This is a genomic window from Amycolatopsis keratiniphila (genome assembly GCF_000400635.2).
Classification (GTDB): Bacteria; Actinomycetota; Actinomycetes; order Mycobacteriales; family Pseudonocardiaceae; genus Amycolatopsis; species Amycolatopsis keratiniphila.
This window is the reverse complement of record NC_021252.1, coordinates 3,360,828-4,280,162: the sequence shown is the minus strand read 5'-3', so window position 1 is coordinate 4,280,162 and position 919,335 is coordinate 3,360,828. Positions and strand designations below refer to the sequence as shown.

834 protein-coding genes, 2 tRNA genes, 2 pseudogenes and 1 riboswitch (2 of these 839 running past the window's edge) are annotated in these 919,335 nt (G+C 69.3%); of the genes and pseudogenes, 372 read left to right on the top strand and 466 right to left on the bottom strand.

Annotated elements, in window-relative coordinates; genetic code table 11:
• Positions 1–1,128, bottom strand: the 5' portion of a protein-coding gene (locus AORI_RS60510) for an FAD-dependent oxidoreductase (RefSeq protein WP_016334250.1). It extends 345 nt beyond the left edge of the window; the window shows 1,128 of its 1,473 coding nt (coding positions 1–1,128); its start codon is at positions 1,126–1,128; its stop codon lies off the left edge, out of view.
• A 222-nt stretch (positions 1,129–1,350) separates the two neighbouring features.
• On the opposite strand from AORI_RS60510, the gene AORI_RS60505 reads away from it, so the two are divergent.
• A complete protein-coding gene (locus AORI_RS60505; RefSeq protein ID WP_016334249.1) occupies positions 1,351–2,109 on the top strand; it encodes an SGNH/GDSL hydrolase family protein in 759 nt (252 codons plus the stop codon).
• On the opposite strand, the gene AORI_RS60500 is transcribed toward AORI_RS60505, so the two are convergent.
• From AORI_RS60500 to AORI_RS60485, 4 genes are read right to left on the bottom strand one after another with little or no spacing between them, the layout of a single operon-like run.
• Positions 2,100–2,672, bottom strand: coding sequence for a TetR/AcrR family transcriptional regulator (locus tag AORI_RS60500; protein ID WP_016334248.1), 573 nt, complete (start codon positions 2,670–2,672; stop codon positions 2,100–2,102). The two genes, AORI_RS60505 and AORI_RS60500, sit on opposite strands and share 10 nt — an antisense overlap.
• Before the next feature lie 30 nt (positions 2,673–2,702).
• On the bottom strand, positions 2,703–3,140 hold the full coding sequence (locus tag AORI_RS60495; protein WP_043848116.1) for an SRPBCC family protein: 438 nt from the start codon (positions 3,138–3,140) through the stop codon (positions 2,703–2,705).
• Positions 3,137–3,454: a metalloregulator ArsR/SmtB family transcription factor gene (locus AORI_RS60490; RefSeq protein WP_016334246.1), complete on the bottom strand. Its 318-nt coding sequence runs from the start codon at positions 3,452–3,454 to the stop codon at positions 3,137–3,139. The genes AORI_RS60495 and AORI_RS60490 overlap by 4 nt, the downstream gene beginning before the upstream one ends.
• Positions 3,454–3,840 (bottom strand): VOC family protein, encoded by a 387-nt coding sequence (locus AORI_RS60485; protein WP_016334245.1) that lies wholly within the window; start codon positions 3,838–3,840, stop codon positions 3,454–3,456. The genes AORI_RS60490 and AORI_RS60485 overlap by 1 nt, the downstream gene beginning before the upstream one ends.
• A 140-nt stretch (positions 3,841–3,980) precedes the next feature.
• Here AORI_RS60485 and AORI_RS60480 point away from each other — a divergent pair, with 140 nt between their 5' ends.
• The 3 genes from AORI_RS60480 to AORI_RS60470 are packed head-to-tail and all read left to right on the top strand — an operon-like array spanning position 3,981 to position 6,372.
• Positions 3,981–4,565: an NADPH-dependent FMN reductase gene (locus tag AORI_RS60480; protein WP_016334244.1), complete on the top strand. Its 585-nt coding sequence runs from the start codon at positions 3,981–3,983 to the stop codon at positions 4,563–4,565.
• Positions 4,562–6,013 carry a DHA2 family efflux MFS transporter permease subunit gene (locus tag AORI_RS60475; RefSeq protein WP_016334243.1) on the top strand — a complete coding sequence of 484 codons (1,452 nt, stop codon included), beginning with the start codon at positions 4,562–4,564 and terminating at the stop codon, positions 6,011–6,013. The genes AORI_RS60480 and AORI_RS60475 overlap by 4 nt, the downstream gene beginning before the upstream one ends.
• Positions 6,010–6,372 (top strand): MerR family transcriptional regulator, encoded by a 363-nt coding sequence (locus tag AORI_RS60470; RefSeq protein ID WP_016334242.1) that lies wholly within the window; start codon positions 6,010–6,012, stop codon positions 6,370–6,372. Before AORI_RS60475 ends, AORI_RS60470 begins: the two co-directional genes overlap by 4 nt.
• On the opposite strand, the gene AORI_RS60465 is transcribed toward AORI_RS60470, so the two are convergent.
• The 7 genes from AORI_RS60465 to AORI_RS60435 form a co-directional block, all read right to left on the bottom strand.
• Positions 6,362–6,844: a pyridoxamine 5'-phosphate oxidase family protein gene (locus AORI_RS60465; protein ID WP_016334241.1), complete on the bottom strand. Its 483-nt coding sequence runs from the start codon at positions 6,842–6,844 to the stop codon at positions 6,362–6,364. The genes AORI_RS60470 and AORI_RS60465 overlap by 11 nt on opposite strands.
• Positions 6,845–7,121: 277 nt before the next feature.
• Positions 7,122–8,468 carry an SPFH domain-containing protein gene (locus tag AORI_RS60460; protein ID WP_016334240.1) on the bottom strand — a complete coding sequence of 449 codons (1,347 nt, stop codon included), beginning with the start codon at positions 8,466–8,468 and terminating at the stop codon, positions 7,122–7,124.
• Positions 8,469–8,526: 58 nt separating this feature from the next.
• Entirely contained in the window at positions 8,527–8,958 is a 432-nt protein-coding gene (locus AORI_RS60455; protein ID WP_016334239.1) for an NfeD family protein, read from the bottom strand.
• Between the two features lie 95 nt (positions 8,959–9,053).
• A complete protein-coding gene (locus AORI_RS60450) occupies positions 9,054–9,869 on the bottom strand; it encodes a DUF3097 domain-containing protein (RefSeq protein WP_016334238.1) in 816 nt (271 codons plus the stop codon).
• Between the two features lie 51 nt (positions 9,870–9,920).
• Positions 9,921–10,814, bottom strand: a complete 894-nt coding sequence (locus tag AORI_RS60445) for an aminoglycoside phosphotransferase family protein (protein WP_016334237.1) — start codon at positions 10,812–10,814, stop codon at positions 9,921–9,923.
• Positions 10,799–11,581 carry an SCO1664 family protein gene (locus tag AORI_RS60440; protein ID WP_016334236.1) on the bottom strand — a complete coding sequence of 261 codons (783 nt, stop codon included), beginning with the start codon at positions 11,579–11,581 and terminating at the stop codon, positions 10,799–10,801. The genes AORI_RS60445 and AORI_RS60440 overlap by 16 nt, the downstream gene beginning before the upstream one ends.
• Before the next feature lie 4 nt (positions 11,582–11,585).
• Positions 11,586–12,161: a DUF3090 domain-containing protein gene (locus AORI_RS60435; protein WP_016334235.1), complete on the bottom strand. Its 576-nt coding sequence runs from the start codon at positions 12,159–12,161 to the stop codon at positions 11,586–11,588.
• A 121-nt stretch (positions 12,162–12,282) separates the two neighbouring features.
• Between AORI_RS60435 and AORI_RS60430 the strand changes: the two genes are divergently transcribed.
• The 4 genes from AORI_RS60430 to AORI_RS60415 are packed head-to-tail and all read left to right on the top strand — an operon-like array spanning position 12,283 to position 16,212.
• Positions 12,283–14,223, top strand: a complete 1,941-nt coding sequence (locus AORI_RS60430) for a S9 family peptidase (RefSeq protein WP_016334234.1) — start codon at positions 12,283–12,285, stop codon at positions 14,221–14,223.
• Positions 14,220–15,107: a S66 peptidase family protein gene (locus AORI_RS60425; protein WP_016334233.1), complete on the top strand. Its 888-nt coding sequence runs from the start codon at positions 14,220–14,222 to the stop codon at positions 15,105–15,107. Before AORI_RS60430 ends, AORI_RS60425 begins: the two co-directional genes overlap by 4 nt.
• Positions 15,108–15,155: 48 nt before the next feature.
• Positions 15,156–15,782 (top strand): class I SAM-dependent methyltransferase, encoded by a 627-nt coding sequence (locus AORI_RS60420; protein WP_016334232.1) that lies wholly within the window; start codon positions 15,156–15,158, stop codon positions 15,780–15,782.
• A 13-nt stretch (positions 15,783–15,795) separates the two neighbouring features.
• Positions 15,796–16,212 carry a TIGR03668 family PPOX class F420-dependent oxidoreductase gene (locus AORI_RS60415; protein WP_016334231.1) on the top strand — a complete coding sequence of 139 codons (417 nt, stop codon included), beginning with the start codon at positions 15,796–15,798 and terminating at the stop codon, positions 16,210–16,212.
• Between the two features lie 198 nt (positions 16,213–16,410).
• Here AORI_RS60415 and mptB read toward each other — a convergent pair whose 3' ends face one another.
• From mptB to AORI_RS60385, 6 genes are all read right to left on the bottom strand, one after another.
• Positions 16,411–17,973, bottom strand: a complete 1,563-nt coding sequence (gene mptB, locus AORI_RS60410; protein ID WP_016334230.1) for a polyprenol phosphomannose-dependent alpha 1,6 mannosyltransferase MptB — start codon at positions 17,971–17,973, stop codon at positions 16,411–16,413.
• Between the two features lie 14 nt (positions 17,974–17,987).
• Positions 17,988–19,658, bottom strand: coding sequence for a nickel ABC transporter ATP-binding protein NikE (gene nikE, locus AORI_RS60405; protein WP_016334229.1), 1,671 nt, complete (start codon positions 19,656–19,658; stop codon positions 17,988–17,990).
• Entirely contained in the window at positions 19,655–20,560 is a 906-nt protein-coding gene (locus AORI_RS60400) for an ABC transporter permease (RefSeq protein ID WP_016334228.1), read from the bottom strand. The genes nikE and AORI_RS60400 overlap by 4 nt, the downstream gene beginning before the upstream one ends.
• Positions 20,557–21,588, bottom strand: coding sequence for an ABC transporter permease (locus tag AORI_RS60395; RefSeq protein ID WP_016334227.1), 1,032 nt, complete (start codon positions 21,586–21,588; stop codon positions 20,557–20,559). Before AORI_RS60395 ends, AORI_RS60400 begins: the two co-directional genes overlap by 4 nt.
• 8 nt (positions 21,589–21,596) lie before the next feature.
• Positions 21,597–23,381 carry an ABC transporter substrate-binding protein gene (locus AORI_RS60390; protein ID WP_016334226.1) on the bottom strand — a complete coding sequence of 595 codons (1,785 nt, stop codon included), beginning with the start codon at positions 23,379–23,381 and terminating at the stop codon, positions 21,597–21,599.
• Between the two features lie 392 nt (positions 23,382–23,773).
• On the bottom strand, positions 23,774–25,564 hold the full coding sequence (locus AORI_RS60385) for a hypothetical protein (RefSeq protein WP_228688382.1): 1,791 nt from the start codon (positions 25,562–25,564) through the stop codon (positions 23,774–23,776).
• A gap of 111 nt (positions 25,565–25,675) precedes the next feature.
• Here AORI_RS60385 and AORI_RS60380 point away from each other — a divergent pair, with 111 nt between their 5' ends.
• The 3 genes from AORI_RS60380 to AORI_RS83895 are packed head-to-tail and all read left to right on the top strand — an operon-like array spanning position 25,676 to position 27,392.
• Positions 25,676–26,029, top strand: a complete 354-nt coding sequence (locus tag AORI_RS60380) for a cupredoxin domain-containing protein (RefSeq protein WP_016334224.1) — start codon at positions 25,676–25,678, stop codon at positions 26,027–26,029.
• Positions 26,026–27,249 (top strand): hypothetical protein, encoded by a 1,224-nt coding sequence (locus tag AORI_RS60375; protein ID WP_016334223.1) that lies wholly within the window; start codon positions 26,026–26,028, stop codon positions 27,247–27,249. Before AORI_RS60380 ends, AORI_RS60375 begins: the two co-directional genes overlap by 4 nt.
• Positions 27,246–27,392, top strand: coding sequence for a hypothetical protein (locus AORI_RS83895; protein WP_167337770.1), 147 nt, complete (start codon positions 27,246–27,248; stop codon positions 27,390–27,392). Before AORI_RS60375 ends, AORI_RS83895 begins: the two co-directional genes overlap by 4 nt.
• Before the next feature lie 4 nt (positions 27,393–27,396).
• On the opposite strand, the gene AORI_RS60370 is transcribed toward AORI_RS83895, so the two are convergent.
• A complete protein-coding gene (locus AORI_RS60370) occupies positions 27,397–27,957 on the bottom strand; it encodes a TetR/AcrR family transcriptional regulator (protein WP_016334222.1) in 561 nt (186 codons plus the stop codon).
• A 119-nt stretch (positions 27,958–28,076) separates the two neighbouring features.
• Here AORI_RS60370 and AORI_RS60365 point away from each other — a divergent pair, with 119 nt between their 5' ends.
• Positions 28,077–28,655: a DUF2867 domain-containing protein gene (locus tag AORI_RS60365; protein ID WP_016334221.1), complete on the top strand. Its 579-nt coding sequence runs from the start codon at positions 28,077–28,079 to the stop codon at positions 28,653–28,655.
• A gap of 355 nt (positions 28,656–29,010) precedes the next feature.
• Here the strand turns inward: AORI_RS60365 and AORI_RS60360 are convergent, their stop codons facing one another.
• Entirely contained in the window at positions 29,011–29,448 is a 438-nt protein-coding gene (locus tag AORI_RS60360) for a winged helix-turn-helix transcriptional regulator (protein WP_043848115.1), read from the bottom strand.
• Positions 29,449–29,537: 89 nt separating this feature from the next.
• Here AORI_RS60360 and AORI_RS60355 point away from each other — a divergent pair, with 89 nt between their 5' ends.
• From AORI_RS60355 to sigJ, 4 genes are all read left to right on the top strand, one after another.
• Positions 29,538–30,719 (top strand): thiolase family protein, encoded by a 1,182-nt coding sequence (locus AORI_RS60355; RefSeq protein WP_016334219.1) that lies wholly within the window; start codon positions 29,538–29,540, stop codon positions 30,717–30,719.
• A complete protein-coding gene (locus tag AORI_RS60350) occupies positions 30,716–31,750 on the top strand; it encodes a 4Fe-4S binding protein (RefSeq protein WP_016334218.1) in 1,035 nt (344 codons plus the stop codon). Before AORI_RS60355 ends, AORI_RS60350 begins: the two co-directional genes overlap by 4 nt.
• 93 nt (positions 31,751–31,843) lie before the next feature.
• The gene (locus AORI_RS60345) at positions 31,844–33,190 is read left to right on the top strand and encodes an FtsX-like permease family protein (RefSeq protein WP_016334217.1); all 1,347 of its coding nucleotides are present in this window, start codon (positions 31,844–31,846) and stop codon (positions 33,188–33,190) included.
• 65 nt (positions 33,191–33,255) lie between these two features.
• A complete protein-coding gene (sigJ, locus tag AORI_RS60340; protein ID WP_016334216.1) occupies positions 33,256–34,143 on the top strand; it encodes an RNA polymerase sigma factor SigJ in 888 nt (295 codons plus the stop codon).
• 72 nt (positions 34,144–34,215) lie between these two features.
• Here the strand turns inward: sigJ and AORI_RS60335 are convergent, their stop codons facing one another.
• Entirely contained in the window at positions 34,216–35,295 is a 1,080-nt protein-coding gene (locus AORI_RS60335) for a glycoside hydrolase family 5 protein (protein WP_016334215.1), read from the bottom strand.
• A 135-nt stretch (positions 35,296–35,430) separates the two neighbouring features.
• Between AORI_RS60335 and AORI_RS60330 the strand changes: the two genes are divergently transcribed.
• On the top strand, positions 35,431–36,225 hold the full coding sequence (locus AORI_RS60330; protein ID WP_016334214.1) for a PIG-L deacetylase family protein: 795 nt from the start codon (positions 35,431–35,433) through the stop codon (positions 36,223–36,225).
• On the opposite strand, the gene AORI_RS60325 is transcribed toward AORI_RS60330, so the two are convergent.
• Together AORI_RS60325 and AORI_RS60320 are read right to left on the bottom strand one after the other, a co-directional pair.
• Positions 36,214–36,795 (bottom strand): CGNR zinc finger domain-containing protein, encoded by a 582-nt coding sequence (locus AORI_RS60325; RefSeq protein WP_016334213.1) that lies wholly within the window; start codon positions 36,793–36,795, stop codon positions 36,214–36,216. The two genes, AORI_RS60330 and AORI_RS60325, sit on opposite strands and share 12 nt — an antisense overlap.
• Before the next feature lie 452 nt (positions 36,796–37,247).
• Positions 37,248–38,093 carry an LLM class flavin-dependent oxidoreductase gene (locus AORI_RS60320; protein ID WP_016334212.1) on the bottom strand — a complete coding sequence of 282 codons (846 nt, stop codon included), beginning with the start codon at positions 38,091–38,093 and terminating at the stop codon, positions 37,248–37,250.
• A gap of 181 nt (positions 38,094–38,274) precedes the next feature.
• On the opposite strand from AORI_RS60320, the gene AORI_RS60315 reads away from it, so the two are divergent.
• Positions 38,275–39,540 (top strand): family 1 glycosylhydrolase, encoded by a 1,266-nt coding sequence (locus tag AORI_RS60315; RefSeq protein ID WP_016334211.1) that lies wholly within the window; start codon positions 38,275–38,277, stop codon positions 39,538–39,540.
• Here AORI_RS60315 and abc-f read toward each other — a convergent pair.
• On the bottom strand, positions 39,524–41,146 hold the full coding sequence (abc-f, locus tag AORI_RS60310) for a ribosomal protection-like ABC-F family protein (protein WP_043848113.1): 1,623 nt from the start codon (positions 41,144–41,146) through the stop codon (positions 39,524–39,526). The two genes, AORI_RS60315 and abc-f, sit on opposite strands and share 17 nt — an antisense overlap.
• Before the next feature lie 279 nt (positions 41,147–41,425).
• On the opposite strand from abc-f, the gene AORI_RS60305 reads away from it, so the two are divergent.
• From AORI_RS60305 to AORI_RS60285, 5 genes are all read left to right on the top strand, one after another.
• On the top strand, positions 41,426–42,022 hold the full coding sequence (locus tag AORI_RS60305; RefSeq protein ID WP_228688380.1) for an Rv1733c family protein: 597 nt from the start codon (positions 41,426–41,428) through the stop codon (positions 42,020–42,022).
• Positions 42,023–42,064: 42 nt separating this feature from the next.
• Positions 42,065–42,892, top strand: a complete 828-nt coding sequence (locus AORI_RS60300) for a M55 family metallopeptidase (RefSeq protein ID WP_016334208.1) — start codon at positions 42,065–42,067, stop codon at positions 42,890–42,892.
• Positions 42,885–44,180, top strand: coding sequence for a M20/M25/M40 family metallo-hydrolase (locus AORI_RS60295; protein WP_016334207.1), 1,296 nt, complete (start codon positions 42,885–42,887; stop codon positions 44,178–44,180). The genes AORI_RS60300 and AORI_RS60295 overlap by 8 nt, the downstream gene beginning before the upstream one ends.
• A gap of 132 nt (positions 44,181–44,312) precedes the next feature.
• Complete coding sequence (locus AORI_RS60290; protein WP_228688379.1) at positions 44,313–44,837, top strand: hypothetical protein; 525 nt, start codon at positions 44,313–44,315, stop codon at positions 44,835–44,837.
• Positions 44,838–44,853: 16 nt separating this feature from the next.
• The gene (locus AORI_RS60285; RefSeq protein ID WP_016334205.1) at positions 44,854–45,480 is read left to right on the top strand and encodes a maleylpyruvate isomerase family mycothiol-dependent enzyme; all 627 of its coding nucleotides are present in this window, start codon (positions 44,854–44,856) and stop codon (positions 45,478–45,480) included.
• A gap of 7 nt (positions 45,481–45,487) precedes the next feature.
• Here the strand turns inward: AORI_RS60285 and AORI_RS60280 are convergent, their stop codons facing one another.
• Positions 45,488–46,702, bottom strand: a complete 1,215-nt coding sequence (locus AORI_RS60280) for an MDR family MFS transporter (RefSeq protein ID WP_016334204.1) — start codon at positions 46,700–46,702, stop codon at positions 45,488–45,490.
• On the bottom strand, positions 46,699–47,985 hold the full coding sequence (locus tag AORI_RS60275; RefSeq protein ID WP_420806981.1) for an ATP-grasp domain-containing protein: 1,287 nt from the start codon (positions 47,983–47,985) through the stop codon (positions 46,699–46,701). Before AORI_RS60275 ends, AORI_RS60280 begins: the two co-directional genes overlap by 4 nt.
• Positions 47,986–48,173: 188 nt before the next feature.
• On the opposite strand from AORI_RS60275, the gene ovoA reads away from it, so the two are divergent.
• The gene (gene ovoA, locus AORI_RS60270; RefSeq protein WP_016334202.1) at positions 48,174–50,444 is read left to right on the top strand and encodes a 5-histidylcysteine sulfoxide synthase; all 2,271 of its coding nucleotides are present in this window, start codon (positions 48,174–48,176) and stop codon (positions 50,442–50,444) included.
• Position 50,445: 1 nt separating this feature from the next.
• On the opposite strand, the gene AORI_RS60265 is transcribed toward ovoA, so the two are convergent.
• Positions 50,446–51,285 carry an oxidoreductase gene (locus tag AORI_RS60265; RefSeq protein ID WP_016334201.1) on the bottom strand — a complete coding sequence of 280 codons (840 nt, stop codon included), beginning with the start codon at positions 51,283–51,285 and terminating at the stop codon, positions 50,446–50,448.
• Between the two features lie 96 nt (positions 51,286–51,381).
• Here AORI_RS60265 and AORI_RS60260 point away from each other — a divergent pair, with 96 nt between their 5' ends.
• Positions 51,382–52,284, top strand: a complete 903-nt coding sequence (locus tag AORI_RS60260; protein ID WP_043848112.1) for a LysR family transcriptional regulator — start codon at positions 51,382–51,384, stop codon at positions 52,282–52,284.
• Between the two features lie 70 nt (positions 52,285–52,354).
• Positions 52,355–53,428 (top strand): GDSL-type esterase/lipase family protein, encoded by a 1,074-nt coding sequence (locus tag AORI_RS60255; RefSeq protein ID WP_081809794.1) that lies wholly within the window; start codon positions 52,355–52,357, stop codon positions 53,426–53,428.
• Between the two features lie 128 nt (positions 53,429–53,556).
• On the opposite strand, the gene AORI_RS60250 is transcribed toward AORI_RS60255, so the two are convergent.
• Genes AORI_RS60250 through AORI_RS60225 form a run of 6 tightly spaced genes read right to left on the bottom strand, consistent with a single transcriptional unit; the run spans position 53,557 to position 57,544 of the window.
• Positions 53,557–53,856 carry a hypothetical protein gene (locus AORI_RS60250; protein WP_005150941.1) on the bottom strand — a complete coding sequence of 100 codons (300 nt, stop codon included), beginning with the start codon at positions 53,854–53,856 and terminating at the stop codon, positions 53,557–53,559.
• Positions 53,843–54,070 (bottom strand): hypothetical protein, encoded by a 228-nt coding sequence (locus tag AORI_RS60245; protein WP_007035425.1) that lies wholly within the window; start codon positions 54,068–54,070, stop codon positions 53,843–53,845. The genes AORI_RS60250 and AORI_RS60245 overlap by 14 nt, the downstream gene beginning before the upstream one ends.
• A gap of 46 nt (positions 54,071–54,116) precedes the next feature.
• Positions 54,117–54,569, bottom strand: a complete 453-nt coding sequence (locus AORI_RS60240; protein WP_016334198.1) for an Lrp/AsnC family transcriptional regulator — start codon at positions 54,567–54,569, stop codon at positions 54,117–54,119.
• Positions 54,566–55,708: a M24 family metallopeptidase gene (locus tag AORI_RS60235; protein WP_016334197.1), complete on the bottom strand. Its 1,143-nt coding sequence runs from the start codon at positions 55,706–55,708 to the stop codon at positions 54,566–54,568. The genes AORI_RS60240 and AORI_RS60235 overlap by 4 nt, the downstream gene beginning before the upstream one ends.
• 10 nt (positions 55,709–55,718) lie before the next feature.
• Positions 55,719–56,969, bottom strand: a complete 1,251-nt coding sequence (locus tag AORI_RS60230) for an MFS transporter (protein WP_016334196.1) — start codon at positions 56,967–56,969, stop codon at positions 55,719–55,721.
• Positions 56,966–57,544 carry an ArsR/SmtB family transcription factor gene (locus AORI_RS60225; RefSeq protein WP_016334195.1) on the bottom strand — a complete coding sequence of 193 codons (579 nt, stop codon included), beginning with the start codon at positions 57,542–57,544 and terminating at the stop codon, positions 56,966–56,968. Before AORI_RS60225 ends, AORI_RS60230 begins: the two co-directional genes overlap by 4 nt.
• Positions 57,545–57,662: 118 nt before the next feature.
• Here AORI_RS60225 and AORI_RS60220 point away from each other — a divergent pair, with 118 nt between their 5' ends.
• From AORI_RS60220 to AORI_RS60210, 3 genes are all read left to right on the top strand, one after another.
• Positions 57,663–58,199 carry an NADPH-dependent FMN reductase gene (locus AORI_RS60220; protein ID WP_016334194.1) on the top strand — a complete coding sequence of 179 codons (537 nt, stop codon included), beginning with the start codon at positions 57,663–57,665 and terminating at the stop codon, positions 58,197–58,199.
• 75 nt (positions 58,200–58,274) lie between these two features.
• Positions 58,275–59,219, top strand: coding sequence for a 5'-3' exonuclease (locus tag AORI_RS60215; RefSeq protein WP_016334193.1), 945 nt, complete (start codon positions 58,275–58,277; stop codon positions 59,217–59,219).
• A complete protein-coding gene (locus tag AORI_RS60210; RefSeq protein ID WP_016334192.1) occupies positions 59,216–60,184 on the top strand; it encodes a pirin family protein in 969 nt (322 codons plus the stop codon). Before AORI_RS60215 ends, AORI_RS60210 begins: the two co-directional genes overlap by 4 nt.
• Before the next feature lie 57 nt (positions 60,185–60,241).
• On the opposite strand, the gene AORI_RS60205 is transcribed toward AORI_RS60210, so the two are convergent.
• From AORI_RS60205 to AORI_RS83665, 6 genes are all read right to left on the bottom strand, one after another.
• Positions 60,242–61,462, bottom strand: coding sequence for a GNAT family N-acetyltransferase (locus AORI_RS60205; RefSeq protein WP_016334191.1), 1,221 nt, complete (start codon positions 61,460–61,462; stop codon positions 60,242–60,244).
• Positions 61,463–61,506: 44 nt separating this feature from the next.
• Positions 61,507–61,908: a DUF4333 domain-containing protein gene (locus AORI_RS82910; protein WP_016334190.1), complete on the bottom strand. Its 402-nt coding sequence runs from the start codon at positions 61,906–61,908 to the stop codon at positions 61,507–61,509.
• A gap of 34 nt (positions 61,909–61,942) precedes the next feature.
• On the bottom strand, positions 61,943–63,142 hold the full coding sequence (locus tag AORI_RS60195) for a GNAT family N-acetyltransferase (RefSeq protein ID WP_016334189.1): 1,200 nt from the start codon (positions 63,140–63,142) through the stop codon (positions 61,943–61,945).
• A 41-nt stretch (positions 63,143–63,183) separates the two neighbouring features.
• Positions 63,184–63,957, bottom strand: coding sequence for a DUF4333 domain-containing protein (locus AORI_RS60190; RefSeq protein WP_016334188.1), 774 nt, complete (start codon positions 63,955–63,957; stop codon positions 63,184–63,186).
• Between the two features lie 595 nt (positions 63,958–64,552).
• Positions 64,553–67,330 (bottom strand): DEAD/DEAH box helicase, encoded by a 2,778-nt coding sequence (locus tag AORI_RS60185; RefSeq protein WP_016334187.1) that lies wholly within the window; start codon positions 67,328–67,330, stop codon positions 64,553–64,555.
• Between the two features lie 303 nt (positions 67,331–67,633).
• Entirely contained in the window at positions 67,634–67,777 is a 144-nt protein-coding gene (locus AORI_RS83665) for a hypothetical protein (protein WP_158509133.1), read from the bottom strand.
• Between the two features lie 2 nt (positions 67,778–67,779).
• Between AORI_RS83665 and AORI_RS82905 the strand changes: the two genes are divergently transcribed.
• Positions 67,780–68,031 carry a hypothetical protein gene (locus AORI_RS82905; RefSeq protein WP_016334186.1) on the top strand — a complete coding sequence of 84 codons (252 nt, stop codon included), beginning with the start codon at positions 67,780–67,782 and terminating at the stop codon, positions 68,029–68,031.
• On the opposite strand, the gene AORI_RS60175 is transcribed toward AORI_RS82905, so the two are convergent.
• From AORI_RS60175 to AORI_RS60145, 7 genes are all read right to left on the bottom strand, one after another.
• Complete coding sequence (locus AORI_RS60175) at positions 68,015–68,890, bottom strand: diacylglycerol/lipid kinase family protein (protein WP_016334185.1); 876 nt, start codon at positions 68,888–68,890, stop codon at positions 68,015–68,017. The genes AORI_RS82905 and AORI_RS60175 overlap by 17 nt on opposite strands.
• Before the next feature lie 7 nt (positions 68,891–68,897).
• Positions 68,898–69,869 (bottom strand): twin-arginine translocase subunit TatC, encoded by a 972-nt coding sequence (tatC, locus tag AORI_RS60170; RefSeq protein WP_016334184.1) that lies wholly within the window; start codon positions 69,867–69,869, stop codon positions 68,898–68,900.
• 95 nt (positions 69,870–69,964) lie between these two features.
• Entirely contained in the window at positions 69,965–70,297 is a 333-nt protein-coding gene (tatA, locus tag AORI_RS60165) for a Sec-independent protein translocase subunit TatA (protein WP_016334183.1), read from the bottom strand.
• A 38-nt stretch (positions 70,298–70,335) separates the two neighbouring features.
• Complete coding sequence (locus AORI_RS60160; RefSeq protein ID WP_005150907.1) at positions 70,336–70,545, bottom strand: bacteriophage holin; 210 nt, start codon at positions 70,543–70,545, stop codon at positions 70,336–70,338.
• 9 nt (positions 70,546–70,554) lie between these two features.
• A complete protein-coding gene (locus AORI_RS60155) occupies positions 70,555–71,532 on the bottom strand; it encodes a helix-turn-helix transcriptional regulator (RefSeq protein ID WP_016334182.1) in 978 nt (325 codons plus the stop codon).
• Complete coding sequence (locus AORI_RS60150) at positions 71,529–72,509, bottom strand: helix-turn-helix transcriptional regulator (RefSeq protein ID WP_016334181.1); 981 nt, start codon at positions 72,507–72,509, stop codon at positions 71,529–71,531. The genes AORI_RS60155 and AORI_RS60150 overlap by 4 nt, the downstream gene beginning before the upstream one ends.
• Positions 72,510–72,518: 9 nt before the next feature.
• Positions 72,519–72,950 (bottom strand): winged helix-turn-helix transcriptional regulator, encoded by a 432-nt coding sequence (locus AORI_RS60145; RefSeq protein WP_016334180.1) that lies wholly within the window; start codon positions 72,948–72,950, stop codon positions 72,519–72,521.
• A 103-nt stretch (positions 72,951–73,053) separates the two neighbouring features.
• Here AORI_RS60145 and AORI_RS60140 point away from each other — a divergent pair, with 103 nt between their 5' ends.
• Genes AORI_RS60140 through AORI_RS60130 form a run of 3 tightly spaced genes read left to right on the top strand, consistent with a single transcriptional unit; the run spans position 73,054 to position 75,169 of the window.
• Complete coding sequence (locus tag AORI_RS60140; RefSeq protein ID WP_016334179.1) at positions 73,054–73,989, top strand: NADP-dependent oxidoreductase; 936 nt, start codon at positions 73,054–73,056, stop codon at positions 73,987–73,989.
• 32 nt (positions 73,990–74,021) lie between these two features.
• Positions 74,022–74,474, top strand: a complete 453-nt coding sequence (locus AORI_RS60135) for an SRPBCC family protein (RefSeq protein ID WP_016334178.1) — start codon at positions 74,022–74,024, stop codon at positions 74,472–74,474.
• Entirely contained in the window at positions 74,471–75,169 is a 699-nt protein-coding gene (locus tag AORI_RS60130; protein WP_016334177.1) for an SDR family oxidoreductase, read from the top strand. Before AORI_RS60135 ends, AORI_RS60130 begins: the two co-directional genes overlap by 4 nt.
• Here the strand turns inward: AORI_RS60130 and AORI_RS60125 are convergent.
• The 6 genes from AORI_RS60125 to AORI_RS60100 all read right to left on the bottom strand — a co-directional run bounded on the left by AORI_RS60125 (position 75,166) and on the right by AORI_RS60100 (position 79,238).
• Positions 75,166–76,029: a TIGR03620 family F420-dependent LLM class oxidoreductase gene (locus AORI_RS60125; protein ID WP_016334176.1), complete on the bottom strand. Its 864-nt coding sequence runs from the start codon at positions 76,027–76,029 to the stop codon at positions 75,166–75,168. The genes AORI_RS60130 and AORI_RS60125 overlap by 4 nt on opposite strands.
• Positions 76,030–76,100: 71 nt before the next feature.
• Complete coding sequence (locus AORI_RS60120; protein WP_016334175.1) at positions 76,101–76,442, bottom strand: ArsR/SmtB family transcription factor; 342 nt, start codon at positions 76,440–76,442, stop codon at positions 76,101–76,103.
• 12 nt (positions 76,443–76,454) lie between these two features.
• Positions 76,455–77,498, bottom strand: a complete 1,044-nt coding sequence (locus AORI_RS60115) for a WD40/YVTN/BNR-like repeat-containing protein (protein ID WP_016334174.1) — start codon at positions 77,496–77,498, stop codon at positions 76,455–76,457.
• 76 nt (positions 77,499–77,574) lie between these two features.
• Positions 77,575–78,135 carry a hypothetical protein gene (locus AORI_RS60110; protein WP_016334173.1) on the bottom strand — a complete coding sequence of 187 codons (561 nt, stop codon included), beginning with the start codon at positions 78,133–78,135 and terminating at the stop codon, positions 77,575–77,577.
• Positions 78,132–78,890 (bottom strand): hypothetical protein, encoded by a 759-nt coding sequence (locus AORI_RS60105; protein ID WP_016334172.1) that lies wholly within the window; start codon positions 78,888–78,890, stop codon positions 78,132–78,134. Before AORI_RS60105 ends, AORI_RS60110 begins: the two co-directional genes overlap by 4 nt.
• A gap of 24 nt (positions 78,891–78,914) precedes the next feature.
• A complete protein-coding gene (locus AORI_RS60100; RefSeq protein ID WP_016334171.1) occupies positions 78,915–79,238 on the bottom strand; it encodes a hypothetical protein in 324 nt (107 codons plus the stop codon).
• Between the two features lie 52 nt (positions 79,239–79,290).
• Between AORI_RS60100 and AORI_RS60095 the strand changes: the two genes are divergently transcribed.
• A complete protein-coding gene (locus AORI_RS60095; protein ID WP_016334170.1) occupies positions 79,291–79,899 on the top strand; it encodes a hypothetical protein in 609 nt (202 codons plus the stop codon).
• A 149-nt stretch (positions 79,900–80,048) separates the two neighbouring features.
• Here the strand turns inward: AORI_RS60095 and pafA are convergent, their stop codons facing one another.
• Positions 80,049–81,407 (bottom strand): Pup--protein ligase, encoded by a 1,359-nt coding sequence (gene pafA, locus AORI_RS60090; protein ID WP_016334169.1) that lies wholly within the window; start codon positions 81,405–81,407, stop codon positions 80,049–80,051.
• A 147-nt stretch (positions 81,408–81,554) separates the two neighbouring features.
• Here pafA and AORI_RS60085 point away from each other — a divergent pair, with 147 nt between their 5' ends.
• Complete coding sequence (locus AORI_RS60085) at positions 81,555–83,033, top strand: bifunctional phosphatase PAP2/diacylglycerol kinase family protein (protein WP_016334168.1); 1,479 nt, start codon at positions 81,555–81,557, stop codon at positions 83,031–83,033.
• Here AORI_RS60085 and AORI_RS60080 read toward each other — a convergent pair.
• Positions 83,030–84,004: an ArsR/SmtB family transcription factor gene (locus tag AORI_RS60080; RefSeq protein ID WP_016334167.1), complete on the bottom strand. Its 975-nt coding sequence runs from the start codon at positions 84,002–84,004 to the stop codon at positions 83,030–83,032. The two genes, AORI_RS60085 and AORI_RS60080, sit on opposite strands and share 4 nt — an antisense overlap.
• Positions 84,005–84,290: 286 nt before the next feature.
• On the opposite strand from AORI_RS60080, the gene AORI_RS60075 reads away from it, so the two are divergent.
• A complete protein-coding gene (locus AORI_RS60075; protein ID WP_016334166.1) occupies positions 84,291–84,929 on the top strand; it encodes an RICIN domain-containing protein in 639 nt (212 codons plus the stop codon).
• Positions 84,930–85,399: 470 nt separating this feature from the next.
• On the opposite strand, the gene prcA is transcribed toward AORI_RS60075, so the two are convergent.
• The 4 genes from prcA to dop all read right to left on the bottom strand — a co-directional run bounded on the left by prcA (position 85,400) and on the right by dop (position 88,923).
• A complete protein-coding gene (prcA, locus tag AORI_RS60070; RefSeq protein ID WP_016334165.1) occupies positions 85,400–86,161 on the bottom strand; it encodes a proteasome subunit alpha in 762 nt (253 codons plus the stop codon).
• 53 nt (positions 86,162–86,214) lie between these two features.
• Entirely contained in the window at positions 86,215–87,051 is an 837-nt protein-coding gene (gene prcB / locus AORI_RS60065; protein WP_016334164.1) for a proteasome subunit beta, read from the bottom strand.
• A 77-nt stretch (positions 87,052–87,128) separates the two neighbouring features.
• Positions 87,129–87,323: a ubiquitin-like protein Pup gene (locus tag AORI_RS60060; RefSeq protein WP_005150863.1), complete on the bottom strand. Its 195-nt coding sequence runs from the start codon at positions 87,321–87,323 to the stop codon at positions 87,129–87,131.
• Positions 87,324–87,420: 97 nt separating this feature from the next.
• Entirely contained in the window at positions 87,421–88,923 is a 1,503-nt protein-coding gene (gene dop / locus AORI_RS60055; RefSeq protein WP_016334163.1) for a depupylase/deamidase Dop, read from the bottom strand.
• A gap of 43 nt (positions 88,924–88,966) precedes the next feature.
• Between dop and AORI_RS60050 the strand changes: the two genes are divergently transcribed.
• A complete protein-coding gene (locus AORI_RS60050; RefSeq protein WP_016334162.1) occupies positions 88,967–89,482 on the top strand; it encodes an NUDIX hydrolase in 516 nt (171 codons plus the stop codon).
• On the opposite strand, the gene AORI_RS60045 is transcribed toward AORI_RS60050, so the two are convergent.
• The 3 genes from AORI_RS60045 to AORI_RS60035 are packed head-to-tail and all read right to left on the bottom strand — an operon-like array spanning position 89,479 to position 91,435.
• The gene (locus AORI_RS60045; protein ID WP_016334161.1) at positions 89,479–90,084 is read right to left on the bottom strand and encodes a hypothetical protein; all 606 of its coding nucleotides are present in this window, start codon (positions 90,082–90,084) and stop codon (positions 89,479–89,481) included. The genes AORI_RS60050 and AORI_RS60045 overlap by 4 nt on opposite strands.
• Before the next feature lie 56 nt (positions 90,085–90,140).
• A complete protein-coding gene (locus AORI_RS60040; protein ID WP_016334160.1) occupies positions 90,141–91,094 on the bottom strand; it encodes an aldo/keto reductase in 954 nt (317 codons plus the stop codon).
• Positions 91,091–91,435, bottom strand: a complete 345-nt coding sequence (locus AORI_RS60035; RefSeq protein WP_016334159.1) for a hypothetical protein — start codon at positions 91,433–91,435, stop codon at positions 91,091–91,093. The genes AORI_RS60040 and AORI_RS60035 overlap by 4 nt, the downstream gene beginning before the upstream one ends.
• Positions 91,436–91,579: 144 nt before the next feature.
• On the opposite strand from AORI_RS60035, the gene AORI_RS60030 reads away from it, so the two are divergent.
• The gene (locus AORI_RS60030) at positions 91,580–92,491 is read left to right on the top strand and encodes a DMT family transporter (protein WP_016334158.1); all 912 of its coding nucleotides are present in this window, start codon (positions 91,580–91,582) and stop codon (positions 92,489–92,491) included.
• 54 nt (positions 92,492–92,545) lie between these two features.
• Here AORI_RS60030 and arc read toward each other — a convergent pair whose 3' ends face one another.
• Complete coding sequence (gene arc, locus AORI_RS60025) at positions 92,546–94,348, bottom strand: proteasome ATPase (protein ID WP_037337492.1); 1,803 nt, start codon at positions 94,346–94,348, stop codon at positions 92,546–92,548.
• A 362-nt stretch (positions 94,349–94,710) separates the two neighbouring features.
• Between arc and AORI_RS60020 the strand changes: the two genes are divergently transcribed.
• Both AORI_RS60020 and AORI_RS60015 read left to right on the top strand, forming a co-directional pair.
• Positions 94,711–95,532: a hypothetical protein gene (locus AORI_RS60020; RefSeq protein ID WP_016334156.1), complete on the top strand. Its 822-nt coding sequence runs from the start codon at positions 94,711–94,713 to the stop codon at positions 95,530–95,532.
• Between the two features lie 7 nt (positions 95,533–95,539).
• Positions 95,540–95,995, top strand: coding sequence for a hypothetical protein (locus AORI_RS60015; protein ID WP_016334155.1), 456 nt, complete (start codon positions 95,540–95,542; stop codon positions 95,993–95,995).
• A gap of 7 nt (positions 95,996–96,002) precedes the next feature.
• Here AORI_RS60015 and AORI_RS60010 read toward each other — a convergent pair whose 3' ends face one another.
• Together AORI_RS60010 and AORI_RS60005 are read right to left on the bottom strand one after the other, a co-directional pair.
• Positions 96,003–96,827: a tRNA (adenine-N1)-methyltransferase gene (locus AORI_RS60010; RefSeq protein WP_007035384.1), complete on the bottom strand. Its 825-nt coding sequence runs from the start codon at positions 96,825–96,827 to the stop codon at positions 96,003–96,005.
• Between the two features lie 57 nt (positions 96,828–96,884).
• Positions 96,885–98,036: a M50 family metallopeptidase gene (locus tag AORI_RS60005; RefSeq protein ID WP_046199796.1), complete on the bottom strand. Its 1,152-nt coding sequence runs from the start codon at positions 98,034–98,036 to the stop codon at positions 96,885–96,887.
• Between the two features lie 128 nt (positions 98,037–98,164).
• Between AORI_RS60005 and AORI_RS60000 the strand changes: the two genes are divergently transcribed.
• The 3 genes from AORI_RS60000 to AORI_RS59990 all read left to right on the top strand — a co-directional run bounded on the left by AORI_RS60000 (position 98,165) and on the right by AORI_RS59990 (position 101,019).
• Positions 98,165–99,058 (top strand): RecB family exonuclease, encoded by an 894-nt coding sequence (locus tag AORI_RS60000; protein WP_016334153.1) that lies wholly within the window; start codon positions 98,165–98,167, stop codon positions 99,056–99,058.
• 172 nt (positions 99,059–99,230) lie between these two features.
• A complete protein-coding gene (locus AORI_RS59995) occupies positions 99,231–100,016 on the top strand; it encodes a thioesterase family protein (protein WP_016334152.1) in 786 nt (261 codons plus the stop codon).
• 67 nt (positions 100,017–100,083) lie between these two features.
• Complete coding sequence (locus tag AORI_RS59990) at positions 100,084–101,019, top strand: ParA family protein (RefSeq protein ID WP_016334151.1); 936 nt, start codon at positions 100,084–100,086, stop codon at positions 101,017–101,019.
• A gap of 71 nt (positions 101,020–101,090) precedes the next feature.
• On the opposite strand, the gene hisG is transcribed toward AORI_RS59990, so the two are convergent.
• The 5 genes from hisG to AORI_RS59965 form a co-directional block, all read right to left on the bottom strand.
• Positions 101,091–101,936: an ATP phosphoribosyltransferase gene (gene hisG / locus AORI_RS59985; protein WP_016334150.1), complete on the bottom strand. Its 846-nt coding sequence runs from the start codon at positions 101,934–101,936 to the stop codon at positions 101,091–101,093.
• Positions 101,937–101,968: 32 nt separating this feature from the next.
• Positions 101,969–102,232, bottom strand: a complete 264-nt coding sequence (locus AORI_RS59980) for a phosphoribosyl-ATP diphosphatase (protein WP_016334149.1) — start codon at positions 102,230–102,232, stop codon at positions 101,969–101,971.
• A 72-nt stretch (positions 102,233–102,304) separates the two neighbouring features.
• Entirely contained in the window at positions 102,305–102,796 is a 492-nt protein-coding gene (locus AORI_RS59975) for a methylated-DNA--[protein]-cysteine S-methyltransferase (protein ID WP_016334148.1), read from the bottom strand.
• A gap of 14 nt (positions 102,797–102,810) precedes the next feature.
• Complete coding sequence (locus AORI_RS59970; RefSeq protein ID WP_016334147.1) at positions 102,811–104,274, bottom strand: DNA-3-methyladenine glycosylase 2 family protein; 1,464 nt, start codon at positions 104,272–104,274, stop codon at positions 102,811–102,813.
• Positions 104,275–104,330: 56 nt separating this feature from the next.
• The gene (locus AORI_RS59965) at positions 104,331–105,011 is read right to left on the bottom strand and encodes an HAD family hydrolase (protein WP_016334146.1); all 681 of its coding nucleotides are present in this window, start codon (positions 105,009–105,011) and stop codon (positions 104,331–104,333) included.
• A gap of 178 nt (positions 105,012–105,189) precedes the next feature.
• Between AORI_RS59965 and AORI_RS59960 the strand changes: the two genes are divergently transcribed.
• On the top strand, positions 105,190–106,089 hold the full coding sequence (locus AORI_RS59960; protein WP_016334145.1) for a PAC2 family protein: 900 nt from the start codon (positions 105,190–105,192) through the stop codon (positions 106,087–106,089).
• 82 nt (positions 106,090–106,171) lie between these two features.
• Here the strand turns inward: AORI_RS59960 and AORI_RS59955 are convergent, their stop codons facing one another.
• The 3 genes from AORI_RS59955 to AORI_RS59945 are packed head-to-tail and all read right to left on the bottom strand — an operon-like array spanning position 106,172 to position 108,825.
• Positions 106,172–106,996 carry a metallophosphoesterase family protein gene (locus AORI_RS59955; protein WP_016334144.1) on the bottom strand — a complete coding sequence of 275 codons (825 nt, stop codon included), beginning with the start codon at positions 106,994–106,996 and terminating at the stop codon, positions 106,172–106,174.
• Positions 106,997–107,011: 15 nt separating this feature from the next.
• Positions 107,012–108,250 (bottom strand): MFS transporter, encoded by a 1,239-nt coding sequence (locus AORI_RS59950; protein ID WP_016334143.1) that lies wholly within the window; start codon positions 108,248–108,250, stop codon positions 107,012–107,014.
• The gene (locus tag AORI_RS59945) at positions 108,247–108,825 is read right to left on the bottom strand and encodes a winged helix-turn-helix domain-containing protein (RefSeq protein WP_016334142.1); all 579 of its coding nucleotides are present in this window, start codon (positions 108,823–108,825) and stop codon (positions 108,247–108,249) included. Before AORI_RS59945 ends, AORI_RS59950 begins: the two co-directional genes overlap by 4 nt.
• Before the next feature lie 145 nt (positions 108,826–108,970).
• Here AORI_RS59945 and AORI_RS59940 point away from each other — a divergent pair, with 145 nt between their 5' ends.
• Together AORI_RS59940 and AORI_RS59935 are read left to right on the top strand one after the other, a co-directional pair.
• A complete protein-coding gene (locus tag AORI_RS59940) occupies positions 108,971–109,441 on the top strand; it encodes a MarR family winged helix-turn-helix transcriptional regulator (protein WP_016334141.1) in 471 nt (156 codons plus the stop codon).
• 148 nt (positions 109,442–109,589) lie between these two features.
• Entirely contained in the window at positions 109,590–111,197 is a 1,608-nt protein-coding gene (locus tag AORI_RS59935; RefSeq protein ID WP_016334140.1) for an ABC-F family ATP-binding cassette domain-containing protein, read from the top strand.
• Between the two features lie 72 nt (positions 111,198–111,269).
• Here the strand turns inward: AORI_RS59935 and mshC are convergent, their stop codons facing one another.
• The 4 genes from mshC to AORI_RS59915 all read right to left on the bottom strand — a co-directional run bounded on the left by mshC (position 111,270) and on the right by AORI_RS59915 (position 116,720).
• Entirely contained in the window at positions 111,270–112,508 is a 1,239-nt protein-coding gene (gene mshC / locus AORI_RS59930) for a cysteine--1-D-myo-inosityl 2-amino-2-deoxy-alpha-D-glucopyranoside ligase (protein ID WP_043848111.1), read from the bottom strand.
• Between the two features lie 75 nt (positions 112,509–112,583).
• Positions 112,584–113,348 carry a MerR family transcriptional regulator gene (locus AORI_RS59925; RefSeq protein ID WP_016334138.1) on the bottom strand — a complete coding sequence of 255 codons (765 nt, stop codon included), beginning with the start codon at positions 113,346–113,348 and terminating at the stop codon, positions 112,584–112,586.
• Positions 113,349–113,367: 19 nt separating this feature from the next.
• The gene (locus tag AORI_RS59920; protein WP_016334137.1) at positions 113,368–115,326 is read right to left on the bottom strand and encodes a vWA domain-containing protein; all 1,959 of its coding nucleotides are present in this window, start codon (positions 115,324–115,326) and stop codon (positions 113,368–113,370) included.
• Positions 115,323–116,720, bottom strand: coding sequence for an ATP-binding protein (locus AORI_RS59915; RefSeq protein ID WP_016334136.1), 1,398 nt, complete (start codon positions 116,718–116,720; stop codon positions 115,323–115,325). Before AORI_RS59915 ends, AORI_RS59920 begins: the two co-directional genes overlap by 4 nt.
• 241 nt (positions 116,721–116,961) lie before the next feature.
• Here AORI_RS59915 and AORI_RS59910 point away from each other — a divergent pair, with 241 nt between their 5' ends.
• Positions 116,962–117,759 carry a hypothetical protein gene (locus AORI_RS59910; RefSeq protein ID WP_016334135.1) on the top strand — a complete coding sequence of 266 codons (798 nt, stop codon included), beginning with the start codon at positions 116,962–116,964 and terminating at the stop codon, positions 117,757–117,759.
• Positions 117,760–117,763: 4 nt separating this feature from the next.
• Here AORI_RS59910 and AORI_RS59905 read toward each other — a convergent pair whose 3' ends face one another.
• A complete protein-coding gene (locus AORI_RS59905) occupies positions 117,764–118,384 on the bottom strand; it encodes a VC0807 family protein (protein WP_016334134.1) in 621 nt (206 codons plus the stop codon).
• Positions 118,381–119,265, bottom strand: a complete 885-nt coding sequence (locus AORI_RS59900; RefSeq protein ID WP_016334133.1) for an alpha/beta fold hydrolase — start codon at positions 119,263–119,265, stop codon at positions 118,381–118,383. Before AORI_RS59900 ends, AORI_RS59905 begins: the two co-directional genes overlap by 4 nt.
• Positions 119,266–119,353: 88 nt before the next feature.
• On the opposite strand from AORI_RS59900, the gene AORI_RS59895 reads away from it, so the two are divergent.
• Both AORI_RS59895 and AORI_RS83385 read left to right on the top strand, forming a co-directional pair.
• The gene (locus AORI_RS59895) at positions 119,354–119,917 is read left to right on the top strand and encodes a TetR/AcrR family transcriptional regulator (protein ID WP_016334132.1); all 564 of its coding nucleotides are present in this window, start codon (positions 119,354–119,356) and stop codon (positions 119,915–119,917) included.
• 104 nt (positions 119,918–120,021) lie between these two features.
• Positions 120,022–120,138 (top strand): annotated as a pseudogene (locus tag AORI_RS83385) (IS5/IS1182 family transposase); the annotation flags it as partial.
• Positions 120,139–120,183: 45 nt separating this feature from the next.
• On the opposite strand, the gene AORI_RS84720 reads toward AORI_RS83385, so the two are convergent.
• Entirely contained in the window at positions 120,184–121,116 is a 933-nt protein-coding gene (locus AORI_RS84720; protein ID WP_016334131.1) for a cold-shock protein, read from the bottom strand.
• 480 nt (positions 121,117–121,596) lie between these two features.
• Entirely contained in the window at positions 121,597–122,643 is a 1,047-nt protein-coding gene (locus AORI_RS59885) for a ferrochelatase (RefSeq protein ID WP_016334130.1), read from the bottom strand.
• A gap of 85 nt (positions 122,644–122,728) precedes the next feature.
• On the opposite strand from AORI_RS59885, the gene AORI_RS59880 reads away from it, so the two are divergent.
• From AORI_RS59880 to AORI_RS59870, 3 genes are all read left to right on the top strand, one after another.
• The gene (locus tag AORI_RS59880; protein WP_016334129.1) at positions 122,729–123,313 is read left to right on the top strand and encodes a TetR/AcrR family transcriptional regulator; all 585 of its coding nucleotides are present in this window, start codon (positions 122,729–122,731) and stop codon (positions 123,311–123,313) included.
• A gap of 71 nt (positions 123,314–123,384) precedes the next feature.
• Entirely contained in the window at positions 123,385–124,566 is a 1,182-nt protein-coding gene (locus tag AORI_RS59875) for a Cmx/CmrA family chloramphenicol efflux MFS transporter (RefSeq protein WP_016334128.1), read from the top strand.
• A gap of 9 nt (positions 124,567–124,575) precedes the next feature.
• Positions 124,576–124,980 carry a nuclear transport factor 2 family protein gene (locus AORI_RS59870; RefSeq protein WP_016334127.1) on the top strand — a complete coding sequence of 135 codons (405 nt, stop codon included), beginning with the start codon at positions 124,576–124,578 and terminating at the stop codon, positions 124,978–124,980.
• Positions 124,981–125,044: 64 nt separating this feature from the next.
• On the opposite strand, the gene fabI is transcribed toward AORI_RS59870, so the two are convergent.
• Together fabI and fabG are read right to left on the bottom strand one after the other, a co-directional pair.
• A complete protein-coding gene (gene fabI / locus AORI_RS59865) occupies positions 125,045–125,812 on the bottom strand; it encodes an enoyl-ACP reductase FabI (protein WP_016334126.1) in 768 nt (255 codons plus the stop codon).
• A gap of 51 nt (positions 125,813–125,863) precedes the next feature.
• Positions 125,864–126,568 (bottom strand): beta-ketoacyl-ACP reductase, encoded by a 705-nt coding sequence (fabG, locus tag AORI_RS59860; RefSeq protein ID WP_016334125.1) that lies wholly within the window; start codon positions 126,566–126,568, stop codon positions 125,864–125,866.
• Positions 126,569–126,760: 192 nt separating this feature from the next.
• Between fabG and AORI_RS59855 the strand changes: the two genes are divergently transcribed.
• The 6 genes from AORI_RS59855 (at position 126,761) to AORI_RS59830 (ending at position 133,245) form a co-directional block, all read left to right on the top strand.
• Positions 126,761–128,119, top strand: a complete 1,359-nt coding sequence (locus AORI_RS59855; protein ID WP_016334124.1) for an MFS transporter — start codon at positions 126,761–126,763, stop codon at positions 128,117–128,119.
• A 10-nt stretch (positions 128,120–128,129) separates the two neighbouring features.
• On the top strand, positions 128,130–128,798 hold the full coding sequence (locus tag AORI_RS59850; RefSeq protein ID WP_043848110.1) for a response regulator transcription factor: 669 nt from the start codon (positions 128,130–128,132) through the stop codon (positions 128,796–128,798).
• Between the two features lie 3 nt (positions 128,799–128,801).
• Positions 128,802–130,205 (top strand): sensor histidine kinase, encoded by a 1,404-nt coding sequence (locus AORI_RS59845; RefSeq protein WP_016334122.1) that lies wholly within the window; start codon positions 128,802–128,804, stop codon positions 130,203–130,205.
• Complete coding sequence (locus AORI_RS59840; RefSeq protein ID WP_016334121.1) at positions 130,202–131,143, top strand: TAXI family TRAP transporter solute-binding subunit; 942 nt, start codon at positions 130,202–130,204, stop codon at positions 131,141–131,143. Before AORI_RS59845 ends, AORI_RS59840 begins: the two co-directional genes overlap by 4 nt.
• 100 nt (positions 131,144–131,243) lie before the next feature.
• The gene (locus AORI_RS59835; protein WP_016334120.1) at positions 131,244–132,530 is read left to right on the top strand and encodes an alpha/beta hydrolase family protein; all 1,287 of its coding nucleotides are present in this window, start codon (positions 131,244–131,246) and stop codon (positions 132,528–132,530) included.
• 283 nt (positions 132,531–132,813) lie between these two features.
• Positions 132,814–133,245, top strand: a complete 432-nt coding sequence (locus AORI_RS59830) for an acyl-CoA thioesterase (RefSeq protein WP_016334119.1) — start codon at positions 132,814–132,816, stop codon at positions 133,243–133,245.
• Here AORI_RS59830 and AORI_RS59825 read toward each other — a convergent pair.
• Entirely contained in the window at positions 133,233–134,828 is a 1,596-nt protein-coding gene (locus tag AORI_RS59825; RefSeq protein WP_016334118.1) for an alkaline phosphatase D family protein, read from the bottom strand. The two genes, AORI_RS59830 and AORI_RS59825, sit on opposite strands and share 13 nt — an antisense overlap.
• A gap of 112 nt (positions 134,829–134,940) precedes the next feature.
• Here AORI_RS59825 and AORI_RS59820 point away from each other — a divergent pair, with 112 nt between their 5' ends.
• The gene (locus AORI_RS59820) at positions 134,941–135,402 is read left to right on the top strand and encodes a tRNA (cytidine(34)-2'-O)-methyltransferase (protein WP_016334116.1); all 462 of its coding nucleotides are present in this window, start codon (positions 134,941–134,943) and stop codon (positions 135,400–135,402) included.
• 78 nt (positions 135,403–135,480) lie between these two features.
• On the opposite strand, the gene AORI_RS59815 is transcribed toward AORI_RS59820, so the two are convergent.
• The 6 genes from AORI_RS59815 to AORI_RS59790 form a co-directional block, all read right to left on the bottom strand.
• Positions 135,481–136,461 (bottom strand): VWA domain-containing protein, encoded by a 981-nt coding sequence (locus AORI_RS59815; RefSeq protein WP_016334115.1) that lies wholly within the window; start codon positions 136,459–136,461, stop codon positions 135,481–135,483.
• Positions 136,458–137,342: a DUF58 domain-containing protein gene (locus AORI_RS59810; protein WP_228688411.1), complete on the bottom strand. Its 885-nt coding sequence runs from the start codon at positions 137,340–137,342 to the stop codon at positions 136,458–136,460. Before AORI_RS59810 ends, AORI_RS59815 begins: the two co-directional genes overlap by 4 nt.
• 70 nt (positions 137,343–137,412) lie before the next feature.
• On the bottom strand, positions 137,413–138,480 hold the full coding sequence (locus AORI_RS59805; protein ID WP_016334113.1) for an AAA family ATPase: 1,068 nt from the start codon (positions 138,478–138,480) through the stop codon (positions 137,413–137,415).
• A 92-nt stretch (positions 138,481–138,572) separates the two neighbouring features.
• The gene (locus tag AORI_RS59800) at positions 138,573–140,849 is read right to left on the bottom strand and encodes a hypothetical protein (RefSeq protein WP_016334112.1); all 2,277 of its coding nucleotides are present in this window, start codon (positions 140,847–140,849) and stop codon (positions 138,573–138,575) included.
• 44 nt (positions 140,850–140,893) lie between these two features.
• Positions 140,894–141,436 (bottom strand): molybdenum cofactor guanylyltransferase, encoded by a 543-nt coding sequence (mobA, locus tag AORI_RS59795; protein WP_016334111.1) that lies wholly within the window; start codon positions 141,434–141,436, stop codon positions 140,894–140,896.
• 179 nt (positions 141,437–141,615) lie between these two features.
• On the bottom strand, positions 141,616–142,965 hold the full coding sequence (locus AORI_RS59790; RefSeq protein ID WP_016334110.1) for an NlpC/P60 family protein: 1,350 nt from the start codon (positions 142,963–142,965) through the stop codon (positions 141,616–141,618).
• Positions 142,966–143,306: 341 nt separating this feature from the next.
• Here AORI_RS59790 and AORI_RS59785 point away from each other — a divergent pair, with 341 nt between their 5' ends.
• Both AORI_RS59785 and AORI_RS59780 read left to right on the top strand, forming a co-directional pair.
• Positions 143,307–146,114: an aconitate hydratase gene (locus tag AORI_RS59785; RefSeq protein WP_016334109.1), complete on the top strand. Its 2,808-nt coding sequence runs from the start codon at positions 143,307–143,309 to the stop codon at positions 146,112–146,114.
• A gap of 75 nt (positions 146,115–146,189) precedes the next feature.
• Positions 146,190–146,993, top strand: coding sequence for an alpha/beta fold hydrolase (locus tag AORI_RS59780; protein ID WP_016334108.1), 804 nt, complete (start codon positions 146,190–146,192; stop codon positions 146,991–146,993).
• Between the two features lie 174 nt (positions 146,994–147,167).
• Here the strand turns inward: AORI_RS59780 and AORI_RS59775 are convergent, their stop codons facing one another.
• A complete protein-coding gene (locus tag AORI_RS59775; protein ID WP_016334107.1) occupies positions 147,168–147,638 on the bottom strand; it encodes an MgtC/SapB family protein in 471 nt (156 codons plus the stop codon).
• A gap of 135 nt (positions 147,639–147,773) precedes the next feature.
• Positions 147,774–148,727 (bottom strand): LysR family transcriptional regulator, encoded by a 954-nt coding sequence (locus AORI_RS59770; protein ID WP_016334106.1) that lies wholly within the window; start codon positions 148,725–148,727, stop codon positions 147,774–147,776.
• A 144-nt stretch (positions 148,728–148,871) separates the two neighbouring features.
• Between AORI_RS59770 and AORI_RS59765 the strand changes: the two genes are divergently transcribed.
• The 3 genes from AORI_RS59765 to AORI_RS59755 are packed head-to-tail and all read left to right on the top strand — an operon-like array spanning position 148,872 to position 151,560.
• A complete protein-coding gene (locus tag AORI_RS59765; protein WP_043848108.1) occupies positions 148,872–150,293 on the top strand; it encodes an MFS transporter in 1,422 nt (473 codons plus the stop codon).
• A gap of 13 nt (positions 150,294–150,306) precedes the next feature.
• Positions 150,307–151,197, top strand: a complete 891-nt coding sequence (locus tag AORI_RS59760; RefSeq protein ID WP_016334104.1) for an SDR family oxidoreductase — start codon at positions 150,307–150,309, stop codon at positions 151,195–151,197.
• Between the two features lie 15 nt (positions 151,198–151,212).
• The gene (locus tag AORI_RS59755; protein ID WP_016334103.1) at positions 151,213–151,560 is read left to right on the top strand and encodes a darcynin family protein; all 348 of its coding nucleotides are present in this window, start codon (positions 151,213–151,215) and stop codon (positions 151,558–151,560) included.
• 211 nt (positions 151,561–151,771) lie between these two features.
• Here the strand turns inward: AORI_RS59755 and AORI_RS59750 are convergent, their stop codons facing one another.
• The 7 genes from AORI_RS59750 to AORI_RS59720 form a co-directional block, all read right to left on the bottom strand.
• Positions 151,772–153,376: an alpha/beta hydrolase gene (locus AORI_RS59750; protein ID WP_016334102.1), complete on the bottom strand. Its 1,605-nt coding sequence runs from the start codon at positions 153,374–153,376 to the stop codon at positions 151,772–151,774.
• Positions 153,377–153,532: 156 nt separating this feature from the next.
• Complete coding sequence (locus AORI_RS59745; RefSeq protein ID WP_046199795.1) at positions 153,533–153,955, bottom strand: nitroreductase family deazaflavin-dependent oxidoreductase; 423 nt, start codon at positions 153,953–153,955, stop codon at positions 153,533–153,535.
• Positions 153,956–154,001: 46 nt separating this feature from the next.
• On the bottom strand, positions 154,002–154,979 hold the full coding sequence (egtD, locus tag AORI_RS59740; protein WP_016334100.1) for an L-histidine N(alpha)-methyltransferase: 978 nt from the start codon (positions 154,977–154,979) through the stop codon (positions 154,002–154,004).
• Entirely contained in the window at positions 154,976–155,740 is a 765-nt protein-coding gene (gene egtC / locus AORI_RS59735; protein WP_016334099.1) for an ergothioneine biosynthesis protein EgtC, read from the bottom strand. Before egtC ends, egtD begins: the two co-directional genes overlap by 4 nt.
• A gap of 5 nt (positions 155,741–155,745) precedes the next feature.
• The gene (egtB, locus tag AORI_RS59730) at positions 155,746–157,095 is read right to left on the bottom strand and encodes an ergothioneine biosynthesis protein EgtB (protein WP_016334098.1); all 1,350 of its coding nucleotides are present in this window, start codon (positions 157,093–157,095) and stop codon (positions 155,746–155,748) included.
• On the bottom strand, positions 157,092–158,354 hold the full coding sequence (locus AORI_RS59725) for a glutamate-cysteine ligase family protein (protein ID WP_016334097.1): 1,263 nt from the start codon (positions 158,352–158,354) through the stop codon (positions 157,092–157,094). Before AORI_RS59725 ends, egtB begins: the two co-directional genes overlap by 4 nt.
• Positions 158,355–158,483: 129 nt before the next feature.
• Positions 158,484–159,407: a LysR family transcriptional regulator gene (locus tag AORI_RS59720; protein WP_016334096.1), complete on the bottom strand. Its 924-nt coding sequence runs from the start codon at positions 159,405–159,407 to the stop codon at positions 158,484–158,486.
• Positions 159,408–159,570: 163 nt separating this feature from the next.
• On the opposite strand from AORI_RS59720, the gene AORI_RS59715 reads away from it, so the two are divergent.
• On the top strand, positions 159,571–160,758 hold the full coding sequence (locus AORI_RS59715) for a Glu/Leu/Phe/Val dehydrogenase dimerization domain-containing protein (protein ID WP_016334095.1): 1,188 nt from the start codon (positions 159,571–159,573) through the stop codon (positions 160,756–160,758).
• A 45-nt stretch (positions 160,759–160,803) separates the two neighbouring features.
• Here AORI_RS59715 and pip read toward each other — a convergent pair whose 3' ends face one another.
• A complete protein-coding gene (gene pip, locus AORI_RS59710; RefSeq protein ID WP_046199962.1) occupies positions 160,804–161,709 on the bottom strand; it encodes a prolyl aminopeptidase in 906 nt (301 codons plus the stop codon).
• Between the two features lie 298 nt (positions 161,710–162,007).
• Here pip and AORI_RS59705 point away from each other — a divergent pair, with 298 nt between their 5' ends.
• On the top strand, positions 162,008–162,829 hold the full coding sequence (locus AORI_RS59705; RefSeq protein WP_043848107.1) for an SCO6745 family protein: 822 nt from the start codon (positions 162,008–162,010) through the stop codon (positions 162,827–162,829).
• A gap of 4 nt (positions 162,830–162,833) precedes the next feature.
• On the opposite strand, the gene AORI_RS59700 is transcribed toward AORI_RS59705, so the two are convergent.
• From AORI_RS59700 to AORI_RS59685, 4 genes are read right to left on the bottom strand one after another with little or no spacing between them, the layout of a single operon-like run.
• The gene (locus AORI_RS59700) at positions 162,834–163,565 is read right to left on the bottom strand and encodes an ESX secretion-associated protein EspG (protein WP_016334092.1); all 732 of its coding nucleotides are present in this window, start codon (positions 163,563–163,565) and stop codon (positions 162,834–162,836) included.
• A gap of 24 nt (positions 163,566–163,589) precedes the next feature.
• Complete coding sequence (locus AORI_RS59695) at positions 163,590–164,921, bottom strand: hypothetical protein (protein WP_016334091.1); 1,332 nt, start codon at positions 164,919–164,921, stop codon at positions 163,590–163,592.
• Positions 164,918–165,544: a DUF3558 domain-containing protein gene (locus AORI_RS59690; protein ID WP_043848104.1), complete on the bottom strand. Its 627-nt coding sequence runs from the start codon at positions 165,542–165,544 to the stop codon at positions 164,918–164,920. Before AORI_RS59690 ends, AORI_RS59695 begins: the two co-directional genes overlap by 4 nt.
• A 2-nt stretch (positions 165,545–165,546) precedes the next feature.
• Entirely contained in the window at positions 165,547–165,945 is a 399-nt protein-coding gene (locus AORI_RS59685; protein WP_016334089.1) for a hypothetical protein, read from the bottom strand.
• Positions 165,946–166,148: 203 nt separating this feature from the next.
• Here AORI_RS59685 and AORI_RS59680 point away from each other — a divergent pair, with 203 nt between their 5' ends.
• The 5 genes from AORI_RS59680 (at position 166,149) to AORI_RS59660 (ending at position 170,977) form a co-directional block, all read left to right on the top strand.
• Positions 166,149–166,745, top strand: coding sequence for a TetR/AcrR family transcriptional regulator (locus AORI_RS59680; RefSeq protein WP_016334088.1), 597 nt, complete (start codon positions 166,149–166,151; stop codon positions 166,743–166,745).
• Between the two features lie 157 nt (positions 166,746–166,902).
• Positions 166,903–168,249, top strand: coding sequence for a hemolysin family protein (locus AORI_RS59675; RefSeq protein ID WP_043848103.1), 1,347 nt, complete (start codon positions 166,903–166,905; stop codon positions 168,247–168,249).
• The gene (locus AORI_RS59670; RefSeq protein ID WP_016334086.1) at positions 168,246–169,289 is read left to right on the top strand and encodes a hemolysin family protein; all 1,044 of its coding nucleotides are present in this window, start codon (positions 168,246–168,248) and stop codon (positions 169,287–169,289) included. Before AORI_RS59675 ends, AORI_RS59670 begins: the two co-directional genes overlap by 4 nt.
• Positions 169,286–170,197, top strand: a complete 912-nt coding sequence (locus AORI_RS59665; protein WP_043848102.1) for a 3-methyladenine DNA glycosylase — start codon at positions 169,286–169,288, stop codon at positions 170,195–170,197. The genes AORI_RS59670 and AORI_RS59665 overlap by 4 nt, the downstream gene beginning before the upstream one ends.
• Before the next feature lie 93 nt (positions 170,198–170,290).
• Entirely contained in the window at positions 170,291–170,977 is a 687-nt protein-coding gene (locus AORI_RS59660; RefSeq protein WP_016334084.1) for a hypothetical protein, read from the top strand.
• A gap of 197 nt (positions 170,978–171,174) precedes the next feature.
• Here AORI_RS59660 and AORI_RS59655 read toward each other — a convergent pair whose 3' ends face one another.
• Positions 171,175–171,999 (bottom strand): aldo/keto reductase, encoded by an 825-nt coding sequence (locus AORI_RS59655; protein ID WP_016334083.1) that lies wholly within the window; start codon positions 171,997–171,999, stop codon positions 171,175–171,177.
• Between the two features lie 48 nt (positions 172,000–172,047).
• A complete protein-coding gene (locus AORI_RS59650; RefSeq protein WP_016334082.1) occupies positions 172,048–172,866 on the bottom strand; it encodes a helix-turn-helix domain-containing protein in 819 nt (272 codons plus the stop codon).
• Between the two features lie 114 nt (positions 172,867–172,980).
• Between AORI_RS59650 and AORI_RS59645 the strand changes: the two genes are divergently transcribed.
• Positions 172,981–173,343 carry a nuclear transport factor 2 family protein gene (locus AORI_RS59645; protein ID WP_016334081.1) on the top strand — a complete coding sequence of 121 codons (363 nt, stop codon included), beginning with the start codon at positions 172,981–172,983 and terminating at the stop codon, positions 173,341–173,343.
• 3 nt (positions 173,344–173,346) lie between these two features.
• Here AORI_RS59645 and gcvP read toward each other — a convergent pair whose 3' ends face one another.
• Both gcvP and AORI_RS59635 read right to left on the bottom strand, forming a co-directional pair.
• Positions 173,347–176,226 carry an aminomethyl-transferring glycine dehydrogenase gene (gcvP, locus tag AORI_RS59640; protein WP_016334080.1) on the bottom strand — a complete coding sequence of 960 codons (2,880 nt, stop codon included), beginning with the start codon at positions 176,224–176,226 and terminating at the stop codon, positions 173,347–173,349.
• 171 nt (positions 176,227–176,397) lie between these two features.
• Positions 176,398–176,499: riboswitch (glycine riboswitch) on the bottom strand.
• Positions 176,500–176,545: 46 nt separating this feature from the next.
• Complete coding sequence (locus tag AORI_RS59635; protein WP_005150040.1) at positions 176,546–177,127, bottom strand: MerR family transcriptional regulator; 582 nt, start codon at positions 177,125–177,127, stop codon at positions 176,546–176,548.
• Positions 177,128–177,394: 267 nt separating this feature from the next.
• Between AORI_RS59635 and AORI_RS59630 the strand changes: the two genes are divergently transcribed.
• A complete protein-coding gene (locus tag AORI_RS59630) occupies positions 177,395–178,039 on the top strand; it encodes a TetR/AcrR family transcriptional regulator (protein ID WP_016334079.1) in 645 nt (214 codons plus the stop codon).
• Between the two features lie 79 nt (positions 178,040–178,118).
• On the opposite strand, the gene AORI_RS59625 is transcribed toward AORI_RS59630, so the two are convergent.
• From AORI_RS59625 to AORI_RS59600, 6 genes are all read right to left on the bottom strand, one after another.
• Complete coding sequence (locus tag AORI_RS59625) at positions 178,119–178,592, bottom strand: bifunctional nuclease family protein (protein ID WP_005150031.1); 474 nt, start codon at positions 178,590–178,592, stop codon at positions 178,119–178,121.
• 220 nt (positions 178,593–178,812) lie between these two features.
• On the bottom strand, positions 178,813–179,574 hold the full coding sequence (ftsR, locus tag AORI_RS59620) for a transcriptional regulator FtsR (protein ID WP_043848101.1): 762 nt from the start codon (positions 179,572–179,574) through the stop codon (positions 178,813–178,815).
• The gene (gene garA, locus AORI_RS59615; RefSeq protein ID WP_016334077.1) at positions 179,571–180,038 is read right to left on the bottom strand and encodes a glycogen accumulation regulator GarA; all 468 of its coding nucleotides are present in this window, start codon (positions 180,036–180,038) and stop codon (positions 179,571–179,573) included. Before garA ends, ftsR begins: the two co-directional genes overlap by 4 nt.
• A 125-nt stretch (positions 180,039–180,163) precedes the next feature.
• Positions 180,164–180,547, bottom strand: a complete 384-nt coding sequence (gene gcvH / locus AORI_RS59610) for a glycine cleavage system protein GcvH (RefSeq protein ID WP_005150021.1) — start codon at positions 180,545–180,547, stop codon at positions 180,164–180,166.
• A 63-nt stretch (positions 180,548–180,610) separates the two neighbouring features.
• Positions 180,611–181,222, bottom strand: coding sequence for a cardiolipin synthase ClsA (clsA, locus tag AORI_RS59605; RefSeq protein WP_046199794.1), 612 nt, complete (start codon positions 181,220–181,222; stop codon positions 180,611–180,613).
• Between the two features lie 37 nt (positions 181,223–181,259).
• Positions 181,260–181,493: a hypothetical protein gene (locus AORI_RS59600; RefSeq protein WP_016334075.1), complete on the bottom strand. Its 234-nt coding sequence runs from the start codon at positions 181,491–181,493 to the stop codon at positions 181,260–181,262.
• A gap of 569 nt (positions 181,494–182,062) precedes the next feature.
• On the opposite strand from AORI_RS59600, the gene AORI_RS59595 reads away from it, so the two are divergent.
• Positions 182,063–182,311, top strand: a complete 249-nt coding sequence (locus AORI_RS59595) for a hypothetical protein (RefSeq protein ID WP_016334073.1) — start codon at positions 182,063–182,065, stop codon at positions 182,309–182,311.
• 23 nt (positions 182,312–182,334) lie between these two features.
• Positions 182,335–182,712, top strand: a complete 378-nt coding sequence (locus AORI_RS59590; RefSeq protein ID WP_016334072.1) for a hypothetical protein — start codon at positions 182,335–182,337, stop codon at positions 182,710–182,712.
• A 15-nt stretch (positions 182,713–182,727) separates the two neighbouring features.
• On the opposite strand, the gene AORI_RS59585 is transcribed toward AORI_RS59590, so the two are convergent.
• Complete coding sequence (locus AORI_RS59585; RefSeq protein WP_228688378.1) at positions 182,728–183,147, bottom strand: hypothetical protein; 420 nt, start codon at positions 183,145–183,147, stop codon at positions 182,728–182,730.
• 111 nt (positions 183,148–183,258) lie between these two features.
• Between AORI_RS59585 and AORI_RS59580 the strand changes: the two genes are divergently transcribed.
• Genes AORI_RS59580 through AORI_RS59565 form a run of 4 tightly spaced genes read left to right on the top strand, consistent with a single transcriptional unit; the run spans position 183,259 to position 187,023 of the window.
• The gene (locus AORI_RS59580) at positions 183,259–184,227 is read left to right on the top strand and encodes a hypothetical protein (protein ID WP_016334070.1); all 969 of its coding nucleotides are present in this window, start codon (positions 183,259–183,261) and stop codon (positions 184,225–184,227) included.
• Between the two features lie 2 nt (positions 184,228–184,229).
• The gene (locus AORI_RS59575) at positions 184,230–185,204 is read left to right on the top strand and encodes a hypothetical protein (RefSeq protein ID WP_016334069.1); all 975 of its coding nucleotides are present in this window, start codon (positions 184,230–184,232) and stop codon (positions 185,202–185,204) included.
• On the top strand, positions 185,201–186,394 hold the full coding sequence (locus AORI_RS59570; RefSeq protein ID WP_016334068.1) for an adenylosuccinate synthetase: 1,194 nt from the start codon (positions 185,201–185,203) through the stop codon (positions 186,392–186,394). Before AORI_RS59575 ends, AORI_RS59570 begins: the two co-directional genes overlap by 4 nt.
• Positions 186,391–187,023, top strand: coding sequence for an NUDIX domain-containing protein (locus AORI_RS59565; protein ID WP_016334067.1), 633 nt, complete (start codon positions 186,391–186,393; stop codon positions 187,021–187,023). Before AORI_RS59570 ends, AORI_RS59565 begins: the two co-directional genes overlap by 4 nt.
• Before the next feature lies 1 nt (position 187,024).
• Here AORI_RS59565 and AORI_RS59560 read toward each other — a convergent pair whose 3' ends face one another.
• From AORI_RS59560 to AORI_RS59550, 3 genes are all read right to left on the bottom strand, one after another.
• Positions 187,025–187,786 (bottom strand): D-Ala-D-Ala carboxypeptidase family metallohydrolase, encoded by a 762-nt coding sequence (locus tag AORI_RS59560; RefSeq protein WP_016334066.1) that lies wholly within the window; start codon positions 187,784–187,786, stop codon positions 187,025–187,027.
• Between the two features lie 260 nt (positions 187,787–188,046).
• Positions 188,047–189,750, bottom strand: a complete 1,704-nt coding sequence (locus AORI_RS59555; protein ID WP_016334065.1) for an AMP-binding protein — start codon at positions 189,748–189,750, stop codon at positions 188,047–188,049.
• A gap of 40 nt (positions 189,751–189,790) precedes the next feature.
• Positions 189,791–190,633, bottom strand: a complete 843-nt coding sequence (locus tag AORI_RS59550; RefSeq protein WP_016334064.1) for a crotonase/enoyl-CoA hydratase family protein — start codon at positions 190,631–190,633, stop codon at positions 189,791–189,793.
• A gap of 128 nt (positions 190,634–190,761) precedes the next feature.
• Between AORI_RS59550 and AORI_RS59545 the strand changes: the two genes are divergently transcribed.
• Positions 190,762–191,649, top strand: a complete 888-nt coding sequence (locus AORI_RS59545; protein WP_016334063.1) for an alpha/beta fold hydrolase — start codon at positions 190,762–190,764, stop codon at positions 191,647–191,649.
• On the top strand, positions 191,639–192,199 hold the full coding sequence (locus AORI_RS59540; protein WP_016334062.1) for a GNAT family N-acetyltransferase: 561 nt from the start codon (positions 191,639–191,641) through the stop codon (positions 192,197–192,199). The genes AORI_RS59545 and AORI_RS59540 overlap by 11 nt, the downstream gene beginning before the upstream one ends.
• Here AORI_RS59540 and cobA read toward each other — a convergent pair.
• The 6 genes from cobA to rpmB all read right to left on the bottom strand — a co-directional run bounded on the left by cobA (position 192,187) and on the right by rpmB (position 194,883).
• Positions 192,187–193,404 carry a uroporphyrinogen-III C-methyltransferase gene (cobA, locus tag AORI_RS59535; RefSeq protein ID WP_016334061.1) on the bottom strand — a complete coding sequence of 406 codons (1,218 nt, stop codon included), beginning with the start codon at positions 193,402–193,404 and terminating at the stop codon, positions 192,187–192,189. The genes AORI_RS59540 and cobA overlap by 13 nt on opposite strands.
• A gap of 54 nt (positions 193,405–193,458) precedes the next feature.
• Positions 193,459–193,866: an ankyrin repeat domain-containing protein gene (locus tag AORI_RS59530; RefSeq protein WP_016334060.1), complete on the bottom strand. Its 408-nt coding sequence runs from the start codon at positions 193,864–193,866 to the stop codon at positions 193,459–193,461.
• 63 nt (positions 193,867–193,929) lie between these two features.
• Positions 193,930–194,178 (bottom strand): 30S ribosomal protein S18, encoded by a 249-nt coding sequence (gene rpsR, locus AORI_RS59525; protein ID WP_016334059.1) that lies wholly within the window; start codon positions 194,176–194,178, stop codon positions 193,930–193,932.
• The gene (gene rpsN, locus AORI_RS59520; protein ID WP_016334058.1) at positions 194,175–194,480 is read right to left on the bottom strand and encodes a 30S ribosomal protein S14; all 306 of its coding nucleotides are present in this window, start codon (positions 194,478–194,480) and stop codon (positions 194,175–194,177) included. The genes rpsR and rpsN overlap by 4 nt, the downstream gene beginning before the upstream one ends.
• The gene (rpmG, locus tag AORI_RS59515; RefSeq protein ID WP_016334057.1) at positions 194,480–194,647 is read right to left on the bottom strand and encodes a 50S ribosomal protein L33; all 168 of its coding nucleotides are present in this window, start codon (positions 194,645–194,647) and stop codon (positions 194,480–194,482) included. Before rpmG ends, rpsN begins: the two co-directional genes overlap by 1 nt.
• Positions 194,647–194,883 carry a 50S ribosomal protein L28 gene (rpmB, locus tag AORI_RS59510; RefSeq protein WP_005149951.1) on the bottom strand — a complete coding sequence of 79 codons (237 nt, stop codon included), beginning with the start codon at positions 194,881–194,883 and terminating at the stop codon, positions 194,647–194,649. Before rpmB ends, rpmG begins: the two co-directional genes overlap by 1 nt.
• An 84-nt stretch (positions 194,884–194,967) precedes the next feature.
• On the opposite strand from rpmB, the gene mrf reads away from it, so the two are divergent.
• From mrf to AORI_RS59490, 4 genes are read left to right on the top strand one after another with little or no spacing between them, the layout of a single operon-like run.
• Positions 194,968–196,221, top strand: a complete 1,254-nt coding sequence (gene mrf / locus AORI_RS59505; protein WP_016334056.1) for a ribosome hibernation factor-recruiting GTPase MRF — start codon at positions 194,968–194,970, stop codon at positions 196,219–196,221.
• Positions 196,218–196,475, top strand: coding sequence for a type B 50S ribosomal protein L31 (locus AORI_RS59500; protein ID WP_016334055.1), 258 nt, complete (start codon positions 196,218–196,220; stop codon positions 196,473–196,475). Before mrf ends, AORI_RS59500 begins: the two co-directional genes overlap by 4 nt.
• A complete protein-coding gene (gene rpmF / locus AORI_RS59495; protein ID WP_016334054.1) occupies positions 196,475–196,633 on the top strand; it encodes a 50S ribosomal protein L32 in 159 nt (52 codons plus the stop codon). The genes AORI_RS59500 and rpmF overlap by 1 nt, the downstream gene beginning before the upstream one ends.
• Positions 196,630–197,703, top strand: a complete 1,074-nt coding sequence (locus AORI_RS59490; RefSeq protein ID WP_016334053.1) for a GTP-binding protein — start codon at positions 196,630–196,632, stop codon at positions 197,701–197,703. Before rpmF ends, AORI_RS59490 begins: the two co-directional genes overlap by 4 nt.
• A 62-nt stretch (positions 197,704–197,765) precedes the next feature.
• Here AORI_RS59490 and AORI_RS59485 read toward each other — a convergent pair whose 3' ends face one another.
• The 11 genes from AORI_RS59485 to AORI_RS59435 form a co-directional block, all read right to left on the bottom strand.
• Complete coding sequence (locus tag AORI_RS59485; protein ID WP_016334052.1) at positions 197,766–198,062, bottom strand: hypothetical protein; 297 nt, start codon at positions 198,060–198,062, stop codon at positions 197,766–197,768.
• A gap of 96 nt (positions 198,063–198,158) precedes the next feature.
• Positions 198,159–199,571 (bottom strand): AMP-binding protein, encoded by a 1,413-nt coding sequence (locus tag AORI_RS59480; protein WP_016334051.1) that lies wholly within the window; start codon positions 199,569–199,571, stop codon positions 198,159–198,161.
• Between the two features lie 21 nt (positions 199,572–199,592).
• Positions 199,593–200,285, bottom strand: coding sequence for a DUF899 domain-containing protein (locus AORI_RS59475; protein ID WP_016334050.1), 693 nt, complete (start codon positions 200,283–200,285; stop codon positions 199,593–199,595).
• A gap of 34 nt (positions 200,286–200,319) precedes the next feature.
• Complete coding sequence (locus AORI_RS59470) at positions 200,320–200,655, bottom strand: ArsR/SmtB family transcription factor (protein WP_016334049.1); 336 nt, start codon at positions 200,653–200,655, stop codon at positions 200,320–200,322.
• A complete protein-coding gene (locus AORI_RS59465; protein ID WP_016334048.1) occupies positions 200,645–201,076 on the bottom strand; it encodes an SRPBCC domain-containing protein in 432 nt (143 codons plus the stop codon). The genes AORI_RS59470 and AORI_RS59465 overlap by 11 nt, the downstream gene beginning before the upstream one ends.
• A 76-nt stretch (positions 201,077–201,152) precedes the next feature.
• Positions 201,153–202,553 (bottom strand): pyridoxal phosphate-dependent decarboxylase family protein, encoded by a 1,401-nt coding sequence (locus AORI_RS59460; RefSeq protein WP_016334047.1) that lies wholly within the window; start codon positions 202,551–202,553, stop codon positions 201,153–201,155.
• Positions 202,550–203,854 (bottom strand): MFS transporter, encoded by a 1,305-nt coding sequence (locus tag AORI_RS59455; protein WP_016334046.1) that lies wholly within the window; start codon positions 203,852–203,854, stop codon positions 202,550–202,552. Before AORI_RS59455 ends, AORI_RS59460 begins: the two co-directional genes overlap by 4 nt.
• Positions 203,855–203,888: 34 nt before the next feature.
• The gene (locus AORI_RS59450) at positions 203,889–204,848 is read right to left on the bottom strand and encodes a sphingomyelin phosphodiesterase (protein ID WP_016334045.1); all 960 of its coding nucleotides are present in this window, start codon (positions 204,846–204,848) and stop codon (positions 203,889–203,891) included.
• Between the two features lie 17 nt (positions 204,849–204,865).
• Positions 204,866–206,881 carry a neutral/alkaline ceramidase gene (locus AORI_RS59445; protein WP_016334044.1) on the bottom strand — a complete coding sequence of 672 codons (2,016 nt, stop codon included), beginning with the start codon at positions 206,879–206,881 and terminating at the stop codon, positions 204,866–204,868.
• A gap of 458 nt (positions 206,882–207,339) precedes the next feature.
• Entirely contained in the window at positions 207,340–208,365 is a 1,026-nt protein-coding gene (locus tag AORI_RS59440; protein ID WP_016334043.1) for an LLM class F420-dependent oxidoreductase, read from the bottom strand.
• A 187-nt stretch (positions 208,366–208,552) separates the two neighbouring features.
• Complete coding sequence (locus tag AORI_RS59435) at positions 208,553–209,473, bottom strand: oxygenase MpaB family protein (protein ID WP_016334042.1); 921 nt, start codon at positions 209,471–209,473, stop codon at positions 208,553–208,555.
• 90 nt (positions 209,474–209,563) lie between these two features.
• On the opposite strand from AORI_RS59435, the gene AORI_RS59430 reads away from it, so the two are divergent.
• On the top strand, positions 209,564–210,157 hold the full coding sequence (locus AORI_RS59430; protein ID WP_016334041.1) for a TetR/AcrR family transcriptional regulator: 594 nt from the start codon (positions 209,564–209,566) through the stop codon (positions 210,155–210,157).
• On the opposite strand, the gene dmpG is transcribed toward AORI_RS59430, so the two are convergent.
• On the bottom strand, positions 210,148–211,182 hold the full coding sequence (dmpG, locus tag AORI_RS59425) for a 4-hydroxy-2-oxovalerate aldolase (protein WP_016334040.1): 1,035 nt from the start codon (positions 211,180–211,182) through the stop codon (positions 210,148–210,150). The two genes, AORI_RS59430 and dmpG, sit on opposite strands and share 10 nt — an antisense overlap.
• Positions 211,179–212,081, bottom strand: coding sequence for an acetaldehyde dehydrogenase (acetylating) (locus AORI_RS59420; RefSeq protein WP_016334039.1), 903 nt, complete (start codon positions 212,079–212,081; stop codon positions 211,179–211,181). The genes dmpG and AORI_RS59420 overlap by 4 nt, the downstream gene beginning before the upstream one ends.
• Positions 212,082–212,122: 41 nt before the next feature.
• Between AORI_RS59420 and AORI_RS59415 the strand changes: the two genes are divergently transcribed.
• A complete protein-coding gene (locus AORI_RS59415; RefSeq protein WP_016334038.1) occupies positions 212,123–212,890 on the top strand; it encodes an IclR family transcriptional regulator in 768 nt (255 codons plus the stop codon).
• A gap of 5 nt (positions 212,891–212,895) precedes the next feature.
• Here AORI_RS59415 and AORI_RS59410 read toward each other — a convergent pair whose 3' ends face one another.
• On the bottom strand, positions 212,896–213,999 hold the full coding sequence (locus AORI_RS59410; RefSeq protein ID WP_016334037.1) for an LLM class flavin-dependent oxidoreductase: 1,104 nt from the start codon (positions 213,997–213,999) through the stop codon (positions 212,896–212,898).
• Positions 214,000–214,346: 347 nt separating this feature from the next.
• Between AORI_RS59410 and AORI_RS59405 the strand changes: the two genes are divergently transcribed.
• Positions 214,347–215,519 (top strand): IS481 family transposase, encoded by a 1,173-nt coding sequence (locus tag AORI_RS59405; RefSeq protein ID WP_228688344.1) that lies wholly within the window; start codon positions 214,347–214,349, stop codon positions 215,517–215,519.
• A gap of 211 nt (positions 215,520–215,730) precedes the next feature.
• On the opposite strand, the gene AORI_RS59400 is transcribed toward AORI_RS59405, so the two are convergent.
• Together AORI_RS59400 and AORI_RS59395 are read right to left on the bottom strand one after the other, a co-directional pair.
• A complete protein-coding gene (locus AORI_RS59400; RefSeq protein WP_016334035.1) occupies positions 215,731–216,441 on the bottom strand; it encodes an MBL fold metallo-hydrolase in 711 nt (236 codons plus the stop codon).
• Between the two features lie 18 nt (positions 216,442–216,459).
• Positions 216,460–216,984 carry a DinB family protein gene (locus AORI_RS59395; RefSeq protein ID WP_016334034.1) on the bottom strand — a complete coding sequence of 175 codons (525 nt, stop codon included), beginning with the start codon at positions 216,982–216,984 and terminating at the stop codon, positions 216,460–216,462.
• A 134-nt stretch (positions 216,985–217,118) separates the two neighbouring features.
• Between AORI_RS59395 and AORI_RS59390 the strand changes: the two genes are divergently transcribed.
• The gene (locus AORI_RS59390; RefSeq protein ID WP_016334033.1) at positions 217,119–217,970 is read left to right on the top strand and encodes a DMT family protein; all 852 of its coding nucleotides are present in this window, start codon (positions 217,119–217,121) and stop codon (positions 217,968–217,970) included.
• On the opposite strand, the gene AORI_RS59385 is transcribed toward AORI_RS59390, so the two are convergent.
• Both AORI_RS59385 and AORI_RS59380 read right to left on the bottom strand, forming a co-directional pair.
• On the bottom strand, positions 217,951–218,988 hold the full coding sequence (locus AORI_RS59385; RefSeq protein WP_051552942.1) for a FecCD family ABC transporter permease: 1,038 nt from the start codon (positions 218,986–218,988) through the stop codon (positions 217,951–217,953). The two genes, AORI_RS59390 and AORI_RS59385, sit on opposite strands and share 20 nt — an antisense overlap.
• A 23-nt stretch (positions 218,989–219,011) precedes the next feature.
• Complete coding sequence (locus AORI_RS59380; RefSeq protein ID WP_016334031.1) at positions 219,012–220,055, bottom strand: FecCD family ABC transporter permease; 1,044 nt, start codon at positions 220,053–220,055, stop codon at positions 219,012–219,014.
• 102 nt (positions 220,056–220,157) lie between these two features.
• On the opposite strand from AORI_RS59380, the gene AORI_RS59375 reads away from it, so the two are divergent.
• The 3 genes from AORI_RS59375 (at position 220,158) to AORI_RS59365 (ending at position 224,790) form a co-directional block, all read left to right on the top strand.
• Positions 220,158–221,843 carry an ABC transporter ATP-binding protein gene (locus tag AORI_RS59375; RefSeq protein ID WP_016334030.1) on the top strand — a complete coding sequence of 562 codons (1,686 nt, stop codon included), beginning with the start codon at positions 220,158–220,160 and terminating at the stop codon, positions 221,841–221,843.
• Entirely contained in the window at positions 221,840–223,591 is a 1,752-nt protein-coding gene (locus AORI_RS59370) for an ABC transporter ATP-binding protein (RefSeq protein WP_016334029.1), read from the top strand. The genes AORI_RS59375 and AORI_RS59370 overlap by 4 nt, the downstream gene beginning before the upstream one ends.
• 113 nt (positions 223,592–223,704) lie before the next feature.
• The gene (locus tag AORI_RS59365) at positions 223,705–224,790 is read left to right on the top strand and encodes an iron-siderophore ABC transporter substrate-binding protein (RefSeq protein ID WP_016334028.1); all 1,086 of its coding nucleotides are present in this window, start codon (positions 223,705–223,707) and stop codon (positions 224,788–224,790) included.
• A 432-nt stretch (positions 224,791–225,222) separates the two neighbouring features.
• Here AORI_RS59365 and AORI_RS59360 read toward each other — a convergent pair whose 3' ends face one another.
• The 4 genes from AORI_RS59360 to AORI_RS59345 form a co-directional block, all read right to left on the bottom strand.
• On the bottom strand, positions 225,223–226,245 hold the full coding sequence (locus tag AORI_RS59360; RefSeq protein ID WP_228688377.1) for a metallophosphoesterase family protein: 1,023 nt from the start codon (positions 226,243–226,245) through the stop codon (positions 225,223–225,225).
• A gap of 122 nt (positions 226,246–226,367) precedes the next feature.
• Positions 226,368–226,577 carry an MbtH family protein gene (locus tag AORI_RS59355; RefSeq protein WP_007029404.1) on the bottom strand — a complete coding sequence of 70 codons (210 nt, stop codon included), beginning with the start codon at positions 226,575–226,577 and terminating at the stop codon, positions 226,368–226,370.
• A complete protein-coding gene (locus tag AORI_RS59350; protein WP_228688376.1) occupies positions 226,574–248,800 on the bottom strand; it encodes a non-ribosomal peptide synthase/polyketide synthase in 22,227 nt (7,408 codons plus the stop codon). Before AORI_RS59350 ends, AORI_RS59355 begins: the two co-directional genes overlap by 4 nt.
• 30 nt (positions 248,801–248,830) lie before the next feature.
• Entirely contained in the window at positions 248,831–250,174 is a 1,344-nt protein-coding gene (locus AORI_RS59345) for a lysine N(6)-hydroxylase/L-ornithine N(5)-oxygenase family protein (protein WP_043848100.1), read from the bottom strand.
• A gap of 137 nt (positions 250,175–250,311) precedes the next feature.
• On the opposite strand from AORI_RS59345, the gene AORI_RS59340 reads away from it, so the two are divergent.
• The 7 genes from AORI_RS59340 (at position 250,312) to AORI_RS59310 (ending at position 258,333) form a co-directional block, all read left to right on the top strand.
• Positions 250,312–251,259, top strand: coding sequence for a methionyl-tRNA formyltransferase (locus AORI_RS59340; RefSeq protein WP_016334024.1), 948 nt, complete (start codon positions 250,312–250,314; stop codon positions 251,257–251,259).
• A gap of 100 nt (positions 251,260–251,359) precedes the next feature.
• On the top strand, positions 251,360–252,325 hold the full coding sequence (locus AORI_RS59335; protein WP_043848820.1) for an RNA polymerase subunit sigma-70: 966 nt from the start codon (positions 251,360–251,362) through the stop codon (positions 252,323–252,325).
• Positions 252,325–252,762 carry a PPOX class F420-dependent oxidoreductase gene (locus AORI_RS59330; RefSeq protein ID WP_016334022.1) on the top strand — a complete coding sequence of 146 codons (438 nt, stop codon included), beginning with the start codon at positions 252,325–252,327 and terminating at the stop codon, positions 252,760–252,762. The genes AORI_RS59335 and AORI_RS59330 overlap by 1 nt, the downstream gene beginning before the upstream one ends.
• Positions 252,763–253,107: 345 nt before the next feature.
• Complete coding sequence (locus AORI_RS59325; RefSeq protein ID WP_016334021.1) at positions 253,108–255,213, top strand: alpha-galactosidase; 2,106 nt, start codon at positions 253,108–253,110, stop codon at positions 255,211–255,213.
• Between the two features lie 138 nt (positions 255,214–255,351).
• Positions 255,352–256,623 (top strand): extracellular solute-binding protein, encoded by a 1,272-nt coding sequence (locus AORI_RS59320; protein ID WP_043848099.1) that lies wholly within the window; start codon positions 255,352–255,354, stop codon positions 256,621–256,623.
• Positions 256,624–256,630: 7 nt separating this feature from the next.
• A complete protein-coding gene (locus AORI_RS59315) occupies positions 256,631–257,518 on the top strand; it encodes a carbohydrate ABC transporter permease (RefSeq protein WP_016334019.1) in 888 nt (295 codons plus the stop codon).
• A complete protein-coding gene (locus AORI_RS59310) occupies positions 257,515–258,333 on the top strand; it encodes a carbohydrate ABC transporter permease (protein WP_016334018.1) in 819 nt (272 codons plus the stop codon). The genes AORI_RS59315 and AORI_RS59310 overlap by 4 nt, the downstream gene beginning before the upstream one ends.
• 312 nt (positions 258,334–258,645) lie before the next feature.
• Here the strand turns inward: AORI_RS59310 and AORI_RS59305 are convergent, their stop codons facing one another.
• Complete coding sequence (locus AORI_RS59305) at positions 258,646–260,283, bottom strand: ABC-F family ATP-binding cassette domain-containing protein (protein WP_016334017.1); 1,638 nt, start codon at positions 260,281–260,283, stop codon at positions 258,646–258,648.
• A gap of 147 nt (positions 260,284–260,430) precedes the next feature.
• On the opposite strand from AORI_RS59305, the gene AORI_RS59300 reads away from it, so the two are divergent.
• The 6 genes from AORI_RS59300 to AORI_RS59275 all read left to right on the top strand — a co-directional run bounded on the left by AORI_RS59300 (position 260,431) and on the right by AORI_RS59275 (position 267,224).
• Positions 260,431–261,321, top strand: coding sequence for a PaaX family transcriptional regulator (locus tag AORI_RS59300; protein ID WP_016334016.1), 891 nt, complete (start codon positions 260,431–260,433; stop codon positions 261,319–261,321).
• Positions 261,322–261,357: 36 nt separating this feature from the next.
• The gene (locus AORI_RS59295; protein ID WP_016334015.1) at positions 261,358–262,137 is read left to right on the top strand and encodes an enoyl-CoA hydratase/isomerase family protein; all 780 of its coding nucleotides are present in this window, start codon (positions 261,358–261,360) and stop codon (positions 262,135–262,137) included.
• 270 nt (positions 262,138–262,407) lie between these two features.
• Positions 262,408–264,624, top strand: a complete 2,217-nt coding sequence (locus AORI_RS59290) for a glycosyl hydrolase family 18 protein (protein ID WP_016334014.1) — start codon at positions 262,408–262,410, stop codon at positions 264,622–264,624.
• A gap of 67 nt (positions 264,625–264,691) precedes the next feature.
• Complete coding sequence (locus AORI_RS59285; protein ID WP_420806980.1) at positions 264,692–265,708, top strand: lactonase family protein; 1,017 nt, start codon at positions 264,692–264,694, stop codon at positions 265,706–265,708.
• Between the two features lie 133 nt (positions 265,709–265,841).
• Positions 265,842–267,011: an alginate lyase family protein gene (locus AORI_RS59280; protein ID WP_016334012.1), complete on the top strand. Its 1,170-nt coding sequence runs from the start codon at positions 265,842–265,844 to the stop codon at positions 267,009–267,011.
• A 139-nt stretch (positions 267,012–267,150) separates the two neighbouring features.
• Positions 267,151–267,224, top strand: a tRNA-Pro gene (locus AORI_RS59275).
• Positions 267,225–267,285: 61 nt separating this feature from the next.
• Here AORI_RS59275 and AORI_RS59270 read toward each other — a convergent pair.
• Positions 267,286–269,331 carry an MDR family MFS transporter gene (locus AORI_RS59270; RefSeq protein WP_016334011.1) on the bottom strand — a complete coding sequence of 682 codons (2,046 nt, stop codon included), beginning with the start codon at positions 269,329–269,331 and terminating at the stop codon, positions 267,286–267,288.
• A gap of 241 nt (positions 269,332–269,572) precedes the next feature.
• Between AORI_RS59270 and AORI_RS59265 the strand changes: the two genes are divergently transcribed.
• Positions 269,573–269,899, top strand: coding sequence for a hypothetical protein (locus tag AORI_RS59265; RefSeq protein ID WP_016334010.1), 327 nt, complete (start codon positions 269,573–269,575; stop codon positions 269,897–269,899).
• Here the strand turns inward: AORI_RS59265 and AORI_RS59260 are convergent.
• A complete protein-coding gene (locus AORI_RS59260; protein ID WP_043848098.1) occupies positions 269,866–272,682 on the bottom strand; it encodes an AfsR/SARP family transcriptional regulator in 2,817 nt (938 codons plus the stop codon). The genes AORI_RS59265 and AORI_RS59260 overlap by 34 nt on opposite strands.
• 199 nt (positions 272,683–272,881) lie before the next feature.
• Between AORI_RS59260 and AORI_RS59255 the strand changes: the two genes are divergently transcribed.
• Complete coding sequence (locus AORI_RS59255; RefSeq protein WP_016334008.1) at positions 272,882–273,865, top strand: ArsR/SmtB family transcription factor; 984 nt, start codon at positions 272,882–272,884, stop codon at positions 273,863–273,865.
• 48 nt (positions 273,866–273,913) lie between these two features.
• Here the strand turns inward: AORI_RS59255 and AORI_RS59250 are convergent, their stop codons facing one another.
• Positions 273,914–274,276 carry a hypothetical protein gene (locus tag AORI_RS59250; RefSeq protein WP_016334007.1) on the bottom strand — a complete coding sequence of 121 codons (363 nt, stop codon included), beginning with the start codon at positions 274,274–274,276 and terminating at the stop codon, positions 273,914–273,916.
• 161 nt (positions 274,277–274,437) lie between these two features.
• On the opposite strand from AORI_RS59250, the gene AORI_RS59245 reads away from it, so the two are divergent.
• The 3 genes from AORI_RS59245 (at position 274,438) to AORI_RS59235 (ending at position 277,064) form a co-directional block, all read left to right on the top strand.
• Complete coding sequence (locus AORI_RS59245) at positions 274,438–275,706, top strand: cytochrome P450 (protein ID WP_043848816.1); 1,269 nt, start codon at positions 274,438–274,440, stop codon at positions 275,704–275,706.
• A 12-nt stretch (positions 275,707–275,718) separates the two neighbouring features.
• Complete coding sequence (locus AORI_RS59240; RefSeq protein WP_016334005.1) at positions 275,719–276,513, top strand: CPBP family intramembrane glutamic endopeptidase; 795 nt, start codon at positions 275,719–275,721, stop codon at positions 276,511–276,513.
• A 131-nt stretch (positions 276,514–276,644) separates the two neighbouring features.
• Complete coding sequence (locus tag AORI_RS59235; protein ID WP_016334004.1) at positions 276,645–277,064, top strand: VOC family protein; 420 nt, start codon at positions 276,645–276,647, stop codon at positions 277,062–277,064.
• Between the two features lie 22 nt (positions 277,065–277,086).
• On the opposite strand, the gene AORI_RS59230 is transcribed toward AORI_RS59235, so the two are convergent.
• The 7 genes from AORI_RS59230 to AORI_RS59200 all read right to left on the bottom strand — a co-directional run bounded on the left by AORI_RS59230 (position 277,087) and on the right by AORI_RS59200 (position 289,763).
• Entirely contained in the window at positions 277,087–278,124 is a 1,038-nt protein-coding gene (locus AORI_RS59230; RefSeq protein ID WP_228688375.1) for a YihY/virulence factor BrkB family protein, read from the bottom strand.
• Between the two features lie 68 nt (positions 278,125–278,192).
• Positions 278,193–282,533, bottom strand: a complete 4,341-nt coding sequence (locus AORI_RS59225; protein WP_016334002.1) for a cation-translocating P-type ATPase — start codon at positions 282,531–282,533, stop codon at positions 278,193–278,195.
• 99 nt (positions 282,534–282,632) lie between these two features.
• Positions 282,633–284,231 (bottom strand): ABC transporter substrate-binding protein, encoded by a 1,599-nt coding sequence (locus AORI_RS59220; RefSeq protein ID WP_016334001.1) that lies wholly within the window; start codon positions 284,229–284,231, stop codon positions 282,633–282,635.
• Positions 284,228–285,142 (bottom strand): serine hydrolase, encoded by a 915-nt coding sequence (locus AORI_RS59215; protein ID WP_016334000.1) that lies wholly within the window; start codon positions 285,140–285,142, stop codon positions 284,228–284,230. Before AORI_RS59215 ends, AORI_RS59220 begins: the two co-directional genes overlap by 4 nt.
• Complete coding sequence (locus AORI_RS59210) at positions 285,139–286,527, bottom strand: serine hydrolase (RefSeq protein WP_016333999.1); 1,389 nt, start codon at positions 286,525–286,527, stop codon at positions 285,139–285,141. Before AORI_RS59210 ends, AORI_RS59215 begins: the two co-directional genes overlap by 4 nt.
• 138 nt (positions 286,528–286,665) lie before the next feature.
• A complete protein-coding gene (locus AORI_RS59205; protein WP_016333998.1) occupies positions 286,666–288,291 on the bottom strand; it encodes a PucR family transcriptional regulator in 1,626 nt (541 codons plus the stop codon).
• On the bottom strand, positions 288,288–289,763 hold the full coding sequence (locus AORI_RS59200) for an amidohydrolase family protein (protein ID WP_016333997.1): 1,476 nt from the start codon (positions 289,761–289,763) through the stop codon (positions 288,288–288,290). The genes AORI_RS59205 and AORI_RS59200 overlap by 4 nt, the downstream gene beginning before the upstream one ends.
• Before the next feature lie 187 nt (positions 289,764–289,950).
• Between AORI_RS59200 and AORI_RS59195 the strand changes: the two genes are divergently transcribed.
• Positions 289,951–290,163 carry a DUF3072 domain-containing protein gene (locus AORI_RS59195; protein WP_016333996.1) on the top strand — a complete coding sequence of 71 codons (213 nt, stop codon included), beginning with the start codon at positions 289,951–289,953 and terminating at the stop codon, positions 290,161–290,163.
• Positions 290,164–290,227: 64 nt separating this feature from the next.
• A complete protein-coding gene (locus AORI_RS59190) occupies positions 290,228–290,632 on the top strand; it encodes a ChaB family protein (RefSeq protein WP_016333995.1) in 405 nt (134 codons plus the stop codon).
• Between the two features lie 67 nt (positions 290,633–290,699).
• Here AORI_RS59190 and AORI_RS84585 read toward each other — a convergent pair whose 3' ends face one another.
• The 4 genes from AORI_RS84585 to AORI_RS59175 form a co-directional block, all read right to left on the bottom strand.
• A complete protein-coding gene (locus tag AORI_RS84585; RefSeq protein ID WP_267283976.1) occupies positions 290,700–290,831 on the bottom strand; it encodes a hypothetical protein in 132 nt (43 codons plus the stop codon).
• Between the two features lie 137 nt (positions 290,832–290,968).
• On the bottom strand, positions 290,969–292,117 hold the full coding sequence (locus tag AORI_RS59185) for a family 43 glycosylhydrolase (RefSeq protein ID WP_016333994.1): 1,149 nt from the start codon (positions 292,115–292,117) through the stop codon (positions 290,969–290,971).
• On the bottom strand, positions 292,114–292,917 hold the full coding sequence (locus tag AORI_RS59180; protein ID WP_016333993.1) for an endonuclease/exonuclease/phosphatase family protein: 804 nt from the start codon (positions 292,915–292,917) through the stop codon (positions 292,114–292,116). Before AORI_RS59180 ends, AORI_RS59185 begins: the two co-directional genes overlap by 4 nt.
• 104 nt (positions 292,918–293,021) lie before the next feature.
• Positions 293,022–293,375, bottom strand: coding sequence for a VOC family protein (locus AORI_RS59175; protein ID WP_016333992.1), 354 nt, complete (start codon positions 293,373–293,375; stop codon positions 293,022–293,024).
• A gap of 91 nt (positions 293,376–293,466) precedes the next feature.
• On the opposite strand from AORI_RS59175, the gene AORI_RS59170 reads away from it, so the two are divergent.
• The 3 genes from AORI_RS59170 to AORI_RS59160 are packed head-to-tail and all read left to right on the top strand — an operon-like array spanning position 293,467 to position 295,148.
• A complete protein-coding gene (locus tag AORI_RS59170) occupies positions 293,467–293,859 on the top strand; it encodes a hypothetical protein (RefSeq protein WP_228688374.1) in 393 nt (130 codons plus the stop codon).
• A gap of 57 nt (positions 293,860–293,916) precedes the next feature.
• Positions 293,917–294,585 carry a DsbA family protein gene (locus tag AORI_RS59165; protein WP_016333990.1) on the top strand — a complete coding sequence of 223 codons (669 nt, stop codon included), beginning with the start codon at positions 293,917–293,919 and terminating at the stop codon, positions 294,583–294,585.
• Positions 294,582–295,148 (top strand): vitamin K epoxide reductase family protein, encoded by a 567-nt coding sequence (locus AORI_RS59160; protein ID WP_016333989.1) that lies wholly within the window; start codon positions 294,582–294,584, stop codon positions 295,146–295,148. Before AORI_RS59165 ends, AORI_RS59160 begins: the two co-directional genes overlap by 4 nt.
• Here AORI_RS59160 and AORI_RS59155 read toward each other — a convergent pair.
• From AORI_RS59155 to AORI_RS59145, 3 genes are read right to left on the bottom strand one after another with little or no spacing between them, the layout of a single operon-like run.
• The gene (locus AORI_RS59155) at positions 295,127–296,359 is read right to left on the bottom strand and encodes an MDR family MFS transporter (RefSeq protein ID WP_043848814.1); all 1,233 of its coding nucleotides are present in this window, start codon (positions 296,357–296,359) and stop codon (positions 295,127–295,129) included. The genes AORI_RS59160 and AORI_RS59155 overlap by 22 nt on opposite strands.
• Entirely contained in the window at positions 296,356–297,405 is a 1,050-nt protein-coding gene (locus AORI_RS59150) for a PLP-dependent cysteine synthase family protein (RefSeq protein ID WP_016333987.1), read from the bottom strand. Before AORI_RS59150 ends, AORI_RS59155 begins: the two co-directional genes overlap by 4 nt.
• Positions 297,406–297,459: 54 nt before the next feature.
• A complete protein-coding gene (locus AORI_RS59145; protein ID WP_016333986.1) occupies positions 297,460–297,765 on the bottom strand; it encodes a hypothetical protein in 306 nt (101 codons plus the stop codon).
• Positions 297,766–297,941: 176 nt separating this feature from the next.
• Between AORI_RS59145 and AORI_RS59140 the strand changes: the two genes are divergently transcribed.
• From AORI_RS59140 to AORI_RS59125, 4 genes are all read left to right on the top strand, one after another.
• Positions 297,942–298,988, top strand: a complete 1,047-nt coding sequence (locus AORI_RS59140; RefSeq protein WP_016333985.1) for a C40 family peptidase — start codon at positions 297,942–297,944, stop codon at positions 298,986–298,988.
• 37 nt (positions 298,989–299,025) lie between these two features.
• Positions 299,026–299,388 carry a BlaI/MecI/CopY family transcriptional regulator gene (locus AORI_RS59135; RefSeq protein WP_016333984.1) on the top strand — a complete coding sequence of 121 codons (363 nt, stop codon included), beginning with the start codon at positions 299,026–299,028 and terminating at the stop codon, positions 299,386–299,388.
• Entirely contained in the window at positions 299,385–300,290 is a 906-nt protein-coding gene (locus AORI_RS59130; protein WP_016333983.1) for a M56 family metallopeptidase, read from the top strand. Before AORI_RS59135 ends, AORI_RS59130 begins: the two co-directional genes overlap by 4 nt.
• Positions 300,291–300,598: 308 nt before the next feature.
• Complete coding sequence (locus AORI_RS59125) at positions 300,599–301,693, top strand: S1 family peptidase (protein ID WP_016333982.1); 1,095 nt, start codon at positions 300,599–300,601, stop codon at positions 301,691–301,693.
• On the opposite strand, the gene AORI_RS59120 is transcribed toward AORI_RS59125, so the two are convergent.
• The 5 genes from AORI_RS59120 to AORI_RS59105 all read right to left on the bottom strand — a co-directional run bounded on the left by AORI_RS59120 (position 301,666) and on the right by AORI_RS59105 (position 304,984).
• Positions 301,666–302,094: a hypothetical protein gene (locus AORI_RS59120; protein ID WP_016333981.1), complete on the bottom strand. Its 429-nt coding sequence runs from the start codon at positions 302,092–302,094 to the stop codon at positions 301,666–301,668. The two genes, AORI_RS59125 and AORI_RS59120, sit on opposite strands and share 28 nt — an antisense overlap.
• A 223-nt stretch (positions 302,095–302,317) precedes the next feature.
• Complete coding sequence (locus AORI_RS59115; protein WP_016333980.1) at positions 302,318–303,430, bottom strand: VanZ family protein; 1,113 nt, start codon at positions 303,428–303,430, stop codon at positions 302,318–302,320.
• Positions 303,423–303,728 (bottom strand): hypothetical protein, encoded by a 306-nt coding sequence (locus tag AORI_RS59110; RefSeq protein WP_016333979.1) that lies wholly within the window; start codon positions 303,726–303,728, stop codon positions 303,423–303,425. The genes AORI_RS59115 and AORI_RS59110 overlap by 8 nt, the downstream gene beginning before the upstream one ends.
• Positions 303,729–303,813: 85 nt before the next feature.
• Positions 303,814–303,978 carry a hypothetical protein gene (locus tag AORI_RS83660; RefSeq protein WP_158509132.1) on the bottom strand — a complete coding sequence of 55 codons (165 nt, stop codon included), beginning with the start codon at positions 303,976–303,978 and terminating at the stop codon, positions 303,814–303,816.
• Between the two features lie 79 nt (positions 303,979–304,057).
• Positions 304,058–304,984: a MurR/RpiR family transcriptional regulator gene (locus AORI_RS59105; protein ID WP_016333978.1), complete on the bottom strand. Its 927-nt coding sequence runs from the start codon at positions 304,982–304,984 to the stop codon at positions 304,058–304,060.
• A 144-nt stretch (positions 304,985–305,128) separates the two neighbouring features.
• Here AORI_RS59105 and AORI_RS59100 point away from each other — a divergent pair, with 144 nt between their 5' ends.
• Genes AORI_RS59100 through AORI_RS59090 form a run of 3 tightly spaced genes read left to right on the top strand, consistent with a single transcriptional unit; the run spans position 305,129 to position 308,168 of the window.
• A complete protein-coding gene (locus AORI_RS59100) occupies positions 305,129–306,520 on the top strand; it encodes an MFS transporter (protein ID WP_016333977.1) in 1,392 nt (463 codons plus the stop codon).
• On the top strand, positions 306,517–306,957 hold the full coding sequence (locus AORI_RS59095; RefSeq protein WP_016333976.1) for a GAF domain-containing protein: 441 nt from the start codon (positions 306,517–306,519) through the stop codon (positions 306,955–306,957). The genes AORI_RS59100 and AORI_RS59095 overlap by 4 nt, the downstream gene beginning before the upstream one ends.
• Positions 306,954–308,168: a metal-dependent hydrolase family protein gene (locus tag AORI_RS59090; RefSeq protein WP_016333975.1), complete on the top strand. Its 1,215-nt coding sequence runs from the start codon at positions 306,954–306,956 to the stop codon at positions 308,166–308,168. Before AORI_RS59095 ends, AORI_RS59090 begins: the two co-directional genes overlap by 4 nt.
• 81 nt (positions 308,169–308,249) lie before the next feature.
• Here the strand turns inward: AORI_RS59090 and AORI_RS59085 are convergent, their stop codons facing one another.
• The 8 genes from AORI_RS59085 to AORI_RS59050 all read right to left on the bottom strand — a co-directional run bounded on the left by AORI_RS59085 (position 308,250) and on the right by AORI_RS59050 (position 316,523).
• Positions 308,250–309,614, bottom strand: a complete 1,365-nt coding sequence (locus AORI_RS59085) for an aldehyde dehydrogenase (NADP(+)) (protein ID WP_016333974.1) — start codon at positions 309,612–309,614, stop codon at positions 308,250–308,252.
• Positions 309,611–311,053: an amino acid permease gene (locus AORI_RS59080; protein ID WP_016333973.1), complete on the bottom strand. Its 1,443-nt coding sequence runs from the start codon at positions 311,051–311,053 to the stop codon at positions 309,611–309,613. The genes AORI_RS59085 and AORI_RS59080 overlap by 4 nt, the downstream gene beginning before the upstream one ends.
• A gap of 55 nt (positions 311,054–311,108) precedes the next feature.
• The gene (locus tag AORI_RS59075) at positions 311,109–312,110 is read right to left on the bottom strand and encodes a proline racemase family protein (protein WP_016333972.1); all 1,002 of its coding nucleotides are present in this window, start codon (positions 312,108–312,110) and stop codon (positions 311,109–311,111) included.
• On the bottom strand, positions 312,111–313,022 hold the full coding sequence (locus AORI_RS59070) for a dihydrodipicolinate synthase family protein (RefSeq protein WP_016333971.1): 912 nt from the start codon (positions 313,020–313,022) through the stop codon (positions 312,111–312,113). It abuts the gene before it with no gap.
• Entirely contained in the window at positions 313,019–314,380 is a 1,362-nt protein-coding gene (locus tag AORI_RS59065; protein WP_016333970.1) for an FAD/NAD(P)-dependent oxidoreductase, read from the bottom strand. The genes AORI_RS59070 and AORI_RS59065 overlap by 4 nt, the downstream gene beginning before the upstream one ends.
• Complete coding sequence (locus tag AORI_RS59060) at positions 314,377–314,685, bottom strand: (2Fe-2S)-binding protein (RefSeq protein ID WP_016333969.1); 309 nt, start codon at positions 314,683–314,685, stop codon at positions 314,377–314,379. Before AORI_RS59060 ends, AORI_RS59065 begins: the two co-directional genes overlap by 4 nt.
• Positions 314,682–315,845 carry an NAD(P)/FAD-dependent oxidoreductase gene (locus AORI_RS59055; RefSeq protein ID WP_043848097.1) on the bottom strand — a complete coding sequence of 388 codons (1,164 nt, stop codon included), beginning with the start codon at positions 315,843–315,845 and terminating at the stop codon, positions 314,682–314,684. Before AORI_RS59055 ends, AORI_RS59060 begins: the two co-directional genes overlap by 4 nt.
• 78 nt (positions 315,846–315,923) lie before the next feature.
• Positions 315,924–316,523 carry a helix-turn-helix domain-containing protein gene (locus tag AORI_RS59050; RefSeq protein WP_016333967.1) on the bottom strand — a complete coding sequence of 200 codons (600 nt, stop codon included), beginning with the start codon at positions 316,521–316,523 and terminating at the stop codon, positions 315,924–315,926.
• Between the two features lie 226 nt (positions 316,524–316,749).
• Between AORI_RS59050 and AORI_RS59045 the strand changes: the two genes are divergently transcribed.
• Positions 316,750–317,883: a hypothetical protein gene (locus AORI_RS59045; RefSeq protein WP_016333966.1), complete on the top strand. Its 1,134-nt coding sequence runs from the start codon at positions 316,750–316,752 to the stop codon at positions 317,881–317,883.
• Positions 317,884–318,153: 270 nt separating this feature from the next.
• On the opposite strand, the gene AORI_RS59040 is transcribed toward AORI_RS59045, so the two are convergent.
• Entirely contained in the window at positions 318,154–319,569 is a 1,416-nt protein-coding gene (locus tag AORI_RS59040) for an aminopeptidase P family protein (protein WP_016333965.1), read from the bottom strand.
• Positions 319,570–319,659: 90 nt separating this feature from the next.
• On the opposite strand from AORI_RS59040, the gene AORI_RS59035 reads away from it, so the two are divergent.
• Together AORI_RS59035 and AORI_RS59030 are read left to right on the top strand one after the other, a co-directional pair.
• Positions 319,660–320,649: a LysR family transcriptional regulator gene (locus AORI_RS59035; RefSeq protein WP_016333964.1), complete on the top strand. Its 990-nt coding sequence runs from the start codon at positions 319,660–319,662 to the stop codon at positions 320,647–320,649.
• A 55-nt stretch (positions 320,650–320,704) separates the two neighbouring features.
• Entirely contained in the window at positions 320,705–320,917 is a 213-nt protein-coding gene (locus tag AORI_RS59030) for a hypothetical protein (protein WP_016333963.1), read from the top strand.
• Here the strand turns inward: AORI_RS59030 and AORI_RS59025 are convergent.
• A complete protein-coding gene (locus AORI_RS59025) occupies positions 320,914–321,471 on the bottom strand; it encodes a carboxymuconolactone decarboxylase family protein (RefSeq protein WP_016333962.1) in 558 nt (185 codons plus the stop codon). The two genes, AORI_RS59030 and AORI_RS59025, sit on opposite strands and share 4 nt — an antisense overlap.
• 68 nt (positions 321,472–321,539) lie before the next feature.
• Here AORI_RS59025 and AORI_RS59020 point away from each other — a divergent pair, with 68 nt between their 5' ends.
• Together AORI_RS59020 and AORI_RS59015 are read left to right on the top strand one after the other, a co-directional pair.
• Entirely contained in the window at positions 321,540–321,878 is a 339-nt protein-coding gene (locus AORI_RS59020; protein ID WP_016333961.1) for a winged helix-turn-helix transcriptional regulator, read from the top strand.
• Positions 321,879–322,097: 219 nt separating this feature from the next.
• A complete protein-coding gene (locus AORI_RS59015) occupies positions 322,098–322,514 on the top strand; it encodes an STAS domain-containing protein (protein WP_016333960.1) in 417 nt (138 codons plus the stop codon).
• Positions 322,515–322,517: 3 nt separating this feature from the next.
• Here the strand turns inward: AORI_RS59015 and AORI_RS59010 are convergent, their stop codons facing one another.
• Positions 322,518–322,862, bottom strand: coding sequence for an STAS domain-containing protein (locus AORI_RS59010; protein WP_016333959.1), 345 nt, complete (start codon positions 322,860–322,862; stop codon positions 322,518–322,520).
• Positions 322,863–323,015: 153 nt separating this feature from the next.
• On the opposite strand from AORI_RS59010, the gene AORI_RS59005 reads away from it, so the two are divergent.
• Positions 323,016–323,429, top strand: coding sequence for an ATP-binding protein (locus AORI_RS59005; RefSeq protein ID WP_043848096.1), 414 nt, complete (start codon positions 323,016–323,018; stop codon positions 323,427–323,429).
• 8 nt (positions 323,430–323,437) lie between these two features.
• Here AORI_RS59005 and AORI_RS59000 read toward each other — a convergent pair whose 3' ends face one another.
• The 4 genes from AORI_RS59000 to AORI_RS58985 form a co-directional block, all read right to left on the bottom strand.
• The gene (locus tag AORI_RS59000) at positions 323,438–324,271 is read right to left on the bottom strand and encodes an ABC transporter ATP-binding protein (protein WP_046199958.1); all 834 of its coding nucleotides are present in this window, start codon (positions 324,269–324,271) and stop codon (positions 323,438–323,440) included.
• 39 nt (positions 324,272–324,310) lie between these two features.
• Entirely contained in the window at positions 324,311–324,886 is a 576-nt protein-coding gene (locus tag AORI_RS58995; protein WP_016333956.1) for a dihydrofolate reductase family protein, read from the bottom strand.
• Positions 324,887–324,974: 88 nt separating this feature from the next.
• Positions 324,975–325,646: a response regulator gene (locus tag AORI_RS58990; RefSeq protein WP_016333955.1), complete on the bottom strand. Its 672-nt coding sequence runs from the start codon at positions 325,644–325,646 to the stop codon at positions 324,975–324,977.
• The gene (locus AORI_RS58985; protein ID WP_016333954.1) at positions 325,647–326,825 is read right to left on the bottom strand and encodes a sensor histidine kinase; all 1,179 of its coding nucleotides are present in this window, start codon (positions 326,823–326,825) and stop codon (positions 325,647–325,649) included.
• Between the two features lie 179 nt (positions 326,826–327,004).
• Here AORI_RS58985 and AORI_RS58980 point away from each other — a divergent pair, with 179 nt between their 5' ends.
• Both AORI_RS58980 and AORI_RS58975 read left to right on the top strand, forming a co-directional pair.
• Positions 327,005–327,238: a hypothetical protein gene (locus AORI_RS58980; protein ID WP_016333953.1), complete on the top strand. Its 234-nt coding sequence runs from the start codon at positions 327,005–327,007 to the stop codon at positions 327,236–327,238.
• A gap of 89 nt (positions 327,239–327,327) precedes the next feature.
• Positions 327,328–329,640, top strand: a complete 2,313-nt coding sequence (locus AORI_RS58975; RefSeq protein WP_043848095.1) for a LuxR C-terminal-related transcriptional regulator — start codon at positions 327,328–327,330, stop codon at positions 329,638–329,640.
• Positions 329,641–329,643: 3 nt separating this feature from the next.
• Here AORI_RS58975 and AORI_RS58970 read toward each other — a convergent pair whose 3' ends face one another.
• The 3 genes from AORI_RS58970 to AORI_RS58960 form a co-directional block, all read right to left on the bottom strand.
• On the bottom strand, positions 329,644–330,753 hold the full coding sequence (locus AORI_RS58970; protein ID WP_016333951.1) for a helix-turn-helix domain-containing protein: 1,110 nt from the start codon (positions 330,751–330,753) through the stop codon (positions 329,644–329,646).
• 535 nt (positions 330,754–331,288) lie between these two features.
• Positions 331,289–332,968, bottom strand: a complete 1,680-nt coding sequence (gene ilvD, locus AORI_RS58965; protein ID WP_016333950.1) for a dihydroxy-acid dehydratase — start codon at positions 332,966–332,968, stop codon at positions 331,289–331,291.
• Positions 332,969–333,034: 66 nt separating this feature from the next.
• Positions 333,035–334,312 carry a hemolysin family protein gene (locus tag AORI_RS58960; protein WP_016333949.1) on the bottom strand — a complete coding sequence of 426 codons (1,278 nt, stop codon included), beginning with the start codon at positions 334,310–334,312 and terminating at the stop codon, positions 333,035–333,037.
• Between the two features lie 129 nt (positions 334,313–334,441).
• Between AORI_RS58960 and AORI_RS58955 the strand changes: the two genes are divergently transcribed.
• Positions 334,442–335,758, top strand: a complete 1,317-nt coding sequence (locus AORI_RS58955; RefSeq protein WP_016333948.1) for a cytochrome P450 — start codon at positions 334,442–334,444, stop codon at positions 335,756–335,758.
• Positions 335,759–335,812: 54 nt separating this feature from the next.
• Here AORI_RS58955 and AORI_RS83380 read toward each other — a convergent pair whose 3' ends face one another.
• A complete protein-coding gene (locus AORI_RS83380; RefSeq protein ID WP_228688373.1) occupies positions 335,813–336,178 on the bottom strand; it encodes a lactococcin 972 family bacteriocin in 366 nt (121 codons plus the stop codon).
• Positions 336,179–336,513: 335 nt separating this feature from the next.
• Here AORI_RS83380 and AORI_RS58945 point away from each other — a divergent pair, with 335 nt between their 5' ends.
• The 9 genes from AORI_RS58945 to AORI_RS58905 all read left to right on the top strand — a co-directional run bounded on the left by AORI_RS58945 (position 336,514) and on the right by AORI_RS58905 (position 344,815).
• On the top strand, positions 336,514–337,425 hold the full coding sequence (locus AORI_RS58945; RefSeq protein WP_158509131.1) for an ArsR/SmtB family transcription factor: 912 nt from the start codon (positions 336,514–336,516) through the stop codon (positions 337,423–337,425).
• 90 nt (positions 337,426–337,515) lie between these two features.
• Positions 337,516–337,998, top strand: a complete 483-nt coding sequence (locus AORI_RS58940; RefSeq protein WP_016333945.1) for a hypothetical protein — start codon at positions 337,516–337,518, stop codon at positions 337,996–337,998.
• 81 nt (positions 337,999–338,079) lie between these two features.
• Positions 338,080–339,060 (top strand): AraC-like ligand-binding domain-containing protein, encoded by a 981-nt coding sequence (locus AORI_RS58935; protein WP_016333944.1) that lies wholly within the window; start codon positions 338,080–338,082, stop codon positions 339,058–339,060.
• Positions 339,061–339,100: 40 nt separating this feature from the next.
• Positions 339,101–339,868: a MoaF C-terminal domain-containing protein gene (locus AORI_RS58930; RefSeq protein WP_016333943.1), complete on the top strand. Its 768-nt coding sequence runs from the start codon at positions 339,101–339,103 to the stop codon at positions 339,866–339,868.
• A gap of 9 nt (positions 339,869–339,877) precedes the next feature.
• Positions 339,878–340,270, top strand: coding sequence for a nuclear transport factor 2 family protein (locus AORI_RS58925; RefSeq protein ID WP_016333942.1), 393 nt, complete (start codon positions 339,878–339,880; stop codon positions 340,268–340,270).
• Positions 340,267–341,445 (top strand): ABC transporter substrate-binding protein, encoded by a 1,179-nt coding sequence (locus AORI_RS58920; protein WP_016333941.1) that lies wholly within the window; start codon positions 340,267–340,269, stop codon positions 341,443–341,445. The genes AORI_RS58925 and AORI_RS58920 overlap by 4 nt, the downstream gene beginning before the upstream one ends.
• A 127-nt stretch (positions 341,446–341,572) precedes the next feature.
• The gene (locus AORI_RS58915) at positions 341,573–342,433 is read left to right on the top strand and encodes a branched-chain amino acid ABC transporter permease (RefSeq protein ID WP_016333940.1); all 861 of its coding nucleotides are present in this window, start codon (positions 341,573–341,575) and stop codon (positions 342,431–342,433) included.
• Positions 342,420–344,123: a branched-chain amino acid ABC transporter ATP-binding protein/permease gene (locus AORI_RS58910; protein ID WP_016333939.1), complete on the top strand. Its 1,704-nt coding sequence runs from the start codon at positions 342,420–342,422 to the stop codon at positions 344,121–344,123. Before AORI_RS58915 ends, AORI_RS58910 begins: the two co-directional genes overlap by 14 nt.
• Positions 344,120–344,815, top strand: coding sequence for an ABC transporter ATP-binding protein (locus AORI_RS58905; RefSeq protein WP_016333938.1), 696 nt, complete (start codon positions 344,120–344,122; stop codon positions 344,813–344,815). Before AORI_RS58910 ends, AORI_RS58905 begins: the two co-directional genes overlap by 4 nt.
• A gap of 253 nt (positions 344,816–345,068) precedes the next feature.
• On the opposite strand, the gene AORI_RS58900 is transcribed toward AORI_RS58905, so the two are convergent.
• Both AORI_RS58900 and AORI_RS58895 read right to left on the bottom strand, forming a co-directional pair.
• Entirely contained in the window at positions 345,069–345,866 is a 798-nt protein-coding gene (locus AORI_RS58900; RefSeq protein WP_016333937.1) for an SDR family NAD(P)-dependent oxidoreductase, read from the bottom strand.
• A gap of 14 nt (positions 345,867–345,880) precedes the next feature.
• The gene (locus AORI_RS58895; protein WP_016333936.1) at positions 345,881–346,600 is read right to left on the bottom strand and encodes an SDR family NAD(P)-dependent oxidoreductase; all 720 of its coding nucleotides are present in this window, start codon (positions 346,598–346,600) and stop codon (positions 345,881–345,883) included.
• A gap of 114 nt (positions 346,601–346,714) precedes the next feature.
• On the opposite strand from AORI_RS58895, the gene AORI_RS58890 reads away from it, so the two are divergent.
• Genes AORI_RS58890 through AORI_RS58875 form a run of 4 tightly spaced genes read left to right on the top strand, consistent with a single transcriptional unit; the run spans position 346,715 to position 351,649 of the window.
• A complete protein-coding gene (locus AORI_RS58890) occupies positions 346,715–348,580 on the top strand; it encodes a primary-amine oxidase (protein ID WP_016333935.1) in 1,866 nt (621 codons plus the stop codon).
• A gap of 10 nt (positions 348,581–348,590) precedes the next feature.
• Entirely contained in the window at positions 348,591–349,382 is a 792-nt protein-coding gene (locus tag AORI_RS58885) for a molybdenum cofactor biosynthesis F family protein (RefSeq protein ID WP_016333934.1), read from the top strand.
• 3 nt (positions 349,383–349,385) lie between these two features.
• Entirely contained in the window at positions 349,386–351,020 is a 1,635-nt protein-coding gene (locus tag AORI_RS58880) for an amidohydrolase (protein WP_016333933.1), read from the top strand.
• Between the two features lie 41 nt (positions 351,021–351,061).
• Positions 351,062–351,649 carry a TetR/AcrR family transcriptional regulator gene (locus AORI_RS58875; protein WP_016333932.1) on the top strand — a complete coding sequence of 196 codons (588 nt, stop codon included), beginning with the start codon at positions 351,062–351,064 and terminating at the stop codon, positions 351,647–351,649.
• Between the two features lie 164 nt (positions 351,650–351,813).
• On the opposite strand, the gene AORI_RS58870 is transcribed toward AORI_RS58875, so the two are convergent.
• Positions 351,814–352,749 (bottom strand): alpha/beta hydrolase, encoded by a 936-nt coding sequence (locus AORI_RS58870; protein ID WP_016333931.1) that lies wholly within the window; start codon positions 352,747–352,749, stop codon positions 351,814–351,816.
• A complete protein-coding gene (locus tag AORI_RS58865) occupies positions 352,746–353,732 on the bottom strand; it encodes a methyltransferase family protein (RefSeq protein ID WP_016333930.1) in 987 nt (328 codons plus the stop codon). Before AORI_RS58865 ends, AORI_RS58870 begins: the two co-directional genes overlap by 4 nt.
• A gap of 234 nt (positions 353,733–353,966) precedes the next feature.
• On the opposite strand from AORI_RS58865, the gene AORI_RS58860 reads away from it, so the two are divergent.
• Genes AORI_RS58860 through AORI_RS58840 form a run of 5 tightly spaced genes read left to right on the top strand, consistent with a single transcriptional unit; the run spans position 353,967 to position 359,891 of the window.
• Positions 353,967–355,727: a dipeptide ABC transporter ATP-binding protein gene (locus AORI_RS58860; protein ID WP_016333929.1), complete on the top strand. Its 1,761-nt coding sequence runs from the start codon at positions 353,967–353,969 to the stop codon at positions 355,725–355,727.
• On the top strand, positions 355,724–357,304 hold the full coding sequence (locus AORI_RS58855) for an ABC transporter substrate-binding protein (RefSeq protein WP_016333928.1): 1,581 nt from the start codon (positions 355,724–355,726) through the stop codon (positions 357,302–357,304). The genes AORI_RS58860 and AORI_RS58855 overlap by 4 nt, the downstream gene beginning before the upstream one ends.
• Positions 357,301–358,245: an ABC transporter permease gene (locus AORI_RS58850; protein WP_016333927.1), complete on the top strand. Its 945-nt coding sequence runs from the start codon at positions 357,301–357,303 to the stop codon at positions 358,243–358,245. Before AORI_RS58855 ends, AORI_RS58850 begins: the two co-directional genes overlap by 4 nt.
• Entirely contained in the window at positions 358,242–359,162 is a 921-nt protein-coding gene (locus AORI_RS58845) for an ABC transporter permease (RefSeq protein WP_016333926.1), read from the top strand. Before AORI_RS58850 ends, AORI_RS58845 begins: the two co-directional genes overlap by 4 nt.
• A 36-nt stretch (positions 359,163–359,198) precedes the next feature.
• The gene (locus tag AORI_RS58840; protein ID WP_043848094.1) at positions 359,199–359,891 is read left to right on the top strand and encodes an alpha/beta fold hydrolase; all 693 of its coding nucleotides are present in this window, start codon (positions 359,199–359,201) and stop codon (positions 359,889–359,891) included.
• A 298-nt stretch (positions 359,892–360,189) separates the two neighbouring features.
• Here the strand turns inward: AORI_RS58840 and AORI_RS58835 are convergent, their stop codons facing one another.
• On the bottom strand, positions 360,190–361,131 hold the full coding sequence (locus tag AORI_RS58835; protein ID WP_016333924.1) for an aldo/keto reductase: 942 nt from the start codon (positions 361,129–361,131) through the stop codon (positions 360,190–360,192).
• 69 nt (positions 361,132–361,200) lie between these two features.
• Here AORI_RS58835 and AORI_RS58830 point away from each other — a divergent pair, with 69 nt between their 5' ends.
• Positions 361,201–361,917 carry an SDR family NAD(P)-dependent oxidoreductase gene (locus AORI_RS58830; RefSeq protein WP_081809673.1) on the top strand — a complete coding sequence of 239 codons (717 nt, stop codon included), beginning with the start codon at positions 361,201–361,203 and terminating at the stop codon, positions 361,915–361,917.
• Here the strand turns inward: AORI_RS58830 and AORI_RS58825 are convergent.
• Positions 361,834–363,213 carry an amidohydrolase gene (locus AORI_RS58825; protein WP_200870976.1) on the bottom strand — a complete coding sequence of 460 codons (1,380 nt, stop codon included), beginning with the start codon at positions 363,211–363,213 and terminating at the stop codon, positions 361,834–361,836. The two genes, AORI_RS58830 and AORI_RS58825, sit on opposite strands and share 84 nt — an antisense overlap.
• A gap of 50 nt (positions 363,214–363,263) precedes the next feature.
• On the opposite strand from AORI_RS58825, the gene AORI_RS58820 reads away from it, so the two are divergent.
• Genes AORI_RS58820 through AORI_RS58810 form a run of 3 tightly spaced genes read left to right on the top strand, consistent with a single transcriptional unit; the run spans position 363,264 to position 366,255 of the window.
• A complete protein-coding gene (locus AORI_RS58820) occupies positions 363,264–364,367 on the top strand; it encodes a zinc-binding dehydrogenase (protein ID WP_016333922.1) in 1,104 nt (367 codons plus the stop codon).
• A gap of 8 nt (positions 364,368–364,375) precedes the next feature.
• A complete protein-coding gene (locus tag AORI_RS58815) occupies positions 364,376–365,335 on the top strand; it encodes an aldo/keto reductase (RefSeq protein WP_016333921.1) in 960 nt (319 codons plus the stop codon).
• Positions 365,332–366,255, top strand: a complete 924-nt coding sequence (locus AORI_RS58810; protein ID WP_016333920.1) for an alpha/beta hydrolase — start codon at positions 365,332–365,334, stop codon at positions 366,253–366,255. Before AORI_RS58815 ends, AORI_RS58810 begins: the two co-directional genes overlap by 4 nt.
• On the opposite strand, the gene AORI_RS58805 is transcribed toward AORI_RS58810, so the two are convergent.
• Positions 366,239–367,684 carry a GMC family oxidoreductase gene (locus AORI_RS58805; RefSeq protein WP_016333919.1) on the bottom strand — a complete coding sequence of 482 codons (1,446 nt, stop codon included), beginning with the start codon at positions 367,682–367,684 and terminating at the stop codon, positions 366,239–366,241. The two genes, AORI_RS58810 and AORI_RS58805, sit on opposite strands and share 17 nt — an antisense overlap.
• A 138-nt stretch (positions 367,685–367,822) precedes the next feature.
• Between AORI_RS58805 and AORI_RS58800 the strand changes: the two genes are divergently transcribed.
• Positions 367,823–369,256: an aldehyde dehydrogenase family protein gene (locus AORI_RS58800; RefSeq protein WP_016333918.1), complete on the top strand. Its 1,434-nt coding sequence runs from the start codon at positions 367,823–367,825 to the stop codon at positions 369,254–369,256.
• Positions 369,253–369,924, top strand: coding sequence for a GntR family transcriptional regulator (locus AORI_RS58795; protein WP_016333917.1), 672 nt, complete (start codon positions 369,253–369,255; stop codon positions 369,922–369,924). The genes AORI_RS58800 and AORI_RS58795 overlap by 4 nt, the downstream gene beginning before the upstream one ends.
• Here AORI_RS58795 and AORI_RS58790 read toward each other — a convergent pair.
• A complete protein-coding gene (locus tag AORI_RS58790) occupies positions 369,921–370,808 on the bottom strand; it encodes a helix-turn-helix domain-containing protein (RefSeq protein ID WP_043848808.1) in 888 nt (295 codons plus the stop codon). The two genes, AORI_RS58795 and AORI_RS58790, sit on opposite strands and share 4 nt — an antisense overlap.
• 111 nt (positions 370,809–370,919) lie before the next feature.
• Here AORI_RS58790 and AORI_RS58785 point away from each other — a divergent pair, with 111 nt between their 5' ends.
• Positions 370,920–371,822: a DUF2268 domain-containing putative Zn-dependent protease gene (locus AORI_RS58785; protein WP_016333915.1), complete on the top strand. Its 903-nt coding sequence runs from the start codon at positions 370,920–370,922 to the stop codon at positions 371,820–371,822.
• On the opposite strand, the gene AORI_RS58780 is transcribed toward AORI_RS58785, so the two are convergent.
• Complete coding sequence (locus tag AORI_RS58780; protein WP_046199789.1) at positions 371,791–373,368, bottom strand: choice-of-anchor A family protein; 1,578 nt, start codon at positions 373,366–373,368, stop codon at positions 371,791–371,793. The genes AORI_RS58785 and AORI_RS58780 overlap by 32 nt on opposite strands.
• Before the next feature lie 176 nt (positions 373,369–373,544).
• Between AORI_RS58780 and AORI_RS58775 the strand changes: the two genes are divergently transcribed.
• On the top strand, positions 373,545–374,507 hold the full coding sequence (locus AORI_RS58775) for a permease (protein WP_016333913.1): 963 nt from the start codon (positions 373,545–373,547) through the stop codon (positions 374,505–374,507).
• Positions 374,504–375,151: a TIGR03943 family putative permease subunit gene (locus AORI_RS58770; protein ID WP_016333912.1), complete on the top strand. Its 648-nt coding sequence runs from the start codon at positions 374,504–374,506 to the stop codon at positions 375,149–375,151. The genes AORI_RS58775 and AORI_RS58770 overlap by 4 nt, the downstream gene beginning before the upstream one ends.
• Here the strand turns inward: AORI_RS58770 and AORI_RS58765 are convergent, their stop codons facing one another.
• Positions 375,152–376,060, bottom strand: a complete 909-nt coding sequence (locus AORI_RS58765) for a helix-turn-helix domain-containing protein (protein ID WP_016333911.1) — start codon at positions 376,058–376,060, stop codon at positions 375,152–375,154.
• Positions 376,061–376,253: 193 nt separating this feature from the next.
• On the opposite strand from AORI_RS58765, the gene AORI_RS58760 reads away from it, so the two are divergent.
• The 10 genes from AORI_RS58760 (at position 376,254) to AORI_RS58715 (ending at position 386,385) form a co-directional block, all read left to right on the top strand.
• Complete coding sequence (locus tag AORI_RS58760; protein WP_016333910.1) at positions 376,254–378,377, top strand: metallophosphoesterase; 2,124 nt, start codon at positions 376,254–376,256, stop codon at positions 378,375–378,377.
• Between the two features lie 133 nt (positions 378,378–378,510).
• Positions 378,511–379,725, top strand: coding sequence for an MFS transporter (locus AORI_RS58755; RefSeq protein ID WP_016333909.1), 1,215 nt, complete (start codon positions 378,511–378,513; stop codon positions 379,723–379,725).
• Complete coding sequence (locus AORI_RS58750; protein ID WP_016333908.1) at positions 379,722–380,621, top strand: TolB family protein; 900 nt, start codon at positions 379,722–379,724, stop codon at positions 380,619–380,621. Before AORI_RS58755 ends, AORI_RS58750 begins: the two co-directional genes overlap by 4 nt.
• On the top strand, positions 380,618–381,646 hold the full coding sequence (locus AORI_RS58745; RefSeq protein ID WP_016333907.1) for a hypothetical protein: 1,029 nt from the start codon (positions 380,618–380,620) through the stop codon (positions 381,644–381,646). Before AORI_RS58750 ends, AORI_RS58745 begins: the two co-directional genes overlap by 4 nt.
• Positions 381,647–381,654: 8 nt before the next feature.
• Positions 381,655–382,758 (top strand): sensor histidine kinase, encoded by a 1,104-nt coding sequence (locus tag AORI_RS58740; protein WP_016333906.1) that lies wholly within the window; start codon positions 381,655–381,657, stop codon positions 382,756–382,758.
• Positions 382,751–383,821: a hypothetical protein gene (locus AORI_RS58735; protein ID WP_016333905.1), complete on the top strand. Its 1,071-nt coding sequence runs from the start codon at positions 382,751–382,753 to the stop codon at positions 383,819–383,821. Before AORI_RS58740 ends, AORI_RS58735 begins: the two co-directional genes overlap by 8 nt.
• Positions 383,800–384,456, top strand: coding sequence for a response regulator transcription factor (locus AORI_RS58730; RefSeq protein ID WP_016333904.1), 657 nt, complete (start codon positions 383,800–383,802; stop codon positions 384,454–384,456). Before AORI_RS58735 ends, AORI_RS58730 begins: the two co-directional genes overlap by 22 nt.
• Positions 384,457–384,538: 82 nt before the next feature.
• Entirely contained in the window at positions 384,539–385,078 is a 540-nt protein-coding gene (locus AORI_RS58725) for a hypothetical protein (protein ID WP_016333903.1), read from the top strand.
• A 142-nt stretch (positions 385,079–385,220) separates the two neighbouring features.
• The gene (locus tag AORI_RS58720; protein ID WP_016333902.1) at positions 385,221–385,844 is read left to right on the top strand and encodes a hypothetical protein; all 624 of its coding nucleotides are present in this window, start codon (positions 385,221–385,223) and stop codon (positions 385,842–385,844) included.
• Positions 385,845–385,953: 109 nt separating this feature from the next.
• Positions 385,954–386,385, top strand: coding sequence for an SRPBCC family protein (locus tag AORI_RS58715; protein ID WP_016333901.1), 432 nt, complete (start codon positions 385,954–385,956; stop codon positions 386,383–386,385).
• Between the two features lie 106 nt (positions 386,386–386,491).
• On the opposite strand, the gene AORI_RS58710 is transcribed toward AORI_RS58715, so the two are convergent.
• The 16 genes from AORI_RS58710 to AORI_RS58635 form a co-directional block, all read right to left on the bottom strand.
• Positions 386,492–387,529 carry a 3-deoxy-7-phosphoheptulonate synthase gene (locus tag AORI_RS58710; protein WP_016333900.1) on the bottom strand — a complete coding sequence of 346 codons (1,038 nt, stop codon included), beginning with the start codon at positions 387,527–387,529 and terminating at the stop codon, positions 386,492–386,494.
• Positions 387,516–388,913, bottom strand: coding sequence for a DHA2 family efflux MFS transporter permease subunit (locus tag AORI_RS58705; protein WP_016333899.1), 1,398 nt, complete (start codon positions 388,911–388,913; stop codon positions 387,516–387,518). The genes AORI_RS58710 and AORI_RS58705 overlap by 14 nt, the downstream gene beginning before the upstream one ends.
• The gene (locus tag AORI_RS58700; protein WP_016333898.1) at positions 388,910–398,815 is read right to left on the bottom strand and encodes a non-ribosomal peptide synthetase; all 9,906 of its coding nucleotides are present in this window, start codon (positions 398,813–398,815) and stop codon (positions 388,910–388,912) included. The genes AORI_RS58705 and AORI_RS58700 overlap by 4 nt, the downstream gene beginning before the upstream one ends.
• Positions 398,809–399,585, bottom strand: a complete 777-nt coding sequence (locus AORI_RS58695) for an ABC transporter ATP-binding protein (protein ID WP_016333897.1) — start codon at positions 399,583–399,585, stop codon at positions 398,809–398,811. Before AORI_RS58695 ends, AORI_RS58700 begins: the two co-directional genes overlap by 7 nt.
• Positions 399,582–400,562, bottom strand: a complete 981-nt coding sequence (locus tag AORI_RS58690; RefSeq protein ID WP_043848807.1) for a FecCD family ABC transporter permease — start codon at positions 400,560–400,562, stop codon at positions 399,582–399,584. The genes AORI_RS58695 and AORI_RS58690 overlap by 4 nt, the downstream gene beginning before the upstream one ends.
• A gap of 38 nt (positions 400,563–400,600) precedes the next feature.
• Positions 400,601–401,584: a FecCD family ABC transporter permease gene (locus tag AORI_RS58685; RefSeq protein ID WP_016333895.1), complete on the bottom strand. Its 984-nt coding sequence runs from the start codon at positions 401,582–401,584 to the stop codon at positions 400,601–400,603.
• Positions 401,581–402,582 (bottom strand): ABC transporter substrate-binding protein, encoded by a 1,002-nt coding sequence (locus AORI_RS58680; protein WP_016333894.1) that lies wholly within the window; start codon positions 402,580–402,582, stop codon positions 401,581–401,583. The genes AORI_RS58685 and AORI_RS58680 overlap by 4 nt, the downstream gene beginning before the upstream one ends.
• Before the next feature lie 28 nt (positions 402,583–402,610).
• Positions 402,611–403,465 carry a siderophore-interacting protein gene (locus AORI_RS58675; RefSeq protein ID WP_016333893.1) on the bottom strand — a complete coding sequence of 285 codons (855 nt, stop codon included), beginning with the start codon at positions 403,463–403,465 and terminating at the stop codon, positions 402,611–402,613.
• Positions 403,462–403,695, bottom strand: a complete 234-nt coding sequence (locus tag AORI_RS58670) for a phosphopantetheine-binding protein (RefSeq protein WP_016333892.1) — start codon at positions 403,693–403,695, stop codon at positions 403,462–403,464. The genes AORI_RS58675 and AORI_RS58670 overlap by 4 nt, the downstream gene beginning before the upstream one ends.
• Positions 403,692–404,363, bottom strand: coding sequence for an isochorismatase family protein (locus AORI_RS58665; RefSeq protein WP_043848092.1), 672 nt, complete (start codon positions 404,361–404,363; stop codon positions 403,692–403,694). The genes AORI_RS58670 and AORI_RS58665 overlap by 4 nt, the downstream gene beginning before the upstream one ends.
• A complete protein-coding gene (locus tag AORI_RS58660) occupies positions 404,360–405,982 on the bottom strand; it encodes a (2,3-dihydroxybenzoyl)adenylate synthase (RefSeq protein ID WP_016333890.1) in 1,623 nt (540 codons plus the stop codon). The genes AORI_RS58665 and AORI_RS58660 overlap by 4 nt, the downstream gene beginning before the upstream one ends.
• Entirely contained in the window at positions 405,979–407,172 is a 1,194-nt protein-coding gene (locus AORI_RS58655; protein ID WP_016333889.1) for an isochorismate synthase, read from the bottom strand. The genes AORI_RS58660 and AORI_RS58655 overlap by 4 nt, the downstream gene beginning before the upstream one ends.
• Before the next feature lie 136 nt (positions 407,173–407,308).
• Positions 407,309–408,058: a 2,3-dihydro-2,3-dihydroxybenzoate dehydrogenase gene (gene dhbA, locus AORI_RS58650; protein ID WP_016333888.1), complete on the bottom strand. Its 750-nt coding sequence runs from the start codon at positions 408,056–408,058 to the stop codon at positions 407,309–407,311.
• A 450-nt stretch (positions 408,059–408,508) separates the two neighbouring features.
• Positions 408,509–408,967, bottom strand: coding sequence for a GerMN domain-containing protein (locus tag AORI_RS58645; protein ID WP_016333887.1), 459 nt, complete (start codon positions 408,965–408,967; stop codon positions 408,509–408,511).
• On the bottom strand, positions 408,964–410,370 hold the full coding sequence (locus AORI_RS58640) for an ATP-binding protein (protein ID WP_016333886.1): 1,407 nt from the start codon (positions 410,368–410,370) through the stop codon (positions 408,964–408,966). Before AORI_RS58640 ends, AORI_RS58645 begins: the two co-directional genes overlap by 4 nt.
• On the bottom strand, positions 410,367–411,101 hold the full coding sequence (locus tag AORI_RS58635; protein ID WP_016333885.1) for a response regulator transcription factor: 735 nt from the start codon (positions 411,099–411,101) through the stop codon (positions 410,367–410,369). Before AORI_RS58635 ends, AORI_RS58640 begins: the two co-directional genes overlap by 4 nt.
• A 154-nt stretch (positions 411,102–411,255) precedes the next feature.
• Here AORI_RS58635 and AORI_RS58630 point away from each other — a divergent pair, with 154 nt between their 5' ends.
• A complete protein-coding gene (locus tag AORI_RS58630) occupies positions 411,256–411,756 on the top strand; it encodes a M15 family metallopeptidase domain-containing protein (RefSeq protein WP_043848806.1) in 501 nt (166 codons plus the stop codon).
• Here AORI_RS58630 and AORI_RS58625 read toward each other — a convergent pair.
• The gene (locus AORI_RS58625; protein WP_016333883.1) at positions 411,746–412,747 is read right to left on the bottom strand and encodes a saccharopine dehydrogenase family protein; all 1,002 of its coding nucleotides are present in this window, start codon (positions 412,745–412,747) and stop codon (positions 411,746–411,748) included. The genes AORI_RS58630 and AORI_RS58625 overlap by 11 nt on opposite strands.
• 99 nt (positions 412,748–412,846) lie before the next feature.
• Here AORI_RS58625 and AORI_RS58620 point away from each other — a divergent pair, with 99 nt between their 5' ends.
• Positions 412,847–413,779 (top strand): helix-turn-helix domain-containing protein, encoded by a 933-nt coding sequence (locus tag AORI_RS58620; RefSeq protein WP_046199788.1) that lies wholly within the window; start codon positions 412,847–412,849, stop codon positions 413,777–413,779.
• Here the strand turns inward: AORI_RS58620 and AORI_RS58615 are convergent.
• Genes AORI_RS58615 through AORI_RS58600 form a run of 4 tightly spaced genes read right to left on the bottom strand, consistent with a single transcriptional unit; the run spans position 413,760 to position 418,545 of the window.
• Positions 413,760–414,581 carry an SGNH/GDSL hydrolase family protein gene (locus tag AORI_RS58615; protein WP_016333881.1) on the bottom strand — a complete coding sequence of 274 codons (822 nt, stop codon included), beginning with the start codon at positions 414,579–414,581 and terminating at the stop codon, positions 413,760–413,762. The genes AORI_RS58620 and AORI_RS58615 overlap by 20 nt on opposite strands.
• Before the next feature lie 10 nt (positions 414,582–414,591).
• Entirely contained in the window at positions 414,592–415,848 is a 1,257-nt protein-coding gene (locus AORI_RS58610) for a carboxyl transferase domain-containing protein (protein ID WP_016333880.1), read from the bottom strand.
• Positions 415,841–417,256: an acyl-CoA synthetase gene (locus AORI_RS58605; RefSeq protein ID WP_016333879.1), complete on the bottom strand. Its 1,416-nt coding sequence runs from the start codon at positions 417,254–417,256 to the stop codon at positions 415,841–415,843. Before AORI_RS58605 ends, AORI_RS58610 begins: the two co-directional genes overlap by 8 nt.
• 11 nt (positions 417,257–417,267) lie before the next feature.
• Positions 417,268–418,545 carry an SLC13 family permease gene (locus AORI_RS58600; RefSeq protein WP_016333878.1) on the bottom strand — a complete coding sequence of 426 codons (1,278 nt, stop codon included), beginning with the start codon at positions 418,543–418,545 and terminating at the stop codon, positions 417,268–417,270.
• Positions 418,546–418,690: 145 nt separating this feature from the next.
• On the opposite strand from AORI_RS58600, the gene AORI_RS58595 reads away from it, so the two are divergent.
• Entirely contained in the window at positions 418,691–419,395 is a 705-nt protein-coding gene (locus tag AORI_RS58595; protein ID WP_016333877.1) for a FadR/GntR family transcriptional regulator, read from the top strand.
• Here AORI_RS58595 and AORI_RS58590 read toward each other — a convergent pair.
• Positions 419,392–420,000, bottom strand: a complete 609-nt coding sequence (locus AORI_RS58590; protein WP_016333876.1) for a TetR/AcrR family transcriptional regulator — start codon at positions 419,998–420,000, stop codon at positions 419,392–419,394. The genes AORI_RS58595 and AORI_RS58590 overlap by 4 nt on opposite strands.
• A gap of 92 nt (positions 420,001–420,092) precedes the next feature.
• Here AORI_RS58590 and AORI_RS58585 point away from each other — a divergent pair, with 92 nt between their 5' ends.
• Positions 420,093–420,983, top strand: a complete 891-nt coding sequence (locus tag AORI_RS58585) for an alpha/beta fold hydrolase (RefSeq protein WP_016333875.1) — start codon at positions 420,093–420,095, stop codon at positions 420,981–420,983.
• A gap of 173 nt (positions 420,984–421,156) precedes the next feature.
• Here the strand turns inward: AORI_RS58585 and AORI_RS58580 are convergent, their stop codons facing one another.
• Complete coding sequence (locus AORI_RS58580; protein ID WP_046199787.1) at positions 421,157–422,335, bottom strand: aminotransferase-like domain-containing protein; 1,179 nt, start codon at positions 422,333–422,335, stop codon at positions 421,157–421,159.
• Between the two features lie 111 nt (positions 422,336–422,446).
• On the opposite strand from AORI_RS58580, the gene AORI_RS58575 reads away from it, so the two are divergent.
• Complete coding sequence (locus AORI_RS58575; protein ID WP_043848804.1) at positions 422,447–422,797, top strand: hypothetical protein; 351 nt, start codon at positions 422,447–422,449, stop codon at positions 422,795–422,797.
• A 162-nt stretch (positions 422,798–422,959) separates the two neighbouring features.
• Here AORI_RS58575 and AORI_RS58570 read toward each other — a convergent pair whose 3' ends face one another.
• Positions 422,960–424,183, bottom strand: a complete 1,224-nt coding sequence (locus AORI_RS58570; protein WP_016333872.1) for an FAD-binding protein — start codon at positions 424,181–424,183, stop codon at positions 422,960–422,962.
• 71 nt (positions 424,184–424,254) lie between these two features.
• Between AORI_RS58570 and AORI_RS58565 the strand changes: the two genes are divergently transcribed.
• The 4 genes from AORI_RS58565 (at position 424,255) to AORI_RS58550 (ending at position 428,033) form a co-directional block, all read left to right on the top strand.
• Complete coding sequence (locus AORI_RS58565) at positions 424,255–425,493, top strand: SLC13 family permease (protein WP_016333871.1); 1,239 nt, start codon at positions 424,255–424,257, stop codon at positions 425,491–425,493.
• 13 nt (positions 425,494–425,506) lie between these two features.
• Positions 425,507–426,277, top strand: a complete 771-nt coding sequence (locus tag AORI_RS58560) for an IclR family transcriptional regulator (RefSeq protein ID WP_016333870.1) — start codon at positions 425,507–425,509, stop codon at positions 426,275–426,277.
• 32 nt (positions 426,278–426,309) lie between these two features.
• Entirely contained in the window at positions 426,310–427,485 is a 1,176-nt protein-coding gene (locus tag AORI_RS58555; RefSeq protein ID WP_016333869.1) for a 4-hydroxybenzoate 3-monooxygenase, read from the top strand.
• Positions 427,486–427,559: 74 nt separating this feature from the next.
• Positions 427,560–428,033, top strand: a complete 474-nt coding sequence (locus AORI_RS58550; protein WP_016333868.1) for a hypothetical protein — start codon at positions 427,560–427,562, stop codon at positions 428,031–428,033.
• A gap of 164 nt (positions 428,034–428,197) precedes the next feature.
• Here the strand turns inward: AORI_RS58550 and AORI_RS58545 are convergent, their stop codons facing one another.
• Positions 428,198–428,785: a TetR/AcrR family transcriptional regulator gene (locus AORI_RS58545; protein ID WP_016333867.1), complete on the bottom strand. Its 588-nt coding sequence runs from the start codon at positions 428,783–428,785 to the stop codon at positions 428,198–428,200.
• Between the two features lie 105 nt (positions 428,786–428,890).
• Between AORI_RS58545 and AORI_RS58540 the strand changes: the two genes are divergently transcribed.
• On the top strand, positions 428,891–429,424 hold the full coding sequence (locus AORI_RS58540) for a hypothetical protein (protein ID WP_016333866.1): 534 nt from the start codon (positions 428,891–428,893) through the stop codon (positions 429,422–429,424).
• Here AORI_RS58540 and AORI_RS58535 read toward each other — a convergent pair.
• Both AORI_RS58535 and AORI_RS58530 read right to left on the bottom strand, forming a co-directional pair.
• Positions 429,408–431,171 carry a bifunctional sugar phosphate isomerase/epimerase/4-hydroxyphenylpyruvate dioxygenase family protein gene (locus AORI_RS58535; RefSeq protein ID WP_016333865.1) on the bottom strand — a complete coding sequence of 588 codons (1,764 nt, stop codon included), beginning with the start codon at positions 431,169–431,171 and terminating at the stop codon, positions 429,408–429,410. The genes AORI_RS58540 and AORI_RS58535 overlap by 17 nt on opposite strands.
• Positions 431,161–432,009, bottom strand: a complete 849-nt coding sequence (locus AORI_RS58530) for a shikimate dehydrogenase (RefSeq protein WP_016333864.1) — start codon at positions 432,007–432,009, stop codon at positions 431,161–431,163. Before AORI_RS58530 ends, AORI_RS58535 begins: the two co-directional genes overlap by 11 nt.
• A gap of 112 nt (positions 432,010–432,121) precedes the next feature.
• Here AORI_RS58530 and AORI_RS58525 point away from each other — a divergent pair, with 112 nt between their 5' ends.
• Both AORI_RS58525 and AORI_RS82195 read left to right on the top strand, forming a co-directional pair.
• Positions 432,122–432,763: a TetR/AcrR family transcriptional regulator gene (locus AORI_RS58525; protein WP_016333863.1), complete on the top strand. Its 642-nt coding sequence runs from the start codon at positions 432,122–432,124 to the stop codon at positions 432,761–432,763.
• A 121-nt stretch (positions 432,764–432,884) separates the two neighbouring features.
• Positions 432,885–434,212, top strand: a pseudogene (locus tag AORI_RS82195) (MFS transporter).
• Positions 434,213–434,255: 43 nt separating this feature from the next.
• On the opposite strand, the gene AORI_RS58515 reads toward AORI_RS82195, so the two are convergent.
• Positions 434,256–435,644 carry a PepSY-associated TM helix domain-containing protein gene (locus AORI_RS58515; RefSeq protein WP_016333861.1) on the bottom strand — a complete coding sequence of 463 codons (1,389 nt, stop codon included), beginning with the start codon at positions 435,642–435,644 and terminating at the stop codon, positions 434,256–434,258.
• A gap of 115 nt (positions 435,645–435,759) precedes the next feature.
• Positions 435,760–436,305, bottom strand: a complete 546-nt coding sequence (locus AORI_RS58510; protein ID WP_228688372.1) for a hypothetical protein — start codon at positions 436,303–436,305, stop codon at positions 435,760–435,762.
• A gap of 56 nt (positions 436,306–436,361) precedes the next feature.
• Between AORI_RS58510 and AORI_RS58505 the strand changes: the two genes are divergently transcribed.
• The 6 genes from AORI_RS58505 (at position 436,362) to AORI_RS58480 (ending at position 443,874) form a co-directional block, all read left to right on the top strand.
• The gene (locus AORI_RS58505; protein ID WP_016333859.1) at positions 436,362–437,558 is read left to right on the top strand and encodes an MFS transporter; all 1,197 of its coding nucleotides are present in this window, start codon (positions 436,362–436,364) and stop codon (positions 437,556–437,558) included.
• Between the two features lie 32 nt (positions 437,559–437,590).
• Complete coding sequence (locus AORI_RS58500; RefSeq protein WP_016333858.1) at positions 437,591–438,595, top strand: LacI family DNA-binding transcriptional regulator; 1,005 nt, start codon at positions 437,591–437,593, stop codon at positions 438,593–438,595.
• Positions 438,596–439,037: 442 nt separating this feature from the next.
• The gene (locus AORI_RS58495) at positions 439,038–440,411 is read left to right on the top strand and encodes an ABC transporter substrate-binding protein (RefSeq protein ID WP_016333857.1); all 1,374 of its coding nucleotides are present in this window, start codon (positions 439,038–439,040) and stop codon (positions 440,409–440,411) included.
• On the top strand, positions 440,389–441,363 hold the full coding sequence (locus tag AORI_RS58490; RefSeq protein ID WP_043848089.1) for a carbohydrate ABC transporter permease: 975 nt from the start codon (positions 440,389–440,391) through the stop codon (positions 441,361–441,363). The genes AORI_RS58495 and AORI_RS58490 overlap by 23 nt, the downstream gene beginning before the upstream one ends.
• Complete coding sequence (locus tag AORI_RS58485; protein WP_016333855.1) at positions 441,360–442,229, top strand: carbohydrate ABC transporter permease; 870 nt, start codon at positions 441,360–441,362, stop codon at positions 442,227–442,229. Before AORI_RS58490 ends, AORI_RS58485 begins: the two co-directional genes overlap by 4 nt.
• Before the next feature lie 46 nt (positions 442,230–442,275).
• On the top strand, positions 442,276–443,874 hold the full coding sequence (locus tag AORI_RS58480) for a glycoside hydrolase family 13 protein (protein ID WP_016333854.1): 1,599 nt from the start codon (positions 442,276–442,278) through the stop codon (positions 443,872–443,874).
• Here AORI_RS58480 and AORI_RS58475 read toward each other — a convergent pair whose 3' ends face one another.
• Entirely contained in the window at positions 443,875–445,425 is a 1,551-nt protein-coding gene (locus tag AORI_RS58475) for a BTAD domain-containing putative transcriptional regulator (RefSeq protein WP_016333853.1), read from the bottom strand.
• A 139-nt stretch (positions 445,426–445,564) separates the two neighbouring features.
• Between AORI_RS58475 and AORI_RS58470 the strand changes: the two genes are divergently transcribed.
• Positions 445,565–445,996, top strand: coding sequence for an organic hydroperoxide resistance protein (locus AORI_RS58470; protein ID WP_016333852.1), 432 nt, complete (start codon positions 445,565–445,567; stop codon positions 445,994–445,996).
• A gap of 62 nt (positions 445,997–446,058) precedes the next feature.
• On the opposite strand, the gene AORI_RS58465 is transcribed toward AORI_RS58470, so the two are convergent.
• Positions 446,059–448,749: a helix-turn-helix transcriptional regulator gene (locus AORI_RS58465; RefSeq protein WP_016333851.1), complete on the bottom strand. Its 2,691-nt coding sequence runs from the start codon at positions 448,747–448,749 to the stop codon at positions 446,059–446,061.
• A 131-nt stretch (positions 448,750–448,880) separates the two neighbouring features.
• Here AORI_RS58465 and AORI_RS58460 point away from each other — a divergent pair, with 131 nt between their 5' ends.
• The 5 genes from AORI_RS58460 to AORI_RS58440 all read left to right on the top strand — a co-directional run bounded on the left by AORI_RS58460 (position 448,881) and on the right by AORI_RS58440 (position 454,216).
• On the top strand, positions 448,881–449,315 hold the full coding sequence (locus tag AORI_RS58460) for a cupin domain-containing protein (protein ID WP_016333850.1): 435 nt from the start codon (positions 448,881–448,883) through the stop codon (positions 449,313–449,315).
• 17 nt (positions 449,316–449,332) lie between these two features.
• Positions 449,333–450,904: a tannase/feruloyl esterase family alpha/beta hydrolase gene (locus AORI_RS58455; protein WP_016333849.1), complete on the top strand. Its 1,572-nt coding sequence runs from the start codon at positions 449,333–449,335 to the stop codon at positions 450,902–450,904.
• Positions 450,905–451,245: 341 nt separating this feature from the next.
• Positions 451,246–452,592, top strand: a complete 1,347-nt coding sequence (locus AORI_RS58450) for an alpha-lytic protease prodomain-containing protein (protein ID WP_043848088.1) — start codon at positions 451,246–451,248, stop codon at positions 452,590–452,592.
• Positions 452,577–453,218 carry a sigma-70 family RNA polymerase sigma factor gene (locus AORI_RS58445; RefSeq protein ID WP_123798420.1) on the top strand — a complete coding sequence of 214 codons (642 nt, stop codon included), beginning with the start codon at positions 452,577–452,579 and terminating at the stop codon, positions 453,216–453,218. The genes AORI_RS58450 and AORI_RS58445 overlap by 16 nt, the downstream gene beginning before the upstream one ends.
• On the top strand, positions 453,215–454,216 hold the full coding sequence (locus tag AORI_RS58440; RefSeq protein ID WP_016333846.1) for a LysR family transcriptional regulator: 1,002 nt from the start codon (positions 453,215–453,217) through the stop codon (positions 454,214–454,216). Before AORI_RS58445 ends, AORI_RS58440 begins: the two co-directional genes overlap by 4 nt.
• Here the strand turns inward: AORI_RS58440 and AORI_RS58435 are convergent.
• A complete protein-coding gene (locus tag AORI_RS58435) occupies positions 454,213–454,458 on the bottom strand; it encodes a hypothetical protein (protein WP_016333845.1) in 246 nt (81 codons plus the stop codon). The genes AORI_RS58440 and AORI_RS58435 overlap by 4 nt on opposite strands.
• Positions 454,459–454,616: 158 nt before the next feature.
• On the opposite strand from AORI_RS58435, the gene AORI_RS58430 reads away from it, so the two are divergent.
• Together AORI_RS58430 and AORI_RS58425 are read left to right on the top strand one after the other, a co-directional pair.
• Positions 454,617–455,093, top strand: coding sequence for a DUF6130 family protein (locus AORI_RS58430; RefSeq protein WP_228688371.1), 477 nt, complete (start codon positions 454,617–454,619; stop codon positions 455,091–455,093).
• 19 nt (positions 455,094–455,112) lie between these two features.
• On the top strand, positions 455,113–456,204 hold the full coding sequence (locus tag AORI_RS58425; protein ID WP_016333843.1) for an aldo/keto reductase: 1,092 nt from the start codon (positions 455,113–455,115) through the stop codon (positions 456,202–456,204).
• Positions 456,205–456,401: 197 nt separating this feature from the next.
• On the opposite strand, the gene AORI_RS58420 is transcribed toward AORI_RS58425, so the two are convergent.
• On the bottom strand, positions 456,402–456,965 hold the full coding sequence (locus tag AORI_RS58420) for a CGNR zinc finger domain-containing protein (RefSeq protein WP_016333842.1): 564 nt from the start codon (positions 456,963–456,965) through the stop codon (positions 456,402–456,404).
• Between the two features lie 76 nt (positions 456,966–457,041).
• Here AORI_RS58420 and AORI_RS58415 point away from each other — a divergent pair, with 76 nt between their 5' ends.
• Positions 457,042–458,181, top strand: coding sequence for an epoxide hydrolase family protein (locus tag AORI_RS58415; protein WP_016333841.1), 1,140 nt, complete (start codon positions 457,042–457,044; stop codon positions 458,179–458,181).
• Between the two features lie 22 nt (positions 458,182–458,203).
• Here AORI_RS58415 and AORI_RS58410 read toward each other — a convergent pair whose 3' ends face one another.
• Both AORI_RS58410 and AORI_RS58405 read right to left on the bottom strand, forming a co-directional pair.
• Positions 458,204–458,848, bottom strand: coding sequence for an alpha/beta fold hydrolase (locus AORI_RS58410; RefSeq protein ID WP_016333840.1), 645 nt, complete (start codon positions 458,846–458,848; stop codon positions 458,204–458,206).
• Positions 458,848–459,855 carry a hydroxyacid dehydrogenase gene (locus AORI_RS58405; RefSeq protein ID WP_016333839.1) on the bottom strand — a complete coding sequence of 336 codons (1,008 nt, stop codon included), beginning with the start codon at positions 459,853–459,855 and terminating at the stop codon, positions 458,848–458,850. Before AORI_RS58405 ends, AORI_RS58410 begins: the two co-directional genes overlap by 1 nt.
• 182 nt (positions 459,856–460,037) lie before the next feature.
• On the opposite strand from AORI_RS58405, the gene AORI_RS58400 reads away from it, so the two are divergent.
• From AORI_RS58400 to AORI_RS58360, 9 genes are all read left to right on the top strand, one after another.
• On the top strand, positions 460,038–461,366 hold the full coding sequence (locus tag AORI_RS58400; protein WP_016333838.1) for a sugar ABC transporter substrate-binding protein: 1,329 nt from the start codon (positions 460,038–460,040) through the stop codon (positions 461,364–461,366).
• A complete protein-coding gene (locus AORI_RS58395; protein ID WP_016333837.1) occupies positions 461,363–462,319 on the top strand; it encodes a carbohydrate ABC transporter permease in 957 nt (318 codons plus the stop codon). Before AORI_RS58400 ends, AORI_RS58395 begins: the two co-directional genes overlap by 4 nt.
• Entirely contained in the window at positions 462,316–463,182 is an 867-nt protein-coding gene (locus AORI_RS58390; protein ID WP_016333836.1) for a carbohydrate ABC transporter permease, read from the top strand. Before AORI_RS58395 ends, AORI_RS58390 begins: the two co-directional genes overlap by 4 nt.
• 76 nt (positions 463,183–463,258) lie before the next feature.
• Positions 463,259–464,560 (top strand): alpha-L-fucosidase, encoded by a 1,302-nt coding sequence (locus AORI_RS58385; RefSeq protein ID WP_016333835.1) that lies wholly within the window; start codon positions 463,259–463,261, stop codon positions 464,558–464,560.
• Positions 464,561–464,573: 13 nt separating this feature from the next.
• Positions 464,574–466,016, top strand: a complete 1,443-nt coding sequence (locus tag AORI_RS58380; RefSeq protein WP_016333834.1) for a polysaccharide lyase 6 family protein — start codon at positions 464,574–464,576, stop codon at positions 466,014–466,016.
• An 83-nt stretch (positions 466,017–466,099) separates the two neighbouring features.
• Positions 466,100–467,137, top strand: a complete 1,038-nt coding sequence (locus tag AORI_RS58375; RefSeq protein WP_016333833.1) for a LacI family DNA-binding transcriptional regulator — start codon at positions 466,100–466,102, stop codon at positions 467,135–467,137.
• Positions 467,134–467,895, top strand: a complete 762-nt coding sequence (locus AORI_RS58370) for a sugar phosphate isomerase/epimerase family protein (protein WP_228688370.1) — start codon at positions 467,134–467,136, stop codon at positions 467,893–467,895. Before AORI_RS58375 ends, AORI_RS58370 begins: the two co-directional genes overlap by 4 nt.
• A complete protein-coding gene (locus AORI_RS58365) occupies positions 467,892–468,524 on the top strand; it encodes an SGNH/GDSL hydrolase family protein (RefSeq protein WP_016333831.1) in 633 nt (210 codons plus the stop codon). The genes AORI_RS58370 and AORI_RS58365 overlap by 4 nt, the downstream gene beginning before the upstream one ends.
• Positions 468,525–468,541: 17 nt before the next feature.
• Positions 468,542–469,843: a serine/threonine-protein kinase gene (locus AORI_RS58360; protein WP_016333830.1), complete on the top strand. Its 1,302-nt coding sequence runs from the start codon at positions 468,542–468,544 to the stop codon at positions 469,841–469,843.
• Positions 469,844–469,912: 69 nt separating this feature from the next.
• Here AORI_RS58360 and AORI_RS58355 read toward each other — a convergent pair whose 3' ends face one another.
• From AORI_RS58355 to AORI_RS58345, 3 genes are all read right to left on the bottom strand, one after another.
• Complete coding sequence (locus AORI_RS58355) at positions 469,913–470,932, bottom strand: LacI family DNA-binding transcriptional regulator (RefSeq protein WP_016333829.1); 1,020 nt, start codon at positions 470,930–470,932, stop codon at positions 469,913–469,915.
• Positions 470,933–471,577, bottom strand: a complete 645-nt coding sequence (locus AORI_RS58350; RefSeq protein ID WP_016333828.1) for a flavodoxin family protein — start codon at positions 471,575–471,577, stop codon at positions 470,933–470,935. It abuts the gene before it with no gap.
• Positions 471,578–471,654: 77 nt separating this feature from the next.
• Positions 471,655–472,359, bottom strand: coding sequence for an alpha/beta fold hydrolase (locus AORI_RS58345; RefSeq protein ID WP_016333827.1), 705 nt, complete (start codon positions 472,357–472,359; stop codon positions 471,655–471,657).
• 126 nt (positions 472,360–472,485) lie between these two features.
• Here AORI_RS58345 and AORI_RS58340 point away from each other — a divergent pair, with 126 nt between their 5' ends.
• Together AORI_RS58340 and AORI_RS58335 are read left to right on the top strand one after the other, a co-directional pair.
• Positions 472,486–473,046: a TetR/AcrR family transcriptional regulator gene (locus AORI_RS58340; protein WP_016333826.1), complete on the top strand. Its 561-nt coding sequence runs from the start codon at positions 472,486–472,488 to the stop codon at positions 473,044–473,046.
• Between the two features lie 80 nt (positions 473,047–473,126).
• Positions 473,127–474,710 (top strand): AMP-binding protein, encoded by a 1,584-nt coding sequence (locus AORI_RS58335; RefSeq protein WP_016333825.1) that lies wholly within the window; start codon positions 473,127–473,129, stop codon positions 474,708–474,710.
• Between the two features lie 19 nt (positions 474,711–474,729).
• Here the strand turns inward: AORI_RS58335 and AORI_RS58330 are convergent, their stop codons facing one another.
• Positions 474,730–475,998, bottom strand: coding sequence for an MFS transporter (locus tag AORI_RS58330; RefSeq protein WP_016333824.1), 1,269 nt, complete (start codon positions 475,996–475,998; stop codon positions 474,730–474,732).
• Positions 475,995–477,377, bottom strand: coding sequence for a M20 family metallopeptidase (locus tag AORI_RS58325; RefSeq protein ID WP_043848087.1), 1,383 nt, complete (start codon positions 477,375–477,377; stop codon positions 475,995–475,997). Before AORI_RS58325 ends, AORI_RS58330 begins: the two co-directional genes overlap by 4 nt.
• Positions 477,378–477,498: 121 nt before the next feature.
• On the opposite strand from AORI_RS58325, the gene AORI_RS58320 reads away from it, so the two are divergent.
• Positions 477,499–478,422 (top strand): LysR family transcriptional regulator, encoded by a 924-nt coding sequence (locus tag AORI_RS58320; protein WP_016333822.1) that lies wholly within the window; start codon positions 477,499–477,501, stop codon positions 478,420–478,422.
• Here the strand turns inward: AORI_RS58320 and AORI_RS58315 are convergent.
• A complete protein-coding gene (locus AORI_RS58315) occupies positions 478,397–479,980 on the bottom strand; it encodes an FAD-binding oxidoreductase (protein ID WP_016333821.1) in 1,584 nt (527 codons plus the stop codon). The genes AORI_RS58320 and AORI_RS58315 overlap by 26 nt on opposite strands.
• Before the next feature lie 483 nt (positions 479,981–480,463).
• Between AORI_RS58315 and AORI_RS58310 the strand changes: the two genes are divergently transcribed.
• On the top strand, positions 480,464–482,917 hold the full coding sequence (locus AORI_RS58310) for a LamG-like jellyroll fold domain-containing protein (RefSeq protein ID WP_016333820.1): 2,454 nt from the start codon (positions 480,464–480,466) through the stop codon (positions 482,915–482,917).
• A gap of 22 nt (positions 482,918–482,939) precedes the next feature.
• Here AORI_RS58310 and AORI_RS58305 read toward each other — a convergent pair whose 3' ends face one another.
• Positions 482,940–484,595, bottom strand: a complete 1,656-nt coding sequence (locus AORI_RS58305) for a DUF885 domain-containing protein (protein WP_016333819.1) — start codon at positions 484,593–484,595, stop codon at positions 482,940–482,942.
• A gap of 78 nt (positions 484,596–484,673) precedes the next feature.
• Here AORI_RS58305 and AORI_RS58300 point away from each other — a divergent pair, with 78 nt between their 5' ends.
• Positions 484,674–485,672: an enoyl-CoA hydratase/isomerase family protein gene (locus AORI_RS58300; protein WP_016333818.1), complete on the top strand. Its 999-nt coding sequence runs from the start codon at positions 484,674–484,676 to the stop codon at positions 485,670–485,672.
• Here the strand turns inward: AORI_RS58300 and AORI_RS58295 are convergent.
• Both AORI_RS58295 and AORI_RS58290 read right to left on the bottom strand, forming a co-directional pair.
• Positions 485,660–486,364 (bottom strand): SWIM zinc finger family protein, encoded by a 705-nt coding sequence (locus AORI_RS58295; protein WP_016333817.1) that lies wholly within the window; start codon positions 486,362–486,364, stop codon positions 485,660–485,662. The genes AORI_RS58300 and AORI_RS58295 overlap by 13 nt on opposite strands.
• The gene (locus AORI_RS58290; protein ID WP_016333816.1) at positions 486,357–489,353 is read right to left on the bottom strand and encodes a DEAD/DEAH box helicase; all 2,997 of its coding nucleotides are present in this window, start codon (positions 489,351–489,353) and stop codon (positions 486,357–486,359) included. The genes AORI_RS58295 and AORI_RS58290 overlap by 8 nt, the downstream gene beginning before the upstream one ends.
• 85 nt (positions 489,354–489,438) lie before the next feature.
• Between AORI_RS58290 and AORI_RS58285 the strand changes: the two genes are divergently transcribed.
• Positions 489,439–490,056 (top strand): YaaA family protein, encoded by a 618-nt coding sequence (locus tag AORI_RS58285; RefSeq protein ID WP_016333815.1) that lies wholly within the window; start codon positions 489,439–489,441, stop codon positions 490,054–490,056.
• A gap of 1 nt (position 490,057) precedes the next feature.
• Here the strand turns inward: AORI_RS58285 and AORI_RS58280 are convergent, their stop codons facing one another.
• On the bottom strand, positions 490,058–490,486 hold the full coding sequence (locus tag AORI_RS58280; protein ID WP_016333814.1) for a MarR family winged helix-turn-helix transcriptional regulator: 429 nt from the start codon (positions 490,484–490,486) through the stop codon (positions 490,058–490,060).
• A 70-nt stretch (positions 490,487–490,556) separates the two neighbouring features.
• Between AORI_RS58280 and AORI_RS58275 the strand changes: the two genes are divergently transcribed.
• Entirely contained in the window at positions 490,557–491,165 is a 609-nt protein-coding gene (locus AORI_RS58275) for a TIGR03086 family metal-binding protein (protein WP_016333813.1), read from the top strand.
• Here AORI_RS58275 and AORI_RS58270 read toward each other — a convergent pair.
• The gene (locus AORI_RS58270) at positions 491,147–492,019 is read right to left on the bottom strand and encodes an alpha/beta fold hydrolase (RefSeq protein ID WP_016333812.1); all 873 of its coding nucleotides are present in this window, start codon (positions 492,017–492,019) and stop codon (positions 491,147–491,149) included. The two genes, AORI_RS58275 and AORI_RS58270, sit on opposite strands and share 19 nt — an antisense overlap.
• A gap of 88 nt (positions 492,020–492,107) precedes the next feature.
• On the opposite strand from AORI_RS58270, the gene AORI_RS58265 reads away from it, so the two are divergent.
• A complete protein-coding gene (locus tag AORI_RS58265) occupies positions 492,108–492,713 on the top strand; it encodes a TetR/AcrR family transcriptional regulator (protein WP_016333811.1) in 606 nt (201 codons plus the stop codon).
• Here AORI_RS58265 and AORI_RS58260 read toward each other — a convergent pair.
• Positions 492,697–493,416, bottom strand: a complete 720-nt coding sequence (locus AORI_RS58260) for a TetR/AcrR family transcriptional regulator (protein WP_016333810.1) — start codon at positions 493,414–493,416, stop codon at positions 492,697–492,699. The two genes, AORI_RS58265 and AORI_RS58260, sit on opposite strands and share 17 nt — an antisense overlap.
• An 83-nt stretch (positions 493,417–493,499) precedes the next feature.
• On the opposite strand from AORI_RS58260, the gene AORI_RS58255 reads away from it, so the two are divergent.
• A complete protein-coding gene (locus AORI_RS58255) occupies positions 493,500–494,957 on the top strand; it encodes a carotenoid oxygenase family protein (RefSeq protein WP_016333809.1) in 1,458 nt (485 codons plus the stop codon).
• Positions 494,958–495,000: 43 nt separating this feature from the next.
• On the opposite strand, the gene AORI_RS58250 is transcribed toward AORI_RS58255, so the two are convergent.
• The 6 genes from AORI_RS58250 to AORI_RS58225 all read right to left on the bottom strand — a co-directional run bounded on the left by AORI_RS58250 (position 495,001) and on the right by AORI_RS58225 (position 502,843).
• The gene (locus tag AORI_RS58250; protein ID WP_016333808.1) at positions 495,001–497,763 is read right to left on the bottom strand and encodes a DUF5682 family protein; all 2,763 of its coding nucleotides are present in this window, start codon (positions 497,761–497,763) and stop codon (positions 495,001–495,003) included.
• Positions 497,760–498,872 (bottom strand): ATP-binding protein, encoded by a 1,113-nt coding sequence (locus AORI_RS58245; protein WP_016333807.1) that lies wholly within the window; start codon positions 498,870–498,872, stop codon positions 497,760–497,762. Before AORI_RS58245 ends, AORI_RS58250 begins: the two co-directional genes overlap by 4 nt.
• A 19-nt stretch (positions 498,873–498,891) precedes the next feature.
• On the bottom strand, positions 498,892–500,262 hold the full coding sequence (locus AORI_RS58240; protein WP_016333806.1) for a VWA domain-containing protein: 1,371 nt from the start codon (positions 500,260–500,262) through the stop codon (positions 498,892–498,894).
• Positions 500,259–501,632: a hypothetical protein gene (locus AORI_RS58235; RefSeq protein WP_228688369.1), complete on the bottom strand. Its 1,374-nt coding sequence runs from the start codon at positions 501,630–501,632 to the stop codon at positions 500,259–500,261. Before AORI_RS58235 ends, AORI_RS58240 begins: the two co-directional genes overlap by 4 nt.
• Positions 501,632–502,096, bottom strand: a complete 465-nt coding sequence (locus AORI_RS58230; protein ID WP_016333804.1) for a hypothetical protein — start codon at positions 502,094–502,096, stop codon at positions 501,632–501,634. The genes AORI_RS58235 and AORI_RS58230 overlap by 1 nt, the downstream gene beginning before the upstream one ends.
• 108 nt (positions 502,097–502,204) lie before the next feature.
• On the bottom strand, positions 502,205–502,843 hold the full coding sequence (locus AORI_RS58225) for a haloacid dehalogenase type II (protein WP_016333803.1): 639 nt from the start codon (positions 502,841–502,843) through the stop codon (positions 502,205–502,207).
• A gap of 70 nt (positions 502,844–502,913) precedes the next feature.
• Between AORI_RS58225 and AORI_RS58220 the strand changes: the two genes are divergently transcribed.
• Positions 502,914–503,468 carry a CGNR zinc finger domain-containing protein gene (locus AORI_RS58220; RefSeq protein WP_016333802.1) on the top strand — a complete coding sequence of 185 codons (555 nt, stop codon included), beginning with the start codon at positions 502,914–502,916 and terminating at the stop codon, positions 503,466–503,468.
• 92 nt (positions 503,469–503,560) lie between these two features.
• Here the strand turns inward: AORI_RS58220 and AORI_RS58215 are convergent, their stop codons facing one another.
• Positions 503,561–504,448, bottom strand: coding sequence for a helix-turn-helix transcriptional regulator (locus tag AORI_RS58215; RefSeq protein WP_046199957.1), 888 nt, complete (start codon positions 504,446–504,448; stop codon positions 503,561–503,563).
• A gap of 102 nt (positions 504,449–504,550) precedes the next feature.
• Here AORI_RS58215 and AORI_RS58210 point away from each other — a divergent pair, with 102 nt between their 5' ends.
• The 3 genes from AORI_RS58210 to AORI_RS58200 are packed head-to-tail and all read left to right on the top strand — an operon-like array spanning position 504,551 to position 506,362.
• Positions 504,551–504,820, top strand: a complete 270-nt coding sequence (locus AORI_RS58210) for an Atu4866 domain-containing protein (RefSeq protein ID WP_043848086.1) — start codon at positions 504,551–504,553, stop codon at positions 504,818–504,820.
• Positions 504,817–505,575, top strand: coding sequence for an SDR family NAD(P)-dependent oxidoreductase (locus tag AORI_RS58205; RefSeq protein ID WP_016333799.1), 759 nt, complete (start codon positions 504,817–504,819; stop codon positions 505,573–505,575). Before AORI_RS58210 ends, AORI_RS58205 begins: the two co-directional genes overlap by 4 nt.
• A 31-nt stretch (positions 505,576–505,606) precedes the next feature.
• Entirely contained in the window at positions 505,607–506,362 is a 756-nt protein-coding gene (locus tag AORI_RS58200; RefSeq protein ID WP_016333798.1) for an SDR family NAD(P)-dependent oxidoreductase, read from the top strand.
• A gap of 38 nt (positions 506,363–506,400) precedes the next feature.
• On the opposite strand, the gene AORI_RS58195 is transcribed toward AORI_RS58200, so the two are convergent.
• The 3 genes from AORI_RS58195 to AORI_RS58185 form a co-directional block, all read right to left on the bottom strand.
• The gene (locus AORI_RS58195) at positions 506,401–507,123 is read right to left on the bottom strand and encodes a DUF8017 domain-containing protein (protein ID WP_016333797.1); all 723 of its coding nucleotides are present in this window, start codon (positions 507,121–507,123) and stop codon (positions 506,401–506,403) included.
• A 113-nt stretch (positions 507,124–507,236) separates the two neighbouring features.
• Positions 507,237–507,503, bottom strand: a complete 267-nt coding sequence (locus tag AORI_RS58190) for a hypothetical protein (protein WP_123798418.1) — start codon at positions 507,501–507,503, stop codon at positions 507,237–507,239.
• Between the two features lie 94 nt (positions 507,504–507,597).
• Positions 507,598–508,020 carry a hypothetical protein gene (locus AORI_RS58185; protein ID WP_016333795.1) on the bottom strand — a complete coding sequence of 141 codons (423 nt, stop codon included), beginning with the start codon at positions 508,018–508,020 and terminating at the stop codon, positions 507,598–507,600.
• A gap of 201 nt (positions 508,021–508,221) precedes the next feature.
• Between AORI_RS58185 and AORI_RS58180 the strand changes: the two genes are divergently transcribed.
• On the top strand, positions 508,222–509,196 hold the full coding sequence (locus AORI_RS58180) for a helix-turn-helix domain-containing protein (RefSeq protein WP_016333794.1): 975 nt from the start codon (positions 508,222–508,224) through the stop codon (positions 509,194–509,196).
• A gap of 42 nt (positions 509,197–509,238) precedes the next feature.
• Here the strand turns inward: AORI_RS58180 and AORI_RS82630 are convergent, their stop codons facing one another.
• The gene (locus AORI_RS82630; protein ID WP_200870975.1) at positions 509,239–510,450 is read right to left on the bottom strand and encodes a GNAT family N-acetyltransferase; all 1,212 of its coding nucleotides are present in this window, start codon (positions 510,448–510,450) and stop codon (positions 509,239–509,241) included.
• A gap of 359 nt (positions 510,451–510,809) precedes the next feature.
• Positions 510,810–511,529, bottom strand: a complete 720-nt coding sequence (locus AORI_RS58170; RefSeq protein ID WP_016333792.1) for a S1 family peptidase — start codon at positions 511,527–511,529, stop codon at positions 510,810–510,812.
• A 281-nt stretch (positions 511,530–511,810) separates the two neighbouring features.
• Here AORI_RS58170 and AORI_RS58165 point away from each other — a divergent pair, with 281 nt between their 5' ends.
• Both AORI_RS58165 and AORI_RS58160 read left to right on the top strand, forming a co-directional pair.
• On the top strand, positions 511,811–512,506 hold the full coding sequence (locus AORI_RS58165) for a nitroreductase family protein (RefSeq protein WP_016333791.1): 696 nt from the start codon (positions 511,811–511,813) through the stop codon (positions 512,504–512,506).
• Positions 512,507–512,680: 174 nt separating this feature from the next.
• Positions 512,681–514,069, top strand: coding sequence for a Gfo/Idh/MocA family protein (locus AORI_RS58160; protein ID WP_016333790.1), 1,389 nt, complete (start codon positions 512,681–512,683; stop codon positions 514,067–514,069).
• A 37-nt stretch (positions 514,070–514,106) separates the two neighbouring features.
• Here the strand turns inward: AORI_RS58160 and AORI_RS58155 are convergent, their stop codons facing one another.
• The gene (locus AORI_RS58155) at positions 514,107–514,895 is read right to left on the bottom strand and encodes an adenylate/guanylate cyclase domain-containing protein (RefSeq protein WP_016333789.1); all 789 of its coding nucleotides are present in this window, start codon (positions 514,893–514,895) and stop codon (positions 514,107–514,109) included.
• 227 nt (positions 514,896–515,122) lie between these two features.
• On the opposite strand from AORI_RS58155, the gene AORI_RS58150 reads away from it, so the two are divergent.
• Together AORI_RS58150 and AORI_RS58145 are read left to right on the top strand one after the other, a co-directional pair.
• A complete protein-coding gene (locus tag AORI_RS58150; RefSeq protein WP_016333788.1) occupies positions 515,123–515,719 on the top strand; it encodes a DUF6801 domain-containing protein in 597 nt (198 codons plus the stop codon).
• Positions 515,720–515,885: 166 nt separating this feature from the next.
• A complete protein-coding gene (locus AORI_RS58145) occupies positions 515,886–516,617 on the top strand; it encodes an MBL fold metallo-hydrolase (protein WP_043848800.1) in 732 nt (243 codons plus the stop codon).
• Here AORI_RS58145 and AORI_RS58140 read toward each other — a convergent pair.
• The 8 genes from AORI_RS58140 to AORI_RS58105 form a co-directional block, all read right to left on the bottom strand.
• Entirely contained in the window at positions 516,610–517,935 is a 1,326-nt protein-coding gene (locus AORI_RS58140; protein ID WP_043848084.1) for an MFS transporter, read from the bottom strand. The genes AORI_RS58145 and AORI_RS58140 overlap by 8 nt on opposite strands.
• 21 nt (positions 517,936–517,956) lie before the next feature.
• Positions 517,957–518,802, bottom strand: a complete 846-nt coding sequence (locus AORI_RS58135; protein WP_016333785.1) for a DUF3592 domain-containing protein — start codon at positions 518,800–518,802, stop codon at positions 517,957–517,959.
• A 9-nt stretch (positions 518,803–518,811) separates the two neighbouring features.
• Entirely contained in the window at positions 518,812–519,339 is a 528-nt protein-coding gene (locus tag AORI_RS58130; protein ID WP_016333784.1) for a hypothetical protein, read from the bottom strand.
• Between the two features lie 57 nt (positions 519,340–519,396).
• On the bottom strand, positions 519,397–522,423 hold the full coding sequence (locus tag AORI_RS58125) for a tetratricopeptide repeat protein (RefSeq protein WP_016333783.1): 3,027 nt from the start codon (positions 522,421–522,423) through the stop codon (positions 519,397–519,399).
• A gap of 1 nt (position 522,424) precedes the next feature.
• The gene (locus AORI_RS58120; RefSeq protein WP_016333782.1) at positions 522,425–523,456 is read right to left on the bottom strand and encodes a hypothetical protein; all 1,032 of its coding nucleotides are present in this window, start codon (positions 523,454–523,456) and stop codon (positions 522,425–522,427) included.
• Positions 523,453–524,763: a hypothetical protein gene (locus tag AORI_RS58115; RefSeq protein WP_016333781.1), complete on the bottom strand. Its 1,311-nt coding sequence runs from the start codon at positions 524,761–524,763 to the stop codon at positions 523,453–523,455. Before AORI_RS58115 ends, AORI_RS58120 begins: the two co-directional genes overlap by 4 nt.
• Positions 524,764–525,149: 386 nt before the next feature.
• Positions 525,150–526,373: an HNH endonuclease signature motif containing protein gene (locus AORI_RS58110; RefSeq protein WP_016333780.1), complete on the bottom strand. Its 1,224-nt coding sequence runs from the start codon at positions 526,371–526,373 to the stop codon at positions 525,150–525,152.
• A 290-nt stretch (positions 526,374–526,663) separates the two neighbouring features.
• The gene (locus tag AORI_RS58105; protein ID WP_158509130.1) at positions 526,664–528,652 is read right to left on the bottom strand and encodes an ATP-binding protein; all 1,989 of its coding nucleotides are present in this window, start codon (positions 528,650–528,652) and stop codon (positions 526,664–526,666) included.
• Positions 528,653–528,938: 286 nt separating this feature from the next.
• On the opposite strand from AORI_RS58105, the gene AORI_RS58100 reads away from it, so the two are divergent.
• Positions 528,939–531,923 carry a 3-keto-alpha-glucoside-1,2-lyase-like domain-containing protein gene (locus AORI_RS58100; protein ID WP_016333778.1) on the top strand — a complete coding sequence of 995 codons (2,985 nt, stop codon included), beginning with the start codon at positions 528,939–528,941 and terminating at the stop codon, positions 531,921–531,923.
• Between the two features lie 68 nt (positions 531,924–531,991).
• Here AORI_RS58100 and AORI_RS58095 read toward each other — a convergent pair whose 3' ends face one another.
• The 3 genes from AORI_RS58095 to AORI_RS58085 all read right to left on the bottom strand — a co-directional run bounded on the left by AORI_RS58095 (position 531,992) and on the right by AORI_RS58085 (position 535,816).
• Positions 531,992–533,785, bottom strand: coding sequence for a carboxypeptidase regulatory-like domain-containing protein (locus AORI_RS58095; RefSeq protein ID WP_016333777.1), 1,794 nt, complete (start codon positions 533,783–533,785; stop codon positions 531,992–531,994).
• A 75-nt stretch (positions 533,786–533,860) separates the two neighbouring features.
• Positions 533,861–534,607 carry an EI24 domain-containing protein gene (locus tag AORI_RS58090; protein ID WP_016333776.1) on the bottom strand — a complete coding sequence of 249 codons (747 nt, stop codon included), beginning with the start codon at positions 534,605–534,607 and terminating at the stop codon, positions 533,861–533,863.
• A gap of 9 nt (positions 534,608–534,616) precedes the next feature.
• Positions 534,617–535,816, bottom strand: coding sequence for an FAD-binding protein (locus AORI_RS58085; RefSeq protein ID WP_081809671.1), 1,200 nt, complete (start codon positions 535,814–535,816; stop codon positions 534,617–534,619).
• A gap of 54 nt (positions 535,817–535,870) precedes the next feature.
• Here AORI_RS58085 and AORI_RS58080 point away from each other — a divergent pair, with 54 nt between their 5' ends.
• Together AORI_RS58080 and AORI_RS58075 are read left to right on the top strand one after the other, a co-directional pair.
• A complete protein-coding gene (locus AORI_RS58080; RefSeq protein ID WP_016333774.1) occupies positions 535,871–537,037 on the top strand; it encodes an MFS transporter in 1,167 nt (388 codons plus the stop codon).
• On the top strand, positions 537,034–537,450 hold the full coding sequence (locus AORI_RS58075) for a Dabb family protein (RefSeq protein WP_016333773.1): 417 nt from the start codon (positions 537,034–537,036) through the stop codon (positions 537,448–537,450). The genes AORI_RS58080 and AORI_RS58075 overlap by 4 nt, the downstream gene beginning before the upstream one ends.
• An 8-nt stretch (positions 537,451–537,458) precedes the next feature.
• On the opposite strand, the gene AORI_RS58070 is transcribed toward AORI_RS58075, so the two are convergent.
• Both AORI_RS58070 and AORI_RS58065 read right to left on the bottom strand, forming a co-directional pair.
• The gene (locus AORI_RS58070) at positions 537,459–538,454 is read right to left on the bottom strand and encodes a hypothetical protein (RefSeq protein ID WP_016333772.1); all 996 of its coding nucleotides are present in this window, start codon (positions 538,452–538,454) and stop codon (positions 537,459–537,461) included.
• A gap of 24 nt (positions 538,455–538,478) precedes the next feature.
• Positions 538,479–539,327 (bottom strand): hypothetical protein, encoded by an 849-nt coding sequence (locus AORI_RS58065; RefSeq protein WP_016333771.1) that lies wholly within the window; start codon positions 539,325–539,327, stop codon positions 538,479–538,481.
• A 122-nt stretch (positions 539,328–539,449) separates the two neighbouring features.
• On the opposite strand from AORI_RS58065, the gene AORI_RS58060 reads away from it, so the two are divergent.
• The 3 genes from AORI_RS58060 to AORI_RS58050 all read left to right on the top strand — a co-directional run bounded on the left by AORI_RS58060 (position 539,450) and on the right by AORI_RS58050 (position 542,492).
• On the top strand, positions 539,450–540,022 hold the full coding sequence (locus AORI_RS58060; RefSeq protein WP_043848798.1) for a TetR/AcrR family transcriptional regulator: 573 nt from the start codon (positions 539,450–539,452) through the stop codon (positions 540,020–540,022).
• An 8-nt stretch (positions 540,023–540,030) separates the two neighbouring features.
• The gene (locus AORI_RS58055; protein ID WP_016333769.1) at positions 540,031–541,173 is read left to right on the top strand and encodes an SGNH/GDSL hydrolase family protein; all 1,143 of its coding nucleotides are present in this window, start codon (positions 540,031–540,033) and stop codon (positions 541,171–541,173) included.
• A gap of 224 nt (positions 541,174–541,397) precedes the next feature.
• Entirely contained in the window at positions 541,398–542,492 is a 1,095-nt protein-coding gene (locus AORI_RS58050; protein WP_200870974.1) for a S1 family peptidase, read from the top strand.
• A gap of 18 nt (positions 542,493–542,510) precedes the next feature.
• On the opposite strand, the gene AORI_RS58045 is transcribed toward AORI_RS58050, so the two are convergent.
• Positions 542,511–543,407 (bottom strand): LysR family transcriptional regulator, encoded by an 897-nt coding sequence (locus AORI_RS58045; RefSeq protein WP_016333767.1) that lies wholly within the window; start codon positions 543,405–543,407, stop codon positions 542,511–542,513.
• Between the two features lie 80 nt (positions 543,408–543,487).
• Between AORI_RS58045 and AORI_RS58040 the strand changes: the two genes are divergently transcribed.
• From AORI_RS58040 to AORI_RS58030, 3 genes are read left to right on the top strand one after another with little or no spacing between them, the layout of a single operon-like run.
• The gene (locus tag AORI_RS58040; protein WP_016333766.1) at positions 543,488–543,895 is read left to right on the top strand and encodes a hypothetical protein; all 408 of its coding nucleotides are present in this window, start codon (positions 543,488–543,490) and stop codon (positions 543,893–543,895) included.
• Positions 543,892–545,460 (top strand): multicopper oxidase family protein, encoded by a 1,569-nt coding sequence (locus AORI_RS58035; protein WP_016333765.1) that lies wholly within the window; start codon positions 543,892–543,894, stop codon positions 545,458–545,460. The genes AORI_RS58040 and AORI_RS58035 overlap by 4 nt, the downstream gene beginning before the upstream one ends.
• A 31-nt stretch (positions 545,461–545,491) precedes the next feature.
• The gene (locus AORI_RS58030) at positions 545,492–545,728 is read left to right on the top strand and encodes a hypothetical protein (RefSeq protein WP_016333764.1); all 237 of its coding nucleotides are present in this window, start codon (positions 545,492–545,494) and stop codon (positions 545,726–545,728) included.
• Between the two features lie 81 nt (positions 545,729–545,809).
• Here the strand turns inward: AORI_RS58030 and AORI_RS58025 are convergent, their stop codons facing one another.
• Entirely contained in the window at positions 545,810–546,556 is a 747-nt protein-coding gene (locus AORI_RS58025; RefSeq protein WP_016333763.1) for a GntR family transcriptional regulator, read from the bottom strand.
• A gap of 109 nt (positions 546,557–546,665) precedes the next feature.
• On the opposite strand from AORI_RS58025, the gene AORI_RS58020 reads away from it, so the two are divergent.
• The 4 genes from AORI_RS58020 to AORI_RS83370 all read left to right on the top strand — a co-directional run bounded on the left by AORI_RS58020 (position 546,666) and on the right by AORI_RS83370 (position 549,597).
• The gene (locus AORI_RS58020) at positions 546,666–547,019 is read left to right on the top strand and encodes a RidA family protein (protein ID WP_016333762.1); all 354 of its coding nucleotides are present in this window, start codon (positions 546,666–546,668) and stop codon (positions 547,017–547,019) included.
• Positions 547,012–547,656 (top strand): helix-turn-helix transcriptional regulator, encoded by a 645-nt coding sequence (locus tag AORI_RS58015; RefSeq protein ID WP_016333761.1) that lies wholly within the window; start codon positions 547,012–547,014, stop codon positions 547,654–547,656. Before AORI_RS58020 ends, AORI_RS58015 begins: the two co-directional genes overlap by 8 nt.
• Positions 547,653–548,612, top strand: coding sequence for a pyridoxal-phosphate dependent enzyme (locus AORI_RS58010; RefSeq protein ID WP_016333760.1), 960 nt, complete (start codon positions 547,653–547,655; stop codon positions 548,610–548,612). The genes AORI_RS58015 and AORI_RS58010 overlap by 4 nt, the downstream gene beginning before the upstream one ends.
• Positions 548,613–549,024: 412 nt before the next feature.
• Positions 549,025–549,597 carry a hypothetical protein gene (locus AORI_RS83370; RefSeq protein WP_123798412.1) on the top strand — a complete coding sequence of 191 codons (573 nt, stop codon included), beginning with the start codon at positions 549,025–549,027 and terminating at the stop codon, positions 549,595–549,597.
• 224 nt (positions 549,598–549,821) lie between these two features.
• Here the strand turns inward: AORI_RS83370 and AORI_RS58005 are convergent, their stop codons facing one another.
• From AORI_RS58005 to AORI_RS57955, 11 genes are all read right to left on the bottom strand, one after another.
• Positions 549,822–550,799 carry an alpha/beta hydrolase gene (locus tag AORI_RS58005; protein ID WP_016333759.1) on the bottom strand — a complete coding sequence of 326 codons (978 nt, stop codon included), beginning with the start codon at positions 550,797–550,799 and terminating at the stop codon, positions 549,822–549,824.
• A gap of 13 nt (positions 550,800–550,812) precedes the next feature.
• Positions 550,813–552,378: an acyl-CoA carboxylase subunit beta gene (locus tag AORI_RS58000; protein ID WP_016333758.1), complete on the bottom strand. Its 1,566-nt coding sequence runs from the start codon at positions 552,376–552,378 to the stop codon at positions 550,813–550,815.
• Positions 552,375–558,794, bottom strand: coding sequence for a type I polyketide synthase (locus AORI_RS57995; RefSeq protein ID WP_016333757.1), 6,420 nt, complete (start codon positions 558,792–558,794; stop codon positions 552,375–552,377). The genes AORI_RS58000 and AORI_RS57995 overlap by 4 nt, the downstream gene beginning before the upstream one ends.
• On the bottom strand, positions 558,791–560,551 hold the full coding sequence (locus AORI_RS57990; RefSeq protein ID WP_016333756.1) for a fatty acyl-AMP ligase: 1,761 nt from the start codon (positions 560,549–560,551) through the stop codon (positions 558,791–558,793). The genes AORI_RS57995 and AORI_RS57990 overlap by 4 nt, the downstream gene beginning before the upstream one ends.
• Positions 560,552–560,721: 170 nt before the next feature.
• Positions 560,722–562,098 (bottom strand): MFS transporter, encoded by a 1,377-nt coding sequence (locus AORI_RS57985; protein ID WP_016333755.1) that lies wholly within the window; start codon positions 562,096–562,098, stop codon positions 560,722–560,724.
• A gap of 271 nt (positions 562,099–562,369) precedes the next feature.
• Positions 562,370–563,287, bottom strand: a complete 918-nt coding sequence (locus AORI_RS57980) for a helix-turn-helix transcriptional regulator (protein WP_016333754.1) — start codon at positions 563,285–563,287, stop codon at positions 562,370–562,372.
• Between the two features lie 182 nt (positions 563,288–563,469).
• A complete protein-coding gene (locus AORI_RS57975; RefSeq protein WP_016333753.1) occupies positions 563,470–565,239 on the bottom strand; it encodes an alpha/beta hydrolase in 1,770 nt (589 codons plus the stop codon).
• A 157-nt stretch (positions 565,240–565,396) separates the two neighbouring features.
• The gene (locus AORI_RS57970) at positions 565,397–566,197 is read right to left on the bottom strand and encodes a siderophore-interacting protein (RefSeq protein WP_016333752.1); all 801 of its coding nucleotides are present in this window, start codon (positions 566,195–566,197) and stop codon (positions 565,397–565,399) included.
• 144 nt (positions 566,198–566,341) lie between these two features.
• A complete protein-coding gene (locus AORI_RS57965; RefSeq protein WP_016333751.1) occupies positions 566,342–566,797 on the bottom strand; it encodes a flavodoxin family protein in 456 nt (151 codons plus the stop codon).
• Positions 566,798–566,859: 62 nt separating this feature from the next.
• Positions 566,860–567,762, bottom strand: a complete 903-nt coding sequence (locus tag AORI_RS57960) for a serine hydrolase (protein WP_016333750.1) — start codon at positions 567,760–567,762, stop codon at positions 566,860–566,862.
• The gene (locus tag AORI_RS57955; RefSeq protein WP_016333749.1) at positions 567,759–568,640 is read right to left on the bottom strand and encodes a LysR family transcriptional regulator; all 882 of its coding nucleotides are present in this window, start codon (positions 568,638–568,640) and stop codon (positions 567,759–567,761) included. The genes AORI_RS57960 and AORI_RS57955 overlap by 4 nt, the downstream gene beginning before the upstream one ends.
• Positions 568,641–568,715: 75 nt before the next feature.
• Here AORI_RS57955 and bla point away from each other — a divergent pair, with 75 nt between their 5' ends.
• Positions 568,716–569,609, top strand: coding sequence for a class A beta-lactamase (gene bla / locus AORI_RS57950; RefSeq protein ID WP_043848082.1), 894 nt, complete (start codon positions 568,716–568,718; stop codon positions 569,607–569,609).
• Positions 569,610–569,662: 53 nt separating this feature from the next.
• Here the strand turns inward: bla and AORI_RS57945 are convergent, their stop codons facing one another.
• Together AORI_RS57945 and AORI_RS57940 are read right to left on the bottom strand one after the other, a co-directional pair.
• Positions 569,663–571,537 (bottom strand): Calx-beta domain-containing protein, encoded by a 1,875-nt coding sequence (locus AORI_RS57945; RefSeq protein WP_016333747.1) that lies wholly within the window; start codon positions 571,535–571,537, stop codon positions 569,663–569,665.
• A gap of 347 nt (positions 571,538–571,884) precedes the next feature.
• Complete coding sequence (locus tag AORI_RS57940; protein WP_123798409.1) at positions 571,885–572,388, bottom strand: hypothetical protein; 504 nt, start codon at positions 572,386–572,388, stop codon at positions 571,885–571,887.
• Positions 572,389–572,575: 187 nt separating this feature from the next.
• Here AORI_RS57940 and AORI_RS57935 point away from each other — a divergent pair, with 187 nt between their 5' ends.
• A complete protein-coding gene (locus AORI_RS57935; RefSeq protein WP_016333745.1) occupies positions 572,576–572,971 on the top strand; it encodes a hypothetical protein in 396 nt (131 codons plus the stop codon).
• A gap of 40 nt (positions 572,972–573,011) precedes the next feature.
• Here the strand turns inward: AORI_RS57935 and AORI_RS57930 are convergent, their stop codons facing one another.
• Positions 573,012–573,488, bottom strand: a complete 477-nt coding sequence (locus AORI_RS57930) for a MarR family winged helix-turn-helix transcriptional regulator (RefSeq protein WP_016333744.1) — start codon at positions 573,486–573,488, stop codon at positions 573,012–573,014.
• Positions 573,489–573,580: 92 nt separating this feature from the next.
• Between AORI_RS57930 and AORI_RS57925 the strand changes: the two genes are divergently transcribed.
• Together AORI_RS57925 and AORI_RS57920 are read left to right on the top strand one after the other, a co-directional pair.
• The gene (locus AORI_RS57925; protein ID WP_016333743.1) at positions 573,581–574,006 is read left to right on the top strand and encodes a Rid family hydrolase; all 426 of its coding nucleotides are present in this window, start codon (positions 573,581–573,583) and stop codon (positions 574,004–574,006) included.
• Between the two features lie 75 nt (positions 574,007–574,081).
• Positions 574,082–574,477, top strand: a complete 396-nt coding sequence (locus AORI_RS57920; protein WP_016333742.1) for an ATP-binding protein — start codon at positions 574,082–574,084, stop codon at positions 574,475–574,477.
• Between the two features lie 596 nt (positions 574,478–575,073).
• On the opposite strand, the gene AORI_RS57915 is transcribed toward AORI_RS57920, so the two are convergent.
• The 3 genes from AORI_RS57915 to AORI_RS57905 form a co-directional block, all read right to left on the bottom strand.
• Complete coding sequence (locus tag AORI_RS57915) at positions 575,074–575,988, bottom strand: alpha/beta hydrolase family protein (protein ID WP_016333741.1); 915 nt, start codon at positions 575,986–575,988, stop codon at positions 575,074–575,076.
• Positions 575,989–576,054: 66 nt separating this feature from the next.
• Complete coding sequence (locus AORI_RS57910) at positions 576,055–576,786, bottom strand: aminoglycoside adenylyltransferase domain-containing protein (protein WP_016333740.1); 732 nt, start codon at positions 576,784–576,786, stop codon at positions 576,055–576,057.
• A gap of 17 nt (positions 576,787–576,803) precedes the next feature.
• On the bottom strand, positions 576,804–577,706 hold the full coding sequence (locus AORI_RS57905; RefSeq protein ID WP_016333739.1) for an NmrA family NAD(P)-binding protein: 903 nt from the start codon (positions 577,704–577,706) through the stop codon (positions 576,804–576,806).
• 97 nt (positions 577,707–577,803) lie between these two features.
• Between AORI_RS57905 and AORI_RS57900 the strand changes: the two genes are divergently transcribed.
• Positions 577,804–578,358: a TetR/AcrR family transcriptional regulator gene (locus AORI_RS57900; protein ID WP_016333738.1), complete on the top strand. Its 555-nt coding sequence runs from the start codon at positions 577,804–577,806 to the stop codon at positions 578,356–578,358.
• A 47-nt stretch (positions 578,359–578,405) separates the two neighbouring features.
• Here the strand turns inward: AORI_RS57900 and AORI_RS57895 are convergent, their stop codons facing one another.
• Positions 578,406–582,098: a CARDB domain-containing protein gene (locus AORI_RS57895; RefSeq protein WP_043848080.1), complete on the bottom strand. Its 3,693-nt coding sequence runs from the start codon at positions 582,096–582,098 to the stop codon at positions 578,406–578,408.
• Between the two features lie 281 nt (positions 582,099–582,379).
• On the opposite strand from AORI_RS57895, the gene AORI_RS57890 reads away from it, so the two are divergent.
• The 4 genes from AORI_RS57890 to AORI_RS84580 all read left to right on the top strand — a co-directional run bounded on the left by AORI_RS57890 (position 582,380) and on the right by AORI_RS84580 (position 584,981).
• Entirely contained in the window at positions 582,380–582,736 is a 357-nt protein-coding gene (locus tag AORI_RS57890; protein ID WP_016333736.1) for a hypothetical protein, read from the top strand.
• A 276-nt stretch (positions 582,737–583,012) separates the two neighbouring features.
• A complete protein-coding gene (locus tag AORI_RS57885; RefSeq protein ID WP_016333735.1) occupies positions 583,013–583,666 on the top strand; it encodes a S1 family peptidase in 654 nt (217 codons plus the stop codon).
• A 62-nt stretch (positions 583,667–583,728) separates the two neighbouring features.
• Complete coding sequence (locus AORI_RS57880) at positions 583,729–584,724, top strand: helix-turn-helix transcriptional regulator (RefSeq protein WP_016333734.1); 996 nt, start codon at positions 583,729–583,731, stop codon at positions 584,722–584,724.
• Positions 584,725–584,849: 125 nt separating this feature from the next.
• Positions 584,850–584,981, top strand: coding sequence for a hypothetical protein (locus tag AORI_RS84580; protein ID WP_255431567.1), 132 nt, complete (start codon positions 584,850–584,852; stop codon positions 584,979–584,981).
• Here the strand turns inward: AORI_RS84580 and AORI_RS82890 are convergent.
• The 3 genes from AORI_RS82890 to AORI_RS57870 all read right to left on the bottom strand — a co-directional run bounded on the left by AORI_RS82890 (position 584,971) and on the right by AORI_RS57870 (position 587,038).
• Positions 584,971–585,180: a hypothetical protein gene (locus AORI_RS82890; protein WP_081809670.1), complete on the bottom strand. Its 210-nt coding sequence runs from the start codon at positions 585,178–585,180 to the stop codon at positions 584,971–584,973. The genes AORI_RS84580 and AORI_RS82890 overlap by 11 nt on opposite strands.
• Positions 585,181–585,235: 55 nt before the next feature.
• On the bottom strand, positions 585,236–585,988 hold the full coding sequence (locus AORI_RS57875) for a trypsin-like serine protease (protein ID WP_016333733.1): 753 nt from the start codon (positions 585,986–585,988) through the stop codon (positions 585,236–585,238).
• A 75-nt stretch (positions 585,989–586,063) separates the two neighbouring features.
• Complete coding sequence (locus AORI_RS57870) at positions 586,064–587,038, bottom strand: LysR family transcriptional regulator (RefSeq protein WP_016333732.1); 975 nt, start codon at positions 587,036–587,038, stop codon at positions 586,064–586,066.
• Positions 587,039–587,151: 113 nt separating this feature from the next.
• Between AORI_RS57870 and AORI_RS57865 the strand changes: the two genes are divergently transcribed.
• Positions 587,152–588,114 carry a M64 family metallopeptidase gene (locus tag AORI_RS57865; protein ID WP_016333731.1) on the top strand — a complete coding sequence of 321 codons (963 nt, stop codon included), beginning with the start codon at positions 587,152–587,154 and terminating at the stop codon, positions 588,112–588,114.
• A 7-nt stretch (positions 588,115–588,121) separates the two neighbouring features.
• On the opposite strand, the gene AORI_RS57860 is transcribed toward AORI_RS57865, so the two are convergent.
• The 5 genes from AORI_RS57860 to AORI_RS57840 all read right to left on the bottom strand — a co-directional run bounded on the left by AORI_RS57860 (position 588,122) and on the right by AORI_RS57840 (position 592,451).
• Positions 588,122–588,571: an SRPBCC family protein gene (locus AORI_RS57860; protein WP_016333730.1), complete on the bottom strand. Its 450-nt coding sequence runs from the start codon at positions 588,569–588,571 to the stop codon at positions 588,122–588,124.
• Between the two features lie 68 nt (positions 588,572–588,639).
• The gene (locus AORI_RS57855) at positions 588,640–589,524 is read right to left on the bottom strand and encodes an AraC family transcriptional regulator (RefSeq protein WP_016333729.1); all 885 of its coding nucleotides are present in this window, start codon (positions 589,522–589,524) and stop codon (positions 588,640–588,642) included.
• A gap of 184 nt (positions 589,525–589,708) precedes the next feature.
• Entirely contained in the window at positions 589,709–590,764 is a 1,056-nt protein-coding gene (locus AORI_RS57850; RefSeq protein WP_016333728.1) for an LLM class flavin-dependent oxidoreductase, read from the bottom strand.
• A gap of 61 nt (positions 590,765–590,825) precedes the next feature.
• Positions 590,826–591,437: a SecDF P1 head subdomain-containing protein gene (locus tag AORI_RS57845; RefSeq protein ID WP_016333727.1), complete on the bottom strand. Its 612-nt coding sequence runs from the start codon at positions 591,435–591,437 to the stop codon at positions 590,826–590,828.
• 18 nt (positions 591,438–591,455) lie between these two features.
• Positions 591,456–592,451 (bottom strand): YbhB/YbcL family Raf kinase inhibitor-like protein, encoded by a 996-nt coding sequence (locus AORI_RS57840; RefSeq protein ID WP_016333726.1) that lies wholly within the window; start codon positions 592,449–592,451, stop codon positions 591,456–591,458.
• A gap of 76 nt (positions 592,452–592,527) precedes the next feature.
• Here AORI_RS57840 and AORI_RS57835 point away from each other — a divergent pair, with 76 nt between their 5' ends.
• Positions 592,528–593,160, top strand: a complete 633-nt coding sequence (locus AORI_RS57835; protein ID WP_200871001.1) for a GntR family transcriptional regulator — start codon at positions 592,528–592,530, stop codon at positions 593,158–593,160.
• A 139-nt stretch (positions 593,161–593,299) separates the two neighbouring features.
• Positions 593,300–595,978, top strand: a complete 2,679-nt coding sequence (locus tag AORI_RS57830; protein ID WP_228688367.1) for a glycoside hydrolase family 84 protein — start codon at positions 593,300–593,302, stop codon at positions 595,976–595,978.
• Here AORI_RS57830 and AORI_RS57825 read toward each other — a convergent pair.
• The 3 genes from AORI_RS57825 to AORI_RS57815 form a co-directional block, all read right to left on the bottom strand.
• Positions 595,959–596,840, bottom strand: a complete 882-nt coding sequence (locus AORI_RS57825; RefSeq protein WP_016333723.1) for a hypothetical protein — start codon at positions 596,838–596,840, stop codon at positions 595,959–595,961. The genes AORI_RS57830 and AORI_RS57825 overlap by 20 nt on opposite strands.
• Positions 596,841–596,853: 13 nt before the next feature.
• Positions 596,854–598,149: a choice-of-anchor B family protein gene (locus AORI_RS57820; RefSeq protein WP_016333722.1), complete on the bottom strand. Its 1,296-nt coding sequence runs from the start codon at positions 598,147–598,149 to the stop codon at positions 596,854–596,856.
• A 521-nt stretch (positions 598,150–598,670) separates the two neighbouring features.
• Positions 598,671–599,924, bottom strand: a complete 1,254-nt coding sequence (locus AORI_RS57815; RefSeq protein ID WP_016333721.1) for an HNH endonuclease signature motif containing protein — start codon at positions 599,922–599,924, stop codon at positions 598,671–598,673.
• A gap of 78 nt (positions 599,925–600,002) precedes the next feature.
• Here AORI_RS57815 and AORI_RS57810 point away from each other — a divergent pair, with 78 nt between their 5' ends.
• Positions 600,003–600,785, top strand: a complete 783-nt coding sequence (locus AORI_RS57810; RefSeq protein ID WP_123798407.1) for a hypothetical protein — start codon at positions 600,003–600,005, stop codon at positions 600,783–600,785.
• A gap of 47 nt (positions 600,786–600,832) precedes the next feature.
• Here the strand turns inward: AORI_RS57810 and AORI_RS57805 are convergent, their stop codons facing one another.
• A complete protein-coding gene (locus AORI_RS57805; protein ID WP_043848796.1) occupies positions 600,833–601,432 on the bottom strand; it encodes a TetR/AcrR family transcriptional regulator in 600 nt (199 codons plus the stop codon).
• A gap of 165 nt (positions 601,433–601,597) precedes the next feature.
• Here AORI_RS57805 and AORI_RS57800 point away from each other — a divergent pair, with 165 nt between their 5' ends.
• Genes AORI_RS57800 through AORI_RS57790 form a run of 3 tightly spaced genes read left to right on the top strand, consistent with a single transcriptional unit; the run spans position 601,598 to position 605,086 of the window.
• Entirely contained in the window at positions 601,598–602,386 is a 789-nt protein-coding gene (locus AORI_RS57800) for an SDR family NAD(P)-dependent oxidoreductase (RefSeq protein WP_016333718.1), read from the top strand.
• 26 nt (positions 602,387–602,412) lie between these two features.
• Positions 602,413–603,540 (top strand): DUF5938 domain-containing protein, encoded by a 1,128-nt coding sequence (locus AORI_RS57795; protein WP_043848795.1) that lies wholly within the window; start codon positions 602,413–602,415, stop codon positions 603,538–603,540.
• Positions 603,541–603,556: 16 nt separating this feature from the next.
• Positions 603,557–605,086, top strand: a complete 1,530-nt coding sequence (locus AORI_RS57790) for an AMP-binding protein (RefSeq protein WP_016333716.1) — start codon at positions 603,557–603,559, stop codon at positions 605,084–605,086.
• On the opposite strand, the gene AORI_RS57785 is transcribed toward AORI_RS57790, so the two are convergent.
• Positions 605,083–605,988 (bottom strand): Lrp/AsnC family transcriptional regulator, encoded by a 906-nt coding sequence (locus AORI_RS57785; protein ID WP_016333715.1) that lies wholly within the window; start codon positions 605,986–605,988, stop codon positions 605,083–605,085. The two genes, AORI_RS57790 and AORI_RS57785, sit on opposite strands and share 4 nt — an antisense overlap.
• A 211-nt stretch (positions 605,989–606,199) precedes the next feature.
• Here AORI_RS57785 and AORI_RS57780 point away from each other — a divergent pair, with 211 nt between their 5' ends.
• A complete protein-coding gene (locus AORI_RS57780) occupies positions 606,200–607,861 on the top strand; it encodes an amidohydrolase (RefSeq protein WP_016333714.1) in 1,662 nt (553 codons plus the stop codon).
• Positions 607,858–609,138, top strand: coding sequence for an MFS transporter (locus AORI_RS57775; RefSeq protein ID WP_016333713.1), 1,281 nt, complete (start codon positions 607,858–607,860; stop codon positions 609,136–609,138). Before AORI_RS57780 ends, AORI_RS57775 begins: the two co-directional genes overlap by 4 nt.
• Here AORI_RS57775 and AORI_RS57770 read toward each other — a convergent pair.
• From AORI_RS57770 to AORI_RS57750, 5 genes are all read right to left on the bottom strand, one after another.
• Positions 609,135–610,709, bottom strand: coding sequence for a succinic semialdehyde dehydrogenase (locus tag AORI_RS57770; protein ID WP_016333712.1), 1,575 nt, complete (start codon positions 610,707–610,709; stop codon positions 609,135–609,137). The genes AORI_RS57775 and AORI_RS57770 overlap by 4 nt on opposite strands.
• Before the next feature lie 13 nt (positions 610,710–610,722).
• On the bottom strand, positions 610,723–612,351 hold the full coding sequence (locus AORI_RS57765) for a GMC family oxidoreductase (protein WP_016333711.1): 1,629 nt from the start codon (positions 612,349–612,351) through the stop codon (positions 610,723–610,725).
• Positions 612,352–612,468: 117 nt separating this feature from the next.
• Positions 612,469–613,308 carry an LLM class F420-dependent oxidoreductase gene (locus AORI_RS57760; protein WP_016333710.1) on the bottom strand — a complete coding sequence of 280 codons (840 nt, stop codon included), beginning with the start codon at positions 613,306–613,308 and terminating at the stop codon, positions 612,469–612,471.
• A gap of 44 nt (positions 613,309–613,352) precedes the next feature.
• Entirely contained in the window at positions 613,353–614,519 is a 1,167-nt protein-coding gene (locus tag AORI_RS57755) for a CaiB/BaiF CoA transferase family protein (RefSeq protein WP_016333709.1), read from the bottom strand.
• The gene (locus AORI_RS57750) at positions 614,516–615,673 is read right to left on the bottom strand and encodes an acyl-CoA dehydrogenase family protein (RefSeq protein WP_016333708.1); all 1,158 of its coding nucleotides are present in this window, start codon (positions 615,671–615,673) and stop codon (positions 614,516–614,518) included. The genes AORI_RS57755 and AORI_RS57750 overlap by 4 nt, the downstream gene beginning before the upstream one ends.
• A gap of 100 nt (positions 615,674–615,773) precedes the next feature.
• Here AORI_RS57750 and AORI_RS57745 point away from each other — a divergent pair, with 100 nt between their 5' ends.
• Both AORI_RS57745 and AORI_RS57740 read left to right on the top strand, forming a co-directional pair.
• Positions 615,774–616,118, top strand: a complete 345-nt coding sequence (locus tag AORI_RS57745; RefSeq protein WP_016333707.1) for a hypothetical protein — start codon at positions 615,774–615,776, stop codon at positions 616,116–616,118.
• Positions 616,119–616,179: 61 nt separating this feature from the next.
• A complete protein-coding gene (locus AORI_RS57740) occupies positions 616,180–617,553 on the top strand; it encodes a DUF6351 family protein (RefSeq protein ID WP_063751891.1) in 1,374 nt (457 codons plus the stop codon).
• Here AORI_RS57740 and AORI_RS57735 read toward each other — a convergent pair.
• Together AORI_RS57735 and AORI_RS57730 are read right to left on the bottom strand one after the other, a co-directional pair.
• Positions 617,550–618,209 carry a S1 family peptidase gene (locus tag AORI_RS57735; protein ID WP_016333705.1) on the bottom strand — a complete coding sequence of 220 codons (660 nt, stop codon included), beginning with the start codon at positions 618,207–618,209 and terminating at the stop codon, positions 617,550–617,552. The two genes, AORI_RS57740 and AORI_RS57735, sit on opposite strands and share 4 nt — an antisense overlap.
• Before the next feature lie 76 nt (positions 618,210–618,285).
• Positions 618,286–619,308 (bottom strand): LLM class flavin-dependent oxidoreductase, encoded by a 1,023-nt coding sequence (locus tag AORI_RS57730; protein WP_016333704.1) that lies wholly within the window; start codon positions 619,306–619,308, stop codon positions 618,286–618,288.
• A gap of 272 nt (positions 619,309–619,580) precedes the next feature.
• Between AORI_RS57730 and AORI_RS57725 the strand changes: the two genes are divergently transcribed.
• Positions 619,581–621,902, top strand: coding sequence for an nSTAND3 domain-containing NTPase (locus AORI_RS57725; protein ID WP_123798405.1), 2,322 nt, complete (start codon positions 619,581–619,583; stop codon positions 621,900–621,902).
• Positions 621,903–622,444: 542 nt separating this feature from the next.
• Here the strand turns inward: AORI_RS57725 and AORI_RS83365 are convergent.
• Entirely contained in the window at positions 622,445–622,768 is a 324-nt protein-coding gene (locus AORI_RS83365) for a hypothetical protein (protein WP_016333702.1), read from the bottom strand.
• 2,657 nt (positions 622,769–625,425) lie between these two features.
• Between AORI_RS83365 and AORI_RS57720 the strand changes: the two genes are divergently transcribed.
• The 3 genes from AORI_RS57720 (at position 625,426) to AORI_RS57710 (ending at position 629,961) form a co-directional block, all read left to right on the top strand.
• Positions 625,426–627,492 (top strand): hypothetical protein, encoded by a 2,067-nt coding sequence (locus AORI_RS57720; RefSeq protein ID WP_016333701.1) that lies wholly within the window; start codon positions 625,426–625,428, stop codon positions 627,490–627,492.
• Positions 627,493–627,773: 281 nt separating this feature from the next.
• Positions 627,774–628,226, top strand: a complete 453-nt coding sequence (locus AORI_RS57715) for a hypothetical protein (protein ID WP_016333700.1) — start codon at positions 627,774–627,776, stop codon at positions 628,224–628,226.
• 169 nt (positions 628,227–628,395) lie between these two features.
• Positions 628,396–629,961, top strand: a complete 1,566-nt coding sequence (locus tag AORI_RS57710) for an HNH endonuclease (protein WP_016333699.1) — start codon at positions 628,396–628,398, stop codon at positions 629,959–629,961.
• A gap of 152 nt (positions 629,962–630,113) precedes the next feature.
• Here the strand turns inward: AORI_RS57710 and AORI_RS57705 are convergent, their stop codons facing one another.
• Complete coding sequence (locus AORI_RS57705; protein WP_016333698.1) at positions 630,114–630,467, bottom strand: hypothetical protein; 354 nt, start codon at positions 630,465–630,467, stop codon at positions 630,114–630,116.
• Positions 630,468–630,792: 325 nt separating this feature from the next.
• Entirely contained in the window at positions 630,793–632,817 is a 2,025-nt protein-coding gene (locus AORI_RS83360; RefSeq protein ID WP_016333697.1) for a hypothetical protein, read from the bottom strand.
• Positions 632,818–633,478: 661 nt separating this feature from the next.
• Here AORI_RS83360 and AORI_RS83355 point away from each other — a divergent pair.
• The gene (locus AORI_RS83355) at positions 633,479–637,348 is read left to right on the top strand and encodes an NACHT domain-containing protein (protein WP_016333696.1); all 3,870 of its coding nucleotides are present in this window, start codon (positions 633,479–633,481) and stop codon (positions 637,346–637,348) included.
• A 123-nt stretch (positions 637,349–637,471) separates the two neighbouring features.
• Here the strand turns inward: AORI_RS83355 and AORI_RS57690 are convergent, their stop codons facing one another.
• On the bottom strand, positions 637,472–638,332 hold the full coding sequence (locus AORI_RS57690; RefSeq protein WP_158509128.1) for a helix-turn-helix domain-containing protein: 861 nt from the start codon (positions 638,330–638,332) through the stop codon (positions 637,472–637,474).
• An 841-nt stretch (positions 638,333–639,173) separates the two neighbouring features.
• Between AORI_RS57690 and AORI_RS57685 the strand changes: the two genes are divergently transcribed.
• The 3 genes from AORI_RS57685 (at position 639,174) to AORI_RS57675 (ending at position 641,244) form a co-directional block, all read left to right on the top strand.
• Complete coding sequence (locus AORI_RS57685; RefSeq protein ID WP_016333694.1) at positions 639,174–639,371, top strand: hypothetical protein; 198 nt, start codon at positions 639,174–639,176, stop codon at positions 639,369–639,371.
• Between the two features lie 102 nt (positions 639,372–639,473).
• A complete protein-coding gene (locus AORI_RS57680) occupies positions 639,474–640,649 on the top strand; it encodes an NsdA family TPR-like regulatory protein (RefSeq protein WP_043848793.1) in 1,176 nt (391 codons plus the stop codon).
• A gap of 46 nt (positions 640,650–640,695) precedes the next feature.
• Positions 640,696–641,244 (top strand): NUDIX hydrolase, encoded by a 549-nt coding sequence (locus AORI_RS57675; protein ID WP_016333692.1) that lies wholly within the window; start codon positions 640,696–640,698, stop codon positions 641,242–641,244.
• Here AORI_RS57675 and AORI_RS57670 read toward each other — a convergent pair.
• Together AORI_RS57670 and AORI_RS57665 are read right to left on the bottom strand one after the other, a co-directional pair.
• Positions 641,230–642,366, bottom strand: a complete 1,137-nt coding sequence (locus AORI_RS57670; protein WP_043848076.1) for an NsdA family TPR-like regulatory protein — start codon at positions 642,364–642,366, stop codon at positions 641,230–641,232. The genes AORI_RS57675 and AORI_RS57670 overlap by 15 nt on opposite strands.
• A gap of 174 nt (positions 642,367–642,540) precedes the next feature.
• The gene (locus tag AORI_RS57665; RefSeq protein ID WP_016333690.1) at positions 642,541–642,915 is read right to left on the bottom strand and encodes a helix-turn-helix domain-containing protein; all 375 of its coding nucleotides are present in this window, start codon (positions 642,913–642,915) and stop codon (positions 642,541–642,543) included.
• Between the two features lie 172 nt (positions 642,916–643,087).
• On the opposite strand from AORI_RS57665, the gene AORI_RS84320 reads away from it, so the two are divergent.
• From AORI_RS84320 to AORI_RS82875, 6 genes are all read left to right on the top strand, one after another.
• Positions 643,088–643,282 (top strand): helix-turn-helix domain-containing protein, encoded by a 195-nt coding sequence (locus tag AORI_RS84320; RefSeq protein ID WP_073842361.1) that lies wholly within the window; start codon positions 643,088–643,090, stop codon positions 643,280–643,282.
• Positions 643,279–643,611 (top strand): WhiB family transcriptional regulator, encoded by a 333-nt coding sequence (locus AORI_RS57660; RefSeq protein WP_016333689.1) that lies wholly within the window; start codon positions 643,279–643,281, stop codon positions 643,609–643,611. The genes AORI_RS84320 and AORI_RS57660 overlap by 4 nt, the downstream gene beginning before the upstream one ends.
• On the top strand, positions 643,608–643,934 hold the full coding sequence (locus AORI_RS57655; RefSeq protein WP_016333688.1) for a hypothetical protein: 327 nt from the start codon (positions 643,608–643,610) through the stop codon (positions 643,932–643,934). Before AORI_RS57660 ends, AORI_RS57655 begins: the two co-directional genes overlap by 4 nt.
• Positions 643,931–644,707: a hypothetical protein gene (locus AORI_RS57650; protein WP_016333687.1), complete on the top strand. Its 777-nt coding sequence runs from the start codon at positions 643,931–643,933 to the stop codon at positions 644,705–644,707. The genes AORI_RS57655 and AORI_RS57650 overlap by 4 nt, the downstream gene beginning before the upstream one ends.
• On the top strand, positions 644,697–646,874 hold the full coding sequence (locus AORI_RS57645; protein WP_016333686.1) for a cell division protein FtsK: 2,178 nt from the start codon (positions 644,697–644,699) through the stop codon (positions 646,872–646,874). The genes AORI_RS57650 and AORI_RS57645 overlap by 11 nt, the downstream gene beginning before the upstream one ends.
• Before the next feature lie 147 nt (positions 646,875–647,021).
• Positions 647,022–648,770 carry a recombinase family protein gene (locus tag AORI_RS82875; protein ID WP_081809668.1) on the top strand — a complete coding sequence of 583 codons (1,749 nt, stop codon included), beginning with the start codon at positions 647,022–647,024 and terminating at the stop codon, positions 648,768–648,770.
• Here the strand turns inward: AORI_RS82875 and AORI_RS57635 are convergent.
• The 3 genes from AORI_RS57635 to AORI_RS57625 form a co-directional block, all read right to left on the bottom strand.
• Positions 648,752–648,835: transfer RNA gene (locus AORI_RS57635), tRNA-Leu, on the bottom strand. The genes AORI_RS82875 and AORI_RS57635 overlap by 19 nt on opposite strands.
• Positions 648,836–649,065: 230 nt before the next feature.
• Positions 649,066–649,827: an NAD(P)H-binding protein gene (locus AORI_RS82190; protein ID WP_267283984.1), complete on the bottom strand. Its 762-nt coding sequence runs from the start codon at positions 649,825–649,827 to the stop codon at positions 649,066–649,068.
• A 127-nt stretch (positions 649,828–649,954) separates the two neighbouring features.
• Entirely contained in the window at positions 649,955–651,169 is a 1,215-nt protein-coding gene (locus AORI_RS57625; protein WP_016333683.1) for an SGNH/GDSL hydrolase family protein, read from the bottom strand.
• A 118-nt stretch (positions 651,170–651,287) separates the two neighbouring features.
• Here AORI_RS57625 and AORI_RS57620 point away from each other — a divergent pair, with 118 nt between their 5' ends.
• Positions 651,288–654,188, top strand: coding sequence for a helix-turn-helix transcriptional regulator (locus AORI_RS57620; protein ID WP_016333682.1), 2,901 nt, complete (start codon positions 651,288–651,290; stop codon positions 654,186–654,188).
• A 102-nt stretch (positions 654,189–654,290) separates the two neighbouring features.
• Here the strand turns inward: AORI_RS57620 and AORI_RS57615 are convergent, their stop codons facing one another.
• The 4 genes from AORI_RS57615 to AORI_RS57600 form a co-directional block, all read right to left on the bottom strand.
• Positions 654,291–655,265: a glycine betaine ABC transporter substrate-binding protein gene (locus AORI_RS57615; protein WP_016333681.1), complete on the bottom strand. Its 975-nt coding sequence runs from the start codon at positions 655,263–655,265 to the stop codon at positions 654,291–654,293.
• Between the two features lie 28 nt (positions 655,266–655,293).
• Positions 655,294–657,690, bottom strand: coding sequence for an ABC transporter permease subunit (locus AORI_RS84760; RefSeq protein ID WP_046199953.1), 2,397 nt, complete (start codon positions 657,688–657,690; stop codon positions 655,294–655,296).
• A 407-nt stretch (positions 657,691–658,097) separates the two neighbouring features.
• Positions 658,098–658,625, bottom strand: coding sequence for a hypothetical protein (locus AORI_RS57605; protein WP_016333679.1), 528 nt, complete (start codon positions 658,623–658,625; stop codon positions 658,098–658,100).
• 91 nt (positions 658,626–658,716) lie between these two features.
• Entirely contained in the window at positions 658,717–662,505 is a 3,789-nt protein-coding gene (locus AORI_RS57600; RefSeq protein ID WP_123798401.1) for an nSTAND1 domain-containing NTPase, read from the bottom strand.
• 156 nt (positions 662,506–662,661) lie between these two features.
• Between AORI_RS57600 and AORI_RS57595 the strand changes: the two genes are divergently transcribed.
• From AORI_RS57595 to AORI_RS57585, 3 genes are all read left to right on the top strand, one after another.
• Positions 662,662–663,216 carry an RICIN domain-containing protein gene (locus AORI_RS57595; RefSeq protein WP_016333677.1) on the top strand — a complete coding sequence of 185 codons (555 nt, stop codon included), beginning with the start codon at positions 662,662–662,664 and terminating at the stop codon, positions 663,214–663,216.
• A gap of 238 nt (positions 663,217–663,454) precedes the next feature.
• Positions 663,455–663,835, top strand: coding sequence for a hypothetical protein (locus AORI_RS57590; protein WP_123798399.1), 381 nt, complete (start codon positions 663,455–663,457; stop codon positions 663,833–663,835).
• A gap of 380 nt (positions 663,836–664,215) precedes the next feature.
• The gene (locus AORI_RS57585; RefSeq protein WP_016333675.1) at positions 664,216–664,602 is read left to right on the top strand and encodes a hypothetical protein; all 387 of its coding nucleotides are present in this window, start codon (positions 664,216–664,218) and stop codon (positions 664,600–664,602) included.
• A gap of 613 nt (positions 664,603–665,215) precedes the next feature.
• On the opposite strand, the gene AORI_RS57580 is transcribed toward AORI_RS57585, so the two are convergent.
• On the bottom strand, positions 665,216–665,836 hold the full coding sequence (locus tag AORI_RS57580) for a LysE family translocator (protein WP_228688365.1): 621 nt from the start codon (positions 665,834–665,836) through the stop codon (positions 665,216–665,218).
• 83 nt (positions 665,837–665,919) lie between these two features.
• Entirely contained in the window at positions 665,920–666,483 is a 564-nt protein-coding gene (locus AORI_RS57575) for a MarR family winged helix-turn-helix transcriptional regulator (protein ID WP_043848074.1), read from the bottom strand.
• 93 nt (positions 666,484–666,576) lie between these two features.
• On the opposite strand from AORI_RS57575, the gene AORI_RS57570 reads away from it, so the two are divergent.
• Positions 666,577–667,302, top strand: a complete 726-nt coding sequence (locus AORI_RS57570; protein WP_016333672.1) for an SDR family NAD(P)-dependent oxidoreductase — start codon at positions 666,577–666,579, stop codon at positions 667,300–667,302.
• Positions 667,303–667,324: 22 nt separating this feature from the next.
• Here AORI_RS57570 and AORI_RS57565 read toward each other — a convergent pair whose 3' ends face one another.
• The gene (locus tag AORI_RS57565; RefSeq protein WP_016333671.1) at positions 667,325–667,981 is read right to left on the bottom strand and encodes a response regulator; all 657 of its coding nucleotides are present in this window, start codon (positions 667,979–667,981) and stop codon (positions 667,325–667,327) included.
• On the bottom strand, positions 667,978–669,114 hold the full coding sequence (locus AORI_RS57560) for a sensor histidine kinase (protein WP_016333670.1): 1,137 nt from the start codon (positions 669,112–669,114) through the stop codon (positions 667,978–667,980). The genes AORI_RS57565 and AORI_RS57560 overlap by 4 nt, the downstream gene beginning before the upstream one ends.
• A 162-nt stretch (positions 669,115–669,276) precedes the next feature.
• On the opposite strand from AORI_RS57560, the gene AORI_RS57555 reads away from it, so the two are divergent.
• Positions 669,277–669,711 carry a DUF6326 family protein gene (locus tag AORI_RS57555; RefSeq protein WP_016333669.1) on the top strand — a complete coding sequence of 145 codons (435 nt, stop codon included), beginning with the start codon at positions 669,277–669,279 and terminating at the stop codon, positions 669,709–669,711.
• Between the two features lie 6 nt (positions 669,712–669,717).
• On the opposite strand, the gene AORI_RS57550 is transcribed toward AORI_RS57555, so the two are convergent.
• From AORI_RS57550 to AORI_RS57510, 9 genes are read right to left on the bottom strand one after another with little or no spacing between them, the layout of a single operon-like run.
• Positions 669,718–670,086 (bottom strand): holo-ACP synthase, encoded by a 369-nt coding sequence (locus tag AORI_RS57550; RefSeq protein WP_016333668.1) that lies wholly within the window; start codon positions 670,084–670,086, stop codon positions 669,718–669,720.
• Between the two features lie 4 nt (positions 670,087–670,090).
• Positions 670,091–670,885 (bottom strand): hypothetical protein, encoded by a 795-nt coding sequence (locus tag AORI_RS57545; RefSeq protein ID WP_016333667.1) that lies wholly within the window; start codon positions 670,883–670,885, stop codon positions 670,091–670,093.
• A complete protein-coding gene (locus AORI_RS57540; protein WP_016333666.1) occupies positions 670,882–671,151 on the bottom strand; it encodes an acyl carrier protein in 270 nt (89 codons plus the stop codon). Before AORI_RS57540 ends, AORI_RS57545 begins: the two co-directional genes overlap by 4 nt.
• Positions 671,148–672,107 carry a 3-oxoacyl-ACP synthase III family protein gene (locus AORI_RS57535; RefSeq protein ID WP_016333665.1) on the bottom strand — a complete coding sequence of 320 codons (960 nt, stop codon included), beginning with the start codon at positions 672,105–672,107 and terminating at the stop codon, positions 671,148–671,150. Before AORI_RS57535 ends, AORI_RS57540 begins: the two co-directional genes overlap by 4 nt.
• A complete protein-coding gene (locus AORI_RS57530; protein WP_016333664.1) occupies positions 672,107–672,931 on the bottom strand; it encodes an SAM-dependent methyltransferase in 825 nt (274 codons plus the stop codon). The genes AORI_RS57535 and AORI_RS57530 overlap by 1 nt, the downstream gene beginning before the upstream one ends.
• Positions 672,931–673,179: a phosphopantetheine-binding protein gene (locus AORI_RS57525; RefSeq protein ID WP_016333663.1), complete on the bottom strand. Its 249-nt coding sequence runs from the start codon at positions 673,177–673,179 to the stop codon at positions 672,931–672,933. The genes AORI_RS57530 and AORI_RS57525 overlap by 1 nt, the downstream gene beginning before the upstream one ends.
• Before the next feature lie 27 nt (positions 673,180–673,206).
• Positions 673,207–673,590 carry a holo-ACP synthase gene (locus AORI_RS57520; RefSeq protein WP_043848072.1) on the bottom strand — a complete coding sequence of 128 codons (384 nt, stop codon included), beginning with the start codon at positions 673,588–673,590 and terminating at the stop codon, positions 673,207–673,209.
• A 2-nt stretch (positions 673,591–673,592) separates the two neighbouring features.
• Positions 673,593–674,435 (bottom strand): class-II aminoacyl-tRNA synthetase family protein, encoded by an 843-nt coding sequence (locus AORI_RS57515; RefSeq protein WP_016333661.1) that lies wholly within the window; start codon positions 674,433–674,435, stop codon positions 673,593–673,595.
• The gene (locus AORI_RS57510; RefSeq protein WP_016333660.1) at positions 674,432–675,316 is read right to left on the bottom strand and encodes a diiron oxygenase; all 885 of its coding nucleotides are present in this window, start codon (positions 675,314–675,316) and stop codon (positions 674,432–674,434) included. The genes AORI_RS57515 and AORI_RS57510 overlap by 4 nt, the downstream gene beginning before the upstream one ends.
• Before the next feature lie 261 nt (positions 675,317–675,577).
• Here AORI_RS57510 and AORI_RS57505 point away from each other — a divergent pair, with 261 nt between their 5' ends.
• Positions 675,578–675,943, top strand: a complete 366-nt coding sequence (locus tag AORI_RS57505) for a 4'-phosphopantetheinyl transferase superfamily protein (RefSeq protein ID WP_016333659.1) — start codon at positions 675,578–675,580, stop codon at positions 675,941–675,943.
• A gap of 3 nt (positions 675,944–675,946) precedes the next feature.
• On the opposite strand, the gene AORI_RS57500 is transcribed toward AORI_RS57505, so the two are convergent.
• Entirely contained in the window at positions 675,947–679,174 is a 3,228-nt protein-coding gene (locus AORI_RS57500; RefSeq protein WP_016333658.1) for an AfsR/SARP family transcriptional regulator, read from the bottom strand.
• A 253-nt stretch (positions 679,175–679,427) separates the two neighbouring features.
• Between AORI_RS57500 and AORI_RS57495 the strand changes: the two genes are divergently transcribed.
• The 9 genes from AORI_RS57495 (at position 679,428) to AORI_RS57455 (ending at position 690,006) form a co-directional block, all read left to right on the top strand.
• Positions 679,428–679,985 (top strand): response regulator transcription factor, encoded by a 558-nt coding sequence (locus AORI_RS57495; RefSeq protein ID WP_051552893.1) that lies wholly within the window; start codon positions 679,428–679,430, stop codon positions 679,983–679,985.
• Between the two features lie 186 nt (positions 679,986–680,171).
• Positions 680,172–681,875, top strand: a complete 1,704-nt coding sequence (locus AORI_RS82420) for an NAD-dependent epimerase/dehydratase family protein (protein ID WP_123798397.1) — start codon at positions 680,172–680,174, stop codon at positions 681,873–681,875.
• The gene (locus AORI_RS57485) at positions 681,872–682,666 is read left to right on the top strand and encodes a protein phosphatase 2C domain-containing protein (protein ID WP_016333655.1); all 795 of its coding nucleotides are present in this window, start codon (positions 681,872–681,874) and stop codon (positions 682,664–682,666) included. The genes AORI_RS82420 and AORI_RS57485 overlap by 4 nt, the downstream gene beginning before the upstream one ends.
• Entirely contained in the window at positions 682,663–684,384 is a 1,722-nt protein-coding gene (locus tag AORI_RS57480; protein WP_016333654.1) for a condensation domain-containing protein, read from the top strand. Before AORI_RS57485 ends, AORI_RS57480 begins: the two co-directional genes overlap by 4 nt.
• Positions 684,381–685,619 carry an MFS transporter gene (locus AORI_RS57475; protein WP_016333653.1) on the top strand — a complete coding sequence of 413 codons (1,239 nt, stop codon included), beginning with the start codon at positions 684,381–684,383 and terminating at the stop codon, positions 685,617–685,619. The genes AORI_RS57480 and AORI_RS57475 overlap by 4 nt, the downstream gene beginning before the upstream one ends.
• Positions 685,609–686,607, top strand: coding sequence for a helix-turn-helix domain-containing protein (locus AORI_RS57470; RefSeq protein WP_016333652.1), 999 nt, complete (start codon positions 685,609–685,611; stop codon positions 686,605–686,607). The genes AORI_RS57475 and AORI_RS57470 overlap by 11 nt, the downstream gene beginning before the upstream one ends.
• A gap of 312 nt (positions 686,608–686,919) precedes the next feature.
• Entirely contained in the window at positions 686,920–688,143 is a 1,224-nt protein-coding gene (locus AORI_RS57465; protein WP_016333651.1) for a glycoside hydrolase family 18 protein, read from the top strand.
• 159 nt (positions 688,144–688,302) lie between these two features.
• Entirely contained in the window at positions 688,303–689,106 is an 804-nt protein-coding gene (locus AORI_RS57460; protein WP_016333650.1) for an SDR family oxidoreductase, read from the top strand.
• 9 nt (positions 689,107–689,115) lie between these two features.
• A complete protein-coding gene (locus AORI_RS57455; RefSeq protein ID WP_016333649.1) occupies positions 689,116–690,006 on the top strand; it encodes a helix-turn-helix transcriptional regulator in 891 nt (296 codons plus the stop codon).
• Between the two features lie 61 nt (positions 690,007–690,067).
• On the opposite strand, the gene AORI_RS82185 is transcribed toward AORI_RS57455, so the two are convergent.
• The 3 genes from AORI_RS82185 to AORI_RS83655 are packed head-to-tail and all read right to left on the bottom strand — an operon-like array spanning position 690,068 to position 690,994.
• The gene (locus AORI_RS82185) at positions 690,068–690,604 is read right to left on the bottom strand and encodes a cation:proton antiporter domain-containing protein (protein ID WP_016333648.1); all 537 of its coding nucleotides are present in this window, start codon (positions 690,602–690,604) and stop codon (positions 690,068–690,070) included.
• Entirely contained in the window at positions 690,583–690,846 is a 264-nt protein-coding gene (locus tag AORI_RS84300; RefSeq protein WP_228688364.1) for a hypothetical protein, read from the bottom strand. The genes AORI_RS82185 and AORI_RS84300 overlap by 22 nt, the downstream gene beginning before the upstream one ends.
• Positions 690,839–690,994, bottom strand: coding sequence for a hypothetical protein (locus AORI_RS83655; protein WP_158509127.1), 156 nt, complete (start codon positions 690,992–690,994; stop codon positions 690,839–690,841). The genes AORI_RS84300 and AORI_RS83655 overlap by 8 nt, the downstream gene beginning before the upstream one ends.
• Positions 690,995–691,546: 552 nt before the next feature.
• On the opposite strand from AORI_RS83655, the gene AORI_RS57445 reads away from it, so the two are divergent.
• Positions 691,547–692,620: a family 43 glycosylhydrolase gene (locus AORI_RS57445; protein WP_043848070.1), complete on the top strand. Its 1,074-nt coding sequence runs from the start codon at positions 691,547–691,549 to the stop codon at positions 692,618–692,620.
• Between the two features lie 61 nt (positions 692,621–692,681).
• Here AORI_RS57445 and AORI_RS57440 read toward each other — a convergent pair whose 3' ends face one another.
• Positions 692,682–693,326 carry a lytic polysaccharide monooxygenase auxiliary activity family 9 protein gene (locus tag AORI_RS57440; protein ID WP_043848069.1) on the bottom strand — a complete coding sequence of 215 codons (645 nt, stop codon included), beginning with the start codon at positions 693,324–693,326 and terminating at the stop codon, positions 692,682–692,684.
• A gap of 174 nt (positions 693,327–693,500) precedes the next feature.
• Between AORI_RS57440 and AORI_RS57435 the strand changes: the two genes are divergently transcribed.
• Positions 693,501–694,364, top strand: coding sequence for an aminoglycoside phosphotransferase family protein (locus tag AORI_RS57435; RefSeq protein ID WP_228688407.1), 864 nt, complete (start codon positions 693,501–693,503; stop codon positions 694,362–694,364).
• Positions 694,365–694,377: 13 nt separating this feature from the next.
• Here AORI_RS57435 and AORI_RS57430 read toward each other — a convergent pair whose 3' ends face one another.
• The 4 genes from AORI_RS57430 to AORI_RS57415 form a co-directional block, all read right to left on the bottom strand.
• The gene (locus tag AORI_RS57430) at positions 694,378–695,094 is read right to left on the bottom strand and encodes an SDR family NAD(P)-dependent oxidoreductase (protein WP_016333643.1); all 717 of its coding nucleotides are present in this window, start codon (positions 695,092–695,094) and stop codon (positions 694,378–694,380) included.
• The gene (locus tag AORI_RS57425) at positions 695,091–696,236 is read right to left on the bottom strand and encodes an ROK family transcriptional regulator (protein ID WP_016333642.1); all 1,146 of its coding nucleotides are present in this window, start codon (positions 696,234–696,236) and stop codon (positions 695,091–695,093) included. Before AORI_RS57425 ends, AORI_RS57430 begins: the two co-directional genes overlap by 4 nt.
• Positions 696,233–697,573 carry an MFS transporter gene (locus AORI_RS57420; protein WP_016333641.1) on the bottom strand — a complete coding sequence of 447 codons (1,341 nt, stop codon included), beginning with the start codon at positions 697,571–697,573 and terminating at the stop codon, positions 696,233–696,235. The genes AORI_RS57425 and AORI_RS57420 overlap by 4 nt, the downstream gene beginning before the upstream one ends.
• Before the next feature lie 134 nt (positions 697,574–697,707).
• A complete protein-coding gene (locus AORI_RS57415) occupies positions 697,708–698,109 on the bottom strand; it encodes an SRPBCC family protein (protein WP_016333640.1) in 402 nt (133 codons plus the stop codon).
• 81 nt (positions 698,110–698,190) lie between these two features.
• Here AORI_RS57415 and AORI_RS57410 point away from each other — a divergent pair, with 81 nt between their 5' ends.
• The 3 genes from AORI_RS57410 to AORI_RS57400 all read left to right on the top strand — a co-directional run bounded on the left by AORI_RS57410 (position 698,191) and on the right by AORI_RS57400 (position 701,352).
• Positions 698,191–698,997, top strand: a complete 807-nt coding sequence (locus tag AORI_RS57410) for a helix-turn-helix domain-containing protein (protein ID WP_016333639.1) — start codon at positions 698,191–698,193, stop codon at positions 698,995–698,997.
• 79 nt (positions 698,998–699,076) lie between these two features.
• On the top strand, positions 699,077–700,228 hold the full coding sequence (locus tag AORI_RS57405) for a helix-turn-helix domain-containing protein (RefSeq protein ID WP_016333638.1): 1,152 nt from the start codon (positions 699,077–699,079) through the stop codon (positions 700,226–700,228).
• Positions 700,225–701,352, top strand: coding sequence for a PucR family transcriptional regulator (locus tag AORI_RS57400; RefSeq protein ID WP_016333637.1), 1,128 nt, complete (start codon positions 700,225–700,227; stop codon positions 701,350–701,352). The genes AORI_RS57405 and AORI_RS57400 overlap by 4 nt, the downstream gene beginning before the upstream one ends.
• A gap of 48 nt (positions 701,353–701,400) precedes the next feature.
• Here the strand turns inward: AORI_RS57400 and AORI_RS57395 are convergent, their stop codons facing one another.
• The 5 genes from AORI_RS57395 to AORI_RS57375 all read right to left on the bottom strand — a co-directional run bounded on the left by AORI_RS57395 (position 701,401) and on the right by AORI_RS57375 (position 706,260).
• Positions 701,401–701,919 carry a hypothetical protein gene (locus AORI_RS57395; protein WP_228688363.1) on the bottom strand — a complete coding sequence of 173 codons (519 nt, stop codon included), beginning with the start codon at positions 701,917–701,919 and terminating at the stop codon, positions 701,401–701,403.
• A gap of 138 nt (positions 701,920–702,057) precedes the next feature.
• Positions 702,058–703,704 carry an exporter of polyketide antibiotics-like protein gene (locus tag AORI_RS57390; RefSeq protein ID WP_016333635.1) on the bottom strand — a complete coding sequence of 549 codons (1,647 nt, stop codon included), beginning with the start codon at positions 703,702–703,704 and terminating at the stop codon, positions 702,058–702,060.
• Entirely contained in the window at positions 703,701–704,609 is a 909-nt protein-coding gene (locus tag AORI_RS57385) for an ABC transporter ATP-binding protein (protein WP_016333634.1), read from the bottom strand. The genes AORI_RS57390 and AORI_RS57385 overlap by 4 nt, the downstream gene beginning before the upstream one ends.
• 117 nt (positions 704,610–704,726) lie before the next feature.
• Positions 704,727–705,488 carry an ABC transporter permease gene (locus AORI_RS57380; protein ID WP_016333633.1) on the bottom strand — a complete coding sequence of 254 codons (762 nt, stop codon included), beginning with the start codon at positions 705,486–705,488 and terminating at the stop codon, positions 704,727–704,729.
• Positions 705,489–705,498: 10 nt separating this feature from the next.
• Positions 705,499–706,260: an ABC transporter ATP-binding protein gene (locus AORI_RS57375; RefSeq protein WP_016333632.1), complete on the bottom strand. Its 762-nt coding sequence runs from the start codon at positions 706,258–706,260 to the stop codon at positions 705,499–705,501.
• Between the two features lie 173 nt (positions 706,261–706,433).
• Here AORI_RS57375 and AORI_RS57370 point away from each other — a divergent pair, with 173 nt between their 5' ends.
• From AORI_RS57370 to AORI_RS57360, 3 genes are all read left to right on the top strand, one after another.
• Positions 706,434–706,838, top strand: coding sequence for a hypothetical protein (locus tag AORI_RS57370; RefSeq protein ID WP_016333631.1), 405 nt, complete (start codon positions 706,434–706,436; stop codon positions 706,836–706,838).
• Positions 706,835–708,634, top strand: a complete 1,800-nt coding sequence (locus AORI_RS57365; protein WP_016333630.1) for an APC family permease — start codon at positions 706,835–706,837, stop codon at positions 708,632–708,634. The genes AORI_RS57370 and AORI_RS57365 overlap by 4 nt, the downstream gene beginning before the upstream one ends.
• 239 nt (positions 708,635–708,873) lie before the next feature.
• Positions 708,874–709,695 (top strand): SDR family NAD(P)-dependent oxidoreductase, encoded by an 822-nt coding sequence (locus AORI_RS57360; protein ID WP_016333629.1) that lies wholly within the window; start codon positions 708,874–708,876, stop codon positions 709,693–709,695.
• Between the two features lie 230 nt (positions 709,696–709,925).
• On the opposite strand, the gene phoU is transcribed toward AORI_RS57360, so the two are convergent.
• The 7 genes from phoU to AORI_RS57325 all read right to left on the bottom strand — a co-directional run bounded on the left by phoU (position 709,926) and on the right by AORI_RS57325 (position 716,452).
• Positions 709,926–710,609: a phosphate signaling complex protein PhoU gene (gene phoU, locus AORI_RS57355; protein ID WP_016333628.1), complete on the bottom strand. Its 684-nt coding sequence runs from the start codon at positions 710,607–710,609 to the stop codon at positions 709,926–709,928.
• A gap of 108 nt (positions 710,610–710,717) precedes the next feature.
• Positions 710,718–712,697 carry a hypothetical protein gene (locus AORI_RS57350; protein WP_016333627.1) on the bottom strand — a complete coding sequence of 660 codons (1,980 nt, stop codon included), beginning with the start codon at positions 712,695–712,697 and terminating at the stop codon, positions 710,718–710,720.
• An 83-nt stretch (positions 712,698–712,780) separates the two neighbouring features.
• On the bottom strand, positions 712,781–713,110 hold the full coding sequence (locus AORI_RS57345; RefSeq protein WP_016333626.1) for a DUF1048 domain-containing protein: 330 nt from the start codon (positions 713,108–713,110) through the stop codon (positions 712,781–712,783).
• A gap of 1 nt (position 713,111) precedes the next feature.
• Complete coding sequence (locus AORI_RS57340) at positions 713,112–713,468, bottom strand: DUF1048 domain-containing protein (RefSeq protein ID WP_016333625.1); 357 nt, start codon at positions 713,466–713,468, stop codon at positions 713,112–713,114.
• A complete protein-coding gene (locus AORI_RS57335) occupies positions 713,465–713,791 on the bottom strand; it encodes a PadR family transcriptional regulator (RefSeq protein ID WP_016333624.1) in 327 nt (108 codons plus the stop codon). Before AORI_RS57335 ends, AORI_RS57340 begins: the two co-directional genes overlap by 4 nt.
• Before the next feature lie 112 nt (positions 713,792–713,903).
• Positions 713,904–715,229, bottom strand: coding sequence for an MFS transporter (locus AORI_RS57330; RefSeq protein WP_016333623.1), 1,326 nt, complete (start codon positions 715,227–715,229; stop codon positions 713,904–713,906).
• Entirely contained in the window at positions 715,226–716,452 is a 1,227-nt protein-coding gene (locus AORI_RS57325; RefSeq protein ID WP_016333622.1) for a M20 metallopeptidase family protein, read from the bottom strand. The genes AORI_RS57330 and AORI_RS57325 overlap by 4 nt, the downstream gene beginning before the upstream one ends.
• A 116-nt stretch (positions 716,453–716,568) precedes the next feature.
• Between AORI_RS57325 and AORI_RS57320 the strand changes: the two genes are divergently transcribed.
• On the top strand, positions 716,569–717,603 hold the full coding sequence (locus tag AORI_RS57320; protein WP_228688362.1) for an AsnC family transcriptional regulator: 1,035 nt from the start codon (positions 716,569–716,571) through the stop codon (positions 717,601–717,603).
• A 416-nt stretch (positions 717,604–718,019) separates the two neighbouring features.
• Here AORI_RS57320 and AORI_RS57315 read toward each other — a convergent pair whose 3' ends face one another.
• The 8 genes from AORI_RS57315 to AORI_RS57280 form a co-directional block, all read right to left on the bottom strand.
• Positions 718,020–718,955: a TauD/TfdA family dioxygenase gene (locus tag AORI_RS57315; protein ID WP_016333620.1), complete on the bottom strand. Its 936-nt coding sequence runs from the start codon at positions 718,953–718,955 to the stop codon at positions 718,020–718,022.
• Positions 718,952–720,217: an ATP-grasp domain-containing protein gene (locus tag AORI_RS57310; RefSeq protein WP_016333619.1), complete on the bottom strand. Its 1,266-nt coding sequence runs from the start codon at positions 720,215–720,217 to the stop codon at positions 718,952–718,954. The genes AORI_RS57315 and AORI_RS57310 overlap by 4 nt, the downstream gene beginning before the upstream one ends.
• Positions 720,214–721,485, bottom strand: coding sequence for an ATP-grasp domain-containing protein (locus tag AORI_RS57305; protein WP_016333618.1), 1,272 nt, complete (start codon positions 721,483–721,485; stop codon positions 720,214–720,216). The genes AORI_RS57310 and AORI_RS57305 overlap by 4 nt, the downstream gene beginning before the upstream one ends.
• Positions 721,482–726,911 (bottom strand): non-ribosomal peptide synthetase/MFS transporter, encoded by a 5,430-nt coding sequence (locus AORI_RS57300; protein ID WP_016333617.1) that lies wholly within the window; start codon positions 726,909–726,911, stop codon positions 721,482–721,484. The genes AORI_RS57305 and AORI_RS57300 overlap by 4 nt, the downstream gene beginning before the upstream one ends.
• The gene (locus tag AORI_RS57295; protein WP_016333616.1) at positions 726,908–729,946 is read right to left on the bottom strand and encodes a non-ribosomal peptide synthetase; all 3,039 of its coding nucleotides are present in this window, start codon (positions 729,944–729,946) and stop codon (positions 726,908–726,910) included. The genes AORI_RS57300 and AORI_RS57295 overlap by 4 nt, the downstream gene beginning before the upstream one ends.
• Before the next feature lie 109 nt (positions 729,947–730,055).
• Positions 730,056–735,380, bottom strand: coding sequence for a type I polyketide synthase (locus tag AORI_RS57290; RefSeq protein WP_043848779.1), 5,325 nt, complete (start codon positions 735,378–735,380; stop codon positions 730,056–730,058).
• A gap of 10 nt (positions 735,381–735,390) precedes the next feature.
• Positions 735,391–738,849: a non-ribosomal peptide synthetase gene (locus AORI_RS57285; RefSeq protein WP_016333614.1), complete on the bottom strand. Its 3,459-nt coding sequence runs from the start codon at positions 738,847–738,849 to the stop codon at positions 735,391–735,393.
• The gene (locus tag AORI_RS57280) at positions 738,846–742,274 is read right to left on the bottom strand and encodes an AMP-binding protein (protein WP_016333613.1); all 3,429 of its coding nucleotides are present in this window, start codon (positions 742,272–742,274) and stop codon (positions 738,846–738,848) included. Before AORI_RS57280 ends, AORI_RS57285 begins: the two co-directional genes overlap by 4 nt.
• A gap of 498 nt (positions 742,275–742,772) precedes the next feature.
• On the opposite strand from AORI_RS57280, the gene AORI_RS57275 reads away from it, so the two are divergent.
• On the top strand, positions 742,773–743,750 hold the full coding sequence (locus AORI_RS57275) for a hypothetical protein (protein ID WP_016333612.1): 978 nt from the start codon (positions 742,773–742,775) through the stop codon (positions 743,748–743,750).
• Between the two features lie 52 nt (positions 743,751–743,802).
• Here AORI_RS57275 and AORI_RS57270 read toward each other — a convergent pair whose 3' ends face one another.
• On the bottom strand, positions 743,803–744,591 hold the full coding sequence (locus AORI_RS57270; protein WP_016333611.1) for a S1 family peptidase: 789 nt from the start codon (positions 744,589–744,591) through the stop codon (positions 743,803–743,805).
• Positions 744,592–744,799: 208 nt separating this feature from the next.
• Here AORI_RS57270 and AORI_RS57265 point away from each other — a divergent pair, with 208 nt between their 5' ends.
• Entirely contained in the window at positions 744,800–745,600 is an 801-nt protein-coding gene (locus AORI_RS57265; RefSeq protein WP_016333610.1) for an SAM-dependent methyltransferase, read from the top strand.
• A gap of 24 nt (positions 745,601–745,624) precedes the next feature.
• Here the strand turns inward: AORI_RS57265 and AORI_RS57260 are convergent, their stop codons facing one another.
• The gene (locus AORI_RS57260; RefSeq protein WP_016333609.1) at positions 745,625–746,824 is read right to left on the bottom strand and encodes an NAD(P)/FAD-dependent oxidoreductase; all 1,200 of its coding nucleotides are present in this window, start codon (positions 746,822–746,824) and stop codon (positions 745,625–745,627) included.
• Positions 746,825–747,209: 385 nt separating this feature from the next.
• Positions 747,210–747,977: a dioxygenase family protein gene (locus tag AORI_RS57255; protein WP_016333608.1), complete on the bottom strand. Its 768-nt coding sequence runs from the start codon at positions 747,975–747,977 to the stop codon at positions 747,210–747,212.
• Positions 747,978–748,341: 364 nt separating this feature from the next.
• Here AORI_RS57255 and AORI_RS57250 point away from each other — a divergent pair, with 364 nt between their 5' ends.
• From AORI_RS57250 to AORI_RS57240, 3 genes are all read left to right on the top strand, one after another.
• Positions 748,342–749,019: a sensor histidine kinase gene (locus AORI_RS57250; protein WP_016333607.1), complete on the top strand. Its 678-nt coding sequence runs from the start codon at positions 748,342–748,344 to the stop codon at positions 749,017–749,019.
• A 5-nt stretch (positions 749,020–749,024) separates the two neighbouring features.
• Positions 749,025–749,675, top strand: a complete 651-nt coding sequence (locus AORI_RS57245) for a response regulator (RefSeq protein WP_016333606.1) — start codon at positions 749,025–749,027, stop codon at positions 749,673–749,675.
• 99 nt (positions 749,676–749,774) lie between these two features.
• Positions 749,775–750,398 (top strand): response regulator transcription factor, encoded by a 624-nt coding sequence (locus AORI_RS57240; protein WP_016333605.1) that lies wholly within the window; start codon positions 749,775–749,777, stop codon positions 750,396–750,398.
• Between the two features lie 7 nt (positions 750,399–750,405).
• Here the strand turns inward: AORI_RS57240 and AORI_RS57235 are convergent, their stop codons facing one another.
• The 15 genes from AORI_RS57235 to AORI_RS57160 all read right to left on the bottom strand — a co-directional run bounded on the left by AORI_RS57235 (position 750,406) and on the right by AORI_RS57160 (position 768,510).
• Positions 750,406–751,725, bottom strand: coding sequence for a COG1470 family protein (locus tag AORI_RS57235; RefSeq protein ID WP_016333604.1), 1,320 nt, complete (start codon positions 751,723–751,725; stop codon positions 750,406–750,408).
• Between the two features lie 371 nt (positions 751,726–752,096).
• Positions 752,097–756,089, bottom strand: a complete 3,993-nt coding sequence (locus AORI_RS57230) for a VWA domain-containing protein (protein WP_016333602.1) — start codon at positions 756,087–756,089, stop codon at positions 752,097–752,099.
• Between the two features lie 11 nt (positions 756,090–756,100).
• Positions 756,101–757,075, bottom strand: a complete 975-nt coding sequence (locus AORI_RS57225; protein ID WP_016333601.1) for an NADase-type glycan-binding domain-containing protein — start codon at positions 757,073–757,075, stop codon at positions 756,101–756,103.
• A 3-nt stretch (positions 757,076–757,078) separates the two neighbouring features.
• On the bottom strand, positions 757,079–757,618 hold the full coding sequence (locus AORI_RS57220; RefSeq protein ID WP_043848068.1) for a phage tail protein: 540 nt from the start codon (positions 757,616–757,618) through the stop codon (positions 757,079–757,081).
• Positions 757,615–759,576 (bottom strand): putative baseplate assembly protein, encoded by a 1,962-nt coding sequence (locus AORI_RS57215; RefSeq protein ID WP_016333599.1) that lies wholly within the window; start codon positions 759,574–759,576, stop codon positions 757,615–757,617. The genes AORI_RS57220 and AORI_RS57215 overlap by 4 nt, the downstream gene beginning before the upstream one ends.
• Positions 759,576–759,986: a GPW/gp25 family protein gene (locus AORI_RS57210; protein ID WP_016333598.1), complete on the bottom strand. Its 411-nt coding sequence runs from the start codon at positions 759,984–759,986 to the stop codon at positions 759,576–759,578. Before AORI_RS57210 ends, AORI_RS57215 begins: the two co-directional genes overlap by 1 nt.
• A 1-nt stretch (position 759,987) precedes the next feature.
• Positions 759,988–760,269 carry a PAAR domain-containing protein gene (locus AORI_RS57205; RefSeq protein WP_016333597.1) on the bottom strand — a complete coding sequence of 94 codons (282 nt, stop codon included), beginning with the start codon at positions 760,267–760,269 and terminating at the stop codon, positions 759,988–759,990.
• A 12-nt stretch (positions 760,270–760,281) separates the two neighbouring features.
• Positions 760,282–762,102: a VgrG-related protein gene (locus AORI_RS57200; RefSeq protein WP_016333596.1), complete on the bottom strand. Its 1,821-nt coding sequence runs from the start codon at positions 762,100–762,102 to the stop codon at positions 760,282–760,284.
• On the bottom strand, positions 762,095–762,859 hold the full coding sequence (locus AORI_RS57195; RefSeq protein ID WP_016333595.1) for a CIS tube protein: 765 nt from the start codon (positions 762,857–762,859) through the stop codon (positions 762,095–762,097). The genes AORI_RS57200 and AORI_RS57195 overlap by 8 nt, the downstream gene beginning before the upstream one ends.
• Before the next feature lie 2 nt (positions 762,860–762,861).
• Entirely contained in the window at positions 762,862–763,308 is a 447-nt protein-coding gene (locus tag AORI_RS57190; RefSeq protein WP_016333594.1) for a phage tail protein, read from the bottom strand.
• 11 nt (positions 763,309–763,319) lie between these two features.
• A complete protein-coding gene (locus AORI_RS83350) occupies positions 763,320–765,902 on the bottom strand; it encodes a hypothetical protein (protein ID WP_016333593.1) in 2,583 nt (860 codons plus the stop codon).
• Between the two features lie 7 nt (positions 765,903–765,909).
• The gene (locus tag AORI_RS83890) at positions 765,910–766,068 is read right to left on the bottom strand and encodes a DUF6760 family protein (protein WP_016333592.1); all 159 of its coding nucleotides are present in this window, start codon (positions 766,066–766,068) and stop codon (positions 765,910–765,912) included.
• Positions 766,065–766,505: a hypothetical protein gene (locus tag AORI_RS57170; RefSeq protein ID WP_016333591.1), complete on the bottom strand. Its 441-nt coding sequence runs from the start codon at positions 766,503–766,505 to the stop codon at positions 766,065–766,067. The genes AORI_RS83890 and AORI_RS57170 overlap by 4 nt, the downstream gene beginning before the upstream one ends.
• Before the next feature lie 4 nt (positions 766,506–766,509).
• Entirely contained in the window at positions 766,510–766,953 is a 444-nt protein-coding gene (locus AORI_RS57165; RefSeq protein WP_016333590.1) for a phage tail protein, read from the bottom strand.
• 15 nt (positions 766,954–766,968) lie between these two features.
• Positions 766,969–768,510 carry a phage tail sheath family protein gene (locus AORI_RS57160; RefSeq protein WP_016333589.1) on the bottom strand — a complete coding sequence of 514 codons (1,542 nt, stop codon included), beginning with the start codon at positions 768,508–768,510 and terminating at the stop codon, positions 766,969–766,971.
• Positions 768,511–768,699: 189 nt separating this feature from the next.
• On the opposite strand from AORI_RS57160, the gene AORI_RS57155 reads away from it, so the two are divergent.
• Together AORI_RS57155 and AORI_RS57150 are read left to right on the top strand one after the other, a co-directional pair.
• Positions 768,700–771,792 (top strand): toxin C-terminal domain-containing protein, encoded by a 3,093-nt coding sequence (locus tag AORI_RS57155; RefSeq protein ID WP_016333588.1) that lies wholly within the window; start codon positions 768,700–768,702, stop codon positions 771,790–771,792.
• Positions 771,792–772,301 (top strand): hypothetical protein, encoded by a 510-nt coding sequence (locus AORI_RS57150; RefSeq protein WP_016333587.1) that lies wholly within the window; start codon positions 771,792–771,794, stop codon positions 772,299–772,301. The genes AORI_RS57155 and AORI_RS57150 overlap by 1 nt, the downstream gene beginning before the upstream one ends.
• Before the next feature lie 22 nt (positions 772,302–772,323).
• Here AORI_RS57150 and AORI_RS57145 read toward each other — a convergent pair whose 3' ends face one another.
• The 3 genes from AORI_RS57145 to AORI_RS57135 all read right to left on the bottom strand — a co-directional run bounded on the left by AORI_RS57145 (position 772,324) and on the right by AORI_RS57135 (position 775,818).
• Positions 772,324–773,061, bottom strand: coding sequence for an eCIS core domain-containing protein (locus AORI_RS57145; protein WP_016333586.1), 738 nt, complete (start codon positions 773,059–773,061; stop codon positions 772,324–772,326).
• 112 nt (positions 773,062–773,173) lie between these two features.
• Complete coding sequence (locus AORI_RS57140) at positions 773,174–775,162, bottom strand: ATP-binding protein (RefSeq protein WP_016333585.1); 1,989 nt, start codon at positions 775,160–775,162, stop codon at positions 773,174–773,176.
• Positions 775,159–775,818 carry a Pvc16 family protein gene (locus tag AORI_RS57135; RefSeq protein ID WP_016333584.1) on the bottom strand — a complete coding sequence of 220 codons (660 nt, stop codon included), beginning with the start codon at positions 775,816–775,818 and terminating at the stop codon, positions 775,159–775,161. The genes AORI_RS57140 and AORI_RS57135 overlap by 4 nt, the downstream gene beginning before the upstream one ends.
• Before the next feature lie 137 nt (positions 775,819–775,955).
• Here AORI_RS57135 and AORI_RS57130 point away from each other — a divergent pair, with 137 nt between their 5' ends.
• Both AORI_RS57130 and AORI_RS57125 read left to right on the top strand, forming a co-directional pair.
• Positions 775,956–776,513 carry a hypothetical protein gene (locus AORI_RS57130; RefSeq protein ID WP_046199784.1) on the top strand — a complete coding sequence of 186 codons (558 nt, stop codon included), beginning with the start codon at positions 775,956–775,958 and terminating at the stop codon, positions 776,511–776,513.
• Positions 776,514–777,091: 578 nt separating this feature from the next.
• The gene (locus AORI_RS57125; protein WP_016333581.1) at positions 777,092–779,032 is read left to right on the top strand and encodes an NPCBM/NEW2 domain-containing protein; all 1,941 of its coding nucleotides are present in this window, start codon (positions 777,092–777,094) and stop codon (positions 779,030–779,032) included.
• 44 nt (positions 779,033–779,076) lie between these two features.
• Here AORI_RS57125 and AORI_RS57120 read toward each other — a convergent pair whose 3' ends face one another.
• Both AORI_RS57120 and AORI_RS57115 read right to left on the bottom strand, forming a co-directional pair.
• Complete coding sequence (locus tag AORI_RS57120; protein ID WP_016333580.1) at positions 779,077–780,846, bottom strand: hypothetical protein; 1,770 nt, start codon at positions 780,844–780,846, stop codon at positions 779,077–779,079.
• Between the two features lie 220 nt (positions 780,847–781,066).
• Entirely contained in the window at positions 781,067–782,035 is a 969-nt protein-coding gene (locus AORI_RS57115; RefSeq protein WP_016333579.1) for a GlxA family transcriptional regulator, read from the bottom strand.
• 72 nt (positions 782,036–782,107) lie between these two features.
• Between AORI_RS57115 and AORI_RS57110 the strand changes: the two genes are divergently transcribed.
• Both AORI_RS57110 and AORI_RS57105 read left to right on the top strand, forming a co-directional pair.
• Positions 782,108–782,911: a dienelactone hydrolase family protein gene (locus tag AORI_RS57110; RefSeq protein ID WP_016333578.1), complete on the top strand. Its 804-nt coding sequence runs from the start codon at positions 782,108–782,110 to the stop codon at positions 782,909–782,911.
• Positions 782,912–782,924: 13 nt separating this feature from the next.
• Positions 782,925–783,416, top strand: a complete 492-nt coding sequence (locus tag AORI_RS57105) for a GNAT family N-acetyltransferase (protein ID WP_016333577.1) — start codon at positions 782,925–782,927, stop codon at positions 783,414–783,416.
• Here the strand turns inward: AORI_RS57105 and AORI_RS57100 are convergent.
• A complete protein-coding gene (locus tag AORI_RS57100) occupies positions 783,413–784,192 on the bottom strand; it encodes an endonuclease I family protein (RefSeq protein WP_016333576.1) in 780 nt (259 codons plus the stop codon). The two genes, AORI_RS57105 and AORI_RS57100, sit on opposite strands and share 4 nt — an antisense overlap.
• 177 nt (positions 784,193–784,369) lie before the next feature.
• On the opposite strand from AORI_RS57100, the gene AORI_RS57095 reads away from it, so the two are divergent.
• The 6 genes from AORI_RS57095 to AORI_RS57070 all read left to right on the top strand — a co-directional run bounded on the left by AORI_RS57095 (position 784,370) and on the right by AORI_RS57070 (position 789,772).
• Positions 784,370–784,807, top strand: a complete 438-nt coding sequence (locus AORI_RS57095) for a PPOX class F420-dependent oxidoreductase (protein WP_016333575.1) — start codon at positions 784,370–784,372, stop codon at positions 784,805–784,807.
• A 75-nt stretch (positions 784,808–784,882) separates the two neighbouring features.
• A complete protein-coding gene (locus AORI_RS57090) occupies positions 784,883–785,308 on the top strand; it encodes a hypothetical protein (protein WP_228688361.1) in 426 nt (141 codons plus the stop codon).
• 103 nt (positions 785,309–785,411) lie between these two features.
• Positions 785,412–785,969 carry a Chromate resistance protein ChrB gene (locus AORI_RS57085; RefSeq protein ID WP_016333573.1) on the top strand — a complete coding sequence of 186 codons (558 nt, stop codon included), beginning with the start codon at positions 785,412–785,414 and terminating at the stop codon, positions 785,967–785,969.
• Positions 785,966–786,388, top strand: a complete 423-nt coding sequence (locus AORI_RS57080) for a DUF1232 domain-containing protein (protein ID WP_016333572.1) — start codon at positions 785,966–785,968, stop codon at positions 786,386–786,388. Before AORI_RS57085 ends, AORI_RS57080 begins: the two co-directional genes overlap by 4 nt.
• Before the next feature lie 114 nt (positions 786,389–786,502).
• Entirely contained in the window at positions 786,503–788,812 is a 2,310-nt protein-coding gene (locus AORI_RS57075; RefSeq protein WP_016333571.1) for a PQQ-dependent sugar dehydrogenase, read from the top strand.
• A 378-nt stretch (positions 788,813–789,190) separates the two neighbouring features.
• On the top strand, positions 789,191–789,772 hold the full coding sequence (locus AORI_RS57070) for a hypothetical protein (RefSeq protein WP_016333570.1): 582 nt from the start codon (positions 789,191–789,193) through the stop codon (positions 789,770–789,772).
• Positions 789,773–789,774: 2 nt separating this feature from the next.
• Here AORI_RS57070 and AORI_RS57065 read toward each other — a convergent pair whose 3' ends face one another.
• From AORI_RS57065 to AORI_RS57055, 3 genes are all read right to left on the bottom strand, one after another.
• Positions 789,775–790,209, bottom strand: a complete 435-nt coding sequence (locus tag AORI_RS57065; RefSeq protein WP_016333569.1) for a VOC family protein — start codon at positions 790,207–790,209, stop codon at positions 789,775–789,777.
• Positions 790,209–791,195, bottom strand: coding sequence for an aldo/keto reductase (locus AORI_RS57060; RefSeq protein WP_016333568.1), 987 nt, complete (start codon positions 791,193–791,195; stop codon positions 790,209–790,211). The genes AORI_RS57065 and AORI_RS57060 overlap by 1 nt, the downstream gene beginning before the upstream one ends.
• Positions 791,196–791,258: 63 nt before the next feature.
• Positions 791,259–791,807, bottom strand: coding sequence for a cysteine hydrolase family protein (locus tag AORI_RS57055; RefSeq protein WP_016333567.1), 549 nt, complete (start codon positions 791,805–791,807; stop codon positions 791,259–791,261).
• A 61-nt stretch (positions 791,808–791,868) separates the two neighbouring features.
• On the opposite strand from AORI_RS57055, the gene AORI_RS57050 reads away from it, so the two are divergent.
• Positions 791,869–793,710: a glycoside hydrolase family 5 protein gene (locus AORI_RS57050; protein ID WP_228688360.1), complete on the top strand. Its 1,842-nt coding sequence runs from the start codon at positions 791,869–791,871 to the stop codon at positions 793,708–793,710.
• Positions 793,711–793,716: 6 nt separating this feature from the next.
• On the opposite strand, the gene AORI_RS57045 is transcribed toward AORI_RS57050, so the two are convergent.
• Complete coding sequence (locus AORI_RS57045; protein WP_043848775.1) at positions 793,717–794,139, bottom strand: VOC family protein; 423 nt, start codon at positions 794,137–794,139, stop codon at positions 793,717–793,719.
• 5 nt (positions 794,140–794,144) lie between these two features.
• A complete protein-coding gene (locus tag AORI_RS57040) occupies positions 794,145–794,693 on the bottom strand; it encodes a PadR family transcriptional regulator (protein WP_016333564.1) in 549 nt (182 codons plus the stop codon).
• Between the two features lie 124 nt (positions 794,694–794,817).
• Between AORI_RS57040 and AORI_RS57035 the strand changes: the two genes are divergently transcribed.
• Entirely contained in the window at positions 794,818–795,201 is a 384-nt protein-coding gene (locus tag AORI_RS57035; RefSeq protein WP_016333563.1) for a nuclear transport factor 2 family protein, read from the top strand.
• Between the two features lie 162 nt (positions 795,202–795,363).
• Here AORI_RS57035 and AORI_RS57030 read toward each other — a convergent pair whose 3' ends face one another.
• Positions 795,364–796,041, bottom strand: coding sequence for a DNA alkylation repair protein (locus AORI_RS57030; RefSeq protein ID WP_016333562.1), 678 nt, complete (start codon positions 796,039–796,041; stop codon positions 795,364–795,366).
• A 350-nt stretch (positions 796,042–796,391) separates the two neighbouring features.
• Here AORI_RS57030 and AORI_RS57025 point away from each other — a divergent pair, with 350 nt between their 5' ends.
• From AORI_RS57025 to AORI_RS57015, 3 genes are all read left to right on the top strand, one after another.
• A complete protein-coding gene (locus AORI_RS57025; RefSeq protein WP_016333561.1) occupies positions 796,392–798,569 on the top strand; it encodes an ATP-binding protein in 2,178 nt (725 codons plus the stop codon).
• A 162-nt stretch (positions 798,570–798,731) separates the two neighbouring features.
• Positions 798,732–799,133: an STAS domain-containing protein gene (locus AORI_RS57020; protein ID WP_016333560.1), complete on the top strand. Its 402-nt coding sequence runs from the start codon at positions 798,732–798,734 to the stop codon at positions 799,131–799,133.
• A gap of 22 nt (positions 799,134–799,155) precedes the next feature.
• A complete protein-coding gene (locus tag AORI_RS57015; protein WP_016333559.1) occupies positions 799,156–800,406 on the top strand; it encodes a PucR family transcriptional regulator in 1,251 nt (416 codons plus the stop codon).
• A gap of 4 nt (positions 800,407–800,410) precedes the next feature.
• On the opposite strand, the gene AORI_RS57010 is transcribed toward AORI_RS57015, so the two are convergent.
• Positions 800,411–800,809, bottom strand: coding sequence for an STAS domain-containing protein (locus AORI_RS57010; protein ID WP_016333558.1), 399 nt, complete (start codon positions 800,807–800,809; stop codon positions 800,411–800,413).
• Positions 800,810–800,904: 95 nt separating this feature from the next.
• On the opposite strand from AORI_RS57010, the gene AORI_RS57005 reads away from it, so the two are divergent.
• The gene (locus AORI_RS57005; protein ID WP_016333557.1) at positions 800,905–801,843 is read left to right on the top strand and encodes a universal stress protein; all 939 of its coding nucleotides are present in this window, start codon (positions 800,905–800,907) and stop codon (positions 801,841–801,843) included.
• Positions 801,844–801,853: 10 nt separating this feature from the next.
• On the opposite strand, the gene AORI_RS57000 is transcribed toward AORI_RS57005, so the two are convergent.
• The gene (locus AORI_RS57000; RefSeq protein ID WP_016333556.1) at positions 801,854–802,213 is read right to left on the bottom strand and encodes a hypothetical protein; all 360 of its coding nucleotides are present in this window, start codon (positions 802,211–802,213) and stop codon (positions 801,854–801,856) included.
• 72 nt (positions 802,214–802,285) lie between these two features.
• Here AORI_RS57000 and AORI_RS56995 point away from each other — a divergent pair, with 72 nt between their 5' ends.
• Complete coding sequence (locus tag AORI_RS56995; RefSeq protein WP_016333555.1) at positions 802,286–803,374, top strand: carboxylate-amine ligase; 1,089 nt, start codon at positions 802,286–802,288, stop codon at positions 803,372–803,374.
• A 108-nt stretch (positions 803,375–803,482) separates the two neighbouring features.
• Here the strand turns inward: AORI_RS56995 and AORI_RS56990 are convergent, their stop codons facing one another.
• The 4 genes from AORI_RS56990 to AORI_RS56975 all read right to left on the bottom strand — a co-directional run bounded on the left by AORI_RS56990 (position 803,483) and on the right by AORI_RS56975 (position 808,316).
• Positions 803,483–803,929, bottom strand: coding sequence for a DUF6098 family protein (locus tag AORI_RS56990; protein WP_016333554.1), 447 nt, complete (start codon positions 803,927–803,929; stop codon positions 803,483–803,485).
• Positions 803,930–804,079: 150 nt separating this feature from the next.
• Entirely contained in the window at positions 804,080–805,003 is a 924-nt protein-coding gene (locus AORI_RS56985) for an alpha/beta hydrolase (protein ID WP_016333553.1), read from the bottom strand.
• Complete coding sequence (locus AORI_RS56980) at positions 804,990–807,014, bottom strand: CocE/NonD family hydrolase (protein WP_016333552.1); 2,025 nt, start codon at positions 807,012–807,014, stop codon at positions 804,990–804,992. Before AORI_RS56980 ends, AORI_RS56985 begins: the two co-directional genes overlap by 14 nt.
• 3 nt (positions 807,015–807,017) lie before the next feature.
• Positions 807,018–808,316, bottom strand: coding sequence for an ATP-grasp domain-containing protein (locus AORI_RS56975; RefSeq protein WP_016333551.1), 1,299 nt, complete (start codon positions 808,314–808,316; stop codon positions 807,018–807,020).
• Positions 808,317–808,389: 73 nt separating this feature from the next.
• Between AORI_RS56975 and AORI_RS56970 the strand changes: the two genes are divergently transcribed.
• From AORI_RS56970 to AORI_RS56960, 3 genes are read left to right on the top strand one after another with little or no spacing between them, the layout of a single operon-like run.
• Positions 808,390–809,904, top strand: coding sequence for an FAD-dependent oxidoreductase (locus tag AORI_RS56970; protein ID WP_016333550.1), 1,515 nt, complete (start codon positions 808,390–808,392; stop codon positions 809,902–809,904).
• Complete coding sequence (locus AORI_RS56965; protein ID WP_043848062.1) at positions 809,904–811,004, top strand: carboxylate-amine ligase; 1,101 nt, start codon at positions 809,904–809,906, stop codon at positions 811,002–811,004. Before AORI_RS56970 ends, AORI_RS56965 begins: the two co-directional genes overlap by 1 nt.
• An 18-nt stretch (positions 811,005–811,022) precedes the next feature.
• The gene (locus AORI_RS56960) at positions 811,023–812,033 is read left to right on the top strand and encodes an iron-containing redox enzyme family protein (protein WP_016333548.1); all 1,011 of its coding nucleotides are present in this window, start codon (positions 811,023–811,025) and stop codon (positions 812,031–812,033) included.
• Here AORI_RS56960 and AORI_RS56955 read toward each other — a convergent pair.
• Both AORI_RS56955 and AORI_RS56950 read right to left on the bottom strand, forming a co-directional pair.
• Complete coding sequence (locus AORI_RS56955) at positions 812,001–812,216, bottom strand: CDGSH iron-sulfur domain-containing protein (protein WP_016333547.1); 216 nt, start codon at positions 812,214–812,216, stop codon at positions 812,001–812,003. The genes AORI_RS56960 and AORI_RS56955 overlap by 33 nt on opposite strands.
• The gene (locus AORI_RS56950) at positions 812,200–812,892 is read right to left on the bottom strand and encodes a methyltransferase (protein WP_016333546.1); all 693 of its coding nucleotides are present in this window, start codon (positions 812,890–812,892) and stop codon (positions 812,200–812,202) included. The genes AORI_RS56955 and AORI_RS56950 overlap by 17 nt, the downstream gene beginning before the upstream one ends.
• A 318-nt stretch (positions 812,893–813,210) precedes the next feature.
• Between AORI_RS56950 and AORI_RS83885 the strand changes: the two genes are divergently transcribed.
• From AORI_RS83885 to AORI_RS56935, 4 genes are all read left to right on the top strand, one after another.
• On the top strand, positions 813,211–813,348 hold the full coding sequence (locus AORI_RS83885; RefSeq protein ID WP_167337769.1) for a hypothetical protein: 138 nt from the start codon (positions 813,211–813,213) through the stop codon (positions 813,346–813,348).
• Between the two features lie 61 nt (positions 813,349–813,409).
• The gene (locus tag AORI_RS56945; protein ID WP_043848061.1) at positions 813,410–813,841 is read left to right on the top strand and encodes a DUF4383 domain-containing protein; all 432 of its coding nucleotides are present in this window, start codon (positions 813,410–813,412) and stop codon (positions 813,839–813,841) included.
• 28 nt (positions 813,842–813,869) lie between these two features.
• Positions 813,870–814,835, top strand: a complete 966-nt coding sequence (locus AORI_RS56940) for a glycosyltransferase (RefSeq protein WP_016333544.1) — start codon at positions 813,870–813,872, stop codon at positions 814,833–814,835.
• A 29-nt stretch (positions 814,836–814,864) separates the two neighbouring features.
• Positions 814,865–816,082 (top strand): glycosyltransferase, encoded by a 1,218-nt coding sequence (locus tag AORI_RS56935; protein ID WP_016333543.1) that lies wholly within the window; start codon positions 814,865–814,867, stop codon positions 816,080–816,082.
• A gap of 20 nt (positions 816,083–816,102) precedes the next feature.
• Here the strand turns inward: AORI_RS56935 and AORI_RS56930 are convergent, their stop codons facing one another.
• The 3 genes from AORI_RS56930 to AORI_RS56920 are packed head-to-tail and all read right to left on the bottom strand — an operon-like array spanning position 816,103 to position 818,754.
• The gene (locus AORI_RS56930; RefSeq protein ID WP_043848060.1) at positions 816,103–817,008 is read right to left on the bottom strand and encodes a glycosyltransferase family 2 protein; all 906 of its coding nucleotides are present in this window, start codon (positions 817,006–817,008) and stop codon (positions 816,103–816,105) included.
• Complete coding sequence (locus AORI_RS56925) at positions 816,998–817,870, bottom strand: glycosyltransferase family 2 protein (RefSeq protein WP_016333541.1); 873 nt, start codon at positions 817,868–817,870, stop codon at positions 816,998–817,000. The genes AORI_RS56930 and AORI_RS56925 overlap by 11 nt, the downstream gene beginning before the upstream one ends.
• The gene (locus AORI_RS56920; RefSeq protein ID WP_043848059.1) at positions 817,867–818,754 is read right to left on the bottom strand and encodes a polysaccharide pyruvyl transferase family protein; all 888 of its coding nucleotides are present in this window, start codon (positions 818,752–818,754) and stop codon (positions 817,867–817,869) included. The genes AORI_RS56925 and AORI_RS56920 overlap by 4 nt, the downstream gene beginning before the upstream one ends.
• Positions 818,755–818,824: 70 nt before the next feature.
• On the opposite strand from AORI_RS56920, the gene AORI_RS56915 reads away from it, so the two are divergent.
• From AORI_RS56915 to AORI_RS56865, 11 genes are all read left to right on the top strand, one after another.
• A complete protein-coding gene (locus AORI_RS56915; protein WP_016333539.1) occupies positions 818,825–819,784 on the top strand; it encodes an NAD-dependent epimerase/dehydratase family protein in 960 nt (319 codons plus the stop codon).
• Positions 819,785–820,198: 414 nt separating this feature from the next.
• On the top strand, positions 820,199–821,821 hold the full coding sequence (locus AORI_RS56910; protein WP_016333538.1) for a carbamoyltransferase family protein: 1,623 nt from the start codon (positions 820,199–820,201) through the stop codon (positions 821,819–821,821).
• Between the two features lie 16 nt (positions 821,822–821,837).
• Complete coding sequence (locus AORI_RS56905; protein ID WP_016333537.1) at positions 821,838–822,401, top strand: D-sedoheptulose-7-phosphate isomerase; 564 nt, start codon at positions 821,838–821,840, stop codon at positions 822,399–822,401.
• Entirely contained in the window at positions 822,398–823,756 is a 1,359-nt protein-coding gene (locus AORI_RS56900; protein ID WP_016333536.1) for a PfkB family carbohydrate kinase, read from the top strand. The genes AORI_RS56905 and AORI_RS56900 overlap by 4 nt, the downstream gene beginning before the upstream one ends.
• Positions 823,756–824,442 (top strand): SDR family oxidoreductase, encoded by a 687-nt coding sequence (locus AORI_RS56895; RefSeq protein WP_016333535.1) that lies wholly within the window; start codon positions 823,756–823,758, stop codon positions 824,440–824,442. Before AORI_RS56900 ends, AORI_RS56895 begins: the two co-directional genes overlap by 1 nt.
• Positions 824,433–825,377, top strand: a complete 945-nt coding sequence (locus AORI_RS56890; RefSeq protein WP_016333534.1) for a glycosyltransferase family 9 protein — start codon at positions 824,433–824,435, stop codon at positions 825,375–825,377. Before AORI_RS56895 ends, AORI_RS56890 begins: the two co-directional genes overlap by 10 nt.
• On the top strand, positions 825,370–826,677 hold the full coding sequence (locus AORI_RS56885) for a UDP-glucose dehydrogenase family protein (protein ID WP_043848058.1): 1,308 nt from the start codon (positions 825,370–825,372) through the stop codon (positions 826,675–826,677). Before AORI_RS56890 ends, AORI_RS56885 begins: the two co-directional genes overlap by 8 nt.
• On the top strand, positions 826,674–827,285 hold the full coding sequence (locus AORI_RS56880; protein WP_016333532.1) for a flavodoxin family protein: 612 nt from the start codon (positions 826,674–826,676) through the stop codon (positions 827,283–827,285). The genes AORI_RS56885 and AORI_RS56880 overlap by 4 nt, the downstream gene beginning before the upstream one ends.
• Before the next feature lie 42 nt (positions 827,286–827,327).
• The gene (locus AORI_RS56875) at positions 827,328–827,708 is read left to right on the top strand and encodes a hypothetical protein (protein ID WP_016333531.1); all 381 of its coding nucleotides are present in this window, start codon (positions 827,328–827,330) and stop codon (positions 827,706–827,708) included.
• A gap of 98 nt (positions 827,709–827,806) precedes the next feature.
• Positions 827,807–828,481, top strand: a complete 675-nt coding sequence (locus tag AORI_RS56870) for a DUF6766 family protein (protein WP_043848772.1) — start codon at positions 827,807–827,809, stop codon at positions 828,479–828,481.
• A 62-nt stretch (positions 828,482–828,543) separates the two neighbouring features.
• A complete protein-coding gene (locus AORI_RS56865; protein ID WP_016333529.1) occupies positions 828,544–829,107 on the top strand; it encodes a hemerythrin domain-containing protein in 564 nt (187 codons plus the stop codon).
• Between the two features lie 197 nt (positions 829,108–829,304).
• On the opposite strand, the gene AORI_RS56860 is transcribed toward AORI_RS56865, so the two are convergent.
• The 6 genes from AORI_RS56860 to AORI_RS56835 are packed head-to-tail and all read right to left on the bottom strand — an operon-like array spanning position 829,305 to position 834,989.
• Positions 829,305–829,976 (bottom strand): phosphate signaling complex PhoU family protein, encoded by a 672-nt coding sequence (locus tag AORI_RS56860; RefSeq protein ID WP_016333528.1) that lies wholly within the window; start codon positions 829,974–829,976, stop codon positions 829,305–829,307.
• Positions 829,973–830,710 (bottom strand): metallophosphoesterase family protein, encoded by a 738-nt coding sequence (locus tag AORI_RS56855; RefSeq protein ID WP_016333527.1) that lies wholly within the window; start codon positions 830,708–830,710, stop codon positions 829,973–829,975. The genes AORI_RS56860 and AORI_RS56855 overlap by 4 nt, the downstream gene beginning before the upstream one ends.
• Positions 830,707–831,516 carry a nucleotidyltransferase family protein gene (locus tag AORI_RS56850; protein ID WP_016333526.1) on the bottom strand — a complete coding sequence of 270 codons (810 nt, stop codon included), beginning with the start codon at positions 831,514–831,516 and terminating at the stop codon, positions 830,707–830,709. Before AORI_RS56850 ends, AORI_RS56855 begins: the two co-directional genes overlap by 4 nt.
• The gene (locus tag AORI_RS56845) at positions 831,513–832,562 is read right to left on the bottom strand and encodes an NAD-dependent epimerase/dehydratase family protein (RefSeq protein WP_016333525.1); all 1,050 of its coding nucleotides are present in this window, start codon (positions 832,560–832,562) and stop codon (positions 831,513–831,515) included. The genes AORI_RS56850 and AORI_RS56845 overlap by 4 nt, the downstream gene beginning before the upstream one ends.
• Positions 832,563–832,590: 28 nt before the next feature.
• A complete protein-coding gene (locus AORI_RS56840) occupies positions 832,591–833,625 on the bottom strand; it encodes an FUSC family protein (RefSeq protein ID WP_043848057.1) in 1,035 nt (344 codons plus the stop codon).
• Positions 833,625–834,989: an aldehyde dehydrogenase family protein gene (locus AORI_RS56835; RefSeq protein WP_016333523.1), complete on the bottom strand. Its 1,365-nt coding sequence runs from the start codon at positions 834,987–834,989 to the stop codon at positions 833,625–833,627. Before AORI_RS56835 ends, AORI_RS56840 begins: the two co-directional genes overlap by 1 nt.
• A 106-nt stretch (positions 834,990–835,095) precedes the next feature.
• Between AORI_RS56835 and AORI_RS56830 the strand changes: the two genes are divergently transcribed.
• The 3 genes from AORI_RS56830 to AORI_RS56820 are packed head-to-tail and all read left to right on the top strand — an operon-like array spanning position 835,096 to position 839,745.
• Complete coding sequence (locus tag AORI_RS56830; RefSeq protein ID WP_016333522.1) at positions 835,096–837,201, top strand: catalase; 2,106 nt, start codon at positions 835,096–835,098, stop codon at positions 837,199–837,201.
• 34 nt (positions 837,202–837,235) lie between these two features.
• On the top strand, positions 837,236–838,723 hold the full coding sequence (locus AORI_RS56825; RefSeq protein WP_016333521.1) for an HAD-IIIA family hydrolase: 1,488 nt from the start codon (positions 837,236–837,238) through the stop codon (positions 838,721–838,723).
• Positions 838,720–839,745, top strand: coding sequence for a glycosyltransferase family 9 protein (locus AORI_RS56820; protein ID WP_016333520.1), 1,026 nt, complete (start codon positions 838,720–838,722; stop codon positions 839,743–839,745). Before AORI_RS56825 ends, AORI_RS56820 begins: the two co-directional genes overlap by 4 nt.
• Here AORI_RS56820 and AORI_RS56815 read toward each other — a convergent pair.
• The 8 genes from AORI_RS56815 to AORI_RS56780 all read right to left on the bottom strand — a co-directional run bounded on the left by AORI_RS56815 (position 839,708) and on the right by AORI_RS56780 (position 849,849).
• Positions 839,708–840,562 (bottom strand): SDR family oxidoreductase, encoded by an 855-nt coding sequence (locus AORI_RS56815; protein ID WP_016333519.1) that lies wholly within the window; start codon positions 840,560–840,562, stop codon positions 839,708–839,710. The genes AORI_RS56820 and AORI_RS56815 overlap by 38 nt on opposite strands.
• 347 nt (positions 840,563–840,909) lie before the next feature.
• Positions 840,910–841,920: a TauD/TfdA family dioxygenase gene (locus tag AORI_RS56810; protein ID WP_016333518.1), complete on the bottom strand. Its 1,011-nt coding sequence runs from the start codon at positions 841,918–841,920 to the stop codon at positions 840,910–840,912.
• Positions 841,917–843,326 carry a cation:proton antiporter domain-containing protein gene (locus tag AORI_RS56805; RefSeq protein WP_016333517.1) on the bottom strand — a complete coding sequence of 470 codons (1,410 nt, stop codon included), beginning with the start codon at positions 843,324–843,326 and terminating at the stop codon, positions 841,917–841,919. The genes AORI_RS56810 and AORI_RS56805 overlap by 4 nt, the downstream gene beginning before the upstream one ends.
• Positions 843,327–844,148, bottom strand: a complete 822-nt coding sequence (gene ddaH / locus AORI_RS56800) for a dimethylargininase (protein WP_016333516.1) — start codon at positions 844,146–844,148, stop codon at positions 843,327–843,329.
• Between the two features lie 79 nt (positions 844,149–844,227).
• On the bottom strand, positions 844,228–845,481 hold the full coding sequence (locus AORI_RS56795) for an ATP-grasp domain-containing protein (RefSeq protein WP_016333515.1): 1,254 nt from the start codon (positions 845,479–845,481) through the stop codon (positions 844,228–844,230).
• Entirely contained in the window at positions 845,478–846,635 is a 1,158-nt protein-coding gene (locus AORI_RS56790) for an NAD(P)/FAD-dependent oxidoreductase (protein ID WP_043848056.1), read from the bottom strand. The genes AORI_RS56795 and AORI_RS56790 overlap by 4 nt, the downstream gene beginning before the upstream one ends.
• Positions 846,636–846,726: 91 nt before the next feature.
• The gene (locus AORI_RS56785; protein WP_016333513.1) at positions 846,727–848,295 is read right to left on the bottom strand and encodes a carbamoyltransferase C-terminal domain-containing protein; all 1,569 of its coding nucleotides are present in this window, start codon (positions 848,293–848,295) and stop codon (positions 846,727–846,729) included.
• A gap of 87 nt (positions 848,296–848,382) precedes the next feature.
• Positions 848,383–849,849: an NB-ARC domain-containing protein gene (locus tag AORI_RS56780; RefSeq protein ID WP_016333512.1), complete on the bottom strand. Its 1,467-nt coding sequence runs from the start codon at positions 849,847–849,849 to the stop codon at positions 848,383–848,385.
• Between the two features lie 188 nt (positions 849,850–850,037).
• On the opposite strand from AORI_RS56780, the gene AORI_RS56775 reads away from it, so the two are divergent.
• Together AORI_RS56775 and AORI_RS56770 are read left to right on the top strand one after the other, a co-directional pair.
• A complete protein-coding gene (locus AORI_RS56775; RefSeq protein WP_016333511.1) occupies positions 850,038–850,730 on the top strand; it encodes a hypothetical protein in 693 nt (230 codons plus the stop codon).
• Entirely contained in the window at positions 850,714–851,064 is a 351-nt protein-coding gene (locus AORI_RS56770; RefSeq protein ID WP_016333510.1) for an MmcQ/YjbR family DNA-binding protein, read from the top strand. Before AORI_RS56775 ends, AORI_RS56770 begins: the two co-directional genes overlap by 17 nt.
• Positions 851,065–851,340: 276 nt before the next feature.
• On the opposite strand, the gene AORI_RS56765 is transcribed toward AORI_RS56770, so the two are convergent.
• From AORI_RS56765 to AORI_RS56710, 12 genes are read right to left on the bottom strand one after another with little or no spacing between them, the layout of a single operon-like run.
• Positions 851,341–851,670 carry an avidin-fold protein gene (locus tag AORI_RS56765; protein WP_016333509.1) on the bottom strand — a complete coding sequence of 110 codons (330 nt, stop codon included), beginning with the start codon at positions 851,668–851,670 and terminating at the stop codon, positions 851,341–851,343.
• Positions 851,667–852,920 (bottom strand): glutamate synthase-related protein, encoded by a 1,254-nt coding sequence (locus tag AORI_RS56760; RefSeq protein ID WP_016333508.1) that lies wholly within the window; start codon positions 852,918–852,920, stop codon positions 851,667–851,669. Before AORI_RS56760 ends, AORI_RS56765 begins: the two co-directional genes overlap by 4 nt.
• Positions 852,917–853,912 (bottom strand): asparagine synthetase A, encoded by a 996-nt coding sequence (locus AORI_RS56755; protein ID WP_016333507.1) that lies wholly within the window; start codon positions 853,910–853,912, stop codon positions 852,917–852,919. The genes AORI_RS56760 and AORI_RS56755 overlap by 4 nt, the downstream gene beginning before the upstream one ends.
• Positions 853,909–855,219: a methylaspartate/glutamate mutase E subunit gene (locus AORI_RS56750; protein WP_016333506.1), complete on the bottom strand. Its 1,311-nt coding sequence runs from the start codon at positions 855,217–855,219 to the stop codon at positions 853,909–853,911. Before AORI_RS56750 ends, AORI_RS56755 begins: the two co-directional genes overlap by 4 nt.
• Positions 855,216–855,680 carry a cobalamin B12-binding domain-containing protein gene (locus AORI_RS56745; protein ID WP_016333505.1) on the bottom strand — a complete coding sequence of 155 codons (465 nt, stop codon included), beginning with the start codon at positions 855,678–855,680 and terminating at the stop codon, positions 855,216–855,218. The genes AORI_RS56750 and AORI_RS56745 overlap by 4 nt, the downstream gene beginning before the upstream one ends.
• Positions 855,677–856,957 carry an ATP-grasp domain-containing protein gene (locus tag AORI_RS56740; protein ID WP_016333504.1) on the bottom strand — a complete coding sequence of 427 codons (1,281 nt, stop codon included), beginning with the start codon at positions 856,955–856,957 and terminating at the stop codon, positions 855,677–855,679. The genes AORI_RS56745 and AORI_RS56740 overlap by 4 nt, the downstream gene beginning before the upstream one ends.
• Positions 856,954–858,705, bottom strand: a complete 1,752-nt coding sequence (locus AORI_RS56735; RefSeq protein ID WP_016333503.1) for an ABC transporter substrate-binding protein — start codon at positions 858,703–858,705, stop codon at positions 856,954–856,956. The genes AORI_RS56740 and AORI_RS56735 overlap by 4 nt, the downstream gene beginning before the upstream one ends.
• 31 nt (positions 858,706–858,736) lie before the next feature.
• Positions 858,737–859,993, bottom strand: a complete 1,257-nt coding sequence (locus tag AORI_RS56730; RefSeq protein ID WP_016333502.1) for an MFS transporter — start codon at positions 859,991–859,993, stop codon at positions 858,737–858,739.
• 6 nt (positions 859,994–859,999) lie between these two features.
• A complete protein-coding gene (locus AORI_RS56725; RefSeq protein ID WP_123798389.1) occupies positions 860,000–861,619 on the bottom strand; it encodes a class I tRNA ligase family protein in 1,620 nt (539 codons plus the stop codon).
• 2 nt (positions 861,620–861,621) lie between these two features.
• Positions 861,622–861,987, bottom strand: a complete 366-nt coding sequence (locus AORI_RS56720; protein ID WP_016333500.1) for a cupin domain-containing protein — start codon at positions 861,985–861,987, stop codon at positions 861,622–861,624.
• Between the two features lie 23 nt (positions 861,988–862,010).
• Positions 862,011–863,324, bottom strand: coding sequence for a lysine N(6)-hydroxylase/L-ornithine N(5)-oxygenase family protein (locus AORI_RS56715; protein WP_016333499.1), 1,314 nt, complete (start codon positions 863,322–863,324; stop codon positions 862,011–862,013).
• Between the two features lie 59 nt (positions 863,325–863,383).
• Positions 863,384–864,640 (bottom strand): ATP-grasp domain-containing protein, encoded by a 1,257-nt coding sequence (locus AORI_RS56710; protein WP_016333498.1) that lies wholly within the window; start codon positions 864,638–864,640, stop codon positions 863,384–863,386.
• Between the two features lie 147 nt (positions 864,641–864,787).
• Here AORI_RS56710 and AORI_RS82865 point away from each other — a divergent pair, with 147 nt between their 5' ends.
• A complete protein-coding gene (locus tag AORI_RS82865) occupies positions 864,788–865,369 on the top strand; it encodes a dihydrofolate reductase family protein (RefSeq protein ID WP_228688359.1) in 582 nt (193 codons plus the stop codon).
• Between the two features lie 235 nt (positions 865,370–865,604).
• Here the strand turns inward: AORI_RS82865 and AORI_RS56695 are convergent, their stop codons facing one another.
• A complete protein-coding gene (locus AORI_RS56695; protein ID WP_016333495.1) occupies positions 865,605–866,012 on the bottom strand; it encodes a VOC family protein in 408 nt (135 codons plus the stop codon).
• 130 nt (positions 866,013–866,142) lie between these two features.
• Between AORI_RS56695 and AORI_RS82860 the strand changes: the two genes are divergently transcribed.
• Genes AORI_RS82860 through AORI_RS56685 form a run of 3 tightly spaced genes read left to right on the top strand, consistent with a single transcriptional unit; the run spans position 866,143 to position 867,566 of the window.
• Complete coding sequence (locus AORI_RS82860) at positions 866,143–866,832, top strand: GNAT family N-acetyltransferase (protein WP_200870971.1); 690 nt, start codon at positions 866,143–866,145, stop codon at positions 866,830–866,832.
• Positions 866,833–866,874: 42 nt separating this feature from the next.
• Entirely contained in the window at positions 866,875–867,354 is a 480-nt protein-coding gene (locus AORI_RS56690) for a DUF2975 domain-containing protein (protein WP_016333494.1), read from the top strand.
• Positions 867,354–867,566, top strand: a complete 213-nt coding sequence (locus AORI_RS56685; protein ID WP_016333493.1) for a helix-turn-helix domain-containing protein — start codon at positions 867,354–867,356, stop codon at positions 867,564–867,566. The genes AORI_RS56690 and AORI_RS56685 overlap by 1 nt, the downstream gene beginning before the upstream one ends.
• Here the strand turns inward: AORI_RS56685 and AORI_RS56680 are convergent.
• Positions 867,563–868,876 carry a cytochrome P450 gene (locus AORI_RS56680; RefSeq protein ID WP_043848055.1) on the bottom strand — a complete coding sequence of 438 codons (1,314 nt, stop codon included), beginning with the start codon at positions 868,874–868,876 and terminating at the stop codon, positions 867,563–867,565. The two genes, AORI_RS56685 and AORI_RS56680, sit on opposite strands and share 4 nt — an antisense overlap.
• A gap of 71 nt (positions 868,877–868,947) precedes the next feature.
• On the opposite strand from AORI_RS56680, the gene AORI_RS56675 reads away from it, so the two are divergent.
• Positions 868,948–869,568, top strand: a complete 621-nt coding sequence (locus AORI_RS56675) for a UdgX family uracil-DNA binding protein (protein ID WP_016333491.1) — start codon at positions 868,948–868,950, stop codon at positions 869,566–869,568.
• Position 869,569: 1 nt separating this feature from the next.
• On the opposite strand, the gene AORI_RS56670 is transcribed toward AORI_RS56675, so the two are convergent.
• Both AORI_RS56670 and AORI_RS56665 read right to left on the bottom strand, forming a co-directional pair.
• Positions 869,570–869,761 carry a hypothetical protein gene (locus AORI_RS56670; protein ID WP_016333490.1) on the bottom strand — a complete coding sequence of 64 codons (192 nt, stop codon included), beginning with the start codon at positions 869,759–869,761 and terminating at the stop codon, positions 869,570–869,572.
• Positions 869,762–869,879: 118 nt separating this feature from the next.
• Positions 869,880–870,842 carry a TIGR03557 family F420-dependent LLM class oxidoreductase gene (locus AORI_RS56665; protein ID WP_043848769.1) on the bottom strand — a complete coding sequence of 321 codons (963 nt, stop codon included), beginning with the start codon at positions 870,840–870,842 and terminating at the stop codon, positions 869,880–869,882.
• A 111-nt stretch (positions 870,843–870,953) separates the two neighbouring features.
• Here AORI_RS56665 and AORI_RS56660 point away from each other — a divergent pair, with 111 nt between their 5' ends.
• The 3 genes from AORI_RS56660 (at position 870,954) to AORI_RS56650 (ending at position 872,588) form a co-directional block, all read left to right on the top strand.
• The gene (locus tag AORI_RS56660; RefSeq protein WP_016333488.1) at positions 870,954–871,286 is read left to right on the top strand and encodes a hypothetical protein; all 333 of its coding nucleotides are present in this window, start codon (positions 870,954–870,956) and stop codon (positions 871,284–871,286) included.
• 64 nt (positions 871,287–871,350) lie between these two features.
• Entirely contained in the window at positions 871,351–871,803 is a 453-nt protein-coding gene (locus AORI_RS56655; RefSeq protein WP_016333487.1) for an ATP-binding protein, read from the top strand.
• The gene (locus AORI_RS56650; protein WP_016333486.1) at positions 871,800–872,588 is read left to right on the top strand and encodes a SigB/SigF/SigG family RNA polymerase sigma factor; all 789 of its coding nucleotides are present in this window, start codon (positions 871,800–871,802) and stop codon (positions 872,586–872,588) included. The genes AORI_RS56655 and AORI_RS56650 overlap by 4 nt, the downstream gene beginning before the upstream one ends.
• 192 nt (positions 872,589–872,780) lie before the next feature.
• Here the strand turns inward: AORI_RS56650 and AORI_RS56645 are convergent, their stop codons facing one another.
• The 3 genes from AORI_RS56645 to AORI_RS56635 all read right to left on the bottom strand — a co-directional run bounded on the left by AORI_RS56645 (position 872,781) and on the right by AORI_RS56635 (position 874,162).
• Positions 872,781–873,110 (bottom strand): DUF3140 domain-containing protein, encoded by a 330-nt coding sequence (locus AORI_RS56645; protein WP_016333485.1) that lies wholly within the window; start codon positions 873,108–873,110, stop codon positions 872,781–872,783.
• 28 nt (positions 873,111–873,138) lie between these two features.
• The gene (locus AORI_RS56640; protein ID WP_016333484.1) at positions 873,139–873,603 is read right to left on the bottom strand and encodes a hypothetical protein; all 465 of its coding nucleotides are present in this window, start codon (positions 873,601–873,603) and stop codon (positions 873,139–873,141) included.
• Between the two features lie 97 nt (positions 873,604–873,700).
• Positions 873,701–874,162, bottom strand: a complete 462-nt coding sequence (locus AORI_RS56635; RefSeq protein ID WP_016333483.1) for an SRPBCC family protein — start codon at positions 874,160–874,162, stop codon at positions 873,701–873,703.
• Between the two features lie 137 nt (positions 874,163–874,299).
• Between AORI_RS56635 and AORI_RS56630 the strand changes: the two genes are divergently transcribed.
• Genes AORI_RS56630 through AORI_RS56605 form a run of 6 tightly spaced genes read left to right on the top strand, consistent with a single transcriptional unit; the run spans position 874,300 to position 878,911 of the window.
• The gene (locus AORI_RS56630) at positions 874,300–874,713 is read left to right on the top strand and encodes a phage holin family protein (protein WP_016333482.1); all 414 of its coding nucleotides are present in this window, start codon (positions 874,300–874,302) and stop codon (positions 874,711–874,713) included.
• Complete coding sequence (locus tag AORI_RS56625; protein ID WP_016333481.1) at positions 874,710–875,015, top strand: DUF3618 domain-containing protein; 306 nt, start codon at positions 874,710–874,712, stop codon at positions 875,013–875,015. Before AORI_RS56630 ends, AORI_RS56625 begins: the two co-directional genes overlap by 4 nt.
• Positions 875,012–875,278: a DUF4235 domain-containing protein gene (locus AORI_RS56620; protein WP_007030245.1), complete on the top strand. Its 267-nt coding sequence runs from the start codon at positions 875,012–875,014 to the stop codon at positions 875,276–875,278. The genes AORI_RS56625 and AORI_RS56620 overlap by 4 nt, the downstream gene beginning before the upstream one ends.
• Positions 875,279–875,280: 2 nt before the next feature.
• Complete coding sequence (locus tag AORI_RS56615; RefSeq protein WP_016333480.1) at positions 875,281–876,576, top strand: NAD(P)/FAD-dependent oxidoreductase; 1,296 nt, start codon at positions 875,281–875,283, stop codon at positions 876,574–876,576.
• Between the two features lie 11 nt (positions 876,577–876,587).
• Entirely contained in the window at positions 876,588–877,091 is a 504-nt protein-coding gene (locus AORI_RS56610; protein WP_016333479.1) for a hypothetical protein, read from the top strand.
• A gap of 29 nt (positions 877,092–877,120) precedes the next feature.
• Complete coding sequence (locus tag AORI_RS56605; RefSeq protein ID WP_016333478.1) at positions 877,121–878,911, top strand: thiamine pyrophosphate-requiring protein; 1,791 nt, start codon at positions 877,121–877,123, stop codon at positions 878,909–878,911.
• Positions 878,912–878,914: 3 nt separating this feature from the next.
• Here AORI_RS56605 and AORI_RS56600 read toward each other — a convergent pair whose 3' ends face one another.
• The 3 genes from AORI_RS56600 to AORI_RS56590 form a co-directional block, all read right to left on the bottom strand.
• Positions 878,915–879,676 (bottom strand): glucose 1-dehydrogenase, encoded by a 762-nt coding sequence (locus AORI_RS56600; RefSeq protein WP_016333477.1) that lies wholly within the window; start codon positions 879,674–879,676, stop codon positions 878,915–878,917.
• 35 nt (positions 879,677–879,711) lie between these two features.
• On the bottom strand, positions 879,712–880,308 hold the full coding sequence (locus tag AORI_RS56595) for a TetR/AcrR family transcriptional regulator (RefSeq protein ID WP_016333476.1): 597 nt from the start codon (positions 880,306–880,308) through the stop codon (positions 879,712–879,714).
• Positions 880,309–880,560: 252 nt separating this feature from the next.
• On the bottom strand, positions 880,561–880,929 hold the full coding sequence (locus tag AORI_RS56590) for a winged helix-turn-helix transcriptional regulator (RefSeq protein ID WP_016333475.1): 369 nt from the start codon (positions 880,927–880,929) through the stop codon (positions 880,561–880,563).
• A gap of 78 nt (positions 880,930–881,007) precedes the next feature.
• Between AORI_RS56590 and AORI_RS56585 the strand changes: the two genes are divergently transcribed.
• Positions 881,008–881,532, top strand: coding sequence for a GNAT family N-acetyltransferase (locus AORI_RS56585; protein ID WP_016333474.1), 525 nt, complete (start codon positions 881,008–881,010; stop codon positions 881,530–881,532).
• Here AORI_RS56585 and AORI_RS56580 read toward each other — a convergent pair.
• Positions 881,529–882,605, bottom strand: coding sequence for a TetR/AcrR family transcriptional regulator (locus AORI_RS56580; RefSeq protein ID WP_016333473.1), 1,077 nt, complete (start codon positions 882,603–882,605; stop codon positions 881,529–881,531). The two genes, AORI_RS56585 and AORI_RS56580, sit on opposite strands and share 4 nt — an antisense overlap.
• Before the next feature lie 107 nt (positions 882,606–882,712).
• On the opposite strand from AORI_RS56580, the gene AORI_RS56575 reads away from it, so the two are divergent.
• Both AORI_RS56575 and AORI_RS56570 read left to right on the top strand, forming a co-directional pair.
• The gene (locus AORI_RS56575; RefSeq protein ID WP_016333472.1) at positions 882,713–883,903 is read left to right on the top strand and encodes a cytochrome P450 family protein; all 1,191 of its coding nucleotides are present in this window, start codon (positions 882,713–882,715) and stop codon (positions 883,901–883,903) included.
• A gap of 26 nt (positions 883,904–883,929) precedes the next feature.
• Positions 883,930–884,787 (top strand): LLM class F420-dependent oxidoreductase, encoded by an 858-nt coding sequence (locus AORI_RS56570; protein ID WP_043848054.1) that lies wholly within the window; start codon positions 883,930–883,932, stop codon positions 884,785–884,787.
• On the opposite strand, the gene AORI_RS56565 is transcribed toward AORI_RS56570, so the two are convergent.
• Positions 884,762–886,177, bottom strand: coding sequence for a serine/threonine-protein kinase (locus AORI_RS56565; protein WP_016333470.1), 1,416 nt, complete (start codon positions 886,175–886,177; stop codon positions 884,762–884,764). The genes AORI_RS56570 and AORI_RS56565 overlap by 26 nt on opposite strands.
• A 229-nt stretch (positions 886,178–886,406) precedes the next feature.
• Here AORI_RS56565 and AORI_RS56560 point away from each other — a divergent pair, with 229 nt between their 5' ends.
• Both AORI_RS56560 and AORI_RS56555 read left to right on the top strand, forming a co-directional pair.
• Positions 886,407–887,099: an IclR family transcriptional regulator gene (locus AORI_RS56560; protein WP_016333469.1), complete on the top strand. Its 693-nt coding sequence runs from the start codon at positions 886,407–886,409 to the stop codon at positions 887,097–887,099.
• 339 nt (positions 887,100–887,438) lie between these two features.
• The gene (locus AORI_RS56555) at positions 887,439–889,001 is read left to right on the top strand and encodes an amidase (RefSeq protein ID WP_046199946.1); all 1,563 of its coding nucleotides are present in this window, start codon (positions 887,439–887,441) and stop codon (positions 888,999–889,001) included.
• Positions 889,002–889,154: 153 nt separating this feature from the next.
• On the opposite strand, the gene AORI_RS56550 is transcribed toward AORI_RS56555, so the two are convergent.
• Positions 889,155–889,694, bottom strand: a complete 540-nt coding sequence (locus AORI_RS56550) for a TetR/AcrR family transcriptional regulator (protein WP_016333467.1) — start codon at positions 889,692–889,694, stop codon at positions 889,155–889,157.
• Positions 889,695–889,925: 231 nt separating this feature from the next.
• On the opposite strand from AORI_RS56550, the gene AORI_RS56545 reads away from it, so the two are divergent.
• On the top strand, positions 889,926–890,417 hold the full coding sequence (locus AORI_RS56545) for an anthrone oxygenase family protein (protein WP_016333466.1): 492 nt from the start codon (positions 889,926–889,928) through the stop codon (positions 890,415–890,417).
• Here the strand turns inward: AORI_RS56545 and kstD are convergent.
• The 5 genes from kstD to AORI_RS56520 all read right to left on the bottom strand — a co-directional run bounded on the left by kstD (position 890,402) and on the right by AORI_RS56520 (position 895,378).
• A complete protein-coding gene (gene kstD, locus AORI_RS56540) occupies positions 890,402–892,144 on the bottom strand; it encodes a 3-oxosteroid 1-dehydrogenase (protein ID WP_016333465.1) in 1,743 nt (580 codons plus the stop codon). The genes AORI_RS56545 and kstD overlap by 16 nt on opposite strands.
• A gap of 131 nt (positions 892,145–892,275) precedes the next feature.
• Entirely contained in the window at positions 892,276–893,313 is a 1,038-nt protein-coding gene (locus tag AORI_RS56535; RefSeq protein WP_043848052.1) for an LLM class flavin-dependent oxidoreductase, read from the bottom strand.
• The gene (locus AORI_RS56530; protein ID WP_016333463.1) at positions 893,313–893,831 is read right to left on the bottom strand and encodes an SRPBCC family protein; all 519 of its coding nucleotides are present in this window, start codon (positions 893,829–893,831) and stop codon (positions 893,313–893,315) included. Before AORI_RS56530 ends, AORI_RS56535 begins: the two co-directional genes overlap by 1 nt.
• 56 nt (positions 893,832–893,887) lie before the next feature.
• On the bottom strand, positions 893,888–894,394 hold the full coding sequence (locus AORI_RS56525; protein ID WP_016333462.1) for a winged helix-turn-helix transcriptional regulator: 507 nt from the start codon (positions 894,392–894,394) through the stop codon (positions 893,888–893,890).
• Between the two features lie 60 nt (positions 894,395–894,454).
• A complete protein-coding gene (locus AORI_RS56520) occupies positions 894,455–895,378 on the bottom strand; it encodes an NsdA family TPR-like regulatory protein (RefSeq protein WP_016333461.1) in 924 nt (307 codons plus the stop codon).
• 537 nt (positions 895,379–895,915) lie between these two features.
• Here AORI_RS56520 and AORI_RS56515 point away from each other — a divergent pair.
• On the top strand, positions 895,916–896,329 hold the full coding sequence (locus AORI_RS56515; protein ID WP_016333460.1) for an SsgA family sporulation/cell division regulator: 414 nt from the start codon (positions 895,916–895,918) through the stop codon (positions 896,327–896,329).
• 44 nt (positions 896,330–896,373) lie between these two features.
• Here AORI_RS56515 and fgd read toward each other — a convergent pair whose 3' ends face one another.
• From fgd to AORI_RS56490, 5 genes are all read right to left on the bottom strand, one after another.
• Complete coding sequence (gene fgd / locus AORI_RS56510) at positions 896,374–897,378, bottom strand: glucose-6-phosphate dehydrogenase (coenzyme-F420) (protein WP_016333459.1); 1,005 nt, start codon at positions 897,376–897,378, stop codon at positions 896,374–896,376.
• Positions 897,379–897,708: 330 nt separating this feature from the next.
• Positions 897,709–898,185 carry a DIP1984 family protein gene (locus AORI_RS56505; protein ID WP_228688357.1) on the bottom strand — a complete coding sequence of 159 codons (477 nt, stop codon included), beginning with the start codon at positions 898,183–898,185 and terminating at the stop codon, positions 897,709–897,711.
• Positions 898,186–898,228: 43 nt separating this feature from the next.
• Positions 898,229–898,756, bottom strand: coding sequence for a hypothetical protein (locus tag AORI_RS56500; protein ID WP_016333457.1), 528 nt, complete (start codon positions 898,754–898,756; stop codon positions 898,229–898,231).
• A gap of 15 nt (positions 898,757–898,771) precedes the next feature.
• The gene (locus AORI_RS56495; protein ID WP_016333456.1) at positions 898,772–899,188 is read right to left on the bottom strand and encodes a CBS domain-containing protein; all 417 of its coding nucleotides are present in this window, start codon (positions 899,186–899,188) and stop codon (positions 898,772–898,774) included.
• Positions 899,189–899,249: 61 nt separating this feature from the next.
• On the bottom strand, positions 899,250–900,443 hold the full coding sequence (locus AORI_RS56490; RefSeq protein ID WP_016333455.1) for a zinc-dependent alcohol dehydrogenase: 1,194 nt from the start codon (positions 900,441–900,443) through the stop codon (positions 899,250–899,252).
• An 89-nt stretch (positions 900,444–900,532) separates the two neighbouring features.
• Here AORI_RS56490 and AORI_RS56485 point away from each other — a divergent pair, with 89 nt between their 5' ends.
• Positions 900,533–900,892, top strand: a complete 360-nt coding sequence (locus AORI_RS56485; RefSeq protein WP_016333454.1) for a VOC family protein — start codon at positions 900,533–900,535, stop codon at positions 900,890–900,892.
• A gap of 236 nt (positions 900,893–901,128) precedes the next feature.
• On the opposite strand, the gene AORI_RS56480 is transcribed toward AORI_RS56485, so the two are convergent.
• On the bottom strand, positions 901,129–901,329 hold the full coding sequence (locus tag AORI_RS56480) for a hypothetical protein (protein WP_016333453.1): 201 nt from the start codon (positions 901,327–901,329) through the stop codon (positions 901,129–901,131).
• Between the two features lie 133 nt (positions 901,330–901,462).
• On the opposite strand from AORI_RS56480, the gene AORI_RS56475 reads away from it, so the two are divergent.
• The gene (locus AORI_RS56475) at positions 901,463–901,969 is read left to right on the top strand and encodes a GNAT family N-acetyltransferase (RefSeq protein ID WP_420806989.1); all 507 of its coding nucleotides are present in this window, start codon (positions 901,463–901,465) and stop codon (positions 901,967–901,969) included.
• On the opposite strand, the gene AORI_RS56470 is transcribed toward AORI_RS56475, so the two are convergent.
• Positions 901,894–902,829, bottom strand: coding sequence for a DMT family transporter (locus tag AORI_RS56470; protein ID WP_016333452.1), 936 nt, complete (start codon positions 902,827–902,829; stop codon positions 901,894–901,896). The two genes, AORI_RS56475 and AORI_RS56470, sit on opposite strands and share 76 nt — an antisense overlap.
• Before the next feature lie 389 nt (positions 902,830–903,218).
• On the opposite strand from AORI_RS56470, the gene AORI_RS56465 reads away from it, so the two are divergent.
• A complete protein-coding gene (locus tag AORI_RS56465; RefSeq protein ID WP_228688356.1) occupies positions 903,219–905,501 on the top strand; it encodes an ATP-binding protein in 2,283 nt (760 codons plus the stop codon).
• Here the strand turns inward: AORI_RS56465 and AORI_RS56460 are convergent.
• A complete protein-coding gene (locus AORI_RS56460; RefSeq protein ID WP_016333449.1) occupies positions 905,498–906,718 on the bottom strand; it encodes a cytochrome P450 family protein in 1,221 nt (406 codons plus the stop codon). The genes AORI_RS56465 and AORI_RS56460 overlap by 4 nt on opposite strands.
• Positions 906,719–906,848: 130 nt before the next feature.
• Between AORI_RS56460 and AORI_RS56455 the strand changes: the two genes are divergently transcribed.
• Positions 906,849–908,369: a GGDEF domain-containing protein gene (locus tag AORI_RS56455; RefSeq protein ID WP_228688355.1), complete on the top strand. Its 1,521-nt coding sequence runs from the start codon at positions 906,849–906,851 to the stop codon at positions 908,367–908,369.
• A gap of 33 nt (positions 908,370–908,402) precedes the next feature.
• Here AORI_RS56455 and AORI_RS56450 read toward each other — a convergent pair whose 3' ends face one another.
• Positions 908,403–909,350 (bottom strand): phosphatase PAP2 family protein, encoded by a 948-nt coding sequence (locus AORI_RS56450; protein ID WP_016333447.1) that lies wholly within the window; start codon positions 909,348–909,350, stop codon positions 908,403–908,405.
• A 110-nt stretch (positions 909,351–909,460) separates the two neighbouring features.
• Between AORI_RS56450 and AORI_RS56445 the strand changes: the two genes are divergently transcribed.
• The 4 genes from AORI_RS56445 (at position 909,461) to AORI_RS84290 (ending at position 912,921) form a co-directional block, all read left to right on the top strand.
• Positions 909,461–910,150 carry a response regulator transcription factor gene (locus AORI_RS56445; protein WP_043848050.1) on the top strand — a complete coding sequence of 230 codons (690 nt, stop codon included), beginning with the start codon at positions 909,461–909,463 and terminating at the stop codon, positions 910,148–910,150.
• Positions 910,147–911,559 (top strand): sensor histidine kinase, encoded by a 1,413-nt coding sequence (locus AORI_RS56440; RefSeq protein WP_016333445.1) that lies wholly within the window; start codon positions 910,147–910,149, stop codon positions 911,557–911,559. Before AORI_RS56445 ends, AORI_RS56440 begins: the two co-directional genes overlap by 4 nt.
• On the top strand, positions 911,556–912,053 hold the full coding sequence (locus AORI_RS56435; RefSeq protein ID WP_016333444.1) for a hypothetical protein: 498 nt from the start codon (positions 911,556–911,558) through the stop codon (positions 912,051–912,053). The genes AORI_RS56440 and AORI_RS56435 overlap by 4 nt, the downstream gene beginning before the upstream one ends.
• 196 nt (positions 912,054–912,249) lie before the next feature.
• Positions 912,250–912,921, top strand: coding sequence for a VldE C-terminal domain-containing protein (locus AORI_RS84290; RefSeq protein WP_016333443.1), 672 nt, complete (start codon positions 912,250–912,252; stop codon positions 912,919–912,921).
• Positions 912,922–912,930: 9 nt separating this feature from the next.
• Here AORI_RS84290 and rnhA read toward each other — a convergent pair whose 3' ends face one another.
• The 6 genes from rnhA to AORI_RS56400 all read right to left on the bottom strand — a co-directional run bounded on the left by rnhA (position 912,931) and on the right by AORI_RS56400 (position 917,112).
• Positions 912,931–913,413 carry a ribonuclease HI gene (gene rnhA / locus AORI_RS56425; protein ID WP_016333442.1) on the bottom strand — a complete coding sequence of 161 codons (483 nt, stop codon included), beginning with the start codon at positions 913,411–913,413 and terminating at the stop codon, positions 912,931–912,933.
• 22 nt (positions 913,414–913,435) lie between these two features.
• Positions 913,436–914,626, bottom strand: coding sequence for a DNA polymerase IV (gene dinB, locus AORI_RS56420; RefSeq protein ID WP_016333441.1), 1,191 nt, complete (start codon positions 914,624–914,626; stop codon positions 913,436–913,438).
• A gap of 42 nt (positions 914,627–914,668) precedes the next feature.
• Entirely contained in the window at positions 914,669–915,652 is a 984-nt protein-coding gene (locus AORI_RS56415; RefSeq protein WP_016333440.1) for a MerR family transcriptional regulator, read from the bottom strand.
• Entirely contained in the window at positions 915,652–916,311 is a 660-nt protein-coding gene (locus tag AORI_RS56410) for a HEAT repeat domain-containing protein (protein ID WP_016333439.1), read from the bottom strand. The genes AORI_RS56415 and AORI_RS56410 overlap by 1 nt, the downstream gene beginning before the upstream one ends.
• Positions 916,312–916,373: 62 nt before the next feature.
• Positions 916,374–916,667 carry a putative quinol monooxygenase gene (locus AORI_RS56405; protein ID WP_016333438.1) on the bottom strand — a complete coding sequence of 98 codons (294 nt, stop codon included), beginning with the start codon at positions 916,665–916,667 and terminating at the stop codon, positions 916,374–916,376.
• A gap of 25 nt (positions 916,668–916,692) precedes the next feature.
• Complete coding sequence (locus AORI_RS56400) at positions 916,693–917,112, bottom strand: DUF6010 family protein (protein WP_016333437.1); 420 nt, start codon at positions 917,110–917,112, stop codon at positions 916,693–916,695.
• 92 nt (positions 917,113–917,204) lie between these two features.
• Between AORI_RS56400 and AORI_RS56395 the strand changes: the two genes are divergently transcribed.
• Positions 917,205–918,143, top strand: coding sequence for a GlxA family transcriptional regulator (locus tag AORI_RS56395; protein WP_016333436.1), 939 nt, complete (start codon positions 917,205–917,207; stop codon positions 918,141–918,143).
• Here AORI_RS56395 and AORI_RS56390 read toward each other — a convergent pair.
• Positions 918,140–918,430 carry a hypothetical protein gene (locus AORI_RS56390; protein WP_016333435.1) on the bottom strand — a complete coding sequence of 97 codons (291 nt, stop codon included), beginning with the start codon at positions 918,428–918,430 and terminating at the stop codon, positions 918,140–918,142. The two genes, AORI_RS56395 and AORI_RS56390, sit on opposite strands and share 4 nt — an antisense overlap.
• 117 nt (positions 918,431–918,547) lie before the next feature.
• Between AORI_RS56390 and AORI_RS56385 the strand changes: the two genes are divergently transcribed.
• A protein-coding gene (locus tag AORI_RS56385) for an MFS transporter (RefSeq protein WP_016333434.1) crosses the window boundary here: on the top strand, positions 918,548–919,335 show its 5' portion. Its footprint extends 472 nt past the window's final position; 788 of the gene's 1,260 nt are visible here — the first part of the coding sequence; it begins with the start codon at positions 918,548–918,550; its stop codon lies off the right edge, out of view.

Below are 919,335 nucleotides of genomic sequence, written 5' to 3'. Positions count from 1 at the left end.
CGCCAGGCTCCACGGCACGTTGAGCAGCTTCCGTTGCGCCGCGAGGAATCGTGCGGAGAATTCGGGGCCGAGACGCTCGGCGCGGGAGAGGTGCTCTCGCAACAGCAGTGCCGAACCGGCGGCGGAGCTGATGCCCTGCGCGTAGAACGGGTTGAACGCGCAGATCGAGTCGCCGACGAACGCCAGGCGTTTCGGCGGCGTGCGGAGGCGGTCGTAACGGCGCCATTTGTTCCCGGTCGAGCGGGTTAGGTGCACTTCGGAGGTCGGGGTGGACCGGTCCATCGCGGCCGCGAACAGCGGCGCCCGCACCCGGCGAGCCGACTCGACGAACGCCTCGGTCGTGCGCGGCATCTCCAGGCCCCACGAGCCCATGCACGCGATGACACGGTTGTCCTCGATCGGGAAGAAGTTCACCAGGAACTCGTGCTCGTCGGGATGCGCACCCTTGTCGGGGGTCGGCATGATCACCAGATGCCGCCACCACCAGGACGGGGGCCGTTCCTCGGGTGAGGGCAGGTCGTACCAGCGCGAGGTGTAGGTGACTTTGGCGTCGAGGGTCCGCACTTCCGGTTCGGGCCAGCCAGCCGCGACGAGCCAGGCGGCGACGGAGGAACCGCGGCCCATCGCGTCGACCACGAAGTCGGCGGCGATGTGCTCGTCGCGCTCGGAGAGGGTGACCCCGGTGACTTCGCCGTCGCGGGTGGTCAAGCCGCTCACCGCGACACCCTCGCGGATCACGACGTCGGGCAGCTCCCGGACCTTGTCGCGCAGCACGCGTTCGATGAGGATCCGCGAGCCGTAGATCATCGTCATCGCGCTGCGTTTCCGCGCCGACCAGCCCTTTCCGTCGAGATACGCCGCGTCCATGGACGGCATCAGATGAAGCCCGCCGGCGGCGATGAGGTCGTCCTCGAATCCCGGGAACAGCGCGCCGATCGCGCGGCGGCCCGAGTTCAGCAGGAAGTGCGGATGCTTGCTCTGCGGCACCCCGCGCCGATGTTCGGCCCCGGCAGGCAGTTCGTCGCGTTCGAGCACCAGCACCTGGTCGAAGTACGGGGCGAGGGCTCCCGCGGTGCAGAGCCCGGCGGCGCTGCCACCAAGGACGACGGCGGTCTTGCCGAGTCGCATGCGGACCAACTCCCAGCGTCATTCATACAGATTGACATTGGCTGTATGAATGTATGAACCCTCGGCTGAGGCTGTCAAGGGCCGCACGCCGGCTCCGGCAAGGACAAGCGACGTCCTCACCACCACGGCGCCACTCCGCTCGGTGACGCGGTCGAGTCGACGATCAGGGGCCGGTGAACGCCCTGAGCTTTCTCGACCACACCGGTTCAGTAACATCGAGGTATGACCAAGCGCTTAGTCAGTCTCGGCGATTCCTTCACCGAGGGTGTGGGCGACGAGGACCCGTCGTCCCCTAACGGCGTCCGTGGTTGGGCGGACCGGGTCGCGGGCGCGCTCGCGGCGAACCACCAGGACTTCCGCTACGCCAACCTCGCGATCCGCGGCAAGCTCCTCGGGCAGGTCCTCTCGCAGCAGCTCGATCCGGCGCTCGCGCTGAACCCGGATCTCGTGACTCTCTACGCCGGCGGCAATGACCTGATGCGGCCGAAGGTCGACATCGACGCCCTCCTCGAGGATTACGACGCCGCGGTCGGCAGGGTGGTCGCCACCGGGGCGCGGGTCATCCTGTTCACCGGTGTCGACGGGGTCGAAGACGCGTTGTTCCGCACGATCCGGGGCCGCGTCGCGATCTACAACGAGCACGTCCGCGGGATCGCCGCGCGCCACGGTGCGCTGCTGGTGGACATGTGGGCGATGCGCCAGCTGCGGGACAGGCGACTGTGGGCACCGGACCGTCTGCACCTGAACTCGTTGGGGCACAACGAGATCGCCATAGCGGTGCTCGACGCGCTCGGCGAGCCGCACAAGCTGACGCCCGCCGTGCTCGGGCCGCGGCCGTCGCTGAGCCCGCAGGCGCGGCGAACCGAAAACCTCCAGTGGGGCAAAGAGCACGCAGTCCCGTGGATCAAGCGCAGGCTGCGTGGCGAGTCTTCGGGCGACGCGCTTTTGCCGAAACGGCCGACGATGGAGCCTTACGCCTGACGCGGCCGAAGCCCGTCGAAGAGGATGCAGATCGTCCGGGCCCGGAACTCGGGCCCGGCATGCTCCGCCGCCTTCGCGGTTCCGATGATGACCGCGATGAGTTCTTCGACGCCGAGGTCCTTGCGGACGTCTCCGGTGTCCTGTGCCCGGCGGAGCAGCACGCCGAGCGCGTCCTTCAGGCGGACGCCGATGACCGACCCCGCCGACGGCACGCTGACACCGGCCGCCGACAGGGCTTCGAAATAGGCGTTCTTGGCACCGGACATCTCGATCCAGCCGGTCAGGAAGCCGAAGAACGCGGCGCCCGGGTCGGGTGAGTCGGCGGCCACCGTGGCCTCCGCTTCGTCGACGAAGCGGTGCAGGCGCGCGAAGAGCACCGCTTCCAGTAGCGCTTCTTTTGTCGGAAAGTGCCGGAACACCGTGCCGACGCCGACGCCTGCTTCGCGGGCGACTTCTTCGGTGGGCGCACTGGTGCCTTTGGCCGTGAAGACGCGCTCCGCGGCCTCCAACACCCGTGTGCGGTTACGGCGGGCATCGGCTCGGAGCGGTTTCTCGTCCGTCACAGCGGGGATCCTAGACCCGTTGTCGAGTGCCTAGTCGGGCATCTCGTCCAAGACGCGGGCGAGAGCCTTCGGGACCCCGGTGCGCCAGCCGCCGCCCATGATCCGGCGGGACATACGTTGGAAATCGTCGTCCGGGTCGAAGCCCTCGTGACTGAGGAACAGCCGGGTCCCGTGCCCCTCGGGTTCGAGCCGCCAGGTGACCGTCCACTCCGGACCCCAGCTGATGCTGAGCAGCCGCTCCGGCTCCACGGCCAGCACTTCACAGGCGACCGGACCGCCCGCGAAGCCCGCGGCGGGAACCGGATCCGCGAGCAGCTGGAACCGGTGTCCCACAACGGGTTTGATGTCGTTGGGCATCCGGAGCCACCGTTCCAGCAGCTGCGGTTCGGTCAGCGCGCGCCACACCTTGCGCGGCGGATGCGCCAGGAACTGGTCGACGTGGACGGCCGTCGGATCGTCGTCGTTCAGAAGTCCTCCTCGTCCAGCAGGTCGCGCAGGTTGCCCAGTTTGCCGCGCCAGTACTGCTCGTACGGCGAAAGCCAGTCGGAGACTTCTCGCAGCGGCGCGGCGTCCAGAGAGTAGACGCGATTGCGGCCCCGCCTCTCTTCCCGGACGAGCCCCGCCTCGCGAAGCACACGAAGGTGTTCCGACAGGCTCGGCCGCCGCATGTCGAAGCGTTCGGCGATCTCCCCCGCCGCCCGCGGACCGTCGAGGAGGATGCCCAGCACTTCACGCCGGGCTGGGTTGGCGAGTGCGGCGAAGACGTCGTCGTTGACCGGCACTAGCGCGGCCAGTTCCCGTAGCCAGAAGCTTCGAGCATCCCCAGCGCGTTGCCGTCAGGATCCTTCAGGGATGTCACCCGGCCCCAGGGCATCTCCTCCGCGTCGTCGACCTCGACGCCTTGTGCGCGGAGCTCCGCGATGTCGGCGTCGATATCCGTGGTGGTCAGCTGGAAGTGCACACGCGTGTCGTGATCCAGCCCGCCGACGGGGCGATCGACAAGAACGATTCCGGTGTCCGCGCCCTTGGGGCCGACCATGACGAACGGGCCGTGCGGGCCACTGACGTCGACGAGCAGGTCGAAGCCGAGCTTGCCGAGATAGAAGCCCCGCGCCTCGGTCAGGTCGGAGACCGGCACGGTGAGGAACTGGATGCGGTCGATGTTCATACCGCGACAATACGTAGGAGATTTCCTACATGTCAACATTCGGCGTCCGTACAACCTAGACATAGATAGAGGTCCAGGTTTCGTGACCAGTGCCGCAACGCCTTGAGTTCGCCTATGGACGAACTTTTAGCGTCGTCGGCATGAGCACAGAAACCACCACGCAGTCCCCCATCCGCCTCGCCGTGATCATCGGCAGCGTCCGGCACGAACGCTTCGCCGACGCCATCACAGGCTGGCTCCAGGCCGAACTCGCCACGATCGACGGCGTGGAGGTCGATCCGATCGACCTCGCCGACATCGATCTCCCGTTGCAGGGAACGCGGCCCGGTGGCACCGAGACCGTGATCAGCGACAGGCTGCGTGACGCCGACGCCTTCCTCGTCGTCACCCCGGAGTACAACCACAGCTTCCCCGCGGCGCTGAAGAACGCGATCGACTGGCATTTCACCGAATGGGCGTACAAGCCGGTCGCGTTCGTCGGCTACGGCGCGGGTTCGGGCGGCATCCGGGCGATCGAGCAACTGCGGCTGATCTTCCCCGAGCTGAGGGCCACCACCATCCGCGACGCGGTACTGCTGAACGCTCCGTGGACCCGCCTCGGCCCGAACGGCTACGAAGGGACCGAAGGCGAACGCGCGGCGCTGGCCGCGACGATGACGGAACTGGGCTGGTGGGCCCGCACCCTGCGCGCCGGACGCGTCGCGGTTCAGGTGAGTGCGGCATGAACCGCCTGACCGGGCGTGAACTGCGCATCGCGGCGGTGATCGCGCTCGGCGGGTTGATGGCCGTTCTCGACACCACGATCGTCGCCGTCGCGCTGCCGCGGTTCATGACCACCTTCTCCGCGTCGCTCACCACGATCCAGTGGATCGCGACCGCGTACGCGCTCGGCATGGTCGCGGCGATGCCACTCGCGGCGACCTTCGCGCAACGGTGGGGAGCGCGCCGGGTGTACCTGGCCGCGCTGCTCGTGTTCGCGGTGGCGTCCGCGGGCGCCGGAGCCGCCGGTGATCTGGGCTGGCTGATCGCCGCTCGGGCGGTGCAAGGTCTCGCCGGCGGTTTGATCAACCCCTTGGGGATGACGATCGGTTTCGGCGCGGTGGCCCCGGAACGGCGGAGCCGGATGACCACGATCACCGGTCTTCCCTTGCTGATCGGGCCGATCCTCGGCCCGATGCTGGGCGGGATCCTGCTCGACGGGCTGTCGTGGCGGGCACTGTTCTTCATCACCGTCCCGCCCGCCCTGCTCGCCGTCGCCGGTGTGCTCCGCTGGGTGCCCGCCGATGTCCCGTCGACCGAACGCACACCGATCGACGTCGCCGGCGGCCTGCTGCTCGTGCCCGGTGTCGTCGCGGTGGCGTACGGCTTCAGCGAAGAGTCGGCCGGTCTCGAGATCCGGGTGGCGATCGTCGCCATCGGGCTGGCTCTCATGGCGGTGTTCACGCGCCGCTCGTGGCGTCATCGCGCACCGCTGCTGAACGTCCGGCTCCTGCGTGACCGGACGTTCGGGCGCAACGCCGCCGTCCTCGTCCTGTACGCGGGGCCGTACTTCGGTTCGATGCTGCTGATGCCCGCCTACATCCAGGTGATCCGCGGCGACTCGGCACTGGTCAGCGCGGCGATGATGGTGCCGGGCACGATCGGGATGAGTATCAGCATCCAGCTCGCCGCCCGTCTCCTGGAACGCTTCGGCCCGCGGATCGTCGTCGGCACCGGGCTGAGCCTGGCGGCCGTGTCGACCGTGCTGACGGTCCTCGTCCTCGCACCGGATACGTCGTACACGACGTTGGCGATCTTGGGCGCGATCCAAGGAGCGGGCACCGGGGCGATCATGATGCCCACCATCGTGAGCGCGGGCCGCGATCTGCGTGGGCCGGATCTCGCGTCCGGTTCCGCGATCCTCCCCCTGGCAAGCACCATCGCGAGCGCGGTCGGCACCGCGGTGGTGAGCGCGGCGTTCACCGGATTGATCGCGGCGTCCACCGCGGGCCGGGGGCTGGCCGCGCTGAGTGATCCGGCGGCGGACGCGGCGCTCACCGGGCAGATCGTCGACGCGTATCGTCTGACTCTCGTCGGCGTGCTCGCGGTCATGGTGCTCGCCTTGGTGGTCAGGCTGCGGACCCGGCCCACCACCCCGACAACGGAACCCACGAAGGTACGGAGCGCGGCATGACGACATCGCTCACCGCCCAGCTGACCATCAGCGAGGTCGCGAGCAAGGCCGGGGTCTCGGCGAACGCCGTCCGGTACTACGAGCGCTACCGCGTCATCACCGCCGAGCGCACCGCGGGCAACGCGCGCCGCTTCACGGTCGACGCCATCTGCCGGATCCGGCTCGCGGTCGCCGCCCAGCGGGTGGGGCTCAGCCTCGCCGAAAGCGCGGAGATCCTGGCCGAGATCCCGCCGATGTCCCCGGATCTGGAGCAGTGGTCCCGCGCGGGGCAACGGCTCATCGAAGCCGGACAGGCCCGCATCGCCGAGCTCGCCTCGGTGGTCGACGAGTACCGGACGCTCGAGTTCCTCAGGAGCTGAACGGCGCTTCGGCCGGGTTCGTCCAGCGGAACACCGGGCGGTTCTCCAGACCGGGGTAGGTCACGGCCATACCCCGGTCAGGGGACATCGACCACAACCGTGCGTCCGGCGACGCGGCGTGCTTCGCCCAGTCCGGCGACCAGCCGGGGATGTAGCGCTCGTAGATGCGACGGATCCGGGCCAGATCCTTGGCCTCCAGCCTGGCGGGGCCGCTCGTCCGTAGCTGACGGACGTCATCGGGTGGAGCAAAGGTCGCGACCATGACGGCGACTTCCCGATTGTCGCGAGCGGCCGCAAGGAATGGTGACGGGGCGCCGTCCGACACCGGGGTGTGGAACCAGAATCTGCCTTCCTCGGCAACGAACCACATCATCGCCAGCGCCGGATTTCCCCGGCCGCTCGTGGTGGCGACGCTGGCAGGCAGGCGCGACTCGTCGAGAAGATCTTGTACAGCGAAAGTCGGTCGGTCCATGAGGCCAGCCTGCAACTTCGACCGCGATCGAGGTCCAGCGCCTGTGGGCCAAAGTCCGTGAAGGCCTCCTTACCTACCTTGAGGGTAGTGAAGGAGGCCTTCACTACCCTCAAGGTCGCCACGTGAGCCCAGGTAACGACCTTCACACCTTGCCGAGTACGTGAAGGGGTCCTTCACTGCGCCAGACGCAATGAAGGACCCCTTCACGTACTCGCCGTACCCGCCAGAAACACGAAAGAGGGCCGCCCGGACGGGACGGCCCTCTTCCTCGACTGACTCAGCGCTGCGGCGGCGGACCACCCTGCGGACCACCGAACGGACCCTGCTGCGGGAACGGCCCACTGCCCGGCCCCTGCGACGGCGGCCCCTGGTACGGACCACCCTGCGGCCCCGCCGGGGGCTGCGGCTGCGGCAGCCGCGAAGGCGGCGGGGCCTGCGGCGGCTCCGGAGCCGCCTCCGGCTCGGGAGCAGGCGCGGCCTTCGGGACCTGACGCGGAGCGGGCGGCTCCTGCCGCGGCGTCGCGACACCCAGCGCCGGAACTTCCTTACGCGCCACGGCTTCCGCGGCTGCGACGGCCTCGGCGACCTTCGGGTCGCTGGAGGTGTCGAACCAGCCCTGGACCTCTTCGTCCTCCAGGTCCGGCTTCTCGACCGGGTCTTCCTTCGGCGGCTCGTAGCGGAACACGCCGTCGTCGCCGGGGGCGCCGAGCGCGCGGGCGAAGCCTTCCAAGGCCTTGCCGTAGTCGCTCGGGATCATCCAGACCTTGTTCGCGTCGCCCTGCGCCATCTGCGGAAGGGTCTGCAGGTACTGGTACGCCAGGACCTCGGGCGTCGGGCGCCCGGCCTTGATCGCCGCGAACACCTTCTCGATGGCCTTCGCCTGACCCTGCGCCTGCAGGTACCGGGCGGCGCGTTCACCCTGCGCCCGCAGGATCCGTGACTGCCGCTCGGCCTCGGCGCTCAGGATCGCGGCCTGCTTGGCACCTTCGGCCGCGAGGATCTGGCTCTGCTTCTGACCTTCCGCGGTCTTGATCGCCGATTCCCGCTGACCTTCGGCGGTCAGGATCATCGCGCGCTTCTCACGGTCGGCACGCATCTGCTTCTCCATCGAGTCCTGGATGGAGGGCGGCGGGTCGATCGCCTTCAGCTCGACACGGGCGACGCGGATGCCCCAACGACCGGTGGCCTCGTCGAGCACACCGCGCAGCTGGCTGTTGATCGAGTCACGCGAGGTCAGGGTCTGTTCGAGGCTCATGCCACCGACGACGTTACGCAGCGTTGTGGTGGTCAGCTGCTCGACACCGACGATGTAGTTCGAGATCTCGTAGACCGCGGCACGCGAGTCGGTGACCTGGAAGTACACGACCGTGTCGATGGACACCGTCAGGTTGTCCTCGGTGATCACGGGCTGGGGCGGGAACGAGACGACCTGCTCGCGAAGGTCGATCCGCGCCCGGACCTTGTCCAGGAAGGGCACCAGAAACGTCAGGCCGGGAGAAGCCACCGTCCGGAACCGGCCCAGCCGTTCGATCACTGCGGACTGCGCCTGCGGCACCACCATGATCGCCTTGACCACGACGACGACCACGAACAACGCGAGCAGTCCGACGACGATGAACACCACTGTCTCTGACAACTACCTTCCCCTTACGTAGAAACCTGCTGCTGTGCGGCCGTCCGGCTCACAGCTCGGCCGAGACGACCGCAGTGGCACCCGAGATCTCGACGACCGTCACCGACGTCCCCGGGGCGATCGGGTCCCCTTCGGCCATGGTCCTTGCCGACCAGACGTCGCCCGCCAGCTTGACCTGGCCCGCATCGCCGTCCACTGTGGACACTACTACCGCTCGCGCGCCGATGAGCGCGTCGGTGTTGGTCTTGATGTCCGGCCCCGCGAGGAACCGGCGTTTGAGGGTCGGGCGGACGAGGACGAGCATCCCGACCGAGGCGACCGCGAACACCGCGACGTCGATGAACGGGTTGCCGGTCAAGGCGGCCGAGCCCGCCCCGAACAGGGCTCCGACGCCGACCATGAGCAGGAACAGATCACCCGAGAGCAGCTCGGCGATGATCAAGAGGATGCCGGCGATCAGCCAGATGAGAGCGCCTGTCATGCGTTCATGCTCCCAGATCGCGTCGATTCATACCGGAGAAGCGAAACCGACGTGACCGACGCGTGACCTTGAGTGACCTCGCGCAAATCGGTCATTCAGGACTCTTCGCCCGGGTCGGAGACGAAGTCGATGAGCCGTTCCACCGCTCCGATCAGCGGCGTTTCCAGATCCCGGTAGCTGCCGACCGCCGCCAGGATCCGCTGCCAGCCCTCCCACGGCTCGCCCCAGCCGAGCGCCTCGCAGACGCCCTCTTTCCACTCCGTGCCGCGCGGGATCTTCGGCCAGGCGCGGATACCGACGACCGAAGGCTTCACCGCCTCCCAGATGTCGATGTACGGATGCCCGGTGACCAGCACGTTCTCGTCGCGGATCGCGTCGACGATCCGCGACTCCTTGCTGCCCGTCACCAAATGGTCGACCAGCACACCGAGCCGCCGTCCGGGACCGGTGCCGAACTCGCCGATGCGATCTGACAGCACGTCCACACCATCGAGTGGTTCCACGACCACGCCTTCGACGCGCAGATCGTGTCCCCAGACCCGCTCCACGAGTTCGGCGTCGTGCTTGCCCTCCACCCAGATGCGCGAATCGCGGGCGACCCGCGCCTTGAGTCCCTGGACCTGCACCGACCCGGACGCGGAGATCCGGCGCGCCGGGGCCTTCGGGACCACTTTCGCCGGCACCAACGTGACCGGCTTGCCTTCGAGCAGGAAACCCGCAGGGTTCAGCGGGAACACGCGATGCTTGCCGTGACGGTCTTCGAGGACGACATTGCCGTACTCGATCTTCACCACGGCACCGCAGTAGCCGCTGGCCGGGTCTTCGACCACGAGCCCCGGTTCCGCGGGCACCTCGGGGATCTTCCGCTTACGCGGACCGGACAGCACGTCGTCGTACGAATGGGAGCGCACGGCGCACGACGCTATCGGCGCCCGGGGCCCGGCGTCTCCCCGCCACGCCGGTCAAGCGGTCATCGACAACATGGCTTCGACGAACGGGGTCCGCTCGCCCCGCTCCAGCGGGCGCATCACGAACAGCGGAGCGAGCGCGACACACCACGCGCGCACCCGTCCCGCGTCGAAACCCGGCACATACGGCGCGATCGCGTCGAAACCGTCTTCGAGCGTTCCACCCTCGCGCATCAGGAGCGTGACCCAATCGGCCAGATCGAACCACGGATCACCGACACTCGGACGCGGGTCGATCGCGACCGCACCCCTCCCGGGCCCGCCGTCGAGGACGTTGCCCGGATGCAGATCGCCGTGCACGATCGCGGTCCCTGCCCCGCCGGTCGCGAGTGCGAGCGCCCGCCGCCGCGCCCGATCGAGGGTCTCCAACGAAAGCGTGGCCTCGGCGACCGAACCCCGCAGCCCGCGCTCGGCGAGGTCGTACATGAAGACGACGCGCTCTTCCAGCGTCGAGAACTCCGGCGGCGGGGCCACCGCGTGGATCTGAACCAGCAGGTCACCGACCTCGGCCCACGGGACGTCCGCCCCCGCGTCCAGCAATTCCGTGCCCGGGTCGATGCCCTCCAGCAGGATCGCGCCGTCGCCGAGTTCGGTGTCCAGCACCTGCACGACCCGCGAGCAGCCGTCCCACGCCCGCAGCGCGGCGGCCTCCGACGCGGCGATCGCGTGATCGGGCGTCAGCTTCAGGACCTTCTTGACTCCGTCGTTCCCGGCGCAGATCAACGTCCGGCCGGTGTTCCCCGGTTTCGCGTCGACGACGGTGAGCCCCCACCGTTCGGCCAGCCGCGCCACGAGGGCGGGCAACTCGTCGCACCACGCCGCGACCCCGTCACCGAACCGCGTGATCAGCCGTGCACGCGCCTCGTCGTCGATCAGAACAGCGGCCACGGGATGGCACGCCAGTCGTCACCGGGCTCCGGGAACACGGCCTCCGCCACCAGCAGCTCGGTCCGCTCGGCCAGCGCCCGGATCTCGAACCCGGTGAGATGCTCGCCGAGCGCGTCACCGAGTTCGCCGTCCAGCTTCTCGCGCAGACCACGCAGCTTGCCGATCTCGTCCTCGGTCAGCCGCTCGCCGATCCAGCCCCAGAGCACCGTCCGCAGCTTCGGGTCGGTATGCAGGCAGATCCCGTGATCCACGCCGTAGACACGACCGTCGGCACCGGCCAGCACATGGCCGCCCTTGCGATCGGTGTTGTTGACCACGATGTCGAGCACGGCCAGCTCCCGCATCCCCGCACGGTCCGCGTGCGCGAGCACCGCGGGTTCACCGTCGCGATCGTGCGCGTGCAGCACCACACGCCAGTCGTCCGGCACGCTCTCCGGGGACCGTACATCGACCAGTTCCTCGTCACTGGTCTCGATCCACAGCTGCACCATGCCGGGCCCGAACGGCCCATCGCGCAACACCGTGGGCGGAATCGCGCCGAGCCCGGAGGCGTCCGCGATCATCGCCGTCGCGACCTCCCGGCCGGCGAGCGTCCCATCCGGGAAGTCCCACAACGGCCGCTCACCGGAAACCGGCTTGTACACCACGTTGCCGGTGACACCGTCGAGCTCGATCGTGCAGAACAACGTGACATTGGAGGCATCGACGAGCCTGCCTTCGACGTCGATCTTGCCGCGCGCCACCAGCTCCCGCGAAGTCTCCGTCACCCGCTCAGTCCTCGAGGACGTCGACGTCGCGCCGGTACCCGTTCTGACGCGGGCAGATATGACCCGCCGGGTCCAGCGGTTCCGCGCACAACGGGCACGGCTTGCGGCCGGCGTTGACCACCCTGTCCGCCCGCTCCGCGAAAGCGCGCGCAGCGCCGGGGGTCAGGAAGACACGGACGGCGTCCGGCCCCTCCTCGGTGTCGTCCAGAACGACCGTTTCGTCCACCTCGCCTTCCGTCATCGCGAGCAGCTCGATGACGACGGCACTGCTGTCGGCGTCCCAGCCGAGCCCCATCGTGCCGACGCGGAACTCCTCCTCGACCGGAACGGTCAGGGGGTCGACGTCGAGGAGCTCATCGGGCGCGTCGTCCGGTACGTCCGCGCCGAACCGGCTGGCGACCTCTTCCAGCAGCGAGCTGAGCCTCTCGGCCAAGACCACGACCTGCTGTTTTTCGATCGTCACACTGATCGTGCGGACGTCCTCGGACGCCTGGAGGTAGAACGTGCGGTCGCCGGGCTCACCGACGGTTCCTGCGACGAACCGGTCGGGCTGGCGGAAGACGTGGATTACGCGAGACATGGCACCTTTGACCCTAGGCCACGACCACATGATCGGCATCCGCCGCCCCATGGTTCAGCCCAGGGCGAAACCGCCGCGCCCCGCGCAGGCACGGGCAAAGAGACGAACCTAGTCTTCCCCTGTGGTTGAGATCGCCCCTTACGGCACCTGGACGTCTCCCCTGTCGGCCGCCGACGTCGCGGCCTCGGGAGTCAGCGCGCAATGGCTCGGAACGGCGGGAAACGAGGTCTGGTGGGCCGAAGCGAGAACAGGTGAAGGCGGCCGCGTGACCCTCGTGCGGTCACGCGCCGACGGCACGGTCGAAGACATCCTTCCCGCCCCGTGGAACGTCCGGAACCGCGTCCACGAGTACGGCGGCCGCCCCTGGCTCGTCCTCGGCGACGTCCTGGTCTTCACCCACTGGACGGATCAGCGCGTCTACCGCCGCGACCTGACCACCGGCGAGACGACACCACTGACCCCGGAACCGGCGACGCGGCACCAGATCCGCTACAGCGACCTCCGGCCCGGCCGACCCGGCGAAGTGTGGATGGTCCGCGAACGCAGCACCGGCCCCCGGCGCGTCGACATCGCCCGGGACCTCATCGCGGTCCCGCTCGACGGCGGCCCGGAACGCGTTCTGACGGCCAGCCATCACTTCCTCACCGCACCACAGCTTTCCCCCGACGGGACGCGCGCCGCGTGGCTCGGCTGGAACCACCCCGCGATGCCCTGGGACGGCACCGAACTGTGCGTCGCCGAACTCCGCGAAGACGGCACCTTCGGCCCGCACCGCGTGCTCGCCGGCGCCGCCGACGTCTCCGTCTGCCAGGTCGACTGGGAGTCGGCGGACAGCCTGCTCGCCCTGCTCGACCCGAACGGCTGGTGGAACCTGCACCGCGTCGGACTCGACGGCAGCCTCACGAACCTGGCCCCGGCCGAACAGGAGATCGGCGGCGCGCAGTGGAAACTCGGTGCCCGCTGGTTCACGCCGCTCGGTGACGGCCGGTTCGCCGTCATCGCCTCGGGCAAGCTCGCCGTCCTCGACGAGACGACGCGGGAACTGAACCCGGTGACGGCCGCCGCCGACCTCACCGCGTGGTCCACCAACGGCTTGGCCGTCCACGAAGGGTGTGTCGTCGGCGTCGCGGCGGGCCCGAAGCGCGAAGCCGCCGTCGTGAAGGTCGATCTCGCCGCCGGGACGGTGACGGAGCTCGCTTCGGCACCCGAACCGCCTTCGCCCGCCTATCTGTCGACACCCGTCGAGCGGATCTTCAAGACCGACGACGGTGACCGGATCCCCGCCTTCCTCTACCTCCCCGCGAACCCCGACTTCGCCGCACCGGACGGGGAACTGCCACCACTGTTCGTGTACCCGCACGGCGGGCCGACCGGCCGGGACAGCGCGGTGCTCGACCACGAGATCGCCTACTTCACCAGCCGCGGCATCGCCGTCGTCACGGTCAACTACGGCGGCTCGACCGGATACGGACGCGCCTACCGCGAACGGCTGCGGGAACAGTGGGGCGTCGTCGACGTCGCCGACTGCGTCACCGTCGCCGAAGCCCTTGCCGCCGAAGGCACCGTCGACGGCGACAGGCTCGCGATCCGCGGCGGAAGCGCGGGTGGCTACACCTCCGCCGCCTCGCTGACCACCACGACGACCTACCGCGCGGGCACCGTGATGTACCCGATCCTCGACCTCACCCAGTGGACCGGCGACGGCGGCGAGACACACGACTTCGAATCCCGCTACCTCGACGGGCTGATCGGGCCGCTGCCGGAGGCCGAGCAGCGCTACCGGGACCGGTCGCCGATCAACAACGCGGACACGCTCGCCGGCCCCCTGCTGTTCCTGCAGGGGCTGGAGGACGAGATCTGCCCACCCGAGCAGGCGGACCGGTTCGTGGCGGGACTCGCCGGGCGCGGCATCGACCACGCGTACCTGAGGTTCGAGGGCGAACAACACGGATTCCGGAAGGCGGAGACGATCGTGGCCGCGCTCGAAGCGGAGTTGTCGTTCTACGGCCAGGTCTTCGGGTTCGAGACACCCGGCGTGCCGAAGCTCCGGTTCAGCCGGTGAGGCCACCGAAGACGCGACCGGGCGACACGATCGCCTTGGTCGCCCCGGCGGGCCCCGTCCCGCCGGACCTCGTCGAGAAGGCGCTGCCCGTACTCCGCGGCTGGGGCGTCGAGGTTCACGTCGGCGAATGCGTCCGGGCCGCCTCCACCGGCTACCTGTCGGCTTCCGACGAGCAGCGGGCCGCCGAGTTCACCCGGGCCTGGCTGGATCCCGGAGTGACCTGCGTCCTCGCCGCCCGCGGCGGCTACGGCTCGCAGCGCATGCTCGACCTGGTCGACTGGGCGGCGCTGAAGGCGGCCGGGCCCAAGATGTTCGCCGGATCCAGCGACGTCACCGCACTGCACGGGGCGGTGAATGTCCACTTGGGACTGGAGACGCTGTTCTCCCCCATGCCCGCGACAACCCTGTTCGACGCGGTGGCCGCCGAACACCTGCGGCTGTCGCTGTTCGAACCGGAAGGCGTGCGGCTGATCGCCTCGCCGACGTCGTCACCGCTGGTGGCGGGCACCGCGACCGGCACACTCGCCGGCGGCAACCTCGCCCTGCTGACGGCCGGCCTCGGCACGCCGGAACAGGGCTCGGCACGCGAGTCGATCGTGCTGCTGGAGGACGTCACCGAGAGCCTCTACCGGATCGACCGGATGCTCACCCAGCTGCTGCGTTCCGGCTGGCTCGACGGTGTCCGGGGCTTCGTGCTGGGCTCCTGGAAGTCCTGCGGTGATCCCGACGACCTCCGGGCCCTGATGCTCGACCGGCTCGGGCCACTCGGCGTACCCATCGCGTGGGATTTCGGCGTCGGACACATCCCGGCGTCCCCGACCATTCCCCTCGGAGCGCGGGCCACTCTCGACGCCAACGAGGGGACCCTCCAGGTTTTGCCATAACGGCAATGGAACTTGCGAACACGGCGGAACCGCGGGCATCTTGCGGTCATGGATTCGACACAGCAGTTCTGGGAAGACTTCTACCGGGACAAGGACCAGGTCTGGAGCGGGAAGGCGAACCCCATCCTGGTGAACGAGGTCGCCGCCCTCACGCCAGGCACCGCACTCGATCTCGGGTGCGGCGAGGGCGGTGACGCCATCTGGCTCACGCAGCAGGGCTGGCGCGTCACCGCCGTCGACATCTCGGACGTCGCGCTCCAGCGCGCCGCCGCCCACGCGGCCGAGGCCGGCGTCGAGGGCATCACCTGGGAGCGTCACGACCTGGCGAAATCGTTCCCGGAAGGTCGTTTCGACCTCGTCTCGGCACAGTTCTTCCACTCACCCGTCGCGGAGGACGGCGAACGGGACAAGGCACTCCGCCGCGCCGCCGAAGCCGTCGCCCCGGGCGGGACCCTGGTGGTCGCCGGCCACGCGGGCTGGCCGACGTGGATGGACGAACCGCCGCACAAGGACGTCCACTTCCCGACGACCGCCGAGGTCCTCGAAGCGCTGGCGTTGGCCGACGGCGAATGGACCGTGGAGCGGCAGGACCTGATCACGCACGACTTCCCCGGCCCGGAGGGACAGCACGGAACACGGTCGGACAACGTGCTCCGCGTGCGCCGCTCGGGCTAGGTACCTTCACGGCATGCGGATGACGCCTGCCGAAGCCCGGTCACGGTTCGAAGGCGAGCGGATCGCGCGACTGGCGACGGCCGGTTCGGACGGCGTCCCCCATCTCGTGCCGGTGACGTTCGTCGTCGAAGGCGACTCGGTGGCCTTCGCGATCGATCACAAGCCCAAGAGCACCACGGCGTTGCGGCGGCTGAAGAACATCGCGGAGAATCCCGTCGTCAGCTTCCTGGCCGACCGTTACGACGAAAACTGGGCCGGGCTTTGGTGGGCTCGGGCGGACGGGGTCGCCCGCGTGCTGACCGATCCCGACGAGCAGGCTCTCCCAGTGCGACTGCTGCGGGAGAAGTATCCGCAGTACGAGGCACAGCCCGCTCCGCACGCGGTGGTGACCACGCTCGTTCACTCCTGGAGCGGATGGGTCTCTTCTTGAGCTTCTTTTTGGCCTTGTTGCCGTTTACGGCAACAAGGCCTTCGCCATGCCGTATAGGTCGTTATACACTTTGGTGAGGTTCCGTGAAGGCCTCCTTGAGGGACTCTGGGTCTCTCAAGGAGGCCTTCACGGAATGTCAGATCGCCTCAGGAGTTGCAACCCCATGGGGGTGTCCCACCAAGGCCTAAGTACTTGAGATCAGGACGACCGAGGAGCCTCAGCAGGCAGGAACTGCTCCGTCGGCTTCCCCCGCCAAGCGGCGATGATCCCCAGCGGATCCGGCCGCAGCAGCGAAGCGGCCGCGTACACGCTCGCCGCGACGACACCGGCCATGAACCACCAGTCGTACAGGGCCTGCTCCCCCGTCGGGTAATAGACCAGCGTCACGAACACCGACACCGCGACGACCACCGCGAGGTTCCGGCGGCGCCATTCGAAGGCTGACAGGACCACGAAACCCCAGGTCAGGTACCACGGCAGCGACGGCGGCGGGACGATGGCACCGGCCAGCAGCACGATCGCCATCCGGTGGATCGCCGGGTAGCCGCCGTCGCGCGCCAGCCACCACTGCCAGCCGGCGAAGACGAACAGCCCGACCATCGCGATCGCCCGGAACACCGTGACGAACGGCGAGACCTCGACGTCGATCACCAGGTTCACCAGCGAGTAGAAGATCTCGCCGATCCCGGTCGGGAAGTTCATCCAGTTCGCGATCAGCGTCGGCGCCTTGAGGCCGGTCAGCCAGCCCAGGTTGACCGAGCCGAGCGAGAGCCAGGTGCCCGCGACGAACACCGGCAGGAAGATCCCGACCGACGCCGCGCCCGCGCGGAAGAAGTTGACCACCTTCCGGTCGCCGGGCAGGTGGTTCGCCCACACCCAGACCAGGAACGGCAGCGCCCACGCCGCGGTGGGCTTGATCAGCATGCCGATGGTGACCAGGACGATCGCGACGACGTGCTTGCGCTCCAGCGCCGCCAGCACACCCACGGTGAGGAAGCCCAGCATCAGCAGGTCGTTGTGCGGGCCGCCGACGAGGTGGATCACCGTCATCGGGCTGGCGATGGCGAGCCACAGGGTGATCGGGAGCTTGCCGCCGAGGTGCTTGACCAGCCGCGGCAGCGACCACAGCATCCCGACCAGGCCGATCATCAGGACCAGCCGGGTCGCGATGACACCGGCGATCATGTCGTTGCCGGTGACCGAGACGATCCCCTTGGCGACCAGCAGGAACAGCGGGCCGTACGGCGCGGGCGTGGTCTGCCACAGCGGGTGGACGTTCTGCACGACGTCCGGCAGCACGACCAGCTCGGCAGGACCATTGGCGTACGGGTCGAGGCCGTTGAGCAACTGCGCGCCCTGCGCGAGGTACGAGAAGACGTCGCGGGTGAACAGCGGCGGCGACACCAGCAGCGGCGCCATCCAGCAGGCCGCGGCGATGACGATCGGGCGGCTTCCGATCCGGCCAGCGAGCGCGTAACGGCCCAGCCGGACCCATGCCCAGATGATCAGCGCGAAGCCCGTGTACAGCATCGCGTTGGCGAGGATGCGGCCGTGGCCGTAGCGGATCCACGACAGTGGTCCGTGCCCCAGGATCGGGTCACGGATGAGGATGCCGCCGGCGCCGAGCGCCGCCAGCATCAGCAGCGTGCTGCCTATGGTTCCCATCGCGATGGTGCGGTACGGGAACCGGGAAGGCACCCGTAGCCGCTCGCCGAGCGAACCGGCCGAGGGCGTCTGCTGGGGGTCTGTCGTGGTCGCCATTTCGAGATTGGAGGTTACACACCGCGCCTGTGCGAGTGCGCGGCAATGGGGGTTTCCCGCGCGGTTCCACCGGGCAACGCGGCGAGCAGCGACTTCGTGTAGTCGTGCTTCGGATCCAGCAGGACCTCCTCCACGGTGCCGACCTCCACCAGCTCCCCTCGGTACATCACGGCGACCCGGTCGGCGATGTTCCAGGCCAGCCCGAGGTCGTGGGTGATCACGAGCCCGGCGAGACCGAGTTCACGCCGCAGGCGCAGCAACAGCGCGAGGATCTCCCCGCGCACCGACGCGTCGAGCGAGGCCACCGGTTCGTCGGCCACGATCACGCCGGGGTCCAGCGCGAGCGCGCCCGCGATGACGACCCGCTGCCGCTGCCCGCCGGACAGCTCGTGCGGGAGCCGGTCGAGGAACTTCTCCGCGGGCCGCAGTTCGGCCGCTTCCAGTGCCTTGACGACGATCTCGTGCTCGCTCGCGCCCATCCCGTGGATGCGCGGGCCTTCCGCGACGGCTTCGTACACCGTGTGATTCGGGTTCAGCGCGCTCGTCGGATCCTGCAGCACGAGCTGGACCTGCCGCCGGTACGCCTTGAGCCCGGCGCCACCGAGCGGGACCGGTTTGCCGTCGTATCGCACCGCGCCGGAATCGGGTTTCTGCAGCCCGAGCAGCGTCCTGGCCAGCGTCGTCTTGCCGGAGCCGGATTGGCCGACGAGCGCGACGATCTCGTCCTTCCGCACCTGCAGGCTCACCCCGGCGACGGCGTTGATGCGCTTGCCGGTGCGATCGCGGAAGCTGACGCGCAGGTCTTCGGCCTCCAGCAACGCCGGCTGATCGGCACTGCGTTCCGGCTCGGGCGGCAGCGGTGTGCTGGTCGCGGGCGCGAACCGGGACACCGGGTCGCCGACGGTCGGGAACGCGGCCGCCAGCGCCTTGCTGTGCTCGTGATGCGGCGCGCTCATCAGCTCCGCGCTCGGCCGCTCCTCGACGATCTCGCCGTCGTACATCACCGCGATCCGGCGACAGGTCGCGGCGAGCACCGACAGATCGTGACTGATCATGATCAGCCCGATCCCCTGTTCGGCGACGAGCCTGCCCAGCAGATCGAGCACCTGGGCCTGGACGACGACGTCGAGCGCGGTCGTCGGCTCGTCCGCGATGATCAGCCGCGGCGAGCAGGCCAGCGCCATCGCGATCATGACACGCTGCTTCTGGCCGCCGGACAGCTCGTGCGGGTACGCCCCTGCACGGCCGGGCGGCAGGTCGACCTGTTCGAGCAGTTCCTTGACCTTGGCCTGGATCTCGCCGTCCGAAAGCGCCTTGCCGCCGGGCGGGTGCAGCCGGATCGGCTCCGCGATCTGCTCGCCGATCTTCCGCACCGGGTTGAGCGCGTGCATCGCACCCTGAAACACGACCGAGGCCTCGGCCCAGCGCACGGCGCGCAGCCTGCCCCACTTCATGGCCGTGACGTCCTCGCCGTCCAGCAGGATCTCGCCGCTGACCTTCGCCGAACGCGGGAGCAGCCGCAGCACGCTCATCGCGACCGTCGACTTCCCCGACCCCGACTCCCCCGCCACACCGAGGGTGTCGCCGGGTTCGAGCACGAGATCGACCCCGCGGACGGCGGCGACCTCACCGCTGCCAGTGGCGTACGTGACGCCGAGGTTCTTCAGTTCCAGCAACGGGCTCATGAGTGCTGTCCCTTCAGGCGCGGGTTCAGCACGGTCTCCAGCGCGCGTCCGACGAGGGTGAAAGCGAGGACGACCACGACGATCGCGACACCCGGCGGCAGCAGGTTCCACCAGGCGCCCTTGCTGATCGCGCCGTTGTTCAGCGCGGTCTGCAGCATGGCTCCCCACGAGACGGTGTTCGGGTTCCCGACACCGAGGAACGCCAGCGTCGCGTCCGCGATGACCGCGTTGCCCACGACGAGCGTGGTGTTGGCCAGCACGAGCGGCATGACACCGGGCAGGACGTGCTTGCCGACGATATGCAGATGACCGCCGCCGAGCGCCTTCGCGCGCTCGATGTACGGACGGCCTTCGATCGTCAGTGTCTGCGCGCGGACCAGCCGGGCGGTGCTCGGCCAGGCGGTGACGCCGATGGCGACGATCACCGTCATCGCGCCCTGCTCCAGCACCGACGCCAAGGCCACAGCGAGGACGAGCGACGGCAGTACCAGGAAGAAGTCCGTGAACCGCAGCAGCAGCCCGGACAGCCAGCCGCCGAAGTGCGCGGCGGCGATCCCGATGATCGTGCCGATCAGCACCGAGAGGAAGGCCGCCGAGAACCCGACGAGCAGGGAGATCCTCGCGCCCCAGAACGTCATCAGCAGCACCGAACGGCCGTCGATGTCGGTGCCCAGCCAGAACTCCCCGCTGGGCGGGTTCAGCGAACCGCCGTGGGCCTTGGTGACATCGAGGCCGGACTCGTCCGAGATCACCGGCGCGAGAATGGCCAGCACAGTGAGGATGCCGAGGAAGGCCAGTCCGAAGACACCGGCCTTGTTCGTCGTGAACTCGTGCCAGCGCTTCGCCACGGCCTCGCGGCGGCGCCGCCAGACGATCGAACCGGGTTTTTCCGCAGTGGTCATGCCGTCCGCACCCTGGGGTCGAGCACGCGGTAGAGCAGCTCCGCGAGCAGGTTCATCAGCACCACCGCGCCGGCCAGGGTGACGAAGACTCCTTGCAGGACAGGCAGATCAGGCCCGCGGAGCGCTTCGTAGAGCAGCTGCCCGAGCCCCGGCCAGCTGAACACGGCCTCGACCGAGACCGCGCCCGAGACGACCATGCCGAACTGCATGAAGACCAGCGTCACCGTCGGCAGGAGGGCGTTGGGCACGGCGTGCCGCTTGCGCACCAGGTCGTCGCGCAGGCCCTTGGCCCGTGCGGTGGTGAGGTAGTCCGAGTTCATCTCGCCGATCAACGACGACCGCATGACCAGCATGTACTGCGCGTAGAACACCACCAGCAGGGTCACGCACGGCAGTACCAGATGGTGGAGGACGTCGAGACCCTCACTGAAGAAGCCCGGCTCGACGTCCGGGGAATGCATGCCCCGGCTGGGAAAGAGCCCGTCGGTCGCCACGAGCAGCATCAGCCCGAGCCAGAACTGCGGGACCGACCACAGGGTCAGGGCGAGTCCCGTCTGAGCCTTGTCGAACCCGCTCCCCCGCCGCCAGCCCGCGCGGATGCCGAGCCAGAGGCCGAGCGCGACCGCGAGCACCGTGGCACTGCCGACGAGCAGGATCGTCGGCCACAACCGCTCGCCGATCATGTCGAAGACCGGACGCCGCTGCAGGTACGAGACGCCCATGTCGCCCTGGAGCAGGCCGACGAGGTAGTCCCAGAACTGTTGCAGCAGAGGCTTGTCGACGCCCATCTGGGCGCGCAACTCCGCCATCATCTTCGGATCGGTCGGCCGGTCGCGGACCATGAACCGCACGGGATCGCCGGGCAGCGTCCGGAACAGGAAGAACCCCAGCACGACGACGAGCGCGAGGCTCGCCAGCGCGCCGCCGATCTTGGAGAGCACGAACCGGGCGGTGCCGGTCCCGCCCCGGCGCTCGTCGGGATCGACGAGCGCCGAGGACTGGTCGAGGGAACTGAGTGCTTCGGTCAACGCTGCTCTTACTCCCGGTCGTCAGCCGACTTGCCGCGCCGCCCGAGCAGCACGCCGCCGCCGACGAGCACCACGAGCACGACCGCGCCGATGCCGATCCACAATCCCGTGTTGCTGCCCTCCTCAGCGCCGGCCGCCGCCGCGTCGGCCGGGGTGGCACCGTAGACGCCCCAGTAGCCGGACTGCTCGAGAATCGCGCCGTCGGGCTGCGGCTGCTTGGTGAACGAGGAGAACTTGTCCGAGCGGTAGGCCTCGAGCACGTTGTCGTAGTCCAGGACGACGTCGACGTACTCGCCCGCCAGCACGGCCTGCGCCTGCTTGACGAGCTCGGCGCGCTTCGCCGGGTCGAACTCGGTCAGCTGCTTCTTGTACAGGTCTTCGTAGCGCGGGTCGCAGAAGAACGTCGCCGAGCTGCCGCCGTTGCCCTCGGCGTTCGGGCGGCCGGCGCAGGTGTTCAGGCTCAGGGCGTAATCGGGGTCGGGCGAGGTGCCGTAGCCGGAGATCGCGAGGTCGTAGTTACCCGCCGTGGTGCGCTCGTCCAGCTCGTCGTCGGAGACGAGTTCCTGCTTGACACCGATACCGGCGTCCTTGAGCCAGCCGGTGACGAACTGCGCGACACGCTGGTCGAACGGCCGGTTCGCGTGGCCGGCCAGGCGGAACTCCAGCTTCGCGCCACCGGGGGCGACACGGATGCCGTCCGCTCCCTTGGCGTAACCCGCCTGGTCGAGGGTGGCGTTCGCGGCCGCGATGTCGAACTTGGTCTTCTCGGCGTCGGACGGGGTCCAGGTGTAGGCCTTGTAGATCGCCGGTACGACGCCGGTCCCGGGCTGGCCGTAGCCGTTCATCACCTTTTCGACGATGGTGTTCGTGTCGATGGCCTGCGCGATCGCCTTACGGACGCGGAGGTCCTTGAGGATCGGGTTCCCGTCACCGATCGGCTGGTCGAGCACGTTCTTGACGCCGAAGTTGATGATGAGCTCGTTGTACCGGCGGCCCGGCGCCTTGTTCGTGGTGATGTTCTTCTCGCTCTTGAGCGCGTCGAACTGGGTCGGCGTGAGACGGTTGATGACGTCGACCTCGCCCTGCTTCAGCGCGTTGACCGCGGCCTCGGCGTCCTTGAACTGCAGCAGCTGCAGCTCGTCGACCTTGGGCGCCCCGCGCCAGTAGTCCTTGTTCGCCTTGAACTTCACGAACTCGTTCTTCTTGTACTCGGTCAGCAGGTACGGGCCGCTGCCGACGCCGACGACGGCCATGTCGTCGGTCGAGGGGGCGTTGAGATCCTTGATCGGCTCCCAGATGTGCTTGGGCACGATCGGGACGTCGAGCGAGGTCATGCTCGACTGCGGGGCCTTGGTCTTGATGACGAGCGTCTTGTCGTCCGGCGCCGACACCGAGGCGAAGTTGGTGACGTAGCTGCCGTTCGCGGTGCGGGCGTTCTCGTCGTCGAGCATCCGCTGGAAGGTGTACGCGGGGTCCTGCGCGGTGATCGGCTTGCCGTCGGACCACTTCATCCCCTGACGGATGGTGAAGGTCCAGGTGAGCTTGTCGTCCGACGTCTTCCACGACTCCGCGATCCCGCCCGTGGGCTGGGTGTCCTCGGCCGAAGGCAGGGTCAGGAACTCGTAGTTGAACCGGCCGACCTGGGTCGACGCCGCCAGCTGGGCGGTGAAGGGGTTCAGGTGGTCGATGCCGGTCGTGAGCGCCACCCGGAGGACCTTGCCCTGCTGCTGTGCCGCCGCGGCGGGCACGAAAGGCACCGTCGCGACCGCCGAAGCGGCGAGGACGGCGACCACGCGAAGACCACGCCGTCGCCTCGGAAAACGCTCTGTGCGCACGAAGACCACCCCATCGAAACTCGCTGTAACCCAACCCCCGAGGCGGAAAAGTAACCACATGTCGCGGTAACCGCGCAATGACTCGCCAATACCGATCGTGCACGGCGGATGTCGTCGCGTGGTCGACAGCTACTTTACGTCTCGCCGACGTCGCACTGCGTCACCGTTTCGGCGCGCGAAACGGCGACACGTGCAGTGTCCTGGGTATTCAAGGGAAGCGGGCTTGCAGAAGCCTTGCGCGCGATGATGCCCAATCGATACGTGCGACGAAGTGCGAGCAAAGCGTTTCGTCCTCTGGATGCGGTCGTTGCACGCGCAAGTACCGCATCCAGAGGACGAAACGCGGGGCGTCAGCCGACGGAGACCTCACGCCGCCGCGCGGTGGCCGCGGCCGCGTAGAGCCACGCGAACAGCGCCCACATCCCGGCGAAGATGAGCCCGACGGTCACGTACGCGACCGTCCACAGCACCGCGGGCGTCTCCGACTTCCGCTCTCGTTGCAGGAACTCGATCTCGGACATGAACGGGCGCGTGCCGGACGTCGCGTCGATCGACGGCGCGTTCGCGGCCGGGTCGGCGGGCGCGTAGATCGGGGCCAGCCCCATCACCCGGTTCGGGACATGCACGCGGATCCCGGTCTTCCACTGGCCGAACACCGGCAGCGGCTGGGCCGTGCGGTACACCCCGTCGCCGATCTTCTCCAGCGGCGCGGTGAAGAAATCGCCGCCTTGCCAAGCGAAACCGTTGAGCCACACGGCGTCGTCGGCCAGGTCGGGCCGCGAGATCGTGACGGTCGCGTCGACCCAGCGGGGCGTGCCGCCACCGTGCGGGTTCGAGATCGGCAGCCCGGTCGCGGCCTCGGTCAGCCGGACGTCGGCGGTGAACCCCGGCTCCGGATCGGCCGGGACGGCGACCGCCGACATCAGGGCGACCGCGCCCAGCGCGCCGACGAGCCCGACCGAGTGCCGGGGCCTGGCCGCGGGCACCCGCGTCGCCGTCTCCTCCACTCGCTGGTACTGCCAGACGCCGATGAACGCACCAGCGAGCGCCGCACCGGTCCCGAACAGGACGAACAGCGGCAGATGCGCCGTGGGCCAGGGATTCGGCATCAGCCAATGGGTGAACGCCGCCTCGGCGAGCATCCCGGCCGTCCCGACGAGGAGACCGGCGACGGCGGCGAACGTATAGCCCTGCCGGTTACGCATCGCGAAGGCGACGACCTCGATGATCACCGCTTCGGCGACGTACGGCAACAACGACGCCACGTGCAGGTCGGCGAACAGCGGGATGACCGCGAACGAAGCACGAGAAGCGAGGAAGACCGCGAGCACGATCAGCGCGCCGCCCGGGCCCCAGGACAGCCGGCCGTAGGTCAGCGTCCAGGCACCGATCAGGCCGACGAGCACGACCTGCGACAGCATCGGGAACTGCGGCACACCGAGATCGAACTCCATGAGGAACGCCGAAGCGCCCATCATCCAGGCGCCGGCGAGGACCGGGCCGAGCAGGCGCACGACCGGTCCGGTCGCACCGACCTGGCGCGCCTCGCCGAGCAGCAGTTGCAGACCCAGCACGACACAGACACCGCCGCCGATCATCAGGACGTGCGTCGGCCCCCATTCGGTGACGTCCTGGCCGAACAGGCGGTGCCAGACGTCGTCGAGCGGAAAGCCCGCGATGCCGACGAGCCCGGTCGCCATCATCTGGATGGATCCCATCGGCGCCCGCCAATGCGGGCCGATCTTGAACGTGCGCTTGGGCAGGTCCTTCGTCGCCAGGGTCGCGCTCAGCACACCGCTGGCGAAGATGCCCATCAGTCCGAAGTAGATCGGGTAGTGCGACGGGTTCGCGAGCGGGCCTTCGTCGCGGCCGAGCTCCATGTGGATCGGCACGTCCCAGTAGACGCCGATCAGCGCCGACATCCCGGAAAGGAAGGCGACGAACATCGGCAGTGCCGCCCAGCGCGGCAGGCCGGTGAGCTCGCCCATCCAGTCCGCCACGCGACCGAAGACCGTCCGCTTCCCCGCCCGCTCGCGAAGCACGAAAAGCGCCAAGGGCAGGAAGACCGCCGTGAACATCAGGCCCGCGATGACGATCTGCCCGAATTGCGCTCCGCCGGCAGGCGGGCTCTCCTGAGCCATGAACACCGTTCTCGCCTTCCTGCTAACCTGAGTAACTGTTACCTTGGGGTAACACGATAGGCGCAAGGTCCCGGCCGGGCAAGCCGGGGCGTACGACTTGGAGGAACCTCGATGCGGAGGATCTGCGGGATCACCGTGGCCGCGCTGCTCGCCCTGACCGGCTGCTCGGGATCGGCGCAGGACCCGGCGCCGAGCACCGGCACCCGGACCGTCAAGTTCTCGGTCACCGAGGGCAAGCGCACGGCAGGCCCCGAGGAGGTCGCCGTGCGCACCGGCGAGAACGTCGCCCTCGAAGTCACCTCGGACCAGCCGGACGAACTCCACGTACACGGCTACGACAAGGCCGCCCAGCTCGCCCCCGGCGTTCCGGGAACGGTCTCTTTCACCGCGAACATCGACGGGATCTTCGAGGTGGAACTGCACAAGAGCGGCGCGGCGGTGACCAAGCTCCGGGTGAGCGGATGATCCTGGCGCACGGGCTCGGCGGCCGGTCCGATCTGCCGGTCCCGCTGTGGCTCGCGCTCTACGCGGGAGCGGCGGCCGTCGTGGTCTCCTTCTTCGCGCTCACCGTGCTCTGGAAGAAGCCCAAACTCCGCGGCGCCGACGCCGGTCGACCTCTCCCCCTTGCCCTGCAACGGTTCGTCGACAGAAGGTTCTCGCGAGTCGCTTCAAGCGCGCTCGGCGTGGTGTTGTTCGCGGGCTTCCTGGCGACGGCGTGGGCGGGCCCCGACAGCTCGGCCGACAACCCGGCCCCAGCCTGGTTCTACGTCTGGTTCTGGGTCGGACTCGTTCCGCTCTCACTCCTGTTCGGCCCGGTCTGGCGGCGGTTGAATCCACTGAGGACGGTCGCGTCGCTGATCCCGTCCCGGCATCGCGAGCTCCCGGACCGGCTCGGCTATCTCCCCGCGATCGTCGGCCTCCTGGCGTTTTTGTGGCTGGAACTGGTGTTCCCGCATTCGGATTCGCCGCAGGCGATCGCTCTTTTCGCCACCGTATATGCCGTTATACACGTTGCACTCGGCGTCGTTTTCGGCCCGCGCTGGTTCGACCGCGGTGACGCTTTCGAGGTCTACGCACGCTTGATCGCGGCCCTCTCCCCTTTCGGCAGGCGCGCCGACGGACGCCTGGTGGTCCGCAATCCGCTGGACGGCCTGCTCACCATCTCCCCCGCGCCGTGGCTGACCGCGCTGGTGCTGGTGGTGCTCGGCTCGACCGCGTTCGACGGCCTGACCCGCCTCCCCTTCTGGACATCGCTGGACGCCGGCGTCCTCGGCGGCACCGCCGGGCTCGCGGCATGTATCGCGCTCACCTATGGCGCCTACGCGGGCGCCATCAGCCTGACCAGGCCGTACCTGCGTCGAGGATTCGACCCGTATCCCGCGTTCGCGCCTTCGCTGATCCCGATCATGGTCGGGTACACCGTCGCGCATTACTTCTCGTTCGCCGTGTTCTCGGGGCAGCAGGGCTTCGGCCGCGCGATCGACTACACGATCGTGTCGACCGGCGTGATCGCGCTGGTGCAGATCGCCGGAATCGTCGCCGGGCACGTGCTGGCCGTAACCTCGGCACATGACCGTTCCGTCGGCGTGCTGCGCGCGAACTACGTCAAGGTGGGCCAGTATCCGATGCTGGCGCTGATGATCGGCTACACCGCGCTCGGGATCGCGCTGGTCTCCGGCTCATGAGCATCGCGGCGCGGGTGGTGATGATGCACCAGGGCGGCTGGGACGAGATCCTGATCTTCGTCGGCCCCGTGGTGATCATCGGTCTGCTCATCTACGTGGCGCGCAAGCAGGTCCCGACCACGCCCGAGGAAGACGACGAGTAACCCGTCATCCGACGGGTCCGCCGCCGAGAAGCAGCGCCCCGGCCAGTTCGGTGACCTCGTCCCGCGACCGGCCGTCGTGGTCGGCGGCCATGAAGTGCTTGCCGATCAGGAGCGAGAACGCGAGCAGGCAGCGGGCTTCGACCTCGTCCTCGTCGGCGAAGATCTCGCGCATGAGGGAACGCAGGTAGTCCATCCGCTGGTTGTCGACCCTCCGGAGGCGTTCGGCGACCGCGGCGTCGCGCCGGGCCCAATCCCGGATGGCGAGGTCGATCGGCAGCAGACGCTCGCCGGCGAGCAACCCCGCGCGCCGGATCTTCGCCCTGGCGTCGCCGCCTTCGCTCTCGACACTCTCGAACAGCAGCTCGGTGCTCATCCGCTCCCAGGTGGCGAGCATTTCCTCCAGCAGCGCGCCCCGATCGGCGAAATGACCGTAGAACCCGCCTTTGGTGACACCCAAGGCTTTCGCGAGTACCTCGACGCGAACCGCGTCGGGACCTCCAGCGGCGAGGGCGGTCAGCCCCGCGTCGATCCAGGCGCTCGGCGGGGTCCGGGTTTCGGCGGCCATGGGATCACCGTATCTCGCGTCACTCCAGCACCACGAGGACGATATATACGCTACCGTACAGATGGCGGAAACGCACTGGGAGGAACAACGACGATGACTGTCGGATTCGAGGTCTCGGCATGAAACTCGCGGAAACGGCCCACACCGCTCACACCTGGCGGATCCACGAGATAGCCGGGACCTTCGACCTCGAAGACGTCTGGGCGCTCGACACACCCGGCGGGCCGGACGACTTCGGCAAACTGGTGAAGCAGTTCTCGTCGGGGAACTTCCCAGACGGGTCTCCGCTCCCCGTCCGGGCGCTGTGGGCGCTGCGGTGGAAGCTCGGCGGACTACTTGGGCTGGACAAGCGGGATTCGGGGCTCGACACACGGGTGGGATCGCTCCGCGGCAAGCTGCCGCAGGACCTCCGCGACACCCCCACCGGCCCAGAGGAAGACTGGTTGCCGTTCACCCCGCTCTACCGGCTCGAAGACGAGTTCGCCGCCGAAATGGCGAACCGGACCATGCACGGCGTCCTGCACATCGCATGGGTCGAGGACGGACAGGGCGGATACCGCGGTCAGATGGCGGTGCTGGTCAAGCCCAACGGCCTGTTCGGCCGGGCGTACATGGGCTTCATCAAGCCGTTCCGGTACCTGATCATCTATCCGGCGCTCATGCGGATGATCGCGCGGGAGTGGAAGGGTGACTCCTAGTTCCAGCCTCGAGTGTCCGCAAGAGACATATCGCGTCGATCAGGCGCCCACTTGATACCGCTATGCCTGTTTCTGGACGGGGTCGTGAGTGATAATGAGGGTTAGAACCACCCAAATCACTCACGACCCCCGCACAAAGTGGCCAAATCGGGCGTTTTCGCTCGAACAGCGTCCCTTGTGGACAGTCAGGGGCACACGCCAGGTCTCTATGGCGAGCATGCTCTCCCCACCAACTCCACACTCGCGTGATTGAAGCCGCAACTCGCGTGAGCAGAGGCGGAACACCCGAGTGCGGCCTCCAATCACGCGAGTTACGCCCCTGATCACGCGAGTCACGTCTTCGTTCACGGACGGCTCAAGATCGGCGCGTGCTCCGCACCAGCGTCATGTCCTTCTCCCGCACCGGTTCGTGGCAGTGCGCGCACACCGTCTCCGGCGCGAGCACCTCACCGCACGAATGCCGCCACACCGTCGGCGGCGGCCCCTCGGTGACATACGTGTCGCCCCACGCCATCAGGTTCAGCAGCACGTGGTTTAGCGCGTGCCCCGCCTCCGTGAGCACGTACTCGTAGCGCGGCGGATGCTCCTCGTAGAGCCGTTTCTCGAGGATCCCCGTCTCGACGAGCTTCCGCAGCCGCGCGGTCAGGATGTCCCGGCTCGCCCCGGTGTTGCGGACGATCTGGTCGAACCGCCGCGCCCCGAAGAACACCTCACGCAGTGCGAGCAGGCTCCAGCGCTCCCCGATCACCTCCATCGCGTTGGCGATCGAGCAGTCCCTCGGTCCTTCAGTCATACGACCAGCGTAAACCCAGTGAGTCTTGATTTCCAACCCACTCGATGCGACAGTGAGTTGGAGATCCCAACTCACCACTGGAGGCAGCCGTGCACGACGCGGTCATCGTCGACGCCGTCCGAACCCCGATCGGCAAGGGCAAGCCCGGGGGCGCCCTGCACGAGATCCACCCGGTCCAGTTGCTCGCCCACACGTTGCGGGCACTCGTCGAGCGCAACGGGCTCGACCCCGAGCTGATCGACGACGTCATCGGCGGCGCGGTCGACCAGGTCGGCGAGCAGGCCCAGAACGTCACGCGGTGGGCGGCGCTCGCCGCCGGGCTGCCGGAAAGCGTGCCCGCGACCACCGTCGACCGGCAGTGCGGGAGCAGCCAGCAGGCGGTCCACTTCGCCGCGCAAGGGGTGATGGCCGGCGCGTACGACGTCGTCATCGCCTGCGGCGTCGAGTCCATGAGCCGGGTCCCGATGTGGTCGAACGTGCTGCCGGGCACCGATCCGCTCGGCCCCGGCGTCGCGGAGCGCTATCCGGAAGGTCTGGTGCCCCAAGGGATCAGCGCCGAACTCATCGCCGCTAAGTGGTCGCTCAGCCGGGAAGCGATGGACGAGTTCGCGATGTCCTCCCACCGGAAGGCGGCGCGGGCACACGAACTCGGCCGGTTCGCGAGCCAGATCGTGCCGATCGAGACGCCCTCGGGCCGGGTGTCCACCGACGAATCCGTCCGGCCGGGAACCGACCTCGCGGCCCTCGCCAGGTTGCGCCCGGCGTTCCAGGACGCGGACGTGGCCGCGCGCTTCCCGCAGATCGACTGGTCGGTGACCGCGGGCAACAGCAGCCCCATCAACGACGGCGCCTCGGCCGTGCTCATCACTTCCAGCGAAACCGCGGCGAGGCTGGGCCTCCGGCCGCGCGCCCGGCTGCACAGTTTCGCGGTCACCGGATCCGACCCTCTGCTCATGCTCACCGGCGTCATCCCGGCGACGGAGAAGGTGCTGCGGCGCGCGGGGCTGAGCCTCGCGGACATCGACCTGTTCGAGATCAACGAGGCCTTCGCCAGTGTCGTGCTGGCGTGGCAGCAGGAGACCGGCGCCGACCCGGCCAAGGTGAACGTCCACGGCGGCGCGATCGCGCTCGGCCATCCGCTCGGCGCGAGCGGGACCCGGCTGATGGGCACGCTGGTCAACGCGCTGCACCACCACGGCGCCCGGTACGGCCTGCAGGCCATGTGCGAAGGCGGCGGCCAGGCGAACGCGACCATCCTGGAGGCGCTGTGACCGACCGGCTCCCCAGGAAACTGAAGGATCACCCCTCGGTACAGGCGGTGCTCGCCAAGCCGCGCGACAAACCGTCGCCGGTCATCGACGCCGCCTGGCTCAAGGAGATCTGTCTCGCCGCAGGCGCCGACGACGCGGCCGCCGTCTCCCTCGACCACCCGGATCTGGCGGGCGAGCGCGAGCACGTCGAGCGCGCGCTGCCCGGCACGAAGACCCTCGTCTCGCTCGTGGTGCGGATGAACCGCGACGACGTCCGCTCCCCCGCTCGCAGCGTCGCCAACCAGGAGTTCCATCGCACCGGCGAGATCATCAACGAAGCGGGGCACACGATCGTCCGGACCCTGCAGGACGCCGGGTACCGCGCGATCAACCCGTCGGCGACGTTCCCGATGGAGATGGAGCACTACCCCGGCCGGATCTGGGTCGTCGCGCACAAGACGGTCGCCGTCGCGGCCGGACTCGGCGCCATGGGGCTGCACCGCAACGTCATCCACCCGAAATTCGGCAACTTCGTGCTGCTGGCGACCCTGCTGGTCGACGCCGAGGTGTCCACCTACGGCGAGGCGATCGACTACAACCCTTGCCTGGAATGCAAGCTGTGCGTCGCCGCCTGCCCGATCGGCGCGATCTCGAAGACCGGCGAGTTCGACTTCCTCGCCTGCTCGACGCACAACTACCGCGAGTTCATGAGCGGCTTCACCGACTGGGCGCAGACCGTGGCCGACAGCGAGGACGCCGCCGACTTCCGCTCCAGGGTGTCCGACTCGGAGAACGTGTCGATGTGGCAGAGCCTCGCGTTCAAACCGAACTACAAGGCCGCGTATTGCATGGCGGTCTGCCCGGCGGGCGAAGACGTGCTCGGGCCTTACCTCGAAGACCGGCGCGGTTTCCTCGGCACCGTGGTGAAACCCTTGCAGGACAAGGTGGAGACGCTGTACGTGCGGGAAGGTTCCCCGGCGAAGGCCTACGCCGAACGCCGCTTCCCCCACAAACCGGTGAAGGAGGTCGACGGCGGCTACCCGCGGCGGTAGGGCCGCCCCTACCCCGCGGCCGGGGGCCTGTCCCATGTCCGGCGCCGCCGGTGCTCCCTAACCTGGCGGCAAAGCCTGGGGAGGACCTTCCGCATGATCGCGACCAAGCTGGCGTTCTCGTCGCTCCGCCACCGTCCCACCGGATTCGTCGCGAGTTTCGTCGCGATGTTCTTCGGCACCACGATCCTGATGACGTTCGCGTCCCTTTTGGACACTCGGGCGACCGCCGATCCGGAGACCGCGAAGACCCTGCTGATCATGGCGAGTGTCGTCGGCGGCTGGGGGCTGGTGATCGTCCTGTTCGCCACGCTTTCGACGCTCTCCCTGCTGACTCGGCAGCGTGCGCCGGAGATGGCGTTGCTGAAGAGCGCGGGCGCGACGCCGTCGCAGATCGGCCGGATGATCGTCGGCGAAGCGGCGGTCGTCGCCGTCCTCGCCGCGGCCACGGCCGTCGTCCCGTCGGTCTTCGCGGGGCGGTGGCTGGTCACGCTGCTCGGTGAAACCGGCCGCATACCGGCCGGGCTGGAGGCGCGGTTCGGCCTGATCGCGGTGTCCATGGGCACCGGCATCACCCTTTTCGCGGCACTCGTCGCCGCGACGATCGCGGCACGGCAAGTGACCCGGCGCGGGACCACCGACGCGATTCGCGACGCAGGGATCGACACCCGGCCGACCGGCCGGCTCCGGATGATCGCCGCCGGGATCGTCCTGGCCTCCGGGCTCGGCTGCGGGGTGCTGACGATGACCGTGTTCACCGGGACGGAACCCGCGTTGATGGCGGTCGGCGGCCAGGGCGCGATCCTCGCGGCGATCGGTTTCGCGCTCCTCTCCCCCGCGCTGCTCGGCCCGATCGCCGCGGCACTGGCCGCTCCGCTGCGGCGGGCGGGCGTCAGCGGTCAGCTGACGGCGGCTCACCTGCGCGTCCGCGGACGTCAGCTGGCCGGGGTGCTGGTTCCGATCATCCTGTTCACCGGCATCGCGACCGGGACGCTGTACATGCAGGCCATCGAGAATTCGGCGGGCACCGCGCCCGCGACGATCGCGAACAGCATCGAGACCCTGAACTACGTCGTCGTCGGCATGATCGCGCTGTTCGCCGCCGTCATGCTGGTGAACACCGTCGTGGCCGCACTCATCGGACGCCGCCGCGAGTTCGGGCAACAACGGCTCATCGGTTCGACACCTGCGCAGGTCCTGCGGCTCGTCGGCACCGAAGGCACCGTCCTAGTGGCGGTCGGCGTCCTGTTCGGGTCGCTCTCCGCCGTCGTCACCGTCGTCCCGTACAGCGTCGCCAGGACCGGAAGCCCGGCTCCGGACGAGACGATCGGGGTCTATCTCGCCGTCGTCGCGATCACCGTGGTCCTGACGCTCGGTTCGCATGTGGGCGCGGCGGCGAAGACGATGCGGACGCCGGCGATCCAGGCGGGCACCCGCGGCTGAAGGCCTGTCACATCTCCGTTCCCCCACGCGTCAGGGTTACGACTGAGCGATGAAGGATGGGGACCGTGGACGAACACGACTGGCTGGCGCGGCGCTTCGAAGGGCACCGGACGCATCTGAGGGCGGTGGCGTACCGGATGCTCGGTTCGCTGAGCGAGGCGGACGACGCCGTGCAGGAGGCTTGGCTGCGCCTGAGCCGGTCGGACTCCGGCGAGGTGGACAACCTCGGCGGCTGGCTGACCACCGTCGTCGGCCGGATCTGCCTCGACATGCTGCGCTCGCGCAAGTCCCGGCCGGAAGAGCCGGTGGGCGCCCAACTCCCCGACCCGATCATCGGCCGTGCGAGCGGGATCGACCCGGAACACCAGGCCCTGCTGGCGGATTCGGTCGGGCTGGCGCTCCTGGTCGTACTCGACACGCTGGACCCCGCCGAGCGGCTGGCGTTCGTCCTGCACGACATGTTCGCCCTGCCGTTCGACGAGATCGCGCCGATCGTGGGCCGGTCTTCCGCCGCGACCCGGCAACTGGCCAGCCGCGCACGCCGTCGCCTGCAGGGTTCGCCGACGGTCCCGGACGCCGATCTGAGCCGTCAGCGGGAAGTCGTCGACGCGTTCTTCGCCGCCGCGCGGGGCGGCGATTTCGACGCACTGGTCTCGGTGCTCGACCCGGACGTCATCCTTCGCGCCGAGGGCGGCGCGGCTCCGGCGGGGACCTCGCGGTTCGTGCGCGGGGCGGCCAAGATCGCCAGCCAGGCGCTCATGTTCCGCGCCGCGGGCGAGGGCGGGGAGCTACGGCCCGCGCTGGTCAACGGCGCGGCCGGGATGATCGTCACCAAGGACGGCGTGCCGGCGACGGTCTTCGCGTTCACCGTCGTGGGCGGGAAGATCGCGGCGATCGACATCCTCGCCGACCCGGACCGCCTCGCCGCGCTGGACTTCGAACCGCTCGGCTGAAATGTCAGGAAAGGGTCGTTCAGGACGTTTTCCGTCCTGAACGACCCTTTCCTGACGTGCGCGCTGCCGGGATCAGGAGGTCGGGAAGTTGTCCGCGGTGCGGATGCGGTCCCGGATCCAGACACCGGCGGGCTTCAGCGGAGCCGTGCCGGTGAACGAGCTGCCCGAGCAGGTGCCCGGCTTGAACACCGCGCCCGAACGGCTGTCGTCGGAGAAGTTCCAGTTGGTCCAGCTGATCTTCTTCGACGCCAGGAAGTCCAGGTACTTCTGGGAGTTGGTGAAGTCGTTGCCGCCGTCACCGCTGGCGGTCTGGGTGCCGAACTCGGTCACGAACAGCGGGATCTTGCTCGCGGCGCGGCTCAGCGCGTTGAAGTACTCCGTTTTGTGCGACGCCGCGTAGAAGTGGAACGTGTACATGAAGTTGCTGGCGCGCACCGGGTTGTTGATGATGTCGGTCTCGTTGCGGCCGTCGGAGATGCCGAGCGAGCCCCAGCCGTGGGTGCCCACCAGCACGACGCCGTCGGAGTCCTGGGCGCGGATGACCGGGATCATCTGCTCCGCGTAGCTGCGGACGCGGTCCCAGCTGACGTTGTTGGGCTCGTTGGCGATGTCGTAGATGATGTTGGTCTTGTCCTTGTGCCGCTGGGCGATCTCGGTGAAGAACGTCTTGGCGCGGCTGAGGTTCGCGTTCGGGTCACCGGGGGTGAGCTGGTGCCAGTCGACCAGCGCGTACATCCCGCGCTTGGTGGCCTCCTCGATGTACCCGTGCACCATGTCGGTGAACTTGCGCGGGTTGGTCTCGTAGCCGCCCTCCTGGATGTACATGGAGATCCGCAGGACGTCGGCCTTCCAGTCGTTGGCCAGCGCGTCGAGCGAAGCGGTCTTCACACACTGGCTGAACCACTGGATCCCGTGGGTGCTCATGCCCCGGAGCTGGATCGGCTTGCCGGCGGAGTTGCAGAGCTGGAGGCCGCAGACCTTCAGCTGCCCGTTGATCGCCGCCGGACTGCCCGGCGGCAGCGCGGCAACGGCCTGCGTCGCGGGTTCTGCCGCGGTCTCGGTCGCCATCGAGGTGCTCGCGGCGGCGACCGGGGCCAGCAGCCCGGCGGCCAGTGCGGCCGTCACCCGGAGTCGGATCTTGTCCCAGCGCATTCGGCTTCTCCTCTCGCGTCGACGGCACCGACGTTGGCGCGCCGACGGTCAGGGCGGCGGAGTTAAATAGGAAACTTTCCTTACTATTGGAAAGTAAAGGGAAGATTACCCACAGGGTCGACGCACGGTCAAGACTTGACCACCGACGGTTCCGGCGACCTCGGGCATGCTCGGACCGTGACGACCATCGTGGCCTTCCACGCCCATCCCGACGACGAAGCCCTGCTGACCGGCGGCACCCTCGCCCGCGCCGCCGCCGACGGCCACCGGGTCGTCCTCGTGGTCGCGACCATCGGCATGCGGGGCGCGGACCCGGCGCGCCGGGCCGAACTCGAAGCGAGCGCGAAGGTGCTGGGCGTCGATCGGGTCGTCCATCTCGGCTACGCGGGCAGTGGCCACGGTGCGATCCTCTATCCGGATCCGCCGGGCTGGGTCCGCTTCGTCCGCGCGAGCACCGACGAAGCGGCGGCGCGGCTCGTGGCGATCCTGCGCGCGGAGAAGGCGTCCGTTCTGCTGAGCTACGACCGCAACGGCGGCTACGGTCACCGCGACCACGTGAAGGTGCACGAGGTCGGAAAGCGCGCGGCCGAACTCGCCGGCGACGTCCGGCTGCTGGAGGCCACGATCCCCCGCGATGTCGTCGGACGCCTGGTGTGGATCGTGCGCCTGGCGCGGATCCCGTTCCGCTACGACGTCGACGCGCTTCTCGGCGCGTACAGCGCCCGCTCGGAGATCACGCACACCTTCGACGTCCGGCGTTTCGCCCGCCAGAAGCAGGCCGCGATCGCCGCCCACTCCTCACAGGTGAAGGGGAACGGCAGGCTGGCGCCGCTGATGCGCGTCGTGACCCGGCTGCCGGCGCCGCTCTTCGGCCTTGTGTTCAATCGCGAGTGGTACGTCGACGCGACGCCGCGCGGATCACGATCTTGACCGACGGGCGCGGTACGCGGCGGCCTTCACCCGGTTCTGGCAGGCGAGCCCGCAGAACCGCTTGATCTGCGCCTGGCTCGCGTCGATGTACACCTGATCGCAGCGCGGCGCCGCGCACAACCCGACGCGATGCGGGATGTGCTCGCCGAACGCCGCGGCCACCGACACCGCGAGCCCGGCCGCCCACTGCTGGACGAGGTCGGCGTCGGGACCGTGGAAATGCAGATGCCACGACTGCTCGCCGTGGCGCTGCAGGGACGGGCGGGCCTTGCTGTCGACGAGCATCCGGTTCAGCAGGCCGGCCGCCTCGTCGTGCTCCCGCCGCGACAGCGACTCGATGATCTCCCGCAGCCGCGCCGCGAGATTCCGCAACCGCTCCGCGGTGAGCAGGTCGATCTGCCCGTTCGCGGTTCCGTCGCCGCCGAGTGCCTCGGTGGCGACGCGGACGAGATCGTGGCCACCGAGCGCGGGTTTCGCCCTGCCGTGGACGTGCTCGCCGGTCAGCGCGTTGATCAGCGTGACCCCGGCCTCCAAGCGCATCGCGTGATGCCCGTCGGGCTCGTCGACCATTCGCCCCTCCCCGTGCGTCACTGGTTCGCAGGACGCCCGCGGTGACGCTATCAAAGGCGAGCGGGGCCGCAAGGGCGATGAAGTCGTTCGGAGCAGCGGAATCCTGCGGACGGCGCAGCGTCGGTCCACTATGGACAGACCTGCCTGCCCGGCCAGTCCGTGAAGGCCTCCTTGAGGGACCCTGGGTCCCTCAAGGAGGCCTTCACGGACTCGATGATCGCCACATACGCCCCACCTGCACCAGCAGTCACGACAGCCGCGTGAAGGACCCCTTCCCTTGGCTCAGCCGAGGAAACTCGACCTTCACACCTTCCCCAAGTACATGAAGGCCCCCTTCCTTGCGCCAGGCACAAGGAAGGGGGCCTTCATGTACTTCAGGGACCCAACCCGGTGCTCGTGAGTGTTTAGGACGGTTAGAACCGTCCTTACCACTCACGAGACCGAGCAGCCGCTCACCACCGAGGCGGACCGGCGTCCACGATCTTCTGCGAGAGCTCCAGCGGGTCGAGGTGCATCAGCGACTCCATCCACCACGTCATCCCGGCCTGCCCCAGCGCGGGCAGATCGACCTTGATCGGCTCCTCCCACGCCGGGCTCGCGTTCCCCGCCACGGCGACGTCGAAGGGACGGCCCGGTTCCAGCCCGGCGAGACCGAGCGCGCGGTGGGTCTCGGCGATCTCCTCCGCGGTCGGCGTGTGATCCTCCGGGTTCGGGAAGATCCCGTCGCACAGCGCCGCCCGCCGGACGACGCGCGGGTTGTCGGTGGAGCTCGCCACCCAGACCGGGATAGGGAACGGTTCGGGCGGCGCCTCGGCGAGCGCGACCTGGTAGTGCGCGCCGTCGTGGTCGAACCGCCTGCCGGACCAGATCGCGCGGATGACGTCGAGGCCTTCGTCGAACATCGCCGACCGGGTCAGCAGGTCGGTCTGCTCACCGAATCGGCTGAAGTCACCGGATTCGTCCGAACCCAGGCCGGTGCCGAGGATCAGCCTGCCGCCGGAGAGACGGCTGACCGTCGACGCGTGCCGCGCGACCACCCACGGGCGGCGCCGGGCGGGCGGCGTGATCATCGGGCCGAACAACAGCTTGCTGGTCGCGTGCGCGATGGCGCCGAGCGTCGTCCACGGATCCGCGATGGGCATGGTGTCCGCGACCACGTGGTCCCACAGGAAGAACCCGTCCCAGCCCGCCGCCTCGGCGCGCACGGCGAGGTCGACGAGCACTCCAGGCTCACCGAACGGGCCGAAAGGCGGCAGATAGACGGCATGGCGGACCGTGCTGCCGGTCAAGTCGATCATCTCCCCAACGTCATCGTCGAAGTCCCCGGACGGCCGCTTGTTTACGCCGTTCACCCACGTTAGCGTCCGGAAGATGGCGGACGACGGTGAAGGATCGACGAAGTGGCCGGAGCATCGGAGAAGGTTACGCCGGGCGTTGTCCTCGGTGGTCGCCGTCTCACTATGCGCGACACTTTCAGCCGTGAACGCGTCCGCATCGCAGGATGACGGCTGGTCCCGTGACTTCTACTGGGGTGTCGCGTCATCCGGTTACCAGTCCGAGGGCCATGCCCCGGACAGCAACTGGAAGCGGTTCGTGGACCGCTCCGCCGGCAAAGACGGCGTCGACGAGTACCGCGACTCCGTGGACTTCCGGCACCGCTACGCCGACGACATCCGCCTGGCGGCCGGTCTCGGTGTCAACACCTACCGCTTCGGTGTCGAATGGGCTCGCGTCGAACCCTCACCCGGCCGGTGGGACGAGACCGAGCTGGCCTTCTACGACGACGTGCTCCGGCAGGTGCGCGCCTCGGGCATGACGCCGATGATCACGCTCAACCATTGGGTGTACCCGGGCTGGGCGCTCGACCAGGGCGGCTGGGCCGAGCCGCGGACGGCCGACGCGTGGCTGGAGTTCAGCCGGAAGATCGTCCAGCGCTACGCCGGGCAGGACGTCCTCTGGGTGACGTTCAACGAGCCGCTCATCTTCCTCCGGAACGAGCAGAAGGTCGGCGCGCTGGACGCCACGCGGTACTTCGCGGCGCAGTCCAACGTCGTCCAGGCGCACCGCCGGGCCTACGACCTCATCCACGAACTCGACCCGACGTCGAAGGTCACCAGCAACCAGGCCTACATCACCGGGGTCAACGGGATGGCCGACTGGTTCTTTCTCGACCAGGTCAAGGACAAGCTCGACTTCATCGGCATCGACTACTACTACGGCCTCAGCATCGACAACTGGACGGTGTTCGCCGCCGCCAGTGACAAGTTCTGGGACGTGAAGCTCCAGCCAGAAGGCATCTACTACGCGTTGCGCAGCTACCACAACCGGTTCCCGCGCATGCCGCTCTACATCGTCGAGAACGGCATGGCGACCGACAACGGGGAACTCCGCGACGCGGATTACACCCGCGGAAATCACGTGCGCGACACCGTGTACTGGCTCCAGCGCGCGAAGGCCGACGGGATGAACCTCATCGGCTACAACTACTGGAGCCTCACCGACAACTACGAATGGGGCAGCTACCGCGCCCGGTTCGGACTGTACACAGTGGACGCTCTGACCGATCCGGCGCTGACCCGGCGCCCCACGGACGCCGTTCCCGCGTACCAGGATCTGGTGACCGCGGGTGGCGTACCGCAGGGCTACCGGCTCAAACGCGGGCCCGGACTCTGCTCGCTCGTGGACGGGCTGAACAGCTGCCTCAACCCGGCCAAAGTGGATGGACCACTCACGCCGCTGAAGTGACCAGTTCGAGCCGCCTGCCCTCGAACGTCCGCCGCATCCGCCGGTCGTGGGTGACGACCACGAGCGCCCCTGAGTAGGCGGCGAGTGCCTGCTCCATCTCCTCCACGAGATCCGGGGAGAGATGGTTGGTCGGCTCGTCGAGCAGCAAGAGGTCGGTCCTGGCCGTCACCAGCCTGGCCAGTTCCAGCCTGCGGCGCTGCCCGATGGACAGCTCCCGGACCGGCTTGCGAAGATCCGGCGCCCGGAACAGGCCCAGCGACAGCAACCGCTCGGCCGCCTCGTCCTCGTCTCCGTCTCCGGCGAAGACCGTCAAGACGGTCCGCGCGTCGGCGGCGAGCCCGCCGTTCTGGTGCAGGAACCCGATCCGGCCCGCCCGCTCCGCCGATCCCGTCGACGGCGCGAGCTCACCGGCGAGCACCCGCATCAAGGTCGTCTTGCCGGCCCCGTTGGGTCCGGTCACGAGGATCCGTTCGCCGGGCAGCACGCTGAGCGACGTCCGCGGGAGACGGCCGTCGACCGACACGTCGTCCGCCTTCACCACGTACTGACCGGCCTCCGTCTCGCCCGCGGCGATCCGCGCGGTGAACCGGAGCGGCTCCGGCGGCGGCGGGACCGGGTTCGTCTCCAGCCGCTGGATCCGCTCGCGGGCCGACCGGATCCGGCTCATCGCCCCGTGCGCCCGCGAGCGGGCCCGGAACGCGCCCGCTCCGCTGAACGCGGCCGGGGCCTTCCGCGGGATCGCCGAAAACCGGTCGATGTTGACGTCCGCCAGCCGTTCGTAACGGGCCTTCTCCAGCCGCCACTCCTCGTACTCGCGGACCCACCTCGCTCGCGCGGCCTCCTTCGCCGCGAGGTAACCCGAGTACCCGTCGCCGTGCCGCTGGACGGTCCGGCGGTCGGCGTCGACCTCGAGGATCGTCGTGGTGACACGGCTGAGGAACATCCGGTCGTGGGTGATCGCGACGATCCGGCCGCGATGCCCGCGAAGGTGGTTCTCCAGCCAGGCGACGGCGTCGTCGTCGAGGTCGTTGGTCGGCTCGTCCAGCAACAGCAGTTCGGGTGACGCGGCCAGGGTGGCCGCGAGCGCCAGCCGGGAGCGCTGGCCACCGGAGAGGCTGCCCAGCGCGCGGCGGCGATCGAGACCCGGTTGCCCGAGCCCGTGCAGGGCGACCTCCACTCTGGCGTCGGCCTCGTAACCGCCGCGGGCTTCGTACGCGGTCATGAGATCGCCGTACGCGGCCAGGTCTTCGGCGGTTTCGAGCGACTTTTCAGCCGTCCGCAGCCGGGATTCGAGCTCCCGGATATCGGCCAGCGCGAGGTCGATCGCGTCGCCGACCGTGGCGGTGTCGGGCAGGTCCAATGTCTGCGGGAGATACCCGACGCCGCCGGGCGCGGTGACGGTCACGGTGCCGTTGTCCGCCCGGTCGCGGCCGGCGATCAGCCTGAGCAGGGTGGACTTGCCGGAGCCGTTGTCGCCGATGACGCCCGCCTTCTCCCCCGGTTTGACGGTGAAGGAGATCTGGTCGAGCACGACGTGGTCGTCGAAGCGTTTGGTGACACCGGAGAGCACGAGTTGTGTCCCGGGATTTCGATGCGGGGTACGCACAGGGGCGTCCTCCTGATTCTCGCGAGGGAAGGACATGAGGAAGGACGCGACCCGGCGGAGCGAAGGCTCTACGCCAGGGCCGCGTCGAAGGCGAGAATCACAGAGTGAACAAAATCCCCATGCCGAAGACGGTAGCGGGAGAACCCGGACGGGCAAAACGAATAAAAGGTTGTGTACGGGTTCACAGAGTGGTCTGTGTCCCCATACCGCGACAGCGGCGCCCCGGTGACCGAGAATCGACCATGGAGGTTTTCGCGGTCTGAGGGAATGGGGTTCCTCGTGCACGGGTCCAGCGGTCCGATCGCCCGGTTCCGGCGACGGCTCTTCCCTGGTCGCAATTCGCTGGCTCGCGGCTCCGACCGCTTCGAAGCCCTCCTCCTCAAACTCGTGATCCTCGCGGCGCTGCTCGCCATCCCGGTCGCGGCCGCCGTCGGCTCGGCCAACCACGGCAGGCAGGTCGCCGCGGCCGCCGCCGACTCGACCGGCCGTCACCCCGCCACCGCGTACCTGCTGAAGGCGGCGCCCGTCCGCATCGTCGACAGCGAAAGCGTCGGGACCGACACCTCCACGACCGAGGCGACCTGGACCGACTCGCGCGGCGCCCGGCACACCGGCGGCGTCCTCGCGGCGCCGGGCAGCCCCGCCGGATCGGCCATGCCGATCTGGATCGACGCCCGCGGCGAGCTCACCACCGCCCCGAGGAACGCGTCGACGGCGGTGTTCGATTCCGTGCTCGTCGGCCTGTGGCTCTGGTTCGCGGTGGTCGCCGCACTCGTGCTGGTGCAGCGGGTCGTCCGGCTGGTGCTCGACCGGCAGCGGGCCGCGGCCTGGGAGCGCGCTTGGGCGGCCTACCCGCGCTCCGGTTCCTGGCCCTGAGCCCGGGGGCGGGGGCAAAGAGCCTCGGCTAGGGTGCCCGGCATGCGCATCATGATCTCGGCGGACATGGAGGGCGCCACCGGCGTCACCTGGACCGAGGACGTCATTCCGGGCACCGAGCAGTGGCAACGATTCCGCCGCCTGTTCACCGGCGACGTCAACGCCACCATCGCGGGCCTGTTCGACTCCGGCGCCACCGACGTACTGGTCAACGAGGCGCATTCCTCGCAACGGAACCTGCTGCTGGAAGACCTCGACGGCCGCGCTCGCATGCTCACCGGCAGGCACAAGCCGCTCTCGATGATGCAGGGGATCGACAGCGGCGTGGACGGTGTCGTCTTCCTCGGCTACCACGCGGGCGCGGGTTTCGACGGCGTCCTGTCCCACACGTACCTGGAGAATCAGATCACCGGCGTGTGGCTCGACGACGTCCCAGCCAGCGAAGGCAGGCTCAACGCGGCGATGGCCGCCGAGTACGGCGTCCCGGTGCTGGTCGTCTCCGGTGACGACAAGGCCTGCGACGACGCCCAGGACTACGCACCCGAAGCCGAACTGGTCACGGTGAAGGAGTGCGTCAGCCGCTACGCCGCGATCTGCCTTCCGCCCGCCAGGACGGCCGAACTGCTGTCGTCCGCGGCGGCGGACTCGATGAACCGGGCGGGCCGGGTCGAGCGGTACACCACTCCGCACCGGATCGAGGTCGAGTTCGACGCGAGCCATCTCGCGCAGGCCGCGGCCGTGATCCCGACGGTGGAACAGATCGGCGTGCGGCGGGTGGGCTTCGACGCGCCGGACATGACCGAAGCGATGAAGGCGTTCAAGATCGTCACGGCGATCGCGGCTGGGGCGGTGCAGGGTATCTATGGCTGAGCTCGATGTGGTCGAGGTCTGTTCGCGGCTGATCCGGTTCGACACCACGAACCGGGGCAACGGGGACTCGGAGGGCGAGCGCGAGGCCGCCGAGTACGTGGCGTCGCTGTTGTCGGGGCTCGGGATCGACTCGAAGATCATCGAGTCCGCGCCCCGCCGCGCGAACGTGATCGCCCGGGTCCCGGGCACCGACCCGAGCCTGCCCGCGCTGCTCGTGCAGGGACATCTCGACGTCGTCCCGGCGGACGCCGCCGACTGGTCGGTGGACCCGTTTTCGGGCGAGATCCGCGACGGGTTCCTCTGGGGCCGCGGCGCCGTTGACATGAAGGACTTCTGCGCGATGGTGCTCGCCGCCCTCTCCACCGGCGTCCGGCCGCGGCGGGACATCGTCCTGGCGTTCGTGGCCGACGAGGAGGACAAGGGCGAATACGGCGCGCACTGGCTCGCCGCGGCGCACCGGGACCTGTTCGACGGCTGCGCGGCCGCGATCAGCGAGTCGGGCGCGTACACCTACCACGTCCCCGCCGCCGACGGCCGGATCGTGCGGCTCTATCCGGTGGCGACGGCCGAACGCGGCACCGCGCATCTGCGCTTGACGGCCAAGGGCCGCGCGGGACACGGCTCGCGCCCCAACGACGAGAACGCGGTCACCCGGCTGGTCACGGCGCTCGGCAAGATCGCCGCGCACCGCTGGCCCGTCCAGTTGACCCCGACCGTCCAGGCCTTCCTCGAACGCACCGGGGAAGCGCTCGGCGTCCCGGTCGATCTGTCCGATGTGGACGCAACGATCGCGCGGCTCGGGCCCGCCGGGGCGCTGGTGGTGCCGACAGTCCGCAACAGCACCACGCCGACCATGCTCGGCGCCGGCTACAAGGTGAACGTGATCCCGACTTCGGCCGAGGCCCAAGTGGACGTCCGCGTCCTTCCCGACGCCGAACCGGAACTGCTCGCCGAGATCGACGCGATGCTCGGCGAAGGCGTCACCCGCGAATTCGTCGCGCACCAGCCGCCGGTCCAGGCGCCGGTGGATTCGCCGTGGTTCGACGCGATGGCGGACGCTTTGCGCTCTGAGGATCCCGAAGCCGTCGTCGTCCCCTACTGCATGGGCGGCGGAACGGACGCGAAGGCGTTCAGCCCCCTCGGGATCGACTGCTACGGCTTCGCGCCCCTGCTGCTTCCGGAAGGCTTCCCGTACCGGGCGATGGCGCACGGCGTGGACGAACGGGTGCCGGTGGAGGGGCTGCGGTTCGGCACGCGGGTGCTGCGGCACTTCCTGGAGAACTGCTGAGCCCCACCTTGCCAAGTACGTGAAGGCCCCCTTCACTGCGCTAGACGCAATGAAGGGGGCCTTCACGTACTTGCGCCGACCACCCAAACGGCTTTCATTCGAATTTCATGAAGGCCTCATAGCGTCGCCCCCGTGAGACCTTCGACTTCGCGCGCCCGCGCGTGCGTGCTCCTGATCGGCCTCGGCATCGCGCTCTCCGGCTGCCGCGGCGGCTTCCCGATCTCGCGTTCCGACCTCCCACCCGAAACGACCACGTCTCCCCCGGCCGAGACCCAGACCCTCACCGTGACGACGTCCGCGCCGGCAACGTCGTCGACGCCATCCGCGCCGAGCCTCGAACCCGCCGCGATCGACCGCGTGTTCCAGGTCTACATGAACGGGCTCGCCAATCACGACATGACCGCCCTGCGCAGCGGGACCTGCCCGCGCCTGAGGTCGACGCTGCTCGGGTTCGAACTCCACGGGCATTACGTCGAGCGCTGGGAGATGCTGCCGTACTCCGTCCCGGCGGGACAGGAGTTCGTGACGGTCCAGGCCAAGGTCACCCAGCGGAACGCGCGCAGCGGCAAACTCGCGGGCGACGTCGTCTATTCCTGGTATGTCGAGCGGAACGAGGACACGAACTACTACGTTTGCGGGTGGCTCGACCACGAATGACCACAGGAGGCCGCCGATGAACACGGTCGCGCGACTCGCCAGGGACGAACGGGCGGACTTCGCCGCGTTCCTCCGGACGCTGTCCCCGCGAGACTGGGACGCGCCGACCTTGTGTTCGGAGTGGACGGTCCGCGAGGTCGTCGCTCATGTCGTCGACTACGACACCCAGCGTTTCCGCGATCTGGTCGGCCAGGCCGTCCGCGGCGGGCTGCGGCTCAACCGGATGAACGCGCTCGGGGTCGCGCGAAAGCCGGACCGGACACCGGAGGAGCTGATCGCGAGGATCGAGGAACACCTCGAACCGAGTGGCCTGACCTCGGCCTTCGGCGGACGGGTGGCGTTGCTCGACGGGCTGCTCCACCACCAGGACATCCGGCGGCCGCTGGGGTTTCCGCGAGAGGTACCGCCGGAAAGGCTGCGTCATGCACTGGCCTTCGCCCGCTATGCGCCGCCGATCAAGGCCGGCAAACGGGCGCGCGGACTCCGGCTCGTCGCCACGGACGTGAACTGGGCTGCCGGATCCGGACCGGAGGTGCGCGGCCCCGGTGAGGCGGTCCTGCTGTCGATCGCCGGCCGGGACGTGGCACTGGACGAGCTTTCCGGTCCGGGCGTGGCGATCCTCGCGTCCAGAATGGACGGCTGAAGCCCGCTCAGCCGACGGCCGCGACCGGAACCGCCGTGGTGGCCATCCGGCGACGGACGGCATTGCCGAGCAGGAGCTGACCGACGGCCGCGGCCACGCAGAGACCGAAGCAGACGCTCCACAACACGGGCGCGCCCAGCACCAGGAGCTGCGTACCGCCGAGCGGAGCGACGAACGCGGCGAGGCCCGCCGCCGTGCCGTAGGCGCCGTTGTACCGGCCGCGCAGATGCGGCGGGGCGAGTTCGGCCACGATCGCGACACCCACCGACTGGATCACGATCTCGCCGAGGGTCCAGAACACCGCGCACACCGCGTACACCGGTGTCGTCGACGCGAAGGCCGTGGCCCCGAAACCCAAACCCGTCAACAGGATCCCGAACGTGAGCACCCGCGACGGATCCCACCGGCCCAGCCGATGCCCCACCAGTGGCTGCACGACCACGATGACGATCCCGTTCACCGCCATCACCAGCCCGTACCCCGCCGGGGAAAGACCGTCCTCGCGCATCGCCAGCGGCAACGTGGCCAGGCTCTGCAGGAACACGAACGCGACGACCAGTGACACCAGCATCAGCCCGGCCATGACCCGGTCGCGCAGGACGACGGTGAAACCGCCCCGTTCCCTGGGTCCGCCGTCACCACGGGTCTCCGGCACCGCCCGCCAGACCAGCAGCCCGAACAGCACGCACGTCGCCGCGTCCACCCAGAACAGCGTCGTGAATCCCGCGCGGGCCAGCGTTCCGCCCAGCACCATCGCGATCGAGAAGCCGAGGTTGATCGCCCACAGGAGCAGTCCGAAAGCCCGCGTGCGGTCGGCACCGGGCACCAGATCCGCCACGATCGACTGGGTGGCCGGGCGGAACACGTCGAGTGCCAGTCCGAGCAGCAGCGCGGCGACCGCGATCAGTTCGAGGCGTTCGACGTAACCCAGCACCAGCATGATCGCGCCGGTCGCGAGCATGCCGCCGGTCAGCGTCGCCCGCCTGCCGATGCGGTCCGCCAGCATGCCGCCGATCAGCTGCGAGAACACCTGGCCGATGCCGAGCAGCGCCAGCACGGTGCCCGCCGTCGCCACCGAAAGGCCGCGTTCGCTGGTCAGGTACAGCGCCAGGAACGGCAGGACCATCGTGCCGAGGCGGTTGACGAGCGTACCCGTCCACAGCACCCAGAACGATTTCGGCAGGCCGCCGAGCCGGGTCCGCAGGAACCCCGGCGCCGTCATGGTTCGAGCTCGTAGCAGCCCACGCCGTCGAGGTACCGCAGCGTGCCGAGATCGCGCAGGACGTACTCCTCGATCTCGTGCATGAAGGTGACGACCACCGGGAACGTCGTGTCGTCGACGGTGCGGCGCAAGGGTTTCCCGGGCTGGGTCAGCACGAACATCTCGTGGAAGCTCTCCAGCCGCTCGATCTCGTCGAGCACCGTGTACCGGCGGAGCGTGCCTTCGACCGGCGAGAGCAGCGCGGACCAGGCGTAGTGCCGCCGGATCCGGTAGTCCTCGCCCCACCGCTCGCGGAACCGCTCCGGCCGCAGCACCGCGTCCGCCATCCAGTCCAGCTGGGACTCGCCGATCGCGAGCCGCGCCAGATGCGGCAGGTCGCCGCCCGAGAGGCGGGAGCCCACCTCGATCAGCCGTGGGCCCTGCGGGGTCCGCTTGACCTCGACGTGCGCGGCGCCGTGCCGGATGCCGAGGGCGTCGAGTACCGCGAACGCGTAGTTCACCAGTTCGTCGTGGCCCGGCCCGCGCCTCGGCACGATCTGGCAGGCACCGAGCAGGTCGGACACCCCGTTGACGGCGAAGCGCGAGGTCTTCCAGATGTCGCACACCTGGTGCAGGCCGTCCATGCTGACCGTGTTGATCATGTACTCGGTGCCCGCAAGGTATTCCTGCGCGATGACGAGGTCGTTGTCCTCGGAGAACACGTTCTGGCGGCCGGTGATCGTGCGCAGCGCCTCGACGGACCGCTCCGGAGTGTCGCAAAAGGACACACCGTCGCCGCCGGCGCTGCGGTTCGGCTTGACGACGATCCGTCCGCCCACCTCCCGGTGCCATGCGGCGAGTTCGGCCTCGTCGGAGGTCGACAGCTGCCGCGCGACGGGCAGATCCGCCGCGGCGACGGCCTCGCCCATGGCGGCCTTGTCCCGCCTGGCAAGGGACAGCGCGGTGCCGTTCGACGGCACTCCCAGCGCCTCGCTGAGCTCGTCGGTGAACGCGACGGCGTATTCGCCGCCTGCCACGACCGCGACCGGCCGGTGCACCGCAAGCGCGTCCAGTGTCTTCGCGAGATCACCGTCGTGGACGATGTTCTCGCGATAGTTGCTCATAGTGGGCGACGACTTCCGGTACTGCCCGGGTGCGTCCGGCGCGCTCTGCACACGCACACACTCCGCGCCCAGCGCCAAGAACGCCGGCGCGATGTGCCGGGCGGTCTGCGGCAACCCGTGGTCGGCCGTTTCGTAGGTGTCCACGAGCACGACACAGGGCTTCGTCGACAAGGGGGTCACCTCTCAACCGGTGGATCGGGAAACCGACGGTCCCAGCATCGCGATCACCGGGCATCTCCCCGCTTGCGCTCTCGCGCCGGGCTTCTTCCGGCGCGCGATTCGGCGCACGAATGGAGAGGAAATGACCTTTTCGAAGATGCGACGGTTTCGGCACCCGCCCCAGTGCCCCAGAACCGAAGCGAGGTCACATGACGTCGACGTCCACCTTGGAACCTTGGGAGAGAAATGCGGTAAAGCACTCCGACGAGCGGCTGAACGGAGCCCGCGACCCACAGTGGTGGTACACCGGGGTCCGCCCCGAACCCGGCCGCTGCCCCGGCGTGGCCGAATCCGGGGAGATCAGAGCGCTGCCGCTGCCCGATCTCTCCGTGTGCAGCAGGGAAGAAGTGCTGGATTACTTCGACAACGCGTGGACGCTGCACGAGGTGCTGTTCGCCGGACTGAAGGGCGCGGAGGCCTTCTACCGTCCTCCGGACCACAACCTGCGGCACCCGATGATCTTCTACTACGGCCACACGACCGCGCTGTACGTCAACAAGCTGCGGGTCTCCGGGCTGCTGGACGCGCCGATCGACGCCTATCTCGAGCACGTCCTGGAAATGGGCGTCGACGAGAACTCGTGGGACGACATGTCGAAGAACGACATGGTGTGGCCGTCGGTTTCGGAGGTGAAGGACTACCGCGCCGAGGTGTACCGGACGGTCGTCGGCATCATCGAGCGCACGCCGTTCGCCCCGGATCTCGGGCGTCCGGTGACGATGGACGACCAGGCCTGGGCCCTGCTGCTGGCGATCGAGCACGACCGCATCCACCTGGAGACCAGTTCGGTGCTGATCCGCGAAATGCGGCCGAGCCTGGTCGAACGGCCCGCCGAGTGGCCCGCGCCGTCGCCGCTGCGCCGCACCACCGAGACCGGCAAGCCCGAGCCGGGTTCGGTGCCCGCCAACGACACCGTCACCGTGCCCGGGCGCACGGCGCGGCTGGGCAAGCCGCAGTCCTTCCCGTCCTACGGCTGGGACAGCGCGTACGGCTCACGCCGTCAAGAGCTGCCCGACTTCGAGGCCGCCCGCTGTCTGGTGAGCAATGGCGAGTTCCACGGCTTCGTCGCCGACGGCGGCTACCGGCGGCCGGAGTTGTGGTCGGCGGAGGGCGAGGCGTGGCGTCGCTTCCGCAACACCAAGTGGCCGCGGTTCTGGGTGCCCACCGGACCGACCGGGCTGCACGCGTTCCGGTTGCGGACGCTGTTCGACGAGATCGACATGCCGTGGGACTGGCCGGTGGTGGTGAACTACCACGAGGCCAAGGCCTTCGCCGCCTGGCGGTCCGAAAAGGACGGACGGGAATACCGGCTGCCGACCGAGGCGGAGTACTTCCTGCTGCGCGACCTTCCGGAACGTCCTGGCGTCGCGGACGACGTCGTCATGCGGCTCGACGGCGCGCAACTGCGTGAGACAGGCATCAACCTGGGCCTGGCCTGGGGTTCGGAGGGCCCGGTCGACCACTCGCCGACCACGTCGCAGGGCCTGCACGACGCGGGCGGCAACCTGTGGGCGTGGAGCGAGGACACCTTCAACCCGCTCGACGGCTTCACCCCGCACCCGTACTACGAGGACTTCTCGGTGCCCAGTTACGGCGGTCAGCATCAGCTGATCCTGGGCGGTGCCTACATCAGCACCGGCGAGCTGGGCAGCATCTGGGCGCGGCACTTCTACCGGCCGCATTTCCTGCAGCAGGCGGGGATCCGGCTGGTCGTCGCACCGGAGTCCACTGAGGACGGTGCGGCCAGGACGGAACTCGACCGGGCCCTGCTCAGCCAGTACGGCACCGCCGAACAGGTCTTCGGCCGGGCCGGGCATCCGCTGGCCACGACCGTCGGCCATCCCGACCGGCTGGCCCGGAGGTTCTTCGAAGCCGCCGACGAAGCCGGCGTCGAGCTGCGGCGGGTCGCGGACCTCGCCACCGCCGCCGGTGGGCTGGCGTTCTCGCTGGCCGGGCGCCCGATCGAGGTCGTCGGCCTGGACGACCGGCCGGCGTTCGTCGCGGCGGCGGACCGGCTCGCCGAGGGCTGGGACGTCGGCTACCGAGTGCCGGGACGCGGGGAGCCGCACGCGCGGCGGCCGTCGATCGCGCCCGGCGGTGGCGTGTCCTTCACTCTCGCCGAGGCCGGTCGCCCACCCGCGGCGCTCGGGACGTTCGACGGCGTGGTCGTGGCGGACGCCTTCGACCGGCTCGGCGGCGCCGCGGGCTACCTGCGCCCGCTCGCCGGCTCGGAGAACTTCCTGCGCACCGGAGGGCTCCTGCTCGTGGCACTCCCCCGGGCGTCGGCCGCCGAGCTCGCGAACGTCCTCGGTGAGGCGTTCGAGCTGCTGTCGGAAGACACGGAAGCGAGCCTGACCAAGGCCGACGGGCACCGGTACGAGATCACCGACCTGGAGGTCTCCGTCTGGCGCAAACGCTGATTCAGAGGGCGGTGGAGCGGCTCAGCTCTTCCCAGGCGGCCAGCTCCGCCGCCCTAGCCTGGTGCGTGGCTAGCAGCCCGTCGACAGCGTCGTCGCCGAGCGCCAGCCGTAAGGGCGCGTCGTCGCTGTCCAGCACTTTCAGGATCGCGGCGGCGGCCTTCGCCGGGGCACCGGGCTGCGAACCGTCCATCCCCTCGACGAAATCCCGGATTTCACCCGTCGATTCGCGATAGGCGTCGATCACCCGGGAGCGGTGCAACCGGTTGCCGCCGAACTCAGTCCGGAACGCGCCGGGCTCCACGATCAGCACCTTCACGCCGAACGGTGCGACTTCGGCCGCCAGGGACTCCGACATCGCCTCCAGCGCGAACTTCGCCGAGCAGTAAGCCCCGAAGCCGGGCGGGCTCTGCTGACCGCCCATCGAGCTCATCTGCACGATCGCGCCGCTTCCCTGCGACCGAAGGTGGGGCAAGGCTGCTTTCGTCATCTCGACGGCACCGAAGAACATCACGTCCATCAGCGACCGCAGCTCGGCCATGGTCAGTTCCTCGACCGCACCGACCGAACCATGGCCGGCGTTGTTGACCAGGACGTCGATCCGGCCGAACTCGGTGAGCGTCGCTTGTACGGCGGCCTCGATCTGTGCCGGGTCGGTGACGTCGAGCGCCGCGGTGCGCACCCGGCCCTGGCCCAGTTCTTCCAGTTCCGCCAGCGTCTCCGGACGGCGCGCCGTCGCCATCACGCGGTCACCGGCGTCGAGCGCGGCCAGCACGAGATGCCTGCCGAACCCGGACGAGCAGCCGGTGATCAGCCAGACGCGGCCGTCGGTTTCCTTCGTCATTCCTGTTTCCTCCAGTGAAGTTCCTGCGACCCATCGTGCGAATGCCGCGCCTGTGCCGCCAACACCGGTTCCCTGATGCGGCTACAGTCAGAGCCTGTGACCCCCGAGTTGCGACAGTTGCGCTATTTCGTCGCCGTCGCCGAGGACAAGAGCTTCACGAAGGCCGCGCGGCGCCTGCACATCGCCCAGCAGTCGCTTTCGCAGCAGATCTCCGTGCTGGAACGGGTTCTCGGCGCGAGACTGCTGCGGCGCGACAGCCGCGGGACCCGGCTCACCGAGATCGGATCGCTGTTCCTGCCGGAGGCCCGCGCGGTCCTGGCCCGCAACGACGAGGCGTTGGCGGTACTGGACCGGGCGGTACGCGGCGAACTCGGCACGCTGCGTCTCGGGTTCCTCACCACCACGGCCAACTACCTGCTCCCGCCGGTGGTGCGCGCGGTCCGCGAGCGGCTCCCCGATCTCACCCTCACCACGGACGACATCCAGATCGCGCCGCTCGTCGACGGGCTCGCCACCGGGCGCTACGACCTGATCTTCACCCGGCCTCCCCTGATCGAGGGCTTCGAGACCCGCACCCTGACCACCGAGGAGGTCTGCGCCGTCCTCCCGGAGGGACATCGGCTCGCGGCCGCGGCCGAACTGAAACTCGCGGACCTCGCGGACGAACCGTGGGTGCTCACCCCACGAAGTTCCTGGGAGCCCTGGCATCGCCGTTACGACGACGAATTCGAGGCGGCCGGCTTCACGCCGCGCGTCGTCCAGCGGGCCGCGACCGTTCAAGGACTGCTCGGTCTGGTCGCGGCAGGCATCGGCGTGACCAGGCTGGCCCGGTCTTCGCACAGCCTGCGCCGGAGCGGGGTGGTGTTCGTGCCGCTGGCGGACGACACTGCCCGGACGGTGGTGGCCTGGTCGCCGGAGAACGACAAGCCCGCGTTGCCCGGCGTGCTCGACATCGTCACGGAGCTGGCCGCCGGAACGGACCTGACGGAGGCGGGCTGACCGGGCATCGCGACCGTCACACCGCCATGATCACCCTCTCGGGCCACGGGGTCCGTAGAATCCGGTGACGATGCGACGTTTCCGGTGGTGGTGGGGTGCTCTCGCGCTCACGTTCGTGGTGGTTCTCGTCGGGTTCATTGCCTTTACCGGGTCGGAAAGCCGCCCAGGGCAGCCGTCCCCGCGCCAAGGGCCGCCGGGGACGGGGCCGCTGACGGTCGTCTCCATCGGCGACAGCACCGTTTCCGGCGAGGGCGCGGGCGACTACACGCCTGCCACCAACGGGCAGGGCGGCAACTGGTGCCACCGCTCCCCCAACGCCTTCGTCGAACAGATCAAGATCCCCGACGTCACCGCGCGCGTGAACCTCGCATGTTCGGGAGCGCCCTCCGAGCAGATCGCCTTGGGCGAGGCCAAGCAGTGGACGGAGCCGTCGCAGGCACAGCAACTCGCGAACCTGCTCAAGGATCACCGGGTCGCCGCGGTGGTGATCGCGATCGGCGCGAACGACGAGCCGAAGTTCTCCGCTCAGGTCAACGAGTGCTTCAAAGCGTGGTTCTCCCCGCAGAACCCGCCGTGCAGCGCGGCGCTTCGCACCACCTGGAAGTCCAAAGTGGACGCCATGGTGCCGAAGGTGACCAACGCCGTCGCCGACGTCAAGAAGGTGCTGGCGCAAGCGGGTTACGTCCCGGCGGACTACCAGCTCGTGCTGATGTCGTACGCCTCGCCGGTCGGCCCGCAGATCCCGGAGGCGCTACGCAGCCTGAACGGCTGCCCGTTCCGCACCGAGGATCTGGAGTGGATGCGCCGCGACGGCGTCTCCGTCCTGTCGGACGGGCTCAAACAGGCTTCGCGGGCGACCAGCGCGCGGTTCCTCGACCTCTCGCGAGCCGGCGCCGGGCGCGAAGCGTGCAGCAGCGAACCGGCGAACGAGTGGTTCAGCAGGCTGACCCTGCAACTGCGCGACCTCGGTCAGGTCGACCGCGCGAGCCACGCTCTGCAGGAGTCCTTCCACCCCAACGCCAACGGCCACGCTCAGATCGCGAACTGCCTCAACGAATTCCTCGCCGCGCGCACGGGCAACGCGTCGTGCCTCTCGGGTCCCGACGGCAAACTGCACGCGGCGCCCGAGGTGGTCGCGCGTTAGAGGTCGAGAGCGGCGCGCAACATGAGCTAGGCCCCCTCGTCGCACGCGGTGAAGGACGCTTTACCCGCGTCGCATGCGGCGAAAGTCCCCTTCAGCCGCCCCGAAACCAGGAGAACTGAAGGCCCGCGTTAGAGGTCGAGAGCGGCGCGCAACGCGATGTCGATGCGCTCCTGGACCTCTTGGTCGATCTCCGCGATCTTCTCGTCGAACCACGGCCGGTACAGGCGCGTGAGGTTCAGCGTGGAGACCCAGTACCGCGCGTCGACGGCGACGCCGAGGATGTCCTGCGGATCACGGTCCAGCAGTTCGGTGCCGAGCAGCCACGGCCGCTCGGATTCGTTCACCCCGTCCGAGGACAGCAGGACGACGGTGCGCTGCCGTGCCGGTTCGGTCGGGGGGTGGTACGTCCAGACTTCACCCCTGTGCACGCAGATCCTTCTCCGCGGCGGTCAGCTCGGCCTCGTCCGATTCGGCGGACGGTTCGACCGGGGCGCGCTGCGGGGTGTATCCGGTGCGCACGGCCTCCCTGCGGGCCGCTTTGGACAACCACGACGAGACCGAGATCCCGTGTGCCTTCGCGGCCCGCTCGGCGAACTCGAGCGCACCACTGTCGAGTGAGAGAGTGACCTTACGTGTTGCCATACCTTTTATCGTACCAGCGCCGCGCAAGCCCACCCCTTCTCTCGTCTCACAGGGTGGGCGAACGCCCCTCGAACGGCGTCGAAAGCACCACCGTGGTCCGGGTCGAGACCTTCGCGGACTCGCGGATCCGGCGGAGCAGATCCTCCAGGCCGAGCGGCGACGCCACGCGGACCAGGAGGATGTACGACTCGTCCCCGGCGACCGAGTAGCAGGACTCGATCTCCTTGATGTGCTCCAGACGCTGCGGGTAGTCGTCCGGCGCGGCCGGATCGTTCGGCGTCAGCGAGATCAGCGCCGTCAGCGGCAGGCCGATCTGCTCGCCGTCCAGCCGCGCCGTGTAGCCGAGGATGACCCCGCGCTGCTCCAGGCGGCGCACCCGCTGGTGCACCGCCGACACCGAAAGCCCGACCCGTTCGGCCAGATCGGTGAAACTGCGCCGCCCGTCGGCGGCCAGTTCCTGCACGATGGCCTGGTCCAGCGGCTCCAGGGAACCGGTCATGCGTCGAGCACGATCAGGTCGTGCGGGCGCTGGTTGACCGATTCGACGCCGTCCTCGGTGACCACGACGATGTCCTCGATGCGGGCGCCCCAGCGGCCGGGCTGGTAGATGCCGGGCTCGACGCTGAAGGCCATGCCCGGCTCGAGCGGCAGCGCGTTGCCCTTGATGATGTAGGGCTCCTCGTGCACGTCGAGGCCGATGCCGTGACCGGTGCGGTGGATGAAGTACTCGCCGTATCCCGCCTCGGCGATGATGTCGCGCGCGGCGGCGTCGATCGACTCGGCGGTGACACCCGGACGGACGGCGTCGACGGCGGCCTTCTGGGCGCGCTGCAGCACGGCGTACGTCTCGGCGACGTCGGCGTCACGCGGCTCGCCGACCGCGTACGTGCGGGTGGAGTCGGAGTTGTAGCCCTCGGCGATCGGGCCGCCGATGTCGACCACGACGACGTCGCCGCGCTCGATCACCCGCTCGGAGACGTCGTGGTGCGGGCTGGCGCCGTTGGGGCCCGAACCCACGATCACGAAGTCGGCGTGGGTGTGGCCCTCTTCGACGATGGCGGCGGTGATGTCCGCGCCGACCTCGGCCTCGGTGCGGCCGGGGCGCAGCCATTCGTGCACGCGGGCGTGCACGCGGTCGATCGCCGCTCCCGCGTCGCGCAGCGCCTGGATCTCGGCCGCGTCCTTGCGCATCCGCAGTTCGCGCACGATCGGCCCGGCCAGCGTCTGGTCGGCGTCGCCGAGCGCGCCGCGGAAGGCGAGCACGTGCAGCGCCGGGGTGAAGTCGCTGACCGCCACCCGGCCGGGCTTGCCCAGCCGGTCGGCGACGAGTTCGTAGGCGTTGTCGCCGTCGACCCAGGTGACGATCTCGATGCCGAGTTCGTCGGCGGGGACGTCGGCGTAGCCGGGGGCCTCCAGCTTCGGCAGGACCAGCGCCGGAACGCCGTCGGCCGGGATCACGAGCGTGGTCAGCCGTTCGAAGGAGCCCCCGGCCTGGCCGATGAGGTAGCGCAGGTCCGAGCCGGGTGCGATCAGCAGGGCGTCGGTGTCGGCGGCGGCCGCCGCGGCGCGGGCCCGGTCGAGGCGGGCGCGGAGGCTGGCGGCGTCGGGGGCTGGGTTGTGAAGGGAACGGCGCGACATGATGGCGAGCCTAGTCGGTCCGCGCCCCTTGGCTCACCGGCCGGTCACCCCCGATCGGGGCGGGATCGTCGAGTCCGCGCCAGACCCGGAAGATCGCCGGGAAGCCACCGGCGATCAGGTACAGACCACCGAACACGGCGAGCGCGCCGACGAGTCCGATCCCGTCCAGCAGCAGGCCCGCCGCCATCGAGCCGAGCGGCATCGCGGCGAGCACCCCGCCCACGAGGAGGCTGAGCACACGGCCGCGGACGGCTTCGGGAACCCGTTCGTAGACCACGGGCAGCAGGATCGGATTGAGCGCGCCCGCCCCGATCCCGGCGACCACCAGACCGGCGAGCAGGACCGGCGGCGCGGGTTCCAGCGCGAGCAAGGCGAACCTCGGCGCGCCCTCGATGCCGACGGCGACGAGGATCGCGGTCCGGCGGGAGAACCGGTGGCCGACCCAGCCGTAGAGCGCCGAGCCGAGCAGCGCCCCCGCCGCGACCGCCGTGATCATCGCGCCGATGAGGGCGGTGCTGTGCAGGACCTGGTCGCCGTAGGCCGGATACAGGACGCCGAGCAGCCCGAAGTCGAGGCTGTTGGTGAGCATCAGCATGCCGACGATCGCACGCAGCACCGCGTCGCGTTTGACGTATCCGAGCCCTTCGCGCAGTTGCTTGAGGTAGCCGCCCGACGGCGGCCTCGGCGGACCGGCCGCGACCGGGGTGAGCGCGAAGATCAGCGCCGCGGACACCAGGAGCGCGCCCGCGTCGACGAACAGGACCGGCATGGGCCCGATCAACGCGATCAGCGCGCCGGCGGCGGGTCCGCCCGCCATCCTGCCGGTTCTCATCGCCGCCTCGACCGCGCTCGCCGCCCGGCTCACGCGGACATCGCCGAGTTCGGCGACTCCGGGAAGCAGCACCTGTTTCGCCGTGTCGGCGGGGCCGCGGGAAACGCCCATAACGAACGACAACGCGATGAGCCCGGGCAGGCTGAGCCCGGTGGTGGCCGTCGCGAGCGGGATCAGGAGCACCGTCACGGTGGTCAGCAGATCGGCGCCGACACTGGCCCGGCGTGGGCCGACCCGGTCCACGACCGGCCCGCCCAGCATCGCGGCGACCATCAGGCCCAGCACCTCGGCCGCGGTGACCATGCCGGTCTTGGTGCCGCTGCCGGTGCTCTGCAGGACGAACCAGGGAATCGCGAGCAGCGTCATCATCACCCCGGCCGACGAGAATCCGGACGCCACGACCAAGGCCCCCAGTGGCATCCGGCTCATGGCGTCTCCGGCCGGGATTTCCTCGGGAAGGCCGCCCAGTGCACCCGGACCTGGGTGTCACCGTCCCTCTCCGGGCGGCGATAGCGGCCGATCACCTCGAGGATCTCGTCGCTCAGCGCGGCGGCCTCGTCCGGTGTCAACGCAAGAGGCGAGTCATGGAAGCTGACCTTGTCGATCCACTCGTCGGCCCAGTCCCGCACTTCGGCGACGAACTGCGCTTCGGCTGCGTAGCGGCGCTCGATCATCGTGTGGGCGTATGCGTTGAACGGACCGGCGAGATCGGGATCGTCGATGAAGTCCCGAGCGCGCATCTGGTCGCCCTCGTGCACCGCCTTCCACCACCGGTCACGCCTGCTGCCGCGATCGGCGTCTTCCACGATCAGCCCGGATTCGGCCAGCTGCCGCAGATGCCAGCTCGTGGTCCCGGAACTCTCCCCCACCCGTTTCGCCAGCCCGGAGGCCGTCGCCGGGCCGTCCTCCCGCAGCAACTCCAGGATCTTGACGCGCAGTGGATGCGACAGCGCCCTCAGGATGCGGCCGTCGACCCGCGCGAGATACCTCTCGTTCTCCCCCATGAGCTACACCCTAAGACCGCAGAGAGTTCTTTGCAAAGAGTTCTCTGCGATTAGACCCTGATATTCGGTGGTTCTGGAGTTTGACTTCAAGTTAAGTACAGGTTTTACGGTCTTCCCCATGACAACGAACCCGCCTTACCAGCTCGCCGTCGTGATCAGCAGCGTCCGCGAGGGCCGCTTCGCCCCCGTCGTCGCGAACTGGTTCCTCGACCGCGCCAAACAGCGCGACGACGTCACCCTGTCCGTCATCGATCTCGCCGAATCCCCCGGCGACCTCTCCCCCGGCGTGGCCGGCGCGGACGCCGTCGTCGTGATCGTCCCCGAGTACAACCACAGCTACCCCGGCCCGCTCAAGACCGCGCTCGACGCCACCGGCCCCGAGTGGCACGGCAAGCCGGTCGCCTTCGTCTCCTACGGCGGGATCTCGGGCGGCCTGCGCGCGGTGGAACACCTGCGCCCGGTCTTCGCCGAGCTCCACGCCGCCACCATCCGCGAGACCGTGAGCTTCCCCCACGCCTGGAATCACTTCGGCCCGGACGGCGCGCACGACGACTTCGAAGGCGCTTCCGCCGCGGCCACCACGCTGCTGGACCAGCTGAACTGGTGGGCCAACGCCCTCCGCGACGCACGCCGGGTGCGGCCCTACGCGGCATGACGCTGCCCGTGGAGGACCCGGCTGGGGGTCGGGTCCTTCACGGACATCCGGCGCGGGACATGGCAGGCTGTCCGCGTGACCGGACCACTCGCTCTCCTCGATTCCGCGAGCCTCTACTTCCGCTCGTTCTACGCCCTGCCCGACTCGATGACCGCCCCGGACGGGACACCGGTCAACGCCGTGCGCGGGTTCACCGACACGATCGCGCGGATCCTCGTCGACCGGCGGCCTTCCCGGCTCGTGGCCTGCCTCGACGCGGACTGGCGGCCGAAGTTCCGCACCGATCTGCTGCCCAGTTACAAGGCGCACCGGGTGGCCGAAGAGGTTCCGGAAGGCAGTGACGTCGAAGAGGTGCCGGACACGCTGACCCCGCAGGTGCCGATCATCCTCGAACTGCTGGAGGCCTTCGGCATCGCGACGGCCGAGGCGGCCGGATACGAGGCCGACGACGTCATCGGCGCCCTCGCGATCCGCGAGCAGGACTCGCCGGTCGAGGTCATCACCGGTGACCGCGACCTGTTCCAGCTGGTGCGCCGTGAGCCGACGTCCACTGTGGTCATCTACGTCGGCAAGGGCTGGAACAAGGCCGAAGTCCTCGGCCCGGACGAAATCGCCGAGAAGTACGGGATCCCGGCCGGGAACGCCGGTCCCGGATACGCCGACATGGCCGCGCTGCGTGGCGACCCGTCCGACGGGCTGCCCGGTGTCGCCGGGATCGGGGAGAAGACCGCGGCGAAGCTGATCACCCAGTTCGGTTCGCTGCAGGAGCTGATCGAGGCGTCGAACGCGGGCGATTCGCGGGTCCCGCTCAAGACCAGGCTTCGGCTGACCGACGCCGCCGACTACCTCGCGGTGGCCCCGACCGTCGTCCGGGTGGCGGCCGACGCGCCCGTCGAGCAGTCCCGTCCGGACACCGTCCCGTCCGAGCCCGCCGACCCGGACAAGGTCGCGGAACTCGCGGAACGCTGGAATCTCGGCCGTTCGGTGGAGCGCCTGCTGGCCGCGCTCCCGAAGTCATGAGCAACACCGAGGCCGACCCGGCCGAGCTGCTGTGCAAGGAACGGCCGGGCGAAGGCGTCACCGTGCTGACCCCGCGCGACGTCCCGCTCGGCGGCCCACGCGCGATCCGGGTCCGCCGCACCCTTCCGCAGCGGCAGCGGTCGCTGATCGGCGCGTGGTGCTTCGCCGACCACTACGGCCCGCAGGACGTTTCGGCATCCGGCGGGATGGACGTCGCACCGCATCCGCACACCGGATTGCAGACCGCGAGCTGGCTGTTCAGCGGCGAGATCGAGCACCGCGACAGCATCGGCACCCACGCCATGGTGCGGCCGGGCGAGCTCAACCTGATGACCGCCGGGCACGGCATCGCGCATTCCGAAGTGTCCACACCGGACACCACGACACTGCACGGCGTCCAGCTCTGGATCGCACTGCCCGGCGAACACCGTGACACCGCACGGGATTTCCGGCATTACGCGCCGCCGCTGCTCGACCTGGCCGGCGCCACGGCGCGGGTCTTCCTCGGCACCCTCGCCGGGACCACCTCACCGGTCCCGGCGTTCACTCCCCTGCTGGGCGCCGAAGTCACCGTCGAGCCCGGCGCGACCTCGGCCCTCGACGTCGATCCGGCCTTCGAACACGGTGTCCTGCAGGACATCGGCTCCGTCACCGTCGCCGGCGTCGCGCTGGGTACCGGAGAACTCGCCTACCTCGCGCCCGGAGCCGGGCGGTTGGAGCTGACGAACTCCGGCACCGAACCCGCTCGGGTGCTCCTGCTCGGCGGGACGCCGTTCACCGAGGAACTCGTGATGTGGTGGAACTTCGTGGGCCGCAGCCACGAGGACATCGCCGAGTACCGCGAGGCTTGGCAGGCGCAGTCCGACCGGTTCGGCCAGGTCGAGGGCTACCAGGGCGGCACGGCGTGGCTGCCCGCACCCACGTTGCCGCAGGTGCGGATCAAACCGCGACGGAATCCGTCCTGACCGCGGGAGAGCAAGCTCGATCGGTGCCGTAGCGCTGACGGTCCTTACCATCCGGGCCTAGAAGAACGTCCCGCACCACGGCGAGCGCGCGGTGTGGAACAGGGAGTCGGCACGGGCGACCGCCGCCTCGTCCAGCACCTCGACCCGTCCGGACAACGCCAGATCGCTGAAGAGACCGTGGCCGAGATACAGCGACGACAAGGTGGCCACGTCCAGCCGCAGATCGGCCTCGGCGGTCGTGCGTTCCACGCCGTCCGGGCTCACGATGTAGCGACCGTTGTTGTCCGGAAGCTGCTTGTCGAGTACTTCGAGCACCACGGGTTCGGCGCTGCCGTAGGAGCGTGCCCGCAAGGCCGCGAGGACGTCGACGAGCCGCAGCCACAGGTCGTCGATGATCTCGGTGGTGTTCACCGCCCGCGGGTCGGTGAGCAGTTCGGCGATCGGCTCGTCCAGCGGGCGGCCCCGTCCGGCGACGGCCGACACCAGGTCGATCGACAGCAGGAAACGCCACAACGCCGCCCAGGCCTGTGGTGTCGCGGCATGGAGTTCGCGGATGTCCAGGATCGCCCCACGCTCCGGCGCCAGCCGGTCACGCGCGTCGATGCTCTGGTAAACGACGAAACCGTCGTCACCGTCCGGTCCACTGTGGACCGCCACCCGGTAGCCGTCGTTCCCCTTCACCACCCGCTCGAAGAAGCCCGGCCACCAGGCAGGCGGACGGGAGACGAACCCCGGTCGTGTTCCTTCGAAGCGTTGGTACAGCGCGGGAACGCGCTCCACCGCTTCGGCGGGGGTGATGAACCTGACCTCGCCGTCCCGGCCCACGCCGTCCCGAAGCCGGGCTCGCGGACGCTCGATGGACACGCCTTTGCCGAAAGTCGCCGGGCCGTACCCGAAGCGGCCGTAGATGACGGCTTCGGAAGCGTGCAACGCTGCCAGCGGGACACCTCGCGCCGCGAAGTCCTCCAGCTGTACGGCCATCATCTCGGTGAGGATGCCGCGGCGCGTCCAGTCGGCACGGACGCCGACACCGTCGACGGCCGCCGTGACCAGCTTCTGTCCACCCGGGACGGTCAGCTCGACGTCGAACGAACTCGCGATTCCCACCGGGATGCCGCGCTCGTCGAACGCGGCGAATTTACCGGCGGCGGTCCAGGATGGAGCCATCTTCGCCCAGACCTCGTCCGTGGCGGGCTTGCCGTGCAACGACTCCGACAGGACGTCGAGACAGGCTCGCTGTTCACCTTCGGCCACGGCACGCACAAGGAATTCGCTCATACCGTGGATCCTGCCGTCCGGACCGGGGAGCCCCAACCGGTTTTTCAGGCGGGGGCGCCGACTTCGTAGCGCCCGTCTTCACCGGTGACGGTGATCGTGACGGTCTTGCCCTCCCCGCCGACCTGCACGGTGCAGGTGAACGTGCTGCCGTCCTCGACCTTTTGGTTCGACGGGCAGAGCACGTCGCCGACCTCTCGCACCTGATAGGTCTCAGTGAGGATCTTCCGCACGTCCGCCTGCATCGTCCTCGGGTCGAAGACCCTGCCCGGAGCGTTGAAGGAGGACGAACCGCCGGAGGTCGCGGGCGCGCTCGACGAAGCTCTCGACGTCGGCGGGACCGTCACGGTCTTCGTCGCCGGTGCGGGTGCCGGCGTGTCCGAACACGCCACCAGCACGGCGAAAGCGGCACCACACAGACCGACCGTCGCGACGGCTCGCCTGCTCAAGCTTCTCCACCCCCACCGGTGTGATCATCCAACGTCAGAAGAAGGTACCGCACCAGGGGTTCACCCGCGTGCCGAACAGCTGGTCCGCTCGCTCCAGGGCGCTCTCACCCGTGGCGCGGACGCGTCCGGCGAATGCGAGATCCGAGGGACGCCAGCCGCCGAGGTACACCATCGACAGGGTGTCGGCGTGCAGCTCGAGATCCGCCGGATCGGTGGTGCGGACGGCGCCGTCCTCGGACAGGCGGTAGCGGCCGGAGTTGTGCTCCAGGAAGGGATCGGTGACCTCGATGACGACCGGCTCACCCCGGTACGTGCGGGCGCCGAGCATCCGCTCGACGTCGACCAGCCGGAACCAGCCTTCGTCCTGGACCTTCTGCACCGCCACGTCACGCGGATCGGTGAACAGCAGCTCGACCGGTTCGTCGAGCGGCCGCTTCTCGGCGGTGACCTGGTCGACCAAGTCCACCGACAGCAGGTAACGCCACAACCCGGCGAACGCGTCGGGATTCGCGTAGTGGAAGGACTGGACCTTCAGCAGTGCCGGGGCGCCGAAATGGGCTCGCTCGACGGTGTAGGTGACGAAGCCGTCGGTGCCGTCCGGACCGCTGTGCACCGCCGTCGTGACCGGCGTTTTCGCCCGTCGCACTTCGCGTTCGTAGCCCGGCCACAGATGAGGACTCCGCGAGATCATGCCGGGCCTGGCGCGCGGGACCGCGTCGAAGAGCGCGGGCCATTGCTCGATGGTGTTCTCGAGATCGAGGAGGGAGATCTGCCCACCCACGGGCGCTTCGGGACGGAACCGGGCACGGCGCCGATCGACCTCGATCGACTTGGCCCGCACCGCGACGCCGTACCCGAACCGGCCGTAGATGGCGCCCTCGGACGCGTGCAGCATCGCCGCGGGAACCCCGCGGGCGGCGAAATCCTCGAACTGGGCGCGCATCAACGCGGTCAGCACGCCACGACGGATGCGATCGGCGCGGACGCCGACCAGGCTGACCGCGGCGAGCGGCGTGGTGCCGCCGCCGGGCAGCGTCACTTCCGAATCGAAGGACCGGAGAGTGCCGATCAGCTCCGAGTCGAACGCGCCGAACCCACGGTCCGGCTGCATCGACGGGGCGATGGCCGACCATTCCTCATCGGTCATCTCCTTGACGTGCAAAGCCCGCCTGAACAGATCCGTCGCGGCCCGTTCCTCGTCGGACCGCAGCAGCCGCACTGAAAAGTCGCTCATGGCACGATCATGCAGGATCGACCGTGCCCGGCGCCCGCGGTTTACTTGGTGGTGGCGGGTGGCGAGACTTCGTAGTTGCCGGTGTCACCCTTCACGGTGATCGGCACCTCCTGCGGCTTGCCCTCGATCGTGGCGGTGCAGGTGAACTTCACACCGTCCTTGACCTCCTGGCCGGAGGGGCACGTGACCGCGCTGATCTCCTTGATCCCGTAGGTCTCGGTGAGCAGCTTCTGCACGTCGGTCTGCATCTGGGTGTTGTTGAACACCTGGGTGTTGAACCAGCCCGGCGTGACGAACCCGAGGATGCCCACCGCGGCGATGATCACCACGAGCGCACCGATCCCGATGAACAGGCCTTTCTTGGACTTCGGCTTGTCCTGCGCCTCGCCCTGGGTGCCCGGGAACTGGCTCTGGCCGTAGTCGTACTGGCCTTGCTGCTGACCGTACTGCGGCTGCTGCTGCGGGCCGCTCTGCGGATAGCCAGGCTGCTGCTGGGGCCCGCTCTGCGGATACCCCGGCTGCTGACCGTACTGCGGCTGCTGGCCCCACTGAGGCTGCTGTTGCTGCGTCTGGGAAGGATCCTGCTGCGGATACCCGGACTGCTGCTGAGACGGGTCGTACGGCGCGGGCTGCTGACCCCACTGAGGCTGTTGCTGCTGGGTCTGCGACGGGTCGTACTGCGGCTGCTGGCCCCATTGCGGCTGCTGCTGCGGGCCGCTCGGCGGTTGAGCGCCGCCCGGCTGTTGGCCGTAGCCCGGCTGCTGCCCCCACTGGGGCTGCTGCTGCGGGTCGTTGCCGCCATACGGCGTGCTCATCGTTCGCCTCCGCCTTTTCCGCCATCGTCACCGGCCGACCTGCATGGCCGTCGTGGGCGATCCAACCACAGCTCGGCGCCCCTGCCCACTGTTCCCGGGTGGTGTCGGGCCAACTCTCCGCGACCGTGCTCACACCGGAGGTGCGTCCGTTCCGCCGGTCAGCCCAATACCTCGTGAATGGCAAGGACGGCTCCGGTCGGCCTGTGTTCGCCTGCCCGCGGGAATCCGCTTCGTCCCGGTGCTCTTCGCGCTCGTGTCGAGTGGGGAGGATTTGGGACGCTCAACGTCCCAAATCCTCCCCACTCGGCCGCGAACCGGGTCGCACGAGCTTGATCAACGGAGGATCGGGGACGTTGAGTGTCCCCATTCTTCCGTTGATCAAGCTCCGAGACTGGGAGATCCCTCGACAATGTGGAGATCGGGACGTTCAACGTCCAGATTCCTACATCGTCGACCCCTCCCTACTCGAGGCCCCGTATCGCTTCGGCGGTTCCGCGTGTTCCAGGGGACGGCGCGCGTGATCAGACGGACGACACGCGTGACTGGACGGACGACACTCGTACCGTCCGTCTGATCACACGTGTCGGCCACCCGGTCACGCGCCGCCGGCCGCCACGACCCCGCGGCGCAAGGCCTTCACCGCGTCCGAAGCCGCCGCCCCGACCGGATCCGCCTTGCCGAGCACGTCGCGGATCTGGTCGAGCAGGTCGATGACCTGACGCGACCACCGCACGAAGTCACCGGCCGAAAGCTCCTGCCCGTTCGCTTCGGCGGCGGTGAGGACCTTCTCCAGCGATTCGCCGCGCGCCCACCGGTAGACGGGCCAGGCGAAACCGGCGTCGGGCTCGCGGGTGCGGTCCAGTTTGTGCCGCCGCTCGTCTTCGGTGAGCTCCATCCACAGGCGCGTGGTCGCCTGCCAGGCGTCGACGACCTTGCCCGCGGGCAGGCGAGGCTCCCCCGCGGTGTCCCGGCGTGCCTCGAAGACCAGCGTCGAGACCACGGCCGCGAGTTCGGCGGGAGCCAGGCCCTTCCAGACGTCGTGCCGGATGCATTCGGCCGCCAGCAGATCCGACTCGCTGTAGAGGCGGGTGAGCCGCTTGCCGTGTTCGGTGACCCGGTCCTCGCCGTCGCCCTTCGACGCGGGGCCGAGGTAACCGCGCTCGCCGAGCAGCCGCAGGATCCGGTCGAAGGCGCGCGCCAGCGAGTGCGTGGTCGCGGCGACCTTGCGTTCCAGTTGCTCGGTCTCGGCCGTGAGCCGCTGGTACCGCTCGACCCAGCGCAGGTTCGCCTCGCGTTCCGCCAGACCGTGGCACGGATGCGCGCGCAGCGCCCGCCGCAGCGCGGCCAGCTCACCGTCCTCATTGGCCCCGGCGCGGCGCTTTTGCCTGCCGGGCAAGGAGATTCCCGCGTTGCGCAGGCTCGAAGCGATGTCGCGCCTTGTCTTGGGCGAACGCAGCTCGATGTGCTTCGGCAGCTTGATGTTCCCGAGTGCCTCGACCGGCGACGGGAAATCCGAGACCGAGAGTGGTCCGGACCAGCGGTCTTCGGTGACCACGACGGGCCGCGGCTCGCGGATCGGGTCGAGCCCCGGGTCGACGACGACGGCCAGCCCGGCGCGCCGTCCCGCGGGCACGGCGATGACGTCGCCCTTGCGGAGCTTCTCCAGCGACTCGGCGGTGCCCGCCCGGCGGGCGGAGGTGTTCTGCCGCGAAAGCGCCTTCTCCCGCGCCGAGATCTTCGCCCGCAGCTCGACGTACTCCAGCATCTCGTCGAAATCGCCGGTGATGGCGGAGGTGTAGCCCCGCAGGGCCTCCTTGTTCCGCTCGATCCGCCGTGCCGTCCCGACCACCGACCGGTCGGCCTGGAACTGCGCGAACGACTGTTCCAGCAGATCACGGGCGGACTCGGCGCCGACCTGGGCGACCAGGTTCACCGCCATGTTGTACCCGGGCCGGAACGACGACCGCAGCGGGTACGTCCTCGTCGAGGCCAGGCCACCGACCTGCTTCGGGTCGATCCCCGGCTGCCAGACGACGACCGCGTGGCCTTCGACGTCGATCCCGCGCCGCCCGGCCCGGCCGGTGAGCTGCGTGTACTCCCCCGGGGTCAGGTCGACGTGCGCCTCGCCGTTGTACTTGACCAGCCTTTCCAGCACCACGGTGCGCGCGGGCATGTTGATGCCGAGCGCGAGCGTCTCGGTGGCGAAGACGACCTTCACCAGCCCTTGGACGAACAGCTCCTCGACGGTCTCCTTGAACGCCGGGAGCAGCCCGGCGTGGTGTCCGGCGATGCCTCGCTCGAGCGCCTCGCGCCACTCCCAGTAGCCGAGGACGCCGAGGTCGCCTTCGGGCAGGTCCTTGGTGCGCTCGGCGACGATCCGGCGGACCTTCTCGACCTCCTCGGGGCCGTTGAGCCGCAGGCCGGACCGGACGCACTGACCGACGGCGGCGTCGCAGCCGGCGCGGGAGAAGATGAACACGATGGCGGGGAGCAGACCGGCGTTGTCCAGCCGCTCGACCGTGTCCGTGCGCGACGTCGGCCGGAACCGCGGCATCCGTGACGGCGCGCCTCGCCGCCCGCGCGGTCCGCGCAATCCCGCCGGGGCGAAACGTCCGCCGACCTCCTCGGTGCGCCGCAACAGGCCGGGGTTGATCCGCAGTTCGGTGCCCGGCGCGTGTTCCTCCTGGCCGGCGAACAGGTCCAGCAGCCGGTTGCCGACGAGCATGTGCTGCCACAGCGGCACGGGGCGGTGCTCGTCGACGACGACGGTGGTGTCACCGCGGACCTCGACGAGCCACTCGCCGAACTCCTCGGCGTTGCTCACCGTGGCCGACAGGCCCACGACGCGGACGTGCTCGGGCAGGTGGAGGATGACCTCTTCCCAGACGGCGCCGCGGAACCGGTCCGCGAGGTAGTGGACCTCGTCCATCACCACGTACGCGAGCTCGCCGATGGTCGAAGACCCGGCGTAGAGCATGTTGCGCAGGACCTCGGTGGTCATGACCACGACCTGCGCGTTGCCGTTGATCGACGTGTCGCCGGTCAGCAGGCCGACCGCGTCGGCTCCATAGCGGCCGACGAGGTCGGCGTACTTCTGGTTCGACAACGCCTTGATCGGCGTCGTGTAGAAGCATTTGCGCCCCTCGGCGAGGGCGAGGTGCACCGCGAACTCGCCGACCACGGTCTTCCCGGCGCCGGTGGGTGCGCAGACGAGCACACCGTGACCGTCTTCGAGCGCCTCGCAGCCGCGGACCTGGAAGTCGTCGAACTCGAACGACGACTCGGCCGCGAAGCGGGTCAGCTGGGGGTATTGAGCGCGGCGCTGGGAGGCCGCGTAGGCCTCGGCCGGGGTCTGAGAAGGGCTATTGACCACTTCGTCAGGGTTCCATACCCCACCGACAGTTCGCACTCGGTGTGACGATCTCGGGAACGGCCGCCACGTCTCTGTCATCCAAGGGGCCGATTCGAGATCGAGAGGGGACGCCATGGAGATCGCTTGCCCGCAATGCGCGCAGGTCGACCAGGTGCAAAGCGTTCCGGCGGTGTTCCAGAGCGGGCAGACGACCTACCGCGTGCAAGGCGGCATGACGGCCGTCCCGGCCGGTGACGGCGTGGCCTACACCGCGACGACGCACACGGGTGTGTCGGTGACCGCGACCGCGGCGTCGCTCAACCCCTATCCGGTGCTCCGCGGCGGCGGGTGCTTCCTGGCGCTCGCGCTGGTCCTGCTGATCCCGGCGTTCGCGTTCGTCTCCTTCGCCACCGACTCGCTCGCCGAGAACCCCGCGCCGACCGCGAGCGGCCGGGTCGGTGCGGCCATCGGTGCCTGGATCTTCCCCCTTCGGCGCCTTCGCACTGGTCGCCTTGTTCGCCGTGTTGTTCGTGCTCAGGCTGCGGCGCAACGCGCGGATCCGGCGAGGTATCCCGGACGCGCTGGCGTACTGGCGGCAGGCGTGGTTCTGCCATCGCTGCGGCGGGGTGTTCTTCCCGCGCGGCGACCTGATGTCGGCGGCGACGTTCCGCGGGCAGGTGTGGCGGGCGGGCGACTACGCCGGGCTCACCCGACGACGGTGAGCGCTCCGGGGACGCAGGTGACGTCGAGCGGCAGCCTTCCCAGTGGCTCGCCGTCGGCGTAAACGGGCAGGTCGCTGCCCGCCAGGTGGATCTGCGCGGCCTTGAGGGACCGGACCGCCGGATGCGCGATGTGCTGCCCGGAGCGGACGCCGGGCAGCATGCGGAGCAGGTCGCGCCGGGTCGCCTTGCCCACGACGGTGACGTCGAACAGGCCGTCCTCCGGATCGGCCCCAGGACAGATCCGCATGCCGCCGCCGTAGAACGGGGTATTGCCGACGGCGATCATGGTGGCGTCGAGTTCGATCGTCTCGACGTCCGTGCGGAGCACCACCGGCCGGGGCCGGAACGCGGCGAGCTCGGCCAGGATGGCGACGTCGTACCGGCGCGGGCCACGCGGCCAGGTCAGCCGGTTGGCGCGTTCGGTGACCAGCGCGTCGAAACCGGAGCACAGCACGGTGGCGAACCATTCGCCACCGGCCCGCCCGAGGTCGACCCGGCGCCGTTTCCCCTCCGCGATCCGCCTGGCGACGAGATCGACGGCGGCGTGCGGCCGTTCGGGGATGTCCAGCGCCCTGGCGAAGTCGTTGCCGGTGCCCGCGGGGACGAGCCCGAGCGCGACACCGGACTCGGCGCAGAACTGAACGCCCTGGTGCGCGGCGCCGTCACCGCCGAGCACGACGAGGACGTCCAGACCGGCCGCGCGCGAGTCGGTCATCAGCGCGCGGGATTCCTCGACCGTGTGGGCCACGAGGACGTCGAGCCGGTCGACGACGGGCCGCAGCCGCGCCGCGACCGACTCCATCAGCCGTTCCGCGGCCCCGTTACCCGAGGCGGGGTGGACGGCCAGCGCCGCGTGCATCCCCGGCTCAGGTGACGTCGTCGGTGCTGGTGCGCTTGCCGTTGGTGGCGGCCGACGGCTCCTCGTCGATCGTGCTCGGCGTGTAGTCGAACGGCGCGGCCTCGTCGTCGGCGAGCTGGTCCCAGCCCTCGGTGCCGCGTTCCTTGTCGAGCTTGCGGTCGTGGAAGCGCGCGATCTGGATGGAGAGCTCCAGGAGCACCACCAGCGCGCCCGCCAGTGCAAGCATCGAGAACGGGTCCGAACCGGGCGTCGCGAAGGCGGCGAAGACGAACACGACCATGATCAGGCCGCGGCGCCACTTCTTCAGCGTCTGGTACTTCAGGACGCCGACGCGGTTCAGCATCACCACGAACAGCGGGAGTTCGAAGCTGACGCCGAAGATCAGCAGCAGCGACAGGATGAACGAGATGTACTTGTCACCGGTGAGGGCGGTGATGAACTGGTCGCCACCGAAGTTCATCAGCAGTTCGAGAGCGTGCGGGATGAGCAGGTACGCGAGCACCGCGCCGCAGGCGAAGAGGATCGAGGCGAAGAAGACGAAGGTGAGCGCGTACTTGCGCTCCTTCGAGTAGAGGCCGGGAGCGATGAACGCCCAGATCTGGTAGAGCCACAGCGGCGCCAGCAGCACCGCGCCCGCGGCGAGACCGACCTTCAGCTGGATCATGAAGGCTTCGAACGGCACCGTCTGGAGCAGCTGGCAAGGACCGTTGGCTTCCCCGCCGAGCCTGCGCTGGTACGGAATCCCGCAGTACGGGCCGGTCATGATCTGGCCGAGTGACGGGATCGGGCCGACCCTGGTCTGGAACCAGATGAAGCCGATGATCCCGCCCGCGAGGATGGCGAGCAGCGCGAAGCCCAGACGGCGGCGGAACTCGTAGATGTGCTCGATGAGCGTCATCGTGCCGTCGGGGTTGGTCCGACGGCTGCGCTTGCGCCGCTTAGAGCCGCGGCGCTCCTCACCGGAGGCGGAATCCGCCACTGGACAGTCCGTTCTCGTCAGGGTCCACCATGAGCGCGCCGGGTCTCCGGCGCGCTCATCCGCGAACAGGCTCCGCTTGGCTAACTAAAGACCGCTCAGCTGGCGTTCTTCTGCGCCTGCTCGGCCGGAGCGGGCGCGGCGGCCTGCTGCTTCTTGAGCTCGTCGAGCTGACGCTGGAGGTCGGCGACCTGCTTGTCCTGCGCGCTCGCGGCGGGCGCGGGCGTGGTGGCCTGCGGCAGCTGCTTGGTCTCGACCTCTTCGGTCTCGGCGGCCTTGTCCTTGTCCCCGGCCATGTCCTTGGTCTCGGCCTTGAAGATCTTCATGGACTTGCCGATGGACCGCGCGGCGTCCGGAAGCCTCTTGGCGCCGAACAGCAGGACAACGACGAGCACCAGGATGATGATGTGCCACGGCTGCAGCGCGTTCATCGTTTGCGGCCTCCTTCTCGAGTCTGTCGTAGGTGATGTTACCGGTCTTCGAGCCCACGCCGTTGCGCGATCGCCACGCGTAGCGCGGCCGACCTGGCACGAAGGAGCCCTGTCCGTTTTCGGGTGTTCGTAGCCACCATGCTCATCGTATGGGTGAGCACGCGCAAGACTCTGCGTAATTTGATTAGCAGAACAAAGAGCAGGATCAGCCCGGCGACGGCGAGCGCGATGCTCGGCAGGTACGACACGGCGTCACCCTACTGCTCGTAGGTTGACGTTAGGTGACGAGCCCGGGCCAGTGCGTCGGCCGCTCGTCGACGAACTGCCTCTCCGAGCGCGGCCGGGCTCTCGACCTGCGCGTCTCCGCCGAGGCCGAGGATCAGCCGGACCATCCAGGACTCGTCGGCGTAACGCATCCGGATGCGCAGCCGCCCGCCGTCGAGCTCGTCGAGTTCCTCGCAGGGGTAGTACTCGGCTACCCAGCGTGTGTCGGGATCGAGGACGAGGACGGCTTCCTGCTGATCGGGACGCGGCCGGAAAACACCATCGGAAATGTCGGTGGGCTGGGCGTGTGCCGGCGGGACGGCGGGCTCGTCGAGCACGGTGAGCTCGTCGATGCGGTCGAGCCGGAACAGCCGGACACCCTCCGCGCGGCGGCACCACGCTTCGAGGTAGCCGACCGCCTGGACGATGAGCAACCGCATGGGATCGACGGTGCGTTCGGTGATCTCGTCCTTCGACGCGGTGTAGTACCGGATCCGCAAAGCGCGCTTCGCGGTGAGAGCGGACCGGACGGCTTCGCGCGTCCCCGCGGTCTTCCTGCCTTCGCGTACTCCCCCGCCGACGACGATCCCCGACGGCTGCGCCTGCCCCGCGGCGACCTCGATCTTCGCGATGGCGCGGCGGACCGCGTCGGCGTCGACCACACCGGGTGTCTCGGCAAGGGCTCGCAGCGCGACGAGCATGGCCGTCGCCTCGCCGCCGGTGAGCCGCAGCGGACGGTTCATCCCGGCGTCGTGCGTGACGACGATCGTGTCGCCCTCGAAGGAGAGGTCGATCAGGTCGCCGGGCCCGTAGCCGGGCAGCCCGCACATCCACAGCAGTTCGAGGTCCTTGCGGAGCTGCTTGGGCGTGACGTCGAAGTCGTGGGCGGCGTCGTCGATCTTGATGCCGGGCCGGGCGAGGAGATAAGGCACGAGCGCGAGCAGGCGCGGCATCCGTCCGGTGGTGCTCATCGGGCACCGCCTGCGTGCGCGATGGCTTCGAGACGGCTGAAGACCGATTTCGCGAGGACCTCGGGTTCGAGGACGAGGACGTCCGGGCCGTGGGCGGTGAGCCAGTCCGCGGCGGATTCCGGGTAGTACAGCTCGATTTCCACGAGGTCGCCTTCTTCTCCCCCGGCGTCGCTGCGGCCGACCACCCGGCCGCGACGGCGGACCCCGGCGGCCCGGCCGTCGGCGACCCAGACACTGGCGATGGTCGGCGCGGACGGGTCCTCGCCGCTGCTGGCGGAGACCATCTTCAGCAGGTTGACCCCTTCCGGGCGTTCGACGACGCCGGTTTCCCCGAAGGCGTCGACCTTCCCGGTCACGCGCGAGAGGCGGAAGCAACGGGACGCGCCACGGTCCCTGTCGTGCCCGACGACGTACCAGCGGCCCTTCCATGACACCACGCCCCACGGTTCGAGGGTGCGGATCTTGCGCTCGGCCGAACCACTGCGGCGGTACTCGAAACGCACCGCCTGTCCGGCTTGGACGGCGGCCAGCAGCGGGCCGAACGCCGGCTCGGCCCGGACACGGGGTTCGACGACGGTCGGGGCGTGGTCGTCGACCTCGACGCCGGCCGCGCGAAGTTTCACCAGCGCGCCTTGGGCCTCACCGGTCAGTTCCGGGGAATCCCAGAGCCGGACGGCGAGTCCGACCGCGGTCGCTTCGTCGGGCGCGAGGTCGATCTCGCCGAGTTCGTAGTCGCGGCGCGCGATGCGGTAGCCGTCGATCGCGTCGAACGCCGAGTTGCGGCCGGTCTCCAGCGGGATGCCGAGCTCGCGCAGTTCGGTCTTGTCGCGCTCGAACATGCGGAAGTACGCCTCGTCGCTGGCCGCGTCGGCGTACCCGGGCACGATGCCCCGGATCCGCTCGGCGGTGAGGTACTGCCGGGTGGACAGGAGGGCCAGAACCAGGTTGACCAGACGTTCGGCGCGTGCGGTGGACACCCGGCTACCCTAGCCCGCGCCGTCCGACCCGATGGTGACAGCCGCCGATCGCGCGTCGTAACGGTCCCTGGCGGTCTCCACCTCGTCGAACCGGGTCTCCGCCCAGTCCTTGATCCCGGCCAGCAGCTGCCGGAGACTCCGGCCGAGCTCGGTCAGTTCGTAGTCCACGCGCACCGGCACGCACGCGGTGACGGTGCGGGTCAGCAGGCCGTCCCGCTCCAGGGTCCGCAGGGTCTGCGTGAGCATCTTCTGGCTGACACCGGCGATCCGGCGGGAGAGATCGCTGTAGCGCTGAGGCCCGTCGCCGAGCGCCACGAGGACGAGACTGACCCATTTGCCCGAGACCTCGTCGAGCAGCTTTCGGGCGGGGCAGGCCGCGAGATAGGCGTCGTAAGCCCGTTTCTCCTCGTCCCGCCGTTCCTGTGCCGTGCGCGTGACCACGGTGCGCGTACCTCCGCGTGGGTTGGGCACCTCGAGGTGCGTACTTCCCGATGGAGAGTAACTCCCCATACGTTCGCAGGGAACGATCCCTGGAGGAGAAACGATGCGTGCAGTGGTGGTCCGCCGGTTCGGCGGCCCGGAAGTCCTGGAGTTCACCGAAGTCCCGGTGCCGTCACCGGGCCGGGGCCAGGTGCGGGTGAAAGTGGCCGCGGCCGGGGTCAACCCGGTCGACGCCGGGACCCGATCGGGGTTCCTGACCGAGGCGGGGATCGTCCCGCCGCGTGAGGTGCTCGGGATCGGCTGGGACGTGGCGGGGACGGTCGACGCCGTGGGCGACGGCGTCTCCGGATTCGCCGTCGGAGACAGCGTGATCGGCGTGCAGGACCGGCCGTCGTCGGCGCTCGGCACGTACGCCGAGTTCGTCGTCCTCGACGTGGACGCGCTCGCCGCCGCACCGCGGACGGCGTCTCCCGCGGAGGCCGCGACACTGCCGTTGAACGGGCTCACCGCAGTCCAGGCGCTCGATCTTCTCGACCTCCCGCCCGGAGCGACGGTCCTGGTGACCGGTGCGGCGGGGGCCGTCGGCGGCTACGCGGTCACCTTGGCCAAGGCACGCGGTTTCCGGGTCGTCGCGGTCGCCAGTCCCGCCGACGAGACGCTGGTCCGAGGGTTCGGCGCGGAGATTTTCGTGCCCCGCGGGGATTTTCTCGCCGATCGGGTGCGGGCGGTGATCCCCGGCGGTGTCGACGCGGTTCTCGACACCGCCCTGCTCGGCCTCGAAGCGCTGGACGCCGTGACGAACGGTGGCCGGTTCGTGGTGTTCGCGGCCGGAGCGGCCCCGATCCCCTTGCGCGGCATCAAGGTCGAGCACGTCTGGATCCGTGCCGACGGCGCCGCGCTCGCCGGACTGGCGGCCATGGTCGACGACGGCACACTCGCTCTGCGGGTCGCGGACACCTTGCCGCTGACCGAGGCGGTGAAAGCCCACGAACGCCTCGCGGCGGGCGGTCTGCGCGGACGACTCGTGATCATAAGTTGACGCTTAATTAAGCCCATGGTTATCTTCACAATATGGACAACGACGAGATCCGGCTCGAACTCCGGCGCGAGTACCCGGACGCGATCGAAGACGTGTGGTCGGCACTCACCGAATCAGACCGCACGGCCCGCTGGATCGGGACCTGGACGGGCGAGCCCGGGGTCGGCAACACGATCATGCTGACGATGACGGCCGAGGAGGGTTCCGAACCGGGGCCGGCCGTCATCCGCGAATGCGATCCGCCGAAGCGCCTGGCCATGGATCTGCACAACACCGACGAGCCCACTTGGCGGGTGGAGCTGACCCTGACCCCGCACGGCGACGGGACGGTGCTCGACTTCGTGCACCGGATGCCCCGGCCCGACTGGGACACCTCGGACATCCTCAAGGGCTGGCATTTCTACCTCGACCGGCTGGGCGCCGCGCTCGTCGGCGAACCGGTGCCGGAATGGGACACCTACACGCCGCCTAGTTTGGAGGCATGAACGATCGAGTACTGCTGATCACCGGCGCCTCCCGCGGCCTCGGCGAAGCCACCGCACGCCGGGCCGCGGCGGCCGGGTTCCGCCTCGCGCTGCTCGCCCGCGACCGCGAGGCGCTGCTCCCGCTCGTCGCGGAGTTCGGCGAGGATCGCGCTCTGGCGCTCGCGGCCGATGTCACCGATTGGGCTTCGCTGTCATCGGCGGTTGAAACGGTGAAGGAGACCTTCGGCGGGTTGGACGCGGTGTTCGCCAACGCGGGACAGAGCGTCGTCGTCTCGTTCTTCGGCGACGGCGGCGCGGACCCGGAACAGTGGCGGGACATGGTGCTGACGAACGTCTACGGCACCGCCCTCACCGCACGGGCGACCCTGCCGTCGCTCGCGGAATCGAAGGGGCACCTCGTGCTCACCGGTTCGGTCGCCGGGCGCTACCACCGCCCGGGGAACCTCTACTCGGCGACGAAATGGGCGGTGACCGGGCTCGCCGGCTCCATCCGCGAGGAGGCCGTCGGCACCGGCGTCCGGGTCACGGTCGTGCAGCCGGGCCTGGTCGACACCTCGATGATCCCCGAGGACTCGAAGACCAAGCCGAAACTGGAACCCGACGACGTCGCGAGGGCGGTGCTCTACGCGCTGGAGCAGCCGCCCTCGGTCGACGTCAACGAGATCGTGGTCCGCCCGACGGGCCAGGTTCGCTAGCGCGGCAGCAGGGCTTCGGCCAGCCGCCGCCAGTGCGGCATGGCCGACTCGCCGGGTTCGACACCGATCACCTGGATGCCCACATGGTCGGCGCCGGCGTCGAGGTGCCCGTGCAATTTCGCGACGATGGTGTCGAGGTCGCCCCAGAACACGAGATCGTCGACGAGCCGGTCGCTGCCGCGGCCGCCGTCGATGTCGGCTTCGGTGTAGCCGAGACGGCGGTACTTGGCGACGTTGTACTCCGACGTCAGGTACACGTGCAGGTGTTCGCGGGCGATCTCGCGCGCCTTGCCCGGGTCGGTTTCGAACAGCACGGCGTGCTCGACGCCGAGGAAGGCCTTCTCCCCCAGCACTTCCCTCGCCTGGGCGGTGTGCGGCACCGTCACGTGGTAGGTGTGCGCACCCTCGGACCGGTCGCGGGCCAGGCCGAGCATCTTCGGCCCGTACGCCGCGAGAAGCCGCTGGATCGGCGCGTCAGGCAACGGGTTCGAGCTGGTGACGGTGTCGAGTTCGTCGAGGTATTCGCTCATCGCGTCGAGCGGCTTGACTCCGAGCTGCGCTCCACCGAAACCGAGCCCCAGCACGTGCCTGCCGGGATACGCGTCGGCGAGCAGGAGCGCCGCGCCATGGGTCCAGCGCGCGCCACGGGAGCCGATGCGCGCGATCCCGTTGACCACGGCCATGCGCTCGGTGGACGCGAGCAGGAATCCGGCGTGGGTCAGTGCTTCGCGCCCGTCCCGTTCCGGGATCCAGATCGCGGGCCAGCCGAGTTCTTCCAGTTCCCGCACGGAATCCCGCAGCATGCCAGCGGGCTGATCCTCGAAGTCGAACGTCCAGATCAAGAAACGCCCCAGTTCCATCTGTCTCTCCTCAGGTCGAGTCCAACATATCGAAGTATCGCAGATCCTCGATATGTTATTCCCGGGCGAGCTCAGATGGAGCGCCCCAGCAGGTCGACGAGCTGCGCGATACGCCGCTCGTCGCGACGGTAGTGCGTCCACTTCCCCACCCGGGTGGACTCGACGAGCCCGGCGCGCTGCAGCAACGCCATGTACGCGGACACCGTGGACTGCGCGAGCCCCAGCTTGGCCTGGAGATGACTGACGCAGACGCCGACCTCGTTCTGGTCGGCGATCGCCTTCTCCGGCGGGAAATGCCGGTCCGGCTCGCGCAGCCACCCGAGCACCTGGAGCCGGATCGGGTTGGCGAGCGCCTTCAACACCTCGACCAGATGATCGGTGGTCTCCGGGACTGGTTCGGCTTCTGCGGTCATAGTCCTTCGAGCTTAGGCCGTGCCGAGCCGAGCGGCCCGTCCCTTCGCCCCGCTCGCCCAGCAGGCGCCACGAGCGCAGTCGACGGAGTCCAGCGATCCGGTGTCGAACGACTTCCAGTGCCGCCCGCCGTCCGGGCTCACGTCGCTCCCGCCCGGGCCGACGGCGAGCACCGTGTTCCCCAGCCACGCCAAACCCGAGCGATAGCCGACCGGCGCCTCGGGCGGCGTCCGCCAGGTGCGGCCCTTGTCCGCGCTGAGCGCGACCGCCGGGCCGGGTGCGTTCGGCGCCGCGTAGTCGCCACCGATCGCCACGCCGTGCCGCGGATCCCGGAAAGTCACCGAAAAGACGCCGGCCGAGGCGCCACTGGGCAACGGGGTGTCGGCCGCCTCCCAGGTCTTCCCGCCATCGCCGGAGTGCAGGACCCGGGCGCGAGCACCGCCGCCGGTGGCTATCCAGGCGTCACGCGGCCCCGACGTCGTGAGGCACTGGCCGCTCGCGGCGAAACCGAACTCGCCGTCGAGCGCGGGGACCATCCCCTCGGCGGGCACGGGCTTCCAGGTGCGACCGCCGTCCGAAGTGGACTGCAACCGGAACTTACCGTCCACCGGATCGCTCATCGCGAGGCCCCGCCGGTGATCGAAGAACGCGAGACAGTCGTAGAAGGCGGCCGGATCGGTGTTCTGGAAGGACAGTCGCCAGCTCGCGCCGCCGTCGTCGGTGCGGTAGATCCGGGACGCGTCGCCGGGCCCGATCGACAGGGCGACCGCGTGCTCGGCGTCGAAGGCCTCGATGTCGCGGAAGTCGAGCGCCTCCGTCCCGGCCGGGGCGCTCGCCTTCCAGGTGCGGCCGCGGTCGGTAGTACGCAGGATGGTGCCCCTGCTGCCGCTGACCCACGCCGTACGGGAATCCACCGCGGAGAGACCGCGAAGCTGAACGTCCGTGCCCGTCGGGGTCTCGACCCACGCGGGATCGGGACACTCCGGCGCGGCGTGCGCGACGCCGGTGAACGCCAGCGGGACGACCGCTCCCAGCACGACCAGCAACGCACGGCGCATCGGCGCACCTCTCCCTCGGTCGAAGAATCGCGCCGGTCACCCTAGCCCGGCCGACGGCGACGTGGCGAGACCCGAGTCAGCCGGACCCCTGCGCGAGATGCTTCCGCACCTTCTCGACGGTCGGAAAGAACAACCGATGGGATACGACGAGGTTGACGGCCGTCAGGGCCACGGCGAGAACCGGCAGGAGTGTGTACATCACGATGCCGGGCGTCACCTCGATGCGATCCTGCGGAGAGTCTTCGTAGGACGAGGTGATCCTGGGAACGTAGAAGAACAAGAAGACTGCCATCGCGAAAGCCGCTCCTGCGCACAACCCCGCCTCGACTCCTCGCAGAATGATGGCACCCTTCGTCTCGACACAGCCTGTTCTCACGAGCGTCCGTGAAATCACCATGGCGAGTCCCGACAACAGCGACGCACCGGCCGCGAAAGTGGCCATCCCCATGGTGACGACATTGGCGCCATCACTCGCAGTCGGAAGAACCCGCCCCGAGATCTGTATGACGATCACCATGACCAGGCCGACGACGCCCGTTCCGGCCCCGAGACTGGTGGCGATTTCCCGAATGTTTCCGATCATGCCGGGCGGTAGCCGCCGGTAAGGCTCCTCCGGCCACACGGTCGGGTACGTCACGAGTGCCGCTTCCAGTCCGACGAATGCGACATCGACTCGGTGTTGGCCTTGGGCCACGCGGCACCCAGAGAGTTCACCTTGTCCTGAATCGCGGTTTGTTCCACTCCGATGCTGTTGGTAAGCGAATCGACCGCGCTGATGGTCGTGAAGATGGACGCGATGCCGGCGCCGATCACGCCGATCAGAATCACGATCGCGGCCGGGAGACCGACAATGCTGATGGCGCTGACGGCCGCCGCGGCGACAGCGATGCCCAAGCCCGCAAGGGTTCCGTACATCTGGGTCCAGAAACTGTCGAGACCGTTGGCGAGGTTGACCAGCGAGTTCCGGATCTGGAGCCCCAGTTCCTTGAGCGAGTTCAGCCCCGCGACTTGAGCGGGCACGGTCGCCTTGTACGCCTCGGCCGCCTTACCGGTCCATTCGATGTTCGTCTTGAGCTTGTCCAGGGATACCGAACCTGCGATGTCCCCGACGCTGTTTCCGAACCGGTCCGACCATTCGGCAGCTACTTGCCTGAGTTTGGCAGGGTCACCTTTGTACTTGATGAACCTGTTGACCGCGTCCCAGAACTCCGTCATCTTCGCGTTCAGCGCGTTCATGCCCCGGCGGACAGGTTCGATCAGGTCCGAAAGAATGTCCGGAACCCAGCTCATCACATCGTTCACTTTGTCGAACAGCTCACGGATCTTGTCTTCGATCTCACGAAGCTTTTCCATCGACTGATCGATGACCGGATTGGCTCCAGCAGCCGTCATGGTGGATTCCCCTCGGAGGTGTCGCTAGCCGCGGCCGGCGCGATCGATGTCGAGCACATGCTGGTCCTCGTCGTGGGCATAACGGTCGGCCGCCGCTCGCAACGAGGTGGACAGTGCACGGAAATTGCTTCCGGCCTGATCGATCATGTCCTGGATGAGGGCGCGGACCTGGTTGTACTGCTTGTCGAGTCCTTTCGCCGCCGCGTAGGACATGACGTCACCTGACGTCAGGCCGAGCGGGTCGATCGCCGCGCGAGGAGGGGCGAGGTCGTCCGCGGCGGCGTCCCACAGGTCCGCGTCCGAACGAAGCGCGTCCAGCGCCAGCGCGATGTCGTAGGCGTCCGCCATTACGGCTGCTCCTTGCTGATCGACGGTTCGAGACGACACGACGGGCCATCCGGTGCGGGTCGAAGAGCAGCCCCATGATCTCGGCGATCGCGGGACCTTGCGGGCCGTCGGCGAGGTCCGGTGGAGTACTGGCCTCACGAAGCTGACGGAGCACATCGAGGATTTCACTCTCGATCTCGCCGGCCCGCACCTGCGCGGCCCACGACGGGTCGATTCCCACCTCGACAATCTGCCCATTGGCCACAGTGCCGTGGACATGGCCACCGCCACTCTCAGCGGTGATGCGGCGGTCGACGACCGCGGCCGCCTGTCGGGTGAACTGGTCCAACTCGGCGGTCGCGGCTTCCACGAGCCGGAGCATGTCTTGAGTGCCCAGAGGCGACTCGTCGGTGGTGGACGCGGGTGTCGCGCCGAAGGTCGGCATGGCAGGCGGGTTCCGGGCGACATCGTCCACTTGCCGGGCCAAAGCGGCGATGGTGGCGGCATTCGCGGCGGCTACCACAGCACCGTGCAGTCCACGCGGGTCGACCGACTGTTTCCACTCTCGTACGAGGGTTACCGACAACACGGCCGCGTTCGGCGAGACGGTTACGGTGACGACACCGTCCTGGTCCTGCCCGCTGATCCGGTCTTCCGCTGGGACCGGATCAGCGGCGGATGACGGCGGCGGATCGTCGTCCTGTTCCAGCTCGTCCTCGAAAGCCCACCGATCGTCGTCCATCCTCGCCCTCCCCGGCTCAGAACCCACAGCGACGTCCACGGTACCTGGAGTGACAACCGCGTGTCGGCCGGTTCTGAGCCGGGTGTCGATCAGAGCGAGGAGATGAGCCTCTCGACGCGTTCGTCCACCGAGCGGAACGGGTCCTTGCACAGCACGGTCCGCTGCGCTTGGTCGTTCAGCTTCAGGTGCACCCAGTCCACGGTGAAGTCACGCCCGGCGGCCTGCGCGGCGGCGATGAAATCACCGCGCAGCTTCGCCCGCGTGGTCTGCGGCGGGGTGTCCTTGGCCAGTTCGATCTCGCCGTCGTCCGTGACCCGCCGCACGAGCCCCTTCCGCTGCAGCAGGTCGAAGATGCCACGGCCGCGCCGGATGTCGTGGTAAGCCAGATCGAGTTGGGCGATCCGCGGGCTCGACAGGTCGAGGTCGTGCTTGTTGCGGTAACGCTCGACCAGCCGGTGCTTGATCGCCCAGTCGATCTCGGTGTCGATCTTGCTGAAGTCCTGCTGCTCGACCGCCTCCAGCGCCCGGCCCCACAGCTCGACCACGCGCTCGGACTGCGGCGACGAACCCGTCTCCTTGACGTGCTGGACGGCGCGGGCGTGGTACTCGCGCTGGATGTCCAGCGCCGACGCCTCGCGGCCGCCGGCGAGCCGCACCTGGCGGCGGCCGGTGAGGTCGTGGCTGATCTCGCGGATGGCCCTTATCGGGTTGTCCAGCGTGAAGTCACGGAACTGGACACCGGCCTCGATCATTTCGAGCACCAGGTTCGCCGAGCCCACCTTGAGCATCGTGGTCGGCTCGGCCATGTTCGAGTCGCCGACGATCACGTGCAGGCGCCGGTAGCGTTCGGCGTCGGCGTGCGGCTCGTCGCGGGTGTTGATGATCGGCCGCGAACGCGTGGTGGCGCTCGAGACGCCTTCCCAGATGTGTTCCGCACGCTGGGACAGGCAGTACACCGCGCCGCGCGGGGTCTGCAGCACCTTGCCCGCGCCGCAGATCAGCTGCCGGGTCACCAGGAACGGCAGCAGCACGTCGGCGATCCGGGAGAACTCCCCGGCACGGGTCACCAGGTAGTTCTCGTGGCAACCGTAGGAGTTGCCCGCCGAGTCGGTGTTGTTCTTGAACAGGAAGATGTCGCCGCCGATGCCCTCGTCCGCCAGCCGCCGCTCGGCGTCGACCAGGAGATCCTCGAGGATGCGCTCGCCCGCCTTGTCGTGCGTGACGAGCTGGACGAGGTCGTCGCATTCGGCCGTCGCGTACTCGGGGTGGGAGCCCACGTCGAGGTAGAGCCGCGAGCCGTTCGACAGGAAGACGTTCGACGAACGCCCCCAGGACACGACACGCCGAAACAGGTAACGCGCCACCTCGTCCGGGGAGAGCCTGCGCTGCCCGTGAAAGGTGCACGTGACCCCGTACTCGGTCTCGATGCCAAAGATCCGCCGCTGCATCCCACCAGAGTAGGCGGTGAGGCCCCACTGAAGGTGCGCCGTTCGGGCGGCGACACGCGGTCGGTACGTTGCATTCGGTGAAAGGTGTGCGGGAAGTCCCGATCGGGTATCACGCGCATGACGTCCCGGCCCGGAAGTGGGGAACCCGTGTTAAAGCAGCTCAAACGCCCTTTCCGCAAGGTCGGACGGACCGATCGGCGGCTGATGGCACGCAGTGCGGCCCTGCCGAGGACCAGGGCCGACGACGTGATCACCTCACTCTCCAAAAGTGCGGACAAGTCCAAGCTCTGGTGGTGTGTCGCGATCGCCCTCGCGGCGAAGAAGGGCCCGACGCGGCGGGGTGCGCTCCGCGGCGTGGCCGCCATCGCCGGGGCGAGCGCGGCGGCGAACCTGATCGGCAAGCCGCTGTTCCCGCGCCGCCGTCCCGCGGCCGAGGAGGTGCCGATGCACCGGCGCCTCGTCCGGCGGCCGACCTCGTCGTCGTTCCCGTCCGGCCACTCGGCGTCGGCGGCCGCCTTCGTCACGGCCGTCGCGATGGAATCGCCCAAGACGGGCGCCGCGCTGGTGCCGCTGGCCGCCGCGGTCGCCTATTCCCGGGTCCACACGGGCGTCCACTGGCCCAGTGACGTCGGGGTGGGGATCGGCATCGGCGTCGGCGCGGGCCTGCTGACGCGGCACTGGTGGCCGCTGAACGACGACGTGCCCGGTCGCACCGCGCACACCGCGGAGGCGCCCGAGATGCGCGATGGCGAGGACATGCTCGTCCTGGTCAACCCGCATTCGGGGATCGACGGTCAGGACCCGACCGAGGAAGCCCGCTTCGCCTGGCCCAAGGCCACCATCCTGTACCCGGACGCGAAACGGGACCTGCGCGATCAGCTCTGCGACGAGATCGCCGCCCGCGACAACACCGTGCGCGCGCTCGGTGTCGCCGGTGGCGACGGGACGGTCGCCGCGGTGGCCTCGGTCGCGGCCGACCACGACCTGCCGCTCGCGCTCATCCCGGCGGGCACGCTGAACCACTTCGCCCGCGACGTCGGCATGCGTTCGATGCCCGACGCGGACGCCGCGACGGAAGCCGGCAACGCCGTCGGAGTCGACCTCGGCGAGGTCGAGATCAACCACGACGACGACCACCGCTATTTCGTCAACACCGCCAGCCTCGGCGGCTACCCGGAAATGGTCCGGATCCGGGAAAAGCTCCAGAAGCGGCATCCGAAGTGGCCGTCCGCGGCGATCGCGCTCGCCCGCACCCTCCGGCGCGCCAAACCGCTGGAAGTGACCCTCAACGGCAAGCACACCAGCATCTGGCTGCTCTTCGTCGGCAACGGCACCTACTCGCCGAAGGGGTTCGCGCCCTCGCGCCGCCCTGCCCTCGACACCGGCCTGCTCGACGTGCGCTACCTGCGCGCCGACGTGCCGTATTCGCGGGCGCGGTTCATCCTCGCCACGATCACGAACAGCCTCAACGCCAGCCACGTCTACCAGGAACTCGACGTCCCGGAGCTGCACGTCCGGCTGCTCAACGGCAACCGCCGGGTCGCCACCGACGGCGAAGTCGGCCCGCTGGGCAACGACTTCCGCTTCCGGTCGCGGCCCAGCGCGCTCACCATCTATCGGCTCTAGTTGCCGAGCAGGGCGGTGCCCAAGGGAGTCAGCGCGTGGAGCACGGCGTTGCGGTCCCGCTCGGTGGTGATCAGCCCGGCGCGCCGCAACACGGCGGCGTGCTTGCTGGCCGCCGACGGCGTCACGCCCAGCCGGGCGGCCAGCTCCGACGTGCTGCAGCCGACCGCCAGGACCGCCAGTGTCGCCGCCCGGGTCGGGCCGAGCAGGTCGGCGAGGGCGGTTTCCGGCGATCTCCGCACGTCACGGCCGTATCCGGTCGACGGGGCCGCCTGCCGCACCGACGGGTAGAGCAGCCGGACCGGTGATCGTCCCGCCGCCGGGATGATCACCGGGCACACCGCGAAGTACGTCGGCGAGACGATCAACCCGGCGCCGTCCGCGCCGCAGGAACCGACGATGCCGTCGCCGACCTCCAGCATCGGCGAGGACCAGCGCACCAGCGGCCGCAGGCTCGTGAGCATCGCGTCCACCCCCTCGTGCAGGAGCAACTGCGCCCGCATCCCGCGGTCGGCGTCGACCTGCGCCCGACCCGACTCCCAGCCCGGCGCCAGCGACAGTTCGAAGTAGTCCTGCATCGCCTGCACGAGCTTCGGCAGCCCGGCCGTGTCCCCGTCCGGCAATCCCGCCGCCCACGACGGCAGCTCCCGGTTCACCGGGAAATCCCGCAACGCCGATTTCAACCCCACCGGGTCGGTGCGGGCGACTTCCGCCAGCCCCGCCTCCAAACCACTTTCGTCGACGCCCGGCACGAGGAACGACGGGATCGGGGCATACGGGCGGCACAACCACAGCAGCACCGAAGCCGACTCCGCCAAGCCGAGCCGCACCCGGTGCCGCCACCGATTGAACAACGCCGAGCCCGCGTCACGCCGTTGCAGGATCTGCAGACTCGAAACCAGCTCGGCCAAGGGATCGGCTTCGGGCGCGAGCCGAACGCGCGTCAGGTCCTGCAACGTCAGCTCGATGCGCACGGATGTCCTCGCCTTGATCGGAGTCGTCGCCGTGTGATCGCGAGCCAGGCCATTCCGTTACATCGCTGAACAGCATTATTGCCGCCTTCGGAAATCTCCTCGACGACCGTGGTTCAGACCTGAATGATGTTCGGAGAAGGCCCGCTTCTCGGGGGTTTACGCGGCGCCTTCCACGAGGGGGATTCACCGGCTTGGCCTGCGGGCCGCGTTTCGTCGCGGCCTGTCGTCTTCTGCCGTTCTCCTTCAGCTCACTGGGAGAAAACGCTTTCCACAAAGGGGAAAGAAAATGACGAAAATGAAGCGTCTGGCGGGAATCATCGCCGCCGCCGCGGGTGTCCTGACCCTGGTCACCGCTCCGGCCGCGACCGCGGCCCCGAAGCCCACCGGCGACGGGTTCAACACGGTCACCGTGCACGGCATCAAGCTCATCCCGGTGAAGCGCACCTCGACCGGTGCGCGCACGCAGGCCGCGGGTGTCGCCGACGCGGACATGTACCTCATCCCGTCCGGGCTCGACCCGAACAAGTGCTGGGACGCCGACCTGAACACCATCAACCGCAACGGCACCAAGATGCAGCTCTGGGACTGCAACCTCGACGCGGACCACCAGGCGTTCTACATCACCGACAACCCCGAGGGCTACTCCCGCTTCCAGAACGTGGCCAGCGGCCGCTACCTGGACGCGGACCTCAACAGCATCAACCGCAACGGCACCATCGTCCAGCTCTGGGACTTCATCGCCGGTGCCAAGAACCAGTGGTGGGGCGGCACCGTCAACCCCGAGGGTTACGTGCGCTTCCAGAGCCCGGCCAGCGGCCGCTACCTGACCGCTGAAGGCAACTCGTCCACCAACGGCACGCGGCTCCAGCTGTGGAGCTTCATCGCCGGCAGCCGCAGCCAGTGGTGGGGCGACACCCCCGCCTGATCTCGGCTGACTGATCCGTGAAGGCCTCCTTCCCTACTCTCAAGGTAGGGAAGGAGGCCTTCACGGCTTTCTGGCGTCCACGTCGCTCAAGTGATCCTTGAGTCGGTCACCGGCGGTGAGGGCGGTTTGTCACGGAAGTCGTGAGTGGCATTTCGGGTTCTAACCCGAATCGCCACTCACGAGGCGGCACCTGCGACCGAACCGCCGCTCCCCGTGGCCGACCGGGGGCGAAGGCTCCTTTCGCCGCATCAGACTCGGTGAAGGGAGCCTTCAGCCCACACCACTCCGCTAGTGCCTACCCGCGCAGGCCCAGTGGCTGCTGGTGGGACCATCGCGTCCGTGAAGGCCTCCTTGAGGGACGCTGGGTCCCTCAAGGAGGCCTTCACGGCGTTCCACTGTGTACAAACGTGGGGCGAGAACGCGAAGGGCCCCTTCCCCACGCGGGAAAGGGGCCCTTCGCCTACAGAGGCTCAGTCCTTCTTGGACTCACCGTCGGGCTTGTCGCCTTCGGCTTCGTCCTTCTTCGGCGCTTCCGGCTCGGCGGGCAGCAGCGCCTCCAGCGCCGCACCGGCGACCCGGCGGAACTTCCGCCCCCGCCGCTCCCGCTCCAGCACGGCGACCTCGAGCTTCACCGGGTCCGAATCGCCGTTCGAGGGCGTGGGGGTGTTGTCGCGCAACGCCTTCACCGCGACACCGAGCGCCGCACCCAGCTCCATGTCCGGCTCGAAGCTCTCCTTGAGCTTCGTGGTGAGCGTGTCGGCCTGACCGCCCATCACGACGAATTTCGGCTCGTCGAAGATCGAGCCGTCGTAGGTCAGCCGGTACAGCTGGTCTTCGGCGGCGGTGTCGCCGACCTCGGCAACACAGACCTCGACCTCGAACGGCTTCAGCTGCTCGGTGAAGATGCTGCCCAGCGTCGCGGCGTAGGCGTTCGCCAGCGCACGTGCGCTGACGTCCCGCCGGTCGTACTGGTAGCCCTTCAGGTCCGCGTGCCGGATGCCGGCGACACGGAGGTTCTCGAATTCGCTGTAGCGGCCCACGGCCGCGAAACCGATCCGGTCGTAGATCTCCGACACCTTGTGCAACGTCGCCGAGGGGTTCTCGGCCACGAACAGCACGCCACCGCGGTACTTGAGCACGACCACGCTCCGGCCACGCGCGATGCCCTTGCGCGCGATCTCGGAACGCTCCCGCATCAACTGCTCGGGAGAGGCGTACAACGGCATCGTCACTGTGGTGCTCCGCTCTTTCGGGCTCTCATCGGAAAGGGAACAGGGAAGGACGGCTAGCGCCCGCGCTCGGCTCGTCCGGCCACGACCGCCTCGGCCACCGCCGTCGTCTGCTCGGGCGGCAACGCCACCGCACCCTGCTCCGCGGTGACCGTCACGATCGTCGGGAAGATCCGGCGCACCAGATCCGGCCCGCCGGTCGCGGTGTCGTCGTCCGCCGCGTCGTACAACGCCTCCACCGCCGTCCGGATCGCGCCTTCGGCGTCCGCGTCGGGGTCGTACAGCTTCTTCAGCGAGCCCTTGGCGAACAGCGAACCCGAACCGATGGCGTGGTAGCCGGCGTTCTCCTCGTAGCGCCCGCCCGTCGCGTCGTACGAGACGATGCGGCCCGCGTGCTTCGCGTCCTCGGCGTCGAGGTCGTACCCGACGAACAGCGGCAGCACGGCCAGCCCGGCCATCGCCATCTCGAGGTTGGACTTCACCAGCCCGGCGAGCTTGTTCGTCTTGCCGTCGAGCGAGAGCGAAACACCCTCGATCTTCTCGTAGTGCGCCAGTTCGACCGCGTACAGCCGCACCATCTCGATCGCCAACCCGGCCGAGCCCGCGATACCCACCGCCGAGTACTCGTCGGTGACGTGGACCTTCTCCATGTCGCGTGAGGCGATCAGGTTGCCCGACGTCGCCCGCCGGTCGCCGGCGATCAGCACCCCGCCCGCGAACTTGACCGCGACGATCGTCGTGCCGTGCGGCGCGTCCAGCCCGCCCGCGCCCGTCGCGACCCGCCGCTCCGGGAGCAGTTCGGGCGCCTGCGCCCGAAGGAAGTCCGAGAACGACGAGGTCGCCGACGAGAAGTACGCGGCGGGCAGCGCCGACTTACCCGAGGTGTGTTCCATACGTGCTCAAAGTTCCAATCTGTGTGATCCGCGGGCTCCGCACAGGCGGCCCCGGGCAGGGGCCGCCGGGAAACGAGCTACTCGCCGCCCTTTTGCACGTACGCGCGGACGAAGTCCTCGGCGTTCTCCTCGAGCACGTCGTCGATCTCGTCGAGGATCGTGTCGACGTCCTCACCGAGCTTCTCGCGCCGCTCCTGGCCCGCCGGACCGCCGCCCTCGAACTCTTCGTCCGAGTCGCCTCCGCCGTGCTTTTCGATCTTTTCCTGAGCCATCTCGCCTCCCGGTGTGGCCGATGTTTCCTAGCCTACCCAGCGGTCCCGACATTCCGTGGGATCCGTGATCGCTTAACCCCGATGAAAGGAAATCCCGCTAGTCCGAACCGGTGAGCGCCTCCACCAGCTCCTCGGCGGTCGCGGAGTCGTCCAGCAACTTCCCCACGTGGGCCTTCGTGCCCCGCAACGGCTCCAACGTCGGGATCCGCACGAGCGATTCCCTGCCGACGTCGAAGATGACCGAATCCCACGACGCCGCGGCGATGGAGTTGGCGTACTTCTCCAGCGTGCGGCCCCGGAAATAGGCCCTGGTGTCCGAAGGCGGGGTCGTGACCGCCTCCAGCACCTCCTCCTCGGTCACCAGGCGCTTCATCGAACCCCTGGTGACGAGCCTGTTGTACAGGCCCTTGTCCAACCGGACATCCGAGTACTGCAGGTCGACCAGCCGCAACCGCGGCGCGCCCCAGGCCAGCTGGTCCCGCGCGCGGTAGCCCTCGAGCAACCGCAGCTTCGCCGGCCAGTCCAGCCTGTCCGCGCATTCCTGGGGGTCCCGCGCCAGCGCGTCGAGGATCTCGCCCCAGACCCGCAGGACCTCCTTGGAGGCCTCGTCCGCGCCGGTGCGCTCCAGGTTCGCCGACGCGATCTCGTGGTAGGCGAACTGGAGGTCCAGCCCGGTGTACTTGCGCCCGTTGGCCAGCGACACCTTCGCCTTCAGCGTCGGGTCGTGGCTGATCTGGTGCACGGCGCGCACTGGCTCGTCCAGTTTCAGGTCGTCGAACCGGATACCCGCCTCGATCAGGTCCAGCACCAGCGCCGTCGTGCCGACCTTGAGATACGTCGAGTACTCGGCCAGGTTCGCGTCGCCGATGATGACGTGGAGACGGCGGTACTTGTCGGCATCGGCGTGCGGCTCGTCGCGGGTGTTGATGATGCCGCGTTTGAGCGTCGTCTCCAGGCCGACCTCGACCTCGATGTAGTCGGACCGCTGCGAGAGCTGGAAGCCCGCTTCCTCGCTCTGCTGCCCGACGCCGACCCGGCCGGAACCCGTGATCACCTGACGGGAGACGAAGAACGGCGTCAGTCCCCCGATCACCGCGGTGAACGGGGTCGACCGCTGCATCAGGTAGTTCTCGTGCGTGCCGTAGCTCGCACCCTTGCCGTCGACGTTGTTCTTGTACAGCTGCAGCGGGGGCTGCCCGGGGACGGTGGCCGCCTTGCGCGCCGCCTCCTCCATGACCCGTTCGCCCGCCTTGTCCCAGATGACGGCGTCGCGCGCGTTCGTCACCTCGGGCGCCGAATACTCCGGGTGAGCGTGGTCGACGTACAACCGCGCCCCGTTGGTCAGGATCACGTTCGCCGCGCCGAGGTCCTCGACGTCGGGGTCGTGTCCTGGGCCGCTCGGGCCGGTCAGGTCGAACCCGCGGGCATCGCGCAGGGGTGATTCCACCTCGTAGTCCCAGCGTGCCCGCCTCGCCCGCGGGATGTCCGCCGCGGCCGCGTAGGCCAGCACGACCTGGGTCGAGGTGAGTACCGGGTTCGCCGTCGCGTCGCCCGGCACCGCGATGCCGTACTCGACTTCGGTTCCCATGATCCGCCGCATACCCACCACCCTACGGGGTCGGAGGCGTGCGACGATGCCCCCCATGTCAGGCAGTGACGAACTCGTTGCGCTCTATGACCTCGACGGAACCGCGGTGGGAGCTGCCACGCGCGCCCGGGTCCGCGCCGAAGGACTCTGGCACGCGGCGGGCGTGGTGTTGGTCCGTTCGAGTGACGGAGAGCGTGTCTACGTGCATCTCCGCACGGCCACCAAGGACGTCTATCCCTCCACATGGGACTGCTGGGCAGGTGGCATCGTCGCAGCCGGCGAGACCCCGGAGGAATGCGCGCGCCGGGAACTGGCCGAAGAACTGGGTGTTCACGGCGTGGAACTGCGCCCGCTTTTCGTCCACGTCACCGACGACGACACGATCCGTGCCCACAACTTCGCCTTCGAAACGCGCTGGGACGGCCCTTTCGTCCATCAGCCGTCCGAAGTGGTCGAAGGACGCTGGCTGACGCTGAGTGAGTTGCGTTCGTGGCTCGAGGATCCGGAGAGCCGGTTCATCCCGGACGGGCGTCTGGGCGCCTTGGAGTGGTTCCGGCGACGAGAGGCCTAGGCCGAACGGAGGCGTTGCGCGACGATCGGCAGCAACCGCTTCGCCGCGTCCGTCGCCCGCGCCTCGGTCCCGGCGGTCACGCTGAGGGCGGAGACGAGCTTCCCCTTGGCGAGCAACACGGTGCACGTCTTGTCCTCGCACCACGCGCGCTGGACCTCGATGCCGGCCTGCTTCGGCAGGGTGAGTTTTCTGCCTTCGCAGTCCGCCTGGGTGACGACGTCCGAAGCGTCACGGTCGGTGTACTCGGTGACCTGGTGTTCCAGCGTCGAGCCGCTCGGGTACGCCCACGACGCCGAACGGCTCGTGCCGCGGGTGAGACCGGTCAGGCAGCCGGACACCTTGCTCTCGCCGGGAACGACCTCTTCCTCGGCGACGTCCTCGTCGGTCAGCAACGCGGCGGAGACGGCCGCGGGAACGGGAGCCTGGGTCGTCGGTGGCGGAACCGGGTTCGCCTGCGGCTTGACCGAAGGCTGTGCTGGCTCGACCGTGGGCGTCGGTGTCGGGTCGTCGTAGTAGGTGTCGAGATCGTTGGGACGGTCGGCGCAGCCCGACAAACCGAACAGCGCGACCGTCGCCACCGCGAGCACCTGCCGATGACGCACTCTCGAGTCCTCCCCGATGTCCCGCGTGACGTTTGCCGCGAGACTAGTCCAGCCCTTCACTGCCACCCGAGGCAGGACCTGTGCCGCCAGTAGGCGGACGGCTCCTCGGCGAGCGTCGCGAGTTCCGCGAGCTCATCGGCGGTCAGCTTCGCCTTCGCGGCAACGAGATTCTCCCGCAGCTGCGCCGTACTCGACGGGCCGATGACCGCGACCGGCCGCCAGTCCTGCGCCAGCACCGCCGCGATGGCCACCGCGTCCGGCCCCGTCCCGTGCTCCCGCGCGATCCGCGCGAGCGATGACGGCGGCTCGACCACGAGCCGTCCGTTCGCGACGGTTTCCTTGACCAGCACCCGTTTCCCGGCGGCGTGCGCTTCCGCGAGCGCCGGGCCGACGGAGGGTTCTAGCAGGTTCCACGTCGACTGCACGGCGCTGAAGACCGGGATTCCGGCCACCTCCAGCTCGAACGCGCGGCGCACCGCGTCCGCCTGGGCGGGCCCGGACGTGGAGAAGCCCACCGGGACACCGTCGGCGGCGAGTTCGGCGAGCGCGCCGATCAGCCGGTCGTCGGCGAACAGCGGACTGTCCACAGTGAGCGAGTGGACCTGGTAGAGCGAGACCGCCTTCCCCAGCAGGTCAACGGTTTCCGCCCACTGCCCGGCGAACCGCGCCGCGGTGTGCTCCTTGACCTCGTGCACCGGCGCGTCGAGCTTCCACTCCCCCACGTAGCGGTAGCCCCATTTGCTCGACACCGTCACGTCCGCGTGGCCGCGGTCGGCGAGCCAGCCGGCCAGGAACTCCTCCGAAGAACCATACGAACGGGCGACGTCGATCCAGCGGACGCCTGCGCGGTACGCGTCGTCCAGCACGTCGTAGGTCGCCGCGCGCATCGCCTCGAACTCACGCCCGGGCGGCAGCGCCTCGGTCCGGCCGAGGTTGATGTACGCGGGCCTGCCGAGTGCCGCCAGCCCGACGGCGATCCGGTCGCCGACGGGGATTTCCGTGTCCGTCACAGGGCTCCTTCGTTCTTGTGGCGGAGGATCGCGAGCCACTGGCTCGAATTCTGTGCCTGCCGGTGGAGCTTCTCGAGGCGGGCCGCCGGGGCCCGAACGTAACCCTTGCCGAACACCGGCGCGATCTGACGGAGGCTGGCGCCCTCCTCCCTCGCGGCGAGCAACGCCCAGTCGGAGGCGTCGGCGCAGGCCGCGGAAGCCCTGCGCAACTCGCCCAGCAGCTCGATCAGTTCGGGCGCGCTCACGTCGCCCGCCCGGACGGCGGCGGCCGTCGTTTCCAGCCAAGCCAGGACATCGGCTTCGGTGATCGGCGCGCGCGGGCGCCCGGAGGATTCGCTCACAGCCCGGAAGTATAGGTCGTTATACGGCCGGTTCGGCCGAGCGCCACGCGGGAGGCGTCGACCACATCGTCCGAAAACCGCTGGAGCGCAAGGGGGATGCCGGGATTCACTGAGCGCGGACTTGTGGAATCAGGAGAAGGACAATTGGGACGTTTCAGTATCGCGATCCGGTTCGCGGCGCTCGCGATCGTGTGGGGTGCGAGTTTTCTGTTCATCAAGGTCGGTCTCACCGGCCTGTCGCCCGCTCAGGTGGCGCTCTCCCGCGTCTGCCTCGGCGCGGTGGCGCTGATAGCCATCGCCGCGTGGCGTCGTAAGCCACTCCCCCGCGATCCGGCGCTCTGGGGCCATCTCGCGGTCGTCTCCGTGCTGCTGTGCGTCATCCCGTTCCTGTTGTTCTCCTGGGCCGAGCAGTACATCTCCTCCGGGCTCGCCAGCATCTTCAACGCGACGACACCGCTGATCACCATGCTCATCGCCGCCGCGGCCCTGCCGTCGGAACGGTTCACGAAGGCCCGCACGACCGGGCTGATCCTCGGCTTCCTGGGAGTGCTCACCATCGTCGGGGTCTGGCAAGGGATCGACGTCTCCCACGAGCTGACCGCGCAGCTGGCCTGCCTCGGCGCGACGACCTGCTACGGGATCTCGTTCGTCTACGTGCGACGGTTCATCTCCTGGCGGAACCTCGACGCGCCGACCATCGCGCTCGGGCAGGTCAGCTGCGGTGCCGTGGTGATGCTGGTGCTGGCGCCGTTCATCGCGACGACGCCGGTGCGCCTCGACACGCCGATCGTGCTCAGCATGATCGCGCTCGGGGCGCTCGGCACCGGGCTGGCCTACGCCTGGAACGCGTCGATCATCGCGGCGTGGGGCGCGTCGAACGCTTCGGCAGTGACCTACCTCACACCCGTTGTGGGTGTCCTGCTCGGCGTCATCGTGCTCGACGAACCCCTGGCGTGGAACCAGCCCGTCGGCGCGCTGCTCGTCGTTCTGGGGATCCTGGCCGCGCACGGGCGGCTGAGCCCGCGCAAGAAGGCCGAAGAAGCCGTAGCCGTGTGACGCGAAAGGGCCCTTCACCGCAACGCATGCGGTGAAGGGCCCCTTCGGCTCGTGCTACAGGTACTGACCGGTGTTCGTGGCGGTGTCTATCGCCCGCCCCGAATCCTGGTTCTTGCCGGTGACGAGCGTGCGGATGTAGACGATCCGCTCGCCCTTCTTGCCGGAGATCCGGGCCCAGTCGTCCGGGTTGGTGGTGTTGGGCAGGTCCTCGTTCTCCGCGAACTCGTCGACGATCGCGTCCAGCAGATGCTGCACGCGCAGGCCGGGCTGCTTGGTCTCCAGCACCGACTTGATCGCCGACTTCTTCGCCCGGTCCACGATGTTCTGGATCATCGCGCCCGAGTTGAAGTCGCGGAAGTACAGGACTTCCTTGTCACCGTTGGCGTAGGTGACCTCGAGGAACCTGTTCTCGTCCGTCTCCTCGTACATCCGCTCGACGGTGTGCTGGATCATCGCGTCGAAGGTCGCCTTCACGTCCCCGCCGAACTCGGCGAGGTCGTCCGCGTGGATCGGGAGACCGTCGGACAGGTACTTGGAGAAGATGTCCTTCGCGCCTTCGGCGTCCGGACGCTCGATCTTGATCTTGACGTCGAGCCGGCCCGGCCGCAGGATCGCCGGGTCGATCATGTCCTCGCGGTTGGAGGCGCCGATGACGATGACGTTCTCCAGGCCCTCGACACCGTCGATCTCCGAAAGCAGCTGCGGGACGATCGTGGTCTCCACGTCGGAGGACACGCCCGAACCGCGGGTGCGGAAGATCGAGTCCATCTCGTCGAAGAACACGATCACCGGGGTGCCTTCGGAGGCCTTTTCCCGAGCCCGCTGGAAGATCAGGCGGATATGCCGCTCGGTCTCCCCGACGAACTTGTTCAGCAGTTCCGGACCCTTGATGTTCAGGAAGTAGGACTTCCCGTCCGCCGAGTCGCCGCGGGCTTCCGCGACCTTCTTGGCGAGCGAGTTGGCCACCGCCTTGGCGATGAGGGTCTTTCCGCAGCCAGGAGGCCCGTAGAGCAGCACGCCCTTCGGCGGGCGCAGCTGGTACTCCTGGTACAGATCCGCGTGCAGGAAGGGAAGCTCGACGGCGTCGCGGATCTGCTCGATCTGCCGAGTGAGGCCACCGATGTCCTCGTAGCGGACGTCGGGCACCTCCTCCAGCACGAGATCCTCGACCTCCGCCTTCGGCACGCGCTCGTAGGCGTAGCCGGCCTTCGAGTCCACCAGCAGGGAATCGCCCGGCTTGAGGGGCTGTTCGGCCAGCGGATCGGAGAGCAGGACGACCCGCTCCTCGTCCGCGTGCCCGACCACCAGCGCACGGGGGCTGCCGCCCTCGACGTCCGGGGCCAGCACCTCGCGCAGCGCGCAGACCTCGCCGATCCGCTCGAAGTCACCGCCTTCGACGACGGTGAGCGCCTCGTTGAGCCGCAACGCCTGTCCGCGCTGCAGCGACGAGACCTCGACCGCGGGTGAGACCGAAACCCGCATCTTGCGGCCCGCGGTGAACACGTCCACCGTGTTGTCCTCGTACGCGGTGACGAACACGCCGTAACCGCTCGGAGGCTGGGCCAGCCTGTCGACCTCCTCCCGCAACGCGAGCAACTGGCCACGCGCCTCGCGGAGCGTCTCGACCAGTTTCGTGTTGCGTTCAGTGAGTTGGCTCACGCGTTCCGACGCCTCGGCGAGTCGCTGCTCCAGCACTCGGTTCTGACGTGGGGAATCGGTGAGCTTCCGGCGCAGCAGGGCTACTTCCTCCTCGAGGAAGCGGATTTGACGTGCCTGCTCGTCGGACGTGGTTCCAGCTCCGGTCGTTTCTGAAGGGTCGGCCTCCTCGCGCCGACCTCCGGGAAGGTCATGATGCATCGGGCACCTCCTCGGAGTGCTTTTCATTCCACGGTACCGGCGATCACCGACAATAAAAGGCCTTTCCGCATCACAAGATCGGCGCGTCGCGTTCCGGACGACCCGCCAGCACGTACCTTCGCGACGCGCAAGGGGCCATCCCGGTGCCGGGTCCGGCACACTCATGGTCACAATCCGTCCACCTGGCCTGACCTGCGACGGAATACCCGGCTCCGTCCGGGTGCAAACGGGTTTCCGGTCTCAGTTCGGCCCTAATCGAGCGGCGATCCGGCTCGATGGCTAGCATCGGGCGACGTTCGCCGGGGAGGCGGACCCGCAGGTCATGTTGAGCATTTTCGCAGAACAGCTAGGGGGCACCAGCCATGACATACCCGCCGCAGCAGCCCGGCGGCTACGGACAGGATCCGTACGGCCAGCAGGGCGGGTACCCGCAGAGCGGCCCCCAGCCGCAACAGGGATACCCCGGCGCCGGCCAGTACGGACAACAGGACCCGTACGGCCAGCAGCAGGGTGGTTACCCGCAGAGCGGTCCTCAGCCCCAGCAGGGATACCCCGGTGGCACGCAGCAGTTCGGCCAGCCGGATCCGTACGGGCAGCAGGGCGGCTTCAACGCGTACCCGCAGGAAGGCGGCTACGGCGGCGGAGAGCCACCCAAGAAAAAGAAGACCGGCCTGATCGTCGGCATCGCGATCGGCGCGGTCGTGCTGGTCGGTGGCGGTGTCACCGCCCTGGTCATCGCGCTGAACTCCGGCGACGACAACCCGGTCGCCGCGCCGCCCTCCAGCAGCGCCGCCCCGTCGGAGGCCCCGTCCTCGTCGCAGAAGCCGAGCTCGACGCGCACCAGGTCGAGCTCGCCGAGCACGTCGTCGACCAAGAGCTCCGGTCCGGCGCCGGGCGGCAAGGCCACGCCGCAAGAGGTCTTCGAAAGCGCCGCGACCTCCTACAGCGCGGGTGACAAGCAGACGTTCCTCAACCTGATCTGCCGTAGCGAGAACACCAAGGACGAGGGCAAGCCGCTCGACCCCATCAAGCTCGAGATCATCGAGCCCGCCAAGGAAAGCGGTGACCGGGCGACCGGGCGCTACCGCGCGACCCAGGGCACCAAGACGGCGGAAGGCACCATCACCGCGGCCAAGGAATCGGAACTGTGGTGCCTCAAGGACATCAAGGCCGACAAGAAGTGACCCACCCGTGACGGTGAGCCACAAGCTGACCGCCGTCGCGGTGGTTTGCGGCGCGGTCGTGGCCGGGGTCGTGGTGGGGCTGCTCCTGGTGGCCCCATCCGGCTCCGACCCGGCCGCGTCGAGCAGTTTCACGCCCTCGCCGACGCCGGGTTCCTCCCGTCCGGTGCCGGTGGATCCGGACGTGGCCGCGGTCGAGGTCGTCGGCAAGGCGATCGCCGCGGCCATCGTCAATCACGACGCGACGGCGTTCGGGAAGCTCACCTGCGTCCAGCAGTCCTCGGCCGATCTGGCCGAACTCGGCCGGAAGTGGGCGGCCGCGGGGAAGGTCACCGCGACCGTCCCGGACCCGCCGTCGGTCAGCGGCGACTCCGCCTCCGTGACCGTTCACGTCGAAGGCGCGGGCGGCCAGAAGGACACGCCGTTCCCGCTGAAGAAACGCGACGGCAAATGGTGCGTGAGGTGATTCCCCGCTAGCCCTTGCCGGAGCGCCGGTGCACCCGAGGCGACACGGTCCCGTCCGCCAGGCGCCGCGCCGTCAGCAGGAACGCGGTGTGCGCGACCATCCGGTGATCCGGCCGCACCGCGAGACTCACGACGTGCCACGGGCGCATGAGGGTTTCCCACGATTCCGGCTCGGTCCAGCACTGCTGATCCCGCAAAGCTTCCGTGATCCGCGAAAGCTGTGTGACCGTCGCCACATAGACCGTGAGCACGCCGCCCGGCACCAGATGCGCGGCGACCGTCTCCAGCTGGTCCCAAGGCGCCAGCATGTCGAGGACGACGCGGTCGACCTCGCCGGTGTGCGTCGACAGGTCCGCGACCGTCAGCGACCAGTTGTCCGGCTTGTGGCCGAAGAACTTCTCCACGTTCCGCTCGGCGTGTTCGGCGTGGTCGTCCCGGATCTCGTAGGACTGCACGGTGCCTTCCGAGCCGACCGCACGCAGCAGCGAGCAGGTCAGCGCGCCGGAGCCGGCGCCCGCCTCGAGCACCCGGGCCCCCGGGAAGATATCGCCCCACATCACGATCTGCGCGGCGTCCTTCGGGTAGATCACCTGGGCCCCACGCGGCATCGACAACACGTAGTCCGGCAGCAGCGGGCGCAGCGCCAGATAGTGGCTGCCGCCCGCCGAAGTGACGACCGAACCCTCCTGCGCACCGATCACGTCGTCGTGCGCCAGCGCGCCGCGGTGGGTGTGATACTGCTGTCCCTCGGCCAGCACCATGGTGTAGTGCCGCCCCTTGGAGTCGGTCAGCTGAACCCGGTCACCAACACGAAACGGCCCTCGGACCGACACTGAACCTCCATACCCGCGAATGATCGATGACCGATCCTCGCAGGTGGCCGTACCGCGCTACGCCGGGGGTCGGCTCCGGGTCATCGCGGCGCGCAGGTCTTCCCGCCGGAGCACCCCCGCGGGCCTGCCTTCGTCGTCCACCACGAGGAACTGCCACGCGGCGGTTTCCCTGACCCGCTCGGCGATCTCCTCCCCCGACTCCGAGGAGAGCAGCACGGTGTCGGCGCGGATCGGCTCCGCGGCCATCTCAGCGGGCGCGTGCGGCGACGTCCCGGCCAGCTGCGCGGCGGCCGTCTCGTCGAGCAGCCCGGCCGCGACGCCGTCTGCGCGCACCAGGACCACCCCGCGGCCCGCCGAAGCGGCCAGCGCGTCCGAAACGGGGCTTTCCGCGGGAAGCTGGAGAACGGGCCGGACGAGTTCGCTGAGCCGTACGCCTTCCGGCCACCCCCGTCGTGTTTCGGCGGCGAGTTCGCTTCGCGCGCCGAGGACCACGAACCACGCCGTCACGACGCAGACACCGAGGCGGAGCCAACGATCCTCGCTGCCAGCCGCCAACCCCCACAGCGCCCAGACGACCAGGCCCGCCGCGACGACACCGCCGCCAACGACCGCCGCGCGCGTGCCCTTCTCGCGGCGTCCCGTGGCAGCCCAGACCCCGGCGCGGACCAGCCGTCCGCCGTCGAGCGGAAGTCCGGGCAGGAGGTTGAAGATCCCGACGGCGAAGTTCGCGACGGCGCATTCGGCGATGAGCAGCCAGGCGGCGCTCTCCGGCGGGACGGCGAACATCAGCAGCCCGCAGAATCCGCCGAGCAGCAACGAAACCACCGGTCCCGCGGCGGCGACGAGCCCTTCCTGCCGAGGCTGGCGGGGAGTCCTGGCGACCTCGGACAGGCCGCCGAGCAGGAACAACCGCAGGCGCCGGACCGGGATCCCGAGGCGCAGCGCGACCAGGCAGTGCCCGAGTTCGTGGGCGAGCACCGAAAGGCCGAGAAGGACCGCGAACGCGGCAGCCAGCAGCCAGGAGGTCAGCGTGGTGGCGCCGGGCAGGATCCGGCCGACCAGCGGGGTGTAGAGCACCACGATGATCAGGGAGCCGATCCACCACGAAGGGGCCAGCAGCACGGGGATCCCGGAGACCCGGAACAGCAGGAGACCACCCTCTGGTGCCACGCCTCGTCGAGGCGGGCCCTGCTCACCCGTCACCGCCATGTGTCGAAGCGTAGATGCCCGGTTGTGGGGTGCCGGTAACCCGCCCTTCCCGTCCGGGTGGTGTCGGTCATGTCGCTCCGGTGCGTTGCGGTCCCGAAACTGTCGGTGCCCGGCGATACGCTCCTCCCATGCCCGACACCGACACGGTCACCGCCGATCCGCCGCCCGGCGCCGAAATCCCGCGCCGTCGGCCGGCCCTGTCCCCGTCGCGTGCCAGCGACTTCAAGCAGTGTCCGCTGCTCTACCGCTTCCGAGCGGTCGACAGACTGCCCGAGATCCCGACGAAGGCCCAGCTGCGCGGCACGCTGGTGCATTCCGTACTGGAGCGCCTGTTCTCCCTTCCGCAGGCCGATCGCACCCCTCCGCAGGCCAAGGAGCTGCTCGCGCCGGCGTGGGAGGAGCTGTCCTCGGAACGTCCGGAGTGGATCGAGCTGTTCGACCAGGAGGATCCCGAGGCCGTCACGTCGTGGCTCGCGTCGGCCGAGCAGCTCGTCGACACCTACTTCGGCCTGGAGGATCCGCGCCGTCTGGAGCCGGAAGCGTGTGAGCTGCACGTCGAGATCGAGCTGGGCTCCGGAGTGCTGCTCCGGGGCTACGTCGACCGGCTGGACGTGGCGCCGACCGGCGAGATCCGCGTCGTCGACTACAAGACCGGTGCCGCGCCCCGCGAGATCGGCGAGGCCAAGGCGATGTTCCAGATGAAGTTCTACGCCGTGGTCCTCTGGCGGCTTCGCGGTGTCGTGCCGCGCCAGCTGAAACTGATGTACCTCACCGACGGGCAGTCCCTCGCCTACACGCCCGACGAGGGCGAGCTGATCCGCTTCGAGCGCACGCTGGAGGCGATCTGGCAGGCGATCCTCAAAGCGGGCAAGACCGGCGATTTCCGGCCGAATCCGAGCAAACTCTGCGCGTGGTGCGATCACCAGGCGCTCTGCCCGCAGTACGGCGGCACTCCCCCGCCGTATCCCGGCTGGCCGGAGCCGGATCCCGGCGAGGAGTCCGTATTGGACCGTGCGGACTAGGCCGTGTCCGGTGAGTCCGTTCGATGGGCTTCGTGATCCAGGTGGTTCCTGGCGGTGCGGGCGGATCGGCCTCGTACCGGGTCGTACTCGGCCGTATCCGCCCGTGCCGTCAGGGAGCGCCTGGGCGCGGAGACCGCGAACGGCCTCATCGGACACGGCCTAGGGTGCTTATGTGACAGAAGCCTTCTATGTACCGTCGGGTGACGGCGTCTTCCTCCCGACCCCGCACACCGCCGGCCCGTGGACCCCGGACGCGCAGCACTTCGGGCCGCCCTCGGCGCTGCTGGTCCGCGCGCTCGAAGAGGTCGAGGCGCCGCACGCGAGCCAGCTGGCACGGGTGACGGTCGAGATCCTCGGGCCCGCGCCACTGAAGGAGCTGTCGGTACGGGCCCGGGTGGAACGGCCGGGCCGGTCGGTCGAGTTGCTGACAGCCGAACTCTCCCACGGTGAGCGGGTCATCGCCCGCGCCTCGGCGTGGCGCATCGCGACTTCGGACACCACGGCGGTCGCCACCGCGGAAGGTCCGGCGCTGCCGTCGCCGGAGGGGCTGCCGACGTCCTCTTGGCCGGAGAGCTGGCACGGCGGGTATCTCGACGCCGTCGAGTGGCGCCGCGTCAAGGGCGCGCTGGACGAACCCGGCCCCGCGACCGTCTGGGGCAGGCAGCGCGTCGCGCTCGTCGACGGGGAGAAGCCGAGCCCGCTGCAGCGGCTGTTCGTGCTGGCGGATTCCGGCAACGGGATCTCGAACTTCCTGGACCCGCGCGAGTGGTGGTTCATCAACTCCGAGCTGACGGTGCACCTCCGCCGCCCACCGCTCGGCGACTGGATCGGCGTCGACGCGGCCACCCTGGTCGGCCCGAACGGGATCGGCACGGCGACCACGACACTGCACGACGCGTCGGGGCCGATCGCCTCCGGGGCGCAGGCCTTGCTGGTGCGACCGCGACAGGCGGGCTGATAGACGCGCTTTCTCGGCGTGTTTCCAATAGCCTTCCCGGAACAACAGACACAGGGAGCGCTTCGGCATGCAGATCACCTCGGTGGTCAACCAGAAAGGCGGGGTCGGCAAGACCTCACTCAGCGTGGGCGCGGCGGCCGCTTTGGCCGAACGCGGCCGCCGGGTGCTGCTGATCGACCTCGACCCACAGGGCCACGCGACCACCGAACTCCTCGGGCTGGACGAGGTGGCGCCGGACATGCCCAGCCTCGCGAAAGCCCTGACCAAGGTGTGGAAGGGCCCGATCGAGGAACTCGTCGTCCGGCATCCGCGCAGCAACCTCGGGCGGGGCGGCGCGTTCGACGTCATCCCGACCTCGCCGGGGATGTTCGACCTGATCCGGCGGCTGGACCAGTTCCGGGTGCCCGGGTGGCAGCTGGCCAGGGTCATCCAGTTCGCCAACTACGACCACATCGTCATCGACTGCCCGCCCGCGCTCGACGTGCTGACCAACAACGCGCTCGCCGCTTCGCACGGGATCCTCGTGCCGGTGCAGCCGGACCGGACGAGCATCCGCGCGCTGCGCCTGCTTTCGGACCAGGTGCGTTACGTCGAACAGACCGTCGGCCGTCCGCCGATCGCCTACTACGGCCTCGTGCCAGGGCTGTACCGCCGCCCGATCTCGCACTACGCGGCCGCGGCGTTGCAGGAGCTGTACGCGTTCGGGATCCCGATGCTGTCGCACGTCCCGCTCGGTGTCGTGATGAACGAAGCCGCCGCGCACGGCGTGCCGGTGACGACGTACGCGCCGGAAACGCTGCAGGCACTGTCGTTCCGGGAGATCGCGGAGACGCTGGACGGCTATCTGCAGAACCATCCGGCCTCGGCGATCGTGCCCGCGGACGAGGAGTTCGTCTTCGAGGACTTCATCACCGAGGTCTCGGTGACTCGCAGCGCCAAGGACAACGGAGCGCGCAAGAAGCTCTACGACCTGATGCCCAAGAAGCCCAACCGTCCCCGCTAGCCACTGCCATGAAAGGTCCTTTCCTTGCAAAATTTGCAAGGAAAGGACCTTTCATAGCGTCTTAAGCGGGGTCAGAGGCGGCAGGCCCGGATGTCCGAAGCCAGGACGGCCTTGGCACCGGTCTCGGCGAGCTCGTCCATGATCCGGTTGACCTCCTTGCGCGGCACCATCGCCCGCACGGCCACCCAGTCCGCGTCGGCCAGCGGCGCGACGGTCGGCGACTCGAGGCCCGGCGTGATCGCGATGGCCGCGTCGAGCAACGACCGCGGGCAGTCGTAGTCCAGCATCATGTAGTGCTGGGCGAAGACGACACCCTGCAGCCGCGCCTTCAGCTGGTCCTTGGGCCGGGTGTGCTCGGTACCCGCCCGCTGCAGCAGCACCGCCTCCGACACGCAGATCGGGTCCCCGAAAGCCACGAGGTTGTGCTGGCGCAACGACCGCCCCGACTCGACGACGTCCGCGATGGCGTCGGCCACGCCGAGCTGGATCGAGATCTCGACGGCGCCGTCGAGGCGGATGACCTCCGCCTCCACCCCGTGCTGCTTCAGGTTCTCGCGCACGAGCCGCGGGTACGACGTCGCGAGCCGCTTGCCCTGCAGGTCTTCGGCCCGCCACTCGCGGCCCGCCGGCGCGGCGTACCGGAAGGTGGAACCGCCGAAGCCGAGGCCGAGGATCTCCTCGACCGGGGCGCCGGAGTCGAGCGCGAGGTCGCGGCCGGTGATGCCGAGATCCAGCTCGCCGGATCCGACGTAGATCGCGATGTCCTTGGGACGCAAGAAGAAGAACTCGACCTCGTTGACCGTGTCGAGCACGGTCAGGTCGCGGGCCTCATGTCGCTTGCGGTAGCCGGCCTCTCCGAGCATCTCCGTCGCGGCGGCGGCGAGGGCTCCCTTGTTCGGCACGGCGACACGCAGCATTGCTTCTCCTTGGTTCTCCGGACGCGACCGCGTCACAGGTACCGGTACACGTCCTCTGTCGACAGTCCTCGGCCGAGCATGAGCACCTGCACGCGGTACAGCAGCTGTGAAATCTCCTCGGAGAGCCTGTCGTCGGATTCGTGCTCGGCGGCGATCCACACCTCGCCCGCCTCTTCGAGCACCTTCTTGCCCTGCGCGTGCACTCCCGCGTCCAGCGCGGCGACGGTGCCGGAACCGTCAGGGCGCGTACGGGCGCGCTCGGCAAGCTCGGCGAACAGCTCATCGAAGGTCTTCACGGTCTGGAGATCCTTCCATCCGCGCCCGCGTCGCGCTGCCCCGGGCCGGTGTGTTGCCGCTCGCGTCACACTTCAGAACAGCGCGGCGCCGCCCCGTTCGAAGTCGAGCAGGTGCCGTTTCCGTTCGACACCACCGCCGTAACCGGTGAGATCGCCGTTGGAACCGATCACGCGGTGGCACGGCACGATGATGCTGATCGGGTTCTTCCCGTTCGCGAGCCCGACCGCGCGCGACGCGGTGGGCCTGCCGAGACGGTCGGCGAGCTGGCCGTAGGAAACCGTCTCGCCATATGGGATGCCGAGCAGGCCTTCCCAGACCATCCGCTGGAATTCGGTGCCGCCGAAGCTCAGCGGGAGATCGAATTCCTTCCGCTGTCCGGCGAAGTACTCCTTCAACTGCTTCTCGGTGTCGACGAAGACCGGCGCGCCCGGGTCCGGATGGCCGAAGCTCTCCTCGGCCGGACGGTGCCGCTGCTGGACCATGTAGACCCCGCAGAGGCTCTCGCCGTCCGCGACCAGGGTCAGCTTGTCGTACGGGCTGTCGATGACGGTGTGCGTGCGCATGGCGCTCCTCGAAGTCAGGCGGCGGGCAGCCGGTTGATCGGGTGATCTCCGGTCGCCCAGAGGTGCTGGACGGCGTAGGCGCGCCACGGGCGCCAGCGTTCGGCGTGCGCGGCGAACGCCGCCGGGCCGAGCCCGAGCCCCTTGGCGGCGACTTTGACGCCGAGGTCGGTCGGCAGGAAGGCGTCGGGGTCGCCGAGCGAGCGCATCGCGATGCTCTCGACGGTCCACGGGCCGAAGCCGGGCAACGCGTGCAGCCGTTCGCGGGCGCGCTGCCAGTCGCTTCCCGCGCCGAGATCGAGTTCCCCGCCGTTCAGTTCCGTGACGAGGCCGAGCAGGGTCCGCTTGCGGCTCTGCGGCATCGCGAGGCTTTCCGGGTCGATCTCCGCGAGCGCGGCGGCGTCCGGGAAAACGTGGGTGAGGCCGCCGTCCGGATCGTCGACGGGATCACCGTGCGCGAGGACCAGCCTGGCGGCGTGAGTGCGGGCTGCCGCGGTGGACACCTGCTGGCCGAGGACCGCGCGGACGGCGAACTCGTCACCGTCGACCGTCCTCGGCACCCGCCTGCCTGGCGCGGCGGCCACGAGGGGGCCGAGCAGCGGGTCCGCGGCCAACGCTTCGTCGACCGCGGCCGGGTCGGCGTCGAGGTCCAGCAGGCGGCGGCAGCGGCTGATCGCGGTCGAGAGATCACGCAGGTCCGACAGGGTGAGCCGACAGCCGATGTAACCGTCTTCCGGCTTGAGCGCGACGACGGCGGCACCGTGCGGGAGCCGCAGCGTGCGGCGGTACGCGCCGTCGCGCCATTCCTCGACGCCGGGGACGCCGGTCGCGACGAGGTGCCCGAAGAGGTTGTCCGGGAACAGCGGCTTCCGGTACGGCAGGCGCAGGTTCAGCGTCCCGGGCGCGGTTGCCGGTGCAGTGCGGACGCGGGCCCGCAGTTCCGTCGGGGACAGGGCGAAGACCTCGCGGACGGTGTCGTTGAAGGTCCGGACGCTGCCGAACCCCGCGGCGAGGGCGACGTCGATCATCGACAGGCCGGTCGTCTCGATCAGCAGCCGTGCCGTCTGCGCCCGTTGCGCACGGGCGAGGCTGAGCGGGCCGGCGCCCAGTTCGGCGCGCACGTGCCGCTCCACCTGCCGGACGCTGTAACCGAGCCGGGCGGCCAGCCCGCTCACGCCGTCGGTGTCGACGACGCCGTCGGCGATCAGCCGCATCGCCCTGGCCACCAGATCCGCGCGCTCGTTCCACTGCGGCGACCCGGGGCTGGCGTCCGGGCGGCACCGTTTGCAGGCACGGAACCCGGCCTCCTGCGCGGCCGCCGCGCTCGGGTAGAACGTCATGTTCTCCGGCTTGGGCGGGACGACCGGGCAACTCGCCCGGCAATAGATCCGCGTCGTCAGGACGGCGGTGAAGAACCAGCCGTCGAACCGGGCGTCCTTCGCCTGGACCGCCCGGACACAGCGTTCGAAATCCTCATGCACCGGGCAAGCATCACCGACCGGACGGGGCGGGGTCTAGCGGAAATGCGACATGGCGGTCAGGGCAGGAGCGCGGTCAGCGCCGGCACGTCGAGCCCGACCAGCGTCGAACGGAACACCCGCCGCTCTCCCGGTTCGACGTCGACGTCGTTCGGGATCACCACCACCGTGCAGCCCGCGGCGGCAGCGGAAGCCGCGCCGGGCGGTGAATCCTCGATCGCCACGCACCGGGAAGCCGGGACTCCCAGCAACTCCGAGGCCAGCTGATACGGCCTCGCGTGCGGCTTGTTCAGACCATCGACCTCGTCACCGCAGACCGTGGCGGCGAAGTACTCGCGGCCGATGGTGTTGAGCGCGAGTTCGGTCAGCGACCGTTCCGTGGAGGTGACCAGCGCCATCGGGACCCCGTTGGCGCGCAACAGTTCGAGCAGCTCCTGCGCGCCGGGACGCCACGGGAGCGGACCGTCGAAGAGGTTGGCCGTGCGGCGGCGGATCCACTCCCCCATCTCCGCGATCGACTCGGGCGTCACGGGCCTGGCGCACACTTCGAGCAGGAACGCGGCCGTGTCGTCCATATTGGACCCGACGAGACTCAGGCGCTGCTCCTCGGTCAGGCTGCCGCCGAGGCTCTCGACGGCCTCATACAGCGCGACGTCCCACAGCTTCTCCGAGTCGACCAGCGTGCCGTCCATGTCCCACAGCACGGCGGCGAGTCCGTCCGGTGTGGACGGTTCGGTCACGGCTCCCCCTCACGTTCGGTCAGGCCTTCCGGAGCCCACGGTAGCCGAGACGGATTCACGTCGGCGGCCAGGTGGTTGCCCGAAATGTCGCATTGCGTCGGCTCCGCGCGGTTCGCGCCCGCGAAACGCCACCGGACATGCCCAACGGCGCACGGCCGCCTGGTCGTAGGCTGGTCCGGTGAGTGAGCCCGTCGACGAGACCCAGCGGCCCGGCCGCGACCACTTGGATGACACCAAGCCGATCATGATCGTCGCCTTCGAAGGATGGAACGACGCAGGTGACGCGGCCAGCCGGGCGGTCGAGCATCTCCAGCTCAACTGGGATGCGACCCCACTGAGCGAGCTGAGTCCTGACGAGTACTACGACTTCCAGGTCAGCAGACCGACCGTGCGCATGGTGGACGGCGTCACCCGGCGGGTCGACTGGCCGACCACGCGGCTCTCGGTGTGCCGTCCGGAGGGCTTCAGCCGGGACATCGTGCTGGTGCAGGGGCCGGAACCGAACATGCGCTGGCGCGCCTTCTGCGCCGAACTGCTGGAGCACATCCAGCAACTGGAAGTCTCCACCGTCGTCACCCTCGGCGCGCTCCTGGCCGACACCGCGCACACGCGACCCGTCCCGGTCACCGGGACGGCGTACGACAAGGACACCGCTTCCCAGTTCGGGCTGGAGCTGAACAACTACCAGGGACCGACCGGCATCGTCGGAGTCCTGCAGGACTACTGCGTGCAGGCGGGTGTCCCGGCGGTCTCGATCTGGGCGGCCGTGCCGCACTACGTCTCGCATCCGCCGTCCCCCAAGGCCACGCTGGCGCTATTGCACAAACTCGAGGACGTCCTCGACGTCGAGATCCCGCTCGGCGCCCTTCCCGAGCAGGCCGAGGAGTGGCAGCGGACGGTCACCGAGATGGCCGAGGAGGACGAGGAGATCAGCGAGTACGTCCGGGGGCTCGAGGAGCGCGGCGACGCGGAGACCGAGTTCACGCTGGACGACGTCAGCGGGGACAAGATCGCGGCGGAGTTCGAGCGGTACCTGCGGCGTCGCCGTCCCGGCCAGGACGGCCCCGGACGGGTCTGATCGCGTCCCTTCAAGCGCTATGAACGGTCCGTTCCTTGCAAATTTTGCAAGGAACGGACCGTTCATAGCATTCGGCAGGGGGTCAGAAGATGCGCCGCAGCGGGATCGGCCCCCGCGCCCGCTTCCGCCACTCACGCGGATAGCCGAGCGACACCTCCTCGAACCGCACACCGTCCGCCTCCGTGGAGCGCGGGATGTGCAGATGCCCGTAGACCGCGACCTCGGCACGGAACCGCTGGTGCCAGTCCTCGGTCTCGGTCGTCCCGCACCACAGCGCGAACTCCGGGAAGTACAGCGGTTCGGTCGGGTGGCGGTGCAGCGGCCAGTGCGACATGAGGATCGTCCCGTGGTCCTCGGGGATCGCCTCCAGCCGCTCCGTGCTGATCTTCACCCGGTCGGCGCACCACGCCTGCCTGCTGGGATACGGATCGGGGTGCAGGAAGAACTCGTCCGTGCACAGCACGCCCGCCTCGCGCGCCTGCTCGATGGCCGTCAGCATCGGCAGGCCTTCGGCCGCGGGGGTCCGCCAGCTGTAGTCGTACAGGACGAACAGCGGCGCGATCGTCAGCGGCTTCTCCTGGTGCTCCCACACCGGGTACGGGTCCTCCGGGGTGAGGACGTCGATCTCGCGGCAGCGTTCGACCAGATGCTCGTAACGCGCTTGCCCACGCAGCTGGCATTCGTCCTTCTGGGTGGTCCACAGCTCGTGGTTGCCGGGTACCCAGACGACCTTCGCGAAGCGTTCACGCAAGGTCTTGAGCACCCCGATCACGGATTCGGCGCGTTCGGCGACGTCACCGGCCACGAGCAGCCAGTCGTCGGGGGTACGGGGGACGACCTCGTCGACGAGCGGGGCGTTGCCCTCATGGGTGACGTGGAGGTCGCTGGTGGCGAAGAGATGCGGCACTCCACCACCGTAGCTTCACCCGGTCCGGGGGATCGCCGGAACGGCGTCACCGCGCAGCCTGCCCGACGCCGACACACCGAGCACGATCAACGCCGAGACGGTGTGCAGACCCGCTTGGACGTTCAGCAGGACCGCTGTGCCCAGCACGCTCAGCAGCCAGCCCGTCAGCAGTGCGCCCACCGCCGTGAACCCCGCGGTCCCGGCGAAGACGGTGCTCAGCACGCGGCCGGAGCGTTCCGGGGACGCGGCGGTCTGGACCAGCGAGAGCAGCCCCGAGCCGGCGAGTACCCCGGGCGCGCCGACCAGGCCGAAGAGCCCGATGAAAACGCCCAGCGAAGCGGTCAGCGCGGGCAGGTTCCAGATCACCGCCGACAGCAGGCCGAGCGCGAGCCCGCCCCAGCCGAGCAGTGCGGCGGGCGCGACCTTGCGGGCGACGGTGGCGACGGCGAATCCCGCGGCCAGCCCGCCGAGTGCCTGTACGCCGCGCAGCAGGCCGACGTCGCCTTCGGTGCCGTCGAGGATGTCGAGCACGAAGACCACGAAGAGCACCAGGAACATCCCCTGTGCCAGTGACGTCAGCACCACGACGACACCGGCGAGGCGAAGGCGTCCTTCGCGGCCGATCTCCCGAAGCCCGTCCAGCCACGCCCGCACCACCGGTTCGTGTGGTCCGGCCGCTTTCGGTGCCGCGACGCGCCGGAACGGGCGCGCCAGCAGGGCCGAGCCGATCACCAGTACGCCGAGATAGGCGACCACGACCCAGCCCAGGCCGCCGAACCCGAGCAGGAGACCGCCCGCCCAGCCGCCGGCGAGCCGGGCCACGCTGCCGTTGATGCTCATCAGCCCGTTGGCGCCGATCAGCTCGCGGGGAGGGACCAGTTCGGGCACGAGCGCGTTGCGTGCGGGCTCGAACAGTGAAGCGAGGCCCGCCTGCGCGGCCATCACCGCGTAGATCACGTGGACCGGGCCGCCGGACGCGACGAACAGCAGCGGCAGGGCCACGAACGCCTGCCCAGCACACACCACGCACAGCACCAGCCGCCGGTTCCAGCGGTCCGCGACCACGCCGGCGACCGGGCTCAGCAGCAGCGCGGGCACCAGGCCGAGGACGATGCTCAACGCCGTGGTGGCCGCCGAACCGGTGGCCTGGAAGACGAACACCGGCAACGCGATCTGCAGCATCCACTCGGCGGTCTCGGAGAAGAACGCGGCGATCCACAACCGCGCGAAGGCGGGTTCCCTCAACGGTTTCATTTGCTCGGCTTCCCCTCGGCGTCGATGCGGAGGAACGCCCGCAGTCCCAAGTGGACCGGGAGCGCCCCCGCGGGAGCGTCTTCACGGATCGCGCCGACGTAGGGCCGCACGAGCGCGTCGATCCGCTGGACCAGCTCCTCCAGCTCGCCGGCGGTCACCCGTAGCGAGTAGTTGCTGATCCCCGACGCGTCCCGCCACTCCTTGCCGAGCCGGTCGGCGGCGTCGAGATAGCGCTCGGTCAGCTCCTTTTCCCGCGCGAGAGTGGTCCCCACGACCGCCAGCTGCGCCCCGTGCAGCTCCGGGTCGTCACCGAACTCGATGCCGACCTGGCACGCCCGCCACGGCCGTTCCCGCCCGTCCTCCCCCTCGACCCGCTCCACGAGGCCGTGCCGCGCCAGCTGACGCAGATGCCAGCTGCAGTTCGAGGCGGTCGAGCCGACGGCCGCCGCGCACTCGCTCGCGGTGCGCGGGCCGACGGCCATGAGGTGGTCCACCAGCGCCGAACGCAGTGGATGCGCCAGCGCCCGCATCAGCTCGACGTCTTCGACCCGCTTGCGCGGCGGTAACCCGGCCATCGCCGATCCAATCTGAAAGGTTTCTTTCGAAATTTCTCTTTCAGATTTACAGGTGACCGGACCCCTGTCAAGCAGATACCCTTGCCGGAGAAGTTGCTGCACAAGACAGCAGCTGCACAGCTCACTTACTGCGCAAAGGAAGCACGTGCCTGACCAGCGAGAACTCGCCACCGCGGCGGCTTTGGAGATCCCCCGGTTCGTCAGCGCGACCGTCCTGTTCCAGACGGCCATGGCGGAACGGCTCGGGATCAGCCCCACCGAACTGCACGGGCTCCAGCTGGTCATCAGCGGCGCCGCGACCTCGCCGACCGAGCTGGCACGGGCGCTCGGCATGACCACCGGCGCGGTGACGCGGATGCTCGACCGGATGGAGACGCGGCGGCTGGTCGAGCGCGTCCCCGATCCGGCCGACCGCCGCCGTCTCGCGATCCGCCCGCTCCCGGACCGGCTCGACGACGTCGCCGACCTCTACTCCCCCATGGCCCGGTTCTTCGGCGACCGCCTGGGCAAGCTGGACCGGCGCCAGCTCACCGCGCTGCTCGGCGTCCTGGCCGACGGGCGCGCGTTCGCCGAACGAGAGGCCGCTCGCCTGCGCTCCGAAAAAGGGGTTGACTAACGCTACAGCTGTTGCGTTAGACTCTTCGCATCATGGACAGCTGACATCACGCCTTCCCCGCCCCGAGGCGGCTTCGGTCGAGCACGGCTCCCGTAAGCCACGAGGCCCGGCGGGGTCTCCCATGTCCGAAGAAGCACGGTGATGTCGTATGTCTCTTTCCCTGATCGCCAAGGACCTCGTCCACTCCTACGGTGCCCGCGTCGTCCTCGACGGCGTGAACCTGGCGGCTTCGGCCGGGCAGCGGCTCGGGCTGGTCGGCGAGAACGGCGTCGGCAAGTCCACGCTCCTGCGCTTGCTGGCCGGGGTCGAAGAGCCGCAGGGTGGCGAGGTACTCCGAGGCGACGACCTCGGATTCCTCTTGCAGGAGTTGCCTTTCCCGCTCACCGCGCGGTTCTCCGACGTCATCGACGACGCCCTCGCCGAGATCCGGCAGGCGTCGGCGAGACTCGACGAACTGACCGCGGCGCTCGCCCGGCATCCGGACGACGCTGCCGTGCTCGACGACTACGGCACGGTGCTCGAATGGGCCCAGGCGCACGACCTGTGGGACGCCGACCGGCGCGCCGAGGTCGTGTGCGCGGGGCTCGGACTGGCCGGGATCGACCCGGCGCGCGAGCTCGGCACGCTGTCGGGCGGCCAGCGGTCGCGGCTCGGCCTCGCCGCGTTGCTCATCCGGCGGCCGGGCACCCTGGTCCTGGACGAGCCGACGAACCATCTCGACGACGCCGCGATGGAGTTCCTCGAACAGCATCTCGCTTCGCTGACCGGCGTCCTCGTGCTGTCGTCGCACGATCGCGTGTTCCTCGACGCGGTGTGCACCGACATCGTCGACCTCGACCCGGCGCTGGGCGGCCCGACCAGGTACGGCGGCACGTATTCCGACTACCTGGACCAGAAACGGGCCGAGCGGGCGCGCTGGGAACAGCGCTACGCCGAGGAACAGGACGAGCTCAAGGAACTGCGCGAAGCGGTGGCCGTTACCGCGCGCAACGTCGCGCACAACCGGCCGCAGCGCGACAACGCCAAGATGCTCTACGACTTCAAGACCGGGAGGGTGCAGAAGCAGATCTCACGCCGGGTCCGCAACGCCCAGCTGCGCTTGGACGAACTGGAACGCGATCAGGTGCGGAAACCACCCGCGCCGCTGCGGTTCCAGGGCGATCTGACCGGCGAGCCCGGCGAGGGGAAGACGGCGATCTCGGTACGGGACATCGAGATCGCGGGCCGGCTGCGGCTGGCGACCCTGGACGTCACGACCACGTCGAGGCTCCTGATCACCGGTGGCAACGGCGCCGGGAAGTCGACGCTGCTGTCCGTCCTCGCCGGCTCGCTGACCCCGGACTCCGGCACCGTCCTTTCCGGACGCGGGGTGCGGATCGGCCTGCTGGCACAGGACGTCGTGTTCGCCGAGCCGGAGAAGACCGCGCAGCGAACCTACGTCGAAGCCCTCGGCGAGGACGCTCCACCGTTGCGCGGGCTGGGATTGCTGGCTCCGCGTGATCTCGGGACCCGCGTCGGCGCGTTGTCGGTCGGGCAGCGGCGGCGGCTCGCGCTGGCGTTGCTGATCGCCGACCCGCCGGAGGTGCTCCTGCTGGACGAGCCGACGAACCACATCTCGCTCACCTTGGCCGAGGAACTGTTCACCGCGCTCGATTCCGCGCCGGGTGCCGTCGTCATCGCGTCTCATGATCGATGGCTGCGGCGGGATTGGGCGGGTGACCACCTCCGGCTGGAAGCCGGTCGCGTGGCCGTGTAGGGCGTTATACGGATGTCAGGAAAGGGTCGTTCAGGACGAAAGATGTCCTGAACGACCCTTTCATGACGTTCCTCAGAGCTCGATGCCGAGCAGTGCGTCGACCGCGTTCCGGATCAGCCCGGGCGCGGCCGGGTCGGTTCCGGAACGGTTCAGCGCCTGCTCCACCCACGCGTCGACGGCCGCGAGCGCCTTGGGCGTGTCGAGGTCGTCGGTGAGGTGGTCACGCAGCCGCGCGACGGTGTCCTCCGCCGCCGGGCCTGTGGCGAGCGAGACCGCTTCGCGCCAGCGTGCCAGCCGTGCTTCGGCGTCCGTCTGCAACTGCGCGGTCCACGGCCGGTCCTCGCGGTAGTGACCGGCGAACAGCGCGAGCCGGATTGTGCCGGGGTCGACCTTGTCGGCGCGCAGCCGCGAGACGAACACGAGGTTCCCCCGCGACTTCGACATCTTCTCGCCGTCGAGGCCGATCATCCCGGCGTGCACGTAATGCCGCGCGAACGGCCGGTCCCCCGCGACGGCCTCCGCGTGCGCGGCGCTGTACTCGTGGTGGGGGAAGATCAGGTCCGAACCACCGCCCTGGACGTCGAAGCCGAGGCCGAGCCGGTTGACCGCGATCGCGCTGCACTCGATGTGCCAGCCCGGCCTGCCCGCGCCCAGTTCGGACTCCCACGACGGCTCGCCCGGCCGCGCCATGCGCCACAGCAGCGCGTCGAGCGGGTGCTGCTTGCCGGGACGGTCCGGGTCGCCGCCGCGTTCGGCGAAGAACTTCGCCATGGTCTCGGCGTCGTAGTTCGACTCGGACCCGAAGTGCCCTGTGGCGTTGTGGTCGAAGTAGATGTCCGGGTACTCGGCGTCGTCCGCGCGGTAGGCGCTGCCGTTGGCCAGCAGCTTGGCGATGACCTCGACGATCTCCGGGATGCTCTCGACGGCCCCGACGAACTGCCGCGGCGGCAGCACCCGCAACGCGGTCATGTCCTCGCGGAACAGCGCCGTCTCACGCATGCCGAGGACGACCCAGTCGTCCTTGTCGCGCTCGGCGCGCTCCAACAGGGGCTCGTCGATGTCCGTCACGTTCTGCACGTAGTGGACTTCGTGCCCGGCGTCCCGCCACAGGCGGTTCACCAGGTCGAACGTCAGGTACGTGGCGGCGTGCCCCAGATGGGTGGCGTCGTACGGCGTGATGCCGCAGACGTACATCCGGGCGGTCGACCCGGGCGCCGTGGGGCGGATCTGCCCCGTCGCCGTGTCGTGGAGCCGCAGCGGACGGGGGGTGCCGGGGATACGGGGCACGTCGACCGATGACCAAGTCTGCATACCCCGACTGTAAGCGGAGCCGCCGCGCCGTTCCCGCCCGGTGGGAGACGAACACGGCCGGAGTAACCGGAATCGCTATCCGGCGGCCCGGTCCGCGTTGGCGTTGACGGCGTCCCGGATGTACTCGCCGAGGCCCGGCCGCTGGTCCGGCTCACGCACCAGGAAGCCGAGCTGGACCGGTTCGGTCGCGTACAGCCCGGCGAGCTCACGGTGCGTGGCGAGGTCGCAGTCGCCCATGAACTCCGCGAGCATCCGGCGATGTTCCTCGGCGAGGTCCATCGCCGGGACGCTGACGGCGGGCGCGCCGGAGTCGAAGACGGCGAGCAGCCGCCGGACCCAGTCCTCCCGGACCTTCTCCGCCTCGATCCAGTCCTCCTTGGACCGCGGCACGGCCGCCGCCCGCCACTGCGGCGTCTCACCCCATCGACGGACGGCCTCCTCCGCGTAGCCCTCCGGCTCGCGGAACTCGCCGAAGACCTCGAACCGCTCCTCCGGGGTCAGCGCGTTCCCGACCTCCTTCGCCGCGATCACCCGCTCGACGGATTCGGCCATCCGCGTCAGCTCGCCGATCCGTTCGGCGAGCAACGCGCGCTGACGCCGCAGGTGCTCCAGCGCGTCGACACCCGGGTCTTCGATCATCTTCGCGATCGTGTCGAGGCCGAACCCGAGCTCCCGGTAGAACAGGACGCGCTGGAGCCGGTCGAGGTCGTCGTCGCTGTAGCTGCGGTACCCCGCCGCCGTCCGCCCGCTCGGGGACAGCAGGCCGATCTCGTCGTAGTGGTGCAGCGTGCGCACGGTGACGCCCGAGAGCGCCGCGACCTTCCCGACCGAGTACCCCATCGGGCCAGCGTAGGCGAGTTCAGCGCTTCCTCGTCCGCAGGTAGTCGCCGACCACGGCGGCACCGAGCCCGTCGAGGTCCGGAGCGACCACCCGGCCGCCGGAGCGGCGGGCGAGCAGGTCGACGAACTCCGTCAGCCGCGGGTCGTCCCCGAGCCGGAACACCGTCACCGACGCACCCAGCTTCGCCATCCGGTCCACTTCGGACAAGGTCTTCAGCAGTGTCCTCGGCTGAGGCGGGTAGTCGAATTCCGCCGATCCGTCCGGTTCCAGGTGTGCGGTCGGCTCGCCGTCGGTGACCATCAGGACCACCGGCTGCGCGTCGGGATGCCGCCGCAGATGCCGTCCGGCCAGGAGCAGGGCGTGGTGGGCGTTGGTGCCCTGTTCCCAAGCGCCTTCCAGGCCCACCAGTTCGGCCAGTTCGACCGACGTGGCGTACCGGCCGAAGGTGATCAGCTGGAGAGCGTCGTTGCGGAACCGGGTGCTGATCAGCTGGTGCAGCGCGAGCGCCGTCCGCTTCATCGGCAGCCAGCGGCCCTCCTGCACCATCGACCACGAGGTGTCCACGAGCAGCGCCACCGCCGCGCGCGACCGGTGCTCGGTCTCGATCACCTCGACGTCGGAGACGTCCATCCGGACCGATCGCTCCCCCACCGAAACCGAGCGGAGGACGGAGTTGCGGACCGTCCTGGAGACGTCCCACGGCTGCATGTCCCCGAACCGCCACGGCCTGGTCGCCCCGGTCGGCTCGCCCGCGGCGCCGGCGGACTCGGTCTCCCGCTGCCCGGTCTTCCCGCGCAGCGAGTTCACGACGTCCGCGAGCGCGGTCTCGCCCAGTCGGCGCAAAGCCTTCGGAGACAGGCGAAGCGTGCCATCGGGAGCCCGTTCGAAGAGCCCTTGCCGCCGGAGTTCGCGTTCCAGTTCGGACAGCCGCCGCGCGTCGACGCCGGCTTCCGGCCCGAGCTGGCGCCTCAGCGCGTCGACGTCGATGTCCTCCAGCCTGGCGCCGGGATACGACTGGCCGAGCTGTTCGGCCAGCGCGTCCAGCTCGGCGAGATCGGACATCGCCCGGGCACCTTCGCCGAGGCCCATCGGATCGTTGCCGCGGAACCGTTCCGAAGACGTCCAATCCTCACCGGGCCGCAGCGCCCGCAGCTGAGCATCCAAAGTGGACAGTTGCTGCGCGAGCCTGGGGTCGCCGAACGCCTGCTGTGACAGCTCGGCCAGTTCGGCCCGCTGTTCGGGAGTCATCGAGTTCAGCATCCGCTGCGCGGCCGCGGCACGGGCGGCGAGGACGTCGATCAGCTCCTCGACGTTCTTCGGGTTCTCGGGGAAGAACTCGCCGTGCTGACGCATGAACTCCGCGAACCGCTCCGGGACGTCCTCGCGGCCTTGGGCGTGCGCGGCCAGGAGGTCGTTGAGGTCGGCGAGCATGCGGTTCGCCTGCTCGACCTGTTCGGGCCCGGCGTTCCGCAGTGCCTCCTTCATCCCTTCGAACCGGGAATCCAGCAGCTCACGGCCGAGCAGATCGCGGATCTTCTCGTAGTTCTCCCTGCCCTCCCGCGAACGCCAGTCGTACTCGGCGAGTTCGCGCACCGCCGCGGCCGTCCCCGGCGGCAACGCGTCCAGCTGTGCCTCGCGGAACCGGGCGTCGTCGTCCGGGTCGGGGAACAGCTCGCGCCGCTCGGCCTCCAGCGCCTGGTCGAGAAGCCATTGGACCTCTTGGAGCGTGCCGTCGAGCCGGTGCCTGCGCTGGATCTCCGACCGGCGCTGCCAGAGCCGCCTGGTCAGCTCGTCGAGCCCCGCGGTGCGAGGTGTTCCGCGCCGCAACAGCTCTTCGAGCGCGGATCGGGGCGAGGCGCCCGCCATGACGTCGCGGCCGATCTCGTCGAGCGCGTCGCGCAGGTCGGCCGGCGGCGCCAGCGGATCGGGGCCGTCGTGCCACGGCCCGTACGAGTAGCCCTCCGGGAGGAAGCTCATCGGCCGTAGACGGTGGTCGAGTCGTCCGAGTCCTTGGCGAGTCTCCTCGACAGGAACAGGGATTCCAGCGCCAGTTCGACCGCGGCCGCGATCCGCCCCGCCGGTTCGTCCGGCGCGACACCCGCACGCGCCGCGACGTCGTGCAGCACCGGCAGTTCGGGCAGCGCGGCGAGGACGTCCTTGCCGGGCACGCGTTCCCCGGTGGCCACCAGATGCCCGGACTCGACGGCGTCGGCCAGCGGCAGCAGGTCCAGACCGGCGAACCGTGAGCGGGCCGTCTCCGCGACCGCCCGGCGCAGCAGGTGCACGAGGTGTTCGGTCTCGCGCCCCTCCTCCCCCGGCTCGAATTCGACCTTGCCGCGCAGGACGGCGGGCACGGCGTCGAGATCGACCGGGCGCGCCACCGCGGGCTCCTCACCGGTCAGCGCGGAGCGGCGCAACGCCGCGGCGCCGACCGTTTCCGCCGCCGCGACGGCGAACCGGGCCGAAACCCCGGACCGCTGGTCGATCGCCGGCGACTCGCGCAGATTCCGCACGAACCGCGCGAGCACCTCCAGCAGCGGCTCGCCGACCTCGGCGACCAGATGAGCCTCCTGCCGGACGACCGCGATCTCCGCCTCGACGTCGAGCGGGTAGTGGGTGCGGATCTCGGCGCCGAACCGGTCCTTGAGCGGGGTGATGATGCGGCCGCGGTTGGTGTAGTCCTCCGGGTTGGCCGTCGCCACCAGCAGCACGTCCAGCGGCAGGCGCAGGGTGTAACCGCGCACCTGGATGTCGCGTTCCTCCATCACGTTCAGCAACGCGACCTGGATGCGTTCGGCGAGGTCCGGCAGCTCGTTGATCGCCACGATGCCGCGGTGGGCGCGCGGGACGAGTCCGAAGTGGATGGTCTCCGGATCGCCGAGGCTGCGGCCTTCCGCGACCTTCACCGGGTCGACGTCGCCGATCAGGTCACCGACCGAGGTGTCCGGTGTGGCCAGCTTCTCGGTGTACCGCTCGTCCCGGTGGCGCCAGGTCACCGGGAGGGCGTCGCCGAGTTCGGCGGCACGGCGGCGCGACTCCGGGGTGATCGGGTCGAGCGGGTGCTCGCCCAGCTCGGCACCCTCGATGACAGGCGTCCATTCGTCGAGAAGTCCCGCGAGGGTACGCAGCAGCCTGGTCTTGCCCTGGCCGCGTTCGCCGAGGAGGACGACGTCGTGGCCGGCCAGCAGCGCGCGTTCCAGCTGGGGCAGCACGGTGCGCGAGAAGCCGACGATCCCGGGCCAGGCGTCTTCGCCGGCACGGAGCTTGGCCAGCAGGTTGTCGTGCAGTTCTTGGTTGATCGACCGCGGCAGGTGACCCGCCGCGCGGAGGTCCCCGGCGGTCCGGGGCAGGTTTGCGGGAACATCGTTCACCCGTTCGACGCTACGTCGCGGGCGTGGTCGCTGTCGACGTGAACCAACTCCAGCTCCGCATCAACCGTTCGATGGAGAGATCTTCGAGAGATCGGTCGATGTGGCGGCGGCGTCCGTCCTGGAGGCTTGACGCATACCCGAAACCGCCCGTTCCGACCGCACGTCGAGGAGAGGAGAAGTCAAGCCGGGGTTAACCCGCCCATTTCCTGGTTTCGCCGAAAGCACGACTAAAATCAGTCCGGTGTGCCGTCCTAGTGCGACCCTCGCGGTCTGGTCTTCGGCGTGGCTGAACGGAGCCGCGGCCTCCGACGACGTCCTTGACGCCCTGCAGGTCTGGGGCGAAGCCCACGACTTCGTCGCCGCGGACGCGGCGGCCGCCGAGGCGTTCGACCTGCCGCTCGCGTTCAACCGGGCCGCGACCCCCGTCCAGCTGCTGCTCGCCCTGCGCGCGCAGGGGGCCAAGAGCATGCAGCTGCTGCTCCCGGTGCCCGGTGACGTCCGCGGGCTGGGTGGCCGCGGGCCGTTCGCCGAGGCCGCGCTGCGGACCGGTGAGGCCGTCGTGCTGCCGGATCTCGGCTACGGCGTGGTCCCCGAGGCGATCGCCGAAGGTCTCATGCGCTGGACCGTGTACTCGGTGCCCATGCCGGGCGTCCTCGAATACCGCCCGCTGGGCGAGGCCGAACACGGCCTGACCGACGCGATCCGCGCGAGCGCGGGCGCGCTGCAGGCGTTGGACGTCGCCAGCGAACGGCCGGGGGTGCGAGCCGAGCTCTCCGCACGGCTCCGGGCGGCCACCGACGCGCCCTGGCCCGCCGGAATGCCCAGCCGGGCGCTTCGGGTGCTTCAACGATCCCAGGAGATCGCGGCGATCCTCGCCATCGCGGAATCCGACGATCCGGGCGGCGCGCTCTCCTCGTCGGCGGCGCTGCGGCGGTCGGAGGCCTTGCGCCCGCTGACCGAAGCCGTCCGCAACGCCCGGTGCGCGGCGATCAACGAAGCGGTGCGGGTGTTCGCCGAGCAGGCGGACAGGCACCCGTAGGTCCTCAGGTGGCCGCCATATGCCTTTTCTGGATTTTTTCGGCATAGCGGACGGACCATAGGGAAAGCCCCCCGATGACGGCGAGCAGCAGGATCACGCTGAGCGCATTCATCACGTCGGCCGACAGGGTGTAGACCAGCGGCACCCGGACCGCGGCCTCCACCAGCAGCGCGATCCCCCACACCGCCGACATCCGGGTGAACGCCCGCCGGAAAGCGGGGACCGCGTCGCCGAGGCGGTCGATCTCCGCGCGCTTCGCCGCGCTGGAACCGGCCCGCACGGCGACGAGCACCATGGGCGTGCGGCTGAAGCAGCTCAGCAACAGCACGATCGCGGCGGTCGCGGTGGCGAAGGATTCCTTCAGCAGCAGGAACTTCGCGTCACCGGTGACCAGCGAGAGCACGAGCCCGACCCCGAGCACACCGGCAAGCAACGCGGCGAAGCCGTCGAAAGACCGGTCGCGGACGGCGACCCACGCGATCCGCGCCGCGGCCACGCCCGCTCCGGCCAGCAGCGAAATCTGCTCGCTCTGGCCGGCGAGCCGGAGCCCGTAGTAGGCGGCCAGCGGAAGCGCGACGTCCCAGAGCAGCAACGACAGCGTGGGGTTCTTGCCGCGCGCGGTCACGAGCCCGCTTCGCAGTCGGCCAGGAACTTCAGGACGCGCGCGTTGACCTCGGCCGCGGACTCGCCGGCGATGGCGTGGGTCGCCGACGGCCACAGTTCGACCTGTCCGCGCGCCAGGAGCTCGCGGGCACGGGCGGCGGCGCGGGCCGGATCGTGGATGACGCTGCGCCCGGCGATCAGGGCCAGCACGGGCATCCGCAGTGAGCGCAACTGCTCGTCGGTGAACAACCTGGGCGACGGCAGGGCGATGCGGTAGGTCCGCATCCCCTCGTCGATCACCCGCGCGACGGGATCCGTCGCGTCGACCTCCGCGCCGCCGGAAATCCACTCGAGGAACGAAGGGCGGGCCCATCGGTTGATGCCGGGGATCGCGGCGAGGGTGGCTCGGACGACGAGCCCCGGCGTCAGCCCGCCGAAGGTCAGCACGGGGTCGATCACGGTGAGCGACCTCAGCCGTTCCGGCGCCCGCACGGCGAGGTTGGCCGCGAGCCATCCACCGAACGAGTACCCGATCAGGTGCACGGACGTCAGGTCGAGTGCCTCAAGCACCGTCGTCAACCACGCGGCTTGATCCGCGCCGTCACGAATCGGCGCGGTCTGCTCACTGCGCCCCGCCTCGCCGATGAGGTCCACCGCGTAGACCTCGCCGTGCCCGAGCAACGCCGTGAGGTTGGGTTCCCACATCACCGCGGTCCCCGCGCGACCGGGCAGCAGCACGATCGGTGTCCCACCCGGCTGCCCGAACCGGTACACGCGCGCCACCCCGAACGCCGTCTGGATGTCGTGCACCCCGGCCGGTGCGGGCAAAGCCGCCAAACCTCGGTCGTAAACGGCCTCGTACTCGGCTCGCGCCGCCGACGAGGCGAAACCGCCCACCTTCATTCGCACCCCTCCTTTTACGGTACGATCGGATTGTAAACAGGTTCGCGAGAAGTTTGCAATCCGATTGGACTGCCAAAAGGAGGAGTGGGTGCCCAAGCGAGTCGATCACGAGGACCGGCGGCGGCAGATCGCCGCGGCCGTCCGCCGCATCGCGGCCGACCGAGGACTCGAAGGGGTCAGCCTGAACGAAGTCGCGGCCGAAGCCGGTATCTCGAAGGGGTTCGTCCAGCACTACTTCGCGTCACGGGACGACATGCTGCGCTTCGCGGCGACCACCCTGCGAGGCGGAGTCGAGGAGCGCATCGCCACCCCGCATCGTGTCCGGGACCTGCTCATCGCCTTGCTCCCCCTCGACGACGCGGGCCGGGACGACGCGCTGGTCGCCAACGCCTTCCTGGTGCGCGCACTGAAGGATCCGGAGATCGCCGGTCACTTCCGGACCGGCCACGGGCTGCTTCGCGACGCGGTGGCGGCCCTGCTCTCCGCCGCCCAGGCGGACGGCGAGCTCGCTCAGTCCGTCGACCCGGCCGTGGAAGCCGTCCTGCTGCTGTCCCTGGTTTCGGGTCTCGGTGACGCGGTGTTGCTCGGCTACCAATCCGGCGACGAGGCCATCGCCCTGATCGATCTGCACTTGTCGAGGATCGCCGCCTGACCATGGCAGATCACTGGTCGGGTCCGCCGCAGCTCCCATCACTCGGCTCAGCCGAGGAAACGCGACCTTCATGCACTTCAGGAACCCAACCGGTGGTCGTGAGTGGCGAGCTGCACGCCGACGAGGGCTACGACTACCGCCGCTACCTGACCCGCCGCGGTATCAAGGTCCGTATCGCCCGGCGCGGGATTGAGGGCAAGTCCCGCCTCGGCCGGGTCCGCGCACTCTCGTCGGGAAGTGAATCAGCCATCGGCGGGGCCGCCTCTTCAGAGGCGTTCGACGCGGTCGGCCTGCGGGCCCCGGTCGCTCTGACGCACCGCGTACCGGACCCGGTCACCCTTCTGCAGCGGCTCCGACCCCATGATCACGGACGCGTGGGCGAAGAGATCGTCGCCGCCCGCGTCCGGGGTGATGAAGCCGAAGCCGCGGTCGCCGTCGTAGCGCGCGACGACGCCCTCGCCGCCTCGTACGGGCACGTCCCGGGCCCCGGCAGGTGCCGACCGCCGCGGCGCCGCCTGGGCCTCGGCACCCCGGACCAGGTGCACGTCGCGGGCCTGCGGGCCCTTGTCCCCACTAGTCACCTCGTAGGCGACGCGGTCGCCCTCCGCGAGCCACGTCAGCCCCTCGGCCAGGGCCCGGGCGTGAACGAAGACGTCCCCGGCGCCGGAGTCGGGGTTGATGAAACCGAAGCCCTTGTCCTCGTCGTACCAGGCCACCGTGCCGTCGGCACCGTCCGCGATACCAGCCGCAGCGGGCGAGCCTGCCCCCGCCCCCAGCGGGATCACGTGCCCGGCCTGCGGGCCGCGCTCGCCTTCGACGATCAGGAAGGCCACCCGCTGCCCCTCGGTGACCACGCCGCCGGTCACGATGGCGGAGCTGTGCACGAAGACGTCGGCGCCGCCGCCGTCCGGCGACGCGAAGCCGTACCCCTTGCCCGGCTCGTACCAGTTGATGGTGCCGAGCAGGCCCACGGTGCTGCCGGTGGCCGCATCGGCGGTGACGCGAACGCGCAGCGCCTGGGGCCCGCGGTCGTTCTCGCCGACCTCGAACACGACTGCCTGACCCTCGCGGAGCACTCTCGCGCCGCCGTCCTCGACGATCTCGGAGGCGTGCACGAACACGTCCGGCGAGCCGTCCTCGGGCGCGAGGAAGCCGAAACCCCGTTCGGCGTCGAACCAACGGACGGTCCCTTGCGGCATAAAAGACTCCAGGTCGAGAGGGCGGGCACTAACCCACAGTCTCCCTGACAGACCTCCGGTCCATCAGACCGGGCCCACAGGTGGGCGGTACGGAGCCAGGGGCAGGCCATTGGTTCACCTGGCGACACGCCGCGTTTTGAGACCAGGTCTGCGACGTGAGTCCGGACTGGCGATTCAGACAGGCCTGATCCCGAGTGTCCACAAGGGACATATCGCGTCGATCGGGCGTCCAATTGATACCTTTATGTCCGTTTCTGGACGGGGTCATGAGTGATAATGACGGTTAGAACCACCCAAATCACTCACGACCTCTGCACAAAGTGGCCAAATCGGGCATTTTGCTTCTGAATGTGTCCCTTGTGGACAGTCACGAGCGCGCCAGGTCTCTGAGGTGAGCATGCTCTCGCCACCATCTCCATCACGCCATGTTCGACTTACCTCTCAAAGAGAACCGTCATTCCGTTCACGAGGGCTGAGCCCTTACGGACGCGCGGGCCTCTTCGCGGGCTCGCAGCAGCCCACCGCGCAAGGCGCCCCGTTGATCGTGCACCCGGCCGCCGGGAACGACGAAAGCTTCCGCGCCGGCGCCCCTTCGATCTGTTCCCGGATCAGTTCCACGACGAGTTCGGCGAACCGCGGGTCGGTGTCCGGCGTGGCGGCCCGCGCGAAGCCCATGCCGTGCTCCGCGGCCCGCTCGGCGGCTTCGTTGTCGAGGTCCCAGATCACCTCGAGGTGGTCGGACACGAAACCGACCGGGCAGACCACCACCGAGGTGACGCCTTCCTCGTGCAGCGCGTCGATGTGGTCGACGATGTCCGGCTCCAGCCACGGCACCTGCGGCGGGCCGGAGCGCGACTGCCAGACGACGTCGTAGGTCTCGATCCCCGCTTCGGCCGCGACGAGCCGGGCCGCTTCGGCGATCTGGCGCGAGTAACGCCGTCCGCCTTCCGACGGCGGGCCGGACGCCTTGTCGGCCGACTCGGGCACCGAGTGCGCGCAGAACACCGTCCTGGTCCCGGGCTGGTTCCCCAGTTTCGCGTGCGCGGCCCGGACGGCGTCGGCGAAGGCGGCGATGAACAGCGGGTGGTCGAAGAACTGCCGCAGCTTCACCAGCTCCGGCGCACCGTCGCCGACCGACGCACGGGCACGCTCGATGTCCTCGTCGTACTGGCGGCAGGCGGAATAGCCGCCGTACGCGCTCGTGGGGAACACCAGGACGCGCTGGGCACCCGCCTCGGTGATTTCGGCCAGGGTGTCCTCGACCATCGGCCGCCAGTTGCGGTTGCCGAAGTGGACGGGCAGATCGATCCCGGCGGCCGCGAGTTGCTTCTCGACCGCGGAGATCGCGTCCCGGTTCAGCCGGTTGATCGGCGAGACCCCGCCGAAGTGCTGGTAGTGCTCGGAGACTTCGAGCAGCCGTTCCCGGGGGACCCCCCGTCCCCGCGTGACGTTCTCCAGGAACGGCATCACCTCGTCGGGTCCCTCGGGACCACCGAACGAAAGCCAAAGCAGCGCGTCGTAACCCACCCTGCCATCTTGCCGCTGTGGCGCCCCGCACGCTGACCCGGCCCATTTTGAACCAAACGATCCAAAACCTGGTACGGTCACTTCCATGGCCAGGCCGAAGGAATTCGACGAGCGCGCCGCGGTCGGGCGCGCCATGGACGCGTTCTGGGCACGCGGTTACGAGGGCACGTCGACACAGGCCCTCTGCGAAGCCACCGGTTTGGGCCGCAGCAGCATCTACAACACCTTCACCAGCAAGCACGCGCTGTTCATGCGCGCGCTCGACCACTACGCCGAACGCGGAATCACGGCCAGGACCGCCCTGCTGGGGGAATCCGGGACCGGCGTCGAGCGGTTCCGTGCCCTGTTCGCGTACACGATCGACGAGGAAGTCGAGCATCACGGCCGGGGCTGCCTCGTGGTCAACACGGTGGCCGAGTTCGGCGAGCGCGATCCCGAGATCAAGGCGCGGATCGACGCCGACACCCGGCGGCACCTCGCCCTTCTTTCGGCCTGCGCCAAGGAAGGACAACTCGACGGGACGATCGACGGCCGTCGCGAACCCGGCGCCGTCGCCGAGTTCGCGCACAGCACGGTCGCCGGGCTCCGGCTGATGTCCCGTCGTGGCGCCGGTCGAGCGGCCATGGAGGCCGTCGCGGCCATCGCGCTGGACGCGATCGCCGCGAAGTAGACCGAAACAACCCTTGTGCGCAACGCTGCCCACATTTTGGACTGAAAGATACAAAACTGGAGGGAATTCCCGTGCCTTTGGCGGTCTGCGTACTCGGGCTGAGCGTGTTCGCGCTCGGCACTTCCGAGTTCATGATCACCGGCCTGCTACCGGGGATGGCGGCCGATCTGGACGTCGGCATCCCGGAGGCCGGGCTGCTCATCTCGGCCTTCGCGATCGGCATGGTCGTCGGCGCTCCCCTGCTCGCGATCGCGACGCTGAGAGTGCCGAGGCGCGCCACCCTGATGGCCCTGCTCGTCGTCTTCGGGCTCTCGCACGTCGTCGGCGCACTGGGCTCGGGGTATGCCCTGCTCTTCGCGACGCGCGTCGTCAGCGCGGTCGCCTGCGCCGGGTTCTGGGCGGTCGCGGCGGCCACCGCGGTCGCGCTCGTCCCGGTGGAGCGCCGCGGCCGCGCGCTGGCCATCCTGGTCGGCGGCCTCACCGTCGCGAACATCGCCGGTGTCCCCGCCGGGACCTTCCTCGGCCAGCACGCGGGCTGGCGGGCGGCGTTCTGGGCGGTCACGGCGCTGACCGTGATCGCGCTGATCGGGGTCTTCGCCCTGGTCCCGGAAACCCAGAACGGCGAGGGCAGGACCGACGTCGCGACCGAACTGCGGCTCTACCGAGGCGGCCGGTTCTGGCTGGCGCTCGGCGTGATCGCGCTCGCGCAGGCGATGATCTTCGCGACCTTCAGCTACCTCGCGCCCCTGCTGACCGAGGTCGCCGGGCTGCCGGAAAGCTGGGTGCCGGGCGTGCTCTCCCTGTTCGGGCTCGGCGCGCTGATCGGGATCACCGCAGGCGGCAGGCTCGCCGACGCGAGGCCCTTCGCGGCCCTCTACGGCGGCCTCGCCATCGCCCTGGTCGCCCTGATCCTGCTCGCGCTCTCCGGCCCGGCGACCCCGCTCGCGATCATCGCCGTGTTCCTGTTCGGCGTCGCCGGATTCGGGGTCAATCCCGCCTTGAACGTCCGCGCCTTCGCCGTGGCGGGCAACGCGCCCACGCTCGTCGGCGCGAGCACGACCGCCGCGTTCAACGTCGGCAACACGGTCGGCCCGTGGCTCGGCGGCGAGTCGATCGACGCCGGTCTCGGCTATCCGAGCGTGGCGTGGGTGAGCGTCGGGCTCGGGGTCGCCACCGTCGTCGCCCTCACCTTCGCCGCCGGTGTCCAGCGCACCGACGACACCCGCCTGCTCCGCGAACCCGTTACCCAGTAAGGAGAAATGATGTCCGAACGAACCAAGGCCACCCTCGACGAGTTCTTCCGCCGAATGTCCACAGGGGACGCTGACGGCGCCACGGAACTCTTCGCCGACAGCGTCGCGTGGGACATCCCCGGCGCCACCGAGCTGGTCCCGTGGATCGGCCCGCGCCGGAACCGCGCGGAGGTCCGCGAGTTCTTCGACCTGCTCGACAAGGGGCTCGTCAAAGACCGGTTCGACGTCGAGCGCGTCTTCGTCGACGGTCCGCACGCGGTCGCCACCGGCCGCCTGCGCTCGACGATCCGCAGCACCGGCAAGGTGATCCAGACGGCGTTCAGCCTCGAATTCGAGGTGGACGACGACGGCCGGATCACCAAGTACCTGATGCTCGAGGACTCCTGGCACGTCGCGAACGCCGTCCTCCCCTGACACGCGTGAAGGCCCCCTTCCCGCGGCTGAGCCGCGGGTAGGGGGCCTTCACGCGCATCGAGAACTAGATGCCGAGGGCGTGCACTCCGCCGTCGACCATGATCATCGAGCCGGTGGTGGCGGGCAGCCAGTCCGACAGGACGGCGCAGACGGACTTCGCCGTCGGGTCCGGGTCGGAGCTGTCCCAGCCGAGCGGCGCGCGGTCGCCCCAGCCCTCCTCCAGCTCGGAGAAGCCCGGGATCGACTTCGCGGCCATGGTCTTCATCGGACCGGCGCTGACCAGGTTGACCCGGATACCCTTCGGGCCGAGGTCGCGCGCCAGGTACCGGTTCACCGACTCCAGCGCCGCCTTCGCCACGCCCATCCAGTTGTAGACGGGCCACGCGACGCGCGCGTCGAAGTCCATGCCGACGATCGACGAACCGCGCGAGAGCAGCGGCAGCGTCGCGACGGCCAGGGCCTTGAAGGAGAACGCCGAGACGTCGACGGCCACCTTCACGTCCTCGCCCGGCGCGTCCAGGAACGGCGCGCCGAGGCAGGACTGCGGGGCGAACCCGATCGAGTGCAGCACGCCGTCGAGCCCGTCGACGTGCTCACGCACGCGGTCGGCGAGCGAGTCGAGGTGCTCCTGGTTGGTGACGTCCAGCTCCAGCACCGGCGCCGGCTCGGGGAGCCGCTTGGCGATGCGCTCGACGAGCGACAGCCTGCCGAAGCCGGTGAGCACGACCTTCGCGCCCTCCTGCTGCGCGATCTTGGCCGCGTGGAACGCGAGCGAGGCGTCGGTGATGACGCCGGTGATCAGCAGGCGCTTGCCTTCGAGCAGTCCTGGCACGGGACCTCCAGTCCGGAGTGGTTTTGCGATCGGTACGGGAAAACGGGGACGTCAGTGGCCCATGCCGAGGCCGCCGTCGACCGGCAGCACCGCACCGTTGACGTAACCCGCCTCTTCCGAGGCGAGGTAGCGGACGGCGGCGGCGATCTCCGACGGCTCGGCGTACCGGCCGGAGGGAACCTGGGCGAGGATTTCCTTCTTGCGGTCCTCGCCGAGCTCGTCGGTCATGTCCGTGGCGACGAAGCCCGGCGCGATGACGTTCGAGGTGATGTTGCGCGAGCCCAGCTCACGCGCGAGCGAACGGGCGAGCCCGACGAGGCCCGCCTTGCTGGCCGCGTAGTTGACCTGCCCGGCCGAACCGGTGAGGCCCACGACGGATGAGATGAAGATGTAGCGGCCCCACTTGCCGCGCAGCATGCCGCGGGAGGCGCGCTTGGCCACCCGGTACGCGCCGGTGAGGTTGGCGTCGACCACGCGGGTGAACTGCTCCTCGCTCATGCGCATGAGGAGGGTGTCGTCGGTCATCCCGGCGTTCGCGACGAGGACCTCGACCGGGCCCTGGTGCTCCTCGACGAGCTTGAATGCGGCGTCGATCTGCTCGGCGTCGGTGACGTCGGCCTGCACCCCGAAGAGGCCTTCGGGCGCGCCGGAACCGCGGTGCGTGATCGCGACCTTGTGTCCCTGCGCCGCGAGGTCCTTCGCGATCGCCAAACCGATGCCGCGGTTGCCGCCGGTGACCAGTACCGACCGTCCCACTTCAGCTCTCCTCGCCTCGTCTTGTCGCGCTGCCGGCACTGAGGTTATCGGCTCGCCAGGTTCGCGCCGGAGCCGCGCCACCCCTACCTCCGGGTAACCGCGACCGTCCTAAGCGGATGTTAGGAACCGCGCCGAAACCTTGCCCGGCGGTCACGGATTGTTCACCGTGAGCCGGAACACAGGAGGTCAAAGATGACAACCCGGATCGGCGAATCCATGCCGCCCGTGAGCGAACGTCGAGTCGTCGGCAACGTGCTGCGCGGCTCGATCGGCAACCTGGTCGAGTGGTACGACTGGTACGCCTACGCCGCCTTCACCACGTACTTCGCGAAGTCCTTCTTCCCCACCAAGGACACGACGGCGGCCTTCCTCGGCACCGCGGCGGTCTTCGCCGTCGGCTTCCTCATGCGGCCGCTCGGCGGCTGGATGCTCGGCCGGTTCGCCGACCGGTTCGGGCGACGAAGCGCACTCGTGCTTTCCGTCACGTTGATGGCGACGGGGTCGCTGATGATCGCCGTGACACCGACCTACGCCTCGATCGGGATCGCCGCGCCGATCCTGCTGCTGGTGGCCCGGCTCGTCCAGGGACTCTCGGTCGGCGGCGAGTATTCGACCTCCGCGACCTATCTGTCCGAAGTGGCCACTCCGGGCAAGCGCGGCTTCTACTCCAGCTTCCAGTACGTGACGCTGTACGGCGGCCAGCTGCTGGCGCTGGGTCTCCAGTTGCTCCTGCAGGCCGTGCTGACCGAGCAGCAGCTGACCTCGTGGGGCTGGCGGATCGCCTTCGTCGTCGGCGCGCTCGCCGCGGTCGTGGTGATGGTCCTGCGCCGCGGGATGGACGAGTCGGCCAGCTTCGAGGAGACCAAGGCCTCCGGCACCGGCAAGGACGCGGGCGACAAGGGCACGCTGCGCGCGCTGATCAAGTACCCCAAGGAGATCGCGCTCGTCGTCGGCCTCACCCTCGGCGGCACGGTGTCGTTCTACACCTTCGCCACCTACAGCCAGAAGTTCATGGAGAACACCGCGGGCATCCCGCGCCGGACGGTCACGCTGATCCTGTTCTGCGCGATCCTCGTCGCCGCGATCCTGCAGCCGTTCGCGGGCAAGCTGTCCGACCGCATCGGCCGCCGTCCGCTGCTGATGTTCTTCGGGATCGCCGGCACGCTGCTGACCGTCCCGATCATGACGCTGATGGGCGGGACGAAGCAGCCCGTGCTCGCCTTCCTGCTGATGCTGGCCGGGCTGGTGATCGTCACCGGGTACACCTCGATCAACGCGATCGTGAAGGCCGAGCTGTTCCCGACGAAGATCCGCGCGATCGGCGTCGGTCTCCCCTACGCGCTCACCGTGGCGATCTTCGGCGGCACCGCCGAGCTCATCGCGCAGGCGCTCAAGGGGGCGGGCCACGAATCGGTGTTCTTCTACTACGTCGCGGGCTGTGTCCTGGTCTCGCTCATCGTGTACGGCACAATGCGGGAAACCTCGAAGACCTCGGAGCTGGACAAGAAGAAGCAGCCCGAGCCCGAGCTCGTGGCCGGCCGCGAAGGCTAGGCGGGAAGGTGTGGCCGTGCGGGTGCTGCTCGTCGAGGACGACGCCGGTGTCGCCGACGCGCTCGCCGAAGCGCTGCAGTCACGCGGCCACACCGTCTCCCACGCGATCCGCGGCAGCGACGCGCTGCACCGGCATCGAGCCGCCGACGTGATCCTGCTGGATCTCAACCTGCCCGACATGCACGGGCTCGACGTGCTCAGGAAGGTCCGTCAGGTGTCGCCGGTGCCGGTGCTCGTGCTCACCGCGAGCGGGGACGAACGGTCCGTGGTGCGCGGGCTGCGGCTCGGTGCCGACGACTACCTGACGAAACCGGTCCGCCTCGCCGAACTGCTGGCGAGGATGGACGCGGTCGTCCGCCGCGCCACCGTCTCCGCCGCACCGCAGGACGGCGTCGTGCGCGTCGAGGACGTCGAGATCGACCTCGGCGCGCGGCGCGTGCTGGTGGACGGGCACGACATCGGGCTCACCGCCAAGGAGTTCGCCGTCCTGGCGGTGCTCGCCGCCCGGCCGGGTACCGCGGTGAGCCGCCAGCAACTGATGGACGAGGTCTGGGGCGACGCGTACCTCGCCGTCTCCCGTTCGCTCGACGTGCACCTGACCCAGCTGCGCGCGAAGCTCGACCGGCCGGGCCTGCTGACCACCATCCGGGGCTTCGGCTACCGGCTCGGCCGGGACTGACCGGTGCGCACCCGGCTGCTGGTCGTCCTCGTGGCCCTCGCACTGACGGTGGTCGCCGCGTTCGCGATCCCGCTGTTCGGTTCGACCGCCGCCCAGCGCACGCAACAGCTCGTGATCGCCCGCAACGCCGACGTCGACCGCTTCGTCGTCCTCGCCCAGCAGGCGGTCGACGCCGCCGACCCGACCGCGCTGGCGGTCGATGCCGCGCGGTATTCGTCGTTATACGGCGAAGCGGTCGTGGTGGTCGACGCGCGGGGCGTGCCGCTGGTCGAGACCGGCGGGATGACCGCCGCGGAACCGGTGGTCCGCTCGCTCGTCGAGGCCGCGCTGCGCAACCAGCCCGCGAAGGGGCCGGAACAGCTCAGCCCGTGGTCGGCCGATCCGGTCCATTTCGCCCGTCCGGTGGGCACCGGGACCCGCGTGGCCGGTGTGGTCGTGCTCCGCGCGTCGGTGACCACGGCGGCGGCCGACGTCGCCGCCCGCTGGGCCGCGATCGTCGCGGGCGCGGTGCTGGTCGCGGCGGTGTTCGTGCTGCTCGCGGTCCTGCTGGCCCGCTGGATGGTGCGGCCGCTGCACGAACTGGAGACCGGCGTGCAGGCGGTGACCGAAGGCCATCGCGCGCAGGTCCCCGACCGGGCCGGGCCCCGTGAGCTGCGATCGCTCGCGACATCGTTCAACCGGATGTCCGACGCCGTCGTCGAGGCGTCCGAACAGCAGCGGCGGCTGGTCGCCGACGCGTCGCATCAGCTGCGGAATCCCATGGCCGCCTTGCGGTTGCGGGTGGATTCGCTCGCCGCGCAGGTCGACGGCGACGGCCAGCGGGCCTACCGGGCGACCGTCGCGGAGGTCGAACGCCTGGAGTCCCTGCTCGACGGGTTGCTCGCGCTGGCGCTCGCCGAAAGCGCCGCGACCCGGCTCGCCGCGGGTGAGTCCGGCGACGAACCCTGCGATCTTCCCGCCGTCCTGGCCGAACGGGTCGACGCGTGGCGGCCCGCGGCCGAAGACGCCGGCGTGGGACTCGCGGCATCCGAAGGCCACGACGAGCCGGTGCCGGTGCGGTGTGAGGAAAGCGAACTGGCGCAAGTGCTGGACGTCTTGCTGGACAACGCGGTGCACTACGCCGGCCGTGGCGCCACGATCACCACCGGCTACGAAACCGGAGCCACGACGGCGACGCTCTTCGTGTCCGACAACGGTCCCGGACTGTCCAAAGAGGACCGGGAACGCGCGACCGAACGCTTCTGGCGGGCCGGTGGCGACGGAGCCCCGCGCGGCACGGGCCTCGGCCTCGCGATCGCGAGCCAGCACGTGCTCGCGAGGGGCGGGAAACTCGAACTGCGCGAGGCGGAACCACACGGGCTCGAAGTCCGCGTCGAACTCCCTCTCGCGGCGGAGGAAAAGCCATGACCGTCACCAGGCGCACCGCGCTTCTCGCCGGGCTCGCGACGCTCGCGGGCTGTTCGACCGCGGGCTACCGGGGCGAGGATCGAGAGGTCGTCATCGCGGCGGGCGAGAACGGCGGTTTCTATCTGGCTTTCGCGGAACTCCTCGCCCAGCAGTTGAACCGGGCGGAACCACGGCTGCGGGCGACCGCCGTCGCCACCGAGGCCAGCGTCGAAAACCTGCGGCGGTTACGGGACCGCAGGGCCGATCTCGGGCTCGTCCTCGGAGACGTCGCCGAGTCCGCCTTCCTCGGCGCGGAGCCGTTCTCCGTCCCGATCGCGTTCTCGGCCATCGGCCGCGTCTACGAGAACTACCACCAGCTCGTGGTCCGGGTGGACGGCGGAGTGCGGTCGCTGGCCGACCTGTCCGGGCGGCCGGTCGCGATGGGCGCGAGCGGATCCGGTGTCGCGGTGTTCAGCACGCGCCTGTTCGCACGTGCCGGGGTCCCGGTGAAAGCCAGGAACCTGCTTTTGGGTGAAGCGATCAACGCGCTGGCGGCGCACGAGGTCGACGCGCTGCTCTGGTCCGGCGGGATCCCGACACCCGCGCTGACCGAACTGAACCGGACCACCCCGATCACCCTTCTCCCGCTCGACGCCCATCTCCCCGCCCTGCGCGCGGGATACGGCCCGGTGTACGACCAGGTCCACGTCCCGGCGCAGGCCTATCAGGGAGTGGGCGAGCTGCGGACGATCGGCGTCGCGAACCTGCTGCTGGCCGCTCCTTCCCTGCCCGACGACGTCGCGGCCGCGGTGGCGCGGGTGCTGGCCGGGCACGCCGCCGATCTCGTCCCCGCCGCCGCGGTGGGGACGCAGTTCCTCGACGTCCGGACGCTGATCGGCACGGGAAAGGTCCCGCTGCATCCCGGAGCCGCTTCGGCCTACCGTGCCCTGCACGGGTGATCACGGCTCCATCTTCAGAGGGATGCGCGTCGCACCGGGGCGCTGCCAGGGTCGGAAGCAGGCGGTCACCGGGCCGCCCCGATCCGGAAGGACTCCCGCAGTGGGATTGAGACACACCAGGGTGGTGCGGGGTTCGGCGCTGATCGCGGGCCTCGCGCTCGCGGGCGGGCTCGCCACGGCGGCCCCCGCCGTCGCGGCCGACCAGGCCAAGCTCACCGCGCCCGCCCTCACCGGCCCCTACGAGGTCGGCACCACCGACCTCCACCTCGTCGACCCGTCCCGCGCCGATCCGTGGAAACCGGAGCGGCGCCGGGAAGTCATGGCCACCGTCACCTACCCGGCGGAGAGGTTCGCCGACGGACCGCGGGCGCCCTGGTTCACGCCCGGGATGAGCGCGGTCATCGACCAGGTGCTGGCGAGCGACGACTACCTCGGCCTGCCGGCGGGCTCCATCGACTGGGCCTCGGCGAAGCGGCGCGCCGAACTCAGCGTGCCCGTCGCGCACGGGGCGCCGAAGCCCGTGACGCTCTTCTCCCCCGGCTTCGGCGCACCTCGCGAGACGTACACGGCGATCGTCGACGACCTGGCCAGCCGCGGGTACGTGGTCGTCTCGCTTTCGCACACCTACGAGAGCGCCGCGGTCGAGTTCCCCGGCGGAAGGCTCGAAACGGCCGTCCAGCAGGGCGAAGGACCCGAGTTCATGAAGAAGGCGCTCGACGCCCGGGTCGGTGACTTCCGCTTCGTTCTGGACCAGCTCGCGAAGATCACCCGTGGCGAGAATCCCGACGCGGAGAAGCGACAGCTCCCCCGCGGCCTCGGCCGGTCACTCGACCTGTCCCGGGTCGGTGCCTACGGGCACTCCTACGGCGGATTCACCTCCGGCGAAACGATGGTGCACGACCGCAGGATCGACGCCGGGATCAACTTGGACGGCGCGATGGCGACCGCGTTCGGCTACCCGCCGGGCAGCGCCTACGTACCCGGGGAGGTCACCAAACGCGGTCTCGACCGGCCGTTCATGCTGATGGGCGCCGAGGGCGTCGACGAGAACGGCAAACCGCTCGAACACACGCACCGGCAGCCCGGATTCGACCGCAGCTGGGCGGATTTCTGGGCCAACCAGCGCGGGTGGAAGCGGGACCTTCTGCTGCGCGGCGGCAGCACGCACATGGCCTACAGCGATCTGCAGGTCGTCGTGCCGCAGCTCGGTTCGCGAGTGGCGCCGGAGAAGCGGGAGGCGGTCATCGGCACCATCGATCCCCGCCGTTCGGTGGCCGCGCAGCGGGACTACATCGGCGCGTTCTTCGATCTGCACCTGAAGGGCCGCGACCGGCATCTGCTCGACGGCGAGTCGCCGCGTCATCCGAACATCGACTTCATCGACTGATCGGACGCGCGTGAGGGCCTCCTTCCCTACCTTCAGCGTCAGGGTCCCGGCAAAGTCGGATGATGTCCACAAAGGACACCAACCGACAGGCAAATGTCCGTTTGATTCATATTAGTCCGGTTTTTGATTGGGGTCGTGAGTGTTTTTGGTCGTTCTAACGACCAAAAACACTCACGACCCCTTCACAAAACTTGACCAGGAGGAGAGGCTTCAGGCACTGCCGCTCAAGTTCCTGGCATTGACTCCCAAGGTAGGGAACAGGGCCTTCACGTAGGTTGGAACCGTGACAGAGCCACGGAAACCGATCGTCGAGATGCCGCTGCGCGTGCGCTACCACGAATGCGACGGGCAGGGCATCGTGTTCAACGCGCACTACCTCGCCTATGTGGACATGGCCATGTTCGAGGTCGAGAAAGCCCTCTTCGGCTCCCACCAGGAGGCGGTGGCCCGCGGTGTCGACGTCGTCGTCGCCGAATCGAACCTCCGCTACCGCGCGCCTTGCCGCTACGACGACGAACTGGTCGTCGCCGTGTACCTGAACCACCTCGGCACGACGTCGCTGATCATCGACTTCGAGATCACTCGCGACGGCCGCCTGTGCGCGGAGGTCAAGACCCGCTACGTCTTCGTCGACCCGGCGACCCTCACGAAGGCGGCGCCGCCCGCGGCTGTGCGCGAGGCGTACGCCGCCTTCGTGCCCACTCAGGCGGACTGAACGCCAGGCCGCCGGTCCTCGACGACGTAACTGGCCCGCGTGCTGATCGGCGCTCCGGGGGTGTTGACGTACGGCACCACCCGGAAGTCGCTGCGCCAGCGCTGCCGGTTGACGTTCACCCGGACGTACCCGCGCTGGCTGTTGAAGAACTTCATGTGCGGGTTGGCCTTCAGCAGGTTCTCACCGCCGGGCGTCATGTCCGCGCCGTTGCCGCCGCTGGTGATCGACGTCCCGACGAACTCGCTCGCCACGGTCGGCGAACCGGGGTCGGCGAAGTCGCGCTTGAGGTCCCAGGCGTAGTTCTGGTGCCTGTCGCCGGTGATGACCACCAGGTTCCGCACCCCGCGGTCCTGCGCCGCGGCGAGCACACGGTCGCGGTCGGCGACGTAGCCGTCCCACGGGTCGAGGTAGACGTTCGTGGCCTCGCCCGCGTCGGTGTCGGTCTGGCCCATCGGCGCCTGGTTGCCGAGGATCTGCCACCGCGCGCGGGACCGCGAGAACCCGTCGAGCAGCCACTTCCGCTGCTCCGAGCCGAGCAGGGTGCGGTTCTCGTCGAACCGCTCGGTGCAGTTCGCCGACTGACCGTCGCCGCACGGCTGGTCGTCGCGGTACTGGCGGGTGTCGAGCATGGTGAAGTCGGCGAGCGTGCCGTAGCTGAGCCGACGGTGAAGCCGCGCGTCCGGCCCCTTCGGCAGCTGGGCGATGCGGTACGGCAGGTGCTCGTACATCGCCTGGAACGCCTCGGCCCGCCGCTGCCGGAACACCGCGCGGTCCTGGTCCGGTTCCTTGTCGATCTGCGAGATGTCGCCCGCCCAGTTGTTCTCCACCTCGTGGTCGTCGTTGACGTGGATCCACGGGAAGGCGGCGTGCGCGGCCATCAGCGGCGCTTCGGACTTGTAGAGCGCGTACTGGAGCCGGTAGCGGGCCAGGTCGAAGGTCTCGCCCTTGAACTGCGGTCCCACGGGCGTGCCGCGGCCGACCCCGGTGACACCGCTTTCGTAGAGGTAGTCGCCCAGGTGCACGACCAGGTCGAGATCCTCGGCCGCCATGTGGTCGTACGCGGTGAAGTGCCCGGCCTCCCAGTTCTGACAGGACGCGAACGCGAAGTTCAGCTCGCGCGGCGACGACCAGGCGACGGGCGCCGTCCGGGTGCGCCCGACCGGGGAGATCACGCCGCCCGTGCGGAAGCGGTAGAAGTACTCGTGGTCCGGCGCGAGACCGTGGACCTCGGGGTGCACCGAGTGACCGAGTTCCGCCGTGGCCACCACGGAGCCGCGGCGGACCACGGCGCGGAAGCGCTCGTCGAGCGACACTTCGTACTCGACGCGGACCGGCGTGCGCGGCATGCCGCCGAATCCGTCGGCCTCGTAGGGCTTCGGCGCGAGCCTGGTCCAGAGGACGACACCGCCGGGCAGCGGGTCGCCCGACGCGACACCGAGGGTGAACGGGTCGCCGGCACCGCGGGCGAGCGGCATCGCGCCGGCGGCGTTCCAGGCACCGGTCCCCAGCAGGACGGCGGCAGCGCCGGCGGAGCCATAACCGAGGAAGCGACGCCGCGACAGGGGGTGAGGGAGCGAAGGCATGTAAGCCCTCCTGTGGTGGGATGGTCACGGGCGGGCCTCATGCTCGTCCGGCTTGATGGCCGCCCGGCCGCGCTCAGGCGAAGCGCCCGTGAACGAAAGACGATCAACCCTCGTGTTCCGCATCCTGTTCTACCGCCCCGAAATACCGCCCAACACGGGTAACGCGATCCGCTTGACCGCGAACACCGGCTGCGAGCTCCACCTGGTGGAGCCGCTCGGTTTCACGCTGGAGGACAAGCAGTTACGGCGCGCGGGGCTCGACTACCACGACCTCGCACGCGTCCACGTCCACGCGGATCTCGACGCCGCTTGGGCGGCATTGTTGCCCGCCCGGGTCTACGCGTTCAGCGCGTCGGCGACGCGGCTGCACACCGACGTCGCGTACGAGCCCGGTGACGTCCTGATGTTCGGGCCGGAGTCGGCGGGGCTGCCCGCCGAGATCCAGGAATCCGCGCAGGTGACCGATCGGGTGCGGCTGCCGATGCTGCCGTCGAGCCGGTCGCTGAACCTCTCGAACACCGCTGCGATCAGCGTGTACGAGGCTTGGCGGCAGAACGGCTTCGCGACCCCGTAGCTACCCAGATGTCATGAAAGGGTCGTTCAGGACATATTTTGTCCTGAACGACCCTTTCATGACACGTCGCGAGCCGACTCAGGGCAGGCGCTGCCCCAGGAAGAGCGAAGCCGCGGCACCGATCATCAGCACCAACGTCCCGAGAATCACCCAAGGACGACTCGCGTCGGCGTCCTTCAGCTCGTACCCGATCTGCTCGCCGAGGTCGTCATAGACGCGTTTCAGCTCGTCCGCGCTCGCCGCCTTGTAGAAGTCGCCGCCCGAAAGCCGCGCGATCTCCTCCAGCGATTCGTCGTCGACCTTCACGTCCTGCGGTTTGCCGTCGATGTCGACCGAACCGTGCGTGGTGCCGAACGAGATCGACGAGATCGGCACCTGCGCCTGCTTCGCGGCCTGAGCGGCCGTGTAGCCGCCTCGCGGTGCGTACAGGTCGTCCGGGACGGTCTGCTTGCCGTCACTCATCAACACGATCCGCGCGGGCGGCGGGCCCTCCGCGCCGCCGACGATCGCCGAGAAGCTCTCGATCGACTGCAACGCGGCGAAGATCCCTTCACCGGTGGCCGTCGACTGCGCCAGCTTCAGGTTGTCGATCGCCTTCACCACGCCACCGCGATCAGTGGTCGGCGCGACCAGCACGGTCGCCGTGCCGGCGAAGGAGATCAGCCCGAGGTTCACGCCCGGCGTCATGTTCTGCGCGAACGACCGCGCCGACTCCTGGGCCGCCTTCAGCCGCGTCGGGGCGACGTCGGTCGCCTCCATCGACAGCGACGTGTCGATCACCAGCATCACGGTGGCCCGGTTGCGGGGCACCTTCTGCTCGGCCGTCGGCCCGGCGAGCGCGACGGTGAGCACCAGCAGCGAGAGCACGATCAGGATGGCGGGAACGTGCCGCACCCATCCCTGGCTCTTCGGCGCGACCTTCTCCAGCAGTTCCAGGTTGGCGAACCGCATGGTGCGCTTGCGCCGCGCGCGCTGGGACAGCACGTAGCCCACGGCCACCGCGGCGACCGCCAGCAGCAGCAGGAACCACCACGGCGACGCGAATCCGGTGAGGCTCACGCGACACCACCGGACCAGCGGCGCTTGCGGGCCACCACGAACCGGACCATGTCCGCGATCCAGTCCGAATCGGTGCGCAGCACCAGATGCGCGGCACCGGCGCGGCGCAGCGCGGCCGCGACCTCCTGCCGGTGTGCGTGCGCCGCGGCGCCGAATTCCTTGCGCAGCAAGGCCGAAGCGTGCACTTCGCGCTGTTTCCCTGTCTCCGGGTCGGCCAGCACGACGGTGCCCACGTCGGGCAGGTCGATGTCGCGCGGGTCGAGGACTTCGATGGCGATGAGGTCGTGGTGCCCGCCGAGCGCCCGCAGCGGACGCTGCCATTCGGTGTCGCCGAGGAAGTCGGAGATCACGACGGCGAGCCCGCGACGACGCGGCGGGCGACGCAGTTTCTCCAGTGCCGCGGCGAGATCCCCGCGGACGCCTTCCTCGGCACGCGGGGTCTCGGCGATCTTGCGGACCAGCCCCCGCGCGTGCGGGAGCCCGCCGCGCGCCGGGATGCGCGTGATGTTGCCAGCCCCGTTGGAGACGAGCGCGCCGATCCGGTTTCCGCCACCGCCGGTCAGATGGGCGACCGCGGCTGTCGCGCAGACGACCAGGTCGCGTTTCTCGCACAGCGCGGTGCCGAAGTCGAGGCTCGCGGACACGTCCGCCACCAGCCACGTCTCCAGTTCGCGGTCGGCGACGGTCTCCCGGATATGCGGGCTCGTCGTGCGCGCGGTGACCGCCCAGTCCATCCGGCGGACGTCGTCACCGGGCTGATACGGCCGGGCCTCCCCCGGTTCCGAACCCGGCCCCGGCACGAGGCCGAGATGGTTTCCCTGCAACAGACCGTCGAGACGGCGGCGCACGTCGAGTTCGAGCGTGCGCAGGCCCGCCTCCATCCGCTCCCCGCGGAGTACCGGCGGAGCCCAGGAAGGACGTTCGCCCTTCTCGTTCTTCACGCTCGCTTCCCTACCTGACCGGTGCGCCGGCCGGGACCGGGCCGCCCTGCCCGGCGCCGCCCTGCGGACGGGCCGAGACCTGCGGCAGCGGCACGGTCTGCAGCACCCGCGTGATGATGTGGTCGATGGGCACACCGTCGGCCAGCGCGTCGTAGGACAGCACGAGCCGGTGGCGCAGCACGTCCGGAACGACGTCGACGACGTCCTGCGGCAGCACGTAGTCCCGCCCGCGGACCAGCGCCAGCGCGCGGGCGGCGGCGATGATGCCGAGGCTGGCACGCGGCGAGGCGCCGTAGGACACCCAGCCCGCGACGTCGGCGAGGCCGTGGTCGTTCGGCGTACGGGTGGTGAGCACGAGGCGCACGACGTAGTCGACGAGCGCGTGGTGCACGAAGACCTGCGAAGCGACGTTCTGCAGCCGCACCAGCTCCGCCGGGCTGAGCACCTCCTGCGGGGTGGGCGGGGTGACGCCCATCCGGTAGATGATCTCGCGCTCTTCCTCGGCCGTCGGGTACTCGACGACGATCTTGAAGAGGAAGCGGTCACGCTGCGCCTCGGGCAGCGGGTACACACCCTCGTTCTCGATCGGGTTCTGCGTGGCGAGCACGAGGAACGGGTCGGGCATCGGGAAGGTCTGGCCGCCGATCGACACATGCCGCTCGGCCATCACCTCGAGCATCGCCGACTGCACCTTCGCGGGCGCGCGGTTGATCTCGTCGGCGAGTACGAAGTTCGCCACCACCGGGCCGAGCTCGACGTCGAACCGCTCGGCGCCCTGCCGGTAGATCCGGGTGCCGAGGATGTCGGCGGGGACCAGGTCCGGGGTGAACTGCACGCGCGAGAACGAGCCGCCCACGACACGCGCGAAGGTCTCGACGGCGAGGGTCTTCGCGACACCGGGCACACCTTCGAGCAGAAGGTGCCCCTTGGCCAGCAGGCCGACCAGCATCCGCTCGACCAGCCTGTCCTGGCCGACGATGATCCGCTTGACCTCGAACACGGTTCGCTCCAGCAACTGGGCGTCCCGCGCCGGCGTTCCGGGCTGCTGCGCGCCGTCGGCGTAGCCGGGCTCGGTCACTCGTGCCTCCTGTGTTCCCCGCTTGCGTTCTTGCGTCCGGATGTGACCGTAGTGGTCGGTGACACAGCCGTTCGTGACGGTAGCCAACCCGATCAGCGGTATGACGGCTGTGAAGGGGCCTCGTCCCGGAACTTCACCAGGTCGTCCCACGCCTGTTTCGGGTGCATCGCCATCCGCTGCCGGACGACGGCGAGCCCGTGCAGACGGGGTGTCAGCCGGTCGGCGGTCAGCGTGTCGTCGAAGACCTCCAGCACGGTCGCGCAGAACAGCACGAAACAGCCGCTGTGCCAGCGCAGATCGCTGATCGCGGCGGCGTCGGTGTCGCCGCCGGCCACCAGTCGTTCGGCGATCGCGGCCAGTGCTTCCGGCTCCTCCGTCCCCGGGATGCCGAGCAGTTCCGTGGTCAGCGCAACCAGTTCCGGCGAGCGGTCCAAGGTGGCCGCGGTGGCGATGAAGGCGCGGGCCTTGCCCGCCAGTTCCCCCGTGACGAGGCTTCGCGCGACGATCTCCAAAGACGGCTGATAGACCTCGTTCGCGAGATCGACCATCTCCGTGGCGCAGCGTTTGAGGTCGCGGGGCAGTCCTCCCGACAGACAATGGGCCAGGTAGCAGAACTGTTCGGAGATCCCCCGCAACCGCAAGGCGATCCAGAGCCTGCTTTCGTCCAAAGTGAACGGTTCGAGCCGCACCATCTCCGAGAACGCGCTGTCGAAGGCATCCCGGACGCCGAGCCCCCGCTGTTCGAAGCCGAGGACGGCGTCGTCCGAGACGGACACGAAGAACAGGCACCCCGGGACGTCGAAGACACCCTTCACGTCGTTGATGAACTGGTGCGCCTTGTCGGGTTCGCCGATCTTGTCCAGTTCGTCGATCGCGATCACGACCCGGCCGGCGATCCTCTCCGCGTCAAGCCGCCGAGCCACCTCTTCGGCGAACTCGCGGAACTTGTCGACGACCTCCGGATGGGTGAGCTGCTGTTCGGCGCGCTGGGTCGACCAGGTGCGGCCTGCCTCTCCCTTCAACGGCATGGAGAGCTTCCCGGACCATCCGGTCGTGTAGGTCTGCAGGAACCGGATCCGGTCGAGTTGCTGTTCGGTGAGGCGGCGGAAGCCCGCCAGGCGGAGGTCCCGGCGGCGCGCGACGAGGAACCGGACGGCCGCGATTCCGGTCGCCACCACGCCGGACACCAGCCGCAGCAGGAACAGTGACACCACTCCGAGCGCCAACAGCTTCGCTGTGGGCTGTCCCGTCCACACCTGCTGGGGCGTCACCCGCCCGTTCACGACATCGAGCGCGAGCGTCCAGAGGTCCCGCCACGGCGCCCCGCCCCACAGCAGCCACACGGCCGACGCCGCCACGCCCCAGAACACCAGGAACGCCGACGCCTTCCGGAGTGAGCGCCCGAGCATCCGCCGCCGCCGAAGACGGCCGGACACCGTTCGCGACCCCGTCGAGATCTTCGCCAGCACCGTCTTGCAGAGCAACGCGTGCAGGTGCAGCACGAAGTCGCGGGCCTCGTAGGCGGCGGGCGCGGAGGCGACCACGACCAGTGGCGCCGCCCGGTCCGACCGGCTCAGCAGCCCTTGCTCCAGCGAGCGGATCGACGTGGTCTTGCCGGTCCCCCGGTGCCCGGCGAGCGCGACGGCCACCGAATCGGCCCGGTCGACGATCCGCCGCAGCCGTTTCACCGCGGCCGTCCGCACGAGGCTCGCTTCCAGCTCCGCCGAGGCGTCCGGATCTTCGAAGACGAGATTCACGCCCGAGCGGATCCGCCGGTGATCCCGCAGATGGCCCCGGAGGGCGGGCAGGACGATCTCCCGCAGCGCGAACTCCCACCGGTCGCCCAAGCCGATCATCTCCGGATGTGCCCACTCCCCGGTGCGTTGCCAGCCTTCGGTGACGAAGAGCCTGGGGACCCGCCGGCCGATGACCAGGACGGCCATCCCGATCACCCCACCGAGCCCCAGCACGCCGACCAGCTGGAACGGCAACGGCATCGATGACCACGTCAGCTGCAGGATCCGGAGGTACCCCACGAGAAGCGCGCAGGTCACGAGCAACCAGCCCGCCTCCCGGACGGTCACCCGCCGGAACGGGAGGCGCCGCGGCCGTTCGAAGACCACGCCCGCCCGTTCGCGCTCCATGCGGATCCGCGCGAGCGCGGTGACATCGCCGAGCACGGCCGTGCGGGCGTCTTCGGCGCGCAGCCCCTCCCTGCGGAGTCCCGCGGCGATCTCCGGTTCGGTGAGCGCTTCGTCGAGCACGGCCTCCAGCGCGAGCAGCGACGACCACGTGTCGAAATCCTCGACGAAACCCCGGCCGTCGCGCAGGAGGTCCGACTCGTACTCGTCCGGCTGCAGGTCGCTCACCGGCTTATGATGCCGAACCGCCCGGCCGCGTTCCCCGGCTCCGGTCAGGAAAACCGGTCCAGATCCTCCGGCGTGTCGATGTCGGCGCTCTCCCCCGGCTCTTCGGGCACCTCGACGATCTCCAGCCCGCCCAGCGTCCGCCGCAACGACGCGTTCTCCACCGGTTCCGGCAGGGCGCCGCGCAGGGCCTCCGCGCGCCAGGCGCCGAGCAGCCACTGCCGCTCCCCCGAGGCGTCGACCAGCACCGCCCCTGAGGCGTCACCGAGCCCCGCCAGCAGGCGGTCCACAGTGGATTTCCGGACGCCGGCGAGGTCACCGGCCAGCACCACGACGATCTCCGTGCGCACCAGCGCGAGCCCGGCCGCCAGCGCGGCCACCGGACCCGATCCCGGTGACGACTCCCTCGTCCACACGACATCGTCGAATCCCGGCCGTTCCGGGCCGACGACGATCACCGGGTCCGCGTCCGCGAGCGCCGCCAAAGCCCTGGCCAGCAACGGTTTTCCACCGACGGGGAGCGCGGGTTTGTCCACCCCGGACAGGCGACGCGCGGCACCGCCCGCCAGCACGATCCCCGCGTACGCCACCCCTAGCCTCTGCTTCTCGAAGCGCGCTTTCGGATTTCCGCAGCCGGGCCGCGGCATGGGGAAGCTACTCGCTCAGCCGTGTCAGCGGCCCGCCTCCGCAAATCCGAGGCCTCCGGCCGAAAAGAAACGCGCGCGCGTGTCCTCGCCCGACCTGCCGCCTTCAGTTCGGGAGACACGCTCTATCCGATCAAGCGGGTCGCGTACGGCATGATGCCGCCGTACCGCACCGGCGCGATCCGGACCCGCAGGCCCGACTGCGGCGCCTCGACCATCTGGCCGTTCCCGAGGTACATCGCGACGTGGTGGATGCCCCGCGCGCTGCCGCCCCAGAAGAGCATGTCGCCGCGGCGCATCTGGGAGAGCGGCACCTTCCGGCCGGCGTTGTACTGGTAGCCGCTGTAGTGCGGGAGCGACTTCACCCCGGCGAACGCGTAGATCATCAGGCCCGAGCAGTCGAACCCGATCTTGTTGTAGTCGCCGTAGCGGTCCGCCGTGCCGCCGTCGCGGATACCGCGGGTCGGACCGGAGGTGTTGCCGCCACCCCACGCGTAGACCACTCCGAGCTGCGACAGCGCTCGCCGGACGACGGCCTCGACACTCGCCCCGGCGGGGGCGGACTGGACGGGCCTGGCGGACGGACGGCCACCGCCGCCCTGGCTGGGCCTTTCCGCGGCGAGAGCGGCCTGACGAGCACGCTCCTCGTCCTCACGGGCCTTCTGCGCCTTCCAGTCCTCGTAGCGCTGCCGCTGGCCCTGCAGGCCGTTGACCTTCTGCTGCGCTTCGAAGAGTTGCTTCTCGACGCTGGCCTTGTCGGCTTCGAGTTTCTGGTTCTGCGCGGCCTGGGTGTCCTGGGCGTGCTGCGCGGCGCTCTGCGCGTTGTCGGCCTCGTGTTTGGCCGCCTCGGCCGCGCGCTTGCGCTCCTGCGCGATTTCCAGCTTCTTGCGCGCGGTCGCGTCCTTGTTGGACTTGTCCGTCTGCGCGCGCTTCATCGTGTCGAGCGCGTTGAGCCTGCTGCCACCGACCGCGTCGAGCATCTGGGCGCGGCCGAGGAGTTCCTTCGGGCTGTTGGCGGTCAGGTACGCCGACACCGAGCCGATCGTGCTGCCCTGCTGGAAGCTCGCGGCGGCGAACTTGTCGAGGTCGGCGCGGGCCTTGTCGATGGTCGCCTGCGCGGCGTCGGATTCGGTGCGCGCGGACCGCGCCTCGCGATCGGCCTGCGCGGCTTCGTCCTGCGCGGTCTCCGCGTCGACCCGCGCCTTGTTGGCCTCTTCCATCTTCAGCTCGACGTCGTCGTTGAGCTGGGCGAGCTTCGACTCGGCCTGGGCCAGCTGGTTCGTGAGCCTGCCGACGTCGCCCGCCTTGGCGTTGGCGTCGGCCTTGCTGGAGTTGATCTCGGAGTCGCTGGGATTCGGCGGAGGCGGCGGTACCGCAACGGCGGTACCGGTCACCCCGAGCAACAGGGCGATCCCGAGGGCGCCGATGGTCATGCCACGGCGGGCACCGGTCCCCGACCCGGCTTCACCACGCACGATCCACCCACCTCCTGATCTTGAACAATGAGCTCACTGTGCCACTGCCGTCACAGCATTACCAGAAGCACCACCAGGAACTTACACACCGTAGGCACCATTTCCCCTCAACGGGGGACGAACAGACGAACGTTTCGTCACTCGAACGGACGCAGACGCTGAGACCTTCATGACCCGCGTGTCGGCTTGCCAAGCCAAACAGGACGGGCGTACTGTTTGAAGGGACGAACGAGGTGTGCCATCCCGGGTCCGGACCTACGGTGGGGGTGCGCAACACTCGCTCCGGGTCGGCCCGAACGACCTGGAGAACACACCGAACTGACCCGCCACTGGAGTTAGAAGTGACCGCACCCGCCAGCAAGGACAGCTTCGGCGCCAAAGACACGCTGAAGGTGGGCGACGCCTCCTACGAGGTGTTCCGCCTGAACAAGGTCGAGGGCTCCCAGCGCCTTCCCTACAGCCTGAAGATCCTGCTCGAGAACCTGCTGCGGACCGAGGACGGCGCGAACATCACCGCCGACCACATCCGCGCGCTCGGCAACTGGGACGCCAAGGCCGACCCGTCGATCGAGATCCAGTTCACGCCCGCCCGCGTGATCATGCAGGACTTCACCGGCGTCCCCTGCGTCGTCGACCTCGCCACCATGCGCGAGGCCGTCACCGACCTCGGCGGCGACCCGGACAAGGTCAACCCGCTCGCCCCCGCCGAACTGGTCATCGACCACTCCGTCATCATCGACGTCTTCGGCCGCGCCGACGCCTTCGAGCGCAACGTCGAGATCGAGTACGAGCGCAACCGCGAGCGCTATCAGTTCCTGCGCTGGGGCCAGGGCGCGTTCGACGAGTTCAAGGTCGTCCCGCCGGGCACCGGCATCGTGCACCAGGTCAACATCGAGCACCTCGCGCGCACGGTGATGGCCCGCAACGGCCAGGCGTACCCGGACTCCTGCGTCGGCACCGACTCGCACACCACCATGGTCAACGGCCTCGGCGTGCTGGGCTGGGGCGTCGGCGGCATCGAGGCCGAGGCCGCCATGCTGGGCCAGCCGGTCTCCATGCTCATCCCGCGCGTCGTGGGCTTCAAGCTCACCGGCGAGATCCCGACCGGCGTGACCGCCACCGACGTCGTGCTCACCATCACCGAGATGCTGCGCAAGCACGGCGTGGTCAGCAAGTTCGTCGAGTTCTACGGCGAGAGCGTCGGCGCGGTGCCGCTGGCGAACCGCGCCACCATCGGCAACATGAGCCCCGAGTTCGGCTCCACCGCGGCGATCTTCCCGATCGACGAGGAGACCGTCCGCTACCTCAAGCTCACCGGCCGCTCCGAGGAGCAGGTCGCGCTCGTCGAGGCCTACGCCAAGGAGCAGGGCCTCTGGCACGACCCGTCGCACGAGCCGGAGTACTCCGAGTACCTCGAGCTGGACCTGTCGACGGTCGTCCCGTCGATCGCCGGCCCGAAGCGCCCGCAGGACCGCATCGAGCTCACCGACGCGAAGAACTCGTTCCGCAAGTCGATCCACGACTACGTGGGCGGCGAGCAGGTCCCGCACACCAACGTGGACGAAGCCGTCGAAGAGTCCTTCCCGGCCAGCGACCCGGCCGCCCTGTCCTTCAAGGACGAGGGCGCGGTCGACATCCAGTCGGCGGCGAACGGCCACACCGGCCGCCCGACCAACCCGATCAAGGTCAGCACCCCGGACCGCGGCGAGTTCATCCTCGACCACGGCGCCGTGGTGATCGCCTCGATCACCTCCTGCACCAACACCTCCAACCCGTCGGTCATGCTCGGCGCGGCGCTGCTCGCGCGGAACGCGGTCGACAAGGGCCTCGCGGTCAAGCCGTGGGTCAAGACCTCGATGGCGCCGGGTTCGCAGGTCGTCACCGACTACTACGACAAGGCCGGCCTCTGGCCGTACCTGGAGAAGCTGGGCTACCACCTGGTCGGCTACGGCTGCACCACCTGCATCGGCAACTCCGGCCCGCTCTCGGACGAGATCTCCGCGGCGATCCAGGAGAACGACCTCACCGCGGTTTCGGTGCTCTCGGGCAACCGGAACTTCGAAGGCCGTATCAACCCCGACGTGAAGATGAACTACCTCGCGTCGCCGCCGCTGGTCATCGCGTACGCGCTCGCCGGCACGATGGACTTCGACTTCGAGACCCAGCCGCTCGGCCAGGACACCGACGGCAACGACGTCTTCCTGAAGGACATCTGGCCGTCGGCCAAGGAGATCCAGGAGACCATCGACTACGCGATCACGCAGGAGATGTTCACCAAGGACTACGCCGACGTCTTCGACGGCGGCGAGCGGTGGAAGTCACTGCCGACCCCCGAGGGCAAGACCTTCGACTGGGACGCGGAGTCCACCTACGTCCGGAAGCCCCCGTACTTCGAGGGCATGCAGGCGGAGCCCGCCCCGGTCACCGACATCTCCGGCGCGCGCGTGCTGGCGAAGCTGGGCGACTCGGTCACCACCGACCACATCTCCCCCGCCGGCGCGATCAAGCCGGGCACCCCGGCCGCGCAGTACCTGACCGAGCACGGCGTGGAGAAGAAGGACTTCAACTCCTACGGCTCGCGTCGCGGTAACCACGAGGTCATGATCCGCGGCACCTTCGCGAACATCCGGCTGCGCAACCAGCTGCTGGACGACGTGCAGGGCGGCTACACCCGCGACTTCACCCAGGCCGACGCCCCGCAGGCGTTCATCTACGACGCGGCGCAGAACTACGCGGCGCAGGACATCCCGCTGGTCGTCCTGGGCGGCAAGGAGTACGGCTCCGGATCGTCGCGTGACTGGGCGGCCAAGGGCACGCGCCTGCTGGGCGTGCGCGCGGTGATCACCGAGTCGTTCGAGCGCATCCACCGGTCGAACCTGATCGGCATGGGCGTCATCCCGCTGCAGTTCCCAGCGGGCGAGTCGGCCTCGTCGCTCGGCCTCGACGGCACCGAGACGTTCGACATCTCGGGCATCACGAAGCTGAACGACGGCGAGACCCCGCGCACGGTCCACGTCACCGCGACGAAGACCGACGGCACCAAGGTGGAGTTCGACGCGGACGTCCGCATCGACACCCCGGGTGAGGCGGACTACTACCGCAACGGCGGCATCCTGCAGTACGTCCTGCGGAAGATGACGCAGGCGTAAGCACCACACGCGAAGGCCCCTTTCCCCGCACTTTCGGGAAAGGGGCCTTCGTGCGTCCTTCGGTAGCGTGGACGTATGACCCACGGTCGAATCCAGGTCGAGAACGGCGAACTCGCGTACGAGATCCGAGGCGAGGGTGATCCGGTCATCCTGCTGCACGGCGGGATTCTCGACTCCCGGATGTGGGACGCCGAGATGAGCGAACTCGGACGGCACCACGCCGTCGTCCGGTACGACGCGCGCGGACACGGCGAATCGTCCACGCCGACAGAGCGGTTCAGGCACTACGACGATCTCCGCGCGCTGATGACCGCGCTGGAGCTCCCCCGCGCGTCACTGGTCGGGTTGTCCGGCGGCGGGCGGATCGCGGTCGATTTCGCGCTGACGTATCCGGAACTGGTCGAGAACCTCGTCCTCGTCGCCACCGGGCTCAGCTCGATGGTGCCGAAGGATCCCTTCGTCCTGGAACAGACCAAAAACCTCGAAGAGGCGGGCGCCCGGGGCGATCTTCCCGCCGCCATCGAAAGCATCCTGCGCATGTGGGTGGACGGTCCCCGGCGCTCGCCGACGGACGTCGATCAGCGAGTCCGGCTGCTGTGCCAGGAGATGTACACCCAGACCGTCGTGCGGCACCGGCTCACCGGCTTCACGCTGATGGACGAACTACGGGCCATCGAGCGCACCGGCGAGCTGACCCCGCGCACGTTGACCTTGGTGGGAGATCTGGATTCCTCGGACATCGTCGCCATCGCGGACCAGATCGCAAGCGAGGCACGCGACGCCCGGAAACTGGTCGTCCCCGGGGTCGCGCACATGATCAATCTGGAGAAGCCCGCCGAGTTCTCCCGGATATTGCTGGACTTCCTGTCCTGCTCGTGAGTGGTGCGGCGTGTCTCGTCCGCCTGGACACGCGTGTCGTCCGTCTGATCACGTGTGCCGTCCCTACAGTCACGCGAAACCGCCCGACTGTAGGTAGCTGAGACGCGAAGGGGACCATCACCGCATCAGATGCAGCGAAAGCCCCCTTTACCCAGCTGACGAGCGCCCTTCGCGCTAGCCGTCCTTACCACTCACGAGGTCGTCTTCCCGCTGTTCCGGGCGCCGGTCGACGACGCGGCCGAGCGGGCGCAACAGCACGTTGACCCCGACGATCACCGCGGTCCCCGCGAGCGCGACGACGTAAAGTCCCGCTCCCGCAAGGGATCCGACGGCCGCGGAGCACCAGAGGGTGGCCGCGGTGTTGAGCCCGCGCACGTTCAGGCCGTCGCGCAGGATCACCCCGGCGCCGAGGAAACCGATTCCGGAGACGATCTGGGCGGCGACGCGTGTCGGGTCGGCGTCACCGCTGGTGTTCAGCCCGCCGAAACCGTGGGCGGACAACAGGACGAAGAGCGTCGCGCCGACGGCGACGAGGGCGTTGGTGCGGAGTCCGGCCATCCGGGCGCGGTACTGGCGCTCGATGCCGATGACGGCGCCGAGGCCGACGCCGGTGCCGACCCGGAGCAGCATTTCGAAGGTGTTCATGATTCCGGCTCTTTTCTGGCGTGCGTACACAAAGCCAGACAGGGAAAGGAGACCGGAGAAGGTCAGCGCACCGCGCACACGGGTGAACGGCGACCACGTCCGGTCGGTCCAGAACTGTCTTCCGGCATGTGCCGCTCACCTCGCTTTCGTACTCGATCGGTGTTGATCAACCTTCGGGACTCTACCACCGGACGGCCCGAGCGCGGCGTGGATCGTGTCACGTAGCCAGCGCTGGGCCGGATCGGCGTCGAGCCGCGCGTGCCAAAGCTGGCAGACCTCGATCCGCGGGAGTTCGGCGGGGATCGGGAACCAGCGGATGCCGAGCGACCGGCCGTACTGCTCGGCGAGCCGCTGGGGCGCGAGCCCGATGTAGTCGCTCGACGAGACCAGGAACGCGGCGACGGCGGAGGTGGGGACGACCGCGGCGACCCGGCGCTGGAGACCGGCCGCCTCGAGCACATCGTCGAGCGGTCCCCTGCCCCGGCCACGCCGCGACGCGGAAACGTGGGGATGGCGGCAAAGCTGTGCCAGCGTCGGACGCCGCACTCCGCCGAGCGGACCGTCCGCCCTGACGATCGCGACCACGCGTTCGTGGTACAGCAGCGCCGAGTGGATGTCGGGGGCCGTGATGTCGCCCGCGCCGATGTCCAGATCCACCGAACCGTCTCGCAAGGCTTCGGTGCTTTCGCTGCCTTCAGCGACGAAGCGCAAGACGACGCCTGGAGCGACGGCGGCGGTCGCCTCGACGACGGCTGTCGCCAGTGTCGCGGCGACGCCGTCGTTGATGCGGATGGTGAAGGTGCGTTCGAGGTCGCCGAGGGACAACTCGCGGTCGGCGCTGATCAGCGCCGACGCCTCGTCGAGCAGCGATCGCACCCGTGGGGCGGTCCGGAGGGCGAACGGCGTCGGCACCATCCCGCGGCCGGCGCGCACCAGGATCGGATCCCCCATCGCGCGCCGCAGCCGGCCCAGCGCCCGGCTCGCCGCCGGGATCGACAGATGCAGGCGTTCGGCGGCCGCCGTCACGCTGCCCTCCCGCAGCAAGGCGTCGAACACCCGCAGGAGGTTGAGGTCCAGCTGATCGACCATAGTTGCATCGTACACAACTATCTCTTGTCAATGTTGCGTCGCACGAAGAACCAGCAGGCCCATAGCGTCGTGGACATGCCACTCCGACTTCAAGTCCGCGACGCCCCCGAAACCGCAGCGGACCGACGCGGCCTGCTGCCCGTCATGTGCGCCTGTGTCGTGCTCATGGTCGGGATGGTCGCCGCGATCAACCTCGCCGTCCCGATGCTCGCCGCGAGCGATCTCCGCCCGTCCGCATCGGCGCTGATCTGGATCGTCGACACCTATGTCGTCTTCTTCGCCTGCCTGGTGATCCCCGGCGGAGCGGCGGGCGATCGCTTCGGCCGCAAGGGTGTCCTGCTCGCGGGCGTCGCGCTTTTCGCGCTCGGCGCGCTGCTGTCGGCGATCGCGCCGAACGTGCCCTTCCTGCTGGCGGGCCGGGCGATCACCGGGATCGGGGCCGCTGCGGTGCTGCCCAACACGCTCGCCGTCCTGCTGCACGCCGTCCCCGCCGAGCGCAAGGGCGTGACCATTGCGACCTGGGCTTCGATGACCGGGATCGGCGGTGTCGCGGGGAATGCCGGCGGCGGCGCCGTGCTGGCGGGCGGCTCGTGGCGATGGCTGTTCGCGGCCGCCGTCCCGATCTCGCTGGTGCTCGTGGCGCTCGTCGCCCGGATCGCGCCGGTGTCCCCGCGTCACGAGCGGCCACTCAGCCCGCTCGGCGCCATCCTGCTCGTCGGCGCTTCGGTCGCACTGCTGCTCGGCATCGTCGAAGGTCCCGAAGCGGGTTGGACCAGCCCGATCGTCCTGGCCGGATTCGCCGGTTCGGTCGTGTTGTTCGCGCTGTGGACGTTCGTGGAGCTGAAGGCCGAGCACCCGCTTCTCGATCCCCGGCTGTTCCGGGTGCCCGCGCTGCGCAGTGCGTGTCTCGGCATGACGGCGATCTTCTTCGGGATGTTCGCGCTCTTCTACGTCAACGCGTCGTTCCTCCAGTACGGCAAGGGTTTCGGGGTACTGCCGACCGGCCTCGGGATCATTCCGCTGACCGTGCCGGTCATCCTCGGCGCGCGGCACGTGGGCAAGCTGGTCCAGCGCTTCGGGGTCGACGTCGTCGTCGCCATCGCGTTCCTCCTCTGCGGCAGCGGTCTCCTGGGACTGTCCACAAGCGACGCTTTGACGCCGTATCCGGTCTACGCGGCCTGGCTCGTGCTGACCGGGGTCGGTGTCACCCTGGCCCTTCCGACGCTGTCCGCCGCGATCTCCGGCTCACTGCCTCCGGCACAGGCCGGTGTCGGTGCCGGGCTTCAGGCCACCACGCGCGAATTCGGCAGCGCGCTCGGTGTCGCGGTCATCGGCACCGTCCTCACCGGACGCTTCGTCGCGGCGCTGCCGGAAGACATCCGCGAGACCCACGATCCGCACACCGTCGCGCAGGCGCTGGCCGTCACCGCGCCCGGCCGCTCCCCCGAGGTGATCTCCGCCTTCGTCACCGGCGCGAGCACGGCACTCCGGGTGATCGGGGTGAGCGTGCTCGTCCTCGGTGCGCTCGTCGTCCTGCAATCACGGCTTTCCCGCGACACCAAGTAGAAGGAGTATTCCCATGCACGTATTCGTCACCGGGGCGACCGGCTGGATCGGCTCGGCCGTCGTGGACGAACTGCTCGACGCCGGGCACGAGGTCACCGGCCTCGCCAGATCGGACGCCTCAGCCGCCACACTGGAGCGGAAGGGCGCCCGGGTCCGCCGCGGCGACCTGGACGATCTCGACGGCCTTCGCGACGGCGCCGAGGCTGCCGACGCCGTCATCCACCTGGCGAACAAGCACGACTGGGCCAACCCCGCGGAGTCCGACCGGGCCGAGCGGGCGGCCGTCCAGACTTTTGCCGACGCCTTGACCGGTACCGGACGGCCTTTCGTTCTCGCCGCGAGCCTCTCGACCCTGGCCACCGGACGGCCCGCCACCGAGACCGACCTCTCCCCCGCCGTCGGCCCCGCCTCTCACCGTGGTGGCGCCGAGAACCTCGCACTCGAGTACGCCGAAAAGGGCATACGGGTGATCAGTGCCCACTTCGCGCCATCCGTGCACGGCGTGGGCGACCACGGTTTCGTCGCCGCCCTCGTCGCGGCCGCCCGCAAACACGGCGTTTCCGGCTACCTCGGCGACGGCAGCGCGGCCTGGGCCGCCGTGCACCGCGCCGACGCGGCCCGGCTCGTCCGGCTGGCGCTGGAAGGCGCGCCCACCGGCTCGCTGCTCCACGCGGTCGCGGAAGAAGCCGTCACCACGAAGGAGATCGCCGAAGCCATCGGACGGAAACTCGACGTCCCGGTGGTGTCCGTGGCACCGGAGAACGCCGCCGAGCACTTCGGGTTCGTCGGCCGGTTCTTCGCTCTGGACATGTCCGCGTCCAGCGCGCGCACCCGCGAACTCCTGAAGTGGACCCCGTACGGACCGAGCCTGGCCGAGGACATCGAAGCCGGCGCCTACGCCTGATCGAGAGGAGACACCATGTCCGAAGTGACCGCCTTCATGCTGGTGAAGACCACACCCGAGTGGCTCGGGCTCACCGCCGAACAGCGCGTGGAGGCCTTCAAGACCGAAATCCTCCCCGCCATCGAGAGCAAGGTGAAGGGCGTCCGGTCCCGGTTCTTCGACACCGAGTTCTACTCCGCGCGAGTGACCGACGTGTGGGTGTGGGAGGCCGACGACCACCACTCGTACCAGCTGCTCGTCGAGGCACTGCGCGAGACGCCGTTCTGGGACCGGTACTTCGAGGTGGTCGACCTGCTGGTCGGGGTCGAGAACGCGTACGCCACGAACTACGGTCTGAACGCCTACGCGAGCGTCCACATCTGAGGCCGATGGGTGAGCCAGGCGCACCGGCGGCCGCGACCAGGCCGAAGCCGGTGCCCTGGTTACCCACCCGGATCTCCTGGACGAGCAGTTCGCCCAGGGGCCGATCCGGCCCTCCCCGTCCGGAACCCTAGGGCCGGGAGTTCGGGACCGGTCCCCGGACGCCACGAAGGCCACCGCCGAGACGATGGCCTTCGTGTCCTTCAGCCCTGGATCAGGCGGTTTCGAACGGCTGGACGTTCGGCTGGAAGACCTGGCCGTTGGACGGGACCTTCAGATCGATCAGGTAGTCGGCCGTCACCTTGTCCACCCCGAGCGAGTCGCCCAGGATGCAGTGCCCGAAGGCGTCGACCGAGAGCAGCCGGGCGTTGCCCAGCTGGTCGGCCATCCGCTTCGAGAACAGGTACTGGGTCGCCGGGTCGTAGTAGTTGCCGATGACCAGGACCGGGGTGTCGGTCTTGGCCTGCCACGGGCCGCGGTAGACGTCCGGCTTCTTCACCGGCCACACCGGGCAGCCCGCCACGTCCGAGAACGCCTGGTAGCGACCGAAAGTGGGCGATTCCTTCTCCCACTTCGCGGCGATCTCGGGGACCTTCTCCTGCTTGATCGTGATCTTCTTGTCCGAGCAGTTCACGGCGAAGTACGAGTCGTCGCCGGTGTACGGGCTGTCCGGGTTCGCGTCCGCGCGCCCGTTCGCCCCGGACCGCAGCACCTTCAGCTCGACGGCCTGCGCCGCCTGAGTCTGCGCCGCGGGCGGGTGCACGACGTTGTACAGCGCCTGCAGGTCGTCGGCCAGCGGCGGGAACGACGTCGGCGAGTACAGCACCCCGGCCACCGTGCTGGTGAACGCGTTGATGTCGTAGCTGCTCCCGTCCGGCAGCTTGATCGGCTGCTGGCGCAGGTGGTCGCGGATCTCGTCGAACTTGTCCCGCGGCGTGCCCGCGCTGAACGAGCACTTCGGCCCGACCTGCGCGCACTTGCGCAGGAAGGCGTCCAGCGCGATCTCGAACCCGCGAGCGCGCTCGCGGTCGTACTGCACGCCGTCGCTGGTGCGCAGCGCCGGATCGACGTTGCCGTCGATGACGATCGCCCGGCTCTGCTTCGGGAACATCGACGTGTACGTCGACCCGATCAGGGTCCCGTACGAGAAGCCGACGAAGGTCAGCTTCTGGTCGCCGACGGCCGCCCGCATCTTGTCGAGGTCACGCACGACGTCCTTGGTGGACATGTGGTTCAGCAGCACGCCCGCGTTGTTCTTGCAGAACTGGCCGTAGTCGCGGTACGAGGCCAGCGTTCCGGAGATCTCCTGCCGCGACAGCGGCACGGGGATCTGCGCGGCGAAGACGTCGTCCGCGTCCTCCTGCGTGGTGAAGCATTTGAGCGGGTTGCTGGCCCCGACGCCGCGCGGGTCGAACCCGATCAGGTCGAACCGGTCCAGCACCTGCGGCTGGAAGTAGTTCGCCGCGCCGATCGGCATCCGGAACCCGGAGCCGCCCGGACCGCCCGGGTTCAGGAACAGCGAACCGACCTTCTTGTCGGGCGTCTTCGCCGCCCGCTTCAGCATCGCGATGTCGATCGTGCCGAGCGCCGCGTTGTCGTGGTCGACCGGCACGCGATACCGCGCACAGCTGTAGAACTTCACCTGATCGGCCGGAACACCGCGGAGCTGGTCCGCCGTGCAGGCACCCCAGTTCACCGGCGCCGTCGCACCGACCTGGGCGGCGGGCGGCCCGGCTTCCTGGGCGGCGACCGCCGTCCCGGACGCCCCGGTCAGCGCGGCGCCGGCCACGAGTGCCCCTACCAGTGCGAAACCGCGCACCGGCCTCCTTGTGGATCTCGGCAAAACGACTCCTCCCTCGGCTGGCGACGTGACGGACCACGTCGCACGATGCGCCGCCGACGTCACGGCGCGTAACACCAAAGGAGCCTCGCACAGGCCGGTAACCCAGTCACCGGCCGAAAGGATGGTACGAACCTATCGAGTGGTTGTCTTCAACTCGAAAATCGGTAACACACGGCGAGCGGCGTCGGCCTCCATGGAGTAACCGGGCCAGAACTCCAGCAGCAGTTTCCACATCGCTTCGTACTCGTCACCGAGCAGTTCCCTGGCCCTGACCGGGATCTCCTTGCCGGCCAGCGCGACGACCGCCTCGGGATGCGAGCGCAGGTTGTGTGTCCACGCCGGATCGTTCGGCTTCCCCCAATTGGAGCCGACGAGCACGAAATCCTCCCCGTGCGGGAAGTACAAGAGATTCGTAGCGCGGGGCAGCCCGCTCTTCCGCCCGGTGGTGGTCAGCCGCAGGGAAGGGAGCCCGGCCAGCGCGACCAGGCTCACCTTCCCCTTGAACAGCCGGTGGAGCCTCTTGTCCACCCAGATGATCCCGCCCGCGAGCCCCATCAGCCACGGTTTGGTGCCGAGTACGCGGGCGAGCGACGTGAGAGGGTTAGCCACGGACAGATCTTGCCAGGCTCACCCCGAACCGCGATTCCGAGTCCGTCCACCATTTCTCCACGGAGAAACCGGCTTCGGCCAGTTCCGCGGCGATTCCCTCCCGCCGGAACTTCGCGGAGATCTCGGTGCGCACGTATTCCCCCTCGGCGAACTTCACCCGCAGGTCGGCGCCCGGGATGTCGACGGTCAGCGGCTCACGCGCACGCAGGCGCATTTCGATCCATTCGTTCTCTTCGTCCCAATACGAGACGTGGTCGAACGCCGCCGGGTCGAAGTTCGCGCCGAGGCCGTTGTTGATCACATGGAGCATGTTGCGGTTGAACTCGGCGGTCACCCCGGCCGCGTCGTCATACGCGCGCTCCAAGGTCTCCCGGTCCTTCACCAGATCCGTCCCGAGAAGGAACCACTCCCCTTCGTCGAGCACCTCCCGGACCGAGCGCAGGAAGGTGGTGCGGTCCGCGGGGAGGAAGTTCCCGATCGTGCCGCCGAGGAAGACCACCATCCGCGGCCGGTCGCCCGGCAGCAGGTCGAGGTGCTGGGTGAAGTCGCCGACCACGCCGCGGACCTCGAGCGACGGGTAGTCGGCGGTGATGGCTTCCGCCGCCTCGGCGAGCGCGGTTTCGGAGACGTCCAGCGGGACGAACTCCTTCAGCGTGCCGTGATTCGTGAGCGCGTCGAGCAGGAGCCTCGTCTTCTCGCTCGATCCGGAGCCGAGTTCGACGAGGGTGTGCGCGCCCGAGCTCGCGGCGATCTCGCCACCGCGCGCGGCGAGCACCTCCCGCTCGCTCCTGGTCGGGTAGTACTCGGGAAGGGTGGTGATCTTCTCGAACAGCTCGCTGCCGCGCGCGTCGTAGAACCATTTGGGCGACAACCACTTCTGGTCCGCCTCCAGGCCGGTGCGGACGTCCGCGCGCAGCTGCTCGGTGATATCCGATTCGCTGTGGTGTACGTCGAGGTCGAGTTCGGTCATCGTGCCTCAGGGCTCCGATCGGCTTCGAGGGGCAGGATCTCCACGCCCGCGCGGGTGACCCGGACGGCGTGGTGGTCGGGAACGGGAGTCCACCCGGGATCGTCGTCGCACGGTTCCGACGCGACGAGCACACCGTCTCCGGTGTCCCGATAGGACAGGGAATGCGTCCACGCGGTACCGATGAGCGTCCGGCCGTCGGTCAGCAGGAGGTTGAGCCGCGAACCCGGCCCCGCCTCCTCGACCGCTCCGGTCAGCCAGGTGACGGCCGCGAGCGGGTCTTCGCCCGCCTCCAGCCGTTCACGCAGCAAAGCCCACAGCAGTACCGAATCCGTGGTCGCCTCCAGGGTCAGCATCCGGGCGATCGACAGCTTCGCGGCGAGCTCGGCCATCGAGTCCGGCCAGCCCCGCACCAGCCCGTTGTGGCTGAAGAGGTAGCCGCCGCCGGTGAACGGCGCGTTCGCCGCCTCGACCACGGGCATCCCCGTCGTACCGTTCCGGACCGCCGCCAGGAAGGCGTGCGAGCGGACCGATCCGGCGAGGGCGGGCAGGTCCCCGTCCGTCCACAAGGGAGCGGACCGGCGCAGGCGCAGCGGTTCGGGGCCTTCGGCGTACCAGCCGAGTCCGTACCCGTCCGCGTTCACCGAGCCGCCGCCCCGCATGTCACGGGGGGCGTACGACTGCACGAGCAGCGAATGAGGGGCGTGAAAGAGCGTCTCGGCGGGCGAACGCGGCTCGCCGAGATACGCGACGTGACGGCACATGCCGCTCAGGCCACCTCGCTCGGCCGTGCGTCCCGGGCACAGCGGAACCCGGAGAAGATCTGCCGCCGGATCGGGTGGTCCCAGTTGCGGAACGTGCCGCGGATGGCCGCCGCGTCCGTACCGAACGAGCCACCGCGCAGGATCCGGTAGTCGCCGCCGAAGAAGACCTCCGAGTACTCCTTGTACGGGAACGCGGCGAATCCCGGATACGCCTCGAACCCGCTGCTGGTCCATTCCCAGACGTCGCCGATCAGCTGGTGGACGCCCAGCGGCGAGACACCCGCCGGGTACGCGCCGACCTCCGCGGGCCGCAGATGCCGCTGCCCGAGGTTGGCGTGGTCGGGGGTCGGTTCCTCGTCGCCCCAGGGGAACCGGCGCGAGCGGCCGGTCGCCGGGTCGAACCGGGCGGCCTTCTCCCATTCCGGCTCCGTCGGCAGGCGACGGCCCGCCCAGGCGGCGTACGCCTCGGCCTCGTGGAAGGAAACGTGGACCACGGGTTCAGCGGCGGGCACCTTCTCGTAGACGCCGAATCGCGTCCGCCACCAACCGTCCTGCTCCCGTTTCCAGAAACGCGGCGCGTCGATGCCGTGCTCGCTGCGGTACGCCCAGCCGCGCTCGCTCCACCACTTCGGCTCTTCGTAACCGCCGGAATCGAGGAACTCGGCGTACGCCCCGCAGGTGACCGGCGTGGTGTCGATGAAGAACGCCTCCACCGCGACCTCGTGCGCCGGACGCTCGTTGTCCAGCGCCCATGGCTCCGCGGAGGTACCCATGGTGAAGGCACCGCCGGGCACGAACACCTCCGCGGGCAGCGGCCCGGACCGCGACGGCGGCGGGGCAGGCGCGTGCAGCACCGGATCGCCCTTGCGCAGCTGATGGGTGGCCAGCATCGTCTCGTCGTGCTGCTGCTCGTGCTGGGTGATCATGCCGAAGGCGAAGGCGTCCTCGGTGAGCCGCCTGCCTTGCAGGGGAACGGTTTCCAGGATGTCGAAGGATTTCTCCCTGACCTCGCGGACGTACTTGCGCGCTTCCTCCGGGCCCAGCAACGGCAGCGCCGGGCGGTCCGCGCGAGCGTGCTGGAACGCGTCGTAGATGTCGTCGATGTCGGGCCGGAGCGCCTCGCGGCCGCCGACGTCGCGTACCAGCCAGAGCTCCTCCTGGCTGCCGATGTGCGCGAGGTCCCAGACCAGCGGCGACATCAGTTTCGAATGCTGGCGGACCAGGTCTTCGTCGTCGACGCTCGTCAGCGCGACACTGCGCTCACGAGCCCTGGTGAGCGCCTCGGCCGCGTGAGCCCGCAGGTCTTGCGGGCTCAGCGCGCGAAGCGGGTTGGTCTCGGTGCTTTCCACGCTCATGACTGGTGGCTCCTCGAACCGCTCACGAGAGACAGCACGCCCTCGCTGATCTCGGTGATGGTCTCCGGTGGCAGACCGGTCGTGCCCAGTTCGGCACAGCCGAGGTCCACCACCTTGCCCGCGACGTCGGCGATCGCCCGGTCGGCGAGGCCGAACCGGGCCGCGCACTCCCATCTGCCCATGACCGGTTCGCACAGTTCGAGCACCTTGTCCACTGTGGACGGACGCGCGAGCAGTGCGGCCAGCAGGGCCACCGGATGCAGCCACCTGGCGGCGGGCTGGGCGTCCAGGTAGCGGATCTCCAGGTACCCCTGTGGACGGACCGGGGTGAAGAACGTCGTCAGGTGATAGGCCAGGTCTTCCTCGGTCGGCTTGCCGAGCCCCGCGCCCTCTCCCCGTCCTTCGATCCAGTCGGCGAAGGTCAGGGAATCGGGCGCGTCCCAGCGGCCGTCGGAGCCCGGAAGCACCATCAACGGGGTGTCCAGGATCCTGTCCGCCCACTCGGCGGCCGGATCCTTGCCCGGCTGCGCCGACCGGGTGCGGGCCTCTTCCGTCTCCATGACGGCGAGCCAGCGCGCGGACGCGTGGCCGGTGTCGCGCCCGGCGTGGATCCGGGAATTGGCGAAGGTGGCGAGCAGCGGCGGGCCGAGCGCGTGCACGGCGGCCCAGCGGACGGCCAGGTCGTGCGCCTCGCCGGCGTCCACACAGACCTGCAGGCCCGCGGTGCTGCACATCATCGTCGCGCCGCCGGCGCCCATCGGGGCGAAACGGCGTTCCATCGCGGCGTAGCGAGGGGTGCCCAGCTTGCGGGCGGGCGCGCGATGCCTGTCTATCCCGGTGTCCCCCAGGTACAGGCCTTGTGCGGCGAGAAGACTTTCGAGGTGGGCCAGATCGGCCGAGACGACGGCGTCCAGGTGACGCAGCGTGGTCTGTGGCTGAGCGGAGATCTCCACCTGGCATCCGGGCTCGAGGCTCAGCGGTGAACCTGCCGGAAGCGGGAGGGCGGGGCTGTCGGGGCGCAGTGTCCGCGGCGTGTGCGGGCCGAGCGCGGTGGCGAGATCGTCGGGATCGAGGGGCCGGGCGGGATCGTCGGCGTAGTGCACGGTGAATTCCAGCTCTACGCCGAGAAGTCTCGGCGGCCCGTGTTTGAAGCACACGGAAGCCACATACGCCTCGCCTTCGGCGCGGTCCGACAGGACCTTCGCCGTCGCGTTCGACGCGCTCCCGGACTTCTCGGGGAAATCATGAACAGTAGTCATCTTTCCGCAGTCCAGTCGGTTGTCCGATACCTGAGATACCTCGACTTCGGACGCTACACGCGAGGTCCGACAAAATCAGTCCGGTTCTTGCCGGGCAGGATTCCCGGACCACCGTCCGGGACGGGACGATCAAGGCAAAGCGGGCTCCGTCCCCAGCCCCAGTGCCGCCGCCGCGTTCCGCACCGCCTCGATCACCAGCTGCAGCGCCGGCCGCCGTGACGAGGTCGTCCGGTAGGCGATCGAAACCGTCCGGAGCAAGGGTGTGGTCAACGCGACGACGTCGATCCCCGGCGGCCGCAGCCCGAGCCCGAGGTCGGAAACGAGGGTCACCCCGAGCCCGGCCCTGACCATCGCCATCGCCGTGGACTGCTCCTCGACCTCGTGGTTGATCTTGGGTTCGAACCCGTGCCGGTGACAAGCCGTGCGCACCGCGCGACCGAAATGACTCTTCGGGCTGGCGAGGATCCAGGGATGCTCACCCAGTTCGAGCAGGGAAGCACTTCCGGCGGGCACCGCACCGGCGGGTACGGCGGCGTGCAGCCGTTCGACCGCGATCACCGCGCGTTCCAGGCCCGCGTCCCACGGCATCGGCGCGTCGGAATAGTCGAGGACGAACGACAGGTCCAGTTCGCCGTCACGGACGGCGTCGGCGGTATCCTCGGGAGCCAGCTCACGGGTCCGGACCTGGATGCCCGGATGCTCATCCTCGAGCGCGGCCAGCGCGTGCGGCAACAGACCGGAAGCGACCGACGCCCACACCCCGGCCATGAGGCGGACCGAAACGGTCTCCTGTGCCTCCTCCAAGGCCAGTGTCGCCCGTTCGACCGATCCCAGGATCTCCTCGGCGTGCTCGGTGAGCAGTAACCCCAGTTCGGTCAGCTGCACCCGTCTGCCGAATCGCTCGAACAGCTTCGCGCCCACGTCCCGCTCCAGCTGAGCCAGCTGCTGCGATACCGCCGAAGCGGTGTAATGCAGCGAAGCGGCGGCCGCCGTGACGGTGCCGCGCCTGCTCAGCTCGCGGAGCATCCGCAGGCGATGCAACGAAAGCTCCATGGCCCCAACGTAATCGGGTGCGGTCGCGGACGCCCGGTGACGCGTTACACCAGTTTCTCTGCACATCATCGTTCAGATTCGGTAAATGGACGCGCGCGCCGGCGTGGGCGCACCCTCGGAAGTGGCGCAGGAACGACCCCGAATCCACGAAGGAGGTGGCCGCATGGCCGCGAGGAACGCCGAACCGCTGATGAGGCTCGTCTGGACCGACCCCGTCACCGGTGCCACCGGCTACCTCGTAGTGCACAGCCTGGTCTCCGGCATCGCGACCGGCGGGACCCGGATGCGCGCGGGCTGCACGATGACCGAGGTCGAGGACCTGGCGAGGGGGATGGCGAACAAGACCGCGACCTTCGGCCTGCCGGTCGGCGGGGCCAAGGGCGGTATCGACTTCGATCCGAAGGACGAGCGTGCTTTCGGTGTGCTGGAACGGTTCTGCTCGTTCCTGCGGCCGTGGATCGACAACCACTGGGTGACCGCCGAAGACCTCGGCGTGCCACAGCACCTGATCGACGAGGTGTTCGCGAAGCTCGGGCTGGAGCAGTCGTACCACGCCGCGATCCGTCGTTCGGCCGATCCGGCGCACACCCTTCGCCGCGTGCAGGCCGGGCTGAACACACCGGTCCCCGGCGGGCTTCTGCTCGGCGACGTGATCGGCGGCTACGGCGTCGCGCAGGCCTGCCTCGGTGTCGCCGACGCGTGGGAATGGGCCGCCGACGAGACCACGGTCGCCATCCAGGGCATCGGCACGATGGGCGGCGGCGCGGCCTGGTACCTGCACGAAGCCGGGATGAAGGTCGTCGCGGTCGCCGACGCGGCCGGCACGCTGTACCGGCCCGAAGGTCTCGACATCCCGGCGCTGCTGGAACTGCGCGACTCCTACGGCGAGGTCGACCGGAGCCGGCTCCCCGCCGACGTACAGCTTCTCCCCCGCGACGAGATCGTGGGGACCGAGGCGGACATCCTCGTCCCGGCGGCCATCTCCTACGCGTTGCGCGCCGGGAACCAGGGCGTCGTCAAGGCGAAGGTCGTCATCGAAGCGGCCAACGCGGCGACCACACCCGACGCGGAAGCGGGGCTGGCGGCCCGCGGCATCCCGGTGATCCCGGACTTCGTCGCGAACGCCGGCGCGGCCGCGTGGGCCTGGTGGCTCCTGCTCGGCGAGGTCGGCGCCGATCCCGCCGATTCGTTCCTGCGCCTGCGGACCGAGATGCGGGCGAAGGTGGCCCTGCTGCTGAGCTCGTGGAACCTCGACCGGATCGCACCCCGCACCACGGGATTGCGACTGGCCGAAACCACCCGTTCGGACGCCGCCACCCCGGAAACCGCCCCCGCGCTGGTCATCCCCTGAAGGCACGCGTGAAGGCCCCTTCCGCGAAGGGGCCTTCACGCGTGTTCAGAAGGCGAAGCGGTCTGTCGCGCCGATGAGGACTTCGCGCATCGGCTCGTCCTGGGTGCTGTGGCCGACCTCGTCGATGACCACCAGCTCGCTGCCGGGCCACGCGTGCGCCAGCTCCCACGGCGTGCCGATCAGGTTGCCCAGGTCGAGACTTCCTTCGGCGAGCACTGCCGGGATGTGGGCCAGTTTCCCGGCCTCCCGCAGGACCACGCCTTCGTCCAAAAAGGACCCCTGGCTCCAGTAGTGCGTGACCAGCCGGGCGAAGGCGAGCCGGAACTCCGGCGTTTCGAAGCTCTTGTACGGCGGGGAGGTCGGGATGATCGCGTCCTCCCAGGCGCACCAGTCGGCCGCCGCTTTCTGGTGCACCGCGGGATCAGGGGCCATCAGCAACTTCAGGTAAGCCGCCGCCAGGTCACCGTCGCGATCCTCTTCGGGAACGCCGTCACGGAACTTCGCCCATGCCTCGGGGAAGACGCCGCCGAGGCCGCGGGTGAGCAGGTCGGTCTCGCTCCGCCGTCCGGTCGCCAAACCCATCAGGACCATCTCCGAGACCCGGCCCGGATGGCGCTCGGCGTAGACCAGCGCGAGCACCGAGCCCCAGGAACCGCCGAAGAGCAGCCACTTCTCGATGCCCAGATGCTCGCGAAGCCGTTCCATGTCGGCGATCAGGTGGTCGGTGGTGTTGGTGGAGAGGTCGGCCTCGGGCTCCCCCGCGTGCGGGGTGCTCCGGCCGCAACCCCGCTGGTCGAACAGCACGACGCGGTACTTGGCCGGGTCGAAATACCGGCGAAGGCCGGTGCTGCAGCCGGTCCCGGGGCCGCCGTGCAGCGTGACGGCGGGTTTGCCGTCGGGATTACCGCAGACCTCCCAGTACACGAGGTGCCCGTCGCCGACGTCGAGCATCCCATGGTCGTACGGTTCGATTTCCGGATACAGCCGTGTCACGTTCTCGTCCTCCCAGGCCCCGCCAGAAATACAACAGCGCTGTCACAATAGCGGGGGTGGGTGTCCGAGCGCGCGTTTTTTGTTGGCATCCGAAGTGGGGTGAAGGGGACTTTCCTCGCGTCGGATGCGGGGAAAGTCCCCTTCACCCCACTTTCCCTAATTCCCGTCAGCCAGAGTGTCTGTTCCGGCCTTGGACGTTCGTGGACAAGATGAGTGGCTCCCACGAGGGGTGCCGCCACGAACCTCAGGGGATGAGATGGCACACGCCCGCCGCATGTACGACCTGGTCGAGCCCATCGGCCTGGTGCCCTACTTCGCCGACGAGTCGGACGAGGCGCTGATCGCGCTCGGCCTGCGCAACCAGTGGGACGCCTACTTCGCGGGCCGGGCCGCGCCGCTCGGCCGGTCGGTGCCCGCCGAGGTGATCCACGCGATCTTCTACAACTTCGCTCCCGGCGAGGTGGCCCGCCACATCCCGAAGGTCTGGGAGCTGACCACGCCCGAGGCGGCATTGGCCGCCCGCGAACGGGGCTGCGTCGCGGGGATACGGCGGATCCTCGGCGAGCTCGCCGATGCCCCCGAAGTCACCCGAGCAGGTGACCTCTTGCTGAAAGCGGCGACCAGTGCGCCGGTGGAGGGACGTGCCCTCTACGCCGCCCTTCGCACCCTTCCGGTCCCGCAGGAGCCCGTGGCCAGGCTGTGGCACGCCGCCACCCTCCTGCGGGAACACCGCGGCGACGGCCACACCGTCGCCTTGCTGGCCGAGGGCATCGGCGGCACCGAGTCCCACGTGCTTCACGCCCTGTCGGCCGGCACCCCCGCGAACAAGTTCGGCCGGGTCTGGCACCTCCCCGCCGACCGGTTGACCGCGGTCGTCGACGGTATGCGCGACCGCGGCCTCATCGGGACGGACGGCTGGCTCACCACCGACGGCCGCGCTACGAAGGAACGCGTCGAGGCCATGACCGACCGGCTCGCGGAGACGCCGTACGACGCCCTGAGCGCCCACGAACTCGAGCGGCTCGTCGCCGACCTCGAACCGATCTCGGCCGCGCTCCGGGCGGTGTATCCCTGGTGACGGCCTAGCCGGCCAAGGTGCTGGAGACGTGCCGGAGCGCGTCTACCAGCTCCGGCGGGCCGGCGGGTCCGATGTGGACGACGGCGTCGTTGCCGTGGCCGGTCGTGTAGCTGAGGTACCGGCCCCAGTCGGTGTCGGCGAAGTGGAGCGGATCCTCGGCGGCCACATGCCTGCCGACTTCGTCCCGCTTGCCGACGTAGAGCTCGCCACTCCCCTCGACCGGCCGCTGCACGAGGCTGACGATGTCCGCGATCACCGGCGGCAGCGAATGCGTGTCCGGGCCGCGGCGAGCCGCTTCTTCGAGCTCGTACGCGCGGACCGTGCGCAGCCTGCCGCCGCCCGCCGGGACGGGCGGCAGCTGCTCGATCAGCGTTTCGGGCAGCCGTCGCCGATCGATCTCCTGCAACCCGACCCAGTCGCCGGACGCCACCGCCAGGACCGCCTGCAGCCCCAGCGAGGCGGCGAGGACGCCGTAGGTCTGGCCTCCGGTGTTCACCCAGCCGTAGTACTCGATGGCCGGTTTCGTGAGCACCGGAAGCCAGTCCAGGAAGTCGACCGACGCGCGGCCGCTCGAATCCAGCAACCCGGCCTGTGCCAGCGCCGCTTCCACTCGCTTGTCCGCCTCCGCGCGGGCCGTCCTGGACAGCCAGCGCGGTTCGGGACGCAGCGTGATGTGCAGCTCGCCGACGCGTTCGCGTTCGGCGAGCGCCGCCAGGGCTTCGACCGGGACGTCCACCCGGCCTGTTCTCACGGTCATCCGCTACTCGCCGATGACCGGCGGGCTGGTCCGCTGGTCGGTGCCGAAGATCGCGTCCGGGTCGGCCTCGATCAGGTAGTCGGGACGCTGGTGCTCGTCGTCCTCGTCGCCGTCCGCGCGCCTGCCACCGGCACCCATCGGGCCGCCCATCGCACCCGCGCCACCACGGCCGGCGCCACCACGGCCACCCGCCAGGTGGTCGGCACCGCCCAGGCCTCCGATGCCGCCCATACCGGAGCCCCTGCCCGAGCCGAGACCGCCGGAACCGGGAGCGCCGGCCCTGCCGCCGGTGCCGCCCTCGCCACCGAGCAGCCTGCCCGCGGCGCTGTTGGACGGGGGCACGTTGCGACCGCCGCTGGTTCCCGGCGGATTCTGGCCAGGACCATTGGGGTTGTAGTTCTGGCCGGGGCCGTTCGGCAGGCCGATGACGTTGTCCGAGTCTCCGCCGGGACCACGTCCGGGGATCCTGCCCGGGATATCGGTCGTCGGGCCCGGCTTGCCCTTGCCACCGCCGGACGGCCGCGTGGTGTCGTCGTCGCCGGTGCCCGGCCTCCGCGGCGGGTTCGTGATGTTGGTGTCGGGCCTGTCCCTGGAAGGCACCGGACGGTCCTCGTTGGTGCCCGGCCTGTTCTGGTTCTGGTCGCCGCCCGGCCTGTTCTGGTTGGTGCCGTTGTCGTTCGTGCCGCTGGTGTCGGTGCCGTCGTTGTCGTCCCCGCCGCCGTTCCTGCCGGGCCTCACCGGGATGACCGGCGGGATGACGACCGGGGGCGTACCGCCGGGGGTCTTGACACTGACGTTCGCGCCGTCGTTCTTCAGCACGCCGTAGTCGGTCGGCAGGCTGGAGCTCGTGCTGCTGGTGACCGAGTCGTACTGGTCCATCACGCGGACGTTGTTCTGGTTCGCCGCCTCGTGCTTCGCGACGCCCTCTTGGTAGTTCTTGATGTCGTTGTTGACCATGAACGGCCCGGCGATCGGGATCGCGCCCTTCAGGCCGGTGGTCCAGGGGTTGGGCTTGTCCGGCTTCGGCGGCACGGGGACGACGGACGACCCCGAATCGTCGAAGCTGTCGGCCTGCGTCGTCACCGAGTCCCTGGTCTGGAACAGCGGATCCGCGGTCTCCTTGAAGGCCTGCTCGAGCGGGCCGGCACCGGCGTTGGCCGCGTCGGCGGCGGACCCCGTCCAGGACGCCGTCATCCGCGTCTGCAGGGACTTGATCGCCATCCCGCGCTCGACGTAGGCGTTCGAGAGTTCGGCGATGCGATCGGCCGCCGAACGCAGGTTGCGGGTGTCGCCCTGGGTGAAGTTCTCGAAGATCTGTTTGCCGTCCACCCTCATGCCCCCTTGAGTGTCTTGATCACGGCCGACGCGAGTTTCTGCGCGGTCCCGCACGAATCCTGTTCGTTGTCGTATCCCTTGGCGAGGGTGCTGATCGCCAGATCGTCGGCGACGCCCACCGCGAGATCGCAGCTGCCACTCGCTCGCCGGTCCTGCAGTCCGTAGTAGACGGTCGGATAACCGTCGACCTCGGGGCCGGGCTCGAGGAACCTCAGCTGTCCGGCTTCCTTGGCCTTGTGCAGACCGGCGATGCCGCCCATGCCCTTTTCGCGGTTCCCGCTACCGAGGATGATCAGCAAGCTGTCGGCCTTGCCGCGAATCTGCCAGCTGCAACCGGGATTGCTGCCTTCACCCTTCGACTCGCCGGGCGCGGTGAACCCCAGTTCCGCGGCCGCGGCGGCCGGAAGCAGCTTGCAGACGTCACCAACGAATGCCGAGGCGTCCAGCGGATTCGCTACCTTCGGGACGTTCGGATCCTCCGGCGCGGCCGACGGAGCCGACGACGGCGACGTTCCCGGGGTGGGCGTAGCTGTACCAGGGGTCTCCCCTGTGCAGCCCGCGACCGCGACGGAAACGAGCACGAGCGCCGCCACCGCGGCGCGATTCCTCAACACGTTCGGCATCCTCAGGTAGTGCGCAGGGTGTTGGCCTGGTCGGTCGCCATCGTCTTCGTGCGAGCGATCTCGAGCTTCTCGATGTAGCCCTCGATGTAAGCCCGCATCGACTCGTTCTGCTTCTGCAGGGACAACAAGGAGTCGAGCCCGGAGTTCACGTAGCTCGTGCTGGCCTCGTCCTTCCCCGGGGGCATCAAGTCACCGACGATCATGTCGATCTTGTCGCCGTCGTCGACGACCTTCTTCAGCTCGTCCTGCCACAGCCCGATGACGGTCTTCAGCTCCTCGGGGCTCATCTCGAACCCGCCGCCACCGCCGCCCCCACCGCCGTAAACGGTCGGTTCCTTCGGCGTGGTGAGGTCACCCCAGACGGCCTTGATCGCGCTCGCGGCGTCGCCGATGATGTTCACACCCGCACCTTCCCCTCAGCACTCACACACGGTGATGGACAAAGAGTAGCCAAGCGGCGGACGGCGTGTCAGCCGATCCGGCCGAGTGATCGGACGTGTCTCGGAGCCGTCCGGTTCCCGCTGAGGGTGGTTCATCCCGCGAACTGGTCACAGTACGTACGTACGGATTGCATTAACCGGGTTCCCGGTGACAGGATTCCAGGATGCCACGGGTCAGCCAGGATCACCTCGACGCACGCCGGCGCCAGATCCTCGACGGCTCGCGCGTGTGCTTCGCACGCCATGGTTACGAGGGTGCCACCGTCCGGCGGCTGGAAGAGGCCACCGGCCTGTCCCGTGGTGCGATCTTCCACCATTTCCGCGACAAGGAGTCCCTCTTCCTCGCCTTGGCCGAGGACGACGCGGTGCGCATGGCCGACATCGTCGCCGAGCAGGGTCTCGTCCAGGTGATGCGCGAGCTGCTGACGAACCGCAGCGAACACCCCGCCGACTGGCTCGGCACGCGGCTGGAGGTCTCCCGCCGGTTGCGCACCGACCCCGAGTTCCGTGCCCGCTGGGCCGAGCGGTCCCATCAGCTGACCGCCGCGACCCGCCGCCGTCTGGAGCGCCAGCGCGAGGCCGGGATCCTGCGTGACGACGTCGACGTCGACATCCTGACCGCGTATCTCGAACTGGTTCTCGAAGGCCTCGTCTCCCACCTCGCGATGGGGCAGCCGGGTGACGATCTCGGCCCGGTGCTCGACCTGGTCGAGGAGAGCGTGCGGCGGCACCGTGCCCACGCGGCCGGGGGAACGCGTTAAGATTGTCCCATCGCCGCAGTACAGCGGCGGTGTCAGTTGATTCCGATCGAGGAGTGACTCTTTTCGTGCGCGACGCGCAGTCACCTGGTGACAGTATCGAGCCGGGTGGCACACCCGGCTGTTCCGCGGCTCTTCCCGCCGACCCCGCCGGCAGGAAATGATGGAAATCCTGCTCGCCGTTCTCGGCATTCTCCTGTTCCTCCTGCTGACCGTCGGCACCGGCCTCGCCGTCGCCGCCGAGTTCTCCCTCACCGCGCTCGAGCGCAGCACGGTCGACGCGAATGTCCGCCAGGTCGGCGACAAACGTGCGCACACCGTGCAGAAGGCGCACCGCACGCTCTCGTTCCAGCTCTCCGGCGCCCAGGTGGCGATCACCATCACCACCCTGATCACCGGTTACCTCGCGGAACCGGTGATCGGTGACCTGCTGCACCCGCTGTTCACCGCCGTCGGGTTCTCCGAAGGTGTGGCGAACGGCGTCTCGCTGGCGGTCGCGCTGATCCTGGCCACGTCGCTGTCGATGATCCTCGGCGAAATGATGCCGAAGAACCTCGCGATCGCCCGGCCGCTGGAGACCGCGCGTGCCGTCGCGGGGTACCACTCGCGGTTCTCGTCGCTGTTCCGCTGGCTCATCACCCTGATGAACAACAGCGCCAACTTCCTCGTCCGCAAGTTCGGCGTGGAGCCACAGGAGGAACTGCGGTCGGCCCGGTCGCCGCAGGAACTCGGCTCGATCGTGCGCTCCAGCGCGGAAAGCGGCACGCTCGACACGTCGACGGCCGAACTGCTGGACAAGTCGCTGCGCTTCGGCGAGCGGACGGCCGACGAGCTGATGACGCCGCGCGTCCAGCTCGAATCGCTGACCGTGGACGACACGATCTCCGACCTCATCGAGATCTCGCGACGCACCGGCTTTTCGCGTTTCCCGGTCTACACCGAGGATCTCGACGACGTACAGGGTGCGGTGCACATCAAGCAGGCGTTCACGGTCCCGGCCGCCCAGCGCGCCACGGTGCGGATCGGTTCGGTCATGCGGCCGATCCCGACGGTTCCCGAATCGCTGCCGGGCGACTCGCTGCTCAACCGGCTGCGCGATTCCCGGTTCCAGCTCGCGATCGTCGTCGACGAGTACGGCGGCACCGCTGGGCTGGTGACCCTGGAGGACGTCGTCGAGGAGATCATCGGCGACGTCCGCGACGAGCACGACGAGCGTGAAGCGCCGTCCTCACAGCAGGTCGGCGCCGACAACTGGCTCGTGTCCGGACAGCTTCGCGCCGACGAGGTCACCGACGAGACCGGGTTCCGGATGCCCGACGGCGACTACGAGACCATCGCCGGGCTGATCCTCGAACGCCTCGGCCGGATCCCCTCTCCCGGCGACGCCACCGATCTCGACGCCTGGCGGCTCACGGTGACCAAAATGGACCGTCTCCGCATCGCCGAGGTCGAAGTCCGCCGGGTGAGCGAAACCGCGACTTCCGCCGAGCAGGAGCCCGCCCGATGAGCGACTGGTTCAACATCTTCCTCGTCGTGGTCCTGTTGCTGGCCAACGCGTTCTTCGTCGGCGCCGAGTTCGCGCTGATCTCGTCGCGGCGTGACCGGCTGGAAGCCTTGCTGGAGCAGGGAAAGACCCGCGCCAGGATCGTGATCAACGCGAGCAGGAACGTCTCGCTGATGCTCGCGGGCGCGCAGCTCGGCATCACCATCTGTTCACTGCTGCTGGGACGGCTGGGCGAGCCCGCCGTCGCGCACCGGCTGGCCGGGTTCTTCGAGCTGCTCGGGATTCCCGACGTGCTGCTGCACCCGATCTCGTTCGCGATCGCGCTGGCGTTCATCACCATCCTGCACGTGCTCATCGGCGAGATGGTGCCGAAGAACCTCGCGATCGCCGAGCCGGAGCGGCTGGCGCTGTGGCTGGTCCCGGTGCACGTGGCCTGGGTGAAGCTCGCCAACCCGTTCATCTGGCTGCTGAACTTCGTGGCGAACTCGCTGCTGCGGGTGGTCAAGGTCGAGCCGAAGGACGAGCTCGAAACGGCCTACACCTCCGACGAACTCGCCGAACTGCTCAGCGAGTCGCGGCGCGAGGGGCTGCTGGAACACTCCGAGCACCAGCGGCTGAGCAAGACGCTGTCCTCGGTGGAGAAGACGGTGGCGGACGTGCTGGTCCCGACGGCTCAGCTGACCACGCTGCCGTGCTCGCCCACGCTGGGCGATGTCGAGCGCGCGGTGTCCTCGACCGGGTTCTCCCGCTTCCCGGTGTGCACCGACGACGGGACGCTGACCGGCTACATCCACGTCAAGGACATCCTCGACCTCGTTGGCGAGGATCCGACCACCGTGGTGCCGTCGGACAAGACGCGGGCGCTCACCGAACTGCACGCCGACGCCCGGCTGGACGAGGCGTTGTCGGCGATGCGCAAGGAAGGCAGCCACCTGGCGCGGGCGCTGAGCCCGGCCGGGACCGCGGTCGGCGTCGTCGCGCTGGAGGACCTCGTCGAGGAATACGTGGGAACTGTCCGCGACGGCACCCACGTCATGTCATGACCGGCCCAATCGTCCTTCCCGAGCCCGTGTGGCGGGCTCGGGAGGACGAGCACGTGACGCGGATGCGGCGCTGGACGACACCGCACCAGCGCCGCCGCTCGCGGGGCGAGAAGCATCCGGTGCTCGACTTCCTCTTCAGCTACTACTCGCACCGTCCAGGGCACCTCGAGCGTTGGCAACCGGGTCCGGGTGTCGTGCTCGAAGGCGCGTCCGCGCGCCGTTTCCTGGAGCGGAAGGGCTACCTGGAGACACCGGACGGCGTCATGCTCGATCCGGCGGGCTTCACCGAGGGCCGGGCCAAGACCGCCGAGTTCGTCCTCCGGCTGCTTTCCGCGACCGCGTCCCGTTCTCCGAGACTGAGTTGTTTCGGGCTTCACGAATGGGCAATGGTTTACCGGGAATCGGCGAATGAGGTTCGCCACTCACAGCTTCCGCTCCGGCTCGGTTCTGCCGGGACCGACGGCGTCGTCGAGTCGCTGGAGATCCGATGCGGACATTTCGACGCATTCCGGTTCTTCACCGAGCCCGCCCGGCCGCTCAACAGCCTGCGGCCGGCGCGGGAGGACCAGGTCGACTTCGAGCAGCCGGGCTGCCTGCACGCCAACATGGACTTGTTCAAATGGGCGTACAAACTCGACCCGTTCGTCCCCGCCGAGCTGGTCGGGGACTGCTTCGAGCTGGCCGCGGACATCCGCGAGCTGGACATGCGGGCCAGCCCGTACGATCTGGCGTCGTTCGGGTACTCGCCCGTGCGGATCGAGACCCCGGAAGGCCGCGCCGCGTACGCCCGCGCGCAGGCCGGTTTCGCCCGCCGGGCCGCGCCGCTGCGTGAGCACCTGATAGCGCATTGCCAACGACTCCTGAGCGAGTTAGGGAAAGTTCCCACGACACGCGGAAAACAACTGTGAGTCGTCGCATTCCCCGTAACATCCTCCCCTGTTAGAGTGATAACGGTTTGATTGCATACGCAGCGCGAGCGCGCACGTTTCGAAAGGACAACGATGGGGCGACACAGCGCGGTCGAGGAGCCGGTGCCGCATCCCCTCGACCCGCCGAAGCGGCCTCAGGGTCGCGGTGAGGCGACCGGTTCGCACCGGATCGTGGGGAAGAAGGCCCCGCGGCGGCGGATCGCCAAGTGGCCCATCGCCTGCCTGGTCCTCGTGGTCCTGGTCGCGATCGGCGTGCTCGGCTGGAACTGGGCGGACGGCGAGCTCAACACCCGCGCCGAAGCCCAGGCCAAGGCGTGCAGCGCCGGCGACACCCCGATGCGGGTCATCGTCACCCCCAGCATCGAGAAGCCGGTCCGCGCGGCGGCCGAGCGGTGGAACAACGCCGCGACCGTGGTCCGCGACCACTGCGTGATCATCCAGATCGACGCGCTGTCCTCCGCGTCCGTGCTCGACGGCCTCGTCGGACGGACCAACCTCGACTCCATCGGCGGCCTTCCCGCCGCCTGGATCCCCGAGTCCTCCTACTGGGTGACCGAGCTGAACACCGCCAAGCCCGAGCTGGTCGGTTCGCCCGCCCAGTCGGTCGCGACGGCGCGTTCGGCCGACTATCCGCTCGTCGGGCTCGCCGGCAAGACCATCGACGAGGTCCAGATGCGCGCCGCGCAGACGTTCCGCCAGTACCTTCAGCAGCCCGCCCAGCAGGCCGACTTCGCGGCCGCGGGTATCAAGGCCACCTGAGGCCCCGAACCACGGGAAAGGCCCCTTCGCCGCTCGGGAAGGGGCCTTTCCCGTACCTCGTGAGTGGTGAGGCCGGCGTGCGCGCAGCCGTGACTCGCGTGATCAGACACGTAACTCGCGTGATTGAACACCGCACTCGGGTGTTCGGCGCCTGATCACGCGAGATCGGTCTCTGATCACGCGTGTTCGGTCTCTGATCACAAGGAGAAGGTGTCCGGGTCCGGGCCTGTGCGCGTCCCGTCGTCGAACTCGGCGAGCGCAGCGAGGTCGTCTTCGGCGAGTTCGAAGTCGAAGACGTCGAAGTTCTCGCGGATCCGGGACGGGGTCACGGATTTCGGGATGGAGACCGTGCCGAGCTGCAGATGCCAGCGCAGCACGAGCTGCGCCGGGCTCTTGCCGTATTTGGCCGCGAGGGCGGTCAGCGTCGCGTCCGAGAGCAGGGATCCCTGCGCGAGCGGGCTCCACGCCTCGGTGACGATGCCGTGCTCGGCGTGGAACTCCCGCAACGCCTTCTGCTGAAGCCGGGGGTGCAGCTCGACCTGGTTGACCGCGGGCACGATCCCGGTCTCGTCGAACAGCCGCCGCAGATGCGGCACGTGGAAGTTCGACACCCCGATGGCCCGCGCCCGGCCGTCCGCGTAGAGCTTTTCCAGCGCCCGCCAGGTTTCGACGTACTTCCCGCGGGCGGGCATCGGCCAGTGGATCAGGTACAGGTCGACGTGGTCCAGCCCGAGCTCCGCGAGGCTCGCGTCGAACGCCCGCAGCGCCTCGTCGTAACCGTGGCCCGGATTCGGCAGCTTCGTGGTGATGAACAGTTCGTCGCGGGGTACTCCCGCCGAGCGGATCGCCTCGCCGACACCGGCTTCGTTCCGGTACGACGCGGCGGTGTCGATGCTGCGGTACCCGGCCTCGATGGCGGTCCGGACGACCTTGGCCGTATCGGCTGCGGGCACCTGCCAGACGCCGAAACCGAGCTGGGGGATGGCTACCTCGTTGTTCAGGACGACGGAAGGCACGGCCATGGAAGGGAAATCCTCACTGGGGTCTGCGGCAGGGCTTCTTCCCCCGCATCATTCCATCCCGCGCGCGGCGTACGCGCGCAAATACTCCGCCGTGTCCGCGTCGGCCGGGAAGAAGGACTCGATCACCAGCTCGGCGACCGTGACGTCCAGCGGCGTCCCGAAGGTGGAGACCGTGCTGAAGAACGTGAGTTCGGCGTCCTCGTGCCGCAGTTTCAGCGGGACGAAGATGTCACCCGGCCCGGGGACCTCCACCTCGGGAACGGGATCCGCGCACGGGTAGGTGAGCAGTTCCTCCAGCAGCTCGGTCAGCATCGGGTCGGCGGTCTGGATCACCTGCCGCCGCAGCCTGCCGAGCAGATGGGCACGCCACTCCCCCAGGTTCAGCACGTACGGCGCCATCCCGTCCGGATGCAGTGTCACCCGCAGGACGTTGACCGGGGGCGCCAGCAAGGCCGGCGAGACCAGGCCGGTCATAAGCGAGATGCTCGCGTTGGCGTCGACCAGGTTCCACCAGCGGTCGACGACGGCGGCCGGGTACGGCTCGTGGCCCGTCATCAGCTGGCGCACCGCCTTGCGGACGGCCGCCAGCTCCGGGGCGGCGAGCCCGGTTTCGGCGTACGCGGGCGCGTACCCCGCGGCCAGCAGCAGCTGATTGCGTTCCCGCAAGGGCACCTCCAGATGTTCGCCGAGCCGCAGCACCATCTCGCGGCTGGGCTTGGACCGGCCGGTTTCGACGAAGCTCAGGTGCCGAGTGGAGATGTCCGCCGAAATGGCGAGATCCAGCTGGCTGATCCGGCGGCGGTCACGCCATTCACGGAGGAGTTCCCCGACGGGGCGGCCCGCGCTCACTGTGGTCGTCACGATCACGAACCTACGGGCCCGGGTGCCGCGCCGCCATTACCTCCCGCGTAATCGACGGGACCCGCCCCCGGCCGACAGAGTTGCGGCATCGGTTACCCCACAACGAAACGAGGAGACACCATGTCGGACATCCAGCGCGTCGCCGAGCAGTACATCGCCGTGTGGAACGAGACCGACGCGGACAAGCGCCGCGCCCTGATCGCCGAAATCTTCACCGAGGACGCCGCCTACACCGACCCGCTCGGCGCCGTCACCGGCCACGACGGTGTCGACGGCTTCATCGCCGGCGCGCAGGCCCAGTTCGCGGGGCTGAAGTTCAGCCTGCCCGCGGCGCCCGACGCGCACCACGACATCGCGCGATTCCAGTGGTACCTCGGCCCGGAGGGCGCGGAGGAGCCGCTGGCGATCGGTTTCGACGTCATCACCGTCGAGGACGGACGGATCAAGCAGGTGCTGGGCTTTCTCGACAAGATGCCCGGCTGACGATCACGCGAAGGCCTCCGGTGGCGGACAGGAGCAGACGAGGTTGCGGTCCCCCGCGGCCCCGTCGATCCTCCGCACCGGGGGCCAGATCTTCGACGCGGTGAACCCGGCCGGGAACACCGCGATCTCCCTGCTGTACGGACGATCCCACTCGCCCGCGAGACAACGCGCGGTGTGCGGGGCGTTCCGCAGCGGGCTGCCCTCCAGCGGCCACTCCCCCGCGGCGACCTTCTCGATCTCGCCGCGGATCGCGATCATCGCGTCGCAGAACCGGTCGAGTTCGCCGAGATCCTCGCTCTCGGTGGGCTCGACCATGAGCGTCCCCGCGACCGGGAAGGACATCGTCGGCGCGTGGAGCCCGTAGTCGGCCAGCCGCTTGGCGACGTCGTCCACGGTGACGCCGGTCCGTTTGGTGAGCGCGCGGAGATCGAGGATGCATTCGTGCGCGACCAGGCCGTCGTGCCCGGAGTACAGGACCGGGTAGTACTCGGCGAGCCGCTTGGCGACGTAGTTGGCGTTCGCGACCGCGGTCAGCGTCGCCCGCTTCAGGCCCTCCGCGCCCATCATCCGGACGTAGGCCCAGGAGATCGGGAGGATCGACGCGCTCCCCCACGGCGCGGCGCTGATCGGCCCCACCCCGGTGGCCGGGCCCGCGTCCGGCTGCAGCGGATGGTTCGGCAAGTACGGCGCCAGATGCGCGCGGACCCCGATCGGGCCGATGCCCGGTCCGCCGCCACCGTGCGGGATACAGAAGGTCTTGTGCAGGTTCAGATGGGAGACGTCCGCGCCGAACTTCCCGTACTGCGCCACCCCGATCAGGGCGTTCAGGTTCGCGCCGTCGACGTACACCTGGCCGCCCGCGTCGTGCACCAGCGCGCAGACTTCGCGGACGGTGTCCTCGTACACGCCGTGCGTGGAGGGGTAGGTGATCATGATCGCGGCGAGGTCGTCCGCGTGCTCGTCCACAGTGGACTTGAGGTGCCCGAGGTCGATATTGCCCTCGTCGTCGCATTTCACGACGACCACGCGCATCCCGGCCATGACCGCGCTGGCCGCGTTCGTCCCGTGCGCGCTGGACGGGATCAGGCAGACGTCACGGGCGGCGTTCCCGCGTTCGCGGTGGTACGCGCGAATCGCCAGGAGACCGGCGAACTCGCCCTGGCTTCCGGCGTTCGGCTGCAGGGAGACCGCGTCGTAGCCGGTGATCCCGGCGAGCCACCGCTCCAGATCCTTCACGACGGTGAGCAGACCGGCCGCGTCCTCGGCGGGCGCGAACGGATGCAGCCCGGCGAACTCGGGCCACGTGATCGGCTCCATCTCGGCCGTGGCGTTGAGCTTCATCGTGCAGGAGCCCAGCGGGATCATGCTCCGGTCGAGCGCGACGTCCTTGTCGGACAACGCCCTCAGGTACCGGAGCAGCGCCGTCTCCGAGCGGTGCGCGTGGAAGACCGGATGGGTCAGGTAGTCGCTGGTGCGGCGCAGATCCGGCGGGAAGCCGTCCGCGGTGTCCGCGTCAAGCGAGTCCACATCGGACACCGCGACCCCGAACGCCTTCCACACCAGGGAAAGATGCTCACGGGTGGTCGTCTCGTCGCAGGCGACGGCGACGTGGTCGGAGTCCACGAGCCGCAGGTTGACCCCGAGTTCCCGTGCCGTACCGACGATCCCCGCCGCGCGGCCCGGGACGGAAACCGTGACGGTGTCGAAGAATTCGCAGTGCACGACGTCGACACCGCTTTCGGCGAGGCCCGCCGCGAGCACCGTGGCCATCCGGTGCGCGCGGTTCGCGATGGCGCGCAGCCCTTCCGGGCCGTGGTACACCGCGTACATCGACGCGATGACCGCCAGGAGCACCTGCGCGGTGCAGATGTTGCTCGTCGCCTTCTCGCGGCGGATGTGCTGTTCGCGGGTCTGCAGCGCGAGCCGGTACGCGGGCGCGCCATCGGCGTCCTTCGAAACCCCGACCAGCCGTCCGGGCAGCTGCCGTTCGAGCCCCTGCCGGACGGCGAGGTACGCCGCGTGCGGGCCGCCGAAGCCCATCGGGACGCCGAAGCGCTGCGTCGATCCGATCGCGACGTCGGCGCCGAGTTCACCGGGAGGCCGCAGCAGGGTCAGTGCGAGCGGATCCGCGGCCATCACCACGGCCGCGCCCAGCGCCTTGACCTCGGCGATGGTGTGCTCCCATTCGCGGACGACCCCCGAAGCGCCCGGATACGACAGCAGCACGCCGAAGAAGTCGCCGCCGAGCCCGAGTCCGGTGATGCCCTGGGACAGGTCCGCGGTCACCAGGTCGATGCCGAGCGGTTCGGCGCGGGTGCGCAGCACCTCGATCGTCTGCGGAAGGGTGTCCTCGTCGACCACGAACCGGTTCGACTTCGCCTTGCCCGCCCGGCGGACCAGCGTCATCGCCTCGGCCGCGGCGGTCGCCTCGTCCAGCATGGACGCGTTGGCGATCGGCAGGCCGGTCAGGTCGGCGACCATGGTCTGGAAGTTGAGCAGCGCTTCGAGGCGCCCTTGCGAGATCTCCGGCTGATACGGCGTGTACGCGGTGTACCAGGCCGGACTCTCCAGCACGTTGCGGCGGATCACCGGCGGGGTCACGGTGTCGTGGTAACCGAGGCCGATCATCTGGACCATCGGCCGGTTGCGCGCGGCCAGCGTGCGGAGTTCGGCGAGCGCCCCGGTCTCGGTGGCGGGCGGCGGCAGGTCGGGCGGGGTCGCGGACTCCCGCAGCGACGCGGGGACGGCCCGCTCGGCGAGCTCTTCGAGGGAGGCGACGCCGACGACGTCGAGGATGCGCGCGAGCTCTTCGGCATCGGGGCCGATGTGCCGGTCCGCGAAGGGGGTTCCGGATTCGAGAGCGGCCAGTGACACGGGCTCCATCGGGGACCTCCCAAGACGCGGGGGTGGGGCCGGGACGGATTGTCCTGGCCCTCCCCACTCTGTCCGTACCCCCGAGGGGGCGCCTGAGAGTTTCGCCCGAGTGTTGAGCCGGGCTTGCACCGTCGGCGGGGCCGCCAGGCTGTGACCTGGCGAACCACTTTCCAGAGGCGTCTCTTCCGCGCGGTCCAGGGTGCCTGAGAGGTTCCGGGGAGGACTTGCTCCTTCGGCGCCGAGCTCAACGGTTATCGACTCGGTCTCTCCCGCGCGGATTCGTCGACCGCGGAAGTGAGCCTACCCTGCCGCTCCCGCGGCCTCATGATCAGCCGGTGCGTCGCGCGTTACGGCGCTGCGTGAGCTCGTCCGGCGTGACCGTTTCGATCACGCCGCCGTCGGCCCGCTCGGCCGGGAACTCGTGGATGGTGCCGCTGATCTCCTGCATCGCGCCGCTGACCGCGATCCCGAAGACGCCCTGCCCGCCCTGGAGTAAATCGACGATCTCTTCGGGCGAGGTGCACTCGTAGACGGTGGTGCCGTCCGAGAACAGGGTGACCTTGGCGAGGTCGCGGACGCCACGCAGGCGCAGGTGGTCGACGGCGACGCGGATGTTCTGCAGGGAGACGCCGGTGTCCAGCAGCCGCTTGACCACCTTCAGGACGAGGATGTCCTTGAACGAGTAGAGCCGCTGCGAGCCGGAACCGTGCGCCGTGCGGATACTCGGCGCGACCAGCTTCGTGCGGGCCCAGTAGTCGAGCTGCCGGTACGTGATCCCGGCGATCTGGCAGGCGGCGGGACCGCGGTAGCCGACGAGTTCGTCCGGAAGGGAAGAGTCGGGGAACAGCTCGCCCTGCTCGCCGTCAGCGACCGGAACGAGCGGCTCTTGAGGGCTACCAGCCTCGACCACGCCATGCCTCCCCTCGCCCGACCTGGCGGCCGGCGAACAAAGCCGCGCGGACCCACGGGAGTCCGCACCGGAGTTCCTCGTCAAGACGAATGCCCCAGACATCCGAATCACACCTTGGCGATTCACCTTCATTGACGGTAAGCGCGTCCGGCAAACCGGTCAACGCGACGCGCGGTCGGCCTCAAGCTCTTCTTGAGGCTTGTCGAGGACAGTCCCCCGTTCGGCCGCATGCTTGCCGGATTTACTCGGCCGTGTTAATTTTTACTCATGCAAGTAAATCCCTCCACCCAGAGTGCCCTGCAAGAGGTCCAGGCGGAGCTGGGGCTGTCGGTCACCGAGGCGGCCCGGCGGGCCCAGATCGTCGGGGCCGCGATCGCGACGATCGCCGACTTCGGCTACCACAAGACGTCGTTCGCGAAGATCAAGGAGCGGGCCGGGCTGTCCAGCACCCGGATCATCTCCTACCACTTCACCAACAAGGCCGGCCTGATGCAGGCCGTGGTCACCACCGCCACCGGGATGAAGGACAAGTTCCTCGAAGAGCGCATCGAGGGCACGACCGACCGTGCCGGGCTGCTGCGCGGCTACATCGAGGCGGAAATCGCCTTCCTCGGCTCGTACCCGGAACTGGTGCGGGTCATGGTCGAGATGGCGTCCAGCGGCTCGGACGCCGAGGGCTGGTTCATGTCGGCGCCGCTCGTCGAGGAGTTCCGGACCGGGCGGCTCGAACGTCAGCTGCGCCAGGGCCAGCAGGAAGGCGCTTTCGGCGACTTCGCGGCGGACGTGATGGCGTTGTCGATCGCGCAGGCCATCGACGGCGTCGCGGCGAAGTTCGCGGCGGATCCGAAGCTGGACCTGGAGCGGTACGGCCGCGAGCTGGCCGACCTGTTCCTCAAGGCGACCGCGGCCTGATCCGCATTCAGAGGACTAAACGCGTACGAAAGAAGGGGCGGCACCGGCAGGCGCCGCCCCTTCGGTCAAGTTCCCGGGATCAGGTGTCCGCGCCGCGGAAGTCCTCCGGTGAGACCGAGTCGAGGAACTCGCGGAACTTCTCGACCTCGTCCTCCTGCTCGTCGGGGATGATGAGGCCCGCTTCCTCCAGCACCGCGTCGACGGCGTGGATGGGCACCCCCACCCGCAGCGCCAGCGCCACCGAATCGCTCGGCCGCGCCGAAACCCGGATGTCCCCGTCGAAGACCAGTTCCGCGAAGAACGTGCCTTCCTTCAGGTCGGTGATCACGACCTGTTCCAGCTCACGGCCCAGCGCGCCGATGACCTCCTTGAGCAGGTCATGGGTCAGCGGACGGGCCGGGCGGACTCCCTGCTGCTCCAACGCGATGGCGGTGGCCTCCACCGAGCCGATCCAGATCGGCAGGTAACGCTCGCCTTCGGTTTCCCGCAGCAACAAGATCGGCTGATTCGCGGGTAGCTCCACCCGCACGCCGACGACGCGCATCTCGCTCATCGGGCTTCGCCTCCCTCTCGTGCGCACGGGCCGCAACGCTTGTCTCGACGACCAAGCGACGGTAGTCCCGACGCTACCCGTCTTCCGAGCGCTGTGCTCGCTGTCTCCGACATTCTCGGTTCGCCCGTGGCAAACCCGACTCTCACGGTACGGCATAGGGTGCCGAACATTCAGGCATTGACAAGTGGCCTCACAACGGCTCCCGGTCCCCTGGAACCGTTCAACCGCCCGTGACAGCCCGTATTCCGGCCTTCACCAAGAGCGTGTGCAACGCCACGGTCAAGGCCGCGAGCTCCCGGACGACCTCGTCGCCCCTCGCTTTGGCGTCCTCGTCACGATGCCGATACACCGGGGTCACGATCTGCTCCAGCAGGCCGACCTCGCGGTCGGCCGCCGCCCGGAAGGCACGCAGATGTCTCGGCTCGATACCGAATTCGGTCATCGCCTTCACGGTCTTGGCCACGAGGACCGCGTCGGGGTCGAAGAACCCCGCCGCACCTGGGCGCACCAGACCGTATTGCCGCAGCTCAGCCAGGGTGGCGGCGTCGATGCCGGCCTGGCGGAGCAGATCTTCCTCGGTCAGCCTGATCTCGCGATCGGTCTCGAAGTCCCCGGGGGACGGCAGTCCGCCGTTCTCCCCGGGGGCTTCGAGCGAAACGAGTTTCCGCGGCAGCCTCGGCATCGCCGCTTCCGGCGCGGCACCCCGATCCGCCGCGTCCAGCTGTTCCTTGATGACCTTCAGCGGCAGGTAGTGATCCCGCTGGGCGGACAGGACGAACCGCAACCGCTCCACGTCCGCCGGAGCGAACTGCCGGTACCCCGACGGGGTCCGGCCCGGCTGGACCAGACCCTCCGCCTCGAGGAACCGGATCTTGGAGATGGTGACATCGGGGAAGTCGCCGCGCAGCTGTGCCAGCACGGCCCCGATGCTCAACCCATCGCGCTGCGACGCATCCCGATCAGGCCGCCCGGCCGCCGTCACCGTGCCCCCTGGCCCCCGGATCCCGGGCCGGTCAGGAAGACCAGGCGGAACTTGCCGATCTGCACCTCGTCGCCACCGGCGAGGACGGCCTGGTCGACCGGCTCGCGGTTGACGTAGGTGCCGTTGAGGCTACCGACGTCGATGACGACGAACTCGCCGCCCTCACGGCGGAACTCGGCGTGCCGCCGGGAGACCGTGACGTCGTCGAGGAAGATGTCGCTGTCCGGGTGCCGCCCCGCGCTGGTGGTGTCGCGGTCCAGCAGGAAGCGCGAACCCGCGTTCGGGCCCCGCTTGACGACCAGCAGCGCGGAACCCGCGGGCAGCGCGTCCACGCCCTGGACGGGGGCCTCGGCAGCCGGAGGAGCCTCAGTGCCTTCGACGTCGGCCAGGAAGTCGGCCCGGAAGACAGAAGTCCGCTCCGGAGACTGCTCCGGGGGAACGCCGGGCCCGTCGTTCGTGCTCACCTGAGCTCTCCTAACGCATGTGTGTTGCCACTACTCAAGAACGTGTGGAGGTCAAACGTACCGTGCCTGATCGAATCTCCGGCCCGCGGCTCCCCCTTGTCTTCCCGAAGGGCCACGGCCTGCGGCTATTCCTTGATCAGCGCCTGATACGCCTCGGCCTCCAGCAGGGATTCCACCGAGCTCGCGTCGTCGAGACGGAGCTCGATCAGCCAGCCCTCGCCGTACGGGTCGCTGTTGATCAGCTCGGGCGACTCGGTCACCGCGTCGTTGACCGCGACCACCTCGCCGTCGAGCGGGGCGAACAGCTCCGAGACGCTCTTGGTCGATTCGACCTCGCCGAACGCGTCGCCCGAACCGACCTGCTTGCCGACCTCGGGCAGTTCGACGAACACGACGTCACCGAGCTGGTCCTGGGCGTACTCCGTGATGCCCACGCGCACGAGCCCGCCGTCGCGCACGGAGACCCACTCGTGCTCCTCGGTGTACCGCAGTTCTTCTGGAGTGGACAACGCCGCTCCCCTTTCTGATGCCCTCACTCGAAACCGACGCGCGCAGTTTCGCATCCCGCCGGGTCACGCGCCCGGCGCCTCCCGCAAGGCGCGCACGGTCTGGACGATGTACAGCACGCCCGAATAGACGTACAGGACCGCACCCCACGCCGTGAAGGCGTAACCGATCGGCCGGGCGATCGCGGCGATGTCGGACCCGCCCTGGGTGAGCAGCAGGAACGGGAAGGCGTACATCAGCACGAAGGTGGCGCCCTTGCCGATGTAGGTGACCTCCGGCGGGGCGAACCCCCGGCGGCGCAGCAGCAGGACGCAGACGCCGAGGACGGCCTCCCGCACGACCAGCGGGACCACCAGCCACCACGGGATGATGTCGCGGATCAGGAAGGCGATGAGGGTCGCGAGGATGTAGAGCCGGTCGGCGGCGGGGTCGAGCAGCTGGCCGAGCCGCGACATCTGGTTGAGCCAGCGGGCGAGTTTGCCGTCGAGCCAGTCGGTGAGCGCGCTGAACACGAGCAGCGCGAGCGCCCAGCCGTCCTCCTTCGGGCCGAGGAGCAGCCACAGGAAGACCGGCACCCCGGCGAGCCGGAGGATCGAAAGCATGTTGGGGACGTTCAAGGCCTGCCGCAGCAGGGAAGGCTCTTCGCTGGTCACGCTCGGTTCGGGGGGCGTACTCACCCGCTCAGCCTAGCCAGCGGCGGCAGGTCCTCCCGCGTCAGCTGGCCCGGGTGTGCGTCCAGCCGCGGCGTTGCAGGTCCGCGCTGGTCAGTGCCACGGGCCTGCCTCGGTGGTCGGTGCCCATCCAGCGATGGTGGCCCGCCGAGTTCTCCAGGACGTACGGGCGGCCGCCACACCAGACGACGGTGCACGGGGCCGTCGGGGGAAGCTCCGTGCTCGCCGGTGCGGTGGCCTGGGGTGACGCGGGGTCGGTCTGTTCGTCGGTCTTCATCGCTCTCACGGTTTCGGTGACGGGGACTGGGACACGCCGGAGCGCTACTTTCCTTTTCGGCAGAACGGGGCCGCGCGTTAACGGCTCGGCGCCGGATTCGTCCGATCGGTTCGCGACGACAGCAGGGTGTTGCCGCGCCGTGAACGGCATATTAATTGTCCACAGTGGACAGTGATTGGGCGGTCCTCGCGTATCGCGGCGGCGCGGCCGCGATAGCCTCCCGCGAATCGAACGTGGCTCAATGCCACGACATCGGGCCCGGCCGGGTCAGAATGGGCCGGCCACGACCGGCCGACGAAAGGATCGCCTTGCCCGTCTCGACGACCACGGGAACGTGGCGGCGCCTGTTCGCGGTCTGTGCCGTCGCCGGAACGCTCGCCGCCTGTTCGGGCGAAGCTCCGCCACCGCCAGTCACTTCGATGTCGGTCTCATCGCCCGCGCTCTCCTCGAGCGCGTCCAGCGTGTCACTGCCGCCGATCCCGTCCCCAACCGCGCCGAGTCCGTCCGCCGCCCCGACTTCCGCCCCCGCACCGAAACCCGCTGAACCGGTACAGGGTTCCTGCGGAACGGTGACCGCGGCGAGCGGGCTGACCCTGCAGGTGCTCAACGGGCCGGGTGTCTCGTGCGCGGACGCGACCGGGATCGTCGATTCGTTCCACAAGAGGATCGCCGGACGTCAGTCCGCGGGCTCGGACGAGCCGGTCAGCGAGACCGTGGACGGCTGGCTGTGCGTCTCCGGCGCTCCCGCCGCCCAAGGTGGCACCAGTTGCAGCAAGGGCGAGCAGAACGTGTTCGCCGCCGTCGTCCCCGTCGAATGAACCATCCCCGAGAAGAAGGGCCCATGAAGAGCCTCGCCGTGCTTCCCGCCGCGCTCGCCGTCGTCCTGCTGAGCGGTTGCGGCGCCGATCCCGCGCCCGCGGCCGCGCCGCCGCCGTCCTCCCCCGCTTCCACGCCGGCACCCGCCGGAACACCCTGCGGCGAGATCGCCGGACTTCAAGGCGCGAAGAACAAGGTCGTGGCACGCGGGAAAACCGACTGCGGCGAAGCGACACAGGTGCTCACGGACTACTTCGCCAAGCTGACACCCGCCGAAGCGGCGTCGCCGCAAGGCCCCGGGCCGGTGGTGATCGGTGCCTGGACCTGCGGCAGTGGACCGAACGATCCGGTGACGAGCTGTTCGACCGAGGACGACCGGCAGATCGACGCCACCAGGAGCTGAGCACGGCCGGCGGCGTCACTTCCCGCGAAGCCGCCGGTACAGGACGCCTAGCCCGATCAGCATTCCGAACAGGACCAAGCCGACGAGCGCGACGACCACCAGGCTCAAGACCCGCGAAGTCTTCGACCGGTAGGCGAATCCGTCACCGGCGAAGATCCTGTCGCCCTCCGCGACCCTTTCACCGTCGATCCTCCCCTGACCGGTGCGCCCGTCGTCGAACCGCCACCCGGTCTCGCAATAGGGAAACCGGCCGCTCATCGGCGGCCCTTCCTCGACGCATCCGGAGACGGCGGTGACCGTGACGTCCTCTCCGGTGTTCAGCTCGCGCACACGGTCGCCGAGGGCTCCCCCGGTCACCCACAACAGGAAGACGAGCGGGATCCCGCCCAGCAGCATCTGCCAGAGAAACCTGGAAGTCCCCGGTCCACCTGACAAGAAAGTCCCTTCTTCCCGACCGTTCCAGGCTATTCGCCAAGGCGACGGAGCGGCACGGGATTTGTACCCACCCCCTTGCCGGCCGAAGTAAGAGTCGTCTAGACTCAAACTATGCTCACCAGGGAAGACGCCATGAAGGCGGTCGAGGACGCGGCCGACCCGGCCGCGCTGTTCGCCCGCCATCGCTACCGCGAACTGGCGGCCGTGCTCCACCCCGACCGCAATCCCGGCGACGCGCGGGCCCACCGCGCGGCGGCCATGCTCAACCGCCTCCACGACGAGTGGAAACGGTCCCGGCGTCAGACGGTCACCACGGCGACGTCGGCGTACACGCTCGTCGCGCCGCACGCGGTCGGCAGTGTCGCCACGACCTACCGGACCACCGGCCCGCATCTGGTCAAACTCGTCCGCGATCCGGCGCTCAACCCGCTGATCCACGCCGAATGGGAGGCGTTGCGCGCACTCGACGGCTTCACCGAACGGCACCGGTGGCTGCGCCCCTATTACCCGCGGCTGCTCGACACGTCGGGCCCCGTGGCCAGGGGCGATCGGGCGTTCAGCGTCCTCGATCCGCTCGTCGACGGCTTCCTCACCCTCGCCGACATCGGGAAGGCCTTCCCCGGCGGGCTCGACGGCCGCGACTACGCCTGGATGCATCGTCGCCTCCTGCGTGCCGTGGCAGGCGCGCATCGGGCGGGCGTCGTCCACGGCCACCTGACAGCGGACAACGTGCTCGTTCATCCGGCACAGCACGGCATCGTCGTCGTCGGATGGTCCTTCGCCGTCGAAGACGGTGCGCTTCCGCTGGCGGCCGACAAATCCGTCCACTACCCACCGGAAGTCCACAAAGGACTGCCGATGACCGCGGCCACCGACGTCCACATGCTCCACAGCTTGATGCTGGAACTGCTGGCACCGGACGAAACCCGTCAACGCCAGTTCGCCGAGGGATGCCTCCAGGACATCCCGGCACACCGGCCCGAGGCCGTCGATCTGCTCGACGAGTACGACGAACTGCTCGCCGACCTGTACGGCCCCCGCACCTTCCGACCGTTCATCATCCCCGAGACAGGAGCCTGACCATGGGACACGGACACTGGGACGACAACGCCTACGCCGCCGCGAAGACCTTCCGCGCGGCCAAGGGCGAGGACGACTTCGGCTACACCGCCGATCTCCGCTCCAAGCCCGCGAAGGAATGGAAGGTCGCACCCGCGCTCGACCCGTTGAACGCCGTGCGGGAATGCCGGGATTCGGCCGACCACACCGATTCGACGCCGATCGCGGTGCTGTTCGACGTCACCGGGTCGATGCGCCGGGTGCCGCGGATCATGCAGGGCAAGCTCGGCAAGCTGCACGGTCTGCTGAAGCGCCGGGGCTACCTGGCCGACCCGCAGGTGCTGTTCGGCGCGATCGGCGACGCCGACAGCGACCGGGTTCCCTTACAGGTCGGGCAGTTCGAATCGGACAACCGGATGGACGAGCAGCTGCGCACGATCTTCCTCGAAGGCGGGGGCGGCGGGCAGAAGAGCGAGTCCTACGAGCTGGCCGCGTACTTCATGGCGCGGCACGTCGTGACCGACGCGTGGCAGAACCGCGGTCGTAAGGGCTATCTGTTCATCATCGGCGACGAGCTGAACAAGCCCGCGCTGGAGGCCCGTCACATCCGCCGCGTGATCGGGGACGACGTGCGGGAGGACATCGACCCGGCCTCGGTGTACCGGGAGCTGGCCCGCAAGTGGCACGTGTACTTCGTGCTGCCGAACCAGTCTTCGTACTACAACGACCCGCAGATCGGTGAGCACTGGAGCGATCTGCTTGGCCAGAACTTCCTGAAGCTGGACGACCCGGGCGCGGTATGCGAACTGATCGCCGCCACCATCGGGCTGGAAGAGCGGGTGGTCGACGTCGACCGCGCGCTCGCCGACCTCGCGGACGTCGGCTCGGTCGCCGAAAGCAAGGCCGTCGGCAAGGCGCTGGCGAGGCTGGGCACCAAATCGGTCGTCACGTCGGCGGTGCCCGAGGCCGACGGGCCGAGCGACGTGGTGCTGCGATGAGTCTCCTGGACGGTCACGTGGTGGTGGTCGGGCTCGGCTTCGGCGACGAAGGCAAGGGCGCGGTGGTCGACGCGCTCTGCGCCGCCCGGCCCACCACCGCGGTGGTCCGCTTCAACGGCGGCGCGCAGGCCGCGCACAACGTCGTCGTGGACGGGCGGCACCACACCTTCAGCCAGTTCGGGGCGGGCACGTTCGCCGGCGTGCCCACCCATCTGTCACGGTTCGTGCTCGTCGAGCCGTTCGCGCTGGCCGCGGAAGCCCGGCGGCTCGAAGCGGTCGGCGTCCGGAATCCGCTCTCGCTGCTGAGTGTGGACGGCCGGGCTCTGCTCACGACGCCGTTCCACATTTACGCCAACCGGGCCAGAGAACAGGCCCGCGGCGTGAACCGGCACGGTTCGTGCGGCAAGGGCATCGGCGAGACCGTCTGGTACTCGCTGTTGCCCGGGGCCGCGCCGGGGGACGTCGTGGAGAGCCAGGAGGTGATCGGGACGCCGGGGGAAGCGCCCACGGTCGCCGACTGCGCCCGGCCGTCGGTGTTGCGGCGCAAGCTGGACGCGCTCGCGCGGTTCTACGCGCCGCTCGCCACGCCACCGCACAGCGTGGACGAACTGGTGGCGCTGTACCGCGATTTCGCGGGCGCGGTGCGGATCACCGACGGGGACGAAACGGGGCGGCTGGCGGATTCCGGGCGGCTGGTGTTCGAGGGAGCGCAGGGGGCTCTCCTCGACCAGTACCACGGGTTCCATCCGCATACGACCTGGTCGACGACCACGCCGCACAACGCCCGTGCCCTGTTGGGCGGGCGTCCGCACACCGTCGTGGGGGTGACGCGGACGTACCTCACCCGGCACGGCGCGGGACCGCTGCCGACCGAATCCGCCGCCGTACTCGCCCGCTTTCCCGAGGCGCACAACGAAACCGGCGAGTTCCAGGGCGCGTGGCGGGCGGGCCATCTCGACGCGGCCCTGCTGGATTACGCGATCGCGGCCTGCGATGGCGTGGACGCGCTCGCGGTGACCCATCTCGACGCGACCGGGCTGAAGGTCGTGCCCCGGGACGGTTCGGCCGCCGTCGATCTGCCGGATCCGCTGGCGTGGTTCGGCGCGCGGCTGCCGGTGGCCGTCATGGGGTACGGCCCGGACAGGGCGGGTTACCGGGTCGCGGAGGCAAGGTCGACAATCAACGCGTGATCGATTCGACGCCGGTGTCCGTTGACGTGCTCGTGGTGCGGTTCGCCCCCGGCACCCGGAACGTGCTGCTGGGAATCGCGCCGCGGGCGGCTGAGCCCTTCGAGGGGGAGCTCGCCCTGCCCGGGGTGCTACTGGGGCTCGGGGAACGGTTGCGGGAGGCGGCGAGCCGGGCGGTGGTCGGCAAACTCGGCCTCCCGCCCGACGCGGTCTCGGCGACCGGACAGCTCGCCACCTTCGACGAGCCGAACCGTGATCCCCGCGGCCCCACGCTCTCCATCGCCTTGTGGGCCACGGTGAGTCCCGCGCTCGACGATCCGGGGAACGTCGTCTGGGTGCCGCTGGACGAGGTCCCGCCGCTGGCGTTCGACCACGACCGGATCGTCGCGGACTGCCGGCCGATGCTGGCCGAACGGCTGTGGCGGGACGTCGCCTTCACCGCCGGGCTGCTGGGCCCGATCTTCACCACGGCACAGGCGTTGGACGCCACCGAAGCGCTGACCGGGGACCGCCCCTATCCGGCCAATCTCGGCCGGACGATGGAGCGGGTCCCCGGTCTGCGGCGTACCACCGAACACGCGGCCGCCCTCCCCAAGGGAGGACGGCCGCCGTCGCTGTGGCGCTGGGAGTGACTCAGATCCCGCAGGAGGACGCCGACCAGAACCGCGTCGACCGGTGTGCCACGTGCGTGTGATCGTTGTGACCGGGGTAGCCCGGCCCGAGGATCTCCGCGAACCCGTGGTTACGGGCCTGCTTCGCCAGCCCGCAGAAACCCTGTGAGCCGGCACCGAGATCGACGGCGTCACCGTAGAGATGACGGCTGTTGGTCGCGCCGCCGACCGCGTTGTTGCAGGCGACGCTGCGGAAACCGCCGTTGACGTCGATCGGCCGGTCGCCCATGGCGTGCCGCATCGCCTGCAGCTTCCACATCGAGACCAGCGCGTTGGCCTTCGCCGTCGCCGGCGGGACGTTGCCGCCCGACCAGTCGGAGTTGCACCGGTTCAGTTCCGCGTAGGTGAAGTTGATCGGCGTGCAGTCGTCGTCCTGCAACGCGTAGAGCTTCGAGAACGTGGCCGGACCGGCGATGCCGTCCGCCCCCAGCCCGTACGCCTGCTGGAAACGGGTGACCGCGGCCTTGGTCCCCGCGCCGAACTGGCCGTCGAGCGCGAGCACGCCACCGTAACCGGGGTACCCGGCCACGCGGATCTGCAGCTGCCGGACGTCCTCACCGGACGCGCCTTCCGACAACGTGCGTCCCCAGGAGTAGCAGGCGTCGGCGACGGACACTTCGCCCGCTGTCACCGGGCCTGGATCGGCGGCGGCCGGGGTGGCCACCACCGCGGTACCGAGCCCCGCCACCAGGGCGAGCATCGGCAGGAGGAAACGAATGCGCATGACAGGAACACCTTTCGAAGCAGGGAAGGTGAGACCCGTGACCCCCACGGGTTGTCAACGATTCACTGCCGAGGATGCTAACGCGGTTCCGGTTACCGCGCTGTGGGTCGTTCGACCCACACGCTCGAACCCGGAACTCGCGTGATCGGAGACGTGACTCGCGTGATTGAAGGCGGAACGCGCCGGATCACGCGAGTTCCGCCCCCGATCACGCGAGTTCCGTGTCCAATCACGCGAGTTCGGAGTTCAGGCCCCTGTCATCAGCCCTTCAGCTGGGGGAAGTCCTCCTCGCGGAACTCCCCCGCCGGGCGCCCGTCGGCCTCGTTCTCGCGGCCTCGCAGTTCGACCCGCCGGATCTTGCCGGAGATCGTCTTGGGCAGCTCGGTGAATTCCAGCCGCCGGATTCGCTTGTACGGGGCCAAATGTTCCCGGCAGAAGGCCAGGATGGACACCGCGGTGTCGGCCGTCGGTTCATGTCCGTTCGTCAGGACGACATACGCCTTCGGTACCGCGAGGCGGATCGGGTCGGGTGCGGGAACGACGGCGGCTTCGGCGACCGCTTCGTGTTCCAGCAGGACACTTTCCAGCTCGAACGGCGAGATCCGGTAGTCCGACGCCTTGAAGACGTCGTCCGTCCGGCCCACGTAGGTGATGTAGCCGCGTTCGTCGATCGAACCGACGTCACCGGTGTGGTAGAAGCCGTTCGCGAAGGCCGCGGCGGAGCGTTCCTCGTCGTCGGCGTATCCGGCCATCAGCCCCACCGGCCGCTTGTCGAGGTCGAGGCAGATCTCGCCCTCCTGCGCGCGCTCCCCGGTCACGGGGTCCACGAGTGCCACGGTGAAGCCCGGCAGCGGGCGGCCCATCGACCCCGGCACGACGTCCTGTCCGGGGGTGTTGGCGATCTGGACGCTGCTCTCCGTCTGCCCGAAACCGTCGCGAATCGTGACACCCCAAGCCTTTTCGACCTGGTCGATCACCTCGGGGTTGAGCGGCTCGCCCGCGCCGACCACCTTGCGCGGCGGCGTCTTCAGCACGGTCAGATCGGCCTGGATAAGCATCCGCCACACCGTCGGCGGGGCGCAAAAACTGGTGATGCCGCACCGTTCCATCTGCGCCATCAGCGAGACCGCGTCGAACCGCGCGTAGTTGTAGAGGAACACCGTCGCCTCGGCGTTCCACGGCGCGAAGACGTTGCTCCACGCGTGTTTCGCCCACCCGGGCGAGGAGATGTTGAGGTGGACGTCGCCCGGCTCGAGGCCGATCCAGTACATTGTGGACAGATGGCCGACCGGGTACGAGACGTGGGTGTGCTGCACCAGTTTCGGCTTCGCGGTGGTCCCCGAGGTGAAGTACAGCAGGAGCGGGTCTTCCGCCGCCGTCGGGCCGTCGGGCGTGAAGGTGTCCGCTTCCTCGTAGGCGTCCACGAAGGACTCCCAGCCCTCGACGCGCTCACCGACGGCGATACGTGTGTAGTCGCCCTCGACGTTCTCGAACTTGTGCGCGTCGACGGACCGGATCACGACGTGTTTCGCCGCGCCCCGCTCGACCCGGTCGGTGAGGTCCGCCGGGCCGAGCAGGGTCGAGGCCGGGATGATGACGGCGCCCAGTTTGATCGCGGCGAGGATCGTCTGCCACAGCTCGCCCTGGTTGCCCAGCATCAGGATCAGCCGGTCGCCCCTGGTCACGCCGAGCGAGCGCAGCCAGTTCGCGACCTGATTGGACCGACGCGCCATCTCCGGATAGGTCCAGCGGTTCTCGATGCCGTCCTCTTCGACGATCCACAGCGCGTACCGGTCCTGATTGGCCGGATCCGCCGCGACCACGTCGAACCAGTCGAGCGCCCAGTTGAACTCGGCGGGCCGGGGCCAGGTGAAGTCCCGATAAGCGGTTTCGTAGTCCTCGCGATGGGCCTGCAGATAGTCCCGTGCCTCGCGGAACGTGCGGTATGCCTCCGAAGCGCTCACGATCGTCCTCCTGGTCCGCTGGTTGGGCCGCCGGTTCTTTCTACTCTCCCTTGAACTCGGGCGCGCGGCGCTCGAGGAAGGCCTGCACGGCCTCGCCGAGGTCCTTGCTGGGCAGGAAGGCGGCGTTCCAGGCCGAGACGTAACGCAGGCCGTCCGCGACCTGACGTTCGGTGTTGGCCGAGAGGACGTTCTTGGTGCCCTGCACGACCAGCGGCGGGTTCGTGGCGATCTCCGCCGCCAGCTTGCGGGCCTCGGCCAGCAGGGTGTCCTGATCCGCGTAGACGTCGTTGACCAGTCCGATCTTCTCCGCGCGGGCGGCGTCGATGTCCTTGCCGGTCAGGGCCAGCTCGCGCAGGTGTCCCTCGCCGATGATCGGCGCGAGCCGCTGGAGGCTGCCGAGGTCGGCCACGATCGCGACCTTGACCTCGCGCACGCTGAACTTCGCGTCGGCGCTCGCCAGCCGGATGTCGGCGGCCGCGATCACGTCGACGCCACCGCCGATGCACCAGCCGGAAATGGCCGCGATGACCGGTTTGCGACATTCCGCGATCGAGGACACGCTCGCTTGGAGGGCCCGGACCTCGTCGAGGAACTTGGTCCGCGGGCCCGCGAGCGCGTCGCCGCCGAGCATTTCGCCCCAGCTGGGCATCATGGCGGGCAGGTCGAGCCCGTAGGAGAAGTGCTTGCCGCTCCCGGTCAGCACGACCGCCCTGACCTGCGGGTCCGCGTCGATCGCGCGGAAGACGATCGGCAGCTCACGCCAGAAATCGGGGCCCATCGCGTTGCCCTTGGACGGACCGAGCAGCGTCACTTCGGCGACGTGCCCGTCGATCTCCACCTTGAGCGAAACGAGATCGGGAAGACTGTCAGCTGTAGCGGTCATGGGGTCATCTTGACTCATGTGATTGACAGGCTGCCAACGGCCACTGTGCCCGGCCGCCCCTGAGATGCTTTCCTGGTACCAGCGAGTACTACCGGTGAGTACCGACGATCGACGAAGGACGGTGGGATATGAGCCCGGCCAGCAGCGCCACCGCGGTCGCCGACCTGCCCGCGCCGACCCCCGGACGGCGGCGGGAACGATCCTCCCGGCCGATCGAACTGTCGGGATCCTTCACCCATGAGGGTCACCGGCTCGCCTACACCGAGTTCGGCTCCGGCGACCGGGTGGTCGTGCTCACCCACGGCATCATGCTGACGCGGCGGATGCACGCCCCGCTCGCCCGCAGGCTGGCCCGCGCCGGTTTCCGGGCGGTGACCCTCGACCTGCTCGGGCACGGCGATTCGGACCGGCCCACCGAGTCCTGGCTGTACTCGATGCCCGCGTTCGCCGAGCAGACCGTCGCGCTGCTCGACCACCTGGACATCGACGCCGCCGTCATCGGCGGGACGTCGCTGGGCGCCAACGTCGCGCTCGAAGTGGGCGTCGCCGCGCCGGAGCGCGCGCTCGGCCTGGTCGTCGAGATGCCGGTGCTGGACAACGCGATCGTCGCCGGGCTGATCACGTTCGCGCCGCTGCTCATGGCCGCCCGGTTCCTGCCGGTGACCGTGCAGGGTGTGGCGCTGGCGGCGAAACTCGTCCCGCACGGCAACCAGTGGGTCGACGTCGTCACCGACACGCTGTCCCAGCGGCCCGCGCCGATGGCCGCGCTCCTGCACGGTGTGCTCTTCGGCCGGATCGCGCCGCCCAAGTCGGTCCGGTGCAAGATCGAGACCCCGGCGCTGGTCATCGGGCACGAGCGCGACCCGATCCACCCCTTCGGCGACGCGGACACGCTGGCCGCGGACATGCCGGCGGCCGAGTTCGTCCAGGCCCGCAGCCCGGTCGAACTCCGCTTCGACCCCACGCGCCTGACCGACACCATCGCCGACTTCTCCGCGCGCTGTCATGACCGTTGAGCCTGCCCCGGCCCGGGACGCGGGCGCGGAAGAACTGCGGACCGGGCGGCTGCTCCTGCGCCGCCCGGATCCCGGAGACCTCGACGCGATCTTCGCCCTTCACACCGATCCAGAGGCCTGCGCCCACAACCCTTCGGATCTGCTGGAGACACGCAAGGAAGCGGAGCTGCTGTTGCTCCGCTGGTCGCACCAGTGGAACCGGTACGGCTTCGGGTACTGGACGGTCCGTCGCCACGACTCGGCGGAGCCGCTGGGGTTCTGCGGGGTCAAGATCGTCGGCTTCCGGAGCCGCCCGGTGCTGAACCTCTTCTACCGCCTGTTCCCCGCTTCCTGGGGTTCCGGATACGCCGGCGAGGCCGCCACCGCGGCGGTGGACTGGGCCCGGGCCCACCGGCCGGACGACCTCGTGATCGCCCGCGTCCGGCCGGAGAACGTCGCGTCACAGCGGGTGGCGCTGCGGGCCGGGCTGGTCCGCGCGGAGCACCTCGACACCCCCGGCGACGACGGGACCGACTGGTTCTTCGTCTCGGACCCCGGTTACGAAGGCTGAGCCAGCCCCGCCACCGGGCCGAAGACGATCACCGCGGGCGGCCGCACCCCGGCCGTCGCCGCGTCCTCGACCACCTTGTCCAAAGTGGAGCGGAGAACCCGCTGCGTGCGCATGGTGCCGTCCTCGATGATGGCCACCGGCGTGTCACCCGGCCGCCCCGCCTGGAGCGCCTTGGCGAACAGCGGCAACCGCTCGACCCCCATCATCAGCACGATCGTGCCGCGCATCTTCGCCAGCTGATCCCAGTCCACCAGCGACTTCTCGTCGTCCGGCGCGACGTGACCGGACACCACGACGACCTCGTGCGCGACACCGCGGTGGGTCACCGGGACGTCCGCCGCGGCGGGGACGGAGAACGCGCTCGTGATCCCGGGGACCATCGTCACCGGGATGCCCGCTTCGGCGCAGGCGAGGACTTCTTCGAAGCCGCGGCCGAACAGGTACGGGTCGCCGCCCTTGAGCCGCACGACGAACTTCCCGGCCTTGGCCCGGTCGATCAGGGTGGAGTTGATCACGTCCTGGCTGGCGGCGCGGCCGTACGGGATCTTCGCGGCGTCGACGATCTCGACATGGGGCGCGAGTTCGTCGAGCAGTTCGCGCGGGGCCAGCCGGTCGGCGACGACGACGTCGGCCCTGGCGAGGAGGCGGCGGCCGCGGACGGTGATCAGTTCCGGGTCACCGGGGCCACCGCCCACGAGGGCGACGCCGGGGAGGTCGTCGTGGGCGTCCGGCACGCGCCCGTCGGCGACGGTGCCGGCCCGGAGGCCGTCGAGGATGCTGTCCCGGACGGTGGCCGACCGCAGCGGCTCACCGCCGGAGAGCACGCCGACCAGGAGCCCGCCGTGCCTGCCGGAAGCCGGAGTGACCGCGCTGCCGAGATCGCCGTCGTCGGCGCGGACACAGAACACCCGCGCGCGTTCGGCCTCGGCGCAGACGGCGGCGTTGACCTCGGGGTCGTTCGTGCACGCCAGCGCGTACCAGGCGTCGGTGAGGTCGCCCTCGGTGTAGCGGCGTTCGTGCCAGACGATCTCGCCGGCGCCGGCCATGGCGCTCACCGACGGCGTGGTGTGCGGCGAGACCAGTTCGACCCGCGCGCCGGCACTGATCAGCCGGGGCAGGCGGCGCTGGGCGACCGTCCCGCCACCGATCATCACGACACGACGGCCGGCCAGGTCGAGGCCGGAGAGGTAATGCGGGTCATCCATGCGGGGCAGTGTAAGGATTCAGCGCCCCGGACCGCGATCCGAGTGAGAACCGCCTCAGCTCTCCAGCAGCGCCAGCAGTTCGGTGTTGCCGAACATCCTGGCCGCGTCGATCGCCGACGGCTCCCCCGCCGTCGCGTCCGCGCCGCCCTTGAGGAGCGCCTTCACGACCTCGGGCTCGTTCTTGAAGACCGCGCCGGCGAGCGGGCTCTGGCCGCGGTCGTTCTCGCGGTTCGGGTCGGCGCCGCGCTCGATCAGCGCCGCGACGGTCTCCGCGTGGCCGTGGTAGGCGGCGAGCATGACCAGCGTGTCGCCCCGGTCGTTGGTCAGGTTCGGCGAGATCCCCGCGTCGACGTACGCGGCGAGCTCGGCCGTCGCGCCCGAACGGGCGAAGCCGAACACCTTGGCCCACAACTCCAGCAGTTCGGGATCGAATTCCTCGGCCTGTCCGGGGCTCTCCGTCATGAAGCCGATTCTTTCACAGGCCCGCGGTCCGGGCGGCGCGTCGCACCACCCGGACCGGTGGCGTCAGCGCCCCGCGTTGGGGTAGGGCAGCAACGCCATCTCGCGGGCGTTCTTGATCGCCGTGGCGACCTGTTTCTGCTGCTGGGGCGTCAGCCCGGTGACCCGGCGGGCGCGGATCTTGCCGCGGTCGGAGATGAACTTCCGCAGCAGATCGGCGTCCTTCCAGTCGACCTCGGTGATCTTGTTGGCGTGCAACAGGTTCGTCTTGCGCTTGTACGGACGGTCGCGGTTCGGCTTGCCCATCGCGCTCACCAGCTCGACTTCGTGACGCCGGGCAGTTCGCCGTTGTGCGCCATCTGCCGCATCCGGACGCGGGAGAGCCCGAACTTCCGCAGGTAACCGCGAGGACGGCCGTCGGCGGCGTCGCGATTGCGGATCCGGGTCGCGCTGGCGTCCCGCGGCATCGCCTGCAGCGCCGACACGGCGGCCGCCTTCTCCTCCGGCGACGCGGAGGGCGAGGCGATGGTGGCCTTCAGCTCACGACGCCGTTCGACGTAGCGGGCGGCGACGACCTTGCGCTGCTCGTTCTTGGCGATCTTCGACTTCTTGGCCATCAGCGCTCCTCCTTGAACTCGACGTGCTTGCGCGCGATCGGGTCGTACTTGCGCAGCACCATGCGATCCGGGTCGTTCCGGCGGTTCTTCTTGGTGACGTAGGTGTAGCCGGTGCCGGCGGTCGAGCGGAGCTTGATGATCGGCCGGATGTCGGTGCTCTTGGCCATCAGAGCTTCACCCCTTTCGCGCGGAGCTCGGCCACGACGGCTTCGATGCCCCGCTTGTCGATGGTCTTCATGCCCTTCACCGAGACCCGCAGCCGGACCCAGCGCCCTTCGCTCGGCACGAAGTACCGCTTGGCCTGCAGGTTCGGCTCCCAGCGCCGGGACGTGCGCCGATGCGAATGCGACACCTGCTTCCCGTAGCCCGGCTTGCGGCCGGTGACCTGGCACACGGCGGACATATACCCTCCCAAGTTGATATCGGTTGTCGTTTTCATTTACTCTACACAGCCGAACCAGAACGCCCTCGACGCCCCGGAGCTTCAGTGACCGACAACCCCCGCGTGCCCCTCGTCCTGATCAGTGGCCTCGCACCGGGACCGAACGCCGACCTCGCCGAGCGGCTGCGCCTCGCCGAACCCGGCACCGCCGTCGTGCATCACGACCTGAGGCAGATTCACTCCGGAGTGGTCCGACGGCGCATCCGGCTCGCCGACCGCGACCAGCTGACGGTTCTCGAACTGGCACACGGCTGCGTCTCGTGCACCCTGCGCGAAGACCTGTTGCCGTTGCTGCGCAAGCTCTCCCGGATGCCGCAGGTGCGGCGGATCGTGGTGCGGCTCGACGAGGCGATGGAGCCCGAGCCGGTCAGCTGGGCGCTGCACAACGTCCTCGTCGGCGAGCGGCCGGTGATCGAGGACGTCGACCTGCGTGCCGTGCTGACGGTCGTCGACTGCGCGGGCTGGCTGGCCGACAGCACCGGCGACGACACGCTGGCCGAGCGGAACCTGCTCGCCAGCCCCGAGGACGAGCGCACCGTCGCGCAGGTCGCGCTGTCCCAGGTCGAATTCGCCGATCTCCTCGTCCTCGCCGGAGCGGCGACCGACGCGTGGTCCGCGGCGAAGGCCTCGGCCGTGCTCGACCGGGTCGCGCCGTCGATCCCCCGCGTCGAACTGTCCTCAGTGGACGGGAGGACCGTGCTGGACGCCGTCCCCGCCGACGCCCGGCGCGGCGAGGTCACCGACATGCACGGACCGTTGTTGCGCGGCCAGCCGCCGTTGCACACCGACTGCGGGATCGGGCTGCTCACCTTCACCTCGCAGCGCCCGTTCCACCCGGAACGCCTCCACGACGCGATCGACGTCCTGCTCGACGGCGTCGTCCGCACCCGGGGACGGCTCTGGGTGGCGAGCCAGCCGGACATGGCGCTGTGGATCGAATCCGCGGGCGGCGGCCTCGGGGTCGGGCACGCCGGGCCGTGGCTCGCCGCCCCGGACGGCCCGGACTGGGCCACCGTCTCCCCCGAGCGCCGCACCCTCGCGTCCCTGCGCTGGGACCCGCTGTTCGGCGACCGCGCGCAGGAACTGGTCGTCGTCACCGATCAGGCCACCCCCGACGAGATCGAGGCCGCCCTGAACGGGGCACTGCTGACCGAGGAGGAACTCGCCGCCGGTGAGCAGGAATGGCTCCGCTATCCGGATCCGTTCGGCGAGTGGCACGAAGAACCGTGCGAGGACACGGAAACCGACCCCGAGAAGCACGACGTGAACGCGTCGAACCGAAAGGACGAAACGCAGTGAAACCGGGTATCCACCCCGACTACCACCCTGTGGTGTTCAAGGACCTCTCCACCGGGGACGCCTTCCTGACCCGCTCCACCGCCACCTCGGAGCAGACCATCGAGTGGACCGACGGCAACACCTATCCGCTGGTGAACGTCGAGATCAGCTCGTGGTCGCATCCGTTCTGGACCGGCAACCAGCGGATCATGGACAGCGCCGGACAGGTCGAGAAGTTCCACCGCCGCTACGGCCGTCGCGGAGGGTCGAAGTAATGGCCGTCCCGAAGCGGAAGATGTCGCGCAGCAACACCCGGTCCCGTCGTTCGCAGTGGAAGGCGGCCGTGCCGGATCTGGTGCCGATCAAGGTGAACGGCGAGACGAAACTCGTGCCCCGCAAGCTGATGAAGCATTTTCACGAAGGTGGGAAGTGACGACGCCGGTCACGGTGCTGTCCGGGTTCCTCGGTGCGGGCAAGACGACCGTGCTCAACCACGTCCTCGCCAACCGCGACGGCCTGCGGGTGGCGGTGATCGTGAACGACATGAGCGAGGTCAACATCGACGCCGCGCTGGTGCGGGACGGGAACAGCCTGTCCCGCACCGAGGAACGGCTCGTCGAGATGACCAACGGCTGCATCTGCTGCACCTTGCGCGACGACCTCCTGGAGGAGGTCTCGCGGCTCTGTGAGGACGGCCGGTTCGACTACCTGCTCATCGAATCGAGCGGGATCTCCGAGCCGATGCCGGTGGCGGCGACGTTCTCGTTCCTGGACTCCGCGCGGCTCGACACGATGGTGACCGTGGTCGACGCGGTGAACTTCGAGCGGGAACTGGCGGCCGGGGACGGGCTGACCGAACGCGGGCTGGACCAGTACGACGGGGACGAGCGGACGGTCAGCGACCTGCTGATGGACCAGATCGAGTTCGCGGACGTCCTCCTGCTGAACAAGGCGGACCTGGTCCCGGATCTCTCCCTCGACCGGCTGACGGCGGTGTTGCGGCGGCTCAACCCGGCCGCCGAGGTCGTCGTTTCCACGCACGGCCGCGTCCCGCTCGACCGGGTGCTCGGCACCGGGCGCTACGACATCGAGCGGGCGCAGGAAGCACCCGGGTGGGTGGCGGAACTCAACGGTGATCACGTGCCGGAGACGGAGGAGTACGGGATCTCCAGCGTCGTGTTCCGTGCCCCGCTCGCCTTCGACGCCGAGCGGTTGTGGGATTTCGTCGGGCGGCTCGACACCGGGGAGTTCGGGACGGTCCTGCGGTCGAAGGGGTTCTTCTCGCTGGCGTCGCGGCCAGGGGTGACCGGGCTGTGGTCGCAGGCCGGTTCGGTCGCCCGGTTCGAGCCGCAGGGGGTCGAGGAGGCGCCGCGGCAGGAACTCGTGTTCATCGGCGTGGGGCTGGAGAAGGACGCGCTGCTGGACTCGCTTCAGGCATGTTTGGCGGGCGGCCCGGCGGGCGCGGATCCGTTCCCGGAGTGGGAAGCGGTACACGTCCACTGAGCGTACGCCTCGTGAGTGGTAAGGACGGTTCTAACCGTCCTTACCACTCACGAGGACGAGAGTCAGTGGTCGTCGTAGTGGTCCCCGTGCACGGCGTGGCGGTGGCCGTCGTGCAGGTAGTCGACGTGGTCGCCATGCGGCACCGCGACATGGCCACAACCCTCGCCGTGCGCGTGGTCGTGACCCTGGTGCGGGACGTGGCCGCCGGCCTCACACTCGTCGAAATGCCCGTCGTGAGCGCGGTGCAGGTGTCCATCGTGCACATAGTCGACGTGGTCTCCGTGGGGTACGGCGACATGGCCGCATCCTTCGCCGTGAGCGTGCGAGTGGCCGGTGTGTTCAAGGTGTGCGGCGGTCATCACCGGGTCCTTCCTGATCGGAAATGCCTGATCAGGCGGACCGTAACACCGGCATACGGGCCCAGCAGCACTCTCACCCGACCGAGTTCCCCCGGCTCAGGCGATACGGCGGCGGTGCCCGCTCCAGAACGGTGCCCGCAGCGCCCGCTTGTCGATCTTGCCGATCGCCGTCAGCGGCAGCGCGCCGGTGAAGTCCACATCGGACGGTACGAAATGCTCCCGCCCGAAGAAATCCCTGGCATGGGCCCGGACCTCGTCGGCCGACAGCGCCCCCGGAGCGACCGGAACCACCACGGCGTGGACCCGCTCGCCCTCGCCGTCGTCGCCCGGCACACCGAACACGGCCACGGAACGGATCAGCGGATGCCGCGCGAGCGCGTTCTCGACCACGGTCGAGTACACCTTGGTGCCGTGCTCGCCGGTGATGATGACGTCGTTCGCCCGGTCCAGCAGGTAGAGATAGCCCTCGTCGTCGAACCGCCCGAGATCACCGGTCCGCAGCCAGCCGTCCCCGATCGGCACCGAACCGTGGTAGCCGTCCATCATGGACAGTCCGCGCACCAGCACCTCCCCTTCGTCGATCCGTGCCTCCATGCCGGGGACGATCCGGCCGACGGACTCGAGCCGCTCCGGCCGCCCGTCGAGTTCCGCCGCGGAGATGCTCGCGATCATCGGCGCCTCGGTGAGCCCGTATCCCTGCCCGACCACCGGTCCGAAGACGTCGAGCGCCTGGGCCAGCCGCCGCGGCGGCAGCGGGGCGGCCCCCAGGGAAAGCTGCCGCACACTGCCGACGTCGGTCGACGTCATGGCCGGATGGTCGAGCACCGCGGCCAGCCGCGCGGGGGTGAGGGACAACGAGGTGATCCGGTGTTCCGCGATCGCGTCCAGGACCGCGCCCGCGTCGAAGCCCCGCAGCAGCACCACGCTTTCCCGCCGCAGGATCGCGCCCAGCACGGTGGCGTTGCCGGTCATATGCGTCATCGGCGCGATCAGCAGGGTGCGTCCCGGCCCCGCCGGATCCGGCGCGAAGATATGGGCCATCCCGTCGTAGATCCCGCTGTGCCGGATGAGTTTCGGCGTTCCGGTGGTGCCGCCGGTGGGGAACACGACGGTGACCGACCCCGGCAGCCTAGCCGGGTCGGCACCGTCACGATCCACCAGTTCGTCGAGCGTGGTCACCCCGTCCGGCCAGTCCGCCGCGTGCTCGGCCACCAGGGTCGTGACCCCGGCCGCCTCGACCGCGGCGAGGCGATCCGGCGCACTCGCCGACGCGGCGACGAGCAGAACCGTCGAACCCCGCAGCTGGGCGGCGATCTGCAGGAGGACGGTTTCGGGCCGGTTGCCGGCGTCGATGGCGACCACCCCGCCCTCCGGCAGCCCCGCGTACATCCGGCGTACCAGTTCGAGCGCCTGCCCGTAGCCGGTCTCCACGCCGTCCTGGACGAACAGCACCTCGTCGCCACCCGATCGAAGCGCGTCCAGCACCCGGGTCAGAAACAGACTCTCCACCGGCCGGACCCTAACCCAGGCTCACGACCCCGAGCAGCACCCGCCACCGGACGACGCGGGTTCCTCGTACGCGTCGTGCCAGTTCCACCATTCGTACGGCGGCGTCTGCGGGTAGCCCTCAGGCGAGTCCTCCCACTCCTCCTGCCGCCCCAGCGCGGTGATGTCGAGGTAGCTCCAGGTGCTGCCCATCGTCTCGTCGCCGCGATCGTTGACGAAGTATGTCCGGAACACCTGGTCGCCCTCGCGGATGAAGGCGTTGGTGCCGTGCCATTCGTCGACGCCGAAATCGACGTCGAAGTCACCGGTGATCGTGTACCACGGCATCGTCCAGCCCATCCGCGTCTTCAGCCGCGCGATGTCCGGCTGCGTGCCTCGCGAGGCGAAGGCCAGCGTGGTGTCGCGGGCGTTCAGATGCGCGACGTGCGCGACCTGGTCGGCCACCAGCGAGCAGCCTTTGCAGGCGTGGTCGGGGAAGCCCTCCACGCCGGGATCGAAGAAGGCCCGGTAGACGATCAGCTGACGGCGTCCCTCGAACAGGTCGAGCAGGTTCACCGTCCCGGACGGTCCTTCGAACTCGTACGGCTTCTCGATCGCGAGCCACGGCATCCGCCGCCGCTCGGCCGCGAGCGCGTCGCGGGCACGGGTCAGTTCCTTTTCCTTCACCAGCAACCGAAGGCGCGCTTCTTCCCATTCCGCGGCGGACACTGTGTTCATCGCGCCGACTCCACTGTGAAGCTTGTCGTGAAGCTCATGCTGAACCCTCCAAATGGTCTTTCAGAGCCGCGAGCGGCCCGTCCCAATCGCGGGCGAGCGCGGCGAGGAACTGCTGGGCGACCTGCATCGGCGCCGAGTGCAGCCGGTAGCGGACGCGGCGCCGCTCCCCTTGTTCCGGGGTCACCAGGCCGGCGTCGGTGAGCAGTGCGAGGTGCTTGGCGATGGCCTGCCGAGTGATCGGCAGGCGTTCGGCCAGGTCGGTCGCCGTGGCCGGGCCGCCCGAGGCGAGCGTGGCGAGGATGCTCCGCCTGCTCGGGTCGGCCAAGGCGACGAAGACCTGTTCGGCGATCGCTTCGATGTCAGGCGGCATCGAGGTATTCGATCAGTTCGCCCAGCTCGGCCGCCCACCCCTTCGTGTTTCCCTCGAAAGCGACCTGGTGCGCGTCGTCAGGAAGCTGCGAGAAACCGGACTCGACGACGGTGAGCCGGGTGCCTTCGCCGTTCGGCACCAGGGTGAACTCGACGTAGGTGCGGCGAGGGTCGTCGTCGGGCAGACCGTAGATGTTCCAGGTGAAGCCGAAGATCTCCGGCTCTTCCACGCGCTCGACGCGCATGACCGCCTTGTGCCCCTCGTCCCATTTCATCTCGGCGTCGCCACCGGGCCGCAGGTCGATGCTGGCCTGGTTGCCGAACCAGGTGCCCAGCCCTTCAGCCGTGGTCAGCGCGGCCCAGACCTTCGCGGGCGGGTGGGCGATCTCGACGGTGCGTTCGATCCGGTCGGGGAATCCCACGACAAGCCTCCTCAAGTAGCAATCAATCGGTTGCTATAACTTTGTATAGCAACCGCCTGATTGCGTCAAGGGGAGGTCAGGAGGCCGTGTACAGCGCGCCGAGGAATTCGAGCAGCAGCCGCTCCCGCAGCGGACCGGGCGCCGTCGCCAGCAGGGCGTTGATCTCCGCCATCCGGGTGGGCAATCCCGCGCCGCCGCCGAGGCCCGCCGCCGCCAGCAGTCCGGCGAACTGTTCCGGCGTCAGCGTCGCGGGATCCAGCGCGGCGACGAACTCGGCCACCTGCGGATCGACGACGACCGGCCCCGCTTCACGGGCGGCCGCGACCGAAGCGCCCAGGTCGGCGACGAACTCCCTCTCGCTCCCCCGGTTCGCGGCCGTCACGGTCAGGTGCAGGTTCGCGGGCGACGACTCGTGGGCGAACTGCGGCTGGACGTACCAGCCGCGCTCGCGCATCTCGTCCGCGACGGTGAACAGGTCGAATCCGGCGTCATCCGCCACGGTGAACGCGAGCAGGGTCGACACCGGATCGCCGAGGACCCGCAACCCGTCCAGCGCCTCGATCCCGGCACGGAGCTCCACGGCCGCCTCGCGCGCCGCGGAAGCCAGCTTCCGGTAACCCTCTTCGCCGACATGACGCACGACGGCCCACGCGGCGGCGAGCGGTCCGCCGGAGCGGGTGCTCTGCAGCGTGGTGTTCAGCATCGTGTAGCCGGGCCAGTCCGCGCTGGCGAAGTACTGCGAACGGCGCAGCCCGGCGTCGGCGTGCAGCAGGACCGACACGCCTTTCGGGCAGTACGCGTACTTGTGCAGGTCCACCGAGACGCTGGTGACACCGGGAACGTCGAAGCCGAACGGGCCGAGCCCCAGGTACGGCAGCACCCAGCCGCCGATACAGGCGTCTACGTGGAACCGGACGCCGTCCAGCAGGGCGGCGATCTCCGGGATCGGGTCGAGGACGCCGTGGGCATACGACGGCGCGCTCGCGACGACGAGCACCGTGCTCTCGTCGACGGCGGCGGCCATCGCCCCGGGGACGGCGCGGAAGCTCACCGGATCGACCGGCACCGCAACCACGCGTACGCCGAAGAAATGCGCCGCCTTGTGGAACGCGGCGTGCGCGGTCGTGGGCAGCACGATGTTCGGCGTGGCCACGTCCGGACGCGCGTCGCGAGCGGCCAGGACGGCGAGCATGCACGACTCCGTGCCACCCGACGTCACCGAGCCGACCGTCTCCGCCGTGCCGCCCAGGAGCCGCGCGGCGGTGCCGACGAGGTCGTTCTCCATCCGCAGCAGGCTCGGAAAGGCCGTCGGATCGAGCCCGTTGGCCGACGAGGCCAGCGCGTGCGCGGCCGCGCCGAGTTCGTCCACTTCGGACAGACCGCTGTCGTAGACGTACGCGAGCGTCCGGCCGCCGTGGGTCGGCAGGTCGCCCGCCCGAAGTTCCCGGAGCTCCTTCAGGATGTCTTCGGCGGTCACGACCGGCGCTCCAGGACCGACCTGCGAAGCAGTGGGATGCCGAACAGGATCAGCACCGCCGGGAGGATCGACGCGCCGAGCAGGATCGCCGTCAGCGCGCTGTCCGGCTGCGCGGCCCCCGGGGCGAGGCTGGACTGGTAGCCGCCGAACTGCAGCACCAGTCCCCAGATCCCCGGGCCCAGCGCCAGTCCCAGCGTTTCGGACGCGGTCCACACCCCGGCCGCCACCCCGGCCCTGGTCTCCCCGGTCCGCTCCTCTTCGTCGCTGATCAGATCCGGCAGGATCGCCAGCGGGAACACCGAGATCCCCGCGTAGCCGACGCCGCAGAAGGCGACGAACACCATCGTGACGGGGAACGGGAACACCTTCGCGCCGAGAAGCCCGAACAGACCGACGCCGAACGCCGCGGTGGCGAGCCGGAACCCGACGAGTTTCCCGACACTCGCCCCGAGCTTGGGCCACAACGGCATCGTCAGCAGCGCCGGACCGACGAAACCGACGAACAGAACCGTGGCGTAGCCGGAGCTGCCGAGGATCCGTTCGGCGAAGAACGGGATCGCGGCCAGCACCGTGCCGATACCGAGCGCCTGGACGAAGTAGACCCCGAGCAGCCAGCGGAACGGCCGCCACTGCGCGAGCGTCCGGAGCAGCTCACGCGGGCTCACCGTGTTCGGCCGCAGCGCGCCGACCGGCGCGTCCTTCAGCCCGAAGTACACGCCGAGGGTCGCCAGCAGGATGATCACGGCGATGAACACGCCCATGACGCGGTAGCCGGTGACGCCGCCGACGAGTTCGGTGATCGCCGGGGCCCCGCCGCCGCAGATCAGGATGGCGACCGCGAGGAAGCCGATCCGGATGCTGGTCAGCTTCGTGCGTTCGTCGGCGTTGTCGGTCAGTTCGGCGGGCAACGCGTTGAACGGCACCTGGAAGAACGCGTACGCGGTGGCGCACAACAGGAACACGACGACGACGTAGATCGCGTCGGGCACCGGGCCGCCGAAGCCGGGGTGGGCGAACAGGGCCGCGAAGAGGATCGACACGCCGATACCGCCGAAGAGCAGGAACCGGCGGCGGCTGCCGGTGCGGACCATGTCCGCGTCCGACAGCCTCCCCGCGATGGGGTTGAACAGCACATCCCATGCCTTGGGAATGAACACGATCGCGCCGGCGACGCCCGCGGCGACGCCCATCGTGTCGGTGAGGTACTTCAGGAGGAGCAGGCCGGGAACCGTGCCGAAGGGGCCGGTGACGAACGAGCCGAGCGAGTAGCGGTACCTCGTCCGTGCTGGCAGGGCTGCCATGATCCTCCTCGAGGCGGTTCTCCCGATGAAGGCCTCAGTATTGGATCTTGGCCACCACCGGGTAGTGGTCGGAGGGAATCGTGCCACCGTCGTAATGCACGAGCTGTACCGGGCCGACAGCGGCGAGTGGACGGCCGCCCGCGCGTACGGCTCCGACGTAGTCCAGCGAATCGCGGTAGGTCGCCGGAACGGACTTCGCCGCGTTCGGGTTCGTCGCCGCGTCGAAGGTGTACGCGCCTTCGCCCGTCGTGCGGAGAACGCCGTCGAGGAAGGCCTCGCCCTGCTGGACCTGGGTCCGGCCGAGGGAATCCTTGCGCGCTTGACCCGCCCAGTACTCGATGTTCAGGTCGCCCGCGATGACGACCGGCTCGCGGGCGGGGGCGTATTTCGTGACCAGGTGCCGGATCTCGCCGAGCTGCGCCATCCGGACGTCATGCGCCTTCGGCAGCGTCTCCGGCCCCTCGTCGGCCTGCATGTGGGTGCCCGCGATCCAGACCGGCTTCCCGGCGACGACAAGGCGGGCGAGCGCGGCGCCCTTGTTGGACAGATAGTCCGCGGTACCGGAGTAGGAATTGCGGAAGACCAGCTGGTGCTGTTCGGTCACCGGCGCCTTGCTCAGCACGGTGACCCCGCCGTTCACCACGACCGGGGAATTCGAGCAGTTGCCGTTCACCGTGGTCCAGCCCGGCGACGTGGAGCAGTACTGGCCGACGAGCGGGGTCTGATGCGGCCAGACGTCCTTCAGCCGGTTCCGCAGTTCCTCCGCCTGGGCGCTGAACGCCTCGTCCAGGACGACGACGTCGGCGTCGTTCGCGCGGATGACCTCCTCCGCCGCGCGAGCCCTGGCCTGTTTGTCCGAAGTGTTCGGGCTGGCGATCCAGGGCAGCTGCCAGATGTTGAACGCCATGACCTTCACCGAGACCGCCGCCTGGGCGGGGACGGCGGATCCGGCGAACAGGGCGGCGGCGATGGCGAGTACGGCGAGCTTCCGCACGAAAGACCCTTTCGGTGTCAGGAAACGACGAATGTCCGCGAAGTCCCGCTGAACGCGGAGATCGCCCCGTTCCAGCCGTTCTTCCAGTTGCCGAAGTGGACCACGCGATACTTGCCGATCGGGGCGTTCGCGGGGATCTTCCAGTGGACGACGGCTTTCGATTCGGCGACGAACGTCCGCGCCCAGTGGTACTTCGTGTCCCAGTCACCGTCGTCGGCGTGGCGGACCCACTTGCCGTCGACCAGCCGCTGGATCTCCAGGAAGGTGCCGCCGCGCCGGAGATCGTTCTTCGGATGCCCGGTGACGAACTCGACCGCGACCTGTTCGCCGCGCGCGTAGGTGCTCTTCGCGTCGGTCAGGACGTCACCGAAGCTCTTGAACGCGGGTGGGCTGTCGAAGACGACGCCCGGCTGGAAGTTGATCAGCTTGCCGCGCAGATCGCGCGGCGTCGGGCCGTGCGGGACCGATGTCCCCGCCTTCATCGCCGCCGCGAGTTTCGCGAATTCCTGCTGGTACGCCGGAAGCGTGTAGCGGCCGTAGAGGGTCGACGCGCCTTCGTACTGCTGCGAGTCGTACTCCTCGGGCGTGGTGACGTACTGGCTGTACGCGTTGGCGTAGCCCTGGATGAGCACGTTCTCCAGCGGGACACCGAGTTCGGCGGCGACGGTCCGGCGCAGGCGCAGCCCGGCGACGATGGTCAGCTCGGCGGGCACCGCCACGAGGTGCAGCTGCCCGATCCGGACGAGTTGCAGCGGCAGGACCTCCGGCGTCCACGGATACGGCTTCATCGCGCCGAACGGCACCGCGATCACCTTCGGCGCGTGCGCGTCGGCCAGCGCCTGCGGGATCGGCGCGTCGATGCCGCCGAGCCAGTCGATGAACGGGTTCTTGACCCCTTCCGGCAGCGGCAGGCCAGGCCCGTCCTCGCGGCTGCCCGCCAGCATCGAGACGCCGATCGCGGCGGTGCAGGTGCGCTGCGGCCGCCCGTTCGGCGTGTACTTCGCGTCGACGGCCACGTCGGACATGTCCACGTAGCACATCCGGTGGTCGACGCCACCCGTCACGGCCTCGGCTGCGGCGTCGAAGGCGCTCTTCGCCGCGCGGAACTGGAGATCGCCGATGGTGCGGGTGTTCTCGAACTCGGTTTCGGGCGTGCCGGGTTCGAGGTTCAGGTTCGGGCTCATGTCGCCGGTGTTGGTCTGCGGGAAGGCGGCGACGAACCGCGGGTTCCCGTCGAGGTAGCGCACGCCGGCGTGGTCGTGCTCCCACTCGTAGGCGGCGTAACCCTTGTTGTCGCCGCTGATCAGGTGGTTGCCGTTGCTCATCGACGTCCCGTGCGTGGCGAACCAGCTGATCGCGCCGACGTCGACGCCGTTCCGGCTGAACCGCAGCACCGTGACGGCCGGGTCGATCGCCTGCGGGAAGTGGTCCTTGTCGGCCTGCGGGTTCAGGTCGAAGGCCTTGCGGGACCGGTTGACGCTCGCCTTGGTGAGCTCGGCGCGGCCGAGCCGGATCGACCCGGGCGCGAGGTCCGCGTGCGCGCGGCCGATGGCCTCGACGATCCCGTCGACGTGCGCGTCGTACACCTGCTGCTGGAAGCCGAGGATCGCCAGATCGTAAGCGGCGTAATGGGAATCCCCGCCGCACGCGGAATGGGTGTGCGTGGCGTTGAGCAGCACGTTCTGCTCGGTGTACAGGTCGCCGTACGCGGCCTGGAGCTTGCGCAGCACGCCTTGGTGGACGGACTGGAACAGCGCGCCGAGGTCGGCGGTGACGAAGGCGATCCGCTTGGCCCCGTCGTCGACCACAAACGCCCGCGCCCGGGTGCGGAGGTGGATGCCGGCGGTCTGCTGCTGCGGCATCGAGTAGCCCATCATGCCGTTCTCGGCCGCCGGGCCGGTGACGTCGGAAAGGCCGACGCCGACGCGGAAACCCTTCGCCGGCGCCGCTTGCGCCTGCTGGGCGCCGAGCACGCTCGCCGCGACGGGCAACGCCGCCGCGCCCGCGAGTACCCGCCTCCGGCTCACCGTCATGAGTCGCACCTCCCGGCCACGAACATGAACCGACTTCATGTTCGTGGCCGGGACGCTACGTGATGGGGCTCACTGCCGCAACCCCACAAAAGGCGGGCGCCTCACACCCTGCTCAGCATGTCCACAAAGGATGTTCCACGACGGTCGAGTGTGGAGGATTTGGGACGTTCAATGTCCCCAATCCTCCACACTCGAGCCACCTGACGGGCACGAGGGCCGACTGCTCGGCATGCCGAGTGTTGACGATGTGGGAATCGGGACATTCAGTGCCCCAATTCCCACATCGTCAAGGGGACGCTCGCGTCTCGAATCTTGATCAACGGAGCAGTGGGGACACTCGACGTCCCTGATCCTCCCTTGATCAACGTCGCAGCCGAGCGGGGAGGATTCCGGACACCGAACGTCCCAAATCCTCCACACAACCTTTCGCATTTAGAGGAATAAATGCATGCCGGGCATTACCCGAGGGTCTCGGCGACCTTCGTGAGCGTCGCGGCATCCCCCCGCAGCAGCAACGTGGTCACCACGGTCTCCTCCCACGCCGCCAGTTCGTCGCGGATCTTCTCCGCCGGCCCGATCAGCGACGTGTCCTCCACCAGCGACGTCGGGATCGCGGCCGTCGCCTCGTCCTTGCGCCCGGCCAGGTACAGCTCCTGGACCTTGTCGGCGACGTCCTCGTAACCCATCCGAGCGAAGACGTCGTGGTGGAAGTTGACCGATTTCGCCCCCATACCGCCGATGTAGAGCGCGAGCGACGGCTTGATCCAGCTCGCGGCCTCTTCGACGTCGTCGTGCACGAGCACCGGGACGGACGCGGCGACCTCGAAATCGTCGAAACCATGCCGGGCACCGGGGCGCGAGAAGCCTTCCTCCAACGCCGTCCGGTAGAAGGCGTCGCTCTTGGGAGAGAAGAACAACGGGAGCCAGCCGTCGCAGATCTCCGCCGACAGCGCCACGTTCTTCGGCCCCTCCGCGGCGAGGAAGATCGGGACCTCCTTGCGGAACGGGTGCACTGTGGACTTCAGCGGTTTGCCGAGCCCGGTGCCGCCTTGCAACGGCAACTGGAAATGCTGACCGTCGTGCGTCACCGGCGCCTCACGCGCGACGACCTTCCGCACGATGTCGACGTACTCGCGGGTGCGAGCGAGCGGCTTCGGATACGGCTGCCCGTACCAGCCTTCGACCACCTGCGGCCCGGACGCGCCGAGCCCGAGCACGAACCGCCCGCCGGACAGATGGTCCAGCGTCAGCGCGTGCATCGCCGTCGCGGTCGGAGTGCGCGCCGACATCTGGACGATATTGGTGCCGAGCTTGATCCGGCTGGTCGACGCGCCCCACCAAGCGAGCGGGGTGAACGCGTCCGAGCCGTAGCCCTCGGCGGTCCACACCGAATCGAAGCCGAGTTCTTCGGCCCGCAGGATCGCGTCCAGCGCGCCCTCGGGCGGGCCGGAGGACCAGTAACCGAGGTGGTAACCAAGCTTCATCGAGGCTCCTCGTGTCTGTAGGTGAACCCGCGACCGCGATCGACGTCGGCAGGGCACGGCTGGGTAATCACGTCACGATGGGTGGACAGGGTGCCCTACCACCGCGATAGCGGGGCCTTCGGCCGGGCGGGTTCACACGTTTGGTCGCTTGTCGGGTAAATCTTGTGCTCCGCCAACAGGCTCCTCGTCAGACGTTCGGTGAGTAGTGCTCGGGTTTGCCCCGCTCCGAAAGCGGCGGAAGGTTCCTCGCGGGAGTCTCGACCAACGGCGCGTCCGGGGCCAGTTCGCCACGCTCGCGCCGCCAGCCCGCCCTGGCCCGCGGGTGGTAGCGGCGATCGCGCGGGACCAGCTTGAACGCCGCGTTGATGAGCTTCCCCACCCGGCGGTGCCGTCGCTCGTCGCGTTCGGTCCAGGTGTAGCCGAGCCGCTCGCGGATCGGCGGGTCGTACAGGCCGATCGTCAGCCAGACGAAGTTCCGCGCCACGTGCCCGCGCACGAGGTTCCACGCGAAATCCGGCAGCCAGGGCAGGAAATGCGGTTTGGCGATGTCCTGGATCTCGAGGACGTCGCGCGTGGCCTTGTTGTCCTCCAGCACGTCCTCGCACATGCGCTTCCAGTAGAGCTGGAAGTCCTCCCACGACTCCGGCACCGGGCGCATGCTCATCCCGTACATTTCGTACCACTGCACGTGCTCTTCGAAGAGTTTCCGCTTCTCGGCCTCGCCGATGCCGCCGCAGAAGTTGTCGGCGATGAGGATCGCGCTCACGAAGAACGTCGAATGCGCCCAGTAGAACGTGTCCGGGTTGAGCGCGTGATAGCGCCGCCCGTGTTTGTCGACGCCCTTGATCCGATCGTGGTAGCCGCGCACCTCCAGCGCGGTCTGCCGGGCGCGCGGGCCGTCGTAGATCACTCCCCCGATCGGGTACAGCGAGCGGAACAGCCGCTGCCAGCGCTCCTCGAAGAACCGCGAGTGTTCTTCGACGCCCGCGCCCAGCTCGGGATGCATGTTCTGCATGGATCCGGCCCAGAGCGCGATGAGCAGCCCGCGCCAGTCACCGAAGTACTTCCAGGTCAGCGAATCCGGTCCCAGCGGCCGTGGCTGCGTCATCCCCGGTCTCCTCAATGAGCTGGTTAAATTGACCACAACTGTTGTCAGGTTAAAGTTGACAACGGCCGTAGTCAACAAGAGGAGCCGATCATGGCCGGCCGGAGCTGGGCAGGCACGACCCTGGACGACCGCAAGGCCGCGAGGCGGGGACAACTCGTCGACGCGGGCCTCGACCTGCTCGGCACCCAGGGCAGCGCGGGGGTGAGCGTCCGCGCGGTGTGCCGCCACGCCAAGCTGACGGAGCGGTACTTCTACGAGAGCTTCACCGACCGCGAGGAACTGGTCGTCGCGGTCTACGAGCACATCGGCGAGCAGGCGCGGCAGGCGCTGGTCGACGCGGTCAGCGACACGGCCGAACCCGCCGAACGGGCGAAGGCCGCCGTCCGCGCGTTCGTCGAGTTGATGCTCGACGACCCGCGTAAGGGCCGGGTGCTCCTGCTCGCGCCTATCACCGATCCCGCGCTGACGACGCGCGGGATCGCGCTCCTCCCCTCGTTCGCCGAGCTGGTCAGCGGGCAGCTGTCGCACGGTGACGCGGCCGAGCGGCAGATGACCTCGATCGGGCTGGTGGGCGCGCTGAGCAACGTGTTCATCGCCTACCTCGACGGCTCGCTCAAGGTGAGCCGCGAGCGCCTGATCGAGCATTGCGTCCGCCTCGTGCTCGGCGCTGACCGTCAGCCCTGACCGCGTTCGGCGACCAGCTGCAGGGCGATGTCGATGATCATGTCCTCCTGCCCGCCCACGTACTTCGCGGCGCCGACGCGGTAGAGGATCTCGTGCGCCGGGACGTCGTAGCGTTCCGCCGCGCGTTCGGCGTGCAGGAGGAAACTCGAGTACACCCCGGCGAAACCCTGCACGATCGACGACCGGTCCATCACCGGCAGCCGGGTGATGTAGGGCTTCACGACGTTCTCGGCCGCGTCCATCAGCACGTCCTTGTCGACGCCCGTGCGGATCCCGAGCCGCTCGAAGGTGGCCGCGAGGACCTCGGTCGGCGAGTTGCCGGCGCCCGCGCCGAGCGCCACCAGCGAACCGTCGATCTGCCGCGCGCCCGCCCGGTACGCGAGCACCGAGTTCGCGACGCCGAAGCTCAGATTCTGGTGCCCGTGGTAGCCGACCTGCGCCTCGTCCCCGAATTCCGCGACCAGCGCGGCGACGCGTTCGCTCGCGTCCTCCAGGATCAGCGCCCCGGCGGAGTCGACGACGTAGACGCACTGGCACCCGGCGTCGACCATGATCCGTCCCTGTTTCGCCAGCGCCTCGGGCGTGGACATATGGGACAGCATCAGGAAACCGACCGTCTCCAGCCCGAGTTCGCGCGCCGCGCCGAAGTGCTGGACCGAGACGTCGGCCTCGGTGCAATGGGTCGCGATCCGGACCGCGCCCGCGCCGAGGTCCGCGGCCACCCGCAGGTCGCCGACCGTGCCGAGTCCCGGCAGCAGCAGCACCGCGATCTTCGCGTGCCGCGCCTCGTCGACCGCCGCCTCGATCAGCTTCCGTTCGTCCACAAGGGAAAACCCGTAGTTGAACGTCGAGCCGCCGAGCCCGTCGCCGTGGCTGACCTCGATCAGCGAGACCCCGGCGTCGTCCAGCGCCCGGACGGTGTCGCGCACGTTCTTCTCGGTGAACTGATGCGCCATCGCGTGGCTGCCGTCGCGCAGGCTCGTGTCGACGATCCGGACCTCTCGGCTCACGTCGTCCCAGCTCATGCCGCCACCTCCTGAGTGGCCAGAAGGTCGCCGATACGGGCGGCCGCGGCCGTCATGATGTCGAGATTCCCGGCGTATTTCGGCAGGAAGTCCCCGTTCCCGGCGACCTCCAGGAACACCGCGACCCGCGCCTGCCCGCTCCACCCCGGCCGTGGTGGGTCGTACTGCGGATCCGCCTTGAGCGTGTAGCCCGGCACGTAACCTTGGACGGTCTCGACCATCCGGTGGATGGATTCACTCACCGCGTCGAAGTCCGCGTCCGGGTCGATCGCGCAGAACACGGTGTCGCGCATGATCATCGGCGGCTCGACCGGGTTGATGATGATGATCGCCTTGCCGCGGCTCGCTCCCCCGACGAGTTCGATCCCGCGCGCCGTCGTGGCGGTGAACTCGTCGATGTTCGCGCGCGTGCCGGGCCCGGCCGAACGCGACGAGACGGACGCGACGATCTCGGCGTAGGGCACCGGCGTCACCCGCGACACCGCGTGCACGATCGGGATCGTGGCCTGACCGCCGCAGGTGATGAGGTTGACGTTGGGCACGTCGAGCCGGTCGGGCAGGCCCACCGCGGGGCAGGTGAACGGGCCGACCGCGGCCGGGGTCAGGTCGATCGCGCGGATCCCGGCGGTGGCGTAGCGCGGCGCGTTCGCCAGATGCGCCTTCGCCGAAGTCGCCTCGAAGACCAAGTCCGGCAGTTCGTCCCGCGAAAGCAGCCAGTCCACACCGCCGGCGGATGTCTCCAACCCCAGCTCCGCGGCCTTCGCCAGCCCGTCCGACTCCGGGTCCACGCCGACCATGTACCGCACCTCGACGTGCTCGCTGCGCCTCAGCTTCGCGAGCAGGTCGGTGCCGATGTTCCCGGGACCGACGATCGCGGCCACCGCTTTCCGTTGCGCCATGCCAGGTGACGCTCCCCGAGCGGATAGGGCACACTCAACCCATGCGTGCCGCTGGGCGGAACGACGACACCGAACGAACCGGAGCGGACGGCCTCGTCGCCGCCCGGATCTCCGCGCTGCTCTCAGCCTTCCGGCCCGGCGACGACGCGCTCGGCGTCTCCGAGCTGGCACGGCGGACCGGGCTGGCGAAGTCGACCGTCCACCGGCTCACCGGACATCTGGTCGCGACCGGACTGCTCGAACGCGAGGGCGCGGCGTTGCGGCTCGGGCTCAAGCTGTTCGAGATCGGCCAGCTGGCGGTCCGGCGCCGAGGTCTGGTCGAGGCGGCGCGGCCGTATCTCGCGGATCTGCGCGAGGCGACCCGCAACACCGTGCACCTCGCGGTGCTGGAAGGCACCGAGGTGGTCTACCTCGACATCCTGCGGGGACCCGACGCGCCGTCACTGCCGTCCCGGATCGGTGGGCGGTTCCCCGCGCACGCCACCGGCGTCGGCAAGGCGATCCTCGCCTTCTCGCCGGAATCCGTGGTGACACAAGTGATCGAAGCCGGGTTGCCCCGCGTCAGCGTACGGACGATCACCGCGGCCGGCCTGCTGCGCCGTCAGCTGGCCAAGATCCACGGCGAAGGAATCGCGTTCGAGCGGGAGGAGTCCGGCGTCGGCGTCGTCTGCGCCGCGAGCCCGCTGCTCGATGCGCACGGTGTCGCGGTGGCGGCGTTGTCGATCTCCGGCTGGGCGAATCGCATGCACACCAACCGCGTCGCACCGGCGGTCCGGACCGCGGCATTGGCTCTTTCCCGCACCCTGTAAGGGCTTTACGCGACGAGCCCGCGGCGGACCAGCTCCGGCCGCACCCCTTCGCCGAACCAGTACGCCTCTTCCAGATGCGGGTATCCGGACAGGACGAACTCCTCGATGCCGTGCGCGTGGTACTCCTCGATGAGGTCCGCCACCTCGCCGTGGCTGCCGACGAGCGCGGTGCCCGCCCCGCCGCGGACCAGGCCAACCCCGGCCCACAGGTTCGGGTACACCTCCAAGCCGCGGACACCACCGTCGGTCTTCCCGCCGTGCAACGCGGCCATTCGTTGCTGGCCGACGGATTCGCTGGCGGACAACTGCTTCTGGGTGTGGGCGATCCGCTCCGGGTCGATGGCGTCCAGCAGTTTTCCCGCCTCGGCCCAGGCTTCCGCCGACGTGTCCCGGGAAAGCGTGTGCAGCCGGATGCCGAAGCGGATCTTGCGGCCCTGGTCCTCGGCGAGTTCACGGACCTTCGCGATCTTCTCGGCGACCTGCGCGGGCGGCTCGCCCCAGGTCAAGTAGACGTCCGCGTGCCTCGCCGCGACCGGCAACGCCGCCGCGGACGACCCGCCGAAGTAGATCGGCGGGACCGGATCCGGCGCCGCGCGCATGGTCGCGCCCTCGACCTTGAGATGCTCGCCGTCGAAATCGAACGGCTTGCCGCTCCACACGCCGCGCACGATCTCGAGGAACTCGCCCGTGCGGGCGTACCGCTCGTCATGGTCGTGCCAGTCGCCGAACCGGCGCTGCTCGACGGCATCGCCGCCGGTGACGACGTTGAGCAGCACGCGCCCCTGCGAGATCCGCTGGAACGTGCCTGCCATCTGCGCGGCCAGCGTCGGCGAGATCGTCCCAGGACGGAACGCGACCAGGAACTTGAGGCTTCGCGTTTCGCGGATCAGCGCGGCCGTCGTCAGCCAGGCGTCCTCGCACCAGGTGCCGGTCGGCGTCAGCACACCTTCGAAACCGTTGGCCTCGGCGGCGCGGGCGACCTGCGCGAGATAGTCGAGGCTCGGCTCACGGGCGGAAGATGCTCCGGCGGCGCGGCTGGCGTGGAAGTGCTCGACGATCGTCCGGCCGTCCCCGGTGGTGGGCAGGAACCAATGCAGCTTGAGCGTCACGGTCCCGAGCTTCGGCTTCCGGGGCGGGCCGGGTCAATCGGCGGGCTCGGCGTCCCGCGATCTGGACGCGTTGCTTGCTTCGGGCGAGCAGGAAGGCCCATAGGGCGTGAGTCCGGACCGGCGGCTCGGGCCGACCGGGACCAAGTGTCCACAAGGACATCTTACGTCGATCAAGTGTCCGATTTATGCACATATATTCGTTTCTGTGCTGGGTCGTGAGTGATAAAGAGGGTTAGAGCCACCTGTCTGAGTTCAGGACATGTCGGACAGTTGATGTTTCAGGACCTCACGGACACTGATCGGCCTGTCGGTGTGGTGACCAGGGTGTTCGTGGTGATCATGCGACGATGGGCAGTACAGGGTTTTCGATGGATCCTGAGTTCGTCGCCGCGGTCGCTCGGGCAGCCGTGGGCGAGAAGGTCAACGTGTCGCAGTTCTGCCGTGAGCACGGGGTTTCCCGGGACACGTTCTATCGGTATGTGGCCCGGGTGCGGAGCGAGGCGGCGAACGGGTTCATCCGCCGCAGCACCGCCCCGCGCCACCGTCCCACCGCATTAGGCGCGGAGGTGGCCGAGGCGGTGCTGCGGGCCCGCAAGGAACTCGCGGACGAGGGCTGGGACAACGGGCCGATCTCGATCCGCTGGCGGCTGGAGAAGGCGGGGTTCGCGCCGGTGCCGTCGAAGTCGGCGATCTACCGGATCCTGTGCGAGCACGGCCAGATCGAACCGGAGCCCCGCAAGAGACCCCGCACGAGGCGCCGGTTCGAGTACTCCGATCCGAACGGGTGCTGGCAGATCGATGGCATGGAGTACTACCTGGCCGACGGCCAGAAGGTCTGCATCGTCCAGATCCTCGACGACCACTCCCGCCTCGACGTCGGCTCCTACGCCGCCGCCAGCGAGAACGGCACCGACACCTGGGCAGCGCTGCAACAGGCCTTCGCCGGCCACGGTCTACCGGTCAAAGTGTTGTCCGACAACGGATTAGCTTTCTCCGGAAAACACCGAGGGCAGAGGGTCGAACTCGAACGTCACCTCGCCGAACACGGCGTTACCGCCATCGCGTCCAGGCCCTATCGCCCGCAAACCTGCGGCAAGAACGAACGTGTCCACCGAACCCTGAGGAAATGGCTCGCCGCCCGCCCTCCTGCCGAGAACCTTGCCGTCCTGCAACAGCTACTCGAGGACTACCGCCACATCTACAACAACCACCGGCGCCACCAAAGCCTCGACGGCCACACCCCACGGCAACGCTACGACGCCAGCCCCAAAGCCACCCCCGCCACCGGCCGCAACACCCCCAGCGGCCGCACTCAACGCACCGTCTCAGCCACCGGCGTCATCGCCTTCTCCGGCTACTCCATCGTCCTGGGCCGAAACTGGACCGGACACACAGCCACCGTGTTCTGGCAAGGCGACCGTGTCACCATCATGATCGGCGACACCATCGCCCGCCAGCTCACCCTCAACCGAGCAGTACGCTACCAACCACTCAACACCAAACTGTCCGACAAGTCCTGAAACACATCTGTCCGTGAGGTCCTGAAACAGCACAGAGGGTTAGAGCCACCCAAATCACTCACGACCCCCACGCACAGTGGTCAAATCGGGCATCCTTTGCCGAACAGTGTCCCTTGTGGACAGTCACGGGTGCGCGTGGCAAGCATGCCCACGCCGCCACCTCCATCACGCCACGTTTGACTTACCTCTCAATAAGTCCTCTGGATGCGTCTCAGCCGCCGAACATCAGCCGCCATTCCTCCAGCGACTTCGGCTGGAACACGAAGTTCGTGTCCTTCACCCGCGACAGGTTCGCCGACGGATCGGCGGAGTACTGGTGCCCCGGATAGACGACCGGATCCCCGTCCAGCCCGGCAAGCCACTGCAGGCTCCGGTAGATGGCTTCCGCGTCGCCGCCGGGGAAATCGGTCCGGCCGCAGCCTTCGAGGAACAGCGTGTCCCCCGAGACGAGCTTCCCGTCGACCAGGAAGCACTGACTGCCCGGGGTGTGGCCCGGCGTGTGCAGCAGCCGGATCGGCACCGTGCCGACCTCGAGAACCTCGTCGTGCTCGTGCGAACGCAGATCGGTGCCGGACACGCCCGTGGTGCGGCGGACCCACTCCGCTTCGGCGCCGTTGACGTGGATCGGCACCTGGACGCGCTCCAGCAGTTGCGCGATCCCCGGAAGCGAGAACCCCATCATCTCGCCGCCGACGTGGTCGGGGTGGTGATGCGTGGCGAGGACGCCGGTCAACCGCATGCCGTCGGCTTCCAGGAGGTCCAGCAGATCCCCGACGGCGTACGCCGGGTCGACGACGACGGCCTCGTTCGTCTCCCGATCGCCGATCAGGTACGCGAAGTTGACCATCTGCGTCGCGATGGGATCCCCGACCGCGAAGTCACGGCCCGCGAGCAACTGCCGGAAGTACAGCCTGTCAGCCATGGCGCACACCTTACGGCGCTACTCCCCCGTGGTTCCGTCGGCCAGCTCCCGCAGGACGTCCAGATGCCCGACGTGGCGCGCGGTCTCCTGAAGCACGTGGGCGAGCACCCAGCGCACGGTGAACTTCCCCGACCTGCGCGCCCGGTCGTCCGGCGAGACGCCGGCCAGCGACGACTCAGACAACGTCCACTCGGCGCGGTACGCCTCGACGACCGAGCGCGGGTCGTCGTCCTCGGCCAGGTCCCAGCTCGGATCCGGTGAGCCTTCCCACAGCGACGGCAGATCCGCGCCGACCGCCTCGATCGAAAGCCACCAGCGTTCCACCGCGGTCAGATGCTTGAGCACTCCCAGCGCGCTCATCCGCGGGGACGACGGCAACGGTGTCGCGGCCGCCTGCTCCCTGGTCAGCCCGGCGACCTTGTTGACCGCCGTGGCGCGGAGGAAACGCAGGAAGTCCCACTGGATCCCGGTTTCGTCTTCGGCGATCCCGTCCGGCCAAGCCCGCTCCACCGGCTCGGCGCGACTCGAACCCGTGTTCGACATGGACTCACTCTACACATACGGCGATCTCGCGTGATCAGACGGCGATCTCGCGTGATTGAGCGGCGATCTCGCGTGATTGAAGGCGGAACTCGCGAGATCTCGGAGTGGGCGCCGCAGGGCTAGGCTCAGGATCCATGTGGTGGGGATTGATTTGCGCGTTCTTCGCGGCCTGTGCCTACGGCGTCGCTTCGGTGATGCAGGCGATCGCCGCGAAGGCGACTTCGGGCGCCGAAGACCGCGTCGATCCCCGGCTGCTCGTGCGGGTGCTGCGGCAATGGAAGTTCGTCGCGGGACTGGCGCTGGACGTCATCGGGTTCGTCGCCCAGGTGGCCGCCTTGCGCGTGCTGCCGCTGTTCGTGGTCCAGGCGGCGCTGGCCGGCAGTCTCGCGGTGACCGCGGTCGCCGCGCGGACCCTCGGCGTCCGGCTGGGCCGTCGCGAGTGGACGGCGGTCGCGGTCGTCTGCGCCGGGCTCGCGTTGCTCGGGATGTCGGCGGAGAGCGAGGGCTCGGAGCCGACCGGGCTGGGTTTCCGGCTCGTGCTGATCGGTGCGGTGGTCGTCCTCGGCACGGCCGGGATGTTCGCGGGCCGCGCGTCGCGGCGGATCCGGACACCGTCGCTGGGCCTGATCGCCGGACTGTGCTTCGGTGTCGTCGCGCTGTCCGGCCGCGCGCTCACCAGCCTCGCCCCGCTGGATCTGCTGGCCGACCCGGCCACGTACACGCTGGGTGTGGCGGGCGCGCTGGCGATGTTGTTCTACGCCACCGCGTTGCAGCGCGGCAGCGTCACCACCTCGACCGCGATGATGGTGATCGGCGAGACCGTCTTCCCGTCCCTGATCGGCGTGCTCGTGCTGGGCGACACCACGCGACCGGGTTTCGCGGCCGTGGCGGCGGTCGGCTTCGTGCTCGCCGTTTCGGCCGCGCTCGCACTGGCCCGCTTCGGCGAGCCCGCCCCGATCGAGCCGGTCAGCGCGCAGCCGGGCTGACCCCGCGCCGGGACACCAGCAGCCAGGCCAGGTACAGCCCGCCGATCGCCCCGGTCACCAGGCCCACGGGCAGTCCCGCGAAGAACTGCTGCGTGACCAGATCGCTCGTGACCAGCAGGAGCATGCCCATCAACGCGGCGGCGGCGAGCCCCGGCCCCGAAGAGCGGGTGAGCCGCTTCGAAAGCTGCGGCGCGGCGAGGGCCAGGAACGCGATCGGCCCGGCGGCCGCGGTCGCGATCGAACACAGCCCGACACTGACGGCGAGCAGCACGATCCGGCTCCGCTGGACCGGCACGCCGAGCCCCATGGCCGAATCGTCACCCATCTCCAGCAGCGAAAGCCTTCTGCCGTAGACGAACCCGGGCGGAAGCAGGACCGCGAGGGCGATCGCGACCGGGACGACGTGCTCCCAGCCGCGTCCGTTGAGCCCGCCGACCAGCCAGGCCTGCGCCGCGAGCCCGTCCTGCCAGGAGGCCCTGGTGATCAGGTAGGAGTTGAACGCGATGAGCATCGCGTTCACGCCGATGCCGACGAGGATCAGCCGGAAGGTGTGCACGCCGCCTTTCAGCGCGAGCAGCGCGATCAACGCCGCCGTCGCGACGCCGCCGACCAGCGCTCCCAACGACACCTGGAGCATGCCGCCGTGCACGACGATGATCGTCAGCAGCGCACCGGCCGCCGCGCCTTCGGTGAAGCCGATGAAATCGGGGCTGCCCAAGGGATTCCCGGACAGGCTCTGCAGGATCGCGCCGCTGACCGCGAGCGCGCCGCCGACCAGCAGGGCGGTCAGCAGCCGGGGCAGCCGCAGCGTGGTCACGATGAACTCGGTGGCCCGGTCGCCGAAGCCGAACAGCGTCTGGATCACCTCGCCGACGGACAGCGGGTAGTCGCCGGTGGTCATGCTGACCGCGCCGACGAAGAACACGGCGACGGCCAGCAGGGCGACGACGATCGCCGCCCGCGGGGTGACGCGCAGGGAAAGCCCGCCGCCCGGGGTGCGCAGGACGCGGGTGCTCATCCGTGGGTGCTCCTTGATCGCGGTCACAGGCGGGCCAGCTTCCGGCGGCGGCAGAGCGCGATGAACACCGGCGCCCCGAGGAACGCGACGACGATCCCCGCCTGCAGTTCCTCCGGCGGGTTCAGCACGCGGCCGACGACGTCGGCGCCGATCAGCGCGATCGGCGCGAGCAGCATCGAATACGGCAGCACCCAGCGCTGATCCGGGCCGACCAGCATCCGCGCGGCGTGGGGCACGGCGAGCCCGAGGAACAGGACCGGTCCGATCGCCGCGGTGCCCGCGCCGCAGAGCAGCATCACCACGACCGCGCCCAGCACCCGGGTGCGGCCCACGTGGGCGCCGAGCGCCTTGCCGGTCTGATCACCGAGCGCGAGGACGTTGAGCGGGCGCGCGAGCAGCAGCGCGATGATCACGCCGAGTACGACGAACGGCGAGATCTGCAGGAAGACGTCCCATTTGCGGCCGCTGAGCGAGCCGACGTTCCAGAACCGGAACTGGTTGAACGTCTCCGGCATCAGCAGCAGCACACCGACGATGTACGCCTGGAGCACCGCCATCACGGCCGAACCGGCGAGCACGAGCCGGTCCGGCGTGGCGCTGCGGCCGGCCGAGCCGAGGAGGTAGACCACGACCGAGGCGATCGCGGCGCCGGCGAAAGCGAACCAGATGTAGCCGAGCACGCTGGTGACACCGGCGAAGGCGATCCCCGAGACGACGGCGGCCGCGGCACCGGTGTTGACACCTAGCAGGCCGGGGTCGGCGAGCGGGTTCCTGGTGAGCGCCTGCATCACCGCGCCCGCGAGCCCGAGCGCCGCGCCGACGACCAGGCCCAGCAGGGTCCGCGGGATACGGAGGTCGTGGATGATCACCGCGTCGGTCGAGCCGTCGTTGTGCCACAGCACCGACCAGGTGGAGGTGAACGGGATGCTCTTCGACCCCACCCAGATGCTGAGCAGGAAGACGAGCGCCAGCAGCGCGAGCCCGACCACCAGACCGCCGGCGCGGAACGTCCGTGCCGCCGTGCTGGGCGGGGACGCCGCTTCGGGCGGGCGTTCGGTGACGACCACGGGACCTCCTTCGAGTGAGGCGAGGCTAACCGAACGCCGGAGTTCACCTCAACGAGCTACCTACTTAGACTAGCCTTACCTACCCCGAACTAGGAGGCGCCGGTGACCGCAACGGCCACCACCAGCCGAAGCGTCCTGCGCCAGGCGATTTCCGGGCAGCGACGGCAGGTCACGCTCGCATCCGTGCTCGCGGCCGGGCACCAAGGCGGCGAAGCACTCGTTCCGGTGATCATCGGCGTGGTGATCGACCAGGCGGTCGACGGCGGGTCCGTGGGCACGCTCGTGTTCTGGCTCGCCGTGCTCGCCGTGGTCTTCGCGGGACTGTCCTACAGCTACCGGTTCGCCGCGCGCGCGGCCGAAGGCGCGTCGCTGCGGGCCGCGCACGAACTCCGCATCGCGATCAGCCGTCGCGTCCTGCATCCCGGCGGCGGCGCCGAGAACGGCAAGCTCGCCGGGGAACTGGTCAACATCGGCACCAGCGACGCGCAACGCGTCGGGGTGGTGAACGCGGTGCTGCCGTTCGGGATCGCGGCGCTGGCCGGGGTACTGGTCAGCGCGGTGGCCCTCCTGCGCATCTCGCTTCCGCTGGGGCTCCTCGTGCTGCTGGGCACGCCACCGCTGCTGTATCTCGCGCATCTCATCGGCAAACCGCTCGAACGCCGCAGCGAGGCGGAACAGGAGCGGTCGGCGCACGCCTCGGGGGTCGCCACGGATCTGGTCTCCGGCTTGCGGGTGCTCAAGGGCATCGGCGCCGAACCGGCCGCCGTCGCCCGCTACCGCGACACGAGCCAGGACTCGCTCAAGGCGACACTGCGTGCCGCGCGGGCCAAGGCCTGGCACGACGGCGCGGTGCTCGCGCTGACCGGCGTCTTCATCGCGATCGTCGCCCTCGTCGGCGGACATCTCGCGTCGTCGGGATCGATCAGCGTCGGCGACCTCGTCGCGGCCGTCGGGCTCGCCCAGTTCCTGCTCACGCCGTTCCTGATCTTCTCGTGGGTCAACGGCGAACTGGCGCAGGGCCGCGCGTCCGCGTCCCGGGTCGCCGACCTGCTGACCACGCCCGCGGCGGTGGAACCGGGCGACGGCGAACTCCCGTCACCCGCCGGCGGGAACGTGCGGCTCGACGCGGTCTCATACGGCAGCCTTCGCGATCTCGACTTCGACATCCCGGCCGGACAGCTGATCGGCGTCGTCGCCGCGGATCCGGCCGCCGCGACCGATCTGCTCGACTGCCTCGGCCGCGCGGCCGACCCCGCCGAGGGCCGGGTGCGCGTCGACGGCGTGGATCTGTCCACTGTGGACCCCGAACGGGTACGGGAGGTCGTTTTGGTCGCGGCGCACGACGCGGACCTGTTCGAAGGGACGCTCGCCGAGAACGTCCACGCCGGGGACCGCCCGCTCGACGAGGCGCTGGCCGCGTCGGCGGCGGACGAGGTCGCCGCGGCGCTGCCGGACGGCACCGGGACCGCGGTCACCGAACGCGGCCGTTCCCTCTCCGGCGGCCAGCGGCAACGGGTCGCGCTCGCCCGCGCGCTCGCCGCCGACGCGCCGGTGCTCGTCGTCCACGACCCGACGACGGCGGTCGACACGGTGACCGAGGCGAAGATCGCCACCGGGCTCGCCCGGCTACGACGAGGACGGACCACGATCCTGGTGACCACGAGCCCCGCCCTGCTCGCCGTGGCGGACCGCGTCGTCGTACTCGACGGCGGCCGGATCACCGGCGAGGGCGGCCACGCCGAACTCGTCCGTGATCGCGCCGACTACCGCGCGGCGGTGCTGTCATGACCCGCGAACTCCTGCCCACCGCCGACGGCAAACGGATCCGGGCGGTCCTCGGCGAGCTGCTCCGCACATCGAAGGCCCGCGCCGCGGGCGCGCTCACGATGCTCGTCGGCGCCACCGCGATCGGGCTGCTCACCGCCCGCCTGCTCGGCCACATCGTCGATCTGGTCATCGAGAAGCGGCCCGCGACCGAACTGGCGACGCCGGTGGTCGCGCTGGTCCTGGTCGCCGTGGCACAGGCGATCGCGACGGCGCTGGGTGTCTCGCTCACCGCGAAGCTCGGCGAAACCCTGCTGGCGGAACTGCGTGAACGGTTCGTCGACCGCGCGCTGGGGCTCCCGCTGGAGCAGATCGAACGCGCGGGGTCCGGCGATCTGACCGCCCGCGTCACCAACGACGTCACGGTGGTCGCGCGGGCGGTCCGCGAAGCCCTCCCCGAACTGGGCCGTTCGGTGCTCACCATCGTGCTGACCCTCGGCGCGCTCGCCGTGCTCGACTGGCGGTTCCTGCTCGCCGCGCTGCTGGCGGCACCGATCCAGCTGCACACCGTGCGCTGGTACGTCCGCAACGCCGTCCCGTTGTACGCCAATCAGCGGATCGCGACGGGTTCGCAGCAGCAGCAACTGCTCGACACGATCGGCGGTGCGAAGACCGTCCGCGCGTTCCGGCTCGCGGACGCCCACGTGGAGCGCGTCCGGCAGCGGTCCGAGGGCGCGATGGACCTGATGCTGCGCGGTGTCCGGCTGATGACGAAGTTCTTCGCCCGGCTCAACCTCGCCGAGTTCGTCGGTCTCTCGGCTGTGCTCGCGGCCGGTTTCCTGCTGGTGGGCGCGGACGCGGTGACCGTCGGTGCCGCGACAGCGGCGGCGTTGTACTTCCACAGCCTGTTCGGCCCGATCAACACCGCGCTCGCGCTGGTGGACGACGCGCAAGCGGCCGCCGCGAGCCTCGCCCGGCTGATCGGGGTCGCCGACCTGCCCGCGCCACGCGAACCCGAGCGCCCCGCGAGGCCCGTCGACGCGTCGGTGAAGGCGGCCGGGATCTCTCATTCCTATGTGGACGGACATCCGGTGCTGCGGGACGTCCACCTCGACCTCTCCCCCGGTGAGCGGGTCGCGCTGGTCGGGGCGAGCGGGGCCGGGAAGACGACGCTGGCCAAGCTGATCGCCGGGATCCACGCCCCGGCTTCGGGAACGATCTCCGTCGGCGGGGTCCCGCTCGACGAGCTCGGGCCGTCCGCCACGCGGCGGGCGGTCGCGCTGATCAGCCAGGAGGTGCACGTCTTCGCCGGTTCGCTGGCGGACGACCTTCGTCTGGCGCGCCCGGCCGCGTCCGACTCGGATCTGTTGGCAGCACTGGAAAAGGTCGGCGCACGGGGCTGGGCGGAGGCCTTGGGTCTCGCGACGATCGTCGGCGAGGGCGGTCATCAGCTGACGGTCACCCAAGCGCAGCAGCTGGCGCTGGCGCGGCTGGTGCTCGCGGACCCGCCGATCGCGATCCTCGACGAGGCGACCGCGGAAGCCGGGAGCGCGGGCGCGAAAGTCCTCGAAGCCGCCGCGGCCGCCGCTTTGGAGGGACGGACCGGTCTCGTCGTCGCGCACCGCCTGACGCAGGCGGCGGCGTCGGACCGCGTCGTCGTGCTCGACGCGGGCGCGATCGTCGAAAGCGGGACACACGACGAACTCGTGGCCTCGGGCGGTCAATACGCAACGCTTTGGGCGGCCTGGTCGGACAACCGTTCACAGACGTGACCCGGGACGCACCGTCACCGGTTGCAATCGGCCCCTCGGCGTCTTAGGTTAGCCAAACCTGATTCTCGATTAATCCGGCATCCTGCCGGACCTCCGATCACGAAGGACGGATGATGGCCCGAATCCCCACCCTCTCCGCCGTGCGCGGGCGCCTGAAGACCGCCGGCCTGCTGGCGTCCACCCTGGTGCTGGCCGCCTCGCTCACCGCGTGCGGAGGAGGCGGCGAGTCGGCCAGCCCGGCCGCGCAGAACTCCGCCGGCTCCGCGGTCGACGCGAACGCGTTCCCGACCACCATCGAGCACAAGTACGGCAGCACCACCATCACCCAGGAGCCCAAGCGCGTCGTCACGGTCGGCCTGACCGAACAGGACGCGCTGCTCGCCCTCGGCGTGGTCCCGGTCGGGGTCACCGAGTGGCTCGGCAAGTTCCCCGGCACGATCGGCCCGTGGGCGACCGACAAGCTCGGCGGTGCCGCGCTGCCCGAGGTGCTCAAGGACGTGGACGGGCCGCAGTACGAGAAGATCGCCGCGCTGAAGCCGGATCTGATCATCGCGCTGTACTCCGGGCTCACCAAGGAGCAGTACGACAAGCTGAGCCAGATCGGCGTCCCGGTCGTCGCGCAGCCCAAGGAGTACAACGACTACGGCATCCCGTGGAACGAGGCGACCAAGAAGGTCGGCCAGGCCGTCGGGCGCGCCACCAAGGCGAACGAACTGGTCAAGGCCGTCGAGGACAAGTTCGCGCAGGCTCGCAAGGAGCACCCGGAGTTCGCGGGCAAGTCGGCGCTGATGGCGTCGACCTACGAGGGCTACTTCGTCTACGGCAGCCAGGACGGCCGCTCGCACATCCTCGAATCGCTCGGCTTCAAGCTGCCCGCCGACCTCGACGCCGTCATCGGTGACAAGTTCGGCAAGAGTCTCAGCGCCGAACGGACCGACCTGCTCGACCGCGACGCGCTCGTGTGGCTCATCGACACCCCGGCCAAGGCGCAGGAGATCCTCGGCAAGGACGCGCTCTACACCGGTCTCAAGGTGGCGAAGGAAAAGCGCGAGGTCTTCATCGAGAACGAAGGCAACTACGGCAGCGCGGTCTCCTTCGTGACCGTACTGAGCCTGCCGTACGTGATCGACCGGATCGTCCCGCAGCTGGCCGCCGCGGTCGACGGTGACCCGAAGACCGAGGTCAAGCCGGCCAGCTGAGGTTTCGGCCGTTGCGCGTGAAGGCCCCTTCCCTCGGCTGAGCCGAGGGAAGGGGCCTTCACGCGATATGGGCATGTGCACGGCCTGAACCTTGATCAACGGAGGATCGGAGACGTTGAGTGTCCCCGATCCTCCGTTGATCAAGATCCGGACCGGGTCACGTCGCGTCCGGCACTCGACGATGTAGGAATCGAGACACTCAACGTCCCAATTCCTACATCGTCGGCTACCTAGGCCAGGTCCGGTATACAGATAGCGAATCCGGTCCGCTCTAACCGTCGTTACCGCTCACAAGGCGACGGGCCGAACCGGCGCTTTCGTGTGTTTGAGCGGACGGCACACGTGATCAGATGGACGACACGCTCGCGCCGCCGATCGTCGTCCGTCCAGTCACACGTGTCGTCCGTTCGAACACGTGTGTCGTCCCTCCGGTCACGCGAAACCCCGGGAGTTGTGCAGCGGCACGGTGATCTGCTTCAGCCAGGTCTTCGTGGTGAAGTCGCGGGCCTTGATCACCACCGAGCCGGGCGAGACCTCGACCTGCAGTCCCTGGTTGAACGCGCCGCCGAGGGACACTTCCCCGCCCTTGCCGTCGTCCGTCCAGCCGGTCTGGACGGCCGCGGTGTTGACCACGGTGAACCCTTCGAGGTTGCCGGTGCCCGGGACCACCCGGCGGACCACCCAGTCCGACAGGTTGAGATCCCAGTGCGTGTGCCCGGAGAACAGGAACACGTCGCGGTGACGGCCGAGGATCGAAAGCAGCCTGTCGGGCTGCAGGTAATCGGACCGGTAGAGCTTGTTGTGCGTACCGGAAACCGTGTTGGGCAACGGATGATGGGTCAGCACCATCACCGGGCTGCGCCGGTTCGACCAGTACCGGAGCCGCTGCTCCAGCCAGGTGAACTGGCCGTCGCTCATCCAGACCTCGTCCCACAGCTTGGGGTCGTGGTACTTCGCGTACCGCTCGGTCCCGAGACACAGCACCGGAACCCCGCCGAACGACGTCTCGCTGTAGACGGTGTTGCGGCCCGCGAACCGGTAGAAGCTGCGGAACAGCGAGTCCTCGGTCGTCCCGTTGGGCCAGGTCTCCTGGGCGAGCGTGTCGGGGTCCCGCCATTTCGGGACGTAGAACTCGTGGTTGCCGATGGCCCACGCGACCTCGCGCGGATGCGGATGCTTGTCGAAGGTCGAGCGAAGCTGGGCGTACTCGAAGTCGTAGCCGCGCGGGGTGAGATCACCCGCGATACCGAGGCCCGCACTGCGCGGGTTGACCGCGTTCAGGTCGTCGAGCGCCTTGCCGAAGTCGGTGAGGTCGCCCTGGATGTCACTCAGGATGTTGAAGCGGACGACAGGCCCGCGCGGGCCCCACTTCTCCTGTGCCTCGGCCTGTCCCGGCAGCATCGCCGCCCCCGCCGCCGCGCCACCGGCGGCCACCATGAACGCTCTTCGATCCATAACCCGAACGCTACTCACGTTTTATGGCCGGATTCGGTCATGCTTCTGAACAACGCAAGTCCGTGAAGGCCTCCTTGAGGGACCAGGAGTCCCTCAAGGAGGCCTTCACGGACCGAAGCGGGTCAGGACTCCATGGCCTTGACGAGCGAAGCGGGCCGAAGGTCGGTCCAGTTGGTCTCGACGTATTCGAGGCACTCCGGACGCGAGGCCGGGCCGAACTTCGTGGTCCAGCCCGCCGGGACCTCGACGAACTCGGGCCACAGGCTGTGCTGCCCTTCGTCGTTGACGAGCACCAGGTACGTGCCGTCGGGGTTCTCGAACGGGTTCGTCATTCCTTGTTCTCCTTCTGTACGGCCGGTGAATCAGCCCGGCGAGTGAGCGCGTCCAGCGCGAGGAACCAGCCTTCCGCGAGTTCCCGCACCGCGTCTTCGGTGAGCACGGCCTCCGGCCACGACCAGTGTGCGCTCAGTTCGGGACCGCCGGGGCGGTCCTCGGCCACGACGTTGACCGTCAGCGCGTGCGAGACCGGCATGCCGTCATCGGCGCCGAGTTCGGCCGCCTCGGCCTCCGCCGCGTACGACCAGTCGGTCGCTTCGGGGACGCCGATCCGGCCCAGGTAGTTGAACTCGATCTGCGGCTTCGCGAACTTCGCGAGTTCAGGCCCGGTACGAGGGTCGAGATAGCGGAGCACGCCATGCCCGATGCCGCCGTCCGGCACCCCATCGAGGTGAGCCTGGACCCGCTTCAGCGCGTCGTCGGCGGCGGGACCGCCCGCGAACGCGTCCTCCACGTCGACGTCGCCCAGGTCCAGGCACATCGGGACGACGCTGGTGAACCACCCGACGGTTTGCGAAAGGTCCGCCAGTTCCTCTTCGCGGCCGTGCCCCTCGACGTCGACCAGCACCGCCCGTCCCCCGTCCCGCCGCCAGCGGGCGACGGCGAGGGCGAGACCGGTGAGCAGGACGTCGTTGATCGTCGCCCGGGACAGCAGCGGGGCCGTCCGCTCGGCGGGCAGCCGCAGCGACACCTTCCGCACGGTCGCCTGCACGTCCCGGGCCGGGTCGAGCGGCCGGTCCAGCGGGATCGGATCCCCACCGCCCAGCACCGACTTCCATCGGTCCAGCTCACGTGAACGGTCCTGTGTGGACAGTGCTCGCGACCATCGCCGGAACGAGGTCTCCACAGTGGGCAACGTCGGCGCTTCACCGCGGGCGACCGATTCCCACGCGGAAGCGAGGTCCGGCAGCAGGATCCGCCACGAGACACCGTCGACGGCCAGGTGATGGATCATCAGCAGCAACCGGCCTGGCCCCGACGAGCCCGCATCGAACCAGGTCGCGCTCAGCATCACGCCGTCGTCCGGGTTCAGCCGGGAACGAGTCGGCACCGCGTGCTTCTCGATCAGAGCGAACAGATCGCCGTCCTCGGCGTCGACACGCTCGACGTGCACCTCGGCCGATTCGGCCCCCCGGAGCACCCAGCCGTCGCCCGACCGGTCGAGCCGCGCGCGCAGCATGTCGTGCCTCGCCACGAGCGCGCCGAGCACGGTCTTCAGCTGCTCGCCGGTCATCCCGGCGGGTGTCCGAACCAGAGCGGCCTGGTGGTAACCGTCGATCGGACCGCCGAGCTCCCGGAGCGCGTGCATGATCGGCGTGAGCGCGATCGCGCCGTCGTCCTCGATCCGTTCCGCGACCTCCGCCAGCGCCGCGACCGTCCGGCCCGCGAACACGTCGTGCGGCGTGATCTTCAGTCCGGCCGCGCGCGCCCTGCCGACCAGCCGCATCGCGACGATGCTGTCCCCGCCGAGGGCGAAGAAGTCGTCATCGGCACCCAGCTCCGGCACATCGAGCACCTCGGCGAAAAGCGCGCACAACGTCTTTTCCAGCGCTGTCTCGGGCGCGCGGCCACCGGCCAGCTCCGAGTAGTCCGGCGCCGGCAACGCCTTGCGGTCCAGCTTCCCGTTCGACAGCGTGGGAAGCGCGTCGAGCGTGACGAACGCCGCCGGGACCATGTAGTCCGGCAACGTCTCGGCCGCGAACCGCCGCAGCTCGTCCCGCTCCACAGTGGACACGACGTACGCCACGAGTTGCTTGACGCGAGGGCGATCCTCACGGACCAGGACGACAGCCTGCGCGACGCCGTCGTGCCGTTCGAGCACCGCCTCGATCTCACCGGGCTCGACCCGGAACCCGCGGATCTTCGCCTGGTCGTCGGCACGCCCGCCGAAGTCCAGACGCCCGTCCGCGGTCCAGCGGGCGAGGTCACCGGTACGGTACATCCGGGCACCCGCGGGGCCGAACGGATCCGCGACGAATCGCTCCGCCGTCAGCGCCGCCCGCCCGAGATAACCACGGGCGAGCCCGGCACCGGCGAGGTACAGCTCACCGGTGATCCCGGGCGGCACCGGCCGCAGCGCCGCGTCCAGCACGTAGGCGTGGGTGTTCGCGACCGGACGGCCCACCAGCGGCTTCTCGCTGTCGGCGATCCGCGCGACCAATGCGTCCACTGTGGACTCGGTAGGTCCGTACAGGTTGAAGGCCTCGGTGCCGTCCAAAGTGGCCAGACGCCGCCACAGGCTCTCGGGCACCGCCTCGCCGCCGACACCGATCACCGCGAGGGGGCACCGGTCGCCGTCGAGCAGGCCCGCGTCCGCCATCTGCGCGAAGAACGACGGCGTGACCTCGATGAAGTCGAAGCCCTCCCGTTCGATCATCGCGGCCAGCAGTTCGGGGTCGCGCCGCGTCTCCTCGTCCACGATGTGCACGGCGTGCCCGTCGAGCAGCCACAGTTGCGGCTGCCAGGACGCGTCGAAGGAGAACGACCACGCGTGCCCGACCCGCAGATGCGGTTTGCCGGTGGCCTCGACCGCGGGCCGGTGCAAGGTGGCGCGGTGGCTGTGGAACAGGTTCACCACGCCGCGATGCGGGACGACGACACCCTTGGGCGTGCCGGTCGAGCCCGACGTGTAGATCACGTACGCCGGATGCTCCGGGACGAGCGGGCGGACGCGGTCCCGGTCGGTCAGGTCGTGTGCCTGCCGGTCTTCGGTGACGAGCGCGCAGAGCGCCAGCGTCTCGATCCCGGTCCGGGGCAACGCCTCCAGCAGCTCGGGCTCGGTCAGGAGCACCTTGGGCCGCGCGTCGGCGAGCATCGCGGCCAGCCGTTCGGCCGGGTAGTCCGGGTCGAGCGGCAGGTATGCCGCCCCGGCCTTGTGGACCGCGAGGATCGCCAGCAGCACGTCGGCCGAACGCGGCAGCGCCAAGGCGACGAAGTCCTCAGGCCCCACTCCGTGGGCGACCAGCGCCCTGGCCAGCCGGTTGGCGCGTTCGTTGAGTTCGGTGAAGGTCAGGGTGACCACACCGGACACCACCGCCGTCGCGTCGGGCGAACGCCGGACCTGAGCTTCGAACAGACCGGCCACGGTGGACGGTTCGACGACGAGGGCCGTCCCGTTCCACTCGCGCACGATCAGGTCCAGGTCGGCCTCGCCCAGGATGTCGGCCCGGCCGACGGGAGCGTCCACATCGGACACCATCGCCGCGAGCACCCGCTCCATCGCGGGCAGAAGCCGTTCCGGCAGGCCGGCGTCGAACAGGTCGGCGCGGTACTCCGCGGTGAGCTTCAGCCGTGCTCCCGGCTCCACCGCCCAGGTGAGCGGATAGTGCGTGGAGTCGTCGTGGCGCACGATCTCCCCGCGCAACCCGGCGCCCGTCTCGTCCTCGTCCGCGCCCGGGTAGCTCTCGAACACCATGAGGGTGTCGAACAGCTCCCCCAGCCCGGCACCGCGCTGGATGTCGGCGAGCCCGAAGTGCTGATGCGCGAGCAATCCGGACTGCTCGTCCTGGACCCGGTCGAGCAGGTCGCCCAGCTTCTCGGCCGGGTCGAGCACGATCCGCACCGGGATGGTGTTGATGAACAGGCCGATCATCCGCTCGACCCCGGCCAGTTCGGGCGGGCGTCCGGCGACCGTCGCGCCGAAGACGACGTCCGCCCGGCCGGTGAGCCTGCCGAGCACGATGCTCCACGCCGTCTGGACCAGCGTGTTCAGGGTCAGGCCGCGTGAGCGGGCCAGTGCGGTGAGCGCCTCGGTCGCCTGTTCCGGCAACTCGAGTGACAGCCGCTCCGGTAGGGCAGGGATCCGCTGCGGGTCGTGCGGGACGAGATGTGTCGGCTCGGTCAGGCCGTCGAGCGCCTGCCGCCAGGCGGCCTCCGCCGCGTCCCGGTCCTGGCCTCCGAGCCAGCCGAGATGGTCGCGGTACTGGCGGGCCGGTGCCACGTCGGCTCCGGCGTAGAGCTGGGACAGCTCGGCGAACAACTGCGGCACCGACCAGCCGTCGAGCAGTACGTGCTGGTGGGTGAACACCAGCCGGTGCCCTCCGTCCGGCAGGGCGAGCAGCAGGAAACGCAGTACCGGCGCGGCCGCCGGATCGAAGCGGCGCCTGTCGTGGGCCATCTCCGCCTCGACGGCGTCCGGCGCATCCGCGAAGCGCCAAGGAACCGTGACCGAACGCGCCACCAGCGCGACCGGGCGCCCGGACGCGAGGTAGCGGTAGCCGGTCCGCAGGACGGCGTTCCGGTCGACGAGCGCCTGAGCGGCGTCGCGCAACCGAGCCCGGTCGAGCGGCCCTTCGAGATCGAAGGACACCTGGACGGTGTAGACGTCCGGTCCGTCGCCGTCCATCGTCGCGTGGAAGAGCAACCCGGCCTGCAACGGCGTCAGCGGCCACACCTCGGCCGTGTCCGGCGCGACGTCGAGGATCTCCGCGCGCTCGCTCGCGTCGAGCTCCACCAACGGCTTCCCGCTCTCGGGCGCGGATGCGTCGAGCCGCACCGCGCTGACCTCGGCCAGGGCCGCGACGGTCCGGTGCCGGAAGACGTCACGCGGGCTCAGCAGCAGCCCGGCATTCCGCACGCGGCCGACCAGCTGCATCGCGACGATGCTGTCGCCGCCGAGGCGGAAGAAGTCGTCGTGGACACCGACCTTCTCCAACCCGAGCACCCCCGCGACGAGCGACGCGAGCAGTTCCTCGCGAGGTGTGCGCGGGGCGTCGTCGGTGACCTCGCCGGAGAAGTCCGGCGCGGGCAGCGCCTTGCGGTCGAGCTTCCCGTTGGGTGTCAACGGGAACGCGTCCAGTACCACGAACGCGGACGGCACCATGTACTCCGGCAGGGTGGCCTCGGCGAGCCGCCGGGCCTGCTCGACGTCGGCCTCCCCGGTCAGGTACGCGACGAGCCTGCCCTCCCGCAGGACCACCCGCGCGGAAAGCACGGACTCGATCTCGCCCAGCTCGATCCGGAAGCCACGCAGTTTGACCTGGTCGTCGGCGCGGCCGAGGTAGTCGAGCGCGCCGTCGGCCCGCCACCGCGCGAGGTCACCCGTGCGGTACATCCGCTCCCCCGCGGCGAACGGGTTCGCCACGAACCGTTCCGCGGTGAGCCCGGCCCGGCCGAGATAGCCGCGCGCGAGCTGCTTGCCCGCCAGGTACAGCTCGCCCGCCACACCCGGCGGAACCGGCCGCAGCCGGGAGTCGAGCACGTGGACCTGGGTGTTCCACACCGGACGTCCGATGGGGACGGTGTCATCGACGATCTCCCACGAGGTCACGTCCACCGAGGCCTCGGTCGGCCCGTAGAGGTTGTGCAGCGGCACGGTCACGCGAGCGGCCAGTTCCGGCGGCAGCGCCTCGCCACTGCACAGGACGCGGCGGACGCCATGCCACTCCGGCTCTTCGGCGAGGAACGCCTCCAGCATCGACGGGACGAAGTGCAGCGTCGTGATCCGCCGGTCGCGGATCAGCTCCGCGAGATACCGCGGATCCCGGTGCCCGTCCGGTTTGGCGACCACCAGTGTGGCGCCGGTGATCAGCGGCCAGAAGAACTCCCACACCGACACATCGAAACTCGACGGCGTCTTCTGCAACACCCGATCATCAGCCGTCAGACCGTACTCGTCCTGCATCCACAGCAACCGGTTCACGATGCCCTCATGCGGCACCACCACACCCTTCGGGCGGCCGGTTGATCCGGACGTGTAGATCACGTACGCCGGGGACGCGGGGTCCACGGCACGCCGCAGGCTCTCTCCCGAATAACCGTCCAGGACCGGCAGCTCGTCCAGAACGACCGTGGGGGCGGCATCTTCGAGCATGAACGCGATGCGATCGGCCGGATAGTCCGTGTCGAGCGGCAGGTACGCCGCGCCCGCCTTGTGCACCGCGTACAGCGCGACGACCAGGTCGATCGACCGCGGCAGCGACACCGCCACCACCGACTCCGCACCCACACCCTGCTCGACCAGCCACCACGCGAGCCGATTCGCCCGCGCGTCGAACTCCGCATACGACAGCTCGACGCCCTCGAACACCACGGCAGGAGCATCCGGCGTCCGCGCCACCTGAGCCTCGAACAACTCCGGCAACGTACTCGCCGGGACGTCGTGCGCGGTGCCGTTCCAGTGCCTGAGCAGCGCGCGCTCGTCCTCGCCGAAGACGTCCAGCTCACCGACCGGGATCGCGGGGTCGGCGGCCACCTGCTCCAGAACGGTCACCAGGCGCCGCGCGAACGACTCGGCGGTGGCGTGGTCGAACAGGTCGGCGCTGTACTCGATCGCGCCGGAGATCCCGTCGCCGTGCTCCAGGAAGCCGAACTCGAGGTCGAACTTCGCGACGCCCTGCGCGAAGTCCTCTTGCTCCGCACGAAGTCCGGGCAGTGTCAGTCGGTCCTCGGCCTCGGGCAGGTACACCACCATCACCTGGAACAGCGGGTGCCTGGCCAGCGAACGTTCCGGGTTGACCGCGTCGACCAGCCGCTCGAACGGCAGCTCCTGGTGTTCGAAGGCGGCGAGGTCGGTCGCGCGTACCCGGGAGAGCAGTTCGCCGAACGCCGGCTCGCCGGACAGGTCGGTGCGCAGCACGAGCGAGTTCACGAAGAAGCCGATCAGCGGCTCCAGCCGCTCGTCCAGGCGGCCGGAACTCGGTGCGCCGAGCGGGATGTCATCCCCCGCGCCGAGCCGGTGCAGCAGTGCCGCGACCGCGGCCTGGGCCAGCATGAACATGCTGACGTCGTGCCGCTGGGCCACCGCACGCAGCCGTGCGGTGAGCGCGGCGTCGATCGGGAAGGTGACGAGACCGCCGCGATGGCTCGATTCGGCCGGACGCCGCCGGTCCGCGGGCAGCGGCAGTTCGTCCGGCAGGTCCGCCAGCGCTTCCTGCCAGAACCGGAGGTGCCCGGCGGCCGTCGAATCGAGCAGTTCGCGTTGCCACAGGGCGTAATCCGCGTACTGGACCGCCAGCTTTGTCCACTGTGGAGCGGTTCCAGCAAGGCGCGCCTCGTAGGCGGTGGCGAGGTCGGCCATGAGCGGTCCCTGCGACCACTCGTCCGTCGCCACGTGGTGGATCACCAGCAGCAGGACATGTTCCCGCGGCGACACGGCGAAAACCGTGGCCCGGATCGGGAGTTCCTCGTCGAGGGCGAATCCGCGACCGGCCTCCGCGGCCAACTGCGCCGAAAGGTCGCCCGCTTCCTCGAAACGGACCTCCGGGCGAGCGTCGGTCAGGATGCGCTGTGCCGCGACGCCGCCTTCCTCGACGAACACCGTGCGGAGCGGCTCGTGCCGCTCGACGAGGTCGCCGATCGCCGCGCTCAGCGCCTCCGCGTCCAGCTCGCCGTGCAGCCGCCACGCGAGCGGGATGTTGTAGGTGGGCGTGACCCCTTCGAGCCGGTACAGGAACCACAACCGTTGCTGGGCGGGCGAAAGCGACAGCAGCTCCGGCCGGTTCCCCGCGCTCAGTGCCGGCTGGGCCGACGGTTCCGCGAGGCGTTCGGCCAGTGCCGCGACCGTCGGCGCGTCGAAGACGTCACGGACCGACACCGTGGCGCCCAGACTCGCCGAGATCCGGCTGACCAGGCGCATCACCAGGAGCGAATGGCCACCGAGGGCGAAGAAACCGTCGTCGATCCCGACCCGTTCGACGCCGAGCACGTCGGCGAACAACGCGCACAGGGCCTCTTCCCGCGCGTTCCTCGGCTCGCGTCCCTCGATGGTCGCGAACTCGGGTGCGGGCAGGGCTTTGCGGTCGAGTTTGCCGTTCGGGGTCAGCGGGATCTCGTCGAGCACGACGAACGCCGAGGGCACCATGTGGTCCGGCAGCTTCGCGGCCACCGCCTCCCGCAGTCCGTCGACCGAGCCGACGACGTACGCCACCAGCCGGTCTTCACGCGCGACGACCACCGCGCGCGTGACGGACCCGGACGCGGTCAGCGCCGCCTCGACCTCACCGAGCTCGACCCGGAAGCCGCGGATCTTCACCTGATCGTCCACGCGGCCCAGGAACTCCAGCACGCCGTCGTCCGACCAGCGCACGAGGTCCCCGGTGCGGTACATGCGCTCCCCCGGGCCGCCGAACGGGTCGGCGACGAACCGTTCGGCGGTCAGCCCGGGCCGGGCCAGATACCCGCGAGCGAGCTGCACGCCGGCGAGGTACAGCTCGCCGGGGACACCCGGCGGGACCGGGTTCAGCCGCGCGTCCAGCACGTACGTCCGCGTGTTCCACACCGGACGCCCGATCGGGACGGACGGCGTCGTCTCGGCACCGGCCCGCCAAGCGGTCACGTCGACGGACGCTTCGGTCGGGCCGTAGAGGTTGTACAGCGGGACGTCCACGCGGGCCGCCAGTTCCGACGGCAGCGCCTCGCCACTGCAGATCACGCGCCGCAGCCCGGCGCATTCGGCGGTCTCGAGGAAGAGCGCGAGCATCGACGGTACGAAGTGGACGGTGGTGATCCCGGCGGTGCGGATCAGCTCCGCGAGATACGCCGGGTCCTTGTGCCCCTCCGGTTTGGCGACCACCAGCGTCGCTCCGGTGATCAACGGCCAGAAGAACTCCCACACCGACACATCGAAACTCGACGGCGTCTTCTGCAACACCCGATCATCAGCCGTCAGACCGTACTCGTCCTGCATCCACAACAGGCGGTTCACGATGCCCGCATGCGGCACCACGACACCCTTCGGACGCCCCGTCGAGCCCGACGTGTAGATCACATACGCCGGAGACGACGGGTCGACGATCCGCCCCAGGCTCTCGGAGGAGTACCCGTCGAGAACGGGCAGTTCTTCGAGCACGACCGCGGGGGCGGCGTCTTCGAGCATGAACGCGATGCGATCGGCCGGGTAGTCGCGGTCGACCGGCAGGTAAGCACCACCGGCCTTGTGCACGGCGTACAGCGCGACGACCAGGTCGATCGACCGCGGCAGCGACACCGCCACCACCGACTCCGCACCCACACCCTGCTCGGCCAGCCACCACGCGAGCCGATTCGCCCGCGTGTCGAATTCCGCATACGACAGCTCGATGCCCTCGAACACGACAGCGGGGGCGTCCGGCGTCCGCGCCACCTGCGCCTCGAACAACTCCGGCAGGGTCGCGGCCGGGACTTCCCGGGCCGTGCGGTTCCACTCGTTGACCCGCGCCAGTTCGTCACCGACGAGGACGTCGAGCGTGGCGACCGGCCGTTCGGGCTCGGCGGTGACCTGCTCCAGCACGGACGTGAGCCGGTCCAGCAAACGCGCGGCCGTCGCCTCGCCGGCGAGGTCTTCGGCGTACTCCAGCATCAATGTGGCGGTGGTGCCGTCGTCGACCATCGTGAAGTGCAGATCGAACTTCGCCATGCCGGTGTCCATCTCGAACCACTCGGCGGGCAGTCCGAGCACGTCGTGCGCGTCGCTCTGCCGGTGGTAGCCGACCATCACCTGGAACAGCGGGTTCCGCCCCGGCACCCGGGGCGGGTTCAGCCGCTCGACGACACTTTCGAACGGCAGGTCGCCGTGCGAGAACGCGGCCAAGTCGGCCTCGCGCACCCTTTCGAGCAGGGCGGCGAACGTCGGCTCACCCGAGAGGTCGGTGCGCAGCACCAGCGTGTTCACGAAGAACCCGACGAGGTCGTCGAGCGCCGCGTCGGTCCGCCCGGCGATCGGCGCGCCCAGCGGGATGTCCTCCCCGGCGCCGGTCCGGTGCAACAGCGCGGCCACCGCCGCCTGGAGCACCATGAACGGGCTCGCTCCCGCCTTCGCCGCCAGGTCACGCACCGCGGCCGACAGTTCCTCGGAGAGCGGGGATTTCACCTTGCCGCCCTTGCCCGTCGGCTGGAGCGGACGCGGCCGATCCAGCGGCAGGGTCAGCTCGTCCGGTGCCCCGCGCAGCGATTCGGCCCAGTAGGCGACCTGCGCGGCACCGTGCTGAGCGAGGAAGTCCTTCTGCCACAGAGCGAAGTCGGCGTACTGCACCGGGAGCTCCGTCCACACGGGACTGTCACCGGCGAGCCGCGCCTGATAGGCCGACGTGAGGTCGCCCAGGAACGGCCGGTCGGACCATTCGTCGGTCGCGCTGTGGTGCAGAACCAGCGAGATCACCTGGTCGCCTTCACCGAGCCGCAGCACCCGCAGCCGGACGGGGATCTCCCGCGCCAGGTCGAAGGGTGTCCGCGAGAGCTCGGCGATCCGGGCATCCAGCTCGGCCTCGTCGCAGTCCTCGACAGCGAACGGGATCTCCGGCGCGTCGAGAACACGCTGGTAGGGCTCGCCGTCGTGCTCGTCGAAGACAGAGCGCAGGACTTCGTGCCTGCCGAGCACGTCGCCGAGCGCGGCCCGCAGCGCGTCGAGATCCAGGGCTCCGCGCAGACGGAAGGTCAGCGGGAAGTTGTAGGCGACCGCGTTGGCTTCCATCCGGTCCACGAGCCAAAGACTGCGCTGGGCGGCCGAAAGCGGGATCCGGTCGGGGCGCTCGGCGCGGACCACCGCGGCCCGCGCCGGTTCGCCGCCGCCCGCGCGAGCGGCCAGCTCCGCGACCGTCGGCGCCTCGAACAGGTCACGGATGGCCAGTTCGGCGCCGAGTTCGGTACGGGCCCGGCTGATGAGCCGGGTGGCGAGCAGGGAATGGCCACCGAGGTCGAAGAAGTTGTCCTCGACGCCGACCCCCTCCACGCCGAGGACCTCGCCGAAGAGCGCGCACAGCGTCTCTTCCTCGGCGGTCTCGGCCGGACGGCTTTCGGCGAGCCGCACCGTCTGCTCGGCGTCCGGGAGCGCGCGGGTGTTGAGCTTGCCGTTGTCGGTCAAGGGCAGGGCGCCCAGCGTGACGAACGCGGCCGGGACCATGTAGTCCGGCAGTTCCGTCTTGAGCCGGTCCCGCAGGCGCTGCACGAGTTCGCCGCCACCACGTGCCGCCGTCGGGCTCGTCGCGTACTTGGCCAGGCTCGTACCCACCGAGACCGGCTGATGCACCCCGGTGACCAGCGCATCCGTCTGTCCCTTGTGGACGAACACGGCCTCGAACGCGCCGTCGGCCGACCAGGTGCAGTACACCCGGAACCCGAGCCGGTCGCCGAGTTCGTGCACGTCCTCGGGCTCGACCCCGGCCGGAGCACGGAAGAGGTCCAGGACGTCGATGAGCGGCGCACCGGCGTCCAGCGCCCGCGTCGCCTCGACCTCGGGCGTCTGGCGGGCGTCCGGGATCCGGCTCACCCGCAGCGTCTCCGCACCGGTGAGGCGGTCCTCCAAAGCGGCGAGCGAGCCCACTTCGTCCCAGGACAACCGCGGTGCTTGCGCGACCGAGAAGGTCTCGGCGGGCTCTTTCACCAGGACCGCGTCGTAGCGGTACCGGCTCAGCTCGTTGTGCAGCCGGGCGCGTTTGATCCGGACCTGCGCCGCGACGTCCGGGAGCCGCCGCGCGAGCGCGGTGAAGTAGTCCGGGTCGATCAGCAGTTCCTTCTCCAGCGCGGCACCGCGTTCGATCGCGCGGCGCACCTGGGCGACGTCGGAGGTGGCGTCGGCGCGGGTGAGCTGGATCGCGGTGTGGAAGGCGCGGGCGAGCCGCAGGTTCCGGACGTCGCCGACGAACAGCGCGCCGCCGGGGGCGAGCAGGCCGATCGCCCGCGTGATGACGTTGGTCAGGTAGTCGACGCTCGGGAAGTACTGGATGACGGAGTTGATCACGATCGTGTCGAACCGGCCGGCGGGCAGGCCGTCGAACACGTGCGCCGGCTGGGCCCGCAGGTTCACCTTGGCCGCCAGCGCCGGATCCTGTTCCAGCTCGCGGTTCAGCTTCGCGATCACCGGCGCGGCGAGGTCGGTGCCCCAGTACTCCTGGACCAGGGGCGCGATCTGCCCCATGAGCAGACCGGTGCCGACGCCGATCTCCAGCACCCGTTCCGGTTTCAGCTCGGCGATCCGGTCGACGGTCGCGCGCCGCCATTCCCGCATGTGCTCCAGCGGGATCGGGTCGCCGTCGTAGCTGGAGTCCCAGCCCGCGAAGTCCTCGGTGAACAACGCCGTCGGGATCTCGGTGTACTCGTCCGAGTAGATCTGCTGCCATTCGCCGACCTGGTCGGCTTCCGCTTCGGCGCGCGCGTCCCCGCTCAGCTCTGCCGGGACGACGTAACCGATCAGCCGCTGCAGACCGGGCGCCGACGGATCCGGGCGCGCGATGACGGCGGCCTGCGCGACCTCGGGGTAGCGGCTGAGCGCGGTCTCGATCTCGCCGAGTTCCACCCGGTAGCCGCGGATCTTCACCTGGTCGTCGGTGCGGCCGAGGAAGTCGAGGTTCCCGTCGGGACGGCGGCGCACCAGGTCACCGGTGCGGTACATGCGCCCGCCACCGGGCACGAAGGGATCGGCGACGAACCGTTCGGCCGTCAGCCCGGGACGGCCGAGGTAACCGCGGGCCAGGCCTTCGCCCGCGATGTAGAGCTCGCCCGCGACACCGTCGCGGACGGGCCGGAGCCAGGCGTCGACGATGTACGCGCGGGTGTTCCAGATCGGCTTGCCCACGGTGGGGGTGTCGCTGTCGGTCGTGCCGCCGCCGAGCGTGTTGATCGTGTATTCGGTGGGGCCGTAAAGGTTGTAGCCGTAGGTGCCGTCGGTGTCGCGCAGCCGGTTCCACACCGACTCCGACACCGCCTCGCCGCCGAGCAGGACGAGTGCGGGCCGGTGCCCCTCCAGCAGCCCTTCCTCGATCAGCAGATGGGCGTACGTGGGCGTCACGTTGACGACGTCGACCTCGTGCTCGTCGCAGTACGCCACGAGCGCCCGGGCGTCGCGGCGCAGTTCCTCGTCGCAGACGTGGACCTCGTGCCCCTCCACGAGCCACAGCAGTTCTTCCCAGGACATGTCGAAGGCGAACGACACGGTGTGCGCGATCCGCAGCCGCCGTCCGCCCGCCGACGCGATGGCCGGGGCGAAGATCGCGCCCTGGTGGTTGAGCTGCATGTTCGTCAGGCCCCGGTACGGCGTGACGACGCCCTTCGGCTTCCCGGTCGAGCCCGAGGTGTAGATGACGTACGCCGGGTGTTCCATGCGGTCCGCGCGGCTCCGCGCGAACAGCGGGCGCTCGGCGTCGGAGATCGGGCCGTCGCCGAACGCCCTGTCTTCGTGGTCGTCCACGAGCACCCGGGGCGTGTCACCGGGCAGCGTCGCCGAAACGTCCTTTGTGGACACCAGGCAGAGCGGCCGGGCGTCTTCCAGCATCACCGCGAGCCGCTCGACCGGGTAGTCGAGTTCCAGCGGCAGGTACGCCGCACCCGTCCGCAGCACGGCGAACAGCGCGACGACCATGTCGATCGAACGCGGCAGGCCGAGCGCGATCACCTGTTCCGGAGCGGCTCCCCTGGCCAGCAGCAGCCGGGCCATCCGGTTGATGCGCGCGTCGAGTTCGGCGTAGGTCAGCTGTTCTTCGCCGAACACCAGCGCCGTCTCGCCGGGAGTGCGCTCCGCCTGCACGGCGAGCAGATCCGCGATCGTGTCCTCGATGACGGGGTGCTCGGCTTCGGCCCAGCCCGCTTCCAGCGCGGCCCGGTCCTCGGCGGACACCGTGGCCAGCGCGGCGACCGGTTTCGCCGGGTCGTCGACGATCTGCGCCACCAGCGACGTGAACCGGTCGAGCACCGACGCCGCTTCGGCGGAGTCGATGACGTCGTCCCGGTAAGACAGCGTGACCCGCGTTTCCTCGCCCGGCGTGACCACGAGCGTCAGCGGGTAATGCGTGGCGTCGATGTTCAGCAGGTCGGTGATGCCGTGCCGGTGACGGAGGCCGTCGCGCCGTTCGTCGCCATCGGCGTTGCGCAGCACGAACAGCGTGTCGAAGAGGACACGGTGCCCGGCCTCGCGTTGCAGCACCCCGAGGCTCATGAACTCGTACGGCGTCAGGTCCATCCGCTCGGACTGCAGGCGCCGCACCAGGTCCAGCACGGATTCGGCCGCGTCGAGCCGTACCCGGGTGGGCACGGTGTTGAGGAACAGGCCGATGGTGTTCTCGATCTCGGGCACGGCGGCGGGCCTGCCCGCGACCGCGGCACCGAACACGACGTCGTGGCGCCCGGTCATGGTCGACAGGACCAGGCCCCAGGCGGCGTTGAGCACGGAGTTCACCGTGAGGCCGTGCCTGCGGGCCTGCTCGCGCAAGGCCCGGCTGAGCCCGGAGGGCAGCACGGTGTCGAGGTTGACCGGGGTCGCCGGAGCCAGGTCGCGGCCTTCGGGCCCGACGACGGTCGGCTCCGCGAGGCCGGACAGCGCCTCGCGCCACGCGTTCGTCGCGGCCTCGATGTCCTGCCGGTCCAGCCAGCGCAGGAAGTCCACATAGGACCCGGCCGCGGGAAGTGTCCGGTCGTCGCCGCCCAGGTCGTACAGTGCGAACAGTTGCTCGATGAACAGCCAGGCCGACCAGCCGTCCCAGAGCAGCAGGTGCCGGTTCAGCACCACCCGGTCGCGGCCGTTCCCGAGCCGCACCAGTTTCAGGCGGAACAGCGGCGGGGCACCGAGGTCGAACCGCGTCGCGCGATCCTTGGCCATCAGCTCGTCGAGCTCCGCCTGTTGCTCGTCTTCGGGCAGCGCCGAAAGGTCCACTTCGGACACCGGCGGCGCGACCTCGGCCGCCACGAACTGGACCGGACCGCGCAGCCCTTCGCTGGTGAAACCGGCGCCGAGGCTCGGGATCCGCCGCAGCAGCGCGGACACCGCCGCCCGGAGCCTGCCGGCGTCCAGGCGGTGATCGAAGTCGATCGCCTCCTGGATCGTGTAGATGTCCACCCGATCGGAGTTGTAGCTGGAGTGGAAGAAGAGGCCTTCCTGCAGCGGCGACAACGGCCAGACGTCGGCGACCGGCACCGGGCTGGACCGCTCGACGCGGTCGATCTCCTCCTGCGTCAGCGACACCAGTTCGAGGTCGGACGGCGTCAGCCCCACCGGGGCGTCGGTGTCCACGGCCGCGAGTTCGACCAGGGCGGCGGCCCAGCGTTCGGCCAGGTCTCCGCCCGGACCCACGAACGTCGCGGTCAGCCTCGGGCCTTCCTCGGTCTCCTCGCAGGCGACGCCGATACGCACGACCTGGTCGCCGGACGGCGGCGTGGCCGCGTATCCGGCGACCTGCCACTCCCCCGGTCCGGCCGGGACGAGGCCGTCGTATCGCAGGGCGATCCGCGGCTTCGCTAGCCCGGCGAGCAGCGGTCCGGTCTGGGCGTCGAGGTACCGCAGCGGGCCGTAGCCCTCGGGGGTCTTCCGGACGGTTTCCTTGATGGCCTTGAGCATCGCGAGCGGCTCGCCGGACGCGGTGATCCGCACCGGGCGGACCGAGGTCAGCGCGCCGATCGTGGCCGACGGGTCGACCCGGCCGTGCAGATCGACGAGCAGGTCACCGTCGACGGCGATCTTCAACGCGGTCAGGAGGACGTCGGTCACGTCGCCGTGCACGGCGGACGGCAGCGCGCCGACGAGCGTCCGGGTGTCCTCGACGGACAGCGTGATCCGGCGTTCGCTGACATCGCCGCGGACCTCGAAGGAAACGGGTGCCAGCGTCCCGACCCAGTGCTCGACCTCGCCGAGCAGCGCGGGATCCTGTGCCGCGCCGGTGATCCGGCGGGCGATGGCCCGCAGCGACGTCCGCGCTCGCGTGAACGCCGGCGGGCGGCCGTCGGTCACGGCCTGCCAGGCGATCGCGAGATCGGCGGACAGCGTCGTCAGGCTCCGCGCGTCCAGCAGGACCGGATGCGCGATCAGCAGCAGCCTGCCCGGTTCGTCGAACCAGACGGCCTGCAGGAGGTTGTCGGTCAGCCTGCCCTCGGCGTCCCGGTACTCGTCTTCGAGGGCTCCGGATGCGTGACGGAGCAGGTCCGCGGCCTGGACGGTCCCTTGTGGACGGACTTCGAGCGACCAGAGCACCGAGGCGACCCGCGACAGCGTGAGCCGCAGGCCGTCGTGGTGGTCGAGCACGAGCTGCAGGGCCTCGGCGAGCGTCTCGAGGTCGGCGCCGGAGGGCACGGTCAGCAGTACGGACTCCGGCTGGACCGCGTCGCCCAGCTCACGCAGCCGGAGCATTTCCGGCAGCAGGGGGACGGCACCGATGCCGTCAGCGTCGGCCATCGGCTCCGCCGGCGCGGCGGACGCGGCGAGCGCCGCCGGGGTCCGGAATTCGAACACGTCCTTGGGGCTCAGCTCGAATCCGGCCCGCCGGGCACGGCTCGACACGGCGATCGACGAGATGCTGTCGCCGCCCAGCAGGAAGAAGTCCCCGTCGACGCCGACGGTCTCCAGGCCGAGGACGTCGGCGAAGATCCGCGCGAGCGCGCGCTCCTGCTCGTTCCCGGGTGCGGCTTCGGCCCGGCCGGCCTCGGGCGCGGGCAGGGCCCGGACGTCGAGCTTTCCGCTGGGGGTCAAGGGGAATTCGTCGAGGACGACGAACGCCTGCGGGACCATCGGTGCGGGCAGTGCCTCACTGAGGGCGGTTCGCAGATTCTCCGGATCCGCGCTCCCGGCGACGTAGCCGACGAGCGCGCCGTCCTTCGCCACGACCGTCGCGGCCGTGACCTCCGGCTGTGCGACGAGAACCGCTTCGATCTCGCCGAGCTCGATCCGGTTGCCGCGGATCTTCATCTGCCGATCGGTGCGGCCGAGGTACTCGATCTCGCCGTCGGCGCGGCGGCGCACCAGGTCGCCGGTCCGGTACAACCGCTGCCCCGGTTCGCCGAACGGGTCGGCGACGAAACGTTCGGCGGTCAGCCCCGGCCGTCCGTGATAGCCGCGGGCCAGCTGGACACCGGCGAGGTACAGCTCGCCCGCCACGCCGTCGGGCACCGGGCGAAGGCAGCCGTCGAGGACGTGCAGCCGCGTGTTCCACACCGGACGTCCGATGGGGACGGTGGCGCCGTCGGCACCGGTGCTGGCGAAGAAGGTCACGTCCACGGCCGCCTCGGTGGGGCCGTAGAGGTTGTGCAGCGGGACACCGGTGAGCGAGCGCCACCGTGCGGCGGTCTCGCCGGGCAGTGCCTCACCGCTGGAGAACACCTGACGCAGCGATCCGAGATCGCCGGTGGCCTCGTCGCTGCCGAGGAAGGCCGCGAGCATCGACGGGACGAAGTGCAGGGTGGTGATCCGCCGGTCCCGGATCACTCGCGCTAGATAGGCGGGATCGCGGTGGCCGTCCGGTTCGGCCAGCACCACCGTGGCGCCTTCGCACAGCGCCCAGAAGAACTCCCACACGGACACGTCGAAACTCGACGGCGTCTTCTGCAGCACGCGGTCCGAGGCCGTGAGCCGGTACTCGTGCTGCATCCACGCGAGCCGGTTGACGATCGCGCGATGCGTGACGGCCACGCCCTTCGGCCGCCCGGTCGAACCCGACGTGTAGATGACGTACGCGGTGTTGTCCGGTCCGGCTGCCGCACCCTCGACATCGTCGACGGGCTCGCCGGTCACGGGGACCCGAGTCAGCCCGGCGACATCCGGGATCCGCGCGGCCGTCCCCGGTTCGGAGACCACGAGACGCGCACCGGAATCGGCCAGCATGTATTCGAGCCGGTCGGCCGGATAGTCGAGGTCGATCGGCAGGTAGGCGGCCCCGGCCTTGAGGACACCCAGCAATGCGACCATCAGCTCGGCCGACCTCGGCACGGCGACGGCCACGATCTCTTCGGGACCGGCTCCCAGCGAACGCAGCCTCCGTGCCACCTGCTCCGCGCGGGCGTCGAGGTCCGCATAGGACAGTTCGGTGTCCTTGAACATCACCGCCGTCGCGGACGGGGTCTTGGCGACCTGCTCGGCGAAGGCCTCGGCCAGCGTACGCTCCGGCACGGGGTGCGAGGTCGCGTTGAGTTCGGCGAGGCGGCCGCGTTCGGCGGGCGACAGGAGGTCGAGCGCGGCGACCGGCAGACCGGGGTTCGCGCTCAGCGTCTCCAGCAGCCGCGCGAACCGTTCCGCGAGCTGCCCGGCCGCGACCGCGTCGATCCTCGCCGCGTCGAACTTGAGGCTGAACGCCAGATCGTCCCCCGGTGTCGCGATCACCGCGACCGGGAAGTGCACGGCGTCGGTGACTTCGACGCCGGCGAGGCGGAGGGTTCCGGAGGCGCGCTCGTCGTCGCGCGGGAAGTTCTCGACGACGACAAGGGTGTCGAACAGTTCTTCCTGCCCCGCGCCCGCGAGGCGCTGCAGTTCGCCGAGGCCGAGATGCTGGTGGTCCAGCAGGGCCGCCTGCTCGTCCTGCAGCCGTCGCAGCACGGCGGCGACGGTCTCGGCCCCCGACCAGCGCAGCCGCACCGGCACCGTGTTGATGTAGAGGCCGACCGCCGATTCGAGACCGGTGGCGCCGGTGTCACGGCCCGAGACCGTGCTCCCGAACAGGACGTCGTCCCGTCCGGTGAGGCCGCCGAGCAGGAGTCCCCAGGCACCGTGCAGGACAGTACCGAGGGTGAGCCCGTGCTCGCGGGCCATCGCGGACAACGCCGCCGTCGCCCGCTCGCCGAGGCTCAGGTGCAGCCGCGACGGCCGTCTCGCCACCCCGGCTCGTTCGTCGATCAGCCGGGTGGGTTCGTCCACTTCGGACAACGCCGTCCGCCAAGCCTCGCGTGAGACCTCGTGATCACGTGACGCGAGCCGCCGCAGGTGATCGGCGCGGGTGCCCGCTTCCGGCAGTACGGGTGCTCCCCCGTACGCCGCGAGCAGTTCGCGCAGCAGCACCACGACCGACCAGCCGTCGGCGATGATGTGATGGAACGTGAGCGCCAGCTTCGCGCGATCCACGCCGAGCCGGGTGAAGGTCGCCCGCAGCAGCGGAGGCCGGGCGAAGTCGAACCGGCGCGCACGATCGGCCTCGAAGGCCGCCTCGGCGTCTTCGGCGGCCACCTCGCGCCAAGGCAGTTCGGCGTGCCGTGCCACCGTCTGGACGACCCGGCCGCCGTCGAGCTGGCGGAAACCGGACCGCAGCGACGAATACCGGTCCAGCAGCGCCTGCGTCGACCGGCGCAACACGTCGGCGTCGACATCGCCTTCGAGGTCCAGCACCTCCTGGACCGTGTAGATGTCGGCGGCCGCACCGCCTTCGAATTCCGCGTGGAAGAAGAACCCTTCCTGCAACGGTGTCACAGGCAGGATATCGGCGTACTCGGCGAGCGACGCACGTTCGGCGTCGGTCAGCTCCAGTAGCGGTCGGTCGTCCACAGTGGACTCGGCGCGCACCGCTTCAGCGCAGGCGGCCAGCGCTTCGGGAGTCCTGTGCTGGAAAACCTGGCGTGGGGTGATCGCGAGACCGTGTTCCGCCGCGCCCAGCACCAGCCGGATGGACAGGATGCTGTCGCCGCCGAGCGAGAAGAAGTCATCGTCCGCGCCGATCGTGGCCAGGCCGAGGACTCGTGCGGCGACGTCGCAGAGGATCCGTTCCCGTTCGGTGGCCGGCGCGCGGCCGGTCGCGGCGGCGCCGAAGTCCGGCAGCGGCAACGCGGTCCGGTCGAGTTTGCCGTTCGGCATGATCGGCAGCCGGTCGAGTTCCACGAAGGCCGACGGCACCATGTAGTGCGGCAACGCCGATTCCGAGTGGGCGCGCAGGTCTTTCAGCAGTGACGGCGATCCGTCCGCCTGCGGCACGACGTACGCCACCAGGCGCCGGTCCCCCGGTTTGACCTCGCGGGGCACGACGGCGATCCGCTCGACCCCGGCGTACGCGGCGAGTGCCGATTCGACTTCACCGGGTTCGATCCGGAATCCGCGGATCTTGACCTGGTGATCGGTGCGGCCGAGGAAGTCGAGGTTCCCGTCCGCGCGCCAGCGGACGCGGTCGCCGGTGCGGTACATCCTCTCGCCGCCACCGGCGAACGGGTCGGCGACGAAACGCTCCGCCGACAGCCCCGGACGTCCCGCGTAGCCCCGGGCGAGACCGCGTCCGCCGACGTACAGCTCCCCTTCGACACCGACCGGAACCGGTCGCAGGGCGGTGTCGAGGACATAGCAGCGGGTGTTCGGATCCGGGACACCGATCGGGATCGGCCCGCTCCAGCCGGGCTCGGCCGCCCACAGCGTCGAGTTCACCGTCGCCTCGGTCAGCCCGTACGCGGCGACGACCTTCAGGTCTTCGGCCCAGCGCGCGATCAGTTCCGGCGGGACGGTCTCGGTGCCGACGATCAGCACCGCGCCCTTCGGCAGCTCGCAGTCCGCCGGGAGGGCCGCGACCAGCGACGGCGGCAGGATCATATGCGTCGCCGCGTTGGCGGCGATGTACCCGGTCAGCTCCACACCCGCGACGCGGCGGTGCGACGGCACGACGATCAGCGTCCCGCCGACGCACAGCGACATGACCAGATCCCAGACCGTCACGTCGAACCCGGTGGAGGCGAACTGCACGACCCGGCTGTTTTCGCCGATGCCGATCCGCTCTGTCGCCGTGCTGATCAGGCTGCCGATCCCGTCGTGGGACAGGACCACGCCCTTCGGCTTCCCCGTCGAGCCAGAGGTGTAGATGACGTACGCGGCCTGGCCCAGCGCGATCCCACTCACGTCCACAGTGGACGAATCGAGCGCCGCAAGCTCGGCGGTGATCGCCGGGTCGTCGAGCAGGATCCGCTCGACGTCCACCCCGGACGGGAGCTGGGCCGATTCCTCCACAGTGGACACCACGATCCCCGCGCCCGCGTGCGCGAGCATGTACGCGAGGCGGTCCTCGGGGTGGTCCAGGTCGAGCGGGAGATACGCGGCCCCGGCCTTCATCACGCCGAGCAGGGCGACCACGAGATCGGCCGAACGCGGCATGGCCACGCCGACGACGTCCTCGTGACCGACCCCGCACCGGCGCAGCAGCCGCGCGAGCCGGTTGGCGGCGGCGTCGACCTCGGCGTAGGTCATCCGGACGTCCTCGCAGACGACGGCCTCGGCGTCCGGCTTCCGCGCCACCACCCGGGCGAACGCCTCGGGCCAGGACACCTCGGGCGACTCCGCGACCGCGGTCCCGAGCTCCAAGACCCGGGACCGCTCCTCCGCCGAGAGCAGGTCGATGGCGGCCAGCGGCAGGTCCGGGCCATTCAGCAGGGCGTCCAGTACGGCGGCGAACCGGCGGCGATGGTCGGCGAGTTCGTCGTCGGACGAGACGGCCTCGTCGGCGTCGAAGTCGAAGCGGAGACCCCGGCCCTCGCCGGCGTCGTACACGGCGATGGCGACGTCGCTGATCGGCCCGAGTTCGAGGTTGTGCACCGTCGCGCTCGCGTCACCGAACGCGAGTTCGCCGTCCACGGCCATGTAGTTCACGCTCAGCCCGACGAGTTCGTGCACCCCGCCGCTCGCGCCGAGTTCGCGGGCCAGGTCCTCCCCGCGGTACCGGCTGTGTTCCAGCAGCGCGGACACCTTCTCCGCGACCTGGGCGACGAGTCGCGACGGCGTCGTCTCCGGCCGCACGGTCAGCCGCAGCGGCAGGACGTTGGAGACCATGCCCGGCTGTTCACGCAGGGCGCGGGTGGTGCGCGCGGTAACGGGGATGCCTAGGACGAGGTCTTCGGCGCCTGTCACGCGGTGGGCGTACGCCGCCACGGCGGCGATGGCGACCCGGGACAACCTCGTCCCCGCGTCCAGCGCGAACTTCCGCAGGCGGCCTGCCTCGGCCGCGGGCAGTTCCCACGAATGCCGCCGGAGCCGGACCCGGCCCGCCGACGCGCGGCCGAGCAGCCGCACCGGGTTCGGCCTGCCCGCGAGTTCACCCAGCCAGTACTCCCGGTCGGCCGTCCCGTCGTAGCCGGACTCGGCCAACCCCGCCAGCGGCCAAGAGACCTCCTCGGCGGTACCCGAATAGAGCGCCGCCGCGCGGCGGGTCAGGACGGCCTGCCCGTGCGCGTCCATCACGAGATGGTGGTAACGCTGGAACCAGCGGACCCGGTCCCCGGCCAGGATCAGCAGCGTGTGCGCGGTGAGCGGCCCCCTGGCGGGGTCGGCCACGACGGCGAGTTCGGCCCGCGCCCACTCGTCGGCGGCGCGCTCCGGATCCGCCTCACCACTGAAGTCGAGCACGGCGACCTCACCGGGAGCGGCCGGACGCTGGACCGGCGTGTCACCGTCCAGCCCGACCGTCACGTGCAGGCATTCCGCCTCCGCGACCGCCCGCCGGACGGCGTCACCCAGCCGGGCGAGGTCGACGGCGCCGCGAAGCTCCACGACCCAGCCGATCGTGTAGACCGGATCGGCCGGGTCGAGCTGCTGCGCGAGCCAGATCCCCTGCTGTGCCGGGGTCAGGGGAATGCCGCGGTTCATCGGGTTTGCCTCCACCGTTCGGAAACGCTTGGGATCGTCCTGGCCTCAGGCGGGCCGGGACCCGCTCACCGCGTACGCGGGCCGGGACGCGCCGGCCGCACGCCTGTCCACAATGGACTGGAGGATCTCGCCGACCCGGACCGCGGTGTTGGACAGCAGCGAAGACGTGATGCCGTGCGTGTGCTCGGTGCCGCCCTGCAGGTAGATCCCGCCGTCGAGCGGCGGCTCGGTGACGATCCGGTAGTCGCGCTCGACGCGGAGCCTGCCCTCGTCGTCGCGCGCGCAGGTGGAGGCGAGCTCGCCGAGCAACGGCGTCGGGTCCGCCGGGCTGTACCCGGTGGCGTACACGACGAAATCGGCGTCGAGCCTGGTCCGCGCCCCGGTCTCCAGCGCCTCGACGGTGACCCGCACTTCGGAACCGGTGTCGGTGACCTCGGTGGGCCGGGAGACGTTGATCAGCTTCAGCCGCTCGATCCCCTGCACCTTCTCGCGGTAGACGCGCCGGTACAGCTCGTCGATGAGCTCGATGTCCACGGCCGAGTAGTTGGTCGCGCCGTGGTAGCGCATGAGGCGGTCCTTGACCGCTTCCGGCGCCTCGTAGAACCGGCCGACCGCCTCGGGGTCGAAGATCCGGTTGGCGAACGCGCTGTCGTCGGCCGGGCTGTAGCCGTACCGCGCGAACACCGCGCACACCTCGGCGCGGGGGAAGCGGTCGTGCAGCAGCGCGCTGACCTCCGCCGCGCTCTGGCCGGCGCCGACGACGACGAACCGGCGCGGTTCCTCGGCGGCCATGCCCTCGAGCCGGTGCAGGAGTTCGCTGTTGTGCCAGATGCGTGTGCCCGGCGTCACACCTTCGGGGAGATTCGGGCGCAGACCGGTGCCCATCACCAGGTTGCGGGCGCGCAGGTTCACCAGCTCGCCGTCGGTGCGGGCGTGCACGTCGAAGAACACGATCTCGTCGCCGTCGAACACCGGCGTGACGGAAAGCACTTCCGTGCCATAGGAAACCAGGTCGTCGACCTTTTCTGCCGCCCATTCGAAGTAGTCGTGGAACTCGATCCGCAACGGGAACAGGTTCTTGTGGTTGATGAAATCGACCAATCGGTCCTTGCTGTGCAAATACGACAGGAAGCTGAACGAACTGGTCGGGTTCCGCATCGTCGCCAGGTCCTTGAGGAAGGAGACCTGCATGGTCGCGTTGTCGATCAACATCCCGCGGTGCCAGCCGAAACGAGCCTGACGCTCGAGGAAGTGGGCCGTGACGGTCTCGACCCCGGGCGCGGCGTTGTGCTCGGTGACGGCGATGGCGAGCGCGAGGTTCGAGGGACCGAACCCGACCCCGACCACGTCGTAGACCGGAACCCGTTCACCGACCACTGCTCGTGCCATCTTGAACCCCTTGCGCGGCTCAGCCGCATCTCGGTACTTCGCAACAAAGACCAGGGAACCCTAACCTAAGTTAGGTGAGGCTCAACTAGTACTTTCAGTGGTGATGTTCATCCCTCGACCAGGAGGAGGCCGGTCCCATGCGGGTCGCCATGTTCGGATACCAGACCTGGGGACACCGCACCCTGCGGGCGTTGATCGACGCGGGCCACGATGTCGCCCTCGTCGTCACCCACCCGAAGAGCGACCACGCCTACGAGAAGATCTGGTCCGACTCCGTCGCGGACCTCGCCGAGGAGAACGGGATCCGCGCGCTGCTGCGGCAGCGTCCCGACGACGCGGAAATCCTGGCGGAGCTGAAGGAAGCCGATCTCGACCTGATCGTCGCCAACAACTGGCGCACCTGGCTGCCGCCCGAGATCTTCGAGATGCCGCGGTACGGCACGCTGAACGTCCACGACTCGCTGCTGCCCGCCTACGCCGGCTTCTCGCCGCTGATCTGGGCGCTCATCAACGGCGAGAAGGAAGTCGGCCTCACCGCCCACATGATGGACGCCGACCTCGACGCGGGCGACATCGTGCTGCAGCGCTCCGTCCCCGTCGGACCGAAGGACACGACGACCGATCTGTTCCACCGGACGGTCGACCTCATCGCGCCGATCACCACCGAAGCCATCGAGCTGATCGCGAAGGGGGACTTCACCCCGGTCAAACAGGACAGGTCGAAGGCCAGTTTCTTCCACAAGCGCGCCCTCGAAGACAGCCTCATCGACTGGTCGTGGCCCGCGGACGAGATCGAGCGGCTGGTGCGCGCCCAGTCCGACCCGTACCCCAACGCCTTCACCTACCACCGCGGCAAGCAGCTGCGCGTGATCCGCTCCTCGGTGTCGGTGGGCCAGTACGGCGGCACCCCCGGCCGGATCTTCATCCGAGAGGGTGAAGGCGTCGTGATCGTCGCCGGCCCCGAGTCGCGCCGCGGCCGTTCGCACGGGCTCGTCATCGAGCGGGTGCGGACCGAGGACGGCACGGAACTGGCCGCCACCGACTACTTCCGGACCATGGGCGGATACCTCACGACCCGCCCCTGACCTGCGGTTCCATCGGTCCCGCGAGAAAGTCATCGCGGGACCGATGAGTTCCGGCGAAGGGCGCCGTTACATCGGGTAAGAACACTCGATGGGAGGCGCCATGACCGACACGATCGCCGCGGCGAAGGCGGGAGACGAAACCGCCTTCGCCGCGCTCACCGGGCGGCACCGCCGGGAACTCCACGTCCACTGCTACCGGATGCTCGGCTCGTTCGACGAGGCGGAAGACGTCGTCCAGGAGGCGTTGCTCAACGCGTGGCGCGGGCTGGACACCTTCGACGGCGGCAACTTCCGCGCGTGGCTGTACCGGATCGCCACCAACGCCTGCCTCGACGCGATCCGCAAGAAGGACCGGCGGGTGCCGTCGGTCCGCTCGTTCGCCGAAGTCCCTTGGATCCAGCCGTATCCGGACCGCCTGCTGGACGAGATCGCGCCGCCCGAGGCCGAACCGCACGCGCTCGCCGTCGCCAGGGAGACCATCGAACTCGCCTTCCTCGCGGTCTTGCAGATGCTGCCGCCCCGGCAACGCGCGGTGCTGATCCTGCGCGACGTGCTCGGCTGGCAGGCCGCCGAAACCGCCGAACTGCTCGATCTCTCGGTCCCCGCCGCGAACAGCGCCCTGCAGCGGGGCCGCGCGACCCTGCGCGAACGCCTCCCGCAGCAGCGCGGCGAATGGTCGGTCCAGGCTCCCTCCGAAGAGGAACGCGCACTGGTCCGGCGGCTCGTCGAAGCCCACGACAACGGCGACTTCGGCACATTGAGCAGCCTGGTCCGCGACGACGTCCGCGTGACCATGCCGCCGGAGCCCCACTGCTACATCGGCCTCGAACACCTCGCCCGGCACGGCAGGATCGCCGAAGAGATGGGCGAATGGCGTGCCGTCGCGGTCGACGCCAACCGGATGCCCGCCTTCGCCTCGTACCTGCGGCGTCCCGGCGACACCGTCTTCCGCGCCTTCAAGCTCGACCTCGTCCGCGTCGTCGGCGGCAAGGCCGCGGAGTTCACCACGTTCGACAGCCACCTGTTCCCGGCCTTCGGCCTGGGCGCCGTCCTGGAGGGAAAGTAATGCCCGAGAAGATGACCGACGACCAGCGCCGCGCCTTCCTCACCGAGGGCACCCGCACCGCCGTCTTCGCGACGGTCCGCCCGGACGGCAGGCCGCACGCGGTGCCGGTCTGGTTCGCTCTCGACGGGGACGACATCCTGGTCAACCTCGGTGCGGACACCGTCAAAGGCAAGGCGCTCAAGGAGAATCCGCGGGTCTCGGTGGTCGCCGACGATCCGCTCCCGCCGTACTCGTTCGTCAGCGTCGAGGGTGTCGCGGAGATCGTTTCGGATCCGGACGGCGTGCGTCTCGGCTCCGAACGGATCGCCCGCCGGTACCTCGGCGAGGCTGGGCAGGAGACCATCGACGGCTGGCTGGCGTACGCGACTTCGCCGGGCAAGGTGATCGTGCGGGTGCGGCCGGAGCATTTCGTGGCGATCGCGAAGGTCGGCGGCTGACCGCTTCGACCTCGTAAGTGGTCAGGCCGGTTAGAGCCAGCCGTGTCCTCTGTACCCCTGCTGGCCCGAAGTCCGTGAAGGCCTCCTTGAGGGACTCTGGTTCCCTCAAGGAGGCCTTCACGGACTGGGCACACAGGCGCAGCGTGAGCGAAGACGTGACTCGCGTGACCAAGCACGTAACTCTCGTGATTGGAGGCCGCACTCGATGTTCCGCCGCTGATCACGCGAGTTCCGTCTTCAATCACGCGAGTTCCGGCTTCAATCACGTAAGTGCGGCGCCAGGCGTCATGTACCGGCGAGCGGGAGCCACTGGTCACCGCGGGCGTTCGGCGTAAGGATGGGCCCGTGGCCGAGATCGTTTTCGACGACAGCACCCGTTCCTGGCTCATCCGCACGGCAGCCACGAGCTACGCGCTCAGGCTGACCGACGACGACGCGCCTTCCCACGTCTACTGGGGCCCGGCGCTCACCGCCGGCCAGCTCGCCGACGTCCTCGGCCGGACCGAGGAACGCTGGGACTCCTTCAACGATCCCAACGAGGGACTGGACGAGCTCGCAGCCGACGGCGGCACCCGATACTGGACCCCCGCCCTCCAGGTCCGGTTCGCCGACGGGACCCGCGCCCTCGAATGGCGCTACCTCGGCCACGACATCGAAGGCGGACTCCTGCGCGTCCACTTCCGCGATCGCCACTACCCGCTGCGGATCACGCTCGGCTACCGCGTCCCGGCGGGCACGGACGTCATCGAACGTTGGACCGAACTCGCCCACGACGGCACGGACGGCCCGATCGAGATCTTCCGCGCCGACTCGGCGACCTGGGTCGTGCCGGTCCGGCCGGACTACCGGATCAGCCACGTCATCGGCGGGTGGGCGGCCGAAAGCCGGCTGCTCCGCGAGCCCGTCCCCCACGGCGAGACCACGTTCGGCAGCAGGCGGGGCATCACCAGCCATCACGCCAACCCATGGGTGATGCTCGACGACGGCGAAGCCACCGAGCGGCATGGCGAGGTCTACAGCGCCGCGCTCGCGTGGAGCGGGTCGTGGCGGATCACCACCACCCGTTCCTCCACCGGACGGCTCACCGTGACCGGTGGCTTCGGCCAGGACGGCGTCGTCCCCCGGCTCGCACCCGGCGACACGCTCACCGCGCCGGTCTTCGCCGGGTTGTACACCGACGGCGGATTCGGCGCCGCGAGCCGTGCCTGGCACGCGTACACGCTCGACCACGTCCTCCCGCATCCCGGCGAGCTCCGGCCGGTGCTCTACAACTCCTGGGAGGCGACGGGTTTCGACGTCACCGAAGCCGGTCAACGCGCGCTGGCGGAGAAGGCCGCGGCGCTCGGCGTGGAGCTGTTCGTGATGGACGACGGCTGGTTCGGCGCCCGCAGCGGCGACCACGCCGGCCTCGGCGACTGGCAGGTCAACCGCGACAAGTTCCCCGACGGTCTCGAACCGCTCGTCCGCGAGGTGCATCGGCTCGGCATGAAGTTCGGGCTCTGGGTCGAACCCGAAATGGTCAACCCGGACAGCGATCTGTACCGCGCCCACCCCGATTGGGTCCTCCACTATCCACATCGGACACGTTCGGAACTGCGGCGGCAGCTGGTGCTCAATTTCGCCCGGCCGGACGTGGCCGAATGGGCGTTCGGCACACTCGACTCCCTCGTCGCCGAGCACGGGATCGACTTCCTGAAGTGGGACATGAACCGCCCCTTCAGCGAAGCGGGCTGGCCCGGCGACGGGAATCCGGACACGCTCTGGGTGGAGCACACCCGCTCGGTCTACGCGATCATGGACCGCCTGCGCGCCCGCCATCCCGGGCTGCGAATCGAGGCGTGCAGCGGCGGTGGCGGGCGGATCGACCTCGGGGTGCTGGCCAAGACCGATCAGGTCTGGACCTCCGACAACACCGACGCGCTCGACAGGCTCGTCATCCAGCACGGCTACGGCCAGGTGTACCCGGCGCGCGCGATGTCGGCGTGGGTCACCGACGACCCCAACTTCGTCACCCGGAGGTCCACTCCGCTGCGTTTCCGGTTCCACGTCGCGATGGCCGGTGTCCTCGGCATCGGCGGCGACATCGTGAAGTGGACCGAGGATGAGCTGACCTACGCGCGCGAACAGATCGCTCTGTACAAGGACATCCGGCCGGTCGTCCAGCACGGCAGGCTCCACCGTCTCGTGCCGCCTGCCACCGACGGCGTCTCCGCGCTGCAGTACGTGGCGGCCGACGGCGGCCGCGCGGTGGTGTTCGTGTTCCGGCAAGCGGCACATTTCCACACTCGCGAACGGCCGGTCCGGCTGGAAGGTCTCGACCCCGCCGCCCGTTACCGCGACGAGGACACGGGAAAGGTGTGGCACGGTGCCCCGCTCCTGGCACACGGCCTGTTCCCCGGCCTTCCGGACGGCGATTTCGCCAGTGCGGTGATCCGGTTGACGAAGGTCTGAGCCCGGCGATAGATCAGATGTATCGCCACTTTTCGCCCAGTAGAGCCCGCTGGAGCCGCTTGACATCCCTTTAGACATCCGATCGAATGCCGTCGTATATGAGACGTCGTGCATCTCCGCGAGAAGGGTGACTGGGGCATGAGAAGGTCCTTCGCGTTGGGAGCCGCTCTACTCCTCGCCGCGAGCCTCACCGGATGCACCGTCGGCGGCGGGACGGGCGCCTCCGGCGGCGAGATCACCTTCCTGACGTTCGAGACGCCGAACCTTCCACCGTCCTATTGGGACTCCGCCATCAGACGCGTCACGGACCGCAACCCCGGCCTGAGCGTGAAGAAACTGGTCGCCCCGTCGACCGACCGCACCGGCTACGCCAAACAACTCCTGCAGTCCGGCCAGTTCCCCGACGTCGCGATCGCCGTCGATTCGGCCGGGTTCGCCGAATCGGGCAACCTCTACGCGTGGACGCCCGAGGAACTCAAGGATTTCCAGTTCCCCGGCGCCAATCCGATCAAGGGCGGGCACCACCAGCTGCCCGCCAACACCCAGACCATCCCGCCGGTCTACTACAACAAGAAGCTCTTCGCCGACGCCGGGATCACGTCGCCGCCGTCGACCTGGAACGAGCTCCTCGCGGCGTCGGAGAAACTGAAGGCCAGGGGCATCACGCCGTTCACGATCGGTGGCGGCAAAGAAGGGTTCCCGTCCGCGATGCTGCTGGACGGCCTGGTCAGCGTCGACGTCTACGGCAAGACACCGGACTGGCTTTCCCAGCGGCGGGCCGACAAGGTCAAGTTCGCCGACCCGGTCTTCCAGCAGGCGTTCGGCAAGTTCGCCGATCTGGTGGCCAAGGGGTACATCGACAAGACCCAGGTGTCCCGGGACTATTCGGCGACCGAGGCGGCCTTCCTCAACGGCGAAGGCGCGATGTACCCGATGGGCAACTGGTTCGCCGCGAGCGCCGACGCCAAGAAACCGCCGTTCGAGATCGGCGTGTTCAATTTCCCTTCCGAGGACGGGAAACTCGTCGTGCCCGCGTACACCGGTGGCGGCATCGTCGTCAACGCGAAGTCGCCGAACCTCGACGCGGCGCGGAAGTTCGCACTCGCGTTCCAGTTGGACAAGGAACAGATCGACGCCTCGGTCAAGGCAGACGGCCTCTTCCCCGCGATCAAGGGCTACACGCCGCCCGCCGACGTCGGCCCGGTCTTCAAGGCGGGATACGAGCTGTACAAGGAAGCCGTCGCGAAGAACGCGGTCGTGAACGCCTTCAGCTGGGAGACCGCGGACGACGGGCTCCTGCCGGGTATGAAGGACAAGGTGTACCAAGCCGCGCAGGATGTCATCACCGGCCGCCGAACGGTGGCCGACGCGTGCGCGTTCCTGGACACCGAGTGGGCGAAGGCGCGCTGACACCACGATGGCGAGAAAACCGATCTTGCCGCGGGTGTGGCATTTCGCCTCGTTCGGGGCCCCCGGCGTCGTCATCTACCTGTGCTTCGTCATGGCGCCGATCCTCATCAGCTTCGGCTACAGCCTGACGAACCACAACCCGTTCAACCCGCCCGCGGAATTCGTGGGCCTCGAGAACTACCGGCTGCTGTTCCAGGACGAACAGTTCCTGAACGCGCTCCGGGTCACCACGATCCTGACCGTGATCGTCGTAGTCGTGCCGAACGTGCTCGGGCTCGGCGTCGCGGTGCTGCTCGACCGGAAAGGCCGGCTGTACAACGCTTTGCGGAGCGTGTTCTTCACGCCCGTGATCCTGAGTTCGGTCGTGGTCAGCATCATCTGGACGAAACTGCTCGACGACCGGGGCCCGGTCAACGACGCGCTCCGCGCCCTCGGCGTCGAGCATCCGCCGGGCTGGCTTTCCGACCCGGATCTGGCGCTGTACTCGGTCGCGTCGATCGTGTGCTGGCAGATGCTGGGGTTCTGCGTGGTCGTGTACCTCGCGGGCCTGCAGGGTGTCCCGGCCGAACTGCTCGAGGCCGCGGAGATCGACGGTGCCGGGCCGGTCCGCCGGTTCCGCGCGGTGACCTGGCCGCTGCTCGCGCCGTCGCTGACGATCAACACCGTCGTGCTGCTGATCTCGGCGTTCAAGACCTACGACTACGTCAAGGTCGTCACCAACGGCGGGCCGGGTTCGGGGACCACGGCGACCATCGCGTTCGACGTCCTCGCCACCGGCCTCGACGCGAACCACGTCGGCTACGCGTCCGCGATGGCCATGGTGATGCTGGTGATCGTCGCGACGCTGACCACGATCGTGCTGCGTTTCCTTCGGCGGCGGGAGGTCGACCTGTGAGCACGAAACTCCGGCCCATCGCCGCGATCCTGGTGGGCGCGCTGTTCGCCGTGCCGCTGTACTACGTGCTCGTCAACGTGTTCAAACCCGGCGACCAGATCGCCCGGACGCCGGCGTCGGTCCCGCTGCCACCGACGCCGGCCAACATCCACGCCGTCCTCACCCGGCCCGACGGCCTGTTCTGGGTCAGCCTGGCGAACAGCCTGCTCGTCACCCTGTTGTCGATCCTCGTGCTGATGGTGCTTTCGGCCATGCTCGGGCACTACCTGGCGCGTTCGGCCAAGCGGTGGACCAAGGTGCTCGCGCTGATCCTGTTGGCGGGCTTGATGATCCCGCCGCAGGTGATCCTCATCCCGGTCACCGAGGTGCTGCGCCTGACCGGGTTGATGGCGACGATCCAGGGGCTGGTGCTGTTCAACGTCGGCTACTACGTGCCGTTCGGAGTCTTCGTGTTCACCGGGTTCATCCGCGGGGTGCCGGTGGAACTCGAAGAAGCCGCGCTGCTCGACGGTGCGAGCCGGGCACAGGTGTTCTGGCGGATCGTCTTCCCGCTGCTGCGGCCTGCCACGGCGAGTGTGCTGATCTTCCTCGGCGTGTGGATCTGGAACGACTTCATCGACCCGCTGATCATCCTCGGCCCCAGCCAGGGGACCACGGTCACCACCGGGATCTACCGCTCGATCGGGCAGTACCAGGCGGATCTCGGCAGCGTCTTCGCGCTCATGTTCCTGGCGACGCTGCCGGTGCTCATCTTCTATCTGGCGCTGCAGAAGCAGTTCGTGAAGGGACTCACCGGCGGCGCGACCAAGGGCTGACCCTCACTTATTGAGGGCAAGTCAAACATGTCGTGTTCGTGATCGAGGCCTCCGCCGGACCGAAGGCTCCCTTGGCCGCGTCCGACGCGGCCAAGGGAGCCCCCGACCCGGGGTCGTGAGTGGCGATGCTCGTTCTAACCCTCTTTGCCACTCACGACCCCCCGCGAAACCGGACATACAGGCACAACACAGGCGCATGCCACCTGGAAGTGACCACTGTGGACACCAAAGGCCCCAGGCGGCCCAACGCGCCACATTTGACTTACCCCTCAATAGTCCTCTGAATGCGCACGCATTCAGAGGACTAAATGCTCAGAGTTCGGTGACCTTCCCCTCGGCCACTTCCAGCCGCCGGGTCGTCGCCACCGCGTCCAGCATCCGCCGGTCGTGCGTCACCAGCAGCAGCGTCCCCGGATAGTCCGCGAGCGCCGACTCCAGCTGCTCGATCGCGGGCAGGTCGAGGTGGTTCGTCGGCTCGTCGAGCACCAGCAGGTTCACCCCGCGCGCCTGCAGCAGCGCCAGCGCCGAGCGGGTCCGCTCCCCCGGCGACAACGTGGCCGCCGACCGCAGGACGTGCGCCGCCTTGAGCCCGTACTTCGCCAGCAGCGTCCGCACGTCGGCGTCGGCGAGTTCCGGAACCTCACGGGCGAACGCCTCGACGAGCGGAAGGTCGCCGAGGAACAGCTTCCGCGCCTGGTCGACTTCCCCGACCACGACACCGGAACCGAGCGAGGCGGCGCCCTCGTCGACCGGGACCCGCCCGAGCAGCGCCGCGAGCAGCGTCGACTTCCCGGCGCCGTTGGCCCCGGTGATCGCGACCTTGTCCGCCCAGTCGATCTGCAGGTCGACCGGGCCGAGGGTGAACCCGCCCCGCCGCACCACCGCGCCGCGGAGAGTCGCCACGACCGCGCCCGCCCGGGGTGCCGCGGCGATCTCCATGCGCAGTTCCCATTCCTTGCGCGGTTCTTCGACGACTTCGAGCCGCTCGATCATGCGGTCGGTCTGACGCGCCTTCGACGCCTGCTTCTCGGTCGCCTCGCTCCGGAACTTGCGGCCCACCTTGTCGTTGTCGGTGGCCTTGCGCCGGGCGTTCTTGACGCCCTTCTCCATCCACGAACGCTGCATCGCACCACGGGCTTCGAGCGACGCCTTGGTGTTCGCGTACTCCTCGTACTCCTCCCGGGCGTGCCGTCGCGCGACGGCACGCTCCTCCAGATACGACTCATAGCCGCCGCCATAGGTCCGCACCTGCTGCTGCGCGTAATCGAGTTCGACGACGCGATCGACGGTGCGGGCGAGGAATTCCCGGTCGTGGCTGACCAGCACGGTCCCCGCGCGCAGCCCGGTCACGAACCGCTCCAGCCGTTCCAGTCCGTCGAGGTCGAGGTCGTTGGTCGGCTCGTCGAGCAGGAAGATGTCGTACCGGCTCAGCAGCAGCGACGCCATCCCGGCACGCGCCGCCTGCCCGCCCGACAACGAAAGCATCGGCTGGTCGAGGTTGACGGTGAGGCCGAGATCCGCGACGACCTCCCCCGCCCGGTCGTCCAGATCCGCCCCGCCGAGCGCGAGCCAGCGGTCGAGGGCGAGACCGTAGGCGTCGTCCGCGCCGGGTTCGCCCGCGGTGAGCGCCTCCGTGGCGGCGTCGAGCGCGGCCTGGGCGGCGGTGACGCCGGTGCGCCGGGAGAGAAACGCGCGGACGGACTCACCCTCGCGGCGTTCCGGCTCCTGCGGGAGGTGACCGACGGTGGCCGTCGGCGGGTTCAGCCGGACACTGCCCTCTTCCGGCGGCACGAGGCCGCCGAGGGTCTTCAGCAGGGTCGACTTGCCCGCGCCGTTCACACCGACGAGACCGATCACTTCGCCCGGGGCGACGACCAGGTCGAGACCGGAGAACAGAACACGGTCGCCGTGGCCGGCGGCGAGATCCTTGGCAACGAGTGTGGCGCTCATGAGATCGGTAAGTCTACGGGGCCCGATTGAACAGCTCGTGGTCCCTCGGAAGAGTGGCAAGTATCCAAGCGATCACGGAACGTGGGTAACCTGGTTGTTCTTCTGGACCCGAACGAATCCCCCGAGCATTGAGGTCGGTGACAGCAAATGGCGGACTCCGCCACCCCGGTCCCCGTCGTCCACCAGCAGAAAGGCGGTACCCGCAGGCCGACATTGAGCAGGCGGCGGGAAGTCGGTCATGCCAGCGCGCGGTCGCTGCTGATGACGATCCTCGGCGAGTACGTCCTGCCCCGCGACCAGGCGATCTGGACGTCGACGCTGGTCGAGGCGCTGCGCGTGCTGGACATCGAAGAGAAGTCCGCACGGCAAGCGCTGGCCCGTTCCTCCGCCGAAGGCTGGGTGGTCTCCGAACGCGTCGGGCGAAGAGTGCGCTGGTCGCTCACTCCACCAGGCAGGCGCCTCCTGACCGAAGGCGCGGAACGGATCTACGCCTTCGGCAACGAGGAAAAAGCGTGGGACGGGCGCTGGCTGATGCTGATCGTCTCGGTCCCCGAAGCGAAGCGGGATCTCCGGCACCGGCTCCGCACGCGCCTGACCTGGGCCGGGTTCGGTTCCCCGGTCGCGGGGGTCTGGGTCAGCCCGGATCTCAGCCGCCAGCGGGAGGCCCAGCAGATCGTGCAGGATCTCGGCCTCGACGCACAGGCGATGTCGTTCACCGCCGCCTACGGCGACGTCGGCGACCAGGAGACGATGGTCGCGCGGTCCTGGGACCTGAGCGATCTGAAAGACCGCTACGAGGACTTCATCGACCGGTTCACCGGCGCCCGGCCCTCCGGCGAAAACGGCGTCCTGCGCGCGCAGACCGAACTCGTACACGAATGGCGCAGCTTCCCGTTCCTCGATCCTCGGCTACCGCTAAAACTTCTCCCCGACGGTTGGAGCGGCGTGCGCGCGGCGGACCTCTTCCACCGCAAGCACGTCGAATGGCGACCGGAAGCACAGGCGCAATGGGACGAACTCGCGGCAACCTCGGGCTAGGGTCACGGGAAACCGACCCACCGGAGGGAACCCGCCTTGGCCACCTCGATCCGCCTCGACCGTGAAGCCGACCTCGCCGTCCTGACCATCGCTTCGCCGCCGCTGAACCTCTACACAGCGGAACTGCAGCGCGAACTGGGCGAGGCGATCGGCGAACTGGAGGCCACGCCGCCGCGCGCGGCGCTGATCCGCGCCGAAGGCAAGATCGTGAGCGGCGGGGTGGACGTCTCCCTGTTCGACGCCCAGTCGAGCGCCGCCGAGGCGAAGGTGCTCTTCGACGAGATGCTGGCGATCCCCGACCGGATCGCCGCACTCCCGTTCCCCACCGTGTTCGCCGCCCACGGCCTGTGCCTGACCTGGGCCTTCGAGGTCGCGGTCGCCTGCGACATCATCCTCGCGAGCGAGAAGGCCAAGTTCGGCCTGGTCGAACGGGTCGTCGGGCTGACCCCGACCATGGGCGGCACGCAGCGGCTCGCCGCCCGCGCCGGTGTCGGCCGCGCCAAGGAGTTCGTGATGACGGGCGCGACCTACGACGCGGCGACGCTCGAGCGCTGGAACGTGGTGAACCGGGTGTTCCCGGCGGACGGCTTCGACGAGGCCGTCCGCGCGTTCACGACCGACCTCGCGCAGGGGCCGACGCGGGCGCACGCCGCCACCAAGAAGGTCCTGGAGCACTACGAGCACGGTGGCGTCGCCGAGGCGAACGAGCACATCACGACCATCGCCGCCGGGCTCTTCGAGACCGAAGACCTGCGCGGCGCGGTGAAGTCGTTCCTCGCCGACGGCCCCGGCAAGGCGACCTTCACCGGCCGCTGAGCCTCCGCACCACCGCGAAACCGCGGCGTCGCCACCGGGCGACGCCGCGGTTTTCGTTTCCACAGGGCGGTTTCGGCGCCGGATTTCGCCGAGCGCCCGGCAGGGCGATTCACAACCGACGAATCGGTCTAGACCTTTTATGCGCCCCGCGCTACATTCATCTGTGGTCTAGACCACACGCGCCATTAATCGAGCAGGTCAGTCTCGCCGCCTCTTTTGGAGAGAACCGCCATGAGACGCACCAGAAGAAGACTACTCAGCGCACTCACCGTGACACTCCTCGCCGCCGGGCTCCTCGTGGCCGCAGGTAATCCGGCGTCGGCGGCGGGCCGCCTCCGCGCCGCCTTCACCTTGGCCGGGAACACCGGTGAGTACACCGTCACGAACCCCAGCAGCGAAACCGTCGCCGACTGGTCCATCACCTTCACCGTGCCCGCCGGCGTGACCGCCACGAGCGGCTCGCACGCCACGGTTTCCCAGTCGGGCAACCAGGTCACCCTCACCCCGGCGTTCTACATCAAATCGCTCGCGCCGGGCCGTTCGACCTACCCCTACAGCCCGTCGTTCCAGCTCAGTTCCGGGGTCAACCCGACCACGTGCCGGATCGACGACGCCAACTGCGACGGCTCCGGCGACACCCCGCCGTCGACCCCGGCCAACCTGCGTCTCGTGGCGAAGACGACCACGACCGCCGCGCTGGCGTGGAACGCCGCGGCTCCCGGCTCGCTGCCCGTCGTCGGCTACGACGTCTACCAGGGCACCACGCTGGCGGCCTCGGTCACCGGAACCGAAGCGAGGATCACCGGGCTGACGCCGAACACGGCCTACAGCTTCACCGTCGTCGCCAAGGACCGGAAGGACGCCAAGTCGCCGCCCACCCCGGCGCTGGCGGTGACCACCAACAACCCGAGTGACGACACCCAGGCTCCGACGGCGCCGTCGAACCTCCGCTCGACCGCGGTCACCTCGGGTTCGATTTCGCTGGCGTGGAACGCGTCCACCGACAACACCGGCGTCGTCTCCTACGACGTCTACCGCGGCACGACCCTCGCCACCACCGTCACCGGCACGACCGCGACGGTCACCGGGCTTTCACCGTCCACTTCGTACTCTTTCACGGTCAAAGCCCGTGACGGGTACGACAACGTCTCCGCGGCGAGCGCGGCCGTCAGCGCCCGCACCGGCGACATCGTGAACGGCTACGCCCGGGTCGGCTACTTCGTGCAGTGGGGCATCTACGGCCGCCAGTTCTTCGTCAAGAACCTGGTGACCAACGGCTCGGCCGCCAAGCTGACTCATCTGCTGTACGCCTTCGGGAACATCGACCCGGTCAACCACACCTGCCTTTCGGGTGTCACCAAGGGAACGACGTCCAACCCGCAGGACCCGAACCAGGGCGACGGCGCGGGCGACGCGGAAGCCGACTACTCGCGGCCGATGTCCGCGGCCCAGTCCGTCGACGGTGTCGGCGACACCGGCTGGGAGACGCTGCGCGGCAACTTCAACCAGCTGAAGAAGCTCAAGGCCAAGTACCCCAATCTGAAGGTGCTCATCTCCCTGGGCGGCTGGACCTACTCGAAGTACTTCTCCGACGTCGCGGCCACGCCCGCCTCGCGGCAGAAGTTCGTCGCGTCGTGCATCGACACGTACCTGAAGGGCAACGTGAAGGCGTACGGCGGCGCCGGCGGGCCGGGCACGGCCGCGGGCATCTTCGACGGTATCGACATCGACTGGGAGTGGCCGGGCAGCCCCGACGGGCACCCCGGGAACCACTGGAGCGCCAACGACAAGACGAACCTGACCGCGCTGCTGGCCGAGTTCCGGACGCAGATGGACGCCTACGGCGCGACCACCGGCAAACGGTACGAACTGCAGGCGTTCACCCCCGCCGACCCGGCGAAGGTGAAGGGCGGCTGGGAGATCCCGAAGATCTTCGATTACCTCGACGTCGCGAACGTGCAGGGTTACGACTTCCACGGCTCGGGCAGCGACAACTCGTGGGAGCCGAACCGCACCGGCCATCAGGGGAACCTCTACGCCGACGCGGACGACCCGTACAACTTCAAGTTCAGCGTGGAGTCGGCGATCAACGCCTACACCGAAGCCGGTGCCAATCCACGGAAACTGACCCTCGGGCTCGCCTTCTACGGCAGAGGCTGGCAAGGGGTCGCGGACGGCGGGAAGAAGGGCGAATGGCAGAGCGCGACCGGTGCCGCGCCAGGCCAGTTCGCCGAGGAAGCAGGTACTCGTGGCTACGCGAATCTCTTGGCCAGTGTCCCCAACTGCGCCGTCCAGCACGACACCGCGGCCGTGGCCACGTCGTGCTACACCGGCAACGGCGGGCAATGGTGGACCTTCGACGACGCCTGGTCCATCCAGCAGAAGGTCGCCTGGCTCAAGACGAGAGGACTGCTCGGGGTCATGGCCTGGGAGATGTCCGGTGACACCGGATCCCTTATGACCACAGTGGACAACTCGCTGAAGTGACGCACCCGGCCCTCGCGCGTGGTGAGCCACGCGCGAGGGCTTCACCTCCGCCCCAGCTTGCTGCACAGTGTGCTTCGTGACTACAGCGAACCAGGTGCTCATCGTCGGCTCCTACACCGCCGCGAGCGACGGTCGCGGCGAGGGCATCGGCACGTTCCGGCGCGACGCGTGGACCGGGGAACTGACCCCGGCGGGCTCGCTCGCGCTGGATTCGCCGAGCTGGCTGACCCCGCATCCCACCCTCCCGGTGCTCTACGCCGTCAACGAGACGGCCGAAGGCGCGATCACCGCCGTGGCGGTCGCCGAGGACGGGACCCTGTCGGTCCTGAACACGCTGCCGACCGGCGGGGCGGATCCATGCCATCTGTCGGTCACGCCGGACGGCCGGTTCCTGCTGTGCGCCAACTACAGCGGCGGCAGCCTGGCCGCGTTCGCGCTGGGGCCGGACGGGGTGCCCACCGTGCGGACGGCGCTGGTCCAGCACGAAGGCGGCGGCCCGAACACCGACCGGCAGGAAGCCGCGCACGTCCACATGGCCGTCGTCGACGAGACGGGCACGCTGGTCAGCGCGGTCGACCTGGGCACCGACGAGATCCGCAGCTATCGCCTCGGCGAGGAAGGCGAACTGATCCCCGTGTCGGTGTCGACGCTGCCCGCCGGGACCGGCCCACGGCAACTGGTCCGGCGTCCCGGCACGAACCACGCGTACGTCGTCGGCGAACTGGCCGCCTCACTGGTGACGGTGCGCGAAGAGCCGCCGGGCACGTTCACCGTGGAGAGCTCCGTTCCGGCGACGCTCGAACCCGGCGGCGAGAACCTCCCGGCACAGCTCGTCCTGCACGAAGACCGGCTGTTCCTGTCGAACCGGGGCCCCGAGAAGATCACGGAGTTCGCCTTCGACGGTGTGGCTGTGGCCGACCACGGCACCGGCGAATGGCCACGGCACTTCTCCATCGTCGGCGAACACGTTTATGTCGCCGCGCAGAGCGGGGACGCGATCCAGGCCTACGAACGCGCGACCTGGCGCCTGATCGGCACTTATCCGATCGGGAGCCCGGCCTTCGTCGGGCTTTGGCCGCATTGATTCATTCAGCCCGCTGAACGGGGCGGGCCTTCTTTATTTTTGAGGCGAATAAAGGTCTTGACGCAACTGGTTCAGACCATGACACTGAACCCACGCCGCCGGTGACCTGGCTCACACCCGTCCGAGGAGAACCATGTCCCTACCGAGGAAACTGCTCGCCCTGGCCACGCTCGTCCCGTTGGCGCTAAGCCTTTTCAGCGCTCCCACCCAAGCCGCGCCCGCCACCTTCACCCACCCCGGCGTGCTGGTCAGCCGCCCGCAACTGGACTTCGTCCGCGCCAAGGTCCAGGCCGGTGCGCAACCGTGGAAGCAGGCCTACGACGCGATGATGTCGAGTTCGTACGCCTCGTTGTCCCGGTCACCGAAACCGCGCGCCATCGTCGAATGCGGTTCCTATTCGAATCCGAACATCGGCTGTACCGATGAACGGCAAGACGCGATCGCCGCGTATTCCCTTTCGCTGGCGTGGTACATCACGCGCGACGCGAAATACGCGACCAAAGCGATCGAGATCATGGACGCGTGGTCGGCGGTGCTGAAGGATCACACGAACAGCAACGCTCCCCTGCAGTCGGCGTGGTCGGCCTCCTCGTGGCCGCGCGCCGCGGAGATCATCAAGCACACCTACACGGGCTGGCCGAACTCCGGCCGCTTCGGCACCATGCTCCGGAACGTGTACCTGCCCGAGGTGATCAACGGCAGTCACAGCAACGGGAACTGGGAACTCAGCATGACCGAGGCCGCGATCGGCATCGCCGTGTTCCTCGACGACAAGACGGTCTACGACAAGGCCGTCGCGAAGTTCCGCACCCGCGTCCCCGCCTACCTCTACCTGACCAGCGACGGCGCACTCCCGAAGACCGCGCCCGGCAGCGGGCTGGACACCCGCGACAAGATCGTGAAGTACTGGCAAGGCCAGACGACGTTCGTCAACGGTCTCTCCCAGGAGACCTGCCGGGACTTCACCCATACCGGTTACGGCCTCGCCGCCATCGCGAACTTCGCCGAGACCACCCGCATCCAGGGCCAGGACCTCTATCCCGAGATCGCCGACCGCCTTCGCGAAGGCCTCGGCTTCCACGCGAAGTACCAGATGGGCGCCGCGGTCCCGTCATGGCTGTGCGGCGGCAGCCTGAAGCTCGGCCTCGGCCCGATCACCGAGGTCGGGTACAACCACCTCCACACCCGCCTCGGGCACACCATGAGCAACACGGAGGCCCTCACCCTGCGTCAACGCCCGGCGGGCACCAACAACCTGTTCGTCGCCTGGCAGACCCTCACACACGCCGGCAACCCTCAGTGACCCCGTGAGGGCCGCCCGAATGCGGCAGGGCGGCCCTCACGGACCGTTTTCCCAGCTCAGGCACACAGTGACCCCTGGTTGCAAGCCCCTGTTCGGGACCCGCTAAAGTACTCACATCGCACTCCACGGAGCGCGGGTCCGGGCTGTGGCGCAGTTTGGTAGCGCACTTGACTGGGGGTCAAGGGGTCGCAGGTTCGAATCCTGTCAGCCCGACGGACGAAGCGGGTTTCCGCAGCTCACCAGCTGCGGGAACCCGCTTTTTCATGTGGTCGGCTCAGACGACCGCGGCGTGTTTCCCGCTGGGCTGGTCTTCGGCGGCTTGATCCAGGATGCGGTTCGCGACCCGGCCGAGCGCCGCGTCCAGTTCGTCTTGCCCTTCCAGGCCCCAGTCCCGCAGCCGTTCGGCCAGCCAGGCTTTCCAAGCCCGGATGAGCTTTTCGAGTTCGGCGCGTCCTGCCTCCGTGGTGGCCCATCCCCCGGATTTGAACGTCAGGTGGCCGGTGAATTCGAGGCGCGCGAAGGCGGCTTCGAACACCTCTGGCGGGACGCCGTAACGATCGCCGATCGCGGACAGGGACGTCGGTTTGTTCCGGCGTTCCCGCAGGCGAACCTGCCCAAGGCACCACAATCCGCCGGCGTCGAGCTCGCAGCCGGACTTCATGATGACACCCGCCGAGGCCGCCTTCCCGTCACGCGCCAGCAAGCGGCCGACGGCTCGCTCGAGATCCTGATCCCCGTTGCCCGGCTCCGGCATCGCGAAACCGTCGCCGAGGTCCGGTGCGGCCGCCCGTGAGGTGTCCCGCAGCGGAACCTCCTTGAGGAAGAACGCCAATACCAGCGCGACGAGCCCGACCGGTGCGGCGTAAAGGAAAACCGTGTGCAGGGAATCGCCGTACGCCTGGATGTAGGGCGCCGAAACCGAATCCGGCAAGGCGTGGAGCGCGTTCGGGACCTGGACGGCCCTGGGGTCGATCCCGGGCGGCAGCGGATGTTCCGCACCCGCCGCGGCCATGTTCGGCGCCAACTGGTTGGCGTAGATCGTGCCGAAGACGGCCGCACCGAAAGAAGAACCCAAGGACCGGAGGAAGGTCACCCCGGACGTGGCGACGCCCAGATCGCGGTAGTCGGCGGTGTTCTGCACGACGATGACCAAAACCTGCATGCTCAGGCCGATTCCCAGGCCCAGTACGGCGAAGTAGAGGGACATCTCCCAGAACCCGCTGGTCGGGGTCAGCCGCGAGAGCAGGTACAGGCCGAGCGTCAGCCCGATCCCGCCGGCGATCGGGAAGATCTTGTACCGCCCTGTCCGGCCGACCACGTTGCCCGCGAACACACCGGCCACCAGCAGCGCGATCACCATCGGCAGCATCCGCACACCCGAACTGGTCGCCGAGATGCCGTGGACGTACTGCAGATAGGTCGGCAAGTACGACAGCGCACCGAGCATCGCGAAGCCGACGACGAAGCTCAGGATCGCCGAAACGGTGAACACGGGGTTCCGGAACAACCGCATCGGCAAGGTCGGTTCCTTCGCGCGCTTCTCCGCGAAGACGAACAGCACCAGCAGGATCACCGAGCCGATCCACATCCCGATGATAGTCGGCGAACCCCACGCGTACTGTGTACCGCCCCAGCTGGTGACCAGTGTCAGGCCGGTCGCGGCCAGTCCGATCAGCAGGATGCCGAGATAGTCGATCACCGGCCTCGCCACGGACTTGACGCTCGGCATCGCGCTCGCCGCCACGATCAGTACCAGGACGGCGATCGGGACGTTGACGTAGAAGGCCCATCGCCACGAAAGGTGGTCCACGAACAGCCCGCCCAGCATCGGGCCGAGCACCGTGACGACACCGAAGACCGAACCGAGGATGCCCTGGTACTTGCCCCGCTCGCGCAGGGGCACCACGTCGGCCACGAGCGCGGTCGCGGTGACCATCAGGCCGCCCGCGCCCAGGCCCTGGACCGCGCGCGCCACGATGAGCCAGATCATGTCGCCGGCGAACCCGCAGAAGAACGACCCCACCGTGAACACGATCACCGACAGCTGGAACATCAGCTTGCGGCCGAACAGATCGCCGAGCTTGCCGACGACGACGGTCATGATCGTCTCGGCGAGCAGGTAGGAGGTGATCACCCACGACAGATGCCCTGCGCCGCCGAGATCCCCGACGATCGTCGGCAGCGCGGTGCCCACGATCGTCTGGTCGAGCGCCGCGAGCAACATCCCGAGCATGACCGCCGCGAACACCGCGTTCCGGCGTTTGCGGCTCAGGACCGGCGGGGCGGCGTCCGGCCCGCCGACCTCGGCGGTCGTGGTCATCGAGCCTCCCTCACGTCGGGCACTCAACGTAAGACAGCCCCAGGGCACGGCGCACTTCGATGATCACTCGATCCGGTGGTGCTCGCGAGGTCCGAAAAGGACTGTCCATCGCGCCGGCTTCGGGAAGCAGTCCCCTTGGTGCTGGGAATCTGCGAGGAGCCTGCAAGGCCGGGCTCTTACGTTCTGTCCTGTGGTCGTCCACGCGGTCACGCACTGTCGTCTCAGCACAGGAGGTCTTCCCTTGAAACGTCTCGCAACCGCCATCTTCATCGGCGCCGCGGCGATCGCCCTGCCCGCCACCGCCGAAGCGGCACCCGGGTCCGCGCTGATCACCTGCGGCACGTACGACGAGGACCGGGGTGATCACCTGGCCTACTTCTATGGCAACTGCAACAGTGGTGGCAAGGAGGTCGTCGTCCAGGTGTGGAAGAGCTGGAACGGCGTGCAGAAGATCTACCAGCACGACATCTGCGTCGCGCCGCACGAGGTGGGGCATCTCGGGAACTCGCCCAAGGACGCCGCGCCTTCGTACGGCTATTTCGGCAAGAACACCGGCCGGGCCTGCTGACCGGAGCGGTCGCGAACCTGGCCCCGATCCGGCTCGGACATCGGTGACAGTTCGCGGAGATGACCGCGCACGACGTCCGCCATCGGGTCGGCGAGGATGCCGAGCACCGGGAGGGCTTCTTCCCAAGCGTTCCTGGCCTGCTCCGGATCGTCGTCGGCCCGGCGGGCGTACCCCAGGTCTACGAGTGCCGCCGCCAGTTCGAGCTGATCGCCGCTTTCGCGCAGCGAAACCACCGCCTCGTCGAAGGCGGCGAGCGCCTCTTCGGGGCGGCCCATACAGCGGTACAGCCTGCCGAGATTGGTGAGGGTGACACCTTCTCCCCAGCTGGAGCGGAGTTCACGATGCAAGCGCAACGCGTCGGTACAGCAGCCCAGCGCCGCTTCGTGCTCGGCCAGTACCCGATGGGCTCCGCCCAAGCTGTTCAACGCGACCGCCTCGCCCCAGGTATCCCCAAGCGCGCGCGAGGACTCGACGCAACGACGGAATACCCCGACGGCGTCCTCCGGTGTTCCCGCGGCCACCAGCACCTCGCCGAGGGTGTGGAGGATCGCGCTCTCCCGTCGGTGTTCGCCGGTCTCACGGCACTGTGTCATCGCGTGCCGCAGTGTCCGCTTCGCGTCTTCGCATCGGCCGGTCCAGTATTGAAGTGTTCCCAGGGCGTGCAGAATCCGTGTCTGGCCGGGCTGCACGGTTCCGCTCTGCCCGGTGGGCGGGCGACCGGGGCGGAGCAGTTGCACCCAGTCTTCGAGCGACACCCGGCCGTGGTGGGTAGCCGTGTCCGTGCTCGATGCCAGGCTGAGACTCGTCTGATCGACGTGGGACCAGTCGACGAATTCCTCGTAACCGCTGAAGTCACGGACGAGCCCTTTCGGCGTGGCGAGACGGATGCCGTCCCGGTCGCCGGGAAAGAACCGCCGGTACGCCGCCGTCATGGTGTTCACGTAGTACTCGAGCACCCGCGACTGCGCCCCCTTACGGTCCGGCTGTGACTCGCTCGCGAGTCCCTGATCGCGCGCATAGGCACGCAGCAGGTCGTGGAACTGGTACCGCTCGGCGTTGACCTGCTGGATCAGGCTCGCGTCGACCAGTGACTCCACGTGCCGCTCGGCGTCGTCGGGTGAGGTGCCGAGCAGCGCGGCCGCCTCGAAGCGATCCACGTCCGGACCCAGATGGAGACCGAGAAGGTGAAAGGCCCGCTTCGAGTCGGGCGGAAGCCGGCCATACGACAGAGCGAACGCCGCGGCGACACTGCGGCTGCCCGAACGCAGCCGCGGCACGACGTCGCGTTGGTCGCTGAGCCTGCGGCGCAGTGCCGTCACCGGCAGGGACCGGGACAGCCGGGCTCCGGCGATCCGGATGGCCAGCGGCAATTCCCCGCACAGCCGTACGGTTTCCGCGATCGCCGCGCGGTCGGACTCGGCACCGCGTGCGGCCGCGATCCGGGTGAGCAGCCTGCCCGCGTCGGCGGGCGAAAGCGGATCGAGCGTGAGCTGGTGGGCGCCGTCGAGGTCCAGCAGGCGATGCCGGCCGGTGATCATCACGGCGCAGCCCGGTCCGGCCGGAAGCAGGGACTCGACGCGCACGCCGTCCCCCACGTTGTCCAGCACCACGAGCGCCCGCCGCTCGGCAAGGGCGTCGCGCCAGAGCATGGCCCGCGTCTCCGTGTTCTCCGGTATCGCCTCCGCGGGGACACCGACGGCACGAAGCAAAACGTGGAGCGCGTCATGGGCGTCTCGCGGTTGCAGACCCGGCGTGTGCCCGTACAGGTCGATGTAGACCTGCGCGTCCGGGTACCGGTCCGCCAGCGAATGCGCCACATGGACGGCGAACGCTGTCTTCCCGACCCCGGCCATCCCGTCGACGGCGACCACCACCGGCGACGTCCGGTCGGCGCTCGGCGTACACAGTTCCGTGATGAGGCTCGTCTCGGCCTGGCGTCCGGTGAAGTCCGCGACAGCGGGCGGCAGTCCGCGCAACCCGGCGGTCCTGGGACTCCACGCTCCGACTTCGTCCCCCGTGGCTTCGTCCTGGAGCCGTGGCACCGGGTCGGCCTGCTCCAGCACCCTCCGATGTGCCTGCCGCAGCCGTGTTCCCGGCTCGACCCCCAGTTCCGCCACCAGGAGTTCACGGGTCTGGCGGAAGACGTCCAGCGCCGCGGCCTGCCTGCCCGACCGGTCCAACGCCACCATGAGCTGCTCGCACAGCGACTCCCGCAGCGGGTGGGAGGTGCGCAACCGCTGTAGTTCGGCGATCACATCGGCGTGGTTTCCCAGCTCCAGTTCGACCGCGAGGCGTTCCTCCTGCACCGCCAACCGGGTCTCCGCCAGCGCGTCGGCGTTGGTCCGGGCGAACGGCCCCGGCACTCCCGCGAACGGGCTGCCTCGCCACAGTTTCATCGCGGAGTCGAACTCGACCACGGCTTCCGCCAACCGGCCGGCCGCCACGGCTTCGCGCCCCAGCGCCACATGGTCGTCGAACACGTCGAGGTCGAGTTCGCCCGGATCGACCCGGATCCGGTAGCCGCCCGCTTCCGAAACCAGCCTGTCACCGCGTTCGGCCGCGGCGAAAGCGCGCCGGAGGCGGGACACGTACGTGCGCATCGTGTCCACGGCCGTGGGCGGCGGCTCCTCGCCCCAGATGGCATCGACCAGCGAACCCAGGCCGACCACCCGGTTCGCGTTCACCAGCAGCGCGGCCAGCACGGCCTGAGAACGCGGTCCGCCCAGTTCGATCCGCCCCAGCGTCCCCCACGCCCCGACCGGACCGAGAATCCCGAACCGCACCGCGCCCCCCAAGACACCGCCGAAGATTCCTCTATACCGCAGCCCGGCAGGAGGGCACAAATGGATTAACGCGGGCGTGCGGTGTTCAGCGGGATCGAGATTGCGCTTGCTATCTCCTTTCCATTCCGGTGCGATGCCGCCGCCTTACCGTTGCCGGCACGACCGAGGGCTTCCTCGTCCCGAAAGGCGACGCACCGAAATGCCTCTGCACATTCATTTCTCGGCCGCCGATCTGGCCCGTGTCACCCTCGCGACCGAGCCGGATCCGTTATGGGAAGTGCTCCTGAGCCTGCACGTCCTGCAAAGCCCGGCGGTGGAACCGCGCCATGAACGCTGGCGAGCGGGTCTGACGCTGAGCCCCGCCATGCGGGGCCTGTTCGACCTGGCGCCACCACGGGGCTATTCACCGGATTTCCTCACACCGGCGGAATCGGCGGCGGGCCTCGAAAGCGGGCTCGCCGCACTGCGGCGCACGCCGCGTCATCGCCTGCGGACCGAACTCGCGCGGCTCGCCGGGCGTGCGATGCCGTCACGGTGGGCCGCCAGGCTGGCCTCAGGCGACCACACCGCCTTGACCGACCTCACGCGCGGGCTCGCCGACTACCACCGCACGGCCGTGGAACCATCCTGGACGCGGATCGAGCACCACGTACGTGACGACGCCGCCGCTCGGACGCGGATCCTGGTGTCGCGAGGGACGGGCGGCTTGCTGGGGTCCCTGCATCCAGCACTCACCTGGCGTGGTGACTCGCTCGAACTGGACGGCGACCACCTCGCCCGGGACCTGCGTCTCGGCGGCCGGGGCTTGCGCTTGCTGCCGTCGTTCTTCTGCCACGGACGGCCGACGGTGCTCGCGGACCCGGCCCTGCCACCCGTGCTCGTCTTCCCCGCGACCACACGTCCGGCGCCGGTCACCTGTCCTGCCACGGTGAGTGGCACGGACGCGAAGCGGCTGGAGGACCTGCTCGGGCCGACCCGCGCCGGGACACTCCGCGCCGTCGGCGACGGCTGCACGACGACGGAACTGGGCCGGCGGGCGGGCGTCACCGTCTCCGTGGCGAGCTATCACGCGTCGATCCTGCGCTCGGCCGGGCTGATCACCACCGAGCGGGCCGGACCGGCGGTACGTCATCGGCTGACCCGCTTGGGAGCGGACCTCCTCGGCCACCGATTCCCGGCGTGAAAAGCGCGGGGCCGCCGCCGCGGTTCGGAGGCGGCCCCTGGTGCACGATCAGTCGATGTTCACCTTGTAAATGGTGCAATCGCCGAGCGATTCACTCTGCCACGCGATGAATCGCTTGGCGGGGTAATACGTCCCGTGGCATTCGTGCCAGAAGTATCCGGAGTTCGCTCCCGACTGCCAGTGAACGGTGTTGAACGAGCGCGCGAGACTCGACCCGGAGTTCGCGTAACACGTCCAGGAGCCGTTCTTGTTCTTGGCGGCGAAGAAATCCGCCGGGCCCGCACAGGGCCACGCGTCGGTCTGCACTCCGGCCTCGGAGGCACCCGCCGGAGCGGCCGCGATCGAAACCGCGGCGAAAAGCGCCGCCGCACCGGCGACGACCCCCGTCATCCACCTGCTCGGAACCTTCATTCCCCATTCCTTCCCTCGGTTTCCCTTGCCGATCGAACATAACCGGACGGAGAATCCCGCTCCAAGCCTTTCCATTACCGTTCAAAAGCACCCGCCTCAATGGCACTGCAAGGAATTTGCCATGTGCTCGTCGTAGATTCCGCTGACGCCAGGAGGAAATGATGAACGCCTTAAGTCCCGCCGACGCACTGCGAATCGGTGCGCAGATCCAGGTCTCCAAAACCGTCAGCCGGCTGCTCGGCGGGTTCGGCGATCTCCTCGTGCAGGTAGAGCATCCGAAATGGCGGGAAGACCCGTACCCGTTGTACGAGCGGATAAGGGCGAAAGGCCCGCTGTACCGCGGTCTGAGCGGGTCGTGGGCCACGGCTTCCTTCGCGCTGTGCGACCAGGTCCTGCGGGATCGCCGGTTCGGCATGAAGTACGCGGACGGCACGCCCGCGCTCACCGGCGCGCTGGGCATGGTGTCCCAGACCTACCCGGAGAGCTTCCTCGACCTGGATCCACCCGATCACACCCGGCTGCGCAGGCTCGCCGCGCCCTCGTTCAAGCCAGGGCGGATGGACCGCTACCGGCCGACGGTGCAGGCGGTGGTGGACTCTCTGCTGGCCAAGGTGGCCGGGCAGGAGACCTTCGACCTCGTCGGAGATCTGGCCGCGCCACTTCCGATCACGGTCATCAGTGACCTGCTCGGTATCCCGGCCGCCGATCGATCCGTCTTCGCCGAATACGGCACTTTGATCGGTGAAGGCCTCAGCGGTGTGCACTCGGTCCGGCAAGCCGAACGACTGATCACCGTCGGCGAGGACCTCGTCGTGTTGTTCGACCGGCTGCTTCACGAACGGACGGCGATTCCCGGCGACGATGTGATCAGCGATCTCGCGGCCGCCGTCGGGGACGGAAGGATGACCGCACGGGAGTTGCACGGCACCGCGTTGCTGTTGCTGATCGCCGGTTTCGAGACCACGGTCAACCTGATCGGCAACGGCGTGCGGGCACTGCTGGGGCACCCCGAGCAGTGGGAGTCGCTGTGCTCGGATCCGAGCCTCGCCGCCGCCGCGGTGGAGGAAGCCTTGCGTTACGACCCTCCGGTGCAGGCTTCTCTGCGGATCGCGCACACCGAGGTGGAACTGGCCGGGCGCAGGATCAGGCCGGGCCGGTTCGTCGCCGTGCTGCTGGCCGCGGCCAACCGTGATCCGGAGGTGTACGAAAGGCCGGGCGAATTCGACATCTCCCGGTCCGGCGCATCGGACCACCTGGCGTTCTCCAGCGGATTACACTATTGCCTCGGCGCCAAGCTGGCGCGTATCGAAGCCGAAATCGTCTTCCGCACCCTCGCGGAGCGGAGGCCACACCTGCGCCAGGCAGGTCCGCTTCGACGCCGGGAAGGCAATTCCATCCGTGGCCTGAGCCACTTTCCGGTCACGGCCTGAGGTCGCCGTTTCATGCCTCATACGACGCGAACCGAGCCGCGGACCGCCACGGTGGCGGCCTGCCTCCTCATGGCGGCGCCGGTCTTGCCCGGCACGCCGTGGTTCTCCCTCGTCGTCGCCGCCGGGCTCGTCGCATCCCTGGTGGCGGCCGTGCGGAGCCGTTCCGCGCCAGGCATCCGCGCCGTGGCCGTCGCCGCCGCCGTCTCGGCCGTGTTCCATGTGACGATCCTCCTGGACTGGCCCCCGGCCGTGCGGATCGCCCTCGCGCTCGTCGTCGTGTTCGGTTTACCGGCTGGACTCGGCCGGCTCCAGTCGATCGGGACGGCGTACGGCTGGCTCGAACCGGGCCGGCCGACCTGGCCGCTCGCCGCTGCCGTCGTGGTCCTGATCGTGGGCACCACGACGGCACTGGTCGGCTGGGCACGGTTCACGGATCCGGTGCTGCCCGGCTACATCCTCGCGGCGAAGAACAGTCCGCTTTGGCAGGTAGCCCTCGCCGTCATCGCTTTCTCCTTGTTCAACGCGGCACTGGAGGAGAGCCTGTTCCGGGGTGTACTGCTCGACGAGATGGCCACGATCTGGTCGGTACGAGCAGCCCTGATCGTCCAGGGTGTCGCGTTCGGGCTGTTCCACTTCAACGGGTTTCCGTCCGGCTGGACCGGAATGGTGATGGCCGGCGTCTGGGGCTACTTTCTGGGCGTCTTGCGTGTACGGAGCCGCGGGCTCCTGCTGCCGTACATCACGCACATCGGTGCCGACGCGACCATTGCCGTCATCACGGTGGCCGGCTTGTCGGGCCCCCCTTGATAAGCATCGAAGTACACAGATCACATCGGTTCGCGCGGCGGCCAGCCCGACGAAATTCACCTGAAAACAGCCTGAGACCGTGAGAAGGTGGTCGAGCTTGAAGGGATTCCGACGGACAAGGGCGTTGGTAGATGACGAGCAGGCTGGAATGGACGACGATCGACTGCGCGGACCCTCGACGGCTGGCCGAGTTCTGGTGCGGTGTCCTCGGGTACGTCGTCTACGAAGACAAGGGTGAGGTCGTCGGGATCGGGCCCGACCCCGAGGTTCCGGACGCGGAGCGGCTCGCCGATCTGCGCCGCGGGCCGGTTGTGCCGAGCATGTCGTTCGTCCGGGTGCCCGACGGCAAGAGCGGGAAGAACCGGGTGCATTTCGAGATCACCCCGATCGACGGCGACCAGCGCTCCGAGCTGGATCGGCTGCTCGCGCTCGGCGCGTCGACCGTGGACCTCGGCCAGGGGGAGAACCTCCCGTGGGTCGTGCTGGCAGACCCGGAGGGCAACGAGTTCTGCCTCGCGCGCAGCCTCGCGCCGGGCGAGTTCCAGCTGTAGCGACCGCTGTTGTCGCTCCACGTCACTCCTCACCGCCGCGGCCCTCCGCAACGGTCTTCGTCGTCACCTGCGCGGTGTCGTCGTCATCGAAGGCGCGGGTATCCCGCGGTGGCAGGAAAGGCTCCCGCTCGGAGGATTGCCCGGTCTCGATGCGCTGCCCCCGGGCGAGTTCGGCGTCGAACTCCGCCCCCAGCAGCACGGCGATATTGGAGATCCACAGCCACACCAGGAACACGATCACCCCGGCCAACGTGCCGTAGGTCTTGTTGTAGGAGCCGAAATTCCCCACATAGAAGGCGAATCCGGCCGAGGCCAGCACCCATACCACCACCGCCAGCACACCGCCGGGGCTCAGCCACCGGAATCCCGGATGTTTCACGTTGGGTGCGGCCCAGTACAACAAGGCGAACGCCAAACTCACCAGAAGCGCGATCACCGGCCATTTCGCGATATCCCACACCTGCACCCCGGCCGACCCGACCCCCAGCAGTTGCCCGGCCCGCTCGGCCACCCCACCGGTCGCCACCACACCCACCGCGCACACCGCCAGCAGCACCACGACCGCCAGGGTCAGAACCAGTCGCAGCGGCACCGTCTTCCATATCGGCCGCCCTTCCGGCATCTCGTAGATCGCGTTCGAGGCTCGCATGAACGCACCCACATATCCGGACGCCGTCCACAACGCCCCCGCGATACCCACGATGGCGACCGGTCCGGCCAGCCCTTGAGACCGGCCCACCTCCCGGATCGCGTTGACCAAGATCTCACGGCTCTGCCCGGGAACCAGCGTGTTGATGTTGTCGATCAGCGTCTGCGTCGCCGCCGGGCCCAGCAAACCGAGCATCGCGGTGAGCACCACGATCGCCGGGAAGATCGACAACACGCTGAAGTAGGTCAGCGTGGCGGCCCAGTCGGTCAAGTTGTCTCGCTGGAACTGCTTGACCGTCCGTTTCAGCACTTGCCACCACGAACGCTTCGACAGATCCGTCGGGCCTTCGGGTTCGTCCTCCCCCGCCCGATTCCCGGTGACGCCACCCTGCCGCACTCGTCGTCGCTCCACTGCGCTGCACCTCAGCTCACGATCAGCACTGCTCTTCACTCAAAGCCAGGTACCCCGCTCTCGCTTCGCTAGACCTCGGCCTCTCGATTTCCGAGCAGGAGGCCGCCCACGCTCGCCGCGCCCGCGCTGCCGAGGGCGATTCCCCAGCCGACCGGACCGAGCGGTGTGCATCCGAAGAACTGGCTGACCCCGGGGGTCTGGACCAGTATCGCCAGCAGTGCGGCGGAGCCCAGGCCGGCCGCGAGGACGGTGGCGTCGCGGCCGCCGACCGCCAGCGTCTGCCCGAGCTGGGTGCCGATCAGGGAGACGAGCGCGATCGTGCTCGCCCGTCGCCGCCTGCCGGTCAGCCTCGCGAGGGTCCACGCGGTGGACGCGCCGAGCGTCGTGGTCACCGCTCGCGTGGTGATGTCGCGCCGGAGCGCGTTCCCGAGCGACGCGCTGGGCCCCTCCCGCATCAATTCCGGTACGGATTCACCGTCTGGCCTGCTCAACGCGATCGCCAGTGCGGGCGCCAGGTCGGTGAGGAGGTTCATCAGCAGCAACTGGCGGGCGGTGAGCGGGGAGCGTCCGGTGACGACCGAGCCGAGTACGGTGAACGCGATCTCCCCCAGGTTCCCGCCGAGCAGGATGCCGAGCGCCTCGCGGACCGACGCCCACATCGCCCGGCCTTCCACCAGCGCGGCGACGATCGTCTCCAGCCGGTCGTCGGTCACCACGAGGTCCGCGGCCGCCCTGGCCGCGGCCGTGCCCCGCTGCCCGAGCGCGATCCCGACGTCGGCGAGCCGGATGGCGGGCGCGTCGTTCGCGCCGTCGCCGGTCATCGCGACGACCCGGCCACCGCGTTGGTAGGCCTGGATGATCCGGACCTTCTGCGCCGGGCTGCACCGGGCGATCACGTCGACGTCGGCGAGTTCCCGATCGAGCCCCTCGTCGTCGAGTTCCTCGATCTTCGCGCCGGTGAGCACCTTGGTGTCGCCGTTGCGGCCGGTGATCTCCTCCGACACGGCCTCGCCGGTGGCCGGGTGATCGCCGGTGATCATCACCGTGCGCACCCCCGCCTCGCGCAACCGATCGGCCGCCGGCGCGGCACTGTCCCGCACCGGATCCGCCAACGCGACGAAGCCGAGCAACCGGAGATCGGCGACGTCGTCCTCGGAAAGGTCCTTTGTGGACACGGTGCGCTCCGCGACGGCGAGGACACGGTGCCCGGCCGCGGCCAGGCGGCCGGCCCGTTTCTCCAGCCTGCCGCGGACACCCGCGCCCATCGGCCGATCGCCGTGCCGGGTGCACCGGGGAAGGACGATCTCCGGTGCGCCCTTCACACACACCACGTGCCGTTCGCCGAGCTTGCCGTTGGTCGCGTGGAATCCTCGCGACGGTTCGAACGGGACCGCATCGGTCTTCTCCCAGCCGCCGGCGTCCACGCCCGCGGTGATGCCGCCTTCGAGAATCGCTTGATCCGTGTGGTGCGGCAGTTCCTCGGGGTTCTCCGCCCGAGGCGTCGCGCGGACGGCCGCGGCCAGCACCGCCTGGTGGCTCTTCCGCAGCCGCCTCGGCGAGGCGGTGGTCTTACCGTCGTCGATCCGGTTGACGCTGAGCTTGCCCTCGGTGAGGGTGCCGGTCTTGTCGAAGCAGAGGACGTCGACCCGGCCGAGGGCTTCGATGGTGCGCGGATTGCGGACGAGCGCGCCGTGTTCGGCGAGTCGCCGGGCGGCCGCCAGCTGGGCCGCGTTCACCAGGAACGGCAGGCCTTCCGGGACCGACGCGACCGCGAGGTTCACCGCCGCCCCGACACTTTGCCGCAGCGGTACGCCCCGGAGCAGGCCGGCTCCCGCGACGGCCGCCGCCGAGCCGACCGCGACCGGCAAGGCCTGCTTGGTGAGCGATGCGAGCCGCGCTTCGACGCCGGTCTCGGGGGCGGCGGCGCGCGCCGCGGCCATTCCCCGGCCGACCTCGGTCTCGTCGCCGGTCGCCACGACGACGGCGGTCACCTTGCCCGCGGCGACCGTGGTGCCCTCGTACAGGATCGAGGCCCGTTCGGCGATCTCCGCCGCCACGACCGGCGCCGGGCTCTTCGGCACCGGCAGCGACTCCCCGGTCAGCGACGACTCGTCCAGCTCCGCGCCGGTCGCTTCGAGCACCCGGCAGTCCGCGGGTACGACATCGCCGGACCGCAGCGACACGACGTCACCCCGCACCAGATCGTCGGCGACGATCTGGTGCTCGGCACCGTCTCGTACGACGGTGGTCACCGTCGCGGACCGTTCGAAGAGCCCCGCCAGCGCGCGGTCGGTGTGCACCTGCTGCGCGCTGCCGATCAACGCGGACACCCCGACGATCCCGGCGACCAGCGCGGCGTCGACCGGTGACCCCACCGCGGCCGAAACCGCCGCACCTCCGGCCAGGACCGGGGTCAGCGGGTTGGCGAGCTCGGCCATGAACGCCTTCGCGATGCTCTTTCCCGCGTTGCCTTCCCCGCCCCCACGATCGGCGGGTGCCCGTCGCCGGGCCTCATGCTCGTCCAGCCCACGGGGGCTCGAGCCGAGCCGGTCGAGGACGAGGTCCGCGGGCATCAGGTGCCACGGCGGCGCGACACGGCCCGACGAGGGCGTCTTCCGCTCGCCGGTGAGGGAGCGGGCTCGCCAAATTCCGTCACTGAAAGCCATGAGTGCCCCGGCGTTCACCGCGCGGAGGCCGCTCGCGGCCGGGCGGCGCCGCGCGCTGAGGGCGGTCACGCCGCCGATTCCGCTGGCCGCGGTCGCGAACATGGTCGAGTCACGGACGACCGCCTTCGCGGCGGTGATCGCTTCGACGAGCAGGACGGCCGTGCCGACGTCGCGGCCGATCAGCACGTGTGCGCCCCACGGCGGCGGGGTCCCGTCCTCGTGCACGCCGACGCCGCAGTCGGCCGCTCCCAGCGCCCGGCGGTCATCGGAGACCAGCATGACCACACGTCCGCAGGCCTGGAGGTCGTGAACGGCGTCGAACACCGGGCCGTCGGTCTGGATCACCTGCAGCCCGGCGGCCTCGGCCGCGGACGCCAGCGCGTCCACGTCGGGTGAGCGCTCCTGCGCCACGGCGAGCAGACCGGCCGGCTGCCCGTCGCGGACCAGTCCCAGCACCAGGTGGGCCCCCTGGTCCAGCATCCGCTGCCGGTCGGGGAAGCCGGTGGCGTCCAGTTCGTCCACCGGACCGAGCGTCCACTCTCCGTCCCGCCGGACCACCTCGGGTTTCTGCGGGTCGAACAAGGCGAAGGCGGCGGCCGTCAGGTCCACCGGGTCACCGTCGGGCGAAGGAACCAGATCGCTGAGGATGTTCGCCCCGGCGCCGAGCGCCGTGGTGTCGATGACGATCGTGTCGAGCAGGTCGAGGCCGCGCAGCGCGGACCGGTCCATCACCAGCGCACCGCGGCGGGCGAGGACCTGGCCCAGCTGGGCGGCGAAGGCGGCCGTGCCGGTGGACGGGGCCTTGGGCAACGCGGAGATCCCGACCGCGGCGGCGCGCCTCGGCCCGACGAACGGCAGCGTCGCCGCGGCGGCCGCGGCACCGGCGGTGATCGACCGGCGCGCGTGACGATCGGCGGCGCTTTCCGGAAGCGGCCAGGGCCGTTCGCTCACCACCGAGTCGGCGCCCGCGTGTTCGCGCTGCCCGACCAGTGTGGATTCGGCCTCGCACCAGGCCCGCTGGTGCGCCTTGGCCTCCCGCCACTGGGTGCCGCGGAGCATGATGTCCAGGACCGTTCCCTCGCTGCGGGCCGCGAGACCATGGACCAGCGCCGCGCCGATGGAGGTCGCCGAATCTGCCCTTTCCCGTCCTCGCAGTTTCCGGTCCGCCAGGTCACGCAACCGCGGGTGCAGGTCGACCAGGGACGCCAGCGCCGCGACCTCCGTCGGCAACGGGGCCCACGGCATGATCTTCGTCGCCACCGACAGCATCAGCCCCGCGGCGTCCGCGGCGAGGGTGGACGGCAGCCGGGTCGCCGTGGTGCCGTCCGCCGGATGGTGCAGTTCGTCCTCTTCGACCCGCTCGGCTTCGGAAGCGGGTTCCGCCTCGGCTCGTTCGACCGCGCGGATCAGCTCCAGTCGCCGGGGCCCCGGATCCTTGACCGCGACGACCACCCGGGATGTCGGCGCGTTCACCTGGGCCCAGCGCACGCCGTGGATCTCCGCCAGGGCTCGTTCCACCCGCCGGGCGACGCGGGCGCCCTCCGATCCCTTCACGCCGTGCGTCTCGATGTAGAGCCTGCCGGGACACGACCAGACCGCCCGCCGCGGTCCCCGTCCCGGGATGCCTTCCAGCGGAAGAAGTGCCAACCCGGCCAGCCCCCTGGCGACCCGCCCCAGCGTCCGTGACGGTTTGGGGAAGGCGACACCCAGCACGTCCACGGTCTCCGGGTCCGTCCGCGGCATGCGGCATCCTCCTCGCGCTCGGTGGCCTTGTGGATCTCACCGGGTACCCGGGCACCGGAGCGCCGAATCCTCTTTCCCCTCAAGAGGTGACGGGGTCGATCAGGCATACATCCGGATCGACGACGGCTGGAGGAAGGTGTTCGAGATCTCGAACCGCGCCTTGTTCCCGAAGGTCGGGAGTACCGAGTTCGCGAACTGTGCGACGTCCTGGTCCTCGAATAGCGCCGTCTCCGCGGCCAGCCAGTCCGGGCAGCCCGCGGTCCCGACCTGGGTGGCCGCCTTCGCGACCAGCGCGTCGTACCGCGGGTTGTCGATATGCGCGAACTTCGTGCCCTCGGGCGGGCGGCTGCCGGAGACGAACGGGGTCAGCTGGCTCGGCAGGTTCAGGCTGACCGGCGCCATCGAGAGGTCCCAGTCGCCGGAGGCGAACAGCGTCTGGCTGGTCGCCGGGCTGTCCAGGCCCTTGAGAGTCACGTCGACGCCCGCCTCTTTCCAGCCCCGCTGCATCAGCTCGGCGGCCGGTGTCATGGTCGCGCCGATCTGCGTGCCGTAGATGGCGGTCAGCGCGAGGCGTTTGCCGTCCTTCGCCCGGATGCCGTCCGGTCCCGGCTTCCAGCCCGCCGCGTCGAGCGCGGCCTTGGCCGCGGCGAGATCGAAGCCGGGGATGTGCCCGGTGGCGGAGTCGCCGGTGCACGCCGCCGGTTCCATGGTGATCAGACTCCGGACCGGGGCGCCGGCGTCCCTGGTCAGCACCTTGGCGACCTGGGCGAGGTCGAGTGCCTGCACCAGCGCGCGGCGCATCGCCTGGTCCGCGCCGAACCGGCCGGGTGCCTGGTTGAACCACAACTCGCCGAGTGCCACGGTCGTGTCGGCGTGGAACAGCCCGCGTGCCCGCAGCCGCTGCTGGTCCGGCCCGATCACCTGGGCGGCGTTGAGCTCGCCGGACAGCAGCAGGTTCGTGACGGTGGTCATGTTGGGGATGACCCGGATGATCACCTTCTCCGGCAAGCCCTTCTGCCGCGGATCGAAGGCGCCGGGGCCCCAGTGGTAGTCCTTGCGCCGGGTCAGCGTGTAGTGGTCGTTCGGGACGATCTCCGACACGGTGAACATGCCGGTGCCGTTCTCGCCCCTGGCCAGCGTCGCGCGGTCGGCGAGGCCCTTCGCGCAGACGATCGGGATGTTGCCGATGTTGCGCAGCAGGAACGCGTCCGGTGCCCCGCTGGTGACCTTCACGGTACCCGCGGCATCGTCGGCGACCGCTTTCGTGCCCACCTTCACCGTGTTGCCCGCGATCGGCGACTTGTTCGCCGGGTCGCCGATGAAGTCGATGTTCGCCGCGACGTCCTTCGCGGTGAGCGGGCTCCCGTCGGGACAGGTGATGCCTTTGCGCAGGGTGAAGGACGCGGTGGTCGTGGTGGCTTCCCACTGCGCCGCGAGACCGGCCTCGGGCTCTCCCTTGCCGTCCACGCCGAGCAACCCGTCATAGAGGTAGCGGCCGATCTCGCCGGCGATCGAGAGCACGGTGAGCGCCGGGTCGAGCGTCCCCGGATCCGAACCGACGGCGTAGGTGAAAGTCTTGCCGTCGGCCAGTGGCCGGTTCGCGTCCGGGTCCGTGCCGGAGGGCGCCGGCGCGGAGCACGCGGTCACGGTCAACGCGACCACGACCGCCGTCACGGCGGTGTGCCGAGCAGTTTTCATGAGTTCTCCCACGGTGTCACGTTCTCGGCGGCGAGGTGGTCGAGCGCCAGCCGGGCGGCGGCGCCGATGGACGCGTCGACCTCGGGGAGGCGGTCCTCGAAGGAATGGGCGCGGGTGAACACCGCGACCGCGAAACGGCGGCCCTCGGGCAGGGTCACCACTCCCGCTTCGTTGCGAATGCCCGGCAGCGTCCCGGTTTTCGCGGCTATCCGCACACCGGAAGGGAATCCGGTGGACAGCCGGTGCGGCCAGATCTGGTGGGCCATGATCGCCCGGACGCGTTCGCAGGCCTCGGGTTCACCCGCCCGGTCGGTCCAGATCGCGTCGAGCAGTTCGGTCGTCTCGCGCGGTGTCGACGAGGTTTCCCTTTCCGGGTCGCACATCGACAGGTTCCGCAGCTGTTCGTCGGTGGCTTCGGCCAGCAGCGTGTCGATTTCGGCGAGGTCGGTCCCGCCGAGTTCGGCGAGTCCGATGCGGAACGAGTCCTCGCAGGAGCCGATCAGGCGGGTACGGGTCAGCCCGAGGTCGGCGACCACCCGGCAGATCGTCTCCTGGCCGATCCGGTCCCAGATCAGGTCGGTCGCCGCGTTGTCGCTCATCGTGAGCATGAACCAGGCGAGGTCGCGCCAGGTCATCTCGACGTCGTCGGCGCAGCCCGCGGTGCCGATGCCGCCGATCCGGTACCGCGCGGTCACCTTCGTGTACTCGGTCTCGTCGAGCCGTCCGGCCACCACTTCCCGGGCGTAGGCGAGCGCGATCGGGATCTTGAAGACCGAGGCGAGGACCACTTGATCGTCGGCGCCGGCCGACACCTCGGCCCCGTCCGGCACGCCGATTTCCCTGGCGTGCAGCGAACCTTCGGCGCCCGCGGCGGCGAACACCGCCTCGATCCGTTCGCGGATGTCGTTCACCGGGTCACCCGCCGGTCCGCGCGTCCGGTGTGGAGGAACCGGGCCCGGCCGGTGCCGTCGTCGCCGACGAACTCGTGGGGCATGTAGGCGCCCGGGAGTTCCGGGACGACGGCGACGAAGGTTTCGCCGTGCCACGGCAGCAGTTCGACCGTGCCCGAGGGCTCGTCGAGTTCGGCGAACTCCCCCTTCGGGGTGCGCCGCAACCAGAGCCTGCCGCCCTCCTCGGTGACGACGGTGGACACGACCCTCGACGAGTATTCGCCCACGTACCGGGAAAGATCGGCTGGCGCGGCCGCGGGATCCGGCTCGGGCAGCGGTGGAACCGTGATGCCGGCGAGTTCGCGCATCAGCTTGGTGGCGACCTCGTGGTGAGCCCGCAGCGCGGCCCCTCCGTTGGTCAGCAACGCGAACGCGACGTCGTGCTCCGGCGCGACGCGCAGGAAGGCGGACTGGCCGATCGTGCCGCCGTCGTGGCCGATCACCGTGCCGCCCTGCCAGCCGAAGTCCGCCCAGCCGAGGCCCCAGTACGCGCCCATGACGCCGAGATCCGGCACGGCGATCTGCCGCTCGCGCATGGCGCGCACCGACTCCGGCGACAGCACCTGGGTACCGTTGTCGGCCTTGCCCTCGTTCAGGTGCATGCGGGCGAAGGTCAGCAGATCGCGCGGGCACATGACCAGCGTCGTCCCGGCGGGCGCGTTGGAGCGGGCGAGCGACCAGACCTTCGTGGGCACCGGCCCGCCACCCGTCTCCGGCACGTCGTGACCGAACGCGGCGCGATGGCGGATGGCGTCCTCGGCGCCGCAGCCGGCGTGGGTCAGGCCGAGCGGCCCGATCAGCCGCTCGCGCACGCAGACGTCCCAGTACTCGCCTCGCAGCACCTCGACGATGCGGCCGAGCACGCAGTAGCCGGCGTTGCTGTAGGAGAACCGCTCGCCCGGCGGGAACAGCTGCGGCACGTCCGCCAGCAACGGGATGAGCTTGGCCACCGCGTCCTCACCGGTTCCGGTGTCGGCGAAGACATCACCTTCGAACCCGCCGGTGTGACACGCCAGCTGCCGGACGGTGATCGTGGCCGCGGCCTGCTCGTCGGCGAGCCGGAACTCCGGCAGGTAGTCGCGCACGGGACGGTCGAGGTCGACCAGGCCCTCGTCGACCAGCTGCATGATCAGCGTGATCGTCCAGACCTTGGTGATCGACCCGACCTGGAACACCGAGTCCTTTGTGGACTCCACCCCGGTGCTCGTGTTCAGGACACCCGCCGCGTGCTCGACGATCTCGCCGTCGGCGAGCACCGCGATCGCGGCACCGGGAACCCGGTGCCGGTCCAGCAGGACGGCGAAATTCTCCCGGAGCCAGGTATCGATTTCGGAAATCTTCGACATGTGCACCTCTTGTCCGGTGTGGATGGTCCGGCGTTGCGGGAATGCTAGGTCCGGCATAGGCGCCGGTTGTTCGTCCGGATCGAGGAGAGCCGCGGGGGAAGTTCGTCCGCGCGGAGGAACCCCCTGATCGGTGGTGTCTCAGGCTGTTTCAGGCCGCGTGCCGTGGAGCAGCAGATGCAGCTGCACCATCGCCGCGAACCGGTCCCTGGGGTCGTCCAGGTCGATGCCGCCTATCTCGGCCAGCCGGCGCAACCGGTAGCGGAAGGTACTCGGATGCACATAGGCCGCCGCCGACGCGGCGTTGGTGTCCCCGAACGAGTCGAGCCAGCACCGCAGCGTGTGCACGAACTGGGACTGGTGTTCCCGGTCGTAGGCCAGCAACCTCGCGATCGGCCCGGTCGCGACGTCACCGCGGGCCGCCGAAAGGTCCGCCAGTTCGAGCATCAGCGCGTCGATGTGCGCGTCCTCCGCCGTGAGCACCCGCTTGGCGCCGCCGTTGGTGAGCAGCACCCGCAACGCCCGGTCCGCCCCGATGCGAGAGTCGTACAGGCCCGAGCTGTCGAGCGCGGTCGGTCCGACGCCGATCGTCGCGGAGACCCGGTGCCCGATTCGTTCCAGGAAGGCGGCCGCGACGCGCACCGAGCGTTCCTGCTGATCACCGTGGTTCCCGGGCACGATCCCGTACACGACCTCGCCGATGAGCGCGACCGCCGATCGCGGCTGGACCGCGCTCAGATGGAGGGCGAGCGCGTCGGCGACGCGATGGCGTTCGGTGGCGAGCCGGGGGTCGTCGTCGGCCGAGTCGAGCAGCCCCATCGCGAGTACGACGGCGGGCCGTCCGAGCAGGCCGAGGCGCGCGACGGCTTCCGGGGCCCCGCGCCCGCCTTCGAGGGCGGTGCTCACCAGATCGGCTCGCAGCCGGCGTTCGACATCTTCTCCGGCGCGCAGCCGGAGCAAGTGCAACGCCACGATCTTCGTGGCGTCCACCAGCGCCGCCGCACGTTCGTCGCTCAGCGCGTGATCGACCACGGCCCAGATCGAGCCGAGCACCTCATCGCCCGCCCGGACGGCGGCCACCACCCTGGGGCGGTTCTCGCCATCGTCGTCCGGATAGAAATAGACCGGTCCCGTCTCGTGATAGAGGCGGTCGAAGAAGCCGCTCTCCGCCAAGCCCCGGGTGTACCGCTCCGGCACCTGGCGGCCGAGGATCGTTTCGACCCGCGGCGGATCGGTTTCGTCCTGGCGGCCGGAGAAGGCGAGCACCCGCGAGTCACGGTCCTCGATGGTGATCGGCGCGTCGAGCAACGCGGCGATCGCGTTGGCGAGCGCGAACAGGTCGCCGGTCGGGATTCCGCCGAGCGCCTGCGGAGAGACGTCGCCGACGTCGCCCTCGGCCAGCAACGTACGGAGCATCGCGGCCAGTTGCGTCCACGACGCCCTGCTCGCCAGGCCGACCAACGCCACCCCGGAAGCGGCGGCCGCTCGCGCCAGCTCGGCCGGGGCGGAGACCGGCGAGCGCACGACCAGCGCGGACGCGCCGCGTTCGCCGAGTTCGTGCAGCAGCTTCACGATCTCACCGGATTCGCGCACCCCGACCCCGAGCACCACGGCCCGGTCGGGGAACTCGGCGTCGTCGTACGGGTCGTGGATCACCACGCCGCCGAGGGGACGCCGGGTGTCCCGGCCGACCGCGAGCGGCTCGAGGAGCACGTCCCCGAGTGCCTCGATGACGCGGTTCAGGCTCGTATGCGGTTTCGCGTTCACCGCGGTTCACCGCGCAGCGGCCTGCCGGGGAACGCGTCGGTGAGCAGTCGCCCGTCGCGGACCACCGGAGTGCCCGAGACGAAGAGGTGCCGGACGCCGATCGAAGGCCGGGTCGGGTCGAAGTACGAGGCGGTGTCGGTGATGGTGGCCGGGTCGAGGACGACGATGTCGGCGTCCGCGCCGACGTCCAGCCTGCCCTTCGCCCGCGCGGCGGGCGCGACCTCGTCCAGCACCCGCGCGGGCAGATAGGAACAGCGGCGGAACGCCTCCAGCCAGGTCCAGGTGCCGGTTTCGCGCACCATCAGGCGAAGCGCTTTCGAGAACGTCCCCGCCGTGCGCGGGTGTGTCACCCCGCTCGGGGGAAGCGGCCATCGGGTGCTGTCACTGGTGCCGTCGGGCCAGTACACCGGCATCGCGTCGCTCGCGACGATCGAATCGGGGAAAGCGAGCGACCTGTGCAGCAGGGCCCGTTCCCCCGGATCCTGCTCGTCGAGCGACTCGAGAAGGCACGGCGCTCCCGGCGTCTCGCTCCGGACCTGCCGCAACCGCGCCTCGTCGGCGATCCGCTCACCGGTCTCCAGCAGCACCACCCGTGTCGGGTCGAGCCCGTTCATCCGCAGCCGCTCCGGGGCGAGGAAGAACGCACCGACCGCGGTGCAGCCCGCCCCGTAGGGATAGGCCTCCACCGTCACCCGCGACCCGGCGGAGCGGGCGGCCTCCAGCGCGGCGAGCACCCGGTCGATGTGGTGCCCCGACGTGCTGTTGACGTGGCAATGGTGCATCGCCGCCCCGGTCTCGGCCGCGGCGATCGCGATCTCCTCCGAGCCGTCGACCGGCGTGTCCGGGTCGACCTCGACCAGCTCGCGGACGTGCGTGTACGTCGGCGCCCCGGCCCGCTTGGCAAGCCTCGCCAACGCCAGGAACTCGGCCGGGTCGCTGGCGGGCGCGTACCCGAGCAGCACCCCGACGCCGAGCGCACCCGCCGCCAGCTCGTCTTCCAGCAGGGACAGCCAGGAAGCCAGTTCGCGTTTCGACGAAGACCGCTGCCAGGCCGGATCGCCCAGCACCGAGAGAGCGGTGGCGAAGTTCGCGTCCGGCTCGACCCCGGCCAGCACCTTCGCCCGTGCGGAACCCCAGGAAGCGGAGAAACCGTAGTGCAGCGGCCGCCCCGTCGAGGCCGCCTCCGCGTACGCCCGGCCGACCGGCATCATCCCGGCCTCCAGATCGAGCGCCGTGGTGACTCCGTCCATCGCCTGCAACCGGTGGCCCGCGATCGAATGCACATGGCTGTGCAGATCGACGAAACCCGGCCCGACGAGGTATCCGGCGACGTCGATCGCGATCTGGTCCCCGGCCTCCGGCAGGCCCGGCCCGACGGCGACCACCCGGCCGCCATCGACCAGCACGTCGGCGGTGCCGTCGAACCCGGTGGCCGGATCGACGACGCGACCGCCGCGCAAGAGCGTGCGCATACCTGCCCTCCTAGCCTCGTTGGCGACGACACTAGGTCGAGCCGCGGGCGGTCCGTTCGTCCCGCGCGATGAATCCCAGCGAGAATTTCCTCCGCGAGCACGAACTCGGGACCGGTGCGGGAAGGTGTGGCTTCCCGCCTGGCGGGGTATTCGCCGCCTGATCATGTGCCCAGCCGAAGGACGTCAGATGAGCGACAACACGCAGCTGAGCGACACTCCGAGCCCGGAGAAACCCCGCGAAGACTGGGCGACCGGCGACGAGCCGATGACCGGGCCACAGCGCTCCTACCTCGGCACCCTCGCCCAGGAGGCGGGCGAGACGGTTCCGGAGGGCTTGACCAAAGCGGAGGCGTCGGAGCTGATCGACCGGCTCCAGAACCAGACCGGACGGGGACAGTAGGGCCCACTACGGCGGATCGTGACCGTCTGTCCGATGGCGCGATCCGTGGGCAAGGAGGTTCGCCATGCCAGGACGGGAAGACCTGCCCAGCACGCTCTTGCGTTCACCGCGCAAGGCACAGGACACCTGGGTGGCCGCGCACGATTCGGCGCTCGAAACCTACGGACCCGGACGCCGCGCCGCCCAGACCGCGTTCGCCGCCGTGAAGCACTCCTTCGAGAAGGTCGGTGACCATTGGGAGCCGAAGGAGCGCAGGGGGCCGTCCGACGAGCAGGCCTCGGGAGGCGCCGGGCAGCGCACCAAGAGCACCCACGGCGGCGTCGACGCTCGAGCGGCGAAGAGCCATCTGTATCAGCGGGCCCGCGAGCTGGGGATCCGCGGACGTTCACGTATGTCGAAGAGCGAACTGGTCGAGGCGCTCGAAAAGGCCAGCCGCCGGGAGACCGCCCGGGCCCGGCAGAACAAGTAGCGACCGGGCGCTCGTCGTGAGGAGCAGGCCGGCTCGTGCGGCCGTCGCCGCGGGAGCCGGCCGTCCGTCACTCCCGGCCGAGGACGATGGTCGGCTCGAGATCGAGCGCCGTTTCCTCCAAGGCATCCGTCTCGCCGCGTGGTTCCGGCACTGTCACCCGTTCGGTCGACGGCTGGGGATCTTCGATGGCGTGTGTCATGGTTCTTCACTCCGTTTGGCGTCGCGGCCGGCTGGACGCCGGCAGGAGGCGATTACCCCAGGCTCCGGAGATCAATCATGCGGAATTCAGGGCGGGTCTCCGCGGCACCCCGGCCGCGGAGACCCGATTTCCCCTGGTCACCAGCTCACACTGAACTCGGCCGTGGGCCCGCTCCCGGTTTTCGTCAATCGAGCGATCCGGCTCCGTCGTTCCGGCGAGGGATCCTCCTGCGGCAACGGGCTCGCGTCGGTGATGTAGTTCCACGAAGCCCACCACGACCCGTCCGGCGCCTGGAAGGCGTTGAACGCGCCGGGGCCCCGCTTGTTACCCGGCAGGTTCTTCTTGCGGAACTTGTCCGGCAGGCCCGGCCGGAACCGCGGCTCGCCGTCCGCGTCGGGCTCGTAGGAGAAGTACGCGCGCTGCTCGGCCATCGGGGTGCACCGGTTGTCCGTCAGCGCGGTGCCGCAGTAGGCGACGCCGGTGGAGTAGCGGTTCGCGTACCAGTTGTTCCCCGAGTAGAAGAGATACCAGTCCCCGTCGATGCGGACGGCGTTGGGATTCTCGATCGTGAGGACGTCGTCGGCCGGACTGTTGTGATGCGTCCACTCGAGGTTCGCGTTGTCGATGAGCTTCTTCGCGTCGGCTTCCGCTATCCGCCGCACGTGGCGGGGCCGGTCGAACTCCAGCTTGGCGGCGCCGAGGGCGGTGACGCGGTCTTGCGTCCAAGCCCCGTTGCGCAGGGTCAGCCACACCTCGCCCTGTCCCCTGCTCACGTCGGCGTCGATCGCCCATCCGCGATCAGGGCAGAACAGCGGATCCGCGTTGGCGACGAAACCGCCCGTGGCACGCAACGAGGTCGCGTAGCCGATGCAGTGCTTCGCCTGCCCGGCGGGCTCGGGGCCGGGAAGTGCCGCGCTGTAGAAAACGTAGTAGACGACACGGCCGTCCTCCTGATGCGCGAACAGGGCCGGTGTCCACAGTGGAGAGTCCGGTCTCGCCCAATAGCCCGCGGGGAACGTGACGCCATCCCAGGCGTCGCCGTCGACAGCGCCCCGGCGCTGGAAGGTTCCGCCGCTGAAGTCGACCTTCGTGTACGGAAGCTTCTTGCCGGGGACGCTCGCACCGACCGCGACGTAGGTGTTCGTCTCCGGGATCCGCATCAGATCCGCCGCCGGAAACCGGAAGTCCAGTGACTCCTCGCGGGGCCCGGTTTCGGCTGTGGCGCTCGGCCCGGCCGTCAGAAGGCCGACACCACACAGGAGGGCGATCAAGGCGCGCCGCATCATCGGGTCACCGTCACCCGGGCGCGCACCGGGCGGTGGTCGCTCCCGTAACCGCCGAGAGCGTCCACTGCGGACCCGATCGAGTCCTTTTTCGCCCACACGTGGTCGATGGACCTGTCGCCGTGACTCGGCGCGCTGTAGGAATCGGCCACGCGCCGCATCCCGGCCATCAGGTCCGAACCCGGCTCCGCGTTGAAGTCACCCATGACGATCGGTTCGGCCACCCGCGACGAGAACCAGTCCGCGGTGTTGCGGACCTGCAGGTTGTGCAGTTCGCGGTTGAGCTCGAACCGCTGCGCGGACGGGGTCAGGTGCACGACACCGACCACCCATTCGAAGCCGGCGCCTCCCACCCGCACCCAGTTGACGTACTTGGGCGGCACCCAGCAGCCGCAGTCACCGGGTTCGGCGGGGCCGGTACCGGGCGTGGACGGGTCCACTTTGGACGCGGGCGAGATCTCGCCCGCGCCGTGGCCGGTGATGTTCATGGTGCCGCGCACCAGGATGGCGTTGTGCTTGATCGCGCGGCGGTCCGTCTCGTAGATGGCGACATAGCCGGTCGCCGCCGCGGCCTCCCGCACGACGTCCTCGCGGTCGGCGACCTCCTGCAGCCCCAGGACGGCGGGACGTTCGGTCTCGATGAGACGGACGAGGTCGGCCTTGAGCCCGCCCGCGTCGCCCACGTTGTAGGTGACGACCTTGATCGTGCGTTCGGTCGCCGCCTCCGCGCTGGGCACCGCGACGAGAGCGGCGAGCGGGACGAGCAGTGCCAGCGTGAAAGCCTTGCGCCTCGGATGCTTCATGGAATTCCCTCCAGTGTCGATGACGGAGGGAATCGGACCATCGGCGGCCCGCCACGGGCAACGGCGAGCGTGATGCCGTCATCTTCCGGAAAGAATTGGCCCGATCACTCCGGCGACGGGTTCTCCCAGACGAAGGTGACCTTGTTGCCGTCCGGATCCACGATCTCCGTCAACTTGACGAAGCCGAAGTCCTGGACCGGGCCGCATTCCACGCCGCGCTCCGTGAGGTCGCCGACGGTCTCGTCGAGGTCTTCGACGACGATGACCACGGTGCTCTTGCCCGCGGGTTCCGGATCATGGGCGACCTGGATGCCCGCGCTCCCGGCGATCCGCCACTCGGCGACGCCTTCCATCGGTTCGGTGTCGGGCCGCCGCCCGATCCAGCGCTCGTACCAGGCGACCGCGGCGGCATGGTCCGACACCGGCAGCACAGCGTAGACATCCTTGAACCTGGGCACGGCACGTCCTTCCACTCGGGATCGCCGCCCACTGTAGGTCGTTTTGTCCGGGTTCGCCTCGGCTTTACAAGGTCACCTTTACCCTGTTCGCGTGACCGGCAGAGGGACAGTGAGGACGACCGCGCGGCTTTTCGCCGTGCTGGCCGTGCTCACCGCCGTCGCCCTGCTGCAAGGCGCGCTGTGCAGTGACGGCGCCGCGGCGGCCGGTTCACCCTGCGCTCCCCTGTTCGCCGCCGAAGCGACGCACGTCACCGGCCCGGCCGACGAATGCGAGCCGGCGACGTCCCGGCTGAGCCCGGCGGAGCAGCCCGTCACGGACAACCACCTCGACGACCTCACCGGAATCGGCCTGGCGCTGCTCGCCGTGCTCTTCCTGCTCGTCCGGCGCCATCGGCACCGTGAGGCTGGAGTGCCGCCGACCTCACCGGCGAGGTGTTCTTCGAGCACTCCGCCCCTTGTCCAGCTCTGCGTTTCCCGTACCTGATCCGGCCTAGCCCCTTGCCGTTTTCAGTTGCCGGAACCAAGCCAAGGACACAACAGAATGACCAAGAACACCAAGGTTTCCCTGACGGTCGTGGCCGTCGTGATCGCGGTGGTGGCCGCGTTGCTCGTCTTCACCGATCTCGGTGAGGACACCCCCGCCGCGCAGGCCGACGCGCCCCCGGTGGTGCCCGCGTCGATCCTCGTCCGGCCGGACAGCCACCGGCTCTCCGACCCGCCGGGCAGCAAGGTGACCGTCGTGGAGTTCCTCGACCTCGAATGCGAAGCGTGCGGGGCCGCGTTCCCCGGCGTCGAGCGGCTCCGCGCCGAGTACGGCGACCGGGTCACCTTCGTCATGCGCTACTTCCCCATCCCCAGCCATCGGAACGCCGAGCTCGCCGCCCGTGCCGTGGAAGCGGCCGCTAAGCAAGGCAAGCTCGAACCGATGTACCGCCTGATGTTCGAGAAGCAGCCGGAATGGGGCGACCAGCAGGTCTCCCATCGCGAAACCTTCCTCGGCTTCGCGCGGCAGCTGGGCCTCGACCTGAAGGCCTTCGAGACCGCGCTGGACGACCAGGTCACGCTCGGCCGGGTGCTCGCCGACCGCACCGACGGGGCTAACATCGGCGTCGAGGGCACACCGACGTTCTTCGTCAACGGCGTGAAGTTCTCGGGGTCACCGTCCTATCAGGGCCTCAAGGCGGTCATCGACCGGGAACTGGCCAAGTGAAGCCGTTCGCCGTCCGCGTGACGCCGTGGGTGCTGGTCGTCGGCGGCGCGATCGGCCTGCTGGCCTCGTTCGTGCTCACCATCGAGAAGATCCGGCTGCTCAAGGATTTCTCCTACATCCCGACCTGCAGTATCAACCCGGTCCTCAGCTGCGGCTCGATCATGAAGACGCCGCAGGCGGAACTGTTCGGCTTCCCCAACCCGTTGCTGGGGATCGCCGGATTCGGTGTCGTGGTCACGACCGGGGTCGCCCTGCTCGGCGGAGCACGGCTGCCCCGGTGGTACTGGCTGGGCCTCCAGATCGGTTCGGCACTCGGTGTCGTGTTCGTGCACTGGCTGATGATCCAGAGCCTGTACGTCATCGGCGCGCTGTGCCCCTACTGCATGGTCGTGTGGGCGGTCACCATCGCCGTCTTCTGGTACACGACCCTGCACAACCTCCACAAAGGACCGGAGGTGAGGGCGGCGGTCCGGTACCACAGCGTGGTGCTCGTGGTCTGGTACGCCGCCATCACCGTCGCGGTCCTGCAGGCGTTCTGGAGTTACTGGACGACGCTCGTCTGAAGGCGGCTCCGGTCGAGACCACGCAACCCGAAGGCGCAGACGGCCCCGATCACCGTCAGGGCGAGCCACGGGAACTCCGGGAAACCGGCCCGGCGCGCGAGGTCGAAAACGGTGCCGGTGAACAGGTTGCCGAGGAGGATGCCCACGCCGACGATCGTGTTGTAGAAGCCGTAATGCGTGGCGACGAGCCGGTCGCCGGAGAGCCGCACGACGGTGTCCATTTCGAACGGGAAGACGACGACCGTTCCCACGGCCAGCAGGGCCGCGGAGACGAGCAGTCCGGCTCCCGCGACGACCGGGGCCGCCCTGGCGACGGCCAGCGGCGCGACGAAGGCCGCGGCCATGAACGTCATGCCCATGGCCAGGCAGCTGCCGGGCGGCCACCGGTCCTTGAACCAGGCCGTGATCTTGAGCTGCCCGGCGATCGCGAGGCCGCCCGAGATCACGAACAGCCCGGCGATGAGCACGGTCGCCGACGTCTCCGATCCGGTGATCCGCCGTGCCTCCATCGGAAGCGCCAGATAGGTCTGGAAGGACAGCACGTACGAGCCGATCATGACCAGCGCGAAGAGCAGGAACGACCGGTTCGCCACGACGACGCGCCAATCCGACCAGACCGACGAGCGGTCCCGTCCGTTGTCGTGCGCGGGCAGCGCCCGCACCTGCACCACGGTCAGGACGCCGAAGACCGCGGCGGCGGCCAGGCAGGTCAGCCGGAAGTCGACGGCGGTGAGCGCGAGCCCGACCACCGGCCCGGCGAGGATCCCGCCCTGGTAGAACACGTTGAACACCGAGAAGGCCTCCAGCCGCCGCTCCCCCGCGTCCGCGGCCAGATAGGCGCGCACCGCCGGATTGAACAGCGCCCCGGCGAAACCGGTGGCCGCGGACGCGACGATCAGCGACGGCAACGACGAAGTCACGCTCAACAACGCGAACCCCGCCGTCCTCAGCACGCATCCGGCGACGATGAGCGGTTTGTAGCCGAACCGGTCGGCCAGCGTGCCCCCGACCAGGAACATGCCCTGCTGCGAGAAGTTGCGGATGCCCAGCACCAGGCCGACGGCCCAGCCCGCCAGCCCCAGCGGGCCCGCGAGATAGCCCGCCAGGTACGGCATCAGCATGTAGAACCCGACGTTGATGGTGAACTGGTTGACCATCAGCACCTTGCTGGGCCGGTCGAACGACCGGAACCGCTCCGCGAACCCGGTCACCGCGCGGGATCCACGATCGTGCGGCACCGGGTCCAGCGTTCCACCACACGTTCGCCGGGGTGGCCGATGACGTCCGGTTCCCTCGCCGGGACCACGTCGAGCAGCCCGTGTCCCGCGCAGTACTCGTCGTTGTAGACGGTGTCGAAGTAGCGCTGGGGGCCGTCCGGGAAGATCGCGGCGATCCGCACGTCCGGATCGTGTGTGCGCGCCAGCCAGGCGGCCACGAGGGCGACCGCGCCGACGCTCCAGCCGCCGGTCGCGTACTGGGCGGCGGCGAGACGGCGGCAGGTCCACACCGCTTCGGCCGGGGCGACCCAGTGGACCTCCTCGAACGCGTCGTAGTCGACGTTGCGCGGATGGATGCTCGACCCGAGCCCGCGCATGAGCCGCGAAGTGGCGGGCTGACCGAAGATCGTCGAACCGACGGTGTCCACGCCGATCAGGCGCAGATGCGGGGAATACCGCCGCAGCGCGCGGAAGGTCCCGGCCGAATGCCCGCCGGTGCCGACCGAGCACACCAGCACGTCGATCCGGCCCAGTTGCGCGGCCAGTTCCTCGGCCAAGCCCGCGTACGCGTCGACGTTGTCCGGGTTGTGGTACTGGTCGGGGCACCAGGAACCGGGCTGTTCCGCCAGCACCCGCCGGACCCGGTCGCGGCGCGCCTGCTGCCAGCCGCCCACCGGATGGGGCTCGGTGACGAGGTCGACGCGGGTGCCGTGCGCGGTGAGCATCCGACGCACGATGGGCTCCATGCCGGGATCGGTGACGAGGGTGACGGGATGCCCGTGGACGATCCCGGCCAGCGCGAGCCCGAGGCCGAGCGTCCCGCTGGTCGACTCGACGATCGTCGCGCCGTCGGCCAGGTCGCCGCGGGCCTTGGCCGCCGCCACCATGTGCAACGCGGGGCGGTCCTTCATGCCGCCGGGATTGAAGCCCTCCAGTTTGGCCCAGAAACCCTTACCGGAGCCGGTGAGTCGTTCGTCGATCCAGAGCACGGGCGTGTTGCCGACGGCGAGCGCCGCGCGCTGGGGCAGGACAGCGTTCATCGAGGATTCGTCTTTCTGTGCGGTGTGGACGGGGACAGGACGGCGCGAGGTCCGTCACGTCCGCGAAACGCACAGTTCGACGAGTATCCGGTGTCCGCTCCGGGCGGCGGGGAGCGATCGTGCCTTCTCTTGCGCCGCAGGCGAAAGCACGCGCACCGCCGGAAACGAAAGGTCCGGCGTGGCGGGAGATTCCTCGCTTCGCACGGCGAGTTCGGTGAGCGGGCGGGCGTGCACGTGTCCCTCGCGCGGCGGGCACGAGAAGTCATGGGAAGCCGACGTGACGGCGATGGCCTCGCCGTGCCCGTCCAGGCAGGCGACGGTTCCCGAACCCGCCACGACCAGCAGCAGCAAAGCCACCACGAGTCGACGAAGAGTAGCCGAAGAGACACTCACGGTTCCCACCGTAGCAAAGATCGACAACATCTCCCATGAGCCGTAGTACTAGCCGTCTTAGTAGGACTTCACCGGGCGCTCACATCCGGCCCCGTACTACTAGGCGCGATAGTTGCACCTGCGCGACAGGAGATTCGGCACCCGTGACCTCATATCGGCGCTCGCCGCGGCATCCCCTCGCCGCCACCGCCGCCCTCATGCTTCTCGGCTTCGGCGCGCTGCCTGCGAGCGCGCAACCGGCGCCGGACGGCCAGGATCCGATGCGGCGCTATCAGGAACTCGGCGCCCAGGCGGCCAAGGCCGACGAGGACCTGCAGGAATCCCAGGACCGGCTGAAGACGCGCGAGACCGAACGCGACCAGGCGACGGCGGCCCTCGGCCGGGCCGACGGGGACCTCACCCAGGCCCAGTCGGCGATCGATCGGTTCCGGCCCCAGGTCGAGGCGATCGCGCGGTCCGCGATGAGCGGCGAGCGGCTCGGCAACGCCGTCCTGCTGCTCGACAGCGGCAGCAGACAGGAGTTCCTCGACCGTTCCTCGGCGCTGTCGGTCCTGGCAGACGAGAAGGCCAAGGCGTTGAACGGCCTGCGTGACGCGCTCGGGAAGGCACAGGCGGCACGCGCCACGGCCGCGGACGCGCGGGAAACGGCCCAGCTCGCGGCCAACGACGCGACGGTGGCACTGGAGCAGGTCCGCACCCGCAAGAAGGACCTCGACGACCAGATCGCCAAGGTGCGGCAGGCGCTCGGCGAACTGCCGGCCGCGGACAAGGCGAAACTCGGCAAGGTCCAGGACAAGGGCTCCTATCTCGGCCCGCCCGGCGCCGCGAACGACGCGCTGCAGGCGGCGCTGTCCAAACGCGGCTCGCAGTACGAATGGGGCGCCACCGGCCCGAGCGAATTCGACTGCTCCGGCCTGACGTCGTGGGCGTACAAGCAGGCGGGCATCTCCCTCCCGCGTACCAGCCGTCAGCAGTACACCGTGGGGAAGCCCGTCCCGCTGGACGCGCTCGTTCCCGGCGACCTCGTCTTCTACGACGACGGCACCGGTAATCCCGGCGCCATCCACCACGTCGGCATGTACGTCGGCAGCGGCAAGATGGTCGACGCACCGACCGAAGGCCAGCTCGTCGACGTCCGTTCGGTCAGGGGCGACGGGCACCTGATGGGCGCGCGGCGCGTCGTCGGCTGAGCGGGAGCGGCACAGTATCCTTCCCGGCGGAGGTGTCATGCAACGGCTGGGCGAGCTCGAAGCGTCGGTGATGGACGTGCTCTGGGACGCGGCGGAACCCTTGCGGGTGCGCCAGGTCCTCGAGGCGATCAACCGGCATCGCGATCTCGCCTACACCACGGTGATGACCGTGCTGGACAACCTGCACCGCAAGGAATGGGTCGAACGCGAAATGGAGAATCGCGCGTACCGCTACCGCGCCGTGGCGACCCGCGAGGAGGCCACCGCGCAAAGCCTTCGCGAACTCCTCGACGCTTCGGAAGACCGGGAGTCCGTGCTGCTGCATTTCGCGCGCTCGGTCACCGAGGAGGAGTCGGACATCCTGCGGCGGGCCCTGCGACGGAAGCCCGGCAAGCGATGATCCTGGCGGCGGTGCTCCTGTTCGGCGTGGTGGTGACCGGCTGGTTCTCACCCCGGCTGCTGGGCAGGCTGACCGCCGGCGGGATCAGCCCCGGCACGGCGCTCGCGTGGTGGCTGCTGACCGCGGCCGGCGTCCTCGCCGGTACGCTCGGCGCCGTCCTGCTCCTCGTCCTGCCGGACCACGGGCCCGCCGGGGCCATCACCCGGATCCTCCACGAATGCTGGGCGGCCGTCGGCCACAGCGGCCTTCCGGGCCTCGATCCGGTCGCCGGGACCTTCGCCGCCACCGCGCTCGCGATCGCGGCGGCCCGGCTCGCGCTGTCCACCGCCCGGCGGCGGAAACGCAGCACGCTGGTGCACCGGCGCCATCTCGACGTGCTCCGGCTGTCCGGCGCGCGGCCCGGGCCGACCCTGTGGCTGCCCGACGATCGTCCGATCGCCTACAGCCTCGGCGGCCGCGACGGCCTGATCGTCGCGAGCAAGGGCCTGGCCGGAAGACTGTCGTCCCGCGAATTGGCCGCCGTGCTCGCCCATGAGCGCGCTCATCTGCGCGGCAGACATCACTTGCTGGCCGGTTGCGCCGAAACACTCGGCCGCACGCTGCGGTTCGTCCCGCTGATGCGCGAACTCCCGGGGGCGGTCCGGCTGCTGGTCGAACTGGCCGCCGACCGGGCGGCCGCGGCCGGGCACGGACCGGACACCGTGCGGTCGGCCCTGTTGTCCATCCAGGCCGCCGGCGGCGACACCGCGCTCCGGCTGCGCTGGCTGGCGCGGCATCCGAGCGAGCCCGCTCGATTTCCGGAACGGGTGCGGGCCGTCGCGGGCGGGACGCTGGCCCTGTTCGCCCCGCCCGTGCTCACCGTCGGCCTGATGTTCACGGCGGGCCTCGTTTCCTGCTGGTGAAGGAAACGCGTTCGTCACCGATGCGGACGAACGGGTTCAGCGCCGACACCATCAGGTGATCCACGTTTTCCGGCTTTGAACGCCGCTTTCCCGAATGGACGTACGCACGTCGCTTTCAGTCGTTGACCGGTCAGGGAATCGGGGACGGCAAATCGTGCAGTTTCCACTCACAAGAGTGAGGGGTGTCCATTTCATTGAGCCGGAAAGGCGAATTCCCAGCGCAACTCAAATGGCGGCATTCGCCCGGTGTCCCCTGTCGTAACGTCGAATGAGGAACGTTTCCCGCACTGGCTTTCCTGGAGGTTTTCGTGATCCGACACCCCCTGCGCACCTTGACCGCGCTGATCGGCGCCGCCGCGGCCGTCACCGCCTTCGCGGCCCCGGCTTCGGCGGCGACATCGGTGCTGAACGAGGCGGCCGGACCGGCTGCTTTGGCCGCCGCACAGCAGAAACTCGGCACTTCGCTCGGCACCGCGTTCGCCGGTACCTGGCTGGACACCACGACCGGCGAACTGGTCGTCGGCACCACCGACGCGCGCCAGTCGGCAAGGATCCGCTCCGCGGGCGCGATTCCGAAGGTACTCAAGCACAGCGCCGCCGAACTGAAGGCGATCCAGTCCACTTTGGACAACAGAACCGAGGGGCTACCCGGGTCGGTCGCCGGCTGGTACGTCGACGTGCCCGCGAACGAGGTCGTCGTGAGCGTGGTGGGCGGCGATCCCGCGGGCCGGGCGTGGGCCGGCTCCGCGGGCGTGCCCGTGCGGGTGGAGCACGTGAAGAGCGCGCCGCGGCCGTTGTGGAGTGTGGTCGGCGGGCAGGGGCTGTACTTCAGCGGTGGCGCCTGTTCGGTCGGGTTCAACGCCTACGACGATGACGATCATTACGTGATCACCGCGGGCCACTGCACGGAGCTCGGCGGCACCGTGCGCGGCGTCGGCGGCACGATCGGCAAGGTCGCGAGGTCGTCCTTCCCCGGCAACGACTACGGGACGGTCGAGGTGACGCATTCCGACGTCTCGACCCCGCCCCGGGTCGACCGTTACGAGGACGGGTCCGACGTGCGGATCGAAGGCGCGGACGTGGTCGGCGTCGGCGGCCGGGTCTGCCGATCCGGCATCACCACCCACTGGCACTGCGGGCGGGTCGAAGCGCTCGACCAGACGGTGAACTACGGCAACGGGAACATCGTGCGAGGCCTCACCCAGACCGACGCCTGCGCCGAGCCCGGCGACTCCGGCGGGTCGTTCGTCAGCCGTCCTTCGTCTGGCTCCGGCACGAAACTGGTGCAGGCCCAGGGTATGACCTCGGGCGGCTCCGGTGACTGCGGTGAAGGCGGCACCACGTTCTTCCAGCCCGTCAAGGAGGTGCTCGACCGCTACGACCTGAAGCTCGAAAAAGACTGATCTCCCGCGGCGAGGGGCGGCCGGTTCTCCGGTCGCCCCTCGATCAGCGCGGCGAGCTCCCCCGCCTCGATGACGAGCGTCTCGATCTCCGCCCAGCGGCGCCGGATCCGCTCGGGATCGGCGACCAGCGTGCCGGAAACCATGCCCAGGAACAGGTTCGCGTCGGTCCCGATCTCCGCGAGACGCAGGAAGGGGCGGCGTTCTTCTTCGGTTCCCGCTCCGTGTGCCGCGGCCCATTCGCGGGCCCGCATCCCGGCGTCGTGGCAGGCGTCGACGAGCAGGGTCCGGATCTCCTCCGTCCGGTTCCCCGGGCTCGCGGGAGGTTTTCCCATCAACGGGAAGATGTTCCAGGCCACCGACAGCAGGCAGTCGGCCACGTCGTCCATCGACTCCACGTTCACCGGGCGAGTGTTCCGGCCCGTGCCTCCTGCCAGGCGCAATGACTCGCGGGAACGGCCGGGTCAACCCGATCGGGTGGCGAGCCTCGTGAGCGGCGAGGACGGTTCTGGTTTGGTCGCGGGCGGGTCGATGGTGGGGTGAAGGCTCCCTTCGCCGCGTCTAATGCGGTGAAGGGAGCCTTCACCCCGGTCGCTCTTCCGCGCCGACCACCTCGCCAGGACGGTCCTAACCGTCCTTACCACTCACGAGACTGGGCACCTCCTGGTCGTCGAACGCCCGCACGTCGGCCATCCGCAGGCCGGCGACCAGTCCGGAAAGTCCTTGGTGACCTTCGGGCCGGATCGCGAGAATTCCGCTGGCGAAGAAAAGCAGGTTCGCGAGCGGCTCGAAACCGCCGTTGACCACCGACGCCAACGTGAGCAACGTGAAGTAGCCCCCGGACCCGGTCAGGAATCGCACGATCATCCGCCACAGCGATGGCTTCCCGCCGTCCGGGCCGGTGGGCCGCAGCAACACGACGCGCTGGCCGAAGCTCGCGCCGTTGCCCGCGACCGGGATGACGAACAGCAGGAGCAGCGCGGGCAGGAAGGTGCCGATCAGCGCGGTGACCACGGTGTTCGGTTCGCCGGCGAGCACGGTCGTCACGATCCCGACCGTGGTGCCGAGCAGGATGACGGACACCACGTCGACGGCCATCCCGAGCAGGCGGCGGCGCGCGGTGACCGGCCGCGGCGTCCCGGGCGGCGCGGACGGTTCGTTCCCCGGCAGCAGCCGCAGGAGCGGGGCGAGCCCGAAACCGACCGCGGCGCCAAGGGTGTTGGTCAGCAGGTCGTCGACGTCGGCCAGCCGGTACGGGCACTCGAACAGGAACCAGACGCCGGTCAGCTGGGTGCATTCGATGAACAGCGAGACCGCGAAACCGAGGGCGACGATGGTGAGGAAACCCCGCCGGAACAGGTGCCGGACGAACATCCCCAGTGGCACGAACAAGGCGACGTTGAACACCGCCTGCTGGACGGCCGGATTACGCAGGAACGCCCGCAGCCCCGCGCCGGTCTGTTCACGGCGGATGTCGGCGACGAACTGGAACGGGCGCAGTTGCAGATGGCTGGACGCGTGTTCGGCGCACCACGCCGTCGTCGTTTCCGGGATGGGGAGCAACGTGTACGTCCACAGCGACATGGCGTAGACCAGGAACCCGAACACCAGCAGGATCCGCCAGAACCCGAGTTCGCCGCGGCGCCGGTAACTCGCGGCGATGTACGGGACGGCCAGGAAGCCCGCGAGCACGAAACCCGCGAACACCGCGATGACCGCGGAGATGGTCGGATCAGTCACTCGCGGAAGCTAACAACGCGCGCTCCGGCGCACCCGTCACACCACCTGGCCGGGTGACGGCGTCGGCCGGCGACAGCGTTCGCTGATGCGCGAGCGCCGCGATGGCGAAGGTCAGGTGGACGACGACCCAGTTGCGGTCTTCGCGATGAACCCGCTGCAGCAGGTCGAGAGAAGCATCGCCCGGCGTACGGCCCTGACGGCAGGCGTCGATGAACGCCTGGGTCAGTTCGTCGACGTTCCTCCGGAACTCCGCGAAGGCGTCGGAGGGCTGGGCGTTGGTGCAGAAATCCACGGTCACGTCACAGAGCGTTTCATAACGCGACACAAAGTTACGAATTGGCGGAGCGCGAACCACTCACGTGAGGTAGTCCCTGTGCTCTGCGTCACGCTGACGCGAGCCCGGCAGGCATCGGGCGTTCCCGTTCGGCCGCGTTCGCTCGGCGGGCGACCGGGAACCGCTGGTCGAGTTCGACCAGCAGCGGCGTCGCCGCCATCAGCGCCAGAAGAGCGATCCCGGCGTAGGCACCCAAAGTCTCGATGATGGTCATTTCGTCCTCCTCGATCCCGTGCCGCCTGTTCCGGCGGCCTGGAACCAGGATCGCCTCCCGGCAGGGGGCGGCGGATCGGTCATCCGGCGGAGACGCCTCCGCCGGTCGGCCTTTTCGGTACTGCCCGATCGGCCGACCCCGGGCGGCGGTGCAGCAGGTCGAACCGCGACCACATGGCCTCGGCCGCCTCGATCGACTCACCGGTGCGGACCGGGTCGACGGCGGCGAGTTGCGCGACGATCGCCTGCACCAGGCTCATCCCCGCGGTCAGCGACGGGAAGAAGGTCACGCCTTCGGCCGGCACCATCAGCACCTGCTCGACGGCGCCCGCCAGCGCGGGACTCGCCGCGTCGGTGATGGCGAACGCACGCGCTCCCCTGGCCTTCGCCTCGTTCGCGGCGAGCACGGTGCTTTCGTACAGGCGCCAGAAACTGATCGCGATGAGCACGTCTTCGGAGGAGAGCTTCGCCGTGGCGTTGGCGAGTTCGGCGTCGCCCGCGGTGATCGCGTGGACGTCGTACCCGGCGAGCCGGGCGTTGTGCGCGAAGGCGATCCCGACCGCGGCGTAACTGCCGTCGGCGATGACGACCGTGCGGCGCGCCCCCGCGACGGCCTCGGCGACCTGGCGGATCTCGTCCTCGGCGAACCGCCGGTTCAGCAGGGCGAGACTGTCGAGATCCCGGCGCAACGACGCCGAGCCCGGCGAGTCGACGTCCCGATGTTCCTCGGCGACCTGCGGCGCGCTCAGCGACGACATGTACCTCGCCCGCAATTCCTGTTGCAGCGCCGGCCATCCGGCGAACCCGAGCGCCTGCGCCGTCCGGGTGACGGTAGCGACGTTGACCCCGGCGAGCTGGGCGAGCTCGGCCGTCGAGCCGAACGACGCCCGGCGCGGTTGCGAGACCAGCACTTCCAGCACCGCGGCCGACTTCGGCCGCAAGCCGCGTTCCGGTGTCCGATCCCGCAGCCACGCCTCGAAACCGTCGTCCGTTCCCGTCTCTGTCACGCACGCCCTCCCTCGACCGCGTCACGGTAACGCATCGTGCCCGGCAAACCACTTGCAACAACCATTGCAGTTTTGCCGAAACGCAGTATACGTTGTCCGCACTCTCGTCTTTCCTCGTCGCCCGAACCACGGAAGGCGTTCCCCATGACGCTTCTGGCACGACTGGACCGGCTCCCACTGAGCCGTCCCCATTACAAACTCCTGCTCATCGGCGGGCTCGGCTACACCTTCGACGGCATGGACTCCGCCGTCGTCGCCTTCCTCCTGCCGAGCGCGAAAGCCGCCTGGGGCCTCGACAACGGCCAGCTCGGGCTGATCGGTTCGGCGACGCCGTTCGGCTTCCTCTTCGGCGCGATCGCCGCGGGCCTGCTGGGCGACCGCATCGGCCGCAAGAAGGTCATGATGTACGCGCTGGCCTTCTACGCGGTGTTCTCCGTGGTCGCGGCCTTCTCCCCCAACTACGAGGTCTTCCTGGGCGCGCGGGTGCTGGCCGGGGCGGGCGCGGGCGCCGAAAGCGCGATCATCGCGCCGTTCCTGTCGGAATTCGTCCCCGCCAAACGCCGCGGCTGGTTCGTCGGCGCGCTGGCCGGGTTCTTCTCGTTCGGCTTCGTCATGGCCGCGCTGATCGGGCGGTTCGTCGTCCCGACGGTTCCGGAGGGCTGGCGGGTCGCGCAGCTGATCACCGCGCTGCCGATCGTCATGCTGCTGTGGTGGCGCCGATCCCTGCCGGAATCCCCGAGGTTCCTGGTCGCGAACGGACGTCACGCCGAGGCGGGGAAGATCGTCTCGAAGCTGGAGCGGGACGTCGAAAAGGCGACAGGGCAAGCACTTCCGGCCGTCGCCGAGGCCGAGGCGCAGCCCGCGACGGAGACCCCCAAGGTCAATCTGCTCAGCGCGTTGAAGTTCCTGTGGAGCCCGGCCATGGCCCGCCGCACCGCGGTGATCTGGACCGTGTGGTTCGTGATCACGTTCTCCTACTACGGCTTCTTCTCGTGGATCCCGACCCTGCTCGTCGAGCGCGGTATCACGGTGACCAAGAGCTTCGAGTTCTCGATCATCATCTACCTGGCGCAGATCCCCGGGTACTTCTCCGCCGCGTGGCTGTCGGAACGGCTCGACCGCAAGCACACCATCGCGTTGTACCTCGCGGGCTCGGCGGTGAGCGCCTTCTGGCTGAGCCAGATGGACGCGCCGTGGTCGATCACCCTCGCCGGAGCGGTGCTGTCGTTCTTCCTCAACGGCACGTACGCCGGCGTGTACTCCTACACCCCCGAGGTGTTCCCGACCTGGATCCGCGCCAGCGGCACCGGGCTGTCCAGCGCGTTCGGCCGGGTCGGCAGCATCCTGGCCCCGACGATCATCGGCCTGTCCGCCGCGAGCCTCGGCTTCGCCGGCGTCTTCGGCCTCACCACCGCCGTCCTTGCGGCCGGGGTGGTGTGCGTGGTCGTGTTCGGCCTGTCCACCGCCGGCCGATCCCTGGAAGAACTGACCGAACACGGCGCGCCCGTGAAAACCGCCAAGGAGATGACGAAGTGACCGTGTCACTGTCCACTGTGGAGGACAAGACCCGAGCCACGATCGGCGTACGGCTGTTCACCGTGCTGGCCTGGGTGCCCGAACGGCGGGCGCTGCGGCGAGTGCACAGCAGCCATCCCGTCGAGTACCCGGTCGGCGGCGAGAAGACCGTCGAGGTCGCCGCCGGCTGGCTGGACCGGTGCATCACCGGCCAGGAGCCGTACTTCGGGCCGGACAGCGCGGCGGTGCGGGAGATCTTCGCCGACCACGAACTCATCGACAGCCTCGGCTGCGGCGCGGTGATCAACGTGCCGGTGGTCGACGAGGGCCGGACCCTCGGTGTCCTCAACCTCCTCGACGCGGAGGGCCACTACGACGACGATTCCGTCGCGATGGCGCGATCTCTGGCACCGTTGGCGGTCCCGGCCCTGCGCGAACTCCTGGAGGAGACCCGATGAACGGATCGCTGCTGCTGCGCGACGCCCGCCTGCTCGACCCGGTCACCGGCGAGTACACCGAGGGCGACCTCCGGTGCGCCGACGGGCGGATCGTCGAGATCGGCACCGGGCTCACCGCGGACGACGCGCGGACCGAGGACCTGCGCGGAGCGTTCGTGCTGCCCGGTCTCGTCGACGCCCACGTGCACGTCACCGCGTCCACCGCGGATCTCGGGTCGCTGCCCGCGTCGTCACCGTCGTACGTGACCGCGCACAGTGCCCGCACCATGAGCCGGATGCTGGACCGGGGTTTCACGACGGTCCGTGACGCTTCCGGCGCCGACTACGGTCTCGCCGACGCGCAGGCCGAAGGCTTGTTCCGCGGCCCGCGCCTGCTGTTCTGCGGGCGCGCGCTGAGCCAGACCGGCGGGCACGGCGACAGCCGGACACGCGGCGCCAACACCAGCGAAGACCACCCGTGCTGCGCCGGTCTCGGCCGGGTCGCCGACGGGGTCGACGCGGTCCGCGCGGCGGCGCGCGACGAACTGCGCAAGGGAGCGCACCACATCAAGGTGATGGCCTCCGGCGGCGTCGCCTCCCCCACCGACCGGATCGACTCGACGCAGTACTCCGGCGAGGAACTGCGCGCCATCGTCGAGGAGGCGGAGGCGGCCAACCGCTACGTCGCCGCGCACGCCTACACCGCCCGCGCGGTGAACCGCGCGCTGGAGCTCGGCGTCCGGTCGATCGAACACGGCAACCTGATCGACGACCTGAGTGTCGAACTGTTCCTCCGGCACGACGCGTACCTCGTGCCGACCCTGGTGACCTACTGGGCGCTGAAGGAGGAAGGGCGCGAGCACGGGCTCCCGCAATCCAGCTGGCGCAAGGTCGACGAGGTGCTCGGCGCGGGTATGGCGGCTTTGGAACGGGCCGCGCGCGGCGGGGTGAAACTGGTGTACGGCAGCGATCTCCTCGGCGGGATGCACCGGCACCAGAACCACGAGTTCCGGTTGCGCGGCGAGGTGCAGTCCGCGCTGGAGGTGATCCGCTCCGCGACGTCGACGGCGGCGGAGCTGCTGAACCTGACCGGCGAGATCGGCACGCTCGCGCCGGGCGCGCACGCGGATCTGGTGGTCGTCGACCGGGATCCGCTGGAGGACGTCGGCGTGCTGGCCGAGCCGGAGAAGTTCCGGTACGTGGTGCAGGGCGGGACCGTCGTGTCCGCCTGACTTCTGGCGGTCACCCTGCGCTGTCCGTGAAGGCCACCTTGAGGGACTCTGGGTCCCTCAAGGAGGCCTTCATTTCCTACCTCACGAGAAGTGTTGCGGCACATCCCAAGGGTTCTCGTCCCGCAACGGCTCCGGCAGCAGGTGCGAAGGCCAGTCCTGATAGGACACCGGACGCAGGAAGCGCTCCACCGCCGCCGTCCCGACCGACGTCGACGCGGGGGAGGTCGTCGCCGGGAACGGTCCGCCGTGCTGCATCGCGGCGGTCACCGCGACCCCGGTCGGCCAGCCGCCCCACAGGATCCGCCCGCTGCGGTCGGCCAGCACCGGCCGCAGCGCCTCGACCTCGGACGACTCTTCGGGCAGCGCGTGCACCGTCGTCGTGAGCTGACCGGGCAACGCCGACAGCACCGGCAGGACATCGGAGAGCCGCGAGTACCGCACGACGACGCCCAGCGGGCCGAAGCACTCTTCGGCCGCTTCAGGCACGAAGTCGGCCAGGTCGATCTCGAGCAGCCGAGGTCCAGGACCGGCGACGACCTCACGCATGCCCGGGATGCCGGTCAGCCGCTCGGCACCGGCGTCAAAGCCGGCCGCGATCCGGTCGTTCAGGAACGGCGCGGCCGGGATCCCGCGCAGCCGTTCGGCGACGAGCTCCACGAACGGGCTCCCCGACGGCACGAACACCAGGCCGGGGTTCGTGCAGAATTGGCCGTTGCCCAGCGTCAGCGAGCCGGCGTAGCCCGCTGCCAGTTCCTCGGAGCGCGCGGCGCCCGGCAGGACGATCACCGGGTTGACGCTGCCGAGCTCGCCGTGGAACGGGATCGGGACCGGTCGCTCGGCGGCGATCCGCGCCAGGGCGAGCCCGCCCGCCACCGATCCGGTGAAGGCGGCGGCCGCGATCGCCGGATGCCGCAGCGCCTCCACGCCGACGGCTTCTCCTTCGACGAGGCCGAAGATGTCACCCCATGGGCCGAGGGCTTCGCCGATGATCGCCGCCGCCCGGCGGGACAGCTCCGGATGTCCGGGATGCGCCTTGACCACCACCGGGCACCCGGCCACCCACGCCGACGCCGTGTCCCCGCCCGCCACGCTGAACGCGAACGGGAAGTTGCTCGCGGCGAACACCAGCACCGGCCCCACCGCGGTCCGATAACGGCGCAGCTCCGGACGCGGACCGGGTGGCCACGACGGGTCGGCGCGGTCGATCCGGACGTCGTAGTACGCGCCGCTCCTGGCCGCGAGCAGCCGCAGCTGGAACGTCGTCCTGGCCAGTTCACCGGTCAGCCGTGCGGTTCCCAGCCTGGTTTCGGCGTCGGCGATCTCGATCAGGGACAGCCCCGCCGCGTCCAGCGCGTCGGCGACCCCGGTGATCACTTCCGCGCGCGTCGTCGGCGACACCGCGGCCCACGCGCCCGCGATCTGCGCCGCCCGCTCGATCTCCTTCATGGTTCCTTCCTCTCCGGGTTCTCCACCGAGTTCCGGAATCCGAACACGGCGTACACCACCAGGCCGAGCACCATCCAGGCCGCGAACCGCAGCCAGGTCAGCGCGTCCAGGTTCGCGATCAGCCACACCGCGAACGCCACCCCGACCAGCGGCACGAACGGGACCCACGGGGTGCGGAACGAGCGCGGCAGATCCGGCCGGGTGCGCCGCAGCACCACCACCGCGATCGAGACGACGATGAACGCGGCCAGGATCCCGATGTTCGTCAGATCCGCGGCCTCCTTGATCGGCAGGAAGCCCGCGATGACCGCCGAGCCGATCCCGACCGGCCAGATCACCCGCGTCGGCACCCTGCGCCGGGGGTGGGTGCGGGCGAAGTACCGCGGCAGCAGGCCGTCCCGGCTCATCGCGAACCAGATCCGTGACACCGCCAGCATGTTCGCGAACGCCGACGTGGTGATCCCGAGGATGCCGCCGACCGCGACGACCGTGCCCAGCCCGGCCAGCCCGACCGCGGCCAGCGCGCTCGAAAACGGGCTGTGCACGTCGATCTGGTCGTAGCGTTGCATGCCCACCAGCACGATGGACACCAGCAGGTAGATCACCGCCGCGATGGCGAGGGACACGATGATCGCCTTGGGCAGCAACCGTTTCGCCTCGACGCTCTCCTCCGCGGCGGCCGTCATCGCGTCGTAGCCGTACACCGCGAAGAACGTCGTCGCCGCGCCCGCGACCGCGCCGCCGATACCGTAGGGCAGGAACGGGCTGAAGTTCCCCGCCGAGATGTGGAACGCGCCGGCGACCACGACCAGTGCCACGATCGCCAGCTTGATCACCACCAGCGCCGTCTCGAACCGCGCGGATTGCTTGCTGCCGCGGGAAAGGACGAACGCCAGCAGCAGGCACAGCAGCGCGGCGAACAGGTCGACGCGGTGCCCCGGCCCGGTTCCCGGCGCCCCGAGCATCCACGACGGCAGGTCCAGGCCGACCTGCTCCACGACGTAGGACAGGTAGCCGGACACCGCGATGGCGACCACGGCGACGATCGCGGTGTACTCCAGCAACAGATCCCAGCCGATCAGCCAGCCCGCGATCTCCCCCAGCGCCGCGTAGGAGTACGTGTACGCGGATCCGGCACGCGGGATGAGCCCGGCGAATTCGGCGTAGCACAGGGCCGCCGCCGAGCTGGCGATGATCGCGATCAGGAACGAGATCATCACGCCGGGCCCGGCCTGCTGGTTCGCGACCACCCCTGCCAGCGAGAAGACACCGGCGCCGACCAGGCCGCCGAGGCTGAGCGAGACCAGCTGCCAGAGGCCCATCGTGCGCGGAAGCCCACCGGGACCGGCCTCGTCAGGCCCCTCGAAGGACTTGCGCCGGAAGAGCCCGGAACGGGAGAAAAGCTTGGACCGAGGCCGGATCGTCGTTGATTCGGGCATGACAAATCCCTTCCGGACCGCGCGGGGCGGCCCGGGTCGGCGGTGGGGAGAGGGGCTAGAGGACGAACCCCGCGGGGAACGGGTCGTCCGGGTCCAGCAGATACGTGGCGTTGCCGGTGATCCAGGCCCGGCCGGAGAACTCCGGCACCACGGCGGGGACGCCGCCGACGGTGGTCTCGGCGACCAGCTCGCCGGTGAACGTGGTGCCGATGAACGAACTGTTCTCGAACGGCGTGTGCAGCGGGAGTTCGCCTCGGGCGTGCAACTGCGCCATCCTGGCGGAGGTACCGGTGCCGCAAGGTGACCGGTCGAACCAGCCGGGGTGGATCGCCATCGCGTTCTGTGAGGACCGTGCGTCCGAACCCGGGGCGAGGAACTGGACGTGTTTGCAGCCGCCGATCAGCGGATCGGCCGGATGTTTCGGCGGCCGCTGGTCGTTGATCGCCGCCATGATGTCCAGGCCCGCGGCGAGGATCCGGTCCTTCTCCGCCCGGTCGAACGCGATGTCCACTTGGGACAGTTCGAGGATGGCGTAGAAGTTGCCGCCGTAGGCCAGGTCGTAACGCACCTCGCCGAGCCCCGGCACGTCGACGACGGCGTCCCGCTCGGCGAGGAACGACGCGACGTTGCGCAGCTTGACGCGGACCGCGCGGCCGTCGCGGACCTCGACCTCGGCGTGCACGAGCCCGGCCGGGGTGTCCAGCCGGACCACGGTCTTCGGTTCGGTCACCTCGACCATGCCGGTCTCCACCAGCACGGTCGCGACGCCGATGGTGCCGTGCCCGCACATCGGCAGGCAGCCGGACACCTCGATGTACACCACCCCCCAGTCGGCGTCCGGCCTGGTCGGCGGCTGCAGGATCGCGCCGCTCATCGCCGAGTGGCCGCGCGGCTCGTTCATCAGGAACTGCCGCAGGTGGTCCAGGTTCTCCATGAAATACCGGCGGCGTTCGGCCATCGTGTCGCCGGGGATGACGCCGACCCCACCGGTCACCACCCGGGTCGGCATGCCCTCGGTGTGCGAATCGACGGCGGTGATCGACCGGATCGACCGCATCTACGCCACCCCCAGCGAGGCGAGGGCGCGGCGCATGTCGGCGGTGACCTGCTCGCGGTGCTCGTCGGTCAGCGGCCCCCGCGGCGGCCTGCACGGCCCGCCGTACCGGCCGACGAGGTCCATCCCGAGTTTGATCGCCTGGACGAACTCGGTGCGCGAGTCCCAGCGGAACGCGGCCACCAGCGGTTCGTAAAGCGCCCTGGCCTCGTCGAGTTTGCCGGACCGGGCCAGGTCGAACAGGCGCACCGACTCGGCCGGGAACACGTTGGGGAACCCGGCGAACCATCCGGTCGCGCCCATCAGCAGGCTCTCCAGCACGACGTCGTCGGCGCCGCTGATCACGTCCAGGTCCGGTGCCTGCTCGCGGATCTCCAGCACCCTTCGGACGTCACCGGAGAACTCCTTGACCGCGACCACGTTGTCGATCTGCGCGATCTCGGCGAGCAGCGCGGGGGTGAGGTCGACCTTGGTGTCGATGGGGTTGTTGTAGACCATCACCGGCAGGCCGACCGACGCCACCGCCTCGAAATGCGCGAGCACCTCACCGCGGTTCGCGCGGTACATCGTGGGCGGCAGGCACAGCAGACCGTCGGCGCCGTCCTCGGCCGCGACCTCGGCCCAGTACTTGGCCTGATGCGATCCGGGGCCGTGCACGCCGACGACGACGATCCCGTCGTCGCCCACGGTTTCGATCGCGGTGCGGGCGACGCGGCGGCGCTCCTCGTCGGTCAGCGAGGAGTACTCGCCGAGCGAGCCGTTCGGGCCGACGCCCCGGCAGCCGTTGTCGACCAGCCACCGGCAGTGCGCGGCGTAGGCGTCGTAGTCCACGGCCAGCCCGGCGGGCGCCGACGCGTCTTCCCGGTACGGGAGGGCGGTCGCGACGACGACGCCACCGAGGTCGGGGGTGCTCATTCAGGTTCTCCTTCGGTTGGGGCGGCGAGTTCGCCCAGCCGGATCGGCTGGGCGATCGGGCGGTGGTGACGGTCGGCTCCGCCGCAGAGTTCGGACACGGCCGGGCCGCAGATCCGGCCCTGGCACGGGCCGAGTCCGGCCCGGGTGCCGAGTTTCAGCGCGTGCGGGCCGGGACACGATCCGTCCGCGGCCGCACGCGTCAGTTCGCCGTATGTGGTTTCCTCGCAGCGGCAGACGATCGTGTCCTCGCGCAGCCAGCCTCGCCAGGCCGGGCCGATCGGATGGGCCGCGGCGAGCCGTTCGGCGAAGGCGCGGGCCCGATCGCGGGCACGGAGCAGTGCCGCGTCCGGCGTTTCTCCCGCCGCGGCACGGCCGGCGACCGCGCCTTCGGCCGCCGCGGTGACCGCTCCGCCGATCCCGGTGATCTCGCCCGCGGCGAAGACACCGTCCACTGTGGTCTGTTGGGCGGCGTCGACCCGGACGAAACCGTCGTCCAGGACACAACCCGCGGCGACGGCCAGTTCCGGCTGGGGACTGAAACCGTGCCCGACGCAGACCGCGTCGACCTCGTAGGCGCGTTCGGTGCCGGGGACGACGGACCAGTCCGCGCGGATCTTCGCGGTCACGACCTCGCGGACGCGGTCCACACCGCGGGCTTCGATCACCGCCCGGCCCATCCGGTACGGGACCCGGTGCCTTGCCAGCGTCGCGGCGTAACGCACCAGTTCACCCGCTTTCCCGGCGTGCGCGGCCAGGCGCCACGGCCGGGACGACCATCCTTTTCGGACGGTCGAGGCCGGGTTCGCCTCCAGCACCGCGACCACCTCGGCCCCGACGCCCAGCAAGGATTCCGCGACCGGCAACAGGAACGGCCCGGCACCGGCGACGAGGACGCGCCCGCCGATCGCGACCCGCTCCCCTTTCGCCAGTGCCTGTGCCGCGCCCGCGGTGTACACGCCGGGCAGCTCCCAGCCGGGGAAGGGCAGGGTGCGGTCGTGCGCGCCGGTCGCCAGGATCAGCGCGTCCGGGGTGAGGGTCAGCCGCCGCCGTCCGGAGCCGTCGGACGGTCCTCGCAGGATGTGCAACCGCTTCTCCACCCGGTCGAACGCCCAGACGGTGGAGGCGGGCCACCACCGGCATCGCGGATGCGCGAGCACCCGGCGGCGCCGGTCGAACTCCGCCCGGCCATGGTGGACACGCTCCGGACGCCGCGCCGCGTACGCCTCCGGGAGCATCCGGTGGTACTGGCCGCCGGGCGTCTCCGCCTGGTCCAGCACCGTGACCTGGGCACCGGCCCGCAGCGCGTGCTCAGCCGCCGCGAGCCCGGCGGGCCCGGCGCCGACGATCACCACGTTCACGCGGTCTCCTCCCGTGACTGGGTGCGGACTTCGTCGCCGTCGGCGGCCGGACGGCGGCACGCGCGGACGTCCGGCACGTCGTTCACCGTGAGCAGGCAGTCGAAACACGCGCCGATCCCGCAGAAAACCCCGCGCGGGGCACCGGAACGCGTGGTCCGCCAGGAGCTCCGTCCCGCGGCGAGCAGCATCCCCGCCACGCTCTGCCCCTCGATCCCGGGCACGGGTTCGCCGTCGACGGTGATCGTGATCGGCCGGTCGGTCCGGCCCACCGGATCGCGGTCGCGCGGCAGCAGCCATCCGCTCATGCCGCCACCACCGCGGGACGGTTCACAGTGAACTCTTCGACCGCCATCGCCGGTTCGGTTCCGGTGAGCAGTTCCCGCAGCAACCGCGCGGTGCCGACGCTCAACCCGATTCCGGCGCCCTCGTGCCCGGTGGCGTGCCAGAGGTTTCCGAGCCGCGGATCCTCGCCGAGCACCGGGAGGTGATCGTCGACGTACGGCCGGAAGCCGCCGTACGCGCGCATGATCGCGGCGTCGGCGAGCGACGGGAACAGCCGCAGCGCCTTGACCGCGATGGCGCTCAGTACCTCGGGGCGGATCGTGTCGTCGAACCCCACCCGGCGGCGTGAAGAGCCGATCAGCACGGTGCCGCCCCAGGTCGACTCGACCACGGCCGAGGTCTGCAACTCGCCCGAATCGGCGCCGACCGCGCCGACGTAATCGGTGTCGTAGACCTTGTGCCGGACGACACCCGGCATCGGCGTGGTCACCAGTACCTCACCGCGGCGGGGGCGGACCGCGATCGGGGCACCCAAGCACGCCGACACCTGGCCGGCCCACGGGCCCGCGGCGTTCACGACGACGTCGGCTTCGATCACTTCGCCGCGCACGCGGACGCCGGTGATCCGTCTGTTGTGGACGGTCGCGCCGACGACCTCGGTGTCGGAGCGCAGCCGTGCGCCGTGGCGCAGCGCGGAGCCCAGCAGTGCCAGCGCCGCGCCCGCGGGCTGGACCTGCGCGTCCTCCGGGTAGTGGAACGCGGCGGTCACCTCGCGGGTCAGCGCGGGCTCCGCATCGGCGAGTTCCTTGGGAGACAACGGTTCCGCACGGACCCCGGGTTGCGAGGCGGCGAACGCGGCAAGCGCGACGGCGCCGTCGTCCGTGGTGGCGACGACGATGCCGCCCTTGGGGTCGTACTCGATCGACGAAGCGGCACGCGCGTCCTCGTCGGCGATCTCGGCGACCACCTGGGGCCACAACGCGATCGAGAGCTTCGCGAGTTCGAGTTCCGCGCCAGGACCCTTGTCGGAGACCAGGACGTTGCCCTCGCCGTGCGACGTCGTCCCTCCGGCCGGACGACCGCGATCCACGACCACGACGTCGAATCCCGCCAGGGTGAGCTCACGGGCGCACGCCGCGCCGACGATCCCCGCGCCGAGGACGACCACACGCGTTCGGTTCATCGACCCTCCAGCGTTCGGTAAAGCGAACGATCGGAGAGTAAGTTCCACCCCGGACGGGTGTCAATACCTCGGGCGCGGTCAGCCCTTCAGCACCGGATGCGGCCTGCCGTCGAGCCGTTCGTCGGCGCGGTACTGCAGCAGCAGGACCGAGTGCACCGGCCCATCCGAAGCGGTGTAGCAATGCGGCTCGCGGGCGTCGAAGGCGACGTAGTCCCCCGGGCCGACCTCGACGGTCCGGCCGGCCACCTCGACCAGCAGCGACCCGGTCTGCACGATGGTGTGCTCGACCCCGACATGCCCCTGCGAACGCTGCGGCGCGTCCCCGCGCACCACCTGGTCGTACACCTCGAAAACGCCGTCACCGGCCTCGATCCGCCGCAGCGGCCGGAGATCCACTCCCTCACCGCTGAGCACCTCGACGTCGGCGCCGCGCACCACGGTGAGCGCGCCGCCAGCCCGATGATCGAGCAGGTCGGAGATCGCCACCTCCAGCACCCTGGACAGGCTGAACACCGTCTCGATGGTCGGATTGCCGCCGCCGGACTCCAGCTGGGACAGCGTCGCCTTGCCGATCCCCGACCGCCGCGAGAGCTCCGACAGCGAAATCCCCCTCGCCGCCCTGGCCGCGCGCAGGTTGACCGCCAGCATGTCCCGGATCGAGGGCGTCTCGTCCTCCACCGCTTCTCCCCTGTCGTTCGTCAAACCGTACGACCTCGTTCGCTTTGCCGATCGAGTTCGCGGACATCATGACACGCCCCGCGACGGGGAGGGCATAGCCGCGGCCGATGGGGCGGCGCGATGGTGGGCGGCGCGGGCCGCGATGAAACTCCTTCACCAACCGGTGTGTCACCGTCGACACAGGGTCACGGGCGCACCGTCGTTTCCTTTCAGCGAGGAGATTCCCGTGCAGCTGATCCGCAGATCCGCAGGCCGACGACTTCGGGCGTTCGGCGCGGTGCTCATCACCACGCTCGGTCTGACCGCGGCCGTCGCCGCCACGCCGGCGACGGCGGCCGCGAACGCCTGTCTCACCGGCACCCTCGTTTTCGACCATCTCGACGCCGAGGCCGGGACCAGCAAGCCACTGCGCACCCAGGTGGCCCGGAACGCGAACTGGGAACTGTGGGGTCGCACCGGTTCCGGCACGGCGACCAGGCTCGCCGCCGGCATCACCGGCGCCTCCGACGGCCGGTTCACCGCCTGCCATACAGCCTCCCTGGCCGAGGCGTACGTGCGCTTCCGGTCGAGCAGCACCTCGATGTGGCGGGTGGTCAAGGCCGCGAACAACACCACCGACTACACGTTCGACTCGGCTCGTCGTACGAACGTCTCCGGCACCCATGACCTCGGCACGGTGAAGGTGCCCTCCACGCTCCAGCGCGCCTGGAAGGTCGTGGACACGCTGAACGTCTTGTACTGGAAGCGCGCCAATCCGTCGTCCTCGTGCTGGACGGCCCGGCAGTCCGACGGGCGCTGCGACCAGATCACCTTCGTCTGGGATCCGAAGGTCGCCGACGGTGGTTACTGGGACTACCCGAACACGAACTACGTCTTCCTCGGCAACACGATGCCCGACTCGAAGCACCTCATCCTCCACGAGGCCGGGCACTGGCTGCAGTGGCAGCTCTACGGTCGCGCCTTCCCCGTCGTCGACGGCTGCAACCCGCACTACATCGAGAAACACAGCTCGGAATCGTGCGCGTGGACCGAAGGCTTCGCCGACGCCGTCGCCGCTTACGCCCTAGGTGACTACCGCTACGTCTACGACGACGGCAGCTCGTACAGCTTCGAGAACGACGCTTCGACGCCCGGCTGGGACGACGGCGACACCGTGCAGGGGCGGGTCGGCTCGTCGCTGCTGGACCTGTGGGCGGCGGACGGACCGGACGGCGGGAACTGGAACCGGACGATCGCGTTGATGACCCGCGACTTCAGCCAGGACTTCCGCGAGTACTTCACCGAGGACCGGCCCGCCGCAGGCCTGTCCACCGCCGGTGCCGCCGAGCGGATCCTCGCCGGGCACACCATCCGGTACTGACGTGGCGTGTGATGACGCCATCGGCTGGTGAGTGCGGTGGTCGATGGCGTCATCGCAGCGGGTCGTAAGGGACGACACGCGTGATCAGACGGACGACACACGTGACTGGATGGACGTCACGCGGTGGGCCTCGGCCGCGAGAGTGTCGTCCGTCCAGACACACGTGTCGTCCATTCAGTCACGCGAAACCGCACGATCGTAGGTACCTAAGACACACCGGCCTTGCATCGAAAGTCCCCTTCACCGCGTCGGATGCGGGGAAAGCGTCCTTCAGCCCCTGGCCGCCCGGACCCAGGCGGTGATCTCGTCGGCGGTCGAAGGGAAGCCGCCGGAGAGCAGGTCGTAGCCCGCTCCGGTGACCACGACGTCGTCCTCGATGCGGACGCCGAGGCCGCGCAGCTCGGGCGGCACGGTGCGGTCACCGGCGTGGAAGTACAGCCCCGGCTCGACCGCCAGCGCCATCCCCTCGGCGAGCGTGCCCTCGCGGTACGCCGACGGATGCGCGGCGGCGCAGTCGTGGACGTCCAGCCCGAGGAAATGGCCGGTACCGCAGACGATGTACCGCCGGTGCTGCTGCCCGTCCGGCGACAGCGCTTCGTCCACCGACACCGGGAGGAGACCCCAATCGTGCAGTCCCTCCGCGAGCACGCGCAGCGCCGTCGCCTGGAACGCGCCGTAGTCCTGACCGGGCCGGACCTCGCCCAGCGCCGCGACGTGCGCCTTGTGCACCAGGTCGTAGACGTCGCGCTGGGCCTTCGTGAACTCGCCGCCGACCGGGAAGGTCCGGGTGATATCGGCCGTGTACAAGGAATCCACCTCGACGCCGGCGTCGAGCAGCAGGAGGCTGTCCTCGGTCACCTTCCCGTCGCAGCGCGTCCAGTGCAGGATCGGGGCGTGCGGCCCGGCCGCCACGATGGAGGTGTAGCCGGGCCCGGTGCCCTCGGTCCGCGCACGGCGGTCGAAAGTGCCCTGCAGCCAGCGTTCCCCGCCGCCGCGAACCGCCTCCGGGAGCGCGGCCAGCACGTCCGCGAAGCCCAGGGCGGTCGCGTCGACGGCGTCGCGCAGCTGGCCGATCTCCCAATCGTCCTTGATCCGGCGCAGCTCGGCGAGGACCGTCCGCAGCCGCTCACTGTGGCCGAAGCGGTACGCGTCGAGTGCGGGATCGACCCCGGCACCGACCAGGAAGCTCGGGTTCCGGCCGCGCAGGCCGTGCGGCAGATCCTCCAGCGGGCGGCATTCGATGCCGAGCGCCTCCCCGTACGCGGCCGGTCCGGCGGCGGAGCCGACCCACAGCGGACTGGTGTCGGCGTCACCCACGAAGTCGGGCTCGTGCGCCTCGGCCGGGCGCGGCACGTACAGCGTGGCGTGGTGGCTGTCCCCCGCCGGGGTCATCACCAGGATCGCGCCCTCGCGCTGGCAACCGGTGAGCCAGACGAAGTCGCTGTCGGCGCGGAAGCCGTGGAAGGTGTCGTTGGACCGCACCACGGCCCGGCCCGCCGCGAGCGCGATCCGCTGACCGGGCAGTTCCGCCGACAGCCTGCCGCGGTGGGCGGCGGCCGCCTCGGCGGTGCCCGGCGGCACCTCCACCACGTCGTCCGCGGGCTCCCAGCCGTCGCTGATCCAGTTCCGGAACCCTTTGGCGGCCAGCAGCGCGCGCAGATCCGGCCGGGTTCGGTCGCCGGTCATCGGCTCCCCTTTCAGGTAGTCATGGTCCTGGCCGCACCATCGCACCGCGACGAACCCGGCCGTAATGACCGGCGGCGATAGACTCCGCCTATGGCCCTGGAGATCCGGCACCTGCGGGCGATCTGCGCCATCGCCGAAGCGGGCAGCCTCTCGCAGGCGGCCGCCGCGCTGGGCATGTCCCAGCCGTCGCTGACCTCGCTGCTCCAGCGGCTCGAACGGCAGATCGGCGCGCCGTTGTTCGTCCGCAGCCACACCGGCGTGACCCCGACCCCGGTCGGCGAGCAGACGTTGCGCCGCGCGCTGACCCTGCTCGTGGAGTTCGACCGGTTCGAGAGCGACCTCCTCGGCGCGCTCGGCGACGGCCCGGTGCGGCTCGGATCGTCCCAAATGGACTGTCTGCCCACCTTCGTCGAGCGACTGGACGACGCGCTGCCGGGGCTGGACGTGACCGTCCACGTGGAACCTTCCAGCTCGGTGCTGGCACAGGCACTCGCCCGCGCGACACTGGACATCGCCGTCATCGCCATGTCCGACGACCAGGAAGTGCCGCTGGCGAAGCATCTCGGGCACCGGGTGCTGTTCTCGTGGCTGCCCGTGTTCGTCGGTCTTCCGGCCAGGCACCGGCTCGCCGGCGGTTTCGAGGTCGACCTCGCCGACCTCGCGGACGAGGCGTGGATCGGGCCGCCCGGGCCGGAGGACGGCTCGCTGACGTCGCTGCGCGCGGCGACGCATCGCGCCGGGTTCACGCCGCGGATCCGCTTCGAATGCCCGAACGGCGGCGGACGCCACCTGATCGCCGCCGGGCAGGCGGTGCAGCTCGTGGAGCCGACCGCGCCCGAACTGCCCGGCATGGTCGTCCGGCCGTTGAAGGGCGACCCCATGCGGATGCGGCTCGTGCTGGCGTGGCGCAAGGAACGGCTGACGTGGGACCAGGCGGAGAACGTCTACCGCGCGGTGATGACGTCGTACACGCGGCACGCGATGGCGTCGACGCCGTTCCGGACGTGGTGGGAGCGGCGGCGGGATGCCCAGTCGTGGGACGGGCTGGTGGACTTCTTCCGGGTTTCGAACAGCCTGTAACCCGATCCCGCCTCGCCGCGATTGACCTCCCGTACCGGGCGAACGGAGACGGGAGATGATGACGCAACGGCTGTGGCTGGGACTGGCGGTCGTCTACACGTGCACCGCCGTGGTCCAGCTCTACCTTCTCGCCAGCACCGGCGCCGTCTGGGCCGGGACGCTCACCGCGGTCGGCTTCGTGGCGGCGCTCCTGTGTGTCCTCGCCGCTTGGAAGGCTCCGAAACAAGAACGGGACGACACAAGGGAAATCGACTCGCACCGGCCCTAACCACCGGGATAGGGGGCGGCCCACGGCTCCTCGTCGAGGCCGACCCCGCCGGCGACGTACGCGATCGTCCGGTACCAGCCCGCCAGCACGAGGAACTCCAGGAGCTGCGAAGCCGGATAGTGCTCGGCGAGTGCGGCCCACGCGGCGTCGGAAACCGTTGCCGTGTCGTGAAGTTCGTCGACGGCGGCGATCAGGGCGCGGTGGCGCTCCGGCCAGGCGGGATGCCTGGAGTCGCCGGACACGGTCGCTTCGAGCTGTTCCGGCGTCAGGCCGACCGCCGGTGCGAAAACCGCGGCGTGGACACCCCATTCGTAGCGGCATCCGCAGCGTGCGGTTACCCGCGCGATGACGATTTCCCGGTCCAGCGCGGGTAATTCGCCGTGCGCGAGCAGACCGGCGCCCAGGACGCGCATCCGTGACGCCAGCTCCCGGTGGTGCTGCAGCACCCTGAACAACGCCAACGGCTCCTCCGCCACGCCGGGCGGCATCCATTTGCGCAGGGCTTGTTCGACGTCCGCCTCGTAGGGCGGGGCGAGTGGGGCGATACGGACCATGACCACCTCCGGCGCTTCGATTTCAGAACCACTATGCTGCTTCGAAAGTCGAAGCACAAGGGGGTGCCATGCCCGACCATCCGATCCCGCGTCCCGGACAGCCGGTCCGCGGCTCCGAGACCGGCCGCCCCCTCATGGCCGCCCTCGATCTGCTGGGCCGCCGGTGGACCCTGCGGGTGATCTGGGAACTGCGCGAGGGCGAAGTCGGCTTCCGGGAACTCCGGCGGCGCTGTGAGCACATGTCGTCGAGCGTGCTCGCCACCAGGCTGGGTGAGCTCACCGAAGCCCGCATCGTCGAGACCGGCGGGGAGGGGTACCGCCTGACACCACTCGGGGGACGGCTCCTCGACGCGTTGCACCCGCTGGAAAAATGGGGCCTCGCCTGGGAAAAGGCACTGCGCGAGTGACCGCGTAACCCACCGTTCACCGCACAGGGCCTTGCCAGGAGAGGTGAGGGGCGTACGGTGAGCAGTACGTGAGGTTGAGTCCACCAGCCCGCGCGAACGACCCGCATGTCCGCGGCCCAGCACCTTTCCAGGGCGACGCGGCGGCGAGTTGACTTGCGCAGCAGTTGTGCAGGCTTGCCCGTTGTCCGTCTCGTCCCCGGCTATCCGGGAGACACCATCATGACCGAACGCATCACTTTCACGCGGAGCAGCCGCGACGGCCCCGCCATTCCGCGACCGCGCCCGTCGGTCGAGAACCTGCTGCGGATTCAGCGGATCCGGTGGGACGAAGACCTGCTGGTCATCGCCGCGGCCGGGGAGATCGACCTCGCCACCGCGGGAAGACTGGAACATGCCCTGCGCGGCCGCCTCCCGGCCGCCACGGTGCTCGATCTCAGCGAGGTCGGCTTCCTCGGTGTCGCCGGATTACGGGTCATCGAATCCGCCGCGGCCCGCGCCCGCGCCGAACGCCGCGCGACCGGCGTCGTCGCCGACACCCGGCCGGTCCTGCGTCTGCTGAACCTGTTCGGCGCCGACACCCACATCCCCGTGTACCGGCGCCTCGACCACGCGATCCTGGAAGTGCCGAAACGCTGACGATCAGGCGAGCGGCAGGAGCGTGGTCAACCCCGTCTTCGAAGCCAGCCGCAGGATCGTGGGCGACGGCAGGAAGCGCAGCGCGACCCCCTGAGTACTGCACCGGTCGTTGATCCCGACCAGGGTCGCCAAACCGGTGGAATCGCAGAACTCCACGCCTTCGAGGTCGACGACGAGCCTGCCCGGCACGGGCTCCAGCGCCTCCTCGAACGTCTCCTTGAGATCTTCGGAGGTCGTCAGATCGATCTCCCCCGCCACCGCGATGACGACCTCGGCGCCATCGGGCCTGGCGACGGACACCGAGAACGGGACCTCCCGGTGTTCGCCGTCTCCGCTCGTCACCGTCATCCACCCCTCACGATCGGTACCCGACAGTCCCGAACATATCGGATGACGGGGCCCGCTCGCGCGGCTCGTGTGTCCCGGCCCCGGCGGTGCCTTAGCCTTGTCGATGGATCCGGCGGTCGTGGACCGCGGCGGACGACGAGGAGAAGCTCCGTGATGCCGATCGACGAGCCGGTGCGCGAGAACACCGACGGGCTGGTCCTCGAGGTCGCCGCCGTCCCCGCCCAGGCCGCCGCGTTGCGGGACATCCTGGCGAAATGGGCCCTCGACCACGGTCTTCCCCGTGACCTGGCCGAGGATCTCAAGCTCACCGCCTACGAAGCGATGACAAACGTCGTCAAACACGCCTACCCGGACGGCACCGAAGGCAACGTCATGACGGTGACCGCCGCCCACGACGACGGCCACCTCAAGATCAGCGTGGCCGACGAGGGCCGCTGGCGCGACGGCCCCCGCCCGGAGGGCGGACGCGGCTTGCCGATCATCCGCGCCTTCGCGCCGGAGGCCTCGGTGACGAGCACCCCGACCGGGACCATCGTCCGGCTCGCCTGGCCCTGCCCTTCCCGCTGACCGGCCCCTCAGGAGCGGCGGACCGCGTGCGCGGCCCACCGTCCGTTGATGCGGTGAATCTCGACGTCCCGCTCGTAACAGGCGGAAAGCCCGTCGTCGGTGAGGACCTCGTCGATCGGCCCCGCGGCGGTGATCCTGCCGCGGCGCACCATCAGGGCATGCGTGGCAGTCGCCGGGATCTCCTCCAGGTGATGGGTCACGGTCACCGTGGCCAGTTCCGGCTGAGCCAGCGTCAGGTTCTCCAAAGCCATCAGGAGATCCTCGCGGCCGGGCAGGTCGAGACCGGCGAACGGCTCGTCCAGCAGGAGCAGCAGCGGGTCGGCCATGAGCGCCCTGGCAAGCCGGACCCGGGCGCGTTCGCCCTGCGAGCAGACGCGCACCGGCCGGTCGCGCAGTTCGGTGCAGCCGACCAGTTCGAGCAGCTTCGAAGCCCTCTCCCGGATCGCGTCGTCGTAGCGGTCCCAGAGCGGGAGCACGCTTCCGCTGTACCCGGTGAGCACCACGGTGTGCGCGTCGTGGTGCTCCGCGTCGGGTAGCCGCTGGTTCGCGCCGACGAAGCCGATGTGCGTCCGCACGTCACGCAGGTCGACCGCGCCCATCCGGTGGCCGAGCACGACGGCCGTGCCCGCGCTGGGGAACCGCTGGGTCGAGGCCACCGAAAGGATCGTCGACTTCCCCGCGCCGTTGCGACCGAGGACGACCCACCGCTGGCCGTAGTCCACCCGCCAGTCGACGTCCGACACCAGCGGCACCCGGCCGACGTGCACCTCGACCCCGGAAAGCTCCACCGCCGGTCCGTCGAGGTTCGGCTGTACGAAGACGGGCTTGTTCACGCGGCTCATGATCGCAGGGCACGCGGCCGTCACCCGGTCGGGGTCCGATCATCGGATGACGTCGTAGACCAGCTTCTGGATGCCGTTGCCGTAGGCCTCGCTCTCGACGAGCTTGAGGCTCTGCTTGTCCTTGTCGGTGTCGCTGAACAGCCTCTTCCCCGCGCCGAGCAGGACCGGGAACACCAGCAGGTGGTAGCGGTCGATCAGGCCGGCGTCGGCGAGGTTCCGGTCCAGTTCCGCGCTGCCGTGGAGGATGATCGGCCCGCCCTCGGTCTCCTTGAGCTTCGCGACGTCGTCGAGCGAGCGCAGGATCGTGGTCTCGCCCCAGTTGTCGACGAGGTCCTCGTCCCGCAGCGTGGTCGACACGACGTACTTCGGCATCGCGTTGTACTCGGCGAACTCCTCGGTCATACCGGGCCACACCGGCGAAAACGCCTGGTAGCTGACCCGGCCCATCATCATCGCCGTGGCTTCGCCCTGCTCACGCCCCTTGAGCTCGTAGGCCGCTTCGTCGAACTCGATGCCGTTGAAGGTCCAGCCGGAGTTGCGGTAGCCCGGCTCTCCGCCGGGCCCTTCGACGACGCCGTCGAGCGAGACGAACGCGGTGGCGATCAGGGTGCGCATCTGGTTTCTCCTTGATGGTTCCGAACTGCTTTCGACACTGCGTCGACCGGGGAACGACGGAATCGACACCGCGCCGGAAAAAAGTTTCTCAATCTTCGGCGTCGCGGACCAGCAAGGCGATCTGGACCCTGTTCTCGACGCCGAGCTTGGCGAGCATGCTGCTCGTGTGCGCCTTCACCGTCGCGACGGTGATGTCCAGCTTGCGCGCGACGTCGGTGTTGGAAAGCCCCTCGGCGATGGCGCCCGCCGTCTCGCGTTCCCGGTCGGTCAGCGTGGCCAGCAGCCCGCGGGCGGTTTCCCGCGACGCCCGGCGCGCGTCGGACGAATGCGGCCCGGTGGCCGCGGTGATCAGCCGGGCCGTGGCGGCGGGCGAGAGCGCGGGTTCGCCGGTCGCCACCGTGCGGATCGCCGCGAGGATCCGCGGCGGCGGGGTGTCCTTGAGCAGGAATCCGAGCGCGCCGACACGCAGCGCGCCCAGCACCATCTCGTCCGAGTCGAACGTGGTGAGCACCAGCACCCGGGGCGGGTGCGGGAGGCCGAGGATCTCCTCGGTCGCGCTCAGCCCGTCGCGTCCGGGCATCCGGACGTCCATCAGGACGACGTCGGGCCGCTGCTCCCCCACCACGCCGACCGCGGCGTCGCCGTCGGCGGCTTCACCGACCACGACGAGGTCGGGCTCGCCGTCGACGATGAGCCGCAGCGCCATCCGCACCAGATGCTCGTCGTCGACCAGCACGACCCGCACCCGCTCGCCGTCCATTCACTCGCTCCCTTCGCGGACCGGCCACGGCAGACGCGCGGCGAGCACGAATCCGCCGCCGGGTTCCGCGTGGTGGTCCAGTTCGCCGCCGGCGAGTTCGACCCGCTCGGAGAGGCCCAGCAGACCGAAACCCGACGCCGGCGGGCCCGCGATCGCCCGCGCCGCACCGGAATCCCGGATGGTCGCGCGCAGCCCGTCGCCCGGCTTTCCTTCGACGGTGACGACCACGTCGGCGCCGCGCGCATGCTTGCCCGCGTTGGTCAGCCCTTCCTGCACGATCCGGTAGACGGTCCTCGCGATCGCGTCGGGCGGCTCGCCCTCGGTCGTGATCTTCATCGTGACGTCCAGTCCCAGCGCCCGCGCGTCCGCGACGAGCGCGGACAGGTCGGCGAACGAGGGTTGCGGCGGTTCCAGCTCGTCCGGGTCCGCCCGCAGCACGCCGAGGACGTCCCGCAGTTCCTCCAACGCCTGGTGGGAGCCGTCGGCGATGCCACGCGCCAGCTCCGCGACCTGGTCGGCGGGCAGATCCGGGCGATGCCCCAGCACCCCGGCCTGCATCGCGACCAGCGAGACCCGGTGCGCGAGGACGTCGTGCATCTCGCGCGCGATCCGGTGGCGCTCCAAGATCCGGGCCTCGGCCGCCCGCGCGGCCTGCTCCCGTTCCACGCTTTCGACCCGTTCCCGCAGGGAGCGCACCTCTTCCCGGCGCGCCCCGATCGCGGCGCCCACGGCCACCACGATGCCCACCAGCAAGGTGGGGAGGCAGATCATCAGCCACAGCGGTCCCGGCGTCTCGCGCATCGGGTACAGATCGACGATCAGGATCGCCGTGACCACGGAAAGCACCGCCGCGACCGCCGTTTCGGCCGGTCGCCGCCGGGTGGCCAGCGAACAGAGCGCCAGCAGCGACGCGCCGCCTGCCAGCACCGACGCCGTCGAGGCGAGGATGACCGCGATGGTGATCACGACCGGGAAGCGGCGGCGCCACAGCAGGGCGACCAGGCAGGCGAGCGCGATCAGCGGATCGCCGGTGATCATCCACTCGACCCTCGGTCCCGACGCACCCACCGGCAGTTGCGACGCTGTGATGATCCACAGCAGCACGCCCAGTGCCGCCGCGGCGAGCAGGCGCCAGGCCTGTCCCCACGGACGGACGGGTGGCTGGACGTCGGCGATCACCGGCCCATCATGGTCGACCGGCCCGCGGCGGCGCAGCCGGATACGGGACGATCCCGGCCCCGACCTCGGTCGCGACGGGCATCGACTTTGGTCGAACACGAGGTGCGACGCGCTGCCGATGTGCGCCGGGCTCCGCGCGGGCGACGCTGGGCCCGACCGTGGAGCAGGAGGTAGGAAGCATGCCCAAGGGCGGCTATCTGGGGCTGCAGATCTTCGGGATGGTGGCCGTCGCCGTCTTCGCGCAGGCCGCCATCCGCAGCCTCTTCGATCGTTCCGCGACCCAGTTGTGGGGCGCGTTCGACTGGGTACCCGGTGAGTGGGGCGGCAGGTTGATCGTGTTCCTGCTGCTCGCGGCCACCGGGACGGTGCTGGCGGGCTGGGCGCACGACCGCGCCAAGCGAGTGGCCCGCTAGGCCGGCGCCGGTCCGCTAGTATCCGCAGCCGGGCGTTTTCCGTCTACATCGGACGGAAAACGCGGGGCTGGTCGATCGCGGGAGAGTGCATGGCGGACGGAGTTGGCTCGCTTGCGGGGTGGTCGGCCGATCCCACCGAAGTGACCAGCTACGTCGGCCGGGACGCCGAGACCGGCGAGGCGAGGCGCCTGCTGGAGGCCTCGTCACTGGTCACGCTCACGGGGCCGGGCGGGGTGGGAAAGACCAGGCTCGCCTGGCGGATCGCGGCGGCCCATCGGGAGGCCACGGCCGACGAGGTCGCGTTCGTGTCGCTGGCCGAGCTGCGGGAACCCGCGTTGCTGGTGCCGACGGTGGCGAACGTGCTCGGCTTCGGCGACCGCTCGGCGAAACCGGCCATCGACGTCGTCGTCGAAGCCCTGCAGGCGAGCCGTCTGCTGCTCGTGCTCGACAACTGCGAGCATCTGGTCGACAGCTGCGCCTGGTTCGCCGACACCGTGGTCAGGGCCTGTCCCCAGGTGACCGTGCTGGCCACGAGCAGGCAGTCGCTCGGCGTGGCGGGCGAGCGTGTCCTGCCGGTGCCCCCGTTGGCGATCCCGGAACAGGGCGACTCCTTCGAACGCGTGATGAACGACGATTCCGTGCGCCTGTTCGTCGATCGCGCGACCGCCGTCGCGCCGTCGTTCCAGCTCACCGAGGAGGACGTCGAACCGCTGATCCGGCTGTGCCGCAGGCTCGACGGGCTGCCGCTGGCCATCGAACTGGCCGCCGTGCGCGCGCGGGCGCTGTCCGTCCGGCAGCTGGCCGACCGCCTCGACCGGCAGTTCTCGGTGCTCACGAAGGACCGGCGGGGGCGGCCGGAGCGGCACGAGACCATGCGGGCCCTGATCGACTGGAGCCACGACCTGTGCACCGCGCCCGAACGGCTGCTGTGGGCACGCGCGTCGGTGTTCTCCGGCAGCTTCGACCTCGACGCCGCCGAGCAGGTCTGCTGCGGTGGCGAACTGCCGCGCGAACAGGTCCTCGAAGTCGTCGACGGGCTGCTCGACAAGTCCATCCTGCTGCGCGAGGAGTATCCCGGCGGCGTGCGGTATCGCATGCTGGAATCGGTGCGCGAGTACGGCGTCGACAGGCTCAGCGAGGCGGGCGGGACGGCGGAGTTCCGGAAACGGCACCGGGACTGGTTCGCCGAACTCGCCGGCCGGTACGCCACGGAATGGCTGGAGACCGATCAGCTCGGCTGGATCGGACGGCTGCGGAGCGAACACGCGAACCTGCGCGTCGCCCTCGACTACTGCACCGGCACGCCCGAGGACGCGGTCGTCGGGCTGCGGATGTTGCGCGACGTCAAGGAGTTCTGGATCGTCCGCGGGCTGAACACCGAAGGCCGGATGTGGGTCCGCCGCCTCGACGAGGCCGCGGCGCCGGGTGTCCCCGAGCGGGCGCACGGGCTCTGGCTCTCGGGATTCCTGGCGGTGGTGCAGGGAGACATGTCCGCCCACCGGTGCATGGTGGAGAGGGCGGCCGCCGAAGCCGAGGCGAGCGGCGACGAACTCGCCGCCGCGTACGTGCTCCACGTCCGCGCCTACGCCGCGCTGATCGGCGACGACATGGCCGAAGCGTCACGCCTGTTCGGCACGGCCATCGACCTGTTCCGCGCCCACGGCGACGAGGGCGGCGACCTCTGGGCGAGTTACAACCACGGGCTCGCCGTCTGGCTGAACGGCGACATGGACAGTGGCCGGAAGGTGCTCGCGGAAGCCGTCGAGCGCTGCGAGCGGCGCGGTGAGGTCTTCTGGCGCGGCTGGGCACTGTGGTCCCGCGCCGCCGCCGAATACCTGCAAGGTGATCTCGCCGTCGCCGAGCGCTGCTGCGAGCAGGTCCTTCGCCTGCACGAGCGGGTGGACGACCGCGTCGTCGTCGGGTTCACGCTCACCGTGATGGCGGGCTGCGCGGCCCGGACCAAACGCCCCAACCGGGCGGCGATCCTGCAGGGTGCCGCGATGAACGTCTGGCGCACGGTCGGCGCCTGGCCGACCCGGTACGAGGCGTTCACCGAACCGCTGCTCGCCGACACCGACACCGTCACGACCGCGCTGGGCTGGGAGGTCGCGGTCAAGGAATTCGCCGACGGCGCCGCGATGCCCACCCGCGACGCCATCGCGTACGCCCTCGAGGAACGCACCCCCGGCACGCGGAAGCAGACCGCGCAGGTGCTCACCAAACGCGAGACCGAGATCGCGCACGTGATCGCCGAGGGCCTGACGAACCAGGAGATCGCCGACCGGCTCGGCATCGCCCGGCGCACGGTGGACACCCATATCGACCACATCCTCACCAAGCTCGGCTACTCGAACCGCGTCCAGGTCGCCACCTGGGTGACCCGGTCCGCGGATCCCGCCTGACGCTCACGCCACCTTCATCGGGGCCTGCCGGGCCGGTTCGACCGTGAGCAGCTCCGCGCGCAGGGCGATCCGCAGGTCCAGGCGGGACTGCGGGTCGTCGAGCCGGGCGCCGAACAGGACTCGCAGCCGCCGCATGCGGTTCCGGACCGTCTGCGGGTGGACGCCGAGGTTGTTCGCGATCTCGGGTGCCCCGCCGCGGGCGGAGAGCATGGCGTCGAGGGTTTCGGCGAGTTTGGTCCGCTCGTTGGCGGGCAGGTCGGCGATCGGCGCGAGACTGCGGTTCACCAGCGCGGTGGTGAGCACCTCGTCGGCGAACAGCCAGTGCGTGGTCAGGTGATCCGACCAGCGCACGAGCGGGCCGTCCTCGATCACCTCGCGGCGGACCAGTTCCAGCGTCCGGCGCGCCCAGCGCAGGGACACCGCGGCGTCGGCGGGTGCCACCGCGGGCCCGACCGCCGCCCGAGTCCCCGCCAGGACACCGCCGATCTCGACGTCGTCGGGCACGAGCAGATGCGGGTATTCACCGGCGAGGTCGGCCAGCACCTCCGGGCCGAACGAGGCGCGGACGGCACCGGGCTCGGCGGCGACGGCCACCACCCGCGCGGGCGGCACCCAGCCCGCTTCCGCCGCGAGTCCCGCCCATTTCGCGGGCGGACGGCCGCTCAAGATCTCTTTCAGCAGGTCACGGCGCAGCTCGGCGACCGAGGGCGTGTGGGCGGCGCGGTAGGCCGCGGTGGACAGCCGGATCAGGACGTCGGAGCAGCGGAGCAGGGCCTCCACCCCGGTGTCCATCAGGGCGGACCCGGCGCCGGGCTGCCGCGACAGCGACGCCAGCGCGGGAAGGGCGCCGCGGCCGGCCGAGTGGTAGGCCCGGGAGAGCCGGTCCAGCTCCTTGCCCGCCGCGTACTCGGCGACGCCGACCTGGCGGAAGGCGTCCGCACCCGCCGCGATGCCCACGTTCATCCCGTCGCGCTCGAGTACCGAGGCGACGAACTCGGTGGCACGCGCGTCGAACAGCGGCGCGTGCTCGGGCAGCGAATGCCGGATCCCGTCGACGACCACGCGGGCGATCACGAGGGCGGCGGAGCGGGCTGGGGCGTAGGACGCGGTCATCGTCGACCTCCGGAGCAGCGGGAATCGTCGGGCCGCCGAGTCTGCTACTCCGGAGTAGCGGGGCACATCGGGTGAATTACGTACTCGGGGCTGTCCGGCCTACGCATCACCCGTTCGTGGGGGCCTCCAAGTACATGAAGGCCCCCTTCCCTACTCTGAAGGCAGGGTCCCGGCAAAGTCGCATAAGCGCAGGTCAAGCGCTTGATTGCCCTGGTCGACGGGAGTCGACCAGACTCCAACCGTCCACTGGTCACTTCTCGGCGACCGAATGTCCTATTCATGGCGAAATGGGTGATTATGCCGAGGGGTCGTGAGTGGTAAAGGTCGTTCTAACCCTCTTTGCCACTCACGACCCCTTTGCGGAACGCCTAAATCGGGCACGATCACCCCGGAAGGGTCCCCTTGTGGACAGTCGAGACGGAGTCAGGCCAGCGTGACGAGTGCCTCCGTTGCCCACTTGACCAGCGAATAGGCCGCTTAGCCGGGACCCTGGCGCCTGGGTACAGGAAGGGGGCCTTCATGTACTTCAGCCGCCCTACTCGCACACGGCTCCATGCGCGGCGCTTCGCACGACCTTGGCGTACTTCCCGAGCACCCCGCGCGTGTACGCGGGCGGCTTGGGCGTCCAGCCCTCCTTGCGTGCCTCGATGTCGTCGATCCCGACTTCCAGCGTCCGGTTCGCGACGTCGAGGGTGATCGGGTCACCGTCGCGCACGAAGGCGATCGGCCCGGCGTCGACGGCTTCCGGGGCGATGTGGCCGACGCAGAGGCCGGTCGTGCCGCCGCTGAACCGGCCGTCGGTGATGAGCAGGACGTCCTTGCCGAGTCCGGCGCCCTTGATCGCGCCGGTGATGGCGAGCATCTCCCGCATCCCCGGCCCGCCCTTGGGGCCTTCGTAACGGATGACGACGACGTCGCCGGCGACGATCCGGCCCTCGGCGAGCGCGTCGAGAGCGGCCCGCTCGCCGTCGAAGACCCGTGCGGTACCGGTGAAGGTCGATTCGTCGAAGCCCGCCGACTTCACGACCGCGCCTTCGGGCGCCAGCGAGCCCTTGAGGATGGTCAGCCCGCCGGTCTTGTGGATCGGCCGGTCGAGCGGGCGGATGATCTCGCCGTCGACCCCGGCCGGGGCGATGCCTTCGAGGTTCTCGGCCATCGTCTTCCCGGTCACGGTGAGCACGTCGCCGTGCATGAGCCCGGCGTCGAGCAGCGCCTTCATCACCACGGGGATGCCGCCGACCTTGTCGACGTCGTTCATCACGTACTTCCCGAACGGCTTGAGATCGCCGAGGTGCGGGACCTTGTCGCCGATCCGGTTGAAGTCGTCGATGCGCAGATCGACCTCCGCCTCGCGCGCGATTGCGAGCAGGTGGAGGACGGCGTTGGTCGAACCGCCCAGCGCCATCACGACGGCGATGGCGTTCTCGAACGCCTCCATGGTCATGATCTGCCGCGCGGTGATGCCCTGGCGGAGCATGCCGACCACGGCCTCCCCCGACCGGTGCGCGAACCCGTCACGACGCCGGTCGACGGCGGGCGGGGCGGCCGATCCGGGCAGCGACATGCCGAGCGCTTCGGCGACCGACGCCATCGTGTTGGCGGTGTACATGCCGCCGCAGGCCCCTTCGCCGGGGCAGATCGCGCGTTCGATCTTGTCCACTTCGGCGCGGCTGATCTTGCCGGCCAGACAGGCGCCCACCGCTTCGAACGCGTCGATGATGGTGACGTCCTGGCCGTCGACCTGACCGGGCATGATCGAGCCGGCGTAAAGGAAGACGGAGGCGAGATCGAGCCTGGCCGCGGCCATGAGCATGCCCGGCAGGGACTTGTCGCAGCCGGCCAGCAGCACGGAGCCGTCCAGCCGCTCGGCCATCATCACCGTCTCGACGGAGTCGGCGATCACCTCGCGGGACACCAGGGAGAAGTGCATTCCCTCGTGTCCCATGGAAATACCGTCGGACACCGAGATCGTGCCGAACTCCAGCGGATAGCCGCCGGCCGCGTGCACGCCGTTCTTGACCGCCTTGGCCAGCCGGTCGAGCGACAGATTGCACGGGGTGATCTCGTTCCACGAGGACGCCACACCGATCTGCGGTTTGGCGAAGTCGTCGTCGCCCATCCCGACCGCGCGGAGCATCCCGCGGGCCGCCGCGCGTTCCAGCCCGTCGGTCACGTCGCGCGAACGAGGTTTCAAATCCGGCTGGTCTTGCGGCATCGGGGCACCTTCCTTCGTGGCGGGACACCGGGCACGCTGCCAACCCCGCGCGTCCGGCGCAACTCATCACTCCGGGTTCGTCCCACGGTGCAGCGCCACCCGCGTGATCGCATGGTGCTCGACGCCGAGCACCTCGGCCGTCCAGCCGGAGACCACCACGCGGTCGCCCGGCTTCTCCGGGATCCGCCCGAGGATCACGAGGATCAGCCCCGCGATGGTCGCGTACTCCCCCGGCGGCGCGTCGCGCAGTTCGACCCCGACGTCGACGAGGTCGTGCACCGGGAAGGTGCCGGGCAGGACCAGCGAACCGTCCTTGCCGTCGCGTACGGCCAGCACGTCACGGTCGGTCTCGTCGTAGATCTCGCCGACGATCTCCTCCAGCAGATCCTCCAGCGTGACCATGCCCGCGACGGCGCCGTGCTCGTCGACCACCAGCGCCATCTGCTCCCGTTCGGCCTTGAAACTCCGGAGCGCGTCCGACACCCGCAGCGAATCGGGGAACACCACCGCCGGCCGGACGACTTCGGCCAGGTCTGCGTGGTCGTCGAGCAGGTCACGCAACCGCACGACACCGACGACGTCGTCCAGATGGCCGCCGCGCGCGACCGGCGCCCGGGAGTGGCCGGATTCGGCCAGCTGCCTGCGTGCCGAGAGCAGATCCTGTTCGGCGGCCAGGGTCAGCACCGCGCGGCGGGGCACGAGCACCTCCCGCAGCCGTCGTTCGTGGATCTCCAAGGCACCGTTGATGATCATGCGCTGCTCGGCGTTCAGGCCGCGCTGCGCCGAAACCAGTTCCCGGAGTTCCTCGGGTGACATCTGGTCCGGATCGGCTTCCGGCCGCCCGCCCAGCGCCCGTACGACGAGGTTCGTCGACACGCTCAGCGCCCACACCACGGGCCGCGAGATCGCCGACAAGAGGTTCAGCGGGCGCGCCACCAGCAACGCCCACCGCAGCGCGTTCTGCATCGCCAGCCGCTTCGGCGCCAGTTCGCCGAGCACCAGGGTCAGGAACGTGAGGACCATCGTCACCAGCGCGACGGCCACCGCCCCGGCCGCGTTGCCGAGGAAACCCAGCAGCGGCACCAGGGGTTGCGCGAGGGACACCGCCGCCGTCGCCGAGGCGAGGAACCCGGCGAGCGTGATGCCGATCTGGATCGTCGCCAGGAACCGATTCGGGTCGCGCGCCAGCCGCACCAGGGTGCGGGCGGCGGCGCGGCCGTCCCGTTCCAACGCCCGCAGCTGCCCTTCGCGCAACGAGATCAGCGCCATCTCGCTGCCCGCGAACACCGCGTTGAGCACCACCAGCACCGCGACCAGCGCGATGTCGAACCCGTAGCCGCCCACAAGCACTCCCCGGCCCGCCCGAAGTGCAGAACATTACCGAGCGCGAAGCGGGATCGCAGATATCGGAGCCACTCGCTACTGACACGTCGTTCCGCTACCTTCGAAGGAAGCCGCACGGACGGAGTCCTGATGTTCGCACTGACCTTCCGGCACAAGGCGGAGGCGATCGCCAAACCGGTCACCCGCTGGAGCATCGGCCATGCCATCCCCCGGGTCGCCCTGCGGGCTGCGGCGCGCCGGGGCGACCTCCAGGGCAGGTTGTCCGTCGAGGCGAGTGGTGGAGCGGACCTGACCGGCCTGTTCGACGAGATCCGCTCGCACGGCGCCATCGCCACCACCCGGGTCGGGCACGTCACCACCCGGCATGCGGCGTGCAAGGAGATCCTGACCAGTGACGCGTTCAAGACCGTGCGGTTCGTCCCGGACAACCCGCTGCTCAACCGGCTCGTCGCCTGGTCGTCGTCCGGTCTGATCCATCCGATCGAGCCGCCGTCGCTGCTCGCCAGCGAACCGCCCGATCACACGCGCTACCGGAAGCTGGTCACCCGCGTCTTCACCGCCCGCGCGGTGGAGCAGCTGCGGGAACGCACGCAGGCGATCACCGACGAACTGCTCGACGGTCTCGACCCGACGAGCCCGGTCGATCTCATCGAGCAGTACTGCGGGCTCCTGCCGGTCACCGTGATCAGCCAGATCCTCGGCGTGCCGCCGGAGGAACGCGACAAGGTGCTCGCACTGGGCGGTGCCGCGGCGCCGAGCCTGGACCTCGGCCTGCCGTGGCGAACGTTCCGGACGGTGGAGGCGACGCTGGCCGAGTTCGACTCGTGGCTCACCGTGCATCTGGAGAAGCTGCGGGCGAACCCCGGCGACAACCTGCTCAGCAAGCTGATCGCCGCGCGCGAGGACGGCGTGGGCCTGACCGAGCGGGAGCTCAAGGCCACCGCGGGGCTGGTGCTGGCGGCCGGCTTCGAAACCACGGTCAACCTTCTCGGCAACGGAATCGCCCTGCTGACGCGGCATCCGGACCAACTCGCAAAACTGCGGGCGGATCCGGGCCTGTGGAGCAACGCCGTCGACGAGGTCCTCCGTTACGACCCGCCCGTTTTGCTCACCGGCAGGCTGGCCGCCCGGGACACCGAGATCGGCGGGACCCCCATCGCCCGCGGGGCGATCGTCAGCACCGTGCTCGCGGGCGCCAACCGGGACCCGGAGATCTTCGACGACCCGGCCGCCTTCGATGTCGGCCGGGCGAACGCGCGGGACCACGTGTCGTTCGGCGCCGGGCGGCACTACTGTCTCGGTGCTTCGCTGGCGAGGATGGAAGGCGAGATCGGGCTGCGGTCGATCTTCGAGCGCTTTCCCGATCTGCGGCTGCTGAGTGGCGGCCGACGGCGGGAGACCCGGATCCTGCGCGGCTTCGAAACGCTTCCGGCCGCGCTCATCTGAACCCGCCTTCGCGGGGTGGCGAACCCGGTGGTCCGGCACCCCGCGAAGGTCGGATCACGCGTCGGAGTTGTAGTACGCGTTGCAGGTGTCTCTACTCGAACCGATCACCTCGGCCTTGGCCCATTGCCCGCGATTCGCGGTTTTCTTGTTCTGCCTGGAGCCGAGAATGGCGGTCGCGCTGTGGCGCTTGGTGGGGTGCAGATAGTGCGAGTAACACTTCTTCTGCCCGCTGCCCGCCGATTCGGTCCCGTAACACCACGTACCGCCGCTGATGTTCTGGCAAGCGAACGGCACCGAGTCGCTCAGCGCCACGGACACGCTCACGCTCTCCGTCGGAGCCGCCGAGGCCACCGGCGCCGCCCCGAACAGACCCGCCACCATCAAACCCGATCCCAGTAATGCTCCCGCCAGAATTCTCATGATCATCCCTCGCAATCGAATTGAATACATGGGAAGAAGACAGCCAGTAAGGCGATTTACCCCCACTCGCGAATTCGACGCCAATACTATGACGGCCCACCGAAGAGGGGAAAGCATCTTCATCCTGCCGCAAACACGCTGATCAGCGGCCGATTCCGGCGCGTCATGATCGATCACCGGCAGGCTTCACGCGGCCACGGTGGCAACGATCATGTTTTCCGCAGTAGCGTCGTAGACGGGGGGAGGAAGAGGGAATGTTGCGAATCCATTTCACACTCGCGGACCTGGCCCGTATCCGGATAGCGCGACGCCCGGATCCGTTGTGGGAGGTCCTCATGAGTGTGTATTTACTGCGTAAACCCCGGACCGAGGTCGTGCTGGGTGGCTGGAGAAGCCAGGCCAAGCGGCGGCTGACGCAGTCCACCCGGCCGTTGCTGGATCTGGTTCCCGCGTCAGGCTCCTCCCCCGACTTCCTGACCCCGCCTGGCGGGGGCACCTTGTGCGAGGGCATCGACACCCTGCTGAGCACGCCACGGTCCCGGCTGGCGGCCGACTTCGCGCACCTGGCGGAGGAACGGCCACTCCCTTCCTGGACCGTCGATCTCGCCGAAGGGCGGCCACCCGCGTTGCGCATGGTCGCCAACGCACTGCGGGAGTACTTCCACACCTGCCTCGCCCCGCACTGGGACGCGGTCGCCACCACCGTGCACCACGATCACACCCGCCGCGCCCAACTCATGGCCGATCAAGGCATCGACGCCGTCCTGAGCACCCTGAGCCCCGCGGCGACATGGCGCTTTCCCGTGCTGAGCATCGATTATCTCTTCGACCACGACGTTCGACTCGACGGAAGAGGCCTGCTGCTGCAGCCGGTGGTCTTCGGCCGCGGCCCCAACCCCACCACGCTCATCGACCCGGCACTTCCGCCCGTCCTGGTCTATTCGGTGCCGCTCGCCCCCGACGTCATCACCCCGGTGGAACCGGATCGCCGACGCGCCGGCGATCCGATCGTCGCCCTGCTCGGTACCACCCGCACCCGTATCCTGCGCGCTCTCGACAGCACCGGCGCCACCACCACCGAACTCGCCCGCCGGGCCGCCACACCGCTGCCCACCGCCAGCCGCCACGCCACCGCGCTCCGCGACGCCAACCTGATCACCAGTCGCCGCCACAAGAACATGGTGATCCACGCGATCACCCCGCTCGGCACCGCGTTACTCCACGGACGGCAACCGCGCCTGAACTGACGAGCGCCGGATCCGGCCTTTCCCCTCATCACGAGATGGCGGGCATTTTTACCGAACCGGCACGCGGAACAGGACAGTAACCTCACGCCGGTGAAGACGGACCGCGAAGGCACCGAAGCCCCGGAACTGCCCGCCTTCACCGTCATCGGCTGCCTCTTGGGCTTCTTCATGACGGTACTGGTCCTGATCGGCCCGGCCCTGCTCTGGATCAGCACCCGCTTCGATCCCGGCGACGACGACCGCCTGGTCGTCGTCGCCATGGGCGCCGTGTTCACCCTCGGCGGCGCCGGCACCGTCGGCTCGCACCTCTGGCAGAACGCCAAGGCCAGGGAGCTCCATCGCGGGCTCGACCGGAAAGGGGTCCGCGCGAACGCCGAAGTGGTGTCCAGCAAGCGGATCTGGGTCGGCGAGGTGAGCACGCCCGCCGACGACGTCGATCTCGTCGTCACCGGCCCGGGAGTCGCTCCGTTCAGTGCGCGCGTGCTCACCGAAGACGTCGGCCGCTACGAAACGGGCACGGTGGTACCCGTCGACGTGGACCCGGGAACCCTTCTGTTCCGCCTCGCCGACTGACCTCGCCGCGATCATTGCCCGGCAGCATCGTATCGCTTATCGTATATGAAATTCACCCCCCGATGCTGCGAGGTGACCCCCGTGACCACCGCCACCGCCGACCCGACCACCACCACGGTCGCGCGAGATTTCACCGATTTCCGCACGGTGGTGTCACAATCCTTCGTGCCACTGCACGTGACGAGCGAGCACCGCGACCACTTCCGCGGCCGCATCCGCTCGTGCGGAGCCGACGACGTGCAGCTGACCGAGGTGACCGCGTCGGCGCATGTGGTCGAGCGGACCCCCGAACTCATCGCCAGGGCGGACAGGCACTACTACAAGCTGAGCCTGATCCTGTCCGGCACCGGTCTGCTGGTGCAGGACAACCGTGAGGCGATGCTGCGTCCCGGCGACGTGGCGTTGTACGACACGCACCGGCCGTACACCCTGGCGTTCGAAGAGGATTTCCGCACGCTCGTGGTGATGTTCCCGCAGCGGCTCATCGATCTCCCCCGCGACCTGGTCGGCCAGCTGACCGCGGTGCCGATGTCGGGCAAGCGGGGCATGGGCAACGTGGTGGTGCCCTTCCTCGCGCAGCTCGGCAGCAACCTCGACCAGCTCGGCGGGCCGGCGGGCGTCCGGCTCGCGCATACCGCGGTCGATCTGCTCGCCACCCTGTTCGCCAGCGAGCTCGACCTCGCCCGCGCGAGCGCCGGGCCGCATCACGAACTGATGCGCCGCGTCCTCGCCTACATCGACGCCAACCTCTCCTCCACCGACCTGGGACCGGCACAGATCGCCGCCGAGCACTACATCTCCACCCGGCATCTGCACGGCCTCTTCCACGAGCAGGGCACCACCGTCTCGGGCTGGATCCGCACCCGGCGCCTCGAACACTGCCGCCGCGAACTGCTCGACCCCGTGCACACTTCGCGGCCCGTCGCGGCCATCGCGGCGAAGTGGGGTTTCGTCGACGCGCCGCATTTCAGCCGCGTGTTCAAGACGGAATTCGGCTGCTCGCCGAGCGAACTGCGACGCGGCTTGACCGTGAGCGATCGGTTGTTGCCGCCCAGCGCGTGACGGCTTCCCCTGCCAGGGCGGTCGCCTCGACGATGACCGCATGCCCGAAGCACCCGAGGAACAGTGGCGTACCTATGACGAGTTCGCCGCCGGAATAGCCACCTACCGCCTGCCGAACGCGGACCTGTCGGGACGCGAGCTCACCGTCACCCTCGACGACGGGAAGACGCTCGCGCTGCGGTTCGAAGACGCTGAAACCGTCACCTGCAACGGCGTCAAGGATCCGTACGACGCGGTCGCCGTCCGGGATGACGTCTTCTTCGTCAATCTCCCACACACCAGCGTCGAAGGGGAAGCGCTCACCGTCGTCTTCTCCACGACGACGCATCGCGCGCTCGCCGTGCGCTCGGTCATCGGCGCCGAGGATGTCGAAGGCGTTCCCCGTGTCTCCCAGACGTTCTGGTCCGGCACGACCGACGCGGGAACGCCGTCAGGCGAGGTTCCCGGCCCGTCGCGCGACCTGATCGGCAAACGCAACGTCTACCGCTACAGCCCGGAACACCTCTACGAGCACGTGTACGTGTCTTCGCAACGCTATGCCTGGCAATGCCTCGAAGGCGTGCAGCGCGGCCACGGAGACATGGACCTGTCGACGGTCTGGAAGTTCCAGGACGGGCTCTACCTGTTCTGCTTCCGCGAATTCCGCATCGCCGTGGCCAGTGTGTGGCTGCACGACCTCGGCTACGCGCTGAAGACCACCGGCGTCTTCCTCGGCCTGACCGGCGACGGCCGGTCGGAGCACTCCCGCGCGGGCGGGCACATCTACCCACTCGGTGCCGTCGCCTACCCCGACGCCCAACCGGTCTAAGGAGCCTCAGTGTCCAATCTCGACATCATCGCCGCGCACTACGCCGCGAGCGACCGGGGCGATCTGGCGGGCATGCTGGCCCCGCTCGGTCCCGACACCACCTGGACGGAGGCGGCCGGTTTCCCTTACGCCGGCACGTACACCGGTCCGGAAGAGGTGCGGGACAACGTCTTCGGCGCCATCGCGAAGGACTGGGACGGCTACACCTTCACCCTCGGCGACCTTCTCGACGCCGGCGACACGGTGATCGGTCTCGGCACCTACCAGGCGAAGCACCGCGAGACCGGCCGTTCGTTCACCGCCCGCGTCGCGCATGTGTGGCGGTTCGACGGCGGCAAGGTGACCTCGTTCGAGCAGATCGTCGACTCGGTGCCCGTGGTCGAAGCCATGGAGAACCGGTGAAACCCGCGCGGCGCCTCGTCGCCCTCGCCTCGGCCGTCCTGCTCGCGACGGCCGGGTGCGCCGGATCCGACAGCGGTGCGAGCGGGCCGATCGTGGTCGGTTCGGTCAACGCGCTGAGCGGCGCGGCGACCTTCCCCGAGGCCTCACAGGCGGCCAAGGCGGTCTTCGACGCGGCCAACGCGAGCGGCGGCGTGAACGGCAGGCAGATCCAGTACAAGGCCCTCGACGACAAGGGCGACCCCGCGGCCGCGGCCGCCGCGGCCCGCGAGGTCGTCGGGCGGGACGAGGCGGTGGCGCTCGTCGGCTCGTCCAGCCTCATCGAGTGCGAGATCAACAACAAGTACTACGAGCAGCAGAAGATCCTGTCCATGCAGGGCATCGGCGTGGACCCGGCCTGTTTCTCCAGCCCGAACATCGCCCCGGTCAACGTCGGCCCGTACCACGACATGACGCTGACACTGCTCTACGGCTCGGAAACGCTGAAGCTGAACGACATCTGCGCGCTGCTGGAGATCGCGGGCAACACGCTGCCGTCGTACCAGGCCGCGATCGACGAGTGGTCGGCCATCACCGGCAAGAAGCTCAAGTACCTCGACGCGACCGTGCCCTACGGCGGTTCCGACTACACCTCCTACATCGTCAAGGCGCGCAACGCGGGCTGCAAGGCGATCACGGTGAACCCGGTCGAGCCGGATTCCATCGGGCAGCTGAAGGCCGCCGCGGCGCAGGGCTGGAACGACGTCACGTGGCTGCTGCTCACCAGCGTCTACAGCGAGAACTACGCCAAGGCCATCACCAACGCCGGCGCCGGGGTGTACGTGCCCGCCGAGTTCTACCCGTTCACCGACGCGACCAGCCCGCAGAACAAGGACTGGCGCGAGCTGATGACCAAGAACAACATCCCGCTGACCTCGTTCAGCCAGGGCGGCTACCTGGCGGCGAAGTACTTCCTCGACGTCGTTCGCGGCATCCAGGGCGACATCACGCGTGAATCGGTGACCAAGGCGCTGCGCGAGATGAAGCCGATCACCGATCCGATGGTCGGCACGCCGTATGTCTTCGGTCCCGGCCAGACGCACCACGACAACACCGCGGGCTGGCCGATCAAGCTCGCCTCCGGCACCAACAAATGGGAGCTCGTCGCGAACGACTGGCTGCGGATTCCCAAGAAGTAACGGGAGCCGGGCTGCGTGCCGGGTCACGTGGGTCGTGAGTGGCGTTTCGGGTTCTAACCCGAAACGCCACTCACGACCACCGCGCCCCGGCACGCACCGCTCCCCTCCCCCTCACACTGGAGGAAACATGCTGCAGGGAGCGCTGGCAGGCCTGGCCGCCGGCGGACTGTACGCGGTGCTGGCGGTATGCCTGACGCTGATGTCGCGCCTGGTGCGGGTGGTGAACTTCGCCCAGTCGGCCACCGGGATGTTCGGTTGCTACGTGGCGGTGTTCCTGTCCGTCGATCTGGGCCTGCCGATGTGGCTCGCCACCGTCGCGGGGATCGTGCTCGGCGGGCTGCTCAGCGCGCTGCTCGGCTGGATCGTGTCCACCTGGCTCGCCGAGGCGGACACCGGCACCCGCTCGGCGGTCACCGTCGCGGTGCTGCTCCTGCTGATCTCGTTGTCGTTCATCCTGTTCGGCAACAAACCGCAGCCGTTCCACCCGATCCTGGACGGTCCGGCGGTCACCGTCGGCGGGGTGGTGATCAGCCAGGTCACCGTGGTCACCGTCGCGCTGGCGATCCTGGTGGCGGTGGCCAGCCGGATCGTGCTGAGCCGGACCTCGGCGGGTGTCCAGCTCAGGGCGCTGTCGGAACGCCCGACGACGGCGGAACTGCTGGGCATCCCGGCGAAACGGCTCAGCGTCGCGGTGTGGGCGGTCACCGGGGTGGTCAGCACGCTGGTCATCTCGATCGTGGCGCCGTCGCAGTCCAACGACGCGACGTCGCTGGCGATGCTGGTGGTCCCCGCGGCCGCGGCGGCCCTGCTCGGCGGATTCCGCCGGCTCGACCTCGCGGTCGGGGGCGGGCTCGGCCTCGGCCTGATCCAGGGCGCGGCCGCGCAGGTCGACGGCCTTTCGGTGGTGCGGTACTTCCTGCCGTTCGCAGTGATCGTCGCGCTGCTGCTGTGGTCGCAGCGCAAGGAGGTGTGGGATGCGGCTCGCTGAACGCGGGATCCCGTTCGCGGTGGCCATCGTGGCGATCGCGGCCGGGTACGGCCTGAGCGTCGGGCTCGACGGGTACTTCGTCTACCTCGGCATGAGCGCCGTCGTCGCCGGGATCTCATTGCTCGGGCTGGGCGTGGTCACCGGCAGCGCGGGCATGATCTCCCTGTGCCAGCTGACCTTCGGCGCCGTCGGCGCCTGGACGGTGTCGGCGCTGAACGAGGCGCAGGCGCCCGGCGGGTTCCTCACCTGGCTGGTGCTGGGCGGTCTCGCCGCCGGGTTGGTCGGGGTGCTCGTCGGGCTCCCGGCGTTGCGGCTGCGCGGGATCAACCTCGCCGTCGTCACGCTGGGCCTCGCCGCGGCGGTGGACCTCGCACTCGTCCAGTTGCAGTTCCCCGGTGTCTCCGCCGGGATCTCGGTCGAACGGCCGGAAGCCTTCTCCGACGACCGGTCGTATTTCCAGCTCGCCGTGGTGGTGCTGGTGCTGTGCTGCCTCGCCGTGTACTTCCTGCGCCGCGGGCGCTGGGGCAGCGCCTGGCAGGCGGTGGCGTTCTCCGAACGCGGTACGGCGGCCGCCGGCACGAGCGTGCGGACGTCGAAGCTGACCGCGTTCGCCGTGAGCGCCACCCTCGGCGGGATCAGCGGCGGGCTGCTCACCGGGCAGGTCGGGGTCGCCTTCCCGGCCAGTTTCACCGCGATCCAGTCGCTGGCGCTGTACGTGCTGGCGATCATGTCGGGCGCGCATCTGATCGACATGGCCGTGTTCGGCGCGATCCTGTGGGTCGGCGTGCCGGAACTGCTCAAACGCTGGGGAATCCCGCAGGACTGGGGTTTCGTGGTGTTCGGCGTGCTCGGGGTGCAGGCGCTGGCCGGCGGCGGGAACCTGGGCACCACGGTGCGGCAGGTCTGGTACCGGAGGTCCAAGAAGGAACCGGCGAAACTCGATCTCGCCACCGGCGCGGGCGATGTCGAACCGGTCTCCCCCGGCCCACCGGTGCTCACCGTCCGCGGCCTGAGCGTGAACTTCGGGCATGTGGCCGCACTGTCCTCAGTGGACATTTCGGTGCCGGAGCACGGCGTGCTCGGCGTCATCGGGCCGAACGGCGCTGGCAAGTCGACGCTGGTCGACGCGATCAGCGGATTCCTGCCCAACGCCGAGGGCGCCGTCGAACTCGGTGGCCGCCCGCTGACCGGATCGCCGTCGAACCGGGCCCGCGCCGGGTTGCGCCGGACGTTCCAGCAGGACCGCGTCCCGCCGGGGCTGACGGTCGGGGCGTACCTGAAGTTCCTCGCCAGGCGGCGCCTCACCGCCGACGAGATCGGTGACGCGCTGGACTTCTTCGGCTGTCCCGCCGCCCGCACCCCACTGTCGCAAGTGGACGTCGGCGCGCGCAGGCTGGTCGAGGTCGTCGGGCATCTGCTGGCGCGGCCGCGGGTCCTGCTCCTCGACGAACCCGCCGCGGGCCTTCCGCACGAGGAGCACGTCGCGTTCGGGGAACGGCTGCGGCAGGTTCCCGCGCGGTTCGGGGTTTCGGTCCTGCTCATCGAGCACGATCTCGATCTGGTGCGCTCGGTCTGCGACACGATCACCGTCCTCGACTTCGGCCGGGTGCTGGCCTCCGGCCCGCAGGCCGAAGTGCTCGCCGATCCCGCCGTGCTCAAGGCGTACATGGGTGAAACGGAGATGCTGTGAACGCTTTGCGGATAGCGGGACTGACGGTCACCCGCGGGGCGGGGCCGGTGATCCGCGACGTCGACCTGACCCTGGAGCCGGGACGGATCACGGCGCTCGTCGGCCCCAACGGTGCCGGGAAGACCAGCCTGCTGGAGGCCGTCTCCGGCGTGGTGCCCGCCGCTTCGGGGACTGTCCACATCGGAGCCGACGAGATCACGAAACAGTCGAGGGTCGCCCGCGCCCGGCGGGGTCTGGCGCATATCGAACAGGGTCGCGCGGTGTTCGGCGGCCTGACGGTGCTGGAGAACCTGATGCTGACCGCGCGCACCCGCGCGCGGGCCGACGAGCTGTTCGAGGCGTTCCCCGAGTTGGAGAAACGCCGCGACTCGTCGGCCGCGCTGCTCAGCGGGGGCGAGCAGCAGATGGTGGTGCTGGCGCGGGCGTTCGCCGCGCGGCCGTCGTTCCTGCTGATCGACGAGATGTCGCTGGGCCTCGCGCCCGTGGTGTTCACCCGGCTGCTGCCGATGGTGACCCGGTTCGCCGAAGAGGGCGCGGCGATCCTGCTGGTCGAGCAGTTCACGCATCTGGCCCTCGGCGTGGCGAGCGACGCCGTGGTGGTTTCTTCGGGGCGGGTCACCTATGCGGGCTCGGCGCAGGGCTTGCTGGACTCCCCCGGCTCCCTGCATTCGGCCTATCTCGGGGAATCCTGACCGTTCGTGAAGTCCGTGAAGGCCTCCTTGAGGGACTCTGGGTCCCTCAAGGAGGCCTTCACGGACAGCCGAACTCGCCCTTCGCGGCTGTCCGGATGTCATGAAAGGGGCGTTCAGGACACATTTCGTCCTGAACGCCCCTTTCATGACATCCGGTACCGGGCGATCACGCTCCCTAGGTCCGTGAAGGCCTCCTTCCCTACCCTCAAGGTAGTGAAGGAGGCCTTCACGGACTTCACGCGCAACAACGCCGCTAAGAACCCATCCCCGCCCGTTCGAACGCCAGCGTCGGCAGATCCACCGCATGCGCGCCACCGTCCGCCACGATCACCGCACCGGTGATGTACGACGACTCCGAAGACCCCAGGAACCGCACGATCGACGCGATCTCCTCCGGTTCGGCGGGACGCCGCAGCGGGACCTCGGCGGTCACGCGCCGGTAGCCCTCGTCGTGCCCGCCGTCGAAGCCCGCGGCCTCGGCGAACTGGTCCATCTCGCCGTCCGCCATCGGCGTGCGCACCCAGCCGGGGCAAACCGCGTTCGCGCGGACGCCCTTCGGCCCGTAGTCGCGGGCGATCGAACGCGTCAGCCCGATCAGTGCGTGCTTCGCGACGGTGTAGCCGGCGACGTTCGGCCCGGCGAACAGCCCGGCCAGCGAGGACACGACGACGACCTGGCCGCCGGTTTCGATCAGCGACGGCAGCGCGGCCCGGCAGAACACGAAGGCGCTCGACAGGTTCGAGCGCAGCGCCAGCTCCCATTCCTCGTCACCGGTGTCGACCACCGAGGACAGCCCGTGCCCACCGGCGTTGGCCACCACGACGTCCAGCCTGCCGAACTTGCCGACGATCTCCGCCACGGCGTTCTCGGCGGCTTCGCGATCGCTGGCGTCGCACGAGATGACGTGCGCGCCGGTTTCGGCGGCCACCTTCTCCAGCGGCTCGAGCCGCCGTCCGAGCACCACCACCTGGGCACCCTCGTCGGCGTACCGGCGGGCGACCGCGGCACCGATTCCGGTACCGCCACCCGTGATCGCGACAACCTTCTTCACTTGCGGAGTCCTTTCTAAGCGGGAAAACCGGAGCGGGCCGAGACGCCGAAATCGGCGAGCACGGCCTGGCCGTTGACCGCCCGCGAACGCGCGGACGCGAGATGGAGTACCTGCCAGGCGACCTCTTCCGGAGCCTGCACCGGAAACGCGGGATCGTCGAGCACCTCGCCGAGATCGCCGCGCGCCATCGGGGTGTCGACCACCGACGGGCAGACGCAGTTCACCCGGACGCCGGGGAGATCGACCGCGAGAGCCCTGGTCATCGCGACCACGGCGCCTTTCGAAGCGCAATACGGGACCATGCCGGGCGCACTCGTGAACGCCGAGTCGCTGGCCAGCAGCACCACCGAGCCACCCGACGCGGTGAGCCAGGGCGCGGCGTGTTTGACCAGCAGGAACTGGCCGGTCACGTTGACCGCCATCAGCGCGGCGAACTCCGCCGCGGACGTTTCGGTGACCGGCGTCCCCACCGGACCGGAGATCCCGGCGCAGCCGACCACCACGTCGAGCCCGCCGAAGCGGCTCACGACGGTGTCGATCGCGGCGGCCACCGACGGCTCGTCGGTCACGTCGGCCTCGAGCGCCAGGAGACCGTCGGCCAGGGTGGGGACGGGTACGCGGTCGAGGGCGCCGACCCGCGCGCCCTCGGCGAGGAAGGCCTGGACGCAGGCAAGGCCGATACCGGATGCCGCGCCGGTCACCAGCACGGCCTTGCCCGCGAGCTCCAGTCCCATGACGTCATCCTCCGGTCCGGACCTTTCACGGAGCTTGGCCGTCAGTGCATCCTTCTTGTCCGCAGCCGCATGACGGCCTTTTCAGCCGGAGCCGGACCGGCAAGACTGCGAAACATGACCAGGCCGCATCCACTCGACCCGCTGACCGCCGACGAACTCACCGCAGGCCGAGCGATCCTGACCGCCGAAGGCCTGCTCACCGCCACCACCCGGTTCCCGGCCGTGCTGCCGGTGGAGCCGGAGAAGGGCGACGCCGCCCCCGATCGCCGCGTCCGGTACACGCTGCTGGACACCGCGACCGGCGAGGCCCGCGACGTGGTCGTTTCGCTGACGAAACGCGAAGTGGTCTCCACCGAGGACTGCGGCCCGGGCCAGCCGGCGTACCTGTTCGAGGAGTACGACCTCGCCGCGTCGATCACCAAGGCGTCACCCGAATGGCAGGCCGCGATGGAGCGGCGGGGCCTCGGCGACCGGATCGGGCACGCCTTCTGCGCTCCCCTGGCGCCCGGGTTCTTCGGCAGGCCGGACGAGACCGGCCGGGTCATCCGCTCGCTGACGTTCCTGCGCGACGACGAGTCCGACAGCCCGTGGGCACATCCCGTCGAGGGCTTGATCGTCCACATCAATCTGACCGAGCAGCGCGTCATCCGTGTCGAGGACGAGGGTGACGTCCCCGTGCCGCCGGAGCACGGCCGCTACGACGGCGTCCAGCCCCGCACCACGCTCAAGCCCATCGAGATCACCCAGCCGGAGGGTCCGAGCTTCACCGTCGACGGCAACGAGGTCACCTGGGAGGGCTGGAAACTCCGCGTCGGCTTCAACGCCCGCGAGGGTCTGACGCTGCACCAGGTCGGCTTCCAGGACCGGTCGGTGCTGCACCGCGCGTCGGTACCGGAGATGGTGGTGCCCTACGGCGACACCGCGCCCGGCCGGTTCTGGATCAGCTACTTCGACGCGGGCGAGTACCTGCTCGGCAAGAACGCGAACGACCTGCGGCTAGGCTGCGACTGCCTCGGTGTCATCCACTACTTCCCCGCGTTCGTCGCCGACGACCACGGCCACCCGGTCGAGATCCCGCGCGCGATCTGCATGCACGAGGAGGACTACGGGATCCTCTGGAAGCACACGGATCTCGACGGCCGCGCCGAGGTCCGCCGGTCGCGGCGGCTGGTGATCTCGTCGATCTCCACCATCGGCAACTACGACTACGGCTTCTTCTGGTACCTCTACCTCGACGGCACCGTGGAACTGGAGGCGAAGGCCACCGGCATCGTGTTCGCCGGCGCCGCGCATCCGGGCACGGATCACCCGCACGCCAACGAGATCGCCCCCGGTCTGTTCGCGCCGGTGCACCAGCACCTGTTCTGCGCACGGCTCGACGTGGCGATCGACGGCGAACGCAATTCGCTCGTCGAGGTCGACGTCGAACGCGTCCCCATGGGTGAGCGGAACCCGTACGGGAACGCGTTCACCTGGAAGGAAACCCCGCTGCGGACCGAACAGGAGGCCCAGCGGTTCGCGGATCCGGCCAAGGCTCGCGTCTGGGAGATCCGCAGCGCGGAGCGCACCAACCGTCTCGGCTCCCCCACGGCGTACCAGCTCGTGCCGCGCCCCTCCGCGACGCTGATGGCGCAGCCGGAATCGACCGTCCACCAGCGGGCGACGTTCGCCACCCGCCATCTGTGGGCGACGCCGTACCGCGCGGACGAACGCTTCCCGGCGGGCGACCGCCCGAACGCGCATCCGGGTGGCGCGGGGCTGCCCGACTGGACCGCCGCCGACCGCGACCTCACCGACACCGATCTCGTGCTGTGGCACGTGTTCGGCCCGACCCATATCCCCCGTCCGGAGGACTGGCCGGTCATGCCGGTCGACTACTCCGGTTTTTCCTTGCGCCCCTACGGGTTCTTCGACCGAAACCCGGCCCTCGACCTGCCTTCCGGCGCCTCCGATGAGCACTGTTCCGCCCACGAGCACTAGGACTCCTTCAATGCCCGAACTGACCCTGTCCGACACGTCCACCTGGCTGCCGCTGGACGGACTCGCCCCCGGCTTCGACGCGAACAAGGCGCCCACGGTCGGCGACCTGCACGGCCGTACCTTCGAACTCGCCTGTGAAGACGGCACGACGTTCACCGCCGCCTTCTCCGGCACCCGGATCGACTGGACCTACCACGGCAAGGGCACCGACCGCTGCGAGACGTTCCTCGTCGACGACGACCTGTACTACGTCCAGTTCCACCCGCAGGCCAGGCAGGACGAGGCGTTCACCCTGCTGCTGGACCTGCGCCGCGGCCGGGCGCTGCTGGTGCTGAGCAAGATCGGCGACACCTCGCCCCGGGTCACCCAGTCCTTCGTGGCTGCGACGATCGGCGGCATCGAGCCGGCCGGCGAGCCGCTCGCCCCGACCACGTCGCTGGTCGGGCGCCGGGTGCTGTGGGTGTACAGCACGGAGCACGCCTACGAGCACGTGTACCTCAGCCCGCACTGGTACACGTGGCAGTGCCTGGCCGGGCCGGAGCGGGGGCTCGCGGACACTGACGAGAACTCGGTCTACGAGCTGCGGCCGGGTATCTACGTCTTCGCCTGGCGGGAGAAGGTGATCCCGTGCGCCTCGGTGACCGTCGCCGACCACCGGGACGCGAAGCGGCTGCGGTCGCACGGTGTCCTTTTCGGACTGGACGCCAGCGGGAGCACTCCCACCCACTTCACCTTCGGCGCGCACGGCAAGCTGCTCAGCACCACCGTGCACCCCGAGGCGTACGACCCGGCCGGGAGCTGAGCCTTGACCGCCGACATCGTCCTCACCAACGCCACTGTGTACACAGTGGACGGTCACCGCCCCTGGGCGTCGTCACTGGCGATCAAGGACGGCAAGGTGCTGTCGCTGGAGGACATCGAACGCGGGCCGAGCACCGAGGTCGTCGACCTCGGCGGCGCGTTCGTGATGCCCGGCCTGGTCGACGTGCACAACCATCACGCCCTGGCCGGGCGCGCGGCGCTGTTCGAACTGAACTTCGGCCTCGACGCGGGCCTGGACGACATCCTCGCCGCGGTCCGCGAGCGGGCCGCGGGGCTCGGACCGGACGAGTGGGTGGTCGGCGGTGCCTGGGCGTCCACTTTGGTCGGCACCCTTTCGCGGGTTTCGGCCCGGCACGCGCTCGACGAGGCCGCCGGCGGGCGTCCGGTCATGCTTTCGGACGACAGCAGGCACAACCGCTGGGTGAGCAGCCGGGCCTTGGAGCTCGCGGGGGTCACCGCCGCGACGTCTGATCCGGCGGGCGGGGAGATCGTCCGGGATCCCGCCACCGGGGAACCCGTCGGGGTTCTGCTCGAAGCGGCGGGCGTCGCGGTCGAGCGGGCGCTCAGCGAGACACGGACGCTCACCGCGGAGCAGCATGTGGCGGCGTCGCGGCACGGGATCGGCACCCTGCATTCGTACGGGGTCACCGCGTTCCAGGACGCCGGGGTCTCCGCGGACATCCTGCGGGCGCTGAAGTCGCTCGACGACGCGGGCGAGCTGCACGCGTGGGTCGTCTCGTCGCTGCTGATCAACGACCCGATCTTCGGTTTCGACCCGATCGGGGCACCGTTGCTGGAGGTCGCCGGGCAGTACCGGAGCGAGCACCACCGGCCGGACTTCGTGAAGATCTTCCTCGACGGGGTGCCGCCGACGCGGACCGCGGCCTTCCTGGAGCCGTACCTGCCGGACGCCGCGCACGGAGCCTGCCACCACGGTGCCACCACCATGCCGGGTGACGAACTCGTGGGCTGGCTGCGCACGGCGGCCGCGGCGGGGCTGTCGGCCAAGGTGCACTGCACCGGGGACGCGTCGGTGCGCGCGACGCTCGACGCCGTCGAGAAAGTGCGTGCCGAAGGCTTCACCGACGCGCGTTTCCAGGTCGCGCACGGCCAGTTCGTGCATCCTGACGATCTGCCGCGCTTCGCCGCACTCGGTGTCGCCGCGGACATCTCGCCGTTCCTGTGGGTCCCCGGTGTCATCCCGGCCGCCATCGCCGAAGTGCTGCCCGGCGAGCGGGCCGGGCGGATGCAGCCGAACCGGTCGCTGCTGGACGAGGGCGCGCTGGTGGCCGGCGGTTCGGACTGGCCGGTCAGCGAGTCGCCGAACGCGTGGGAAGGCATCCACGGCCTGGTCACGCGCCAGGATCCGACCGGCACGTTCCCCGGCGCGCTGTGGCCGGAGCAGGCGATCACCCTGGCCGAGGCGATCGAGGTCTTCACCCTGGCCGCCGCCCGCGCGATGGGGCTGGGCGACGTCACCGGTTCGCTGGTCCCCGGGAAGTCGGCGGATTTCGTCGTACTGGACCGCGATCCGTTCGAGACCGATCCGTCCGCGCTCGTCAAGACAAAGGTGACGCAAACGTGGTTCGCCGGGCACCGCGTGTATCACCAGGCCTGATCTCCTACACTGGTAGAAGAACCAGTGCGGGAGGTCTGCCGATGCCGAAGATCATCGACCACGACGAGCGGCGCAGCCATATCGTCGACGTCACCTGGGATTTGATCACCCAGGGCGGGATCGAGGCCGCCACCATGCGCGAGATCGCGGCGGCCGCCGGCTTCGCCAACGGCGCGCTCAAGCTGTACTTCCCGAGCAAGGAAGACATCATCCAGGCCACCTACGAACGCGCGCTCGGCATGATGCGCGAGTACGTGGAGCTGGACGAGCTACGCGGGCTGACCGCGCTCCGCGAGCTGTGCGTCTCGTCGATGCCCATCGACGAGGATCGCATCGCCGCGGGGCGCGTCCTGCTCACCTTCTGGCAGCTGTCGCTGACCAATCCGAAGCTGCAGGACAAATACCTCGAGCACATCCGCTCGTGGCGGGGCCTGCTGCACCGGTATCTCACCGAGGGCCGCGAGGACGGCGACATCGTCACCGAAACGCCTGATGAGCAACTGGTCGACGAGGTCGTGCTGATCAACGCCGGGGCGAACGTGATGAGCCTGGTCGCCGGGGAGTTCTCGACGATCGCCCTGCAGCGGCAACACCTGGAGTCCTTCTTCGCGCGCCTGACCCGCCCCTGACGGACTCTTCCCCCACATCTCACGCAGTGAAGGGCGCTTTCCCCGCATGTGATGCGGGGAAAGCGCCCTTCACTGCCTGGCCTGGCCTGTTCGCCGACCCCCCAGACGTGACTCGCGTGCTTGGAGGCCACCGTCTTGGCCGCTGATAGACCGCATTCAGAGGACTAAACGCGGCGGTCGAAGGTCCGGGTCAGGAAGCTCGCCACGTGCCGGTGCGAGCGCGGCGAAGCGGGAAGATCCGTGTACAGACCGTAGAAACCGTGGATCTGGCCCGAGTAGCGCGTCATCTCCACCTGGGTCCCGGCATCGGTCAGGCGCCGCGCGAACTCCTCGCCCTCGTCCCGCAGGACGTCGTACTCGGCCGTGAGCACCAGCGCCGGCGGCAGCCGGGTCAGGTCGTCGGAGCGCAACGGCAGCAGGTACGGATCGTTCAGCTGAGCCGGATCCGACACGTACTGCTCGAAGAAGAACCGCATCGCCCCCGCGGTCATGCCGAAGCCCTCGGCGAAGTCCACATAGGACCGGAACCCGTCGTCCGGGTGAGCGAAGACCGGGCAGATCAGCACCTGCGCGGCCAACGGCGGACCACCACGGTCACGGGACATCATCGAGACCACCGTCGACAGGTTGCCGCCCGCGCTTTCGCCGCCGATGGCGATCCGCGCCCCGTCCACCGAAGGACCGGCGCCGCCCGCGGCGAGCCATTCGACAACGGCGTAGCAGTCGTCCGGGGCCGCCGGGTACGGATGCTCGGGCGCGAGCCGGTAGTCGACCGCCACGACGGCGACCCCGGCCGCGTTGCACACCGCCCGCGACGCGACCTCGTTCTCGTCGATCGACCCGATCGTCCAGCCGCCGCCGTGGATCCAGACGAACGCGGGCACCGGCGCCGTGGCCTCCGGCAGGTAGATCCGCACCCGCACACCGGAAGGCAGCACATGGTCGGTCACCGAAGCGACCTCTTCGACGGAATCGGGACGTCGCCACGAAGCGGCGAAGGCGGCACGCAGCTCGGGAGCCGTCAGCGGCCCAGCCGGGGCCTCCGAGGGAGCACTACGGGCCAGCAGTTCCTTGACCGCGGGATCGAGGGTCACGGTCACACCGCTTCCGCGACGAGCACCCGCGGGCTGCCCGGCAGCGCGAGCCGGCCGGTGACCCGCCAGCCCGCCTCGTCCAGCCAGCCACGGACTTCGGCCTCCGGGTAGACGACCGTCCCGTCGATCACCAGGTACTCCCCCGCGTGCAGCGCGTCGATCGGCCGCTGGACGGCGTCGTCGTCGAGGAAGAAGTCGAGCAGCAGCAACGTCGCCCCCGGCGCGGCGGCGGCGCGCGCGTTGCGCAGGATCCCGGCGTTCTGCTCCGCGTCGAAACGGTGGACGACGTGGTTGACCATCACCAGGTCGAACTCGCCCTCGGGGCGCGCGGTGGGCGTCTCCGCCCCGATGACGGTCGCGCGGTCCGCGAGCCCGGCTTCGGCCGCCGCGGTGGTGACCGACTCGGTGAAGCCCGGATCGAAGACGAACGTGGTGCGCAGTTCGTCGTTGGTCTTCATGGCTTCCACCGCGAACGCGCTCGACAGGCCGCCGAGGTCCAGCGCCTTGCGATGGGAGCCGAAATCGTAGGCGCCGGCCAGCATCTTGGCGTGCAGGGCGTTATACGTCATGACGCCCGCCATGAACGTGCCCCAGCGCGCGTCGTCCATCTCCAGCTTGCCCGGCTCGCCGCTGTCGGCCGTGTGGCCGAACTGCAGCCAATGCGGGTAGCTGATCGAGTCCAGGAAGGTGAGGAACGGCGCCAGATCGAGCTCTCCGCCGCCGAGGTACTCCGCCGCGTCCTCGGCCAGTACGTAGCGTCCGTCCACACGGGACAGCAGACCGAGTGATGACATGGCGTCACCGAGGATGCGGGTGATCTTCTCCGGTTTGCCGGTCTTCTCCGCCAGTTCCGCGGCGGTCAAGGGCCCGCCGGCGAGCGCGGTGAACAAGCCGATCCGGCTCGCCGCGAAGAGTTGCTTGGCCGCCATGTATCCCACGGCGATGTCCACGATCCGCTCGGGACCGGCAGTCTTGGTCGACCCGCTCACGGGTGCCCTCCTTAGCTCGTTTCCGCCGAGAGTCTACAGGCGTAGACAAAAGAATCCAGTGCAAGTTTTCGCCCACCACCAGGAAAAACCCGCCGGATATCAACTTCCTACATTCGTAGAATATACCCATTGACAGCGCACTCCCCCAGTGTCAACATGCGTAGAACTACCCCCGCCGGAGGTCCGTTCCCCGGCAGTGCGGTCCGCTCCGGGCGGGCTCGGGAAAGGGGATTCATGACCCTGCTCGAATTACGAGAACTCACCGTCGGTGTCATCGCCGACGAAACCGAACGCGAACTGGTCCGCGAACTTTCGTTCGACCTCGACCAAGGCCGGACACTCTGCGTGGTCGGCGAATCCGGCAGCGGTAAAACGGTGACGGCCTTGTCGATCATCCGGTTACTGGAGTTCGTCGCGCCGGTGTTCACCCGCGGCGAGATCAGCGTCGACGGCGTCGATCTCACGCGGCTGTCCGCCGACGAGATGCGCGCGTACCGCGGCCCGCGGATCGGCATGATCTTCCAGGAGGCGCTGGATTCGCTCAACCCCAGTCAACGGGTCGGCAAGCAGCTGATCGAGGCCTACCGGAAGCCCGGCTCCTTGCCGCGACAAGCCGCGCGCAAGGGAACGCCGTTGCACCGCGAGGCCGAGGCGAAGGCCCGCGGGCTGTTGAAGGAGGTCGGCCTCACCGACACCGACCGCGTGCTTTCCCTGTATCCGCACCAGATGTCGGGCGGCATGCAGCAGCGCGTGATGATCGCGCTCGCCCTGATGGCCGACCCGGGCCTGCTGATCGCCGACGAGCCGACCACGGCACTGGACGTGACCACGCAGGCGGAGATCCTCACCCTGTTCGACCGCGTCCGCCGCGACCACGGCACGGCGTGCGTCTTCATCACGCACGACATGGGCGTGGCCGCGCAGGTGGCGGACCGGATCGCGGTGATGTACCGGGGCGAACTGGTCGAGCTCGGGTCCACAGAGAACATCCTGCACTCGCCGAAGCATCCCTACACCAGGGCGTTGCTCGACTGCGTCCCGCAGCTCGGGGTGAGCAGGCGCGACGGCTTTCCCACGATCTCCGAAGCACTGCTCGAAGCCGCGATGAACGGCGAATCGGCGGTCGCGACCGAAACCAGGTCGTTGAGCCGTCCGCAGACCAGGGAGACGAACGAGGGCACCGCGCTCGTCATCGACTCGGTGTCCAAAGTGTACGGACGGCGTGGCCGGTTCTCCTTGGGCCGCGAGCCCGAGGTGCACGCGGTCAAGGACGTCTCGCTGGAGATCGCGCCGGGTGAGTTCTTCGGCCTGGTCGGGGAATCCGGTTCGGGCAAGACCACGCTCGGCCGCCTGGTGAGCGCGCTGGAAAACCCGACCGAGGGCAGCATCGCCTTCGGTGAGCACCGGTGCACGCCGTCCGGTCTCGAAGGCGACGAGCGCGCGTTCCGCCGCCGCGCGCAGCTCATCTTCCAGGATCCGCAGAGCTCGCTCGATCCCCGGCACACCGCCGCCAGGATCATCGCCGAGCCACTGCGGGAGCTCACCGGCCTCCGCGGCGCGGAACTCGACCGCCGCGTCACCGAACTGATCGACGAGGTCGGGCTTCCCTCCGACACCGCGAAGAAACTGCCCTCGCAGCTGTCCGGCGGACAACGGCAGCGCGTCTCGATCGCCCGCGCGATCGCGGCCGAACCCGACCTCATCGTCGCCGACGAGCCGACCTCCGCGCTCGACGTCTCGGTGCAGGGCCAGGTGATGAACCTGTTGCTGGACCTGCGGCGCACCCGCGCGCTCAGCTTCCTGTTCATCACGCACAACCTCAGCCTGGTGCTGTCGGTCGCCGACCGGGTCGGCGTGATGTACCGGGGAGAGCTGATCGAGATCGGCGAACCGGACGAGATCCGGCTCCACCCCCGGCACGAGTACACCCGCCGTCTCCTCGCGGCGAATCCCGAACTGCCCGCCCACCCCCACACTGGAGTGCGGAACCCATGAGACGAACCCTGACCTCGGCCGCCCTCGGCCTGGCGACCGTCCTGCTGATCGGCTCGTGTATGGGAGGGCAGGCCGGTGGTGGTGCGGCGGACGGGCCCCCGAAGCCCGGCGGCAACCTGAACGTCGCCGTGCCCACCGACCCGCAGTCGCTCGACATGGTCGCGAACCCCGGCCAGGTGACCGCGCATATCGGCAACATGATGTACGAGAAGCTGTTCGAGGTGGACCGCGGTTTCACCGCCCGGCCCATGCTGGTCGAGGACTACACCACCAGCCCGGACCGGCTCACCTACACCTTCAAGCTCCGCCAGGGTGTCACCTTCCACGACGGCAACCCGCTGACGTCCGAGGACGTCGTCGCGAGTCTGAAGCGGTGGCAACAGGTACACCGCACCGGTCAGCTGGTCACGCCGGACATCGACGCGATCACCCCGACCGATCCGGCGACGGTGACCATCAAGCTCAAGAAGCCGCGCTACCCGCTGATCAACGAACTCGCCGGCGCGGGCACGGAGATCTACGAGGCGAAGAACCTCGCCGGTGTCGCGCCGACCGGGTTCGCCCAGGACAAGGCGATCGGGACCGGGCCGTACAAGCTGAAGAGCTGGGACATCGGCCGTGAGCTGGTGCTGGAGCGGTACACCGGCTACAAGTCTCGGTCCGAAGAGGACTGGGGCGGGCAGGCGGGCGCCAAGCACGCGTACCTGGACACCGTGACCTACAAGGTGGTCTCCGACCAGGACGCGCTGATCAACGGCCTGCAGACCGGGCAGTGGGATCACATCATGCCCACGAACGACCAGTACGAGCCGCTGCGCAACAACCCGGCCGTGGTCGTGCACAACCTGCCCGGCGGCAACGACAACGTGGTGATTCCCAACTTCAACACCGGTTCGAAGTTCGCCGACCCCCGTGCCCGCGAGGCCCTGAACCTGCTGCTGGACAAGCCCGCGATCAACGCGGCCACCGGCGGCAGCAAGGACCTCACCCTCGAGACGGGCGCCTTCGCCTCGCCGGACAACAAGCAGTTCTATTCCACCGCGGGCGAAGAGGTCTACAAGGCGCACGACCCGGAAAAGGCCAAGCAACTGCTGGCCGCGGCGGGCATCAACGCCGGCGCGACGATCCGCATCGTCACCACGAACTCGTACCCGGAGTTCGGCAAGTGGGCCGTGCTGATCCAGGACAGCCTGTCGAAGATCGGCATCAACACCAAGATCGACACCTTCGACTTCGCCACCATGCTCGGCACGCTCACCAAGGAACCGGGCGGCTGGGACATCACCACCCTGTTCTTCGACTCGGCGCTGACCTCGCCCGCGCAGATGCCCGCGCTCACCCTGGGCACACTGAACGGTTCGACCTCGCCCGAGCTGGACGGGCTCATGGCGGAGTTCAACGCCTCGACCACTCCTGAGCAGGCGAAGGCGGTGGTGGACAAGCTGCAGGCCTTCACCTGGAAGCAGCTTTCGGTGATCACGCTGAGCCAGTCCAAGCTGTACGCGGCCTACTCCCCCAAGCTCAAGGGTTACGGAGACTTCTACCGCGTCTTCTGGAACACCTGGCTGGCGTCATGACCGGTCTGCTGCTGCGCAGGCTGCGCGATCTGCTGATCATCCTGGTGATCGTCGGGACGATGATGTTCTTCGTCATCCGGCTGATCCCCGGCGATCCGGCACAGGCCATCCTCGGCCCGACCGCGCGACCGTCCGATGTGGACGCCCTGCGGGAGAGCATGGGGCTGAACGGCCCGCTGTGGGAGCAGTACCTCACGTGGGCCGGGAACGTGCTGCACGGTGACTTCGGTACGTCGATCACCTACCACGCGCCGGTGCTCGGCGTGGTCGCCGACCACATCCTGCCGACGCTGACGCTGGCCGTGCTCTCGACGGTGATCAGCTTCTTCCTCTCGGTCGCGATCACCTCGTGGCAGGCGGTGTCGCCGCGCAACCCGGTGGCGCGGGCGCTGGACCGGCTGTCCGCGCTGGGCATGGCGATGCCGGACTTCTGGATCTCGCTGATGCTCGTGCTCGTCTTCTCGGTGACGCTGCGCTGGTTCCCCTCCAGCGGCTACGAGAACCTGTTCACCGATCCGGCGACGGCGGTGCCCGCACTGGTGCTGCCGCTGACCGTGCTGGTCATCGGGCAGACCGCGTTGTTCGTGCTCACCCTGCGGGAAAGCCTGCTCGGTGAGCTGCCGCTGGCGTATCTGCGCACCGCGCGGGTCAAGGGGCTGTCCGAACGGCAGGTGATGACCAAACACGTCTTGCCGAACGCGTTGATGCCGTTGATCACCCAGCTGGGCAGCAACTTCGCCATGCTGGTCGGCGGGATCGTGATCATCGAGTCCATCTTCGTCGTGCCGGGGCTCGGCCATCTGCTGATGGGCGCGGTGTCCACCCGTGACTTCCCGCTGATCCAGGGTGTGACGCTGTTCGTCGCGGTGCTGTTCGTGCTGGTCAACCTGCTGGTGGACCTGTCGTACGCGCTGCTCGACCCGAAGGTGCGTGTCTCGTGAGCGTCGCTCTCGTGGAAAAGACGTCGCCGGTGCGTGAGAAGCCGTCGTCCGGCCGCGCGGCCAAGGTGTTCCGCCGCAACCGGATGCTGGTGATCACCACGGCCATCCTGGCGGTGATCGTCCTGGCCGTGATCGTGCTGCCGTTCTTCCTGCCGAGCGTCAGCGCGACCGACCCGGTGAACCGGCTGCTGCCGCCCTCGGCCGCGCACCCCCTCGGCACGGACTCGTTCGGCCGCGACGTACTCGCCCGGCTCGTGTCCGGCGGCCGCGCGTCGCTCGGCCTGTCCGCCTTGATCACCCTGTGCGCGGCCTTCACCGGCCTGGTGATCGGGCTGATCAGCGGGTTCTTCCGGGCGGCCGACGCGGTGCTGATGCGGGTGATGGACGCCTGGATGTCGTTCCCGGCGATCATCCTCGCGATGGCGCTGGCGATCTCGCTCGGCGCGAGCATCTGGACCGAGCTGATCGCGCTGACGGTGATCTTCACGCCGTTCACCGCCCGGGTCATCCGCAGCCGGGTGCTCGGCATCGCCGGCCGTGCCTACATCGGCGCGGCGCGGGTTTCGGGAATGAGCCGGTGGAAGATCCTCGTCGTGCACGTGTTCCCGAACGTGCTGCCGCTCGCGCTCGTGCAGGTGGTGATCCTGTCCGCGGCGGCGATGCTGGTCGACGGGGCGATGAGCTTCCTCGGTCTCGGTATCGCTCCCCCGACCCCGACCTGGGGCAACATGATCGCCGAAGGCCGGTCGTACCTGGTGCAGGCGCCCTGGCTGGTGATCGTGCCCGGCGTGACGATCATGGTGTGCGTCTTCCTGCTGAACCTCATCGGATCGTCGCTGCGGATCGCCGTCGACGCCCGCGCGCGGACGCTGAGCGACATGCAGCGCCTGCGCACCCGCCGCCCCTCCGGCAGCTGAGAAAGGATCCCGTTGTCTGCCACTACTTCCTTGGCCGTGCGCCGATTCGCCCCCGAAACCGTCTCGGGACCGCCGGTGCTCCTGGTGCACGGATTCGCCTCCGACGGGCACACCGACTGGATCACCACCGGGTGGCCAGCCGCGCTCACCGCCGCGGGCCGGGAGGTGCTGATACCGGACCTCCCCGCGCACGGCTCCAGCCCGGCTCCCTCGGGTTCGCTCGGTGCCGCCGCGATCACCGCGGAACTGTCGCGGCTCGTCGCCGATCTGTCCGAAGTGGACGTCGTCGGGTATTCACTGGGTGCGCGGCTGTCTTGGGAGCTGCCCGCCCAGGCTCCGGTGCGGCGGCTCGTGCTCGCCGGAGTGAGCCCGTTCGAACCGTTCGGCGCCGTCGACGTAGCGGCCGCGCTGGCCTTCGCCGCGGGCGGCAAGGCTCCGTCGGATCCCTTGACCGGGATGATCGCGCATATGATCACCGCGCCGGGGCGGAATCCCGCCGCACTCGCTCGGTGCATCGAGGATCTGCGTGCGGAGCCGTTCGCGCCGGTTCTTGGCGCGGTGTCGGTGCCGACCCGGTTCGTGGCGGGGGTGGAGGATCCGGTGAGCCAGGGCATCGAGGCGTTGGTGGAGCTGGTGCCGGGATCCTCGCTGGTGCGGGTGCCCGGGGATCACGGTGGGGCTTTGCGGAGTCCGGAGTTCAAGGCTGCTGTGCTCGACTTCCTCGGCTGAGGATTGCGCTTGTGTCATGAAAGGGTCGTTCAGGACATCTTTCGTCCTGAACGACCCTTTCATGACATCCGGAGAGCGACAAGCGGCTCCGGCGAGGTTGCGAAAGTGCCGTTCGCAGCGTCGCCTTGCGGGCCTTCCCGCACCGCCGCCCGAGCCGCTACCGATGCCATGAACGGTCCTTTCCTTGCAAAATTTGCAAGGAAAGGACCGTTCATGGCGGCTGTGCTGTAATTCCTCCAGTAGGGCTCGTGAGTGGTAAGGACGGTTAGAACCGTCCTTACCACTCACGAGCCCGAGGTCAGAAAGTCCCATCGGCGGCGACAGAGCGGTCCAGCCAGAGGTCCTCCAGAGCCGCCCGCACCTCCGCACCACGAGAAGCGGCCAGCGCGACAGCCCCCAGATTGTCCTCCAGCTGAGCCATCCGGCTCACCCCGAACAGCACGTTCGCCACCGGCTCGTAAGCGAGACAGAACGCGAGCGCCAGCTGCGACGAGCTCACCCCGAAGTCCTCGGCGACAGCGGCGACACGCGTGGCCGCGGCACGGATCGACTCCCGGATACCGCCCGGATCCGCCCCGATCTTCCGTGACGGGGTCTTGCCGAGCAAGACACCACCCTCGAACACGTCCGACGCCTGCAAGGTCAACCGGCCGGCCTCGAAATGCTTGCCATAGAGGGAACCCTCGGCCATCGAGCGACGCGCGACGCTGTACTTCAGCTGAGCGAAACGAGGCGCCGGAAGCCCTTCGCGCGCGGCGAACTCCAGTGCGAGATCGAGATCCGGCGCGTGCCAGTTGTTCACGCCCCAGACGTCGAACCGGCCGAGCCGGATCTGCTCGGCCACTTCGGTGACGACGCGCGGAATGTCCGGCCGCTCGAAATAGTCACCGACCACGACGGCTTCCGCGCGGTCGACGCCGACGCGGTCGAACGAGGTGTCGAGCTGCTCGGCGAAACCGGTGTTCGGGTAGTCCCAGAGCCAGAGTTTGCCGCACAGCTGGTACTCGTCACGGTTGATCCCGGCGGCGCGGACTGCCTCGCCGAACAAGAGATCCGTGCGCGACTGTTCGGCATGCGGCCCCATGTCGTAGTGCGCCACGTCGAACAGCGTGACCCCGGAATCGACGGCGTGCCGGATCAGGCGCACCGCGTCCTCGAAGTCCATGCGGTCCCATGTGTTCCAAGATCCCAGGCTCAGCGCCGAAGTGGCGAAGCCCAGCCCGTTCCGCTTCTCGTTCACGAGTTTTCCTTTCGCTGGCAACGGAAACCAGTTTTAGTCTACGATCGTAGAATGAACAAGAGACTCGTAGTGGTGACCGGCGGTGCCAGTGGCATCGGCCGCGGAGTCGCCGAAGCCTTCCAGTCCGCGGGCGACCGCGTGGTCATCGCCGACGTCGACACCCGGGCGGCCCACGACCTCGCCGCCGAACTCGGCGCGGAGCACGTCGAACTCGACATCTCCGACCCCGGTTCGGTCGACGCGGCGCTGGCGCTGGTCACCGATCGCTTCGGCCCGGTCGAGGTACTGGTCAACAACGCCGGTCTCGCCGGTGGCGGCGGACCGTTGGTGGGACTGGACATCGGCGTCTTCGACCTGTGCATGCGGGTGAACTTCCGCGGCACCTTCCTGATGACCCGCGCGGTCGGCGCGCGGATGGTCGAGGCGGGCACTCGTGGCGTCATCGTCAACATCACCTCGATCGGCGCCCGGCAGCCGACCCCGGGGCTCGGCCACTACGAGGCCACCAAGGCCGCCGTCGAGGCGCTCACCCGCTCGGCCGCGCTCGAACTGGCACCGCACGGCATCCGGGTCAACGCCGTCGCACCCGGCCCGGTGCTCACGCCGATGACCGCCGGTTTCGCCTCCGACACCGCCGCCCGCGCGGCGTGGGAAGCGAGGATTCCCTTGGGAACCATCGCTTCCGTCGCCGACGTGGTGCCGTCAGTCCTGTTCCTCGCCTCCGCCGACGCCGGCCATCTCACCGGGGTGAGCCTCCAGGTCGACGGCGGGCAACTGCTCACCTGAGTACACGACGCGGCCGCCGGACACGGTGAGTTCCACACCGACGTCCGGCAGGTCCGCGAACGCGACCTCGAGCGGATTCGCCGCCAGCACACAGAAGTCCGCGACGCGGCCCACGGTCAGCGATCCCTTCCAGTCCGCCGCGCCGTCCTGCTCGGCGGCCGCGACCGTGTAGCAGCGCAGCAGCCGGGCCATCAGCTCAGCGTCCACTTCGGACGCGGACAGCATCCCGGCAGCCGCGGCGACGTGCACCCGCCAGTCGGGGGTCACCACCGGTGCGTCGCTGCTCAACGTCAGGGGAACACCCGACGCGAGCATTTCCGCCAGCGGCCAGGCCCGCGCGCCGACCTCGGCGCCGAGCGCGTCCGTCAGCATTCCCCGCATCGCCACCGCGATCGCGGGCTGCGTGGTCAGTCCGACCCCCGCCGCGGCCATCCGAGCCAGCTGATCCGGCGTCACCAGATCGCCGTGCACCAGGTGATCGCCGCGGCGAAGCGACCCGAGCGCGGCTTCGATGCTGCGATCCCCCGTGGCGTGCACGGCGACCGTCATCCCGGCGCCGTGGGCGAGCCGGATCATCGCGGCCAGGTTGGCCGCGCGGTCCGGATCGTCGTCGCCGTCGACGAGGAGCGCGCCGTGCGAACCGTCGGCGTAGCAATGATGCGTCCACGCGGAGCGCATCGGCGGGATGCCGTCGGCGAAGATCTTCACCCCGGGAACGGTGAGCCACAACGGATTCGCGTCCGGTGACGGGGTCGCCAGCCCTCGCTCGAAAGCATCCAGCGAGCTGGCGCCGTCGAGCAGGCCGAACAACCGCAGCGCGGTCACCCTCGCGCGCAACAGGCCTTCGCCGGCCAGCGCCGCGTACTCCTCCAGCACTTCGGCACTGAAACAGCCGGTCTCGCCGGGGCCCAGGCCGGGTTCGGTGTAGCTCGTGATGCCCAATGACGCGCACAGCTCACCCGCGCGCAGGATGGCGGCCCGCCTTTCGGCCGCGGTCCGCACCGTTTTCTCTTCTCCCCCGGTGAATCCGGCGCCGCCGATGAGCGTGTCCGGCCACCGCGCGCCGAGCCAGGTCGCGTGCAGGTGCGAATCGTTGATACCGGGCAGAACGGTTCTCCCGGCAAGGTCGATCACCTCGGTCTCCGGACCGATGTGGTCCAGCGCGACGTCGCCGAGGGCGACGATCCGGTCGTCTCGTACGGCCATCGCCCGCACGACCGTGCCCGCCGGATCGAAGGTGAGCACAGGACCGCCGCGAACCACGAGCGAAGCGGGACGAATACGTTGCGACGGCATGGTTTCCTCCAGGATCTGGACTTTTTCTCCTACGACTGTAGACTAAAAAGATGGTCAACAGAACCGAAGCGGCGGTGCTCACCGAACACGGCTCCGCGCTCACCTTGCGGGAACTGCCGTTGCCCGAGGAGCCGGAACCGGGCGCCGCGCTGGTCCGGATCACCTGCACCACGCTGTGCGGCACCGACGTGCATCTCTGGTCCGGCCAAATGACCTTCCCCGGCATGCTCCCGATGGTGCTGGGGCACGAAATGGTCGGCGAGGTGGTGGCCGTCGGACCGGGCACCACCGACACACTCGGCCGCGAGATCGCCGAGGGCGACCGCATCGGCTGGTCCGAATCGACCTGCGGAAAGTGTTACGGCTGCACGATCTTGCGCGAGCCGGTCGCCTGCGAGAAGCGCGGATACGGATTCCTGCAGCGCTCCGACGTCTTCCCGTACGCCACCGGCGGGCTCGTGCGGTACTGCTACGTGACTCCCGGCGCCGCCAAGCTCCTGCTTCCCGACGACGTCAAGGACACGTGGGCGTCGATGTCGGGTTGTGCGGGCAAAACCGTGCTGCGCGCCGTCTCCCGCATCGGCGGGATCCGTCCCGGTTCGACGGTCGTGGTGCAGGGCGCGGGCGCGCTGGGCGTGTTCGCCACCGCGGTCGCGCGGATCTCCGGTGCGGGCGACGTCATCACCATCGGCGGGCCCGAAGACCGGCTGAAGACCGCCGAGCGTTTCGGGGCGACAGCGACGATCCCGGTCGACGGCACTGTCGAAGACCGGATCGAACGCGTCAAGGAACTCACCGACGGCCGGGGCGCCGATCACGTCTTCGACTTCGCGGGCGGACCGACCGTCGGCGAGGAGGCCGTCGCCTTCGCCGCCCAGCGCGGCACGATCACGATCGTCGGCTCCACCGGCCCCGCGCCCTCCCCCGTGGCGCTGGGCACGGTGATGGGCAAGGAACTCACGGTCGCCGGTTCGCTGAACGGCGACATCGCCGACTACCACCGCTCGGTGGACTTCTTCCGCACCTTCGCCGATCGGCTGCCGTGGGACGAACTCTTCAGCGAACCGGTCGGTCTTTCCGAAGCCTCCCACCGTGTCGAGTCGATGTCGCGGCTCGGCGAACTCAAAGCCGTCATCGATCCCCGCCTCCCCTAGGAGAACCCGTGACCGTCATCCCCCAGCGCCGCATCGGCCGCGACGGCCCGCTCACCGGCTTGCTCTCGCTCGGCTCCTGGCACACCTACGACCGGATGGACTTCCGCGAGGCGGTGGACCTCGTCCGCACGGCGGTCGATTCCGGCATCACGCTCTTCGACGTCGGTGTGTACGGCTTCCCCGGCGCCACACCGGTCTTCACCGACGTGCTGTTCTCCGCGATGGTCCGCGCCGCGGGCCTCCGCCGCGAGGACTACCTGCTTTCGGCCAAGCTCTGGCTGGAGGGCTACCCGGAGCACAACCTTCGCGACCAGCTGGACAACGCGCTGTTCCGTGCTGGAGTCGAGCACGCCGATCTCGTGGTGCTGGGTGATCTCCGGCGCGACGACACCGATCTGCACCGGCTGGTGCTCGATCTGAACGAACTCCGTGAGGCCGGGCTCATCCGCCAGTGGGGAGTGAACAACTGGAGCGCCACCACGATCCAGGCCCTGCACGATTTCGCCGCGGCCGAGAACGTACCCGGCCCCGCCATCGCGCAGCTGAAGTACAGCGTCGCGCGACGGTCCATTCCGGACGGTGAACCGTTCGCGAAGGTCTTCGGCGAACTCGGCGTCACACTCCAGTCTTCGGACATCTTCGAGGGCGGGATCCTGCTGGGCAAGAACAGCGGCGCGCGTCAGGTGGGCCGCGATCCCGGCGACATCCGCGAACGCATCGCCGCCTCCGCCCCGGCGCTGGCGAAGATCGCGGCCGACCTGGACGCGACTCCGGCGCAGCTGTGTCTCGCCTTCACGCTCACCCACCCGGCCAACACGACCACCCTCTTCGGTGCGACGAGCACCGAGCAGCTCAAGGACAACCTGGGCGCCGTCGACCTCGTCGAGCGCGTGGGCGCGGAGCGGCTCCGGGAACTGGTCGAGCCGTACTGGGCCGACCGTGGTGTCGTCGATCCGGAGGGACCGTGACGGCCTTCGACCCCGAACTCGCCGGTGCCCTCGAAGGTCTTCCCACAGGGCCGCCGCTGAGCGCGGACTCACTGGCGGGCATCCGCCAGGCGATGGCCGAGGGGAACCTGACCTGCGCCGAGGCGATCGGCGACCGGGATCTCGTCTGGGAAGATCGCGAGGTGCCCGGCACCGACGTGGTCGTCACCGTCGTCAAGCCGCGGGAGGCCCGGAACGCGCCGGGCTTCTACAACATCCACGGTGGCGGCATGGTGCTGGACGACCGGTTCGCCGACCTGCCCCGGATGGTCGCGCTGGTCGAGGAGTTCGGCTTCGTCGCGGTGACCGTCGACTACCGGCTCGCGCCCGAGCATCCGCATCCGGCACCGATCGAAGACTGCTACGCGGGCCTGACGTGGATGGCCGAGCACGCGGCCGAACTCGGTTTCGATCCCGGCAGGCTGATCGTCGGCGGCGGCAGCGCGGGAGGCGGCCTCAGCGCGGGGATCGCCCTGCTGGCCAGGGATCGCGGCGGCCCGGCGCTGGCCGGGCAGCTCCTGCTGTGCCCGATGATCGACAGCCGCAACGATTCGGCGTCCACAGTGGAATTCGCGGAACGCGGTGTTTGGGGACGTGAGGCCAACGAGTTCGGCTGGCGTTCGCTCCTCAATGGACAGACGTCGCCGTACGCGGTCCCCGCGTCCGCGGAAGATCTCGCCGGGCTACCGCCAGCCTTCATCGAGGTCGGTGCGGCCGAGATCTTCCGTGACGAGGACGTCGACTACGCGCGGCGGCTCTGGCAGGCCGGTGTGCCCACCGAACTGCACGTCTGGGCGGGCGCGTACCACGGCTTCGACCGGATCGCCCCGGACAGCGAGGTGACCCGGGCCGCGCTCGCCGCCCGGGCCTCCTGGCTGCGCCGCACTATCGGCCGAGCATGAACCGGGCGGCCTGTTCGCCGACCAGCACCGCCGGCGCGTTGGTGTTGCCCGTGGTCACCCGCGGCAGCACCGACGCGTCGGCGATCCGGAGCCCGCTCAGCCCGTGGACGGCGAGCTCCGGGTCGACGACGGAGTCCGCGTCGGTGCCCATCCGGCAGGTCCCGACCTGGTGGTGATAGGTGATCGCGGTCCGGCGGACGTACTCGCGGACGTCGGCCTCCGGCCCCGGATACAGCTCGCGGGCGCCCCATTCCTCCGCCAGTGCGGACGCGCGGCCGATCTCCCGGCACTGCTCGACCGACGCGACCAGGCTCTCGAAGTCGGCCGGATCCTCCAGCGCGGCGAGATCGATCAGTGGCATGTCGTCCGGGTCCGGTCCCGAAAGCCGCAGACTGCCCCGGCTGCGCGGCGTGACCATGCCCGCCATCAGCGAGAACCCGGTCTCCGGACCGGTCATCCACTCCTCGTACATCGGGACGCTGAAGTGGATCGGCTGGGTGTCGGGCACCGGCAGGCCGGGACGGCTGCGCCAGAACAGATGCGTCTGCGTGACCGACCGCCCCGGCGCGGGCGGATCGACCCGCCGGCGATCGGTCGCGAAGATGACCGGCGAGAGCAAGTGATCGTGCAGGTTCTTCCCGACGCCGGGCAGCTCGGCGACGACGTCGATGCCGTGCACCTCCAGTTCGTCGAGCGGGCCGACCCCGCTGCGCAGCAGGATCGCCGGTGACGCCAGCGCGCCGGCGGCGAGCACGACCTCGTCGGCGAAGACCTTGCGCAGTTCGCCGTCGACCTCGGCGAGCACGCCGGTCACCCGGTCGCCTTCGAAGAGCAACCGGTGGACGAGCGCTCCCGTGTGGACGGTCATCCGTTCGGCGGCGGGCTGTCCGTAGGCGAGCCAGGTGTTGAGGCGTTTGCCGTCGCGGGTGGTGACCCGCTGCACGGACACGCCGTCGAGCTCGTCGCCGTTGTAGTCCGGGTTGAACGGCAGCCCGATCTGCATCGCCGCGTCCACAATGGACTGCTGGATCGGGTGCAGCGGCTCGTTCGGCACGACGTCGAGCAGATCCTTCTCGATCCGTTCGAACACCGGGCGGACGTCGTCCCAGCGCCAGCCGGGGACATCCCAGCCGTCGTAGTCGGCCGGGGCGCCGCGCACCCAGATCATCGCGTTGAGCGAATGCGACCCGCCGAGCACCTTGCCGCGCGGCAGATGCAGCCGCCGGTTCGCCGCGTGCGGCTGCGGCACGGTGTAGTAGTCCCAGTCCTCCGGCCCGTGCCACAGCTCACCGGCCCGCGAAGGGTCGTGAATGGCCGGATTGGTGTCCGGCCCGCCCGCTTCGAGCAGGGTGACCCATGCCCCGGAGTCGGCCAGCCGCCTGGCGACCACCGAACCGGCCGAACCCGCTCCCACCACGATGACGTCCATGTCCCCCACCCTCGCAAGGCACGCGGACGTCCGGCGGATTCGGTTCGCTGGCCGACAATCGGCGTGCCCTGGCGGGCAAGACCGGAGACCTCGCGGCGCCCGATACTCGATCACACACCGGTCGAGGAGGAGCTAGCCATGGCCACACGCCTGTTCATCGACGGACAGTGGACCGCCGCGGGAGGCGGGTCCCTGCCGACGTACGATCCGGCCACCGGCCAGGTGATCGAGGAGGTCGGCACCGCGTCGGCGGCCGACGTCGACGCCGCCGTCGGTGCCGCGCGCAAGGCACTGAACGACCCCGCCTGGGCGGGGCTGCTGCCGGTCCAGCGGGCCGCGCTGCTGTTCAAGCTGGCGTCGCTGGTCGACGAGCACCACGAGGAGCTGGCCGCGCTCGAGACCCGCGACCAGGGCCAGCCGATCGGGATCTCCCGTCAGGTCAGCGTCACCGGCGCGGCCGAGCATCTGCGGTACTTCGCGGGCTGGGTCACCAAGATCCAGGGCACCACGAACCCGGTGTCCTTCCCGGACACGCTGCACTACACCCGCCGCGAGCCGGTCGGGGTGAACGCGCTGATCACGCCGTGGAACTTCCCGCTGATGATCCTCGTGTGGAAGCTCGCGCCCGCGCTGGCCACCGGCAACACCGTGGTGATCAAGCCCAGCGAGGTCACGCCGCTGACCAGCATCCGGCTGGTCGAGCTCGTGCGCGAGGCCGGGTTCCCGCCGGGCGTGGTCAACCTGGTCACCGGCGACGGCGCGGTGGGCGCGCTCCTGAGCAGGCACGACGACGTCGACCACCTGTCCTACACCGGGTCGACCGCGGTCGGGAAACTGATCACGGCGGCCAGCGCCGAGTCGAACCTCAAGCGGCTCACCCTCGAACTCGGCGGCAAGGCACCCAGCATCATCTCCGGCGACGCCGACATCGACGCCGCCGTCGCCGGCAACCTCGCGGGCGCGACGCTGAACAGCGGCCAGGTCTGTGCCGCGTACACCCGGTTCTTCGTGGACCGCAAGCGGGAACAGGAGTTCGTCGCGAAGCTGGCGGCCGGGCTCGAAGGTCTCAAGCTCGGGCCGGGGCTGGACGAGTCCACGCAGCTCGGGCCCCTCGTGTCCGCCAAGCACCGCGAGCACGTGGACTTCCTCGTCTCCACCGGCAGCGAGCAGGGCGCGGAGCTGGTCACCGGCGGCAAACCCGTCGATCGCGACGGCTACTTCTACACGCCGACGCTGTTCGCCGGGGTCGCCGACGACATGACGATCATGCGCGAGGAGATCTTCGGCCCGGTCCTCGCCGTCACCGCCTACGACGACCCGGACGAGTTGCTGGCGCGGGCGAACGACACCGAATACGGGCTCGCGGCGACCGTGTGGACCCGCGATCTCGGCGTCGCGCAGCGGTTGGCCAACGGCATCCGCGCGGGCGCGGTGTTCGTCAACATGCCGCCGATCCCCGACATGGCCGCGCCGTGGGGCGGGTACAAGGCGTCGGGCTGGGGCCGCGAAATGGGTCCGTGGGCGATCGACGCCTACACTGAGATCAAGTCAGTCTGGCTGCACTACTCGTGACCACGGGCGACGCGGTGAACTCCACCGCGATGAGCAAGTCGCAGATCGCCTACCACTGGATCAAGGCGAGGATCGACGACGGCACCTTCTCCCCCGGTTACCGCCTCGTGTTCGGGCAGATCGCGCAGGAACTCGGCGTCAGCACCGTGCCCGTGCGCGAGGCGGTGCGGCGGCTGGAGGCCGAGGGGCTGGTGACCTACGAGCACAACATCGGCGCGCAGGTCGCGATGGCCGACGAGAGCGACTACCAGCACACCATGCAGACGCTCGCGCTGGTCGAGGGGTACGCCGCCGCGCTCGCGGCGCCCTCTCTGCCCGGCGAGGCGCTCGACCAGGCCAAGGGGCTCAACGCGGAACTGACGGCGTGTCTCGACAACTTCGAGCCGTCGCGGTTCACCGCGCTGAACCGCGACTTCCACCGCGTCCTGTTCGGCACCTGCCCCAATCCGCAGGTACTCGATCTGGTCAACCGCGGCTGGAACCGGCTGGCCGGGCTGCGCACGTCGACGTTCAGCTTCGTGCCCGGCCGCGCGCACGAATCCGTGCAGGAGCACCAGAAGATCCTCGACCTGTTCGACCGGAACGCGCCTGCCGGGGAGATCGAGCTGGCCGTACGCGAGCACCGGTTGACCACTTTGGAGACCTTTTTGGCCTGGCGGCATCCCTAAACCGGAACGGTCTCCGGTGGCGGGAAGGCGTAGAAGCGCACGGAAAGCTCCTTCCCGCCCTCCGCCGGTCGCCGTCGGCAGTACCGCGTGATCAGCTCGCGGTATTCCGCTTCCAGTTCCCGGAATTCCGCCTCGGTCAGCCTCGTCGACGTCCGTTGTGCCGTCGCCCACGGGCCGAACTCGTCGCGGTGCTCCGCGGCCCAAGACAGCACGGCGATCTCGTTCGCGTACTTGGCGTCGAGGAAAGCGGCGACCCGCTCCCGGTCCGCGCCGTCGTAGTCGTCCGGCTTCGGCTCGCGCAGGTCCTGCGGGATCGGGATCCAGTTCCCTTTCCGGTCACGGCGCACGAAACCGGTTTTCTGCAAGGTTTGCAGGCATTCGGCGACTTCGGCGCTCGCCAGCCCGGTCCGGCGCGCGACGTCCTCCTCCGAGGCGGGAAGCTCGCGCGTCACCAGGTGGTACCGCGGGTCCTCGCGCATCGCGATGTCGCGCAGGTTCACCGATCGCTTCGGCAACGCATCGCCCAGCAACCGCCGCGCGGCGAAGGCCAGCACCACCGCGACCGGGATCTCGACGAAGACGGCGAGCGCGACGCTGGTCCACCGCTCGGCCGACGTCCAGCCGAGCATGACGTCGAACCACGCGTCGCAGCACAACATCGCGGCCGTCGCCGACAGCAGCGGCACGGCAGCCCGCCGTCGGCGCATCCCCAGCCACGCTCCTGCCGCGAAGCAGAGCAGGAGCGCGACGTCGAACCCGACCCACGCCGCGCGCCACTGCCCGGTGTCGTACCGGTCGGGCAGGGTGTGCGCCAGGTAGACGGTCCAGGGCACGAGCAGGACCGCCGCACCGGCGAGCACCGTCAGGAGTATCCGTCGGATCATGATCACGACGTTAGAAGCGGGCGGTGGCGGGGACATCCGGGCTTTCCCCTGGTCCGTTCTCAGGGCCCGGCTCTTGAGTCTCCACCCACTGGAGCCTTTACCGTCGCTCCCATGACGATCACCGTTCTCGACACCTACCCCGCCATGCGCGAGATCCTGCGCGCGCCACGGGCGGACCGCGCGGCACTGCTCAAGACGATGGTCGAGCCCGCCGCCGGGATGTACCGCTACTTCCCCGGCGACGTCGACCTCGTGGCGATGCACGCGATGAGCTCCGGGTTCCCGCTCGACCGCGACGAGGAGCGTTGCTTGGAAGCTCTCGACGCACTGCACGAAGCGGATGCCTGGAACCGTATCCGGCGGGCGCTCGACGACGCCGTCACCGCGCAGCTCGCCGCGACACCCGGATTGGCGATCCCGGACATCACCGTGCTCACCGTGCTGGGTGATCCCGGCGACCGGCACTTCATGGGACCGAACCTGGGGATGTCGGCCAACGGCAGCGTGTCCGGCTACCTCTATCTCAACTTCTGGCCGTACCCGGAGAACCTGGCGAGGCTGGAGGCCACCGCCGTCCACGAACTGAACCACAACCTGCGCTACAGCCCCGGCGGGGTGATCTGGGATCCTGCGACCGTCACGGTCGGCGAGCAGATCGTGTCCGAGGGCCTGGCCGACGCGTTCGCCCGCCAGTTGTACGGCGACGAGCTCGGCTACGCCCGTATCGGTGTGGCGCATCTGCGCGACGACGCGGTGTTCGAGAAGGTCGTGTCCGGTTTGGAGATCACCGGTATGCAGAACTTCGCGGCCTGGGTGCACGGAGACGAGACCGCCGCCCGCTACGGCGGCACTCCCGTCGGCCTGCCGACCGGCGCCGGGTACGCGGTCGGCAACCGGCTCGTCGACGCCTACCTGGCCGCGACCGGCCGGACCGCCGCGGAGGCCCTGCTGGTGGACCGCCGCGACGTCATCGACACCGCCCTCAGGACTCGCGCCGCCTCGACCGGATGGTGAGCGCCACCAGCGCGCCACCGACCAGCAGCAGGAACAGGCCGGGCACCAGCAGACCTCGGACTTCGCTGCCGGTCGAGGCCAGTGGGCCGCTGTCGGACGGTCCTCCGCCCGGTGTGGTGCCTCCCGGCTGGCCCGGTGTCGTGTAGGTGGTCACCCCGGGGCCCGGGGTCGTGCTCGAAGAACTGCTGGTGGTGGTCGGCGACGTGCTGCTCGAAGTAGCGCTCGACGAGATGGAACTCGTCGACGTCGGGCTCGATGACGTCGTACTGGACGAGGTGCTGCTCGACGTCGGGCTGGTCGACGTGCTGCTCGTCGGACTCGACGAGGTGGTCGATGTCGGTGTCGGTGTCGTGGACGTGGACGTGGACGACGTCGAGGAGCTGGACGTCGAGGTCGGCGTGGACGTGGTCGTCGAGGTCGGGCTCGTCGACGTGGAGCTGCTGCTCGACGAAGACGAAGACGAAGAAGACGAGCTGCTCGGCGTAGTCGTCGGCGTGCTGACGCACTCGGGCAGATCCCCGTCGAACGGGTAGGCGTGGAACTCCTGCCCGCCACCGCCGGTCGCTTCGGAGCTGTGCACCAGCGAGCCCGTGGTGAAGAACCGGCCGTTCATCCCGGACGCGGTGACGGTCGCGGTGCTCCCGGGCTCGCCGATCAGCACACTTCCCTGGAATTGGGCGCCACCGGCGATCTTCACCTGGGTGGCGTCCGGGAAGTTCCACAGCAGCCGCTCGCGCAGTTTGTTCAGCGGGTCCTGATCGTTCAGGTCGCCGGTGTAGGTGTTGATCGTGCGGGCGGCGCCCACCATGTTCACCAGGATCGTCGCCCCCGCCGGGATGCCCTCGAACTCGATTCCCTGCATGCCGCCGGTGGCGCCGGTCAGGTCGAAGTCGACATTGAACACTTGCAGCGCCGATTTGCCGTCCCCGGTGAACAGGGTGCGATAGCCCTGGTTGACCGCCGTGCCGGTCGCAGGCCGCGGCGTGGTTCCTTCGCGTGCGTAGCACTTGCTCGCCACTCGGAGATCCTCGCGCAGGCTCAAATAGGGTTTCGCCGCGTCGGGGTCCTTTTCGAGGGTGCCGGTCACCGTCCCGGTGACGGTTCCCGCGTGCCGGACGACCCCGCCGTCGGCGAGCAGCCGCTGGTCGGCGGCGACGCTGACGTTCCCGCCCGTGGTCAGGAAGTCCGCACCGTCGGGCGGCGGAACGCGTGATCCGACCCCGGCGATGCCGACGTTGTAGACGGACGACGCGCCCGCTCGTTTCGCCATGTCGAGATCGCCGAGGACGACGACCCGTCCTTCGGCTTCGGCCGCCGCTTCCCGTACCTGGAATTCACCGCCGACATAGACATTGATGCCGTTGTCCCGGCCCGCGTAATCCTTGTTGTTCACCGGCGGGTATTTCTCCGGGCAGGCCGGACCGACACACGGCCCCAGCCCGCCCGGTAACGGGGAGGCCGCCGCGCCGTCGGTGACCACGAGGGCCGCCACGCACACCGCGGCGGCGGCACCGGCGGAAAGAGAGGCGAATCGCCTTGCACGCATGCGGCGATTCTTGTGCCCACCGGCCGGGGGAACACAATCGGAATCCGGAAATACCCCCGACCGGGCGAGGTGGGTGACCCGGCCCATTCGGGGGCGTCCAGTGTTGTCCAGAGAACGAAATTCCAGGTGGACCGCGAAATCCCTAAAGTCCTGACCGACGATGGGAGGTTCGCCACATGACGGACACCGGAGTGCGCACGCGCATTGGTTCGGTGGAAGTGCTCGCGGGCTTTCTCGTCCTGATCCTGCTCGCGCGGTGGCTGCTCGGCGACGTCCTCGGGGCGCCGATCGTGCAGACCTGGACGACGGTCTTCGTTTCGATCGTGCTCCAGGCCGTTCCGTTCCTCGTCTTCGGCGTGACACTTTCCGCCGCGATCGCGGTCTTCGTGCCGCGGGAATTCTTCGCGAAAGCCCTGCCGAAACATCCGGCACTCGCGGTTCCGGCCGCCGCGGCGACCGGAATGGTGCTGCCGGGCTGCGAATGCGGTTCGGTCCCCGTGGCCGGCGCCCTGGTGCGCAAGGGGGTCACCCCGGCCGCGGCGCTCGCGTTCCTGCTCGCGGCCCCCGCCCTCAACCCGGTCGTGCTGGCCGCGACGGCGATCGCGTTCCCGGACCGGCCGTCGATGGTCTTCGCCAGGGCGGCGGCCGGGCTCGCCGCTTCGGTCCTGATGGGCTGGCTGTGGCTCGGCCTCGGCCGGACGGAATGGATCAAACTGCCCGAACACGCCCACGGTGACACGCGCTGGCGGGCGTTCGCCGGCGCGGCGGGCCACGACCTGGTGCACGCGGGCGGCTTCCTGGTCGTCGGGGCCATGGCGGCCGCGACGCTCAACGTCCTGATCCCGGGCCGCTGGCTCCAGGTCGTCGCCGACCACCCGGTGCTCGGTGTCCTCGCGTTGTCGCTGCTGGCGGTCCTGTTGTCGATCTGCAGCGAGGCGGATGCCTTCGTCGCCGCCTCGCTGACCCAGTTCTCCCTCACCGCCCGCCTGGCGTTCCTGGTGATCGGGCCGATGGTCGACCTGAAACTGTTCGCCATGCAGGCCGGCACCTTCGGCAGGCGGTTCGCGTCGCGGTTCGCGCCCGCCACGTTCGTGGTCGCGCTCGCCTGCGCGACCGTGACCGGGACGGTGCTCTGGTGAACCGGACCGCGGCGACCGTCGTGCTCCTATTGCTGGGTGCGGCGGTGCTCAAGGTCTGCCTGACCGGCCAGTACCTGCGCTACGTCAAGGAAGGTCTTTGGCCGTTCCTGCTCGCGTCCGGTCTCCTGGTCCTGGTGCTCGCGGCCGCGAACCGCCATCGTCACCCGAAAGTGGGGTGGCTGCTCCCGCTTCCGGTGCTCGCCCTGTTGCTGGTCGCCCCGCAGCCGCTCGGCAGTTACGCGGCGGGCAACGCGGGCATGGCGCTGACGCGCTCCGACGAATACCCGCCTCTGCCCGACGGCGACCCGGTGAAGGTGACCGTCCTGGACTACGCCTCGCGCGCGGTGTTCGACGAGGGCCGTTCCCTCGGCACGAGGCGGGTCATGCTCACCGGCTTCACCGCCACCGGCGCGGACGGCACGTCGCTGCTCGTCCGGATGATCCTGACCTGCTGTGCCGCGGACGGGCGGCCGGTCAAGGTCGTGTTGGACGGCCGCGTCCCGAGCGAACCCGACACCTGGATCGAGGTCACCGGCACGTTCCGGCCGGGGTCCGTGGTGGACGAGGTCAACGGGGAACGCATCCCGTTCCTCAAGGTCGAAAGCGCGACACCGGTCCCCGCGCCCGAACGTCCCTACGAATAGTCAGGTCCAGCTCCACTGGATCCCGTACTGGCCGGGCTGCGGATCGAGGGTGATGAACTGGAAGGTGCTGGTGTCCCGGTCGAACTTTGCCTCGCACCGTTCCTCGGGCGGCAAGACGCCGCGCGGCCGGAAGAACCCGGCGCAGCGCCGCGGCAGCCGTCCGGGATCGAAGCTGACCTGCACCGCGACGTCCCGCGCCGGCCGGTAGAGCGCGACCTGCACGTGCCTCCGGCCCTGGCCCGGCGGATACCGCACGCCGAACTCGACGACGGCGAGTTCGCCGGCGGCCAAGGTGCGGTCGAGGGCGAACTCGAAGACGCAGGTGGACGACGGGACGTCCGCGCGGAACCGCGCCGGGCGGCAGCCGTCGGTGTACAGCACGGACGGCGGCTGGGTGATGCTGGAGCACCGGTTCACGAAGACGAACCGGGAGGTGCCGTCCCGGTCGGCGCGGATCAGCCGCCGGACCCGGACCGATTCCTGGTTGCCGTCGCCGTCGACCCGGTAGGTGAGGTATTGCGAAAGCCGGTGCGGGGTGTCGAGTTCATCCGGCGTCACGTCCATTTTGGACAGTGCGCGCACCACCTCCTCCGGCCGCCGCCACACCTGGTCGTAGCTCAGGGCGTGTCCGGTGCGGACGGTCCAGCGGCCACGGGGGCGGCGCGGGCCGAGCAACCCGGTGAGTGTTTCCGGCGATTGCCCGAGAATGGCCTCGAGCGCGGTCACCGCGGCGAGGGAACTCGCCCGTTCCGGCCGATTCTCGCCATTCTGCCAATAGCTCAGCGCGCTGACGCTGACCGGTGTCTCGTGGTCGCGCAAGCGGCGGCTGATCTCGCTGAGACTCAGCCCGCTGCGTTCGATCGCGGCGCGCAGTGCGGCACCGAATTCCGCCGGAGCGAGACTCGTCATGAAGGCGCAGCGTACCGTCCGAAACGCCCGACTTTCGTCGGGTGAACGGGCGCCGTTCAGAGTTATCCAGCCTCGCCGCGGCTTTTCGTTGACGCTCCCCCGGCCGCGATTAGGGTCGAAATCGTCGGAAGAATCCCCGAATCGCCGACGACTCGCACGTCCTCCCGCCGATGACCGAAGAGGATGAACTCGCATGCGCTCAACCACGAAACGATGGCGCCGTCGCACGCTCGCCGTCGCGACCTCCACGCTGGCGGCCGGCGCCTTCCTGGTCGCCGCGCACCCCCAGGCCGGTGGAGCCGCGCCGCCCGCCGTCCCCGAAGTGGCCGATCAGGTTCCGCAACTGGTGGAGGCGGGTGTCACCGCTGGTCCCGCGTCGGTATCCGGTGGCGGAACGTCCACTTCGGCCGACCGGTCCGTCTGCGCGCCCGGCGCGCACTGGCTACGCGTCCGTTTCACGGAGCTTTCGTTGCGTGGCAACGATTCCGTGACCTTGACCGGCAGCGGCACGGGCTCGTTCACGCTCACCTCTCGACACTGGCCGGGCAAGGCGTTCCACACCCGCGCGTTCGAAGGCGACTGTGTGCGGGTGTCGGCGGCCCTGACCGATCCCGCCAGCCGCTTCGCCATCGACGCGTACCAGGCGGGCGACCGGCCGCTCGCCGAGGCGACGACCACGGTGGCCGCCGTCGGCGACGTCTGCGGGTCTTCGTGCAACCAGACCGCGCCGCTGATCAAGAACATGAACCCGCAGGCACTGATCCTGGCCGGGGACAACGCCTACAGTTCGGGCACGCTCTCGGAATACAAGAACAACTACGACCCCTACTACGGGCAGTTCAAAGCGATCACCTATCCGACGCCGGGCAACCACGAATACAACACCTCCGGCGCGTCCGGCTACTTCGATTACTTCGGCGCGCGGGCCGGTGAACGCGGCAAGGGCTACTACAGCTTCGACGTCGGTGACTGGCATTTCGTGGCGCTCAACTCGAACATCACCCGCGGCACCGGCTCGGCGCAGGAAACCTGGCTGAAGAACGATCTGGCGGCGAGCACCAAACCCTGCACGGCCGCGTTCTTCCACCATCCGCGCTTCAGTCGCGGCTCCCACGGCGACGACACGTCGGTCAGGCCGTTCTTCCAGGCGCTCTACGACGCGAAAGCCGACCTCGTCGTCGTCGGCCACGACCACAATTACCAGCGCTACGCACCGTCCCGGCCGGACGGCACACGCGACGACGTGAACGGCGTCCGCGAGCTGCTGATCGGGACCGGTGGCCGGGGCTACTACAACTTCGACCAGTCGTCGGCCGCCGTGCAAGAGGCGGGCAACACCAACACCTTCGGCGTCGGGAAGCTGACGCTGAGCGCCACCGACTACCGCAGTGACTTCGTGCCGGTGCCGGGCCGCACCTTCACCGACACCGCGACCGGGAAATGCAAGAAGGCCGTCCCCTCCCCCGCCTTCTCCGTCGGCACCAGCCCGTCTTCGGTGTCGGTGCCACCGGGCGGGACGGCGTCGGTGACGGTGAACGTCGGCAGCACCGGCGGCTTCACCTCAGCGACCGCGCTCGCGGTCTCCGGCCTGCCCTCGGGCGTGACCGGGACGATCTCGCCTTCGTCGGTCACCCCGCCCGCCAACGGCACGGCGACCGCGACGCTGACCCTCACCGCGTCGGACACGGCGTCCGGATCGGCGTCCGCCACGGTCACCGGGACCTCGGGGTCCACGACCCAGACCGCGAAGGTCACGGTGAGCGTCGGCGCGGCGGGCGGTGAGGCGTTCGCCGACGACTTCGAGACCGACAAGGGCTGGCGGCTCAACGCGGCCGGGGCGGACACCGCCACGGCGGGCAAATGGGAACGAGGCGATCCCGAACAGACCACCTCGACCTACAGCAACCAGATCAAACAGCGCGGCGACACCACCAGCGGCGCGAACTGCCTGGTCACCGGGCGGCTGGCCGGATCGGAGTACGGCGTCAACGACCTCGACGGCGGGGCGTCGTCGATGGCCTCACCGACGTTCACCGTGCCCGCGGGCGGGAAACTGAGCTTCTCCTACACCTTCGCGCACGGCGACAACGCGACGTCCGCGGACTACCTGCGGATCCGCGTCCTCGACGGGACCACACCGACGACGGTGTTCGAGAAGACCGGGTCCGCGACCGAGGTGGCCGGGGTCTGGCAGAACGCGACGGCGGACCTGTCGTCGTTCGCCGGCCGTAGCGTGCGGCTGCTGGTCGAAGCCGCCGACGCCAGCACAGCGTCGCTGTGGGAGTCCGCGGTCGACGACATCCGCGTCACCGCGTAGCGCCGTGCGGCCGGTTCTGCGCAGGGGTGAAGGCTCCCTTCGCCGCGTCTAATGCGGTGAAGGGAGCCTTCACCCCGGTCACTCATCCGCGCCGACCATCTCACTCACGACAGCAGCGCCGGGAAGGCCCGCCATGTACGTCTCCTCCATCCGCTCGGCCGACCCCGCCCGGCCCGCGGGCCGTACGAAGCACGCGGTCCCCGGCACGGTCGTCGGGCTGGGCGTGGTCAGCCTGATCACCGACCTATCCGCCGAGATGGTCACCGCTGTCCTCCCGCTCTACCTCGTGTACGGCCTCGGCGTCGGGTACCTGCAGCTGGGCGCGATCGACGGGCTGTACACGGGGGCGACGGCGTTGCTGCGGCTGGCGGGCGGCTATTTCGCCGACCGCCTCGGCCGTCCGAAGGCCGTCGCCCTGGTGGGCTACGGCCTTTCGGCGGCGACCAAACTCGCCTTTCCCGCCGCCGGGTCCTCGCTCGGCGCGATCGGCCTGGTGATCGGCGCGGACCGGGCGGGCAAGGGCATCCGCACCGCCCCGCGGGACGCGATGATCACCCTCGCCACCCCGGCCGACGGCCTGGGCCGCGCGTTCGGGGTCCATCGCGCCATGGACACCGCCGGCGCGCTGCTCGGGCCGGTCGCCGCCTTCGGCCTGCTGACCGTGCTCGTCGGCGACTACCCGGCGGTGTTCGGGGTGAGCTTCTGCCTCGCCGTGATCGCGGTGATCGTGCTGGCGGTGTTCGTCCGCGCCCCCGCCGGGGCCGTCGAGCGGTCGCGGGTCCGGTTGCGTGCCGGATTCGCCTTGCTGCGCGGGCCGGGGCTCCGCGGGACTTGCGTGGCCGCGGCGCTTCTCGGTGTGTGCACGGTCGGCGACATGTTCTTGTTCGTCGGCGTGCAGCGGTCCGCGGGGTTGCCGCCCGGAGCGCTTCCTTTGCTGCCACTGGCGACGGCGCTGACGTTCATGGTGCTGGCGTCGCCGATCGGACGGCTCGCGGACCGGCTCGGGCGGTGGAAGGTGTTCCTCGCCGGGCACGTCGTGTTGCTCGCCGCGTACGTCGTCCTGGCCGCTTCGGCGACCGGGTGGCTCGTCGCGGTGGTCGTCCTGGCGGCACACGGCGTGTTCTACGCGTGCACGGACGGCGTGCTGATGGCACACGCGGCGCCGCACGTGCCGGAATCGTTGCGGGCCACCGGTCTCGCGTTCGTCCAAACCGGACAGGCGCTGGCCAGGGCCGCCGGTGCGGTGCTGTTCGGCGCGCTCGCGGCGGGGATGGCGCCGGCCCCCGCGTTCGCGGTGTTCGCCGTGGCGTTGCTGGTGTCGGTACTGGCCGGATCGAGGATGGCATGAAGCGGATATGGGCGGGCGTCGCGGCGCTCGTGGTCACGGTGGTGGCCGGGGCGGTGTTCGTCGGGTCGCGCACCGGCGACGCGGTGGCGGAACAGCCTTTGGACCTCGCTCAAGGCGGGCTGCTGTACGTCGACGAAGCGGGCCGCGTCCGGCAGGACGACCGCGTCGGCCCGTCCTGTCAGCGCGTCGACGTCGCCGCGGGCACCCTGGCGTGCCTGCACGCGACGGCGGTGCCCGACCAGGCTGAGCTGATCGTCACGAAACCGGGGGCGGAACCGCGGCGGATCTCCGAGTGGGGGATGCCGTCGCGGGTCCGGATGTCGCCGTCCGGACGGCTGGTGGGCTGGACGGTGTTCCGCGCCGGGGACTCGTATCTGGGCGGGGTGGGCACGTTCTCCACCACCGCCGGGATCTACGACCTGGCCACCGGGAACCATTACGGCTCGCTGGAGGATTTCGCGCTCACCGTCGACGGAAAGCCTTACTCCGCCCAGGATTTGAACTACTGGGGAGTCACCTTCGCCCGCGACGATCTGACCTTCTACGCCACCGCCCGGTCCACGGGCGGCACCTGGCTGGTGCGAGGCGATCTCCGCGGCCGCACGCTGACCGCGCTGCGGCGCAACGTCGAGTGTCCTTCCCTCTCGCCGGACGGCACCCGCGTCGCCTACAAGTTCCGTGACGGCGACCGCTGGCGTCTGCACGTGCTGTCCCTCGCCGACGGCCGTGACGTCCCGCTGGCCGATCCGGCGCATCTGGACGACCAGGCGCAGTGGCTGGACGACCGGACCGTCGCCTACGGCCGGGACAAGGCGATCTACTCCGTTCCCGCCGACGGCACCGGCGCGCCCGCGCTCCTCCGCGCGAACGCCTCCTCCCCCGCGGTGGTGCGGTGATCCCCCGTGACTGCACCCCGTTCGGCCTGGCTCTCGCGGCGGTGGCCGCCGTCGTGGTCGTGGTCCTGCCCGCGCCGGTCCCGGCGGTCAAGGCTCCGGTCTCCGCAACGGTCACCGACGTCTGGCCCGGCGCGCGGATCGCCGCGAACACCGTCACCGGGCCGCCCTACACACCCTTGGCGTACCTCGATTCCGGGACCTCCGCCGGGATCACCAGGGCGAGCGATTCGCTGCGGCTGACGCTGGGCGAACGAGTGCTCCGCAAGGTCCCGCTGTCGGGTTCGCCCCGGTTCGTTCTCGCCACTTCCCCGGACTCGCTGGTGTGGCTGGAACTGTCCGACATCACCGGGACGGGCGCGTTGTGGCGCGCCGGGCCACGCGGGGAGAACCCGGTCCTGGTCACCGCCGACACCGGACGGGTCGCCCTCCTGGATTCCCAGTACGACCTCGTCCTGCACGAAGGCCAAGCCTCCTGGGCGGCCGTGCGGGGCGACACCACCGAGGTCCGGACGGTCGCGTTGTCCGGCGGTCCCGTGACGAGCACGCCGCTGCCCGGCGACTTCTCGCTCACCGCGTGGCCGTTCGCGACGTCGGCCGCCGTCGAGCAGGCGGGACCGTCGGAGCTGGTGGACCTCCGCGACGGCCGGGTCTCGCGGGTCGGCGGGCAGAACGTCGAACTGGTCGACTGCACGCCGTCCTGGTGCCGGGTCCAGGTGCTGCGCCAGAGCGGGACGGCACGGTTCGACCTGATGAAACCCGACGGCTCAGAACGACGGCGGGTCGGCGGGAAGGGGATCCGGCCCGCGTTCGGCGACGTCGTCGTGCTCGACCGGTACGCGGTCGTGGTCGACGACGACCGCGGTGTGCTCGTCCTCTACGACACCGCCACCGGCAGGCTGGCCGACCTGGCCGCGGAGTTCGGCACCGTGCTGGCGCGGGGGCCGTACGTGTGGTGGTCGGTGGGCGGGAACGAGGCGCTCACCTGGCGGGTACTGGACCTGCGCACGCTCGAGGCATCTGTTTGACTGCTGCCGTGCCGTCCGATCGTGAGACCTCCGTCGAAGCGGAGTTCTCTCGGGTGGTCGGCCGGTTCGCCGGCCCGGCCAGGGGCGCCGGACTGCTCGTGATCAGCGTTTTCGGCGTGCTCGCCACGCCTTCGGGCGCGCTCCCGCTCGCCTTCGGTCTGCTGGCACTGGCCTTGGTCACCGCCGTGGCCGAGTACGTCGTCGGGAAGACGGGCCGGGGCAGGCCGCTGGCGTTCGCGCTGACCTTGGTGCGCGCCGGGGCGATCTGCGGCACCCAGTTCCTGACCGCACCCGAAGCGGGCGAGCTGAACCAGTGGGCGCTCAACGTGCTCACCCTCACCGCGATCACCCTCCAATGGGAATGGCCGCCGAAGCTCACCGTGCCCGCCATCGCCTGCCTGCTGGCGATCGAAGTGGTGCCCCTCGGCTTCGAGGACGGCTTCTCGGTGGTCCTGCGAGTGCTCATCGAAGCCACCCTCGCGCGCGGCGCCTTCCTCCTGCTGTCGCGGACCACGCGCCGGATCGACCATCTCCGTGAGCGCCGGGCCCGGCTTACCCGTGAGGAATCCCTTGCCGTGGAACGACGATTGCGGGAACGGGAGTATCTGGCCGTACTGCACGACACGGCCGCGGCCACCTTCCTCACCGTGGCCCAGCGCGGGGAAACGACGGATCCGGCCGAGGTCGCCGGCTACGCCCGCCGCGATCTCGCGATCCTCACCGGCGAATCCGGTCCCGGCAGTGTGGTCGACCTCGAAACCTCGTTGCGCGGTGTGCTCGCGCAAAGCCCGGTGAAGGTCGAGACGCACTGGTCGCCGGTCGCGCCGATCCCGGCATCGGCGGCGCTCGCACTGGTCCGCGCGGTGCGCGAGGCGCTGGTGAACGTCGACCGGCACGCGGGTGTCCGCGACGCCCGGCTGACGGTCGAAGACGGCGTACGCGTGACCGTGCGGGACGAGGGCCGAGGATTCGATCCGGCGAAGACCCCGGCACAGCGTCGAGGTATCCGGGAATCGCTCGTCGAACGCATGGCCGCGGCGGGCGGCCGGGCCGAGGTGACCTCCGCGCCCGGCGCGGGCACCACGGTGGAACTGGTGTGGCCGCATGAATGAGACCACGGACCGCGTCCTCGGTGGCTGCCGGATCGCGGTCCTGCTCGCGACGGCGGCGATCCAGATCGGACTGAGCCTGGCGCGGCTGACCGACACCCCGGGCCGGGTCGCGTACGCGGCCCTCGCCGGTGTGCTCGTCGTGGCGGCGTGGTGGGTGCTGCGCTGGAAGCCGGTCCCCTGGCTGGTCGCGATCGCGGGGGCCGTCGTGGTGCTCGCCGCGTCGACGGTCGCGGTCTGGACGCTGCCCCCGGACCGGCTCTTCGGCGACGAGAACTGGGCGTCCGGCCTCGCGGGCTGGCATCTGCTGGTCCTGCTGATGGACCGCCCCGCGATCGCGATGGCCGCGCTCGTCCTCCAGATGACGCTCGCCGTCGTCCGGCAGTTCGGCGTGGAGCTCACCGATCGCGGCGAGATCGGCAGCGTGGTGATCGTCGCGCTCAGCGTGCTCACCTTCCAGGCCGCGACGTTGGCGCTGATCAGGGTGGTCAATAGGCGGGCGGGTGAGGCCGCGGAGGCGTCCGCCGAGCGGGACCGCCAGGCCCATCGCAAGGCGCTCGCCGAGGAGCGGGAGGCCGACCAGCGGAACCGGTTCGCCGGACAGCTCGGCGCCACGTTGCCCCTGCTGGCCGGGCTGGCCGACCGCACCCTCGATCCGCGTGACGACGCGGTCCGGCGGCGGTGCGCGCTCGCGGCCACGCAATTGCGGCGGTTGTTCGCGGAGAACGACGACGTCCCCGACCCGCTGCTGCACGAGGTCTCGGCTTGCGTCGATCTCGCCGAACGGCGGGGGCTGACGGTGACGTTGGCGGTCAGCGGCGAACCGGCGCCGGTCCCGACCGCCGTCCGCCGCGAACTGACCGGTCCACTGATGACCGCGCTGGTCACCGCCCGGACGCAGGCCAGGGTCAGCGTCCTGCGTGCCGACGACGAGATCCGTGTCGCGGCGATCACGGACGGTGAACCAGGCGTGACGGAGAACGGATCGGGCGCTGTCGACGTCGAATGGCACGCACTGGGAGAACGATCGTGGATGGAGGCGAAATGGCGTTCGCGACCGAACTGACCGCGGTGGTCGTCGACGATCATCCGGCCGTACGGGCCGGGGTCGTGCACTGGCTGTCGTGCGGCACCCCGCCGGTCAGCGTCGTGGCCGAGGGCGAGGACGTGCGCGCCGCGTGGATCGGCGAGGGCGCACAGGCCGACGTCGTCATCCTCGACCTGCACCTCAACAGCACCACGCCGGCGATGGGCGATCTGCGGCGGCTCACCGAAGCAGGCCGTCGCGTCGTCGTCTACTCGATGCGGGCCGACGACGAGACCGTGCTGCAGTGCCTCGAACTCGGCGCGCTCAGCTATCTCACGAAGGCCGAGGGCGCGGAACATCTCCTCGAAGCCGTCCGCACCGCGGCGGCCGACCGGTCGTACACACCGCCGTCGCTGGCGGGCGCGATGGCCGGGGACCGCTCCGAGCGGCGGCCCGCCCTCTCCGCGCGCGAGACCGAGGTGCTCATCGAGTGGTTCCAGTCCGAGTCGAAGGACTTCGTGGCGCACCGGCTGGGCATCTCGCCGAACACGGTGAACTCGCATCTCGAGCGGATCCGGGTCAAGTACGCCCAGATGGGCAGGGAGGCCCCGACCAAGGCCGCCCTCGTCGCACGGGCGATCCAAGACGGGCTGATCGGCGTAAGCGATTTGTGATCGGTTGTGGTGCGAACGGACCACTCTCACCCCCTCCTTCAGCGACTACGTTGCGTGACGAGCCACGAGTCCGAGGAGATCCATGAAGTCCGCCCTGATCGCCACCTGCTGCGCCGCAGCACTACTGCTTTCCGCCTGCGGCGGGGAAGAGAAGGGTGACAAGACCGTCCGGGCCGACGGCACCCTGGCACCCGGCAGCACGTTGAAGGTCGGCGAACGCGCCGTCGTCCCGTTCAGCGACGCGGACAAGTCCGGCACGATCGCGATCACCGTGAAGTCGGTCGACCTCGGCCCGAAGGAAGACCTCGCCGAGTTCAAGAACAAGGGCGAAGGCATGCTCCCGGTCTACGTCCGGATGGTGATCGAGAACGTCGGCGGCACGGATCTCTCCGATACTTCGGTGTCGGTGCGCGCGGTGGACCCGGACGGCAAGAGCACCAAGGTGATCCTGGCCAACAGCACCGCGGCCTGCAAAGGCGAGGAGGCGCCGGCGAACTTCACCACCGCCGGCGCGACGTACGAGACCTGCAAGACCGAAGGCGTCAAGGACGGCGGCGAGGTCGGCGGCGTGATCTTCCGGGAAGGCGACTACCAGGACGACCCCATCACCTGGAAGAAGTGAAAGCGCACCCGTTAGGCCGATAAGCGTAATCGATTCGTGACCTGCTCTGGTGCGAATGGACCACACCGATGTACTCCGTCATCAACTACGGTGCGTGGCGAGAACGCCGGAGCAGGGTTCGGCGGGGAGTCCGAGGAGATCCATGAAGTTCGACCGTATCGCTCTGTCCGCCACCGGCTGCGCCGCCGCGCTGCTGCTTTCCGCCTGTGGCGGGGAAGAGAAGGGCGGCAGCCCCGCCCCCGCCCCGTCGCCCGCACCGACGTCGGCATCCGCGTCCTCGCCCGCGACCAGCGGTACGGTCCCGGTCTCGAACGCGGACGCCACCGCGCCCGGCACCGCGCTGAAGGTCGGCGAGCGCGCCGTCGTCCCGTTCAAGTACGGCAACGACAAGAGCGGCACGATCGCGATCACCGTCAAGGCGATCGAACTCGGCCCGAAGGAAGACCTCGCCTCCTACGGCGAGAAGGCCAAGGGCATGACGCCGGTGTACATCCGGATGACCGTGGAGAACGTCGGCGGCACGGACCTCAGCTACAGCACGGTGCGGATGCGCGCGGTCGGCCCGGACAACAAGAGCACCGGCGTGATCATCACCGGCGAGACCACCGCCTGCCAGTCCGAGTCGGCGAAGAAGGACTTCAAGACCGCCGGCGCGACCTACGAGACCTGTGAGCTGCAGGCCATCAGGGACGGCGGCGAGGTCGGCGGCGCCGAATTCAACGATGGTGACGGGTACAAGGACGACCCGATCGTCTGGAAGAAGTAGCCCCGATCGCGCGTGAAGGCCCCCTTCCCTCGACTGAGCCGAGGGAAGGGGGCCTTCACGCGCTTCGCTGAGACTGCGGGAGCCGGTTCACCTGCGTAGCGTTGGCGTGATGGTCCACGTGCACCGGACGATCACCGTCCGCACCCCCGCCCAGACCGTCGTCGGCTATCTGCGGGACTTCGCGCACGCCGAGTCGTGGGACCCCGGCACCGTGTCCTGCACCCGCACCGACACCGGCCCCATCGCCGTCGGCTCGCGGTGGCACAACGTGTCGGAGTTCCGCGGCAAGAAGACGGAGCTCACCTATCGGCTCGACCGGCTGGAGCCGGACCGGATCGTGTTCGTCGGCAGCAACAAGACCGCGACGTCCACCGACGATCTGACCATCTCCGAAGCGGACGGCACGACGACCGTCAGCTACCACGCCACCATCGAGTTCCACGGCCTGGCGAAACTCGCGGACCCCTTCCTCAAACGGCAGTTCGAGAAGATGGGCGACGAGCTGGTCCCGGCGATGAAGGCGACCCTCGAAGCGCTGTGACCCGTCCCCCTGGGCGTAACTCTCGTGATTGAAGGCGTAACACGCGTGATTGGAGCCGTTCCGCCTTCAATCACGAGAGTTACGGCTTCAATCACGCGTGATACGCCTACGCGCGGGGTGACGCGACGGGGCCGCTCAGGCGTCGCACCGCGTTCGCGCAGGCGAGGGACTCTAGGAGCGGGACCGTCCGGTCCCAGCCCAGGCAGGCGTCCGTGATGCTCAGGTCGGGCCGGGGGCGTGCGGAGCCGACGTCCTGCCTGCCGTCGGAGAGGTACGACTCGATCATCACGCCGGCCAGGGCGTCGTTGCCCGCCGAGATCTGGTCCGCCAGGTCGGCGACGACCACGGGCTGCCGGTTGTGGTCCTTGCCGCTGTTGCCGTGCGAGGCGTCGACGACGAGCCGGTGCGGCAGGCCGGCGGCGGTCAGCGCGTCGAGGGCGTCCGCGACCGCGTGGGCGTGGTGATTGGGTTTCGGGCCGCCGCGCAGCACGAGGTGCGCGTCCGGATTCCCGGAGCTGCGCTGGATCCGCGGCCGTCCGTCGGCGGCGGCGCCCGGGAAGACGTGGGGCAGCGCGGCCGACCGGACCGCGGCGACGGCGGTGTCCAGCCGCCCGGACACGCAGTTCTTCATGCCCACGGGCATCGGGAGCCACGACGCCAGCTGCCGGTGCGGCTGGCTGGCGACGGTCCGCGCGCCGATCGCGCCCCAGCTGACGGTGTCCGCGAAGTACGGCGCCAGGAACGGGTCGACGAACTCGTACGCCAGCGGCAGCCCGGTCGCGGCGGCGTCGTCCAGGAACCGCCGTCCGATCCGGACCCCGGAAGCGAGATCGCCCTTGCCGTCCAGGGTGGGGTCGGGCACCAGGCCGGTCCAGCCCGCGATCGTCCGCGGTTTCTCCAGGTAGGCGCGCAGGACCACGACGAGGTCGTCGGCGAACCGGCGCGACGCCTCCGCGAGCCGGTGCGCGTACTCGAGCGCGCCGTCGGTGTCGTGCACCGAACACGGGCCCACGACGACGAGCAGCCGCGAGTCGCGCCGAGCCAGCACGTCGGCGACGGTTTCGCGGTGCCGGATGATCTCCTCCGGCACGAAGCCGCTCGTGGCCACCTCGGCCGGGCTGGGCAACTGGTCAAGCATCCGCATGACCTTTCTTCTTGTCGGGGGCGGCCTGGGGCAGCCGCGTCGCACCGGCCACCGCCACGACGGCGAGGCCGAGAACACACCAGAACGCGTCGGCGAAGGCGGCCGCGACATCCGTGCCGCGCGCGGCCAGCCGGGCCTGCAGCACCACGGCCAGCACCGCGGTGCCGATCGAGCCGCCGAGCGTGTTGAGCAGATTCAGTGCCCCGGCCGCGCGGGGCAGCCGGGCGGGTTCGACGTGGCGGTAGACGATCGTCATCACCGGTGCGCCGATCAGCGCCGCGCCGAAACCGCGCAGCAGCAGGGAAACCACGATCACCCAGTCCGGAAGACCCGGACCGAGCTGGGTGAACGGGGCGGTGCCCAGGGCGACCAGCCCGATGCCGCTCAGCACCAGCGTGCGCGGCGAGATCCGATCGACGAGCCGGTTCACCAGTACCGAACCGGCCGCCGCGCCGATGCCCTGGGGCACCAGCAGCAAGCCGGTGTCCCAAGTGGACAGTCCAGGGCCGCGCTGGAGGTAGAGCGGGAGCAGGAACATCGTGCCGAACACCGACGCGCCGAGCAGTACCAGCGCCAGTGCGGCCACCCCGAATGGCGGCTTGGTGAACAAGCGTGGATCCAGCAACGGTGCTTCGGCCCGCAGACCATGCCGGACGAACGCCGCCAGCATCAAGACGCCGAACGCGACGGCGATCCCGGCGACCACCGGCGTCCCTTGGTCGAACCAGGTGAGCCCGAAGACCAGGACGGCCAGCCCCGGCGAGAGCAGCAGCGCGCCCCGGAGGTCGAAGCGCTCGCCCTTGCCCCCGGGTTCACTCTCGGGAACCCAGCGCCTGGCCAGGAACACCGCCACCACGCCGATCGGGAGGTTGACGTAGAACAGCCACGGCCAGTCGGCGACCGCGAGGATCGTGCCGCTCGCCAGCGGGCCGAGCACCGGCGACAGGAGCGGGACGAGGCCGACGACGGCGATCACGCGGCCGATGCGGTCCCGTCCGGCGGCCCGCGCCAGCAACGCCTGGCCGGTCGGCGGGAGCAGGCCGCCCGCGAGCCCTTGCAGGACACGGAACGCGATGAGCGCGGGCAGTGTCGGCGCCAGCGCGCACAACAGGGATGCCAGCAGGAACACGACGACGGCGGTGAGCCAGACGCGGCGGCCGCCGAACCGGTCGGCGAGCCAGCCGGACGCCGGCACGGCGGTGACCACGGCCAGCAGATACGCCGTCGTCACCCAGTGGACGCCGGTGACCGGCGCGCCGAACTCGTCGGCGAGGGTGTCGACGCCGACCGAGACGATCGTGCTGTCCAAAGTGGCCATGAAGGTGCCGAGCACCAGCACGGACGCCGTGCGCCACAGCGCGGCGTCGATCGGGCGCGCGGTCACCGCTCCCCCACGAACCCGGCGGCATCGCCGTCGAGCCAGGACGGCAGCTTCCGGAGATAGCCGACCAGGTCGTCGGCGAGCGACCGGGCGTCGGCCTCCTTCGCGTACAGAACGCCTTCCCAGCCTTGCTCGCCGGGGACGACCGTGACGCTCACCGGGTGATGCGTGCGCTCGCGGAACCGCGTCCCGGTGACGGTCAGGCCGGGCGCGGGTTCGCGCAGCTTCGCCGGATCCACCGGATAGTTCTCGAAGACGAGCAGGCTGTCGAACAGCCGCTCGCGCCCGGCCAGCGACGCGAGTTCCGGCAGGCCCATCCGGTGGTGCGCGGCCATCGCCTGCTGCCGTGCCTGCAGATCGGCGAGCGCCTCGGCGACGGTCCCGGTGAATCTGGCGCGGACCGGGACGCTGTTCGCCAGCAGGCCGATGATGTCCTCGACACCGTCCACATCGGACGTCCGGTTCGAGGTCATCACCCCGAAGCTGACGTCGGGGCGGCCGGCGTGGGTCGCGAGCACGGCCGCCCACGCACCCTGCAGCAGGGTGTTGACGGTGAGCCCTCGTTCCGCGCCCAGCTTGGTCAGTTCCGCGACCAGCCGACCGTCCACAGTGAACAGAGCGGGATCGGCGGAGCCTCCGGTACGCGGCAGATGGTCGCCTTCGGGAAGGCCGTCGAGTTCCCTGCGCCACGCCCGGACGTCGGCCGAGTGATCGGCCGCGGCGAGCAGTCGCGTGTACCGCGTCGGCGGCACCGGCTCCGGCAACGGTTTGCCCGCGTACAGCGCGAAAAGCTCGCCCAGGATGCGCGGCGCGGACCAGCCGTCGGACAGCAGATGGTGACTGGTCAGCACGAGCGTGTGACCGTCGTGCCTCAGGACGGTCACCCGCCACAGCGGACCGTGCGCCAGGTCGAACGGTTCCGCGAGTTCCTCGTCCAACGCCTTGTCCACTTCGGACACTTCGCGCACGCGGAAACCGGCCCGCGGCTCGGCGGGGATCACCTGGACCTCGTGCGACGGCGGGAACGCCGCGCCCAGGTTCGGCTGCCGTCGCACCAAGGCGTCCGCCGCCCTCCGCAGCGCGTCAACGTCCAGGTCGCCGGACAGCGTGAACGCCGCCTGCACTCGATACGGATCTTCGTCCGCCGCCCGGGATTCGCGCAGGATCACCTCCTGCAACGGAGTCAGCGGCAGGATCTCGCCGGGCCCCGGCACGTCGGCGGCGAGAGCGTCCAGCTCACGCCGGAAGTGCTCGCCCAGCACGGTGATCTCGTCCTCGGTGAACAGCGCGGACGGCCAGGTGAAGCGGACGCCGAGCGTGCCGCCGTCGGGGACCATCGCGTTCACCGTCAGCGCGTACGGCAACGGCATCTCCGCACCGCCGCCCGAACCGAGCGGATCGGCGTCCGGTGGGCGCTGCCACAAGGTCTCCTCGACCGGCGGCGCGGGGAAGCGGCCGAGGTAGTTCCAGGCCACCTCCGGCCGGGGGCCGTCGATCTCGAGAATCCCGTGTCCGAGCCCGTCCCCTGCCGCGCGCAGGTGATCACGCACCGCCCGCAGCGCGTCCGGCACCGGTCCGGACGGCGGCGCGACCCGCGCCGGATGCACGGCGGTGAACCAGCCGGCGGTCTGCGCCAGGTCGACCGTGCCCGCGAAGTCCGGGGTGTGACCCGGCCGTCCGTGACTTTCGACGGCGACGAGCAGATCGGCTTCGGTCCCGCGCCAGGCGGCGACGGCACGGGCCAGCGCGGTCAGCAGCACGGTGTCCGGGCCGGTTCGGTAGGCCGTCGGCAGCGCGGTGAGCACGGCGTGGGTCGTGGCCTCACCGAGGTCGATCCGGTGATGCCGTGCGGTCGCCACGGTGTCGCGCCCCGGATCGAGCTTGCTCCGGCCGAGCGTGCTCACCGGCGCGGCGGCGACCCCCTGCCAGTGCCGCATTTCGTCCTCGCGATGCGGGGCGGCCGCGCGCAGCGACCGCGCCCAGCCCAGGAACGACTGGCCGCGCCGGTGCAGGGTGTTGCCGTGGAAGGCCTGTTCGACGTCGTCGAGCAGGACACGCCAGGTCACCGCGTCGGCGACCAGGTGGTGTGCCACCAGCAGCAACCGTCCGGGCCGGTCCCCGGCGTCCGCCAGCACCGCCCGCACCAGCGGTCCGGTGCGTGGGTCCATCCGCGCGACGATCTCCTCGACCTGGGCGTCCAGCGCCGCGCGAGGATCACCGGAGACGCGGACGGCGGTGAGCACGTCGGCACCGGTGACGGCCCCGACGTCCGGGACACGAAGCGCGTCCTCGACCAGATGTGCGCGCAGGACGTCGTGGCGGGCGAGAACGGCGTCGAGCACCGCGGTCCAGCGAGGGACGTCGTCCGCCGAGGGCACGCAGATCTCGACCCATTGGCAGAACCCGTCGGCCGCCTTTCCCGCGCGCCGCAGCAGATCCCGCATAATCGGCGTGAGCGGGGCGTCGCCGACCGCGTGGGCTTCCTCCGCCCGTCCGGGTTCGCCGCAGCGCGCGGCGATCCCGGCGACCGTGCCGCCTTCGAGGACGTCACGCGCGGTCAGGTGCAGCCCTTCGCGGCGGGCGCGGGAGACCACCCGTAGCGACGCGATGCTGTCGCCGCCCGCGTCGAGGAACCCGTCGTCGAGGCCGACGTCGGGGCCGAGCAGCTCGCGGACCACCCGCAGCAGCACGGCTTCCGCCGGGGTGGCGGGTTCCCGTCCACCGTCGGAGCGGGCTTCCGGCGCGGGCAGCGCGGCCCGGTCCAGTTTGCCGCTCGGGCCGAGCGGGAGCCGGTCCAGCGGTACGAACGCGGCCGGCACCATGTACGCGGGCAGTTCCGCGGCGAGGTACTCGCGCAGCGCGGCGGGATCGGGGTCGGCGCCGTCCACGGGGACGACGTAGGCGACCAGCCGGTCCTCGCGGACGATCACCGCGGCGGCACGCACGTCGCCGTGCGCGGTCAGCGCGGTCTCGATCTCGCCGAGTTCGATCCGGAACCCGCGCAGTTTGACCTGGTGGTCGGCGCGGCCGAGGAAGACGATCTGCCCGTCCGGACGCCAGCGGACCAGGTCACCGGTGCGGTACATCCGCTCCCCCGGCGGCCCGAACGGATCGGCGACGAACCGTTCCGCGGTCAGCGCCGCCCGGCCGACGTAGCCCTGCGCGAGCTTCGGCCCGGCCAGGTACAGCTCGCCGGTGACGTTCGTGCCGACCGGGAGCAGACCGCCGTCCAGCACGTACGCGCGGACCTCCGGGTCCGGACGGCCGATCGGCAGCGGGCCGGGGTCGGCCGGGTCGTAGTGCCAGGTGACCGAGTTGATGGTGACCTCGGTCGGCCCGTAGGCATTGAACAGCGCCCGCCGGTCCCCCCAGCGCCGCGCCAGCTCCGGATCGAGCCGTTCGGCGCCGACGACGAAGAACACGTCCGGGTCGACGGTCGCGTCGTCGGGCATCGCGGACAGGAACGACGGCAACAGGTTGAGCCCGGTGACGCGGTGTTCGGCGGCGTACGCCAGGAGGTCGTCGCCGGAGATCCGCACCTCCTCCGGCGCGATCACCGACGTACCGCCGGACAGCAACGGCAGCATGAACTGCCAGAACGCGACGTCGAAACTCGTCGAGGCGAAATGCAGGTACCGCTCGGCGGTCCCGATCCCGACGATGTCCTCCTGCAGCGCGATCAGGCTCGGCACGCCGCGATGCGGCACCGCCACACCCTTGGGTTTGCCGGTGGTGCCCGAGGTGTAGATGACGTAGGCGATCGCGTCCGCGCACGAAGGCACCGCCGGATCCGAGTCCTCAGTGGACAGTTCGGCCGGGTCGATCACCGGGAGACCCTCGACGTCCGAAGTGGACACGACGGCGGCGGGCCGGATGTCGCCCAGCATGTAGGCCAGCCGGTCGGCCGGGTAGTCCGGGTCCATCGGCACGTGCACCGCGCCGGCCTTGATCACGCCGAACAGCGCGACCACGAGGTCGACGTCGCGGTGCAACAGGACCGCGACCGGATCCTGCGGTTTCACCCCGGCGTCGATCAGGGTGTGCGCGAGCCGGTTGGCACGGCGGTCCAGTTCGGCGTAGGTCAGGATCCGGTCGCGGCACACGACGGCTTCGGCGTCCGGCGTCTCCCGGACCCAGCGGCCGAACTCCGCCAGCATGCCGCCGCGTTCGCGCTTCGGTTCCGGTCCCTCACCGAGACGCAGCATCGCGCGTTCTTCCTCGGCGCCGAGCGCCCGCAGCCGGGAGACCGGCCGCGCCGGGTCAGCCACGATCTCGTGCAGCATCGCCCGCAGCCAGCGGCCGTAGGACTCGGCCTCCTCGCGGGTGAACGCCTGGGGCTGATAGCCGAGGCCGATCGTGAACTCGTCGCCGGGCAGCACGATCACCGTGAGCGGGTAGTGCGTCGCGTCGGTGATGTCGACGCCGACGAGGTCGAGGCCGGGCGCCAGCGTGGTACGGGCGCGGCTGGAGAGCGGGAAGTTCTCCATCACCAGCATCGTGTCGAACAGGTCGCCGACCCCGGCCGCGCGCTGGATGTCCGGCAGCCCGGCGTGATGGTGGTCGGTGAGCCGCACGCTTTCGGTGTGCACGCGTTCCAGCACGGTGGCCGCGGTGTCGGCGGCGTCGAACCGCACGCGTACCGGGATCGTGCTGCCCAGCTGGCCGATCATGCGCTCGACACCGGGGACGTCGGCCGGGCGGCCGGAGACCGGGCAGCCGAAGACCACGTCGCGACGGCCGGTCAGCCTGGCGAGCAACGCTCCCCACGCGGTCTGGAACACCGTCGTCGGGGTGATGCCGCGCTCGCGGGCGAAAGCGCGCAGCCGTTCGCTGAACTCCCCGCCGAGTTCCACGGTGACGCGTTCCGGACGCTCCACAGTGGACTCGACGCTCGCCGGGGCGAGCCGCGTTCCTTCGTCCAATCCGGACAGCGCCTCGCGCCACGCCTCCAGCGCGGCGTCCGGGTCGCGTTCGCCCAGCACCCGGTGGTACTCCGAAAGCGGGGGCGCGACCGGGGCCGCCGGACCGCCGCCGAGTTCGGCGTAGGTGGCCAGCAAGGTGCGGCCGACCAGCGGCATCGACCAGCCGTCGAGCAGCGCGTGGTGATTCGTGAGCACCAGGCGGTGCTCGTCCGGGCCGAGGGTCAGCAGCAGGAACCGGATCAGCGGCGGGGTCGCCGGGTCGAAGGGACGGGCGAGTTCGGTGCGGCATTCGGCCTCGACCCGGTCCGGCGAGACGTTCGCGAATCGCCAGTCCAGCGTGACGTCGGCGGGCACCACCTGGACGACCTCGCCCGAGTCGGTGGTGTGCAGGTGAACACGCAGTGCGGGATGCCGCCGCAGCACTTCCGCCGCGGCCTCGCGCATGCGGTCCGCGTCGAGCGCGCCGCTGAGCAGGGTGACGGCCTGGACCACGTAGACGTCGGTGTCTTCGGTGCCGCGCGCCAGCGTGTGGAACGAGAGCCCGGTTTGCAGCGAGGTCGCGGGCAGGACGTCCTCGACCCGGCCGAGGCGTTCGAGCGCGTCGATGTCGGCCTGACCGAGGCCGACCAGCGGGAGATCCGACGGGGTGAGCCCGCCGCCGTCCGGACCGATCCGGGCGGCGTGCGCGGCCATCGCTTCCAGGGCTCGCGACCAAGATTCCTGAAACGCGGCAACACTTTCCTCGGACAGGATCGCACCGGCCGCGGTCCATTCCACAGCGAGCTGGGGACGGCCTTCCTCGCGGACGAAACAGTTCAGCGCCAGCACCTGTTCCAGTGACTTGGCGTCCGGTTCGGTGAGCGCGAACGGGTCCTCCTCGGGCAGCCGCCAGCCGGTGCCGGGCAGGGGCGCGAACCGGCCGAGGTAGTTCAGGACGACGTCCGGCGGCGGGACGGCGGCGAGTTCGTCCCTGGTGAGCGGGTCGAGGTACCTCAGGACACCGAAGCCGACACCGTTGTCAGGGACCGCGCGTTTGGCCTCTTTGGCGGCCCGCAGCACCTCTCCGGCCGCCGCTACACCAGAGGGAATGCGCAACGGATATTCGGCGGTGAACCAGCCGACGGTGCGTGAGAGATCCAGGCCGTCATGGTCACGGCCGTGTCCTTCGAGCGACACGGTTTCGGCCTCGACCGGGACAGCACGCCAAGACCGCAGTGCCAGCACGAGCGCGGCGAGCAGCACGTCGTCCGGTCCGGCACGGTAGGCCGCGGGCAACGCGGTGAGCACCGCGTCGGTCTGCTCCGGGGTGGCGAGGGTGACCGACCGCCGCGCGGTCGCGACCGTGTCGGTGGCCCGGTCGAGCGGCCGGTGACCGAGACGCGGACCGCCGAGCGCGCCGCGCCAGTGATCGAGTTCGCCCCGCCGGGCACCGGAAGTGCCCTGCTCGGCAAGGAGAAGCGCGTGCCGCCGCCACGATGTCCCGACCGGTTCGAGCGGTTCGCCGGCACAGGCCGCACGCAGATCCGGCAGCAGCACTCGCCACGAAACCCCGTCGACCGCCAAGTGGTGCAGCACGATCACGAGGTGATCCGGTAGCAACGCGACCTTGAGCACCCCGGCCCGGAGATCCAGGGACTCCGCGAGTTCCGCCGCGACCTCGGCCGGTTCACCGGTCGTCTCGACGACCACGTCGGACGCCCGCACCGCCCCGCGTTCCCGGACCCGCATTTCGTCCTCCAAATGCAGACGGAGGACGTCGTGGTGGTCCAGCAGCGTTTGCACGCCCTCGGTCAGCAGGGCGGGAGGGAGGTCCTCGTCAAGCCGGACGGCGGTCCACTGGGTGTACCCGGCGATCGTCGTGACGTCCGGATGCGGATCGAGCAGCGCGCGGGCGATCGGCGGGGCGGGCACCACGCCGACCGGCTCGTCCGGCGGGGCGGCCGGGGCGCCGATCTCCGCGCTCGCCGCCGCCAGCGCCTCGAAGCTGCGGCGGGCCAGCAGATCACGCGGGCGCAGGTCGAGACCGTGGGCACGCAGCCTGCTGCTGACGCTGATCGCCGTGATGCTGTCGCCGCCCAGCGCGAAGAAGTCGTCGTCGACGGCGACCTCGTCGACACCGATCACCTCGGCGATGGTGGCGCACAGCAGGCGTTCGCGGTCGGTGGCCGCGACGCGTCCGGCCGCCGCGCGCGGGGCGGGCAGCGCCGGACGATCGATCTTCCCGTTGGGGGTCAACGGAAGCGAGTAGAGCACGACGACCGCGGCGGGCACGAGATGCTCCGGCACCCGCCCGGCGAGTTCCGCGCGGACCTCGTCCGGGACGACCTCGCCGACGACGTAGCCGACGAGCCTCGGCCCGCGCACCGCGGCGGCCGCCGCCCGCACGCCGGGAACAGCGGCGAGTGCGGCCTCGACCTCGCCGAGTTCGACACGGTGCCCGCGCACCTTCACCTGACCGTCGCGACGGCCCAGGTACTCCAGCCCTCGGCCGGGCACCCAGCGGGCGAGGTCCCCGGTGCGGTACATCCGGTCGCCGGGCGCGCCGAACGGATCGGCGACGAACCGTTCGGCGGTCGCGCCGGGACGTCCGAGATAGCCACGGGCCAGATGCGGCCCCGCCAGGTACAGCTCTCCCGGCGTTCCGGCGGGCGCGGAACGCAACGCTGCATCGAGCACCCGGACAGCCGTGCCCGGCACCGCGGTGCCGATGGTCGGTTCGCCGTCGTCCAGCCAGGATCCGGCACCGTCCACAGTGGCCTCGGTCGGGCCGTACATGTTGCGGGCGGGGACACCGGACTCGGCGACGCGGCGCCACAGCGCGGGCGGGGTCGCCTCGCCGCCGAGGACGAGCAGCGCGGGCGCGTCGGGGCCGTCGAGCAGCCCGGCGTCGACCAGCGGCGCGGCCATCGACGGCGTGGTGTCGACGACGTCGATCCGGTCGCGGGCGAAGGCGGCCAGCAGTTCGTCGGCGTCCCGCGCGACATCGGTGCCGTAGACGTGGAGTTCGTGCCCGAACAGCAGCCACATCAGCTGGTCGAGCGCGGAGTCGAAGGCGAACGAATAGGTGTGCGCGACGCGCAGCCGCCTGCCCGCGGCGCGCTCGGTCTCGGCGACCGTCGTCGCGCGGTGGTGGCGCAGCAGCGTCGCGAGTCCGCCGACCCGGCCGAGGACGCCCTTGGGCCGCCCGGTCGAGCCTGAGGTGAAGATGACGTACGCCAGATGTTCCGGATGGCGGGAAATCCCCAGCGGCGAAGAGTCCAGAGTGGACAGATCGGTTTCGCCGAGCAGCAGGTGTGGCCCCGGCACGATCCGCGGGTCGTGGGCCACTGTGAGCACCGCACCGGCTTCGGCGGCGAGTTCCCGCAGGCGCTCGGCGGGATGCGCCAGATCCAGCGGCAGGAAGGCGGCCCCGGCGTCGAGCACCGCCAGCAGGGCGACGACGAGATCCGCCGACCGCGGCAGGGCCAGCGCGACGACGTCGTCCGCCCCGACGCCGCGAGCCCGCAGCTCCCGGGCGAGGCGGTGTACCCGCGTGACGAGTTCGCCCGCGGTCAGCCGTTCGTCGCCGAAGACCAGTGCGGTCTGGCCGGGATCGAGCGCGTCGAGAAGTTCGGGTACGTCAAGGAGTTCGCTCTCCGGGGCGGGTGTCGACCACGCCTCCAGCAGCGTGTCCCGCTCGCCCGCCGGGACCAGATCCGCGCCGGCGACCGCCGGGCCGTCCGGTTCGGTCAGCGCGGTGATCAGGCAGCGCAACGCGGTCAGCTTGGCGTCGACGGCGGCCTGGTCGTGCGTCCGCGCGTCGACCTCGAACCCGAGCAGCAGCCCGCCGTCCGAGGTCGGCAGCACCGACAGCCCCATGTCCTCGGGCGGCCCGCCCGCGACGTTGCGCATCGTGCCGTGCGAGCCCGCGAAGTCGAGCTTCAGATCGAACGCCTTGAGGTTGATGCCGCGGCCGTGCAGCAGCGCCCCGGCGCCGGGCACCGCGAGATCCTGCGGCAGGTCTTCTCCGCGATACCGCTGATGCGTGCGCATCTCCTTCAGCGCGCCCGCGACCCGCGCGGTCAGCTCGGCCGCCGAGTCCTCCGGGAGCACCGTGACCCGCAACGGCAGCACGTTGACCGCCATCGCCGGGGTCCGCAGCGCCGCACCTTCGCGGCACATCAACGGCATCGCGAACACGACGTCGGTCCAGCCGAGCACGCGGTGCAGGAACGCGGCGTAGCAGGCGATCAGCGCGTCGCCCCACGTGGTCCCGGCACGTTTGCCCAGCTCACGAAGCCGGGCCAGCTCGGAAGCGGGCAGGACCGACCGGGCGGTGACCGTGTGCTCGGGCGGACCCGACGCGCTACCGGCGTCGTCGAGATCCGGCAACGGCGTGAACCGCTCCCGCCAGTACTCGCGATCCTGGGCGAACCGTTCGCTCTCGCGGTAGGCACGGTCGGCCTCGACGAGGTCGGCGAACCGGGCGAACGTCGAAGGCGGGACGTCCTTGCCCCGCACCGACGCGGTGTAGCGGGCCGCCGTCCGGCGCGCGAGCATCGCCGCGGTGTAACCGTCGAACACCAGGTGGTGTCCGAGCTGGGTGAACCACACGTGCGACTCGGACAGCCGCAGCACGAGATGGGCGAACAGCGGCCGGTCCACCATCCCGCGGCAGGCTTCGGCGACCCGGCGGCGTTCGGCGTCCACGCGCTCGTGCGCGGCGGCGACCGGATCGGCCTCGCCGCGCAGATCCACCACCTGCGGCAACGGCAGCGCGTCCTCCGACACGACCTGACGCGGACCGGCCGGCGTCTCGAACACCCGCAGCCGCAGGCTGTCCGCCTCTTCGGCGGTCGCCCGGATCGCTTCGGTGAGCGCGACGACGTCGACCGGCTCGTCGCCGACGATCTCGATGACATCGCCGACGACGTAGTAAGGCGAATCGGGTTCGAGGCGCTGCGCGGTCCAGATACCCAGCTGGGCACCGGTGAGATTCAGCATGAAGGCACCACCATCGGGGTTCCGGTCACCGGGTCGGGCACGACGACACTGGGGAGATCGAAGACCTCCTTCATCAGCTCCGCGTCGACGATGTCGGACGGCGCGCCCTCGGCGACGATCCGGCCGTCCCGCAGGGCGACGAGGTGATCGGCGTACCGGCAGGCCTGGTTGATGTCGTGCAGGACGGCGATCACCGTGCGGCCCTCGTCACGCAGGCGCGCCAGCAGACCCAGCAACTGGTACTGGTGCGCGATGTCCAAAAAGGACGTCGGTTCGTCGAGCAGCAGGTACGGCGTCTTCTGCGCCAGCACCAGCGCCACCCACACGCGCTGCCGCTGCCCGCCCGAAAGCTCCTGCACCGGCCGGTCGGCCAGCCCCGCCACCCCGGCCGCGGTCATCGCGTCGAGCACGGCGCGTTCGTCCTCTTCGGACCAGGTGGCGAACAACGACTGATGCGGGAACCGGCCGCGCGCGATCAGCTGCCGGACGCGGACGTCCTCCGGGGCGACCGGATCCTGCGGCAGGAACCCGAGCTCCCGCGCCAGACCCTTGCCGGGAAAGGAACCCACGTCCTTGCCGTCGAGCAGGACCTCGCCGTCCGACGGGCGCAGCAGCCGGACGAACGCGCGCAGCAGGGTGGACTTGCCACACGCGTTCGGTCCGACGACGGCGGTGAACGCACGGTCGGGCACGTCGAGGCTCAGCCGGGTCGACACGACCCGGTCGCCGTAGCGCAGGGTCAGGTCCCGAGCGGTCAAGCGGGCACTCATGTGCGCCGCACCTCCTTGGTGAGCAGCCAGATCAGGTAGCCGCCGCCGATCACGGTGCTGACCACACCGACCGGCAGCGATTCCGGCGCGAGCAACATCTGGGCGGCCAGGTCGGCACTGGTCAGCAGCACGGCGCCGGTGAGGGCGGCGGGCAGCAGGGCGATACCGGGCGTGCGGGCCAGCCGCCGCCCGATCTGCGGTGCCGCCAGCGCGATGAACGCGATCGGGCCCGCCACGGCGGTCACCGTGGCCGTGCAGCCGACCCCGATCAGCACCAGGACCAGTCGCAGGCGGTCCCAGCGGACACCGGTGGTGACCGCCAGCGCGCCGCCGAGCGCGGCCTGGTGCAGTGCCGGCGCCCTGGTGAACAGCACGACGAACAGCACCGCGAGCACCCCGAACGGGATGGCGACGTCGTCCCAGCCGACCCCGTTGAGGGAACCGGCGTTCCAGCCGACGGCCGCGATCGCGATCTCGAGTTCGGCGCGCAGCACGATCCACGAGTTGAGTGCGGTCAGCATCGCGTTGATCGCGATCCCGATGACGATCAGCCGCAGCCCGGACAGTCCGCCGCCGAGCGACAAGGCGTAGACGACGGCCGCCGTGATCACGCCGCCGAGCACCGAACCGATGGTCAGCTGCGTCGACGTCCCCGAGAGGACGGTGATCGCGAACAGCGCGCCGGTGTACGCGCCGGCGTCGAGACCGATCACGTCCGGGCTGCCGAGCGGGTTGCGGGTGACGTTCTGGAAGATCGCGCCCGCCAGGCCGAGCGCGGCACCGAACACCAGCCCGGCCAGTACCCGGGGCAGCCGCCATTCGCGGATGACCACGCCCGGCCCGCCACCGGATCCGGTGAGCGCGGCGAACACGCGGGCGGGGCTCGCCCACGCCGCGCCGTAGCAGAGCCCGAGCAGCGTCAGACCGGCGATGATCACCAGCATCGCCAAGAAAAAGACCAGGGTGCGGCGTTCCATCCGGGCGGAGAACCGCCCGCGCCGCAGGACGAGGGTGCTCACAGCGGCGCCGCCCCGTATTTGCGGACGGCCCAGATCAGCACCGGGCCGCCGAGGAACGCGGTCACGATCGCGACCGGCACCTCACCGGTCGGCAGCAGGATCCGGGAGCCGACGTCCGCGGCCAGCATCAGGACCGGGCCAAGCAGCGCGGCGAACGCGATCAGCCACGGGATCGACGCCCCCGCCACCCGCCGGGCCAGATGCGGCACGATCAGCCCGACGAACAGGATCGGCCCGGCCAGCGCGGTCGCCGCGCCCGCCATCAGCGTGATCAGCAGCAGGGTGACCGTCCGGACGCGTGCGACGTTCGCGCCGAGCGTATGCGCGACCGTCTCGCCGAGCGCGATGGCGTTCAGCTGACGGCTCACCGCGAACGCGCCCAGCAGGGACAGGCCGATGACGATCAGCGGGACCGTCACCGGGGCCTGTTCGCGACCGGCCAGCGAACCCACCGACCAGAACCGGTAGACGTCGAAGGTGTCCGGGAACAACAGCCGCAGGCCGAGGGTGAGCCCCAGCAGCACGGCGCTCAGCGCGGTCCCGGCGAGCACGAGCCGCAGCGGCGACTTGCTGCCGACCGCGTACACCAGCGCCGACGCGCCGACCGCGCCCAGCACCGCAAGGCCCAGTTCGGCGGGCGCCGACGCGGCGAGCCCGAACGAGGAGCCCACCGCGATGGCGAACCCGGCCCCGGCGGTCACGCCGAGCACGCCGGGTTCGGCCAAAGCGTTGCGGGACAAGGCCTGCACGAGCACGCCGCCGACGGCGAGCGCCGCGCCGACCCCGATCGCCAGCACCGCCCTCGGCATCCGGATGTCCAGGACCACCGCCCGGTCACTCGGATTCCCTTCGCCCAGCAGGGCGCGCACGACCTCGCCGGGGGCGATGGCGTGCGCGCCGACGCCGACGCTCAGCACGGCGACCACGACGAGCCCGAGCAGTGCGGCGCCGAGCAGCGCGGACCGCCCGGTGGTGGTCACTTCTTCAGCAGCGGCGCGAACGCCTGGTCGACGGCGTCCAAAGTGGACGTCGCGGCCCGGTAGGTGGCGGCCTCGGTGAAGCGGAACGGGTAGACCTTGCCCGCCTTCACCGCGGGGAGTTCCTTCCACAGCGGCGAGTCGAGGACGTACTTGACCGGCGCGGGCACGGAACCGTCGGCGGCGACCGAGTAGGTGATCGCGTCGGCCTGCGCGAACGCGGTCGTCAGCTCCTCGATCGACGGGTACTCGCTGACGTCCTTCGAGCCGCCGCCCTTGACCTTGACCTGGCCGTAGTAGGTGGCGCCGACGTCCTGTGCGACGTTGGTGCCCCACGACCCGTTGAACTCACGCTGGAAGTTGCCCTTGGCGACCTCGCCGTAGGCACCGACGTGGCCCAGCTTCAGCTGCGGCAGCACGGCCTTGTACTTGTCGGCGATTCCCTTGGCCTTGGTGTCGTACGCGGTCTTCAGCGCGTCGAACCCGGCTGCCGCACCGGCGGCGTCGGCCTGCTTGCGCGACAACTCACGCCACATCGACGGCACCGACGGGCCGATCGCCACGACCGGCGCGATCGCTTCGAGCCGCTTGATGTCGATGTCGGCGAGCACCGGCTTCGGCACACCGATCACGATGAGATCCGGATCCGCCTGCGCGATCGCCTCGTAGTTCGTCTCCGACGCCGACTCGCCCGCGACCTTCGCCAGCTCGTCGTACTTCTTGCGCTCCTGCTCGTTGAACAGCGGGATCCCGCGCTTCCAGCTGGACACCCCGACCAGCGGCGCGCCCGCTTCGAGCAGGGCGGGCACGGCGTAACCGGTGGCGATGACCCGCTTCGGCGAGACCGGGATGGTGATCTGGCCGTTGTCGGCCGCGAACACCCGCGTCGGACCGCCATCCGCCTGCCCGGCGTCGCCGGACCCACAGGCGGTGGCCGCGGTCACGACCGTCAAAGCGAGCGCGAGCGCTCCGGCGAGACGGCGGGTTCTTGTGGTGCGCATGGGTTTTCCTCGGTTTTCTTGGTGGGGATCAGTGGTCGTGCTCGTCGTCGAAGTCCGCGACGCCGCGTTTCCAGTAGCCGGTCACGTCGTGGTCGTCCTTGCCGAGCCCGAGGTCGTTCTTGAGCCAGCGGCGCAGCGGTTTGATCTGCCCCGCTTCACCGGCGACCCAGGCGTAGAGCCGTTCACCGGCGGGAACCTCGATGGTCTGGACCGCGCGGGCGAGGACGTCGGAGGCGCCCGGCGCGACGTCGCCTCGATGCAGCCAGTGCACCTCGACGTCTTCGGGCGCGGACAGCTCGATCTCCTCGCTCGCGTCGGTGACCTCGATGAACGCCCAGCCCGCGGCGGTGCGCGGCAGTTCTTCGAGCCAGCGCGCGATCGCCGGCAGCGCGGTGACGTCGCCGGCGAGCAGGTAGCGGTCGTAGGTGTGCGGCACGATCAGCCCGCCGGGCGGACCGGCGACGTGCACCGGCGTGCCGGGCGTGACCTTCTCGGCCCACCCGGAGCCGAGCCCCCCTTCGTGCAGCGCGACGTCGAGGTCGAGCTCCCCGGAGGCCGGGTCGTACCGGCGGACCGTGTACTCGCGCGACGTCGGCGACGGCTTCGGCCAGCGCAGCATGTCACCGTCCTGCACCGGCAGCCTCGGCTCGGCGTCGAGTTCGGGGAACAGGATCTTCACGTGCTCGTCGGGCGCATGCGCCTCGAAGCCCGCCGTTCCCGGCCCGCCGAGGGTGACCCGGAGCAGTCCGGAACCGATCATCTCGGTGCGCACGACCTCGGCCTGCCGGATGCGGATCGGATACGGCACCTTCTCCGCGTGCCGTCCCGCGCGGACTTCGGCGATGCGCTCCAGGTGCCGGTGGCGATGATCGGCGCGGCTCACGCGGTGCTCCCGGTGAGGACCCGCGTCCAGTGGCCGAGGGTCGGCTGTTCGGCGAGGTCGGCGAATTCGAGCGTGTCGGCGCCCTCGGTGCGCCACTGCTCGACCAGGCCCATGATCCGCATCGAGTCGAGGCCGAGGTCGGTGAGGTCGGTCTCCGGCTTCAGCTCGGCCGGGTCGCAGCCGAGGAGTTCGGCGACGTCGGCGTGGATCTTTTCGACGGTCAAGCTCATCGCGGTGCTCCGGCGTGGATCGGGGCCAGCGCGGCGAGCGCGGCGGCCGTGGTGGTCAATGCGCCGCAGCGCTGGGCGACGTACTCGCAGGCCTGGTCGTGGCGTTCGCGGGAGAAGTCCGCGACCGCGTCGCCGACCAGGAACGGCTGGATGTCGCGCATGAACGCCTCGACGGCGGTGGCCTGGCAGCCGATATGCGCGTAGACCCCGGTGATCAGCAGCTGGTCCCGGCCAGCTTCGGCGAGCTGCTCGGTGAACGTGCTGCGCTGGAAGGCGCTGTAGCGCCACTTCGTCAGCACCTTGTCCCCCGGCTTCGGGGCGAGCTCGGCCACCACGTCGGCCGCGGCCGGGTCGTCGTCGATGACCGCGCCGATCCCGTCGCCCCAGAACTCGGTGAGCAGGCCGCGATCCTCGGCGGCCTGGTGGCCGGGCTGCGCGGTGTAGAACACCGGGACCCCCGCGGCGCGGGCGGCGTCGGCCAGCGCGGCGATGTTCGCGACCATCTCCGGGACCGGCGATCCCGCGTACGGCGCGAGGAAGTACCGCTGCGCGTCGTGCACCAGCAGCGCGGCACGGGCGGCGTCGGGTTTCCAGCCGACCCGTCCGGCGGGCAGCTCGGCCTCCGTCGGGAGGGCGTAGGGCTCGATCTTGGGCAGTGACACTCTCACTTCTCCTTCGCCAGAGCGGCCAGCGCCGCCCGCAGCTCGCGTTTGCTGGTCTTGCCGACCCCGGTCACCGGGAACTCCGGCACCACCTGGACCAGATCGGGCACCTTGAACGCCGCGACCCCGCGTTCCCGGACGAACCGGCGCAGCTCCGCCGCCGCGGGTTCGGCACCGGCGGCCGGGACGACGTAGGCGCAGGTGCGCTCGCCCAGGTACGGGTCCGGCACCGCGACGACGGCGGCGTCGAGCACGCCGGGGTGGGCCATCAGGTGGTTCTCGACCTCCTCAGCGGCCACCTTCTCGCCACCGCGGTTGATCTGTTCCTTGGCCCGGCCGACCACTTCCAGATGCCCGGACGGATGCCGCCGCACGAGGTCACCGGTGCGGTAGAAACCGTCCTCGGTGAACGCGGTCTTGTTGTGCTCCTCGGCGCGGTAATAGCCGCGGATCGTGTACGGGCCGCGGGTCAGCAGCGCGCCGACCTCCCCCGGCGCGACGACGTCGTCCGAAGTGGACAGTGGATCGTCCGGGTTCACCACGCGGATCTCGTCGTCCGGCGAAATCGGCCGTCCCTGTGTGGCGAGGACGTACTCGTCCGGGTCGTCGAGCCGGGTGTAGCAGACCAGCCCTTCGGCCATGCCGAACACCTGCTGCAGACGGCATCCCAGCGCGGGCCCGATCTTCTCGGCCAGTTCACGGGCGCATTTCGCGCCGCCGACCAGCAGGACGTCCAAAGAGGACAGATCGCGCCCGGTCCGCGCGGCCGCCTGCGCCCACGCCGCGGCGAGCGGCGGTACGAGCCCGGTGATCGTCACGCCTTCGGCCTCGATGAGCCGGAACGCGGTGTCGGCGTCGGGCCGCGGCGCGAACACCGTCGCCGCGCCCGCGTGCAGCGCGCCGAGCAGGCCGGGCGAGCTGAGCGGGAAGTTGTGCGCGACCGGCAACGCGGCCAGGTACACGCTTTCCGGGCGCAGGCCGCAGATCCGGGAGCTTTCCCGGACGCTGTAGAGATAGTCGTCGTGCGTGCGCGGGATCAGCTTGGGTAATCCGGTGCTTCCCCCGGACAGCTGGAGGAACGCGACCCCGGCGGGATCGGGATCCGGCAGAGCGCGCGGAGTCGCCGCTTCCAGGACGGCGAATTCCTCCGTGCCGACGACGAAGACGTTGCGCACCGAGGGGATCTCGGCCGCGACCGCGCGCGCCATGGCCGCGTGGTCGAACCGTTCGTGTTCGCCGACGGTGAGGATCGCCGCGGCCTCGCTCTGCTCGGCGAAATGCCGCAGTTCGCTCGCGCGGTGCGCGGGCAGCGCGAACACCGGCAGCGCACCGGCCCGCCACAGTCCGAACACGACGGACGCGAACTCCGGCACGTTCGGCAGTTGCACGACGACCCGGTCACCGGCCTGGATCCCGGCCCCGGCGAATCCGGCGGCGAGCCGGTGCGCGCGCTCGTCGAGTTCGGCGAACGTCCAGCGGGCGTTCTCGCCGATCACGGCGAGGCGCTCGGCGTACGCCTCGGCGAGACTGGTCAGCAGCTTCCCGAAGGTCTGGCCGCGCCAGTACCCCGAAGCCCGGTAGCGCGCCGCGGTTTCCGGTGGCCACGGCACGTGATCGGCGGTCATTCCACTCCCTCCAGACCGAGGGCTCGCAGCATGGTGCCGAATTTCGCGCCGGTCTCGGCGAGTTCGGCCGCCGGATCGGAACCCGCCACCACTCCCGCGCCGGCGAACAGCCGGACGGTCCGGTCCCGGACCTCGGCGCAGCGGATGGTGACGACCCATTCGCCGTCACCGTCCTGATCGGTCCAGCCGACGAGACCCGCGTAATAACCGCGATCCTCGGGTTCGAGCGCGGCGATGGTGTCGCGGGCGAGTCCGGTCGGGACGCCGCAGACCGCCGGTGTCGGATGCAGCGCCTCGGCCAGTCCGAGCGCGGACGAACCGGCGTCGCTCGCGTCGGCGAGGTGTCCGCTGATCTTGGTCGAGAGATGCCACATCGTGGGCGTGCCGATCACTTCGGGTTCGGCGGGGACGTCGAGGTCGACGCAGAACCGGCCCAGCACTTCGGCCACCTGGGCGGCGACGTGCGCGTGTTCGTCACGGTCCTTTTCGGACGCCAGAAGATCCTTGATCCGCCGGGAGTTCTCGGCGTCGTCGGCCACCCGCGGCCGCGATCCCGCGAGCGGGTTGGCCGTGACGACGCGACCGCGGCGGGAGACCAGCAGTTCCGGGCTCGCGCCGATCAGGGTGCGCGGCGCGGGATCCCCCGGTGCGCTGACGTCGACGGCGAACGCGTGGGCGGCCGGGTCCGCGTGGACGAGCCGCGCCAGCAGCCGCGGCACGGCGACGGGGCCGCCGCCGGTGATGTCGAGGCAGCGGGCCAGCACGATCTTGCGCAGGTCACCGTCGCGGATCTCGTCCAGCGCCCTCGCCACGGCAGTGGTGTAGACCTCCGGCGCGGGCCGCGGCGACACCGTCCAGTGCCCGCCGAGCGGGGCGACCGGACCACTCGCCTTCGGTGGTCCTGCCTTGCGCACCAGGGCGGGCACCACCAGGCTGCTCGGCGCGTCGGGCCGGAATCCGATCGCTCCGGCGACGACGGGTTCGGTCACTCCCGCCACGAGAGCGGCGTCGAGGACTTCGGCGGCGGCGCGGGCACGCTTGCCCGGCGCCGCGTGGACCGGCGCGTACACCCCGTCGGCGAGCAGCGATCCTCGGGCGGACGAGTAGTAGAACGATCCGGGCAGGTATGCCGCCAGCAGATCGGCCGCCTGATGGACCGGCCTTGGCCGGGCCGGTGCAGGTGAGGACACGACTGGATTCCCTTTCGCGAATGCTACTGACCGAACAGGCGCTCGTGACACCCCAGTACAAAAGCGCCGACTAGAGCTCTTCGGTTAGCCTAACCTAATCGTACGGACCCGAAAAGTCTTCGTTGCGTCATCGAGATCACGCGCGGAGCGTCGCGCCGCCGTCGACGTAGAGGTTCTGCATCGTGATGTGCCGCGCGCGGTCGGAGGCCAAAAACAGTACGGCGTCGGCGATGTCGGCCGGCTCGGCTATCCGGCCCAGCGGTATGCCGACACGGTATTGCTCCGGATTTCCCGCGATGACACGGTCCGCGCCGTTCTCGTCCGTCCACAGTAGACGTTGCATGTCGGTGTCGGTCGAACCGGGCGAGACGATGTTGCAGCGGATGCCGGAGCCGGCGAGTTCGAGCCCCAGACAGCGGGTCAGCATCGTCGCGGCTGCCTTCGACGCGGCGTACGCGGCCATCCCGCTGCGTGGGACTCCCGCCGCGTTCGACCCGACCGTCACCAGCACACCGCTCCGGCGGGGCAGCATCCGGCGGGAAATCTCGCGGAGCACGGTGAAGACTCCGGTGGAGTTGACCGCGAAAGTCGCCGCCCAGTCCTCGTCGCTCGTGTCGCAGACGGACCCCGGCTTCAGCACACCCGCGACGGACGCCCCGATCCCGATCGGCCCGAGTTCGCTTTCGACCTCTTCGACCACCCTCGCGACGGCGGCGGGATCCCCGACGTCCGCGACGAACGACGTCACCCCGTCCTGGGAAGCGCTTTCGACCAGGTCCACCGCCGCCACGATCGCGCCCGCCTCGGCGAGCCCGTCGACGACGGCCGCCCCGATCCCGCGCGCACCCCCGGTGACGAGCGCGACCTTGCCCTCGATCCCCTCCACGCCACAACCACCCTACATCCGGTTTGCTTAGCCTTGCCTAAGCTATCGGGCCTGCTCGGACAAAGCGAGGGACCGACACCGGTGATTCGGGACACTTCTCTTTGGCACGGGGACGGCAAAAATGCCGTGGTGCGCGCCGTCCGCATGTGCATGGCCGCAGTCCGTGAAGGCCTCCTTCACTACCCTGAAGGTAGGGAAGGAGGCCTTCACTACTCTCGCGGCCGCCGGGCCTCGAGTTTTCCTAAGGGGTCGGTCAAACCGGCCTCCTCCGATGTCGACTCAGGCCTGGGGACTGTGTGGATTTTGGGACGTTGGATGACCAGAAATCCACACAGTCCCCAATCACCGGTCTGGTCATGCCCCTCAGAGAGTCGAAGGCTCCTTTCGTCGCATTAGACGCGGCGAAGGGAGCCTTCAGCCCACAGCCGTCACCGCACACGAACACGACCCCTAACCAGGCAAAGGACACGACAGCGGACCCCGCACGGATCCCCCGCCCCGCAACGTGATCTGCGCACTTCCACCCAGAGAATCCCTGGCAGTGCACACGATCTGATCGACCGCCCTCGCCGAGAGCCCGGCGACGTCGATCGACAGCGTCACCGTGACCCCGTTCGGCGCGGGTGTCTGGTCCAGCACCGTGGTGCCGGACGGGACTTCGGTGGTGTACTGCCGTTCCCGCTCGCTCTCGTCCGGTCCGGCGGCGAGCAGGTCGAGGCTCACCGGCGGCGACTCGTCGGCGAGCGGGCGCAACACCCGCACCGGTTGCCCACCGGACAGGAAGTAGAGCACCGCGGCGTTGGCCGGGCCCGCCGGTGCGGGCGCTCCGGTGATCACGGCGCTCGGCCGGACACCGCAGCCCCCGACCACCGAGACGAGCAGAAGCGCCGAAAACCAGATCTTCCTCATGCCGTCACTCCCCGCCGGGGCAAGCGCAGGGTGAACACCGCGCCACCGTCGGTACCGTTGGCCGCGCTCAGCGTGCCGCCGTGCAGCCGGGCGTTCTCCCAGGCGATCGCCAGCCCGAGCCCGCTGCCGCCGGACCTCGCCCTGGCCGAATCCGCCTTGTAGAACCGGTCGAACACGTGCGGCAGCACCTCGGGCGCCAGCCCGGAGCCGCGATCCGAGACCTCCAGCGTGATCTGCTCCCCTGCCTCGGAAAGCCGGAGCGAGACGGGCTTTTCCCCGTGCCGCAAGGCGTTCCCGACCAGGTTCGCCACGATGACGTCGATCCGCCGCGGATCCCACTCGGCGAAGATCCCGGAGGGCAGGTCTCCTTCCACCTCGTTCGTCCAGCCCCGGATGCGCAGGCTCGCCGTGATCACCTCGGCGACATCGACTTCCTCCGGTGCCAGCGCGGCGGCCCCGGCATCGAAGCGGGAGACCTCGATGAGGTCGTTCACCAGCCGCGTCAGATTGTGCGTCTCCTCGATGCTCATCTTCGCCGCGCGCCCGGCGTCCCCCGGCAGGCTCGACGCCTCCTGCTCCAGCACGTCCGCGACCGCGGTCATCGCGGCCAGCGGGGTGCGCAGTTCGTGCGATACGTCGGCGACGAACCGCCGCGCGTCGGCTTCCATCCGCTCCAGCTCACCGACATGGCGTTCCAGCGAGTCGGCCGTCTCGTTGAACGTCCGCGCCACCCCGGCCAATTCGTCCGAGCCGCGGACGCTGACCCTGGCCCGCAGGTCGCCTTTGCCCAGCCGCCGCGCCGCGTCACCCAGTTCCCGCACCGGCCGCAGGACCCCGCGGGCGGCCAGCAGCGCCAGCCCGATGGCGAAAACGAGCGCCAGCCCGCCGATCAGCCAGGCCCGGGTGGCGAGTTCACCGATGTTCCGTTCCTCCGGCACCAGCCAGCCGGCGACATAGGCCTCGATCCCGGACGCCTGCCGTTTGCCGTTCGGCAGGACGACGATGAACGCGGTTCCCACCACCAGCATCGGTTTCCCGTCGGACATGACCCGCTGCCACGCGACCGACCCGGACTTGACCGCCGCCCGGAGCTCCGGCGAGATCAGCGCCCGCATCTGCTCGTTCCCGACCGCCTTGTCCTCGTAGAAGACCAGCGAGTTCAGGTCGCGATCCGACAGCTCCCCGCTGATCCGGTTCAGTGTCGCGTCGCTCGGCGGCAGCGGGCCGAGCGGATACAGCGCGGTGGCCTTGTCGACCAGGACGCGGGCGGTGGCGTCCTGCGCCTGCTGGAGGATCAGTGTCCGGGACTGGACATAGGTGCCGCCGGCGACGGTCGCGGCGGTGATCACGACCAGCAGGCTGAACGCGACCAGCAGCCGCGTACGCAGACCCCAAAGTTTCACAGCGGCCCGAACCGGTAACCGAATCCGCGAACCGTCTGCACGTACACCGGTGCGGACGAGTCGTCCTCGATCTTCGCCCGCAGCCTCTGCACGCAGGCGTCGACGACGCGGGAGTCGCCGAAATAGCCGTGCTCCCACACACTTTCCAGCAGGTACTGGCGGCTGAGCACCCGGCCGGGGACCTGGGTGAGTTCGAGCAGCAGCCGCAGTTCGGTCGGGGCGAGGGCGAGCGGCTTGCCCGCCTTGGTCACCGTCAGCCCGGCACGGTCGATGCCGAGATCGCCGTGCCGCTCGATCTCGACGGGCGCGGGCACCGCGGGCGCCGGTTGCCCGGTGCGGCGCAGCACCGCGCGGATCCTGGCCTCCAGCACCTGGGCCCTGGCCGGTTTGACCACGTAGTCGTCCGCGCCGGCGGCGAGCCCGGCCACCACGTCGATGTCCTCGTTGCGCGCGGTGAGCATGATGATCGGCAGATCCCCCGCCGCGCGGATCCGGCGGCACACCTCGAAGCCGTCGAGTCCGGGCAGCATGAGGTCCAGCACGACGATGTCCGGCGGCTTCGACGCGAGCCGGGCGAGGCCTTCCTCACCGGTGGCCACCGCGTCGACCGCGTGGCCGCGTCCGCCCAGCGCCATGCTGAGCCCGTCACGCACGGCTTGGTCGTCCTCGATGAGCAGCACCCTGGGCATGCCGACGACTATCGCAGCGCCGGACGGAATCCGCTCGTCCATGACACGCCATGGTGCCCGTCCTGTTTCCGCGGAACGTCCACGGAATGTCATCGTTGCGTCACGACGTGAACCGTGCGGAACGGTGACATTTTCGTCGGCGTCCGCGCACGTCGTCGCGATCGGGTTCGGACAGGCGGCCGCGACCGTTGACGGCATGAAAGAACTCCTGCTCGCGGCGATCACCCGAGTCCTCGCGGTCCTGCTGCTGATCCCGGCGTGGCTGGTCTCCCCCGGCCGGGCCCGCCGTCTCGCCTGCGGCTGGGCGCTGTCGCTGCGGTTCCCCGCCGAGAACCTCGCCGGGCTCACCCCCGGAACGCTCGCCGCGTTCACCGACGCCAGGACCGAGGCGTTCTGGCGGCATCGCACGCTCCTCGGCGTGACCTCGGGACATCGCGACGCCGCCGAGCAGCATGGGCTGTTCCTCGCCGAAGCCGGGCGAAAGCGGGTGCTGCCACCGAAGGATTCCGCGCACGTCCGGGGCACCGCGCTGGACGTCCGGCCGCGCGAAGGCGCGCAATGGCTGGAGGACCATGGCGCCCGCTTCGCGCTTTACCGGATCTACGACAACGAATGGTGGCATTTCGAGTACCGGCCCGGCGAGGCTCCGCCCGAGCGGTTGCCGCATCCGGGCTGGCGGGCCGGTGTCAGCCGGTGACCGTGATCCGCGGTGCCAGTGCCGCCAGGAAATCGGGCGCGTCGAAGATCTCGCCCGCCGACACGACCCCGGTCGCCTTGACCCGTCCGTCGAGCACGCGCTGGACGGCCTCCACCACCAGCGGCGCCGTGATCGCGTAGATGTCCTGGCCCCGCGCGACGATCCGCCGTTCCTCCCCACCGGACCGCACGACGACGTCGACCACGAACTCCTGCGAAGACGGGCCGTCGGAGGAAGGCGCGGGTGTCTCGGGCGTCACCACCTCGCGCGCCGCGTCCACGGTCATGTACGTGGTCACTTCGGGGATGTCGAGGTGACTCGGCACGGTGACGACGTCGGCCATCGTGAACTCGCCGAGCACGGCGCGGGTCCCGAGCGGCGCGGGGAAGTCCCAGTCCAGCTCCGGCAGCGCGTCCTCGCGGCGTTCGATGCGGCCGCCGGAGAACCGGATCCGCTTGCCGTCGCGCCGTTCCCGCGAGACCTTGCCCGCCGCGCGGGTCCCCTCCGTCGGATGCCAGCTGCTCAGCGCGTAGGCGATGTGCGCTTCGTCCGCCGAAGTCCACTCGCCCATGGCGGCGGTGACCATCAGATCGCCGAGCCCGCCGAAGAACGCCATCGCCGGGACCACCGTCGCTCCCCCGGCGCGGCCGGCGAACTCCGTGAAGGTGTCCATGTTCGCTTCGAGTTCCGCGGCCACGTCCAGATACGGGACGCCTGCCCGCAGCGCCGCTTCGATCACCGGCGCGGCGGTGTCCGCGAACGGCCCGGCGGCGTTGATCACCGCGTCCGCGCCCGCGAACGCGCGGTCGAGCGAAGCCGGGTCGTCGACCGAAGCCCGGCGGATCTCGACGTCGGTCCAAGGCAGGGCGCGCAGTTTGGCCTCGTCGCGCCCGACGGCGAGCACGCCGAAGCCCCGCTCGCGCAATTCCGCCACCACGAACCGCCCGGTGTGCCCGTAGGCCCCGAACACCGCGACGTCGTACGTACCCATGATTTCTCCTGCCCTCGGTCGATCCACTGTGGACCATCCTGTCGGCGGAGTACGCCGATCGACAGTGTCCGGAACGCCATCATGCGTACACTTTCGGACATGAGTACGGTCGCCCTCGCCGCCACGGACGGCATGCTGCAGTTCGAGCTGTCCATCGCCCACGAGGTCTTCGACACGGGCCTGTACGAATTCGGGGTCTACGGCTCGGAGCCGGTGAAGGTCGGGCGTTTCCTGCTCGAACCGGATCACGGGCTCGATCGCCTCGCGCGTGCCGGCACCGTCATCGTTCCCGGCTGGGCCGACATCGACGTCGATCCGCCCGCGGACCTGGTCGAGGCCGTCCGTGCCGCCCATGAGGCGGGCGCGCGGGTCGCCTCCCTCTGCACGGGTGCGTTCGTCCTGGCGGCCGCCGGCTTGCTCGACGGCCGCCGCGCGACGACGCATTGGGCGCACACCGACGTCCTCGCCGCCCGGTATCCCGCGGTCGAGGTCGATCCCGACGTCCTCTACGTCGACAACGGCAGCGTGCTGACCTCGGCGGGCAAGGCCGCCGCGATGGACCTGTGCCTGCACCTGGTCCGTCGCGACCACGGTTCGGCGATCGCGAACACCGTCGCCCGCCGTCTGGTCGTCCCGCCGCACCGCGCGGGCGGGCAGGCCCAGTTCGTCACCACCCCGGTGCCCGACCAGGACGACCATCCGCTCGGCGGGCTGCTCCCCTGGGTCACCGAACGGCTGGACCGGCCGCTGACCGTCGAAGACCTCGCCCGGCAGGCCAGCATGAGTTCCCGCAACCTGGCCAGACATTTCCGGTCGGCGACCGGGACGACGCCGCTGCGCTGGCTGCTGACCCAGCGCATCCGCCGCGCGCAGGAACTGCTGGAGCGGACAGACGACAGCATCGACCTGATCGCGGAGGCCACCGGGATGGGCACCGCCGCGACGTTGCGGCGGCACTTCAACCGGACGGTCGGTGTGCCGCCGGACAGCTACCGCCGCACCTTCCGCGCGGCTAGCGCAGTCGTGCCGTGATCAGCTCCGCGACGGCCGTCATCCCGGCCTCGTTCGGGTGGTACGGCACGCGGCCCTGCGCGGTCGAGTAGCGCTCCATCCACGGAGCGGCGGCGCAGGCGTCGTGATCGGCGCTCGCCGCGGCCGCCGGGACCAGGGTGGCCCGCTCGGCGCGCGCCGCCCGCCGGGGCGCCGTCGCCAGCCGGTCCGCCACCTCGCGTTCGAAGGCGAGCTGCTCCGGCGTGAGCGGAACGCCGTCGCACGCGGGCCTTTCGCCCGGAACGATCGTCAGGTAGTCGACGACCAGCACCCGTGCCCGCGGCGCGCGCCGATGGACCTCCGCGATGACGGCGCCGATCTTCTCGTGCACCGTGGTGAGCGCCGTGCGGACGGCGTTCCGGTCGACCTGACCGCAGTTCGCGCCGCCGGTGTTCTGGCAGCCGTAGGTGAACAGGCTCCCGACGTAGCCGACGTCGTTGCCGCCGATGGTGATCGTCACGAGCCGGGTGTCCCGGGTGACGGCCTCGATCTGCGGCGGCTGCCCGGCCTGTCCGGCGGTGAGGATATTCGCCGTCGTCGCGCCGCTGCAGGTGACATCGGTGAGGGCGAGACCGCGTGACCCTGCGACGAGACTCGCGTAGTTCTTCGTCGAACGTCCGCATGCCGCCGGAGTTCCGGTTTGCTGCGGTGGGATTCCCGGCCCCGCCGCGAAGGAACTGCCCATGGCGACGTAGCGGGCGGGTGCGTCCGCTTGTGCGGGCGGGGTGGCCAGAAGAGCGACCGCGGCCGCGGCGAGCACCGCGGCGGATATCCGCTTGAACATGTCGAACCCCTTATCTCGTAAAGGTGACCGGTTCCGGTCCCGCGATGCCGTCGATGGCACCGAGGGCGAGCAGATCTTCGGGGCGTGGCTTCAGCGCGTCGGCGAGCGCGGGGACGTCTTCGTGTCCCCGCTTGAGGATCCCGGCCGCCAGTTCCGGGGCGATGACGGAGAAACAGGCGTCCGGGGTGAGCCAGATCCGGTCCGCCGAGCAGAAGGCGAGCGCGCCGCCTGATCCCCCTTCACCGATCACCAGGGTGGTGATCGGCACCTCCGCCGCCGCGATGGTGCCGAACAGTTCGGCGATCGCGTTCCCGGCGCCGTCGGTCTCCGCGGCCGGATCGGCGGCCGCGCCCGGGGTGTCCACGAGCGTCAGTACGGGCAGCCCCAGCCGGGCGGCGAGCCGGATCAGCCGGGTCGCCGAGCGGAAACCGCCGGGGGTGGTCGCCGTCCCGGTCTGCGCCGCGAACGCGATGGCCCGTCCGCCCCGGCTGCCGATCCCGCAGACGGCGCCGTCGTCGATGCCACCCCGGAGGGTGACGCGGGTGTCGAAGTAGTCATCGAGGTAAGCGCCCGCACGGGGCCGCTCCGCCGACCGGGCGCGCTGGACGGCCCGCCAGCCGTCCGGCGCGGGATCCAGGGTGCCGAGCGCGCGGGGCAGCTCCGCCGGACGGTGCCGGGAACCGCCGGTCAGCAGGCCGAGCCAGCTCTCCAGCCGGTCGGCGATCGCGTCGTCGGCCACCAGTTCGTCGACATATCCGGCCGCGTACTGGTTTTCCGCGGTATAGGCGGGATCGTCGGCGTACCGCCGCGGCCGCACCCGGCGGCCGGCGAAGCCGACCTGGGCGCCGGGCACGGCGAGCACGACATCGGCGTCGGCGCCGAGGGACGCCCACACCCCGCCGGTGGTGGGCTGCCGCGCGACCGTGATGTGCGGCAGTCCTGCTTCCCGCAACCGCGCGAGACCACGCGCGATCCGTTGCAGTTGCCGGAGCGCGGGAACGCCTTCCTGCATCCGAGTCCCGCCCGTGGACAGCAACGAAACGACCGGCAGCCGGTGTGAGCGGGCCTGATCGAGCGCTTCTTCGAGCAGCGCGCCGGTGCCGGTGCCGACCGAGCCGCCGAGGAAGCCGAACTCGAACCGGATCGTCACGGCCTCGTGGCCGCCGAACTTCGCGCGTTCCCAGACGACCGACTCGTCCGCGCCCGTACGTTCCCTGGCGCGCGCCAGGGATTCGGCGTAACCGTCCCAGCCCAGCGGGTCAGTCATGGAGCGCCCGCTTGAGGACCTTGCCCATCTCGTTGCGCGGCAACGCTTCCAGGTAGCGCACCACCCGCGGCCGCTTGTGCGGTGACAGCAGCCCGGCGACATGGTCGGCGAGTTCGGCCGCCGTCGGCTTGTCCCCGGCGGGGACGATCCAGGCCACGATGCGCTCGCCGAGGTCGTCGTCCGGCTCCCCCGTGACGGCCGCTTCGGCGACCCCCGGATGTTCCAGGAGCGCGTTCTCGATCTCGCCCGCGCCGATCTTGTAACCGCCGCTCTTGATCAGGTCGGTGGCCCGGCGGCCGACGATGCGCACGTAGCCGTCCGGATCGCGGATCGCCATGTCTCCGGTCTTGAACCATCCGTCATGCATCGCGGCTTTCGTGGCGTCCGGCCGGTTCAGGTAGCCGAGGAACAGGTTCGGGCCGCGGACCTCGATCTCGCCGACCGTCTCGCCGTCGAGCGGCTCCCCCGCGTCGTCGACCAGCCTCAGTTCGACACCGGGCACCGGCGGGCCGACCGCGCCGGGCCGCCGGTCCCCCGTGGCGCGGACACCGCAGTTCATCAGCGTCTCGGTCATGCCATAGCGTTCGACGACGCGCTGCCCGGTCGCGGCGGTGATCCGCTCGTGGTCGGTCGCGGGCAGGGCCGCCGAACCCGAGACGAGCAGCCGCGCCGCGCCCACCCCGGCGGCCAGCGCGGGATCGGCCTCGCAGTCGGCCGCCAGCCGGTGATACATCGTCGGGACGCCGAAGAGCATCGTCCCGTCCCCGGCGAGTTCCTTCGCGGCGGCTTCACTCGAGAACCGCCCGAGGTGGTGCAGCGAGCCGCCCCGCCGCAGCGGGCCGACCACGCCCAGGATCAGGCCGTGCACGTGGAAGAGCGGGAGGGCGTGCACAAGGACGTCGGCCTCGGTCCAGTCCCAGATCTCCGCGAGCGCGTCGAGATTCGACGCCACCGCGCGACGCGGGAGCAAGACTCCCTTCGGTGGCCCGGTGGTGCCCGAGGTGTAGATGACGAATGCCGGAGCTTCCGGATCCGGTTCGTCGCCTCGCCACGGCGTGCCCGAGACGCCCAGCTCGACCGGAACCCGTTGCAGCGCACCGAGTTCCGGCGGCAGCGCGACATCAGGCTCGGCCAGCACGAGCTCCGGTGTGCTGTCGGCGACGATATGCGCCAGTTCGCGCGATCCGGCCTTCGGGTTGATCGGCACCACCGGGACTCCGGCGGTCAGCGCGGCCACGATCGCGACACAGGTCCTCAGCGTCGGCGTCGCCCACACCGCGACCCGCGTGCGGCCCGCGAGTCCGGCGGCGAGCGAGCCCGCGACGGACGCGAGTTCGCCGTAGGTCAGGGATTCGTCACCGAAGCGCAGGGCGACGCGGTCGTTCCCGGCGGTCAGTCCGGACAGCATGGATCTCCTCCTCAGCCCCAGTTGGGCACGACGAACACGAGCCAGGCGATCAGCGGCACGACGGCCACCACGAGCGCCCCGTAGACCAGAAGTTGTTTGAAGAACTTGTCGCGGTCGACGTCCTTCGCGTTGGCGAGGACGAGCGCGCCGTTGGTGGAGAAGGGACTGACGTCCACCATCGTCGCCGAGACCGCGAGGGCGGCGATCATGCCGACCGGCCCGATCGTGCCCTGCGCCAGGAACGGGACGGCGAGCGGGATCAGCGCGCCCATCAGCCCGACCGAAGACGCGAACGCGGAGACGACACCGCCGATGTAGCAGAGGAGAAGCGCCGCGAGCAGCGGGATCCCCACGGTGGTGACCGCGTTGCCGACGTAGTCGATGGTGCCGATCTCCTTCAGCACCGCCACGTAGGTCAGCACGCCGCAGATCAGCAGCACCGTCGGCCAGGTGATCTCGGAAACCGCGGAACGGCTGGTCTTGGGCCACGCGACGCTCAGCAGGACGGCGACGGTGATGGCGGTCAGCCCGGGGTCGAGGTCGAACACCAGGGTGCCGACGACGAGCGCGACCAGCCCGGTCAGTGTCACGATCTTGGGGCCGTCCAAGGGAATCCGCTGTTCATGCGGCAGTGGTTCCTCGTCGGTCCCGGCTCCACCGGCGCCTGCCGCCACGAGCTGGCGGCGCCGCAGTTTGGTCCCGCCGAGGACGAAGAACAGGACGCCCGCGATGGCGAGGTTCATGCCCAGGCTCGCGAAGAACAGCACGACGGGGCTGCCGGCGATGTGGTTGCGTTCGACGATGCCGTTGACGATCGAGCCGTAGACACTGATCGGCGAGAACCCGCCGCCTTGCGCGCCGTGCACCACCATGGCGCCCATGAGCAATGGGCTGATCTTGTAGCGGGCGGCGAAACCGAGCGCGATCGGCGCGACGATCGCGCAGGCCGCCGGGCTCACCGCGCCGATCGCGGTCAGCGCGCCGGTGACCACGAACATCACCCACGGAATGAGCGCGATCCGGCCGCCGACCAGCCGGACGGCCGCCGCCACCAGCCAGTCGGTGGTGCCGTTGGCCCTGGCGATGGCGAACAGATAGGTGACCCCCACCAGCACCACGAAGATGTCGCCGGGGAAGCCGGCGAAGATGCCGTCGGTGTCCAGTCCACCGGCGAGAGTGCCGACGAGGAACGCGCCGGCGAAGGCTAGTGCCCCCATGTTGATCGAGCGGGTCGTGGCGAGGGCGAAGATCACCACGAGGACGAGGATCGAGATCAGCTGGGCGGACATGACCGTCCTCCTTGACGGCGGGAGCCCCCTGGCGAGTGGCCGAGTGGACTAGTGGCTGAGCCACTTTCCCTGCGAGTGGCTCACCCTGTCAAGGGATGAGTGGTAAATTGGCTGAGCCACTTGTCCAGTCACGGGAGGGGACCGAGTGCCGGAGGCGTTGAGCCGGTTGAACCGGGCGAAGCTCTACGAGCAGGTCGTCGAGCGGATCAAGGCGCACGTCGAGGAGTCCGGCCTGCACGCGGGAGACAAGCTCCCCAGCGAACGCGATCTCGCCGAGCGGCTCGGGGTCAGCCGTGCGTCGATCAAGCAGGCGATCGTCGTGCTCGAAGTGCAGGGTCTGCTCGAGTCCCGCCACGGCGGGGGCACCTACCTGCGCAACGACCACCTCGACGTCGAACCGGTCGACGAACTCGTCGCCCGTCGCAGCCGGCTTCCGGAAGTGCTCGAAGCACGGGAAGCGATGGAGACCAAGCTGGCGGAACTGGCGGCGCTGCGGCGATCCGACGAGGACCTCGCCGCCATCGACGCGGCGCTGGCGTTCATGAAGTCCGAGATCGAGGACGGCGGGCACGGCGCCGAAGGCGACCGCCGGTTCCACGAAGCGATCACCGCGGCCGCGAAGAACGCCCTCCTCGCCGAGTTCATGCGTTCGATCGACACGCAGATCGCGGAAAGCCGGAACGAGTCGCTGCGGCAGCCCGGCAGGCCGTGGCGTTCGCTGAGCCAGCACCAGAGGATCGCCGAGGCCATCCGGGCAGGCGCGCCGAAGGCGGCGGCGAACGCGATGCGACAGCACGTCCAGACCGTCAGCAAGGTCCGGCTGCTGACCTGGGACCCACAGGCCGACTAACGCACGAGCAGGCCTTTCGCGGCGATCTCCGTGGCCACGGTGAGCAGCCGGCGAAGCTGCTTTTCGTCACGCCGCAAGGCATCCGGCCGCCAGCCGAGACTGATGACGCCGTTCCACGCCGCCCACAGCACAGTGGCGGCCTCCTCGGCGTCGATGTCCCGTAAGTCGCCCGCCTCAACGCCTTCCCGCAGGGCGCGCACGAGTCGCGCGTTCTGCTCGGCGACCGACCGGGCGAGCCGCTCGGCGAGTTCGTGGCCCGCCGCGTAGCCGCCGGGCTCGCGCGGGAACGCCAGCATCCGGAAGTAGTCGGGGTTGGCCAGATAGAACGCCAGATACTCGTCGGCCGCGGCGTAGAGCTGCTCGATCGGCGTGCGGCCGGGGACATACGCACGATCCATGTACTCGCGGTCGGCCTGGAGCGCGCGCTCCACCACTGCCGCGTGCAAACCAGCCTTCGAGCCGAAGTGGTTGTAGAGCGAGCCGACCGCGACGTTCGCCCGTTCGGCGATCTCCTCGACGGTGACGTCGTCGACGGGGCGTTCTCGAAAGACCTCGTCCGCGGCGCGCAGGAGCGCGGCGATGGTCCGTTCCTTGCGCGGGTCCACCCCCTGAGCTTAACGGTTCTTGTAACCGTTGCAAGAACCACGCTACAGTTCTTGCAATGATTACAAGAAGTCTCCGGCGAAAGGCGGCGGGCATGACGAACTGGGCAGGTACCAGCTGGCGCGATCCCCGGCTCGGCGCCGTGAAGGAGGCGGAACTCCCCTCGGGGACCGTGCGCTACCACGAGACCGGGACGGGGCCGGTGCTCGTCTTCGTCCACGGCTACCTCGTGAACGCGAATCTCTGGCGAGCGCTCGTCCCGCTGCTCTCCCCCGCTTTCCGCTGTGTCACCCCGGACTGGCCGCTCGGCGGGCACCTCGTCCCGATGCGGCGGGACGCCGACCTGACCCCGCCGGGGATGGCCGCCGTGATCGCGCAGTTCCTCGAAGCGCTCGATCTGACCGACGTCACGCTGATCGGCAACGATTCCGGCGGCGCCTACAGCCAGATCGCCGCCACGACGTACCCCGACCGGATCGCGCGCCTGGTGCTCAACAGCTGCGAAACCCCGGAGTGCTCCTGGCCGCCCGACCCTGGCGGCTTCGGACTCCTCAAGACGACGGCCGCCCATCCGGCGACCTATCGGGCGCTCTACCAGGCACTGCGGATCCGCCGCACCTGGCGCTGGCGCAACACTTACGGCTGGCTGGCCAAGTACCCGATCGAGGCCCGGGCCATGGAGAGTTTCATCGGCCCGGTGCTGACCGATCCGGCGATCCGCCACGACGGCCGCAAGGCCATCGGCAGCGTGTCCGCGCGGTACACCCGCGAGGCGGCGGCCCGCCTCACCGACCGCTTCGCCAAGCCGATCCTGCTCGCCTGGGCCGCCGAGGACCGCGTGTTCCCGCTCCCCCACGCCCGGCGGTTCGCTGAGCGACTGGACGCGCCGCTGAAGACCATTCCCGACAGCTACGCCTACACGGCCGAGGACCAACCGGCGAAGACAGCCGCCGCGATCACCGAATGGGCACGGCAACTTCTCTGAGAGCGGCCGAGCTGGCCGTGACCGCTCGGACGGCACGCGTGATCAGACGGACGACACACGTGACCGCTTGGACGACACAGCGTGTCGTCCCGCTGATCACGCGTGTCGTCCCTCTGATCACGCGAGTTACGTGCCTGATCACGCGAGTTACGCCTTTGCCCACGCCCCGGCGATCATCGCGACAAGACCTTGCCCAACCGCCGCAGCCCTTCGGCGATCGTCTCCGCCCCGTGCGAGGCGAACGACAGCCGCAACGCCGACCGGTCCGGCTCCCCCACCTGGAACGCCGAGCCCGGCACGTAAGCGACGTCGTGACGCAACGCCTCGGGCAGCAACCGGTCCGTGTCCGCGCCGCCGGGAAGGGTGACCCAGACGAACATCCCGCCGTCCGGGTCGGTCCAGGTCGTTCCGGGCGGGGTGATCGCGGGCAGTTCGGCCATCATCGCGTCACGGCGCACGCGGTAGGTCGCGCACAGCCGCCGCACGTGCGCGTCGAGATCCGCGGCGGCCAGATACTCTGCCGCGGCCGCCTGATCGATGGTCGAGGTGTGCAGATCGGTCGCCTGCTTGAGGATCGTGACCCGCCGCAGGAGCTCACCCGGCGCCCGGAACCAGCCCAGGCGCATTCCCGGGGAAATCACCTTCGAGAAGGTGCCGAGGTAGATCGTGCGCCCGGCGAGTTCCGGACGGGCCGACAGCGGTTCCTCGCGTTCGCCGCGATACCGGAGCTCGTGGTACGGGTCGTCCTCGACGAGCCAGAACCCGTGGCGCGCGATCACTTCCGCGAGCGCACGCCGGCGCGCCGGGCTGACCGTGCGCCCGGACGGATTCGAGAACGTCGGGACCAGATACAGCAGCGAAGGCCGTTCCCTGGCCGCGATCTCGTCCAGCGCCGCCGGGTCGATCCCTTCCTCGTCACCGGGGACGGGGACGATGCGCGCCTCCGCGAGCTGGAAGCACTGTAGCGCCGAGAGATACACCGGTTCTTCCACCAGCACGGTGGCGCCGGGGTCGAGCAACGCGGTGCTCAGCAGTTGCAGACCCTGCTGCGAACCCGTGGTGATCAGGAGATCGTCCACAGTGGTCGGCAGCCCGCGGCCGGACAGCCGCTGCGCGAGCAGCTCACGCAGCCGCGGATTCCCTTCGGTGGGCGAATACTGCAACGCGCGCTGGGCAGCGCCGTCCGCGAGTGCCCGGTCGAAGGCGGCACGGAGGCCGTCCACATCGAACAGTTCCGGCGCGGGTATGCCGCCGGCGAACGAGATCACGCCCGGACGGGCGGTGAGCGCGAGCAGGTCGCGCACGGGAGAACTGGTGACACCGTCCATACGACGGGCAAGGGGAAGAGACATGGCAGCTCCTCGGGAGAAACGTGCGGCTCCAGTGCAGCAGCCGGGGATCTTCCCGCGCGAGCAAGCAACTACCGCCACGATAGCAGTTTCGCCTGTCCTAGGCTGTTGTTCGTGCCACTCGTGGAAATCACCTACGCGCCCCATCTTCCCGAAACCACCCTGCGCGAACTCGGCTCGGTCCTGCCGCATCTCGTGTCCCTCGCGGTGGAATGTCCCGAGGAGCCCTACGACGGCGACCTCCAGCCGGGCGACGTGGAACTGCGCTTCCGCACCCCGGGTCCGTTCGACCGCTTCGGACTCGACCTCCTCGTCGAGGTCCGGTCGAAGTGGTTCCCGAGCCGGGCGGACAACCGCCAGGAGCGGGTGGACCTGCTGCGCACGAGCATCGAGTCCGCGACCGGCATCGACGACGTCGGCGTGTATCTCGCACTGCCCGTCGCCGCTTGGTCGCAGTCGGACTAGGCCGTGTCCTGTAAGTCTGTTCGATGGGCTTCGTGATCCAGGTGGTTCCTGGCGGTGCGGGCGGATCGGCCTCGTACCGGGTCGTACTCGGCCGCATCCGTCCGTGCCGCCAGGGGCCGCCTGAATCACGAAGCCCATCGAACAAGACTTGCAGGACACGGCCTAGCGCTCGCCGAACACGTGCCGCCGGACGAACGGGCTCCGGAACTTGCCGTCCGGGTCCAGTTCGGTGGCCAGCGCCCGGAAATCCGCCAGCTTCGGGTACTCCGCCGCCCGGTGGAAGAGCTTCCCCCAATGCGGCCGGACGTCGAACGGCGCCAGCCGGTCCTCCATCACGGGCAGCAGCGCCCGGACCGCGTCCTCGTCCGGCAGCCAGGTGAAATGCAGTGCCATCCGGTCGCCGCCGTGGAACGGGCTGAGCCACAGCTCGTCCCCCGCGACCGTGCGGATCTCCGAGGTGAGCAGCGCGGGTGCCAGCCGGTCCCCGATGGCGCGCATCGCCTCCATCGCCGCGACGGCGTGCCGGAGGGGCACGAAGTACTCGGTCTGGAGTTCGTTCCCGATGCTGGGCGTGAAATCCAGGCGGAAATGCGGGATCCGTTCGTGCCACGGGCCCGGCACCCCGAGCTGCCGCGTGCAGTTGTCCGCCGGGATGCCCGCCGCGTGGGCCGGATGCCGCGGCCCGTCCGCCGCCTTCGCGCCGAAGAAGTCCGCACCCGGCCGCCCCGGCCCCTTGACCCAGACCTGGTCGACCTCGTCGCGGGCCCAGTTCGTGAACAGGCTGACGCTGTAACCCGCGTCCTGGATCTCGTCGAAATGGTCGTACACCGACTCCCAGGGCAGGCCGTCGAAGACGTCCTGCCGGAGGTCGAAGGACGGCACCAGGTCGAGGGTCAGCCGCGTCACCACACCCAGCGCGCCGAGCCCGACCACGACCCCGTCGTGCCGGGTGTACGTCTTCACCTCACCGTCCGCGGTGACGAGCTCCAACCCGGACACCGCCGACGCGAGGCTCTGGTTACGCCGCCCGGAGCCGTGCGTCGCCGTCGCGACAGTGCCCGCCACGGTGCAATGAGGCAGCGAAGCGAGGTTGGCCAACGCGAAACCGGCCGCGTGCACCTGCACCGCGATGTCGCCGTAGCGGGCCGCTGCGGGCACCGTGACCGTCGCCGATTCCGGGTCGAGGACGACCTCCGTGCCGAGCGCGGACAAGTCGAGCAGGACACCACCCGGACAGTCCGCGATGTCGTTGAAACAGTGCCTGCTGCCGAGAGCCTTGACCGCGGCCGCTCGGGAGACCGCTTCTCGGACCTCGTCGAGATCGCGCGGGCGGAGGATCCGCTCCGCGGTGAAGGTCCGATTGCCCGCCCAGTTCGTCTCACGCACCAGCCCCAGCCTAGATTGCCGAGGTCGGCTCCACCCCGAGGAGGCTCACGCTGACCGGTATTCCCGGCGAGATGGTGTCCATCGCGCTCCTGCTGATCGTCCTGGCCTTCGCGGTGATCCGGCCACGCGGCCTGCCGGAGGCGGTCGCCGCCGTCCCCGCCGCCGCGATCGTGCTGGCGGCCGGGGCGATCTCACTTCCCGACGCCCTCGACGAGGTCACCAGGCTCGCGCCGGTCGTCGGCTTCCTCGCCGCGGTGCTCGTCCTGGCCAAACTGTGCGACGACGAAGGGCTGTTCCAAGCGGCGGGAACGCTCATGGCGCGGTTCAGCCGGGGGAAACCGCGACGGCTGCTGCCCGCGGTGTTCGCGGTCGCGGCGGCGGTCACCGTGGTGCTCAGCCTGGACGCCACCGTCGTGCTGCTGACCCCCGTCGTGTTCGCCACCGCCGCGCGGATGGGCGCGCGGGCCAAACCGCACGCCTACGCCTGCACGCATCTCGCGAACTCCGCCTCGCTGCTGCTGCCGGTGTCGAATCTGACCAATCTGCTCGCCGTCGCCGCGACCGGGATCTCGTTCCTGCGGTTCACCGCGCTGATGACCTTGCCCTGGCTCGCGGCGGTCCTCACCGAATACTTGGTGTTCCGCCGGTTCTTCGCCGCCGATCTGGCGGCCCGGCCGCGTGGCGGGAAAGTGGTCGCGACCGGGAAGGTCCCGGCGTTCGTCCTGGTCGTGCTCGGCCTGACGCTGGCCGGTTTCGTGATCACCTCGCTGATGGACGTCAGCCCCGCGTGGGCCGCGTTCGCCGGAGCCGCCGTCCTGGCCTGCCGCGCCCTCGCGCAGCGGCGGACCTCCCCCGCCGCGATCGTCCGCTCGGCGAGCATCCCCTTCGTCGCTTTCGTACTCGCGCTGGCGATCGTGGTCCGCGCCGTGGTCGACAACGGACTGGACGAGGCTCTCGGCCACCTGGTGCCGACGTCGACCTCGTTCCTCGCCCTGCTCGGTGCCGCCGCGGTGGCGGCCGTGCTCGCCAACCTGATCAACAACCTGCCCGCGGTACTCGTGCTGCTGCCGCTGGCCACCGCGGGCGGGACACCGGTGGTGCTGGCGGTGCTGATCGGGGTCAACCTCGGCCCCAACCTCACCTACGTCGGCTCGCTGGCCACGCTGCTGTGGCGGCGGATCCTGCACCGGCACGACACCCGGCCCGATCTGGGCGAGTTCACCAGGCTCGGGCTGCTGACCGTGCCGGCGTCCATCGTGCTCGCCGTCGCCGGTCTGTGGCTCGGGCTCGCCCTGACTTCCACTCAGTGAGAACATGGGGCGCATGCCCGGCAATCTGTCCACGCCCGGCGCCGGTGTCGTCTCGCGGGCGTTCGCGCTGCTCGGCGCCTTCGACGTCGACCACCGCGAGCTGTCGCTGACCGAACTCGCGAGCCGCGCCGGCCTTCCCCTGGCCACCGCGCACCGGCTCGCCCGCGATCTCGTCGGTCTGGGCGCGCTGGAACGGCGCGAAGAGCGGTACGCCGTGGGCAGGCGGCTGTGGGACCTCGGGCTGCTCGCGCCCGTCCAGTTCGAACTACGGCAGGTCGCCGCTCCGTTCCTCCAGGACCTCTACGGCGCGACCGGCGCCACCGTGCATCTCGGCGAGCGCGACGGTGACCAGGTGCTCTACCTCGACCGGCTGTCCGGGAACGCGTCCGTGCCGGTCGTCAGCCGGATCGGCGGGCGGCTGCCACTGCATGCCACCGGGGTCGGGAAGGTCCTGCTGGCCTGGGCACCGGAGGACGTCCAGCGTCGGGTGCTCGCCTCGCTCACCCGTGTCACGCCGTACACCATCACCCAGCCCGGGCGCCTGCGCGAACAGTTGCGACGCGTCCGCCGGGAGGGCTACGCGCAGACCGTCGAGGAGATGAGCCGGGGCGCCTGCTCGGTCGCCGTCCCGATCCGGCCCTCCGGTGGGGACGTCGTCGCGGCGCTCGGCCTGGTCGTCCCGGATCTGAGCCGGGGCCGGGCGCGGCTGATCTCCGCGCTCCAGGTCGCGGCCGCCGGGATCGGCCGGAGCCTGCGGGTTTCACTGAGTGGAAGCGAGCGCTAGGCGTTCGGCGGTCACGCGACCAGACTCCGGTCATGCGTACCCCAGTCGCCATCGTCGGCGCCGGCCCGGCCGGACTCCTCCTGTCGCATCTGCTCGATCTGGCGGGGGTCGAATCGGTGGTCGTGGAGACCCGTTCGCGTGAGTACGTCGAGGCGCGGATCCGGGCAGGCATCCTCGAACAGTCCACAGTGGACCTTCTCCGCGAGACCGGTCTCGGCGACCGGCTCGACCGCGAGGGCGACGAGCACCGCGGTATCTACCTGCAGTGGCCGGAGGAGCGGCACCATCTCGACTTCGTGGACCTGGTCGGGCGAAGCGTCACCGTGTACGGCCAGACCGAGGTGACGAAGGACCTCGGCAAGGCGCGTGCGGCGGCCGGGCAACAGATCCACTACGAGGTCACCGGCACCGCCGTGCACGACATCGAGACCGACCGGCCCTATGTCACCTTCACCGACGCGGACGGCGTACAACAGCGGCTGGACGCCGACGCCGTCGTCGGCTGCGACGGCTCCTTCGGGCCTTGCCGCACCGCGATCCCCGACGCCGCGAAGCAGACTTGGGAGCGCACGTATCCGTACTCGTGGCTCGGCGTCCTCGCCGACGTCGCCCCGTCGACCGACGAGCTCATCTACGCGTGGCATCCCGACGGTTTCGCCATGCACTCGATGCGTTCGGCCACCGTCAGCCGGCTGTACCTGCAGGTGCCCAACGGCACCGACATCGGCACCTGGTCCGACGAGCGGATCTGGGAGGCGCTCGCGACCCGGCTCGGCCACGGCCAGGACGGCTGGACCCTCACTCCAGGGCCGATCACCGACAAGAGCGTGCTGCCCATGCGCAGTTTCGTGCAGCAGCCCATGCGGCACGGCCGTCTCTTCCTCGCCGGCGACGCCGCCCACATCGTGCCGCCCACCGGCGCCAAGGGCCTCAACCTCGCCGTCGCCGACGTCGCCCTCCTCGCCCCCGCGCTGGCCGCTTTGGTGCGGGACAAGGACTTCACGCTCGCCGACGCCTACTCCGGCACCGCGCTGCGCCGGGTCTGGCGGTGTACGCATTTCTCGTGGTGGATGACGACGATGCTGCACCGCTCGGACGACCCGTTCGACCGGCAGTTGCAGCTTTCGCAGCTGCAGTGGCTGGCACGGAGCGAGGCGGGCCGGGCCGGGCTCGCGGAGAACTACGCGGGACTGCCCATCGGGTTCTGACCACACGCGAGGTCTTCACCGCATAGGATCCTCGACGTGGCCGGACGTCCGGCGGAGAGCTGTGGAAGGCAGGCATGTCCCCCTTATCGTTCGCGAGCATCGAGACCATCCCTCTGGTACTGCAACTCGCGGTGGGCCTACTCGGCCTGATCGTCTCGGTCAAAGGACGCGCCCGGGGAGTCTCCGGCCTGATGGTGGCCGCTTTCGCGGTCATGCTCGTCACGACGGTGCTGGCGATCGCGTGGCAGTTCCTGGCGTTGAACGTGCCGGACTGGAGCGAGTCCGGCGACCTCTCCATCGACTCCATCCGCTGGATCTACCTCGCGGTGGGCATGGTGTTCGACATCGCCTCGCTGCTCTCGTGGCTGCTGGTCGCGATCGCGGTCGTCAAGAGCGGTCGTTCTTCGCGGCAGCAGCAGGGCTTCGCGCCGCAGGCCGGCTACCCGATGGCCGCCCAGGCGGGCTACCCGCCCGCGCAGCCGGGCTACGCCCCGCAGGGTCAGCAGCCCACGCCTCCGGCACAGCAGCCTCCGCAGCCGCCGAGCTGAGCGGGCTGACCGGCCCCGAGTGTCCACAAGGGACATCTCATGCCGATCGAGTACCCGGTTGATGTCAGACGCCCGGTTCCGCGCTCGGTCGTGAGTGACAATGAGGGTTAGAACCACCCAAATCACTCACGACCCCCGCAAGTGGTCGAATCGGGCATTTCTGCTCAACCATTGCCCCTTGACGTGACGTGAAGCCGCAACAGGTCTTCGACTCCCTCGAGGAAGGTTTCACAGACCGGCGCGGGATCGGTCAGGCATCCGGTGGCCATCGCGCCGTCCCGCAAAAGCACGAAGCGCCGGGCCGCGACCTCGGCCCGCGCGTTTCCCAAGTGCGCCAGCACATCGGTGATCACCCCCGCGAACCAGTGGCGATGAGCGAGGACGGCTTGGTGCACGGGGTGGGCCGGGTCCGGATACTCCGACGCGGCGTTGAGAAAGGCGCAACCGCGGAAGCCGGGTGACCGGATGCCCTCCGTGATGTTCGCGGCGATCGCCCGCAGTGTGTCGGGCGCCGGCGCCCCCTTGGCGACGATGGCATCGAGCTGCCCACGGATCGCCTGGTCGGCTTCCTGCAGGTAGTAGACGATCAGATCGTCCTTTCCCGGGAAATGCCGGTAGAGGGTCGCGCGGGTCACCTTGGCCTCGGCGACGATCCGATCGATGCCCACGGCGTGGATGCCCTCCGTGTAGAAGAGCCTCGTCGCCGTGGTGAGCAACCTTGTACGCGCTTCGGAAGCTTGACCTTTGACCATTACGGCCATCTTACGGGATAGAACGTTCGGTCTTGACGCCGCCGCGCCGCACTGCCAGAGTCGCGGTAGACCGAACGTTCTCCTCACCATCTTCAAGGAGCTCCCGTGACCAGCCAAACCGCCAACCTCCGGCGCTTGTACTTCGTTCGTTTCGGCTTCGCCCTCGTGTGGGCGGGCCTGCTGTTCACGAGCGCGTCGAGGCTCGGGCCGGTCAGTGTCGCGCTACTGGTGCTGTACCCGCTGTTCGACGTGGTCGCCGCCGTCATCGACCTTCGTTCGTCAAAGGACACGACAGGCCTGTACGTGAACATCGCGATCAGCGCGATCGCCGGAATCGGCCTCGCGTTCGCCTCCGCGTCCGGCATCCCGGCGGTGCTGCGCGTGTGGGGTGCCTGGGCGGTCGTGTCCGGCCTCGTCCAGCTCGCCGTCGGCATCGGCCGCCGCAAACTGGGCGGCCAGTGGGCGATGATCGCCAGCGGGGCCATCTCGACCGTCGCCGGCACCGCTTTCGTCCTGCAAGCCACCCAGCCGGACGCATCACTGCGCAACCTGGCCGGATACGCCGTACTCGGCGGGATCTTCTTCCTCGTCTCAGCGCTCCGCCTCGGCCGGCACACCCAGCTCAGCGCGCAAGGCTGAGACGCCGCTCCCGATGCGCGGTCATGGACACCGGCGTGTTGACGACCCCGTAGCCGCGATACCCGCCGATCCGTTGCACCACCTCGAAAAAGACCCGGGACCCGGCCAGCTCGGTGCAGAAGTGCAGGAATTCACCGTGCTCGTCACGGTCGTACAGCACCGAGTTCTCCCGCAGCTCCGCGGCGAAGGGCAGATCGAACCGCGCTTCGAGGTCGTCGTAGTAGTTCCCGGGGATCTCCAGCAGCGGCGCCCCGCCCTCCCGCAGGGCACGCGCGACGGCAAGAGCGTCATCGCAAGCGAGCGCGATGTGTTGCGGCGAAGGCACTCCCGGTGCCCACTCCCCTCGCCTCACCAGCGCGCTGTCCAGCGTCAGCCGGACGTCCCCGTCACCGACCGCCCGGCTGCGCACGAGCCCGAACGGTGCCGCGAACTCGGCCACCGGTTCGGGCCGCAGGCCCAGCACCGAACGGTAGAACAGCGTCGCCTCGTCGAAATGGTCGAACGGCTGGGTCAAGGCGATGTGGTCGATGCCGGTGATCCCCGCCCCGGACGGCGCCGCCCCGGTCGGCACGAAGTCCTGGAGCCATTCATCGCCGTCACAGAAGAAGATCTCGGTACCGTCCGGCGCGGCGATGGCGGAAAGGTCCGCCTCGGCGGGGCCGTGCTCGCGGGGCAGCACGGGGGCGAGCAACGTTTCCGCACGCCGCGCCGAACCGGCCGGATCCGCGCTGGTCAGGCCGAGCGCGCTGATCGTGCCGTCCGCGGCGGCTTCGTTCACCAGCAGGCGCGCGGACCCCTGTTGCCACAGCTGGACCGGTTTCGAGCGATGTGTCCCGACATGCGCGAAGCCGAGGCCCGCGAGCACGGCTCCCGGCACGGCGAGTTCCGCGAAGGCGTGCCCGCCCAGCCGAGGAGCTTCAGGAACCTCAAGCACGCCAACGGATTCACGCAAGGCCACCAGCGATCGCATGGCGTCGACGGCCGCGGGCCGCGGGTCCGCCTGCCGGAAGACGTCGTTGAAAACCTCCAACGACAGCGGACCTCGATAGCCGGCCGCCAGCACGTGCCCGGTGAACGCGGTCAGGTCGAACGCGCCTTGCCCGGGGAAGAGCCGGTGGTGCCTGCTCCAGTGCAGCACGTCCATGTCCAGCAACGGCGCGTCGGCCAGTTGCAGGAAGAAGATCTTCTCCCCCGGGATCGTCCGGATCGCGCGGGGATCGCTGCGCCGGGACAGGATGTGGAAGCTGTCGAGACAGACGCCCAACGCCGGGTGATCGGCCCGCCGCACGATGCGCCACGCGTGCTCGTAGGTGTTCACGAACCGGCCCCACGCGAGCGCTTCGTAGGCGACGCGGATCCCGCGTTCCCCCGCCAGTTCGGCCAGTTCCCGAAGCTGGGCGGCGGCGAGATCGTCGTCGTCGACGGCGTCCGGCGAGACCGAGGAACAGACCAGGACGGTGTCCGCCCCGAGTTCGGCCATGAGGTCGAACTTCCGGCGCGCCCGGCGGAGATTCGACCGGAGCAGATCCGGCGGCACCGCCTCGAAATCGCGGAACGGCTGGTAAAGGTCGATCGTGAGCCCGAGATCGGCGCAGAGCCGCCGGATCTCCGACGGCGACCTCCTCGACGCGATCAGATCGTTCTCGAAGATCTCGACACCGTGGAAACCCGCCGCGGCGGCCGCGGCGAGTTTGTCCTCAAGCGTGCCGGAAAGGCAGACGGTCGCGATGGCGGTGTCACCGGGCATGGGCGGGTTTTCCTTCCAGCGCTTCGAAATGCCGGAGCATCCGGTCTGCGTCCGGCTCCACGCCGGTGAACAGGCGGAACGAGTCCGCCGCCTGGAACACCACCATCCCGCCGCCGTGCAGCGTCCGGCAGCCCCGCTCGCGCGCCTGCTTGAGCAGCGTGGTCTCCAGCGGCCGGTACACGATGTCGGCCACCCACATGTCCTCGCGCAGCGACTCGGCGGGAACCGGTGACCCCGGGTACGCGGCCATCCCGGTCGGCGTGGCGTGGACGAGGCCGTCGGCATCGCGGAGGTCGTCAAGGGAACCGGAAAGGGCCCGGTCGTCACCGAAACGCCGTCGCAGCGCGGAGACCAGCGTTCCGGCACGCGTGGCGTCGACGTCGTGCACGATCAGCCGCCCGGTGCCCAGGGAAAGCAGGGCGTGGGCCACCGCCGCGCCCGCCCCGCCCGCGCCGAGGAGGACGACGGTGTCCATGTCGGCGTCCGGCAGCCCTTGGGTGAGGTTGCGGGCGAAACCGGTCGCGTCCGTGTTGTGCCCGGTCGCGAGCCCTTCGCGGAACACCACCGTGTTCACCGCGCCGAGCGCCGCGGCGTCGGGTGCCACCTCGTCGAGATACGGCAACACCTGTTGTTTCACCGGATGTGTGATGTTGAGCCCGTCGAAGCCCGCGATCCGGGCGGCGGCCAGCACCTCGCCGATCGGCAGCCTCAGCACGTCGAGGTCGAGGCGCCGGTAGAGATAGCGCAACCCGAGTTCGTCGGCTTCCCGTTCGTGCAGCGCCGGGCTCAGCGACGGCCCGATGCCGGTGCCGGCCAGGCCGATGAGGTAGCCGCTCACCAAGATCCTCCCTTAATGTACGAACTAGTGAGTTCACTGTAGCGCGGGCCGGTCGGCGCGAGAAGGGCTGCGCTACAGTGAGGCCTTCCACCAGCGGTTCGAAGGGAGTCAGGTGGCCGCACCGTCGTCCGAGGTCGAGCGCCAGCGCGACAAGGAACGCACCCGCGCCGAGATCCTCGCGGTGGCCACCAGGGAGTTCGCGGACAAGGGCTACGCCGGCGCGAGGGTGGACGAGATCGCCGCTCGCACGAGCACCACGAAGCGGATGATCTACTACTACTTCGGCGGCAAGGAGCAGCTCTACGTCGCCGCGCTCGAGCGGGCGTACGCGACCATCCGCGCGCTCGAACAGGATCTGGACGTCGACCACCTCGAACCCGAGGACGCGATCCGCCAGCTCGCGGAGCTCACCTTCGACCACCACGAGGCGAACCCGGACTTCATCCGTCTCGTGAGTATCGAGAACATCCACCACGGCGAGCACATCGCGCGCTCGGAAGCCTTGTCCGGTATGGCGAACCCGGCTCTCGACGTACTCTCCCGCATCCTCGACCGCGGTCGTGAGGCCGGCCGGTTCCGCGAAGACGTCGACGCTCTCGACGTGCACATGGTGATCAGCTCGTTCTGCGTGTTCCGCCTCGCGAACCGGCACACCTTCTCCGCGATCTTCGGCCGGGACATGCTCGACCCCGCGCGCCGCGCCCACTATCGCCTGATGCTGGGCGACCTGGTGATCGAGTACCTGACCGCCTGAAATCCCGCCTCTTGACAACCAGGGCACCGTCTCGCAGGCTGTATTAACTAACTAGATCGTACATTGTTGTCCGTCCCCTTGGAGCGTCGACGTGGCCTCTCCCTCCCCTGTCACGCAAGGCATGCCCCGCAAGGCCGCATCGGCCGCCTGGATCGGCAGTGCCCTGGAGTACTACGACTTCTTCATCTACGGAACCGCCGCCGCGCTGGTGTTCAACAAGGTCTTCTTCCCTCCCCCGCCACCGGCACGCTCCTCGCGCTGGCGACCTTCGGCGTCGGCTATCTCGCCCGGCCGGTCGGCGCGTTCGTGCTCGGGCACGTCGGCGACCGGCTGGGCCGCAAGAAGGTCCTGGTGTTCACGCTGGTGCTGATGGGCGTGACGACGTTCCTGGTCGGCTGCCTGCCGACATATGCTTCGGTCGGTGTGCTCGCGCCGGTCCTGCTGGTGATTCTCCGCCTGCTGCAAGGACTTTCGGCCGCCGGCGAACAGGCGGGCGCCAACTCGATGTCACTGGAACACGCGCCGTCACACCGGCGCGGCTACTACACGAGCTTCACTCTCAGCGGCACCCAGGCCGGACAGATCCTCGCCACCGCGGTCTTCCTGCCGATCGCCGCACTCCCGCAGGACCAGTTGCTCACCTGGGGCTGGCGGATCCCGTTCTGGTGCAGCGCCGCCGTGGTGGTCGTCGGTTTCGTGATCCGCCGCAAGATCGACGAGACCCCGGTGTTCCAACAGAACCGGTCCGACGTCGCCAAACTGCCGGTCGCCGTGCTGTTCAGGACGCACTGGAAGGACTTGCTCCGCGTCGTCGTCGCGGCCACCATCGCCTCGGTCAGCACGATCTTCACCGTGTACGCGCTGAGCTACGCGGTCAACACGATCGGGCTGGACCGCGGGCCGATCCTGTGGGTCGGCGTACTGGCCAACGTCGTCGCACTGCTCACGATCCCGTTCCTGGCCGGGCTTTCCGACCGGGTCGGCCGCAAACCCGTGTTCATCGCGGGCTGTCTCGCCTGCGCGGCACTGATCTTCCCGTACCTGTGGTCCATTTCGGACGGTTCGTATCCGCTGATCTTCGTCGTCGGCATCCTGCTGTTCGGCGTGGCCTACAGCGCCGTCAACGGGGTGTGGCCGTCGTTCTACGGTGAGATGTTCAGCGCCAGGGTCCGGCTTTCGGGGATGGCGATCGGCACCCAGATCGGGTTCGCGATCGCCGGATTCGCCCCGAGTGTGGTGGCCGCGATCGGCACGGGGAAGGGCGACTGGCTCGGCGTCGCCGTCTTCACCGCCGCGGTGTGCCTGATCAGCGCCGCGGCCGCGCTCACCGCGCGCGAGACGCACCACGTGCCGACCGAGGACCTCGGCGCGGACGGTCAGAACCCCGCCCGGCCTCGCGACGGGAAGACGAACGCGGAGTCCGGCCCGGTGGCGCGCTCGATTCCCTGATAGACCGCGCTCGCCGCCCGGCTGCGGGCGGCGAGCGCGGAACTCACACCGTGACGTCGGTCGAGTCCGCTGTGGACCGGCCGCGGGATCGCAGGCCCAGCAGCAGATCGATCACCAGGAACGCCAGCAGGCTGATGCCGAGCAGCGGTACGAACCAGCCGAGCACGGCGGCCAGGACGAGGAGACCTGCCACCAGCCAGGGCGGCGCCTTGCGCCACTGGCCGCGCGGGATGGGCCGTCCGAAGGTCAGCCCGGTCGCGCGGGTCGGCCTGCGCCGCCACCACATCCGGTAGCCGAGCACGACCAGCGTGATCAGACCGGCGCCCAGCGCGAGCAGCACGAGCTGGTTGGGCCAGCCGAACAGCACGCCCATATGCGCGTCGATCCCCCAGCGGGCGAGCTTCGCCATCGGCGGGTAGTCGGCGAAGCGCACCTCGCCCAGGATCTGCCCGGTGGTCCCGTCGACCGCGACGGCGTCGACCTGGGTCGGCCAGCCGCGCTCGACTTCCGCCACCTGCCAAGGAGCGCCGGGTTTCGTGGGCAGCCCGATCTCCACCGAGGCGGCGTCGATCCCGGCCGCGCGGGCGGAGGCCAGCATCGCGTCCACGCTCTCGGGTTTCGCGGGCGCCGGTGCGGCGGGGGCTTCGCCGTGACCGGCGTGTCCGGCATGCTCGTCGCCGCCGGTCACCTTCAACGCCGGGGTCTCCCAGCCGAGGGATTCACGCAACGCTGAGACGTTCTCGCCCGCGTACGCCGACCACGTCAGCCCGGTCGCGGAGAGGAACAACGCGCCGAGCAGCACCCACAGGCCGAGGGATCCGTGACGGCGTACCGACTTCCCGCGCGCGGACTCCGTCTTCTCGGCCCGGCGGGCACGACGGCGGCTCACCCACAGCACGAGACCGCCGAGCGCGACCGCCCACAGCCAGGACGCGGCGAGTTCGCTGTAGAGCCGCCCCGGCTCGCCGAGCAGCAGGTTGCGGTGCAACTGGTCGAGCGTGGTCCGGAAGGGCAAGGCGCCGCTCGATCCGTACGCGACGAGGTCCCCGCGCACCTGCGCGGTGGCCGGATCGACGAACACCGCGCGCCGTTCGGATTCGCCGAGTCCCTCCTCGGCGAACAGCACGCGAGTCGTGTCGCCCGGCTCGGGAGCAGGCCGGACGGCGACCAGGTCGCCGCCGGGATGGGCCGCTTGAGCCGCCTTGACCTGATCCGCGAGTGAAGCCTGGCTCAGCCCGACGGGGGCGCGAAGCTGGTCGGAGTAGATCCAGGACTCCATCTGCGGTGTCGCCGCGTAGAGAACGCCGCTGAGTGCGGCGATGAGGATGAACGGTCCGACGAGAACGCCGGCGTAGAAGTGGAAGCGGAGGAACAGTCCGCGCCAGCCGGTCGCGCGCGGTGGGCTCGTGGTCGATTCGATTCGCGTTGCCATGGGGGGAACTCCTGAGGCGTCGATGGGGAGGCGTGCGCCTGCGCCGCGCGCCGGGGTGGTCACGGCACGCGTGCTGAGCCCTGCCGCGACACGGGCCTCGGCAGGGTTTCGGGGATCAGGCGGACGTCACCGGCGGGCCGCGCCGCGAGAGCACGTCCCGCAGGAGTGCCTCGGTCGCGGGGAACTCCACCGCGAGCGGGACGTGGATCCGCAGCGGCGCGGTCGCCGGCCGCGGGGTCAACCGCCGGGGAAGGACCGAAGCGATGAGCGTCGTGAGCGCGTACATGACGTGCTCGGCGCCCGCGAGCACCATCGCCACCACGAGGGTCGCGGCGGCGTGCCCGGCGGCCATGGCCAGGCCGTTGCCCGGGGATTCGGTGTGATGGGCGTGCGACTGCCAGGTCAGGAAGGTCAGGCAGGCGTGCATCGCCAGCTGCCCGCCCGCCACCAGGCCGAGGATCGCGAGCGGGCCGCGGCGGCGTCCGGCGAACGCGTACGCCACCCAGCTCAGCAGGGCGACGAGCAGCACGACGACCCCGAGATCCGGGACGCGGCCGCTGGTCCCGACGTGGGCACCGGTCGCCAAGGTGCCGGTCAGCACCCCCACGGCCCCGCCGCGGAGGCGCCGGGCCGGGCCTCGGGTCGGGGTCGGCGTGCGCACGGAGGCAGAGTAGAGCGCGAACGGGCCCGTTGTCTCTCCTTGATATCGTCGGCCCGGTGCTCCGCAGCCTGTCGTTCCTCCGGCTCTGGACCGGGAACACCGCCTCCGGGCTGGCGACCTGGGCCCTGCCGTTCATCCTCGGATTGGCGGTGCTGCAACGGTCGCTTTCGGCTGTGGACCTCGGCATCGTGCTCGCCGCGCGGACGGCGGGATTCCTCGTGGCCGTCCCGGTGGCCGGTGTACTTGCCGACCGGCATTCCCGCCGCGGGGTCGTGCTCTGGGCAGGTTTGATCGCCGGTCTCGCCACTCCGCTGATCGCCACCGGGATGGGCCGATCGGTCCTGCTGATGGCCACCGCGGCCGCCGTCGTCGGCGTCGGGCAGGGCGCGTGCCGCCCGGCGTTCCAGGCGCTGACGGCCGAGGTGATCGCCGAAGACCGGCGCCAGCAGGCCAATGCCGCGATGACCCTCGCCGTCCGGGTCACGACTTTGGTCGCGCCGGGGCTCACCGCCCTGCTCTCCCAGTTCGCCTCGACGTCGGCTCTGGTGATCGGGACCGGCGTGCTGTGGCTGGGCGCGGCGCTGATCCCGCCGCGAGGCACTTTCACGCCCGCCCCGGCCGCCGCCGGGACCCGCTTCTTCGGCGAGTTCGCCGACGGTCTCCGCGAAGCCCGGCGCCATCCGTGGTTCCTGGCCGGGCTCGGCGCGCTGACCGCCGTCGTCGCGACCGGCTATTCCGCCACCGGCGTGGTGCTGCCGCTGGTCAGCCGCGACCGCTACGACAGCGAAACGGTACTGGCCGCCGGGCTCACCGCGTACACGCTCGGCGCGCTCGCGGGCGCCGTCGTCATCGCGCGCTGGCGCCCGAGGCGGCAAGGCTGGACGGCGCTGGCGGGGCTCGGCTGCTACGGTTTCGCGCCACTGAGCCTGCTGTTCCCGGTGCACCCGGCCTTCGTCGTCGCCGCCTACGCCGTCGCCGGGCTGGGCATCGAACTGTTCAACGTCCCCTGGTTCACCGCGACCCAGCGGGAGGTCGAACCGGGGAAGCTCGCCCGAGTGTCCTCTTTGGACTTCCTGTTCTCCTACGGCCTCGCCCCCGCCGGGCTCGCGCTCATCGCGCCCGCGATCGACCGGTTCGGGGCGGCGCCGGTGCTGGCGGCGTGCGCGGTCGTCTGCTTCGCCGCTCCGGCAGCCGCCGCCCTCGTTCCTTCCTCGCGTGATTTCCGCGCGACCGCACCGATCAAGAGTGTCTAGTTTTTGCGCTCGCTTGCGGTAATGTTTCAGCCATGACGCGTCGTCTTGCCGAAGTCGCCCGCAAGGTCGGGGTCAGTGAAGCCACGGTCAGCCGGGTGCTCAACGGCCGGTCCGGGGTCTCCGCGAGCACCCGGGCCGCCGTCCTCACCGCGCTGGACGTGATGGGCTACGAGCGGCCGACCCAGCTGCGCGGGGATCGTGCCCGCCTGGTCGGGCTGGTCCTTCCCGAACTGCAGAACCCCATCTTCCCCGCGCTCGCCGAGATCATGGGCAACGCGCTGGCCCAGCAGGGTTTCACCCCGGTGCTGTGCACGCGCACCGCGGGCGGCGTCTCCGAAGCGGAGTACGTCGAACTGCTGTTGCAGCAGCAGGTCTCCGGGGTCGTGTTCGCCGGCGGGCTCTACGCCCAGGCCGACGCGGTGCACTCCCACTACCACCATCTCGCCGAGCGCCGCCTGCCGACGGTGCTGATCAACGCCGCCGTCGACCACCTCGGGCTGCCGCAGATCTCGTGCGACGACGCGGTCGCCGTCGAGCAGGTCGTCGGGCATCTGAGCTCGCTCGGGCACGAGAAGATCGGCCTCGTCCTCGGCCCGAACGACCACGTCCCGTCCCAGCGCAAACTCGAGGCTTTCCGCGCTTACGCGGGCAAACTCGGCCTCCCGGTCCTGGACGAACTCGTCGAACACGGCATGTTCTCCATCGAAGGCGGGCACGCGGCCGCGGCCCGGCTGTACCCGCGCGGCGCGACCGCCGTGCTGTGCGCGAGCGACCTCCTGGCCCTGGGCGCGATCCGCGCGGCCCGGCGGCAGGGACTGTCCGTCCCCGAGGACATCTCGGTGGTCGGCTACGACGATTCCGCCCTGATGAACTGCACCGATCCGCCGCTCACCACCACCCGCCAGCCGATCGAGGCGATGGGCCGCGCCGTGGTCGAACTGCTGGTCAAACGCATAAACGGCGGCGAGGTGGCGGCCGAGGAACTCCTGTTCGCCCCTGAACTCGTCGTCCGGGGCTCGACCGCGCGCCGCGTTTAGCCGACCAACTTCGAGGCCGATGAGCCTCAAGCACGCAGAAGCCCCTTCGCCGCGGCTTGCGCCAGGGGACCACTCCGAGGGGTCGTGAGTGTTTTAGGTCGTTCTAACGACCAAAAACACTCACGACCCCTCGCAAACCCGGACATATACACACAATCCGGACCTGCTCCCATCGACTAACGTCCTTTGTGGGCAATTGCCGGTCAAGCCTCCTGGCATCCGGCCTGAATCGCCAAGAGTGGCATTGAACAGCGCTTATGCGACTTCGTCGAGCCCCTGCCCCTAGCGCCACGAAGGGGCCTTCATGTACTTGAGGCACTCCGCGACCTCGGCTGTCGCAAAGTTGCAAGTTCTCATCCAGTTATTGCGTTAATCCGGGGCTTCACTTTAGAGTGACCGCAATCACGTGACAGCCGTCGCGATCCCGAGATGAGGCTTGAAGATGAGCAGCACTTGGTCCCCCGCCGTGCGCCGCCGGATGTTCTGCCTGCTCCTTGCGGGCGGACTCACCCTGGGCGCGGCCGCCTGCGGTTCCGGCTCCGGTGAAAGCACCGGGGGCAAGGTCAAGATCACCGTGACCGGGCAGCCCCCGACCAGCCAGCCGTTCGAGCGCGGCGTGTTCGACGCCGACGTCAAGGAGTTCGAGGAGAGCCACCCGGACATCGACATCGAGCCGCACGAAGGGTTCATGGACCCGAAGACGTTCTCCGCCAAACTCGCCGGCGGGCAGCTCGAAGACGTCTACTACGTCTACTTCACCGACCCGGCGCAGATCATCGCGCGCCGTCAGGCCGCCGACATCACCGAAGCGGCCAAGGGTCTGAAGAACTTCGGCGACATCAAGCCGGAATTACTCGACAACTTCCGGGATGCCGACGGCAAGCTCTACGGCCTCCCGACGATGAACTACAGCATGGGCCTGGTCTACAGCCGCCCGCTGTTCCAGAAGGCCGGGCTCGACCCGAACAAACCGCCGCAGACCTGGGACGAGGTCCGTGCGGCCGCGAAGAAGATCACCGCGCTGGGCAACGGCACCGTCGGATACGCCGACTACAGCAAGAACAACCAGGGCGGCTGGCATCTGACCGCCTGGCTCTACTCCATGGGCAGCGAGGTCGCCCGCAAGGACGGCGACAAGTGGGTCGCCGCCTTCAACAACGAGAAGGCCAAGACCGCCCTGAACCAGTTGCGCGCCATGCGATGGGAAGACGACAGCATGGGCAGCAAGCAACTGCTCGAAGCCCAGGACGTCCAGCGCATGATGGGCGCCGGGCAGCTCGGCATGTACATGGCCGCCCCGGACAACGTCCCGGTACTCGTCAAGCAGTTCAACGGCAAGTACGAGGACTACGGCGTCGCGGGAATGCCGGGCGGACAGGGCACGCTGCTCGGCGGCGAGGGCTACATGATCAACCCCAAGGCCTCGCCGGAGAAGATCAAGGCGGGTTTGGAATGGGTCCGCTGGAAGTACCTCAACCCGGAGCGCTTCGAGAAGCACGTCCAGCAGTACGTCGACGGCAAGCAGCCGGTCGGGCTGCCGGCCGAGCCGACCCCGGACGTCTGGCAGGGTGCCGTCCGTGATCAGCAGCTCGCGGTAAAGGCCAAGCACGCCAACGTTCCCGCCGAGAACTACCAGTCCTATGTGGACGCCAGTTCGCGGATCAAGGGCAGCATCGAACCGCCGAACGCGCAGCAGGTCTACGCCATTCTCGACAGTGTGATGCAGGCGGTGCTCACCGATCGGAACGCGGATGTCGACCAGCAGCTGTCGTCGGCCGAGTCGAAGGTCAACAGTGTCCTCGCCCAGGTCAAGTAGCGTCCTCGACTGGCCCGCGACAACGTCGTCGCGGGCCGGTCGGCCGGTCGCCTCGGCGGCCGAACGCCGCCGGAACCGGATGCGCCGCAAGCTCAAGGAGAACGTCACCGCGTACGGCCTGCTGTGCGCCGCGCTCGTGGTGTTCGCCCTGTTCTCGTGGTATCCGATCGTGCGCGGGGTGCTGCTGAGCTTCCAGCAGGTCGACTTCGTCAACCCGCCGACGTGGGTCGGGTTCGACAATTTCACCCGCTTGTTCGAAGACCCGCTGTTCGGCATCGCCTGGCGCAACACCCTGTTGTTCACCGGGCTGGCGCTGGTGTTCGGGTTCGTCGTGCCCTTCCTGACCGCGGTGCTGCTCAACGAACTGCGGCACGCCAAGGCATTCTTCCGGCTGGCGGTCTACCTGCCGGTGATGCTGCCGCCGGTGGTCACCGCCCTGATGTGGAAGTGGTTCTACGACCCGGGCGCCGGCCTGTTCAACTCCGCGCTCGGTGCCGTCGGCCTGCCCGGCGGCCAGTGGCTGGACTCGAGCGACACGTCGATGCTGTCGCTGGTGTTCGTGTCGACGTGGGCGAACATGGGCAGCACCACGCTGATCTACCTCGCCGCGCTCGGCACCATCCCCGGCGAGCTCTACGAAGCCGCGGAACTGGACGGCGCGGGGCTGTGGAAACGCCTGATCCACGTCACCCTGCCGCAGACGAGGTTCGTGTTGCTGGTGCTCCTGCTGCTGCAGGTGGTCGCGACCATGCAGGTGTTCACCGAGCCGTACGTGATGACCGGCGGCGGACCGGACGACTCCACCGTCACCGTGCTCCTGCTGCTGTACCGCTATGCCTTCGTCTACAACGACTTCGGCTCGGCCAGCGCGTTGAGCCTGCTGTTGTTCGTCGCGCTCGGGGTGTTCTCCGCGTTGTACGTGCGCCTGACCCGGAAGGCGGACGAGTCATGAGGACGCTCGTCTCCCCCAGCACGCTCCGCAGCCCCGGCGGCAAGATCGCGTACGCCGTGATCTTCGCCTGCACACTGCTCCTGTTCGTCATCGCGTTCCTGTTCCCGTTGTACTGGGCGGTGACCGGCGCGATGAAGTCACCCCAGGAGCTGGCGCAGACACCGGCGACGTTCATTCCGAACGAGTGGCATCCGGAGACCTTCGCCGACGCGTGGGACCAGCTGAGCCTCAGCAAGTACTTCCTCAACACCGTCATCGTCGCCGGCGGCGCCTGGCTGGCACAGCTGGCCGTCGACGTTCCCGCGGCGTTCGCGTTGTCGAAGCTGCGGCCGAAATTCGGCAACGTCGTGCTCGGGCTGATGCTCGCGACGTTGATGCTCCCCGCCGCGGCCCTGCTCGTACCGACCTACGTGACGATCACCGACCTGCCGCTGCTGGACCTCAACCTGATCAACTCGCCGGCGGCGGTCTGGCTCCCCGCCGCCGCGAACGCGTTCAACATCTATCTGCTGAAACGGTTCTTCGACCAGATCCCCGACGAGCTGATCGAAGCCGCGCGGCTCGACGGCGCGGGACCGGTGCGCACCCTGTGGCGCATCATCCTGCCGATCTCCCGGCCGATCCTGGCCGTGGTCTCGATCCTCGCGGTGGTGGCCGCGTGGAAGGACTTCATCTGGCCACTGCTGGTGTTCCCGGACACCGAAAAGCAGACACTGTCGGTGATGCTGCAGCGCGTGGCCATCGACATGCCGCTGAACGTGCTCGTCGCGGGCATGGTGCTGGCGAGCCTTCCGATGGTGGCACTGTTCCTGGCGTTCCAGCGGCATATCCTCGCCGGGCTCACCGCCGGCAGTCTCAAAGGCTGACTCTCGCCGCATTCGGGGTTTCCACAAACGATTGGGAGGGCATTTCGTGACCGCATCAGGGCAGTCCGCCGGATGGTGGCGGAGCGCGGCGATCTACCAGGTCTACCTCCGCAGTTTCGCGGACGGGAACGGCGACGGTGTCGGCGATCTCGCCGGGGTCCGCGCGCGGCTGGACTACCTGGCCGAACTGGGGATCGACGCGATCTGGTTCACCCCGTGGTATCCGTCGCCGATGGACGACGGCGGCTACGACGTCGCCGACTTCCGGGAGATCGACCCGATCTTCGGCACGCTCGCCGAAGCGGAGGACCTGATCGCCGCGGCCCACGCCAAGGGGATCCGCGTGATCATCGACATCGTGCCGAACCATTGCTCCGACGAGCACCGCTGGTTCAAGGACGCACTCGCGTCAGAGCCGGGATCGCCGGAGCGGCAACGGTTCTGGTTCCGGCCGGGCCGCGGGCCGGACGGCTCCGAGCCGCCGAACAACTGGAAGTCGCGTTTCGGCGGCTCCGCCTGGACGCGGGTCCCGGACGGCGAGTGGTACCTGCACCTGTACAGCTCGCGCCAGCCGGACTTCAACTGGGAGAACCAGGAGATCCGCGCCGATTTCGAGGACGTGCTGCGGTTCTGGTTCGACCGCGGGGTCGACGGGTTCCGCATCGACGTCGCCGATGGGCTGGTGAAGGACCCGCTGCTGCCCGACGTCGATCCCGGTGACGAGACGCCGTTCTCCGATCAGGAGGGGCTGCACGAGATCTACCGCTCGTGGCGCAAGATCGCCGACAGCTACCCGGGTGACCGGGTGCTGGTCGGCGAGATGTGGCTGCCGGACATGTCGCGGGCCGCCCGATACCTGCGCCGCGACGAACTGCACGCGGCGTTCAACTTCGATTTCCTGGTGTGCCCCTGGGATTTCGCCCCGTTCAGAGATGTCATCCAGCGGACGCTGGCGGCGCACGAGGAGGTCGGCGCGCCCGCGGCGTGGGTGCTGTCGAACCACGACGTCACCCGGCACGTGACCCGGTACGGCCGCGAGGGCGACACCGGTTTCGCGTTCGCGGACCGGCGGCACGGCACGCCGGTGGATCGGGGGCTCGGGACCCGCCGGGCACGGGCGGCGGCGTTGCTGACCATGGCGCTGCCCGGTGGTCTCTATGTCTACCAAGGGGAAGAGCTCGGCTTGTGGGAGATCGAGGACATCCCGGGCGAACTCCGGCAGGACCCGGTGTGGGCCCGGACGAACGGCGCAGACCCCGGCCGGGACGGCTGCCGCGTCCCGCTCCCCTGGTCCGGTGACGCGCCGCCGTTCGGTTTCGGCACGGGCGGGGCGTGGCTGCCCCAACCCGGGGAATGGCGTTCCAGCACGGCGGAGGCGCAGGCGGCCGAACCGGCGTCGATGCTCCGGCTCTACCGCTCCGGTCTGCGCCTGCGGGACGAACTTCCCGCGCTCGGCGCCGGTGGTCTGGAGTGGCTGGAACTGGGCGACGGCGTGCTCGCCTTCACCCGACAGCCGGGCTTCACCTTCGTGCTGAACTTCTCGGACAAGCCCGTGCCACTGCCGCCGCATCGCGAGGTGCTCATGGTCAGTGGCCCGGTCGATGGAGAACTCCCGACGGACACGGCGGTGTGGCTGCTCACCTGATCACCGGCCGGTCGTGACCCGGCTGATCCGGCCGCGCATCCGGGCGCGGCCCGCCGGGTCACGCCACCGGAGGTGCCTGTCGAGCACCTCGCGGAGCACACCGCCGAGGACGAGGCCGTGGGTGGCGGTCTCGACGCAAGGGTGGTCGCGGAGCCAGTCGAACAGCTCCGAAGACCGCCCTCCCGGCAGCACGGACCGAAGGAGGTCTTCGGTGGTGTGATCCGCTTGCGCGCACACGTACAACGCCCAGCGATGGGCCTCCGTCGGCGGATCACCGGCCAGGTGGGCGTACACGGTGTCGACCACGTAGCGCGCCGCGTCCGCTTGCGGTGACCTGCTGACTTCGGCGGCCAGGGAGAGCGCGAACGGGTTGCCCGCCGCGAAGTCCACAATGGACTTCCGATGATCCGGGTCGACGCCGCGCGCTTCGAGTAGTGCGGCCGACTCGTCGTCGCTCAAGGGTTCGAGCTTCCGGATCGTGATCCGGCCCGACCACGCCGGATCGACCAGCAGCGTGGCGTCCGGACCGGTGCGGCCCGCGATCACGGCCGTGACGTCTCCGGGCAGGCGGCGCAGTGCCTCCGCCGGATCGTCGAGCCCGTCGAACAGCCGCACGGGTTTGCCCATGGCCGCCGCGTCGTCGGCGAACTTCCGGATCAGGGTCGACTTCCCGATCCCGGGGGCGCCGGTGAGGAACAGCACCCCACCTCTCGCGAGCAGCCTCCGGAACTCCGCGCGTTCGCGTTCGCGTCCGACGAACAGCGGGTCCGGTCCGCGGTGCGTGGGCGTCCGCTCGTCCTCGGCACGAAGCACCTTCTGGTGTAATGCCCGTAGTTTCGGCCCCGGCCGGACGCCGAGTTCCGCGTCGAACAGGTCGTGGATCGCCCGATAGAGCTCCAAGGCCTCGGCACGGCGCCCGCCGCGATGGAGGGCGAGGAGATAGATCTCGTACAGCGGTTCTTCGAGGCGATTGCGCTCGATCAGCGCGGGCACTTCGGCCATCACCTCGTCGTGCTCCCCGAGTTCGAGGCGCAGCCTGAGCAGTTCCTGGGTGGCGGTCAGCTTCAGCCGCTCCAGGCGCGAACGCTCGTGTTCGGCCGCTTCGCCGGGGACGCCGGCCAATGCCGTTCCGGTCCACAGTCCGAGCGCCCTCTCCAGCAGCTTCGCCGCCGTCCCCGCGGAACGCGCCTGACGCGCGCTTTCGATCAGCCCGGCGAACTCGACCGCGTCGACCTCGAAACGATCGGGATCCAGCCGGTAGCCGCCGGACCGCGAAACGATCGCCGATCCCAATCCCTGCAAGGAGAGCAGCCGACGGAGACGGGAGATGTAGGTCCGGATCACCGCCTCGCCGGTCGCGGGCGCCCGCTCGCCCCAGAGCCCGTCGATCAGCTCGCCGGTCCGGACGAAACTGCCCGCGTTGGCCAGCAGCAGCATCAACACGGCCTGCTGTTGCGGCGAACCGAGGTCCAGCCGGGTGCCGCCACTGGTGAACCCCGGCGGGCCGAGGACGGTGAAGCGGTACCGGACTTCCTGCGGCAGAGGGGGCATGCGCGGAAAGGTAGGCGGGTCCCGGCCGCGGCGGCGACCGTCGGACGACGTCGTCGGCGTACGTCATCCACCGATGACGTACAGGAATGACGTCATCCGACGGTCGCCGAGGTCAGGGGCGGATTCCTACGGTTGCGGCATGTCTGAAACCACGTACACCGCCGTCGCCACTTCGACCGCGGAAGGCCGCAACGGCGGCCGCGCGACCTCCGACGACGGCGTGCTCGACGTCGGCCTCGCCGTCCCGAAGGCCTTCGGCGGCTCCGGCGACGGCACGAACCCCGAGCAGCTTTTCGCCGCGGGCTGGGCGTCCTGCTTCGTCGGCGCCGTCCGCCGCGTCGCGGGCGTCAAGAAGGTGAAGCTGGAAGACCTCGCTGTCGTCGCCGAGGTGACGCTGCACCACGACACCGACGCGGGCGAGTTCCACCTGAGCGCCGCACTGCACCTGGAGGCCACCGGCATCGATCAGGCCACGGCCGACGAACTGGTCGAGGGCGCGCACCAGGTGTGCCCGTACTCCAAGGCGACGCGCGGGAACGTCGAGGTCACGCTGGACGCCACCGTCGCGTGAGCCTCGGCCCCCGGATGTCATGAAAGGGGCGTTCAGGACACTTTTCGTCCTGAACGACCCTTTCATGACACGACGTCCTTGAGCTCCGCCCGCGAACTCACCCCCAGCTTCGGGAAGATCCGGTGCAGATGCGTGCCGACCGTCCGGTGCGAGAGGTAGAGCCGCTGCCCGATCTCCCGGTTCGTCAGGCCCTCGGCGGCCAGCTGCACGATGCTCAGCTCGTGCGGGGTCAGTTTCTCCCGCGCGTCGGGGCCGCGGTTGGGGCTCGACTCCCCCGCGCTCCGCAGTTCGCGGCGCGCCCGCTCGGCCCACGCGGTCATGCCGAGCGCGTCGAACGTCTCCCGCGCGGTGCGCAGATGTGCCCGCGAGTCCACGGCTCGCCGTTGCCGCCGCAGCCATTCGCCGTAGGCCAGGTGCAGCCGCCCGCGTTCGGCTGGCCAGCCGTCGAGCTCCGCCCGCAGCGCGGTCTCGAACAGTTCGTCGCTCGGTTCGAGCACGGCGCGGGCGTACCGCAAGCCGATGTGCAGAGCGGGCGCCGGGGTCGTCGCGGCGAGCCGCTCCATCTCCGCGACGATCTCGCGCAGGGCCTCGACCTGCCCCGCCCGGACCGCGACCTCGGCGAGTTCCGCGATGAAGTAGACGCGCAGCGCGAGCTGGAAGGCGGGATCGGCGGGGTCGAAAAGACGCCGCAGGTCGGCGAACGCGTCGTCGAAGCGGCCCTCGCTCGACGCGGCGATGCCTCTGGCGAGCTGCACGGTGGCCAGTACCGGCCGGGCCCCGGCGGCGAGCGCGGTCCGTTCGGCCTCGTCGGCCAGCGTCTTGGCCTGTTTGTGCTCACCCCGCAGCGCGGCGATCTCGGCCTGGACCGCGGTGGCGAACCCGTACATGAACGGCTGCCCGGTCTCCTTGGCGAATTTGGCCGCCTCCGCCGCGACCGGCACCGCGCCGGCGAGGTCACCGAGCCGGACCCGGCTCCACGCCTGGACGGCCAAAGCACGCGGCAACAGCCCGAGCCTGCCCTGCGCCCGCAGCCCCGGAGCCGCCGCCGCGGAGAACCTGGCCGCCAGATCGACCGCGCCGACCTGCAGCGACGCGCTGCCGAGAAAGCGGTCGACCTCGGGGTCGGCACCGGTGGCGGCGGCGAGTCCGCGCAGCTCGCCGAGCACGGCCTCCGCGCGGTCGAACGGCGCCACGTAGGCGGCGACGGCGACCAGCCTCGGGTCGGAGTTCTCCACCGGCAGACGGTCCGCGACGGCGAGCAGCGTTCCCCGGGTGTCCGCCCCGGGTTCGGCCCAGAAACACCGCATGGCCGCGCCCCACAGGACGCGCATCGCCGGATCCGGGTGCCCGTCCTCCGCGATCGACTCGGCCAGCCGCGCCAGTTCCGCGATCCGCGAGAGATCCTCGCGGGCGCCGTCCTCGAACCCGCTGAGCAGCCAGCTCGCCGTCGCTCGTTGCCGCGACGTGAGCTCTCCCGCGCGTACGTCGCGGACGAGCCGCTCCGCCGTCTCCCGGCCGCCGGATTCGACGGCCAGCTCGGCCGCGCGCAGCAACCGGTCCGCCCGGCGCTCCGGATCGAGGCTCAGCGACGCCGCCTGCTCCAACGCGGCGACGGCGGCCGTCACACCACCGCGATGCCGCGCGCGATCGGCGGCGTTCTCCAGTTCCCGTGCCACGTTCTCATCGGCTCCGGTCGCAGCCGCCGCCCAGTGCCAGGCGGCGCGATCCGGCCGGCCGCGGAAGATCTCGGCGAGGCTCATGTGCGCGCGTCGCCGTTCCTCGGCCGGGACCGAAGCGGGGATGGCCGAACGCATCAACGGGTGCCGGAACGAGACCGTCCTGGCTTCGAGGTCGATCAGCCGGGCTTCCGCGGCGGGTGCCAGCGCCGACGGCTCGACGTCTTCACCCAGCAACGTCGACGCCGCCGCGAGGGTGTCGGCGAGCGAACCGGTCTCGTTGAGCGCGGCGACCAGCAAGGTCGTGCGCGCCGGTTCCGGCAGGGCGGTGAACCGGGCCCCGAACGTGCGCTCGAGCCGCTCGGTCAGGGGCAGCACGGGATCCGAAGTGCCGGTCAGGGCCGACGGCAACTCGGTCAGGGCCAGCGGATTGCCCGCGGCTTCGGCGAGGATCCGGGAGCGGACCGGCGAGGTGATCCCGGGGGCGACGGAGTCGAGCAGCTCGGCGGCCACCTCCTCGGGGAGGCGTTCCAGGTCCATTGAGGACAGTCCCGCGTCGCGCAGCGGCGACGGCTCCCCCTCCCGCAGGGTCGCGATCAGGACGATCGGTTCCGTCTCGATCCGCCTGGCCACGAACGCGAGTACGTCGGCGCTCTCGCGGTCCATCCAGTGGACGTCTTCGGCGACGATCAGCAACGGTTTGGCCGACGCCTCCTCCGAAAGCAGCGTCAGCGCGGCGAGCCCGACCAGGTACGCGTTCGGCTCCGTCCCTTCGGCCAGCCCGAGCGCCGCCCAGAGCGCGGAACGCTGCGGCGCGGGCAGCAGGTCGGCGCCCGCGCGGACCGGATGGAGCAGCTGATGCAGCGCGGCGTACGCGAAGTTGCGTTCGGCCTCGACGCCGGTCGCCCGCAGCACCCGCAGGCCGCCGAGCGTCGCCACGGCCACGGCCTCCGCGACGAGCGCGGACTTCCCGACGCCCGGTTCGCCCTGGATGAGCACCCCGCCACAGCCCGCGGCGGGACCGTCGACGAGTTCGGTCAGGTCCTTCAGCTCGGCTTCCCGTCCGAAAAGCGGCATGGTGCGGCATTCCTCCTGTCGGCCATGGGCGGCCGCACCTTCGACGATACCCAAACGGTCCGGTTAGGACCGGCGGCGCCGTCCACAGGATGTAGACGGCCTGTCAACACGATCGGCCTAGCTTCGGTCGCATGCACCAGGCTTCCCGGCTCACCCTCGCCCTCGCGCTCACCGGCCTGGCCGTCGGGCTGGCTCCCGCGACCGCGAACGCCACCCCCGGACGCGGTGTCAGCGCCGTGACGCTCTTCGACCACGTGGTCGGCGGCACCCAGTACGTGCTGAAGGAGATCACGCTGGCACCCGGCGGCAGCACCGGCTGGCATTTCCACCCCGGCGTGGTCAGCGGTGTGGTCGAACGCGGCGTCCTGAGCCACCACGACGCGACCTGCGCCAGCGATGGCGTCTACCACGCCGGGCAGGCGATCACCGAAGCGAGCGGACCCGGTTACGTCCACATCGGACGCAACCTCGGGACCGAGCCGGTCGTGCTCGAGGTGCTCTACCGGGTGCCCGTGGGTCAGGAGCCGGCCGTCGACGTGCCCAACCCCGGCTGTTCGTTCGACTGAATCCCTGAAGGAAAGTGATGAGACGCAAGAAGCTGTTCCTCGCGGCGGCACCGCTGGCCGCCCTGCTGCCGCTGGTGCTGACCTCGGTCACCCAGACGGCGCCCGCCCAAGCGGCGGCGACGTCGTGCGCGGCGGTCCCCGTTTCGGCGCCGGACGGGGCGCGGATCGAGTCCGTCCAGGCGGAGCACAAGCCCGGCGGCACCGTCACGTTCCCGCCCACCCCGTTCACGCCTCCCGCCACGATCACCGACGTGCCCGCGTACTGCGAGATCACCGTCACCCTGACCCACGGCACGGCGGGCGATCACGTCAAGGTGGCCGTCACCCTGCCCCGGACCGGGTGGACCGGCAGGCTTCAGGCGATCGGCGGCAGCGCGTACACCGCCGGTGACTTCGGCGCCCCGCTCGTCCAGGCGGTCAAGGACGGTTTCAGCGGCGTCACCACCGACGCCGGCGTCCCCCTGACCTTCCTCGACACCTCGTGGGCGCTCACTCCCCGGGGCGAAATCGACAAACCCCTCGTGACCAACTTCGCCACTCGGTCCGTGCACGAGGCCGCCCTCGTCGGAAAGGACGTGACGCAGAAGTTCTACCAGCGGGAAGTCGCCTACTCGTACTGGAACGGCTGCTCGACCGGCGGTCGTCAGGGCTACTCCGAAGCGCAGCGGTATCCGGGCGACTTCGACGGTGTCCTGGCGAACGCGCCGGCCGTGCACTGGGCGGAGTTCGCGGTCGCGACGCTCTGGCCGCGGGTCGTGATGAACCAGGAGAAGACCTTCCCGGCGACCTGCGTCTTCACCGCCTTCCAGCAGGCCGCGATCAAGGCCTGCGACGGCCGGGACGGCGTCACGAACGGCATCGTCGACCGGCCCGACGAGTGCGGTTACGATCCCCGGTCGCTCATCGGCACGAAGGTACTCTGCGACGGCAAGGAGGTCACCGTCACCTCGGCGGACGCCGAGGTCGTCCGCAAGATCTGGGCCGGGCCTGCCGACGAACACGGGCGACGGCTCTGGGCGGGCCTGCCCAAGGGAGCGGATTTCGGCCCGGTGACGACGGCTCCCGGCTTCCCGGTCGCGGTGGGCTGGGTGCAGACGTTCCTGAAGAAGCAGCCCGGATTCGACACCGAGAAGCTCACCTATCGCCAATTCGCCGACCTGTTCCGCCAGTCGGTGCGGGAATACGACGACGTCATCGGGACCTCCGACCCGGATCTGTCGGACTTCCGCCGGGCGGGCGGCAAGCTGATCACCTTCGTCGGCACCGACGACCAGCTGATCCCGCCGGGCGGCACGCTCCGGTACCGCCACGAGGTGGAGCGCGAACTGGGCGGCTCGAAACGGGTCAACGACTTCTACCGGCTGTTCCTCGCCCCCGGTGTCGCGCATTGCGGCGGCGGCGCGGGCGCCACGCCGACGAACGCGCTGGGCGCACTCGTCGACTGGGTCGAACACGGCAAGGCGCCGGCGACCCTGCCCGCGGCGAACGGCGGCAAGACCCGCGATCTTTGCCCGTATCCGCAGGTTTCGCGATACCGCGGCCACGGTGATCCCGCGGTGGCGTCGAGCTACCGCTGCACCGGTCACTGAGGTTCACCGAGCCAGTGCCCGTCGTGCCGGCGCCCCCTCCGGTACGACGGGCACTTCCCCACTCTGTGAGAAGTCCTGGCGTTCCCCCTCGAAAGTACGGTATTGACGACAGTGGACACCGCGATCGACCCTCTCGCGCGGCTGTGCACCACTTCTTCCGGCGACGGCTGAACCGTTGCACCGCAACGGAATCACCGGGCGGATCAGCACGGAACACCGCCATACCGCCCCGCGTCACGGCCGGGCGATATGACCCAAATGGTATGTACCAGTCGAGTGACGCGCCTCGTACGGTCGGGGACGAATCCCCCTCCCCCGCCCGTTTCGAGGAAAGCGTTGAAATGAACAGAAAGATCTTAGCCGCGACTGCCGCGGCCATAACCGGGGCAGGCTTGGTCACCGCCATCGCCCTGACCCCCAGTGCGAGCGCCGGTCAACAAGCCACCGCCGGCGACCAGGTCCAGTCCGAAATGCTGGCCGCGATGGCCCGCGACCTGAAGATCAGCCCCGACCAGGCCAAGCTCCGGCTCGCCAGCGAACAGCGCGCCGCGGTCGCCGACAACACGCTGAAGAAGCAGCTCGGCATGTCGTACGCCGGATCGTGGCTGGACGGCAGCGGGACCACGCTGACCGTGGCGGTCACCGACGCCGCGGTGGGCGACCTGGTGCGCGCCGCGGGCGCGACCCCGAAGACCGTCGCCCGCAGCGCCGCCGACCTCGACTCGGCGAAGCTTCGGCTGGACGCCAAGGCCACCAAGGCGCCGAAGACCGTGCCCGGCTGGTTCACCGACGTCACCACCAACTCGATCGTCGTCCTGGCCAACGCCGGTGGCGAAGCCGCCGCTAAGTCGTGGGCGACCGCCTCGGGCGTGCCTGCCGACGTGGTCCGCGTCGAGACCAGCACCGAACAGCCTCGTCCGCTGATCGACATCATCGGCGGCAACGCCTACACCTTCGGCTCGGGCCGCTGCTCCATCGGTTTCGCGGTCGACGGCGGCTTCGTGACCGCCGGTCACTGCGGCACCACCGGCACCCGCACCTCGAACCCGAGCGGCACCGTCGCCGGCTCCAGCTTCCCCGGCAACGACTACGCGTGGGTCCGCGCCGACGCGGGCAACACCCCGCGTCCGCTGGTGAACCGCTACCCCGGCACCGTGCCGGTCGCCGGTTCGACCGAGGCGCCGGTCAACTCGTCGGTGTGCCGCTCCGGCTCCACCACCGGCTGGCGCTGCGGCACCATCCTGCAGAAGAACACCTCGGTCACCTACCCCGAGGGCACCATCACCGGCCTGACCCGGACCAACGCCTGCGCCGAGCCCGGCGACTCCGGCGGTTCGTGGCTCACCGGCGACCAGGCGCAGGGCGTCACCTCCGGCGGCTCCGGCAACTGCACCTCCGGCGGCACCATCTACTTCCAGCCGATCTCGGAGATCCTGAGCGTCTACAACCTCCGCCTGACGGTCAGCGGGAACCCGCCGTCCAGCACCACCACGACACCCACCACCCCGACCTCGCCGACCAGCCCGACGACGTCGAACCCGCCGGGCGGCACCTGGGCGCCGTACACGTACTACGGCTCCGGCGCGACCGCCTCCTACGGCGGCAGCAACTACCGGGTCATCCAGCCGCACACCTCCATGCCCGGCTGGGAACCGCCGAACGTGCCCGCGCTTTGGGAACTCGCCTGACCTGGACCGCCCCCGGCGACCCGACCTCGCCGGGGGCGGCTCCTCCTCTTGACGACGGCGCGCGGGCGGCGGATCTCGAATCCCTCGTCCCCCGCGCCCGCCGTGGTGACCCCGCGGCGACGAACGAGCTGATGAGCATCGTCCAGCCGGTGGTCGCGGACTACTGCCGGAGCAGGATGGACGGAACGGACGCGCGGGTGATCGCCGCGGAGGACGTCGCGCAGGAGACCTGCCTCGCCGTACTCACCGCACTGCCCACCGCGAAGACCACCGGCGGCTCCTTCCTCGCCGCCGTCCTCGGGATCGCCGCCCGGAAGGTCGCCGCTGCCTTCCGGAGGCGAGCCCGGGACAGGTCGGAACCCACGCCCGATCCGCCCGAACGCGCGACGCCGGAGACCGACGAACCCGAGCGGCTGGCCCTCGCCGCCGACGGGCACGACCGGTTGACGCGGCTGATGAGCACCCTTCCCGGTCTCCAGCAGGAGATCCTCCGGTTGCGGATCACGGTGGGGATGACGGCGCCCGAAACGGGAGCGGTCCTGCGGGTGAGCCCCGGTCTGGTCCGGGTCGCCCAGCATCGCGCCCTGCAGAAACTCCGCACGATCATCAGCGAGGACGACCTGTGATCAGCCCCCTCATCGGTCCCGGGGACGGCCACACCTGGCCGATGGACATCGACGTCCGGCATCTGCGGCTCCTCGACGCGATCGCGTCGGCGGGCAGTATCGCGAAGGCCGCGACCGCGCTCGGGCTCTCCCAGCCCGCGCTGAGCGCGCAGCTCCACCGGGTCGAACGGGCACTGCAACGGACGGTGTTCGAACGCGACCGGAACGGCGTGCGGCCCACCGCGCTGGGCGAGGTGCTGCTGAACCACGCGCGGCGCGTCCTGGCCGCGGCGGACGATCTCGAACTGGCCGTCCGCCGGTTCCACACCGCGCCCGACGAGGGGCTGCTCCGGATCGGCGCGCTCCCGACGGTCTTCGCCGAGACGTTGAGCGGCGTGGTCGCCGCGGCCGCCCCCGGCCGTCCGGTCGAACTGCTCGCGGTGACCAGCCGGACGGCGCTGTTCTCGGCGCTTCTCGACGGCACGGTCGAATTGGCGCTGTACGTGGACCACCCGGGGCAGGAAATCCTTGCGCCCGCCGGTGTCCACCTGCTTCCCGTCGGGACGGAGCCGGTGTTCGTGACCGTGTCCCCGGAGCATCCCCTCGCCGGACGCGGTGAGGTTTCGCTGGCGGAGCTCGACGGCTCGACCTGGCTCACCGCGGCGGGCGGAGACGACGAGTTCCGCGATCACCTGGCCGATCAGTGCGCCCGGGCCGGGCTCGGCGCGATCACCGTGCGGAAACTGGAACCGACGGTGCTGCGGCAGGCCGTCCGGCGCGATCCCCGCGCGGTGGCGCCCGCCCAGTCCCTCGATTCCGGTTCCACGATGCCCGGCCCGGTGGTCGCCCTGCGGGGTGTGCCGCTGCGGACGCGGCATCTCCTGCTGTGGCGCGACGGCTCACCGGTCGACGTCCCGGCCGTCCGAAGTGGACTGGTGCACGCGATCACCGAGCTGGCCGCGATCCGGCACCGCCTTCCCGAGTGGGCGGCGGCGAATCCCGGCTGGCTCGGGACCTAGCGCTGGATGCAGTCGAGGCCGAGCCCGAACGCTGTGAGCACGTACTGGCAGATGTGCGTCGCGTGCACTTCGTCGGTTTCCAGGCAGCCCACCGGAGTGCCCAGCAGGTCCACCGCGCACGACGCGTAGAACTGATTGGGGCTGCCGGGCACCGGATCCGCGGCGGCGGGTGAGGCGGTAACGGCGCCCGCGGAGACCAAGAACGTGACCGCGGCCGCCACTGCGGCGATTCGAGACTTCATCGTTCTCTCCTTTTCTTCCCCTGGCGGGTCGCTGTCCCGCGTATTCCCCGGATCCCACCGGTTCACTTGTCGATCACCGGAAAGTGTCACGGGTGACGTACACCGATGACGTCGTCCGACGGGCGCCGCGGCCCCCTGCGCCGACCTAGCGTGAATTCATGCCCGCACTAGGCAAACTCGCCCTCACCGCCGCCGTTCTGCTCACCGCCGCCTGCAGTGCTCCCCCGCCCGCCCCGGCGGCACCCGCACCCCCTGGCGCGGCCGCCGCCGGATGGTCGCCCGCCCCCGTCGTGCCGCTTCCGTCGCAACCGCCGCCTTCGCTGGTCGTGGACGCGCCCTTGCCCGAACAGCTGGCGATGGGTCTGGTCGTGTTGCGGTACCGGGCGGAAAACCTCCGGATCGTCCCGGTCTACGGCCCGGCCGCCCTGGACGTGTCGCCGCGGATCGGCCACATCCACGTGACCGTCGACGACGCGGCGTGGCACTGGGCGGACGGCAGCGGGGAGCCGCTGATCATCCAGTCACTGCCGGCGGGACCGCACAAGGTGTGGATCGGTCTCGCCGATCCGACGCACAAGATCCTCGACGAGAAGACGGTGAACTTCGTCGTTCCCGTCCACAGTGGACACCACTGAGAAATCCTGGAGACCCTCGATGACATTGGATCAGTACTACCTGCTCGGCCGTTCCGGGCTGCGCGTCAGCCGGATCGCGCTCGGCACGATGAACTTCGGCACCGGCGGTTTCCACGCCGCCTACGGCAAAACCGAAAACGAGGTCCGCCCGATCTTCCGCAAGTACCTCGACGCGGGCGGGAATTTCATCGACACCGCGGACTTCTACACCGCGGGCGAAAGCGAGACCATCCTCGGCCGCCTCATCGCCGAGGCGAAGGTGCGCGACCGGGTCGTGCTCACCACCAAGTACACCAACAGTGTCGACCCCGGCGACCCGAACGCCGGCGGCAACGGCCGCAAGCATCTGATCCGGGCGCTCGAAGCATCGCTGCGGCGGCTGGGCACCGACCACGTCGACCTGTTCCTGCTGCACACCTGGGATCGCGTCACGCCGGTCGAAGAGGTGATGCGCACGTTCGACGATCTGGTGCGCGCGGGAAAGATCCGCTACGCCGGGCTTTCCGACGTGCCCGCTTGGTACGCCGCGCGAGCGCAGAGCTTCGCCGAGGCGAACGCGCTGACCCCGGTCGTCAATCTCCAGCTTCCCTACTCGCTCGTGGAGCGGACCATCGAGACCGAGCATGTGCCGATGGGGCGGCATCTCGGGCTCGGCGTCACCGCGTGGAGCCCGCTGGCGGGCGGATTCCTCACCGGCAAGTACCGGCCGACCGGCGAGACGCCGTCCGGCGAAGGCAGGCTGAGCGATCCGGGGAGCGCAGGGAAGTCGTGGACGGACCGGGATTGGGCGTTGCTGAAGCCGCTGGAGAAGGTGGCGGACGAGCTCGGTGTCACGATGGCGCAGGTCGCGATCAACTGGGTCGCGACCCAGCCGGGCGTCGCGGCGGCGATCGTCGGGGCGAGCAGCGCGGACCAGCTGGGCAAGAGCATGGCGGCGCTGGACTTCGAACTGTCGCCGGACCTGCGGGCGCTCCTCGACGAGGCGAGTGCCGTTCCGCCGGAGTCGGTGTACCGGATGTTCACGCCCGAGTACCAGAACTGGGTGATCTCGCCCGGGGTGAAGGTCGGGGACAAACCGGCGGGATACGCGCCTGGGGTGCGGAACTGGTGACTGTGCTCTGCGGGTGGTGGGGTGTTGCCGGTTTTCGGCGACGGGCCGGGATGGTCAGGTCGAGCTCGAGCGAGCTGGTCGCCATTTCGCGGCGATGAACCGGCCGGTCATGTCATGGGCGCCTCGACGACACCGCCACCGGTCCCGCCCGTCGCCGATTTCCGGCAACCGACGAAGCAGCCACCTCGCGAACCCGCTCACGAACTCCCCGACTTCTTCCGATGATTGGCCTGAAACCGCGCCTTCTTCGACCGATTCCCGCACGTGTTCATGTCACACCACCGACGCGTGCGGCTCTGGCTGGTGTCGAAGAAGGCGGCCAGACACGTCGGCGACGCGCACAACGCCATCTTCCCATCCCGTTCGCCCGAGATGATGCTGATCGCGTCGGCGGCGATCACGCTGAGGGCGTCTTCCACGCCGGCGACCCGCCATCGCCGCTCGCCTTCGGGCGTCAGGACGGCCGCGGCCCGCCCCTGAACACTGCGGTCGTTGATGACCTGGACAGCGGCGGCGGGCAGGGCTTCTCGAGTCGCGGTCGCGGTCGCGGCGGCGTGAATCGCTTCCCTCAGTTCGCGTGCGAGGTCGAGCTGGGCCGCGGTGCAGGACTCCACGGCGAGGCCGCTCACCGCCAGCCAGTCCACGAGCCGCTGCGGCGTGGGAATGCGCTCGACGGGCTCACCACGACGCTCCGTCAGAGTCGCCGTGAAGCTGGTCGCCAGCACGCTGCCGAGGCGGAAGTCGGGGAAGCCGGAACGCATGGAACCACCTTAGCCGGTTGCGTCCCGGCGCGGCGAACTGTTAGAACCGTCTTAGCCGGTTCCCACAGGAGGTCACATGACCAGCGAAGTGCAAGCCTTCGAAGCCCACGCGACCGACGCCGAACTCGACGATCTGCGTGCCCGATTGGCCGCGGCGCGGCTACCGGAAGCCGCGACGGTCCCCCGATGGGGGCAGGGCGTTCCTCTCGCCGACCTGATCGAGGTCGTGGAGTACTGGCGCACCGAGTACGACTGGCGGTGGTTCGAAGATCGCCTCGACCGGATCGGGCAGTACCGCACGATCATCGACGGCCTGGGGATCCACTTCCTGCACCGCCGGTCCACCCGCTCGGACGCCACGCCCCTGATCCTGACGCACGGCTGGCCGGGCAGCATCGCCGAGTTCGTCGATGTGGTGGACGAACTGGCGAATCCGGCGGACCCGGATACTCCGGCGTTTCACGTCGTGGTGCCGTCTCTGCCGGGTTTCGGCTACAGCGACAAACCGGCCACCACCGGATGGGGAACCGAAAAGATCGCGGCCGCCTGGGTCGAACTGATGGGCAGGCTCGGCTACGACAGGTTCGCGGCCCATGGCGGCGACTGGGGCGGCAACATCACCACGGTTCTCGCCGGCCGGTTCCCGGAACATGTTCTCGGTATCCACACCACGTTCGCGGAGGGACCGCCCGGCCTGACGACGGAGGGACTCACCCCGGCCGAGCGCGAGTGGACCGAGGAGACCCACGACTTCTGGCACCACCGCGCGGCCTACGCCAAACAGCAGGCGACCCGCCCGCAGACCATCGGCTACTCGCTCGTCGACTCACCGGTCGGGCTGCTCGCCTGGATCCTCGACAAGTTCGCCGAGTGGTCGGACACCGAGGACAGCCCGTTCGAGACGATCTCCCGGGACCGCATCCTCGACGACGTCACCCTGTACTGGCTGACCCGGACCGGCGCGTCCGCGGCCCGCATCTACTACGAGAGCCACAACTCGCTCGATCCCGAGCTCCGCGTGGACGTCCCGTCGGCGATCACCGTCTACCCCCGCGACATCGAGAAGTACCCGCGCCCCTGGGCGCAGAAGCGGTACCGGCGGATCGTCCGATGGAGGTCACCCGAGTCCGGGGGGCATTTCCCCTCCTTGGAGGTTCCCGAGTATTTCGTCAAGGATCTGCAGGAAGGCCTCGCGGCGGTGCGGCAAGCGGTATAGGTCGTTATACGAAACGGGACCGCTAGCCCTGGCCGAGGAACTCCCCCGCCACCGCCGCGAACTCCTCCGGCCTGCTGCCGTGCACCCGATGTCCCGCGTCCTCGATGACCGCCAGACGGCAGTCCGGGATCAGCCCGCACATCCGCTCCAGCGACTCCCTGCCGACATGACTGGACGGCCCGCCGCTGATCAGCAGAGTCTGCGCCGTGATCGCGCCGAGCCGCTCCCACCAGGCAGGGTCGGGCGTGCGGAGTTCGGTCATGATCGGGTCGATCAGCCGCCAGTCGAACGGCAGCGGCGCCGACGGCTCCTGCACGGGGACCCACGGTTCCAACGCCTCGACAGGAGGCGGCGGGGTGTCCTCCACGACCAGCCGCCGCACGCGGCCGGGCAGGCGCTGGGCGAGCAGCACGGCGACCCGGCCGCCCATCGAATGGCCGACCAGGTCCGCTTCGTCCCCGAGGAGTTCGGCCACCCTGTCGGCCATCGCCTCGAGCGAGTAGCTCTCCGCGTGGACACTGTCGCCGTGCCCCGGCAGGTCGACCGCCACGACACGGCGATCCAGGCGAGCGGCGAAATCGTCCCAAGTGCCCGCTTTGCTGCCCAGGGCGTGCAGCAGGACGACGGGCACCCCGCCGGACGGGCCGGTCCCCCGGAAGGCGAGCATCAGGCCCGCAGATGCGCCCGATCCGGCGCGACGGCATGCCGCAGCGGCTCCCCGAGCACGAATCGCCGCAGCTCCGCCGCCACGAGTTCGCCCATCCGCGCGCGCTCGGCGCCCAGCGCGCCTGCCAGATGCGGGGTGAGCACCACGTTCGGCAACGTGTACAGCGGCGAGTCCGGCTCCGGCGGTTCCGGCCAGGTGACGTCGAGGATCGCCGTCAGATCCGGGCGTTCCCGCAGCACCGGGATGACGGACGGTTCGTCGACGACGGCGCCGCGGGCGGTGTTGATCAGGGTCGCGCCGACACCCATCCTGGCCACCAGCTCGCCGTCGACGAGCCCTTCGGTCTCCGGAAGCAACGGCGCGTGCAGGCTGACCACGGGACAGGTGGCGAACAGTTCGTCCAGGCCCACCAGCCGCACGCCGAGGCCGCCGGCGGTCGCCGGGTCGACGACGGGGTCGCTCGCGAGCACTTCGACGTCGAAACCGCGCAAATGCGACGCGACGAGAGCACCGATCTCGCCGAGGCCGAGCAGTCCGACGCGGGACCGGTACGCGCCCGCGACCCGCGGATCCGGCGGATAGGCCCGCCGCTCCCGGATCTCCCGAGAGATGCGGTGCACCTGTTTGAGTCCTAAGAGGACCTGGGCCAGGGTGAACTCGGCGACCGGGACGGCGTTCGCGGCCGCGGCGGACACGATCGGCAACTCCCGCGCCCAGAACTCGGGCGTGGTCAGCGGCCGGACCGAGCCGGCGGCGACGAGCACCGCCCGCAGCTCCCGCGCGTGTCCCAAAAGGACGGAGTCCAGCACCGGGGCACCCCAGCCGGACAGCAGGATTTCGACGCCTTCCAGCGCCGCCGGGTCCTCCGCCAGCCGCTCGCGGGTGAGCGGCTCACGCAGGTCCGCCAGCGTGCCGATCTCCTTCAGCACCGCCTCGGGGTAAACGTCGTCGCGGCGGCGCTCCTCCATCACGAGAAGTGCCGTCGGCCGGTGTCGCAGCTCGGTCATCCCTACCTCCGGCGGCGACCATACATCGGATGCCTGAGCCGGTCCACGCTCGGCGAGTCCCCCGCAGAGGCAAACACGGGCGATTGAAATTCGTAATGATCGGACCATTGACCGGAGACCGGGAAAGCGCTTACCGTCCCCTCCGAGGTAGACAGCGTGGTCCACAGTGAACAGGAGAAGCGATGCGGAAATCGCGGTGGATCGGCGTGGGACTCACTGTCTCAGCGCTGGTCCTTTCGGGCTGCTCGGCAGGCCCCGCCGGAACGAACGTCGCGCAGGACACCAAGGCGCCGTTGGAACTGTGGACCCGGACGACCCCCGGCGGCCCCGGCGAACAGGCCACCAAGCGGCTCGCGGAAGCCTTCGAGAAGGCCACGGGATTCAAGGTGCAGGTCACCGCGATCTTCGACGACTTCGAGACGAAGCTCGCCCAGCGCGCCGCCCAGCGCGACCTGCCGGACATCGTGATGAACGACGTCACCCAGGTCGGCACGCTGAAGAGCCAGGGTCTCGTGCGTGAGATCGAACAGGGCAAGATCAAGCACGCGTCGGAGCTCACCGAGCAGGCGCTGAAGTCCAACCAGACCCCGGACGGCAAGCTGTACGGCCTGCCCTACAGCGCACAGGCGTCGGCGCTGCTGATCCGCAAGGACTGGCGCGAGAAGCTCGGCAAGGGCGTCCCGCAGAGCTGGGCCGAACTGGCGGACCTCGCCAAGGCCTTCACCACCGGCGACCCCGACGGCAACGGCAAGGCCGACACCGCCGGCCTGAACGCGACGCTGTCGACCAAGCGGGGCTACGCCTCCTGGTACTTCTCGAACTTCCTGTGGGCCGCGGGCGGCGACTTCATCACCGAAGCCGGTGGCGGCAAGTACAAGCCCGCGATGAGCACGCCCGAATCCGTGGCCGCGGTGCATTGGTTCCGCGACCTCGGCTGCAAGGACAACGTGATCCAGCCCGGTTCGGTCACCATGCCGACCCCCGCGACCAACGAGACCTTCGAAGCGGGCAAGGCCGGGATGTACGTCGTCGGCCCGTACCTGCTGCCGCGCTTCGACAAGTCGCTCGGCAAGGACAAGTACGAGGTCGTCCCGATGCCGAAGGGCGCCAAGAACGCCGACGTCCTCGCCGAGGGCCTGTCGATCTTCATGATGGCCGGTTCGCCGAACCAGGCAGGCCAGGACGCCTTCGGTGACTTCGCGATCTCGGCCGACGGCCAGAAGATCGGCATGGAGGGCGAGTCTGCCTTCATCGTACAGCTCCCGGTGAACAAGAACGTCGACATCACCCAGGTCCGCTCCGACCCTCGTTGGAAGACCTACGCCGAGATCTACGCCAAGTCCGGCCACTACGCGCCGTCCATCCCGAACTGGACGCCCGTCCGCCAGGACACCGCCGACACGATCAGCGCGCTCGTCGCCGACTGCAAGCTCGATCTCAAGGCCGAACTGTCCAAACTCGACACCAAGCTCACCGCGACCTTGCAGCAACAGGGGATCAGCGCCTCATGACCGTAGATCACGCCAAGCCGGCGGCCGTCGGCGCGGACCGTCCCGCCGTGCAGCGGACGCCCGCGCCGAAGGCCCGCAGGCGCAGCGACCGCGACGGGAAGTGGTGGACGCCGTGGCTGTTCCTGGCCCCCGCCCTCATCCTGTTCGTGTACTTCAAGTTCATCCCGATGATCACCGCGGTGACGATGTCCTTCCAGGACGTCCAGCCGTATCTGGGCAACCAGTGGGTCGGCGGGCAGAACTACAGCACCGTCCTCGGTGACGAGGCGTTCCACTCCGCGATCTGGCACACGGTCGTGATCGCGGTCGGGCAGACCGCGGGGTCGATGATCCTCGGCCTCGCGCTCGCCCTGCTGATGGAGGGCCAGAGCAAGCGGCTGAAGTTCCTGCGGTCGGCGGCGTTCCTGCCGGTGGTCGTGCCGATCGCGGTGGTCGCCGAACTTTGGCGCATCATGTACCACCCGACCGAGGACGGGATGCTGAACTCCATCCTCGGCCTGGTCGGGCTGGGCCCGTCGGGCTTCATCAACGATCCCGACACGTCGATGATCTCGGTGATCATCACCGGGATCTGGCGCGGCGCCCCGTACGATATGATGATCTTCCTCGCCGGTTTGGCCGGTATCGACCGCGGCCTCTACGAAGCGGCCACTGTGGACGGTGCCTCCCGCTGGCGGAAGATCCTCCACGTGACGCTGCCCGGCCTGCGGTCGGTGTTCTCGATCCTGTTCGTCCTCGCGGCGATCCGCGGCCTGCGGGTGTTCACCGAGGTGTTCCTGCTGACCAACGGCGGGCCGAACGGCTCGACCGAGGTGGCGATGACCCTGATCTACAAACTCGGCCTGGAACAGAACCGGCTGGGCGTCGGCGCGGCGGGCGCGGTCCTGCTGTTCCTCGCGACGCTCGTGCTCACCCTGTTCGTCCAGGTGCTCCGACGGAGGCGAGACGCATGACCGCGGCCAACGATTCGGCGCTCGGCCTCGACGCCGTCAAATCACCGGGCGGACGGATCCTGAAGTTCGTCCTGTACGCCCTGCTGCTCCTGGTGTTCGCCGGGCCACTGCTGGCGCTGCTGGTCAGCGCGTTCAACGACGTCTCCGACCCGACGGCGCTGAGTGTCATCCCGTCGAGCCCCACCCTGGAGAACTTCGGCATCGCGTTCGACCAGGGCGTCGGGATGTACCTGCTCAACTCGTTCCTGGTGGTCGGCTTCGGTCTCCTGCTGCAGGTCGTCGTCTCGGTGCTGGCCGGCTACGCGTTGGCGCGCAAGAAGTTCCGGTTCATGACCTTCGTGCTGGTCGCGATCCTGGCGACGCTGATGCTGCCGGAGGAGATCCTCGCGATCCCCCTCTCGCTGATCCTCTCGGATCTGCCCGTGGTGCACCTCAATCTGATCGGCAGCCTCGCCGGCATGATCGTGCCGCTGGGCGCGTGGGCGTTCTCGATCCTGGTGATGACCGAGTTCATGAAGGACGTCCCCCGCGAACTCGAAGAAGCCGCGCGGATCGACGGGGCCGGTGATCTGCGGATCTTCGCGCAGATCATCCTGCCGATGTGCAAGCCCGCCCTCGGCGTGATCGGTGTCTTCGGCTTCACGATGATCTGGGACCAGTATCTGCTGCCGTTGCTGGTGTCGACAGACGCTTCGACCTACACCCTTCCGCTGGCTCTGCGGACACTGCGGATCGACCCGACCGTCACCCCCGGCGTGATCATGGCCGCGTCACTGCTGGCGCTGCTCCCTTCGGTCGCCGCGTTCCTGTTCTTCCAGCGTTCGTTCGTCCGCGGCCTCGCCTCGGGCGCGCTCAAGGGCTGACCCACCATCTCAGCGCCCTGCCGAGGTTCGATCGCGGTCGCGGGTTCACCAATGACAAACAAGGAGCGATCCTGCAGTGAGTTCCACCGCCTGGTTCACCCACGACCGGTTCGGGATGTTCGTCCACTGGGGACTGTATTCCCTGGCCGCCCGGCACGAATGGGTGCAGAACCGCGAGAAGCTGACCGACGAGCAGTACCGGGTCTACTTCGACCACTTCGAGCCGGACAAGTACGACCCGCGGTCCTGGGCGCGGGCCGCGAAGGCCGCGGGCATGACCTACGTCGTGCTGACCACCAAGCACCACGACGGTTTCTGCCTGTGGGACAGTGACCTCACCGACTTCAAGGTGACGAACACGCCGTACGGCAAGGATCTGCTCGGCCCGTTCGTCGACGCCTGCCGTGAGGAAGGCCTGAAGGTCGGCTTCTACCACTCGCTGATCGACTGGCACCACCCGGCTTTCCCCGTCGACGGCACCCATCCCCGCCGTGACGACGCGGAGTACATCGCGGCGCACCAGTACGCCGACATCGCCGAGTACCAGCTGTATCTCCACGGCCAGGTGCGCGAACTGCTCACCCGCTTCGGCACGATCGACTACCTGTTCTTCGACTTCTCCTACAAGGGCCGCAAGGAATGGTGGGGCGGCAAGGGACCGGACGACTGGGACTCCCCCGGCCTGCTCGCGCTGGTCCGCGAACTCCAGCCCGGCATCCTGGTCAACGACCGCACCGGGATCCCCGGCGACTTCATCACCCCGGAGCAGTACCAGCCGTCCGGCCCGATGACCCGCGACGGTGTCCCCGTGGTGTGGGAGGCGTGCCAGACCCTTAACGGCAGCTGGGGTTACGACCGCGACAACCTCGACTACAAGAGCCCCGAGCTGCTCATCCGCATGCTGGTCGACGGCGTGTCCAAGGACGGCAACCTGCTGCTCAACGTCGGGCCCAACGGCCGGGGCGAGATCGACCCCCGTGCGCACGAAGTCCTCGCCGAGATCGGCCGCTGGATGGACCGGCACGAACGCTCCATCCGCGGCTGCGGTCCCAGCGAGTTCACCGCGCCCGCCGACGGCCGCTACACCCAGCGCGGAGACCGGCTGTACCTGCACCTGTTCAGCTGGCCGATGAACCACGTCCACCTGCCCGGCCTCGCCGGGCGGGTGCGCTACGCCCAGTTGCTCGACGACGCCTCGGAAATCCGGCAGGTGCACACGGATCCCGGGCAGACCGCGCAGAACACCCAGATGGGCGGGCAGCCGGAAGGCACGCTCACCCTGAAGCTCCCCATCCGGAAACCGGACACCCCGGTCCCCGTCATCGAACTGTTCCTGAGCACGGAAAGCCCCGCCGCCGAAACCCGCCCCACCGATTGAGCACGGAGGCATCATGGATCGCAGAAGGTTCCTCAGCGGCGCCACCCTCGGCGCCGCGCTGATCACCGTCCCCTGGGTCACCGCGGGCACGGCGTCGGCCAAACCCCAGGGGCTGTGCGCCCTGAACGTCAGTTCGCTCACCGAACTGCAGAACGCGATCAACCAGGCGGGCCCCGGTGCCGTCATCACCGTGAACAACGGCACCTACACCGTGCCCACGGGCAAGCCCATCACCATCAAGGGCAGGCGCGGCACGAAGGACCAGCCGATCACCATCGTCGCCCAGTCCCGCGGCGGCGTGACGCTCAACGGCGAGCAGAGCTTCGTCTTCGACGACTCCACCGGTGTCACGATCAGCGGGTTCAAGTTCCGCCAGAGCACCACGCTGGAGATCCCGGCGAACTGCTCGCGGATCCGGCTGACCCGCAACGATCTCCAGTTCGCCGACCTCCCGGACCTGCACTGGGTGATGGTGCGCGCCGACAACAGCAAGATCGACCGGAACCACTTCCACCACAAGACCACGCTCGGCGTCATGCTCTGCATCGAGGGCGCGGACGACGACAAGATGGCCGCGGACGTCGAGGTCTTCCGGAACTACTTCTCCGACCACACCTTCCCCGGCGACAACGGCGGCGAGCCGATCCGGCTCGGCGTCAGCCCGCGCGCGCTCAGCACCGCCGGGGCCAAGGTCGAGTTCAACCTCTTCGAACGCGCGAACGGCGACCCGGAGGCGATCTCGATCAAGTCGTCGGGCAACTTCATCCGCAACAACACCATCCGGAACAGCCTGGGCGGCATCGTGCTGCGCCACGGGAACAAATCCGTCGTCGAATCGAACTTCATCCTCGGCGGCAAGGAAGGCATCCGGATCTACGGCAACGACCACAAGATCGTCAACAACTACGTGGCCGGGGTGTCCGGTACCGCGCTGGTCGTCGGCAGTGGCTCCGTGCGGGACCACTTCCCCGGTGAATCGAAGGAATCCCGGCGCGGCAACGACGCGGCGGACCGCGTGCTCATCGCGCACAACACGCTGCTGAACAACGGCGGCACGCTCGCCGGCGAGACCAAACGGACGATCGAACCGCGCGACTGCACGATCTCGGACAACCTCTTCGTCGGCGGCAACGGCGACCTGGTCGCGATGAGCACCACGGGCAACTTCACCTGGTCCGGCAACATCCTGTGGGGTTCGGCCGGGAACGGCAACATCCCGGCTGGCACCTTCCGCCGGGTCGACCCGAAGCTCGTGCAGGGCTCCGACGGCGTCTCGCGGCTCGCCGCGGGCAGCCCGGCGATCGACGCGGCGACCCTCTCGACCGCGCCGGTCACGCTGGACATCGACGGTCAGGCCCGCGGCAGCCTGCGTGACGTCGGCGCCGACGAGTACTCGACGGCGGCCATCGCCAACCGGCCGCTCACCACCGCGGACGTCGGCCCCGGCGCCCCGTAACCGGGCGGCGGACATCAGAGCCGGGCTCACGCCGGCGTCAGCCCACGCCGGCGTGAGCCCAACCGCACCACCGAGGAGGAACCATGGCGCAGCGTGCCGCGGGTTCGGCCACCCTGGCCGACGTCGCCCGCGAGGCCGGAGTGTCGCTCGCGACGGCGTCGAGGGCGCTCAACGGCGGGACCAGACAGGTCAGCGGCACCCTGCGCGAATCGGTGCTGCGGGCCGCGGAACGCTTGCAGTACACGGCGAACGTGCCCGCGCAGGCGATGGCCCGCGGCCGCGGCAACGTCGTCGGGCTGCTGGTGCACGACATCGTCGACCCGTACTTCTCCTCGATCGCGTCCGGCGTGATGCGCGTGGCCGCCCGGCACGGGCTGACGGTCACCATCGCGAGCACGGAAAACCATCCGGAGAAGGAACTCGAGTACGTCACGACGTTGCGCGGGCAACGGGCGCGGGCGGTCATCCTCGCCGGGTCGCGGAACGAAGACAGTGCCCTGCAACGGAATCTGACCAAGGAACTCAAGGCGTTCGAGGCCGCCGACGGCCAGGTCGTGGTGATCGGGCAGCGGAAACTGCCGTTCGACACCGTCATGCTGGAGAACCGCGCGGGCGCGGCGGATCTGGCCGAACAACTCGCCCTGCTCGGGCACCGCGACTTCCTCGTCCTCGCCGGGCCGTCCGGCCTGCTGACCTCGCGGGACCGGGTGCTGGGTTTCCGTGACGGCCTCGCCCGCCACGGCGTCCCCTTGCCCGAAAACCACGTGCTGCGCGCGGAATTCACTCGCGACGGTGGCTACGCGGCGATGGTGCGGGCGATCGAGAGCGGCTTCCGCGGCTGCGTGTTCGCGGTCAACGACGTGATGGCCGTCGGCGCGATGGCCGCCTGTCGCGACCGCGGGCTGCAGGTTCCCGCCCAGATCGCGATCGCGGGGTTCGACGACATTATCACCTTGCGCGACATAAGGCCTTCGCTGTCGACTGTGCGGGTGCCGATCGAGCGCATGGGCGAACAGGCCCTCGACTTCATCCTCGACCACCGCGCGGACGGTCCCCGCGTCAAGCCGATCACCGGCGAGGTCGTGTTGCGGGAAAGCACTCAACCGTTGGAGGGAAAATGATGCGCCCGGGACTGTGTTCGGTGACCTTGCGGCGGCTGGACGCCGACGAGGTCGCCCGTCGCGCCGAGGAGGCCGGACTGCAGGTGATCGAATGGGGTGCCGACGTCCATGTGCGCCCCGGTGACGACTGGGCGGCCGAGCGCGCGTTCGAGGCCATGGCACGGCACGGGCTGACCTGCGACTCCTACGGCTCCTACTTCCGCGCGACCCCGATGGAGACCGGGAAGTTCGGCGAGATCGCCGCCACCGCGGTCCGGCTCGGCGCTTCGCGGATCCGGGTGTGGGCGGGGAAAGCGGGCTCCGGGGACGTCGACTCCTACGAGCGCGAGCAGATCGTCGCCGGGCTCCGCGAGGCCGCCGACGTCGCGAACGAGCACGGACTCGAAGTCGCGCTGGAGTTCCACGGCGGGACGCTGACCGACACCGCCGAATCGACCGTGCGGTTGCTCGAAGAGGTCGGCCGCGACAATCTCGGCACCTACTGGCAACCGCCGCAGGATCTGCCGGACGAGCAGGCGCTGGCGGGGCTGGAACTGGTACTCGACCAGGTCCGCGCGGTGCACGTGTTCTCGTGGTGGCCCAGCAACGAGCGGCATCCGCTGACCTTCCGGACGGAGCTCTGGACGCGGGCGTTCGGCCTGCTCGCCAAGGCGGGGCGGCCGCTCGACGCGCTGCTGGAATTCGTCCCGGACAACGATCCGGACCTGATCCCCGGTGAGGCCGACTCGCTGCGGAAGCTGATCGAGGCGGGCGCGTGAGGTTCACCGAAGCCGACCGCCTGCTGTTCGCCGGCGACTCCATCACCGATTCCAGCCGCGACCGCACCGACCCCGCGTCGCTCGGCAAGGGCTACGTGCGGCGGATCGCGGACCTCCTCGGCGACGGGCCGGAGGTGCTCAACCGGGGGATCAACGGAAACCGGATCTACGACCTCGAAGCCCGCTGGGCCACCGACGTCCTCGCGGCGCGTCCCACGGTGCTGACGGTGAAGATCGGCATCAACGACACCTGGCGGACGTTCGACCGCGGCCTGCCGAGCCCGATCGACAAGTTCCGTGCCGCCTACTCCCGGCTGCTGGCGGGCGCACGGCGGGATCTCCCGGCCGAGCTGTACGTGATCACGCCGTTCCTGCTGCCGGTGGAGCCGGAACAGCAGGACTGGGTCGCCGATCTGGCGCCCCGTATCGAGGCCGCGATCGAGGTGGCGACCGAGTTCGGCGCGCGGCTGATCCGCGCGGATCTGTTCATGCCGCAGGCGGCCGCCGAGCACGGGGCGGCGACGCTGGCCCCGGACGGCGTCCACCCCAGCCCGCTGGGACATCGCCTGCTCGCCGAAGCCTGGCTCGCGACGGCCGGGTCGCCGGTCCAGGAGGCCCCGCTCTCCTAGCGGATACAGTTGCGTCCGTGAACCGGGATGCCGTCATTGCCGGACGTTACCGGCTGGAGCGCGAGGTCGGCCGGGGCTCGATGGGCGTGGTGTGGCGGGCGCGGGACGAGCGGCTCGACCGGACGGTGGCGCTCAAGCAGATGCTGCCGGACACCTCGCCGGACGGGGCGCCGTTCCGGTCGATCGTGCGCGCGATGCGGGAGGCGAGGGTCGCCGCGCGGCTCAAGCATCCGCACGCCGTCACCGTGTACGACGTCGTGGAGCAGGACGGAACGCCGTTCCTGGTCATGGAATACCTGCCGTCGCGGCCGCTGACGGATCTCCTCGCGGACGACGGCCCGCTCCCCGCCGGCCGGGTCGCGGAACTCGGCGCGCGGATCGCCTCGGCGCTGGCCGCCGCGCACGAGGACGGGATCCTGCACCGCGACGTCACGCCCAACAACATCCTGATCACCGGCGACGGACAGGCGAAGATCGCCGACTTCGGCCTGTCCCACGCCACGGGCGAAGGGACCATGACCGGCGGCGGGCTCGTCGTCGGCACTCCCGCCTACCTCTCCCCCGAGGTCGCCGACGGTGAGGAACCCGGCTATCCGTCGGACGTGTTCTCGCTCGGCTCCACGCTCTACACCGTGCTGGAGGGCGCGCCGCCGTTCGGCACCGACGCCAACCAGATCGCGCTCCTCAAACGGGTCGCCCGCGGCGAGATCGTCACGCCGCGCACCACCGGCCCGCTCACGGACGTCCTGCTGCGCATGCTCCGGCGCGATCCCGCGGAGCGGCCGGACATGGCCGAGGCCGAACGGATGCTCGCCGCCGTCGCCGAAGGCCGTCCGGCGATCCTGGCCGGCACCAAACGGCTTCCCGCGCCCGCCCGCCGATCGCGCTTGCCGATCGCCATCGCGGGCGGCGTGGTGGTGGCGGGAGGTGTCCTGGCGGGGATCCTGCTGTTCGACAACGACGCACCCGATTCCGCCGCCCCGGTCGCGGCGCCTTCACCGTCGGCCGCGAAGCCGGTGTGCGAAGCGCGTTACGAGATAGCCAACCGCTGGCCCGGCGGCTCGGAGATCCGCGTGTCCGTGCGCAACGCGCAGGACACCCGGCTCACCGGCTGGGAGGTCAGCTGGACGCTGCCACCCGGCACCCGTATCGCCAATCTGTGGAACGGTTCCCTCGCGCAGGACGGCGATCGCGTGCGAGTGTCCGAATTGGACTGGAACGCGGTACTGCCCGCCAGCGGGACGACCACGTTCGGCTTCATCGCGACCACCGAGGACGACGGCGGGGACACGCCGGTCGCGGTGTGCCGGAGTTCCTGAGCATGCATTTAGTCCTCTGAATGCGGTAGTTGCCCGTGCAAGGACCGCATCCAGAGGACTAAATGCATGCTAGCGGGTGGTGGATTCCCGGGCGTTGAGCCGCACGGGGACTTCGATCCGGTGCGGCTCGCCGTCCAGGGCCGCGCCCTCGACGAGGTCCATCAACGCCGTGGCGGCGCGGCCGCCCACCTCACGGGGATGCACGAACATCCCGGTCACCTGCGGCGAAACGAGCCGGAGCGAACCACTGTCGACCGCACTGCAGATCCCGAGCCCGCCGGGTACCGCGAGCCGTCGTCGGCGGGCCTCGTGCAGCACTCCGAGGGCGAGGTTCTCCGACGTCGTGAAGACGGCGTCCGGACGCACCGGGCGGTCGAGCAGCCTGCCCAGCGCCTCCGCCGTGCCTTCGGTGGTCGGCGGCTCGTCGATCTCGACGACCACCGGCTCCAGTCCCCGCTCCTCCAGCCAGCCGGTGTAACCCGCGACCAGGTCCGCCGCGTACGACCGGCGGGTGTCGGTGGTGATCATCGCCGGCCGCTCGTAACCGTTGTCCGCCAAGTGATCCAGCATCAGCCGGGCGGCCGCGACCAGGTCGTTGTCGACGACGACCGGCACCGGGCACGGCGCCGCCATCGGCCGTCCGACGGTGACCAGAGGCCGGTCTCGGCACCAGCCGGTCGCGAAGAAAGGTTCGTCGCCACGGGGATCCACCAGGATCGCACCGTCGACGGCGAAGGCGTTCAGCCGGTCGAGGTCGGCGTCCGTCGGGGCCAGAAGCAAGGCGTACGACCGTTTCGACGCGGCCTCGGCCGCCCCGTTGAGCACTTCGAGGAAGTAGTCCGAGTTGGGTACGAGCGCGCAGGCACTGCTCGCGTCGACCGAGTTCGCGAGCTGGATCGCCAGCGTGCGGCTGCGCCGGGTGACCAGCTGCTGCGCGTGCACACTCGCCTGATAGCCGAGGTCGGCCGCCGCCCGCGCGACCCGCTGCCTGGTCTGCTCGGAGATCCGCCCCTGTCCGCTGAGCACGTGGGAGACGGTGGTGATCGAAACCCCCGCGGCGGCGGCGACGTCACGGATGGTCGGCGACACTCAGGCCTCCACGGGCGGTCCCCAGACGCGGTTCGGCCGGTCGGTGTCCAGCCGATAGTCGGTGACATGGGCGTCGCCCAGCCTACGGCCGAGGTCCTCCGCCGCCGCCAACGGCCGCGCGGGGTCGCGTTCCACCTCGCCCCGGCTGTTGCCGACGCCGACCACGATCCCGGCGAGATCCTGGCGCAGATACCGGGTGAGTTCCTGGAACTGGGCCTCGAGTCCGAGCGTCGCGCCGCGATAGCTCTCCTCGCAGGAGATCAGCACCGCGGCGCGTTTGCCCATCAACCCCGGCACGACGTCGGCGGTGTGCGGCGAACTGCCGGAGGTGTAACAGAAAAGCCGGTCGAAGAACGACTTGAGCCGCCCGGTCATGCCGTACCAGTGCAGCGGTGTCGCGTAGACGATCGCGTCCGCCGGGAGCACGTACTCGAACAACAGACGCTCGTAGCCGTCCCCGATGCCGCACGACCGATCGCTCAGCCGGCAGTCACGGCAGTCCCCCAGCGGCGACTCGACGAAATCGGAGAGCCGGGCGAAGTCGACCGTGTGCCCGGCCTCCTCCGCACCTTTGCCCAAAGCCTGCGCGAGAGCCCAGGAATTGCCTTCACGACGCGGGCTCGAATCGAGCACCAAGATCTTCACGTGGTTCTCCCCAGAGAGACTGCAAAAACGCTTTTTCAGTCTCTCCGGGGAGGGTTTCACCTGTCAAGCGACCGAGGTCAGGCGACCTTGGCGGCCGCCGCGAGGATGACCTCCGCGACGACGTCCGGCCGCGAGACCGAGACGGCGTGCGAAGCGTCGACCCTGGTGACCTCCGAACCGGCGCGGTCGGACATGAACGCCTGCGCGGCGGCGGGGATCGCGTGGTCCTGCTCGGCGATCAGCGCCCACGACGGCAGGTTCTTCCACGCCGGCTCGCCGTCGAACGGGGTGCCGAGCGCGCGCTCGGTGACCGGACGCTGGGTGACCGCCATGACGTCGGCGGTCTCCGCGGGGACGTCGGCCGCGAACACGTCCGAGAAGTTCTCGGGCTTGATCGACAGCTCACCCTGCGCGGCCAGGACATTCGTGGTGTCCGGGCCGAGCTTGCCGCCCTCGAACCGGCCGGACAGCTCGAACACGCTCTCCCCCGCCTCCGGCTGGAAGGCGGCGATGTAGACGAGCGCCTTGACATTCGGCGCGGTGGTGGCCGCGCGGCTGATCACCACGCCGCCGTAGGAGTGCCCGGCCAGCACCACGGGGCCGTTCACTCCGTTGACGACGTCGGCGACATAGGCCGCGTCGGACTCGATGCCGCGCAGCGGGTTCGACGCCGCCAGCACGCGATAGCCCTGCTCACGCAGCTTCGGGACGACTCCGTTCCAGCTGGACGAGTCGGCGAAAGCACCGTGGACCAGGACGATGGTGGGCTTCTGGTTGCTCATTGCTGCTCCTTCAGAGCCAGGGAGAATGATCGGTCTTTCTGCCTTAACCATGGCGCCACGGGATGCCTTCCGCAACGTGACGAAGACGACCTAGTGGAATGACCGTTCTTTCTCTAGAGTTGAAAGATGCCGACTGCCGACCGGGACGTACACCCGAAGATCCGGCTGCTCGAGACAGCGTCACGGCTCTTCTACGCGGAGGGCATCCATGCCGTCGGCGTGGAGCGCCTGGTCTCCGAAGCGGCCGTGACCAGGGCGACGTTCTACCGCCACTACCCCACCAAGGACGACCTCGTCGCCGCCTACCTGAGCACCACGAGCGAACGGATCCGCGCGGGCGTCGGCGCGGTGACGCAAGGGAAGCCCGCCCGAGAAGCACTGCTCGCCGCTCTGGGCATCATCGGCGACCGGACGCTCGACGACGACTTCCGCGGTTGCCAGTTCCTCAACGCCGCCGCCGAATACCCCGATCGCGCACACCAGGTGCGACAGGTCATCGACGACCACCGGAACTGGTTCTTCGGCGTGCTTCGCGACTTGGCGCGCGACGCGGGCCATGCCGACCCCGAACACGCCGCCCGCACGCTCGTCCTCCTCCGAGACGGCGCCCTCCACGGCGGGAACCTCGACGACCCCGAGACCGTGCGAACCACCCTGGCGCGAGCGGTGGCCGACGTCGCGGGCTGAGCTTCATCGCGTCTTCTCGACGGTCGTAACAAGTGCTACCTTCGCGGGAGGGGGCACGGCCGGACCGAGGAGCGGCGACGATGAGGCTTTCTCCCAGCGCGCATGTCGACCCGTTCTGCCGTGACCGGCTGCCTCCCGCCGATCAGTGGCCGGAGTTCGTCTTCGCCCTGCCGGAACTCCGCTATCCCGACAGGCTGAACGCCGCGACCGCTTTGCTCGACGACACCGTCACCCGGCTCGGCCCGGACCGGCCTTGCCTGCTCTCCCCCGCCGAAACGTGGACATACGGTGAAGTCCTCGCCCGCGCCAACCGCGTCGCCCATGTCCTGGTCACCGAATTCGGTGTGGTCCCAGGCGATCGGGTGCTGCTGCGGGGCACCAACACCCCGTGGCTCGCGACGGTGTGGCTGGCCGTGCTCAAGGCGGGCGCGGTGGCCGTCACGACCATGCCGATGCTGCGCCGGACCGAACTCGACAAGATCGTCGGCCGCGCGAAGCCCGCGCTCGCTATCTGCGACGAGCGCCTGATGGACGAACTCCCGCCCGATCTGCCGGTCGTGGCGTACGGAACGGAACTCGCCGCCCGCGCGGAAGGGCATCCGGCGACGTTCGCCGACGTCCCGACCGCGGCCGACGACGTCGCCCTGCTGGCCTTCACCTCCGGCACGACGGGCTCGCCGAAAGCGACCATGCATTTCCATCGCGATCTGCTCGCGATCGCCGACACGTTCTCCCGCCACGTCGTGCGCCCGACGTCCGACGACCTCTTCTGCGGCACACCACCGTTGGCCTTCACCTTCGGCCTCGGCGGCCTGCTGGTCTTCCCGTTGCGTGCCGGGGCGGCGACGCTGCTCGTCGAACGCGCCACCCCGGCGGAACTCGCCGCCATCGTCGCCGAGAAGGGCGTCACCGTCCTCTTCACCGCCCCGACCGCGTACCGCGCGATCCTGAACGCCGGCGACGGACGGCTGCTGGCCGGAGTGCGCCGGGCCGTGTCCGCGGGTGAGTCGCTTCCCGCTCCCGTGGCCGCGCAGTACCGGGCGATCGTCGGGCGGCCGCTCATCGACGGGCTCGGCAGCACCGAAATGCTGCACGTGTTCATCTCCGCCGCCGACGACGACGCGCGTCCCGGCGCGACCGGCAAGGTCGTACCCGGCTACGAGGCGGCCGTCCTCGACATCGACGGTTCGCCCGTGCCCGACGGCACGCCCGGGTTCCTGGCGGTGCGCGGCCCCACCGGCTGCCGCTACCTCGAAGACCCGCGCCAGCGCGACTACGTCCGCGACGGCTGGAACTTCACCGGCGACACCTACGTGCGCGACGCCGACGGCTACTTCCGGTTCGTCGCACGCAGCGACGACATGATCATCTCGTCGGGCTACAACATCGCCGCCCCGGAGGTCGAGGAAGTCCTGCTGACCCATCCGGACGTGGACGAATGCGCCGTGATCGGCACACCGGACCCGGATCGCGGTTCGATCGTCACCGCGTTCGTCGTCCCCCGGCCCGGCGCCGAACCCGGCACGGATCTCGTGAAAGCCTTGCAGGACCACGCGAAGGCGACCGCGGCGCCGTACAAGTATCCGCGGCGCGTGCGGTTCATCGAGGCGTTGCCGCGCAATCCGAGCGGGAAGCTGCAACGGTACTTGTTGCGGGAGTTGTGAAAGGGGCTTTCGCCACTGGTCAGCGAATCCCGCGCCGCCGATTCGCCGCCACCAGCGCGACAATGCTCAGCGACGCTGTCGCCAAGAGGTAGTAACCGGGCGAAACAGGCGATCCGGTGGCCGCGATCATCGCGGTCGCGATGGTCGGCGTGAATCCGCCGAAGATCCCGACGGTGGCGTTGTAGGCGAACGAAAGCCCCGTCGCCCGGGTGTGGGCCGGGAAGACGTCGGCCATCACCGAGGGAAGCGCGCCGAAGTAGATGGCCTTCAACAGGCCAAGGATCGTCATGGTCACCGTGAGGGTCAGGAACGACGGCGAAGTGGTGACCCACAGGTACAGCGGCACCACCCCGGCCCCGATCACCGCCGCGGCCCCGACCATGATCCCGATGCGGCCGTGCCGGTCGGTGAGCAGTCCCACGATCGGTGTCACGAAGGTCAGAATGGCCGCGGTGATCATCAGGGCGACGAACGACAGCGAGTCGTCGAGGCCGAGGTTCTTGATCGCGAACGTCGGCAGTGACTGCAGGATGAAGTTCAGCGAGGTCGAGACGACCAGCGCTCCGCCGGCGATCAGCAGGCCGCCCCAGTGGAAGCGGAACAGCGTCCGGACCGGCGTCGACTGTTTCTCTTGAGCGACTTCGGGTTCGTCGACGTGACGCCGGATGTAGTAGCCCACCGGCCCGACCAGCAGACCGAAGACGAACGGGATCCGCCACCCCCACGACGTCATCGCGTCGGCGCTGAGCGAAGCGGTCAGCCCGGCGGCGAACCCGGCGGACATCAGCGTCGCGAAACCCTGGCTGGCGAACTGGAAACTGCCGAGGAAACCCTTGCGGCGGTCGTCCTGTTCGATCAGGAACGACGTGGCCGCCCCGAATTCCCCGCCTGCGGCGAATCCCTGGATCAGCCGCGCGACGATCACGCCGACCGGCGCGAGGAACCCGATCGTCGCGTAACCCGGCATCACCGCGAGCAGGAACGTCCCGACGACCATCAGCCAGATGGTCAGCACCAGCGCCTTCTTGCGGCCGAACCGGTCGGCGTAGGCACCGAGCACCAGACCGCCGAGCGGGCGCACGAGGAACGTGATGCCGAAGACCGCGTACGCCTGGACGAGCTGCACGGCGGCGTTCCCGCCGGGGAAGAAGGTCTTGCCGATGTAGGCCGCCATCAGCGCGTACACGCCGAGGTCGAACCATTCGAGCGCGTTGCCGATGGTCGCCGCGATCGCGCGCCGCGTGGACGACGGCGTGCGCGGCTTGGCCACCGTCCGGCCGGTCGTCATGCCTCCTCCCCGCGCCGTCCGAGCGCGTGGAACAGCGCCGTGGCGAGGACGAGGCCTTCGCGGGCGATCGGCGCGAGCAGGTGCTCGTCGGGCGCGTGCTGCAGGCAGCCGGGATAGGAGTGCGGCAGCCACAACGTCGGGAGGCCGAGCAGGTCGGTGAACACGTGGTTGGGCAGTCCCCCGCCGAAGCTCGGCAGGATCGCCGCGCGCTGTTCGGCAACCTCGTCGAGCACGCTTTTCGCCCAGCCGACCCACGGGTCGTCGACAGGGGTACGGCTGGCGCGAAAGCTGCCATCGGCGGTCACGTCGACCATCGAAAACCCATTCGCGGCAAGGTGTTTCGTGATCGCTTCGCCCACCCCGTCGACGTCGGTCCCGGCGACGTAGCGCAGTTGCAGCATCGCCCGGGCGCGGCCGGGGATGGCGTTCACCGGACGGTCGATGTCGGCCGCGCCGAGCGAAAGGACTTCGAGCGTGTTCCACCCGTACAGCCGCTCGGCCGCGGTCAGGGCGGTGTCGCCCCAGCCCTCGTCCAGCACCGGATCACCCGGTTTGTTCCCGATCTCAAGGCCCGCGAGTGCCGCACGGACAGTGTCCGGGAGCTCCGGCGGCAGGAGTTCCGGCACCTGGACGCGGCCGTGCCCGTCGACGAGACAGGCGATCGCCCCGGCGAGGGTGGTGGCGGGATTGCGCAGGACTCCGCCCCAGTTCCCCGAATGGTAGGCGTCGGGGCGGAGATCGACGTCGAGGGCGATCCGGACGCTGCCCCGCGCGCCGAGGAACACCGTCGGTGTCGCCGCGTCCAGGCGCGGGCCGTCGGACGCGATGAGGACGTCGGCGCTCAGCGCCTCCCGGTTCGCCTCGACGAACTCGTCGAGTCCGGGCGAGCCGATCTCCTCCCCTGTCTCGAAAAGGAACTTGAGGTTGAAGCCGAGCGAACCCGTTTCGGCGAGGAGCAGCCTGAGCGCGGTCAGGTTGATCAGGTGCTGTCCCTTGTTGTCCGCCGAACCGCGGCCGTACCAGCGCTCGCCGTCGGCGGTCAGCGTCCACGGATCCCGGCCTTCACTCCACCGGCCCTCGTGCCCGTCGACGACGTCGGCGTGGCCGTAGCACAGGAGGGTCGGCAGCTCCGGGCGCTCGATACGGGTGCCGATCAGGAACGGGCCGCCGTCCGGGTCCGGGTTCGGGTACGTCTCCACCGAACAACCGAGCGCGGTCAGCGCCGGGGTCAGCACCTCATCCAGGTATGCCTTGATGGCAACGCGACCGCTCGGATGATCGCTCACCGTCGCATATCGGACGAGCTCGGCGAGCTCGGTGAAGAACGCGCCGGAGTCGACGTGCTCGTGGGCTTTCGTGACCAGTTCCGCTGGGATCACCGCGTTGTCTCCCGATTCGCTCGTCGAGTGTCGCAGAGGAGCGTAAGTCGGTTTGCGGACTCTGACCATTGCCGTTTACCGTGCTCCGCGTTCTCATTGCGGCAAACCTGCGGAGCCCCTGATGCGACTACTGCCGATCGCGCTGACGTACTTCCTCGAAGTCGCCCGCACCGGTTCGGTGTCCGAGGCGGCGACCGAACTGACGGTGGCCCCCTCGGCGATCAGCCGTCAGATCGCCAAACTCGAAGCGGGTATCGGGGTGCCGTTGTTCGTCCGGCATCCGCGGGGCATGGTGCCGACCGAGGCCGGCACCCGGCTGCTCGACCACGTCCGCCGCAGCGAGGCGGAATCCGCCGTTCTCGTCGACGAACTCCGCACCGGCCGCGGGCTGCACGCCCGGTCCCTGACGGTCGCCTGCTCCGAGGGATTCGCCCGCCGCGTGGTCCCGCAGGCCATCGCCGCCTTCCGGCGCGACCACGACGTCACGTTCCACATCGACGTCGTGACCAGGGACGAGGCGACACGCCGGGTCCTCGAAGGCGCGGCCGACGTCGCCGTCACGTTCGCGACCGGGCCACAGCACGGTGTGCGCGTCGAGAGCGCGGTCGTCGTCCCGGTGTACGCGATCGTGCCGCTCGGTCATCCGCTGACCAGCCATGACTCCGTCGGGCTCGCCGAACTGTGCGAGCATCCGCTGGCGCTGCCGGCGCCGGGACAGAGCCTGCGCGACCTGTTCGACATCGCCGCGCGGATCGAGAACCTCACGGCGCACCCGGTGCTGGAGTGCAACGAACTGAGCCCGAAGTACGAGTTCGTCCGCTGCGGCGGCGGGATCGCCCTGGTCGGCGGGCTGGGTGACATCGAGGAGGACGCGGCCACCGAAGGGGTCGCCTACGTGCTGCTCGACAACGCCGTGTTCCGCAAACGCGAAGCCCAGGTGCAGACCATGGCGGGGCGGACGTTGTCCTTGGCCGCCATGCGGTTCACCACGCTGCTGACGTCGTTCGTCCGGCCTCCGGTCAGCCGATCAGCACTCCCGGATTGAGGATTCCCGCCGGGTCGAGCGCCGACTTGGCGGCGGTGATCGCGGCGGCGAAAGGGTCGGGACGCTGCCGGTCGTACCAGGGCCGGTGATCGCGGCCGACGGCGTGATGATGGGTGATCGTGCCGCCGTGGACCGCGATCGCCTCTGAGACGGCGGCCTTGATCTCGTCCCACTGGGCGACTGTGCTCCCCCACCGCCCGGCGGCGTAGATCCCGTAATAGGGCGCGGGACCGTCGGGGTACACGTGGCTGAATCGGCAGGTGATGACACCCGCACCGCCGCACACCGCGTCGATCGCGGCGCGGGCCGCCGAGGTGACCGCGTCGTGGAACTCCGGGAAGCCGTCCCACGTGCACGCGGTTTCGAAGGTCTCCACGATCAGCGAGCGGCGGGCCAGCGCGTCGCGTTGATAGGGCATCCGCAAGAAGGACGATCGCCAGGCAGATGCGCTGTCCTGACCGGTGGAATTCTTGCTGCGCCTGGCTTTCACGACACCGCCGTGGCCCGCGGTCAGTTCGAGCGCGCGGTCGAGCCAGGTGTCGACCGGATGATCGGCGGATTCGAACGCGACCAGCAGGAGACCGCCGCCCACACTCGCGCCCGCGTTGATGAACGCCTCCGCCGGGTCGAGCAGACGGCAGTTCGACGGGTACAGCCCGGACTGCGCGATCGCGCGGGTGGCGGCGACGGCGTTCTCCTGCCGTTCGAAGGCGACGGACGCGGTCACCTGCCAGACCGGCCGGTCCTGCAGGCGCATCCAGGCTTCGGTGATCACGCCGAGCGTCCCCTCGGAGCCGAGGAACAGCCGGTCCGGCGAGGGACCCGCGCCCGAGCCCGGCAGGCGCCGCGATTCGCTGATCCCGGCGGGTGTGACGACACGCAGCGACTCGGTGAGATCGTCGATATGTGTGGCGAGGGTGGCGAAATGCCCGCCCGCGCGGGTGGCGAGCCAGCCGCCGAGCGTCGAATGGGCGAACGACTGCGGGAAATGCCGCAGGGTCAGCCCCAGCGGGCGAAGCCGGTCTTCCAGAGCCGGTCCGAAGATCCCGGCCTGGATGCGCGCCGCGCGGCTGACCGTGTCCACTTCGAGCACCTCGCCGAGACCGGCCAGATCCATCGAAACCGCGGGACCGTCGAACCGCGGCTCGACCCCGCCGACCACGGAACTGCCGCCGCCGTAAGGAATCAACGGGGTGCCGGAGGCCGTGCACCAGTCCAGGAGGTCGACGACGTCCTGTTCCGTGCGCGGGCGGGCGACCAGATCCGGGACGTGGTCGAGCCGTCCGAGCAGATTGCGGACGACGTCGCGGAACGCCTTGCCGCGGGCGTGGGACAACCGGTCGACCGGTCCGTCACCGCACAACGCGGCGAGCGTGGCGGGCGGCCGGATCCTCGGCGCCGGGAGGTCGAGATCGGCGGGATCCGGCGGCGGGTGATCGGTGAAGTCGTGGCCGGGCAGCACGCCCGACGTGCGGGCGACCAGCGCGTCGGACTCTTCCTTGGACAGTTCGCCGTCGGTGGTGCCCCAGCCCCACCACGAACGCTCCTCGGCCGGCATCGTCGCCTCCGTTCGATCTGACTCGCTAGTAAGTTACTTATCAGTCAGTTACCGTGTCAACGCATGGAGCACGGCACCCGGGACCGGGGGACACGCCGCAGGTACTTCGAGTGGGTCGACAGCAGCCCGCAGAGGTAGTGAAGGCCTCCTTTCCTACCTTCAGAGTAGGGAAGGAGGCCTTCACGGACCGCGCCCCGACGATCGCCTGACACACCGGACAGCTCTTCCGCCACGACCGATTCGACGCCTACGACGCTTTACAACGTTGTATCAACGATGTAAAAACATCCTGACGGCCAGCCGTGGCCCGGCTCACACCGGTTCCCACCGGCCACGGGGTCGTGGTTTCACGCCTGCACAGGTCCAGTGGGAGGCGCACCTCCGCCGAGGCGGCCGCCCCCGGAGAAGGGTGTCGAGCAGATGTTGCCAACGTTGTCACCGAAACGCCCCCGGAGACGTTTCCGGAAACCCCTGACCGCCGCGGTGGTCGCCGTCACCGCCCTGGCGTTGACGTCGGGGGCCGCGACGGCCGCGGAGAGCGGCTGGAAGATGGGCAAGCCCCGCCTGACCACCCCGTGGACGAACCAGGTGTCGCCCACCAACGCGCTGCCCGAATACCCGCGGCCGCAACTGGTGCGCGAGAACTGGCAGAACCTCAACGGGGTCTGGGAGTTCGCCGGCGCCGCACCGGGCGAGGTCCCGCCTTTCGGTGAGAAGCTCGCGGAGAAGATCCTGGTCCCCTACCCCACCGAATCGGCGCTGTCCGGGATCCAGCGGCACGAGGACTTCATGTGGTACCGGCGCACGTTCACCGTGCCCCGGAACTGGAACGTCGGCAAGGACAACACCCTCCGGATCAACTTCGGCGCCGTGGACTACAAGGCGAAGGTCTACGTCAACGGCAAGCAGGTCGCCGCACACCAGGGCGGCTACGGCGCATTCTCCGCGGACGTCACGTCGGCCCTGAAACCCAAGGGAGAGCAAGAGATCATCGTCGGAGTCGAGGACCGCACCGACGCCACCTGGCAGCCCGTCGGCAAACAGCGCCGGGTCCCCGACCGCGGGATCTTCTACGAGGGCGCCTCGGGCATCTGGCAGACCGTGTGGATGGAGCCGGTCGCGGCCAAGCACATCGGCACGCTCGGCATGGTCCCCGATCTCGAATCCTCCACGCTCAAGCTGACCGTCGACACCGGCGGGAACTCCGGGCTGGCCGTCGAGGCCGTGGTCCGCGACGGCCGGAAGGTGGTCAGCCGCAGCAAGGCGTCCGCGGCCGGCACGATCTCGCTGCCGGTGCCCAAGGCGAAACTCTGGTCGCCGGATTCGCCGTTCCTCTACGACCTCGACGTCGAATTGAAGGACGGCCGCCGCACCGTCGACAAGGTGTCGTCCTACTTCGGCATGCGCGAATTCGGCACCGCGAAGGGCGCCGACGGCAAACTCCGGTTCACCCTCAACGGCAAGATCCTCTTCCTCCAGTCCACTTTGGACCAGGGCTACTGGCCGGACGGCATCTACACCGCGCCGACAGACCAGGCGTTGCGCTTCGACCTCGAACAGCACAAGGTCCTCGGCTTCAACACGGTCCGCAAGCACATCAAGACCGAACCCGACCGCTGGTACCACCACGCCGACAAGCTCGGCCTGCTCGTCTGGCAGGACATGCCGTCGATGCGCACCGGCGGCCGCCCGCCCGTCGACGCCCAGCGGCAGTTCAAGGCCGAGCTGAAGGAACTGGTGGAGCAGAAGAAGAACTGGACCTCGATCGTCGGCTACGTGCCGTTCAACGAAGGCTGGGCGGAGTGGTCGCGCGAGGAGACCGGGCAGGTCGCCGAGAGCGTCAAGGCCCAGGACCCGACCCGTCTCGTCAACGCGCACAGCGGCGTCAACTGCTGTGATTCGCTCGGCGACTCCGGCAAGGGCGACGTCCTCGACTGGCACGCCTACCCGGGCCCCGCGAAGCCGATGCCCGACGCCAAGCGGATCTCGATCGACGGCGAACACGGTGGCTACGGTCTCGAAGTCAAGGACCACATGTGGTTCGGCGAAGGCCACGCCTACGAGATGGTGAAGGACCAGGCGACCCTGAACAGCCGCTACGTCCAGAACCAGCGCGACGTGCTCGCGTCCGCGCAGAGCTGTGGCATCAGCGGCTCGATCTACACGCAGATCACCGACGTCGAGCACGAGGTCAACGGCTTCTTCACCTACGACAGGCAGGTGAAGAAGATGGACTTCGCGCAGGTGCGCGCGGTCAACCAGGCGATCATCCGTAACGCCGACGGCAGCGGCTCGGGCGCACCCGACCCCGGCCCCGGCACTCCGGGGATCGGCGGCGTGCACGCCTACAAGTTCGACGAAGGCACCGGATCCAGCGCCAAGGACTCGGTCGGCACCGCGCACGCCACCCTGACCAACGCGCAGTGGGCCGGCGGTGTCGAAGGCGGCGCGCTGGCCTTCGCCGGCAACGGGCAGGCCGACACCGGGGCGAACCTCGTCGACACCGCCGGGAGCTATTCGGTTTCGGCGTGGGCGAAGCTGGACGAGGCGAGCGGGGCGTTCCAGACCGTCGTCAGCCAGGACACCGGCCGCGACAGCGCGTTCTTCCTGCAGTACTCCGGGCAGGACCAGCGGTGGGCGATGAGCTTCGTCGGCCTCCGCGCCCTGTCGCCGGAGAAGCCGGAAGTCGGCCGCTGGTACCACCTGACCGGCGTTCGCGACGCCAAGGCGGGCACGTTGTCGCTGTATGTCGACGGCACGAAGGTGGCCTCGCAGAACGCCTGCTCGGCCGCCCCGAGCACCGGCCACACGGTGATCGGCCGCGGCCAGTACGGCGGCCAGCAGGTCGACTTCCTGCGCGGCGCGGTCGACGACGTCCGGCTCTACGACCGGCCGCTGTCCGACGCCGAGGTCGCGACGCTCGCGAAGCGCGACTGAGCACGAGTACGCGGAGCCGGGGTCACTCCCGGCGCCGCGTGTCCGTCACCCACTCCCGCACGATGTCGCCGAGCACCGGCAGCGGCACCTGCCCGTTCCTCAGCACCACGTCGTGGAAGTCGCGGATGTCGAACGCCTCCCCCAGCTGTTCCTCGGCGAAGGCCCGCAACCGCTGGATCTCCAGCCTGCCCGTCATGTACGACAGTGCCTGACCGGGCCATTCGATGTAGCGATCGGTCTCCGATTGCACCTCGACATCGCTGAGCACGCAATGTTCCGCGAGGTAGTCCACGCATCGCTGCCTGCTCCAGCCCAGCGCGTGCAGCCCGGTGTCGACGACGAGCCGCGCGGCGCGCAAGGAATCCTCGGCGACCATGCCGAGCCGCATCACGTCGTCGGAGTACAGCCCCATCTCGTCGGCGAGCCGTTCGGTGTAGAGCGCCCAGCCCTCGTCGAACGCCGAGAGCGGGACGAGCCTGCGCAGCCGCGGCAATTCCTCCAGTTCATAGGACACCCCGGCCTGGAAATGGTGCCCTGGAACGGCTTCGTGGAAGGCGACCGACTCGGCGATGAACCGGAACCGTTCGGTCACCCGGTAGGTGTTGGTGGAGTAGACGCCGGGGCGGCTGCCGTCCGCCGACGGCGGCATGTAGTACGCCTGCGCGGCGGAGGGCCCGTCGGCTTCCGGCACGGCACGCACGACGCATTCGGCCGACGGTATCCGCCGGAACCAGCCGGGCGCGGCGGCCGCGGCCCGCTCGACGGCTTCCGTCGCGGTCGTGATCATCTCGTCCGCGTCCCGCCAGCGCAGCGTCGGATCGGTGCGCATCCGCAGCCGGACCGCGACGGGATCGTCCTCGCCGAAGACGGCCGCGCCGAGCCGCCGGTACTCCTCGTCCAGCGCCCGGCCGAGCTCGAGACCCGTCTCGTGCAGTTCCTCCGGCGAGATCCCGGTGGTGGTGTGCGTCTTGACCAGGCCGGCGTAACTTTCCTTGCCGCCGTCCAGCCAGCAGAGACCCGGCCGGTCGTCGGGGCGGCCACGTCCGGCGATCTCCCGGGCGAGCACCTCGCGATAGGCGACGAGCGCCGGCCGTACCCGCTCGGTGAACAGCCGCTCCCGCCGCGCGACGCGGTCGCCGGTCAACGGCGGGACGAGCAGCGGGTGGCGTTCGGCGGCCAGGATCCGGTCCAGGTAGTCGATGGCGTTGCGCACCGCCCGTTCCACCGGGGTCCGGCCCGCCGCGATCCCGGCGCGGTGGCGTTCGGCCAGTGCCGCGAAGAAGTCCGGGAACGCCGCCAGCCTGGCCAGATAGTCCTCCTCCGCCTGTTCCCCCGACGGCTCCAGCTGCGGAAGCCAGGCCAGCGCCCCGATCCCCTCGGCCACCATCGGATCGGCGAGGATGAACTCCGTGAGCCGCGAATCCAGCCTGGTCAGCAGCGATTCCGCGTGATGGGCGATGACCCCGAGGGTGATCCGGTCCGGGTCGGCGGATCGGGCGGCGTGCCCGGCGATCCGGACGACGCGCTCCCGCAGCCGGTCGTCGCCCGCCTCCGAAACGTCCCGCAGTTCGTGGTCGTGCCCGGGGACGTTGTCGAACGTCGCCATCAAAGGGAGTTCGGTCGCGAGGACGTCGAGGAGTTCGTCGGCCAGCTCCGCCGCGGTGGGCTCATCGCTCATAACCGATGACTACCAGACCTGTTGAGGTGTACACCACAACCACGACATGGTCGGACTTCCGACTTTTAGGGTGGCTTGGTGAATGACGCCCAGTTCCACCTCGAGAGCGGAATCGGCCGGATCACGCTCAACCGGCCGCGTGCGCTGAACTCGCTGAACCACGGCATGGTCCTCGCCATGCTCGACCACCTCGAAGCGTGGCGCGCCGACCCGGGGGTCCGTGCCGTGCTGATCGACGGCGCCGGCGATCGCGGGCTCTGCGCCGGCGGCGACATCCGCGCCATCTACGAGGACGCGCGCGCCGGCGGCACCGCGTCGTTGCGGTTCTGGGCCGACGAATACCGCCTCAACCTCCTGATCTCGCGTTACCCGAAGCCGTATCTCGCGCTCATGGACGGGCTCGTGATGGGCGGCGGGGTCGGCGTCTCCGCGCACGGCAGCCACCGGATCGTCACCGAACGCTCCCGTGTCGGCATGCCCGAGACGGGCATCGGTTTCGTCCCCGACGTCGGTGGCACGTATCTGTTGTCGCGGACTCCCGGCGAACTCGGGACGCATATCGCGCTCACCGCCGGGGCGATCTCCGGCCCCGACGCGATCCACTGTGGACTCGCCGACTACTTCGTGCCAAGCGAGCGGATCCCGGATCTGCTCGACGCGCTCACCTCGCACCCCACGGACGAGGCGCTGGAACTGATCGCCGAACCCGCGCCGCCGAGCGCGCTGGCCGGTGACGCCGCCTGGATCGACCACTGCTACGCGGCGGACACCGTCGAAGAGATCCTGTCCCGGCTCCACGCCGGGGGTGACGCGGCCGCGACCGCCGCCAAGGAGATCGAGGCGAAGTCGCCGACCGCGCTGAAGGTGACCCTGCGGGCACTCCGGTCGGCGGCGGCGCTGCCCGACCTGGAAACCGTGCTGGCGCAGGAATACCGGATCTCGGCCCACGCCCTCTCGACCGCCGAATTCGCCGAAGGCATCCGGGCGCAGATCATCGACAAGGACCGCGCTCCGAAGTGGTCGCCCGCCACTCTGTCCGAAGTGGACGACAGGATCGTCGACGCCTATTTCTCCTGACCGGTGATCGCCCGGTAGAGCGGTCGCAGCAGGGCGGTGACCGAGGTTCCGTCCACTGTGGCCTTGAGCGGCGGGACCTCGTCGAGCAGTCCCAGCGGATCCCCTGCGGGCGGGCGTCGCCGGTTCGTGACGTCCCCGGCCGGGCCCCAGCCGAAGAAGTCGTCCATCACCTCGTCGAGCCCCGGTGTCTCGTCCTCCGCCGCCGGGGCGGTCACGCGCGCGCCCGCCTGCCGTCCGATCTCTTCGAGCAGCGTCGCGCGATCGCGTCCGCGAAGCGTGAAGATCGCGAACGGATCCGCGTCCGCCTCGAGGGCGATCAGGGCCGCGACGAGGTGATCACACGGGACGCGAGTGCCGGGACACGTGCAGTCCAGCGACAGTTCCCACGCCGCCTCGGGGAACAGCGGCACCTGCTCGGCGGCGAAGAAGCGATCGATGTCGTCCGGGACCCGCCCGTCGAGCAGGGCGGTCCTCGTGGGCTCGTCCGCCACGAGGGCGGCGACGACCGCCGTCCACACCTGCTTGCCGAACGCCGGCAGGCCGATACGGACCTCGTAGAACCGTTGCCGGGTCACCCGGACCCTGGCGACGGCGGCGCCCGGCCCCAGCGTGAGCGTATCGACCGTGCAGGGTGGAACCAGTCCTTTGTGAACACCCAGTTCGTCGAGCGCCCGGCGGAATCCCTCAGTCATCGGCCGCCTCCCTGCCGAGTGCGAAGACCTCGCGCAGCGAATCGGTGGACAGCTCGGTGAGCCAGTCCTCCCCGTCGGTGACGACGAGATCCGCCAGCGCCTCCTTCTTGGTGATGACGTCGTCGATACGTTCCTCGATGGTTCCGGGACAGACGAACTTCCGCACCTGGACGCTGCGGCGCTGGCCGATGCGGAACGCGCGGTCGGTGGCCTGTTCCTCCACCGCCGGATTCCACCATCGGTCGAGATGCAGGACGTGGGTGGCGGCGGTGAGGGTCAGCCCCGCTCCCCCGGTCTTCAGCGACGCGAGCAGGATCGACGGGCCCTCGCCCGACTGGAAGTGCTCGACGATCGAATCGCGGCGCCGCTGTGACAGCCCGCCGTGCAGGAAGGCGATCTTCACGTTCAGCCGGTGCGAGAGATGCGGCACGAGCAGGTGACCGAACTCGGCGAACTGGGTAAAGCACAGCGCGCGGTCACCCGAGTCCAGGATCTCCGCCAGGAGTTCTTCGAGCCGGTTGACTTTGCCGGAACGTTGCCCGATCGGCGAGCCGTCGTGCAGCAGATGCGCGGGATGGTTGCAGATCTGCTTGAGCTTGGTGATCGCGGCGAGGATGTTGCCGCGCCGTTTGACCCCGGCGCTGTCGGCGATCTTCGTCATCATCTCGTCCACGGTCGCGCGGTAGAGCGTCACCTGTTCGCGGGTGAGGCGGTATTCCTGCAGGATCTCGATCTTCTCGGGCAGATCCGCGAGCACGGTGGGGTCGGTTTTGAGGCGCCGCAACAGGAACGGCCGGGTCAGACGGCGCAGCTCGGCGGCTGCGGCGAGGTCGCCCCGTCGCTCGATCGGCACCTCGAACCGCTCGCGGAACTCCTGCCTGCCACCGAGGACACCCGGGTTGAGCAGATCCGAAAGCGACCACAGGTCGGCGAGCCGGTTCTCCACCGGCGTCCCGGTCAGCGCGATCCGGTGCCCGGCGGGGATCCGGCGCAGGGCCTGCGCGGGTCCGGTGTTCTGGTTCTTGACCGCCTGCGCCTCGTCGAGCACGAGCCGGTGCCAGCGGAGGCCCGCGAGTTCGTCGGCGTCGCGGGCGGCGGTCGAGTAGGTGGTGACCACGAGATCCGCGCCCTCGGCCGGCACGCGGCCGCGGTCGGCGCCGTGATGGAGGTGGACACGCAACTCCGGGGCGAATTTGGCGGCTTCCCGTTGCCACGTCCCGAGCAGCGACATCGGACAGACCAGCAGTGTCGGCCGCCTGTCATCCTGCGCTCGCTCCATCGCTTCGAGCGCGAGCAGCTGGACGGTCTTGCCCAGCCCCATGTCGTCGGCGAGGCAGGCTCCGAGCCCGATCGACGTCATGAACGAAAGCCAGGCGACACCGCGGCTCTGATAGGGCCGCAGCGTCGCGATGAAGGTCGGCGGCGGCTCGACCGGTTCGATGGTGCGCTGGACCCGGCCGGCGAGGAAGTCGTCGATCCAGCCGTCGGTGGTGACTTCGGTGACCGGCAGCGGTGTTTCAAAGCCGCCCCGGAGCAGGGCGAGCAGGTCCGCCGGCGTGGGCAGCGGTGGCTTCTCGCGGTCCGGATCGCGGCGGAGATACTCCAGGCCCGCGCGCAGCAGTTCGGGGTCCACGCTCACCCACCGGCCGCGCAGCCGCACCAACGACGACTTCGCGGCGGCGAGCCCGGCGAGTTCCTCGTCGGTCAGCGCGTCCTCCCCGACGGCGAGCGCCCAGCGGTAGGACGCGAGCTGGTGCCGCCCGAGCCGGTGCACGGCTGCCTGGTCGACCGGCGCGCCGCGAACGGACAGCTTGAGCGCGAGCTTCCGCCTGCCGCCCCAGCTCGCCGGGAGCTGGACGTCGAATCCGGCCGCGACCAGCTGGTCCGCGCCGCCGTCGAGGAACTCCACGGTTTCGGCGACGGTGAGGTCGTAGGTACCCGGTTTCCCGGCCTCGACCGCGGGCCCGAGCAGCGGCAATACCCCGGCGGCGCGCTCCAGCTCGGCGGCGAAGAGACCTTCCGGATCGGTGAACTTCGCGCCCGCCTTGCCGGACCAGACGTCCTCGGCCGGGAGCAGGAGACTGGGGTCGGCGGTGGAGCGCAGGAGGAAACGCAGCTGCCACTTGGTCCCGTCGCCGGTCTGATCGTCCGGGTCGTCGGCCGGGCCGTGCAGCGTCGGAACCTCGTCGAGCCGGATACAGACCGTGCCCTCGGTGAGGTCCGTGTCGCCGATCGCGTCCCAGGCGGCGATGCCCTCCGCGACGATCCCCATCCGCCCCGGCGACTGACCGACCCGGTCGTCGGCGCTCTTCAGCGCGTGGAGCCACGACCCGAACGGGCCTTCGCGACCGTCGCTTTCCGTGGCATGCCCGGCGGCACCCAGCCGATCGCGGACCGCGGCGTCGACCAGGGTGTGGAGGGCGTCGGTGACGAGCGCCGCCGGGTCAGGCCCGGGATGTTCGGCCCGGCCGACCGGTGGGGTGGCCGCGATCAGCGCGCGGACCGCGACCGCGTCACCGCCCCGGGCCACCGGCCGCCAGCGCGCCCGCGCCACGATCTCGTTCCGCACGAGCGTCGGCAGCACCCGGCCGCGGCGGACCAGGTCGTCCGCCAACCGGACGACGGCGCGGAGATGGCGGACCGAACTGCCGTAGCTGACCGTCTCGGCCAGGTCTTCGAGCTCGGAGGGGTCGATCAGGAGGGCAGGCACCGACCAGGGTTCCAGCGTCGGTTCCGGTTGCGGACGGCCACGGGTACCCAGTTCGGGCGAGGCGATCGGGCCGCCGCGCCGCGACGGCAACAGCAGGACGGCCGTCGCCGGTTTGCCGGGATGCAGGGCGGTCAGATCCGCGACCGAGGCGGCGAACGGATGCGGCCGGGCCGCGCTCGACGGCCGCATCGACGTCGTCGCCGGGCGGTCGCCGTGTTCACCCCAGAGCACGATCCCGCGGCCACGGGACCACAAGCCGTGCACGACCAGTGGCGACATGCTCCCCCTCTCCGCGGTCCGGTCCCTCCAGCATGCCCGGCACCGATCAGCGGCCGATCAGCGAGTCGCCGATAAGATCCCTCCGATGGATGCCGCCGCTGTTCTCGACGCGATCGATCCGCGCGAGGCACTGACCGTTCTCGGCCCTTCCAAGGCCAAGAACCGAGGCGGGCATGCCGCGGAAACCGAGACCGCCTGGCCGGAACCGATGCTTCGCGCGCGAGCCGAGATCTTGGCGAGGTCCAAGGTCGAAAGCGGCGGCCTGCGGCCCGCGTGGCTGCGCTACAGCGGGAACTTCTACCGGAACGTCGGCGTCGCGCTGGGCGAGGCGGCCGAGCACGGGCGGACGCTGATCCTCAGCGGCGGCTACGGGATCCTGCGCGCCGACGAGCCGATCTCCTACTACGACCGGAAGCTGCGGCTCAGCGACTGGCCGCCGGGGGTGCTCGAAGACGCCGTGCTGGGGGAAGCGCGCCGGATCGGCGCGACGAAAGTGGTCACTTTCGTCTCCGCCAGCGCCGATTACGCGAAACTGGCCCGGCGGATCCCTTGGGACATCGAGGCTGTGCTGGTGACGATCGAGTTCCACGGTGGCGGCGCGCAGGTCGAGGTGCCAAGGCGGCTGGCCCAGGCCTTCAGCGCGTGGTGGCGCCGGTCGCCGTCGGACTATCCGGCCGGAATGGTCGTGGAGGAACTGGGCTGACTCACGGCCACTGCGCCTCGGAAAGCACGCGCGCGGCCTTGAGGAACGCCTTCCGGTCGGCGGCCGAAAGCCGGCCGAGCAGCCGTTCCTCCTGCTCCTGGATCCGGGCCTGAGCCGACCGCCGCGACGCGCGGCCCGCCTCGGTGATCCCCAGCAGCCGGACCCGGCGGTCCTTCGGATCCGGCTCGCGGGTGATCAGCCCGTCCGCCTGGAGGGTGTCGAGGGTGCCGATGATCCGGGTCTTGTCCGCGCCGATCGCCTTGGCGAGCGCGGCCTGCGTACGGACAGGCCCGTCGTCGAGGGCGCTCAGCACCACGTAGCCCCACATGGTCAACCCGTGCTCGGCCAGCACCGGCGTCTCGGCGTTCATCAGCCGTCGCATCAGCCCACCGAGCATCGCCGCGAGATCCGGCCTCCCCTGCTCCGCCATGCGCAGACCATACCGACCGAAGTTGCGGAACCGGTTGACGAACTCGTACGCACATGTAGATGATATGCATATGCCTATCGATGAACTCCGCATCCTCGACGCCGTCGTCACCCGGGCCAGCCTGGACCTCGTCACCAAGATCACCGCCGCGGACCTGGCCAAACCGACCCCGTGCAGCGCCTGGACCCTGCACGGCCTGCTGGCGCACATGGCGACCCAGCACCACGGCTTCGCTGCCGCGGCCGAAGGCGAGAGCCACCTCGACCATTGGCGGCTCCTCCCGCTGGGCGACGACCCCATCGGTACCTACCGCGCCTCGGTGAACCGGGTGCTGAACGCCTTCGTCCCCCACGACCTCGCCGACCGGAAGTTCGCCCTCCCCGAGTTCTCCACCGAAGTCACCTTCACCGCCGAACAGGCCCTCGGCTTCCATTTCGTGGACTACCTGGTGCATTCGTGGGACGTGGCCAAAACCCTCGGCATGCCGATCACGTTCCAGCAGGAAGTCCTCGACGTCGGCCTGCGGTTCGCCGAGGCGATCCCGAACGGGAAGAGCCGAAACGCGCCGGGCGCGGCGTTCGCACCGGCCGTCCAGGTGACGGGACAGTCCGATTTGGACACGATCGTCGCCCTGCTGGGCCGCTCACCGTCCTGGCCGGCTCAGGTCGCCGCGGCGTGACGCGCCGCCTCGAGAATCCGGGCGGTGACGAGGTCGGGTTTCTCCAGTGACAACCCATGAGTGGCCTTGGGCACGACCTCGACCTCGATGTGCGGGTTCAGTGATCCGAGCCGGGCCGCCACCGCGCGAGCGTCGTGGATGACGCTGCGTTCGCCGACGACGATCCGGGTGGGCACGTCGATCGCCGACAGCTCGTCATCGCTGAACAGGTGCATCTCAGGGAGTTGCTGCTTGTATTTGAGCGCGGCGAAGAGCAGAGGCCGCACGGTGTGCCGCACGTCCGGATCCCCCGACGCCACCAGCCGCAGGAGCCATCGGGGAAGGAACCAGCGGAAGATCTCGCGCAAGCTCCACCAGATGAAGCTCCGGCCGATCACGCCGAACCCCGCGGCTTCGATGGCGACGACACCGGCGACCCGGGCGGTGGTCCGCGTGGCGAGATTCAACGCCAGCCAGCCGCCTCGCGAAACACCGGCGAGGTAGACCTTCTCGTGGCCTGTCCCCGCGAGTACTCCTTCGACGACCTCGGCGAGCCAGTCCGCGCAGTCTCCCGCGGACTCGATCGGCGCGGTCTGGATCGATCGCCCGGGCTCGCCGAGGGAGTCGACCGCGTGGATCCGGTGCCGGACGGCAAGTTCGGCGATATGCGGATACCAGGACAGTGACGTGCCCATTCCACCGGAAAGCAGCACGATCGGCGGGCCGTCCTCAGGCCCGCAACTGCGGACTCGCGTCGGGCCGAATTTCGTCTCGATGTCCAGCTCTTCGGCGGGAACCGGCCACTTCCGCAGGATCTCGTCGTAGACGGCGAAGAAGCGCTCTTCGGCCTTTTTGTCGGTGAACTCCCCCAGCATCAGACCTCCTCGATTTTTATGGTGCAATTGCACCATAACAGTGGGTGGCCATTTCGGCCACCCCTCACCGGCATGGCAGAGTGACCGCGTGCCGAAACGTGTGGACCACCAAGAGCGCAGGCGCGAGATCGCGGAGGCGCTCTTCCGGATCGCCGCTGCCCAAGGACTGCAGGCGGTCACGCTGCGTGCGGTGGCCGCGGAGGCGGGCATCTCGATGAACCTGGTGCAGTACTACTTCCCGACCAAGGAAGAAATGCTGCGCTTCTCCTGGCAGCGGATCGTCGAGCTGACCGCGGAGCACGCCGGGAAGACCATCGGCGAGGCGATGAAGACCGGCGACGAGCGCACCATCGTGCGCGCCTACCTGACCGCGGTACTGCCGGACGACGAGCGCGCCCGCATGCTCTCCGCCGTCCAGATCGCGTATTTCGCCGTCGACGTCACGCGCGGCAGCCAGGATCCCGACCAGGAACCACTTCTGCCCCACCTCGTCCACGCGATCACCGAACTGCTCCGGGCGGCCCAGGAGAAGGGCGACGTTTCCGCGCACCTCGATCCCCGGCTCGAGGCGGACTCCCTCGCGACGATGTCCGCCGGCCTCGTCACGGCGATCATGGTCGACGCCTACACGGCCGAGCGCGCGTCGGAGATCGTCGACTACCGGCTGGACGGGGTGTTCAGCGGCGCTCGATGAGCGCTTCGATGCCGTCCAGGATGCGCCCGAGGCCGAACTCGATGTCCGCTTCCTCGATACCTTCTTCGCCGTACGCCTCACCGGAAATCACGGCGGCGACACGGGTGTAGCCCCGCTCTTCGAGACGCGGCCCCAGAAACGAGCCCAGGGCCCGGACCCGATCAGGAGGGCTCGCGTTCACATCCCGGAGCAACGAGGCAGTGCTGCGGACCCAGCCGTCGACCAGTACCGCGCAGCCCGTGACGTCCTGGGCGTTCAGCCCCGAATCGGCCATCCCCTCCAGGAAGTTCTCCAGCCATCCCAAGAGATTCGGCGTACTCGGCGCGCTCCGCACCGGCAGGTCGATGAGCCACGGATGACGGCGGCAACGTTCGAGGAGCGCGCGAGCCCAGGCGGTGACCGCGGCGCGCCAATCGCCGGGAGTCGATTTCGGCGGCGGACCCCAGGCCGCTTCGGCCACGAGGACGAGCAGTTCCTCTTTCGAGCTCAGATACCGGTAAAGCGCGTTCGCGGTGATGCCGAGGCGCTTGGCGATCGAAGGCATGGACAGCGCCGCATAGCCCTCCGCGTCAGCCTGCGCGATGGCCGCGTCGACAATCTGCTCGAGGCTGTATCCCGGCTTCGGCCCGCGCCGGGGCGCCGGGGTGTGCCCCCAGGCCAGCGCCGTACCCGGCGGCAGCAACTCGATCTCGACATCGTCCATCGGGGCATTGTTGCATCCAAAACCGGTAAAGCCATACACTGTTCATGGCATACACAGTTACTTCACGAACTGGGGGATCGACCATGACAGAACCGACCAGGCGGAACGTGCTCCGCGGGGCGGCCGCGCTCGCCATCGCCGGAACCGCCGCGAGTAGCGGATCCGCTTTTGCCGCGCCGGCTCCGGCGAAACCGCGCTACCCGTTCCTCGAAGGCGCCTTCGCGCCCGTCACCGAAGAGGTGACCGCGTTCGGGCTACCGGTGACCGGCCGTATTCCAAGCGATCTTTGCGGGCGCTACCTGCGCACGGGGCCGAACGTGCTGGGCCTCGAAGATCCGCGCGCCCACCACTGGATGCTGGGTGAGGGCATGGTGCACGGCGTCCGGCTGCGCGACGGGAAGGCCGAGTGGTACCGCAACCGCTGGGTCCGCTCGTCCGGCGTCGCGGCGAAACTCGGTGAGCGGTACCCGTGGCCGGTGCCCGCCGAGGACTTCGCGCCGAACACGCACGTGATCGGCCACCACGGCCGCATCCTCACCCTGCAAGAATCGGGTGCCCCGCCGTACGAACTCGACGGCGAGCTGAACACGTTGGGGCCGTTCGATTTCAGCGGTTCGCTGGAGGGCTCCTACACCGCGCACACCAAGTTCGACGCCCGCGCCGACGAACTGCACGCGGTGACCTATCACCCGACCTGGGACCACGTGCGGCATCTGATGGTCGACCGGACCGGCCGCGTGGTGCGGACCACCCGCATCCCGGTCACCGACAGCCCGATGATGCACGACTTCGGGCTCACCGAGAACTACGTGGTCGTCTTCGACGTACCGGTCACCTTCGATCCACAGCAGGGCAAGGTCGTGCCCTACAAATGGAACCCGGATCACCAGGCCCGGGTCGGCGTGATGAAACGCGACGGCGGCCCGGTCCGCTGGTTCGGGGTGGATCCGGTGTTCTACTCGCATACCCTCAACGCCTACGAGCAGGGCTCCACGGTGGTGGTCGACCTGACCACGATGCCCGCGCCGTTCGAGGTGGCGGGCAAACAGGGCTTCGGTGGTCCCTCCGCGTCGGGCCCGCCGGTGCTGGAGCGCTGGACGATCGACATCGCGCAGGGACGGGTCCGGCGCCGCGTCCTCGACGACCGGCCGCAGGAGTTCCCGCGGGTCAACGAAAGCCTGGTGTCGCGACGGCACCGGTACGGCTACTCGGCCTCCCCCGGCGAACTGTTCGACGTCTACCTGGACAAGCCATCCGGTTCCTTCGGCAACGCTTTGATCAAGCACGACCTGCGGACCGGACGCTCGGAGGTGCACCGCTTCGGCCGGGGCGCCGACGCGAGCGAAGCGGTGTTCGTGCCGTCCTCCCGCGGCAAGGCCGAAGACGACGGCTACGCCCTCGCCTACGTCAACAACCCCGATCGCAACGCGTCGGACCTGGTGATCCTCGCGGCACAGGACTTCACCGCCAAACCCTTGGCACGCATCCACCTGCCGAGGCCGGTACCGCTGGGCTTCCATGGAAGCTGGGTCGCCGACTGACCGATCGGGCTGTCGCCGGACTTCCCGGCGACAGCCCATCCGTTCACACTCCGGTGAGCACCTCCTCCAACGCGGCGGCGGAGTCCGGATACCGCTCGAGCAACGCCAACCCCGTGGGCGTGGTGCTCCCCCACGGCTCATCGCAGCCCAGCAGACCCGCCACCGCGTCACACGCCGCCGGATGCGCCGCCAGCAGCGCGAGGCCGCCTTTGGCCTTCCTCGCCACCGCGACGGGTTCCGGCTGGTCGTTCCAAGGCGGAACCCATTCGTCGAGCGCCGCGAGACGGCCGGGGAAGATCCGACCGGCCTCACGCACGAGCAAGGGCACCAGTTCGGCTCCCCGGGACCGCAGGGTGGTGATCAACGTCGGCAACCACGGCAACAGCAACCTGTCCGGAAGCTCGGCGAAGGCGTTCGACACCGCCTCGACGACGAAGTCGGCCAGCCCCGGCGCCGGCTCCAGCGCGTGCACGAACCCGGAGAGGTAGCGCGGATAAGCGGGCAGCACCATCGGGTTCGCCAGCAGTCCGGCGCATCGCTCCCGCAGCTCCGCCCGGGAGAGACGGCCGAGCTGCACCTGCGCCGCCCACAGCAACGCCACTTTCGACGGCTCCTGCGGATGCGATCCGACGATCGCCAGCTCCAGCTGGGTGCGGTCGCATCCCAGCGACAAGGCGAGCGACTCCATGCTGAACAGGAAGCCCAGCATCGCGGCGACCTGCTCGACACCGGCTTCCTCGTCGGCGAAGGCCGCCGGGAGCAGGGTGCAGTAGTGCGCGTACCCCGTCCTGACGAACTCCTCGATCCATCGGGGCAGCACCGGCTCGCTGGTCCGGTAGTGCGCCAGCAACCTGCGCACCCGCCGCAGCACTTCCGGAGCGCCGTCGACGGTCCGTTCGGTGGCCAGCACCTCCAGGGCGCGCGTCCCCAACTCCCCCGCGAGCCGCGCGCTGCGAAGGTAGAGCGTCGCGTCTTCGACCGCTCCGAGCACCTTCGCGGCGGTGGCCTGCGGATGGTACGCAGCGCGCCGAAGCCGTTGCTCCAGCACCTGCTCGACGCTGACCCCCTCGTACCCCAGCTCGATGAGGGCCCGCTGGTGAGTGCCCAGCGCCAGATCCCACGACTCCTGGATCGGCCGCTCGCCGAGCCGCCGCTCGCCCATGATCGGCCTCGCCGCACCGTGCGGCATCAGGTAGCGCAGCATCCACAGCAGATCGGAGCAGGGCTCCAGCTCCGGCCGCGACGCGATGTCGAGCAGCGCCCGCTGCACACCTCGTTGCTGGAGCTTGAGATCCAGCGGCTCCAGCCTGTCGTGCACGTCGCGCGCCAAGGGCGGCAACGCGTCGTACCCGACCTGGCCGATCCGGTCGCCGCCCATCATGATCTCGACGAGGCGGCGTATGTCGCGCCTGCCGGGCACGACGTCCTTCTCGATGCAGGTGACCGCCGCGTCCTGGAAGTCGTACGGTGTCGGCTTGGCCCGGTCACGCATGCCCGCCAGCAGGATCGAGGTCTCGAAGACCGCGATGGCGTCGGCCGTCGAGGACAGGTACCCGTTCCGGCGCGCCGCCCGCACGATCTCGACCGACCAGCCCAGCAGCTCGGCCTCGTCCAGCCGGTCGAGTACCGGAGGTCGTTGCAGGAAGCCGGAAAGCTGGTCCGATGGGTCCACTGCCACCGGATCCGGTGTCGGCGCGGGCAGCTCCGCGGCCTTCTTCCGCTTCGGGCCGCCCACCTGCCCTTCCAGCTGGAACTGCTTCACCTTGGTGCGCTTGAGGTTCTTGGCCCACTCGGTCGCAGCGATCGACACCGATCCCCCGGCGAGCCCGAACTGCGCCTCGATCGAGGCGTGGCTCGACGGGATCAGCCCGTACTGCCAGGTGCTCTCACTGCGCGGGCTGATCACGAACCCGTCCGCACCTTCGACGCCGAACTCCGCGACCCGGCTGGCGGCGTGGAAGGCGCCGCAGACGTAGAGGCACTCCGCCGGGTCCGCCCCTGACGCGGCGAGGTGCTCGCGCATGCGGGTCCACATGTAGCGCTCGCGGTCTTCGTCCACCCGGACGTGCCGGGTGTCCCCCGGCGCGAGACGGCGGAACAGGCTGCCGATCAGGAACATGACCTGGCGATAGGTGTCGTGGTCGCTGTCACCGAGCGGCAGCTCGACGTACTGGTGCCACCACTCCGACCAGTGCCGCACCCGCCCGTGCCGCAGCAGGTGTTCCTCGAGTTCGGCGAACCGGGGCCGAAGATCGCCGATCTCGACACCGACCGCGTCACCGTGCAGCGCCGCCTCCTCCTCGGCGGGCGGAGCGTCCGGATCGGAGGACGGCACACGCTCGTCCCACTGGAAGACATGGTCCGCCGACCGGTCGACGAGCACGAGTTCGACGCCCGGGGTGTCGAGGGCGTACGCGATCGCCTGGTACTCCGCCGAAGCCTCGGTGATCGGCGCGACCACGGACAAGGGCGCCCACTCCGCGGGGAACCCCTTCACCTCCGTCGCGAACGCCTGCACCGCCACGGGAAGACGGCAGTTGCGCAGCTCGGTCAGCAACGGCGCCATGTCCTCGCACAGTTCGAGGTAGACCACCTTCGGCTGTTTCTCCCGCAGCCGCCGTGCCATCGCGACGGCGGAAGCCGGGGAATGGTGGCAGACCGGGAAGATCTCCAACGGCTCGCGCACCGCGCGGTCGACGTCGTCGACGAGTCCGAGCAGGATGCCCTCCAGTGCGCCGGGCCCGTCGGCGAAGGCGGCCGCGGCCTCCTGCAACTGGCCGCGCAACGCCTCGAAGGCGCCGCTCACGAGAGGGAGGCGATCGCGTCGCGGCCGCCGTCGAGGAACTCCGGCCAGTCCCCGCCCTCGTCCTTGCTGCGCGGCTCGACGACGCCGTGCAGGTACTTGTTGAGGATCGCCAGATCCTCCGGCTCACGACGGGCGAGCGATCCGACCAGCGACGACGCCAGGGTGCGGGCGGTGAGCGCGCGTTCCCCGAAGAAGTTGCTGTGCAGCACCGCGTCTTCGAGCACGCCGATCTGTTCGGCCGTGGACAACGCGGACTCCAGCTTCTCGTCGTCGCTGCCCGCCGACGCCGCCGCGGCGCGAAGGTCGCCGAAGCTGCGCAGCAGCACATCGAGCAGCGTCGGCGGCACGTCCAGCTCGATCTGGTGGCGGCGCAGGAGTTCCTCGGTGCGGAAGCGGACGATCTCCGCCTCGCTCTTCTTGTTCGTCACCACTGGGATTCGGACGAAGTTGAAGCGGCGTTTGAGCGCGGACGACAGATCGTTGACCCCGCGGTCGCGGCTGTTGGCAGTGGCGATCACGGAGAAGCCGGGCTTGGCGAAGACGATGCCGTCGCTGTCCAGCTCCGGTACCGAGATGTACTTCTCCGACAGGATCGAGATCAGCGCGTCCTGCACGTCGCTGGTGGACCGCGTCAGCTCCTCGAACCGGCCGATCGAGCCCGCCTCCATCGCGGTCATGATCGGCGACGGGATCATCGACTCGCGGGACTGGCCCTTCGCGATGACCATCGAGACGTTCCACGAGTACTTGATGTGGTCCTCGGTGGTGCCGGCGGTCCCCTGCACGACGAGGGTCGAGTTGCGGGAGATCGCGGCGGCCAGCAGCTCGGCGAGCCAGCTCTTGCCGGTGCCCGGGTCACCGATCAGCAGGAGCCCGCGGTCCGAGGCGAGCGTGACGATGGCCCGTTCGACGATGCTCCGGTCGCCGAACCACTTCTGCGAGATCTCACGGTCGAGGCCGTCGGCGCGCTCGGATCCCAGGATGAACAGGCGCAGCATCTTCGGGGACAGGCGCCAGGCGAACGGCTTGGGGTTGTCGTCGACCGACTCCAGCCAGTCCAGCTCTTCGGCGTACTTGATCTCGGCGGGGGCGCGCAACAGGTCGGACATGTCGTGCCTTTCGGGGAGTTCAGGAGGTGAGGAAAGTCTTGAGTTCGTGGACGAGTTTGGTGATGTGGCCGGAGATCACGGGCGTGCCGAGATCCTTGAAGCGCTCACGGAACCAGGGATTGACGCTGCCCCGGCCGGCGCTGGTGACCGAACCGACCGGGATGAACTTCGCCCCGGACCGGTGGATCGCGGCCATGCTTTCGAAGAGCTGCTCGACGCGGGTCTCGTAGAAGTCCGAGATCCACACCACCACGGTGTTCGCCGGTTCGGCGATCTTCGGCTGGGTCAGTCCCATCGCGACCATGCCGTCGTTGCCGCCGCCCAGATTGGTGCGCAGCAGCGTCTCGAACGGATCGTGGACCCATGGCGTGAGGTCGAGCGCCTGTGTGTCGTAGGCGATCAGATGAACGTCCACTTTGGGCAGTCCGGCGAAGATCGAGGCCAGCACGGCGCAGTTGACCATCGAGTCGACCATGGAGCCGGACTGGTCGACGACCGCGATGAGGCGCTGCGGTGTGGTCTTCTTCGCGGTCTGCTTGTAGTAGAGGCGATCGACGTAGAGCCGTTCCTCTTCCGGGCTCCAGTTGGTGAGGTTCTTCCAGATGGTGCGATCGAGGTCGAGGTTGCGGAAAACGCGCTTCGGCGGGACCGAACGATCCACCTTGCCCGTCGAGGCCTTCTCGACCTGGGTCCGCAGGACCTCCGCGATCTCGTCGACGTAGCGCCGGATGAGCGACTTGGCGTTGGCCAACGCCACTCCGGACAGATTGTCCTTGTCCCGCAACAACTGTTCGATGAGGGACATACTCGGGCTCAGCTTCGCCGCGAGCGCGGGATCGGCGAGGACCTCGCGCAGATGCATCCGCTTGACGAGGTCCGCCTCGATGTCGCCGAGGTCCGGGCCGATGGCCGGGAGCAGGGTGCTCAGATCGGGTGTGCCGCCCCCGCCTGTGCCACCGAGCCCGGTCGGAGCGCCTCCGGAACGACCACCGCGCAACTCGCCCGGGCGGCAGCCGAGCGCGCGCTCCAGCCAGCCCGCGTCGGACTGCCAGCAGGACAGCCGGCCGGCGGTCACCGTGTGCGGCGGCTGAGCGAAGACGTTCAACAGCACCTTCGACACGAGCGCCGCGCGCCGCACCTCCGCCGCCTTGTCCCGGCCGTCCTCGGCTTCGGGGACCATCAGGCCGTCGAACTCGGCGGCCAGCTCCGGATGACGCTGGACGACCGAGTCGACCGCGACGTTCGGATCCAGCAGCGCCGACGGCAAGCCGATGTCCTCGACCACGGCCACACTCGCCGACTCGAGCGCGGCCTGCTCCTCGGTGTCGAAGAGCCGGGCGAGCAGCCGCCAGTACAGGACCTGGCGGCGGTTGTCCTCGGGTTCGGTCATTTCCGCAGCAACCTTCCGGCGCGCTCGCGCAGCACGGCCGCGGCGTCGGTGGCCGCCTTCTCGGCTTTCACCCCGGCCTTGTCCGTGGTGCCGCCGGCCCAGGCTCCGGCGTGCACGGCGGTGGTCTTCTTCCGCACGGTGGTCTCGACGGCGAGCGGCTGGAGGCGGAATCCACCGTCCCACCGGATCAGGCCGATGCACGCGCTGGAACTCGCGACGGCCTTCGGTGTCAGCGGACCGGCCGCCGGGATGCGGTCGGTCTCGACGAAGAGCCGATTCCCGGCGAAGAGGAACGTGACCTCGTCTTCGTCACCCTCGATGTCGTAACCCTCGAGGAAGACAGGAACGGCGATCCGCACCGGATGCCGGTCCAGTGGCGCGACCGCCGGGGTGACGGCCTTCGGCAGAACGACGCGCGCCGTGGAGAAGGCGTCCGCGGGCTCGCCGAGGCGGGCGTGCTCGTCCTGCCAGAGCAAGTCGCCCTCGGCGGTGACCGGCATGCCGGCGAGGTCCATGGAGCGGCCCTCGCTGATCGCCGTGAGCAGGGAAAGATGCGGGCGCAGCAACTGCCAGATCCCGGCGCCGATGATCGTGTCCGGTTTGGGCACGGTTACGTTCGCACGCACGAGACGGGGCGCCGTGCCGTCTTCGGGTTCGAACACGGCGTGGACCTGGGCCTGTGCGGCCGTCGAGTGTTCCAGCAGGTCGACCCCGAGCGGCAGTAAGCGGCCGGTGACCGTGCCGACCTCCGGCGCCGCCATGGGCAGGGTCAGAATCATCGCCCGCGACCACAGATCGCCCCAGCGCCGGGCGGGGACGCGCTCCAGCGCCGCACCAGGACACGACGCCGCGAGCTCGGCCGCGAAACCGTCGAGCAGCACGGCCAGCCGGCGCAGGCTCGGCTCGGCGAGCAGCGCCGAGATCACCTGCGCCGAGCCCGAGATGAGGTCGTGGTCGATACCCTGCCAACCGGCACGGGCAAGGTCCGAGAGCCACGACCGAGCGGCCGCCAGCAGATTCGGCGAATCAGTCGCGGAAGCCGGCCGGGTCGAGTCCTCGCCCTGCGGCCGACCAGTCGCTTCGGCAAGGCGCGCGAAGACCGCGTCGTGCACGGAGCCGAACACCGCTGTCCTCGCCGCTGCAAGGGAAACGAAGTGTTCCTCCCCCGCCGCACCGGCCGCAGTCTTCTCTGCCGCCTCCGCGACGCGCGCCGCCAAGGGCGATCCGGCGACGGCATCGGCGAGCTCGGTCAGACCGGCGATCTTCTGAGGACGAAGCAACCCGGTGACGAGCACGTCGTCGAAGGCGTCGACAACCGCCAGCGCCTCGTCGAGGCCCGCGATGGGATCGGTGAGCAGATCGACGCGCATCAGACCACCGCCGCCCTGGTCGACGGGAACCACTGAAGCTCCGGCACCGGCGCCGTCGACGCTTCGAATTCCAGGTATGCCAAGTGCCGCAGGAATTGGCTGAACACGGAAGCCGCGGCGGTGCTGTCACCCTGCGACGGCCGTGTCGCGCCCATGGTCTGCGAAATGGCCTGAGCTGTCGGCTCGGGAACCTCGACGCGCAGGTACCGCGCTACTCGCTCGGCACCGTATTGAAGGGTGGATTCGTTGATCAGGGCGAGAATGTGGTTGCAGAACATCCCCCGCGCCCCGCCGCACGGCCGGTTGTTGTTGGTACTACAGGAGAATTCGTACGTGCTCGCCGCGACAGACGAGACGTACACCCGGCCGATGTCCGACCCGCTGGACACCACGCCCTGCACCCGTCCGTCGGCCAGTTCGACGAACGGGACCTTCGCGAGCTTGCGCGGGCGAGCGGGTGGCAAAACCCGGGCCGTGCTTGCTCTTTCCCAGTCTGACAACGCATCTTCTCCTTGCGGGGGTGCCTCGGTGGGGACTGGGATGAACCTAGCGGGAGGCACCGACAGTTTTGATCACATCCGAAGTTTTGCGAGCTGAACGGCCAGATCGGCGAGGCCGTCGGCGTGGAAGTCGAACCGGTCCGCCTCGGACGGCGGGTCGCCTACGGGCCTCGCGACGTAGGCGGTCCGGAGACCGGCGCTCTGCGCTCCCCTCAGGTCCCACGCGTGGGTGGCGACCATCAGCAGCCGCTCCGGCTTCGTCCTGGCCACGTCGACGGCCAACTGGTAGACCGCCGGATCCGGCTTGTAGGTCTGCGCCTCCTCCGCGGAGAGCGCTTGATGCCACCGGAGGCCGGCATGGGCGTTGATCCGGAGCAGGCTCGTCCGGCTGGCGTTGGAGAGGCCGATCAGCGTGTGGTGTTCAGCGAGCTTCGCCAGCCCTTCGACGGAGTCGGGCCACGGCGAGAGCTTCGGCACCACGTCCGTCTTAGTGGCGAGCTGGGCCGCTTCGCGGTCGAGAACGTCACTCGGGACGTACGGCCGCTCCCCCGCGACGATGCGCCGCTGCTCGGTTTCGACGTGGCCTTGCCACAGCCTGACCAGCTCGTCGGCGTCGGCATCCGGCGCGGCCTGCTGGACGGCCGCGTGGATCCCGGCCGGCTCGTCGACGAGCGTGCCGAGAATGTCGAACACCAACGCGTCAATCTCCACGATGAACCTCCCGGTAAGGGTTAAAGTGTCAGTTAACCGCGAACGTACGAGAGGCCGGTAAGGGATGCAAGTGGCGTTAGACGATTACGTCTGGGCGGCGGGCGTCGCGACCGACCTGGTCAACACTGCGCCGGAGGTGTGGCACGGGGCGGACAAGCTGCCTGACCTGGCGACTGTTGCCGCCTTCGCCGAGCAGCACTCGATACCCGTGAGCACGCGGCCTGGTGACCTGCGCGCCGTTCACCGGCTGCGTGCCACAGTGCGCGATCTGATCGACCATCCGGCCCAGGCACGCCTCATCACCGGCGCCACCTCGCTCACCTCGTCGGTCGGTGACGTCTCCCTCGATGCCACCTCGGGCCGCTCTCGATGGACCGTTTCGCTCCGACAGGGCGCGACCGTCGTCGACGCGCTTTCCCTGATCTGCGGTGTCGGGATACTCGGCGTCGTCCAGTCACTCGACGTGGCACGGTTCCGCGCCTGTGGCGCGCCGGCTTGCCAGGGTGTCTTCATCGACACGACGCGTCCCGGACGGCGGCGCTATTGCATGCCAGGACTCTGCGGGAACCGCGTCAACGTGGCGAATCATCGGGCGCGTAAGGCGTCCGAACTTCACCACGCTTGAGCCGTCCGACAAAGGCGGCGAGATCGCGCTGGTGCGGCTGTCGGCAGGCAACCCGAAGGACCTCGCGGCCCCAACACCCGAGAAATTGTCCATCAACGCCATCGGTCAGCGGCTCCTGGCTTGAGCGGCGCAGAATCCAAGGTGTCGACCGTGCGCGTGTGGTTTGTGGCGGCGTGGAGGCTGCTCAGCAGTGCGAGGGTGTGGGCGCTGGGTGTGGCGGGTTCGGCGTGGTAGATGATCAGTTGCTGACCGGGGGCGCTGCGCACGTCGAATGCCTGGTAGGCAAGGGTGAGCGGGCCGACGTCGGGGTGTACGAGGTGTTTGGGTTCGCGGGTCTTTCCGCGCACCTGGTGGGTTTCCCACAAGTCGCGGAATTGCGCACTGCCTTCGCTCAGTTCGGCCACGAGGTGCCGCAGGGCGGGGTCGTGCGGGTTGAGACCTGCGGCCACCCGCAGGTTCGCCACGGTGGCCTGTGCGGTCCAGTCCCAGCGCGCGTAGAACTGTCGTCCCGCGGGGTCGAGGAAGGTCATACGGGCGAGGTTGTCCACCGCGCGGAATGGTGAAAACAGCGCGTCGGCGAGGGCGTTGGTGGCCAGTACGTCGAGGATGCGGTTGAGCACGAAGGCCGGGGTGTGCGGGTAGCCGTCCATGAGTTGCCTCAGTTCGGGGCTCACGGTCTGAAGTACCGGAGCGGGCGTGTCGTCCGGTGTGGCACCGGCCAGCCGGTACAGGTGCTCGCGGGCGTCGGGGTCGAGATCCAGTGCGCGGCACAGGGCGTCGAGCACTTGCGGTGACGGGTGGGTCTCGCGGCCCTGTTCCAGCCGGGTGTAGTAGTCGACGTTCACTCCGGCGAGCACGGCGACTTCTTCGCGGCGCAGCCCGGTCACCTTGCGACGGCCGGAGTACAGCACGCCCGCGTCTTCCGGAGATCGTTGTGCACGGCGCGCTCGCAGGAACGCTCCCAGCTCACCACTGCCCATGGCGATCATGCTAGATCGCTGCGCGTCCGGTTGGGTGGGTGCGGCGCACCCAGCCACCACACGTCCTGCCATCGCTTTTCGCCGTCGCCGACGCTGGTCGGTATGACAAGCGATATCGACGTGGTCGGCATGTGGGTCACCGCGGACGGGCATATCCGGCAGGAGCTGCGCGCCGACGGGCGCTACGACGAAGCACGCGGCGAACGGCGTAGCGCGTACACCGGTCGCTACACCGTGACCGGGAACCACCTCGACTACGTGGACGACACCGGCTTCACCGCGACGGGCGACATCCGCGACGGCGTGCTCCACCACGAGCATCTCGTCCTGTATCGCGAGTCCGCCGCCGATCACCGGCAGGCCCGGCGATGAGCCTGCCACCGATCTCTGGCGACTTGGCGGGCAAGGTCGCGTTGGTCACTGGTGCCGCCCGCGGGGTCGGCGCGGCCACGGTCGCCTGGTTGCATGCACACGGCGCGCGAGTGCTGGCGACTGACCTCCGCCCCGAGGTGAATGGTCTCGCCACCCGGTTCGACCGCGTGTCCGCCCTGGTCGGCGACGTGTCCCGAGAGGACACCGCGGTGCGATCGGTGGCCGCGGCCATCGACCGGTTCGGCAGTGTGGACATCCTGGTCAGCAACGCCGGTCGATCCGTGAACAAGCCGATCACCGAGACCACCGCGACCGACTGGGACGAGCTGATGTCGATCAACGCCCGAGGGGCGTTTCTGCACGCCCGGGAAGCATTCCGGGTCATGCGCGAACACGGCGGGGGTGTGATCGTCACCGTCGGGTCGTTCGCCTGCACCGTCGGGTTGGCCGAGGCCGCGGCCTACAGCGCGGCCAAGGGAGCGTTAGCGCAGTTGACCAAGGTGCTCGCGCTGGAGGGCGGACCGCACGGCATCCGGGCCAACGTCGTCGCCCCCGGTGTGATCGAGACCGACATGCTCGACAACTTCCGGGCCGACAGCCGGGAGTATCTGCGCTCCTTCGGCGACGCCCACTCCCTCGGCCGCGTCGCGCAGCCCGACGAGATCGCCGAGGTGATCGGTTTTCTGGCGTCGCCCCGCTCCAGCTTCATCACCGGCGCGGTCGTCGCCGCCGACGGCGGCTACACCGCCGCCTGACTCCTAGCAACAACGAGAGAAGGAGCACGTCATGCGTGGACGCCTCGACGGCAAAGTCGCATTGATCACGGGCGCGACCGGTGGCATCGGACAAGCCACCGCAGAACTGTTCGCCCGAGAAGGAGCCAGCCTGGTCGTCACCGACATCTCCCAGGACACCACGGACGAGCTCGCCGCACGCCTGGAAGCCGAGGGCACCGATGCGCTGGCCGTCCGGTTGGATGTCTCCTCGCCGGAGAATTGGAGCGCGGCGATCGAGCTGACCCGGCGGCACTTCGGCCGCCTGGACATCTTGGTCAACATCGCCGGTGTCCTGGACTGGCCCGGCATCGAGGAGACCACAAAGGACGGCTGGGACCAGGTGGTCGCGATCAACCAGACCGGCACGTGGCTCGGGATGAAGACCGCCATGCCCCTGCTGCGCGCCTCCGGCAACGCCTCCATCATCAATACCTCCTCAGTGCTCGGCTTGGTCGGCAGTGGAGCCGCCGCCGCGTACCAGGCGACCAAGGGAGCAGTGCGGCTGCTGACCAAGACCGCCGCCGTCGAATACGCCACCCGCGGCGTCCGGGTCAACTCGGTGCACCCCGGGGTCGTCGCCACCCCGATGATCCAAGCCCTGCTCGACGAGCAGGGCGACCGGCAACCCGACATCATGCGCACCCCAATGCGGCGTGCGGGCGACCCCGCCGAGATCGCTCCCTCGATACTGTTCCTGGCCGGTGACGAATCCTCGTTCATCACCGGAACCGAACTCGTCATCGACGGCGGACTCACCGCACACTGATGGCCAGCCCTGGGTCTGCACCTATGCCGGATATCCGCTCATGCCGCGAGGCGCGCGCTGTCCGCGATCCTGGTGAGGTCCTCTTCGGCAGGCGAGTCCGGCATCTGCAGGTCACCCCACACCACGACCAGCAGCGTCCCCTGCGCGGTGGGCAAGGCGACCACTCGGTAGGTGGTCGACGGCGGGTCGCACTCGTCCCTGCCGTGCGGGGTGACCGTGCCCTGCACCTGCGCCCCGCCGTCCGGGCGGCGTCCGACAGGGCCGGAAGACACCTGACCGCCGCTGCGGAAAGCCCGCGTTCCCCGATACATCAACGCGTCCGCCGCGGCCGCCATCGGATCGGTGATACGCGCCCGGTCGAGGTACAACTGGCCGAGGATGGCTTTCGGATTCGCTGCGCAGTAGCCCGGTTTGTACCGCGCGCCTCGGGTTCGAGCGTCCGGGATGAAGGTTCCGTCGACCGGCTGCCAGGTGGGTGGCACCTCGACGAACACGCCGAGCCCGAGCTCCAGGGTCTTCCAGCCGGGCGCCGGCGGGGTTCGGGAGGTACCGCTCTCGCTGATAGGCCAGAATGAGGCAGCGCTGTCGTCCTTGCTGTTCAGGAACACCAGCAGCCCGGCCACCAGACCGGCGATCACCACCAGCACGCCGACGGCGATCCCCGCGAGCATCCCCGTGCGACGCCGTTTCGGCGAAGGCGCCGGGTAATCGGGCTGGGACGGGAAATCCGGAAACCACTGCTGCTGCCCCTGTCGTTCCACGAGCGCAGGCTAGCCCTCTGCCACACGGTTCCGGCGCCGCTGTCCGCATCCTGCCAACGTCCTGTCACGCCGACGAGACGACCATTGAGCGACCGGTGGCAGTGCACGGCAAGTCATATTTCGTAGGGATAGACCCTGATCTTTTCAGGCTTCAGGTTGATCTCGACCCACGCGCCGGCCATCCCTCGAGGCAGGCCCTCGATATGGCCGAGGTCGATCACCACGTCGACCAGCTCCAAGTGCGCCAGTGGCGGCTCGGCCTCAATCTCGATGAGGCCGAGCCGTCCCCGGTAGAAGATTCCGCGTTCGTCCTGGTGAATGCACGGTTCCTCGACTGCGGCCGGCGAGCAGTTGGCCCCCCACTGGAACTCCTCGTCCAACTCCCACTCGATGTGGTGCTCGCCGGCCGCTGTCTCCAGGTTTCCGGCCCAAGACGCCGGAGCAGTCACTCCTCGCCGATGGAGTTTCGGATCGTCACATGCAGTTCGTGAGTCCCCAGTTGTGGGTTTCCACCGGCGGGAATTGACTCGGGCTTACCGCCCAGCCGACGGTGGCCCCACCCGGGACCACGGCGCACGAGCCGACATAGGTGTAAAAGCCGTCGAATGCGACGGCTCGACCGAAGGGAGTGAGACGCAGGCGAAGCGTGCCGCAGTTGTTGTAGTACACGTAAATCGTGGTGTTCACGCCGCCGGGCTGCTCGACTGTCGTGTTGCAGGCCCGTCTCTGAGACGAGACCTCGACGGTATTCAACACCCGGGCTTTCGCTTCGGGGCCGGCGATTTCGGCCACGGGCCGACCGTCGTCGGCGAGCGCGATACCGACGGGAACCAGTGCGACACCGCAGCCGATACCCGCAGCGAGCAGGAGAAGCCGAATTCGTGCGCTGAATGACATAGGTTTTCCTTTCGAGTCCTTGATGCGGAGGTAGTCCTACGTCGATCACGTCGTCAACTTTCCCGGACTACGGCATGGATGTCGTTCGCACTCCGTCGCCATCGCTGAGCATTCAGTCGCCGATCTTTCGACCGAATGCCTGCTGCCTTTCGCTTCCAAGGGCAGCACACTGGCCGTAGGCGATCATCGAGAAGGGGGAAGATGCTCACCACGATGGACTTCCGGACCGATGACTTGCCTGTCTCGGACCGGGTCGACGCCTTCTTCGGCCGCCTCAGTGCGAACGTGCTCGTCAAGCTCCGCGGTGATCACCGGCCTGACCTGCGATCGGATCAACGCGTGCTGAGTATGGGCGGCTTGGTCGTGTCGGCGATGACCGGCACGGTGCCGTCGATGCTCCTGCGGCGTACGCCGGCCATCGTCGCACGCGCTGACACGGAAGAGATCCGGCTGTCGTTCTCCGTGGAATCCCGGAGCATAGGGATCGGAAAGGACGACGTCGTGCTCCGCCCGGGCGATTGGTCGGTCGTGGATTCCGCGCTGCTCTACGACATCCCGGTGGTAGGCGGAACCCACACCGAAACGTCACTAGGAGTGCCCTACAGCCGGATCCCCGTGCGACGAAGCCGGATCGAGCGACTGGTCGGCCACCCGCTAGACGGAAAATCGGGTTACGGCGCTCTCCTGGCCCAAGTGCTGACCCAGATCGTGCGGGACGCGGCCTCGTATCGCCCCGAGGACGCGGCACAGCTGGAGACAACGGTCATGGACCTGGTGACCGCGCTCTGCTGCCGGGCTTTGGACAGTGGCTCGTCCGTGCCGGCCGAGAGCCGGCGCCGCACTCTCGTCCTCCGGATCCGGAACTTCGTGCGAGAGAACCTGCACGACCCCGGGCTGACACCCGGTTCGATCGCCGCGGCCCACCACATCTCCCGCAGCCACCTGCACAACCTTTTCAAGGACCAGGAAGAGACGGTCGCGGCCTGGATCAGACGACAGCGCCTGGAACGGGCCGCCCATGATCTGGCCGACCCCGCCCTGCTCGACACGCCCGTGCACACGATCGCGGCGCGCTGGGGATTTCCCCGGCCGGCTGACTTCACCCGAGCGTTCCGAGCCGACCGCGGAGTCACTCCCCGCGAACACCGTCGGCGGCATGTTCTCCCGCCCGGATGACCCAGCGGCACGACCGGCCGGGCGCTGCCGGGGATGTATCCACTAGCGCCAGCGCATCATGTAGGTAGGTCCGCGGTCGTCGTGGCGCGCATCGCGTTCGTCGAAACGCCATTGCGCGAACATCGTTCGTGCCATGGCGGGCGGCGTGGTACGGCGAACCTCCAGCAACGCGTCGAGCTCAACGAGGCGCGCGGGTTTACGGTCCCCCGCATCCCACGCTTTCACATAGAGACGCCAGCCTTCCTGTTCGAGGGCGAAACTCTCGTCGTCGATCGGCCAGACGGAGAACTGATCACCGTCCTCGAACAAGCTGTTCAGCCTGACGAAGTAGTGGGGAACGCCGGAGATGTCGGCGACACCGGCTTGCGGGCCGTCGTAGCGCTCGTTTTCCACGTGGACGTGTTCGAAGCCGATGGAGATCAGCTGCTCCCGCGTGGTGTGGCCGCGGTCTTCCAACGGAACGATCGGGACGGGGTACTCGGTGTACCAGCCACCGGAGCGGAAACCGAGCCCGCGGTACACCGGCTCGTCGTCGGCGGACGCTCGGATCGCCACGGTGTCGTAACCGGCGGCGCGAGCCCTGTCCACAGCGGCCAAGGCCATGGCGCCGCCGAATCCCCGGCGCCGGGAGGCGGGCAGTGTGGAGATGTTGTAAATACCGGCGACCTCGGCGTGCAGGAAAATCTCGCCTGCGCTCACCGGCTCGCCATGGTGGTAACCGAGCAGATAGTGCGCCGGGCAGTCCTCGGCGAGGGCGGACGGAGTCACACGATCGTAGAACTCCACAACGGTGACGGCTGGTGGATTCCAGTCGGCGGCCAGGATTCGGGCGTAGTCGGCGAGTTCCTCCGGGGTGCGGACGCGGCGGATCTCCAGATCCGGGTACGGCCCTGCACCCGAGATGTCCGCGGTGCGGGCACACATCGCGGCTTCCCTCTTCCCTGCCATCAGTTCGACGAAGCCGAACGGCATATCCGCGGAATTCGGACCGGCCGACCACGAGAAGGCCCGGCCGGTCAAACGCAGCTTGAACGCCGTGAGGGAGAGACGGTTCTTCACCTCATCCGGCGCGAAACGAGCGTTCGCGACGATGTTGAAGATCTCGGCACCGGTACCGACATCACCTTCGATACCGCTGTCGGCGATCACCAGATCATCGGTTTCCGTAACGGTCATACCTTTGGTACGTCGATGCAGGTGACAGGCATGTTCGGCAACGTTCGCCTCGATGCGCTCCGCGAGCCCGGCATCCATGGGCTCACCGTACGGTCGTGGTCGGCCCCTGACCACACAATTTGCCACCGGACTCCGTTCGGTGTACATCGTTCGGCAGGCTCAATTCGTGTTCGGCAACGGTGCACGAGACGAGAGCGGGCAGCGCGGAAGGGCGTCGGCGGGTCCCGTTGGTCCAGGTCCGCGACGACGCCGATCCTGCCTTCCGCCGCCAAACCCGGCCGGACGTCGCACCGTGTGCACTCCGCCATGCCTTACGCCTGCGGCGGCCAACCGGGCGGCGGTGACGTCGAGTCGGACGAGCAGAACATCAGGATGTGCAAGCCAGCGAGCGGGGCCCTTCCCGACAAAGCCGAGAAGGGCCCCGCTACAACCGAACCTCAGACCCCGGCGATCTGCTGGATCCAGGGCCGGTACCGCGTGATGTTCGTGTACGCGGTCGTCGTCTGCCGGTCGCTCGTCGAGGCGACGCCGACCTGACGGCCGGAGGCGAACATCGGGCCGCCCGAGTCCCCACCGGCGGTGATGCCGTCGCCGCGGCGCGCGCACACCGCGATGCCACCGTTGTAGTCACGGCAAGAGACCGACGTGACCGAGACGTTGGCGACCTTCAGGTAGCGCGACTGGCAGTTGATCTCCGAGCCGCACTGGCTCGTCGCGCCCCAGCCGTAGACCTGGACGGTCTGGCCGACGGAGACGTTGGCGGTGGTGCCCAGCGGCGAGTAGGTGGCGTTGACCGACGTCGTCAGCTTCACGATCGCGAGGTCCGCGCTCGGGTGGCGGGTGACGGTGGAGCCGGTGGCCATGGTGCCGCCACTCTGCTGGTCGAGGCTGCCGATCCGGAAGGTGAACGTGCCGCTGCTGGCCACGCAGTGCTTCGCGGTCAGGATGTACTGCGGCGCGATGATCGTCGAGGTACACGTTTGCCGGCCGTTGGCGAAGAGCCTGGCCGCCCACGGGCCGCTCGTCGCGTTCTGGCCGCCGATGATCATCGGCTGGACGTCGGAGGACGTTTCCGCGGCGGACGCCACGGGGGCGGTGACGCCGAGCAGCGCCGCGAAGGCGGTGCCGGCGATCAGTGCGAAGGAGCGAAGTCGCATGGTTCCGACTCATTTCTGCGGCCGGGATCCGGCCGCGCGATGGGGACGGGGTGTGCTGATTCTGGGACGCGGCAAGAGAAACCGGAAACCGCCGAAAGTCGTGCAGTAGGTACTTATCTGTTCGCCGTGACCACCGCTAAGTGCCCCTCTAGGTACTGAAACCACCCACCGGTTACGACGCCCGGCGTCCGTCCACTTGAGACAGATGGCGGCATAACTCCAGGGACATAACCCGGCGCCGGGGCTTCCCGAAAGCCCGTCCCGCCGACAGAATCGCCACCATGACCGCAGCACAGTGGACCCCGACCTACGGCGCCCCCTTCGAGCCGGTGCCCTACCGTCCGGCGCGTATGCCCGAGGAAGAATCGCTGGCCACCGCCGCCGATCTGCGCCGTCGGATGGACAGCCGCCGCACCGTGCGGATGTTCTCGACCGATCCGGTGCCCGAGCAGGTGGTCGTCGACGCCATCGCGGTGGCTTCGACCGCGCCCAGCGGCGCACACCAACAGCCGTGGACGTTCGTCCTCATCAAGGACGCCGCCACCAAACAACGGATTCGTGAGGCCGCCGAAGCGGAGGAACGCGTTTCGTACGAGGGCAGGCTCGGCGAGGAGTGGCTGTCCGCCTTGCGCCCGTTGGGCACCGACGCCGTGAAGACCCACCTCACCGACGCCCCGTACCTCATCGTGGTCTTCCAGCAGCGCTACTTCCTCGACGAGGACGGCACCAAGCACAAGCACTACTACGTCGACGAGTCGGTGGGCATCGCGGTCGGCATGCTCCTGACCGCCCTTCACCTCTCCGGGCTGGCCGCGTTGACGCATACGCCGTCGCCCATGCGGTTCCTCGGCGAACTGCTCGAACGGCCGCAGAACGAGAAGGCGTTCGCCGTCATCCCGGTCGGCTATCCGACGGACGACTGCGTGGTGCCGAACCTGGTGCGCAAGTCGATCGACCAGGTGATGATCCGCCGCTGAGCCGGCGCGCGACCCGGGTGTGTACGCGCACCCGGGTTGCGCGAAACACCCATCAACAAGCACTCAAACTGCTCATTAGTGCAGTTTAGTGCTCACTTTGGCGCATCTCTTGACATATCCGGCGGCGATTAGACAAGGTCTGGGCACCGAAGGCGACACGAAGGAGTGTTCTTCATGGCCGACCTGCCCTCTGTCTCCCGGCGGACACTGTTCGGCGGCGCGCTCGCCGCCGGGGCGCTCGCCGCGATACCGGCGAGCGCCACCGCCGCGGAAGAAGCCGCGATTTCGCCCCGCCGTCCCGGCCAGCGCAGCATGATCGGCGTCCCGTTCGAGCGGCACCAGACCGTCCGGATCGGGATGATCGGTCTCGGCAACCGCGGGATGTCCATGATCGGCGGCTGGAGTGCCGTCCCGGGTGCCGCGGTCACGGCCGTCTGCGACATCCGCGCCGAGCGCGCGAAGGCCGCCGCGGACAAGCTCGCCGCCGCCGGGAAGCCACGACCCGCGGAGTACGGCGGGTCCGCCGACGCCTACAAGAAGATGCTCGCGCGCGACGACATCGACCTCGTCTACATCGCCACGCCGTGGGAGTTCCACTACCCGCAGGGCAAGGCCGCGCTGCTGGCCGGCAAGCACGTCGGCGTCGAGCTGCCCATCGCCACCGAGCTCGACCAGCTGTGGGACCTCGTCGACACCAGCGAGCAGACCCGCAAACACCTGTTCCTCGCCGAGAACTGCAGTTACGGCCGCAACGAGCTGGCCATCCTCAAGATGGCGCACCAAGGCGTCTTCGGCGAGGTCACCAACGGGCACGGCGGCTACCTGCACGACCTGCGCGAGCTGCTGTTCTCCGACACGTACTACACCGACGCCTGGCGCCGAAAGTGGCACACGCGCAGCACGGCGAGTTTCTACCCGATGCACGGCCTCGCGCCGATCGCCGCCTGCATGGACGTCAACCGCGGCGACCGGTTCGCCACGTTGCGCGCCACGGCGACCGAGCCGAAGGGCCTCGCCGATTACCGGAAACGCCACATGCCGGCGGGTCACCCGTCGTGGAAAGAGACCTACATCAACGGCGACCTGGTGACCTGCCTGATCGAGACCGAGCAGGGCCGGATCATCCGCGCCGAGCACGACGTCAGCTCGCCGCGGCCGTACAGCCGCATCAACAGCCTCGCCGGCAGCCGCGGCATCGTGGAGGACTACCCCGCCCGGATCTACGTCGAGCCCGACCACAGCGGGCACGCGTGGAAGGACTTCGGGCCGTATCGCGAGCGCCACGAGCACTGGCTGTGGAAGAAGCTCAAGGACGACCCGAACCTCGGCGGGCACGGCGGTATGGACTACGTGCTGCAGTGGCGGATCGTGCAGCAGATGCGCGCCGGACTGGTGCCGGACATCGACGTCTACGACTCGGCCGCCTGGTGCTCCCCCGTGCCGTTGAGCGTGGTCTCCCTCGCGCGCGGCGGGAAACCGGTGGCGGTACCGGACTTCACGCGCGGCGGCTGGACGAAGGCGCGGCCGGGGTTGGACTCGCAGCCTTCGGAGATGCCCGGCTAGCCCACTCCTCGTGAGTGGCGAAGCCGTCCTTCGCCACTCACGAGGAGTACCGGGGAACGACCCGGAAGACCCGGAGGTCCCTCGGGGTCCCCTTCGCCCGGAAGTTCCGGCGCGGGCGCACGGTGAAGATGTCCTGGTCCAGCTCTTCGACGACGCTGGCGCTGGCCAGGACCTCGTCGCCGTCGGCGGCGGCCATGATCCGGGCGGCGATGTTCACGTCGACGCCGAGGTAGTCGTCGCCGACCCGCTGCGGGTTCCCGCGGTGCAGTCCCGCGCGCAGATGGGGCAGGTAGCCCTCGGCCTTGATCACGCTGACGGCGGAGCACGTCTCGTAGGCGGCGTTCACCGCCTCGCCCGGGTCGGCGAACACGGCCATCACCCCGTCGCCGAGCCCCTTGACGACACTGCCGCGGTGCCCGATGACGATCGACTCGGTCACCTTGGAGACCTCCCGCAGCAGCTGCAGCACGCGGTCGTCGCCGGCCTCCAGTGCCCAGGTCGAGAAGCCGACGAGGTCGGTGAACAGCACGGTGATGCCGTCCGCGGACACCGCCGGGGCGCCGGAGCGCCGGACGGCCTGCCACGCCTGGACCGCGGCCAGCCCCAGCTCGCGGGTGGCGCTGGGCCGGTCCGCACCCGCTTCGGCGAGCAGGCGGGCGAGCCGGTCGGACGAGCGTCCGGTCGACGGCGCCAGCGGCTCGCCGGCCCCGGGGACGAGCCCGCGGAGGAACCGCGCGCCGCGCACCAGTTCCCTGCGCTGGTCCGTCGCGCGCAGAAACCGGCGGGTCCGGTGGTGCCACGGCTCAGGTCGTTCGGTCACGATCAAGACGATAGTCGTTCGCCGCACGGACGGGGCACCTGTCACCGGCGTGACAAGAATACGGGCGGCATTCCCCCTTTCCGCCTTCGCGTGACAATTCGAGAACTCGTTATTCCACATACGCGTGACAAGATCGAAGCATAAAGAAAACGCGAGAGATCTTTTCCTTTCCTCGTTGGTGACTTTCCACCTACATTCGGTTTCGAGCCCATTCAACGACGAAAGGACCTGACATGACGGAAACCCTCGTACGGAAGGGTGTCCGGCGATTCCGCGCGGCCGGGATCGCGGCCGTGGTCGCCGGAACCGTAATGCTCACCGCGGCCGGGACCGCGGCCGCCGTCGAAAAGAATCTCACGTACAAGGGCGGCTTCCCCATCATCGGCGACCAGCAGGTGGCGGTGGTGGTGAAGGCGGAAATCCCGGCGACGGCGAAGGCGGGTGAGCCGATTTCGGTGCCGTTCACCCTCGACGTCGACGCCGGCCAGGCCGCCGGTGACGGGCTCCGGCTGGTCGGCGCCAAGAAGCTCTCCGGCACCATCAATTCGAAGGTGAACGTCGCGCTCGGCGAGCAGAAGGTGTCGATCCCCATCGAACTGCCGATCCCGGACACCGAGGTGCCTGCCGAAGGTTCCCTGAAGTTCACCGCGACCGGCAAGGTCGACTTCACCATCCCGGCCGGGACCCCCGCCGGCGAGGCGACCAGCAGCGTGGACCCCGCGGCGACCTCGCATATCGTCACCGACAGCTCGCTCGGCGAGTTCGACGTCAACCTCACCCTCGACCCGCCCGACCAGGACGCCGTCCTGGGCAAGACGACCGTCAGCTGATCAGCCGTCTTCCCCCGGCTCGCCGAGCCGGGGGAAGACGCGTCTTGACCTCCAGCGCGCTGGAGGTCGCAGACTCCCGATCATGTGGATTTGCGACAGGTGCGGTATCGAACATCCAGCCACTCCGGAGCCGCCCCGGTGCGTGCTCGACCGCGGTGAAGTCGGTATGGAGGAAGCCGGCGACCTCGGCGCGCACACCGGACGCTGGTGGACGCACGAAGAACTGATGTCCTTGCCACACAAGACCTCGCACCGGGATCACGGCCGCGGGCTGCACAGCATCAGGCGGGACCCGCAGCTCGCGATCGGGCACTGGTCGTTCATCGCGACGACCCCGGCCGGCACCCTGCTCTGGGACCCGCCGTCCTGGTTGGACACCGAGGTGCTCGACGTCGTACGCGGTCTCGGCGACGTCGCCGTGATCGCCACCAGCCATCCGCACATGTTCGGCGCCCAGCTCGGCTGGAGCCGCGCGCTGGGCGGGGTCCCGGTGCTGGTCAACGAACGCAACCGCGAATGGCTCCCCGCGCCCGATCCGGCGTTCGAGTTCTGGGACGAGCACGTGGAACCCTTGCCCGGCCTCGAACTGATCCGGCTCGGCGGGCATATGCGCGGCAGCGCCGTGGCCAGGACACCGGACGGCAGCATCCTGGCCGGCGACACGATCTCGGGTGGGCTCGCGCCGGGCTGGGTGTCGTTCCAGCGCAACTTCCCCAAGCACATCCCGCTGTCGGCGGCCGTGGTGCGCCGCGTCGTCGACCGGCTCGACGACTTCACCTACGACCGGCTCTACACCCTGGGCGGCGACACGATCGATCGTGACGCCCGCGCCGTCGTGCGCCGAAGCGCCGAGACCCACATCCGGTGGGTCAGCGGCGACTTCGACCACCTCACTTGACCGCGACCTTCTCCTTGGCCTTTTCCTTGCGGCGGAAGAACAACGCGATGACACCCGCCAGCCCCATGAAGAACGCGACGGCCCACATGCCGGGCCGGAAGCTGCCGGTGAGCCCCTGCAACCAGCCGACGAGGTAGGGCCCCACGAAGCCCGAGAGGTTGCCGAAGGAGTTGATCAGGCCGATCCCAGCGGCCGCGCCGACCCCGGTGAGGAACGCGTTCGGCAACTGCCAGAACACCGGGACCGCGGTGAACACACCGACCGCGCAGAGCGTCACCGCGGCCATCACCAGCAAGGGCGAACCCATATAGAGCGCGGCGGCGATCGAGACCGCGCCGACGAACGCGGCGATGGCGACATGCCCCGCCCGTTCGCCGGTGCGGTCGGAATGGCGTGCCCACAACACCATGGCGACGGCGGCGATCGCATACGGGACCGCTGTGATCAGGCCGATTTCGACGATGCTGTACTTGGTCTGGAACTGCTGCTCGAAGCCCTTGATCACCTGCGGGAGGAAGAACGCGAGCACGTAGAGGCCGAAGATGATCCCGAAGTAGACGGCACTCAGCGCGATCACGCGCGGGTCGGTCAGCGCCGACCGGGTGCTCACCTCGTGGCCGACCTCGCGGGTGTCCTCCGAGTCGAGCGTCGACTGCAGCGCGGTGCGCTGGTCCGGGGTCAGCCATTTCGCGTTCTTCGGCCGGTTCGGCAGCAGGAACAGCACCGCGAAGCCGAGCAGGATCGAGGGAACACCTTCGGCGAAGAACATGAAGCGCCAGCCCGCGTCGAAGCCGAGAGCCCCGTCGCCGTGCTTGATGAGCAAGGCGGAGATCGGGCTGCCGATCACCGACGAGAGCGGGACCGCCAGGAAGAACAGCGCGACGATCTTGGCCCGCACCTTCCGCGGGAACCAGTAGGTCAGGTACAGGATGATGCCGGGGAAGAACCCGGCCTCGGCGATGCCGAGCAGCACCCGCACGATGTAGAAGCTGACCTCGCCCTGGATGAACGCGGTGGCCGAGGCGACGATGCCCCAGGTGACCATGATCCGCGCGATCCAGACCCTGGCCCCGACCTTGTGCAGGATCACGTTGCTGGGCACCTCGAAGAAGAAGTACCCGACGAAGAAGAGGCCGGCGCCGAGCCCGTAGGCCGCCGAGCTGATGCCGAGGTCCACGTTCATGGTGAGCGCGGCGAACCCGACGTTGACCCGGTCGAGATAGTTGAGCAGATAGAGCAGCCCGAGGAACGGGACCAGCCGGATCATCGCCTTGCGGACCGCCTGCGCGGTGGACACCTCTGCCGTCTGTTCGTCCATCCGCGGGAGTGTAGAGGGCGATCAGAACAACGGGGGCAGGAAGGCACCGAGGTTTCCGCCCGCCGCCCGGTCCGCCGGATCCGGATCGATCAGGACCGAGTCCGGATCGCGTGGGTCGTAGGTGACCTTCACCGTCGAACCGCGGGCCGGGGCCTGCAGTGGCGGGGTGATCATCGTGGCGACGACGGTCCGCTCCCCCGCGTCGGTGGGGAACCGGACCTGCACGGTGAACCGGGGATTCCCCATCACCCAGACGTTGGTGAACTCGACACCGATCACGTGGCCGATCACCTGTCGGCCGGTCTGGGCCAGCGCCTGCGCGCGATCGTCCGCTTCGGCCTTGGTGACGAACGCCCGCCCCAGCACCATGATCATGACCAGCGCGGTCACCCCGGCCACCGCCGGGACGAGATACGGCTCGTAGTAGATGATCCAGTCCACCTCGGTCCAGGGTTCGGACGGCAGCCGCTTCCCCACCGACTCCGGCGGCGTCCACGACGGGATCGCGGCGCCGGTGCCCAGCGCGATGCCGAGCGACGCGGCCAGGCTGCTCGCCCGGAAGCCGACGCCCATTCCGCGCAGCGACATCCCGCCGCCCCACAGCATCGCGAACCCGAGCGACGAAGCCACCGTGATCGAGACGCTGAAGAACAGGACGAGGGAGACCGCCGGGCCCGCGTCGGGCCCCCACGTGTCGACGCGGTTGAGCGACATCAACCGGAAGCCGTCCAGCAGCCCGAGGGCGCCCGACCAGCCCGCGGCCGCCCAGGCGAGCGTCGTGGGCACGCCGAGCAGCCACAGACGCAGGCCGGGGCGACGGGTCCGCCGGGGGTCGTCGGGCAGGCCGAACTCGAAGGTCCCGAACATCGCCGCCGCCTAACCGATCGGCCCGAACACGGCGACCTTCGCCGGGTCCGCGGGGTCGACGCGGGCTTCGTGCCGGGTGCCGGGCGCGTACTGCTGGATCGTCGCCAGCGGCGTGATCAGCTGCGTCACCGTCCGGTACGTGGTGCCATCGGCGCGGGTGACCTCGAGCGTCGCGGTGTACTGCGCCTGCCCGGCGATCTTCCGCCCGGTCGGCTCCAGCCCGCGGACCACCAGGGTGGCGGGTTCGCAGGTGTCGTAGAGCCGCCGCAGTTCGGTGCCGTAGGCCTGCAGTTCCTGCTGCTGGCGCAACTGCTCGTCCATCGGCAGCGCCATGAACGCCGCCATGTCCGGGTCCGCGTTGAGGCTCCGGAACGCCTGCGCGGCCAGCTGCGGTGTCGGCAGCTGCGGGGTGATGTCGTGCCCCTGCGCGGCGGCGGCCTGCCGGAACCGCTCCGCGTGGCGCTGGAAGTCCTGTTCGCCCCGCGCCATGCCCTGCTGCGTCGCTTCGTTGATCTTGTCGCGGATCTTCTTGAACATCGGGGCCGCCTTTCGCCGTGTCGTCGGTGCTGGACACAGCTTCGGCGGGGCGTTCCGCTACCGAACCCAGGTTTTCCCGTCGTCGGTCGCGTCGAGGCAGGTCAGCGGTGCCCAGAAGACCGGTGAGGTCGCGGGTCCGGGGGTCTCGCGCCAGCGGGCGAGCCGGGATCGCTGCCAGGCACACAGCTCGGTGACCGGATCATCGCCGGCGAGCGCGGTGTCGACGGCGATGACCAGTTCGGACATCGGGTCCGCGCCGGGCACGGCCGCCGACGTCGGCAGCGCCCAAACCGTGGCGGCGACCAGACCGGCTCCGGCCGCGACGGCGGCGAGCAGCACGCCGAACGGTTCGGCGAGACCGAAATCGCTCGCGCTGGCACAGCCGACGAGCGCCACCCGCGCGGGCATGGTGTCCACTTCGGACAGTGCGAGGTCGGCGGCGGTGAAGGGCCGGTGCGCGCCGATCGGGGCGGCCGTACCCGGCAGCTCGGCCGAACAGGACAGATGCAGCGCGGTCTGCGCGCCGTACTCGTCGCGGACGCGGCTGACGTGCCCGACGAACACCAGCCGCGAACAGGGCCCCGCCAGGAGTTCGGCGAGCAGCCGGCGGTCGGTGTCCGTGCGGCGCACCAGATCGAGCCCGCGTTCGGCGGTAGGGAGGACCGGGCCACCGGCGAGCCGCTGGTCGAGATAGCGGATCAGCGGTGAGGTCGCGTCCTGTTTGCCGAGCACGGAACCCAGCTCACCGAACGCGCTCTGGCCGGGGATGCGCGGGTCGAGAAGGTAGACCGGCGGGCCGTCGGCCGACGACGGGCGGCGCGGGATCGCGACCGGGGCGAGCAGTGAGACGTCGGCGACGTCGAGGACGCGCTCGTCGCCGTCGAAACAGAAGCCGATCTCGTCGATCTCCAGCACACGATCCGCGCGCCGGTCGGGCAGGGCCAGCAGTCCCCACGGGACACCGGCGAGGCTCGGCGACGGCTGGATCCGCAGGAACGGACGGTTCCCTCCGGCGGCGGCACGCCGGAGCCGCGCGACCAGATCGGCGGGCAGGAGGTTGAGCGCGAGGACGCGGGCCAGGCGCTGTTCCCCGGCGAAACTCCCGAACGCGTCTTCGCCGAGTGATCGCCGGACCGCGTCGGCCACGCTCTCGCCTTCGTGCGGTGTCGGAGAAGCAGCGTCCAGACATTGCCGGGCGGTCGCGACCAGGGCGAAGTCGATCGGGTGGGTGTGGACGGTGTCGAGGTCCTCGGTGGTCCGCCAGGTGAGGAAGGTGTGCCCGGCGTCGGCGAAGCGCAGGAGGAACGTCTCGCGCCCCGGCTTCGCGGCGGGCCAGGTCTCGACGGTGTCGGCGGCCGGGCGGGGCAGCCGATACCGCTCGGCGGCGAGGCGGAGCCACGGCTCCAGCTCCATGGGCGACGAAGGCGACCAGCGCAGCGCGGGCGGCGGGGCCAGCCGCAGCGGAAGCGACGAAGTCACGGAACCCAGTGCCGCCAACGGAAGTCCCTCGGCGGCCGGGCCGACTTCGAGGGTGGGAAGCGTGCCGGTGAGGTCCAGCGAGCGCTCCTCCACTCCCGTGTACGCGCCGACGGCGCAGGTTCGTTCGATGAGTTCCGCCGACAGCCGCTGCTCCCCGAGCTTCGCCAGCAGCGCCATCAGCAGTTCCATCGCGGGACCGGCGACATCGCGGGCCCAGGCCGTGCGTGCCTGCGGCGCGGCGAACTCGAAGCGGTACTCCGCCGCCGCGAGGGTCAGCGGAAGCAACAGGTCCAGCACCGCGGGCAGGTCTTCGCCACGGGCGAACCCGATCGAAGCCGCCACGAAATCCGTGTGCAGCAGATCCGCCCAGTCGCCCGACGACCGCGCCGATTCCCTTGCCCGGGTCGCGTGGTGCTCCGCCGTCGCCCAGTCGCCTTCCGCCGCCGCGCAGCGGGCCAGCGCCGTGTCCACCAGGCGCAGGCCCGGGCCGTCGCCGTTCGCCGTCCGGATCGTCCTCGCGTGTTCGAACTGCGCTCTGGCCTGCGCGACGTCGCCCGCGTGCAGCAGCAACGAGCCCAGGGCGTGGCTCGCCTCGGCGACGTCGCCGGTGAGGCCCGCCGCGGCGAGTTCGTCGCGGGCGGTGACGATCGCGGCGACCGCGCCGGGGAAATCGCCTGCGAGGGCGCGGGCCTCCGCCAGCCCGATGCCCACCTTCGCGGCCACCGGGCTGCCCGGGTGCCGGGCGGTCAGCCTCAGCAGATCCGCCCGTGCCTCGGCGTCCTCGCCGCCCGCCTGGTGGATCCGGGCACGTTCGGCCCTGACCATGGCCTGCTGGTGCACGACCCGCTCGCGGACCTCGTCGTTCTCCGCGAGCGCGTCCAACGCCGCCAGGATCTCCTCGATCGCCGTCCGCGCGCCCGCGAAGTCCCCGGCGGCGATCTGGACGCGCACGTCGAAGATCCGCAGCTCCAGCTCGTCGACACCGTGGACGTCGAGCAACTCGGGCGGATACTGTTCCGGCCCGGCCTCTTTGCGGAACGCCGCCCGGCGCCGCTGCCCGGCGATCAGCTCACGCGCCTTGGCGACGTCGCCTTCCTCGGTGGCCAGGGAGATGAGCACGCGCTCGGCGACCTCGCGGGAGCCTTCGATCATCCGCGCCTCGGCGTACTGTCCGAAGTGGACGATGGCGACAGCGCTCACCTTGAACACGTCGAGCACGGCTTCGGCGCATTGCCGCGCGTTGCGCAGGTCGCCCGCCGAATAACAGAGCGTGGCCAGATCGCTGACCGCGGCGACTTCGAGGTCCGTCCGGTCGAGCCGCTGCGCGATCTCCCGCATCCGGGCGTACTTCCGTTGCGCGTCCACGACGTTCCGCGTGACGGCCAGTCGCTTGGCCTCGTCCTGGACCTCGCCCGCCTCCAGCAGCAGCTTCCGGTACTGGCGCTCCGACAGCGAGCACGCGGGAAGTTCGCCGTACGGAGCCGGATCGAGCCCGAAATGCCGTGCGACGCAACGACAGTTGTACCCGTGCGAGCTCGCGGGGCCCAGCTCGGGCGGTAGCGGGCGGTCCGGCGGGTTCCGGGGCGGCGGCATGCCGACGAGCACGTCAGAACTCCTCGTCGGCGGAAGCGGCCGCCGCCCGTTCGGCCAGCGTCCTGCTACCGGGCGGGCGGGCCCGTACGAGCGCGACCACCTCGGCCCGGTCCTCCGCGGTGGTCCCGGCGACCCCCTCGTCCGCCACCCCGACGACGACGGTGATCCGTCCAGTGTGGACATGTGCCGCGGTCTCGGCCAAATCGGCCGTACCGGTGAACCGCCCGGCGCCCAGCTCCAGCGGCACTTCCGCGAACGGCTCGCCCTCGTGGCTCGCGAAGGCGGTGATGGCCGCGTCGGCGAACGCGCCCGCGACGACGACTTCGAGCCGGGTGGCGGCCGCGGCGGCCACGATCCGCCAGGTCACCGTGTCCTCGCCGGCGTCCAGGATCCCCGGCGGTACCCGCGCCCAGTCGACGCTCGCGCGCCCGCTCGCCAGTACGCCTTCGCCGGGCGCGACCGGATCGAGGCCTGCCGCCAGCGCGTATGTGTTCTGGCTCGGCGCCGGTGTTTCCACGCGTGCCGCGGCTTCGGCGCGCACGACGTCGTCCTGCTCGTCGAACCAGGCGGCGAGGCGAGCGCACAGTTCCCGTACGTCGTCGGCGACCGGCGGCGCCGCTGCCGCGAGGGCGCCGTCGGCGATCGCCGCGTCGAACAGTTCCGCAGGCGACGCTTCGAAACCGTCGAGAAGCCCTTCGGCCAGGTCTTCCACGTCTGCCGTCGCGACCGCCGTTTCGAGGTCCAGCAACGCGGGGTCCAGCGACGGGATTCCGAGCGACGGGCCCGCGGGCCACCAGCGACGCAACCACAGCAGCAACGCGAGCCTGCCGAGTTCCGGCCGGGCGGGCAGATCCGCCTGGCCCTGGCCGAGCGCGGCGAGGCTCGCTTCCGCGCCCACGAGCCGGGTCAGCCACAGTTCGGCGGCCCCGGCGTCACTGAGCTCGACGCGCATCGTGGTCGTCCGGCCCGCGAGGAGATCGGCGAGGGCGAAGCTGATGAGGCCGCCATCAGCGGCGACGACGGGCGTACGCACCGGATGCGTCACGACACGGCCTCCAGATCCGGCAGCCGGGCCACGAGCGCGCGGCGCACCTTCGTCCGCAGGTCCAGCGAGGTGGAGCGGACCACGCCGGTGACGAGGTCGCGGACGTCGGCGGCGTCGGCGGGCAGGTCGCCCCGGACGTCGAAGCCGTGCAGCCGGACCCACAGCCTGCCGAGGAAATGCTTGGCGAACTCGCGAAGATCACGCAGGAGTTCGGCGTCGGGCCGCGGGGTGAGCGGGGTGGCCCCGGCCAGGGCACGGCGCGCGTGCAGGACGTACCCCTCCCGCGCGACTTGCGCGTTCAGCCGTCGCGCGAATTCGGGGACCCCGGCGGGTGCCGCGCCGTCGAGCGGCCGCAGCGCGGGGGCGAGGACGACACCGAGCGCGAAGCAGGCGGCCAGCGCGGGCAGGCCGAGCCCGAATCCGGCGGCGACCCGGCCGAGCTCGTCGTCGACGAGGTCCTCGACGGGGGCCCGCTCGTCCGGGGGAAGACGGCGCAACGTGGCGCGTACCCGACGCTCGACACTGCGTTCGAGCAGTTCGGCGCCGGTTTCGTCGCGCCGGCTCAACGGCGGGACGGCGGTGCGATCCCCGCGCTGCAAACCGAGATCCGGCGCGGGCAGCCCGGAGATCTCCCGGACGATCTCGCCGAGCGCGCTTGCCCCGCCCGGCTGCCTCAGCCCGAGCCCGAGAGCATGCCCGGTCGCCGAATCGGCGAGGACGCGCCAAGCGGTGTCGGAGAGCTCGTCGACGAACGCCCGGAGCGCGGCGATGTCGTGCGGCAGGGCGGATACGGCGTGCCAGCGGCGACGCAACTCCGCGGTCAGCCGCGCCTCGTGCCGCGGATCCGCGAGATACGCGGTGAGCTGATCCACGCCCGCCGCGCCGCCCTCACCGTGCAGATCACGCAACGCCGCCGCGGCCGTCGCCGCCGCGTCGGGACCCGGCGAGCCGAACCCCGTCGCCAGTTCATACGCGAGCGGGAAACAGACGTCCTGGACGTTGCCCGCCGTGATACGCAAGGCGCGGCGCTGGCGCTTCAGGTGAGTGAACCACGCGGCCGTCGCGCGCAGCCTGTCCGCGTCGGCGAGCAGGAGCTCCGCCAGCTCCGCCGCCGTGACCGCGTCCAGCACCGGACGGCCGAGCCGGGGACGCGCCGCCGTCCGGATCACCAACGGGTCGATGATCTTCTTGATCGTCCGGGTCAGCGGTCCGCCGTCCGCGGACGACAGGACCTCGACGCCGGAGATGTCCGCCCAGGCCTGTGCGAGAACGGCCGACCTCAGCCGGGGTTCGCCGGATCCCGTCATCGCCCTCCCCTGTTCCGGCTGCAACTCTATCCGAGGCCCGGCTCACCTTGATGCCCGAAAGACCCAACCGGGCAGACGACGCGAACCGCCCTGCTTTCGACCGCGTGGTTCTTCTCATGCGGCGACGTCCATCCGGAGATCGCAGCCAGCTTCGCGACCGAAGGGTGTTCGCTGGTGCTGGACGTCGGAGGCTGGGACTTCGTGCCTTGAGTTCTTCTGGCCCTGGGGTGGATGAAGGGGACTTTCACCGCATCCGACGCGGGCAAAGCGCCCTTCACCGCGTGAGATGAGGGGCCCGGTTGACTGTTGGTCAGGGGGCTCGCCGCCCTTGACGACTTGCCGCTACTTGGGCACAAGCCGTCCGTTGCCGATTTCCGGCGACGGACTCAGAACGGTGGTGACTCGTCGGCTACTGGGCGGGGTTCGTGAAGAGGCGGCGGTGTGCTGTCGTAACGCTGCCCAGTGGGCGTGGTGATCGTAAGAGTGCCAGCAGGTGTCAGCCGGTAGGTCCAGCCCGGTTCGTCTTTCAACCGGTGGTCGCGGCGGCAGAGGTCGATGAGGTCGGTGTCGGCGGTGTGCCCGCCGTGCTGCCACGGCACCGCATGATCGATGTCGCACGCCTGGGCTGGACGGTGACAGCCGGGTCTTCGGCATTCACGGTCCCGTACCCGCACGAACTCGGCCAGACCCGCGCTCGGCCGATAGCGGTCGCGGCCGAGGTCGAGGATCTGCCCGGACAGTGGATCGGTGACGATCCGCCGCAACACACTGTTCTCACCCCCAGCGATCTCCCTGGCCAACGCGGCAGGAATCGTGCCGTGCCCGGCCAACTCCGCCGGATCATCATTCAGCCCCAGATAAGTGAACAAATCCATGTACAGGAACACCTCACTGCGTTCACTCGCCCCGCCCTGGCCACCGAGCAGCAGATCGAGCGCGACATCCGCCCGCAACTGCTCCAACGTACGAGTCTCGCCACCGGTTCTGAGAGCCCGCGCCTCACGGTCGATCCGCTGATAAGCAGCGGCGACCTTCTCGACCGGCCCATCCTCGACCTCGATCGACGCCACCCCCGTTTCGCCGTGCCGCATAGTGAGGCGGCGGCCTTCACGGTGCTGCTCAGCCCGTTTACCGGCACCTTCGGGATCGACGGTGTTCGCCGCGTGGTTCGCGGCTTTCCGCACTTGATCCGGGTTCTTGTCCGCGATCCGGTTCTCCAGCAGCGCGTCGACCGTAAGGGCGTCCTCATCGGAGAGCCACGCGGTGGCCGTCGCGACCTTCATCGCGCTGAAACCCGCCAGCTTTCCCTCATCCATCAGATGCAGAGTGCGGGGCAGACGGGTGGTCAACGCGTCCGCCGCGGCGACCAGCGCACCCGCATGATTGTCCACAAGGGACAACTCAAGCGCAACCTCCTGCGCCACACTCCGCGCACCCTCACGATGCCGATTCAACTGCGCCAACCCCCGGAAACGGACCGCTTCCAAACGCGCGATCCCCGCCGACGCGGCCCGCACCAACGCCACGGAATCCTTGTCGTCCAACATGTTCGCGGCATCGTTCACCGCTGCCAGCACCTCGGGATCGGTGAGGCTTTCCAGAAGCGCCACAGGCGCGGAATGAGTGTCCACCCCACGAACCTACGGCCCACCACTGACAATTCCCGGCCCCACGAACGGCAGAGGCATTGCCGATTTTCGGCAATGCCTCTGCACCACGACAGGGCCGGTATCACCGGCAAATAACGTGAAACCAATTCCAGCAATGGAGAAAGACACGTAGGGGCCGTCGCCGTTTTCCGGCAACGAGCCGCCTCAGCGTGAGAACTGTCCGCCATGACAACAAAAAACCGGCGACCCATCACCGTCTCCCAATAGTGGGCCGGCAACAAGTCAAAACCCTAGCTCGCTTGAACCTCACGGAGCCGGGCGTACACCTCCGCAGCTCTCGGCGCTCCGAGTTCGTTGAAGATGGTCAACGCGTCGCCCCAGCAGGTCTTCGCCCACTCGGATTCGCCTTTCGTCGCCCAGAGCTGGCCAAGGTGGTCGAGCGCGGCCGCTTCGCCATAGCGATCCCCCATGTCACGTCGTAGTTCCAAGGCCCGCTTCAGCTGCCCCGCGGACTCGCCGCCCCGGTCGATCTTCTGGAAGACGAGGGCCAGTCCCACCAGCGTCTCGGCTTCGCCGTAGCGGTAGCCGATCCGATGCCGGATGTCCAAGGCCTCCTGGAGGTTCTCGTAAGCCTGGTCGAATCTGCCCAGCCCGTGGTTCGTGAGACCGAGGAAGTGCAGGGTCTGCGCCACTCCCCATTCGTCACCGAGGTGTCGGAACACCTCCAGCGCGTCCGCGTGATGTCCGAGGGCTTCGGCGAACCGGCCCTGCTCGTGGTACGCGATCCCGAGACTGATCAGCGCCTGGCCCTGTCCCCAGGAATCGCCGATCCGCCGCCGGATCGCGAGCGCCGACTCCAAATACGCCAGCGCCTCTTCGAAACGGCAGAGGTCCCGGTGCGCGATGCCCAACCCGGCCAGCAGGGAAGCCTCGCTGAACTGGTCGGAGCATCGTCTCGCGGCCTCCACGCCCGCTTTGTAGGTGGCGATCCAGTCGGCCCACGGTTTCCGCAAGGTGAAGTACGCCCACAGCGCGAGCGGCAGCCTGCACGCGATCGAGCACCAGCCCGCGGCCAGCGCGGCGTGCACCGACGCGACCAGATTGGGTTGCTCGGCCTCGCACCAGGCGAGTGCTTCCCCGTAGCTGCCGAACTCGAACTCGCCGGAGACCGCCGGCGAAACTTCGAGAGCGACGCGCCTTCGCATGGGAGTGAGCACCCGGTCCGCGGAATCGGCGCCGGCGAGATACCACTCGAGCAAACGCCGAGGCGATTCCTCGCATTCTTCGGCGGACTCCTCCGCATCGGCACGTTCTCTCGCGTACACGCGCAGCAGGTCGTGGAAGCGGAATCTGTCGCGGTCGACTTCGCTCAGCAGGCAACCCGCGGTGAGCTTGTCGAGCCTGCGCCGGACATCGGCAGCGGGCGGGCCGACGAGCACGGACGCGGTGGCCACGGTGACGGTCGGTCCGGGATGCAGGCCGAGCATCCGGAAGACGCGGGCGGTGGCGGGTTCCAAGGCCTGGTACGACCACGAGAACACCGGCCGCAGGGCGGACATTTCGTCGTCACCCGTTTCGAACCCGTCGAGTCTTCGTGCCTCCGACCGGAGTTCCGCGAGAAGATCCGCCAGCCGCAGATACGGATGAGCCGCCACACGCTCACCCGCGATCCTCACCGCCAGCGGCAGATGTCCGCACAGATCGGCGAGTTCCCTGATCGCGCCGGGTTCGCCGTCCGCCCGGCGCGCTCCGATCGCCGCCCGGAGCAGGGTCTCCGATTCGGCGGGCATGAGCATGTCCAAGGTGATCCGGCGGGCGCCGTTGGTCACTACCAGGCCGGACAGGTTGCTGCGGCTCGTCACCAGCACGAAACAGCCGGGGGTACTGGGCAGCAGCGGCCGCACCTCGTCGGGCGAGGTGACGTTGTCCAGCACGATGACGAACCGGCGATCGTTCAGCAGCGAGCGGAAGAGCGCCGACTTCGCCTCCAGGCTCCGCGGGATCTTCTTCCCGGGGACCTCGAGCGCGCGCAGGAAACCGGCGAGGACTTCGGGCGACGTACTGGCCGGACCCGGTGCGTAGCCGTGAAGATCGCAGTAGAGATCGCCATCGGGGAAACGCTCACGCTGCGCGGATGCCCACTGCACGGCCAAGGCGGTCTTCCCCACCCCCGGCGCGCCCGCGATGATCGCGACCGCGTTGGAGCGGCCGTCCTCCCGGTCCGCGATCGCGCTGATCTTCGCCAGTTCCGTTTCCCGCCCGACGAACGTCGCGGTCACGGCGGGAAGCTGATGCGGGGTCGGCGGAGAACCTTCACCACGCCCGGGGGACTCGTCGTGCCAACGATCCATACCGGAACATCGCGCCGGGGCGGACCGGTGTCGCGGGTTCCCGCGGTTCCCACCTGAATGGCGCAGGTCGAGACGGCAAGGCGAAGTCCCCCGAGCGCGACCGTTCGGACTAACTTTCGTCCGTTCTGTACATACTTTCGTTGACTTCGATCGAAAGTCCTCTTAGGTTCAGCGACGTCACAGAGGTGCTCCGCCGCCGACCCGAGGAGCAACGATGCTTCCGTTTGTCCGCAAGCGCTTCAACCGGTCCATCGTCGCCTCGTTGGCGCTGGTCACGGCATTGACCGGGCTGACGACAGCCCCGGCCGAAGCGGCCATCCCACCCCAGCAACCCGGTGTCACGCTCCGCACGTACGACCTCCAGCGCGAGCTCACCAAGCTCTGCACGATCAAATCCGGCCAGACTCCCAACGTCGACAAGCTGATGCCGACGATCGACTGGACCACCACCGCCGACTTCGGACTCGGCGAGCGGTTCGTCTCCGAGGTCATCGGGAACATCAACATCGCCACCGCGGGCCAGTACGAATTCCGGCTCACCAGCGACGACGGCTCCCGGCTCCGGATCGACGGCCAGACGGTGATCAACCACGACGGCCTGCACGGGGCGACCCCGGCGACCGGCTCGGTGCAGTTGGGCACCGGGTACCACGCCCTGCGGATCGACCATTTCGACAACACCAACGATCAGCAGGTCACCCTCGAATGGCGGCCGCCGGGCGCGGCAGGCTTCGCGCTCGTGCCGAATTCGGTGCTCAGCACCGACGCCGATGTCGTCCGGGTGACCTCGCCGGGACGCAAGGAATGCGAGGGCGCCACGGATTCGCCCGGTGACGGCCTGCCGCTCAACGGCGTCCACCCCGGTTTCACGCTGACGAACCTGCGTCCGGAGGGATTCCAGCCGCAGGTCACCGGTATGGACTGGCTGCCGGACGGGCGGCTCGCGATCGCCACCTGGGGCGGATCCGACAAGGTCCTCGGCGAGGTCCACCTGCTGAGCAACGTCAGCGGGAACACCGACCCGAGCAAGGTCCGCACGCAGCGCGTGGCCAGCGGGCTCAAGGAACCGATGGGCGTCAAGTACGTCGACGGCAAGCTGTACGTCTCGGAGAAGACCCGGCTCGTCGAACTGAACGACACCAACGGCGACGGCGTGACCGACGACTACCGCACGGTCGCGACCTGGCCGTTCGGCGGCAACTTCCACGAATTCGCGTTCGGCCTGCTGTACAAGGACGGCTACTTCTACGCCAACCTTTCCGTGTCCATCAATTACGGCGGCGCCACGACCGATCCGCAGCCCGCGCCCAACCGCGGCACGACGATCAAGGTGAACAAGGTCACCGGCCAGGTCTCCTACATCGCCGGCGGGCTGCGTACGCCGCACGGCATCGGCTGGGGGCCGGAGGGCGACGTCTTCGTCACCGACAACCAGGGCGGCTGGCTGCCAGCGAACAAGCTCGTGCGGGTCAAGCAGGACCGCTTCTTCAACCACTACACCAATCCCGCGGGTCCGTTCGACGCGAAGCCGGTGACCGCACCGGTGTTGTGGTTGCCGCACAACGAGATCGCGAACTCGCCGAGCAACATGGTCATGCTGCCGACGGGCCCGTTCGCCGGGCAGATGGTGTATGGCGACGTGACCTACGGCGGGCTGCAGCGCGCGTTCCTGGAGAAGGTGAACGGCGAATACCAGGGCGCGGTCTTCCGTATGACCCAGGGCCTCGAGTCGGGCGTCAGCCGGATCAGCCTCGGGCCCGACGGCGCGATCTACACCGGTGGGATCGACGGCGGCGGGAACTGGGGCCAGCCCGGCAAACTCGCCTACGGCCTCCAGAAGGTGACGCCCAACGGCACGAACGCCTTCGACATCCGGGCGATGCGCGCCGTCGCGGGCGGATTCGAACTGGAGTACACGCAGCCGTTGTCGGCCGGGACCGCGCAGAACCTCGCGGCGAAGTACCAGGCGCAGCAGTGGCGCTACCAGCCCACACCTGCCTACGGCGGGCCGAAGATCGACGAACAGACCCTGTCCGTCACCTCCGCGAGCCTGTCCGCCGACCGCAAGAAGGTCACGCTGCAGGTGGCGGGGCTGAAGGCCGGGCACGTCGTCCACCTGCGGTCGCCGCGTCCGTTCGCGGCGGAGTCGGGTGCCGCCCTGTGGAGCACGGAAGCCTGGTACACGCTCAACTCACTGGTCGGCGGTCCTCCGGCGAGCACGACCTACGAGGCGGAGCGGGCCGCGCTGAGCGGTGGTGCGGGGACGAACACGAACCACGCGGGCTACACGGGCACCGGGTTCGTCGACGGCTACTGGAACCAGGGCGCCGCGACGACGTTCACCGTGAACGCGCCGAAGTCCGGTGCCTACAACGCGTCCTTGCGCTACTCGAACGGCCCGGATCCGGCGCCAGGGACCAAATCGGTGACCGTCTACGTCAACGGGACGAAGGTGAAGCAGGTCAGGCTCGCGAGCACCGGCAACTGGGACACCTGGAACACTCAGCCCGAGACGTTCAACCTCAAAGCCGGATCGAACACGATCTCCTATCGCTACGACGCGGGCGACGCGGGCAACGTCAACCTCGACAGTCTCACCCTGACCGAATCCCGGCGCATCCCGTTGTTCAAGGGAACCGATCTGAACGCGTGGGAGAAACGCGCGGGCGGCGCGGCCACCTGGCCGGTGTCCGGTGGCGCGATGGAGTCGAACGGCGGCGACATCCGCACGAAGCAGCAGTTCGGCGATTTCCGGCTGCACGTCGAGTGGAACGAGCCGAACTATCCGCCGGAGGTCACCGGACAGGCCAGGGGCAACAGCGGCGTCTATCTCCAGGAGCGCTACGAACTGCAGGTGCTCGAATCCTTCGGGGACACCACGCTCGCCGACAACGAAGCGGGCGCGATCTACTCGAAGAAGGCACCTGACCGGAACATGGCGACGGCGCCGGGGACCTGGCAGACCTACGACGTCACCTTCCGCGCCGCCCGGTTCGACGGTGCCGGGAACAAGACCGACAACGCCCGCGTGACCGTGGTGTGGAACGGCGTCGTGGTCCACAACGACGTGGCGATCGACGGCGGTACGGGCGACAGCATCCCGGAAAGCGCCGCACCGGGCGCGATCCGCTTGCAGGACCACGGGGATCCCGGTGAGAACCCGCGATTCCGCAACATCTGGATCGAGCCCATAGGCTAGATCGCCATGGCGCGTGAAGGCCCCCTTCCCTCGGCTCAGCCGAGGGAAGGGGGCCTTCACGCGCTTTGTCAGCGGCGGCAGGGGCGGAGGTCCACTCCTCCCGTGGTCTGCCCGGCGGTGACCGGAATCGGTGTGGCGGAGGCGAAATCGGCCGCGTCGCGGTACCAGCAGTCGGCATCGGTGTAGTGCTTGATCTTGACGTTCTGCGTGGTGAGACCGTTGACGGTGTACTGCCCGTTCGAATCCGGCGTGGCCCAGTCCACGATGTCGCCGGTGCGCGCGCTGAAGGCGTAGACGTAGCCGAAGGTCGGCTTGCCGTCCTTGTCGAGGATCCGTCCGCTGATCGCGCCGTTCGGCACCAGCGCGGCGTTCTCGGTCGCGGTCGCGCCGGGCCGCACCCGCACCGGACGGGCGGCGAACCGGTCCGCGCCGCCTCCCGACCACTGCCATGCGTAGTCGCCCCGCGAGGACGCGAATTCGAGCGGCCAGTTGTACGGCCCGAGGCCCTTGATCGTGTAGACCCCGCCGTTCCGGCTGCAGTTCACGTCGAAGCGGAAGCCGATCCGGGGATCGACCGCGTACGGGTAGACGCAGACGCCGTTCACCGGCGCCGCCGTGGCGCGATCGGTGACCTTGCCGGTGATCGTGCCGGCGGGATCCATCTTGATGTCCGCGGTCGGGACGGCCTTGCCGAGTTCGGCGGTGACCGTGCGGGCCTGCCCGATGTCGCCGGTGCCGCCGTCCGGCCCGGCCCACTGCATGCCGTAGCGCTCGTCGAGCGGCTTGACCAGCAGCTTGTACGCGCCAGGGTCGATCGGCCCGATCACCAGTTTCCCGTCCGCGTCACTGCAGTAGTACCGATAGTCCGCGTCGAGGACGCCGACGATCGGGAGGGCGTAGGTGTCGACGCAGATCCGCTCCAGCGGCGCCTTGGTCTTCGCGTCCCGCACGGTGGCCACGATCGACGCGGCGGGTTTCATCGGCGCCCCGAATTCGGTGGTCTGGCCGGGGGTCAGATGGACCTGCTGCCCGTTGACCGGGTAATGCGTACCGTCCGGGCCCCAAACACTCAGCGTGTAGTAGTCGAACGGCGGCACGTCCTCGTACAGCATGACTCCGTCGGCGCCCGCGCATTTCCGCAGTTCCGGCGGACGCGGCCGGTTGAGGTGCGAGCACGCGCCGGCGACGGGCGCGCCGGTCTTCTCGTCGGTCGCGACCACCCGGAGCTTTCCGTACGACACCATGGCTTCGTCGACGACGGCGACCTGGCCTTCCTCGGCCGCGAAGGTGTCCGCTTCCGGGAAGCTCGACTTCTGCCGGATCCATTGCGTGCGATCGCCGTAGGTGATCGCCATCGTGTAGGTGTCCGCCTTGACGCCGCTGAACGAATACGTGCCGTCCGCCGCGGTGAGGACCGTCGACCACCACCGCTGGTTCTGATCGGTGAGGCTCACCGAGGCACCCGCGGCGGGCCTTCCCTCGGCGGTGATCTGCCCGCGGACCGTGGCCGTGCCCTGCCGCAACGAGAAGTCCAGGCCGTGCGGCAGGTCCAGTACCTCGGCGGCGAGCGAGCTTCCCTTGTTGTACGCCCAAAGCTCGGCGTAGCCGGCGGCGGTCGCGCGTGCCTTGTACTTGCCGGGTACGACGCCCGCGATCTCGTAGCGGCCGTCCGCGCCCGCGCACCCCGAACCCGTCTCCTTCAGGTCGAGATCGAACAGCGTCACACATGCCCCGGCCACCGGCTCACCGGAGTCGGCGGCCTTGACGACCCCGGCCACGATCCCCTCGTCGGCCATCGCCGGACCGGTCGTCAGCAGCGCGACGATCGGGATGGCGGCGGCCAGGAACAACGCTCTCTTCATCGGAAGCTCCCCTCAGTGTCGCGCCAACGATGGCGCCGGGGAGCCGCCGGTGTCTGCGTCATCTGACACAGACACCTAGGCCATGTCGTCTGCCAGGACGTCGCGCGCCACGAGCACGCCGCCGACGAAACCGACCGGCATCACGATCAGCGCGGCGAACGGGATCAGGCACAGCAGCGACACGGGAAGCCCCAGCCCGAGGGCGAGCGCGCGGTGCCGCCGCAGCACCAGCCGGCGCTGCTTCAGTCCCATCCCGCGCCGGTAGAACGGTACGGCGATCAGTTCCAGTGCCAGGAACCACGCCGTCACCAAGGCCAGCAGGACCGGCACCACGGTCTGCCCCACCACGGGGATGAAGCCCGCGATCAGCAGCGGGATCGTGAACATCAGCGAACGCAGCACCAGGACGAGGCCGTCCTTCAGGCCCATCACCAGCAACCGCCACCCCGACAGGTCCACCGCACCCGGTACACCACCGAGATCGTCCTCGACCTTCTCGGCGATGTGCTCGTAGAACGGCCCGCCGACGGCGAGGGTGATCGCCGTGAAGCCGATCATGGCGATCGCCAGCACCGCCCCGAACACCGCGACACCGACCGCCACCCGGATCGTCGTCTGCCAGCCCGGCGACCAGTCGTCGGCGAACGGCGTGATCATCAGGGAGAGATCGTCGATCCAGAACGCCAGCGCGACGATCCCGCCGATCAGCAGCACCGTGGTCAGCAACGCGGGCAGCGCGCCGATCAGCAGCAGCCTCGGCGACCGCGCCAGGATGCCGAGGCCTCGCCCGAACATCCGGATTCCCTTGAGAAAGTCACGCACCGGACATTTCTACCAGTGCAGGCGCTGGCCGGGGTTGAGCAGGTTCCCCGGTGCGTACCGGGCCTTGGCGTCGGCGAGTTTCGGCCAGGCGTCGCCGAAGTGCGCGCGCCAGTCCTCTGTGGACATCGGCAGCGCGTTCGACGGGTAGACCTTTCCGCCGAGATCACGTGCCTTCCAGTACAGGTCCACATTGAGCTCCAGCAGGCGCGCGTTGTGCAGCGGATCCTCGGGAAGACCCACCCGCAGCGGGGAAAAGAGCCAGGAGAGCTCACCCGGCGGCACGCTGAACAACGCGGTCTTCAACCGGTCGTTCCGCACCGGGTAGAGGAGGATCAGCCCGGTGGCGCCCGGTTCGGGTTCGCCGGTGGCGGCAAGGGTTTCGGCGACGAACCGCTCGACCGTGTCGTCGGTGAGGAAGACGTTCAGCCACGGATGCGGACGGAACCAGCTTCCCAGCGCACGCAGGGCGGCCTCCCCGTCGGCCATCCGGTTCAGGAAGTCGAAATACGTCGTGTCTTCGTCTTCGGACTCGTCGAAATCCAGCGAGTCCAGCAACGCGGACTCGTCCGGCTCGGCGGGCGGCGTGTGGTAGGCGACCGCCTCCAGCATGTACCGCCAGCCGCCCTCGACGGGGATCAGCTGGCCCTCCACGTAGTCGAAGCGACCGTCGCGGACCACGGCGCGTTGGTCGGCCAGGAACGCCGGGAGCGTGTCGTAGTAGAGCTTCCACCGGCGGGCCCGCGACGGGGCCGGCGTCAGCCGCAACGTCACGCGGGTGATCACCCCGCATTGCCCGAGACCGGCGAGGACCGCGTCGAACAGGTCGGAGTTCGTGTCACGGGAGCAGGTGAGCACCTCACCGATGCCGGTGACGACCTCCAGTTCCACCACGCCATCGGTCTGCGTGCCGTGCTGATGGGTCGCTCCCCCGATCCCGCCGACCACCAGCGTGCCCGCGACGGTCAGTTCGAGATAGTCGGTGAGCACCGGCGGTGCCAGCCCGTGCGGCAACGTCGTTTCCAGTACCTCCCGCCAGCGGGCACCGGCGTCCACCGAAACCAGGTCACCGGTGACCACCCGGCGCGGCGGCAGCGCGGTCATGTCCAGCACGATGCCGCCCTCGACCTGCCCCTGCCCGTACGGCGAATGCCGGCGATGGCGGGCAGGATCTCGTCGGTCATGCCCGCACGCTGCCGAGCGCGGGCCGATCTAGGTGATCTTCACCGACGCGAACCCCGGTGCCCGGCTGCGAGATTCGGTGGCGTGACGAACACCTTGGCACCGACGCGGCGGGCTCGCGGCACCGTGCTGGCCGCGGCGCCGCTGACCATCATGGCCGCGGCGATCATCGCGCCCAGCCTGCCCGCGATGCGAGCGGGCTTCGCCGATACGCCCGGTTCCGGTCTTCTCGTCCGGTTGGCGCTGACCGTGACCTCGCTCGCGATCGCGATCAGCGCGCCGCTGTCCGGGATCGTCGCGGACCGCGTCGGACGACGCCCGCTGCTCTTGTCGGGGCTGGGGCTCTACGCGGTTTCCGGTACGGCCGGGTTCTTCGTGGACGACCTCTACCTGCTGCTGATCACCCGGGCGGCGCTCGGGCTGGCCGTCGGCGGGATCATGACCGCGATCAGCACCCTGATCACCGACTGGTTCACCGGCGGACGCCGCGCCTCTTTCCTCGGTCTGCAGCAGGCTTTCGCGAGCCTGGGCGGCGTCGTCTTCCTGCCCTTGGCCGGATTGCTGGCCACAGTGAACTGGCATGCGCCGTTCTGGATCTACTCGGTCTCGGCGATCGTCGCGGTCTTCGCTCTCGTGTCCCTGCGGGAACCGGAACGGAACAGCCCCGCGGCCGGTGAAGGCGGCCGGCTGCCCGGCCGCGTCATCGGGATCTACGTCCTGGCGTTGCTGGTGACGCTGGTCTTCTACATGGCGCCGACCCAGTTGCCGTTCCTGCTGGAGGGATTCGGCAGCGGACCCGCCGTCGTCGGCGCCGTGGTCGCCGGGAGCACCTTGACCGGCGTCGTCGGCGCGCTGGCCTTCCCGCGACTGCGGCGGCGACTGGGCCCCACCGCGATCACCACCGTCAGTGTCGCGCTCATGGGCGTGGGCTGGCTGGTGATCGGTACCGCGGGCACCGTCGCCCAGGTCGTGGCGGGACTGCTCGCGGGCGGGCTCGGCGTCGGCTTCGTCGTCCCGAACCTCAACCTGCGCCTGGCCGAGGCCGCCGATCCCGCGCGGCGCGGCCGGGTGCTCAGCGGTCTGGTCACCGGGATCTTCCTCGGCCAGTTCCTGTCCCCGCTCGTCGTCCAGCCACTCGTCCAGGGCATCGGCATCGCCGGTGCGTTCACCTGGTCCGGCATCGCCTTGGCTGCCGGAGCGGCACTCGCCGCCCTTCTCTCGAATCGCAACAACGGAAAGGAAACACGATGATCTACCACGGCAACCGTTTCACCCTGCGGCCCGACGCCTCGCCGGAGCAGGTCGAAGAGGCCTTGGAGAGCCTCCGGAATCAGGGCCGGGTCATCCCGGCGGTGAAGTCCTTCGTCGTCGGCCGCGATTTCGGCGGCGACTACGAATGGGGTGCCGTCTTCGCGATCGAAGACCTCGACGGGTACTGGGAGTACCTCATGCACCCGGCGCACCGGAACACCGACCGGGTCGGGCTCCCGCTGGTCGACCGGTTCGCGTCCTTCGACGTCACCGACGACCCGGATCCGGAGATGGGCGCGAAGATCACCGAACTGCACCAGCGCCGTTACGACAACGACGCCGAGCTGACCGAGCTGATCTCCGGCCTCGGCGAGTACTCCGGCAGCGCCGCGCCGGGAAAACACGGAGCCTGACCACGGCTTCAGCCACCGTCCGCGAGTGAGCCGCTGCCAGCGGGGCCGGTCACGATCACCCGGCTGCTCACCGCGGTCCCGAACGGGATGATCGTGACCTGCCACGTCTTCGGCTCACCGACGTGAATGGTCGCCTTCGCCCGCTCGACCAGGGCAGGGACGCGGTCGACCGCCGCCTCGCGGAGGTCGAACCGCGGCACCTGGGCGTCGGTCGGGGCGAAGACCACGGTCAGCCGCCGGTCCTCGACGACCGCGGTGACCACCTGGGAAACGTCCGTGGCCTGCGCCAGCGCGTCGATCGCCCGGCGCAGCTCCCCTTCGCCCAGCAGGGATCTGTCGACGTTCACGGTCGCCGATCCCGAGGAGGACGTGGTCGTGCCGGACTGGGTTTCTTCCGCCCGGGCGGGCTCTTCCGGCGCGAACAGCTCGACACGGAACAGGAACAGCACGAGAGCCGCGCCGAGCGCGAACCCGAGGACCGCGAGCGCGCCGAACGCGCAGCCCTCCTCCGGTTCCCGCAGCAGGCTGGCTTCGGGAGCGGATTCGATCGCCGCTTCGGCCACGCGGCGCTCCCACTCCGGTGACAGCCGCTCGACGACCTCCGCCTTCCACGGCCGGTCCGGCGGGTACCGCACGACGAGGACGTCGCCCGACCGGTAGTTCGGAAGGTCCACCAGGTTGATGCTGTGCGTGACCTTCAACCGGTAGGTCGCCTGGCCGTCGGGGGCGACGGTGAGATCGAAGTAGACCGGGATGTCCCCCGTCTCGGTGCCGCCCGCGCGGAGGCTCTCGATCTTCGCGAGCGCGATCACCGGCGCGACCCTCGCCTCACGAGCACGTCGTGGCGCTCCGGCGAGATAGAGCAGGATTCCGTAGGCGATGGGGAGTCCGGCGCCCGCGATCATCAGCGGCACGTACTCGATCACGATCCCCACGATGAACGCGCACAGGGTCGTCCCGGTGATGATCCCGGTCAGGAATCCGCGGACGAGGGCGAGCGGCATGGCGTGACTCCAGACTTTCGGGACTCAGCGGGCGGGCAGCCAGTCGCTGAGGGCGGGATGGCGCCGGAACGCCACGAAGATCTTCTTGTCGTCGGCCGGTGATGCCGGGTCGAACAGCACTTCGGCGGTCGCGATCGTGGTGTCCCTCGTGCGGCGGGTCACCCAGTGCCGGACCCCCGCGCCGTCGGTGAACACGACCGTCACGTTCGCGCCCGCGACGCGGGTCCCTGATTCGTCACCCGCCAGGCGCAGTTTCACCTCGACGATTCCGGCGGGCACCCGCCGGCCGTGCCGCAGCAACCATTCCCTGGTGCGGACCGTCTCGGCGTGCCGCCGCGAAACCTGGACGGCGTACCACAGGGCCAGCACCGTCAAGACGAACAGAAACGCGGGCGCCCACCAGTCTGCGTAGTAAAGGAACCACGCCCAGAGCCCCCATTTTTCGTCCTCGTGGAACACCGGGTCGACAGCGGTGCCGACGGCGAGCGGCGGAAGCCAGTCCCTCGACGAATACCAGAGGCCGAGCGTGCTGGCCGCGAATGCCGCCACGACGGGGAACGCCGGTCCCGACGACCGTCCTTGGTAGCGCCTCGTGGCGGCCGCCGCGAGGTTGCCGGCGGCGAGACAACCGAGCAAGCCGAACGTTCCCCACAGGGGGCCGTAGGGCGGCTCGCCGTCGCCGCGGTCGTCGAAGACGCTGTCGATCGCCATCGTCCGGAACTGTTCGAGGAGGTCACCGAAGCCGTATCCGGTGAAGAAGCCGCAGACCAGGGTGACCGCCGACGCCAGGATCGCGCCCGCGAGCAGACGGCGGTCACCCCGCAGCCGCTCGATGCGGTCGTGCCTGGCCTTGGCCGGATCCACCGTGTTCATCACGCTCACCTCCGTTCGGGTCCGCGCCCAGCTTCCGCCGCGCCGGGCGCTACCGAACCCAGGTTTTCGGGTACCTAATCTGATTAGGCAACTCCCGAATGGACTATGGTACGGTGGCCGTCATGGCGAGAGCGGGACTGACCACGGAACGCGTGGTCCGGGCGGGCGCGGAGCTCGCCGACGAGATCGGCTTCGAGCACGTGACCCCCACCGAGCTCGCGAAGCGGTGCGGCGTCAAGACGGCGAGCCTGTACTCGCACGTGCGGAACGCCCACGAACTGAAGACAGAGATCGCCCTGCTGGCGTTGGCCGAACTCGCCGATCTCGCCGCCACCGCGGTGGCGGGGCTGGCGGGCAAGGACGCGCTGATCGCCTTGGCGAACGTCCACCGCGACTACGCGCTCGAACACCCCGGCCGATTCACCGCCGCGAGATTCCGGCTCGCCCCGGAGAAGGCGTCCAGCAGCGCCGGTGTCCGCCACGCCGGACTGATGCGGGCGATCCTGCGCGGCTATGACCTGGCCGAGCCACACCAGACGCACGCGGTCCGGCTGCTGGGCAGCGTGTTCAGCGGTTTCGTCGGCCTGGAGTCCGCCGGAGGCTTCAGCCACAGCACCCCCGGCTCGCAGGAGAGCTGGACCGAGATCCTCGACGCGCTCGACGTCCTGTTGCGCGCTTGGCCCCGAACGAAATGAACGGAAGAATGCTCACCACCCCGATCACCGCCGCCCTCGTCCGAGGCGCGCTGGACCTCGAACACACCGAGCGCGGCGTGCTCCCCCACCGGCTGCCCGCGCGGGCAAGGCAGCAGATCCCCGACGGCCAGCTGGCCATGGCGGAGGCGCAGCCTTCCGGGGTGCGGCTCGTCTTCCGCAGCACGGCGTCCCTCGTCGAACTGGACGTCCTGGCCACCAAACGGGTCTTCGCCGGCACGCCGCCCCGGCCCGACGGCGTCTACGAACTGCTCGTCGACGGACGGCTCGCCGGGCGGGCGAGCGTGACCGAAGGCGACACGATCACCGTCGACCTGGCCACCGGCACCGCGCGACACCAGCCCGGCCCCGTCCGGACCCTGCGCTTCGACGGCCTGCCCGAAAACGAGAAGAACGTCGAGATCTGGCTGCCCCACAACGAAACGACGCAGCTCGTCGCCTTGCGCACCGACGCGTCCGTCCACAGTGTCCAGTCTTCCGGCCGCGAGACCTGGCTGCACCACGGCAGTTCCATCAGCCAAGGCTCCAACGCGGCGACCCCGACCGGGATCTGGCCCGCCACGGCAGCGGCCATCGCCGGTAAGGAGCTGGTCAATCTCGGCTTCGGCGGCAGCGCGCTGCTCGACCCGTTCACCGCCCGCGCGATGCGGGACACGGCGGCCGACTTCATCAGCATCAAGATCGGGATCAACGTCGTCAACGCGGACCTGATGCGGCTGCGCGCGTTCGGCCCGGCGGTGCACGGGTTTCTCGACACCATCAGGGAAGGCCATCCCACCACGCCGTTGCTGGTCGTCTCGCCGCTCTACTGCCCCATCCACGAGCACACGCCGGGGCCCGGCGAGTTCGATCCGGACGCCCTGCGAGCGGGAAAGGTGCGGTTCAGGGCGGCCGGCGACCCCGCGGAGACCGCCGCGGGAAAGCTGACACTCACCGTGATCCGCGACGAACTCGCCCATATCGTCAAGGAGCGGAGCGCGAACGATCCCCACCTGCGTTATCTCGACGGCCTCGAACTGTACGGCGAGGCGGACCATGCCGAGCTGCCGCTGCCCGACCACCTCCATCCGGACGCGGCGACGCACCGGCTCATCGGGGAACGCTTCGCCCGACTGGCCTTCGACGCCTCGTGAGTCCCGTCGTTTACTGTGCGCGTATACCTCGGTAGCCCCGTTTGCCGGTACCTATCTTTCTTCCTGTCCAACGAAAGTCGGTATCCGCCACCGGGGCGGCGGATCACCATGATCGGCACCGGATCACCGGTGCCGGGTCGCCTTGGCCGTGCCCGGCGACCCCACTGTGTCCAGTGCGGCCACCCCTCGCGCTGGATCCTCCCTCGCGAAAGTGAGACACCGGTATGCGCACAAACCCCTTGGCCCGTACCGCCACCACCTTGGTGGCCGCGGCCGCGGCCGTCGGCTTCCTCGCCCCGTCCACGGCCACCGCCACCACGATCGCGGGCTACTCCCCCACCGTGCAGCACGAGGCGGTGACCTCCCTCGCCTCCGAAGCCGGGATCAGCCAGGCCGCCGCGGTCGAGTTCCTCCGGACGCAGACGGCCGGCGTCGAAACGCTGCAGAAGGTCGCCGCGTCGCTCGGCTCCCGTGCCGCCGACGGTTACCTCGACGACGCCGCCAAGCCGGTGGTGAACGTGCTCGACCAGGCCGCCGCCGACCAGGTGACGGCGACCGGGGCGCGGGCCCGCGTGGTCAAGCACTCCACCGCGGCGCTCACGAGCGCCCAGAACGCCCTGCAGGCCTTGCCCACGGTCGCGCACACCTCGATCGGCCTCGACCCCAAGGCCAACCAGGTCGTGCTGACCATCTCCGACGCCGCGAAGGGCGCCGAGGCCCTCGTGAAGGCGGCCGAAGCGCTCGGCGACCGAGTCCGCGTGGAGCGGACCACCGGCGAGATGCACACCGCGATCTACAACGGCGAGGCCATCACCGGCGGCGGGACCCGCTGCTCGGTCGGCTTCAACACCAACCGCGGCGGCCAGAACTACATCCTCGACGCCGGCCACTGCACCCGCGCGGTGTCGCAGTGGAACGTCGGACCGTCGCAGGGCGCCAGCTTCCCGACCAACGACTACGGCCTGATCCGCAACACCACCGGCAGCGCGCCGGGCGCGGTCACCCTGTGGAACGGCTCCACGCAGCGGATCGCCTCCGCCGGTTCGGCCACCGTCGGGCAGCGGATCAGCAAGAGCGGCAGCACCACCCGGCTCACCTCGGGTTCGGTGCAGCGGCTGAACGTCACGGTGAACTACGCCGAAGGTTCGGTGCACCAGCTGATCCAGACCAGCGCGCTGGTCAACCCCGGCGACTCGGGCGGTTGCCTGTTCGCCGGCAGCGTCGGGCTGGGCATCACCTCCGGCAAGGGCAGCGGCACCTCGTACTTCCAGCCGATCGGTGAGGCGCTGAGCGCCTACAGCGTCACGCTCAACCCGTAAGCACGTCCCGGGCCCCGGTCACCGCGACCGGGGCCCGGCCTGTGCGTGGAAATGCTCGACGACATGGTCGCGGAAGCGTTGCGCCGCAGCGGAAAGATAGGTGTCCTCGCGCCACGTGACGCTGAGTACGCGGCGGCAATCGGGGTCGTCGACGTCGAGCCAGACCACCGTCCGGCTGGTTTCCGGCCGCAGTCCGAGCGACGGCACGAGCGCGAGCCCGAGGCCCGCGTCGATGAGCTGGAAGAGCACGGCGGCTTCGTCGCCCTCGCAGACGATGTGGAGTTCGAGCCCGGCCTTCGCGAAGAGGCGCTCGACGAGCGCACGCTGCCAGTACCCGGGGCGGGTGGTGAGGAACGGCTCGCCTTCGAGGTCTGCCAGGCCGACGTGGCCACGCCCGGCGAGCCGGTGCCCGGAAGGCACGCAGAGGAACACCTGTTCGTCGAGCAGCACGCGGCTACGGATGTCGTTGCCCGCCAACGGTTGCGACGAGATGCACAGGTCGACGTCGCCGGATCGCAGCTTCTCCGCCATCCCCTCGGCCGAGGCCTGGGACAGCCGCACGTCGACCAGCGGATGGCCGGGCACGAAGGTGCGAAGCGGTTCCGTGAGGGCGAGCAGGCTTTCGGCCGCGACGGTGACGGTGCCGCGTTCCAGCCCGGCGGCGTCGTCGAGCTCCTGACGGGCGTCGTCGAGTTCGGCCAGCGCCCGGTCGACCCGGCGGAGGAACGCGGTGCCGAAGCGGTTGAGCCTGATCCGGCGGCCGTGCCGGTCGAACAACGGGACGCCGAGTTCGCTTTCCAGCCTGGCCAAGGTGCGGCTGAGCGAGGGTTGCGCGACCCGCAGCTTCTCGGCCGCGCGGCCGACGTGTTCGAGCCGGGCGACCGTCTGGAAGTACCGGAGCGCCAGAAGATCCACTGCTGATACCCCACCTGTTATGAACAGATAACCGATCTTGTCTTGGACAGCATAAGGGCTCGGCTCTTACGTTCGATCGCGTGAGTGAAATCCTGACCAGCCCGAGCCGGAAGGCGAACGGGACGCTGGTGGTGAACCGGGTGCTGGTGAGCGCCCACGCCGTCGCGATCATCGGCCAGCCGGTGTTCGCCGGCGGCTATCTCGGCGGCGATTACGACATGCTGTGGCTGCACCGCTGGGGCGCGGACGCGGTGTCGTACCTGGCGTACGCGCAGATCATCGCGGCCTTGGTCCTCTGGCTGACCCGCGGACCACGCTGGCTGTTCTGGATCAGCCTGCTGCTCGCGGCGGGCGAGACCGCGCAGTACCTCGCCGGGATGGCGGGAGCGCTCGATCTGCACATCCCCCTCGGCGTCGCGCTGGTCACCGGAGCGATCCTGACGACCATCGCCGTCTGGCGCCCGCAGACCTGGCGGACCCGCCGATGAGCCGCCGCCTTCCCCGCAGGACCTTCCTCGGGCTCGCCGGCGGGGCCGGTGTCCTCGCCGCCGCCGGGATCGCGGCCCCCCGCCTGCTCGCACAAGGCGCGCCGGGGACCGGTGAACTGCTGCGCAGCGGGCTCCCCCTGCCGGAGCCGTTCCGGGTGCCGCTGCCGATCCCGCCGGTCCTGCGTCCACAAAGGACCGCCGATGCCGATCACTACACCATCACCCAGCGGGCGGCCACGGCCGAGATCCTGCCGGGCGTCCGGACACCGATCTGGGGCTACGACGGGATCTTCCCTGGCCCGACGATCGAATCGCGGCGGGACCGGACGGTGGTGGCGCACCATCGCAACGAACTTCCGGTACCGACCGTGGTCCACCTCCACGGCGGGCACACGCCCGCCGAATCCGACGGTTACCCGACCGATCTCGTCCTGCCGCGGTCGGGCTGGAGCACCGCGCACGCCGGACACGGCATGGTCGACACCCGTGCCCGGATCTCGAGCGGCGAGCGCGACTACGTCTTCCCGCTGCGGCAACGGGCCGCGACGCTGTGGTACCACGACCATCGGATGGACTTCACCGGTCCGGCCGTGTACCGGGGCCTGGCCGGATTTCACCTGATCCGCGACGACGAGGAAGACGCCCTGGGGCTCCCGTCCGGGGAACGTGAACTGCCGCTGATGATCGCCGACCGTTCCTTCGACGAGCACGGCGAGTTCGCCTATCCCTCCCTCGACCGGTCGCTGCGGACCACGCCGGGAGTCGAAAGTGCTTACGTGGAGGGTGTTTTCGGCGACGTGATCCTCGTGAACGGGGCGCCGTGGCCGATGCACGAAGTCGCGGCCGCACGGCACCGGCTGCGTCTCCTCAACGGCTCCAACGCGCGACGGTACGACCTGGCGCTCGACCCGCCGCCACCCGGCGGAGGCGGTTTCGTCCAGATCGGCGCCGACCAGGGTCTGCTCGACGCGCCGCGCGCACACGACCATCTCCCCATCGCGCCGGCGGAACGGTACGACGTCGTCGTCGACTTCGGCCGCTATCCGGTCGGCACCGAAGTCACCCTCGTGAACCGGCTCGGCACCGGCTCGACCGCGCAGGTCATGCGATTCGTCGTCGCGCGCCGTGCGGTGGACGACAGCCGGGTTCCCGCCAAGCTCAGCGAGATTCCGCCGCTCACCCGCGAGCAGGCCACGACCACGCGCGACTTCTCGTTCCGCGCGGGCACCGTCCACGGTCGCGCGGGCTGGGTGATCGGCGGGGAGCCGTTCTCGCCGGATCTGATGTCGGCGAGCCCGCGCCTCGGGGACACGGAGATCTGGCGGTTCGTCGCCGACATCCACCATCCCGTGCACCTGCATCTGGTGGGCTTCCGGATCCTTTCGCGGGGCGGGCGGCCGCCGGGACCGTTCGACGGCGGCATCAAGGACACCGTCGATCTGGCGCCGGGCGAGTCGGCCGAGGTCATCGCCCGCTTCGACGGCTATCGTGGCCGGTACGTCTTCCATTGCCACAACGCCGAACACGAGGACATGGCGATGATGGCGAACTTCGAGGTGGTTTGAGACGCCGGGCTGGCAGGAGCCCCGCTCGTGAGTGCGGCCTCCGATCACGCGAGTCACGTCCCTGATCACACGAGTCACGCCTTCGCTCACGCCGCACCAGTGGGTCACCCACGCCTCGTCGCCGTTCTCGACCAGCGGCGCGCTGGTCGTGGCCAACGCACCCGCCGGGCAGAACGACAAAGTGTTCCGTGGCTTGATGATCTGGGGATTCAGCATGTGCGCGATCGCGCCGATCGCGACCTGGCTGCTGTTCATCCGGCCCGGCTGAGGCTGAGGCGGCCCATGTGGTCGTGAGTGGCGTTTCGGGTTAGAACCCGAAACGCCACTCACGACCACCCGCACCGTTCTGCTACCGGCTCCGGCGCTCGGCCAGCCACCGTTCCGAATCGGGGGTGCCGCCGTCGAGCTGATCCACCACCGCGTCGAGGAAGCTGCCGTGACCGTGATCGGCCAGCGCCCGCAACACCGCGTCCGGGTCGCCACCCTCGATGATCGTGAGCAGCTCGCGGTGCCGCTCGACGTTCTGCATCAGCGATTCGCCATCGCGGCGGGCGCTGCGGTTGAGGGCCATGCACAGCTGCATCTGCAGGGAAAGCGCGCGATACGCCTCAGTAACTCGCTCGTGCCCCGCCAGCGCGACGATCGACTGATGGAAGTCGTACTTTCGTTGCGTGAAAACACCTTCGTCGCCGTCGCGGCCCGCCTGCTCGAACGCGGCGAGAGCGTCCCGGCAGGCTTGCAGCCGCTCCGGCGAGCGGACCGGGATCCCGATCCGGACGGCGAAGGCTTCGAGTTCTTCGCGCAGGGTGACGATTTCGTAGACGTCGTGGCGGGTGAGCGGGCGGACGATGACGCCGCGCCGCGGATGGGGCACGACGAGTCCCTCGAAGGCCAGGACCTGCAACGCTTCACGCAGCGGCGGCCGGGAAACCCCGAGCCGCTCGGTGAGCTTGGCCTCGACCAAACGCGTGCCGGGCGGGAGTTCGCCGGAAAGTATCATCGCCCGCAGCGCTCGCGTGGCCAGGTCGGCCATACTCGGCGGCGCGACGATCCGGCCATCCTCGTCCTGCACGGCATCGGCGGAACTCGTGGTCATCGAACCCCCCTGTCTGTATACGGTATATCAATGACCACCGTCACACGTGAGCGGTAGCTCACTTCTTAATCGGTTGGACAATCCGTCCAGCACTTATACAGTCGGTCTCGTGACCAACGAGCATCCGTATCCGCCGGCCTTCCGCAGCGGCGACCTGGTTTCCGTGTCCGGACGGCTCGGCGTGACCGAGACCGGGGCGCTGTTACCCGGCGGATTCGACGCCGAATGCCCGCAGGCCTTCGCCAACCTCGACGCCGCGCTGCGTTCGGTGGGCGCGACCCGCGCGGACGTGGTGAAGGTCGTCGTCTACCTGACCGACATCGCCGACCGCGACGGCCTCAACCGGGTCTACGAGGAGTTCTTCGCCGAGCCCAGGCCCGCCCGTACCTGTGTCGGGGTCGCTTCCCTGCCCTACGGCGGCGTCGTCGAAGTCGAGGCCCTCGCCCGAGTACGCGATGTCTGAGCAGGACGCGATCCTCGACGCGCTCGCCCCGGTCGCCGACGGCATCGCGGCGACGCTCGGTTCGTTTTGCGAGGTCGTGGTGCACGACTTCCGCCGCCCGGAGAAGTCGGTGGTCGCGATCGCCGGCTCGGTCACCGACCGCACCGTGGGCGGCTCGATGAGCGAGATCGGCATGGGCCTGCTCGCCCGCGGCGACGACGCCGAAGACCAGCTGAACTACGTCACGCGGACGGCGTCCGGGAAGCTCGTGAAGTCTTCGACCATGCTGCTGCGCGACAGCGGCGGCTCGGTGTTCGGCGCGCTGTGCGTCAACCTCGACGTCACCGCATTGGGCCAACTACGAACCCTCGTCGGCGAACTCGCCGATGTCGGCACCGCGGCCGAAACGCCGACCACCACCTTCGGCGACGACGTCGACGCCGTGGTGGACGCGATCGTCGACGAGCATCAACTCCGGCTGAACAAACCGTGGACCGCCCTCAGCCGCGAAGAACGTCTCGATCTGTTCCGCAGCCTGCACGAACGCGGAGTGTTCGCCGTGCGGCGGGCCGTACCCCAGGTCGCGGCGCGGATCGGGATCTCCCGCGCCTCCGCCTACAACTATCTCGCCGAAATCCGTGAACAAGGAGCATCATGACCGCCCCCGTGACCATCGACGACATCCGCGACGCGGCCGCCCAGCTGGCCGGGGTCGCGCACCGGACCCCGGTCGTGCGTTCCCGCACCCTCGACGAGCTCGTCGGCGCCGAGGTCTTCGTCAAGTGCGAGAACCTTCAGCGCGTCGGTGCCTTCAAGTTCCGCGGCGCGTACAACGCCGCCTCCCGGCTCTCGCCGGAACAGCTGGCCAAGGGTATCGCCGCGTACTCCTCGGGCAACCACGCGCAGGCCGTCGCGCTCGCCGCGCGCGAACTCGGCAGCAGCGCGGTCATCCTGATCCCGGAGGACACCCCGCAGTCCAAAAAGGACGCCACCGCGGGTTACGGCGCCGAGATCGTCACCTACGACCGGTACACCGGCGACCGCGTCGCCATCGGCGAGGCGCTGGCGGCCGACCGCGGTCTCGCGCTCATCCCGCCCTACGAGCACCCGCACGTGATCGCGGGACAGGGTACGGCGGCGCTGGAACTGCTGGAAGACACCGAATCCCTGGACACGCTCGTCGTCCCGGTCGGTGGTGGCGGCCTGATCGCGGGCAGCTCGACCGCCGCGAAGGCCGTGCGGCCCGGTATCCGGGTGGTCGGCGTCGAACCCGCCGCGGGTGACGACACCAAACGCTCGCTCGAGGCGGGCGAACGCGTGTCGATCCCGGTGCCGCGGACGATCGCCGACGGCCAGGCCGCTTCCGTCCCCGGCGAACTGACGTTCTCGATCAACCGGCGGCTCGTGGACGACATCGCGCTCGTCACCGACGAGCAGGTCCGGGACGCGATGCGGTTCGCGTTCGAACGGCTGAAGCTCGTCATCGAGCCGAGCGGGGCGACCGGTCTCGCCGCGCTGCTCAGCGGCCAGATTCCCGCGTCGGGCCAGGTCGGGGTGATCATCAGCGGCGGGAACGTCAGCCCGGAACGCTTCGCCGAGCTGATCGCCGGCTGATCTTCCCCGCATTCAGTCCTCTGAACGTGGCAGCCAGAGGCCACTAGTTTGCTCGAATCGCGCACCTCTAAGGCGTGCACTATTGGACACCATGCCAATAGTGCACGCCATCGCGTTCACCCATTCAGAGGTATAGATCGTTAAAGAAATTCACACAAATGCCGCTAGCCGACCTGGCAGCCTCGCGCAGTAGCCTAACCCTCAAGCCCAAACGAGGGGGTTTCCTTTGAGTGGCAACCGCGACTATACGCGCGGAGACCGAGCTGCGCTTATCTCTTTGAGTGCCGGAACATGCTACTGGCCGGGTTGCCCCGAGCCTGTTGTTCGGCCAGTTGAGGGACAATTCAAGATCGCTCTCGAAATCGCCCACATCCATGCATTAAAACCCGGCGGGGAGCGCTACCTCCCTTCAATGACCGACGAGCAGAGAAATTCTTTTGAAAACTTGATATTTCTTTGCCATGTGCACCACCAAACCATAGATCAACCAGGTGGTGGCGTAAAGTACCCGGCAGAGACACTCAAGCAGTGGAAATCAACCAGGGAAACCAAGGGATCACAGGCCCTGCGAGGCCTTCGCCATCTCACCGAGGACCGCCTTCAAGAAATGCTTAGCGAGGCGATTCAAGAACGAGATGACGAAATCAAACAGACACTAAAGAGACTAGAGAAGACTGACGCTGACGCTGCAGCCCTCATACGAGAACTGCGTGAAGAGACACAGGCCTCCCGCTACGGAAACCCGCTGTTTAATTCCGATTCGATCGAGCTTCTACACGACGCAGCCAGCCGACTGGGCAACCTCGCGGACGCCGCAAACAGCCTAAGAAGCGCTTCGGAAAACCTGCGAAACCTGGAAGACAAAGCCAATACCCTGGCCTACGCTGCAAGCCAGACACAAGGGCTCGAAGTTCGAGCAGAACACTTGCACAACGCGGCACGTGAAATCAATCGCGCAGCCGACCGCCTAGAGGGCTTCCGATAAATAAGCAGGCAGCCCCAAGATGGTAATTTCAATTCTAAAATTTACACGACTCCCAAATTTTCGTTACTCCCAGCATCCTCCCAAGTTGACCACCGCAAGTTGCGACTGCGTGGTTTGGAAAATCACATTCCCCAAACCACACAGTCGACGTCCTCACACGGCTACGGTGCACATAGCCACCCTTCACCTGAAATTCCCTCAAGGAGGCCTTCACGGACTTGCGCTCACAGGCCGAGCCCGCCCGCCAGCACCGGCCAGGAGTTCCGCAGCGCCCGTTGCCAGTACGGCCAGCTGTGCGTGCCGTCGCCGTAGTAGTCGACGGTCGCCGGAATCCCCTTGGCCTTCAACCGATCCGTGAACGTCACCGAGGAAGCCAGCGCCTGCGGTTCGAAGATGTCGGACTGGCCGGGCGGGTCGAGCGGACCGGTCTTGCCGTTCCCGCACGAGATGTAGAGCGCCGTGCCGCGCAGGCCGTCGATGTTGTCGTACGGGTTGTTCGCCGTCCAAATCGGTCGCATCCCCCAGCTGTCGCCCCAGAGCTCCAGGTAGTTGAAGATCCCCGCGCGGGCCAAGATTCCCTGGATGAACAGCGGCGCGCCCTGGTTGAGGGTGTTCGGCACCCCGCTGTAGGACGCCGCCGCGGCGAACATCCCCTTGTGCTTGTACGAATACGCGAGCGCGCCGTAGCCGCCGATCGACAACCCCGCGACCGCCCGGCGGGTGCCCGCCCGGTAACCGCGTTCGACGATCTGCCGCACCTCCAGGGTGTGGAAGGTGTCCCAGTCGGGAGTGCTCCTGAGCCCGAAGTTCCACCACTTCGTGTACATGCCGGCCGGGCCGCCCGTCGGCATGACGACGAGGGCGTCCTTGTCCGCGGTGAACGCCTTGACGTCGGTGAACTGATCCCACGAGCGGTAGTCGACCGGTTCGCAGCAGCCGTGCAGCAGGTACAGCGTCGGCCAGGTCCGCGTGGGTTGCGCGGCCCAGCCGGTCGGCACCAGCAGGCGGACCATGCCGGTGGTGCCGAGCGCGGGCGAACTGATCTTGAGATCGACCGTGCGCGCGTCCAGCCAGGTCTCCTCGACGACCTTCGCCCCGTTGTCGGCGGAGACCGGCGCGGGCGCCGCGCTCGCCGGGATCGAGCTTCCGAGCAGGGCCACCATGGCCAGCGCCAGCAGACCCCACCGCCGGGTTCGCTTCATCACTTCTCCTCGCTCACAACGGGATGTTTCCGTGTTTCTTGGCCGGGAGGGTCTGCCGTTTGGTCCGCAGCGTGTGCAGGGCCCTCGCCACCTGAAGACGGGTTTGCGACGGCGCGATGACCTGGTCGACGTAGCCGCGTTCCGCCGCCAGATACGGATTCGAGTGCCGTTCGCGGTACGCCTCGGTCAGCCGTTTCCGTTCGACGGTCCGCTGGTCCGGTGGCAGTGCGGCGAGTTCGTGCCGGTGCAGCACCCTCACCGCGCCCTCGGCGCCCATCACCGCGATCTCGGCGGTGGGCCACGCCAGGTTGACGTCCGCGCCGAGGTGTTTCGAGCCCATCACCGCGTAGCCGCCGCCGTAGGCCTTGCGGATCACCACGGTCACCTTCGGCACGGTCGCCTCGGCGTAGGCGTAGATCAGTTTGGCGCCACGGCGGATGATCCCGTGCCGTTCCTGTGCCTCGCCGGGCAGGTAGCCGGGAACGTCGGCGAGGGTGAGGATCGGGATGCCGAAGGCGTCGCAGAACCGGACGAATCGCGCCGCCTTCTCCGAGGCGTCGATGTCGATCACGCCCGCCTGATGCCGCGGCTGGTTCGCCACGACCCCGACCGTGCGGCCGCGCATCCGGCCGAACGCGCAGATCATGTTCGGCGCGAAGGCACTGTGGATCTCGGTGAACTCGCCGTCGTCGACGAGCCGCGAGATCACTTCGGTCATGTCGTAGGCCTGGTTCAGCGAGTCGGGCACCAGCCGGTCGAGTTCGAGATCGGTCGCGGTGAGTCCGGGAGCGGTCTCGTCGGCGTATTCCGGGGCGGCGTCGAGGTTGTTGGACGGCAGATACCCGAGCAAGGTCTGCACCCAGTCGATGGCGTCGTGCTCGTCGGCGGCCCGGTGGTGGGCGTTCCCGGAGATCTCGCTGTTCACCGCGGCGCCGCCGAGCCGCTGGGCGGAGATCCGCTCGCCGCTGACGGCGTGCACGACGTCCGGTCCGGTGACGAACATGTGCGCAGTCTCGTCCACCATCACGGTGAAGTCGGTGATCGCCGGCGAGTACACCGCCCCGCCCGCGCACGGTCCCATGATCAGCGAGATCTGCGGGATGACACCGGACGCGAGCGCGTTCCGCCTGCCGAGTTCGGCGTAGTAGGCGAGCGAGACGACGCCCTCCTGGATCCGGGCGCCGCCGGAGTCGTTGATGCCGACCACGGGACAGCCCAGCGTCATCGCCAGGTCCATCACCTTGAGGACCTTCTCGCCGAAGACCTCGCCCATGCTGCCGCCGAAGACGGTGAAGTCCTGGGAGAACACGCACACCTGCCTGCCGTCGACGGTGCCGTGCCCGGTCACCACGCCGTCGCCGTACGGCCGGTTGGCGTCCATCCCGAACTCGGTGCACCGGTGCCGGGCGAACTGGTCGAGCTCGACGAAGGAGCCCTGATCCAGCAACAGCTCGACGCGTTCGCGCGCGGTCAGCTTGCCCTTGGCGTGCTGCCGGTCGACGGCTCGTTTCTCGGCGATCCGGAGATCTTCCCGGCGGGCGGCGAGGTCGGCGATCCGGAACGCCGTCGTGTCGGTCATGGCCGCGCCGCCTTGGGCGCCCCCAGCCGGGCCGCGAGCGCGGCGGCGACCACCTCGACATGCGGCGGGTCGATCATCGACAGGTGATCGCCCGGCACCCGCACGACCTCCAGATCCGCGCAGTAGGCGTCCCAGCCGAGGGCTTCGTCCGTGCGCAGGTACCGCGGATCGAGGGTGGTGGTCAGCGGATGCGGCTCCTGTGCGCGGATCAGCAACACCGGCCCGGCGTACGGTTCCGGCTCGTACCGTTCCGCGACCCGTGCGTCCACATAGGACTCGTACTGGTGCCGCAACACCCCGTGCCCCATTCCGGGCACCTGCTCGGCCAGCTTACTGATCACCAGCCGGATCTGTTCGTCGTCGCCGAGCCGGGCCAGGTCCTCGCGCGGGATGTCCAGCGGGACGCCGTAGGTCCGCTCGACGTGTTCGGCGAAGCGGTCGAACCGGTCCAGCAGGATCTCGTGCGCCGGTTTCCCCGGCGCGGGCAGCGGCAGGATGCTGTCGATCAGGAACACGAGATCGACTCGCTCCCCCGCCGCCGTCAGCCGCCGGGCGGTCTCGTAGGCGAGGCAGCCGCCGAACGACCAGCCACCCAGCCGGTACGGGCCTTGCGGCTGGATCTCCCGGATCAGTTCGAGATAACACTCCGCCTTGTCCTCGACCGTGTCCTCCTCGTCGATCCGTTCGAGCCCGTAGACGGGCCTGCCCTCCGGCAGCAGGCGGACGAGCCCTTCGTAGACGCTCGTCGGACCGCCCGCCGGATGGAACAGGAACACCGGATCCGTGCCGCCCTCGCGCAGCGGCCGGACAGGGCAGCCTCCGCGCCCCTCGATCGCGTCGCGCAGCAGATCGGCCATCGCGGCGATCGTCGGCGTGACGAACAGCCCGGCAGGGACGGCTCCGAGTTGCCCGGCGAAAACGGCGCGCAGCCGCTCGGCCGCTTCCGCGTCGCCACCGACGGCGAAGAAGTCGTCGTGGACGCCGGGTTCCGCGCCGCCGAGTTCCGCCTGCCAGTGCCGGGCGATCCAGCGTTCGGCCGGATCACGTGGCCCGACGGCCGCACCCGGCGAGGCGGGCCACGGGTCCGCCTCGCGGAACCCGGCCTGTTCCGCGAGATGGTCGGCGAGTTCGCCGAGGCTCGCACCCCGCAACAGCAACGGGATCGGCAGCGGCAGACCGAAATCGCGTTCCACGACTCCCCTGGCGCGCATGGCGGTGAGCGAATCCAGGCCAAGGCGGGTGAGCGGCGCGTTCCGGTCGATCTCGTCCGCGGCGAGGCCGAGCATCCCGGCGACGAGCCCCGCCAAGTAGTCGGCCAGCATCTCGCGCGCCGCTTCGGGCAGGACCGCCCGCAGCGCGTCCAGTCCGTCCCAAGTGGACGGTCCGGTGACCGGTTCGTCCCCCGGGACCAGGATTTCGAAGAAAGGCCGTCCGGCCAATCGCGGGAACAGGGCCAGGACGGTCCCGGCGTCGACGCGGGCGATCCCGGTCGAGGAACGGTCGCGTCGCAGCACGGCGTCCAACGCCGCCAGCGCCTCCTCCGTACCGAGTGGTTCGAGGACGGGGTTGCGGTTGCCGACGGCCGCTCCGGCCTCGCCCCAGGCACCCCAGCCGATGGTCGCGGCCGGCAATCCGGCGGCCCGGCGCCACGCGACGAGCGCGTCCACCCACGCGTTCGCGGTGGCGTAGGCGGCCTGACCCGGCGATCCGAACAGCGCGGCCGACGACGAGTACGTCAGCCACCAGTCGGGTTCGTGCCCGGCCGTCGCTTCGTGCAAACGCCACGCCCCCAGCGCTTTCGCGCGCCAGACCGCCTCGACGGCGTCTTCGTCGAGGCCGGCGGCGGCACCGTCGGACAGCACACCGGCCGCGTGCAGCACGCCACGCAACGGCAGGCCACCATCGGTCGCCGCCGCGACCAGCGCTTCGGCCGTCCCTGGCGCCGCGATGTCACCCGCCACCACGCGGACGTCGACGCCCTGGTCACGCAAATCCGCCAGCAGCGGTTCGACGGCGGGGCTCGTACCACGCCGTCCGGAAAGGACGAGCCTGGTCGCGCCGCGGCCGGCCAGCCAGTCCGCGGCGACCAGGCCGAGGCCGCCGAGACCACCGGTGATCACGTAGGCACCTTCGCGCACAACGGTTTCGCGGCTTGGCTCGCCGAGTTCCGGCCGGGCCAGCACCCGGGTGTACCGGACGCCCTCGCGCCAGGCGATCTCGTCGTCCGGCGCGTCCGCGCGGAGCTCCGCTGCCAGCTTGGCGACCCAGAGCAGCGCGGGATCAGGCTCGGCGTCGAAGTCGACCTGGCTCGCGCGCAGTTCGGGATGTTCGAAGGCGAGAACGCGGACCAGCCCGCGCAGCCAGGCCTGGCCGGGGTCTCCCCGCTCGCCGGGTTCGATGGCCGACGCGCCCGCGCTGACGAGCCACAACCGCGGCGCCCGTTCGACCAGTTCGGCAACGACGCCGGAGAGCGTCGCGACCATCCGGGCGTCCCGCATCGGATCGGGTTCACCGGACCCGGGACAGGCCAGGACTCCCGTGACCTCGCGGGCTCTCAGGGCTTCCGCCAGCGCCGCCCGATCCCCGAGCGGGACCGTCACCAGTTCGTCCCCGGCGAGCCGGTCACGCAACTCCTTCAGCCACGGCGCGTCCTCGTGCAGGACGACCCAGCGGCGCGGGCCCGGCGCGGCCGCCGGCAGATCGGCCTGCCGCCAGACCGTCTCGAACAGCAGCTCCGCCATCGGCACCGGCAGTGCCGAACGCTGGAACCGGCGGCAGTAGACCTCGCGGAACTCGACCAGGACGACGCCGCCGGCATCGACCAGCTGGACACCGCCGACCAGGCCGTCACCGGCCGGATCGAGCGAGCCGAGCACGGCGTCGACCCGGACACCGCGACGTGGGTCGCCGGCGACGACGACCTCGCCCAAGGTCAGCGGCAGGAACACCCCGTCGGTCTCGCGCAGCACGTCCCCGGCGGCCGCGGCCAGCGCGTGCAGGCAGGCGTCGGCGATCACCGGATGCAGGACGTACGCCGGATCGTCGGCGGGCAGGATGATCGAGGCCGAAGCCCTGCCGGGTGCGGCCAGGACGTCGCGCAATCCGCGGAAAGCGGGACCGTAACTCTGCCCCATCCCGGCCAGCAGCCGGTACAGGTCGATAGGCCTGGCATCGTCGCCGACCGCGCCGAACGGCACCACCGCGGTGTTCCCGTCACGGACACGGGCCGTGGCGTGCCGCACCCAGCCGCCGTCCGAGGACCGTGCGTAGACGTCCACTTCGGACGGCCCGGTGCTCAGGCTGGTCGTCACCTCGGTATGCGCGGCGAGCGGGAGGACCCGGCGCAATTCGAGGCCGCCGACGCGGAGCTGCCCGCCCGGTCGCAGGACCGATTTCGCCGCCGCGAGCGCGAGTTCGAGGAACCCGGCGGCGGGGAACAGCGGCACCCCCATCGCCGCGTGGTCGGCCAGCCACGGCAGCGTCTCGGTCCCGACGTCCGCACGCCACAGGTGCCCGCCGCCGGTCGGCTGTTCGATGTGGACACCCAGCAACGGATGCGTGCCACCGGATCGGTTCGCCGGGCGCCGCGGCCAGAACCGCCGGTGCCGCCAACGCGGACCGGGCAGCTCGACCGGAAGCGGGCGAGGACCCCCGTCGTCGAGCACGACGGGCAGCCCGAGGGTGTGGAGCCGGGCGAGCGTGGTCAGGAATGCCTGTCGCTCGTCGACCTTGCGGCTCGCGGACGGCACCGCGAGCGCGCCGGTGCTCTGCTCGATCGCGGCCAGTGCCACCGGATGCGGCGAGATCTCGACGAACACGCCGTATCCGTCGGCGGTCGCCGCGGCCAGCGCCTGGCTGAACCGCACCGGACGGCGCAGATTCGCCGCCCAGTAGTCGACGTCGAACACCGGCGACCATTGTGGATCGTCGAGGACACTGCTGTAACAGGGGATTTCCACCGGCCTCGGGGACAGTTCGCCGAGTTCGGCGCGGAACCGGCCGAGAACGGCGTCGACGGCTTCCGAATGGCCCGCGCCGCCGACGGGCAGCCGCTTCGCCAGCCTGTCGAGGCTCTCGACGTGCGACACCAGCGCCTCGACCTGCTCGGCTCCGCCGCTGACGGTGCACTGGACCGGCGAGGCGTAGACCGCGACGGTGATCCCGGGGAAATCCGCCTCCAGGTCGGCGAGTTCGGCCGGGGACAGTTCGACCACCGCCATCGCGCCGTCGCCGGAGGCATCGACCTCGGCCAGCAGCCGGGCGCGGGTGGCCATCACGCGCAAACCCTCGGCGACGTCCAGCGCACCGGCGACGACGGCGGCCGCGACCTCGCCCATCGAATGCCCGAGCACCGCGGCCGGGACGACACCGTGCGCACGCCAGAGCCCGGCGAGGGCGAGCTGCATACCGAACAACGCGAGTTGCGTCGCGCCGAGGTCCGGCGGGTCGTGGTCGCCGGCGAACACCGCGCGCAGGGAGAATCCGGCTTCGGCCCGGAACACCGGGTCGAGTGCCTCCACCTCGGCGCGGAACGCGGGTTCGGTGCGCAGCAGGACGCGGCCCATCCCGGGCCACTGGGAGCCGTAACCGGAGAAGACGAACACGACGTCGGACACGGGTGCGGCCTCGCCGAGGACGACGTCGGCGCTCTCACGTCCGGCGGCCATCGCCCGCAAGGCGGCGGCCACCCGGTCGCGCCCCTCCGCGACGACCGCGCCGCGGACGGGCAGGTGGTCCCGGCTCCTGGCCAGCGTCGCGGCGACCGTGTCCAGCGAGACCGACCGATGCGCGGGATCTTCGAGCCAGTCCGCCAGATCGGCGGCGCGCGCCCGGAGCACCTCGGCCGAGCGAGCGGACAGCACGAACACCCGCGAGCCCTCGGTTTCCTTCCCCCGGGCGGCGAACGAGGCGGCAGGCCACTCTTCGAGGACGACGTGGGCGTTGGTGCCGCCGAAACCGAACGCGGAGACCCCGGCGCGTACGACGTCGGAGTAGCGCGGCCAGTCCGTCCCGGTATCGACCACGCGAAGGCGGAGACCGGCGAAGTCGATGTGCGGGCTGGGTTCGTGATGATGCGGGGTCGGCGGCAGCCGCCGGTGGACCATCGCGAGGACGACCTTGATCAGCCCGGCCATCCCCGCCGCGCCTTCCAGATGACCCAGGTTCCCCTTCACCGAGCCGATCAGCAGCGGGCGGCCGGGTTCGCGGCCGGCGCCGAGCACTTCACCGAGCGCCCCCGCCTCGATCGGGTCGCCCACCTCGGTCCCGGTGCCGTGCGCCTCCACATAGTCCACAGAGGACGGTTCCACACCCGCCGCCGCGTACGCGTCACGCAACAGGTCCGCCTGCGCGCCGGGACTGGGCGCCACGAGACCGTTCGACCGCCCGTCGGAATTGACCGCGCTGCCGCGGATCACCGCGAGCACCCGGTCGCCCGCGCGGCGAGCGGCCTTCAGCGGTCTCAGCACGACCACCCCGCAGCCCTCGCCGCGGGCGATGCCGTCGGCGGCGGCGTCGAACGGTTTGCAGTGCCCGTCCGGCGCCAGGACCCCGGCCCGCTCGAAGGACGCGGTGACCGCGGGCGAGAGCAGCAGGTTCACCCCGGCGACGAGCGCCGTCCCGCATTCGCCACGACGGAGGCTCTGTACCGCCTGGTGCACCGCGACCAGCGAAGACGAGCACGCGGTGTCGAGGGTGAGGCTGGGGCCGCGCAGGTCGAACAGGTACGACAGCCGGTTCGCGGCGATGCTCGTCGCGGCGCCGGTGGCGGACCAGACGTCGACGGCGGCGGGATCGGCCATCGTCAGGTGGCCGTACTCGCCCGCCGAGAGCCCGACGAACACCCCGGTCCGGCTTCCGCGCAGCGTGGACGGCGGGATGCCGGCGTGTTCCAGCGCCGCCCACGCGACTTCGAGCAGCATCCGCTGCTGGGGATCCATCGTCTCGGCCTCACCCGGGGTGATGCCGAAGAACTCCGCGTCGAATCCGGCGACGTCGTCGAGAAACCCGCTGCGGGCGGGGGTCTCCCAGCGATCCTCCGGAACCTCGCGGATGCCGTCGCGTCCGGCGTCCAGGAGCCGCCAGTACCGCTCCGGGGAGTCCGCGCCGCCCGGAAAACGACAGCCGAGGCCCACGATCGCGACCGGTTCCTCCTCGCGGCCTTCGCCTCCGACGACCGCGGATTCCTCCACTGTGGACAGACGGGCGGCGAGCGCGTTGATCGTCGGGTACTGCCACACCAGCGTCGGCGGCAGCGGGCGGCCGAGGTGCCTGCTCAGTTCCACCGCCAGTTCCATCGACTCGCGGGAGGAAAGCCCGCTCTCGTACAGTGGCCGGTCGGGGTCGACCTGGTCGGCCGGCGTGCCGGTCCGCTCGGCCACCCGTGCGACGAGCCAGGCGCGGATCCGGCCGGTCACCCGAGCCGCCGCGCGGTCAGCGATCCGTCCAGATAGGACTTCCGGCACAGCGCCCGGCTGATCTTGCCGCTGGAGGTGCGCGGGATCTCGCCCGGCGCGAGGAAGACGACGTCGTACGCCCGCAGGCCGTGCGCGGCCGAGACCGCCCTCCGGATCTCGCCGCTCGCCGCGACGATGTCGGCCTCGCTCCCCTTGGCGCGCTCCGCCAGCACGACCGCCGCCTCGCCGTCTTCGCGCTCGATCGCGAACGCCGCGGCGGAATGCGGCCGGACCGCGGGATGGGTCTCCACGGTCTGCTCGATGTCCTGCGGATAGTGGTTGCGGCCGTCGACGATGACGAGATCCTTGAGCCTGCCGGTCATGAACAGTTCGCCGTCGTAGCGCACGCCGAGGTCACCGGTCGCGAGCCAGCCCGAGCCGGACTCCGGGTCGATCGGCGGCAGGCCGAAGACGCCGTCGGACGCGGCGGGCCGCCCCCAGTACCCCACTCCGACGTTCGGGCCGTTGACCTGGATCTCCCCCACCCTGCCGGGTTCGACCAGCGCGCCGGTGACCGGATCGGCGATGCGGACCCGTTGCCCCACCGGGAATCCGCACGAGACGAGCGTGGTGGACACCGCGCCGGGGAGCGCGGGCGCCGCCAGCCCGGCGGCGAGCTGTTCGCGGTCGAAGGCGACCTCTCGTGGCGCTTTGCCCGCCTCGGTGACGGACACGAGCACGGTGGCCTCGGCCAGTCCGTACGACGACCGGTGCACCTCCGGGCGCAGTCCGCATTCCTCGAAGGCGTCGTGGAATTTCGCGATCGTCGACGGGAGGACCGGCTCGCTGCCGTTGATGAGCGAGACGACCCGGCTCAGTTCGAGGTAGCTCTTCTCGGCCTCGGTCACCCGGGAAGCGCTGTAGGCGTAGGCGAAATTGGGTGCCGCGCTGATCGCGCCGGGGCTGGCCGAGAGCGCGCGCAGCCAGCGTGACGGACGTTCGAGGAAGGCGAGCGGATCCATCAGGACCGACGACGCCCCCGCCGCCATGGGCGCGCCGATCCCGAGGATCAGGCCCATGTCGTGGAAGAGCGGCAACCAGCTGACGGTGGACGTCGTCCCGGTTTCGATCGCGTACGCGTCGCACGCCTGCCGGGCGTTGGTGAGCGCGTTGCGATGGGTCAGCATCACGCCCGCCGGCGTCCTCGTGGAACCGGACGTGTACTGCAGGTACGCCAGTCCGTCCGGTTCCGGTCGCGGCCAGGAGCGGTCACCGGCCGCGACCGGAGCTGTGGTGTCGACGGCGAGCACGGCGGGGCGCTCGATCGCCGTCGAGGCGAGGAATCCGGCGGCGACGTCGAGTCCGTCGGTGGTCGTGAGCACGACCTTCGGCGCGCAGTCGGCGAGCACGGCGGCCAGCCTGCCCGCGTGCCCGGGGAGGTCCGGGGCGAACAGCGGGACCGCGACCAGCCCGGCGCGGATCGCGCCGAGGAAGGCGACGACGTAGTCCACGGACTGCCGCGCCAGGATCGCGGCCCGGTCACCGGCGCCGGTGAACGCGGTCAGCCGGGTCGCGAGGTGATCGACGCGCTCGTCGAGCTCGCACCAGGACAGGCTGATCGCGCGGCCGTCCGCTCCGGCGCGATGGTCGAGGTAGGTCACCGCGACCTCGTCGCCGAGCCGCCACGCCCAGTACCGCAGCAGCGTGGCGAACGATTCCCCACCGGGTGCGTCGTCCGTGCCGCGGGCGGCGACGACCGTTTCCGAAATGGTTTCCATGGCCCCTCGTTTTGCCGACGTGAGCAGGAGCGGGTGAATTCGGAACGGCGCCGTTGCCGAAAGCGGATTCCATTCCGGAGACCGTTCTTTGTCTGCCCGGAACTGTATGGACGTCCCGGGAAGGGTGTCAATGAAAGGATGATGGAACGCCGTTGCCCGCTCGGACGTGCTCACCGCGAAGTGAGAAAGGGGGCACCCGGCTTGTCACTTCGGGACGAACTTCGGGGATTCAGGAGCCGGAGCGCGAGGAGCGCTCCGGCGAGTTGCAGTGCCGCCGCGGTCAGCAGCCCGGCCGTGTAGCCGTCCGCCAGCGCGGCCGCGGCGCCCTCGTCGAGCCGGGCCGTACGGACCACCGACAGGACGACCCCGATCAGCGCGACGCCCAGCGCGCTCGACAGTTCGCGGGACGCGGTGAGCAGTCCGGAGGCCGTGCCCGCGTGCCGTTCGGCGACGATCTCCAGCGCGTACGAGGTCAACGGGGTGGTCAGGGCCGATCCGGCACCGATCAGCACCAGCCCGGGAATCCTGGGCGGGATTTCCGGCAGATGGTTGACCGCGGCGAGCGCCAGCAATCCGGCTGCCACCGTGGCCAGCCCGACCGCGACCGTCCGATGTGGACCCCACCGTGGTACCGCCCAGGGCACCAGCGGTGTGGCGGCGACGACCGCGACGGCCACCACGACCAGCGGCAATCCGGCGAGCATCGGCCCGAGGCCGAGGGATTCCTGATGCAGCAACGGCGTGAAGAAGAACACCCCGGAAACCCCCAGTCCCCACAGCAACTGCACGGTGAGCGCGCCGGTGAACACCCGCGTTCCGGTCAGTGCCGCCGGCACCAGCCGCACGCGCGCGCGTCTTTCCCTGACCACGAACCAGATCGCGAAGGCCGTCCCCGCCGCGCAGAGCACCGCGCTCAGCTCCACCACGGCGGCGGTGACCAGGACCATCGCGGTGGTCACCACCAGCATGGACAGCACCGCGGGTCGTCCGGTCGCCGGATCACGCTCAGCGAGGGCGACCCTGCGCACCAGCATCAGCATCGCCGCCACGAACGGGAGGTTGACGAAGAAGATCCAGCCCCAGCCCAGATATTCGCTCAGCACGCCGCCGAGCGTGGGGCCGAGCGCCAGGGCGACCGCGAGGCAGGCGGTCCAGACCGTCGCGCCGACCGCCCGTCTTCGCGCGTCGAGGTCGGTGCGGAGCAGGCTGAGCAGGGCCGGGACCAGGAACGCCGCCGCCGCGCCTTGCAGGATCCGCGCGGCGATGACGAGCCACGCCGTCGTGGCGAACCCTCCGACAGCCGCCCCGGCGCCGAACGCGAGCAGCCCGGCCCGCAGGGTCGCGGCCTGGCCCCAGCGGTCCACCAGCGTCCCCGCCACCGGCAGCAACCCGGCGAACGGGAGCATGTAGCCGATGCTCACCCACTGCAGCGTGGGCAGATCGAGCCCGAGTTCCCTGGCGAGCGAAGGCGCGCCCGCCGCGACGATCGTGTTGTCGAGGGTGGTGACGAACGCCCCGAGCCCGATCATGAGGAGCGTCGCTCGCATTTCGGCTCCTCGTGAGTGAAGACGGTTCGCGGCCGGGGCGAAGTAGTGACTCGCGTGATCAGACACCGAACTCGCGTGATTGCAGGCGTAACTCACGTGATCGGAGGCCGCACTCGGGTGTGCGCCCTCTACTCACGCGAGATACGCCTCCAATCACACGAGATCCGTCTCCGATCACGCGAGTCCGAGACCCCGAGCACCGTCTTTACCACTCGCGAAACCCGGCCCCACACTCCCGTGACAATTCCTCGGACTCCCGTTCACACTCGCGCTATAACCATCCCTGCCGCGAAGCCTGCGCGCCCAGTTGGAAACGGGTCTGTGCGCCCAGCAGTTGCTGCAGGCGGCTGATCCGCCGCAGGACCGTGCGCTCACTGACGCCGAGCTCGCGCGCGATCGCCTCGTCGGTCAGGCCTCCGCTCAGCAACGCGAGCAGACGGCGTGTGGCGACGGTCGGTTCCTGCGTCGCCTCCGCGTCTTCCGGACCACCCGCCCGTACCGGGACACCCATCCGCCAGAACGATTCGAACAGCTCGATCAGCGCGCTCAGCAGCATCGACGGATGGATCAGCAGGGCCAGCACGTCACCGGCGTCGGAGTTCGGGACGGCGATCAGCGCCTTGTTGCTGTCGGCGATCACCAGCTTCAGCGGCAGCCTGGGGAACACCCGGGCCTGCTCCCCGAGCGCGATACTCGACTGCACCTGGGCGAATCCGTCGTCGGTCCGCAACACGGCCGAGTCGTAGACGACGCGGTACGCGATGCCGCGCGCCATCGAGCCCGGCTGCACCGTGCTCACTTCGGCCTTCGGGCTCATGTACGACCCGGGGTCCAGCGCGACGATGTCGACGCCGGCCTGCGTCTGCATGGCCTCGAAGGTGGCGATCACCTCGTCCCCACTCCGCAGCACCTCGACGAAGTCCGCGTCCCGGCCGGTCCTCAGGGAGTACGCCGCGCCCAGCACCTCGGCCGCTTCCCGCGCGCGGACGGCCGCGGCCTCGTGCTGCGCCGCGAACGCCGACAGCGCCGCACGCGGCGGGCACACCTCGACGCCGGACGCGCCGGCGCGGATCAGGCCGAACCGCTCCAGCTCCGCCAGTTCGGCGCCGGGCGGGCCCGGGCGCCCCTCCAGCAGGGCCCGGTACAGCTGCTCGGCCTCCACCGACAGGCCTCGCGACTCGGCGAGCATGGCGCTTCTCCTCCCCCGCCCAGGATCGATCGACGTGACATCGATGTCACGCCTCACCCTTCTTGAGGGGGAAAGCGGCCGGATCGTGCGGCTGGACCGATAACGAAACCGTCACGGATCGCCGAAGAAGCTCCCGCGGGCCGGATCGGCCCGCGGGAGCCCTTGTGCGACGCTGCCGGGGATCAGGCGTTGGCAGGCATGCCCTTCTCGTCGGCTTCCGGCGTGGCGGTGCCTTCGAGCAGCTCACGGACGATCTCGTTCGCCTTGCGCACCTGGGGTGTGATCATCTTGATCTTGATCTTCCCGTCGTGCCCGAGGTTGCCGCCGACCTCGACCGTCTTGTCCTCACCGGGCAAGGGCAGGCCCTGGCAGCCGGTGAACTTCTTCTTCGGCGTGAAACCGGTCTGGAAGTAGGCGACGATCGGGTCGTCGACGCAGTCGGTGTTGTACGGGAAGATCCCGTGGCTGCCTTCGTTGTCGACGCTGATCATCTTCGCGCCCGGCAGGCCGTTCGCGGTGGCGAGCGCGCCCTCGTACGGCGTGGCCGCGTCGAGTTCGGTCTGCGCGATCAGCAGCTTCGGGAACGTCTTGGCGTCCGGCGCCGGCTTGGCGTTGGTGGTCGGCCAGAACGCGCACAGCGGCGCGCCAGACAAGGCCATGATCGGCGCGATGAACGGCGCGTTCACGGTCAGGTCGGCCTGCCAGTAGGTCCAGTAGTGCAGGTTCTGGTTCCACTGGCCGTCCTGGCAGCGGATCGCCTCGAACGCCGCGTCCCAGGTCTCGACCTCGGCGCCGCCCTGGTACGAGGCCTTGCGCTCGACCGAGTCCTTCTTCGCGATGGCCTCGAGCGCGTTGCCCTTGGCCTTGTTCAGGAACGCCTTGTTCGCGTCGGTCAGGCCCGGGGTGGCGAGCGCCTTCGCGACGACCTGCTCCAGCTTCTCCGCGTCGGTCCCGGTGGGCGCCGGTCCCTTCGCCAGCGCGGCCACCATGGAGGCCGCCGACGGGTACTGGGTGGTGTCGTACATCGCCGGGATGATGAACCACGCGGCGTAGAGCATGCCCGCGAATTCCCGCGTGCCGCCCGCCTTCTCCCAGTTGCGGCGGATCTCCATCGGGTCGGTGCCCGCCTTGTACTTGGCGTCGTTGCGCGCGACGTAGGGCAGCAACGCCTCCTGGAACTGGCGGTCGCGGCTGCGCGGCTGCAGGTCCCAGGTCTTCTCCAGGGTCGGGCGGCTCGCGTCGGTCGACGAGTCGAGCAGGAACCGATGCGCCTTGCTCGGGAATGTGGTGGCGTACCAGGTGCCGAGCCACGTGCCGTACGAGTAGCCGATGTAGCTGGTCTTCTTCTCGCCGAGCAGCACGCGGATGAAGTCCATGTCGTACGCGGTCTGCTCGGTGGTGATGAACTTCGTCAGCGGGTTCTTCAGGCAGCCTTCGACCTTCGCCCGGCTGATCACGTTCTGATCCGTGCTGTCCGGGACGGTGTAGCTACAGGTCAGCGGGGTGCTCTGGCCGACACCACGCGGGTCGAAGCCGACGAAGTCGTACTGCGAGGCCAGCACGGGGCTGCGCATCGCCATCGCGGCGCCCCACGGGAGGCCTTCGCCGCCGGGCCCGCCGGGGTTGACCAGCGCGATGCCCTGCCTGCCGGTGCCGGGGTAGGCGGTCCCGGTCTTGGAGACGCGGACGCCGATCGTGTTGCCGTCCTGCGGGTTGTGCCAGTCCCGCGGCACCTGGACCGTGGCGCAGGCCAGGCCCTTGACCTTCTTCAGTTCCGCTTCCGTCGCCGGCGCGACGGACGGGAACGAGCATTCGCCCCAGGCCACGGCCTGCTTGGTCAGCGCACCGGCGAGCGCGGCGGTGTCCGGCTCGGCCTTGACCGCGGGAGCCGCACCCGCGGCGGGGGCGAGCACCAGGCCCGAGGCCAGGAACGCACCGGCGACCACGGCCACCGTGCCTCTCCGCGTCTTTCTCGTACTACTGATCACCATGATCCCTTTCGACAGGAGCCCCCCGACGTCCGTACGTGAAGTAAAGACCGGTGATCAGGTTTCCCACACGGCCACGGGCTGGCGGATACCCGACATGGCGGGATCTCGACACGAACGGTCAACCCGGGCTGGACCAGCCGTGCCGCCAATACCCGGCGAACGAGATGTCCGCCTTCGCCGCACCTCGCTCGGACACCAGGTGGCGGCGCAGCGACGTCGCCAGCCGGGACTCCCCCGCGACCCAGGTGTAGAACCGGCCGTGCGGCAGCGATGCCCGCTGGACCGCCTCCAGGGCCAGGGTTCCCGGCCGGAGTTCCGGATCGTCCCTGCTGAGCCAGTGGACGCGGACCCCGTCGGCCGTGTCGTACCGCCGGATGTCCGCAGCGGTGGGCACCTCCAGGAACACCTGCGCGGCAAGGGATTCCGGAGCGTCGTCGAGGATCGCCAACGCGGCGGGAAGGGCGCTCTCGTCGGCGACGATGAGCTGCCCTTCGACGTCGTCCGGTGGCCGGTACGTAATGCCCATGTCGAAGATCCCGGCCGGATCGCCCGGTCGCACGCGGCGGACCCACTCGCTCATCGGCGAATTCCCGTGGAGGGCGAACTCGATGTCGACCTCGTCGTCGGCGGGTCTCGCCCGGCGGATGGTGAGCGTGCGCACCCAAGGCCGGACCGATTTGGGCAGCAGCATCAGCTCCGGCATCCACGTCTCGTTCGAAAAGGTGGGCATCCGCAGCCCGCGTTGTCCCTCGCGGGGGAAGAACAGCCGCACCGTCTGGTCCGCGCCCGTGACGACGAGGTCCTTCAGCTCCGGACCGCCCAAGGTGACCGACGCGAAGCTCGGGCTGAGGCTGACGCGCTCCCGCACCTCCAGCGTGATCATCTTCCGCGAGACCGGGGCCTTGAGGCGCGGGATCATCGCGAAATCTCAATGTTTATGCAGGTCATAGCACTATTATGAGCATTTCCTCAGTTCTCGGGTACTCGCTTTTGCCCGCCCGGCGGGAGGTCTCGGGAGCTGGGACGGGACGCGACCACGGACCGGGCCTGCTCACGTTCCGCCTCAGCCGGCGAGGCTTTCGGCGAATCGCCGCGCCGCGTCGAGATCCGCCGTACCGGGCCGGTTCTTGCCGATGCCGCCGACGAGCTTGAACGGGAGCCAGGTGTCGAAACCGCGGCACGAGAAGGTGCCCACCACGTCGAATCCCTTGTGACCGAGCAGCCGCGCCAGGCGGCGAAGGTAGCGCCGAAACGGCGGTTCGGGCAGCCCGCTCGTGGTGAACACGAACGCCTTCCGCCGCTGCTCCCCTGGCAGCTCCCGGACGAACCGGAGCAGGCGCGGATGGAAGTCCATGCCGAAGATCCCCGAGCCGAATCCCACCAGGTCACAGGAATCGAGGTCGGCCGGCTCGATTTCCCCTGGGCTGACGACGCGGGCGCCGAGCACCCCCGCCATGACGTCGGCGACCCTTCGCGTGTTGCCGTGGGACACCGAAACGCACACGATGACGACCTTCATGCCGATCCTCCACTCCGCCGGTCCTTTCCCTCAAGAACCGGGCAGCGGCGAAGAACGTGACATCAGCCCTCGCGCAGGTGATCCCGCAGCTCCCGCGCCACGCGGGCCATCAGAACTTCGGCCTCCGGCTGGATCGCCGCGGACACCTTGGACTCGGTCAGCGCGGCGATCGCGAACATCCCGCCGTCGGCGTGTTCGACCACCCCGACCTCGTGCCGCAGGTTCAGCACGGTGCCCGTCTTGGACGACCATTTCGTGGCATCGGAGACGAAATCCGGGCTCAGCCGTTGCCGCAACAGGTTGAGCCCCATGAGCTCACGCACCCGCGCCGCCACCTGTTCGTCCACTTTGGACGGCTTCCACAGCGCTTCGAGCAGGTTCACGAACGCGCGGGCCGAACCGGAGCTCGCGCGCGTGACGTCGAGCTGCGGAACGGGATGGCCTCGCCCCGCGGTGCCCGCGTTGATCGCGAGCGCGTGCGCGAGGTGGACGTCGGCGGGGTCGAAGCGTTCGGCAGGGGTGTCGCTGAGATCCGCGGCCGGATGCCGCGCGGTGATCCCGGTGATGCCCCAATCGCGCGTCATCCTGGTGACCTCGGCGGGCGGCGTCAGCGCGAACAGCGCGTCCGCGGCGGTCTCGTCGCTGATGGCCATCGTCAGGTAGAGCAGGTCGTCGATCGCCACCCTGGCCGGATGCCGGAACCGCGTCAGCCCGGTCGGCCCCGGCGCGGTGGCCCGCCCCGGCTCGACGTCGAGCGCCGCCGCGCCGTCCAGCTCGCCCCGCCGGATCCGCTCCAGGGTCGCCGCGGCGAGCGGGATCTTCACCAGGGAGGCGCTCGGGAATTCGAGGTCGGGATCGATGCCCACCTCGTGACCGGTCCGCAGATCGCGCACGAGGAACGAACCCCGCAGGCCGCCGTCGGCCAAATCGGCGCGCAGCCGCATGAGCAGCGTTTCCGTGTTCACGTCGTCTCCTCCGCGCCGAGACAGCGGGCGATGTCCGGCCCCAATCGTGCCCGGAGCCGCTGGGCGTCCTCGCCGGGCCCCGTCGTGATCTCGAATCCGCGCACGAGCCGGATCTCCCCGATGGTCCGCCAGGTCAAGCCGAGGTCGGTGGCCTGCGCCGCCGAGCACAGCAGCAGATCGTCCGAACCGAACACGGCCGCGGCGGCCGCGGTGAGCGAATCGGCGACCGACACCTGCGCGGGCCGCAATCCCACCGCGTCACGGATCCGGAAGAGGCGGTCGCGCAGATGCGGGACGTCGTCTTCCGGCTGGATCCAAACCCGCCGAGGCGAACGGCCGGACCGGCCGACCCGCAGCGTTTCCAGATGGAGGACGTCCGCCCGCGGCCTGCCTCCGCCCGCCAGCCCGAGCGGCACCTTCCAGCTGCCCTCCTCGCCGGGGACGGCGGTGAGCGCGGCGCGGACCTCCTGCGTGCGCACGAGTTCCGCCCGTTCCCGCGGCGGCGCCTGCCGGAACTCCAGGAAGACGTCCACCGCCCGCGCGGCCGCGTCGAGTTCGGCGAGTTCGCGGACGGTGCAGGTTTCCGGCATCGCGAGCCGCATCGGCCGCTGCCTGGCGCGCCGCGCGTCGTGCTCCAGGGTGTCGGCCAAGGCCACCAGCCGTTTCGCCGACGGCAACATGTCCCGCCCGAACGGGGTGAGCAGGGCGCGCCGGGTGGAGCGGTCGAACAGCCGCTCGCCGAAATGCCGTTCCAGCGCGGCGATCCGGCGGCTCGCCACCGGTTGCGGGATGCGCGCGAGCGCGGCTCCGGCGGTGAACGTCCCGGCCTCGCTCACGCTCACGAACGCCCGGCAACTCCCGATCAGGTCCACGACCACATACTATGCGCGTTTCGCATGAAAGACGTCATTCGTGTCTTGGACAGCATGACCAGAGCTGGACAGACTGCGGGCATGTCAGTCACTTCTCGCCGCTGGGCCGCACTACTGGCGCTCTCGGCCGTATCACTCGCCGCGTGTTCCGCACCTGCCCCCGCGCCACCTCCCGCCGCCGCTTCGCCGGTCGCGCCGACCGCGAGCGCCGACTTCGAACAGCTCGAACGAGCCTTCGGCGCCCGGGTCGGGGTGTACGCGGTGGACACCGCGACCGGCCGCGAAGTCGCCTTCCGCGCCGACGAACGCTTCGCCTACGCCTCGACGCACAAGGTGTTCAGCGCCGGCGGTGTCCTGCAGCGGACGCCGATCGCCGAACTGGACCGCACCGTGACCTACGGGAAGCAGGACCTGGTCGTCAATTCGCCGGTCACGGAGAAGCACGTGGCGACGGGCCTGCCGCTGCGCGCCGTCATGGACGCGACCCTCCGCTACAGCGACAACACCGGCGGGAACCTGCTCTTCCGCGAACTCGGCGGCCCCGAAGGACTCAACGCGGTGTTCCGCGGGATCGGCGACACCACGAGCCACGCCGACCGGATCGAACCCGAACTCAACGACACCTTCCCCGGTGACCTCCGGGACACCAGCACGCCGCGTGCCCTCGCCGTGAGCCTGCGTGCCTTCGCGCTCGGTGACGCCCTCCCCGAGGACAAGCGCAAGATCCTCGTCGACATGATGCGCGCCAACACCACCGGCGATCAGAACATCCGCGCCGGGGTGCCCGGCTGGGCGGTCGCCGACAAGACCGGCACGGCGGCTTACGGCACACGCAACGACATCGGAGTCGTGTGGCCGCCGAACCGGGCGCCGATCGTCGTCTCGGTGCTCACCGACCGGCCGGACAAGGACGCCGAGATCGACAACAAGCTCCTCGCCGACGCCACCGCGGCCGCGGTGAAGGCCCTCCCCTGACCGGTCCCGCCGGGACGGACGAGGATCCGTCCGTCCCGGCGGGGTTCAGCGGCTCAGCGACGGCAGGGGTTGCCCGCCGGATGCGCCGAGGTTCCGTGCACGTCGGCCTGGGACTCCGCGAGCACGATCTTCGCGAGCGCGGTGTCCAGCGCGACGGCCTGCTGCTTCACGACGCCGTTCGCCACGGTCTGGCCGTTGAGCTTCAGCGAACCGATGACCAACGGGATGGTCAGCGGCGCCGAGCCCACCGTGATCGACTCGCCGTTGATCTTCAGCGAGGCGACGTTCGAACTGCCCGCCAGCACCGGCGCGAGCCCGCCCGCCGACGGCTGACAGGTCGCCGTCGCCTGGGACTGGATCACGCCGAGCTCGATGGTCAGCCCGAGCGTGCTGATCACCGTCTTGTCGATCTTGGCCGACGCCAGCGCGCGATCGCCCGCGGCCGGAGCCACCGACTGGTCGTCCGGCGTCAGATCGGTCGACGCGGTCAGCACCTTGGTGTCCACCTTGATCAGACCGGCGTTGAGCGTCGCGGCGGCGACGGTGCTGCTGTCGTCGGCACACGGCAGATTCGCCGGGTTGGCCCGCGCCGCGGTCACGCCGAGGACGTTCGCCGCGGTACCCGTGCAGGAGAAGACGCCGTCACGGTCGTCGTCGACGATCGTGCCGACCCCGGTCGCGTCGATCAGTCCGGCACCGGCCGGGGCCGAGAGGTTCACCGTGAAGGTCTCGTCCGGCTCGTCGACCGTGTCCGGATTGACCAGGACGGTCACCGGTTTGGCCGTCTGCCCGGGAGCGAACGTGACCGTCCCGCCGACCGCCGCGTAGTCGGCGGGCGCGGTCGCGGTGCCGTTGGCGGTCGCGTACTGGACCGTCACCGGATTCGGGCTGGGGCCGCCGAGCAGCGACACCGTGAACGTCGCCGGGACCTGCGCGCCCCCGGAGCCCTCGCCGACCGTCACGTCGTTGATGCTCAAGCCGAGCACGCGGACCGTGGTGGCCTCGATGTAACCGCGGGAAACCCCGTCCACCTGGTAGTCGACGACGCACTGATAGGTGCCGGGAGCGGCGCCGGCCGCCACCTTGATCGTCTCGGTGAACGTGGCGACCTCGCCGCTGGGCACCTTGACGCTGCCGGGGTCGTTGGTGACGGTGAGCTGCGGGTCGCAGCTGGTCACCTTGGGCGTCACGGTGACCTCGATGGACTTGATGCCGTCCAAAATGGCCTGCGAGACCTGGCCTGCCGGGACGTTGTTGAGCAGGACGCCGCCCGTCGCCGAGGTGATGGCGGAGGCCTGTCCCGTGGCGTCGAGCGCACCGACGTTGACGGCGACCACGCGGATCTTCGCCGCCTGCAGCGCCGCGATGGTCTGGGCCAGTGTGTGCCCGCCGCTCGGATCGTGCGACGGCGCGTCGCCGAACCACGCGATGATGCGGGTGCCGTCCGGACGGAAGGCGACCGCGCCGGTGGCCAGCTGGTAGAGCGCGTTCAGGTTGGCTTCCGGCGTGTCCCCGCCGCCCGCGGCCACCCACTGGTTGATCCCCGCCTGGACGGCGGTCGTGTCCCCGGTGATGCCCTGATTGACCTTGAACGGCACCGAGTCGGTGAAGTCCTTGTACTCGGCCACGCCGAACTGCGCGGTCGGCTGCGCGGCGAGCACGTCGCCGGTGATGGCGCTGGCGTTCGACCGCACGTTGCCGATCGGCCCGCCCATACTGCCCGTGGTGTCGGCGAGCAGGACGAGGTCGGGGTTCGGCGGCACGGCCGAGGTCGTCACGTTCTTGGTCACGGTCGTGCTCTGCCCCGCGTCGAGGGTGAGATCGACCGTGGCCGGGTCGACTCCCGGCGGGGCCGCGGCGGCGACCGCGGTGGACGCGAACATCGCCGTGACCGCGGCCAAGACGACGAACAGTGGTCTTCGTGACATGGACTTCCCTCCTCAGACCCGGCCGGAGCCGGAATTCCTATGGGCTTCCTCGGAAAGACGGAATATTTCGGTTTTCGTTAGCGCGAAGGCGGGACTTCACCCAGAGCGCCCTGTGTCAAGAGGCCCAACGGGCTGTTACCGCGAATCCGGGCTACTCGGACCAGACCCGTATTGCGCCGTCCAGCCGAAGGACCTTCGACACCTCTCACTCTTCAGCGTGAGAGGTGTCGAAGTTTCCTCCGTTTTCCGTGATCAGCTCGGCCGGACGGAATCCGCGTTCATCCGGCGAACAGTCACCGAATGTCGCAACGGCACGCGCCGATCGATACCGCGACGAGACCTCGGGATCAGTAGACGCACTGGATGATCGCGTCGTCCAAGCGGACGTACTTCGCCGGCCCGCCATTGTTGCCGTAGATCGGCTGGAGATAGACGGTTCCCACGCCGTTCAGATTGAGATTGGGCAGCGTGATGAGCTGATAGCCCGCCCAGTCGTCGATCCACTTGACCGTGTGGGAGATTTTCCGCCAGCCGTTGGGATCCCAGATCTCGAGGCCGATGTTCGCTCCACCACCGACCGGGTCGGCGTGGATCGCGGCGGCGCAATTCGACCGATTCGACGGGAAACCGCTGAGCGACTTCGGAGTCCTCATCGCCGACCAACCGTGGTCGGCGAAGAGCCAGCCGTTGTTGTTGCCGGTCCGGGCCACGCCCATGCCGATGTCGATCCAGGAATGCCCGTCCCCGCCTTGGATTCCCCGCTCCCAGACACCGAACGGGTTCGATTCGTAGCCGTCGGACCATTGCGTGATACCGGCGTGCGCCGTTCCCGCGAGTCCGAGGAGTACCATCGAAAAAGCCGACAGTACGGCGAATATTTTCTTGAACACGAGAGTTCCCCCTCTGCGTGCGAAATGAACCCCGTCAGGGGACCAAAGTCCGCGACGCGAGCACAAGGTACCTTCGCGCGCACATTCGACCGCCTCGAAGTGCGAGTGCCTCTTTCATGGCATGAAAGCGGGATGAAAGGACCCCAGGATGGTGCTCGGGCTGACGTTCGCCGGCGCGGGAACCGCGGCGGCGGACCAGTCGAAATCCATCTCCGGGAAGTCGCCGGACGGCGGCGCGAGCATCAGCGGGACGCTGACGTGGACCGGCCGGGGCAGCTTCAAGGCCGACGTCACGTTGAAGGACGCGAAGTGCGACGGGAACCCCGTCTACTTCTACTTCATCATCAACAAGGGATGGACGAGCGAGTGGCAGGGCAAGCGGCGCGACAACAACGAGGGCTGCGGCAAGTCCATCACCTGGAAGGGCATCGAGGGATCTGACACCAACGGGATCTTCGGTCCCACGCTGCGGGTGTGCACGGACATCCGGCCGGGGCTGGACTCCTGCAAGGAGTACGCCTACGACAACCCGTACTTCCCGTAACCGGCCTCACCCGCCGATCGGCTCGGCGCCTCCGCGGCAACTAGGCGAGATCGACGGGCCGCGTCCGCAGCTTGGCCGCGATCCGGGCCAGCGCCTGTTGATCCTCCGAGGTCAACGGGTCGAGGACGAGCTCCCGCACCGAACGGACGTGCGTGGGCGCGGCCGCGACCACCACGTCGTAGCCGTCGTCGGTGAGCACGGCGAGGGTGTACCGGCCGTCGCCGGGGTCCGGCGTCCGCTCCACCCAGCCACGCTGTTCGAAGCGTTTGACCACATTGGACAGACGGGAGAGCGAGCCGTTGGCGAGGTAGGCCAGTTCGCTCATCCGCAGCCGCCGTTCCGGCGCCTCCGAAATATGACTGAGGGCGAGGTATTCGAACAGCGTCAGCCCGGCGTCGCGCTGCAACGGCGACTCGAGCCGCCCCGGCAGCAGGAGGACCAGGGAGACCAGCCCGGTCCAGGCCTCCTTTTCGGCAGGGGTCAGCCACAGTGCTTCGTCCGGGTCCAGGGCGGCCATGGCGGAACCTTACCCAGAACGCCGTGACTTCACGCGTGAAGTTAAGTCGTGCTAGCTTGACTTCAAGCATGAAGTCAACGAAGGGATCCACCATGACCCAGCCGGAGTTCTTCGCCACACCCGGTTACGGCGACCGGCAACTGACCGAGATGCGCTACAGCCAGGCAGTACGCGTCGGCGATCGCATCGAGATCTCGGGACAGGGCGGCTGGGACGACGACTTGAACTTCCCGGAATCACTGGAAGAGGAGATCGTCACGGCCTTCGAAAACGTCGCCCGCACCCTCGCCACCGCGGGCGCCACCTGGCGCGACGTCATCTCCGTCGACTCTTACCACGTCCCGGAGGTCCCCGGCTTCATCGGCGAGACCCACAACCGCGTGATGGTGGCGCAGTTCCGCGAGCACATGGGCGACCGGGCGCCGATCTGGACCGAGATCGGCGTCGCGGCCCTCGGCGCGCCCAAGATGCGGGTCGAGATCAGGGTCACCGCGATCGCCGGGAACGCCCACGTGTGAACCCCGCGCTCCTTGGGTACTCCATGCCTGCGCCCATGCTCTTGGCCCAGCTGGGAAACCCGCTAAGGAGAACGCGTGGGTATCACGAGTACAAGACAGGCTTACGAATTCCCCACCGGCATCGCCCCGCCACTGGGAGCGGTCCGGGCCTGGCTGCGGGAGCAGCTGGGCGAGGTCGGACGCACCACCATCGCGGACACCGAGCTGCTGACCACGGAACTGGTCACCAACGCGCACGAACACGCGGACGGCGTCGCCGAGCTCAGGGTCTCCGTCCCCTCGGGACGGGACGTCGTCCGCATCGAGGTCGACGACCGCCGTCCGCGCCTGCGGCCGCACCGCGTGATCAAGGACGATCCGACGAGCCCGCACGGCCGAGGGCTGGCGCTGGTCGAGGCGATCAGCGCCAAGTGGGGCGTGAACACCGGCGCCGGCTTCAAGACGGTATGGGCGGAGATCCCGGTGCTCTGACACGATCATCGGGTGACCGCGCCGCCCCGCCCCCTCATCGCGCCGATGCCACGGCCGGGCGACCACGTCCGTCTCGTCTCCCCCTCCAGCTTTCCGAGCCGCGAGCTGGTCGCCGAGACCAAGGCGACGTCTTCAAGGACCGCCTAGGCTCGCTGAACTATTGAGGGGTAAGTCAAAGGCGGCGTGATGGAGTCGGCGGTGCGAGCGGGCTCGCCACCGAGACCCAGCACCGTGCCCTCAGACTGTCCCAAAAGGACAATTTCCGCGATCAAGGCGCCCGATTTGAGCACTTTGCGCAGTATTGCCCGAGGGTCGTGAGTGGCGATGGTCGTTCTAACCCTCTTTACCACTCACGACTCCCCGCGAAAACAAACTTACAGGCACAAAGCGGGCGCATGCTGCCCAGGAAGTGACCACTGTGGACACTAATGCCTCCGGCGGCACAACGCGCCACATTTGGCTTACCCCTCAATAGAACGAGCATCGCCACTCGCGACCCCGGGTCGAAGGCTCCCTTGGCCGTGTCGGACGCGGCCAAGGGAGCTTTCACCCCGGCGGAGGCCTCGATCACGAACATGACACGTTTGACTTGCCCCTCAATACTTCGACTCGACCCGGCCCAGCGGATCCAGTTCCTCGCAAGCCGCTTGCCAGGCGGTGTCGCCCGGGTAGAACTCGGAGCGAAGGTAGGCCGCGGTGAGGCGCCCCACCGCGGCCACCCGCTCCGGATTCTCGTCCGTCGTCTCGGCGACGTCATAGCCGGACACTCCGCCGAGCCCGTGCTCGGCGCCGAACAGGGTGAGCAGCGTTTTCCGGCCTGGCGCAAGGAAATACGGGTCGGTGTGCCATTCCGGGCCTAGGACCGTCAGATGACCGGAGTCGTCCTTGTCCCCGGCGACGACGAGCGCGGGGGTCGTCATCGCGGAGAAATCCGTGCTGAGGAAGAAGGGGTAGTTCTCGGCCACGAACCCGGTGACCGCGTCGCCGCCGCGGCCGGGCGCGGCGAGCAGGACACCGGCCGAGATCCGGGGCTCGGCGAGGCGTACTTCCTCACCGCTGCGGGGATCCGTGTATCGCGCGCCCAGCAGGAGGCTCGCGGTGTGCCCGCCCATCGAATGCCCGGCGACCGCGCCCCTCCCCCGGTCCAGTCTGCCGCGCAGCATCGGGACGGCGTCCTCGATCTCGTCGAGCCGGTCGAGGATCCGGATCATGTCCTCGGCCCTGGACCGTGGGTACAGCGGCGCTTCCGGTTCGCCGGGCGGCAGGTTCAGCGACCGCGAGCTCAGATGGGTCGGCTGGACGACGGCGAATCCGTGCGCCGCCCACTGGTTCACGAGCGGGGCGTAGCCGTGCAACGACGAGAGATGGTTCGAAGGACCCTGCCCGTGCGACAACAGGATGATCGGCAGCTCGCCGCCGGCCGACGGCGCGGAGATCCGCAGCCGCAGGTCCACGGCCCGGTCCGGCGTGGACAGCTCCACCGGGGCGATCGACATCACTGGCGTGCTCATGTGAACTTCCTTCGCAAGTTAAGCGGAACACTGTTCCACAAACATACGGAGCAGCGTTCCGCTTTGTCAAACGCCCCTCGCCCGGTCCGCGAGGGCACTCGCGAGCGAGGCCACCTCCGCCGAAAGCCCGGTCCAGTCATCGGAAGCCGTGCCGAGGTAACCCGCCCGCGCGTGTTCCAGCAGCACCCCGCCGCCGACCATCGCCGCCGCGGTGTCCTTCGAGACGATCCGTCCCGTTTCGACGGTCACGACGATGCGCGCGAGCGTAAGCAGGACATTGCGTTCGTCGCCTTCGATCTCCGACAGGAGGCCGGGGATGACGCCGAGTGCCGCGTCGCGAAGCAGATCCGGTGACACCGGATCGACGACCTCCGCGAGTGCGGGACCACGTAGAACCCGGTGCGCCGCATGGGCCGTGGCCGCGAGGATCACGACATCGGGATCCTCGGCAGGCCCGGGAAGAAGCCCCTTGACGAACTCCTCCCGAAGCCATTCCCCGTACTGGAAATCCCGGCGAGACGGTTCGCCCCCGGCCACGATCCCGGTCAACTCGATCGGACGCCGGTCCGCCGCGCCGGGAAAGCGGCCGGCGTGGCCGCGCCAGCCCGAAAGCCGCAACAGCAGTGACACCAGAGCGGCACGTTCGTCTTCACCGAGCGACCGGCGGGTGACCAGCAGCAGATCGACGTCGCTGTCCGGTGTGAGCCCGCCCGCCGCGCCGGAACCGAAGAGGTACAACCCGAGGACGCCGCCGGGATCCTCACGGTCGAGATGGCTCAGCAGGGGTTCGATGCGCATGCCTCAACGATCACCCGCTACGCAAGGTATTTCCGCGCCCAGTCGGCGAAACCGGTGAGCGGGATGCCGAGGTCCCGCGCGTATTCCGGCCGCCCCGGCTGGCCGATCACGTTCAGCCACTCGTGCGAAGCGCCCATCGGCGGCATCCCGGCGGCGACCGCCTGCTCGACGGTCATGTCCGGGGCGGCCAGCTTCGTCCCCAGCACACCGGACAGGATCCCGGCGATCTCCGTCATGGTCAGGAAGTCGCTCGCGAGCTCGAGCTCCACCCCAGCGAATCGGTCCGGTTCGGCGATGGCCGCCGCGGCGGCGGTACCGATGTCGTCGACGGCGGCGAGCGACAGGGACGTCGAGGGCTTGATGACGCTCACCAGGCCGCCGTCCACCCCGCGCGGGAACAGGAACTTCATGTCGGGCAGGAAGTTCTCCATGAAGAAGCCGGGCTTGAGCAGTGTCCACCGCGGAAAGCCCGCCTCGCGGAGGTGATCCTGGATCGCGGCCTTGGCGCCCAGCGTCGGCTCCATCGAGGACCAGCGCCCTTCGGCCCATCCGTCCGCCTCGACGTGCTGTCCGGCTCCCGAGACCGAGGTGTGCACGAACTGCGGCACGCCCGCCGCCTTCGCACCCTTGATGAGGTTGACGCCTTGGGTCACCTCCCCCGCGAAGTCGAATCCGTCTTCGTTCATTCCGGGCATCTGCACGGAGAAAACGGCGCGAGCCCCCTTGGCCGCGCGGGTCACGGACTCGACGTCGTGGAGATCGCCGACGACGAGTTCGGCGCCGAGCGCTTCGACGGCCTTCGCCTTAACCGGATCCCGGACGAGCGCGCGGACGGGGACGCCGGCCGCGAGCAGGGCGCGGGCGGTCGCACCGCCCTGCCTGCCGGTGGCGCCGGTGACCAAAACGGGTGCTGCGGACATGGTGACTCCTTCGGTCGACTAAGTGGCGGGGCCCGCCACTTAACCTCCGCTACAATATGGCGGGCCCCGCCACTTACGCAAACACCGAGGTGAAGCCATGTCCGACGGTCAGCGCGCCGACGCACGGCGGAACTACGCGCGCATCCTCGCGGTGGCCGAGGAAGAGGTCGCGGCCCATGGCTCCAGCGCCTCGCTGGAACAGATCGCCCGCACCGCCAACGTCGGCTCGGCCACCGTGCGCCGCCACTTCCCCACCCGACGGGCGCTGCTGGAGGCGGTCTCCGCGAACCGGATCGCCGCGTTGTGCGCCCGCGCCGCCGAATTGACCGGCGAGGAGGACAGCCGGAAAGCGCTCTTGACCTGGCTCGACGAGCTCGTCGCCTACTGCGTCTCCGCCCGTGGCCTCGCGGCCGCGCTGTCGTACGACGGGCCCACGCACGAAAACTCCTGTTCCACCGCCATCGAAGACGCGGGGGAACCGCTCCTGCGGCGGGCCGTGCGGGACGGCGCGGTGCGGCCGGAAGTCACCGTCGCGGAACTCGTCACGCTGATCGTCGGCATCGTCCTGGCCACCGAGCATCACCCGGATCCGGCAGCCCAGGCGGGCCGGCTGTTCCGGCTGGCCGTGGCGGGGCTGAGCCCCCGGACGTGAAAGGGGCCGGAGTGGTCGCCCACTCCGGCCCCGGGCACGGATTCCGCCTACCGGATGCCGCGGCGGCCCGACGAGACCACCGCCGGCACCGGGGCACCGTTGATCACGAACTGCGACCCCGGCTCACGGACGACATCGCCGTTCGCGGAGTCGCTGATCGTCACATTCGTCAAGGTCGCGCTGCCACGGGCGCCCCTCATCGCGAGGATGCCCGCACCGTTGTTCGACTTGTCGATCTTGACGTTGGTGAGGGCCGCGGTCACGACGCCGCCGCCCGTCTTGAACTGGACACCGTCGTAGGTCGAGTCGTGGATCTCCGTGTCCCGCAGCACGACGCCGGGAATGTCCTTGCCCTGCGCGAAGAACGTGATCGCGCCGAACTCCTGCTGCTCGCCCCAGAACACGCCGCCGCAGCGGTACAGGGCGTTGTTCGCGATGAGCGTCTCCCCGGAGAACGGCAGCGGGTCGTGATCCGTCGCCAGCATGATGCCCGGGTAGTTCATCGTGTCGTGGACGATGTTGTTCTCGATCTTGTTGCCGTAGCCGCCGTAGACCGCGATCCCGTTGGCACGCCACGGAAGCTGGATCGTGTTGTTGGCGAACACGTTGTCGTGCGCGATGTCCTGCGAAGGGTCCTTCACGTACTGGTTCGCCCACACCGCGAGCGAGTCGTCACCGGTGGTGCGGAACGACGAGTTGAACACCTTCGAGTTCCGTGTGCCGTTGGTGAAGTTGATGCCGTCGGCGTAGGTGTTCCGGATCCGCATGCCGCTGAACTCGAGGCCGTCACCCGGCCCCCAGAGCGCCGGGACATTGCTGTAGTCCCGGCCGACCCACGCGCCGACGTTGGCGTGCTCGATCCACACGTTCGTGATCTTCGTGCCCGTGCCGAACCGGCCGTTGAGCCCGACGCCGCCTTCCGCGCCGCCGTCCCCGCCCCGGATCCGGCCGGAACCGAAGATGGCGATGTCGGAGATCTGCGTGTTCTTGTCGATGTCGAAGCCGAAGTTGCCCTCGTGCGGATGGTTGATGCCACCCGCGTTCTGCGGCTCGATCAGCGAGTAGAGCTGCGAATGCCACATGCCGGCGCCCCGGATCGTCACGTTGGAGATGCCGACCTGGTTGTACTGGCCGCCGCCGTTGGGCACGTTCGGGTCGTCGGTCAGGATCTTCTTCTCCTGCCGCCACTGCCCCGCCGGGATCCAGACACAGGCGATCACGCCGTTCTGGTCGTCGGTCACCGCGCGCTGGATCGCCGCCGAATCGTCGCTCCCGTCGTTCGGCACGGCGCCGTACTCCGTGATCGACGTGCAGTTCGCCGGTTTCTCCGACGCCGGGGCGACCTGCTCCAGATCGATGAGATCGACGATGTAGAACGCCGCGTTGTCACCAATGTCCCGCTGCAGCTTGAACTTCGTGCCCGGCGGATACGACCGGGACAGCAGCGCGTGCGACTCGTCGAACAGGCGCCGCGCGTCCGCCTGCGGGGTGTTGGTCAGGCCTTCGGGGTCGTCGGTGCTGCCGTAGAGCCAGCTGTGCTTCGACGACAGCGTCAGCTTTTGCGCGAACGTCCCGTTGACGTAGAGGCTGAGGGTCGCGTCCTGCCCGCCACCGCCAGGGGCGTCCGGGATGGAGTTGCGCACGACGATCGAGTTCGCCTCGTTCGCCGACGTGAACTCCACGTACTGCCCCTGATTCGCCAGCCGTACGGACTTGCGGCCGGAGGACTCGGTCGCGAAGTTCGTGTGGCCGAAGGTGCGCAACGGGTCGGCTTCCAGCAGTTGTCCTTGGTACTGCGCGGCTTCCGCCTCGTACTCGACGTACGGGACGGCCGCGCCGCGGCCCACGACGATCGCCCGTGAGAGGCTGTTGTTGGACTCGTTGGTCTCCGTGACCGTGCCGGTCGCGTCGGCCGTCGCGGTCAGGGTCGCGCCACCGTCGGCGGCGGTCCAGGTGCCCGCGATCGCGACGTTCGCGGTGGCCCCCGCCCCGATCGCGCCGGTGGTGCCGGTCAGCGTGGTGCCGCCGACGGTCAGCCGCGTCACCGAAGCGTCCGCGCCGCTCGTGCCGCGGTTGCGCACCGCGACGGTGAAGGACACCGCCGAACCGGCCGCCGGGTTGGGCGGATTCGACGTGATGCCGGTGACCTCGAGATCCGGCCCCGCCGCCTGCGCGACGACCAGCGGGGTCGGCGAGGTGTAGGTGTTGTTGGCTTCGTTCTGCTCGGCCACGGTGCCCGCCGGATCCGCGGTGGCGGCCACGGTGTACGTCCCCTGCGGACGCGTTCCCGCGTCGACGGTCACCGTCGTGGACGCTCCGGCGGCGAGCGCGCCGACCGCCGCTTCGCCGACGACGGTGCCGCCGAGACTGACGTTCACGGTCGTGGCGGCCGCGTTCGCGGTGCCGGCGTTCTTCACCGTGGCCGAGACGGCGAGTTTGCTGGTCTCCGTCGGATTCGACGGCGTCCAGGTCGTGCCGGTGACGACGAGGTCCGGGTTCGGCGCGGGCGTGCCGATCACCTGGAATTCCGCGACCTGGCCGCCGGGGGCGCCGGAGTTGGCGAAGAACTGCAGGCGCACGTCCGAAGCGCGGCCGCTGACCGATACGACCACCGAGTTCTGGTTGGTGGCGGGGTCGAAGCGGTGGTCGGCACGTGCTGAAAGAGAGGTGAACGCGGTGGCGCCCTGCGCGCGGCCGAGGATCTCGAAATTCTGCGTCCGCGCACCCCAGATCGCGTCCGGGTTGAGCTTCACCGCGATCGAGTCGACGTCCGCATCGACGCCGAGTTTCACCGTCAGCGAGTTCGGATAGCCCGCGGCGGACTCCCAGTACGTGACGGTGTTGTTGTCGTTGGCGTTGGCGGGGACGAACGAGTGGACCGCCGACGTGGCCTCGATCGGTTTGCCCGCCGCCAGGTTCGCGCCCGCGCTCGTCCCGGAGCGCACCACGTGGTTGCTGTCGCCGGACTCGTTGCCCGCCGCGTCCTTGGCGCGCACGAAGTACTCGACCCTTGTCCCGGCGGGCCGGGATTCGGTGAACGTGGTGCCGGTGACCGTCGTGACCGGCGTGCCGTCGCGATAGACGGTGTACCCGGTGACCCCGACGTTGTCCGCCGAGGGCGACCAGGCCAGCCGGATCTGGCCGGCGGCGGGCTCGGTCAGCGCGAGATTCGCGGGCGCGGTCGGCGCCTGGGTGTCACCGGTGTCCGGTCCGTACAGCTCGAATTCCGACAGCTGCGCGGCGGGCCAGCGCGTGTTCGCGGTGATCTGCAGCCGCACGTAGCGGGCCGACGCGGTCATCGGAATCATGACGGTGTTGACGCCGGGCGCGAACACGTAGCCGGCGGGCGCGACGAGGTCGGTGAACGCGGTGCCGTCGGCGCTTCCGCGCACGGCCAGCGTCTGGGTGCGGGATTCCCAGCCGGACGGCAGTTTCAGCACGATCCGCGACAGGGATTTGGCCACCCCGAGGTCGGCCTGGATCCACTGCGGGAACGCGTTGTTGGCGGATTCCCAGTAGCTCTCCTGGTTTCCGTCGACGGCGTTCGCGACGGGATAGCCGGGCAACGCGCTGCTCGCCGACACCGTGCGGGTCAACGGCACTTCGGCGAGCGCCGCCGGACCGGGTGGGGCGGCGGCTTCCGGTGGCCCGCTCGCGGCGGAGGCGAAGGAGAGTCCGGCGACGGAAAGCCCTGCGACCAGGAGACCGGCGACGATCCGGGACAGGCGCATACGTGTCATGGCGTCTTCTCTTCTTTGAGACGGCGGGGAGGGAGCCAGAGCCGTACGAGCATGCAACAACCCGGAGACAAAATGCAAGAAGTTGACTGCTTTCCGAAATTTTGCGACTTCCCACGACTTAAGGTGCGGTCACGCCTTGCTGACGACTACGCACGTTCTCCGACCGTGGGCCGACACCGCTTCTTTTAGATGCAGCAAGGGAAGGCGGGGTCACGTATTCCGCGAATACGGTGCACAGTTGTACACTCAACGCAGGCTGGCGGCGTGGAGGTCGAACCCTGATGGACGTGACGAAAACCTTGAGGTCCGCACTCACCGGGACGACGGCCGAGTCACGGTCCGCGGTCCGTGAGCTGCGGCGGGAGACCGAAGATCTGGTGGCGCGCCGCGCGGGCAGGACGGCGAACCGGCTGACCGAACTGGGCGAGCGGCTCGCCGATCTGGTCCTGGTCTCGGGGAGCAGACTCGCGGGCCTCGCCGATCGGCACAGCAAGCCCGTGGGCGAGGGTGTCCGCCGGGAAGCGGGGCGGATCGGCGATTCGGTGGAGCGGTTGTCCGGCACGCTGTCGGACCGGGCCATCCTGCTCGCCGAGGAACTGCTCGACCCGCGGCCGCCAGAGCGTCGCCGACGTCGCTAGTCGATCACGCCTCGCCAGTCCGTGAAGGCCTGGAACCGGCCTCAGCCGGAACACACCTGGCACATCGGTGCCACCGGCACTCGAGTGCCGAAAGCCCGGGTCCCGCGCCGCCCACCGCGGCCTTCTCCCGTCTTTAGTCGCTATCAACCGCCGTATCCGCTTGCCTAGCATGAGAAAACCGGTATCGGATCCGGCCGGGCGATCCCTGGTGATCTGCCGTGGCCGTAAACGGGTGACCCGTCGATTTCCCTGTTTCCCCTGCATTGGAAGGCACCCATGCGCATCCGAGGTCTCCTCACCGCCCTGCTGTGCGCGGCCGGGCTCACGACGGTCGCTCCCGCCGCCGTCGCGGCCCCCATCATCGACGGCGAATACGCCCAGTCCGGCCCGTGGGCCGCCATGATCGAGCAGAACGGCGCGCAGTGGTGCTCCGGTTCGATCATCAGCGCCCGCTGGGTCCTCACCGCCGAGCACTGCATCGACGAGCCCGGCGCCGAATACTCCGTCCGGGTGGGCGACGTCGACCACCAGGCCGGAACGTACGCGGTGGTGGCCGAAATCCACACACCGTCCAACGGCGCCGACATCGCACTGCTGAAACTGGACCGCTCGGTGACCACGACGTACGCGTCGCTCGGCACCTCCGTCGCGGTCGGCGACACCGAATACGTTTATGGCTGGGGCTACAACGAAGACGGCGATCTGCAGCGTTACCTCAAGGTCGCCCGGATGACCGTGACCAGTGTCGGGAATGGACTGATCAAGGCCCGCCGCGGCAACGGGCTGACCAACGGCGGCGACTCCGGCGGGCCGGTCTTCGTCGGCGGCAAGCAGGTCGGCGTGCACATCGCGGGCAACAAGGTGGACACCTCCACGCACACCAGCATCTCGGCGAACCGCACCTGGATCCGGAACACGTCGGGAGTCTAGGTCCGAATCGGTCCGGGAGCGGTGGCGCCGCCGCTCCCGGACCGCTGAGAGGCAGGTGGAAAGTGGCATCGACGGCTCCGGACGGGCTCGGCCCGCAGCTGAGCAGGCTGGGCCTCGGCGAGACCGCCGCCCGGATCTACCGGCGGATGCTCGAAAGCGCACCCGTCACCGCCAAGGAACTGTCCTGGCGGGACGGTGACGCGGAGAACGTCGAGCTGGCGCTGAAGGAACTGGCCGACGCAGGGCTCGCGGTATCGTCCGGAGTGGACGGACACGAATACCTCCCGGCGAACCCCAGCGAAGCGCTCACCGCGCTGACCACGCGACGGCAGGCCGAACTGCACGACGCCCGGCTCGCGGTCCAGACCGCGTACCGTGCCTTCAAGCGGGCGCATTCGGGGATGCCGAACGCGCAGGACCTGCTCGAAGTGGTCACCGGCGACGCCATCATCCCCCGGCTGCAGCACCTCGCGACCACGGTGCGGCATCAGGTGCGCCGTCTCGATTCCCCGCCCTATTTCACCGGCGGCCGCCGGAATCTCCTGGAAGAGGAGCAACTGCGGCGCGGGATCGGCTACCGCTGTGTCTACAGTGGAGCGTCGTTCGGCGATCCCGGCTATCTGGCCGCGAACATCCTGCCGTGCCTGCGAGCCGGTGAGCAGGCACGGCTGCTGCCCGAACTCCCGGTGAAGCTGACGCTGTTCGACGACCGTGCTGCCACCATCGCGCTGACCATCCGCGAGGCCGATCGCAACCAGTCCATCGTCATCGTGCGCCCTTGCAGCCTCTTCTCCGCGCTGGAAGGGCTGTTCGAAACGTCCTGGGCGGCCGCGCTCCCGATCGACCGTCGGGGCCGGACGGCCGACCAGCCGATCCGGCCGATCGAGCGGGAGCTGCTGATCCTGCTGGCCGCCGGGCGCAAGGACGACGAGATCGCTACCGAACTGGGCGTCAGCAGACGCACCCTGTTCCGCTATCTCGAAACGCTGATGGACCGCGCGGGCGTCTCCAGCCGGTTCCAGCTCGGCGTCTTCGCCACGCACAACAACTGGCTCTGACCACCCCGCATTTCGTCCTCTCAATGCGGGAAGCCCTCACCCGGTTGGGGTCACCCGGACAGACCATCCCCGCTGCGGCGAACGCGCCGGGAGCGGATGGTGATCTTGGAAAGGAGGGCGTCATCATGGGGAATCACCGACACCACACCGGCACCGCGTCGCTCCGGATCGCCACCGCGGGCCTGCGGGTGGTCGCGGTCGTCGTCGCCATCGCGGCCTGCGCCTGGCTCGCGCTCTGGCTCGCGTTCACCCTCTGAGCCCCGCCGGCCCCGGCTGGGACTCGGGCGGGCTCTCGGGTTCCGGGATCGGGCGGTCCGGCCCCGGATCGGGGAGCCGTTCGGGCACCCCGGGGCCCGGGACCGGCTTGCCCGGGTCGGGCACCGGTTCGGGGATACCGGGTTCCGGCGGCATGGGGTCCGGCGGCGCCGGAGGCGCGGTCGTTCGAGGATTCGTCATCGCACTACCTCCTGCCCACGCCACTACCCGATGCGCCACCGGCCGAAACGGTCGGTTAGCCCGTATGGGTGGCGATCCAGTCCGCGATGACGTCCGCGCGGGAGGTCGTCTCGATGCCGGCGTGCGGGCAGTCCGGCCCGGTGGCCTCCAGCGAGACCAGCGCGCCGCCCGTGTCGCCGGGGACGAAGTACGGCGCCCCCGAGTCGTAGGTGCAGGCACTGGTCGTGATCGACGGCGCTGCGCCGCGGACGCCGATCGTCGTCGGGGCCACCGTCGCCACCTGCACGGTGCCTTGCTGCATCCGGGTGGCCGGAGCGGGATTCTTGGCGGTCAGGCTTCCCCACCCCGCCAAGGTCAGCTGCTGGCCGACCTTCGGGAGGACCCGGCTCACGGTCAGCGGGGTCACCGTCGTCACCGGCGTGTCCAGCTTGATGAGGGCGACGTCGTTTTCCTTCGCCTGCAGCACTTCGGTCGCCTTGCGCGCCACACCCGATTCGACCGCCTCGTCGACCAGGCCCAGCGTCACCATCGTCGGGTACGGCATCTTGCCCGCGACCCGCTTCCGGTGCGCGTCGTGGAAGCAGTGCCCCGTGGTGACCACCCAGCCGGGCGCGACCAGCGCACCCGTGCAGTAGCTGCTGTAGGTCGAGCCGTCGGGGCGTGGGATCTTCGTCATCGCGATCTTCGCGACGAACCCGAACCGCCCCGGTGGGACATCGGTGCCGTGGGCGACGTCCGGCGCGGCGAACGCGGCCGGAGCGGTGGTGATGGTCAGGACAGCAGCGGCCAGCAGGGCGCGCAGACGCAATTTCTTACCCTTCGTCGATGAGGTGATCCGAGGCTAGAACCCCCTGCCCGACAAGGGGAATTCCCCGACCAGGTGTCACCCGATGGACGCCCGCTCCTCGATCGGCCCAGCGCGACGAGCGAGCCAGTGGCGATAGGGAAGGCTGGTTTCGGTATCGGAGCGGTAAGCCGCCTCGGCCGCCGCGATCAAGGCGTCGGTGTCCCCGCCGAAGGCTCCTTCCGCGCTCCAAGCGATCAGATACCGCATCCACAGCGGATCCCCCGCGAGCGGCCGGATCGCGATCCCGGGTGACGGGGGAAAGGTGACCTGGCACGGGGAAATCGCCCGGCCCGCCGCGATCAGACGTTGCAGGGGACGCAATTCCGTACTCCGGTGCGCGACCTGCGGCCGGAATCCCGCGCGGGCGCAGGCTTCCTCGAAACACTCCGGCCATCCGGCACCGTCGGACGGTCCGAGCACCCACCGTTCCCCGGCGAGCTCGGCGAGGTCGATCTCGGCGCGGCGGGCCGCGGGATGGTTCGCCGCGATCGCCACGAACACCGGTTGTGTCGCCAGCGGCCGCGACGCCACCCCCGGCGCCGATGGCAGGAGGTGGCCGGGATAGTCGGCGACGACCGCGGCGTCGAGTTGCCCGCCTGCCACGAGATCCAGCAGCCGCAACGGAGAGAACTCCGTGGTCACCGAAACCGCTTGTCCCCGGCCGGAATCCCCGAGCCGGTCCGCCAGCTCGACGACCATGGACCCGCCGATCCCACCCAGCGCGACCGGACGTTTCTCGCCCTCCGCCAGGAAACGCGCCGCGTCCCGGTGCATCGTGTCCGCCGCGGCGAGGACGGCACGGGCGCGGACGAGTACGCATTCGCCGAACGCCGTCGGGAAGACCCCGTCGCGTCCCCGGACGAACAAGGTTCCCCCGAACGCACGCTCGATCCGTTGCACGGCGGCGGTCAGCGCGGGCTGGGTGCTCCCGATCCGGATCGCCGCGCGCGTGATGCTGCCCGCGTCGGCGACGGCGCACACCACTCGCAGATGACGTAACTCGACGTCCATCACGCGGACCTTATGGCCACTTGGGATGTGCCGGAAGCCGTCGAAAGTCGGGATCGTTTTCCGTACTCCCCTCCCTGCCCCTCCCCTCTCTCCCCTCCCCGCAAGGAGTACGCATGCGACGCGCCTGCCTCATGCTCGCGCTGACCGCCGTCCTCGTCGCCGGGCTCGTTCCCGCGACGGCGTCGGCGGCTCCCCGATTCACGACGTCGATGGAGGCCTTCGAGCCCGGAGGAACCATCACCAGGGTGGACGTCACCCGGCCCGCTTCGGACCGGGCGGCCGCGCCGCAGCAGATCGTGGCCGCCGCCGCGGTGACCCCGATCGAGACCAACGGCCCCAGCGAGACCACCTTCGACCTGGTCTTCGTCGGTGACGGCTACACCTCCACGCAGCTGGGCACGTACGCGCAGCACGTCCGGTCCAGTATCGCGGCGCTGTTCGCCATCGAGCCGTACAAGAGCTACCGCAGGCAGTTCAACCTCTGGCAGGTCGACGTCGTCTCGCCCCAGTCCGGAATCACCAACGACCCGACCCAGGGCATCCGGCGCAACACCGCGCTGGGCTCGTACTTCTGGTGCGGCGGCATCGAACGGCTGTTGTGCGTCAACGAAACCAAGGCGAACCAGTACGCCGCGGCCGCGCCGGACGTCGATCAGGTCATCATGCTGGCCAACACCACGAAGTACGGCGGCGCGGGCGGTGGGGTCGCGACCTCTTCCGGCGGCAACATCCAGGCCAGCCAGATCGTCGCCCACGAACTCGGGCACTCGATCGGCGGGCTGGCCGACGAGTACGACTACGGCACCTGCGACACCCGAGAACCCCGGGAGCCCAACGCTTCCGCGCTCACCGCACAGCAGATGAAGGACCGCCAAGCCAAGTGGTACAAGTGGCTCGGCAAGCCCTCCCCCGACGGCGGCACGGTCGGCGTCTTCGAGGGATCCCGCTACTGCAAGACGGGGATGTACCGCCCCAGCGTGAACTCGCTCATGCGCACCCTCGGCCAGCCGTTCAACCCGCCGAGCACCGAAGCGATGATCGCGGGCTTCCACCGCGAAGCCGCGCATCGGCACTGATTTTCCGTCATGGCCTCCGGACCGGGCCGCCGGCGTGACCGGCGAGCCCGGTCGCCATGTCGCGCACGAAGCGCCGGAGGTACCACCGGAAGATCCACGCGCTCCCCTTGCCCACGCGATACGTTCCGTGCCAACGGATCCGCGTTCCCCCACCGGGCGTTTCGCACAGATCGACCGAAGCCCGGTAGTCCAGCATCACCGGGACGTCCACCCCCTCGTAGGCGAACCGGCGTTCCGGGTCGAGGGCGGTGATCCGCTCCTTGGTGACCGTCTTGCCGGTGCGGAAGGCGCGAACCGCGCCGACCTCGTCCCGGCCGTCGGTCGAAAGTCCTTGTGACGCGGCGACTTCCAGGGAGCCGACCCGGGACCAGACCGGCCAGCTGCGGGCATCCACCAGCAGGGCCCACACCGCGGCGGGCGGCGCCGACGATTCGGCGGTGACGTCGTACGACTGCATTCCACTCACAAGGCTCACCCTAGGAACGGCCGGGTGAGGCCACCATGCGCCGGATTGCGGCGCGGTGATCAGGAATTGCGGTACTCCGACGGCCGCGATCCGGTGTGCTTCAGGAAAGCGGCCGACAGTGCGCCGGGAGTGGCGAACCCGCATCTTCCCGCGATGGCGGCGATCGGGAGATCGGTGCCCCGCAACAACCTTCGCGCCTCTTCGATCCGGAGCCCGCCGAGAAAGCGGTGTGGTGTCTCGCCGGTCTTCTCCTTGAAGACCCGGATGAAGTGGTAGACGCTCAGATGCACCTCGCCGGCGATTTCGGCGACACTGAGCGGATCGGCCAGGCGGTCCCGCATCATCGCGACGGCCGCGCGGACCCGGTCGTCCTCCCGGCCCGCGCTCGGCGGGCCCGGCTTCCGCGCGTGACGGGTGAGCAGGTGCACAGTGAGGAAGGCGGCCGCGGATTCGGCGTAGAGGTCGTCGTCCTCCCTCGCGTTCCCGACCGCCCGGACCAGTTCGTCGAGCAACGGATCGCCCTCGGCCACGGACGCCGCCATCGCCTCGTGGTCCACCGCGCGGCCACCCAGCCGCGCGGCGACCGATTCCACCGTGGTGCCAGGGATGTGCACCTGCAGGCTGCGCATCGATCCGTCCCCGCGGTAGCGGCGCCGCAGCGGCCTGCCGGGAACGGCGAGTTCGAGCCGTCCCCATTCGTACCGGTTCCACCGGCCTTCGCCGCGGGTCTCCATCACCGCCCGCCCGGAAAGCGGCAGGACCAGATGCAGATCCGCGACGGCGGGCAGCCGCAGGTCCTCCGCGACGGGAACGTGGTCGAACCGCTGGACGAGCAGCGACTCCCAGCCGGAATCCTCCCAGCTGCAATAGGTCCGCCGGACATAGCGGGACATGTCGAAACCGGTGTAGGGCTGAAGGTCGAATCGCTCGGAATCGAACACCACGCCTTCGAGGCTAGCTGTGTCTCTTAAGGCGCGCTTTCGGATTTCCGTAGCCGGGCCGCGGCATCAGCTGATCTCGCTCAGCCGTGTCAACGGCCCACCTCCGCAAATCCGAGGCCTCCGGCCGAAGAGAAACGCGCGCGCGTGTCCTCACCTACCAGCCGAACTTCGTTCTGGGAGACACGCCCTAACCGAGCAACTCCTTCACCCGCGGTACGACCTGCTCGCCGTAAAGCCGGATGGAGTTCAGACGCTGCTCGTGCGGAAGCTCGCCGACGCTGTACTTGAGCTGGAACCGCGACAGGCCCAGGGTCCGCACCGCCCAGGCGATCTTCTGCGCGACGGTCTCGGGAGAGCCGACGAACAACGCGCCGCGCGGGCCCGCCATGGCGTCGTAGTCGGCCCGGGACATCGGGCCCCAGCCCCGTTCGGCGCCGATCTTGGCGAACGCGGCCTGGTGGTGCGAGAAATGCTGGGAGACGGCCAGTTCGTCGGTCTCGGCGATGTGGCCGGGGCTGTGCATCGAGATCGGCAGCTCCTGGTGGCCCGCCTCCTTCAGGGCGCGCCGGTACAGGTCGGCGAGCGGGGTGAACCGTTCCGGCGACCCGCCGATCACCGCCATCACCAGCGGCAGGCCGTACGCCGCGGCGCGGACGACCGACTGCGGGGTGCCGCCGACCCCGACCCACGCGGGGAGGCTGCCCGATTCGGTGACCGGGAAGGCCTGCGCGCCTTCGAGGGCCGGGCGGACGGTCCCGGACCAGTCGACCGGCTTCTCCGCTTGCAGATGCGTGAACAGGTCGAGCTTCTCGGCGAACAGCGCTTCGTAGTCCTCCAGCGAGTAGCCGAACAGCGGGAACGACTCGGTGAAGGAGCCACGGCCGAGCGTGACCTCCGCGCGTCCCCGGGAAACCGCGTCCAGCGTGGCGAACCGCTCGTACACCCGCACCGGGTCGTCCGAGCTGAGCACCGTGACCGCCGTGCCCAGCCGGATCCGCTCGGTCCGGCCCGCGATCGCGGCCAGCACGACGTCCGGTGAGGACACCGCCATCTCCGCGCGGTGGTGTTCGCCGACGCCGAAGTAGTCCACGCCCACCTGGTCGGCGAGGACACCCTCGGCCACGACCTCGCGGATCGCCTCGGCCTGGCTCACCGGCCGGCCGTTCGCGTCGTTCCCGACGTCGCCGAAGGTGTCCAGGCCGAAGGTCGGCGCCTGCGGGGTGCCCAGGATCTCGTAAGCCATGTCCAACTCCTCAAGTAGTTGAACGCTCAAACGTCGGCTGCGGTGATCGTATTCCGCGGGCTCAGCCGCCGGCGATGTCGCGCGCCAGCCGGCGCGCGTCGTCCATGGTGAACTTGCCGGTGATCTGGGTTTCCCCGCCGGTGATGGCCGACTGGATCGACGGCGCGGTCAGCACCCGGCTCTTCAGCACCATCGCGACCTGCTTGCCGACGTTCGCCGCGGTCCAGTCGGCCCACGTCCGCGCCCCCGCGTCGGTGAAGCTGAGCCCGACGAGCGGGCCCCCGGACTGCGTGTCGAGGCGAGCGTTCGCCCGGCTGAGGTCGGCTCCGGTGAGGAACGCCGGGCCGAGCAGGTATTTCGTGCCCTGCACCCGGTCACAGCTGACCAGCGGGAGCGCCGGGTCGTCGCGGCCGTCCAGCGGATCCGGTCCCTCCGAACAGTCCAGCGCCGCGACGGCGGCCTGCTGTCCGGCCGGATCCGTGCTCTGGCGGTCGGTCGCCGCGCCCGTCGCCGGGCCGGGCGGGAACTCCGCCAGGACCGGGCGGAACCGCAGCAGTGACCCGTCCTTGATCGCGAAACTGTCGCCTTCGGGCTCGGCTTGGCCGGAAACCCCGCTCTGGCAACCGGTGACACCGAGCAGGACGAGGGCGATCGCTACGAGGATGTTCCGCACCGGGACATTCTGTCGTGTTCAGCGTCCGCGCGGGGGTGAAACGGCTCGACGCCGCACGGTCCGCTCCAGAATCCCGAGCGTGGCCTTGAGCGCGGATTCGGGGACCACGGGGAAGGTGATGCGTTCCTTCCACTCCTCGCCCACCTCCGACCAGTCGTAGTACGACGTGACCAGCGTGCCGCCCTCGGCGGGCTCCAGCCGGTAGCCGTAGATGTGCCGGGCATGCGGCCGGATCCGGCCTTCGACGGTCCACGCGATCTCCTCGCCCGGAGCGAGTGTCGTGATGACGACCTCGACGTCGTACTTGCCCAAAGGCACGTCCCCGAGCGCTTCCCGGTCCATGTGGACCACGAACCGGTCGCCCGCCTGCTCGACCACGTCCCCTTCCGCGTCGATGAGCATTCCCGACGCGTCGATGTCGACATGTCCTTGCGGATCGCTCAAGACCGCGAAGATCACCTCGGCGGAGGCGGGAATCAGCCTGGAGACCTCGATGCGTTCGGGGCCCGGGGTTTCCGCGGTGGCGATCAGGACCGCGCGACCGAGAACATGCGGCGCCATGGTGAACCCGAGGAGGGCGGGCGTGCCGTCGGCCGGGACGCCGAGCGACTCGACATCGAGGGCGTGCACCACGACGAAGTAGCGGTGCACGCCGTGCCCGGCGGGCGGTGCGGCGCCGAGAAAACGCGTGAGACGGGCGTCGTTGGGCACCTGGAAGGCACCTGGCGGCAGCCCGGAGCCGGTGTCGTCACCGGCACCTTCGGGCAGCTCCGTGACGGCCGCGGGGATGTCGGCGACCGCCCAGTGCCAGAAACCGGAACCGGTCGGCGCGTCGGGGTCGTAGATGGTGACGGCGTAGCTCTTGGTGCCGGCCGGGGCGCCGCTCCAGCTCAGCTGCGGCGAGACGTCTTTGCCTGCCAGCTGTTCGGGCGACCAGGAGCCACCGTCGACGACAGAAGCACTGGTGACGGTGAAGGAGGCCACCTCGGGCAGCCTCACGAAGGGATCGTTCATGAATCGACCATAATACAGATAATCGATTATCTATCGGTTCGTCTATGCTCTGCGGATGGCCTCACCGGACAAGCAGATGCTCTCCGAGCAGGTGTACACCCGCCTGCGGGACGCGATCATGCGCGGCGACCACGCCCCCGGCGCCCCGCTCAAACCGCAGGACCTCGCCAAGGAACACGGCGTGAGCCTGGCGGTCGTCCGGGAGGCACTCGTCCGCGTGGTCGGCGACGGCCTCGCCGACCGGCTCCCCAACCGCGGCTTCGCCGTCCCCGGCTTTTCCGATCGGCGCTGGCAGGAGATCACGGAAGCCCGCCGGACCATCGAGCCGCTCGTCCTGCGCCTCTCCGTCGAACGCGGCGACCTCGACTGGGAGGCCCGCGTCCGCGCCGCCCATCACCGGCTGAGCCGGACGCCGCCGTTCGTTCCCGAAGAGGGCGAGTACATCAGCGCCGCGTGGTCCGAAGCCCATCGCGTCTTCCACCGGACCCTGCTCGACGGCTGCGGAAACCCCGTCCTGCTGGAGACGTTTGACCGGATGTGGACCGCGAGCGAACTGGCCCGCCGCTGGGCGGCGCACCGCGCTCCCGGCCGCGATCATCTCGCCGAACACCGCCTGCTGGAGGAGACGGCGCTCGCGCGCGACGCCGACGCGGCGGCCGAGGCGCTGACCCGGCATCTCACCCTCACCGCCGCCGCCCTGACCGAATAGCCGCCGGTCCGGTCGGAAAATCACCCGGACCGACCTAGCCCAGGTCATCACATCGGGTGTTTGCTTGCTCGCAGAACGTCGTCGATCGACGATTTGGGGGCCACCGATGTCCTTCCGATGGGTACTTCGACTCATTCCGGTGACGCTGCTCGTGACCGCGGTGGCGGTAGCCGTCCCCGCACCGGCGAACGCGGCCCCCGCCCCTCCCCTGGCACAGGTGTGGCCGACACCCCAGCAGGTGACGCCACGGGCGGGGCAGGTGACCATCCCGCGCACCGTCGTCGAAGTCGTCGGAGCGGGCACCGATCCGTCCGCGCTCGCCGTCGTGGACCAGGTCCTCCGCGCGGCGGGCACGAGCACGATCGTCAAGGTCACCGACCACGATCAGGCCGCCGTCGGCCGGGAACGCGGCAACGGCGGCCTCGTCGTCTTCGTCGGCGGGCCCACCGAAAGCAGAGCGACCGCTCCGGCGCTCGCCGCGCTCCGCCTCAACGGCCCGGAAGGCCTCTCCCCCGGCGGATACGTCCTCGCCGCCGACCGCGGCGTGATCGCACTGTCCGGTGTGGACACTTCGGGGACGTTCTACGCCGCGCAGTCGTTCCGGCAGCTGTTCGCTTCCGGCAAGAGCGGCGCGTTCGGCATCCGCGACTGGCCCGCGGCCCCGCTGCGCGGCGTGATCGAGGGCTTCTACGGCGCGCCGTGGTCGCACGCCGACCGGCTGGCACAGCTGGACTTCTACGGCCGCACCAAGCAGAACATGTACGTCTACTCACCCAAGGACGACCCGTTCCTGCGCGCCCGCTGGCGTGACCAGTACCCGCCGGAACAGCTCGCCCTGCTCTCGCAACTGGTCGGGCGCGCCGCCGCGAACCACGTCGAGTTCACCTACGCCCTCTCCCCCGGCCTTTCCGTGTGCTACTCCTCCGACGCCGACAAGACCGCGCTGGTCACGAAGTTCCAGTCGCTGTGGGACATCGGCGTGCGGTCGTTCGCCATCCCGCTCGACGACATCTCCTACACCCGCTGGAACTGCGACGCCGACGCCGCGAAGTTCGGCACCGGTGGCGCGGCCGCGGGCGCGGCGCAGTCGTTCCTGCTCAACCGCGTTCAGCAGGACTTCATCGCGGCACATCCCGGCGTCGAACGTTTGCAGACCGTCCCGACCGAGTACTACGACCTCGCGGACTCGCCGTACAAGACCGCGCTGCGCACCCAGCTCGACAAGGCGGTGATCGTCGAGTGGACCGGAGTCGGCGTGATCGCCGGTCAGATCACCGAAAAGCAGGCCCGGCAGGCGAAAGAGGTCTTCGGGCACGACATCCTGATCTGGGACAACTACCCGGTCAACGACTACATCACCGAACGTCTGCTGCTCGGCCCGTACATCGGCCGTGAGCCCGGGGTCGCGAAGTACCTGTCCGGGATCACCGCGAACCCGATGGTGCAGGCGGAGGCGTCCAAGATCGCCGAGTTCACCTCCGGTGACTTCCTGTGGAATTCGGACCGGTACGACCCGGACAAGTCCTGGCTCGCCGCCATCGCCGACCTCGGCGGACCCGCCGCACCCGCGCTGAAGGTGTTCGCGGAGAACAACTATTCGAGTCTGCTCGCCCGTCTCGACACCGGGAAGCCGGATCTGGATTCACCGGTACTGCGGCCGCTGCTGGCCGCCTTCTGGACCGCACTGGAGAAGAAGGATCCGTGGGACGCGGCCGCGAAACTGGATCGCTACCTGACCTCGATGGCTTCCGATCCCGAAGATCTGCGGCGCGGCATGGCCTCGAACCCGAAGTTCCTCGCCGAGGTCGGACCGTGGCTCGACCAGGTCGGGCTCTACGGTCAGGCGGGCAGGCACGCGGTGCGGATGCTGCTGGCCCAGGTCGACGGCGACGGCGCGAAGGCGTGGGCGGAACGCGGCGAACTCGTCGCCGCGCTCAAGCGGGCGCAGGCGATCCGCGTCCCGACCTCGCGGGGCCCGCGCAACCCGAGCACCTGCACGGAGGTCTGCGTGCCGTTCCTCGACAGCGCGCTGGCCACGGCCGACCGCTGGTTCGGCCTGCCCGGGATCCGGCCGCGGCCGACGACGTCGCTCGGTACCTACACCGACAACGTCCCCGCCCGGATGGTCGACGGCGACCCCGAGACCTACTACTGGAGCGACTGGGCCCCCCGGATCGGCGCCACCATCGGGGTCGACCTCGGTTCCCCGCAGCGGGTGTCCCATGTGGACATCCTGATGGGAAAGCCGACCAGCCCGGACGACTACGTCCGCGACGGCGTCCTCGAATACTCCGCAGACGGCACCCGGTGGACGACGGCGAAGACGGTCACCGAGCCGGTGATCTCGGCCGACCTGCCCGAAGGCGCCGAGGCGCGGTTCATCCGCATCCGCACGACCGGCGCCCAGACCTTCTGGGTCGTGGTGCGTGAATTCACCGTGTCCACACCGGACAGTCCCAAGTACACCGTCACCGGAACCCCGACTGGGTCGAACCTGGCCGCGGCGGCGGACAACAACGCCGATTCCCTGTACGCGGCGGCGTCGGCGCCGATGGCGGGCGACGCGCTCGTCGTCACGGCCGTCGCGCCGAAACCGCTGAGCAAGGTCGTCGTCCTGGCGGCCGACGCCGGTGCGGGCGCCGACGTCCAGGTCGCGGACGCGGCGGGTGGCTGGCGGACGATCGGCCGGATGTCGGGCGGCTACACGGAACTGCCGGCCGAGGGCGTGGTGACCGACAAGGTCCGGCTCCTCTGGTCGCCGGGAGGCGCGGCACCGAAGATCGCGGAGGTCGTCCCCGTCAGTCCACCGCGACCGTGATGGCGGCCGTGTGCACCCGCCCGCCGTGTGAGAACTCGAGGAACAGCCGGTACTCCCCGCGCTCCGAGAACAGGGAGTGGAAGGTCAGCTCGCCGTCGGCCAGCGCCACGCCGAGCGGCTGGACCGGATGCAGGTGCGTGGCCGACAGCAGCATGGTGTGGAATCCGGTCATATGGCCGTTGGCGCCCAGATGCGGGTCGACCGCGGTGAGGGGCGTGCCATCGGGGCCGCGCAGGGCGAACCGGAGGACCTGGGCCCGCATCGACGGGATCCGGGCCGCCCCGTCCACCCGCGCCACCCGGTATCCCGTGGCCGTCACGGTGTCGGCCGCCGGCGCGGGCACCGGCACGAAGGTGGTGTCACCGGGCACGGTGAACGGGACGCCGAGCACCACCGGATGCTTCGGATCCTTGGTGTCGAGCGGTACGAACTCGGCGAACATCCGGTAGGCGCCGCCGTCGGTCAGCGCGAGGTTCGTGTGCCAGGTGTCCCCTTCCAGCCGCGGATGCACGTGCTGGAAGACGTTCATGTCGTCGCGCACGGCGAAGAAGTGCATCTGCTTGGTCTGGTTGTCGAGGAACCGGGTCACCGGCCGCCCGTCGGGGCCGAGGATGCGGAACGCGACGGGCACCTCGGGGCCCCGGACGGCGGGGGTGGTGACCCGCTCGAACCGGTAGCCGCTTTCCGCCTCCGACAGCCCGTCGCTGTGGGCCGCCGGAAGCAGATCCGCCGTCACCACGGGCTGCTGGTGAGCCGAATGCGCGGAGCCCGGTGTCGGCCGGAGGGCCACGAACACCGCGGCCGTGCCGATCACCAGGGCCAGCGCGAGGAACAGCCAATCCGTCAGCCGGGGTTTGCGCACGCCCTGCCCCCGGTCACTTGCCGCCGAGGTTCGGCTTCACCACGACCAAGCCCTGCTCGATGCCGTTGACGATGACGATGCCGCTGGAGAAGTACGGGTAGTTGCTCCACGCGCCGTTGAAGTTCGCGGCGTCACCGGCGGGGTAGATGTCGAAGTAGCCGACCTCGGACAACTTCGCCGAAGCGACCCCGCTGACGTCCAGGATCCGCAAACCGGCCTGGTAGTTCGCCTGGTACGAGTACTGGCCCTTGATGTACTGGTTGTGGTCGATCGCGGTGGCGGGCGAACTGTAGACGCCGGTGTGCACGGGGGCGGACAGCTTGGCCAGGTCCCACACGTAGGTCTTGGTGCGCTTGTCGGTGCCGCGCGACTCGTCGAGTTCGTCGTCGAGCAGGAAGTAGCGCTGGTCACCGGTCAGCCAGCCCTGATGCGAGTACTGCGCGCCCGAGTAGCCCTTGCGGGAGATCTGGACCGGCCTGGCCTTGTCGGTCACGTCGACGATGGTCAGCGTGTCCTCGTTGGCGTTGAAGCAGATTTCCTTGCCGCTGTACGCCGTGTCCGGCCCGCGGTAGACGACGCACTGCGTGTCGTGGGTGTAGCCGTCCTGCGAGACACAGCCGGCTTTGGCCGGGGCCTTCGGGTTCTGGATGTTGACGATATGCGGCCCGCCGCTGCAGGTGTTGGAGCCGATGGCGTAGGCGAAACCGGTCTCCTCGTTGATCGCGATGTTGTGCGCGGGACCGAATTCCTTGTACAGCGCGTCGGCGGTGAAGGTCTGCGGTGTGGTGACGGTGCGCAGCCTGGTCAGGTCGAACACCTGCATCCCGTGCCCGGTGATGAAGTCGGCCACGATGAACGCGTGGTTCTTGTACACCTTCATGTCCCGCCACGAACTGCTGCCGCCGTTGGAGGGCAGGTTGCCGAGGAACTTCGGCGAGGTCGGGACGCTCAGGTCGACGAACGCGGTGCCGTTGGTCCGCCCGACGATGGCGTATTCCTTGCCGGACGAGGGATCGGTCCAGCCCCAGATGTCGTTGCCGTTCCCGCCGCCGAGGCCCGAGAGGGGCAGCACGCTGAGCAGGTCGACGTTCTTGCACGGGTACTTGTCGGCCTTGCCGTTGACGCACGGGACCCCCGCCGCGGTGCCGGTGACGGCGTGCCGCTCGGCCGGGACGTGGTCGGCCAGGAACGTCCGGGCCGCCGCCTGTCCCTCCGCCGTCTCGGGATCGTGCGCGGACGCCGCGGTCATCGACAACACCAACGCGGAGGCCGTCAACACGGCCAGCCCCATCATCCGCACGAGTTTCATCCGAGGCGCTCCTCACCTGGTCGCGGTCGGCCTCCGACGATATGGGCGCCCGGTCCCGGTGTATCCCGTCGAACGTATGGGGCTTTTAACCGTTTACGGCGGGTTGAAGGTGGGTGGTGGCGCGGTCCGGTCGCGGCCATTTGCGGTCGTGTTGCGAACGCCGGGCTGGGATCTGGGCTCCGAACCGGCCTCTCGGTAGATTCCCGTCGGCAACGGCACGGCACTCGTCGCCGCTTACCGGCGAATCCAAGCACTTCGCTGACCGGGGTCGGTCCCCGGCAATGATCCGATCGTGACGAGCCGGCCAGGTCCGCACCGGATGCCGCCTCGCGACGTCGTCACGACTGAGTACCACGAGCCCTTGGTGAACTGGCACGCTCTTCAGCCGGCTGCCGTCGACGGTTCCGGCGCAGGCCTTCGGCGGCGGTCTTCTCGATGAGCTGTGGCCACGAGCGACGCCCTCCCGACTGCGGGCATGCCGAGGGGCCCGTCGTCGGTGTGACCGACGGGCTCCTCGGGGTTCAGACGTAATGCAGGGTGTTGCGGCGGGGTTTTCGGAGTGGATCCCGGTATTGAGGTGGGATGAACTCCGCTAACCCGTCAGCCGCCATCCGTACTGCCCAGTCACCGTGATGAATCAACCGGTGATGGAAACCGCAGAGCAGCACGAGATTCCGGAGGTCTGTGGGTCCGCCGTCTGCCCAGTGATGAATGTGGTGAGCGTGGCAATTCTTCGGCCTCCGATGACAGCCCGGGAACGCGCAGCCCCCATCGCGGATGTTCAACGCCCGGCGTTGGCCCGGGGTGACGAACCGTCTCAGGCGACCCATATCCAACGGCTCACCCGAGCCGCTCATCACGACCGGCAACATCAAGCAATCGCAGGCCGCTAGCCGGGCTTCCCGGGCAGTCATCGTGCCGACGAAGTCCAAGCAGGCTGTCCCGAGCCCCGACTTCAACTCTTCCAACCCGACGGTCACGTGGACGAGGGTCCGGTAGCCACTGGTTCCCGGCTGATCCGGGCACGCGATCGCCAGGTCCAGAAGCTCAGCCCAGGCATCTCCCATGCGCTCGCACTTCATCCGCAGATCCGCCTGCCCGAACTCATCGACCGGCCGCGGCTGGGCATGCGCCTCCAACGCAGCCGCGGTCCGGGCACCGGTCTCGTCATCGAGGAGACCGGTGAGTTTCCAGAAGCCGTCCTTGCGGCGCTCCAGAGTGATTTCCCGACGTGGCTCTTTCGGCTCGGGATCCTTGGGCTCGTTGCCGTCCGGGTCCAGCCAGCCCATCAGTTTCGCCTCGGCCTCGGAGAGCTGGTGGGGACCGGCGTTCGGGGCCAGCTCGGCCAGGATCTTCTCCGCACTGGCCCGATCTTCGGCGGAGGTGTCGGCAGGGAGCTTCTTCAAGATCTCCAGGATCTGATCGATCCGCTCATCCCCAACCAGTCCCTGAGCGGCGACCGCGGCGGTGCAGGGAGCGACAGGCGGAACCTCCGTGCCGTCCAAGGCCCGGGTGGGGTTCAGGGCGAGGGCCCGCTTCACCACCGCGCCCGCCTCACCGCGCGACAACCCGGCCATCTCCGCGAACCAGCTGGCCGTACTTCCATGCCCGTATAAGTCTTTGACGCCCCGAGACTCGATCTCCGCCAGAAACCGCCCCAAACAAGCGGTCGCCATCCGAATCACCTGCAACGACTGCGCCACGCCATGGGCAAGCTCCAGCTTGCCAGCACGCCACAACTCCTGCGGCAACTCGGGAAGAAAGGTCTCGGACACGACTCCATAATACACCACAAAATCGAACGTGTGTTCGTAATTTAAGCAACAACCAAAACGCGCAGACAACACCGAAGAGTGAAACAGCTTCCCGAAACCAGCACAGCCAGGCAAATCGGCCATCAGTCCGCAGGTAAGCGCTTTCTGCTAACATCCACCAACCCCACTCACCGGAACTCAGGGAATCTCCCCGATGCGCCGGCAACGAACCGAAGCGAGAGTGAACCGAACCCGATCCGACAAGAAGGAGAACAGCACGCAGTGACTTCACCCGCGGCACAGCTCGAATCAGCCCTGGCCACGACCATCGAAGAGAAGACAGCGCGAGGAAGAACAGACCAACTGCCCTCCACCAAGGGATGGCATCCCGGCGCCAGGATCGGCGCCACCGCCGAACTCGGCGCGCTCCTCGCTTACAACGACGACGGATCCACCGGGATCTGCAATCTCGAGAACGGCCGCGGCACGTGGCTGAATTTGCAGCCCCAGGACCGAAAGCAAGACCATCGCCCGTACTCGGTCTGGCGATGGATGGCCGCCTACAACGGCCGGCCCGCCTGCCTGATGGGACGCCTCGCTCCCGGAGCGGCCAGACTGGAGCTCCACGCGAGCGACGGCACAGTCGCCGAAGCCGATGTCGTGGACGGCACCTTCGCCGCCGAAATAGCCGTGGACATGGCCGTCCTGCGCCACGCGCGGGAAAGGCTGGAAGCCCATGAAGCCGCTTCTGCGGAAGGCCGCGCGGAGTTCGAGCGCCTGATGGCCGACTCGCGAACGGAAATGGCGAAGCTCAAGGTCCGGGTCTACGACAGCACCGGAACCCTCCTCTACGACGGCGCGGCGATCAACGCCACCGACTAGGGGACGAACCGTTCGATGGGCTCCGGCCAGGAGCCCATCGAACGGGCCTACGAGACCAGCCGCCTGAGCAACGACCCGGCGTCCTCGGCGAGACCATCGGCGAGATGGTGCAGCAGCGCCTGCTGGAACAAGCCGTCGAAGGCCGCGTAAGCGACTTGCGGCGTCACCACCGGCGGAGCGTCGGCGAGCTCGGCGTAGCGCTCCACGACCCGCCAGATCATCGCCTGCCGTTGAGTGTCGATCTCGAGCACGTCGGCACGGAACGCGGCCTCGAACAAGCTCTGATTCCGCAGGTCGTACCACAGCCGGTGCATCACCGCGTCGGCCCGCAGCGTGCCCGCCATCGCGTCGCCGAAGCCCCGCTCCAGTTCGTCGGCCGAACGCGCCACGGCCACGACCTCGTCGTAGCGGGTCACGCACACTTCCTCGAACTTGCGGACCGCGTAGGTCAGCAGTTCCACCTTGTCGGTGAAGTAGTAGTGCAGCACCCCGTGCGAGAAGTTCGACTTCTGCGCGATCTCCCGCAGGCTCGTCCTCGCGTACCCCAGTTCGGACAGCGCCTGCAGCGCGGACTCCGCCAGTTCCGCCCGCCGCTGGGCGAACTTGTCCACGCTCCGGCGTGCGATCCGCTCGCTCGTCTCGGTCACCACGAGTTCCTGTCCGGTTCGGGAGCCCGCGCCTGCCGCGGGGTCCCTCAGTCTAGCGTCGCGGATTTCTTGACGACTGTCCAAGGAAATCTTGACGACTGTCCAAAGTTAGCTCAGGATGTGACCCACACCGCAACCGCGGACCGTCTCAAGGAGGAGAAGTCCATGGGTTCGTACGACCTTTCGGGCCGGAAAGCCCTGGTCACGGGTGGCGCGCAGGGCCTGGGCGCCGGAATGGCCGAAGCGCTGGCACAGGCGGGCGCCTCGGTGGTCATCGGCGACGTCCAGGAGGATCTCGGGCGCGCCACCGCCGACAAGCTCGACGCGGGCTTCGTCCGGCTCGACGTCACCGACGAACGAAGCTGGGAGCAGGCGGTCGACGCGGTCATCGGCGAACTCGGCGGGCTGGACATCGTGGTGAACAACGCCGGCGTCGAGATCACCGGGCTCGTCGCCGACCTCGACCCCGCCGACGTGCGCAAGATGCTCGACGTCAACGTGCTCGGCACCGCCCTCGGCGTGAAGCACGCCTTCCGCGCGATGCGGCCCGGCGGTCCCGCGGGTGCCGGCGGCGCCGTCGTGAACATCGCCTCGGTCGCCGCGACCATCGCCTTCCCCGGCATCGCGGGCTATTCGGCGACGAAATCGGCGGTCGACCGGCTCACCAGGGTCGCCGCGATGGAGGCCGGGAAGCTCGGCTACGGCGTGCGCGTCAACTGCGTCTACCCCGGCCTCGTCCCCACGCAGATGGGCAATCAGCTCGCGCAGGACGTCGTCGAGGTCGGCCTCTTCCCCAGCGTCGAGGACGCCATCGGCGCGGTCGTCGGGCAGACCCCCGCCGGGCGGCTCGGCGAGGTCGCGGACATGGCCGACGCCGTCGTGTTCCTCGCCTCCGACGCCGCCCGCTTCATCACCGGCGCCGGGCTCCCGGTCGACGGCGGAATGGGCATGTGACCAGCACGAACCCGAAAGGAATCACCATGAGCAGCCCCAAGCCCGTCGTGGTCTACGGCGCCTCCGGCTACACCGGACGGTTGATCTGCGAGTACCTGCGCGAGTACAACGTCCCGTTCGTCGCCGCCGGCCGGGACAAGGCCCGCATCCAGGAGGCGATCGACCACGTGCCCGGCCTCGACACCATCGATCACGAGGTCGTCGAGGTCTCGCACGACGTCGAAGCGCTCACCGAACTGTTCCGCGACGCCAAGGTCGTGTGCAACACCGTCGGCCCGTTCAGCGAGTACGGCCACGAAGTCGTCGAAGCCTGCCTGCGCACCGGAACGCATTACCTCGACACCACCGGCGAACAGGACTGGCTGATCGCCTCCGAAGAGCGCTACGGCGCGCAGATGGCCGAGAAGGGCTTGCTGCTCTCCCCCGGCATCGCGCAGATGTACACCACCGGCGAGATCGCGGCGAACCTCTGCCTGGAGACACCCGGACTGGACACTTTGGACATCCTGGTGTTCTGGAAGGGGTATCCCACGGTCGCTTCGACGAAGACCATCCTGGTCAACGCCGCGCTGTCCGCCGCGTACTACCTCGAACAGAACGAATACCGGCCCTGGCCCGCCGACGGCGGACTGCAGGACGTCACCGTGCCCGGTCATCACGAAACCGGGCTGGCCCTGCCCTGGGGCGGCACCTCGCATCCGGTCTGGTTCAAGAACGACGCCCGCGTGGCCAACGTCAAGGCCGTCGGCGGCGTCTTCGACCGCGCACTCATGCAGGGGGTGCCGCAGATCGTCGCCGCCGTGCTGGAACAGGTGAAAGACCTGCCGCTGGACGAGAAGATGCGCGTGCTGGCGGAGCAGGCCGCCGCGGTGCGCGACGAGATGCCACCGCGGGAGAACCAGCGGCTCAACACCTCGCTGGATTCGGTGCACGCCTCGGGGCCGTTGGGCCGTGCGCACTGCGTCATCCACGGCACCTGCAACTACAAGCAGACCGGGTTGATGCAGGCTTACGGCGCCTACTCGCTGCTTCAGCAGCCGCCGAAGCGTGTGGGGTTCGCCTCCGGATGCCAGGCTTTCGGCCACCGCGAGCTGCTCGGCGTGCTACGAAGCTTCGGGCTGGTTTCGAATCCGGTCTTGACCGTCCACGACTGACCGGAAGGACGAGCGCGTGCGACTGACCGACTACCTCGACAAGGGCGCTTCACTCGATCCGGCGGCACCCTGCCTCACCATGGGTGACACCTCGCTCAGCTACGGCGAAGTCCAAAAGCTGTCGTGGCGGGTGGGGCGGGCGCTGGCCCGGTCCGGCGTCGAACCGGGCGACAAGGTGGCGATCCTGTCCGGGAACGATCCCCTGTCGTTCGGCTGCGTCTTCGGGATCAGCCGGGCCGGTGCCGTGTGGTGCCCGGTCAACCCGCGCAACGAGGCCGCCGAGAACAGGGAACTGCTCGACCTGTTCGACTGCACCTGCCTGTTGGTGCAGGAGTCCTTCGCACCGCTCGTCTCCCGGATGCTCCCCGGCCTGCCGAAATTGTCCACAGTGGTCTGTCTCGACGGCACGATGCCCGGCGCCGTCCCGTTTTCCGACTGGCTCGGTGGCGCCGAGCCCTGGGAGGAAACGCCGCCGGACGACATGGTCCTGCTCGTCGGCACCGGCGGAACCACCGGACGCCCCAAGGCGGTGATGCTCAGCGGCACTAACGTCGAGACGATGTCGGCGCTCACGCTGATAAGCTACCCGTTCACCGGGCGACCGCGTTATCTGGCGCTCGCGCCGCTGACACACGCGGCGGGTGTGCTCTGTTTCCCGGTCCTGACCCTCGGCGGCGAGATCGTCGTCATGCCCTCGCCGGACCTCGGCGAATTCCTCGCGCTGGTGGAACGCCGCCGCATCACGCACACCTTCCTGCCACCGACGCTGATCTACCTGCTGCTCGACAATCCGGCGCTCGACGACGCCGATCTTTCGTCGCTGCAATGCCTTTGGTACGGCGCCGCGCCGATGTCGGCCACCAAACTCGCCGAGGCGATCACCCGGATCGGCCCGGTCTTCGGGCAGCTGTTCGGGCAGAGCGAAGCCCCCATGATGGTCTCCACCCTCTCCCCCGCCGAGCACGTCCACGCCGATGGATCCCTTGCCCTGGAACGGTTCACGTCGGCGGGCAGGCCCACACCGCTCACCCAGGTCGCGATCATGTCCGCCACGGGCGAGCTGCTCCCGCCCGGCGAACGCGGCGAGATCGTCGTCCGCGGTTCACTGGTGATGCTCGGCTATTACAAGAATCCGGAGGCGACGGCGGAGGCGAGCGCGCACGGCTGGCATCACACGGGCGACATCGGCTACCTCGACGAGGACCACTACCTCTACATCGTCGACCGCGCCAAGGACATGATCATCACCGGCGGTTTCAACGTCTATTCGGCCGAGGTCGAGCAGGCGCTCATGGCGCACGACGCGGTGCAGGACTGCGCCGTGATCGGGCTGCCGCACGAGAAATGGGGCGAGCAGATCACCGCCGTGGTGCAGCTCCACTCCGGGAGAACGGCGGCGGCGCAGGAACTCCGCGCCGCGGTGAAGGAGCGGCTGGGCGGCATCAAGACCCCGAAGGAGATCCTGGTCTGGCCGGATCTCCCCCGGTCCAAGATCGGCAAGGTGCTCAAGACCGAGATCCGGAAAGCGTTGCTGGACAACGCTTAGCGCCGCGCGAGCTCCTCCGCGGTCGGCAACGGCCACTCATAGCGTTCCTTGGCGATGCGGAGGTGGACCCACGTCTCCGCGGTCACGACGTCGGGTCGGCCGCTGATCTCTTCGAGCGCCCGGTCGAGCGCGCGGGCGGACTGCGCGGCGATGGTGGCGACGACATCGAACCGGCCGATGGTCCTGGCGAGGAACTCGGTGTCCTCCCGCGCGGCGAGCGCGGCGGTGACGGAATCCCCGGCTCCCCGCACGTTCAGGCCGATCCCGCAGACGAGGCCGGCGTCCGGCCGGGCCCGGCTGAGCACCGGCGCGATCCGGATGACGTCGTGCTCGACCAGGAAGCGCACGCGGGTGCGCGTGGCCGACGGTGACAGCCCGACGTGCTCGGCGATGCTCGCGTAGCTTTCCCGCCCGTCGGCCTGCAACCGCAGCATGATCGCGAGATCGCGGTCGTCGAGCCGCAACCAGGGCGGCAGCGGGCGGCCCGGCATGAACAGGCCCTTGACCACGTCGACGTAGACGAGGGTGTTGACCTGTTCCACCTCTGGCAGGCCGCGGATGTCGGCCACCGTGCGATAGAGCTCGGGCGAGTCGGGCAACCGCAGCTCGGCGACGGTCTGGTACTCCCCGCTCACCGCGGAGACGAACGCCGCGGCGGGCAGCGCCGCGATGGCGTCCGTCGTCGCCCGCGAGCGGCCCGAAGTGCGGATCGCGAGATGCGCGTACGCGGTCAGGCCGAGGAACTCGGGGTGGACCGCCGCGACCACGTTCAGCGAGCCGTCGGCCTTCAGCTGCTCCAGCCGGGCCGACACGGCCGACCTCGAAGCCCCGACGCGTTTGGCCAGATCGGCGACGCTCATCCGGCCGTCCGTGCGCAAAGCCGCGACCAGCGCGTCGTCCACGCGATTTCTCCTCTGCTGAATTTCCGACGGCGGGACGCACCATATCACCGGCGTGAACGCCCGCAGAACAGCCGAGATAGCGCGTTGTGTTCATGATCGCGGGCAAATCGATCGTGAACACCGTCCGTGTACGAATGATCTGATTGCGCCCGGAGTTTTCGTCGCTTACCTTCGCCCCACTTCACCGTCGAAAACCCCAGGAGTCCGCCCGATGCGCCTGTTGCCCCTCGATCGTTCAGTCCTCGACGCGCGAGCGACGATCCTGCGTCCCGATGAGCTGGTGACCGTCGACGACGCCACCGAAGGCGCGGAAGCGGTCCTCGTGTTCGGCGAGGAGATCGCCGCGGTCGGTTCCCTGGACGAGTGCCGCACCCGCGCCGCGAGCCTCGGCCGTCCCGACCCGGAGGTGCGGCGGCTGCCGGGCACGCTCCTGCCGGGATTCGTCGATCCGCACGCGCATCCCTTGATGTACGGGCAGATGATGACCTGGGTCGACTGCGGTCCCGAACGCGCGTCGACCATTCCCGAGATCGTCGCGCTGCTGCGTGCGGCGGCCGAGAACACCCCGGCGGGCAGGCCGATCCGCGGTTACGGCTACGAGCACCGCAACCTCGCCGAGAAACGCCATCCCCGCAAGGAAGAACTCGACGCGGTCGCCGGCGATCGCGAGGTCTACCTCATGAACGCCAGCGGGCACGGCGGCGTGGTGAACAGCTTCACGCTGCGGCGCAACGGCGTCACCCGCGACACCCCGGATCCCGACGGTGGCGTGTTCTTCCGCGACGAGCACGGCGAACTCACCGGCGAACTCTCGGACGCGGCGTGCAACATCCTCACCGGGGTCGCCGGGGTGAAGGTCGGACGGCACGGGCCGAACTTCCACCTCGAGGACGAGCCGGAGGAGCACGCGCGGCAACTGGCAGCGGCGCAGGAGAAGTTCCTCGCCGCCGGGGTGACCGCGATCGGCGACGCCCAGGTCACGCGGCGCGAGTTCGACATGTACCTGCGGCTGGACGAGGCCGGGCGGCTCAAGACACGCGTCCACATGTACCTGCTGTCCCATCTGCTCGACCAGGCCCTGGAAATGGGACTGCACGGCGCTTTCGGCACCGCTCGCCTCGCTTTCGCGGGGATCAAGTTCTACGCCGACGGCACGCTCGGCGGGTGGACCGCGTACTTCCCCGACGGCTACGTCGGCGACCCCTGTCGCACCGGGCAGCTCTACCACGACCCGAAGGACTACGCCGCGCTCATCGACAAGGCGCACGAAGCCGGGCTCCAGACCGCGACCCACGCCCAGTCCCCCGACGCGATCGCCATGGTGCTCGACGCCATCGAGGACGCGCAGCAGCGGACTCCCCGGCCCGACGCGCGGCATCGCATCGAACACTGCGGGCTGCCTTCCCCGGAGCAGATCGAGCGGATGGCCGCGCTCGGCGTCCACCCGGTCAACCAGCCCCAGCACTACTACAACTGGGGCGAAGGCGTCACCGACGCCGTCGGCACCCCCGGCGAACGGTTCAACCCCCTCGGTGAGTTCCAAGCGGCGGGCGTGCCGGTCACGCTGAGCTCGGACGCGCCGGTCGCGGAGCCGAATCCGCTCGAAGCCATCCAGACCGCGGTGACCAGGACTACCCGCCGCGGCCACCGGCTGGGCGGCGACGACCTGCTGATCGACGTCCGGTCGGCCGTCGCCGCGCATACGATCGCCGGCGCCCGGGTGCTCGGCCGGGAACGCGACCTCGGCTCGATCACCCCCGGCAAACGCGCGGATTTCGTGCTGCTCGACGAGAATCCCCTCACCTGCGACCCGAGCCGGATCGCGGGCATCGGCGTGCTGGAAACCTGGATCGACGGCGAGGTGGCCCGATGACCGTCCGAACCGACACGCAGTCGCTCCGCCGAGCCCGCCGGGCCGGGCTCGCGGCCTTCGTCGGCACCACGATCGAGTGGTACGACTTCTACATCTACGCCACGGCCGCGAGCCTCGTCTTCGGCACCGTGTTCTTCCCCGCCACCGGCGACCGGCTGACCGGTGTCGCGGCGGCCTTCGCGACGTACGCCGTCGGCTTCTTCGCGCGGCCGCTCGGCGGCATCGTGTTCGGGCACGTCGGTGACCGGATCGGCCGCAAGACCGCCCTCGTGGTCACGTTGACCATGATGGGCGTGGCGACCTTCCTGGTCGGCTGCCTGCCCGGCTACGACGAGATCGGCACGTGGGCGCCGATCCTGCTCGTGGTGCTCAGGTTCGTCCAAGGGCTCGCCGTCGGCGGCGAGTGGGGCGGCGCCGTGCTGATGGCCGTCGAACACGCGCCACCGGACAAGAAGACGTTCTACGGCGCGTTCGCGCAGGCGGGCAACCCCGCGGGCGCGTTGCTGGCGACCGGTCTGTTCAGCCTGCTGAGCACCGGCGGCACGGAATGGCTCGCCACCTGGGGCTGGCGGATCCCGTTCTTCGCGTCCGCGCTGCTCATCGGGGTCGGCCTTCTCGTGCGGCTGAAGGTCGAGGAGTCACCGGTCTTCGAGGAAACCGCCGAAGAAACGGGCGTGCCGATCCTGTACGCGGTGCGGACCAACTGGAAGCCGATCCTGCTGGGCATCTGCGTGCTGCCCGTCGCGGTCGGCGGCTACTACCTGGTCACCACGTTCGCGACGGCGTACGCGACCGATCCGGCCGTCGGCGTCTCCGAATCGCTGGTGCTCAACGCGCTCACCATCGCGGCCTTCGTGGAACTGGCCGTGAGCTTCGGCGCGGCCTGGCTCGGCGACCGCTTCGGCCGGGTGCGGGTGGTCGTCATCGGCCTCGTCGGCGTCGCCGTGCTCGCGGCCCCGCAGTTCCTGGTGCTCTCGACCAAGAACGCGGTGCTGATCATCGCGGCGTTCGTGGCGATGCGCCTGGCGATGACGGCGACCTACAGCCCGATCGCCGCCATCCTGTCGCAGATGTTCCGGCCGCGGGCGCGCTACACCAGCATCTCGCTGTCCTATCAGCTCGCGGGCGCGCTGTTCGGCGGCCTCTCGCCGCTGGTGTCGACGCTGCTGTTCCAGGCGACCGGCAGTGTCTGGCCGGCGATCGGCCTGCTGATCGGGATGTGCGTGCTGAGCATCGCCTGTGTGCTGGCCGCGCCGCAGCACACCGACGACGTTTAGCGGATACGCAGCCGCCGCATGGTTTTCAGCCCGGACAGCATCCCCTCGACGTACTTCTCGTAGGTCTGGCCGCCGCGGGGACCCATGACCTGCTTCTTGAGCACCGCGACGTTCTTCACGTCGGTGTACTTGAGCAGGCCCTGGTCCCCGTGGCGGGCGCCGACGCCGGAGTTCTTGACCCCGCCGGACGGCGTCCCCTTCGAGGCGTACGCGGTGGCCAGGATGTCGTTGATGTTGACGTTGCCGGACTCGATCCGCGCGGCCACCGCACGCGCGGTGCCGACGTCACGGCCCCAGACGGAGGCATTGAGGCCGTACTCGGTGTCGTTGGCGAGCGCGACGGCTTCGTCGACCGTGCGGTACTTGTGCAGCGCGACAACGGGTCCGAAGGTTTCGGTGACGCCGCAGAGCATGTCCTTCGTGACGCCTTCGAGGATCGTCGGCTCGAAGAACGCCGGACCGAGGTCCGGCCGCGGTTTTCCTCCACAAAGGACGGTCGCTCCCTTGGCCACGGCGTCGTCCACATGGGACTTGACCCGGTGCATGTGGTCGACGGAGACGAGCGAGCCCATGTCCGGCCCGAAGTCGTAGGCAGCACGGACGTCGAGGGCTTTGGTCTTGGCCACGTAGGCGTTCTTGAACTCCTCGTAGCGGGACTCCGGCAGGTAGATCCGCTCGATGTGCATGCAGATCTGCCCGGTGTTGCCGAAAGCACCGAAGATCGCACCCTGCACGGTCTCGTCGAGATCGGCGTCTTCGAGCACGATCATCGGGTTCTTTCCGCCGAGTTCGAGACAGCAGCCGATGAGGTTGCGGCCCGCCTGTTCGCCGATCACCCGGCCGGTGGCGGTGGAACCGGTGAACATCACGTAGTTCGCCTGACCGATGAGCGTCGGTCCGACGTCCGGGCCCTCACCGCACACCACCTGGAACAGCCCCTTCGGCAGCCCGGCCTGTTCCAGCAGCTCGACGCCGTAGAGCGGGGAGAGCGCGGTCTTGTTGTCGGGCTTCAGCACCACCGCGTTCCCGGCCATCAGCGCCGGCACGGCGTCGGAAATACCCGTGGCGAACGGGAAGTTCCACGGCGCGATGATCCCGACCACGCCCTTGGGCTGCCGGAGCTCCGTCGAGGTCGTCAGGAACGGGACCGGTCCCCCGCGTTTCGCCGGCGCCAGCAGTTTGGCGGCGCGCGTGAGGTAATGGCTCATCACCATCGCCGGATCGCAGGTCTCCTCGATCGCCATCCGGCGGTTCTTGCCGCTCTCGACCTGGATGAGGTCGGTGACGGCCGGCGCGTTGTCGACGAAGAGCGTGTGCGCGCGTTTGAACACCTCCAGCCGCTGCTTGAGCGGGGTGGCGGCCCACTTCTCCTGCGCGGCGCGCGCGGTGGCGAACGCCTGCTCGATGTCGGCGGGGGTCGACTGCGGCAGCTCGACGAGCACTTCGCCGGTGTAGACCTCGGTCAGTTTCCAGGTCGCGCCGGACGAGCCCGGCACGCGGGCGGCGAGCCGCCGGAGGAACGCGTCGGTCACCGACGCCGGACGGGTGAGCGCGAGCGGTGTGACGGTCATGGCCCTCTTTCCGTCAGTTGTCCGACAAGACAAGCTGCGCACCCATCTCGCCGATCATGATGGCGGGCGCGTTGGTGTTGCCGCCGGTGATCGACGGCATGATCGAGGCGTCGCAGACCCGCAGGCCCTCGACCCCGCGAACCTTGAGGTCGGGACTCACGACCGCGAGTTCGTCCACGCCCATCCGGCAGGTGCCGACGCCGTGGTAGACCGAGGTCGCGCGGTTCAGGATCGCGTCGCGCAGTTCTTGCCCCTGCAAGGCTTTGCCCGGGTGCAGCTCCTCCTTGATCGAACCGTTGAACGCCTTCGACGCGAAGATCTCGCGGACCATCTCCGAGCCCTCGCCGAGCACTTCGAGATCGGCCGGGTCGGACAGGTACTGCGGGTCGATGAGCGGCGCCGCGGCGGGATCGGCCGAAGCGAGCCGCAGCGTGCCGCGGCTCCTCGGGTAGATCAGCGTGGTGAGCACGGTGAGCGCGGGACGTTTGTCGACGTCGTGCCGGATGGGCGCGTCCTGGTTCGGCGTCACGTACGCCCACGGCAGGAGGTGCAGCTGGAGGTCGGGCACCTCGGCGGCTTGGGACGTCTTCAGGAAGGCGACCGCCTCGAAGACCGAGTTCGCCAGGAACGTCGTGCCGGGCCGCATCAGTTCGCTGACGAGGCCGCGCGCGAAGTACGGCGGCGTGCCCCGGTTCTTGCTCGACGACGCGCGGAAGGTCAACGCGTGGAACATGTGGTCGTGCAGGTTGTCGCCGACCGGCAGGTCCGCGACGACGTCGATGCCGTGCTCCTTCAGGTGCTCGGCGTGCCCGATCCCGGACAGCATCAGCAACTGCGCGGATCCGACGAAGCCCGCCGAGAGGATGACCTCCTTGCCCGCGCGCAGAATGCGCTGGCCCCCGTTCGCGTCGACGACCTCGACACCGACGGCACGGCCGTTCTCGATGACCACCTTCTTCGCCAGCACCCCGGACTGGACCTGGAGCGTGGCGGGCGCGAGATGGTGGATGTAGCCGCGTGAGGCGCTGTAGCGGAGGCCGTCGGCGGCGTTCTGCTGCATCCGGCTGACGCCCTCTTGGGACTCGGCGTTGTAGTCGTCGAGGATCTCGCAGCCGATCGCGTCGGCGGTCGCCTGGAGGAACTGGAGCGTGCCCTCCTGCGGGGTCTTGTTGCGAGTGACCCGGATCGGCCCGCCCGCACCGCGGAAGTCGTTCTCGCCGTCCTCGAAATCCTCCATCCGCTTGTACGCGGCGTTGACGCTGTCGGCGTCCCAGCCCTTGTTGCCTTCGGCGGCCCAGGAGTCGAAGTTGGCGCGGTTGCCGCGCACGTAGACCATCCCGTTGATGGAACTGGAGCCGCCGACCACCTTGCCGCGCGGCACCGGCATCCGGCGATCGAGAACGTGTTTCTGCGGCACCGAGTAGTAGCCCCAGTCGAACGGCTTCTTGAGCTGGGGCACCGCGTGCATCGGGCCGACCAGCCCCGGCTTCTTGACGAGCATCTTCTCGTCCGTCTTACCCGCTTCGAGCACGATCACGCTGGCCCCGGCCGCCGCCAGCCTGCCAGCGACCGCGGCGCCCGAGCTGCCCGATCCGACGACCACGTAGTCGGCCTCGTCGCCGCGCGCAGCCCTGTTCGCCATGTCCGCTCCTCGGTCAGCCCACCGTGCAGAACTGTAACCTGTTCTAGTTCTGTCACCGTATAGCGAGACCGGCCGGTTCCGCAACGGTCCGTCGCTCCCCGGCCGGCCTCCGAGACCTCAGCGCAGCGGTTCGAGCGCCTTCGCGAGCGGCTCCAGCACGGCGGGCGTGTGCGGCGGCGGCAGGTAGATGATCGCCAGGTCGAGGCCCGCCTCACCGAGCGCTTCGGCCTCCGCGGCGACCTTCGCGTAGTCACCGTCCGTGCCGAGGCGCACGTGTGAGGACAAGGTGATCTCCTTGGGATCACGGCCGATGTCCGCGCAGTGCCGGTACAGCACCTCGCGCTTGTGGGCGAACTCCTCCGGCGTGCCGCCGACGAAGTTCCAGTGCTGGGCGTACTTCGCGGTCGTGCGCAGGGTGCGCTTCTCGCCGCTGCCACCGATGCAGATCGGCGGATGCGGCTTCTGCACGCCCTTGGGTTCACAGCGGGCGTCGGTCAGCTGGTAGTGCTCGCCCTGGAAGGTGGTGGTCTCCTGGGTCAGCAGGCCGACGAGGACCTCGCAGGCCTCCTCGAACCGGTCACTGCGCTCCTTGACGGTGCCCAGTTCCATGCCGTACGCGCCGGATTCCTCTTCGTTCCAGCCCGCGCCGACGCCGATCTCCAGGCGTCCGCCGGAAACGATGTCCAGCGTCGCGGCCATGTTCGCGAGAAGCGCCGGGTGACGGTAATGGATTCCGCTGACCAGCGTGCCCAGCCGGAGCCGTTTCGTGGCCTGCGCGAGCGCGGTGAGCGTCACCCACCCTTCCAGGCACGGACCGGTCGAATCCGAGAAAATGGGATAGAAGTGATCGAAGGTCCAGCCCGATTCGAAGAGTTCGATCTCGTCGGCGGCCTGCCAGACGGCGAGCATGTCGGACCAAACGGTGTCCTGCGGCGAAGTCTTGATGGCGAATCGCATGATCTTGATCGTAAACCTGGAGTTCCTCCAGTCGCTTCCGAAAATCAGCGGGCGATGCCGCGGCGAAGATAATCGTCGGCGTCCACTCCGGACTCGACGAGCAACGCACGCGTGTGCTCTCCCAGGGCCGGGACATCGCCCATGCACGCCTCGAAATCGTCGAACGTCACCGGCGGCAGCAGCGCGTCGACCCGGGCGAATTCGGTGCCGACCTTGCGCCACCGGTCGCGCGCCCGCAATTGGGGATGATCGGCGACCTGGCCGACGTCCTTGAGCTGCGCGGCGGGAACCCCGGCCGCGGCGAGCCGTTCGTCGAGTTCACTGTTGGACCACAACGAAGTCCTGGCGGCGACGGCGGTGTCGCACTCGTCGCGATGAGCCACCCGCTGAACGTTGGTGGTGAAGCGCGGGTCGTCGGCGAGTTCGGGCGCGTCGAGGACATCGGTGACGAGCGTGCGCCAGCCGGTGTCGTTCTGGACGCCGATGAGCATCTGGCCGTCACGCGTGGGGAAGGCGTCGTACGGCGCGATCGAACTGTGGCTCAGCCCCATCCGCTCGGGCTCGGTGCCGGCGTACATCCGGGTGTTGAGCGCGTATCCCATCCATTCGACGGTCGCTTCCAGCATCGAGACCTCGATCGTCGCGCCCTCGCCGGTGCGCCAGCGGCGCAGCAACGCCGCCAGCACCGCCTGCGCGCAGTACATGCCCGAGGCGATGTCGGCGGTCGGGATCCCGGTCTTCGCCGGCGCGTCCGGGGTGCCGGTGATCGCGATGAGCCCGGCCTCGGCCTGGATCAGCATGTCGTAGGCCTTGCGCCGCTCCATCGGCCCACCCGCGCCGAACCCGGACAGGTTCACCACGACCAGTTCGGGGTGATCCGCCCGCAGATCACCGAAACCGAGCCGCTCCGCCGCGCCGGGGGCGAGGTTCTGCACGAACACGTCGGCCTTCGCGACCAGCCGGCGGACGACGTCACGGCCCTCGCCGGTCTTGAGGTCGACGGCGAGCGATTCCTTGCCCCGGTTGAGCCAGACGAAATGCGCGCCGCTGCCGTGCACGGCGTGGTCGTAGGCGCGGGCGAAATCCCCGCCGTCGACGCGTTCCACCTTGATCACCCGCGCGCCGAGGTCGGCGAGGTTGCGGGTGGCCAGCGGTGCGGCCACGGCCTGTTCGACGGCGACGACGGTGACCCCGTCGAGCGGCCGCGTCATGCCTTCTTCTTCTCGGCCCGCACCAGCCCGCCGCCGATGATCAACCGCTGGATCTCGCTCGTGCCCTCGTACAGCCGCATCAACCGGACGTCCCGGTAGATCCGCTCGACCGCGACCTCGCGCATGTAGCCGCTCCCGCCGTGGACCTGCACCGCGAGATCCGCGGCCTTGCCCGCCATCTCGGTGCAGAACAGCTTCGCCGCCGACGGCGCGATCCGCCGGTCCTCCCCCGTCACATACGCCCGCGCCGCCTCGCGGGCGAGCGCGCGACCGGCGAGCACACCGGTCTGCTGATCGGCCAGCATCGCCTGCACCAGCTGGAAATCCCCGATCGGCGTGCCGCCCTGGGTCGCCGTCGCGGCGTACGCGACCGACTCGTCCAGCGCTCGCTGCGCCGTTCCGACGGCGAGGCCCGCCATGTGGATCCGGCCGCGCGCCAGCGACGTCATCGCCGCCTTGTAGCCGACCTCGCCGTCCCCGCCGACCAACGCGTCGGGCCCGACGCGGACCTGCGAGAACGTCACGTCCGCGGTCCGCGAACCCTCCTGCCCCATCTTCGCGTCCTTCGCCCCCACCGTGATGCCCGGCGCGTCGGCCGGCACGAGGAACACCGCGATCCCGGTGTCCGTCCGCGCGAACACCACGAACAGGCCGGCCTCGGTGGCGTTGGTGATGAACTGCTTACCGCCGTCGATCACCCAGCCGTCACCGTCCGGCTTCGCGCTGGTCCGCAGCCCGGCCGGATTCGATCCCGCGCCCGGCTCGGTCAGCGCGAACGACGCGACGACCTCACCCGAGGCGATCCCCGGCAACCACCGGTCCTGTTGTTCCCGGGTGCCGAACCCGACCAGCACCTGTCCGGCGATCCCGTTGTTCGTGCCGAACATCGACCGCAACGCCAGTGACGTGTACCCCAGCGCCATCGCGACCTCGACGTCCTGCACCAGGTCGAGGCCGAGCCCGCCCCACTCCTGGGGGATCGCATAACCGAACAGACCCATCTCCGCGGCCTGCGCCCGCAGATCGGCCGGGATGGCGTCGGTGTTCATGATCTCCAGCTCACGGGGCATCACCCGGGTGCGCACGAAATCGTGGATCTGGCCGAGAACGTCCGCGAACACGTCGTCGGGGACGTCGGGGTTGCCGGTGTACATGCCCTCACTATCGATCACCGTCCGGGTTCGGTCCACTCCCCCGAGTGGATCCGGCCGCGAGACCTACCGGAGATCTTGATCTTCGTCCTAACGTCGAACCATGCGTACACGAACCGCTTTCCTGTCCATCGCCAGTGCCGTCGCCCTCTGCTTCACGATCCCGGCCGCGGCCTCCGCCGCCGAAGGCGAATTCACCTACCGCTACTACGACGAAGACGAAGAAATCCAGGTCGGAACCCTGGTCGACCCGCCCAGCGGCGAATGCATCGAAATACCCGAGATAGCCGACTGGGACGTCGACGCGTTCCGTCCGCGGAACAACACCGACTCGACCGCGGTGGTGTTCCTGGACGACGACTGCAAGAGCGATTCCTACTTCTCGCTCCGCCCTCACGGCGGCCGCGGCTCGGACAGACTTCTCCTCCGCTCGGTCATCTTCAGTTAGGCCGGGCGGACCTCGACACCACACTCCGCGCGGCGAAGGATGAGGCGCGGGGGTGGTCGTCGTGGCACGACGCGGACTGGTCTTCCTGGCCCTGCTCACGATCTTCCTGGGGCTGGTGGCGCCCCGCGCCTCGGCCGGCGGCCCGGTCACCAGGTACGAGGGCGAACTCGAAGGCGCACGCTATCTGGTGCTGGTGCCGGAAAACTGGAACGGCACGCTCATGCTGTGGAGTCACGGGATGTACTCCCTGGCGTATCCGGAACCCGATCGGATCGCGCTGACGTCACAGCCCGCGACCGAGTCTTTCCTACTGGCACAGGGATACGCGCTGGCCGCGTCCCAGTACCGGACCGTGCGCGGCTGGTCGATCGAGGAGGCGCTCACCGACCAGACCCGGCTGCACGACTGGTTCGCCCGCACGGTCGGCCCGCCGCGGCGAACCATCGCGGCGGGCGAATCGGTGGGCGCGATCACCGCGACCCTGCTCGCCGAGCGGAACCCGCGCCGGTTCGACGGCCTGATGGCCTTCTGCGGCAACCTCGCCGGCGGGGCCGCGCACTGGAATTCGTCGCTCGATCTCGGGTACGCGTTGAACACGCTGCTCGACGCGCGGCTGCAACTGGTGCGGATCACCGATCCCGCGGCCAACGTGGGCAGATTCGTCGACGTGGTGCAGGCCGCCACCGCGAATCCGGGCGGCAGGGCGCGCCTCGCGCTGGCGAACGCGCTGGCTGAGATCCCAGGCTGGCTGGACGCCACGCAACCCCGCCCGTCGGACGTCGCGGATCAGGTTTTCTGGCAGGGCGTATGGGATCGCTTCTACCGCGCCGGCGCGTTCGGCGTCGACAGGGTCGCGCTGGAACAGCGGGCGGGCGGCAACCCGGGCTGGAACGTGGGTGTCGACTACCGGCGGATCCTGGCGAACTCCGGAGAGCGGACGCTGGTGGAACGCGCCTACGCGGAGGCAGGGCTCGACCTCGGTGCCGACCTCGACCGGCTGGCGAAGGCGCCCCGAATCACCCCGGATCCGGCCGCGGCGGTCTATCTGGCCCGCTTCGGGCTGCCGCTGGGTCTCACGCCGGTCCCGGTGCTGACCATGCACACCGTCGCGGACGGCACCGCACCCGCGGCGCACGAACGCGCCTACGCCGAACGAGTGGGGCCGGGCGACGAACTGCGTCAGCTGTTCGTGAACCGCGCAGGCCACTGTGTGTTCACCGCGTCCGAGGAGATCACCGCCCTGCGCACGCTGGAACGGCGGCTGGATCACGGACGCTGGCCGTCGACCGGCCCCGCCACGCTGAACTCCGAAGCGGGCACGCTCGCCCCGGAACTCCAGACGATCTTCGACATCGTCCGGGAAACCCGGGTGACGACCACCCCGGCGTTCACGCGGCATTCCCCTCCCCCGTATCCGAGGGCGCTGCCGTTCTAGGTTCCGGCGAGGATCGTCAGCCCGTAGGCCGACAGGACCCGGTTGACCGGGGCGAAGAAGGTGGAGCCGCCGCTGGAGCAGTTGCCGCTGCCACCGACCAGCACGCCCTGTGCCTGTGTCCCGCTGACGAACGGCCCGCCGTTGTCCCCCGGCTCGGCGCAGACAGAAGTCCGGGTCAAGCCGGTCAGCGTCCCCTCCGGGAAGGTGATCGACACGTTCTTCGCCTGGATGATGCCGCACCGCCAGCCCGTGGTCGCGCCGTACCGGCACACCGACGCGCCGACAGGCGCCTCGACCGACCCGGCGATCGTCACGCGGGGCTCGGTGGGCGGGATGGAGGCCACCAGCCGCCAGTCGGTCGTGTTGGTCACCCGGATGACGATCGCGCCCGTCGGCGGGGTCTGGGCACCCACGACCACCCCGACCACCCGGCCGGCGCTGCGGATCGTGTCACCGGGTTTGCCGCAGGCCGAACTTGCGATCAGGTAGCCGGTATTCCCCGAGACGGCGGCGAACCCGGCCATGCACCGCGTCGCGGCGCTGCTCTGCAACACGCTCCCGCCGCCGAGCGGGGCGGGAGCGCTCGCTTGCGCGGTCGACGGCAAGGCCAAGCCGAGGGCCAGGACCAGGCAGGACAGGGATCGGGGCAGTCTCACGGGACCCTCCGATGGCCGGGGATGCCCCGATCGTAACGAGCGGAACACCCCGGCCCATCCGCCGAATCGCGCATTCTCAGCGCCAGCCGAGCTCCGGCGCCACGTGGGTGAGGATGCTCTCCAGCACGTGCGCGTTGTACTCGACGCCGAGCTGGTTCGGGATGGTCAGCAGCAAGGTGTCCGCGGCCTCGATCGCCTCGTCCTCCTTGAGCGCCCGCACCAGCTCGTCCGGCTCGGCGGCGTACGACCGCCCGAAGATCGCCCTGGTCGTCTCGTCGATCATGCCGACCTGATCCCGCGAGTTCCGGTCGCGGCCGAAATACGCCCGGTCCAGGTCGTTGGTCAACGCGAAGATGCTTCGGCTGACCGACACCCGCGGCTCACGCGAGTGACCGGCCTCCTTCCAGGCTTCGCGGTAGGCCTCGATCTGTTTGCGCTGCTGGACGTGCAGCGGCTCCCCCGTCTCGTCGTCCTTGAGGGTGGAACTCTGCAGGTTCATGCCCTGCTCCGCCGCCCACACGGCGGTCGCGTTGGAGCTGGACCCCCACCAGATCCGCTCCCGCAGCCCCTCCGAATACGGCTCGAGCCGCAGCAACCCCGGCGGATTGGGGAACATCGGCCGCGGATTCGGCTGGGCGAACCCCTCCCCCTCGAGCAGCTTGAGGAAGACCTCGGTGCGTTGCCGGGCCATGTCCGCCGCGGTCTGCCCCTCCGCCGGCCCGTACCCGAAGTACCGCCAGCCGTCGATGACCTGCTCCGGGGATCCCCGGCTGACGCCGAGCTGGAGCCTGCCGCGGGAGATGAGGTCGGCGGCGCCCGCCTCCTCGGCCATGTACATGGGGTTCTCGTAGCGCATGTCGATCACGCCGGTACCGATCTCGATCTTCGACGTCCGGGCCCCGATCGCCGACAGCAACGGGAACGGACTCCCCGCCTGCCGCGCGAAGTGATGCACCCGGAAGTACGCGCCGTCCACGCCGAGCTCCTCGGCCGCGACCGCCAAGTCGATCGACTGATGCAGGAAGTCGGCCGCGGACCGCGTCTCGGAGTGCGCGCTCGGTGACCAGTGGCCGAAGGACAGGAAACCAATCTTCTTCACGCCCGTGTAAGCGCTCCGTGACCGGGATTGATTCCCTGCCGACCGTGTCCACGGTCATAACGCGAAAGAGCGGACGGTCACTGTGACCATCCGCTCCACCCCGTAGGGTACTGCGCGTGTCCGAGGGGCGGGTTGCTCACTATCCACACGACTGCAGATGCCGGTATACCTCGGCCGCAGTCCCCAAGCCTAGCTAGGTCGAGGCTGACGACTTACAAGTTCTTCAGCGACAGACGCGAGCCGAACCAACGGCAGTGCGGCAGACTAGGCAGATGGACGCGTCTGACATCGTTCGGCTCGACGGGCAGGGATTCGAGGCACTCTGCAGGGACTTGTTCGAGGACATCCTCGGCTTGCCGTTGGAGATCTTCGCTGCGGGCAAGGATCACGGTATCGACCTGAGGCACGTTGCCGACGACGGGACGATGAGCGTGGTCCAGTGCAAGCACTGGGTTCGCAGTGGACGGCCCGCGCTGCTCAAACATATGCGTACAGTGGAGCGCCCCAAACTTGACGTCATGCGACCCACCAGGTACTTGCTAGCGTCGACTGTCGAGCTGACGGTCGACGCGAAAAACTCGTTGTGCCGTGATCTGGCTCCCCACGTTAGATCTCCCAGTGATCTCTACGGTATCGAGCAGATCGAAGCGGAGCTTAAGAAGCGGCCGACGATCGTGGTACGCCACCACCGTCTCTGGCTGAGTGGCACCGCTGTGCTGCAAGGCGTCCTCCACAAGAACACGGTGGTAAGGTCATCGGACCTGCTCGACGGGTTCGTCGAATGCGCGCGAACTTTCGTGCCAACGCCGGCTTACGACCTAGCGAAGAGCGTTCTGGAAACCGTGTCCGTTTGCCTTCTTTCTGGCATACCGGGCATCGGCAAGACGACGATGGCCAAGATGCTCGCTAAATCGTATGTCGATGAAGGGTACCAATTGGTCGAGGTGTCCGAGGATGTCAAAGAGCTCGATAACGCCTGGCTCGACGACACGAAGCAAGTTTTCTACTATGACGACTTTCTTGGTCAGACCGCACTGGAACATATGTTCAACAAGAATGAGGACAGCCGGCTAATCAAGGTAATTGGCAGGATCCGCAATACAAGCGGCAAGAAGCTGATCTTGACAACCCGCGAGTACATACTTGCACAGGCCAAACAACGCTACCCGAAGCTCGATGACGAGCAACTCGACCCGCTGACCTGTGTCATCGAACTACAGAACCTGACGAGAGAGACGCGAGCCAAAATCCTCTACCGGCACGTCGAGAGCTTGGACCTCTGCGACGACGATAGGCGGAAGATCGCCGAACCGAGAACCTGGACGCAGCTGATCCACCATCCGAACTTCAACCCACGGCAGATCACCAGTACGCTTCGTCTGGCGGCGCGTTCTGGTCGTGTCGCCGAGGAGCTGCTGCGCAATCTGGACAACCCAGAACGGATCTGGGCACACATCGTCGAGGAAGACCTCGACGACGCAGCCGTTCACCTACTCGAGGTGTTGGCCACTTTTAGATTCGGAGCGCTGTCCGAGCATCTTTATGAGGTATGGCTTGACTACCGATCCAGACTCAGTGTCGACCTAGACCCGCGACTGTTCTATCGCGCCCTGAGAACCTTGCAAGGAACCCTGATCACGATCGGGTTCGGCAATGACTTGTTCCACAATGATCGAATTATCGATTTTCACAACCCGTCTGTCGGTGACTACTTACAGGCCAGAATGAATGGCAACTTGGTTCGACTTCCTGAACTGCTGGCAAGTGTGAACACCGCCGGCCAGGCAATGCATATGGTTTCCTTGGCTTCACAGTTCGACGAGAACGGCGAAGCCGGTCACCTCTATCGACATAGCGCGGCGATCGCTCAAGCTGTCATCAGAACATTTGAGGAAGTTGAAACGGGCGAATCGGAAGAAGACGACAGTTGGGCTGCAAACTTGACCCGCGCACTGAGCGTTGCCGAGAACTTGCAATCTCCCGACTTGGCGAATTTCGTAGTCGGCCGGATTGAGCAAAACCCCACTGAGATGCGGGAATCTTATTTCGCCCACCTTGCTGATCTCGTTGAGCAGATCCACGAAAGCACATTGATTCCCAAGGAAATCTCGCGTCGACTGATCGTGAAACTGCTCGGAACGATATCGGGCGACCCGGTCGCGCAATCCGACACCGAGGAATGGACAACGTTGGTCGAAGCACACGCCGCATTGCAATTCTTGCCTGGAGCCGAGGCGAGCAAACGCCTGGCGGCGCTGCGCGCAGCGATGTTCGAGCGTGCCGAAAAAGAACTGAATACCTATTGGAGTACCGATGATGGCGGATGCGGCGATGATGACTGGTCTTGGATGCAAACAAAATCGATGCTCGACTTCCTGGAGACCGTCTCGTTAACTGGCGAGGCTAAGATCGCCTACGAACGAGCGAAAACAGCCTCCAAGGAGTACGACGACTCTGACTACGTGCCTGCGCCGCTGCAACCCCTTATCAGAACGGAACTACCCATCTTCGAGCCTGTGCGGGACTACCCCGTGGACAAGGTCGAACAGATCCGAAAACGTCTCGTGGATACCGTCGGCAGCGACGACCAGTAGGTCCAGCATCACATGAGATCGCCGAGGCTGGCAACCAGCTGATGCGCCAGCATGCGCAGCCATCAGCGTACACGAACGGACAACTGGCCAGTCGCCGAGCGACGGCAGCGACCAGCGCGGTTGAGAGCACAAGCTTGTGGTAGATCCTGAAGTCAAATTCAAGAGGTTCAAGGCGGCGATCGAAGCACTGGCGGAAGTTGAGCGAACGAACGGGAGGGCATCGTCTGCACGGACCCGAGTAGAGGTCTACGCTACGATCGACAACAAAAGGGGCCTTGAGCGTGAGGACACTTTTACTTCTATCTAGTGTCTGAGGGGCGAAGTGTTCACTGTCCACGGCTGCAACTGACGAGCTGACAGGCGAGACTTCCGTGTCTCGCCACGCGCCAAGAGAGCGAGGGTCGCCGTCTACGGGACCGACTGGCAGCGCCAGACCTGTCATGAACGAATTTCATGCACTGCGCAGATCGAAAGCCAGCACTCTCCGGATCCGCGTGCTCGATGACCTGAGAAGACAGTTCCGGCCTTTATGAGACCTGGGCTTAGATCTCGAAGACGATGAACTGGTTCAAGAACGCGTCGACCAGGCGGGTGGTCGGGCCAACGGTGATCAGGTACGACTTGCGTTCGGGTACGTCGGCCACGCGGAAGTTCGCCTGGCACGAGCCGTCCCACATCACGATGGCGGCCGACACCAGTGACCCTGACCGCTCTTCGCCGTCGCTTTGGGCTACCCGGACGGGTAGTCGTTGCTTGAGTACCTCACAAGCTCCCTTCGCGATGCCCTCGATGTTCACGGTGTCGGGAGTGAACCAGTGATTCACCAGGAAGACAACTAGGAAGACCGCCAGCGTCAGGCGGGCCACGAACTTCCCCCGCGCGACCGTACTCTTCCTTGCTCGTGTCATGCCTGACAGTCGGGTTCATGTCGACTCTGTTACGTCGCCGCGGATGTGTGAGACCGGATCGCTACAGTTGGGATCTCACCTAAAAGCGGTGTCCAGTGGGTGATCGCACACCATCCGCACTTCTCCAACCTCATTGCCCGCACGGATCATCGGTCTGCACAGGAGGTGAGGCGCAGGCGCCGCAGTTGGTGTCGGTATCCGGGAACGCTAAGACGTGGCCCCTTCCGTGCGGCAACGATGACGAAGGGACAGGTCTTGGGGTGGAGCCGTCATCCGTGTAGCTCGCTCGCTACGCGTCGCTGTTCGCGATGATACGAAGGTGTCGTCGTCGGCGGGCGCCGATCTGATGCCGGCTTCTAGCGTCATCAAACGTTCTATGGCGTGTACGAGGGGCAGTAGGCGCAAGGCGGCGCCAAGGGCTGAGCTCACGCGCGATCTCTGACCGCGTGGAACCCGCAGACTTGCCACCAGGAGCTCTGCGTGGCATAGCGCTGGTGTCGGAAGCGTTGCGAAGCGTTTCTGTCGGGGGTCTGCCGTAGGTTCCGGCAAGTGACACGATCTGCGCAACTTCGGTCGGCTGTCGAGCCGGCTTTGCACGGGCACCTCTACGTGCTTCAGTTCAGTAACGACGTTATCAAGGTTGGGAGCAGCTCGGATGCAGTTCGGAGAATTGATCAACATCGGCGGGATGCTGCTCGATATGGGCTGAGTATAGCAAATAGCTGGAGCTCCGACCCGGAAGAATGTTTTGAAGCTCAGGAAAGAGATCTACTGTCAGTACTTGCGCACTTGGGTAGGCGCACTTCAGGTGGTCGTGAATATTTCTTGGGGGTTCCATTTGAGATGGCCAGGTTTCAGGCTCAACATGCCCGTCAACTCAAGACGAAAGTGAGCTGCTGCGAAACCGGCGTTGCACCCCTGGACATGATAATTCCAGCGAAGCTTGTCTCGGTAGAGTCGATTGAGGAGTCAATATTCCAGGATCGTGGGTATATCTGCGATATCCAGGGAGAACTCGTTCTTGAATGCGGATCAAGGGTGCGAGCCATTATGTGCAGTGACCGGATGTTAAAGGTTGGACACGAGTTCGATGTTGAGTTCGACTGGACATCGGCCTCCGATGAGATTTGGACCGCATATTTGAGCTCCGACCCTCGATAAGATCGGCTGCGTCCGATTGGTAATCTACTTGTGTGGCGAAAGTATAGTGCGGTCGAGGTGGGCCACTTGTGCTAGCTGCAAAGTTGTCGTTCGATTCAGATTTCCGTTGCGGCTAGCCGATAATTTCCATACTCGTGCCTGCAGGACCGCGGCCCTGCAGGCACGAGTATGATTACTTGAAAGATGCATGAGTTAGTCAGCGGAATTGGATGCCGCTGACCTGTCGAGGTTCCTGTATCGAGCCCAAAGGGCAAATATTTCGACTAGAATTGTCCACATTGCCACGCCTGAGACTGATGCGACTATAAGAATCGCAGTTCCGTAAGATTCACTTTTGATCGATTTCGTTAGTATCGCCAAGATGACAGAAACTGCTGGGATGACCGAGGACTTTAAGCGTAACTCCCAAGCTTTGGCGCGGTGATCCGCGGTGATGTCGGGCGATCGCAGGGTAGCGTCAGATAGTCGAACGCACGCAGGCATGGGAAGAAGTGCCACACCTAATGCGGCTGCCCATGCCCAGCCGCCCATGAAGGCAGTGGTCGCGATGATGAGAACATAGAAGATGGAATCGGACAGTGCGCGTCGGTCCATTTGCCAGAACCGCATAGGATGATCGCTCATTCGATATTAGCTCCTCGCTGACTGGATCTCAGGTTCTCCAGGTGTCAAACCCGTGCTGCTCGGCAGATCAAAGTTATGGAGTGCGGCAGTGAGCATGGCCGTCGGACAGGTCGGTGAACAAGTCAATCTGGCCGCCGTAGGACTATGCAACCGCCGACTGTGGAAGGGTGGCTGTGTTCGAACCTGCTGATCACGCTGAAGTCATCGAGAGACGCATAGACGCTCGGCAACGATGTCGGTGAGCATTACGACCAAACCGAGCTCGACGTGCGGCAGCGCAGAGTTTGTCACTCCGGTGCCGCTCGGGGGCCATCATCAAAGGGGGCTACCGGTGACTGAGCTCGGCCAGCGGGGTGACGTCCTTCCTGCAGTCGTGACTTGCTGGAATTTGATCTGAGCAAGCTGGGGTGTGATCGTCCGCGAGATCCAGGCTTGGCTCGGGCCCTCACCCCGGAAGCATGTGAGGGTTGCCGTATGCCCGGCGACTCTGCCAAGCGGCTGGACGGCCCCCGCAGCATGGCCTGAGGCAGGCCCCGATCACTTGCCCGAACTTGCGGGTTTCGGACAGGCCGTGTGCTCCACTATGAGTGCGACGCCGGCACCACGGCCGACCGACGCTCGATAGCGAGCGGCGGGCACGCGGCAGGAAGCGACAAGCTTCATGACCGATGTCCTCGCGGTGGCTTCTCATGCCGGCGCGTCGTGACGCACATCCGCGGTTCGCGGAATCCGTCACGTCGGTGGCGTGGCACGTGGGTCCCGCCCCATAGTCTCGGAGCGGCCGCTCCGGGGCCGAGGCGAGAACACCGCCACGACCACAGGAGGTTCAAGTGATTGACAACGAGTCTGATCCCCAGCTCCCCGACGATGACTCCGTGGCGTCTGAGGACGTCGCCGGCGCAGAGGAGGAGCTGCCCGCGCCGCCGGCGTGGAGTCGCTGGGACAACGAGCCGATGCCTACGCTGCCGAAGATGGCGGCTGTGAGGCGCGCGTTCGATGCGGGCGTGACCTACGGCCTGCCGAAGAACTTCGCGTGGGCTCTGGCTTCCGCGGTGACCGACCCGGCCAGCCTGCGCGCGGCCTTGTCCGCGCCTCGATCGACGCCGGTGGTGGGCGGAAACTTCGAGTTCATCGAGGTCGATCTCTGGACTCCGGGCGTGTCGCCGATGGTGACCAATCACCGGGCCTTCGCCGAACGGGTCTACCCGGCGTCCGGAGCCCCCGGGGCGATGGGGCCGCTGCGCGGTCCGACGTCGGAAGACGGTGAGACCTCGACTCTGGTGACCGAGGCTCGGGATGTCTCACACGTGCTGGCCGAAGCCGAGCGGGCCGGGAACTTCATCATGTCGGACAACAAGCTGGCCGCCTCCATCAAGGAGCGGGGCATCCTGATGCCCGTCGACGTGGTCTATAACGAGATCCGTCACGACGACGGGGAGCCCCCAGCGTGTCTTCTGGTGACCGCCGAGGGCTCGAGTCGTGTCACCAACGCGCACTCGGTCCTCGGGGTCGAGAACGTCAGGACCGTCATGTACGACCTGCCCGGAGAGGAGAGCAACCTTCGGCGGTTCGTGAACGGCGTTCTCCTGGAGGACCCGAAGGAGCCGGGTATCTCGGCTCGTACGGTCGACAAGCGCCGGGGTCGGCGCAACGCGCTGATCGTTCGCGCCCGGGTAATCCTGAAATTCGTGCCAGCGGCGGAAGCCACCTACGATTTCGCGCAGGCTCTGGGCGGCTACCTGGGGATGCTGCATGTCGACGGCCCCCGCCCCTGGCCCACCACCGGCAAGAACGAGGCGATGGCGGAATCCGTCGTGCGGGCGCTCCGCCACGCGGACGCCATCAGCGAGGACGAGCACGCCTACCTCGCCGGGCTGATGGACCCGAAGACCGCGGTGGAGAAGGGCTTTCCCGGGGAACAGGACGCTCAAGCGGCTTACGTCCTGGCGACCATCCTCGACCGCGGTCTGATGCCGATCGTCTCCCGGGCCATCCGAGACGTGACCTCCGCGGCCAGGGCCATGCCGGCTACCAAGGCCGAGGCTGCGGCGGAACTAGCGTTGCGGCCGATCCGGAGCCTGGCCACGAGCCTTCCCGCGAGCGACCCTGTTCGAACGCAGATCGACGCCATGCAGGCGTCCTACCGGCGTAGCTGCCGCCTTCGGTTGTACGCCACTACGGACTGGAAGGTCACCGGTCGAACACCGCAGGAACTGCTTGAAGCCGCCCTTGTCGAGCTAACGTCCTCGACCGGGGGGCCCGCCGGTTCTGGGGAGCACGCCGCTCGCGCCGAGTTGGCGGCGTTGGCGCAGTTCCACTTGACCCGCTCTGGGAGTCTGCGCCGGGAACCGTACGGCAGCGGTGGTACCGACGCCGACAAGCGAGGGCCGAACGACGTCCTCGGGGCGATGGTTGAGGAAGCGCAAGGCCTCCACCTGCTGTACCAGGCGATCGTCGATGGCCGTGCCGGACGCAGGCCACGGGTGGTGGACGAGAACGGTCGCCTCGTACGCGGGCACCTCGACGGTAGCGACGGCTTGATCGAGGAAACCGGCGGCGACGAGATCACGATCACCAACGGGTGGCTGCGCTACCACGCGTTCCCGCGCCCGGGGGTAGATCGCCCGATGCCGACCCCACCGGAGAATGAAACGCCTGCCATGCGGCTCGCTCGACACAAGACGACGATCGAACGTCAGCTCGCGATCCTCGAGCAGGAGGTCGAGAACCTCGAAGAAGTCATCGACAACGGTGGCACGCCACTGGTGGAGCTTCAGGGCTGGGCGACCGGTGAGTTGATCAAACGGCTTGGAGCCCTGCGTGATCGTCTGACGTTCTGGGACGGTCTGGCCAGCCGGATCGCCCGTCGGGAACGTCCGGACACCACGACCGCGTGAGGCCATCGGGTGGCGGGCCGTGTCAAAGCGTGACCCGCCACCCGATCGGGCTATAAATGTTGCGGGATCCGTGACTTCCGGCCCGTACCATGAGTCACAGATTTTGGAGCCCTGTTGGGGGCCACTCCGATGGCGCAGTGGGTGCCGGCTACGGCACAGCAACGCGGCGGAACGGCGACGTCCGAACCGACCGATCCACGAGCCTGAGACCCGGCGGCAGCTCTATACTGACCTACGAGCGGGACAGTGGTCTCCACGCTCCGGACCACCGGAGTACGGAAATGTCCCTGCCGAGGCGCCACGTCGCCGACTACTTCTACCCGGAGCTCACCGCGATCGCCGTCGCGCCGCATGGTGGCGTGTGCTCGAGCGAGGTGACCGGGTTTCCCGACCGACAGGTCCAGCAGGCCGTCTTCGACGGGGAGAACGACGACCCTGGTCTCCTCGCCAACGCCCGCGCCACCTGTGCCGCCTGCCCCGCTCTCGCCGCCTGCCGCCAGTTCGCCGAGGTCAGCCTCGACGATACGACCTTCCTGGCGGGCACAACCGCCGAGGAACGCTCGCTGTCCGCCCGTCGCGCGCCGCGGACCCGGCACCGCAGGGCGGTGGTCGAGCGGATGCGGAGAGCCGGTGTCACCATCCCCGACATCACCTTCTACACCGGTTACCCGACGCGAAGCATCGAGGCCGACCTGGCACGGAGCGAGCGCGATAAGACCGCACGAATCGCATAGAACCCTCGAGCGACGTCGCTGTTGCAGCTAAGCGGTGAGGACCGCAGCAGTCTGGGTGTGAGCGTCCAAAGGCGGCGAAGTACCGCGGTCAGACGAGTGGCTCGGCGCTTCGCGCGCCGCCAGCTCAGGGGCGAGCGGTTCTGTCGGTGGTGTTGGCTAGCCTGGCCCCGTGGGTATCTCGGATCTGACCGAACACGCGGTCCGCGCGGCGATGGCTGAGCATGACGAGCTGGGCGTCGAAGCGTTCTGCGGACGTTACGGCTTCGAAGAGGGCAGTGATGACATCGTCGTGGCCGGCGATAAACGGTATGGAAGCCAGGCGCTAGTAGCGGCCGCGCACGGGTTCCTGCCCGACGGCACGCCGTTAACGCCGGCGGACGTCGTCGACACCGCTGCCGTCAAGGACAAGCTGCTGTCCCTGGGATTCGTCGTGCGAAGGGTTCGATTGCCCGACTGGACTCGAGACGAGCTTGTACTGGCGTGCGCCTTGTTGTTCGAGAACGGCCGGAAGGCGTTGAAGGCCGGTGATCCGCGGGTTCAGGAGCTGTCACGCCTGCTTCGGACACGGGTGAGCGGCTCTGCGGGGCAGTACGGCGACAAGTTCCGGTCGGTCAACAGTGTGCAGCGAAAGCTGTACGACCTGCAGACACGCCTACCCGAGTACACCAAGATCCCCACCAAGGGCGGTCAGCTCGACCTGCGCGTCTTGGAAGAGTTCCAGCAAGATGAGGTCGCGATGATGGTCGAGGCCGCCGAGATCCGCTCCCGTACGGATGCCGCCGTAAGGTCGAGCCGCTCGAACGCTGAGCAGGCGTGGGCGCTGTTCTGTGCGGAGGGAGAACGCAAGTACGGCGGCAACGGCGGCTACCCCGACGTCCTCGGAGAACAGTACGTCTACGACAACCAGGTCGCGAACTCACGTCGACTCGCGGTCGGCGATTTGATCGTCATCCGCGACGGTGACCGGGTCCATGGTGTCAGCAGGGTCGAGAAGATCGATACCCAGAGCGGGGTGCTCAAGCGACAAAGGGTGTGTCCCGAGTGCGCGGGGAGCCAGTTCGACGAGCGTCGACGACAAGTGCCCAAGTATCGGTGTCGGCGGACAAACTGTAACCACGAGTTCGACCAACCGCGTGACACGACAGTCGAGGTCACACAGTTCGTCGCGGTATACGGCGCAGGATATCGCGCTCTCGATGGAGCGATACCACTCGATGAGCTGCGCACCCGGATGCTGGACCGCGCTCCGCAGAACGCGATCCGCCCCCTCGACCACGACGGGTTACTGGCGCTTCTGAAAGGTCTGGCGGTACCCACACCGGCGATGCCGGGGCCTCGCCGTCGGACGGTCCCGGCCGGTGGCCATCGCGAGGGACGAGGAAAGGTCCGCGTCGGCCAGGACAAGTTCCGGGAGAACCTGCTCGCGGACTACGGCCTGCGTTGCGCGATCACAGGGCCGTGCCCAGCGGAAGCGCTCGAAGCCGCGCACCTGCGAAAGTTCGCGGAACACGAATCCCACGATGACGGTCTTCTCATGCGGGCCGACGTGCACAAACTGTTCGACCGCGGCCTGCTCGCCATCCACCCCGAGACCTGGACCGTCGTTATCGCACCGACACTGGCCGACTACGACGACTACGCCAAACTCGACGGCTTGCCCGTAGTCAAGGGGCCGGACCCGGCCGCCATCCGCGATCACTACCTCACTGTCACAGCGGCCTGGGGAGTTGCGTAACCTCGCCTTCCAGGCGCCACTCGGGAAGCTCATCATGGGGCGGGCTCAGGTTCGACTTCGAAGACTCCGTCGATAACGCGGTACCCGATGACCGATGACCTGCTGCGTTATCGGCTATCGTGGCGTTTCCAGCTGAGCTTCCCGCGATAGCCTTACTCGTCGACACGGTCGTCCGCGACCGCGTAAAGGAACTCCCGCACGTCGGATACGTCCGGTGGTTCCTGGGCTTGGTTCCGTGCGAATCTGCGGTAGTACGAGTACACGCGGGCGCGCATCTCGGTCTCGCGTGGCTCGCTTGAAACAAGTTCGAACGTGAACCCGTCGCCGTCCTGGACGAGACGCAGAGGACGGGCGAGCCCATCATATGCGTGTGCGACGTCGAAAAACCCCTCGACCATCTCAAGCGCCAGGGATGGATCGCCTACCCACCACATGTGTCCAAGCATGTTGCCGGAGTCCGCGAACAGAACTACGGGATCCACGATGTCATCCCACGTCGGTGCCATAACTCTTCTCCCCAAGTGATGCATACATGTTCTCATCAATCGTCCATGCTGGCCAACCTGTCACAGTCCCACAAGACAAGACTAAACCGAATTCAGCGGCGGCGGCGTGATAAGACACCGGAAATTCCGGCAGCTGCCGTGAATACGCCCGCCGTCACATAGATCGGCAGTGGTAGAAGAGTAAGAAGAAGCCCTGCGCCGGCCAGTATCAAGGTGACACATCCTGCGGCAGTCAGCATGAGCCGGCTAGCTCGCCTGGTCCGCTGATCGCAGTCCAGTACTTTGTCCGCCATGGCGGCCAGGGTATGCGGTCGGCGTGGTGCGCTCATGAGATCACCGGACTAGGCATCGCCGACGGTCTGGTGCTGGGATCTAACTGGCGCAGAATGAGTGCCGGTGGTCGTCGAGGCGGGTTCTCCCGTCCGATGTACCGGTCCGGGACGACGCGTTGGTCCTGAACGCGGGGGTGCCGTTGAGATGGGTGCATGATGGAGACCGATCCGTCGACGAGACCGAAGACCGGATCCGCCAGGGCATCGAGAAGTGTGGGGATGGAAGGTCCTTGGTCAATTTCGACATGCAGATCTCGGCCTTCGCCGCCAGTCCAGACGTCCACGGCGTACGCACAGCTGACAAGGCCGAACCGACGTAGGAAAGCGCTGCCGAGCGAGATGGGCCCGCAGCTGTGCCGATGGAATTTCATTCCGGCGCGCTCGCCGTTGCTAAGCCGAGGGCTCGTCATGAGCTCTGGGTCGACGCAGCCGCTGTCATAATGCACACTGTCGCGAATATTGGGCCAGATTTCTCGCCAACGTTTAGCGCCCACTCCGTCCAGCACAACTAACGCATCGGTGCACACACTATCGTGATCGAGTAACCGAAGCTCGAGCGCATGTTGCCGTGGCACGATGCGCAGCCCAGGTAGGCCGTCTGTGCCTGGGTGAGGCTGGACGGGCGCGAGCATCGCGCGAAGGAACCACCGCAACACCTTCTCGTGTAGGTTGATAACCATTTTATCGCGTCGAGGGCTGACCATGCGAAACACCTGGTGCCCACGATAGCGCTCTCCGCTGTAAGGAGGCTGGGATCCTCGAATCATCAACAGCAGCGACGTCTCCAGGATTCTCTGCGCGGTGGAATGTGCTTCTGGTATCGCCTTACCGTGCGGAGTTGAGGTTACCGCTTTTCTGATCTTGACCACTCTGTCCGAGCTGGGGTGCAGCTCTTCGCCGGTGTAGCGATTCCACAGCACGGCCAGATCGAGCTGAACTTCCCGCCTGCCGGCCTGGAAGACTTTCTGCCATGCCTGCCAGTGGTCGGGCACGGGTGTATATCGGTGGCGAGAACGCAGGTATTCTTCGCGCGTCGTGGAAATTCTCCGGAGCAGCAGTTTGCAACCAGGATCGTTGGGCAGCGGCACAGAACTATCGATGTCGTGGAGCTCGACAATGCGTCCGCTGGGATCTATGTCCAGGCGGAATCTGCCAGGAGTGAGCTGGGTCGCTCGGTGGCAGAGCTGTTCCAGCACGTTCAGTTGCGATGGGGCGTCGGGCCACTCGACCACCAGCGATTCGTCGCCACGTACGCTGGACTTGACCCACCACGCATCGCGAAATACGCCGATGCGGCGTAGGACCCCACTTCCTAATGAATTCGGCCCGAATACTCGCGGCCGCCGTGCCAGCACCTCGGCCTCCGCCGGCGCCAAGCTGTGGGGATAAGCGTCGGCCAACAATAGTGCCGACGATTGCTCAGCATCGAGATAAGCCTTAGCCGCCTTCCACGCCGTCTCCGAGATCCCCGTGATCACCACGCGGGGCTGCGGGCTGAAGTCCGCCAACCACAGCTCGACACGTTCAAGGTCGTCCCAGTACACCCGTGCACCAGCGGTGCCATAAAGTTCCGCTGGATCGTCCGGATCCACGATCGGCAACAGATTTGTCAGTAACGGACCAAGTACCACCGGATGGAGTCGCAGTCGCAACTCATCCGGGGACGACCGCACGTCGTCAACTAGATGGCCCACCCGATAATCCCGGGCGACCGGATGAGACTCGAGCAGGACCATCCCCTGCAACAGCGCGTGGAGTACCGCTGACTCCAGTTCCTGCTGAGCTCGGTGCACCGCTACGGGTAAGAGACGGTGTCGTACCACGTGCGGCACCGTCGGTTCGTACTCAAGCCGTCCAACCGCGGGGTACGGATCGGCTAGTGCCCTTAGAAGTACCCGCTGGTCTGGCTCGGACAGTTGGCTGCTCAGCCGGTGCACGAAGGCACTGATCGTACGGCGTCGTTGCATCGTGAGACCATCGACAAGCCGAGTGATGTGATCCAGAAACTTGCCAGGCACGAAAGACTCCCTGCTCTGCCTCCGGCCAGGCGGACAAGGACGTCAAGTACAGCGAGTACACCGATCACAAGGTCGCCTGCGCGGTGGGCACTGCCCTAGGGGAATCGCATCACTCGCTGCCGGTCGCAAGTGATCCTCCACAGTGGCGGTCCGCGCCCGCCGACCGCGATGCTACACCCACGCGCAGGACTAGCGCTTGTTGCGGGGCTGCTCGTTCAACGAGGAGACTCGGATTCCCCAGCTCGGTTCTCTGGATCGAGGCCCGCCGGCGCGCGACCTGAGATGCACCCGGGGGGCACTGTCATGCAACCAGAATCATCGGTAACGTGGCCGGACGTCTCCCTATCTGTGTTCATGGGGCGAGCTGCTCACTATCCACACGCCTCTGGCTGACGTGACACAGGGGCTTCCCCTAGCGTCGACCAACGTTCAACGCGCGTGGCCATGTCCCAGCGCCTCGGTTCATCGTCGACCGATTCCGGCCGCGGCGCTCGTCCCTGAATGCGCCAGTATCGGAAGGGGCGTCACGCTGACCTCTGTGCATGGCCAACCGCACATCGTGGGGCGATAGTGGGCTGAGACGTGTTCGATGCGGTTGGCCCGCTCCTGGCCGGGCGGAAATGGGGTCAATGCCCCCCCATGAACCCGCGTCCGTGGTGAGGTGGAGGACCTACCGTTCTGGAGACACCCGCGCACCGGTGCTTGCGCGCCAGTAAACACACCTGAAATGCTACCGAGCATGGTAGTTGCCCGCAATATCTCGTACCGAGACAGCCTGAGGATTCTATCTGGGAAAGATTCGCAACTGGTTAACGAAATAGATAAGATCCTTGGTGGAATCATTCTTACTTCGGCGCTCGCGGTTGGGCCTGGCGTACTTCCCGCTATTGGAGTTAAGAACCAGCTGCGTCAGCTGATGGAGTCTCCCCTTGGAAAGCTAGGTGCGAAGCTAAAAAACTCCTACATCCCCGAACTTGTCGATCGGATTGCCGCAGCAAATGCTCTGACAGTCGTTCTATCGGTAATTGAAGTTACGTCAGAGGTGGTTGGCGGCGAGTGGGATAATCTGCTTGTTACGGATGATGAGATTCGTCGATTGCTTGGGTTGGACGGCCAAGAGACTGATCCTACGCTATCAGCGATAGTGGAGCATCTCTCGCGAACGGAGTTGCCAGCTCCGGAGAGTGTGCTGCCCTTTAGTGATACAGTAGAAGGCGTGCGAAGTTTCGCTAGAGAATATGCAAAGCGTCTCGTTGCGTTCTTGCATGGTCTTCAATTGCGGGAAAATCTGGGCGCTTCACAAAAGGTTGATTTGGATAGGCGAATACTTGCAACTTTACCCGATCGTGCCGGAGAAAAGTACGAGGAATATGTTTGTCGACTAGCGAGCGATGTGCCAGAGTTTGCGATGTGGCTTGACCTCCGTCAGCACGAGGCAACCAGGGGTGACCTTGCTGAAAAAATAGGAATACTTAAGGAGAAGGTAGATACTCAATTCGGCATGACTAGTTCTTTGCTGGATCAACTCGGGAGTCTTCTCTCAAGCGGATTAGTCGAAAACAAGAGCTCGCACAGATGGATCGAAGGTTTGAGAGCGTGCTACTCGGCAGAGTTAACGCGTACAATTTTGGAGACTTCTGATGGCTCTGAGGTTGGCCTTAACATTCCTACCATGCGAGAGGCTTATATCGATCCGTTGTTTAAATTGGCGGTAGATGAAGATGGTCCGTCCATGCTTTCAAGTGAGCAATGGTGGCGCGATCGCGAGGAGCAATCCGATATCCTTCGCGTAATGGCTGGCTATTTGACCTCGCCGCGCTCTATGGAGGTCCCTCTGCTCCTTCTTGGACATCCCGGAGCCGGAAAATCAACTGTTGCAAGAGTTCTCGCCGCAGAATTGGCCGCGAGTGATTTTCTGCCTATACACGTGGTCCTCCGCAAAGTTAGTGCGAATGCTTCAATTCAGGCACAGATAGAGGAGGCACTCTTTTTAGTATTGCAAGAAAGGATTTCTTGGCCAGCATTACTTGCTAGTTCGCCGGGTCTACATCCAGTGTTAATTTTGGACGGATTCGACGAACTAGTGCAGGCAACCGGTACTAGTCAGTCGCAGTACCTTGAGCAGGTCCGTGAGTTTCAGTGGAATTCGAATGTTCAAGGACGCTCAATTTCTGTAATCGTAACAAGCCGAACGATCGTAGCTGATCGAGCTAGGGTACCTCGCGGTACTGTGGCATTAAAGCTTGAGCCGTTCAACACTGCGCAGATCACAGCTTGGGTTGACAAGTGGAATATCCAAAATGCTCAAGAGTTCGCAAGGCTTTCCATTGAGCCGCTAGACGTTGAAACGGTAATAAGGTATCGCGATCTATCGCAGCACCCAATCCTTCTGCTAATGCTCGCACTTTACGACTCGGACGGCAATCCGCTCACTCGCGAAAAAGAAAGCCTTGTGGGCGCAGCCTTGTATGAACGACTGTTCATACGATTTGCGCGGCGAGAAATAGTCAATAGGCAAGGTGCCAATATGGAGGATCGAGATATCGAGAAGAAGATCGAAGAGGAGCTTTACTACTTGGCGATTGCGGCACTTGCAATGTTTAATCGTGGGGCCCAGATTATCAACGAGGATGAGCTGGAATTAGATCTCTCGGCATTAATGGGAACAGTGGAGACGTCTACTGTTCATGATTTTCAATCACGGATATCACGGGCTCATGCCCTGGTTGGATCATTCTACTTTGTGAACAAGTCTGAGGCCGCAGAGTTACGTCGCGATGGAGAGAAGGGCAGAAATTTCAACAGGTCTGTTACCTCAAGAAGTTTTGAATTCTTGCATGCCACATTTGGCGAGTATCTAGTGGCTAGGTTGTTTAAGAACCTCCTTCAGAATTGCCGTAAGATTGTATCGGGTGATCAACCCTGGGAAGGGTCCAGGGAAGTAATTCAGGACGATTTAATCAAAGCACTATACAGTCATGAAGTTCTCGCTCAGCGTCAGCAGATTCTCCTATTTCTTGCCGAGATGCCTACCACGGTAGACGAGCGTGGATCGTTAGTTAAAACTTTAGGACAACTACTTGAGCGGTCCGGATGGGACCATGTTAATCACGGGTACGAGAGATACGGACCCCGCTCTGCGGGGAATGTGAAACGAATGGCCGTGTACAGTGTGAACCTTATTCTTTCATATGCAGCGTTCGCAAAATCAATAAATGTAAAAGAGTTGTTCTTTGGACCTGCACGAGACGAGTCTGGCCATTCTTCGGCAAGTCAGCGATGGAAACAGTACGCGCTTCTTTGGGAATCACAGTTGGAGCCAGACCGGTGGAGGTCAATTTGTTCAGTTCTGAGGCTTTCGCTCGACGGAGATGGCGACGGTCTAGTATACCAATTTTCACTCGGAAAAGACTTCGAAATATCCAAGTGTATTAATATGCGTGACAGTCTCCATGGTGGCGATTATTCAAGCGCCAACTATCTTTGGATAAATGATCTTATGGAACAAGAGATTCGCCGAGTGGAACTGTCTCCTGGTCTCCTCAATCTTCCGGCATTGGCCCCTTCTGTCCACTTGTTCGATAACGTTGGCCAGTCGGCTTCCACAATTTTTACTGCGGGTTCTAGTTTTGCTTTAGATTCAATTATAAACAATACGCCAGGAAACGTGGCACTTGGCTCACTATTTCTTACTAGGATCGCATACCCTCAGTTAGACGAGAAGGGAAAAGAGCTCCTTGCTCATGACTACCTAGTTCTCCTTCGAACCGTAGGCAGGACGAAATCCGGAGGAGAACTTCCAGGTGAAACAATGAGACCACGCAATAGTAGTGCGCAACGGCTTGCTCGCTATGTGTTGCACACTTTGCACGCGAATTACTCCATGCTTCCTAGCGCTGTCAAGTATTCCATTCTTAAAGCTACCCTATCCTTGGGGCCGAGTGACGCCGACCTGGAGTTCTATTCATCTATAATAGAGCTGACCGGGAAGATCGCTAATGCCGACGGGTTTTCAAAGGAACTTGTAGGAATCGCACGAAACGCCTTTGCCCAGCTGGATGCATCGCACCTTATCGAGACTCAACCTGCGGTGATGCTTTCCATGATTCTAAACTTTGAAACCTCTGGAATGCCGGTTAGTAGAATTGCCGAATATGGCCGACTGGAAGATGTGTTCGATCTATTTGATCTGGTTGAAATTGGCCGGTATGTCGATCCTATGATTATATCTCGCGTGTTTCGGTTAGCAAGGTCTAGAATGCTGGTTCGGTGGACGGCAAGAAAAACTGTTGAGATTCTCCCGCTACTCGATGATTCTTCCCTGTCAAAGCTTAGTGCAACCGACTGGCAGTTCTTGGTTTCTTGCGTCAAGGTTTTTGCGGCAGACGTCGCACCTCGCTTGTATGAGCGTTTTTCAGAATGGCTGGAAAATCTAGCTCCCAGCTCGGATGGCGTGACAGCCCTCGAATTTGATACAACCGAGGAGGTAAGATTCGCGAGGTTGGCCTCTGGAACTGATTGGCCAAGGTAGTAAAATAGGTTAGGTGGAGCGATTTGGAAATTTGATGTTCTTTGTGAAAGCAATGTGCGCTTAGGCAGGTGTCTTTCTAGGCTCTAGTGTGTCTTGAATAAATTCAAGACTGATTTGCCATCCTCATATTCGAAGTTGGGACAGGAGTCTAGTAAGCCAATCGCGGGTTTGCTGCCAGGTGAGAGCCTGGTCAGCGATGCGCTTGAGTGCGCTTTCATAGAATGTGATGTCGTTTTCGTTCTCGAGAAAGAGGCTTGCTGTGGGTTGCCGGTGGTGGACTACTGGGAGGTGCTGATCATGTCGGTACAGAGTAAATCCTGTTTCGATCTCGAGTTCGCTCGCGGTGGACTCTGCGGGCAGGAGGCTGATGCGGTAACGAGGCAGCGACGACGTGATCAAGAGGTACAGGATCTGCTCATGCAGGACAGTGCGACGTTTAGAGCATTCGAACAGTGAGGTTTCCTGCAGATAGAAGGTGAATGGGCCGGCCGATCGGAGGGATGTTGGCTGGTTGGCGAGTCGTGTACACACCGCTGTATCGAGGGCAGGACCATCCTCGATGCCACTTTTGTTGAGTAGTTCGCGAACGTAGGGCTCGATTTGCAGCTGCCGCGGAATGCCAACGGGGTCGTAGGTTGTGATGGACTGGCTACCGCTGTCGAGCACCTTCATGAGTGGAAGGTCGTCAGGGAAGCCTGTGGGGTGGCTTCTGACTTGGTAGCCGTTGTCGGGGAGGCGGTCTAGGGCTACCAGGTCGTCGAGTTCGCGGGGGGTTGCTTTCGCTCGGGCGAGGTAGATGGCGATGTCGCCGGCTTGGTAAGTGCGGAGGCCGCTTTCGAGTCGCGAGATGGTGGACGCGGGCCAGCCCAGCATGCGACTCATGTCAGTTGCGAGGTAACCGGCGCGCATACGGATCCGGCGCAGCTCTACACCAAGCTCCCTCTGCTTCGCGGTAGACAACTGGGGTGTCTTCTTCGATTTCACCAGTTCCTGCTCAGTGTGTTGTGGCGAATGCCGGGCTGGACTTGGGACAGATCGGCCGTCTCGTAAGACGCATACCGTCGAAGGCGTTGTGACACGTGAAAGCACCCCTGACCTGTGGGAAACGCTTCGTGTGACAGCTGAGCCGGCTGGCTGCGAACCCGTCACACCGTCACGAACCGCCTGCGGGAGTCGAGCTTTGGGGGCGGCCATCAGGTGTCACGCCGGCGGGCTGGGCCAGCGCGCTGCGTCGCGACGAGATCTACGGCTCGGCTAGTGACTCGCTGGAATGCGGTCACGTGATTCGTAAGTCGCTCGAAGCCGAGGTCGGTGACACGTAGCAGGCTTCGATGCCGTTCGTGTCGAGCTACGTACCCGGCGGCGAGCAGTCGGTCGGTATGAGGGGCGAAGACTCGCGAACTGACGCGAAGACGCGTCGCCAGAGTGGCCTCTTCATGCCACCTCACGTCAGCGAGAAGACACAGCACGAACAGCCGGATCGGCAGGAGCAGAAGTGGGTCAAGCTCACGCTGGAAGACGGGGATCGAGGCGCCGGTTGGCGATGTCATGACTTGCCGTGGGGTAGCTCGGTAGCGAAGAGAACGGCGCTCGAAGTCGGAAGCCCGCGGGTTCGAGCGCCGTTCAGCAAGTGCCGTGAACACGGCTTCTGAGGATCGGCTCCAGGAGGAGGTCGGAAGAACCGGCGCAAGCGCGACGGCTTGCGGTGCTGAGGCGGGCGTAGACGCCGTTCGACGGTGGATAGCGTCGACCGAGCTGACAGGTACGCCTTGCAACGGCCACATGGTCGCCCAGGTGGAACGAGCATCGAGAAGGGCAGCACGACGTGGCCGCAGAGTCCCTCATATCGGCCGAGGTCGTCATCTCGGCCGCGCGCGAACGCTTCGTCGGTTACGGCGTGATCGAGGCCGTCAACCTCGCTCCTGTGCCAGGTGACGTATGTCCCGGCGGCCACATCCGGCCGCAGAATGTCGCGCATGAGTCCTCCACTACCTACAGGCTGACCAGCCACAACGGGCTGTAAAATCTGAAATCAGCCTGCCTTATGCGCTTATTTAGGCGACAGGACGCGCGGACGACATAACGAGGACATCTCGTGGGCAGCTTGAACGCCGAGAGGGGCAAGATGACAGCTGGCGGCGGCACCGACGACATGTCGCGGACAGTTCTGGAGATGAAGCTCCGGGAGCGGAATCAGACGCTCGCCGAGTTCGTCGAGGATGCCGAGCGGTTCGCGCGCAGGTTCGGGGAGCCTGGCACGCTCAGCGTGCGACACCTGCAGCGCTTGATCTCGGGACGCAAGCCGGACGGATCACCGGTCGGCCGCCCGCGGCCGGCTACCGCGCGCCTGCTCGAACGGATGCTCGGTCTCGAAATCGGCGAGCTGCTGTCATCACCTGACACCGTCCGCGGTTCCGCCGAAGACCCGGACGCGGAACTCCGGCAGCGACTTAGCGCTGCTCGCCGCGTGAACGCGGACGTGTTGACCCTGCTTCACGGCCAGTTGTCCTCGGTCCGGCGCCTTGATCGGGAGCTGGGCGCCTCAACAGCTCATGAAGAGGTGGCTACCAAAATCCGGCAAATCGCGCGCTTGCGGTCCCACAGCCTCACCTCGGACGTTCGTGGCCGACTTGCCGCTCTGCTCGCAGAGTTCGGCACGCTCGCCGGCTGGCAGAGGCTCGATATGGGTTCCGTTCATGACTCCTGGCAGTTCTACGAGCAAGCCAAAGCGGCTGCTCGCGAGTCCGGTGACGAGGCATTTGAAGTGCACTGTCTCGCTGAACAGGCCTTTGTGCTGATCGACGTCGGAGAGACTGGATCAGCGGTCGACCTGTTGTGCGCTGCCGAGCGTCAGGCCCGACGTCTCGCTGGTCGCCTCCTTCGAGCGTGGCTCGCTGCCGCGCACGGTGAAGCTCTTGCGGCAGACGGGCAGCGTTCAGCGAGTCTGCTGGCCTTCGATCGTGCTGCAGCCCTTCTGCCGACCGACGTGTCTGCGGTGGACGGTCCCTACGTGGTGCTTGACCCTGTTCATCTCGCGAGGTGGCGCGGGCACGCGCTTGCCCGGATCGGCGAGCCGGAGGCGGTAAGTGTGCTTTCGACAGCGCTCAGCCGTCTCGATCCGACATTCACGCGCGCGGAGGCAGCGTTGCGAGTGGACCTCGCGACGGCATTCGTCGCGATGGGCGAACACGAAGAAGGCCGAGCGCACGCAGCTCGTGCTCGTGCCCTTGCTGTCGAAATCGGGTCTGTGCGGCAGCAACGTCGAATTGCCCAGCTCATCGCTTCGGGGCGCGAAGACTGAGCGGGAGGTGGTACTGCGGGCAACTGCCAGCCCGTAGGCTCGCGGCGTGGCTGACGAGCATGGGTCGTGGAAGACGTTCGGTGAGCGCCTGGTCTACGACAACCGGTGGGTCAAGGTTGGGCTGACGGACGTCGAGGCGCCGAATGGCGAGCGCTGGGACTACCACGTCGTGCACCTCGCGCGGATAGCTATCGCGTTGATCGTGAACGACCAGGACGAGGCGCTGATGCTGTGGCGCTACCGGTTCGCTACCGAGCAATGGGGCTATGAGCTGCTGGGCGGCATGGTCGACGACGGCGACGACTCCGCTGGGACGGCCGCGCGGGAGGCGGCCGAAGAGTCCGGCTGGCAGCCGGTCGGTGAGCCGGAACATCTGGTGAGCTTCGAGCCGCTGCCGGGGCAGGTCACGGCGCCGGTCGATGTGTACCTGTGGCGCGAGGCCGAACACATCGGCGAGCCCACCGACACGGAAGAAGTCGGCAGGGTGGAGTGGGTGCCGCTGTCGCGTGTCAACGAGCTTGCGCAGCGTCAGGAACTGCTCGGATCGGGCACGCTGGTGTCCCTGCTCTACTACCTCAACTCACGCCGGGTCTGAGTCGCCTGGCAACACCAGTCGTTCCAGCCGACGTCGTAGCCGCACGGAGCCGACCTGGGAGATGATCCGCCGAGCCTGCTGTGCGTAGGTTCGGGCGGCCTCCCGGTCACCCGATGCGCTGTAGGCGAGGGCGAGGTCCACATACACGGCGGCGCCGGCGCGAACGAAGGACGTCGACCGGGCATCATCGACCACGCGTTCAAGATGCTCGATCGCTTCGGGCGCGCCGAGGTGCACCAACGCGTTGCCGCGCCATCGGTCGAGGTGGCTGCCGCCGAGGAAGACGAACGGAAGCTCCGGGTGGACGACTTCGTTCGGTAGGAGCGTGTCCGCTTCGTCGAACGCTCGGAGAGCTTCGTCCCGGTGACCAGCGATCGCGTGGCCTTCGCCCTCCGCGGCCGCGAGCCAGGCACGCAGCAGTTCCGGGGCGCGCTCGCCGATCGAACGCGCCTCCTCGAACAGGGCGAGTGCGTCATCGACGTTGCCCGTGTCGATGAGGACGAATCCCTGCTCAGCTGTCGCGTGAGCAAGCAATCCGGTCGAGCCGGACTCCATTGCCGCGTATTTCGCGCGTTCGTAGTGCGTCCATGCCTGAGCAAGTGAGCCGATGTCGAGGGAGTTCCACCCCGCCAACGTGGATGCCTCGACGAGCACGCCGGCTAGCGGAGCCCTGTCACGACGCAGGATGGTGTGCCTGAGCAGGCCCTCGATCTCGGTGATCTGTCCGCGGAGCCGTTCGAGCCTGGCGGCTGATCCGAACCGGCGGTCGGCATGGCGAACGCTGATGACCTCGTCGCGGAACAGTTCGATGGTCTGCTCGTCCACGCGGCGGGCGATGACCAGCCGTTCGGCCAGTTCATCGCCGGAGGGGCCGGCGAAATCGCCCGTCGGGAACCCGAGATCGTCGTCGGTTCGGCCATAGATCTCGCGCAGGACGGCGCGCATCGGCGGTTCGGGCACCACATGGCCGTTCTCCCACCGGGAGATATCCGTCTTCCGGCTGGGGACCGAGCGTTCGGGTAATCCGTGTGCTGCTGCACGCGCGTTGATTGCTCGCGCGAGTTTCTCCTGGCTCCAGTCGAGCACATTCCGGGCGGCCTTCAAAGGGCTTGTCGAGTTCATGACGTGCGCCTCCGGCAGTGGCCTTGAACTGCGGAGATAACAGGAAATAACACGGGGCATGTAAACCGCTGCCAGCTCCCGCGGCCCGGAAAAATGCCGTTTCTTGGTGACATGAGAAACGACAAGGAACACCGGCGGTCGACCGAGTCGGCCGATCGCAAACAGGATTTCGCGCTAGCCGCGGGAAGTCCCATCGCGGCGGAGCAGCTCGGTGAGATCGGCGAGGTGCTCGGTGATCTGCGACAGCCGCTGTTCGATGACAGCGAGCCGCGCCGACACGGCGTCTTCCATGTCTTCGCGAGGCTGGCCGAGGGTCGGCGGGATGCGGCCATGCAGGACAGCGAGCAGATGCTGCGGGTGCAAACCGAGCGCGACCGCGAGCGCTTCGAGCGTCCGGTCGCTTCGCTTGCGCTCCACGGTGTGGTTCTGGATTTCGCGGACGATCGCCTGGGAGACCTGCGAGCGCTCAGCCAGTTCGCGTTGCTTCCATCCGAGCTCGTGTACGCGCTCGTTGATGGTCTTCGCGACCGCCGCCCAGTCTTCCGACACCTATTCCTCTTCCTTCGTGGTCCGCCTCAGCGCCGACATTAGCGCTTGACGGAATCAACGACGCTGAGATCCACACCGCGTCGCGCGTTCGGACCATTCTCGCGCCTTTGTGCGACTAAATCAGCGCACTTTTAAGGCTCAAATCAGCTTTCCGACTTTAAGGACTACCCCAATGCAGAAGAAAATGCCTGACGCTGGCGGTCCAGCGTTCTACTCACCGGCTGACGCCGCCTGGATTCTCGGCGTTGACCTCAACTCGATCCATCGCGCCATCCGGATCGGCGAACTGCGGGCCGAGCGGCGCCGTTCGCGACTCGTCATCCCGGCTTCAGAGCTGCGGCGAGCCCTCGGTGGAGGTGCGCGATGAGCGAACTCGACTACACGGCGATCGCCGCCCAGCTAGACCGGTTCGCCCCTGTGCCTGACTCAGTCTTGAAGGAGGTGGTCGAAAGGGACGGCCTGTGCTTCTGGGCATTCGAGCGCGCGGACCTACCGGAATTGACCGGGGACGATCCATCTGACAGGGACCTGGCTAAGCGACTGTGTGCCGGCTGTCCGGTGATCGATGAGTGCCTCGAACTCGATCTCCGCACTACCGGACCGGATGCTCTCGGCGTGTGGGGTGCGATGCCGGATACCGACCGGCGCAGCCTCCACACGACTTGGCAGCGTCGCCGAGGAGGCGAGGCGCGATGACGCTCACCCTCTCAACGACACAGGTTCTCGCTGGACTTGGTGTTCTGTTCGCCCTGTTCATGGTGTGGCGTGTCGGCGCACGCAAAGCGCGCCGCGCCGCCGAAACGGCACGAGCGGGCGCACGAGTCGTCTCGCTCGCCGGAAAGGTGCTGTTCACGGGCGCGGCGTTCGTGGGTGTGCAGTGGCTCGTGATCACACATCCTGGCAACCCGACTCTGTTGCTCGTGGTACTCGGAGTGCCGGACCTGATCGCGGCCTACGTCCTGACCCGCGCTCTGACCGTCACATCGCTCGATACCTCAGGTCGAGGCGGTGGCCGATGATCGACACGAAACAGGAGGCTGCGTCCTGTACGGCGTCGGTGAGTCGTGCTCAGCGTCTCGCCGCGGATGCCACAGAGGCTGCCGATGTCCGCCGCTGGAGCACTCATCCGGACGTCGTCGCCCTTCGGATCGAACGAGTTCGTGCTCAGGTCGACCGGCTGTGCTGGGCCGGAATCATCCTCGGACTGGCTTTCACCGCGGCCAACGTCCAGTCGTTCGCTGCCGCCGGATCGGATTTCGGCTCGTTGCCCTGGCTGACGGCCTGGCTGCTGGACCCGACTGTGTGCCTGGTGCTGCTCGCCATCCTTCGAGCTGAGCAGGTCACCGCCCGGTACCAGGTTCACACCGGGCGGTGGGTCCGTGCGGCAAAGTGGCTCACGCTGGCGGCCACGTACGTCATGAACACCTGGTCCTCGTGGGCCGCCGGATCACCGGCCGGAGTGGTCTTGCACTCCGTGCCGCCGATGGTCGTCTTCGTCGCGGCCGAAGCCGTCACTGACCTACGCGACAAGCTCACGGACGCCGTGCTGGTTGCTCTCGTGAACACCGCGAAACCCGCAGACGTTCATGAACCGGCGACGGCCGATCGTGAACGCCCCGCCCGTCGACTGTTCGCCGACTACCTCGCCGACGCGAGGCTGGCCTGGAAACCCGAGGTCAAAGTGACGCCCGCCTGGGTGCGAGAGGTCACCGGTTGCTCGCGCGGGCTGTCCTCGCGGCTCGCTGCCGAGCTTTCGGCCGAGGTGGCCGAGGGGGTGCGCCATGGCAGCTGAACCGAGTTCAGAGGCTGATAGCGGGGTGTCACTGGCCCGGATGGCCTCAGGCGACGTCGAGCACATCGGGCCGATCCTGGACGGCGAGTTGATCGACGACTCGCTACCCCAACCGCGTGTTCGGACCGTCCGTCGGCGGCTCGCGCGCTGGTGGAAGCACTCACCGCGAGTGCCACTGTGGATGAAGAGTAGGCCGCAAGCCGTCCAGGCTGCGAAGGACGCTGTGGTCTGGATAGTCAAGTCGCCACTTCGGTACGCGGGTGCGGTGGTCCGTGGGGCCATAGCCGGTACGCGAGTCTGGCGAGGCTGGGTCAAGGTAAATGACTATCGGACGGCGGCCGAGGACTCGGAGAAGCTTGCCGACAAGTTCACGGAGATTCGTGAACTGACGCTGTTCCGCTGGAAGGTCACTGGTGCCGTCGTTGCCATAGCAGCGTTGGCGGTCGCCGTGGTGGATCTCCTGTACGGGCACGATCCACTGTGGATCGGCGGGGCTGCCGCATCACTGGCCCTGGCGATTCTGGGACGCCGCAAGGATGGCAGTCCGGGACGGAAGCCCGCGCTTGCCGGTCCGCGCACACTGACGTGGACGATGGATCCGCAAGTTCTTGTGGATGCGTTCCGCGACGCGAAGCTGATCGGAAAGGACGAGACACTTCGCTTGGTGGAACGAGCAACGCGCGTGGGTGACGGTTGGGCGGTCACCGTGGACTTGCCGGCGACGCGGAAGGCCGCGGATGTCGTGAAGAACCGGGATGCGTTGGCTTCAGCCCTGGCAGTCGACGAAGTTCAGCTCATCGTGGAGCGCGTGCGTGGAAACGGCGGGCATGCCGGCCGGATCTCGATGTGGGTCGCCGATGAGGACCCGTACGTTCGTCCGCCTCTTCAGACGCCGCTGCTCGGCGTTACACGGTGGGATGCTTGGCGGCCTGTCCCGTTCGGACGTGACGCACGAGATCGGCGGATCGATCTGCCGCTCGTGTGGACGTCGCTTCTGATCGGCGCTATTCCCAGGCAGGGTAAGACGTTCGCTGCCCGGCTCGCTGCTAGTGGACTTGTCCTGGACGCTTGGGTGCGGCTCTACGTAGCGGACTTCAAGGCTGGGAAAGATTGGGTCGCTGCCGGGCAAGTTGCGCACCGCTTCATGGCTGGTGACGAGCCTGAACACGTCCATGCCCTCATTGACTGGCTGGCCGAACTGGTTGCCGAAATCCAGGGCAGGTTCCGGCGTATGCGGGATCTGGACGACTTGGTGTGCCCGGAATCAAAGGTGACGCCGGAGATGTCACGGGACAAGGCGTTGAACATGCCGATAACGGCGATCTTCATCGACGAGGTTCAGGTGCCGCTCGAAGATCGCACTCCTGTTGACGTGCAAGGAAAAAGGCTTGCGGCAGGTGAGTACGTCGGCGAGTTGTTGACGTGGCTGGCCAAGAAGGGGCCAGCGGCCGGGATCGTGCTCGTACTCGCCACTCAACGCCCCGACTCCAAGACCATCCCATCCGGGCTCCGGGCAGTGCTCGGATCACGGTTCGCCCTTCGGGTGATGGACTGGCGTGACTCCAACATCGTGCTCGGCGAGCAGATGAACACCCGCGGGTTCGACTCGTCTCGCCTTCTGCCGTCGCACAAGGGCGTAGGCATCCTCAGGCCGGACGGTGACACGGCGGCTGGGGCGGATGTGTTGGCGATGACGGTCCGCACGTATTACATGCCGAACGAGGACTGGCAGACCATCTGTCAGCAGGGGCGCGCTCTGCGGGAGGCGGCTGGAACGCTGACAGGGCATGCGGCCGGTCAGGACAGCATGCCAACGCTCGATCACGCTGCCGTTGCACACGCTCTGGGCGCGGGGGTTGCACCGAGCCCATCGATGCCTGAGTTGCCAGAACCGCTCTCTGCGCTCGTCGAGTATCTGGGAGCCGACCTCGGACCTGAGGGGCGGCAGTTCGTCCCTACGGCCGAGTTGGTGGAGGCGCTCGGCATCGAACGCAGGACGTTCTCGCAGCAGATGAACGAAGCAGGATGTCGGCCGACGCGAGACCGCGTGACCAGCGAAGACGGTGAGACTCGGCAAGTCCGGGGCTACCTGACCGCTGATATCCGCCGTGCAGTTGAGCAAGCCGGTTATGGCGAGGGATACGCCGCCATAGGGGCACAGCGATGAGCGCGAACCAGAATAACCAGCCTTGCCGGGTTATCCTACCTGCGGGATTGCTTGAGCTGACGCCTGCGGGAGCACGCGCCTTGCTGGCGGTTCTCATCGATCTGACTGAGGTGCCGGTCCTCGATGGACTGGGGAGGGAGGCGACCGATGACCGCTGAAATCAGCGACCCATGGTCGAAATTGGACGAGATCCTCGGCCTTGAGGTAGCCGAGCCCGTGGACGACGGGATCGGCGCCCTGGCGGTCTACGGTCGCTGCTCGACTGAAGACAACCAGGACCCGGAGACCTCGCGAGGCTGGCAGATCGGCAACGCGCGCAAGTTCGTCGAGCCGCTGGGTGGCCGGATCGTGGCCGAGTATTTCGACGTGGGCCAGTCGCGGTCAGTGCCGTGGGAGCGGAGGACCGAAGCGTCGCGTCTGCTGGCCGAGCTGAAGAATCCTCGCCGGACGTGGAACGCTCTGGTCGTCGGCGAGGGCACCCGATGCTGGTTCGGCAACCAGTTCTCGCTCATTGCTCCGCGGTTCGCCGCGTACGGCGTGGACTTATGGGTGCCAGAGCTGGGCGGGAAGTTCGATCCCCGGAATCCGTCGCACAAGATGCTGATGAGCGTGCTCGGCGGCATGAGTGAGTCGGAGCGGCAGCACGTTCAGGCGCGCGTCCGGGCGGCGATGGACGCGCAAGTGGTGAACGAGGGACGTCACCAGGGAGGCCGTGCACCGTACGGGTACGTGGTCGTAGATGGCGGGCCACATCCGAACCCGAGGAAGGCTGCGGAAGGGTTCCGTCTGCGGGTGCTCGCAATCGATGAGCCAGCCGCCGAAGTCGTGCGCCGGATCTTTGCAGAGTACCTGGATGGGCAGGGTGATCGAGCGATCGCGAACGGGCTCAACCGCGATGGGATCCCGTGTCCTTCGGCTCGGCGGCCGGAGCAGAATCGGCATCGGCTTGCCGATGGCTGGCAGGGCAGCACAACGCGATCGATCCTGGAGAACCCGCGCTATACGGGCTATGCGGTTTTTGGGCGGTCGGCTCGGCAGGAGATGCTGTTCGACCCTGATGACGTTGCTGCCGGCAACGTCGTGCGGTTCCGGCGAGCCAAGCCGGATCGGGTGGTGCGGTCCCGTAAGCCCGCTCACCCGGAGATCGTCTCGGTCGAGGACTTCACGCAGGCGCAGTTGATCCGGCGCGCTAAAGCGGCCGGCGGCCTCCGGACAGCTCGCAAGGCCGAACGTGCTGGCCGCCCGGTGAAGCACGTGTACTTGTTCCGAGGTCTCATTCGGTGTGCCGCGTGCGAACGGAAGATGGAAGGCAGTCCGCGCAAGTACGGCATGTACTACCGATGCCCGGCTCGGACTCTGGCACCGGGTGCACCGGCCTTGCTCACGCATCCGCCCACGATCTATCTCCGGGAGGAGCCGCTGCGGGACGCGGTGAACGGCTGGATCGGCGGGTTGTTCGACCGGCAGAACGTTGAGCAGACCGTCAGGCAGCTCGTGGGCGCTCAGCCAGCGGTCCGAGCCGAGGGTGATGGAGTTGCAAGCAAACAACTGGAGGAGGCGGAAGCCAAGCTCAGGCGCTTCCAAGACGCCATCGCCGCTGGCGTCGACCCGACAGCGCTGGTCGAGAGCATCAACGAGGCCCAAGCGGACCGAGCGGCCGCGCAGGGAGCGTTAGCTGCCGCGGGCGAGCCTGCGGGAATCACCGACGCTGAGGTCTACGCGATGATCGACTCGCTTGGCGACATCGGGGCAGCGCTCGCCGACAGCGAACCGGGCAAGCTGGCAAGGCTCTACCGGGATCTGAGGCTTGACCTGCGGTACGACAACGAAAAAGAGGCCGTCTACGCGACGACCTCTTTGCGTGTGAATAATGCGGGTGTCCGAGGGGGGACTTGAACCCCCACGTCCGTTAAGGACACTAGCACCTCAAGCTAGCGCGTCTGCCATTCCGCCACTCGGACTTGCTGATGTGAGAAGAGTATACGTCCCCAGAGAGGCCTCGATCAGGGGGGTACGTATCGTCACCGTGACTCACATTGAGATGATGTCCGGTTACCGTCTGACAGCGACCGCGAGCGACTTTCGTACGCAAGTCGCAGGTCAGAGGCCGGTCCCGGGTTCCCTGGGACCGGTTCGAGGTGGCGGGGACTGGAAACAGAACGTCAATCGCCCCGTGCCAGTCCCCGGCCTGCTAATTCAGGAAGTCGCCGCGGTAGTCCTCGGCCCACTGGGCATAGGTGCGGCCCGGCCGGCCGGTGATCCTTTCGATGATGTCGGTGATCGGTGCCGGGCGGTCGAGGTGACGGGCCCAGTCGTCGAGCAGGACGTCGGCGGGCGCGTGCGGGCCCATGGCCGTTCGGGCTTGCTCCACGGGCAGTTCCTCGTACCGGAGCGGCCGGTCGAGCGCTTCGGCCAGGAGCGCGATCTGCTCCGCGTGGGTCAGGGACTGCGGGCCGGTGACCGGGTAGGTCCGACCGGCGTGGGCGTCGTCGGTGAGGGCGGCCACGGCGATGGCCGCGAAGTCGGCGGGGTGGATCGGTGCGCCGGCGGCCTGGGCGTACGGGCCTCGGACGACGTCGCCTGCCCGTACCTGTCCCGGCACGTCGAACGCCCACTGGATGGGGTTGGCGGCGGACAGTTCGAGGCGCAGCATCGTCCACTCCAGGCCGGAGTCGCGGAGCTGCTGCTCGATGTCGTGGTGGAAGGCGGCGACGGGGTGGGGCTGCTCGGCCGCGGTGTCGTCCACCGAGCCCGAGGACTGGAAGACGATGCGCCGCACGCCGGCTTCCTTAGCGGCGGCCAGGAACGCCGGTGCGAAGCCGGGTACGACGGCCAGCAGGAACACCGTTGACACGCCGCGCATCGCGATCGCCAGGGACTCGGGGTCGGCCAGGTCGCCGGCGACGACGTCGGTGGTGGCCGGGAGGCCGGTGTTCTCCGGGTCGTGGGTCAGGGCACGTACCGGGTGGCCGGCGGCGGTGAGCTGACCGACGATCTCACGGCCTACGGGGGGCGGTGGCGGCGGTGACGAGGATCATGATGGTTCTCCTTCTGGTGACAGGGATCGGTGGGGGCTTGGGTCAGAGGCTGGAGAGGTCGATGGCGTCGGCCATCGCCTGCAGGCCGGCGTCGTTGGGGTGCAGCCGGTCGCCGGCGTCGAACTCGGCGCGCAGTGCGGCCGGGTCGGCGGGGTCGGCCAGGACGGCGGCGAAGTCCACCACCGCGTCGTATTCGCCACCCGTACGGATCCAGCGGTTGACCTCGCCGCGGATCTGTTCGCCGCGCGGGCTGTCCAGCATCGAGCCCTTCATCGGGGTGACGGTGCCGCCGATGATCCTGACGCCGCGGTCGTGGGCGGCCCGGATCAGCTTCCGGTGCGCCTGGATCAGCTCGGCGCTGGTGACCTCCGGGTCGAAACCGATGTCGTTGAGCGCCTGGGTGACCACGACGCTGCGCACGCCCGGCTGGTCGAGGGCGTCGCGGCGGAACCGCGACAGCGCGCTGTCGCCGCAGCAGTCGGAATCGTCGAGCACCCGGTTGCCCGCGATGCCCGCGTTGAGCACCGCCAGCGGCTTACGGGACGCGACCAGCCGTTCGGCCAACTGGTCGGGATAGCGGTTGTCGGCGTTCTTGGTGGCGCTGACGCCGTCGGTGATCGAGTCGCCGAACGTGACGACCGCGGACCGGGCCGGACCGCCTGCGATGTCCACACCGGACAGGTAGTACCAGGAGTGGCTCTCGGCGGTGTACGCCCTTCCGGTGGCGTCGAACCGGTGGTCGCCCTTCGCGCGGTACGTCGTCGCGGTCGCCGCCTCGTGAAAGGTCGCCGGTCCGGTCGGCGCGGCGAAATACAGCGTGACCGCCAACCGGTCCAGCGCGGACGTGGGCAGCAGCGTCGCGTCGCTGACCGCCTCCGAGCCGACCGGGACCACTGTGGACTGCGAGCGGTCGAACCGCAGCGGACGAACTGTGCTCGCCTGGATCGACGCGCCGTCGCCAGCCTTGGCGACCGTGGCGCCCGCCAGACGCAGCGGCGACGTTCCGTAGCGGTTGGACAACCGGATACGCAACTGCGTACCACCCCGGCTGATCCGTACTACTTGGCGGACCGACTCGCCGGCGAACCCGTCGAGCGACCAGTTCGCGCCCTGCCAGGTCGCGCCCATGGGGCGCTGCATCGAGGTGGTCCAGGTGCCGGTCCATCGGCCGGCGGGGGCCGCGGCGGCGGATGGTGTGATGAGGGCCCCGGCGACGCCGGCGGCTGCGAGGACGAGGCTCATTCCCTTGGTTCCCATGCCGACAAATCTCGTTCAAGCACCCCCTCGGCCACATCAGGAGAACTGTCCTCATCGGCCGGCCGGACTCTTTACGCGCCCGCCGCCACCTCTTTAGGTCGCCCAGGGTGGTGGCATCATGGCGTCAGTGAACGTGCATGGGGGCGGGTCGGCCCTCGTCGGACGCGACGCCGAACTGGCCGCGTTGGGCGAGGTTTACGAGGTTGCTGTCGCAGAGGGGGCGGCCGTCGCGATCGTGGCGGGCGAGGCGGGCATCGGGAAATCCCGGCTGGTCGCCGAGTTCACCGACCGGCTCGATCCCGTCGCCCGGACGGTGCGCGGCGAGTGCCTCGAACTCGGCGCGGACAGCCTGTCGTTCGCGCCGTTCACCGCGGTGGTGCGGCGGCTGCGCCGCGAACTCGGCGGCGACGCGATCCGGGACCTGCTGCCCGCCGGCGGGCTGAGCCTGGCGCGCTGGTTGCCCGAACTGGGCGAGCCTCCGGCCGACCAGGATCCGGCGCAGGGCAGGTCGAGGCTGTTCGACGAGGTGCTGACGCTGTTGGAAGGCGCCGCGGCACGGCACGCGCTGGTGGTCGTGCTCGAAGACCTGCACTGGGCCGATTCCGGCACCCGGGACCTGCTCGCGTACCTGGTGCGCAACCTGGAACAGCCGGGGCTGGTGCTGGTGGGCACCTACCGGTCGGGCGAGGTCGGCGGGGCCGACTTGCGTCCGCTGGTACTCGACATCGCCCGCAGGCCACGGGGCCTGCAGTTCGAGCTGGGCCCGCTGGACCGGTCGCAGGTCGGCACGCAGTTGGCCGGGCTGCTCGGTCACGAGCCTGACCGCGCGCTGGTGGCACGCGTGCACGAGCGCAGCGACGGCAACCCGCTGTTCGTGGAGGCGCTGGCCGCCGACCCGGCGAACATCACCCCGTCCTCACTGCGGGACCTGCTCGCCGCGGCGACCGCGCGGCTGTCCGAGACCGGACGGTCGGTGCTGCGCGCGGCGGCGGTCGTGGGTCACGAGGTCGGACACGAACTGCTCGCGCTGGCCTGCCGGCTGCCTGACGAGGAGCTGGAACCGGCGCTGCGTGAGCTCGTCGACCGGCGGCTGCTGGTCGTGCGCGAGGACGGATACGCCTTCCAGCACGCGTTGCTCCGCGACGTCGTGTACGGCGACCTGCTGCCCGGCGAGCGACGCAGGCTGCACGTCCGCTGCGCCCAAGCGATCCACGACAATCCGGCGCTGGTGCCCGAGGGGCGGGGCGCCGTCGAGCTGGCCGCGCACTGGAACGCCGCGGGCGATCACGCGCGGACTCTGGAAGCGTCCTGGCGTGCGGCGGCCGACGCCGGCCGCGCCTACGCCTACGAACAGCAGCTCCGGCTGCTCGACCGGGTTCTCGACCGCTGGGACACGGTTCCCGACCCCGCCGCCCGCCTGGGTGTGTCCCGGGCCATCGTGCTGGACCACGCCGCGAGGGCGTGCGTCAACACCGGGGACTTCGAACGGGGCGTCACGTTGGCGAGCAGGGCGTTGGACGAAGCCGACCCCGCGACCGACCCGCAGCGGCCCGCCCGCGTACTGGCCACCCGCGGTCTGCTCAACCGCCGCGCCGGCCGGGACGGTGACGCGGACCTCCGCGCCGCCCTGGCCACCATGCCCGCTGACGCGCCGCCCGAGCTGCGTGGCCAGACGCTGGCCATGCTCGCGGTCACCGTGGGGCTGCGTGACCCCGATGAGGGCGGGCGCTACGCGCAGGAGGCACTGGACATCGGCCGCGCTCACGGGCTGCCCGTCGTCCAGGCCACCGCGCTGATCGCGTCCGCCAGGGTCGCGGCGGTGACAGGTGAGGAGGATCGAGCGCTCGCCCTGTTCCGGGAAGCCGCCACGATCGCGGAGGTCACCTCCGACCACTACAACGCGCTCACCGCCCTGCTCGGACAGGCGTACCTGCTCATGGGCGCCGGCGACTACGGCTCGGCCGCCGTCGTCGCGGCGAAGGGGCGGGCGACGGCCCATCGTGTGGGACAGGCCCGGTCGCGAGGCGCAGCCCTCACCGGCGTCCTGGCCCAGGCGCTCTGGCTGCTCGGCCAGTGGTCGCAGGCACGAGAGGTCGTCGAAGACGCGTTGACCGACGAACCGCCGGCCATGACGACCGCGGTGCTGACCACGCTGTTGGGCGAAATGCTGCTGGCCCAGGGCGACCTGAACGCGGCGGCGGAGGTCGCGGCCGATCCGACCGGGCAGGGGACGCCAGTGTTCGCCGCCGCGTTCCGGTGCCGGCTCGCGGTCGCCCGGCGTGAGCTCGAAGCGGCTGACCGGCTCCTGGCCGACGCCCTGGACGACCCGGGTCTGCTCGGCCCTCTCGGCGACCCGTGGACGCTCCTGCGCGCGGGCACCCGGGTGCGGCGGGCTCTGCTCGACGCGGCAGGCCCCGACCGGCAGCGGCGCGAACTGGTCGAGCGGCGCACCGAACAGCTCCAGGAGCTGGCGGCGCGGGTGACCGCTGACCGCCCGGTGCCGTCGGCGCACCTGGCCGCGTTCCATGCCGAGATCGCGCAGAACGATTCGCGGCTGTGGGCCGCCGCGGTGGCGGCGTGGCGTGGCCGGTCCCAGCCCTACGAACTCGCCCAGGCGCTGTTCGGCATGGCCGAGTCGGCGCTGTCAGCGGGCGACCGCGCCGCCGCGCAGGTCCCGCTGCGGGAAGCCGCGGCCCTCGCCGACGACCTCGGCGCCGGGCACCTCCGTCGCGAGATCGACCTGCTCGCGGCCCGCGGCCGCGTCGATCTCGCCTCGCCCGAACCCGCACCCACGCCACCGCCCGCGGATCCGTTCGGCCTGACCGCCCGGGAACTGGACGTGCTCCGCCTGCTGGCCGATGGACTGACCAACAGCCAGATCGCCGCGTCACTGTTCATCTCCGCCAGCACAGCGGGCGTACACGTCTCCCGGATCCTGGCCAAACTCGGTGCCGGCCGCCGCACGGAGGCCGCCGCCATCGCCCACCGCGCCGGCCTGCTCCGCCGGCTCGACCATTGACCGCCAGAAAGGAAACGACCGGACCAGCCGCCTGTTTCGCCTTCAACACCGGGGCGTTCACCAGCGCGACATTCGCCAGGAATCCGTCGTCGCGCGGACGCTTCAGCTGATGAAGCCCGCCGACTTGAGCCAGTCGCGGGCGACCGTGGCGGGCTTCTGGCCGTCGACGCTGACCTTCTTGTTCAGGTCCGTGAGGGTCGCGGTGTCGAGTTTCGCGGCGATCGGCGTGAAGACCTGCTCCAGCTGCGGGTATTTCCGGGCGAGCGGAGTGGCGATCGCGATCGCGGGGTTGTACGTCGGGAAGAAATGCTTGTCGTCCTCGAGCACGGTGAGCCGCTGCCCGGCCACACGCCCGTCGGTGGAGGCCACGGAACCGAAGCCGCACGGTTCCCCCTTGCCGACGCTCGGGTAGACGACGGCGTCGTTGAGCAGGTGCACCTGCGGGTCGGGCAGGGTGAACCCGTAGGCCTTCGCCAGGCCGGGGAACCCGTCGTCCCGGCTCTTGAACTCGGGGCCCATACAGGTCGAGGCCGCGGCCGGGTCCCGCTTCACCAGGGCCGCGTAGTCGGACAGCGTCTTCACGCCGGTCCGGGCCACTGTCTCCGGGTTTCCGGCGAGGGCGTAGGTGTCGTTGGCCGGCGAGCGCGCCCACCAGGTGACCCCGTTGGCGACGTCGGCCTGTTTGACCGCGTCGTACTGCGCCTGTGGGTCGCTGATCGGCTTGGTCTGGTTGAGGTAGCTGATCCAGGCGGTGCCGGTGTACTCCCAGTACAGGTCGACCGCGCCGCCGGTGAGCGCCTGGCGGACGTTGCTCGAACCGGTGATGTTGGTCTTGTCCTCCGGACTCGCCCCGGCCGCCTGCAATGCGACGAGGGCGATCTGGCCGAGCAGCAGCTGTTCGTCGAACTCCTTGGAGCTGACCCGGATGCGGGCGCCGTTCAGCGCGTCGATCTTCTTGATCGAGCCCGCCCCCACCTGGGCGCCGGTTTCGTCCTTGCCGATCGTGCAGCCGACCGAGAGCGCCGCTGCCATGACGAGCGCGAGCACCGCGGCGGTCGTGCGCTGGAGCATCCGCATGGGTTGGTCCTCCTTGAAGTCGGTCGGGCTACATTCCGCGCGGGTGCAGGATCTCCTCGGCGACCAGCCCCAGCCAGTCGATGAAGAGCGCCAGTGCGGCGACGATGATGCCGAAGGTCAGGCTGAGGATCGGCCGGTCCAGTCCGATCCCGGCGACGAGCCCGCCGCCGAGGCCACCGCCGTCGATGAACGTCGCCAGCGTCGCGCTCGCGACGGTGAGCACCAGCGCGGTCCGGATCCCGGCGAGAATCACCGGGACGGCAAGCGGCAGTTCGATCCGCCACAGGATGGCCGTCTTGCCCATGCCCATGCCTCGCGCGGCGTCGACGACACTCGGGTCGACGCCGTCGAGTCCGACGATCGTGTTGCGCAGCACCGGCAACGTCGCGTAGACGACGAGCGCCGTCACCGCGGTCGCGGTGCCCGTGCCCATCCAGAGCGCGAGCAGCACGACGAGCCCGATCGACGGGATCGCCTGGCCGAGGTTGCCCAGCCCCAACCCGATGGGCCGGGCCCAGCGGGCACCGGCGCGAGTGAGCAGGATGCCGAGCGGGAGGGCGATCGCGATGGTGCACGCCGTCGAGATCCCCGTGAGCCGCAGATGCACGCCCAGTTCGGTGAAGATCTCGCCGGCGTTGAGGAAACGCTGTTCGATCGAGTCGAGCGGTTGCGCGCGCACGATCAGGAAGAGCGCCAGCAACCCGAGCGTCAACAGAACCGGGCGTATCAGCAGCCCGAGCCGACGCCGGCCGGGCCGCGCGGGCACCGTGGTGTCCGCCCGAGGCGCCTCCGCCACATCAGGAATCGCGGGTGCCTTGTCGGTGGGCCGGAGGGCCTCGACCAGGCCGGCCACGTCGCACACCCCCAGCGGCCGCGCGGCGCTGTCCTGGGTGACCACGACCGTGGTGCTGCCGGTCCGCACCATCACGTCCAGCACGTCCCGCAGGGTGGCGTCGGGCCGGACGGCGGGACGGCCGTCCGGACCTTCTTCCTGCCGGAGGTCCAGGTCACCCACCCGGATCAGTGCGAGCCGCTTCAGGTTCCGCTTCGGGCCGATGAAGCTCGCGACGTAATCGTCCGCCGGCGCGGCGAGGATCGCCTGGGGCGTGTCGTACTGCGCGATCACCGATCGCGGCCGCAGCACGGCGATCCGGTCGCCGACCTTCAGCGCCTCGTCGAAGTCGTGCGTGACGAACACGATCGTCTTGCGCACTTCCCGTTGCAGGCGAAGGAATTCGTCCTGCAACCGGGCGCGGGTGATCGGGTCGGTGGAGCCGAACGGCTCGTCCATCAGCATGACCGGTGGGTCCGCGGCCATCGCCCTCGCCACCCCGACGCGCTGCTGCTGACCGCCGGAAAGCTCACGCGGGTAACGGATTCCGTGCTCGCGGGTCAGGCCCACGACGTCGAGCAGCTCGCGCACACGGTCGGCGACGCGTCGCCGGGTCCAGCCGAGCAGCCGCGGCACCACGCCGATGTTGGCGGCCACACGCAGGTGCGGGAAGAGCCCGATCTGCTGGATGACGTAGCCGGTGTTGCGCCGGTGTTCGTCGAGATCGAGCGCCGAGACGTCGGTGCCGCCGATCGTGACGGTGCCCGAGGTGGGCTCGACGAGCCGGTTGATCATCCGCATGGTCGTCGTCTTCCCGCATCCCGACGGACCGGTCAGCACGACGATCTCGCCCGCGGGAATGCGCATCGTCAGGTTTTCGACCGCCGGTACCGCTCGTCCGGGGTAGTGCTTGCCGACGCCCCGGAGCTCGATCGTCTCGCCGCCCGTTCCGGTCGCTCCCCCGGTCGTCGCCGGAGCCACCGCTCGGCCGGCACGGGGACGTCGTCGTGTGCTCAGCTTGCCGACCACCACGAAGGCCAGGTCGAACAGCAGCGCCAGCACCATGATCCCGAGCGTTCCGGTGAGCACCTGGTTCAGGGAGTTGACCGAGCCGAACCGGCCGAGCCCGTCGAAGATCTGGTTCCCGAGGCCGGGGCCCTTGACATACGCGCCGATGGCCGCGATACCGATCGTGATCTGCGTCGAGACCCGGATGCCGGAAAGGATCACCGGCCAGGCGAGGGGCAGCCGCACGCGAAACAGCAGCCGCACGCGGCCGAACCCCATCCCCCGCGCCGCGTCCACCACGGCCGGATCGACGCCACGCAGCCCGACGATCGTGTTGCGCGTGATCGGCAAAAGCGCGTAGAGCACCAGCGCGCACAGGACATTCGTCAGTCCCAGCCCGAACGGGCCGATCAGGATGCCCAGCAACGCGATCGACGGCACGGTCAGGAACGCCGCCGTCGTCGTGGTCGCCATCGCGCCGAGCCACCGCCGCCGGTAGGTGAGCAGGCCGATCGCCATGCCGACCAGCACGGCCAGCGCCATCGCCGCCAGAGTGAGATCCACGTGCAGGATCGCGTCGTTCACGACGTCGATCCAGTTCTCCCGGAGGTACTCCGACAGGCTCAGGGCGCTGCTCCTCGACGTCGCAGGGCGGAAAATCTCCGACCGCTCAAAGACCGGCCGGGTCTCAGCCCAACATGTCCGCAGGGCTTCTGTCCACAGCTCGACGTAAAAGATCCGGTGCGAGCCGCCGAAGAACGCCGGGTTCGCGGTGGCGTCGCAGGCAACGTGACTGGTCCTGAGCCAGGACGCGACCACGCCTGGTGGTTTCGCCGCATCCGCGTGGACAGACGCCGTGCCGCGGATGCGGGTCTACAACCTGATATGAGAAGGGATTCGTGACGCCCAGTGGCGCGACGGCGTGATTAACCATTCTGCCCAGCAAGACTGCTATCTGCCCGCCGGCGCCGATGCGCGAGCGCGCAGGTGCGCTACTCGGTGATCGTGCCGCTTCTGCACTCGGTGATCTCGCCGTCGTCCCAGCTGCAGGCAGACCAGTAAACGTAATCGCCGTTAGGAACGTTTCCCACGCCCATGCAGTAGCCATTGCCGCTGTAGACATGCTTGTAGTACTCCTTCCCGGTGGCATGGTTCTTTACCCGCAGGGATACGGATCGTCCGTCGCCGAACGTGTCCTGGATGAAGAAGTTGTCCTTGTCCGTACTTCCGTCGTAGTCATGCCACTCGACCTGGCCGGCGTAGCCGCCCTCGCCGTCAGGAATCGACCAGCTCTTTGTCGGCGACCAGCACGTCGGCGATTGGGCCTCTGAAGCCTGGGCTGTTGTGGTAGCCGCATTGGCCAAGGCCGGCGCATACAAGACAGCGGTGGCGAGAGCCACGAAGGCCAAGCTAAAACGTGTTCGGTTCTTCATCCTGCACTCCCATGTCTTCTGGACAACTTCGTCCGACGCAGTGCCGATCAGCAGCTTGATGCCGCTGATGATCGCGGCTGCCGCCAAGGATGGAACGACCGACCGGACTGGGCCACACCTTTGCGCCCTGTCGAAAACAGTCTCGCGAGGATTCCCTTGTCGTCCCGGCCCGGTCTGGTCATCGGCATGGCGGCTGGTAGTCGATGCCAGGGAAGCTTTGCTCCCACTCGGTCTGGGTGATGGCCCCGCGGGCCGTTGCGCAGATGCGGTCAGTTACTTGTTGGGGGTCGGTGTGCCAGATCCGGCCGTCGTGGTCCTGCCCTGCGGTGAGCAGGAGGTGTCCACCGGGGTGAAAGGCCAGGGCGTGCAGGCGTGCGACATGGCCGCTGAGGACGGTGGGTCTGGTTGGTGCTCTGAGGTCGGTCACGTTCCACAGGCGTGCGGTGAGGTCATGGCCTGCAGTGGCAAGAGTTCGTCCGTCCGGGCTGAAAACGACAGCGGCGACCGCGTCGGTGTGACCGGTGAGAGTGGCCAGCGGTTCGGGGCTTTGCCGGGCGGTGACGTTCCAGAGACGGGCGGTGCGGTCCAGGCTGGCGGTGGCGAGGGTGTGCCCGTCAGGGTTGAAGGCGACCGCCGAGACCCGATTGGTGTGCCCGGCGATCTCGACAAGGCGAGCAGGTCGCTGGGGGTCGATGAGGTCGTACAGCCACACGGAATGTGTGGCGGCGGCTGCCAGTGTGCGGCCGTCCGGGCTGAAGGCGATCGCGGGGATCGCGTCGGTGAGGCCAGGCAGTTCGGCCCGGAGCCGAGGCTGGGCGGGGTCGGTGAGGTCCCACAACCGGACGATCTGCTCGTCGCCGGCCACCGCCACCATGGCCGCGCGGGGGTGGAAGGCGAGGGCCCGGACCGTTCCGCCGTGCGGAATTGCCCTGGGCAGTGCCCTCGGGTGGGCAGGGTCAGTGAGCGTCCACAGCCGGACGGTTTTGTCCACGCTGCCGGTGGCGAGCAGAGTGGATTTCATTGCGGTCGCCAAGATCGGTCCGGTGTGGCCGGTGAGGGTGGCCCGTGCGATGGGATGAAACGGATCGGCAAGGTCCCAGACGTGAGCGGTGCCGTTCTCGGCGCCGACGGCGGCGATTCGGCCGTCCGCGCTGAGCGCGATCGCGTTGAGCGACCCGGCGTGCCCGGACAGGACCGGGCCGGGCTGGTCGGTCAGCTGCACTGTTTGGTCCGCGCTGGTGGAGAGCACGGTGTGCCCGTGGGGTCCGAACGCGACCGAGCGGATCGCCCCCGTGTGCCCGGTTAGCGCGGTCATCGACTGTGGGGAGCGCGGTTCGGTGATGTTCCAGAGCCGGACGGTGTGGTCGCCGCCGCCGGCGGCGATGGTCCGGCCGTCGGGTGCGAAGGCGACCGAGGTGACGATGTCGTCGTGTCCGGTCAGCGCCGCCAGTTGGACGGGCGCGGCCGGGTTGTCCAGGCTCCAGAGTCTTACCCGGTGGTCGTAGCCAGCGGTCGCGAGCACGCGCCCGTCGGGGCTGAACGCCACGGATTCGACGTTGTCGTGGTGAGCGGTCAGCGCGGCTCGCCGCTGGGGACGGTGTGGATCGGTGACGTCCCAGAGCCCGGCGGTGTCGTCTTCGCTGGCGCTGGCCAGCCACCGTCCGTCCGGGCTGAAAGCGACCTGCCCGACCACGTCGGTGTGCCCGGCCAGTGTTGCGAGGGCGGTCGGCTGGCGGGGGTCGGCCAGATCCCACAGGCGCACCAGCTGGTCGCTTCCCGCCGTGGCCAGCAACCTGCCTTGCGCGGCGAACGCCACCCCGTAAGCGGTACCCGTATGCGCGGTCACGGTGGCCAGCGGAACCGGCCGGCGAGGATCGGCCAAATCCCACAATCGCAGGCTGCCGTCGGTGCCGACCGCGCCGAGCAAGCGTCCGTCGGGACTGAAAGCCACGGCCACCACCGAGGCGCCGAGCCCGGGAATAGTGGCCAGGCGGGTCGGCCGCCGCGGGACGGTGAGGTCATACACCTTGACCTCGGCACGCTCGCCGCCGACAGCGGCGAGCCGACCGTCAGGACTGAACTGGCCGTTTTCGAATCTGCCGAAGGAATCGTCGAGTTTGATGGCGTACGGGGTGGCGAATGTGCTGAGCAGACTGCTCCGCGCTTCGGTGGTCGGCGCGAGGCGGTAGGCGGCCAGGCCGAGTTGCGCGGCCAACGGTGGATCGGCCGTCCGCAGCGCGGTGGCCTGGAAAGCGGCGTTACGCGACAGGGCATCGTTGCGTTGTTCGGTGACGATGGCGCTGCCCCTTACCGCGGCCCCGATCGCGGTGACGGCCACGATCAGCAGCACTGACAGAAGTGCGACCAGTTGCCGGAGACGGCGGGTGCGGCGCCGCGCGGTCGCCCGGTCCCGGTCTCGCACCGCTCGGCTCGCCGCCAGAAACCGCGATTCCCGCTCGGTAAGCGGATGTGTGGCGGCGAAGTCCTCGGCGGCGTCCAGCCGCGCACCCCGGTACACCGCCTCGTCGTCCCGCCCGTGGGACTCCCAAGTGTCGGTGGCGCTGGTGAGGCTGCGGTGCAGCCTCAGTCCGTCGCGGTCGCCGTCGAGCCAGTCCCGCAGCCGTGGCCAGGATCGGATGAGCGCCTCGTGGGTGAGTTCGATGCCGTGCTCGTCCAGGACGAGCAGCCGGGCTGCGGCAAGACGTTCGAGCACGACCGCGGTGTCGTCGTCGCTGTCGAGTTCATCCCGGGGCACGCGGCGCTTGGTGTCCCCGGTGCCTTCGCCGAGCGCGACCAGGCGCCCGAACACCTGCTGGGCCCGGGCTTGCTGTGACGGCGTCAGCGCGGTATAGACGCTTTCCGCGGTCTGGGCGAGGGCATGCTGGATACCGCCGGTGGACTCGTAGGCGACCAGCGTGAGCGTGGTGCCGTGCCGGCGGCGCCAGGTCTCCAGCAGAGCGTGTGACAACAGCGGAAGCGCGCCCGCCTGGCCGGTGGCTTCCGCGACCAGCCGTGCCACCAGCGCGTTCTCCACCCGGTACCCGGCTTTGACGGCGGGCTCGGTGATCACCTGACGCAGTTCGTCGACGGACATCGGGCCCACCAGTACTTGCGCGTCCTGCAACGCGGCCGCCAAGGCTGGATATCGCACGCAATGCCCATAGAAATCGGCCCGGACACCGATCACGACCCGGATACGGGAATCGGAGTCCAGCGGGGTGGCCACGACTCGGTCGACGAACCGGTCTCGTTCCCGGTCGTCCTGGCAGAGGGTGAACACTTCCTCGAACTGATCGACCACCAGCAGAAATTCAGAGACATCCGAATGGCCGGTGACACCGTCGACCCGACAACCTCCCTGTTCGCCGAGCACCGCAGCCGAATCGTTCAACACGGCGGTAAAGGCATGCAGCGGCCGTGGCCCGGGCGTGAAGACCTGGGTCGCCCACGAGCAGCCACCGGCCAGGGCACCGCACCCGGCGGCGGGAACCAATCCGGCCCGCAACAGGGACGATTTCCCGGCCCCGGACGCACCCACGACCACGACCAGGCGGTGATCCCGCACCGTTCGCTCGAGCCGTTCGAGCAGCCGATCCCGCCCGCAGAACCTATCGGCGTCCTCCGGGCCCAAGCTGCTCAGTCCTGCATACGGCGCGAGCCCGCCCTCCGACGCGGCAGTCGTGTCCACGTCGTCGTCCGGACGCGGAAGGATGGCGAGTTCGTGCCAGCGCGCCTGCCAGGCCACCGGGTCCCCACCGCAGGCCCGGACATACGCCAGAGTCACCGCGAGGCTGGGCAGTTTCCGGCCGTTCGCGGCGTCCGACAGCGTCCCGGCCGAATAGTGCGCGCGGCGGCTCAGTTCCCGATACGGCGGGCTGCCCGCCCGTTCCCGCAACCGCCGCAGATCAGCGGCGAACGCCAGCACAACATCGTCGCCCACATCCAGCGGGCGCTCTCGACGAGCCATCCCCACCCCCAGGAATCCGCCGGTCATTGTTCTGGCTTTGTCGTTCGGCGTCCAGCCGTCTGACGCCGAACACCCGATTCCGGCTAGAACCGAAGCCCGAACATCGAAAAGCGCTACGACTGGGGAGGACACGTGACGCTATTCCGATCAACAACAATGATCATCATCGCGGCACTCACCGCCATGGCCGCGCCGTCAGCCATCGCCGGCGCCAAGCCCGCACAAACGGGAACAGTTCAGGCATTGACCACTCCCGCCCTCCAGCCAGCCCAGCAGCGCACGCGACCACTCGACAATGCGGTGACACTGACCGGCACTACCAGGGCGATCCCGCTCACCTGGACCGAGCAGGCAGGGAATACCTGCCTCGACCTCGCCGAGAGCACCGGGCCCGCGGTCCTGCATTTTCGCTGCCACAACGGAGACAACCAACGCTGGGTTGAGCAGCACGTCGCCGATGGCTATTCCTTGATCAAGTCATACGCAAAACCGGGTCTGTGCCTTGACGTCGAAAGGTCGACAGGGCCGGCTGTCATCGCCTTCGAGTGCCGGGGAACCGACAACCAGCTCTGGAGGCGGGAGTTGAAGCATGAAGGCTGGGAGTTCCGCCCCAAATCGAACCCCGGTCTCTGCCTCGACGCGGAGGGTGACGGCGGCATCCGAGCACTGGTATGGCCCTGCCACGATGGGCTCAATCAGCGCTGGTGGTAACACCCGAGCGCAGCATGGGGACGGTGCATGTTAGCGCCATCACGGTTGCACATCCCTCGTTTGTCGCCACCACTGCAGAGGCGAAACAAACACCGGCTGCGCGCTCGGCCGCCCAGAAAGCGTAGCAGCATGCGAGACGGCCTGACGTCCCACAAGGAATCCGTGAATACAAGGAGGTTTGCGTGAAGTGAGGTACACAGCCAAGAGGATTGTTCCCGGAATCGGCAGAATGCTCGCCATGATGACCGCGCTCACGGGGCTCCTCTGCGTCGTGGCGAGCCCGTCCAGTGCGGTGGCCAAGGAGCAGCCGGCCGTGACGGCCACGGCCCAGGTGCAGCCAATGATCGTTCCCGGCGGTTGCGAATACTGGGACGCCATCGCGTTCTACGAAAAGGAGATGGGGCAGGTTCGGTGCTTCCACGGCGCGGGCACCTGCTCGGGAGTGGACTGCCGACTTCATCACATCAATGAGTGGCAATCCGCGGGCAGTGCGGGATACTTTGATTTCTACCCGACCGCCGAATGCAATGAAAGTGGAATGACGCGCTTGTATTTTCCAAAATGGTCAGGAGGAACTATCCCCTTGTCGATCATCTGCAGAGTTCATCTAGACGAATGATCCGCACGTCAAGTGAGACATACTGACGTTCGACTTGGCGAAGGGGGCGGTGCTCGTTCCACCCAGGGACGTGCGTCAGTCACGCCCATTCGAACACCGGCCTCGTCCGCAGCAGCTGCCGACACTCGTCGACACGGCACTGAAGGACTGGCCCGGCCTGCATCGCGGGCCGGGCCAGTCGGGCCTACCGACCGGCACGGTACACCGCAGCAGCTCTGAGTTGTCAGTTCCATACGCACGCTCGAACCGATCTCGCACGTCGATGCAACTGGCCGATTTCCAGGTAACGGCCGCAACTATCCGCGCGCGAGAAGCGTCGAGACAGCGCCAGATCCACACCTCGCGCGCTGTAGCGCGCGACAAATCGTCGAGGGGGAGATATGAGATTCCCGGCAAAGGCACTCGCCACGACCACCATCATGATTCTGGCGTGCACTGGTTCCGCATACGCGAGCACCGCCGCACCGGATCCGGGCGAGGTGAGCGTAAAAGGAGGCTGCACGTGGGAGCTATTCTGCGGCGCCTTGGTCAACGGCACTCACCAACCTGTGTACGTGGCGTGGTCCGACGACGAATCGGGATACAAATATGCCTGGGTGGCGCCAGGCGCGAAAAAGGGCGGCCGCTGGCACGACGGAATCGACATAGACTTCTTCTATGTCGCTGAAGGCTGCAAGGCAGCCGACTTATGGGAGAACGAGTACAACCCGGGCTGGCAGAAGATCAATGACCTCCAGACGGTGCTCTTGACAAGCTATACATGCTGAACAGGACGTTCGCCGCCAGCCAGTTGCTGACCCGACACCGGGATCGTGCCCTCATGCGACCTTCGTTCGGCGCGAACGGAATGGACCTCGACGCGGAGGCTGACACGGCGACTTGAGCCGCGTTGCCCGCGCCGGCCAACGATGCGAGCAATCGCCGTCGTTAGGCCTGAGGCCGCCCCTGAACTTGGGCACAGCCGACGGTCGGATCGGCAGACCTATACAGGTGGCCGGCAGATGACGAGCGGGCGGCCTTGTCATCGTGGCCTTTCGCGCGAGGCAGAACGCGAGCGTCGGGATCGACGCCGTGCTCACAGGTATGGCGGTCACGATGTCGGTCAGTTCGGCGTCCGTCATGCAGCCGATGGTGCCCCAGTCGGTGATGCCGAGATGCTGCAGGGGTTTGTAGGCGCCGTCGCTAGCCAGGACACGGTCCGGTGGACGATGGCGTGTTTGCCGGCCGGCGCAGCGAGGGTCGGCCGACGGAGGCGTGATGGCGTTTCCCGCAGGAGGGCCATCACGCCTCGGAGGAGTTTCACAACCCCGGTCGTCAAGAACCTGGCCCCGGATAGCGGTCCCGCACACTGAAGGTCACTTCGCTCAGCAAGACGAACCGTCACATTCTCACCATGGCCAGGACTCCGAGTCCCAGCAAGATCACGCCCACCACCGAATCCAACGATCGTTTGACCCGCGGCCGGTTCAGGAACGGGTGGAGACTTCCGGCCGCGAAGGCGAACCCGAACAACCACAGGGCGCTCACCGTGACGTAGATGGCGAAGAGCACGAGTTCCGCGCCCAGGGCCGACGCGGCCGAGGCCGGGAGGAACTGCGGAAGAATCGACAGATAGAACAGGCCGATCTTCGGGTTCAGGCAATTCATGAGCAGCCCGCGCAGGAAGAAACCCGTGCTCACGCGATCTTCGTGTTTCGGCGCGGACGCGGCCGCCGTCACGGCGGACCGCAAGGCCGTGATCCCGAGCCAGATCAGGCAGGCCGCGCCGATCGCGGTCACGATCCGGAAGGCCACGCTGCCGTTGGCCAGCAGCGCGGCCAGCCCCGCGACCGAAGCGACGCCCCACAGGACGATTCCGAGCAGGACGCCGCCGGCGGTTCGCACCACCGCCGGACGTCCGGCGGCGGCACTAGTCTGGAGCAGCAACGCCTGATCCGGCCCCGGCACGATGACGATGACCGCGGCCGCGGCGGTGAAAGCGAGCAAAGTAGCTGTCGTCAAGCGGTCCCCCTGCCTAATCTGGAAACCGGCGCAGCGGGTCGTCCGGCATTTCACCCGATGCTCTGATCCGCACCCGGCGGGGTTCAGAGCGCCGAACCGACATCACCGACATGCGAAACACCGTGATCGTCGCATCGGCCCTGGACCTCGCCGAGGAGCACCCGTAGCAGTGAGGAGAGTTGGGCGCGCTGCTCGTCGCTCAGCCCGGAGATCAGTTCGAGTTCCCGCTCCAGCACCCGATCGACCGTCTGCTCCACCAAGGCGTGCCCGGCCGGGGTCAGTGTCACGTACACGCTGCGGCCGCCAGGTTCGGTGTGCCGCTCGACCAGCCCCTCGCGTTCCGCGCGGGCCACCCGCTGCGAAATCGCCCCCGCCGTGACCAGGGTCAGCCTCGCCAGCTCCCTGGTCGTCAGCGAGTACGGCGGTGAGCTGCGCCGGAGCACGCTGAGCAGGTCCAGCGTGGCCGAATCGACGTCGGAGTCCAGCAGGACACGGCGCCGGTCCTCACCGAACAGCTTCGCCAGCTGCCACACCCGGGTCACGATGCCGATGGACTCGGTCGACGTGCCGGGCCGTTCGCGCTGCCATGCCGCCTCGATCTCGTCCGCGGCGTCCGGCGTGGGATCCATTTCGGACGCTGCACTCATCCCAGACCTCCACCGCGGTTGTCGGCTGCACGACGCACAGCCTATCATTTAGGCCTAAACGTGAGTAGGACCAGCGAACACGGAGGAGGCTAGATGACCCGGACGATCCTGGTCACCGGCGGGGGCACCGGCATCGGCAGGGCCGTGGCGGCGAGATTCGCGGCGTCCGACGCCGTCGTGCACATCACCGGCCGTCGCAAGGACGTACTGGTCTCGGCGGCGGCCGACCTCGGCCCGTCGGTCCGGCCGCTCGTCTGTGACGGCACCGATCCAGAACAGGTGACCGCCGCGCTGGACGCGCTGGACGGGCCGATCGACGTACTGGTCAACAACGCGGGCGGCAACACCGACTTCGACCTCCCCGAGCAGGACGGGCTCGCCGGGGTCCTCGCACACTGGCGGGCCAACCTGGACGCCAATCTGATCAGCGCGGTGCTGACCACCACCGCTGTCCAGGACAAGTTGGTCGAAGGCGGATCGGTGATCCACATCGGGTCCATCGCCGCGGATCAGGGCGCCGGATCGTACGGCGCGGCCAAGGCGGGACTCGCGTCGTGGAACGTCGACCTCGCCAAGCAGCTCGGGGCCCGCAAGATCACCGCGAACGTGGTTTCGCCGGGCTACATCCGCGAGACCGAGTTCTTCCGCGACAAGCTCCCCGCCGAGCGGGCCGAGCAGCTGATCGGCGCGACCAGCACCGGCCGCGCCGGGATTCCCGCCGACATCGCCGAAACGGTGTACTTCCTCGCTTCCGCCGGCGCCCGGCACATCACCGGGCAGACTTTCGGTGTCAACGGCGGCGCCCACCCGACGAGGTAAGGACGGCGCAGACGGAACCCCTTCAGTCCCCCACCCGGCCGGTGTCGTATGCCCACATCGCGATCTCGACCCTGTTCCGGGCGCCGATTTTGGTCAGCAGACTGGCGACGTGGGTCTTGGCGGTCGTCAGGCCGATGAAGAGCTCGGCGGCGATCTCGGCGTTCGTACGGCCGCGGGCGACCAGCATCAGGACCTCCTCCTCGCGGTCGGTGAGCGACTCGACCGGTTGGGTCCGCCGGCTCGACGGTTCCCTGGCGGCGAGCGTGGCCAGCAGCCGCCGGGTGATGTTCGGCGCGATCAGGGCATCGCCGACGGCGGCGGCATGGACGGCCTGGACGAGCAGGTCCGTCCCGGCGTCCTTGAGCAGAAAGCCTCGGGCGCCGGCCCGGAGCGCGCCGTGGACGTACTCGTCGAGGTCGAAAGTCGTGATCACGACTACCGCGATCGGGTCCGGGACGCCCCGCCCCGCGAGGAGCTTGGTCACCTCGATGCCGTCGAGCCCGGGCATCTGGATGTCCACCAGGCACACGTCGGGGCGGAGCCGGTGCGCCAGCTCGACGGCGGCGTGGCCGTCGGCGGCCTGGCCGACGACCTCGATGCCGGGCTGCGCGGCAAGGATCATCGACAGGCCGGTGCGCACCAGATCTTGGTCGTCGGCCACCAGCACGCGCACCGTCATCGGCGTACCTTGGTCGGCAGTTCGGCGTCGACCGTCCACCCGCCCTCGGGCGCCGGGCCGGCCCGCAGCGTGCCGCCGAGCAGTTGCACCCGCTCGGTCATCCCGAGCAGCCCGAAGCCGTGGTTCACCGGCCGTTTCGGGTCGATCCGTCCGTCGTCGGTCACGCGTAGCCGCAACGTTCCCGCGCCGTCCACGACCCGGATCCGCACCCGCGAGGCGTCGCGGGCGTGCCGCAGGGCGTTGGTCAGCGCCTCTTGCGCCAGCCGGTAGACCGCCGCGTCGATCTGGGGCGGAAGTCCGTCCAGGTCTTCCGGCAACTCCACGTCGACGACGGGGACCGGGGCGCTTCTGGCGAGGGACACCAGGTCGGCGACGCCGGGTTGGGAGGCGTATCCCGCCGGCGCTCCGTCGCGCAGCACGCGGACCATCGCCCGCATCTCCGTGAGCGTCCGCGAGGCTTCCTCTTCGATCGTCGCCAGCACTTCGAGTGCCGCCGCAGGCCGCTGACCGGCCATCGCCCGGCCCGCCTGCGCCTGCACGGCGATCGCCGAGACGTGGTGGGCGACGATGTCGTGCAACTCGCGCGCGAGACCGACCCGCTCCTGGCCGCGGATCTGGTCCAACTCCCGGCGCCGGCTTTCGGCGCGGTAGCGGAACGCCGCTCCCCCCGCCGCTGCCGCCGCGAGGATGGCGAACCCGCCGAAGACCTCGGTCGGCCCGACGTGGTCGGGGACCATGCCGATTCCCGCGGCGACCGCCACCACCGCCAGCCCGATCACCATCTCGCGCCCCGAGCCCCAGCGCACCAGCGCGTAGACGAGCACCAGGACGTAGATCATCGTGTCGAGACCCACGCTCGGGCGAAGAAGGCTCGCCAGCCCCAACGCCATCGCGGTGCCGAAGGCCACCACGACACAGGCCAACGGGTGGGTACGCCGCCACAGCAGCACCGGCACGAGTCCGACCGCCACGATCGTCGCGAACGGCCGCCAGGCGACGTCGTCCCGGAGGACTCCCTCGAGCAGTGCCGCCACCATCAACGCCCCGACCAGCATCCAGTCGCGCGGCATCCGTCCGGGGGCGTCCGTGGCGCGCGGCTCGGCCCACAGCGAGCGCAGGGCGTTCATGGTCACGCACCCAGCCTAGGGACCGCCGAGGCGCTGGGGACCGACCGAAAGAACGAGACGCCGCTCATCCCCACGGCCGGGGCGGGTCCGGCTTCGACGACGATGTGCGCGCCGCCGGGCTCAGCGATCGTTGGCCCACCAGTCCTCACCACGACAACGGAGCCCACGATGAGAACACCTCAACCCACCACGACCGCACTGGACGAGCACCGGATCCCGGTGAGAGCCAAACTCGCCGCGGCGTGGACGAGCCTGGTGCTCCTGTACGCCTATGTGGACATTCTCGCCTTCTACAAACCCGGCGTCATCAAAGACATCGAGGCCGGCGTCGTCTTCGAGTTCGACATCAGCCAGACGTTGTTCGCCGTCTTCCTCACGCTCATGGCGATCCCGATCCTCATGGTCGTGCTGTCGATGGCCCTGCCCGCCCGGGCGAATCGCACCACGAACCTCATCGTGGCCTCGGTCCAGATCCCCTTCGCGGCGTTCAACGCGGTGGGCGAGTCCTGGAGGTACTTCTACGGTCTCGGCGTCGCACTGGAACTGATCGTTCTCGCCCTCATCCTGCGGTCCGCCTGGACCTGGCCCCGCACCGCACGGTGATCTTGTCTACACCGCGAGCGCGACCGCCAGGACCAAATCCACCTTGTGCGTGATCGAGACCTGTACGTCCACGACGCCGAGCGCGGCGGCTCTCGCGGCCGCCGCGCCGGTGAGCATCACCAGGGCCGCTCCGGAATCGGCTCGTTCCACGGCGATCTGGCGCGGAGTGACGCCGTCGGCGAACCCGGTGCCGATCGCCTTCGCGACGGCTTCCTTCGCGGCGAACCGGCCCGCCAGGAACTCCCGGCATCGATCGGGGCCGAAACCGGCCGCGGTGGCGAGTTCGGACTCGGCGTAAACGTAGGCACGGAACCACAGCCGTGCCAGCAGCCGGTCCAGTTCGCCGACGTACAGCAGGTCGGCCCCGATCCGCATGGGGCTACCCGGCCGGGCAGGTGAAGACCGCGGCGTGACTGCGGCCGCTCACCGGGTCGGTGTCGCAGAGCACGACCTTCCGGTACGTCTCCTGCCACGCCGGCCAGTTTCCCGCCAGGGCCAGCCACACACTGGTGCAGTACGAGCCCGGCGCGACCCGGTGGACGTCCCCCGCCTCGACGGCTTCCGTCACCCACGGGCCGAGGACCACGAGCGTGCCGGGCTCACGATGGGGTCGAAGCAACTCCCCCACCGTCCCGCCGGACGACACCGACGCCAGCCGTGGCCCCGGCCCGGTGCCGAGGACCAGCGCCGCACCCGAGTCGACCAGCCCGCCGTCATCGACGAGCGGATGCGGGGTCGGGAGCGTCGTCTGCTCCAGTACCGCGATGACAGCCTCGTCGCACCGTCCTGACCGCTGATACGCCGCCACGATGCGCAAGGCCGTGAAGGGCGCGGCCAAACCCTGCTGTGCCACGGAGAACGTGGTCGCCGTGACGTCGAGCCGGTCGGCGAGATACGGCGCCACGGCGGTGAACGGGAGGACGTCGGGCAGGGCGTGGGTCACGATGATCAGCTGCGGGCGACTCGTACGCACGCCCTCGGCTTCCAGCAACCGGTCGGTCAGCGCCTTGTGCGAGACGTGCGCGCCGCGTTGCCAGCGTTCTTCGTCCACTTTGGACCCGAACGGTTCGACGAGATCCGCGAGGAACCTCGAGACCGCCGCGTCCTCCCGGTAGCCGGGCCCCGGCGGGGAGATCACCGCGCTCGTGCCGCGCAGGGTCGGTTCACCGCTCATGACACTCCTTCCCCGATGGCCTGCCTGGATTCGACGTAGTCGGCGAACGAACGGACGGTACGAAGGCGATCGATGTCGAGGTCGTCCGGATCCACCGTGATGTCGACGGCCATCTCCACCAGCATCAGCAGTTCCAGCACCTTCGACGAGTCCAGCCGCAGGTCGTCGAACAGCCGCGTGTCCTCGGTCAGCCCGGTGATCTCCCGTTCCAGGACGTCCCCGAGCGCGGCCCCGATCGCCGCCACCACCTCGTCGCGGGCCGTCACGTCCCGCTCCCCCGCGTCCGATGGGTGATCACCATGGCGCCGAACGTCGCACCGAGACCGACCGTCACGAGCACGTAGCGGGCGCCGTCGACGAGCCTGCCGTTCTCCCGCAAGGTCGTGTAGTTCAGGAACACGTCCGACGAGAAGCAATGGCTGAGTTTGGGGATGTTCTCCAGGAAGAACTTCTCCGACGGTGCCTCCAGCGCCTTCACCGTCTGCCGCCAGGCGAGGGCGTTGACGTTGTGCGGGATCACCAGATCGATGTCGTCGAACCCGCATCCCGCCTCGGCCACCGCCTCCAGGATCACCTCGGCCAGCCGCGGGCCGTAGAGCTCGCCGAATTCGGTGTTCTGCTCCGGGGTCAGCGCCAGCCATTCCGCGTACTGCCCCAGTGTCTTCGTGACGAAGGAATGCACGACGTCGCCGTCGCCGTCCACCGTCAGCAGGCACGCCGAGGCCGCGTCCGCCATGATCGCGGTGTTGGGGATCAGCTGCACGATCGGCGAGAACGCCCGCTCGCCGGTCACCATCAGCGCGTAACCGCCGGTCTCGCCCTCGGCCCGCAGCAACTCGGCCGCGACGTCGATGGCACCCAGACTGCTCACACACGCCTGGTGGGACAACGCGAACGCCTCGACGTCCACCAGTCCCAGCCGCCGCGCGAGCTCCTGGGCGATCTCGACGTCGGCCGGCGCGAGCGCCTGGGTCGTATGCGCGAACACCAGCCTGTCGATCCTCCGGCCGGCGGGCAGCGCCGCGAGCGCCCGCTTCGCGGCGGGCAACAGCAGGTCGAACAGGTCCATCCCGGGATCGAACCGGAGGGTGTCGAGGCCGTAGAACTTCCGGAACACGCCGAGTTCCGCCCGGCGCAGCCCGAGGTGCTCGCCGAGTTCCTCGATGCGGACGCTGCGCTCGGGTACGAACGATTCGACGCGTTCCAGTGTGGTCGCGCCCATCAGCCCTCCAAGTACTCGGCCTGCAACAGCCAGAGCCGGTTGGCGCCGCGGCGTTCCGGCGGCTGTACCTCGTACGGCCAGCGGCCCTCGCCCGCGCCGGGCTGGCCGGGCTCCTTGATCTCGTCGACCTTCCAGCCGTGGGCCAGCAGGAACTCCGCCGGCTCGTCGGTGCCGAAGATCCACGGTGTCCCGTCGTCGGCCAGCCGGTCGAGGAACGGCTTCGAGAACGGGCTGCGCAGCAGGGCACGGCCGAGGATGTCCAGCGCCAGCCTGCTTCCCGGCGCCGACACCGAACCCAGCGTCTCCAGCAGACCGCCCGCCTGTTCCTCGGTCAGGAAGAAGGTCAGCGCCTCGGCCACCCACAACGTCGGGCGGGCCGGGTCGAAGCCCGCCTTCTCCAGTTCCGGCAGCCATTCACGGGTCAGGTCGGCGGGTACGCACCGGCGATCGACCCGCGGCTCGGCGCCCAGTTCGGTCAGCCGCCGCTGCTTCTCCACCAGCAGCGGTTCGTGGTCGACCTCGAAGACGACGGTGTCCTCGGGCCAGTCCAGCCGGAACGCCCTGGTGTCCATCCCCGCCGCGATCAGCACGACCTGGCGGATGGTGGGATCCGCCCGCAGCTCGCCGATCGCGTCGTCGAGGAACCTGGTCCGGATGCTGATGAACGGCAGCAGCCCGCCACCGGCGTAGCGCTCGATCAGCCGGAACCCGTCCGGCGCCGCGAGGGCGCTCGCCAGCGGGTCGACGTACAGCGCGTCCTCGCGCTCGGACTCGAGCGAGCGGGCCGCCGCCATCCACTGCGCGGTATAGGAAACGGCGTGCATCAGCTGACTCCCGCTCCGGCGAAGAACGCCTTCTCGATGGCCGACAGGGTTTTGAAGTCCGCGATGTCGATGTTGTCGAAGTCGACCTCGACGCCGCTCGCGTCCTCGATCACGTAGACCAGTTCGACGAACGACAGCGAGTCGACCAAGCGGCTTTCGATCAGGTCCTCGTCGAACGCCAGCTCGGTGCGTTCCGGGTGCTTGCCGAGGATCCAGTCACTGACCTTTTCGATACCGGGGGCGGGCATGTCTTCTCCTTCGAGGTTGGTTCCTTCTCAGTCCGCGGCGGACACCGCGACCGCGATGGCGTACGCGTCGTCGTGGGTGATGCTGATTTCGATCTCGCCGAGCCCGGCTTCCCTGGCCAGCCGCGCGGCGCGGCCGGTGAGCCGGACCACCGGCCAGCCGCCGTCGCTCTTGAGCACTTCGGTCGAGAGCCAGGGGACGGGCTGCCCACCGACGTGGAAGAGTTTGAACACCGCTTCCTTGGCAGCAAGGCGTCCCGCGATTCCGGCCAGGTCCGGACCGTCCGGAGTGGACGAACTCAGCAGTTCGGCGGCGGAGAGCATGCGCCGCAACGCGGATTCCGCGTCCTGGGCGACGAGCTCGCGCACGCGGCTGAGCGGGACGACGTCGATGCCGATCCGTCTCGCGGGCATGGTCACCCGGCCCGGCCCGCCGCCGCTCGGACGGCCGCCAGCGCCGCCGGGAGATCGCCGTGGTGGACCTCGGTCAGCACGGCGAGCCAGCGCTCCAGGCCGAACGCCACACAACTGGTGTAGGCGAACTCCTTGCCGTCACCGAAGCGGATGTCGCACCGTTCGCCGAAGAAGTTCCGGTGGGTGTTGACCGAGGCGATCGCGAGGGTGCCGTGCTGGAACTCGTATTTGACCGGGCTCAGCTTCTGCAGGAGCGCGCGGGCGCCGTCGTTCTTGAAGAACGGATCGATCGCGGCCTCCTTTTCCAGGCCGAGTCCGAGTTCGCCGGAGAACGCCAGGATCCTTTCGGTGAAGCGGGAAACGACCTCCTGGGTGTGCTCGAACGAGCCGAGCGCGACGATCTCGCGCATCTGGAAACTCGCCAGCCGCCGCAATCCGCTGTAGTGGTCTTCGCTGCGGAAACAGCGGTTCACGAGCGTGACGATCTCCGTCTCGGACACCTTCGTGCCCTCGTAGAAAAGGTAAGCCCCGTAACAGGTCGCGTGCGGCAGACCGTAACGGCCGTCCTGCAAGTCGCCGCCGGCGAACCGCCCGTCGACCGGCTTTCCCTCCCGGCCGGCCAGATCCAGCGGACCGGCCACGAACGCCAGATGCGGGAAGTTCGCGTAGACGTCGAACTTCTCCAGGTCGGTGACCGGGTACAGCGGCGGCGGGCTGATCTCCCGTGCCCCGGCGGCGCCTGCCCAGCCGAGGAAGGTCCGGTCGAGTTCCTGGACGAGGGCGGTCTCGTCGGGACCGAGGATCGCCAGCGCTTCGGCGCCGTCCACTCCGGTGGTGCGGGTCATCGGAGGATCCCCGTTCGCTCCAGGTACTTCAAGGTCTTGCGGAACACCTGCTGCTCGGTGGCGGGCCGGGTGGGGGCGTCGAGCAGCGCACGCCGGAGTTCCAGCGGGTTCTCGATGCCGGCGTCGCGATAGACCTGCGGGTTGTACAGCGACTCGAAACTGTAGGTGAGATACCGCCGGAGATAGGCCGAGACCTCGGCGAGCTCCTCTTCGGTCGCCGTCTTCTTGAGGTCGCTGTAGAGATGCTCCACCAGCTCCCGGCCGAACGCGATATGCCGCGATTCGTCCTGATGGTGGATGCGGTTGATCGCGCGGATCGTCTCGTGCAGACGTTCGTCCCGCGCCATCAGCGAGTTGTAGTGGTCCACCAGTTCCTCGAAGATCAGGATCCTCGCGAACACCAGCAGACTCTCCACTTTGGACGAGGACGCGGGCGGGATGGTGACGCCGGCCCCCGGTGCGCGATAAATCTTGTCGCCGTAGCGCAGGCAGAACTCGGCGAAGAACCACATGTGCTCGTTCTCTTCGCCGATGAAGTGGTGGAAGAACTCCGACGGCGTCTCGAAGCCCGCCGTGTGGATACGCGCGACGACCTCGATGAGCAGCTCGCGGATGCCGTGCACGTTGAGGCTGTAGAAGTTGATGCTTTCGAACCGCGACAGAGCGAAGAGCTGGTCTTCGCTCAGCGTCGTGGCGAACTCGGTGCCGTGCGTGGTGGTGAGCTCGGGGCTCATCCACCACATCCGTTCGGGCAGGCTGTCCGGCCACTCGAACATCTGATACGGGTTGTAGTAGTCGTCGATCGACTTCGACGAGAGGCGATCGAGCAGGCCGCGAAACCGTTCGTCCGCGTCGATGATGTCGCTGATGTCACTGGCCACGAAGGTCTCCTCCGTTCTTCCGGACTCGATTCGACGCTACGGCAAGGAATCCACGCGATTCAACGTCCGCAAGCGGTCTGGCCGACACCGGACAGCACCCTGGTTCGCCGGCGTGATGGCGACCTAGGGTGGCCGCATGGCGAGGACGCCTGGCGTCGGCTGCAGGGGGTCGTGAGTGGCGATTCGTGTTCTAACCCGAATCGCCACTCACGACCCACTCGACCGGGCGACCGGCGCGAGGTGCGAAGGGACCGGGAACGTATGACCACGCTCGTCGGAGTGGACGCGCTGCGCGTGGCCGAACTCGACCTGCTCGCGCGGCGCGGCTGGTTCCTGAAGTTCCTGTTCTCCCAGGAGGAAATCGACGAACTCGCGACGGCGGGCAGCGTCTGCCTCGCTTGCCGGTTCGCCGCGAAGGAGGCGGTGCTGAAGATGCTCAGGACCTGTCTGTCCGGTTCGGTCCCGCCCGCCCAGATCGTGATCCGGCGGTCCGGAGCGGGCGCGACGTCGGTGGAGTTGCGTGGCGCGGCGGCCGAACGGGCCCGCGCGCTGGGCATCGAGCGGGTCGACGTCTCCATTTCCTGCGAGAGAGGGCTCGTGATCGCGGTCGCGCTGGGGACGGCCTGACACTCAGGTCGCGAGCAGGTTCGCCACCCGGAATCGTTCGACCGAACCGCAGTCGGCGAGGATGTCGTGCGCCTTCCGCAGAAGTCCTTGCCCGGCGCCGGGATCCCGTTTCGCGGTGACTTCGCCGAGGACGGCGAGCGCGTGTCCCTCGCCGACGCGGTTGCCGGTGCGGCGATGCAGGGTCAGCGCCCGCTCGGCGCATTCGGCCGCCTGTTTCCGGTCGCCGCGGTCCAGCCGGCTGGTGGCCAGCACCGTCTGCGCCCGGGCCGCGAGGAGCCGGAAGTCCCGCCGTGCGGCCAGTTCCGCGGCCGCGCCCGCATGCGTGACGGCGTCGTCGAGCCGCCCGCCACGACGACACACCTCGGCCAGCGCCAGCAGGCTGACGATCTCCGCGCGGGTGTAGTGGATCTTGTGCGCGAGTTCGACGGCCTGTCCGGCCAAGACCTCGGGAGCCATGGGCAACTCGGTCCGGCCGCCGAGTTCGGCCAGCGCCGCGAGCGCGTTCGCCTCGGCCCGGCGATCACCTGTCTCCCGGGCCAGTTCCAGCATCGCCTCGGCGTGCTCGGCCGCTTCGGTGAAGTCCCCGGTCTCGGCGCACAACGCCGCCAGCGAGCAGAGTGCGGTCGCCTCGCCGTAACGAGCGCCGTTCTCCCGGTGCAGGGAAACACCCTTCGACAGCGACTCGCGCGCGTCGGTCAGCCTGCCGAGGTCGAGATAGACCTCGCCGAGCGTGGTGTACACATGCGCGGCGCCGTCGCGATTGCCGTTGCGTTCGATCAGTGAAAGGGCCTGGGCCAGCCGCCGAATGGCTTCCTGCGGTTTGCCCAGCTCCCGCAGCAGGGTCCCGATGTTGTGCAGGTTGGCCGAAAGTCCCGCTTCCCAGCCCATCCGGCTGTTCAGTTCGATCGCGCGATCCAGTTCGGCGACGGCCTCGTCGAGCGCACCGAGCTCCCAGTGGACTCCGGCGAGATTGCCGCGCGCGGCGGCTTCCGCTTCCGGCCACCGTTCGCTGGTCGCCAGCTCCAGCGCCCTGGTGTAGTGCGTGACGGCGGCCGCGTAGTCGCCCAGCCCGCGGTACACCTGCGCGAGGCTTTGCCGGGCGGCGATCCGGCCGCGCGGTTCACCGTCCGCGACCGCCGCGGCGAGCCCTGCCTTCGCGACGGTGATCCAGTCCACGGAATGCCTTCTGAGCCAGAAGAAGCCGCGAAGGGCGTCCGCCAGTAACCAGACGATCCGGTGCGGGCCGTGCGCGGCGGCGTCGTGGACGATGGCCATGAGGCAGGCACGTTCCGCTTCGAGCCACTCCAGCGCCTCGGCGTCGTCATCGAAGACGACGTCGGTCTCGCCGAATTCGGCTCCTTCACGAAGCCGGAGGATCTGCGGTGTGATCCGCGTGACCGCGGCGGTCACCGTCGCGAGATACCAGCCGAAAAGCCGGAGCCTGGCCGCGTCGCGTCCCGCCGCGTCGTCCTCGGCCCGCGCGCGTTCGGTCGCGTACAGCCGGAGCAGGTCGTGGCACTGGTACCGGCCGTCGGCGCCCCGGGCGACGAGATGAGCACGCTCCAGTTCGGCGAGAGCCTCGGACGTGTCACCGGGGGCCTGCCCGGCGAGCACGGCTATCGACCGCGCGGTGAAATCCGGCACCTGGACCACGCCGAGCAACCGGAACAAGCCCTGGGCGACCGGACCGAGCCGCCGGTACGAGAGCTCGAACGCGGCGCGGACCGCGGTCGACGGGTCGCCGTCGATCCCGAGCCGGTCCAGCCGGTCGGCGCGCAACCCGTCGACCACGGCGCCGATCGGCCGGTCCCGGCCGATGCCGATGTCCGCGGCCGCGATCCGCAACGCGAGCGGCAGCCCGGCGCACAACCGGACCAGCGTCGCCGCCGCCCGCCGTTCCTCCTTGACCCGCTGCGCGCCGACGATCCTGGCGAGCAGCTTGAGCCCCTCCTCTTCGGTCAGCAGGTCGAGCCGGACGGCACCGGCGTCGTGCAGGACGACGAGCCCTGGCAGTTCCTGCCTGCCGGTCACCACGACGAGACTGCCGGGACGGCCGGGCAGCAGCGGCCGAACCTGATCGGCCGTGCCCGCGTTGTCGAGCACCACGAGTATCCGTTTGCCCGCGAGCTCGGACCGGTAGAGCGCGGCCAGTTCGTCGGGGTCCACCGGTATCCGGTCGGGCGGGACACCCAGCGAGCGCACGAGCCGGACCAGCGCTTCGGCCGCGGTCACCGTGGCCGACCGCGCGTAGCCGTGCAGATTCAGGTAGAGCTGGCCGTCGGGGAACCGGTCGAGCGCTCCGTGTGCCCATTGCAGGGCCAGCGCGGTCTTGCCCACCCCCGCGGTGCCGCTGACGACCACCACCGGTGCGCCGCCGGCGACCAGTGCGTCGATCCGGCGCAGCTGCACGGTGCGGCCGGTGAACGTCGGCACCGCGGCGGGCAGCTGCCTCGGCCCGGCGGAAACCGCCTGTCCGGCGGCGGACAGGTCCAGTGCCGGATCGGTGCGCAGGATGGCCTGGGCGAGATCGGTCAGCTCGGCACCCGGTTCGAGACCGAGCTCGCCGGTGAGCAGGGCACGTGCCCGGCGGTAGACCTCGAGCGCTTCGGCCTGGCGCCGCGACCGGTAGAGCGCGAGCATGAGCTGAGCATGGAAACGTTCCCGCAGCGGATGTTCCCAGACCAGCTCGGTGAGTTCGGCGACGACGTCCACATGTCTGCCGAGCGTCAGATCCGCGTCGATGCGTTGCTCCAGCACGACCAGCCGTCGTTCCTGCAGCCGGTCCGCCTCGACCTGGAGCGCGGTGCTGCTGTCGGCCAGCCCGCCGAACGGAGGGCCCTGCCAGACCGCGAGCGCCTGCCGCGCGAGACTTCCGGCGACGACCGCGTTCCGCCGCTCGTGTGCCGTGCGCGCCTGGTCGGCGAGATCCTCGAACCGCCGCACGTCCAGTTCACCGGGATTCACCACCAGCAGATAGCCGGGTCTGCGGTGCACCACGCGATCCGGATCCGCCAGCGCGCGGCGGAGCTGGAGGACGTAGAGCTGGAGGTTCTTCGCTGCGGTGCGTGGCGGGCGGCCCGCCCACAGGCCGTCGACCAGCGCGCTCACCGGGACCACCTCGCCGGCGCGATGCAGCAGCAGCGCCAGCAGACGGCGGACTTTCGGCGCGCCCAGCTCGAGTTCGGTATTTCCGTCGCGGACACCGAGCGGCCCGAGAATCGTGAACTCCATATGACCCCCCACTCACCTCGCCGGAATAATCGCGGAGCCTTCGCGATCTTTCCGATTAGTGGTCCATACCAAATTTATACCGGCTCTCCGCATGCTTCGGAACAAGAATTCAACCGCCGGGAAAACAAAGTGCGACCGTGTAGGACGAACACGCCTGGGGGCAAGGTCAGTGTCTGCGTCATCCGCTCCGAACCCGACCGATGGAACGAGCCTGTCGACCGTACTCGATCTGGTTTCCACCGCGAGACGGGAAGTGCTGACCACCGCGACGGGCGGTTCGCCGTGGTTCGGCGGCACCGTCACCGAGGCCGCGCGCCGCGGCGCCTTCCCTCGGCACGTCCGGGTGCGGCTGCTGTGCACGACACCGGCGGAGCACACGCGCGGCGAGCTCATCGAGGCGGTGCGGCACGGGCTCCGGGTCAAGGTCACCGATCGGGCGATCGAAGAATCCCTTTTGATAGACCGCAGACTGGCACTGGTCCCTTCGGGTGGCGACGACGCCGGAAGCTTGCTCATGGTGACCACACCGACGTTGATCAGTGCCCTCGCCGACGCCTTCGACCCTCGCTGGGAGGAGGCCACGCCCTGGGAGCTGACGTCCGCTCGGCCGGACGAGTTCGAACAGGCGATCCTGCGCTGCCTGGTCGACGGGATGACCGATGAAGCGGTCGCGAACCGGCTGGGCGTATCCGCGAGGACCGTTCGGCGGTACGTGAACGTCCTCATGGCCCGAGTCGGCGCGAGGAGCCGGTTCGAACTCGGGTTCCGGGCGGCGGAATGCGGGTGGCTGCCCGCCGGCGCACTCGACTGAAGCGGTTGTCCGGTACCGGCCGCATTCTTCGTCCATTGTGGATTGATCATTGCCGGCGCCGCCGATCGAGGTCTCTTTCCCCGGTCGCCGAGTCCGCTTTCGGCCAAATTCTGGTGGCGCCCGCCGGGACCGACCTAGATTCCGTTCCGGATCGTCTCGCATTCTCGTCCTGATTGGACCAGCCACGTGACCACTCCGACTCCCTGCCACGACATAGTGCTCACCGGTGCCATCATGACCCATCCGCGGCGGCCGGGCCGCACCGGCCGCCTGCTGGCCGCCGCGCCCGCCGGGGCGCTGCGACCGGTCGCCGATCCGGAGCCAGCCGGACCGCCGACCGCCCTGCGCACCGCGATCCGGGCCTGGTCCGCGATCGCCGAAGGCACGACCCACCACCTGGTCCTCCAGGACGACGCCGTCATCGCCGACGGCTTCTTCGACCACGCCCGGGCCGCCGTCGCGGCCGCGCCCGATGCCGCGATCGCCTTCTACACCAACTGGAACTCCCGCAACGGCGCCGCCGTGCGGATCGCCGCGCTGGCCGGGGAGAGGTGGGTCACCGCGACCCATGAGTACACCCCGACCGTCGCGCTGGCCCTGCCCGCGGAGATCGCGGCCGGTTTCGCGGATTTCGCCGAAGCGCACGGCTCGACCTGGCCCGACGACGTCGTCATGTCCCGGTACCTGCGCTCGGCCGGGGTGCCGGTGCTCCTGGTCGCGCCGAATCTCGTCGAGCACGCGGACGAACCCAGCGTCCTCCGCAACGACTCCCACGGCTCGCGGCGGTCGGCCTGTTTCGCCGCCCCGCCCGGCGACGACTGGTCACTCGGCGCGGGCCCGCTCGATCCCGACGTCATCCCGTTCTTCAAGCACGGGATCGCCCAATGCGTCGTCCGTGACGGCGGAAGACGCACGACCATCGACGCCGAGCGGTACTTCGGCCGGGCGGGCTGGGATTTCGACGCCTGCCAGAAGCAACGGCTCGAAGTCACCGGGTCGGTGTTCGGCGCTCTCGCCGAGCTGGAACGGCATCTCGACGAAGAAGCCGTCGAAGGACTCTGGACCACGGCCTACCTCCTCGGCGCACTCGGGACCCGCCGTCGCCTCGACCGGGTCGGCTCCCTCGCGTTGGGCACGATCGGCGCGGGCGGTGTGTGCACCACCGTCGGCGCTTCCACGCTCCGGACGCTGCGGCCCGCCATGTCCGAACTGGCCCGGCTCGGCCACGAGGCCGGTGCCAGAGCACGACGTTCGCCCGCGCCCCGGCGAGAACGCGTCCTCGTCACCACCACCCACCGCCCGCTCGGCCGGGAGATCGCGCGTCATCTGGCCGATCGCGGCTACGAGGTCGTGGCCGGAAGCGACGGGCCGGCCGTCGACGCCGTGGTCCACGTCGCCGAACCCGGTTCCACGCTCCCGCCCGTGACGGCGCGGCACGTGGTCCAGGTCTGTCCTCCCGGCGCACCCGTCCCCGCCGCCACGCCGGGCACCAGCGTCCTGCGGACCGGTTCGCCGTACGGGCCCGGGATCGAGGGCTACTCGGTCCTGGAGACGTTCACCCGGCAAGCCCTGCTGGCACAACCGATCCAGGCCGACGTCCCGGCGGGGGCGACCCACCGGCCCGCCTACATCCGGGACATCGCGCTCGCCGTGCACCACCTGCTGCACCAGCCCGCGCCGCGGCGGACCGTCGCGACGCCGTCCCCGCTGACCAGCCGGGAACTGGCCGACGCGGTCGCCCGGACCGTCCGGCGGGTTCCGGTCAGCTGGCCGTCGTCGCCGCACGGCCCTTCCGCCCCGCACCTCGTCGCCGACGAACCGGCGACGGAACTCGATCAAGGCATCCGCGCACTCGCCCAGTGGCTCGCCTACGAAAAGGAAGAAGCATGAAAGTCGATCGTCTCTCCCAGCCGGGTGACGGCCTGGTCAACGAGGATCTGGTGCTGTCGGGCCGGTGTCACGCGCTGGTCATCGACGGCGCGACGGCGGAACCGGGCGCCGAGACCGGCTGCGTGCACGACGTCCGCTGGCTGGTGGCGAGGCTCGGGACCGCGCTGGACCGGCTCCTCGTCGAACGTCCCGCCGAAGATCTGCGCGCCGTCCTCCGCGCGGCCATCGAGTCGGTCCGCGACGCCCATTCCGGCACCTGCGATCTCGGCAACCCCTGCGGTCCGACCGCGACCGTGGCGATCCTGCGCGAACGGGACGGATTCGCCGACTACCTGGTGCTCAGCGATTCGGCGGTGGTGCTCGAACGGCTCGACGGCACCGTCGAGGCCGTCATCGACGATCGGATCGACCGGCTGCTGCACCTGTCCTGGCAGGAGGTCCGGCCCTTGCGCAACGCGCCCGGCGGGTTCTGGGTCGCGGGCAGCGATCCGGCCGCCGCCGCCCAGGCCCGCACCGGCACCGTGGAACTCTCGCGACTGCGGCGCGCCGCGCTCCTCACCGACGGCGCGTACCGGCTCGTCGAACGCTACGGGTGGACCTGGCGCCGGCTGCTCGACGTCGCCGAGCTCGACGGCCCGGCCGCCGTCGTCCACGAGACCCGCCGCGCCGAACTCCGTACCGCGCCGGGCCACTTCGCCGGGAAACACCACGACGACGCGACCGTCGCCTTCTGCCGGTTCGAGACCACCGCCGCTCCCCTGACCCGCCCGACCCACGAGGTGACGAAATGAGCAGGTTCCAGGTCCGTTTCACCGGCAAGACGGCGCGCTCCGGCCCGCTGGCGTTCGGCCACGCGAACATCGTCCGCGCCATCACCCTCGACGACGATCCGACGCGGCTCAACCTAGCGATGGTGTTCGACGTGCCCGGAGCGCCAATGGACCAGATCGGCACCTGGATCCGGGTGCTGCTCGAACGCCACGAGTCGCTGCGGACGACGTACTCGTTCGGCGACCGGACGCTCCAGCACGTGCTCGCGGAAGGCGAGGTGGAGGTCGAGGTCGTCGAGAGCGACGGCGACGTCCTCCGGACGGCCGAGGCCACCGCGCGCGCCCTGCGATCCCGGGTCTTCGATCTGACCGCGGAACTGCCGCTGCGGCTCGCCGTGGTGACCGAAGACGCCGTCCCGCGCCGGCTCGTCTGGGTGGTGAGCCACGCCGCGATGGACGTCGCCACCTGCGAACTCCTCCTCGGCGAATGGACCGAGCTGGCCGCCGGGCGCGAGCTTCCCGCGGACGACTCGCCGCAGCCTCTCGACGTCGTCGAACTCGAGAAGACGCCCGCGGTGCAGCGGCTGGGCCAAGCGGCGACGCGCTACTGGGAAAGCAAGCTGCGCACGGTTCCGCAGGCGATGTTCCCCATACCCGCCACCGGAACCGGCTTCCTCCGGCCAGGGCTTCGAGTCCGTTCACGGGCCGCGATGGGCCATATCGCGGCGATCGCCGAGCGGACCAGCGCGAGCCCTTCCGCCATCGCCCTCGCCGCGCTCAACGCGCTGATCGCGCATTGGACCGCGCAATCCACCTGCGTGACGACGTCCTTGTCCGGTAACCGGGTGCTCAAGCAGTTGCGCCGCTTCTTCGGTTCGATGGCGCAGGACGCGCTGCTCCCGGTCAGCATCCCGGAGACGTTCGACGAACTGGTCCACGCCGTCCGCGCCGCTTCGGTGCCCGCGTACCGGCACAGCTGGTTCGAAGCCGACGCCATCTGGGAAGTGATCACCCGCGTCACCCACGAACGGGGCTTCTCCTTCGCCAGGGACCTCGTGTTCAACGACATGAGCGCGCTGGGCGACGCCGCGGTCGGCGAGCCGCCTCGTGCCGCGTACGGCAGGCTGCCGTCGGTGTGGCTGCCGGGCGGACCGGACGTCGAAGACGACCCCGAAATCGGTGGCACGCTGGAGTTGCTGCCGCAGGAGGACATCCCGACCCGCTTCTTCGGCTGCCTGTACCGCCTCGACACGGAACTGGATCTGACGCTGTGGGTCGACCCCGGCTGTCTCGGCACCTCCGAGGTGACCGAGTTCGGCCGCGGTCTCCTGGCGTTGCTGCGAGCGGCGGCCGAGGCGGATCTTCCGTTGAAGGAACTGCATTCGCTCACCACGCTCGCGCCCATCGAACGCGGGGAAGGCTGGTACCTCTCGGACTCGTGCTGGGTCGAGCTCGACGCCGTCCGGGAATTGGTCTCCGACGTCCTCGGTGACCGGCCGCATCTGGTGACCGCGGAACCCGACGACGTCCTGGGTCACCGGCTGGTGTGTCACCTGACCGGCCCGGCGACGCCCGCGGACCTGCACGCCGGAGTACTGGCCGCGCTGCCGGGACGGCCGACCGCGCTGGCGCCGCACCACTACGTGATCTGCGCCGAACCTCCCGCCGATCCGCTGGATCCGGGCGCCTGGACGGCCACGGCCATCGACTCCGCGAGCGGGCGGGAGCTGCCGGTATGAGTCACGACACGGAAACCCTGACCGGTGAGGGAAAACCGGCCGCCGGACGGCTCTGGTCCGGCAACTTCAAGCTCTACCTCACCGCGCGCAGCGGATCGATGCTGGGCGACGCGATGCTGCCCGTCGCACTCTCGATCGCCGTGCTGGCGGCGGGTCACGGGATCGACGGGGTCGGCTACGCCCTCGGCGCGTGGATGGGCGCGCTCGCGCTGTTCATGCTGTTCGGCGGCGTGCTCGCGGACCGGTTCACGCCGCGCCGGATGATGATCATCGCGGACCTCGTCCGGCTGGTCGTCCAGGGCGGGATGGCGGTCGCCTTCGCCGTCGGAACGCCGTCGCTGCCGGCGATCGTCGTCCTGCAGTTCCTCAGCGGTGCCGCCACCGCGTTGTTCCAGCCCGGGGTGGCGAGCATGGTCCCTCAGGTCGCGGAGGACGTCCAGGGCGCGAACGGCATCCTGCGGATCTCCGAGGCAATCTCGGGCGTGCTCGGCCCGGCGCTCGCCGGTGTGCTGGTCGCCGTCGCCGGAACCGGGACCGTGTTCGGGATCTACGCCGCGACGTACGGGATCAGTGCCGTCTGCCTGTTCGCCCTGCGGCTCACGCCGGTGAAGTCCACTGAGGACAGTGAACCGTCGTTCTGGCGTCAGCTGGTGGAAGGCTGGCGGGAGTTCGCCGCCCGCGGCTGGCTCTGGGGCGTGATCGCGATCCACTTGGTGTACGGCTGTTTCGTGGCGGGCGTGTCCCTGCCGGTCGGTGCGGACCTGGTCGTCTCGGACTACGGGTCGACCGCGCTGGGCATCGGGATGGCCGCCTTCGGCGCGGGCGGGGTCGCGGGCGGCGCGGTCGCCATGCGCGTCCGCCCGGGCCGTCCGCTGCTGTCCGGCGCGATCGGCTGGGCGTTGTTCGCGCTGTACCCGATCACGCCCGCGGTGGGACTTCCGGTCGCCTTGCTCGTCGCCGGCTGGACGCTGGCCGGTTTCGGCCTCGCCTACTGGGGTGTCCTGTGGTCCACCACGGTCCAGACCCAGATCCCCGCGGAACTCCTGAACCGGGTCTACGCCTACGACGTCTCGGGTTCGCTGCTCGCGCTGGTGCTGGGCAGGTCGCTCGCCGGGCCGATGGCGGGCCTTTTCGGCGCACGGCCGCTGATGATCCTCGCGACCGTGCTCGGGCTCGCCTGTACCGTGCTGCTGCTCGCGGTCCGCTCGATCAGGGATCTGCGAAGTGCTCAGTGACCGGATAGAGGCCGACGAGTTCGCCGTCGAGGTCTACGAACGGATCCTCGACGGCGACGGGCCCGCGGACATCGCGGCCCGGCTCGATGTCCCGGCGGCCGAGGTGGACCGCGCGTTCGGCCTCCTGCGGCGGCTGCGGCTGATCCGGGAGACCCGGGACGGCGAGGTCGTCGCGGTCAGTCCCGATTGCGCGCGGACCGAACTGCTGCTGCCACTGGAACGGGCGATCCACGACCAGCGCAGCCTGCTGCTGGCCCGGCGGCGGCAACTGCATTCGTTCGCCGACGCCTTCGGCCGCGCGGAACGGGCGAACCCGCGCCACTCGCCGATCCAGGTCTCGCGTGATCCGCGCGAAACCGAGCTACGGCTCGTCGAAACGGCGAACGGCTGCAAGTCCGAGGTGTTGATGATGCAGTCCTGCGTGGCGCACGAGCCGCCCGAAGCGCGGCATCTGCGGCCGCTCGTCCTGGACGCGCTGCGGCGAGGGATCCGCGTCCGGGTGCTGTATCCGCACGCGGCCCGCGCGGACGCGGCGACCCGGTCGTTCCTGTGCAACGTCGCCTCCCTCGGCGGCCGGGTGCGGACCTCGGACGAGATCTTCGACCGATTCGCCGTGTTCGACCGCGAGGTCGCGTTCCTCCGGGCGGGACTCGATGGCGACCAGGCCGTCGCGATGGTGCACGGGGCGGTGATCGCGCGGTTCCTCGCCGGGACGCACGACCGGGGCTGGGAATCCGGCACCGATTTCGATCCCGGCCGGGCCGGTTACGACGGCACCCTCGACGTCGTCAAGTCCCGGGTGCTGGACCTGCTCGCCGCCGGCCTCAAGGACGAGGTGATCGCGCGCCGGGTCGGGCTGTCCGAACGGACGTTGCGCAGGCACATCTCGGCGATGATGCAGGAACTCGCGGCGGAGAGCCGGTTCCAGGCGGGCGTCGCCGCCGCGCGGGCCGGCCTGGTCGCCACCACTCGTACACCTCCCCGCTAGTGCCCTGAGTCGTTGGTTCGCATCGATTTGCGAGCGGGTCGCGTGTAGCGATTCGGGTTATTGAGAGGAAAGTCAAAGATGGCGTGCCGCTGGACGTTCGCCCGACTGTCCACAACGGACAAATCACGTCGATCAGGCGTCCAATTGATACCTTTATGTCCGTTCCCAGACGGGGTCGTGAGTGTTAATGAGGGTTAGAACGACCCAAATCACTCACGACCCGCCAGCGGGACCGGGCAAACCGCTCGAATCGTGCACGACTGCCGCCGTGATCGTCCTTTTCCGACACATCCCCACTAGGAAGGGTCTTCCATGCGACCGAAGAAACTGACCTTGCGGCTCGGACTGTGCCTCGCCGCGGTCCTCGCCCTGCTCCCCGCCTCACCTGCCTCCGGGACACCGGAGATCGAGGCCGCCCCGCCACCGGATCGGCCGGTCCTGGAGGCGTTCTGGGGTGGCACGCCGCCCGCCGACCAGGTCCCCTGGGAAATGCTGAACACCATCAGCTACTGGTTCGCCTCTCCGGCGGGCGGCCGGTGCAGCACCCCGGACGCCAAGCAGCGCAAGGACATCGAGAGCCTCGCGGCGGTGAAACGTGAGCACCCCGGCCTGACCGTGCTGGTCTCCATCGGCGGTTGGGCCGCCCCGGGTTTCGGTGCCGGCGCCGCGACCGCGGAATCCCGGCACGCCTTTGTCAAGTCCTGTGTGGACAAATGGCTGAGCGCGTTCCCGGCCGGGCTGGTCGACGGATTCGACGTCGACTGGGAGTTCCCGGTCTCCGGAGGGCTGCCCAGTATCGGCAACTCGCCTGCCGACCGCGCGAACTTCACCTTGCTGCTCAAGGAGTTCCGGGCACAACTGCAGCGCTATGCCCGCGAACACGGCAGACCTGCCCGCGCCATGAAGCTGTCCGCGGACATCCCCGCGGGCCGTGTCCAGGACGACGGCACCGGAACCGGCGGCGCGCCCTACGACGCGTCCAACAGTTTCGACCTGCGTGAAGTCGGCAGGCTCGTCGACATCTTCAACCTGATGACCTACGACTTCTGCACGGGCTACTCGAAGTTCTCCTGTTTCAACGACCCGCTGGTCAAGCGGCCCGGTGATCCGAACGACGAGTACAACAACAACGTCGGCGCGCTGAAGTACATGACCGACCACGGTGTCCCGCGCGAGAAGATCGTCCTCGGCGTTCCTTTCTACGGCCGGGCGTTCACCGTCACTTCGACCGCCAACGACGGCCTCTACCAGCCGTACACGGCCATGCAGTTCCTCGACTACAAGGTCCTCATGGGCCCGGAGTGGGCCGGTGACCCCGGGTTCCGCAAGGGCTGGGACCCGATCGTGCGCTCGCCGTACCTCTGGAACCCGGAAAAGAAGATCTGGGTGAGCTACGAGAACCCGCGGTCCATCCAGGACCGCTCGCTGTTCGCGAAACGCAACCGCCTGGCGGGCATGATGATGTGGGAGCTGGGTGCCGACGATCCGCAGCACAGCCTTCTCGCCGCGATGACCGGGCCCTGGCTCCGGCCCTGACGGAACGGCCGGCGGTCGCCCGACGTGGGGAACCGCCGGCCTCCGAGGTAGAGGACAAGGGGGCACTCGCGGTACCTGTATCGCCAGGGACTCACAGACGCCCAGCACGCCTGTCAGCCTGTTCTAGTCGGCTTCACACGACAGAACGGACGAAGACCCATGGCGGGCAACCAGTTCACCACTCATTCAGGACTTTTCGATCTGAGCGGTAAGTACGCACTTGTCACTGGCGGTACCCGAGGCATAGGGATGATGATCGCGCGCGGCCTTCTGCAGGCGGGCGCCCGCGTCGTCGTCAGCTCACGCAAGGCGGACGCGTGCGCGGAGGCAGAACATCTGCTGTCCGGATTCGGCGACATTCGAGCGATCCCCGCCGACCTGTCCAGGTACGACGAGTGCCGGCGCCTCGCCGATCTCGTCGAGGCCGGCTCGGAACGCCTGGACATCCTCGTCAACAACGCCGGAGCGATGTGGCGCGAGCCGCTGGAGACGTTCCCCGCCGAGGCATGGGACGCGGTGATCGACCTCAACCTCAAGTCGCCGTTCTGGCTGATACAGGCGCTGCTGCCCGCACTGCGCAGGGCGGGCACCGCCGAGGATCCCGCGCGGATCATCAACATCGGCAGTATCGCCGCCATCCACGTCGCCGAGGCGCCCAACTACTCGTACGCCAGCAGCAAAGCCGCACTCCATCAACTCACCAGGGTGCTGGCCAGGGAACTGGGCCCACAGCACGTCACGGTGAACGCGATAGCCCCGGGAGTGTTCCCGTCGCAGATGATGTCGGCCACGATCGAGGCCATCGGCGACACGATCGCGGCGAAGACACCTCTGCGCCGGCTCGGCCGCGACGACGACATGGCAGGCGTCGCCGTGTTCCTCGCCGGCCGGGCCGGGTCTTACCTGACGGGCACCATCGTCCCGGTCGACGGCGGCACCGCCACGACCGCGTCAGGGACCTAGAGTGAAAGGGTGACCACGATCGACCTGCGCACCGAGATCAAGGAATTCCTGAGCTCGCGTCGCGCGCGGATCACGCCCGAGCGGGCCGGGCTGCCCGCCTACGGCGGCAACCGCCGGGTCAAAGGTCTGCGTCGCGAAGAGGTGGCTCTACTGGCTGGAGTATCGGTCGACTACTACGTGCGCATGGAGCGCGGCAGCCTCGCCGGGGCCTCCGACGGGGTGCTCGACTCCTTGGCCGCTGCTTTGCACCTTGACGAGGCCGAGCGCGATCACCTGTTCCACCTGGCCCGGCGGTCCGGGACGCCCGGCGGCCCACGCCGACGGCGAGCCGCCATGACGGTGCGCCCGGCGCTTCAACAGGTGCTCGACGCCGTCACCGACGCGCCGGCGTGGATCTGCAACGGCCGCTACGACGTGCTGGCCACGAATCGCCTTGCCCGCGCGCTGTATCTACCGGTGCTGGCCGACACGCGACGGCCGGCGAACACCGCGCGGTTCGTGTATCTGGATCCCGAGACGGCGAAAACGTTCTTTGTCGACTATGACCGAATCGTCCGTGACGTGGCCGCGAAGCTACGCATGGAAGCCGGCCGCAATCCACACGACGAAGAGCTGTTCGCACTGGTCGGTGAGTTGTCGACGCGCAGTGAACTGTTCCGGCAGCGGTGGGCTTCCCAGGACGTTCAGCTCCACCGGTCCGGACGCAAGCGTCTGCACCATCCGGTGGTGGGCCGGCTCGACCTGGACGTCGAGTCGATGGAACTGCCTGCCGAGCCCGGTCTGCTCCTGACCGTCTACACCGCACCCGCCGGTACGGCGACCGCGGACGGTCTGGCCCTGCTGGCGTCGTGGGCGGCAGGCCAGGAGCGACCGGCGACCGGGATTCGAGCACCCAGCTGACCCAGCGCCGTAGCCAGCACGCGATTTCAGCGACGAGCCGGCTTCGCGGGCGTCAGCCACTTCACGGCAGGGCCGGCACCGATGCCGTGCAATACCACGCTGCCCAGGACCAGGGTGACGGTGATGAGCAGGATGGTGTCGGCGACCGGCCCCTCGGGGAGGCGATTGAAGACGAGGAGCCCGAAGACGAGGTGCCGCGTGGCCCGAGTAGCCCGACCTGCAGTCGTTCGCGGTGGCTCAGCGCCGATCCGGCGAGGGAGAGCTGGACGGGAATGATGCGGATCACGGTGATCGCCGCGAAACAGAACAGCGCGACCTGCCACGGGAGTCCGGCCGAGAACGCCAGAACGGCGCTGACGCCCACGACGAACCACAGGGTCATCGTCAACAACGAGGTGAAGTCTTCCAGCAGGCGGAAGTCCTCGTCCAACGCACCGGCGCGAACCAGGTCACGCCCTGCCGGAGAACGATGGATCTGCCTGGCCTTGGCCAGCCGGTGAACATAGCGGAATGTGACACCACAGACGAACGAGGCGACGAAACCGTTGCCATCGATGGCGACGGTGGCGGTGTAGGTCAGCAGCGGCACCAGCAGCACAGCGACGCAATGGCTTCGGTGTTGAGCGCGATCGCGATGGAGCTCTCGTTGACGAGGCCGATCACGACGCCCGCGGTGACCATGACGACCGGTGCGCCGAGGTTCCACCGGTCCAGCCGTGAGGCGGGAACGAACGGATCGCGATGGCGACCGCGATCATGAGCAGTAACGAATTCATGTGACCGCGCTTCGCGAGTCGCGAGTATCTGGCTGTGTTCGATGCCGGAGGGCAGCTTACCCACCTGCTTTGACCATTGTGGACTCTTCGCGGACGTCCACAATGGACACCGAAGGGTCGTTCACCCCGCCGGTCGGCGGGCCAGTGACCAGAAAACGGAGTTGTTCCACCGTGCGCACCCCGATCGACCGCTCGACCTGGCGAATGCCCACGGCGTCACGAGCCGGCTCTCGGTCCGCGACGAAGGGCGGATCGTGGCCTGGACACTGGACTTCATGCGCCGCGGCCCGGACGCGTTCCCCGGTTTGTCGGGCGCACCACTCGCCCGGCTCGACCGGGACGAGCGGACCGTGCTCCCGCAACGACTGCTCGACGTCGTCTACGGCTTCCGGTTGCTCCTGGCCTTCGCGGCCAAGTTCCAGCCCACCTACCTCCCGCTGTCATGGCCTACCCGCGGGTGGCGGCGTTGCCGAGCGTCGGCAACGCCATCGCCAAGGCGTATCTACCGAGGATCACGTTCAGGCAGGCGTTCCAGCCGATCGGCAAGGTGGTCACCGCCGCTAGGCCGGACGGGCGTATCGACCGGCAGTTTCGGCACTTTCAATCGCGTCGGCGAGCGAGGTCACATAGTTTGCAACCGGCGCACTTGTCCGTCCACAAGCAACCGAGGAGAACCGCTGGTCACCCCGGCGCCGCCTCGATCGTGGCCGGCCGGGTGCTCCCGCTGACCGACACCACTCTCCTTGCCCAGTAAGGGATTCAGCATGCGCAAGTGGACGACCAGATTACTCGTGGCGGGCGTGCTCGCCACGACCGCCGCGGCCGCCCTCGTGGCGGTCAACCCGGCCAGTGCGGCCGACGGTGTCTCAACCACGGCCGCCGAGTCGACGTTCCCCCTCGCCGACCCGGACACCGTCCAGGCGAAGGACGGCACGTACGTCACCTACGGCACCACAGTCGGCGAAGGCGTCGGCGCCCGGTGCGGCGCCACCGGCAAACTGTTCGTGCCGGTGCTGTCGCACGGCTCCGGCAACACCGTCGGCGTGGGCACCTGCGCGTCGGCCGACGCACTGCCCAACGGGCCGGGTAGCTGGGCGGAGGGCAACGTCTGGGCGCCCGGCGTCGTCCGCTTCGGCGACACCTACTTCATGTACTACACCGCGTCCAGGCGGGGCTCCGGGCAGAAATGCCTCGGCCGCGCCGTCTCGGGCAGTGCACGAGGACCGTTCGCCAACCCCGTCGAATGGGCGTGCCCGGGCAACGGCCGCTGGGCCATCGACGCGAACCCGTACGTCGCGGGCGGCGCCATGTACGTCGCCTACCGGGACGACGCGATCACCTCGTACCCGGAGACCGGCATCTCGATCGTCCGCACCCACGCCAATGGCATGGCGGACTGGGATACCCGACGGGACGCGCTGAAGAGCACCGACATCGGCTGGGAGACCATCCGGATGAGCGGCGGCACCCATGTGGTCGAGAACCCGTCGATGTTCAAGTCCGCAGACGGTTACTGGTACCTGGCCTACTCCGGCAACAACTGGGACAGCGCACGGTATGCGACCGGCATCGCCAGGTGCGGCACCGGCCCGATCCCGTCGACGCGCTGCACGCCACGGCAGAACGGTGTCGAGCGGCCGTACTTCGGGTACACCGGCACCGGCGGCCTCAACCCGTACCGCGGCCTGCCCGGCAACCACCCCGGCCCGGGCGGGATGGACTTCTTCCAGGCCGCCAACGGCCAGTACCACGCGGTCTACCACTGGTGGAACGGCACCAGGCGGTTCCCGATCGTCGCGACGGTCCTCCGTAACGACGGCGGCTTCTACCTCAGTTAGGCCCTGATCCCGGCCCGGCCGGCATCGGTTTTCGACACCGTTGCCGGCCGGGCCACGGATATCAGGGGAAGATCACGTCCGAGCAGGAGTAGAAGGCCTCACCGGAATCGGGCCAATGGCGTTGCCAGATCGAGTAGATCAAATGCCTGCCGGTGCGCCCGCCGGGCAGGTTCGCCCGCAGTTGGTAGGCGTTGCCGGCGATCGGCGGGTTGTCCTGCTTGTAGAACGGGGTGTCTTCCAGATCGGACCACTTGAGCGGTTTCGTCGGGTCGTAACCCGGCTTGGTGACATACAGCTCGAAGGTGCCCGGATGCGGGGCGGTCAGCTGATACCGCAAGGTGTACGGGCCGCTGCCCGGCATCGTGGTCGCCGGCCAGTCGGCGCGGGGCAGATCGAGCCCCTTGTACTTGTCCCGGCCGGCGCTGCACAGCTTGCCGTCCGGGATGATCTCGCGGCTACGGCCGCTGGCGTCGCCGATGTTCACCTCGTCCCAGTCGTAGATCGGCCAGCTGTCGCCCACCGCGATGGCGGCCTTGCACGCGGCGGACCGCGGGTTCTCCGGGCCTTCCTGGAAACAGCGCATGATCCGGCTGATCGGATCGCCCATCGAGCCGTGCGCGAGCGCGGGAACGGCGGTGAACACCGAAACCGCGCCGAAAACAGCGGTCAACACCGCGACTTTCACTGCGGAGCGGGAAAACCTCATCGCAAAGTCCTCTCTTGAGAGGTCTAGACCACACCACGGTAGGCGTCCGGCGCACCGGCGTGTAGGCCCGAAAGTCGGGCAGGTGCTCCGGCGCGCGAGTCCGGCAAATCGGTTGATCACCGAGCAGAGGCCATGAAACGCTGCCGGCATCGATGGCGGGAGTTGCCCTTGACCGTGAAACCCACCCCGTCGATCGACGCCGCGTTGGCGAGGCGTCTGGTCGATACGCAGTTCCCGCAGTGGGCCGGGCTGCCGTTGCTTCCGTACGCTCCGGCGGGCTCGGATCATGTGATCTACCGGCTGGGCGAGCAGTTGTCCGTGCGGCTACCTCGCCATGACGGCGCGATCGGGCAGGCGAAGAAGGAAGCCGAGTGGTTGCCCCGGCTGGCCCCGCACCTGCCGCTTGCCGTACCCGTACTGGTGGGAGTGGGAGCAGCGGACTTCGGCTACCCGTGGCCATGGGCGGTGTCGCGATGGCTGGACGGCGAGGTGGCGACCGTGGACGCCCTGTCCGGCTCGCACGAGGCCGCTGTGGCGCTGGCCGGGTTCCTGACCGCACTCCACCGGATCGACGCCGGAACGACCGAGGATCTCACCGGTCGTCCGCTCGCCGTTCGGGACACAGCGACGCGGTCCGCCATCGCGAAAGTCGGCGATGCCTTCGACACCGCGGCGATGACCGACCTGTGGGACACCGCCCTCGCCGCCCCCGGCTGGGCCGCTCCCCCGGTCTGGTTCCACGGCGATTTCCACACCGGCAACCTGTTGACGTCCGGCGGACGCCTCACCGCCGTCATCGACTTCGGCGAGCTCGGCGTCGGTGATCCGGCTCGCGATCTGATCGTCGCCTTCACCCTCATGTCAGCCGAAACGCGAGCCACCTTCCGCGCCGCGCTCGACATCGACGACGCGACCTGGACTCGCGGTCGTGGTTGGGCCCTGGCCACCGGTTTGAACGCCTATGTCTCCTACGCCGCCGTGAACCCCCGCGTCGCCGCGCAGACCACCCGCCAGATCACCCAGGCCCTCCTCGGCTGAAGACGGCGCTGAGTCACGATGCCGGCGGCTCGGGCAGCACAGCGGTCATCGCGCCGTCCACGGTGACGGTCTCACCGGAGACGAACCTGGCCTGATCACCGAGGAGGAAGGCGATCACACTCGCGACGTCGTCCGGCCCGGCGAGCTCGCCGGACGGCTGAAGGCCGGTCAAGGCTTCGCGGGTGTCCGCGTCCTGCCAGCGATGCGCGTTACGCGGCACCATGACGAACCCCGGCCGGACGGTGTTGCACCGCAACCCGCGCGGTCCGAGTTCCACGGCGGCCGCGCGGCCGAGCGCCTCCAACGCGGCCTTGGCCATCGCGTACGGGGCCTGTCCGCCCCAGGCCAGGCCGGCGTGGATCGAACTGACCAGCACAGCGGCGCACGGCCTTCCCCCGGCACGGGAAACCAGGTGCTGCAACGGTTCCAACGCGGACACCGCACCGATGTCGAGCACCTTGCGCAACGCGTCCGGCGTCTGCTCGGTGAAGGGGGCGCGATGCTCGCTCAGCAGGCAATGCACCAGACCGGTCACGCCGCCGAGGGTGTCGAACGCGGTGCCGATCACGGCCGGATCGGTCGCGTCACCGCGAATCCACGGCACACCGGCGTGTTCCGGTGGGTTCGGCGCGATGTCCACCACCGCCACCGGCCGTCCCTCCGCCCGAAGCGCGCGGACAACGGCCGAGCCGATACCGCCCGCGCCACCGAGTACCACCACACCGCTCATGACCACTCCCCACTGGTGAAGAAGGCACGCACGACGAGTCCCGCCGCCGCGACGACCAACGGATTGCCCCGAGCCAGTGGACGGACCAGCGCCCGGGGCGGAGCCGTCTCGACGCGATCACGCACCGCGCCGAGCCAGCGGTCCGACGGCGCGCCGCTGCCGCCGAGGACGATCAGGTCCGGCCGCATCAGGTCGTACACCGTGTCGGCCACCAGGGCCACCTGCGCGCTGCGCGCCTCGAGAAGCCCGGCCGCGGCCGGATCCTTGTCCGCCAGGCGGATCAGCTCCGTCAGTGAGGTCGCCACGACCCCGGCGGACCGGGCGGCGGCGAGCAACGCCACGTCCGTCCCGCAGTCGCCGAAGCGTCCGTGACCGCCACCGGTGAGCTCGGGTACGAGGAGGCGGCCGAAATCGCCCTGAACGATGCTGTTCGAGCACGTACCCATCGGCCTGCTGAGGAATCCCGTCTCCGTGACGTTGCCGATGAACAGGTACGACACGTCCTGCCCGCCGAGCCCCGCGCCGAAGGTGAGCTCGGCCCCCAGCAGGGCGGGCACGTTGCCGTCCACCACGACGTCGAGCCCGGTCCGTTCACGCAACACGCCGTCGACCTGGACGTCGGCCCAGCCCAGCACGTCGTTGCGCACGACCCGGCCGTTCGCCCGGTCCACCTCACCGCCGACGGTGACGCCGATGCCCAGCACCGGTCCCGGCGCGGCGTCCGCCATCCCGGCCGCCAGGTCCGCGGCGTGCCGCAGGGTGGCGGCGCTGTCCGCCGGATCGCGGTTCTCGGCGTAAATCTCGACGCAGTGCCCGGACAGGTCGATCAGGCCGAGCGTGGTCCGTTCGAGGCCGAGGTGCACACCGACCGCGTACCGGCTGGACGAGTCGAGCTCCACCGGCACCCGGGGCCTGCCGACGTGGGCGACGGTGGACCGCTCGGCGAGTTCACGGACGACACCGGCGGACAGCAGGGGCTCGATGATCCGGCTGACGCTTCCGTGGTTGAGGGACAGTTCCTTCGCGATGTCACCGCGCGCCAGCGGACCGCTCCGGACGAGCAGCTGGAGCACGGCGGCCGTGTTGGCCTGCCTGGCCTGACGCGGCCGGCTTCCGGTGTGGCCGGGGTGCTTCGTCTTCACTCCGGCTTCCCGGACTCGACGCCGTTGGTCTCCTCGAGCTCGACACCGGTGGTGGCCAGCCACGGCGACACCAGCACGATCACCGCGCTCACCAGGAACGCGCAGGCGTACCACGCGACGACCGCGATGCCGTGCTTCTGCGCCAGCATGGGGGCCAGGAACACGTTGAGCGCGATCGCGAGCCGGGTCACGCATTGCGCGATGCCGGATCCCAGACCCCGCAACGCGGTGGGGAACGCCTCGGTGCTCCACACCCAGGACAGCACGCCCGGGCCGAACCAGGTCAGCATGGCGTACACGACCCAGAAGGCCACCAGACCGACGCCGGCGCGTTCGCCGGTGAACGCTATTCCGAGTCCGGCGGCGAACACCCCGAGGCACGTCCACACGCCCAGCCAGCGCCGGTTGACCCGGTCGATGATCGCGGCACCCGCCACCACGGCGATCAGCCCCACCACGAAACCCAGCAGGGAGAAGTACAGGGTGTTGGAGACCCCGATGCCGGTGCTGCTGATGATCAACGGCCCGGCGACCGTGGCGACCGCGCCACCGAAGGCCTGGATGGCGAAGAAGGCCGTGACCGTAGCCAGCCGCCGCCACGCACCGCCGGACACCAGCATCCGGTAGCTCCGCCGCTCCGAGACCTCGCGTCTCGGTGGTTCCAACCCGAGCGCGTCGTAGATCCGCCGGGCCTCCTCCACGCGACCGCGCGCGCTCAGCCACCGGGGTGACTCCGGCAGGAATTGCCTCGCCACCAGGACCGCGGCCGCGGGCAGCGCGGCCAGCCCGAACAGCCATCGCCAGGTCTCGTCGCCGAACAGCGGCTGGAGCGCGAGTGCGAGCAACACCGACGTGATGGCGCCACCCAGCCACATCATGTTCGGCAGGCTGCCCGCGATCCGGCCCCGGCGGGATTTGGGCGCGATCTCGGTGAGGAAGGCGTGGGAGGTCGGGATGTCCATCCCCACCGCGAGACCGAGCACGAACCTGGCCGCGACCAGTTGCCACACGTCCTGCACGAACGCCGCGGCCAGGGAGGCCACCACGAAGACCACCAGGTTGACCATGAAGATCACCCGGCGGCCGAACCGGTCGGACAGATCGCCGAAGACCACCAGGCCGAGCGCCGTGCCCACGAACGCAGCCGCGGTCACGAGCCCGACCTGGGCGGCGGTGAGGTGGAACGACGGCTTGAGGAACAGCACGGCGGCGCCGATGACGAGCAGGTCGTAGCCGTCGATGAACTCGCCGAACGCGACGAGCCTGCCGGTCCAGTTCCGCACGAACCGAGCCCGTCTCGGCGACATCGTCGACCGGCTCGCCATCGCTGACACCATCAGGATTCCTCCCCGCCCCCTTTTTTGTGCGACGAACACCAAATTAGGAGCGGGTCCGCCTTCCCTGCCGGGATCCGGCGGCTTCGGGGACGATCGGCTTGCCGAGTCAGGCCGATCAGGCAACCTCGGTCCGGTCAGCCCCGGTCGAGAGTCCGCTTGATGACCTTCAATGCCTGCGACATCGCCTCGGCCATCGGTGCGGCCAAGGCGTCGGGGAGGACGTCGCGGGCCCACACCAGTCGGCACCGCCGTTCACCGTCGGCGAAGACCTGCATGGAGGCGTTGTCGTGGTCCGGCCGGACGGTGCCGCCGACCACCGAGTAGACGATCCGGCGCTTGTCGTGGTCGACGGAGACGCACCGCTCCCGGACCACCGTGCCGTCGGCGAAGGTGACGACCCGGCAGCCGTCCTCGATGCGGGTGTCCTCCACGAACCCCGGTGCCATTCGCGAAGGCCCCGTACTGAAGTCGCCGATCACCTTCCACACCGCTTCGGCGCTGGACTCGACCATGATTTCGTTGTTGATGGACGCCATGTCCCCAAGGCTGCCCCGAACATGTTTCCGGGTCTTGAAGATCCTTGCGGAACTGTCGGACCCTCCGCATAGCCTGCGCGTGTGCTCTCCTTTCTCGAACTCGCAGCCCGCCCGGAGTTCGCGGTCGCGGCGGTGGACTGCCGCGATGATCACCGCGGCTGGACGGCTGAGCGGCCACGCGAGGACGTGCGGCTCGTGTTCGTGCGCCGAGGCGGGTTCCGCCGGCGGGTCCGTGGTGTCCTCGCGGACCTCGACCCCACCGTCGGCTACCTCGGGCTACCCGGCGACGAGGAGTACTTCGCCCATCCCGACGGCGGCGACACGTGCACCTCGATCAGCCTGACACCCGCGCTCTGGCGCACGATGGCGGGTGACGCACCACGACTGGAGCGCTCGTCGCTGTACGTCGACGGCCGGCTCGACCTCGCCCACCGGCGACTGCTGGCCGCCACCCGCGCCGCCGACACCGACCACGCGGCGACCGAAGGACTGATCGGTCTGCTGGCCACGGTCGTCCGGCAGATCGTGACCACGACCGTCCCGGACGGCGACCGGGCAGCCACCGGTGACCGGACGCTGGTGGCCCAGGGCCGGCGCCTGATCGGAGACGGTCATCCCGCCACGGCGGGCCTGGTTCCCCTCGCCACCCTGCTGGGGGTCTCGCCGTACCGGCTCAGCCGGGCCTTCACCCGCGAACTGGGAATTTCCCTGACCCGCTACCGAAACCGCGTCCGCGTGGCCCACGCGCTGGACCGGTTGGAGGCGGGCGAGCCCAGCCTCGCCGCCCTCGCCGCCGACCTCCGGTTCGCCGACCAGGCACATCTGTGCCGGACCATGCGCGAGCATCTGGGACACACCCCGACCGCCTTGCGCAGACTGCTCACCTGAGAACTCCTCCTCCACTCGACCGCCGATCCCGTCCGGGGCACCACAACATTTCCTCAACATCGGCCGGTCAGAATCCGTTATGGGTGGTGACCTTTTCGCCAGTTGGCGTGACCGTATCGACGCGAACAGCAACCGTGCTGTCGATCTCTTCGTCCGGGAGCTGGCGGATTTCCGCAAGATCGCGATAGACGCGAAAGCCCGCGCCGCGATGCTGGACTTCGCCGTGTTCCTCCGGCGGCGCACGATCTCGCTGGTCGCCGAGGGCAGGCCGTACACCGATGCCGATCTGTCGTTCATCGCCGCGGTCGGGCGGGATCGTGCCGCCGGCGGGATCTCGTTCGCCGCGCAGCGGGACGTGCTGCGGCTGCACCACTCGCTGACGCTGCGGGAGGTGGCCGAGGCCGCCGGGCCGCACGATCTCGACGACGTCATGCGCACGCTCGCCTGGTGGCCGGCACAGGGGCCGGCCGCGCCTGCCGCCTACACCCGTGGCTATTTCCTCGGGCAGGGCACGGTTCTGTCCGAGGTCGACCGCGTGGGGCAGCTGACGAGCCTGGTGGTCTCCGACGATCCCGCGGCCGCTCCGCTGGCCGGGATTCTGGCCGTGCCCGTGCCCGATCGGCCCCTGGTCGTCGTGTGCCGGGTGCCCGGCGGGCCGCCGGTGCCGGACCGCCCGTCCCGAGCGGAAGTGTCGCGGCACCTGTTGTCCCGGCAGCGGACACCACTGCGCTGGACGGAACCGGGCGAGTTCGTGGCGGTGGTCGCCGACGCGGCCGCGGCCGCGCGCGTGGTCCGGGACTTCGGTGAAAGCACAGGACTTCCGGCAGCGGTGGGCGCGAGCCGTGCGGTGGGTGGCGCGGTCGCGATGGCGTTCGCCGCCGCCCGGGAGATCAGCCGCGTGGCGCCGGTCCGCGCCGCGCCGGGGGCCGTGCACTACCTGACCGACCTCTTCGCCGAGGTCGGGACGATCCGCCTGCCCCCGGTGGAAGGCTGGATGCGTGAGGTGACCGGCCTGCTCGCCACCGGCCCGCGGTTGGTCAGCACCCTGGATGCCTTCTACCGCAACGACCTGAGCCGGTCGCGGACCGCCGGGGCACTGAACATCCACCCGAGGACCCTGGAGTACCGGCTGCGCCGGGTGCGGGATCTCACCGGCATCGATCCGGTGTCCGTCCGCGGCGTCCGGGTCCTGAGCACCGTGGTGAACCGGGCACTGGCCGGGCAGCCGTGAACGAGCTGTTGCGGCAGCTGAAAAGCCGGGCGACGGCCAATGCCCGGAGGTTCGTCGACCTGTGCGTGGCGGAGCTGCCCGAGTACGCCGCGGCCGCCCGGGATTCCCGTGAATACCAGGAGATGCTGGACTTCGCGGTGTTCACGCGGACGCGGACGGTGGACCTCGGCGCCGGGGAGAGCCCGCCGAGCCCGGATGACCTCGCGGTGGTCGAGTCCATGGGACGGCGCCGCGGCGAGGACGGAATGTCGTTCGAGACCGTGCGGCGGCTGCTCACACTGCACACCACCGCGACACTCCGGGAAATCGGGGAGGCGTCCGGACCGCGTGACCTCGACGCCGGGATGCGGTTGCTCGGCTGGCTGAACCCGCAGCTCGCGGTGGCCCAGCGTGCCTACCTCCTCGGCTACACGACCGGTGTCCGGAGACACCTTCCGGTCGTGGCGCGTGTGCGGCGGTTCACCGAGCTGGCGCTGGCAGGCGACCCGGATGCGCCGTCCTACGCGGATTCCTGTGGCATCCGTCCGCACGAGCGCTACCTCGTGACCGTGGTCCGGCCGTCGCTCGAGCCCGCCGCCCCGGCCGACCTCGTGCAAGTGGCATGGGAACGCCACGGGATACCGGCCACCTGGCGCGAACCGGACGAGTTCGTCGCGCTGATCCCGGACGACCGGCAACCCGTGGCGGGCGCCCTGGTCCGGGAGGTCGCCGAGCTCGCCGGGCAGCCGTGTTCCGTCGGTGCGGCCACCGGTCCGGCGGCGGAAGCGTTCGCGCTGGCCGAGCGGATCAGCAGGGTGGCACCGGCCGAACGGTCGCCCAGCCACCTGTACACCGTCACCGACGTGCTCCCGGAGCTGGGTGCGGCGGAACTGCCGGAAATCGGCCGGTGGTTGCACGACCTCACACGACTGCTGGCCAGTGGTCCGGACCTGATGAACACCCTTCGCGCCTACTACCGCAACGACTTCAACCGGCACCGCACCGCCGCGTCGCTGAGCATCCATCCCAGGACCCTGGACTACCGGTTACGCCGAACCCGGGAACTGACCGGGATCGACCCCGCCACCACGCACGGTATCCGTGTGCTCAGCACCGTCGTGTCGCGCGCCGTCGCCGGCATGTGAAGCGGCGGGCGCCCCGGATATCTCCAGTTCGCCCGCCGGATCAGGGGGTCAGAACAACAGCGCTTCAGCGACGACGCCGAAGCACGGACCGTTCGGAGTGACGACCGACACGGTCAGGAACGCCGCCGGCACCGACGGGATCCCGGTGAACACCGTGGTCGAGGTCTCGAACTCCGCGGCGTTCGGGGAACCCGAGTCGCCGAAGACGCCGCTGATGAGGGTGGGAGCGTTCAAGTACACACCTCTCAGGCTGTGCGAACTCACCGGTCCCTGGGTGCTCTTGTAGCCGTAGGTGAGCTGTGTCTCCCTGACACTCGCGAGCTTCAGGTTGAGAAAGATCGAGCCGCAGGTGCCCGTCACGGTGGCGTTGGTGGTCACGTCGCCCTTGCCCTGCAGGTTCAACGGCACGGTGACGGATTTTGCCGCCCCCACGGGGACGGGCGATGCGAGCGGGCCGGCGTGCGCCGAACCCGCGCCGATCACCAACCCGAGCATGGCGAGCAGTGTCACCAGTGCCGCCACACCGGGCCGGGCGAAGCGCGCTGACCGCATAGTTTTCTGGGACATGAGGATTCCTTCGGTGGGTTTTCCCTACTGGTGCGGAAAGCGTGTCAGGAGGCCGCTTCACCCGACTACGTGAATCCACCGCAAACCGGGCCCTCGAAACAAGATCGGATTGTCATATCCGAAAAGCCGGACTGCCCGTCAGGTGTTCAAGTCTCTGCGTTGATGGCCAAGGACACCCAGCACGATCAGCGCGCCCGAGACGAGCAGGAGCGAAGCGGTCGCGCTCCAGTCCGGCGGTGCGCCGGGTACGGAAGCCAAGTAGGTGTACGGGGAAAGGTGAGTGGGCCACGCGGGTCCCTGAGTGCTCTGCAGGATCACGGTGAGCAGGAAGCCACCGGCGACCGGGAGCGCGCCCAGCGCCGCGACCGCGCGAGGTGCCCAGCCGAGCGCGAGCGCCGCGGTGCCGAGGGCGAGCAAGGCGACCGGCGCGACGTTGACCGCTCCGGCGAGCGCCGCCGTGAGGCGCAACGGAGCGTCCGCGACGGTCGCGCCGCACCAGAGCGCCAGTCCCGCGACCACCAGGAGTCCCAGCACTCCCAGACCGGTGATCAGGAGTTCGGTGAGCACGATACGCCGCCGGGAAAGGGGTAACGCCAACAGCGGAGTCAGCCGCCGGTCGGTCTCGGCCGTCGCGAAGGCGGCGATCCGCGTCGCGGCGTAAAGGCCGACGGGGATGGTGAGCAGGCTGAACATCGCCGCCGCGAATCCCTCGGCCGTGCCGAGACCGCCGAACCCCGCGGCCGCCGCCAGCTCGGCGAACCTCGCGTTCTCCCGCATGAACCGCAGAATCGACGCGATGAGCACGCCGACGAGCAGGAAGTAGGCCCCGATCGCCAGCGCCCAGGCAGCGGTGGGGCGCGCCGCTCGCCGGGCGGCGAAGCCGGTGACCGATCCCAGCAGCCGCACTCTCGGCCGTCGCCTGCCCGACGGGTTCAGCACTCCCCTGCCGACGTCCCGGTGCGAGCACGCGATCACCGCCGCCGTGGTGAGCAGCGCGGGGAACAGTGCGAGGACGAGCAACGGGACGATCCTGTTGTCCGCGTACGGCGCGGCGTTGGCCGTCAAGCCGAACGGGGTGACCCACGAGGCCCAGGACAGCGCGCCGACACCGTCCGCGAGCATGCGCAGGAACAGACCGGCCCCGAGCGCCGCGACGGCGAGCCCCGTGGCGGCGGCGCGGGACGGCATGAGTTGCCCGGCGAACGCGCCCGCGGCGGCGAAGGTCATCGTCACGCCGAACAGACCGGCGGCATGGATGACCGCACCCCCAGGTTGGGTACCGGTGACCAGCAGAGCGATGGCCACGGCCGCGGCGATCAGGGCGGACGCCGCCCCCAGCACGGCCAGCACTCGCGTGAGCGGATCGATCGCCCGCACACGGCCCGCGAGCAGCATCTCCGCACGGCCGGAGTCCTCTTCGCCGCGGGTGAGCCGGGTCGCGGCCAGCGACGCCCATACCCCGGTCAGGATCTGGACGGGAGTGCCGGTGCGCCACACGGTGAAGCCGCCGGGATCGTCCAGCGCGACCGGTGGCCCGAACAGGATCCGGATGGCCGGATTCTCCGCCAGCGCCCGGAGTGCCGCGCCGTTGAGCTCACCGGCGAAGGTGGTTTGGTACTGGCCTGCCACGACGGCCGACATCCCGGCCGCCGCGAGGCCGACGAGCAGCGCGCCACGCCGGATCCGCCTGGCGAAGTGCAGTGTGACGGCGGCGCCCGCACTCCTCTCGGTCCCGGGGGCCGAGTCCGACCGCGGGCTCACGGTCTCGGCCGGTGCCGTGGTCATCGCGCGTTCTCGCCGTAGTAGTCGAGGAAGATCTCCTCGAGTGTCGGTTCACGCATCGACAGCATGGTGACGTCGGCGGCGGCGAGCGCGCGCAACGCCGGGCCCGGCGGACCGGCCAGGGTGAACCACAGCAGGCCCGCGCGCGGCCGCTCGACGTCCATCACCCCCGGAACGTCCCCAAGGGACGGTTCCGCGCCGCGGTAGCCGATCTCCACCGAAGTCCGGTGCAGGCGGCGCAACTCGGGGATGCCCGCGATCTCGACCAGACGTCCGGCACGCAGGATCCCCACCCGGTCACAGACCGCCTCGACCTCGGCGAGCTGGTGGGAGGAGAGGAAGACCGTCTGTCCCCGTTCCCGTGCTTCGGCCACGCATCGCCGGAACACCTGCTCCATCAACGGATCCAGGCCGCTGGTCGGCTCGTCCATCACCAGCAACGGCGCCCTGCTCGCGAAGGCGGCGACCAGGGCCACCTTCTGCCGGTTGCCGGTCGAGTAGGCTTTCGCCGGCTTCCCGAGATCCACCTCGAAGCGGCGCACGAGTTCCGCGCGATACCCCGGATCGATGCCCGGCCCGACCCGGGCCAGCAGTTCGAGGATCTCGCCCCCGGTCAAGTCCGGCCACAACGCGACGTCGCCGGGCACATACCCCAGCGTTCGGTGCGCCTGCCGGACATCGGCCGCCGGAACGCCGAACACCGTCGCCGTCCCGGCCGAGGGACGGAGGAAACCGAGCAGCAATCTGATGGTGGTGGATTTCCCCGCGCCGTTCGGGCCGAGGAAGCCGAACACCTCGCCGGGAGGTACGGACAACGAGAGGTCGTCCACCGCGAGCGTGCGGCCGAAACGCTTGCTCAAACCGGTGGCCTGGACGGCGGCGTGAGGTTCCCCGGTGACGCTGTGCATGAGTCGTTCCCTTCCCGGACGGCGAATATCACTGCCGACCAGGCTTCCCGGCGCACCCGAGGAAAAGGTACTCCCACTCCTTGCTCGGCACCAGCCTCACCGTCGGCATCCCGATGGTCACGAGATCTTGCGGCGGTAGGTGATCGTGGCGAAGAAGTACGCCACGACGAGAAGACCGGCGCACCAGGCGAGGGCGGTCCAGATGTCGGTGCCGACCGGACCCCCGGTGAGCAGGGCGCGGAGGGCGTTCACGATCGAGGTCACCGGCTGGTGCTCGGCGAAGGCGCGCACCGGGCCGGGCATCGTGGCGGTGGGCACGAACGCCGAGCTGAGGAAGGGCAGGAAGATGAGCGGGTAGGAGAACGCGCCCGCACCGTCCACGGATTTCGCGGAGAGACCGGGGATCACCGCCAGCCAGGTCAGCGCCAGAGTGAACAGCAGCAGGATGCCGGCCACCGCGAGCCAGGCCGCCACTCCCGCTCCCGAGCGGAAGCCCATGACGAGGGCGACGCCGATGACGATCACGAGTGAGACCAGGTTGGCGACGAGCGAGGTCAGCACGTGTGCCCACAGCACGCCCGAACGCGCGATCGGCAGGGACTGGAAGCGTTCGAAGATCCCGCTCTTCATGTCGGTGAAGAGTCTGAGCGCGGTGTAGGCGACGCCCGACGCGACCGTGATCAGCAGGATGCCGGGCAGCAGGTAGTTCACATACGAGTCCGTTCCGGTGTTGATCGCGCCGCCGAACACGTAGACGAACATGAGCATCATGGCCACCGGCATCATCGCGGTCGTGATGATGGTGTCCATACTGCGCGTCACGTGTTTCACCGAGCGTCCCAAAAGGACGGTGGTGTCGCCGAAGAAGTGCTTGTTCATCGCGTGTCCCCTACTTGTCCGCGCCGACGATGGCCAGGAAGATGTCTTCCAGCGAGGGTTGTTTCTCGACGTATTCCGCCTCGGCGGGCGGCAGCAGCCGCTTGAGCTCGGCGAGGGTGCCGTTCACGATGATCCGTCCTTTGTGGAGTATCGCGATCCGGTCGGCCAGCTGCTCGGCCTCGTCCAGGTACTGCGTGGTCAGCAGCACCGTCGTGCCGCGGGCGGCGAGTTCCTTCACCGCGGCCCACACCTCGATGCGCGCCTCGGGGTCGAGCCCGGTGGTCGGCTCGTCGAGGAAGATCACCGGCGGATTCCCGATGAGGCTCATGGCGATGTCCAGCCGCCTGCGCATGCCACCCGAATACGTCGAGACCTTCCGCGCGCCCGCGTCGGCCAGAGAGAACCGTTCAAGCAGGTCGTCGGCGATCTTGCCCGGCTGCTTCAGATGCCTCAGCCGGGCGACGAGTACGAGATTTTCGCGTCCGCTGAGAATCTCGTCGACAGCGGCGAACTGGCCGGTGAGGCTGATGACCTCCCGCACGCTCGCCGGACGCGTGGCGACGTCCAAGCCGTCGACACTCGCCGTCCCGGCGTCCGCCTTGAGCAACGTGGACAGAATTCTCACCACCGTGGTCTTGCCCGCCCCATTCGACCCGAGGAGAGCGAAGATGCTGCCCCTTTCCACCTCGAAATCCACCCCTCGCAACACATGCAGCGTCTTGTACGACTTCTCCAGGCCTCGCACCCGGATCGCCTGAGCTCGCGTCGCCATCAGGCCACCCCCTTCCGCGCTACTCAGCACCACTGACTACCAGTACATAGTAGCGCTGACTACTGCCGGATGCGCAAGCCCCGCGTTGTGGTGACGTAAAAACAGCACAGTTCGGCATGCGAAGGCCGTCAGCGGCTCTTCAGCCGGCGGCTCCGGCGAGTTCGGCTGTCGGGATGCGTACCGCACGCCGGATCCCGGTCTCCGCCTTGATCAGTGTTCCCCTGGGTTTCTCCGGCGCTCTCGCCGCGGCTTTCCTCGCACGGGCGGGTGACGGCTCACCGCAACCACTCGTTTCCGTGTTGCTCATGGTCGCGGTGATCGATGCCGTCGCCTTGCTGGGCACCGCGCGGGCCGCCTTCGTCACCGCGGCGATCTGCTGGCTCCTGCACTCCTGGCTGGTACTGGGGCATCCGTCCGGGCGCGACGCCCTCGTGTTCGCGCTCAATGCTTTGGGCGCCACCGGTTTCGCGTGCTTGTCCCGGGGCGTCAGCGCGGCATCGGGTTCACCCGATTCGGTGTCAAGAACCCGTCAATGTCCTCGAACCGAGGACCAGCGGAACCCCACGCTGACGGCGTGACCACGACACTCACCCGCCCCGAGAGCGGAACCGGCCGCTCCGAACGCCACCGCCTCTCCGTCGTCGGCGGGCTCGCCGCACTTTCGTTGGACGCGATGGCGTCGGTCGCCTACGGACCCGAGGCCATCGTCATCGTGCTCGCCGTCGCCGGCGGCGCGGGGCTGGGCTTCACCCTGCCGGTCACCCTCGCGATCGCCGTACTGCTGGGCGTGTTGACGCTGTCCTATCGCCAGGTGATCGCCGCGTTCCCCGACGGCGGCGGCGCCTACGGGGTCAGCCGGACCTACCTCGGGCGCCGGGCCTCGCTGGTGGCGGCGGCATCGCTGATCGTCGATTACGTGCTCAACGTCGCGGTGTCGGTGGCGGCCGGGGTGGCGGCGCTGACGTCGGCGTTCCCCGGACTGCTGCCGTACACGCTGTGGTTGTGCCTCGGCGTGCTGGCGCTGGTCACCGGCGTGAACCTGCGCGGCATCGCCGAGAGCGCCCGGGTGTTCGTCGTGCCCACCGTGATCTACGTCGGCGCGATCCTGACGGTGATCGTCTCCGGCCTGTTCCGTTCCGGGCCGGCCGCGGCGGTCGTCGCGCCGGACCACGCGCAGAACCTGCAGACGGTCGGCATTCTGTTGCTGCTCAAGGCCTTCGCGAACGGTTGCGCGGCGCTGACCGGGGTCGAGGCGATCGCCAACGCCGTACCGTCGTTCCGCAAACCCCGGGTACGGCGCGCCCAGCACGCGGAGATCGCGCTGGGCGGTCTGCTCGGCGTGATGCTCCTCGGGATCGCCGTGCTGATCGGGAAGTTCGCCATCCATCCGGTGGACGGCGTCACCGTGCTCTCGCAGGTGACGACCGCGGCACTGGGCGACGGCTTCGGTTTCTACCTGGTGCAGTTCTCGACCGTGGCGCTGCTCGCGTTGGCCGCGAACACCTCCTTCGGCGGCCTGCCCGTGCTGGCCCAGTTGCTCGCCAAGCACAACAAGCTGCCGCACGTGTTCGCCCTGCGCGCCGAACGCCAGGTGTACCGCTACGGCGTCGGCTTCCTCGCGATCACCGCGGCCCTGCTGCTCGTCATCACCGACGGCGACATGAACACCTTGGTCCCGCTGTTCGCGATCGGGGTGTTCGTCGGGTTCACCCTCTCCCAGGTCGGGATGGTCCGGCACTGGCGGCGCACCCGCCCGTCCGGCTGGCGCGGCAAGGCCACGCTCAACGGCTTCGGCGCGCTGCTCACCGGAGCCGCGGCGATCGTGGTGACGACGACCAAGTTCGGTGAGGGCGGCTGGCTGATCGTCGTCGCGCTGCCGCTGCTGGTGGTGGCCATGGAATGGGTGGAACGCAGCTACCGCCGGATCGGCGAGCGGCTCGGGCTCGGCCTGACCCCCGCTCCCCCGCGACCGCACCGTTCCCTCGTCATCGTCCCCGTCCACACCGTCTCCCGCCTGACCCGCGACGCCCTCGCCGCCGCGCTGTCGCTCGGCGACCACGTCGAGGCCGTGCACGTCGTCCACCCCGACGACGAACACGCGCAGCGGGACTTCGTCGCGGACTGGGAGAAGTGGCACCCCGAAGTGACGCTGATCCAGCTCCACGACGAACGCCGCCGCCTCGGCGAGCCGCTGGTGGAACACCTCCGCACGGTCGGCGACCGGCAGGTCTTCGTGCTGATCGCCGAGGTCGAACCGGAACACTGGTGGCAGCGGATCCTGCAGAACCAGCGCGGCGGCGTGCTCGCCCGCGCCCTGCGCCGCCGCTCGGACGCCGTCGTCTGCCGGATGCGCTTCCGGTTGACCGCCCGGTGAACGGTGCCGCGGAAGGAATCCGTAAAACCGGATCGGCCGATCTTGCTCCCCGGGCGCGGACGCGTTTGGCTGGAGCCATGGGCAGAGGGCACGCGTGGGCCGTGCGCCACGACGACCGGCCACCTCATCCGGTGCCGGTCGGCGATACCTCCGATACCGGCGATTCCCCGGCCGGCCGTTGATCTTTCCGGCCCCCGGGCGCGATCGAACGCGCCCATGAGTCCTTTGTGGATGGACCAATGAACGAAAGTCCCACAGTCCTGCTCACCGGAGCATCGGACGGCATCGGTTTCGAGACCGCCCGGCTGCTCCTCGCCGAAGGCTGCACGGTGCTCGCCCATGCCCGCACCCGTGAGGAAAGCGACGAATCCTGTGACCGGCTGGTGAAATCCGGCGTCGACGCGCGGAGGCTCCGGCCCGTCGTCGCCGACTTCACCGATCTGCGCCAGGTCATCGACCTCGCCGTCGCCGTCGCCGAGTCCTGTCCTCGCCTCGACGTCCTGGTCAACAACGCCGGGATCACCGGACCGCACGGGCGGGTGCTCACCAAGGACGGTCACGAACAGACCGTGCAGGTCAACTATCTCGCCCCGTACCTCCTGACCCGGCTGCTCGAGGACGCGCTCGATCGCTCCGAGGTGAGCCGTGTGGTGAACGTGTCCTCCTCGCTGCACCGCGGTGGGCGGATCAACTGGAACGACCTCAACTGGAAGCGCCGCTACAACCGAGGCGCCGCCTACGCGCAGTCCAAACTCGCGCTCACCATGATGACCACCGCGCTGACCGAGTTCCGGCCGAAGGTCCGGGAAGCCGTCAGCGTGCACCCGGGCATCATCGCCACCGGGATGCTTCCGGGCTACAGCTACCGCGGCCGTCCGGTCGCGGAAGGCGCCGAACCCGTCGCCCGGCTGGCGAACCCCTGGGCCAAGGTGCTCAACGGCGGCTACTACGACGGCCGGTTGCCCGCGAAGGCCGCGGCCGCCGCCGTCGATCCCGAGGACGTACGGAAGCTGTGGTCGCTCAGTGAACGCCTGACCCTCTTCGACAAGCGACAGCTCTGAACAGCGCGAAGCTCGAGGAGGCCTTCACGGACCGGCTCTCGGTGGGCTTCGGCGACCGGCAGGGTGAAGGGGACTTTCCCCTCATCGCACGAGCGGAAAGTCCCCTTCACCCCGGACCGCGGCCCTCATGGGTGGCGGAGCCCCGGGAGGTGTCGCGAAAGCCACCTTCACCACATCCGGAGCCGGCGGGTGAGCATGACACCCATGCCTTACCTCTCGATAACCGAGGTCTACGCGATCCGCGCGCCGCCCTGCGCGGGCACCACGTCCGTCCACTTCGGACAGCCGGTGACGACGAACGTGGTCTGCTTCGCCAGCGACACCGCGTGATCGGCGAACCGTTCGTAGTATCGGCTCAACAAGGCCGCGTCGACGGCTTTCGTGGTGCCGTGGGCCCAGTTCTGGTAGTCGATCACGGTGAAGAGTGTCCGGTGCAGGTCGTCCATGTCGTCGTCGACACTGATCAGTGTCCTGGCCAGTACGGCGTCACGGCTCTGGACGGCCTGCCCGGCCATCACCGCCAGCCACACCGCGATGCGGCCCATTTCGACGAACCGCGGCACGAGCACGTGCGGCACCACCCGGGCCGGGTACCTGCGCTGGACGGCCTCGGCGACATGAATCGCCAGCCGTCCCATCCGGTCGAGGTCGCCGACGGCGTGGATCGCCGCCAGGACGACCCGCAGATCGGTCGCCACCGGCGACTGCAACGCCAGGATCGCGTGGGCGTGTCCCTCCGCCTCCGTCTTGACCCGCTCCAGGGTCGCGCCGTCGGCGATGACCTCGCGCGCCAGCTCGCCGTCGGCTTCGACCAAGGCCGTGCCTGCCCGGTCCATCATGTCGGCGACCAGCCGCGACGTCCGCAGCAGCCGGGTGACGAGCCGGTCGAGTTGTTCGTGGTACGAGGTGCGCATACATCCGATCCTCGTGTGCCGGGAGTCGCTTCCCGGTGACACGGGACCGAATTTCACGGGAACACTACGCCGATCGCCCCTGCCTCGATCTCTTGTTGACGCGGGTCGTCAGCCGACGTGGATGCCCGGCCGCAGTGCCGGATCGCGTTCGCTGGTGCGGATGATCTCGCGGACCACCGGCGCGGTGTCGCCGCGGCCGAGGATCAGGTAGCGGAACAGGTGCCCGAGCGGATTGCCTTCGCTCCATTCGAAATGACACTGCGGCCGCACGCCGGTGGCGTCGCGCAGCGCGAGCAGGACGGCGGCGATCGCGTTCGGCGCGGCCGGGCTTTCCACCCGCAGGACCCGGAATCCTTCGATCTCGACACCGCGGACCTTCAGCACGTCACTGAACCCGGACGGGTCGATGACGTCGATTTCGAGGAACAGGACGTCGGCGGCACCCGGCACCGGGTTCAGGCCACGCTGCTCGGCCTCCTTCGCCCGGTACTCGTCGGCGTCCCCGGCCTGGCGGCGGTTCGCGATGATGGTCAGCGCGCCGTCGTGGGCGATGGAATCGGTGACGAACCGTCGGGCGGGCTCGTCGAACTCGATGTGCTCCACCCGCAGTTCCGTGGTGCGGGTGACCCGCGAGACCAGCGACACCACGATGATCCCGAGGATGAAGAACGCGGAGATCGTGAGGCCGTCGGGCTTCTCGATGACGTTCTCCACCAGCGCGTAGATCAGGATCAGCGTCAGCACGGCGAACGCGATCGCGGCCTTGCGCTGCCGTTTCTTCGCCGCGGAGATGGCCACGGCGACCGACGCCGACACCATCATCGCGAGGATCCCGGTGGCGTACGCCCCGGCCTGGGCGTTGACGTCCGCGTTGAAGATCACCGTCACCAGGATGCAGATCGCGGTGTAGACCAGCACCACGGGACGGACCGCGCGGGCCCAGTCCGGCGCCATCCCGTACGCGGGCAGGTAGCGCGGGACGATGTTGATGAGCCCGGCCATCGCCGACGCGCCGGCGAACCACAGGATCAGGATGCTGCTGATGTCGTAGGCGGTGCCGACCCATTCGCCCAGCAGCTCGTGCGCGAGATACGCCAGCGCCCGGCCGTTCGCCTCGCCACCCGGTTTGAACTTCTCGGCCGGGATCAGGACCGTGGTGACGAAACTGGTCGCGATCAGGTACACCGACATGATCAGCGCGGCGGCGGTGAGCAGCTTGCGGGTGTTGCGGATACGGCTCGCCAGCTTCTGCTCGGCGTTCTCCCCCTTGGCCGCCACCAGCGGCATCATGCTCACGCCGGTTTCGAAACCGGACAAGCCGAGCACCAGCAACGGGAAGGCCAGGATCGCCGGGCCGACCACACCACCGAACCCGCCGCCGCCGGAGGTGAGCGCGTCCAGCCAGCGGTCGAACGCGCCGGCGTCGCTGATCACCTCGCCGATGCCGGCGACCACGACGACGGCGTTGAGCACCAGGAAGATCGCGACCAGCGGGATCGCGACCCCGACCGCCTCACTGAACCCGAGCAGGAACACCCCGCCCAGGATCAGCAGCAGGATCACCGTGATCAGCACCTCGTGCCCGTGCAGGAACGACGGGGTGATGGGGTTCTCCAGCGCGTGCACCGTGGCGTCCGCCGAGGACAGCGTGATGGTGATGATCCACGACGTCGCGACGAAACCCAGCAGTACCAGCACGAAGATCTTGCCGCGCCAGAACGGCAGCAGGTTCTCCAGCATCGCGACCGACCCCTGGCCGTGCGGGCTTTCCTTCGCCACGCGCCGGTACATCGGCAACATGCCCAGCAACGTGAGCGCGACGATCAGCAACGTCGCCAGCGGTGACAGCGCGCCCGCGGCCAGCGCCGCGATCCCGGGCAGATACGACAACGTGGAGAAATAGTCCACGCCGGTCAGGCACATGACCTTCCACCACGACTGCGGTGTCGCGTGCTCCTCGTGACTTTCCGGCCCCACCGGCTGAACCCGGTGCTCCATCAGCCACCGGCCGGCCTTCCCCGTCGGCGCCGCCTGCCGCACCGGGCTGTCCACCCGCTCCGGAACGGCGAATTCCGGCACCTCGGTCATACCCCTGTCCTCCCCCGGATCTCCTGTGCGCGGAGACTAACGACCCGGCGTCAAAAATCGCCGATCCGGGCGTAAAGAAAACATCAATGTCGCCCAGCCGTGCCGGGCCTGCCGCCGATGGACTCCTGGTAGGCGTCCGCATAGGTGGGCGTGTCCTTGATCAGGTCGTCACAGAACGCGGCGACGTCGTCACCGATGAGTTCCAGCACCCCCTTGCCGGACGCGGCACCCTCCTCGAAGAAATCCACGATCCCGGAGAGCAGCGGACCGTCGGCCAGATCGACCGGCCCCACCTTGAACAGGTACTTCTGCATCTCCTTGTAGACGATCTGATAGTCCGGCGGGAGCGCCTTGACCCGCGCCACGTGCGCACGCCACTGCTTCTTGCCCTCGATGATGTCCTGGATGCCCACGTCAGCCTCCCAGCTGCTTCAGTTTCCTGGCGACGTTCCTGTTGAGCTGCCTGCGCCAGCGGTCGCGATAGCCGCGGCCACGTTCCTCCCCGGCCAGCGCCGCGCAGAAGCCCTCGATGTCGTCGCCCAGCACGTCGTGCACGCTCTGCCCGTCCGCGGCCGTCTCCTCCAGCAGCCCCAAAGCGCCGTCCAGAATCGGCATCAGGTTCCGGCCGGTGAAGTCCGAGTAGAGCGAAAGATGCCCTGTGATCCGCTCCCACGCCGCCCGGTGGTCGGCGGGCAACGCCTGCGCCCGCGCTTCGAACGCCTTCCATTCCCTGGTGAGGTCACTGCCGGTGATGGTCTCCCAGAAGTTCACTTCCCGCCCTCCTTGAGCTTGTCGATCCGCGACGTGACGTACTCCCACTTCGCCCAGAACCTCGCGAGCTCCGCGCGACCCGCGTCGTTGAGCGCGTAGAACTTGCGCGGCGGCCCCTGCTCGGACGGCCGTTTCGTCACCTGGACCAGACCGTTCTTCTCCAGCCGCAGCAGGATGGCGTACACCGTCCCCTCGACCACCTCCGCGAAGCCGAGTTCGTTCAAACGACGCGTGATGGCATACCCGTAGGTCTCCTCGCCGCCGACGATCTCCAGCACGCAACCCTCGAGCGTGCCCTTCAGCATCTCGGTCAAACCGTCCATGGTGCCCCTTCGACTGCCCGGTACCCAGTAATACAGAGTACTACCAGTACATGAAGGCCCCCTTCCTTGCGCCTGGCGCAAGGAAGGGGGCCTTCATGTACTGGGGCCGGGCTCAGGCGACAGCCTTGGACTCGACCTCCGTGTCCGCCTTCTCGCGCAGGTCGACGCCCCGGGTTTCCGGGAGGGTGAAGACGACCAAGGCGCTGATGACCATGAGCACCATGCCGTAGACGACGAACAGCGACGGGTGGCCGTTCTTCGCGAGGAGCGTCTGCAGATACGGCGCCGTACCGCCGAAGGACGCGACCGCGATCGAGTACGGCACGCCGACGCCGATGGTGCGGATACGGGTCGGGAAGATCTCCGCGTAGACCGCGGGGCCGATGGAGGAGAACCCGGCCATGAAGACCAGGGCGATCGACATCGCCAGGAACAACTGCCACGCCTGATCGCCGACCATCGCGTTCAGCGGGAAGCTCAGCACGAGCAGCCCCACGATCGCGATGAACAGGACCGGTTTCCTGCCGATGCGGTCGGACAGCCTGCCCCACAACGGCAAGGCGATCAGGAAGACCACGTTCGCGAACACGCCCGCCCACAGCGCACCGGTCGGATCGACGCCGCGCACGGTGATCGCGTACGACGGTGCGGCGACGGCCCACATGTAGTAGATGACCGTCGCTCCGACGGTGAGCCCGACGACCTGCACGAGCAGCTTCGGGTTCTGCTTGATCGTCTGCCAGATGCGGCCCTTCTCGGCCTTCTTCCCGGCGGCGTCGTCCTTGGCCGCCTCGGCGAGGAACACCCCGGTCTCCCGCATGCGCAACCGCATGTAGAGCGAGTAGATCCCGAAGACGCCACCGAGCACGAACGGGATCCGCCAGCCGTAGGAAAGCATTTGCTCGTGGCTCAGCGCACCGGAGAGCACCGCGCCCAGCAGTGTCCCGGCGAGCACGCCGCACGTGCCGGAGAAGTAGATCAGGCTCGACCACAGCCCCCTCCGGGCGGGCGGGGCGACCTCGGCGATGTAGGTCTGTGCCGAAGGCAGCTCACCGCCGTGCGCGAGGCCCTGGGCCAGCCGGGCCACCACGAGGATCACCGACGCCCACACGCCGATCTGGCCGTACGTGGGGGAAAAGCCGATGACGAGGCTGCCGCCGGCGGCGATCGCGACCGTCAGGGTCATCGACAGCTGACGGCCTTTGCGGTCGGCGATCCAGCCGAAGACCAAGCCTCCGAGTGGCCGGGCGGCGAAGCCGACCGCGAAGACCGCCAAGGTGCTCAGCAGCGCCGAAACCTCGTCCTGCGCGTTGAAGAACTGGGCGGCGAAGAACGACGCGAACGTCGCGTAGATGTTCCAGTCGAACCATTCCATCGCGTTGCCCGCGCCGAGCCCGAACAGGGTGCGGCGGCGGTCCTTGCCCGCGGTCACGCTCATCGGGTGGCTCCTTCGGCGAAACGGTCGAGACGGCGGACGGCGAGTTCGGCGTAGACGGTGGCGGCCCTGGACAGCACGGACGGATCGAAGTCGGCGTACGGGCTGTGGTTGTTGGGCGCGGTGTCCGGCTCGAGCCCGGGCATCAGCGCGCCGAGGCCGAGGAACGTGCCCGGCACCTCGGCCAGCACCCGGGAGAAGTCCTCGGAACCGGCCACCGGATTGGGCAGTTCGGTGTAGTACTGCTCGCCGATCGTTTCGCGGACGACCTCGGCGCCGAACGCGGTCTCGTCGACGTCGGTGACGGTGACCGGGTACTCGCTTTCGAACACGACGTCGGCGTTGACGCCGTGCGCTCGCGCGACGCCGTCGATCGTCTCGCGGATCGCCGGGTCGAGCAGTGCGCCGGTGGCGTCCGAGAAACAGCGGACGGTGGCCTCGAATTCGGCGGTGGCGGGGATGACGTTGCGCTTGGTGCCGCCGCGGATGACACCGACCGTGATCACCGCCGGGTCGAAGATGTCCAGGCGCCGGGTGACCATCGTCTGCAACGCGGTGATCATCGCCGCGGTCGCGGAGATCGGGTCCTTGGCGCGGTGCGGCATCGACCCGTGGCCGCCTTCGCCGTGCACGGTGACGAGCAGCCGGTACGACGCCGACATCAGCGTGCCGGGACGACTGGCGAACTGCCCGCTGGGCAGCATCGATGAGAAGACGTGCAGCCCGTAGGCCGCGTCGGCGCGCCTGCCCGCGGCGTCGAGCACGCCTTCCCGGAGCATCACGCCTGCGCCGTCCCAGCCTTCCTCGCCGGGCTGGAACATCAGGACGACGTCGCCGTTGAGGCGATCGCGATGGGTATGCAGCAGCCGGGCCGCGCCGACCAGCGACGTGGTGTGCAGATCGTGGCCGCAGGCGTGCATCGCGCCGTTCGTGGCGGCGAAGTCCAGGCCGGTCGCTTCGGCCACCGGAAGCGCGTCCATGTCCGCACGCAGCAGGACCGTCCGCGGCCGGGCCGAATCCCGGGCCGTGCCCTCGCCGCGCAGCACCGCGGTCACCGAGGTCGTGTCCGTCCCGGTGGAGACCTCCAGACCGAGCCCGTCGAGTTCACGCAGGACCCGCTCCTGGGTGCGGGGCAGGTCGAGACCGATCTCAGGCTCGCGGTGCAGGTCGCGCCGCAACCGGACCAGCTCGTCCTGCAGGCTTCGAGCGTCGTCGTGAAGGTCCACCGGTCGATCTCCTCTTCGTCGGACGTCGGCGTCTTGGTCGTCGAGTGTGCGAATCGGCGTCCGATATCGGGCTAGAATTGTCGGAATCGCTCAACGATCAGCCCCTGGAAGCGCAAATGATGCTCGATTCGCTGGATGAGGAGGACTTTTCGCTCATTCACGCTCTGCAACTGCGGCCTCGGGCTTCCTGGGCGCAGCTGGGCGAAGCCCTCGGCTCGTCGCCGGTGACGCTCACCCGGCGGTGGGAGCGGCTGCGCGACGGAGGCGGCGCCTGGGTGACGGCTTATCCGCGCGTGCCAGGACGGTCCCGGATCCAGGCCGCATACGTCGAGATCCGCTGTGCGAGCGGTCAGGTGCGGGCACTGATCCGCGAGCTGTCCACCTGGCCGTCGGTGGTCAGCATCGAGGAGGCTTCGCGCGAGTACAGCCTGGTGCTGACGGTGTTCGGCCTCGGCATGCACGACCTGTCAACACTGCTGCTGGACGCGATCCCCGGGCTCCCCGGTGTGCTGAACATCCGTTCGCATCTGGTGTCGCGGTTGCACGTCGAAGGCAGCTCGTGGCGGGTGGGCGCGCTGGACCGGGGGCGCGTGCAGGCGTTGTCCCAGCTACCGCCGTCCGGCGGCGCGGGCGGGCGGCAGCAGACGGCGATGCGGCCGTGGCAGGAGCCTTATGCCGCGCTGACCGCCGCGCTGGGCGAGGACGGCCGCCGCACCGCCGCGGACCTCGCCCGGCTCACCGGCCGCCCGGTGTCGACCGTCCGGCGCCAGCTCGGCCAGCTGATCGCCGCCGACGCGCTGACGTTCCGGTGCGAGATCGCGCAGGGGCTCACCCCGTCGCCGATCGTCGTCAACTGGTGGTGCCAGGTGCCCGTCGCGCACGTGCCGACCTGCGTGGACCGGCTGCGGGCGAACCCGGCCATCCGCCAGATCGCGAGCCTGCCCGGCCCGGCGAATCTGCTGGTGACCACGTGGATGCGCTCGATCGAGGAATCGATGCGGATGCAGGAGCATCTGGAGCAGGACCTGGCGCCGCTGTCGATCGTCGACTCGGCGCTGATCCTGCGGACGGCCAAACGGATGGGCTGGCTGCTGGACGATCTGGGGCGCAGCACGGGATTCGTCGTCACGATGCCTGCTCGCCGGGAGTGAGGCTTGTTGCGGGGCAGGGAAAGGGCGTGTTGCGAAAGCCTCTTTCGCGACGTTGAAGGGAACTTATCCGCGCAGGTGGTGAAGGTCTCCTTGCCTACGCTGAAGGTAGGGAAGGAGGCCTTCACCACCTCTCGGACGTACCGTGTGGCCTGACGTGTTGCGAGAGCCACTTTCGCGACGTTGAAGGTTGCGAAAGTGGCTTTCGCAACACGTGACGTCGCTGTTGGTCAAGTCAAGACTGGAGTCGATCGGGCGGGCGATCCCACGGCGACAGAGCCAGCCGGCAGGCCGTCCTATTCATGCCCGTATGTGCGGTTTTGCATGGGGGTCGTGAGTGATAAAGGCGGTTAGAACGATCATTACCACTCACGACCCCGCGTGAAGCGCCCGCGACATCGGGCGCGCCCGCCTCAGCGTCAGGTCATCGCGACCAGCGTCCGCCGCTTACCCGTGAACGGCTCCCGCCCATGCGCCATCAGCATGTTGTTGATCACCATGATGTCACCCGGCTGCCACGGGAACGCGTAGCTGACCTCGTCGTACGCCGCCTTGATCGTGTCCAGGTCCGCCTGCGGGATCGCCGAGCCGTCGGCGAAGAAGGCGTTGCGGGGCAGGTCTTCCACGGGATACAGCTCCAGCAGCGCCTCGCTGACCTCCTCCCCCAGGCTCGAAACGTGGAACAGGTTGGCTTGGTTGAACCACACCGTGCCGCAGGTGTGCGGTTCCGTGACGAACGACGGGCGCACGTGCCGCGTGCGCAGGCCTTCGTCGGTCCATTCGTACGTCTGGCCGTTGGCGGTGCAGTAGTCCTCCACCGCCTGCCGGTCTTCGGTCTGGAACGCCTCCTGCCAGCTCAGCCCGAGGCCTTCGCGGAACGCCCGCGTGTAGGTGACGCCGCCCGCGAACCGCTCGCGCAGGTCTTCCGGCAGCAGCCGGTACATCGCTCGGCTGTCCGCGATCGGCGTCGCGCCACCGGTTTCGGCCGCGATGTCGCACAGGAAGAAGAGGCGGTCCGGCCAGTGCGCCGAGTACGAGCTCTCGTTGTGCATCGGGATCGACTCCGCCGGCGGGTACTCCGTCGAGGTGTAGATGTTGCCCGAGACCGCCGAACGCGGCGTCGACCGTTCCGTGTAGGTCAGCAGCGAGCCGCCGATCTCCTCGGTGACCTGGTTGAACACCGTCAGGTCGGCGGGCATCCCGCGCAGCAGGATCGCGCCGTGCTCGCGCAGCCGGTCCTGCAGCGTGTCGCGGTGCGCGCGCACCCAGTCCAGGCCCGTGGCCGCGTACACGGTGAGCTTCGTGTGTTCGTTGCCCTCGATGTGCCCGAGGTTCGCCGTGAGTTCGGCGGTCATGACTCCTCCAGTTCGAATCGGATCAGCTTGGCGGCCTCGGCGTGCAGCGCGGCGAGGTCTTCGGTGTCGGCGAATCCCGCGGCGAGCACGTTCACCGCGTAGATCTCCTGGTCGTCGGTGAGCAGCTGGCCGGGGCGCACGATCGTGACCACCTCCAGCACCTCGGGCAGGTCGGCGACCTCGTCGGTGCCCTCGACACGGATCAGCCGCCCGGTGCCCTCGGCGTAGAAGATGAGGTAACCCACCGGCACCGGCAGGCCCTTTCCTCGCGCGGGCGGTGGCGTGCCCAGTGCCAGTGACACGGCCTCGGCGATGACGTCGATGCCGGTCGCGAGCTTCAGCAGCACCGGCTGGGCACCGCCGGCCGGACGACCCGCGTTCACCTCGACGATCGTCGGGCCGAGTTCGGCGTCGTCGATCAGCTCCAGATGAGCGCAGGTGTTGTCCAGGCCCAGCGCGAGCGCGGCGGCCGTCGCGGCGGCGAACAGCCGTTCGGTGTCCTTTTCGGACAGTTCCAGCGGCGGGCAGACCATGCCCAGCTCGAACTTGCGCTCGTCGATCAGCGGTTTCTCCACCACGGCGACCGGTTCCGCGACGCCGTCACGCACCAGGACGTCGACCGCGTACTCCGGGCCACGCAGCAGACCTTCCACGAGGAACACCTTCAGCGGGTCGATCGCCCCGACGAGCCGGTGGTACCGGGCGTCCTCCGAAAGCGGCAACCGCTCGGCCAGCAGCCGGTACGCCGCCGCCAGTTCGTCCACTGTGGACACTGTGCGCACGAGGTTGCTCGCCGCGCCGTTCACCGGTTTGACGATCGCCGGGAGCCCGACCGCCTCGGCCACCGACGCCGCCTCGGACTCGGCCGAGATCAGCGCGCAGCGCGGACCGGGCAGTCCGGCCTCGGCCAGCGTCTGCCGGACCGCGAACTTGTTGTGCGCCACGGTGAACACCGACGCCGGGCAGCGTGCGACGCCGAGCAGCTCGGCCGCACGGGCGACGCTCGCGACGATCCCCTCGGCGGCGGTCACCACCCCGGCCGGAAGCGGCGTCCGCGCCCGGATCGCCTCGGCCACGGATTCCGCGTCACGGACATCGCTGACGACGATGAAGCCGTCCACCACGTCCGCCAACTGCGCGAGCTCGGCCGGTTCGAGGGGCTCGGTGACCAGCTCGGCCCGCAGGCCGGTCGCGCGCACGGCGGCCACGATGTCGGCGATCCACTGTCCTGCGGTCTCGCAGACCACGAACGCGGTGTTCACACTTCCTCCAGTTCGAGCCGGACGAGCTTGCTCGCCTCCGCGTGCAGGGCGGCGAGGTCGTCGTGATCGGCGAACCCGGCCACGACCAGGTTGACCGCGTAGGTCTCCTGTTCGTCGGTGAGCACCTGCCCCGGCGAGACGGTGGTGACGACGTCGATCACCTCGGGCAGGTCGGCGATCTCGTCGAGCCCGCCGATCCTGGTCAACCGGCCCGAACCGGCCGCGTAGAGGATCAGCATGCCCAGCGGGATCGGCAGTTTCGCCGGTTCCCGCGCCGGCGGCGGAGCGCCCACCGCGAGCGCGGCCAGCTCGGCGAACACGTCGATGCCGGTACGCAGCTTCGCCAGCAGCGGCATGATCGATCCGGCGGGCCTGCCCGCGTTGACCTCGACGATCGTCGGGCCGCGGTCGACGTCGTCGATCAGCTCGACGTGGGCGCAGGTGTTGTCGAGCCCCAGCGCGCGGACGGCGGCGACGGCCGCCGCGGTGACCAGTCCGGCCCGGTCGGTGGTGAGCCCGGCGGGCGGGCACGAGAGCGCCAGCTCGAACTTCCGCTCGTCGATCAGCGGCTTGTCGAGGATCTCGACCGGTTCGGCCACCCCGTCGCGGATCAGCACGTCCACCGCGTACTCCGGGCCGCTCAGGAACCCTTCGACGAGAAACGTCGCCGACGGGTCGAGTGTCCCCAAGGGACGGTGGTAGCGCGGATCCGCGGATTCGGGCAGCCGCGCGGCCAGTAGTTCGTACGCGGCCGCCAGCTCATCCACAGTGGACACGGTGCGGACGAGGTTGCTGCCCGCCCCGTTGACCGGTTTGACGATCGCCGGGAACCCGACCGCCGCGGCGACCGACGCCGCCTCGGCGGCCGACGAGATCAGCGCGTACGCGGGCCCGGGCAGCCCGGCCGCGGCGAGGGCTTCCCGGACGGCGAACTTGTTGGCGCACAGGGCGAACACCGACGCCGGGCAGCGCGCCACCCCGAGCAGTTCCGCGGCGTGGGCGGTGCTCGCGATGGCGCCGTCCGAGCCGGTGAAGATCCCGGCCGGCGCACCGCCGTCGATCTCCCGGACCTTCGCCGCGACGGCTTCCGGGTCGTGGACGTCGTCGAGCGCGACGATGTCGTCCACCACGCCGTCCAGCGCGGCACGCTCGGCCTCGTCCATCGGCGGGGCGAGCAGCACGACGCGGTGCCCGGCCGCCCGCATCGACGGCGCGACCTCGCCGACCCAGTGCCCGCGGGCCTCCCTGACCAGCACTGCCGTACTCATGCGGCTTCCTTCCCGGCGAGCTTGCGCTCCCGTTCCTGTGCCCCCACCAGATCGTCGGGCAGCGAATCGGGTACCTCGGTGTCGAACCGGCGCAGCCGCCGCAGCGAGAACCCGCCCACGTTGATCAGCAACAGGATCAGCGCGAAGACGACGTAGGCGAGCCCGATCCCCCGCGTCTCGCCGGTGCCCAGCACGGCGCCGACCGACCCGGTCAGCGCGCCACCCGGCGCCAGCAGTGGCGAGAACCAGCCGACGGCCAGCGGTGCCAGCACGGCGAACCCGATCGGCAGCGTCGACCACGTGATCGTCTGGTTGATCGCGAACACCCGGCCGTGGAACCGCTGCGGCACCTTGACCTGCACCAGCGTCGCGTAGATGCCCTGCGACACGGCCATCGCGGCGGCCAGGAGGAACACCCCGGCCGCGACGACGATCAGCGACGGCCGCAGGCCCATCACCAGGCTGCCGAGCGCGATCCCGACGTTGCCGGCGAGCACGCCGACCATCCGCCGCTGCCGCGGTCCGCCCCACAGCGCCATCCCGATGCCACCCGCCACCGCGCCGAGCGCCTCGGCGAGCGCCACCTGCGCGACGTCGGTGACCGAACCGAACGACAGCACGAGCGGCGAGAGGAGCACCAGAGCGGGGGCGAGGAAGACGTTCGCCAGCGCGAAGTACAGCAGCATCGTGCGGAAACCGCGGTGGTTCCACGAGTACCGCAGCCCGCCCGCGATCGCCGTCAGCAGCGGTTCGCGCGGGCGCCAGCCCATCATGTCCGGGAAGCGCACCAGCAGCAGGCCCACGATCGCGAACACGTAGCTCGCCATGTCCAGGATCAGGATGCCGGACAGCTCGATCGCCGCCAGCAGCCCGGCCGCGAGGACCGGCATCAGCAGCTGGGCGAACCCGTTGGACAGCTGTGCGAGGCCCATCGCGTGCCCGAGGTACTGCTTCGGCACCAGCTGCGCCACCGACGACTGGTAAGCGATGCGCTGGAACGATGAGGCCACCGACCCGAGCGGGATCAGCACGTAGAACAACCACAGCTGGACTTGCCCGGTGAGCAGCAGCAACGCCAATATCAGCTGGATCCCGCCCGCGACACTGCTGGCCGCGATCATGATCCGCCGCCGGTCGCCGCGGTCGACCAGTGCGCCCGCCACCGGCAGGACCAGCACGCCGAACAACAGCGCGAGCGCCCATAGCAGGCCGAGGTCGGCCACCGAGCCCGTGCGGGTGTAGAGCCAGATCGGCACCGCGAACGACGTCAGCGCCGAGCCGGTCGAGGAGACCAGCTGCCCGATCGTGATCGTGACGAACCGGCCCATACTCGGCTGGACCTTGGGTTTGTCGTCCACGACCGCCCGATGCGTCTCGTGCACCGCCCAGGCGGCGTCTTCACCGCGGACCCGGACGTCGAGTTCGCCGGGATCGTCCAGCGCCGGATGCACCCGCGTGACGATCTCCGCGAGTTCTTCGGCCCGGTAACGCAGGAAGAAGTGCCCGGCCTGGTCGAGCACCACGAGCGCGGTGGTGTCGGTGAGGAACTCCCATTCCCGGTATCGCTCGGCGTAGTAGTCGGTGACCGGGTCCTCGGAGCCGACCACCGACACGATCGGCGCGCGCAGTTTGGCCACGCGGGCGTCGAGCAGGCCGCTGAAGTACTCCTCGGCGGCGCGGCTGTCGGCCCGCATGTTCGTGATGATCCGGTCGGCCTGCGCCGGGTCGAGGTCGTCGGTGTCGACGCCCATGCCCTTGAGCCAGTTCGAGTAGTACCGGTTGCTGCGCAGCTTCTCCAGCCGCGTGCGCAGCGTGCCCACCGCACCCTTCATCCGGGCGAACGGGAAGATCGCGCCGATGTAGACGACCTCCAGCTCGCGGCCGCGCTCTTCGAGCAGCCGGGCGACGGCGACGGCGAGCGCGTTGCCGACACCGCAGTGACCGTAGATCGCCAGCGGTCCGTCGATGCGGTCGAGGATCTCCTCGGTCAGCCGCTCGACCAGGTCGTCGAAGGGCAGGGCCTCCTCGGACAGCCCGACGTCGTGGCCGGGGATGGCGACCGAGTAGAGCGAGTGGCCCTCCGGGAGCGCGTCGGCCAAGGGCTGGTAGACGATCGCGCTGCCGCCGCCGTAGGGGAAGCAGACGTAGGTCAGCGTCCGCTGCTTCGCCGGTTTGGTCAGTTCGTACAGCAGATGCCGCGGCCGGTCGGCGTCGTCACCGTCCATGAAGGACGCGAGTTCGCGGATCGTGCGGTGCTGGAACAGGTCCATGACGCCGACCTGGCCCGCGCCCGCCTTGCCGATCCGCGCCACCACCTGGGTGGCCAGCATCGAATGGCCGCCGAGGTCGAAGAAGTCGTCGTCGACGCCCAGCTCGTCCACCTTGAGCACGTCGCGCCAGATTTCGGCGAGCAGGGTCTCGACCGGGGTCGACGGCGCGACCAGTTCCTTGGTCGCGTCCCGGGACGCGACCGGCGCGGGCAAGGCCTTGCGGTCGAGTTTGCCGTTCGGGGTGAGCGGCAGTTCGTCGAGGGCGACGAACGACGGCGGGACCATGTAGTCCGGAAGGCTCTGCTTGAGCGCCGTCCGCAGTGTGCCGGGCTCTGCGTCGCCGACGACGTATCCGACCAGCCGCTTGTCCCCCGGCGTGTCCTCGCGGACGATCACGGCCGCGTCGCGCACGTCCGGCTGGGCGCGCAGGGTCGTCTCGATCTCCCCCAGCTCGATGCGGAGGCCGCGCAGCTTGACCTGGTGGTCGATCCGGCCGAGGAACGCGATCGTCCCGTCCGGGCGCCAGTGCGCGAGATCGCCGGTGCGGTACATCCGTCCACTGTGGAACGGATCGTCCACGAACCGCTCGGCCGTCAGCTCCGGGCGCTTGTGGTACCCCAGGGCCAGGCCGACGCCGGCGATGTGCAGCTCACCGGGCACGCCGACCGGGCACGGCCGCCCGGCCCGGTCGAGCACGTAGATCCGGATGTTCTGGATCGGCGCCCCGATCGGCACCGACGCGACCTCCGCGAGCGCGGCGGGCGTGCAGTGCCAGGAGGTGACGTCGATGGCGGCTTCGGTCGGGCCGTAGAGGTTGTGCAGCTCGCAGCCAGGCAGTCGCCGCGTGAACTCGCGGGCGGCGTCGAGCGGCAGTTCCTCGCCGCTGCAGACCACCCGCCGCAGCGCCGTGCAGCTCTCGACGCCTTGTTCGGCCAGGAAGAGCGTGAGCATCGACGGCACGAAGTGCGCGGTGGTGATGCTTTCCGAGGCGAGCAGCTCACGCAGGTACGCGGCGTCCTTGTGGCCGCCGGGTTCGGCGAGCACGAGCCGTGCGCCGGTGATCAGCGGCCAGAAGAACTCCCAGACCGATACGTCGAAGCCGGCCGGGGTCTTCTGCAGGACCGAATCGGTGCCGTCGAGGCGGTACGCGCGCTGCATCCAGTCGAGCCGGTTGACGATGCCGCGGTGACCGTTGGGCACGCCCTTCGGCTGACCGGTGGAGCCGGAGGTGTAGATGACGTACGCCGGGTCTTCCGGTCCGGCGAGAGCTTCGGGCGGGGTGCCCGGTTGCCCCGTGGTCTCGGCAGGGTCGTCCAGTACGACCACGGTCGCGTCGCCCGGCGGCAGCGTTTCGCGCAACGCCGCCTGCGTCAGCACCACGGGCGCGGCCGCGTCCCGCAGCATGAACGCCAGCCGGTCGGCCGGATACTCCGGGTCGAGCGGCACGTACGCGCCACCGGCTTTCAGCACGCCGAGGAGCGCGACCACCAGCTCGAACGACCGCTCCGCGAACACCCCGGTGAGCACGCCCGGCCCGACGCCGAGGCCACGCAGCCGGTGCGCGAGCCGGTTGGCCCGCTCGTCCAGCTCGCGGTAGGTCAGCGACGCGCCGCGGAAGGTCACCGCGGGCGCGTCCGGCGTCCGGGCGGCCTGCTCCTCGACGAGCGCGTGCAGCGTGGTCTGCGGGAACTCGGTGGTCGTGTCGTTCCACCGCTCCAGGACGAGTTCGCGCTGCGCGGCGTCGAGGATGTCCACTTCGGACAGTCGTCGGCTCGGGTCGGCGACGATCGACCGCAGCAGCGTGACCAGCCGCCCGGCCATCCCGTCGACCGTGTCCGCGCGAAACAGTGCGGTGTTGTACACGAGCTTGCCGATCAGCCCGCGTTCGAGCTCGATCGCGTGGAACTCGAAGTCGAACCGGGTCGCGGGCAAATCCATCGGCAGCCAGCGGAAGTCCACTTCGGACTCGCCCGCCTCGCCCATCCGGCCCATCTCGTAGTTCTGCAGCACGAACATCGCCTGGAACACCGGCGAGCGGCTGACGTCGCGGGGCACGCCGAGGGCGTTCACCAGCCGCTCGAACGGGACGTCGGCGTGCTCGAACGCGTCCAGCACGTGCCGCCGGGTGCGTTCCAGCAGCTCGGCGAACGTCGGATCCCCCTCCAGCTGGGCGCGCAGGGGCAGCATGTTGATGAACATGCCCGCCACGCCCTCCAGCTCGGGCAGACCGCGCCCGGCCGACGACGAGCCGATCGCGAAATCCTCTTGGCCCGAGTACCGCGAAAGCAGCACCTGGTAGGCGGCCAGCAGGGTCATGAACAGCGTGACCCCGTGTTCGCGGCTCAGCTCGCCGAGGGCGCGGGCGAGTTCGCGCTCGACGAAGAACTCGTGGATCGCGCCGTCGAAGCTCTGCTTGGCGGGCCGGGGCCGGTCGGTGGGCAGCTCCAGGGGCTCGACCCCGGCGAGCTGCGCCTTCCAGTGCTCCAGCTGCCGGTCGAGTTCGCCGCCGGTGAGCGTGCGGCGCTGCCAGTGCGCGAAGTCGCCGTACCCGATGCTCAGCGTGGGCAGCTCGGCCGTGCCGCCGGTGCTCAGGGCGTGGTACTGCGCGGCGAGGTCGCGCAGCAGCAGGTCGACCGACCAGCCGTCGCCCACGATGTGGTGCGTGCACAGGACCAGCAGGTGTTCCTCGTCGGACACCCGGGCCAGCGTCGCCCGCAGCAGCGGTCCCGTGGCCAGGTCGAACGTCTCGGCCGCGGCGGCGTCGACGGCGGCGCGGGCCGCTTCCTCACTTCCCGCGTCCACTATGGACAGATTGACGGTAACCGAGGGTTCGATGTGGACGGTCGGCTGTCCGTCGTCCCCCTCCGGGAACCGCATGCGGAGCGCCTCGTGCCGCGCGGGCAAAGTGTCCAAAGCGGACTGGAGTGCGGCGACGTCGAGCCTGCCGGTCAGCCGGATCGGCACCGGGATGTGGTACGACCCGGTGCCCGGCGCGAACTGCTCCATGAACCAGACGCGTTCCTGCTGATACGACAGCGGGACGACGGCATCGGCAGGACGCGGGGTGATGGTCGCGGCCGGTTCCGCGCGCCGTCGCAATCGCCGTTCGAGCAGGGCGCGGCGCGCGGCCGCGCTGGTTTCGTCGATCGCGGTCATGAGTTCTCGCCTTCGGCCAGCTGGCGCTGGACCTCTTCGTCGCTGAGCTGGTCGAGGTCTTCCTCGAGCCGCCGCTCGATCTCCGCGGCGAGCCCGGCGACGGTGGTGAGGGTGAACAGCCCCCGCACCGGGATGTCGACCTCGATCTGCTTGCGGAGCCGGGCCATCGCGCGGATCGCCAGCAGCGAATTGCCGCCACGGGCGAAGAAATCGTCGTGCGCGCCGAGGTCGTCGATGCCGAGCAGCTCCCCGAGCACCTCGGCGACGAGTTCTTCGGCCGCGGTCCGGGGTGCGACGTACGCCGGAGCCTCATCGGGTTCGGGATCCGGCAGCGCGGCCCGGTCGAGTTTGCCGCTGGCCGCCATCGGCAGCGCGTCGAGCGCCACGAACCGGGTCGGCACCAGATACTCCGGCAACGTCTTCCGCAGTGCTTCGGCCGCGCCGTCGGTGCTGCCGACGAGGTAGCCGACGAGCGCGTCGCCGCGGACCGCCACGGCCGCGTCCCGCACCACCGGCAGTTCGCGCAGCGCCGCTTCGACCTCGCCGGGCTCGATCCGGTAGCCGCGCAGCTTCACCTGCTCGTCGGCGCGGCCGAGGTAGTCGAGCGAGCCGTCGCGACGCCAGCGGACGAGGTCTCCGGTCGCGTACATCCGGCCGGACGGGCCCTCGACGAACCTCTCCGCGGTCAGGTCCGGCAGGCCGAGGTAGCCGCGGGCGAGCTGGCGCCCGGCGACGTACAGCTCGCCCGGGACGCCAGGCGGCACCGGCTGCCCTCGCTCGTCCAGGACGTACGCGCGGGTTCCGGGTACCGGACGGCCGATCGATACGGGTCCGGACGGCAGCGCGTCCCCGGGTTCGATCCGGTGCACGACGCAGCCGACCGTGGCCTCGGTCGGACCGTATTCGTTGACGACGAGCGTGCCGGGGTGCCGGTCCCGCCACGGCTGGACGGCCTCGGCGGTCAGCGCTTCACCACCGAGCACCAGCTCACCCGTCGGGAACAGCTCCTCGGCGAGGATGGCTAGGTGCGTCGGGGTCGCCTTGACGAACGTCGGACGGCCGCCGTCGACGACCGCGCCCCCGGCGGTGAGGGTGCCGAGCAGCGTCGTCACGGTGAGGTCGAACGACGCCGACGTGTGCAGCAGCGCCCGTCCGGCCAGGCCGGGGTACGCCTCCCGCGCCCACGCCAGGTACGTGTCGACGGCCCGGTGCTCGACCTCGACGCCCTTGGGCCGCCCGGTCGAGCCCGACGTGTAGATCACATAAGCGACGTCGCCCGGCCCGGCCGCCGGTTCCGGGTCTTCGGTGGCCGCGGCGGACCACTCGGCCGGATCGTCCAGCGCCAGCGTCTTGGTGTCCACTGTGGACTCACCGGTGACCAGCACGAACGGGACACCCGCGTCGGCGAGGATCAGCGCCTGCCGGGGAGCCGGGTTGGCCGGGTCGAGCGGGACGTAGGCCGCGCCGCTCTTCAGCACCCCCAGCACGCCGGTCAGCAGGTCCGCCGAGTTCGGCACGCAGACGCCGACGACGGTGCCGGGACCGGCGCCCAGCTCACGCAGCCGGTGCGCGACGCGGTTGGCCCGCGTGTTCAGCTCGGCGTACGTCAGGCGGACCCCGCCGAAGTCGACGGCGGGCGCGTCCGGGGTCCGTGCTGCCTGTTCCTCGAAACGGGCGTGCACCGTCTTGGTGTCCGGAGTGGACAGTTCCGTCGGGTTCCACCCGTTCAGGACCTGTTCGCGTTCGGCGTCCGACAGCAGCGGCAGATCCGCGACCGACCCGGCCGGATCGGCCAGCGCCGCGGCGAGCAGCCGCACGTACCGTTCGGCGATGGCTTCGGCGGTCTCGCGGTCGAACAGGTCGGTGCGGTAGACGAGCCTGCCGTCCACCGAGGTCAGGTCGATCGCGATGTCGTCCTTCGCGGTGGCGGACCGGATCGGCTCCAGCCCCGAGTCGGGCAGGAAGTTGAAGCCGAGCTGGTACAGCGCCTGCACGCCGGGATCGCGTTCGGCCCCGACCGCCTCGGCGACCGCCTGGAACGGCACCTGACTGTGGTCGATCGCCTCCAGCAGTGTGGTCCGGACCCGGCCGACCAGCTCGGTGAACGTGGGCGCGCCCGAGCAGTCGACGCGCACGGCCATCTGGTTGACGAACATGCCGATCAGGTCGGCCAGCTCCGGCAGGTCGCGGCCGGCGACCGGGACGCCGACGACGATGTCGTCCACTCTGGACAGTCGTGACAGGAGCGCCGCGTAACCGGCCAGCAGCACCATGAACGGCGACGCCGACAGCTCCCGGCTCAGCTCGCCGACCCGGTCGATCAGGCCGTCCGGGAGGGCGAAGTGCACCTGGTCACCGGCGAACGTCAGCTCCGACGGCCGCGGCCGGTCGGTGGGCAGGCCGTGCACCGGCGGCAGCCCGGTGAGCTGCTTGCGCCAGTAGTCCAGCTGCTCACTGGACGTTTCGAGCTGCCCGCGCTGCCAGGCCGAGAAGTCCGGGTACTGGATGGCCAGCTCGGGCAGCTTCGGCTCGCGGCCCTCGAACACGGCGTCGCATGCCTCGCCCAGCTCCTTGCCCAGCACCAGCACCGAACCGGCGTCGAACACGGTGTGGTGCACGACGAACGTGAGCACCCACTCGTCGTCGGCCATGCGGCACACCTGGGCCCGCCACGGCGGCGGCGAGTCGAGCGGGACGGCCTCACGTGTGACGGCGCCGACGAGTTCGGCGAGTCGGGCTTCGCGGGCGTCGGCGGGCAGGTCCCGCAGGTCGTGCACCTCGGGCTCGATCGGCACCTCGGCGTGCACCACCTGCATGAGCGCGCCGCCCTCCATACGGAACGACGTGCGCAGCGCCTCGTGCCGCCCGACGATGACACCGAGCGCGGCGCGCCACTGCTCCGCGGTCAGCGGGCGGTCGAGCCGGGCCTGGCAGTGCAGGTTGTACACCGGGGACGCCGGGTCGAGCTGGCCGGACAGCCAGATCCGCTCCTGCCCGAACGAGGCCGGGAACGTCCATTCCTTCGTGTCGCTCATGATTTCCTGTTCAGTGAGAGGTCACGCGAGAGTGCCGCGTCGGTCCAGGTGGTCGTGAGTGGCGTTTCGGGTTAGAACCCGAAACGCCACTCACGACCCACCGCACGGCTCAGCGCTCGAGCTTGGGGATGGTGGTCCGGGCGGGTTCTTCGGCGGGCGCCTCGGGCTTGCCGGCGCGCAGTTCCTCGATCCGCTCGGCCAGAGTGGCCACTGTGGACGCTTCGAACAGCGTCTTCATCGCCAGCCGCGTGCCGGTGGCCTTGCGCACCTGGGCGATGAGCTGGATCGCGACCAGCGAGTTGCCGCCGAGGGCGAAGAAGTCGTCGTGCACGCCGATCTTCTCCACGCCGAGCAGCTCGGTCCACTGCCGGGCGATCTCGGCCTCCAGCTCGGTGCGCGGGGCGACGTAGTCGTCCTCCGACACCGCCACCGCCACTTCGACGGGTTCCTCCAGTTCCTCGGCACTGACCTGGCGCTCGATCAGCTCCCGCACCGGCAAGGTTGTGATGACCACGTGCCCGCCGAGGCCGGGGGCCAGCGCCCGGACGAACGCCTCGGCACCGTCGACCGGCCGGATCCCGGTCGAGGACCCGGCAGTATCCACAGTGGACGCAGCGGACGCCGAGGCCAGGCCACCGCCGACGGCGGCCTGATCGACTTGGCGCAACACGAAATCCTCGATAGTGACGAGCACGCGGCCGGTCTCGTCGCACAGTGAGAGGTCGGCCGCCACCACCTGGGCGCCGCCGGAGTCGCGGTACCGCAGATGACTACGGAAACTCGCCGGGAGCGCGTCGTGCACGACGATCCGGCCGTAGCTCATCGGCAGGTAGGTGCCGCTCCCCCGGCCGCGGCCGAACGCGGTCGCGACGTCCAGCAGTGCCGGGTGCAGGCCCCAGGCGCCGACGTCACCCGCCGCCGCGTCGGGAGCCGTGATCGTGGCCAGCTCCTCCTCCGCGCCGATGCGGTGTTCGCGCAACGCCGCCCAGCGCGGGCCGAAGGTGACCATGCTGGTGCGGCCGGTGCCGAAGCCGTGCCCGTCGTCGATCGGCTCGGTCCGCCCGGTCACCACCGCGATGTCCACAGTGGACACCGGCTCGGCCGCGACCCATCCGGCGGATCCGCGCACATGGGTCCGGCTCGCGCCGGCGACGTGGCTGGTCACGGTGAAGTCGCCACCGTCGAACTCCACGCGGTACTCCGCGGTGGCGCCGTCCGGGACGCCGAACGGCTCCAGGAACGCGACGTCCCGCAGCTCGACGACGTATCCGTCACCGGGCTTCGGCAGCGACGCGGCCGCCGCCGCACGGACGGTCTCCAGGTGTCCCGTGCCCGGGACCACCGGCACCCCGGCGATCCGGTGCTCGTCGAGCAGCCAGTGCGTGGCCGCCGAGACGAGCCCGTGCGCGCCGTCCTCGGTGCGCGTGGTGAGCACGGGGTGCTCGACCGGGCCGAGCGCCCGCGACCGGGTAGTGCGGATCGTGGTCGGCGCGGCCACCTCCGCGGCCATGCCGACCTCGTCCCAGCCGCCCCAGGCGTGCGACACCAGCCGCGCCTGCCAGCCGTGACCGCCCCGTGCGTAGGCGTCGAGGAAGTTGTTGGCGGCGCAGTAGTCGACCTGCCCGATGCCGCCCACCGCCGCGGTGATCGACGAGCACAGCGCGACGAAGTCCATCGGCAGGTCGGCGAATGCCTCGGCCAGCGCCAGTGTCCCGGCGATCTTCGGGGCCAGCACGGCCTCGGCCGCGGCCCGCTCCTTCACCTCGGCGACACCGCCGCCGGGCAGCCCGGCGGCGTGCACGATCCCGTCGAGGCCGCCGAACTCGCGCTCGGCCAGCTCTCGGACCTCGCGCAGCCGCGCCGCGTCGGTGACGTCGGCGGCGACGACGTGCACCACCGCGCCCGCGGCCTCCATCCGCCGCACGGCGAGCATCGCGCGCCCGGCGCGGTCGGTGCCGCCGTGCGCGGCGAGGTGCGCGTCCCACTCCGCCCGCGGCGGCAGCCCGGCGCGGGTGAGCAGCACGAGCTTCGCCCGCACCCGGCGGGCGAGATCCTCGGCGAGGGTGATGCCGATACCGCCGGTCCCGCCCGTGATCAGGTACCGGCCGCCGTCGCGCAGCACCGGTTCGGCGGCCTCGGGCAGGGCGAGCTGGGTGTAGTCCAGCACCCAGCGACGGCCGGCCCGCAGCGCGACCTCGGCCGCCGCGTCCGCCGGACGGAACAGCTCGGCGATGGCGTCCTGCACACGATCGGTGTCGATACGGCGCACCACCGTGCCCGGCGCTTCCAGCGGCACCACGCGGGCGATGCCGGCGAGGGTCGCGTGCTCGGGCCGGGTCAGATCGGTACCGGTGACGTCGGCGGTGCCGGTGCTCAGCACGTCGATCCGCACCGGCTCGCCCCAGGCCTGGACAAGATTGAGCACGCTGAAGAACCCGCGGTCCTGTGCGGCCATGCCGCGCTCTTCCCCGGCCAGCGTCCAGGCGTGGACGACCCGCTCGGGCCGGGCGGGCAGCGCGGCGACGAGCGCGTCGTAGTCCTCGCGGACCCCGGGCCGGACGGTGAATCCGGTCTCCGTCACGGTGAACCCGTCACCGAGGCGTACCTCGGTGACCGCCACCCCCGCGTCGCGAAGCAGGCCGGGCAGGACATCTTCGGTGGTGAAGACGAGCGCGTTCGCGAAGGGCTCGCGTCTCAGGTCCGGTTCCGCCTGCCGCCACGCCGGGACCGCGAACCACTCGGAGAGCGGCAGCGGACCGGTCGACCGCACGGGTCCGGTCGCCGTCACCGGGTCCGGGTCGACCCAGTACCGCTTGCGCGCGTACGGGTAGCCGGGCAGCGGGACCCGGTTGCCCGGAGCACCGAACGTCCGCGGTTCCAGGGAAACCCCGTTCGTCCACAAGAGACCGGCCGCGCCGTAGAGCGTTTCGACGTCGCCGATGCGCTCGGTCCGGCCCGGCAGGCTCGGCTGCGGCGCGGGCATGCCCTTCGGCACCTGGCCGCGGGACAGCCCGGACAGCTGGTGACCCGGGCCGCATTCGACGAGCGCCCAGCGGCCGCCGCGCGCGAACAGGTTCTTGACGCAGTCGCCGAACCGGACGGCCTGACGCAGGTGCGAGGCCCAGTAGGCCGGGTCGGTGGCCTGGGCGTCGGTGATCCAGTCGCCGGTGACGTTCGACAGGAACGGCCGCGTGGGCGCGGTGCGGGTGACGGCGGTGACGGCCGCGGTGAACTCGGCGAGGATCGGATCCATCATCGGCGAGTGGAACGCGTGCGAGGTCACCAGTTCGCGGCACTGCACGCCGCTGGACTTGAGCGTCGCCGCGAACTCCGCGACCGCGTCCGACGGCCCGGCCACGACACACGTGCCGGGCCCGTTCACCCCGGCGATCGCGAGTGTGTCCGGCAGCCGCGAGGCGACGCTCTCCTCGTCGAGCTGGACGGCCAGCATCGCCCCGGCGGGCATCGACTGCATCAGGCGGCCGCGGGTGGCGACCAGGTTCAGCGCGTCCGGCAGGGTGAAGACCCCGGCGACGGTGGCGGCGACGTACTCGCCGACCGAGTGCCCGATCATCGCCGCGGGCCGCACGCCCCAGCTCAGCCACAGCCTCGCCAGCGCGTACTCGACGACGAACAGCGCGGGCTGGGTCACGCGGGTTTCCCGCAGCGCCTGCTCGCCACCGGGCCGGAAGATCAGGTCGCGCAGCTCCGGCAGCTCGGCTTCGAGCAGCCGCAGGCACTCGTCGACGGCCGCGGCGAACACCGGCTCCGCGTCGTACAGCTCGGCGCCCATCCCGGCGTACTGGGAACCCTGCCCGGGGAAGAGGAACGCCACGTTCGTCTCCCCGGCCTGTGCGGACACGAGGCGCCGGGGATCGCGCAGCCCGTCGACCGCGTCCTCCGGGTCACGGGCGACGACGACCGCGCGGTGCGGGTACTCGGTGCGCCCGGCGGCCAGGGTGTACGCCACGTCGGCGAGGTCGAGGTCGACGTCACCGGCCAGCCGCTCGGCGAGCTGGTCGACCGCGGCCGAGAGCGCCTCCGCGGTGTTGGCCGACACGCGCAGCAGATGCGCCGGGTGCGGCGTGCGAGACCGTTGCGGGCTCGGCGCCTCCTCCAGCACGACGTGCGCGTTGGTGCCGCCGACGCCGAACGAGCTGACGCCCGCCCGCCGCGGCACCCGGTCCGCCTCCCACTTCGTCACCTCGCGCGCCGGATAGAACGGGCTCGCCGGGAAGTCGATACCGGGGTTGGGTTCGTGGTAGTTGATGGTCGGCGGGATCAGCCCGTGTTCCATCACGAGCACGGCCTTGATCAACGAGACCACGCCCGCCGCCTGCGACAGGTGGCCGATATTGGACTTCACCGAGCCGATCGCGCACCAGCCGGTGTCCTCGACTCCGTTTCCGTACACAGTGGACAGTGCGGTGATCTCGATCGGGTCGCCCAGCGCGGTGCCGGTGCCATGCGCCTCGACGTAGCCGATGGTGCGCGGGTCGACCCCGGCCATGCCGACGGCCTGCGCGACCGCTTCGGTCTGCCCGGACACGCTGGGCGCGGAGAAACCGACCTTGGTGGCACCGTCGTTGTTGATCGCGTTGCCCAGCACGACACCCCGGATGTGGTCGCCGTCCTCGATCGCCTGCGACAGCCGCTTCACCAGCACGACCCCGACGCCGCTGCTCCAGACCGTGCCGTTGGCGCCCGCGTCGAACGCGCGCACGTGGCCGTCCGGTGAGGTGAAGCCATCGACACCCATGTAGCCGACGCCGTGCGGCATCTCCACGTTGACCCCGCCGGCCAGCGCCATGTCGCACTCGCCGTTGCGCAGAGCCTCACAAGCGAGGTGCACCGCGACCAGCGACGTCGAACAGGCGGTGAACACCGCGAGGCTCGGGCCGCGCAGGTTGAGCTTGTACGACACCGAGGTCGTCAGGTAGCTCGGCTGGTTGCCGGTCGAGATGCCGATCCCGCCGTGCTGCGAGGCGAGGAGCCGCTCGTTGCGCATCAGGTTCTCGGTCAGGTAACCGGTGCCCCCGGACCCGCCGTAGACGCCGATCGCGCCGTCGAAGCGGGCCGGGTCGTAGCCCGCGTCGGTCAGCGCGGCGTGGCACGACTGGAGGAACAGCCGATGCTGCGGGTCGGTGATCTCGGCCTCGCGGCTGGTCATACCGAACAGTTCCGCGTCGAACTCGTCGAAGCCGTCGACCACGGCGGTGGCGTTCACCCAGCTCGGATCGTCCACCGTGTCCGGTGCGGCGCCGCGGGCGATCATCTCCTCACGGGTGGCGGGCACGATCGACTCGACGCCGTCGACGAGGTTGCGCCAGAACTGCCGCGCGTCACGCGCGCCGGGCACGCGCACGTCCAGTCCGACGATCGCGATGGGTTCGGCTCCGGGGTCGCCGGTGCCGGTTTCGGGGAGGTGGGTCACGGTGGTGCTCCTATCCGGGGCCGGCCGGGCCGGCGGTGCGACGGGGTCTTCTGGTCTGGGTGCGGCCGCGGCGGGCGGCGACGCGTTCGGCGGCACGTGCCAGCTCCGGGCTGGCGGCGTCGCCGAAGTGCAGGTGCGCGGCGAGGGCGCGGACGGTGGGATGGGTGAACAGGTCGACCATCGGGATCCGGCGGGCGAGCCGGGCGGTGACCTGGGCGTGCACCCTGGCGAGGGCGAGCGAATGCCCGCCCACGTCGAAGAAGTTCTCGGTGTGCCCCACTTCGGCCACGCCCAGGACGTCGCACCAGGCACGCGCGATCACGGCCTCGGTCGCGGCGAGTGCCGCCGGATCCGCGACCACCGGCGCCGGGCGTGCCCTGACGCGGGCCGCCGCGGCGGGAGCGGCGGTGCGGACGTCCGCCCGCGGCAGCTCCGGCACGCTCGTCCCGACCGGCGCGTCCGGCGCCGCGGACAGCGCGCCGAGCAGGGCGACGTAGTCCTCGGCGAGCCCGGCCATCCGGGTGTGGTCGAACAGATCCGGGTTGTACAGCAGTTCGACGCCGTCGTCGTGGACGTAGACCGTGAGGTCGAACGGCGACCCCGGCTTGTCGACCGGCAGCCACGCCGAGGCCACACCGGGCAGGTCCAGCCTCGGCTCGGCGAAGTTCAGGACGTTGAACATCACCTGCACGAGCGGGGCGCGCGCGGGATCGCGGGGTACGCCGAGCGCCTCGACGAGCCGCTCGACCGGGGCGGCCGGATGCGCGGTCGCGGCCAGGAGTTCCGCGCCACCGTCGCGGACGTGCGAGGCGAAGTCCGCGGCGTCGTCGGCCCGCAGCCGCACCGGCACGATGTCGACGAAGAACCCCGCGACCTCCTGGCATTCGGCGAGCTGCCGGTCGGCGACGACCGTGGCGACCAGGTGGTCGCTCGCCCCGGTGAGCCGCCGCAGCAGCTGGCCGAACGCGGCGAGCAGCACCCCGGCGCGGGTCGTGCCGGTGCGGGCGGCCAGCGCCCGGACCGAGTCGGCGACACCGTCCGAAAAGGACTGACGCAGGCTCGCGCCCCGGTAGGTCTGCACGGCCGGGCGCGGCCGGTCGCGCGGAAGGTCCACTGTGGATGGCGCACCGGCGAGACGTTCGGTCCACCACGCGACATCCACCGCTTCGCGGCGTTCGTCGCGTCCGGCTCGCCACACCGCGTAGTCCGCGTAGGACGCCACCGGCGGCGGCAGCGGCTCGCCCCGGTAGGCCGCCGACAGGTCGGCGCACAGCAGGTCCTGCGACCAGCCGTCGAACACCGCGTGATGCAGCGTGAAGCCGAGCACGTGCTCCCTCTCGCCGAGCCGGTAGAGCCGCACGCGCCAGGGAGCCTCACGGTCGAGATGCACCGGCGTCGCGGCGTCGGCGGCCAGCCGGGCCCGCAGACCGTCCTCGGTCACCGGCGCCACCGGCAGCGGAACGTCCGACGGCGGCAGGCGATCCGCCACCGGCGCGCCGTCGACGGCGCGGATCCGCCACCGGAGCACGTCGTGCCGCTCGGCGACCGCGCGCAAGGCGTGGCGCAGCGCATCTACGTCCAGCGCACCGGCCAGCCGGAACGCCATCGCGATGTTGTACGGCGCGGCGTCCGGGGCGAGCTGGTCGAGGAACCACAGCCGCCGCTGCTGCGGCGACAGGGTGGGTGCGTGCCCGGTGGTCAGGCCCGGACCGGTCAACGGCGACGCGGCCGCGACCCGACGGGTCAACCCGTCGAGCGTGCGGGTGGCCAAGACGTCCTCCGCGGCGACGTCCGCGGCCAGCTCCGTGCGCAGTGCCGCGACCAGGCGCATCGCGGCGATCGAGTTCCCGCCCGAGGACAGGAAGTCCGTCCCCGCGCCCGCGCCGAGCACCCGCCGCCAGATGGCCGCGACCGCGCGTTCGGCCGGGGTGCCGAGCGGGCCGAGGTCGGACCGTTCCTCCGCCAGCGCCGCTTCGGCGAGGTCGCGCAGCGCGGGCCGGTCGATCTTGCCGGTGAGCGGGTTGACCGGCAGGCGGTCGAGTACCCGGATCGCGGCCGGGCGCATCGCCGCGGTGAGCCGGTCCCGGCCGAGTTCGTCCACATCGGACGGTGCCGACGCCGGTGCCAGGAAGGCCACCAGCCGGGTGCCCGCCGGGCCGGGGACGGCCGTCACGGCGGCGGCGTCGACGTCCGGGTGGGTCGTGAGCGCGGCCTCCACCTCGCCCAGCTCGATCCGCTGGCCGCGGACCTTCACCTGCCGGTCGGCGCGGCCGGCGAATTCGAGACGCCCGTCGGGGAGCTCGCGGGCCAGGTCTCCGGTGCGGTAGAGCCGTTCTCCCGGCGTGATCGGGTCGTCGACGAACTTCTCGGCGGTCAGCTCGGGGCTGCCGAGGTAGCCGAGCGCGACGCCAGGGCCGCCGATGAGCAGTTCGCCGATCTCGCCGGGCGCGACCGGCCGCAGCCCGGCGTCCACGACGTACGCCCGGTGGTTCGGCGTCGGGCGGCCGAGCGGCAGCGGATCGGCGGGGATGCCGGTGACCTCGTCGGTGACGACCACGACGGTGGTCTCGGTCGGGCCGTAGGCGTTGAAGAACCGCCGTCCCGGCATCCACCGGGCGGCGAGCTCCGCGGGCACCGGCTCGCCACCGCAGGCGATGACGCGCCAGCCGGGCACGGTCGCGGGGTCGATCATGGACAGCAGTGTCGGCGTGACGAAGCCCCACTCGACGTCGTGCTCGACGAGGAACCGCCGCAGCCGTTCGGGGTCGGCCCGGTCGGCGGTGCCGGTGAGCTGCACCGATCCGCCGTGCGTCAGCGGGACGAACACGTCCATGGTGAAGGCGTCGAAGGCGAGCGACGAGATGCCGAGTGCCCGGGCGCCGGGCCGGAGGCCGAGGGCGGCGGCGAACCCGGTCACGAAGGCGACCACGTTGCGGTGACTGGTCAGCACGCCCTTGGGACGGCCGGTGGAGCCGGAGGTGTAGAGGAGGTGGACGAGGTCGTCCGGCCCGGCGGGGCAGTCGACGGGACCGTCCGCGGGCTGGGGCACGTCGAGCGCCTCGATGCCTTGCGCGGCACCGAATTCGGCCCGCGCGCAGTTACCCACGACGAGGGAGACCTCGGCGTCCGCCGCGATTTCGGCCAGCCGCGCCTTCGGGCCGCCGGGTTCGAGCGGCACGTAGGCGGCCCCGGACAGCAGCACCCCCACGACGGTCGAGATCAGCTCCGGCCGCCGGTCGGCGCAGACGCCGACGCGGGTGCCGGGCCCGGCGCCCCGGGCCCGCAGCAGCCGGGCGACGCCGGTCGCCGACGCGACCAGTTCGCGGTAGGTCAGCCGGGCGTCTCCCTGCCGGACGGCGACCGCGTCGGGGGTGCGCGCGGCCTGGGCGAGGATCAGGCCGGTGAGCGTGGTGTCCGGATAGGACAGTGGCGGGCCATGGCCACCCACGACGGGCAAGGTGTCGGTCACCGAGGGGTCTCCTGGTCGGTTGTGTACTGAGGCGGTGGGTCGATCCAGTGCCGCTCCCGCTGGAACGGATAGCCCGGCAAGGGGACGCGGCCGGGATCGCCGTCCGCTGCCCACTCGACGTCGCCGCCCGCTGCCCAATGAACGGCCAGGGCTCGTTCCGCCCCGGCCGGACCTTCGACGTCGGTTCCGTTCGCCAGCACCGCGTCGAGCGCGGCCACCGCCGACTCGACCGAGTCCGCCACCACGGCGGCCCGGCACGCGAACGCCCGGCGGACCGACAGCGTGTACGCCGCGTCCCCGAGGTCCGGCGCGTCCGTGGAGAGCCGGTCCCGCAGCCGGGAAACCGCCTCGCGCAACGCCTTCGCGTCACGCGCGGACACCGGCAGGACGAACGGACCGCTCGCCGTCCGCCGTGGCGGGACGGCGGGGGCCTCCTCCACGATCACGTGCACGTTCGTGCCGCCCATGCCGAACGAGCTGACCCCGGCCACCCGCCGGTCGCGGTCGGGCCAGTCGGTGGCCTTCGCCGGGACGTACCAGGGGCCGCCCGCCAGGTCGACCTCCGGATGCGGCGCCGTGAAGTGCAGGTTCGGCGGGATGACACCGTGCCGTACGGACAACACGGCCTTGATCAGCCCGGCGATACCCGCCGCCGTGTCGAGGTGCCCGATGTTCGTCTTCACCGAGCCCAGCGCACACGTTTCCGGCGGTGTGTCCCGGTAGACGCGGTTGAGCGCGGCCACCTCGATCGCGTCGCCGAGCGGGGTGCCGCTGCCGTGGGCTTCGAGCAGCGCGACCTCGTCCGGGGCGACGTCCGCGAGGGCCAGCGCCTCGGCCACCGCGGCCGCCTGCCCTGCCGGTCCCGGCACGGCGTAACCCGCGCGGTCGGGGCCGTCGTTCGTGATCGCCCAGCCGGGCAGCACCGCGTAGACGTGGTCGCGGTCGGCGACCGCGTCCGCCAGCCGCCGAAGCACGACGGCCCCGGCGCCCGAACCGAACCCGGCGCCCGCCGCAGCGACGTCGAACGCGCGGCAACGGCCGTCCGGCGAGACGAGCCCGCCGCTGCGATACCGCGGCCACGTCACGCTCGCCCCGCCGGCCAGCGCGACGTCGCACCGGTAATCCAGCAGGCTCTGCGCGGCCAGCGCCACGGCCGCGAGCGAACTGGAGCACGCGCTCTGCACGGCCACCGCCGGCCCGGTCAGCCCGAGCCGGTACGCGACCTGGCCGGGCAGGTGATCGGTGAGCTGGCGGCCGGGCAGCCGCCCCTCCCAGTCGTCCGGGTCGACGTCGCCGGTCACCGCCGGGTTGCCGAACAGGTGGAACAGGAAGTAGCGGTTCACCGAGGTGCTCGTGAACACCCCGACCGGTCCGGTCTCGGCGGCGGGGTCGCGGCCCGCGTCCTCCAGCGCCCGCCAGGCCGTTTCGAGGAACAGCCGGTGCTGCGGGTCGGTTCGCGCGGCTTCGTCGGCGGTGAATCCGAAGAACCCGGCGTCGAAGTCTTCGACACCTTCGATCCGGCCGCCCGCTCGCACGTATGCCGGGTCGGCACGCAGGCCCGGCCCGATGCCCAGCGCCGCCAGCTCTTCGTCGGTGTAGTCGTGGATCGAGTCGACGCCCGCGCAGAGGTTCCACCAGAACGAGGCGGCGTCCGGGGCGCCGGGGAACCGGCAGGCCAGCCCGACGACGGCGATGAGGTCCCCGGTCTGTTCCTCCGCGGTGACCCACGGCTGAGTGTCCGAAGTGGACTCCGTGAACCAGGCGGCCTGCCCGGCGATCGTCGTACGCTCGAACAGGGCGAGCATCGGGACGTCCACCCCGAACTCGTCGGCCAGCCCCGCCTGCACCCGGCCGAGCCGCAACGAGTCGCCGCCGGCGTCGAAGAACGCCTCGGTGCGCCCGATCCGGTCGCGGCCCAGCACCGCGCACCAGATCCGGTGCACGCGTTCCTCGTCCGGGGTCAGCCGCTCGGCCGGGACGGTCACGGCGGTCCGCGGATCCGGCAGCGCCAGTTCGTCGAGTTTCCCGGTGACGGTCAGCGGAAAAGCGTCCAGCACGGCGACGGCGGCGGGGACCGAGTAGCCGGGCAGGACGTCCGCCAAGGCGGCCCGCAGAGTCCGGCCGTCCGGACGAGGGCCGGCCGCGGTCACGTAGGCGAGCAGGTCGCCGTCGCGCACGATCGCGCGAGCCTCGGCCACGCCGGGCTGTTCGGCGAGCCGGGCCTCGATCTCGGTCAGCTCCACCCGGAAACCGCGGACCTTGACCTGCCGGTCGAGCCTGCCGAGGCAGACGAGGTTCCCGTCCGGCAGCAGCGCGGCGAGGTCACCGGTCCGGTAGCGGCGGCCGCCGTCGGCCGTCACCCCGAACGCCGGGCTCGGCTGGTCGAGGTAGCCGTCGACGAGGTGCCGCCCGCTCACTTCGAGTTCCCCGCTGTCCAGCACGGTGAGCGTGAAACCGGGCAGCGCGCGCCCGATCGGCAGCGGCCCCTCGGCGTCCGGATCCAGCTCGGCGGCCGTCGTCCGGTAGTGCGCGGCGAAGGTCACCTCGGTGGCGCCGTAGCCGTTGACGAACACGCACTCCGGCGCGAACCGGCCACGGCGGACGTCGGCGTGGGTCGCCTGCTCGCCGCCGAGCAGCACGGTCCGCACGGACGGGAGGCCGGTCTCGCCGAGGACGTCGAGCAGGTGCCGGTAGACCGTGGGCGTCGAGTGGTAGACAGTGACTTCGTGCCTGGCCAGCTCGCGCGCGGCGTGGGCGAGACCATGCGCGCGCAGATCGACCGGCACGACCGCGGCCCCGGTGAGCAGGGCCGGGTACAGGTCCGGGATCGCCGCGTCGAAGCCGAACGACGCGAGCAGGCTGAGCCGGTCGGCCGCGGTGATGCCGAGCGCGTCGATCTGGTTGCCGACCACGTGCAGGAGGTTGCGGTGGGTCTGCGCGACGGCCTTCGGCCTGCCGGTGGACCCGGACGTGAACAGCACGTACGCCGGACTGGCCGGGTCGGCTTCGGGCACCGGAAGCGGCGCGGTCTCCGTACCCGAACGTACGAGCCGCGCGGATCCGGTGCGGCACAAGGACTCCGCGAGCTCGACGTGCTCCGGATCCGCGAGCACGGCGGTCACCCGCGCGGCCGCGAGCTGGTGTTCGAGACGCTCGCGGGGGAAGGTCGGGTCCAGCGGGACGTAGGTGCAGCCCGCGGCGAGCGTGCCGAGGATCGCCGCGATCGCGGCGCTGCCGTGCCCGGTGACGAGCCCGACCCGCTCCCCCGGCCGGACACCGGCGTCGCGCAACCGCGACGCGCGGCCGCCCGCGAGCCCGGCGAGCCGGTCGTAGGTGATCCCGGTGCCGTGCTCGAAGACCGCGATCCGGTCCGGTGATCGCCGGGCGTGCACCGCGAATCGGCTGACGCAGCCGTCTTGTCTCATCGGGCGTCGGACAGTCGCTCCGAGGCTTTTCGGGCGCGCGACAACAACGGCGTGGACTTCATCTTGCTCCCCAGTGACCATGCAGGTGAAGAATTACGCAAGGTTAAGACGGCAGGCCGCGACGAGGAATACGATTTCCATCGATTTGGTCCGAATGGCGCACTGATCTTGGACCACAAGACGCAGCAATCCACGTCTTCCAGCCCAATCGGGCACCCTGACGGCTTTCGTGACCGATTCGCCGACCACCATGGACACTCGGTCGATTACTTTTGGTAATGCGTCGGATATTAACCGACACTGTGCCGAGGAATGCGTTCACCAAAACAAAGTGGACAATTTTCCGCAATCGATTCAGAAATACGCAGGGGAGAGTCACCGTCCTCAATGGACTCACCCAGCGTGACCGACCGTGTTCGCCGCAGACCCGCCGGAACCGCGAGCGCCTCCGGGGAGTCCCAGTTGAGAACCGGACGCACGACGACTACAAGGGAATGAATGAAGACGCTACTCAAGAAGGCGACGATCACCGCCGCGGCGAGCACGCTCCTGCTCGGCCTGACGGTGGTGGGCACCGCCTCCGCTGAGGCCGCGGCCATCACCTGCGACACGAAGTCCAGCGGCAAGGACGGGCCCTTCTACCGCGGGGAATCCGCCTCCTACGCCTACGACAACCGGTTCAGCAAGAGCCACCCCGTCCCCGCGCTGGAGACGAACATCCCGCAGGGCACGGCGACCTGGTCGAACTGGGACGGCTCGAACGACCTGATCCTGGTCTCCTCGTACGAGTCGGGCCACCGCAGCGCGATCATCATCGGCATCGACGCCAAGACCGGCAAGCAGGTCGGCCAGGCGCTGCTCGCGTACTCGCACGTCGGCGGGATCGCCGTGTTCGAGAAGCAGGGCTGGGCGTTCGTGTCGGGCAAGGGCGACACGATCCGCAAGTACTCGCTGGCGAAGCTGAAGAACGCGATCAAGAAGTCGCTGCCCATCGAGCAGGACGGGAAGGCACAGACCGTCTACGCCTCCTCGTTCCTCACCAGCCACGGTCCGACCGACACCCTGTGGGCGGGCAAGTTCGAGGACGCCAAACGCGGTCTGATGCACTCATACACCGTCGGCGCCGACGGCAAGCTGAGCTACCGGCCGGGGTCGTGGGAGGTGCCGACGAAGACGCAGGGCCTCATTGTCACCAAGGACCTGTTCATCTACAGCACTTCGCACGGCAGGAACAACCGCAGCAACATCTACGTCGTCCGGCGCGGCGCCGGCGACAAGGACCTGGACACGGCCAAGAAGCACTGCTTCCGCGCGCCGAGCATGTCCGAGGGGCTGACCGTCTACGGCAGCAACGTCTACCTGGCGTTCGAGTCCGGCGCGCACTACTACAGCAAGGCCGCGGACAAGCCGAGGAACATCATCTCGAACCTGCACAAGGCGCCACTGTCCTCTTTGGAGGCACTCGCGCCCCGGTGACGGATCGCGGTGAACGGGCGAGGACGGTCTCATCACCGTCCTCGCCCGTTTGTCACGCCTCGCTACCGGAGTGGCCCGCCTGCTGCTCGGCGATCCAGTCCCGGTACACCGTCACATCGGTCCAAATGCCCAGACCGCTGGCGCACTTCGGGTCCGCGTCGCCATCGCGGCTGGTGGCGCCGACCAGTTCCCACTCGCCCGGCCTGCCCTTGATCTGCGGCCCGCCCGAGTCGCCGTAGCAGCCCATCGCGTCCGGCGTGTCGGAACCGGTGCAGATCTCCTTGCCCGTGGCCAGATTTCGGCAATCTTCCGCCGGCCGCACCTTGGTGTCGAGCTCCTGGAGGATCTCCGGCGCCCCGCAGGTCTGGTCGGCGCAGTGCTCACCCCAGCCGAGGATCCGGGTCGCCGTGCCCGCTTCGCCCACCGCCCCGGCGATCTTGATCGGCTTCTCGCTCACCGCTTTGTCCAACCGCACCAACGCGATGTCCGCGCCCGGCGGGTTCTGCCCGACGAAGTCCGGATGCACGATGATCCGGCTGACACCGGTCTCCGTACCCCCGCTGTTGTGCTGCCGCGCCCCGATCCTGGTCCTGATCTCCCCCGGCTGCGCTCCCTTCACACAGTGCGCCGCGGTCACCACCCAGTTCTCGCTGATCAGCGAGCCGCCGCAGAAATGGTTGCCGCCCTGCTGCAGCGACACCATGAACGAGTAGTCCTCCGTGGCGTCGTGCCCGCCGATGACGTAGGGCGTCGGCCCCTCGGCCGCCGCGGCGACCCCCGGGATCAGCATCGCTCCCGCCGCGGCCAGCCCGACCGCCAGTACCCCTGTTTTGCGAAGCATTATCGTGATCTCCCCGTAGACGACGAATTACTTACCGTCGTCACACTATGAGGCGAAGATCATGACCGGATCGGCTCATCGGCCGGGGCGCCATCGGCCGAATGGCCGACCCAGTGTGACCGCGTCACACGATAGGCGTCCAGGGGCGGAGTCGGTACGGTGCTGGTGACATAAGGGTTTCCAGCTGTCGACGCGTTGCGAGGTGTGGGTGTCCGTGCAGGGTGAACGGGTTCCAGAGGGAGTCGACGTCCGCTTGCCCAGCGCGGCCCGGGTCTACGACTGGCTGCTCGGCGGCAGCCACAACTTCGACTCCGACCGCGCCGTCGGGGAGAAGGTCGTGGCCGTCCTGCCGTCCGGGCGCCGGGTCGCCGCGTCCAACCGGGCGTTCCTGCGCCGTGCCGTGCGGTACATGGTCTCCCACGGCATCACCCAGTTCCTCGATCTGGGCTCGGGGATCCCGACCGTCGGCAACGTGCACGAAATCGCGCAGGAGATGGATCCCGGCTGCAAGGTGGTCTACGTCGACTACGACAAGGTCGCCGTCGCGCACAGCCGCCTCATCCTCGACGGGAATCCGAACGCCACCGTCGTCGAGGCGGACCTCTGCCAGCCTGAAGAGGTGCTGAACTCCGCGGCGACGCGAGAGATGCTGGACTTCGACCGGCCGATCGGGCTGCTCATGGTGGCCGTCTTCCATTTCATCCCGGACAGCCTGCGCCCCGCCGAGATCGTCGCCCGGTACCGCGAAACGCTGCCTTCCGGCAGCCTGGTCGCGCTGTCGCATTTGACCGCCGACCACGCGCCCGATGCGATGGCGGCGGTCACCGAGGCGATGAAGAACAGCTGGGACCCCATGTATTTCCGCCCTTACGCCGAGGTCGCCGCCCTGTTCGACGGACTGGACCTGGTCGAACCCGGTGTCGTGAGCGCGCCACTGTGGCATGCGGAACCAGGTCTTCGCGACATCGAGCCGGACGACGTCTACGCCGGCGTCGGGCGCAAAGTCTGAACGTCCGACGCCACTCCTCCCGGCTCAGCCGACGGCGACCTCCCCCAGTGGCACCGAGGTGTCGGCGAGCCGGTCGGGGTTCACCGGACGTCCGCCGCGGATCAAGGCCTTGATCGGGTCGGTGACGTCCCAGACGTTGACGTTCATCCCCGCCAGCACCCGGTCTCCCTTGAGCCAGAAGGCGATGAACTCCCTGGCCCCGACGTCGCCGCGGAAGACGACCCGGTCGTGACCGGCGTTGTGGCCGAGGTACTCCATCCCGAGGTCGTACTGGTCGGTGAAGAAACACGGGAGTTCGTCGTAGGTTTCGTCCTTGCCGAGCATCCCGGCGGCCGCGACGGCGGGCTGCTTGAGCGCGTTCGCCCAGTGCTCCACCCGGACGGGACGGCCCAGGAACGGGTGGTCCGCGTTGGCGACGTCCCCGGCGGCGAAGATGTCCGGGTCGCCGGTGCACAGGTGCGCGTCGACGCGGATGCCGTTGTCCACGGTCAATCCGGCGGCTTCGGCCAGCTCGGTGTTCGGCACCGCGCCGACCCCGACGAGGACGGCGTCGGCGTCGACACGTGTGCCGTCGGCGAGGCTGACGTGCTTCGCGCCCGCTTCGGCCACCTTGACCCGGAACCGCAGGTCGACGCCGTGTGCGGCGTGCAGGTCCGCGAACACCCTGGCCACGTCGGGTCCCAGCGCGGGCAGCAGCGGCAGCTCGAGTGCTTCCAGCACCGTCACGTCGAGACCGGCCTGCCTGGCCGCCGCCGCGGCTTCGAGACCGATCCACCCGGCGCCGACCACCGCGAGCCGGGACCCGGTCTCCAGTACCTGCCGCAGCCGCTCGGAGTCGCCGAGGCGGCGCAGCGTGAGCGCGTCCTCCGCGCCCGGCAGGACGCGAGGTTCGGCCCCCGTCGTCAGCAGCAGCTTGGTGTAGCCGACCCGGGTGCCGTCGGCGAGTTCGACCTCGTGGGCCGCGCGATGGATCGCGGTGACGCGGGCGCCGAGCCGCAGCTCGACCTCGTGGCCGGAGTACCAGCCCTCGTCGTGCACGAAGGCGCTGTCCGGCCCGGCTTTGCCGGTGAGCATGTCCTTCGAGAGCGGCGGCCGTTCGTACGGGCGGTGCCCCTCATCGCCGAGCAGCACGATCCGTCCGTCGAATCCCTTGTCTCGTAAGGCTTCCGCGGCCTTCGCACCGGCAAGGCCGGCACCGATGACCACGAACGTCGGCGATTCCACTTTGTCAGCTCCTCATGGGTCGGGTGGATCATGCGTCATGGCGGACTCCTTTTCGCCAACGAAGTTTGGTCTTATTCTCGTCGGCGGTCAAGTCCGCAGGTAGGCGACACTCGATCGGAGTTGATCCAGCGGGTCACGGTGTTATGAAGGGGGCGGCTTCGGCCCGCGGGGCTACTCGGCGTGGCCGTGAGCGGGTGAGTGCTACGACGAGTGAGGGGTGTGTGGATATAGGGACGTTCAATGTCCCTATATCCACACACCCCTCAGTGACCGGACCGGTCGAGCCGTTCGTCGGCCTCTTCGACGGGCCGAAGGCTCCCTTCGCCGCATCGGACGCGGCGAAGGGAGCCTTCGGCCCGTTTGGTGTCACATGATGGCGCTCGCCCTAGTCGGGGCGGCCGACCTGGGTGTTCGACAGGTCGAGACCGATGGCGAAGTCCGCCGTGTAGCCGGTCCCGCTCTGCTGCGGACGCAGCAGCATCTGCGATCCGCCGTTGCGGTAGATCGAGTCCCGGCTGTTGGTCGTGTCGGCCGGGCCTTTCCGCCGGTACGGATCAGTCCGCAGATAGGCCGCGCCGAACTCGGGCGTGAAGTAGAGCTGCGAAGTGAACTCGTACGGACGGCCGTTGGTTCCGGTGGTGCGTATTTTGACGTGGATATGCAGTGTGCGTCCGGTGTACCAGCCGGGAAGAATGGTGGTGAACCGGGCCGTGCCCGCCTGATCGGTGTTCTGATAACCGCGCAGGAAACGGCGGCCGCGACTGCCCTGGGACGGAATGTCGGAATACAGCCCGAACGCGTCGCACTGCCAGAGGTCGATCATCGCTCCGGGCAGCGCGGTGCACTGCTGCTGGCGAACCTGTTGAACGGTGAAATTGATTACCAGCGCGGTGCCGGGAACCAGTTGTCCGGTGGATGGCTCACTGCGGATATCGGAGCGATTGAGCCGCTCGTCTACGAAGTACGGACCCTCCATTTGCTCTGGCTTGACCACGCAATCCAGCGTGCAGACCTCGGGGGTGCCCGCGGCGGGAGTGGTGGTGCTCGCCGCCGCGGAGCCCGCGGCGGCGAGTGTCGCGCCGGCGGCACCGAGCAGAATCAACGCCTGCCGCCTGCCGAGCACCCGGCCTACCGGTTCGTCATCGTCATGCATAAGGTTCCTTTTCGCCAAATGATGGGAGCGGGGAACTGAGCGCAACAGAAGGATTCGCTCGCAGGGTGCCGCGCGGATCCGATTGTCCGTGAAGGCCCGTCCACTGTCGAGAAAGTTCACTCGCGCGCATCATACTTCGAAGCGAGCACCATCATTTTATGACCCGAATTCTCGAATCCCCGTTACGGCATTCCGCCGCCACTCGGGTCACGGTCGCCCAAGCCGCCGCCCGCATCGGCTCCAAACCGTTACCTGAACTCGCGGCAGGTGGGGAAACGCCGGGACCGGATTCCGCGACTAGTACCGCGAGTGACCAGAACGCTACGCACCACCGAGCCGCACCACCGCCCGGACGGGGGAGAAAATGCGCCGGACCTTCGTCGTCACCGACGTCGTTCATCCTGCCGGGTACGAGGACCGGCTCCGGACGGTGCTCAGCGACCTCCACGACGGCGTCGGGCCGACACTCGCCGTGGCCGTGCTCGGGTTGCGCGCGGCCCGTGATCTGCTCGTCCGCGACCGAGCCGGGGCCGAGCGTCTCCTGTCCCGGCTCGAGGATGAGCTCTACGGCGCCATCACCGAACTGCGCCGCATCGTGACCGACGCGCGGCCGCCCGCGCTCGACGAGGCGGGCCTCGTCACGGCCGTGCGCCGGTACGCCGGGCTGCTCGCCGACCGGGTCCCCGCCGAGCACGGCCCGCTCGCGGTGACGGTCGAGGTCCGCCGTGAGCTGCCGCCGCTGTCGGCCGCGGTGGAGGTCGCCGCGTACCGGATCATCCGCGAGGCGCTCGTGAACATCGCCCGCCACTCCGGTGCCCGGCAGTGCACGGTGCGCCTCTGGCCGCTGGACGGCGATCTGCGCGTGGAGATCGTCGACGACGGGGTCGGCACGGGCGGGGAGCCGCTGCCCGCGGCCGGCGGGACCGGGTTGCGTTCGATGCGGGAACGCGCCGTCGACCTCGGCGGCGGCTGCGTGGTAGAGCCGGTGTCCTCGGGCGGCACCCGGATCGCCGCCTGGCTGCCGCTCGCCACCCAGGAGTGAACACGATGTTCCCGCCCCTCCGCGTCCTCGTGGTGGACGATCATCCCGCCTTCCGGACGGCCATCTGCGCGATGCTCGGCGGTACCCACGGCATCGACGTCGTCGGGCAGGCCGCCGACGGCCTCACCGCGGTCGCGGAAGCGGGCAGGCTGGAGCCCGACGTCATCCTGATGGACCTGAACCTGCCGGACCTCGACGGCGTCGAGGCGACCCGCCGGATCGTGAGGGCCTGCCCGCACACCGGTGTGCTCATGCTGACCATGTTCGAGAACGAGGCCGCCGTGTTCGCCGCCATGCGCGCGGGTGCGCGCGGCTACCTGCTCAAGGGGGCGCGCAACGAGCAGGTCGTCCGCGCGGTACGGGTGATCGGCGACGGCGAGGCGATCTTCAGCCCGGCGATCGCGACCCAGGTGCTTTCCCTGCTGGGCACGGAAACCCCGCGCGACGAGTCGTTCCCGAAGCTGACCGCGCGCGAACGGGAGATCATGCGGCTCATCGCGCGGGGCATGGGGAACGCCTCCATCGCCGACCAGCTGGTGCTCAGCCCGAAAACCGTGCGGAACCACGTGTCCCACATCTTCCGCAAGCTTCAGGTCACCGACCGAGCGCAGGCCATCGCCAAGATCAGGAAGGCGGGCGTCGCTCGATCGGAGTAGCAAAGCGGGACATATCGGGACTCCGGATCCCTGTTCGGGAAACCTCGTCCGCACGATCCTTGGGAATGACGAAACACCGTTCGCGGGAGGGGTTCATCGATGCTCGTCGACCAGATCCCGGTGCTGCTCCATGCCACCGACACCATCACGCACGCGGGTGTCACCGCCGCGCTGCGCGCACGCCCTGAGATCCGTTTCGCCGACGACACCGACGAGCCGGCCGTCGTACTGGTCATCGTCGAGCGGCTGAACGAGGAGGCGCGGCAATTGCTGCGCAGTCTCAATTGCGCCGGCTGTGCCGGGGTCGTCCTGGTCGCCGGGGAGGTGGACGACTCGGAGCTGCTGGACGTCGTGGGCAACGGTGTCTCCGCGATCATCCGGCGGGCCGACGCCACTCCCGACACCCTGGTGCGGCTGGTGAAGGCCGCGGCCGCCGGGGAGGGCGCGCTGCCGCCGGATCTGCTCGGGCGCCTGCTGTCCAGGGTGTCCCGGTTGCAGCGGGACGTGCTGCAACCGAACGGCTGGGATCTGGCCGGGATGTCGCACCGCGAGACCCAGGTGCTGCGGATGGTCGCCGACGGTTTCGAGACGAAGGAGATCGCCGATCGGCTGAGCTATTCCGAGCGGACGGTGAAATCGATCCTGCACGACATCACCAACCGTTTCCAGCTCCGCAACCGCGCTCACGCCGTCGCGTTCGCCTTGCGCGAGGGGTTGATCTGATCGGCGTCTATTCGACGCGGCCGGAGAAGGAGACCGACGGGGTGCACCGGCTGCCGCCTCCCGGCGTCTGACAGCTGACCGCGAGCACGATCTTCTCGCCGGGGGCGAACCGCCATGCTTGCAACCAGTGGTGATCGAGGTCGCGGAAGTTCGCGAGGCCGACTTCGAGCAGGACCGTCTTGGTGCCACCGGAATCCCGCAGCAGCCGCAGGGTTCCGTTGTCACCACGCGGGTTCTGCAGAATGAGGTCGGTGACGACCAGGGTCTTCGAGGCATCCGGCATGGCGTAGGGGAATTCGGCGAAGCGGTTGACGTTCGAGTCGACCGCCGCGTCCGCCGCCACGCGGAAGTCGGTCGGTGTCCCGTTGGCGTTGCCCGCCGGGTTCGGGACACCGTTCGACGCCCTGGGGCCGGGCGGCGCGCCGTCCGGCGGCGGGGTCAGCCCGACGGCCTTCATCGCGTCCTCGGAGTTCTGTTTGGCCTGATCGGCGTCCTTCTTCGCCTCACCCGCGGCGCCACCGGCGTCCTGCGCGGCCTTGATCACCTCCTGGTTCTGTTCCTGAGCGGCTTCACGGGCGGCCGACTTCACCGCGGGCCTCAGGACGGTGAACCACAGTGTCACCAAGGCCAGCAACAGCACCAGGAGCGCGGCCAGCGCCGGCAGCAACCACTTCGGCAGCAACTGTCGTTGCACCATGGTGGCTTCGGTCTTGAGCGGTTCGGCGTTGTCGGCGACGACGAACACCTGGAAGCGATGCCGTACGGGTTGCCCGCGCAGGAACCGTTTCCGCGGCCGGGCCCGCAGGCGGACGAACGCGGCCGTGCCCGGCGCGAGGTCGGCGCGGTTCCGTTCGAGCTGGAAGTCGAGCTCGTCCTCGGGGTCGAGCGCGCTCAGTTCGACGGCGACCGGGTGGTTGCCGCGGTTGTCGACGGCGACTTCGAAGTCGGCCTTGGAACCGGCCTCCACCTTCGACGGGACGACTTCGGCGGTCACCTCGGTGAACGCGCCGAGCTGGAGGGTGCCCTCCTCGACCACCGACCCCGCCGGGTCCTCACTCGAGAAAACCTTGACACCGAAAGGAATCAGGCCCGCCCGGACGTCGGACGAGCGTGGCGGCGCGAACCGGACGACGACCGTGCCCGCCTCGCCGGGCAGCAGGTTCACCGTCGCCGGTTCCGCGGTGGCCCAGGCTCCCGGGTCGCCGACCACCTCGATCGCGAACTGATCGACGACCCGGCCGGCATTGCGGATCGTCACCGAGCAGCTGATCTCCTGGCCCGGTTCCGCGACCAGACCCGCCTCGGACAGCGTCGCCGTTGCTCCCATACCCGGAAGTCTGCGCGTCCGGCGTCGCGACCGGCACCAGCGGACGGGTGTGCGGCCGTGCGCCGGTCGTTGCCCATAGGGGCAGTGTGCTTGGAAGCGGTCCGAGCGGTTTCATGCCGTCACGAGTGGGCTGAAGGCTCCCTTCACCGCGTCCGATGCGGCGAAAGGAGCCTTCGCCCCGGCCGGACACTGCCCGTGATTGGCGTTTCGGGCTACAGGCGCGGCGTGAGCGAAGACGTGACTCGCGTGATCAGGCACGTAACTCGCGTGACTGAAGGCCGAACTCGCGTGTTCCGCCGCTGATCACGCGAGTTCTGGCTTCAATCACGCGAGTTCCGGCTTCGATCACGTGAGTGCGGTGTCGCGACCTTTCAGCCCCGGGTGATGAACGGCGGTTGCAGGGTGCGGAGCACGACCAGGATCGGATTCGACCCCACCGTCCCGAATTTCACGCCGCCCACCGAGGTCACGTTCACCGTGCGCGGGCCGATCAGGTCGTGGTGGAAGATCAAGAAGTACGCCTCGAACCTTCCGTCGGCGCCGACCCTCACCACCCCCGGCGCGGAGATGCCCGCCGACCAGGCCAGCCGGACCATCGCGCCCGGCGGGAAGTCCGTTCCCCGCACCCGCGGGACGAAGCCGAGCGTGCCGATCTTCGGATCCACCTCGACCACCGGCTGCCGGACCAGCACCCGCGCGGTCGCCGTGTCGTCCCCGGCGTTGTTGTCCGGGCCGGTGGTGCTCACCGTGCCGGACACCTGGCCGTCGAAAGCCGCCTTGGCGGCCAAGGAGATCCGGACCGTCACGGTCTGCCCCGGCCCGACCGTCCCGAGCGCGCAACTTCCGGGCACACATCCGGGCGCGGCCGAAGTCGCGGGGAGCCCGGGTGGCAGCTGGGTCGTGAGCCGGACGGACGGCATCGGGGCCTGGGAACCGTTGTGCACCAGGTAGGTCAGCACCACGTCGTCGCCACCGACGAACAACGGGACCGCCGAGACCGACATCCCGACCGACAAGGATCCGGGAGTCACCGGTGGCGCGGGCTTCTCGCCGACCGTCACGACCGCGGTCGCGGAGTCGTCCCGTGGTTCGGCGTCGGGACCGGTGGTGGTGACCGTGCCGGTCGCCGCCTGCGCTCCGGCGGCCAGGCCGGTCGCGCCGAACCGCACCCGGACCTCCTCCCCCGGCACCAGCGTGCCGAACGCGCACACCAGCCCGGGGGTGCAGGTGCCCTTGGTCGGGAGCACCGCCGCCGATCGCAGACCGGCGGTCAGCCGGACGAACAGCCCCACCACGGGCGACGTGGTGGCGCCGCGGTTGGTGACGACGAACTCGAACGTGGTGAGTCCTTCGAACGGGATCGCGGCGGGTACGGCGCTCGCGCTCACAGCGAGGTCGGGGATCCGCTGGAACGTGGGCTGCGAGGCCCCGCCGGGGCCGTCGATCAGGATCCGGCCGTCGCCGCCGGTGAACGGCACGACCGCGATCCGTGGCGAGGACTCGCCCGGCGAGTTCGTATAGGCGACGAGCCCGCCGTCCGGAGACCAGGCCGGATCATCGACGAAACCCGTGCGCTGCACCAGGATCCGGCCCTGGCCACCGTCGGCGGGCGCCACGCAGACCAGCGCGTTGCCGCTCTGGAACGCGAGCGTGGCTCCGTCCGGCGAGACGTCCGCCGCGCCTTCCGCGCCCGCACCGCAACCCGGGCCGAACCGCGACGAAAGGTCACGCTGGTCCCCCGGCACGACGACATCGGGTGAAGGCTGGGTCAGGGTGACCTGCCACAACTGCTTCCGCCGGTCTTCTCCCGGCGGGGCGACGGCCATGACCGCGGTCTCGACGGCGGTGCCGTTCCTCCCTCTCGCCGTGCACGTCACCGTGGTGGCACCGACCGGGAACAGGCTGCCGGACGACGGCGTGCAGCTCGGCTCGAGCGGGCTCCCGTCCACGTCCACCGCGGTCGCGGGATATTCGATCACCATGGGGCCGGTCCCGGTCACCGTCCGGTCGTGCAACGTGATCAGGGGCAGGGCCGGATCCTTGACTCGCACGGTGACGTTTTCGGTGTATCCGGGCCGCACGGTGGACTCCCCGTTCAACCGGAATTCCACACGGCAGCGCAGGAAAGCGCCCACGGCGGCTGTCCGCGACACCGTCACCGTTTCGGTGAACCGCGCGTTCGTGCCGCCGGGAACGCTCTGCGGGCCCGCGGGATCGAACGTCATCGCGAGGCCGGGATCGCAGAAGCTCACCGGCTGCACGCTGACCGGGAGATCACCGATGCCCGCGATGATCGCCTCCGAGATCCGCCCGGCGTCGGTGTCGGGCGTGAGGACACCGCTGGTGGCGCTGGTGATCGCGGTCGCCTGTCCTCGCGCGTCGAGGCCGCGGTCGGGATCCGTGCTCGACCCGGTGACCGCGGGAACGGCCACCACGCTGATCTTCGCCGCGTTCAGCGCGGCGATCACCTCCGCCCTCGGCGGGGTCTCGTGGCTCGCGGCGTCGCCGACGAGGACGACGACCCGGCTGCTGCCCGGCCGGAAGGTGATGGCTCCGGTCGCGACCTTTTGCAAGGCCAGAAGCCAGTCCTCGGCGGTGTCCCCGCCGCCCGTCGCCTTGATCCGGGCGAACGCGTCGGACAGCAGCTTCCGCTCGGCCTCGGTGCCCGCCGGGGTCAGCGGCTGCTGCACATCGAACGGGCGCGGCTCGGGGTCGCCCGCGTCGCCGAAGGCCGCGACGGCGAACTGTGCTTCCTTCTCCCGCTCCCGCACGCTGTCGATGACCGTGCCGAGGTTCGTCTTGACCTGTTCGATCACCCCGCCCATGGAGCCGGTCTGGTCCATCAGCAGGACGATGTCCGGCAGGGACCGGATCCGGTCGGTCTGCACCGTCTTGGCGATCCGCGCCGACCCGCCGCGCCCCACCGGCATGTCCACCGTCGCGGGGTCCACTCTGGACGGTCCCGGCGGCCCGATCCGGGTGGCGGCCCGGGTGAGCGTGATCTTCGTCCCGTCCGCCGACCACACCGGCTGCGAGTCGTCCCCGCGCAGATGCGCCGGGATCGGGATGTCGCCGAGAACACGGCCGTCGGCGACGCGCACGATCCGGACGAAGCTGTCGGAACCGTCACCGATCGACACGGTCCGGGTGAACGCGATCTTCGTCGCGTCCGGCGACCATGCCGGGTGGCGCTCCCGTTTGCCTTCCTCGGCCCCGGTCAGCGGTCGCGGCGCGGCGCCATCCGCGTTCGCCACGACGATCCGGCTGGTCCGGAACTCACCGGTGCCGAATTCCGTGTAGGCCAGCGCAGTCCCGTCCGGGGAGAAGGCGGGATCGGCTTCGTCCGCGTCCGGGCGGTTCGTGAGGTCGCGGCGGTCGCCGCCGCGCGCGTCCGCGCTCCAGATGTCGGTCGTGGCCCCGCCGCGGAGCTGGGTGAACACCGGCTGCCCATCGGCGCGGAAGGTCGGTTCGGTCTCGCCGGCGCCGGACAGCGCGGAGATGACCGAGACCTGACCGCCGGGCAGGGTGACCTGTTCGACGTCACCGAGCGGATCCGGTTGACGGGTGGTGAAGGCCAGCCGCGTGCCGTCCGGCGACCACGCCGGCTCGGACGAATCACCGGGTTCCGGTACCGCCCGGGTGACCGCGCCGCCGGTGTCGGCCATGACCACGACATCCCCGGCCGGGTCGAACCTGGTGGTGGTGAACGCGATCCGGGCACCGGTGGGGGCCCAGGCCGGCTGGGTGTCCGCGCCGGGGTCGGCGGTCAGGCGCGTCGGCGCGCCGCCGCGCGACGGCACGGTGTAGAGGTCGCCTGCCGGATCCTCGCCGGTACCGCTGAACACGAGACGGCCGCCGTCGGGCGACCAGCTCGGCGAATCGTCCGCGGCCGGTCCGGAGGTCACCTGACGCAGCCCGCGACCGTCGACGCCGATCACGAAGATGTCCTTGCTGCCCGTGCGCTCCGAGACGAACGCGACCGACGAACCGTCGGGTGACAACGCCGGCCGCGTGTCGGCGGTCGCGTCGTCGGTCAGGCGCACCGGGGCCCGGGTGCCGTCGCGCAGGTACCAGAGCTCGCCGTCGTGCTCGGCCCGTCTGCTCACCCACACCAGGCCGCCTTTGCCCGCGGACGCGTCGGAATCGACGCTTCCGACGCCCGGCGGCAGAGCGGCCACCACGCCCGCACCGGAGACCTGGAACAGGCCCGTGGTCGCGGCGCTGACGTAGCCGACGCGGTACGGCGCGGCGGGAGGCGCGGGCTGCTGCGCCGCGGTCGGCGCGAGCACCCCGGTGATCGCCGCTCCGCCCAGCACCGCGACGAACGCGATCGCCACCACCGCTCGGTTCGGGCGCATGGTCATCCAGTCCTTCCTCAGCCGGCCTCGAACAGCTCGATCTCGGAGATCGCCACGTCCATGCCGTCCAGCGAGCGATGCAGCCCGACCACGTGCAGCTCGACACCCGTCGCGCCCGCGCTGTTCTCGATCGGGATCTCCTGGGCGTCCGGCGTGTCGGCCAGCACCATGTCGTAGGTCTTGCCGGTGGAGAACACGAGATGCAGGGTCTTCGGCCGGTGCGCGGCCTGGAAGTTCGCGCCGTTGCCCGAGTGCACGATCGCCTTCCGCAGATCGACCGGACGGTCGAAGGTGAACACCAGTACGGGTTCGCCCTGGCCGGCAGCCGCCCAGAAGGTGTTCTTCGCGTTGTCGCTGACCAGGCTCCCCGGATGGCCGGGCGACTGCGCGCTCGCGGAAACCTTGCTCGGGCGCACCGGGTTCAGCTTCGTCTCGAAGATCCCCGTCACCTGACTCCACAGACCGACCGCGGCGGTGTTGATCGCACCCCGGAACGGTTGGTACAGCGCGTAGATCAGCGCCGAAAGCACCAGCATCACCGCGATCACCCGCCGGACGGCCTTGCCAACCTGGCGGCGCGCGGCACCGGCGCGGCCGGCGCGACGGCGGACACCGTCCTTACCCGGCCGATCCCCCGCCTTGTGCTCCCGGGGGCCGCGGCGGAACAGCCGCCGCCACCACGAGGTCTTCACGACCTCCGATTCGGCCAGGGACTCGCCGCAGCGGCCGCAGAAGTTGCGGGTGGGCACGTTGCCCTTGCCGCATCTGCCGCAGATCAGGTCACCCGGTTTGAGGACCTGCTCTTCGACCGTCCGCTGCTGCGGCTGCCGGACCGGCGCGAGCGGTTCGGCGGGCTGCACGACCTGGTGCTGGGCGACCGGTTGGGCCACCGCGACGGGTTCCTCGTCGTCCCATTTCAGGTACCGCCCGCATTCGCCGCAGAACTCGACGTCGGCGGGCCCCTGATGCCCGCATTCCCGGTAGATGACCATCCGCTACCCCTCCACCACTTCCACCGTGACGCGCACGTGGGCGGGCACCGCGTCCACGACCGTCGCCGTCAGCCGCCGTTCGTCGATCCGGCTCCGATCGGGCACCCGCACACGCACGTGGACCCACGGCGGCCCCGGATCCGGGAGCGGCGCTCCGGGCTCCGGCGACGCCACGACACCGCCGCTGTCGGTCACCTCGACCGCGCCACCGGTCAGCAGCCGCACGTGCTCGGCGAGCCCGCGCTGCGTGCCGCGCCACCGATGCAGTTCGACCGACCGGGTCACGAGTTCGCGCAGCCGGACCGGGCTCCAGCCTTCGTCGACGCGCAGCGCCACCCAATGCGCCAGCCAGCCGACGAAATCCTCCGGTGCCAGCTTCGGGTCGAGGTAACCGGAAAAGTTGTCCAGCGTCGCGAAAACCGGTGCGAGCACTTCGTCGAGCGCACCGGTGAAGCCCTGGACGAACCGGTCCTCGGCGTAGACCGAGGGCAGTTGCTCGCCGATCGGATGCGGGCTCGGCAGCCCGGGCACGGCCGCTCTCATCGGTCACTCTCCCGGACCCGGACCTGATGCCCGAACGAGAACGCGAGCGCGTGGGGCGGCAGGTCGAGCCGGTCCACCTGCTCGCCGCGTTCCCGCGTGACCGGGTTCGCCGCGAACAGGCGCACGTCCTCCACCATCTCGACCCCGGGAAGCCGTTGCAGCACGGCGAAGACCTCGCCGGACTGCACCGGCCGCCCGAACGGCCAGCCGTCGCCGTCCGGCCCGCCGGTGAGCGGGTTGAAGTACTCGTAGAGCGCCTGCGTCGCCCGCGGGCCGAGGGCGCCGGGGCTGGTCCGGCGGCGCGATCGCAGCCGGGCGACGACCGTGACCCCGTGGTAGAACGGCGCTTCCACGGAAACGAGGGCGCCGACACAGCGACGTTCGTCCAGATACCGCTCGATCCTGGTCCGCATCCCGGGGTCGAGCATCAACGTCGCGAACTTCAGCTCGCCCGTGTCGGGGACCGCTGGCACGACGAGGACGCGGATCGCGCCGGTCTCGCGGCCGTCGGCGCCGTGCGCGGGCACACAGCGCACCCTCGCCGCCTCGGGTGCCGCTTCACGGGCGAGCTGTTCGTAGTCCTCGGCGGTGACGGCGCGGTCGCGGGTGCGCAGCAGCAGCGGACCGCGGACCGCCGCGTCCCGCACCGACTCGCCGTCCACCCCGCCGGTCGCCGGCCGCCGGTTCACCACGCTGCTGACGAACGGGATCGGATCCCGTTGCACCTCCAGCACTTCACGGGCGACGTTCCCGCGCCGGCCGCCACCGGCCCGGTACGACGGCACCCGGATCGCGGCGGCCTTGGCCGGAACGGCGCCGTAGTACCGGACGCCGCCCTCGGGCTGGCGCACGGCGGGGCCGAACGCGATCTCAGCGGCGACCCGGTCGAGCTGGACGTGCCGGTCGTCCGGGCCCGATTCGGCGAACGAGGACACCTCGGTCCATTCCTGCCAGCCGTCGGGACCGGACACCTCCACGATCAGCTCCTCCCCGCCGGCGACCACCGGACGCCTGCCGAGCGGGAACCGCTGTCCGGGCAGACCGTCGGAGGTGCCGACGATCTCGCCGTGCACGACCTCGGCGTGCACCGCGCCGACCGTGCCGCCGATGGTCGACGCCTCGACCGAGCGCAGCCGCGGCGACCGCTGGAAGAACGGCTGGTTCTGCTTCGGTTCCGTCAAGCGGCAACGGATCCAGCCCGCGTGCCGCCCGCCGAGCACCGACGCCGTATGCCCCGGCGGTACGTGCAGCACGACGTCGCCGGGCCGGTTGAACGCGCCGGTGCTGTCCCGGTCGATCTCGCCGGCGGCCCAGCCGCGCCCGTCCCAGGCCTCCCACACCCACGGCGGGTCGTGCGGATCGACGCCCTGTCCCTCGACCTCGCAGTCCATCCGCAGCAGCACCGCGCAGCCCGGTACGGCGTCCGACAGTCCGAAGTAGACGGCGTCGCCGGGCGCGGGGTTTTCGGCGAAGCACGCGGGTTCGCCGCCGACCAGCAGCCCGTCGGTGCGGTCGACCGGCGGCACACCGGGGTCCGCGTCACCGGTCGCCAGGCCGGTGAGCGAGCACGGCACGATCGTCAGCGTGCGCTCCACCGTGAACACGACGGGATCCTCGACCTCGTCGCGTACGCTCGCGACCTGTTTCCCCGCGGACACGACCACCGGGACGTCACGTGCCGCGGAAAGCCAGAACGTCACGTCGGTGCGCGCGGCGGTCGGCGCGAACAACCGCACGCCGATGAGGTCGAGGAACCGCAGGTAGTGCAGGTCCGGCACCCGGTTGAGCCGGTAGAGCACCTGGTCGACCATCTGCGCGAAGGTCTCGATCAACGTCACGCCGGGGTCGGAGACGTTGTGATCCGTCCATTCCGGACAGTTGCGCTGGACGAGGTACTTGGCTTCGTCGACCAGGTCCTGGAAGCGTCGGTCGTCGAGGTTGGGCATGGGCAGCGACATCACGCACCGTCCTCAGTGGACTCGTGCGGCGGGATGACGTAGAACGGGAACACCAGGTTGCGCGGGTCATTGGTCCCGCGCAGGTGGTATTTGATGTCGATCAACAACGTTCCGCGTTCGGCCTCGGAGAACCCGACCACGACGTCGGTGAGCGTGATCCGCGGCTCCCACCGCTCCAGCGCGGTGCGCACCTCGTAGGCGATCTGCCCGGCGGTGGCCGAATCCGCGGGCGCGAACACGAGATCGTGCACCGCGCAGCCGAACTCGGGGCGCATCGGCCGCTCGCCGGGGGCGGTGGCCAGGATCAGCCGGATACTCTCGACGACCTCGCGCTCCCCGCCGACCAGGGCGATCGACCCCGTCGCGTCGGTGCGCACCGGGAAAGCCAGTCCCCTGCCGAGGAAATCCATGTCATCCTCCGATCAGGACGGTCGGGCAGCCGAGGACGATCGGCGCGCCACAGGCGGCCAGGTCGCCCATGCGGGCCGCGGGCAGGCCGCCGATCAGCACCGTCGGGCAGCCCGGCGGCACGATCGGCGTCGGCGGATGCACCGCGGGCGGCGGGAACGAGCAGGTGTGCGGCGTGCCGACGGTGGCGGCGGGCACCCCGCCGATGAGCACGGTCGGCACACCGGGCCCGACGATGACGCCCGGATGCCCGGTCGGGTCGCCGACCCTCGCGGCTGGTGGCATGCCCACTCCCCCTCAGTTGATCTTGACCACGCCGCCGCGCACGGTCACGACACCGCTCGCGCTCAGCTCCGCCTGGCCCTGTCCCTTGACCGAAACCGTCGCGCCTTCGACGGTCACACCCGCCGTGCCCGAAAGCTTCAGGCTGCTGCGCGCTTCGACGGTCGCCTCGGTCGCCGACTGCACGGACACCTTCTGTCCCTTGAGCTCCAGCGGACCGCTGCCCGCGTCGATGCTCACCCCGTTCCGCGCCTTCACCGCGACGCCCTTGCCGCTGGTCACCTCGATCATCTGGTTCTTCTGGTCGAGCTTGACCACGAGCTTCCCGTCCCCGGACGCGACGACGATGCCGTCCTGTTCGGCGAACTCGAGCTTGTGCCCCTTGCGGGAGACGAAACCCCGCACGGCGATCTCGCCGCTGTTGCCGTCGATCGGCGACGCGGTGAACTTCGGCACCGCGTCTACGCCGTTATACAACCCGCCGAGCACATACGGCGCCTCGAAATCGCCTTGCTCGAAGCCGACGAGCACTTCGTCGCCGACCTCGGACATCACCATCGCGCCCCGCCCGTTCCCGGCACCGGGCTGCACCGTGCGCGCCCAGTTGCTGGTGAAGTTCTGATCCAGCCAGGGAAAGGTCAGCTTGACCCGGCCGAGCCCGGCGGGATCCTTGGCGTCGCTGACCACCGCGGGCACCACTCCTGGCCACGCCGACGTCCTGGAGCCACCGGCGACCAGCCCGTAGAGGGACCGTTCCTGCCTGCCGGAGACGGCGAACTCGGTGGTGTAGCCGACTTCCGCGTTGAACAGATGCCGGGTGCTCGTGAGCGTGTACTTGCCGGCGAACGGTTTACCGACGCCGGTCAGCGTCACCGCCGCGCCCGCCCGGAGCTTCGGGTTGCCCTTGGCGACCCCGTCGAGTTCGGTGCAGGCGCCGCCGAGCCGTTCGGACAGCGCGACCGCCGCCGCCTTGGTCTCGGCCTGGGTCCGCCGCGGCGTATCCGCCGAGACGTACTTGGGGCTGGAGAACTTTTTCGCGAGCGAGACCGGGTCGACGCCTTCGACCTCGGTTCCCGCGTTCTTCGGCTTCTCGGTGGCCGACAGGGGCTGCTTCCTGGTGATGTCCCAGCCGCGGGCCTCGACCTCGGGCACCTGCTCGGCCGCGGTGACACTGGCGCGCAGGCTGACCAGCGTCCGGTGTGCCTCCAGCACCAGCGGATCGGTGTTGGCCTTCGCGGTGGTGGCGGGTGCGGCCGAAGGCTTCTCCGCGAGGCGGAAGTTCAGCGCGCCGTCGCGCACGACGATCTGGGCGCCGACCGACTCCGCCAGCCGGGACAGGAAATCCCAGTCGCTGACGTTGTCCTGGCTGAACTGGGTATGCGGACGGCCGCCGACCCCGGGGACCGGATCGATCTTGCCGACCTTCAGCCCGGCGCGCTGCGTCACCTTGGTGACGACGTCCGCGAGGCTCATCCCCGGATAGACCGCGACCCGGCGGCCACGGAACAGCCGGTGCGCGTGGTCGTAGCCGCGGACTTCGGTGAAGGTGCCGATCCGGTCGAGGTCGATCGCGACCGCGGTGACCTCGCCGGAAAGCAGTTCCTGCGGCGCTTCGGGATCGGAGGTCTGCACCTTCAGCTTGATCGGCGCGCCCACGGTGAACTTCCCCTTGTCCAGCACCACGTGCCCGGAGTCGCGGAACCGCAGGACGAACATGTCCGGCAGGTTCCGGCTGTCGTCGACGTAGGCGTAGGAGAGCAGCGTCTTCACGTCGTCGGGCAGCGGGCCCCCGGCGACCTCGACGATGAGGTTGTTCGCGAAACTCTCGTTAGCCATCGAGTTCCTCCAGCGCCGGCACGAGCAACCGGGTGCCGGGCCGCAGCCGCATCGGGTCGTCGATGTCGTTGGCGTCGGCGATCTCGCGCCACTTCCCCGCGTCGCCGTAGGCACGGAACGCCACCGCCTGCAGGGAATCACCGGCGACGAACACGTGGGTGTCCCGTGCCGCCAGCGCACCCGAGGTCGGGTTCTGCCCGCTCAGCTCGCCGGCGATCTCCTCCAGGTTCACCGTGCAGACCGCGCGCACCGGGGTACCCGACGGCGTGAACAGCGTGTACTTCGCGGTCACACTGGCGACGTACGCGGGGAAGCCGGTCATGCCGCCCCATTTGAAGATCACCCACGGCGGCGAACCCTTGCCGTGCTGCCGGCTTTCCTCCGTGGCGACACAGCAGGTGAAGAGCTGCTCGACCTTCTTGACGACGGCGTCGTCCATCTTGTCGGTGGCGTCGAGGAACATCTCCAGCGCGAGCTTGCACGGGTCAGAGCCCTTGAACTCCGGCGGTCCGCTTTTCTTCGCGTTGCGCTGCGGGTCGCGGGCCCATTTGGCGTTCTTGGTGAGCGAGAGTTCCTTGGGGTTGAACTGGAACTTGATCTCGAACAGCTTCGTGCCGGGCTGCCCGGTGCCGCCGGACTGCGGGGGTTTGCGGACTTCCAGCAGCGCGCGCTGGAGGTTGTTCGGCGCGGGTTCGCCGGAGCCGTACGCCGCGGGCGGCTGGGATCCGGCGGAGGTGAACGTGACGGGTGAGGACATGGCTAGCCCTTCTTCGCCGGGCTGAGAAAGCCGTGGTGGGCCAGTTCGAGCGTCTCGGTGGCGACCTTCGGCGAGTCGGGCGAAAGCTGCGGCCCGCTCCACCGCACGGGGACGACACCCTCCAGCGACCAGCTGGCGATCACGGTGCCGTCGAGGGTGCGCGCTTCGATCGTCGCGGTCTTGCGCTCGATGCCGCCTGCCATACCGGCGAACCACTTCGTGATCTGCGAGCTGGCTTCGGTGACCGGGCGGGACAGCTTGATGTTGGAGTACTTGATCCGCGTCGGGAGCTGCCAGACCATCCCGTTGTTGCCGCCCTCCTCCCGCTGCTCCATGACGAACTCGCAGCCCAGCCCATCGCAACTGCTGAACGCGCCGAGGTTGCCGAGGTTCTTGTCGTCGAGCTTCACGACGTAACAAACGGCGACGGCTTCTTCCGCGTCCGGCATCGGCTTCTCCTTCAGTACGGGCGATCGGTGAGCGCGCCACGGCGCTCACGGTCGAGACGGAGTTCGGTCTTCAGCCGCCGCAGCAGCGGGTCGAAAAGCTTCTTGACGAGTTCCTCGGTCTCCGGCTGCGCCGCCGGTGCCGCCTGTGCCGTCGCGGGCCCCTGCGCCGCGGGTGGCGGTGCGACGGGCTCCGGCGGTGGTGGAGTTTCCGGCTCGCGCTGGACGACCGGGGTTTCGGGCTGTCGCGGCACGACGACGGACGGCAGGTTGAGCACGAGGCCATTGCCGTCAGCGGCGGCCTCGGTGGACATAGTGCGCTGTAAGGCGCGCGGAATGTCCACTGTGGATCGAGGTTCGGGGTTTCTCGCTACGGGAAGCGTTGTCGCCGGCGGAGGGGATTTCCGTTGAACGACCGCCTTGGCCGGTCCCGTCTCTGGCACGAACGGGCTCGGCTCGTGGACGCGCTGGATCGGCGGTGCCGCTCCGCGATCGCTCACCAAGGCGGTCAGGGTCGGACGCCGGCTCACCGCCGCGGCCGTGCCGTCGACGACTCGTGCCACCGGCAGTGGTGACGTCGGGATCACCGGTGCCGGTGGCGCGCTCGCCGAGCCGCCCGGCGTTCCGGGCGGCTCTGGGGTTTCCGTTGTCCCGGAACGGATTCGTGGTGGTCCGGGTGGGTGGAAGGTGGTGCCGGGTGACGAGGTGACCGTCGGCAGGCTGGGTGGCGGTTCGACCGCGCGGGAGACCGGGATCGGCGTGTTCTCGAGGGTTGCCACCGGCTCGCGTGGTGATTCGTCGCGCAGGCGCTGCACCGGACGCCGACCCGATGGCGGCTCATCCCGCAGGCGCTGTACCGGCCTTTGAACCGGTGTCGGCCCGCCTGGTGATTCATCCCGCGAGCGCTGCACGGACGCCGGTTTCCCTGGCGGCTCATCCCGCAGGGTTCGCTGAACCGACGACGGCTCCCCCGGCGACTCGACCCGCGGACGCTGCACCGACCCCGACTCCACTCGCGACTCATCCCCCGAGCGCTGCACCAGCCCCAGAATCGACGGCGGCTCATCCCGAAGCCGTTGCACGGGTCGCTGAACCAACCCCGACCCCCGCGGCGACTCATCCCCCAAAGCTCGCTGAACCAACGCCGGCTCCCCCGGCGACTCGACCCGCGGACGCTGCACCGACCCCGACTCCACCGGCGACTCGTCCCCCGAGCGCTGCACCAACCCCAGAACCGACGGCGGCTCATCCCGAAGCCGTTGCACGGGTCGCTGAACCAACGCCGGCTCCCCCGGCGACTCATCCCCCAAAGTTCGCTGAACCGACGACGACTCCCCCGCCGACTCGACCCGCAGACGCTGCACCGACCCCGACTCCACTCGCGACTCATCCCCCGAGCGCTGCACCAACCCCAGAACCGACGACGACTTCCCCGGCGACTCATCCCGCGGACGCTGCACCGACCCCGACTCCACCGGGGATTCATCCCGCAGCCGCTGCACCGGCTTCCGAACCGGATCCCCGGCCTGCGGCACATCCCGACGTTCCGGCGACGGAAGCTCCCGAGCCGATTCGACGACCGAACGCTGGACGGCCGCCGGATTGGAGGTCCGGGACCCGGACGGCGGCGCCTCGGCCGGCACCGGATCGGCCGGCACGGTGGGCAGCACCGAAGTCTCGACGTCACCCGCCAGCGGCGCCTTCACCTCGGCGATGTCATCTTCGAATACCGCCGGCGTCTCGGCCTGGACCGGGTCCGGCAGGATCGGCGCGCCGAGCCCGAGCCGCCGTGGGGCCGCCTCGACCTGTTCCGTCCGCTGGACGACCGGTAGCGAAGGCTCACCCGGCCGCGGGGTCGCCACCTCCGCGGGGAGCGGGACCGGCACGGTCGGAACGCCGACCACCTCGGGCTCCGGCGCCATCGGGCTGGGACGAGGGTCATGCTCGGAAGCAGGCTCCGGCATCTGGAGCGGAGCACCCGGAGTCTCCGACCGGACCGCCTGGACCGTCCGCACCGGCGGGCGCGCCGAGACCACCGACGGACCGGCGGAGGTCAACGGCATCGGCGGCCGGTCGGCGTCACGCGACGCCGCCGCGACGGACGGCAGCACGAGCACGGCCGTCGGCTCCACCGCGGCCGTCGGCTCGAAAGCCCGCGCCGGTTCGTCCGGCAGCGGCTCGTCGTGCGCCGCAGCGGACACCGGTGCCTCCGGTTCGGGGACAACGCTGACCGGGATCTCCGGCTCGGCGGCACGCTGCACCGACGTTCCCCAAAGACGTGACAGCACGCCACGTTTGCGGGCAGATCGCTGCACCACGGGCAGGTCCGGCGGGGGCACCGGTGCCCGCGCGAGCCCGTCGATGACCCCCGAGGGCTCCGCCGGGCCGACCCGGTGGCCCAGCGGCTCCAGGTAGGCCGGGCTCCGCCACGACGTCAGCGAGGAACTGAACCGCTGCACCGGATTGATCAACGGATGCTCGGCGACGACGCGCTGGATCGGCGGCAGGCTTCGCCATTCGGCACGGGTCACCGGCAGCGTGGCCGGCGACGGCGTTTCCGGGGGCGTGCCCGGCTCCTTCCTGCGCCACGTCCACATCGAAGCGTCACCGTCCCTCGCTCATCCGAGTGTTGATCCGGGCGATCTCGGCGACGTAGGTCAACCGGTCGTGGTGTTCGAGGTCGAGGATGTCGTCGAGCGACCAGTGCAGGTGATAGGCGACGTACGCGACTTCCTCGTGCAGCCGTCCGGCCGCGTACGTCACGATTCCCCCAGGCGGCCACCGGCGACGTCGACGACGAACTCGTGGCCGCACTCCGGGCAGCCGACACCCGCCCGCGTATGGCCTTCGCTGTTGATCCGCCGGTACATGTCCTGCAGGAACGCCAGATCCGAAGCGAACAGGTTCTCGATGACCCCGGCGTGCACATCGGTGACGTCGCCGATCCGGGTGATCACCCTGGCCAGCAGCACCACCGTGAGGAAGGCCGAGTTCTCGCGGACCCGGTCGTCCCGCAGCGGGACGAGCTCGTCCCGCGCGGTCGCCAGCCGCATCACGCCGGAGTGGTGCACGTTTCCCGCGTCGTCGACGTAGCCGCGCGGGAGTTCGAACGCGAACTCGGTCCGCAGCTTCGGCCGCGCCTGTGCTTCCGGCACGACAGGAGCTTCTTCGGCCGGCGCCGACGCCATCACCCTGCGCATGGGCTCACTCGACTTCCATCTGCTCGTAGGTGACCACGAGCTTTTCGGTGAGCACACTGGTGTCGCCCGCCTTCAGCGAACCGATCTCCAGGCTCTTCGGCCACGCGTTGGTGAGCTTGTAGCGCTTGAGCGCGGTGCCTTCGTAGTCGTAGACGATGATCGCCCCGCCTTTACGGGCGGAACCCATCTTGCCGAAGTGCGCGTCCTTGACCCACTTCTCGAAGCTGCTGTCGTCGGTCAGGCCACGGGTCAGCGTCACCTCCCCTGCCTTCGGGCGGCCGGGGAGCTTCTTGATGACGTACTTGCCGTCCACGGTGTTCTGCTTGAGCTCGATGACGTCCTGCTCCATCTTCAGTCCGGAGACCTCGGAGATCTGCTTGATCTGGACGCCATCGATTTCGAGCCCGAAGGAGTGGCCGACGGCCTTGTCAAGATCGGGAAGTGCCATTTCGGAGCCCTTTCACTATTCGTTGACCAGGCTGGTGCCGCCGGACATCTGGGCCAGCCGGAAGATCACGAACTCCGCCGGTTTGACCGGCGCGATGCCCACTTCGCAGATCACCTGGCCGAGGTCGATCCCCTCGGCCGGGTTGGTCTCCCGGTCGCATTTCACGAAGAAGGCCTCGTCGGGAGTGAGGCCGAACAGCGCGCCCTTGCGCCACTCCATCACCAGGAAGGCGCTGATCGTGCGCCGGATGCGGGCCCACAGCGCGTCGTCGTTCGGCTCGAACACGACCCACTGGGTGCCGTTGAGGATCGATTCCTCGAGATAGTTGAACAGTCGCCGCACGTTGAGGTAGCGCCACGCCGGGTCGCTCGACAACGTGCGCGCTCCCCAGATCCGGATCCCCTTGCCCGCGAAGGAGCGGACGCAGTTCACGCCGATCGGATTGAGCAGTTCCTGCTCCGCCTTGGTCAGATGCGTTTCGAGCGCCAGCACGCCGCGGACGACCTCGTTCGCCGGTGCCTTGTGGACACCGCGGGTCGCGTCGGTCCGCGCCCACACGCCCGCCATGTACCCGCTCGGCGGCACGTAGGTGTTGGTCCCGCTGGCGGCGTCGAGCACCTGCACCCACGGGTAGTACAACGCCGCGTACTTCGAGTCGTACCCGGCCTGGTCCATCCGCCAGGAGCGGACCTCCTGCGGGTTGAGCCCGGGCGGCGGGTCGACGATCGCCATCCGGTCGCCCATCAGCTCGCAGTGCGCGATCATCGCCAGCTGCACGGCCTTGACCCCGTCGAGGTCGATCAGGTCGCGCTGGTGGGCGGCCATCAGATCCGGCACCGCGACCATGGTGATCTCGTCGATCGCCTCCAGGCCACCGAAACCGGTGCGGTCGGCGACGTCGCCGACGTAGTCGTCGGCGGCGATGCGACGCGGGACGGGCGGCGGCTGCGGCGCCTCGGTGAGCACCGCGGTGCCACGGTCCGGCTTCGCCACCGCGCCACCGGTCGCGAGCTCTTCGATCGTGATGAAGCTGGACTTCTCGCGCACCAGCGTGACGACGTTCTCCTTGGTGCGCTTGGTGGTCACGTTGTGGGTCTCGACGACCTTGCCGTCCTTCTTGACGAGCACGGTGAACCGGTCGTCGCCGGGGTTCTCGCCGGTCGGTTCGGCGACCTCGACGGTGAGCTCTCCTGGCTGTCCACCACTACTGAGCTCTTTCGCGACGAACCGGTAGCCACCGAGCACGGCCTGGCGTGTCGCCGCCTTCGGCGTCTCACCGTTCTCCTGCCCCCGCGGACCGCCGATGCGGACGATGTAGCAGTTGGCGCCGCCGTTGAGGAAGTAGCCGTAGACCGACTGGGCCAGATAGCAGCCTTCGACGAAGTCGCCGAAGGTCTGGGTGAACTGGGTCCAGTTGGACACCAGGGTGGGCGTGTTGAAGGGTCCGTCCGCCGCGAAACCGACGAAGGCGGCGACGGCGGTGCCCACACCCTCGATCGGCCGGGCGCCGGCCTCGATCTCCTCGACGTACACACCCGGCGTGAGATAGGTGGGCATGCGTGCCTCCCCTTTTCGGCGCACTCGCTGACATCGGCGATGCTCCTGTGTGGGCGTTCGCGGCGAAACGACCAAGCGGCTAGGTCCGCGGGAACCAATCTCTGCCCGAAAAGGCAACTGCCCGTCCGGGCAGTGGTGCCCGCCCCTCCGGCTGTTGGCAACCGGCCCGGCGAAGCCGAAAGTGGAGGCATGCCGGCGGGCCGGGACAAGGCGACACAGGCCCCGGGCGCGCAACCCGCGCGGCCGGTGAAGCCCGCGCGCCGTGCCACCCCGCCCGCGCTGCTGCGGTTGCAGGCCGCCGCGGGCAACGCGGCGGTGACCCGCCTCGTCGGTTTGCAGCGCAGCAGCTGTCCCGCTCCCCCGGTCTCGCCCACCGGCGCGCCACCCGCGTCGGACCCGAAGTTCGGTTCGCTCAAGAAGGACGTCAGCGGGCAGGCGAAGGCGGCCAAGGCGCATCCCCCGGCGTCCGCGGAGGTCAAGAAGGCGCAGGACGCCGCGGTCGCGCCCGCCGACGACAAGGAAGCCCAAGCCAAGGCGGCGCAGGCCGACAAGATGGCCGCCGCCAAACCCGCGGGGTTCGACAAGGCCGCCTTCGTCGCCGCGGTGAACGCCGCCGTCGCCAAACAGGCGCCGAAGAATCTCGACGAGGCCGACAAGTTCGCCTCGTCCGGCAAGGCGGACCAGATCAAATCCGAAGTGATGGGCAAGGTCACCAGCGGCAAGGATGCTTCCGCCAAGGACGTCACCGATCGCACCAAGGAAGCGCCGGACACCAGCAGGGCCACGGAAAAGCCGGTGAAACCACTACCGGAAACCCCACCTCCGCCCGCGTTGTCCCCGCCGGACCCCCGCAAGGCCACCCCGGACAAGGCGCCGCCCGCCCAAACCGACCTTCGTGCCGACCAATGCGAAACCCACGGCAAGATGGCCGAGGCAGGAGTCACCGACCAGCAGCTGGCGCAGTCCAACGAGCCCGAATTCACCGGCGCGCTCGCGGCGAAACAGGAAGGCGAACAGCACACGGCGTCGGCGCCCGCGGCGGTCCGCGAGTCGGAGGCCGGCCGACTGGCCGCCGTCACCGGTGCGGCGCAGGCGTCCGGGCAGGCCGCGATGGCGGGGATGACCGGCGCGCGGTCGTCGTCCGGGCAACGCGGACAGGCGGCGAAGTCGGCCACGAAGGCCAAGGACGAGCAGGACCGGGCGCGGATCACCGCGGAGATCAAAGCGATCTTCGAGGAGACGAAGACGAAGGTCGAGGGGGTCCTCGGCGCGCTCGACGACCAGGTGGCCAAACGGTTCGAGACCGGCGAAGCGGCGGCGAAGGCCGCGTTCACCGCCGACCACCAGGCCCGGATGAAGAAGTACAAGGACGAACGCTACGACGGCGTCACCGGCGCGGCCCGCTGGACTTACGACCTGTTCGCCGGCCTGCCCGCCGAGGCGAACAACCTCTTCCTCGAGGCCAAGAAGGTCTACGAGTCGAAGATGCAGGGCGTCATCGGCGAGATCGCCGATTTCGTCGGGCAGCAGCTGACCGAAGCGAAACGGCTGATCGCCGAAGGCCGCGAGCGTGTGCGACAAAAGGTCGACTCGCAGTCCCCCGCCCTGCGCAAGATCGCGGGCGAGGCCGCCAAGGAGTTCGGCAGCCAGTTCGACGAGCTCGAGAACTCCGTCGACGAGAAACAACAGTCGCTGGTCGAGGATCTGGCACAGAAGTACAGCGAGGCCCGCAACGCCGTCGACGAGGAGATCAAGGCGCTGCAGGCGGAGAACAAAGGCCTGTGGGACAAGGCGAAGGAGGCGATCGGCGGCGCGATCGACACGATCCTCAAGCTGAAGGACATGCTGCTGAGCGTGCTGGCGCGGGCGGCGAACGCGGTCGGCCTGATCATCGCCAAACCGATCGAGTTCCTCGGCAACCTGGTCAACGCGGTCAAGACCGGCGTCGTGAACTTCGGCGCGAACATCGTGCAGCACCTCAAGGACGGCTTGAAGGCGTGGCTGCTCGGAAACCTGGCCGGCGCGGGTATCGAGATCCCGGAGACGCTGGACGCCAAGGGCATCCTGAAGATGATCATGTCGCTCCTCGGCCTCACCTGGGCGAGTGTCCGCGCGCGGATTCTCCGCTTCATCCCGGAACCCGTGCTCGCCAAGCTGGAGCAGACGTTCGAGGTGGTCAAGATCCTGATCACCGAAGGTGTGCCGGGGCTCTGGCGCTGGGTGGTCGAGAAACTGGGCGACCTCAAGGAACTGGTGCTGGGCCAGATCAAGGAATTCGTGATCGAGAAGATCGTCAAGGCGGGGATCACCTGGATCATCTCGATGCTCAACCCGGCGGCCGCGTTCATCAAGGCCTGCAAGGCGATCTACGACATCGTCATGTTCTTCGTCGACAAGGCCGCCCAGATCAAGGAGTTCGTCTCGTCGGTGCTGGACTCGGTCGAGTCGATCGCCCGGGGCGGCGCGGGCGCGGTGGCCGGGCTGATCGAGCGCACGCTGGCGAAGGCGCTGCCGATGGTGCTCGGGTTCCTGGCGAGCCTGCTCGGGCTGGGCGGGATCTCGGAGAAGATCAAGTCGATCCTGGAGAAGGTCCAGGCCCCGGTCGGCAAGGTGATCGACACGGTGGTCGGGACGATCGTCAAGGCAGGGAAGAAGATCTGGTCGAAGCTGAAGGGCAAGAAGGAGGACAAACCTCGACCCACGAGCACTCCTGTGGTCAAGACCCTTTCCATGCGCGGCCACAGCCACACTGTCACCTTCAAGCCCGACGCCGCAGTCACCATGGCGAGCAGCGAAGGCGGTCTCGTCGCCAAGGTGCTCGCCCGCCAGAGCGCCATCAAGAACGACGACCCCAAACCGGTCGCGGAACTGGCAGCACTCCAGGACATCCTCGACAAGGCTCGCCGAAGCCAGGAGCTGTTCCGAAAGAAAGGCGTCGACGACCCTGGCTTCAGCCGATCATGCGAAGAGGTCATCGTCGCGATCTCCAGCTACGGCCAGAACTTCAACAAGGAGGACATCGATCCCAAACCGAAATCGGAGGACGAAAAGGGGCGCTGGGAGCACTGGGATTCCATGGCCAAAGCACTCGGCTTCCAGACGACCAACTACAAGTCACACGGCGCCCCTGTCTACCGCCAAGGCAGCAACCGGTATATTACGCCTGACGTCGACTCCCACATCGGAGGGGTATGGAAGATGGCCACCAGCGTGATCAACCTCGGCTCGAAACGGACTCGCATGGGAACCTACGACGCAAATCTGAAGAAAATCGGCGACTGATGCCGGACCATCAATGGCGGATCACGAAGTATGACCCCGCGCTGCGCTCCGATTCCGGAAGATTCACAGGGAAAACTTGGACGAGCGTCTGGGACATCGGGACGCCTTTCGACGGCAAGCTCACCGTCGAAGAGTACCTGCGAGTCGAATCAGCTTATTCCAAGAGCGCCGCTTCTTTTGCGGTCGAAAGCAGCGCCTTCCAGGTCTCGATCTCCGATTTCGAGATTTCCACCTCAAACCAGGCCGAACTAACCGCACTGGGCCTGCCCGAGATTCCATGGAAACCCCCGGAAGAGGGTTCTGTAATCCCTGTGAACCGAATTCAGGACCTTGTCCGAATCGCACTTCGCGAGATCGCCTGGTTCAAGATCCAGACACACTCGTTCTTCATTCACTTCGGACACGATTTCTACATGTACATCGGCAGCGACACGGCGTGCGACAGCTCCCGAGATCTGGCCCGGCTCCACGGACTCTTCGTCGAGGACTTCAGGTCGCCGTATTCGTAGCAGATGACCGCCAGTCCGGGCGCTAGGCCTCTTCTTCGCCCTCTTCCTCACGCTGCACGTACGTCTGCGCCATCTTCTCCTCTTCGCCTTCTTCGGCCTCAGGAGCTTCCTCGCGCTGAACGGCGGCAGAATCCTCGGCGGCGTGCCCACCGTCCTCACAACGCTGAACGGCAGAGGCAGGCGCGGGAGCCGACATCAGCCGGTCCGCGTTCGCGACGGCCTCGCGCTCGAACCGATCCGAGGGATCCGAAACCTTCACGCCGCCACCGGCGTCCGTGCCCTCGACCGGGCCATTGCGCTGCTGGACGACATGCGTCAGCTCGTGCGCGAGCATATGCTTGCCCGAATCCGAACCGGGGTCGTACTTGTCCCGCTGGAACACGATGTTCGAACCCACCGTGTAGGCCTGCGCGTTGACGGATTTCGCCGAATCGTGCGCGGCGCCGTCGGTGTGCACCCGGACGTCGCCGAAGTCGTGGCCGAAGCGGCCCTCCATGTCCGCACGCGTCACGGCGTCCAACGGCGCGCCGCCGCCTGAGCCGACGACGTCGTGCACCGGCGAACGTTCTTCTTCGACCAGGGTGTTCACGCCCGCGTTTCCCACGGCACGCTGCAGGTCCAGCAGGCCGGCGGGGCCGAGGACGTCGGTGCGCCCGGCCGCGGCGGCGCGGCCCAGCAGGCCGCCCTCGTCCCGCTCTATCCGGTCGCCCTTCGGCCGCAGGCTCGGTTCAAGGTCGTTGTCGTGACTGTGCCCGCGCATGGTCCGCTCCCTCGGTCGCTACGCCGCCCGTCCAGCTTGCGCCGTCGCCGCGCCGCGCGCCAGGCTGCGATGCGCGGCCGGAAGGGCGGCATCCGCTGCCCGAACGGGCAGGTCAGCCCTCCGTCACCAGCGCCAGGTACGGCCCGAACTCGCGGTCCAGGCAGAGTCTGCCCAGCTTGCGGTACTCCCGAGCGACCGCGCCGACCAGATCCGTCATCGCCACCGGACGGCCTGCCTCCGCGGCCAGATACGCACCGGTCACCGCGGCCGAGCGGATGTGCCCGCCCGCCAGCTCGAAGGCCTCGGCGAGGAACCCGAGGTCCAGGTCGTCGGCGCGGGGCATCCGGGTGCCGAGGCAGCGGTCCCACAGCTGACGCCGCAGCTCGACGTCCGGCAACGGGAAGTCCACGATCACGTCCAGCCGCCGGGTGAAGGCCTCATCGAGGTTCGCTCGCAGGTTGGTCGCCAGCACGGCGATGCCGTCGAAGGTTTCCATCCGCTGCAGCAGGTAGGCGCTCTCGATGTTCGCGTACCGGTCGTGCGCGTCCCGCACCTCGGACCGTTTGCCGAAGATCGCGTCCGCCTCGTCGAACAGCAGCACGCCGTTGACGCCGGCGGCCTCGGTGAAGATCCGTTCCAGGTTCTTCTCCGTCTCACCGACGTACTTGTCGACCACCGTCGCCAGGTTCACGGTGTAGAGATCCAGCCCCAGCGAGGCGGCGATGACCTCGGCGGACATCGTCTTCCCCGTCCCCGAATCCCCGGCGAAGAGCCCCGTCACGCCCCGGCCGCGGCCGCCGCCCGGCCGCATCCGCCACTCGTCGAGCACCCGGTCCCGGTAGCGTGCCCGCGCGGCCAGTTCGTCCAAAAGGGACAGTACGCCCGCGGGCAGCACGAGGTCGCTCCAGCCGACCACGGGTTCGATCCGACGGGCGAGCCGCTGCAGACCGGCCGCGTTCTGGCTCCGCGCGCCCGCGCGCAGGTGGGACGTCCGTACCGGCCCGCCATCGGCGAGCGCCGTCACCGACGCCGCCTTCGCCGCGCGGGCGATCTGCCCCGGTCCCAGCACGAAATGCGCGGTCGCCTCCCCCGGATCGACATCCGGCGCGAGCACGCCGCCGAGATGGCTGCGCCAAAGATCCACCCGGCTCGCCGCGGGCAGGGGGAAAGCGTCCAGCTGCAACGGCGGGGTCGCGCTCCATCGGGGATCCCAGGCCCCGGTGCCGTGCACGACGAACGGGACCGCCGGATGAGCGAGCGTCTCCAGGCGCGGCGACTCGTCGACCGGGCCCAGCACCAGCCCCGCACCGCGCAGCAACGCCTCCCGCACCAGCGAGCCGGTGAGCTCGCCGTGCCGGGACTCCGCCTGCCATCGTGCCGCGTCGACCACCAGCGCGGGGAAGCCCGCCTCGGTCAGCGCCGCGACACCGAGTTCCTCGGCGCCGCCGCCGGGATGCTCCCTCAGATAGACCAGACCGACCCGTCCTCGGATCGCCCGGGCGAGCCGATCGGCACCGGCCACGTCGGTGAACTTCGTGCCGAGGCGTGCGCACCCGGCGAGTTCCGGGGCGAGCCGGTCGTCGCCCAGCAGGTGGTTCACCACCCGGTCGGGCACCCGGAGCGTGCGTGACAGGAAGGGGCGTTCCTCCTCTTCCATGGTGAGCAGGCCGCAGGTGATCAGCGGAGCGTCGGCGTCGAGGCGCGCCCGGCCGGTGGCCGACGCCTCCGGGACGCCGCAGAGGCGCAAGGCCAAACCCGCCGTCGCCCGCCGACGGGTCACGTCGTCGTTGAGGTAGCCGTAGAACTGCTCGAACCGGCTGTCGAGGTCGGGTGCGAGCGCGACGAGCAGCAGTTCGACGTCGACACCGGTGAGTCCCGCACGCTCCGCCAGCGGGTGCAGGCGGCCGCCCGGCACGGAGTCCGTGAACGGCGGGAACGGCTCGCGGTGGCCCTCCAGCAGCGCGTCGATCGTCTCGTTCGACAGGTACAGCCCGCGGAAGGGGTCGTCGGGGTTCGGGTCGGCGGCCCGGCGGCTCTCGACCGCGTCCCGGATCCGCTGTTCGAGCCGCGCCAGCCGCTCGAACAGGTACTCCAGGCTCATCGGGACTTCCGATGGGTACGCGCCATCGCGACCCGGCGCTGTCCTTCGACCGCCCCGCTCTCCGCCACATGGTGCCCGATCAGCCGGTCGTCGCCGGTGTCGAGTTTCAGGCCTTCCTCCGGCGGCCGTTCGGCGGTGTACACCCGTCCACTGTGGACCGGCGCGGAGATGACGACGTCCAGCGACGGTTTCAGCTCGCCGCCCAAGGCGGTCCAGACGTCGGCGAAGGCGCGGTCCTCGGGCGGCGGCAGCGCGACCGTCATCGGCACCGGCAGGCCCATCTCGGCCAGCGACCCGGTGAGCGCCGATTCCGGGACGGCGTCGTGGGCGAGCAGGCCGAGCAACAGGTCGGACAGCACGCGATGCTCGTCTTCCGGACGCTGCGTCCACGCGGTGACCAGATAGGACAGCTTGATGTGCCGGGGCGGAAGGTGTCGCGCCGAGACCTTGCCGAGCTGGTCGTACTCGTTGAGCAGGCCCCGGGAGCGGCGTCGAAGATCCTCGCGTACGTCGTAGAGATAGACGTTCACCGTCGGGGCGTTGCGCCTCGCCGCCCACTCCTTGTTGGGCGCGTCGAACGCGACCTCGATCTCGCTGCCGCGCCGGGTCTCGCCTCGTACCAGCCGCCGCAGCGCCTCGTCGACCTCATGGATCACCGCGGACCTCCTCGGACGGGCGGTCCTCCCACGATGATCGCGGCGGCGCCGGGCGGCCACCCGCGCAGCGGCAGACCTTCGGGTACGCCGGACTGCCCATACGGGCAACGGGGCCATCGTCGGTTACGCTGCCGGTCGTGCCCCAACAGACATGGTCACCCGCTCCAGGGACACCCGTAATCGAGTACCGGTCCAGTCGCTGGTTGTTCATCGGCGGACTGGCCATGCTGGTCTTCTTCGGATTGGCCGCCATCTTCCCGGAAGCCGGGGGCTCCTCGTCGTCGCGCAGGATCAAGATGCCCGAGGAACCCGCGGCCTTCATCTTCGGCATGCTCGCGGTGGGCGGTCTGCTGACGGCGATCGGCTCGGTCCCCCACATGATTCGCTTCGCGGCCGACGAACGTGGTCTGTGGTGGCGAGCCGGTCGCAAATCCGACCTGATCGAATGGGACGAGGTGCGTGCGGTGCGCGGCCAGGAACCGCGCCCGCGGCCCCAGGGCGACCCGAACGCGAAGGTCATCGTGTCGGCTCTGGTGTTCACCACCAAGGACCCGTACTTCGAAAGCCGCCACGCGAAACTGTTCACGCGCCCGTCGACTCCCGGTCCCGAAGTGGAACTGAGACTGCCGAACAGCACCATCATGCGGGAGCTGACCCAGGAGATCGCGAGAGTCCGGCCGGACCTGGTCACCTAGCGTCGCAAGTCCGAATCGTCACTCGCGGCCCGGTTCGAGGGTTGCCGAACTCGGACCCCGCAGGGCGGCCATGTCGTCGGCGTTCCAGCCGTACAGCACATGGGGACCGCGCAACCGCTCTTGCGCACCACCTCACCGAACGGGCACGGACAGCCGCTGCCGACCATCACCGCTCGTCGAAGACCACCGAATCGACGCGGCACCGGTCGAGATAGTTCGACGGCGGAAACTCCGAGGTTCCGATGACGTCGTTCCCGCGCGAAACAGATCTTCAGGCTCGCGTCGATCCGGTCGAGCACCAGCGCCAGGATCGGCGGATGCGTTTCCGCGGGCACTGCCGATCTTCCCCTTGACATCCACTGTGGACAGTGCGGCGTGCTGAACGCGACGCGGCAGATCGGCGCGGTGCTCCTCGGCGCGGTCTGCGGTCTGACGGCCGAACGCAGGCGGCCACCGGCGCCGGAAAGCACGACGGAACAGCTCTCCGTGCTGGCGCACCAGGGCAAAAAACCCCTCTTGACCAGGGCCGCGAGGCGCGACGATGCTGGGAGTCTTGTCTGCTTTTCCGGAGGGGAACAATGCGACGACTCTTCGTACTTCTCTGCGCCCTTTTCCTGCTCGCGACGGCCGTTCCCGCGGCGGCCGATACGCCGCCCGATCCGGTTCCCGGCGAGAGACCCCCGCTGGGGATCACCTGGGCGACCGGGGATCCCTACTGCGTCTACCAATGGGGCGAGAACGCCGTGAAGGCCGCGGCGGACCAGCTGGTCAGCTCGGGGCTGCGTGACGCCGGATACGAATACGTCATGCTCGGCGACTGCTGGCAGGCGGCCCAGCGCGACGCCGACGGCAAGCTCACCGCCCGCGCCGGTTTCCCGTCGGGCATCCCGGCACTGGTGGACTACGTGCACTCTCGTGGGCTCAAGATCGGTTTCTACAGCGGCACGGGCGCGACGACCTGCAGCCGCCAAGCGGCGGGCTCGCTCGACCGCGAAGACCTCGACGCCCAGACCTTCGCCGACTGGGGAGCGGACTACCTGCGCTACGACACCTGTTACAGCGTCAACGGCGACGCTCCCGCGCGGGTCAAGAAAATGGCGGACGCGCTCAAGCGCACCGGCCGTCCGATCACCCTCGAAATCGACGACTACGACCGCGAGCAGAAGCCATGGCTGTGGGCGCGGGCGGCGGGCGCACAGGTCTGGCGCACCTACAAGAACTCGACCAACAACTTCGGCTACTCGGCGAACAGTCTCGACAAGCAGTACGGGCTCGACGGCTACCAGGGACCGGGCGGCTGGAACATGCCGGGCCCGTTCACCTTCAGCTACCTCGACACCGCCGAGCGCCAGGCCAAACTCGGGCTGTGGGCGGTGCTCAACGCGCCGCTGGTCGCCGATATGGCGCTGTCGGCCGACACCACGCTCCCGGCCGCCGAGATGAGCAACCGCGACATCATCGCCGTCCAGCAGGACTGGGCGGGCGTCGCCGGGCGCAAGGTCCGCGACACCGGCTGGACCGAGGTGTGGGCTAAACCGATGTCCGACGGCTCGGCCGTCCTGGTGCTGTTCAACCGCGGCGAACTGGCCGCGCCGATCACCACTTCCGTCGCCGACGCCGGACTCCCGGCCGCGTCCGGATATCGCGTGCGCGACCTGTGGACGGGCGACGAGACCGTGACGACCGGCGCGCTCGGCGGCACCGTCGGACGGCACGCCGCCACCGTGCTGCGGGTGTGGCCGACGAACGTGGCCGCCGCACCGCGGACGTCGCTGACCGTCGACCTGCCCGACTCCGTGCCGCCGTCCCAGCCGGTGACCACCACGGTCAGGTTCACCAACTCCGGCTCGACCCCGGTCACCGGAGCCCACCTGCGCCTGACCGCGCCCGCGCAATGGCAGTTCGAGGGCCCCGCCGAAGCGACCACCGGGACCGTCGAACCGGGCGCCACCTGGGAGACCGCGGTGACGCTGCGCCCGGTTTCGACCGCCACCGAGCCGTTCAAGATGCCCGCCACGGTGACGTACACGACCGCGCACGGCTCGCGGACCGCGACCGCCTCGGCCGAGTCGCCGCTGATGCTCACGCCGAATCCGCCGTACAGCAACGGATTGCTGAGCACCCAACCGTGGATCTCCACGGAGAACGGCCTCGGACCGGTGGAGCGGGACAGCGTCGACAACGGCCACCCGTTCACGATCAACGGCAAGGTCGAAACGCGCGGCGGACTGGGCGCGCACGCCCCGTCGGTCGTGCGGTACTACCTCGGCGGCAAGTGCAAGCAGTTCACCGCGACCGTGGGGATCGACGACCGCGGACCGAACGGGACACTCGGGTTCCGGGTGCTCGGGGACGGCGTCGAACTGGAGGCCACGGGGAACATGCGGCACGGGGACGCCGCGCAGCGTCTGGTCGTGCCGCTGACGGGCGTGCAGGTGCTCGCGCTCGCCGTGGACGACGCCGGCGACGGTTCCGCCGATGACTGGGGTGACTGGGTGATGCCGTACATCAGCTGCTGACCGCAGTCGTGAGTGGCGTTTCGGGTTAGAACCCGAAACGCCACTCACGACCCGGGTGTCTGCCCCGGACGCAGAACGTCACCGCAGGACCGCAGATGCGCGACCGCGTTGACCGCGACGACCTTCTCCGTCTCGGTGGTGACGTACCGCCGCGCCTCGGCGAGCAGCGCGGGATCCCGCACGAGATCCTTGCGCACCCAGACCCCGACGTCACCGAACGCCGCAGGCCCACGCGGGCTGCGATAAAGCACCTCGTACTCCTGCTCGAACCGCGGGTCCTGCGCGAAACCAAGCGTGGTGTCCCACGTGCCGATGAGCGAAATCAGCTCGGGCCTGGCCTCGTCGAAGACGTAGCGGCGCTCTCCGGCGAAATCGGCGGTGCGGAGGAAGTCGGCGATGACGCGGTCGGCGAGGCCGGCGAGGTCGATCACCTGGAGCCTGCTGACCAGTGCCATACCGCCGAGGTCGATCACGCCGATCTTCGCGGAATCGGGCAGCCGCAACAGATCCGCCACGCCGTTGGTCACCCTGGCGTCGCGCTCGACGACGCTGCAGAACGGCGTTTTCGGTGTGTCACGGTAGTTCTTGCCCTGCGTGTAGAAGCCGTTGACCGACGACGCCGCCGCGATGACGAGCGTGATCGCCAGCAGGACGCGGCCGCGGATTCGGGCCCGGCGCAGGGTTTCGACGATCACGATCGTGCCGCCGAGGGTGCCGAGCGCCCAGATCGGGGTGGCGAACCGGAGCTGCCCCATCCAGTCGGCCTGCAGGACACAGAAGGCGATCACCGACAAGGCGAACGGGACCAGCAGCGCGACCATCGCGGCGCGGAGCTTGGACGGCTTCTGCATCACCAACGCGAGGCAGACGACCGCCACCGCGACCAGCAACCAGCCCGCGTACTGGAGGACCGTGCCGGCTTTGGCGATGTCGCCGATGGTCGGGAGCGGTTGTGCCTTGGCGACCGCGGTGTTGGGCAGCAGGCGCCCGTACTCGATCCAGCGGAAGAGCAGGTAACCGCCGAAGGGGACAGCGAACCCGGCCGCCGACAGCAGTACCGCGCGGATGGCGGTGGGCACACCGCCGCGGCGGGTGAACAGCGCGACCACGATCGGGAACGCGGCCGCGTAGATGACCCCGTCCGGACGGCTCAGCCCGGCGAGGGCGGCGAGCGCTCCGGCGGGCACGGCGATCTTCGCGGTCAGGAGCGTGCCGGAGTCGACGCCGCACAGGATGACCACGGCGAGCGCGGTGGCCGTGAGCGCGTAGACGGAGTTCTCCAGGCCGGAGAAACACCAGATGACGAACGAGGGGTTGGCCGCGAGCGCCGCGCCGGCGATCAGCGTGACCAGGGCGGGCCGCGAGGTCACGCGCTTCGCCGCGACGTACACCAGCACCAGGATGGCCGCGCAGCAAAGCAGCGCGAGCCCCTTGGGGAACAGGACGTAGTCGGGGATGCCGAAGATCGTGCCGCTGTCGAACAGGCCGAGCAGTTTGCCGAGTGCCAGCAGCACCATCCAGACCGGGTTCGAGAAGCCCTCGACCGGTTCCACTCCCGGCTGCAGCACCGGCCCGAAACCGTCGGCGAGGTTCCGGGAGTACGCAAAAGTGATCGCCGCGTCGTCGATCATCCAGTTTCCGTAGAAACTCGCGTGGACGGCGATCAACACCGTGCCGACGACGACCGCGGCGAACGCTCCCGCGAACGACAGGAAACTCCGGCGTGAGGACGCCGCACCGCCGGGTCTCCGCCGGTTTCCGTCGTGGCCGGGCTCCGCCACCGTCGGCGGGCCGGCCAATTTCACACTGTTCACCCGAAGTACCCCCAATTGTCCCGGTTCGATAATTCGGCGGCAGCACGCCGATTACCCGAGAAACCCCATCGTTACTCAACAGATGATCCGGCCGGCAGAATCCGCACCCGAAGATCATCACCCCGGACGGGAATACTACAGCACGGAAAAACGATCTTCGATTCCGGAAGACGGAACTCGTGAATTCATTTCGGTCGGACGGCGACGGATAATGGGAAAATCACCGAACCACGTCACGCCGGAAGGTGGCGCGGTAGTCCCTGGGCCGCCGTCCCGTGTGCTTCGCGAAAAGAGCGGCGAACGTCCCCGGGTCCCGGTAGCCGACGGCGGCACCGATCCCGGCGACCGTACGGTCCGTCGTCTCCAGGAGGTGGCGGGCGCGCCGGACCCGGGAGGAATGCAGGTATTCGAGCGGGCTCTGCCCGGCTTCCTCCGCGAAGCGCCGCAACATCGTCCGGGTGCTGACGTTGAACCGGTCGGCCAGGGCGGCGAGGTCGTATCGGACGGCCAGGTTCTGGTCGAGCCAGCGCATGACCGGGCGGGCGAACCCGCTGCCCGGCCTCGGAAGCAGCCGCGCGTCGACGTAAGGCGTCTGCGAGGACCGCGCGTCGTCGACCAGCGCCACCCGTGCCGTCGTCCGCGCCACCCCGTCGCCGCTGTGTTCCCGGATCAGTCCGAGCGCGAAGTCGTACATGGCACTGAAGGCCGCCGTCGTCGTGACTCCCCTGTCGGTGACGACGAGATGTTCAGGCTGGACCAGGGCCTCAGGACGACGTCGAGCCAGCTCGTCCGCGAAGAGCCACGAGGTGGTGGCGCGGCGATGATCGAGCAGTCCGGCCTCGGCGAGCAAGAACGCGCCGACACAGATGGAGACGACGACGTTGCCTTCGGCAGCGTGAGAGCGGATCGCCTCGATCTCCCTCGCGAGGTTCGCCAACTTCGCGCCGATGTCCTGGCCAGGCGTGTACTCGAATCCCGGCACGACGAGGACGTCGACCTCGCGCAGCGGCGAGACGGTCAACGTGACACCGCCCGACGCGACGACCCGGCGGCGGGGCGAGACGACGGAGACCTCGTACCCGGCCTGGTCCGGCCCGGCGACGTATGTGGCCATGGTGAGCAGGTCGGGAACGCCGAAGACTTCGGACGCGAAGCAGCCCGGGTACGCCAGGACACCGACTCGCAACACGTGGCGAGATTACCCCGATATCCGGCGATCCGGCCCATTCCGCCGGCGGCCGCGCCGGCCGAGGCTGCTGCCATGCGCGAACATTCCGACGATGCGATCGCCGATTTCTCCCACCGCTCATTGGAGGTGGACGGCGTGACGAAGACGGTTCACGTCGCGGGTTCCGGCCCCGGCGTGGTGCTGATGCCGGAAATGCCCGGCATCAGTCCCGACGTCCTCCGGTTCGCGCGGTGGGTGCGCGACGCCGGGTTCACCGTCTACGTCCCCTCGCTCTTCGGGGTCGACGGTGCCTATCCCACCGCCGAGGCAGGTGAGGAAGTGGTCCGCCGCGCCTGTGTCAGCGCCGAATTCCGGGCGTTCGCCGGTGGCGGCACCAGCCCGGTCACACGGTGGCTGCGAGGGCTCGCCCGGATCGCCCACGCGGAATGCGGCGGGCCCGGGGTCGGCGCGATCGGTCTGTGCTTCACCGGCAACTTCGCGCTGACGATGGCACTCGAACCCGCCGTGATCGCCCCCGTGGTCAACCACCCGTCACTGCCGCTGGACGACCCGGGCGGCCTCGAATTCGGCGACGAGGACGCGGCCGCGCTGCGGGACCGGATCTCGCGCGACGGCCTGAAGGTGCTCGCCTACCGCTTCGAGGGCGACCGCTGGTGCACCGGACAGCGGTTCGCCGCTTACCAGGCGTTACTCGGCGATGCCTTCGACGGTCGGGTCCTGCCGGACACCGCCGCGAACACCGATCCGCCACCGTTCTTCCGTGACGTGGTCGGCACTCCGCACAGCGTCGTGACCGCCCACCTCGTCGACGCCGAAGGCCATCCGACGCTGCGGGCCAGGGACGAGATCATCGCGTTCCTCACCGAGCGCCTGTAGAAAGGAGAGCGACATGCGCCGAGCCGACGTCTCCGACCACAGTGCGATCGTCGACCGTGTCCAGCGGTGGTGGGGCGACTCGCGCACTCCCGCCGAGGCCCGCGAACTCTCCCTGCTGCTGCCCAAGCTGTTCCTCCAGTTCTTCTCCAGTACGAGCCTGGTCCTGGAGGACGAAACCGGTATCAGGGCATTCCTCGTCGGCTTCCACGCCCCCGACAACGACACCGAGGCCTACATCCACTTCGTCGGCGTGGACCCGGAACTCCGCGGGCAGGGGACGGCGCGCCGGCTGTACACGACTTTCTTCCAGCGCGCCGCCGAGGCGGGCCGCACGGAAGTCCGCGCGATCACCTCCCCGGCGAACACCGGATCCATCGCCTTCCACCGCGCCATGGGGTTCACGCTCGAAACCGGCGACCGGACGATCGACGGTCTTCCCGTGCACGGCGACTACGACGGCCCCGGCCAGGACCGGGTGTGCTTCTTCCGGAAGATCACGCCCTAGCCGTAGATGGAGGCGGCCCATTCCGGGTGGTCGATGAACGGGTTGCGGTTGTGCTGGAACTGGTCGTAGATGACCTGGTTCCGGCGCTGCTCGGTGGCGTCGGGCGGGTCCTGGGTGTTCCAGGTCAGCAGCACCGAGAGCCTGCCGATGTTGGGTTTGGAGCCGTTGTCGACGGCGTCGTTGGGTTCGAGATCGGGGAAACCGTCGGTGCCGTCGTAGCGGACGGCCATGTACAGGATCATGCGCGCCACGTCGCCCTTGACCGCGTCCCGCGGCTCGAATGAGTCGTCATCGGTCAGGCTTCCTGGCGCCTCCTCGACCGGAGAGCCACCGGCGTCGAAATCCTTGTTCCCCCGGGTGCTGTTGACCGACGCGTCCTCCGCGCGCAGGTGGTGCAGGTCGGTCCCCGGCCCGACGGCCGTGCCGAAGTCACCGTGCGACTTGGCCCAGACGTGTTCCCGGTTCCAGTCGTCGACTCCCCCGCCGTTGGCGGTCTTCGCCTGCGAACGACCGCTGTAGAGCAGCACGACGTTCGCCTTGTTCGCCGGATCCTCGTCGGTGGCCCTGATCCCGTCCCACACCTGTTCGTAGGTCAGTTTGGTGTTGGTACCGATGATCTTGTGCAACGCGGCCTTGAGCTCGGGGCCGGTCTTGCCCAGTGCGTCCTGGTAGTAGTCGTCACCGGACACCGGCCCTGCGAGCGCCGGTGGCGCGAACGCGAGCCCCGCCGCGGCGCCGAGCGCGAGGACGAACGGGATACGGCGGGCTGGCTGCATGCACAGTTCCTCTCCCCAGAGGCGCCGGCACGGATCGTCGTCCGCTCGACCACGACCCGGCAACGCACTAGTCATCTAGTTGGAAAAATACTGTCATGCGTGTCAATAGCCAACGGTGACATCCGCGGCCGGTCACGCGACAATCGTCGTCCCGATCCTGACTCACTGGAGGGCCGCGTGGCCGAGTTGAGCGAGCAGATCCGCGACTGGATCGTGGCACCGAACTTCTGGCATCTGGCCACGGTGAACCTGGACGGTTCCCCGCAGGTCTCCCCCATGTGGATCGACGTCGAAGGTGACTTCATCGTGTTCAACACCGCCATCGGGCGGGTGAAGGAGGAGAATCTGCGCCGCGATCCCCGTGTGTCGTTGTCGTGCCTGGACACGACCGATCCCTACGACCGCGTGGTGATCCACGGCCGGGCCGTCGAGTTCGTCGAAGGCGACGAGGCGGATCGCTGCATGGACCGGCTGGCGAAGAAATACGTCGGCACCGACCGGTTCGAATGGCGGATTCCCGGGGAGCGACGGGTGAAGGTTCTCGTCGAGCCGACCCGTGTCCGTCATGTCGTCGGCGTCGAGCCTTTCCGGCGTGGGCGCCTCGGCCCCGGCTGAGGTGAGTCCTTTGTGGATACTTGCCGGATACCAAGGCGACGCAACCGAATGACCCACCCACTACGTCCTCGCCACATGAGATGGATCGCAGTGTGCCTCCTCCTGGTCCTGGCGGGATGCGGCGCGGGCGCGGGTCAGGCGAGGCTGGAGGCCTTCGTCGAACTCGGCTCGACCCCTCTCCCGGCGGGCCCGAAGTCCGCGGAACTGGGAACGCCCGACGGCCAGGAGTTCCAGCGCGCCCTGGAACGCGCCATAACCTCGAACCGGGACGAGGTCCGTGCCGCCTTGTCGTTCGCACCGACGGCCGATCGGCGCGCTTTCGCCTTCGTCATGCCCGGTTGTGCCGAGGACGGCGCCGAACTGACCATCGAGCGCGACACGCTGACCGCGAAGCTCACCGGCGACGAGAACGTCAACTGCGCTACGGCGAACTACTTCCTCACCGTCTTTTCCGTCGACCGCGACTCGCTCCCGGCGGCACCGACGTTGATGCCACGCTGACTACGCGACAGGATCATCCTCGAGATCCTCGCCGACGGGGTGGACGTGTTCCTGCGCGCCTACCGCTGACGTCGCGGCGATGTTACGGGCGTAACATAGCCTTGTGACCGATGAATCCCGCGAACAGGGCTGGCTGGTGATCAGCGTGTCCACCGCCGGCGGCCCAGACTCGCTGCGGGTTCAGGTCTGGCGCAAACTCCGCTCCCTCGGCGCGCTCTACCTGCAGCAATCGGTGTGCCTGCTGCCCGCGCGGGCGGAAGTGGTGCGCGAGATCCGTCGTCTGCTCGACCGGGTCCGGCACCAGGGCGGGACGGCGCGTGCACTCCCGATGGCGTTCACCGACCCGGCCGAGGAGCGGGCGGTGATCGCCGAACTGAACGAGGCCCGCGACGCCGAGTACGCCGAAGTCCTCGAGCGGCTGCCCGAGCTCCGGCGGGAACTCGCGGACGAGCAGGCCCGCGGCAACGCCACCTACGCGGAAGTCGAAGAGTCCGAAGCCGACCTGCACCGGTTTCGTAGTTGGCTGGCCAAGATCGCCGCCCGCGACTATTTCGCCGCGCCGCTCGGCAAGGAGGCTCGCGACGCCGTCGAGCTGGCCGCGGCCGAACTCGCCGCCTTCGAGGAAGCCGCCCTGCGCGCGGAAGCGCCCGAGCCGCGATGACCGGGTCGTTCTGGTGGGATCTGCTGCTCGGCCTCGCGGGCGCGCTGCTCCTGGCCTGGCTCGTGCTCGTCTTGGCGCTCGTGCTCGCCCGGCCCCGTGGCGGGCTGCTCCGGGAAGCACTGCGGCTGCTGCCCGACGTGCTGCGGCTCATCCGCCGCCTGGCCGGAGACAAGACGCTGCCCCGCGGGGTCCGGATCAGGCTCGCGTTACTGCTGGCCTACCTCGCCCTGCCCCTCGATCTCGTCCCCGATTTCATCCCCGTCCTGGGTTATGCCGACGACGCCATCATCGTCGTCCTCGTCCTGCGTGGCGTCGTCCGCCGCGCCGGGCCCGCCACCGTCCGCGCGCACTGGCCCGGTACCGACGACGGTTTCGACGCACTCGCCCGGCTGACCGGTTTTCCCACCGCCACAACCTGATCCCGTTTAGCGAGTTGTGCGCATTTCTGTCAGAGGCGTAACAACTTTCGGCCTTCCCACGGCATACCGGAGAGCTGTCTTGTTCTGTCCGGTCCCCGCCGCAGGAGGATTCGCGTGCTGAATTCCCGTCGTTTCCCGTTCCCCCGAAGATCACGGCGCGCGCTGGCGGTGGGCGTCGTCGGCCCGCTCGTCGGCGCGCTGGCGGTCGGGCTCGTCACCGTGGCACCCGCCGAAGCCGCCGTGCCCACCGGTTTCACCGACACGGTGGCGATCGGCGGGCTCAGCTCGCCGACCGCCACCGCTTTCGCGCCGGACGGCCGGGTGTTCGTCGCCGAGAAGAGCGGCCTGGTCAAGGTCTTCGACTCGCTCGCCGATCCGACGGCGACGGTGTTCGCCGACCTCCGGACGCAGACACAGGACTTCTGGGACCGCGGCCTGCTCGGGCTCGCCGTCGACCCCGCCTTCCCCGCCAGGCCGTACGTCTACGTCTCGTACACCCTCGACGCGGAACCCGGCGGCACCGCGCCGCGCTGGGGTGACACCTGCCCGACCCCGCCGGGCGCCACCGACAAGGGTTGCGTCGTGACCGGCCGCGTCTCCCAGTTGACCATGGGTTCAGCAGGCACGGCCGTGAGCGAGAAACCGCTGGTCACGGGCTGGTGCCAGCAGTTCCCCAGTCACTCGGTCGGCGCACTCGCCTTCGGTCCGGACGGCGCCCTGTACGCGGGTGGCGGCGACGGCGCCAGCTTCACCTTCGCCGACTACGGCCAGGCCGGGAACCCCTGCGCCGACCCGCCCTCCCCCGCCGGGACGAACCTCGCGCCGCCGACGGCCGAAGGCGGCGCACTGCGTTCGCAGTCGCCGCGACGCGCCGCCGGGCAACCGGTCCTGCTCAACGGCACGGTGCTGCGCATCGACCCGGACACCGGCGAAGGCGTCCCTGGCAACCCCTTTGCGAACAGTGCCGACGCCAACGCCCGGCGCGTGATCGCCTACGGCGCGCGGAACCAGTTCCGGTTCGGCTTCCGGCCGGGCACCGGCGAGCTCTGGGCGGGCGACGTCGGCTGGGACACCTGGGAGGAGATCAACCGCATCGCCGACGTCGGTGACGCCGTCGCCGAGAACTTCGGCTGGCCCTGTTACGAAGGCAGCGCGAGGCAGGCCGGTTACGACGGCGCGAACCTCGACCGGCGCGAATCCCTGTATTCCTCCGGCGGGCACTCCGCGCCGTACTACGCCTACAACCACCGCGCCAAGGTGGTCGCGAGCGATCCGTGCCCCACGGGCGGCTCCTCGATCAGCGGTATCGCGTTCGAATCCGGCAGCAACTATCCCGCCGAGTATTCCGGCGCGCTGTTCTTCTCCGACTCGTCCCGCGGCTGCATCTGGGCCATGCAGACCGTGAACGGCCAGCCGGACGCGAGCCGTCTCGTGCCCTTCGTGACCGGTGTCAACATCCCGGTGCAGGTGCTCACCGGACCGGGCGGCGACCTGTTCTACGTCGCGCTCGGCAGTGGCGAACTCCGTCGTGTCAGCCACCCCGGCGGCACCAACCGGCCGCCCACCGCGGTGGCCACGGCGACCCCGTCGAGCGGACCGGCGCCGCTGACGGTGCGCTTCGACGGCACCGCGTCCACCGACCCGGACGCCGGCGACACCCTGTCCTACGCCTGGGACCTCGACGCCGACGGCGCGTACGACGACTCGTCGGCCGCCGACCCCACCTGGACCTACACCGCGGCCGCCGCCGTCGACGCCGGGCTGCGGGTGACGGACTCCCACGGCGCGAGCGCGACCACGACGGTGCGCGTGACCGTCGGGAACCCGGAGGGCCTCGACCCGGTGCCGGTCATCGACAGCCCGGCGGCCTCGCTGACCTGGTCGGTCGGCCAGACCGTGTCCTTCTCCGGCCGCGCGGTCGACGCCCAGGACGGGCAACTCCCGGCGTCGGCGTTGTCGTGGCGGCTCGCGATCCGGCACTGCGCGACCAACGGCACCTGCCATACGCACAACGTCCAGGACTTCCCCGGCGTCGCGTCCGGCTCGTTCGTCGCGCCGGACCACGACTACCCGTCGTACCTGCAGCTGACCCTCACCGCGACCGACTCGACCGGCCGGACCGGCAGCAAGACCGTCGACCTCCAGCCGAAGACGGTGTCGCTGAACTTCGCCTCCAACCCCAGCCAGGCGACGCTCACCGTCGGCGGCACGCAGCAGCGCACGCCGTTCTCCCGGACGGTGATCGCGGGATCCACCAACTCGATCAGCGCGGACAGCCCGCAGAAGCTGCCCCCGCTCAACCTGAAGTACGCCTTCACCGGCTGGACGCACGGCGGCGCGCGGACGCAGAACATCGTCGCGCCTGGTACGTCCACGACCTATCAGGCGAACTATCGGCTGTGCTGGTTGTTGAACCCCTGCTGAGCGGTCGTGAGTGGGTCGTGAGTGGCGTTTCGGGTTCTAACCCGAAACGCCACTCACGACCACCGTGAGGTTCACACACACGTAGCCGAGCCGTCCGCGTGGACACGCGTGTCGTCCGTCTGATCACACGTGTCGGCCATCCAGTCACGCGACACCGCCACCCGCGCCTCAACGGTGGGGCCGAAGGCTCCTTTCGTCGCATCAGACTCGGCGAAGGGAGCCTTCGGCCCACCACCGCCCGGCACTCGCCGAAACCGTCCATAATGGAGCACCCCAGCAAGCTTTCGTGAAGCCGTAAGATCCCCGAAAGGATCGGAACCCCCACCGGAGAGGCCCCGTCGGATCGCGCATCCAGATCCCGCACGGAAGGTGACTCCGATGACCTATCCAGGCCTGCCCGAGCAGCAGAACCCCCGCCCCGCGACCGTCAAGCCCGGTGTCGCCGTCGGGATCCTGATCGCGGTGATCGCACTGGTCGCCTTCTGCATCACCGGTTTCGCCGCGCCCGGTTTCCTGCTCAGCAAGGGACCCGGGCTCTCGTTGCCCGTCCCCACTTCCAGCCCGACGACGACCTCCTCGCCCACGAGCACCACGGAAAGCCCGACCAGCACCAGGGTCAGCCGTCCGAGGATCACCCCCACCAGGAACCCGGCCACGCCGCCGGAGCAGGGCGTTCAGGTGGTCGTGGACTTCCTCGCCAAGATCGCCGGGAGCGACAAACCGGGGGCGATCGCGTTGGCCTGCGACGCGCAGAAGAGGTTCATGGACGACAAGATCGATTCCCTGATCCCGCTCGGGTCACGTGTTCAGGTGACCTCGGTCAACGGGACGTCCAGGTTCGTCCTCGCCGACGTCGCCGGAGTCGCCAAAGGACGATCGGCGAAGGGCATCGTGATCTCGGACCGCAAGGCGGACGGCGGTTTCTGCATCACGACGTTCAGCATTCGCACCGCCGCCTGAGGTCAGTCGAGGCAGAACTCGTTGCCCTCGATGTCCTGCATCACGATGCACGACTCGTTCTCCTCGTCGGCGAGCAGGACACGCTGCTGCGACGCTCCGAGTGCCGTCAAACGGTCGGATTCGGCCTGGAGCGCGGCGAGGCGCTCGTCACCGACGAGACCGGTCCCCGCCCGCACGCAGAGATGCACCCGGTTCTTGACGACCTTGCCTTCGGGAACGCGCTGGAAGTACAGCCGCGGGCCCACGCCGGTGGGGTCGCTGCAGACGAAGGAGGCGTCCTGCTTCTCGGGCGGCAATGTGCGGTTGTAGTCGTCCCAGGTGTCGAACCCCTCCGGCGGCGAGGGCACGACGTAGCCCAGGATCTCGCACCAGAATCGGGCGAGACGCTCGGGTTTCGCGCAGTCGAACGTGACCTGTACCTGTTTGACCGAGACCATCAGACCACCCTAATCGCTGCCGGACGGATCAAGCCCGCGGCCTGCAGATCGGCCCAGACCTGTGCGGGCACCTTCACGTCGAAGGATTCCAAGTTGCTTCGTGCCTCTTCGGCGGTCCGCATCCCGACCGCGATGCCGGCGACGGCCGGATGCTGGAGCGGGAAGGCCATGGCCGCCTGGGGAAGCGTCACGCCGTGCGCTTCGCACACGTCGGCGATCCGGTTCGCCCGCTCCACGACTTCCGGTGTGGCGGCGGTGTAGTCGAAGTACGCGCCCTCGGCCGGCCGCGGCACGGCGAGCAGCCCGGAGTTGAAGATCGACGCCGCGATCACCGAGACACCGCGTTCCTCGCACGCCGGCAGGAAGGTGTCGAGCGCGCTGTGGTCGAGCAGGGTGTGACGGCCGGACTGCATGACCACGTCGACATCGGTCTCCCTGACCAAAGTGGTCAGCATGGCCGTGTCGTACATACCGGCGCCGATCGCGCCGACGACCCCTTCCGACCGCAGCTCCGCGAGGGCCGGATAGCCGTCGCGCAGCGCGTCTTCGAAGTACTCCTCGGCGTCGTGGAGATACAGCACGTCGATCCGGTCCAGGCCCATCCGCTCCAGCGAATCCTCGACGCTGCGCCGGATCCCGTCACGGGTGAAGTCGCGGACCCGGCGGTGCGCGGCGGGGACGTGGAAGCCCGCCGGGTCCAGCTTCCCGTCCGGGTCCTGGGGAACCAGCAGACGGCCGACCTTCGTCGACAGGACGTAGGAATCACGCGGCCGCGAGCGCAGGAACTCGCCGATGCGGCGCTCGGAATGCCCGATCCCATAATGCGGTGACGTGTCGAAGTACCGGATCCCGCCGTCCCAGGCCGCGGCCAGCGCCCCCGCCGCGGTGTCGTCGTCCAAGGGCGCGAACAAGCCCCCGAGCGGTCCACCCCCGAAACCCAGCCTCGTCACCTCGACATCGGTACGCCCGAGTCGCTTCGTCTCCATCCGTGGCCCCCTCGATCAGCTCGCCGATCACCGTGCCACATCCAGGCCCTTCGCTCGCGCGATTTATTCGCCGGGCCAGTCCGCGCACGTCACGACCCCGAACCCGCGGCTCGGGAAGACCGCGTCCACGAAGAAGTCGTGCATCGCCTGATCGCCGTCGGCACAACCGTCGCGCAACACGGTCACGTGATAGCCGCGATCCGCCGCGTCGTACGCCGTCGCGGCCACCATCGCGCTGGTCGCGACCCCGGCGATCGCCACGGTGTCGACGCCGCGGGCACGGAGCACCAGATCGAGATCGGTGCCGGCGAACGCGCTGGCTCGGCGTTTCAGCACGACCACGTCCTCGTCGGCGACCGGCAGATCGATCTCGGTCCCGGCCGAGCCCTCGTGGAAGGTGTCCCCCGCTTCGTGGAACGACTTGAACAAGGCGTTCCCGGCGGGCAGGTCGGCCCCGTTGCCGCGGAGTGCGAAGTGGACGAACACGACGAGCGCCCCGGCCGCCCGGGCCCGCGGCAGCAGACTCTTGATCGGCGGCAGGACTGTTCCGGTGAACGGGTAATTGCCCGTGATGCCTCGTTGCAGGTCACCGATGATCAACGCGGTGGTCATGCGGGCAAGCTACCCGATCGTCCGTATACAACCGGCCACGCGAATGGCTAGCCTCCGGCGGGTGAGGATCAAGAGTGTGCTGCTCGCCGTCCTGGTGACCGCCGGAATCGTGATTCCCCCGCCCGCCGTCGCCGCGGCGGATCCGTCGGGCTGGGTGGCGCCGCTCAGCACGCGCGGCCGCTACATCGTCGACGCGGCGGGCGACCGGTTCAAGCTGAAGGCCGCCAACTGGCACGGCGCGAGCGGAACCTGGACCGGTTCGGGCGACGTGAACGATCCGGCCGCGCACCACGCCGGCGAGATCGCCTACCAGACCCCGCTCGGGCTGGAGCGAGCGTCGATCGACACCGTCATCGACGGGCTCGCGGAGCTGGGCCTGAACAGTGTCCGGCTGCCCTTCTCCAACGCGATGATCCACGACACCAGGCCGGTTCCCGAACTCCCGGCGAATCCGGAACTGCGCGGCCTGACCCCGTTGCAGGTCTACGATCGCGTCGTCGCGAGGCTGACCGCACGCGGGTTCGCGGTGATCCTCAACAACCACACCACGACCTCCCGCTGGTGTTGCGGTCTCGACGGCAACGAGCGCTGGAACACCGCGCAGACCGAGCAGCGCTGGCAGGACGACTGGCTGTTCATGGCCCGCCGCTACGCCGCGAACAAGCGCGTCGTCGGCGCCGACCTGTACAACGAGGTCCGCCGTGACGTCTTCGACGATCCCAACTGGGGCTGGGGAAACGGCACGGACTGGCAACGCGCGAGCCAGCGGGTGGCCGACCGCATCCAGACCGAGGCCAATCCCGATCTGCTGCTCATCGTCGAGGGCATCAACTGGACCGGCGTGCCCGTCGACGGCCTTCCCCACGGCAGGCCGACACTGGAGCCGGCTCGCACGCTCTCGCATACTCTCGTGGACTCCGGAAAACTGGTCTACGCCGCGCATTTCTACGGCTACACCGGTCCGAACCATTCCGGGGCGACCGGCACCGGCGAGACCCACGACCCGCGCTACCGTGACCTCTCACCCCAGCAGTTACGCGATGTCCTTCACCGGCAAGCGTTCTTCGTCTCGGCGGAGACCGGCAAGCACTACACCGCGCCGCTCTGGATCAGCGAGTTCGGCGAAGGCCGTCACACCACCGACGCGGCGAGCCGCGCCTGGTTCGAGAACTTCGTCGGCTACCTCGCCGAGACCGACACGGACTTCGCCTACTGGCCCGCGGTCGGTTTCCACGAAGGCGGCACGGGCAACGGGTGGTCGTTGCTCTCGTGGGACACCGGCGGCGGGCGCGTCGACGTGCTCGACGGTACGGACTGGCGCGGCCCGGCGTGGCGACGGCTGGTGGACGCGCCGTCCCGCTCCGGCCGGATCCCGGACGCCGAGCGGTGGTCGATGCTGAACCTCGACTACGCCGATTTCCAGGCCTCGCGCGGTGTTCGCGCCATGGCGGACTGGAATCCGGGCGCCCGCAAGGGTGCCTGCCCCGACGGCCAGCGCCTCAGCGGCCTCGCCCACACCGGGAACCGGGGCCTGTGCACCGGAACGCTCGCCGCGCCGACGGGCTACGCCGTGGTCCGCGACGAGTCCTATGTGGACACCGATTGGGCGTCCGGCTACACCAAGGTGCAATGCCCGCCCGGGCACGCCGCCGTCGGCTACAGCGTCACCGGTGCGGCGTTCTCCGCCCTCCTGTGCGGCCGGTCCGCCACCCCGCTGGGCCGCACCGGACGGACGGTCTGGTTCGACCGCGGCGACAACCGGCCGTCCGGGAACCCCGGCGGCGACTTCGCCTCGGGCCACTACAAGGGGCAATGCGCTCCGGGCGAATACGTCGCCGGTGTCGCGTACACCGGCCGCGTCGGCTCGAATCGCACTCCGGACGCGTTGCTCTGCCGTGCCTGAGCGCGTTCAGGCGACGAAGACACAGAACGGATGCCCCGCCGGATCCGCGTAGACGCGCAGCGGTTCTTCGGGATCGTCGCTGCGGTCGTACCGGAGCCGCCCGCCGAGTTCGAGGACGCGGGCATGCTGTTCGTCGAGTTCTTCGACCGAATCCACGGTCAGGTCCAGGTGCAACTGCTGGGGCACGGGTTCCGGATCCGGCCAGCTCGCCTCTTCCAGCCGATCGACCTGCTGGAAGGCGAGTTGCGCCCCGCCGTCCGGGTTCCGCAGCACCAGCCAGTCCTTGTCCTCGGCGCCGGGCGGGGGCGCTTCGTCACCCGGGCGGTAGTCCCAGACCAGCAGCCGCCGGTAGAACTCCGCCAGCGCGCGGACGTCGGTGCCGTCCAGCACCACCTGACGGAACTTCGGACCCCTTTTCCGCTCAACCAAGCCGTTCACCTCTGTTCGAGCACCGCGAGAACCTGCTCGCACCAGCGAATGTTCTCCTGTTCGAACATGATCCCACGGGCCAGGGTCAGATACGGCCCGACGCGGGGCGCGGTGGCGAGGAACTCAGCCTCGGCGGAGTCGCCGAGCAGCCGCTCCCGAAGGCGCTCGAATCGTTTGAGCTTCGTTTCGGCGACGGCCATCCTGTCCGCGACGGCGCGCCGGATCTCCTCGTCGTCGCCCGCTTCGACCGCCTGGACCTGCACCAGCAGCTCGTCGCGGATCGCGGTCGGCTTCGGCGCCCGCGTGGTGAAGTCGGCGAGTTCGGCCGCGCCGGCGTCGGTCAAGGAGAAGAGCCGTTTGTTGGGGCGCCGTTCCTGCTCGACCACCCGGGCCGCCACCAGGCCCTGCGATTCCATCTTGTCGAGCTCGCGGTAGAGCTGCTGCGGTGTCGCGGTCCAGAAGTTGGCGACCGACGCGTTGAAGCTCTTCGCCAGGTCGTAGCCCGAGGACTCGCCGTCCAGGAGCGTCGCGAGGATCGCGTTCCGCAGCGCCATGGCGCGATGATAAGCACCGCGCGAACTAGTCGTAAAGTTGACTAGACACTTTGTTGGACAGCGGAGCGGTGATCACCTACGCTCGGCGGCATCTACTCAACAAATTGACTATGAGGAGATCGCCATGCCCACGTTCCGTGAAGCAGTCGAAGCGAAGGACGCCGCCGCGATCGAGGCGTTGCTCGCCGACGACGTGGTCTTCACCAGCCCGGTGGCGTTCAAGCCCTACCAGGGGAAGGCGATCACGGCGGCGATCCTGCGCGGGGTCCTGCGGGTGTCCGAGGACTTCCGCTACGTGCGCGAGATCCAGGACGGCGCGCACCACGTGTACGAGTTCGAAGCGACCGTCGACGGACTCCAGATCAACGGCTGCGACCTGCTGACGTTCGACGCCGACGGCAAGATCGCCGACTTCAAGGTGATGGTCCGGCCGTTGCGGGCGGCCGAGGCGCTCGCGGGGCGCATGGGTGCCCAGTTCGAAGCCATCAAGGCGGACGCGCTCGGCTGAACGGGCCGGTACGCGTGACCAGCCGGACGGCGCGTGTGATCAGACGGACGCCACGCGTGACTGGAGGGACGGCACGCGTGGCGTCCGTCTGATCACGAGTGGCGTCCGTCTGCGGCACACCGGAACTGGATTAGCCCCAGCGGCGGTGTAACGAAAGCCACGTCATCGGGGGCCGGGGTCCTGCCGCCGCACCATCTCCGCGATCCAGACGGGCGCGAACGGCGACGTGCAGTTCGGCGGGGTGGGATAGTCCTTGAGCACTTCCAGCCGCTCGCCGATACCGATCGCCCTGGCCCGGTGCTCCGCGTGCTCGATGCCGATCTGCGCCAGGCAATGGTTCATCGCCCACTGCAGCCGATCCGGCGCGGTCTTCATCTTCGCCTCGATGACGTCGAGCAGCCCGCCGAGGTCGAGGCCCTCGGGCTTCTTCGCCACGCGTTCGGTGGTCAGCGCCCAGCCCGCGCTCGAGACGACTGGGTCCGGATCGGCGAACCACGCCAGGCGCAGCTCTTCGGCGTGCGGATTCTTCTTGACCACGTAGTTCACGAGCCAGTCGTGCACCTTCGGGGTGCGGGCCTCGCGCACCATGCGGTCCAGATCGTCGCGCCCGAACGCCTTGGGGCGGCAGATGAGGAGCGCGAGCAGTTTCGCGGCGGTGTCGTCCGTCGCCCAGAGTTCCAGCGCGAGGTCCTGCTGGGTTTTCAGCCGTTTGGCGAGCGCACGCAGCTTGCCGAGGTTCACCCCGTGGTCGTCGCCGTGCTTCTCGTTCACCTGGCGTGCGCGCGGATCCTCGAGCGCGGCCAGTTCGGCCAGCACCTCGGCCGTCGTCGTCCCGGTCACCCGTCCAGCCTACGAGGCGTGCCGGGTGGAGGAGCCGCTCGGCCCCTCCACCCGGCCGACCACTACCCGCGTCGTGCCAGGTCGTCGGCGTGTTCACGCAGGAGGGCGGCAACCCGCGGCCTGCCTTCGTTGTCGAGAGCATCGGCGAAATCCGGCAAGGCGCAGATGTCCGCATCGGACATTCCCGCGACTTGCTGCCCTCCTTCTGAAACGCCATGAGATCCGGCCTAGATCTTCGCCCTCCGACCACGCCAGGGACCTCGGCGATCCAGCTTCGGATCGCGGCGGACAGCAGCCGAAGCATCATCGTCCACACGGCCATACTGATCCTCCGACGAGGATGGGTGCCGATGAACGAGAGAGCCACGTTCGGAGCGGAGTTGCGCCGCCGCCGCAAAGCGGCGGGCCTTTCGCTCACCGAACTCGCCGCCCGCACTCACTACAGCAAGGGTTACCTCAGTAAAGTCGAGACCGGCCTTTCCGCGCCGAACCCGGCACTCGCCGCGTTGTGCGAAACGGAACTCGGCGCGGAAGGAGAACTGAAACCGCTGCTGCCCGGCGAACCCGTGCGGCGCCGGACACGGCCGGACGTCAGACCGTCCGGCCTGCCACCGGCCACCGCCTCCTTCACCGGGCGGACGGCCGAACTGCGCGCGATCCGCGCGGCGCTCGAAGCCGACGGGGGCGTCTGCGTCGTGTCCGGTATGGGCGGTGTCGGCAAAACGGAACTGGCGGTGCGGTGCGCGCACCGGCTGGAATCCGGCTTCGCCGACGGTTGCCTGTTCGTCGACCTGCGCGACGAAGCAGGCGAACCCGCGGCGGTGCACGACAGGCTGCTGCGCGTGCTCGGTGTGCCGGCGGACCGGATCCCGGCCGAACCGGCCGATCGCGCGGCGCTGTACCGGTCCCGGCTTCGCGGCCGCAGCCTGCTGCTGGTGCTCGACAACGCGGTCAGCGCGGCGCAGGTGCGTCCGCTGCTTCCCGCCGAACCGAAATGCCGCGTGCTGATCACCTCCAGGTCCAGGCTGAGCGCGCTCGACGACGCCACGCACGTCTCCTTGGACATGCTCCCGCTCGACGCGGCGGTGGATCTCTTCACCACGGTCACCGGTGTTCCCGCCGGGCCCGCGGTCACCAGGGTGGTCCGGCGTTGCGCCCGGCTCCCCCTCGCGATCCGGATCGCGGCGGCGCGGCTTCGCGCGCATGCCGCGTGGGACGTCGCGGAACTCGACCGGCGCCTCGCGGACGAATCGGCCCGCCTCGGCGAGCTGGACGACGGCGAACGTTCGCTCGCCGCCGCGTTCCGGCTGTCGGTTCAGCAGTTGAGCGCCGCCGAGTCGCGACTTTTCGGGCTGCTCACCGTCCACCCCGGAACCGACATCGACGTCCATACCGCGAGCGCGTTGAGCGCGCTTCCGTTCCGGGAGGCCGATCGGCTGCTGGACCGTTTGCACGAAGCCCATCTGCTCACCCAGCCGGACTCCGACCGTTACGGATTCCATGACCTGTTGCGCGCGTTCGCCACCGAATTCGTGCTCACCGACGCGGAGGACGGGATGAAAGCCTTCAGCAGGCTCGCCGATTTCGCGGTGCGGACCGCCGCTCGAGCCGACCAAGAGCTCACCCCGCACCGCTACGTCCCGGAGATCGTCTTCGATCCCGGCGTGCCGGAACCGGCCAGGCTGGACGACGGCGAGATGGCGATGTCCTGGTTTCGCGCCGAATGGCCCGGTCTGGTGGCCCTGTGCCGGAGGGCGGGTGAACGCGGCGAGCACGAGAGATGCTGGCAGCTCGCCTTCTTCCTGCGCGATTTCTTCTTCGTGGCCAAACTCTGGGACCCCTGGCTGGAAACGCATCGATGGGCGCGGTCGTCCGCCGAAGCGCTCGGGGACACGTGGGCGCTGGCCACCACCACCGCCAACCTCGGGGTCGCACACGTCGATCGCGGCGACCTGGACGAAGCTTCGGCGTGCTACGGCGAGGCGCTCGCGCTGTTCCGGCGGATCGGCGACGGGCACGGGGAGACCACCACCCTCGCGCACAACGGCTGGGCCGAGCATTACCGGGGCCACCACGACGACGCCTTGCGGAATCTCCGGCAGGCACACGCGTCCTACGTCCGTGACGGCAATCGCCGCAACGCCGCGATCACCGAGCGCGGGATCGCACTGGTGCTGACCGCGCTGGGGCGGTCCGAAGAGGCCGCCGCCATCGCCACCCGGACCCTGGCCGTCTTCGACGAACTGGGGCTGGACCTCGACGCCGCAATGGCGCTCAATTGCCTGGGCTGGGCCTGGTATCACGCCGGGCGGCAGGACCTGGCCGCCTCGGCCTATCGTGCCGCCGCGGACCGGGCGGAGGCCTGTGGAAGCCGGTACGAAACCGCGCGCGCCTACACCGGCCTCGGCAACGTCGCGGCCGCTGAAGGCTCCGCCGAACTGGCGGCCGGCCTGTGGGATCGCGCCGACGAGAACCATCCCGGCCTCGATCAGGTCATGGTCGGCGAAGCCCGGGTGCGGAGGGCGTGACAGCCGAGGCCGGAGGTGTCCTGAATCGCTCAACCGGCGTAACGGGGCGCGAGGCTGCTACGGTTGGCCTGTCGCGGTTCAGACACCAGCCGCCGGAACCCTTTTTTCGGGTCCGGCATGCCCATGGGCAGCAGCCGGCCCCCATACCGGCAAGGAGTCAACTTGACCGACTACCGCGCTCCCGCTTCCGATCCGCCCCGTTCGACACGAAGGTTCGTGTCCCCTCTCGACATCTCGATCACGGCTTCCGCGATCGACACGGTGGTCACCGTTTCCGGTGAAATCGATCTCAGCGTGTCCGACGACCTGCGCAAGGCGTTCGACGAGGAGCTTCGCTTCAAGCCCGGGGTCCTGATCGCCGACCTGTCCGCGGTCACTTTCTGTGATTCGTCCGGTTTCACCGTGTTCGTGCAGACCCGCGCGAACGCGGAAGAAGCCGGCGTTCCGTTCATCCTGGTCACCCAGGAGCGGGCCTTGCTGCGCCCGATGTCGCTGCTCGGCCTCGACGCGGTCCTCACCGTGCACCCGACCCTCGATTCGGCACGGGACGTGCTCACCCGCTGACCAGCTGTCATGATGGGCGGTTGTGACGGATGACAAGGATCCCGGCTTCCGTATCGGCGGCCGTCCGCTGGCGGAGCGGCTGACCGAAGTCCTGCCTTCGCTCGCGAAGACGGTGCTCTCCGAGATCGTCCTCCGGATCCCGGAGTACGGCCTGCTGCCCGCCGAGGAACTCAGCGGCGACATCACGCACGTGATCGAGCAGAACCTGCGTTCCTTCATCGACACTCTGCGCACCGGGGCCACGCCGACGCGGCGGGAGCTCGACTTCCTCCGCGAATCGGCGGCCCGGCGTGCGGAGGAGGGCATCCCGATCGACGTCGTGCTCACCGCGTACCACATCGGCATCCAGGTGGTCTGGGCGTCGCTGACGCCGGACGCGCGGCCGGACGAGGTCGCCGACGTCCTGGCCGTCAACGCGCTCACCCTGCGCTATCTGGAGGTGGTCACGCCCGCGGTCGGCGCCGGTTACCTCGACGAACGCCGGACGATGTTCGACGACGAGCGGTCGGCACGGCACACGGTGCTCTCCGCGCTGCTCGACGGTGAGCCCGCGGAAGTCGCGGCGGGACAGGCGGGCCTGCGGCTGCCGCCGTGCTACATCGTCCTCGCGGCGTCGGTCGGGGCTCATCCGGACGAGGAGGTCGACGGGGTCGACCCGCTGGTCGCCGGACGCCGCAAGCTCCGGCGGCTGCGGGTCGAGCTGGAGCGCCAGATCCGGGGCACCGTCCTGACGTCGCTCACGCCGGACGGCGGGCTCGCCTTGCTACCGCACGAAACCGCGGTCGACGAACTGTCCACAAGGGACTGGGCGCGGCTGGAACGGGTCCTCGCCGACGTCGCCCGGACGGCGGGCGCCGAAGTCATCGCCGGGACCGCCGCGGCCGAGCCGTCCGGTGTGCCCGCCGCGGCGAGGGTCGCGCAGGACGTGCTCGCGGTCGCCATCGGATCCGGGCGGCCACCCGGGCTGTACCGGCTCGACGACGTCCTGCTCGAATACCAGCTTTCGCGCCCGGGCCCCGCGCTCGACCGGCTGGCCACCCGGCTGACGCCGCTGGACGGCAACGAGGAGCTCCTGCAGACGTTGAAGACCTTCCTCGACCGGGGAGGCCGCCGTCAGACCGCCGCGGCCCTGCACGTGCACCCCAACACGGTCGACTACCGGCTGCGCCGGATCGCCGACCTCACCGGGCTGGACCCCACCCGGCTCGAACACATCGCCCTGCTGAACGCGGCCCTTTCGGCTCGCGCCGCCACCCGGTCCAAGCCCTTGTGACGCGTCACAGCACGTGGAGGTTGCCGCTCGGGCAAAGACCGAGCAGGCGGCAGGCGGACCGGCATTCACCCGCGAAGATGAACAGGTCCGTCCCCGTTTCGTCGGCGAGCAGCTGCGCCCGTTCGAGCGCCCGGATACCCGACACCCCGAAGAACTCGAGCTCGGACAGGTTGACGATCACCGTGGTGCCGCTGCCGTGCAGCCGCTGATCGAGCATCTCCCAGAGGCGAGGCGCGGTCCCGAGGTCGACCTGTCCGTTCATCTTGACGACGGTGGTCCCTCTGGTCGGCCTGCTCACGTGCAGCCGCAGGCGTACCCGCTGTTCCTCGAGCGCCCGCCGTTCGGAGGCCGCTGAGAAGGCGCGCTTCTTGTCAAGCGCGCGGGGCGTTGACAGGGAAGTCATACGTGAGAGGTACCCAGGCACGCGGACCGGCGAAACGGCGTCCGCTTGAAGCCCGCGGAAAGCGGGTATCACCAGCGGGTCGGAGGTGATGTCCCATGTCCGCTGAACAGACCGGCCGCGGGCCGGTGGTGATCGGTTTCGACGGATCGCCGGAGGCCCGTCGTGCCGTCCGCTGGGCGGTCGCCGAGGCGAAGACCCGCGGCCTCGGCGTGATCCTCGCGTACTGCACCCACGACCGCCTTCCCCCACCCGGATCGGACCCGGTCGCGGCACCGCTGAACGAGGCGGTCCCCCAGGCCGCCGACGAAGCCGCGGAAGTGGAATCCGCCCGGCGGCAGCTCGCCTCGATGGCCGAAGCGCTGAAACGCTCCGACCCGGGCCTCGACGTCAGCACGGCCGTGCGTGGCGGCATCCCGGAGCAGGTCCTGACCTCGGTCGCCGACGAGGTCGACGCGGCCATGATCGTGCTCGGCGAATCCCATACGGGCTTGTTCACCAGGGCCGTCCTCGGCTCGACGGAGTCCGGCGTGACCAAGACCGCCGGGCGCCCCGTCGTGGTCGTGCGCGGGGACGAGCCGCCTCCCGGCGGGCCGGTCATCCTCGGCACCGACGGCTCGGAACAGAGCGCGCAGGCGGCCGGGTTCGCGTTCGACTTCGCCGCCCGGCACGGGCTCACCGTGCACGCGGTCCACGTCGCGCGGATGCCGCTGTGGGGTCCGGCGAGCGAGCCCCTGCTCGGCGGGCCGGTGCTGGATCCGGCACCAGGTCTTCCCCAAGAGGTCGCCGACGAACTCGTCGGACGGCAGCTCGAGCCGTGGCGGGAGCGCTACCCGGACGTCGCCGTGGAGATGGTGCACGGGGTGGGGCCCGCCGCGCAGGCGTTGACCGTGCAATCCAGCGAAGCGGCGCTACTGGTGCTCGGCCGCAGTGATCACGGCGATCTGCGGCGGCTCCTGCTGGGCTCGGTCAGCGACGACGCGCTGCACCACGCGCATTGCCCGGTGGCGGTGGTCCGGGCTCAGGCGGTCGGCTGAGCCCGGCGTCTCACGAAGAAGCGAGTTCTCCGAGCGTGCGCCGCGAAACTCGGAGCTCCGCAGCCATCAGGAGGCCGCCCGTGCGGGCCTGGGCGAGCGCGTAACCGACCTCGGCGACCTTGTCCCAGGCCTCGCCGGCCGTGTCGCCCGCGCCGACGCGGCCGGCCAGCAGGCATTCTTCGAGCTGTCCCTGCAGGCCGGGCAGGACCTGGGTGAGGTCGTCGGCGAGCTGCTGCAACGCCCCGATGGTCCGGCACAGGTCCGCCGGCGAGGCCGGTTCACCCGCCCGCAGGCTGCTCTGCAGGTGACGCACGACCGAGCCGGCCTGTGCGGCCAGCAGATACGGAGGCTCCTGCGACTTCGGACTCATTGTCCTGGAATACCCCGTCCGCGACCTGCGAAAACCAAGTTTGTGCCGAACGGGCCGGGGGTACCAGCGGTTGTGAACAAGGACGTACTCACCTTCGGGGTCGAGGAAGAGTTCTTCGTGGTGGACCGGGACGGTCATCTTTCCCCGGCGGGCGACGCCGTCGTGGACGCCGCGGACGAAGAAGAGGGCGAACTCCAGCAGGAGCTCACTCGCTCGCAGGCCGAATCGGCGACCGGTATCTGCACGGCCCGCGACGAGGCCGAGCGGCAGCTGACGGCCCTGCGCACCGACCTGGCCGAAGCCGCCGCAAGGCGAGGCTGCCGCCTGTTACCCAGCGGTAGCGCACCGCTCGCGGAAACGGTGCTGCCCGCCATCACCCCGAATCCGCGCTACGAACGGATGTCGGAACACTTCGGGGCGACCGCGCGGACGTCGCACACCTGCGGCTGCCACGTCCACATCGCCGTCCCCGACCGGGAAACCGGTATCCGGGTGATCGACCACGTGCGGCCCTTCCTGCCCGCTTTGCTGACCGTGACCGCCAATTCCGCGATCTGCGACGGGTACGACACCGGCTACGCCAGCTGGCGTTACCAGCAATGGAACCGCTGGCCCTCGGCGGGCGCGCCACCGCTGTTCGGCTCGCTGGACCACTACGAGAGCATCGTCGACGCCTGGCTCCGGGCCGGCGCCATCCTCGACCGGGCGATGGTCTATTGGGACGTGAGGCTTTCCGAGAAGCAGCCGACGGTGGAGTTCCGGCTCGGCGACGTCGCGGCCACCGTCGGCGACGCGGTCCTTTACGGGGTGCTGATCCGGGGCCTGGTCGGCACGATCCTCGCCTCGGAGGCGCGCCCTCCGAAGCTGTCCAACGAGGTTTTGCGCGCGCAGATCTGGCGCGCGTCGCGGGAAGGGCTCTCCGGCCGCTGCCCGCATTTCCGGACCGGCGATCTCGCCCCGGCGAGCGAGGTGCTCGACGACGTCGTCACGTTCGCCGCCGGCGCGCTGGCCGAGACCGGGGATCTCGACTTCGTCCGGGACGGCTGCGCTCGGCTGGCCGCCGAGGGCGGCGGCGCCGACCGGCAACGGGCGCGCTTCGAGAAACGGCGGGCGGCGGAGGACGTGGTGGACCTCCTCGCGGTCCGCCCCGCCCGTGATTGAAGCCCGCACTCACGTGATCAAAGGCGAAACTCGCGTGATTGGAGCCGTATCGCGTGACTTACGGCTTCGATCACGCGAGTTACGGCTCCGATCACGCGTGTGCGGTCTTCAGGTCCGGCCGAGTTCGGGCGGGCGGCGCAGCGGACCCCAGTCCGCGTTGTGCTGCGCCCGGTCCCGCAGCAGTTCCCGAGCCTCGCCGAGGACCGCGGTGGAGATGCGTGCGACGGGTTCGGGGTCGGTCAGCAGTGGCTCGTTGTCCGGGCCCGAGCCCACGATCCGGCCCGCCAGCACCCACGGTTTGGTCTCACGACGGCGTTCGTGGCTGAGGTGGCAGTAGTCGTAGAGCCGCCGGGCCAGCCAGAGTTCGAGTGGCTGGTCCCGCCACCAGGGTTCGGGATCGAGGGGATTCACCGAAAGCCCGGGCAGTTCCGCTCCGGTGAGCTCGTCCCGGCTCGTGCCGGGACGATGCTCGGGAGTCGGCGCCCATCGCACGTACAAGCCTTCCCGCCGCCGGACCAGCGCGGCGAGATCTCCCAATGACTCCAACCGTTCCATCGAGCACTCCAGGCGAAAAGTGGACGCGGTGACCGGCGCGCCGGCGTCCCTGCCCCGCCGGGGTTGCCCACGCCGGTCCACCTCACGGACGGCGGACGCACAACCTCGCTACGCCATCCGTTGTCTTCCGGTTACCCACTCGTCACGCGGCTACACCGCTTTCACGAGCGATCGATCCACGAGATGGGAGATCTCCTCCAGCGCCAGCTTCGCTTCCGGGATCGAGGCCAGCATCCACGCGTGGATCATGCCCTCGTACTCGTGATAGCTCAGCGGCACGCCTTGCTCGGTGCACAGCGTATGGAGCCGCCGGGCGTCGGCGAGGAGGACGTCCTTGGTTCCGATGTAGACGGTCAGCGCCCCGAGCCCGGAAAGATCGCCGGACAGGGGGCTGAGCCTGGGATCGGTGCGCGGCAACCGTCCGCTGTAGAGTCTCGCCGCCTCGTTCAGGCCGGTGAGCGCGAGATACGGGTCGCGCTCGTCCAGCGCAGGTTGCGCCGGATGGCTCAGGGTCAAGTCCAGCCACGGCGACAGCAAGACGGTCTCCTTCGGCACTGGCCTGCCTTCGTCCCGCAACGCCTTGGTGAGCACCAACGCGATCCCCGCGCCGGCGGAATCCCCCATCACGATCTGGTCCTCCGCCTCGACGTCCGCGGCGAACTCGTCGTAGGCGCGGCGCACGAACGCGGTGGTCTCCGGGCAGTGATGGTCCGGGGCCAGCGGGTAGATCGGCACGGTGACCGAGCAGCCGGTGCGGTCGATCAGCCGTCCGAAGAACCGCCAGTGGTCGTGCTGGATCTGATGCACGTAGGCACCGCCGTGGAAGTACAGCACGTGCTTGCCGACCCCGCCGCGGCGCGGGCGGATCGTGTAGCACGGTCGTCCGTCCACTTCGGACCTCGTGACGTCGAACCGGCGCCGGATCGAGCGGATCGGCCCCTGGTCGCCCTTCGCCTGGCTGCTCTCGATGCTCCGGCGGAATCGGTCGACGTCGGCGTACGTCCTCTTCCGCTTCGTGAGGCGCAGCCACGCGAGCAGCGACTTCGCCGTGAGACTCGTCTTAGACCTGATCACGGGGAACCGTCCGATGCCAGTTGCGGGAAAACGTCCTTCGCTCGCCCTCGAAAGCGTCGAGTTGCGCGTCGATCACGAACTCGGTGGGAGTGCACGAAACCCGGGTCCGGGTCTCGGACCTCGCGGACCAGTCCCCGCGGGCGAACGTCATGGACCACGCCGTCTCCGCCACCGGGGAGCAGAAGTCGTCGGCCACCCACGAGTACCGCTCGAACACGTTCCGCGTGACGTCGAGGTCGATGTCCTCGAACCGCACCTTGCCCTCGTTCTTCACGATGTCGAGCGCGGAGTGGTAGTCGATCAGGTCACGGGAGACGGTCCAGCGCTGCTCACCTGGTTCGACCTGGGTCGCCGGAAGTGGTTCCGTGCCTTCGGGTTCACCGAACGGCCGCGCCGGGACCTCGTCCGCCTCCGCCATCGGCCGCACCGGCAGCGTCAGCGTGCTCTGTCCGGTGTGGACGGTCACCCTCGCCGGTTCCGGCGGCGGCCACGCCAGCGGCCAGTACGACGACGAGATCGACAGCCGGATCCGGTGCCCGGCGGGAAAGGCCTGCGCGACGGCGTTCAGCTCGACGCGCACCCGGTATCGCTCGCCCGGTTCGAGCGGCTCCGGTTCGTCGTGCCCGTCCCGGTGGGTCAGGTTCAGCAGTCCGTAGGTCACTCGCGTCGCCCGGCCGTCCGGCGCGACATCGGACAACCGGACGGCGACCTGCGCCACCGGCTTGTCCGCCGAGACCTCCAGGTCGACCACCGGCGAGCCGAGGATCTCGCACGGCTCGGCGAGTTCGTCGGTGTCGAAGACGAGCGAGCCGCCGTCCTCCTCGCGCTGGTCGTACGGCAGGTCGGGCGGAGCGCTGTAGGAGGCCCACTTGCCGGCGAACTGGCCGACCGAAAGCGGCGATTCCACCGGCAGGTCCTCCGCCGGGACCTCCTCGCCGGGCCGGGCGATCCGGTGCCGGGCGAGCCGATGCTCGGACGGGTGCACATGCGGCGAAGGCCAGGATGGCTCCCCCACCCAGCGGCCTGGGCGATCCTCGTACGAGGTCGACGGCGGCACGCTGTCCTGCATCCAGGTCTGCAGCATCGGCCCGTCCATGACGCCGTTTTCGACGTCCTTGAGCCAGTGATCCCACCAGCGGACCAGTTCCTGCAGATACCCGATGGCGGGGCCCGGCCGTCCGAGATGCGGGTACTTGTGCGACCACGGCCCGATCAGCCCGCGCCGCGGCACGTCGAGATTGGCCAGCAGCCGCGAGACCGCGTTCGAGTACCCGTCCGCCCAACCGCTGGAGGCCAGGACCGGCACCTGCACGTCGCTGTAGTTCTCGCAGACCGACGCGTGCCGCCAGTATTCGTCGCGCCGCTGGTGGCTCAGCCATTCCCCCGCCCAGAGACCGCAGTTCTCCAGCCGTTCGTGCCACAGGTCGCGCCACCGCTCCCCCGCCAGCGCCGGATCGGGCGGCAAGGTGGCGTAGGCGAACATCGTGGAGGCTTCGGCGATGTTGTCCGACAGCAGGCAACCACCCATGTAGTGCATGTCGTCGGAGTACCGGTCGTCGGTGAACGACGAGATCGCGATCGCGCTCAGGCTCGGCGGTTTACGCGCCGCCACCTGCAGGGCGGCGAACCCGCCCCAGGAGATGCCCATCATGCCGGTCCGGCCGGAACACCATGGCTGCGCGGCGATCCATTCGAGGACGTCCTCGGCGTCGAGTTGCTCCCGTTCGAGGTATTCGTCGGCGAGAATCCCCTCCGATTCCCCCGAGCCGCGGATGTCGACGCGGACGCAGGCGTAGCCGTGCCCGGCGAGGTATGGATGGTGCACCGAGTCCCGCACCGAGGTCAGATCGCGGTGCCGGTACGGGATGTACTCCAGGATCGCGGGGACCGGCTCGCCGTCCGAAGCGACCGGCCGCCAGATGCGGGCCGACAGCCGGACACCGTCGGAAACCGGGATCCAGACATGGTCCTCCTCGGTGATCTCGTACGGCAGCGAAGCCACCGTCCGCATGGGCTATCCCTCCTCGAAGTCGAACCGCAGCGCCTCCGTGCACCGCCGGTACTTGCTCTCCATCTCCCGTTCGGTCTGCGCCGCCACGAAGATGTGCGCGAGTTCGTAGCTGTAGCTGTCCTGTTCGGGCAGATCGGAGAGCCGGACGTCCTTCTCCGCCACCAGTTCGATCTTCACCCCGGGGATCTCGGCCTCCAGGTCGGCGATCTCGGCGCGGGTGGGCACCCGGGTGACCAGCGCGTCGCTGAAGCGGCGGTAGTACCACTTGCCCGCGATCCGGTAATCGCCCCGGTTCCGTCGCGCTCCGGGATCCTGCCCCAGGCCCAGCCGGACCATGATCTGGTGGTTCGCCACCCCGTCCACGTACTCGAACAGCTCCGCGTGGGACTGCGAATGCCGCGGGTTGATCTCCAGCAGGCAGGCCTGTCCGGATTCGGGATGACAGAAGAACTCGATGCTGAACGTCGCGTTGTCGAAGCCGATCTGCTCCATCACGCGGACGGAGATCTCCTTCATCCGCTCGACGGCGTCCACGGGTAGCTGCGACGGGTACTGATGCCGCAGGAAGGACGTCGAATCGGGATAGTTGATCGAATCGAGCACACCGTAGACGGTGACCTGTCCTTTGTAGACATAGCCCTCGGTCGCGGCCTGCACGCCGTTGAGTTCCCCTTCGGCGAGGCACGCGGCCCCACCGGCGTTCGCCACCTCTTCGGGGAGATCGACCGTGGCGAGGACGCGCTCGAAGGGTTTGCCGACCCGGTCGACGCCCGCCCGGATCTCGGCGACCGCCTTGTCGAACTCGTCGGCGTCGGCGACGTGGAAGGCCAGCTCCGAGGAGAACGACTTCACCGGCTTGAGCCACATGGGGTAGTCGACGCCCTCGGGCGGGCGGGGGTCGTCCTCGTCCAGATCGACGATGCCGAACGACGGCACCTCGTCGATCACCTTCGCCTGTTCGAGACGGCTCCAGTACTTGTGCTCACACTTCAGCACCGCCTCGAGGGAAACACCCGGGAGCCCGTACTTCTCGCACAGCATCGCCACCATCGTCGAGGACGGGAAGTCCCAGTAGCTGACGATCGCGTCGATCTGTCCGTCGAAGGCGTCCAAATGCGCCTCCGCCTTCTCCACGAGTTCGACGATCGGGATCTCGCCGTGCTGGAGCTCCTCCGGTGAGAGCAGCGCATGGAAGCGGTACCGGCCGGCACCGGGGATTCGTCTCAGCACCTCCTCGTTGGAGTCGTCGAGACCGATGACGAAGATGTTCTTTTCCTCTGGGTGCCTGGAGGATGTGGTCATAGGCCAGTGCTACCCGCTCGGATGGGCCGGAAAACAGGGTTTGCCCGGTCCGCCCCCAGGGAATCCGGCCCGCATGACGGAGTTGCCCGGCACGCGTTCCTTATGGCTCGACACGGCCCCCGCTCCCGATCGCACCGGCACGCCGTTGCCGCCGGAGGTCGACGTCGCCGTTCTCGGCGGCGGCATCGCCGGGCTCACCACGGCGTACCGGCTGGCGAGGGCCGGGCGCTCGGTCCTTGTCCTGGAGGCCGGCCGTATCGCCGCGGGGGTCTCCGGCCACACCACCGCCAAGATCAGCACCCAGCACGGGCTCAAGTACGCCACGCTGGCCAAGACCAAGGGCACCGAAGCGGCCGCGATGTACGCGTACACGCAGGCGGCCGCCCTCGACTGGATCGCGGCGGCCACGGCCGAGCTCGGTATCGACTGCGGGTTCACCCGCTCCGACAGTTTCGTCTACACGACCAGGCCCGAGACCGTCGAAAGCCTCGAACGGGAGGCGGAAGCGGCCGCCGAGGCGGGTCTCCCGGCCACTTACGTCACCGAGGTCGACCTCGACGTGCCCGCCGTCGGCGCGGTCAAGTTCGCGTCGCAGGCGCATTTCCACCCGCGCCGCTGGCTGCTCGCGCTGGCCGCCGAAATCGAGCGCGCGGGCGGGACGATCATCGAGGGGGTACGCGCGGAAGGTCTCGACGAACTCGGCGGGACCAAGGTACGCACCAGTTCGGGTGACGTGCGCGCCGGTGACGTCGTGGTGGCGACCCATTATCCCGTGTTCGACCGCGGGCTGTTCTTCGCCAGGCTCGATCCGGTGCGCGATCTGGTGGTCGCCGGACCGGTCGCGGGAAACCGCCCGCCCGAAGGGATGTACCTGGACGCCGACACCCACCACTCCGTGCGGAGCTACCTCAACGACGGTGTCCCGTACGCGGTCGTGGGCGGCGAGCACTACCGGGTCGGCGACTCCGTCGACGTCGAGAGCCGCTACGAGCGCCTGGCCACGTGGGCCGGCGAGCATGCCGGCGTGCACCGGGTCACCCACCGGTGGTCCGCGCATGATCTGTCCACTTTGGACTCCGTGCCGTATGTCGGGCGTTATCACCCGGCGAGCCGTCACCTCTGGGTCGCCACCGGCTTCGGCCAGTGGGGGATGACCGGCGGCACCGCGGCCGGGCTGCTGCTCGGGGATCTGCTCACCGGGCGCGACAACCCGTCGGCGGGCCTGTACGACCCGAACCGCTTCGACCTCCGCTCGGCGATCTCGACCGTGGAGAACAACGCCACCGTGGCGAAATTCCTGGTGGGCGACCATCTCAGCGCGTTGCGCAAACCCGCTTCCCTGGACGAGCTCGCGCCCGGCGAAGCGAAGGTGACCCGGGACGGCGGCGAACTCGTCGCCGCCTACCGCGATCCGGGCGGCGAACTGCACGCCGTCGGCGCCCACTGCACCCATCTCGGCTGCCTCGTCGCGTTCAACAACGCGGAGAAGACCTGGGACTGCCCGTGCCACGGTTCGAGGTTCGGGCTGGACGGGTCGGTGATCCAGGGGCCGGCCGTGCGCGCGCTGCCGAAGAAGCGAGAGCGGTGATGACGACCAGTATCGGTATCGAAGAAGAGTTCCTGCTGGTGGATCCCAGGACCGGGGTGAGCTGCCCTCGGGCCGACGCCGTACTCGAAAGGCACCGGATCTGCTGTCCGCTGCCGGACGGCGCGGCGGTCCACCGGGAACTGCGGCCGACCCAGATCGAGGCCGCCACCGGCGTCTGCGAGACCGCCGACGAGCTGTACGAGCAGCTGACCGCGGGACGCCGCACGCTCGCCGAAGCGGCCGCGGGCGAAGACTGTGCCATCATCGCCGCCGGCACTCCCCCGCGTCCCTCACCCGAACGCGACCTCGACGCCCCCGACCGGTTCGGCAAAGTCGACGAGCTGTACGCGGGCGTGGTCAAGGCCTACGAGGCCTGCGGATGCCACGTGCACATCGGCGTGCCCGACCGGGAAACCGCGGTCGCCGTGGTGAACCATCTGGGTGAATGGCTACCCACGCTGCTGGCGTTGTCGGGCAACTCGCCCTTCGACGGCGGCCGCGACACCGGCTACGAGAGCTGGCGGATGGTGGAGCAGAGCCGGTTCCCCGGCTCGGGGGTCGCCCCGTACTTCGCCGACGCCGCCGCCTACGAGGAACAGGTCGGGAAGCTGGTGGACTGCGGGGTCCTGGTGGACGAGAACCAGACCTTCTGGCTCGCCAGGCCGTCCGCGCGGTGGCCGACGGTCGAGGTCCGCGCCGCCGACACCGCGTCCACCGTCGACGAAGCCGTCCTGCAGGGGCTGCTGACGCGCGCTCTGGTGCGCACCGCCCTCGCCGAACTGGACCACGGGGTGGAGGCCACGCCGCTGGATCCGCAGATCGCCGCCGCGGCCGTGTGGTCGGCCGCGCGTCACGGGCTTTCGGGACCGGCCGTCGACCCGGTGGCGGGAAAACCGGTCCCGGTGGGCGACCGGGTCGCCGCGCTGCTGGCACATACGAGGCAGGCGTTGGAGGACACCGGCGACGCGGACCTCGTCCGCACCCTGCTCGGCCGCCTGGAACGGGAGGGCACCGGCGCCGAACGGCAGCGCCGGGCCGCCGCCGACGGCGAGATCGCGGTGTTGCGGATGCTGACCGAAGAGACGGTTCCGCACGCCTAGATCGGGTACCCGCGCGGCATGACGACGATCGACCGTGACGTGGCCGCGAGGCTGCCCGAGATCCGCGGCCCGCTTTCCGCCGCCGTGGTGGACACCCTGGCAGGCGGACGCCGAGACGATTTCGACCCCGACGTGGCGACCGGCGCCGACCCGTTCGGTGAGGACCTCCAGCTGGCGCTGCATGTCTGCTACGAGCTCCACTACCAGGGCTTCGACGGTGTCGACCCGGAGTGGGAGTGGGATTCGCGGCTGCTCGCCTTCCGATCCGTGCTGGAGCACGTGTTCCTCGACGGCATCCGCGCCGCCGTGCCCGGCGGGGACGACGTCGGCGGGCTGCTGGAGGAGTTGCTCGTCGAACCGGTCGACGGCGGCGGCGTCTCCCACTTCCTGCGCGACGAGGGCGAATGGTGGCACGTCGAGGAGTACTTCGCGCAGCGGTCGATCTACCACCTCAAGGAGGCCGATCCCCACGCGTGGGTGATCCCGCGGCTGCGGGGCAGGGCCAAGGCCGCGCTGGTCGCCGTGGAGTTCGACGAATTCGGCGGCGGACGGGCCGATCAGGCGCACTCCCGGCTGTTCGGGGACCTGCTGACCGCCGCCGGCCTCTCGGACGGCTACCTCGCCTACCTCGATCACGTTCCCGCGTGCATGCTCGCGACGGTGAACATGATGTCGCTGTTCGGGCTGCACCGGGGCCTGCGCGGCGCGCTCGTCGGGCATTTCGCCGCCGCCGAGATCACCACCGCGCCCGCCGCCCGGCGCATGGACCAGGCGCTGGAACGTCTCGGCGCCGCACCGGAATGCCGCTACTTCTACACCGAGCACATCGAGGCCGACGCGGTGCACGAACAGGTGCTGCGGCACGACGTCGTCGGCGATCTGCTCGACCGGGAACCCGGGCTGGCGGCGGACATCGCGCTGGGCATCCAGGCCACCGACCTGCTGGAAACCCGGCTGACCGAGCACCTGCTGGGCGCTTGGTCGGCCGGGGAGAGTTCACTGCTCAGGCCGCTGCATCCCTTGCCGTGACCGGCGGCGGTGGCTCGTGTCGCAGAACGGGTAGCGCTTGCTGCGGCGGCAAGCGCAGAGAGCGACCACGAAGCGATCCGAGGTCACCGTCTCGCCGTCGTCGGTGACGACCTCGACCGGCCCCTCCACCAGGAGGGGCCCGCCGGGTTCGAGCCGGACCCTGGTCCTACGGCCGGTCGGCACGGATCACCACCAGTTCCTCATGGCACTGCTCGGCCTCGATCAGGCCCGCCGCTTCGAGGAAGGCCGCCCGCGCCCGCATGACGGGTCCGAAGGGGATCGATCGAGTGGCGACCACCGACGGCGTCATTCCCGCCGCCCGCAACTGCTCCAACGACCTGTCGGGGCCGGAAACCGCCGAGTGGACCATCATCAGGTATCCGCCCGGCGCCACCAGGCGGGCCGCCTGGGCACAGACCTGATCGAGGACGATCCGGCCGTCCGGCCCGGCGTCCCACGCCCGCGCGGCCCCGGTGGCGGGCACGGGCGAGGGAACGTACGGCGGATTCGCCAGCACGACGTCGAACGGTCCGCCGCTCGCCGCCTCGGCCAAACCGCCACGAAGCGGCCGCACCGGGAGCCGGCGCAGCCGCGCGTTGACCCACACCGCGGCCAGCGCCCGCCGGGAGATGTCGACGGCGGTCACCGATCTCGCGCCGTGCGCCGCGGCCGTCAGCGCGAGGGCGCCGGTGCCGGTGCAGAGATCGAGGACTTTCGCTTCGCGGGGCATTCCCGCCGCGCTCAACGCGCTCGCCAGCAACCAGGTGTCGTGCTGCGGGCGGTAGACCCCCGGCGGCCGCAGCAGCCATGGCCGCGCCGGGGCGAGTGGAATCGTCGCTGTCTGGGAGATCGCGGTCATGTCCCCTCCGGTTCGCCGTAGTTGCTCCCGGCTACCCCGGCCGTGCGGTGCCAAACGTCCACAGTGGTCGCCTTGGTCGTGAGTGGCGTTTCGGGTTCTAACCCGAAACGCCACTCACGACCAACTGGACCGCCAAGGCCCGGCCTGCGGCACCGCACTCGCGTGATCGAGGCCGTAACTCACGTGATCAGCGGCGGAACACCGAGTGTCGCCTCCAGGCACGCGAGTCACGTGCCTGATCACGCGAGTTACGCCTTCCCGATCACTAGAACGCGAGAAAGCGGGTAACCACGAGGAAAGCGAACGAAGGAGACTCTCATGGACACCGGTCCGGCCAAGGGTGATTCCACCGACAGCGAGAAACTGGACCAGGAAGACCGCGAAGAGATCCGCGGCGAGCAGGGCACATCGTCCGGCGACCCGCACGACGACACCGACCCGCAGTCCGGTGAATGAGGCGTTTCGCGGCGGCTCAAAGGGGTACCCGGTCAGCTTGTGGCGAAACGGAGGCTTTCCGATGAACCTACGTACGACTGGCTTCCTTCTGCGACCGGTGGTGCTGCTCATCGCACTGGTCCATCTCGTGCTAGGTGTGCTCGGCTTCTTCTTCCTCCCGGAAGCGAACGAGGTCGGCGAAAACACGGTGTGGATCTTCAGCGCGACAGGCATGCTCGACGTCATCCGTACCGTGATCGGCGTCCTCGGTCTGGTCGCGGCGTTCAAACCTTCCGCGATCCCGGCCTACAGCTGGCTGGTTTTCGTGGCATTCACCGGTTTGACCGCTTTCGGCGTCCTCTCGGCGGGGACCGATTCCGCCGGTGACGCGGTCAACCTCAACTGGGCCGACAACGTCCTGCACGGGGTGACCGCCTTCCTGGCGCTCGTGGTCGGCGTCGCCTCCACTCGCGTTTCCCGGCGGAAGCAAAGTAAGACAAGGGAAAACGTTTAGTCCGTCCACAACGGGCAACCTGGCGGGTATGACGAAAACGGCCCCGCTCCGGATTCTCCTGTGGCATGTGCACGGCTCCTGGACCGAGGCTTTCGTCCGCGGTGGCCACCACTGTTTCCTACCGCTCCTCGACGAAGGCGGACCGTGGGGCCGCGGCCTCAGCGGCCGTGACTGGCCCTCCGCCCAAGAGGTACCGGTCGACCGACTGAAGGATCTCGACATCGACGTCGTGATCCTCCAACGGCCCGAGGAACTCCATCTGGCCGCGCGGTGGCTGCGCCGCCGTCCCGGCAAGGAAGTGCCCGCCGTCTACGTCGAGCACAACACGCCCCGGGAGCACGCGGCCACCACGCGGCATCCGCTGGCCGACCGCGACGACATCCCGCTGGTCCACGTGACCCATTTCAACGAACTGATGTGGGACTCCGGTCTCGCGCCCACGGTGGTCGTCCCGCACGGGATCCCCGATCCCGGTGAGCGGTACACCGGGGAACTGCCCCACGGCGCGGCCCTGATCAACGAGCCCGTGCGGCGGGGCCGGATCACCGGTACCGATCTGCTCCCCGCCTTCGCGGAGATCGCGCCGGTCGACGTGTACGGGATCGGTGCCGAAGAGCTCGACGGCCGCCACCCCGCGGTGCGTCCCGGTGGCGATCTGCGGAGCGATGAGCTGCATGCCGAAGTGGCCCGGCGACGCGTCTACCTGCACACCGCGCGGTGGACGTCGCTGGGCCTCTCGCTGCTCGAAGCGATGCATCTGGGCATGCCGGTCGTGGCGCTGGCGACCACCGAAGCAGTACACGCGGTCCCGCCGGACGCCGGCGCGGTCTCGACCGACATCAAGGCGCTGGCGAAGGCGTACCGCGAGCTCGTCCATGAACCCGATTTCGCTGTGCTGGCAGGGAAAACCGCGCGTGAGTTCGCCGTGAGCCACTACGGGCTCGACGCGTTCCTCACTCGCTGGGACGCCCTGCTGGCCGAGGTGACCGCTTGATTCCGCCGGAGGCGGAGGGAAGGAGCCCGATGAGGATCGCGATGGTTTCCGAGCACGCGAGCCCGCTCGCCGCCATGGGCGGAGCCGACGCCGGGGGTCAGAACGTCCACGTCGCGGCGCTTTCCGCCGCGCTGAGCAGGCAGGGCCACGACGTCACCGTCTACACACGCCGCGATAACCGCCGAGTCCCGGCGACTGTCGAGACGCCGGACGGCTATCGCGTCGTCCACGTACCGGCGGGACCGGCCAAGAAGCTGCCCAAGGACGAGCTGCTGCCCCATATGGGCGAGTTCGGCCGGGTGCTGCGGTCCCGTTGGGCCAAGGACCGGCCGGACGTCGTCCACGCGCATTTCTGGATGTCCGGACTGGCTTCGATTCTCGCGGCGAAGGATCTCGGCATCCCGGTGACCCAGACCTTTCACGCGCTGGGGGTGGTGAAACGCCGCTATCAGGGCAAGGCCGACACGAGCCCGCCCGAGCGGATCCGGCTGGAGCGGATGATCGCCAAACAGGCCGACCGCGTGATCGCGACGTGCTCGGACGAGGTGTTCGAACTCGTGCGGATGGGGCTGCCGCGTTCGCGTGCTTCCGTCGTCCCGTGCGGAGTCGACCTGACCACCTTCACCCCGGACGGTGAGGTCGCTCACCGGACGGCTCGGCGCCGCATCGTCAGCGTCGGCAGGCTTGTCCCGCGCAAGGGTTTCGACCTCGCCATCGCCGCGCTGCCTTCGCTCCCGGACACGGAACTGGTCATCGTGGGCGGCCCGGACGCCGGTCCGCTCGACAAGGCGCCGGAAGTCCGGCGGTTGCGGGCGATCGCCGACCGGGTAGGCGTCGCTGACCGCGTACATCTGCCCGGCCTCGTGTCGCGCGAGCAGATGCCGGCGCTCCTGCGTTCCGCCGACGCGGTGGTCTGCACCCCTTGGTACGAACCGTTCGGCATCGTGCCGCTGGAGGCGATGGCGTGTGGTGTCCCGGTCGTGGCGACCGCCGTCGGCGGGCTGACCGACACCGTCGTCGACGGGGTCACCGGGATGCTGGTCCCTCCCCGCAACCCCATGGAGCTGGCGGCCGCGCTGCGGCGCCTCCTCGGTGACGCTTCGTTGTGCGAGTCGTTCGGGCTCGCCGGAGCGGACCGGGTGCGGGCGCGGTACTCCTGGGACAGGGTCGCTTCGGATTCCTTGCGCGCTTACGGTCGTGTTCTGACCGGGGAGGCGGAAGTGGCAGCGGCGGCTTCGCCTTCCTGAGGTCGGCTGGCGCCGGTACGTCACCCGACGTACCGGCGCGCCACCGAGTTCCGCTGCGATTCCTCCAGCAGGACCAGCCCACGCTCGACCGCCGCCGGAACCACCGCACGTTCCCGCATCACCCACGGGATCCCCCGGATCGCTTCCGCCACCGCCGCGAACGTCGCCCGGTCGAGCGGCGCAGAACGCAGCACCGTGACCATCCGGCGCAGGACGCTGCCGAGCGGACGCCGCAGCCACAGCGTCCACAGCGTGTTGCGGATGCCGAGCTGACGGCGCCGACGCGGATCGCGGACGGGTGAGGGTGCGTGATGGATCACCATCTCCTCGTCCCAGCACATCCACCAGCCCTTGCTCGCGAGGTCGAGGGCGAACAGCTCCTCCTCTCCCCCGAGCCACATCCGGTCGGAGAAGCCGCCGACGTCGTGGAACGCGCGGACGCGGACGGCCGACAGGCCCGCCATGACACCCAGCAGAGCCGGACCGGGCAGCCATTCCGGGCCCGGGACCGGCGAATGGCGCAGTTCGGGAGTGATCGGATCCTCGGTCAGTGACGGCTCCACCAGGCACCGGCCGGTCACCACGCCCAGCCCGGGAAACGCGTCGAGCCGGTCGGCGGCGCGGCGCAGGGACCCTGGCTGCCATCGGGTGTCGTCGTCGCAAAAGGCCACATACGGCGTCTCCACTTCACGAACGGCGAGATTGCGCGCGACGGCGCCGAGGTTCCGCGGCGCGCGGATCAGCCGCATCGAGGGAAACCGTTCTTCCACGGCGTCCGCGGTGCCGTCGGTGGAAGCGTTGTCCACCACCACGATCGGCGCCGCGTCGGGCAGCGCGGTCATCGAGGCGAGTGTCTCCAGCAGCTGCGCGCGACGGTTGTGCGTGATCACCACGACCGTGATCCGGTCCTGCACTTCATCCTCCATGGGCGTGTTCCAGTACCCGGATCCGGTGTTCCACCGAAGCGGGCAGTCGTTGCCGGTCGGCGAGCGCCCACGGCAAGCGCCGCAGGACACCGGCGAGCGCGGCGAGCACGTGTGGCTCCCGAGGCACCCTGGCCAGCGCGCGGCCCGCCTCGGTGAGGCACCGGCGCACGGGCCGTCTCATGACCGTGATCAGCATGCGGTTGCGGAGTTCGGCACGCTCCCGCCAAGACGGCGACGGCCGCACCGTAGACGGATGATGGTGCGCGCGTACCTCCTCCGCGTAGCAGAGCCACCACCCGCGCGCCGCGAGGTCGTAGGACAGCAAGCGCTCCTCGGCACCGAAACGCAGCAGCGGATGGAAGCCGGCGGCCTGCAGATACGCGGTCCGCCGGACGATCGCGGAACAGGCGAGGAAGCCGAGCACGGCCGGTCCGGGGAGTCCCTCGGGCCTGCCGAGCGGGCTCGCGGCCATCAGCGAGACGACCGGATCCTCGCGTTCTTCCTCGCCCACCAGGGTTTTCGCGGCGACCAAGCCGACGTCGTCGTGGGTGTCGAGGATCCGTTCGGCCTCGGCGAGGGCGTCTTCGGCCCACCAGGAATCGTCGTCGCTGAAGGCGACATACGGCGTCCGGGCCACCGCGACACCGAGATTCCGCGCCGCCACACCGATGTTGCGCGGCAACCGGACCACCCGGACACCGTCGAAGGCGGCGGCCGTGGCCGCCGTGCCGTCGGACGAACCGTTGTCCACCACGACGATCGGCGGTGGCGGCCGCAACGCGGTCAACTCTCGTAACGTCCGTTCCAGTTCCGGCGCCCGGTCACGGGTGGCGATCACCACCGTCGTCGCCGCGGCGCTCATCGCACCGGCCTGGTCTTGAGCGCCTTCACCATGTCCCGCAAGAGCCCGTTGTCGGCGGGCAGCGCACGCAGCGCCGCCACCGCCCGGCCCTGCACCGAAGAACACCAGCGCCACCAGGAGTCGAGTGCCTCGTGATCGCCCGCTTCTTCGGCCGGGACGAGGGCGGGCCAGCCGAGCGCGTCGGCCTGGGCGGTGACCTTGCCGCCGCCCGCGACCGGGTCGATGGCCAGCGCGGGCACCCCCGCCCGAAGGCTCAGCACCAGGCCGTGCAGCCGCGTCGTGACCACGACATCCAGATGCGACAGGATCGACGCGAACTGGTCCGGTGTCTCGCAGCGTTCCCAATCCGACGACGCCAGCCGCGTGTCGAGCGGCACCCGGGCACAGTTAACCCCGGCGATCCACTCCCGCACCGAAGCGTGCACCTCCGCGTGGCGACCGGAATCGCCGTACTCCCGCTGCGGCGGGGCCAGGATCACGCCGGTCACCAGCACCTCGTCGGTCGGCGCGCCGAGGGAGAGATCCGGGGTGCCGACCTTCTCCCGATCCCGCGCGAACACCTCGTCGAAGTCCCGGACCGTGTCGTCGTCCGGGTCGATCACCGACACCCCGACCGCGATCCGGCGGCAATGGGCGAACCTCCGGTGCACCTCCCGGACCTGCCACCCGTGCGCCGGTCCGCAGACGAAGACCACGTGGCTGTACCGGGCCGGATCCACCTCTTCGTAGTTGACGTCCCCAGGCCGGTAGACCGGGCTCCACGCCAGATCGTGCGGCAATCCCATGGTGTTCAACGCCTCGTCGACCCTGCGCATGCTGAGCACGTCTCCCGCGGTCGCCTCGCCGTGGCGGAAGCTGGCCCAGCCGATAACCAATGCACGCATATCCGAGACTTACCCGGCCTGTCCGGGTTCACACGGTTTTCCCCGGGCTCGCTCCGGGTAGTCGGTCGCCATGAACAGAGCGCTGGTGACCGGGGGCGCGGGTTTCGTCGGTTCGCACCTGTGCGAACGCTTGCTGGAGGCCGGCACGGAGGTCGTCGCGGCCGACAATTTCGCCACCGCCGACACCGTCAACGTGGCGCATCTGCTCGACCGTCCGGACTTCCGGCTCCTTTCCCGCGACGTCACCGGGCCGATGACCGCGCCGGGCCCGTTCGACGTCGTCTTCCATCTGGCGTCCGCGGCCTCGCCGCGTGACTACCTCCGCCTTCCGCTGGAGACGCTGCGCGCGGGCTCGTACGGCACCGAACGGGCGCTCGACATCGCCGAACGCGATGGCGCCCGGTTCGTCCTCGCATCGACGAGCGAGGTCTACGGCGATCCCCGGGAGCATCCGCAGCGCGAGGAATACTGGGGGCACGTGAACCCGATCGGCCCGCGCAGTGTCTACGACGAAGCCAAGCGATACGCCGAGGCGCTCACTTCGGCGATGCGCCGGGAGCGGGACGTGAACACCGGTATCGCGCGGATCTTCAACACCTACGGTCCTCGCATGCGTCCCGACGACGGTCGCATGATCCCGACGTTCATCGGGCAGGCGCTGGCAGGCGCGCCGCTCACCGTGACTGGAACCGGCAGCCAGACCCGTTCACTCTGCTACGTCGACGACACCGTCCGCGGCCTGATCGCGCTGGCCGGTTCCGATGTGCCCGGCCCGGTGAACCTCGGCAACCCGCACGAGCTCACCGTGCTGCGGATCGCGGAGGAGATCCTGGCCGTCACAGGCAGCGCTTCCCGGATCGAATACATCGACGCCGCGGTCGACGATCCGTCCCGCCGGTGCCCGGACATCTCCCGCGCCCGCCGCGAACTCGGCTGGGAGCCGGAGGTCGGGCTGGCGGAAGGGCTTCCGCGCACGGTCGCCTGGTTCACGCGGCAGAGGTCGGGCCCGTACCCGGCCGCCGGCGCCTGACCTCGCGAATGGTGTCTCGGAGCACTCACCGCGCCGGGTGTTGACGATGTAGGAATCAGGACGTCGAGTGTCCCAGTTCCCACATCGTCGAGAGGCGGCTCAGGTCACGCCGAGGACTCCCCCGCCCCGTCGGCGCGTGACTGGATGGCCGACGCCCGTGATCAGAGGGACGACACACGTGTCCAGGCGGACGGCTCGCGGCCGGCTCTGGATTAGGCGTGTGTCGTCCGTCCAGTCACGCGTGTCGTCCCTCTGATCACACGCGCCGTCTCCCCCATTTCCCCCGAGAGACGCTTCGGACAGTAGCGACGTCCTGGGCTTTTGCGCCGCATCGTTTATCCCCGAACGCACCGGGTAGCGCTACGGGAGTAAACGCGGGTCACGGCCCGCGGCCCCGATCGGAGAGGTGGCCCGGTGCGCATACTCGGTATCAACGCCGTCTTCCACGACCCGGCCGCTGCCCTGGTCGTCGATGGCGAAATCGTGGCGGCGGCGGAGGAAGAGCGGTTCAGCCGCCGCAAACACGGCAAGCGGCCCGTGCCGTTCTCCGCGTGGGAACAGCCGGTCGAGGCCGCCGCCTGGTGCCTGGCCGAGGCGGGGATCTCCGCTCAGGATCTCGACGCCGTCGGCTATTCGTATGATCCGGCGCTCGTCGAGCCGGGCATGGCGGGGCACGACGGGAAGAACGAATGTCTCCGCACGGACTTCGCCCGCCGGGCTCCCGGGTTCCTCAAGGCGGCCTTGCCGGGGCTGGATCCCGGGATCGTCCGCTTCGTGCGGCACCACGTCGCGCACGCCGCCTCGGCAGCGCTCGCCGCGCCATTTGGGGACTGCGCCGTGCTGGTCGCGGACGGCCGCGGCGAGAGCACGTCCTACCTCGCGGGCGAGTATCGCGACGGCAAGTTCGAGGAACTCGCCGAGCAGCGGCTCCCCCATTCCCTCGGGCTGATGTACGAGGACCTGACCGAGCACCTCGGTTTCGCCCGGTCCAGTGACGAGTACAAGGTGATGGCCCTCGCCTCCTACGGCAAGCCCCGCTTCCTCGACCGGATCGCGGAGAGCGTGCACACCAACGGGATGGGGTTCCGCACCGACGAGATCGACTGGGCGTCGTTCGCCCCCGCCGTCGAGCCGGGACAGGAACCGGGGCAGGTCCACGCCGACCTCACCGCGAGCGTCCAGCGGTGCCTGGAGGACGTGCTGCTCGACCTGACGGCCAAGCTCCACGAGCACACCGGGCACACCGACCTCGCGCTGGCGGGCGGGATCGCGCTCAACTGCGTCGCCAACACCCGGCTCCACGCCGAGGGGCCGTTCGACCGGATCTGGGTCCAGCCCGCCGCCGGTGACGCCGGCACCGCACTCGGCGCGGCCTTGGAGCTCGCCGCGGAGTTCGGCGAGCGCGGTGGCCCGATGACCGGCGCTGCTCTCGGCCGCGGCTGGACGGACGACCAGCTGGAGAACGCGCTCGAGACCGCGAACATGCGGTACGAGCGGCCGGACGACGTCGCCGAGGCCGTCGCCGAAGCGCTGGCCGAAGACCGGATCGTGGCCTGGTTCCAGGGCCGGTCCGAATTCGGCCCGCGTGCGCTCGGCCATCGGTCGCTGCTCGCGCATCCCGGACACGAAGCCAATTTGGAACGGCTGAACGACGTCAAGGGCCGCGAACAGTTTCGTCCGGTCGCCCCGATGGTGCTCGCCGAACGCGCGGGGGAAATCTTCTCCCGCGGCCCGCTTCCCAGTCCCTATATGCTTTTCGTGCACGATGTCGCTCCACAATGGAGGGACAAGATCCCGGCCGTCACCCATGTCGACGGTACGGCCCGGGTCCAGACGGTCGACGCGGACGCCGAGCCGCTCGTGGCCCGGATGCTCGGCGCGTTCGAACGCCGTACCGGCGTGCCCGCCGTGGTCAACACCAGCCTCAACACCGCGGGCAGGCCGATGGTCGATTCCCCCAGGGACGCCTTGGAGTGCTTCGGTTCCGCCCCCATCGACCTGCTCGCCCTCGGACCGTTCGTGGTCCGCCGTCCCTGACCTTTGGAGGTGTGTCGTGATCGAAGAACATTTCGCGGCTTTGAGCGAGGCCGCCGGGAAGTCCGCTTCCTGGTCGCCGAAGATCCGTGGCTGGGGTGACCAGCTCGCCGCCGTGCTGTCCTCCGGCGGACGGCTGCTCGCGTGCGGCAACGGCGGGAGTGCCGCCGAAGCGCAGCATCTCACCGGGGAGCTGGTCGGCCGGTTCCGCAACGACCGGCAGCCGTTCTCGGCGATCGCCCTGCACGCGGAGACCTCGGCCGTGACGGCCATCGTCAACGACTACGGCGAGCACGAGGTGTTCGCCCGGCAGGTGCGCGCGCACGGCCGCTCCGGCGACATCCTCGTCTGCCTTTCCACCAGCGGGAGCAGCCAGAATGTCGTCGCGGCCGCGAAGGCCGCCCACGAAATCGGCATCACCACCTGGGCGATCACCGGCCCCTCCCCCAATCCGCTCGCCGCGCTGTGCTCCGACGCGATCCCCGTGGAGGCGCCGTCGATGGCGACCGTGCAGGAGGTCCACCTCGCCTTGGTGCACGCCCTGTGCACCGCGCTGGACGACGCGCTCGGGGTGCCCACGTGAGGCCGCTGGTGGTGCTGGGCGACGCCTTGCTGGACGTCGACGTCGACGGTACGTCGGACCGGCTCTGCCCGGACGCGCCCGTCCCCGTGGTCGACCTGGTGCGGGAATGGCGGCGGCCGGGTGGCGCCGGGCTGGCCGCGTTGCTCGCGGCCCGCTCCACCGCCGAGGTCGTGCTGGTCGCACCGCTGGGTGACGATCAGGCCGGCCGGACTCTGACCGGGCTGCTGGAGCGCGAGGTCCGGACGGTGCCGATGCCGTTGCTCGGCACCACCGTCACCAAGAAGCGGGTGCGCGCCGCGGGGCAGTCACTGATCCGTCTCGACAGTGGTGACGGCAGGGCCGAGTTCTCCCCGCTCACCTCCGGTGTCCGCGAGGCGCTGCGGTCGGCGGGCGCGATCCTCGTCGCCGACTACGGCCGCGGGGTGACCGGCCATCCGGAGATCCGCGCGCTGCTCGCCGAACTGGCGGACAGCGTCCCCATCGTCTGGGATCCGCATCCCCGCGGGAGCGAACCCGTCGCGGGAGTCCGGCTGGCCACCCCGAATCTCGCCGAAGCCGAGCAGCTCACCGAGACCCGCGCCGACGCCGGGGACCTGGCGAAGCGGGTGCACGCACTGTGGAAGGCCGACGCGGTCAGCGTCACCACGGGGGCGCACGGCGCGGTGCTGACCGAGGGTGGACCGTGTACGACGTTCCGGCCGCCGTCGGGCGTCGTCGCCAAGGACACGTGCGGCGCGGGTGATCGCTTCGCGTCAGCGGTCGCCGCGGCCTTGCTCGACGGCGCGTCCACCGCCGACGCCGTGGCGGCCGGCGTCGAGACGGCGGCCCGGTTCGTCGCGACCGGCGGTGCCGCCACCCTGTCCACAGTGGACAACGCACCCGAACCGGAGGCGCACCACGACGGTACTTCGGCGTTCGACGTCGCAGCAGGAATCCGTGCACGCGAAGGCAGGCTCGTGGCCACGGGTGGTTGTTTCGATCTGCTGCACCCCGGCCACGCCGCCCTGCTGCGACAGGCGCGTGCCCTGGGCGACGGTCTCGTCGTCTGCCTCAATTCCGATGCCTCGGTGCGCGGCCTGAAGGGACCGGGGCGGCCGATCGTGACCGCCCGCGACCGCGCCCGGCTGCTCACCGAACTCGCTTCGGTCGACGCCGTCGTGGTGTTCGACGAACCCGATCCGGCCGCGGTGCTGGACCGCCTGCGCCCGGACGTCTGGGTCAAGGGCGGCGACTACGCCGACACCGAACTCCCCGAAAGCGCCGTGGTGCGACGGCACGGCGGCGAAATCGTCCTGATCCCGACCATCCGCGGCTATTCCACCTCCCGGCTGGTGGCCGCGGCGGAAGGAGCATGATGCGTCCTCTCGGCAACGTCCTGATCACCGGCGGCGCCTCCGGCCTCGGTGCCGCGACCGTCGAAGCCGTCCGCGAGGCGGGCGGCACCCCTCTCGTCGTCGATCGCGCCGAACCGGCGGGCGATGTCGCGTTCGTCCGGGCCGACCTGTCCGACTCCGCCGCGGCCGCGCGCGCCGTCGACGAACTCGCCGAACGGGCGGGCGGGATCGACGGCGTCTTCACCGCGGCGGGTACCGACGCGTGCGGCCCGCTCGACGAAGTGTCCACTGAGGACTGGGAACGCGTGATCCGGGTCAACCTGCTGGGCACCGCCGCGGTCGTCCGTGCGGCGCTCCCCCATCTGCGGCTGAGCCGCGGCACGGTGGTGACCTGCGCGTCGACGCTGGGCCTGCGGGTCGCCGGGGACGCGAGTGCCTACTGCGCGTCGAAATTCGGCGTCGTCGGCTTCACCAGGGCACTCGCCATGGAGCTCTCGGGCCGGGTCGGGGTGACGCTGCTCATCCCCGGCGGTATGCACACGGCGTTCTTCGACGACCGGGCCGAGCAGTACAAACCGCCGCCGGACGCGAAACTCAACCAGCCCGAGCACGTCGCGGCCTCGGTGGTGTTCGCCCTGTCCCAGCCGCCCGGTTGTGAGGTCCGCGAACTCGTGGTCTGCGCTTCGGAAGAAGGGTCGTGGCCGTGACCGGTGGCATCCTCGTGCTGCGCGCCCTCGGCCTGGGAGACCTGCTCACCGCGGTCCCCGCCTTGCGGGCCCTGCGCCGCGCCTTCGCAGACGAGCGGCTGGTCCTCGCCGCGCCGGAGCACCTGCGCGACCTCGTCGAGCTGATCGACGCCGTGGACGAGCTGCTCCCGACGGCCGGGCTCGGCGAACTGTCCTGGCCCGGCGAGCCGCCTCGGCTGGCGGTGAACCTGCACGGTCGCGGCCCGGAAAGCATCCACGACCTGCTCGCCCAGGATCCGCTCGAACTGATCACCCACCGGCATCCCGACTTCCCCGGCGTCGACGGCCCCGACTGGCCCGCCGAAGCGCACGAAGTCGACCGCTGGTGCCGTCTGCTCGAGGCCGCGCGTATCCCGGCCGACCGGGACGACCTCGCACTGCCCCCGCCGCCCGGTCCCAGCCCGGCGCCGGACGCGGTGGTGATCCACCCCGGAGCCGCCTTCGCCGCCCGGCGCTGGCCGCCGGACAGGTACGCGCGGGTGGCGCGGGAGCTTTCCGCCCGGCATCGGGTGGTCGTCACGGGAAGCACGCCGGAGGCTCCCCTCGTCCGCGCGGTCGTGGAGGAGGCCGGGCTTCCCGACGAGGCGGCTCTCGTGGGCGGTGGCCTCGCCGAGCTGGCCGCGACCGTGGCCGAAGCGCGGCTGGTGATCTGCGGCGACACCGGTGTCGGCCACCTCGCGACCGCGTACGGGACGCCGTCGGTGCTGCTGTTCGGGCCGACCCCGCCGCGGTTCTGGGGCCCGCCGGCCGGAGACCGGCGGCATACGGTCCTCTGGGTGGGGGACGTCGGTGACCCGCACGGTGACGCGCCGGATGCGGGGCTGCTGCTGTTGCGTGAGGAACGCGTCCTCACCGCGGCCGAGGATCTGCTCCGGACGGGAGCTCCCCGTGGTTGAGCGGGTGGGGGTGATCGGCGCCGGGTACGTCGGGCTCACCAGCGCGGCGTGCTTCACCCATCTGGGGCATCAGGTGGTCTGCGTCGACAACGATCTGTCCAAAGTGGACGAGCTGAACCGGGGCGAGGTCGCGATCGCCGAACCCGGGCTCACGGAGCTGGTCCGGGATGGGCTGGGCTGCGGACGCCTCCGCTTCACCGGCGCTCCACAGGAACTATCCGATGTGGACTTCGTGCTGCTCTGCCTGCCCACGCCGAAGGGGGAGAACGGGGACGCCGACGTCCGGATGCTGAACGAGGTCGTGGCCACGCTGCCCGGGCTGCTCACGCCCGGCTGCGTCGTCGTCACCAAGTCCACCGTGCCGGTCGGCACGGGGACACGGCTGGCGGAGACTCTCGGTCCGGACCTGCCCGTGGTGAGCAATCCGGAGTTCCTCCGAGAGGGACACGCCGTGGAAGACTTCCTGAATCCCGACCGGGTCGTCCTCGGCTCACTTCCCGGGAACAGGGCGGCGGCGGAGCGGGTGGCGACCCTGTACGGGGAGACGAACGCGCCGGTGTGGTTCACCGATCCGGCGAGCGCCGAACTCGCCAAGTACGCCAGCAACGCGTTCCTGGCACTCAAGGTGTCCTATGTGAACGTCCTCGCCGAACTCTGCGAGCACTACGGTGCCGACATCCGCGACGTCGGACGGCTGATGGGGCTCGATTCCCGGATCGGGCCGGCCTTCCTCGTCCCCGGCCCCGGCTGGGGCGGCTCGTGCCTGCCCAAGGACACCGCCGCGCTGCTGCGGACCGCCGAACACGCGGGGGTCGACTTCGACATCCTCCGTGACGCCATGAAGGCCAACGCCCGTCAGCGGGCGGCCGTGGTGCGGAAGATCCGCCTCGCGATCACCGGGGTTTCGGACGGCTCGCTCTCGGGCATCCGTATCGGGTTGCTCGGACTGGCGTTCAAGGCGGGAACCGGGGATCTGCGCGATTCCCCCGCGCTCGCGGTCGCGCGGGAGCTCGCCAGGAGCGGCGCGGTGCTGACCGCGTACGACCCCGGCGTCGAAGCCGTCGAACCGGACACCGTCCAGGTCGTCGACGACCCGTACCTGGTGGCGAAGGACGCTGCGGCGCTGGTCGTGCTCACCGAGTGGCCCGAGTTCCGCGAGCTCGACTGGGACCGGCTCGCCGCCGCCACCGAACGCGCCGTCGTCGTCGACGCCAGGAATCTCCTGGATCCGGCGACCGTCGGCGAAGCGGGCTTCGTCCACACGGGACTCGGCACCGATCCGAACAGGAGGACAGGATGACCCAGCCGTTGAAGGCCCTGGCACTGGTGTGCTCGCTCAAACCGTCCCCGGCCCCGTCGAGCAGCGCGCTGATCGCGCAGCAGCTCTTGGACGAACTGGCCGGGCACGGCGCCACCGGGGAACTCGTGCGCGTGGTCGACCACGACGTCAAACCGGGGGTGGAGGCCGACATGGGCGACGGCGACGCCTGGCCGGAGATCCGCCGCAAGGTCGCCGCCGCCGACATCCTGCTGATCTCGACCCCGACCTGGGTCGGTCATATGTCCAGCGTGGCGCAGCGGGTGCTGGAACGGCTCGACGCCGAACTGTCCGAAACGGACGACGAGGGCAGGCCGTCGATGTTCGGCAAGGTCGGCGTGACCGCCGTCGTCGGCAACGAGGACGGCGCGCACAAGATCACCGCCGATCTCTTCCAGGCCCTCAACGACGTCGGTTTCACCGTGCCCGCGCAGGGCGGCACCTACTGGAACGGCGAGGCGATGAAGGGCGGCGACTACAACGACCTCGACGAAACGCCCGAAGCGGTCGCGTCGACCAACGCGACCCTGGCACGCAACGCCATCCATCTGGCGAATCTGCTGCGCGAGCGTCAGTACCCCGCGTCGTGACGCCGAGGTGTAACCACCGGCCGGGCCGGGTACCCGTCTTTCATGATCGTCAAAGCGCTGGCGTTCGGTTCGTGCCTGCTGCTCGCCGGTTGTGCCGGGGCGAGCGGGCAAGAGCCGGTGCGGGAAACCGCCGGGCGGTTCCTCGGCGCGCTGGCGGCCGGTGATCACCGCTCGGCGTGCGCACTGCTCGCGCCCCGGGCGCGGGAATCCTGGGCGCCGGAAAGCTGCGAACGCGGCCTGGCCGGCGCGAACGTCCCGGACGGCACGCCGGAGACGGTCTCCATCTGGAGCGAGGAAGCCCAGGTGAAGACCGCCCGCGACACGCTGTTCCTGCACGAGTCGTCCACCGGCTGGGTGATCACGGGAGCAGGCTGCCGCCACCGCAACGAACAGGTCTACGACTGCGCGGTGGGTGGCCCATGAGAGCGCGTCCGGTGTTCACCGTCTATCTCGTCTTCGTCGTGGCCGTCCTCGGCTATTGCGTCCTGCTGGGTCTGCTGCACCGGTGAAGGGGGCGGATGATGCGAGTGTTCCTTCGTGACAATGCCCTTTCGCTGGGCTTCGGCTTGCTGTTCCTGCTGAGTCTCGCTGGACAGGCGTTCGCCGGTCTCGCGAACTACAACGACGGGCGGCTCAGCCACGCCGCCGAACCGGTCGGCCTGCTGGACTACCTGGCGTCCGCGGACTTCGCCGTCGACGTCGCCGAAAACTGGCAATCGGAATACCTGCAGTTCTTCCTCTACGTGTTCGCGACCGTGTGGCTGCTGCAACGAGGTTCCCCCGAATCGAAACCGGCCGACCGCGTCGGGCTCGAAACGGACGAGGACCAGCAGGTCGGCCCCCACGCGACGGCCAACTCACCGAAATGGGCGAAGGCGGGCGGCTGGCGTACGGGAATCTTCTCGATGTCACTCGGACTGGTGATGCTGGGACTGTTCCTGCTGTCCTGGCTCGCCCAGTCCGTGGCCGGGATGAGCGCCTACAACGCCGAACAGCTCACCGAATTCGGCGATCCGGTGTCGTGGTTCGGCTACCTGGTGTCTTCGGACTTCTGGAACCGCACCCTGCAGAACTGGCAGTCGGAATTCCTCGCCATCGGCTCGATGGCGGTGTTCAGCGTGTACCTGCGCCAGCGCGGCTCCCCGGAATCCAAACCCGTCGGCGCGCCGCACCGGGCCACGGACGAATCCGGGTGATTGAACCGCGGGGAACGGGTATCCGTCCGGTGTCGGACTGACGACCACGGACAGGAGTGTCCATGACCACCACCACGGAACACGACCTCGTCACGGTGATCACGGAGGATCACCGCGCCTTCGAACGGATCTTCAAGGAACTGGAGTCCGGCAAGGGCGGTGACCAGCACCGCAAAGACCTCGCGGACCACGTGATCGCCGAACTCGTGCGGCATTCGATCGCCGAGGAACAGCACATGTACCCCGCTGCGCGGAAGCACCTCCCCGACGGCGACGAGGTCGCCGACCACGAGATCGAGGAGCACGCGGAAGCCGAACGGGTGATGAACGACCTCATCGGGCTGGAGCCGACGGACAACCGGTTCGACGAACTGGTCGGCAAGCTCATCGAGGACGTCCGGCACCACATCGAAGAGGAGGAAAGCGACCTGCTGCCCAAGCTCCAGGCCGCCTGTTCTCCGGAAGACCTGCGGGAGCTGGGCGAAAAGGTGTTGCGGGCCAAGGAGATCGCCCCGACCAGGCCGCATCCCGCCGCGCCGGACCGGCCGCCGACGAACCGGATCCTGGCGCCGGGGACGGCGTTCATCGACAAGATCCGGGACGCGCTGACGGACCGGGCGACCTGACCTTCGCCAGGCGCTCACGCGTCGGTCAAGTCCGTGAAGGCCTCCTTCCCTACCTTGAAAGTAGGGAAGGAGGCCTTCACGGACTTCGAGCCTGTGCGGACGTCGCGGGCCGCTCGCCAAGAGGTTGCGAAAGCCACTTTCGCAACGCTGAAGGTTGTGAAAGTGGCTTTCGCGACACGGACGCTGGCGGCGCGCCCTCAAAGTTCAGCAGGCGCATCCCGCACGGAAGACTCCGGCAACTCCCCGGTGAGCGCGAAATCCACCCGCCGCGCCACCGACACCACCTGGTCCGCGAACCGTTCGTAAAACCGCGCCAGCAGCGCCACCGAGATCGCGGGGGCGACGCCGTCGGCCCACTCCGGATCGGTCACCAGGGTCATCAGCTCTTCGTACAGCGCGTCGACCCGCTCGTCGGACCGGGCCAGCGAATGGAACACCTCCGCCGTCGGCCCGTCGATGGCGGAGCCGAGGTCTTCCGCCATCGAACAGACGAGCCCGGCCATCTCGCCGAAACGCCCGGCGAGGGCGTCCGGGACGGCGAACTCCGGCGCTCGCAAGGCCTGGTCGGCGATGTGCTGGGCGAGGTCGCCCATCCGTTCCAGCCGGTCGGCGCAGTACACCGCCGCGAGCACGGTCCGCAGGTCGCCCGCCACCGGCGCCTGCAGGGCGAGCAACTTCTGCGCGGACTCCTCGCATCGGGTCCGCGCCGCGTTCAGTCTCGCCTCGACCGTCGCCAGTTCGGCCGCGGCTTCGACGTCCCGGTCGAGGAAGACCCGGTTCGCCAGGTGCAGTTCTTCGCAGGCCATACCGCACATGCTCGACAGGAGTTCGCCGAGAACGCTCAGCTGACCGTGGAATCGTTCCCTCATGTCAGCACTTTCGCAGGTTCGAGGACATACGTGGCGTACGCCGCGCGGATCACCGGCTGGGCGACGTTGCGCACCGGGACCCCGCCGGGGCTGACCCCTTGTTCGCTGCCGTAGTGCGCGTGCCCGTGCACGGCGAGGGCCACCTGGGCGTCGTCGATCGGCTCGCACAGCAGGTACGACCCCAGGAACGGGTGGATCTCCGGCGGTTCGCCGTGCAGGGTGCCGGGGATCGGCGAGTAGTGGGTCAGCGCGACGGTCACGTCGGGTTGCTCGTGTTCGAGGCCTTCCAGCGCGGCGCGCAGCCGCCTGGCCGTCGCCATGGTGTGCTCGACGAAGTCCTTCATCTCCCGTTCGCCGAACCGGCTCGCGCATTTGCCCGCGAACCCGCCGCCGAAGCCCTTGACCCCGGCGACGCCGAGCTTCCCGCCCTCCAGTTCGACGGTGGTCGCCGAGCCCTCGAGGACGGTGACCCCGCTTTCCTCCAGCAGCCCGCTGACTGCCTCAGCCTCGTCCGAGTGGTAGTCGTGGTTGCCCAGCACCGCTATCACGGGGACGTCGAGCCCGGCGAACTCGTCGGCCACCACCCTGGCCTCGTCGACGCTGCCGTGCCGGGTGAGGTCGCCCGCGAGCAGCAGCACGTCGGCGTGTTCGGCGATGTTGTCCAGTGCCGGCCGCAGCAGGCCCCGGTTGTCCTCCCCGAGGTGGACGTCCCCGACCGCGGCGACGCGGATCACCGGATCTCCTCGGCGTGCGACGGCTCCCGGACGTCGGCGGTCCGGACGTCGTTGTGCACGAGCTCGGCCGCGATGTGTTCGCAGACGACCGTCTCGATGTCGGCTTTGCGGTTGGCGCACTGGACCTCGCCGCTGAGCCGGACCTGGTCGCCGCGCACGGTGACGTGCACGCCGAGTTCGGCGGTCCTCGGGTCTTCCGCCAGCGCCTTGGTCAGCCTGGCGACCAGGTACTGGGGCGCTTCCTCGGGCATCGGAAGCTCCTTTCCGTCGATGATGGACAGTGCCGCGAGCAGGGTCAGGAACGACCACGCGTACGGCGATTCGGCGGTCTCTTCGGCCACCCGGTGCCAGTCGACCTGCTCGCGGAGGTCGCGCGCGATCCGCAGCAACGGCGCGAAATCGCATCGGTGCGGGCTGAGCACGAGGACCTTGTCGACGAGCAGATCGGTCCCGTTGAGCACGGGCGCGGCGGTCGCCCCGACCCGCATCAGCGAGGCGCGGTCGAGCATCTCGTCGGTGACCGGCCGGTGGTTGGGCCGGAAGATCAGGTCGACGAGGCAGTCGCCGTCGTAGACCTTGGTGAGCCAGTCCTCCGGCGGGTGCTCCCGTCTCAGCCCCGCCGCTTCGAGGGCCGCGGCCGCCTTCTCGATGTCCTCCTCCTTGAGGAAGAGGTCGACGTCGTGATCGGACGGCGGCCCGCCGCGCGCGTAGACGGCGAGGCCGCCGGCGACGGCGAACCGCACGTCGGTTCGGTCCAAAGTGGACACGACCCTGGTCAGTGTGTGCAGCAGTTCCTTCTCGTTCACGGTCGCTCCCCCACTCCGGTGGCCAGTTCGTGTCCCCTGCCGACGTCCGGTTTCAGCGGTTCGGTCGGGAATCCTTCGCCTTCCCGCAACCCTTTGAGGAAGGCTTCGATCGCGTCCTCCGACGAGTAGCGCGGCGTCCAGCCCAGCTCTTCCCTGGCGCGCGTGCAGTCCATCACCGGCAGGTGCAGGACGGCGTCGAAAAGTCCCGGCGTCGCCGGGATCAGATGCAACGCCCAGGCCGCGGCCAGCGCTCGACGGACGAACGGCGCCGGGACCTTCACCGGTTTGGCGCCGAAGATCCGCGCCAGCGCGCGGGTGTCCAGCACCGGATCGGCCGCGATGTTGAAGGCGCCCTTGACGTCCTGGAGCGCGCAACGGCGATAGGCGTCGGCGACGTCCTCGGTGTGCGCGGTCTGGATCCTCAGCTGCGGGATGTCCGGGAGCACCGGGATCAGCGACGGCCGCACGAGTTTGCCCGGGACGAACGGGCCGCCGAAGAGCCGTCGCTGCTCGGGCGCCGCGGCCTTCTGGAAGAGGAATCCCGGCCGCACCCGGACCACCCGCAGCCGCGGATGACTCCGGTCGAAGGCTTCGAGAACCCTTTCCACATAAGCTTTTTCGCGGGTGTACGCCGCCTTCGGCGACCCGTGGGTCGGCCAGTCCTCGGTCACCGGGTGGTCGTCGTCCCTCGGCGAGTACGCCCCGATCGACGACGCGTACACCAGCGACGGCACCCGCATCGCCTGCGCGGTTTCGAACACCCGGATCGAACCCAGCACGTTGGACCGCCAGGTGACCTCGGGCCGGTGGGTGGGCTGGAAGAGCCAGGCCAGGTGGATCACCACGTCGGCGCCGTCGAACACGGAACGGAGGTCGTCGCGGGCGACGTCCGCGGTGACGAACTCGGTCTTCGGGCTCTCCCATCGACTCGGGCGTCTGGCGACGCCGATGATGGAGCCGACCTCGGGGTCCGCGCCCAGTGCGCGGACCACCGCCGTGCCGACGTTGCCGGTGGCGCCGGTGACCACGATCCGCTTACCGCTCATGGGTACGGTTACCCACCGTCGCGTCGCCTTAATCGGCGCGAAGCCGCTGGACGAGACGCCGGGCGGGCAGCGCCATCGCCCCCAGCCCGATCGAGGTGGTGACCTCGTCCGTGGGGGTCACGAGCAGGTGGTCGATCTCGCCGAGCAGCTCACGGCAACGATCCAGCTTGTCCGGATCACCCGAACGGACCGCCTCGGCGAGGGCTTCGAGCAGGTCGCCGACGACGCCGCGCGCGTGCTCGCCGGGATGCCGGAACGGCTGCTCGCTGCGGGCGGCCTCGCTCACGGCGTCGATCAGCTGGGCGAGCGGGTGCCACAGGGAGACGAGGTTCGCCAACGGTTCCTCGCGGCTCTCCCGCCGTCCGCGGAGATTGAGGTACCGGCCCTCCCGGGTCCAGCCGATCGCGTCCTCCGCCTCCGCGACCAGGCTGCGGACGTCCTCCATGCGATCGTCCAGGCCGTCGGTCGGCTCGCCGCCGCGGACCAGTTCCGCCGTCCGGTCGAGGACGTCGGCGATCGCCGAAGCCAGCCGGGAGGTCGCCGCCCGCAGACGCTCGCCGTGCAGCGGCGGCAGGATCACCGCGTTGAGCACCGCGCCGATCGCCGCCCCCAGCGCGGTTTCCAGCAGCCGGTCGGCGAGCAGGACGGGTTCGGTCGCGTTGCCGTAGGAGATCAGCAGCATGCCGGTGATCCCGACCCACACCCCCGAATCGCCGAACCCCCGCCACGAACCGATCAGCAGGCCGACGAAGATGACCAGCCCGAGCGCCACCGTCACCGAAGGAATCAGCTGACCGGCGCCCGCCGCGAGCAGCACTCCCACGCTCACGGCGCCGACCTGCTGCGCCCAGCCCCGCAGCGACCGGTACACGGTGGCCTGCACCAGGAACACCGCCGCGTACGGCGCCAGGAAGGGCTGGGGCAGCCGAAGGACCGCCGTCGCGACGATCCACGCGATCACGGCCGCTGCCGTGGCCTTCGCGATCTGGACGAGACTCCGGCGTTCTTCCCCCGGCACCCGGAACGCCCGCGCGGCCCAGGCGAACGGCGTCTTCCCGCCCATCACGGACCCGGCGGGCCCAGGTGGACGACCTTGGTCTGCGTCATCTCGTCGAGCAGTTCCGGCCCGTAGCCATAGCCGCTGCCGCTGGCGCCACGCGGATGGGCGGCCCCGCCGGGCGCGCCGCCGAAGACGTTGTTGATCTTCACGGTGCCGACGGGGAGTTCGCGCCAGGCGCGCTGCGCGTGGGCCATCGACGAGGTGAGTACCGTGGCCGCGAGACCGTACTCGCCGGCGGCCGCCTGTTCGAGTGCCTGGTCGAAGTCCGCCGCCACGGTCACCGGAGCGACCGGGCCGAAGGTCTCTCCGGTCAGGACCCGCATCCCCGGCGTGCATCCGGCGAGGACGGTCGCCGGGTAATGGGCACCGGGACCGTCGGGCACGAACCCTCCGGCGAGCGGGTCGGCGCCTTGCGCGATCGCCTCCGCCACCTGGGCGTGCACCCCTTCACGGTGGCGCCGGTCGACGAGCGGCGCCAATTTGCGCTGCCCTGCCTCGGCTACCAGCGCGGTGAGGAAGGCGTCCGCGACGTCCTGGTGCACGTGGATCCGTTCGACCGAGACACAGATCTGCCCGGAGTTGGCGAACGCGCCGATCGCCGCCTGCTCGGCCGCCCAGACCGGATCCACGCCGGCGTCGACGACGAGCGGGTCGTTCCCGCCGTTCTCCAGCAAGGCCTTGGCGCCGGTCCGCGCCGCGCTCGCCGCGATCGAGCGGCCCGCGGCCGTGCCGCCGACATGGGCGATGAGGTCGACGTCCGGATGGGCCGCGAGTTCGGCGCCGACGCTTCCGTCGCCCTGCACGGTCTGGAGCACGTCGTCGGGAAGGGCCTGCGCCAGCACGTTTCCCAGCCAGGCGCCGGTGTGCGGGCAGCGTTCGCTCGGTTTGTGCACCACCGTGTTCCCCGTGACCAGGGCCGCGCCCAGCAACCCGCAGGCCACCGCGACGGGATCGTTCCACGGGGTCAGCGCGACGACCACACCCCGGGGTTCCGGCACCATCAGGTCGGTGGCCGATGCATCCCCCAAAAGGGACCGGCCGCGGTGCACGGGCCCGAGTTCGGCGTACTGCTCCAGGGTCCCGGCTCCGGCCAGGACGCCCTCTTCGGCCTCTTCCCGGGGTTTGCCGGTCTCGCTCTCGATGAGGACGGCGAGTTCGCCCGCCCGCGCCCGGAGCGACCGGGCCGCGTCCTTCAGCGCGATCCCGCGTTCGGCCGCCGGTGTGGCGGCCCAACCCGGGGCGCTCCGCTTAGCCGTGGCGATCGCCGTTTTGACGCCGTCGGCCGTCACCGCTTTGACGCTGCCGACGAGACGGTCGTCGGCGGGATCGCGGATCTCCAGCACGGCAGGCCGGTCCACCGTCGTCATTCGCACCTCCTCGAAGTCTCCCGCACGCCGGTTACCCGGTGTCGTTTTGCCGAAACGGTGCCCGGGTAGCCGAGAGGGAACCCACCACCGCGAAGGGGCGAGACCTGTGGCACAGCATCCAGAGGACGCGAAGGACGAGCAGCTGAACGGAAGCCGGGTGGATCCGGATCAGTCCGTGCTGACGACACAGCAGGGAGTCCGCGTCGACCACACCGACGACTCGTTGACCGCGGGCAGCCGGGGTCCGACCCTGCTCGAAGACTTCCACGCCCGCGAGAAGATCACCCATTTCGACCACGAGCGCATCCCCGAACGGGTCGTGCACGCGCGCGGCGCGGGCGCCTACGGCTTCTTCGAGGCCTACGACGACGCTCTGTCCGACTACACGGTCGCCGAATTCCTCACCAGCGGCGAGAAGATCCCCGTCTTCGTGCGGTTCTCCACCGTCGCCGGTTCCCGCGGCTCGGCCGACACCGTGCGCGACGTCCGCGGCTTCGCGACGAAGTTCTACACCCGCCAAGGCAATTACGACCTGGTGGGCAACAACATGCCGGTGTTCTTCATCCAGGACGGCATCAAGTTCCCCGATTTCGTGCACGCGGTGAAACCCGAGCCGCACAACGAGATCCCGCAGGCCCAGTCGGCTCACGACACCTTCTGGGACTTCGTCTCGCTCCAGCCGGAGAGCCTGCACATGGTGCTCTGGCTGATGTCCGATCGAGCGCTGCCGCGCAGCTACCGGATGATGCAGGGGTTCGGCGTGCACACGTTCCGGCTGGTCAACGCCGACGGCAAGGGCACCTTCGTGAAGTTCCACTGGAAGCCCGTCCTCGGCACGCATTCCCTGGTGTGGGACGAATGCCAGAAGATCGCGGGCAAGGATCCCGACTTCAACCGGCGTGACCTGTGGGACGCCATCGAGGCCGGGCAGTACCCGGAATGGGAGCTGGGCGTGCAGCTGGTGGACGAGGATTCCGAGCACGACTTCGACTTCGACCTGCTGGACGCCACGAAGATCATCCCGGAGGAGCAGGTGCCCGTGCGCCCGGTCGGGCGGATGGTCCTGGACCGCAACCCCGAGGACTTCTTCGCCGAGACCGAGCAGATCGCCTTCCATACCGCGAACATCGTCCCCGGTATCGACTTCACCAACGATCCGCTGCTGCAGGCCCGGAACTTCTCGTACCTCGACACGCAGCTGATCCGGCTCGGCGGCCCCAACTTCTCGCAGCTCCCGGTGAACCGGCCGATCGCGCCGGTGCACACGAACCAGCGCGACGGGTACGGCCAGCAGAACGTCCACAAGGGACGGACGAGCTACTTCCCGAACTCGCTCGGCGGCGGCTGCCCGGCGATCGCCGATTCCGGCGTCTTCCGGCACTACACCGAAGCCGTCGCGGGCCACAAGATCCGGGACCGCAGCGAGAGCTTCAAGGACTTCTACAGTCAGGCGACACTGTTCTGGAACAGCATGTCGCCGATCGAACGCGAGCACATCGTCGCGGCGTTCCGGTTCGAACTCGGCAAGGTCGTGGACCGGGAGGTCCGGGCGCGGACGATCGCCGAGCTCAACAACGTCGACCACGATCTGGCCGCCGAAGTCGCCGAGGGAATCGGGGTGAGCGTGCCCGCCGCTCCCGTCACCCCGCACCACGACCGCACCTCCCCCGCGCTTTCGCAGCTCAACCAGCCTTCCGTCGCGCCGACCAGCCGGAAGGTCGCGGTGCTCGCCGCCGACGGTGTCGACACGATCGGTGTCGGCCGCCTGGTGGAGACGCTGACCGAGCAGGGTGCGATCGTCGAGGTCCTCGCGCCGACCGAGGCCGAACTCCGCCCAGGTGGTGAAGGGGATCCCTTGCGGCCGGACAAGCAGCTCAACACCATGGCGTCGGTGCTGTACGACGCCGTCGTCGTCCCGTGTGGCCCCAGCGCGATCAACGTCCTCGAACGCGACGGCTACGCGGTGCATTTCGTCGCCGAGGCGTACAAACACGGCAAGCCGGTGGCCGCGTTCGGCTCGGGTCTCGACCTGCTGCGCCGGGCGGGGGTGACCTCGAAGCTGGCCGATGACACCGAAACCCTGATCGACCAGGGCGTCGTGACCACCACGGCGGCCGAAGCGACCCTCCCCGACGGCTTCTTCGCCTCGTTCACCGCACAACTGGGTGAACATCGCTCGTGGCTGCGGAAGACCGACGCGATCCCCGCGTGAGTTTGCCGCCGTCGCACCCGGGTACCGGAAGAGGGTGACCGACCTCGACTACACGATCGTGATCCCGACGACCGGCCGGGAGAATCTCCACGCGCTCCTGTCCGGGATCGAAGCCGCCGGGGAGCCACGGCCAGCGCGGATCATTGTCGCCGACGACCGGCCCGGCGGCGAGGATCTGCGGCTTCCTCCCTCGACAGCGGAGATCGAAGTCGTCCGTTCCGGCGGGCGTGGTCCGGCCGCGGCCCGCAACGCCGGCTGGCGGCGCGCGACGTCCGAGTGGATCGCCTTCCTCGACGACGACGTGCTGATCGGCTCGGACTGGCCGCGGAAACTCGCCGAGGACCTGCTCCCCCTCGGCCCGGAGACGGCCGCGTCGCAGGCCCGTCTCGTCGTGCCGCTGCCGCCGGACCGCCGCCCGACCGACGACGAACGCGGAACGGCCGGGCTGGAGACGGCCCGGTGGATCACCGCCGACATGGCCTACCGCCGGTCGGCGCTCGCCGAGGTCGGCGGCTTCGACGAACGTTTCCCCCGTGCCTACCGGGAAGACTCGGACCTGGCGCTGAAGGTCGCCAAGGCGGGCCATCTCATCGCGCGAGGCGAACGCGTCACCGTCCATCCGCCCAAACGGTCGGGCCCGCTGGCCAGCCTGCGCGCCCAGCGCGGCAACGCCGACGACGCGCTCATGCGGCGCAAGCACGGTGTCCTCTGGCGACAGCAGACCGGGGCCGGGCACGGACGGCTAGAACGGCACGCGCTGGCCACCGTGAGCGCGGCCGGCGCCGTGGCGTCGTTCGCGTTGGGACGCCGCAAGGCCGCCGCCGCGGCGGCGGGGCTGTGGGCGGGGCTGACCGCCGAGTTCGCGGCGCGCCGGATCGCCCCGGGTCCACTCGCCCCCGGCGAGGTGGGGCGGATGCTGCTGACCAGCGTGCTCATCCCGCCCGCGGCCTGCTATCACCGGCTGCGCGGGGAGCTGAAGCACCGGCTGTCGCGGCGGCCGCAGGCCCTGTTGTTCGACCGGGACGACACCCTCATCGTCGACGTGCCCTACCTCGACGACCCCGACGGTGTGCGTCCCGTGCCCGGCGCCGAGGAACTCCTGCACGACGTGCGTGCGGCGGGGATCAGGATCGGCGTGGTCAGCAATCAGTCCGGAGTGGCCAAAGGCCTGATCACCCCGGACCGGCTGGCCGCGGTGAACGCCCGCGTCGAAGAGAAGCTCGGCCCGTTCGGCACCTGGCAGGTCTGCGTGCACGACGACGGCGATGGCTGTGGCTGCCGGAAACCCGCGCCCGGACTGGTGCGGCAGGCCGCGGAGGCGCTCGGCGTCGACGTCCGCCGCTGTGTGGTCATCGGCGACACCGGCGCCGATGTCGACGCCGCCCTCGCCGCCGGGGCCCGCGGGATCCTCGTCCCGACCGCGCGGACCCGGCCGGAGGAGGTCGATCGCGCCCGCCGCCGGGCGACCGTCGCCCGCGATCTCGCCGAAGCCGTCCACCTGGCCGTCGCGGGTTCGCGATGAACGTGCTGGTCGCGAGGATGGACAACCTCGGTGACGTCCTGCTGGCCGGTCCCTGCGTCCGCGCGGTCGCGGCGGGTGCCGAGCGCGTGGTCCTGCTGGCCGGCCCTCGTGGCCGCGCGGCGGGCGAACTGCTGCCCGGCGTGGACGAGGTCGTCACCTGGTGCGCGCCGTGGATCGACCCCGAGCCGCCGCCGGTCACCCGGGAAGACACCGAAGCGCTGGTCGGGCGCCTGCGCGAATACTCCTTCGACGCGGCGCTCGTGCTGACGTCGTTCCATCAGTCCCCGCTCCCGCTGGCCCTGATCCTGAGGATGGCGGGCGTGCCGTGGATCGGCGCGGTCTGCGAGGACTACCCCGGATCGCTGCTGGACCTGCGGCACCGGGTCGCCGGTGACCCGCCGGAACCGGTGCGGATGCTTTCCCTCGCCGAGGCGGCGGGCTTCTCGTTGCCGCCCGGCGACGACGGCGGGCTCGCTATCCGCGGGCCGCTGCCGCCGGTGGAACGGCTGGTCGGCGACGAGGATTACGTGGTCGTCCACCCCGCCGCGTCGGTCCCGGCCCGGCAGCCGTCCGCCGACCGCTCGGCCGCGATCGTGCGGGCGCTGCAGGCCGCCGGACGCCGTGTCGTCGTGACCGGCTCGCCGTCGGAAAGCGCGCTGACCAGCCAGGTCGCCGGGGACGCTCTCGATCTGGGCGGTCGTACGGATCTGTCCGAACTGGCGGCCGTGCTGGCCGCGGCGGATGTCGTGGTGGCCCCCAACACCGGCCCAGCCCACCTCGCGGCCGCCGTCGGCACCCCGGTGGTCTCCTTGTTCGCCCCTGTGGTGCCGTCGTCGCGCTGGGCGCCGTACGGGGTGCCGTCCGAAGTGCTCGGCGACCAGCACGCGGCGTGCCGGGACAGCCGGGCCCGGGTCTGCCCCGTGCCCGGCCATCCGTGCCTGGACCGCCTCGCGCCGGAAGCCGTCGCCGACGCCGTGGCGCGCCTCAGCCGGGTGTGGTCTCGCCGCCCAGCGCGGCGATGACCTCACCGCTGTAATACGACGAAAGCCGGTTGGACGCCAGGAACACATACGACGGCGCGAGGTCGTCCGGATGAGCCGCGCGCTCGAACGGGACCTGGAGGCCGAATTTCTCCACCTTCTCCGGCGGGAACGTCGACGGGATCAGCGGTGTCCACACCGGACCGGGCGCGACACAGTTGATCCGGACGCCGCGATCGGCCAGCGCCTGCGCCATCGCGTACGTCCAGGCGTGCACGGCTCCCTTGGTCGCCGAATAGTCGATCAGGGATTTGTTGCCCCGCAAGCCGTTCACCGAGCCGGTGTTGATGATGACCGAGCCCTCGCCCAGATGGGGCAACGCGGCGTTCGTCACCCGGAAGAAGCTGTGGATGTTCACGTCGAAGGTGTGCGTCCACTGCTCGTCGGTGAGCTCCTCCGGGGAATCGACCGGCCACTGCGTGGCGACGTTGTTGACCAGGATGTCCAGCCCGCCGAGGTCCTTGACGGTCCGGTCGACGATCTCGCGGCATTGCGCCGCTTCGGCGAGATCACCCGGTAGGAGGAGGCACTCGCGCCCCTCGGCGCGGACGCGTTCCTCGGTGTACTTGGCGTCCTCGTGCTCGTTGAGGTACGCGATCGCCACGTCGGCGCCTTCCTTCGCGAAGGCGATGGCGACCGCGCGGCCGATTCCGGAGTCGCCGCCGGTGATCAGGGCACGCTTGCCTGCCAACAGCTCGCGGCCCTCGTAGTCCTCCATGGAGTCACGAGGCGGCGGGTCCATCTTCGACGTCACGCCCGGCGGTTCCTGCTGCTGCGGCGGCCGGAGCTTCTCTGCCATCGGTTTCCCTCCCGTCGGGTGCTTTCGGGGAGGGTTACCCGGTCGGCCGCTCGCCTGAACATGCCTCGTGCGGCGTCCGGAGGTGTTGCGCGGGGTGTCGCGAAAGCCACTTTCGGGACGTCTGATGTCCCGAAAGTGGCTTTCGCGACACGCTTCCCGGCCGATCGCATCCGCAGTGGTTGCGAAAGCCACTTTCGCAACGTTCAAGGTTGCGAAAGTGGCTTTCGCAACGCCCGCCGCCAAACGACGACACCCGAGGCTCCGCCTGCACCGGGCACGTCCTGAAGGCCTCCTTTGAGACGTTGAGCGTCTCAAAGGAGGCCTTCACGGACTCGCGAGCCGAAACCTCAGTGCACCCGCCGATCCCCGGCGACCCCCCGGTACCGGATCGTCCACAGGCTCCGCCGGATGTAGGTGCGCTGCAGCCACCGATCCCGCCCGTTGTGCCGCGCGAAGAACTGCGACCGCGCGTGCAGGCCCTTCCGGTTGTTGATCAGCAGCGCCGTTCCCGGCTCGAGCTTCACCTGGTGCGCGACCTCGCGGCAGACCCGCTGAAGCTCCTCCAGCGCCTGCTCCGCCTCGACGGTCTCCCCCACCACACCGTTGGCCGAGATCGCCACTTCCGGCGACTCCGCCGGCCCGGAGATCACCGGCACGAGGTCGGAGAGCACGTCGGCCCCCTTGGCCACGTCGCGCACGTAGCTGCCGGGCGCGTTGAGCCGGAACAGCGGGCGGCGCAGGACGTCGAGCACCTCCGGGTCCAGCGCGGCCGAGATGTCCCTGCCGTCGGCGTAGTAGGTGACGGCTTCCTTGTTGCCGTCCTGGCGGACGCAGTTCAGCACCAGGAAGTCCGGATTGGACACGTCGTAGCGGCCGACCTCGTCGTGCACGATGTCGTTGTGGAAGTTCAGAAACACGTGCGAGCTCTGGTTCGTCTGGCTGCGCGCCCCCGCCGACACCGGGACGACGTCGTGCACGAGCCGCCCGCTCTTCTCGGTGGTGAACCCGACGGGCTCGCCGAGCAGCTGGCTCAGTCCCAAAAGGACGGTCTCGGCGACGAACGTCTTCTTGTCCTTGCTGGGTTCCCCGTCGATGGGCGTCTCCGGCAGCTCCGGGTCCACCGGCAGGTTGCGCACGAGCGCGACGCCGGGGGTGTCGACGTGCCTGCCGAAGTCCAGGATCGCCTGGAGCTGGTCGATCGGCAGCTTCGAGAACGTGACGCGGAGCATCGCCAGCGAACGGTCGATGTCGTCGACGGGGTTCGGGAAGGACCGCAGGTCGCTCCCGATCGTGTCGCGGACCTCGTCGTCGAGGGCGATTTCGGCGAAAGTACTGACTAGGGTTTCCTTGCTGGTCATGGTGTCCTATCCACTTTCCGCCGCCGCTGGACCGGCGGTCTCGTCTTGAACCTGGAGATGAGGGTGAGCGCGGGGGCGGTCGCGATCGTCGACACCAGCGTCATGATCACGAGCATCGCGAACACCGCCGGGCTGATCACCTTCAGCTGGAGGCCGACGTTGAGCACCACCAGTTCCGTCAGCCCCCGGCAGTTCATCAGCGCCCCGAGGGAGAGCGATTCGCGCCAGCCGACGCCGGTCAGCCGAGCCGCCGTCGTGCTGCCCGCCCACTTCGCGAACACCGCCACCGCCGTGATCAGCACGGTCCACAGCCACAGCGAACCGGAGCCGAGCAGGCTGAATTCGGTGTGCAGCCCGGTGTAGGCGAAGAAGAGCGGCAGCAGCAACGTCAGGGTGACACTGCCGAGCTTCCCGGCGGCACGGGCGACGACCGGATCCTTCCTCGGCGCGATCACCCCGAACAGGAAGGCGCCGAAGATCGCGTGGATGCCGATCTCGTTCGTGGCCAGTGCCGAAAGCATGATCCCGCCGAGCAGGATCGCGAGCACCGCGGATTCCGGTACGCGCGCGAGCACCTTGGCCAGCAGCGGCTTGACGACGTAGATCATCGCCACGACGAACACCAGGGTGAGCCCGACGGTCAGGAAGACCTCCGACGGCGTCCCGCCCTGGCTGACGGCGACCACCACGGCCAGCAGGCACCAGGCGGCGACGTCGTCGACGGCGGCGCAGGTGAGCGCGAGCGCGCCCAGCGGCGTCTTCGCGATGCCGCGGTCGGTCAGGATCCGTGCCAGCACCGGGAACGCCGTCACGCTCATGGAGACCGCGATGAACAACCCGAACGCGAGGAAGCCGACGTCGCCGCCGAACGCCGGGTACATGCCGAGCGCGAGCACGATGCCGCAGACCATCGGCAGCGCGATGCTGACCTGGCTGACGGTCACCGCGGTGAACCCGCGCCTGCGTACCGCGTCGAGATCGATCTCGGCACCGACCAGGTACATGAAGAAGATCAAACCCAGCTGCGACAGGATGTTGATCGCCGAGACCACCCCGCCGGGGAACAGCCAGCCGAACGCGGCGGGCCAGACGATCCCGAACAGCGACGGTCCCAGGAGGATGCCGGCGACGATCTCGCCGATCACCGCTGGCTGGCCGAGCCGCCGGGCCAGCACCCCCGCGAGGTGGCAGGCGCCCAGGATCACCGGAAGCGCGACCAGCAGGCGCGCGTAGGTGTCCGGCCCGCCGCCCGCGGCCTTGGCCCCGGTGCTCGCGACGGGCGCGTAGGCCGACCCGAGGCCGAGCACCACGACGACGACCGCCGCCGGAATCGCGACCAACGCGGCCCCGACGAGCATCCGGCGCAGCGCGGTACGCCCGCTCCGCTCCTGTACAGCCGATTCCATCTAGTCTCCTTGAGCGGCACGCAGTTCCAGCGTGCAGCATTTGACGCTGCCGCCCGCCTTGAGCAATTCGGACAGGTCGGCGCCGATCGGTTCGAAGCCGTGTTCCCGCAGCTGCGCGGTCAGCTCGGTGGCCGCCTGCGGGAGCACCACGTGCTTGCCGTCGGAGACCGCGTTGAGGCCGAACACGGACGCGTCCGCTTCGGACGCCAGGATCGCGTCGGGGTACAGCTCTTTCAGCAGCAGACGGCTTTCTTCGGAAAACGCCCCCGGGTAGTACATGACCGTGTCTTCGTCGAGGACGGCGAGCGCGGTGTCGAGGTGGTAGTAGCGCGGGTCGATCAGCGTCAGCTTGGTCACCGGACGGCCGAAGAACTCGCGGGACTCGTTGTGCGCCTCCGGGTTCGTGCGGAACCCGGTGCCGGCGAGGATCGTCTTCCCGGCTACGAGGTAGTCGCCCTCCCCCTCGTTGACCCACTGCGCCTGCCGCACGTAGCGGTATCCGTTGGCCCGGAACCACTTGAGATAAGCGTCGGACTCCCCGGCCCGCTGCACGTGGTGGAACCGCGCCACGAGCACCTGACCGTCGACCACGGTGGCGCCGTTGGCCGCGAACACCATGTCGGGCAGGCCGGGCAGCGGATCGAGCAGCTCGACACGATGTCCCAGGTCGGCGTACAGATCACGCAGCCATTCCCACTGGGCGATGGCCAGCTCGGTGTCCGTCGGTTTCTTCGGGTCCATCCAGGGATTGATCGAGTACTCGACGTCGAAGTACGTCGGTCTGACCATCAGGTAGTGCCGTTGGGTGGCAGTCCGTGACACGCTTCCTCCACGCGGTTTTGGGCGTCTTTCGCCACCGGGCCCTGGGTGAGGGCCCGGTTTCGTCGAACAGGATCCGTTGCTACTTCTGGAGTTCGGAGAGTTTGACCTCGATCTTCCCGGCCAGGTCGTTCGCGTTGCGCATGGCTTCGTCGAAGGACGCGCCGAGCGCGCCGATACCGCCGAAGATGTTGTTGCCGAGCGGCGGGCGCTTGATCAGATCACCCGGCTTGGCGAAGATCTTGAGGTAGTACAAGGCATCCGACTCGTTCACCGCGGGCGGGACCTCGATCGAGGCGATCACCCCGCCGGGGCAGATCAGGCACATCGCGGCGGTGTGCAGGCCGGTCGGGCTGAAGTGCTGGACCTCCGGCCGCACACCGCGGGAGATGTCCATGAGTCCCCTGATCGGGTCGTACCCGGCGGAAAGCCGTGCCATGTGGTCGAGTCCGCCGCCGCCCGGGCGCACGGCGATCTCCAGCAGGAACGGTTTGCCCTGGTGGAACCGGACTTCGGCGTGCAGCGCGCCGCGGGTGAGGCCCTGGGCCCGCACGCCGGCGGCCACCACCGCGTGCACCTCGGCCACCTGATCGGGCGTGAGCGACGTGGGCGCGTGGTGCACGTCGTCGTCGAAGGTCTCTCCTTCCGAGGTGACTCTATCCACAATGGAACCGAGGTAGACTTCGTCATCCCAGGCGACGGCTTCGATGAGATGCTCGTGACCGTCCAGAAAGGACTCGACGAGCAGGCCGTGCGGGCCGAGGTCCAGCCCTTCGGCCTCCATGTTGTACCAGGACATCCCGTCGATGCCTTCGCGTGCCTGCGCGTAGCGTTCCCGCATCTTCTCTTCGTCGTCGACGCGGAAGACGAAGTTGCTGGCCGCGCCGAGGGTCGGCTTGAGGATCACCGGATAGCCGAAGTCCTCGGCCGCCCGCAGGGCCGCGTCGAGGTCTTCGACGAACCTGAAGTCCGGATGCGCGGCGCCGCCCTTTTCGTGTGCCTGCCGCATGATCAGCTTGTTCCGGCTGGTCCGCGCCGCGTCCACGCCGATCCCGGGCAGGCCGAGCGCCTCGGCGACCGCGGCGACCAGGACGACGCCGGACTCGGAGAAGGTGAGCACGCCGTCGAAGGATTCTTCCGCGTGCCAGGCCTTCGCGTGCCGGATCAGGTCGTCGATGTGGTTGCTGCCGGCGATCCGGTAGCGCTCGGACGGCCAGAGATCCTCGGTGCCGACCCCGTTGAGCACGTACAGCACCCCGCCGAAATCCTCGATCTGCTGGTACCGGGGCAGGTAGTAGTAGGAGTTCTGGCTGGCTTCCAGCGCGAGCAGTTTCACGACACACCTCGTAGGGCAGGACGGATCGGGTGGGCACCGCCCGCTCGTACGAGCGGCCGGTCGAGCGGTTCGAGCCCGGTCCGGACCGGGTCGGCGCCGGTGAGGCGCGCGGCCAGGGACCGGGCGATCAGCGGGGCGAACTTGAACGACGAGCCGCCGCACGCCGCGTAGGACAGGACCCGGTCGCCGAGGACGGCGAGCATCGGGCCGAGGGTGGAGCGCCGGGCCAGGTAGTGGCAGTCCCGGGTGTCGACCAGCCAATCCCGGCGGAAACCCGGGATCAGCGCGGCGAACGTGTCGATCAAGTGCTCACGCCACCACGAAGGCACGGTGGCGCCGCCGATCTCGTCGACGACGCGGCACGCGCTCGCGGCACTGAGCTTCAACGGCGTCCCGGCGACCGGCGGCACCAGCCACGCGCCGCCCGCCGAGCCGAGCGACGTGATCGCCGGGGTGGCGGCCCACGCGGCGGCGTCGGCGGGTGGGACGTCGCAGTAGAGCATCGTCTGCCGGTGCAGCACGAGTTCCCTGGACAGCGCCGGGGCCAGCAGTTCCCGGGACCACGGGCCCGCCGCCACCAGGACGGCGTCGCCGCGGAGGGCCGCGCCGTCGGCCAGCCGGACCTCGGCCCGGTCGGTGTCGATCCCGATCACCTTGCGGTGCGGGTGGAGTTCCGCGTTCGCGTGCCACCGCAACCGGGTGGCGCACGCCGTCAGCACCCGGTCGGCGAGCAGGACCCCCGCGTGCGCTTCGAAGACCGCGCCCGTCCCCGGCACGAACCCGGCGTGCGGGAACTCTTCGGCGAGCTCTCCCGCACCGAGCACTTCGGCCTTCGATCCCGCCGCGGACAACAGATCCCGCGCGGCCGCCGCCTCGTCCGGCGGCATCGCGGTGAGCGCGCCGACCTGTTCGTAGAACGACGTGGACAACGCGTGTTCCAGTTCCAGCCACGCGTGATGCGCGGCGACCGCGGCCGCCGTCGCCGCGGGGTCGCCGGGATGCAACGCGCGCAGCACGCGGTGCCGGTCGAACGAAGTCGCGCCGGAGAACGGGATGTCCGCCTGGTCGGCGAGCACCACTTCGTGCCCGGCCGACACGCACTCCAGCGCGGTCAGCAGCGCGATGACGCCGCCGCCCGCGAGCACGACTCGCATGGTCTTCCCCGTTCGTTCGGGCGCCACGAGGTACCCGGATGCCACTGCTGGGATGGTGGCATCCGGGCCTTACCCCCGTTGGGCAAGGATTTCAGGAGGCGCGCGGGGTCACGAACGTGTCGTTGATGACGTAGCCGTCGAGGCCGTACGTCTCCCCGTACTCGATGAGATCGCTGGTGCGGTTGAGGAAACCGCGCCCGTTGTTGTTCAGCGAGGTGTTGCACAGCACGCTGAACCCGGTCTGCTCGCGGAACGCCTCGAGCAGGTCGGTGATGCCGGCGTTGCGTTCCCGCGTCACCGTCTGGGTGCGGGCGGTCCCGTCGACGTGCGTGATGGCCTTCAGCTCGTCCGAGGTGACGTGGTTGAAGTACAGCATGTACGGATCCTGGACCGAGCCGACGAACCACTTGGGAGCGTCGGATTCCAGCGCGATCGGGGCGATCGGGCGGTAGTCCTCGCGGCGCTTGATCTTGTTGAGCCGCACCGTGGTGTCCACGGTGAACGGCGCGGCCAGGATCGACCGGTTGCCCAAAGCCCGCGGCCCCATCTCGTACCGGCCGCGTGCCCAGCCGATGATGTTGCCGTCCTTGATGTACTTCGCGACCTCGCTCGCCACGAGCGGCCGCGTCTCGTACTTGGCGGGATCCGGGACGACGTCCTCGACGAAGTTCTCCCCCGCGTAGACGTCCCAGTCGATGGTCGCCTGTCCGGTGTAGAACCATTGCGCGTCGATGGCCGTGCCCAGCGCGGAACCGCTGTCGTTGGGGCACGGCGGCACGAACACCGAGGAGAACAGGCCGCTCTCCCGCCACAGCCGGTTCCAGTCGCAGTTCAGCCCGCAGCCGCCGGAGATCAGCAGCGGCAGGCCTTCGGTCAGGTTCTTCTCCGCGTAGTCGTAGAACCGGTTGAAGATCGCCTGCGAGTGCTTCGCCGCCGCGTTGCGGTATTCCTGCGACCACACCCCGGCGTTGTACAGATGGGACCAGGACATCTCCTCTTTGGACAGACCGAGGATGATGCCGTCGCGGTCGAGGATGAAGTCGATGGTCTTCTGTTCGTCCGGCGTGAGCGGGCCCGGCTCGGCGAACCCGGTCAGCGCCATCTGCTTGCCGGCGTCGTTGAACCGGAATTTCCCCTTGCCCATCGGGAAACCCGGGTCGGCCAGCGCGAAGAGGTACGCGTACTTCGCGCCGGGGTCGGTCAGGACGTGCTGCAGGTGGGTGGCCTCGCCGCGCTCGTCGATCCGGTAGAAGTCACCGATGTTCCCTTCCCACACCAGGGAGTAGTACGCCTGACCGGGCGCCGCGGGCGCCATCCCGAGGGAGGTGTAGATATGCGAGCGCTCGTGGGTGGAGGAGAAGTACCGCACGTCCTTGCCGAAGAACTTGCCCGCCTCGTCGGAGATCGCGCCCTCGCCGACACCGAAGTATCCGGTGCGCGACGGCGGTTCCACCGAGAACTCCCCCTTGACCCAGCCGCCGAGCGCGACCACGTCGGGCTGCTTGTCCAGCATGCCCGCCGCGCGCGCCATCAGCTCGCCGGTGATCCGGTCGTAGCGCGGGTAGTTGTCCTTTTCCGACTCCAGCGCGAACAGCAGCTTGCCGTCCTCGATCGCCACGATCCCGCCATCGTGGCCCTCCTTCATCGACAGAATCAGCATTGTGTCACCGAATTTCGCTCGCCTTCATTCGTCGACTCATTCAAGCCGCGCGGCCCGTTGACCGGAAGCGCCCCGCGGGGAGAACAATCAACCTTCGGACGAGCCGCCCGGCAGGGTGCGCACGGCCTCGTGGCGCAGCGATTCGAACGCGTTCTTCCGGGCCCGGTGACCGGCCATCGGGACGGCGGCGGCGAACGCGCCCGGCTCCCGTTGCCGTTCGGAGGCGAACGCACTGACCAACCGGGAAACCGCGTACCGGCCGGCGACATTGGCGCGCTGGAGAAGTCCGGCGTCCACCACGGACTCGAGGAGCTCGTCGGCGGTCTCGATCATGATGCCCATCGCCGCGGCGACGCCGATCGACGTCGTCCAGCCCGCCCCGGTCTGCCCGAAGTGGTGGATGGCCTCCCGTTCGGTGGGGGAAAGCTGTTCGTACGCCGCGATGAACCGGTCCCGCACGTTGACGTCACCGACGCAGAGGCTGTCCATGAGCCGTTCGCGATCGGCGAGCTGGCCCGCCGTGTACGCGATCGCCCATTCCGGACGGGCGGCGATCTTGCGGCCGACGATGTTGATCGCCAGCGGGAGATCCCCGCACAGTTCGGCGATCATGTCGGTGGCGTCGTGTTCCGCGCGCACCCGGGCGGGCCCGGCGATCCGGCCGATCAAGGCCATCGATTCCTTGCGGGAAAACGTATCCAGCTCGACACGGTTCGTGTCCTCCAGCCCGAGCAACCGGGCGCGGCTGGTCACCACGACCTGGCTGTGCGGGGCCTGGCCCAGCAGCGGCCGCACCTGGCCCTCGTCCCTGACCCCCGACAGGAGCACGAACAACCTGCGTTCCGCGAGCAGGGACCGGTACAGGCCGATCCGCTGCATCGGGTCGTCGGGCACGAGATGCGCCGGCACGCCGAGCGCGCGCAGGAATCCGCGCACGATCCCGTTGGCCGACCGGCCACCGGTCCCGCTGCCGCCCAGATCGGCGTAGAGCTGCCCGTCCGGGAAGTCCGCCGCCACCTCTTCCGCCAGCCGCAAGGCGAAAGCCGTCTTCCCCACCCCGATCGGACCGCTGACGAGCAACGGCACTTTGACCGGGCCGCTCGCGCCGATCATCTCCGCGGCGTCGGCCAGAGCCCCTTCCCTGCCGACGAAAGTCCGCGACCCCATCGGCAGTTGCGCCGGACGGGCGAGGCGGATGACGCCGGATGCCGGTGCGTGCACGCCATCCGGCGGCGCTTCGGCCTGTGGTGGCACGGACGCGCGTTCCTCGCGGACTTCCGCGCCGGCGCCCGTCTGCCCGGCGACGCTTCGCCAACGCCGTTCCCACGCCGCGCGGTCGCCACCGCAGGCGGAAACGAACGCCAACGTCACGGCGAGCGTGGGCAGCCGGTGGCCGCTCGCCGCGCTCGAGAGCACGGAAGGTGCGAACAGTGCCGTCCTGGCGAGTTCCCGGTAACTCGGGTTTCCCGCCCGGTTCCTCAAAACGCGCAGATCGTGAGCGAATGCGGCGATCGGACCAGTGGAGCCGTCCAACGGTCGCTCGGGTCTGCCCATGCCATCTCCCTCCCCTGGATGGGGTAACGCAATCGCGCTGCGTGACCGTCATCCTTGCAGCCTTCCTGGCCACAACCCTAAAGGACCAATGAACGATGCAGCAGATACAAATAGGTGACTCAATGTACAAAGTCCAATAGTTGGACGCGGAAATTCACCCCCTTGGTGGCACCGGATAGGGTTCGCCCATGTCTGACCCCCTGCCGCCACTCGCCGAACTCCGGCGAGCCGCCGAAGTGTTCAACGGCTTCGCGAATGTGGACACCTCGTGGCTTCGACTCATGGAAGAAACGCAGCCTGCGATCGACCTGTCACAGCCCGCACATCGCACAATTCTTCTTCGCTGGCTCAACTCGTGGGGATGCCGGATCCGGTACCCACGGGAAGGCGAGCCGGCCCCCTTCGACGACGGGGTCCTGGCCTGGTGGGAGACCTGGGGCGCCACCCTGCCCACCGTCGCCCTCGCCGACCTGACCGACGCGGGGATCGACACGGCCGCGAAGGCGTACGCGGATCTGGCGGGTGTCGCCGTCTCAGCGGGACGGACCAGGCGTACGCTGGGCCCGACCGCCGCGGCCAAGGCACTGTATGCGTTGCGGCCCAACACGATCATGCCGTGGGACGCCGCCATCGCGGCCGCCCTTCACGGCGCGCGTGACGGCGCCGCGTTCGGGAGACATCTGCGACTCGGCCGCGCATGGGCCGCCGCGGTGATCGCGGAGGCAGGAGACGGCGGGGCAGGGATCCCCGCCCTGATGGGCAGGCCCGTGCCACTGGCGAAGATCCTCGACGAGTACCTCTACGTCGCCTTCACCATGGACGCCAAGGGTGACTGGGGAACGGAACGCGGAGAATGGTGGAAAAATGGTAACCGGGGATGACGTCAGAGAGATCGTTTCGGGGCTGCCGCGCGCCTATGAGGCGCTGGTCCGGGACCGGGCGAAGTTCCGCGTGGGGCGAATCGTCTTCCTTTCGCTCTCACCCGACGAAACCGTGATGGGATTCGGCTATCCCAAAGAAGAGCGGGAAGCGCTGGTGGCGGGCGAGCCGGACAAGTTCATGATGCCGATTCCGTCCGATATGCGCTATCAGTGGGCCCGCGCCCGGCTGTCCGCGCTCGATTACGAAGAGTTACGAGAGTTGATCGTCGACTCGTGGCGAATGTGCGTCCCGAAGAAGGTCTGGGCGGAATACCTGGAAAAGAACCCGAGCTGAACTACTCCTTTCGGAGTGCGCCGTTCAGCCCCCTCGATTGCCCTTTTCGGTCCCGTGAATTGCCATCCGGGTGACCGAAAGACGTAACTCGCGTGATCAGAGACGTGACTCGCGTGCTTGGGGGCGTAACTCACGTGTCTGGAGCCTCCACACGGTGTGCGGCTTCTGATCACGCGAGTTACGCCCTCGATCACGCGAGTTTCGCGCCCGAGCACGCGTGAAGGCCCCCTTCCCTCGGCTCAGCCGAGGGAAGGGGGCCTTCACGCGCGAAACGACCTACTCCGCGACCTCTTCGATCGCCGAGGTGCCGCGGGAGCCGGGGTTCCCGTACCGCTCCCAGACCTCGTTCAGGCGGATCCGCCCGTCCGGCAGGAACTCCGGGGTGTTCGTGCTGTGCCCCGAGATCACCTGGCCGCTGGCCAGCACCATCGTGTAGGCCATGTCGATCGTCCCGTCCTCGCCGCACTTCCCGGTCAGCGAGCCGAGCCGCACCCCGCCGCCGCTCAGCTCGGCCCACACCAGATCGTCCTTCTGCCGGTACAGGGTCACCGGCGCGTCCGGGTCGGTGCTGACCTTGCGGAACCGTTTCCCGTCGTAGTTGATCATCCGTCCTGCTCCGTCCGTGCCGGTGAACCAGGGAACCAGAGGTCGTCCGCGGTGAGATCCGCGAGGTCGTACTTCCCGAGCGCGCTGGCGAGCAGCCTCAGTTCGAGTTCGAGACACCGCACCAGCCGCACGAGTCCTTCGTCCGGGTCCTCGTCGACGGCGAGCAGCGCCGCCCGGCCGAGACCGACCGCGGAAGCGCCCATCGCCAGGCACTTCAGCGCGCGGGCGCCTTCCCAGATCCGTCCCGACACCAGCAGCGACGCGTCGTGTTTGCCGACCCGCCGCAGGCATTCCACCAGCGGCAGGCCCACCTGGTCGAGGAAGACCGACGGCGCCCAGCCGGTGCCACCCTCCGCGCCGTCCACGGTGACGGCGTCCGCTCCCGCCGCCCACGCGACCCGCGCCGCCTCGCCGACGTCGCGACCGGGGTGCAGCTTCACCCAGGCGCGGGCCCGCGGGTAGTTGTTGCGCATCAGGTGGATCTGCTGGCGCAGGATCTCCCCGGTGAACGTGCCGGGACTGCTGGACCGCAGCACCATGGCCTGGTCCCTGCCGAAGGCTTCGTCCACTGTGTACTGTTCGGCGATCTCGCCGGCGGCCGTGCGCGAGAGCACGGTCATCCCGCCGAGCCCGGGCTTGGCGCCCTGACCGACCTTGAGCTCGAACGCCAGCCGCCCGGTCTCCAGCAGTTTCGTCGCGGACGGGTCGCTGTAGACGAGGTTCCATACCTCCGCGTCCGCGTCCTCGGTGCTCTGCTGGACGACGACACCGCCCAGCCCGTCCGGGACGGCGCCGGCGTACGCGCGGATCCGGCCGAGCAGACCGTCCTCGACGCTCTCGCCCATCCGGCCGTAGCCGTGCATGGGCACGACGTTCTCGCCGATCACCATCGGCATCCCGAGCCTGCCCGCCTGCTCGCTCGCGGCGATCCCGAGCCCGCTGCCCGCGACCTGCGTGGAGCCGAACGCGCACAGGAACACCGGCGACGGCGCGGTGAACCCGCCGAGCACGGTCGACAGCCCGACGTCGCCGTACACCGGTTCACGGGCGAGGTCGAACATCTTCTCCAGGCGACGGGGGACGAACACCGGCGGCACGATCCGCGCGCGGTCGAGTTCGTCCGGCGGGGTGCCGACGTCCGCGCCGAACAGCGACCGGCCGTAGCCCGCGACGTCGGGGAAGATCGCCGCGCTGCCTTCCCTTGCCCTGGCCCGGATCGCGTCCTCCGGGAGCTGCCGCGCGGTGATCACGGCGCCGCGATCCCGGGCAGCTTCGGATAGGCGTTCGCCTGCCAGATCGCGTCCAGCCCGGCGATGTAGCGCGTCACCCGCTCCAGCCCCATCCCGAAGCCGGCGCTCGGCGGCAGTCCCTCGCGCGCGAGGTCGAGGTACCAGGCGTACTTCGCCGGGTTCTCCCCCGTCTCCCGCATCCGCTCGATGAGCCGCCGGTACTCGTGCGTGCGTTCGCCGCCGCTGCAGAGCTCGCCGAACCCGTCGGAGGCGATGAGGTCGAAGTTCCGCAGCACACCCGGTTCGGTGCTGGACTCGCCGTCGGTGAACCCGCGCGACCCCTTGGGATAGTCGACGATGAAGAACGGCCGGTTCGTCTGCTCGGAGATGATCCGCTCGCCCTGCCAGTCGATCTCCGCGTCGGCGCTCTGCCCGTGCCGCAGGCCCTGCAGCCTCGACACCGCCTCGCGATGCGTCATCCGCTCGAAGTCCTCTTCCAGCAGCGCCGTGAACGCCTCCTGGTCCCGGCCCAGCGTGGCGAGGTCCACTTTGGACTCCCGCAGGGTGTGCGCGACGATGTGCCGCAGCAGGCCCTGCGCGACGTCGAGGACCTCCTCCCGGCTCGCACGGGCGACCTCGACGTCGATCTGGGTGAACTCGACCAGATGCCGTCCGGTGGTCGAGGTCTCCAGCGGCTCCAGCCGCACGTTCGGGGCGACGTAGAAGATCTTGTCGAACGCGAGCAGCGAAGCCTGCTTGTACAGGATGACGCTGGTCATCATCTTGTACTTGTGCCCGTAGTAGTCGACGTCGACCTGCTTGGCGCCACGGCATCCCGGGTCGGTGACCGGGCCGATCAACGGTGGCTGGAGCTCGACGAACCCGTTCATGCCGAGGTACTCGCGGGTGCCGGCGGTGATGCTGTTCTGGATGCGCAGGGCCGCCTGCGTCACCGGCGACGTCAGATGTTCGCGGGTGCCCGGCGGCAGCGCCGCGTCCGGTGTTCCGGTCATGTCCTACTCCCCTGTGTCAGTCGGTTCACGGTCCCGATTCCGGGTAGCCCGTACTTCTCGTCGAACGACCGCTCGACGTACCGGAGCGCGTCCAGCAGATCGTTCGAGGTCATCCGCCGGTCGCCGGGCAGGTCGACGAGATCGCCCAGCGGCATCGCGCCGATCCGCTGCCACTCCAGGCGGCCTCCCTCGGCCAGCCGTCCGCGGGCCCGGCCGGCGTTGTCCGGATGCAGGCAGAACGGGACGTCCAGCTGGCCGCGCGCGAACGCGGTGACCAGCGCCCTGCCAAGGTCGGCGTCGAGCGAAAGAACGTTGTCCACCAACGCTTTCGCCTGCGCGTGGATCCCGGTGTCGCCGAGCCTGCCGATCCGGGAGACACCCCTCGCGGCCTCGGCGGCGTGCTCCAGCGCGGTCACGTTCTCCGCCACGGTCGGCAGCCGGTGCGCTTCGGCGGTGGTCTTGACGATCAGCCTGCTCGCCCCGGTGCGGGCGGCCAGCCGCGCGGACTCGGCGATCAGCTCCAGCGCGCCGCCCGGTGTCCTCGGGTAGACGCCCATGTAGCCGTAGATCACCACATGCGTCCGTGCGTGCGGCACGTATTCCCTGATCAGCGCCTGCAGCGCGGCGACGGCCTCCTCGTCCTGCCCGGCGTGGGTCTGCTGCGCGTAGCTGAAGGACAGGCAGCGGATCCCGTGCCGCCAGAAGAACATCCCCTCCAGCACGCTCAGCGCGACCAGCAGCGCGGGCGGGCACAGCTGGCCCATCATGCAGCCGCCGAAGGTCTCCAGATGCGGCTCCAGTTCGGGACCCCTGGCCTCGGCCAGCGTCTCGCAGGAGCGCCGCCAGTTGTCGACGGCCGCCGAAAGCGGCATCCGGCTGTACGGCAGGCAATACGACACCGGGCCGCCCTCGGTCGCGTGCAACCCGAAGTCCAGCAGCGCCCGCACGATCCGGCGGGGATCCGCCGAACCGTGCCGCACCTGCACCGGGAAATCCCCGGTCAGCACGCCGTCGAGCAACGCCGCCGTCGTCACCGGGTCGTGGTCGACGAGCGGGTACCCGTTGAGATCGGCGCCCGCCGCCAGTGCCGCGCGCGCCGCCTCGTGGTCGCCGACCCTGGTGTAGCTGTCGATCGTGATCGTGCCGACCGTCGCGGCCCGCGCCGACCGGGTCGCCAGCAGCCCCCTGGTCATCCGCCCCGGATCGGCGAACCCCATCCGGGGCTGGACGACCAGCTCCCCCCGGGCGTGGTGGCGCGCGACCACCTCGCCGAACGAATGTCCCCGCCGCGGGGCGAGCACGTTCATCCCGCGCCCAGCGGGACACCGGGGCCGCGGACGGACAAGGTGCGGAGGAAGGTGCGGAACGGGGTCAGCCCGGCGGAGTCCTCGAACACCGCGTCGAAGCCGGCCTCCAGCAGCCGGGCCGCGTTGCTGCCGCCCGTGACGTCGAGCTTCCCGCCGATGACGACCGGCGTCGTGACCAGCTCGGCCCGGGCGCGGAAGGCTTCCATCAGCCGGACGCCGTCCTGACGCCCGTGCCCGTTGAGGCTGCTGATCACCAGCAGATCCGGCCGCCGGGCGACGCATTCGCGCACGATCGTCGCGTCCGGGACGCAGGCGCCGAGGTTGGTGACCCGGCAGCCCAGTTCCTCCAGCAACAGCTCCAGGTACACCAGGTTCCAGGTGTGCGCGTCGGACGAGAGCCCGGTGACGATCACGTCGAGCCCGGCGTCCGGGAGCGTGGACTGGACGGCTTCGATGGTCATGGTGCGGCGTTCTCCCTCTCTCCTCGATCCGGCCGCACGTCGATCTCGATCAGCGCGACCGCCTCTTCGGCCAGGCGCGACGCCTCCGCCGGGCTGTCCGCGGTCACCATCAGATCGCCGACGCGGTCCCACGAACTGCGCAGCCCGTCGAACCGGTCACCCGCCGAGACGCTGACGTCGCACATGAACACGCCTTCGGACTGCGCCGCCTTCTCCACCCCGCGCACGTCCTCGATGAGGCCGGGTTCGATCGAGAGGAACCGGACCGCGGCGCCGCCTTCGGCCTTGCGCGGCAACACGTCCACGACCGGCTCGTCCTTCATCACCGAGAAGTAGGCGCGGTTCAGCTCCACCGGATAGGCGCGCTGGATCAGCTCGATGATGCCGTCGCCGGCGAACCGGCCGGCGCATTCGACCAGGTACGGGACGCCGTCCGAGACGATCCACTCGCAGTGGACGATCCCGGTGCGGAACCCGGTCGCGCCGGTCAGCCGCCGCGTCTCCTCGGTCAGCGTCGCGGTGAGCTCGTCGGGGATGTCGGCGGGGACGATATGCGCGAGTTCGATCGGCCGCGGACCAGGGAACAGCCGCTTGCCGGTGACGTTGGCGAACAGCGGCTCGCCGTCGCGCAGCAGCATCTCGACGCTGAACTCGTCTCCCTCGACGAAGCTCTCGGCGAGCATCTTCAGCTCCATCGCGCGGTCCGGGACGAAGATCCCCTCGTCCTGCACGACACAGTTCGTCCACGCCTGCTCGGCCTCGGCCGGGTCGGTGAGCACCTGCGTCCCCACCGACGCCTGCCGGTTCGACGGCTTCAGCACGGTCTTCCCCGGATGCCGCGCCATGAACTCCCGGACCTGCTCCGGGCTTTCGACCCGCGCCGACGCCGGATTCGCGATCCCCGCCGCCCGGCTGACCAGGCGCAGCACCGCCTTGTCCCGCAGGATCTGCGCCGCGCCGAACCCCGCGCCCGGCAGGCCGTAGCGTTCCGCGAGCCGGGCCGCGAACGGGGTCGCGTACTCGGTCAGCGGGACCACCGCGGCCGGGTCGAGATCGTGGTGGACGTGGTAGAACTCGTCCGCCTTACCGGGCAGGTGGAACTCCCACTCGATGAGCTCGCGCACCAGCGCCGAACCGGCCACCGTCTTGCGTGCGTCGCGTTTGCGGACGACGTCGGGCTCTTCGACGAAGATGACCGAGCCGTCCGGCTGGAAGTCCTTGATGGACGAACCCAGCGCCGCGGCCACGAACCCGACCAGCACCACCGGGCGGGTCATGCCCCCTCCTCGACGTAGTACCAGTTCTCGGGGTTGATCAGCCCGTACGGGTTGATCGGCGAGAAACCGCGCAGATTCCCCGCGACCTCGAACAACCGCCGCGGGAACGTCGGCATGAAGATCACCGGCGCCTGCTCGGCGATGTACTCCTGGTACTCGTACAGCGCGTCGAGGGAGTCGGTGGTGACGGTCTTCGCGATCAGCTCGTCCGCCTTGGCGTCGCGCCAGTTGCTGAAGTTGCAGGCGGCCCCGCTCTGGAAGAGGTTCTCGCCGGTCGGGTAGTTGTAGACCCAGCCGCCGCCCCAGCACGACAGCTGCCACATCCGCTTCTCGCCGGGACCGTCCTCCGCCACCAGGACCGACCCCATCACCTCTTCGAGGCGGATCTCGATCCCGGCCTTGGCCGCGTCGTCCCGGAACTGCGACATGAGCCGCGCCAGCGACGGGCGTCCTTCCCAGTAGCGCAAGGAGAAGCTCAGTTCAGTGCCGGCCGGGATGCCCTCGCCCGCTTCACCGGGGCCGGTGCCGGGCCGGACGCACACCGCGGGCGAGGTGGTGACGTCCCAGCCGTTGTCGGCGAGCAACTGCCGCGCCTTCTCCAGGTCGAACGGCCAGAACCCGCCGCGCTCGGCGATCTTCGGCGAGACCAGGTCGCTCTTGGGCAGCACCGGGATCGACCCCGTCTGGCTCCAGCCGTAACCCTGGTAGACCTCGCGGGCGCCGTACTCCTGGTCGAAGCAGCTCTGCAGGGCCTGCCGGACGTAGGGCTGCCTGATCATGTTCCCCGCGACGGTCGGGTTGCTGAAGTTGACCGCCATGAAGTTGATGTTGAACAGGATCTGCGGCTCCAGCTGGAACCCGTCGCCCAGCGGGTTCGGCCCGCCCTTCGTCGGGTCACCGTCGGGCTGGACGCCCATTCCCGGCGGCAGGAAACCGACCTGGACGTCGCCGGACCGCAGCAGCTCGTACTGCTGCTCGTCCGACGTCGTCGAGACCTGCCGCAGCTCGTCGAGATGCGCCGGGTTGGGGCCGCTGTAGTGCTCGTTCGGGACGAAGGTGACGACGCCTTCTTCGGTGTAGCTCTTGAGCCGCCACGGTCCGTTCACGACACTCCACACCGGGCTGTCGGCCCAGCGTGTGCGGTGCGAGTTGTCCTCCTCGACGACGTCGCCGTTCTCCGCCATGAGGAACTCGTAGACCGCTTCGGCCTGCTCGATGTCGTGCGTCGCGTCGGCCGGGCCGTCCGCGGTGCGGTCCCACGCCTTCGGCATCGGCGTGATCATGGTGAGCTGGTTCAGCAGCACCCAGTTCTTCGAGTACGCCTTGTCGAAGGTGAAGCTCACCTTGTCGTCGGCGACCTTCGCGAACGACACCAGGTTGTCCGGGAAGTAGCCCTCGGAGTAGGCGCCGAACCTCGGCCCCTTCACCTTCAGCATGTTCATCCAGAAGATGACGTTGTCCGCGCAGACCGTCTCGCCGTTGGACCACTTCCACGGTTTGATCCGGACCACGCAGGTGCGGCCGGTCTCGTCCCACACCGGCTCTTCACCGACGCTGAGGTCCCAGTCGATCTCCGGCGCGCCGTCCCGGCCCAGCCAGTACAGCGGCCGGTACATCAGCATCTGGAACTCGTAGAGGCTCCGCACGCCGAAGCGTTCGCCCGGGGTGAAGGGGAAGATCACCGCGGGCGGGAACCCGGGAAGGCAGGCCCAGGTCGCCACGCCGCCCTTGATCGGCTTGTCCGTCATGACTTTCGCTTCCTCCGCATGTCGGCCGCGCTCAGGCGGCGGTCGCCTCGAGAACCTCGGCCGGTCGCTTCTCCTGCGCCGACAACGGTTTCGCCAAGCTGAAGTAGGTGCCGATCACGATCGCGCCCTGCAGGATCGCCAGCCCCCAGAACGCGTAGGGCACGGTGGTCGCGTCCGCCAGGGAGGACAGCGCGACGGTCGCCCCGACACCGAGCCCCAGGCCGAGCGCCTGGGTGCTGCCGAAGATCCGGCCGACCCTCTCCTCCGGGCTGGCCCGCATCAGCAGCGTGCGCGCCGCGATGCGGCCCTGTGCGAAACAGAAGCCGGCGAACGGGATCGCCGCCATCAGCGCGATGTAGTGCAGGGGCTGGATCGCCAGGCAGATCAGGTTGCCGAGGGTGCCGAGCACGGCCAGATGGATGCCCTTGACCCGTTTGCTGACCTTGCCGTACGCCGCCGCGCCGACGATGAACCCGACGCCCGCCAGCGCGTCGACCACGCCGATCATCCACGCGCCCTGGTTGAACGTCTGCAGGATCAGCGTGGTCAGGATGACGTTGGCGACCATCAGGCCGATGTTGCCGTTGGCGTACAGCAGCGCGAGCCGCTTGATCGGCTGCCGCACCGGGGCTTCGACCGGCGCCGCCGGATCGGTGGCGACGGCCTCCTCGACGACCGGCGCCTTGGCGGGCTTGCGGCCGATCGCGTAGACCAGCACGGCCGAGAGGACGAAGCTCAGCGAGTTGAACACGAACAACGGCGTGGCACCGAACCAGATCACCAGGAAACCGGCCAGCGAGGACGCCAGCAGCATGCCCGCGTTGCTCGCCATCTCGAAATGCGAGTTGAACTTCCCGAGCCGCTCGTCACGGATCCGTTCCTTGATGAGGCCGTTGCTCGCGGGCATGAACAACGCCGCGGTGCAGGCCAGCATGAAGTTCGCGATGTAGGAACCGAGGTTCGCCGGACCGCCGATCCACAGCCACACCGGCAACGCGAACGCGGTCATCGCGCTCACGAGGTCCGCCGCCACGCACAGCATCCGGCGGTCGACCTTGTCGACCAGCTTCCCGAACAGGACCGCGAGCGCGACCTGCGGGATGGAAACGGCGATGAACAGCCAGCCGACGGCAAGGGTGGTCTGCTCGGCGTGGAAGACCAGGATCGCGGCGGCGGTGATCTGGAAGGCGTTGCCCGCCGTGGTGATGAATCCCGCCGGGACCAGCAGGCGTTCGGCGAGCCGGGAACTCCGGACCGCGTCGGTGGATGGGGTGCTGTCGAGTGACATGGTGGGTCAGACCTCGCTCGTCGGGGGGAATTCCAGTGAGGGCACGGGGAAGGCCGTGGTGTGCGTGACGTCGAAGGCGGCCGCGGTGATCCGGAGGGCGAACCCGCCCGCCGCGGCGGCACGTCCGGCGAGGTCGATCAGGATCGGTGACGCGCAGCCGATCAACGCCCGCAGCTCGAGGAAGAGGTCACCGAGCCGCGCGCGGAGCATCTCCTGGTCGAGGTTGCCCTTGAGGGTGCGTTCCGTCGCCGCCCGCAGGCGTTCGACGTGCTGCACGATCAGATCGGCGGCCCGGCTGAGGCTGAAGTCCTCCAGCTCGTAGTTCAGCGCGAACCGGGAGACCATCGCCGCGGCCCGTTCGGTGGCTTCGGTCGACACCGGGAGCGAGCCGTTCTCACCGCCGACCTCGGCGGTGAGCTTGGCCAAGGTCTCGGCGAGCTCGTTCCAGGGCGTGACGAGCCGCTCCCCCGCGACCTTTTCCAGTGCGGCACGGGAGAAGTTGGTCCGCGCGAACTCGGGGGCGGTGAGATTGAGGTGGAACCGCGCGATGTCGCGGGGCACCTCGGCCGCCAGGTCACGGGCCCAGACCACGTGTCCCTTGCTGGTGGAGAACTTCTCGTTCTCCAGCTCGTAGAACTCGTTGACCAGCAGGGTGTCCGGGAGGACGTAGCGGCCTTCGAGGGCGATCAGCTCGGCGACGTGGACGACGCCCCAGGTGAACAGGGGGTCGAACCCCATGAACACCACGACCCGCGCGTCGTTCTCCGCGAGCCAGGCGTCGTCGTCGGCGGCCTTCGGCTTCCCGTTGCGCCGCAACGCGTACTCGGTGCAGTACATCGAGGCGGGCATGCCCTCGACCCACGCGTTGAGCCGCTGCCCCGGCGTCTGGAGGAACGGTGCCGGCAGGCCCCATTTCACCGGATACGTGATCGCGAAGTCGGGTAACGGCCCGGAGAGCAGTTCCCGCATCAGCCCGAGCACGTGCGGCCGCCACGCGGGACCGCGTTCCTCGTAGTAGGCCAGGAGCTGTTCGCGGTACTCGGAAACCGGGAAGACCATGATCTCGGTCTCGCGGTAAGTCACCTCGTCGGCCGGGTCGAGCACCGAGTACGGCTCGATGAGCGCGTCGAAGTCGATCGGATGCCCGCAGCCCTCGCAGAATCCGCCACGGCTGTCGGCGAGGCACGTCGGGCAGCCGCCGCCCACGAAACCCTCGACCAGGAACTCGCCCTTGCTCTCGCTGTAGGGCAGCCGGACCTTGCGCAGGCGCAGCTTTCCTTTGTCGTACAAGCGCTTGACGTAGTCGTAGACGAGCGCCTTGTAGCCGTCGTCGGTCGGCGAGAAGCCGTCGACCTCGACCCCCATCGCCTTGAACGTGCGCTGGATGTTCTCGGTCGACTGCTCCACCAGTTCGGGCGGGGTCAGCCCGACCCGGGCCGCGCTGGTGACGAGGTAGGTCTGGCTGTCGTCGGTGCAGGAGGCGAACACGGCCTCGCGGCCGGCCGCGCGCAGGTACCGGCGGTGCACGTCGGCACCGAGGTACGGGCCGGCGATATGCCCGATGTGCAGGTCGCCGTTGGACGTCGGGGGGCCGCCGATGATCACCACCGGTCGCTTGTCGGCCATGCTCATGCCTCCGCTTCATGGCGAGCGGCGAACTTCACCGTCATGTCGGAGTCCCACCAGATCGCGTACATCTCGAAGTCCTCGGCACCGTCGTTGAGGATGCGGTGCTCGGTGCCGGGCTTGTGGAACTCGATGTCGCCGGGCCGGAAGGCACGGCGCTCTCCCCCGGACTCGACGACCGCCTCGCCGCTGACGGCGATGAAGATCTCGTACTCGTGGTGGGCATGCGCGCCCGTCGCGCCGTGCGCGGGCACCGTGACCCAGGCGCCTTCGAACGGCGCGTTCAGCGCCGCCCACGGCAGGAGCCGCTGGCCGTAGGCACCGTTCTCGAAGACCATCTTTTCCCGCTCGAGCGGACGGATCTCCATGGCTTTCTCTTCCTTCTCGTGGGTCAGCGGGTGGCGACGATGGGGGCGGTTTCCGAAGTCGGCTGCGGTGGCACCGAAGGGTTCTCACCGCGATGGGCGAGGATGTCCTGCAGGATGTCGTTGGCGCGCGGGGCGAGGACGCTCAGCAGCGAGTCCGCGATCCCGTGCGTCGCCTCGTTGACGCCCTGGAGGTAGACGGCCGCGGTGGCGGGCTGCTCGATCTCCAGCCGGTAGTCGCGGGTCACCTTGATCTCCGACAGCCCGATCGATTTCGCGATCTCCTGCACCATCCTCGGCATCTCCGGGGAGAAGCCGGTGCCGAGCAGCACGAGATCGGTGCGCAGTTCCTGCACCTCGCCGGTGCGCCGGTCCGTCAGTTCGAGCACGATCTCGTCGCCCTCGTCGCGGGCGTCGGTGATGTCGCTCATCGTGATCATCTTCAGCCGCGAACGGCCGGAGAGACGGTCCAGGTAGACCGAGCGGTAGAGCGCGTCCATCGTGCCCGGCGCCAGCCCGGAGTAGTTCGTGTGGTGCATCTCCTTGAGCATCTGCTCGCGCGCTTCGGGCCGGGCCTCGAAGAACTTGTCCACATGGGACGGGAAGAACAGCTCGTTGTTGAACTTGCTGCTCTCGTAGTAGTTCAGGCCGATCGAACGCATCACCATGGTCGGCTTGCATTCGGGCAGGTCCTTCTGCACCGCGCTGAACAGTTCCGCCGCGCTCTGCCCGGCGCCGATCACCGCGACGCGGTACGGGAGATCCTTGCGCAGCTTGGCGATCCTCGGCAGGTACTGCGTGCTGTGGATGACGCGGTCCTGGTTCACCGTCCGGAGCCGGTCGGGGATCCGCGCGTCGCGGCCGGCGCCGACCACCAGGTACCGGCTGCGGATGGTCTCGCCGTCGGCGACGTGGGTGTCCCAGCCGGTGAGCGTGCCGTCCGTCCACACGGGAGTGATTTCGAGGCATTCACGGCCACACTGCAGGTCCACCAGCGACAACGAGTCGGCCGTCCACTTGAGATAGTCGGCGAGTTCCACCCGGTACGGGACGAAGCTGCCCATGTTCACGAACTCGTTGAGCCGGTTCGTGGCGTGCAGGTAGTTCAGGAACGAGAAACGGCTGCGCGGATTGCGCAGGGTCACCAGGTCCTTGAGGAAGGAGACCTGCGAGAGGGCTTCGGGCAGGAGCATCCCCCGCTGCCAGGAGACCTCCTCGTCGCGTTCGAGCAGGACCGATTCGCGGGCCAGGCCGGGCGCGAGCTCTTCCAGCGCCACGGCCAAGGCCAGGTTCGACGGTCCTGCTCCGACTGCGAGCAGCTCGACATCACGGTTCGCCATTTGTTCGCTCCGCCATCTTTGTGAGTGCTGGGAAGGTGTTCTGTGGTTCCGGTGCGCGGTCAGCCACCGGCGGCCACCGAGGGCAGCAGGGGGTGCGCGGTCAGCCGGACCTGGGCCATGGCCTTGTCCAGCACCGCCTCGCAGTCGTCGGGATCGGCGCCCGCGCAGATCACGTACGCGTGGCGCGAGATGAACTCCGCCGGCGGCAGCCGCAGTCGCGAACCCGGCTCGACGAGCCTGTCCGCGGCGAGGATCCCGTTGTTCCGCCAGGAATCCGGCACGGACACCGACTCGACGACACAGTCCTGTTTCGGATAGCCGAACCGGACGCCGACCCACCGGGGCTCGGCCTCGTGCGGGATGTGGGGACGCATGCCGAGCGCGACGTCGACCGCGGCCGCGCCGGGGTCGATCCCGGTCGCGAACTTGGCGAGCAGCGGGATCAGGTCTCCGCCGAGCCTGCCGTTGATCTCCACGATCACCGGCCCGCGTTCGGTGAGCTTGAGCTCGGTGTGGGTGATGCCGTACCGGAAGTCGATCGCGCCGTGCGCGCGGGCCAGCGTCGAGCGCAGGGCCGGGTCGGCGAGCAGTTCGTCCGCGGAACTGACCAGATGGCCGAGCTCCTCGAAGTACGGATGCATGCCGACCGTCTTGCGCGCGACGAACATCGGCGTGTACTCGCCGTCGACGACGGCGCCGTCCACACTGATCTCCGGACCGCTGAGGTATTCCTCGATCAGTGCCCCGCCCTTGTAGGCGGGCGAGCCATTGAAGCTGGCGTCCTCCGCGGTCCGGAACGCCTTCCGCACCGCTTCGGCGTCTTCCGCGAGACTGACACCGATGCTGGCCCCGCCGCCGCGCGGTTTGACGACGACCGGATATCCGATCCGATCCGCGACACTGACCGCCTGGTCGTCGTCGTGCACGAACCCGAAATCGGGCTGCGCGACCCCGGCCGCGGTGAGTGTCCGGCGGCTGAACCACTTGTCACGGCAGCCTTCGATCGCGGAGAGTCCGGCGCCCGGGACGCCGAGTTCGTCCGCGACATGCGCCGCCGCCACGATCAGCGCCTCGTCCCAGCACACCACGCCGAGCACCGGCGTGGTGGCGTGGAGTGCGCGGGCCGCGGCCAGCACGGCGTCCTGGTCCTGCGTGTCCAGCACCGTGGCGCCGGTGATGTAGCGCTCCTGCCAGGTCGGTTCGGTCCCGTTGAACAACCACAAGGGATGCCGGTGCCCGGCCGACGCCAACAGGTACTCCCGGTACGGCCGCATCCCGCAGCCGATCACCAGGACAACACCCTCCGCTGAGCTCATTCCCTCTCCCCACCAGCCCGTCACTTCGTCGCGGGCTACTACATCCCGGGGGCGGGTTGACCGGAACCCTTGATTCGGGAAGAACAATCAACGAGATGCGTGGTGACGAGGCGGATACCGCGCGGAATGAACCGGCAGGAGGCCGTGATGCTCGAACCCCAGACCGCGGACGGGAAGGTGCTCTGGCACTTCACGATGTCGCTCGACGGCTTCGTCGCCGGCCCGGGCCACGGCATGGACTGGATGACCGGCACCACGTTCCGGCCGGACCTGGTCGGCGAATACGCCGCGACCACCGGCGCCGTCCTCGGCGGCCGCGACGGCTGGGACGCCTACCCCGATCCCGGCGCCATCTACGGCGGCGCCTGGACGGGGCCGCTGTTCGTCCTCACCCATCACCCCGAGGACGCCACGCCCACCCCCGGGGTCACGTTCCTGAACTGCGGCGTCGAAGAAGCCGTCCGGATCGGACTGGAAGCGGCGACGGGGTCCGGCTGTACGACAATCCCGGCGGGGCGCCGATCCACCTTCGGGGGCTCGGCAGGGAAGATCCGCGTGCGGCGATCGACGTGCGGTTCCGGCCGGCTTAGTTCCTGTTTCCATAGGACTGCTCGCACGGGTACCCGTCGCGGTCCGCGTCCCAGCTCAACGGGCGCCCCGCGTTCACCCAGGCGTTGTAGGCGTACGTGTACGAGAACCCTTCGGCGAACAGGCGCTGGCACGACGTGAGCGAAGGCGCCCGGGTGACCGTCACCGGCGGCTCGACCACGACCACGGACGTGGCGGGCGGCGCGACGACGGCGGTGGTCGCCTGTTCATCCTCTTGCCTCCCGGTGGAACCGCCGAATCCTCACGTGAGGGAGAACGGCGGTTTCACCGGTGACATAACGGGTTTCGCGCGATCGGAGCCGCAAGTCCCCGGAAGGCGGGAGCTTCGGCACGGACCGGGCAGGGCCGGAAGACCCTAGGATTGAATGACGTTCACCATCCACGAGATGCCGAACTTGTCGGTGCACGCACCGAATTCGTCACCCCACATCTGCTTTTCGAAGGGCACCGAAACGGTGCCTTCGGCGGAGAGTTTCTCCCAGTATCCGCGCAATTCCTCACCGTCGTCGCCGCTGAGGCTGACCGACACGTTGGTGCCCGGTTCGTGCTCCATTCCCGGCGGCGTGTCCGACGCCATGATCGTGTAACCGCTCGGGGAATCGAGCTGGCTGTGCATGATCTGGTCCGCCGCGGGCGTTCCCGCCATACCGGACTCGCCGAACGTATTCAGCGTCAGTTCTCCGCCGAACACCGACTTGTAGAACTCCATGGCCTGCCGGGCGTCGCCGGCGAAGCTGATGTAGGGATTGAGACGAGAAGCCACTGGAACGCTCCTTCTGGTCGGGTCACGAGCATCCTGACAGACCGCCCCTGACGCGACAACGGCCGGACTACGGCCGGGTGAATCCTTGAATACGTGGGCGATTTCCCGAGTACCGCTTTAATGTCGGCACATGCCCGCGTTCCGGATCCACCCCGCGACCGCCGACCGGTTCGGCGACGTCGCGACCATCCTCAATCCGAACGGGAACGACCGCGCCTGCTGGTGTCTCGCCTACCGCGCGAAACCCGCGGACTACAGCCGGTTGCGCGGCGACGAACGGGCCGACCACGTCCGCGCCCTGTGCGCGGCGGATCCGGCACCCGGCGTGCTCGCCTACGACGGCGCCACCCCGGTCGGCTGGTGCGGCGTCGGCCCGCGCGCGCACCTGCACCGGATGACGCGTTCCCGCACGATGCCGCCGATCGACGACGTCCCGGCGTGGACGGTCGTCTGTTTCGTCGTCCGGGCCGGCCATCGCCGGAAGGGCGTGGCGCACGCGCTGCTGGACGGCGCCGTCTCCTACGCGCTCGCACGGCGCCCCGGTCATCGAGGGCTATCCCGTCGACCCCGGCGAAGGGCGGATCAACTCCTCCGCGGCCCACGTGGGGACCATCGGGTTGTTCGCGGCCGCGGGCTTCGAACTCGTCGCGGAGACCCAGGCGCGGTCGGACCGGAAACCGCGCTGGCTCATGCGGCTGGACCTGCGCTCTTGAGCAGCGACCCCTCTGCGGCCGAAGGGGCCCTTCACCGCATCAGACGCGGCGAAGGACGCCTTCAGCCCACCACAGCTCCACCCCCACCGCCGACCGCCCTTCGATAGCTACCGATTGACTTTCGATAGATAACGCGCGAAACTCGATGCATGATCACAGGTCAACGGGCCGTCGCGCCCCTGCGCGTCTTCCTCGTGCTGCTCTTCGGGGTCCTGGTCCTCTTCCAGACCATGTCCCTGCCGGGCCAGTTCGCGCATATGGCACGCCAGGATCCGGAGATGGCGTACCTGCGCTGGCCCGCGACGGCGGTTTCCGTCTTCTGGGTGCTGTGCGTCCAGGTCGTGGTCGTCGCCACGTGGCAACTGCTCTCCCTGGTCAAGAAGGACCGGATCTTCACCGAAGCGTCCTTGCGGTGGGTGGACGCCATCGTGTGGGCGATCCTCGCGGGCTGGGTGGTGCTGGCGGGCGTGTTCCTCTACGTCGGCTTCAACGCCGAAGATCCCGGCCTGCCGCTGCTGTTGTTCCTGGCGTTGATCGGCGTCGCCGTGCTGGGCCTGCTCATGATCGTGATGCGCACCCTGCTGCGGCAGGCCACCACCCTGCGCTCCGACCTCGAACAGGTGATCTGATGCCGATCGTCGTCCGCATCGACGTCGAACTGGCCAAGCGCAAGCTGAGCGTCGGCGAGTTCGCCGAACTCGTCGGGCTCACCCCGGCGAACGTCGCGGTGCTGAAGAACGGCCGCGCCAAGGCCGTCCGGTTCAGCACGCTCGAAGCGATGTGCCGGGTGCTCGAATGCCAGCCGGGAGATCTGCTCGAATGGGTCCCGGACGAGCCTTAGGCCGCCGAGAACTTCAGGTGGAAGTTGTCCAGCGTCGCGGGCAACGGCCGCTCCGGCCCGAGGACGGCACCGGAGGCCAGTTCGAAGCGGCGGTCCTTGATCAGGTGCGCCAGCATCGTGCTCGCGCAGAACAGCACCAGATTCCGGCCGGGACAGATGGCGGGACCGGCGCTGAACGGGACCAGCGCGGGATTCGCCGCCGCGCTGCCGTCCAGCCAGATCCCGGGTTCGAACCGGTCCGCGTAGGGCAGCGATTCGGGATCGCGGTGGAAGAACGGGGTGAAGATCAGCACCGTGGTCCCCGCCGGTCCCCACGCCGTCTCGGCCGTGCTCTCGCGCAGCAGCGCGGGGGTGGTCGGCCACAGCCGGACCGATTCGAGGGCGCAGGCGCGCAGGTACGGGAACTGGCCGGGCAGGCTCAGGTCGGCGGCCGCGACCTCCTCGTCGGCGCGTTCCCTGGCCGCCGGGTGGGTGGCCAGCAGCGCGAGCGCGCGGAAGGTGACGATGCCCGCGGCGTCGAACGCGAAGAGCCAGTGGGCGACCTGGTCGGCGACGACCTCCATCGTCCGCTCACCCGCCGGGCCGGCCGACGCGATGGCTTCGGCGAGGCTCCCCGGCTCCGCCCGTTCCAGATGGCCGATGAGCCGGGTGCGGAACTGATCGTGGAGCCGGTCGCGCCGAGGGTGCGCGTACGCCCAGTTCCCGTCCTTCCGCAGCCGGGCGAGCATGTCGGTCAGGCCGTCGTCGCCCGCCGCGGACTCGCCGAGCGTGACCCGGCGGACGATCCGCCACCAGGCCACGTTGAAGGTGTCCCAGTCCAGAGTGCCGCCGTCCCAGAGCGACGCCGCCTCCTCACCGATCGCCGCGGCGAAAGGGGCGGCGAGGTCGTGCAACGGCTTGCCCGGTTCGAGGACCTCCTCGTTGAACTCACGACGCGGCGCCCGCTCCACCGCGTCCGAGACGAGGACGCCGTGAGGCTGGAAATGTCCCAGCGCCGCCCGCTTCTCCTTGGTCGACGGGCTGAACGGGACCGGCGCGGCGGCGAGCACGTCACCGACGTCGTCCCCCGACAACGCCAGATCGATCGTCCGGCCGGGCACCCGCAGGCGCAGCGGCCCCGGGCCGTACTGGGACCGCAGCCTGCACAACAGCCGCACCGCGGAGCGGTCGAGCTGGAGTTTCTGCGCCGCGGCCAGCCCCAGCGGCCGCCGTTTGATCACCCCGCCGGCGAGCGTGGGCAGCACGACCCGCAGCGCGATACGCACGGTGTCCTGAACGGAAGCGATGGCTGGTTCGGTCGTAGTCGCCATGGCGAAGGGCTACCCGGCACGGCTCGCGCGTAATCGGTTTGTCCCACGGCCGGGCGGGGAATCCGGCGGCCATGGCGACCAAGGCACCCGGGGCGGACCCGCCCGAGACCGCCGACCTCGGCGAGCTGCGTTCGGCGGCGGCCGGTTGCCGCGGCTGCGACCTCTATCGCGACGCCACGCAGACCGTCTTCGGCGAAGGCTCACGCGCGGCGGAGATCATGGTGGTCGGCGAACAGCCCGGTGACCAGGAGGACCGGCAGGGTGCCCCGTTCGTGGGCCCCGCGGGTCGGCTGCTCGACCGGGCACTCGACGAAGCGGGTTTCGACCGCAGGAAGATCTACGTCACCAACGCGGTCAAGCACTTCAAGTTCAAACGCGACGAGCGCGGCAAACGGCGTATCCACAAGACGCCCTCGAAGACCGAGGTCGTCGCCTGCCGTCCGTGGCTGCACGCCGAACTGACGGCGGTCCGCCCGGAGCTGCTGATCTTCCTCGGCGCCACGGCGGCGAAGGCGCTGCTGGGCGACGACTTCCGCATCACGCGCAGCCGCGGCGAGCGGATCGACCTCGCCGAGTACGCCACCACCGCGGTCGCCACGGTGCACCCGTCCGCGGTCCTGCGCGCGCCGGACCGCGACGAGGCCTATCAGGCCTTCGTCGCGGACCTCGTGGCGGCGCGCAGCACCCGCTGAATCAAGCCACTTCGGAGCTGCTGCCGCGGTCGTGCAGGCCGAGCATGTCCAGCAGGGTCGCACAATCTTCGGGGCTCTTGGCCCGCGAAGCCACGGCGAGGGCCGCCCTGCGGCGGACGGCTTCCTGCTCCGGCGTGTCCTGGCCCTCCGGAAGCAGGTCCGGCACCGGATGAAGCCCGAGTTCGTTGTGCATCGGTTTCCCCCTTGGCTGAAGGATGAGTGACTGCTTGGTACCCGCGCTCGCGGGTTTGAACACAGGTGTCCCCGTTCGGGTGTGCGGAGACACAGCGCTACTGCTCCGTCCGGGTGAATCAGCTCCGCAACGCCGGGAGCAGCGTCTCTTCGGCGAAGCGCAGGAAGCCTTCCTGCTGGTCGCCGCCGATCTGGATCAAGGCCACATCGGTGAATCCGGCGGCCTCGAATTCGCCCACCCGCTTCACGATCGCGTCCACGTCGGGACCGCACGGGATCGCCGCCGCGACGTCCTCCGGCTTGACGAACTGCGTGGCACCGGCGAACCCCGCGGGCCCCGGCAACTCGGCGTTGACCTTCCAACCGCCGCCGAACCAGCGGAACTGCTCGTGCGCCCGCTGGATCGCGGCGTCGCGATCCTCGCCCCACGACACCGGCAGCTGGGCGATCTTCCTGGTGGGCGGGCCGAGTTTGGTGGCGTCCCACTCGCGGCTCAGCGCCTCATCCGGCTCCACCGCGATCATCGCGTCGGCGATCGGCGCGAACCGGGTCACCGACTGCGACCCGGACACCGCGACCGCCACGGGTACACGCTGCTCCGGCAGATCCCAGAGCTTCGCCGAGTCCACTCGGAAGTGTTCACCCTTGTAGTTGAAGTAGCCGCCGTCGAAGAGCCCGCCGATGATCTGGATCGCTTCGGCGAGCATCTCGTGCCGGACGTTCGCCGGCGGCCACCCGCGGCCCACGACGTGCTCGTTGAGGTTCTCCCCCGCGCCGAGCCCGAGGGTGAACCGGCCGTCCGACAGCGCCTGGACGGTCGCCGCCTTCTGCGCCACCACCGCCGGGTGATACCGCATGATCGGGCACGTCACGAAGGTCATCAGTTCGACCCGTTCGGTGCTCTGGGTGACCGCTCCCAGCACGCTCCACGCGTACGGCGAATGCCCCTGCTCGTCGAGCCACGGCGAATAGTGGTCGCTCATCACCTCGAAGTCGAAGCCCGCCTGCTCCCCTCCGGCGGCGTATCCCACCAGGTCCTTCGGTCCGGCCTGTTCGGTCATGAGTGTGTAGCCGATGCGCATCGAAGCCTCCTTCGCGTCGACCACCGCGTACCCGCCCGTCCCCGGCGTCAACCGGACGTTTATCCGGCGAATCGATCGGGGTACCTGACCCGCAGAAGGAGAGGAGCCGCGATGCCGCAGCAGGCTTGGAGCGACAAACGAGAACGTCAGTACGAGCACATCAAGGACTCGGCGAAGGACAGGGGCGCCAGCACCGGCCGGGCCGAGGAGATCGCCGCGCGGACGGTCAACAAGAACCGCGCACAGGCGGGCGAGTCTCGCGAGGCGAGCCGGACGTCCCTGAAGGACATGTCACCGCAGCGGCGTGGTGGCAAGCGGTCCGGCAACCGGTTGGGTCCGAACGGCCCGACGAAGGACCAGCTCTACAACGAGGCGAAGCAGCGCAATGTCGAGGGCAGGTCCAAGATGTCCAAAAAGGAGCTTCAACGAGCTCTGGGCCGTTGAGCACGCGTCACGCGGCGGATCCCCGTCGCGGTCATCCCACGGCCAAGGACGGATGGATTTCGTAATGGACGCATACGGGCGGGGTGGCCTGACCCCGCAGACCCGGTCCCAGTCGGACGGCCTGTCCGACCGGGTCGAACTTCGTCTGCCCGCCGAAGCGGAGCAGATCCCCCTCGTCCGCACGCTCACCCACGGTGTGGTGGCGCGCGCGGACTTCGGCTTGGACGCCATTTCAGACGCGAAGATGGCCGTCGACGAAGCCTGTTCCCAACTTGTCCAGCCCGCAGAACTGGGAGCCGTTCTTTGTTGTGTCTTTCACGAGATACCGGAAGGAATCGCCGTCTCGATCTCGACGCGGACGAGCAAGCCCTATCTGCCGAGCGAGACGACCTTCGGCTGGCACGTCTTGACGACCTTGACCGGGTCGGCGACCGCGCGCTGCGAACCGATCCCCGGCGAACTGGGGGGCACGACGACCATCGAGCTCGTCCTGACCCCGGGAACGAGCGACGGGTGAGTGGGGAGCGCAAGACACTCACCCGGCAGGCGGACGACTACGCCCACTGCGAGCCCCTCTTCGAGGAACTGTCGTCGCTGCCGGAGGACTCTCCGCGCCGTCAAGATCTGCGTGCGCGGCTAGTCACCGAGCTCCTTCCGCTCGCCGAGCACATCGCCACCAGGTTCTCCGGCCGGGGTGAACCTCGCGAGGACCTGGTTCAGGTGGCGCGGATCGGCCTGATCAACGCGGTCGACCGGTTCGACCCCGGCCGTGGGCACGACTTCCTCTCGTTCGCCGTGCCCACGGTGATGGGCGAGGTCCGGCGGCACTTCCGGGACACCGGCTGGTCGGTCCGCGTGCCGAGGCGGCTCAAGGAGCTCCACGTCTCGCTCAGCCAGGGCACGGCGGCGCTGTCCCAGCGGCTCGGCCGCGCGCCGACGCCGACCGAACTCGCCGAATACCTCGGCCTCGAGGTCAACGACGTGCGCGAAGGGCTGCTGGCCGGCCAGGCGTACCAGACGTTGTCGGTCGACAAGCCGGTCCACGACAACGCCACCGAGGCCCTCTCGCTCGCCGACACGATCGGCGAGGAGGACCACGAGATGGCCCTGGTGGAGACCCACGAGGCGCTGCAACCGCTGCTGCGGGAACTCCCGAAGCGGGAACGCGCGATCCTCGTCATGCGGTTCTTCGGCGGCTACACCCAGACGCAGATCGCGGAGCGGATCGGCATCTCGCAGATGCACGTCTCACGGCTCCTGTCGCAGACGCTGGAACAGCTGCGCGGAAAGCTATCGGAGTAGCGCGGAACAGCGCACACGCGTGATTGAAGACCGCACACGCGTGATTGGGGGCGGAACTCTAAGTTCCGCCCCAATCACGCGTGATGCGTCTCCAATCACGCATGATCCGGCTCCAATCACAGGGATCGGAAGTACGTGAAGGCCCCCTTCACTGCGTCTAACGCAATGAAGGGGGCCTTCACGTACAAAGGATCAAACGGGTTTCAGTGGGTCGTGCCCCATCGACATCAGCTTGTGCCGCCAGTGCGCCTGGCCCGCGACCGGTTCCAGGTCGTCGCGCCGCTCGTCCACCACCCGCCGGACGACCGAGCGCATCACGCGCTCGTCCTCGGCGGTGAGGTCGGTCCGGCGCTTGCCGAGGATGCCCAGCACATGCCGCCCGGTCGGCGTACCCGCCTGGTCCGGCAGTGCCTCGTCCTCGTCGTCGGCCGACCGCGTGCGCAGCCAGTCGGCCAGTTCCCGCGAGGTCATGTTCACCACGCGATGGAACTCTTCCCACAGTTCGTCATCGATCTCGTGCACGGCGAAACCTCCTGCCAGCACTCGACTTCTACGGCGTCGTGTACGGCGCCTGGTGTTCGATCGACGGGCTCGCCGCCGGGTAACGGCCGTCCTGCCCGGGCACCGGCGTCACCGTCGTGCCCTGTTGTTCGGGCTCGACGCGCTGCCGGGGACGGTTGATGACCGCTTCGGCCTCTTGCTCACCACGGATCCGCGAGAGCACGCTGAGCGTGATCGCATGGGCGATGGCCAAGACCAGCAGCAGAACGCCGAGCCTGCCCACCACACCGGGCAGGTCGCTGCCGCCGATGTCGATGGTCGACAGCAACGCCAAGACGCCCAACGTCGCGAGGTGGAACAGCACCGTCACGAGCCACGTCATGGACGCGCCCGCGGCCGGATCCCCATGGGAACCCCGCAGGTAGCGCTTACCGCTCTGGTAGATGATCAGACCGTCGAGCATGACCAGCGCCACCCCGATGACGAGGAAGGACACGTATGCGTTGGTAGTCATGCCGGAACGCTCCCTTCGTAATGGACCTCACCCCGAGAGATACCCGAGACCTCCCCCTGGAAAACGCCGTCTTCCAGGGGAAGATCCCGGGCGGTGGTCAGCTGCCGGGGCGGTCCACGTCACCGCGCCACGCGCCGGATTCGCGGCCGCGGCTCTCGATGAATTCCTTGAACCGTTTCATGTCGCCCTTGATCCGGCGGTCGAGTACGCCGAGTTTGTCGGCGACGTTCTCGGCGAAGCCTTCCGGGTCGATGTCCATCTGCGCCGTGACACGGGTCTTGTTGTCGTCGAGGCGATGGAAGGTGATGACGCCCGCGTGGTCGGGACCGGAGTCCGACGTCCACGCGATACGTTCGTCGGGATGTTGCTCGGTGATCGTCGCGTCGAATTCCCGGCTCACCCCACCGAACTTGGTCACCCAGTGGGTGTGGGTCGCGTCGATCTGACGGATCTCTTCGACACCTTCCATGAACTGCGGGAAGCTCTCGAACTGAGTCCACTGGTTGTACGCGGTCTTCACCGGGACTTCGACGTCCACCATTTCGGTGATCGTGCTCATGCATCCTCCTGTCGGTTGGGTGCTTTTCGAGCCGGCACTCCCCGGCTACCCGGCGCTCAGTGGAGCGAAACACGCTGTGATTGACCCGCCGGGCGGCCGGGTACCCGGCGGGCAGAACACTCCGAGGAGGTGCCCCCATGATCGAAGAGACCCACCGGAAGCCGCCCGAGGAAAAGTCGGTCGGCGAACTGGTTTCCGATCTCAGTGACGAGGTCAAACACCTGGTCCGCGACGAGATGCGGCTGGCCGTGTTCGAGTTGCAGGGCAAGGGGAAGAAGCTGGGAGTCGGCGCCGGATTGTTCGGCGCGGCGGGCGTTTTCGCGCTCTTCGGCCTGGCGACCCTGATCGCCGCCGTGGTCCTGGCCCTCGCCTTGGTCATGCCCGCCTGGCTGGCGGCCGTGGTGTCCGGCGCGGCGCTCCTGCTGATCGGTGGCCTTTCCGCCATCGTCGGCAAGAAGGAGGTCACGAGCGCGACCCCGCCGGTGCCGGAAGAAGCCATCGAGGGTGTCCGTGACGACGTCGACACCGTGAAGCAGGGAGTCCGCTCATGACCGATTTCCCCAAGAACGCCGAAGAAGCCCGCGCCGATCGCGACGTGACGCGCGAAGAACTCACCGAGACCCTCGATGCGCTGGGCAAGAAGATGGACGTCAAGGCGAGGGTGAACGACAACCTCGACGCGAAGGTCGATCAGGCCAGCGCCAAGATCTCCGACAAGGTTTCCGAGCCCGCGGCCGAAAAGTTCCGCCAGGGCACCGAAATCGTCCGTGCCAACCCAGTGCCGATCTTCGCCGGTGTGCTCGCGCTGCTCGTCGCCATCCGGCTGATCCTGCGAAAGAGGTCTTCGTCGTGAACAAGGTTCTCTACAAACCGCTGAACATGGTCGTGAGCGCCGCGGGCGGTGTGCTCGCCGGGATCGCGTTCAAACAGATCTGGAAACGCGTGAGCGGTGAGGAGGACGCGCCGAACGCCACCGACCGGGACTTCACCTGGACCCAGGTGATCGTCGCGGCGGCCGCGCAGGGCGCGATCTTCGGTGCGGTGAAGGCGGCCACGGAACGGGCGGGCGCGGTCGGCTACCGCAAGGCGACCGGCGACTGGCCCACGGAGGACTGACGATGCGCGTTGTGATCATCGGAGGTGGCTTCGCCGGGTACAACGCGGCGAAGACGCTGCTGAAGTCGGTCGGGGACGACACCGAGATCGTGGTGCTGAACCCGACCGACTACTTCCTCTATCTCCCCCTGCTGCCCGAGGTCGCCGCCGGCATCTTGGAACCGCGCCGGATCTCGGTGTCCATTCCCGGCACGCTGCGCGGGGTGCGCCTCGTGCTCGGCACCGCCAAAGCCGTCGACTTCGACGCCCGCAGCGTGAGTTACGTCGACCCCGAGGACCGTGAGCATCACCTCGGCTACGACCGGCTGGTGCTCGCCGCAGGCAGTGTCAACAAGCTGCTGCCGATCCCGGGCGTGCCGGAGTACGCCCACGGTTTCCGCGGGCTGCCCGAAGCCCTGTACCTGCGGGACCACATCACCCGGCAGATAGAGCTCGCCGCCTCCGCGACGGATCCGGCCGAACGCGACGCGCGCTGCACGTTCGTCGTGGTCGGCGCCGGCTACACCGGCACGGAGGTCGCCGCGCAGGGTCCGGCGTTCACCGCCGCGCTCGCCGCCCGGCATCCCGAACTGAAGGACCAGAAGATCCGGTGGCTGTTGCTGGATCTGGCCGGCCGGGTGCTGCCGGAACTCGACCGGCGGCTCGGCACCACCGCCGACGAGGTGCTGCGCGCCCGCGGTGTCGAGGTGCTGATGAAGACGTCGATCGAGGACGCCGGGCCGGGCGGGGTCACCCTGACCTCCGGTGAATCCGTGCCGACCCACACCCTGGTGTGGTGCGTCGGCGTCCGTCCGGATCCGCTGATCGAGGACCTGGGGCTGAAGACCGCCAAGGGCAGGCTGGTCGTGACGGCGCAGCTGAACGTTCCCGGACGGCGCGACGTCTACGCGTGCGGGGACGCGGCGGCCGTGCCGGATCTGACCCGGCCCGGCGAGTACACGCCGATGACCGCCCAGCACGCCGAACGGCAGGGCAAACTCGCGGGCAAGAACGTGGCGGCGTCCCTCGGACATGGCTCGCACGGCACCTATCGGCACCACGATCTCGGCTTCGTCGTCGACCTCGGCGCCCATCAGGCGGCCGCGAATCCCTTGCACATCCCGCTTTCCGGATTCGCCGCGAAGGCGGTCACCCGCGGCTACCACCTGCTGGCCATGCCCGGCAACCGGCTGCGGACAGCCACCGACTGGGCGCTGGAAGCGGTGACGAAACGGCAGACCGTCCAATTAGGACTCGTCCGCTCGGGTTCGGTGCCGCTGGACACGGATTCCCCCGAACTCCCCCGCACGAACTGCTAGAGGAGACGACCATGACCGCCGATTCCGATCCCATCCGCGCCGAAGGTCCCTCGGTCGTCACCGACGGCGGCGACGAAGGGGCGAAGCTGCTGGTCCTCGACCCGGCGGGCGAGGGCAAGCACGGTGAACTCCCGGCGACGTGGCGGCCGCTCGCGGCCCAGCGTCAGATCATCTGGTGCAGGCTGCCCGTCGACGGCGCGCTCAGCCAGGCCGAAGACGTCCTCGGCGACGCGGAACCCGGCGGCCCGCCGATCGACGTGGTGGCCGCCGGCGGCTCGGCCGCGGACGCGCTGCGGCTGGCCGAACGTCATCCCGGCGCGGCGGCCCATGTCCTGCTGGTCGACCCGGTACCGGACGAGTCCTCCGAGCTGGCCGAACGGGTGCGCTCCGCCGGGACCGCGGTGGCCGTGCTCCCGCACAGCACCGGTGAGCCCTACAACCGGGTCCCGCCACCGCTGCCGCTCGGACATCCGGACGTCGTCGCGGGGGTCACCAAGATCCTCGAGAACGTTTAGCCGCCGGGGAGGGGCGGTATCCGGCGCCCATGAGCGAAACCGTTGCGGACCATGTTCTGGCCAGGCTGCGCGAATGGGACGTGGAGCAGGTCTTCGCCTATCCCGGCGACGGCATCAACGGGCTGGTGACCGCGTTCGGCACGGCGAAGAACAAGCCACGTTTCGTACAGACGCGCCATGAGGAGATGGCGGCGTTCGCGGCCGTCGGATACGCGAAGCTGAGCGGGCGGCCCGGTGTCTGCATGGCGACGTCCGGACCGGGGGCGATCCACCTGCTCAACGGCCTCTACGACGCCAAACTCGACCACGTGCCGGTGGTGGCGATCGTCGGGCAGACGACGCGCAGCGCGATGGGCGGCAGCTACCAGCAGGAGGTGGACCTGCAGGCGTTGTTCAAGGACGTCGCGAGCGAGTACCTCGTCGAGGTCAACGTCCCCGAACAGCTGCCGAACGCCCTCGACCGCGCCCTGCGCACCGCCATCGCCCAGCGCGCGCCCACGGCGCTCATCATTCCGGCGGATCTGCAGGAGGAGACCTATCAGCCGCCGCAGCACGAGTTCAAGCACGTGCCGTCCTCCCCTCCCGACCACCCGCGGGCCAGCGTCATCCCGCCCTCGGACGAGATCGCCCGCGCCGCAGAGGTGCTGAACGCGGGCGAAAAGGTCGCGATCCTCGTCGGCCAGGGCGCGCGCAACGCCGTCACCGAGGTCCGCGAGGTCGCCGAGCTCACCGGTGCCGGAGTGGCGAAAGCGTTGCTGGGCAAGGATGTCCTGCCTGACGACCTGCCGTACGTCACCGGCTCCATCGGACTGCTCGGCACGCGGCCGACGTACGAGATGATGCGGGACTGCGACACGCTCCTGATCGTCGGCTCGAACATGCCGTACGCGCAGTTCCTGCCGGAATTCGGCCAGGCGCGGGCCGTCCAGATCGACATCGATCCCCGGTTCCTGGGCCTGCGCTATCCGACCGAGGTCAATCTCCTCGGCGACGCGAAGGACACCTTGCAGCAGCTGATCCCGTTGCTGAAAGGTAAAACCGAGCGCGGCTGGCGCGAGCGGATCGAGAAGAACGTCGGCGAGTGGCAGGAGACGCTGACCCGCCAGGCGATGCTGGACGCGGAACCGGTCAACCCGATGCGGATCGTGCACGAACTGTCCGAGCGGATCCCCGAGAACGCCATCGTCACCGCCGACTCCGGCTCGGCCACCAACTGGTACGCCAGGAACCTCCGGATGCGCGGCCGCATGCGGGGCACGCTTTCCGGCACCCTCGCGACGATGGGTTCCGGTGTCCCCTACGCGATCGGCGCCAAGTTCGCCCATCCCGACCGGCCGGTGATCGCGCTGGTCGGCGACGGCGCGATGCAGATGAACGGGATGGCGGAACTGCTGACCATCGCCCGGTACCGCGAACTGTGGACGGACCCGCGGTGCGTCATCTGCGTGTTCCACAACGGTGATCTGAACCAGGTCACCTGGGAACTGCGCGCCATGGGCGGCGCGCCGAAGTTCGAGCCGTCGCAGACCCTGCCGGAAGTGTCCTATTCGGACTTCGCGCTGGAGATCGGCCTCGGCGGGATCGCCGTCGACGATCCCGCCCGGCTCGGCGAGGCGTGGGACGTCGCGCTGTCGACCGACGTGCCGACCGTGCTCGACGTCCGCTGCGATCCCGAAGTGCCGCCGATCCCGCCGCACGCCACCTTCGAGCAGGTGAAGTCGATGACCGAAGCCGTCCTCAAGGGCGAACCCGACGCCTGGCACCTGCTGACGCAGGGCATCAAGACGAAGATGCAGGAACTGCTGCCCTCGCGCCGCTGAGGCTCACGCGCTGGCGCCGCCGTCGAGGACGATGTCGTGCCCCACGACGTACGCCGCCTCGTCCGACGCCAGCCACAGGACCGCCGCGGCGATCTCTTCGACCGCGCCGATCCGGCCGAGCGGGATGACCGCACCGAGCCGGGCGGCGCGGTCGGCCTCGGACTCACCGGGCCGGAAAGACATGCCGGTGTCGGTGGCGCCGGGGCTGACCGCGTTGATCCGGATGCCCTCGGCGATGTGGTCGCGGGCGGCGGTCCGGGTCAGCACGTCCACGGCGGCCTTCGAAGCGGCGTACGCGGCCATTCCCGGCAGGCGGTTGTGCGAGCCGATGTTGGACGACATGTTGACGATGGCTCCCCCGCCGCTCTTCCGCATCTGGGCGATCTCGTGCTTCATGGACAGCCAGGTGCCGGTGAGGTTCGTCCGCACGACGGCGTCGAAGCCGTCTTCGTCGAGATCCGCCGCCGGCGCGGGATTGCCGAGGATGCCGGCGTTGTTGAACGCGATGTCGAGTTTGCCGTGCCTCCGCACGGTCTCGGCGACGAGGCGCTCGACCTCGGAGCCGACACTCACGTCCGCGGTCACCGCGTCGGCCGTTCCGCCGTCCGCCTCGATCTCCTTCACGGTCTGACGCAGCTTCTCGCCGTCTCGCCCCGAAACGACGACCTGAGCGCCTTCGCGCGCGAAGGCCGACGCCGTGGCACGCCCGATCCCGGATCCTCCCCCGGTGACCAGGACGACCTTGCCGCTGAATCGCTTCCCCACAGTGGTTACCGCTTTCTGGTCCGATCGTTCCATTATCAATGTTTGCGAGCGGCTTCGAGAACCGCGATGGCCTGCCTCGCCGCCGCCTTGACCCGCGCCGCGGGATCGGGCCCCTTGCCCAGCACCCGCATGCCCTGCAGGACGGTGAGCAGGAAGCCCGCCAGCTCTTCCGGATCGGCGGTGGCGTCGAGTTCGCCCTGCGCCTTCGCGCGGCTCAACGCCATCCGCACCGCCAGCTCGAGCGCGTCCCAGCTGCGCTCGATCACCCGCACGACCTCGAGATCCTTCGGCATCATCTCCATGGCGGCGTTGACCACGAAACAGCCTTTGCGCGCCGATTCACCCAGGATTTCGGCGAGATAGCGGTCAATGAGCCGCCGCACTCCTGCGAGCGCCGGCCCCGGCCCGGCGAAGTCTTCGACGAACCGCTCGTTGCCCCGGGCGATGTAGCGATTCAAGGCCGTCAGGTATAGCTCGTGCTTGGTACCGAAGGTCGCGTACAGGCTCGCCTTGCCGATGCCGAGCACGGCGACCAGGTCACTGACGGAGGTGGCCTCGTAGCCTTGCCGCCAGAACAGTTCCAGCGCGGCTTCGCAGGCCGCGTCGACGTCGAATTCCTTCACCCTGGACACGACATGGAGCTTAACCACATCTGGACCGATCGGTCAAATAAGCGTCGGTGTGACGCTTGGCTCGTGCGTGTTTGGGTCGGTAGAGCCAAGGGTGTGGGCTGAAGGCTCCCTTCACCGAGTCTGATGCGACGAAAGGAGCCTTCGCCCCGGTCGGCTACGGGGAGCGGCGGTTCGGTCGCAGGTGCCGCCTCGTGCGTGTTTTGGGTCGGTAGAACGACCCAAAACACTCATGACGGTTTACAAAGGAGCCGCTCAGCTACCCGAGTCGTAAGCCGACCGAGCCTCTTCCACCTTCGGCAGGTTCTCCGTCGACCAGTCCGCGAGAGTCGCGAACAGCGGCGCCAGACTCCGCCCGAGGTCGCTGATCTCGTACTCGACCCGGGGCGGCACCTCGGCGTGATAGGTCCGGGTGATCAGACCGTCGCGTTCCAGCTGCCGCAGCCGTTGCGTCAGCACCTTCGGCGTGATCGAGCCGATGCGCCGCTCGAGTTCGACGAACCGCTGCCTGCCGAACTCGTTGAGCGCCCACAGGATCGGCGTGGTCCAGCGGCTGAAGACGAGGTCGACCACGGGGGCGATCGGGCAGGCCTGGTCGGGTGTGGTCGAGGCGTCGGCGCGCATGAACCCAAGGTACGCGGGTTGCCGAGTTGTCATGATCCGGACACCCCATGGCCCCGTCTGTGCGCGTAACGTTCTGTTATGGACTTGACCACCGAAAGGCTCGTCGTCCGTGATTGGTCCGAGGACGACGCCGAAGCCGCGCTGGCGATCTACGGCACCACCGACGTGACCCGTTGGCTCACCCCGGCGATGGACCGGGTGACCGACGAGGCGGCCATGCGTTCGGTTCTGCAGGCCTGGCAGCAGGCGCAGCCGAATCTCGTGCCGCCGCGCGGGAGATGGGCGGTGCAGCGCAAGGAAGACGGCAAGGTCGTCGGCGGGCTGGGCATCCATCTGCTGCCACCGTACGAAGAGGACCTGGAGATCAGCTGGCAGCTGCACCCGGACGCCTGGGGCGAGGGCTACGCCTCCGAGGCCGCCCGCGCGCTGATCGGCTGGGCGTTCACGCAGGACACGGACGAACTCTTCGCCGTCGCCCGCCCGAACAACACGCGTGCCATCGCGACCGCGAAACGGCTCGGCATGGTCTGGGTCGGGGAAACCGACAAGTACTACGGGCTTCGCCTGCAGGTGTACCGGATCCGCCACACGGACACGGTCTAGGCACTGTCCACACGGGACACTTCGCCCGAGACGGCGTATCCCGCGCCGCGCCCGTCCGCGGTGGCGACGATCCGGCCCCTCTCGACCCGGATCGCGGCCTCGGTCTCGTCACTGACCGCGAGCACCCCCGCCGCGGCCGCCAGCGTCCCGTTCGCGTCGCACACCACGCGCACTCCCGGCCACGACGATTCCGGGAAGGCCTGCCGCAGACCGCCGCATACTTCCGCGACGATCAGCCGCGTCAGCGGCACGAGCTCGGCGGGATCGCTGGTCACGGCGACGACGGTGACGTCGCGGCCCGAGGCCCGGACGGCCTCCTCCGCGGCGGCCAGCCGGTGAGTGCCCAGCACGACGACCACGCCGTCGCCCGGCACGAAGGATTCGGCGCGCACGATGTCGACGGCCCCGGGCGGTGACCACAGCAGGTCGGCGACCTGCGCCGTGGGGGTGATCACCGGCGGCGCCCACCAGTCGTTGAACGCCATCCCCGCCAGCCGCTCGCAGGCGCTCACGACATCGAAGGGCTCGACCAGCCCCGGCGCGGTGGCCGCGAGCTGGCCGGCGCCGTGCAGCGTGGTCAGCACGGTCTCCGCGAGCCGGACCCGACGCGAGATCGGCGATCCCGCCGGCCGCTCCGGCGGGTCGAGCCGCTCCAGCGCGAGCCCGAGCAGGAGTCCGTTGAGCTTCACCAGCTGGGCGAACGGCCGCCGGACGTGCTCGTCCGCGAGCACTTCCGGCATCAGGTCGCGGACCAGGCCCGCCTGGTCGTCGTCCAGGGGAAACGCCGCCACCCGGGCCCTGGCCAGCGCGCCCAGCGCACCTTCGAGCGTCTCGCCGGGCACGGCGTGCGGCGCTCCGGCGGACTGTTCGGCCAGCTCGGCGAGGACGGCGAAGTACAACGCGCGTTTCCCCGGGAAGTTGGAGTAGACCGCCCCGCGGGTGAGCTCCGCCCGTTCGGCGATGACGTCGATCTTGGCGTCCCGGAAGCCCTGTTCGGCGAACTCGTCGCGCGCGGCGGCCAGCACCTTCGCGCGATTGCGCTCCTGCGTCTCCGCCCTGCTCAGCCGGACCATCGGCCTCCCGTCAGCCAGCACGATTGCTCTCAGACCCGGATCAAGATACCTTGACCATTCAGATGATGAGAACATCTGATTTGCACATCCGAACTGGGAGAGCCACCTTGTCCGACGTTCCCGAGATCCTCCTGACCGACCCCGAGGTCCTGCGCGACCCGTTCACCGCCTACGCCCCCGTCCGCGAACGCTCCCCGATCGCCAAACTCTCCGCGCCGGGGTTCTCGATGTGGGCGGTCCTGCGTCACGAAGAGGCACGGAAGATGCTGAGCGACCCGCGTTTCGCCCTGAGCGCGAACACCTATCAGCGCATGGACATCCCCGACCACTGCCGCCCGTACATGCGGACGATGCAGGAGGTCGAGGGCCCCGAGCACCTCCGGCTCCGGCGGCTGGTCGCCCCGGCGTTCACCCCGCGCAAGGCCGCCGCGCTCCGCGAGGGGATCGAGCGGCTCGTCGAAACCCTCCTCGACGAACTCGCCGGGGAAGACCGGATCGACCTGGTCACCGCGTTCGCGCGCCCGCTGCCGGTGGACGTGATCTGCGCACTGGTCGGCATCCCCGAGGCCGACCGTCCGCGCTGGCGCGAATACGGCGCCCTGGTCTCGGCCGGCGACGGGGCGGGGCTCGCGAAAGCGGTCCCCGGGATCGCCGAGGACGCGCTCGCGGCCATCGCGAAGCGGAAGCTCGAACCGGCCGAGGACGTCCTCTCGCAACTGCTCAGGATCCAGGCCGAAGACGGCGACAGGCTCAGCGAAACCGAACTGGTCGCCCTGGTCTGGCAACTCGCGCTGGGCGGCCAGGTGCCCGGCAATCTCATCGCCAACGCCGTCGAAATCCTGCTTTCCCACCCCGAGCAGCTGGCCGAACTCCGTGAAGACCCGGCGCTCATGCCCGGCGCGGTCGAGGAGGTGATGCGCTGGCAGAGCCCGCAGCTGCTGACCCTGCCCCGGTTCGCCACCACGGACGTCCGGATCGGCGACGTCCTCATCCCCGAAGGAGAACCTGTTACCGTCGCGATCGCCGCGGCGAACCGGGACCCGAGGGCGTTCCCCGAACCGGACGTCTTCGACATCCGCCGCGCGGCGGGGCCGGCGTGGCATCTCGCCTTCGCCCACGGGCCGCACTTCTGCCTCGGCGCTTCACTGGCCAGGGTTCAGGTCGAGGTCGCACTCACCGCCTTGCTGCGCAGGTTCCCCGATCTCGCCCTCGCCGACGGCCTCCTGCGGATCCCGGACCCGGGCACCTGGCGGCTGAACGCCCTGCCGGTAACGCTGCACGCCACGGTTGCGAACTGAAACACGTTCTAATAACGTGACCGCCTGTGAGACACGGGATTGTGCTGTTCACCAGTGACCGGGGGATCAGTCCGGCGGCGGCCGCGCGGGCGGCCGAAGCCGCCGGCTTCGACGCCTTCCACGTGCCCGAACACACGCACATCCCGGTCAAACGGGAGGCTCCGCATCCGCGCACCGGCGACTCGTCGCTCCCCGACGACCGCTACCTGCGCACGCTGGACCCGTGGGTCGCACTGGCCACGGCGGCCTCGGTGACCACGCGGATCCGGCTCGCGACGGCGGTGGCCCTCCCGGTCGAGAGCGATCCGATCACGCTGGCGAAGACCATCGCCAGCCTCGACCACCTCTCGGCCGGACGGGTCACGCTCGGCGTCGGCTTCGGCTGGAACGTCGACGAACTGGCCGATCACGGCGTCCCCGGCGGCAAACGCCGGACCGTGCTGCGCGAGTACCTCGAAGCGATGCGCGCGCTCTGGACGCAGGACGAAGCCTCGTACGCGGGCGCGTTCGTCTCGTTCGGTGCGAGCTGGGCTTGGCCGAAACCGGCCCAGGCGCATATCCCGGTGATCGTCGGCGCGGGCGCGACGGAGAAGACGTTCCGCTGGATCGCGAAGTCGGCCGACGGGTGGCTGACCACACCCGACGACACGGACATCGAGGACAAAGCGCGGCGGCTGCGCGAGATCTGGCGCGAAGAGGGCCGAGCCGGCGAACCGGAGATCTCGGCGCTCGGCGTCCGCCCGGATCCGGAAAAGCTGGCCGAACTGGAAGCGGCCGGGGTCACCGAGACGATCTTCGGTCTCCCGGACCGCTCCCCCGAGGAGGTCGAGGCCTGGCTTCAGCGCCTCGCCGGGAAACTCAACCTGCCCGCTGCGAGTCGATGAGGTACCGGCCGTCCTTCTGGACCAGGACGAAGGTCTCCCGCCCTGTCGTCGTCCCGCCCGAGGCCCGCACGTAGGTGAGCGTCGCCGTCACCGTGTTGCCGGATTCGGTCACGTTCGACACGGTCACCGCGCTGAATTGCCTCCAGTAGTTCGAATACCGCTCGAAGCTCTGGTTCCTCGTCTGCTTGAAGTTGTCGCTCAGTGTCGCGAACCCCGCCTGGAGATTCCCCGGGATGAGGGCGTAGTAGGCCGAGAGCGCCTGCCCCGGTGTCTGCGCGGGAGGCGGCGCTGCCGAGGACGACGAGGACGAGGACGAGGACGGGGGCGGCGTCGACGGCGGCACGGAGGACGGCGAAGGTGGCGGCGCGGCAGGCTCCGAAGTGGTCGGCGCCGCGGACTGCGACTGGGAAGCCGGCGGCGGGGCCTGCCCCATCGGGGCGTCGTCGTCGCGGTTGAGCACCACGACCACGGCCGCGGCGGCGGCCGCCGCGAGCACGAGGAACACCGCGAGCACGCCGATCAGCATTCCCTTGCGCGCCTTGGGCGGCGGCTCCTCCGCGACGAGCGTCGTCGGCTCCCCCGCCGCGAGCGCGCGCAGCTCCCGCTCGGTTTCGGACATCGTCGGCCTGCTGTCCGGGCGGACGTCGAGAAGCCGGTTCAGCAGCGGGGTCAGGATCCCGGACCTGGTCGGCGGGGTGATCTCGCCGCTCGACGCGCGGTACAGCAACGCGATCGGGTTCTCCGCCGTGCCGTACGGCGTGCCGCCTTCGAGCGCGGTGTACAGCGTCGCGCCGAGCGAGAACACGTCGGAAGCGGACGTGGCGTCCTCGCCGCGGGCCACCTCGGGCGCCAGGAACGCGGGTGTCCCGGAGATCTCGCCGGTCGCGGTGAGCTGGACGTCGCCCATCGCCCGCGAGATCCCGAAGTCGGTGATCTTGACGGTGTCGTCGTCGCCCAGCAGGACGTTGCCGGGCTTGATGTCGCGGTGGACGATGCCCGCGCGGTGCGCGGCCGCCAGCGCCGAGCAGAGCTGGATGCCGAGACGGATGACGTCGTCGACCTCCATCGGCCCCTCGCGCAGCTTCTCCGCGAGGCTGGTGGAGGGCAGGTACTCCATGATGATCCACGGGCGGTCCTGCTCGTCGATCACCCCGAAGACGGTGATGGCGTGCGGATGCACCAGCCGCGCGGCGATCCTGGCCTCGCGCAGGGCGCGGTTCTTGGCCTCGTCGGCCTTCTGCTCCCCCGCGCCGTGCGGCAGAAGGAGTTCCTTGACCGCGACCGTGCGCTCCAGGTTCTCGTCGCGCGCCCGCCACACGGTGCCCATGGAGCCACCGCCGACGGGCTCGATGAGATCGAACCGATCGGCGAGGCGGCGGATCTCCTCCATTATCGACGTCCCCCTGGAGCTGTGGTGTTCGCGCGAACCTTGCCAGCATGCCAGGAACGCGCCGGGACGCCGGACCCGGCAGGGTGGTTCGCGACGCGGTGTCGGTCACGTCGGCGAAGGGGCCGTTCAGCGGAACACCGCCCCATCGGCTGCCCGGAAGTTCGTATCCCGGCAGGCCGGGGGCGCACTTTACTTCTCCGGTGTGGCCTGTTTCCGGGAAAGGGCGGCGATGCGGGAGACCATTGGCGGACGCGGCGTGCTCGAAGGCGCGTTCGCGTTGCTCGAAGCACTCAACGAACACGGCGGGCAGGCCGGGCTGGCCCAGCTCGTGCGGACCACCGGGCTCCCGAAGACCACCGCGCACCGGCTTCTGGACCAGCTGGCCGACCTGGGCGCGGTCGAACGGGCGGGCCGCGGCTACCGGATCGGCTCGCGGGTGTTCCGGCTCGGGCGGTACTGGCAGCCCGAACTGCGGGACCTCGCCAAGGAATGGCTGCCCGTGCTTTCGGCGCGGATGCGCGCGAGCCTGGTGCTCGTGGTCCCGAGGGAAGGTCGCGCGCTCGTCGCGGCCGGGGCCGTCCTCCCCGCCGACGACGTCCCCGTGTGGCCGGGCAGTCCGCTGCCGCCCGGGACCGCCGCCGGGCGGCTCCTCGCCGCTCATCACCCGGCGCTCGCCGAACCGGACACCGACGCGCTGGAGATCCGCGCGGCCGGGTTCGCGGCGGAGTCGGAGACGATCGCCGAGGGGCTCGGCTGCGCCGCCGTCGCCGTCCGGACCCCGGACGGCCGGGTCGGCGCGGCACTCGCCGCCGTCCTGCCCGCCCGCCGCGACCCGGTTTCCGCGGTCGCCGCGCTGACGAGCACCGCCCGGTCCTTCAGCGCCGCGCTCGCCGAAAGCTCGCGGCCGAACCGCGCCGGATGATCGGCGAACCCCGAACAATCCCCGACCAACGCGAGCACCGGGCGGCAGGCCGAATACAGGCGGAATATTTCCGACGAGATCCCGGAAATCGTCTCACGGTGCGTCCGCGACCGGTGTCACCCCGTGCAGAAACCTTGGAGCACAGGCTGTTTGCGTGACCGATCGCCTACCGGGCGAGGCGTTCGCGAGCCGATTAAATCACCACCTGCCGGACTTTTCCGGCACTTCCGAAACGGGGCGTCACACGTACTGTTCAGGAATTCTTTCGACCAAGGAGGGAATTCCTTGACAAGACATTCCTTGAAAAGACGGGGCGCGGCCTTGGCGGCGTTCCTCGTCATGGTGTCCGTGGCGTCCGCCACCACGGCCGTCCCGGCATGGGCCGCGGACCGATCCGGCCGCCCCGTCGTGGCCGGGATCGATCTGGAGCGGGCGACGATCCCCGACCTGCAGCGGGCGATGCGCTCCGGACGACTGTCTTCGGTCGAGCTGACCACCTTCTACCTGCACCGGATCCGCAAGCTGAACCCGACGCTGCACGCGGTGCTCTCCACGAACCCGGACGCGCTGCGGCTCGCCGCGGAGAGTGACGTGCGGCGGCTCCGGCACCGGTCGAAGGGTCCCATGGACGGCATCCCGGTGCTGCTCAAGGACAACATCGACACCGCGGACCGGCAGCCGACCACCGCCGGCTCGACCGCGCTGCTGGAGTCGCGCCCCTACCGTGACGCCGGCGTGGTCGAGAACCTGCGCGAGGCCGGGGCGGTCATCCTCGGCAAGGCCAACCTTTCGGAGTGGTCGAGCTACCGCTCCACCAGTTCGTCGAACGGCTGGAGCCCGCTCGCCGGCCAGACCGCGAACCCCTACGTCCTCGACCGCAACCCGTGCGGCTCGTCGTCCGGCCCCGGGGTCGCCGTCGCGGCGCACCTGGCGACCGTCGCCGTCGGAACCGAAACGGACGGTTCGATCAGCTGCCCGTCCGGCGCCAACGGCATCGTGGGCGTCAAGCCGAGCCTCGGGCTCGTCAGCCGCAGCGGGATCGTGCCGGTGTCGAAGCAGCAGGACACCGCGGGCCCGATGGCGCGCAACGTGGTGGACGCCGCGATCCTGCTCGCGGCCCTCAACGGCGCCGACCGCCGCGACCCGATCACCGTCGACGCCGCGAAACAGTCCATCGACGACTACACGAAGTTCTTGCACCCCAACGCTTTGCGCGGGAAGAGGATCGGTGTCTGGCGGGAGGTGTACACCCCGGACGACACGACGAAGGCGGCGTTCGAGCAGGCGTTGACGAGGCTGCGGAAGCTCGGCGCGACCACGGTCGAGATCACCATCCCGTACCTGGACGTCATCGCGGCCAACGAGTTCCCCGCGATCAGGACTGAGTTCAAGCACGACATCAACGCCTACCTCGCCTCCACCGGCGGCAAGCATCCCGCCGATCTGGCGGGGCTGATCCAGTACAACCTGGACAACGCGGCGATCGAAATGCCGTACTGGACCCACAATCTCTGGGACCGCTCGCAGGCCACCACCGGCGATCTGAACGATCCGGCCTACCGCGCGATGCGGGAAGCCGCGACGAGCGCCGCCCGGCGCGGCCTCGACGAAACGCTGCGCGGCGCGAAACTCGACGCGATCGTCGCGCCGACGAACAACGCCGCGTGGAAGACGCAGCTCGGTGTCGGCGACGGCGCGCTGCTGATCGACTCGTCCGGCCCGGCGGCCGTTTCGGGCTACGCCAACATGACCGTTCCGATGGCGTACGCCGGGCCGTTGCCGCTGGGACTGTCGATCATGGGCGGGCGGTTCAGCGAACCGTCGCTGCTGGCGATCGCGTACGCCTTCGAGCAGGACACGAAGGTCCGGCGGTTGCCGACCTTCATCCCGTCGATCGGCTGAGTGCGACGGTCACCATGAGTGAGAGGTGTGTGGATATAGGGACGTTCACTGTCCCTATATCCACACACCCCGTCGTGATCGGACCGGCCACGCGCGGACCGTGTGGATTTCTGGTCGTCCAACGCCCCAAAATCCACACAGTGCGCGCGTCGGCTAATGGACCAGGAGCCCCAGGCTCCGCTCGGCCTCCGCCACGGCGGAATCGCGCTCCACGTGGCCGTCGATCACCAGTGTGGCGAGCCCGTGGAGCAGGCACCAGAGCGTGACGGCGAAACCGTCCGGATCATTCCGCTCCCCCACTCGATCGGCCAGCACCGCGCAGGTCACCCGGTGTGCCTCCGCCAGCTCCGGATACGCGGCACGGTCACCGATCCCGGCACCCGCCATCAAGCGGTACAACGCGGGATTCTCCAGAGCGAAGCCAAGGTAGGAATGCCCGAGCGCGGTGACCGTCCCGGCACCACACCCCCGCAGGCACCCCTGCAACCCGGCATGCCCTTCCAGCGCGACCGCCACCAGCAGCGCGTCCTTGTCGCGGAAATGCCGGTACGGCGCCGCGGTGGACGCACCCACCTTGGCGACCGCGGCGCGCAGACTCACCCCCTCCGGACCTCGTTCGACGAGGAGCTCCCGTGCGGCGAGGACGAGCGCACGACGGAGATCCCCGTGGTGATAGGCACGTTTGTCGATCATGGCGGACCCCCCAGCCCTTGATGCCACGTGAACGCCCCACCTTAACGGGTGCGCGCGCGACAACTGGCAGGAACGCGACAGTGGCCGCTCGCCACACGCCTGGGTCGCGTTGGTCGTGAGTGGCGTTTCGGGTTAGAACCCGAAACGCCACTCACGACACCTGCACCGACGCCCACCCCAGCCAACTCAGACACGTTGTCAGATTTACCTCAGCCCGCTAAGTTTGACAGTATGTCAAAGATAAGGTCGGATCTCGTCCCCGGCGTCACCCTCCTGTCGACGGGACTGCTCGCGGGGGCGTTCGGCTACGGCGTGGTCAACGTCGCCGCCACCTTCGACGTCGTCCCGCTCGACGTGCGGTTGACCTTCCACACGGCGCTGATGCAGCGGAACGGCGTCGTCATGCAGACCGCGATGGCGCTCGCGGCGATCAGCTCCCTCGCGCTCGCCCTGCTGAGCCGAGGACGGCCGCGACTGCTGGCAGGCGTGGCCGCGGCGCTGGTCGTGACGTCGTTCTTGGTCACCCGCTTCGGCAACGTCCCGATCAACGGCCGGATCAAGGTCTGGGCGGTCACCACGGCACCCGCCGACCACGCGGCGATCCTCGATCGCTGGGAGACCTACAACGTCGTCCGGACCGTCGCGGCCCTCACCGCTTTCGTGCTCGTCATCGTCGTCTCACGGCTCAAGCTCCCGGACCGCGCCCGTCAGCTCGAAGCCTGATCCGCGAGATCGTTCGCCGCGACATACCCGAAGGTCATCGCCGGCCCGATCGTCGACCCCGCGCCCGCGTAGCTGTTGCCCATCACCGCCGCACTCGCGTTCCCGGCGGCGTACAGGCCTGGGATGACCGAACCGTCCGCCCGCAGGACCCGCGCCCGGGCGTCGGTGCGCATCCCGCCCTTGGTACCGAGGTCGCCCGGCACGATCTTGAACGCATAGAACGGCGGTTCCCAGAGCGGCGCCAGACACGAGTTCGGCAGGACGTACGGGTCGGTGTAGTAATGATCGTAAGCGCTGGCGCCCCGGCGGAAGTCACTGTCCACACCGGACAGTGCCTGCCCGTTGAACCGGTCGACGGTGGCGCGCAACGCCTGCGACGGGACACCGATCGCGCTGCCGAGCGATTCGACGGTCCACGCCTTCTTGACCGCGCCCGCCGAGTACCACTCCGCGGGCAGGGGAAGCAGCGGCGCGACGTCGCGGAAGAGATACCGGTTGCGGTAGTGCTGGTCGACCACCAGCCACGCGGGAATCGTGGGCGACGTCGGATTCCGGTCGTACATCGTGTGCACGACGTCGCTGTACGGCGCCGCCTCGTTGACGAACCGCTTGCCCGCCGCGTCCACCATCAGCCCGCCGGGCAGGGTCCGCTCGGCGAGGCAGAAGTACGGTTCGCCGGGCAGCGGGATCGCCGGACCCCACCAGGCGTCGTCCATCAGGTCCAGCGCCGCTCCGGCGCGTTTACCGGCCAGGATCCCGTCGCCGGTGTTCGACCGCGCGCCGACAGTCCATTGTGTACCGATCGGCTGGCGCTGGTATTCGGCCCGCATGGCGGCGTTGTGCTCGAAACCGCCGGAGCCGACGATGACACCACGCCGCGCCTTCACCACCCCCGCCGCGACGGTCACCCCGGTGACTTTCCCGTTCTCGATGACGAGATCGGTCAACGGCGTGTTCAGCCAGACCGGGACACCGGCGCGCTGCAGCCCGGCCCGCAGTCCCGCGGCCAGCGACTGCCCCATGGTGAGCGGTTTCTGCCCGGCGAGCGCGGCGGCCGTGCCGCGGGCGAGGCAGGCGGCCGCCACCGCGGCGCCCTTCGGGTTGACCGCGGCCAGCGCGAGCCATTTGTAGTCCGCGCTGAACACGACCATGCCCGCGGGCGTGGCGAGATAGGGCGGGTTCAGGTTCGCCAGTTCGGCGCCGAGGATGTTCCCGTCCAGCTGGTCGGGTTCGATCGAGCGGCCGTCCGGCATCCCGCCGGGCAGTTCCGGGTAGTAGTCGCTGTAGCCCTCCATCCACCGGAACCGCAGCGGGCTGTTGGCCATCACGAAGGACAACATCGCCGGACCGTTGGCGAGAAACGCTTCCTGTCGCGAAGCGGGGATCGACGGTCCGACCACGGCGGACAGGTACCGTGCGGCCTGTTCCGGGGTGTCTCGGACACCGGCCTGCGCCAGCACCGAGTTGCACGGAATCCAGATCCCCGCCCCCGACCGGGCGGCCGAGCCGCCGAATTTCGCCGCCTTCTCCAGCACCACACAGCTGAGGCCCCGCTTGGCCGCCGTCAGCGCGGCGGTCATCCCCGCCGCGCCGGCCCCGACCACGACGACGTCGTACTCGCCGACCACCGAGGAGGCGGCCGAAGCCGTCCCCGCGAACGGCAGCCCCGAAGCGAGCGCGAGCCCGGTGCCGCGCAGGACCTGACGGCGGGACAGATCGGGACCCATGAATCCTCCTCGCGTGGGGGATCGAGCGAGGTCATGTTCTCCAGCCGGCGGCAAAAGTGAAACAAGTTCTACCCGCTTGGAGCAGGCGGCGACCGCAGCGCTCGGCCGGTCACCTCAACCGGCGCGGGCATTCAGCCCAGCGCCCGGACCAGGTCCAGCGCGCGCCCCAGGGTGGTGAGCCGCTCGGCGACCGTCTCGCCCGCCGGATACAGCCGGACCGTGTCGACACCCGCGTCCCGCCAGACCCGCAGCCGCCGCGCCACCATCGGTTCGGTGCCGATCAGCGTCGTACCGAGCACCATCTCGTCGGTCACCAGCGCGGCCGCGCCTTCCCGGTCGCCCGCCTGCCAGCGCTCCCGCACCGCCGCGGCGGCCTCCGCCCAACCCTGCCTGCTGTAGGCGTTGTTGTAGAAGTTCGTCTTGGCCGAACCCATCCCGCCGAGACTGAACGCGAGTTCGGCCTTGCGGCCGGCGACCATCCCGCGCAGTTCGTCCTCGTCCTTCGCGAACGCGACTTCGGCGCCTTGGCAGACTTCGAGGTCCGCCCTCGTTCGGCCCGCCTTCGCGAGGCCGGCGTCGAGATGCGAGAAGTAGGCCTGCGCGCCTTCCGGCACGAAACTGGTCCCCAGCCAGCCGTCCGCGATCTCCCCGGTCAGCTCCAGCAGCTTCGGCGAAAGCGTGGCCAGATGGATCGGGATGTCCGGATTCGGCGCCGTCGACAGCCGCATCGGCCTGCTCTCCCCCGGCAGCGGGATCTCGAACTCCTTGCCGGAGAACGCGATCTTCTCTCCGGCGAACGCCTGACGGATGATCGCGACCGTCTCCCGCATCCGCGTCAGCGGCCGGGCGAACGGGACACCGTGGAGCCCCTCGATCACCTGTGGCCCCGAAGCACCGAGCCCGAGCACGAACCGGCCCTCGGAAAGCTCCGAGAGCGTCAGCGCGGCCTGCGCGATCGCCACGGGGGTCCGGGTGCCGAGCTGGATGATGCCCGAGCCGAGCCGGATCCGTTCCGTCCGCGCCGCGAGATAGCCGAGCACCGACGGCGCGTCGGATCCCCACGCCTCGGCGACCCAGCATTCGTCGAGACCGAGCTTTTCCGCCTCCAGCACGAAATCCAGCGTCTCCCGCGGGCCACGCGAGGCCTCGACCGTGGTCGCCGTCCGCATCACGCGCCGTCCGCCTCGGCCCGCTCCTTGATCGCGGCGAGGGTCCCGGTCATCGCCTTCTCGAACTCGCGCAGCCGGACGAAGACGATCTTCTCCTCTTTGTCCGGCATCCGGTCGATGGCCAGCGAGAGACCCGATCGGCCCGGCCCCAGCTGCATCCATTGCCGGAGCTTCGTCCCACCGTTCTCGGGTTCCAGCGTGAAGCGCCACAGCGCCGTGGGCGTCTCGGCGTCGTGCACGGCCCAGGTGAACACGCGCGGCTCGTCGCATTCGACGACGTGCGACGTGGTCTCCCATTCGCCGAGCGCGTCGTGCTTGCTGCGGCCGACGAACCGCCTGCCGACCGTGGCCGCGCCTTCCGCGCCGTCACACCATTCCGCGGCTTGGAGCTCCTGGCTCATCTCCGGCATCAGCCGCACGTCGGAGACGATCGACCAGACCCGTTCCGGGGCGGCGTCGACCCACGCCTCGACCTCGACCGTCGGCTTGTCGGCGTACTTGGCGCCCGTCCACTCCATCGCGGCCCGCCTCTCGTGCTCGTGACCTCGATAGTTGCGTAGATGGACTTACGTTGTCAAACCTCCTGCGCGGCGAAGCGGCGCACCACGTCGGGCCGGTCCGCGAGCTTCGGCGGATAGCCGGGCCCGAGCCGCGCGCGGGTGTTCTCCCCGGTCAACGGCCCGGAGCACTGCGCGCAGACGACCTCCGCGTGCGTGTCCTGCCCGCAGGTGTCGTGATGCAGGACGACGGGCGGCCCGGCCTCCTCGGAGAGCCAGCGGTCGCCCCAGCGCGACATCGCGGCGAGCACACCGTAGAAATCCGCGCCCTTCTCGGTCAGGACGTAGTCGTAACGGACCGGGTCGGCCTGGTAGGCGCGCTTTTCCAGCAGCCCCTCCCCGACCAGGCGGCGCAGCCGGTCGGCGAGGGTGTTCCGCGCGATGCCGAGCTCCTGCTGGAACTCGTCGAACCTGCGGATCCCGTAGAACGCCTCGCGCAGGACCAGCGGCGTCCACCAGTCGCCGAGCAGGTCCATGGTGCGCGCGATCGAACACGGCCACTGCGCGAACGAAGTCCGTTTCATACCCGCGAGCCTACGCCCGGCGAAATTGATCCGGTCATTCCTCCACCTATTCCCCGGCGCTCAGGCACTGGCCCGAAACGTTGCGATCCGGTCAAGGATATCTCGCGCATTAATATCGCCGACTCTCTTCCGTACGCTTTCCGACAGGGGTTTCAAACGATCTCGCGTCCGCGCCGAACGGATCCCGTCCGCGATCTCCATCGCGGCGAGACCGACCTCCGCGGCCCGGTCCAGATCGCCTTCCAGCGCGTGGTCGACGGCGAGCCAGATCATCGTCAGCGACCGGCTGCGCATCATGTCCGGGCCATAGCCGTCGATGGCCCGGGTGAGCGCGGGAATCGCCTCCCGGCAATGGCGGACGTCGACGAGCCTGGCGAGTTCGGTGCGCACCGTGCCGATCATCGCGGCCAGGTCGTTGGCCGTGAAGAACGCGGACCACGAAGGGACGGCGTCGCCGGCGGAGTCCGCGAATTGTTCCGGCGCGACGGAAAGCTTGTCCAGTGCCTGGCGGACGTCACCGAGCAGCGCGTAGGCCCACGCCTCGTTCGCCGACAGGATCGCCTGCGAAAGCGGCCGCCCCGCGCGGCGCGCCGCGAGCTGTCCCTGGGCGAACTGCTCCAGCGCCTCCGCCGGCGAGCGGTGATGCAGATACATCCGGCCGAGCCGGTAACGGATGTTGGCGAGGAGGTCGTCGTCGCCCGCCTCCGCCGCGAGTTCGAGCGCGCACCGGAAGTGCCGCTCTGCCCGCACGGGGCGACCGGAATCGAATTCCGTCCAGCCCCTGAGGTTGTGCAGATCGGCGACCACGCCGGCCAGCCGCCGGGCCAGCGGCTCGGACATCATCCCGCGCCGCAGGGCTGCGCCGTAGGGCTCCAGCACCTGGAGCAGTTCCCGGCAGGACCCGCCGCCTTCGCGGTAGTCGCGGGCCCGGAGCGCGGCGATGACGCCCTCGAGCCGGTCGATGTCGGCCTGCCCGACCCGCATCGGGAGCCGGTCAATCACGTCGACGCCCCTGGACACGGGGCACCGCCGGCGCGGTCACCGCCCCCGGCGAGGCCGACGAGGATCTCGGGACCACCCGGCCGCGCGGCGCGTGAACCGGGTACCGCTGCCCGGCGTCCTGCCTGGGAATGGCGACGGTGATGCGTACGCCCATTACCGCTCCTTTCCCTATCCTCAACGACCATGCTCGCCGGGGTCCAGGACGGAGCCACGTCGATCTCCTGGAATACGCGAACGACGCACAATGATGTTAACCAACAGGGAAAAGCGATTCACTCCGCCGAACGGTTGCCATTATCGTTCACCGGAATATGCACGTGCGGAATCCGTTTCTTTTGCACGGCTGATCGCATTTCCCGCCCGCTCACCCCACGTGCCCGCCGGAGACCGTCCGTGAGCGCGTGAGACGCAGCTCTCAGCCGAACGTGTGAACCTTGTCAACTCGGGTCACGAAAAGGCTTCACATTGCGTTATCAATAGCTGAAGATCAACAGCAACCGAACGTAAGGGGCTGAAGCGTTGGACAAGGAAAGCGACCTCATCCGGGGGACGATCGTCTTCGGCCTGCGCACTTTCGGTGCGGACCCGCTCCCCGTGCAGGCCGATCTCGAATACGATCCCGAGGACCCGTACGCCGTCGTGGTGGCCTATCACTCGGGCGGTGGGACGGTCCGCTGGATGTTCGGCCGTGATCTCCTCGCGGACGGACTCCTCACCCCATCGGGTGAGGGCGACGTGATCATCAGCTCGGCCGACGACACCTCGATCGTGATCTTCGCGCTCAGCGCGCCCGACGGCTGCGCGGTCCTCGAAGCACCGGCGCAGGAACTGGCCGAGTTCCTCGACCGCACCTACGACGTCGTCCCCGCCGGGTCCGAGCCGGAATGGTTCGACTTCGACCAGGAGATCGGCAAGCTCGTCACCGAGTCCTGACCCGGTGGCGGCACCGCTCGCGCGGTGCCGCCCGCCACATCGGGTCAGGCGAGTTCGCGCAGCCCCGGGACGACCTGCTCGGAGAACGACCGCAGGAACCGCTCCTGGTCGTGGCCGGGACCGTGGAAGACGAGGTGGTTGAAGCCCGCCTCGACGTACGGCTTGATCTGCTCGACCGCGTCGGCCGGGTCGGAGGTCACGATCCAGCGGCGGGCGACCTGCTCGATCGGCAGCGCGTCCGCGGCCTTCTCCATTTCGGCCGGATCCTCGATACCCGCCTTCTGCTCCGGCGTCAGCGAGAGCGGTGCCCAGAACCGGGTGTTCTCCAGCGCCTGCGCCGGATCCGGGTCGTAGGACAGCTTGATCTCGATCATCTTGTCGATGTCGCCGGTGCTGCGGCCCGCCTGCTCCGCGCCTTCCGCGACCGCGGGCAGCAGCTTCTCGGTGTAGAGCTCCATCCCCTTGCCGCTGGTGCAGATGAAACCGTCACCCTGCTTGCCGACGTACTTCGCCATCACCGGGCCGCCCGCCGCGATGTAGATCGGCACCCCGCCCTCGGGCCGGTCGTACACGGTGGCGTCGGTGGTCTGGAAGTACTCGCCCTCGAACGTGACGCGCTCCTCGGACCACAGTTTGCGCATCAGGTCGATCGCCTCGCGCAGCCGCGCGAACCGCTCCTTGAACGCGGGCCACTCGATGCGGGCGACCGCGACCTCGTTGAGGGCCTCACCGCTGCCGACGCCGAGCAGCACACGGCCCGGGTACAGGCTGCCCAGCGTGCCGAACGCCTGCGCGACGACGGCCGGGTTGTAGCGGAAGGTCGCGGTCAGCACGCTGGTGCCGAGGACCACCCGCTCGGTGCGCTCGCCGACCGCCGCCATCCACGCGAAGGAGAACGGCGCGTGCCCGCCCTGGTGCCGCCAGGGCTGGAAATGGTCGCTGACCATCACGCTGTCCAGCCCGACCTGCTCGGCGAGCACGGAGTACTCGACGAGGTCGCGCGGGCCGAACTGCTCGGCCGACGCCTTGTAACCGATCTTCAGTGCCATCCGGGGTCACCACCTGGGCTCATGGATTGTTCCGCTCTTCACCTTGGCACAGAGTGGATCAGCCCCGCCCATGCTTCGGCGGGGTGAAGAGTGTCGGGAACACCACTGTGTCACCGGGAATGCGTGGAAAGACCCCGTACCCGCCCTCACCTTCCGGGACCGGCACGTGGTGATGAACTGTGCCGTTTGCGCCGTCACCTGTGCGTCGTGCTGGGCGGAGTTGTGATCGGGGAGTCGAACCCCACGCTGCCCGCCGCGTACCAGGCGAGCCGGAATACCGCCGGCCCTCGGCTTGTGCCCGCTTCCCGGAGGGCTACCTGCTTTCCACGTTCAGTCCAGGAGGTCGGTCTCCCAGTTGGTGCGCTGGATCTCGACGTCGACCGCCCGGATCTCCCCCGCGACCCGGTCCGCACGGGACCGCAGCTCCGCGACCGGAAGCGCGGAGAGGTAGCGGAGTTCCGAACGGAGCTGACGGCCGTAACCGCCCTGGTTGCGCCCGGCCGCGGCGTCGGCGGCCGCGGTCAGGACACCGTGCCTGAGCCGGAGGACGTCGCGGCGCGCGATCGCGTCGGTGATCGTGCCCTCCCCGAGCGGGGTCGCGGCGTTGGTCCGGTTGATCCGCTGGATCAGTGATTCCAGTTCGTCCAGCGCGGTTTCGGCTTCGACGAGCAGGGCGGACGCGTCTTCCGACGGTTCCTCGCCCTCCTGGTGCCGTGCGTTGTCGACGATCCGGGAGCGCAGCGCCTCCACCTTCTTGGCCGCGTCGGCGCGCGAGACGAGCGCTTCGGCCAGCTTGATCCGGGACATGCCGGGAAGTATCACCAAGATCGAAGACCGGCGCATCCCGTTTTCAGCCCGCCAGTGAGTGTCTCCGGTACGACGAATCGGGCTCGATGTATTCGATGCCGTTCTCGTCGAGTGCGTTGAACACGGTGAACCGGCCGTGCGGGAAGACGAAACCGAGCGCGACCATGCCGTTCGCCATGTCCCGCGTCACGCAGTCGAGCAGTTCGACGTCCTGGAGCACTTGACCCTCCAAAGCGGACAGTTCCGGAAAGACGTCCTGCCGCCACAGGAGCGGGCTGGGCTCGGCCGGATCGCCCCAGTCCCATGAGGACTTCCCGACCGGGTCGATCGTGTTCCAGGTCAGGGAAACCTCGTCGAACTTCCAGTGCGTGATCTCCAGCCGCTGCTCGCCGAAGTCGAGCACGACGGGCGCCTCGGAGAGCCACTCGGCGTACTCGACGAACCAGGTCAGATGGACATGCCGCAGGGGCTTGCCTACCAGCGCACGCAAGCGATCCCCGTGTGCTCTCCGGATCTCCTGGAGTCCGGAGAGCCACACGGGTTCGTAACCCTCGATGTCGAAGAACGCCACCGAGCGAGTATGCCCTCAGTCGTAGGACAGGGCTTCCACCAGCTCACCGCTGTCCGGGTTGGGCAGGGCCTTGGCCACGTCGGCCTGCGCCACGATGCCGACGAGCTTGTGCCCGTCGATCACCGGCAGCCGCCGGACCTTGTGGTTCGCCATGGTGCGCATGATCTCCTCGGCGTCGTCGTCCGCGCCGATCGTCACCGCCTCGCCCTGAGCCAGTTCCGAGGCGTGCAACGCCCTCGGATCCTTGCCTTCGGCCAGGACCTTCACCACGATGTCGCGGTCGGTCAGCATGCCCTTGAGCTTGCCGTCCTCGCCGCAGATCGGTACCGCGCCCACCGATTCGGCGGCCATCTTCTTGGCCGCGTCGAGCACGGTTTCGGAGGCGGACACACAGGTCGCGTTCGCGGTCATGATGTCTCGTGCCGTGGTCATCCCATCGCTCCTTCCGTCAGGGGTCCGTCCACCGGATACCCGGCATCCGCGGGCCGACACCTCAAGCCGCCGACGGCTCCAGAAGGATCTTGACGGCGCCGTCCTGCTTCTTCTGGAAGATCTCGTAGGCGTGGGGCGCGTCCTTCAGCGGCATCTTGTGCGTCGCGAAACCCTCGACGCCGAGCGGATCGGCGGAATCGGTGATCAGCGGCATGATGTCGTCGATCCAGCGCCGGACGTTCGCCTGACCCATCCGCAGGGTGATCTGCTTGTCGAACAGGTCCATCATCGGCAGCGGGTCGACCATGCCGCCGTAGACGCCGCTCAGCGAGATCGTGCCGCCGCGCCGGACGCAATCGATGGCCGCGTACAGCACGCTGAGCCGGTCGATCGCGGCCTTCTCGGTGATCTTCGCGCCGATCGGGTCGGGCAGCAGGGCGACCAGGTTCTGCGCTATTCGCCCGATCGGGGCACCGTGCGCCTCCATCCCGACGGCGTCGATCACCGAATCCGCTCCCCTTCCGCCGGTGGTCTCGCGGATGAGGTCGCCGAGGTACTTGTGTTCACGCGTGTCGAAGGTGGTGACGCCGGCCGCGGCGGCCTTCGCGAGCCGTTCCGGCACCAGGTCGATGCCGATCACCTTCCCCGCGCCCCGGTGCTTCGCGATCCGGCAGCAGAACTGCCCGATCGGGCCCAGCCCGAAGACCACGACCGTGCCGCCTTCGGGGATGTCCGCGTAGTCGACGGCCTGCCAGGCCGTGGGCACGACGTCGGAGAGGTACACGAAACGCTCGTCCGGCGGACCGTCCGGCACCTTGATCGGGCCGTACTGGGCCTGCGGGACCCGCAGGTATTCGGCCTGGCCGCCCGGCACCTGCCCGTAGAGCTTGGTGTAGCCGAGCAGCGCCGCGCCCTTGCCCCGGTCGGTGACCTGGGTGGTCTCGCATTGCGATTGCAGGCCGCGGTCGCACATGAAGCAGTGACCGCAGGAGATGTTGAACGGGACGACGACGCGATCGCCGGGTTTCAGGTTCGTCACCCCGGAACCGACCTCTTCGACGACGCCCATGGGTTCGTGCCCGAGGATGTCGCCCTCGTCGATAAAGGCACCGAGGACCTCGTAAAGGTGCAAGTCCGACCCGCAGATACCGGTGGAGGTGATCCGCACGATGGCGTCGGTGGGCTCGACCAGTTTCGGATCCGGGACGGTGTCGACCCGGACATCGCGTTTGCCGTGCCAGGTGACGGCCTTCATGGTGCTCCCTTCGGCGAGTGGCTCTGCTCCCCGCCGGGTGCCCGCCCGCGCATCCGGCAAACCTCGCCGTTCCGTGCCACCGTGGATCCATGCGAACCCGGATGCTCGCCGTCGCCGTCGACTGCCGTGAGGCCGAAGCACTGGCCGCGTTCTGGAAGGAAGCACTCGGCTACCCCGAGACCGAACGGTGGACCGACGGTCATGGCGTGACCTATGTCGAACTGAAGAGCCCCGACGTGCCGAGCCTGCTGTTCCAGCCGGTCCCCGAGGGGAAGTCGGGCAAGAACCGGCTGCACCTCGACCTGGCGCCCACCGAACTCGAGCAGCGCGAAGAGGTCGCCCGGCTGGTGTCACTGGGCGCCAGGGTCGTCGAAGACCCCGAGTCGGACGACTGGGTGGTCATGGCCGACCCGGAAGACAACGAATTCTGCGTGCTGCCGCGGCGCTGACCCACTCAGAACCCGCGTCGGGCACCTGAAGTACCTGAGAAGGTGTGAAGGTCGAGTGTCCTGGCACCGCACTCGCGTGATCGAAGCCGGAACTCGCGTGATCAGAGGCGAAACACACGAGTGCGGCCTCCAATCACGCGAGTCACGTCCCTGATCACGCGAGTCACGCCTTCGCTCACGCCACACCTGTGTTCCCGACCAGCAGGTACAGAGGACACGGTTGGCCCTAACCGGCCTCAGGCGGCTTCATCCTCGGTCCGGACCGGCCTTTCCGAATGCAGCCCCAGCATCTCCAGCAGCATCCGGCAGTCCGTCGCGTCGCGGGCGTTCGCGACCACCGCTTGGGTCGCCTTGCGCAGCACCGCCGCTCGCACGGCCGTCGCCCCACCGTCGGCCAGTTCCTCCACCGGACGTAATCCCTCGAACGGGTTCCCCATGACCCACCTCCGTCGTCCCTTTCGTTGATACCGGATTCCGGCCGGGAAAGCCCCCGTGTTCTTGCGGTCCGGCGGCACGTCCGCCGGTTTCTCCCTAGACTGGCGCCATTCGGACGAGCGGACGGAGCGGGAACTGACCACCGAGTTGCGCGGGGAGATCGTGACCCTGACCCCGGTCACCGAGGCCCACGTCCCGGACCTGCGGCGCATCCGCGGCACGGCCGAGGTCGGGGCGCGCTGGGGTTCGATCGACGACTCCCCCACTTGGCCGTTCGACGACCCCACGACGACCTGTTTCACGGTCCTCGAAGGCGGCGTCGTCCGGGGCTTCGTCCAGTACGGCGAGGAGGATGACCCGATGTACCGGCACGCGTCGGTCGACCTCTTCCTCGACCCGGCGGCGCACGGCCGCGGCCTGGGCACGGACACCGTCCGCACGATGGCGCGGCACCTCCTGCACGATCGCGGGCACCATCGGCTGGTGATCGACCCCGCCGTGGACAACGACGCCGCCATCCGCTGCTACAAGGCCGTCGGTTTCCGCGAGGTCGGCGTGATGCGCGGCTACGAGCGCGACACCGACGGCGAGGGCTGGCACGACGGGTTGCTGATGGACCTGCTCGCCGAAGACCTCACGTAGCGCGTCAGCGCGACTCCGAGCAGCACCACGGCCATTCCGGCGAGCACCCGCGGGCCGAGGTCCTCGCCGAGCACGATCGCGCCCAGCGCGACCGAGACGACCGGCAGCAGATAGCCGACGGTCGCGGCGGAGGTCGCGCCTTCGTCGGCGATGAGCCGGTAGTTGAGATAAAAGGTGACGCCGGTGCCGAAGATCCCGAGGACGACGACGGCGAGCACCGCGGTCACGTTCAGCGGCCCGGCCGGTGCGGCGTCGAAGGGCAGCGCGAGCGCGCTGAGCCCGGTGGCGGTCAGCAACTGCGCGGCGGAGATCGCGATCGGACCGCCTTCGCCGACGAGTTTCTTTCCCATGTAAGCGAAAGCGATCGCGTAGCTGATGCCGGCGCCGAGCAGGGCCAGCGTCCCCCAGCCCAGCAGGCCGCTCTTCTCCCAGGGCGCGAAGATCAGCAGGATGCCGGCGAAACCGAGGATCAGCCCGCCCACGCGGACCACCGTGAGCCGCCGTTCGGTGCCGATCCCGATGCCGATCAGCAACGACCACAGCGGGGTCGTCGCGTTCATCACCCCCGCGACGCCGGAATCGACGGTCAGTTCCCCGATGCTGAACAACGCGAACGGCAAGGCGTTGCAGAAGAAGGCGGCGACGAGGAGCCTGCCCCAGATCCGGCGGCCGCGCGGGAGGTGTTGCCCGGCCCAGCGGCTCAGCACGAGAAGGACGGCCGCGCCGAGGGCGCAGCGGATGACGGTCACCTGAACGGGCGGCAGCCCGGTCAGCGCGAGCTTGATCCACAGGAACCCGGATCCCCACAACAGGGCGAGAACGCCCATCCGGACCAGGGTTCCCGGTGCGCCGATGCTCACTTCGTTCCTTTCGCCGGGCCGCTCGATACCTCTCCCAAGCTGCCTCGGGCGACTCGTCAGGACAAGTGAAAAGATCTACACCGACGTTAAGCGGTCCTACATCTTCCGAAAGGACCCGGTCGTGGCCGCCGGAGGCGACGGCCACGACCGGTTTCCGAGGAGATCAGCACTCGCCCGGTGTTCGCAAGGCGGAACGTGGCCTGCTCACATTTCGCGGTCGCGCATGATCCACCTCCCTTTCGACCGGCGCACCGGTGGGGAACGGGCGCGTTCTCGCACAGTTTGGGGGCAGACTTCGCACCTGCGCACACCCGGTGGCCGTGTTGTGACCCAGGCAATGGGAAGGTTGTGGCACGATCTGCCGCGAAGCGGGGAGAAAGGTGCTTCTGGTGACCGAGAATTCCGGTTCGGCCAGATCCGGGGAGACCGGGAAAGCACGCGCGGAACCGAGGCCGGTTTCGACGGCCGCGTCGACGTTCGGCCGCGCCCTGCGGCAACGACGGCAGGCCTGCGGGCTGGCGTTGCGCGAGCTTCAGAAACTCGCCTATGTCGACAAAAGTCTCATCAGCCGGGTCGAACGCGGGCTCACCCCGCCGAGCGCGGAATTCGCCGAAGCCTGCGATCGCGCGCTGGGCGCGGGCGGGACCCTGATCGTGCTCGCCGAGGCCGCCCGCGCCGAACCGTATGTGCATCTTCCCCCGCCGCCCGATCATTTCGTCGGCCGCGAAGAACATTTGGCGCTGCTGGACGAAAAGGTGTTCACCGAAACGGCGAAAGTGGTCTTCGTCGCCGGGCCGCCCGGGGTCGGGAAGACCGCGCTCGTGCTGAATTGGGCGAACCGGCGCCAGGAAGAGTTCGATTGCGTGCTCTGGTCGGATCTGCGTGGCTACGCGGCGGGCTCCCCCGCGCAACCCGCCGACATCCTCGACGACCTCCTGCGCTGCGTCGGCGTCCGCCCCGACCGGGTCCCCGCCGAGGAGCACATGCGGCTCGCGCTCCTGCGCGGCCTGTTGCGCGGCCAGCGCACCCTCGTCGTACTGGACAACGCCCTCGACTCGCCCCAGGTGCGGCCGGTGCTGCCCGGCACCCCGGACACCACCGTGCTGATCACCAGCAGGCGACGGCTGTCCGGGCTGGTCGTCGGCAGCGGCGCGGTCCAGGTTTCCTTGGAGCCACTGCGAGAACTCGAAGCGACGCGGCTCATGGCCGACCTCATCGGCGACGAACGCGCGGCGGGCGATCCCGAAGGCGTCGGCAGGCTCGTCCGGCTGTGCGCGGCGCTGCCGCTCGCGGTGAACATCGCCGCTGAACGGGTCGCCACCCATCCCCATCAGAGCGTCGGGGACCTCGCCCGCGAACTCGTCGCCGAGGGGCGTCGGCTGGAACTGCTCGCGGTCGACGACGACACCGTCGGGGTCCGGGCCGCCTTCAGCTGGTCGTATCGCGCGCTGGAGGCCGACACCGCCCGGATGTTCCGGCTGCTCGGCCTCCATCCCGGCCCGCGGTTCACCGCGGAGGCGGCGGCCGCGCTCGCCGGGCTGCCCGGGAACGACGCGCGGCGGCTGCTCGACCGGCTCGTGCAGGCGCATCTCGTCCAGCAGGTCGGCGCGCAGTATTACCGGTTCCACGACCTGATCCGCGTGTACGCCGCCGAAGAGGCCAACGCCGAGCGCCTGAAAGATGAGCGGCAGGCGGCGGTTTCCCGGCTGACCCACTGGTATCTGTACGCGGCCAACGCCGCGAGCTGGACGCTGACCCCGGCCCGCGACCATCACATCGATCTGGGTCCCGCGCCCGAAGGTGTCGAGCCGCTCCGGTTCGCCACGTTCGACGAGGCCTACATCTGGTGCGCGTCGGAGATGCCGAGCATCACCGGCGTCGCCCGGCTGGCACTGGACCACGGGCTGTACGAGGTCGGCTGGCGGCTGCCGGTGGAGCTGTTCGACTACCACCTGCTCGGCAGGCCGTGGCAGACGTGGATCTCCAGCCACGAGGTGGCGATCGAGTCAGCGAAGGCGGGCGGTGACCTCGGCGGGCTGGCGTGGTCGGCGATCAACCTCGCCGAGGCGCACCGGCGGCGTGGCGACCTCGGCCGCGCGCGCGAACTGTTCGGTCAGGCCGTCGAGATCTCCGAGGAGATCGGCGAGAACCCGAGCCTCGGCTGGGCGCTGGTCGGGCTCGGCAACATCGCGCACGAACGCGAGGACTACGCCGAAGCCGTCCGGCTCGCCGAGCAGAGCGTGGAGGTGAACGCGCGGATCGGGTACCAGCTCGGCGAAGCGACCGCGCGCGTCCATCTCGGCCGCGCCTACCGCGACCTCGGCGAACGGGACCTGGCCCTCGACCACGGCCTGCGCGCCTTCGACGCCTACGCGAAGGACGCCGACCAGCACGGAATGGGCTTCGCGCTGGTGCCGCTCGCCAGGACCTGCCGCCGGTTCGGCGATCTGGACCAGGCGCTCGGATATTGCGAGCAGGCGCTGACCGCCTACCGCAACTGCGGCGACGTCTGGGGGCAGGCCGACGCGCTCGACGAACGCGGCTGCGCGCTGGCCGCCCAGGGCCACACCGACGAGGCGATGGCCGTCTGGCGCGACGCGCTCCAGCTCGTCATGGACCTCGACGACCGGAAGGCGACCGTGCTGCGGGGCCGCCTCGAAGGCGCCGTCTAGAGCTTCACCGGCAGGTTGTGCAGGCCGCGCGTGATCGCGCTCGGCCACCACACGAGCCGGTCCTCCGGCACGGTCAGCGTCATCGACGGCGCGCGGTCGAACAACGTCTCCAGTGCCGCGGACGCCTGCATCCGCGCGAGCGCGGCGCCGATGCAAATATGCGGTCCGACCCCGAAGGCCACGTGCCGCACCGGCCGCTCGCCAGGGCGGAAGGCAAGCGGTTCGGGGTGCACTTCCGGGTCGCGATTGGCCGCCAGCAACGACAACAGGATCGGATCGCCCGCCTCCATCCGCTGCCCGGCGAGTTCCATCGGTTCGGTGACGAACCGCCAGCTGGTGTTCTGCAGCGGGGTGTCGCGGCGCAGGACCTCTTCGATGACGAGTGTCAGATGCGCACCGTCGGCCCGGGCGCGGGCCGCCTCCTCCGGATGCGTGATGAGGGTCAGCGCGGTGGACGCGATGAGACTGATCGTCGTCTCGTGCCCGGCGATCAGCGACAGGAACGCCGTCGCGGCGACCTCGTCTTCGGTCAGCTTGCCGGCCGCCTCCTGGGTGAGCAGATCACTGATCAGGTCCGCCCCCGGTTCGGCGCGTTTGCGGGCGACGACGTCGGCGAGCAGCGCGTCGAGATCGTCGGTCGCCTTGAGCATCGACGCCATGTCCGTGACGTCGCCGGCGGCGACCACCAGCGCGGGCGGGCGGACCTCGTCGAGCAGGCTGTCCGGGATGCCGATCAGTTCGCAGATCGACCGGATTCCCAGCGGGTACGCGAAATCCTCGACGAGATCGCCTTCGCCCCGGTCCAGGATCGGGTCGAGCAGCTCGTTCGCGAGCTGATGCGTGCGGTCGCGCATATGCTGCAGCCGCCGCGGGCCGAACGCGCCGGCGCAGGCCTTACGCAGCCGCGCGTGCTCGTCGCCTTCGACGTTGTTCATATGCCCGATGAGCGTCGGCCGGTGGTCGGCGGGCAGCCCGAGGTTGGCCTTGCGCCAGTGCTCCGCGGCGACGGACGGGCATTTGGACAACCGGGGGTCGGCCATGGCGGACACGACGTCCGCGTGCCGGGTCAGCAGCCAGGTCCAGGTGTCTCCGGGCAGCGGGAGCCGGAACGCCGGCGCGTTGCTCCGAAGCCATTCGTAGGCGGGCGAGGGATCCCTGTCGAAGTCCGGGCCGAACATCACGGGGACCGCGGCGGCGTCGTATGCGGCGTCAGGCATACGAGCCACGATGCCAGCCCCCGGCGGAAACGCGTCCGGCGAACGTGGGTATCCGGCTGTCTCACGCGATCGTCAACGCGGTCCCCCTGTCACCCCCTTGTGGTGACCCAGCAAGATCGATGCGGGTGCGGTGCGTAACGGGTTGGAGGTGACCCTCGTCAGCGAGTTCGGCAAGCACGACCGTGACGCGGTCTCGGCGCGGCCGCGCGGTTCGCTCCGGGGTTTCGCCGACACCGTCGGCCTCGCCTCCGCCCGCGTCTGGCGGCTGCGCGGCCGCGCCTGGAACACCCTGCGTCATCCGGCCGGGTGGGAGCTGTGGCGTCTGCCGCCCGCGGCGGTCTTCTGGATGCTCGGCACCGAGATCGCGGTCGCGTCCTGGGCCTTGAAATCGCAAGTCGATGCTTCCCTCACGACGACGGATCTCGTCCGCTTCGGCGTGATCGCGGGCTGCACGATCTGGTACCTCGTCCAGACGCAGCATCCGGAGGAGCAGCGCCGGGCGGACGACCGGCGCGGCGAGCACATCGACCAGACCGCCGTCTGGCTGGGCGGCGCGGCCGTCCTGCTGCCGCCCACGTTGTCGCTCGCGCTGCTGCTGATGGTGCGCGTGCAGCGCTACTCCATCGCGCACAAGGCGATGACGACCTTCCTCTTCACCACCGCCGCGCATGCCGCCTCGATCCTCGGCGTGCACACGATCACCGAGCTGACGTCACTGCACACCTGGCTCGAATCGGGCACGCTCCCCCAGCGCCCCGGCGACATCGCGGTCGCCGCCGTCGCGCTGGTGGGCGCCGCGCTCTGGTACTTCGCGTCGCAGACGCTGCTGATCAGTATCGCGCGCGGCCTGGCGTGGGGCGGCTGGCGGCGGCAGAAGCTGATCGGCAGCTGGGCCGACAACGCGGATTTCGTCTACGCGCTGCAGCTCGCCGCGTGCACGACGATCCTCGGCGCGGTCAACATCGCGCTGGTGCCGCTGGTGATGATCGGGATCGCGCTGCGCTCGACCCGGCTCTCGCAGGCGCTGGCGGACACGATCGCGCGCAGCCAGCGCGACCGGAAGACCGGTCTGCTGACCGAGGACTCGTTCCACGCCCCGGCCGCGCTCCGGCTGCTCGAAGACCAGACCGGGCGGCGGCCGACGGCGTTCCTGATGCTGGACCTCGACCACTTCAAGCAGTGGAACGACAAGTACGGGCATTCCGGCGGCGACATCGTGCTCGGCTGTGTCAGCGCCGTGCTGCGGCAGAACACCCGCTCCACCGACGTTGTCGGGCGCTGGGGCGGCGAGGAGTTCTCGGTACTGCTGCCGGACACCACCCGCGAGGAGGCGATACGGATCGCCGAGCGGATCCGGGTGGCCGTCGCGAAGACCGCGATCACCGGTCTGACCGAACTCGCCAGCGGGCACGCCACCAACGAACCCCGCGCGGTGGGGCCGATCCACGGCTGCACCGTGTCGATCGGCGTCGGGCTGTCGCCCGAGCACTCGACGGACTACGGCGAACTCTTCCGCGCCGCGGACGCGGCCATGTACCAAGCGAAACGGAGCGGGCGGAACCGCGTGGTCGTGGCACCCTCCGTGGTTCCGCCTTCGCCCCGGGCCCCGACTTCACCCCTGAGCCGGGCAGGCGACTCGCGCCGCGACTGACGCGTTCAGTCCTCTGAATGCGTTCGGCGAGCGTCAGCGGCGGGTCACGAGGCGGGTCTCGAGCAGATCGTCGACCACCCGGGTCTCGATGCCGGTCCGCCGCTCGAAGGCGGACCCGCACAGCGGCCACAGCGCGACCAGCACGATCCCCACCGCGGACAGCGCGGCCAGCACCAGCGCGGCGACGAACTGGGCGGCACCGTCGGTCGCCGTGCTCAGCACCGCGAAGCCGATCAGGACGATCCCGGTCGGCAGCACCATGGCCAGCGCGACGAGGTAGGCGGGCGTGCGGCGCAGATCGCGGCGGCGGCCGGTGAGCCAGGCGGCGAGCAGGCAGGCGAACGACGCGCCGAGCAGGCAGGCACCCGCCGTGTCGCTGAGCCGGTGCCAGCCCAGCGCGACGGTCGACGACGCGACCCAGGCCACGGCGACGCCGCCGATGCCGATGATCGCCGGGCGGAACCGTTGGGGCAGAACGAAGGCGAGCGCCATCAGGATGGCCATGGCGGCACTGACGTGACCGCTGGGGAAGCTGTTGTGTCCCGGTCCTCGGCCGCCGTCGGGCAGTTCGGGCCGGACGAGGACGTAGAGCTTGAGCAGCTGAGCGGCGACGAGCGGGAACACGAGGACGGTCAGCGCCGGGATCAGCAGGCCGGGTTTGCGCCGGAGCAGCGCCAGGACGACGAGCCCGATCCCGGCGGCGCCGATCACCAGCACCATGTCCTGGTCGCGCAGCGGTCCCGCCCAGTCCATTGTGGACCACTGACCGGACTGCGCGCTCCGCACGACGCCGTTCTCGGCGAGCTGCCCGGCCGACGTGTGCACGAACAGCACGTAGGTCACGACGAACGCGGCGGCCAGTCCCAGTCCGGTGGCGAGCTGGAACACGGCCCTGGACAGGGTCCGCCTGGTCTCGGCGTGCCGTCCCGGCAGCGGACGGCGGGCGGGGGTCGGCTTCGCTTCGTGGATGAGGAGGGCCATGCGTCCCACTGTCCCCACGCCGTTTAGCCGTGAGGTCCGGACAATGTCATGGTTCTGCTACAAGATCGAGCCGAGTCGCACACGCGCGGAGACATCCGAATAATGGCGGCGTGGCAAGTGTCCTTGTGATCGAAGACGACGCGTCCGTGCGGGAGGGGCTGGAACTCGCGCTGCGACGGCAGGCGCACACCGTGTACACCGCCGAGAGCGGCGAGCTCGGGCTGGAGAAACTGCGGGTGTTCCAGCCCGACATCGTCGTACTGGACCTGATGCTCCCCGGCATCGACGGCTTCGAGACCTGCCGCCGCATCCGCTCGGCGGGCGAGGTGCCGATCATCATGCTCACCGCCCGCAGCGACGACTTCGACATCGTGGCCGGCTTGGAGGCGGGCGCCGACGACTACGTCACCAAGCCGATCGAGCCGCGGGTGCTCGACGCCCGGATCCGGGCGGTGCTGCGCCGCGCGGTGAGCGAGAAGCCCGCGAGCGACGACGCCGCCGGGGAACGGCACGGCGGCCTGGTCATCGACCGGGCCGGGCTGGTCGTCACGAAGAACGGCGAGCCGGTCTCGCTCACCCCGACCGAGCTGAAGCTGCTGCTGGAGCTGTCGCGCACGCCGGGCCAGGTCTACAGCCGCCAGCAGATCCTCTCCGCCGTCTGGGATCACGACTACCTCGGCGACTCCCGGCTGGTCGACGCCTGTGTCCAGCGGTTGCGCGCGAAGATCGAAGACGTGCCCGCGAAACCCGAACACGTCCAGACCGTCCGCGGCTTCGGGTACCGGTTCGGCCGTTCATGAGGCTGCTCTCCGGATTGCGGCCCCGGCTCATCCTGGCGTTCGCGGCGATGACGATCATCGGGGCGGCGGCCGCGGCGGGGGCCAGTTACGTCTCGGCCCGCAACGCGATCCTCGAAGCCGTCCAGGACGCGGCCATGAACCAGCTGAAGGACCGGGTCGCCGCCTACGGCCGCCCGCTGTCCACGCCGCCGACCCAGGAGCAGCTCAACGATTTCGCCGGCAGCCTGCGGTTGAACGCCGTCGCGGTCTACCGCAACCTGCGGTCGGTCAACGGCCCGGACCTGAACACCTTCTCCCCCGAGTTGCGCCAGACCGTCGCGAACGACAACCGCATCCAGTTCCAGCGCGTCGACCGCGAAAGAATCCCGGAACTGCTGGTCGGCCTGCCGGTGCTGGCCAGGCAACCCGACGGGTCGATGCAGAACAGCGGCGTCGAGGTGTACTCGCTCACCTCGCTCGTGCAGCAGCAACAGGCCATCGACGAACTCGCGAAATCCGCCTGGCAGACGGCCGCGCTGGCCCTTCCGCTGGCCGCGGCGCTGGCCCTGCTCGCGGCGAGACAGGTGCTCAGGCCGGTCCGGGCGCTCAACACCGCCGCCGCCCAGCTCGGCGAAGGCAGGCTCGACGTCCGGCTGCCCGCCAAGGGTTCCGACGAGCTGGCCGAACTGGTCACGACCTTCAACAACACCGCCGCCGAACTGGAGCGCACGGTCGGTGAGCTGAGGGCCATGGAGGCCGACGCCCGCCGGTTCGTGGCCGACGTCTCGCACGAACTCCGCACCCCGCTCGCGGCGATGAACGCGGTCACCGACGTCCTCGACGAGGACGCGGAGGCGCTGCCGCCGGACACCGCCGTCGCGGCACGGCTGGTCTCCGGCGAGACCCGGCGGCTGACGCGGCTGGTGCAGGACCTGGTGGAGATCTCCCGGTTCGACGCGGGCCGCGCCGAACTCGTGCTCGACGAATGGGACCTCGCGACGGCGATCCGGGACAGCCTCGACGCCCGTGGCTGGCGCGACGGCGAAGACCTGGTCACCGACCTGCCGGAGGGTGTTCTCGCCCGGGTGGACCGGCGGCGGCTCGACCTGATCGTGGCCAACCTCGCCGGTAACGCGTTCCGCCACGGCGCGCCCCCGGTCGAGGTGCGGCTGCGCGCCGACGGCGACGGCGTCACCCTGGCGGTCGAAGACCACGGGCCGGGGATCGCCCCCGAGATCCTGCCGCATGTGTTCGACCGGTTCACCAAGGCCGACACCGCCCGCGCCCGTTCCGAGGGCAGCGGGCTCGGGCTGGCGATCGCGCTGGAGAACGCCCGCCTGCACGGCGGCGACATCACCGCGGCCGACACCGGGCACGGTGCCCGATTCGTGTTACACCTGCCGCACCGGGCCGGAGGAGGGACGCCATGAGGAAGCCCCGCGTACTGCTCGTCCTCGCGGCCGCGGCGCTGGCGGCGGCCTGCGGGGTCCAGCCGACCGGTGTCGTCCCGGCCGGGCCGGGGCCGTCGATCCGCGCCACCACGGGGCCGAACGTCCTCGGCGGCCTGACGCTGTACTTCGTCTCCGACGGCCGGGTCATCCCGGTGACCCGGCCCACCGAGGGCTTCATCTCCCCCGAGGGCGCGGTCACGCTGCTGCTGCAGGGACCGACCGACCGGGAAGCCGCGCAGGGACTCACCACGTTCGTCCCGCCGGAGTTGGGCAAGCTCCGGGTCTACTCGGGCGACCCGTCGAGCCTCGCGCTGCCGTACTCGGTGCGCAAATTGTCCGACCAGGCCATCAATCAGCTGGTCTGCACCGTGATCGCGGCCTCGACGGCCGCCGGCCGGGCACCACATTCCCCGGGGGTGAACGTGATCTCGCCGAACGAGGACGTGTACTTCCAATCCTGCAAAGCGGACTGAATTCGTCACTCACAGTGCTCACATAAAAGCACTTCTCGTATCTGTACGGGCGTGAGCCTCTTTTGGTTCAACGATCAAGGTAACTGTGGGCGAACACACTCGGGCGTGACATTGCCGTGTCCTTTTCGTAATGTTGCCCGGAGCTCGCGGCCCCCGACGCGAGTTCCCGTCCCCGAAGTGGTGAGTGATCAGAGAAATGGCCGGCAGACATCGCAAGATCAAGGCTCCGCAGTGGAAGCTCCCCGCGGGTATCGCGGCAGCGGTCGCCACGGCGCTCCCGGCGTCGATGTGGCTGACCTCCGCAGGTTCCCCTGACGTCGAAGCGGCCAGCGCCGCGCTCGCGTTGAAGGCTCCCCCGGTCTCCAGCGTGACTCCCCCGCCGTCGACCAGCAGCACCCCGCCCTCCAGCAGCACGACCACCCCGCCGCCGTCGACCTCCTCGGCTCCCCCGAAGCCGACGACGTCGACCAAGGCCCCCGTCCCGGTCAAGAAGACCGTGCCCGCCGCGACGGCGTGTTCGACCAGCCTCGCCGGCACCAAGCCGCACGTTGCCCAGGTCGGCAACCACGTGAAGGCGAAGTTCGGCGTGACGAACATCGGCGGTGTCGCCGGCCGGGCCAACGCCAGCGACCACCCCTCCGGCCTCGCGCTGGACTTCATGGTGGACACCGCCACCGGCAACGCGATCGCCGAATACCTCATGGCCAACCAGAAGGACTTCGGCATCACGTACGTCATCTGGCGCCAGCGCTACAACGACGGCAGCGGCTGGGACACCATGGAGGACCGCGGCGGCGCGACCGCCAACCACATGGACCACGTCCACGTCTCCTTCGCCAAGAGCGCGAAGGTGAACGTCAGCTGCTAGCGACGTCTTTCAACGTTGCCGAGCGGACCGCTCGCCGGGCTGGATCACGGGTCGCCCCACGACCTCTTCCACACCTTTGACGGCGAGCCGGTCCGCTCGCTCGTTCTCCGGATGCCCGGCATGGCCTTTGACCCAATGCCACTCGACCTCGTGCCGTGACGCGGCTTCGTCGAGACGGCGCCACAGATCGGCGTTCTTGACCGGCGTCTTCGCCGAGGTCATCCAGCCGTTGTTCTTCCAGTTGCGCACCCAGCTGGTGATGCCGTTCCGGACGTAGGTGCTGTCGGTGTAGATGTCGACGGTGACCCGGCGCTTCAGGCTTTCCAGCGCCTCGATCGGCGCGGTCAGCTCCATCCGGTTGTTCGTGGTCGGGCCGGGATCCCCGCCGTAGATCTCCTTCTCGACGGTGCCGTACCGCAGCACCGCGCCCCAGCCGCCGGGACCGGGATTCCCGCTGCACGCGCCATCGGTGTAGATCTCGACTTCCGCCACCGGGACACCCTAGCGACGAGGTTCAGTCCGGCAGGAGCGGCACCCAAGGCTCTTCGACCTGCCCCAGATGCACCGCGCGCGTGATGGACTTCGAACCGAACCGGTCCCGGACGGTGTCGAGCGTCGAGTCGAGCGCGTCCCCCGGTTTCGCCCCGAACGGCAACGCGAGCTGGATCGCGTCGTCCTTCGACAGGTTCGTGAGCGCGAGCCCGATCAGCGTGAGACCGCGTTCGTCGATCAGCGGTCTCGCCGTGGCGAGCAGGTCACGCGCCGCCGCGACGATCGCGCCGGTCTGCTCGGTCGCCTCCATGAGGGTGTGCGAACGCGTCGCCCTGGTGAAATCGGCGAACCGCATCCGCAGCACGACGGTGCGGCACACCCGGTGCGCCGCACGCAGACGGCGGGCGAGGCGATCGGCGAGCGTCAACAGCGTCGCGTCGAGCTCGGCGGGCGAACGCGGCCTGCTGCCGAGCGCGCGCTGCGCCCCGATGGACCGGCGGCGACGGCCCGTCTGCACGCGACGCGGGTCGTCGTTGTGGGACAACGCATGCAGGTGGGCGCCGACACCGCGGCCGAGCATCCGGACGAGTTCCTTCTCCCCGAACCCCTCCATCTGCCCGACCGTGGTCACCCCGCGCTCGCGAAGCTTCCGCGCCGTCACCTTGCCCACGCCCCACAGCCGCTCGACCGGGAGCGGGTGCAGGAACTCCAGCTCCTTGTCGTGCGGCACGACGAGGAGGCCGTCGGGTTTCGCGACCCCGCTGGCCACCTTCGCGAGGAACTTCGTCCTGGCGACGCCGACGGTGATCGGCAAACCGACCTGCTCCAGGACGTCCTTCCGCAGTTTCGCGGCGATCCGGCTCGGCGTGCCCGCGATCTTCAGCAGCCCGCCGACGTCGAGGAAGGCCTCGTCGATCGAAATGCCTTCCACGAGCGGTGTCGTGTTGCCGAAGACCTCGAAAACCGCCTTGCTCGCCGCCGAATACGCGCGCATCCGGGGCGGGACCACGATCGCGTCCGGGCACAGCCGCCGCGCCTGGCCGCCGCCCATCGCCGTGCGCACGCCGTACGCCTTCGCCTCGTAGCTGGCAGCCAGCACGACCCCGCCGCCGACGATGACCGGCCGCCCGCGGAGCTTCGGGTCGTCACGCTGCTCGACCGACGCGTAGAACGAGTCCAGGTCGGCGTGCAGGATGGGACCCTCGGTCGTCATAGAACATATGTTCGCATCAAACGGCCCAGCGGCCAAGCCGTCTCACCCGAGCGCCCCCGCGAGGGCCGAAGCGAGGAGGGCGACGGTGTGATCGTCGTCTTCGGCCAGGTCACGCAGCACGTCCAGGGCGAGCGCGGGCGGCATTTCGACGAGGGCCTGGGTGAGGCGGATCCGCGCCGCGGGGTCACCGGCGGCGAGCTCGCCGGTGAACGCGCTCATGATCCGGTCCGCGACGTCGTCGTCGCGCGCCAAGGTGCCGAGGACTTCGGCCGCCTCGACGTCGGACGTGCCTTCGACCACCATGCGGACGAGTTCCGGCACGGCCGCGCTCTCGCCGCGCGACCCCAGGGCCAGCGCGGCGCGGGCGCGGACCGCCCGGTCCCGGTCGCCGAGTGCCTCCGCCAGCGCCGCGGTCGCCTCGTCACCGGGCATCCCGGCGATCGCGAGGATCGCGCGCCGCCGGACGTCGACGTCGGCGGAACGCGCGCCGGACGCCAGGCTCGCCACGCCGTCGCCGCCCGCCCTCGCGAGAGCCCACCGCAGTGCTCCCGCGACGTTCGGGTCGGCTTCGGAGAGGACCGCCCCGGCCAGCAGTTCGGCGGGCACCTCGGCCGGGGCCAGGGCGGTCTGCTGACGCCGAGCCGCGTGAGGCGAGTTGAGCCCGTGCAGCAGCTCGACGATGCGCAGAACCCCTTCCCAGCCCGTCGGTGCCGAACCGTCGACCGCGCGAAGCCGGTCGAGCAGCTCCTGTTCCCGGTTCAGCCGCTCCTCGGTCCGCCGGATGAGGTCCCGGACGAGATCGGACGGCTCGAAGGCCGGATCCTCCAAGGCACGGCCGATCTCGCGCAGCGACAGGCCGAGGGACCGCAGGCTCTCCACGTGGAAGATCCGGCGGATGTCCTCGTCGGAGTACTCGCGGTAGCCGCCGAAGGTGCGGCCGGTCGGCCGCACCAGCCCGAGGGAGTCGTAATGCCGGAGCATCCGGCTGCTCACCCCCGAGCGGCGGGCCACCTCACCGATCAGCATCAAGCTCCCTCCTGGCCCAGCGCGACGATCCGTTTCGACTCGTCGAAACCGGAGTCCGGGTCGCGCAGGAGCCGCTCCGTGGCGCGGGCGTGCGCGCACACCTCCAGGTCGGCACTCGCCAAAGCCTTCCGCAAGACGGGCTCGATCACCGGTCCGAGCGCGACGAGCGCCCTGCTGAGACTCAACCGGACCGTCCGGTCGCCCCGGCCGAACTGGTCGGCCAGGTCACGGGCCAGCCGGGCCCGCTCCCCGTCGGGCACGAGTACGACGGCGGCACGCCACGCGCTGCGGGCGACCTCGTCGTCGGCGTCGTGCAGCAGCGACCGCGTGATCGCGGGCCACGCGGTGCGGTCCCCGACCTTGGACAGCGTGTGCAACGCCTGGCTCCGGGCCTGGGCGACCTCCGAACCGAGCTCGGCCAGCAGCACCGGCACCGTCTTCCCGGCGGGCAGCCGGGTCAACGCCCAGGTCAGCATGTCCCGGACGTAGAAGTCCGGCTCGATCGCGCACCGCGCCACGAGCGGGCCGACGAACCGGACGTCCGGATGAGTCCCGGCCGCCAGCGCCGCCTGGAGCCGCGTCGACGAGCTGTCGGAGCCGAGCGCGTCGAGCACGCGCAGGTCCGGTGAAGTCCTCTGTGTCGTGTTGATGGGGATCACCTCCTGCGCTCCAGTGAAGACCTTGTCACGATGTCAAGGTCAAGTCCGGCGCTCCACCGCGATCAGTCGAACGGGGGTCCGGAGTACGAGACCCGGTGCTTGAACACCTCCCCGTCCCGGATCTCGGCGGAGTACGTCGGCCTCGGCGAGATCGCGCGCCAGGCGTTCAGCACCTCCTCCGACTCCCAGTACTCGAAGATGTTCACCCGGCCCGGTTCGAGCGTGTCCGCGGCGATCACCACGTCGAGGCAGCCGGGATGGGCCCGCGCCCTCTCGACGATCACCTGGTGTCCCTCGACGTACCGGTCCCGTTCCGCCGGGTCGACGTACACCTTTCCCGCCACGATCACCGTCATTTCAGGCTCCTTTCGTCCGGTCGGTTCACCCCACCGACGAACGCGGGCGACGCGAACCGACACGGGCGCGGAGGAAATCCGTCACCGATCGCCCGCCGGCGAAACACCAGATCGCGATCACCGGGTCGCAGATCGCGCAGCCGAACGACGAATCGTCCAGGAACGGGATGATCGGGGCGCCCTTCAGGTGGTGCACGACGTCCCAAGCCGTGTGCAGCAGCCAGCCGATCCCGATGAACGTCCACGATTCGAGCCCGCGGTACGCCACATAGGCCATCAGTGCGGTGAAGACGAGTTCCCAGATCCCGAGCCCGCCGCCGCTGGCGTAGGCCGCGCCCGCACCCGCGATCATGACCGCGTTGAAGCGGCGGCGGTGCGGCTCGTGAATCAACGACATCAGGACGACATAGCCGAGGCCGACGAGAATCGGCGCGATGATCATCATGGCTCGACGCTAGAACCGGACGGTGCCCGCTCCCAGTGGCGTGAACGACGCCTTCCAACGGGATCTCGCCATCGGGCGGGTACGTTGCGGTCATGCACACCGTCGCCGTCCTCGCGCTGGACAAGGTGATCCCGTTCGACCTCTCGACACCGATCGAGGTCTTCACCAGGACCCGGCTCGCCGACGGAAGCGCGGGCTATCGGGTGGTCGTCTGCGCCGAGCACCCGGAAGTCGACGCCGGGCACTTCACCCTGCGCGCGCCAAGGGGGCTGGACGCGCTGCGCGACGCGGACACGATCATCGTCCCCGGCACCGCCGAGCCGAACCGGCCGTTGCCGGAATCCGTCCACGACGCGTTGAACGCTGCCGCCGCGAGGGGCACGCGGATCGCCTCGATCTGTTCCGGCACCTTCATCCTCGCCGCCGCGGGCCTGCTCGACGGCCTTCGCGCCACCACGCACTGGGTCGCCGCCGGCGCACTGGCCGCGGCGTACCCGGAGGTCGACGTCGACCCCGACGTGCTCTATGTCGACAACGGGCGGATCCTGACGTCCGCGGGCGCCGCCGCGGGCCTGGATCTGTGCCTGCACCTGATCCGGCGGGACCATGGCTCCGCGATCGCGGCCGACGCCGCCCGTCTCTCGGTCATGGCGCTCGAACGCGAGGGCGGGCAGGCTCAATTCATCGCGCTGCGACATCCGCCCGCGCCCCGTGGCGCGACACTGGAGCCGACTCTGTTGTGGATGCAGGAAAATCTCGCGCGCGAACTCACGCTCGCCGACATCGCCACACGCGCCGGGATGAGCACGCGCACGCTGATCCGGCACTTCCGCGAGCAGACCGGGACGACGCCGTTGCAGTGGCTGCACCGGACCCGGGTCCGGCAGGCGCAGCATCTGCTGGAGACCACCGAGTACGCCGTCGAACGGATCGGCGCCGAAGTCGGTTTCGGTTCGCCCACCTCGTTCCGTGACCGATTCAAGCGCACGACCGGTGTCAGCCCTGGCACCTATCGGCGCGCTTTCCGTTAAGCGGCGAGGGCCGGCGCGGTGTCCGAAGCTCGCGCCCGGGCCTGGTCTGCGAACCGCCTCCTCGCGACGACGACTCTGAGCCATCGTTCCGAACGCTCGGCGTCCAGATCGGAGGTGGCTCGGGCGAGCACCTCGGCGGCGTGCGCGGCGGACTCGATCTCTGCGGCGGCGCCGAGGTAGTCACCGGCCTCGATCAGCTTGTAGGCGTGGCGCATCTCGGTCTGCGCGGTCGAGTAGATGGCGTAGGCGGCGAGGTTGTTCGCCAGCGGGCCCAGTGAATGCGACATCGGATTCTCCGTTCCTTCTCTACGAACACGTCGAACGGGACCGCCGTGGTTCGACACGGCGGACAGATTTTTTCCGAGGGTTGCGCAAAGTGGCCGCCTCACGACAGCCTGAAGCGCATGCCAGCCCGAGCGGCGTCGTTCCGCAGCGTCTTCGCGGTCGCCGGATTCCGCCGGATCTGGCTCGCGCATCTGCTCTCGGTCGCCGGCGACCAGCTGGCCAGGGTCGCGCTCACGGTGCTGGTGTTCGACCGGACGTCGTCGGCGGGCTGGGCTTCGGCGGCGTACGCGCTGACCTTCGTGCCCGACCTCCTCGGCGGCGCGCTGGGCGGTGTCGCGGACCGGTTTTCGCGACGCACCGTGATGGTGGTGACCGATGTCGGCCGCGCGGTCCTGATCGCGCTGATGGCGGTGCCCGGCCTTCCGCTGCCGGCCGCGGCCGCGTTGTTGTTCGCCGTCCAGCTCATGGCCGGGCCGTTCCACGCGGCCCGCCAGGCGATGCTGCCGGATCTGCTCGATCCGGACCGGCTGGTCGTCGGCCAGGCCGTCATCTCCTCCACGTACCAGGCCGGGCTCGTGGTGGGCTTCGGCGCGGGCGCCGCCGTCGTCACTGGGCTAGGCGTACCCGGAGCGCTGTTGATCGACGCGGGAACGTTCGCGCTGTCGGCGCTCATGCTCCGTTTCGGGCTCGACCGTTTCCCGCCCTCGGCACCCGCCCATCACGAACGCCCGTCGCTGATCGAGGGCTGCCGCCTGGTGGCGCGCGACCGCAAACTGCGCTGGCTGCTGCTCATCGCCTGCTGCTGCGGCTTCTACGTCGTGCCCGAGGGGCTCGCCGTCCCGGTCGCCGCCGAACTGGGCGGCGCGGGCGCGCTGCCGTGGCTGCTGGCCGCGAACCCCGTCGGTTC

Excerpts from the sequence above, each read along its gene's own strand:
- AORI_RS60505 (WP_016334249.1), top strand. The coding sequence starts at position 1,351 with ATGACCAAGCGCTTAGTCAGTCTCGGCGATTCCTTCACCGAGGGTGTG.
- AORI_RS60485 (WP_016334245.1), bottom strand. The coding sequence starts at position 3,840 with ATGAACATCGACCGCATCCAGTTCCTCACCGTGCCGGTCTCCGACCTG.
- AORI_RS60480 (WP_016334244.1), top strand. The coding sequence starts at position 3,981 with ATGAGCACAGAAACCACCACGCAGTCCCCCATCCGCCTCGCCGTGATC.
- AORI_RS60475 (WP_016334243.1), top strand. The coding sequence starts at position 4,562 with ATGAACCGCCTGACCGGGCGTGAACTGCGCATCGCGGCGGTGATCGCG.
- AORI_RS60470 (WP_016334242.1), top strand. The coding sequence starts at position 6,010 with ATGACGACATCGCTCACCGCCCAGCTGACCATCAGCGAGGTCGCGAGC.
- AORI_RS60465 (WP_016334241.1), bottom strand. The coding sequence starts at position 6,844 with ATGGACCGACCGACTTTCGCTGTACAAGATCTTCTCGACGAGTCGCGC.
- AORI_RS60455 (WP_016334239.1), bottom strand. The coding sequence starts at position 8,958 with ATGACAGGCGCTCTCATCTGGCTGATCGCCGGCATCCTCTTGATCATC.
- AORI_RS60435 (WP_016334235.1), bottom strand. The coding sequence starts at position 12,161 with ATGTCTCGCGTAATCCACGTCTTCCGCCAGCCCGACCGGTTCGTCGCA.
- AORI_RS60420 (WP_016334232.1), top strand. The coding sequence starts at position 15,156 with ATGGATTCGACACAGCAGTTCTGGGAAGACTTCTACCGGGACAAGGAC.
- AORI_RS60415 (WP_016334231.1), top strand. The coding sequence starts at position 15,796 with ATGCGGATGACGCCTGCCGAAGCCCGGTCACGGTTCGAAGGCGAGCGG.
- mptB (WP_016334230.1), bottom strand. The coding sequence starts at position 17,973 with ATGGCGACCACGACAGACCCCCAGCAGACGCCCTCGGCCGGTTCGCTC.
- nikE (WP_016334229.1), bottom strand. The coding sequence starts at position 19,658 with ATGAGCCCGTTGCTGGAACTGAAGAACCTCGGCGTCACGTACGCCACT.
- AORI_RS60400 (WP_016334228.1), bottom strand. The coding sequence starts at position 20,560 with ATGACCACTGCGGAAAAACCCGGTTCGATCGTCTGGCGGCGCCGCCGC.
- AORI_RS60385 (WP_228688382.1), bottom strand. The coding sequence starts at position 25,564 with ATGGCTCAGGAGAGCCCGCCTGCCGGCGGAGCGCAATTCGGGCAGATC.
- AORI_RS60380 (WP_016334224.1), top strand. The coding sequence starts at position 25,676 with ATGCGGAGGATCTGCGGGATCACCGTGGCCGCGCTGCTCGCCCTGACC.
- AORI_RS60375 (WP_016334223.1), top strand. The coding sequence starts at position 26,026 with ATGATCCTGGCGCACGGGCTCGGCGGCCGGTCCGATCTGCCGGTCCCG.
- AORI_RS83895 (WP_167337770.1), top strand. The coding sequence starts at position 27,246 with ATGAGCATCGCGGCGCGGGTGGTGATGATGCACCAGGGCGGCTGGGAC.
- AORI_RS60370 (WP_016334222.1), bottom strand. The coding sequence starts at position 27,957 with ATGGCCGCCGAAACCCGGACCCCGCCGAGCGCCTGGATCGACGCGGGG.
- AORI_RS60365 (WP_016334221.1), top strand. The coding sequence starts at position 28,077 with ATGAAACTCGCGGAAACGGCCCACACCGCTCACACCTGGCGGATCCAC.
- AORI_RS60360 (WP_043848115.1), bottom strand. The coding sequence starts at position 29,448 with ATGACTGAAGGACCGAGGGACTGCTCGATCGCCAACGCGATGGAGGTG.
- AORI_RS60345 (WP_016334217.1), top strand. The coding sequence starts at position 31,844 with ATGATCGCGACCAAGCTGGCGTTCTCGTCGCTCCGCCACCGTCCCACC.
- AORI_RS60335 (WP_016334215.1), bottom strand. The coding sequence starts at position 35,295 with ATGCGCTGGGACAAGATCCGACTCCGGGTGACGGCCGCACTGGCCGCC.
- AORI_RS60325 (WP_016334213.1), bottom strand. The coding sequence starts at position 36,795 with ATGGTCGACGAGCCCGACGGGCATCACGCGATGCGCTTGGAGGCCGGG.
- AORI_RS60320 (WP_016334212.1), bottom strand. The coding sequence starts at position 38,093 with ATGATCGACTTGACCGGCAGCACGGTCCGCCATGCCGTCTATCTGCCG.
- AORI_RS60300 (WP_016334208.1), top strand. The coding sequence starts at position 42,065 with ATGCGCATCATGATCTCGGCGGACATGGAGGGCGCCACCGGCGTCACC.
- AORI_RS60295 (WP_016334207.1), top strand. The coding sequence starts at position 42,885 with ATGGCTGAGCTCGATGTGGTCGAGGTCTGTTCGCGGCTGATCCGGTTC.
- AORI_RS60285 (WP_016334205.1), top strand. The coding sequence starts at position 44,854 with ATGAACACGGTCGCGCGACTCGCCAGGGACGAACGGGCGGACTTCGCC.
- AORI_RS60280 (WP_016334204.1), bottom strand. The coding sequence starts at position 46,702 with ATGACGGCGCCGGGGTTCCTGCGGACCCGGCTCGGCGGCCTGCCGAAA.
- ovoA (WP_016334202.1), top strand. The coding sequence starts at position 48,174 with ATGACGTCGACGTCCACCTTGGAACCTTGGGAGAGAAATGCGGTAAAG.
- AORI_RS60265 (WP_016334201.1), bottom strand. The coding sequence starts at position 51,285 with ATGACGAAGGAAACCGACGGCCGCGTCTGGCTGATCACCGGCTGCTCG.
- AORI_RS60255 (WP_081809794.1), top strand. The coding sequence starts at position 52,355 with ATGCGACGTTTCCGGTGGTGGTGGGGTGCTCTCGCGCTCACGTTCGTG.
- AORI_RS60245 (WP_007035425.1), bottom strand. The coding sequence starts at position 54,070 with ATGGCAACACGTAAGGTCACTCTCTCACTCGACAGTGGTGCGCTCGAG.
- AORI_RS60240 (WP_016334198.1), bottom strand. The coding sequence starts at position 54,569 with ATGACCGGTTCCCTGGAGCCGCTGGACCAGGCCATCGTGCAGGAACTG.
- AORI_RS60235 (WP_016334197.1), bottom strand. The coding sequence starts at position 55,708 with ATGTCGCGCCGTTCCCTTCACAACCCAGCCCCCGACGCCGCCAGCCTC.
- AORI_RS60230 (WP_016334196.1), bottom strand. The coding sequence starts at position 56,969 with ATGAGCCGGATGCCACTGGGGGCCTTGGTCGTGGCGTCCGGATTCTCG.
- AORI_RS60225 (WP_016334195.1), bottom strand. The coding sequence starts at position 57,544 with ATGGGGGAGAACGAGAGGTATCTCGCGCGGGTCGACGGCCGCATCCTG.
- AORI_RS60220 (WP_016334194.1), top strand. The coding sequence starts at position 57,663 with ATGACAACGAACCCGCCTTACCAGCTCGCCGTCGTGATCAGCAGCGTC.
- AORI_RS60210 (WP_016334192.1), top strand. The coding sequence starts at position 59,216 with ATGAGCAACACCGAGGCCGACCCGGCCGAGCTGCTGTGCAAGGAACGG.
- AORI_RS60205 (WP_016334191.1), bottom strand. The coding sequence starts at position 61,462 with ATGAGCGAATTCCTTGTGCGTGCCGTGGCCGAAGGTGAACAGCGAGCC.
- AORI_RS60195 (WP_016334189.1), bottom strand. The coding sequence starts at position 63,142 with ATGAGCGACTTTTCAGTGCGGCTGCTGCGGTCCGACGAGGAACGGGCC.
- AORI_RS60190 (WP_016334188.1), bottom strand. The coding sequence starts at position 63,957 with ATGAGCACGCCGTATGGCGGCAACGACCCGCAGCAGCAGCCCCAGTGG.
- AORI_RS83665 (WP_158509133.1), bottom strand. The coding sequence starts at position 67,777 with ATGGCCGCACCGACCCGGCCGCTCGCGGTCGGCGCGGGGTTCTCGGCG.
- AORI_RS60175 (WP_016334185.1), bottom strand. The coding sequence starts at position 68,890 with ATGCACGCGGCGCTGGCCGTCCACCCCGCCTCGGGTAACGGGGCCGCG.
- tatA (WP_016334183.1), bottom strand. The coding sequence starts at position 70,297 with ATGAACGCGCTGCAGCCGTGGCACATCATCATCCTGGTGCTCGTCGTT.
- AORI_RS60155 (WP_016334182.1), bottom strand. The coding sequence starts at position 71,532 with ATGAGCACCACCGGACGGATGCCGCGCCTGCTCGCGCTCGTGCCTTAT.
- AORI_RS60140 (WP_016334179.1), top strand. The coding sequence starts at position 73,054 with ATGCGTGCAGTGGTGGTCCGCCGGTTCGGCGGCCCGGAAGTCCTGGAG.
- AORI_RS60135 (WP_016334178.1), top strand. The coding sequence starts at position 74,022 with ATGGACAACGACGAGATCCGGCTCGAACTCCGGCGCGAGTACCCGGAC.
- AORI_RS60130 (WP_016334177.1), top strand. The coding sequence starts at position 74,471 with ATGAACGATCGAGTACTGCTGATCACCGGCGCCTCCCGCGGCCTCGGC.
- AORI_RS60125 (WP_016334176.1), bottom strand. The coding sequence starts at position 76,029 with ATGGAACTGGGGCGTTTCTTGATCTGGACGTTCGACTTCGAGGATCAG.
- AORI_RS60120 (WP_016334175.1), bottom strand. The coding sequence starts at position 76,442 with ATGACCGCAGAAGCCGAACCAGTCCCGGAGACCACCGATCATCTGGTC.
- AORI_RS60115 (WP_016334174.1), bottom strand. The coding sequence starts at position 77,498 with ATGCGCCGTGCGTTGCTGGTCGTGCTGGGAGCGGTCGTCCCGCTGGCG.
- AORI_RS60105 (WP_016334172.1), bottom strand. The coding sequence starts at position 78,890 with ATGACGGCTGCTGGAGCCAATCCGGTCATCGATCAGTCGATGGAAAAG.
- AORI_RS60100 (WP_016334171.1), bottom strand. The coding sequence starts at position 79,238 with ATGGCGGACGCCTACGACATCGCGCTGGCGCTGGACGCGCTTCGTTCG.
- pafA (WP_016334169.1), bottom strand. The coding sequence starts at position 81,407 with ATGCAGCGGCGGATCTTTGGCATCGAGACCGAGTACGGGGTCACGTGC.
- AORI_RS60075 (WP_016334166.1), top strand. The coding sequence starts at position 84,291 with ATGACGAAAATGAAGCGTCTGGCGGGAATCATCGCCGCCGCCGCGGGT.
- prcB (WP_016334164.1), bottom strand. The coding sequence starts at position 87,051 with ATGGAACACACCTCGGGTAAGTCGGCGCTGCCCGCCGCGTACTTCTCG.
- AORI_RS60060 (WP_005150863.1), bottom strand. The coding sequence starts at position 87,323 with ATGGCTCAGGAAAAGATCGAAAAGCACGGCGGAGGCGACTCGGACGAA.
- dop (WP_016334163.1), bottom strand. The coding sequence starts at position 88,923 with ATGCGGCGGATCATGGGAACCGAAGTCGAGTACGGCATCGCGGTGCCG.
- AORI_RS60050 (WP_016334162.1), top strand. The coding sequence starts at position 88,967 with ATGTCAGGCAGTGACGAACTCGTTGCGCTCTATGACCTCGACGGAACC.
- arc (WP_037337492.1), bottom strand. The coding sequence starts at position 94,348 with ATGCATCATGACCTTCCCGGAGGTCGGCGCGAGGAGGCCGACCCTTCA.
- AORI_RS60020 (WP_016334156.1), top strand. The coding sequence starts at position 94,711 with ATGACATACCCGCCGCAGCAGCCCGGCGGCTACGGACAGGATCCGTAC.
- AORI_RS60005 (WP_046199796.1), bottom strand. The coding sequence starts at position 98,036 with ATGGCGGTGACGGGTGAGCAGGGCCCGCCTCGACGAGGCGTGGCACCA.
- AORI_RS60000 (WP_016334153.1), top strand. The coding sequence starts at position 98,165 with ATGCCCGACACCGACACGGTCACCGCCGATCCGCCGCCCGGCGCCGAA.
- AORI_RS59990 (WP_016334151.1), top strand. The coding sequence starts at position 100,084 with ATGCAGATCACCTCGGTGGTCAACCAGAAAGGCGGGGTCGGCAAGACC.
- hisG (WP_016334150.1), bottom strand. The coding sequence starts at position 101,936 with ATGCTGCGTGTCGCCGTGCCGAACAAGGGAGCCCTCGCCGCCGCCGCG.
- AORI_RS59975 (WP_016334148.1), bottom strand. The coding sequence starts at position 102,796 with ATGCGCACGCACACCGTCATCGACAGCCCGTACGACAAGCTGACCCTG.
- AORI_RS59950 (WP_016334143.1), bottom strand. The coding sequence starts at position 108,250 with ATGAAACCGTTGAGGGAACCCGCCTTCGCGCGGTTGTGGATCGCCGCG.
- AORI_RS59945 (WP_016334142.1), bottom strand. The coding sequence starts at position 108,825 with ATGGCCGGGTTACCGCCGCGCAAGCGGGTCGAAGACGTCGAGCTGATG.
- AORI_RS59935 (WP_016334140.1), top strand. The coding sequence starts at position 109,590 with ATGTCTCTTTCCCTGATCGCCAAGGACCTCGTCCACTCCTACGGTGCC.
- mshC (WP_043848111.1), bottom strand. The coding sequence starts at position 112,508 with ATGCAGACTTGGTCATCGGTCGACGTGCCCCGTATCCCCGGCACCCCC.
- AORI_RS59925 (WP_016334138.1), bottom strand. The coding sequence starts at position 113,348 with ATGGGGTACTCGGTCGGGAAGGTCGCGGCGCTCTCGGGCGTCACCGTG.
- AORI_RS59920 (WP_016334137.1), bottom strand. The coding sequence starts at position 115,326 with ATGAGCTTCCTCCCGGAGGGCTACTCGTACGGGCCGTGGCACGACGGC.
- AORI_RS59900 (WP_016334133.1), bottom strand. The coding sequence starts at position 119,265 with ATGAAGGTGGGCGGTTTCGCCTCGTCGGCGGCGCGAGCCGAGTACGAG.
- AORI_RS84720 (WP_016334131.1), bottom strand. The coding sequence starts at position 121,116 with ATGCCGCAAGGGACCGTCCGTTGGTTCGACGCCGAACGGGGTTTCGGC.
- AORI_RS59880 (WP_016334129.1), top strand. The coding sequence starts at position 122,729 with ATGGCCAGGCCGAAGGAATTCGACGAGCGCGCCGCGGTCGGGCGCGCC.
- AORI_RS59870 (WP_016334127.1), top strand. The coding sequence starts at position 124,576 with ATGTCCGAACGAACCAAGGCCACCCTCGACGAGTTCTTCCGCCGAATG.
- AORI_RS59855 (WP_016334124.1), top strand. The coding sequence starts at position 126,761 with ATGACAACCCGGATCGGCGAATCCATGCCGCCCGTGAGCGAACGTCGA.
- AORI_RS59840 (WP_016334121.1), top strand. The coding sequence starts at position 130,202 with ATGACCGTCACCAGGCGCACCGCGCTTCTCGCCGGGCTCGCGACGCTC.
- AORI_RS59825 (WP_016334118.1), bottom strand. The coding sequence starts at position 134,828 with ATGCCTTCGCTCCCTCACCCCCTGTCGCGGCGTCGCTTCCTCGGTTAT.
- AORI_RS59810 (WP_228688411.1), bottom strand. The coding sequence starts at position 137,342 with ATGGAGGCGGGCCTGCGCACGCTCGAACTCGACGTGCGCCGCCGTCTC.
- AORI_RS59780 (WP_016334108.1), top strand. The coding sequence starts at position 146,190 with ATGACCCACGGTCGAATCCAGGTCGAGAACGGCGAACTCGCGTACGAG.
- AORI_RS59775 (WP_016334107.1), bottom strand. The coding sequence starts at position 147,638 with ATGAACACCTTCGAAATGCTGCTCCGGGTCGGCACCGGCGTCGGCCTC.
- AORI_RS59770 (WP_016334106.1), bottom strand. The coding sequence starts at position 148,727 with ATGGTCGATCAGCTGGACCTCAACCTCCTGCGGGTGTTCGACGCCTTG.
- AORI_RS59765 (WP_043848108.1), top strand. The coding sequence starts at position 148,872 with ATGTGCGCCTGTGTCGTGCTCATGGTCGGGATGGTCGCCGCGATCAAC.
- AORI_RS59760 (WP_016334104.1), top strand. The coding sequence starts at position 150,307 with ATGCACGTATTCGTCACCGGGGCGACCGGCTGGATCGGCTCGGCCGTC.
- AORI_RS59755 (WP_016334103.1), top strand. The coding sequence starts at position 151,213 with ATGTCCGAAGTGACCGCCTTCATGCTGGTGAAGACCACACCCGAGTGG.
- AORI_RS59745 (WP_046199795.1), bottom strand. The coding sequence starts at position 153,955 with ATGGGGCTCGCGGGCGGGATCATCTGGGTGGACAAGAGGCTCCACCGG.
- egtD (WP_016334100.1), bottom strand. The coding sequence starts at position 154,979 with ATGACCGAACTCGACCTCGACGTACACCACAGCGAATCGGATATCACC.
- egtC (WP_016334099.1), bottom strand. The coding sequence starts at position 155,740 with ATGTGCCGTCACGTCGCGTATCTCGGCGAGCCGCGTTCGCCCGCCGAG.
- egtB (WP_016334098.1), bottom strand. The coding sequence starts at position 157,095 with ATGAGCGTGGAAAGCACCGAGACCAACCCGCTTCGCGCGCTGAGCCCG.
- AORI_RS59725 (WP_016334097.1), bottom strand. The coding sequence starts at position 158,354 with ATGACTACTGTTCATGATTTCCCCGAGAAGTCCGGGAGCGCGTCGAAC.
- AORI_RS59720 (WP_016334096.1), bottom strand. The coding sequence starts at position 159,407 with ATGGAGCTTTCGTTGCATCGCCTGCGGATGCTCCGCGAGCTGAGCAGG.
- AORI_RS59715 (WP_016334095.1), top strand. The coding sequence starts at position 159,571 with ATGGCCGCGAGGAACGCCGAACCGCTGATGAGGCTCGTCTGGACCGAC.
- pip (WP_046199962.1), bottom strand. The coding sequence starts at position 161,709 with ATGCTCGACGTCGGCGACGGGCACCTCGTGTACTGGGAGGTCTGCGGT.
- AORI_RS59705 (WP_043848107.1), top strand. The coding sequence starts at position 162,008 with ATGGCACACGCCCGCCGCATGTACGACCTGGTCGAGCCCATCGGCCTG.
- AORI_RS59695 (WP_016334091.1), bottom strand. The coding sequence starts at position 164,921 with ATGAGGGTGGACGGCAAACAGATCTTCGAGAACTTCACCCAGGGCGAC.
- AORI_RS59690 (WP_043848104.1), bottom strand. The coding sequence starts at position 165,544 with ATGCCGAACGTGTTGAGGAATCGCGCCGCGGTGGCGGCGCTCGTGCTC.
- AORI_RS59680 (WP_016334088.1), top strand. The coding sequence starts at position 166,149 with ATGCCACGGGTCAGCCAGGATCACCTCGACGCACGCCGGCGCCAGATC.
- AORI_RS59675 (WP_043848103.1), top strand. The coding sequence starts at position 166,903 with ATGATGGAAATCCTGCTCGCCGTTCTCGGCATTCTCCTGTTCCTCCTG.
- AORI_RS59670 (WP_016334086.1), top strand. The coding sequence starts at position 168,246 with ATGAGCGACTGGTTCAACATCTTCCTCGTCGTGGTCCTGTTGCTGGCC.
- AORI_RS59665 (WP_043848102.1), top strand. The coding sequence starts at position 169,286 with ATGACCGGCCCAATCGTCCTTCCCGAGCCCGTGTGGCGGGCTCGGGAG.
- AORI_RS59660 (WP_016334084.1), top strand. The coding sequence starts at position 170,291 with ATGGGGCGACACAGCGCGGTCGAGGAGCCGGTGCCGCATCCCCTCGAC.
- AORI_RS59655 (WP_016334083.1), bottom strand. The coding sequence starts at position 171,999 with ATGGCCGTGCCTTCCGTCGTCCTGAACAACGAGGTAGCCATCCCCCAG.
- AORI_RS59645 (WP_016334081.1), top strand. The coding sequence starts at position 172,981 with ATGTCGGACATCCAGCGCGTCGCCGAGCAGTACATCGCCGTGTGGAAC.
- gcvP (WP_016334080.1), bottom strand. The coding sequence starts at position 176,226 with ATGGAGCCCGTGTCACTGGCCGCTCTCGAATCCGGAACCCCCTTCGCG.
- AORI_RS59630 (WP_016334079.1), top strand. The coding sequence starts at position 177,395 with ATGCAAGTAAATCCCTCCACCCAGAGTGCCCTGCAAGAGGTCCAGGCG.
- AORI_RS59625 (WP_005150031.1), bottom strand. The coding sequence starts at position 178,592 with ATGAGCGAGATGCGCGTCGTCGGCGTGCGGGTGGAGCTACCCGCGAAT.
- AORI_RS59600 (WP_016334075.1), bottom strand. The coding sequence starts at position 181,493 with ATGAAGACCGACGAACAGACCGACCCCGCGTCACCCCAGGCCACCGCA.
- AORI_RS59590 (WP_016334072.1), top strand. The coding sequence starts at position 182,335 with ATGAAGAGCCTCGCCGTGCTTCCCGCCGCGCTCGCCGTCGTCCTGCTG.
- AORI_RS59580 (WP_016334070.1), top strand. The coding sequence starts at position 183,259 with ATGCTCACCAGGGAAGACGCCATGAAGGCGGTCGAGGACGCGGCCGAC.
- AORI_RS59575 (WP_016334069.1), top strand. The coding sequence starts at position 184,230 with ATGGGACACGGACACTGGGACGACAACGCCTACGCCGCCGCGAAGACC.
- AORI_RS59570 (WP_016334068.1), top strand. The coding sequence starts at position 185,201 with ATGAGTCTCCTGGACGGTCACGTGGTGGTGGTCGGGCTCGGCTTCGGC.
- AORI_RS59560 (WP_016334066.1), bottom strand. The coding sequence starts at position 187,786 with ATGCGCATTCGTTTCCTCCTGCCGATGCTCGCCCTGGTGGCGGGGCTC.
- AORI_RS59550 (WP_016334064.1), bottom strand. The coding sequence starts at position 190,633 with ATGACCGCTACAGCTGACAGTCTTCCCGATCTCGTTTCGCTCAAGGTG.
- AORI_RS59545 (WP_016334063.1), top strand. The coding sequence starts at position 190,762 with ATGAGCCCGGCCAGCAGCGCCACCGCGGTCGCCGACCTGCCCGCGCCG.
- AORI_RS59540 (WP_016334062.1), top strand. The coding sequence starts at position 191,639 with ATGACCGTTGAGCCTGCCCCGGCCCGGGACGCGGGCGCGGAAGAACTG.
- cobA (WP_016334061.1), bottom strand. The coding sequence starts at position 193,404 with ATGGATGACCCGCATTACCTCTCCGGCCTCGACCTGGCCGGCCGTCGT.
- AORI_RS59530 (WP_016334060.1), bottom strand. The coding sequence starts at position 193,866 with ATGACGGAGAGCCCCGGACAGGCCGAGGAATTCGATCCCGAACTGCTG.
- rpsN (WP_016334058.1), bottom strand. The coding sequence starts at position 194,480 with ATGGCCAAGAAGTCGAAGATCGCCAAGAACGAGCAGCGCAAGGTCGTC.
- rpmG (WP_016334057.1), bottom strand. The coding sequence starts at position 194,647 with ATGGCCAAGAGCACCGACATCCGGCCGATCATCAAGCTCCGCTCGACC.
- rpmB (WP_005149951.1), bottom strand. The coding sequence starts at position 194,883 with ATGTCCGCCGTGTGCCAGGTCACCGGCCGCAAGCCGGGCTACGGGAAG.
- rpmF (WP_016334054.1), top strand. The coding sequence starts at position 196,475 with ATGGCCGTCCCGAAGCGGAAGATGTCGCGCAGCAACACCCGGTCCCGT.
- AORI_RS59485 (WP_016334052.1), bottom strand. The coding sequence starts at position 198,062 with ATGACCGCCGCACACCTTGAACACACCGGCCACTCGCACGCTCACGGC.
- AORI_RS59475 (WP_016334050.1), bottom strand. The coding sequence starts at position 200,285 with ATGAACACAGTGTCCGCCGCGGAATGGGAAGAAGCGCGCCTTCGGTTG.
- AORI_RS59470 (WP_016334049.1), bottom strand. The coding sequence starts at position 200,655 with ATGCCGCCTGACATCGAAGCGATCGCCGAACAGGTCTTCGTCGCCTTG.
- AORI_RS59455 (WP_016334046.1), bottom strand. The coding sequence starts at position 203,854 with ATGGCAGCCCTGCCAGCACGGACGAGGTACCGCTACTCGCTCGGCTCG.
- AORI_RS59445 (WP_016334044.1), bottom strand. The coding sequence starts at position 206,881 with ATGACGGTGAGCCGGAGGCGGGTACTCGCGGGCGCGGCGGCGTTGCCC.
- AORI_RS59440 (WP_016334043.1), bottom strand. The coding sequence starts at position 208,365 with ATGAAGCTTGGTTACCACCTCGGTTACTGGTCCTCCGGCCCGCCCGAG.
- AORI_RS59435 (WP_016334042.1), bottom strand. The coding sequence starts at position 209,473 with ATGACGCAGCCACGGCCGCTGGGACCGGATTCGCTGACCTGGAAGTAC.
- AORI_RS59430 (WP_016334041.1), top strand. The coding sequence starts at position 209,564 with ATGGCCGGCCGGAGCTGGGCAGGCACGACCCTGGACGACCGCAAGGCC.
- dmpG (WP_016334040.1), bottom strand. The coding sequence starts at position 211,182 with ATGAGCTGGGACGACGTGAGCCGAGAGGTCCGGATCGTCGACACGAGC.
- AORI_RS59420 (WP_016334039.1), bottom strand. The coding sequence starts at position 212,081 with ATGGCGCAACGGAAAGCGGTGGCCGCGATCGTCGGTCCCGGGAACATC.
- AORI_RS59415 (WP_016334038.1), top strand. The coding sequence starts at position 212,123 with ATGCGTGCCGCTGGGCGGAACGACGACACCGAACGAACCGGAGCGGAC.
- AORI_RS59405 (WP_228688344.1), top strand. The coding sequence starts at position 214,347 with ATGGGCAGTACAGGGTTTTCGATGGATCCTGAGTTCGTCGCCGCGGTC.
- AORI_RS59400 (WP_016334035.1), bottom strand. The coding sequence starts at position 216,441 with ATGGCTGACAGGCTGTACTTCCGGCAGTTGCTCGCGGGCCGTGACTTC.
- AORI_RS59395 (WP_016334034.1), bottom strand. The coding sequence starts at position 216,984 with ATGTCGAACACGGGTTCGAGTCGCGCCGAGCCGGTGGAGCGGGCTTGG.
- AORI_RS59390 (WP_016334033.1), top strand. The coding sequence starts at position 217,119 with ATGTGGTGGGGATTGATTTGCGCGTTCTTCGCGGCCTGTGCCTACGGC.
- AORI_RS59385 (WP_051552942.1), bottom strand. The coding sequence starts at position 218,988 with ATGAGCACCCGCGTCCTGCGCACCCCGGGCGGCGGGCTTTCCCTGCGC.
- AORI_RS59370 (WP_016334029.1), top strand. The coding sequence starts at position 221,840 with ATGACCCGCGAACTCCTGCCCACCGCCGACGGCAAACGGATCCGGGCG.
- AORI_RS59365 (WP_016334028.1), top strand. The coding sequence starts at position 223,705 with ATGGCCCGAATCCCCACCCTCTCCGCCGTGCGCGGGCGCCTGAAGACC.
- AORI_RS59360 (WP_228688377.1), bottom strand. The coding sequence starts at position 226,245 with ATGGATCGAAGAGCGTTCATGGTGGCCGCCGGTGGCGCGGCGGCGGGG.
- AORI_RS59355 (WP_007029404.1), bottom strand. The coding sequence starts at position 226,577 with ATGACGAACCCGTTCGAGAACCCCGACGGCACGTACCTGGTGCTCGTC.
- AORI_RS59345 (WP_043848100.1), bottom strand. The coding sequence starts at position 250,174 with ATGGCACGAGCAGTGGTCGGTGAACGGGTTCCGGTCTACGACGTGGTC.
- AORI_RS59340 (WP_016334024.1), top strand. The coding sequence starts at position 250,312 with ATGCGGGTCGCCATGTTCGGATACCAGACCTGGGGACACCGCACCCTG.
- AORI_RS59335 (WP_043848820.1), top strand. The coding sequence starts at position 251,360 with ATGACCGACACGATCGCCGCGGCGAAGGCGGGAGACGAAACCGCCTTC.
- AORI_RS59330 (WP_016334022.1), top strand. The coding sequence starts at position 252,325 with ATGCCCGAGAAGATGACCGACGACCAGCGCCGCGCCTTCCTCACCGAG.
- AORI_RS59320 (WP_043848099.1), top strand. The coding sequence starts at position 255,352 with ATGAGAAGGTCCTTCGCGTTGGGAGCCGCTCTACTCCTCGCCGCGAGC.
- AORI_RS59315 (WP_016334019.1), top strand. The coding sequence starts at position 256,631 with ATGGCGAGAAAACCGATCTTGCCGCGGGTGTGGCATTTCGCCTCGTTC.
- AORI_RS59305 (WP_016334017.1), bottom strand. The coding sequence starts at position 260,283 with ATGAGCGCCACACTCGTTGCCAAGGATCTCGCCGCCGGCCACGGCGAC.
- AORI_RS59300 (WP_016334016.1), top strand. The coding sequence starts at position 260,431 with ATGGCGGACTCCGCCACCCCGGTCCCCGTCGTCCACCAGCAGAAAGGC.
- AORI_RS59280 (WP_016334012.1), top strand. The coding sequence starts at position 265,842 with ATGTCCCTACCGAGGAAACTGCTCGCCCTGGCCACGCTCGTCCCGTTG.
- AORI_RS59270 (WP_016334011.1), bottom strand. The coding sequence starts at position 269,331 with ATGACCACGACCGCCGAGGTCGGCGGGCCGGACGCCGCCCCGCCGGTC.
- AORI_RS59255 (WP_016334008.1), top strand. The coding sequence starts at position 272,882 with ATGCCTCTGCACATTCATTTCTCGGCCGCCGATCTGGCCCGTGTCACC.
- AORI_RS59250 (WP_016334007.1), bottom strand. The coding sequence starts at position 274,276 with ATGAAGGTTCCGAGCAGGTGGATGACGGGGGTCGTCGCCGGTGCGGCG.
- AORI_RS59245 (WP_043848816.1), top strand. The coding sequence starts at position 274,438 with ATGAACGCCTTAAGTCCCGCCGACGCACTGCGAATCGGTGCGCAGATC.
- AORI_RS59240 (WP_016334005.1), top strand. The coding sequence starts at position 275,719 with ATGCCTCATACGACGCGAACCGAGCCGCGGACCGCCACGGTGGCGGCC.
- AORI_RS59235 (WP_016334004.1), top strand. The coding sequence starts at position 276,645 with ATGACGAGCAGGCTGGAATGGACGACGATCGACTGCGCGGACCCTCGA.
- AORI_RS59225 (WP_016334002.1), bottom strand. The coding sequence starts at position 282,533 with ATGCCGCGGACGGACCCGGAGACCGTGGACGTGCTGGGTGTCGCCTTC.
- AORI_RS59220 (WP_016334001.1), bottom strand. The coding sequence starts at position 284,231 with ATGAAAACTGCTCGGCACACCGCCGTGACGGCGGTCGTGGTCGCGTTG.
- AORI_RS59210 (WP_016333999.1), bottom strand. The coding sequence starts at position 286,527 with ATGTCGAAGATTTCCGAAATCGATACCTGGCTCCGGGAGAATTTCGCC.
- AORI_RS59200 (WP_016333997.1), bottom strand. The coding sequence starts at position 289,763 with ATGCGCACGCTCTTGCGCGGCGGTCGCGTCGTCGATCCGGCCACCGGG.
- AORI_RS59195 (WP_016333996.1), top strand. The coding sequence starts at position 289,951 with ATGAGCGACAACACGCAGCTGAGCGACACTCCGAGCCCGGAGAAACCC.
- AORI_RS59190 (WP_016333995.1), top strand. The coding sequence starts at position 290,228 with ATGCCAGGACGGGAAGACCTGCCCAGCACGCTCTTGCGTTCACCGCGC.
- AORI_RS84585 (WP_267283976.1), bottom strand. The coding sequence starts at position 290,831 with ATGACACACGCCATCGAAGATCCCCAGCCGTCGACCGAACGGGTGACA.
- AORI_RS59185 (WP_016333994.1), bottom strand. The coding sequence starts at position 292,117 with ATGATGCGGCGCGCCTTGATCGCCCTCCTGTGTGGTGTCGGCCTTCTG.
- AORI_RS59180 (WP_016333993.1), bottom strand. The coding sequence starts at position 292,917 with ATGAAGCATCCGAGGCGCAAGGCTTTCACGCTGGCACTGCTCGTCCCG.
- AORI_RS59165 (WP_016333990.1), top strand. The coding sequence starts at position 293,917 with ATGACCAAGAACACCAAGGTTTCCCTGACGGTCGTGGCCGTCGTGATC.
- AORI_RS59150 (WP_016333987.1), bottom strand. The coding sequence starts at position 297,405 with ATGAACGCTGTCCTGCCCCAGCGCGCGGCGCTCGCCGTCGGCAACACG.
- AORI_RS59135 (WP_016333984.1), top strand. The coding sequence starts at position 299,026 with ATGCAACGGCTGGGCGAGCTCGAAGCGTCGGTGATGGACGTGCTCTGG.
- AORI_RS59130 (WP_016333983.1), top strand. The coding sequence starts at position 299,385 with ATGATCCTGGCGGCGGTGCTCCTGTTCGGCGTGGTGGTGACCGGCTGG.
- AORI_RS83660 (WP_158509132.1), bottom strand. The coding sequence starts at position 303,978 with ATGACCATCATCGAGACTTTGGGTGCCTACGCCGGGATCGCTCTTCTG.
- AORI_RS59100 (WP_016333977.1), top strand. The coding sequence starts at position 305,129 with ATGACGCTTCTGGCACGACTGGACCGGCTCCCACTGAGCCGTCCCCAT.
- AORI_RS59090 (WP_016333975.1), top strand. The coding sequence starts at position 306,954 with ATGAACGGATCGCTGCTGCTGCGCGACGCCCGCCTGCTCGACCCGGTC.
- AORI_RS59085 (WP_016333974.1), bottom strand. The coding sequence starts at position 309,614 with ATGAAGGAGATCGAGCGGGCGGCGCAGATCGCGGGCGCGTGGGCCGCG.
- AORI_RS59080 (WP_016333973.1), bottom strand. The coding sequence starts at position 311,053 with ATGCCCGAATCAACGACGATCCGGCCTCGGTCCAAGCTTTTCTCCCGT.
- AORI_RS59075 (WP_016333972.1), bottom strand. The coding sequence starts at position 312,110 with ATGCGGTCGATCCGGTCGATCACCGCCGTCGATTCGCACACCGAGGGC.
- AORI_RS59070 (WP_016333971.1), bottom strand. The coding sequence starts at position 313,022 with ATGAGCACCCCCGACCTCGGTGGCGTCGTCGTCGCGACCGCCCTCCCG.
- AORI_RS59060 (WP_016333969.1), bottom strand. The coding sequence starts at position 314,685 with ATGAGCGGATGGCTGCTGCCGCGCGACCGCGATCCGGTGGGCCGGACC.
- AORI_RS59055 (WP_043848097.1), bottom strand. The coding sequence starts at position 315,845 with ATGAACCGAACGCGTGTGGTCGTCCTCGGCGCGGGGATCGTCGGCGCG.
- AORI_RS59040 (WP_016333965.1), bottom strand. The coding sequence starts at position 319,569 with ATGACCGGCGACCGAACCCGGCCGGATCTGCGCGCGCTGCTGGCCGCC.
- AORI_RS59035 (WP_016333964.1), top strand. The coding sequence starts at position 319,660 with ATGGCCCTGGAGATCCGGCACCTGCGGGCGATCTGCGCCATCGCCGAA.
- AORI_RS59030 (WP_016333963.1), top strand. The coding sequence starts at position 320,705 with ATGATGACGCAACGGCTGTGGCTGGGACTGGCGGTCGTCTACACGTGC.
- AORI_RS59025 (WP_016333962.1), bottom strand. The coding sequence starts at position 321,471 with ATGGTCCGTATCGCCCCACTCGCCCCGCCCTACGAGGCGGACGTCGAA.
- AORI_RS59020 (WP_016333961.1), top strand. The coding sequence starts at position 321,540 with ATGCCCGACCATCCGATCCCGCGTCCCGGACAGCCGGTCCGCGGCTCC.
- AORI_RS59015 (WP_016333960.1), top strand. The coding sequence starts at position 322,098 with ATGACCGAACGCATCACTTTCACGCGGAGCAGCCGCGACGGCCCCGCC.
- AORI_RS59010 (WP_016333959.1), bottom strand. The coding sequence starts at position 322,862 with ATGACGGTGACGAGCGGAGACGGCGAACACCGGGAGGTCCCGTTCTCG.
- AORI_RS59005 (WP_043848096.1), top strand. The coding sequence starts at position 323,016 with ATGCCGATCGACGAGCCGGTGCGCGAGAACACCGACGGGCTGGTCCTC.
- AORI_RS59000 (WP_046199958.1), bottom strand. The coding sequence starts at position 324,271 with ATGAGCCGCGTGAACAAGCCCGTCTTCGTACAGCCGAACCTCGACGGA.
- AORI_RS58995 (WP_016333956.1), bottom strand. The coding sequence starts at position 324,886 with ATGCGCACCCTGATCGCCACCGCGTTCGTCTCGCTCGACGGCGTCGTC.
- AORI_RS58990 (WP_016333955.1), bottom strand. The coding sequence starts at position 325,646 with ATGGACGGCGAGCGGGTGCGGGTCGTGCTGGTCGACGACGAGCATCTG.
- AORI_RS58980 (WP_016333953.1), top strand. The coding sequence starts at position 327,005 with ATGCCCAAGGGCGGCTATCTGGGGCTGCAGATCTTCGGGATGGTGGCC.
- AORI_RS58975 (WP_043848095.1), top strand. The coding sequence starts at position 327,328 with ATGGCGGACGGAGTTGGCTCGCTTGCGGGGTGGTCGGCCGATCCCACC.
- AORI_RS58970 (WP_016333951.1), bottom strand. The coding sequence starts at position 330,753 with ATGACCGCGTCCTACGCCCCAGCCCGCTCCGCCGCCCTCGTGATCGCC.
- ilvD (WP_016333950.1), bottom strand. The coding sequence starts at position 332,968 with ATGCCGCAAGACCAGCCGGATTTGAAACCTCGTTCGCGCGACGTGACC.
- AORI_RS58955 (WP_016333948.1), top strand. The coding sequence starts at position 334,442 with ATGTTCGCACTGACCTTCCGGCACAAGGCGGAGGCGATCGCCAAACCG.
- AORI_RS83380 (WP_228688373.1), bottom strand. The coding sequence starts at position 336,178 with ATGAGAATTCTGGCGGGAGCATTACTGGGATCGGGTTTGATGGTGGCG.
- AORI_RS58945 (WP_158509131.1), top strand. The coding sequence starts at position 336,514 with ATGAGTGTGTATTTACTGCGTAAACCCCGGACCGAGGTCGTGCTGGGT.
- AORI_RS58930 (WP_016333943.1), top strand. The coding sequence starts at position 339,101 with ATGCCCGAAGCACCCGAGGAACAGTGGCGTACCTATGACGAGTTCGCC.
- AORI_RS58915 (WP_016333940.1), top strand. The coding sequence starts at position 341,573 with ATGCTGCAGGGAGCGCTGGCAGGCCTGGCCGCCGGCGGACTGTACGCG.
- AORI_RS58910 (WP_016333939.1), top strand. The coding sequence starts at position 342,420 with ATGCGGCTCGCTGAACGCGGGATCCCGTTCGCGGTGGCCATCGTGGCG.
- AORI_RS58895 (WP_016333936.1), bottom strand. The coding sequence starts at position 346,600 with ATGGGACTGGAGCTCGCGGGCAAGGCCGTGCTGGTGACCGGCGCGGCA.
- AORI_RS58890 (WP_016333935.1), top strand. The coding sequence starts at position 346,715 with ATGACCAGGCCGCATCCACTCGACCCGCTGACCGCCGACGAACTCACC.
- AORI_RS58885 (WP_016333934.1), top strand. The coding sequence starts at position 348,591 with ATGCCCGAACTGACCCTGTCCGACACGTCCACCTGGCTGCCGCTGGAC.
- AORI_RS58875 (WP_016333932.1), top strand. The coding sequence starts at position 351,062 with ATGCCGAAGATCATCGACCACGACGAGCGGCGCAGCCATATCGTCGAC.
- AORI_RS58860 (WP_016333929.1), top strand. The coding sequence starts at position 353,967 with ATGACCCTGCTCGAATTACGAGAACTCACCGTCGGTGTCATCGCCGAC.
- AORI_RS58855 (WP_016333928.1), top strand. The coding sequence starts at position 355,724 with ATGAGACGAACCCTGACCTCGGCCGCCCTCGGCCTGGCGACCGTCCTG.
- AORI_RS58850 (WP_016333927.1), top strand. The coding sequence starts at position 357,301 with ATGACCGGTCTGCTGCTGCGCAGGCTGCGCGATCTGCTGATCATCCTG.
- AORI_RS58825 (WP_200870976.1), bottom strand. The coding sequence starts at position 363,213 with ATGCCGTCGCAACGTATTCGTCCCGCTTCGCTCGTGGTTCGCGGCGGT.
- AORI_RS58820 (WP_016333922.1), top strand. The coding sequence starts at position 363,264 with ATGGTCAACAGAACCGAAGCGGCGGTGCTCACCGAACACGGCTCCGCG.
- AORI_RS58805 (WP_016333919.1), bottom strand. The coding sequence starts at position 367,684 with ATGGACGTCATCGTGGTGGGAGCGGGTTCGGCCGGTTCGGTGGTCGCC.
- AORI_RS58800 (WP_016333918.1), top strand. The coding sequence starts at position 367,823 with ATGGCCACACGCCTGTTCATCGACGGACAGTGGACCGCCGCGGGAGGC.
- AORI_RS58790 (WP_043848808.1), bottom strand. The coding sequence starts at position 370,808 with ATGATCCGACGGATACTCCTGACGGTGCTCGCCGGTGCGGCGGTCCTG.
- AORI_RS58785 (WP_016333915.1), top strand. The coding sequence starts at position 370,920 with ATGACGATCACCGTTCTCGACACCTACCCCGCCATGCGCGAGATCCTG.
- AORI_RS58780 (WP_046199789.1), bottom strand. The coding sequence starts at position 373,368 with ATGCGTGCAAGGCGATTCGCCTCTCTTTCCGCCGGTGCCGCCGCCGCG.
- AORI_RS58775 (WP_016333913.1), top strand. The coding sequence starts at position 373,545 with ATGACGGACACCGGAGTGCGCACGCGCATTGGTTCGGTGGAAGTGCTC.
- AORI_RS58765 (WP_016333911.1), bottom strand. The coding sequence starts at position 376,060 with ATGACGAGTCTCGCTCCGGCGGAATTCGGTGCCGCACTGCGCGCCGCG.
- AORI_RS58760 (WP_016333910.1), top strand. The coding sequence starts at position 376,254 with ATGCGCTCAACCACGAAACGATGGCGCCGTCGCACGCTCGCCGTCGCG.
- AORI_RS58755 (WP_016333909.1), top strand. The coding sequence starts at position 378,511 with ATGTACGTCTCCTCCATCCGCTCGGCCGACCCCGCCCGGCCCGCGGGC.
- AORI_RS58750 (WP_016333908.1), top strand. The coding sequence starts at position 379,722 with ATGAAGCGGATATGGGCGGGCGTCGCGGCGCTCGTGGTCACGGTGGTG.
- AORI_RS58735 (WP_016333905.1), top strand. The coding sequence starts at position 382,751 with ATGAATGAGACCACGGACCGCGTCCTCGGTGGCTGCCGGATCGCGGTC.
- AORI_RS58730 (WP_016333904.1), top strand. The coding sequence starts at position 383,800 with ATGGCGTTCGCGACCGAACTGACCGCGGTGGTCGTCGACGATCATCCG.
- AORI_RS58725 (WP_016333903.1), top strand. The coding sequence starts at position 384,539 with ATGAAGTCCGCCCTGATCGCCACCTGCTGCGCCGCAGCACTACTGCTT.
- AORI_RS58720 (WP_016333902.1), top strand. The coding sequence starts at position 385,221 with ATGAAGTTCGACCGTATCGCTCTGTCCGCCACCGGCTGCGCCGCCGCG.
- AORI_RS58715 (WP_016333901.1), top strand. The coding sequence starts at position 385,954 with ATGGTCCACGTGCACCGGACGATCACCGTCCGCACCCCCGCCCAGACC.
- AORI_RS58710 (WP_016333900.1), bottom strand. The coding sequence starts at position 387,529 with ATGCGGATGCTTGACCAGTTGCCCAGCCCGGCCGAGGTGGCCACGAGC.
- AORI_RS58700 (WP_016333898.1), bottom strand. The coding sequence starts at position 398,815 with ATGCTGAATCTCACCGGTGCCCAGCTGGGTATCTGGACCGCGCAGCGC.
- AORI_RS58695 (WP_016333897.1), bottom strand. The coding sequence starts at position 399,585 with ATGAGTGCCCGCTTGACCGCTCGGGACCTGACCCTGCGCTACGGCGAC.
- AORI_RS58690 (WP_043848807.1), bottom strand. The coding sequence starts at position 400,562 with ATGGAACGCCGCACCCTGGTCTTTTTCTTGGCGATGCTGGTGATCATC.
- AORI_RS58680 (WP_016333894.1), bottom strand. The coding sequence starts at position 402,582 with ATGCGCACCACAAGAACCCGCCGTCTCGCCGGAGCGCTCGCGCTCGCT.
- AORI_RS58670 (WP_016333892.1), bottom strand. The coding sequence starts at position 403,695 with ATGAGCTTGACCGTCGAAAAGATCCACGCCGACGTCGCCGAACTCCTC.
- AORI_RS58660 (WP_016333890.1), bottom strand. The coding sequence starts at position 405,982 with ATGACCGCCGATCACGTGCCGTGGCCACCGGAAACCGCGGCGCGCTAC.
- AORI_RS58645 (WP_016333887.1), bottom strand. The coding sequence starts at position 408,967 with ATGAGGAAGATCTGGTTTTCGGCGCTTCTGCTCGTCTCGGTGGTCGGG.
- AORI_RS58635 (WP_016333885.1), bottom strand. The coding sequence starts at position 411,101 with ATGGACGAGCGGATTCCGTCCGGCGCTGCGATAGTCGTCGGCATGCCC.
- AORI_RS58630 (WP_043848806.1), top strand. The coding sequence starts at position 411,256 with ATGAAAGAACTCCTGCTCGCGGCGATCACCCGAGTCCTCGCGGTCCTG.
- AORI_RS58625 (WP_016333883.1), bottom strand. The coding sequence starts at position 412,747 with ATGGGTACGTACGACGTCGCGGTGTTCGGGGCCTACGGGCACACCGGG.
- AORI_RS58620 (WP_046199788.1), top strand. The coding sequence starts at position 412,847 with ATGAGTACGGTCGCCCTCGCCGCCACGGACGGCATGCTGCAGTTCGAG.
- AORI_RS58615 (WP_016333881.1), bottom strand. The coding sequence starts at position 414,581 with ATGTTCAAGCGGATATCCGCCGCGGTGCTCGCCGCGGCCGCGGTCGCT.
- AORI_RS58610 (WP_016333880.1), bottom strand. The coding sequence starts at position 415,848 with ATGACTGACCCGCTGGGCTGGGACGGTTACGCCGAATCCCTGGCGCGC.
- AORI_RS58605 (WP_016333879.1), bottom strand. The coding sequence starts at position 417,256 with ATGCTGTCCGGACTGACCGCCGGGAACGACCGCGTCGCCCTGCGCTTC.
- AORI_RS58600 (WP_016333878.1), bottom strand. The coding sequence starts at position 418,545 with ATGTCCGCCCAGCTGATCTCGATCCTCGTCCTCGTGGTGATCTTCGCC.
- AORI_RS58585 (WP_016333875.1), top strand. The coding sequence starts at position 420,093 with ATGACGAACTGGGCAGGTACCAGCTGGCGCGATCCCCGGCTCGGCGCC.
- AORI_RS58580 (WP_046199787.1), bottom strand. The coding sequence starts at position 422,335 with ATGTCTCTTCCCCTTGCCCGTCGTATGGACGGTGTCACCAGTTCTCCC.
- AORI_RS58565 (WP_016333871.1), top strand. The coding sequence starts at position 424,255 with ATGGTGTCCATCGCGCTCCTGCTGATCGTCCTGGCCTTCGCGGTGATC.
- AORI_RS58560 (WP_016333870.1), top strand. The coding sequence starts at position 425,507 with ATGCCCGGCAATCTGTCCACGCCCGGCGCCGGTGTCGTCTCGCGGGCG.
- AORI_RS58555 (WP_016333869.1), top strand. The coding sequence starts at position 426,310 with ATGCGTACCCCAGTCGCCATCGTCGGCGCCGGCCCGGCCGGACTCCTC.
- AORI_RS58550 (WP_016333868.1), top strand. The coding sequence starts at position 427,560 with ATGTCCCCCTTATCGTTCGCGAGCATCGAGACCATCCCTCTGGTACTG.
- AORI_RS58545 (WP_016333867.1), bottom strand. The coding sequence starts at position 428,785 with ATGGTCAAAGGTCAAGCTTCCGAAGCGCGTACAAGGTTGCTCACCACG.
- AORI_RS58535 (WP_016333865.1), bottom strand. The coding sequence starts at position 431,171 with ATGCCCGGTGACACCGCCATCGCGACCGTCTGCCTTTCCGGCACGCTT.
- AORI_RS58515 (WP_016333861.1), bottom strand. The coding sequence starts at position 435,644 with ATGGCAACGCGAATCGAATCGACCACGAGCCCACCGCGCGCGACCGGC.
- AORI_RS58500 (WP_016333858.1), top strand. The coding sequence starts at position 437,591 with ATGACGCGTCGTCTTGCCGAAGTCGCCCGCAAGGTCGGGGTCAGTGAA.
- AORI_RS58495 (WP_016333857.1), top strand. The coding sequence starts at position 439,038 with ATGAGCAGCACTTGGTCCCCCGCCGTGCGCCGCCGGATGTTCTGCCTG.
- AORI_RS58485 (WP_016333855.1), top strand. The coding sequence starts at position 441,360 with ATGAGGACGCTCGTCTCCCCCAGCACGCTCCGCAGCCCCGGCGGCAAG.
- AORI_RS58475 (WP_016333853.1), bottom strand. The coding sequence starts at position 445,425 with ATGCCCCCTCTGCCGCAGGAAGTCCGGTACCGCTTCACCGTCCTCGGC.
- AORI_RS58470 (WP_016333852.1), top strand. The coding sequence starts at position 445,565 with ATGTCTGAAACCACGTACACCGCCGTCGCCACTTCGACCGCGGAAGGC.
- AORI_RS58465 (WP_016333851.1), bottom strand. The coding sequence starts at position 448,749 with ATGCCGCTTTTCGGACGGGAAGCCGAGCTGAAGGACCTGACCGAACTC.
- AORI_RS58460 (WP_016333850.1), top strand. The coding sequence starts at position 448,881 with ATGCACCAGGCTTCCCGGCTCACCCTCGCCCTCGCGCTCACCGGCCTG.
- AORI_RS58455 (WP_016333849.1), top strand. The coding sequence starts at position 449,333 with ATGAGACGCAAGAAGCTGTTCCTCGCGGCGGCACCGCTGGCCGCCCTG.
- AORI_RS58450 (WP_043848088.1), top strand. The coding sequence starts at position 451,246 with ATGAACAGAAAGATCTTAGCCGCGACTGCCGCGGCCATAACCGGGGCA.
- AORI_RS58435 (WP_016333845.1), bottom strand. The coding sequence starts at position 454,458 with ATGAAGTCTCGAATCGCCGCAGTGGCGGCCGCGGTCACGTTCTTGGTC.
- AORI_RS58430 (WP_228688371.1), top strand. The coding sequence starts at position 454,617 with ATGCCCGCACTAGGCAAACTCGCCCTCACCGCCGCCGTTCTGCTCACC.
- AORI_RS58425 (WP_016333843.1), top strand. The coding sequence starts at position 455,113 with ATGACATTGGATCAGTACTACCTGCTCGGCCGTTCCGGGCTGCGCGTC.
- AORI_RS58420 (WP_016333842.1), bottom strand. The coding sequence starts at position 456,965 with ATGCGTTCCGGCTTCCCCGACTTCCGCCTCGGCAGCGTGCTGGCGACC.
- AORI_RS58415 (WP_016333841.1), top strand. The coding sequence starts at position 457,042 with ATGACCAGCGAAGTGCAAGCCTTCGAAGCCCACGCGACCGACGCCGAA.
- AORI_RS58410 (WP_016333840.1), bottom strand. The coding sequence starts at position 458,848 with ATGCTCGCCTTCCGGGGGACCGGCCCGTCCGGCGGGGTGCCCGTCGTC.
- AORI_RS58405 (WP_016333839.1), bottom strand. The coding sequence starts at position 459,855 with ATGACCGAGCTGCGACACCGGCCGACGGCACTTCTCGTGATGGAGGAG.
- AORI_RS58400 (WP_016333838.1), top strand. The coding sequence starts at position 460,038 with ATGCGGAAATCGCGGTGGATCGGCGTGGGACTCACTGTCTCAGCGCTG.
- AORI_RS58395 (WP_016333837.1), top strand. The coding sequence starts at position 461,363 with ATGACCGTAGATCACGCCAAGCCGGCGGCCGTCGGCGCGGACCGTCCC.
- AORI_RS58390 (WP_016333836.1), top strand. The coding sequence starts at position 462,316 with ATGACCGCGGCCAACGATTCGGCGCTCGGCCTCGACGCCGTCAAATCA.
- AORI_RS58380 (WP_016333834.1), top strand. The coding sequence starts at position 464,574 with ATGGATCGCAGAAGGTTCCTCAGCGGCGCCACCCTCGGCGCCGCGCTG.
- AORI_RS58375 (WP_016333833.1), top strand. The coding sequence starts at position 466,100 with ATGGCGCAGCGTGCCGCGGGTTCGGCCACCCTGGCCGACGTCGCCCGC.
- AORI_RS58370 (WP_228688370.1), top strand. The coding sequence starts at position 467,134 with ATGATGCGCCCGGGACTGTGTTCGGTGACCTTGCGGCGGCTGGACGCC.
- AORI_RS58345 (WP_016333827.1), bottom strand. The coding sequence starts at position 472,359 with ATGAGCAACCAGAAGCCCACCATCGTCCTGGTCCACGGTGCTTTCGCC.
- AORI_RS58340 (WP_016333826.1), top strand. The coding sequence starts at position 472,486 with ATGCCGACTGCCGACCGGGACGTACACCCGAAGATCCGGCTGCTCGAG.
- AORI_RS58335 (WP_016333825.1), top strand. The coding sequence starts at position 473,127 with ATGAGGCTTTCTCCCAGCGCGCATGTCGACCCGTTCTGCCGTGACCGG.
- AORI_RS58330 (WP_016333824.1), bottom strand. The coding sequence starts at position 475,998 with ATGACGACCGGCCGGACGGTGGCCAAGCCGCGCACGCCGTCGTCCACG.
- AORI_RS58320 (WP_016333822.1), top strand. The coding sequence starts at position 477,499 with ATGCGACTACTGCCGATCGCGCTGACGTACTTCCTCGAAGTCGCCCGC.
- AORI_RS58315 (WP_016333821.1), bottom strand. The coding sequence starts at position 479,980 with ATGCCGGCCGAGGAGCGTTCGTGGTGGGGCTGGGGCACCACCGACGGC.
- AORI_RS58305 (WP_016333819.1), bottom strand. The coding sequence starts at position 484,595 with ATGAGCGATGAGCCCACCGCGGCGGAGCTGGCCGACGAACTCCTCGAC.
- AORI_RS58295 (WP_016333817.1), bottom strand. The coding sequence starts at position 486,364 with ATGACTGAGGGATTCCGCCGGGCGCTCGACGAACTGGGTGTTCACAAA.
- AORI_RS58290 (WP_016333816.1), bottom strand. The coding sequence starts at position 489,353 with ATGTCGCCACTGGTCGTGCACGGCTTGTGGTCCCGTGGCCGCGGGATC.
- AORI_RS58285 (WP_016333815.1), top strand. The coding sequence starts at position 489,439 with ATGGATGCCGCCGCTGTTCTCGACGCGATCGATCCGCGCGAGGCACTG.
- AORI_RS58280 (WP_016333814.1), bottom strand. The coding sequence starts at position 490,486 with ATGGCGGAGCAGGGGAGGCCGGATCTCGCGGCGATGCTCGGTGGGCTG.
- AORI_RS58275 (WP_016333813.1), top strand. The coding sequence starts at position 490,557 with ATGCCTATCGATGAACTCCGCATCCTCGACGCCGTCGTCACCCGGGCC.
- AORI_RS58270 (WP_016333812.1), bottom strand. The coding sequence starts at position 492,019 with ATGCTGGGGGAGTTCACCGACAAAAAGGCCGAAGAGCGCTTCTTCGCC.
- AORI_RS58260 (WP_016333810.1), bottom strand. The coding sequence starts at position 493,416 with ATGGACGATGTCGAGATCGAGTTGCTGCCGCCGGGTACGGCGCTGGCC.
- AORI_RS58255 (WP_016333809.1), top strand. The coding sequence starts at position 493,500 with ATGACAGAACCGACCAGGCGGAACGTGCTCCGCGGGGCGGCCGCGCTC.
- AORI_RS58245 (WP_016333807.1), bottom strand. The coding sequence starts at position 498,872 with ATGTCCGACCTGTTGCGCGCCCCCGCCGAGATCAAGTACGCCGAAGAG.
- AORI_RS58240 (WP_016333806.1), bottom strand. The coding sequence starts at position 500,262 with ATGACCGAACCCGAGGACAACCGCCGCCAGGTCCTGTACTGGCGGCTG.
- AORI_RS58235 (WP_228688369.1), bottom strand. The coding sequence starts at position 501,632 with ATGCGCGTCGATCTGCTCACCGATCCCATCGCGGGCCTCGACGAGGCG.
- AORI_RS58215 (WP_046199957.1), bottom strand. The coding sequence starts at position 504,448 with ATGGGCAGTGGTGAGCTGGGAGCGTTCCTGCGAGCGCGCCGTGCACAA.
- AORI_RS58210 (WP_043848086.1), top strand. The coding sequence starts at position 504,551 with ATGACAAGCGATATCGACGTGGTCGGCATGTGGGTCACCGCGGACGGG.
- AORI_RS58205 (WP_016333799.1), top strand. The coding sequence starts at position 504,817 with ATGAGCCTGCCACCGATCTCTGGCGACTTGGCGGGCAAGGTCGCGTTG.
- AORI_RS58200 (WP_016333798.1), top strand. The coding sequence starts at position 505,607 with ATGCGTGGACGCCTCGACGGCAAAGTCGCATTGATCACGGGCGCGACC.
- AORI_RS58185 (WP_016333795.1), bottom strand. The coding sequence starts at position 508,020 with ATGTCATTCAGCGCACGAATTCGGCTTCTCCTGCTCGCTGCGGGTATC.
- AORI_RS58180 (WP_016333794.1), top strand. The coding sequence starts at position 508,222 with ATGCTCACCACGATGGACTTCCGGACCGATGACTTGCCTGTCTCGGAC.
- AORI_RS82630 (WP_200870975.1), bottom strand. The coding sequence starts at position 510,450 with ATGGATGCCGGGCTCGCGGAGCGCATCGAGGCGAACGTTGCCGAACAT.
- AORI_RS58170 (WP_016333792.1), bottom strand. The coding sequence starts at position 511,529 with ATGCGACTTCGCTCCTTCGCACTGATCGCCGGCACCGCCTTCGCGGCG.
- AORI_RS58165 (WP_016333791.1), top strand. The coding sequence starts at position 511,811 with ATGACCGCAGCACAGTGGACCCCGACCTACGGCGCCCCCTTCGAGCCG.
- AORI_RS58160 (WP_016333790.1), top strand. The coding sequence starts at position 512,681 with ATGGCCGACCTGCCCTCTGTCTCCCGGCGGACACTGTTCGGCGGCGCG.
- AORI_RS58150 (WP_016333788.1), top strand. The coding sequence starts at position 515,123 with ATGACGGAAACCCTCGTACGGAAGGGTGTCCGGCGATTCCGCGCGGCC.
- AORI_RS58145 (WP_043848800.1), top strand. The coding sequence starts at position 515,886 with ATGGAGGAAGCCGGCGACCTCGGCGCGCACACCGGACGCTGGTGGACG.
- AORI_RS58140 (WP_043848084.1), bottom strand. The coding sequence starts at position 517,935 with ATGGACGAACAGACGGCAGAGGTGTCCACCGCGCAGGCGGTCCGCAAG.
- AORI_RS58135 (WP_016333785.1), bottom strand. The coding sequence starts at position 518,802 with ATGTTCGGGACCTTCGAGTTCGGCCTGCCCGACGACCCCCGGCGGACC.
- AORI_RS58130 (WP_016333784.1), bottom strand. The coding sequence starts at position 519,339 with ATGTTCAAGAAGATCCGCGACAAGATCAACGAAGCGACGCAGCAGGGC.
- AORI_RS58115 (WP_016333781.1), bottom strand. The coding sequence starts at position 524,763 with ATGACGGGATCCGGCGAACCCCGGCTGAGGTCGGCCGTTCTCGCACAG.
- AORI_RS58100 (WP_016333778.1), top strand. The coding sequence starts at position 528,939 with ATGCTTCCGTTTGTCCGCAAGCGCTTCAACCGGTCCATCGTCGCCTCG.
- AORI_RS58095 (WP_016333777.1), bottom strand. The coding sequence starts at position 533,785 with ATGAAGAGAGCGTTGTTCCTGGCCGCCGCCATCCCGATCGTCGCGCTG.
- AORI_RS58075 (WP_016333773.1), top strand. The coding sequence starts at position 537,034 with ATGATCTACCACGGCAACCGTTTCACCCTGCGGCCCGACGCCTCGCCG.
- AORI_RS58070 (WP_016333772.1), bottom strand. The coding sequence starts at position 538,454 with ATGCCGCTCGCCCTCGTCCGCGGATTCCTGACCGGGATCATCACCGGG.
- AORI_RS58065 (WP_016333771.1), bottom strand. The coding sequence starts at position 539,327 with ATGAACACGGTGGATCCGGCCAAGGCCAGGCACGACCGCATCGAGCGG.
- AORI_RS58060 (WP_043848798.1), top strand. The coding sequence starts at position 539,450 with ATGGCGAGAGCGGGACTGACCACGGAACGCGTGGTCCGGGCGGGCGCG.
- AORI_RS58055 (WP_016333769.1), top strand. The coding sequence starts at position 540,031 with ATGCTCACCACCCCGATCACCGCCGCCCTCGTCCGAGGCGCGCTGGAC.
- AORI_RS58050 (WP_200870974.1), top strand. The coding sequence starts at position 541,398 with ATGCGCACAAACCCCTTGGCCCGTACCGCCACCACCTTGGTGGCCGCG.
- AORI_RS58035 (WP_016333765.1), top strand. The coding sequence starts at position 543,892 with ATGAGCCGCCGCCTTCCCCGCAGGACCTTCCTCGGGCTCGCCGGCGGG.
- AORI_RS58025 (WP_016333763.1), bottom strand. The coding sequence starts at position 546,556 with ATGACCACGAGTTCCGCCGATGCCGTGCAGGACGAGGATGGCCGGATC.
- AORI_RS58015 (WP_016333761.1), top strand. The coding sequence starts at position 547,012 with ATGTCTGAGCAGGACGCGATCCTCGACGCGCTCGCCCCGGTCGCCGAC.
- AORI_RS58010 (WP_016333760.1), top strand. The coding sequence starts at position 547,653 with ATGACCGCCCCCGTGACCATCGACGACATCCGCGACGCGGCCGCCCAG.
- AORI_RS83370 (WP_123798412.1), top strand. The coding sequence starts at position 549,025 with ATGACCGACGAGCAGAGAAATTCTTTTGAAAACTTGATATTTCTTTGC.
- AORI_RS58005 (WP_016333759.1), bottom strand. The coding sequence starts at position 550,799 with ATGAAGCGAACCCGGCGGTGGGGTCTGCTGGCGCTGGCCATGGTGGCC.
- AORI_RS58000 (WP_016333758.1), bottom strand. The coding sequence starts at position 552,378 with ATGACCGACACGACGGCGTTCCGGATCGCCGACCTCGCCGCCCGCCGG.
- AORI_RS57990 (WP_016333756.1), bottom strand. The coding sequence starts at position 560,551 with ATGGAAACCATTTCGGAAACGGTCGTCGCCGCCCGCGGCACGGACGAC.
- AORI_RS57985 (WP_016333755.1), bottom strand. The coding sequence starts at position 562,098 with ATGCGAGCGACGCTCCTCATGATCGGGCTCGGGGCGTTCGTCACCACC.
- AORI_RS57980 (WP_016333754.1), bottom strand. The coding sequence starts at position 563,287 with ATGCTCGCCGAGTCGCGAGGCCTGTCGGTGGAGGCCGAGCAGCTGTAC.
- AORI_RS57970 (WP_016333752.1), bottom strand. The coding sequence starts at position 566,197 with ATGATCCCGCGCCTCAAGGCCCCGGTCTCGCGGAAGATGATCACGCTG.
- AORI_RS57965 (WP_016333751.1), bottom strand. The coding sequence starts at position 566,797 with ATGAAGGTCGTCATCGTGTGCGTTTCGGTGTCCCACGGCAACACGCGA.
- bla (WP_043848082.1), top strand. The coding sequence starts at position 568,716 with ATGTCAGTCACTTCTCGCCGCTGGGCCGCACTACTGGCGCTCTCGGCC.
- AORI_RS57945 (WP_016333747.1), bottom strand. The coding sequence starts at position 571,537 with ATGTCACGAAGACCACTGTTCGTCGTCTTGGCCGCGGTCACGGCGATG.
- AORI_RS57940 (WP_123798409.1), bottom strand. The coding sequence starts at position 572,388 with ATGGTACTCCTCGGACTCGCGGGAACGGCGCACGCCGGTATCACGCAA.
- AORI_RS57935 (WP_016333745.1), top strand. The coding sequence starts at position 572,576 with ATGGTGCTCGGGCTGACGTTCGCCGGCGCGGGAACCGCGGCGGCGGAC.
- AORI_RS57930 (WP_016333744.1), bottom strand. The coding sequence starts at position 573,488 with ATGGCCGCCCTGGACCCGGACGAAGCACTGTGGCTGACCCCTGCCGAA.
- AORI_RS57925 (WP_016333743.1), top strand. The coding sequence starts at position 573,581 with ATGACCCAGCCGGAGTTCTTCGCCACACCCGGTTACGGCGACCGGCAA.
- AORI_RS57915 (WP_016333741.1), bottom strand. The coding sequence starts at position 575,988 with ATGAGCACGCCAGTGATGTCGATCGCCCCGGTGGAGCTGTCCACGCCG.
- AORI_RS57910 (WP_016333740.1), bottom strand. The coding sequence starts at position 576,786 with ATGCGCATCGAACCCCTGCTGAGCCATCTCGACCGTGAGGATCCCGGC.
- AORI_RS57905 (WP_016333739.1), bottom strand. The coding sequence starts at position 577,706 with ATGTCCGCAGCACCCGTTTTGGTCACCGGCGCCACCGGCAGGCAGGGC.
- AORI_RS57900 (WP_016333738.1), top strand. The coding sequence starts at position 577,804 with ATGTCCGACGGTCAGCGCGCCGACGCACGGCGGAACTACGCGCGCATC.
- AORI_RS57895 (WP_043848080.1), bottom strand. The coding sequence starts at position 582,098 with ATGACACGTATGCGCCTGTCCCGGATCGTCGCCGGTCTCCTGGTCGCA.
- AORI_RS57890 (WP_016333736.1), top strand. The coding sequence starts at position 582,380 with ATGGACGTGACGAAAACCTTGAGGTCCGCACTCACCGGGACGACGGCC.
- AORI_RS57885 (WP_016333735.1), top strand. The coding sequence starts at position 583,013 with ATGCGCATCCGAGGTCTCCTCACCGCCCTGCTGTGCGCGGCCGGGCTC.
- AORI_RS84580 (WP_255431567.1), top strand. The coding sequence starts at position 584,850 with ATGGGGAATCACCGACACCACACCGGCACCGCGTCGCTCCGGATCGCC.
- AORI_RS82890 (WP_081809670.1), bottom strand. The coding sequence starts at position 585,180 with ATGACGAATCCTCGAACGACCGCGCCTCCGGCGCCGCCGGACCCCATG.
- AORI_RS57870 (WP_016333732.1), bottom strand. The coding sequence starts at position 587,038 with ATGGACGTCGAGTTACGTCATCTGCGAGTGGTGTGCGCCGTCGCCGAC.
- AORI_RS57865 (WP_016333731.1), top strand. The coding sequence starts at position 587,152 with ATGCGACGCGCCTGCCTCATGCTCGCGCTGACCGCCGTCCTCGTCGCC.
- AORI_RS57860 (WP_016333730.1), bottom strand. The coding sequence starts at position 588,571 with ATGCAGTCGTACGACGTCACCGCCGAATCGTCGGCGCCGCCCGCCGCG.
- AORI_RS57850 (WP_016333728.1), bottom strand. The coding sequence starts at position 590,764 with ATGGCTTACGAGATCCTGGGCACCCCGCAGGCGCCGACCTTCGGCCTG.
- AORI_RS57840 (WP_016333726.1), bottom strand. The coding sequence starts at position 592,451 with ATGAACGATCCCTTCGTGAGGCTGCCCGAGGTGGCCTCCTTCACCGTC.
- AORI_RS57835 (WP_200871001.1), top strand. The coding sequence starts at position 592,528 with ATGCTCTCCGAGCAGGTGTACACCCGCCTGCGGGACGCGATCATGCGC.
- AORI_RS57820 (WP_016333722.1), bottom strand. The coding sequence starts at position 598,149 with ATGAAACTCGTGCGGATGATGGGGCTGGCCGTGTTGACGGCCTCCGCG.
- AORI_RS57800 (WP_016333718.1), top strand. The coding sequence starts at position 601,598 with ATGGGTTCGTACGACCTTTCGGGCCGGAAAGCCCTGGTCACGGGTGGC.
- AORI_RS57795 (WP_043848795.1), top strand. The coding sequence starts at position 602,413 with ATGAGCAGCCCCAAGCCCGTCGTGGTCTACGGCGCCTCCGGCTACACC.
- AORI_RS57780 (WP_016333714.1), top strand. The coding sequence starts at position 606,200 with ATGCGCCTGTTGCCCCTCGATCGTTCAGTCCTCGACGCGCGAGCGACG.
- AORI_RS57775 (WP_016333713.1), top strand. The coding sequence starts at position 607,858 with ATGACCGTCCGAACCGACACGCAGTCGCTCCGCCGAGCCCGCCGGGCC.
- AORI_RS57770 (WP_016333712.1), bottom strand. The coding sequence starts at position 610,709 with ATGACCGTCACACCGCTCGCGCTCACCCGTCCGGCGTCGGTGACCGAC.
- AORI_RS57765 (WP_016333711.1), bottom strand. The coding sequence starts at position 612,351 with ATGGCGAACAGGGCTGCGCGCGGCGACGAGGCCGACTACGTGGTCGTC.
- AORI_RS57760 (WP_016333710.1), bottom strand. The coding sequence starts at position 613,308 with ATGCGATTCGCCATCAAGACTTCGCCGCAGGACACCGTTTGGTCCGAC.
- AORI_RS57755 (WP_016333709.1), bottom strand. The coding sequence starts at position 614,519 with ATGACGCGGCCGCTCGACGGGGTCACCGTCGTCGCCGTCGAACAGGCC.
- AORI_RS57750 (WP_016333708.1), bottom strand. The coding sequence starts at position 615,673 with ATGTACACCGGCAACCCCGACGTCCCCGACGACGTGTTCGCGGACGTT.
- AORI_RS57745 (WP_016333707.1), top strand. The coding sequence starts at position 615,774 with ATGCGTACACGAACCGCTTTCCTGTCCATCGCCAGTGCCGTCGCCCTC.
- AORI_RS57725 (WP_123798405.1), top strand. The coding sequence starts at position 619,581 with ATGGACGCGTCTGACATCGTTCGGCTCGACGGGCAGGGATTCGAGGCA.
- AORI_RS57715 (WP_016333700.1), top strand. The coding sequence starts at position 627,774 with ATGTCCCTGCCGAGGCGCCACGTCGCCGACTACTTCTACCCGGAGCTC.
- AORI_RS57705 (WP_016333698.1), bottom strand. The coding sequence starts at position 630,467 with ATGGCACCGACGTGGGATGACATCGTGGATCCCGTAGTTCTGTTCGCG.
- AORI_RS57680 (WP_043848793.1), top strand. The coding sequence starts at position 639,474 with ATGACAGCTGGCGGCGGCACCGACGACATGTCGCGGACAGTTCTGGAG.
- AORI_RS57670 (WP_043848076.1), bottom strand. The coding sequence starts at position 642,366 with ATGAACTCGACAAGCCCTTTGAAGGCCGCCCGGAATGTGCTCGACTGG.
- AORI_RS84320 (WP_073842361.1), top strand. The coding sequence starts at position 643,088 with ATGCAGAAGAAAATGCCTGACGCTGGCGGTCCAGCGTTCTACTCACCG.
- AORI_RS57660 (WP_016333689.1), top strand. The coding sequence starts at position 643,279 with ATGAGCGAACTCGACTACACGGCGATCGCCGCCCAGCTAGACCGGTTC.
- AORI_RS57655 (WP_016333688.1), top strand. The coding sequence starts at position 643,608 with ATGACGCTCACCCTCTCAACGACACAGGTTCTCGCTGGACTTGGTGTT.
- AORI_RS57650 (WP_016333687.1), top strand. The coding sequence starts at position 643,931 with ATGATCGACACGAAACAGGAGGCTGCGTCCTGTACGGCGTCGGTGAGT.
- AORI_RS57645 (WP_016333686.1), top strand. The coding sequence starts at position 644,697 with ATGGCAGCTGAACCGAGTTCAGAGGCTGATAGCGGGGTGTCACTGGCC.
- AORI_RS82875 (WP_081809668.1), top strand. The coding sequence starts at position 647,022 with ATGACCGCTGAAATCAGCGACCCATGGTCGAAATTGGACGAGATCCTC.
- AORI_RS57625 (WP_016333683.1), bottom strand. The coding sequence starts at position 651,169 with ATGGGAACCAAGGGAATGAGCCTCGTCCTCGCAGCCGCCGGCGTCGCC.
- AORI_RS57620 (WP_016333682.1), top strand. The coding sequence starts at position 651,288 with ATGGCGTCAGTGAACGTGCATGGGGGCGGGTCGGCCCTCGTCGGACGC.
- AORI_RS57615 (WP_016333681.1), bottom strand. The coding sequence starts at position 655,265 with ATGCGGATGCTCCAGCGCACGACCGCCGCGGTGCTCGCGCTCGTCATG.
- AORI_RS57600 (WP_123798401.1), bottom strand. The coding sequence starts at position 662,505 with ATGGCTCGTCGAGAGCGCCCGCTGGATGTGGGCGACGATGTTGTGCTG.
- AORI_RS57595 (WP_016333677.1), top strand. The coding sequence starts at position 662,662 with ATGATCATCATCGCGGCACTCACCGCCATGGCCGCGCCGTCAGCCATC.
- AORI_RS57590 (WP_123798399.1), top strand. The coding sequence starts at position 663,455 with ATGATGACCGCGCTCACGGGGCTCCTCTGCGTCGTGGCGAGCCCGTCC.
- AORI_RS57585 (WP_016333675.1), top strand. The coding sequence starts at position 664,216 with ATGAGATTCCCGGCAAAGGCACTCGCCACGACCACCATCATGATTCTG.
- AORI_RS57575 (WP_043848074.1), bottom strand. The coding sequence starts at position 666,483 with ATGAGTGCAGCGTCCGAAATGGATCCCACGCCGGACGCCGCGGACGAG.
- AORI_RS57570 (WP_016333672.1), top strand. The coding sequence starts at position 666,577 with ATGACCCGGACGATCCTGGTCACCGGCGGGGGCACCGGCATCGGCAGG.
- AORI_RS57565 (WP_016333671.1), bottom strand. The coding sequence starts at position 667,981 with ATGACGGTGCGCGTGCTGGTGGCCGACGACCAAGATCTGGTGCGCACC.
- AORI_RS57555 (WP_016333669.1), top strand. The coding sequence starts at position 669,277 with ATGAGAACACCTCAACCCACCACGACCGCACTGGACGAGCACCGGATC.
- AORI_RS57550 (WP_016333668.1), bottom strand. The coding sequence starts at position 670,086 with ATGCGGATCGGGGCCGACCTGCTGTACGTCGGCGAACTGGACCGGCTG.
- AORI_RS57545 (WP_016333667.1), bottom strand. The coding sequence starts at position 670,885 with ATGAGCGGTGAACCGACCCTGCGCGGCACGAGCGCGGTGATCTCCCCG.
- AORI_RS57535 (WP_016333665.1), bottom strand. The coding sequence starts at position 672,107 with ATGGGCGCGACCACACTGGAACGCGTCGAATCGTTCGTACCCGAGCGC.
- AORI_RS57530 (WP_016333664.1), bottom strand. The coding sequence starts at position 672,931 with ATGCACGCCGTTTCCTATACCGCGCAGTGGATGGCGGCGGCCCGCTCG.
- AORI_RS57525 (WP_016333663.1), bottom strand. The coding sequence starts at position 673,179 with ATGCCCGCCCCCGGTATCGAAAAGGTCAGTGACTGGATCCTCGGCAAG.
- AORI_RS57520 (WP_043848072.1), bottom strand. The coding sequence starts at position 673,590 with ATGCCCGCGAGACGGATCGGCATCGACGTCGTCCCGCTCAGCCGCGTG.
- AORI_RS57515 (WP_016333661.1), bottom strand. The coding sequence starts at position 674,435 with ATGACCCGCACCACCGGAGTGGACGGCGCCGAAGCGCTGGCGATCCTC.
- AORI_RS57505 (WP_016333659.1), top strand. The coding sequence starts at position 675,578 with ATGACCACGCTCGTCGGAGTGGACGCGCTGCGCGTGGCCGAACTCGAC.
- AORI_RS57500 (WP_016333658.1), bottom strand. The coding sequence starts at position 679,174 with ATGGAGTTCACGATTCTCGGGCCGCTCGGTGTCCGCGACGGAAATACC.
- AORI_RS57485 (WP_016333655.1), top strand. The coding sequence starts at position 681,872 with ATGAAAGTCGATCGTCTCTCCCAGCCGGGTGACGGCCTGGTCAACGAG.
- AORI_RS57480 (WP_016333654.1), top strand. The coding sequence starts at position 682,663 with ATGAGCAGGTTCCAGGTCCGTTTCACCGGCAAGACGGCGCGCTCCGGC.
- AORI_RS57475 (WP_016333653.1), top strand. The coding sequence starts at position 684,381 with ATGAGTCACGACACGGAAACCCTGACCGGTGAGGGAAAACCGGCCGCC.
- AORI_RS57465 (WP_016333651.1), top strand. The coding sequence starts at position 686,920 with ATGCGACCGAAGAAACTGACCTTGCGGCTCGGACTGTGCCTCGCCGCG.
- AORI_RS57460 (WP_016333650.1), top strand. The coding sequence starts at position 688,303 with ATGGCGGGCAACCAGTTCACCACTCATTCAGGACTTTTCGATCTGAGC.
- AORI_RS57445 (WP_043848070.1), top strand. The coding sequence starts at position 691,547 with ATGCGCAAGTGGACGACCAGATTACTCGTGGCGGGCGTGCTCGCCACG.
- AORI_RS57440 (WP_043848069.1), bottom strand. The coding sequence starts at position 693,326 with ATGAGGTTTTCCCGCTCCGCAGTGAAAGTCGCGGTGTTGACCGCTGTT.
- AORI_RS57430 (WP_016333643.1), bottom strand. The coding sequence starts at position 695,094 with ATGAGCGGTGTGGTGGTACTCGGTGGCGCGGGCGGTATCGGCTCGGCC.
- AORI_RS57420 (WP_016333641.1), bottom strand. The coding sequence starts at position 697,573 with ATGGTGTCAGCGATGGCGAGCCGGTCGACGATGTCGCCGAGACGGGCT.
- AORI_RS57415 (WP_016333640.1), bottom strand. The coding sequence starts at position 698,109 with ATGGCGTCCATCAACAACGAAATCATGGTCGAGTCCAGCGCCGAAGCG.
- AORI_RS57405 (WP_016333638.1), top strand. The coding sequence starts at position 699,077 with ATGGGTGGTGACCTTTTCGCCAGTTGGCGTGACCGTATCGACGCGAAC.
- AORI_RS57395 (WP_228688363.1), bottom strand. The coding sequence starts at position 701,919 with ATGTCCCAGAAAACTATGCGGTCAGCGCGCTTCGCCCGGCCCGGTGTG.
- AORI_RS57390 (WP_016333635.1), bottom strand. The coding sequence starts at position 703,704 with ATGACCACGGCACCGGCCGAGACCGTGAGCCCGCGGTCGGACTCGGCC.
- AORI_RS57385 (WP_016333634.1), bottom strand. The coding sequence starts at position 704,609 with ATGCACAGCGTCACCGGGGAACCTCACGCCGCCGTCCAGGCCACCGGT.
- AORI_RS57380 (WP_016333633.1), bottom strand. The coding sequence starts at position 705,488 with ATGAACAAGCACTTCTTCGGCGACACCACCGTCCTTTTGGGACGCTCG.
- AORI_RS57375 (WP_016333632.1), bottom strand. The coding sequence starts at position 706,260 with ATGGCGACGCGAGCTCAGGCGATCCGGGTGCGAGGCCTGGAGAAGTCG.
- AORI_RS57370 (WP_016333631.1), top strand. The coding sequence starts at position 706,434 with ATGCGTACCGCACGCCGGATCCCGGTCTCCGCCTTGATCAGTGTTCCC.
- AORI_RS57360 (WP_016333629.1), top strand. The coding sequence starts at position 708,874 with ATGAACGAAAGTCCCACAGTCCTGCTCACCGGAGCATCGGACGGCATC.
- phoU (WP_016333628.1), bottom strand. The coding sequence starts at position 710,609 with ATGCGCACCTCGTACCACGAACAACTCGACCGGCTCGTCACCCGGCTG.
- AORI_RS57350 (WP_016333627.1), bottom strand. The coding sequence starts at position 712,697 with ATGACCGAGGTGCCGGAATTCGCCGTTCCGGAGCGGGTGGACAGCCCG.
- AORI_RS57335 (WP_016333624.1), bottom strand. The coding sequence starts at position 713,791 with ATGGACGGTTTGACCGAGATGCTGAAGGGCACGCTCGAGGGTTGCGTG.
- AORI_RS57330 (WP_016333623.1), bottom strand. The coding sequence starts at position 715,229 with ATGAGCGTGACCGCGGGCAAGGACCGCCGCCGCACCCTGTTCGGGCTC.
- AORI_RS57320 (WP_228688362.1), top strand. The coding sequence starts at position 716,569 with ATGATGCTCGATTCGCTGGATGAGGAGGACTTTTCGCTCATTCACGCT.
- AORI_RS57315 (WP_016333620.1), bottom strand. The coding sequence starts at position 718,955 with ATGACCGCCGAACTCACGGCGAACCTCGGGCACATCGAGGGCAACGAA.
- AORI_RS57305 (WP_016333618.1), bottom strand. The coding sequence starts at position 721,485 with ATGAGTACGGCAGTGCTGGTCAGGGAGGCCCGCGGGCACTGGGTCGGC.
- AORI_RS57300 (WP_016333617.1), bottom strand. The coding sequence starts at position 726,911 with ATGACCGCGATCGACGAAACCAGCGCGGCCGCGCGCCGCGCCCTGCTC.
- AORI_RS57295 (WP_016333616.1), bottom strand. The coding sequence starts at position 729,946 with ATGAGCGACACGAAGGAATGGACGTTCCCGGCCTCGTTCGGGCAGGAG.
- AORI_RS57280 (WP_016333613.1), bottom strand. The coding sequence starts at position 742,274 with ATGAGACAAGACGGCTGCGTCAGCCGATTCGCGGTGCACGCCCGGCGA.
- AORI_RS57275 (WP_016333612.1), top strand. The coding sequence starts at position 742,773 with ATGAAGACGCTACTCAAGAAGGCGACGATCACCGCCGCGGCGAGCACG.
- AORI_RS57270 (WP_016333611.1), bottom strand. The coding sequence starts at position 744,591 with ATGCTTCGCAAAACAGGGGTACTGGCGGTCGGGCTGGCCGCGGCGGGA.
- AORI_RS57255 (WP_016333608.1), bottom strand. The coding sequence starts at position 747,977 with ATGCATGACGATGACGAACCGGTAGGCCGGGTGCTCGGCAGGCGGCAG.
- AORI_RS57250 (WP_016333607.1), top strand. The coding sequence starts at position 748,342 with ATGCGCCGGACCTTCGTCGTCACCGACGTCGTTCATCCTGCCGGGTAC.
- AORI_RS57245 (WP_016333606.1), top strand. The coding sequence starts at position 749,025 with ATGTTCCCGCCCCTCCGCGTCCTCGTGGTGGACGATCATCCCGCCTTC.
- AORI_RS57240 (WP_016333605.1), top strand. The coding sequence starts at position 749,775 with ATGCTCGTCGACCAGATCCCGGTGCTGCTCCATGCCACCGACACCATC.
- AORI_RS57235 (WP_016333604.1), bottom strand. The coding sequence starts at position 751,725 with ATGGGAGCAACGGCGACGCTGTCCGAGGCGGGTCTGGTCGCGGAACCG.
- AORI_RS57230 (WP_016333602.1), bottom strand. The coding sequence starts at position 756,089 with ATGACCATGCGCCCGAACCGAGCGGTGGTGGCGATCGCGTTCGTCGCG.
- AORI_RS57225 (WP_016333601.1), bottom strand. The coding sequence starts at position 757,075 with ATGGTCATCTACCGGGAATGCGGGCATCAGGGGCCCGCCGACGTCGAG.
- AORI_RS57220 (WP_043848068.1), bottom strand. The coding sequence starts at position 757,618 with ATGAGAGCGGCCGTGCCCGGGCTGCCGAGCCCGCATCCGATCGGCGAG.
- AORI_RS57215 (WP_016333599.1), bottom strand. The coding sequence starts at position 759,576 with ATGTCGCTGCCCATGCCCAACCTCGACGACCGACGCTTCCAGGACCTG.
- AORI_RS57210 (WP_016333598.1), bottom strand. The coding sequence starts at position 759,986 with ATGGATTTCCTCGGCAGGGGACTGGCTTTCCCGGTGCGCACCGACGCG.
- AORI_RS57205 (WP_016333597.1), bottom strand. The coding sequence starts at position 760,269 with ATGCCACCAGCCGCGAGGGTCGGCGACCCGACCGGGCATCCGGGCGTC.
- AORI_RS57200 (WP_016333596.1), bottom strand. The coding sequence starts at position 762,102 with ATGGCTAACGAGAGTTTCGCGAACAACCTCATCGTCGAGGTCGCCGGG.
- AORI_RS57195 (WP_016333595.1), bottom strand. The coding sequence starts at position 762,859 with ATGTCCTCACCCGTCACGTTCACCTCCGCCGGATCCCAGCCGCCCGCG.
- AORI_RS57190 (WP_016333594.1), bottom strand. The coding sequence starts at position 763,308 with ATGCCGGACGCGGAAGAAGCCGTCGCCGTTTGTTACGTCGTGAAGCTC.
- AORI_RS83350 (WP_016333593.1), bottom strand. The coding sequence starts at position 765,902 with ATGTGGACGTGGCGCAGGAAGGAGCCGGGCACGCCCCCGGAAACGCCG.
- AORI_RS57170 (WP_016333591.1), bottom strand. The coding sequence starts at position 766,505 with ATGCGCAGGGTGATGGCGTCGGCGCCGGCCGAAGAAGCTCCTGTCGTG.
- AORI_RS57165 (WP_016333590.1), bottom strand. The coding sequence starts at position 766,953 with ATGGCACTTCCCGATCTTGACAAGGCCGTCGGCCACTCCTTCGGGCTC.
- AORI_RS57160 (WP_016333589.1), bottom strand. The coding sequence starts at position 768,510 with ATGCCCACCTATCTCACGCCGGGTGTGTACGTCGAGGAGATCGAGGCC.
- AORI_RS57155 (WP_016333588.1), top strand. The coding sequence starts at position 768,700 with ATGCCGGCGGGCCGGGACAAGGCGACACAGGCCCCGGGCGCGCAACCC.
- AORI_RS57150 (WP_016333587.1), top strand. The coding sequence starts at position 771,792 with ATGCCGGACCATCAATGGCGGATCACGAAGTATGACCCCGCGCTGCGC.
- AORI_RS57145 (WP_016333586.1), bottom strand. The coding sequence starts at position 773,061 with ATGCGCGGGCACAGTCACGACAACGACCTTGAACCGAGCCTGCGGCCG.
- AORI_RS57140 (WP_016333585.1), bottom strand. The coding sequence starts at position 775,162 with ATGAGCCTGGAGTACCTGTTCGAGCGGCTGGCGCGGCTCGAACAGCGG.
- AORI_RS57125 (WP_016333581.1), top strand. The coding sequence starts at position 777,092 with ATGCGACGACTCTTCGTACTTCTCTGCGCCCTTTTCCTGCTCGCGACG.
- AORI_RS57110 (WP_016333578.1), top strand. The coding sequence starts at position 782,108 with ATGCGCGAACATTCCGACGATGCGATCGCCGATTTCTCCCACCGCTCA.
- AORI_RS57105 (WP_016333577.1), top strand. The coding sequence starts at position 782,925 with ATGCGCCGAGCCGACGTCTCCGACCACAGTGCGATCGTCGACCGTGTC.
- AORI_RS57100 (WP_016333576.1), bottom strand. The coding sequence starts at position 784,192 with ATGCAGCCAGCCCGCCGTATCCCGTTCGTCCTCGCGCTCGGCGCCGCG.
- AORI_RS57090 (WP_228688361.1), top strand. The coding sequence starts at position 784,883 with ATGAGATGGATCGCAGTGTGCCTCCTCCTGGTCCTGGCGGGATGCGGC.
- AORI_RS57080 (WP_016333572.1), top strand. The coding sequence starts at position 785,966 with ATGACCGGGTCGTTCTGGTGGGATCTGCTGCTCGGCCTCGCGGGCGCG.
- AORI_RS57070 (WP_016333570.1), top strand. The coding sequence starts at position 789,191 with ATGACCTATCCAGGCCTGCCCGAGCAGCAGAACCCCCGCCCCGCGACC.
- AORI_RS57065 (WP_016333569.1), bottom strand. The coding sequence starts at position 790,209 with ATGGTCTCGGTCAAACAGGTACAGGTCACGTTCGACTGCGCGAAACCC.
- AORI_RS57060 (WP_016333568.1), bottom strand. The coding sequence starts at position 791,195 with ATGGAGACGAAGCGACTCGGGCGTACCGATGTCGAGGTGACGAGGCTG.
- AORI_RS57055 (WP_016333567.1), bottom strand. The coding sequence starts at position 791,807 with ATGACCACCGCGTTGATCATCGGTGACCTGCAACGAGGCATCACGGGC.
- AORI_RS57040 (WP_016333564.1), bottom strand. The coding sequence starts at position 794,693 with ATGGCGCTGCGGAACGCGATCCTCGCGACGCTCCTGGACGGCGAGTCC.
- AORI_RS57035 (WP_016333563.1), top strand. The coding sequence starts at position 794,818 with ATGCCCACGTTCCGTGAAGCAGTCGAAGCGAAGGACGCCGCCGCGATC.
- AORI_RS57025 (WP_016333561.1), top strand. The coding sequence starts at position 796,392 with ATGAACGAGAGAGCCACGTTCGGAGCGGAGTTGCGCCGCCGCCGCAAA.
- AORI_RS57010 (WP_016333558.1), bottom strand. The coding sequence starts at position 800,809 with ATGACTTCCCTGTCAACGCCCCGCGCGCTTGACAAGAAGCGCGCCTTC.
- AORI_RS57005 (WP_016333557.1), top strand. The coding sequence starts at position 800,905 with ATGTCCGCTGAACAGACCGGCCGCGGGCCGGTGGTGATCGGTTTCGAC.
- AORI_RS57000 (WP_016333556.1), bottom strand. The coding sequence starts at position 802,213 with ATGAGTCCGAAGTCGCAGGAGCCTCCGTATCTGCTGGCCGCACAGGCC.
- AORI_RS56990 (WP_016333554.1), bottom strand. The coding sequence starts at position 803,929 with ATGGAACGGTTGGAGTCATTGGGAGATCTCGCCGCGCTGGTCCGGCGG.
- AORI_RS56980 (WP_016333552.1), bottom strand. The coding sequence starts at position 807,014 with ATGCGGACGGTGGCTTCGCTGCCGTACGAGATCACCGAGGAGGACCAT.
- AORI_RS56975 (WP_016333551.1), bottom strand. The coding sequence starts at position 808,316 with ATGACCACATCCTCCAGGCACCCAGAGGAAAAGAACATCTTCGTCATC.
- AORI_RS56970 (WP_016333550.1), top strand. The coding sequence starts at position 808,390 with ATGACGGAGTTGCCCGGCACGCGTTCCTTATGGCTCGACACGGCCCCC.
- AORI_RS56965 (WP_043848062.1), top strand. The coding sequence starts at position 809,904 with ATGACGACCAGTATCGGTATCGAAGAAGAGTTCCTGCTGGTGGATCCC.
- AORI_RS56960 (WP_016333548.1), top strand. The coding sequence starts at position 811,023 with ATGACGACGATCGACCGTGACGTGGCCGCGAGGCTGCCCGAGATCCGC.
- AORI_RS56950 (WP_016333546.1), bottom strand. The coding sequence starts at position 812,892 with ATGACCGCGATCTCCCAGACAGCGACGATTCCACTCGCCCCGGCGCGG.
- AORI_RS83885 (WP_167337769.1), top strand. The coding sequence starts at position 813,211 with ATGGACACCGGTCCGGCCAAGGGTGATTCCACCGACAGCGAGAAACTG.
- AORI_RS56945 (WP_043848061.1), top strand. The coding sequence starts at position 813,410 with ATGAACCTACGTACGACTGGCTTCCTTCTGCGACCGGTGGTGCTGCTC.
- AORI_RS56940 (WP_016333544.1), top strand. The coding sequence starts at position 813,870 with ATGACGAAAACGGCCCCGCTCCGGATTCTCCTGTGGCATGTGCACGGC.
- AORI_RS56935 (WP_016333543.1), top strand. The coding sequence starts at position 814,865 with ATGAGGATCGCGATGGTTTCCGAGCACGCGAGCCCGCTCGCCGCCATG.
- AORI_RS56930 (WP_043848060.1), bottom strand. The coding sequence starts at position 817,008 with ATGGAGGATGAAGTGCAGGACCGGATCACGGTCGTGGTGATCACGCAC.
- AORI_RS56925 (WP_016333541.1), bottom strand. The coding sequence starts at position 817,870 with ATGAGCGCCGCGGCGACGACGGTGGTGATCGCCACCCGTGACCGGGCG.
- AORI_RS56920 (WP_043848059.1), bottom strand. The coding sequence starts at position 818,754 with ATGCGTGCATTGGTTATCGGCTGGGCCAGCTTCCGCCACGGCGAGGCG.
- AORI_RS56915 (WP_016333539.1), top strand. The coding sequence starts at position 818,825 with ATGAACAGAGCGCTGGTGACCGGGGGCGCGGGTTTCGTCGGTTCGCAC.
- AORI_RS56895 (WP_016333535.1), top strand. The coding sequence starts at position 823,756 with ATGCGTCCTCTCGGCAACGTCCTGATCACCGGCGGCGCCTCCGGCCTC.
- AORI_RS56880 (WP_016333532.1), top strand. The coding sequence starts at position 826,674 with ATGACCCAGCCGTTGAAGGCCCTGGCACTGGTGTGCTCGCTCAAACCG.
- AORI_RS56875 (WP_016333531.1), top strand. The coding sequence starts at position 827,328 with ATGATCGTCAAAGCGCTGGCGTTCGGTTCGTGCCTGCTGCTCGCCGGT.
- AORI_RS56870 (WP_043848772.1), top strand. The coding sequence starts at position 827,807 with ATGCGAGTGTTCCTTCGTGACAATGCCCTTTCGCTGGGCTTCGGCTTG.
- AORI_RS56865 (WP_016333529.1), top strand. The coding sequence starts at position 828,544 with ATGACCACCACCACGGAACACGACCTCGTCACGGTGATCACGGAGGAT.
- AORI_RS56860 (WP_016333528.1), bottom strand. The coding sequence starts at position 829,976 with ATGAGGGAACGATTCCACGGTCAGCTGAGCGTTCTCGGCGAACTCCTG.
- AORI_RS56845 (WP_016333525.1), bottom strand. The coding sequence starts at position 832,562 with ATGAGCGGTAAGCGGATCGTGGTCACCGGCGCCACCGGCAACGTCGGC.
- AORI_RS56840 (WP_043848057.1), bottom strand. The coding sequence starts at position 833,625 with ATGGGCGGGAAGACGCCGTTCGCCTGGGCCGCGCGGGCGTTCCGGGTG.
- AORI_RS56835 (WP_016333523.1), bottom strand. The coding sequence starts at position 834,989 with ATGACGACGGTGGACCGGCCTGCCGTGCTGGAGATCCGCGATCCCGCC.
- AORI_RS56820 (WP_016333520.1), top strand. The coding sequence starts at position 838,720 with ATGAACGTGCTGGTCGCGAGGATGGACAACCTCGGTGACGTCCTGCTG.
- AORI_RS56815 (WP_016333519.1), bottom strand. The coding sequence starts at position 840,562 with ATGGCAGAGAAGCTCCGGCCGCCGCAGCAGCAGGAACCGCCGGGCGTG.
- AORI_RS56810 (WP_016333518.1), bottom strand. The coding sequence starts at position 841,920 with ATGACCAGCAAGGAAACCCTAGTCAGTACTTTCGCCGAAATCGCCCTC.
- AORI_RS56805 (WP_016333517.1), bottom strand. The coding sequence starts at position 843,326 with ATGGAATCGGCTGTACAGGAGCGGAGCGGGCGTACCGCGCTGCGCCGG.
- AORI_RS56790 (WP_043848056.1), bottom strand. The coding sequence starts at position 846,635 with ATGCGAGTCGTGCTCGCGGGCGGCGGCGTCATCGCGCTGCTGACCGCG.
- AORI_RS56785 (WP_016333513.1), bottom strand. The coding sequence starts at position 848,295 with ATGCTGATTCTGTCGATGAAGGAGGGCCACGATGGCGGGATCGTGGCG.
- AORI_RS56780 (WP_016333512.1), bottom strand. The coding sequence starts at position 849,849 with ATGGGCAGACCCGAGCGACCGTTGGACGGCTCCACTGGTCCGATCGCC.
- AORI_RS56775 (WP_016333511.1), top strand. The coding sequence starts at position 850,038 with ATGTCTGACCCCCTGCCGCCACTCGCCGAACTCCGGCGAGCCGCCGAA.
- AORI_RS56770 (WP_016333510.1), top strand. The coding sequence starts at position 850,714 with ATGGTAACCGGGGATGACGTCAGAGAGATCGTTTCGGGGCTGCCGCGC.
- AORI_RS56765 (WP_016333509.1), bottom strand. The coding sequence starts at position 851,670 with ATGATCAACTACGACGGGAAACGGTTCCGCAAGGTCAGCACCGACCCG.
- AORI_RS56755 (WP_016333507.1), bottom strand. The coding sequence starts at position 853,912 with ATGACCGGAACACCGGACGCGGCGCTGCCGCCGGGCACCCGCGAACAT.
- AORI_RS56750 (WP_016333506.1), bottom strand. The coding sequence starts at position 855,219 with ATGAACGTGCTCGCCCCGCGGCGGGGACATTCGTTCGGCGAGGTGGTC.
- AORI_RS56745 (WP_016333505.1), bottom strand. The coding sequence starts at position 855,680 with ATGACCATCGAAGCCGTCCAGTCCACGCTCCCGGACGCCGGGCTCGAC.
- AORI_RS56740 (WP_016333504.1), bottom strand. The coding sequence starts at position 856,957 with ATGACCCGCCCGGTGGTGCTGGTCGGGTTCGTGGCCGCGGCGCTGGGT.
- AORI_RS56735 (WP_016333503.1), bottom strand. The coding sequence starts at position 858,705 with ATGACGGACAAGCCGATCAAGGGCGGCGTGGCGACCTGGGCCTGCCTT.
- AORI_RS56730 (WP_016333502.1), bottom strand. The coding sequence starts at position 859,993 with ATGTCACTCGACAGCACCCCATCCACCGACGCGGTCCGGAGTTCCCGG.
- AORI_RS56725 (WP_123798389.1), bottom strand. The coding sequence starts at position 861,619 with ATGGCCGACAAGCGACCGGTGGTGATCATCGGCGGCCCCCCGACGTCC.
- AORI_RS56720 (WP_016333500.1), bottom strand. The coding sequence starts at position 861,987 with ATGGAGATCCGTCCGCTCGAGCGGGAAAAGATGGTCTTCGAGAACGGT.
- AORI_RS56715 (WP_016333499.1), bottom strand. The coding sequence starts at position 863,324 with ATGGCGAACCGTGATGTCGAGCTGCTCGCAGTCGGAGCAGGACCGTCG.
- AORI_RS56710 (WP_016333498.1), bottom strand. The coding sequence starts at position 864,640 with ATGAGCTCAGCGGAGGGTGTTGTCCTGGTGATCGGCTGCGGGATGCGG.
- AORI_RS82865 (WP_228688359.1), top strand. The coding sequence starts at position 864,788 with ATGCTCGAACCCCAGACCGCGGACGGGAAGGTGCTCTGGCACTTCACG.
- AORI_RS82860 (WP_200870971.1), top strand. The coding sequence starts at position 866,143 with ATGCCCGCGTTCCGGATCCACCCCGCGACCGCCGACCGGTTCGGCGAC.
- AORI_RS56690 (WP_016333494.1), top strand. The coding sequence starts at position 866,875 with ATGATCACAGGTCAACGGGCCGTCGCGCCCCTGCGCGTCTTCCTCGTG.
- AORI_RS56685 (WP_016333493.1), top strand. The coding sequence starts at position 867,354 with ATGCCGATCGTCGTCCGCATCGACGTCGAACTGGCCAAGCGCAAGCTG.
- AORI_RS56680 (WP_043848055.1), bottom strand. The coding sequence starts at position 868,876 with ATGGCGACTACGACCGAACCAGCCATCGCTTCCGTTCAGGACACCGTG.
- AORI_RS56675 (WP_016333491.1), top strand. The coding sequence starts at position 868,948 with ATGGCGACCAAGGCACCCGGGGCGGACCCGCCCGAGACCGCCGACCTC.
- AORI_RS56670 (WP_016333490.1), bottom strand. The coding sequence starts at position 869,761 with ATGCACAACGAACTCGGGCTTCATCCGGTGCCGGACCTGCTTCCGGAG.
- AORI_RS56665 (WP_043848769.1), bottom strand. The coding sequence starts at position 870,842 with ATGCGCATCGGCTACACACTCATGACCGAACAGGCCGGACCGAAGGAC.
- AORI_RS56660 (WP_016333488.1), top strand. The coding sequence starts at position 870,954 with ATGCCGCAGCAGGCTTGGAGCGACAAACGAGAACGTCAGTACGAGCAC.
- AORI_RS56655 (WP_016333487.1), top strand. The coding sequence starts at position 871,351 with ATGGACGCATACGGGCGGGGTGGCCTGACCCCGCAGACCCGGTCCCAG.
- AORI_RS56640 (WP_016333484.1), bottom strand. The coding sequence starts at position 873,603 with ATGACTACCAACGCATACGTGTCCTTCCTCGTCATCGGGGTGGCGCTG.
- AORI_RS56635 (WP_016333483.1), bottom strand. The coding sequence starts at position 874,162 with ATGAGCACGATCACCGAAATGGTGGACGTCGAAGTCCCGGTGAAGACC.
- AORI_RS56630 (WP_016333482.1), top strand. The coding sequence starts at position 874,300 with ATGATCGAAGAGACCCACCGGAAGCCGCCCGAGGAAAAGTCGGTCGGC.
- AORI_RS56625 (WP_016333481.1), top strand. The coding sequence starts at position 874,710 with ATGACCGATTTCCCCAAGAACGCCGAAGAAGCCCGCGCCGATCGCGAC.
- AORI_RS56615 (WP_016333480.1), top strand. The coding sequence starts at position 875,281 with ATGCGCGTTGTGATCATCGGAGGTGGCTTCGCCGGGTACAACGCGGCG.
- AORI_RS56610 (WP_016333479.1), top strand. The coding sequence starts at position 876,588 with ATGACCGCCGATTCCGATCCCATCCGCGCCGAAGGTCCCTCGGTCGTC.
- AORI_RS56605 (WP_016333478.1), top strand. The coding sequence starts at position 877,121 with ATGAGCGAAACCGTTGCGGACCATGTTCTGGCCAGGCTGCGCGAATGG.
- AORI_RS56590 (WP_016333475.1), bottom strand. The coding sequence starts at position 880,929 with ATGCGCGCCGACGCCTCGACCACACCCGACCAGGCCTGCCCGATCGCC.
- AORI_RS56585 (WP_016333474.1), top strand. The coding sequence starts at position 881,008 with ATGGACTTGACCACCGAAAGGCTCGTCGTCCGTGATTGGTCCGAGGAC.
- AORI_RS56580 (WP_016333473.1), bottom strand. The coding sequence starts at position 882,605 with ATGGTCCGGCTGAGCAGGGCGGAGACGCAGGAGCGCAATCGCGCGAAG.
- AORI_RS56565 (WP_016333470.1), bottom strand. The coding sequence starts at position 886,177 with ATGGAGGAGATCCGCCGCCTCGCCGATCGGTTCGATCTCATCGAGCCC.
- AORI_RS56560 (WP_016333469.1), top strand. The coding sequence starts at position 886,407 with ATGCGGGAGACCATTGGCGGACGCGGCGTGCTCGAAGGCGCGTTCGCG.
- AORI_RS56555 (WP_046199946.1), top strand. The coding sequence starts at position 887,439 with ATGGTGTCCGTGGCGTCCGCCACCACGGCCGTCCCGGCATGGGCCGCG.
- AORI_RS56550 (WP_016333467.1), bottom strand. The coding sequence starts at position 889,694 with ATGATCGACAAACGTGCCTATCACCACGGGGATCTCCGTCGTGCGCTC.
- AORI_RS56545 (WP_016333466.1), top strand. The coding sequence starts at position 889,926 with ATGTCAAAGATAAGGTCGGATCTCGTCCCCGGCGTCACCCTCCTGTCG.
- kstD (WP_016333465.1), bottom strand. The coding sequence starts at position 892,144 with ATGGGTCCCGATCTGTCCCGCCGTCAGGTCCTGCGCGGCACCGGGCTC.
- AORI_RS56535 (WP_043848052.1), bottom strand. The coding sequence starts at position 893,313 with ATGCGGACGGCGACCACGGTCGAGGCCTCGCGTGGCCCGCGGGAGACG.
- AORI_RS56530 (WP_016333463.1), bottom strand. The coding sequence starts at position 893,831 with ATGGAGTGGACGGGCGCCAAGTACGCCGACAAGCCGACGGTCGAGGTC.
- AORI_RS56525 (WP_016333462.1), bottom strand. The coding sequence starts at position 894,394 with ATGAAACGGACTTCGTTCGCGCAGTGGCCGTGTTCGATCGCGCGCACC.
- AORI_RS56520 (WP_016333461.1), bottom strand. The coding sequence starts at position 895,378 with ATGCGGGTCGGGCAGGCCGACATCGACCGGCTCGAGGGCGTCATCGCC.
- fgd (WP_016333459.1), bottom strand. The coding sequence starts at position 897,378 with ATGGCACTGAAGATCGGTTACAAGGCGTCGGCCGAGCAGTTCGGCCCG.
- AORI_RS56505 (WP_228688357.1), bottom strand. The coding sequence starts at position 898,185 with ATGTCCCGGATCAAGCTGGCCGAAGCGCTCGTCTCGCGCGCCGACGCG.
- AORI_RS56495 (WP_016333456.1), bottom strand. The coding sequence starts at position 899,188 with ATGACCACGGCACGAGACATCATGACCGCGAACGCGACCTGTGTGTCC.
- AORI_RS56490 (WP_016333455.1), bottom strand. The coding sequence starts at position 900,443 with ATGAAGGCCGTCACCTGGCACGGCAAACGCGATGTCCGGGTCGACACC.
- AORI_RS56485 (WP_016333454.1), top strand. The coding sequence starts at position 900,533 with ATGCGAACCCGGATGCTCGCCGTCGCCGTCGACTGCCGTGAGGCCGAA.
- AORI_RS56480 (WP_016333453.1), bottom strand. The coding sequence starts at position 901,329 with ATGGGGAACCCGTTCGAGGGATTACGTCCGGTGGAGGAACTGGCCGAC.
- AORI_RS56460 (WP_016333449.1), bottom strand. The coding sequence starts at position 906,718 with ATGCCTGACGCCGCATACGACGCCGCCGCGGTCCCCGTGATGTTCGGC.
- AORI_RS56450 (WP_016333447.1), bottom strand. The coding sequence starts at position 909,350 with ATGGCCCTCCTCATCCACGAAGCGAAGCCGACCCCCGCCCGCCGTCCG.
- AORI_RS56440 (WP_016333445.1), top strand. The coding sequence starts at position 910,147 with ATGAGGCTGCTCTCCGGATTGCGGCCCCGGCTCATCCTGGCGTTCGCG.
- AORI_RS56435 (WP_016333444.1), top strand. The coding sequence starts at position 911,556 with ATGAGGAAGCCCCGCGTACTGCTCGTCCTCGCGGCCGCGGCGCTGGCG.
- AORI_RS84290 (WP_016333443.1), top strand. The coding sequence starts at position 912,250 with ATGGCCGGCAGACATCGCAAGATCAAGGCTCCGCAGTGGAAGCTCCCC.
- dinB (WP_016333441.1), bottom strand. The coding sequence starts at position 914,626 with ATGACGACCGAGGGTCCCATCCTGCACGCCGACCTGGACTCGTTCTAC.
- AORI_RS56415 (WP_016333440.1), bottom strand. The coding sequence starts at position 915,652 with ATGCTGATCGGTGAGGTGGCCCGCCGCTCGGGGGTGAGCAGCCGGATG.
- AORI_RS56405 (WP_016333438.1), bottom strand. The coding sequence starts at position 916,667 with ATGACGGTGATCGTGGCGGGAAAGGTGTACGTCGACCCGGCGGAACGG.
- AORI_RS56400 (WP_016333437.1), bottom strand. The coding sequence starts at position 917,112 with ATGATGATCATCGCGCCGATTCTCGTCGGCCTCGGCTATGTCGTCCTG.
- AORI_RS56395 (WP_016333436.1), top strand. The coding sequence starts at position 917,205 with ATGCACACCGTCGCCGTCCTCGCGCTGGACAAGGTGATCCCGTTCGAC.
- AORI_RS56390 (WP_016333435.1), bottom strand. The coding sequence starts at position 918,430 with ATGTCGCATTCACTGGGCCCGCTGGCGAACAACCTCGCCGCCTACGCC.